We start from the raw sequence: 919,283 nt of genomic DNA on the forward strand, positions 1-919,283 counted from the left end.
TGGAGCGGCCAAGTGCCGTGCTGCGGCTAGGGAGGTGCCATCTCCGCCTAAGACAATGGCCAGATCAATAGGGTCTGTGACGGAGGCCATAAAAACGGGATAGGGATTATCTCGCGGACCGCTTGGTCCCACGAGCACCCGTGCCCCTCGCTGTTGCAGTTGTCGCACCACCCGATCGGCCCAGTCTTTACTTTGGCGATCGCCCGCCTTGTGTACTACGATCACTTGGTTTAACTGCATCCAGCTTGGCCTACTCCTCGCCTAGATTTTTCACCTCTTTGACAATACGCGCTAGCTCAGTCTTTTCATCCACAGAAATACGGGTGGGGGTACCGCTGATAATCCCTTCAAAATTGCGGAAGGAGTCGCGAATTTCTGCGCCTTTCTCTGTAATCACATACTCACGAATCCCTTTGTCATGCCAAGAACCACGCATCTTAAAGACATTAATAGCTCGCGACATTTCACCGCGAATTTCTACGTACTGCAATAGCAAAATCGTATCCGTAATCGTAGAAATATGGGACTCAGTAATGGAGTTAGACCCCATGAACTGGTCAGTGGTGTTTGTAAAGAACCCCGTGATCTCTTCCTGCTTGGCAAACCCTGTGACCCCAATCACAAACTGGCGGAAGGCATTATTACTGACACCGCGATCTAAGGCCGAAAGGGAGTCAATCGCCACCCGCGAGGGCTTAAAGTCAGCGATTTCCGACTTGATAATTTGCAAGTGATCCTCTAAGCCGGCGGATTCAGGATAGGCACAGACAATACGCAGTAACCCTCGCTCCTCGAGTTCCTCAAAGTCAATCCCCCACGAAGAGGCATTGCGCGACAGCTGCGCCCGCGATTCTTCGTAGGCAAACAGGAGCGCACGCTCGCCCTGTTGGCACCCTGTCTCTAAAAACTTACTGACCAAGAGGGTTTTGCCTGTACCCGTGGCTCCTGTTGCCAGAATAATCGAATCTTTGAAGAAGCCGCCCCCACACATTTCATCGAGGGTCTTGACCCCAGAGGACACCCGGGCATTAGAGGATCGCTGTGTCAAGCGCATGGCTCCTAAGGGAAAGATATTAATGCCATTGTTAATGGTGAAGGGATATTCCCCCTTCATGTGGGTGGTACCCCGCAACTTCAGGATTTCTGCGGTTCGCCGCCGTCGCTCTCCCTCTAGGACATTGCGCAAAATCACCACATTATCAGAAACAAATTCTTCGACCCCAAAGCGGGCAACCGGACCATACTCATCAATCCGCTCCGTGGTCATGATGGTCGTTACGCCCAACTGCTTTAAGCGAAAGGCTAAACGAAAAATTTCTCGACGTACAACCGAGGCGGCATCGTACTGTTGAAAGACTGCGGTCACCGAGTCAATTGAAACCCGGGTGGCTTTGTACTTACGGATGGCATACTGAATGCGTTCAATCAGCGCCGATAGGTCAAAATCGCCGGCAACATCTTGGCCATCGGGATCGGGGGAAGCATCGAGAATGAAGAGTTTGCCCTGATCAATTAACCCCTGTAGATCCCAGCCAAAGCTCAGGGCATTCTTGATGATGTCGTTAGGAGACTCTTCAAAGGTGACGAAAACACCCGGCTCATTAAAGATCGTAATGCCATTGTAGAGAAACTGCACTGCAAAAAGCGTTTTGCCTGTGCCAGAGGTACCGCTGACTAAGGTTGTGCGCCCTTGAGGTAAGCCACCATGGCTAATGTCATCAAATCCCTCCACCATTGTGCGAATCTTCTTGACTTCGGTGGCGATCGCTGGTTTTGAACTGATCTGATTTTCAGGGGTATCTGTGCTCATAGAGGTTTAGGTACGCACTCGCTAAATAAATTCCAACAAACAGAACAGAGGGCGATCGGGATCAGGTGAGATCATCAGCTTGATCACTGATCTCTTCGTATAGTAAATCAAGGCCAATGAGAACTTTTTCTCGATCCGAGAGATCGCCAATAATGCGCCGCACGGGTGGCGGAAACACCTTTGCCAAGGTGGGGGTTGCCAGAATTTTATCTTCCTCCGCAAGCTGGGGGTTTTTCAGCACGTCAATAACTTTCAGGGCATAGACTCCCTTAAATTCTTTTTCAAGAATATTATTCAAGGTTTTCAGTGCACGTACCGAATTAGGGGTATTACCGGCAACGTAAAGTTTTAGCACATAGGTTTTCCGCAGTGGTGTCATCAGGGTTATACCTCACGCGGAATTGAGCGACGGTACATTTCACATAGATGGGCAATGACATCAATTAACGTTAGACGATAATCCAGCAGAATATCCTCACTACGGCCTTCAAGCTTGAGTTGCTTGGCAAAACTGTCCATGAGTTCAACGTGGAGTTCTATCACTTGGGAGACTGAAATATCAGCAAAGAATGCTTTACTAACAAACTCGTCGATATGTTCATTCGTCTTGGCTTCAGCGCTAAAGTACTCCAGAATAATCGTACGATAAATCGCACGCAGTTCATCTAGGAGCCTGCGTTTCTCGGTGCTGGACATCCGCCGAAAAAAGAACTGCGTGTCTCGCTTGTAATACACGCCCAAGTATCCCAGCCGCTCCTTGAGCTTCTGCGACAGGCGGTGCTGTGGATCTTGGCCGCTGCTGTCTTGCAAAGCAGGCATACGAAACATGACGTGGGGGGGCACCGCACAACCCGGACAGAGCTTGACAAAGGCAGTAATGGCCTCCTCGATCACCTGATTGAGTCGATGCAGTTCTACTGCCGACAAGAGAATTTCTGCAACATGATAGTGCGGGCCAACGGGTAACGATGCACCCTGCTCTGGGAAGACAATAACTGCTGGCAATAAGGTTGCGCTGTGGTGCAGATACTTAATAATTTGCGCTGTGGTCTCTGCCCATTCTAGAATTAAACAGGCAACACTGTGGCGGTGCTGCTCTAAATACGTACAGAACTCCGCATCGTTGGCAAAATAAACCAGCTCATCAATTCCAGAGTTATGGAAGCGGACTAACTCTTGAGCGATGGTGGGCGAGTAAACTAAGCCACAAATTGTGAGTGCGGTTGACTGCGCCACGACGATTTAAGAGTTGAGTGTACACTTAGTAGCATCCTATCATTTTCCCGTTGACGATAGCAGGCTGCCCTAAAGCCTAGTCAAGATTTCCTTGCAGCGGTCAGAATAACCTATGGATCACCTGTATCTTCAGACGTTTGGTGAGGTCGCTGTAACTGTAGCGATGGGGCTACCGCTGGCAGAGGTGCACCGTCTGTGGCAAGAAACATTACCAGAAATCATGATCATTGTTGACAACGCCTCAGTGCCTATCGGTGTCGTCCACGGCTGGCGCTTAGCGTTGAGTTTAAGCTACGACGGCACAGTAGCGACTCTACCGGTCGGTCGGGTGAGTGGATCTTGGCGATCGCCGTTAACCACATTGCCTGCAACTTGGTCACTGCGGCAGTTTCAGCATTGGGTCTCTCAGCAAGCCCAGATACCTGCCTATATTGCCCTCGTGGATGAGCAGCAGCGGTTTGTTAGCCTCCTTGATCAGCAACGACTCCTCCACTACTGGGCGGGACAACCACACTTACCTTGGGTTGAGGTACTGGCACAATTACCCCTGCCCTTGCAAATTCAAGCCTCAAATGGCTCAGTTCTTTGGCAAAATACGGCGTGGCTCACGCACTTGGGAACTACTCCTGCGGCTCAGCAACAATTGACAGGGATGAGTTGCCAACAGGTGGGGGAGCGATCGCCTTGGCAACTGTGCTCTGTCCCCCTTTACTTGAGCCAGCCAGAGGTTGCCACCCTCAACGGTGAGACAGCTCCCGCCATCGCAACCGTTGCATCTGCTGTAGAGCCGTACTGGCTCTTTTTTGCCCAAGCTGCCAGCCACCTCACGACTACACCGCCAAACCGTATTAATGAACTGCGTCTTTTGCAGCAGAAACGCTTTTTACTCAGCCTTGGCCATGAACTTAAAAACCCCCTCACCGCCGTGCTGAGTTTAACCCAGTTACTCTGGCAAACGTCTCAGCCCCAGCAACAGGATTACGTTGCTCTGATTCAGCGCAGTGGCTGGCAAATGAATCGGCTCATTCAGGCATGGCAGGACTATACCCGCGCTCTTTGGCGGGAGATGGAATTGCAATGGGAGGCGGTGGAGCTGGCGAACCTATGGTTTCGCGCCCATGAGTTAGCAGGACATCTTTATGAAGCACAGTTCCCCGACCTCTCCTTACAGTGGCAGATAGACATCTCCTTGGCTGACATTTACCTGTATGGGGATGCACTACGGCTGCGCTATATCTTTGCCCATCTCATTGGTTGGGTGGCACTCAGCCGGGGCGATCGCCGTGGGGTACGTCTATGCCAATGGCAAGAGTGGCTCGTTGTGCAATTGTGGGAAGAAGGCGGTGGCATTCCCCTCACTTACCATGAACGCCTATTGCACCAATGCCTTGAAGACTACGCAGAAGTCACCATGGGGCTAATGCTCGCCCATCAACTGACTCGCCTACATAATGGCGAACTCTCCTTTATTGCTCAACCTGATCAGTACAGCGAATGGAGTGTGCTGCTGCCCTTGGCCAGTGATCTCAGTATTCCTGTACCCAGCGCCCGACATATCATCCTGCTTGTGAGTAACGATGCCGAGTGGCTGATGACCGTTGTCAAGGCTCTTAAGCAGCAAGATTATGGCTATGTTGTGGCTCGCCAGCCTCTAGAAGCCCTCGATAAACGAGAGCAACTGCATCCCAGCGCTATTGTTATCCGCGCCGCCACCGGTTTGGTCTTAGCAGAGGTGACCGAAGTGCTCACGAGCGCCGACCATAGCGAAACGATTCCCATGATGATCATTGCTGATGAGTCGCCTCCCTTTGCTCTTCCGGGGGTGGTGCAGCAACTACCAACTCAGAGTTCAACGGCTCTACTAATGGAGGTTTTGGAGCGGTGGTGCTATCCACGGCTAAATCCAGTGGCGGCAAATCCCCCAAGTCACGAGCCAGCAAGAACTCAAACAGTACTAGGGCTGGGGCTATCGCGAGAATTACCCCTCCCCTATGTACGGCTCCTCGAAGCCGATGATCTGGAACAGGCAGACCTAGTCGCCGACATTTGGCAACCCGACGTTCTGATCTGGGACTTACCCCTTATCCAAGTCCCCCGCCTAGGCGATCACCCCAAGCTCATGCGCTTGCCGATTATCACCCTAGATGAGGAGATCAGCCGTGCCTTACATAGCCTTGGCAATACATTGGTCTTTCCGTGTTTAGACCTCGCTGACCTTGTGGCGGTCGTTAGCCTCGCGGCAACGGTAAAACCTTACAGTTGACTGAGCACTGTCCGCGCTGCAGCAATAGTGCGCTCAATATCAGCTTCTGTGTGGGCAAGGGAGGTAAAGCCTGCCTCAAACTGGGATGGCGCAAGATAAATGCCCTGTTCCAACATACCGCGGTGAAAGGCGGCAAATTTCTTGAGGTCTGCTGTTTTGGCTTGCTCGTAGTTTGTAACCGGCCCCGCCGTGAAAAACAGACCAAACATACCGCTAATGTGGCCGCCACAAACGGCGTGGCCAAATTCTTGAGCCGCCTCCAGTAGCCCGCTGATCAATTTACCCGTGAGGTGATCCAACTGCGCATAGGTACCTGGACGACTCAGCAGTTCAAGGGTTTTGATACCGGCGGTCATGGCTAAGGGGTTGCCTGAGAGGGTTCCCGCTTGATAAACCGGCCCCGCTGGGGCAACCATTTTCATAATGTCGGCACGGCCCCCATAGGCACCCACGGGTAGCCCCCCGCCAATGACTTTACCAAGGGTAGTGAGATCTGGGATGATGCCGAATTTCTCTTGGGCACCACCGTAGGCAATCCGGAACCCGGTCATCACTTCATCAAACACTAACAGGGCACCGTACTGCGTTGTGAGTTCCCGCAGCCCTTCTAAAAAGCCCGCATCCGGAGGGATAAACCCCGCATTGCCTACAACGGGTTCTAAAATCACACCGGCAATATCCTCAGGATACTCTTGGAAGAGACGGCTGACGGCCTCTAAGTCATTGTAGGGGGCAGTCAGCGTTGCGGCGGTTACCGCTTTCGGCACGCCCGGAGAGTCAGGAAGACCAAGGGTGGCAACTCCAGATCCTGCCTTGACAAGGAACATGTCCGCATGACCGTGGTAGCAGCCTTCAAACTTAATCACTTTTTCGCGCTGAGTATAGGCACGCATCAAGCGCAGTACGGCCATACAGGCTTCGGTTCCAGAATTGACAAAGCGTACCATTTCAACGCTGGGAACTGCCGAGATGACCATTTCGGCCAAAATATTTTCTAAAATGCAGGGGGCACCAAAACTGGTGCCTTTTTCAAGGGCGGCATGAAGTGCATTAATCACCTCAGGGTGAGCATGACCCACAATGGCAGGTCCCCATGTGCCAACGTAATCGATGTACTGGTTGCCATCCACATCCCAAATGTGGGCACCTTTAACGTGGTCAAAGACAATGGGCTGACCGCCAACCGATTTGAAGGCGCGAACCGGAGAGCTGACACCGCCGGGCATTAATTTCTGGGCAGCGGCAAAAATCTCTTGTGATTTAGTGGTTTGCAAAGCAGTGGTGGTCAACGTTAACTCCCTTCACGCATTGGGTTGCTCGAATTATTATAAGCAATCACCTGTCCCCCACTCTAGGCGGAATCCTGTTGCATTTGTTTACAATTTGCTGCTCTATTTTGGGTGCTCTTGGGCGGGGCAAAGACCTCAGAAGCGGGTCAAAATATACAGCAGGGTAAACAGAATAATCCAAATAACATCTACGAAGTGCCAGTAGATTTCTGCCATGGCCACCCCAGTGTGTTGATGGGCACTGTAATGGCCGGGGCGGCGCGATCGCCACAGTACCCCTAAAATGAGCAATACGCCAATCAGGACATGGAGACCGTGAAACCCAGTCATGACGTAGAAGCAATTAGAAAATATGTTGGTGCGGAGGCCATAGCCAAGGTTGAGGTACTCATAGACTTGGCCAGCTAAAAAGACCAGTCCCATAGCGGCTGTGATCCAGTACCACTTGCGCATCCCCTGAACATCATCCTTTTTAATGGCAACGTCGCCGTAGTGGATGACAAAACTACTAGAGATGAGGATGATGGTGTTAATTGTTGGCACCAGTAGTTCTACCTCTGTGCCTTCTGGCGGCCACTGCTCATTTAAGCCCCGCAGCAGTAAGTAGGCAGCAAACAAGCCGCCAAACATCAAAGACTCAGAAATTAGAAATACCAACAAGCCCAATACCCGAAAATCGGGATGCTCGTGGTGATGGTCAATAACACCCCGTGTCTCTTGGGACTCAACAGTACCTTGCATGGCGATCGCTCCTAGGGTCTAAACCATCCGATGGTGGAACTCGACTTACTCGTCCTCATCGTCATCCTCATCCATGACTGGACGATGCACAATGCCGCCAAAATCGTAGGGCCCCTTGGTTACCACCGGTAACACCTCCCAGTTCTCAATTAACGGTGGTGAACTGGTGGTCCACTCAAGGCTGAGGCCGCCCCAAGGGTTATCCCCTGCAACTTTCCCCTTATTCCAACTCCAAATGACGTTGATTAGGAACGGGATAACCGAAAAGGCTAAAACAAACGCACCAATGGTGCAAATAACGTTGATGGGTTCAAACTGAGGGTCGTACATCGCCACCCGCCGCGGCATTCCCTTCAGCCCCAACTCATGCATCGGCAAAAAGGTGAGGTTGGTGCCAACTAAGGTGAGCACAAAATGGGCAATACCAAGGGGTTCATTCAATAATCGCCCCGTCATTTTCGGAAACCAGTGATAAATTCCGGCGTACAGGCCAAAGACCGACCCACCAAACAGAACATAGTGGAAGTGAGCCACCACATAGTAGGTATCGTGGACATGAATATCCACGGGAGCCGTTCCTAGGGTTACCCCACTTAAGCCTCCCAACACAAACATTGACAGCAGGCCAATGGCAAAGAGCATGGCACTATTGAGGCGAATTTTGCCGCCCCACAGTGTTGCTACCCAGCTAAAAATTTTCACCCCTGTGGGTACCGCCACAATGAGGGTGGAAATGGTAAAGAACATCCGCATCCACGGTGGGGTACCACTGGTAAACATGTGGTGAACCCAAACAAACAGACCTACACAGCAGATAGCTAAGCTGGAGTAGGCGATCGCCCAATAGCCAAAAATCGGCTTGCGGGCGTGGACAGGAATCACCTCCGACATAATCCCAAAAATGGGCAAGATCATTAGATACACTGCGGGGTGGGAATAGAACCAAAATAGATGCTGGTAAATCACCACATTGCCGCCAGCATCTGGTTTGAAGAAGGAGGTGCCAAAATTAATGTCAAACAGCAGTAAAATCAGACCAGCCGCCAGTACCGGTGTTGAAACTAAGGCTAACAACGAGGTTGCTAAGATTGCCCAGCAAAATAACGGCAGTTGATCCCAGCGCATACTGGGCACCTTCATCTTCCAGATGGTGACGATAAAGTTCACCGACCCCATGATTGACGAAGTACCCACCAAAACAATGGCCAAAATCCACATGCTCTGCGCCGTAGTGGCCGTAATCGTACTCAAGGGCGGATACGATGTCCAACCCGCTTGGGCACCCCCAAACAGGAAGCTTGCGAGCAGCAGCGCCCCCGCGGGTGGATTTAGCCAAAAGGCCAAGGCATTGAGTCGGGGAAACGCCATATCCCGTGCCCCTACCATTAGTGGCACAAGGTAGTTGCCAAAGCCACCAATGGCCGCTGGCACAATCCAGAGAAAGATCATGATTGTGCCGTGGTTTGTCAAGAAGGCGTTGTAGAGATTGGGGTCGATGAAGTCAGAATTGGCCGTCGCTAGTTCTGTGCGCATGGCCACCGCCATTAAGCCCCCGATGAGGTAGAAAATAAACGCAGTGACAAGGTACTGAATGCCAATAACTTTGTGATCTACATTGAACGTGAAGTAGTCGTACCACTTCCATGCCTTGGGATGTTCCGGTAAGGACAGGGGAGTATCTAGCGGGAGTTGTGCTTGCGCCATAGCTCTCTCAAGAATGCAACAGTCTAGTCAAATCAAATAAATCAAATGTGGTCGCTGGAAGGCACTGGTTGGGGCGATTGTGCCGCCGCTGCAACCTGGGCGAGGAGTTGGGGCGTGACCCCTAGCGCTGCTGTATGACTGGCCACTAATGAGGGGGAGGGAATGGCTGCCATCGTTTGGTTTTGGCTCAGCCATGTCTCAAACTCCTCTGGGGTATGGACAATGACTTGGGTGCGCATGGCACCATGGTAGCCACCGCAAAGTTCCGCACAAACGACAGGGTACGTGCCCGGCTTCGTGGCCTTAAAACGCAGCTCGGTGGGAACCCCCGGAATGGCATCCTGCTTGAGCCGGAACTGGGGCACCCAAAAGGAATGAATGACATCCCGGGCAGATAGGTTCAGCTGCACATCCTTGCCGACGGGAATGTGTAACTCTCCGCTGACAATACCTTGGCTAGGATAGGTGAAAATCCAAGCGTACTGCATCCCCGCCACATCCACAACCAGATCAGGCATTTTACCTTGAACATCCGGACTGGCACCAATGCCAACTTCCGGAACGCTATTAGTCTTGGTGGCTAGGAGGGGTGGGGCATCGGTAGCGGTCGTTTGGGGGGCTGCGGCAACAACGGCCACAGCAGGATTGTGATCTCCCATGGTGTGCATGGCATGATCTCCGGGGTTCAGCCCCCCCATGCGTTGGAAAATATCCACGCTATAGATGCCAAGGAAGATGACAATCAATGCCGGAATAGCTGTCCAGAAGGCTTCAAGAGGTAGATTACCCTCCACGGGAACCCCATCACCATCATCCCCAGCGCGGCGGCGGTAGCGAATCACAAATAAAATAATGGCGCCTTGCACGACCAGAAATAGGGCAGTGCCAATGGTGAGCATGATGTCGAAGAAGTCATCGACTAGGGGAGCTTGTTCCGAGGCTTGCTCTGGCAAAAGGTTGTGGTTATGCCCCACCCAAAAACTGATAAGGGTGATGACAACCCCAGCGGTCAGCGTCCAAATTGAAGCTGGTATTTGTTCCATAGTGCTTGCCTAGGCCATCAGAGACAATCCCATCCCGATCCTAGGCAGATTCCTCAGCAATGGGGGTTAAAATAATCTAAAGATTCGTTAAGCTGCTTTTGCGTCGTCATTTTAGTCGTTAGTCAGCGCGGCCTCAACGCAAAAAAATTGCTGGAATTCTAGCGTTCCTTGCATAAAGCGTGATACCCTAGATGAGGGCGAATAGAGCATTCAGTGCCCCAACCCTAGTAGGTTACTATTAGTGAGTTGGCAGTTTTAGCTGTATTCGATCCACGGCGGTTCCATTTAGCAACAGTAGCTGTGAACCAAACAAGCGAGCATTTTACTATGTCAATGTTAGCGGGGTTAGTGCGTAGAACTCATCTGCGCCCTTTTTACCGTGATGCGGTTTGTCGTGCGTGATTGGCCGGTGTTTATTGTTGCTCTTTTTAATCTGCTTAAGGGAGGTTTTTTTATGTCTATCCGCCTGTATGTGGGCAACTTGCCGCGTGAACTCAACCGTGAGGAGCTAGAAGCTCTCTTTAATAGAGAAGTGGGGGAAGTTGGCACTACTAAGCTAATTACCGATCGCAAAACTGGCAAGTGCCGAGGGTTTGGTTTTCTAACCGTGGAGTCAGAGGAGTTGGCGGATCAAGTGATCGAAAAACTCAATGGCTATACCTTCAAAGACAACCCTCTCAAAATTGAGAAAGCCAACGACAAGCCCAAAGCTGAGACAAAGGACGAGCAAGTCGTGGAAAAACCTAGCGTTAGCAGTCGCAGCAATCCTCGTAAAGCTAGCAAGGGGGGAAATCGTCGCCCGCAAACGCCAGCGACAATTGGGTCTAGCTCTATAGATACAGAAGCGGCTCAACCGGATCCTCGCTGGGCTGATGCGTTGGCGCAGTTAAAAGAGCGACTGCTGGCGCAGAGCACAAATCCCTAGCGCCTTGCCCTATATTGTTGGGGGCTTCTATGCCAACAGATCCGTGGCCGTTTGTTACCCCCGGTATTCCCGATAGTCTCTTTGAACGCCTTCCCGGTATTCCCTTAACGCAGCGGGAAACACGTTTGCTGATGCTATCGTACCTGCGGCTTGAGCCGGAGTCGTGTCTTTGGGATGTGGGTGCAGGCACGGGCACCATTGCGGTGGAGGCAGCACGTTTGGCTCATCGCGGGCAGGTGATTGCTGTCGAGCGGGATGAGGAGGTGGTGGATCTGATCCAGCGGAATTGCGATCGCTTTGGGGTGAACAATGTTCAGATTGTGGCAGGTTCGGCACCAGAGTGTTTTCCACAATTAGAACCCCCGCCGCAGCGCATTTGTCTTGAAGGGGGTCGCCCCATTAAAGAGGTGCTGTTGCAGGCGTGGGAGTATTTAGCCCCTGGTGGGCGTTTGGTGGCGATCGCCGGCAGTCTTGAAAATCTTTATGCCCTTTCGGAAGGCTTTGCTACGGTGCAGGCGCGCAGCTTAGAGGTGGTGCAGTCGGTGATCAATCGCTTGGAAACCCGTGGCGGACACCGACTCTTTACGGCGGTTGAACCTATTTTTATCCTCAGTGGCGAAAAAATTTCCTGATGGGGATCGGGCAGTTGTGGGTGGTGGGCACCCCCATTGGCAACCTAGAAGACATCACGGCTCGTGCTTTACGGGTGCTGCGGGAGGTGGATCTCATTGCGGCAGAAGATACCCGCCATACTGGCCGGCTGCTACAGTACTTTGGCATCACCACGCCCCAGATTAGCCTTCATGCCCATAATACCCAACAACGCCTGCCCCACCTCCTTGCCAAACTACACGCTGGCCAACAGGTTGCCTTGGTGAGTGATGCGGGGCTGCCGGGGGTGGCGGATCCGGGGTACGAGCTGATTGCCGCTTGTATTGCCGCCGCTGTGCCAGTCATCCCTATCCCGGGTGCCAATGCGGCCTTGACGGCGTTGATGGCGGCGGGGTTACCGATGGCGCGGTTTTGTTTTGAAGGGTTTTTACCTCCGAAGGGTCGCGATCGCCAGCAGCGTCTTGACCAGCTACGCCAGGAATTGCGCACAATGATTTTCTACGAAGCGCCCCATCGCCTTCGCGCAACCTTGCAGGATTTTGTGGACACCTTTGGGGGCGATCGCCCCATTGTCCTAGCTCGTGAGCTAACCAAACGCTACGAAGATTTTTGGCGGGGGTGCCTTGCAGCAGCCAGTGAGTGGGTTACCCAAACCCCTCCCCGAGGCGAATATACCCTTGTGGTGGCCGGCAGTGCGCCCACAGCCTCCCCTATTTCCTGGGAGCAACTCCAAACCGAACTACAACTCTTGCAGTCTCAAGGGCTGTCTCTTGCCGAAGCCAGTCGCCAACTAGCGGCTCTGACGGGTGTGTCTCGTCGTCAGCTTTACCAAATGGGCTTAAGGGGAACCCATAGCAATCGATAGAATAAAGGGATAGCAACATTCTTGGGCGCGGTTGCGATCGCCCCACAATGGCTAGGAGTACACCAGCATTGGCAAGTATCAATTTTTGGACTCTGCTGATTCCCCCCGTCGCCGGAGGGATTATCGGCTATTTTACAAACGATCTTGCCATTACAATGCTCTTTCGCCCCTATACCCCCCGCTACATTGGCGGCAAGCAGCTTCCCTTTACGCCGGGGTTAATTCCCCGCAATCAAGAGCGGTTGGCGCGCCGTATTGCCGATGCCATTCTGGGGTCTCTGCTCACCCCTGAAGAACTGCAAAACCTTGCTCGTCGCCTCTTGCAGGTGCAGCGGGTGAAAGCAGTGATCTACTGGCTCCTTGAAACCAGCATTACCCAAATTAAAGAGCAAAGTGAACAGCGATCGGCGCAAGTGCTGGCCAACATTCTGCGCGACTTTTTTGGCGGTGCCCTCCCCCGCCTGATCAAAGTGTGGTCGCGGCGGGAAGACTTTTTGGAGCCACAACTTAACCAGTTATTTGATCAAGTGCTGGTTGAGCTACAACTCAGCGATGAACAGGCAGAAAAACTAGCGAATTGGCTACTGGCGGTGATGCTGCCTCCAGATCGTCTGCGCTTAGCCATTATTGATTTTTTAACCGATCGCACCATCAACATTTTGGATCAAGAACTGCGGCAACATACCAGTGGCACCTACTGGGTGATGGCCAATTTAGTGGGGGTACGCAACACGCTGATCCGGCTGCGGGAGTACTGCCTCAATGAACGGGAGGCTTGCAACCGCCGCCTTAACGACCTGATTCAAGCCCTTGCCCTGCGCCAACGCTTAGTAGAAGCCTTGCAAAATATCAGTTTACAAAGTTTGCCCCTTGGCACCGTGCGCGAACTGCGACAGCTCTTTCGCCAAACCGTGCGGACTTATATTCAAGAACAGGGATTTGGGGTGATTGAAGCGGTCAGTCAAACCGTAGATTGGGAGGGAATTTCCCTGAGCATTTTGCGGCGACTGCGAGAATCCGCCAGTTTAGCGGCGTCCCTTGAGGTGGTGAGTGATGAATTGGCGCTCGTGCTAGATCGCTACCTAGAGCGGGATCTCGAATTGATGATTGAGCGAGCCATTCCCATCCTTGATTTAGATCGAGTGATTGTGGATCGGGTCAAGGCCACTTCTCCAGAAAACCTTGAACTGGCGATTCAGGGCATTGTCCGTAGTGAATTGCAGGCGATCGTCCGCTTGGGGGGAATTTTGGGGTTCTTAATTGGTCTGGTGCAAGCTGGATTTTTGTACTGGCAAGCTAGGCCATAACCCCAGCTAGTCCCTAGGAATCCTCTGCAGTGAGGAGCATCTTACATCTTGGAGTCAGCAACGGGGGCAAAGTATTTTTGGCGTTGCTGAATAGGAGTGTGACTGTCAGGTTTGAGTCTTTTGCCGCCCTCACCCTAGCCCTCTCCCAAAGGAGAGGGAACAAGACTCTTAGCTCCCTTCTCCTTGGGGAGAAGGGTTGGGGATGAGGGCAATTCATAGCCACATTCAGCAACACCGTATTTTTTAAGGATGCCTCCTCCGCCAATCAGGTGATTCTGGGGAAGATAATGCTAGGGTGGGTACGGTTCCATGACCAACTATTGATGGAGACAGTGCATGAGTACACTGGTTGTAATTGCCTTCGATGATGAGTACAAAGCAAACGAAGTTCTCATCCAGCTCCTAAAGTTACAGCGGGAGCATCTCCTAGACCTTGAGGATGCGGCAGTTGTTGTCCGCACGAAAGATGGGAAAGTAAAAATTAACCAAACCCAAGATTTGACCTTGGCAGGTGCGCTGGGCGGTGGCTTCTGGGGGCTGCTGATTGGGTTGTTGTTCTTTAACCCATTGTTGGGTTGGGCAGCCGGGATCGTCGCCGGAGCCATTTCCGGCAAATTTACCGACATTGGCATCGACGATAATTTCATTAAGGAATTAGGGCAAACGATCTCCCCGGGCACGTCCGCGATTTTTACTCTCGTGCGGCAAGCCACTCCAGACAAAGTGATCGAGGAAATTGCACCGTTTGGCGGTAAGGTGCTGCGCACATCGCTGTCGAAGGAAGATGAAGCAAAATTGCAGGAAGCCCTCAATCGTGGTACCTCCACTGGTGAATCTAGCGAGGGCTAAGCATCCTTAAGACCCAGCAACTGTTAAAAGGCTCGACCATTCTGAGAATGGCTGAGCTTTTTTTACAACTGGTGCCGTAAAGCCCACGCGCTTTAGCCGTGGGAGTATGTCAATCTCTGCCCTAGTCATGTTCCGTCCACCGCAGGCGCATAGTCTAGTCCTGAAAAGGCCAGTGATCTCGTTGATCTATAGTGTCGATCTATAGTACAGAGTAGAGAAAGCACGACCAAGCGGTTTCTAGGGTGAGGGTACTGATCGAAAAAAGATTATGCTAGGTTAAAAGTAGCTCTGGTCAGCTATGGTTAAAAAACCAAGGCCATTCTCTATAGCGATACAGTAGGAATATCAATGGATTATCTAGAGAACCTGCTCGATAGCCTCAAATCGTGGTTGAAGAAGCTTCTCGAATTGTTGGGGGGGGCGGAGCCAACCCCTGAACTAGAACCAATTCCAATTCCTGTACGCGATCGCCGCTAGATTAATTCGTGATTTTGCGGGGATTGCTTTGGCGTTTAAGGTGCTAGTGCTCCACGGCCCCAACTTAAACCTCTTGGGTCAGCGCGAACCTAGGGTTTATGGCCAAGTGACCCTAGAGACGATTAACCAGTCTCTGCATAACCTTGCTGAGAGTCTAGGAGTTACGTTAGAGTGCCTGCAATCTAATCATGAAGGGGTGCTGGTGGATGCGATCCAAGATGCACCATCCCATGCGCAAGGTATTCTGATCAATCCTGCGGCCTATACCCATACCAGTGTGGCGATTCGGGATGCGATCGCCGCGGTGGCCTTACCAACGGTCGAGGTGCACCTCAGCAATATTCACCAGCGTGAATCCTTTCGCCATCATTCCTATATTGCCCCGGTGGCTTTAGGGCAAATTGCTGGTTTTGGTGCTGAGAGTTATTTGCTGGGGTTGCGAGCACTGGTGGCGCACTTGCAGAAGGTGGCTAGCGCTTAGGGAACTTCGCTGTGGGGTTGGCGTGGGTCATCGGTGAGAATGGGGGCGCCCAGTTGGTGTGCCAGCCAAAATTCTAAGTTACGAACCCACGACTTGCCATCTAGGCGGTTTACAAGGATAGGGTTGACCAAAATTGTAAACATCCCTAGGCGGTTACCCGCCAAAATATCCGTGAAGAGGCGATCGCCCACCATGGCTACTTCAGCAAATGGTAAGTTCATGGCATGAACGGCTTGGCAGATTTTCCGGCGAGAGGGTTTACCCGCGCCCATTAAAAACGGCAGATCGACCTGTTGAGCAATCCGTTCAATGCGGCGATGGTTCAGATTGTTGCTTACCAGCCAAACCTGCATCTGCACTTTGATGTCCAGCAGCCATGCGCGTACCGCTGGTGATAGGTCTGTGTTCCATGTGGGTAGTAGCGTATCGTCCACATCTAAGATCATCCCCCGCAGTTGCTGTTCGTGTAAAACTGCCGGGTGTAGATGTTCAATCGTCCCCTGTAACACCAGGTTGGGTTGGAGCAATTTTGCCAGCGCGCCTTTTGCCATTGGGGGTCAACATGAAAAAAAGGGCTTTTGTCACACTATCACACTCCTTTTACCGAGGAAATGCTCTGAGGTTAGCCCTGATACGATGAGTTTAAGGTGAAAGCTGGATAATTGACCCCCTGCCGGTGTATAACTAGCGGCACTCATTTGCACCCTCCTATGCAAAAACACGGTTGCTGGCTGTACCTCCTGCTAGCTATCTTTGCCCTCGTTCTAGGGGGTGCGGTTCCGACTGCGGCAACGAACGCACCACCGTTGGAGTATTGGCAGCGAGTGATGCAGGAGCACCAACAGCACCAGCAGACAGTGGGGCAACAACGTCAACAGTTAGAACGCCTTGAAGATGCGGCCAGCGATCGCCTCGATCGCCTCGAAGCCAATGTAGAAACGACGACGAACCAGTTGGCTTCTGTCAGCGATCGCCTGACAGCAGCGGAAACCATTCTCAAGGATCTCCAAACCCAACAACAAGCGATGGCGAAACGCTACCACGCCAATATGGAGGTGATTAGCGATCGCCTGCGCCAGTTGCAACGCTACCGCCAAATTCCCCACTGGGCAATGCTTTTTGAGGCCGAGACTCTAAACGATTGGTTGGCTCAGCAATATCGCCTCCGCCAAGTTTATGAGCGCGATCGCCAACAACTGGTTACCCTCCAGCGCGATCGCCACCGCCTTGAGCAGCAGGAGCGACACATCAAAACCCAACAGCGGTATATTCAAGCCCTGCGCCAGCAACTCACAAAACAACAGGATATTTACACTCGCGAAGCCGCCAGTCAACGTCAACTGGTGCAACGCCTGCGCAGCGATCGCCGTGCCCTTGAATCCATCGAAGCCCAACTGGCTCGCGATAGCATGGTAATTCAACAGTTTTTAGCTCAGCGCCTAGGTTATGTGCCCCAAGGCCCACCCCCCTTACCCCGCAGTGGTCGCCTTGCCTATCCCATCCGTGCCCCCATTACCAGTCACTTTGGCTGGCGCATCCACCCCATTTTAGGCACCCGTCGGTTTCACACCGGCACTGACTTTGGCGCCGACTTTGGCACCCTCATCTATGCTGCCCAGAGCGGCACAGTGGTTTTAGCGGACTGGTCCGGTGGCTATGGCCAAACCGTCATCCTCGATCATGGCAGTGGCCTCACAACCCTTTACGCCCATGCTCAACGCCTACTCGTGCGCGAGGGACAAACGGTACAGGAGGGGCAACCCATTGCTGAAGTTGGCTCTACCGGACTTTCTACGGGCCCTCACTTGCACTTTGAGGTTCGTGTCAACGGCGAGCCTACCGACCCCTTGGCCTATCTTTGATGCTCATAGGGGGATCCGACGCTCAACGTATTCATCCGTCTTCAGCGGGGCGATCGCCCACACCCACTAGCCTAGCCAAGCCTATCCCTGTAAAGTAAAGCGCCATCAGTGCCCCCGCCAATAACCCTTGGGTCACTGGATCAATCGAGGGAGTTAAGACCGCAGCCACGGCAACCGCAATAATCACCACATAGCGCCACTGGCTCAGCATCTGGGCAGTGGAGACAATCCCCAAAGAAATAAGCACTAACTGTAAGATAGGCACCTGAAATGCTAAACCGGTGGCAAACAGGAGCAGCAAAATAAAATCTACATAGCGATCAATCGACCAGATTTGCTCGACCACATCCGCACCATAGCTGATGAAAAATCCTAAGGCCGCAGGAGCAAGCAGCGTATAGGCAAAGGCTAAGCCCGCCACAAAAAGAATCGAGGAGCCAAAGACAACGGGGGCGAGTAACCGCTGCTCGCGGCGGGTCAGCCCCGGTAAAACAAAGCGAATCCCTTGGTACAGAATCATCGGCGTAGCCAATAGCACCCCACTGTAGGCAGCAGCCTTACAGGAGACAAAAAAGTACTCCCCTGGGCTAAGTTGCAAAAACTGTGCCCCTTTAGCGGGTTTTTCGAGGAACTGAATGATCCAGCGTACCTGGGTAAAGCAGAATATAGTCGTCACGGCGACGGTGCCCAAGACCACAAACAGCCGTTGCCGTAGCTCCTCAAGGTGATCCCAAAGGGACATTTCCACCTCGTTAGGAAGCTCCAGATCAGGATCCTGCTCGGTATCTAGATCCCTATCATCAAGGTTACCTTCAGCAGGCGTCAGCTCTGAAAATTTAGCGGAAGGGCTATCGGTGTTGGGCGATGGCATCGTTCAAAAAACAACTCTCTACTGCAGGATCTATGACTCTATCATCCTACTAGTGAATCCCTCGCTCATGCGTTTGCTATACCTAGGGAGAGGCGATGCTCAGCGGGGTGCTTAAGAACTAAACAAACCTATGATCGTATAATGGCTCACGATAATTAACAGCATTGCAATTGTCCTATGCTTGCGGCAGGCGTTGCCAACTGAGCGATCAAGGATTGAAACATAGCCACAGGAGACCCCTTCATGGTGTATGAGCAACAGCAATGGTAAGTTCTGGGCCTAAACCCCGTCCGGGTGGCTTTGCCGCCCTGATGCGAAACACGAATTTTTTGAAGCTGTGGGGGGGCAAATTATTTCCCAACTGGCGGACAAAATTTTTCTGGTGCTCCTGATTACCTTAGCGGTGTCCTACGATGCCAGCTACGAGTTACCCGGCTCTAAAGCCTCGGCGGTGATGATCGCCAATACCCTACCCGCCGTCTTCTTTGGATCAACAGCAGGTACCGTTGTCGATCGCTATCCCAAGCGAGAGGTGATGAGTATTACCAATGTCCTCCGGGGCCTATTAGTGCTTGCCTTAATTCTCATTCCCAAAAAATTTACCCTTTTGCTGCTGGTGGCCTTTTCTGAGTCCATTCTCACGCAGTTCTTTGCCCCTGCTGAGCAGGCAGCGATTCCGCTCTTGGTGAAAGAAGAAAATCTGCTCTCGGCCAATGCTCTCTTTATCACCACGATGATGGGGTCGTTGGTGGTTGGCTTTGCGGTGGGAGAGCCTCTCCTCAGTGCTGCAGCAGCCATCGGGGGATCTACGCTCGCGAAATGGTAGTGGGTGGCCTCTACATTTTGGCGGGGCTGGTTTTAGCCCTGATTGCCCACCGCGAAGTGGTGCAGGAGCCTCCCCACGGGATGAATATCTGGCGCGATTTACAAGATGGGTTCCACTACCTGCGTAAGAATAAACTCTTGGGCAATGCCATGCTCCAGTTGACTATTTTGTACTGTGTGTTTGCGGCACTGACGGTGTTGGCGGTCAGCTTAGCCCAAGAGATTGGGTTGCGGCCTAATCAATTTGGGTTTCTGTTGGCTGCCGCAGGGGTGGGGCTGATTTTAGGCGCGGGTATTCTAGGGCAATGGGGAGAGCACCTGCATCACCGTCCCCTCCCCTTAATTGGTTTTTTGATCATGGCAGCCGTCTTGCTGGTGTTTGCCTTTGTCCATAACCTTTGGATGGGGCTGGCCTTGAGTATTCTCTTGGGGATGGGAGCCTCCTTAATTGGTATTCCGATGCAAACCCTCATTCAGGTTCGCACCCCCCCAGAAATGCGGGGTAAGGTGTTTGGCTTCCAGAATAATATTGTCAATATTGCCCTCAGTGTCCCTTTGGCGGTGGCGGGGATTCTCTCAGATCTGCTGGGGTTGACGATTGTGATGATGGGGATGGGAGGAGTGGTGGCGATCGCTGGTGTGTGGGCATGGCATAACACCCGATCTGTTCTGGAAGATGCAATTTAGGAAATCACAATGGCCTTATTACACTTGAGTACGTGGCCTGAGGTGGCCGACTACCTCACTGAATCTCGCGGTTTGATTGTGCCCATTGGTTCAACGGAGCAGCATGGCCCCATCGGCTTAATTGGCACCGATGCCATCTGTGCCGAGGTCATTGCTAAAGGGGTGGGGGATGCCACCGGTGCGTTGGTCGCACCTACTATCAATGTGGGGATGGCGTTGCACCACACGGCGTTTCCCGGAACTATTAGCCTGCGCCCCAGTACCCTGCTCCTTGTCCTGCGTGACTATCTGGTGAGTTTGGCACGCTCAGGGTTTCAACGCTTTTTCTTTATCAATGGCCATGGCGGCAATATTGCCACCGTTAAAGCCGCCTTTGCCGAAACCTATGCCGCTCTTACCGAACTACAGATTCCGGGGGCAGATCAGGTGCGCTGTGAACTAGCAAACTGGTTTATGTGCCCTTCGGTAACCCAACTGGCGCGTGAACTCTATGGCGATCGCGAAGGCTCCCATGCAACCCCCAGCGAAGTGGCCGTCACCCAATTTGTCTATCCAGAGGCCATTAAGCAAGGTGTACTGAGTGCCGAGGTCAACAGGGATCATGCCATCTATGGTGCTGTGGATTTTCGCTGTCGCTATCCCGATGGTCGGATGGGTTCAGACCCCAGCTTGGCGACCCCAGAGCACGGCCAACAGTTTTATCAGCGCGCCGTCAACGATTTGAGCCAGCGCTATCGTCAATTTCTTAGTGCCGAGTGAGGAGGCTGCCATGACGGCTGATATTGCCAATGAACCCCTCGCACCCCAGATTTGGCACTGGCAGGGCTATCCAATTGTCTATCGCCACCAAGGAACCACGGGCACGCCCCTACTGCTGATTCATGGGTTTGGTGCCTCGAGCTTGCACTGGCGCAAAAATATACCTGTCCTTGCCGCTGCGCATCGGGTATATGCCATTGATCTGTTGGGGTTTGGGGGATCGGCTAAGCCTGCGCCACACATGGTTAGCTATACCTTTGAGACGTGGGCAACCCTTGTGCTGGACTTTTGCCATGAGGTGATTGGCGCCCCAACGGTGCTGATTGGTAACTCCATTGGCTGTGTTGTTGCTCTCCAGGCAGCGGTTTTCGCGCCGGAGTGGGTCAGGCAACTGATCTTACTCAACTGCTCCCTGCGGCAACTGAATGAGCGCAAGCGGCAGCAGCTCCCGTGGTATCGCCAGTGGGGTACCACTTTGCTACAACGGATTCTTGGCAATCGGGCGATCGGAACCTACTTTTTCCACCAAATTGCCCAGCCCCGCGCCGTGCGCCGCATCCTTCACCAAGCCTACGGGGATACAACAGCGGTGACCGAGGAACTGGTGGATATATTGCTCGGCCCTGCTCAAGATCAGGGAGCGGCAGATGTTTTTTTGGCGTTTGTGCGCTATTCCCAAGGCCCAGTGCCCGAAGACCTCCTTCCTTTGGTGACCTGTCCTACTTACTTTCTGTGGGGGGCGGCGGATCCGTGGGAAGCGATCGCCGAAGGGCAGCAGTTGGCAGCCTTTCGCTGTGTACGTGAGTTTGTGCCCCTAGCAGGGGTAGGGCATTGCCCGCAGGATGAGGCACCGGCGATGGTAAATGCCTATCTTCAGCAGTGGCTGGCAACGCCCAGTTAAAATCTAAAGGTGAATGGTTCTGAATCCGCGTGAGTAATGCTTAACCTCAAACAACCTTTTCAGTCTTTGCGATGGCTTGGCCAGTGGTGTTGGCTACTGTTGGCTGTGAGTGTGCTGCTGTGGAACTGGAGTGCCCCTGCCATGGCAGCGGTGTCCTCGGCGGGGCATAGTTTTGTGGCCGCAGCGGTGGAGCGAGTAGGGGATGCTGTGGTTCGCATTGATACGGAGCGCACTGTCCTGCGATCGGTGGATCCGCTGTTTAACGACCCCTTCTTCCGCCAGTTTTTTCCAGGGTTAGCGCCGCTGCCCCAAGAGGATCGGCTACGGGGGCAAGGATCGGGATTTATTATCGACAGCAGCGGTATTCTCATGACCAATGCCCACGTGGTCAGCCAGGCGGATACGGTAGCCGTGCGTCTCAAGGATGGGCGCGTGTTTGAAGGGGAGGTGCGCGGTGTAGATGAGGTCTCCGATCTAGCGATTGTCAAGCTGAAGGGGGTTACAGAGCCATTGCCGACAGCTCCTCTGGGCGACTCCAGTGCGGTAAAAGTGGGAGACTGGGCGATCGCCGTGGGGAATCCCCTAGGGTTAGACAATACCGTCACCTTGGGGATTGTGAGCACCCTCCACCGCTCCAGTGCCCAAGTGGGGATTCCCGATAAGCGCCTAGAGTTTATTCAAACCGATGCGGCGATCAACCCAGGGAACTCCGGTGGGCCACTGCTCAATGAAGCCGGGGAAGTGATTGGCATTAATACTGCGATTCGTGCCGATGCTATGGGAATTGGGTTTGCGATTCCGATCAATAAAGCAAAAGCACTGCAAGAGCGCCTTGTGCGCGGTGAAAAAATTAGTCATGCATACCTTGGTGTGCAGATGACTACCTTTACTCCAGCCATGGCCAAGGAAAATAATGCTAACCCCAACTCACCGGTGATGCTGCCGGAGGTCAATGGGGTACTGGTGGTGCAGGTTCTGCCCAATACGCCAGCCGCAAAGGCAGGGTTGCGCTGGGGAGATGTCATTACCGCAGTCGATGGGCAGCCCATTACCAGTGCTGAGGAATTACAGGCCGTGGTTGACGCTTCTAAGGTGGGTCAGGTACTGAACTTAACCATTCAGCGGGGCGATCGCGTCCAGCGGGTGAATGTACGCACGGCGGAACTGCCTGGGGCGGCCTAGGGATGCCGCTGGGGCTACTGTTGGTGTGGCTTTTTGCCTTGGGCACAAGGCTCTGGGGCTTAGGCCGCTTTAACACCCTTGTGTTTGACGAAGTGTATTTTGCCCGCTTTGCCCGCAATTATCTGGCCGGAGAGCCATTCTTTGATGCCCATCCCCCCCTCGGTAAGTACCTGATTGCCCTTGGCATTTGGTTGGCAGGCGGGTTTCAGCCGTGGGGCTATCGCTGGCTCAATGCTGTTGTTGGCTCGCTGATTCCCGTTGCTGCTGCCCTTTTGGCGTATCTGATCACGCGGCGCCAGCGGGTGGGTTTAGTGGCGGGGACGTTTGTGGCCTTAGATGGCTTTTTTTTAGTGGAGTCCCGCTATGCCCTCATTAACGTCTATCTGGTGTTTTTTGGGGTGGTGGCGCAGGTTGTCTGGCTCTGGGGGCAGCAGTGGAAAGCACAGCGGTGGTGGGCACTCATGGGCACAGGGGTGGCCTTGGGAGCCTGCGTGGCGGTTAAGTGGAGTGGTCTGGGGTTTCTCCTCGGGCTGTGGCTGGTGTGGGGAGTGCAGCGCTGGTGGATGCCACAGCGGCAGCGGTATTACACGGCGATGGACATGGTGCTGATCCTACCCTTGGTGGTGTTCACGGTCTATAGTCTGCTGTGGCTGCCCCACTTAGCCTTTCATCCGCACTCCAACCTGTGGCAGGTTCACGTCCAGATGTTTAATTACCATCGCAGTGTGGCTAGTACTGCTCATCCCTACTGTGCGCCGTGGTGGTCGTGGCCGTTGCTGTTGCGACCCCTGAGTTACTTTTTTCAGCGAGTACACACCCTCAGCGAAGCTGTGCCAGTCATTGGCCCTCCCTTACCCATGGCAGACACGGCTTGGGTGTATGCGGTTCATGCCATGTTTAATCCCCCCTTGCTGTGGCTGAGTACGCTGGCGATGCTGGCAATAATACCGTTGGCAAGGCGATCGTCCGCGGGGCAGTTTTTGCTGCTTAACTATGCGGCGAACTTTCTCCCTTGGGTTTTGGTGAGCCGCTGCCTGTTTCTCTATCACTACCTACCCGCTGCACTGTACAGTTTTATGACCCTAGCGGTGGTTTGGGACTGGGCGTGGCGATCGCCACCGTGGGGACGCGCTCTGAGTGTGGTGGTGCTACTGCTGATTGTTAGTGGCTTTCTCTACTGGTTGCCAGTGTATTGGGGGCTACCGCTCACCCCCCAGCAGTTTTTTCAGCGGATGTGGTGGCGATCGTGGATCTAATCACATAGCATCAAGCGGGAGGTTTCGCTCTCTTGAGCCAGATTGCCGCTTGGGTTACCGTTGCGATCGCCCAGTTCTTGGAAATTGTGCTGTGCTCGCTGCCACGCCTCCACAAAGCGGCTCACCCGAATCGGATCAATGGGCTGGGTAATTTGGCCATTGCGCTTCAACGAGCTAGCCACAATCACCCCATCGACATAGGGAACCAACTGCTCAACGTTATCCCAAGAGGCGCCACTGCCAATAAACAGCGGTTGACCCTTAGCCGCACTAGAGGCGATTGAGAGGTCCTCTTCGCTGGGGGGGTGCCCCGTTGCCCAGCCAGAGAGGATCACCCCATCCGCTAAGCCTCGCTCGAAGGTATCGCGAACGGCGGTACTCAGGTTAGGGGTATTTAAGGGTTGGGCGTGCTTGACCATGACATCCGCCAAAATTTTAATGTCTTGCCCCAGTTCACGGCGGTAGCGCAATAGGTGATGGGCTTGGCCTTCAATAATGCCTTGATCCGTGGCCATCACCCCCGTCAGCACATTGACGCGAATAAACTGTGCCCCCGTACACGTAGCGATCGCCAGACCACTGTAGGCATCATTGCGCAGCACATTTAAGCCAATGGGTAAGGCCACCAAATTTTTCAGGCGTTGCACCACCAAGGTCATGGCACTGACCACCGCCGCATCGACACGATCTTTGGTAAAGGGGGCATCAAAAAAGTTTTCAACAATAATCGCATTAGCACCCCCTGAGGCCAAGGCGGTGGCTTCCTGCTCTGCCCGGTCAATCACTGCCTTAAGGCTACCGCCCCAACGGGGAGAGGTGGGCAACGGTAACAGGTGTACAACACCAATCACTGGGGTAGCGGTATTAAAAAGTGTCCGGAGATCCACAACGATTTAGCGGTAGGTTGACAGCGAAATAACAACAAGCGGAGCATAGAGCCTAGGGTGGCACTCTACCGAGTAAACGATGGCAGAATCCACTGATTTAAGTATATCCCCGTCTGACCCCCCCCTCGTGGCGATCGCCCTTGGTAGCAATCTGGGTCAGTCCCGCCAAATCCTACAAGCAGCCGTTTGCGCCCTGCAACAGATACCCCACATCACTGGATTGCACTGCTCTCGGTGGTACCGCACCACACCAGTGGGACCACCACAGCCGGACTACTGGAATGGCTGCGTTACAGCGTTCACTACCCTTAGCCCCCTAGCATTGTTACACCAACTTCAGGCCATTGAGCAGCAGTTTGGCCGCAAGCGTCATCAACGGTGGGGGCCGCGCACGTTGGATCTCGATCTACTGTTTTACGGCGATACCATTGTCAATACATCAGAGCTAACGCTACCTCATCCTGAGTTAGCCAATCGTCCCTTTGTTCTTGTCCCCTTAGCCGAAATCGCCCCCCAGTGGCGGCATCCCATCCTCACAGACACGATCGCCACCCTACAGGCGCGTTTAGGTGTTGCTGGCATCAAGGCCGTGGCCTCTGCCGATGCGCCCGAAACCATGTTTGTAACTGCTCACAACAGCGATCCGCGAGGATGCCACCTACACTGTGCACCCGATGAAAGGCCGCCGCACTCCTAAAAATTTGTAGCACCGAGTCAATGGCACCGGTCTTCGGATCCGGTGTGCCGTAGATCAGAGTGTGAATGCGGGCTTGGACAATAGCACCCGCACACATGGGGCAGGGTTCGAGGGTGACGTAAAGGCGACAGCCGTTCAGGTACCAGGTTCCCAGCCGCTCTCCCGCACGGCGCAGGGCAATGATTTCCGCGTGAGCCGTGGGGTCGTGATCCCGTTGGCGACGATTTTCCCCAGTGGCAATGAGGGTATTATTGGCATCCACAATGACGGCACCCACTGGAACTTCATCCGCACAACCTGCGTGGTGGGCAAGGGCGATCGCCTGTTGCATCCAAAACTCGTGTTCTGCTTGCGCTGGTGCTGAACTAATCTCCACCACTGGATCCCCTGACCGCAGCCGCTATGGTACTATTCTTTCAGTTCTCTTGCGATCGCTGATAGTTTAGGAAAACACCATGATTGATGCTCTCGTGTTAGTGGCCAAGCTCCCGGAGGCCTATGCTATTTTTGATCCCCTAGTGGATGTGTTGCCGGTGATTCCCGTCTTGTTCTTAGCGCTAGCCTTTGTGTGGCAAGCCGCTGTTGGTTTCCGCTAAATTGCTGTGCAGTTAAACGTTACTCTTTTGATGCAGCCCCGTTGTGTTCAGCGGGGTTGTTCTATGCTCAGTAATCCATGTCTGTAATGTTCGGCGGGTATGGCGGGTCATAGCAAATGGGCCAATATTAAGCGCCAAAAAGCACGGGTGGATGCCCAAAAAGGTAAAGTCTTTGCGCGGCTCTCCCGGGCAATTATTATTGCTGCCCGCCATGGCGGAGGCGACCCCGCCGGTAATTTTCAACTCCGCAGCGCCATTGAAAAAGCCAAGGCAGCGGGGATTCCCAACGAAAACATCGAGCGGGCGATCGCCAAAGGTACCGGTACCCTTGATAGTGATGCACCCCTTGAAGAAGTCCGCTACGAAGGGTATGGGGCTGGTGGTGTTGCCTTTTTAATTGAGGCGCTAACGGACAACCGCAACCGCACCGCTGCTGACCTGCGGGCTGCCTTTAACAAGCAGGGGGGGAACCTTGGCGAGACGGGTTGTGTTGGGTGGATGTTTGACCTGTGGGGGGTGGTCACCGTTGCTGCCCCCCACGATGAAGAAGCCTTTTTAGAGGCTCTCCTTGCCGCGGAGGTCGAGACCTACGACATCGTGGCGGATGTCGCAGAAGTGCGTTGCCCTGTCGCTGCCTTGGAAGCCGTGAGCAACACCCTCAACCACTATGGCTACCACGTGTTAGAGACTGAGCGCCGCTGGCTCTCTCTGAATACAGTGGAGGTGAGCGATGAGGAGACGGCCCGCCGCGTCTTGCGGTTGCTGGATGCCCTCGAAACCCTTGACGATATCCAAAGTGTTGCCACCAATGCGGTCATCAGCGACGCTCTAATGGAGATGGTGGACGTTTAGGAATCCGTGTTTGTACGGTATTTTCAGGAACCTATTTACCAAAAATTTCGGCAAAATTTGAGTAAAAACACGGTAGTTGGCAGGTCATCAGAGTGCGACTATACCTATTAGGTTGTAGTAGTCCACTGACTGAACAACCCTGTCTCAGCCGTTGTGTGTCATCCAGATTGAGTTTCCAGCTTGGGCGATCGCTCCTTTCTTTCAGGCTTGATGCTGTGTTGAGTATGTCTGAATAGATATACTCGCACATCTACTGTGTGCTCCCTCCATTTGTGTGTCTCCCGTGTCGGCTCTTGTGTGTTCCTAAGTTCCCTGTTGATCGGCTGGCAGAATTTGAATTTGCGTCGGTTCATTGACTGTGCAGGTGCAATACTGCAAGGAAGGGGGCTGAGGCCATCCCCACGTGACACCAATACAACCTGCTGCCCTAGCGCGTTGTGCCATGAGGCCATCGGCATCTGCATCACCAATAACAACTGTCTGCGCGGGGGGAATCGCCAATTCAGCGCAGATTTTTTTGAGGGGGGTTGGGTCAGGCTTTGCAGGCAGGCGATCGCTACCCATAGCACTTCTAAAAAAGTGAGCGAGCTGGTAGGTGGCTAAAAACGCCTGTACCTCCTCGGTGCGATCGCCAGACAGCACTGCTAGCGCTAGGCCAGCCGTCTTCAGCCGTTGCAGCAGATCGATCACCCCGGGCAATGGTGGCGTGAAGGGAGCTTTGGGGCTAAACCTGCGATCCGCTTCAGCAAAGGCCTGTTCAGCGATTTCCCGAGCGGCTATCCAACCATAGCCATAGCTAGCAAGATGGGCAGCAGCAGCAATCAGGTTCTCATAGCGGCTCCCCACCGCCTGTAGCCCCTGCGGCTGGATCTGATGCGCTGAACTCCCAAAGCTACGCAGCAGAGGGGCTTCAAGATCAGGGGCGATCGCGGCCACTTGCCGTGCGCGTTCTAGAGCCAACTGGTGGAGGTAGCTCGCCGAGTTCGCTAAAGTACCATCTTTGTCAAAGACAACTGCGGCAATATTGCTAAAGCGTACCGTTCCCTTGGGAAGTTGGCATAACAGAGTAACGCTCATCAAAGGTAAGCTCACACAGAATGAGTTAACTGGATGTCCATCAAGACCCAACCTCTATTAAAACTTGGACACTCTCACAGCGATAGGTGCGATAGAGCCTGAGCCAGTAGTCCAGTATCCGTAACGGCAATGTTGCCTCTGGTTCAACCTGAAACTCTAGATGCAGAATGCAGTGTTGCGTTTGTACGAGGGTGACGCCATCCGCACAAATCGGTTCGAGGTTCAGTTCGGTTTTGAGAACTGAAACATTTTCTGAGGCATTGTTGAGGAGCCACTGGTTAAAGGCTGTCGGGTATTCTTCAGCAAGGTATTTACAGAGGTTATCTCGCATTCCTCCAGCTTATCGAGACCATGACCCGCAGCTATCATGGCTAGACCTTCAACAGCACATTTGGCAAGCTGTTCCTGTACCTCTATCTCATCGATACTTAAGGAGACTTTCGTTCCCCAAGTGCCGGAAAGGGCAAGGTCTCAACCGTGAGTACTTGCGGCGGAGTGGCATCGGGCGGGTATAGCATAGTGAACTGCACAAAGCGGGTTTCGTTCGGTTGTAGGGTCAGCCGCACAAGATCGCCCCCTTGCTGGCCTTGGCGCTGTACAAGGTGAATGATCCGACTTTGGGGTGCTCCCTGATCATCTCGATAGCGCAACCGTACACTACCTCGAAAGAAAATGCGGTTGGGTGGCTCAGCAAAAAATCGCAGGGTTGGCGCTGGCGCGTCAAATTTGATGGGGGTTTGTAGAGCAAGGCGAATGGTTTGGGGGCGATCGCTCTGGTTGTGTAAGGGCAAAACGAGATCGTACTCAACGGCGTAGTTGCCATGGGCGGCGTAGGCGGTATCAGGATAGCGCACCACCAAGGGAGCCGTTTGAATTTGGTCTGTGCCTAAACGACCGGCCACAAGGGAACTCAAGGGATAGGAAAATGCCTCGCCAGTGTTTGGAATTGGGATCGGCGTTTGCTGCGGATTATGCCAACGCGACCCTAGAGCCACCCCGGCCACGCGGCTGTAAATGATATTGCCGGGTTGATTGGGGGGGCTAGGTGGGCGATCGCGGGGGGTCACCAATCCCCCTTGGTGCAATGTTTCCTGCCACTGGGCAAGGGTAGGTTCATCCTCAGGAGCAAAGCGTGCCAAGCTAGCCAGATAAATATCGCCACTACTGCGGGCACGGATGAGTAGGGAGCGGCCATTCAACGGGGGGTCTAGACCTTTAACCGGAATCGGCAAATTTGCAATAAGGCCATAGGAGCGGGGCGGCAGGACAATTTGGCTTGGCCAACCCTCTTGACGGCGGCGGCGCAAAATATCCAGCATGACGCGATCGCCAGGGCCGGCAAAGATTTGCCCAAGATCGTTAGCCTGTCGAGCTGGCAAGGGGACAAATGGGGCATCAGGCTGACTGAGGTAGCTAGCCGCGTGCAGGAGGTCAATGGTGACTGGGGTTGCACCGGGATTGTAGGCCAAAATTCCCACGTAGAGGGTGGTTAAATCCGCAGGATCAGGGGGTTTGGCAATGTGATGGGCAAAAATATCAAAGCGACCGCGAAAAGCATAATTCAGATGAGCCGCAGGAGTGGCCTTACCGCTGGCCGGAAATGTGGATAGCAAAATCCCTTCGCGCTGAACGACTTCGGGACTGTTGCTATTGAACACGGGCACCTGATCTAAGCCCCCTGGGAGGGGTAAGATTTGCTGTTGCTGCTCAAGTGTGGCAGGCGGTTGAGCCAAGATCGGTGCAGCCCACAACAGTGCTGCGAGACTGCCGCAGGAAAGTCGTAAATTCACAGGCATCATTGCGGTTAGTAGCTAATTTGCAGGGTCACCGTTGCTGCCACCTCTAGCTCTCCAGCAACGACCGGGGTACTATCGGCCATGGCCGGCGCAGCAAACCGTACTGGGCTAGGGGGTGGGGTGGCTTGGTTGATCTGAATACTGACCACTTGGCGCGGTTGCAGGTTCAAGGCGCTCAACACAGCTTGGGCTTGGGACTGGGCATCTTGGGTGGCTCGCTGTAGGGCAGTGCGCTGAGCAGCAGCAAGGGTTGTTTCGGGTGCAGTAAAGCTAATACTGTCAATAGTGGTTGCTCCAGCTTGCACGGCAGCATCAAGCAGGGCACCAACGCGATCGCTCGGCAGACGAAAACTAACCGTATTGCGACCAATGTAGCCCACCAATAGGCGCTGATTATTACTGAACTGATAGTCAGGCGTCAAGCTAAGACCCGTAGTTTGCAGTTGGCTCACCTCTCGCCCCCGCAGCACTACTAATACAGCATTGGCCTTACGGGCAACCTCCTGCTGTACCTCCTGAGCTGTGCGCCCCCGCACCTCCACCCCCAGCGTTACTTGGGCAAGGGTTGCTGTTACTGCCTCTGTTCCGCGCCCAGTCACCGTCAGGGTACGCAGTGCCTCTTGAGCCATCGTTGGTAGAGCTACGCTGCCCCAAAACAAGGTACTGAGGCTCAGCGCATAGAGTTTGGTTAGGGTGTTATTCACAGAATTTTACTGAACATCAACCAGTCACACGGGTGTGCTAGCGAGCGGCAAGGTGTTCACATTATACAACAGGAGCTTACGGATTTCCTTTTGATGGATGAAAAGGCTGTCAGCCTATTAACGGGTTAAAGTGGCTTGGCGGCTCGCTAACTCTTCCGCTAGCAGTTTGGTGTAGATGTCTTCGAGGTGGGGCGTCATCAGGTTGCTTTCAATGCCATAACCAAGGCTTGTCCACGTACCTGACAACAGGTCAAAGACAGCTTGCACCTCACCCTCCCGCAGCAATTGGGGGATGTCAGCGTTCCATGCATTGGCATCTGTTAGCCAGCGATAGACCACTTGATCTTGATATTCCGGGGCAAAGCTATACTGACTCCAAAACCATCCGGGTGGGCTCGGGTGATAGTGGGCGGCTTTTTCAGCCCAAGTAGAGCTAAGAAACTGGTACCGCCCCGCAGCCGTTGTACATAGGTGTTGGTTGGGGCCTCGGCGAATAGGAATACAACGATCGGGATGACGGCTAAGGTCGTGGACGTGATCACCACCGTAGAGGAGGGTGTAGGGGCTAGGATCGTTGGCTTCGCTTGCGGAAATGGTGCGCATGAGGGCACGGATGTAGGGATCGCCACCTTCCATGACCAAGGGGGGAATTTGGCCAGGGTGCCAACGGTACCATAGGAGCGCAGGCGATCGCCCGCCCAAAAACCCATAGCTGACCCCTGCAACCAATGATCCAACAATCAACCAGCGCCAAAACCGCACAATCACCTATCCTCAAATCACGGAATACAGCGGAACAACTCAGAGTAAGGCACGGGAGATTGATCAGCGCGGCTCACTACCTCAATAATTTTGTTTTTTGCGGCAGCGTCGCCAAGGGCAGCAACACAGATGTCAGCGACCTGTGAGCGTGAGATACTCCCTTCAAAAAGGGTGTCGGCGGCAGCCATCACCGGATACCCACCCTCCTCTGTATCTTTAAGGCCTCCCGGACGGACTATCGTGTAAGTCAGACCGCTGTTCTGTAAATAACGTTCCGCCTGCTGCTTCCAATACAGAATTAACCAAAAGAGATTTAGGGGATGAAAAAACTGGGAGACACAAAGGGAGGAAACGAGAACGAACTGCTGGACTCCGCTGTACTTAGCAGCATCCACTAAATTTTTGGTGCCGAGATAATCTACACTGAAGGGGTCTAAGGGGTTGAGGCTGGGACTTGCCCCTGTGGCGCAAATAATACTTTCACAATTGCTCAGAGCACTCCCTAGAGTTTGGGGTTGGGTGACATCCCCGAGGCGAATATCGACACCGCCATTAGGCCACTGCTGCTGCGCCTTCGTTAGGTTCCGGACAACAGCAATGGGGGAGTGACCCGCCTGCTGTAGGGCAGTAACAATCCGTCGGCCGGTGCGGCCGGTGGCACCAATAACAGCTACATTCACCGTCGTAGTCCAGCGATGTTGATTGATACGTTTACGTTATTGAGTTTGGGGTTGGCTGTGAATTTGCAAATCAGCATACAATCATTGTATTCGCTCCCCAAGACAAGGTTACTGCCGCAGTTCTAGGGCGGTACCCACAAAACCACCCACAAAATAAAGTCTAGAATTATTGTGGTCGGAGGGAGGGTATGCCTGCTCAGAGGGGACAATCTTTGCTTTTTTAGATATACCCAACCATTGTATGAATCATCGTCCTGTGCATCCCGCTATTGTCAGTCGCGTGGAACCGGACTCGATTGCTGCAGAGCTTGGTTTTGAGCCAGGGGACGCGTTGCTAGCTATCAATGGCGAGCGACCCCGCGATCTCATTGACTACCGCTTCCTGTGCGCAGATGAGGTGCTAACGCTAGAAGTCCTTGGTAAAGACGGTCAAACCTATACCCTAGAAATTGAGAAGGAAGCGGATGATGACCTCGGGCTGGAGTTCACCACAGCTCTATTTGATGGTTTGCTCCAGTGCAACAATCGCTGCCCCTTTTGCTTTATTGATCAACAGCCACCCGGCAAGCGGCAGAGCCTCTATGCCAAGGATGATGACTATCGCCTAAGTTTTCTTTACGGTAGCTACCTCACGCTGACAAATCTCACGGCACCAGAGTGGCAACGGATTGCCCGGCTGCGCCTGTCGCCCCTGTATGTCTCTGTGCATGCAACGGTTGCCAGCGTTCGCCAACGCCTCCTCAAAAATCCGCGTGCTGGCGAGATTCTGCGACAGCTTGCTTGGTTTCAGGAACAACGATTGCAACTCCATGCCCAAGTGGTGGTGTGTCCGGGCATTAATGACGGGCAGTGCCTTGAGCAAACCCTGCGGGATTTAGCGAGCTTTTACCACCCAGATTGGCCGACGGTTCTTTCGGTTGCGGTGGTACCCGTGGGGTTAACCCGCTTTCGCCCCGCTGATGATGAACTGGTACCGGTGACCCCTGATGATGCCCGCACCGTCTTGCGGCAGGTACAAGCTCTTCAGGAGCACTTTCAGCGCCAATGGGGTACCCCCTTTGTCTGGCTGGCAGATGAGTGGTTTTTAATTGCTGGCAGACCGCTGCCTCCTGCCACCCATTACCAAGATTATCCACAACTGAGTAACGGTGTGGGTACGATTCGTCTGTTTTTAGAAGAGTTTGCCGCCCACAGCCACGACTTACCCACCCGCTTGCCGACAGCGCGCCATTTAAGCTGGGTGGTGGGTAATGCGGTCGGCGAGGCATTCCAGCCCCTTGTAACCCGTCTCAACCAAATTCAGAACCTTCGCCTTGATCTCTACCCGCTAGCTAGTGATTACTGGGGGCAAGCCATGACGGTTACTGGATTACTCACAGGCCATGACTTAATCTATCACCTACAAGGAAAACCCTTGGGCGATCGCCTACTACTGCCGAGTATCATGCTCAAACACGATGAGGCTGTTTTTTTAGATGATCTCTCCCTTGAAACGGTGGCAGACGCTCTACAAGTCCCTATTCAAGTTGTCAGCGGCGGTGCAGCTGGTTTGATTGCGGCCTGTACCTCTAGCTAGAGAGGGATCTAAAGTTTGTTCTACGAACTATTCGGGTTGCCAGCGAAGCCAATCTTCATCTAGAGCCTGCTCTAAGGTAAACTCTGGCTCTTGTGGAATCAAGTTAGCATTCAACAATTATAGGAGTGATGTGGGCGGGCTAAAACCCCTCCGCTTTAGCGAGGGGATACAGCCAACTCAGGGGGCTTTAGCCCTCTCTATGTGTTAAACTAGAGACGTGGAAAGTAGGCGTATCAACTACGCGAAGAAACATCCTAGTACGGAGAAATCCCGGCAAGTAAGTCACTACCGCTTTGGCGGCAAGCCTAAACCACTGCAAGCAATGGCAGGATGTTGAGCGTATCGAATTGGCTAGTGTTGAAAAGCGCGAAACCACGAACCGAAACATAAACGTAGTCCCAATAGCAGAAATGCTTGAGGTGAGTAGGGGGTCTTTGACTGCCCCCACCCGCATTAAGTTGTGGGTGACAGCTCAAGGGAAAAGCGAAGCAACGCGGCTTCAGCCCGTTGCGTAGCATCCTTTGGGAATCCCCTCTCTTTCAAGGAGTCTTTCAAGGAGGGGAGAAGTCAAAATCACTACCCTCAATGGAGCGTTCGATGGAATGGGTGAAGTAGGTAGGGGCGAGCGTCAGTAAAGTAGTAAAGTATTTAGACCATTCCGTCCTAAAGGACAGAGCCTGTCTCTTGATTGACGTTGTCAGCGTCCCAATTTGTTAGGAATGCCGTCGCACCCCCCAGGAATGGTTTCGCGAGCGCGGCTGCCACACCACGCACAGCAATAGTAGCGCTGCTCTTCGGAAAGGTTTTTGACATTACTAAAATTGACATCTTCCACCACCGCACCAGTATAGGCACCCGTCCGAAAATTCGGTGGATTGAGGCGATCGCGAGGGCTAGCTTGCTCCACCGGACCGTAAAATAAGCGAGTTCGGCTCATATCCACGCCAGTGAAGTCTGCCCCTTGCAAAATAGCTCCGGCCAAATTAGCGCGGGTGAGGTTGCAATTGCGGAACTGCACTCCTGTGAGGTTGGCATCACTTAACTCCGTCCAGCGCAAATCGGTGCCACTCAGATCGGTGCCCGCTAGCATACTGCCTAGGTTAATGACCCGTACGCCATACTCGATATCTTCTTCATAACCGCCTAAGCCATCAAAAATTGCTCGCCCTAGGCGGCGATCGCGCTTCAAAGGAGCTAGCAGCTTTGCCCCTGAGAGAAAACGAATGATTTTTGCTTTACCTTCGGCATCTAAGCCTGCCAAAATAGCCGCCGTGCGCCCCTCGGCGATCGCTCGTTCAGGGGCCAGTCCTCCAATAGCCCTTGGTCATCCAAAATAAGGTCAGAAATGCCCTGAAAATAGCTATCAATGGTTTGCTGTTGGGTAATCCGGTTTTGTTGGGTAGTGAGGTCCCGCGAGATCACGTACTGCCGCCATGCCACGTAGGCCGCCAGCAGTGCCACTAAAATTTGACCCAAGGCACCAAAGCCTTCTGCTAGGGCACCCACCGCATCCCAATTGGTGCCTTGAAAGCGACCACGAATCCAGTCCATCGCGCCGGTCATGCCAATTAGCGCCAAGACGGTTAAGCTCAGCCCCACCGTAGCAAAGATGAACTGCCGTTGTTGCACCGTTAAATCTTCTGTAAACCAGTGATAGGTGGAGTGCCAAACAATGGGGAAACTGAACACCCCCAACAGCAAAGCAGCGGCCACTCCCACCGCATCCCAATCCAACGCCCACGCCACCAGCACCACAAGGATAGTTACTGGTGTTAAGGCAGTGCGCAACGAGATCCACAGGGTTTGCCAACGACTGCGAGCAGCCAGAACTTTACTTAAGCGTAACGCCGCGGTGTTTGCCTCACGGAGGCCTGTCTCCCGAGACCATTGCTGTTCTTCGCCCATCGTGGTTGCCTTAGTTAGCTTTGGGATTTTTCCAAGGTAGCTCAAGCATAGGTCAATGTTGAGAGGGATGCATCCAACTGCCCCCAACTGTGGCCATCCAGCGCCAACTGCTCAATGAGGCTGGCCAAGCGGAGTGCCTTGAGCGCCTGCTCCCCACCCACTGAGGGGGCTGCCCACCCCGCACACAGTTCACAAAATGCTCTAGCTCAGCGTGCAGGGGTTCAATGTTACTGGTATAGACCTTCTCGATGAGGCCATCCTGCCGATACAGCACTTGGCCGTGATCAGCGCTACAACTAGCGGTGGTTTTGCGGTGGATGAGAATTTCGTTTTTGAGGAAATCGGCTTCCGTCAGCGAATTTTTGCAATGAGCCGCAATACGCCGCTGTTTGCGATGGGTCACCTTACTGGCGGTGAGGGTGGCAATAATGCCGTTGGCAAACCCTAGGGTGGCCGTTACATAGTCTAGGTACCCAGAATTCGCAGAGCGACTGCCCGCAGCCGTTAGGCGTACTATCGGTGAGCTGGTTAGCTCCAATAACAGATCAATGTCGTGGATCATTAAGTCCAAAACCACAGACACATCATTGGCGCGATCGGGGTACGGACTCATGCGATCCGCTTCTACTGCTAAAATTTCTTCAGTGCGCAGTACCTTACTCAGCTCTTGGAAGGCAGGGTTAAACCGCTCAATGTGACCTACCTGCAAAATGCACTGGCACTCCGCCGCAGCATTTACCAAGGACTCAGCTTCGCTAATACTGGCGGCAATGGGTTTTTCCACCAGTACATGAACCCCATAGCGCAGACAGGTAATGCCCACTTCATGGTGCAATCGTGTGGGCACTGCAATGCACACGGCATCGACATGGGGCAATAAATCAATATAATTTTCAAAGAATTTAATTCGGTACTTGCTGGCTGTATCAATGCCGCGCTCTAGGTTGAGGTCGGAGATCCCCACTAATTCCACATCTTTGAGTAAACTCAAAACACGGGTGTGGTGCTGACCCATGTTGCCAACACCAATGACACCGATGCGCAGCGGGTCGGGCTGGGGACGGACGGCAGAACTCATCGTTTGTTGTTTCACTCCTCTCATTTACCCCTTAAACGCAACCGTGGAATGATTCGGCGTTGGCCACCACTGAAGTAGCATTTTCAGAAAGATGCTACCACAGCATTGCCAAATGTAAAGTTTTTAGTGATTGCTTGACGAACCCAATGACGACTAAAAAGGCGGTGGTGTTGCTCTCGGGCGGCTTGGACTCGAGCACGGTGTTATTTCGTGCTAAGGCATTGGGCTATGCATGCTATGCCCTTTCCTTTAACTATGGGCAACGCCATCAGCAGGAGTTAACCTCAGCGATCGCCATTGCGGCAGCGGCGGGGGTGGTACAGCACCACGTCATTCAGTTTGATTTACGGCTGTGGGGTGGCTCAGCCCTCACTGATCAAACCATTGACTTGCCCTGCGATCGCGACCTTAGCACCATGAGCCAAGAGATTCCGGTGACCTATGTGCCCGCCCGCAATACTATTTTTCTGAGTTTTGCCCTTGCTTACGCTGAGGCCATCCATGCCCAATCGGTTCACATTGGCGTGAATGCCCTTGACTATTCGGGCTATCCAGACTGTCGGCCTGACTATATTGCAGCCATGGCCGAGGTGTATCGGCTTGGTACCAAGCAGGGGCGCGAAGGAAACCCCATCGAGATCATCTGTCCCTTAATTGATCTGCACAAGACCGATATTATTCGCCTCGGCAATGAGTATGGCGTACCTTGGGAGAAAACTTGGTCTTGCTATAGTGACGGCGGCACTCACGAGCCAGCACGGGCCTGCGGTCGCTGTGATGCCTGTCGCTTGCGCTTGGCAGCCTTTGCGGCCTTGGGGCTAACCGATCCACTACCCTACACCCCCACCCACCCCGCCTAGGTTCGGTAAATCCCCCTTTTGCTACTTGGGGAAGCGATCGCACTATGGATAAAGAGAGGGTTAAACCCAGTATGGGTGTTGTGCCCCAGATCGAAGTTAGCCTGCAAAGGGAGTCTTAGTCGCTATGGCAAAAGTTGTCGGAATTGACCTTGGTACCACCAACTCCTGTGTGGCCGTTATGGAAGGGGGCAAGCCTACGGTTATTGCCAACGCTGAAGGGTTTCGGACAACCCCCTCCGTTGTCGCCTACACCAAAAATGGCGATCGCCTCGTGGGTCAAATCGCCAAACGGCAAGCGGTCATGAACCCCGAGAATACCTTCTATTCAGTGAAACGCTTCATTGGCCGTCGCTTCGATGAAGTGATCCACGAAACCACTGAAGTCTCCTACAAAGTTTTGAATGTTAACGGCAATGTCAAACTAGACTGCCCCGCCCAAGGCAAGCAATTTGCCCCCGAAGAAATTTCTGCCCAAGTCCTGCGCAAGCTGAAGGATGATGCTAGCAAATACCTAGGCGAAGAGGTGACCCAAGCGGTAATTACCGTACCCGCCTACTTCAACGATTCCCAACGCCAAGCCACCAAAGATGCCGGGCGCATTGCGGGTCTTGAGGTGCTGCGCATCATCAACGAACCAACCGCCGCTTCACTGGCCTACGGTTTGGATCGCAAGAGTAACGAAACCATTCTCGTGTTTGACCTAGGTGGAGGTACCTTTGATGTCTCCATCCTCGAAGTTGGCGATGGCGTCTTTGAAGTCCTAGCCACCTCTGGGGATACCCACTTGGGTGGAGACGATTTCGACAAAAAGATCGTGGACTTTTTGGCGGAGTCCTTCCGTGCCCAAGAAGGCATTGACCTGCGCAAAGACAAGCAAGCCCTACAGCGGCTCACAGAAGCTGCCGAAAAAGCCAAAATCGAGCTATCCAGCGTTACCCAAACAGAAATTAACTTACCCTTCATTACCGCCACCCAAGATGGGCCTAAGCATCTTGACATGACGCTGACGCGAGCCAAATTTGAAGAACTCTGCGCCGACTTAATTGAGCGTTGCCGGGTGCCCGTAGAGCAGGCACTCAAAGATGCCAAACTCAGCAAAGACCAAATTGATGAAGTCGTGTTGGTGGGAGGGTCAACCCGAATTCCGGCGATTCAGGAACTGGTGAAACGCTCCCTTGGCAAAGAACCCAACCAAAGCGTCAACCCCGATGAAGTGGTTGCCGTCGGAGCTGCCATTCAAGCTGGGGTACTCGCGGGTGAAGTCAAAGATATTCTACTGCTGGATGTTACTCCTCTCTCCCTCGGGGTAGAAACCCTTGGCGGGGTGATGACCAAAATTATTCCTCGCAACACCACAATCCCCACCAAAAAATCCGAAGTCTTTTCTACGGCGGTGGATGGCCAAACCAACGTGGAAATTCACGTCCTGCAAGGGGAGCGGGAAATGGCCGCCGATAACAAGAGCTTAGGCACCTTCCGTCTGGATGGCATTCCGCCTGCACCTCGTGGTGTGCCCCAGATTGAGGTCACCTTCGACATTGATGCCAACGGTATCCTGAATGTGAAAGCCCGCGACAAAGGAACGGGCAAGGAGCAGTCCATTAGCATTACCGGCGCTTCGACTCTGCCGAAGGAAGACGTTGAGCGGATGGTGCGCGAAGCAGAAATGAATGCCGCCGCTGATAAAGAGAAGCGCGAGAAAATCGAAACCAAGAACCAAGCAGAGCAACTCTGCTACCAAGCCGAGAAACAACTCGCCGAAATTGGGGATAAAGTCTCCAGTGGGGATAAGGACAAGCTCACGGCGCTGATTGCCAACCTGCGCTCGGAAATTGGCAGCGAGGCCGAGAAGAAACCAGTGGAGTCCATTGACTTCGGGCGGGTTAAATCCTTGATGCAGGAGCTACAACAAACCCTCTACAGCATCGGTGCGAGCGTCTATCAAAGCGGTGAGCCAAGCACTGCCACCGGTGGCGCCAGCAGTACAGGGAGTAGCTCTGGCAGCGGTGGTGATGATGTCATTGATGCGGAGTTCTCGGAGACCAAATAACTTGGTGGCTGGTTCCTAAATAAAATAGCCTCAGGGGGAATGCCTGCCCCCATGCTCGCGTTCAGACTAAGACTCCTTTTGCCCCCTAGGAACTCACTAGGGGGTTTATGATTATGGAGCCGACGTTACTACCAGATGGGCAACAGGTGTGGAAAACAGCGTAATTGACGTGGCTAATTGTGCATGGAGTCGGGCGATCGCCCATGGATGGGAGACTCCGTACCGCGTCCGCTATGCCAGTAATCTTGACGATGGACCATGGCATGGGATGCCCCTTGGGGGGTTTGGGGCGGGCTGTATTGGTCGCTCTTCGGCAGGGGACTTTAACCTTTGGCATTTAGATGGCGGTGAGCACCTGTTTCAAACGGTTCCCGCCTGTCAATTTAGCCTGTTTGAGCAGGGAACTGGTGCCTATGCCCTCGGTAGTCCACCAGCAGACGGTACCTTGGCAGCGTGGCAGTGGTATCCCGCCGGCCAGGGGACGTATAGCGCTCGCTATCCCCGCAGTGGGTTTGTGTACGATGGTGTGTTTAGCACCGACGTCAGTTGTGAGCAATTTTCGCCGATTCTGCCCCACAATTACCAAGAGACCAGTTATCCGTTGGCGGTGTTTCTGTGGCAGTTTCACAACCCTACCGCACAGCCTATCACCCTGAGCTTAATGTTCTCATGGCAGAACATGGTGGGCTGGTTTACGAATGCGACCCCCTCGTCCGCCATTGAGATCCGCGATGATGGCAGCCCCGTCTATACCTACACCCCCCGCTGGCGGCACAGTCAGGGGAATTTCAATGAAATTCTGCAAACGGAGCAGTACCATGGCTGGCGACTGCGGCGATCGCCCCATGCCACCCCACCGCAGGAAGGGGATGGAGAATGGGCCGCCCTTGTGCCGACGGGAGTAGGGGAATGTTTCTGGCACAGCCGCTGGAACCCCGATGGCGATGGAGCCGACCTCTGGCAGTATTTTGCCAAGGATGGCTCGCTTCCCAACTGCACCGACACCACCCCTGCCCACGCGTCAGAGCAAGTGGCCGCTGCCTTTGCCCTGCGCTTTACCGTAGCCCCTGGGCAGACCACCGAACTGCCCGTGGTGTTGGCGTGGGATTTACCTGTAACGGAGTTTGGTGCAGGGATTATCTATTACCGTCGCTATACCGATTTTTGCGATCGCTCCGGTCAAAATGCGGTTCGTTTAGCCAGCCGCGGCCTCCAGCACTATCGCCAGTGGCAACAGCAGATTCGCAGTTGGCAACAACCCATTCTAGAACACCCCCACTGGCCGGACTGGTTCAAAATGGCGCTGTGCAATGAGTTGTACGTCCTCAGTAGTGGCGGGACGTTGTGGAGTGCCGCTAGCGATCGCGATCCCTTGGGGCAATTTGCTGTCTTAGAGTGCCTCGACTATCGCTGGTATGAAAGCTTAGATGTGCGCCTGTACGGTTCCTTTGCCCTGCTGCACCTGTGGCCAGACCTCGAAAAAACCGTGATGCGTGCCTTTGCCCGTGCCATTCCCACCGCTGACCCCACCCCGCGGATTATTGGCTATTTTTATCGCGGTGATCCAGCAACGGCCTACAGAGCACCCCGTAAAGTGGCCAATGCCGTTCCCCACGACCTAGGAGCACCCAACGAGCACCCGTGGGAGCGCACCAACTATACGGCCTACCAAGATTGCAACCTATGGAAAGACCTCGCTGCCGATTTTGTCCTACTGGTCTATCGTGATTTTTTGCTGACGGGGGGCAGTGATCTCGATTTTGCCCGCGAGTGTTGGCCAGCAGTTGTTGCTGCCTTAAACTACCTCAAACAGTTTGACACCGATGGCGATGGCCTCCCTGAAAATGGGGGTGCTCCAGATCAAACCTACGATGACTGGAGGTTACAAGGGGTCAGCGCCTATTGTGGGGGGCTGTGGCTGGCGGCTCTCGAAGCCGCGATCGCCTTGGCCACGGTACTCGAGCAACCGGAGGGCAAAACCTACGACCGATGGTTGCAACAAGCGCGCCCCCGCTACCATGCACTGCTGTGGAACGGTGCGTACTACCGCCTTGACACGGGTAGCGGCTCTGAGGTGGTAATGGCGGATCAACTCTGTGGCCAATTTTACGCCAAGCTTTTGGGCTTGCCAGATATTGTGCCGCCCGAGTGTGCCCGTAAGGCTCTGGAAACCATTTACAATACTTGCTTCTTGCAGTTTCACAACGGCACCGTGGGGGCAGCCAATGGCCTTTTGCCTAACGGCCAGCCCGAAGATCCCCACGCCACCCATCCCCTAGAAGTGTGGATCGGCATTAACTTTGGCTTGGCGGCGTTTCTCTGGCAGAGTGGCATGACCGCAGAAGCCTGGCGAGTGGCGGAGGTTGTTGTGCAGCAGGTCTATGAACATGGCCTGCAATTTCGTACCCCAGAAGCCATTACAGCCGAGGGCACCTTTCGAGCCTGTATGTACCTGCGGCCAATGGCAATTTGGGCGCTGGCCATTGTGAGCCAAGGCGAGCCCCTCAAAACTTGAGAATTTCGTAATCTACGTTACATTGTTGCAATTTGTTAAGCCGCGACAATGGTGAACAACGAGTTGCCCGTCTATGATAGGGGGGTAGCGCATCAGCAGTCATAAATTAGAATCACCTATGGATAATCTTAGTCAACGCTACCTACGTCTTTGCCAAGCCTACAGCCAGTTGGCGGAGCGCTATACTAAACTAGATATTGATCATATGACCCTGCGGGAGCGGCTTGTGCCGTTCCTGATGGCCTTTAAGTACTACAAGCAAATGGCTGAGCAACTGAGTGCCGAAAAGCTAGCCATGCAGCAGGAGATCAATGACCTGCGCGATCGCTACCAGACATTGGCTAGCCAAACTGGGGACGTGCCAGTCAACGCCGAGCTATTAGCCGCCCTGAGTGAGGCGGAGGGGCAAATGGCTCTCATTGAAGAAACCCTGAAGGAGCAAGACACCGATCTTGACCCCAACTTGCTGCCTATGGAAAAGCAATTATTGGAAGAGTACACAGCAGGGGTCGGTGACTTTCAGGCACTGCTGCCCCACTCGTCAAGTCGCTCTGAGGGTGCCTCCTAAATGCTCTCGCCTGCCAGTGAAGAATTTGTGGCTCTGTGTCGCACTCAACTCAAGCTGGTTGTCACGACCTTGGGTGCCTCCTCACTGGCAGTGTATCTCAGTGAAACCCTCAGCGATCGCCCCTCTTGGTCGCCCGTCGTCGTCTATCCTGACTCCCCCTCACCCTTGGCGCTGTCATCCGCGTTGGCTCTTCCTGCGGCACCATTGACAGGCTCCTCCGCGTTACCACCTGTTGAACTCTTTTCTTCCTTGGCGAATCAATTACTATTGCCCTTGATGTACCAAAACTGGGTCTTGGGGGTATTGGTGGCGCAACGGGAGCAGCAGCCTTGGCTGGCAGCGGAGCGAGAACAGTTACAACAAGTCGCCCAAACCTTGGCGATCGCCTGTGTTTTGGATCAGCGACAGCAATGGCTCAGCCACTCCAGCACCGCCCTTGATCAGCAGCAACAGCACTTTGAAAATGTTCTCCACCAACTGCGTAATCCAGTTGCGGCAATTCGCACCTTTGTCAAGCTGTTGCTCAAACACCTAGAACCTAGCCATCGTGGTCGTTCTCTTGCGGAGGGGATTGCCAAAGAAACGGAACGCTTGATGGCACTTCTGAATGATTATCGCCAACAGCGTGCTGACCTGCCCGCCCTCAGCGCTGCGGCTCCGCTGACCTTAGTGGGAACCCCCATAGACCTACGGGTCGCCCTAGCCCCCCTCATTGAAGCCGCGCAAGCCCGCGCAGAAATGGAAGGTAAAACCTTTGAGGTTGAGATACCGGACGCGCTGCCTCCCCTATGGCTGGACACGCGGGTCTGCCAAGAGGTCGTGAGCAACTTACTGGATAATGCCTTCAAGTATACCTCAACGGGCAGTACCATTGGCTTGCGCCTCACGGTGATGGCTGAGAGTGTGGAGTTGAGGGTATGGGATAACGGCTGTGGCATCCCAGCAGCGGTGCAGCCCCACCTCTTTACCCGTGGCTATCGCGGTGTGCAATCAGACAGCGAGGTGGAAGGAACAGGGTTAGGCCTAGCGATCGCCCAAGAATTGCTGCGCCCCTACAATCTCAGCTTAAACGTCATCAGTCCCTATCCTGCCGATAGTGATCATGGCACCGCTTTTATCCTAACGCTGCCGGTGCATACCACTGCCGTCGTGGGAGGTTCGCCGTGAGTTCCCTAAAGCAACAACTGCTCCGGTGGGGGAGTCAATGGCATCAACGGATGGTGCTGATCTTCTGCGTCCCACTCTTGATTAGTGCCATCACTGGTCTGGCGCATCGCTTGGGGCGTAGTTGGCTGGGGCTATCTAAGGACTTTGGCCGCGTCATGATGACGTTGCACGAAGGCCGTTACCTCGGTGAATGGATGATCCCCATCTACGTCCTAGCCGTTGGTCTGGGGGTATTGGCCATTCTGGCAACTGGGCTAGTGCTCCTGTGGGGGCGATCGCTACCCGCAAAGGGAACAGCACGACAGGTTCATCATCTAGTTGCTGGTGTGACGGCGCTCCCCCTGTTCATCAGTGCCACCACTGGCATTGCCTATCGCTTAGGGCGCAATTGGCTAGGGCTATCGAAGGAACAGGCAGCGATTTTCCTGAGCTTGCACCAAGGCACCTACTGGGGTGAGGCGGGTCGTCCATTCTATATTTTGGCCGTGGGGTTAAGTGTATTAACGCTGATCGGCACAGGCGTAACCCTACTGCCGCGCCGGTGGTTCACCCCAACCCCCACCGCTGAGTAAATGTTACAAACTATGAGCAACCGTTGCCAAAGGTTAGCTCCTATGGACTAATAAGTACAGCACTTGATCGCCCATTCGTTTGTACCTTAAGGAGTCGTTCATGGCACTGACCGATACCCAAGTTTATATTGCCCTTGTAATTGCCCTCCTCCCCGCAGTACTCGCGTTCCGACTTTCAGCAGAGCTGTACAAATAGCCGCTCGCTGGAGCAACGCAAGCAATTACAGCCCTCATTACCTATAACGTTCTTAATTGTGGCAGTTCCTCACAGTGTGAAGTTTAGCAATGGGGAACTGCTTTTGTTGTTTATAGAGATGTGGGCGGGCTAAAACCCCTCCGCTTTAGCGAGGGGATACAGCCAACTCAGGGGGCTTTAGCCCTCTCTATGTGTTAAACTAGAGACGTGGAAAGTAGGCGTATCAACTACGCGAAGAGACATCCTAGTACGGAGAAATCCCGGCAAGTAAGTCACTACCGCTTTGGCGGCAAGCCTAAACCACTGCAAGCAATGGCAGGATGTTGAGCGTATCGAATTGGCTAGTGTTGAAAAGTGCGAAACCACAAACCGAAACATAAACGTAGTCCCAATAGCAGAAATGCTTGAGGTGAGTAGGGGGTCTTTGACTGCCCCCACCCGCATTAAGTTGTGGGTGACAGCTCAAGGGAAAAGCGAAGCAACGCGGCTTCAGCCCGTTGCGTAGCATCCTTTGGGAATCCCCTCTCTTTCAAGGAGGGGAGAAGTCAAACTAAAAAGTACCTTTGCTCGCGCTAATTACCATGGCTCCGTCATCGCAATCCTCCAATATTCCTCCAGCCGTTTGGGAGGGGCTTGCCAAAATTGGCGTGAATATCCTACTGCTCACTTTTGGGGTGGCGGCGATCGCCAAAATCGTACCCCACCAACTCAGCCAACTACAGAAACTCACTGCCCTAGAAGCGGAAGTTCACCAGCTAGAGCAGCGGGTGACCCAGCTTAAACAAGAACAGCAACGAGATCTCCAGCCCCAAGCATGGCAGCGCATTGCCCAAGAAGAAGCCAATCTCATTGCTGGCAACCAACGCCGGATTATTTGGGTGCAACCGGACACCACCAAGCGAGATCCGCAATAGTTCCTCCCCCCAAATAGACCTCTCAAGCAGATAGCTGCAAGGGCTCGTGCTCAGTCTGGGGTTTCTGGCGCTCCAGTAATTAACTTTGGGGAATTAGTGGAGGCCGTGCTGGAAACCGTTGTATCCACAATACAGGGCAGTCGCGCGGCTTTTAGCCCCCGCTTAATCACGGCTAGGGTTTCCTTAAACAACACAAATAGGGGCAGATGGCGATTTGCCCCTTCGCTAAAGATATCGCGGTATTGCAGGGGCATATCCCAGCTATAGCTTCGACTCAGGAGCAGTTGTGACTGGCGCCACCGCGTCAGCAGCTCGGTAAAACTTTCCCCAGGACGATGGATAAATACCAATAGCTCAACATCCGTTTTCACCTTCCATTCTGGATCGCACATCAGAAAAACAAGGTCGCAGGGCACCAGCGCTGACTTCACTTGGGGACGTTGATTACTGGTATGAGCGGCAGGAATTTGAATTTCCGCAATTGGCAGTGGAATGGGAATCAGACTTTCTTGGGGTCGCCGCATACTGGGAATCATTTCCAGATAGGGGCGATACTGCCGCAACAGTTCAGTGGCGTGCAGTGGATCGGTGTAGTGTACCAGCGTGTGCTCGTACAGGTTGGGAGCGATCGCCATAGAATTAAAGCTCACCGAGCGCGACTATTGCTATCCTAGGCGAGGGGTTACGGTAACAGCAAGGCACCCTTAAGCCACCGACTGCTGTGCCAGTTGCTCTAGCTGCGGCAAGCTCTGAATCTGCAGTTGCTGTTTAGCCGCATCAATTTTGACCCAGCCTTTGGCTGCCAGTTTGTCTAAAAGCTGCTGTGCTTCCTCAGGGCTGATATTGGCCACATCTGCGAGATCCTTAATCGGCACATTGAAAATAACTGCGGTGTGGGCATTGCCGCCATTCCGCTGTCCGTAGCGGCGACCAAGGTTGACCAGTACATTGGCTAGCTTTACGGCTGAGGGCTGGTGGGCTAACTCAATGCGCGCATTCGTGAGGCGCAACCGTTGTGCCATTAACTGCAACATCCGGTAATGTAAATCTGGGTCTTGGCGCAGGGTCAGGGTAAATTTTTGAGCAGGAACCGAGAGAACTTCAGCGGTACACAGGGCAACCACATCGGTCGAGCGGGGCGACTGGTCTAAAATGGCCATCTCGCCAAAGAAGTCCCCAGGCCCGAGGATTGCAAGGGTGGTAAAGTCACCATTGGGCAACAGCCGCCGTACCTTGACCCAGCCCGCCAAAATAAAGTAAACGGCATTCCCCCAAGCATCTTCAATTAAAATGGCTCGTCCCGCCGGATAGGTATTGTGCCAAGCCACGGCAAGCATGGAGGCGAGGGATTCTTTGGAACTCTCACTAAAAAGGGGAAAGAGTTGACTAAAGTTGTCTGTCTCGATGCCTGCCATAACAACCTGATAAGTGAGTGTTGGACTAGTTGAGGTCAAGGAACCCTCCCCCTAGAATACGCGATCGCCTTTAGGTTCAGTGTGACTCCTGATCAAAATTGCATTGATTACTTTCAAACAACTAGCCACAGAGGCGTGCAAAAGACCGCTCAACGGCTGCGATCGCCCCCTCGATGTCTGCCGCACTGACAATTAAAGGCGGCACAAAACGAACCACCTTCGCCCCCGCAGGCACCAGCAACAGTCCTTCGCTAATGGCTGCTTTGACCACCTCCGCTGCAGTGAGGCTTGACTCTGCGGTTAACTCAAGGCCGTTAATTAAGCCCCAGCCGCGCACGTCGGCAATCAGTTGGGGATACCGGTTAGCAAGGGCACGGAGGCCGGCGCGTAATTGCTCACCGCGATCGCTCACATTTTGCAGCAGATTCTCCTGCTCAATCGTTTCACAAACCGTTAGGGCGGCTGCTGTGGCCAAGGGATTGCCACCAAACGTACTGGCATGATCGCCGGGCTGAAACACTGCACAAAACTCTTTAGAGAGCATGGCACCAATGGGAATACCCCCAGCTAATCCTTTCGCTGAGGTAAAAATATCCGGCTCCACTCCAAGGGTCTCATAGCCCCAGAGGCGACCCGTGCGACCCATGCCGACCTGCACTTCATCAAAGATTAACAAAATCCCTTTTTGATTGCAGAGTTGCCGTACCTGCTCAAAATAGAGGCGATCGCCCGGACGCACCCCCCCCTCTCCCTGCAACGGCTCCAGCAGAATCGCTGCCACCTGCGGCTGAGGCTGATCCAACGACTCCACCAGATCTGCTAACGCCGCAAAATCGTTGTAGGGGACATAGGCAAACCCCGGCACCAGCGGATCAAAATGCTGCTGGTACTTTGGCTGGCCTGTGGCCGTAATGGTGGCAAGGGTACGGCCATGGAAACTGGCTTGCGCGGTAATAATAACCGGATGAGCAATCTGACGCACCGTATGGGCATATTTGCGCGCCAACTTAATGGCGGCCTCGTTCGCTTCGGCACCCGAATTACAGAAAAAGACGCGATCGGCACAGGAGTGATTAACCAGCCATTGGGCTAAAGCCCCCTGCTGTGGGATGTAGTACAGGTTAGAGACATGGTGCAGGGTTTGAATTTGCTGGCTAACCGTTGCCACCAACGCCGGATGGGCATGTCCCAACGTACAGGTGGCAATCCCAGCCACAAAATCTAGGTAGCTGCGCCCCTCGTTATCCCAAACACGGCACCCCTCCCCGCGGGTTAAGGTCAGGGGAAACCGCCCATAGGTAGTCATCACCACCTGATCAAACTGTACTGGATCAGCACTAGCGGGAGGAACGGCAACAGCAGACTCTGGACTCACAGCACAACATCCTAAACGTATTGCGGCAGTGCTTGCCATCTTAGCACTAGCTCCCCAAGGAACGTTGGTGTGATGCTTGAGCGAGACTCTAGACCTGAAAACTATAAATAGTGCTTATTGACCCTTACGGCTCGCTTCGTTACACTACTGCTAGTATCACTCTAGCCCGTAGTCCTGTTATGGAAATTTCATGATGGTGCAAAACCCCCCTCGCCCCCAGACCACTTTCCCCGTTAATGCAGCCACCGCCTATCCCGTGTTCTACCGTACCTACAGCCGCCAAGATGACGCAGGACAGCGGGAAAGTTGGCAGCAGGTCTGCGATCGCACCATCCAAGGCTTAAAAGAGGTTGGCCATCTCACCCCCGATGAAGTTGCCCTACTCAGCCAAATGCAACGGGAGCTTAAAGCGCTGCCATCAGGGCGGTGGCTGTGGGTCGGGGGTACCGACTGGGTAAAGCGCCCCGAGAACTACTCCGGCGCCTATAACTGCACCAGCACCAACGTCGTTGACTGGGACTCGTTCGGGCTGATGATGGATTTGGCGATGCAAGGGTGCGGTACGGGTGCCGTCCTTGAGCATAAATACATCAGCCAATTGCCTCCTATCCGTAATCGCCTGGATATTGACGTGGTGGGCACCATTGGAAAAACGCCGAAAGCCCAGCGCCAAGACTGCACCACAGTCACCGTTGAGGGTAGCCACGTTCACATCAAAGTAGGCGATAGCCGCCAAGGATGGGTTAAATCCTACCAAACCATCCTTGAGCTATCCAGTGACATGCAATTTGATGGACACGTTACCATTACCATCGACATTAGCGATGTCAGACCCACAGGAGAGCGCTTAAAAGGCTTTGGTGGCGTAGCTAACCCCGTCAAACTACCCGACCTCTACCATCGCTGTGCTGCAATTTTGAATGCTGCCCTTGGTCGCCAACTTACCTCAGTAGAATGTTGCTTGCTCATTGATGAAGCAGCAACCGTGGTCGTTGCTGGAAACGTGAGGCGCAGCGCAGGTATGCGTCAAGGGGACAGCAATGATGCCGAGTTTGCCGCCGCCAAGCAAAACCTATGGCAGCAGGATGAACAGGGGAACTGGTTTATTGACCCCAAACGCGATGCCTTACGCATGGCCAACCATACCCGCGTCTTTCATCGCAAGCCAACCTTACAGGAATGCATTGAAGCAGTACGCAGTCAGTTTTATAGTGGCGAAGGGGCGATCCAGTGGGCAGGGGAAGCCGTCGCCCGTGCTAACGCCGATATTCTCACTAATCCAGACCTCAAACACCGCTTTTTGCGTGCCTATGACACTGGACAAGCAGACTTGCTCTTGCGTCAGTTAGCCCCCAAGGCAGATGAACGGGAAATCAACCACCGCCTTGGTCGCTATGGCCTGAACCCATGCGTTACCGCCGAAACTTGGATTCATACAGGCGACGGGCCGCGGCAAGTCAAGGATTTAATTGGTCGTCAACACAGCACCTATATCAACGGCGAACTCTTCAGCACTACACCGGACGGCTTCTTTTTTACAGGTATTAAACCCGTTGTCAAACTGCAAACCAAGGCAGGGTTTTCCCTTCGCCTCACCCCGAATCACCAAGTCCTAAAAGTTACGGCCCAAACCCAGCAAAAACAATACAGCGAATGGGTCGAAGTTGGTGAGTTGCGACCGGGGGATTGGGTTTTGCTCCATAACCATCGAGGGATTCAACCTTGGGATGGGATAGGAACGGCAGCGGAAGGTTGGCTACTGGGGAGCTTATTAGGCGATGGCAGTTTAGGGACAACTCAATGGCGTGATATTGGGCTACTGCGATTTTGGCAAGAGTCCCGTGTGGAACTGAGCCAATACGCGCGGGAATTACTAGCTACGGTGGTAGATTATCGAGCTCGCGCTGCGGCGACCTATGAACACAAAACCCTGAACCATCAGGTGATCAACTCCACTGGCCTAGCCCAGTTAGCAGCGAAGTTTGGCTTAAAGCCCGGTCGTAAGGTCATTACGCCAGCGATTGAACAGGCCAGTTATGAGTTTTACCAAGGTTTTTTACGGGGCTTATTCGACGCTGATGGCAGTGTTCAAGGTAGCCAAGACAAAGGCGTGAGTGTTCGCCTATGCCAAAGCAACCTCGAAACCCTCAAAGCTGTGCAGCGAATGCTAGCCCGCTTGGGGATTATTGCCACCATCTATCAAAATCGGAGGCCAGAAGGCTTGCGGTTACTACCTGATAGTCAGCGGCAGCCGAGCCTCTACCACTGCCAATCTCAGCATGAGTTAGTAATTAGCCAAGATAATTTGCTCCATTTTCAAGAATTGATCGGATTCCAAGAGCCAACCAAGCAGGCTAAACTCCAGAAACTCTTGAGTGGCTATCAACGGCAACTGAATCGGGAACGGTTTGCGGTAGTAGTGGAAGCGATTACGCCTGATGGAGAAGCTGCCGTTTACGACTGCTCTGTGCCCGGCCCGAATCGGTTCGACGCCAATGGCTTAGTGGCTCACAACTGTGGTGAGATTATCTCTGCGGATTTCCACTGCAACCTCTCAGAGATTCATCTCAACCAAATTGACCCTGCGGATACAGTGACCCAAGCAAACGCCTTCAAAGCAGGAGCCATCTCCGTAGCCGCCTTATTGCACCATCGTTTTGAAGTAGAACGCTATCGCTATGCCCGTGAGTTAGACCCTATTGTTGGCGTTAGCTTCACCGGACTATTCGACTTTTTCGTTCATGCCTTTGGGACGGCGTGGCTAGAGTGGTGGGCACAGGGACGACCGGACACTCCGCAGGGTCAATTTTTCAAAACCCAAGAGGCCAGCTACTTGCAACGCTGGCGGGATATTGTTCATGCTGCCGTATGGGAGTATTGCGATCGCCATGGCTTAAAACGACCGAACCGCTGCACCACCGTGCAACCCGCTGGCACAAAGTCTTTACTCACTGGGGCATCCCCTGGCTGGCATCCCCCCAAAGCACAACGCTTTATCCGCCGCATTACTTTCCGCAAAGGTGACGCTGTTGCGATGGCCTGCTATGACTACGGCTATAACATCATCCCATCGCAATCGGATAAAGATGAGCAGGGCAAACTGTTGGATGACCCCTTTGACCCGCGCTGTACCGAGTGGCTCGTTGAAATTCCTGTCGCCGTTTCCTGGGCAGACCTGCCCGGCGCAGACGCGATCGACATTAGCCAATTTTCTGCGCTGGCTCAATTTGACTTTTATATGCAAGTGCAGCAGCACTACACCACCCACAACACCAGTGCCACGATTGAGTTGCGGGAGCACGAAATTGAACCATTGGCCACCGCCATTTATGAGGCCATTCAGCAAGATCAGGGCTATATCTCTGCGGCATTATTAGCACGTTTTGATGCTAATGAAACCTTCCCGCGATTGCCCTTTGAACCCATTAGCAAACAACGGTATGACGCAGAAGTGGCGGCAGTCGCACAACGGCGGCGGATCCATGATTTCCATGCGGCATTATCTCGCTACACGCAACCGATTGAAGAGGCAGGCCCCGCTGGCTGTGACTCTGATAAGTGCCTGAAGTAGTCAGATATCCCTAGCTGTTGCTAATTGCTTAAGTTTGTACCTCCCCCGGTTTAACCAGAGGGGAGAGAGTTATTTGGGCAGCTTGGTAAACCAATTGCGCTTGGCACGATCCAGTTGCCCTTGCACCGCCCCCGAGACCATACTCAGATCGGCGCCTGAAATATCCGCTGCGGTAAAGTTAGCCCCTGAAATCGAGGCATCCTGCAACCGTGCCCCTTTCAAGTTCGCTTTTTCAAGGTTTGCATGCACCAGATAAGCGCCGTTCAGGTTCGCTTCGCTAAGATTCGCCCCCTGCAAATTCGCCTCCCGCAACACAGCCCCCGCTAAAATACACCCCTTCAGATCAGCATTAGACAAATTGGCGTTTGCGAAGTTCGCTCCCGATAAATCCGCATGACGGAGCACCACATTGGACAAGTCAACATCCACAAAATCCCGCTCACCCCGTTTGTAAGCCGTGAGAAGTTGGGCTGCCGTCAGTCGAGGAGTTACTTTTGCGCGCAGGTGCTGGCCACCGCCTGCCCCGACCAGTGGGGGGCCGCCGGGTCCCCCCATGCGAGATTGGCGAACTCGTGCCGCTTGGGCATTATGACTCACCGAGGATGCATAACTGCTACGCCCTAGCATTGGCTTGCCGCCCCGACTGGGGGGTGCCGAGAGTGCGTTGCTGAGGTCATCATCAGCACTTTGTGAGGATGCATTTGTGGCACTTGACCGTTTGGCAGACAAAAGTTGCAAATCTGCCAAAACCTCCATCGCTGTTTGGTAGCGATTTTTAATGGCATCCTCTAGCATCTTGTCTAGCAGTGCCGTAAATTCCGGAGAAATGTTCTTGGCGTACTTCTTCCACTGCCACTCACCCGTGCGCGGGTCTCGCTCGATTTCTTTGGGCGATTTCCCCGTCAACAGATAGACACAGGTCACCCCTAAGGCATAAATGTCGCTGGCATAGATGGGGCGCATGGCCATCTGTTCTGGGGGGGCATACATGGGGGTACCCACCGCAAAGCTCGTAAAGGTCGAGAGTTCGGGGGCATTTTCCACCATGGCTTGGGTAACTTTATCTTTGACGGCGCCAAAATCAATGAGGACGAGTTTGTTATCGATTTCGCGGCGAATGAGGTTGGCAGGCTTAATGTCACGGTGGATGACCTCGTTTTTGTGGAGATAATCCAAAATCGGCAAGACTTCTTGGAGTACTTGTTTGACATCTTCCTCCGTTTTGGCTCCAAAGCGCTTGACTTCCTGCTGCAGGGTCAAGCCAGCGACGTACTCTTGAATGAGGTAGAATTCACTGTCGGTTTCAAAGTAGCCCAGAAGGCGGGGTAATTGCGGATGGTTGCCAATTTTGCCCAGGGTGGTGGCCTCTCGCAAAAATAGTTCCCGCGCCATGGCCAGAATGTGGGGAGCCGACGCTGCGGGGCGTAATTGTTTGATCACGCAGCTAGGGTTACCGGGCAGCTTGGTGTCAACCGCAAGAAAGGTTGTGCCAAAGCCTCCCCTCCCAAGAACACGAATGGCTCGATATTGATCGTTGAGAAGCAGCTTACTGCCGCAGGCTTGGCAAAAATCCAAACCATCAGGATTGTCTGGTTTGACACAGCTCGGATTCAGGCAGTAACTCATAAGCAGCCAAGGGGATGAACATTGGGGTTCAACAGGGGCTTAGGTGACAGCATATCCTACCAGAGATGACCAGTAATCGTCGTCATAGGGTAGAGCAACAGACTGCTGCTAGTAACCTTGCATCGCAGATACACAAACTCGGTGGGCAAGGGGTTGCTCCGTGTATTTACGATACTCTTTTTTCTCTGCTTGCCCCTATCCGTAAAATTACGGAAGTTTTTATTACGGCTCCTGTTGAGGCAGACATAAAGGCGTAGGGGGTAGCCCCCCGAGTTGTTTGATCGGTCTGATTGTGGAGCAAGCTGTATGATACAAGGGTAGCACTTTCGATTTTAGTTGTTCGCAGTTTTGGGTTATGGTGACGTCCCCAATGGAGGGTGATGCGCTAGGGGAGCTACCTTGCGATCGCCAGCAAGTTTTGGCGTGGCTTGCGGAGCATGTGCCAGCACCGCGTCTGCAACATATTCTGCGGGTAGAAACGATGGCTGCTGAGTTAGCCGTTGTTCACGGTTTGGATGTAACGCGGGCAGCGTGGGCGGGGTTGTTGCACGATTTAGCCAAATATTTCCCGCCGCAGACACTCTTGGCGATGGCGCAGCAAGCGGCATTACCCATCACTGAGGTAGATACCGCCGATCCGCACTTGCTCCATGCACAGGTGAGTGCGTTGGTGGCTCGGCAAGAGTTTGGGGTAGCGGATGCGCAGGTTTTGGCGGCAGTGGCCAACCATACGCTGGGCCAGCCGGGGATGGATGAGTTGAGCTGTGTGATCTTTTTAGCTGATAGCCTAGAGCCGGGGCGCGGCCAAACCCCAGAACTGGATGAATTACGGCGGATTGCCCGGCTGAACTTGCAGGAGGCTGTGTGGCGAGTGTGCGATCGCACCCTGGCTTGGCTTATTGATCAGCACCGCTTAATTCACCCCCGCATGGTGTTGACCCGTAACTGGGCGATGCAGGTGGCACCCCCAAGCCGTAAAAAGAGGATGGCTATCAAGACTGGCGCTTAGCGGTTCTGTCCCTTGCTACCCTAGAAGGCAACAGTTGAGTTATCGTTTGCGCTATGACCACCTCTTCAATCAGTAGAGTTCCGGGGCTATTTTCCCCTGACTTTTGGCAAGAAACTCTAGCCTTAACGCGACGGTTGTTTATTCAGCTCCAACGACGACCCTCAACGTTGGTGGCGGGGGTGGTGCAGCCGCTCATTTGGCTGATCCTATTCGGGGCATTGTTCCAAAATGTACCGTCGGGGCTGTTTGGCGACAGTGCGAACTATGGCCAGTTTCTCTGTGCTGGCATTATTGTGTTTACGGCCTTTAGTGGTGCTCTGAATGCGGGGCTACCTGTGATGTTTGACCGCGAGTTTGGCTTTTTGAACCGCCTATTGGTGGCGCCGTTGGCCTCGCGGTTTTCAATTGTGCTGGCTTCAGCATTGTTTATTACCACCCTCAGCTTGATTCAGGTGGTAGCGATCGCCAGCTTGGGGGTTGTCTTGGGCACAGGGCTGCCGAACGTAGCGGGAATTGCCGTTGTGTTGGCAACAGTGCTAATTCTTGTGTTTGGGGTGACGGCACTGAGTTTAGGGTTAACCTTTGCCTTACCGGGGCACATTGAACTGCTGGCGGTGATCTTTGTCATTAACTTACCGCTGCTATTTGCCAGCACGGCACTCGTCCCCCTGCAATTTATGCCCACCTGGTTGCAGTGGGTGGCCAGCCTCAACCCCCTCAGTTTAGCTATCGAACCCATCCGCTACGTGTATTTGCACCCAAACTGGACGATTGCCGATGTGGTGATGGTGGCACCATGGGGGGCCATCTCCTTGGGCACGGCGATAGCGATCCTGCTAGCGGTGGCGGTGGCACTGAGTCTGCTGATTCAGCCATTGTTACGCCGTCGCTTGGCCTAGACCACCCGCAACGTATAGCATTGGCTACACCACTGCGCGACATCCAAGCTTAGGTCATTCCCCTCCGGCTCTGTACTTAGGTCGCTGAGTAACCCTTGGGTGAGGGCTAGGCCATTCTCCCCAGCCACCGGTAGGGGTTGGGCATTGGTGGGGGGGGAGCTGTGCTGGTTAACGTGGCTGAAGGGGCGACGGCTGCTGATAATAAAGACTTGCAGCCACTGGCTAGGGTGGTTCAAGCTCCAGGTGTAGAGGGGCACACTCAGCCCCGCTGCTAGTTCTAGGTGCCAGGACTGCGGTTGGAGGGGCAGCAAGAGCAGCCCTTGGCGGCTGTCCCAAGCAACGGCCAGCACATTTAAGGACTCGTCGCCATAGTTATAGATGCTCCAACGGCAGGTGTCCCCCTTGGTTAGGGTGAGGGGGGCTGCCAAGTTCACAGGGGGTAGCTTTGTGCGCAGTACCTCCGGCAGTGGATGGGGGGAGCGAGTTGTGTATTGCCGACTTAAGAGTTTGGGCTGGGGGGTGAGTTGCTCCAGGGTGGTGGAAATGCCTAAATGGCTCGAGGTTGTATTAACGGTCAAGGCCAGCCATTTGTGGGCTAGCAGAGTGGCAAACCATGGGTTTAAGCGCCGCATTCCCGCCTTGGCAGCTTCGTTGGTGGTGGTGCAACTCTCCTGGAGGAGGGAGCCTGCGGGCCATTGCAGCCCATAGCTACCGGCCTCTGAGGTTTTGGTAATGATTACATCTGGCAGGTCGTCGGGGCTGTTGACAACCGTCACGTCGCCTTGGTTAGCCAAGGCATTCACGACATCAACTCGCTCAATTTTCTCGAGGTGTGGGTCTAAGCCAACCTTAAGGCTGAGATTGCGAGGGAGGCGACGCAATTTTTCGTAGAGGCGATCGCCACTTTGCAGCGGAGCAGCGGCTGTACCTTGAGCCATAAAACCATTGATGCTGCTGAGTTCCACCATTACGCTTGTATCGGTGCTGAGCAGACGACTGCGGGGGCTGAGGTGTGCCAGCAACCATGGACTGAACCCGCCGCACCAAAGGTTGAGGGTGCGATCATGGCTGCCTTGGACAACGGCATCCAAACTGTTACCACCCATGCTAGGCAGGTTGCCCATCGTTAAATGCACCTCACTGCCAAGCTGGGTGCGCAGGTCATCAGCGGTATGCATTACGCTGCGATCCAGGGGGCGATCGCCGGCCAAGGCCGCTAGATAATGGCTCAGGGTCGCAGTAAACAGCCCTACAGTCATCCCATTAAGGGTGACTTCTGCCCCAAGATCGTTGACGGCGGTGAGGTTTTTAGCCTCACTGTGTGCCTGAGGGCTAACGGTTGCGGCTAGGGGGGCATACCGCCACCGCAGATGAGAGGCGCGGGGTGGCGCACTGGTAAAGCGGGTATCTAGCCAGACCTGTAGGGATTTGAGGTTGAGTAGCTCTGCTAAGGCTAAGCTATCAGCACCACTGCTATCGGCATTGGCCAATAGGAGCGTCGGCTGTTGTTGCCAGAGGGTGCCATAGCCGCTGAAATAGACCAAAATAGGGTCACCAAGCCCTTGGAGTTCTGCCAGTTCCTCCCTGACTCTGGGCAGGGTTGCCGCAGCCTCGGTCAAAATCGTTAGGCGATCGCGATCGAGGCCAAATCGTTCCATCAACAACATCTTGACCAGTTCCACATCGGTGAGGCAACCGGCAAGGGGGGGCACCATTCCAAGGTGGGGATAGTGGTTAATGCCAATGAGGAGTGCCCGCACCGTTGGTAAAGGAGCAGCGATCGCCCTACTCCCCTCCTGCCAAAACGCCTGTGCCAGTAACAGCGCAGCAGCAGATTGTAAGAAGAAACGGCGGCCAAGGTGCATTGCGCTCTCCATCCAAAGGGGCTAACTCCATTCTCAGAGGTTATGGGGCAATTGCCGCACCCCAAGGGCGTGAAAGGCAAAATTTACTCAGTGGGGGTAGCCGTTGACAATAAAGCAAACTCGCTCGCCAATTTTCGTGGCATGGTCTCCCATGCGCTCTAGGTTGCGAATCACCACTAACAGTAACAGGCGTGGCTCCACCAGTTCAGCCTCGGCTAGGGGGCTACAAAGGCGACTATAAATGCGCCTGTAGTCTGCATCCACCGCATCATCATGGAGGGCAATGGCCGCAGCCAACTCCACATCCAGATCCGCAACAGCAGATAAACTTTCGGACACTAGCAATAGCGATCGCTCAAACATCGCTTTTACCTCAGCCAACACGGCGGGCGTTGCAGGATAGGCAAAGAGGCGCTGAGCAGCGGTGGCAATTTCCACAGCATAGTCGCTAATGCGCTCTAAATCCCGACTGAGGTGCAGTAAGCTGGCTAAAAAGCGCAGATCCTTGGCCACTGGGGCGTGCAGGGTCAAAATTTCAATGGCATCTTGGGTCAGTTGGTGATACTGGCGATCCACTTCCTGTTCTCGCCGCAGCAGCAGATCAATGGCGGTCAGGTTCCCTTCAATTAACACCCCGTAGGAGAGTTGACAGGTGGTCTCCACCAGTGCCCCCAATCGCAATAGATCGGTGCGTAGGCGTTGAAGCTGGCGTTCAAAAAAAGGAGCCACGATACCACAGCGAGAAAAGGGACTGCTTAGCTAGTGTGGCAGAAAAATTAAGAAAACGTTATCTGGCTCGACTGGTAATCTTGAGGTTCCACATGGATGACGATGCGTGCAGGGCCATAATGTGCTTGTAGGGCAGCCTCTACCTCTTCGGTAATCCCATGGGCCGCGGTGACATCCTCCGTTTCAACAATCAGGTGCATTTCAATGAATAATTGTCGGCCAACCACCCCCCGCGAACTAATGTCATGGCAGTTGATCACTCCAGGGATAGCCATGACAATGGTGTAAATGGCCTCCGGGGCGATCGCCGCTGCATCCACCAGCCACGGAATGTTGGTTTTCAGCACCGACCATGCACTCCAAAACACCAAGGCCGCCACCGGAAAGGCTAACGCCACGTCTAACCAGTACCAGTTTAAGCTCCAGACCCCGATCAGCCCTAGGAGCACAGCAATGGTGACCCAGACATCGCTGAGGGTGTGCTTCGCGTCTGCCAGCAAGACTGGGCTATTCAGCTTGCGCCCCATGTGGTGCTCGTAAAGGGTGACCCCAATATTGATGCCCAACACCCCAATCATCAACCATAGCTCTGCTGCCCCAAGGGCAATCGTTGTTGCCTGATGTAGCAGCCGCTCCACTGCACTCTGTAGAATTTCAAAGCAGGCCATTCCCAAAAAGGCAGCAATTCCCAGCGCCCCTAATGCTTCAAACTTTTGATGTCCATAGGGATGCTCGCGATCGGGGTGGGGATTGGCCCAGTGCATGGCCACCAACCCCAAGACATTACTCATGCCATCGGTAAAACTGTGGAGCGCATCCGCCTGCAAACTCAGAGAGTGACTTAGCACCCCAACGAGCGCTTTCACCAGCGTAACAACAATATTCAGAATGAGTGTTAGCCAGAGTACCCGCTGAACGTTGTGTCGCTGATCACGCATCATGCTGGGTTAGCGAAGAGCGCGGGAAGGCTGCACCGACTGAGCGCTGCGCTGCTGCTCAGCTAAAATGCGCTCATTGAGAACGGCGATCGCCCGCATGAATTGGGGGTCTTTATCCGTCGCAATATCCTCCCGGGTCAGTTGCTCCCGCTGCTGCTCAGTCAGTTTCACTTCAATATCCGGCTCAATCCCTTTCTTATTAATGTCGCGGCCACTGGGGGTAAAGTACTTCGCGATCGTCACGGCAATCCCCGATCCTTCACCTACCGGTTGCACCGACTGTACTAAGCCCTTGCCAAAGGTCTTCGTCCCAATTAAGACCGCACGGTTATTGTCCTGGAGCGCCCCGGCCAAAATTTCGCTGGCACTGGCAGACCCACCGTCAATCAGCACGACCATGGGCTTGTTGGTGAGAAACCCTCGCCCCGCTCGCAGGCGATCGGCTTCCCCTTGGCGATTCACAGTGGAGACAATATCCCCCTGCTGTAAAAACATCCGCGCAATTTCGGCACTGGCAAACAGTAACCCCCCCGGATTCGAGCGCACATCCAAAACGTAGCCCTGTACACCCTGCTTCTCTAAGTCACGGATGGCACTGCGCATTTCCGCCGCTGCATTAGAGCTAAAGGTAACAAGGCGAATGTAGCCAACAGGACCTTGGGGGGTTTGCCGCACACTGTAGCGCACGGGGTGAATTTCAATGCGGGCGCGGGTCACTTCAAAGTTCATGACTTGACCGCCTCGCTGAATAGTTAGCCGGACTTTCGTGTTCACCGGCCCCCGGATCATGCTGACAGCTTGGTTAATATCCATGCCTTTTGTGGACTTACCATCAATCCGCAGAATCACATCCTTGGCCATTAAGCCAATTTCAGCAGCAGGGCTGCCCTCAATGGGGGAAACAACCGTAATTTCCTTGGTTTTCTCATCTTGGGTAATGGTAATACCGACGCCCGTTAGCTCCCCGGAGGTTTCAATTTGCATCGACTTAAATTGCTCAGGATCCATGAAGCGAGTATAGGGATCGTTGAGCTTTTCGAGCATTTCCCGAGCCGCTTTATAGGCGTCCTCAGTATTGCTATAGTTACGAGATAAGAACTCTCGGCGCACCGCCCGCCAGTCATTGCCGTTAAAGGTGGCATCCACATACTCGCGGTCAATCACTTGCCACACTTCATCGACGAGTTCCTTAGGGCTTTGCCGAAAGCTAGCTAAACTTCTCGACCAGTGTAACCCCGCACCTGTAACGGCCACTAAGGCTGTCATCACAACGGTCGTGCTAACAACTAATGTGCGGTGTGTGATTCCCATAGGACTCGTCCTAATGCTGAGTGCGTTTTCTTACGCCCAATCTAGCATAAACCCAGACGGTGGCCGTGCTTGGATTGCGGCGTTACCTAAGGCCTTGGACGCTAGCTAACCCCCAAAAGTGCCCCTAGCCCCCCACCTGCTTCAGAATACAGCGGTTAATACTTTCATCGACGACCCGCTGGACGTGTTGCTGGTGCGGAGACTGATTCTGACGACTGTCAGGGTTCAGGGTACGAAAGTCATCATAGCTGACCCGCTCTTGAATGTAGTTAATGGAGCAACGGCAGATGTTGCTCAGCAGCGATCGCGGCACAATGGGCGCTGAGCGCTGGCCTTGATTGAGGCAGGTGTCCATAAAGCTCGTGACTGCCACAGCGGGATACTTTTGGGCGATCGCTTGAGAGGGCACCCCTACACTACTCACTAAACCACTACCAATGAGCACGAGAGAGACTAATTTCATTTCAATAGAATCAAAAATAAAAACCCCCTTAGTGTACGGCATGACCCCTTGCGGTATGCAAAATGTTTGCACCTCGCAGCATATTGTTGCCTAGGCCAACAGTCTTGCAACACATTGCCACACTATTGCGGTGCAGTCTCTAACGACTACCTCTAGCCGACGCTTTTGCACCTCAGCTAAAGGTCGGGTTCAACCACTTCAATAATGCTACAGCGGCTTTCAGGCGGTGGCTTATCAGCCTGTTCATAAAGCAGATCAATCCAGACGGATTCTGGATAGGGCTTGCGGCTAGAGACATAAAAAAGCCAGTGCTGCTCAAGGTTGAGGGAGTGACGTAGTTCAACCATCCGTGGTGCGGTAATCATGCGTAGTGCCGTGTTGGCATTGCGCCACTGCTCAATAATGCCGACGGCAACCGAGAGGGTTACTCCCTGGCTATTTTCCAATTCGAGAATGCCATCAATGTAGATGCTTTCCCACCAGTGGTACGGATCCGTTAAGTCCAAGCCGCGACCGTCCATATCATCAACCAATTTCGGGAGATAGGTGTGGATAAAACCCTGCACAATCTCAAAGGCAGGAAACGGGCGCAACACTTTTAGTTGGCGAGCTGTTTGTTGAAACCACAGTTTGTGGTAGGTCATGGGGGCAAAGCTCCGTGCGCAGGCGATCGCCCGCGAAATAGTCTTAATCCTGTTTATTCTACCAAGCAACCCTACGCAATCAGCCCTGTTGGGGGTAACGGCTGATGTCAGCATGAACGCCCCCACTGCGCAGATGGGGAATTTCGTTAAGTTAGGGCTGGGTTCTACTCCTAGTTTCCTAAGCTTGATATACTCCAGTGTGGGCGATCTTAGTGTTTGAGGTGTGATGGTGCGCCCCTGCCAGTCATTACTGGCAAGGTAAACCCCTCGTTGGATTGATAAGGCACGCAGAACTCATGGTCATTGTAGCAGTGTTAGCAGCAGGGCGAGGCACACGCATGAAATCCTCGCTGCCCAAGGTGTTACATCCCCTTGGGGGGCGATCGCTGGTGGAGTGGGTTCTCCACCAAGTCAACCCTCTGCAACCCCAACGCCAGTTTGTGATCATTGGCTATGAGGGGGATGCGGTGCGCAGTGCCCTCAAAGATTACCCAGCACTGGAATTTGTAGAGCAGCGAGAACAACTGGGGACAGGGCACGCGGTGCAACAGTTGCTCCCCTACCTCAAGGATTATGAAGGGCACCTGCTGGTACTCAATGGCGATGTGCCGCTGCTGCGGGTGGAAACCCTTGCCCATTTATTACAGGTACACCAAGAGCGGGGAATGCTGCGACAATTCTTACTGCCCAAATTAGCAATCCCCAAGGCTATGGCCGCGTTATCTGCGACAGCCAAAATATCCTCAAGCAAATTATTGAAGACCGCGACTGCACCACAGCACAAAAACAAAACCGGCGCATTAATGCTGGGGTGTACTGCTTTCACTGGCCGCAACTGGCGGCGGTACTGCCCCACCTGCAATCCAACAATGACCAGCAGGAATACTACCTGACGGATGCTGTCAATGCCCTAAACCCAGTGATGGTGGTGGATGTTGAAGACTACGAAGAAATTTTGGGGGTTAACGATCGCGCCCAACTGGCAACCGCCTACCAAATTTTACAAAATCGCACGAAGCAAGCGTGGATGAAGGCAGGCGTTACCCTCATTGATCCTGCCAGTACCACCATTGAGGACACTGTAGAACTGGCTGCTGATGTGGTGATTGAACCGCAAACCCATCTGCGGGGAGCCACGCGCATTGGCAGTGGCAGTCACATTGGTCCTGGCTGTCTCATTGAAAATAGCACCATCGGTGAACGTGTAACGGCACGCTATTCGGTGATTACGGATAGTCAAATTGCCGATGACAGTGAGATTGGTCCCTTTGCCCATATTCGCCAGCAGAGTGTTGTGGGGGATCACTGCCGCGTGGGTAATTTTGTGGAGTTAAAAAAAGCACACTTTGGCAGCTATACCAAGGCCTCCCACCTCGCCTACCTTGGGGATGCCACCCTTGGCGATCGCGTCAATATTGGCGCGGGAACCATTACTGCCAACTACGACGGTGTTCGCAAACACCAGACCCACATTGGGAGCGGTACAAAAACCGGTTCTAATAGTGTTTTAGTGGCTCCGGTCACCCTTGGCGAAAATGTGACGGTGGCAGCGGGGTCAACGGTCACCGACGACGTGCCAGATAATGCCTTGGTGATTGCCCGCTCGCGCCAAGTGATAAAACCTGATTGGCAGCCCAAAGACTAGCCTGCCCCGCAACAGGGTTCAATGCCGAGGCGGCGTAGCAGCAGATCACTCACGGCATTGGCCACGGCAAACTCGCTGTAAAAGCTTTGGGAGAAGTCAAACTGCTGTAACTCGGTGACTAAGGCCAAGAGAATACCCCCTAGGTCGTGTTCTCCTTCTAGGCGTTGCCGTCGATAGACCTGAGCGGCGCGCTGGGCAATGGCGGTATTCACGGCTTCCGGCACGTACTCTGTGTTGAGCCAGCTTAAGAGTGCCTGCTCTAACCACTCGGCATCCGCTGCACAATCCCCACAGGGAGGAAGCTGAATTGGGGAAATCGGGACACTCATGGCAGTTCTCCCATACTAGGAGCTATTAGGAGCATTTTGACATACTCCCCATGCCTAAAGGCAGGGGCTTTACGGCGTTTTTCGGTAACTGACAAGGAGTTGGCGGAGCAATTATTGCCGCTAGAGGGCAAGCCGTTCTGGCAGTTTTAGGGAGCGCAAGAGGCGATCGCCATCCACATGCTCTTGCATCAGTTGCTCGATAAACTTCACCTTAGCTACCTCGTGCAGTCGCACTTGGCCAAAGGCGCGATCTACAATTTCCACCGCTGTGAGGGTGTCTAAGTCCACCGATAGGATCGGAATTTCTAACTCTTCAGCACGGGCCAGAATGGCCGGCGACGGTGGCAGGTGCCCGGTGAGAATAAGACAATGGGTGGAGGTTTCCAGTGCCGCCCACTGAATATCGGTGCGATCGCCCCCCGTAATCACCGCCATGTTGTTCCCCTTGCGGAAGTATTTCAACGCTGCACTTACATTCATGGCACCAATGGTCAACTCTTCCACAAGCAGGTCAAGGCGATCGGGGCGACACAACACCTCTGCCCCCAACTGCCGCACCAACTCACGAACACTGACACTGCGGAGTAACTGACTGCGGGGTAACAACCCAAACACCGGTACCTGCTGTGCTTCAAGGTAGTCACAAATGGCCTTAAGGGGTTCGCGCTCCGCATCGGGGATATCGTTAATAATCACCCCTAGCAGGCGATCGCCCAGTTCCGACTTAGCCAATAAAATTGACTCCACCACTAAGGGGGAGTCGTAGCGGACAACTAAGAGAATGGGCGCATCTAGCACCTGCGCCATTTCCCCCATCCCTAGATCAAATAGGCGACCTTCGGCTAGGGTGGCTGGCCCCTCCAGCAGCACAACGTCTTCACTATTGTCGTTTTGGTAGGCGGTGAGTGCCTGCCGATAGTCAGTTTGATCTCGGCCAGTCAGTCGCGCTTCAATCGTCTCAGGGGTCAAGGTGAGCAGGGTTGGCCGCACCGTTGGCAGATTAAGGGTATGCTGCACAAACCACACATCCGCTTCCGTGTCCTCAGTATCAGCGTTGGGTTGAAAGGTGCCTAAGGGCTTGCCGTAGCCAACATTGAAGTGGCGATCGCGCAGTAGCTTTGCCAAACCCAAAATCGTTGCAGACTTACCGCTGTAAGCCACCATGGACGCGATGAGCAGATGTTTCGGCACTGTTGTCTTATTCCTCCCTCAGCGGTATCCCCAAGATGTCTATCATTACTCAAGTCGCAGTAGCTTACGGTAAAACCCCTTAGAAAAATCAGCAATACGATGCTTTTTGTAGTTAATAATCACATCAATGAGGTGATCGACCAACTCAAAGGTCGTAATCGAAATTTCGTACTGGAGATCAACAGAATTATCAAACATGACTGTACAGCGCGACAGATCGGCCGGCAGATTGGCAATGGTCCATGAGGCTACAAAATCAACGTTGTCACCCCCTTCAATCCCGCGCTGCCCCTCCAGCCTTCCCTGTCGGTAAAGAGCAATACCAAGGGGAAGGAGCACCCGTTTCTCATTGCGCATATAGGGGGCAAAAATATTCACCTCCCGAGGGTTGGCAGGCTGAAGCTGATCCAAAGCGGTCATGGAGGAATCCTCATCCGGTCTGACGCAGTGCTGAGGTCTATTTTACAGGAGTTGCCGGCCGAGGCAGTGCCCTCAGCTGCAACGGCAGCAGTAGCGGATTTGCATTTGGTAACATATAGTTAACATAACGCGCGAGCAATGCCTATGGTTTTTGATCCCGGACATGCTGATTTTCACGGTTCCTTTACTGAGGATGGGCAGCCGAACCTGCTCTTAAAGTATCTACAACGTCAATCGCCGGAAGTACTAACGCGCATTGCCCGCTCCGTGAGTCCTGAAATTCGTCAAATTATTAGCCAAAACGTCCAAGGGCTAGTGGGGGGGCTGCCGTCGGAGGACTTTAATGTGCAAATTGCTACAGACCGTGACAATCTTGCAGGGTTGCTGGCCTCCGCCATGATGACGGGGTATTTTCTGCGCCAAATGGAACAGCGCATGGAACTGGAAATGAGCCTAGACGATTTGGTTTGATCTGAGAGTAGTCTGTGTCGGATCCGTGGCACCAATTCAAGGCGCTGCCTTGGCGATCGCTGATCCCTACGGGGCTGCTCGTTGCCCTCATTGCTGCGCTGTTTGATACTGGGCTGTACTACATTGGCAGTGCGTCATTGTTGATGCGCGAAGTGTTAATCATTTTGTTACAGCCGCCCCTCAGTTTGCTAGTGCAGTTGGGGATGAGTATTGCGTTGGGGATGCTGGCGGTGCTGTGCCTCGAAGTTTGGTTTAACCCGGCACCTATATATGGCGGCACCCTGTGGGGATTATTCTTGTGCTTACTCTTAGCCAGCTTGGGGTTTAGTTTTTTCGGCTCCCTGCTTGGGCTGCGATCTGTTTTTTTCCCGATCACCGAAGTGTTCTTGATTGGGACGGCCATGGGAATTTTTTGGCAGGGTCGCCGCTACTGGCGTTACTAGCGCCCTAGTAGCTCGTTTGATACTCCGCCTTCCTTGACACGGAAGGATGCCAAGGCACGCTGGCGTAGAACTAACCCCTAACCGCTATACCTGCGGCAGGCTAGCACCAACGCGTTGTGGCGGAGCACTGCAGTGATTCTTAGTGAGTAGCTAGCACGTGTTTATGGTGAAGGCGACGTTTCTGGGGAAGGTGACTCCGTAGGAGTAGTTGTTTGGCCACCGCCCCCCCCGCAGGCCACCAGACCCACAGAGAAACTAGAGAGAACTAGAGCAATAGCTAAGAGTTTGTAGATAGATTTCATTTATAGTACTCCCCACAATAACGGTTGGAACTTGGTTAGCACTTCCTTTCTACCAAGTTAGGGTGGGGTTTGGCAACAGTGCCGCTAGGATAGTAGTCCGGAAAACTTTGAGCGCAATGTTCTATACCATTTTCCCTTTATAGGAGTGATGTGGGCGGGCTAAAACCCCTCCGCTTTAGCGAGGGGATACAGCCAACTCAGGGGGCTTTAGCCCTCTCTATGTGTTAAACTAGAGACGTGGAAAGTAGGCGTATCAACTACGCGAAGAAACATCCTAGTACGGAGAAATCCCGGCAAGTAAGTCACTACCGCTTTGGCGGCAAGCCTAAACCACTGCAAGCAATGGCAGGATGTTGAGCGTATCGAACTGGCTAGTGTTGAAAAGTGCGAAACCACGAACCGAAACATAAACGTAGTCCCAATAGCAGAGATGCTTGAGGTGAGTAGGGGGTCTTTGACTGCCCCCACCCGCATTAAGTTGTGGGTGACAGCTCAAGGGAAAAGCGAAGCAATGCGGCTTCAGCCCGTTGCGTAGCATCCTTTGGGAATCCCCTCTCTTTCAAGGAGGGGAGAAGTCAAGAATGGCGCAAATCACGATATGCAGGGCTTTTCCACCTATCCGTTTTACATTTTTGGACAGGGCTGGGAGCAGGTTGAGCTACCCCCAGACGTGCAGTGTTTCAAGAGAGATACGGTCATTGCTCAGCTAGAGCAAATTGCGTGGTGGCACTGGGACGCAGCAAAAATCAGCCAATGCCTCCCCCACATTGTGGCAGCAGATATTCATGCATTGCAGGGCAGTGCTGGGTGACCCAATGGCAACAGAGCGGTTACAAAAAGTCCTTGCCCATTGGGGGTGGCATCGCGCCGCCATGCCGAAACCCTGATTCGTCAGGGGGACATTTGGGTCAATGGTCACCCCGCTCAGGTGGGCGACAAAGTCGATCCCGATCGCGATCGCATTGAATATCACGGTCAACCCTTAAGACCCGCCGAGACCGTGGAGCGGGTGTATCTGTTACTCCATAAACCCAAGGGGGTCATTTCTACCTGTCAGGATCCTCGCGGTCGGTGCACAGTGCTGGACGTGCTGCCCCGCCCTTACCGAGCGGTTCCGGGACTGCATCCCGTGGGTCGCCTTGATGCCGATTCCAGTGGTGCGCTGATTGTAACCAATGATGGGGAACTGACCTATTTGCTGACCCATCCCCGTCACTCTATTCCCAAAACCTATCGAGTGTGGGTGCAGGGGCAGCCCTCGGAGCCTACCCTTGCTCGCTGGCGTCATGGTGTTCCTTTGGATGGCCGCCTCACGTTGCCGGCAACGATTCGCCCTATTACCACCACGGGCGATCGCACCTTGTTAGACGTTGTGCTGCGCGAAGGCCGTAATCGCCAAATTCGCCGTGTTGCTGAGGCGTTGGGGCATCCGGTTATCAGTCTAAAACGGGTGGCGATCGGTGCTGTTCACCTCGGAGGATTGCGCCCCCAACAGGTGCGCCCCCTCAGCCGCTACGAACTGGATGCTCTGCGCAAGGCAGGTGGCTGTCGGTCTAGGGTCTAGGCGGTTGCTGAAGTCTTCTATAGGGTCTCTCAATGAACTGGGATGGCTATAGTTGCTAGGATGGACTTGCCGTGTCTATGCTGTCCTAGCCGATGAGCGCGTCTTTCGGAGATTTAGATGGACTCTCAACTCCCTGCCGGTATTACTGAGCACTTGCCGCCTGAGATTCTCAGTTGGCTGTACTCCTATCAGCAAGAGCACCAGTTTGCCAATCTTGAAGGGGTCATTGTTGATATTATCTGCAAGTATTTTGACCAGAAAGGCCATCTCCCTGAGCGCCTTGCCGATCTTGAGCGGCGGGTGAATGCCCTAAGTCGCGAAGTCATTCAACTGCGCCAACGTCTCCCCGAAAATTACGATCGCCTACGAGAGCAGTTAGCAGCCGTCCGCTTAAGCCATTCGGGAATTCTGCACAATCTGCGGGATCGCGTTGAAAGCCTTGAACGTCAGGTATTCCCCAATGCCCCGACTGATGTGGCTATGGACGCTGACGCAGAGGTTGATAGCTAAAGAGTTCCTCGAGGGTAGCCAAGAGATCGACTTTGACACCGGTAATCTGATCCTGAGGGTTTAAGCCAAATTGCCATGCTACATTCACGGTAAATAGGGGCAGTTTCGCTTGGCCAACAATACGGTACACTCGCTCGTGCGGCTCGTGGCTGAGTAACTCTCCCTTGGTGGGCACCACCCGCATTCCCACGGCTTCTTGGGCTAGGTAGGTGGCGATCGCGGCTGGGCCAACCACCGGTTCTTCAAAGGGAGGAACGAGCACCCCATCTGTGGCAAATAGGTTGGCCACGTCTGGGTAGGCTTCGGCATTTAATCCAGCAAAGTAGGCGGCAATGGTAGCCTCACTCACACCGTCAATGGTGGGGGCACTGGCCAGTAATGTTGTGCTCATTGGTACTGCTCCTGAAAACTTGTAAAACCGCTAAAAAAAAGGGAGCGATCGCCCCCTTGCGTAACCCATGGCTATGCACCTAGACAGCGAGGGGATCCACACCCATCGCCACTACGGCGTTGCGCAGCACCGTGATTTGTTGGCCAAAGTCAAGGGCTTTAATGGCATCAAAAACGCGGTTGGCATCACGACTCAGACGGTAGCCAGCGGGTACGGGTACCACAAACCCCTGCCGCATCAATTCTGCGAGTTGGTACCAAAAGGCTAATTTAGTATTGGGGCTAAACACACCGTAGGCGCGGGTCAGCGGCGTATCAACGTTGGCGACCAAGTCCCGCATGAATTGCAGTTGATCGTCAAAACTCAGAGCCTTGACTTGGTTCAGAAGCCCTTCAGCAAGCTGTAGGCGAGCCGTACCGGGCGCAGCAGCGGTAATGGAGCGACCTGTTTCTGTGTAGATAAACCACAGCAAGCCAAGTTTGTCATCAATGCTTAGGCAGTTGAACAGCGTTGTCACATCCTGCACCGCAGTGGCAAGGGTGGTTTGGGTGAAACGGTTGTCTGTCGTAAAGGTCATATCGCTTCAGAGATGTTTTACGTCTAGCGTTGGGCTATCTTATCTCTGCCTCCTAGTCAATATTATGTTACATTTCTTTACGAAAAGCAACATTGTTTTATAAATGGCAACGATAGAGCCGCAAAATGTCGGGAATGAGCCGATCGGTAATCATTACAAATGTTAGGATGACCTCTGACTTGAGGGAGATCTGAGGAGTGACGCGGCCAACGCTCTACGTGGCACTGACAAATCATGGGTTTGGGCACGTGGCGCGGACAGCGGCGTTAGTGAATGCAATTCGCCGTCACGTCCCTGATGTGCTCCCCCTGATTGTGACGGCGGCTCCCCATTGGTTGTTGCAGGCCAACCTTGAGGGAGACTTTATCCATCGCCCGCGCGCCCTTGACCTTGGGGTGGTGCAAACCGACAGTTTACACATGGATTTGACGGCCACCCGCGCCAAACTGTTGCAACTCCAAGGGATGGCACCGGAGTTAATCCGCGCCGAAGTGGACTTTATCCAGCAGAACCGGGCGCAGTTAGTACTGGCGGATGTGCCGCCCCTTGCAGTGGCGATCGCCCACGGGGCAGGGGTGCCCTGCTGGATGGCAACCAACTTTGGCTGGGATTTTATTTACCGTTCCTTTGGCGAGACCTTTAGGGAGATAGCCGACTGGGTGAGTGACCTCTATGGGGGTTGCGATCGCCTCTTTGAGCTTCCCTTTGCTGAACCCTTAAGCGCCTTTCCCCACAAAGAACGGGTAGGCTTGACAGGGGCTGAACCGCGTTACACTGAAGCGCAGATCCGAACTCAACTGGGGCTAACGACGGCCAAAGAACGTACGGTGCTCCTGACCTTTGGTGGGCTGAGTTTAGAGGCGATCCCCTACCACGCCCTCACCGCATTTCCAGACTGGCAGTTTCTCACCTTTGATGCTACTGCCCCTGAGTTACCCAATCTCCTCAAGTTATGCGGGCGGCAGTTACGCCCCGTTGACGTGATGCCCCTGTGCGGTCGCATTATCTCTAAACCCGGCTATGGTACCTATTCCGAAGCCTGCCGCTTGGGAGTTCCGGTCGCTACCATTCGCCGCGATGATTTTGCCGAGGGGCCAATTCTTGTTGCAGGGTTGCAAGCCCATCACCCCCATCAAATTCTCAGCCATGAGGACTTCTTTGGTGGGAACTGGGCGTTTTTGCACGCGGAGCCAGACCCACCCCAAGAGCCGATCCCCTTAGACACAAACGGTAACCTCACGATTGCGACCGCCGTTGCGTATTATTTGAGTAACCTTTCACAGCCATAGGTTCGTGCATCCAGTGGGTATTTTTCCATGGCGGCCATCGTCACTGCTCAAAAAAGCATGGCAGCACTACCAGCAGCAAAACTGGTTAGCAGCACAACAAGTTGCTCAACACCTGCTTGAGACCTCTCCCCAACCGGAAGCGTACTACCTCCTAGGGTTAACCGCTGAGCAGTTGGCACAGCCCTTAAACGCGAAATCCGCTTACGAAAGCGCGATCGCCCTTGATGCTTGGTATGCGCCAGCCCATTACCGCTTAGCTGTGGTGCTGCACGATCTCCTCAAGCAACCGGCGGCGGCGCTGCCCCACTATCAGCGTGCCCTTGAGGTTAAGCCGGACTGGGTAGAAGCCCATAGTAATCTCGGCAATGCCTACCTCGATTTAGGGACGATTGACGCGGCGATCGCCTGCTATCAAAAGGCCTTGTCCCTCAACCCCGATTTGCCCATAACCTTATACAATCTGGGGCTCTGCCTACACTCTCAAGGGAAACTCACCGAAGCCAGTGCCTGCTATGAGCAGTCTCTTTACCTTGAACCCGGGGTTGCGGATGTGCACAATAACCTTGGCAGCCTTTACCTTGAACTCAAAAACTACGATGGGGCAATTGCCCAGTTTGAAGCAGCCCTAGCAGCCAATCCAGAACTGTTAGTGGCTCACTATAACCTTGGCTATGCCCTGCATCTGAAGGGAAACCTCAGTGCTGCCCGCAATCGCTACGATGAGGTGTTACTGCGGGACAACAAACATCAGCAAGCCCTGCTACAGCTCGGCCAGTTGTGCCTCAGCGAAGAAGAGTTTACCGCAGCTATTGGCTACTATCAGCGGTGTCTGAGTTTAGACCCCCTAAACGGCACCGCCCATGCAGGGTTAGCCACAGCACTTTTAGAAACCGGAGATCCCCAAGCGGCGCTCAAGCATTTTCAACAGGCCGTCCACCTGACACCCACTGTCCCAGAGGTTCACCTTAACTACGCGCTGGTGCTGCTGTTACTTGGGCACTTCAAGGAAGGTTGGCAGGAATATGAATGGCGCTGGCAGCAAGCGGAAGGGGGGCTGCGTCAATACCCGCAACCCCGCTGGCAAGGACAATCGCTCCAAGGTAAAACCCTCTTTGTCTATAGTGAGCAAGGTATGGGGGATTGTATTCAGTTTGCCCGCTTTTTACCCCTGCTTGCGCCCCACGCCCAGCGGATTATTGTTGCTGCCTATCCCCCCCTGCTGCGGCTGTTTGAAACAATTCGTGGCATTGAGGTCATTAGTACGGAGGCACCCCCACCGCCCTTTGACTACCACACGCCCCTGCTTAGCCTGCCGCGCTTTCTTGGTATGAGTAAAGAGCGGTTTCCTAAGTTTAGTCCCTACTTCCAGTTACCGATATCCCCACCCCAACCGATTTTTAGTGTGGCCAAGCCGCGGTTTGGGCTAGTGTGGGCAACCCACAGCAACACCCGTACGACAGCGAAACGCTCCTGTCCTCTAGCGGAGTGGCAACCGCTGCTCAGGGGTCTAGACGTACAGTGGTATAGCCTGCAAAAGGAGCGCTCTTGCGAGGAAGCCGAAGCACTCCAGCAAGCGGGGGTCATTGATTGCCACCCCTACATGACCGATTTTCTGGATACGGCATTGCTGATTCAGCAGTTGGATGCTGTGGTTACCATCGATACCGCCGTGGCTCATCTGGCGGCAGCCTTGGGCAAGCCCACATGGATTCTCCTGCCTTTTGTGGCCGATTGGCGCTGGTTCTGGCAACGGTCTGATTCTCCTTGGTACCCTTCGGTGCGGCTCATTCGCCAACCACAACGCAATGACTGGTCGGGGGCGATCGCCCAACTGTACCAAATATTGCGCAACGGTAGTTCGGATAAGTCCACTAGGTAGTCTCTTAACCCACTATGGCCAAGAGCCACGTATCACCCTGAGACCCACTGAAAATGGTCTGTAAGATCATCACTGAAAACCTCTAAGACTACAATTCTCAGCCATGCCAGAGGGCTACATTTTAGGCACTCGCGTCACCGTTACGAGCTATGATGACGCCTGCGATCGCCTCGGTGAATGGATTGCAGCGGCTAGTGGTGGCTATGTGGTCGCAGCCAATGTCCATGTGGTGATGACTGGGGTATGGCAGCGGGATTTTCAAGCAGTGGTCAACGGAGCACGCCTCGTCACTGCCGATGGGATGCCCTTGGTGTGGGGGTTGCGGTTACTGGGCTTTGCGAATGCACAGCGGGTCTATGGCCCAGCATTGATGTTGGCGTTGTGCGATCGCGCCGTGAGTGAAGGCTGGCGAATTTTTCTCTACGGCAGCACGCCAGAGGTATTACAACGCCTACAGTCGAATCTTGAGACTCGGTTTCCGGGGGTGAAGATTGTTGGGAGCTATGCCCCGCCGTTCCGCCCCCTCAGTGCCGCGGAGGAGGCAGCCGATCGCCAACGAATTCTTGCCAGTGGGGCTGATATTGTGTTTGTGAGTTTAGGCTGTCCCAAGCAGGAACGGTGGATGGCACGGCAAGTGGCCTTCTTACCGGCTGTCCTTGTGGGGGTGGGTGCCGCCTTTAGCTTCCACAGTGGCATGGTTGCCCAAGCCCCCCCTTGGCTAATGTCCTTGGGGCTAGAATGGCTCTTTCGCTTGGTTCAAGAACCCCGTCGTCTTTGGAAACGCTACCTGATCAATAATCCAGCGTTTATCGTTCTTTTTTCTGGCCAATTACTGTGGCATGCCCTCCACCGACGGCGAAGACGTGAGTCCCATTGAAGCTCCAAGCGCCTGAAGGGGCGATCGCCCCACCTGCCGCCGCGCCCACTGCACACTCTGGCGTAGGTATGATGAAAAGGGCATATCCTTAACGTGAGGCACCGTTTCAAAATAGTGGATCAAACTCAAACCACTTAAGCGCAACACGTAGGCCGCAGTTGCCCCCTGTAAGCAGCTCCCCGCCAAGTAGGTCACGGAATGACCCTTGAGCCACTGACCCAGCGATTGCGTGCCCAGTTCCACCGCCCCTAACTGCACCACCAGCCGCAGAAGTTCCTTGGCGATGGGTTCTGCATCTGCCAGACGAAAGGAACGGTGGTAAATTTGCCCCAGTTCCCACGTTAAGCGCACCAGTAGCCCACCCGCCATGACTAAATCCAGCAAGGGCAAGGGGTTGACAGCCGTAGCCGCTGCGCCTAGCCATTGGTAACGCTCAATAATGGGCTGTGAGCGCTCACGGCGGTACGCGTTCAATGCCGTTTGTGCCTGCTGATGAAGTTGTTGGGCACGGCGATAGGTGCCTGAGCACACCAAGCTAGAGCGCTCTTGACTTAGTATCTGAGATAGCGTTGTGGCCAAGGCCGTGTTGTCGGTAGGGGTGATGCACAGCAGTTGCTCTGGTTTCAGACTTAACTGGTGGAGTTGCTGCTGCAGATGAACGTTCACCCGCTCCAGTTCGGCCATGTTTTCCGGCAACCAAACAATCACAAGACGATATTGACCCATCACCAGCACCCGCACCATTTCAAATTCACTGGCGGTGAGAGCACCGGTCACTGTCAACAGAACCAAGTCTGCTTGGGGGACGGTGGCTAAGGATTGCTGGTGCAAATGGCAGTGGGGTAGGCCAAAGCCTTCAACAGTACGGGCAAGATGTGCCACCCAACGGCAGGATTGGCCAAGGATACAGATATCGACGGTGGGGGTGTTAAGGCGATGCTGCAGCTGTTCGTAGGTGTGTTGCAACGGCGCTTGAGCAGCAGCGGGTAGTTCTTGGAGTAGGGCACGGGTTTGAGCCAGTTCTGCGTTGACCTGCTGTGGCTGCAGGGTCAGCTGAGGTGCAACGGTTGTGGCTGCCCTAGGCGATCGCCACCAGTACCAGTAGCCTAGCCCTAACCCAAGAAGCACTAGCCATCCCCAAGGATGTTGAGCGACCCAACCACTAAGCGCTAAAAAAATCACTCCTGCCGCAATGGCCATTCCTGCCACCTGTAAAGAATTCGCCTTTTTGTTAGCTTACCTTGACTGGTTGAGCAAAGTGAATGCACCGACTCATGACACTTTGCGTACATGAGCAGCTTCCCTACAAATCCACCTAAGCTAGGAAGGGCTACTGTGAATTTCAGGGTGTCTGCTGGGCAGCTAGAGACTCTTGCAATTCGCGGATAGCAAAGAGCGATCGCAGGGGCACTCCCACAGCAGCAAAGGCAGCCGCGCCGCCCGCTTCGCGATCCACGATCGCCAGCACCTCATTGACCTGATACCCTGCCTGTTGCAGGCGCTCTACAGCTTTTAAGGCAGAGCCACCGGTGGTAATCACATCCTCCAAAACAGTGACCACCGATCCCGGCGGCAGCACAGGGCCTTCAATAAAGCTCATCGTGCCGTGGCCTTTAGCCTCTTTGCGGACAATTAACGCCGCTCGATCCTGACCTTGCAGATTCGAGAGCACACTCACGGCCACCACTAAGGGGTCAGCCCCAAGAGTCAGCCCTGCCACCGCTGTGACTTCGGGTGCAAGGTGTGCTAACAACAACCGACCCACGAGGTAGGCTCCCCGTGCCGAAAGCGTGACTGGCTTACAGTTGATGTAGTAGGTGCTTTTTTGGCCAGAGGAGAGGGTGAACTCGCCTGCGCGGTAGGCTTCGTGGCACAGACGCTGCAATAGCTCCTGCCGCAGATCTGACAATGAGGCTTCCATGATCATCTCCGAAAAGTGCCACCCCTAGGACAAGGAGGAGGTGGCTGGGACGCGAAACCAGTGGGTACTACCATCTTTTTGATCAACTAACTTGATGCCGTGAGCTAGCAATAGATCCCGTAGGCGATCGCTTTCAGCATAGTTCTTGGCTTGGCGAGCCGCTTGGCGCTCCTGAATGAGAGCTTCAATCTCCTTCTCACTCAAACCAGTGGCACAAGGAGAGGAATCAGCGGGGCTGACCTCTAAGCCCAACACCTGCGCCAAACTGACAAGGGTCTGCCAGTCCGCACTTAGGGCACTGGGCGATCGCTCCAACTGCCCACCGTGGAGATAGCGATGCTGCTCGCGATTGAGGGATTTGGCCAGATCAAAGAGTACCGCCAACGCTGCCGCAGTGTTCAAATCGTCATCCATGGCGGCGCAAAAGGCCGCCGTACTGGGGTGTTCCTTGGGGGCGATCGCCTCGGTAGCCGACAAGGGTAACGCTTGATTCGCCCGCAGCGCATCGGCAAGGGTTTGCCACCCCTTAGCCGCTGCATCAAGGGCAGTATCGGTAAAGTCTAAGGGCTTGCGGTATTGGGCTTGGAGCACCAGCAATCGTAATGCCATCGGCTCGACCCCCTGCTGCAATAGGTCACGAATGGTGGTAAAGTTCCCCAACGACTTTGACATCTTCTCGGTATTGACCGTTACAAACCCATTGTGCAGCCACCAGCGCGCCAAGGGGCGTTGACTCACCGCTTCTGACTGGGCAATTTCATTTTCATGGTGCGGAAAAATCAAGTCCATGCCGCCGCAGTGAATATCTACCGTTGCCCCAAAGGCTTGCTGCACCATTGCCGAGCATTCAATATGCCAGCCCGGCCGACCCTTACCCCACGGGGCTGACCACGGTTCATAGACCCTTGCTTCCTCTGGCTTCGCCGCTTTCCAAAGAGCAAAGTCAAGGGGGTGGCGCTTGCGGCGATCCTCCTCCTCGACCCGGCCACTGGCTCCGGCCATCAGTTGCGATAGATGCCGCCCCGAAAGCTTGCCATAACTGGGAAACTTCTCCACCGCATAGTACACATCCCCATCAGCAACGTAGGCGCAGTCACAATCAATCAGTTGCTGAATGAGTTCAATAATGGCTGGAATAACCGCCGTAGCACGGGGGTAAGCCGTTGCGGGCAAAATATTCAGCCGCGCCATATCCTCGTGGTAGGCGGCAATGTAGCGATCGCTAACCGTGGCCATTGACTCCCCCGTTTCTTGGGCACGGCGGAGAATTTTATCGTCAATATCGGTGAAATTCTGAACATAGTGGACGGTGTACCCCAAAAACGTGAGGTAGCGGCGCAGCACATCCCAAGCCACGTAAGAGCGCGCATGACCTAAGTGGCAGTAATCGTAAACAGTGACACCACAGGCATAGATGGTAGCAACATTAGCAACACGGGAGCTAAACGGCTCAAGGCTCCGGGACAGTGTGTTGTACAAACGTAAAGGCACAGAAACACCCCGCAACGGGTCACTCTTGCATCAACAAATCTATCTTTGATACCATATTAGGATACTAAAATAATTCGACCGAGGACAGACACCCCCCCATGGCCAAAAAAAGCATGATCGAACGCGAGAAAAAACGCCAGCGCCTAGTGACCAAGTATGCCGCCAAACGGCAGGAACTCAAAGCGCAACTAGCAATGGCGGAAACTCAAGAAGAGGTCATGAGCATTCACCGTCAACTCCAGCAACTTCCCCGTAATAGCGCTCCGTCGCGGCTACGCAATCGCTGCTGGCTCACTGGTCGTCCGCGGGGGTACTTCCGAGATTTTGGTCTTTGCCGCAACGCCCTGCGGGATATGGCACACCAAGGGTTGCTGCCAGGCGTTGTTAAGTCAAGCTGGTAATAAAAAATTGACCTTGCACTCTAAGGCCTGCCCTAGCAACTGCTGGTACTCCGCTTGGGTAACTGTGTAAGCCCCAAAGCGTTCTAGGTGGGGGTTTTGTAGTTGGGCATCAAAAAGAACAAACCCTCTTGTGCGCAAATGCGCTACCAGCTTAACTAGGGCGACTTTCGAGCCATCGGGAATGCGGTAAAACATCGACTCGCCGATAAACGCACCACCTAGGACAATCCCAAGAATTCCCCCAGCCAGCTCATCCCCTTGCCAAGTCTCAAAACTAACCGCCCAGCCTGTCTGGTGCAGCAGGTGGTAGATTGCTTGTAGCTTTGGGGTGATCCATGTCTCTGGGCGCGCAGCACAGCCTGCTACCACTGCGGCAAAATTACGGTTAATGGCTACCTGAAAGCGATTTTGGTTCAGAACCCGCTGTAGCGACTTAGGATAGCGAAACCGCTGATCCAACGGTATGAGTGTTCGCTGTCGAGTGCTGTACCACGCGAGGTCATCGCCCTCCCCCATCAAAAAATAGCCTTGGGCATAGCCCTGCTCAATAATCAGCCGCCGAACCCGATCTGCATTTAAGTTGGGGATAGGGGATTTGAACATTCTTCGTGACTCTGGGGGGACTCAGGATGGGATCATAGGAAACGATGATGTTTGCCGATTCTACCTATGACATGTCTATCTGCAATCCGAGAGGCTTACCGCTACTGGCATTGGCTTGTGGCGCTGGTGCTCGCACTGCTATTCATTGTTTTAACCCCTACCGGGGCGATCGCCGAGGACTACACCAAAGAAGCACTGATTAATGTGGACTTTTCTGGACAAGATTTGCGGGACTCACAGTTCACCAAGGCCAATCTTTTCCACAGCAATCTTAGCCACACCAACCTGCAAGGGGTGAGCTTTTTTGCCGCTAATCTGGAAGCGGCCAATCTAGAAGGCGCCGATCTGCGCTACGCCACCCTAGATACCGCGCGGCTTACGAAAGCAAACCTCACCAATGCCATCCTTGAAGGAGCCTTTGCCTTTAATACCAAGTTTGATGGCGCGCTGATCACGGGCGCAGATTTTACGGATGTCGATCTGCGCGAAGATGCCCAGCGGATGTTGTGTGAAGTGGCTAGTGGCCGTAATCCCGTCACCGGACGAGACACGCGGGACACCCTCCACTGTGAGGATTTTGCCTCCTAGGGGAGGCAGGCGATCCCCGTCTGTTCATAAGGGTGGGGAAAATTCTGATAAAGTATTACAAAAGTTAAGATTTATGACTAGAGCTTTTCATGAATGTATTTATTGTGGGCGGAACAGGCACGCTAGGGCGGCAGATCGTGCGCCGTGCGTTAGACGAGGGGCATCAAGTTCATTGCTTAGTGCGCAGTCCTGCCAAGGCTACATTTTTGCGGGAGTGGGGAGCAACGCTACTACAGGGAAACCTCTGCTATCCAGAGAGTATTGTGGACGCGCTGAAGTACTGCGGCGCATCGGTCATCATTGACGCGGCGACCACCCGCCCCACCGATACCCTCACCATTGAAGCTGTAGATTGGCAAGGGAAAGTCAACCTAATCCAAGCTGCGCAAGCGGCGGATATTCAGCATTTTATCTTTTTCTCCATCATGGGCGCACAGGACTATCCCCATGTGCCTCTGATGCAAATTAAGCAGTGCACCGAAGATTTTTTGCGGGAGTCGGGGCTAAACTACACTATCTTACGTCCCAGCGGCTTTTTTCAAGGGATCATTGGCCAGTATGCTATTCCCATTCTCGAAAATCACTCCATTTGGGTCATGGGAGAGTCCACCGCCATTGCCTATATGGATACCCAAGATGTCGCTAAGTTTGCAGTACGCTGCTTAGATCGAGCGGCCACCTATGGCCAAGCCTTTGATCTCGCGGGGCCGGAGGCATGGACAGCGGATCAAATTATTAAGCTATGTGAAAATCTCTCAGGACAGGAGGCTAAAATTACCCGCCTGCCCATTGGGGTGCTGCGGGCAACCCGCCAACTCACCCAGTGGTTTCAGTGGACATGGAACATTAGCGATCGCCTCGCCTTTACGGAGGTCATTGCCAGCGGCACGTCTCTGAACGCCCCCATGGAGGAGGTATACCGTGTGTTTGACCTTGATCCCACAGAAACCCTCACCCTCGAAGCGTACTTACAGGAGTATTTCACGCGAATTCTGCGTAAACTCAAAGAACTGGATTACGAAAAAGTGAAACAGAAAAAGGCTTCACGAAAGCGGAGTCCATTCAAATCAACCCCCTAGGAGTGGCTGTGAAGGCGGGGATCATTTACAACGAAGGCAAGCCCGTGGCTGCGGAACTAGCCATCCACGTCCGCCAACTGCTAGAGCGCCAAGGCTGGGATGTTCAGGTTGCCACCGGAATTGGCGGGATCTTGGGCTACTCGCGTCCAGATAGTCCAGTGTGTCATACCCCCATTGATCATTTAGTCCCGCCGGGCTTTGATGGAACGATGACCTTTGCTGTCGTTCTGGGAGGGGATGGTACGGTGTTGTCAGCCTTCCGCCAGCTTGCCCCCTGCGAAATTCCTCTGTTAACCATTAACACCGGTCATTTGGGGTTTTTAACCGAAGGCTATGTGGAAGACCTTGACCCAGCCCTTGAGCAAGTGTTGCGAGGGGACTACAGCATTGAAGACCGGACAATGCTGACGGTACAGGTACTGCGCGATCGCACCGTCATATGGGAAGCGCTGTCCCTCAACGAAATGGTGATTCACAAAGAACCCCTTACCGGCATGTGCCACTTTGAGGTCGATGTGGGTGCCCATGCGCGGGTGGATATTGCCGCAGATGGCTTAATTCTTTCAACCCCCACCGGCTCCACCGCCTACGCCCTATCGGCAGGGGGGCCGGTGATTACCCCCGGTGTAGCTGCACTGCAACTGGTGCCCATCTGTCCCCATTCCTTAGCGTCCCGCGCCCTTGTCTTTGCCAATAGTGAGCCAGTGTGGATCTATCCGGCAAACCCCTTTAAGCATTTAATCTTGGTGGTAGATGGCAATGCAGGCTGCTACATTCAACCGGAAGATCAAGTCTTTGTCCAGCAAGCTCCCTATCGTGCCCGTTTTATTCGCTTGCGCTCCCCAGAATTTTTCCATGTGCTGCGGCAAAAACTGGGCTGGGGGTTGCCCCATGTTGCAAAACCTCGTCGGGACGATCCATGCCAATGATGCCAAGGGAAACAGTTGCCAGCCGCATTCAGCAGTTGCGACATCTGCTCCAAAAGGCGAGCTACGCTTACTATGCCCTCGATCGCCCCATTATGGAGGATGCGGTTTACGACCAACTCTACCGCGAACTACAGGATCTGGAGGCAGCGCATCCCGAGTATATTACCGCCGATAGCCCCACCCAGCGGGTCGGGGAAGCACCGGTCAGCCAGTTTGCCAGTGTCGTGCACCGCATTCCCCTCTATAGTCTTGAAAATGCCTTTACCCTAGCGGACATGGTGGCGTGGCAGGAGCGGTGGCAACGCTATTGGCGTAATTTAACCGGAGATTCCCCGCCAGCGGCGGCGTATATCTGTGAGCTAAAGATGGATGGGGTTGCCCTTGCCTTGACCTATGAGAACGGTCTGCTGGTGCGAGGGGCAACCCGTGGGGATGGCACCCGCGGCGAAGAGATTACCAGTAATGTGCGAACAATCCGTGCGATTCCGCTGCGCCTCAACCTTGAGACCCCACCGGCCATCCTTGAAGTCCGGGGAGAAGCGTTTTTAGGCCTTGACAGATTTCATCAACTCAATCAAGAGCGGCAAGCCCAAGGAGAACCGCCCTTTGCTAACCCCCGTAATGCGGCGGCTGGCACCCTACGCCAATTAGAGCCACGGGTAGTCGCGCAACGGCAGCTCGATTTTTTTGCCTATGCCCTGCATCTGCCCGATGGCGGGGTTGTGCCCCTAGACCCGCAGCGCCAGACCTACGGCCAACCCCAATCTCAACGCCATGTCTTAACAGCGTTACAACAACTGGGGTTTCGGGTTAATCCTGAGTATGCTGAGTGCCCTACCCTAGAAGCAGTGCAAGCCTACTACAACCATTGGCAAACCGCTCGCCATGACTTGCCCTACCTCACCGATGGCATTGTTGTGAAGCTCAACGACCTGAGCCTACAGCGGCAGTTGGGCTTTACTCAAAAATTCCCCCGGGGCTGCATTGCTTGGAAGTACGAACCGGAACAGGCGATTACCGATGTGGTGGCCATTACGGTGCAGGTGGGACGCACGGGTGCCCTGACTCCTGTGGCTGAACTTGAGCCAGTGCTGCTAGCGGGGACGACGGTTTCGCGGGCAACGCTGCACAATGGCGATCGCATCGCAGAATTAGATTTACACATTGGCGACAAAGTGGTCATCCACAAAGCGGGGGAAATTATTCCAGAAATTGTGCGTGTGTTCCCAGAACTACGGCCTGAGACGGCTGAACCCTTTCAGATGCCTAGCCATTGCCCAGAGTGCCACTCCCCAGTGGTGCGGCCTGCCGATGAAGTGGTGACCCGCTGCGTCAATCCCCAGTGTCCCGCAATTGTGCGGGGGCAGATTCTTCACTGGGCCAGTCGCGATGCCCTAGATATTCAAGGGCTGGGGGAAAAATTGGTACAGCAGTTGGTGGCCAGCCAACGGGTGCGGACTGCCGCTGACCTCTACCGCCTTAGGCTCGAAGACCTCGTTAACCTAGAGCGCATGGCAGCCAAGTCGGCTCAGAAACTTCTGCAGGCGATCGCCCAGTCCAAAACCCAACCGTGGCCGCGGGTGCTCTACGGACTTGGGATTCGCCATGTGGGCAGCGTCAATGCCCAACTGCTAGCAGAGGCATTTCCCGATGTGGATCAACTTGCTTGTGCCCCCCACGAGGCCATCTGCGCCATTCACGGGATTGGCCCAGAAATTGGCCAAGCGGTGTACGATTGGTTTCGCACCCCCGCTCACCAAGCCCTGATTCAAGACCTGAAAACCTTAGGCTTGCAATTGGCACAGCATCCAGCTATCACCCCAGACCAACCACTACGGGGCAAGCGATTTGTGATCACAGGCACACTGCCAACCCTCAGCCGCAACCAGGCCAAACAACTGATCCAAGACCACGGCGGCAAAGTCAGCGAGAGCGTCAGTGCCCAAACGGACTACGTGGTGGTTGGCGAAAACGCAGGCAGTAAACTCCGTCGCGCCGAAGCACTGGGCATTCCCTGCCTCAATGAAACAGAACTTATAGAAATGTGTCATTCAGCAAAAATCCGTGGGAGTACGGAACCACTTGCCCGCAGAATCTTTTAGCCTAAAAAGTGTAAAAGTAATAGTTTTCGTTTAACAGCCCAATTTGAACCGTCACGTTTGAGCACCACTGCGGGGATCACGACAAGCGACTATGGTATCTGTAACACCTCATCCATCTGCTCGGGACACCACCTCCATGCCGACTGTTTCCGCCCCAACCTACCAACACCAGCTTCATCAAGCCCATCCCGCCCGCACCAACCACTATAGCCTCCGCGACTACTTGCAGTTTAGTAGTGCCCAAGGTAGCATTCGGGATTGGTACGATCAGCGAGTCATGCTGGTCACAGAGGACTTTGTCATTGGGTTGGTGCAGGGCTTAGAGGAAGAAGTCGGCTCTGCCTCCGCCTTGGTGATGTACAAAATAGGTGAAGAATGGGGCAAACGGGATGCCGTTGTATTTAGGCAACACTTTGAGCAGGATTACAAGCGTGAACTGCGCAAGGCTGCCCTCACCTTCATTCTAGAAGCATGGTGGTGGCCGTTTACCACCCAAGGCTGGGGCAACTGGGACGTTGATTTGACCGAGCAAAAAAATGGATTTATGTTCATCAATATTTTTGACTCGGTGGTAGCGCGCACCCTTGGGGATGTGGGTAAGCCAGTGTGCTACATCTATGCCGGATTGTTTGCGGGCTTCTTTACAGGGCTGATTCAAAAGCCCTTGGGCTGCATTGAGCTTCAGTGCTATGCCATGGGGGAGACCTACTGCAAGTTTTTAGTCGGGAAACAGGATCGTATTGATGCGGCGGCCTTTTGGCAAAACGAGGGTGCCACAGCCCGCGATATTGAAAAGCGTTTACGACAGGGGAGTTGGTGACCAACAAAGGGTGATGTAGTACCGCGCTGCGGTGATTGTTTTCGTATTTAGTGTTCATTTGCGAGGATTTTCCTATGTTCCGTCAGTTAAATCACTTGACCGTTAGTGCCGATGGCCGTTATGCCCGTGCGGAAGAGTTGAACTTCCTGCGGGATTACCTCGCCTCGGTGGACACCCGCATTAGCGCCTACGAAAAAATTCGTGCGGAAGGCGAGCTGATGGCAGATAAGATTCAAGCTAAGCAAAAGGCTGAAAACCCTCACTGTTTTCACTACGGCCAACGCGACCACAGTGAAATTTGCCGCCGCGATCTGGTAGATGCCATTCGGTTGTCTGCCTCCGCCATGCTCTTTGCCGAACTCGATCTGATGCGGGACAACTTCCTGCTGTGGTACCGTACCATCGTCAAAGCCTTTAACTACGAGACCATGGCCGATTCTACCTACGGCAAACTGCTGCCCGCGATGATTAAGCAGCTTCTCACACCAGAAGAACAGCGGGTGATGCAGCCCGTTCTTGCCCTTAGTAGTTCAATTTTGTCAAAATAGAGACTACAGCAGGCTCTGGAACGCCACCTGCTTGTATTGTCCACTCACTTCACGGAAACATATGCTGCGCCAACTTGAAAAACTCAGCCTTGAGGCCGATGGCCGCTATGCTACAGCAGCGGAGCTACAGTTTCTCAAAAACTATCTCGCTACGGCTGAGCAGCGCATTAGTGCCTACGAAAAAATCCGTGATGCCCAGGAGACGATTATTGAGCAGGTGGATCAACAATTGTGCTCCCCAAACCCCCATATTTTCCGCAAAGGGAATCAAGACTATACCGCAGTCTGTCAGCGCGATCGCAGAAGTGTTTTGCGTCTGGCGGCAGCGGCAATGCTTTTTGCCGATTTAGATGCCCTGCGGGATGGGTTCTTGCTCTGGTACCGTACTATTATCAAGGCCTTTAAGGATGAAAAAGCGGCACGGGTGACGTATCAGGTTCTACCGACGGTCGTGAATCAAGTCCTTGGGGCGGAAGAAGCACCGTTGATGACGCCTGTCATGGCCTTAACCCAGTCCATTCTTGGGGAATAGCCAACAGCAAGCCAACGGTTCGGGTCGCCGATCCAAGGGTGCTGCTCTAAATGCGCTACCCTAGAATCACCAGCAGTGGATCGTTAGGTTAGGTGATGTTTTTCAGCAAGTTCCTTGGCGATCGCCGCTATAGTATTAACTGAGATTCGTTGGGATACACAAGGGCATGACCATATCGGCGCAATTGCTGCAACGAGCAGACTTGATCGGCACACAGGTAATCACCCGAGACACCGGTCGTAAACTGGGCGTCATTAACCAAGTTTGGGTGGATATTGATCAGCGGCAAGTGGTCGCCTTGGGTGTGCGCAATACGCTGTTTACCGGCGAGCAACGTTTTGTGCACCTCGACAGCATTAGTCAAATTGGGGATGTCATTCTCGTCGAAAACGACGATGCTGTAGAGTCGATGAATACCTATAACTACAGCACCCTCATTGATAACGAGATTGTTACGGAAACTGGCGAAATTTTGGGTAAGGTACGAGGGTTTAAGTTTGATCCTCAAACTGGGGAAATTACGGATCTAATTTTGGCCTCCCTAGGGCTACCGTGGATTCCAGCCCAACTCATTAGCACCTACGAGTTGCCGGTCGAGGAAATTGTCAGTACAGGCCCCGATCGCATTATTGTCTTTGAAGGGGCAGAAACCCGCCTCCAACAATTGACGGTTGGCCTTCTAGAGCGCGTGGGGCTGGGGGCACCGCCGTGGGAAACCGATGAGGATGAATACTACCAACCGGTGACCCCTAGTAGTAATCAGTTGCCTTCTGGGGCGCGATCGCCAGTGTATCCTCCCCAGCGCAGCCGGGCTGAGTATCAAGATGATTGGGAAAATACCCCCCGCCGTCGCCGTCGTCAATCCGAGACCTATGATGACTACGACACCTCCTACGACGAGGAGTACGAGTATGAACCGGTGCGTCCACGGCAAGCCAAGCCGCCGGCTAAGGTTATCCCTGTTGATTTGCCTGAGTCTGAACCGCAATCAGACCCATGGGAGGAACCCCAGCCCATGAAACTAGAGCAGCGGCAGCAAGAAGAAGAATACGATTATTAGCGTTTGTTATAGTAGTGATGTGGGCGGGCTAAAACCCCTCCGCTTTAGCGAGGGGATACAGCCAACTCAGGGGGCTTTAGCCCTCTCTATGCGTTAAACTAGAGACGTGGAAAGTAGGCGTATCAACTACGCGAAGAAACATCCTAGTACGGAGAGATCCCGGCAAGTAAGTCACTACCGCTTTGGCGGCAAGCCTAAACCACTGCAAGCAATGGCAGGATGTTGAGCGTATCGAATTGGCTAGTGTTGAAAAGCGCGAAACCACAAACCGAAACATAAACGTAGTCCCAATAGCAGGAATGCTTGAGGTGAGTAGGGGGTCTTTGACTGCTCCCACCCGCATTAAGTTGTGGGTGACAGCTCAAGGGAAAAGCGAAGCAATGTGGCTTCAGCCCGTTGCGTAGCATCCTTTGGGAATCCCCTCTCTTTCAAAGAGGGGAGAAGTCAACCCGAACAGACCTCTCTGATAGCACGATGGGTTTGGCGATCGGTAAACCTCATGGCCTTAGGGAGGATTACGTCGAAGGCTTACCTACGTGTGCTGCTCTAGTAAGGGAGATTGAATGCAATATATTTATCTGCATGGGTTTGCCTCGTCACCTCGCTCTAGTAAAGCACAGTACTTTAGCGATCGCTTCCGGGAGCTGGGGCTGTCCCTGCTCACGCCCGACTTGAATCAGGGGGATTTTTTTCACCTGAGCCTGAGTCGTCAAATTCAGCAGGTGATCTCTCTGCTGCGGCAGGACGAACTAGTAACGCTGATTGGTTCTAGTTTTGGTGGCTTGACGGCGGCATGGGTGGCGCAACGCTGCCCCCAAGTCAAGCAGTTATTTTTGCTGGCGCCGGCCTTTGAGTTTGCGGCGCAGTGGCTACCACGTCTGGGGTCTCAGCTTCACCAGTGGCAGCGTACTGGCTCGTTGGCGGTCTATCATTACACTGAACAGCGGTGGCTGCCCTTGAGCTATGGGTTTGTCGAAGATCTGCAAACCTATGATGACGCAGCCTTACAACGTCCGGTACCAACGCTCATTTTCCACGGCACTGCGGATGATGTCATTTCAGTGGCGGCCAGTCGCCACTACAATGAAGGGCGGCCTTGGGTGAGCCGTGTCGAACTTGACAGTGACCATACCCTCACGAATGCCCAAGAGGCGATTTGGGGAATGATGTATCCTTTGATTTATCAGCAGTTACAGGTTGTGTCCTAAGGGTTTCATGTCTGACAGTGGCGATCGCCGATTACCCCATACTGAAATAGATGCACCGACCCTGCGGCTGGGGCGCAATCCGGGACTACAAGTGCGCCATGATGAAGTTGAGCGTTCGTTGCTGACCCCCATGCTACAGCACTACGCCGATCTGAAGGATGCTTATCCCCAAGCGTTGCTGCTGTACCGCGTCGGTGACTTTTACGAAACGTTTTTTCAGGATGCCTGTACCGTTGCCCGCGAACTAGAACTGGTTCTAACAGGGAAAGAGGGGGGCAAAGAGGTTGGGCGAGTTGCCATGGCGGGGATTCCACACCATGCCCTAGAGCGCTATTGCCGCACCCTCATTGAAAAGGGCTATGCCATTGCCATCTGCGATCAAGTCGAAGATCCGGCGCAAGCCCAAGGACTTGTCAAGCGGGAAGTAACCCATGTGTTTACTCCGGGCACCGTTTTAGATAGCGAATTACTCCAACCCCGCCGCAATAATTTTCTAGCAGCGGTGATTCTCTCAGGCCATCACTGGGGGCTCGCCTATGCTGATGTCTCAACGGGGGAATTTTGTACCACCCAGGGGGGCGATCGCGCCGATTTAGTTGCCGAGCTAAATCGCCTCCAACCCGCAGAAGTCCTGATTCCCAGTGAGGCACCCGACCTCAACCGCCTGCTGCGCCCCCACGAGGCCAAAGAGCACCTGCCAGCAGACTTACCCAACCACTGGTGCTACACCCTGCGATCGCCCCACGACTTTCATGCCGCTGAAGCACGGCAACGCTTGTGTCAGCGCTTTCAGGTGAAGTCCCTTGAAGGCTTTGGCTGCGAGCATCTCACCCTTGCCACCCGTGCCGCTGGTGGGCTACTGGCCTATTTAGACGAAACCCATCGCCAGCAAACCGTCCCCCTGCAAAACCTGAGCACCTATTCCCTACAGGAGTACCTCTTCTTAGATCCGCAAACCCGCCGTAACCTCGAGCTCACCCAAACCGTTCGTGATGGGAGCTTTCAAGGCTCCTTGCTGTGGGCGATTGATCGCACCACGACGGCCATGGGAGGGCGGCTCCTGCGGCGTTGGCTGCTGCAACCCTTACTCGATCTAGAACAGATTACCGCCCGCCATGATGCTATCGCTGAGTTAATGGCCAACAGTGGCCTGCGGCAAACTCTCCACCGCCATCTTCAAGAAATTTACGATCTCGAGCGACTCGCAGGACGGGCTGGCTCTGGAACGGCGAATCCCCGCGATCTGGCAGCGTTGCGGGATTCATTTCGCACCTTAGTGTCCCTTGCGGCGGCTCTGAAGGAGGTACACTCTCCCTACCTGTGTGCCCTAGCAACGGTGCCCGCTGAGATTGAACAGTTAGGGGAAACCCTAGCCGCTGCCCTTGTGGAGCAGCCCCCCATCAGCTCGACTGAGGGAGGAATTATCCGCAGTGGCGCGTATCCCGATCTCGATCAGCAACGCCTGCAAATTGAGCAGGATCAGCAGTGGATTCTCAATCTCGAAGCTCAAGAACGCGAACGCACGGGTATTCCCACCCTCAAAGTGGGCTATACCAAAGTTTCGGGCTACTACCTCAGTGTCTCCCGTGCTAAGGTGAGCCAAGTCCCCGACACCTACATCCGCAAGCAAACCCTCACCAATGAAGAGCGCTTTATTACCGCTGAACTGAAGGAGCGCGAAGCCCGCTTGATGGGGGCGCAAAGCCACCTTTTTGAGCTAGAGTACCAGTACTTTGTGCAGTTGCGTGAGCAGGTTGCCGCCCATGCTGCAACGATTCGAACCCTTGCCGCCGCGGTGGCCGCAGCGGATGCCCTCCTCAGTCTGGCAGAGGTGGCACTGTACCAAGGCTACTGCCGCCCCCAGATGACCCTAGATCGGCGGCTTGAGATTTGCGCGGGTCGTCATCCCGTGGTCGAGCAACTGCTGCCTGCTGGGTTCTTTGTTCCCAATGAGACACGGCTGGGGGATAAGGCAGACTTAATGATCCTGACCGGCCCCAATGCCAGCGGCAAAAGTTGTTATCTGCGGCAAGTCGGACTCATTCAACTGCTGGCGCAAATGGGCAGCTATGTGCCTGCCACCCGCGCCACCCTTGGCCTTTGCGATCGCATCTTTACCCGCGTGGGGGCTGTTGATGATCTGGCGACCGGCCAATCCACCTTTATGGTGGAAATGAACGAAACCGCCAACATTCTTAACCATGCGGGGTCGCAGTCGTTGGTCTTGCTCGATGAAATTGGTCGCGGTACCGCTACGTTTGATGGCTTGGCGATCGCGTGGTCTGTGGCAGAATATTTGGCGACAACGCTGCGATCGCGTACGATTTTTGCCACCCACTACCACGAACTGAATCAACTGGCCTCGCTGTTGCCAAACGTGGCCAACTTCCAAGTGGTGGTGAAGGAACTACCGGAGGAAATTATTTTTCTGCACCAAGTGAAACCTGGTGGTGCCGATCGCTCCTATGGGATCGAAGCAGGGCGTTTAGCGGGCTTGCCTCCCGTCGTAATTCAGCGGGCACGGCAGGTGATGCAACAAATTGAAAAGCACAGCAAAATTGCGGTTGGCTTGCGCAAAAGTCCACTATACGACCCACAGACCGCCGCAGTACCAGATCAAGGAGAACTCCCCTTTTGATCCCATTCGTTAGAATTGAAAATGTAACGTTTTGTTAACTAGGGGGATCCGTGATTGTTCTGATGAAGTTACCCCCACCGCTGCGGCATACCCTCCTGAAGGTCTTGCTAGCGGGGCTGTTATTTTGGTCGAGCATTGCAGCACTGCTGCCGACACTGCCCCTATACATTGCTGCCCAAGGAGGCAGCCCCCACCAAGTGGGGATTGTCATGGGTGCCTTTGCTGTTGGCTTAATCGTTTCTCGGTCGTGGCTAGGCCCATTGGCGGACAACCGCGGGCGCAAAATTACGCTCTTGATTGGCTTGGCGGTAGCGGCGATCGCCCCCCTTTTTTACATGGTCAGTCATAATGTGCCCCTCCTGATTGCGGTGCGCCTCCTGCATGGTGTAAGCATCGCAGGCTTTACCACAGGTTACATGGCGCTCGTGACCGATATTGCCCCACCTCGCCATCGCGGGGAAATCATTGGTTACACCAGCTTAGTCCATCCCATTGGGGTGGCCGTGGGGCCGAGTTTGGGCAGTTGGCTTCAGCACGCCTATGGCGATAACTGGGTCTTTGTCGTGGCCAGCGCCTTAGCGACCTTGGGAATCATTGCGGCGGCGGGGGTTCGCCCCGTTGCCCTAACCTCAGAGGGGATCGCTACTGATAACCATTCCAAACCCCTATTTTGGCGACTCTTGCTCTCAGAGCGGTTGCGGATTCCCACCCTAGTGATGCTCAGCGTGGGTCTCACCTTCGGCACGATTGCCACCTTTATTCCCCTCTTTATTGCTGCCGAACGGATCGATCTCTCTGCTGGCGTGTTCTACACCGCCGCGGCGATCGCCAGCTTTATGGGGCGGGTGGCCACCGGCTCAGCCTCCGATCGCTGGGGACGCGGCATTTTCATCTCCAGTAGTCTGGTGTGTTACGTCGTGTCTATGGTGTTACTGGCCCAAGCCGAAACACCCTTAGACCTTTTGTGGGCAGCCATCCTTGAAGGATTAGCCGGTGGCGTACTCATTCCCATGGTGGCGGCCTTAATGGCCGATCGCTCCCATCCTAACGAGCGGGGACGAGTCCTCAGCCTTAGCCTCGGCGGGTTTGACCTAGGGATGGCCTTGGCAGGACCGCTGCTCGGGGTCTTAATTGTGCCCCTCGGCTACCGCATTCTCTTTCGCATGGCCGCAGGGTTTAGTTTGCTAGGGCTAACCGTCTTTTTAACCGCTAGCAGCAAAAATATACCGGATTCCCTACGCTTTGCCCTCGGCATGGGGCGCGATCGCTATGCCCTCTAGGAGGCCATTGACGATGATTCTTCGCGATTCACAAGGGATTCGTTACAATTTGTTGAGATCACCCACTACAGAACGCCGCGTGTCAACTCCAGCTTCGGTTACCTTTATGCCCACAGGCAAATCCTATCGGTGGAATCGAGAACACTACTCGAAGACTCGCCGCTTTTTTGATATTTGGTTCTTTGTCTGGCGATTTCTGGGCGGTCGCTGGCTGTTGGGAAAGGCATGGAGTTACTGGGGGGGATGACCGATGCCAAACGCGCCGCTCGCCGTCGCGCCCAAGCCATCTGGATTCGGGAAACCTTTCTCGACCTAGGCCCAACCTTTATTAAACTCGGGCAACTCTTCTCCACCCGCGCCGATCTCTTTCCCACCGAATACGTCGAAGAACTCAGTAAGCTTCAGGATCGGGTGCCCGCCTTTAGCTACGACCTTGTAGAAAAAATCATCTACGAAGACTTTGGCCGCCGCATTCCCGAACTCTTCCGCAGCTTTGACCCCATTCCCATGGCCGCTGCCAGCCTCGGCCAAGTTCACAAAGCCCAACTTGTCTCTGGCGAAGAAGTCGTGGTCAAAGTACAGCGCCCCGGATTACGGCAACTCTTCGACATTGATCTGGCCATTCTCAAAGGCATTACCCGGTATTTCCAAAACCATCCCAAATGGGGGCAAGGTCGCGACTGGATGGGCATTTATGAGGAGTGCTGCCGCATCCTTTACGAGGAGATTGACTACCTCAACGAGGGACGTAACGCCGATACTTTTCGGCGTAACTTTCGGGATCGCGAGTGGGTCTGTGTTCCGCGGGTCTATTGGCGGTATACCTCACTGCGGGTACTCACCCTTGAATACTTGCCCGGAATTAAAATTAGTCACTACGAGGCGCTTGAGGCAGCAGGATTAGACCGCAAGCGCTTAGCTGAGCTAGGGGCCAAAGCCTACCTCTACCAAGTGCTCAACGATGGCTTCTTTCACGCTGACCCCCATCCGGGCAATATTGCCGTTAGCCCCGGCGGCCAACTGATTTTCTATGACTTTGGTATGATGGGTCGCATCCAAGCGGTCACCCGCGACAAATTACTCAGAACATTTTTGAGTATTGCCCAGCGGGATGGTGAGCAGGTGGTACAGTCCCTAATTGAGTTGGGGGCGTTGGTTCCCACTGGGGACATAGGGCCGGTGCGTCGCTCGATTCAATATCTTCTAGACAACTTTATGGATCAACCCTTCGAGGTGCAGTCCGTTGCCCAAATTAGCGATGATCTCTACGAAATTGCCTACGATCAACCGTTTCGCTTTCCCGCTACCTTTACCTTTGTCATGCGAGCATTTTCGACCCTAGAAGGGGTAGGCAAAGGACTCGACCAAGACTTTAACTTTATGCAAGTTGCTCAACCCTTTGCGAGTGAACTGATGACCAACGGAAATTTCTCAGACCCCAACAATGGCAGTCTCTTTTCCGAGATCAGCCGCCAAGCTGCCCAAGTGGGCACCAGTGCCATTGGCCTGCCCCGTCGCCTCGACGAAGTGCTCGATAAACTGGAAAATGGAGATCTACGGCTACGGGTACGCTCTAGTGAAAGCGACCGCATTTTACGACGCTTAAGTAATATTAATTTAGGCTTAAACTACGTTGTTCTCATTGGCAGCTTTTCACTGGCGGCAACGATTCTACTGGTCAACCAGTATATTTTGTTAGCGGGTGTGGCAGCCGCCTTAGCGGTATGGTTGGGTATCCTCTATTGGCGACTCATGCTTAAACTCGATAAGTATGAAAAAATGTTTTAGAATACAGCCCGGAATAGGAGGGTCATGGACGTTGCTGGCTTAACAGACTGTGGTCTCATTCGTAAAAGTAATCAAGATGCTTTTTACATTGACGAAAAGAATCATCGTTTTTTCATTGTTGCTGATGGAATGGGAGGACACGCAGGCGGAGAAGAGGCTAGCCGTCTAGCGGTAGAGCACATTTATCAGTATTTAGACGCTCACTTGCAAGAGTTAGAGTACGACCCAGTCACGCTGTTGCGTCAAGCCTTTCTGGCCGCCAATGAGGCCATTGTGGAACAGCAGCAGCAAAATGCTGGTCGTGCGGATATGGGCACTACGGCAGTTGTGGTGTTGTTAGATGACAGTCGGGATGGGGCATGGTGTGCCCACGTAGGGGATTCACGCATTTACCGCTGGCGTAGGGATGAACTGCGCCAAATTACCCAAGATCACACCTGGATTGCCCAAGCAGTACAGTTGGGCAGCTTAACCCTTGAGCAGGCACGGCAGCATCCATGGCGGCATGTGCTCTCCCAGTGTTTGGGACGGGAAGATTTAAGCCAAATTGATATTCAACCCATTGATCTGGAGCCGGGCGATCGCCTGCTGCTGTGTACCGATGGTCTCACCGAAGAACTCACCGATGACGTGATTAGTATTTACCTCAGCGAGCCAAATGTGGAAAAAGCGGCCGCGGCGCTGGTCCATGCCGCTAAAAACCATGGTGGCCGTGACAATGTGACCGTTGTGGTCGTCGGAATTTAGGGTGTCAATAGTCGTTGGACTCGATCGCGATCGTCAAGATGCCCCACTAAGCGCCGGACGGGTCTAGGGTGTACCCGCACCAATGTGGGGGTAGCCGTCACCTGATCTTCTTCGGCAAACTCTGGTTGCTTTGTAACATCTACAACCTTAAGGGTATAGGGAACCGTTAAACACTGACTGAGAAGGGTATGGAGATTTTTTAGGGCATGCTCCACCGCACTGGTTTCACTTGCCACGTAAAGGCGCAAGACATAGCGGTCTGGTTCGGTGCGGCGGGGAACAAAACTACTGGCGGGGGAGGCCTGCCGCAAATCATAGACCAGGTGGTGATGCTCCCACAGTTGCGGGAAATCGGCACGATAAGACTCAATGGCAAGGCGATCGCACGGATGTTGCGGATCCTCCACCAATTGCCACAGCAGTGTTTTTTGATCTGGCAAGGCAAAAAGAGCATCTAGCAGCGGGCGGTGCGGCCATGCTAACGGATAGACCTCCGCTGCCACCCGTAACAGTTGTTGCTCCTCGTCAAACCAGTAATCAACCGCAGCACTGTAGCAGGGGACGAGAAATAACGGTGGCTCCCGCAGATCGAGGAGTTGCTGCAGCGCATGACAAAGGTCTTGGTGCCAGTGCCCTTGCTTGGTGCTATCGCGACAGAACACCACATCCTGACCAGGAGTCAACAGGGCAAGCCCTTTGTATAGTATTGGCCTGATCACAACCTTATTGAACCATTGCCGCAGCAGCCCCGATCGCAGAAGGAGTCCCCCTACACGCGACCCCGCAGGATTTGTGCCATTTCATTGGGCTTGGGCGAGTTTTCAATCGCCGTTTCCTCATCAATGCGCCCGGCCTCGTAGAGTTCGTAGAGGCACTGGTTCATGGTACACATCCCATCATAGGTACATTGGGGAATAATCGCCTCAATTTGTTCCACTTCCCCACGCAAAATGTAGTCTTTGATGGCATCGGTGTTGATCATGATTTCATGAATGGCTGCCCGCTTACCATCGGTGGTGCGCACCAAGGCTTGGGCAATCACGGCCACCAGTGACTCTGCCACCTGCATCCGCATCGGCCCCTGTTCATCAGGGTTATAGAGGTTGAGAATCCGCTCGATGGTTTTTACAGCACTGTTAGTGTGCAACGTACCAAAGACTAAGTGACCTGTTTGGGCGGCTTTGAGAGCCGTATTGACCGTTTCGCGATCGCGCATCTCCCCAATCAGGATAATATCTGGGTCTTCCCGTAGAGAGGCTTTGAGGGCATTATCAAATTTAAGGGTATGAATACCCACCTCCCGCTGGCGAATCATGGCTCGCCGACTTTGGTGAACAAATTCTATCGGGTCTTCAATGGAAATAATATGCTTGGGCATTTCTGTATTGATAAAATCCACCATTGCCGCAAGGGTGGTGGACTTACCAGAACCCGTGGGGCCAGTCACCAAAATTAACCCCTTATGGTAGTGACATAAATCCTTAAAGACTGGTGGCAAGTTCAATTGCTCAAGGGTGAGAATTTTTACCGGAATTAGCCGCAGCACCATGGCCGGCCCCTTCAGCGCCACAAAAATGTTGATCCGTACCCGACACATGCCTTCATACTGGTAAGCACCGTCGTACTCTAAATGGGTACGAAACTGCTCAATTTGCTGCGGTGAGAGCAACTCGTTTAACCAGTAATTAAAGGTTTCTTCATCGGTAACAGGGTAGTTAGTCACTTCTAGCTTGCCGCGATCGCGAAACCGTGGTGCCTCACCAACACCAACATGAATATCAGAGTAACCATGCTCAAAGGCTTCCCGCACTAACTGCTCCATCGTCGGCCCCGAAATCCGTGCTGCGGGGGTGGGCATGGACTGAGTGGGAACCATTTGCTGTGGCATCCCTTGCGGGGGAACCCCTTGGGGCGGCATCGGGCGTGGTGGTATCCCCTGCGGAGGAACGCCTTGGGGCGGCACCGGGCGCGGTGGCATCCCCTGCGGGGGAACGCCTTGGGGGGGCATCGGGCGCGGTGGCATCCCCTGCGGGGGAACGCCTTGGGGCGGCATCGGGCGCGGCGGCATCCCTTGCGGGGGGGCACCTTGGGGCGGCATGGCCGGAGTGCTTCCCGCAGGACGTGGCGGTGGCATAGGTGGTGTATTGGGAACACGGGGTGGGGGCGTTTGGGGATTCGTCATGGCTACTGCTCACAATGCATTAGGTTAATTTCAGTGTGCCACTCTTACTCAAGCACCTTGGCCGTCGTAATACTTCTGTTACAGAGAGTTAACTTTGCCGTCCCTAAAAAGTCAATCCCCGCAGGGCTTATGGCAAAGCGATAGGGTAGCACCTCAACCCCCATGGCTACCGCTGTGCGCAACAGCTCACCATAGGTGGGGTCAGCACTATCCCCAGGGGCAAAGCGATCGCAATCACCACGGTTAATAAAGTACACCATGCACACGCGAGCCTGCGGCTGAGTTTGGCGCAGCCATTGCAGTTCCCGCAAATGTTTCTGCCCCCGGGTGGTGACGGTATCTGGAAATAGGGCTAAGCCAGAGCGCGCCCATGTTGTATTTTTGACCTCCACATAGGCTGGGGGCTGCTGCGGGTGCCCTGTCAAGAAAAAGTCGATACGGCTACGCTCCTGACCGTAGGGAACTTCCCGCTGGTGGTTGGCATACCCCGCCAACTCAGGCAGTTTCCCCGCGGCTAAGGCAGAGGCTATGACCTTGTTGGGTAACCCTGTGTTCACCCCTACCCATGTGCCATCGACAAAAATCATTTCCCATGTATAAGCCAGCTTGCGTCTTGGATCGGGATGATAGGAGACCTGCACAGGTGCCCCCACTTCACAAATACCCGTCATCGGGCCTGTATTGGGACAGTGAGCAACGATGCGATCGCCACTGCTCAACTCAATCTCGGCAAAAAAACGCTTGTAGCGCCGACACAGAACACCTGCTTGCAAGGGAGGATAGGCATACCGCCAAGAGTCTTGAGAATGGAGGCTGACGGCCAAGGACTGCACCTACAAACTGTGCCTAAAAAATAAGAACCTATGCATCCATAAGTAAGATGCCAGCTCCTAAAATAAAATAGAAGCTGACACCTTACAACTTATTAAAGGAGATTTAAGGTTAAGGTCTATATACGCTGACCTCATTTCAATATCCTTGATTTTGGCATCACTTCTCGGAGAGATCAGGATTCTCTAATCTTTTTTTTATATTTCCTAAGACTACGGCTTTGTTACATACTGGCTCAATATTTCCTCATTTCCTCTGGATCTGAACTATGGGGGACTAGGAAATGATCCCTAATAACGTAATATTAAGATGTATGTCGCAAATCTTAAGAATTCTGTGGTATGACAACCGAAACCCCTGACGATACCCTGCTGGATCGGTTTGAGTGTCGCGCCTGCGGCTACGTTTACGAACCTGCTAAAGGGGATAGCACCCGTGCCATTGCAGTGGGCACTGCCTTTGCCGACTTGCCCATTACCTGGCGCTGTCCAGTGTGTGGTGCTCCCAAAAAGCAGTTTAGTAATATCGGACCGGTGGGTTCCCCCTCAGGGTTCAAGGAAAACTTAAACTATGGCTTTGGGGTCAATACCCTGACCCCCGGCCAAAAAAACCTACTGATCTTTGGTGGTCTTGCCATTGCTTTTCTTTTTCTACTGAGTTTCTATAATGTTCGCTAAGCAAATTCATTCCCACCGTCAAAATATAACCAAGCTCACCCGTAGCGTACTGATCATGGTGGCACTGTGGCTATCTCTGACAGCCCATGCCCTTGCGGTTCCTAGCCTTGAGTACAACCCGTGGGAGGCGCTGCAACTGCCCACCACGTCGACAATTCTCGATATTAGTTTTATTGATGCCAACCATGGCTGGCTGGTAGGGGCTAACGCTACCCTGATGGAAACTCGTGATGGTGGCCGGACGTGGGAACCCCGCACCCTTGTGTTAGATAACCCAGACTACCGCTTTAACAGTGTCAGCTTTAAGGGGAATGAAGGCTGGATTGTTGGTGAGCCGCCAATTATGCTGCATACGGAGGATGGCGGTCAGTCGTGGAATCAAATTCCCCTTAGCCCCAAACTCCCAGGAGCACCCCGCTTCATTAAGGCGCTGAGCAACGGCCAAGCGGAAATGATGACGGATGTCGGTGCTATCTACCGCAGCCAAGATGGGGGCAAAAACTGGCAGGCGCTTGTACAAGAAGCCATCGGCGTGATGCGTAACCTGAATCGCTCGCCGGCTGGCGAATATGTGGCTGTGTCTTCGCGGGGTAGCTTTTACTCGACGTGGCAGCCGGGGCAAGCAGCATGGGAACCCCATAACCGCACCAGTTCACGGCGGGTTCATAATATGGGCTTTACGCCCAACGGCGCTCTGTGGATGATTGTCAATGGTGGCAAAATTGCCTTTTCTGACCCCCAAAACCCCGATGAATGGGGGGAGCTACTGAGTCCCCTGCGGCGCAATAGTGTTGGGCTGCTAGATCTCGCCTACCGTACCCCCGAAGAAATATGGTTGGCGGGAGGGAGTGGTGTGCTGCTCTGTAGTTTTGATGGCGGCCAAACGTGGCAGCAAGATATGGATGTGAAACAGGTGCCCTCCAATTTTTATAAGATTCTCTTTTTTAGCCCGCAGCAAGGCTTCATCATTGGTCAGCGGGGGATTTTGCTGCGCTATGTCAGCGACGTGGGCTAGTGGATCCGCGCAGAAAATAAGGGGCGAGGGGGTCAGCCCCTTTACCTTCAAAACAGGGTGGTAGAATTGAGGCAACTGGGCAGTATTCAGGTTTTTCTATGCTTTCCCTTGAGACTGTGGTTGATGCACCTGTATCCCACGTACCGCCAGCGATCGCACACATTTTAGTGATTGAAGATGAAGATTTAATTCGAGAAACGTTAGTTCTTGCCCTTCAGGATGAGGGTTTTCAGACAATTACAGCAACGGATGGTCATGAGGCACTGAGTCTCATTAACTCCCATCTTTTTAGGTCTCATGCAGACCTGAACCCAGCCATAGACTTAATTATTTTGGATTTGATGCTGCCGGGGGTAAGCGGCTTGGATCTCTGTCGCCTGATTCGGCGTGAAGGGTGTACCGTACCGATTCTGATGATCAGTGCCAAAGGAAGTGAAATTGATCGGGTAGTCGGTCTAGAAATTGGTGCTGATGATTACCTCTCAAAGCCCTTTGGTATGCGCGAAATGGTGGCTCGCTGTCGAGCGCTGTTACGACGGGTTCAGCCTCAGCACTTTGCTTCACCGCCGGTGCTGCGGTTTCAGGAACTGTGCCTGTATCCTCAGGAGTGCCGTGTGACCTTACGGGGAGAAGAGGTGAGTTTATCCCCCAAAGAGTACAAGCTACTGGAGCTATTTATGCGCCAGCCACGCCGGGTGTGGTCACGGGAGCAGTTGTTAGATCAGGTGTGGGGGCACGATTTTATTGGTGACAGCAAAACCGTGGATGTTCACATTCGCTGGCTACGAGAAAAAATTGAAGTGGATCCTAGTCATCCCGAGTATATCCTAACGGTCAGGGGGTTTGGTTATCGCCTTGGTTGAGCCGCACCAAGACAACAGCCATCACAAGGCTAGGAAACAGCACCAGAGCCAAGATCACGCCTAACGTCGGTGGTAACGGATAGAGGGGTGCCACTGTCTTCAGGCCAACGGCTATCCCCAAGGAGGCCAAAAAGACCCCCAGTAACCACCTTAATTCTGCCCAAAATGGGTTAGCCATTCCCTTAAGCTCCCGGTAAGCCTTGAACCGCTGTCACAATTGCAAACACCAAAAACAGGGCGCCCCCCCCAAGGTTAGGGTTCGTTCTGAAATCCTGCCGGCAATCAAGCTACCCCCCAGAACGGCAATGAGCGCACAAATGCCATGCCCCGCAATGGCTCCTAGGGCTACTCCCCACGGATTATAGGTGGCGGCAAGGGTAATCGTGCTAATTTGGGTGCGATCGCCCCATTCAGCGACAAACGTCAGGCTAAAGGCTTCAACAACTGTGGCCCAGATGGGATTATTGCCCCAGCGACTGAGGTTGGCCTCAGCTTTCTCAACGGTTTCCGCCGCTGCTTCACATTCATCTTCGCAGGGGCTATCAGCCATACGCCAGCCGTGAATCAACATTTTCAGGCCAAAGATAGTGAACAGACCAATGGCAGCATAAAACGTAAACGCCTTGGGCAGCAGGCTAAACACCTTACCTACGGCGATTGAGAGCAAGGTCATGACAATAAGGGCAGTCCACACTCCAATAAATACCCACCGCTTGGGGTGCCGGGCAGCCAAGATCATCCCAATAAAGAAGGTTTTATCCCCTAACTCGGAGATGGTAATTAGGGTGAGGCCTGCCGTAAACGCTGTTAGCATTTAGAATACACTCGAACTGTTGCCAAACTCTAAGCTAGCACGCACTCATGATGGCAGAACCCAATTTAGCGGCTGTGTTGAACCAAGTGGATGTGCCTGTCGATTGGCTAGGGCTGCGCTACGTTGATGAAACACTGATAACCCGCAGTGCCCGGGATGGTCAGCCAGACATGAACCAAAGGGTACGCCAGCGGGGGGTGATGGTGGACGTTCTGGTGAATGGCCAGTTTGGTTACGCTGCCACTGCCCAATTGGCACCCGCCGCCATTCATGATGCCATTCGTAAGGCCTACAACCAAGCCAAGGCAGCAGCCCCATGGCAACTTTTTGGCTTTACGAGGGCGGCGCGGGGGGTTGCCCAAGGAACCTACCGATCGCCCCAACAGCAACCCTTTGATCGCTTATCACCTAGGGAGGTGAGCGATCTGTTGGTGCGGCTGTGCCAAGACCTCAAAGTGGCCGATGCGATTGTCCAAACTCGTGCCTTTGTGCAGACGGTGGAGACAACCAGCCAATGGCTTACCAGTGATGGCAGTGCCGTTGAGCAGCAATTTTACCAAGTGCTCACGGATATGAGTGCCACCGCCCAAGCAGCGGGGGTGGTGCAGCAGCGCACCGATCACGGGTGGCTGGCTCGCTGCTATCAAGGCGGCCTAGAGTGGGTTGAGCTGCAGGCGATGAGCGATCGCGCCCGTTATATTGGCGAGCAGGCGGTGGAACTGTTGAGCGCACCCGAGTGCCCCGAAGTCACCACAACCCTCGTTTTGGCGCCCGATCAGATGATGTTGCAAATTCACGAGAGCATTGGCCATCCCCTCGAGTTGGATCGTATTCTTGGAGATGAGCGCAATTACGCAGGCAGTAGCTTTATTCGGCTAGAGGATTTTGGTCAGCGCCAGTACGGATCGCCATTACTGAACGTCACCTTTGACCCGAACGTCACCGGTGAACTTGCCAGTTATGCCTTTGATGATATTGGCGCAGCCGCAGAGCGCACCTACCTGATTAAAGAAGGGCGCTTGCTGCGCGGGCTAGGTAGCCTTGAAAGCCAGCAGCGGGCTGGGGTAGTGGGGGTAGCAAATGCGCGGGCTAGTTCGTGGAACCGCCCCCCCATTGATCGCATGGCAAACCTGAACATTGAGCCGGGGCACACCAGCTTTGAGGACATGATTGCGGGGATTGAATCGGGAATCTATATGGAAGCTAATCGCTCGTGGTCTATTGATGACTATCGCCTGAAGTTTCAGTTTGGTTGTGAGTATGCCAAGCTCATTGAACAGGGTCGCCTAACGCGCACCGTGCGTAACCCTAATTATCGCGGCACCACCCCTGACTTCTGGCATAACCTCATTGCGGTTGGGGATGCAACGACAACAGAGATGTTCGGCACCCCCTTCTGTGGTAAAGGCGAACCCAACCAAGCCATTCGGGTGGGTCATGCCTCACCTGTTTGTGCCTTTGCCAATATCCAAGTGTTTGGTGGAGTTTCCATTCGATCGCCTTCCCCCTGAAGAGGAAGGCTAGGCGCATGGATAGGGCGCAACAGCGTGATCGTTCCGCTCGTTTCCATTCGATCGCCTTCCCCCTGAAGAGGAAGGTTTAAAAGGAGGTGGGTTTAACGGCACAAGCTGGGTGATACGTTTCCATTCGATCGCCTTCCCCCTGAAGAGGAAGGGTCTAGACGACGGCAGCGTGCATGAGTTAAAAGGTGTGTTTCCATTCGATCGCCTTCCCCCTGAAGAGGAAGGTTAATGAAAAGACTGACCTGTGGCAATTGCCTGAAGACGAGAAGGGTTTTCGGGATCTATTCCAGAGAAACTTGCGTTCTATTTATGAAGCGATCGCCTATTTAACCGGCAAGAAAATTAATAGTCAACACCCTCAATTACTGAGTGCAGGAACTGTTACTACTGTTACTTCTGAAGATTGGTTAGAGGTACTTGATGGAAACTGCCGCATTGTCATCTGTAGTGGTGATAGTCGAGGAGAAAAACCCTATGGTCTCTCACTGTTACACGATCCTAAGCTCAAACATAATGGGAATTACGACGAAAGACTTTGCGGTTCAACTGGAAAACCATCTCCTGTCTGGGTTTCCGATTTAGGAGAGTATCAAGTTATTACGATTTTTGGTGTCACTAAAGATCCACGATTAAACTTCCTAAAATCCTTACAAGGAAAATGCTTGCAACTATTCCCGTTTAAACAATGAAAAACAATTGGGCAATCTGTTGGGTAGGAAGCTGCTGTTGTAATCGTTGATTCAATAGCGGTAAGTCACGTGGCCGGTGTTTGATCGTTATTGGAGTGGGTTGGCAGCTTTAGGGGAGATAACCCCATGGGATTGGGGGTGGCCATGGGGAGGGGGGCATCGCTGATGGTGACCCCTGCAGTGGCTCGTAAGCGTGCTCGCAGGAGTTGGCTGACGGCTTGGCGTTGAATGACATCTTGTTCCGTCAAGGATTGAACTGAAGGCTTAACGTCCATAGCTTGCCTGCGCTAAATTATTGGTTATGGTGGGATACCTAAGCTACGTTCACTCCCTACACGCAATTGCAGGACATTGTTGCATTGCTGTCCTGCATTTTTATCTGCTACTTTCAATTTTAAGGGCGATCGCCCCCTCGCTCATAGAGGTATTCTTGTTTTGCCGTCCTTTTGTTAGCTTCTGCTGACAATGTTACAGCTTCGACATTTCAGGTTCACATCGGGACGGTAGTTAGGTCTAGCTGCCATGGCCGCTTATGGGTTGGAGCGTCCCCTCTACGCCTTGACATTATTCAACTATTTGGTTATATAATCATATTAGTTATCCTTGCACAGGATCGCTTAAGATTTACCGAGGGTCTATAGGGAGTTGCACATGTTATTCCGGCAATTATTTGACCAAGCCACTTGGACCTATTCTTACCTGATTGCTGACCCAGCCACGAGCGAAGCAGCGCTGGTGGATAGTGTTTTGGAGCAGGTGGATCGGGACCTGTTGTTGATTGAGCAGTTGGGCTTAAAACTGCGCTATTGCTTAGAAACCCACGTTCATGCGGATCACATTACTGGTGCAGGAAAACTGCGAGAGCACACGGGCTGTCGTACCCTCGTCCCCCAAAATGCCAAGGTGGACTGTGCAGACGGTTTCTTGCAGGATCAAGAGACAATTTACGTCGGGGCTATTCCCATTCAGGCGATCGCCACCCTTGGCCATACCGATAGTCATCTAGCCTTCTTGGTGAATGGCAACCACCTACTCACAGGAGACTCGCTGTTCATTCGCGGTTGTGGCCGCACCGATTTTCAAAGTGGCGATGCGGGTGCTCTCTACGATGCCGTTACCCAACGCCTCTTTAGCCTTGCAGACGACACCCTTGTATATCCCGGCCATGATTATCGCGGCTTTACTGTGTCCACGATTGGTGAAGAGAAACGGTTTAACCCTCGCTTTGTTGGGCGCGATCGCCAGCAATTTATTGAATTTATGGCCAGCCTGAACCTGCCCAACCCACAAAAAATGATGGAAGCCGTACCGGCCAATGAACGTTGTGGCTTAGCCGTTGCGGCGGTTTAGCTATCTAACTTGAACCTACGCTATCCGTTTTAAGACATAGGAGGACATCATGACCATCACCCCTACGCCAACCCTCATCACCGCTGCGGAACTGCATCGGGCACTTGCCGATCGCGACCTGCTGCTGATTGATGTGCGTGAACCCAACGAGTACGCCAGTGGCCATATTCCCGGTGCCTTACTTTGCCCTCTGGCTGATGTCCAAGACCTTCACCTGCCTACCCTCAATATCCCCATTGTTCTCTATTGTCAGTCGGGTCGCCGCTCACACCTAGCGTGGGAAATACTCCAGGCGAAAGGGCTAAGCAACCTCAGGGAATTGCAGGGTGGCTTTCAGGCATGGCAGCAGGCGGGGTACGGTGGCAGTACTGCCCCCATCAGCCTCATGCGCCAAGTGCAAATTGTGGCTGGCAGCCTGATCCTTGTGGGGGTGATCGCTGGCTTTACGGTGAATCCCGGCTTCTTTCTCCTCTCAGGATTTGTCGGGGCTGGCCTACTGTTTGCAGGCATTACAAACACGTGCGCCTTGGCGCGGCTCCTTGCGCTTCTGCCCATGAATCGCCCGCGCAGGAAGTAGGCGATGTTAGGGTATTGGCTGGGGCATGGGTTAGCGATCGCCATCGGTCTGAGTTTAGGGCTTTTAGGGGGCGGTGGGTCTGTCTTGGCCTTGCCGGTTCTGGTCTATGTCATGGGTATTCCAACCAAGGTGGCGATCGCCATGACATTGGTGATCGTTGGCAGTGTCAGCCTCTTAGCGGCCATTCCCCAATGGCGACGGGGCTACGTGAATCTGCGATTAGCTCTTGTGTTTGGCTCCGCCACAATGCTTGGTGCCTACCTAGGGGCACGACTGGCTGCCCTGCCCTTGATTACCGACACCGTGCAGCTGTTACTCTTTGCCAGCACCATGATGATCGCTGCCTTTTTAATGATTCGGCGGCAGCAACGCTCCACCCCACCCGAATTGATGCCTCCAGAGGTCACCCTAGAAAGCCAACTCTATCGCCCGCCTGCCTGCAAATACTGCTGGCTTTGGCTGCCTACCGAGGGGCTAGGGGTAGGACTTCTCACCGGATTAGTTGGGGTGGGAGGTGGCTTTGCCATTGTGCCAGCCCTGGTGCTACTGGGTAAAATTCCTATGCGGCAGGCAATTGGCACATCGCTACTAATTATTGCAGCGAATTCTGTGGCTGGGGTATGGGGCTACTTAGGAACTGTAACACTCGATCCACGCCTGACGCTGACATTAACCCTTGCCGCAGCCCTTGGCTCCTTGCTAGGAAGCTACTGGGGACAGCGAGTCTCCACCCAAAAACTTCAACAAGCATTTGGTTACTTCTTAATTGCCATTGCTAGCGTAGTGATCCTCAAAACCCTGCTATCGCCCCCTCAAGGGTCTTCTCGGGACGTGCCCCGCAGTAGCACCGCCGCAGTGTTAAGGGCAAGTGACCCTACAGGAGCTGGCCACTACAAGAAAGCCACCCCCGTGTTGAGTAAACGCGCCTAGTTGGCGTGCGGGTGTCTCGTTTCGTCTGCTAGTCTGCAATTGGCACGGGGGTATCTGTATCCCGTACTGACTGCCTCTCGACGGTACAGTGCAGGGCGTATCTACCCCCGCACTCCCTCAGCTAATTGTGGAGGAACCTAGGCAGTAAAGCCTGCTTTATATTCGGCGATCGCCTCTTTGAGCAGAGCTTCTGCGGTTTCGTCGAGTTTTTGGCTACTGCGTACCGCTTCACCGTACTGTGGTTTACTTGTTGCCAAATAATCCCGCAGGCCAGCGACAAACTTAGCCACGGCTTCAACGGGAATATCGTCCAAATAGCCATTGGTGCCTGCATAGATGGTCGCAACTTGGTACTCCACCGGAATGGGCGAGTACTGGGGCTGCTTGAGGATTTCCCGTAACCGCTGACCCCGCGCCAGTTGATTCTGGGTTGCTTTATCTAAGTCAGAGGCAAATTGCGCAAAGGCTTGGAGTTCGTCAAACTGCGCAAGTTCTAGTTTGAGTTTGCCAGCCACCTGCTTCATTGCCTTAATTTGTGCTGCCGAACCCACCCGAGACACAGAAATACCCGCATTAATCGCAGGTCGCAAACCCGCATTAAACAGGTCAGACGACAAGAAAATCTGGCCATCGGTAATGGAAATCACGTTGGTGGGGATATAGGCAGACACGTCGCCCGCTTGGGTTTCCACAATTGGTAGTGCGGTCATACTGCCACCCCCTAGGGCGTCATTGAGTTTGGCGGCGCGCTCTAATAGACGAGAGTGGAGGTAGAACACATCCCCCGGATAGGCTTCGCGACCGGGGGGACGACGCAGTAACAATGACATTTGCCGGTAAGCCTGCGCTTGTTTCGAGAGATCATCGTAGATCACTAGGGTATGCTTGCCTTGATACATAAAGTACTCAGCAATGCTAGCACCGGTGTAGGGAGCTAAGTACTGCAAGGCAGCAGGGTCACTGGCGTTGGCTGCGACAACAATGGTGTAGTCAAGGGCACCCCGTTCCCGCAGAACATTCACCACTTGGGCAACGCTGGAGGCCTTTTGGCCAATAGCGACATAGACACAGATCACGTCCTGACCTTTTTGGTTCAGGATCGTATCGATTGCCACGGCTGTTTTCCCAGTTTGGCGATCGCCAATGATTAACTCCCGCTGGCCACGACCGATGGGAATCATGGCATCAATGGCGGTAATGCCAGTTTGCAGGGGTTCGCAGACCGACTTGCGCTGCACAATCCCGGGGGCGGGGGACTCTAGCAAGCGGGTTGCAGTAGCGTGAATCTCGCCTTTGCCGTCAATGGGACGCATCAGAGCATCCACCACACGGCCAATGACGGCCTCACCCACTGGAACCGAGGCAATTTTACCGGTGGCACGAACCGTACTGCCTTCCTCAATGCCTAGGCCAGCCCCCATCAGCACCACCCCAACGTTATCTTCTTCGAGGTTGAGGGCGATACCCACCGTACCGTCTTCAAATTCCACTAGTTCTGAGGCCATCACTTTATCAAGGCCATAGACGCGGGCAATACCGTCGCCCACCTGTAGCACAGTACCCACGTTATCGACGTTGATCGATTGCTCGTACTGCTCAATTTGCTGACGAATAATGCTGCTGATTTCATCGGGTCTGATGCTTACCATAGGAATTGCTCTCAAGGGTTAGACAGTTTACAAAAAGGTACAAAAAGAGTTACACCGGTTGTGCCAAGCTGACACTTAAGCGCCGTAGCTGCCCGCGCAGGCTGGCATCAAAAATTTGTGAGCCAACTTTAATCACCACACCACCAAGGAGTTCAGGGTCGATGGCGATCGCCAGTTCAACATCAGCGGCACCGGTCATGGTTTTTACCTTCTCCACAACTGCGTGGCGTTGCTGCTCCGTCAGTTCTACAGCACTGATCACTTCCGCCAAAACAATATTGCGGAGTTTGCGCAGCAGGGCGCGGTACTGCTGACAAATGGCAGCTAACAGATTAATGCGCCGCCGATCCACCAGCAGCATGAGGAAATTGAGAAAATAGCCATGTACCTTATCCACGGTCAGCTGCCGCAGGACGTTCTTTTTAGCATCAGGATTAATGAGCGGGTTGGCTAAAAACTCTTGCAGTTCCGCTGAGGCGGCCAGTAGGTCTAAAATCAAACCGCTATCCTGCTGAAACTGATCAGCGAGATTGTGCGACTGCGCCAAAGACAGTAGGGCTTCGGCGTAGGGTTCGACAAGTTCACCACGGATGGTGGTCTGCATCATTTGCCTCCTAGTAGGGCAATACTGCGATCAACAAGGGTGCGCTGAAGCTCGGCATCGTGACTCAAGCGCTCTTTGAGCTGCTGCTCCGCTTGAGCTAGGGCAAGGGCGGTAATGCGCTCACGGATCTCGGCGATCGCCCGCTCCGTTGCCGCACTGGTGTCTTGAGAGGCCGTTTGTTTCAAGCGCTCAATTTCCTGCTGTGCCTTGGCGATCAGTTCTTCTTTGGCTGCCTTGGCACGAACCAACGCCGCTTCGCGAATACGCGCTGCCTCCTCCTTTGCTTGGGCTAGCTTCTGCTGCTCCTGAGCCAAGCGAGCTGCTGCGGTGCGTTGGCGTTCTTCCGCCTCTGCAATCGCCGTTGCAATTTGTTGCTGGCGATCGCCAAGGGTTTTGCCCAGCAGACCACGACCAAAATAAACCAGTACCCCAATAATGATGGCAAGGTTAATCACATTGGTTTCGAGCAAATTGGTGTTTAAGCCAAAATGCCCTACCTCTTCCGTTGCCATTAAAATTACTGCGTCCATGACCCAAACTCCTAGGCCAGTAACTTGGCTAACAACTGCTCACTCAAGCTGCTCACTTGACCTTCGAGCGCCTGCAGTGTCGCCTGCTTTTGCTGATCAATCTCTGCTTGAGCCTTCATTAACTCTGCCTGTAGGGCCTGCTGTGCTGCTGCAATTTCAGCCGTGGCAATTTTTTGTGCCTCTGCCCGTGCCTCTTCAATGATCGCTTGGGCTTCACGGCGGGTATATGCCAATTCCTGTTCGTACTGATTGGCTAGCTCGGTGGCCTGTTGCAGCCGCTCCTTGGCCTGTTGCAAATTGGTGCGGATGTACTCATCCCGATTGTCCAGTGCCTGACCCAACGGCTTATACAGCAGCGCATTCAAAATGACGGTCAAAATTAAAAACTGCACAGCCATCAAGGGTAGGGTGGCATCAAAATCAAACATCAGCCTCTCCAGAATGGGGCGGAACAAAAGGGGAAAGCGCACATAGCTCGCCTTCCCCACCATGGGCTATTTAGGATGCAAAGGGGTTAGCAAACAGCAGCACGAGAGCAATCACCAGACCGTAAATCGTCAGGGATTCCATAAAGGCAAGGGTCAGCAGCAATGTACCCCGAATTTTACCTTCCGCTTCTGGTTGCCGCGCAATACCTTCAACGGCTTGACCCGAGGCATTCCCTTGACCGATGCCAGGGCCTAGGGAGGCCAAACCAATAGCCAGAGCAGCAGCCAACACAGAAGCAGAAGCGACTAACGGATCCATAGTTTATTTCCTCAGACTGTAGTGGGACGAAACAAAATTTCCAAAAGATAACAATAGCAGGGTATGTACCCTTTAGGAGTGAGCCTCTTCGTGCTCTCCCCCATGCCCTTCCATTGCCTCACCAATGTAGGTGGCGGCCAATGTTGCAAAGACAAGGGCTTGGATGGCACTGGTGAATAACCCCAACGCCATGACCGGTAACGGCACAAACAGGGGAACAAGCAACACCAAGACCCCTACCACCAGTTCATCCGCCAAGATGTTGCCAAAAAGACGGAAGCTCAGGGAAAGAGGTTTTGTAAAATCTTCCAAAATGGCAATAGGAAGCAATACCGGTGTTGGCTCAATGTATTTAGTGAAATACTTTAGCCCCCGCTTCCGCAGCCCTGCGTAAAAGTAAGCCAAGGAGACCAACAACGCAAGGGCAACAGTGGTATTAATGTCATTGGTGGGTGCTGCCAATTCCCCTTCTGGTAACTCAATGAGTTTCCACGGCACCAGCGCCCCTGACCAGTTACAGACAAAAATGAACAGGAACAGTGTTCCCACAAAGGGAACCCAAGCACGGTATTCGTGTTCACCCATCTGGCTTTTGGTCAAGTCACGGATAAATTCAAGGGCATATTCCATGAGGTTTTGGATACCACTGGGAACCCGCTGAATATTCCGGGAGGCCGCAAGAGCCGCCACGATCAATATGCCCATCACAATCCATGTGGTGATGAACACTTGACCGTGAACCTTGAGGTTGCCAATATGCCAGTAGAAGTGATGACCCACCTCGAGTTTGGCAACGGGGAGAGAGGTCCAAAGGTGTATCAAAGGCATCATGCCTCCGCACGTAATGTTCTAAGCACAACAAAGCCAGTCGTTAGGGGGACGGCAAAACCGTACGAAGCATATAGACCAGAATGGCGGCTTTGTAGGTCAAAAATCCCAAAAATACGGGAATAATGTGCAACTCGTGCCAGCGGGCAGCCAAAATAATGACCGCCACCACAACGAGAAGCTGTGTCTTTCCTAGCTTTTTCTGGTCATGTCCCAAGCGTTCCACATTGCGAGCAAGTAAGCGCAAATAAATCAGGCTGGCACTTGCTCCCAGTAAGTAGTTTAAGGCTGTGTTTAGGTCGTAGATGACCCAGACAGTCCCAAAGGCGATCGCCATCAATACCAAGCTTGTCGTGAATAATTCGCGACAGAGTTGGTAAAACTCCGCCATCGCTCCACCAGTTGCACTCTGGTTAGGAACAGTTGTTGAAGGGGAGGGCGCAGATGCCGAATGGGGAACCGTCACAGCAGCACGCGGAGCATCTTGAGATGCCTCAAACTGGCCACTAAGCATCCTATCACGCTGTGGTTACATTTCATTACAGCGATTCCGCTGCGGCTACCTCTGCCCGAATATGCTGCTCTAGCAGAGCTAAAACGTCTTGTAGTCGTTGCGGATCCGTGAGATAGAGATAGCCCAAGAGTGCTTCAAACCCCGTTGCTTGGCGATAGATTTTAGCGGGCACCCGTTTGGGGCCATCCGCCGCCGCATTGCGACCTTGGCGAAAGATCGTCAGCTCTGCGGCGGTGCAGTGGGGCCACAGAATGTCCATGTAGCGAGCTTGGCTTTCAGCACGGACATGTGCCACGACTTGGTGGTGGTAGGCATTGATCCGTTGGGGGGGAGTCAAAAAGATAAAGCGAATAAACAGCTCATAGACCGCATCCCCAAAGTAAGCAAGGGCAGAAGGGGACAAGCGCTGAGCAGCAATTGCATCCGACACAATGGGTAAAAAAGGGGCAGACGCCATCATAACCATGGGGCTGAGACATCGCCCCTGAGGACTGCAACCATAGAGCGACGTTACGAGGCAGAGGGTTGATCCGTAATCTGGGCGATCGCCGTGGCCAAATCTGGCTGGAGGGGCAGAAATTTTTCGAGCCGTACCATTTTTACGGTTTGGGTCACCCGTGGATTGGTGACAATCTGGAGTTGCCCTTGGTGCTCCTGTGCCTTTTTGGCTAGTTGGACAAGAACTCCCAAGCCTGAACTATCAAGAAATTCAATTTTCGAGAGGTCAAGGATAATGTTTGCTGGGCCATCGTCAAAGCACTTGGTAATGACTTTGCGGAAGGCAGACTCCGAGAAGGCATCGATGAGACCCGTCAGGCGGAAAACTTGGTAGTCATCACGCACCTCACGGGTTCCCCGTAAGCTTTGGGTTAGGGAAAGTGGTTCAGAAATGGGAGCCTCCTTAGCAAATAACTCAAGACAGAAAAACAAGAAGCCTGTGCTAAATATCTGTAGGCTCTAAAAAACATCAGAACCCTTGGGCACGTCCCAAGACTGGATCCTGCTTTCGTGTTCCCCAGATATTCTGCGGCTAGGAATCGGGTTGAGCAACTAAGTATAGCTAAGTATAGGCAAAGCCGTTTGTCTTGTCCATTGCCTCAATAAAAATTTGAATTTGCAGCAGAGAGTCCTTTGGCAAAATTAGAAATACCCTTTTTAGGAGACCTGCGGTGAAACGTTTTGCTGCCTTGCTAGGAGCCAGCAGCCTATGCCTTGGGGCGCTGCCCACTATAGCAAATACACCCAATACTTACCCACCAGAAGCGGTTGCTGCCTTTATGGCTGACTGTGAACCTAAGTTTGCGGCGCAAGCACCTGCCGGCTTTGGCGATCGCGGCGATCGCTACTGCACCTGCGTCATTAACCGCCTCCAAGAAACCATGCCCTATGAGCAGTTTCGTCAGCTTGACCCCAACGAGGAACCGCCAGAGCTGAAGGCGGCCACCCATAACTGCATTACCTCTATCTTTTAAGATGTTAAAGATGCCTTGACATCCTCCCCTTGCTAACGGGGTTGCCGGAGGTTTGGATGAGTTACCCCCTACATCTGTTTTGGCACCGCCGCGACCTGCGCCTTGCCGATAACTTAGGTTTGTACGCAGCGCGGCAGCACACCCCAACGGTGGTTGGGGTCTTCTGTTTTGACCCAGCACTGCTGCAAGGGCAAGATGTGGCCGCAGTGCGGGTGGCCTACTTGCTGGGGTGCCTACAGGCGCTCAAGGAAGCGTACCAGCAACGGGGAGGCTGTCTGCTCATGGTGCAGGGGGATCCGCGGCAAGTGATCCCAGAGGTGGCCACCACCTTAAAGGCCACAGCGGTACACTGGCACGAAGACGTGGAACCCTACGCCAGAGAGCGCGATCGCGTCGTTGCCGCCACCCTAAATGACCTTGGCATCGCCGTTCACCGCCAGTGGGATCAGCTATTGCACCCCCCCAGTGCTGTGCAAACCCAACAGGGACAGCCCTACACTGTCTATACCCCCTTTTGGCGCAATTGGTCAGCCCTGCCCAAAGCCGCTCCCGTGCCACCGCCACCAGACTTTGCCCCCCTAGAGGCCACCGAAATAGCGAGCATCCCCTTGCCCAGCACCCATGACTTAGGCTTTGACTGGTCGGGGGAGTTGATTTTAGCTCCAGGAGAAGCAGCAGCAGCCCAACAGCTCGCGCACTTCAGCCAGCACGCCATTTACGAATACGGTGAGCAGCGGAACTACCCCGGGCGACCCGGCACTGCCCTATTAAGCCCTGCCTTAAAATTTGGCGTGATCGGCATTCGCACCGTCTGGGCCGCCAGTGAAGCAGCCCTCGAGCACGCCCGTAGTGATGAAGCCCGTGCGAGTATTCGCACGTGGCAGCAGGAACTGGCCTGGCGGGAATTCTATCAGCACGCCCTCTACTGGTTTCCAGAGTTGGCCGAACGTCCCTATCGTCAAGGGTTTGCCAGCTTTCCGTGGGTAAATGACATATCACAGTTTGAGGCTTGGTGTCGCGGCGAGACCGGCTACCCGATAGTGGATGCCGCCATGCGCCAGTTGAACGAAACCGGTTGGATGCACAACCGCTGTCGCATGATTGTCGCCAGCTTTCTCACAAAGGACTTAATCATTAATCCACAGTGGGGGGAGCGGTATTTTATGCAGCGCCTCATCGATGGCGATTTAGCCGCAAACAATGGCGGCTGGCAGTGGAGTGCCTCCAGTGGCATGGATCCAAAGCCACTGCGCATTTTTAATCCCATGAGCCAAGCACAAAAATTTGACCCCGATGCCGACTATATCCGTCGGTGGCTACCGGAACTGCGCTCGGTTGACACGCCAGAGTTACTATCCGGGAGTATTTCTCCGTTGGAGCGTCATCGCTGTGGCTATCCGCCCCCCATCGTCGATCACCACGTGCAACAGCAACGCTTTAAGCAAATGTATCACGACCATTTCCGCCGCTGAGTTCCCTCGATTCCCTTGCGACCAGAACAGCGTTATCCTGAAAAGGAATCATTGTTCGGTTGCCCTTGGCTCACACTCATGAATATCCTTGGTAATCTGCTCACTCCCCCCACCACTCCCGTGCAAACCCGCCCCCGCCGTGGGATTGAAATTAAATCTAAGCGGGAAATTGACATTATGCGGCAAGCCTCACGGATTGTGGCTACCGTCTTGAAAGAAATTTCCGAGATCATCAAGCCCGGGATGACCACCGCCGATCTTGATGCCTATGCGGAGCAGCGAATTCGGGAGATGGGAGCTACCCCCAGTTTTAAGGGTTACCAAGGGTTTCCGGCTTCCATTTGCGCCTCAATTAATAATGAAGTGGTTCACGGTATCCCCAGCCCCCGCAAGGTAATCCGCAACGGCGATATTGTGAAAATCGATACTGGCGCTTACTACAATGGGTTCCATGGTGACTCCTGCATTACCATTGCCGTGGGTCAGGTGTCGGAGAGTGCCAGTAAATTAGTCAAAGTAGCCGAAGAAGCACTCTATCGGGGGATTGAGCAAGTCAAAGAAGGCAACTACCTGATGGATTTGGCGGGAGCCATTCAAGACTACGTGGAAGCCAATGGGTTTGTTGTGGTTGAGGATTTTACTGGCCATGGGGTAGGGCGCAATCTTCACGAAGAACCGTCAGTGTTTAACTTTCGCACGAATGAATTGAAGAATGTGCGACTGCGCTCAGGGATGACCCTTGCCATTGAACCCATTGTGAACGCTGGGTCGAAGCAGGTGCGAATTTTGCAGGATCGCTGGACAGCGGTGACGGTGGACAATTCCCTGTCAGCCCAGTTTGAGCATACTGTCTTGGTTACCAAGACAGGCTATGAAATCCTCACGGATCGCCAACTGGTGAGCTAAGGATGAGTAACACCCACAGTCCCGCTGAGGTGCTCGAACGTCATTGTTTCTGCCGTAGTCGCAAGTTTACGTTTGAGGTCAATCAGTATCGCCTCCCTCACGGTGCAGTGGCAGTGATGGGAACGGTGCGGCATCCAGGGGGTGCTTTGGCGGTGCCTGTAACCCCTAGTGGTCATCTGGTACTGGTGAAACAATACCGTTTTGCTACTGAGAAGTATCTCCTTGAATTTCCGGCAGGTACCGTAGAGGATCATGAAAATCCCTTTAAGACCATTGAGCGGGAAATACAGGAGGAAACGGGCTACCGTGCCCACCAGTGGCAACCCCTTGGCGAGTTTTACATTGCCCCTGGCTACTCCGATGAAGTCATCTACGCCTATTTGGCCACCGATCTTGAACCCTTAGCCACCCCTCCAGCGCAGGATGATGATGAGCACATTGAAACCCTAGAGTTCAGTATTCCCGATTTTGAAGCGGCTATTCGCAGTGGTCAGGTGGTCGATGCCAAAACCATTACCAGTTTCTATTTAGCCCTGCCCTATTTATCTGCTACAAGCTAAAGTATAGGGAACCGATACATCGATGCATTGCGTCCCAAGGTAGTTAGGTGCACTCCAGCAAGGAGACAAGCCAGTGATCTCGAAAGTGACTCGTTCCCGTCCTGCTCTAATTGTGCTAGCGGCAGTCGGCTTGGCCTCAGCAGGGACGGCAGTATGGCTCACCCTCAATCCACCACGGTTTGATGACCCACAGCCGCAACCCACCCCCACCGATGTTGCTCGACAGCAGGACACGCAAGTGTTTTGGCTGGTGAGTGAGGGAGATGCATTGGTATTGGTGCCAACGACAGTCCGCCTTGAAGGTGACCCAGCCCAACCAGAACTCTTGATCAAGTCCCGACTGGAGCGGTTATTTGCTGGGCCGGTCAATGCAGATGTGGCCACCAGTATTCCTGAAAATACGCGATTGAATCGCGTCGAGGTCAAGGCGGATGGGATTCATATTGATGTGTCAAGAGAGTTTACCCGTGGCGGTGGTAGCACCTCAATGCAAGGACGTTTAGGCCAAGTGATCTTTACTGCAACAGCGAATGATCCCGAGGCTCCTGTGTGGATTTCTGTGGCTGGAGAGCCGTTACGGGTTCTAGGGGGGGAGGGGCTGGAGGTAACCCAACCGATGACCCGCAAGCAGTTTCAAGCGGCGTTTCCTTTGCGCCGCCAATAGTGCCACGCCAAACCGATGACAATGAGGCCACTGCCGCTGCACCACACCACTGGCTCCACCCAAACGGTAAGCCCGCCACAGCCCACTAGCCCGACAATTGCTAACCAGCGGGGAAACTGGCGATCGCCCTCTGGCAGTTGTAGTGCAGCCCAGTTGGTAATGGCATAGTAAATCAAGACACTGAAGGCGCTAAACGACCAGGTGGTTTTGACATTGCCAAGGAGCACGAGCAGACAAATCCCCAAACTGACCGTCAGAATGGCCGCCGTGGGTCGAGATCCCTCCAGACTAATCTGCGCCAATACCGCTGGTAAATCTCCCCGCCGTGCCATGGCCAACACCATCCGCGACAGGCCAAGGATCAGGTTGAGCAAAATACCAACCATGGCAGAAATGGCACCCATAGCAATGAAAGGACGCACCCAAGGGACACCAAAACTAGTCACCAGTACCTCTAGGGGAGCGGCTTGCTGATGGGCAGCCTGCCCCAACGCGGTTGGCCCTACCCCAGCTAGGGCGACAACAGTAACAGCACCGTAGAGCAACATCACAAGGCCAATAGTCACACCAATGGCGCGGGGAATCGTTTGCTGGGGGGCTTTCACTTCCTCGCCGAGAACGGTAATACGGGCGTAGCCGCTGTAGGCCACAAACATCAGGGCGGTGGCCTGGAGGACATCCGGTAACCGCAAGGGATCCCAGCCTAGGGTTAATCCTACCCAAGCTTGGCGTTGGGCGTACTGCGCTGCCACAATGACAAAGGTCAATAAGCTTAAGAACGTGACGGTGAGAATGGCTAGATTGACGTGGCTGGAGCGGCGCACCCCTAAAATGACCACCCCAGTGAGCAGCCAAATTAAGGCGATGGCACCAACGACAGGCGCCGAATCATCGAGGTTGACTGCTGGCAGCACGCTTAACAGATAACCCATACACCCTAAGGCGGCAGTAGCGGCTGAGGCTGACTTGGCCACCAGAAACATCCAGCCCGCGGTGAACCCCAAGGCGGGGCTAAGGTAGCGATAGCCATACTCATAGGTGCCGCCACTGAGGGGGTGGCTGGCCGCCAGTTGGGCGCTGCTTAACCCATTGCACAATGCCAGTCCAGCCGCTAAGGCGAGGGCAACTAATACCCATGAGCCAGCGATGCCCGCTGCAATCCCGAGACTGACAAAAATACCCGTGCCGATCATGGAGCCAAGACCCGTGAGGATGGCTCCCGTGAGACCCAGTTCCCGTTTGAGCATTGTTTAGGAGTGATCTGATACGTTGACTGTAACAGTCTCTGAGGGGCGTAATTGTCTGGATAGGGGTAACTGCTGCCATTGGCTCCCGAGCACGTGGCGCTGATTAATGAGGTAGATGCTGATGAGGGTGAAACCAACCCCTAGCAATTGTAGCCGACTCAGGGTTTCTGCCAAGAGCAGATGGCCAAAGGTGAGGGCAAACACCGGGGTTAAAAAGGTGAGGGCACTCAGGCTGGTTAGGTTGCCTTGGGCCGCAAAGTAAAAGAACACACCGTAGGCAATGGCACTGCCAAAGACGGTGGCATACCCTAGATTGAGGAGATCCCCAAGGTGCAGGTTCAACCACGGTGCTGGCTGGTGTAGGCTGGCGATCGCCAACAGGGGTAGCCCCCCCAAGACCATATGCCAGCCGGTGGCCACAATCGGATCGACATGGCGTGCCACTGGCCGCATCAAAATCGTCCCCACTGCCATTGAGAGCGCCGCTAAGAGCATCCACAATTCGCCTCGCTGCCCCCAGTGGTGCCAAGAAATGGCGGCGAACGGTTGCGGCTGTTGTAGCAGGTGCAGTAGATCGTCCCCTAGGCCAATGCAGCTAATGCCCAGCACCCCTAGCCCTAATCCCAGCCAGCCCCACCCCCCGACGCGCTCAGCGTAGAGCCAGCGAGCAAGCAAGGCCACCGCCAAGGGTTGGGAGTCAATCATCACTGAGCCTAGCCCTGCCCCGGTCTTGGCTAAGCCAGTGGCTAAAAATCCCTGAAATAATAACCCATCCACTACTGCAAATAGGAGAATCCAGCCCCATGCCTTAGGGGTACTTGGTTGCGGTTTCCCCAAGGCGATCGCTAAAAGGATCACAAGCACTCCGGCGGGCACTAGTCGCACCCCTGCAACAAAGAAGGGGGAGGTATGGGGCAGCACCTCTTTCATGGCCACCATTGCTGTTCCCCAGAAGAAGAAGGGGGAAATGAGGATGAAGCGTTGTAGCAGGGTGGTCACGGCAGTCTAGGGTAAATTGTTAAGGATTATTACGTTTTATTTACCTAGATTATACCGCCTGTTTCACATTGGTGCAGCAGTGGTGAATGGTGAGGCCATGGCGATCGCACTCGATGTAGTCGTCGCGGTAGAGGCTTGCGGGGGTGTCCATGCAGTTAGCTCCAAGGCAACAAACAGGTCAAGGTCTGTAACTCGGTTGCAGGGCTCAGATCAAGCTGGGCTAGAAGCATCCGATCTAAGGCCATGGCACCACACAGGAGCATCATATACAAAATCGAAAATTTGAAGAGGGAGCGCGCCCGCTCTTTGTCACTGGGGACTTGGGTGAGGTGCCAAGCGCGATAGAGAAACCCTCCCCCCAAGGCGATCGCTGCTAGACCGTAGCCCCAGCCCACCACACCACAGGGATAGATCAGCAATAGGGAGGTTGGAACTAACGCAAGGGTATAGAGGAAAATTTGCCGTGCAGTGGTCGCGTCGCCATCGACCACCGGTAACATTGGCACGTTCACCCGGGCATAATCGTCTTGGATGAGCATGGCCAAGGGCCAAAAGTGGGGGGGAGTCCAGATAAAAATAATGGCAAAAAGCACCCACGCTGCCCAACTGAGTTCACCGGTGACGGCTGCCCAGCCCACAAGGGGAGGAATGGCACCAGCGGCACCGCCAATGACAATATTCTGAGGGGAAGAGCGCTTTAGCCAGTGGGTATAGACCCCCACATAAACCGCAATACCCGCCATGGCTAAGCACGCACTCAGGAGGTTTGCAAAGACGGCGAGGAGAATAAAGGCGATCGCCGCGAGGGTGAGGGCAAAAAGTAAGGCTTCTAGGGGCGACACCCGTCCCGATGGCAGGGGGCGATGGCGAGTACGCTCCATGATTGCATCAATATCGCGATCGTAGAGGCAGTTAATGGTGTTGGCGGCTCCCGCGGCACAGGCACCACTCAGCAAGGTGACAAGGAGTAACCACGGTGAGACAGTGCCTTCACTGGCCACCACCATAGCGGCAGCGGTGGTAATCAAAAACAGGAGGATTAAGCGGGGCTTGGTCAGTTGCCAATAATCTGCCAATAGACTTTGCCAAGCCCGAGGCGTGGTGGCTGTCAAGATAGTTTCTGGCATAGGGTCAGTCCTGTAGGGTGCTAGGGGGCGATCGCCCCATTGGCGGCAGAGTTAGCGCGATCGCGCCCGGCAAGGGTAGTCAAGGCCACCAGTAAGCCAAGGAGAGTTGCCCCAACAAGCTGGTGCGCTACGGTGAGCGGCGGCACCTGTAGCTTGAGTTGGAACGTTGCTACCCCTAAACCAATTTGAGCCGCAATAACAAACAGCAAACTAAAACTGAGCTGCCGCAGTACAGTTGCCAAGGCGGGGCTACGCCATGCAACAGTCACCACGGCAAGAACGCTTAAGGTGGCCGGCGCAACCCCTAATAAGTGGCTATTGAGCACATGACACAGGCGATCGCCGTACAGGCACTGATGCACAGCCCATTGGGAAGACACCAGCCCGCCGAGGATGCTCTGGCCATAGACACACACCGTTGCAATGGCAGCAGTTAACCTTAGCCACCGCGATGTGCCGGTTCCCTGAAACGGCACCAGCCCCACCGTGATACTGACCAACAGGCAAAAGAAAAGCAGCCCCATGCCCAAGTGAGCCGTGACCACTTCAAACCGCAGCAGTTCTGTTACGGTCAAGCCACCGAGAATCCCCTGAAGCACCACAAGAGCAAGGGCGCTGGCCGCCGCATAGGGTAACCAACGGGGCAAGGCGTGTCGCCATGCAATGCTCAACCCCGCAAAGGCGATCGCCATCCCGCCCAAGCTCGTCGCTAGCAGACGATGAAACCACTCTAGGAAGACCTGTAGGTTCATTTGCTTTTGGGGAACCAAGGTGCCAAAACACAGGGGCCAATCGGGACAGGCCAGACCGGCATCCATAACGCGGGTGGCACTGCCAACGGCCATCAAAACGAGCGTAAAGAGACTCATCAGCAGCACGAGTCGCATTATCCATTGACGACGGTTGTCAAGCGCAACTAGCGAACTAGACTCTTGGAGATCAAAGCGCCCAAGCACTGATTTTTCCTCGACAGCAACATTCCCCATGGTAAAGAGGCTAAGGGCGGGATCAGGGGTGCGGTAAAAATCTATAGCTTTTCTTTAAGTTTCAATCAGAGTATAAATATTCTTTACGTATTGATTCTAGTTTGTTCTAGCATTGGCCTATATTGGCCTAAAACGAGGGTTCCCCAGGGCTGGGTTGGCGTTGCAAAAAGTGTAGGAAGTCGAGAAGTTCCTCATCACTCAGTTGTTGGCGCGATCGCTTGCCATAGCGCTCTAGCAAACACGCACGACCTTGGGCGTCCGTCCAGCCAAGGCGTTTCATCTCAACGGTGGTTTGGGCAATTTCATCGGCAAAGTCCACTGGTTCCTGTTTCGGAGCCACTTTCTCTGCGGCGGGTTTGTTGGCAGCCCTACCCCGCCGCGCAACGGGTGGAGGAGCAGGCTCTAACATCAGCTCTGAGGTCTCGTCCTCCGGCCATGGTGCTGCCCCTAAAGCGGCGCGTTGAGGAGATGGGTCTGCGGCAATTAACTCAGCTTGGGTTTGTAGGGGTAGGTGAATCCCCAGCAGTTGCAATGCCCGTTGCCGGGCGCTATCCTCTGCCTGCTCAAGGGTGGGGGCGGCGGCCATTCCCGTGGCCAGAACACTGCCCCCGACCAAGAGGGAGGTTTTGACAATAAAGAGGTCGTCATGAATTTGTAGCAGTTCACTGACCAAGCTGCCCGTAGGATAGCGACGATGGAATTCGCTCAGAGTATGCACATCCGCCATGGCGATCGCCTCTCAGCAATACCAGCAATCCCGTTCATCGTAGCTTATCTGGCTGTCGCTGCTAAGGGCAAGCAGGCAGAATTTTAGCAGTAGGCGCTTTACTGCAGCACTTGCCCCATATAGTCCCCCCACAGGGCAGCAGCTAGGCCACTACTCCCTTGGGTAGGGCTGTTATCGTCGTTGCCTAGCCAAATCCCCGTGAGAACATCTGCAGCAGGAACATAGCCAATAAACCACAGATCCCGCCCATCGTTGGTGGTGCCCGTTTTGCCTGCGACAGGCCAGCTCAGTGCTGCCGCGCGACCGGTGCCCCGACTCACGACAGCGGTCAATAGGTCGGTCATCTGGTTGGCGATCGCCATCTCGAGCACCGGCTGAGGTGCCTCTGTCTTGGCCTGATAGATCACCCGGCAGGTCTGCCAAGCGGTGGGGGTGGTACAGTCGCTGCCGTCGCGCACCTCAAGAATGGTGTGGGGAGGAATCCGCTTGCCAGCATTGGCGAGGACAGCAAAGGCACCACTCATCTCTAGGAGGGTAGTTTCGCTTTGCCCCAGCACTAAACCGGGTACCGCTTGCAGAGGGGTGCTCAGCCCCATCCGTTGCGCCAGTTGAATCGTGGGCTGTAGCCCGACCTCCTGAGCCAGCCGCAGGGCAATGGGGTTTTCTGAGAGGGCAAGGGCAGTGGCTAAATCCATGGCGCCTCCCCCGTGGCGGCAGCCCTCAAAGCGTTGCCCCTGCCAAAATACCGGCTCGCACGACAGGGTCTCGTGGGGCGATCGCCCCTGCCGCAGGGCTTCAGCAAAGACAAAAATTTTGAAGGTGGAGCCAGGTTGGCGCATCGCTAGGGTTGCGCGGTTAAACTGGCTTTTTTGGTAGTCAACCCCGCCCACAAGGGCACGGATCAGCCCCGTACTCGGTTCGAGGGTGAGGATTGCCCCTTGACTAACGCCGTAGCTGAGCGCAACCTCATTGATAAAGGTTTTGAGGCTGGCTTCGGCAGTGGCCTGCCAAGTGGGGTCTAACCCTGTCTGTACAATTAGGTTCCCTTCCCGGGCTAGGTCGTCACCCAATAGCCGATCCAACTCGTGGTACACCTGATCGGTGTAGTAGGGAGCACGCTGCGCCGCAAACACCTCCTTGGCTTTAGGGCTAAGTTCAATGCGCGATCGCCGGGCGCGATCGGCATCTTCCTTGCTAATCCGCCCCTGCTGTACCATCCGCAACAGCACCCGATTTCGATAATCCACTGCGGCATCGTAATCCCGCACGGGGTTAAAGCGGTTCGGTGCTGGCAAAATACCCACCAGTGTTGCCGCCTCATTAAGGGTGAGGTCTTTAGCGGACTTGCCAAAAAAGAACTGGGCAGCATCTTCAAAGCCTGTGTTCCCTACCCCCAAATACACCCGGTTCAGGTAGGTCAACAGTAATTCATCCTTGCTATAAAAGGCCTCTAGCTTTAGGGCAACGACCATTTCCCGCCACTTGCGCCCTAGGGAGTCATCAGTGCCCACGTAAGAGCGAAAGAGAGTGCGTGCCAATTGCTGTGAGAGGGTACTGGCTCCTTCCCGTAACTCGCCGCCGCGCACATTGGTGATAACTGCTCGCGCCAGACCGAGGGGATCCATCCCAAAATGCCAGTAATACCGCGAATCTTCGGAAGCGAGCACCCCATGGATCAGATAGGGGGAGAACTCCTTAAGGTGGCGCAGTTCTTGGTGAGGCCGACTCTCCACAGGGTTCACCGGCTGCCCTTGGCGATCGAGGAGAACAATGGGGCCTTGCTCAATGGCTGGGATGGGATGCACAGAAACCTTCGCTGCTTCGGCAGTGATGATCCCCCCGCGAGTAGGCTCACCCCCAGCAGGCCGTACAGACTGTAGCACACCCCCTTTACCCAGCGAGGCGGTGGGTTCACAAACCGCAGGGTGACCCCATTTTGCAGTTCTGGCGGCCCTAGGGTCAGCACATCCCCATCGTGGAGCACATCCACCGCCATTTTCTGCCGCCCCCGGTATAGGCCATTGGTGGAGTCTAAATCCCGAATCTCAAAGACCCCTGTGGGGGTCAACCGCCGCAGTTCGGCATGACAACCACTGACAATTTCGCTGTCAATGATAATATCGGCCTTGGTGCGACTGCGGCCAAGGATGTAGCGATCGCCCAAGAGGGGATACCTACGGTGTGCCCCGGCTCCCTCAACCCAGAGTTCCGTTTTGCGTGCAGTCTCCTGAACCGGTACTTGGCTCCAATCAAACCGTGCCTGTACCGTCTCTACCGCTTGGGTGAGAGTTTGCGTCATGGTATGCCACAGGTTACGGGGTGAGTTGCTCATAGCTGTGGTAAACGGTTGCCGGAGGAGGCACGTGCAACTTGCATAGACGTAGCCACCATGCCATCGTATCCCCTAGCGATCGGGCATATACCCAGAGGGCACCGCAGTGGGATCGCTATCGCGCCTTGAACTCAGCAGCTCCATGCGATCAACCAAGATGACGGGGGTGGAGCGATCGACACCGGTGGCGCGGTCTTGCCAGCGATCAAACTTGAGGCTACCTTTGACGCCAAGGAGGGTGCCTTTGCGAACGTAGTCGGCAGCAACTTGTGCCGTTTTACCCCAAATTTCTAAATTAAACCAGTCGGGTTGGTCGTCTTTGCTGGGACGGTTGACCGCCAGGGTGAGGCGGCATTTGACACTGCCGGATTCAAAGTAGCGCACCTCCGGATCGCCCCCCACCCGACCAACCAGATGCACAACGTTTAGACTCATGGCTCAGCCTCCGAATACGTCGCCTTAACACTCTATTCTAGGGGGTGCGGTCTGTACCCACTCAATCAATTCCGCGTAGGGCATGGGTCTAGCGAAAATAAAACCTTGAATAACATCACACCCCAAAGCAGTAAGTTGCTCTAGTTGCGCGACTGTTTCCACCCCTTCGGCCACGATGGGCAACCCCAGTCCTTTTGCCAGATCAATGATGGCTTTGGTAATAGCTTGATCTTGGCGATCGCTGACAATATCTTCCACAAAGGAGCGATCAATCTTCAGCCCCGTAATCGGAAAGTGTTTGAGATAGGTGAGGGAGGCATATCCCGTGCCAAAGTCGTCAAGGATAATGCCCACCCCAAGGGCGCGCAAATGACTGAGAATTTGTTGGGTGAGGTTGACGTTGTGAATAGCGGTTGATTCGGTAATTTCTAAGGTGAGCAGGTGCGGTGGCAACCGAGAGGCCGCAAGACTCTGCTGAATTTCCTCAAGCAGGTTTGGGTGCAAAAACTGCCGCGAGGAGAGGTTCACCGCAACCCCGACCCCTGCTAATCCTTGGCGTTGCCATGCTTGACAGTCATGACAGGCGCGGCGGAGCGCCCAGTCGCCAATGGGTAAAATTAAACCATTTTCTTCTGCCATATTAATAAATCGCCCAGGGCCAAGTAACCCTTGCGTGGGATGCTGCCAACGCACAAGGGCTTCGATGTGGTGAATCTGTCGCCGTTTCAGCTCAAGTTGGGGCTGATAGTAAAGGCACAGCTCTTCAAAGCTGAGGGCAGTGTGCAGGTCATTTTCAAGGCGCAGTAGGGCATGGGCGGCAGAGTTAAAGCTGTCGGTGTAGAACTGGTAGGTATTCCGTCCGGTTTCCTTGGCACGGTAGAGTGCCGTATCTGCATTCCGCAGCAGTAGATCGACTGACTCGCCATGATCAGGGTACATAGCAATGCCAATACTGGTGGTGATGTGGAGATGGTGGCCATCTAAAATAAACTCGGGCTTTAGGGCGTGGAGAATTCGCTCGGCCACAATGGCTAAATCATCACTGTGGTGCACCATCGGCAGCAGAATGGTAAATTCATCGCCCCCCCAGCGGGCAATGGTGTCAGTTTCCCGTAGGCAGTGCACTAGTCGCTCAGCCACCTGTTGCAGGAGTTGATCGCCAATGGCATGGCCAAGGGTATCGTTAATCACTTTGAAGCGGTCTAGATCCAGAAACATCACCCCCACCCCCTGCTGCGACCGCCGGGATTCCGCTAAGGCAAGGGAGAGGCGATCGTCAAAGAGGGCGCGGTTCGGTAGCCCCGTCAGGAGATCATGAAAGGCTTGATAGTGAATCGTGCGTTCTGAGAGTTTGCGCTCGGTAATATCAACAACGGTGCCTTCAAAATAAGCAAGGCGACCGTCGTCATCGTAAACTGCCCGGGCATTTTCAGAGATCCAAATAATCTGGCCATCGCGACGATACACTTGGGACTCAAAGTTGGTCACAATACCGTTTTTCACAAGAGCTTGGACAAATTCGTCGCGTCGTCGGGCATCGACATACAGTTGATGGGCAATATCTGTCAGTTCAGCTTGCAGTTGCGCAGGTGATTCATAGCCATAGATGCGCGCTAGAGCCGGGTTAACGTTCAGGTAGTAACCATCGGGGGTGGACTGGAAGATGCCTTCGGTGGCATTTTCAAAAATACTGCGGTACTGGGCTTCAGCGCAGCGGAGTTCTGCGTCCAGTCGAATGCGATCGCTAATATTGCGGACAAAGGCCACGACTTCGTCATCTTGGAATGGCAACAGGCGGGCTTCAAAAAATTGCTCTCCCTGGGGGTAGGGGAGTGAGTAGGTCAGCGTCGACAGGGCGCGATCGCGCAGCACTTGACCAATGGCATCCTGAAATTGCTTAGCAACTGAGGTGGGCAGGAACTCAAACATTGAACGCCCCAGCAGTTCTGACTCAGGCACGTAGAGTTCGGCATGAGCGCCCCCCTTATAGTCCAAAATCGTTGTGTCCGCCGCAATCCGAAAGTAACGATCGGGATACACCGCAAAAATCGCTTCCATCTCTGCCGTGGCTTGCTGAAGCTGAGCCGCTGCTAGTTTGCTTTGGGTAATGTCTTCGACTGTACCTTCGTAGTAGCAGACCTGCCCTGCCTCATTGCGAACGACGCGGGCGTGCTCCGAAACCCAAATAATGGAGCCATCCTTCCGATACACTTGGGATTCAAAGTTGCTGAGGGTGGGATGCTGCTCCAGAGCTGCGACAAAGTCTTGCCGTCGCTGGGGGTCAACATAGATCTGAGTAGGAATGTGCTGAACAGTATTGATGAGTTCATCGGGAGACGCATAGCCATACATGCGCGCCAAAGCAGGATTCACTGCCAAATAGCGACCCTCCGGCGTAGACTGAAACATCCCCTCTACAGCATTTTCAAAAATACTGCGGTATTTGCTTTCAGCGGCTCGCAGCGATCGCTCCGTTTCTTGGCGCTCCAGCACATTGGTAAAGGTGGCAGCCATCACCTCCATCAGGGGCAACAGGGTCTCTAACTCCTGCCGCGCTTGCCTCACAAAATCTAAGCCCAGAAAACCAATGATTTCAGAGCCACGGCGCAGCGCAACCACAATGAGGGACTGAATCCCTTGGGCGTCTAAGCCAGCGCGATCGCGGAGATCTAAGGGCAGGTCTGTCACGCGCGGCCAAAGCACGTGCCCCTGGGTGTACAGTTGCTGAAAAAAGAGGGGGAAGTCCGTGCTGGCAACCCCCTGAAGAGTGTCTTGTTGGGGTTCGATGTCTGCTGCACACCACTCATAGGTATTCGAGAAGCTCCTTAGGGTTGGGGTGTCTCGCTCAAAAAGATAGCTGCGATCGGCGGCAGTGATCTCCCCCAATAGACGCAAAACCTTGTGAATCCCTTCAGGGATGTTGCCCAAGGGCAGATTAATAAACTCGCTGGCAACGGTACTGATTAACTTTTCGTAGCGCAGTTGCTGCTCTAGATGCGCTTCGTGGGCTTTCAGGGCACGCTCAGCACGGATGCGCTCTAGTTCTGCGGTAAGGCGCACCCCAAAAATTTTCAGCAGCCCCTCAATGTAGGCGACCCGCTCAAGAGGCTGTGAGTGCATAATCGCCACCAACCCAAGGGTTTCGCCTAAGGAGTTGCGCAAGGGGATCCCAATGTAGGCTTCAACCCCAGCTGTGGCCAGCATCTCATCCTTAGGAAACAGGCGAGCGACCCCTTGGCTGTAAAAACAGGTATCGGCATGGAGAACACCAGCACAGGGTGTATCGGCCAGACAGTAGCTCAGGGGCGGGTGCAGTTCGCCCTGACAGCAGTAGGCAACTGTGGTGACCCAATCATTATTTCGACCGCTGATCTCCCCAATCAGGACATGATCCACACCCAACTGCTGGCTGAGAAATTGAGCCAAATGACAGACAAAATCACTGCCAACCCACTGATTCAGGCCAGCGATGGGTTGTTCGAGGGCGTACTCTAGCTCTTTCCAGAGGGTGATGTCGGCGATCGCCCCATCAATGGCAATGACGCGGCCAAGGCTATCCAGCACCGGTATGCCTTGCTCCCGCACCCAGCGTAGATGCCCATCCCGATGGTGAATGCGATACTCGATTTCATAGGGGCTGGCGTGGGCGATCGCCTGCTCAATAGTTGCCAGTACCTGCGGCAAGTCCTGAGGATAGGTAATTTCATTCAGCCCCTGATCGCCACGGCTCAAGAAATCGGTAGGCGTATAGCCGGTCACAGCATAGCACCCCTGACTCAGATAGGTGAGTCGCCAAGGTGGCATACTTTCGCAGGAAAAAATAAATCCCAGTAATTGATCTAGCAGTTGGCTCAATCGTGCCGGATTTTCATAAATAGGGCTACGACTCGTGTCTTTATCGAGCAGGCCAAGGATAAAACCAGTTGTAGTTCTCCCACTGTCTTCTGGCAGGGGGATAAAGCTGAAACAGAGACGGCGATAACAGTGTTGAACGCTCACTTGCTGCTGCCAGCATTGGTTTAAGCAAGCCACTAGGCGCTCATTCTGCAGGAGGTCTGCCCTTGGCAGGTATTGCCCTAAAAGCTGCTGTGCAACTGCATTGACACTGAGCACCTGATAGCAAGGACGGGTCGCATCTACCCCTAGTAAAAGCATTCCTTGGCTACTAAAGCTAAAAATGCTCTCTAACAGGCGATCGTGCAACAACTCCCTCAACGTGCTGTTGATCGTTAGGAGAGGCATTGCAGCTGTACTGTCTTCAAACCTAGACGGCTGAGCCACAGTTGATTTAGTCTGATGATTTTACAGTGTATTACTCGCTACTCTAAACGATCGTGCCAATCATTGACTGTTAAACCGAAAACAGTTTGCACATTTGCTGTGCCACCTAATTCCTTGGGGTGACCCCTGATCAATGAATCATCAGAATCAGCACAATAACTAATCAAAATAGAAAAGCGTTACCACCTTATGCTGTTCCTCTGCCAATTCACAGGTTTGCAGAAGGGTATGGCTATCGTGAAAGGCAAAACAGATCAGTTGTTGACAGCGGGAAACAATTTCTTGGTTACATAGCGCACTGGCTTCCCCCAAGGGAAGTTGATCATTCTCAGGTTTTTCAACCAAGTGCATCACCTTGTCAAGCTGCTGCCGCGACTCCCGCGGTTGTCGTTCTAGGCTCTGGGGCAGAATCACCGTTAACAAGTTGGGGTTTGCCCGCATGGCACCGCGAATCGCCGCTGCATTCGTTCCCAGAGCACCGGAGGTCATCAGACGGTTGCCTGCCAAAACCAATGCATAACTCATCATTTCAATCAGGTGCTGATGAGTAATAGGCACATGACGCGACCCCAAAAGGGCAATTCGCTTGGGACCGGCATTCTGGATGGTGGCTAATTCTTGTAAAAATTCATCAATTTTTGGGGAATCTATGCCCGGAAGATCAGTCGCCTGGGTCAAGACGGTGTCTCATGTGCTACAGAACGAGGTTATTTTAGCACGTTAGAGCGACTTCTATCCTTTAGGGCGGGGAGTATGTCAAAGTGTGTAACAACTTGGCTAGAGGGCAAAATTCCCTGAAATACTAGAGGGTAGCGTTACCTAAGGTGCGTTTGTGGCGTATCCCTTACACATTGCCTTTGTTTGGCACCAGCATCAACCCCTCTACAAAAGTTGCCGTACAGGTCAGTATCTTCTGCCGTGGGTGCGCTTGCATGGCACTAAAGATTACCTAGATTTAATTCTAGTGCTAGCGAAGTATCCCCGCCTCAAGCAAACCGTCAATTTAGTGCCCTCTCTGATTTTGCAAATAGAAGATTATGTCAATGGTGTGGCACTAGACCCGTACCTGACCGCCGCCCTCACCCCTGTTGAGCAACTCACGGATCAACAGCGGTGGTTTATCATTGAGCATTTTTTTGATGCCCACCACCGCACGATGATTGATCCCCATCCCCGCTATCGCGAACTCTACGAGCAACGGCAGACGGAAGGGGCAGTGTGGTGTTGGCAGCACTGGCACCCCCAAGACTATGGCGATCTGCTGGCATGGCACAATCTGGCATGGATTGATCCGTTCTATTGGCAGGAGGAAGAGGTGAGTCAGTGGCTTGCCCAAGGACGAAACTTCAGCCTCAGCGATCGCCAGCGGATTATTTCCAAACAGCGGGACATTCTGCGGCAAATTGTGCCTCAGCATCGCGCTTTGCAAGAGGCCGGTCAAATAGAGGTAACGACCACCCCCTACACACATCCCATCTTGCCCTTACTGGTGGATACCGATGCCGCAAAGGTGGCCGTTCCGCAGATAACCCTGCCTCAGCACCGCTTTCAGTATCCCCACGATGTGTCCCGGCACCTGCGGCGATCGCGCGTGCTCTACGAACACTATTTTGGGTGTGCCCCCCGTGGGTTATGGCCCTCCGAACAGTCTGTCAGCCCCGCCATTTTACCCGCCATCATTGAGCAGGGATTTGAGTGGATTTGCTCCGATGAAGCGGTCTTAGGGTGGACGACCGGTACCTACTTTCACCGCAATGAAGCAGGGGTGGTTCAAGAGGCGGCGGTTTTGTACCAACCCTATCGGCTCACCACCAGCAGTGGCGATTTGAACATTATCTTTCGTGATCACCGTCTCTCCGATTTAATTGGCTTTACCTACAGTGCCATATCCCCTGAAACAGCGGCAGCAGACTTGATTCAACAGTTAGAGGGCATTCGGCAGCACCTGTTGGCTTACGAAGGAACCGGCGGCACTGCCCTTGAGCAACCGTGGCTAGTGACGATCGCCCTCGATGGCGAAAACTGCTGGGAGTACTATCCTCGCGATGGCTTACCCTTTCTGGAAACCCTTTACCAGTTGCTCAGTGATCATCCGCACTTGCAGTGTGTCTCTGTAGCCGAATATTTGCAAACCCATCCGCCGCGAGCTGTGCTGGCGGGCGAATCGCTCCACAGTGGTTCATGGATTGACGGTAATTTCTGTACGTGGATTGGGGATCCGGTCAAAAACAAAGCCTGGGATTACTTGGCGGCGGCACGCCAAGCCCTTGAACACCATCCTGACGCAACAGAGCAGGCCAACCCAGCCGCGTGGGAAGCCCTCTTGGCGGCTGAAGGCTCTGATTGGTTTTGGTGGTTTGGTGAGGGGCATTCCTCCAATCACGATGCCATGTTCGATCAGCTATTTCGCGAACATTTAATTGCACTGTACGAGGCTCTTGGCGAGCCGGTGCCCGAGTACTTAAATGAGCCACTTGAAGTTCACGAAGCTAAGGATACTTATCCTCCCCAAGGGTTTATTCACCCGCAAATTGATGGGCGTGGTGACGAACAGGACTGGAACTTTGCGGGGCGGATTCACATTGGCGGCAACCGTGGCACGATGCACCGGCAAACCCTGATCAACCGCCTCTGGTATGGTGTTGATCACCTTAACATCTATATGCGGCTGGATGCCCCTGCTCAAAAGCAGCCCTTTGGTACCGAGATTGGCACCGTCCACTTTTGCTGGTACTACCCCAATGTGGTGACCTACAATAGCCGACTGTCCCTAAAGGAGTATCCTGACGAGCCACCCCTCAATTACTTGTATCACCACCAACTGGTCATTGACATCGAACGTCAATGCATTGAGTTTAGCGAGGCGATCGCCAACGACCAATGGCAGCCTCGGATCACCCATGCTCGATACGCCCTAGAGACGTGCCTCGAAGTTGCAATCCCTTGGGCGGATCTCCACCTCAAACCAGACTGTGGTTTACACCTCCTAGTCATTCTGGCGCAGCACGGCTATTACCTTGATCATTTTCCCACTGAGCAATTGCTGTTTTTGAGGACACCCTAGCCACTGGCTGTGCTTTGGTGAGAGGATGATTGCAGCCCGTTTGAACCTAGCGTTGCGCGATAGTGTCTCTGTCTCACTATCTTACAAACACGTTCTCAACACGTATTCAATCGCAAGTAAATGGATACCATTCCGATTCTTGATCTGAAGGCACAGTACCAAAGCCTACAACCTGAAATTGATCGCGCCATTGCCGAGGTGCTAGCTTCCGGACAGTTTATCCTTGGGCCTGAGGTTCATGCCTTTGAAGCCGAGGTGGCCGCTTATTTGGGGGTGCGTCATGCCGTTGCCGTGAATTCCGGCACCGATGCGCTGGTGATTGCGTTGCGTAGCCTCGGGATTGGCAGTGGTGATGAGGTGATTACCACCCCTTTTTCTTTTTTTGCCACAGCGGAGTCAATTAGCTTGGTGGGGGCACGCCCGGTCTTTGTGGATGTGAATTTGCGCTCCTTTAACCTTAACCCCGCTAATATTACCGCTGCGATTACTCCGCGCACCAAGGCTATCATGCCGGTACATTTGTTTGGCCGCCCTGCTGCCATGGGTGAAATCCACGAATTGGCACAGACGTACAAATTAGCCATTATTGAAGACTGTGCCCAATCCTTTGGTGCCCGCTATTGCCCCCCTGCGACCAGTGCCAGTGTGCTGAATCAACCCAGGCATTGTTGGCCAATCGTTTGACCGGGGCGATCGGAACCATGGGGGCATTTTCATTTTTTCCTACCAAAAACTTAGGTGCCTATGGCGATGGCGGCTTAATTACCACCAATGATGATGAGCTGGCAGGACAGGCACGCATGCTGCGCGTCCATGGTTCACGGCAACGCTACCACCATGAAACCCTAGGGTATAACTCGCGCCTAGATAGCGTGCAGGCAGCCATTTTGCGGGTGAAACTTCCCCATATTGATCGCTGGAACCAAGAACGGCGACGGGTGGCAGCTACCTATAACCGCGAATTAGCCGGAATTGAGGGGTTAGTAACGCCTGAAATCGTCCCCGGTCATGTTTTTCATCAATACACGGTGCGCGTGCTCCATGGCGATCGCGATCGCCTAGCTGCTTTTCTTAAAGCCGCAGGCATTAGTTCAATGATTTATTATCCCATTCCCCAAGATCACTGTCCCATGTACAAGGGGCAATATCCGCCCAATCCCGTGAGCGATCGCCTTGCGGGGGAAGTCCTCAGCCTACCCATTTGGCCAGAGTTAAGCGATGCTACGATTGCCCACATTGCCGCAACTATCCGTGAGTTTTTTGCCACCTCCCGCTAAACTCAGGGTCAAGAACCATCGAGCTATACTATGCTTTAGGGTGACTTAGGGCAGTTTGAGCTGTATGCTAATCCTCTTTCGCGTGGATTCTGCCACCATGATTGGCATCGGTCACCTCATGCGCTGTCTCACCTTGGCAGATGCCCTAAGGCGCAGAGGTGCAACCTGTGAATTTATTTGCCGTAACCACCCCCATAACAGTATCGATTTAGTTAGGCAGCAGGGCTTTAGGGTTTATGAACTACCCCAAGCCGCTGAACCCACCGCACCAGATGATTTAGGCGTGGGGGCGATCGCTGATGCGATTGACACCTGCCAAATCATTGAGCAGTGTCCCGCAATCCCCGACTGGCTCATTGTGGATCATTACGGCATTGATCGGGAGTGGGAACTAAAGCTGCGTCCATATGTTAAACGTATTTTTGCCATTGATGATTTAGCAAATCGTCCCCACGACTGTGATGTGTTGCTAGATCAAAATGACTACAATAGAGGCGCTTATACACAATTAGTATTACCTTTTTGCTTATGCTTACTAGGCTCAGAGTATTCGATCATTAGAAATGAATTTCTAGGATCAAATAAAAAAATAAGGCCTTTTAACAATCGTTTGTCAAAAGTATTTATTTATTTTGGAAGTAGCGATCCTTACGGATTAACACTATTAACAATTAACAGCCTTCTAGATAAAGATTTAATTAATTTAGAAGTAGATATTATAGTTTCAAAATATAATTCGTTTTTTGATCAGATAAAAAACATAGCAGATGACAAAAATTATAATTTATACACATTTCATGAAAATATTTGTGATCTTATGAACCTAGCAGACTTAGGTATTGGAGCTGGAGGAACGACTGCTAAAGAAAGGATAGCTACAGGCTTGCCTTCTATCGTTGTAAGTCTTGGTCTTGATCAAGAAAGAAATTGTATTCATTTAAGCAAATCAGAAAAAATTTATTACTTAGGTAGTTATTTATCTGTAGATACGAATCAAATGAGAGACGCCATAATAGAGCTAAAGAATAACCCTGATCAGTTATCGAGAATGTCACTCAATTGTATCAACTCATATATTGTGGATGGGGTTTCTAAAATTTGTAGAGTTCTGCTAAAGGACAGATAAATGAAACAAAAAGTTGCAGTTGCTATTGGAACTGGTGATGAGCAATCATACTTTATCAATCTAGCAAAGAAATTAGGTTGCTTTGTTATTGGTTTTGATAAAAGCATCAATAGTAAAGGCTCTAGCATTTGTGATGTATTTTATCCTATCTGCATATCAGATGTAGATAAAATTATTAATACACTTGAAAAGTACAAACCAAAATTTGTTATTCCATCTCCTATTGGAAAAAGACTGACAACAATAGGACTTATACATGATTATTTTCAAATCAATTCATTTAATCATTTTGCAACTGAATCCGTAACCAATAAACTGATCTTTAGTCAACTTCTTAAAAGATTAAATATACCTCATCCCCAAACTAGGATATTTCAAGATATAGATCAAATTATAGCTAATTTTGATCAAATTGATTTTCCAGTCATTGCCAAGCCAAATGAAGGTTCGGGAAGTCGTGGGGTATTTATCATTAAAAATAAAAATTCTATACTAGATTTCAAAAATTACTATAATCAAAACAAACGCTGGCAATTACGGCGGATTGGCACCAACCAAGAGGTGACCCTAGATAGTGTATTTCTTGAGTTTGATGCGGCACAGCAGCGGGTGAGGGGCTTTAGTGGCTGCAATTATTTCAATGGCGGCTATCGCCTGACGGATCACGGCCTCACGTTTGGCGCGATCGCCAGTACTAAACGCGCCTGCCTAGAGGCACCGATTCAAACCATCGAGATGGCGTTCTACGAGGCATTGGGGCAAACAACCCGCTATCACCTTGCGGGTGATCAGTTGCATTTCTATGGGGGCGATCGCCTATTATTAACGTTCCAGCCAATACCCTAACGGTTGATTTCTCCTAAATATCTGAGACTCCCTTAATGACTGAAAAACCTCGACTGCGTAAACTGAACCGCCGTGACGAGCGTCCGCACAAAAGTAGTGGTAAACCCCGACCCCAGCGTCAACACCGGCCTAGCCAAGGAAAGCGGGTCGCGCCGAGCCGCCCCACCCGCCGTGAAGCCCCAGAGCCAGCAAACGATGCCCCCGAGTTACTCTACGGTCGGCATACTGTGCTTTCGGCGCTTGAAAGTGGTCGTCCCTGCAACCGCATTTGGGTCATTCCTGCCCTGCGCTACGACCCGCGCTTTCACCAACGGCTGAACGATGCGAAGCAGCAGGGGGCTGTAATTGATACCGTCACCCCTGAGCGGCTGGATCAACTCTGCCAGCGGGGTCGTCATCAAGGCATTGCGATTCAGGTGGCCGCCTACAGCTATTGGCAGTTGGACGACCTATTAGCGAAGGCACGTACAGCGCCTCATCCTGTTTTGCTCGCAGCAGATGGCATTACAGATCCGCAAAATCTCGGTGCCATGATTCGCACGGCGGAAGCCCTGGGGATGCAGGGAATGATTCTTCCCCAGCGCCGCGCCGTCGGTATTACTGCAACAGTGGCCAAAGCGGCAGCAGGCGCCCTGGATCATTTGCCAGTGGCGCGGGTGGTGAACTTAAATCAAGCCTTGGAAGCATTGAAGGCCGCCGGATATTGGCTCTATGGCCTCTCAGAACGAGGTTCTATCCCACTTTCAAAGGTCACGTTTGATCGCCCCACGGTGTTTGTGGTGGGTAGCGAAGGCCAAGGGGTTAGCTTGCAAACCCAAAAGCACTGTGACCATCTTGTAGCCATTCCCCTTGCTGGACGCACCAACAGCCTCAATGCTGCCGTTGCTGTGGGAATTGCCCTTTACGAGGTGTGCCGTCAGCGATCGCCCGCTTGGGATTTAACAAAGGGGGATATGGCCAACCCCTAGATAGCCATTGGACGAGGAGGGCACCGTGCAAAAAGCAATCCTGCGAAAACAGTTCCTGCACTGGCGCGAGCAGATGAGTGACAGTGAGTGGCAGGAGCGTAGTCATCGTCTCTGTCAGCACCTCTTGGCTCAGCCCCAGTTTCAAGCAGCAACCACTATCTTGACCTATGTACCCCATCGCCGGGAACCCGATGTGCGCTCCCTCTGGAGTATTCCGAAGCGGTGGGGACTGCCACGGGTGGTTGGTAACACCTTGGTGTGGCACGAGCTTACCAGCCCTGATGCGGCGCTACAAGTCGGACGCTACGGCATTCTAGAACCAGCAGCAACATGGCCGCCCATTGATCCCTCAACGGTGGAGTTGTGCTTAGTGCCTGCCATTGCCTGCGATCGCCGGGGGTATCGCTTGGGGTACGGTGCCGGTTTCTTTGACCGCCTCTTTGTGGATCCCCTGTGGCAGGCCATTCCCCGCTGGGGGATTGTGTTTGCCGCCACCGATCAGGTGTCATTTCCAGTAGAGGCGTGGGATCATCCCCTCACAGCAGTATGCAGCGAAGAGGGGCTACGGTTGACCAACCTATGAATCTTAGGACAAGCGGCTATTCCACGCGGTGGCCGCATCATTGAGAGCCTGATCAATTGTTTTGCGCTCCAGCAGAACAGCTTGCAGGTTTTCGTAGAGCAGCCGTTGCAGTTGCTTAATATCGCGCACTGGTGGAATCAGGACTTGTGCCTGCGACATTTGCGCCGCACTCACCGCCCGGGCACGCTCCACGGGCGTGGCTGTTGCCCCCACCGACTGAAAGTAGGGATCGTCTAAGGCCGCTTGGGTGGAGGGCAACACATTAGCAGCTTTGGCAAACGCCAGTTGATTCTCATTATTTGTAACAAACAGCGCAAATTCAACGGCAAGATCAGGATGCTGCGTTTGCCGAGGCACCAGCAGGTTCATGACCGCAACATTTTTTTTACCCGTCTCCCCCGTCAGTTGGGGCGCAGGGGCAGAAACGGCGGCAATCGTCGGGGCATTAGTGGCAATAGTATTTAAGAACTCTGGGCTGGTCATCAGCAGCGCTGTTTGCCCTGACTGGTACAGTTCAATTCCTTGGCGGTGGCCTTCGGTCAGCACTTGCGGCGGCAGCAATCCCTGACGGTACAAATCCACCCAGTACTGAAACGCGGCGCGCCCCTCAGGACTATTAAATGCTGCCCGTCCTTCGTCATCCACTAAGGTCACCCCCATCTGTACCATCGATTCCATGAGTTCGGCAGAGTCTTCCGGCACCATAGTGATAAAGAAGGCGTATTTCCCCGTTTTTTCTTTAACTGCTTTGGCAACGGTGGCCAGTTCTGCGTAGGTTTGGGGTGGTGTTTCCACGCCCGCCGCCTTGAGGAGGTCTTGGTTGTAGATAGTGATCCGTGAGGTTAAGTACCAAGGCACGGCAAAACTCTGGCCATCGAGGGTGGTGGCCTCCCAAATTTTGGGTAAGTAGCTCTGCCGTACCGCTGCGGGCACGTAGTCATTGAGGTTCAGCCATGCATTCCGTGCTGCCAATTGCGAGGCAAAGTCAGGGTTGAGGTTAACCACATCTGGTGCTGTACGAGCAGAAACGGCGGTTAAAATTTTGCTTTGCATTGCCGTCCATGGCACATCCACCCAGCGTACCTTAACCCCAGAGTGTTGGGCTTCAAACTTAGCAATCAGGGTGTTGAAGTAATCGGTGAATTTCGGCTGGAGTTGCATGGTCCAGAACTCAATCTGGGTACCATTCGTGGCTGGTGGTGAAACGCAACTAGGCAGCAGGGCTAAACACAGCCCCAAGAGGAGCCAACAGCACCACTGGAGCCAACGGGGCGATCGCCAAACCAACATGTAAATCTCCTCAAAGGGGCGGTAACTCAGCGGTACAGGCACGACAGCGCGTTGCTGCAAGGGGAACCTGCTCTAGACAGTACGGACACTGTCGTTGTTCCGAGGATGGGGGTCTTTTGGGTAAGACGGGCAGGAGACATCGCAAAATAACAAACAGACTCAGAGCAATGATCACAAAATCAAGCACGTTGCCCAAAAAACTACCAATTTTAATCCCGCTTCCAACGGTTATTTCCCGCCAATTACCACCCGGAATAATCGGGTTGAGCAAGGGCATGAGCACATCTTGAACAAGAGACGAAATAACCCGGCCAAAGGCTCCACCAATCATCACCGCGATTGCCAGATCAATCACGTTGCCTTTGAGGGCAAACGCCCAAAAGTCTTGCCAAAACTGCTGTGCTTTGCGACGGCTGCTGCGAGCCATTAGAACCTCTTCGTGCACACCCATAGGCTAGCGGGTTGATGGCTAGTATGCAATTTCTGGGGTGTATCCTAGGCAATTAGCTGAGTGTTGCTGGCAGCTTTGGTGCGGCTTCCGGCTCCAAAATCCGGTCAATAATACCGTACTCCTTCGCTGCATAAGGGGTCATGTATAGCAGCCGATCCATGTCGCGGCTAATGCGTTCTGGGGGCTGCCCCGTATTTTGCGCCAAGATCTGAATCATTGTTTCCTTATTGGCTAGAACCTCTCGGGCACGAATTTGAATGTCTGAGGCTTGGCCTTGGGCATAGCTTTTCATCTGGTGAAGCACGATGGTGGCGTGGGGCAAGCTAGCGCGACACCCCTTTGTTCCTGCCGAGAGGAGCATGGCTGCCATCCCCATCGCTTGACCAATGCAAATCGTATGCACCGGCGGCTTAATGTAGCGTAACGTATCACAAATAGCAAAGGCTTCAGTTTCAAACCCAATCGGTTCACCATCGTAGCGGGAGGTTCCCGTGGAATTGATGTAGATGCGAATGGGCTTTTCGGGGTCGTCGTACTGCAAGTACAGTAGCTCAGCAATAATCAGTTCCGTTACCGCTGGTACTAAGGGCATCCCCAGATAAACAATGCGCTCCTTCAACAGTAACGACGGCAAATCAGGCGGCGGTGTTCGGTAGTAGGCATCACCGTAGTAAGCCGCTTGGGCAGCAGTAATGGGCAACCGCATAGGACGTTCAGCGAATGACAGACTACCTGTACTCTAGCAAGATTATTGCCCGTTAGATCGGCAGTATCCGTTTAGCCAGCTTGCCAGCCATTGTGGACGGTCTAGGCTGAGCCTGCCGTAGGCATAGGCTGCCATCTGCTAGAATTGGCACATCACCTGCCGACGAGCCTTGCAGGATCGCCATGACTAGACTCTGAGTGCAGATATGGGATCGATAGAGCGTTGCGATCCGGTTTTCCCAATTGCCCTGAAAGCTATATGAATCAACTGCTCAACTCTCGCCTGATGTCTGCTGTCCTAATTGTGGCGGGGGTGATCTTCGTTTTTCTGCTCAATTCAGTGGTGGTCATTAACCCCGGTCAAGCAGGGGTCTTAAGTATTCTCGGGAAGGCTCAAGATGGGCCGCTGTTGGAAGGGTTGCACTGGAAACCCCCCTTCATTGCCGCCGTGGATATTTACGATGTTACGGTGCAAAAATTTGAAGTTCCTGCCAAAAGTGCCACAAAAGACCTACAGGATATTACCGCCAGTTTTGCCATTAATTTTCGTCTCGATCCTTTAGCCGTTGTGGAGGTTCGCCGCACCCAAGGGACTCTTGAGAATATTGTTACCAAAATCATTGCCCCACAAACTCAAGAAGCATTCAAAATTGCTGCTGCTCGCCGCACTGCTGAAGAAGCTATTACAAAACGCGATGAACTGAAGGATGACTTTGATACGGCCCTTAGCGATCGCCTTGCCAAATACAACATCATTGTCCTTGACACCAGTGTGGTGAATCTGGACTTTTCTAACGAATTTTCTAAGGCTGTAGAAGACAAACAAATTGCTGAGCAGCGGGCGCAGCGGGCCGTCTATGTCGCCCAAGAAGCCGCCCAGCAAGCCCAAGCCGAAATTAACCGCGCCCAAGGCAAAGCAGAAGCCCAGCGCCTATTAGCTGAAACCTTGAAGGCAGCAGGGGGGCAACTGGTGCTGCAAAAAGAAGCCATTGAAGCGTGGCGAGAGGGCGGTGCCCAAGTGCCAGAGGTGCTTGTCATCAATGGCGAGGGTGGCACACCACCCTTCTTCTTGAACCTGGCACCCTCCCAGTCAAAGTAGGATGGCAGCCGCGAGAGATTTTGAAGCGACAATTTTCTAGGGTGAGCGATCGCCCAAATCCCGCCTAAAATTGAGAGGAGTAGCTCGCTCCTAACCGTTAGATTTCTGTCAACATTCAGCCATGACTCCAGCCTTTGCCCCCCTTTCACCAAATCAGCAAATTTTGCCACTTACCGCCGAAACTAATTCTCGAGGACATCTTGTCATTGGTGGCTGTGATGTTGTTGAACTTGTTGCCCAGTTTGGCTCCCCCCTCTACATCCTTGACGAGATAACCTTTCGCACCGCTTGTCGCCAGTACGTCGATACCTTCCAGCACAGCTATGGAGGTGACACCCTAGTACTATATGCCTCCAAAGCGTGGAACTCCTTAGCAACCTGCGCCCTTGCCCATAGCGAAGGGTTAGGCATTGATGTGGCCTCTGGGGGTGAACTTTACACCGCCTTGGCGGCGGGTGTGCCTGCCTCCAAGATTTACTTCCACGGTAACAACAAATCCCCTCAAGAATTGCTCTACGCCCTTGAAGTGAACTGTACCATTGTGGCGGACAATTGGTTGGAGTTAGAACGATTGGCTGCCTATGCCGAAGAGCACGATCTGGGAATGCCGCCCCGGGTGATGCTGCGACTGACGCCGGGGATTGAGTGCCACACCCACGAGTATATCCGCACAGGACATCTTGACAGTAAATTTGGTTTCGATCCCCAGCAATTTCCTGAGTTGCTCCGGTTTGCCCGCGCCCATCCTGAACTTGACTGGGTCGGGCTCCATGCCCACATCGGGTCGCAGATCTTTGAGCAGCAACCCCACCTTGATTTGTGCATCGTTCTGGTGGAGTGGCTCCAAGCAGCGCGGGAGGCTATGCTGCCCATGCGGGAACTGAACGTAGGGGGCGGTCTAGGTATTCGCTATATTGAAACCGATAATCCACCGGCGATCGCCCCGTGGAGCAAAGCCATTAGCCATCACCTCAGCCATGCCTGTCGCGATCGCAACCTTGCCTTGCCAAAACTCATTTGTGAACCGGGGCGCTCCATTGTTGGGCCAGCCGCCGTTACCGCCTACACAGTCGGCAGTCGCAAAACCATTCCTGGGCTACGTACCTACATTGCTGTCGATGGGGGCATGTCTGACAACCCCCGCCCCATTACCTACCAAGCGCAGTACACCGCCCTGTGCGCCAATCGCATGACTGCCGCTGCCACTGACACTGTCTGCATTGCTGGCAAGCACTGCGAATCCGGCGACATTTTGCTGCCAGCCGCCACCTTACCCCCCCTGCAACCCAACGATATCCTTGTTATTGCCAGCACCGGTGCCTATAACTACAGCATGGCCTCTAACTACAACCGCCTAACGCGGCCAGCAGCAGTACTGGTGTGTGAAGGCGAGGCGAATCTAATTTTGCAACGGGAAACCTACGCAGATCTTACGGCTCACGATGTTTTACCCCTACGCCTGACACTCACCACCTAGGAGGACGAGAGTACTTGGATGATTGTCCTCACCCTTGGCCTCCTTGGAACCCTACCGTGGCCACTGGTTTCCTCAGAAACACAAACCCGCTTAAAAATGCTTGTGGATGTGGTGTTGGTGTTGGCCTTAACCTACACCATTTTACGGGTCATTGCAGAGCGGCGGACGCTGTGGATGGTACGTGGCTTTATCTTCCTCATTTTTGCTGCATCCCTGAGTCGGGCGCTTGAACTTAACTTTCTCACCTTTGTCCTGAATAATCTGGTCGTGGGGTCAGCGGTGGCGCTAGCAGTGATTCTCCAATCGGAAATCCGTATTTTCCTAGAGCAGTTAGGGCGGGGGCAGTTTTTTGGCCAACCAAGGGTGGAGTCAACCCTGACCAATGATGCTGTGGATCTAGTGGTTGCTGCGGTGAAAGAACTCTCTCAGGATCGCACAGGCGCGTTAATTCTCCTAGAAACCCACACCCAGCTCAGCCCCCAAGACTTTACCCATGCTGGCATTCCCTTGCAGGCTCGCCTCTCTCCCGAACTCATTACCTCAATTTTTCAGGTGAACTCGCCCCTACACGATGGCGCTATTTGGGTACGCGGCAGTGAAGTGGTGGCGGCCAAGCTCATTTTGCCCTTGTCAGAGCGCACGGGGCCATGGCAGTTGGGTACCCGTCACCGTGCCGCCTTGGGCATTACCGAGCGTATTAGTCACTGCGTTTGCGTTGTCGTCTCTGAGGAGACAGGCTCAATTTCCCTTGCCTTTAAGGGAGACCTTCAGCGTCCCCTCACAAGCAGTAAACTAGGGGAGTTGCTGCGTCAGTACGTGCAGGAGGAAACGGCGGGAACTTCCAAGCCAAGTCAGCGTCACCGCAGCTTAAAATTCTGGAAAATGGTTTGGCCTCTCCGCTAATTTGAGCCTATTGGATGTGCCCATGACTCTACAGCCCCATTCCCTGATCACACTACCGGATGATCTTGATCCCGATCGCCTTCCTCGCCATGTCGCTGTCATTATGGACGGGAATGGTCGCTGGGCACGGCAACGGCACTTACCCCGGATTATGGGGCATCAGCGGGGGGTAGATACCCTCAAGGACTTGCTGCGCTGCTGCAAAGACTGGGGAATCGAGGCCTTAACCGCCTACGCCTTTTCAACGGAAAACTGGGGTCGCCCTCTACCGGAAGTCGATTTTTTAATGACTCTCTTTGAGCGGGTGCTGCGGCGGGAACTCCCAGAAATGGTCGAAGAAGGGGTACAAATCCACTTTGTGGGAGATTTAACCTGTTTACCCCCCTCGCTGCAAGCGGAAATTGAGCGGGCGATGTCGGCGACGGCTCATAATCAAAAGATCAAGTTTGTGGTAGCCACGAACTATGGCGGCCGGCGGGAAATTATCCAAGCCTGTCGCTCCCTTGCAGCAAAGGTTAAAGCAGGGGTACTAGATCCAGCGGACATTGATGAGGTGCTCTTTGAGCGGCATTTGTACACTGGGGGGTTACCGGATCCCGATTTGCTGATTCGCACCAGTGGCGAAATGCGGGTGAGCAACTTTTTGCTGTGGCAGGTGGCCTACGCGGAAATTTACGTGACCAACACCCTCTGGCCCGATTTTGACCGAGCCGCCTTCCATGAGGCACTCCGGAACTTTCAGCAACGCCACCGCCGCTTTGGGCGACTGTAAAAGACTGTGACACTCCCCGCCGTGGAACGGCGAGGCTTCTCTAAGTTAGGCTAGAGCAAAACCAATCTGCCCTAACTTGCCGTGCCAGTTTCTACTAGGGCTTTTTCGATGGCCGCGGTAATTTTCTTGGGCAGTTCAGGCTTGTCTCCAGCCAAGCCGGGTTGAATATCTGCCCAATTGTTGACGAGGATGTAGGCGATCGCGGCCAGTTCCGTCTGTCCCAAAAACAGAATTGTTTTGGTTTTACCTGGCTTTTTCGGATCCTCCTCTGCACCCAAGAATTTCAAAGCTAACTTGGCGGCCAATGCAGCTTGTTCTTCAGGAATTTCGGTTTGGGTTAGTAAGGATTTCAGATTAGGTAACCACGAGCGAGAACGATTGGCAAACTAGCCAGGACTCACCTCTGAATATTTCTGATAATGCAGTCGCACTGCCCGCTTTTTGCATTGGCTAGAGATGCGGGCACGGGGACGACCGCCAAAAATTGTGGATTTGGGCATCCCATTTTCATCCCGGTTTAAGTTGGCGGGGGGAAAGCTTTGAATCAAATGCAGTTCAAGTTTCATGAGAACCTCCTTTAGGAAATAAAAGATTTAACTAACAAGTCCAAACAACAATAAGGTTCATCTTTTTCGATGACGAAAGAGAGTTGATACATTATTTTTCCTCCTGATTTTTCCGATTAATGAGGTGCGGGTTTTGCAATCATGTAGCTAACAAATTGAGGATCATCGACACGCTGAGAGGCATCTAATACCTCTAGGCCGACGACATTGCCCTCGTCATCAAAGTCGAAGATAATCCCTGATACATCTTCATCACTTTCGCTAATGGGCGTATCTCTAAATAAAATTCTCAGTACATCAACCTCTGGGTCGTAAATAATTTTCATGACATCCTCCAGTATTTTTGAATTTTGCTAGTTCGATAGACTGTGATTACAACCGATGGCGAGATAGTTTCATCTACAAAGACTCGCAGAAGATATTGCTTTTCGCCATCAAAACGGATTCTAGATTGGTAAATAGTGCGCCGATTTCGCCCTAGCAAGATCTGCTCCGGCTGCGAAAGTACTGCTTCTACCTGTTCTCGGGCAATGCCCCGGCGCTGCATTTCTTCCAAAGCGTGGGCTGTAAATCTAAGCTGACTCACGACTCAGCCTCGTCAGCTATACTAGGTGGTGCTGCCCGCCAGAAGGTTTTGGCCCACTGGTCTTGGATAAATTGATCAGGATGATCCCAGAAACAGATATCGGCTATGAGTTGGGGATAGTAGATGGGAATTTTCTTGTCCTTTTTACTTTTAATCTGTCGCACCAACGCTGTAATCGGAGATTGGATATTAGCAAGATCGGTATCTAGCAAGGCTTTAAATCGCCGTTCTGGGCCTTTAGATTGACTGCTGTTGTGTAGGCAAACGGTAGCAGAGCAGGGGAGCATGTCACTTTTTGAGAGAAAAGGCGGGTCAAGGTGCCCATTCAAAAGCCTATGGCTTTGTAAACTTCAACAATTTTCGGGAAAGGTTGTTAGCACGAGTGTTGAATTTGGTAGAGAAAGACAGAAAAAAGTGGCCAAACTGCGATGATTTGGCTACAAGTAAAACAAACTATAGCGGTTCTTGCGCCTGTTTTATTATCAACTGAGCAAGAGATACCTGACTACCCTCCAACGCTCGCCATGAGTTTCTCCTCTTCAGCTATGGAAATTAAGCGACCTTGGTTTTCGTAGTCAGGAATTTGATCAAAGTAGAGGTAGCGGTATATATCAGCAGCTAGCGGATCAATTTTACGGGTAACAATCTCTAAGTATTCCTCACGAGTGGGGATGCGCCCCAACAGTGCGCAGACTGCCGCCAGTTCTGCTGAGCCTAAATAGACCCTTGCCCCCTTGCCCATCCGGTTATTGAAATTGCGGGTTGAGGTAGAAAATACCGTCGTATTATCTGCAACCCGCGCTTGGTTCCCCATACACAGCGAGCAACCGGGCATTTCCATCCGTGCCCCTGCTGCTGCAAAAATACCATAGTAGCCTTCTTCCCGGAGTTGCTGCTCATCCATACGAGTGGGGGGCGCAATCCATAGGCGTACCTTGACTGCCCCTTCTCCTTCCAGCACCTTGGCAGCAGCGCGATAGTGGCCAATATTGGTCATGCAAGAGCCAATAAAGACTTCCTGAACAGGGTCACCCGCACACTCGGACAAGGTTTTAATATTGTCCGGGTCGTTCGGGGCAGCCACTAATGGCTCACGAATTTGATCAAGATCCACCTCAATCACATCAGCATACTCTGCATCTGGATCCGCCGCGAGGAGGGTGGGGTTAGCTAACCACTCTTCCATCCGTTTCACCCGCCGCAAAATTGTCCGCGGATCGCTGTATCCCCGCGCCACCATGTTTTTCAAAAGCACAATATTGGAGCGCAAGTAGGTGGCCACAGTTTCTTCGCTGAGTTTAATGGTGCAACCCGCCGCCGATCGCTCCGCGGTGGCATCGGTGAGTTCAAAGGCCTGCTCCAGTTGCAAATCTGGCAAGCCCTCCATTTCCAAAATCCGCCCAGAAAAGACGTTTTTTTTGTTTTCCTTGGCAACAGTGAGCTTACCCTGCTGAATTGCTACGTAAGGAATGGCATTGACAATATCTCGCAAGGTTACCCCCGGTTGCAACTGCCCCTTAAAGCGCACTAGCACCGATTCGGGCATATCTAGGGGCATCACCCCCAAGGCTGCGGCAAAGGCCACCAAGCCAGACCCCGCAGGGAAGGAGATCCCCAAGGGAAAGCGCGTGTGGGAGTCACCTCCGGTGCCCACCGTATCCGGCAGGAGCATCCGGTTGAGCCACGAATGGATAATGCCATCTCCCGGACGTAGGGAGACACCGCCCCGCGAGTGGATAAAGTCCGGTAGTTCTTTGTGGGTTTTGATGTCCACCGGTTTAGGATAAGCAGCGGTGTGGCAGAAGCTTTGCATGACGAGATCGGCACCAAACCCCAGACAGGCTAGCTCTTTTAGCTCGTCGCGGGTCATGGGGCCTGTGGTATCCTGAGACCCCACTGTGGTTATCACCGGCTCGCAATAGGTGCCAGGGCGGACACCGGGTAGCCCACAGGCTTTGCCAACAATTTTTTGAGCCAAGGTGTAGCCCTTCGTACTCTCTATGGGGGCAGCAGGACGGGTAAAGAGGGGGCTGGGGTCGAGTCCGAGGGCTGCTCGCGCTTTATCAGTGAGGGTGCGGCCAATCAGCAGGGGAATGCGTCCCCCCGCCCGGACTTCATCGCGCAGGGTATCGGGCTTCAGGGAAAAGGTGCTGATCACGTCACCCGCTGCATTTGTGATTTCGCCCTTGTAGGGATAAATCGTAATTACATCTCCCATGGCCATAGCGGTGACATCGCACTCAATGGGCAAGGCACCAGAGTCTTCCATGGTGTTAAAGAAGATGGGGGCAATTTTGCCACCCAAACAAACTCCCCCAGTGCGCTTGTTAGGGACGTAGGGAATATCGCGGCCAATGTGCCAGATAACCGAGTTGGTGGCAGATTTACGCGAGGAGCCGGTACCGACCACATCCCCAACGTAGGCTAGGGGGTAGCCTTTTTGTTTGAGGTCAGCAATAATCTGCAATGCGCCCGGTAAGCGGTTTTCGAGCATGACGGTGGCGTGCAGGGGAATATCGGGACGGGTGGTAGCGTGGGGGGCAGGGGATAGATCATCGGTATTGGTTTCACCAGGTACCTTGAAGACGGTGACGGTAATGGCCTCTGGCAGTTCGGGACGGCGGGTAAACCAGTCGCCATTAGCCCATGATTCCATGACGTGACGGGCATGGGCATTGCCCTGCTGCATCAGGTCTTGAACATCATGGAAGGCATCATAGACCAAGAGGGTCTGACTAAGCGCCTGCGCGGCGGCGGCAGCTAATTCACTGTTTTCATGACCCAAGAGGGCAATTAGCGACTGTACGTTATAGCCCCCCAGCATTGTGCCAAGGAGTTCAACGGCAGCAATGGGTGAAATTAAGGGACTGTGGAGTTCGCTGTTGGCGATCGCCGTCAGAAAGCCTGCCTTAATGTAAGCTGCCTCATCAACCCCAGGAGGAACGCGATCGCGCAGTAGATGGATAAGATAGTCTTCTTCTCCTTGAGGAGGCTGTTGTAGTAGATCACAGACCGCTGATACCTGTGCTGCCGTTAGGGGTAGGGGTGGAATTCCAAGGGCGGCACGTTCATCAGTATGCTGGCGGTATTGATTCAGTACAGTTGTGTCCACAGTCCTGTGACCTCGATAAACGGCAAGCAGATGCCCAGGAGTCTGCTCCTTAAGAGTTTAGATCTAGATTATAAATTTGGCGACTCGCTCCTATACATTATAGGAGTGATGTGGGCGGGCTAAAACCCCTCCGCTTTAGCGAGGGGATACAGCCAACTCAGGGGGCTTTAGCCCCTAGTAAGGTCAATTACTCTTGCCCTGAGCTTCAATGTAGCGCTGAATTGTTTCGCTGCTAACATTGCCAGCCGTTGAGACAAAGTAACTGGATGTCCACATGGACGGCAGTTTCATTAATGGATTAGGGAATTCCTGTCTGAGGAACCGTGCAGTTCGCCCCTTAATTCGATGAATGATTTGATAGGGTGCAATTGTTGGAGGGCAGTTAACAAAGAGGTGGACATGATCCGGTTCAATTGCCAACGACACAACTTGACAATCAATCTCCTCTGCTGCTTCCCATATCAACTGCCTGCACCGATTTGCTATTTCTCCCCGTAAAACAGGTCTACGCCGCCGAGGAATCCAGACAAAGTGATAGTTCAGCAAATACGTTGCACTGCGGCTTTTCTGGTAGTCCATAGTTCACCGGTTTGTCTATCTGTGCTACGCTGTAGACAATTGTTGCATAAACTCACCATGTTTGGATGTCAGCAAGTTTTGCTCAACCCCAATAACGAACTTAAGGGGGTGATGGAATTTGTCTGCTCTGAGGCAAACAAGCTAACCAATCAGGGCATCTACTATGCTCGTCAACTGCACTTTAAGACCGGGCAGTGGATTGGCAAGCATAGCCTGAGTTACGAATACAAGACCAGTAAGCACTTCCAAGCTCTTTACTCCCAGGCTGCACAGCAAACCTTGATTTCGGTCTACGAGTCGTTTAAGTCCTACCGAGCATTGTTGAAACTGTGGCGAGGTGGAGAACTGGCAGAGAAACCCAGGATGCCAAATTACCGCAAGAAGGGAGGGTTGGCAGTAGTCAGCTATCCCAAACAAGCGCTGAAGTTGGTTGATGGGATGATCCGGGTTCCGCTGGGGCAGTTAGTGAAAGTGTGGTTTCAGATTGATTCGTTCACTGTCCCCGTGCCCTCCAATCTCAAATTTGAGGACATCAAGGAACTGCGGATTCTGCCGCGCAATGGGTGTTTCTACACTGAGTTTGTCTATCGTCTGAACCCCGTTCAGATTGATGTAGACCCGATGCGGGTGCTGGGCATCGATTCGGGATTAAACAACTGGCTCACCTGCGTCAGCAATGTGGGAACCAGCTTCATTGTGGATGGACTGCACCTGAAATCATTGAACCGCTGGTACAACAAGCAAATTGCCAAGCTGAAAGAAGGTAAGCCTCAAGGCTTTTGGTCAAAGCGACTGGCACAACTCACTGAGAAGCGCAATCGGCAGATACGTGATGCAGTGAACAAAGCGGCTAGGATTGTGATTGACCATTGCACCCGTAACCGGATTGGTCGGATTGTATTTGGCTGGAACCAGCAGCAAAAGGACGGTTCCAACCTAGGCAAGAAGACCAATCAGAAGTTTGTGCAGATCCCAACTGCGAGACTGAAAGAGCGGATTGCTCAGTTAGCGGAGCAGTACGGGATAGAGTTTGTTGAAACTGAGGAGTCGTATACCTCTCAAGCATCGTTTGTGGATGGTGACTTTTTGCCGACATTCGGTGAAAAACCTGATAGCTGGAAGTCATCGGGGAAGCGGACGAAGCGAGGCTTGTTCAGGACTGCTCAGAATTGGTACATCAACGCGGATTGTAATGGCGCTGCCAACATCCTGCGTAAAGTAGCGACGATGCTTGGATTGAGTCTGAGCGGAGTTGGTAGGGGGTCTTTGACTGCCCCCACCCGTATTAAGTTGTGGGTGACAGCTCAAGGGAAAAGCGAAGCAACGCGGCTTCAGCCCGTTGCGTAGCATCCTTTGGGAATCCCCTCTCTTTCAAGGAGGAGAGAAGTCAAATGCACTTGTACCGTCAGTACTGCTAAGCCTTGAGGGGACGCGGGGAACGCTGAGAGGAGGGGATAAACATTTTTTTCATACGTGGCGATCGCCCTGTATAAGAGCCAAAACTGCCTAGGAAACCTGAATAAGGGACTCTAGTTGAGGACATTAGCATATGAGGGATGACCACCAACAGGACGCTCTCCTCACACAGTTAGCGGCTGTGAGGCTACAGCGGGACACCTTTCAAGCTATTCTCAGAACCCACCCAAGAGTGATGTCTAAACAGGATATCATCCATCAAGCACAGGAGTGGGGTTGGCAAGTTACCAACCGTGGCAATGGTCGGCACTCCACAAAAGCAGTTCGCGGAAACCTAACGATCAGCATTCCTGGCCATGGCGACGGTGACGAGTTACAGACAGGACTTGTTCATCAACTCCTCAAACAACTATCAGAACCGATTTTGACGGAACTAAACCGCAAGGAACACCAATATAGCCAACAGCTAATCGACCTGCTCTTGGCAGGGAATCCGTATAATGGTTCGTTTCAAGAGTTTAGGATCAAGCAAGAATTAGAGTTCTATCGTGAGCTAGCCCAAGCTCAACAAGACGAGATTCAACGCTTAAAAATGCAAATTCAAGAGTCAGAGGAAGCCGCCCTCGAACTGTGTAGCAACCTAGAGTACGATAACCAAACACTAGTCGCTAAAGTCAAAACCCTTGCCGAAGAACGAGTGCAGCTAGAGTGGTTTTTTGAGCAAGTTCTCTCTGCGCTCAAACAGATTCAATTTCATGTCGGTAAACTTGAGAGCATTGTTAACCTGATCCCTGGGTCAGTGTGGATCAAGCATCGACTACAACGGCAGATTGACCATATCAAGCGTATTTTTGACGCTAACAACTTAGCTGCTGCCCCTCTTCAATTGCCTCGGGAGTAAGGTTATGGGTCTGATTGAAAATCTTGAAACGGCTATCGGTGCTTCGCGCCGCAATTATGCTGAACTTCTTAGCCTCACCAGCGAACTCATTACTGAGCGGCAACAGCGGGGACAACACTCTTGGCGATCGCTCAGTTCCCAACCATGGACTGCTGCTAAATTGCAAAAAGCGTTTCCGTCATTTCAAGCTGCCCGGGCGTACTTTTATCAACGCTATGGCATAAAAGCTAAGGGGTGGCAGACATTGGCAGAGCGGGTGAATACGGTGGAGGCAGCACTGGTTCACTTAGGGTTGGCAATTCGCGAAACGCCAGAAGCAAGAGCGATCGCTCCGCTGTGCGGTTCCTGATACGGTCTTTAGTACCCTAAAGGCTTGCCCTAAGCCTACTCAGGCTGATGGTAACGCTGTGCTCCCGCTCTGTCAGTCGTCTAGTTTAGTAACGCAGATTTCTTAGGTTCTGAACATTTCTGGGGCAGAGACCTGCATAGGCTGAGGCATATTTCTTGGATAAGCATGTAGCAGGACTAGAGGGATAAGGTATGCGTCTCAGCTAAAAAGCTTGAATAGCAGACTGTTTAGCTCCGCCAATTGTTGACTCCTGAGTGAGAACGGAAGAGAGCAACCAATGACTTTACTACGTTCCGATAATGAACAATTGTTTACGTTTATTGCCCTGCAAGATGGCGATCGCCCCAAGTGGTATCGCGATAAGCAGACGGCACGCTACTTGCAACAACAGGGACACTGCTTAGACGCTCCCTATCAAACAGCCCTTCAGCTGTTGAATCGGTTGCAAACAGACCCGCACCATCCTGAAGCCTGCTATTGGGTGAGGGTGCTGTACTGCTACTTACAGGAGTGTGTGTGGCAGGTGTCGCAGCGATTAGCTGACCATCGACATGGCTATGGCTACAGCCGCGAGGATTATTTCCAAACAGGGTGTTCTCTCCTGTGGCAAGCCCCCCTCACGGTGCTACAGGGATTCGACCCCACAAAAGGGCACCTTCTCAGCTTTGTTTCCCGGCGTCTGTATGACCGGGTGTATGAGGTTTACTATGGTGCGCGTCAGTCGGATTGGGGGCTGTTGCGCAGGGCAAGCACTAGGCGGCTGAGGCAGGCGTTAACCCTCAGTGGTTACCCCGATCGCCACCGCTGCCTCATTGTTTTTCTTGTGGTCTGCTGGCAGCAGTTGACCACTGGCTCAGTAGCTCCAGATTCCCAGACCTTGGCACAGATCAGTCGCACCTACACCCAGTCTCAGCCCCAATCCCCCCCTCTAGGGGAGCGCGATATTGAGGGGTACCTCCAGCAGGCCATTCAAGCCCTGCGCCATTATCACACCAAGCGCCGCATTGTTTGTCTGTACTATTGCGAGCAAGTCAGCCAAGGGGAGATTGCCAGACAGCTTGGGCTACCGGGTCAACATACGGTATCTCGGTTGCTTGAGAGGACGCGAAGCTCCCTCGCAAAAGACTTACTCACATTGTGGTTGCGGGCGCGAGAATACCTAATCCGCGATTGCCTGCAAGCCACTTGGCAGGAATTGACAGACATATTGCCCCCCAGCCTTGATCGTCGATTGGGGCATGTGCGCGCGGCTGAATTGCCCAGCATTGACCCCGACTCTCGCGAGGCGATCGCCGCCCAACAACAGTTACGACAGATTAAAACCAACCTCAACGATCCTGAAAGCAAGGCTGCACTGAAATCATTGATCACGCATCCCCCGAGCGAAGATATCCGCTGGCAAGCCGCAGAATTACTCCATGATCACACTGACCCCGACCCGACCGCTGGCTCGTGGAAAGTGCGCAAAGTTGATCTTGGCATTGCCCTAGATGGCACCACCCTTGCCCTGACCATGGCGGTTTTACCACGGGATGCCACCTCAGCACACTTATTTGTGCGGGTCACCCCCTTCAGTGCCGATGCGTTTCTTCCTGCGGGGTTAAGTTTAGAAATTGTGACCGAAACGGGCGATCGCTTTGCCCGCTTAACCAGCCGTGCCGAAGATCAAGCCGTGCAGTACAAATTCTGGGGAGACATCGGCGAAGCCTTTGGCATCATCCTTGAGTATGGCGGTACTAAAATCACAGAGAGTTTTGTTGTTTAACAATTCTCCTCCTGTTCTCAAGCATCTCCCCGATCGCTATGATGCAGCACGTCTGTTTAGAACTCGACACTCCACCGCTAGCTGACCAAAGCTTTGAAGGACGATTACTCTTGGGTTTAGAAGGCCAACTGGATGCCCAAGGCGTGTTTCCAGTAGTCTTCCAGCCCCTCCAGTTAGTGAAGACAGCCTACGAGGAATGGGTGGGTGCCTATAGGGAGTGTGCCAAAGCCACCCGCTTGGGTGCAGTGGGGAACCAAATTACCAATATTTCTAGTCCGTTACCCCACTTGCTGCAAGACGTAAGAGCAAAATACCAAATCTTTGTCGAGCGTCTGCAACGCTGGCTCAACGAGACCCGCGTCAATGATCTATCAAGTCATGGGGATGTCAGTTCATCGTGCTTTGGCTTGGCTAATTATCTGTTTAATCCCTTTGGCGAATCCCGGCACCTGTTCGTCCAAACCCCCACCCTTGAGCTATGGCGGTATCCGTGGCATGAGTGGTTTCGCATTCGCAATCATCTGGAGCTTGAAGTGGTGTTCATGCCGCGCTTTTATCGACCCTTGCAAAACCCCCATCACAAGTATCCAAGAGTTCGCATCCTAGCCATTTTTGGCAAAGAGCATGGTCTGAACCTCAGCGGTGATTTCTCAGCCCTTCGGGCGCTGCCAAATGTAGAGCTTCACTCCTTAGTGACTCCCAGCCTAGGAGACCTCGTCCACCTGTGGCAAGAACCATGGGACATTCTGTTCTACGCGGGGCATAGTGGGAATGGCGCTATTGATGTGGACTCTCGCCTAGAGATTCAACAGATCCGCGACACCCTTCAGTATGCTGCCCAGCAGGGATTACAGCTTGGTATTTTTAACTCCTGTGAAAGTATTGATATTGCCCAACAACTCGTGCAACTGGGGGTTCCCCACGTCATTGGGATGCGGGAAGTGATTCCCGATCTTGTTGCGCAGCGATTTTTACAGTATTTTCTCAGCAATTTTCAAAGGGGTGCCGATCTCTATACGGCGGTGGCACGGGCGCGATCGCAACTGCGGGAACTCGTGCACATCGAGGAACACTTACCCGGAACAGCGTCATTGCCCCTCATTTGTCGCCATCCCCAAGCTCGCCCCCTGACGTGGGCACACCTCCAACAGGGCAGCCGTACCACTATTGTTATCTCCCCCGATAGCTCATCGCCCCTGCACCAGCTCCCAGATCTCCTATTTTGGTGCCGCTTACAGCTCGATCTTGCTCAGCAAGAGTTTGCATGGGTAGAAACCAGTTATAGGAGTGATGTGGGCGGGCTAAAACCCCTCCGCTTTAGCGAGGGGATACAGCCAACTCAGGGGGCTTTAGCCCTCTCTATGTGTTAAACTAGAGACGTGGAAAGTAGGCGTATCAACTACGCGAAGAAACATCCTAGTACGGAGAAATCCCGGCAAGTAAGTCACTACCGCTTTGGCGGCAAGCCTAAACCACTGCAAGCAATGGCAGGATGTTGAGCGTATCGAATTGGCTAGTGTTGAAAAGCGCGAAACCACGAACCGAAACATAAACGTAGTCCCAATAGCAGAAATGCTTGAGGTGAGTAGGGGGTCTTTGACTGCCCCCACCCGCATTAAGTTGTGGGTGACAGCTCAAGGGAAAAGCGAAGCAACGCGGCTTCAGCCCGTTGCGTAGCATCCTTTGGGAATCCCCTCTCTTTCAAGGAGGGGAGAAGTCAATTCAACTACCAAACAGCCCAGTCCCTGCAATATCAGCAGTCCCTGCAAAATGTTGTTCACTGGGCCTGTGGTGTGCTGCGTACCTTTGGCTCGTTTGAAACGTCCCCGCAGTTACGGTTTTTCTTTGCCGCCTTGCAACTCGATGCAGAGGCCACCCTAGAGCAGGTGGCGGCTCAGCGGGCTATCCCCTACCTCCAACACCTAGCTACTAAGGAGCACGGGCTACATCGCACCTAGGCAGCTATCTTGATCATGCAGCAACAGCCAAACGACGCTCATCTTCAGCAGGCATTGCAAACGTTTGAACAGGCGTTATTGCAAAAAACGCCAGACATCGAGCTAAGACAGAGGTTAGTGGAGCAGCTACACCAGTTCTTGGTTCAAGTGCCGCTGCCACTGGTGCAAACTGCTTGGAACAGTACCCAAGGGCGTACTTTAGCAAAACTCCTCTGCCAACTGGCAAACAACACTCAGGAGACAACCTGCCTGCGCCTTGCTGCTGCAACAGCTATGGGCTTGGCGGGAGATTCCTTGGCGCAGCAAGCAACCGAGATAGCACTGACCATACTACGGCACTCGTCCTCCCTTGAAGATGTGATTGCCGCTAGCCGTTGCCTCCAGCGCCTCAATGCCCATCTAGCGGAGGTGGAGTCGCGCCTCCTGCGCTTCCTTGACTGGGCAACGGTACACTCTCATCAGGTTGCTCTGTGCCGGGCACTTGGTGTGGTGCACCCCGGTCACACCAGAGCCATTCAAACCCTAGAGACGCTGATTCGGCAGCAGATCTACGATACGGATACCTTACTGATGGCAGTGGCCGCCTTACAGCGGATTGCTCCTGAGCATTCCTTACCCCACGAAACCCTTGCAACTTTCGTAACTAGGGCGACGGCCATCAAGGATGCAGTCGATTTCTATCAGGGACTTAGCCTCATGAAGGCGCTCAAGTATCCCATTGCGCCCTATCTCAGTGCGGCAGTGGTGCGCTGGATGCGGGAGGAAATTCATGCGATGGAAGCTCGTCAAGAACCTTACCTCCACGCTCCCTATACGGTTCTCTGGTACTGTATCCAACATTTATTGTTTGGGGAAATTGCAAAAGAATTGCAATAATTTAGTGCTAGCACTTAATCCCTTCCCTTGGCGGGTATGCTTAGAATTTAAAGAAAAAGGGGTCGTCTCAACGACTGACCCCGCCTGCCGATTCCTCAGAGAGGAGAACACTGATATTCAATCTAAGACAGATGAGAAAAAATGTCAATAATTTTCAATAGGAGACTCTAATTGCCTTGGCCATGGTGGTCAACACTCTGCGCTGGCTTCCTGAAAGCCTATCGAGCAAGGGTCTCCTGTGAGGACGTTAAAGGTCAGGAAACACCTGCCGAACATCGGGATGCACTAACCGATGGTGCTGAATGACTAGCCCCTTGGCTAAGGCAGGAGACAGCTCAAGGGCGCGATCGCCATGATCAGCCAAGCGGAGAATGTAGGGCAGCGTGCTGTTCATCAGTGCTTGGGTGGCTGTCCACGGCACGGCACCGGGCATATTGGGCACCCCGTAGTGGACAACCCCGAAGGCGGTGTAGGTGGGGTCAGAGTGGGTGGTGGGGCGCAGGGTTTCTACGCACCCCCCTTGATCCACCGCCACATCCACAATCACGGCTCCCGGGCGCATGGTCTGTACGAGCGCCTTTGGCACTAAACAGGGCGGACGTTGACCGGGCACCAGCACCGCACCAATCACTAGATCTGCGTGGGGCAGTAAGGCCGCAATTTGATGAGAGGTGCTATAGAGGTACTCCACCCGTGCGCCAAAGAGGGTTTCAAGATACTTGAGCCGCTCTAGGTTAATATCCAGAATGCTCACCTGCGCCCCCAGCCCGATCGCCATCCGAGCCGCTTCGGTACCAACAATGCCACCCCCTAAAATCACCACCCGTCCAGGGGAGACACCGGGAATGCCGCTGAGTAAGACTCCTCGCCCGCCCTGGGGACGCTCTAGGAACCGTGCCCCAAACTGTACCGCCAAGCGCCCAGCAATCATACTCATGGGGGTGAGTAGCGGAAAACTGCGTTGATGGTGATAATTTTCTTCAACGCTTTCGTAGGCAATGGCGGTGACCCCCGATTGCACCAGTGCCACGGTCAATTCGCGACTGGCGGCTAAATGTAGATAGGTAAACAGGTATTGGCCAGATCTCAGGTAGCGGTACTCAGAGGGCAGGGGTTCCTTGACCTTGACGACTAGCTCTGCATCCCATGCCTGTTGAGCGGTCTCCACCACCGTTGCCCCAGCGGCTTGGTAGCTCTCATCGCTAAACCCAGACCCCACCCCAGCACCCGTTTCAATACGAACCTCATGTCCGCGCTCTCGTAGGGCTTGCACCCCCGCCGGCGTGAGACCAACACGAAATTCTTGGTCTTTGCGTTCTTTAGGGACACCAATCTGCATGAAATCAGGACGCTCCTAGTGGTAAAAATTGGTAACTGCCAAAAATTTTAAGTACATCAGTAACCGCAGTAAGGGCTTCCAGGCACTCAGCGACGATGGCAGGTTGGCCATTGACTTCAAGATCCACAAAAAACAGGTAGTCTCCGAGGGCGCGCTTACTGGGGCGAGATTCAATGCGGCTGAGGTTAATCTGGCGATCGCTAAAAAGTTGCAGAACCTTGAGCAGTGCCCCCGGTTGGTTGGCCTTGAGGCTAAAGGCAATGGAGGTGTGGGTGCTGCTGGTGGTCGGCCAGCCATTGCCCTGTTGACGGCTAACCACCCAAAAGCGGGTGCAGTTGTCCGCTAGGTCTTGAATGTTGGTGGCCACAATGGGCAGTTGATGCAATTGGGCAGCCCGAACCGAGGCGATCGCCCCCACGGTAGCCGATTGCGCCACGTACTGCAAGCCATCGGCGGTAGAGGCGACCGGACACTGCTGGGCATGGGGCAGCATGTGTTGCAGCCAGCGCTGACATTGGCCTAGGGCTTGGGGGTGGGAATAGACAGTACGAATCTCCTCAAGCCGAGGGGTCTGCGCCACAAAGGCATGGAGAATGGGCAGGTCAAAGGCGTACTGGATGTGCAGTTTATCTAAGCGCCAGAGGGAATCTAGCGTACTATTGACACTCCCCTCAACGGAGTTTTCACTGGGCACCAGCGCCAGATCCAACTGGGCGATCGCCAGCGCCTCTAGGCAGCCAGCAATGGTCGAGAAGGGTACCAAGTCTATGGGCTCACCCTGCTGCCACTGGGCATAGCGCTGAGCCGCTTCTTCACTGTAGGTACCCACTGGGCCTAAATAGCCGAGTCGTTGCCGTTGCGTCACAGAATATCCTTGCGTTTTTGAAACCACCCCACCAACCCCAGCATTACGGCAATAATACCGCCTAGGCGCAGGTTATTGACGAGAACATTGGCCGTAAACGTCTGCCTCTGTAAGCTCCAAAAGCGATCAATCAGGGCTTCACCACTGGCGATCGCCCGCCCCCGGTTTTCTTTCCACTCAGCAAACTGATCTTGCCAGCGATCCATAGCCGCCTGATAGTCCTTCACTTTCTGGTTGTAGGCTTCAACCCGATCCCGATAGGCTTGGTCAAAATCAACGATCGAGTTGGGTAACCCTGGCGCATCGCCCGGCTCTGGGGGCTGGGGGGGTTCCGGCTCATCAACGGCAGGGTGGTACTCTTTGCGCACCCCCGGAAAATTACAGCGACTAAAGAGATTGTCATCAAAGCAAGGACAGGTTTCTAAGACAGCAGCACTCAGTTTCTCCCGTTGCGCCTTAGGTTGCTGCCAACAGTGATCAGCAGCCACATCCCGGCCAAACCCCATGAGGGAGACCACATTGGCATAGCTCCAGCGGGTCAGGGTGACATCGCTGAGAAAATTGCCCACCACCCCCAAATCCTTCAGGGGAATAATGGCGCCCGCAAAGGTAATCTGGGGCACTAAAAACAAAATAGTGAGTAAAGGAGCCACCGTTTGCGTTGGCGAGAGGGCAGAGACTAACAAGCCCATCACCATCCCGCCAAAGGTGGCGAGGAATAACGTCAGGTATAGGCCAGCGATCGCCCCCCAACCCAGGCTCATGCGCACTGCCATGACCTTGATCCCCAGAAAAACCGCCGCTTGGTAAAGGGCTAACACAGCAGCCGGTGCAAGTTTAGAAAGGATATAGGGCCACAGCCCTAGCCCCACCATCCGCTCGCGGCGATAGATTTCCACTTCTTTGACAATCTCGCGCATCGTTGCCAAGCTGCCTACCATCACGGCAATCAGGACAGTGACAAACGCCATCGTAAAGGCCTGCCCGGCATCCCCCTGCTCTGGATCCAAGATGGTGGGTTTCCAGAGGACAAAATCCAAGGCACCCAGCAGAGGGGCTAAGGATAGCATTAGAATTAGCGCCGCTTTATCCTGGCGCACAATGGCTAAGTTGCGCTGGGTCAGAATCCACCACTGTCGCCATGGTGCCACCTGAGGAACCGTGGGTACTTGCCGCTGTTGCTGGACCTGCCGCGTTGCAGCGGTATCGATGTTGAGGGGACGTTGGCGATCGGCCACATAGGTTTGATAGAGGTGGGACTGACGATACCGTTGCTGCCACAGTTCGGGGTTGGGTTCGCTGTCAATTTTTAGATAAATTTCGTCAAAGTCTTGCACATCAAAGTAACTAAGCGCCTGATCCGGTGGGCCAAAGTAGGCAAGGTGCCCGCCCCGCGCCAAAAACACTACCAAATCGCAGAGCATCACATTCTTGGTGGCATGGGTAATCAGTAAAATCGTCCGCCCTTGGTCAGCCAGTTGCCGCAGTAGGCGCATCATTTGAGTTTCTGTTCCCGGATCGAGGCCGGAGGTGGCCTCATCAAGGAAAAAGAGGCTGGGGCGGGTGAGTAATTCAACCCCAATGGAAACCCGCTTGCGCTGCCCCCCACTCAACTGTTTGACGAGCACGTGTCGGCGGGCGGTCAACTCCAATTCTGAGAGCACTCGACGCACCTGCTCTTGGCGCTCTTTTTCTGTAAAGTCTGCTGGTAGTCGCAGACGTGCCGCATAGTCCAAGGCTTGGGTCACCGTCAGTTCGGAATGAATAATGTCATCTTGAGGGACATAGCCAATTTGGGTGCGATAGGTGCCAAAGTAACGGTACAGGTCATAGCCATTCACCAGTACGGTGCCGCCAGTGGCCGGGCGAAAGCCATTGAGGGCATCCAGAAGGGTGGATTTGCCTGCCCCACTACCGCCGACAATCGCCACAAACTCCCGGGGCAAAATCGACAGGGAAATATCCTGCAACAGCTTTGCTCCCTTTGGGGTGGTTTTACTAAGGTGAATGGCATCGAGGCGGAGGTTGCCACTGTCGTTGTGGGGAACAATGGTTTCATCCGGCGTAAACACCGAACTATAGGGGCCAATGCGAATCAGTGCGCCGGTGGGCAAGGGGTAGGGTTTGCGGGGGTCAAGGCGGCGATTGTTAACGTAGGTGCCATTGGCCGACTCTAAATCCATAATGTGCCACTGGCCATCCTCTAGGTAGAGGCGGGCATGGAACCGCGAGACCACCGGATGATCTAAAACCATATCGTTGGCAGGATCTCGACCAATACGAATGGTCTGGCGATCGCGCAGTTGCAGGGGGCGCGTATGCTCAACCACTTGGGTGGCAGGCATGAGCAAATAGGTCAGTCGCAGGGATTCCCCAATATGGAGCACATCCCCCGGACTCAGAAGGTGCTCGCTCACCGTGGCACCGCGCCAGTGCAGGCCGTTTTTACTTCCTAGATCAGTGATTTTGTAGTGCTCGCCGCTGCGCACGAGCTTGGCATGGTGAAAGGAAACAAAATGATAGTCAATGGCAATATCCGCTTGTGGATCCCGCCCTAAAATCAGTTCGTCCTTGAGGAGGGGAAACTCTTGCAGCCACTGGGGAGTTGCCACTTGCAAAATTGGCGTGCTGGGTGCCCCCATCACCACCGTGCCCGGTAGCGCGGTGGTGGCCACGGCCGCCGGGGAAAAGATGATCTGGAAGTTGCCAATTTGGATGCGATCGCCCTCCTTGAGTACCGCCGGCGTGCGGGGACGCAGCTTTACCCCATTGACAACGGTGCCGCTGACACTGCCCAAGTCGGCAATAGTGTATCCCCCGTCGCTGGGGAGAATGGCTGCATGGTGGCGGGAGATCCCCTCCCCCACAAGGATGACGTGGTTTTGGGGATCGGTGCCGATAACGAGGCGATCGCTCCCCAGTTGAATCTGTTGCGTCGTACCATCAGCGGCCTGAAGTTCAAGGATTGGCGAAGCCATAAAAAGCCATATAGGTGATGTTGTTGAGAATTTCCTATATTTTGGCACCGTGTTGGCCAACTCACAGGGGAGCACCTCACTATCGAGCGGCGCTGTTTTAGCCACCTAAGCGGGACGCCCCGCGCTCTACCTGTAGCTCACGTCCCAAAGGGTCAGGTGAGCATCGGGATGAAAGCGCGTTCATCAAGGGGTTCGATGCCCCGCAGATGAACCAACTCCTATGGTACGAGTCAGGTGCAGTCTGGCTCTCACTATATCGCTTCAGCATGGAAACCGTTACGCCACCACAAGGAGCCACAAAGTGCGACTCATGCCAGAGTACATCTTGGTTCTTCCGAAACGGTGGTGAAAATTGTGTAATAAGATACTTTTACAGCGGTCTGCATCACTAACTGGTACAGCAGCAGTGAGCAAAGTAGTTCTTCAACATCTCAGAATATTGCTTCTGTAAGAATTGTCCCATATCGTTGCGGAAACTACTGTAAGGTGGGTACTACCCCCTCGTAACCCACTAAAGGCTATTAAGCTAATATAGGAAATGCAGTGCTTACAGATTAAGGTAGAGCAGCCCATGCCAAGGCATTCATTAGATTTACGGCTCAGGGTTGTGGCAGCTTCTCAAGCAGGTGGAACATCCATCCACCAAGTAACAAGTTGGTTCAAGAGGGGTCAGAGAACCACTTATCAATGGGTTCAACGGGATTTAACAAGGCAGCCGTTTATCTATCCCGTAGCGATGATGAGCGGTAGTTCGCCCCTAAAGAACGTCAGAACTCAACGAAAAGGCGCAGCATTGGTATTTTGGAGTGTTGGCTGTGCAACCTGTTGATCTCACTACCCTGCGTGCCATCTGTACTAGCTTACAGGGCACGTTACCCGCACGACTAGAAACGGTTTATCAGCGCGATCGCCACACCCTTGCCCTTGCTCTGCGCACTCTCAAGCAGCAGTACTGGTTAACACTGAGTTGGCATCCCCAAGCAGCGCGGATTTGCTTTGAACCGCCACCCCCTCGCCAACCCGATACCTTCACCTTTAGTCAGCAACTGCACCATCAACTCAGCCGCTTGGCCTTAGTGAAGATTGACTTGCTCCATGACTGGGAGCGGGTTGTGGACTTGCAGTTTGCCCAACGCCCCCAGGACCCGATTCAGTGGCACCTTTATGTGGAAATCATGGGCAAGTACAGCAATGTGATTCTGGTCAACACTGCTGGGGAGATTATTACGGCGGCGCATCAAGTCAGTGCTCACCAATCTCGTCTTCGCCCCATTCTCACCGGTGCCCCCTACGTCCCGCCGCCGCCGCTGACAGCCGCTATCCCCACGGTTGAGGATTCCTTTGAGCACTGGCAAAGCCAAGTCAGTCTCATTCCGGGAGCGGTACGGCAACAACTCCTAAAGGCCTACCGCGGCCTCAGTCCTGCCCTTGTTCAACATCTACTTGAGGATGCGGGCATACACCATACCCTACACACCCATGAGTTAACCGCTCAACAGTGGCATCATCTCTTTGAGCACTGGCAGCATTGGCTAGAGTGTTTGCAGCAGCAGCGCTTTGTGCCTCAGGTAACCCCTCGGGGCTATCGGGTCACCCCTGCCCTCAACCAGACGGTGGCTCATGCCGTGCCACTCCATGAGCTGTTAGCCACCTACTATGGTCAAGCCCTTGCCCAGCAAGAGACCCAACAGTTACAGCAGCAACTGCGCCAGACTGTGCAGCAGCATCGTCAAAAAGTATTAGCCAAGGTTCAGGAGTTTCAGCGTCGTTTAGCCGAGGCTACCGAGGGCGATCGCCACCGCTATGTCGCCGATCTCCTCATGGCCTATGGTTACCTATGGCAGCCTGGAATGCAGTCGCTCACCGTCACCGACTTTGAGACCAATACCCCCATCACCATCCCCCTATCTCCTGAAAAAACTGCTATCCAAACTGCCCAAGACTTGTACAAACAGCACCAAAAACTCAAACGTGCCCAGCAACACCTCACCCCCCTGTTAGCCGCAGCACAGGCCGAACTCGCCTACCTTGATCAAGTCCAGACCACCTTGGATGCCGCCCACACTCTTGATCTGCTAGACGAAATTCGCGATGAACTTATTCAGCAGGGGTATCTCAAATGCCCCACCTACTACCGTCCACCCCAAACCCCTAGCCCGTACCTGCGCTACACTACCCCCAGCGGCTATACCGTTTTTGTGGGGCGCAATAATCGCCAGAACGATGACTTGACGTTACGGGTGGCCAGTCCCTATGACTGGTGGTTTCACAGCCAAGAAATTCCAGGCAGCCATGTGATTCTGCGTCTTGAAGCTGGGGACTTACCTAGCGAAAAAGATATTCAGGCGGCAGCGGATATTGCTGCTTACCACAGCCAAGCGCGGGAAAGCGCCCAAGTTCCCGTGGTCTATACCCTGCGTAAACATGTGCAAAAACCGAAGGGCGCCAGCCCCGGAATGGTGATTTATGATCAGGCCACCGTTGTGTGGGGGGTGCCTCACCACTTGTCATCCTCCACTGTCGTGAAGGACAGGGATAGGGATATCCTAGGCTGACTGCATTAAGCAATCTCCTGACGGTTGACATACTCCCCTGCCTAAAGGCAGGGGATTCTTGTTCTTGGTTCTGCGAGCGCACTTACTTCATCAGGTTGCCCATCAAAAGCAGAGGTGCATCTCTCCCCAAGCGTTCCCTCTTGCGAGGTGGTTCCCTTTTGCCCAAAGGTACCGTTGAGCCACTCCATTCCCAAGATGCTTAGTCCCTTCTTGAGGATGTTCAGAGCCGCGTTCTGGTCTCTGTCCATCTCAAACCCACACCTAGGACAACTATGGGTTCTAGTGGATAAGGTTTTCACGACCCTATGCCCACAGTTACTGCAATCCTGCGTGGTGTACTGCGGCGGCACGCTGACTACTGCCTTGTCCCATACCTTACCGTAGTAGTCTAGCCAAGCAGTGAATTGAGACCAGCCAGCATCATGGATGGATTTGGCAAGATGATGATTATTAACTAGATTCTTCACCTGCAAGTCTTCATACGCCACGACAAAGCGCTCCGCGCCGCCAAAGGCGAACGTGAGATGCCACCACGCACCGTGCCTGCTTAATTGCCCAGTCTTTACGCTGGCGTTGAACTTTCAGATGTACTTTGCCTAGTCGCTTTCTTTGCTTGTGGTAGTTCTTGGATTGAGGTTTCGCCCCTTTCCTGAACTTCCGACTTAACCTGCGTTGATGCTGTTTTAACCTCCGTTCACTACGTCTTAAAAACTTAGGACAATCGACCGTGTTTCCGTTCTGGTCGGTGTAAAAGTGTTTTAACCCCAAGTCAATACCGATGACATTGCCTGTGTATTGTCCTTGCTCTTTGCGCTCTACATCCAAGCAGAATTGAGCATAGTACCCATCTGCTCTGCGTACCACTCGCACTCGGTTGATTTTGGAGTTCAGGATATGGTGTCTTGCTTCTCCATTGCAGTACAGAGCAAACGAACCAGCATTAAAGTCATCAGTGAAGGTGATGGACATTCCATCTCCTGACAGCTTCCAGCCCGATACCTTGTATTCCACAGAACGGCAATGCTTCTTAAACTTGGGATACCCTTTCTTGATCGCCTTGTTTCTGCAGTTGGTATAGAAGCGAGAGATGGAAGCCCAAGCTCGCTCTGCACTTGCCTGCCTTGCTGATGAGTTTAACTTCTTGGCAAAGGCAAACTCTTTAGATAAGTCTTTGCAGTGGGCATAGAGAACAGCTTTGTTTACGCTCTTGTTGTCCATCCAGTACCGCACACATTTGTTTCTGACAAACTGAGCGGTGCGGATGGCTTCATCCAGAGCCTGATACTGCTCTGCTGTGCCGTTTAGTAGCTTGGCTTCTCTGACTAACATAATGATATTTTATTACAGGCTTGACTTGATAAAACAGCGTGCGCCTTACATCCCTGCCCTCAAGGGCAGGGCTTTACGGCGTTTTTTCGGTAACCGAAGTTGGTTCAGAGGGTAGCGACCTTGACCACTGGATTTTTATCCCAGATTTGGGTAGATAAAATGCTCGTCTGCGACGCCAAGTTGCAAGGAACTAAAGACCAGTATCAGCGGCTCGATCAAGCGCTGCGGACTGGTCTTTTTGTTCGTAACAGCTCCCAGACATGCTCGTGTTGCGGCCATTTGGTTAAGATGTCCCTCAGCACTCGTCCTCATTTGTGCCAGTGCGGAACTGTTCTGGACAGAGACTCCAACGCAGCTATCAACATTTTGGAGCTAGGTTCATGTACTGTGGGGCACACAGGATCTTATGCCTCTGGAGAGGAGGCCGCTACTCATCTTCTGGAGACAGCGGTTGAGCACGTCACCTCGTTGCAGCAGGAACCTTCATCGGCGACGATGGAATCCTCTTCCTTCGCTGTGCTCAGGACGGGGAGGATGTCAAACCCTTAATCAACCCTGAAGTAGGCCATGATACACACGCCCAGTTGGATTCAATCGACAGTTTTAGGAGTGAGTTACCTAGCATTTGGGGTTGGCTCTATCCCTGGCTGGCAAATGAATCGTGCCACTATTGCTCTGGTCAGTGCAGCGGTTCTAATTGGCCTAGGTACCCTCACCCTAGATGAGGCGTGGCAGGCGATTGATGCAAATACCATCGTGTTTTTGCTCAGTATGATGGTGGTGAATGCCTACCTATCCTATGCCGGTTTTTTTAATCTGGCGTTGTTGTACGTGCTACGGTTTACCCGGAGTCCGTTGGGCTTACTGGGATTGTTAACGGTGGGGACGGGGGTGTTGTCGGCGTTTTTCTTAAATGACACCTTGGCGTTAGTGAGTACGCCGCTGACGGTGCAGTTGACGCGATCGCTAAAATTAAACCCTGTACCCTACCTGTTGGCGATCGCCGGTGCCACCAATATCGGTTCAGTCGCAACCCTCAGCGGCAATCCACAAAATATTCTGGTGGGGTCATTTTCGGGCATTCCCTACAATGAGTTTGCCCTAGCCTTAGCGCCGGTAGCCATTCTTGGCCTAGGGTTACAGGTTGGGCTGCTGTGGTTGCTCTATCCAGAGGTGCGATCGCTCCAGCCCTGTCCACCGCCTTCGCTGCCACGCTTGCGCACCTATCGACCCGTGTTGATCAAAACCCTAATTGTCACAGGTTTATTACTGACTGCCTTTATCATCGGCTTACCCCTAGCAGAGTCGGCTTTTTTAGCCGCTGCTGCCTTACTCGTCACCCGACGCATTAAACCCCAGCGCGTGTTGCAACAGGTGGACTGGTCCTTACTAGTGATGTTTTCCGGCTTGTTTATCCTCACCCGCTGTGTACAAGAATTGGATCTATTAGCGGGGTTAACGCCTTGGATTACCCATCCGGCGGGGCTGCTGGTGGTGACGGTGATTGTCTCAAATTTGATTTCTAATGTGCCAGCAGTGCTGCTTTTGCAGGGGGGAATCCCACCGGACGCGACCCAAAGCTGGCTGCTACTGGCGGCGGGATCGACCCTAGCCGGTAATCTGACGCTGTTCGGAGCGGTGGCCAATCTTATTACGGTTGAGGCGGCAACTACCGCAGGCTGTCGTCTTTCTTTTTGGCAACATCTGCGGTTTGGGTTACCACTGACCGCCATGACCCTGATGCTAACCTATGGGTGGTTGGTGTGGTAAGTCCTGTGCCTATGATTGTAAACTACTCCCAGCTAAAGCAGGGAGCTTTTAGTAGCCCTGCAGTTAGCAAGCCAACCGCGAGCCTCTGGGGTGGTTTACAACACCCCCAATCGACCGTTACCAGTGCCTTGAACAACCGTTTCTGGTGTCCGCAGTATAATTATAACCTAAGGCAACTAAAGTTGCTAAAGGAGCTTTCCTCCCCGCACTGAAGTACGGGGCTTCCAGCCCTACCCGTTGTGATGAAAGCCGAGATTCGAACTGCACAACTTGACCATGCCATGGATCAGATTCGAGGTTAGCCCCATGTTCTCACACATTAATGAGAACCAACAACCGCAAATGGTAGATATTAGTGACAAAGACGTGAGCGATCGCCGTGCAGTGGCCGCTGCCCTCATTGAGTTGCCCCCTGTCTTTCTCGCTTACCAGCAGGAGAATGAGCTATGCCTGAAAAAAGGCGCCGTGCTGCAAACGGCCATCATTGCCGGCACCATGGCCGTGAAACGAACCGCTGAGGCCATTCCCTTTTGCCACCCCCTACCCATTACCGCCTGTCAGTTCCGCTGTGAACTGCTGCCCCTTGCGGACAAGCTGCAAATTCGCCTTGAGTGCGAGGTCAAAACCCGCGATCGCACCGGTGTGGAAATGGAAAGTCTCCACGGGGTTACTGTTGCTGCCCTCACTGTCTATGACATGTGCAAGGCGCTCAGTAGCAACATTGTGATTCGTGACGTACGCTTGCTGGCTAAAAGTGGCGGCAAAAAGACCCTCGGCCAATACCCCCTTTACGGCTTAGTCCTCACGGGCGGCAAAAGTGAACGCATGGGACGGGATAAAGCCCTCCTAGACTATTATGGTCAGCCCCACGCCCAATACCTCTACCACCTGCTGAGCCAGTATTGTGAACAGGTTTTTTTATCGGCGCGATCGCAGCAATGGCAGGGCACCCCCCTTGCCGACCTGCCGACCCTTGGGGATACTCTTCCCAGTGAAGGCCCCATCTCTGGGATTCTAACGGCCTTACGCACCTACTCCCAAGTGAACTGGCTAGTGGTGGCCTGTGATCTGCCCTACCTCAAGGCCGAAACGCTGTTTCCCTTACTCCAGCAGTACCGTGAAGATGTGGTAGCGACCTGCTATCATCATCCCCAAGAGCGTTTTCCTGAGCCGCTGTGCGCTATTTACACCCCCCAAGCCCTAGGGGTCTTTGAAGCGGCCTATGCAGCAGGAGAGCGCTGCCCGGTCAAGGTACTCCAGCAAGCGGTGTGCCATTGTATTGCTCCGTGCCACCCTACGACAACCGCTAACATCAACACCCCCGAAGACTATACCCACGCCTTGCACGATGTCCGCGCCCAATAGTCCTAAAATCATTCACCTGCGCTACTTTGCCCTCCTGCGCGAACAGGCGCACACCGAGAGTGAAGAGCGCCCCACCACTGCTGGTACCTATGCTGAACTCTATCAGGAACTCCAGAGGTGCTACGGCTTTTCACTGCCCCTAGGACAGATGAAAGTGGCTGTTAACGATACCTTTGTGGATCTCAGTACGCCTGTGCAGGAGGGGGATGACGTTGTCTTTATTCCACCGGTGGCGGGGGGCTAAAGGTGACTATTTGCCAGTTTTCCCTAGCGGCTGAGCCGTTGCATCCAGCGGTTCTCAGCCGCCCTTTGGCACATCTGGCGGCGGGTGCCTTCGTCAGCTTTGAAGGCTGGGTGCGCAATCACAACGCAGGCAAAACAGTGTTAGCCCTTGAGTATGAGGTCTATACCACCCTTGCCCTCAAAGAGGGGGAGCGCATCGTTGCGACAGCCATTGAGCGGTTTGACCTCCTCGGGGCGATCGCCTACCACCGTTACGGAACACTCCAACTAGGAGACATTGCTGTTTGGGTGGGCACCACGGCAGCGCATCGGCGCCAAGCATTTGCTGGAACCGCCTATATCATTGATGAAATCAAATGCCGCCTACCCATCTGGAAGAAAGAGTACTATGCTGGTGCTCCTGCTACTTGGGTCTATTGCCGTGAGCATCGCCACTGAGGAACCAGACGAGTGCCGCCTATCCACCATCAGATAAGCAACGCTGATTGATCGGATTTGAAACTTCTCTGTGTCGAATGAATTTTTTTTGAGATTTTTGGTATAGACTTACGCTCAGTCCAAAAGCAATTCACATAGATAAAATACTATGGATTGTTTGATTTTTAGATCAAGCTAAATAGGCACTCAATGACTTTGAAGCAAGTGATTGATCGGCCTTGATCAAGCTGATCTACGCCTGACTCACGAGCACGATTACCGTCGCTGGTGTGCTGTTCTAACCCCTACTATCCAATTCACAGAGGAATGAACCGTGGATTTCTTGTCCAATTTCCTAATGGATTTCGTGAAGCAGTTGCAGTCCCCAACCCTCAGCTTTCTGTTGGGGGGTATGGTGCTTGCGGCTCTCGGAAGTCAACTCCAGATTCCGGAGTCAATTTGCAAGATCATCATCTTCATGCTGCTGGCTAAAATTGGCCTCACTGGGGGCATGGCCATCCGTAATTCCAATTTAACGGAGATGGTTTTACCTGTAGCATTCTCTATCCTGTTAGGGATTCTCATTGTCTTCATTGCCCGCTATACGTTGGCTAAGTTGCCCAAGGTCAAAACTGTGGATGCGATCGCCACCGGCGGCTTGTTTGGTGCGGTGAGTGGCTCAACAATGGCGGCTGCCCTAGCACTTTTAGATGAGCAAAAGGTTGCCTATGAAGCATGGGCAGGGGCGCTCTATCCCTTTATGGATATTCCAGCCCTTGTCACTGCAATTGTGATAGCCAACATTTATCTCAATAAGAAGAAGCTTGCTGCCACCGCCGAGTCCTCCCTAGAAGAGTCGCTCAGCAAGCAGTCTGTCGCCGCAGGGGAGTACTCTGACCCGCAAAATTACCCGAGCACGCGCCAACAGTACCTCCGGCTAAAGCAGCGACCTGAGAATGCTCGGGTCAAGATATGGCCCATTGTCCAAGAAAGTCTCCAAGGACCAGCTCTCTCAGCAATGTTGTTGGGAATTGCCCTTGGCCTGTTTGCTCGCCCCGAAAGTGTCTATGAAAACTTTTACAATCCCCTATTCCGTGGTTTGCTTTCGATCTTGATGTTGGTGATGGGAATGGAGGCATGGTCACGCATTGGCGAGTTGCGCAAGGTGGCTCAGTGGTACGTTGTATATAGTGTGGTGGCACCGATAGTGCATGGGTTGATGGCCTTTGGCCTTGGTATGATTGCCCATTACACGACGGGATTTAGTATGGGAGGAGTTGTGGTTCTCGCCGTCATTGCGGCCTCCAGTTCAGATATTTCTGGTCCTCCCACTTTACGTGCTGGTATTCCATCGGCGAATCCCTCCGCTTACATTGGTTCCTCCACTGCAATCGGTACCCCCATTGCAATCGGCGTGTGCATTCCCCTATTCTTCGGGTTGGCGCAGGCGATCGGTGGCATTTAGGGTTCGATAGGTCGTGGTCTGTACTTACTCTCTGGGCTGACCAGACCACATTAGATGAACATAGCCAATACACATCTGACAGGAGGTAACCACCATGGCTAAGCCAGCCAAAAAGCTCGTCATTGTCACTGAAAAGATTTTGCTCAAAAAAATCGCCGCCATCATTGAAGAAGCGGGAGCAACGGGTTATACAGTGATGCAGACGGGGGGCAAAGGCAGCCGCAATGTGCGCTCCTCGGGGCAACCGAACGTTTCTGATACAACGGCCAATATCAAGTTCGAGATACTTACCCCGGATCGCGATATGGCCGAGAGGATTGCAGACCAAGTCGCTGCGCAGTTTTTCATGGATTTTGCCGGCATTATCTATATCTGTGATGCGGAGGTGCTGTACGCCCATACGTTCTGTGGGCCAGAGGGCTGCTGAGTTAGGTGAGTCAAGACCCAAATAGTTGAGACCTATCTCGGCTGTCTGGGTCTTTTGGTTGACAGGTTCATCTCCATTGAGTCACGCAGTCCCTGTCCGTGCACGGGTGAATTTTTTGTAGATGTTTTCATAGGGAGGGGCACTGGACTACTGCCTCTACTATATCTGCATAGACTTTGATCAACATGGAGCAAACACCATGGACAAGTTTGACCCCACTCAGCTACGAAGCCAATTTGATAACACCAGTGAAGGCTGGCTAGTTCATGTATATAGTGGCGATCGCCGTCTGCTGTGCGTCTTGGACTCGTCCCATGCTTGGACGTTTTTGCTAGGCTGCGGGGTCGGTATTCTACTGGCGCTGGGGTGGTTTAATCTTGCCAAATACAGCCCATCTACGACGTATGTTCCGGCAACAACTCCCCCTCAGGGGCTGATTGATTAGCCTAACCATCAATCACATCTTTCAGGGGTAGCAGTCACAAAAAAGGGGGGCTAGCCCCCTTCTTCTAAAACTTATTGCTTTTTTAGGACGAGAGAGAGATCTAAGGTGCATTGATCGCCAACCCCCCTTGATTAGTTGGGCTGCAGCCGTTGCACCATCAGGGGGTTACTCAGGCGATTCAGCCCCACGCTATCAGATGTCATTAACTCGGTCCACAGGGTTGCCGTTTTGGTGTCGTTGGGTTGCTGCTGCCGTAGGTTGACCAAAACATTGAGGGCATCATACCAAAGACCATTGGCCGCCAGTAATTCATAGGCTTCCACTGGGGTTGCCTTGGATAACTGCTTGGCCAACGCTTCAGGCATTGGAACCCGCTGTACCCATCCTTCCACAAAGCGAATTTGCGAGGGATCAGGATCGGCAGGGTTACAAATGAGACTCACTGTCCAACGGTAATCAACCCCTTCCATGAGGGGCGGCACCTTGCCATCCAGAGTGAGGCTATCCAAGCGAGGACGACCCGCTAAGGGCAAGGTCTGGGAGTAGATTTCTACTTGCCCACCATCAGGTCGAGACTGAAACAGGGTAAACTCCATCGCTTGATAATTATTGGCGGGTAGATACCAATAAAACGTGGGTCGATTGGCTGTTGTCAAGCCAATGTTGGTGACCGGAACTAGAGTAGTCAGGTCAGGTTCTGTTGCACTCGTTTCTACTTTGCACGCCCCACGGGTTGCCGCCCCTTCACGGTTCCCCGGACGCGACAAATTAGCGGGGGGGTAAAGCCTGCCCAACTGACGCCAGCATTTAGAAGCACCGCCGCCAACCCCCATGACAGAATATGAGTCATTGAAATGGGACGATATGGGTAAGTCTTCATGGATTTAATCCTTAATATCACGCACAATAGGCAGAGATTTATAACCCGAAGCAGTCACTGAACTAACCTACTGCCACACTATTACCTTACTTGAAGGAGTAAAGGCCAAGGGTGATGCTGCCAATGCTGTTGTCATGATCATTATCACGATGCGTAGTTGATGAGAGACACATTCACCCTTCTAGACCTAATTACCCATAGGTATGGGCATTTCTCGATACGACGGTTGCAACCGTACCAGAGTTCCCAAGAAACGAAGGCCAGGGCAGGGAATGGTTCCGGTAGTTGCTGTCTATACTGGAAGGTATATTTACTAGCTAGTTTGTTTTTTCATTACCATCTTTTAGGGCTTGTTAGTCCGTGAAGAGATACTCTGGAAACGCCCGTTGCTCATGGCTGCTGTTTGTTATAACAGGAGCGGTAATTTTTGGGTCAGCTTCCTTTAATAGCTCAGCTCAGGCAGCAGAAACAATTATTTTCCGCTATGGTTTTTTGGAGCGATCGCTAGCGGTTAACGACTTAGAAACCTTTGTGGAAACTGGGGCTGTTTCAGCGGAGTTAGGTGCCTACTTGCGCCTGTTACCCCTTGCGCGCCGGCAACAGCTGCGATCGGCACTGCAAGAACGGCTGCGTCTTGCACCAGTGGCTGTGGCGCAACTTCTCTACTCCCCTTTAGGTAAAGAACTATTAAATCAGGCGGCAACAATTATTCAAACCCAAGCTCGCCACAGTAATACCTATGCCCTCCGTGCTGCGCTGATTACTGCCGCTGCTGACCCCGAAGGTTTAACTGCCCTGAGCCTGATTCGCCACTATCCCTCGAGGAGCATCCGCGTTGACTTACAAAAAGGGTTGACCATTCTTAAAAACTTTCAAGCCACCATCCGTGAAACCGAAACAATTCTAGACGTGGTGCGGCAGCAGTCAGTGGTGGATGAGTGGCAGCAAAACGTCCCCGCAGTACAATCGCTACTACACCCCGGCGGGGGACGTTGGCTGGAAATGCCTTGGAGCGTTGAGGATCGCTCACCGCGTCGCTTACAGTTAACAGGACAGCCCCGTACCATTGAAGTGGATGTTTACTTGCCCCTTGTGGCTTCCCAGCAATTGGTGCCCGTGGTTGTTATTTCCCATGGCTTGGGGGCAAATCGCCACAGCTATCGCTATTTGAGCCAGCACTTGGCCTCCCATGGCTTTGCGGTGCTTGCCCTTGAGCACGCAGGAAGTTCTACGCGGCAACTTTTGTCTTTTCCGGTGGGTTATACCAGTGCCTATGCAGCGGCACAAGAGTTTCTGGATCGCCCTTTGGATGTCACCTTTGTTCTGAATCACCTCAGTGAATTTCCCGAGCAGTTACACCCATGGCAGGGGCGGCTCAACCTTGAGGGCGTTGCCATGATTGGTCAGTCCTTTGGCGGCTATACTGCCCTAGCCCTTGCAGGGGCGCGTCTTGACTTTGAACAGTTGGCGCGCCACTGTCCCAGTAACATTCTGGATTCGTTTAATGTGTCGCTGTTGTTGCAGTGTCAAGCCCAAACGTTACCGCCGCGCACCTATGATTTCCAAGACCGGCGAATTAAGGCGGTGTTAGCGGTGAATCCAATTACCAGTGCCCTCTTTAGCCCGCGATCGCTGGCGCAATTGACTATCCCCGTCATGTTTGTGGCTGGTAGTAATGATACGATCGCCCCCGCGGTGTCTGAGCAAATCTATCCCTTTACATGGCTGACTACGCGCGATCGCTACCTTGCCCTGATTGACGATGCCACCCATTTTTCAACCATTGGCGAAGCTCGGGCCAATGAACCCGTTATGCCGGTGCCTGCTCGCCTTGTGGGGGCCACGCCACCGCGATCACGGGCGTACCTGAAGGCATTGAGCCTAGCGTTTTTGCGCGCTCACCTCCTAGAGGATGAAACGGCGCGCCAGTGGCTTACCCCCGCTGCTGCGTCGGCTCTGAGTATTCCACCCCATTCCCTGAGCTTGACCCACTCCTTGGCAACACCGATGCTGGATACAGCCTTGGATCAATTGGCAGTTACCCGCCGCGATCGCTAAGGGCGGCGACACACATTGGGGCTAGCGCTGCGCCTGAGTGCCATACATCGCCTGCAACACAACCGCAGGGTTCACCAGTTGACCGCGATGCCGCAACGTCCAGTGTAAATGAGGACCGGTGGTTCGCCCTGTCATCCCCACTCGGCCAATGCGCGCCCCCGTGGGTACTCGCTGTCCCTCTAAAATGAGCACTCCCCCTGGGCGATCTACCATGGCGCGGCCTTGGGGGGTTTGCTCAACTCGACCTTTCATGTGGCAATAGACGTGCTCCCATGCCCCTGAACGGATTCGCACCAAGGTGCCACAGGCGGTATCGTCCGAGACTTCAATCACCTGACCTGCCCACCAGTTACGAATGTAACTGCCTTCGGGGGCAGCAAAGTCAAGACCATTGTGGAATTCTGTGGTTGGTTCCCCCGTGGGCGATCGCCGGTAGCCGAAGGGTGAGCTATAGCCCTGAAAATTTTCTACAGGAAATGAAGCATCATTCCAGCGTAAGGTTCCTTGGCTACTATTTTGGGACGGTTGGCTCAGCTTGGGACTGCCCAGCACACCACCAAGGGCGATCGCCAATGCCAGACTGATTCGCTGCCAGTGCATAGTTCAACTCCTCACCATCTCTTTGTGGCTCCTTTTAGCCTACGGCTTTAGACCACTGTTGATGCACACCGTTCCCTATTCTAGGGGCACCCCCTTGTTTTCGCACTCCACCCTTGAAGTTTATTGAGATTTTATTGCAATAATAGGCTAGGGGGATTTAGCCAACCATTGCCCCCGCTGTCCCGATTGCCCCAGATAGCCCTAGGAGAACGCCACCGTGAACCGATTTAGAGGACGTTATCAATGGCAAAAATTGGCCTATTCTACGGCACCCAGACCGGCAACACCCAGATGATTGCCGAAAAGATTCAGACTGCTTTTGGTGGAGCAGACATCGTCGCACTGCACGACATTGCCGATGCCGAACCAGAAGATTTTCGCAACTACAGTTACCTGATTATTGGCTGCCCCACGTGGAATATTGGCGAGTTACAGGCTGACTGGGAGGGATTCTACGATGAGCTAGAGGCAATTGACTTCAGCAACAAAAAAGTGGCCTACTTTGGTGCCGGCGATCAGGTGGGCTATGCGGATAACTTTGGCGATGCCATTGGCATTCTTGAGGCCAAAATTAGTGAGCAGGGCGGCAGTACCGTCGGCTATTGGCCTACCACTGGCTACGACTTTAATGAGTCAAAAGCGCTGCGGGGCAACCAATTTGTGGGGTTGCTCATTGACGAAGACAACCAATCTGAGCTAACGGATCAACGCATCCAACAGTGGGTGGCACAGCTAAGGACTGAATTCGATCTTTAGGCCTGCTGCGGGCAACTCTCTGAAACGGGCGCGAGGGTTGCCTCAATATTCTGATAATGATAATCAGCCTTAAAATACTTAAGGGGGTAGCCATGCTAACTCTTGACCTACGCACCTATGCCGACAAAACTTACCGGCTCCACGATCTACAGCCCAAAGCCTCGGTGCCGCTCCAAGAGCGGTGCTGGCTGGTGCAATCGGGGACAGTAGAGATCAACCTTGTCGATAGCGAGGGAATGCTGTGTTTTGTTGGACTGGCCACAGCGGGCATGGCTATTTTGGGGCTCCCTTCTATTTGCTATGAAATTGAGGCGCTGCAACCGAGCCGCTTGCTCTCCTTTAGCCCTGCTGAGGTAGAGCAGTCGAGCCACCTCCTGCGGCTGTTGTGGGAAGGCCAACAGTGCCGCCAGTACTACAGCGATTTACTGCTGCGGGCAACCCACTACCCCACTGCCCTAGAGCAATTGCACGAGGTGCTGGTTGTCTTGGCGCAGCTCCTTGGCATCAGAACACCGGCAGGGGTGCGGCTGCCCCTGCGGCTGACCCACGCGCGCTTGTCTCACTATACGGGCATTAGTCGCGTGACGGTGACTCGTTTGCTGAAAGAACTGTTACAGCAGCAGCGCCTATCTTGGCAGCGCGATCGCCACTTAACGCTGCCCGCAAGTTGTGTCCCATCACCCCCCATCCTCCCTTGCTCAATAGCGTTGGCGCCAAAAGGTCAGCACTGACCAAAGGCCGGTCAACCAACTGGCAAGAGCCAAAATAAGGAGAATGCCACCGGGGATCATCGTCAGCCAGCCGATGCCACGCAAAACGTACAGACTCAGAAACAGACTAAAACAAACAGCAAAGGTGTAATAGGCAGCGCGCACAGCAAATCGGGTGACGAAGTGTTATAGTTTACTTCGTAATGTAAGGGCATGAGACTTGTCAACAGTGAAAGACTTAGCGTTGATGGGTGATCCCAACATCACAACTTGGTATCTAGAAATGGGTCTGCGGCAGCGGCGCGCTGCCATTCCTGCCCTATCGGTTGTGGATAACTGTGAAGGACCTAGTATGAGCTGATCGGCCTGCAACTTGAGGTTTGCGCCCTTGGCGTAAACTGGGTCGATCAGACGTAGTCAAGCGTTTTATTACATGTCTAACCTCTGAGGGTAGCCAGAAAAAGCTACTGGGGATTCATACCTAGCTTGTAGGACAAGCCATCTCTCCAGCGCAGATGACATTTTTGAGCGCTACCCCTCTGAGAATCAGCAACTCCAGCACAGTTGGCGTGGCGGTTATGTCTGTGAAACAGTCCCCAGCATCACTGGCTGTGCCTGTCTCTATTGTCTTGCGAGGTCAACTATGTCAGCATTTGCCACCCCTATTACCCCCGCTCCGATTCCCGACAACATTAGCCTTACGGATCTCATTGATAACTACTTCACGGCCTATAACTCCGGTCGTTTACGCGAACTGTGCCATCTGCTTGCTCAGCGGGTGCTCCAGCCAGAGGTGACTGTTGGTCTCAGTCTTTCCGGTGCCATGACCCCCACAGGCTTAGGGATTTCTGCCCTAGCGCCCTTAGTACGAGCGGGGTTTATCGACTACATCATCAGTACAGGGGCAAATCTCTACCACGATATTCACTACGCCTTGGGTATGGAACTTTACGCAGGGCATCCGTTTGTAGATGATGTGCAACTGCGGCAGCAGAGCAAGATTCGTATCTACGACATTATCTTTGACTACGATGTGCTCCTAGAAACCGATGCCTTTTTGCGGCAGGTGCTGCGCAGCGAAACGTTCCAGCACCGCATGGGAACTGCTGAGTTCCACTATCACTTGGGTCGCTATGTTCGCGAACTTGAGATCCAGCGGGGGCAACCCCATTCTTGCTTACTGGCAACAGCCTACGAGTGTGGGGTGCCCATTTACACCTCCTCTCCTGGGGATAGCTCCATTGGTATGAATGTGGCGGCGATCGCCCTCGAAGGCTCCAAACTGGTGATTGACCCGGCCATTGATGTCAACGAAACCGCGGCCATTGCCTACTTTGCTCGCGAAGCCGCTGGCGGAACTGGCAAAAGTGCCGCCCTGATCATTGGCGGGGGCAGCCCCAAAAACTTCCTGCTGCAAACCCAGCCGCAAATCCATGAGGTGCTGGGCTTACCTGAACGGGGGCACGATTACTTTATTCAAATTACGGATGCTCGACCAGATACAGGCGGGCTATCGGGGGCGGTGCCGAGCGAGGCTGTTAGCTGGGGCAAAGTGGATCCCCAAGGGCTACGGGATACGGTGGTGTGCTATACCGACAGCACCATTGCCCTGCCGATTCTCACCGCCTACTGCCTCAATCGCTGTCCATCTCGTCCACTGAAGCGGTTGTACGATCGCCGGGGTGAAATGATAGAGCGGTTGCAGGAGCTTTATTTGCAAGCACAACTCCAGCAGAAAGTCCAAGACATCCCCCCCCTGTAGCCACCTATCCCTGTGGCACGCCGATTCGCCGCAGCTAGCCACCCTCTCGGGGGATCTGTGCGGATCCCTCGAAGGCTCGGGCAAGGTTTTCCGGTGTAAAGACCTCCGCCGTAGTGCCGTATGCTAGGATGCTTCGGTTTACAAGGATCACCTGATCGCAAAAGGTGGTAATTGAGGCCAGATCGTGGGTCGAGATCAGAATTGTGCGCCCCGCCTGCCGCTCTGCCAAGAGTAAATCAATGATGAGCTTCTCGGTTTTGATGTCCACCCCCGCAAAGGGTTCATCCAGCAGCAGCACCGCTGCCTCTTGGGCAAAGGCACGAGCTAAGAACATGCGTTTCTTTTGCCCCCCGGACAGTTCGCCGATTTGGCGGTGGCGCAGTGGCCAGAGTTCAACTTGCTCAAGGCTTTGGCGCACTCGTTGGCGGTCGGCTGCCCGCGGTTGCCGCAGCCAGTTCATTTTGCCGTAGCGTCCCATCATGACTACATCCCAAACCCGCAGCGGAAACTGCCAGTCCACGTCTTCGCTTTGGGGCACATAGGCCACAAGGGAACGCCGCTGTACCTGCCGCAGGGGCAGACCATGGATGTGCACTTGACCCCTCACGGGCTGCACAAACCCCATGATGGCCTTAAAGAGGGTGGATTTACCGGCACCGTTCATCCCGACAACGCCACAGATTGTCCCTGCACTGAGTTGCAGCGTGGCACCGTAAAGAGCAATCGTGCGGTGGTAGGCTACGGTAACATTTTGCAGGTCAATGGCGGGCTGGGGAATCATGGTGTGTTTTTTCCAGTGAGGCCGTTAAGGAGGGTGTCAATGTTGTATCTGAGCAACTCTAGGTAGGTGGGGGCATTCCCCCTGGCGGGGAGAGGGAGTCCACATAAAAAATGCCCGCAAAGGTTGCCCCTGACTCGCGGGCTACTTGCTGTTGGGGCGCTGGGTTGACGGTGCTTTCACAAAAAACAGCGGGAATTTTTTGCGCTCGTACCGTGGCGATCGCCTGTGCCATCTGCTGGGGGGTTCCCTGCTGATCAGCGTTCACTGGCCACAGATAAACTTCCTGAAGTTCATAGTCTCGCGCTAGGTAGGAAAAGGCACCCTCACAGGTGACGATATAGCGTTGGTTGGCTGGCAGCACGGCTAACGCTTGCCGCAGTTGTTGATCTAAGGCTTGAATGGCTGCTTTGTAGGCAGCGGCATTGGCGGCGTAGGTGGCGGCTCCCGCCGGATCCAATTCAGTGAAAGCCTTGCGAATATTTTCGATGTAGATCAGGGCATTTTGCGGTGACATCCACGCATGGGGATTGGGCTTCCCTCGGTAGGCATCCGCAGTAATGGGCATGGGCACAACCCCTGCGGTGAGGGTAACCCGTGGTACATTGGGCAAGCTGTTGTAAAAACGATCGCCCCAACGCTCTAGACCTAAGCCATTTTCCAGAATTAGGGCCGCCTGTTGGCCGCGCACCAGATCGCTGGGGGTGAACTCATAGCCGTGAACTTCAGCGCCGGGTTTAATTAGGGATTCAACTCGTAGGCGATCGCCCGCCACCTGCTGCGCCATATCCGCTAATACGGTAAACGTCGTAAGCACTAACGGCCGCTCCTGCGCTTCGGTTTGGGTTTCAGCAACCGGGGCACTGCTCTGGGGCGGAGGGGCGGCACAACCACCCACCAATAACACCCCTACCAATACCCACCGCAAACCAGCCATGCCTTTCATAATTCTTTCATAATTTCAGCCTAGCACAGGCCGGTTAATAATCATGACAAAGAAAAAGAAATCTCTCCCCTTGGAGGGCGATCGCCCCGTCCGATACACTGAGGGGAAGGAGTCCTCGGAGGGAACGGTGAAAAGACACAAACATTGGCTCGGTATTGTCGTTGTTCTGTTATGGCTAGGAACGCTTGTTATCTCTCCAGTACCAGCAGTTGCCCTACCAACGTCCCCGGCCTTGTTCGCACGGCTACCTCAAGGCAATGCCGTCACGGATCCCAAAGCCTTATTACGCCTAGCCTTACCCATTAACAACCCCACCGCCCGGGAGTTGCAAAGCGATCTGGAGCAAATTTCCTTTCTGGTACGCGGTAAGCAATGGTCAAAAATTGCCAGCAACATCAATAAAGCCAAAGCCATTGTGCGCGATCGCGCCGATGAACTCTTGAGCAGTATTGCCCCCGAACAACAGGACAAAGCGAAAGCCCTGCTGGCGGATTTAACAGACTCCCTCGAGCGCCTCCAGACAGCCGCCGAAACCAAAGATCGCAGCCAGCTTCTGCCCGCTAAAGCCGCAGCGCTTGACCTGGTGGGGGATTTAGAGGCCATGATGGTGCAAGACTACAACTACACCCCCCCCAAAGAGTATGCCCACCTACCCCAGTTGCGCGGACGAGCCACCGTCGTCATGGAAACCTCCAAAGGCAACCTCACCATTGTGGTGGACGGCTATAGTGCCCCCCTCACCGCTGGCAATTTTATTGACCTAGTGCAGCGGCATTTCTACGATGGCTTACCCTTTACCCGTGCCGAAGAGTCCTACGTGTTGCAGGCCGGGGATCCCCCAGGCCCAGAAGACGGCTTTATCGATCCACAAACCAAACAGTACCGCACCATTCCCCTTGAAATTCTTGTTGAGGGGGACAAATCTCCCCTCTACGGCATCACCTTAGAGGATGCTGGTCGCTACCTTGAGCACCCAGTACTACCCTTTTCCGCCTACGGTACCCTTGCCTTAGCGCGCCCGAACGATGATCCCAATGGTGGCTCTTCCCAGTTTTTCTTTCTACTCTTTGAGCCAGAACTCACCCCTGCCGGGCTAAACCTCCTAGATGGCCGCTATGCCGTATTTGGCTACGTTATTGAGGGCGAAGAGACCCTCCGGCAACTGCGCCAAGGGGATAAGATTCTGTCGGTGAAGGTCGTGGATGGCCTTGAAAATTTGGTTCAGCCTGCAACAACTTAGCTCTTGCCGGCTGCTAGCCACACACTGGGGTTTGCTAAAATGGCGGTGCAACCCTCATCAAGGGGTTGTAGGTTCCGTGTGAGGAAAACTCATGCCATTACGTCAGCAATTGCTTTTGGGATGCGCCACGGTGGTTCTCGCCTTGGCAAGTGTGGGGTCGAATGCCGCGCCGCTGCCCAAGTGGATGGAGCGCCTCAACCTCAACCCCCAGCAAACCCAGCAAATGCAGGCGGTAGAGCGCAAATATAGTGAAACTGTGCGGCAGCAGCAAGCAGCCCTGAATACGGCAGAGGAGACACTAGAAAAACTCATGGTAGCAGGTGCACCCACCGCCCAACTCCAGCAGCAATTTGATCAAGTGATGCGTTTGCGAGAAACCCTGCATCGCACTCGTTTTGCAGCCGCTGTAGAAGTTCAACAGATTCTCACTCCAGCACAACGGCAGCAACTATCGGCGATGAATCGGCAACGGCTAGAAAACCTGCGGAACTCTCTCCGGCAGGGCACAATGATGCCATAGCTTGGCTCAGTCGCCTGAATGCTATGACCTGAAAAGGAGTTTCGCGATGGGTACTGAGTCCCACTCTCACTCCCCTGAGTCACCCTCTGTGCCGCCTCGTTTGCACACTCACCCCCACCACCACAGTGAAGCATCGCTGCGGGCCATTATGAATCGCCTAGCTCGCATTGAAGGCCATGTGCGGGGGATCAAAACCATGGTGCACGAGAGCCGTCCTTGCCCAGAAGTGCTGATTCAAATTGCAGCGGTGCGAGGGGCACTGGATCGAGTGGCGCGGTTAATTCTAGATGAGCACCTGAATGAGTGTGTAACCCGCGCTGCCCAAGAGGGGCGGATTGATCAGGAATTGGCGGAACTCAAGGCGGCGCTGGATCGCTTCTTGGGCTAGGGAATCCCATTTGATACACTAGGTGAACATTGGTTTCTGCACAGGTCTATGTCTGCTGTTATTGCTGCTAACTGGTTTCTGGGGGTTGTTTTTGCTGTATTTACCCTAGTGTTCATCGTCCGCATTGTGTTGACGTGGTATCCCCAAACCAATGTGCAAGGACCGCTCAAGCTGATTTACTGGCTATCAGAACCCGTGTTGGTACCCACGCGGCGGGTCATCCCCCCCTTGGGAGGGGTGGATATTAGCCCAATTATCTGGGTGGGCATTGTGACCTTGCTGCGACAGCTTTTAGTGGGGCCGCAGGGGTTATTGTTTCTCCTGTTTCCGCCAGCTTAGTGACCACGATCGCACCGGAGGTTAAACCGTTCCTCAAATGGGCCGGAGGAAAGTCGCAACTTCTTGGCCAAATAGCTCCCTATTTACCCACGCAGTGCCGTTGCTATGCGGAGCCGTTTTGCGGTAGCGCAGCGCTGTACTGGTATGTGTACCGGCAATCGCAGCAGGGCGCGTTTTCCTTGCAGCAGGTACGCTTAGGCGATCGCAATCCAGAACTCATCAATTGCTATGAAATGGTGCGCGATCGCGTTGAGGATCTGATTCTTCTGTTGAGTGAGTATCGCCAGCAGCACAGCAAAACCTTCTACTATCATATTCGCAGCCTAGCGCACCAGCAGTTAGATCCCCTGACGCGGGCAGCGCGACTGATCTACTTAAATAAAACCTGTTTCAATGGCTTGTACAGGGTCAATCGTGCCGGTCAGTTCAATGTGCCTATGGGCAGCTATCGCAATCCCCAGATCGCCGATGCAGCAACCTTGCGTTTAGCGAGTGCCGCCTTGCAAAATGTTTGCCTTGAGGTGGCAGACTTCCCGGCAGTGCTCCAGTGGGCCAGCGCTGGTGACTTTATCTACTTTGACCCTCCCTACTATCCCCTTTCTAAAACCGCGAGTTTTACCAGTTATACCCATCATCCCTTTGGTGCCGCAGAGCACCATGCCTTGGCTGAGGTCGTGGCAGAGTTGGATCGGCGGGGGTGCTACGTAATGGTGAGTAATGCTTGGGTTGAACCGGTGCTGAGCCTATACCAGCGGTGGCAATGTATTGAACTCAAGGCAGGGCGGGTCATTAATGCCCACGGCCATAAGCGGGGCAAAATTAGTGAGCTACTGGTCATTAACTACCCTCGGGAGGGTGAGGGATGCCCTTAATCAGCGTCAACACTGCTGCGGCACTTATTCGGCAGCATTTACCCGATTGGGGAACGGAAATCGTGTCCTTGAGTACCCTGCACCCTCGGATACTCGCAGAACCAATTCTTAGCGATCGCCCCTATCCCCCCATTGACCGGATTATGATGGATGGCATTGCCCTGAATTGGCAGCATTATGACGCTGGCCAGCGAACCTTTCCAATTCTTGGCACTGTGGCAGCCGGGGATGTGCCACCGCCCTTGAGCGATCCTAGCGCCTGTTTTGAAGTCATGACAGGAGCGGCTCTGCCCCAGGGCTGTGATTTAGTGATTCCCTACGAAGCCCTAGAGATCAAAGAGGGCATAGCGTCTATCCGACACCCTGAGCCATGGCTGCCCTACCAGTTTGTCCACCGCTGTGGCAGTGATGCCCCTGCCGGAGCCGTTATTTTGCCTGCTGGCACTCCTCTTCACAGTCCAGCGTGGGGGATTCTTGCCTCTGTGGGGCACACTCAAGTGAGGGTCAAACGTTATCCGCGCACCCAACTGATTGCCACCGGCAATGAACTGGTGGCACCGGAGCAAACACCCAACCCCCATCAATTGCGGCTCTCTAACACCTATGCCCTTGCGGCAGCATTGCAGCGCCAAGGCTACTCCCAAGTGAGTCTGACCCATCTGCCGGATGATCCCCAACGGTTAGCGCAGCACTACCAAGCAGCCAGCCAAACCCATGATTTACTCATCTATTGCGGTGGCGTGTCCAAAGGCAAATTTGATTATTTACCGCAGCTGTGGCAGCAACAGGGGGTGCAGCAATATATCCATGGGGTAGCGCAGCGACCGGGAAAACCGCTGTGGTTTGGGATCGATCATCAACGTCAAACGGCTGTTTTTGGCCTGCCCGGAAACCCCGTCTCTAGCTTGGTCTGCTTGCATCGGTATCTGCTAGAAACACCCGTACTCTACGCTCGCTTAGCTGCACCCGTTCATTTTGAAAAACCCTTAGCCTACTTTTTACCCGTTAAACTAGAAACCACCCAAAATGCTGAACTGGTCGCTCACCCGCGCCCCATGCAAAACTCTGGTGATTTCTTGGCCTTAGCCGATACAGATGGCTTTGTTGAACTGCCAGCAGAGCAGCAGACATTTGCCGCAGGGGAGTGTTACCGCTATATCCCTTGGAGTTAACTCATGAGGGGTTCGGGGAGCGATACGTCCCACGCTGTAGCCGTAGGGTCAGCGTCGGAAGTTGGAAGAATGTCACATCGGGTAGGGCTGGAAGCCCCGTACTTCAGTGCGGGGAGGAAAGCTCCTTTAGCAACTTCAGTTGTTTTAGGTTATAATTGTACTGCGGACACCAGAAACGGTTGTTCAAGGCACTGGTAACGGTCGATTGGGGGTGTTGTAAACCACCCCAGAGGCTCGCGGTTGGCTTGCTAACTGCAGGGCTACTAAAAGCTCCCTGCTTTAGCTAGGAGTAGTTTACTAGTTGCGACCCCACCGCTGCGGCTAATTGCTCTAGCATGTCCACCGTTGTGGCAAAATCCACGCAAGGGTCAGTAATGCTTTGCCCATACACTAACTGCGATAGATCTTGGGGAATTGGTTGGTTACCTGCCTTCAGGTGGCTTTCAATCATCACTCCCGCCAGATAACGGGAGTTTTGCTGCACTTGCTGGGCAATGTTGTTACACACCACAACCTGCCGTTGTGCATCTTTGGCCGCGTTGGCATGGCTGCAATCCACCATTAGGCGAGGACTCAGCCCCTTGCGCTCTAAGAGGGCAGCGGCCATTTCAATGTGGGCGGCGGAATAATTGGGGCCGTCTTTGCCCCCCCGCAGCACCAGATGGGTATCGGGGTTACCGGTTGTGGCCACAATACTGGCTAAACCATCGGCATTAATCCCCAGAAAATGGTGAGACTGCTGAGCCGCAATCATGGCGTTAATGGCAGAGTCTAGGTGACCATCGGTACCATTTTTGAAGCCCACAGGCATGGATAGGCCGGAGGCCATTTGGCGGTGGGTTTGGCTTTCAGTGGTGCGCGCCCCAATCGCTGTCCAACTGACAACATCGGCAATGTACTGGGGAATAATGGGGTCGAGGAGTTCGGTGGCGGCGGGCATCCCCATGCTGGCAAGGTTCAACAGCAACTGCCGCGCCAAGCGCAACCCCGTGTTAATGTCGTAGCTACCGTCGAGGTGTGGATCGTTAATCAGCCCTTTCCACCCCACGGAGGTGCGGGGTTTTTCAAAATAGACCCGCATGACAATTTCTAGGCTATCGCTGAGGCGATCGCGCACAGCGGTGAGTTTGTCGCCGTACTCAAGGGCGGCGTTCACATCGTGGATGGAGCACGGCCCCACAATGACCAAGAGGCGGCGATCGCGCCCTTGGAGAATATCCCGAATGCGATCGCGAGTCGTGGCCACAAGGGTGGCTTGGGATTCATGAAGTGGCAAGTCCGCCAGCAGGGTAGCGGGGGTCAACAAGGGTCGCGTCTCAACAACGTGAAGATCAAACGTTTGCGGCATGGGTGAGCAATCAGCACTTTTCTCATCATAACGCGATGGGTACAGCCCCTAGCTACGGTTGACCCGCCACATTAACCCAACCGCCACACTACCGCCGATGATGTGGGGTAACCATGCCGCCACCAGCGGGGGGAGGGTACCAATTGTCCCCAGTGCCCCAAGAAAGAAGGCCAAGACGTACTGGCCAAAGATAACCGCAACACTCACGCCAAATCCCTGCCGCCCCCGTCGTTGCGACGGACTGAGGCCAAATCCAACCCCCAAAAGGGCAAAAACAACGGCTAAAAAGGGCTGGGCATAGGATTGCGCCAGATGAACCTTTAGGGCACGCACCAGCTCCGCATCCTTGACCGGATCAAGACGACGCAGCGCCCGCCGGGTTTGCAGAATTGAAAGTTCATTGACCTCGGTAGGACGCAGTTGCCGTGACTGGGCAGGCCGCGGCAGGCGAATTTCCTGTTCCTCAAACTGCAATAGATCGCGACTGACCCCACGATGGCTAATCAGATAGGCAATGCCGCGGGAGAGAAACCACGTACTCTCACGGAAGTTCCACTCTGCGGCTTCGGCAGTAATAACTTGGGTGACCTCTGGCTGTGAAAAATCAAGGATGGTTAACCCCTGAATACGACTACCATCGAAGCGATGGGCATAGTAGAGACGGCGGATGGTTTGGTCGCGATCGTACTCAGGATAAAAAATATCCGTGCCTTGCCCTAGGGTGCGCTCCTGCTGTAGGAGCTGCTGCATCAGTTGTTCAGACTGAAACTTGGCGATAGGCACCCATGTTTCATTGAGGAGTAAGGTGGCACTACTGACGAGGAGGGCAAACCCTAAAACCGGCACCAGTAGGCGTTGCAAACACACACCGACACTGCGCAACGCGATCCACTCCCCTTCTTCCGAAAGGTGGCTCATGGCACCTACCACCGCTAGCAATACCGCCATGGGCAAGACCAGTACCAACACCGTGGGCAATTCATACCAAATGAGTTGCAGCAAAATACTTAAGGGTAACTGGGCATCGGCAATTTGTCGCACCAGATCAAAGAGGGTGCCCACCGCTAGGGCAAGGGTCGTAAAAATGGCTACCCCAAAGCCAAGCCCAGGCAGTAAAAGGGACAGGATGTAGCGATCGAGTGTCGATAGGTGCAATGATCGCCCCCAGCACAACAGGTTCACCATCTCAGAAACGGAAATCTTCGCCCAAGTAGTACTGCCGCACCTTTGCGTCTTGCGCCAGTTCCCAGCCGCTGCCCGCCGCTAAAAGTTGTCCCTCTCGCAAAATGTAGGCGCGGTCAATAATCTCCAAGGTTTCTCGCACATTGTGATCTGTAATTAGAATGCCCATTTGGCGATCGCGCAGGGTAGCAATCATGGTTTGGAGATCATGCACCGCAATGGGATCCACCCCCGCAAAGGGTTCATCCAAGAGCAAGAAACTGGGGCCGCGAACCCCTGCTGCCAAGGCGCGAGCCAACTCAGTGCGCCGCCGCTCCCCCCCAGACACCCGCTGGCCAAGGGTGTGGGCGATATGGGTCAGGTGAAATTCCGTTAACAGATGATCGAGGCGATCGCGCCACTGCCGCCGGGGCACGCCCGTTTGCTCTAAAACAAGGAGAATATTCTCAGCAACGGTCAACTGCCGAAAAATACTGGGTTCCTGAGGCAGATAACCAATCCCCCGCCGCGCCCGCTGGTGCAATGGGGTACGGGTAATGTCATCATCGTCAAGCCACACTCGCCCTTGATCCGGCCGCTCGATGCCGGTTGCCATATAAAAGGTAGTGGTTTTACCCGCTCCGTTGGGGCCGAGTAACCCCACCACTTCACCGCGCGCCACTGATAAACTGACGTGATCGACGACCCAGCGCGCACCGTAGCGTTTACAAACCCCTTCTAGGCGCAGAGTGGTCGGTAGGGCAAACCCACCACTAGGGCTGCACAGATTCAATAATTTGTTGGTTAGGGTCATCGGGGATCATTAAAATAGATTCAACTTGGCGGCTTGGGGCAGGTAAGGCCACAAATTTTGCTTCTTGGATAAGGTATGTGATGGAGTCTGCCCGCAGGCTGTTCCCCTCCTGCAATACATAGACATTACCACTGAGGACAATGCGTCCTTCCCGACTAAAGTACTGGGCTTGAGCCGCAGTGGCCTGAATTTGCCGGGCGGGATACCGCAGTTGCACATTCCCCCGTGCCGTGATGACCCCCGTCATTGCGTTTGCCTGTTGCACATCAGCCAGAATTGTTAGTGCCTGAGACGCAGTTTCTTGGGAGGCGGCAGACTGCCACAGCAGCGGTGCAATCCCCAAACTCAGGCCTAGTGCTGCCAATGCCAACCGGCGCGATCGCACCATCTCCTTATTCTCCGCCACAATGCATTTATAGTAATCGATGGCACCGTATTTCCGCACCATGCCTGTTTATTTCTACTGGGGAGAAGACTCATTTCGCCTAGAACAAGCCGTCAAGGCACTGCAACAACAGGTCGTGGATCCGCTGTGGGAGAGCTTTAATTTTGAAAAGTATGCTGGCGAGGATCCAAGTCAAATTCAGTCTGCCCTAGCTCAGGTGATGACCCCTCCCTTTGGCGGGGGCGATCGCCTCGTATGGCTGGCAAACACCACCCTTGGCCAACGCTGTAGTGCCGAATTGCTGGCGGATCTGGAACGAACGCTGCCGCAGATTCCTAGCACCTGCCACCTTTTGCTCACTAGCCCCCAAAAACCCGACAGCCGCAGTAAGGCCGTTAAACTGCTGCAACAGCACAGCAAATTTCAGGAATTCAGCCCCATTCCAGCATGGAAAACCTCAGAAATTGAAGCACAGATCCGCAACAGCGCCGAGCACTATCACCTCAGCCTATCGGAGGAGGCTATTCACCTCCTTGCCGAAGCCGTGGGCAATGATAGTCGCCAACTGCACAATGAATTAGAAAAGCTCTCCCTCTTTGCGGGCGATCGCCCCCCAACGCCAACGGATATTGCCACCCTTGTTCACGCCACCCAACAAAGTACCCTAGCCTTGGCCAGTAGCCTCCTGCAAAGCCACACAGGAGCAGCCCTTAGCCAACTTGATGCCCTCCTGCAACAAAATGAACCACCGCTGCGCCTAATTGCTAGCCTGAGCAAGCAATTTCGCACATGGTTGTGGATCAAACTGCTCAGTAACGAGCGAGATGTGCAGACGATTGCCAAATTAGCGGAGATCGGCAACCCCAAACGGGTCTATTTTCTACAAAAAGAGGTTAGGGCAATTCCTCTTGCTGCCCTAGAAGAGAGCCTCAGCATTTTACTGGTTACAGAATATCAACTGAAATTAGGCAGTGAGGCACACGGTACCCTACGGCAGGCCATGGTTCAACTGTCCTTAGCCTGCTCCCGCCGCTCTTGACGATCTAAGTGTGGCTCAAGGGGGGGTAAATTGCTGCTGGTAAGGCGGGATGGTCGACGACTGGGACGATTCCACGTTTGCCATGCGGCCTTCACTCCCGCAAACACACTGCGGGTTGTCACTTTCGCCTCTTGAACTTGGCGTTTAGCAGCGGAAATACTTTGATCCACCTGCTTGACAACATTGCCAGCACTTTCAACCCCTTGGCTAATGTCATCCGTCAGATCGCTAATTTCAAGACCTGTGAGGCGAATGGCCTCAAGGGTAGGGGGCAGTTCACGACCAAGGGTGTCAAAAAGCTTTTCGGCACTGCGGGCAGCCCGCGCCAACTCCATAAAGGCAGGAATGGCAGCAGCCAACACCACTGCCAAGCACACGGCCACTAACACCAGTGACACGGCCAACCAAAATATTGGTTCTGTCACGCCCTCTTGTCCTAAACGTGCTGCTAGGTTGCAGGTTTACGGTAATGTGTCCCGATACTATCATGAGTTCCCAAAGGGTGGCAGTGTTAGTGTTCACTTCCCAAGAGGACGCCTGACCTAGGGCTGGCCTGTGCCATAGTGGAAACAATTGTGATACTCTAGAACGCTTGATGCTCCCTCTTGTGCTGGCACGCTCTGGCACCATCTTCAAGGTTACCGTCCCTTGTTAGGGGTGTAACGATAAAACAGAGAGGCAGGGGCAACGTCTCTGCGCGGGGGCAGTGTCTCCACCCTCTCCCCTGTGTCTGCGCGGGCAAGTGGCTGTCAACTACGGATCAGTTTGAGTCGTGCTTTATTTATTGAGGACTGGGTTCAGGTGCGCATTCCTTTAGATTATTATCAAGTGTTAGGTGTGCCAATGCAGGCAACACCTGAGCAAATTGATCAAGCGTTTCAAGATCGTCTGTTGCAGTTGCCCAGCCACCATCACTCGCCGACAACTGTAGCAACCCGCCGCGAGCTGATTGAACACGCCTACCAAGTTCTGCGGGAACCCGATCAACGTCACGCCTACGATCGCCGCTGTCGCAGTCTTGATACCGATGATCTCATCGCCCAACTCGATCCGCAACCCGTGGTTCCAGACCTCGAGATCACGGAGCAACAGTTATCCGGTGCGCTCCTACTTCTCTATGAACTGGGGGACTACAACCAAGTTGTGCGCCTAGGGCAGCCCTTTCTCAAGGGGGATCCCCTTGATTTGAGCCGTCCCTATACGGGATCCGCTGCGGAAGCAGATATTACGTTGACCGTGGCCTTGGCCTATCTTGAATTGGGTCGGGAGCAATGGCAGCAACAGCACTATCAGGCCGCCGCCACCCATCTGGAAGCTGGACTGCGGATTTTAGAGCGCTCCGGGTTGTTTCCCGAACTGCAACAACAATTTCAAAGTGAACTGGATCGCTTGCGCCCCTACCGAATCCTCGAACTGTTGGCGCTGCCTCTATCTGATAGTGTGGGTCGTCAGCGAGGGGTGCTGCTATTGCGGGAGATGCTCAGCGATCGCGGCGGCATTGAAGGGCGTCAGGATGATCGTTCTGGCTTAGGGGTAGAAGATTTCCTCAAGTTTATTTTGCAGCTACGAGCTTACCTCACGGCAACTGAACAGCAAGAATTGTTTGAGCGGGAGGCGCGGCGACCCTCTGCTGTGGCCTCCTACCTAGCCGTGCACGCTTTAGTGGCGCGGGGATTCCATGAGCTGCAACCCAGTTTGATTCGCCGTGGTAAAGACCTACTGCAACGCCTGCTGCCCAATCAAGATATTTACCTCGAGTTAGCCAGTTGCTTGCTCCTGTTGGGGCAGCCCGCTGAGGCGCTCGCGGCGCTAGAAAAAAGCCAAGATCAGCAAAGTATTGCCTTTATTCGCCGCCATTCAGGGAACGCACCAGACCTGCTGCCAGGACTGTGCTACTACACTGAACAATGGCTCCAAGAAGAAATTTACCCTGCCTTTCGAGATTTAGGGGAAACCCCCGTATCCCTAGATCAGTATTTCGCTGACCCAAATATTCAAACCTACCTCGACGCCCTCAATGAAGAACTCGTGGTTACTCCCATCACTCCTGATGAGGGAACACCCCCACCGCCGGTAACCGTTAAACCTAGTGTTGCTGTACCTCCTCCTTACCGCGCCCCCTTTCCGGTCGTCTCTCTCACCGCAGAGACCCTGCCCCTTGAGGCACACCAAGGTAGTGTTCCGCCCCCTGACGTGCCATCACCAACGGCAACAGTTAGTAGCACGAGCCACACGATCTCCCCTCGAACCACAACGACAAGAACCCAACAGCGCCGAACAAGGGATCGTCGCCAGCGTCCCCGTAACGGTTGGCTCTGGGTGGGTGGGGGCGTGCTCCTCATCGGCGCGGGTGTGTTGGCGCAGCACTACTGGTTCCAGCCACGGCTCACCACAGCCCCTCCCCCAGAAACACCTATTGCAGTAGCGACACCCACGCCGGTGGCCACCAATCCATCCCCTGACGTACCAGAAATGACGATTGAGGTGGCGCGCGATCGCCTGCAAGCCTGGCAGCAGATCAAGGCGCAGGCCTTGGGTAGTAACTTTGCCATTGATAACTTAGAAAAGATTTTAACGGAACCAGCCCTGAGTACGTGGCGATCGCGAGCACAGGGACTAAAATCGGAGGGAAGCTATTGGAGCTACACCCTCACTAACCTAGAGATTAAGGAAATCCGCCCCCTAGAAAATAACCGTGTGGATGTTATTGCTCAGATTCAGGAAGATGCCAAGTTTTATGAGCAAGGGACGCTCCGATCCGATATTTCCTACAACGATAGCTACCGCGTTCTTTATACCTTGGTGCAGGACGGCAATCAATGGCTGATTCAGCGGATGCAAGTTCTTAGCTAAGGGGTAGGCTCCCCTGCTGGCCAACCTTAAGATTCAGCAATGAGAGTAAAAAGATCAGGAGAAATAGCACAAGGCCAATGGTACAGGCGTAGTTGATTTCTAGGCGCTGAAAGGCATTTTCATAGATGTAATAAACAATCGTTTTAGAGCTATTGAGGGGTCCCCCTTGGGTCATGACATAGACTTCCTCAAACACTTTTGGTTGCGGCGATCGCTGAAATAATAGTCACCAGCAAAATGTAGGGTCGCATCAGAGGCAGGGTAATATCCCAGTGCTGATGCCAGCCATCGCTGCCGTCTAGTGCCGCTGCTTCGTAAAGTTCGCCACTAATGCCCTGTAGCCCTGCCAGATAAATGACCATGTAGTACCCCAACCCTTTCCAGACAGTGACCGCCATCACGCTAAACAGTGACAGTTGCGGGCTAGTGAGCCACGGGATGCCACTGGTGCTAATGTGCAAGCCTTGCAAGATCTGATTCAGCAGCCCATTGGGGGCATAGAGCCACCGCCAAGCAATCCCCGCTACCACCATGGAAATAATCACGGGGGTGTAGTAGGCGGCGCGAAACCAATGAATCCCCCGCAGGGGCTGGTTGACCAGAATCGCTAGTAACAGTGGGGCGATCGCCAAAATCGGCACCACAATGACCAAGTAAAGGAGAGTATTGCCAAGGGTTTTCCAAAAGACGCCATCCCGCAGGAGGTGCTCAAAATTTGCTAACCCCACCCACGTTGGTGCGCTCAACAAATCGGCGTCGTAACGGCTAAAACTCAGAACAAACGCCTGTAGCGCCGGCCAAAACACGGTTAAGGTCAGTAACACCAACGCCGGTGCCAAAAAAACATAGGGGATCAGAGCGCGCAGTTTCATCCGGTAGCTGAGGGGCGAGGGTGCTGTTGGCGATAGGCACGCATTTGCGCCACAAATTCGCCAAATAGATAGTCGGCATCATGAGGCCCCGGACTGGCTTCGGGGTGGTATTGCACCGAAAAGATGGGTAGGGTTTGATGTTTCAAGCCAGCGATCGTTTTGTCGTTGAGGTTCAGGTGAGTTACTGCCACTGGGGTTTTTTCAAGGGATTCTTTGCTAATGGCAAAGCCGTGGTTTTGGCTGGTAATTTCTACTTCGCGGGTTAGTCCTGCGGGTTGGTTAAGGCCGCGATGCCCAAACTTCAGCTTAAAGGTTTCTGCCCCAAGGGATAGCCCCAACAGTTGATGGCCTAAGCAAATACCAAACATCGGGCGCTGAGCCGCCAAAAGCTGCCGTGCCGTTTCAATCCCTTCGACCACCGCCGCCGGATCTCCAGGCCCATTGGAGAGGAAAATGCCATCGGGGTTATAGCTGAGCACGGTTTCTGCTGGAGTATCGCTAGGCACCACAATGACACGGCAGCCATAGCTCGCTAAACGGCGCAGGATGTTGCGTTTAACGCCAAAATCAAGCGCCACTACAGTTAGGGGTGGCTCCTCAGGAGTCACGGGGGGGCGAAATTCCCAAGCGGGGGGGGTCGGCTCAGTCCACTCGTAGGGAGTGCGGGTGCTCACCATGTTAGCGAGGTTTTGCCCTTGCATACTGGGGGCGGCCAAGACCTCCTGTAGCAGTTGCAGCGGGTCTAGAATCTCTGTGGAAATGCCGCCGTTCATCGCCCCGACCGTGCGGATCTTGCGGGTGAGGGCGCGGGTATCAATGCCATAGATTCCGGGAATGCGATGGGCGCTAAGGTAGTCTGGCAGCGACTGGCGCGATCGCCAGTTACTGGGCACCGTGCAAATGTTGCGGGCAATGGCACCGCGCACGTGGGGGCGATCGGACTCATCATCTTCAGGGGTAATGCCCGTATTCCCCAGCTCAGGATAGGTAAAGGTCACAATTTGGCCGCAATAGCTCGGATCCGTCAGCACCTCTTGGTAGCCGGTCATGCCTGTATTAAACACGACCTCGCCAATAGCCGTGCCCGGCGCGCCAAAGGAGAAACCGCGAAAAACTGAACCATCGGCTAAAACCAGTATTGCGGGTGCTGCCATAGTGCCTTAAACTGTCGATTCATTCCATCCTACTTTATCGTCCCTGCCTAGGTATCACAACAGCGGCAAAGGCGCAGATCAACGCTGCCCCAAAAACTTATGGGTTTGGGGAATCACCCGCACATGGGCAAGGCGGTTTTTGAGGTACGCCTGCCACGCCAACACTTGGGCTGGGGTAGGGGGCTGGATCAAGCGCCCCGTACCAATGGGGGTCACCGGTTGCAAAAAGACGGGGATGCGGGGGTTAACCGTGGCCACCAACTCCGCCATTGTCGCCAAATCAGTGGGGGTTGTCAGCGCAGAAATGATGACCTTACAAAAGACCTCAACCCCGGCGCGATCGCAGAGGGTCAAGAACTGTTGATGGGCTGGCCAATGACACTCGCCACTGACACTCGGCAGCTTAATATCCATCCCCACACTGTCGAGGTAGGGTAACACCCGCTCTAGCGCCCTAGGATGGTGACCGCCTGTTTCTAAGTACAGTGGCAGTTGGGTGGCCGCTTTTAGCGCTGGTAGCAGAGTGGCTAAAGCAAGGGCGTGCAGGAGCGGTTCACCGCCGGTTAAGCTAATACTGTCATGGAGGTGGGGGTGATGGAGTTGCGCCACAGCAGCAAGAATCTGGGTGCCGGAGAGGGGGTTGGCGACCCGCTGAAATTGGCGATCGCCCGCAATCGTTTCCAACAGAGCGATAGCGGGCACACTCCAAGTATGGGCGCTGTCACAATACGTACAGCGCAGATCACACCCTGCAAAGCGAATAAACAGTTGCCGCGTCCCAACATTAGCGCCTTCCCCTTGAATCGCGGAAAAAATTTCCACCAATGGGACGCTCACGCCCTCTAGATCTAGATCACCAATCATTGCGGGGCAGCCCACCCTCGATGACCGAAATTCATCACAGTTGTTGCGGAAGCCAGATCACAACAGGTCTTGGTTCCCCATAGTACCTTAAAGATAGTTAGCGCATTCAACAGGTAAGTGCTATGTCTTCCCTACGTTTTGGTCTGCCGCTCATTCTCCTTGGTACGTTGACGTTAGGTGTCGGCAGCTTACCCACCATCGTCGCCACGCCCGCCGTTGCTCAAAGTAACCCTGCCAGCGAATTTGACCGCTACATGCAGCGGGGCTATCAGCTGACGGCCAAACGCGACTATCAATCGGCTCTTATTAACTTCCGCCGTGCCCTTAGCCTGCGGCCCGGTGACCGCTACGCCCTCAATGCCATCAGCAATGTTGAAGCCTACATTGCCCGCGATCGCTTTGCCGCACAGTCTGGGAATCGGCTCACTTTTGTGCCCACGGGGCGAGGGATGCCCGGCCAGCGGATTGCGGGTGCAACACGCTTTGGCGAATGTACCCAAGGTAAACTCGCTAAGATTGTAGCTCTCATGCCCGAAGATAACCTCGGCGTAACTGCTGCGGCCAACCCTAGCCTCTTTTTCTATGTTCCCCAAAGTACGGCCAAATTGGCAGAGCTGATGATCCTCAGCGAAGGGGGGGATCTACTGGCCACCCAAGAGGTTCCGGTCAGCGGCACAGCAGGCATTGTCAGCGTCACGATTGATCCAACAAAAGCCGCCTTACAGCCAGGGCAAAAATATCAATGGATTTTCTCTCTGACCTGTAAGCCCAACGAACCGGATGCCAACCCCTTTGTTACAGGTTGGATTGAGCGGGCAGAACTGGACAGCAACTTAGCCGCAGTCATCACCACGGCTCCAGCAGCAGAGCGTTTACCCCTTTTAGCGGCAAACCAGTTATGGAATGATACCCTTGCCACCCTAGCGGCGCTGCAACGCCAAAACCCCAATGACCCCGCCATGAAACAGCAATGGCAAGATCTGTTGAACACTGCTGGCATTGATCCGCAGGTTGTCAATATGCCCCTACTGCAATAGTTAGACTGTGCCGTTGACTTCTCCCCTCCTTGAAAGAGAGGGGATTCCCAAAGGATGCTACGCAACGGGCTGAAGCCGCGTTGCTTCGCTTTTCCCTTGAGCTGTCACCCACAACTTAATGCGGGTGGGGGCAGTCAAAGACCCCCTACTCACCTCAAGCATTTCTGCTATTGGGACTACGTTTATGTTTCGGTTCGTGGTTTCGCGCTTTTCAACACTAGCCAATTCGGTACGCTCAACATCCTGCCATTGCTTGCAGTGGTTTAGGCTTGCCGCCAAAGCGGTAGTGACTTACTTGCCGGGATTTCTCCGTACTAGGATGTTTCTTCGCGTAGTTGATACGCCTACTTTCCACGTCTCTAGTTTAACACATAGAGAGGGCTAAAGCCCCCTGAGTTGGCTGTATCCCCTCGCTAAAGCGGAGGGGTTTTAGCCCGCCCACATCACTACTATAAAACCGGCGGTTCGCGCGACAGCCCTGCATCAGTTCCCTGCGATTAAGATAGAAGTTGAAGCTGCAACGTCACAGGAACCTGCGTTATGAAAGACGTTACTCGTGGGCATGCCCTAGAAGCCACAAACCACTACCGTCATTTGCGAGCAATCACCATGGCGCTGGTAGGGGCGATCGCCCCGCTCACCCTTGCAGCATCGGCAGCCTATGCACAGCGAGCCGCTGGCGATATTGTGATTATTGGTAACTCCCCCTACAACTGGGGGCGCAATCAACGTTACTGGAATCATCTGTTGAATCTCTCAGGGGCGATGGCTCCGACGGCAGCAGTAGGGGGAAATCCCCCTAGCGATACCGCAGAGGTGGATCCGCAAGTCCTTGAGCAGCAGCTATTGCGCAATATCCGCGTGGGTCAGCCGCGGCTGCAAGCAGTGATTAAACTACCCGGCTCTTCAGAAGTGACTGGGACAGTCACGAATAACAACCGCCAACCCGTGACGATTCAGTCGATTAACTTTGAAGTGATTGGTTCCGATGGCCGCCTGATACAAACGGGCGCAGCGGCCCCCGAACCCGCCACGATCGCCCCTGGCCAAACCGTGACCTACCAACAGTTTCTCCCCACCGTCCCCTCGGATACGGGGGCAACGGTACGCCTAGGCCGGCCAGCAGTGGTACTGCAAGGGGGTGTCTAAGCCCTTACGCATTGGCCTCACGGGTGGTATTGCCTGTGGCAAGTCCGTGGTTGCGGCCTATCTGAAAGAACGCTATCACGTACCCGTGGTCGATGCAGATCAGTTGGCGCGGGAGGCGGTGGCGATCGGTACCCCAGCCTACGACGCAGTGGTTGAGCGCTATGGTGCTGAAATTTGCCGTGGAGACGGCCAGCTAGATCGCCCACGATTAGGACACATCATTTTTGCTGACCCCCAAGAACGCTATTGGCTGGAGGGGCAAATTCATCCGTGGGTGGTTGAGCAGATGCAGCAAGCCATCCAAACCTGCCATCATCCGCAGATTTTACTGGTCATTCCTTTACTCTTTGAAGCCCACCTAGAATGTCTCGTGGATCAGATTTGGGTAGTTGCGGTTGATACAGCCACCCAGTTGGCGCGGCTCCAACAGCGGGATGGACTCAGCACTGAGGCAGCCCAGCAGCGCCTTGCTGCTCAACTCCCCCTAGCCACAAAAATCACTCAGGCCGATCACGTGATCTGGAATACCGGCACCTTAGCAGAACTCTATGCCCAAGTGGATCGCCTCTGGAAGCAGACATGATCCCCCAAGCAGGTATTCTAGAGATATTGATCGTAGTGTTAAGTTCAATGGCAGAAATTCAGTTTATTCGTGGCGTAAATGAAGAAGTTGTCCCCGATGTCCGCCTCACCCGTGCGCGGGATGGCAGCAGCGGCCAGGCAATGTTTTATTTTGACAACCCCAAAGTTGTCCAAGAAGGCAATTTAGAAATTACGGGGATGTATATGGTGGACGAAGAGGGGGAAATTGTTACCCGCGATGTCAATGCCAAGTTTATTAACGGCCAGCCCGTCGCTATCGAAGCCACCTATTCAATGCGTAGTCTTGAGCAGTGGGAGCGCTTCATTCGTTTTATGGATCGCTATGCCGCGAGTCATGGCCTCGGCTTTCAAAAAAGTTAAAGGCTGGCAACCCCAAGCGATGTAGCAGCCATCGTCCAACAGCGATGAGCTGGTTTTCTAGCCACAACAGCAGGCGATCGCACCAAAGGAGCAGTTTCTCAAGCCAGTGTAGATCGTAGCCCACGAAGGCAGCCTCCACCTCAACAATGAGCGGGTCGGCATTGATGGGTGGGGGGGCAATCGTTGGCAGACTTGGTAAACTCACACTCAACAGGGTTGGTCGTGCTGGCATTGGGTCGGTTGCTGCCAGCAGAGGTGACGCCGCAGCAGAGAACGAGGGCGGTTGCAGGCCAGCGAGCCAGTAAGAGGCTCGACTCAGCCAATCGTGAAGAGGCAGGATGGCAGCCGCTGGGTTGAGGTGCTGTTCAATCCATGCTAGTACCCGTTGGCGCTGCTGGGGGGTCAAGGTATAGAGAATCGAATTATCACTGGCAATTAAAACCATCTCACCCGTTTGAAGCTGACTGGCAATGCCTTGAACCCTCACCCGCGCAAGGGAGCGTTGACCCAGACCCCCTAGGCGCAATTGCCACCGCTGCCAAAGCTGAGCAAGGGGAGACAGGGCTGGTACCTCAACTGTAAGTCCCGTTACTGTGGCGGTCACGGTCAACTGATTGAGAAATGTTCCCGCTAGACACTGGCGAGGAGCGTTTTGCTGCCGCAAGCGTCCACGATGATGCCGCCGGTACCACTGCCGAACTTGCTGGTAGTAGCACGCTAGCTCATAGTAAATCCGCTGCTCAATCTGTTGCTGCTCTTGGGGGGTAAAGATTTTGAGGGGCACTGCGGCGGTATCCACCAGCATCAGGGAGCGAGCTTGGCGATCGCAGGCAAGGTAGAAGGATGGCCGTTGCCCTAAAGCCGTTTCAGCCGTAGTCCGGCGCACAGGGCTGAATAACCGTTGCCACCATGGAACTCGCCGCGGCAGTGGCGCGAGGTGCAGCATCAGGGTGTGATTTTCTTGGGGATGCAGAGCAATAGCAGCGGTGACCGCTTGGGTGGCCAAATCGGCAGCGGGTGGGGAGGACGCAGGTCTGAGGCAGTGCAGCAGTCGGGGCATAGTACTCTTTAGCTGTGGTAGTCCCTGCTGCCACACCTGAGAGAGGAGACCAGCGATGACGTGCACAACCCCACTCAGGGTACTTTCAACCTGCCAGCGTTGACGTTGCCACTGGTGTTGCCAGTGTTGCCATTGGCGCCGCCAAAACAGGAAAAAGCGACTTTGATAGGAAATTGCCATAGCATCCTGCTGGTGGTGGTGTTGCCAAAAAACTGAACGTTGCTGTTGCAGCTAGCTTACCGTGAAACAGAGCCTACCGCAAAGGATCAAGGGCAGCGGTGGGTTGCTGCGCGATCGCCCCGGTAACAGGCATAGTCGTCAACCCAACCCCCAAACTGAGTGCGCCTAGGGTCTTAGTATTGATCACGTTTACCCCGCAAGCGGGTAAAGGTTTGCAGCGGCGTATCGGCCTTGACGGCAGCCTGTAGGTTAGGGCAATGACAGCGCAGAAAAGGATTGGTTGCTTTTTCTAGACCGATGGTGCTGGGAATGGTGCTTTTGCCATGGGCGCGATCGCGGCAGACTTGGGCATAGCGTTTCTGAAGGGCTGGATTATCACCATCAACGGTGAGGGCAAAGGCCAAATTTTTCTGGGTGTACTCGTGGGCACACCACACTCGGGTGGCATCCGGTAGCTGTGCTAACTGCATCAGCGAGGCTAGCATTTCTGAGGGAGTGCCCTCAAACAGCCGTCCACAGCCGCCAGCAAACAGGGTATCGCCACAAAAGAGATCTTCAGGGGTGTAGTAGGCAATATGACCACGGGTATGGCCGGGGATAAACAGCACCTCTAGGGTCAGATCACCAAAGGAGACGCGATCGCCCGCCTCAAGGTACACCGACTGCTCAGGAATACGCCCACAGTCAACACGACTCCCGTACACTTGGACATCGGGAAAGCGCGATCGCAGCGCTTGATTGGCACCAACATGATCCCAATGGTGGTGGGTATTCAAAATGGCAGTTAGCCGCGCTCCTAACTCATCGAGCATAGCTAGTACAGGTTCCGGCACAGCTGGATCCACCACCGCTGCTGTTGCAGTGTTGGGGTCGTGCAACAGAAAAATATAGTTATCCTGAAGGGCAGGCAGGCGATAAATATCCATCCCTAGGTTGAAGCCTCAGACGGCCATAAGACGTGCGTTTTGCCCAACTGTAAGCCATACTCTAGGGCTTCAGCCACTGCCTGATAGGACGCTTCAATAATGTTGGCGGAAACCCCAACCGTCGTCCAGCGATCGCGCCCATTACTCGACTCCACTAGCACCCGCGTCTTGGCCGCAGTACCGGCGTGACCATCCAAGATGCGTACTTTGTAGTCCGTCAGATGAAACTCAGCGATATCTGGATAGAACGACATGAGAGCTTTACGCAGGGCTTGGTCAAGGGCTGAGACAGGACCGTTGCCTTCCGCAGCGGTGAGCATTTCCGCCCCATTGACATCCACTTTTACCGTTGCTAGGGAGTGACTGCGCAGGGTGACCTCCGATTGACTAGAATCGGTGCGGCAAAACACATCAAAGCCCTTCAAAGTAAAGGGTCGTTGGCGTTGTCCCAAAATCTCCCGGATGAGCAGTTCAAAACTCGCTTCTGCCGCTTCAAACTGATAGCCTTCACTCTCAAGCTGCTTCATCCGCTCTAAAATAGTACGGCTCAGAGGATGTTGGCGATCCAGATCGATGCCAAGCTCTTGGGTTTTTGCCAAGATATTGCTCACTCCGGCCTGCTCAGAAATGACAACCCGCCGCTGATTCCCAACAAGTTGCGGATCAACGTGTTCGTAGGTGCGGGGGTTGCGTTGAACCGCACTGACGTGAATTCCCCCCTTGTGGGCAAAGGCAGATAGGCCCACGTAAGGCGCATGATCATCCGGTGCAAGGTTGACGATCTCACTAATGCGGCGGCTGGCCTCCGTCAGAGTGGCTAACTGTTCCGGCGGAACACACTCGTACCCCAACTTGAGCTGTAAATTGGGAATGAGGGTACACAAGTTGGCATTGCCGCAGCGTTCACCATACCCATTGATGGTACCTTGGACCATCCGTACCCCTGCCTGTACCGCTGCCAATGCATTAGCAACCGCTGTTCCTGCATCGTTGTGGGTGTGAATGCCAAGGCAATCTAAAGTGCCAAAATGCTCTGTGACTGCTTGGACAATCTCCTGTACCTGATGCGGCAAGCAACCGCCATTGGTATCGCAAAGAACGAGCCAGTCTGCACCAGCATTGAGGGCGGTTTCAAGGGTTTTGAGGGCATACTCAGGATTGGCTAAGTACCCGTCAAACCAGTGCTCAGCATCATAAATGACTCGGCGACCATGGCGCTTCAGGAACTGGATTGAATCGGCAATCATCGCGCAGTTTTCCGCCAGCGTGGTCTTAAGTCCTTCAGTGACGTGGAGATCCCAAGACTTACCAAAAAGGGTCACCCAGCGAGTTCCTGCCGCCAGAATTGGCTCAAACATCGATTCAGTCTCAGCCGTTCTTCCCGGGCGACGGGTAGCACAAAAGGCAACGAGTTCTGCCTGTTGCAGGGGCGCTTCCTGTAGGTGCCAGAAAAAACTGAACATCTTTGGGGTTAGCCCCTGGCCAGCCCCCTTCAATAAAATGGATGCCTAGGCGGTCTAGCTGGCGGGCGATGCGCAGCTTGTCTTCCAGAGACAGGGATAAACCTTCCCGTTGGGCACCATCTCTCAGGGTGGTATCGTAGAGCCAGAGATTCGTTGCTGCTGTCACCGTGCTGTCTCTCCTGTGGGGCGTTCGTAATCGGTTGCGTAGCTCTGCAACAACGAACTGACTTGGGAGACCACCTCTTTACCAGAGGTTTTGCCTAGTACCGAGCGTTCGGGGTGGAACTGCGGTCGCGCCATGCTGTGGTTAATCGCTTCTTGCACTTGGGCTCGGATTAGCTCCATGAGTTCTTCTTCGGCTCGCTGCCGTTGGTATTGTGCCCCTTCTTCGGTTGTGGCGTAGAGCGGCGGCAGCCGGTTTAAGGCGTAGGCGGCAATATCCCCAAGGTCAAGGGCACAGTCCTGCTCAGCTTCAATAACGGCAATACGGGTAATAGCCTCGGTGAGTACTAATTCTTCCATTACATTGATAAATTGTTTGCGGGGAACCGCCACCACTTGGCCAGTGAGCAAGGCTCCCATTAGGCGATCTAGAGCCATATATTCTTCTACCGACAGCTCTGTAGCTTTGTCGCAAATGCGCCCTACTTCTGCCTCTTGGGTCGGGGTTAAATACCCGTTCCGCAATGCTTGCTCAACAATTTCCTGAATCCCCATAGGTTTTTTCCGCCATACGTGCTAGCTGGGAGCCTCTGTTTGCACTGACTAGACTCACATTCAAGTTTATGCGCTCAGCACAGGCTTCGCCAATATTAGGTTACCAAATTGTTGAGATAGCCATGCCCCTAGGGGTGAGAGAGATCACCTGTGCGGGGAGATGATGGGCACTGCCTAGCTTGTCTCTGAGGCTAATCATGTAAATATGTCCAGCGATTTGTTAAAATGCGTATTTTTGCTGGTCATGATCTTAATTTTCTTTTAGAATATAGATAAGGCCAATGACTGCCTAACTGCTGAGGAGGCTCACCATGCGCCAACTACTACCCACTGTAATTGCTACTGTCTCCTGTGCAACCCTTATTGGCATGGCGGGGGCAGCGGTAGGCCAGCCTGTGGCGATCGCGACCCTCACCAGTACAGAAATTCGTGAGTTACAACGACTGGTACCCAGCACTGCCGAGGATTATTACAATCTTGGGCTGATGTACCAAGGGGAAGGGAACCTGCCCGCAGCGATCCGTGCCTTTAGTCGGGCAGTGGAGTTAGACCCCAGTGCCGACTATTATTTTGGGCGCGGTTTGGCCTACTTTGATCACGGGGATCTACAGCGGGCGATCGCTGACTTTGACACTGCCATTCGTTACGATCAGCAGTTTGCCAGTGCCTACTACAATCGCGGCATGGCCCACCTTGCCCTACAGGACTATAGTGCTGCCATTCGTGACTTTAACGCAGCGCTAGAGATTGATCCCCAGTTTGTGGCCGCCTACTATAGCCGCGGCATGGCGCACTTCGACAGTGGCAACATTGAGCTTGCCCAACGGGACTATCAGCGGGCGCGGAGCCTGAACCCAACCATGACGGCTAAGTACTACGATGCTGCGCCACGACCCTTGACCGGTGGGCCTTAGGGGGGTCTGGGCACAAACACTGTTCCTGATGCTGCCGATTAAGGTCATAATGGGGGGGTAACGTTGAGCGATCGCGCCTATGGCAAGAACCCCCTCCGAATTTGCTGTGCATTTATTCCTTGATGGTGGACATCGCGAAGAAGTGCGATTTCCCTCAATCCAAGAGTTTCAGAAATGGTACAGCAGTGAATTGGTGGCCAAAGCTGATTCTAATGACTTTGTCTCGGTGCCCATCAAAAATATTCAAGGGGAGTACATGGTGGTGCGCCCCTCCAAAGTGTTTGCCATTCGGGTAGAGCCGATCTTTGCCTCCAGTGTGGATCGCTTTGCGTAGGCTACCATGGCGGGCTTGATTGTTGGTTTTTCCCAAGCAGTGGTGGTGTTGGCAACAGCGGCGATCGCCACCGCAACTGCCACCCCAGTTCTCATCCCACGGTCACCCTCAACGCTCCCCCCAAGCGTTGGCTTAGATACAGCGCTCTGGCAGCAGGGCGATCGCCCTCGGCTGATCCAAGCCATTGACCATAGCTTACACTACTTGCAAACCCCCAAAGCCAAACAGGACTATGCTGCCTACACCGCAGCAGGGCAGCCTGGTGCCAGCTTGGGAGCCAATTTACGCCAGCGGGTGATTCGCTCCCTCCAACGGTTTCGTCACTTGGTGCAAACCAGTCGCTCTGCGGCTGAACTCCAAGCTGTGGTGAAACGAGAATTCGTCTTTTATCAATCTATTGGCACCGATGGTCAAGGTCGAGTCGAGTTTACCGGGTACTATGCCCCCACCTACCGCGCCAGCTTAGTTCCTACCGCAGAGTATCGCTACCCGCTTTTTCGGCGGCCGCCTAACTTTGCCCAGTGGTCAGAGCCGCATCCCACCCGTCTTGAGCTGGAAGGTGCCGATGGCAAACAGTGGCACAAAGGGCCGTTACGGGGGCTGGAACTGGTGTACCTGCGCGATCGCCTCGAAGCCTTTTTAGTTCAAGTGCAAGGCTCAGCAGAGTTACAACTACCGGATGGTCGTCGCCTGAGTGTGGGCTACGCGGGCAAAACAAATCATCCCTACACGAGCATTGGCCAAGAGCTGATTAAAGATGGCAAAATCCCGCGCGAAGAGCTGACCTTACCCCGGCTGATGGCCTACTTTGACGCCAACCCCAGCGAACTGGATCGTTACTTACCCCGCAACGCCAGTTTTGTCTTCTTCGAGAATACGCAGGGCCGCCCCCCCAGTGGCAGCCTCTCCACCCCTGTAATTCCCGAACGCTCGATTGCTACGGACAAATCCTTGATGCCACCCGGTGCCTTGGCCATTATTAACACCCAATTACCCATGAAAAAAGACGGACAATGGCAGCAGCAGCCCATCAGTCGTTTTGTCCTCGATCAAGATACAGGGAGCGCTATTCGCGGCCCCGGACGAGTGGATATTTTTATGGGTACAGGCGATGTCGCCAAAACCCGGGCAGGCTTAATTAATACCCCCGGGCAGTTGTATTATCTATTACTCCCTTAGCTGTTTCAGCAGGCGGCGTGAAGGGACGCTAACGGTCAACAGACCCCATAATGACATCAATACTGCCAAGAATAGCGACAATATCCGCCACCTTCATCCCCTTCAACAATTGTGGCAGCACTTGCAAATTGTTAAAGTCCGGGGGACGAATTTTCCAGCGCCACGGAAAGACATTATCGTCACCAATCAGGTAAATACCCAACTCCCCTTTGCCGGACTCGAGGCGCACGTAGTGCTCACCCTTAGGAATCTTAAACGTAGGTGCTAGCTTTTTGCCCAAGAATTGGTAGTCAAAACCGTTCCACTCCGATTTTGCCCCTTCCAGCAATCGCTTGGCCTCAAGGTTCTCGTAAGGACCGCCCGGCAACCCATCAAGGGCTTGACGAATAATTTTGACAGATTCACGCATTTCCTGAATGCGAACAACGTAGCGGGCAAGGCAGTCCCCCTCGGTGGCAACCGGCACGTCCCAGTCAAAATCGTCGTAGCATTCGTAATGATCGACCTTTCGCAGATCCCACTTCACCCCTGACGCGCGCAGCATCGGCCCTGACAGCCCCCAGTTAATCGCCTCTTCGCGGCTAATTTTACCCACGCCCTGAAGGCGACGGATAAAGATAGGATTGTTCGTAATCAGAGCTTCGTACTCATCCACCTTGGGTAAAAAGTAGTCGCAAAAATCACGACATTTGGTGACCCAACCGTAGGTAAGGTCAGCGGCCACCCCCCCCATGCGGAAGTAGTTATTGTTGATAAACCGCATACCAGTTGCGGCTTCAAACAAGTCGTAGATGTACTCACGCTCACGGAAAATGTAGAAAAAGGGAGTCTGGGCACCCACATCCGCCAAGAACGGGCCTAGCCACAGCAGGTGGTTGGCAATGCGGTTTAGCTCCAGCATAATTACACGGATATAGCTGGCGCGCTTGGGCACGGCAATGTTGGCTAGTTTTTCTGGGGCATTGACCGTAATGGCTTCGTTAAACATCCCCGCTGCGTAGTCCCAACGACTGACGTAGGGAATAAACATAATATTGGTGCGGTTTTCAGCAATTTTCTCCATGCCCCGATGCAAGTAGCCAATGACGGGTTCGCAGTCAATGACATCTTCGCCATCAAGGGTCACCATTAGTCGCAGAACCCCGTGCATGGAGGGATGGTGCGGCCCCATGTTAATCACCATGGGTTCGGTGCGTGTCTCAAGCGTGGGCATAGATTGCAGTTCCGCTAAAGGGTCAGGTAATGAAAGGCTTCTTCAATAATGCTACACAGGTTTTCTAAGCTTGCCAATTCAAAATTGTTTATGGCTTAGATAACTGTACCATCAGGAATCACGGCATTCTTAATGATCACGACCACACCACTGCGAATGTAAAACCCCTGCTCTTCGCGGTTAGATTCTTCGACATGGTCTTTGTTGATAATTTTGACCTCCCGACCAATACAGGCGTTTTTGTCAATAATGGCTCTACGGATAATACTATTGGCGCCAATCCCCATGGGAATTTTATGTTGCTCTAGGAGAGCGCTGCGCTGTCCTGAGTGCTGGTAAAAGTCAGCCCCCATGAGTAAGGAGTGATCAATGACACAGCCGGATTCAACGCGCGATCGCACTCCCAAGACGGAATGATGGACTTGGCACTCCTTGAGGATACACCCTTCACTGATAATGGATTCGGTGATGTTAGAACTCAGAATTTTGCTGGGGGGCAAGTAGCGGGGGCGGGTATAAATGGGAGCAGCTTCGTCGTAAAAGCTAAAGGGAGGCTGCGGTTGCTGCGTGAGGGCTAGGTTGGCTTCGTAGAAGGAGCCAATGGTACCAATATCTTCCCAGTAGCCGTTAAAGACAAAGGTTTGCACACGGTGAGTACGAGCCGCCGCCGGAATAATTTCTTTGCCAAAGTCGGTGGCATCGGCCAGTTGTTGCAGCAAATCAATTAATACCTGCCGCTTAAACACATAAATGCCCATGGAGGCAATGTAGGGTTTACGGTGGGCGTCTTCGGCGCTGAGGCCATAGCGGGTTGTATCAACACGCATCGATAGCAGAGCCTCCCCTTGGGGTTTTTCGCGGAAGTCTAGCACCCGACCGGTGCCGTCCACTTTGATCAGCCCAAACCCAGAGGCAGCGGCTTCGTCCACCGGCAGCACCGAAAGGGTAATGTCTGCTTGGGTGTCGCGGTGGCGCTGGACAAACTGGCGATAGTCCATGCGGTAGAGGTGATCCCCTGAGAGGATTAGGTACTCGTCCACGTCCCAATCGGCTAACAGCCAGAGGTATTGGCGCACGGCATCGGCAGTGCCCTGGAACCAGTTGGGGTTTTCAGGGGTTTGCTGAGCCGCAAGGACTTCCACAAAACCATCGGTCAGCCCTGCAAAGGTGTAGGTGCGGGCAATATGACGGTTGAGGGAGGCAGAGTTAAATTGGGTCAGGACGTAAATGGTGTTGATTTCGGAATTGATGCAGTTACTGACGGGAATATCGATCAGGCGGTACTTTCCGGCAAGAGGAACGGCAGGCTTGGCACGGCGTTTGGTGAGGGGATAGAGGCGCGTTCCGGCACCGCCTCCAAGAATAATCGCCAAGACTCGTTTCATCAAAAACTCCATCTGAACGGCCACATCAACAGTGTACGCCGTGGTTGGCATTTGATCTCATCTGGCTGTGGTAGTCAGGTTTCGGTAAAGAGTCGCCGCAATGGCATGATAATGATACTTGGTCGTTGATCCCACGCGGGGAGTTGGGCATGGGGTTTGTGGATATGGCGATCGCCCAGTTGGCTGCTGACTACGGGGTTTCTGTAGAGGTGGTCTGTGATTGGTGCGATCGCCTTGGTATTCGCTATACCAGCCCGCAGACGCGCTTGCCCCTAGAAGATGCGAAAGCGATCATTCTGGCGTTGACCACCCCCCCTGCCAGCGATCAACGGGACACACCACCGCAATCGTAAGACCTGCTTTATTGGGAGAACTATGTTAAAGAAATGTGTTTGGCTTGCGGTAGCTCTCTGCCTCTGCCTTTGGCCATTTACCACAGGCACCGCCATGGCTGCTGAACTAACCCCAGAGACGCTGACCGTCCCCCTCAACAGTGAAGGGAAAACGGTGACCCTCACCGAAAAGCAATATCAAGAAGGCAAGCGATTATTCCAGTATGCCTGTGCGTCCTGTCATGTGGGAGGTATCACTAAAACCAATCCTAACCTTGATCTGCGCACGGAAACCTTGGCGCTGGCTACCCCCCCTCGGGATACCATTGAGGGGTTGGTGGACTACATGAAAAACCCCACCACCTACGATGGCGAAGAGGAAATTGCCGAGGTGCACCCCAGCCTGCGCAGTGCGGATATTTTCCCCAAAATGCGTAACCTGACGGAGCAAGATCTAGTGGCGATCGCGGGTCATATTCTCGTTGAGCCGAAAATTCTCGGGGATAAATGGGGTGGCGGCAAAATTTATTACTAACCAATAGACAAGGATTTGTCGAAACTCATGCACCTAACTCGTTTTTGGGCACCGCGCCTAGGATTGCTCCTCCTGCTTGTTATGGTTTGGTGTTGGGGGGCGATCGCGACTCCAGCCGCTGCCAGTGGGGTTGACAATTACGTCATCCAGTACCTGAAAGCAACTGAGGCCATTGAACTGCCCCTCAATGACCGTGGCGATACTCGTGCCTTTACGCCCGAAGATCTCACCCGCGGTAAGCGCCTCTTTGAGGAAAACTGCAAAAACTGTCATGTGGGTGGCACGACCTTACCCAATCCCTTGGTGTCCTTGTCCTTAAAGGACCTCAAGGGAGCCGTGCCGCCTCGGGACAACATTGCGAGCTTAGTGGCGTTTCAGCGCCTGCCCATGTCCTACGATGGCAGCGAAGAAAGCTACTGGTGCCGCCAAGTGAGTGAGGATTGGCTCACCACCAATCAGCTAGAGGATTTGGCGGCCTTTATTTTGCGCGCGGCAGCCGTGGCTCCCGGCTGGGGCACTGAAACCTTCGCCGACAGTGCTCCCTGAGTTGGGAACTTTGCTAAACTTGCCTTTGGTGACGTTTACACTCCTCACAGCGATTCTGACGCATTCCATGAAAGGAGAACTCCGTTGAAAAAACTATTGATCAGTGTTTGCGCCTTGGCGATCGCCACGTTTATGGTGCTGACCCCCGCTGCCGTTGCAGCAGATTTGGCAAATGGCGCAAAAGTCTTTAGTGGGAACTGTGCGGCGTGCCACATGGGTGGTGGCAATGTGGTCATGGCCAACAAAACCCTTAAAAAAGAAGCCCTCGAACAATTTGGCATGAACTCTGAAGATGCCATTATTTACCAAGTGCAACACGGCAAAAACGCTATGCCTGCCTTTGCTGGCCGCTTAACGGACGAGCAAATTCAAGACGTGGCCGCCTACGTGCTGGATCAAGCCGCCAAAGGTTGGGCTGGCTAAGGCTATTTGGCCAATAGCGCTCCTGCACTCTAGGGAAACGCAAATTGGGGAGCACGGGAGAGGGGTCAACTCACGCCCAACTCCCGTTCCCTAGCTAAGAAGTTGAGTGACGAACAAAACGATTTTTCGCAGAATCTTAACAATTCTTGCCTTGACTATCCGTAACCCAGAGAAATCCTTATAATGGTTGAGGCGGGACGTTTGTGTTGTTAATCTTGTTCCACTAAGCAATTATTACGGAATGCACTGTCGCCTTGGCTCTCCTTTAGATTTAGAGTCGTGGCGTTTTTCAGTCGCTACAGCTTAGAACTTGAACAGTGACAACCCTCTGATTTACCGCCTGCTTAAATCAACGTTTCTGTTTTCAGACCCATGCAACAACCCTCCCCTTTTTCCCCAGCCAGCGCTACCACCCTGAATAATGGTTACCATGGACAACCTTGGCTTGTGGAAGAGCGAGATGCCTGTGGCGTTGGCTTTGTCGCCCACCGCAAAGGGATGGCGAGTCACCGAATTGTGGCGCAAGCCCTAGAGGGTCTGATCTGCTTAGAACACCGCGGCGGTTGCAGCGCCGATCGCGACTCTGGGGATGGCGCTGGGATTATGACCGCGATTCCGTGGGAGCTATTACCCGAGTTTGGCATTCCGCGGCAGCGGATTGGGGTAGCCATGATCTTTTTGCCCCAAGGGGCGGCAACGGCAGCGGCAAAAGAAATTGTGGAGCGGGTGCTCAGTCAAAATGAACTGCGGTTGCTCGGCTGGCGCACCGTACCGGTTCACCCTGAAGTTCTGGGTGTACAAGCCAAGCAAAATCAACCTCAAATTGAGCAACTGTTTGTGGCGTCCAGCAGGGCAAGCGGTGACGAGCTAGAGCGGCAGCTATACCTCACCCGTAAGCGTATTGAACGTGCCGTTGCCCAAACCACCGCCGAGTGGCGGCAAGACTTTTACATCTGTTCGTTTTCCACCCGCACCATTGTCTATAAGGGAATGGTGCGCTCAGTGGTGTTAGCTCAGTTTTACGACGACCTGCGCAACCCTAACTACGTCAGCCCGTTTGCCCTGTACCATCGCCGCTTTAGCACCAATACCATGCCGAAGTGGCCTCTGGCACAGCCGATGCGGATGCTGGGTCACAACGGGGAAATTAATACCCTCTTGGGGAATATCAACTGGATGCGGGCACGCCAATCGCAGTTGGCTCATCCCTACTGGCAAGGTGCCTTTGAAGACTTAACCCCAATTGTGAACGCTGACAATAGCGACTCTGCCAATCTGGATAATGTGCTAGAGTTACTGGTGCAATCGGGTCGCCACCCCCTGCACGCCATGATGATGCTGGTGCCGGAGGCTTACCAAAATCAACCGGATCTAGCAGAGCACCCTGAAGTGGTGGACTTTTACGAATACTACAGCGGTATTCAGGAAGCGTGGGATGGGCCTGCGTTGGTAGCGTTTTCCGATGGCAAAATTGTTGGTGCCACCCTTGATCGCAATGGCCTGCGCCCTGCCCGCTACACCTTGACCACCGACGATTTGGTGATTGTTTCTTCGGAAGCGGGCAGTATTCAAATTGCCGAAGACACGGTTCTAGAAAAAGGTCGGCTTGGCCCAGGGCAAATGATTGCCGTCGATCTGGAGCACCAAGAATTACTCACCAACTGGGAAATTAAACAGCGGGTGGCGCAGCAGCAGCCCTACGGCGAATGGCTGAAAACCTATCGCCAAGAACTGGTGCCCCAAGCCTACTGGGAAGCGCCGCAACTCGACAGCACCACCTGCTTGCAACAGCAGACCGCCTTTGGCTTTAGTGCCGAAGATGTGGAGATGGTAATCGAGGCCATGGCCAAGGATGGCAAGGAGCCGACGTTTTGTATGGGGGATGATATTCCCTTGGCGGTGCTTTCGTCGCAGCCCCATCTCCTTTACGACTACTTCAAGCAGCGCTTTGCCCAAGTCACGAATCCGCCCATTGACCCATTGCGCGAGAAGCTGGTGATGTCCCTTGTGACGCGCTTGGGAGCGCGGGGGAATCTTTTGGTAGAGTCTCCAGAGGATGCACGGCTGCTACAACTCAATTCGCCCATTATTAACGAGGCGGAACTCGCAGAGATTCTCAAGGCTCCCTTTGGCACTGTGCGGCTTTCGACGCAATTTGCCATTGATCAAGGCCCAAGTGGGCTGGAAGTGGCGGTGAAGCGCCTCTGTGAGCAGGCGGCTGCCGCGGTTCAGGCTGGCTCTGCCATTTTAGTTCTCAGCGATCGCCACAATGGAGCCGGTGAGTTACAGATGGTTGCTGCGGACACTTCCTATATTCCGCCGTTATTAGCAGTAGGGGCGGTACACCATCACCTCATTGCCCAAGGCATTCGTCGGCGGGTCTCCTTGGTAGTGGAAACAGCCCAATGCTGGAGTACGCATCACTTTGCCTGTCTCATTGGCTATGGTGCCGGTGCTGTGTGCCCTTACCTCACGTGGGAGACCATCCGCCAGTGGTGGCACAGCGATCGCACCCAAAACCTGATGGCTAAAGGCAAGCTGGCCAGTATTGATTTGCAAACCGCCCAAGCCAACTACCGCAAAGCCATTGAAGAGGGACTGCTGAAAATTCTTTCCAAAATGGGAATTTCCTTAATTGCCAGCTATCGCGGTGCCCAAATTTTTGAGGCCATTGGCATTGGGGATGATCTGCTCAACACGGCTTTTATTGGCACCACCTCTCGGGTGGGCGGCTTAACCCTGCGGGATTTAGCCCAGGAAACAATTACCTTCCACCACAAAGCCTTCCCGGAACTGACGAGCAAGAAGCTGGAAAACTTTGGGTTTGTGCAGTTCCGTCCGGGGGGTGAGTACCACATGAACAACCCGGAAATGGCCAAAGCCCTGCACAAGGCGGTGACGGCCAATCGCTATGACCACTACGAGACGTATCGGCAGCAGTTGACGGGTCGCCCCCCTACGGCTCTGCGGGATTTGTTGGAGTTCCGCAGCGATCGCCCCAGTATTCCCTTAGAGCACGTCGAGCCTGCCAGCGAAATTGTCAAACGCTTCTGCACTGGCGGGATGTCCTTGGGGGCACTCTCACGGGAAGCTCACGAGGTGCTAGCGATCGCCATGAATCGCCTTGGTGGCAAATCCAACTCCGGTGAAGGGGGCGAAGACCCAGTGCGGTTCCAAGTGCTCAACGATGTGGATGCTGAAGGGCGATCGCCCCAGTTGCCCCACCTACGAGGGCTGCGGAACGGCGACACCGCTAGTTCTGCCATTAAACAGGTGGCCTCCGGGCGCTTTGGGGTAACCCCCGAATACCTGACCCATGCCCAACAAATTGAAATTAAAATTGCCCAAGGTGCAAAACCTGGTGAAGGCGGTCAACTGCCGGGCACGAAAGTCAGCCCCTACATTGCGATGCTGCGGCGATCGAAGCCTGGGGTCTCCCTGATTTCGCCACCGCCGCACCACGACATTTACTCCATCGAGGACTTGGCGCAACTGATCTTTGATCTGCACCAGATTAATCCCCAAGCTCAGGTCTCGGTGAAGCTCGTGGCGGAAATTGGCATTGGTACCATTGCCGCGGGAGTGGCCAAAGCTAATGCCGATGTGATTCAAATTTCTGGTCACGATGGCGGCACGGGTGCGTCTCCCTTGAGTTCCATTAAGCACGCCGGTAGTCCGTGGGAACTGGGGTTAACGGAAGTTCACCGTGTTCTTTTAGACAATCAACTGCGCGATCGCGTTGTCCTGCGGGTTGATGGCGGTCTCAAGTGCGGCTGGGACGTGGTGATGGGGGCGCTGATGGGAGCCGAAGAATTTGGGTTTGGCTCAGTGGCCATGATTGCCGAGGGCTGTATTATGGCGCGTATTTGCCACACCAATAACTGCCCGGTAGGCGTTGCCACCCAAAAAGAAGAACTGCGCCAACGTTTCCCCGGTATGCCTGAGCATGTGGTTAACTTCTTCCTGTTTATTGCCGAAGAGGTGCGCTCAATCTTAGCCAAGCTTGGTTACCGGTCGTTGCAAGATGTGGTAGGGCGTGCGGATCTGCTGATTCCTCGCCAAGATATTCAGTTGGCCAAAACCGCTGCCCTCAACCTCGACTGCTTAACTAAGCTGCCGGATACCCGCAGCGATCGCCGCTGGCTACAGCACGAAACCGTTCATAGTAATGGTGCAGTGCTTGACGATGAGATTTTGGCGCGACCCGAAGTGCAAACCGCCATTGCCAAGCAGCAGACGGTCGAACTAGAGTTACCCATTGTCAACACCGATCGCACGGTAGGGGCGCGCATTGCCGGTGCCATTGCCAAGCAGTATGGCAACACTGGCTTTGAAGGGCAAATCACCCTCAACTTCTACGGGAGTGCTGGTCAGAGCTTTGGTGCCTTTAACCTACCGGGGATGATCCTGCGGCTAACTGGCGAAGCCAACGACTACGTGGGCAAGGGAATGCACGGTGGCGAACTCATCATTAAACCCAAGCCGAACGCCCCTTACACCGCTGCTGAGAACGTCATTATCGGCAATACCTGTCTCTACGGTGCCACGGGTGGGGTACTCTTTGCCAATGGCCGTGCTGGCGAGCGCTTTGCAGTACGTAACTCGAAGGCGCAAGCCGTGGTTGAAGGAACCGGCGATCATTGCTGCGAGTATATGACAGGCGGTGTCGTCGTGGTGCTCGGCACTACAGGGCGTAACGTTGGGGCAGGGATGACCGGTGGCTTGGCCTATATCCTTGATGAGGCAGGCACCTTCCCCGCTAAAGTTAATCCCGAAATTGTCAAGCTCCAGCGGGTCACCTCCGCCATTGGTGCAGCGCAACTGCGGCAACTCATTACGGCGCATCGCGATCGCACGGGCAGCGCCAAGGCCGCTATGATTCTGGAGGAGTGGGAGCGTTACTTGCCGCTCTTTTGGCAAGTCGTTCCGCCCTCGGAGGCCAACAGCCCCGAAGTGGTGGGTGAGGTTGCCGTTGATACGGCCGATAAGGTGCTAAGTCCACTCTCGTGAAAACTGCCGTCAGCGTGATCCCCAAATACTGCATTCTGTTCTATCCTATGGTCAATGACTGAATGCGGAACTGCTACGAGAGACCCTATGCACATTCGCCGCCGTCCCCCCAATCCTGCCGTGACGGTTCATACCCTCCATTATCAAGTTCCTGTGGTGGACGGGGAACCCCGCCATATTCTGGAAAAAATTGTTTGGCACAAAGAGCAGGAGGTTGAGCAACTGCGCGACAGCCTCCCGCTAGCAGAGTTACAACGCCAAGTGCTGAATGCGCCGCCAGTGCGGTCGTTGATTGATGCGCTGCGATCGCCAGTGACCCGGCCTGCCCTCATTGCCGAAGTGAAGAAGGCCTCCCCCAGTAAAGGGGTGATCCGTGCCAACTTTAATCCGGTGGCGATCGCCCACGCCTACGCGGCTGCCGGTGCCACCTGTATCTCTGTACTAACAGACAGTGAGTTTTTCCAAGGGAGTTTTGAGTATCTCGAGCAGATTCGATCCGCCGTTGAGCTACCGCTATTGTGCAAAGACTTTATCATCTACCCCTACCAGATGTTTCTGGCGCGGTTACGGGGCGCTGACGCGGTACTGCTGATTGCGGCCATCCTTTGCGATCGCGATTTGGACTATTTTCTGCGCATTGCTAACAGCTTGGGAATGACTGCCCTCGTTGAAGTGCACACGGCCAGTGAAATGGAGCGAGTCTTGGCTCTTGAAGGGGTACAGCTTGTGGGCATTAATAACCGTAATCTTGAGGACTTTAGTGTGAATTTGGCGACTACAGAGGCACTCTTGGCAACCTATGGCGGACAACTGTGCGATCGCGGGATTGTGGTGGTCAGCGAGTCAGGCATCCACGAGCAGGCTCACGTTGAGCGGGTGGCAGCCGCTGGTGCCCAAGCCGTGTTAGTCGGAGAATCCTTAATGCGGCAGACTGCAGACACTGCCCACCTCAGTGACGAAGCGCAGATCCAGCAGCGCATTCAGCAGTTATTCCCTGAACTTGTACAGGTATGCCCCTAAAGGCCATTCTCTTCGACTTTAACGGCGTCATCTTGGACGACGAGCCGATTCATGCCGCCCTTATTGATGAGATTCTCCTTCAGGAAAACCTGCGCCCCCAGCGGGGGGAGTACGACCAGTTTTGTCTTGGCCGCAGCGATCGCGCCTGCCTTGATAACCTGCTGAGTCGGCGCGGTCGTGTCATCACGGCTGACTATTTAGAGACCCTGATTCGCAAAAAAGCAGTCGCCTACCAGCAATGGTTCACTAACAGTGATCCGTTGCCGTTCTTCGCCGGTGCCCTGCCATTATTGCAACACCTGCGGGGATCAGGCCTAAAAATTGCCATTGTGACGGGAGCGCTGCGATCAGAGGTCACCTTGGCCTTAGCACGCGCAGAGATGACATCCGCCGTTGACTGTATCGTCAGTGCTGAAGAGGTGGATCGCGGCAAACCCTATCCTGACCCCTATCAGCGGGCACTAGAGCGCTTACAGCAGCAGTTTCCAGAACTGGCTCTGGCGGCTAGCGACTGCTTAGCCATTGAAGATACGTTTGCAGGCATTGAGTCGGCAAAAGCAGCAGGCATACGGGTGATGGGCGTTGCCCACACATACCCCTTTCATATGCTGCAACGCCGCTGCCACTGGGTTCTGGATCGCCTCGATCAGTTTGAGTTAGAACAGGTTGCGGCAGTATTTAGCCGCAATGCTGCAGTCAGTTGTCGCTAGAGCTGTTTCACCTCAGTAATCAGCTTATTCAGCACATCTTTGGCACTGCCAAACATCATCAGGGTTTTATCTTTGTAGAACAACTCATTGTCAATACCGGCAAAACCAGGGCTGAGACTACGCTTAATCACGATGGTGTGCCGCGCCCGATCCACATCCAGAATGGGCATCCCATACACCGGACTGCCGGGGTTGGTGCGGGCTGCCGGATTGACCACATCATTGGCTCCAATGACTAGGGCAACATCCACATTCTCAAATTCAGGGTTGATGTCCTCCATGTCCTTGAGTTGCGGATAGGGAACATTCGCCTCTGCCAGCAGTACATTCATGTGCCCTGGCATCCGTCCGGCCACGGGATGAATGGCATACTTAACCTCTACCCCTAGCCGCTCCAGTTGATCCGCCAATTCCTTAACACTGTGCTGCGCTTGGGCAACTGCCATGCCATAGCCCGGTACAATCACCACCGACTTGGCATAGCCCAGCATCATGGCGCTTTCTTCCGAGTCAATGGTGCGAACCGTCTTGGGAGTGGCTGCGCTGGTGACGCCACTCGCTGCTTTAGCACCGCCGCCGCCAAAGCCACTAAAGAGCACATTGGCCAAGGAGCGATTCATGGCCTTGCACATAATCTGGGTCAGAATTAAGCCGGAAGCACCAACAAGGGCACCGGCAATAATTAGCATACTGTTGCCAACAATAAACCCTGCTGCACTTGCCGCTAAACCAGAGAGGGAGTTCAACAGCGAAATTACAACGGGCATATCGGCGCCCCCAATGGGGATGACAAAAAGAACCCCCAAGACACCGGCGATCGCCACCAAGCTCCAAAATAGACCCATCTGGGACGGATCCAGCCAGATGAGAACACTGGTGGCCAAAAACGCAACCAGTAAGCCAAGATTAATACCCTGCTGCATAGGGAAGATCACAGGCGTTCCGGAAATGAGTCCCTGCAACTTGCCAAAGGCCACTAAGCTGCCGGTCAGGGTAACCCCGCCAATGAGCACCCCTAAAATAATCGTCACAAGGGTACTCAGGGGGAGCGGCTCGCCAACGGCCACAATGCGGCAAAATTCGCCAATCCCCACCAAGGCTGAGGCTGCACCGCCCAAACCGTTGAGCAGCCCGACCATCTGCGGCATAGCGGTCATCTCCACCTTGTAGGCGGCCACTGCCCCAATGATGCTCCCCAAACCAATCGCGGCCAAAATGCCCGTATAGCTAATAATTTGCCGATCTAAAAGGGTCACAACAATGGCTAGGAGCATTCCCAAAGCAGCAAGGCGATTCCCTTGGCGGGCGGTTGCGGGTGACCCTAATTGTTTGAGGCCAACAATAAATAGGGCGGCCGCCCCCAAATAGCTTAAGTCTTCAATCCGTGTTAACCAATCCATGGCACTCTGCCTCACCGCTTAAACATTTGCAACATCCGGTCGGTGACTAAAAAGCCGCCCACCACATTGACGGTGGCTAAGACCGTCGCAATAAAGCCAAGGACAACCGTCAGAGTAGTGTGACCGCTCCCCGCCATCAGCAGTGCACCAATGACGGCAATTCCAGAAATGGCGTTTGACCCGGACATCAAGGGGGTGTGGAGGGTAGGGGGCACCTTATTAATGACCTCAAAGCCAACAAAACTGGCCAAGACAAAAATTATCAGACCGACAATAATTGGATCTGTCATAGAACAACACCTCTAAAGGGCAGCACGATTGTCTGTAAAACTTCCTTAAACACTGACTGCCAAAGTGTCCGCAGGGTGTAAAAGTTGCAGTACCCGTGGGTTGCGCACTTGACCTTCGTGGGTAATGCAGGCTGCATCAATAATGTCATCGCCAAAATTCAACTGCAATTCTTGGTTCGGGCTGAGGTACTTCAGAAGGGTTGAAATATTTTTGGCGTACATTTGGCTGGCGTGAATGGCCATGGAGGACGGCAGGTTAATAGCGCCAATGATCGTTACCCGCTGATGGCAGATAGAGCGCCCCGGCTCGGTGCACGCGCAGTTGCCCCCCTGCTCAGCCGCCAGATCCACAATGACTGAACCGGGTTTCATGCTAGCCACCATCCGCTCAGTCACCAAGAGGGGGGCTGGTTTACCCGGAACCTGAGCAGTGGTAATTACGACATCGGCACTGTGAACATGGGCAGCGATCGCCTCTTGAGTTTTGTGCTTGGCACTCTCCGAGACGTCCTTGGCATAGCCACCCGCGGCAACGGTGTCTTCGTCTAGGTTTACCTCCACAAATTTTGCCCCTAAGCTTTGCACCTCTTCCTTGACCGCAGGCCGAATATCAAAGGCTTCGACCACCGCCCCTAGGCGACGAGCGGTAGCGATCGCCTGCAAACCCGCCACTCCAGCCCCGATCACGAACACTTTGGCCGGGGCAATGGTGCCTGCGGCAGTGGTGAGCATAGGGAAAAACCGCGGCAGATTTGAGGCAGCCAATAGAACCGCAGCATAGCCCGCGACCGCTGCTTGGGACGAAAGGGCATCCATGCTCTGGGCACGGCTACTGCGGGGAATACATTCAAGGGCAAAGGCAGTAATATGGCGTTCTGCAAGGTGCTGCATCTGCCATGGGTTCCCCAAAGGGTTCAGAAAACTAATGAGGGTTGTGCCTGGGCGAATCCACTCCACTTCCCGATCGCGTAGGGGAGAAACCTTCAGCAAAACATCAACCCCGCCCCACACGTCTTCGATTGAGGGATAGATGTCTGCACCCGCTGCCCGATAGTCATCATCGCTGAAGTGAGCCATATCGCCCGCTCCCGCTTCCACACAGATGTGATACCCCTGCTGTACCAGCTTGGCTACGACATCGGGAATGAGGGCGACCCGCTGCTCTCCCACTTCGCGTTCCTTAACGACCCCAACTTTCATAGGCATTCTTTAGGTAGATTTTGCGTCATCCACAGAGGCAATCTTCGGCGCCCTGCCATACTGTGATGGAAAAAGCAGTCTAGCCGGCACGCCTAGCATCTGACAAACACCATTGGCTCGTCATTTGCTGCCCTGTACTGATTCTCAACCTACTGCGATCGCCCCTAAGGATGCTAGGAAATGTCAGCGGTTCGTAGGAGTTCTCCACAAGTCTTATGATCCCCGCCGCCTCTTGTAACAATTGTTGACATCAATCATCAGTCGTCGTAAGTATTTTCACTTAGCTCTAGATTGCTTCCCAGTGGTAGCCAAACTGGGCGATCTCGTTGGCACAAACCGCTTCAATCCGCTGCCGCGCCGCCGCATTTAAGACCCGACTATAGTGATCGCGATTTTTACGATACCCAGCCTTAGCTCGCGGCAAGTTCAATGGCCGTGGCAAACCAAGTTTCTCTTGGATAATGGCCAAATCCTCATTTAGGCGTTCGTAGCGCCCCACAAAGTCCACCGCAATCTGATCCGCAATGGTGTAAATCCCCCAGTTAGACAATAAGTCCGGTTGGACACTTTGCAGATACTCATCAATGGGAGGGCGCGGTTCGTTGGTGTTCCAGTAATAGCGACTGATGGCCTTATCAAAGGGGTTGCGCTCAAAACAAAACGTAAAGTACGTTTGCCAGATCTCTGAGCCAACCACCCGCTGAACGTGCTTTGCAGGGTCATGATTACTCAGGAGTCGCTTTGGACCACGGTAAAACAAGGCCAGCCAATCTGAGGGAGTATAGTCTGACACGGGAGCGCGATAGTTACGAGGCCCCACGTAGCCTAATTGGCGACGAATCCGCTCATCCTGCCAGCGAATGGGCGTGATGGTGTCCGTGGCCGTACAAAACTGCGAGAGGGCAATTTCTAGGCTCGTTCCCGCTGTTTTGCGAGTTTTTAGGAAGATGAACTTGTAGGTGTGGTTAATAATCAATTCCCACCCCGCTAGGAGACAACTTCTTTGAGATTTAGGGGGCTAGGCAAAATCTCGGTTTGCCGAGAGTCCGTGATTAACCAATCGAGGGCGGCAGCTTTGAGGTCAATGGTGGTTCCCGTTTTATCCACACAGTAGCGACCAAAAACGAGCTTATCCACTAGGCGGACATCCGAACCAAGGCGAGAGTACTCAAAGATGACACAGTTATCCACCACGGCACCACCACAAACGTGGCAATTCGGCCCAATCATCGTTGGCCCAATGATCGTCGCGCCATCCTCTATTTTCGTCATGCCGCCAATATAGACCGGTCCTTGAATCGTTACCCTATCCCAGTTAACCGCTACATTCAACCCCGTATAAATCCCAGGAAAGCGCTCATGCCCAGGAATAGACACATTGGTAATTGTACCGTTGAGCACACTGCGCACCGCTTGCCAATAGTCGGGAACCTTACCAATATCAATCCACTCAAAGTCCATCGCCAAGCCATAGAAGGGTGCCCCCATGGCTACCAGTTTGGGAAATAGTTGACTGCCGATGTCAAACTCTTGATTCGAGGGCACGTAGTCTAGCACTTCAGGTTCAAAGATATAGATTCCTGTATTGATGGTGTTGCTCAGTGCCTCTTCAATACGGGGTTTTTCCTGAAAGGCCGTGATGCGATCGCTCTCGTCGGTTACAACAACACCATAGCTGGAGACATCATCCTGGGGAACTGTTTTCATAATGACGGTGGCGATCGCCCCTTTCTGGCGGTGCCACTGCACGGCTGCCGTCAAATCTAGGTCAATGAGGGCATCACCGCACAACACAATAAACGTATCGTCAAAGAACGGGTTAAAATCCTGAATCCGTTTGATACCACCCGCCGAGCCAAGCGCCTTCCCCACTAGCTCACCATCTTGAATGTACCCCTCAAACGAGTAGGCAATATCAACACCAAAGCGCTGCCCATCCTGAAAGTAGTTTTCAATTTCGTGGGCCAGATGGCTGACGTTCACCATAATCTCGGTAAAACCGTGCTTGCGCAGCAGCTCCACCAAAAACTCCATCACGGGTTTCTGCAAAATTGGGATCATTGGCTTCGGAATCGTGTAGGTAATCGGGCGTACCCGGGTGCCTTTTCCGGCGGCCAAGATCATTGCTTTCATACTGTACTTACCCAGCTCCTAACTCCCACCAAGGAGACCTCCAAGGGGCATCCCTGACATCGCATACTTGCCCCTAGCTTATTCTAGATCCAGCGCATACACACGCCCATGATATAACACGCGGGTAATTCCCTTTGCCTGGAGGTAGCCAGTAACCTTGCGCAGCATTTCGCCATCAGGCACTTTGACCACTGTTTTGCGCCATTGCACATCGCTAGCTTTGAAGAGTCGTTGGTTTTGCTGTGAGTAGCGCAGCGCCACCGGACGACTATCGAAAATCGGCAGGGTGCTTTGCTGAGCCTCTTCACTAGAGAGAGGGCCTAGGCCACGAAACGCCTCTAGGGGACGGGTCAGTAGTTCAGCCCGGCGATCCACTACCACATAGCACGGGCGCGGTAGGGTGGCAGCCGCTAAAGGCATGACCTCCAAGGACTCCACCGCCTCAATCTCTGGTACATCCGGCAGAACTGGTTCAATCCCTAGTTCGTCCTCATCCAGTTCGTCTTCGTCGCTATCGTCGTAGTCATCTTCATCTAGGGCAAGGCTTTCCCCCTCAAGCTCTTCTTCGTCGGTGCTGTCTGCCTCGGGGGGCAAGGGAGCCGCTGCCAGACTCAGAAGCGGCAGAGCTGGCGACTCGGTTTCCATTTGCTTAACAATGCGACGAATGGTATTTTCGCTAACGCCAAATTCAGTCGCTAAGTCTTTGACCGTTAGCCCTTGGCTGTACTGCTGGAAAACACGCTGGCGTTCGGTTTCGCTGAGTCGCTTATAGGTCATGAATGGCGGAGTGGGGATGAGAGGGTACTGCAATCAAGATCTATTATGATCCTTGATTGGCCGAAAACAAGGGGCTTTACGGTGTTCTTCGGTAAAATGGCAATTCGTCACCGCCATAGCGCGCCACTAAATCTGCTGAACGTTTAATGGTTTTGGCGATCAGAACCAAGCAATCATCGCCGGCAAGATGCCCATAACAGTCATCAAGGTTTGGCAAATATCAGTGCTGAAGTGAAACCGCTGGAGAAATTTATAGAAAATGGAGGGCACGGGAACCAGATAAACCCCCTTGCTTCAGGTCGGGGATACAGAATGGTTCCCGCGCCGCTGCAAAGCGGCAGAGTTGATCAACCCTGGCACTCCTCGATATAGCGCTTAACGGTTTGAGCCGACACATTGCCACAGGTTCCCCAATAAAACGACCTGGCCCAAAGCGGATCTTTTTGGTAGAGCTGCTTCAGCCAGGGAAACTCCATCCTAAGATGCCGTGAACTGTAGCCTTTCAGGATGTTCACGACTTGAGACGCTGACATTCTAGGCGGGAATGATGCAAAAACGTGAACGTGGTCTATCAGGGTGCGGTCAATCTCGATGGCCTCAATCTCAATGTCATTGTTCGCTGCCGCCTCTCGGATATACCGCTTCGTGGCCTCAATGATAGCCTCATCCCGAAAGATTTTGCGCCGCTTAAAGGGTATCCAGACAAAGTGGTGCCCTGATTGATACTTGGCGTGGCGCGTTGACTTGACCTGTATACCATCTTGCCTCATAGCGGTTAAACCGTTGCCCTGCATATTGCCGGTAACTGCACACCTATAGTATAGTTTTTAGGACGGACGCACTACAGTCATGCTGATTAACAAAGCCTACAAATTTCGCATCTACCCGAATCAGGAACAGGAGCAATGCTTTGCTCACCACTTTAGCTGTGTGCGGTTTGTCTACAACCGGATGTTGGCGCTGTTCAAGGAAACGCGCCAGTTCAATAAGAATCAGTACAAGGTGATGCTGCCCGACTTGAAGCGGCAATTTGCGTGGCTGAAATACCCCAATTCACAGTCACTCCAAAGCGCCGTAGATAATCTGTATCCGAGCGCTGCACGTTTACACCACCTATAAGGGCAAGTGGTACGGAGCTGCCGTTCAATTCATTGAGGGCTGGTTCCCGTCCACCAAGCTTTGCTGGGATTGCGGGTCACTGAACGACAATTTGACGCTCAGTGACCGAGAGTGGAGGTGCCCATCGTGCGGAAGGCAGCATGTTCGCGACGTGACCGCTGCATGGAATATCCTGCAAGAGGCGGTTCGTCTTTTACTGGGGAACACGGAATTAAGCCCCTAACCGGGGTAGAAGCCTCGCCCTTCTAGGGCGGAGTTCAGTTCACGAAACCCCATGCGTCCCACTAAATTCATCGCGATCCCGACTGAGCATCTGGGCAATGACTGGGTTAACCACTAGGCAGCGGAAGTCTTCAGTGGTTCCTGTGGTCGGTTCCCATACTGCTTGAAGGGCAGCAATCCCATCTAAGGAGCAGTTCAAGACACTAATCAACGATGGAACGAGAGATATGATAAAAGAGTTTTTGAAGGGCGCGTTGTGCCAACGAAGGGCACTAATGAGGAGGAGACGTTGATGGGGCACCTACGCTTCAATATGCTGCAGCAAGTAACAACACCGTTGGCGATCGCTGGCATACTCACCCTGACCCCGCTGATGGCTCGCCCCACAATGGCTCAAATGGCTCCTATCACGCCAACGACCTACAACTTTGGCGTCAATCCCCTTGCTGACTATATCTTAGGTGCTGGCGATATTCTGTTTGTGGAAGTGGTCAACCTCCCCTCGAGTGTGACGAATCAAAAACAGTTTACAGTCAACCTTGATGGCTCTGTTGTGTTACCCCTAGCGGGGCGGTTGGTGGTGGAGGGACTCACGGTGCCACAAGCGGAGCAGGTGATCCTCAATGCGTATAGTAAAGTCATGCGTTTTCCAGCAGTAACCGTGTCTTTGCAAACGCCCCGACCCATGAAAATTCTTGTGGCGGGTGAGGTGAGCCGACCGGGCAGTTATATTGTGCCGTTTACTGGGGTATCCGTGTCTACTGGCGCGGGTCTAGGCGACACCATGAGTTTGTCTGGGGGGTTGACATGGCCACGCCTGAGCCGTGCTCTCACACAAGCAGGGGGAATTACCCAAGATGCGGATATTCGCAATATTGAGGTACGCCGCCAACTGGGAAACGGTCAAACAGCCGTCACCAAAATTAATCTTTGGGAATTAATCCAATCTGGCGATGCCACCCAAGATATTACGCTGCGCAGTGATGATGTGATTGTGATTCCCAAGGCGACCACTGTGAATGCGGCTGAAGCGGTGCGAGTGGCCTCTGCCACCTTTTCCCCCCAAGTGATCAATGTCCAAGTGGTGGGAGAGGTGCTCAAGCCTGGGTTAGTGCAGGTACCTGCCAATGCTACCCTGACCCAAGGGATTGGTGCCGCTGGTGGGTTTAACGTTCAGCGAGCCAACACCTCCCGCATCACCCTCGTGCGTCTGAATCGGGATGGAACAGTGAGCCGTCGTCGGATTCCCTTTAGTATGGCAGCGCAGCCTAGCGCGAATAGCAATCCGGTCTTGCAGCAGGGAGATGTGATTGTGGTGGAGCGGTCGGGCTTGACTCAGTTTGGGGATGCAGTGGGGAATGCTTTGCGGCCTCTAGGGGCGTTGGGAACGTTAGGTATTATCATCAATCTATTGGATTAGTAGTGACTGATGCCATTGCCCCAAAAGGTACCTAATTTACGGGTGGTAAAGGGCGCGTCGTCCCACTCTATGCCGCTGCCAACTCCAAAGGGGGCGTTGGCGAATGGGGTGCGGCATTCATTCTTGGATCGCTGTAGGCAGCGCTGGCGGTTGCTGTCCGGAACTGTTTTAGTATCATTCTTGGCCACAGTCACGTACGTGGTACTGAACCCACCATCCTATGAAGCGCGTTTTCGGCTGCTGGTTGAACCCACTAGAACTACTCTACCTGACTCGCCGGCTGCTGCTACAGAAGGGATAGCAGGCACTCTGCCGGAATCTCAGCCTGCTTTACCGCCACCGATACCTACACAGTCGGATGTGGAGACGCAAATTGTTGTGCTTGGGAGCGATAAAGTCCTTGCGCCGGTGGCTGAGCAGATGCAGACTTCTACCCATGATCTGAGTCAGCGGCTCACAATTCGCCCGGTGCGTCCTACAGAAGCAGAGCCAGCGAAAGTGCTTGAGGTTACCTATCGCGATCGCGATCCGGAGCGGGTGAGTGCAGTGCTGCACGCCTTGGCAGAGACATTTATGGCTTACGGCCAGCGCGATCGCCACCAGCAACTGGAACGCACCCTCAGCCAAATCAACAAAGATATTGAACAGTACCTCACGGAGCTAGAGCAACTGCAACGGGACTTGCAGGCGGTGCAACCCACTGGAGCCAGCCTGCAACCATCGGAACAGATGCGTTTATTGACGGAGCAATATCGCCAAATCCACTCCTTGCGGCAAGCAGCCCGCCTCAAAGCAGTAGAAGCCTATGGCCGCTTTCAAGGGCTACAACAACAGCTAAACATGACTCCCGCTGAAGCCCTAGCGGCTGCTAACTTAAGCGCATCCCCCGCCTATCAACAGCAACTGGCACAGATTCAGGACGTGGATCGGCAGATTGCTGAAAATCTGGCGATTTTCCGCGAAGGGACTCCCATTCTTCTTGCCCTTGAGGAGCAGCGCAATGCTCTGGTGGCACAATTGCAAACCATTGCGGCTGAGGTGATTGGTGAGCAGTATCGGGTTGAGAATCCTACCGCTCTGGGGTTTCAGGGAGCTGTCTCCCAAACGTTGATTACCAACTATTTGATGGCATGGATTGAGTACGACACCCAACAGCGCTATGATGCCAAACTGGCAGCTCCCCAAGCGGCGATCGCTAGGGAATTACAGCAGTTAAGCAGCCAATTACCAAAACTGGGTCGCATTGAAAACCGCATCCGCACGGCTCATCACTCCCTTGAGGGGTTGAATAAGGCGCGGCAAGCGGTGCAATTACAACTTGCTCAAGACAATTTTGCATGGCAGCTCCTCACAGATATTGACAATACTCCCGTCATCCCAACGGTCTCGCGACTGCATTTACTGCTCCTCGGGGCGATCGCCAGCCTTGCTGTAGGCGTTCTGGCAGTTGTCATTGCAGATGCCCTTGACAATACCTTTAGCAGTGCCGAACAGGTTCAGGCTACCCTTAAGTTGCCCCTACTGGGGCGTATCCCCACAGCGGAAGGACAACCGAACATCCGCCTCGAGCAGATAGCGAAGATTGGTAATGTGGCATGGCGGGTGACCCAAGTGCTGCCAGCGATCGGCGATTACGAACAGGTACAAGAAGCGTTCCATCATCTTTACGCCAACTTGGCGCTAGCAGGCCATGGTCGCTCCCTTGCTATTATTTCCCCTAGCCATGGTGAAGGTCGCACCAGTGTTGCCCTCAATCTGGCCTTGGCGGCTACTGCCACCGGCAAAAACGTCTTACTTATTGATGGGGATTTGCGGCGACCCGCTCTGCATCGCTATCTTGGCTTAAATGATGGCCAAGGCTTAGCGGATCTGTTAGCGCAGGGAGAAGCCAGCGATCGCCTTGCGCCACAGGCCGGTTTAACCATCCTCACAGCTGGTCAACTGCGACAGCACCCAGTGCACCTCCTCAGCCATGAATCGCTCACCCGTTTCATGGGGGCGATCGCCGACCGCTTTGATTGGGTAATTGTAGATACACCACCCCTGCTAAGCGCTGTGGATGCAAAGCTATGGTCAGCGGTTGTGGATCAAACACTATTGGTGCTGAAGCTGCATCAGTCATCCCCAATGAACGTGCGCCGCGCCTTACAAGAATCTTTCTTCACCACAGATCTCTTAGGAGTAGTGGTACGGGAGTGAGCATCAATGAACTAACAATTAATCATACTTTACCGAAAAAAACGCCGTAAAGCCCCTAGCTTTAGCGATGGGGATATAAGGCGCAAATTATTTTCTTTTGTGCCGCACTAGTACTAGTGGCAAGGTATGCAACCACTCAAAAAACCGAGTTATCTAACCGATAGCAAGCACCATAAAAACCCAGTATTGTAGTTTTTTTTGCTGTACCGTAGGGCATACGGAAGCCTCTGTAATGGGGTGAACGACTGGGGAGATAAACACCTCTGGAGTAACGTAGGAAACTGCTATGCTTGAAGTGTTGTCGGTGAACCAGTCATTCTAAGCTGTGAGGCTAGAAGAATCCCCAAGAATCCCCTGCCTTTAGGCAGGGAGAGCATATCAAGAATGCCCCAGTACAGGGGCTTTTCGCGCACGCGGTCGCGCGCCAGCACCAAGGTGCGTGCTTTGCGGTCCCACAGAGCCAGCGCAAACATACCCACCGCCTGCCTCCACCCTCCACGCCTCGATGGCCGCGAGCAGCGTTTCCGTGTCCGAATGCCCGCGCTAGGCGGGCGCAGCGCCCTGCGCGGCGAGCTGCTGGCGCAGCACCAAGTGGTTGTACACCTCGCCGTTGAAGGCGATGACGAGGCGGCCGCTGGCCGACACCATCGGCTAATGCCCAGCGGGCGAGAGGTTCAGAATCGTCAACCGACGGTGCCCCAGCGCCAAGCCGGCAACTGGCTCCACCCACACCCCTGCATCGTCCGGGCCGCGGTGGACTAGGGCGTCGGCCATGCGCTGGGCGATGGCGTGGGGTTCTTCGGCAAAGGAGCCGTAAGGTTGCCAGAAACCAGTGAGGCCGCACATGACTCTGGTCTTCCTATTTTTTTACAAGAATATCAAAACCCGAAACATTGAGTATATCTTCTGGTAGTAAAGCAAATTCAGGCGCCATTTTTTTTCGAGGGGTTGGTAGTTGATCCCATCGGCGTACGTTGACAAGTTGTACCTCAAAGCCTACCGATTCAAAAATATTCATCATTCTGTTTAATTGTATGCGGTTTGTGTAAAATCCTGAAGAGGCAAAAAGATCCGATTCCCATATCTGATGTTTAAAACGCAAATTATTGAGCTGACCGCCTAAATGATCTCTGAGGTCGACTGTGTGAGAACAAGTTCCACTTGGTTTGAGTACTCGATACAATTCTGTTTGGATCAGTTCAAATTCTGCTAGTCGAATGTGCTCTAATACAGCGTGAGAAAAAACAAAATCAACGGAATTATCATTTATGTATTCCTCATAAGCGAATCATAAGCGAAATCCCGGCTTCCTGCCATACATATCGATACCGCGCCACCATTGCCTCGATGCCAAAGTTTTCTTGGATCCGCTCGCGGCATGCCCGCTGGCGTGCCCGCCATGCCGTGTGGTCGCGCCACGCTGTCAAGGCGGCCTGTAGGGCATCCGCCAGCGCCTCGGGGTTCCTGGGTGGCACCACCCAGCCCGTGTCGCCCACGATAGTGGCCGCGTCGCCGACATCGGTGGTCACGCAGGGCGTGCCGCAGGCCATCGCCTCAGCGAGAACGTTGGGGAAGGCTTCGCCGCTGGCTGATGACAATACATGCACATCCAGCGCCGACATGATGGCTGGCACATCCGGTCGCACGCCGAGCAGACGCACACGTTCCGCCAGTCCGGCAGCAGAGATGCGCTGCGTGAGCTCGGCGTTGTCGGGCGTCATGCCGGTGCCCACCAGCACCGCCGCGTAGCGCAGTCCTCGCTGGGTGAGCAGGGCCAGCGCATCGATCAAATTGGCGTGATCCTTTTGCGGATGAAACCGCGCCACCATTCCAATCAGCGCAACATCATCCGCGACACCCCAATCGGTGCGCAGGCGCTGACGGGCTGCACTGTCGGGCACGAAGTGCCCTAGGTCGTAGCCGTTGGGGATCACGACCATCCGCTGGGCGTCATAGCCCAGTTCGGCATGCACCGCCCGTGCCGCCTGTGCGCACGCCACGATACGCGCTGGCACGTGCCGGGACAGCCGTGCACAGGCGCGCGCTACCCATATCGTGGCACGCGAGGAGCGGCCAAGCTCCAGCGTCGTGTTGCGGATACCCCACACGACCGGGATGCCCGCCGCGCGGGCCGCAATGCCGCCGACCAAGTCAGCGTGGTACATCCAGGTCTGCACCACGTCAGGCCGCAGCCGTCGCAGCACCAGCCACAGTCCACGCAACCCACGCCACGTCAGCCGCCTGCGCGGCATGTCTAGGGTCACGACGTCGACCCCCATCGCGCGGAGCAAGGGGCCATATTTGCCCTCGCCAGTCAGCGACACCACCACGTGCTGGTTCTGCGCGTCGTGGGTGACGAGGCGAAACAGCACAGCTTCTGCGCCGCCATTGCTGAGGCCGGTGATGATGTGTAAAACCTTCATGCGCGTGATGGGTTCCCCGGAACCGGAGGCAGCCCGAGGGCCGCGAGGTAGGTGTCGATCGCGCGCTCCTGGTCAAAATCCGCAGCGCGCAGGCGTACGTTGGGCAAGCTGTCGCGCGGGGCAGCCAGCACCGCATCGATGGCATTGGCTAGTGCCGCACTATCGCCCACGGGTACTAATCGGCCCCACCGGCCACCCTCCAGAATCTCGTTGGGACCGCTGGGGCAATCGGTGCTTACCACCGGCGTACCACACGCCATGGCTTCGATCAACACGCCTGGCAAACCTTCCCAGCGCGAAGAGAGCACGAAAACCCCTGCGCGCGCAAGAAACGCATACGGATTATCGATGAAACCGGGCATCTGAAAATCCTCTTCCTTCAGACCGCAGGCGGCAGCCTCGGCCAATAGGGCTGGCCGCAGCGGCCCCTCGCCCAAAATCAGTAGTCGGGCATTGCCGCGTAATCGGCTTTGCGCGAAGGCGCGAATCAGCGTTGAAAAGTTTTTTTGTTCGGTGAGCCGTCCAATGGCGAGCACGACCGGCGGCTGGCCGGGTGCGAGCCAGGGGTGTCGTGGTTCATTGTGCGCCATCCGATGGATGCGCTGAAGGTCAAAAGGATTGTAGATGGCACGCACCGCGCCGGCGGGAAGGTGTGCAAACTGCTCGAGGTCGCGCGCTGCCGCCTGTGATACGGCAGTGAGGCTATCAGCCCAACGGTACATCCATGGCACCAGCGCATACACGATACGCCCCGCGACACTCCGCTCCCGCTGGGCCACGACACTGATGGTGTTATGTTCTGAAAGCACCAAACGGCTGGGAACGCCCGACCAACGATGCGCGAGCGCGGCCACGACATTGGCATGGTTCATGGCCGACAGTAATGCCGCTGGTCGGGTACGCCGCAGATGGCGTGCCAGCGGCAACAGCGCCTTGATAACACGCCCCGCCCGTAGGTTCACGATCTGCACCTCGGGCCGTACATCCTTCAAATACGGCCCTTGCGCCGTGGCCAGCACAAGATCTACGGCATAGCCACGCGCCGCGAAGCCGTTGGCCAGCGTGACCATGACCCGCTCGGCACCGCCGCCGTTGAGGGAGGGGAGGAAAATCGAAACCTTTTCCGTCATCGACCGTCTCCGCTTGGTGAAAGCTGCTTGAACAGCGCGGAGCCACCTTTCTTGAGCAGGTCGTACAGTTCTTTGCCAACTTCCTGAGTCAGTGGCCCACCCACATCACCTGCAATTTGCTTGCCCAGGTGCCACAACACCCTACCAAGAATCGTCTGCAGATCGTCGCTATGAGAGGCTTTAACAGACTCGCGCGCAGCGGCCAGTAACGCTTCGCGCTTTTGAGGAGGGACAAGACAAGCCACAACCGCTCCATAGGCAGCGGTAGGCAGCTTGATCAAGTTCGGGGAAAAACTGCCATCAGAAATGAAGCCCTCTTGACGAACCAGTTGTCTGATGCGGTCTGCAACTAGGGGAAACGGTACATCGAGAAGCCACGTAATTGGTTCGTCATCACGGCCTGAAATTTTTCCGATCCTGGGGTAAGCTAGGACCTCGTGTACACGATCGTCTAGTGCCGCCATGTCCTGCACGTCGGCTAATTGAGCGTGATAGAGCAATGCCCTCGCCTTGGCCCGAGTGACCCGCAATGTCATCACAAGATCCAGCTCGGTTGCCCGGACGGAAACCACCCCCAGCAGCTTCAAGGCTCGGAGCACTGACACCTCATGCTCAACGGTTTTGCCAGTACCGAAAGTCGGTCTGAAATACGGCGTGAGCAGTGCCAGCAGTGCTTCTTGGATGCGTTCACGCGAAGCCGCTTGAACTTGTTGGTGCAACGACGCCGCCATGTCGAAACTTGGCATATGCAATAGATTCCTTTTTTGTCTTCCCTGAAATAAAGTCTTCTTATCTCTAAGACTTGCGAAAGATCACAAGCACATTGTTATAGTAATTTTTTGTAGCATCAATGGCATCTAGTAATAGACCAAACAAGTTCATCGCAAGGCAAAAAGGCACCCACAGCGGAAATACCAGCACTTTGACGAAGCGCGTCAGCTTGTTGGTATTAAGCATATCGTTTAGCCAATTCAAACTCAGAATCACTAGCGTACTACCAAACCCACCTTGGCGCTCCAACATTTCGATTTCATAAGGCAACAATTGTGCAGCACCGTGTATCGTAAAGCGCTGGAAATCAGATGGTGCTCCATGCTCATTATACAGGAATGGGAAAGATAGCACGATCAGTCCACCGGGCTTACAAACGCGTGATATCTCACTAAGTGTATGTGAAAGATATTGCACATGCTCAACCACCTGTGTGGCAAACACAACATCAAATGAGGCATCATCTAGAGGCCAAATGCCAGAAGGAACCACAGTGATATCTGCTCCCTCTACCTCCACAACATCGATGCCCACATAATCGGTTGCTTGGGAAAATAATGGACGATAAGGCTTCTCACCGCAGCCCACATCCAAGACACGCCCCTTCAAGTTTGGTAATTGATCTCGCAAAGCCCGCATCAAATAAAATGTACCCAGCCACTGAAAATGTCATGGACGCAAATGCGGGTGCCTGCCACAAATCGTTTCGTAAGTGCGGCGATAAAGCGAGCTAAGATGCGATTCTGAGTTATTTTCCATGTTGAATGCTCCGATTGCACTTTCAAAAGCCGCTGCTAGCTCGACAGCGTCTTGGGATTGACCTACAACACAAATATGTGGTGCTTATCACCGCAACTCGCACCAGCAATATCGGCAACTGTTGACGTTGAAACTTAGTTAGCTTCATGATCCACTCTCTAATGCTTCGTGCTGCAGTTCATTCAATAAAGCTGCCCACATCTCCGAAATTTTTTCTAGCGAAAACCGATCACGTACGTCCACCGCCTTGGCAGCAAATTGCTTGCGCAATTTCTCATCTCTCATCAGGTATTCTAGGGCATCTTTCAATGCAGCAACATCACCATTGGGTACCAGCAGGCCATCCACATTATGACGGATGATGTCACGAGGGCCAGTGTCGCAGTCGAAACTGACTGCTGGGCAACCATGCGCCATTGCCTCACCAAGGCTGTTAGGAAAGCCTTCAAAGCGGGAACTCATTACGTAGAGATCGGCGCGCTGATACCAGTCGCAAATATTACCTGCTCGACCCGGTAGCGAAGCTCGCTCCTGCAATCCGAGTTGTCGAGCCAAAAACTCTAACTCCGTGCGCAATGGCCCCTCACCTAGAATAACCAAATCCCAATCAGGGTTACTTGGCGCGAGGTGTGAAAAAACTTGCAGCAGATGATCAAATCCCTTCTGTTTATCTAGGCGCCCAACTGCTAGCAACAACCTACGCCCCTGCTCAATCACTGAATCAGGTTCTATCAGTGGTTCTGAACTATGCAATGGAAAAGGAATGGGATTAGGTATTACCACCCCACGTGCCTTGGGTATCTCTTCACTCAACCAATCTAGTCCTTCTATAGTGAGCATGACAACTCTATGAGCCAGAGGGTAAGCCCATCGCCGCAGCCTCTCCCACATTGGCTTCAGAGGTATCATGGGCGGATAGATATGCTCAGAAACAATGGTGACACAGGACAAACGCCATGCCGCCAGTAATAGAAGAACAGCAGCAGTGCTCATCATGCCAATCGCGACATCCGGTTGAATTTTACGTAAGACCGAGCGCAAGGCCGCTATACGTCTTAGATTATTAATGACCGCATCCAGCGGATCGCGGCTTTCTTCCGCCAAATTTAAATCAACGCGCTGCACTGCTAGGGGGAGATCATAGAAATCTTGTTCTCGAGACTCCAAAGTCACTACCGTGACCTCCCAACCCCGCTCAACCCAGTGACTAGCTAGGTTAGCTGTAACTCGCTCTGCACCACCAGCGCGCATGGAGTGAATGAAAAACAAACAGTTCATTGCTTCTTCCAAGCAGAGAAAAAGAAATTCTCGCTACTTCCTCTGATCCCAAGAAATACACAAATTTTTTTAAGCAGCCAACTAATTTTTCCTTTCCAATTAAGAGTCTGCCAGTTGCCAAAATAGTGACGGCTAATAACGCAACGATCAAATTGCCGCTCCAAGAGCTGTCTTAGCCGTTGCTCGCTAAATTCCTGTAAGTGCCCCCATCGATGAAACACTTTTCCACAATCAGGGCATACCACACGACTCTCTAATAAAACCTCATCGGCGGGCACAGTTCCAATAAACCTTCCACCCTTACGAAGAACCCTATGACATTCCTTCACAGTTTTGTTGAGCACTTCATCAGAGAGGTGCTCTAGAACCTCTGACATCACAACTACATCAAAACTGCTGTCATCAAATGGTATTGCTTGCGCATAACCAAATTTTGCTCGTTCAGCTAAGCCAAATTCTTCTTGGATTTTTCGTATTGATTCTTTATTTGGATCAAGGCAGTAAACATTAACTCTCTTGTCTAAAAGCATTAGTTCGAGACCACCTTTGCCTACACCAATATTCAAGACATCCGAGCCAGATACAATCTTGTTTGCAATAAACCGATAACGGGCATCAGCATTAAACGCCAGGCTGCCTATTTCTGGGTTATTTTGAAAGTAATCCCAAATTTTTTCTTGATTCATAAATTCCTCAACCCAAGACAGGAGTACCTTTAATTATGAAACCGCCTCCATCAGGAAGTGCAAGCATTTGTTCTGGTTTGTTTTCAAAATATTCTTCTACAGCTTTTTTAACACCAGGACACGTATCAAACCCATAATCATCACAAAGCAGGATTCCACCTTTTTTCAATCTAGGATAAAAGAATCGAAATGAATCAATCGTTGGCTGATAAAGATCGACATCGACATGAACGAAACTAAATTCCCTATCGTTTAATTCATCAAATCGGTCAGGTATCCAACCTTGATAGATCAAAAAATCTTTATCAATAGTAAATGGCGATAAATTAGAGATGACCTCATTTACCGAACTACTTAAGTCACCTCTACTCCAATGGTTACCATCCACTAAGCTCGGATCGCTTAAACCTTCAAAAGAATCAAAAATATGATGAACTTTTTGATTTGTCTTTGTTGAGTTTTTGTTTGCGAGAAGAATTAAGTAACTACTGCAACCACGAAAAACACCACATTCAGCAGTGTCACCATCAACATGTGCAGTAAGTCTAAGTAATTGCTTAAGTGTCCAGCGACGATAGCAGTCAAACCCATTTAATTCATCAAATTTCATCAAAAATCTGTTGAATTCATCATCATTCCACCACTCTATTTCTGGCCAATTAAATTTATATGATGGAAGCAGGTGCCCAGCAAGAGCTGTAAGCAGCCTAAAATTCGTATATTTATCACAGCTACTTGGGTTAATTAAACAGCGAATGTATCTAAATGATTTAAATACTCTAGAAAAATTGACCATTACTGATGCTGGATTTTTCTCACTACTGAATAGTTTATTCATAGCTTAAGACTTTTCTGAATAGATAGCGCTTAAATTGTAATAAAAGTTAACATTTCGGCTGAGCCTATCAAGTACTGCAGTGAAATTTATTTCTCATAGCTGGTTTGACTCGTCTGCCTGTCGACACGTTGATGCCGATTCCTTGGGAAGACCTCATCGTAAGCTGGCCAGAAATCGGTATAAGGAACGGCACACTGTCGATAGCCAGCGGGTAAGGCATCCCTTGACTTCTCCCCTCCTTGAAAGAGAGGGGATTCCCAAAGGATACTACGCAACGGGCTGAAGCCGCGTTGCTTCGCTTTTCCCTTGAGCTGTCACCCACAACTTAATACGGGTGGGGGCAGTCAAAGACCCCCTACCAACTCCGCTCAGACTCAATCCAAGCATCGTCGCTACTTTACGCAGGATGTTGGCAGCGCCATTACAATCCGCGTTGATGTACCAATTCTGAGCAGTCCTGAACAAGCCTCGCTTCGTCCGCTTCCCCGATGACTTCCAGCTATCAGGTTTTTCACCGAATGTCGGCAAAAAGTCACCATCCACAAACGATGCTTGAGAGGTATACGACTCCTCAGTTTCAACAAACTCTATCCCGTACTGCTCCGCTAATTGAGCAATCCGCTCTTTCAATCTCGCAGTTGGGATCTGCACAAACTTCTGATTGGTCTTCTTGCCCAGGTTGGAACCGTCCTTTTGCCGCTGGTTCCAGCCAAATACAATCCGACCAATCCGGTTACGGGTGCAATGGTCAATCACAATCCTGGCCGCTTTGTTCACTGCATCACGTATCTGCCGATTGCGCTTCTCAGTGAGTTGTGCCAGTCGCTTTGACCAAAAGCCTTGAGGCTTACCTTCTTTCAGCTTGGCAATTTGCTTGTTGTACCAGCGGTTCAACGATTTCAGGTGCAGTCCATCCACAATGAAGCTGGTTCCCACATTGCTGACGCAGGTGAGCCAGTTGTTTAATCCCGAATCGATGCCCAGCACCCGCATCGGGTCTACATCAACCTGAACAGGTTTCAGCCGATAGACAAACTCAGCGTAGAAACACCCGTTGCGCGGCAGAATCCGCAGTTCCTTGATGTCCTCAAATTTGAGATTGGAGGGCATGGGGACAGTAAACGAGTCAATCTGAAACCACACTTTCACTAACTGCCCCAGCGGAACCCGGATCATCCCATCAACCAACTTCAGCGCTTGTTTGGGATAGCTGACTACTGCCAACCCTCCCTTCTTGCGATAATTTGGCATCTTGGGTTTCTCTGCCAGTTCTCCACCTCGCCACAGTTTCAACAATGCTCGGTAGGACTTAAACGACTCGTAGACCGAAATCAAGGTTTGCTGTGCAGCTTGGGAGTAAAGAGCTTGGAAGTGCTTACTGGTCTTGTATTCGTAACTCAGGCTATGCTTGCCAATCCACTGCCCGGTCTTAAAGTGCAGTTGACGAGCATAGTAGATGCCCTGATTGGTTAGCTTGTTTGCCTCAGAGCAGACAAATTCCATCACCCCCTTAAGTTCGTTATTGGGGTTGAGCAAAACTTGCTGACATCCAAACATGGTGAGTTTATGCAACAATTGACTACAGCGTAGCACAGATAGCAGGTGAACTATGGACTACCAGAAAAGCCGCAGTGCATCGAATTAAGGGGCGAACTGCACAGTTCCTCAGACAGGAATTCCCTAATCCATTAATGAAACTGCCGTCCATGTGGACATCCAGTTACTTTGTCTCAACGGCTGGCAATGTTAGCAGCGAAACAATTCAGCGCTACATTGAAGCTCAGGGCAAGAGTAATTGACCTTACTAGGGGCTAAAGCCCCCTGAGTTGGCTGTATCCCCTCGCTAAAGCGGAGGGGTTTTAGCCCGCCCACATCACTCCTATAATTCCTGTGCTCCCTTACGGCTACGATCCTCCAAAAATACCCCCACCATTTCTCGTGTTTCACCTCTATTGCTAACCACATCTTGTTCCCTGTGTTGCCGAAAAATGACCACATCTAGTGACACTGAACCGTCAACCGACCTGTTTCTCTAAACCGACACCTCAACTTGACCGGGCACTACCTCATATTTGGTGTTAACGTAATACTCGGGGTTAACGTAGTTTTGCAGCCAAGGCTCTGAAAACTCCCACGACTCTAGGGATACCAGCCAACGGAACCTTCTCCAATACTAGCGTGTCGATTACGGTGTTAGTCGTCTGATCAATACTCTTCTTCTGTGGGTCTTGGACAAACTGTTTCCCACACTCACGACACTTAAAGTTCTATTTGCCGTTGTGGGTTTTGCCATTTTTGACTGCGTGAGTTGATTGACACGCAGGATACGACGGTAAAGCTATTGACATCAAGCACCTAGGGTAATGTTGCCATAAATTCTAACTCAGCGTTGGTTTATCTGCTAAAGTCAGTAGTAACAAAATTATCAGAGGCAATGCTAAGCAGATGTGCGGCCTTGTTGGGTTAATTAGCCTTGGTGAGTCTCTGGACCTGAGGTCAACGGTTCAAACGATGGTGGCAACTCTCTATCATCGCGGTCCTGATGACGAGGGAACGTGGATCGATGAATCGGCCGGAATTGCCTTGGGGCACCGTTGTCTGGCCATTTTAGATCTCTCGCCAGCAGGGCATCAGCCCATGGTCTCCGCCTGTAGCCGCTATTTATACTTAATTCCCATTCAACTCTATGTTTTTGGAAATTTACCGTATCTTTTCTTCCCAAAGCAACATCAGCTATTTTTTCGTTGGCTCTTTCTAGTGATCGGGTACAGTTTTGTGGTACTATGGCTGTGGCCTCAATTTACAGATCAGGCTTGAATAGAAGGTATGAATAAAGGTATGTCTGAGCCTAAGAATTTACACAAAAATATAGATCCTGAAGTCGTTCGTGGTTTTGGTGATGAGTGGTCTAGATTCACTTACATAAACTTGAACGAGAAAGTATTAGAGCAAATGTTTTCGGATTACTTTTCTTTACTTGACTGGTCAAGATTACCACCTAAAGCTGTGTGTGCAGATTTAGGCTGTGGTAGTGGTCGTTGGTCTAAATTTGTAGCTCAACGGGTTGGCCATCTCATTCTAGTTGATGCTAGTCCAGAAGCTTTAGAGGTTGCAAAAATAAACCTCAAGAACTTTACAAATGTTAGCTTTATTAACTCTTCTATTGAAGACTTACCTATAGAAAATGAATCTCTAGATTTTGCATTTTGTCTTGGTGTTCTTCACCGTATGCCTAATCCAGCAGCAGGTATTGATAGTATCGCTGCTAAGCTTAAAAAAGGTGCTCCATGTTTAATTTATGTTTACTACGCATTTGATAATCGTTGCTTTATTTATCAAATTTTATGGGGGTGTAGTGACTGGATACGTCGCTTAGTATCTCGCTTACCTTATATTTTGCGCTTTTTCATTAGTCAAATTATAAGTATATTTATCTATTGGCCATTGGCAAGAATGGCATTGCTTTTAGATTACTTGCGCTTACTACCTGATTCTTGGCCATTAGCGTATTACCGTGATAAACCATTTTATGTAATGAGAAATGATGCCCTAGATCGATTTGAAACAAAATTAGAGCATCGCTTTAGTCGATTTGAAATCAATGAAATGCTAACTAATGCTGGTTTTAATAATATTCGCTTTTCGGATCGTCCACCTTATTGGTGTACACTGGCCATCAAGAGTTAGTCTATCTGATGTGCCTAGGGTAACTATGTAGTTAAGATTGCAGCCACTGAGATTAACCAGCAAACTCTTGGTAAATCGAATAATCAATCGGCTTATAGCTACTATCTTAATCTTCATTCATCTGCTAGAGTTAGTAGTAACTAATTATCAGAGGCAATGTTAAGCAGATGTGTGGTCTTGTTGGGTTAATGAGCCTTGGTGAGTCTCTGGACTTGAGGTCAACGATTCAAACGATGGTGGCAACTCTCTATCATCGTGGTCCCGACGATGAGGGAACGTGGATCGATGAATCGGCCGGAATTGCCTTGGGGCACCGTCGTCTGGCCATTTTAGATCTCTCGCCAGCAGGGCATCAGCCCATGGTCTCTGCCTGTGGCCGCTATGTCTTGGTCTTTAATGGTGAAATTTATAACCATTTGGATCTGCGACAGTTGCTGACAAGCACTGGTGCTGCACCTGCTTGGCGGGGTCACTCGGATACAGAAACCCTCTTAGCAGCATTTGCTTACTGGGGCATTGAAGCCACCCTAAAGCGCACGGTGGGGATGTTTGCTCTTGCTCTGTGGGATCGTTCAGAACAGACATTAACCTTAGCGCGCGATCGCATTGGGGAAAAGCCCCTTTACTACGGCTGGGTCAATAATGCGTTTGTGTTTGCCTCTGAACTAAAAGCATTGCGAGCTTGCCCTAATTTTCAAAATTCAATTAATCGCCAAGCACTCACATTATATTTACGTTATAACTACGTTCCCTCACCTTACAGCATTTACGAGCACATTTGGAAGCTACCTGCGGGCACTTACCTTCAGTTACCTACTAACGCCTTGGTAAAAGGCAGCCAAGGAGAACCGCAAGCCTACTGGTCGTTACAAACGGCTGTTGAGCAGGGTTTAGCTGAGCCATTTCAAGGAACAGAGCAAGAAGCGGCAGGTGAGCTGGAGCGACTGCTACGGCAAAGTTTGCAAGGCCAACTCTTAGCCGATGTTCCTCTTGGCGCATTTTTGTCTGGGGGGGTAGACTCTTCTACAGTTGTGGCCTTGATGCAAAGCCAATCTGCTCAACCGGTCAAGACTTTTACCATTGGTTTTTACGAAGATCAGTATAACGAAGCACAGTATGCTAAAGCGGTAGCTACCCATCTAGGCACAGATCACACAGAATACTACCTGACAGGTCAAGATGCTCGGGATGTCATCCCCAAGTTACCAACCCTTTATGATGAGCCTTTTGCTGATTCATCGCAAATTCCCACCTTTTTAGTCTCAATGATTGCTCGCCAGCACGTAACTGTGGCACTTTCCGGTGATGGTGGGGACGAACTATTTGGGGGCTACACGCGGTATTTCTTGGCTCCAAGTATTTGGCAAAAAATACAATTACTCCCAGCACCCATACGTACAATGTTAGCAACTGCACTGCGAGTTCTACCTCCAAGGCAATGGGATCAATTGTTGGGCGGTATCAACCGCTTCTTACCCAAGCACTTAAGATATACAACTATTGGCGATAGAATCAGTAAACTAGCTAAGCTTTGTGAGCTAAGATCGCAAGATAGTGTTTATCTTTCCTTTTTATCGCATTTTAATCCACCTTCAAAGATAGTCATTGATGGCAAGGAGCCAACCTCACTACCCATTGAACCCCCCAGTTGGTTGTCTGGCTTGCCGTTCGAGTCATACATGATGATACTAGATGTGCTCACGTATCTTCCTGATGATATTTTGGCTAAGGTAGATCGGGCAGCAATGGGGGTTAGCTTAGAAACCCGCATTCCTCTGTTAGATCACCGCATTGTTGAATTTGCCTGTGCTGTGCCGCTATCGATGAAAATCAAGCAGCAAACAGGAAAACACATTCTGCGTCATATCCTTTATCAGCATGTTCCTAAAGAACTCATTGAACGGCCAAAGATGGGATTTCGTGTTCCTATTGCCCAGTGGCTACGCCATGAACTACGAGAGTGGGTCGAGGACTTATTGAACCCTACACGACTCAAACAAGAGGGTTTTTTGTATCCTGAATCTATTTGGCAGTACTGGCAAGAACATCGTCAAGGACATCGCAACTGGGCTTTTCCGCTTTGGGATATTTTAATGTTTCAGGCATGGCTAGAAAACAATCGTTCAGTGTAATGACTTGCTTATGTTTCCGTATTTTCTAGTATTTGCCCTAACCAGCTTCCCGATCATTATCGAAGTACCCCAGTGGTATAAAGTCTTTCTTTTTTGTGTTTATGTACTATTTATTGGTTTACGTTTTGAAGTAGGTGGAGATTGGACAGGATATCTTTATATTTTTGAGAGTGTTAAATTCACACCTTGGTTTGGATATGAAACTACATCTTATGATCTGGGCTACTATTGGATCAATAAGATTGCTATTGCCTTAAATCAAGATATATATTTTGTTAATTTTTGTGTCGCCATTATTTTTGTTTCTTGTCTTTTCAATTTTTGCAATAAATTAAAAAATCCATACCTAGGTCTAAGCGTTGCATTTCCTTATTTGACTACAGTTGTAGCAATGGGATACACACGCCAAGCTGCAGCCATTGGTTTTGAACTGTTAGCTATCCTTGCACTTACTCAAAATAAGCGATTAAGATTTTTCGTCTATTTCTTTTTGGCCTTGTTATTTCATAAAACTGTAATATTTTTACTTTTAGTTCCACTTTTAATAACAATGATAAAATCAATAAAAGAAAAGAAAGTAATTAATATTACTTACCTAGTGATATTGACTTTTGTGCTGTTAGTCGGCACAACAATAATTATAGAATCAACTCCTAGATTTGCTAGCAGCTACATAGAAGGTCAAATGTCATCCTCAGGAGCGTTAATTAGATTAACAATGAACCTATTGCCTGCGATAATCTTTCTTCTAGAATATTATAGAGGTAAAAATTTCTTCAAACATTCACCAAAGGTTTATTTGGCATTATCTTGGTTAGTTATTTTCTCATTCTTGCTTCTGCTAACAGGCTCAACAACTACTGCCGATCGCCTCGCTTTATACTTAATTCCTATTCAACTCTATGTCTTTGGAAATTTACCGTATCTTTTCTTCCCAAAGCAACGTCAGCTATTTTTTCGTTGGCTCTTTCTAGTGATTGGGTACAGTTTTGTGGTACTATGGGTGTGGCTTCAATTTGCAGATCACGCTTTTGCGTGGCTTCCTTACCGAATGTATCCTTTTATTTAAGATGACGGTTCAATCTGTTTCTAATAGCGTTGAATTAAGATCACTGTCAATTTTATTGCTGTGCAACAATGCTCAGATGTTGCTCAACTTTCGAAGTGAGCTAATTGCAGATCTTGCAAATGCAGGCTTAGAGGTGCACTGTTTAGCACCTGATTTTTCTGAGGTAGAGAAATCAAAGCTCAATGCTCTTGGTGCAATTTGTCATAGTTTTTATCTTGTTCGCAATAGCATTAATCCCTTAGATGATATAAAGTCCTTTTTTTCATTAGTCAAATTAATGAAACAAGTCAATCCCGATTCTATATTAGCGATTAGCGCGAAGCCAATTATTTGGGGATTATTAGCTTCTAATTTCGTTAATGTCAAATCACGACTTGTCCTATTTACTGGTTTGGGCTATGCATTCACACCGACTGACAAGTTAAAGCAAAATCTATTAAAAAATCTTTTAACCTTTTTGTATAAGCTGACGTTACCTTTTGCCCATAAGGTTATTTTCCAAAATCCAGATGATTGCTGTGAAATTACTGAGATTTGCGGTCTGAATCAGGATAAAACGCTAGTTATCAAAGGAACTGGAGTTAACCTTCAAGAGTGGCCTTTTTGTCCGCCTCATCTTACGCCTCTGACGTTTACACTTGTTGCAAGATTGCTTATTGAAAAAGGCATCCTTGAATTTTTAGCGGCTGCTCAGCACCTAAAAGCTATCTATCCTCAAGTGCAATTTTGGTTGATTGGTGGGCTAGACACAAACCCAGGTAGCTTATCTCAGTCGCAGATAGATGAATTTATAGCCTCAGGGGTGGTTGAGTGGTTTGGCTTTGTGAATGTCAAGGACTATTTACCCATCACCAGTGTCTTTGTCTTACCGTCTTATTACCGTGAAGGCGTTCCCCGCAGCACTCAAGAAGCCATGGCCATGGGGCGACCGGTCATTACGACTGATGTCCCAGGTTGTCGCGAAACGGTTGTTGACGGCCACAATGGTTTTCTCATTCCACCCCGAGATGTTGCTGCCCTTATTGAGGCAATGCAGAGGTTTATTGAGAACCCTGATCTGATTCCATCCATGGGCTACAACAGCTACCAGATGGCGGTGGAGCTGTTCGATGTCAGGAAAATCAATGCCCAGTACCTCAAACTACTCCGTGAGTGCTAGTCTTCTTAGGAGCTAAACTTGCAAGCTGCTGTACATGGCTGATTGTTCTATGCCTTTTGACTCTTTAGGAAAAACACAAATTGCTGTTGTTGGGTTGGGTTACGTTGGCTTACCATTGGCCGTTGAATTCGGCAAGCCTTACCATACTATTGGTTATGATGTCAATGCGCAGCGCATTGCGGAGTTAACTCAAGGCAGTGACCAAACTGGAGAAGTTAGTAAGGCAGATTTACAAGCCTCTACACTACTGACCTACACGACCAGTTTAGACGCGCTAAAAACCTGCAACGTCTTTATTATTGCTGTACCGACCCCGATTGATCGCTATAAAATCCCTGACTTAACACCTCTGAAGAAAGCCTCTGCCAGTATTGGCCGAGTGTTATCTGCTAACTGTATCGTCATTTATGAATCTACGGTTTATCCGGGGGTTACTGAAGAAGTCTGTGTCCCGATTCTGGAGCAGGAATCAGGATTGAGGTTTAATCAGGATTTTTTTGTGGGCTATAGTCCGGAGCGTATTAATCCGGGTGATCAAGAGCACCGTTTAACCACGATTAACAAAGGTCACGTCAGGTTCCACCCCTGAAGTTGCCGACTTCGTCGATCATCTGTATGCGTCAATTATTCCTGCCGGAACTTACAAAACTAGCTCAATCAAGGTTGCAGAAGCTGCAAAAGTGATTGAAAATATTAAGCGAGACATCAATATTGCTTTTGTGAATGAACTGGCACTCATTTTTAATTTGTTGGAGCTTGATACCGAGGAAGTGTTAGCTGCAGCCAGCACTAAATGGAATTTTCTACCCTTTCGGCCAAGATTAGTGGGAGGGCACTGTATTGGTGTTGATCCCTATTACCTGACCTATAAGGCGATCGCCCACAACTACCATCCTGAGCTGATTTTGGCTGGTCGTCGTATCAATGATAATATGGGCTTTTATGTAGCGGCACAGTTCCTGAAATTATTAGCTAAAAAGGGAATTAGTCTTTCAGAAGCCCGTATTTTAGTCATGGGCTTAACCTTTAAGGAAAACTGTCCAGATCTACGGAACACTCGTGTTGTTGATATTATTGCTGAACTCCAAAGTTATGGTCTGCACGTTGATGTTTATGATCCATGGGTTGATGCCATACAAGCCGAAATAGAATACGGAATTCAGCCTATTCAGCATCTGCAGCCCAATATGTGGGATGGCATTGTGATTGCTGTAGCTCATCAACAATTTCGCGATATGGGGTCTGCTGGAATTCGTCAACTGCTTAAAGCAGAAGGTGTTCTCTATGATGTGAAGTGGATTTTGGCGAAGGACGATGTCGATGGTCGGCTGTAGTTAGGAGGCGGCTTGCATGAATATTTTGGTGACTGGCGTTGCGGGCTTTATTGGCAATGCAGTAGCTCTGAAGCTTCTACAGCGGGGCGACATTGTCATTGGCCTTGATAACTTAAACAACTACTATGATGTCAGCCTCAAGAAGGCACGGCTCCAGCGGCTGGAAGCGTTTCAGCAAACTCACCAGTTTGTTTTTAGAAAAATCGACTTAGCCGATCGCCAAGATGTAAACCAGCTTTTTGAAGATTATCCGCCACAGCGAGTCATTCACCTTGCGGCTCAAGCGGGGGTGCGCTACTCCATTGAGAATCCTCTAACCTATATCGATAGTAATATTGTTGGCTTTACCCACATTCTTGAAGGCTGTCGGCACCATGCCGTTGAGCACCTTGTCTATGCCAGCAGTTCGAGCGTCTATGGTGCTAACAAAAAACTCCCCTTCTCTGTTCACGACAATATCGATCATCCCCTGAGCCTGTACGCCGCCACCAAAAAAGCCAATGAACTGATGGCTCATACCTATAGCTACCTTTACGGTATTCCGACCACAGGGTTGCGCTTTTTCACCGTTTATGGCCCTTGGGGGCGACCCGATATGGCACTTTTTAAGTTTACCCAAGCCATCCTCAATGATGAACCATTGCCAGTGTTTAACTATGGCAAGCATCGGCGGGATTTTACCTATATTGATGACATTGTCGAAGGCATTATTCGTGTACTGGATCGCCCTGCCACCCCCAATCCTCAGTGGGATGGCTATGCCCCGGATCCCGGAACCAGCCTTGCCCCGTGGCGGGTGTACAACATCGGTGCCCACACGCCGGTGGAACTGCTACGCTATATTGAGCTTCTAGAAACTTATCTTGGTAAAAAAGCACAATTGAACCTTCTGCCCCTACAACCCGGTGATGTCCCCGATACCCATGCTGATGTCTTGGCTCTCAAGGAGGATACCGGTTATGAGCCAACGACCTCCGTCGAGGTTGGTGTGCAGCGATTTGTGGAGTGGTACTGTGACTTTTATCAAATTCAGATCTAGCTGTACTGAGGTTCGCGTTAATGTCACTAGACAGTCGTTATGTAAATGGTAGCTTGGGGGCAGAAGGTCTGTTAATGAGTGACCCTGAGCCTCATTCAGAAAGCCTCCTGCAACCCATTACTGCTGATAAAATCACCATTGGTGAATTTCTAGCGGGCATTAAGCGGCGATGGAAACCTGCAGTTATTGCTGGCGCAGTCACTGCAGTAGCATACTTAGGCTACTACTACCTATTCTTAAGGAGTTATCAACACACCATTTCACTACAGGTAGAGGCCATCAAGCCCTTAGGAGCTAGGCAGGGTACCAGTTTAGAGGCTATTCGTGGCCTATCGGTACCGAGTCTACCGCTCCTCTCAGGTGAAGCAGTAGGAGATACCACTACGCTTGTACAAATCCTCAATAGTGATTTAGTCCTCAGGCCGCTCTATGAGCAGTTGGTAGAACAAAATCCCGACTTAGATCCACAAACGTACACCTATCGCGCTTTTCGTAAAAGTCTCAGCATTGAGGAGCCAAGACCAACTGGTCTATTGGGTAATCGTGGTAATGCCAAAGTGCTTCAAATAACTTTTTCGGCAAATAATAAAAGTATAGTAAAAAATGCGCTTGATTTAATTTCAAAAGAGTTGACTCAGTTTAATGAAGCAGAAAAGCAGGAACAGATTTTTCAAAATCTACGATATGTTAATCAAGAAATTCAAAAAACTCTGAGCCAAATTGATGAGCTTGAGGATCAATTGAATCAGTTCCGATCTGAAAATCAAGTGCTGCGCCCTGATTCTGCTATTGCAGGGGGCATAAGCGGTGGGCAAGGCGGTAGCAGCGACGCAGATCTGTATCGGGTGCAACTTGCAAATTTATTACAAATTAAAAGTGAAAATGATAGGAAGCTCGAATTTACGCGGGAAACGTTTGATGCCTTAAACAGACAATTAAGAATGTCACCTGCAGAAGCGCTTGTGGCTTCAAATTTGAATACATCACAGAATTATAAGAGCCTCCTTCAGAATTTAACCGAGGCAGAGCAACTTTTAGCGCAAGAAATGGCACGGTTACAGCCGAATTCTCCAACGGTTCGCAGTCTTGAGGAAGAAAGGCGTCTATTATTAGCACAACTCAAGCAGGAAGCTCAACAAATTGCTCGCCGTAATCAAGTCAGTAACCCTGAGAGTCTCATTGGCTATCAAGGTGCTGTTACCGAAACGTTAATTGGCAAGTACCTTGAAGCTAAAGTTGAAATGGAATCACTACAACGGATGGATGCTGAGCTTTCGCGGCAAATAGATACTGTGCGCGCAGAGCTAGATCGCATCATGCGGTTGGCGAATCCCTACCGAAAAATTGAACAGCGCATGGCAGTGGCACAGCAATCTCTGCAGTTGTTACTGCAAACTCGGCAATCGCTACAACTACAAATTGCCCAGCAAGATTTTACATGGCGGCTACTGTCGGATATTGAGGATACTGAGCAGTACACGACAACGATGCGGCTGCTGGTTGCGTTGGCGATCGCTCTTGTTTTAGGGGGTGTCTCTGGGGTGGTGCTCGCTTTGGTCTTGGAGCTACTGGATGCGCGGTTTTTGGAGGTGGATCAGGTTCGTCAAAACACTCGTTTGCCGGTTGTTGGCCAAGTACCTATTGCCAGTGAATTTGATCAGTATTCGTTTAGCCGTTTGGAAGCCCCTCTGACCCTTTGGGGGCTGCAACACCACCTTGCTGGGGCAACACCAGCGTTTAAGGAAAGTTTTTACTTTCTGCTGAGCCATTTAGAGCAGCTTGGTCTGCAGCGGAGCCTTGCGATTACCTCGGCACAAGCAGGTGAAGGGCGCAGCACTATTGCGGCCTATATGGCTTTAGCCGCAGCAGCCATCGGTAAGCGGGTATTACTCATCGATGCCAATTTACGGCAGCCGGGACTCCATCAGACGTTGGGCATTGCTAACACATCGGGGTTGGCAGACCTTTTGAGTGGGGCATTTCCCCTGCCCGAATGGTCAAGCCTCTTAAGCGCCCAGACCGAAAGGTTGTGGGTGCTGACAGCGGGTCAGCCCCAGCAAGAGCCAATGACACTCCTGAGCAGTGATGCATGGCACGCCTTACTAGACGCTGCCAACGCGGCGTTTGATCTGGTGATTATTGATACTGCTCCCCTAGTCTCCTTTGCGGAAACCAATCGCTTATTGGCTAGGGTGGAGCAATCGTTATTTGTGGTTCGCCTCGGCAAAACTAAACGAGATGCCTTTGCAACAGCCCTCAAGGAATATGATCTTGGCCTAAAGGACAAAATATTGGGCATTGTCGTTAATGGCACGGCTGCTGCTAAACAGTCAGAGGCAGAGATTTCGCCAATTCCATCAATGATTACACCAGTGGCAGTCAATACTTAGTCGTTAGCTGATCCGACGGATAGTGCTCGCGGTGTTGCTGAATGTAGTTATGAATTGCCCTCATCCCCACCCCTTATCCCTAGGGAGAAGGGAGCTAAGATTCTTGTTCCCTCTCCTTCGGGAGAGGGCGGCAAGACTCAAACCCGAACATCATACTTCTATTCAGCAACGCCTTGCTCGCTATAATCGTAAAGATAATTTCCATTCGTCCCATTCGTCGTAATTGCTCAAGGATGCCTATGTCTGCGCCAACCCTCACCTCTGCCGTAAGAATGGATGCTCTCAAGCACGGCTTGCCCGTTACAATCATCACCGGCTTTTTGGGGAGTGGCAAAACGACACTCCTGAACCACATCCTCACCAATCAGGAGGGACTAAAAACCGCTGTCCTCGTCAATGAGTTTGGTGAAATTGGCATTGACAATGAGCTACTGGTGGCTAGCGACGACGACATGGTGGAGTTAAACAATGGCTGTGTCTGCTGCACGATTAACAATGACCTTGTTAATGCAGTCTATCGGGTGTTCGAGCGTCAAGACAAGGTGGACTATCTCGTGGTAGAAACGACAGGCTTGGCGGATCCCCTACCGGTTGCCCTCACCTTTATCGGTACCGATTTGCGGGATGTTACCCGCTTGGACTCCATTATTACCGTAGTTGATGCTGAGAATTTTAGCCTTGATCTGTTCAACAGCAGTGCTGCTCAAAGCCAGATTGCCTATGGCGACATTATCCTACTGAATAAAGCAGATCTAGTCAGTGAGGAACGCCTCGCTTATTTGGAATCTCGGATTCGTGAGACTCGCGAAGGTGCCCGCATCATCCGCACCATCAATGCCCAAGTGCCTCTACCCCTCATCCTGAGTGTGGGGTTGTTCCAGAGCGATCGCTATTTCCAGCCGAACCCTGAAGCTCACCATTATGAGACTGCCGAACATGAGTGTGATGAGCACTGCGATCACCCCGATCACCATCATCACGATGATCATGGGCACCACCATCATGCTCACTCAAATCATCTTGAAGAGGATGGCTTTACCTCAGTTTCATTTGAGAGCGATCGCCCCTTTGAACTGCGCAAATTTCAGTATTTTCTAGATCACCAGTTGCCAGAAACAGTGTTTCGCGCTAAAGGCATTCTTTGGTTTAAGGAAAGCCCTCGCCGCCATGTGTTTCATCTCAGTGGTAAACGCTTTAGCTTGGATGATGAGGACTGGAAAGGCACCCCCAAAAATCAACTGGTACTCATTGGCCAACAGCTAGATCACGCCACCTTGTTGGCACAGCTCTCTGAGTGTGTGACTGCTGCTGAGGCAATTGTCAGCTAGGCGTTCATTACCATGGCAAAACAGCGTCGCAAAGCCGAATTGCCTACAAAGGTGTGTCCCGTCTGTGGTCGCCCATTTCAATGGCGTAAAAAGTGGTCAGCCTGCTGGGAAGACGTTAAATACTGTTCTGAGCGGTGCCGCCGTCGTCGTCCGTCCACTCATTAAAGTTTGCAGCGATTCGGCAGGCGTGCTGGCCTGTGAACACTGGGTAGTCATAAGCATGGATAAAATTCCACATTTGGAACTGCTGTCACACCCCTTTGCTGATCTACGTCACAGGGGATCTGTGTGTTCTGTGGCACACTAAGCAGTAAGGTTTCTGATAGACCCTCATGTTCAACCCTCTCACCGTTCGTTTTTGGGGGGTGCGCGGCAGCATCCCCTCTCCGGGTTCTCACACCGTTCGCTATGGCGGGAATACCCCCTGTGTGGAAATCCAAGCCAACGGTCAGCGCATTATTTTTGATGGCGGTACAGGGTTACGGGTTTTAGGCGAGCACCTGATGGCGCAATTGCCCGTTTCTGCCCACCTCTTTTTTACCCATACCCACTGGGATCACATTCAAGGGTTTCCCTTTTTTCAGCCCGCCTTCGTTCCGGGGAACCAATTTCACATCTACGCCGTTCCGGGTCAAAATGGTCAGGGTATTGAGCGCCGTCTCAACGATCAGATGCTACATCCTAACTTTCCGGTTCCCTTACAGATTATGGGGGGCGACCTTCACTTTCGCGATCTAGAGATTGGCGAGCAGGTGCCCCTAGGGGACGGGGTTACAGTCAGCAATCAAGCGTTGCACCATCCGGGGGGTGGCGTGGGTTACCGTGTGAGTTGGCAGGGGATCCATGTGGCCTACATCACCGACACAGAGCATTTACCCGATCAACTCCATCCCGGCGCCTTAGCCTTGGCCGATCACGCCGATGTCATGATCTACGATGCTACCTACACCGACGAGGAATATTACCATCCCCGTCAAAGCAAAGTTGGTTGGGGGCACTCCACATGGCAAGAAGCCATTAAATTAGCGGCAGCGGCTAGCGTCAAGCAGCTCATCCTATTCCATCACGATCCCAGCCACGATGATGATTTCCTTGATGTCATTGGTGACCTAGCGCGAGAGCGGTTCCCCCAAACCCTCTTGGCACGGGAAGGCTTAGTCATCTCCGTCTATCCAAATGTGATACACTTCCCAGCGACGGCTCAAGCAAGCTAAACTCACCGTGTTACCTGTCGTTATTCTGCCGGGATATCTAGCCCCTGCTTCGGATTACTATCCTCTGCGGGATGAGTTGCGACGGCTGGGGTGGATAGTCGAAGTGGTGCCGCTAAAGGTGCGCTCATGGCTGCCTACCTTGGGCGGCCGACCTGTGACCCCTATTTTGCGAGTCTTAGAAGCAACTGTTCAATCTGTCTTAACTACCAGTGGTGCAAGTCATGTCACACTGATTGGCCATTCCGCAGGGGGCTGGATTAGTCGGATTTACCTTGGCGATCAGCCCTATGAGGGGCAGGTATGGGCAGGGCAGCAGCGGGTGCGTACCCTCATTACCTTAGGCACCCCCCACACCAGTCAAGAACGCTGGACGCGCCGTAATCTCGAGTTTGTCAATACAACCTATCCAGGGGCGTACTACTCCCACATTCGCTATGTTTGTTTGGCGGGCAAAGCCATTTATGGTACACCCTACGGCTCCTTTGCCAATTGGTTTACCTATCAAAGCTATAAACTCACCTCTGGGGAGGGCGCCTGCTGGGGAGATGGGGTTACCCCCGTAGCCGCTTCGCACTTGGCAGGGGCACACAACCTGACCTATGACGGTGTATTGCACGCCCCTCGCAGTCGGCTGCGCGATCGCCCCGATGCCCCGTGGTACGGCTCCCCTGAAATCATCGCCTCATGGCAGTCTTATTTAGACATTTAGCTTGAGCAAAAACCGCAAGACCCCTCCGCTTCAAATCTTTGATTGATGACCCAGCCTAAAATTCCTTTTCTAAAGTGGTCAACGGCTCTCCACAGCCAGATTTTGTTTTTTTGAGCCGACATAAGGTGTGGATCCCATGGCAGGATTTAGTCAATGCTGGGCTGCGCAATCTTGGGGGCGATCGCGAAATTATTGCTGGGGTTGAGCACGTTTCTCTCCGGTCCCTTGCGCCGGACATTACCTTTGAGCGGGATGATGCAGCACTGATATTGCGGCTGCAAACACCTGCAGCAGCCCTAGAAACGGGCGTGGTCAACTTTAACCCCAGTAACGCACCTAGCGGCATTCTCTACAGTCAGCCGTTGAGTGCCTATCTGAACTATGGGGTAAACTACTCCCAGCTAAAGCAGGGAGCTTTTAGTAGCCCTGCAGTTAGCAAGCCAACCGCGAGCCTCTGGGGTGGTTTACAACACCCCCAATCGACCGTTACCAGTGCCTTGAACAACCGTTTCTGGTGTCCGCAGTACAATTATAACCTAAAACAACTGAAGTTGCTAAAGGAGCTTTCCTCCCCGCACTGAAGTACGGGGCTTCCAGCCCTACCCGATGTGTGAATACCGATACGTTGGGGGGGGTGGCCTACTGGGGGGGATTAGCTGGGGGCGCAATTTTGAGCTGAGTCCTTACCTCATTCGCCAGCCTAGTTTTGATGCATCAGGGGTGGTGGATAGCCCCGCCAAGGCAGAGGTGTACCTCAATAACCGTTTATTAAGTACCCTTGAGTTACCGCCGGGGCCGTTTCGGCTGGAGAATCTACCCTACAAGGCTGGGTTTAACCATATCCGTGTGGTCGTTACGGATGCTGAGGGCAAGACTCAGGTATTCGACTCTCGCTATGTGCAGTTTTCGCGCTTGCTGAAGCCGGGGCTGTCTGAGTTTTTGATTACTGCTGGTTCAGAGCGGCAGAACTTCGGCACCGATAACTTTCGCTACGATGATACGCTGCGTATTCTTGGCTTTTATCGCCAAGGGGTACTCACAAACCTCACTCTTGGGGGGCGCATCGAAGCCACCGATCAGCTCATTAGCACGGGTGTATCTGTGAGTACGGCGTTGCCGTTGGGCACGGTGGATGTGGCGGCGGCAGTGAGTAGCAACGCAGGGGTGATGGGGCATGCGGTTGCTGTGTCTTATTTTTATCCGGGGCAGTGGCTCGGATTTGGCGGCGGGGTGCGCCTCAGTAGTGACTTTTACACAAATACTAGCCTTGCCCTTGCGGGCGATCGCCCCCGTCTAGAAGCCTTTTTTACTGCATCAATGCCCCTTGGCTCTCGCATTAACCTCAGTGGCCAGTACAATTACACAGACCAGCGAGATGCGATCGCCCGCGATCAGATTAGTCTATCGGCTCAAGTTCGCCTTAGTCGCCAACTCAATCTCTTTATCCAAGCCACGCAGTCACAGACAGCGAACCAATCCCCTGACAACCGTTTTTCTGTCAACCTTAACTATTTCCTCGGGGGAACACAAACCTGAATGCAGGCTGGCAGCAACAGGGCGACCAAGGGGTTCCCTCCTTTTCGGTACAACAGTATTTGCCTCAAGGAGAGGGTTATGGCTATCGGGTGCAACTGGAGCAGCAAAATGAACAGGGGCGCGCGTTCAATACCCTTCTGTATAATGCCCCTTGGGCAAGCTATCAGCTGGGCTACAGCCGCAATGGCGAGACTGACAGTACACTGCTGGCGATGGAAGGGGCGATCGTGGCGATCGGGGGTGGCCTGCACCTGACTCGGCCTATTCGCAATAGCTTTGTCCTTGTCGATCTTGACAATGTGCCAGGAGTCTCAACCTTCCTCAGTAACCAACTCATTGGGCGCACCAACCGCCAAGGAAAGATCATTATTCCCAACCTCATTCCCTACTACGGCAACCAAGTGAGTATTGATCCTGACAGCGTTCCTGAAAATTACCTTGCGGAGGGAGATTCTTTGTTAATTGCGCCACCGTTTCGGGGTGGCGGCATTGCCCGCTTTACCGTACAGCGCATCCAAAACTTTATTGGCACTGTGGTATTGCAGCGCTCAGGTACCCCAATCATTCCAGCGCTAGGGCAGTTGACCCTACAGCGGGGACAAGAAACCGTGGCCTCTCCCTTAAACCGCAATGGCCAATTTTATAGTAGTGATGTGGGCGGGCTAAAACCCCTCCGCTTTAGCGAGGGGATACAGCCAACTCAGGGGGCTTTAGCCCTCTCTATGCGTTAAACTAGAGACGTGGAAAGTAGGCGTATCAACTACGCGAAGAAACATCCTAGTACGGAGAGATCCCGGCAAGTAAGTCACTACCGCTTTGGCGGCAAGCCTAAACCACTGCAAGCAATGGCAGGATGTTGAGCGTATCGAATTGGCTAGTGTTGAAAAGCGCGAAACCACAAACCGAAACATAAACGTAGTCCCAATAGCAGGAATGCTTGAGGTGAGTAGGGGGTCTTTGACTGCTCCCACCCGCATTAAGTTGTGGGTGACAGCTCAAGGGAAAAGCGAAGCAATGTGGCTTCAGCCCGTTGCGTAGCATCCTTTGGGAATCCCCTCTCTTTCAAAGAGGGGAGAAGTCAATTCGACACCTTGGCTGCCGGCGACTACAGCGCTCAAGTTCGCTTTGAACAGGAGGTGTGTACTTTTAGCCTCACTATCCCCGAAAGTGAAGAACTGTTTGTGGAGTTGGGTACCCTCACCTGTGTGCTCCCCTAGGATTGGCGCTGTCAACCTAAATGGGGAGCTTGAGGCGCGCTCTACCCATAAGAAGCGTCGGGAGGATCCTACTCAGGCAGTTGCCGTCTTCGTTTTTTACGGCGCGTTGTTGCCGGATCAATGGGGAAGCCCGCTAGGGGCACAATTTGATCAAGGCGTTCTTTTTCCAAACGCTTCAGCTCTGTATAATCCACCCAGTGAATACAGTCCACCGGGCACGTGTCAATCGCCTCTTGAATCAGCTCTAGGGGATCGCCATCTTGACGCACCACTCGCGATCGCCCGTAGTTTGGCTCGATATAAAACGTATTACGGGCAACATGGGCGCAATGCTTACAGCCAATGCAGGTAATTTCATCCACGTAAACACCCTGCTGACGGTGGACTCCCCCCAATTCTGGCTCATAGCCGCTGCGCTCCTCCCCTTGGCGGAGGTGACCGCCTAATTCTGGCTCTAGACCGAGGGGTTGCCCGTCTGTCACTGACTGACCCTACCCTTGCAGAACTCTTTAGGACTGCCTTAAGAACGCCAGCGCTGTAAGACTAGCTTGACGCTGCCATCGGCCTGCTGCTCTTCGGTTTGTACCTGAAACCCTTGTTCGCTGGCGGACTGCAAAACTGCATGGTAGGCGTAGCGTTGGCTGACTTTATTTAGGAATCGTTCCACCGACCATGCCTGCCGCCAAAACTCTAAATCCGCCACTAACTCATACTCTGTACCGTTCCAGCGAAAGCCAATATCGTAGCCATTCTCTTGGGGTATCACCACTTGAGCCGTCTCGGTTTGGCCACGAAAGCCGCGCACTTCCTGAGATCCGGATTGCCATGGCAACCCCAAGTCGGTCAAGGCAGACTGTAACGCTGGCAAACTACGAATCTGGGTTTTAATTTGGCTGAAGTGCGACATTGTTCATCAATCCTCAACGATTACCACTGGGACGGCATAGACTGCAGGAGGAATTGACCCTCTTCTACCTTTTGGGTAGCGTAATACTCGGATGTGGGCTGCTGGCTAACCACACACCCAAGTTGGTCTTCAATGGCAGCAGTAACTTCGGCACAGGATGCCCCGGAAATCCCCGTGACGGTTTCGACAACACGACCATCGGGATAAATGATAAACTCTAGGGTCTCTATCATTGCTGCTACCAAAAACCGCCGCTACCAACAACCTCGTAATTGTCTATTGAAGTTACAACTCACGAGCTAGGGTCAGGAGTCTCTCCATGCAAATCATTGTGACTAAGGGCAACCAAAAGAGTCAAGGTCTTCAATAAACTTAACAATTTGCAGCAATTGTCCCAGCGATCGCCGCCGGTGGTTACCTTGCCCTAGGAGTCTGCTGCTAGTGCGTGACCACTTGAAGCAGGGGGTATGATATAGAGCAACTCATCTTTAGTAGGAATCGTTCTATGGGTCAATCCACCCATCGGCTATGGTTAGTTCGTTGCTTGCTAACCCTTTTATGGAGCGTGCCATTGCCCTTCCTAGGGGCGATCGCCCAGACAATGCCCCCAGCCACACCCCAAATGAGCCTTGGCAGCCTCAGTACCCTCCAGACGGCAGAGCAGTTCATCGATGCGCTATTTGGTAATGACTTTCAGCGGGCGTGGATTTACCTAAACCCAATTCTGCAAGAGGAAATTACGCCACAGGGATTACAGCAGCGACAACAGGTATTTTTGAAACGGGTTGGTGCCTATCAAAATCGTGTCGATGCAGAACTTGACGGTAACATTGTCAGCATTAAGGTTGCGTTTTCTAACATTACTGATACATTAATTTTAATTTTTGACGAAAATGGTAAGATTACGGGAGTTGACTTTCCCGCCAATCCCAACAGTCTATCAATTCAATCTCCCCGTTAACCATCTTGTCTTTGACTGCTATGCAAGAACGGCGTGGCTCCACTACCCCTGATCGGTCTCTTTACGACACTCCCTTTTTCCGGGACTTGCCGCAGTCAACAGTCGAGACCGCGTTGGCACACGTGGTTACACGCCAGCATCCAGCGAATCGGGTCATTTTACTGGAGAACGATTGGGGCAGCTCCGTTTACTTTATCCTGAACGGCTGGGTCAAAATTCGCACCTACAATATCGACGGCAAAGAAGTGACCCTTAATATTTTAGGGCCAGGGGAACTGTTTGGGGAGATGGCTCCTCTTGAAGAAGTACCCCGCTCTACCGACGTGATTACGCTTACGCCAACGGTCGTTGCCAATATGCCAGCTACAGATTTTGTCAACCTAGTCAATACGGAGCCGCAGGCGGGTATTCGCTTAGCAAAGTTGATGGCACGACGGCTGCGGCAGTTAAACCGGCGACTACGGTTACGGGAATCGGATAGTACCTCGCGAGTAGCAGATATTCTCTTATTTCTGGCAGATGGTCAAGGGCGACAAAGTGCCGACGGCCTCGAAATTCCTAACTTGCCTCACCGGGAGTTGAGCAGCCTCAGTGGGATGGCTCGCGAAACGGTCACCCGTGTTCTCGGTAAACTAGAGCGCAAGGGCATTATTCGCCGTAGCCAAGACGGCCTTTGTATTACCAATCTGCGTGCTCTTGAGAGCTTACTGTTGTAGATGGGTTGCAACGGCTGCAGAATTCAACAAAACCTCCGAGAATCCCCGCGCTTCGACAAGCCGCGGAGGGATAGGAGCGGCGGCTGAGGGGCACACCTTCAGTGGGCTTTGCCTACGACACCCCGAGAAGCCGCCAATAGCGTATAGTCCTAGCAGTGAATCATACCATCAGTTATCGACTCATCCAGCAGGCTAAGGCGACAAATCAGGCCATCGCGATTGAATATCTCACCGGCATCCGAGAACGCACCAACGAATTGCCCCGTTCCAAGACTGAACGGCGATGCAGTAATAGCTGGGCGCTCTATCAGCTTCGCCAATTCCTCGCCTACAAGGGCGTGAGGGTTGGCGTAGCCGTGAAGCGTGTAGCTCCTCGCTACACCTCGAAAACCTGTCATTGTTGCAACGTGATAGGTCATCGGCAGGGCAAAAGGTTTGCGTGCCTGAACGTGTCCTGCGGCTGAATAGGTGATGCTGATGTGAATGGAGCAAAAAATATCGCTACTTTGGGGGGGGTTGTAAACACCCTTGGAGGCTCCGAGATACTGTCTTGCTCATTGCAGGATGGTGTCTTGAGGGCTGCTGAAAACCCCGTCCTCTATAGGGCGGGGTAGTTTACAGAGTATAATAAGCAACCATAGTTGAGATCGTCCGATGCCGATGGCACGTCGCCAATAGGGCGATCACGGATTAAAACACGCAAGCATTGTCGTTAGGAGCGATCGCCATGAGTACCCCTGAACCTCCCCAACCCCCCACCGAAGAAACCCCTGCTAAAGCCAGCCGGAGTCCCCGTCGTCCTGCTGTCGCTAAGGAAGCCAGTGGTCAAATGGTCTCTTTGGCTGAAAAAGCAGCTCCCCTTGCCACCACCAGCCCCACAACCGCCACGGATATTGTGGTCTGGGAAACCTTTAACAGCGCTGGGCTGCGACCCATTGAAGCCAGCCGCGTCCAAGTCGTGCACATGATTAAGGATGCGGGCGATCGCCCGGTCTTGAGCAGTGGGCTACAAATTTACGACAACATCAACTCCGCAGGCATTCGCCCCATCGTTGCCACCGATTTTCGCGTTGTCGAGACCCTAAACATTATGGGAGTGCGACCCATTGCCGCCAACACTTTTGAAATCTTGGAAACCGTCAACTGGATGGGGATCCGTCCCATTACCACCAGTGGCCTGCACATTGCTGAGACCTACTATTCCGCTGGGGAGCGACCCGTGGCCTCCAATATCATTGACGATTCCCCTGTGCTCATGGGGTATCTGGATTAAGTTCCCTTGGAGTTAGACTTTTATCGCTCGCTGTTGCGTCCAGTTCTCTTTTCAGGTCTCAAGGCCGATCCTGAGCAGGTACAGCAGCAATTCATAGCCGTCTGTCGCTGGCTAAACGCCGATACCCCCGTGCGCCGCTATCTGCGCCAACAGCTGCAACAGCGATTTGCTTATTCAGATGCGCGCCTAGAGCGACAGTTGTGGGGGCTGCGGTTTCCCAACCCCATTGGCTTAGCAGCGGGGTTTGACAAAAATGGTGTAGCTAGTTCAGTTTGGCAGGCCTTTGGCTTCGGCTTTGCGGAACTGGGAACCGTGACATGGCATCCCCAACCGGGTAACCCCCGGCCGCGTCTGTTTCGTTTACCCGCTGATTGGGCAGCTATTAATCGCATGGGCTTTAACAACCTTGGGGCAGAGGCAATGGCACAGCAACTGGCGCGATCGCCCCGACCGTCGATTCCCATTGGCATTAACCTAGGGAAATCCAAAATCACTCCCTTAGCCGACGCTAAAGACGACTATCTTGCCAGTTTTCGTTGCCTGTATCCTTGGGGGGACTACTTTGTGGTGAATGTGAGTTCTCCCAATACCCCTGGATTGCGGGATCTCCAAGCCAAGGAGCAGCTAGCCCCCATCCTAGAGGTGCTCCAACACGCCAACACCCCTCGCAAACCCCTTCTGCTCAAAATTGCCCCTGATCTGAGTTGGTCAGAGATTCGCGCCATCCTTGATCTCATCGAAACCTACGAACTCAGCGGCATTATTGCTACCAATACCACCATCTGCCGCGACGGCCTCAAAACCACCGTCATTCCTGCAACGGGGCGATCGCCCACAGAGGAAGCAGGGGGCTAAGTGGTGCACCCCTCAAGGATCGTGCCACAGAGGTCATTCGCTTTATTCATCAAGAAACCCATGGTCGCTTACCAATCATTGGGGTTGGTGGTATCTTTAGGCCAGCGGATATTCACGAAAAATTAAATGCGGGGGCTAGTTTGGTACAACTGTACACCGGTTGGGTGTATCAAGGCCCCACCCTCCTCAAAGAGCTGCTTCAAGGCATGTTAGCCCTTTCAGCACCCTCTATCCCCGATCAGCCGATTTAAAAAATTCCGCCATGGCTTGTCAACAGGGGCATACAAATTGTTAACTTTTCTATAGTATCCCGTCTGTATTTTACGAAAGTATAAAAATATGACAATTTCGCCCGATCAGATTGACCGCATTGTATCCAACCAGCACCACGATCCCTTTGAAATTTTAGGATGTCATCAAATCAACGAAAATGGCCAGTCAGTGTGGGCGGTACGAGCCTATTTACCCAACGCCGAGCGCGTTAGTGTTCTGTGTCCCGAACAACGGCAGGAATACCCTATGGAATCGGTGCATCACCCCCACTTTTTTGAGTGCCGGATTCCTGTGGCTGAACTCAACAATTATCAACTGAAAATTTTTGAAAACGGCCATGAGCGGGTGACCTACGATCCCTATGCCTTTCGCTCCCCCAAGCTGACGGACTTTGACATTCATCTTTTTGCCGAGGGGAATCACCACCGCATCTACGAAAAACTCGGTGCCCATTTGCTGACGGTGGATGGGGTCTCGGGGGTGTACTTTGCGGTTTGGGCCCCCAATGCTCGCAACGTCTCCGTGATCGGCAACTTCAACCATTGGGATGGTCGCCAGCACCAGATGGCGCGGCGTGGTAATGGCATTTGGGAACTCTTTATTCCCGACCTTGGCGTGGGTGAACACTATAAGTACGAAATTAAAAATATCGACGGTCATATTTACGAAAAGTCGGATCCCTACGGTTTTGCCCAAGAACCACGCCCAAAAACCGCCTCTATTGTGACTGACTTAAACGCCTATCAGTGGCACGATCAGGAGTGGCTGGAAAAACGGCGCCACAGCGATCCCCTCAGTCAGCCAATTTCTGTCTTTGAGGTTCACCTAGGCTCTTGGCTGCACGCCTCGATGGAGGAACCACCGCTGGATGCCACTGGTGCGCCCCAAGAACCCGTTCAAGTCGCAGAACTCAAGCCGTGGGCACGGTTCCTCACCTATCGGGAGCTGGCTGCAAAACTCATCCCCTACGTTAAGGAATTGGGCTACACCCACATTGAACTGCTCCCGGTGGCCGAGCATCCCTTTGATGGCTCCTGGGGGTATCAAGTCACTGGCTATTTTGCACCGACCTCCCGCTATGGCACGCCTCAAGACTTCATGTACTTTGTGGATCAGTGCCACCAAAATGACATTGGCGTTATTGTGGATTGGGTTCCCGGTCACTTTCCGAAGGATGGCCATGGCTTAGCCTTTTTTGATGGCACCCACCTCTACGAGCACGCCGACCCCCGTAAAGGGGAGCATAAAGAGTGGGGCACCCTTGTGTTTAACTATGGCCGCCACGAAGTCCGTAATTTTCTGGTGGCCAACGCCCTCTTTTGGTTTGATAAGTACCACATCGATGGCATTCGCGTGGATGCGGTGGCCTCGATGCTGTATTTGGACTATGGCCGCAAAGAGGGAGAGTGGATCCCCAACGAGTATGGTGGACGCGAAAATTTGGAAGCAGCTAACTTCCTCCGCCAAGTCAACCATGTCATTTTTAGCTATTTTCCGGGCATTCTCTCGATTGCCGAAGAATCCACGGCATGGCCAATGGTCTCTTGGCCTACCTATACCGGCGGTCTTGGCTTTAACCTCAAGTGGAATATGGGGTGGATGCACGATATCCTTGACTATTTCAGTATGGATCCGTGGTTTCGCCAGTTCCACCAAAATAATGTCACCTTTAGTATGTGGTATCACCACAGCGAAAACTTTATGCTGGCCTTATCCCACGATGAGGTGGTGCACGGCAAGAGTAACATTATTGGCAAAATGCCGGGCGATCGCTGGCAGAAGTTTGCCAATTTCCGCTGTTTATTCACGTATATGTTTACGCATCCGGGCAAGAAAACCATGTTTATGGGGATGGAGTTTGCCCAGTGGAGTGAATGGAACGTCTGGAGTGATCTAGAGTGGCACCTGCTTCAGTATGAACCCCACCAGCAAATCAAACGCTTCTTTTGTGATTTGAATGCCCTCTACCGTTCTGAACCATCCCTCTATAGCCAAGATTTTAGCCAAGATGGGTTTGAGTGGATTGACTGTAGCGACAACCGCCACAGTGTGGTCTCCTTTATCCGTTGGGACAAAGACTATAAAGATTTTACAGTCGTTGTTTGTAACTTTACGCCCCAGCCCCATAGCCACTACCGCATTGGCGTGCCCGAACACGGGTTCTATACCGAACTGTTTAATAGTGATGCCCGCGAATACGGTGGCAGTAACATGGGTAACCTAGGGGGGAAATGGGCCGATGAATGGGCCTACCACCATCGCCGCTATTCCCTTGATCTGTGCTTACCTCCCCTTGGGGTGCTCATTCTGAAATTAGATCGGCAAAAAACCGCCGCCGAGCGCGCTCGTTATAGTGATACGGAGTAGCGAGTATTCGCGCCCACAATGAAAAACTCGCAGTAGGTGGATTCCTATTGCGAGTGATTGGCCTATTCGTATTCGAGTTCAACATTCAAGAGCCAACCCATGGCTCGCTAGAGCTAGTGTTGCTCCTCGTGCCTTTAGCTCATTGTGGCGTGGCTGCGATCGTAACTTGTCCACGTGCCGGGCTTAATTTTGCCCTGAATCTGGCTCCAGTAGTGACCAGCAGCGGCGGGTAAGCCCATCTGGGCAATCATCCGTGTTAAGAGGGATTGCTCGCGATTTTTGATGTTTTGATGATGGTGAGTCATCAGTGCCCGCGACAGTTCTGTGAGGGTCACGGCTGGTTGGCCAGCATCGTCGGTAGCTACCATGCTAAGCGCTGGTGCAACTCCTTGGGCACCTGTGCGATAAGCCACACCGCGATAGAGTAAATCGTTGACTGGCTGAGCCGGAGGATTCACTGCGCGGGTGCAGTGGTAGTTCCAACCGCGGTACTTGGCAACAACATCGGTAGCTTCGGTGCGGACTGCCGGAGGAACGTAATCGTACTGAATGCCGCGATAAGTAAGCGTGGTTTTCATAATCATCGCCCCAAATCATGAACTAGGTGGTTTTTAGCAACTGAGGCGCGTTCCTTCGGGAGAGTCTCCCTACTTCCGTCTTCGCTGGCGATTTTTAAGTCGTGCCCTAGCGAAGATGAACGATTTATTTCTGTATCTAATTTAACACTTTTGCCTCTATGAGAGCAAGTTTTTATAAAAATTCATACTATTAAGCTCTAAGAGGCTCCATCGGTATGAACCGCACGCGGTTTTTAGTAAGGCGAATGCCTAGAGGGGGGAGGGCTCGCTGTTGGCGGTAATGATAATGTGGCGATCGCGATCGTAGGTGAGCCAGTGTTCAGCGCGGAGTTTGCCGAGCAAACGAGTCATCGTCACGCGACTGGTACCGATAGCGGTGGCGAGTTGTTGGTGCGTTAAGCGAACGCTGTAGCGGCTACCGAGGGGATGGGGCTGGCCAATTTCTGCTTTTAGGAGCAGGAGGAGATGACGGAGGCGCTCTTCAATGCGGCGGTGGCTGGCGATGGCCAGTAGCACTTCTGCTTGACGCAAGCGCCGGGTCAAGCCTCGCACTAAGCCTTGGGTTAGGTTTGGCGAGGATTCCACCTCCACTAATGAGAAGAGCATTAACTCAACCCTTGAAAGTGCTTTGGCGTGGTAGGCATTTAGGCTACTGAAGGGGAGGCCAAAGGCCGTGCTAGGGGTCGCTAGACCCACCACCACTTCTTCACCGTCGGGGTGTAGCAAGTTTAGGAGGACAACACCCTTGCTCACGAGCCAAACGCGCTCTGGTTCCATCCAGATGACATCTCCTGCTCCGAAGCTGTGGAGTCGCGAGGGAGAGGGAGTCGCTGTTTCCCGAAAGAGTCCCTCTGGGCGAGGCGGCGCAGCAGCAAGGAAGTTGGCCATGGTATCAAGACCTCAAGCAAGATAACCAATGTTGAACCCATAGCCCAAGACATTGGTGGCTTTGACGATTGAACGACTCACACTTACGACATGAACTGAGTCAGTCAGGACAAAACTACTGCTCACTATAGGTGGTCAATGTGAAGTTTAGTTAAAGTGTTTGTCAATGTTAGGTTAAGGTTTGGCACTCAGGGCAGAAATGGCCTCCAGTAAGCCCCGGGCTTTATTGAGGGTTTCTTCAAATTCTCGCTGTGGATCAGAGTCCGCCACAATCCCCGCGCCAGCTTGAACGTGGATCAGGTGTTGGTCTGCCTTGAGAGGCTGTACCACCATGGTGCGGATGGCGATCGCCGTGTTGAGTTGGCCTTCAAAGTCGTAGTAACCGTAGGCACCAGAATAGGGGCCTCGTCGCTTGCCTTCAAGGGCATGGATAATCTCCATCGCACGAATTTTGGGGGCACCACTGACGGTTCCTGCCGGAAAGCAGGCTTGCAGTAAATCCCATGCGGTTTTTCTCTGGCAACAGTTCACCAATGACATTACTGACAATGTGCATGACGTGGGAGTAGCGTTCAATTACCATGAACTCTTCCACCTGGACGCTGCCTTGGCGACAGACCCGCCCTAAATCGTTGCGACCTAGATCCACGAGCATGACGTGTTCTGCCACTTCTTTATCGTCGGCTAGGAGCTCTGCCGCTAACTGTTGATCTTCGGCGTAGGTGCGCCCCCGTTTGCGCGTTCCCGCAATGGGGCGAACGGTGGCCAGCAGGCGATCGGGCTGGGTGGGGTGGTGTTCTGCTTTGACCATCACCTCAGGGCTAGAGCCAATAATCTGCCAATTGCCAAATTGAAAGTAGGCCATGTAGGGGGAGGGGTTGATCAGCCGCAGGGAGCGGTAAAGAGAAAAGGGATCGCCACGATAGGTGGCACTGAGGCGTTGGGAGAGCACCACTTGAAAAATATCCCCGGCGCGAATGTAATCTTTGGCACGCTCAACGTTGGCACAAAACTGCTCAGGGGTGGTGTTGCTGGTGTAGATGGGGGAGGGCTGGTGAGGCTGCCAGTGGAGATGAGTACTGTTGCTGGGATGTCCTATTTGGAGTTGGGTCAGGAGCCGCTCGAGGCGATCGCCCGCGTGGGTATAGGCGGTTTTAAGGTCAGTGTGGCGAGTGTCGGCATAGACCACGGCCCAAATTTTACGCTTCACCTGATCAAAGATAAGGATTTGATCCACTTGCATCCACACCCCGTCTGGCAGGTCATCAGCGGTGGGGGGATGAATGGGTACGCGTGGTTCAATCCACTGAATAAGTTCATAGCCCCAAAAGCCAAACAGACCACCAATGCCAGCAGGAAGTTGAGGGAGTTTGACTGGCTGGTAGGGTGCCAAGCACGCCGCCAAAATCTCAAAGGGGTTGCCTTCAAAGGTGGTTACCCCGCCATCGCGGTGGGTTTGGGTGGTTTGGTTCCCCCGGGTTTCCAGAACCCACAGGGGATCGCAACTCAGCAGGCTATAGCGAGCTAATGTCTCACCCCCCTCAACGGACTCCAGCAAAAAGTTATAGGGGCGATCGCGACAGACCCGATACCACGCCGAGACGGGGGTATCCATATCGGCAACCCACTCTTGGTAAAGGGGAATGAAGTTACCAGTGGTGGCAAGATCGCAAAACGTCTTGAAGTCGGGATACATGGGTGCGCCAGTCAAACCTATACGATTGTCGCCTATTGGGGGGCATTCGTAGCGGCAACAGCAATCTCAACCCCCAAGGTTGTATGACTTTGGGGCGGCACTTGGAGGAGATCCACCCCTGTATTCAAGGCATTGCGGGGGGCGGTCCATGGTTCTAGGCAATAGTAGGGTTTACCCTGAAGTGTCCAAAATACCAACGTCGTAAAAGCGAGATCGTAGCGCAGGGTGAGGCAGTACTGCTGCTGATGATCACAAACCTGTGTCCGCTGACCCTGCAGAGGACGACACGCCAAATCCAGTTCCGCAGCCCCCCAGTCAAAGGTACCCGCAAAGGTTAAGGGCTGCTTTGACACTCCCACCACCTAAAGGTGGGGGATTCTTACGCAGTCCATAAACGAACTCATAAAGGCGTTGTCAAGACGCCCCTACACAGTTCCTAGAGGCAAAGCCCCAAGGTTCTGCTTACTTGTAACAACTGTCGCCGATTGGGTTTTTCACCAAGGATGGCGACCAAGTATAGTTTAGCACAGAGCAACTAAAGTTGCTTTAGGGCTTTTCCACCCCGTACTAAAGTACGGAGCTACCAAGCTAACCCTCTGTGTAGGGCATGACCATCTCTTTGCTCCATGCTGGATTCTAGGATACACCGACCGCCTAAGCTACAATAGCGGCAATGCCCTTGGAGGGATTGCCATGACCCTAAAGTTTGCCAGCTTGAACCCGACCCTACGTTTTTGGCTCACCATCTTAGTAGTGACGTGGCTGTTGGGGGTGTTGGGGTTGGGCTGGTTGGTGCAGTCCGTTGCGATTCTGCTGCTCATTCTGATGGTGACACCAGTACTGTTGGTGGTAGGGTTGCAACTGTGGTTGCGATGGACGCTGGTGACCGCCGCCTGTCCAGTGTGTAGGTTTGAATTTAGCAGTCTCAATAACACCCAAACTCAGTGCCCGGCCTGTGGTGAAGTGCTGGTGGTGCGCGATCGCCAGTTTCAGCGGTTAACACCGCCTGGAACAATTGATGTTACCGCAGTAGAAGTCAATGCTAGTGTGATCGACGATTAACCACGGTGGTATGATCAGCCTCAGACCGTGAGTGTGTGGCAGGATGCCCTATGCGACAGTTAAACTTCGTTATGATATTTGTCATTGGCTTGGCTCTAGTTCTCTTTAGTATTCAAAATACGGATCCTGTTAGTATCAAAATCATTGAAGGAAAAGTCATTCAAGCCCCCCTCTGCGTCGAGTTGATTGTGGCGATGGGGATTGGTGCCGTTTTTTGCGTGGGTCTTTAACGTTTGGGTGCAGGTACAACGCATCTTCACGGTACGGGTGGAAATGGAGGCTCGCGATGAGCAAATTGCCCACCTTGAGGAAGATTTAGAGCGCTATAAAGCCGCCCTTGAGGAGCAGCAACGTCTGCTGCCGAGTGTCAGTAGTGCATCGGTGGAGCAGTAGGCCAACGGCAGCAAAATTCGTTAGGCTATTTACAGTGATTAAGTTTTGTTGTCCTTTACGTGTCCTATGGCTACCTCTGAATCCCTTGGTATTGAAAAGAAAAAGTTAAAAAAGCCGCCGTTGCAACTGCATTACCTTGGCGATCGCATCCTGCGTCAGCCCGCCAAGCGGGTTGCCAAGGTCGATGACAGTGTTCGTCAAATTGTCCGACAAATGCTTCAAACGATGTACAGTGCCGATGGCATTGGTTTGGCCGCTCCTCAAGTCGGGATTAATAAACAAATTTTGGTTATTGATATTCACCTTGATGATCCTGACGTTCCCCCCTTGGTGATGATTAACCCGGTGATCAAGGAGGTGAGTGAGGACTTAGAACTATCTCAGGAAGGCTGCCTCAGTATTCCGGGGGTATTTCTGGAGGTGCGCCGACCCGCCATGGTGGAAGTGGCCTACAAAGATGAGTGGGGACGGCCTCAGACCCTCGTGGCTGGGGGGCTGCTGGCGCGTGCCATCCAACACGAAATTGATCACCTCATGGGTGTGATGTTTGTGGATCGGGTGGAAAATCAGGCATTGTTGCGCCACGAGCTGAAGGAACACGGGTTTGCCAACAGCACAGTGCGCTCCATTGCTGCTTGAGGACACCCTGAGTGCTGAAAAGTTACCTCTACTTGTTAGTAGCCTGTATTGCGGCGATCGCCACAATTGGGTCTATTTTTGAGCTAAGCTCCGGGGATGCCCAGCTTGGCACCGCCCTCACCACAGGGATTTTAGTCCTCAGTGTGCCCCTTGGCCTCGGTTGTTTTATTGCTGCTGTACGCCTTGGTCGCATGGGCGATCGCTCCGAATAATGCCCCCTCACCTTAAGTGCCTATGACCCTCACCTACCCCGACGATCTGCAATACCTTGACACCCACGAGTACCTCCGCCTTGAAGGAGAGATAGCCACCCTTGGCATTAGCGCCTTTGCAGTGGATCAACTGGGGGACATTGTATTTGTTGAGCTACCCGCTGTAGGAGACACCCTAGACCCCGGTAAGCGGTTTGGCACCATAGAGTCGGTCAAGGCAGTAGAAGATTTGTACGCTCCCTTTGCCGGAACGGTGATTGCTGTTAACGAGGCCGTTGTCGAGAATCCTGAGCAAATTGCCCTAGATCCCTATGGTGAGGGTTGGCTAGTGCAGGTTCAGGTGACCACTCCCCCCACCGGCACCCTTTCTGCTAGTGCCTATCGTGCTCTGGTGGAAGGGACATAACCCCGATGGTGATTCCCAGCCTGCAACTTGTTGTAGATGGGCTAGCCACGGGCAGTGTCTATGCCATTTTTGCCCTTGGCTATACACTGGTGTTTTCAATTCTCGGCATCATTAACTTTGCCCACGGTGCTCTATTCGCCGTAGGGGCTTACATCACCTATGCATTGTTGGGGGGGCGCTTTGGCTTTAATGGCATCTTAGCCAACTGGCAACTGCCCATTGCCTTGCCCTTTGCGGCTGCTCTGATCTTGAGTAGCTTGCTCTGTGGGCTGCTAGGGGTTGCCATTGAATGGGGGGTTTTTCGGCCATTACGCCAGCAACGTGCCGATACGCTCCTCACCGTTGTGGCTAGTCTAGGGGTGGCTGTGCTCTTAACTAACCTCATTCAATACCTTGTCGGGGCTGAGGTTTACACCTACCCTGATCAACTCTACGGTGCGCTGCCTTTAACGCTTCGCCTTGGTGAGTTGAGCCTGCGCAGCAGTCAATTTGTGATCCTCAGTGTTTCCCTAGTATTGATGGTGGCGCTAACCTATTGGGTGAACTATACCCGCCTAGGCAAAGCCCTACAAGCAGTGGCGGAAAATCCGCTGGCGGCTACCCTAGTGGGAATTGATGGCGATCGCATCATTACCCTGACGTTTTTTGTTAGCAGTGCCCTTGCAGCAGTTGCCGGTACCCTTGTTGCCTCTAGTGTCAGTATCACAGGCCCGCAGTTTGGTGTCACCTTTGGTCTTAAGGGCTTAGCTGTCATTGTTTTGGGGGGGCTGGGGAGCTTACCCGGAACCATGCTGGCAGGGTTTTTGATTGGGTTAATTGAAGCGATGATTCCCGCTGCAGCCTCCGGCTTTCGTGATGCAGTGGCCTTTGGCATTTTGTTTCTTATCCTGCTGCTGCGCCCTCAAGGGCTGCTAGGGCGACCCCCCATCGAAAAAGTCTGACTCCCAACCTCAACGGTTGGTCAGTGCCACAAAAACAGTCATTGCCGACACACCCAATGCCATAGGGGATGCTGCGCTCCCTGATGGCGAATACGCAACACTTGTTTCTCTAACCGTTGTTGCCACTTGGGCGATCGCCCCCACAAAATATTGCGGGTCTGCCAGTAGAGAACACTGAGGGTGAGGCCAATACAAAACGCTAAGCCCAACGAAGGCAGACGATTAAACATAATGCCGTAGCGCAGAGCGGCCCACGTAAAATGCTCCTTGAGCAAGCTCATCTCGTAGCGAAAGCCCCACAAACTGGCTAGCCCCACCGTCAACCACAGCACAAAAACCATACTCCATCGCATGTAAACCGTTAACCGATGGAGGCGCTCCACTTGTTGCTGAAATTCTGACTCAACTACATCTTGCATCTGTCGTAATCATACTGCGATCCTCTGGCTATTTAGTTGTGGCTCATGGCTGCGAGTTTGACGACGCTGTTCCAAGCACACACCACGGTATCCCCCTACCCCTATTCCTTTCAATTCTATAGCGTTGGCCTGCCCAGATGGGGGGTCTCATACCCCAATGCCCCGTCTGTTGACCTAGGTGCTGCCCTGTCTAAGGCAGCTTACCTCTCAAGCTATAATGAACTGGATAAATTCCTGAGGGTGCTTGTGTCCTCGGTGTCACCCGGAGGTTAACCTATGGTTCGACGTCGCTCAACTCCTTGGATTCATCGCTGGTCCCGCTGGTTTATTAGCGGTATTGCCCTTGCGGGGATGGCGGTTACCGCTTACTTGACGATCGCAAAGTTAACCAATCAGGATGTCACCTGTCCAACCAATGGTTGCGACATTGTACTCAATAGCCCGTGGGCAACTGTGTTTGGCATTCCCCTATCCCTATTGGGGTTTGTGGCCTACACAGGGATGCTGTCGCTGGCACTCTTCCCACTGCTGCTGCACCAGCCCCAACAAAAGGAGTTGCGCAAGCGCGCAGAGGGCACGACGTGGATGCTGCTATTTATAGGTGCCACCGCCATGGCGGCCTTTAGTAGCTATTTAATGTACATTTTGGCCACCGCCATTCAAGCGTCTTGCCCCTACTGTATTGCCTCCGCTCTCTTTAGCTGGGCCTTTTTAGTATTGGCAGTGATTGGTCATGACTGGGGCGATCGCGGCCAATTATTTTTTACAGGCTTTATTGTAGCAGTGATTACACTGGTGGGGGTATTTGGCGTTTACAACACAACGATGGTGCGGGATGACAGTGGCCCTGGGATACCCATCGTCAATACCTCTGGGCCTGCGGAAATTGCCTTGGCACGCCATCTAACCCAAAGCGGTGCCGTGATGTACGGTGCCTATTGGTGTAGCCACTGCCACGATCAAAAAGAACTATTTGGCAAAGAAGCCGTCCGTGAACTCACCTACGTTGAATGTGATCCCAATGGTGCCAACCCCCAAGTAGAGCGCTGCCGGGCAAAGGGGATTCAAGGCTATCCTACGTGGGAAATTAATGATCAACTCTACTCAGGAACGCGATCGCTAACCGAATTGGGGCAGCTCACCCAGTATCGTGGCTCCTATGCCTTTAAGAACCAGTGACACTCCCCGCCGTGGAACGGCGAGGCTTCTCTGAGTTAGGCTAGAGCAAAGCCAATCTGCTCTAACTTGACCTTAGAAGGGGCTGCCACAGCCCCTCTACACACTCCACTCAAATCGATATTGAGCTTTGTGCTTACCTTTCTCATGATGTTGCAGGCTCCATTACAGTCTGCATTGATAAGCCATCCTTGAGCAGTTCGATACAGACCTCTAAGAATTCGTTTTCCTGATGCCTTCCACCCTTCAGGTTTTTCGCCGAACGTAGGCAAGAAGTCATTATCAAAAAACGAGGCTTGAGACGTATACGATTCTTCGGTTTCGACTAATCGAATCCCGAAAATTAAACAAAGCTGCTTAATTCGTCCAAACAGCTTGTAGTGCGGAATTTGCACGAACTCCTGATTCGTTTTTGCACCCAAATTGATTTCATCTTTCTGCCCGTTGTTTCGACCGTAGATGATCGTATCGATGTCGTTTTCCAAGCAGAAGTTGACGACCCACCGTGCTGCTTTGTTGATGTAGTCTCGCACGTAGCAATTTCGCTTATGGGTAATAAGTTGGATTCGCTTCGAGGTCGCGCCCTTCATAGATGGCTTGCCATGAGTCAGAATCGATTTGAATTTGGCAACCTGCTTATTGAACCATTGGTTTCGAGATTTCAACCCTCTACCATCCAGCACAAAGGCAAGTCCAGTATTTGTCACGCCGGCCAAGAGGTTATTCAGTCCTGAGTCAAGCGCTAAAACGTTTTCAGGACACAATTTGCAGCATTGAGCAGTCTTGTCCATCGTGAAGTAAACATACTCAACAACCCACTGCCCATTCGTCGGAATGAATCGCAGTTCTCGGATATGCACATCCTTTAATCGTTCTGGTAACGGGATGTAGAACGCATCTCTTCCAACTGCAGCTTTTCCACCGTTGCCCAAAGGAACTCGAATCAAGCCTTTCTCTACTTTCAGGGATTGCCCCGTGAATACGACCTGATACAACCCGCCTTTGGTGCGGTATCGCGGCAATTTTGGTTCATGTTCGAACTGCCCCAGTTTGAACAGTTTTGAGAGTGATTTGAAGCTTTTGAACGCCTCATTCACAGATTTCAACACTTGCTGTGCAGCCTGAGAATGTAACAGCTTCCCGTTTTCACTCTCCTTCAGTTTTGCGTAGAGGTTGACATACTTCAGAACCTTGAACGGTTTCCGTCCTTGCTCAAAGAAGTATTGCCGAGACTCATACACGCCTTGGTTGTAGAGATTGTTGGCAAGACGCGCTAACTCAGTAAGCAACTGAGCAAGCTGCTTGTCAGGTTGAAAAATATCTTTTTGGACGGCTAAAAACATCATTGGGTTAAGATGGTATGCAGTTATTATAGATGCCGATTTACGTGAATAGCAACCGTATGAGAGAAGATGGTACACAGCTAAAATCGACTCGTCATTGCACGTATCAGTCAGGACATCACTTTGTCTGGATTCCGTTCAAGCGCCGCAAAATATTTACCAACGAAGCAATCATTGAAGCAACCAAAAGGTATGTGACTGAAGCGATTGAAAACAACGATATGGAACTAATCGCCATTGAGGTAGACCGAACCTTGATGGATCATGTTCATGTGTTTGTGTCGTTTCCTCCTAGAATGTTAGCTTCTCAGGCGGTGACCATCATGAAAGGGTACAGTTCAAGACGGCTCAGAATGGAATTTCCACATCTCAAAAACCTGCATGAAAAATCCCAACTCTGGGCAGACAGTTATTATTGGGGTACTACCGGGAACGTTTCAGCCCAGACAGTGAAACGGTATATCGAAGAATGTCAAGGCTGACTCTCCCTACTGCCGTAGACGCGGGAACCGTTCTGTATCTCCGTCGTGAACGAGCGAGGTTTTATCCGGTTCCCGAACCCTCCGGTTTCTATAATCTGGCATAGGCAACTATTGACATCCTCCCCGCCGCAAGCGGATGGTTTTTTTCGCTCACATTCGATAAACTTGCTCAAGCCCCTGCGGGAGGTCATTGCGACAAAGAGGCTAAAGCAGGTAACCTCTGGCGTCACCCGTTTGGGGGCAACTAGCAGGCTCATACAGCCCAAGACTCCCCTTCTCACCTACTCCGTACATTTGAGGATGCCTCAATTCTGATTATTTCTGATTATTCTAGTCAGAAGCTAACACGCTCCCCAGTGGTCGCTATGGTTGCCTCCATGCCCAGAAACAGGGGCACGTTTGATAGGATGGGGACTATCTAGTGCACTGACCCACGATCGCCATTGGGAGGCCACCGCATGACCACCGACCTCTTTGATTCAGGGGCGGGCAGCATCTTAATTGTCGATGATACCCCTGAAAATGTTGAAGTCTTGACTGCCTTACTGCAAATGGAGGGCTACGATGTCCGCGGAGCCATTAGTGGTCAAATGGCACTCATGGGAATTGAAGCAGAGCCACCGGATGTCATTCTCCTTGATATCATGATGCCAGACATGAACGGCTATGAAGTGTGCCAAACCCTCAAGGAAAACCCCAAGACCCAGTCTATTCCAGTTATTTTTATTAGTGCACTGGATGACGTCTTCGATAAGGTAAAAGCCTTTGAGGTAGGGGGTGCGGACTACGTCAGTAAGCCGTTTCAGCAGGCGGAAGTGCTAGCTCGGGTCAAAAACCAACTCACTATTGCACTGTTGCAGCGTAAACTGCGGCAAAAAAATGCCCTCCTTAAGAAGCAAAATCAGCAATTACAGGAAATCATTGAAGAACGACGGGAGCTAGTATCCTCACTGCAAGCGGCTGAAGAAAAGTATCGGCAAATGTTTGAGGAAGCGGCAATTGGCATTTATCAAAGCTCGCCGGAGGGGGTGTATTTTAAAGTGAATGACACCCTTGCACGCATCTATGGCTATGCTGATGCTCAGGACTGGCTAGCAGATATTGAGCACCACACCCAGCGTCCCTACGTGGAGAGTAGCGCTTGGGAAAGGTTTCAGCAGCAAGTTCAAAGTCGTGGTGTTGTTCAGAACCTTGTATCTAAGGTGTATCGAGTTGATGACAGTATTACTACGATTTGTGAAAGTGCGCGTCCTGTCAAGAGTGAAGACGGCCAACTCCTCTACTATGAGGGATTTGTCTTTGAGCTGCCCACCCGCAACTAGTTGACATCCTCCCCGCCGCAAGCAGCGGGGATTCCCAAGCCTCACGACTTAGGTTTCTGCTTCTTTCCATTGCTGGACTTGCGCAACTGCCCTTTGAGCGTGTGCTCATCAGGTCTTACGTTAGCTCCACAGACTGACACCGTGTGTCCCACGGCCAACATGTTTATCGCTGCATTCATATCTCGGTCATGGTGGACTCCACAGTTGGGACAATCCCACTCCCGCACAGGCAACGGCAATCGTTTGGTTTTCACGGATGAGCCGCGTCGTTACCCTGTGCAGATGGTCTTGTCTGGCGTTGGCAATCTGTTGGTGGATTCGAGCAAGGTTAAGTCGTGCTTTTTCTCGATTGCGAGACCCCTTTTGCTTGCGACTCAATGCCTTTTGTGCCCGTCGCAGTTGTTTGTCTCGCTGGTCAAGATGCTTGGGATTGGCAACCTTTTCGCCTGTACTCAGGGTGACAAGACTGCTAATCCCTACATCCAAGCCTACAGCGTTGGTGGAAGGTGGCAAGGTCAAATCGCGCGGGTCGTCAAACCGCAGGCTGATGTACCACTGCCCCGCAGCATTCAATCGGATGGTAACGGTGGATGGCTCAACACCGTCTGGTAATTGCCTAGACCATCGGATAGTCAATGGCTCGGAGCACTTTGCCAGAAACACCTTACCGTCTTTCCACCTGAAGGCAGACTTAGTAAATTCTGCACTACCGCCGTTGCGCTTCTTTTTGAAGTTGGGATATTTCGCCCGCCCTGCAAAGAAGTTGCTGAAAGCGGATTGCAGATGCCTCAATCCTTGCTACAAAGGAACGCTGCTGACCTCGTTGAGAAATTGCAGGTCATCCTGCTTTTTCCACGCCGTCAACAAAGCAGAGCTTTGAACATAATCAATTCGCTCTTGTCGTTCATACCAAGCTTCAGTCCTTGCCGCTAGCGCACGGTGATACATCAAGCGCACACAACCCAGCGTTCGACGCAGGAGCGATTCCTGTTCGGCAGTGGGATAGAAGCGGTAGCTGTAAGCTTTTTCCATGTCCTACATTCATTATATTGTAAAATATTGTAAACTCTGTGAGACTAGTACCCCTGTACGGCAACTTCGGAGGCGTCGAGCCTCGCTCAGTTGCCGCTCCTGTCCCTCCCTGCCCTAAAACGGCAGGGTTTCTTGGAGGTAGTGATGAACGAGCCTGAGGAATTGTCCCCCAGTTTGGTTGGTCTCGCTACGCAGAGCGAATGAACGGACGCTTTGCTATGGTAGGGTTTGTGGCACTATTAGTGCTGGAACTGCTGACACGCCAAGATTTTTTTACGTGGTTAGGCCTGCGTTAGATCAGGTGAGCCGCTGCTTGCCATTGGCCATGGGAAACTGCTGGAGGAGGGCATGACGGCAACGCTGCGCTTAAGTGAGGTCTGCCGGCGATTTCACCCATCCGGAGGTATTGGGCCTATTTCCTTAACCGTTCCTGCGGGGGAACTATGGGTGATTGTGGGTCCCTCTGGCTGTGGTAAGTCCACTCTTTTGCGCCTAATTGCGGGTCTTGAGCAGCCCACCAGCGGTCAGATCTATATTGGCGATCGCTGCGTGAATGACCTCAGTGGTCGCGATCGCGATGTGGCGATGGTGTTCCAGAACTATGCGCTTTATCCCCACATGAGCGTCGCTGAAAACCTTGGCTTTGGCCTAAAGATGCGGGGCGCAGACGCAACGACGCGGCAGCAGCGGGTGCAGCAGGTGGCCACAATGCTGGGCATTGACTCACTCTTGCAGCGCAAACCCCGTCAACTTTCCGGCGGCCAACAACAGCGGGTCGCTTTAGGTCGAGCACTGGCGCGATCGCCCCAAATTTTTTTACTGGATGAACCGCTTTCTAATCTTGATGCCCAACTGCGGGAGGACACCCGCGCTGAGTTAAAGCAGTTGCACCAGCGGCTGGGGATTACCACCCTGTACGTCACCCATGACCAAGTGGAAGCCATGACCTTGGGGGATCAGCTAGTTGTCCTAGATCGCGGACAGATACAGCAGATTGGCACTGCCGCCAGCCTGTACGAACAACCCGCCAATACGATGGTGGCGCGGTTCTTGGGCAGTCCACCCATGAATTTGTTGTCGGCGCGTTGGCATGACCAAACCCTGTGGGTTAAGGATCAACAATTGCCGTGCCCCGCCCTCTATAAACCACTGCTTCAGCCCAACCAAGCCCTCGTGGTTGGCCTACGCCCAGAGCACTTGCAGCCTCAGCCCTTTGAGCACAAAGAAGGTCTAGGGGCGATCGCCACCCTTGTTGAACCCTTAGGACGAGAAGCAATTGTTCGCTGCCAACTGCTAGAAAGCGAGTTGGAGCTACTGTGGCTTGCCCCTAGGGGGTGGATTCCCCAACTGGGCGATCGCCTGCGCTTTACGGTTGCCGACCCCCACCTATACCTCTTTGATGCCACCACTGGTAGGTCACTCAATCGGACAACTCCCTGAAAATTGAGCCTGACCCTTACCCAAGATTGGACGGTTCGCTTAGAATACAACTAGGATTCTGTAAAATTTCGTAACTTATGCGGCCACCCCGTCCATGACTTCGGTAACTTCTCTTTTTTCGCCCGTTGAAGCAGACCTCTGTGTACTGACACAGAACCTCAAAGCACTTATTGGGGCGCAACACGCTGTACTGTCCGCCGCCGCCGAACACCTCTTTGCTGCCAATGGGAAGCGAATCCGTCCTGCCATTGTCTTTTTGGTTTCGCGCGCCACCCTACCGGATCACACCATTACGGCGCGTCACTGCCGCCTTGCGGAAATTACAGAAATGATCCACACCGCCAGCCTATTTCATGACGATGTTGTCGATCAGGCACAACTGCGGCGAGGGGTACCCACGGTCAACAGTGTCTTTGGCAATCGGGTTGCCATTCAAGCCGGAGACTTCCTCTTTGCCCAAGCCTCATGGTACCTTGCTGACCTCGATAACCTAGAAGTTGTGAAACTGCTGTCACAAGTGATCAAAGACTTTGCTGAAGGGGAAATTCGCCAAGGGTTTAACCGTTTTGATACGAGCCTCACCTTTGACGACTATCTTCTAAAGACCTACTACAAAACCGCCTCCCTCATTGCCAACAGTGCCAAAGCAGCAGCCGTACTGAGTGAAGCACCCGCCGCCACCATCGAAGCCATGTACACCTACGGCAAAAACTTGGGATTAGCCTTCCAAATTGTGGATGACATTCTTGACTTTACCCGCTCCACCACAGAGCTGGGGAAACCCGCTGGCTCCGATTTGCGGGACGGTAACTTGACAGCACCCGTTTTATTTGCCCTGCCGCGGGCACCTTACCTACACACCCTCATTGAGCGCGAATTTAGTGAAGAGGGGGATCTCGATACCGCCCTTACCCTAGTGCGCCAAAGTGGTGCCATTGAAGAAGCTCGCGACCTCGCCAAACAGTACGCTAAGGCTGCCCTGCCTGCCCTTGAGGTGCTGCCCCCGTCTGAACCGCGTCACGCCCTTAGTCAGTTAACCGACTATGTGCTGGAGCGGTTGTACTAAGGTTGCAGGGATCTAGAGCTAGCCAAGGCCTGTTTTCAGGGCAGGGGCGAAAGCTAATCCGATACAATAGGGAGTGCCCTCTCACCGTTAGCCCATGGGTTCCTCCATCACTGAACCATCCCCCCCATCTCGTTGGCAGTCCCTAAAGGCCAATATTCTGATCATTGTGATGGCTGTACTGCTGACCCTACTGGTGCGTTTTTTTGTGGCGGAGTCGCGGTTTATTCCCTCGGAGTCAATGGAGCCAACCCTCTGGCCAGGCGATCGCATTGTGGTTGAAAAAATTACTTACCGCCACCGACCGCCCCAGATAGGGGATATTGTTGTCTTTTATGCGCCACCTTTATTGCAAACTATGGGCTACAGTCGCGATCAAGCCCTCATTAAGCGAGTTATTGCCACGGCGGGGGATACAGTCGCGGTAGAGAATGGTCAAGTATGGGTGAACCATCAGCCCCTGCAAGAACCCTACATCGCAGAGCCGCCCGTTTATACCATGCCCCCCCTCACTGTGCCAGCCAACACCCTCTTCGTCATGGGTGATAATCGCAATCATAGTAATGACTCGCACATCTGGGGGGTTTTACCTGTCGAGAATGTCATTGGTCGGGCGATCGCCTGCTACTGGCCGTTCAACCACGCGGGAGCCCTGTCCTAGCGCAGCGCTCCAACGCCACCATCGAGCGGCAACAGTGATGCTACCGATTTGTTTGTTGCACACTCAACGGCTTCAGGACAATGTTTCTCAACCTCAAAGATATTATTCTGCTGCTGCACCCCATCCTTGCCTGCACCTTTGTCTTTCCGGTGATTGGCATCACCACCTTCTTTGCCTTGCAAACGCGTGAGCGGCGGCTGGCCACGAAATCAACAATTCCACCGACCGTGGGGTCGCTCCACGTTCAGTTGGGCAATCTGTTGGCGGCTGGAGTTGTCGGGATCACCCTCGTGGCTCTAGCCTACTCGGTGATCTTTGGCTTTCAGGGCTTTTTGATGCAAGCAGAAACTAATACCCTGCAGCCCCTCTCAGTCATCTTAGTCGCCTTAATGTTTATCGTCACCATTGGGGCAACGGCGCTGCTGTACCGGGCGCAGTCGACGCTATGGCGGGGTGTGTTTGCCACCCTTTCCGGCATGGGGGTGGTGGTTCTAGCCTTTCAGCCCGGGGTGTTCCGGCGGGATGATGAGTGGTGGGCATCCCACTTTTACTTTGGTTTAGTGGCCGTTATGCTAATGATTTTTTCGGTGGCGATTGTCCGTGACATTTATCAAGATAGAACCCTAACGTGGCGACGCATTCACATGAGCCTGAATACCGTTGCCTTAGTGTTGTTTCTTTTGCAAGGCATTACCGGCACTCGCGATCTGCTGGAAATTCCCTTAAGCTGGCAAGCGCCAGTGGTGTATCAGTGTAATTTTGATGTCAATTCACCGGACTTTAAGACCTGTCCGTCCCCCTAATGCCGATACAATACTACGGGTTGGCATCCTCCCGCTGTCTAAAAGGGGATGACCGGAGGTATGGATGGCAGATTGGGTAACATGGCTGCAAGCAATTGTTTTGGGACTGGTTCAGGGCATCACGGAGTTTTTGCCCATCAGCAGTACCGCTCATTTAATTCTGTTTAGTGATGTATTGGGCTGGAAGGGCGTTTGGCACAAGACAGCACTGGATGCCATGCAGTTTGGTAGTGTCATTGCTGTGTTCTGGTACTTTTGGCCTGACCTTCGCCAAATTGTCATGGGTGCGTGGCAGGCATGGCAGCAAAAGGACTGGCAGCGGGATGAGTGGAAGCTCTTGATCGGCATTACTGTTGGTACGCTCCCTGCCTTAGGGGTGGGATTTATTTTGAAGCAAGCGAAGGTGGTGCTGGATACTCCAGAGATTATTGCCACCATGGCGATCACCATGGCAGTTCTGCTGGGGTTAGCCGAAAAATTCGGATCTCGCAAGCGCGCCTATCAGGACATTGGCATTTGGGATGGCATTCTGGTGGGCTGTGGCCAAGTCATCGCCCTGTTGCCGGGGGCATCGCGATCGGGGTCAACCTTAACGACGGCGCTCTTTTTGGGGCTGAATCGGGAAACGGCGGCTCGTTTTTCTTTTTTACTGGGCATTCCCACCTTGACGATCGCGACGTTGGTACAGGCCAAAGATGTGTTTGAGGAGGGCACCTTGTTTATTCCCCTACTGGTGGCCATTGTATCAAGCATGGTGTTTTCCTATTTAGCGATTGCTTGGCTCTTAAAATTTTTGCAGCGGCACTCAACGTGGGTGTTTATCTGGTACCGCATTGGGTTGGGGGTGGCCCTCTGGGGGGCGATCGCCCTCGGATCGCTACAGGCTGCCACTTAGGAGGGGTTAATAAAAATTTAATTTAGCCTGTGGTCAAGATCACAGCAGAATCACGGATGTGTACTCATACTAAGGTACGGGATCGTGGAGTATGGACTTAATATGCTGAGAGGCAGCGATCGGGTGTGCCATTTACCTCAGCACTGCTGGGGTTGTTAACTGTAAGATTACCAAGAGATTGTGTAGCCTATGCCACTGCATACCCTCAACAGCGATAATGCCGAGTTAAAAACTTCGACCCTATCCTTACTACAGACCTATCAAGCAACACCAACACTAGAACTGCGTAATCAACTGGTGCAGCTTAACCTAGGGTTAGTCCGCAAAGAAGCCTATCGCTGGGTGCAGTTCTCTCAGGAGAGCTTTGAGGACTTAATGCAAATTGGCTGTATGGGCTTAATTCGGGCGATCGAGCGCTTTGACCCCAGTAAAGGGGTAGCTTTTAGCTCGTTTGCCATGCCCTATATCCGCGGTGAAATCCAGCACTACCTGCGGGATAAAAGCCCACAAATTCGTGTACCACGGCGATGGTACACCTTGCAGTACCAAGCCAAGCGCGTTAGCCAAGACCTGCGGCAACAACTCAACCGCTGTCCTACCGACAGTGAAATTGCCCATGCCCTTGAGGTACCCCTTGAAGAATGGGAAGCTGCCAAGTTAGCTACCTACCATGCCACCCCTATCAGCTTGGATGCTCCCACGGTTGAAGGCGAGGACGAAGGAGCGTCCCTTGGCGATATTGTCCCTGACCAACGGTACCAAAGCTTTCAGTTAGCCCAAGAAGATCGGTTGCGTTTGCAGCAGTGCCTCCAGAAACTCGAAAGCCGCACCTGTCAGATTTTAGAGTTTGTCTTTCTCCACGATTTAAGCCAGAAAGAAACTGCTGAGCTACTCGGTTTAAGTGCCGTAACCGTATCTCGGCAAATTAAAAAAGGCCTGCGTGCGCTCCAGCAAATGATGGCAGTAGATGATAAAGAGTGAGTAATGCCAGCTAACCGCGATAGGTTTTATTCTGTTTGAGGCATTGCTGAATGTGGCTATGAATTGCCCCCATCCCCAACCCTTCTCCTTGGGGAGAAGGGAGCCAAGATTCTTGTTCCCTCTCCTTTGGGAGAGGGCGGCAAAAGACTCAAACCCGAAAATCATAGGTCTATTCAGCAACGCCAAAAGTGCGTCACTCACCAGTAATCGCCAAGGGAGCAACCCAGACCTCAGGGCACATTCCATAGGGGGTAAATGCTGGCTCTGGCGCAAGGTAAAGAATCTGGTGCAGCAGGGTGCGAATGTCCCCAGCAACTGTGGCAGATTCAATGCTAATCGCGTCTCCATTCCGTAGGAGCCACCCATCAAAGGGTAAGGAAAACGAGCCTTGAAGAGCTTTGACCCCGGCGTGCAGGGCATGGAGTTCATCAATCCAGACAACGCCATCGGCGCGATCGCGCCGGTACTGAGCCGCCGTTGTCTGACCCGGCAGCACATCGTAAAAATAGCCACTGACGGTGACTTTAGCGCCTAGGTTGGCATGACCTGTCGGTTGGCAGCCAAAGCGAACCGCCGTGCCCGCGCTGTGGTATAGCCCCGTAAGGCAACCTGCTTCAATTAAAGGAATGCGGCGAGTGGGGGTTCCTTCCCCATCAAATAACGGTTGACCAATATTGTGGGGGTGGCGGGCATCGTCGTAAATCGTTAGCAGTGGCGCAGCGATCGCCTGGTGGAGAGAATCAGGACTCGACAGGCTTTGACGATCAAGGATATTTTGAGCATTGAATAGGTTAGAAAAGGCATTGAGCAAACTCAAAAAGGCTTGAGGCGAAAAAAGCACTGGGTACTGCCCCGATGGAATAGGGGCATAGTCAAGATGACGAATGGTTTTGTCCGCCACTTCTTCAATGCAGCCGTTAATATCTAATTGCTCGAGATCGGCGCTGAGGCGCATGGCACCAGCGCTACGGGGCTTACGACCTGCTTCCTCGGTTTTGCTGTAAAGGTAGAGAGTCGTCGTTGTAGTGCGTTGCTGGCGATTGGCGCCATCGCTGTTGAGATAAAACCGCTCTGTGCATCGCTGGCTAAGGCCGTTGTAGGGCACACTGGCGATCGCCGGGTGGCGGCCAAGAAGTTCCTGCTCAGCAGCAATCAGGTGATCCAAAAGCATTTTGGCAGGGGCGAGGGGCTGTGCCTCTGGCAGCGATAGTTCCGCAAGGGGTGCCGTTGCCAGTGGGCTAAAGTCTGGAATATGCTCATCTACCCCAAACTCGCTGGCTTCCAGCGCCATGCCTAGAGCCGTTTCTAGCCCCTGATCATCCAATTGGGTAGTACTGGTGACCCCCAAGCGACCTGCAGCATTCCAGACCCGCACCGTAATGCCAGATCGCTGGGATGCCTTGACTTGCTTCGGCTCCCCTTGCTGCACCTGAACGCTCACTTCATCAACGTGGGCACCGCCTAGATCAAATTTGCGAATGCCTAACCGCTGGGCGATCGCCGTTGTTCGTTGTTGTAGGGTCACGTTAGGAGTAAGCGTGGCAGTCATGGCAGTGCTAAATTTTAGCAATTGTAATTGTTAATTTATATTACCAAAAATCGCGGCTTCTCACCAGCCACAGTAAATCGCCGCAGGCAACGCATTTAGCACCTTAAGCAGGCCGAGGTTGAGTACGATGCCGCGCTAGCACCTCCTCATACACCGCAAGGTACTGCTTTGCTACCACCGGATAGGCAAACTCCCGAACTGCAAACGCCCGGGCATTTGCGCAAAGTTGAGCGTGACGATACGAGTCCTCAATCACCCATTGAATGCCGTGAGCCAAATCAGCCGCGTCAAAAGGAGTGGCCAAATAACCCGTTTGCTGATGAGTCACAATATCTGGTAAGCCACCAACCGCAAAGGCGACAACAGGTGTACCACATGCAATCGATTCAATGGCTGTATTGGGTAGGTTATCCTGACGGGACGGAACAACCATCACATCCGCGGCACTATACAATATTCGCAAACTAACATCATCATAGAGGTGTCCTGCATAATGAGTAGGAAACCCAAGATCTGGCGGTTGTTGTGGTTGACGCTCACCAAAAACAAGCAGTTCTAACCCAGACACGTTAACCTGTAGAGACTGCAACGCCGCCTGCAATAGGTCAAATCCCTTGCGCGGATCACGAGTGCCCCCTACTGCCCCAAATAGCACTAAGGGAACCTCCAGCGGTAAATTAAGTAGCTTACGTGCCAACTCACGGTTTAGCGGCTGCCAAGCTTCCGTATCGATGGGGTTAGGAATCACAGTAACTGGCCAATCGTGCATCAAAGCACTCTGACGGACACACGCCGCCAGCCACTGACTAGGGGTCACGATTTGGATGGGATGTTTCCAGTGTTTGCGTTTACGCTCCCATGTCCAGCGATTGAGGTCAACGCCGCGTTCATAGGCTGGACGATTATTGGCGCGATAGCCCTCTTGCCAGCGCCGATCTTCTGCGTAGTGCTCTGCCCCGCAAAATGCCCACATATCATGAAGCGTCCAGACCAGAGGTTTTTGCAAGCGGCCAATGTCAGCCACTGAAAGCATTTCATTTTGTACCCAGTGCAAGTGCACTAGATCTGCCTCACAGGTGTTTAAGCGCCGTAACCGACCGGAAGGAAAGATGGATGGGGAATGAAGAACTGGGTTGTCGGTGCGCAACAGGCGGGTGGCTAAACTACCCAGATGAGGTCGCAGCACCACCCATGCCTTGGTAATTTTGCTGTTTGGTGCTTGAACTGTCCAATCCCCAGATATAGCAACATCAGTCATTAACCTAGAATCCACGTCTGCCGTGCGCAAAGCACAGTGGATACGATAGGCAGCACGAGCAGCTCCACCAACGATGTCTGAGTGGTTGAGGTGGAAGACGTGCATGCTTATGGTTGGTATTTGAATTCAACAAGCAGAGTATGACCAGGTAGCAGCCTACGTAAGCCCATGCGCAAAGTTAACTGCAAAGGGAAGGTCGTCGGTGGGAGTGTCAATATCATAGAGTAAAGATACTTAAAAGGTTATAGTGCCCCCAAGATATTTTGAGTTCACTCTTCATAATTGAAGAAATTTTCTTGCTCTTAACACTGTAACTTAAGGCAGTTTTTACATACAAGGCTCATTGAGGTTTGTTAAGCCACTACAGGACTGAAATACTAGGAATACAGAGAGCAGACTACACTGAAATACTAGGGATACAGAGAGCAGACTACACCGACGCATTCACTAGGTTTTCATTAGGTTTTCATTCACTAGACTTTATGGCGCATGGGTATGGTGGCCTACTAGGGGCAGAGCGGTTCATAGTGACGAAGGGTACAGCATAGATGCTCAGTGCCAGAGAATTTCGGTCGTCCGTTTTGCAGAGCTTGAAGCAGGGATGCCCCAACCTGCTATGCTGCAATTGATCTAGATGTGCGGCAGGACTATGGTGCGTTCACTATCTCTGTGGCGTTCTCTGGACGGCATAGAGACCTTGATCATACCTCCCATCGTGTTTGCTGCCTTTGAACGTGATGATGGTTAGCGGATGTTAACGATTGCTCTGCCCAAAGGTGCTCTCTTAAAAGAGAGCATTGCCTACTTTCAGCAGGTGGGCTTAAATTTTGATGCGCTGTTAGAACCGGATAATCGTCAGCTACAGGTCGTTTCCCGCGATGGTGTGGCGCGTGCCTTGCTAGTACGTGCCCAAGATGTGCCGGTGTATGTGCAGTACGGTCAAGCGCAGTTGGGTATTGTGGGTTACGATGTTCTGCGGGAGAAGACTCCCCATGTTGCCCAATTAGCAGATCTGGGTTTTGGGCGATGTCGCCTGTCAGTGGCTGTGAAGGCCACTAGCCCTTATCGCAGTGCCCGTGATTTACCGCCCCATTGCCGAGTGGCTTCAAAATTTGTTCGCTGCGCCAATGCCTTTTTCCAAGAGTTAGATGTACCAGTGGATATTGTGCCCCTCTACGGTTCTGTGGAACTTGGACCGCTGACCGGCATGGCGGAGGCTATTGTGGATCTGGTGTCCACCGGGCGCACTCTCAAGGAAAATGGATTGGTGGAACTCGAGCAAATTTTTACTAGCACGGCCTACCTGATTGCTCACCCCCGTAGCTATCGCCTCAATATCGCTGGCCTAGGACACTATGTGAAGTGTCTTGAAGGCTATCGGAATCGCATGGAGGGCAGGGCCTCCGCGTAATTCTCAACACAGCGCTTGGCAGGGTTTGCAGGCTGTCCGTTAGGCATCCTATGACAATTTTTAGCCAAGGCTTGCGTTTTGTTAAAAATCCGATAACCTAGTTCGTAAAACAAAACATTTTTATACGTCATTGGCGTAGGTGTGTGGTGATGAGTGAGTGGCGCAAAATGGAGTGGACGATGGATGAGCAGGAGTGGCGGGCGATCGCCAACTCCCGCAGTCAGATCGAGCAATCGTGGCGTACCAGTTCGCAGTCGCCCGTGATAAATCATTTAGGTCATTTACGGGCTGCAAAAATACACTCGGCATCGGTTCCTCGGGTTCCGCGTCGCGCTGTCGAACCCATTGGTATCCAGCCATGGCAGGCTGAGTTTACCCAACAGCGATTTCGTACCCGGACACCGCTCCCCTTGAAACGTCCGCAGGTGGAACTCCCGCAGTTTGCCACCCGTCGTTAACGTCCTCACAACTCATAGAGAGGTTTGCTATGTGTGGCATTGTTGGCTACATCGGTCCACAGCGGGCAGCGGAGGTGCTGCTACAGGGCTTGCAAAAGCTCGAATATCGTGGCTACGATTCGGCGGGCATTGCCACCCTTAGTGAAGGTGAACTTCTATGTGTGCGCGCCAAGGGTAAGCTCCACAATCTTGCGGAAAAAGTTCAGCAACTCGAAATTCTGGCTCATGTTGGCATTGGCCACACCCGCTGGGCAACCCATGGCAAACCAGAGGAGCACAACGCTCACCCCCATCGGGATAGTCGCGATCGCCTTGCGGTGGTGCAAAACGGCATCATTGAAAATTACCGCGAATTGCGGCAACAGTTGCAGGAGCGAGGGCACCTCTTTCGCTCGGAAACCGACACAGAAGTTATTCCCCATTTAATTTCGGAGTATTTACCTGCCACTCCTCAGCCCAATGGGTTGCTGGAGGCGGTACAGAAGGCCGTGCAAGAGTTAGAAGGGGCGTTTGCGATCGCCGTTATTTGCGCCGACTATCCCGATGAACTGATCGTAGCGCGGCAGCAAGCTCCCCTCGTCATTGGCTTTGGCCAAGGGGAGTTTTTCTGCGCCTCCGATACTCCCGCCATTATTCCCTATACTCGCGCGGTACTGCCCCTAGAAAATGGTGAACTGGCGCGATTGACCCCCACTGGGGTTGAAGTCTATGACTTTGCTGGCCAGCGTCTGCGCAAAACCCCTCGCACCCTGAACTGGAACCCCGTCATGGTGGAGAAACAGGGCTTTAAGCACTATATGCTCAAGGAAATCTATGAGCAACCCGGTGTGGTGCGCACTTGTTTAGAGGTGTATCTGCGCCCTGAGTGGGAGCCGCAAGCGCCCTATAGTCCGGTGCAACTAGGGTTGGCACCTGCGGTTCTCGCTGACCTTGAGTTCATTCAAATTGTTGCCTGTGGTACTAGTTGGCACGCCAGCCTTGTCGGCAAATACCTGCTGGAGCAGTTAGCCAACATTCCCACGAGTGTGCAGTACGCCTCGGAGTTTCGCTATGCGCCGCCACCGCTGCTGCCCAACACCTTGACCATTGGGGTGACCCAATCCGGTGAGACGGCGGATACCCTAGCTGCCCTAGAAATGGAGCTGAGCCGACGGCAGGGGCTAGAGCCGCCGTTGAGTGCGCGGCTATTGGGCATTACCAACCGCCCTGAAAGCACCTTGGGGCAGTTAGTCCCCGCCATTATTGATACCCATGCAGGCATTGAAATTGGCGTTGCTGCAACGAAAACCTTTGTGGCTCAACTCATGGCCTTTTACTTGCTGTCGCTGGAGTTGGCATGGCAGCGGCAGACCCTAGGGGGCGATCGCCTCGCTGAACTGGTGGCTGGCCTACGGCAGCTACCGGCGCAAATTGAACTGATTTTAGAAAGCCAAGAGCGTTATATCGAAGCGCTGTCCCACGACTTTTCGGACACCCAAGACTTTATCTTTTTAGGGCGTGGCATTAACTTCCCTATTGCCCTAGAAGGTGCCCTTAAACTCAAGGAAATTAGCTACATCCATGCTGAGGGTTATCCCGCCGGAGAGATGAAACATGGCCCCATTGCCCTGCTGGATGCTAAAGTCCCCGTGGTCACGATCGCCATGCCTGGGAGTGTGTTTGAAAAGGTACTCTCTAATGCCCAAGAAGCCCGCGCCCGGGATGCCCGCTTAATTGGCGTTACCCCCATGGCAGAGGTTGAAGCACAGCACACCTTTGATGATCTATTGCCCGTGCCGGAGGTGGATGAACTTCTCTCGCCAATTTTAACGGTGATTCCGCTGCAATTGCTGGCGTACCATATTGCGGCGCGGCGCGGCTTAGATGTGGATCAACCTCGCAACTTAGCCAAGTCGGTCACAGTGGAGTAGGTGGAATCGCGCTAGGCTAGTAAATGCACCTCTGGGACTGGAATGCATGTACTTAGTCACAGGCGCAAGTGGACAACTGGGGTTGCGAGTGGTGCGGCGCTGTGTGTCCCTCAATGTGCCGGTGCGTGCCTTTGTGCGCCTCACGAGCCAGTATGACATGCTGAAGGAGTGGGGAGCCGAGGTCTTTATTGGCGACCTCCAAGAGCCACGGGATATTGCCAAGGCCATGCAGGGGATCACAGCGTTGGTCTGCTGCCATGGGAGCCACCTCATTAGCCGCCACATCCACGCTATTGATTACCGTGCCACCCTTGATCTGATTCAAGCGGCCCAAGCTCAACAGGTGCGCCATGTCACCCTCATTTCCCCGTTGGCTGTCACTGGCGATCGCCACGATTCACCCTTTCTTAAGGCCAAGTACGAAGCCGAGCAAGCTCTGATCCGCAGTGGCTTGAACTATACCATCTTCCGCTGTGCCACCCTAATGTCTAGCTTGATTCCCCTTGCGGAGCGCTTTCAGCAAACCGGTATCTATGTGATTTTGGGGGATCCGCAGCACCGTCTGCAACTCACCAGCCCGGAGGATTTGGCTCGCTGCATTATGATTGCTAGCCACACCAGCGATCGCCAGATTTTTAGCATTGCCCATCCAGAAATCTTTAGCCGTCAAGAGATTGCCGATCGCCTAGGTCGCTTTTTTAATAAACGCCCTTTTGTGGTTAACCTGCCCTTGGGGGCGATCGACGGTGCCCGCCAATTTCTAGGGTTATTCAATCGTGACATTGAAGCCAGCATGGGCACCCTGCGCACCCTATTGGCCTACGAAAGTTTGTGTCCTAGCAGCGACATTGAGCGAGTACAGCACTACTTTCAACTCCCCTTAGAGTCTCTTGAGGATTTCCTGAACCGCTATTTTTAATTGGCTAGGTTAGCGGTAGGCAACAACGGTCCAATGGCGATCGGAGGTGGCGGTCACCTCAACGCTGCAGGGTGGCTGGGGTATATTGGCCAACATGCTGCTAATTTCCTCAAGGGTGAGGGCGGCATGGAGGGAGTCGGCAAAGAGTTGGCGTTGCTGTGGATCACAGTCTTGGGCGTAGGTTTGCACCAGCGTATTGAGGTGCTCATGGGTGGTCGGGCGGATCAGATCCCGCACAAAGAGCAGCCCGCCGGGGCGCAGTACCCGCAACATTTCTGCGAACGCTGGCCGTGGATCTGGCAAGTGATGAATAAGGCTATTGCTGATGACTACGGCAAAGGAACCGTCGGTAAAGGGCAGTGCCTTGGCATCGCAGGGGCAAAGGGTGATGTTAGGGCATTGCTGAGTATGGGTGTGGGCGATCGCCAGCATAGCTGCGCTCAGATCCGTGGCGGTGATGTGCCAATGGGGGTATCGCTGCGCGAGCATTTGGGGAATTCGTGCTGTGCCTGTGCCGACATCCAGCAAAGATAGGGGGTGATCGGCCTCGGTAATCTGCGCCAGTAAATCCTCACAAAACGCCGTGTTAACTGCCCTAAAGTCTGTGGCATCGTAGGCGGCTGCGGCTTCAGGGGTGTCCATCACCTCTGGCTCGAGAACCCGCGGTAAGTGAGCAGTAACCATGCAACCCCTAGTCCGTGACCTTTCGTATTCTATCGAAGCTAGACCCTGCTCAGCTAAAAACCGCAGGAGCGCCGCAGAGCCAACAGTTGGGCGTTTTATCAATTGAGACAATGTCTGCAGTACAAGGCGATACTGGCAGGGGTTAACCTTGTGGTTGTGCCGCCGGCCTACACATCGCAGACTTGCCACAAGTGCCTGCATATTCATCCTGACCGGAGCAAATCTTATCGGTTGGGCAAGATGTTTACGTGCGGTCATTGTGGCTGGCAAGGGGATGCAGACTTGAATGGAGCAAACCTGATCAAGCGTTTGGGTCTGTCTTTAAACCAGCTTGGAGGAGCCGAGAAATTGTCTTGCTCTTTGAGTGAGCATATCTTGAGGGCTACTGAAAGCTCCCGTCTAGAGCACGTTAGCGCTTAGCGGAAGTTGTTTACAGAGGCGTTGAGAAGCAACAATGGGCATCTTTGGTGGCATTTTAGTTGTGGTTGCAGTTGTGCTGTTTTTTGTGCAACGCCACTATCGCCTGAAGCTACGCAGCCTCAAGTTAGCAACCCCATCCACCACCGCTGAACTGCATCACCTAGGGGAGCAAGTGGCACGGGAAATTGGCGGTGGCAATCTGCGCGAATATGTAAAAATTACAGGCCAAGTGACGACGGAGTCTCCCTTAACCTCAGAATTAAAGCAGGTGCCCTGTGTGCACTACAAAATGTCCGTCACGCGGGAGTACGAGGAACAGGTACGTGAGACAGATAGCGACGGGCGGACACGCTGGCGTACCGAACGTCGCTCTGACACCATTAGCAGCAATAGTCAGTCGATTCCCTTCCGTCTGCGCGATCGCTATGGTGACATTGAAGTGGATCCGACCGGGGCGGATATTGAAACTGTACAGGTCTTAAATGAGTTTCGCCCCGCCAATAATGCCAATCGGCTCTCCTTCGGGGCATTTACCTTGAATATTGGTACCTTGTCCTTCGGCAGTGGCACCACCCTCGGCTACCGCTATCAGGAATGGATTTTGCCCGTGGATCGCTCGGTTTTAGTGGTGGGGACTGCTAGCGACCAGACGGGAACCCTACGGATTGAGCGCCCAACTGCGAAGGGGCAAAAGTTTTTTATTTCCCTGAAGTCGGAAGACAGCCTCACTCAAGACACCAGTAATACCATTCTTTATACTGGTCTGGGGGCGGTGGCCTGTGGTGGCATCGGAGTGCTACTCATTTTGCTGAGCCTGTTCTAGCGCTTCGCTGAGGGCTAGCCAGTCTCTCAGGCTCAAGGCTTCAGCACGGCTCTCGGGAGGAAGTCCCAGTTCCGCTAAGACCTGACGAACAGCACTCGGATCAACCAGTGATTTTAAGGCATTGGCTAGCATTTTGCGGCGGGTGGCAAACCCCTGCTTCAGCAGCCGCTCTAACCACTGGGGGAAGTCACCTGAGGTGGCGTTGGGTGAGGCCGTAAACAGATCACCATCGATTCCACTTTTGGGGGTGGCTGAAAGGCGCGCGGGGGAACGGCACAGACAGGTTCACAGGTGGCCAAGAACTGGCTACGTACTGAAAGGGCACCGTAGGCTTTGCTGCCCGGTTTGGCCATGAGGCGATCGCCAATTTCCTTTTGCACGAGGAGGATGAGGCGCTCAAAGGCGGGGGTGCGAGGCTGGCTCAGGGTTCCCAGTAAGTGTTCTAGGAGCAGGCCTGTGATGTTGTAGGGAATATTGGCCACTACTTTGTTACACCCCAAAGCCGCCAGATCAGTGCGCAGGATGTCCCCTTCCATCAGCACGAAGCGATCGCTGCGGATCTGCCGCTTCAGGCTTGCACATAAATCGCGATCCAGTTCCACCGCAACCACCGCAACCCCAGCCGCCAACAGGGGACGAGTGAGTGCACCGCGCCCTGGGCCTACTTCAAGGACGCGATCGCCCGGTGTTAAGTGCGCCGCAGCAATCATCTGTGCCAACACCGCTTCACTGCGTAGCCAGTGCTGGCCAAACCGTTTGCGAGGTCGATTCACCTACTGCGGGCCTAACCCCACGGTCGGGGCATACACTGCCTGATCCCCCAGTTCCGCTTCAATGCGCAGCAGGCGGTTGTACTTGGCAACCCGCTCACTGCGGCACAGCGAACCAGTTTTAATTTGCCCTGAGCGAGTCGCCACGGCCAGATCCGCAATGGTGGTGTCTTCGGTTTCACCGGAGCGGTGGCTGATCACCGAGCGGTAGCCACTACGGGTCGCTAAGTCAATGGTTTGCAGCGTTTCAGTGAGTGAGCCAATTTGGTTGAGTTTGATTAAAATGGCATTGGCCACACCGCTGTCAATACCGCGCTTGAGGCGTTTGGGGTTCGTCACAAACAGATCATCCCCCACCAGTTGCACCCGCGTGCCTAACGCTTGGGTGAGGAGCCCCCAATTCTCCCAGTCTTCTTCTTGAAGGCCGTCTTCAATGGAAATAATGGGGTAATTACTCACTAGTTGCTCATAGTAACTCACTAGCTCAGCGCCACTACGGCTGGCATTGTCAAAGGTATAGCAGCCATCTGTGTAGAACTCGTTAGCGGCAACATCAAGGGCGAGCGCCACTTGCGTACCGGGCGTGTAACCTGCGGTTTCGATCGCTTGCAGCAAAATATCTAGTGCCGCCTGATTCGATTCAAGGTTGGGGGCGAACCCACCTTCATCGCCAACCCCCGTGAGCAGCCCTTTATCCGCCAAGACCTTGTTCAGTGCCGCAAAGACCTCTGCTCCCCAGCGTAACCCTTCGCTAAAGCTAGGAGCGCCAACGGGCATAATCATAAATTCTTGGAAATCAATAGTGTTGGCGGCATGGGCACCCCCGTTAATCACATTCATCATCGGCACCGGCAGCACGTTAGCGAGGGGGCCACCCAAATAGCGATAGAGGGGTTGTCCAAGGTACTCGGCAGCGGCTTTGGCGATCGCCAAGGACACCGCCAAGATGGCGTTGGCACCTAAATTGCTCTTGTTCTCGGTGCCATCTAGCTCCAAAAGGCACTGATCAATCGCGGTCTGATCCAGCGCATTTTGATCCACTAAAGCACTAAGAATCGTGGTTTCAATATTTTCTACGGCGTGCAGCACTCCTTTGCCCCCGTAGCGCTTGGGATCGCCATCGCGCAGTTCGTGGGCTTCAAAACTGCCGGTTGACGCGCCACTAGGAACTTGAGCCAACCCGACCACGCCACAGTCTAGTTCAACTTCTGCTTCTACCGTGGGTCGCCCGCGGGAGTCTAAGATTTCCCGGGCACGAATGGTTGCGATCGCCGTATCCATCATGAGCATTATCCTGAGTATGCAGGTTAGATTTTACTGGTTTCGCACCGCTTTACCCAAGTACAGCCGGTTACGTTGGGGCAAGAATTCCAACTTTTCTTATACAGCTGAGCGCGGGGGCATGCCTTAAGTGCCTATCCCGCAACCACTCCATCGCGGATGACTGTAAAATCTTGTTAAGGAATTTAAGGGATGGTTGCGTTGCTGAATTCAGCCTGTTCCTCGAGGTCTTGCATTAAGTTAGGCTGCATAGGTTTGCTGAACCAGCGATCGCCCCGCAAAGATAGCAACTTCCCCACAGGCGCTATAAAAACCATGTAAACAGAGGTGAATTTTTTATTAAAAATCACGTACTAGTAGTCTAATGTACATTTTGCCAATCTGTATTAGCCTTAATCTAAGTTATTTCCGATTCCTCATAGAGCCAGTGTTTGCATGAGTAATTTTTCCGATTCCAACGGTCACGCCCCTAACTCCTCTGCTGTTCCACCAACCGATGACCATTGCGATCTCTACATCGAGAGCGATCGCACGGGCATGACGGTGCAAACCCTGAAGCGCGCCTTTGTCGATAACTTGCACTACATCCAGGGCAAAGATGCCACCTTTGCCACCCCCTACGATTATTTCATGGCACTGGCCTACACGGTGCGCGATCGCCTGTTGCACCGCCGCATTAAAACCGCCCAAACCTATTTTGAGCAGGATGCCAAAGTAGTTTATTACCTGTCGGCGGAATTTTTGATCGGGCGGTTATTGCTCAATAACCTCATTAACGTCGGCCTTTACGAGCAAGCCAAACAAGCCATGGCAGAGTTTGGGCTTGACCTGAATGAGCTGATGGAGCGAGAGCCAGAACCTGGCTTGGGCAATGGGGGCTTGGGTCGGCTGGCAGCTTGCTTTTTAGACTCCTTGGCCACCTTGGAAATCCCGGCAGTGGGGTATGGCATTCGCTATGAATACGGCATCTTTGAGCAAGTCATCACCAACGGCTGGCAGCACGAAGTACCCGATAACTGGCTCCGCTTTGGGAACCCGTGGGAAATTGCCCGCCCCGACTACAACGTCGAAGTGAAGTTTGGCGGCCATACAGAAGCCTACACCGATGCTCAAGGCCACTATCGGGTGCGATGGGTGGCAGGCACCACCGTTCTTGGCACCCCCTACGATACCCCCATTTCCGGCTACGGCAAAAATACCGTCAACACCTTGCGGCTGTGGAGTGCCCGCGCTGCCCAAGACTTTAACTTGCAAGTCTTTAACGCCGGGGACTATACCCAAGCGGTTTCGGAGAAAACCTTTAGTGAAAACATCTCCAAAGTTCTGTACCCCAACGATAATACCCCACAAGGGAAGGAACTACGGCTGCGGCAGCAGTATTTCTTTGTCTCGTGCTCACTGCAAGATATTATTCGGCTCTATCTGCGCAAGCACACCAGTTTTGATGCATTCCCCGAAAAAGTTGCCATCCAGCTAAACGATACCCACCCGGCCATTGGGGTGGCGGAATTGATGCGACTGTTGATTGACGAGTATCAACTGACGTGGGAGGAAGCGTGGGACATTACCCAGCGCACCTTTGCTTACACCAACCATACCCTTCTTTCTGAAGCCTTAGAACGCTGGTCTATTGATCTGTTTGGGCGACTGTTGCCGCGTCACCTAGAGATCATTTATGAAATTAACTACCGCTTTCTCAATGAAATCCGTCAGCGATATCCCGGTAATACCGCCCGCTTAGCACGGATGTCTCTGATTGAGGAGGGGCACCCGAAGCAGGTACGCATGGCGCACTTAGCCTGTGTGGGTAGCCATACGGTAAATGGCGTGGCCGAACTTCACACCGAGCTAATTAAACAGGAATTGATGCGGGACTTCTACGAGATGTACCCCGACAAATTCCAAAACAAAACCAATGGCATTACGCCACGGCGCTGGCTCCTCCTGAGCAATCCCCAATTGGCCAAGCTGATTACCGATACCCTCAACAGCGATCGCTGGCTTTACCACCTAGAAGACCTGCGAGGCTTAGAACCCTACGCGACGGATCCGGCGTTCCACGCCAAGTGGCAGAAGATTAAACAGGTCAATAAGGAACGCCTCGCCGACTACATCTGGCGCAACAATCAAATTGAAGTGGATCCCTACTCCTTATTTGACATTCAAATTAAGCGCATCCACGAGTACAAGCGCCAGCACTTGGCCGTGCTGCACATTATTACCCTGTACGAGCAAATTAAGGCCAACCCCAATATTGATATTCAACCGCGCACGTTTATCTTTGGTGGCAAGGCGGCACCCGGCTATTTCATGGCCAAGATGATGATCAAACTGATCAATTCTGTTGCGGCCATGGTGAACCACGACAGCGATGTCAATGGTCGCCTTAAGGTGGTATTCCTGAACAACTATTCGGTGTCTCTGGGGGAAATTGCCTATCCGGCGGCGGATCTCTCAGAGCAGATTTCCACCGCAGGAAAGGAAGCCTCAGGAACCGGCAATATGAAGTTTGCCCTCAACGGTGCGCTCACCATTGGCACCCTAGACGGCGCAAATGTGGAAATTCGCCAAGAAGTCGGGGCTGAAAATTTCTTCCTCTTTGGGTTAACAGCGCAGGAGGTGATGAGCCTCAAAGCGGAAGGCTACAATCCCCGTGACTACTACAACAGCAATCCGTTGCTGAAAAAAGTCATCGACAGCCTCATTTCCGACTATTTTTGCCCGCGGGAGCCGGGGTTATTTGAGCCAATTGTTAGCTCACTGCTCAATGACGATCAATACATGCTCTTGGCGGACTACCAGTCCTATATAGACTGCCATCAGCGGGCAGCGCAGGCCTTCCGTGATAAAGACCGCTGGACCCAGATGTCGATTTTGAATGTGGCGCGCATGGGGAAATTCTCTAGCGATCGCACCATTGCTGAATACTGCAAAGACATCTGGAAGATTGAACCAGTGCCCGTCTCCTTAGATGCGTGTCGGCCTGCCTTCCAGCCTGCACGAACCACACAAACCAGTAGTCTCTAGAGCCAAGCCTGCTGCCCAATCTAGTGGAGTGCTGTTCTTTGCTCTACACTGGACAAGGTTTGAGCAATGAGGAGAACGGCATGGCGGGGATCGGGTCAGCCCTACGGGTCTTTCAAAGCCGCAAGATGGCGGCACTCCTACTGCTGGGCTTTTCATCCGGCTTGCCGCTGTTTCTCACCAGCCGTACCCTCCAAGCCTGGATGACCGTAGAGGGGGTTGACCTCACGGCGATCGGGCTGTTTAGCTTGGTGGGGCTGCCCTACTCCCTCAAGTTTCTGTGGTCGCCGCTTTTAGATCGCTATACCCTCCCCTTTTTGGGGCGGCGGCGCGGCTGGTTGTTACTGATTCAAGGGTTACTGCTGGTGGCGATCGCCCTGATGGGGCTACAGAATCCGAGTGCCAGCTTACGGTTACTGGCGATTAATGCCTTGGCGATCGCATTTTTAAGTGCCAGCCAAGATATTGCCGTCGATGCCTACCGCGCCGATGTGCTCGATCCCCTTGAAATGGGAGCAGGAGCCGGTATTTATGTGTTGGGCTATCGAATGGCACTCCTGATCACCGGATCCGCTGCGTTGATCTTGGCGGATCAACTGCCGTGGCCGCTGGTCTATGGCGTAATGTCGCTGTTGATGCTGGTGGGGATGCTGACAACCGTTTGGGCACCGGAGCCGGAGGTGCAGCCAGCCGCTCCTCGCTCTTTGCGCCAAGCGGTGCTTCAACCCTTTTTAGATTTTTTTCAGCGGTATAGCTGGGGGACGGGGCTGATTATCCTAGGGTTTATTTGTTTGTATCGCCTAGGGGATGCTCTCACGGGGAATATGATGACCCCCTTTCTGCTGCAACAGGGCTTTAGCCAAACAGAAATTGGCGCTGTGCAGGGCGGAATTGGTCTCATTGCCACCATTGTTGGTGCACTGGCTGGGGGGGCTGCTATCAGTCAAATTGGCATTCATCGTGCCCTTTGGGTGATGGGAGGGCTACAGGCCTCTAGTAATGTGTCCTATTTTGTCTTGGCCAATGCGGGTGCAAATCCGGTTGTTATGATTGCTGCCATTAGTATTGATAATTTTTGTGCGGGGCTGGCGATCGCTGCGTTAACAGCACTTTTAATGAGCCTCTGCAACCCCCAATTCAGCGCCACTCAGTATGCACTCCTCTCCAGTTTATTTGCCTTTAGTCGAGATGTTCTGGCCGCTCCTGCCGGGAAAGCAGCGGAACTCATGGGCTGGCCCTTGTTTTTCCTCTTTACGATTGGTGCTGCCCTTCCCGCGCTGCTGCTGTTGCCCTTCTTTGCACCATGGCACCCCGAAGCCGATGTTCCCCGACCCGGCAGTGATGGCTAGCATTCAGGCCGGGCTGGGTGTATCGCTGCCGAGCCGCACAAAACTGCGTCGGGGGCGTTTTTTCCAAGGAATATCCAGCATACCCGTTTGGGAGCGGCCACTACTGATTTTATGCTTCACCTTCACAGGACGGTAGTCTGTGAGAATCCGCAGACTATTGAGTTCTGCTAATAGGGTTGCCCCATTGCTAATGAGCACCGCCAGCACTGGGTGTAGGCTCAAAAATACCCCTGCTAAGACCACACTGACGTTGGGAATAACCACCAAGGCAATGTTTTGGTTAATAATCTCCATGACTTCTTTACTGAGGGCGATCGCCTGAATAATCCCTTCAAGATTATTATTCATCAGTAAAATATCTGCCGTTTGCCGTGCGGCATCACTGCCCTCCGGCAGGGAAATGGAAATGTCGGCGTAGGCCATCGCCGCTGTGTCGTTAAACCCTTCCCCAACGTAGGCCACGACGTTTTCGCCATTATTTTTAAACTTTTTGAGAATCTCCACCTTATCTTCTGGCAGGGTATTGGTGTAAATTTGGCCAAGACGAAAGCCAGCGGCATAACCAACGGCGTTGGCAACTTCGTGGTGATCCCCTGTCACCATATAGCATTCAATGCCGCGATTTTGCAGATCGGCAATGACACTGGCCGTTTCTGGGCGCACCGGATTGCTGTAAAAAAGGACAGCCACCAGTTCACCATTACAGGCAACGCAAGCAAGGGAGCGATTCCAGAGCACGCCCTCGTGGGAGCGAAGTTCTTCAAGGTCGGCGTCAATATTGTTGTCAGTCATAAACTGGTGTGTGCCCACCAGAATCCGTTGCCCCTCTACCAACCCCATAGCACCGCGCCCGGGTTCATAGCTCCAATCTGAGTACTCGCCCGGCGAGATCCCCCGCGCTTGGGCGTACTCCATCACCGCTAAGGCAAAGGGATGGTTGATGTGCTGCTCAATGGTGCTGAGCCAGTACAGGAGGGTGTCTTCGCTAAGGTGTTCTTTGAGAATTTCCACCCCAGCAATGGTGCCCTTCACTTCCGTGAGAGTGCCGGTTTTATCAAAGACGATAATATTTACCCGCGAGAGTAGCTCAAGGGCACGACCATTGCGCACATACACGCCTACTTGGGGAGCATGGGTCAGGGCGGCCAAAATGGCTGTCGGAATGGTAATGCCAATCCCAGCGCCAAAGTCAAGCTGTAACGGGGCGATCGCCCGGTGAGCATCCAAGGTCAGCCCATACACAAGGGCAGAGACCCCCATAGCCGGTAAGATCGCTTGGTTAGAAATTTCTTCGGCGTAATTCTCAATGCGTGTATCGAGTTGGGGGGCTTGTTTGGCCAGTTGGAGCGTTTTCCCCACTTGGGTATCATTGCCAACCGCCTTAGCAGCAATACAGAGTTGCCCCCGCACCACCAAAGACGAGGCCAGCACCGCCTGCCCCGGTTCACAGGTCAGTAAATCCGACTCACCCGTCAAAAACTGCCGCTGAATCACCGCTGACCCCCAGAGCACCTCGCCATCGACAGGTACTGCCGAGCCAGCCGCCACAATGACGTGATCCCCCACGTGTAACTCACGAATTGAGACGTTACGACGACTACCATCCCGCTCAATCCAGTAGGTGCGCTGCTGATCAAGGGGATCAAACACTTGGGCTTCACCCACCTGTGCTGTCATGTCCCGCAGGCATCCCCCCATTTGGCTCATGAACACCGCTAGCACTGGAGCCATATACTCCCCTTGCAAGGTATGCAAAATCGTCCACAGGGATTCCAGTTGGGTGACGTTGAGATGGCGATGCTCAAGGCTTTCGAGGGCTTCCTGAAATGTGGGCAGAGCAATGATGGTAATGATTGTCGCGACAATTACTGGATAGAACGGAGTTTGCAGTGGCAATAGGGCAACAATGGCTAAGGCAGCCACAGGCAAGGCCATCTTTTGCAAAAAGTAGGCGGTGTTCCATGGGGAATACACCTGCTTGTCAATCGGCAGAATGGTGGGGCTGGGTAAGTCAGGGTCGGCGGCGCGACGGATCAGGGAACTAAACAGGGCAAGGTGACTCTCGCCATCGCTGTTATATTCGATCACGATACAGGCGGCAGCAGCATTGACGCGAATTTGCTGAACAACCTCCTGCTGCACCAACAGGTGCTGAAGTTGGCGCAGGTAGTGCTCGTCATAGCGCAGACGCGGAACCCGCAGCCGCAACCGCCCAGGAAGGTGATGAACCACTTCGTAGGCAATGGTTTGGGGGTCAGGATGAGTAGTGGTCATGGTCATGGGGAATTACCACATCGTCAAGGGAGGATTGGTGGGGTGCTGGCGTACTAATGAGGTCATGAATGTTTTGCTGCATCGTAATGCAGATTGCATCTAATGGTAAATCATTTAAGTCGCGGCCAAAGGGGTTTTCAATTTCAATGCCAATTTCCTCAACGCCAAAGAGGGTAAAGGCAATCAGACCCACCATTGGCCCTGTTAACCACCCAAGATCATCCACCAGTTGGAAGGGTAACAGCAGACAGTACAGCAGTAATAACTGCTTGAGGTGAATGGCGTAGGCCAAGGGGATCGGTGTTTTCAGGATGCGCTCACAACTGCCTAGGGCATCTACAAGCAGCACGAGTAACTCATCCATATAGGTGAGTTGATACAGAGACAACTGACCACAGCAGTGTTGTTGATGCAGATACGATTCTATCCATAGGGCAATGCGCAGCGGCACATTTTGTACCGATTGCAGTTCCTGATATTCGTGAGGAGCAAGGAATGGCTGAAGCTCTACAAAGGTTTGGTGGCGCAGGTGCTGCTTGGTGGCGATCGCAAAGGCGCCCACTAAGTTCACGGCTTTGATTTTGCCTTGGCGATCGGCGGCTGTTTGCTCATCAATGGCCGTCCACATCAAGCGGGTTAAGTTGCGGGAGGCGTTGATGATGTTCCCCCACTGTCGCCGTCCTTCCCAAAACCGCTCGTAGGCGGTGTTGGTACGAAACACAAGGAGTAACCCGAGCACAATAGAGGGGATTAAGCTGCCCAGAACTGGCCAATGCAGATTGACAATGTAAATGTCTGCCGCTGAAATCAACACCCCAAAGGCAACACAAAAAAGGACTTCTGGCAGAATAGCAGGAATGACGGAGCCGCGCAGCCGCAGCGCCAAGCGCAACCAATTTGGATCTAACAATAGCCGCTTAACGGCACTAGGACTGAATTGGCGCAGTTGGTGGTTGGGAGGCAAGTTCAAGCGTAAAAATGAGGTTCGAGGCATACTTGACTTCTCCCCTCCTTGAAAGAGAGGGGATTCCCAAAGGATGCTACGCAACGGGCTGAAGCCGCGTTGCTTCGCTTTTCCCTTGAGCTGTCACCCACAACTTAATGCGGGTGGGGGCAGTCAAAGACCCCCTACTCACCTCAAGCATCTCTGCTATTGGGACTACGTTTATGTTTCGGTTCGTGGTTTCGCACTTTTCAACACTAGCCAGTTCGATACGCTCAACATCCTGCCATTGCTTGCAGTGGTTTAGGCTTGCCGCCAAAGCGGTAGTGACTTACTTGCCGGGATCTCTCCGTACTAGGATGTTTCTTCGCGTAGTTGATACGCCTACTTTCCACGTCTCTAGTTTAACACATAGAGAGGGCTAAAGCCCCCTGAGTTGGCTGTATCCCCTCGCTAAAGCGGAGGGGTTTTAGCCCGCCCACATCACTCCTATAATCCTAGAACGGAGTTGCGTTCCCAAACAATTACCTCTTTGGCTGCCACGAAAACTGGGATACGGTTACCGATACTTGGCATGCAACCCTCGAGGATGCGAAAGCACAAGCTGCGTTTGTAATTATCTATCGTTGTGGCGGATGAGTGCGGACGTTCGACCGTATGCCAGAATGGGTGGGAGATTACTTAAGTTGACATCCCCATCGTCGCTACGGCGGGGAATTCCGCGCGTCTTGTTAAGAAAAACCCTGTTAGCCGACAGCGGTTATTATTTATTTACAGGAGAATCGGCCTCATTTATGACTGTTGCAGTACCGGCAATTAAGGAACTCGAACGACTCCACCAGCAGGCGCGCCGCTGGCAAGAACTTTCTCCTCGAGAGCGCATCCCCTATTTGCAGCGCATGAAACACCTTGCTCGCCACCATGCCCAAAGGTGGGTAGAACTGGCCTGCCAGATCAAGGGGATTGACCGCGACTGGGTCGGCGAGGAGTGGACGACTGGACCGCTGGGGTTGATTCTCAAGCTAGACCACTATATCTATGCGCTGCGCCATAACGGTGTGCCGCCGGTGCCCCGCTGGCAAACCACCCCAACCGGACAGCGGGTGGCTCACATTCTGCCCCGCAATTGGCAAGAACGACTGCTGTGGTTTGGGGTCAGCGCTCAGGTGTGGTTACAGCCAGATCAGCCGGCTACCCAAGGCTCTGCCTACCGCAATCCGCCACCGCCGGGCGTTGCCGTGGTTTTAGGGGCAGGGAATATTACATCCCTGTGCTTGGCCGATGCCCTCTACCAACTCTTGGCAGCCAATCGGGTTGCGCTGCTAAAAATGAATCCGCTGCTGGATCCCTTAACAGACTGTTTTCGGCAAGTTTGTGCCCCACTCATTGAAGCGGGCTTTTTAGAGATTGTTACCGGGGATGGCACAGTAGGTGAGCAGCTTTGTCACCATCCCCTGACGCAGCATATTCACATCACCGGTTCCCACCATACCTATAACCGTCTGGTTTGGGGGGGGCAATCCCAGATTCTCAGCAGCCACGCCTAACCACACCTGTGACTGCAGAGCTGGGAAATGTGACTCCCCTAATGATTGTTCCCGGGGACTGGTCAGCCGCAGAGCTGGACTACCAAGCGCGGCAGGTGGCGAGTGCTCTGGTTCATAATGCTAGCTTTAACTGCATCGCCGCCCAAATTGTTGTCACTTCTCGGGAATGGCCACAGCGGCTAGCCTTTTTGAGTGCCCTGAAGCAGCACTTGCAGGCTATCCCGCCACGCCCGGCCTACTATCCGGGGGCGATCGCCCGCTACGAGTCCTTTTTAGCGGAGTATCCCCAAGCTACAGTGCTCTCCCCCAAGCAGCCAGGCACGATTCCTTGGACCTTGATTGAAGGGCTAGACCCCACGGCTAACCCACGCATTTTTCAAGAAGAAGTCTTCTGCGGGCTACTGGCAGAGGTACAACTGCCGAGTAGGAATGCCCGCGACTTCTTAGCGATGGCGGTGCCCTTTGTCAATGAGCAGCTTTGGGGGACGCTGGGGTGCACTGTGATTATTGATCCGCGCACGGAGGCGCAGGAAGCAGATGCCTTTAACCAAGCGATTGCTCAACTGCGCTATGGTTCTATTGCGATCAATGCGTGGGTCTCCCTTGGGAATGGTTTGGGGTGTACCCCTTGGGGTGCGTTTCCCGGCCATACGCCTGCCGACATTGGTTCTGGGTGGGGGTGGTTCACAACAGCTTTTTGTTTGATTACCCTGAAAAAGCTGTCATCCGCGCTCCTTTTCGGTTACCTGTAACCCCACCGTGGTTCTATGGTCACCGTAGGCTACCCGAACTGGCACAGGCAGTCATGGATATTTATACCAGTGGTAATCCCCTGAGCTGGTTCATGGTATGTTATTTCGCTTTAGGAAGCGTACATTAAGCCCCTGAGCGATCGCCCTGTCAGTCTATGGGCGTTGCACAATATCAGTATGATGCTTGGTCGGCCAGTGTATCTCAAGCGTTTAAGCCTGCGCCATTTTCGTAACTACCCTGAGCAAACGGTCTCCTTTACCGCGGCTAAAACGATTTTGCTGGGGGACAATGCCCAAGGGAAGTCCAACCTGCTGGAAGCGGTGGAATGGCTGGCCACCTTGCAGTCCCACCGTACCCCCCGCGATCGCGATTTGATTCAGCATGGCCACACCACTGCCCAGATGACGGCAGAGGTGGAACGGCAGGGGATTCCCCTTGAGTTAACGGGGGTGCTACGGCAGGGGGGAGGACGCAGCCTGCGGGTCAATGGCTGTACGGTGCGGCGCACCCTTGATTTTTTAGGCCAGTTGAATGTGGTGGAGTTTTCCTGTTTAGACCTCGACCTTGTGCGGGGAACCCCAGCGCTGCGGCGCTCATGGCTGGATCGCATTCTTGTGCAACTTGAACCGGTCTATAGTCAACTGCTCCAGAGCTATCAAAAAACTCTGCGGCAGCGCAATGCTCTGCTTAAGCAGGGCACAGGAATAGATGAAGGGTTATGGCAGGCTTGGAACCAGCAGCTTGCCGTCACAGGAACGCGGATGATGCGCCGTCGCCAGCGACTCATTGAGCGCTTAGCTCCCTTGGCTAGCCACTGGCATCAGGTCTTAAGTGGCGATCGCGAGGTGCTCACCCTTAGCTACCACAGCCATGTGCCCATTGCTGACCCCAGTCCCGAAGCAATGTTGGTCAGGTTTATGGAGCGTTTGGCAGAGCGCCGCTCGTTGGAACTCATCCACAAAACCACGCTGGTGGGCCCCCACCGTGATGATGTGGGGTTTGACCTCAACCATCAGCCAGCTCGTCAGTACGCCTCCCAAGGACAGCAGCGAACCCTAGTATTGGCGCTGAAACTGGCGGAGTTAGCTCTTGTGGAAGCTGTGGTTGGGGAGTCCCCCCTGTTGCTGCTGGATGATGTACTGGCAGAGTTAGACCTCTATCGTCAGCAGATTTTGCTAGAGGTGATGGGCGATCGCTACCAGACCCTGATCACCACAACCCACTTGACCCCCTTTGCCACTCCTTGGCGCTCCGATGCCCAGGTGCTTAAGGTGGCGGGGGGGCAGATTGCAGCCGTTGCTGGCACTGCTGTTGAAACCAGTAGCTAATTTGCGCGATCTCTAGCTCGGCGACGGTGACATTGGCGCTGGCGGCAATGATTCGCAGTTGCTTCAGGGCACTGATGAGAATCTGACCATACCACGTCATAAAACCCGCTTGTCGTTCTTCTTCTGCTTGCAGACGGGGATCTTTGGCAATGCAGTCATAGATCTGTGCCTCGGTGAGGTCGTCTAGGGGGCGATCGCCCACCGCTGCCTTGAGATAACGTAGGGTATAAACCGCAACCCGGATGGCAAAGCGATCCGCTGCGGGGAGCAGGAGTTGATCAATCCCTTGGCACTCGCTCACACTGAGGAGACTATCCGGGTCTATCATGGGTTGGCGGCTAAAAAGGCTTGCAGGCGATCGCCCACGGTGGGGCGCAGGCTGGGATGGCACACCACCAACGGCTGCCAGTGCTGCACATCGGCTCGATTATAGCGGGGAACTTCGCCATTGGCATAGGTAAAGGCACCGCCCGCCTCCTGCATAATTAAATCCGGGGCAGCCAAGTCCCAATCTTTGGGGGCACTGCGACCGGTAAGGTTCACATAAAGATCGGCTTGTCCTTGACAAATAGTCGCGGTTTTGCAGCCCATGCTGCCCATGGGAATTTGCTGAACCCGGCCAAGGGTGCTTAAAAAGGCTCGTAGGCGATCGCCCCCATGGGAGCGGCTTATCACCACCCGCAACGGTTCCTGTGAAGCAGGGGGAGCAACCGTCAAGCGAGTACAGCCATGGCGGGTTTCCCGATAGGTGCCCGCGCCAGTAATCGCCGTAAAAAGAACCTCCTGCTCCGGCCACACCACCGCCGCCACACAGGGGCGCTGCTGATGCACCAGGGCAACATGGATCGCATACTCCCCCGTCTGCTGCAGAAAGTCGTAGGTGCCATCGAGGGGGTCAATGATCCACTGGTAGGGCTGGGGCAGCGGCTGCCCGGGCTGGTAGGTCTCCTCCGTGAGGTAGCCAAACATCGTCTCTGGAAAATCGCGCTGGAGAGCGTGGCGCAAAAAAGCATCGATGGTTTGATCGGCAATCGTGACCGGATCGCCCCCTTATCGGCAACCGCCAAATCCTGCACATGGCGGTAAAACTGACGCAACTGCTCTAGGGCTTGCCAGAGCACGGGGCGCAGTGTGGCTAAAACACGATGAAAATCAAGAGACTCAGACACTCAAGCCGCCTCAACGGATAGACCACGGGGAATGGCCGCAATTAGGGTGCGGGTATAGGGGTGCTGTGGCTGGGCATAGATCGCTTCTGCCTCGCCCATTTCCACAATTTCGCCATTGTACATAACCATGAGGCGATCGCTCATAAACTTGACCACATTCAGATCGTGGGAAATAAACAGATAGGTCAGCCCCAATTCCTGCTGCAGCTCCTTGAGTAGGTTGAGCACCTGCGCTTGCACCGACACATCCAGCGCCGACACCGACTCATCACAGACAATAAACTCAGGGTTCAGAGCAAGGGCACGGGCAATACAAATGCGCTGCCGCTGCCCACCGGAAAATTCGTGGGGATAGCGCCGCTGTGCTGCTGGGTCAATGCCTACCCGTGCCAGTAAGGTAGCGACCCGTTCTTGGCGCTGTTGTTTCGAGGGTGGCCGTCTGTGAATCACCATCGGTTCAGCCACCAGTGCCCCAATGGTCATGCGTGGGTCGAGGGAGCTATAGGGGTCTTGAAAAATGAGTTGCATCCGCTGCCGTAGCGGGCGCAGTTGTCGAGGCCGCAGGTGCGTAATGTTGCGATCGCCAAACCAAATCTGCCCTTGGCTGGCGGGTACCAGACGCAGCAGGGCGCGCCCTAAGGTGGTTTTGCCACAGCCGGATTCCCCAACTAAGCCGAGGGTTTCTCCCCGGTGAATCGTAAACGACACATCCCGCAGCGCCTTGACGTATTGTTGCTTACCCTGCCCAGGATACTGCACCCAAAGATGCTCCACCCGCACCAAGGGAGGCTGAGCCGCCAATTGAGCTAAACGCGCCTGCTGCGCCGCGGCGGAGACAAGGGCTAAGGGGGGTGGAGTCTGGCTCATAAAATCAGCCACCGTTGGCAAAATAGCTAGGCGTTGCTCCAAGCGAGGGCGACAGGCCAGCAGGCCTCTGGTGTAGGGATGCTGAGGTGCCCGGAATACCTCGGCAACAGCACCCGCTTCCACAATTTGGCCACGGTACATCACCACCACCTGATCCGCCAAATCCGCGACAAGGTTCAAATCATGGGTTACAAAAATCAGCGAGAGATGGTACTGCTGCCGTAACTCCCGCAACAGTTGCAAAATTGCTGCCTGTACCGTCACATCCAACGCCGTGGTGGGTTCATCGGCAATGAGCAGGGCTGGTTCTGCGGCGATCGCCATGGCAATCATCACCCGCTGGATCTGCCCCCTGAGAGTTGATGGGGATACCGTTGTAAAAAGCGGTGCCGTTGGTCTAGCGGGTCTTCCGGCTTAAGCAACTGGACTTGTTCAAGGAGGGCGATCGCCCGTTGCTGTACCTGCTGGCGGGGGAGTCGCTGCTGCGGATCAATGGCCTCTGCCAATTGAAAGCCAATAGTGTAAACCGGATTGAGGGAACTCATGGGTTCCTGGAACACCATACTGATCCGGCACCCCCGGATCTGTTGCATTTGTCGTTCTGAGCACGCCAAAAGATCGATCGCCGCTCCCTCTGGCTCCGGCTGAAACCAAGCACACCCCTGCGTCACCCGACCGGGGGGCAACAGTAACCGCAGCAGAGCCATACAGGTTACCGACTTTCCCGATCCCGACTCCCCGACAATGCCAAGGGTTTGCCCACGCTCTAGGGAAAACGACACCCCATCCACTGCCCGCACCGATTGCCCGACCTGTGGAAAATCAACGGTTAACTTGTCAACCTGTAAAAGTGGTGCAGACATTACGCAGACAAGATTCAAGATTAAGGAGTACAGCCAATTCCAGATAATCCTAGAATAGATGGGGTTTCCACATACGTCTATGGAACTTGCCTTTTTGGGGGTAGGGTTCCTGCTGGGGATAGGAGTCTGGCTCTGGCAGCGAACTCATCTACAGCGGCAGCTAGAAGCGATCCTTGCGCAATACAATGTCCATCCCCTCAGGTCGTCCCTTCCTCAGCGGGTGCAAACGGCGCTGGCCCAGCAGGCGATCGCCCAGCAACATTGCCTCAGTCAAATAGAGCGGTATCAAGCCATCCTTGATGCGGCTCCCGTCGCCTATCTCGAAGTGGATGCTGCCAACCGTATTGTTTTCTGTAATCAACAGGCGCGTTCCCTCTTTCGACTCAGCACCCCCCACGGACGGCTGTTGCTAGAGCTAGTGCGCTCCTACGAGCTGGACTGCTTGATTGAAGAGGTACGGGAGCAAAATGCCATCACCGAGAAAGAATGGCTGTACGGATTTTTAACCCCAACAGGGCAAACCCGACGCAAACCCCTGCGGGGGCGGGGAATTCCCATTGCGGAGGCACATGTTGGGATTTTTCTGGAGGATCGCGAGGAGGTGACCCGCCTGCGGGATGAGCGCGATCGCTGGGCAACGGATGTCGCCCATGAACTCAAAACCCCCCTCACCTCCCTGCGCTTGGTGGCCGAAACCCTGCAACAGCGAGTTCCAGAGCCACTGCGAGATTGGGTCGATCGCCTCCTCGACGAAATTATTCGCCTCAGTTTACTAGTGCAGGAGTTGCTCGATCTCAACCGTCTTGCCCATACCCCCCTCAGTGAGATTGAGCGCCACTCCCTTGATCTGGTGCAAGTGATACACACTGCTTGGCAATCCCTTGCGCCCCTTGCCCAACATAAACAGATTGACCACACCTACACCGGCCCCGCCCAGCTCCCCTACTATGGCAACGAGGCACAACTGTTGCGGCTATTGGTCAACCTTTACGATAACAGCATCAAGTACTGTGGCCGTGGCGACCATGTGATGACGCGGCTGCTCCAAGCTAGCAGCGAAAGTCACTACCTATGCTTGGAAATTATTGATACTGGCAATGGGTTTCCCAGCAAGGATTTACCCTACATCTTCGATCGCTTCTACCGCGGCCAGTCACGGCGACATCGCCTAGTTCAACCGGCCACCGGCGATGTGACAACCATTGCCCCCATTGGCAGTGGCAGTGGCTTGGGGCTGGCGATCGCCCGCCAAATTGTCGAGTGCCATGGCGGCTACATACAAGCAGCCAATCATCCTGAGTACGGTGGGGCGTGGCTACGCATTTATTTACCCATCACTAGTGAGGCTGGCACTGCCGCCCTCTAGGGTTTTTGCTACCCAGCGATTGCGCCCAGCAGCTTTTGCCTCGTACAGGCACTGATCCGCAAGCGCTAGTAGATCTGTCGGCGACAGCCCAGATTGGGGGATCGTTGTGGCAATGCCAAAACTGGCCGTCAGTGATGATCCAGCTGTACTTTTCTCATGGTGAATGGCGAGGTCACGCAGCGCAGCCTGGACCTTTTTGACGATACAGATGGCACCCTCGAGATCGGTATTGGGCAAGAGCAAAACAAATTCTTCACCCCCATAGCGGGCAACCATATCCCCTGCGCGCTGCAGATGCTTTTCCAATAAGCGCGCCACCTGTTTAAGAACCTCATCCCCCTGCAGGTGGCCGTAGAAATCGTTATAGGCCTTAAAGCAGTCAATATCGATCATGATGAGGCTCAACGGCTGCTGCTCGCGCTGGCAGCGCCGCCACTCTTTGGGAAACAGATCATCAAAGCAGCGGCGATTGCCAATATCTGTGAGGCCATCGAGATAGATCATCTGCTGGAGGTTGGTGTTGCTGACTTCCAACGACTGATACATTTCTGCCTGCTGTAAAGCGACAGCTAACGGCTCAGCAATGCGCTGCAACAAAAAGACGTCTTCCCGCGTCCAAAGGCGAGGAGCACGGCACTGGTGTACAATCAACAGACCCCAAAGATCTCGACCACGCAACAGGGGGACAACCAAGTTAGCTTGGACGTTGAAGCTCAAAAGCATATTGCGGTGGCAGTCCATGATTTGTGCCTGTTGCACATCGCTGATCACTAATGTGCGGCCTTCTAAAAAGCGCTGAGCAGTGCCTTTAGTAAAGCAGGGATCGTGGATCAGCTGGCCGAGGATAGAGTACTGAGGCGCGGAGAGCGCTTCGACCTCAACCACACCAGCGCCATCAGCTAAAAAGCGGTAAGTGAAGACACGATCGCTCAGGAGCAATTGCTGAATACTGGTGACGGCTCGCTGCAAAATATCTGCCAAGTTAATCGTTTGGCGGATGTCTTGAATAATAGTGCTGACAATCAGCTCGCGCTCTAAGGCTGTTTTGAGGCGCTCTTCCGTACGCTTTTGCTCTGAGACATCCAGCAACACACCGTGAAAGCTGCGATTCTCTGGGTGAAACTGCCCGCGATCATTGAGCCAGCGAAAGCGGCCATCGCGGTGCTGAATGCGATAGGTGGTGTTGTAGGAGCGCTGTTGAGCCATGGCCTGTTCAATCTCGCGCTCGGCCATAACCCGATCCTCTGGAGGAATCAAGGTCTGAAATGAGGGTAAATCTTGGGGGAAATAACCGGTGAGTTGATAAATATGATCGCTGACGTAGCTAAAACGCCAAAGGTTGTTGTCACTTCGACAATACAGAGCGACGGGCAAGTAGCTCATCAGGGTGTTGTAGCGCTGTTCACTTTCAGTAATAGCCGCTGTAATGGCTTGCTGCTGAGACAGTTGCCAGCGCAGCTCTGCCGTAGCTTTATTCAGCTCTTGCGTCAGAACCTGAATCAAACTCTCGGCTTCTGCAATGTCAATGGCAGCGAGAATGTTACTCTGGGTAACAATCCCCACCATTGCCCCCTGCTTATCCACAACCACCACGCGGCGGATGTGGTGTTCTTTGAGCAGATGATTCACCTGCCAAAGATTTTGATACGGCTGTACTGTCAACACCGGCTGGGACATTGCCGTGGCCACCGTTCCCTCTAGCTTGCCGCCTGAGCGGCACAGAACCTCAAAAATATCCTTTTCGGTAATAATGCCACGGGGGTAGCCATTGACAGGGTCAGGAATCACCAGACTTGTAATCCCCCGCTCAGCCATGAGTGTGGCCGCCTCCTTCAGGGAGGCCTCAGCGCTAATGGTAGCCACCTCTTTGACCATGACATCAGCAACTGGCTTAATTCGCAGCAAGTCAACGGGGCGCAAACTATTGCGGAAGGCTTGGCGGGTCAGCATCCCCTCCACACGGCCACTGTTATTGACAATAGGCAGTGCATCTACGCCCAGATGGCGAAACTTTCCCAAAACGGTCAAAGGGTGATCGAGATCACTGAGGTGGAGGCAATAGTCTTGAGGCAGCATAAGGGTTGCTGCCGTGATGCGTTCTAGATCAGTGCCTTCTCCTACAGCACGTACCACTTCCCGCTGGGTAATCAAGCCGCAAAACTGACCCTGCTCTTCGACCACTAATCCTCGTCCTTGATTGCTGCTCAACCCTGCAATAATTTCAGCCAAGGAACCCGTAGGGGCAATAGTGACGCCATGTGGCTGAACTAATGTTTGCAAACTTAGGGTTGGATTGAATCGTTCCATGCGCTATAGTCTAAGCACTAATTCTAGTGTCCCACTTAACTTAGACTTAATCAATTTCAATAATAAATTTATTAAGATTCATGACTTTCTTTAAGGATTTGCACAGCTTTCTTGAGCAGCGTCTGGAGGACGTTATTCGTGCTAACCCGCAACTTGAACTCAACCTCCTGCTCATGGAGCTAGACGATCAAGAGCGACAAACCCAAGACCTTTACCTGAAGTTGCAGCAAGAGGTGCATGAATGCGAGCAGCAAATTCTCAATCTGGTTAGCGAGATTCGTCGCTGGCGCGATCGCATTCAAACCGCAACGGCAGCTCATCGGCCTGACTTAGTGAAGGTTGCTCAGCAGCGGGAAGCCCAACTACGGCAACGGGGGCAAGAGCTTTGGACCCAGCGCCTCAATGCCCTCAACCAACTGCCGGCGACTGAACAACTGCTCGCTAAGATTCGCGATCGCCGTCAGGAATTGCAGCGTCGGGTACCTCGTGCTAGCACACCGCCTCCCTCCCCGCCACCGTTTACTGGCTCCAACTCGCCGAGTGATCCCCTAGAGGCAGAATTCCATCGCTTAGAACTCCAAACAGCCCTTGAGGAATTGAAGCGTTCGATGGGACTCTAGCTGCTGCCCATAGGGCTGAAAACGTGCTGATAGGTCTCTAGGGAAGCTTAAGGTCAACCATTGATGACGGCAAATACTGGCTAGATCGTATAAGTATTTTAGATACCTTACTCCCCTAGAATTACGAAAACGATACGAACACAGGGGTAAATGCAGCGACCAAGACAAGAGTTTTCCCCTAGTATCTTAATTGGAGCGCATACGCTCCCTGCCTTTTCCACAACACGAGAGGACAACATTCATGGCAACCTACAAAGTAACGCTTGTCCGTCCTGATGGTGAAACGACCATTGATGTGCCTGAGGACGAGTACATTTTAGATGTCGCTGAAGAGCAAGGCTTAGATCTCCCGTTCTCCTGTCGTGCAGGAGCGTGCTCGACCTGTGCTGGCAAACTATTGGAAGGGGAAGTGGATCAATCCGATCAATCGTTCCTTGATGACGATCAAATTGAAAAAGGGTTTGTGCTCACCTGTGTTGCTTACCCGCGTTCGGACTGCAAAATCCTCACCCACCAGGAAGAAGAACTTTACTAAAAAACATTGAAACGGTAAAGGTGATTGGGGTGGTCGAGGCGATCGCCCCTTTTGCTTGCAAAAGAGCGTAGTACGATCAGTGCGCCCGCGAGCTTGAGCTGAGGTTGTAAGATAATGGTAGTATCCCCACCTACCTATGTTTTCTGATATTCCCCCCACCAGCGACCTCGTTATTCGTCCCCTTGCTTACCGCGATATTGATGTGGTTGAGCAATGGCTGAGTCAGCAGGGTGTTCATGAGCAGCCGTTTGGTAAACACACTCTGCTACCCCAGTCGATGACGGCACCGCTACAGCGTTTGCAGTGGCTCACAGGTACAGCCAAGCAACGTATTTACGTTGCCGAGCGTGGCGACAAGCTATTGGGGGTGGCGCAGGTGGCGCCCTTTAATGAAAACCGCACCACATGGCAAGTACAGCAGTTGGCGGCGACAGAGTTTACTGAAGTGGGCACCCAGCTTCTGCGGCATTGCTTTAGTAGCATTCTGGAAGCCCGCACATGGATGCTAGAAATTAACATTGAGCATCAGGATGCCTTGGCACTCTACCGTCACAATGGCTTTCAGCCCCTTGCGCAGTTAACCTATTGGCAAATTTCTAGCACGCAGCTGGCTCAGCTTGCCCAGCAAACTCCCAGCTTGCCCAACCTGCTGAAGGTGACCAATGCGGATGCACCACTGTTGTACCAACTGGATACGGCATCAATGCCTGCCTTAGTGCGACAAGTTTTTGATCGCCATAGCCGAGATTTCAGAATCAGTCTGACGGACTGGCTTCAGGACAGTTTTGCTAGTTGGATCGCCCAAGCTCACGCCAGCCGTGCCTACGTTTTTGAGCCTCAACGGAAGGCGGCGATCGCCGCCTATACCTTGTATGCCTGCCAAGATGGTCGATCGCCCCATTGGCTAGAATTGACTGTGCACCCTGCCTATACGTGGCTCTATCCAGAGCTATTTGCGCATCTTGCCCGCGTGCTGCAACCCTACGCACCTGCCCCCTTAGTACTGGTTTCAACGGATTACCAACCTGAACGCGAAGCCTATCTTGAACAGTGCGCAGACCCGATTCGCCACAGTTTAATGATGTCCCGTTCTGTGTGGCATAAGGTACGCGAGGTACGCTCGACCCTCCCAGAAGGCTTAACCCTCTCGGAAGTGCTGCAAGGGTTACAAACTCACCACCGTCCTCAGCCCGGACGCATGAGCACCAAGGAGGGGATGCAGGTCTATTATCAAGAACCCGATCAAGGTAACGGATAATGGGTTTGCAGGTAGGCAATGGCACTGGCGCGATCGCTCACTAGGCCATCAAGGGTGGCAGCTTGGAGTGCCCTCAACATCTGCCGTAGTTGCGGGCCGCGTTGATAGCCCAAGGCTTGAAGGTCGTGGCCATTGAGGAGGCTTTTTTGCAGCCGCCACTGCCACAAATAGTCCCGTAGCAGTTCAACACGGTGGGGGTCAGGCTCGCTATGCAGTTGTGCCGCTAACAAAACGACCAGCGGCAGCGGGTAGCTCTCTAAACAGTGGTAATAATCACTTAAACGAGCACTTGCTGCGAGGATGGCTTGCCACTGTTGGCGCAGCGCCGGTAAGTCCTGTAGCCACCGAATAGCATCTTCACTGAGTTGCAGTTGCCGGGCGATCGCCACAGCAGTGGGAGCACTAATAATTAAGGCCAATAATAAGAGTTGCCAGAGGGGAACAGTTTGCCATTTTTGTTTTTGCGGGAGTTGCGGCCACCACTGCCACACCAGTTGCAAACGAGCACGAGCCGCGTCATCAAAACAGACGTGCCGATCTAAGCACTGGAGTGCTCCCAGTTCCGCCAGCAGGGTAAGGGCGCGATCGCCAGCAAAGGCCTCCCCAGGAGCGACAGGCAGTTCTAATATATGGCGCAGTTCATTGCGGAGGCGGCTTTGGAGAGAGGGTCGTTTGCTAGCAGCGCGATCGTCCCCCTCAAACACCCCGCTGGTGAGGGCATAATCAATATACTGCCGGGTTTGGGATTCTAGCTCAAACCCCAGCCGCACCGCAAACCGCACCGCCCGGAAGATGCGCGTCGGATCCTCAATAAAGCTATTGGGGTGCAACACACGGATTAAGCGCTGCTCTAGATCCTCGCGCCCACCAAAAAAATCTAGCACTTCACCGTGGCGGGGGGCACTAAGGCGCAACGCTAGGGCATTAATCGTAAAGTCACGGCGGTAGAGGTCTTGGCGAATCGAACTGGCGGCCACTTCCGGATGCGCTGCCGGATAGGGATAAAACTCACTGCGGGCGGTGGCAATATCCACGGCAAAGCCAGCCAAGTCAGAGTGCTTTGGCCAGTGCAGGGCAGCGGTTTGAAACTGACCATAGACCTGGAGCACCGTCTCACGGTAGAGATCATGGAGAGCTTGGGCTAGGTGCACCCCCGCCGCCTCGTCCTGCTGTACCCCATCCACCACTAAATCAAATTCACGGGTGGGTACCGCCTCCGACCCTTGGGCGATCGCCAGCAATAAATCCCGCACGGCTCCGCCGACAAGATACAGTTGCCAGCCTCGATCCTTAGCAATGTTGGCCGCCCGCTGCAGTAGCGCCCACAGTCGCGAGGGCAACCGCTGCTGCAACGCCTCGTAAAGATTCAGTGTCGGCAGCGGGCACACCGTTTCGGTCTCCACCGTCAGAGCATAGAGATGGCGCAACACATCGGTGCGGGTGACAATTCCTAAAAGGTTGCCCTTAGGGGTCATCACCGGCAATCGCCCAATATCATACTTCACCATCAAGGCTTGGATCTCTGGCAACGTGGTATCGGGGGTAATGGTGCGCACGGGTGCCTTCATATAGCCTTTGACTGGCGCGTGGGCAAAGCCGTGGTGCAGGGCAATATCCAAATCTCGCCGCGAAATAATGCCCACCAGTGTCCCTGTGGCATCAACGACCGATAACCCCGAATGACCATAGCGCAGCAATACCCGATGGGCATCTGCAATGGGGGTGTCTGGCCGCACAGTTCGCACGGGGGACGACATCAGTTCTACGGCAGTGGGAGGATGCGGCACCTGCTGACAAAGACTGTGATACACCTCTTTGAGCACCTGCTCCGGGGTCTCTGTGATCACGGTAGCAGCGGCGGCTTGGGCGTGCCCTCCCCCTCCCAAAGCAGCAAGACTGTAGGCCACATTCACTCCCGGAATTTGACTGCGGGCAATCACCGCCAGATGGTTGTGGCGATAGGCATGGCCGAGGAGGATTGCATCGCACTCACTTAAATCCGCAAGTTGAGTCACGAGCCGCGACAACCCGGGGAGATAGGATGCCGTTGCCAGCAATACCCAACCTAGGCGATAGCCGTGGTGCTCCTCTTGGTGCAAGTGTTCCCATGCCTCTCGTAGGAGGGGCTGTAAGTCTTCACTTAGCCCCGCCTCACTATAGGTGGCGATCGCCCGTTGATTGGCACCCTGACTCAGCAGCCAAGCTAATGCTTGCACGTCCCGCACCGTCGTTTGCTCAAAAGTAAGAGAACCCGTATCCGCATGAATTCCCAGAGCCAGCACCGTGGCCTCAGTGGGGGTTAAGGCAAGGTTGGCAGCCTGTAGCTGCTCAGCAATAATTGTACTGGTGGCACCCACTGGCTCTAGGTACAGGGTAGTAGCGGCAATATCCCCGGACAGCTCCACGTGGTGATCGTAAATCGTAATCTTTACCTGCGGTTGATCCAGCCATAGAGCGGCTTGTCCCAACTGCTTGCGCCATTGGGTATCCACAATCCACAGTTGACGTAACTGGGTTGGGTCCACAGCTCGCGCTTCAATCAGAGGATATTCGTCACGGTGGTAGGCCAAGAATTCACCAATTTTGGGATGGGTACCTCCTGTTAAAACAATTTTTGTGCCCGGATAAAGCCGTGAGAGACCCACCGCTGCCCCTAGGGTGTCAAAATCAGCAATTTGATGGCACAGCACCAGATCCATAACATGCCCTAAAAAACTGCAAACTGATATTAGCGGGGTGAAAACGTGAAAAGCCTACCCCACACTGGCAAAACTGATCCGCCGGAGCAGACAATGTTCCTAGGGCACTAAGGATACCTGCATAGATCCTAGCGCGGCAACAAAGTTGACATCCTCCCCGCCGCAAGCGGACGGAGTTTTTCGCTCACATTCGATAAATCTTTTTATTAATTTTTGTTAATATTCATCGTAGCTGAAACTATTCTAGGCACTTCGGGTACCTTAGGAGGCAAATCTCCTTAGACTGACATCAGTGTTGTTGGGGTTCCACCTCTTCAATGACCCCCACCTAGCATCCGCCGAGGTGGGGGAGTGACCGGAGATAACCCGGTCGTAGCTGCGAATAGGCCACCAAGGTTAGTACGGCAACACTTCCGGTTGCTTCTCTAAATCGGATTATCTGTAAGGCCCTAGAATCTCAGGGAGTGGGTTCAGCCCAGAAACACCGTGCTAACTGGCTTAAGAGACCTGTAGTTTTGGAATTATCTTCCATGCAACGCATCCCCGTCCAAAACCCTGATGGTACTCCCGCCATGCCCACCAAGCGCAGTCGCGCGCAGCGATGGGTAGAGCAAGGCAGAGCAACATGGGTAAAAACAAATCTCCGCCTTAAGGCCGTGCGCCTGAACGCCGAACCATCGGGTCGTAAGACTCAACCCATGGTGGTTGGAGTCGATCCCGGCAAACTCTATTCAGGGATTGCCGTTCAATCCGCTCAAGCGACATTATTCCAGTCCCACCTAGAACTCCCCTACCCCAAGGTGCGGGCACGGATGGATAATCGCAGAATGCTACGGCGTTCTCGCCGCAGTCGGCGGATTCATCGAGAGTTACCTTTTCAATTACGGAATCATCGCCAAAACGGTGCGAGGTGGGGGTTTCCACAAGGAGTTTTTGATGAAAATTGGCGAATTATTGCTCAAAGCTGCCCTGATCAACACTGGACAACTGCAAGTAGTGCTAATGGAGAAAGACATTTATGCTAACTTGCGGCTAGGGGACATCATTTCCCTGCATGGTTGGGTTGCCCAAGAGACGATTGACTTCTTTGTGGAGGAATGGCCGCAGCTTATCCAAGCCAAAGAAAAAAAACCACTGGGGTTCTATCTCCAGCGTGCAGCTTTACTCACAGAGGCACAAATTCAACAGATTCTTAAAGATCAGTGGCAAGCCAGTTACCGCTTTGGTGCCCTTGCGGTCTTAAATGGCTGGTTAAAGCAAGAAACTATCAATTTCTTCCTTCAACACATTAACCCTAATGCCCTCAAAGAAAGCACGCGGATTGAAAAAGCAACCCTATCGGATATATCTCGCGTCAGAGTGCCTAAGGTGCCCTGCTCAAAGCAAATGTTGACTGACGAGCTTCAGCGGCAACTCATTGACCCAGAAGATTTAGCAGATATAGATATCAACCTTGATGACGTTACGTGGCTGAATTAGCGCAGCAGCGGCGGGGTGTTACTCATTCGACAGAGCAACTAAGGCCTGGAGTTTAGCCCAGGCTGCACCGCTAGCAAGAATGGCTTTGGCGTGATCCACACCTTGCCACCAGTCGTTTACTGCCCCAGCAACGTAGAGTGCCAAGGCGGCATTAAGAGCCACGACATCTGTTTGGGCTGCACTGCCATTGCCCTGCAAGACAGCCTCTAGAATTGCGCGATTTGTGCTGACATCGCCTCCTGCAAGTTCTGAAAGGTCAGCCTGCCGTAGCCCCAAGGCTTGGGGGTCTAGCACCTCTTGCTGTAGGGAGTCTTGGGGGCTTGTAAACATGACCATATCGGTCATATTGCCAAGGGTGGCCTCATCAACCCCTTCCCGACCATAGAGGACAATTCCCCGCTGACAGCCTAGTTGTTGCAAGGCACCGGCCATGGCTTCCAAATAGCGATCGCTAAACACACCAATGACTTGACCCGTAGGATGCAGTGGGTTGACCAAGGGGCCAAGGAGGTTGAAGACGGTGCGAATTTTCAGGGTACGGCGCAGCGGGGCAACGGCCTTCATGGCGGGATGCCAGCCGGGGGCAAATAGAAATGTAATCCCTACCTCCTGCAACAACCTCTGGGGATCGGGGTGGGCAAGGTTCACGCCCAACGCTTCCAGAACATCTGCCGACCCGACGCGGCTCGAAACGGAACGGTTGCCGTGCTTAGCCACCTTCACGCCTGCCGCTGCCACCACAAAGGCAACGGCTGTCGAAATATTAAAGGTGCCCGCGCGATCGCCACCGGTGCCACAGGTATCAATGAGGGGAACGCCCAAATTAATGGGCTGACCGGTTGATTGCTGGAGGAGCACACTGGCCATCCCCGTGAGCTCAGGCACCGTCAGTCCCTTAAATTGTAGTGCCGTTAGAATTGCTCCCCCAAGCGCCTCAGGAATGTCGCCTTTTAGCCACCCCTCCATTAACTGCACAGCTTGCTCTTGGCTAAGAGCCTGCCGATCCAGTAGTTGTTGCAGAAGTTCTGGCCACATGAAGACATTGAGGCGTAGAAATTTATAGGAGATTAATTAGGCTGCTGCTGCTGCTGCCGCTGGCGAGACTGCCAATAGTGCATTGGTAAGCACAGGAGCGAGGAGAACGTCAGCAAAAAGGCCAACAGTGCCGTAATTTTGCACATCTGACCTAGATCAGTGCCTTCTAATGGTACAGCGATCTGGAGGCCGGTGGCACCACAATAGACGAGCCAATAGACAAAAATCATTCGCCATAGGGTTTCACCATAGGCTTGCTGAGGGGAACAGCCCTGCAGTGGGTGCTGTTTGCTCTGCTGCTGAGCCTCGTGGAGGAGCCAACTCAGACCAATCAGAGCGGCGATCGCCGACACAACTAACATGACAACAGACCACTGACTCACCACTAACATTGCACCATTTAACTCCCACAAATGTATGTACCGTCCTTTAGTCTAGGGGAGTTGTTTATAAGCTATGACAAATGCTTACAATTTGAAATTTTTACATCAACATAATTTACAAACTGGTTCTAAATTAAGGTGAGCCATCACAGCATCAGTCAGCCGATCCAGTTGTCGGTCTCGCTCCGTTGCATAGTCAGGGATCGCTGTGGGCAACGGGGGCAACTGTCGCCGCGATCGCAGCTGATTGAGCCAGTGGCGCCGCCATGAACCATTTTCAAAAAGACCATGGAGATACGTTCCCCAGAGGGTTCGTGCGGTATTGACGCACCCTAGCTCTGGCGTTTCAAACAGCATCTGCCAGTCGCCTACGGTGGCAGTATAGGTACTTTGGCCGTGATGAATTTCATAGCCATGAATGGGTGTGTCACTCGGAAAAACGAGGGAACGGGTCTGCCGCTGTTGCGTGATTTTCTTGGGGGTCAGGTGCGTCTGTAGTGGCATTAATCCTAGCCCCGCGTGCACGCCTTGGCATCCTTCTAGCCCCTCCGGGTCGGCGATCGTCTCACCGAGTAATTGCCAACCGCCACAGATTCCCAAAATGGTGCCCCCCTGAGCCGCATACTCCTGTAGTTGTTGCGCCATCCCCGTCTCACGCAGTACCTGCAAGTCGGCAATGGTGGTTTTTGTCCCCGGGACGATCACCGCATCGGGGTTCCCTAAGGGGTCAGACGGCGAACAAAACCGCAGACTCACCGTAGGCTCTGCCAACAGCGGATCAACGTCGGTAAAATTGGCGATCCGCGGCAGGCGCACAACCGTAATTTGAAGATCGGCAGCGCGCTGCGGGCGTGGATCCAATAGATCGAGGGAATCCTCCGCTGGGTGGTGCAGATTCAGCCAAGGGATCACCCCTAAAACCGGTACACCCGTTGTCTCCTCGAGCCACTTCAAGCCCGACTCCAGCAGCGATCGCTGACCGCGAAACTTATTAATGACTACCCCCCGAATCAACGCCCGCTCATCAGGGTCAAGGAGCATCAGGGTTCCCACAATGTGGGCAAACACACCGCCACGGTCAATATCTGCCACTAGGATTGTTGGCGCCTTTAGGTACTTGGCCACTCGCATATTCGTGAGATCGCGATGCTTTAGGTTCACTTCCGCCGGGGAACCCGCTCCCTCACAGACAATCCAGTCAAAGCGCTCCTGTAACTCTCTCAAGGCCGTGGTAATGGCCTGCCAGCCCCGATCAAAATAATCTCGGTAATAGTTGGCTGCCTCAGTGACGCCAGCACTGTGACCATTGAGAATCACCTGGGAGGTCATGTTGCCTTGGGGCTTCAGCAAAATTGGATTCATTGCCACTTCCGGTTCAACCCCCGCTGCCCAAGCCTGTACTGCTTGGGCATAGCCAATTTCGCCGCCCTCGCTAGTCACGTAGGCATTCAAGGCCATATTTTGCCCCTTAAAGGGAGTCACCCGGCAGCCGTGCTGTGCTAACCAGCGACAGAGCACCGCCGTCAGTAACGATTTTCCGGCATGGGACGTGGTGCCCACGATCATTAACGCCTGTGCTGCCATCATTGCCCCAAAAGGAACGCCGCTGTAACCTGAATCAATGATCCCAAAATCCAGTAAGGTTGATGCAGTAGTTGACGAGTCACTCGCGATTCATGACGGCCTCAAAATCCACAAAACGCCCCCTGCCCCTTGCAGCGCAATTCTTGAAACTGGTCGGCATCATTCTCCTACTCACGTTTTTTGTGGAGTGGGGACTTCTTTTTGTCTCCCCCCAGTTTAGTAATAATCAGTGGCAACTGACAGTCGTCAACCAGTTTATTGAGCGCGGTGCCACCCCCCTCATTGGCTTTGTTTTTATTTATACTGGCTTTTGGATCCAAACGGTCTCTGGAAACGCCCCTCAAGTAGATCCTAGCCAGTCCGCCCTGAAAGACTGGCGGTTTTGGGTGTTTGTTCTCTCTAGTTTGCTGGGGCTCCTTTGCCTGTTGGGGATTCCGCTTTACCTCTCCATTACAGGGCAAATTACTGAGCAGGCAGTCAATCAGATCAATCAAGAAGCCGCCCAAGCTGAGATCCGTGTTGATCAAGAGCAGCAGCAAATAAAACAACTCGCCAGCAGTGGTCAATTGGAGCAAGTTTTACAAAGTGGTCAACTGCCTGCCGAGCAAAAAGCGCTTCTCCAGCAGTTGAAAAATGATCCGCAAGCCCTCGATCGCCAAGCGGGTCAAGCTCGAGAGCGCATCCGTTCTCAGCAGCAAGAAGCAGTGGAGCGGGCGCAACAGGAAGCCCTCATCAACCGTCTAAGGGTGAGTATTCGCAGCTTTTTGTTAGCCATTGGCTTTATTACCATTGGTTGGAGCGGCCTGCGGGAACAACGTTAAGTTTTTGCCATGGGTTGTGTGGGTTGGCTGGCCAATCTCGCTACAATTCCCTAGAAGCAGGCCATGGCAGAGGAGTGAAGTATGGTCTATTTAGTATTTTTGTGGCGATCGCTGACCCGTGCTGGTGGCCTCAGTGTGCTGATGACGCTCTTGCTCTCCTCAGCGGCTTGGGCAATTGAGCTACGGGTGGCCATCCTTGAAGGGGTTCGTCAAGTTACCATTAGCAGCTCCACCCCTGCCCAGTTACGGGACGATGCGGGTCGCGCTATTGCTGTCTCGCCCCAGCAATCTGTGGCCGCAGTCTTTACCGGTAGCAGCGTTCAGGCAGCGGGGATCCAAGGCCGACAATTGCTCCTTGAACCACGGGACACCGGTTTAGTGCGGGTGGGCGATCGCTGGTATCGGGGGCGGTTGCAGATCCTGAGCACCAGCCGCGGTTTGTTGGTGATTAACCTTGTTGACCTTGAAGACTACCTCCCCAGTGTTGTTGGTAAGGAAATGTACCCTTCATGGCCACAGGAGGCTCTAAAAGCCCAAGCGGTTGCCTCCCGTTCCTTTGCCCTGTTTCGGTGCGATCGCGAACGGCGGCGTCCGGGTACCCTCTACGATGTGGGTGCCACAGTGACCCATCAGGTCTATCCTGGTGTGAGTTCAGAAACCGCCAGTACCCTCGCAGCAGTGGCGGCTACTCGTCATCAAGTCCTCACCTATGGCGGTCAAGTTATTGAAGCTGTCTTTCATGCTGCGTCGGGGGGGCATACGGAGGATTCTGAGTACGTTTGGCAAAAACCTGTGCCCTACCTACGTGGCACCCCTGATTTTGATCAGGTATCGCCTAACTTTCAGTGGACTGTTCGCTTAACAGCGGCACAACTGCGCCAGCGCATTCCCGGTATTGGCACCATTGTTGGCTTCCGCCCCCTACAAACCAGTCCCCAAGGACGGATTATTTCCATGCAAGTGGTGGGGACAGCGGGTAGCCGTACTATTTCTGGCAATGAGTTGAGACGTGCTCTGGGGTTGCGCAGTACCCTCCTCACGGTTGCCCCTGAGTATGGGAATGTGGCCAGCCAAGCGGGACAAAGTGTGCCCGTTGCCTTTACGATTACAGGACGCGGTCATGGGCATGGCTTGGGGATGAGCCAGTGGGGTGCTTACGGTATGGCATTGCAGGGCTATACCTACGATCAAATTTTGAGGCATTATTACCAAGGGGTGACCCTCAGCGACATCAGTAACGCTGGGCGTTGACGTTGCTGGTTGCCTCGTCTATACTCCCAGTGCAAGGCAGGAGACAGCGGCTATGGGCTTGACACTCTACTTTTTACGCCATGGTCAAACCAGTTTTAGCCGTGCTAATGCATTCTGCGGTGAACTGGATCCCCCGCTCACGGAGGCGGGGACTGCCATGGCGGCAGCCTTTGCCAGCGCCTATGCCGAACTGCCTTGGCAGGCAGTGTTTGCCAGCCCCATGCTGCGAACCCGTGCAACTGCTCAGTTCCTCTGCGATCGCCTCGGGTTACAGATGCAACTGCGGGATGGCCTACGGGAAATTTACTACGGCCAGTGGGAAGGATTATCCACCCAAGAGGTTAACGAGCGGTTCCACGATGACTACGTGAGTTGGCTCTCGGATCCGGGCTGGAATGCCCCGACGGGTGGCGAGCGCGGTATTGATATTTATTACCGGAGCAATGCCGTGCTACTGGAAATTGAGCGTCAATATCCGAGTGGCAACATCCTGATCGTGTCCCACAAAGCCACTATTCGGATCATGCTGTGCGGCTTGCTGGGGATTGATGTTGGGCGGTTTCGCGATCGCATTGCTGCGCCGGTGGCCAGTGTGAGTATTGTGGAGTACACAGCTCGCGGCCCATTATTACTCGCCCTTGCGGAGCGATCGCACCTGCCAGCCCATTTGCGGGAGCTACCCGGAACGTGATGTCCCCGCAGCAAACCTTGTTGGGACAGCGCGGCGCTTCCTAGCTAGTCGCTTGGAGATCTCAACAGTCGCCGTAATAGCTGCTGTGGTCAAAGTCGGTCTGATCACAACAACTCCCTTGCAGGTTGGCATGGCGAAAATTGGCCCAGCGGCAAACAGCATGGCTAAGATTGGCATTCACAAACAGTGCTCTGGCAAAATACCCCTTGGTTAGCCCTGCATAGGTGAGGCTGGCTCCCTGAAAGTTACAGCGATAGGCATACACGCCTTCAAGGGAGGCATAGTCAAGTTGGGCAAAACGCAAGGTGGCATCGTTGAGGCTCGCAGCCACCAGTTGCCCACCTTTGAAGTCCGCTGCGGTCGCTTGGGCAAAACTGAGATCCGCATCCCGAAAATTGGCTCCACGGCAGTCCGCTTGCTCGAGAATAGCCCATGCCAAGTCGGCGTGCTGAAACTGTGCCTGTTGCAAATTGACCAAGCGCAGAATGGCCCGCTGACAGGTGCTGCGATCGCCCACGGCTCGGTAAAACAACGCCCCCGTACAGTCTGCCTCTTCTAGATTTGCCGCGTGTAAGTCTGCGCCATAGAAATTGGCGTAGCAAAGAGTTGCCCGCCGCAGGTTAACCAAGCGCAGTACACTATGGCTAAAGTTACACCCCCGCAGATCATAGCCGCCTAAATCTAACCCCGTGAGATTCACCTCACTCAGATCAACGCTAAGCTGGGGATAGGACTGCCGCCACTGATTCCAATGGTGGCGACCCGCCCGCAGGCAACCGTACAGCCACTCCCTTGATGCCATTGCTATCGGCTTACCGATCATCTATCCCTCCGCAAGACACCTTCGCGCAGCACGCACAGGATGTCAATTTGGATACAGTATTCTTTGGTTTTCGTTATCATGACGTGAAATTTGATAGAATTTCATCTATAGTAGTTTTACTGCTGTCTGCAGCACATCCAACAGTTGGGTCTCTCTGTTGGAGGTTCTATAGATCAATCATGCTATTAGTCGTAATCACTTTGCTGAGGAAAGGAGAGTGGGTTTGAAACAGGCAACCCTACATCAGCTTAAGGTGTTTGAGGTCACTGCTCGCCACGGAAGTTTTACTCGCGCTGCGGAGGAACTTTTTCTGACCCAGCCCACGGTTTCAATTCAGATGAAGCAGTTGACCCGTGCTGTCGGTATGCCCTTGTTTGAGCAGGTGGGTAAACGCCTTTACCTCACGGAAGCGGGTAAGGAACTGTTAGCCACCTGCCAAGACATCTTTGAGCGCTTAGATCGCTTTGAAATGGCGGTTGCCAACCTCAAGGGGTTGAAGCAGGGGCACCTGCGCCTCTGTGTCATTACCACAGCCAAATATGTCATCCCCCGCTTGCTGGGGCCATTTTGCCAGCGCTATCCGGGGATTGACGTTGCCCTGACGGTCACGAACCACGAACAGGTGGTAGAGCGTATTCGTGGGAATATGGATGATCTCTATATTCCCAGCTATCCTCCCGACAACGTCGATGTAGAGTGTCACCCTTTTTTAGATAATCCTTTAGTGGTGGTTGCCCCCAGCCAACACCGCCTGAGTCAGCGCCATGGCATTTCCATCCACGAGCTTGAAGGCGAACCGTTTATTATGCGCGAGCAAGGGTCGGGGACGCGCCAAGCGGTGGAAAAACTCTTTGCCCAGCACGGAGTGTCGATCAATATCCGCTTGGAACTGGGCAGTAATGAGTCTATTAAACAGGCGATCGCCGGGGGATTAGGAATTTCGGTGTTGTCCCATCACTGCCTTGCCCTTGACCGTGAGTCCAGTCAGTTGACTATTCTTGATGTTGAACACTTTCCGATTCAACGCCACTGGCACATTGTCTATCCAGCTGGGAAACAGCTTTCAGTGGTTGCCCAAGCCTTTTTTGACTACGTTTCTACGGAAGGGCGCGAGATGATTGAGTCTAGTTTGAGTTATCCACCACTGCCCCAAACGACGAAGGAACTCAACCCTGTCTAGCCATGGCTGCCCTGCGCTACCGTTGTGCGCCTGATCCGCCAACAACGGCCGATCGCACCCTATTATTGCTCCACGGCTGGGGTGCCAATGCCGCAGACCTGTTACCCCTTGCCTCTGTGCTCGCCCCCACCTATCAAGCCTATGCGGCGGACGCTCCCTTTCCCCACCCCTACGTTACGGAGGGGCGGATGTGGTACGACCTCAGTCAGCACGACGGTGCCTCGGAGTCCTTGCTACTCGACGATCGGGCAACGGATTTAGCCACTAGTGAAGCAATGCTCTCACAGTGGTTTGAGGAACTGCCCATTGACCTCAGCCGCACAATTCTGGCCGGGTTTTCCCAGGGGGGTGCCCTCACCCTTTCACTGGGGTTACAGTTCCCCTTTGCCGGCTTAATTGTCTTTAGTGGCTATCTTGTGCGCCCCCCACACCGCGATCGCCCTGTCCACCTGTACTGATGATTCATGGCACTGCGGATCCGGTGGTACCCTTTGCCATCGCCCAAGCCAGTTACCGCCACTTAGCCGCTGCCAATGTTCCGGTTCGCTTCCATCCCCTCCCCATGGGTCACGAGATTAATCCGGCGGCGATCGCCCTCGCCCAAAGCTTTATAGGAGTGATGTGGGCGGGCTAAAACCCCTCCGCTTTAGCGAGGGGATACAGCCAACTCAGGGGGCTTTAGCCCTCTCTATGTGTTAAACTAGAGACGTGGAAAGTAGGCGTATCAACTACGCGAAGAAACATCCTAGTACGGAGAAATCCCGGCAAGTAAGTCACTACCGCTTTGGCGGCAAGCCTAAACCACTGCAAGCAATGGCAGGATGTTGAGCGTATCGAATTGGCTAGTGTTGAAAAGCGCGAAACCACGAACCGAAACATAAACGTAGTCCCAATAGCAGAAATGCTTGAGGTGAGTAGGGGGTCTTTGACTGCCCCCACCCGCATTAAGTTGTGGGTGACAGCTCAAGGGAAAAGCGAAGCAACGCGGCTTCAGCCCGTTGCGTAGCATCCTTTGGGAATCCCCTCTCTTTCAAGGAGGGGAGAAGTCAATCGATTTCTGATCCTAGTGGTTACGGTGCCGGTTTTCCCGTCTAGACGACAAAATAAATCGCACCTAGTTCACACTAGATGCGACTCTATAGCTTTGAATCGATCTATGTTGATCTAAAACAGACCCAAGGTTAGAGACTTATCTAGGGGGAAAGCAGCACCAATGCCCAGCCAAAGGGTCACGACCGTGCCAAACAGAAACACTGTCATCGCCACTGGCCGACGAAAGGGGTTCTGGAACTTGTTAATGCTCTCTATGAAAGGAATCAGCATTAGCCCCAGCGGAATCGTCGCATTCATGAGCACCCCCAACAGCTTGTTAGGGACAACACGGAAAATTTGGAACGTTGGATAGAGATACCACTCTGGCAAAATCTCCAACGGCGTTGCAAAGGGATCCGCAGGTTCACCGATCATGGCGGGATCCATCACTGCCAAACCAATTATCAAGGCGATCGTGCCCATGATCACAACAGGGAAAATGTACAACAGATCATTGGGCCACGCAGGCTCGCCATAGTAGTTATGGCCCATACCTTTTTTGAGCTTTGCCCGTAATGCCGGATTTGCTAAATCAGGCTTTTTCAAAACTTTTGCCATAGAACCGTTGTTCTCCTAAGGGTTAGCAAGGGGGAGTGTACTTGGAGCATAACAAGTTCCGACGCCACGTAGGGCTGGCGACGTTACATTTCGTTATGCTCAACCATCGTCAATTGCGTTTTAGAGGGGGCCAGAAATGCCCTGCTTCCGAATCATCAGGAAGTGCATGAGCATAAAAACAGCGATCGACCAAGGTAACACAAAGGTGTGTAGGCTGTAGAAGCGAGTTAAGGTGGCTTGGCCAACGCTTTCACCGCCACGCATCAGCTCTACCAATTGGTCGCCGACCACGGGGATGGCTGCTGGAATACCGGAAACAATTTTTACCGCCCAATAGCCCACTTGATCCCAAGGTAACGAATAGCCAGTCACCCCAAAACTGACGGTGATCACCGCTAAAACTACGCCTGTTACCCAGGTCAGTTCACGGGGCTTCTTAAAGCCACCGGTCAAATACACTCGGAAGACGTGCAGAATCATCATCAACACCATCATGCTGGCGGACCACTTGTGGATCGAGCGAATCAACCAGCCAAAATTCACCTCATTCATGATGTACTGCACTGAGGTAAATGCTTCAGCGACGGTGGGCTTGTAATAAAAGGTCATCGCAAAGCCCGTCGCAAACTGCACCAAGAAACAGGTCAGCGTAATGCCACCAAGACAGTAAAAAATGTTGACATGAGGTGGAACGTATTTACTGCTGATGTCATCGGCGATCGCCTGAATTTCGAGGCGTTCCTCAAACCAGTCGTAAACTTTATTCATAACAGAGATTAGTCCTGAGAAACCGCTGCTTTACTTTGAAAAATGTAACACAACGCCTCTCAGAGTTTCCACATTTCGCAACAATCTCCTTGTCTTGCCGCCAGATGTTGGTTGCTTGCGGCTACCGCCCATCGGATAATAGCAAGTAACCGTCAACAGCAAGGGGCAGTAACCAGCTGTGTGACCTAAAATACTTGAATTTTAGCTTGACCTCAATAGTACACAACCGCTTAGGAGGGTTATCGCATGGGTCTGTTGAAAAAACTCTTTGGTGCCATTTTTGGTCTTTTTGCCGCCCTTGGCAAACTCTTAGGACTCGGAAAGAAGGGGGAATTCTACGTTGAGCTAGAACCAACCGCTCCGTCACCAACGCCAGTGGCGGCACCCGAGCCAAGCCCTGCTGTCGCCACCCCCAAACCAGACCCTGCACCCGTGGCTGCCGCGGCTGCTGTAGAGCCACCGCCCGCTGCTCCGGCTCCTGCACAGGCTACAGCGAGTGAGGTGTCATCGCGACCCTATACCCAATTTGCTCGCCGTCGTCCGGGGGCTAACATGGCAAGCTTTTTGGCGATGGCCCGGCAAGTGCGCCCTTCGACGTAAGGCACCTTAGGGCAACACCTAAAACACGTTAACGAAGAGATAAGATCGGGGCGGTTATCCCACAGATAACGCGCCTCGTTTTACTGTTGCAAGGGTCAGGTTGAAATGAACCCCTGCTTGGAGTACGATGCTTGCAAACTGTGAAGAGTGAACGACTATGGCTCAACCGCAATCGTGGGCATGGATCAAAATTGTTGCCGGTGTGCTCCTTCTTCTTGGGGTCGGTGCCTGTGAAAATACGAACACAACGACTGGTTCTGCAAGTGATGGCCTGCGCATTGGTTCGCTACTGCCCTCAACCGGAGACTTGGCCTCCGTAGGTACCCCTATTGCCGAGACAGTTCCGCTGCTGGTGGAAACCGTTAATGCCTGTGGCGGTGTCAATGGCCAACCGGTAACGTTGATTGCGGCTGACGATCAGTCGAGCCCAGCGTCGGGCGCAGAGGCTATGACAAAACTGGTAGAAATTGATCGTGTTGCTGGTGTGGTTGGCTCCTTTGGTAGTAGTGTCTCTAATGCTGCTGCGGACATTGCCACCCGTGGGCAAGTAATGCTAGTGTCGCCAGGTAGTACCAGCACCTTACTGACCGAGCGCGCCAAAAAAGGAGACTTTAATGGTTACTGGGCACGCACTGCGCCGCCTGATAACTATCAAGCTCAAGCCTTGGCGCAGCTAGCGAAAGATCAGGGGTTCAAGCGGGTTTCTACGGTCGTTATCAACAATGACTATGGCCGCAGCTTTGAGCAGGAATTTACCCGCGCGTTCAAGGCGCTGGGGGGCACTGTGGTCAATGAAGCCCGTCCTACCCGCTATGATGAGCGCTCAACCACCTTCACTACAGAAGCAGCCGCTGCCTTTGCTGGCAACCCTGATGCTGTTGTCGCTATTTTATATCCGGAGACGGGTAGCCTACTTCTCAAGTCAGCCTTTGAGCAAGGACTCACCCAAAATGTGGCTATTTTGCTCACGGATGGGGTGAAATCTGACAGTTTTCCAGAACAGGTGGGGCGCACTCCCGATGGCACGTATATTATTGCTGGAGCCAAGGGCACTGTGCCCGGTGCTGATGGCCAAGCCTTAGCTGCCTTGCAAGAACTCTGGCGTACCAAAAAAGGGGGAGAGTTACCTGCCTTTGCCGCTCAAGCGTGGGATGCTGCCGCCTTACTTGTTCTGGCGGCTCAGGCCGCTAAAGCCAATACCGGCGAAGGGATTCGCTCTAAGTTGCGGGAGGTCGCTAACGGCCCAGGGGAAGAGGTGGATGATGTTTGTAAAGCCCTAGCCCTGCTGCGGGAGGGCAAGGAAATCAACTACCAAGGGGCGAGTGGTAATGTGGATATTGATGAAAACGGCGATGTGGTTGGGGTCTATGACATTTGGCAGGTGACGAAGGACGGTAAATTAGAAGTGATTGGTAAAGTTAACCCCAAACCCTAGGCATGGCAAGTACGTTTTCCTTTGATGTTGTGAGTGATTTTGACTGGCAAGAGTTGGTCAATGCCGTTGATCAAACGGAACGAGAAATTAAGACTCGCTACGATCTTAAAGACACCAAAACGACGGTGGAACTGACCAAGGAGGGGCTGACTATTCAAACTGATAGTGAGTTTACGCTCACAGCAGTGCATACAATCTTGCAGCAGAAGGCTGCCAAACGGCAACTTTCTCTAAAAATATTTGACTATGGTGCGGTGGAGACGGCTAGCGGTAGCCGTGTCAAGCAAGTCATTCAATTGCGTAGGGGTATTAATCCTGAGCTGGCGAAGGAAATTAGTAAGCTCATTCGGACTGAGTTTAAGAAGGTGCAAGCCTCAATTCAAGGAGATACCCTAAGGGTTACAGCTAAATCTAAGGATGACTTGCAAGCGGTAATTCAACGCTTAAAGGGGGCAGACTATCCGGTGCCATTACAATTTACGAACTACCGTTAGGGTCACAACTGAAGACTATGCTAGGTTCATTTTCCTTGGGCACCGTTGGCTTACTTGTTGGTTCGCTGCTGACAGTGGTGGGGGTCGTTGCCTATGCAACTGGGAATGCCACTCTCAATCTCGCTGGGTTCTTTTATGGTGTGCCGTTGCTATTGGGGGGGCTGGCACTGAAGGCTGCAGAACTTAAACCTGTCCCCTACCGTGAGCTACCGACGGCTGAGGTAATTGCTGCGCGATCGCAGGCAACGCCAACACAAACACAAATTCGCAAGGATGTGACTCGCTATCGCTATGGCCAAGAGGCACATCTAGACAGTACGTTGGCTAGTTTGGGACTGAGTCCGTCGGAGGATGAGCGTCCAGTTTTGGTGGCGATCGCGGAAGCCTTGAGAAATGGAGCCTACACCTTAATTTTAGAGTTTGATTCGCCGGCGGTTCCCCTTGAGGTCTGGCAGTCTAAGCAACTGAAAATGGAAACATTCTTTGGTCCTGGGGTTGCTGTAGCCATTGAAGCGTTAGGAGACAACCGAGTGCAAGTGGCGCTGATCCGGCACTCGGTGGTAACAGGTGTTACAGTTCAGCAAGATTCCTAGTAAATATCATTTTTCAGGATTAGGGTGCTACCATAGCATCATTATTGGGGCAATATAACAGGTAAAGATGAATTTCGCTGGGTCGAAGTCATTACTTGGTCTTGGAAAACAGATTTCGGAAATAACTCATTTGCGGCTATGGGTAAAGTCATTGGCATTGACCTCGGAACCACAAACAGTTGTGTGGCTGTTTTAGAAGGGGGTAACCCAGTTGTCATTCCCAGCGCTGAAGGTGGTCGAACAACACCAAGTATCGTTGCTTTTGGTAAATCGGGCGATCGTCTTGTTGGTCAGCTTGCGAAGCGCCAAGCGGTGACCAATGCTGAAAATACCGTGTTTAGTATTAAGCGCTTTATCGGTCGTCGCTGGGACGAAACTGCTCCGGAACGGGCACGAGTGCCCTATACCTGTGTTCCGGGGCGTGACGGTACGGTGGATGTGCAAATTCGCGATCGCACCTACACACCCCAAGAAATTTCGGCCATGGTGCTGCAGAAACTCAAGCAAGATGCAGAAGCGTACTTGGGGGAGACTGTGACCCAAGCAGTCATTACTGTGCCTGCCTACTTTAGTGATGCCCAGCGCCAAGCCACCAAAGATGCTGGGGCGATCGCCGGCCTTGAAGTCATGCGGATCATCAACGAACCCACTGCTGCCGCCCTAGCCTATGGTGTTGACAAACAGGATCAAGATCAAAAAATTCTTGTCTTTGACCTTGGGGTGGCACCTTTGATGTGTCTATTCTCCAGCTAGGGGACGGCGTTTTTGAAGTCTGCGCCACTGCTGGTAACAACCACCTCGGGGGCGATAACTTTGACGAGTGTATTCTAGACTGGCTGCTGGCAACCTTCAAAGAACAAGAAGGCATTGATCTGTCCAGCGATAAGATGGCACTACAGCGATTGCGCGAAGCCGCTGAAAAAGCCAAAGTCGAGCTATCTGGTACCCTTTGCACCTCCATTAACCTCCCCTTTATTACAGCGGATGAAACCGGACCGAAGCACCTTGAAATTGAACTCACCCGCAGTAAATTTGAAGAGCTTTCGGCACACCTGATTCAAGCAACCCTTGAGCCAATGCAGCAGGCACTTGCCGATGCCGGTCTCACCGTTGAGGATATCGATCGCGTCCTCTTGGTAGGTGGCTCAACCCGCATCCCAGCCATCCAAGAGTTAGTGAAACAGTTTTGTGGCAAGCCCGCCGATCGCTCCGTCAACCCTGACGAAGCCGTTGCTGTTGGTGCCGCCATCCAAGGGGGAATTCTTGGCAAGGAAACCACGGTTAAAGACTTACTGCTGCTGGATGTGACCCCCCTTTCCCTAGGTTTAGAAACCTTGGGCGGCGTATTCACAAAAATCATTGATCGCAATACGACTCTGCCCACCAGCAAAACCCAAAGCTTTTCAACGGCAGCGGATGGTCAAACCGTGGTTGAAATTGCTGTCTTCCAAGGAGAGCGCCCCATTGCCCGGGACAATAAGCAACTGGCCTGTTTTGAATTAACGGGCATCCCCCCTGCTCCCCGAGGTGTGCCCCAAATCGATGTCACCTTTGATATTGATGCCAATGGCATTCTCAGTGTTTCAGCGGTTGATAAAGCCACAGGTCGCCAACAGAGTGTTCGCATTACCAACCGTGGCGGCCTCAGCAGCATGGAAATTGAGCGGATGCGCCAAGAAGCCGCAATCTATGCTCAGGCTGACGAAATAAAAAAACAAGTGGCAGAACTGCGCAACCAAGCAGACGCCCTGCTTTACAGCTACGAGTCAACCCTGAAAAACCACGGTATTAGCTTGCCTGCAGATCTGCGATCGCGCATTGAGCCAGCAGTGCAAAGTATGAAGGCAGCCATGGTGGATGACAGCATCACCCCCGATGAAATTCGCAAACGCATGGAGGTACTCCAGCAGGCGTTGGTAACCCTTGGCACCGTGGTTTATCAACAAACTGCCGGGGGATCCGTCATGGCACCTACCCCTACAATGGCAGGCGGATCAACCATTAGCTCCCAAGCAACCCAAGTTTTAGATAGTGATGCCACAGTAATCAGCGATAATGAAGATACGGTTGTTTCAGATTATGAAGCTGTTGATTAATTTAGGTAACTGTGGCTATGGCTCGTGATTTCTATGAGATATTGGGTGTCTCGCGTTCTGCCGATGCCGAGGAATTAAAGCGAGCTTATCGGCGTCTAGCCCGTAAATATCACCCCGACGTCAATAAAGAGGCAGGCGCTGAGGAAACCTTTAAGGAAATCAACCGCGCCTACGAGGTATTGTCGGATCCCCAAGCCCGCGCCAACTACGATCGCTTTGGGGAGGCCGGAGTGACTGGAGCAGCTGGCTTCAGTGACTTTGGCGTTGGCGATATGGGAGGCTTTGCCGATATTTTTGAAACCTTCTTTGGCGGCTTTGGCACAGGGGTCGGTACAACGGGTCGTCGCCGTCCGGGGCCAACCCGTGGCGATGACCTGCGCTACGACTTGAGGTTGGACTTTCGAGAAGCTATTTTTGGTGGCGAAAAAGAAATTCGCGTCAATCATCTAGAAACCTGTCAAGCCTGCAAAGGCAGTGGTGCCAAGCCTGGCACTCGCCCTGTTACCTGTAGTACTTGTAACGGTGTGGGTCAAGTTCGACGCTCAACCCGCACCCCCTTTGGGAGTTTCACCCAGTTGAGCACCTGTCCCACCTGTGGGGGGTCTGGCTCGATGGTGGAAGATCGGTGCGAGGCCTGTGGTGGCCAAGGACATATTCAAGTCAGTAAAAAGTTAAAGATTACAATTCCAGCAGGGGTTGATACCGGTACGCGGTTGCGGGTGTCGGGGGAAGGGGATGCTGGTCAACGCGGTGGGCCTGCAGGGGATCTGTACGTTTACTTGTTTGTAGAGCCTGATCCCGAGTTTCAACGAGATGGCAACAACATTCTTTCACGGCTTAAAATTAGCTACTTGCAAGCGATTCTAGGGTGTCGGGTCATGGTTAGCACTGTGGATGGTGAGGCAGAGCTAACCATTCCAGCCGGAACCCAACCAGGAACAGTGCTTACCTTGGAAGGTCATGGGGTACCACGGGTGGGTAATCCGGTGGCGCGGGGCGATCACTTAATTACAATTGAGGTGGAAATTCCTACCCGTATTAGCCATGAGGAACGAGAACTTCTAGAAAAATTAGCGAAGATTCGTGGTGAGCGCCTTGGGAAAGGCGGCCTTGAAAACTTTTTAGGGGGTCTCTTTGGCGGCTAGGGTAACGCCCCTGCCTACCGCTACGCGGAAGCAAGCCAGCAGGCATGGGGACTATGTCAACAACTGTTGTGATTGCTTGATTGTAAACTGCTCTTGATCCCTCGAATTCGCTCAAAACTTAATGGTTCTGCTCAACTAACTTGTTCAATACTGCATCGCTGTTTATGTATCGACTTTCAATATTTCTGTCTCCATGCATAATCTTTGATTTGGGTGGAGAGGATGTCAACGTTGTTTCATTGGTAATTCGCTATTGATGGCTTCAATGCGGTCTTGCTCTGCGGCATTCATGTGGTCAAGGTAGTGATCAAAGATCTGGGCAAGGCGCGGCTCATAAAATCGATGGAGGCTGTAGTTGGGCGTTGCCGGAAAGCCGCGGCGTTTCTTGTGGCTGCCGCCAGCGCCGGGATCAAACCGCTGGATACCGTTGGCGATCGCCCACTCAATCGGTTCGTAGTAGCAGGTACTAAAGTGCAAGCAGTCAATATCTTGCCGTGTGCCCCAGTAGCGACCGTAAAGCTGATCTCCCTTGGTGACACAAAAGGACATGGCCGTAGGCTGGTGGCCTCCTTGGCTTGGGTAGGCGGCAAACAACACTAGGCGGTGCTGATAGCGATCGCTGAGGGCTTCAAAAAAATCTCGGGTGAGATACTTGCTGCCCCACCAGCCAAATTTGTCGCAGGTATCGGCATAGAAATCGTACATTTGCCGCAACAGCCGCCCAGTAACGTCATTGCCATGGTGGACCCGAAAGGTCAGTTCCGCTTGGGCAACGGCCTTGCGCTCCCGCTTGATATTACGGCGTTGGTTGGCATTAAAAGCCGCTAAGTAGTCCGCAAACGTCTGGTAGTTGTGATTGTGCCAGATGTAACTGTGGTGTAGCCATGGCTGATAGCCATAGGCTGTGGCGTAGGGCATCCACTGCGGATCCACGTAGAGAAAATGGCAACCAGACAGACGATGATGGGCACAAAGGCGATCGATTTCGTGGAGCATCACCTTCGTAAGGAAGGCCACATCCGCCTCGGCAGCCATCAAAAAACGATAGCCTTCTGCGGGGGTGAAGGGTGCCATACCCAACAGCTTCGGATAGTAACGCACCCCCAGCCGTTCCGCTAGGTCGGCCCACTGATGATCAAAAACAAACTCCCCTTGACTATGGCCTTTGATGTAGAGGGGCGCTGCCGCTACTAATTCACGATTCTTTTGGGGTGTCTCTTGCCACACCAGTAAATGGTGCGGTAACCACCCCGTTTGGGGTGTTGCGCTGCCGGATGCCTCAATTTGATGGAGCCACTCCCACTCAAAAAAAGGGGTCTTGAGAGGCAACGCAAGGGCATCCCATTGCTCTTGGGGCACCTTTGCAATGGCATTGACCCACTGAATCGTTAAGTTAGCAGCCAGTTCCGCCTTAGCCATACCCTTGAGTGCAAAAGCATCTGTTGTACTATAGCAACTTGCATCTTCAGACCATACGTGTGGCGCTCATTGCCTCCGGTGCGTCGTCGAGGCGGCAACCCCTTATTCTGCTCGAAATCCGTGGACAATCACAAGAATAAATTCTTGCAGAGGTGAATTCACTGCGGTGTAAGGTAGAAGGTTAAGACCCCCAATGTGCGACTAGGGGGTGCAGCCGCCGTTATCTTGCTGAGGACTGGGAATGCTAACAAATCTACTGGCTTGGAGTCTGGCGATCGCCAGTTTAGGCTTGTACTTATCCGGGTTCTTTTTGCCAGAGTTGTACCGTAAGTTTGATTTGGCAGCCAGTGGTGCCGGTCTCTTTTTTGCCTTGACCTTGTGGATCTACGGCGATCGTGTCAATGGTGGTTTACTTTTGGGTACTACCGCAGGGGTTGCCCTAATTCTCTGGTTTGGTTGGCAAACCTTTCAGTACCGCTGGCAACTGACCCACCCTAGCGATCGCACCGATACCCAAAAGGCAAAAGCGCTCTGGCAACGCATTCAAACATTGCTTCCAGAAGGTACGCTAACCCAGATCAAAGACCGTGTCCAACGTCTATTCAGTGGTGCCGTAGCAAAGGACAAAGACAAAGGGATAGCCGCTGCACCACCTACTGCTCCCAGCTCAGAGCCGCTGATGGATACAAGTTCTGATATGAAGGAGGACTTGTGGAGCGAAAGCCAAGCCAGCAGCACCTTACCCACGAATGTTGAGACAGTGTCCCCAACCGCAGACGCACCAGCAGAGTCAACTGTTGAAGACTCACCATCCACAGCAGCAACAGCCGCACCACCCAGTGAGCCAGAACAGCCACCGGCCACCCCAGACCCAGAGCGTGCAGAGCTAGCGGATGCTCCGGAGAACACGCCAGTATCAACCCCCGTCACTGACGAGTCTGCGGGTTTAGCGGATTTAGAGGTAGAGGAAACCCCTGCATCAGCGGTAGATCTCATCAATGACATTCCCGACAACAGCGACGAAGAAACCCCCACCACAAGCATTGAAAATCCAGAGCACTTGTCATTTCCCACGGATAGCTCTAGTTCACATGAAGGTGAGTCATGGCCTCCTCCGGGCACTAGCGTATAAAAGGGCACTCAGAACCCAGTTCAGGATTCTGCTGCCACCGGCACGTGAATGGATAAAGGAGTCGTGCCTCCTCCTCAAGGGTCTTAACACAAAACTGGTTGAGGATCACTGGGTAGGAGTTGTCAGAAGATGTCATGCTGTGGCTCGAGAGTGTAATGCGCTAGGGGCGATCGCCAACCATGTCGCGAATCAGCATCAACCGTGATGAAATATAAGTTTCCAGATGAGACCGTTGGCTCTGTTCAAGGGGATAGGTATCACTAAAATGGTTGAGGAGCCATCGCTGCAATGCACAATCATCTAAACTGAGCAAAATCCCCACCTGAGTCTGCTCGACAAAATACCAAAACTGCCGTAGTAGAGAGGGGGTCATCGTCACTCTCCTTTAAGATTTTCTTTATAATCTCTACTTTACGTCCCTCCCTTTAGATGCGGGGGTGATGTGGTCAAGATGCAATTAAAGTTAGCGATTCCACATGAACTAATGTAAAGATTTGCTACGACACTTGACAAATGGCCTGAGTTGAAATGGTTCGTGCTGTTCTGCCACCCATGGCACAATCAAAACATAGCCTCTGAGATATGAGATAGCTGATGAGCCACTCTCCCCTTGTGACGGATGCGGATATTGCCGCTGAAGGACTGAAGCCTAACGAATACGATGAAATTGTTCGCCGTTTAGGGCGGCATCCCAACCGTGCCGAATTGGGTATGTTTGGGGTGATGTGGTCAGAGCACTGCTGCTACAAGAACTCTCGCCCCCTGCTCAAGCAGTTCCCCACTCAGGGAGAGCGGGTCTTGGTTGGGCCTGGGGAAAATGCTGGTGTGGTGGATTTGGGAGATGGCCTTCGCTTGGCCTTTAAGATTGAGTCCCACAATCACCCTTCAGCCATCGAACCGTTTCAGGGAGCCGCCACGGGGGTCGGGGGCATTCTGCGGGATATTTTTACGATGGGGGCGCGTCCCATTGCCCTGCTGAATGCGCTGCGGTTTGGTGACCTGAAGGAGGCGAAAACCCAACAGCTTATCAAGGGGGTGGTGGCCGGCATTGCCCACTACGGTAATTGTGTGGGGGTGCCCACCGTAGGGGGCGAGGTCTATTTTGACCCCAGCTACCGCGGCAATCCTCTGGTGAATGCCATGGCCTTGGGACTGATGGAAACCCCAGAGATTGTTAAATCCGGTGCCAGCGGTGTGGGGAACCCAGTGCTCTATGTTGGCTCTACCACTGGACGGGATGGCATGGGGGGGGCCAGTTTTGCCAGCGCCGAGCTAACGGATGACTCCATGGGCGATCGCCCCGCAGTTCAAGTCGGAGACCCGTTTCTAGAGAAGTGCTTGATTGAAGCTTGTCTTGAAGCCTTTCAAAGCGGTGCGGTTGTAGCCGCCCAGGATATGGGAGCCGCGGGCTTGACCTGCTCCACCGCCGAGATGGCCGCTAAGGGAGGGGTAGGCATTGAACTCGATCTTGATAAGGTGCCAGTGCGAGAGCAGGGGATGGTGCCCTACGAGTTTTTGCTCTCGGAATCGCAAGAACGGATGCTCTTTGTAGCGGCCAAGGGTCGAGAAGAGGAGTTGCTGGCTATCTTCCACCGCTGGGGACTACAGGGGGTTGTGGTGGGTCACGTCATTGCCGAACCGGTGGTGCGAGTACTCTACCGGGGTGAGGTGGCAGCAGAAGTGCCTGCCCGCGCCCTTGCCGAAGATACACCCCTCTATACGCGCGAATGCCTCCCAGCCCCACCAGCCTATGTACAACAGGCACGGCAGTGGCAGCCAGAGCAGTTAGCATTGCCTAGCCAATCGTGGTCGCACGTTCTCCTGACGCTGCTAAGTACCCCTAGCTTGGCCTCCAAAGCGTGGGTATATCGCCAATACGATCACGAGGTGCAAAATAACACCCTTGTTTTCCCAGGGGATGCGGATGCAGCGGTGATCCGCCTGCGGGGCACCCACAAAGGGATTGCAGCTACGGTGGACTGTCCTAGTCGTTATGTCTATTTAGACCCCTACGAAGGGGGCAAAGCCGCCGTGGCTGAAGCCGCCCGCAACCTCAGTTGTGTCGGTGCAGACCCCCTAGCCGTTACTGATAACCTCAATTTTGGCAGCCCTGAAACCCCGGTGGGCTATTGGCAGTTGGCGGAAGCCTGCCGGGGCTTGGCGGACGCTTGCCGTGCCTTCAACACCCCCGTTACTGGCGGCAATGTCTCCCTCTATAACGAAACCATTGATAGTACCGGGCAACCCCAGCCCATTTATCCTACGCCAGTGGTGGGGATGGTGGGGTTGATTCCGGATCTGGCACGGGTGGTCGGTCAAGGGTGGCAAACCAGTGGGGATCTCATTTACCTATTGGGCTTGCCGCTGACGACACCGCTTAGCGATCCCCGCGTGACGTTAGGGGGATCGGAATATCTTGCCCAACTGCACGGCTGTGTTGCTGGTTGCCCGCCGCAGATTGATTTGCACCTAGAGCAGCAGGTGCAGGCGGCCTGTCGTTACGGCATTCATCAAGGCTGGCTGGCCAGTGCCCACGATCTGAGTGAGGGAGGGTTGGCCGTTGCCCTTGCGGAATGTTGCCTCAGTGGCCAGCGGGGAGCAAGCATTCAACTGCCGGAGGGGATTTACCCGCGCTGGGATGCTGTTCTTTTCGGGGAAGGGGGAGCGCGTATCCTTGTTTCTGTTACGCCAGCGCAACAAGTGCTGTGGGAGGCCTATTTGAGTGAGCACTTGCCGGACTACTGGACGCGCTTGGGTATTGTCAATGCTCAAGGGACAGAATTGTGCATTGACACCTGTGACAATTGCACCCTTATCAAGGTTACGATGGAGGAGTTGACCGCCGCATGGCGATCGCCCCTGCCAACGTACTTAGACTAGATGACTAACTCAAAACTGACCGATAAACCGGAAGAAGCCTGTGGTGTTTTTGGGGTGTATGCCCCCAATGCCGAAGTTGCCCGCCTTGCCTACTTTGGCCTTTACGCCCTACAGCACCGCGGTCAGGAGTCGGCAGGTATCGCCACCTTTGCGGGTGACACCGTGCACTGTCATAAGGACATGGGGTTAGTCTCCCAAGTCTTTGATGAGGAGATTCTCAACACATTACCTGGCGAGATTGCGGTAGGCCATAATCGCTACTCCACCACGGGTTCAAGCCGTATTGTCAATGCCCAACCTGTCTTGGTGCAAACTCGCCTTGGCTGGCTGGCCCTGGCGCACAATGGCAATTTGGTGAATACCTATGCGCTGCGGGAGCAGGTGTTAGCCTGTAGTGAACCCACGGCCGTATTAGCCAGCACCACAGACTCAGAACTCATTGCCTGGGCGATCGCTCAAGCGGTAGAAACCAGTCAAACCTGGCAGGAGGGTATTGTTTCTGCCGTGCAGCAGTGCCAAGGCGCCTACAGCTTAGTGATTGGCACGCCTGTCGGTCTCTTTGGTGTGCGGGATCCCCATGGTATTCGCCCCTTGGTCATTGGCCGCCTCCTCTCAGCCCCTGGGGCTGATCCTCACTACGTTCTAGCCTCTGAAACCTGTGCCCTAGATATTATTGGCGCAGACTATATCCGCGATGTGGAGCCTGGGGAAATTGTCCATATTACTGCCAGCACCATCAGTAGCCATCATTGGGCCGAGTCACAGCGCAAGCTCTGTATTTTTGAAATGATTTATTTTGCCCGCCCCGACAGCGTCATGCAGAGCGAGAGCCTTTATAGCTATCGCCAACGTCTTGGCCAGCAGTTAGGGCGCGAGGCACCGGTGGCCGCAGATGTTGTGATTGCTGTCCCCGACTCTGGGGTACCGGCAGCCATTGGCTTCTCCCAAGCCACGGGGATTCCCTATGCCGAGGGGCTGATTAAAAACCGCTACGTTGGCCGCACGTTTATCCAGCCCACCCAGTCCATGCGGGAGTCGGGTATTCGCATGAAGCTCAATCCCCTGCGGGATGTGCTGATGGGGCAGCGAGTGGTCATTGTGGATGATTCGATTGTCCGTGGCACCACCAGTCGCAAAATTGTCAAGGCACTGCGGGATGCAGGCGCGGTGGAAGTGCATATGCGTATTTCCTCACCGCCGGTGACCCATCCCTGTTTTTATGGCATTGATACCGATAACCAAGATCAACTCATTGCCGCGACCAAATCGGTGGCCGAGATTGCTGAGCAAATTGGGGTAGATTCCCTCAGTTACCTGAGTTGGCAGGGGATGATTAGCGCCACCTACGATACGGGCGATCGCTTTTGTTCCGCCTGTTTTACGGGGCAGTACCCCATTACCATTCCCGAGCCAGTGAAACGGCAAAAACTTGTCCTTGAACATATTCCCTAATGGTACAGACAGCGCCCTACGGGCAATGGGACTCCATTCTGACGGCAGAGCGCGTCAGTGCTGCCGCCACGGCGATCAGTGACTTACGTTCAACCCCTGCCGGACTCCTATGGCTAGAGCGCCGTCCCCAAGACCAAGGACGGGTGGTTCTGGTGAGCGAGCAGCAGGATCTTCTCATCCCTCCCTACAGTGCGCGATCGCGAGTGAATGAGTACGGTGGGGGTGCCTATTGGTGCCACGGTGATCAGATTTACATAGTCAACGATGCAGATCAGGGGATTTATCGGCTCTCTAGGCAGCAGCCTATCCCCCAACCTCTCTATCAGGCAGCCAATAGCCGCTTTGCCGATGGCTGTGTGCATCCGGTGAGTCGTTGCCTTGTCTGTGTTCAGGAGCAGCACCTAGAGCAGGGAGCAACGCAGCAGCAGTTGGTGGCTATCACCCCCACAGGAGACCTCACCCCCCTCGTGTACGGTGCTGGATTTTATGCCGCGCCCCGCTTTAGCCCTAGTGGCCAGACCTTAGTGTGGTTGCAGTGGTCACCTCCGGCGATGCCGTGGGATAGCTGTGAACTCTGGGGGGCAACCGTCACGGCGGATGGTACCCTTGGACTCCCTTACCGCATCGCGGGTGGGGCAACGGAAGCGGTGCAGCAACCTCAGTGGCAGGGAGAGACCCTCTACTACGTGAGCGATCGCAGTGGTTGGTGGAATCTCTACCGCTATCGCGAGGGGGTGCACGAGCCCGTATGGCAGGCTCCCTACGATGCGGGGATGCCTCCTTGGGTCTTTGGCCAGTCCACCTATGCCCTAGTGAACGCTGAAACTGCCGTCTTAACCTATAGCGATCGCGGGCTGTGGCGGTTAGCTCTTGTCTCCCTCAAGGATGGCAGTTGGCAGACCCTTGCGTGTCCCTACACCGAGATCCACGCCCTAATCCCTGAGACTGCTGAGCAAATTGCCTTTATTGGCAGCAGTCCCCAAGCTCCCCCCCAAGTGATCCGCTTTCATCTTCAGCACCAGCAGTGGTTACCTCTACCGTCCCAGGAACCAAGCCTCCCAAAAGAGTGGCTGTCCCAACCAGAGGTTGTTGAATTCCCCAGTAGCGAAGGAGCCATTGCCTACGGGTTTTTCTATCCTCCCTGTAACCCCGAGTATGCTGCCCCTGCCGGCATCTTGCCCCCTCTGATTGTCAAAAGCCATGGGGGGCCAACCGTCGCTAGTGGTACGGGTTTAGATCTACGCACCCAGTTTTGGACGAGTCGTGGCTTTGCGGTCTTAGATGTCAATTATGGCGGCAGCACCGGCTATGGACGTGCCTATCGCGATCGCCTGCGGGGACAGTGGGGAGTTGTGGACGTGGCGGACTGCGTGGCGGGAGCGCAATTTTTGGTAGCCCAAGGTCGAGTCGATGGTCAACGCCTTGCCATTCGCGGCAGTAGTGCCGGAGGCTTTACCACACTATGCGCCCTGACGTTCACTAACGTGTTTCGAGTGGGGGCAAGTTACTATGGGGTGGCCGATCTCATCGCGATCGTCCAAGACACCCATGCCTTTGAAGCCCACTATTTTGATTCCCTGATTGCCCCTTACCCTGAGAGGGCAGACCTCTATCGCCAGCGATCGCCCCTGTACCACACCGATCGCCTCACCTGTCCAGTAATCTTCTTCCAAGGGCTAAAGGATACGGTGGTTCCTCCCGCTCAAGCCGAACAGATGGTTGCCGCCCTCCAGGACAAGGGCATTCCGGTAGAGTACTACACCTTTGCCACCGAAGGCCATGGCTTCCGCCACGCCAGTACCATTGAAGCAACGCTGATAGCAGAGCTAGCGTTTTACCAGCGCTTTTTACTCTGACAATGTGATTCAGGTGGATCATGCCGCAGCGCATACGGCTGATAGTCTGACGATACCTGACAAGGTCATCTTGATTTTTCAGCCGCTGTATTGTCAACCCCATTGAGCGGGTCTGGCAAGACCTCAAACGGGATTTAGCTTGCATCTCTCTACAGCGGTTCTGCGATCGCTGACTCCATGGGATTGGATTGTCGATGCTCTATATGTAGCAGGTATTGAGAGAATTGATATTAGTGCAGTGAACCCTGCCCCATTGTGAACAGCGCAAATTTTACTGGCAATTAAACTCAGCCAAGAACTTTCTTAGCTCGCTCCTGCGGCTACTCAGAACATTACAGTGCTGGCTGCTAGGGCTTGTGCTTGGGCAGCACTTTCCGTATCTTGGCCAAAAAGAAATCCAGCTCTGGCAGCCTCAAGGGTGCAATGGCAATGCTAAATATGCCAAGACCCATACTGCCGGCGATCGCCAACTGCAGCAACTGGATCACCACCCCTTCGCGCCCCCACAGCCATTCCAAACCGTGAAGAGTGCCCCATGCCGTAAGACCACCGAGGCCACTGGCCAATGCCACCCCCAGCAGAGGCGGGACAAGCTGCCGCCACGGCAACCCCCCTAGGCGGCGTTGCAAAATCCAGACTAAGGCAATCAGCGAGACGGTATTTACCCCCACAGTAGCCATCGCTAGCCCGATCGCCCCAAAAGCATTGGTAAAGAAAAAACAAAACAGAGCATTAAAGGCCAATCCCCACAGCGTCACGTAAAGTGGAGTACGGCCATCCTCAAGAGCATAGAACACCCGCACAATCACATCCCGTGCCAAGTAAAAGAACATACCGATGGCATACACTAGCAACAGCGCTGCCACCAACTGAGAGGCAGCGAAATCAAAGGCGCGGCGTTCATAAACCACCCGTACCGCTGGCAATGCCAAGGCCGCCATAATGGCACCGAGGGGCATCATACTCAAAGCGGTCAGCACTAAGCTCTGACGAATACGCTCTTTGAGGTCAGACCACTGATCTGGGCGTGCCAGCCGCGAAAAAATCGGCATGTAGGGCACAAGGATGACGTTGGAGAGAATCCCCAAGGGAGTTAAAAACAGCAGTTGGGCATAGCTCAGGGCAGAGGCCGCCCCTACGGGTAACTGAGAGGCAAAAAAGAGGCTGATATAGACACTGATCAATAACATCCCCGACGAGAGGGTGGCAGGTCCCATCAGCCGGATGAGTTCACGCACCTCCGGGCGATTCAGATCAAACCGTAGCCGCAGGGTACCCATTCCCGCCTGCCACTGTGCCGGAATTTGCACCAGCCACTGCAATATGCCCCCTGCTAGCGTGCCCCACGCCAAGACCGCCGGCCCAAACGTATCCGCAAAAAACCAAATGCCGATAATTACGGTCAAGCTCGACAACAGGGGGCTAATAGAGGGCAGCCAGTACTGATCCGCAGCGTTGAGGGTGCCAAAGCCGATGCCAATCAACCCCGAAAGTACCGCCAAGGGAGCCATGATCCGGAACTGTTCTGCCGCTAGAGCCTGAATGTCGGGACTGGCACCGGGGGCAATGAGGTGCACCAGTGGCTCCGCAAAAAGCATTAGCAGTGCGGTCAGCAGTAGCAGCAGCCCCCCCACAACGGTGGTAATGGTTTCCACTAAGGGAGCCGCCTTTTCCGGTGGTTGCTTGAGCACCACGCTAATAATGGAACTGTGAAAGGGGCCGTTAATTCCGCCTAGGAGCACAAACAGAAACCCCGGAATCACGTAGGCGTAGCTATAGGCATCCACGGCTGCCCCCACACCAAACTCGGCGGCGATCGCCTGCTGTCGCACCAGACCGGCCAGCTTACTCAGGAGGGTGGCAATGGCAACAATCGTGGCAATGTGGGCAAGGGATCGTTGGGGTTTTTCCACGCGGTAGGCTAGCCTCGAGTCACTCGTTCGTCGGCGATCGTAGCAACGAATGCTCCCGCCGCATAGCCAAGGCAGCGATACAATGGAAATGCTGCGCTCAAACGTATCTGCGCTAGGGATGCAATTTATTGATCTTGCGGAAATTCATGTCAAAGGGGGGAAGGGGGGCGATGGCATTGTTGCCTTTCGTCGCGAGAAGTATGTGCCGGCGGGCGGGCCGGCGGGCGGCAATGGCGGCAACGGCGGTTCCGTCATCCTCAAAGCCGTGCCTCATCTGCAAACACTCCTAGACTTTCGCTATGCCCACACGTTCAAAGCCGAAGCGGGTCAGCGGGGTGGTCCGAGTAATCGTACGGGTGCTTCTGGCGCCGATCTCATCATTGAAGTACCCTGTGGCACCATGGTGTGGGATGCTGACACAGAAGAACTGTTAGGAGATTTAACCACCCCAGAGCAAACCCTACAGGTTGCCAAAGGCGGCAAAGGAGGGCTGGGAAATAAACACTTCCTCAGCAATCAACAGCGGGCACCGGACTATGCCTTACCGGGGCTAGAGGGCGAAGAGCGACACCTGCGCCTAGAACTCAAGCTGCTAGCTGAGGTGGGAATTATTGGCCTGCCCAACGCCGGCAAATCCACACTGATTTCCGTGCTCTCAGCAGCTCGGCCAAAAATTGCCGATTATCCGTTTACGACCCTTGTCCCCAATTTGGGGGTTGTGCGGCAGCCCAATGGCGATGGCACCGTCTTTGCCGATATTCCTGGCCTGATTGCGGGTGCTCACCAAGGAACCGGTCTAGGGCATGAGTTCTTGCGCCACATCGAGCGCACTCGACTCTTACTGCACCTTATTGATGCGACAGCAACGGATGTCATTGCCGCCTATGACACCATCCGCGCTGAACTGGTGGCCTACGGCCATGGTTTAGGCGAGCGTCCGCAAATTGTGGTGCTCAATAAAATTGATGCCCTTGACCCTGAGGCGAGCAATGAAACGCAGCAGGCACTCGCCACCCATATTTGCCAGCCGGTCTTTGCTATTTCTGCCGCCACCCGCCAAGGTGTGGAACCGATGCTGCAAGCGGTGTGGGCACAACTCAACTTGGCCACCCTGAGGAATGGCTAAGCTCTATTGGGCTGCCTCTGTGTCTAGTGGAGACTGGTTACCGTTACCCTAGAGTTAGGGATTATGTTTCGAGCGATTCAATGCCGTCTTGCCCTTTGGTACGTTGGTGTGACGGCACTCTTGCTATTAGTTTTTGCAACGGGCTTCTTCCTCTATGTGCGCGGCACCCTTATCGAACGGGTTGATGATACGCTCAGCCATGTGGTAGAGGTGGTCAGCCGGGCGTTGGTGATTGAGACGGGCACCGCAGAGGTCATTGATTGGCAAAAAAGTTTGGGAAGTGATCCCCTAACAAGCGCAGCCCTTGAAGATGACCACATTGATTTAGAGGGGTTTGACCCAAATCGGCAGTTAGCGTGGAGTACGTTTGCGGAACCGCTGAACCTACCCTTGCATTTGAGCCGCACCCCAGAAACAGTTCCGATGGGGGGCGATCGCTGGTTGCGGCAAATGACCGTGGCGTTGGTTGTGGGCGATCGCCTCTTGGGATATTTGCGCGTCAGCCACCCATGGTTTGAGGTTACTCAACCCAGTCAAGCGCTGCTGTGGGATTTGCTTTTGGGAGCTACGGTAGCATTAATTCTTGTCAGTATTAGTGGCTGGTTTCTTGCCCGCTTGGCGATCGCCCCGCTGCAGGAATCCTACGCCTACCTCAAGCAGTTTACAGCAGATGCGTCCCATGAACTGCGTAATCCCGTGGCACTGATCCAAACCAATGTGCAAGTAGCCCTAGCCACCGCTGATCCAGCAACGCAGCAGCAACAATTACAGGTGATTGAACGCCTCAGCCGCCGCCTTAGCCGCTTGGTGGATGATCTTTTGTTTTTAGCCCGACAGGAGAGCGGCATGGTGCCCTTGAACCCGCAGCCGTGCCACCTCGATGCATTGCTCTTAGCCGTTGTGGAGGAACAAGAGCCATTAATGCAGCAAAAAGCGATGGAACTGTGCCTTAATATTGCGGATCCCCCCGTAACCGTGCCAGACCAGCAAGCGTACTTCGTTTGGGGAAATCCAGATCATCTCAGTCGGTTGCTGACAAATATTGTGAACAATGCGGTGCAATATACCCTTGAGGGCGGTACCATTCACATCACCCTAGATCAACAGGGGAAGTATTACCGTGTTGTGATTGCTGACAATGGCAGAGGCATTCCGGCGAGTGAGTTACCCCGCTTGTTTGATCGGTTCTATCGTTTGCAGGGCACAGCATTACCGGGAACGGGGCTTGGGTTGGCGATCGCCCAATCCATTGTTCAGGCGCATCGGGGTCAAATTCAGGTTGAGAGTGAGGTAGGGCAAGGTACAAAATTTACAATTTTGTTACCGACACCAGCCAAGGATCGCCAAGGGTAGCGATAAGCTGCTGCTTTACCACGGTTGACCCAGCGCTAATGTGTACTAATCTGTAATGCGCGGATCTGCCCACCTCAGCAACAGATCCGCCAACACGTTGCCGATAATCAGCATCAGTGCCCCCATCATTAGGCTAGCCATCACCACGTAAATGTCCTGAGCGGTCACCGCCTGTAAAATTAAGCGCCCCAACCCCGGCCAGTTAAAGAAAAACTCGGCAATAAAGGCACCGCTCAACAAGCTAGCAAACTCAAACCCTAGGAGCGTAATCAGGGGGTTAATGGCATTGCGGAGGGCATGGACGTAAATCACCCGTGACTCCGGTAAGCCCTTGGCGCGAGCCGTTTGAATATAGTTTTGCCGCAGCACATCCAGCAAATTCCCCCGCATCAACCGCTGCAACCCAGCAAAGCTCGTCAAGGTCAACGCTAGGGTGGGTAAGATTAAGTGCCAGCCAATATCGAGCACCTTAGCCACCCACGGCAGGTCATCGTAGTAGAGGCTAGTCATGCCCCCCACCGGAAACAGCGGTGTACTCTGGGCTAAAAAGAGCAGCAACAGCGCCGTAATAAAGCTGGGAAAGCCTTGGCCAAGGTAGCTGAGAATCCGCAAGAGGCGATCGCTCCAGCGGTCTTGGTTGACGGCGGCCCAAATTCCCAAGGGAATCGCCACCCCCCACGTTAGCACAATGGAACTCAACGACAGCAGCAGCGTTGCCGGGAGCCGCTCCCACAACAGAGAGGCCACCGATCGCTGATAGACAAAGCTCGTGCCAAAATTACCATAGCGAATAATTTGCCACAGCCAACGCACGTATTGCTCCACTGGCGATTTATCTAGCCCAAACTGCCGCTCTAGCTCCTGCAACCGCTCTAGGGAAATTTGCGGATCCGCTTTGAGGTTATCTAGATAATTCCCAGGGGCTAACTGCATAATGGCGAAGCTAAGGGCAGAGGCCAGCAACAGTGTAATCAGGGCTTCCCCCAAGCGTTTTAGCAGCAGACGGGCAGTACCATCCCGAAGCGCGTTTTGGACGTGGCGGCTAACAGCGTTCAGCGTTATGGTCTCCTACTTATCAGTTAAACTCGCGCCAACGTCACCGCCTCCGGCTGATCTTGATACTTGCCCTGCCGGGTTTCATAGCTAACATCGCAGGGTTCACCTTCAAAAAACAGCAGCTGTACTACCCCCTCATTGGCATAGATGCGGCAATCGGCACTTGAGGAGTTAGAGAATTCCAGCGTTAAGTGACCTCGCCAAGCGGCTTCAGCGGGGGTGAGGTTGGCAATAATCCCTGCCCGGGCATAGGAGCTTTTGCCAATGCAGAGCACCGTTACATTTTCAGGCACCTGCAACCGCTCTAGGGCAACCCCTAACCCGTAGGAGTGAGCCGGCAGAATAAAAAATTGACCGCTGTTGTCGCTGTGTAATGGGGCTGACTCTAGGTTGGCAGGATTAAAGTTCTTTGGGTCAACGACCGTACCGGGGACATGGCGGAAAATACGGAATTCCTTGGGGCTGAGGCGAATATCGTACCCGTAGGACGACAAGCCAAAGCTAATCACCGGCTGATCGGCCAGCCGCCGCACCAGTTGACCCTCAAAGGGCTGGATCATCCCCTGAGCTGCCATTGTGCGAATCCAGATGTCATTCTTGATCATTGCGCCGACTTGAACCTCCAAATAACCAATGCAGGTTGACCCCCACGCCGGGCGAGCCTTGCCCCACTAAACCGCCACTGGGGATACTCGTTCCCGCCGCATTACTGCCGTAGAGATCAATGCCTAACCCCCACTGCGGGATCACGTAGCGCAACCCAGCACTAAATACACCAGTTTCGCCAAACACAGGGGTCGCCTCGGCAATCAGCTGGACGTTGCGGACAACTTCTACATTGACCCCCATCCCGATCCCTGCGACTAACTGCTGATTGGGGTTAAAAAGCCCCAACTTTGGGTTGAAGTACAGGGCAACGGGTTCAGTGGGCTGAAACATAAAGGCTAGCTCTAAGCCACCGATGGAGCGGCTGCTGCCACCGCCTTGGGCAATGCCTCGGTTAAAGGAACCTTGAAAGGCCAAGGAAAAGGGATCCCCTTGGGTTTGGTCGAGAAACCGTAGCTTGGCGGCCAACCCCAGTTGCAGGTTGCCGCTGTAATTGAGGTTTTCAATGAGGGTTTCACCGCGTTCAAATTGCTCAATCGCCACGGCAAACTGGGCATCGTAGGCTAACCCAAACCCAACGTTAACGCCTGTGCCCACGGTGCCTGTATTCCCTTTGAAGCGGAACATCCCGGGATCGAGGGTGCTCGCGGAGGTAAGGGTAATGCCATCTAGAATCAGTTGGCGATCGCGATCGCTCAGCGGCTGCCGTGGCCCACGACGAAAACTCGCAAGGAAGGGGGGGGCAAAATCAGGCCCAATATTAGGGGTGTAGCTCAACCCTGCCATCACCCCCACTTGATCTGCCCCTGGTAAAAAGGCCAAGGTGCGGGTTGCTGGCGTTATGCCAAAAGCATTGGTGGCCGCAAGATCAAGACTAACCGACGGGTTAACCAAGATGCGGAACCCCGCGCTCCACACCGGCAAGTTAACAATGGCACCGTTACTACTGCGCACGGCATTCCCCCCCGGCCCCACCGGCATATTCAGGTCAGCAAAGAGGTTAAAGCGGGGATGGGGTTGCCAACTCAGCCCCGTCCCGAAGTTGAAATTCGTACCGTAGAAGTCAGCACCGTTGTTAATTGTGTCGGGAAAATAGGTGAGATTGGGGGTAAAGTGCCACTGCAATTGAGGGTTAAGGGTATAGGTGATCGGGGCTTGGAGGGAGGCTGCCACCGTCCATGTGCTCACAACGTCTGCCCCAGGGACAAAGAGGAAATTGTCAGACCGCACTCGCACTGCTTCAACAGAGCCAGCAAGGGCAACGGCCACAGTGTCATTGCGATAAACCTGATACTTGAGTCCGCCAGCAATGGCGCCGAACTGGACATCGGGTTGTAGTCCATTGACAAGGCGGCCTAGGGGGTCATCAAAATAATTGCCGCTAATACTCAGTTGTAAGCGGTCATTAAACGCATAGTCTATGGAGCCAAAAAAGGTTTGCAGACCACCGCCGCCCCCAGCAACCTTTGGATCGTAATTTCGAATCCCACCCCGCAGTTCTGCCGTCTGCTCCAAGAGAATATTGGCGGTTTCTAAGTTAAAGAGCCGCGTGGGGGGGCGCATCAAGGGAGGAATCCGGAAGGCAGGCTCTTCGACAACGACTAGGGCTGGTGTGGGTTCCTCGGCAACGGGGGGCAAGATAGGTTGGGCTAGCTCTTCAGGAGTTGGCTGCTGCCATGTCCGCTCTGTCGCAGGCGGAGGGGTAGTCTGCCATTGAGGGACGGTGGCTGGGGTAGGCGCAACCTCAAAGGTCGGACTGGTGCTAGGAGCCGCTTCAATCTGCCATTGTGGCGCATTTGGCTGTGCCACGGCGGCAACGGGCACTAAGAAAGCTGTACCAAGGCCGATCGCCAGTGTCCATTTACGACTCATGGAACGTTACTCACACCACCATCTTTCCCAGTTAAACCGATCGCCCTCTACTCTGGCAATGTTCAGGGGCATTATTCCCATTCAATAGTGCCCGGTGGCTTTGATGTAATGTCGTAAACAACGCGATTGACCCCCGGTACTTCGTTAACAATGCGGTTAGAAATGCGCTCTAGTAGATCGTAGGGGGTGCGCGCCCAATCGGCGGTCATGCCATCTTCGCTGGAGACAAACCGCAGCACAATCGGGTAGGCATAGGTGCGCTGATCTCCCATCACGCCAACGGTGCGAATGGGCAAGAGCACGGCAAAGGCTTGCCAAAAGTCATGGTACATCTGGGCGCGGTTCACTTCTTGGCGCACGATCAGGTCAGCATCCCGCAAAATGTCCAAGCGTTCCGGCGTGACTTCTCCCAGAATGCGAATGGCGAGGCCAGGCCCTGGGAAGGGATGTCGCCGCACAATTTCGTCCGGTAAGCCTAGGGAGCGACCCACTTGGCGCACTTCGTCTTTGAAGAGTTTGCGCAACGGCTCCACCAGCTTAAATCGCAGATTTTCGGGCAGGCCACCGACATTATGATGACTCTTAATTTTAACGGCTACCCGCTCGCCAGTTTGGGGATCAATATTGGTGTTGGCAGACTCAATAACATCGGGGTAAAGCGTTCCTTGAGCCAAGTAATCAAAGGGACCTAGGCGTCGGGATTCTTCTTCAAAGACGCGGATAAACTCATGGCCAATGCGTTTGCGCTTTTCCTCGGGGTCGGTGACACCCCGTAGCTGTGCCAAGAAGCGATCGCGGGCATTCACGTACTCTACCTTGATATGAAACTGCTCCTGAAAGAGTTTTAGGAGCCGCTCCGGTTCCCCTTTGCGCATGAAGCCTTGGTCAATAAACATACAGGTGAGTTGATCACCAATGGCACGGTGCAACAAAAAGGCCAAGGTAGAGGAATCAACACCGCCGGAGAGTGCCAGCAACACCCGTTTGTCGCCTACTTTAGCGCGCACTTCACGGATCGCTTCTTCCACAAATGCTGCGGTGGTCCAGGTGGGTTCGCAGTCGCAGATGTGATAGACAAAGTTGCGAATTAGGGCAATGCCCCCGATGGAATGCACCACCTCAGGATGAAACTGCACCCCGTAAAGCTTGCGCTCTGGGTGGGCGATCGCCGCCATGGGAGTATTCTGGGTGTGGGCCAACCGGCGGAAGCCCGGCGGCAATTTAGAGACACTATCGCCGTGGCTCATCCACATGATGGTGTCTTGCTCAACATTAGTCAGCAGATCGGTGGGGTCATCGATGCTTAATGCTGCTTTACCGTACTCGCCCGCCGTTGCTCGCTCGACAGTGCCTCCCAACTGCTGCACCATCAACTGCATCCCGTAGCACACCCCCAAAATGGGAATCCCTAGCTCCCAAATAGCGGGGTCACACTGCGGCGCGTGGTCATCGTAAACCGAGTTTGGCCCCCCAGAAAGGATAATCCCCTTCGGGGCAAGCTGTGCCAGCTGATCCGCACTGGTGCGATAGGAGATGACCTCAGAGTAAACGTGGGTTTCCCGAATCCGCCGCGCAATGAGTTCCGAGTATTGAGAGCCAAAGTCAAGGATGACAATGAGTTGTCGTTGCAGATCCTGCTCCTCGGCTGGGGGGGTGGCAAGGGGGGAAGTAGCGGGCTGAGTCAATGTAACAATCCTTAAAATCCCATCAACGCCTAGATGCGTCTCTCTACTAATACAAATCTTAGCGGATTGTCCGATACTTGACTTCTCTCCTCCTTGAAAGAGAGGGGATTCCCAAAGGATGCTACGCAACGGGCTGAAGCCGCGTTGCTTCGCTTTTCCCTTGAGCTGTCACCCACAACTTAATACGGGTGGGGGCAGTCAAAGACCCCCTACCAACTCCGCTCAGACTCAATCCAAGCATCGTCGCTACTTTACGCAGGATGTTGGCAGCGCCATTACAATCCGCGTTGATGTACCAATTCTGAGCAGTCCTGAACAAGCCTCGCTTCGTCCGCTTCCCCGATGACTTCCAGCTATCAGGTTTTTCACCGAATGTCGGCAAAAAGTCACCATCCACAAACGATGCTTGAGAGGTATACGACTCCTCAGTTTCAACAAACTCTATCCCGTACTGCTCCGCTAATTGAGCAATCCGCTCTTTCAGTCTCGCAGTTGGGATCTGCACAAACTTCTGATTGGTCTTCTTGCCTAGGTTGGAACCGTCCTTTTGCTGCTGGTTCCAGCCAAATACAATCCGACCAATCCGGTTACGGGTGCAATGGTCAATCACAATCCTAGCCGCTTTGTTCACTGCATCACGTATCTGCCGATTGCGCTTCTCAGTGAGTTGTGCCAGTCGCTTTGACCAAAAGCCTTGAGGCTTACCTTCTTTCAGCTTGGCAATTTGCTTGTTGTACCAGCGGTTCAATGATTTCAGGTGCAGTCCATCCACAATGAAGCTGGTTCCCACATTGCTGACGCAGGTGAGCCAGTTGTTTAATCCCGAATCGATGCCCAGCACCCGCATCGGGTCTACATCAATCTGAACGGGGTTCAGACGATAGACAAACTCAGCGTAGAAACACCCATTGCGCGGCAGAATCCGCAGTTCCTTGATGTCCTCAAATTTGAGATTGGAGGGCATGGGGACAGTGAACGAATCAATCTGAAACCACACTTTCACTAACTGCCCCAGCGGAACCCGGATCATCCCATCAACCAACTTCAGCGCTTGTTTGGGATAGCTGACTACTGCCAACCCTCCCTTCTTGCGGTAATTTGGCATCCTGGGTTTCTCTGCCAGTTCTCCACCTCGCCACAGTTTCAACAATGCTCGGTAGGACTTAAACGACTCGTAGACCGAAATCAAGGTTTGCTGTGCAGCTTGGGAGTAAAGAGCTTGGAAGTGCTTACTGGTCTTGTATTCGTAACTCAGGCTATGCTTGCCAATCCACTGCCCGGTCTTAAAGTGCAGTTGACGAGCATAGTAGATGCCCTGATTGGTTAGCTTGTTTGCCTCAGAGCAGACAAATTCCATCACCCCCTTAAGTTCGTTATTGGGGTTGAGCAAAACTTGCTGACATCCAAACATGGTGAGTTTATGCAACAATTGTCTACAGCGTAGCACAGATAGACAAACAGGTGAACTATGGACTACCAGAAAAGCCGCAGTGCATCGAATTAAGGGGCGAACTGCACAGTTCCTCAGACAGGAATTCCCTAATCCATTAATGAAACTGCCGTCCATGTGGACATCCAGTTACTTTGTCTCAACGGCTGGCAATGTTAGCAGCGAAACAATTCAGCGCTACATTGAAGCTCAGGGCAAGAGTAATTGACCTTACTAGGGGCTAAAGCCCCCTGAGTTGGCTGTATCCCCTCGCTAAAGCGGAGGGGTTTTAGCCCGCCCACATCACTCCTATAATCGTGGCAGATAGTGGCAGGGGGTACCAGCGGGGCGATCGCGTTACCGTTTTACGCCTAGTTTTAGTGGTCTTCAAAACTGATTAGGCGGCAGCATAATAACGAACTAAACGATGGCGATCGCTCTCCGTTACTTGGGAGTTGTCCTCAGAAATCAGGGCGGCTGCGGGGCTAACTTGCGGAACCCATTCCTTTTTGCGGACTACTTAAGTACCTAAGTATAAATACTGGATTTGTGATCCATCCCGTACACTAGAAACATCAATTGAGTCCACCAGTCCTAGGGACTGTCGCAGGTTGTGGGAGTTAACGTTGTGGCACGAGGCGTTAAACAGGTCAAGCGAGTGAATCCGGCTCCGGCGGCTCGAGGGGCAAAGGCAGTGGCGCTGCACACTAAGGCGCGATCGCGGCGATCGCCATGGCGAGTGTTGGGTTGGATAGCGGCCTTTGGTACAGTGTCTTTAATTTCGGCCTTTGCGGGAATGAGTGTTGTCTTACTGTCGCCTTTTCAAGCAGAGCAGGGGGGCGATGCGAAGACCTCTTTTTTTGAGGTGATGGCTCGCAGCTTGCAAGGGAAGATGAGTCGGCCTATCAATTTATTGGTGCTAGGGGTTGACAAGGTTTTGGGGGCACCGGAAGGCTCGCCAGAAAGTTTCCGTGGCCGCACCGATACTATTTTGCTGGCGCGGTTTAACCCTGATGACAACACCATCACAGTGTTGAGTATTCCTCGGGACAGTCGCGTTGACATTCCGGGCTATGGGGTTGATAAAATCAATGCGGCCAATGTCTATGGTGATGTCCCCTAGTTGCCAAGGTGGTGAGTCAAACCCTGAACTACACTCCGGTTGATCGCTACATTCGCATTGGCCCGGGAGCGTTTCGTGCCCTTGTGGATTTGGTGGGGGGCGTAGAGGTCAATGTTCCCAAGCGGATGTATTACAGTGATCACACCCAAAAACTCTACATTGATCTCTACCCTGGATTACAAACCCTCAACGGTGAGCAGGCTGAGGGCTTTGTACGGTTTCGCTACGATGACCTCGGTGACATTGGCCGGGCACAACGCCAGCAAATGTTGATCAAGGCGCTGCAAACGAAACTAGCGAATCCAGTCATGTTGACGCGGCTCCCCCAACTCCACGAGGTTCTCCAGAAACACGTAGATACCGATTTGACCTTTGGCGAACTGATGGCGATCGCCCAATTTAGCCTGCGCACGGATCCTGAGAATCTGCGCATGATTCTGTTGCCCGGGCGCTTTAGTGGTGATGGGTACGATGCCAGCTACTGGCTCCTTGACTACGACGGGATCGATCGCATCGTTGAGACTTACTTTGCAGCGCGATCGCGCTCAGTGTCAGCCAGCCCCACTTGGAGTGAAAGTGGTTCGGTACGCATCGGGTTACAAAATGCCTCGGGAAGTCCCGATGCGGCTCAAGATATGGCGGACTTTCTATACCATCATGGCTACAGCAATGTCATCATTAGCGATGACTGGCACCAAGAAGCCGCCGCAACCGAAGTCTTGGCGCAGCAAGGAGATTTGGGTGCAGCTCAAATGGTGCGCTCTGTATTGGGGGTTGGGCGGGTGTCGGCCAACTCAACTGGGGTGATTTCGTCGGATGTAACGGTGCGCATTGGCCGCGATTGGGTTGACATCCTGCATTGAGGCGCAAACGCTTCCAAGGGTAACCGAGCAGTCCTGACCTATAATAGCGCTAATCGGTTTCTGTGGGGAGCAGCCACAGAACGCAAGGGGGAAAGTCCGGTGCAAGTCCGGCGCTGTCCCGCAACTGTGATGACGGTTTTTGGCCGCTCTGAGTCAGGATGCCCGCCGAGGATTGTTGCATATCTGCGAGGTACAGATGAATGAAAGTCAGGCAATGGAAGCGGCTCCCTCTGCTGGGGGCGATCGCCCTGCTGGTGATGTATATGGTGATTGCCAGCCCGAGGGCGGCAGTGGCAATGCACATCAGTGAAGGGTTTTTACCCGTTGGCTGGGCGCTGGGCTGGTGGTTAGGGTTCTTGCCATTTTTGGGATGGGGACTCTGGTCACTGCGGCAACAGGTGAAGACACAGCCCGAGTCCACCCTACTACTCGCATTGGCGGGTGCCTATGCATTTGTTTTATCGTCGTTAAAACTTCCCTCGGTCACCGGTAGCTCGTCCCACCCGACGGGAATTGCCCTAGGAACGGTTCTTTTTCGGCCACCCATCATGACGGTGTTGGCCACCTTGGTCTTACTGTTTCAGGCGTTGCTCATTGCCCACGGTGGCTTGACCACCTTGGGTGCCAATGGCTTTTCCATGGCAGTGGTCGGGCCATGGGTGGCATGGGGCTGCTATAACGGCATCTTGCGTCTGACCGGAAAGCCGGCGATCGCCCTGTTTACTGCTGCGTTTGCGGCTAATGTCATTACCTATGCCCTCACCGCGTGGCAGTTAGCCCTAGCCTTTCCCGATAGTGTTGGCGGGGTGGCAGCCGCATTTGGCAAATTTGCCGCCGTGTTTGCCATCACCCAAATTCCCCTTGCCATTAGTGAGGGGCTATTGACGGTTTTAGTCTGGAACTGGCTCACCACTTACTGCGCAGCAGAATTACGCACCCTTAATCTGTTACAGGAGCGTGGTCACCATGGTTAACTCGAAAGCGAAGCAGGTTTGGCTGCTGCTTGGTGCCGTTGTGCTCCTTGGGGCAGCACCGCTGCTGTTTGTTAACGCCGAGTTTGAAGGTGCCGACGCCCAAGCGGAAGACCTCATTACCGACATTGCACCCGATTATACCCCTTGGGCTACGCCGGTGTTTGAACCCCAGAGTGCGGAGGTTGAGTCACTATTCTTTGCCCTGCAAGCCAGTCTGGGGGCGGGGGTGATTGGCTTTGTGGTGGGGCAATACACCGAGCGCCACCGCCAAAAACGTCTTCAAATTCGCCGGGAGAAGTAACGGTAGCGTGCTGCATGCACCATCACCTTGACTCCTACGCCTACCGGAATGGGCTACGGCACATACCGCCCGAGCAGAAGCTCCTTTTTGCGATCGCCCTGCTCCTGTTTACGTTTTTTGCCCATCCTCTCAGTCAAGGGCTGTTGTGGCTCTGGCTCAGTGTCTGGGTTGTTGGCTATGCTCGCATCCCGTGGCGGGTTTATGCTGCGGTGCTCGGGGCGATCGCCCTATTTTGGGTGTTGAGCCTGCCCAGCCTGTTAGTGCAGGTGGCACCCACAAGCTTAGTGACGACAACAACAGAGCCACTGCTGGGGCGCCTCAGTGTTGGTGGATGGTCGGTCTTTATTCCGCAGGCACAGGTCACTCAAGCCCTTGGGGTGGGGCTGCGCACCTTGGTGGCCAGTAGCTGTTTGGTCTTTATCCTTTTCACGACCCCCTTTCCAGAACTGCTAGGGGTACTTGAGCGGCGCTCAGTCCCCTCCTTTCTGCTGGATATTTTGATGCTCATGTATCGCTATATTTTTATTCTGCTGGACACAGCCGTCAGCCTCCAGCTCGCACAGCGGGCACGGGGGGGTATCAACGGCGATCGCGCTGGCTCTATAGCCTCAGCCTGTTGGCAGCACAACTGTTTCGGCAGTCCTTACAGCGCTACCAAGGCACAAACCTTGCACTCCTGAGTCGCGGGTTTACGGGACAGTTTCGGGTGTGGCGATCGCCGCCCTACGCATACTCCCAGCGGTATGCTGTGGAAGCAGGACTTGGCGGTGGCCTGCTGCTGCTAGTCAATCGTATCCTTGGTTGAGACTATGTCTGTACCGCTGCTGGAGTTTCGCCACGTTTGGTTTCGCTACCCCAACACCCTAACACCGGTGTTGCAAGACTGCTCGGTGGCGCTTGGTGCTGGTCGGAAAACCGCCCTACTGGGTCTGAATGGCTCTGGCAAATCCACCCTCTTTTACGTGGCGGCAGGACTCTACCGCTGCGATCGCGGTGAGGTGTACTGGCAAGGACAGCGACTCGTGCATCAACCCGCAGCATTGCGGCAATGGCGGCAGCGAGTGGGGCTAGGGTTTCAAGACCCAGAGCAACAATTGGTGGCCGCCACCGTGGCGGAGGATATTTCCTACGGTTTGTGCAATTTAGACCTACCCACCCCTGAAATTGAAGCCCGCCTTGAGCAAACCCTGCGGGAATTTGAGCTACTGGAGTTAGCTGATTGTCCGCTGCACCACCTGAGCTTGGGACAAAAGCGCCGCGTCGCACTGGCGGGGGTGATGGCCTTAGCCCCCCCCCTGCTCCTCCTTGACGAACCAACGACCTATTTAGATCACACCCAAACGGAGCACCTTAGGGCGGTGCTGGATCGCATCCATGCCGCTGGCACCACCATCGTGATTGCAACCCACGACCTTGACTTTGCCTACTGCTGGGCCGATTGGATTATTATTCTTGCCGACGGCCACGTTGTTGTCAGCGATTGCTCCGATGTGGTCTTTGATCAATGGCAGACGCAGGCTAGCAGCCAATGCCTTGGCATCCCCACCCTCTTAAACCTCTGGTTGAGCCTCCCTCCCTCGTGGCGCCGCCAGCGCCAGCCCCCTCGCACCGTTGCTGAGTTTAGCCACGCCCTAGGGGATCTGTTTCGTGACCTCTTGGGTCACCGGTAGTGTCTGCCGCCAATTTTTGCAAACAGGGTAAGAAATGATAGGCTATACCATGGGCAATATTATAATGTACGCTCCACCTCATCCATAATCACAGTATCGTTTCTTAGCGGTATCAGGCAGAACTTTTATGGCCACAGTCATGGTTGTTGATGACAGTCCTACCCTCCGGGCAATGATTGTCGAAATTATGAAGGAACAACGCTACGAGGTTATTGAAGCTGAGGACGGCCTAGAAGCTCAAGAAAAAATCAAAGCGCAATGCCCGGATCTCATCATTCTCGACGTGGTCATGCCCCGCATGAATGGTTATGAACTGTGCCGTTGGGTGAAGGGGGAGCCAGCCTCGCAGAATGTGCCAGTGATTATGTGCACGACGAAAAGCGAAGACTTTGATATTCACTGGGGAAAAAAGCAAGGGGTCGATGCCTACATTACCAAGCCCTTTGACCCCGCTCAACTCATTGCAACGGTCAAAAAGCTTCTTCCCTAGCTGGCGGGCGCAGTTGGCTCTGAATTTCGCTTTTGAGACGGCTCAGGAGATGCCGTTGATCGAGTTGGCCTAAAATTTTCTGGACGACGGTTTTCGGCCCTGCCCCTCCCCAACCAGCGCCATTGGCAAAATAGGTTTTCGCCACTTGCCCCATCGTATAGGATGAGACCCCGGCAATACTGGCTTGAGTGATGGCCACCGCAAGGTAAGGCCCTAGGGCAAGCCCACCGCTGACGGGCGCCGCTAGCCCCAATGTCCCCTTAAGAGCACTGAGGCCAAGGTTGGCCGCAAAATCCCCCAAACTAATGCCGCCCATGGCCAACGCAATGGTTTGCAGCAGGTCTTTGGCACCCGCCTCTGTCATCTCAATGTCGTAGAGGCGTGAGAGCAGTTGAATGGTTGTTACGTCAATGACGGCACTGCTGACCATATCTAGCACCGTCACCGGATTGAGGGCGATCGCCAAGGACTTGGCCACTGCCCCTTTCCAAATGAGTTGGTTAGCCTCCTGCTCCCGCAGTGTGAGTTTATAGTGTGCTAACTCCTGACTGACTTGGTTGGCAAATAGCATCGAGTTTAGGGCAATCAGCGCCTTACCTTCGCGCGCCAACACCTCCAAAATTTTCACTTTCAGAGGCTCAATCTGGGGTGCGCCCACCGTCATGGTCACCTGCACCCGGCCTTGGGCATCCTGCTGCACGTGGGGCACTAGGGGCGCCGCCGCCACCATTACAATTTCCTCAGGTGAGAGGAGTGCTTTAACTCGCTCATCGCGAAGTTTGGCATAGATAGCTTGGCGATCAACCTCTGGATACTGATCCACCTTGTTAAACACCAACAGCATGGGCTTACTGGCGGCGCGCAATTGACTGAGGCTCTCGTACTCCAGCCGCGTCAGGTCTCCGGCCACCACAAAGAGGATCAAATCCGCCTGTTGTGCCACCTGCCGAGCTAGCGCTTCCCGTTCGGCACCGTTGACCTCATCCAGCCCGGGGGTGTCAATGAGGCGAATGGGCGATCGCCTGTGTCCTTCAGGGTCAGACACCTGCCACAGTGCTGCTGCCTGCTGTCGGGTCACGCCGTGGATGGGGCCTGTAGCAAAGACCGGCTCTCCCAGCAGGGCATTGAGAAGCGATGATTTACCGCGCCCCACCAAGCCAAAGACAGCAATGTGCACCACACCGTAGTGGAGTTTGTCCAGCATATCTTCTAACTGGGCGATCGCTCCGGCAAGGGGTGAGGTTTCACCGGCAGTGGCGCTACAATCCGCCAGCAGTTGTTCTAAGGCCGTTTTTGCTGCCTCGTAGGTGAGGTCATGTTGATAGTTATTTAGGTCATCAAGCACCGCTTGCAGGTCGTGGAGGAGGTCAGGTGTGGCAGCGACAGGGTGCGATCGCGTCATGGCAGCAGGAGCACCGGTATTTTATGCCTTTTATTGTATCGGCATTGTATCTGCTAGGGGTCTTTGCTGCTGCCGCTTTGCCATCCGGGATGCCTAGGCAATAACGCTGATCTGAGATCCTTGATCGCCTTTGGTCACTTCAATGCGGGTTTGAAAGGCTTCCTTGAGGGCGGGCACGTGGGTAATGGCCAAAATACACTGAAACTCAGGGGCGATCGCGTTGAGGGCAGCAATGAGGCGTTCGCAGCCTTGGGCATCTTGGGTGCCGAAGCCCTCATCAATAATTAAAAACTGGACATCACTACCGGAGCGTTGTGCTAACAGGCGTGCTAAGGCCAGTCGTAGGGCAAAGTTGATCCGAAACGCTTCACCGCCGGAATAGCTTTCGTAGGGGCGGGTGCCTTGGCAGTCGGCGATCAGAATATCAAGGGTTTCAATGGGTTTACGGTCACCACTGCCCCGCTGACGACTGCGCTGAGTAATAAACTGGATATGCAGCTGGTGGTTGCTGAGCCGCCCCAAGATGGCATTGGTTTCCGCCTCAAGGTGGGGCAGCACCGTTTCAATGAGCATGGCTGGAATGCCATTTTTCCCCATGCCCTGAGCCAGTTCACTGTACACACGGAAGTGGTGGCGCAGTTGCTCAAGGTGCTGCTGACCCTGCTGGTGTTCCTTGGCCAGCCGCGTCAGTTGTTCTAGCTCAGCTGTTAGTTTACCGTGAGCGGCCAAATCCGCTTCCAAGTGGTGCTGCTGCTGGGTAAGCTGCTGTTGGAGGTGCTCAAGGGTGGCGGCTTGGGCAGCCATGGCGGTGCAGGATTGCGCTAGCTGTTGCAGTTGGTGCTGAATACTGTCTCGTTGGGCTCTTTGCAGGGCAAGGGTTTGCTCTAGTTCCTGTTGTTTTTGGTCGAGTTCGGGCAGTCGCGATCGCCCCCGCTGTAGTTCCTGATAGGCCTCTAGCTGGGGTTGCAATGTCCTTAAGGCGGCTTGTAGCTCAGCATGCGCCTTGGGATCATAGGCGAGGGCGGCAAGTTGCTCATCGAGGGCGCGCAGGGCGATCGCCGCCTCTGAGTCGTGCAGAAGGGTTGCCAACTCTTGCTGTAGCTGTTGCTGCTGAGCTTCTAGGGGAGGGAGTTGCTGCTGAAGTTGACGATACTGCCGTTTGGCGTGACGCAGTTCCTGCTGTTTAGCGTCAGCCCAGCGCCATTGTTCCACCTGCGCGCGGGCGATCGCCACATTTTTCTCGTCGTAGTTCAGGCTGGCCAAGTGCGCCTCAATCTCCTCTAGTTCCCTTAGGCTCTCCTGCCCCCATGTCTTTGTTTGCAGGAGCGCATCGAGTTCCTCCAGTTCCGTGGCTAGGGCAGTGAGTTGCGAGCCAAGATCAGTGGTGGACTGTATCTGCTGTTGGAGGTACCCCCGCTGCTCAAATAACTGCGTGAGTTCTGAGACTTCATACCCCACCGCCAGATACTCGCGGCGCAAGACTTGAATTTCCCGCTCGGAGACCGCTAGCTGCTCACGAATAACCCACACTTGATTGAGCAGGTCTTCTTTTTCGGCGGTATTGCGGCGTAGCACCTGCTGATAGTGCTCCTCGTCAAGGGGTTGCTGACAGAGCGGACAGACGGCTCCCGGTTGGCCAAGACGGTCGAGGGACTCATCAAGGTGACCAATTTGGCGCTCGTAGTCCCGTTGGCGTGCTTGCAATTGCTCCATAAACTGACGGCGTTCAAGCCCCTTTTGCCGCAGGTGCTCCTGATAGATGCGTTTCTTTTCAAGGGTCTCAATTTGCGCCGTAATCACCGACACCGCCTGCTCAAGCTCGGGTTGGCGATTTAATTGCGCCTGTAGGTGGTGCCATCGCTGCTGGAGTTCCTCACGGCGGCTCCTGAGATGCTCATAGTGCTGTTGCCGCTGGGTCTCAAGCTGATGCTTGGCGCGCAGAAGGGGGAAGACCTGTTGTTGCAGTTCCTCTAGTTCCTGTAGCTGGGCACGAGCCTGCTGGAGCTGCTCTAGGGCACTGAGGATGTCCGGCTCCTTGGCGATGAGGGTGGCTAGGTGCTGGCTCTGTTCTTGGATCAGGTGAATTTGGGTATCCACTTTGTGCAGCCTCTGCAGTAAGTCCTGACGCTGCGCCTCTAAAATTGCCTGCTGGCGATCGCGCTCGTGGCGCAGCCGTTGGTAGTCACTAAAGCGCTGTTGTAGAGCACTCTCTTGCGCTGTGAGATTCTGCCATTGGCACGCCGCTACCTCAAGTTCCGCTGCTCGCTCCAGTAAGTTGGCGATCGCCTGCCGTTGCTGGATTAAGGCATTGCACTGTTGTTCGAGGTGCTCAATGGTGGTGGCAAGGGTATGCTGCTGCTGCACAAGATTATGGTACTCCTGCTGCCGGAGTTGTTGGGCATGGTAGGCGGCCTGCTGCTCTTGCAGAACCCGCTGCTGCTGATGCAAGTGCTGCCGCTGCTGGGCAATGCGCGCTGTTAAGTGTTGGTGTTGCACCTGAAGGTGAGCCTGCGCCGCCAATTGAGTGGCCTCAGCGCTCAGGCGTTGTTCAAGCAGGGTGATTTGTGCTTTGTACTCCCGGGCGCGATCGCGGGCAGCCTCTGCTAATGGCTCGTATTGCTCTAAGCCCAACAGCGCAGCCAATAGTTGCTTGCGCTCACTGGGACGCTTCGCCATAAATTCATCAGCACGGCCTTGACGCAGATAGGCAGAGTTAACAAAGGTTGGATAGTCAAGGCGCAGAATTTGAATAATTTTCTCTTGGGTGGCTCGCAGCGATCGCTGGGTCAGGGAACTGTAGCCTGCCGCTGTTTGTACCTGAAGCTCCAAGACAGTACCCTGTTGACGGCGGCGAACCCGCACAACGCGATAGCCTTGGCCTTGCACCGTAAACTCAAAATCAACGTAGGCTTCAACTTCACCGTAGTAGATGACATCATCCTCACGGCTGGCGCGACTTTGCCCCCACAGTGCCCAAGCGATGGCCTCTAATAAAGAGGATTTGCCCGCCCCATTGGCACCACAAATACAGGCAAGGTGTAACCCCCGAAAGGGGAGCATTGCCTGACGATAACTTAAAAAATTACGGAGAATTAATTGCTGCGGAATCATTTCAACATCAGCATTTCGGCCGGGAAAGTTAACCTGTTCCCTGTGAAAGACGTGGCGTGGTTCTATGTCCAAATCATATCTCAAGGGAAAGACAGGCCTTCTTTATAGGAGTGATGTGGGCGGGCTAAAACCCCTCCGCTTTAGCGAGGGGATACAGCCAACTCAGGGGGCTTTAGCCCTCTCTATGTGTTAAACTAGAGACGTGGAAAGTAGGCGTATCAACTACGCGAAGAAACATCCTAGTACGGAGAAATCCCGGCAAGTAAGTCACTACCGCTTTGGCGGCAAGCCTAAACCACTGCAAGCAATGGCAGGATGTTGAGCGTATCGAATTGGCTAGTGTTGAAAAGCGCGAAACCACGAACCGAAACATAAACGTAGTCCCAATAGCAGAAATGCTTGAGGTGAGTAGGGGGTCTTTGACTGCCCCCACCCGCATTAAGTTGTGGGTGACAGCTCAAGGGAAAAGCAAAGCAACGCGGCTTCAGCCCGTTGCGTAGCATCCTTTGGGAATCCCCTCTCTTTCAAGGAGGAGAGAAGTCAATTTGCCATAATCAGGAGTACGGGTGTATGCAACGATGGTCGGTTTTGTCCGATAGATTGAGTGTCCGTTTCCGCGCATCGCTGCAACGGACGTCAGAAGAGATGGCTACATCCCCGTGGATGAATCGCAGGGGCTTTGCAATCTCCTCTCAAACTCTCCCCTTTTCGGTAAGCTGCCGCTTTTACGTACCCCCAGTACCCGAAATACCTGAATTTTGCGCTCTTTGCCCTTGAGTTCAAGAGGCCCCCACGCTTCCGTGTCGTAGCGATCGCCTAAATAGTCAAGGGTCTCTTGGGCAACCAAAATCCGGCAGGGACTCATCTGCCGATGTTTATCTACACTTTCAAGGCGGGAGGCTGTGTTAACGCTATCGCCAATGACACCGTACTCTAGGCGGTTTTTACTGCCCAAACTACCCACAACAATCGGGCCGGTGTAAATCCCCGCCCGCATCATGACTTGGGGTAACCCCTGCGCTGCCCACCCTTGATTCAGTTGCTCTAGTAGTCGCCCTAAGGCAAGGGCACAATCTACCGCATTGCGAGCATCGGCAGCAATGCCTTCGCGCGTTGTCCGGGGAAAGGGCACCCCAAACACCGCCATGATGCCATCTCCAGTAAACTTGTTAATCACGCCATGGTAACTTTGAACCACATCCGCCACTTTTTCGAGGTAGGCGTTGAGCCAATCAAAGAGTTCCTCAGGTTCCATCCCCTCAGAAATGGTGCTGAAGCCCTTCAAGTCGGTAAACAGTAGGGTGGCAATGAGCCGTTGACCGGGTAATTTTCCGTCCTTAAGCAGCTCATCGCGGCGTTCCCACATGGCGGCAGCAATTTCGGGCGACATACTTTGCCCCAGCAGTCGCATCACCATCTGCCGTTGCCGTTGCGCTTGTTGCGCAGTGTAGGTCACCACTGTTCCGCCCGAGAGCAGCAGCGTTAAGGTGGGTGGCACGAGGGGAACCCAGCCCAACTTTAGGAACAGACCATAGCAGCTGACTAGCAAAATCGTCAGACTCAGGCCAACGGCGATCGCCAACCCCAAGGGATGTCGCACCCGCCATGCCAAGATTGCCCCCACCAGAGACCAGAACACCATCCACAGGACTTCCAGCGAATCTGGCCAGAACCAGATCATCGACCGCTGCCCCTGCCCAGCATCAATGAATTGCCCCACCATTTGGGCGTGGATAAACACCCCCGCCATCCGCTGATCATCCCGCAAGCTGGAGCTAAAGGGGGTGTAAAAGAAGTCCTTGCCACTCTCGGCAATATTGCCCACCAGCACCACGCGATCGCGAATTAACGCTGGCGCAACCCGCCCTGCCAACACATCCCCAAGGGGAACCCATGCCACCGCACGATTATCCCCGCGATAGTTGAGCATCACCTGATAGCCTGCGGTATCGGCACCGACATAGCCGCCGTCATTCGGCTGTAGCGGCGTAAACACCGTCTGCCCCAATTGCATCACATTGGGGTCAGCATCACTACCGCGCGGCTCAATTCCCTCGTCCGCAAGATAGCGCAGGGCTAAACGCAGCGAAAAGGAGTAAAGAGGATTGCCCTGATCATCCGCTAAAAACAAAAGATTGCGGCGGACAATTCCCCCCGCATCAACCGTGACATCATTAAACCCCACTTGATCCGCACTGAGCGCTGGTGGCGGCTGAATCGTCGGATGGGTATCATCCCCCACCTTTGTCACCCCAAACAGGCGATCGGAGCTTTGCCACACGCGATTGAGCGCTTGATGACCGGGTTCTACGGGAAAGTCACGATAAATATCTAAGCCAATGGCACGCGGGTTGTGCTGCAAGAGCTTTTGCAGCAGTTCCGCATAGACTTGATCCGGCAAGGAAAGGGCGCGGTAGCGTTGAATATCTGCTTCGGTGATGGCCACCACCAGTAGGCGCGGATCTGGCCCCCTAAAGGGGCGTAGCTGCATGAGCCGGTCGTAGGCCGCTAGTTCCAATGGCTGTAGCCCCCCTACGCTGCGCACGCCCACCACAACCATGCTGGCAACGGTACTGGCCATCAAGACAAGACCCAGATCAGCAAAATAGCGGCGAAAGTGGGAAAATAGGGGGGGCATCGGTCATTGTCGAAGGATATTTCCTCTATCGTAGCTAGCTGTGACTTTAGTATTCGCTGTATTTAGTGGCGTAAATCGATGAAGACTGTATTAGTTGCAACGGTGGGCGATCGCCTTGGTGCAGAAGCTATTTATACCCGCTTAGAAACCGATGGCTTTCCGATGGCCAAGGTAAAACTATTGGGGCGGGGTTATAAACAATGGTCAGAGGCGGGAGTCGAAGATCCCTTTGCGACGGCGCGTCAGCAAATGCAGCGAATGCTCCTTTGGCTGGTGCCCTTTGGGTTCTTTGCGGGGTTTACCTTTAACCAAGCCACCCAAATTGACATTCTGCCCAGCTTGAACCGCCTAGATAATAGTTTAATTGGGGGACTTTTTGGGGCAGTTGCCGGAGCTTTGGGCAGTTTAACTGTTGGCGGCGGACTCAAAGTGGTCATTGCCGGGCGATCGGGAACCCCCTTTGAAACGCGGTTACAACAGGGGAAGTATCTAGTGCTCATTCAAGGGAGTGACAGCGAGATTCGCCGTGCAGAGCGCCTCCTCAAAGCCCAGCCCCTCGAATACCTGCAAGCCTATACTCTAGATGAGTAGGAGAAGGGATTGAGGGATGAGGGGGCAGGATTTTGCTAGTGAACTAGGTATTAGGTATTATCCCGGAAGGCTCGAATAACCGCTTGAGTGGCTATTTGCTGATGCTGTGCTGCACCACCCTCAAACTCTCCAAAGCGTACTGTTCCCCCCGTGGTTTGCAGTTGCACCTGAAACACTCGGTTGCGCCGTCCACGGCTAGAGCGCCATTCTTGGGCAATATCGATATTTTGAATCGCGGCGATGGGCATGTGATCGTGACGGCAAAGCAGTTCGTATGTGGCGGTCAACCAAACGGGAACTGAGCCACCAACACGAGTAACACCCCTGCCAGTCATCCCTCCCAAGGGCGGTTGCGCAATATCAAGCGTTGGGGCGATCGCTCAAGAATTTCCATCGCCGGGGGGCTGTGACGGGGCAATACCGCTATCGTGGTTAGGGGCAAATCGCTGCCATGAAAAAGCCTTGAGGTGGCGATCGCTGGTTTGGTGCAACACTAAATTAGCCAGCAGTTTTGCCGTGATGGGAGCCAAGAGTACGCCGTTGCGATAGTGCCCTGTGGCAAGGTAAAGATTGGTTGCAGGCCCTTGCCCTAAAATAGGCAGTTCATCTGGCGTGGCGGGTCGGTAGCCCCACCATGTATCAATCACTTCATAGTCAACCAGAGTTGGCATGACAGCGGTAGCACGGTTCAGGAGGGTTTGTAATCCTGCCACGGTATTCCCATCCTGAAACCCAACATCTTCACTGGTGGCTCCCACCACAATTTTGCCGGAGCGGCGGGGCACAAGGTATAACTGATCTGCAAAAATAACATGGTTGAGGAACGGGGCGGCGGGGGGTGCAGCGCCAGCATTTGTCCTTTGCGAGGGGTCACAGGGATTGGCAGCAGTGCCTGACTCCATGCCCCGGTGGCCAGCACGTAGGCACCGGCCAACCAACGCCCGCGATCGCTCTGTAGGGCTGTAATCTCCCCTTGGCGATTCTGATGCCAGTGCTGAACCTGTACCCCTTCAATGATTTCGACACCAAGAATGCGGGCGGCACTCAACAGCACCTTAGCAAGATTGCGGGTATTGACTTGGCCATCCTGAGGGAACCACCATGCCCCTAAGACGGTGTCGGCAAACCCCGGTTGCTTCTGCGCCAATTCCCTTGCCTCTAGCCAGCAACTATCGGGTTCCATAGGGTGGTGGCGATCGCGCCGTTGCAGATCCGTCACAGGAGCCAAGATGCCGCAGGCCCAATAGCCCGCATCCATCCCAGTCAGTTGCTCTAGCTTGTCAATCCATGCGGGATAGAGTTTGCAACTCGCGGTACAGAGGTTCCACATTGCCCCCGCAGGTAGCCCTTCCGCTTGGGGCGCTAACATCCCTGCCGCAGCATGGAGCGCCGCCTCGCGAAATTGGCGACTCAGAACGGTAGGACGTACACCGCGCAGTGCTAGCTCGATGGCGATCGCTAACCCCATTGTGCCGCCACCAATAATCAAAATATCCCGCTGCTCATCGCCAAGGATCATCTATGGATGCTCAATGCTGCCCAAATCTCGCCTTCCTATGATACTGCCTATTTTGCAGCCGAACAGGTGCATACACGGCTAGCCACCTATAGGGTAGAGTGCCACTGGCACATCCAACCGATGGGCAAATGGATGACGCGAGAGAATTGTAGCTTTGACAACAGTTTTCAGTGTTTTGTAACAGTCAATCGCGTCAAATCTAAAGAATTGGTGAAAACCCCATTCCTTTGCAGCAGATGCCCTTATGGTAAGGAAGCAAGATACCTCCTAACTGCGTCTTTGACCCCGCCCTCTTACCTATGCGTATGGTGTGGGGTCTCTTTTTTCTCATTCCTCCGGTAGCTCTTCGTGGGGATGCACCACCGTATTGGCAGAAACAGCCACCCCTTGATCTAGTTTTTGGCGTACCAGTTGCCCCACCTCTTGGGCAAAGGCGGGGTTCTCTTCCATGTATTTAATGGTATTGTCGCGGCCTTGGGCAAGGTTTTCCCCGTTGTAGGAGTACCATGCCCCCTTGCGGGTAATAATTCCCGTTTCTTCCGCCATATCTAAAATGCAGCCTAGATTAGAAATACCCTTACCAAAAATAATGTCAAACTCAGCAATCCGGAATGGGGGGGCAACTTTATTTTTCGCCACCTTGACTTTGGCGCGAATCCCAAACTCCTCCGTCCCCTTTTTCAGGGTTTGCACACGGCGAATATCTAAGCGCACCGATGCATAAAACTTGAGCGCGGTGCCTCCCGTGGTGGTCTCCGGGTTCCCGTAGGTGACACCAATTTTCTGCCGCAGTTGGTTCAAAAAGATCACTGTACAACCGGTTCTCGCGATGTTACCGGTAATTTTGCGCAGGGCTTGGCTCATTAACCGTGCCTGCAGGCCAACGTGGCTATCTCCCATATCCCCTTCAATTTCGGCACGGGGCACAAGCGCCGCCACTGAGTCTACCACCACCACATCAACAGCGGTAGAACGCACCAGTTGATCCACAATTTCTAGACCCGCTTCCCCAGTATCTGGTTGAGCCACCAGCAGGTTTTCAATATCAACGCCAAGGGCAGCGGCATAGGTGGGGTCAAGGGCATGCTCTGCATCGACAAAGGCCGCCACGCCACCTAACTTTTGCACTTCTGCAACGGCGTGTAGAGCAAGGGTGGTTTTACCGGAGCTTTCTGGGCCATAGATTTCAATCACCCGTCCTTTGGGCAAGCCGCCCCCAAGGCCAAGTCAAGGGTGAGGGCACCGGAGGAGGTGGTTTCCACTCTCATGCGCGTGGCATCCCCAAGGCGCATAATGCTGCCTTTGCCAAAAGTGCGCTCGATTTGGGTTACAGCAAGGTCAAGGGCTTTACGCTTTTCGGGGGAGAGGCTAACATCACTCATTGAACTATCCTAGGTGGCAAAACAGACGGGCGGTGTGTAGTTTCTAGGGTAGCTTGCGGCGAACCACAATGGCGTTGTTACCCACCACTGGCTCACGAACCAGTGGCTGACCTTGGGTATCTGTAATCACCACGGTGGTATAGCCCAGATCGTGGGCTTGCTGCCAGAGTGCTTGGGCGAGTTGATCTTGCTTGGCGGCACTGAGGTCGTACCAACCCGCTGCCAACATCAGATCGAGTCGATGGTCGCTAGGATTGAGGGTGAGGGTGGGATCAAGGGCATTACTGTAGCGATCGCAGATGGCCAACAGTTGCTGACGAACGGTCGCCGTATCGCTAGGAATGGGAGCGGGCGAAGGGCTGGGGGGCGCTACCGCAGCAGGCGCTACAGGGGCTACCGTTGGTACAGGGGTTGGCGAAGGAGGCGGCTCAACGCTCGTGGATCGTCGCGGCTGTACCAAGATTGTACTGGGAACCTCAGGGCGAGGGCGGGGGGTACTAGGGCTGATCGTAGGACGCTCAGGAGCCTGAAACCAACTCAGGGGATTCAGCCAAAGCAGGAGCAGAAGGATGCCGAGGGCGATCGCGGTTAAGGTGGTACGGTTATAGCGCTCTCTGAGGCCACTGGGTAAGCGCTGTTGCAGCCAGCCCATCGCCTGCCACCATAGCGTGCCAAGGCGTTGTAGCCAAGGGGTAAGTTTTCCTAGCCAAGACGCTTCTGCAGCCAGTTGTGCCGAGGGAATGTGTTGGTTACTCGCTGTTGTCTTAAGCTGTGCCGTAGCTTGACCAAGGAGGTGAGTGATCCCCTCTAGGAAGACGATGGCTTCTCGCAAGAGAATGGGTTGGACAGTTTGCCAGATGGTGGGTTTAGAAGGGGGAGAGGGGGTCATCGGGTGTTCAACTATCTAGCAACCAACGATCTTAAATTACCAAAAAGGGGGCACGCCCCTGCCATGCTCCTGTCGGCTCTAGGAGTACAACGCCTTTTGCAGTGTCAGGGTAACAGCGGATTGGATCTATCTTAGGCGGCTCGGCTGCAATTGCTGAGCATAGTCGCGAAAGCGCTCTAAATCTGCCTGTAATGTACTTTCGACGATCCGCCCTAAAAAGAGGCGATCCATCAGTTGACCTAAAATGCCGGGAATCGCATAGGCCACTGAGAGCTTTACAACCGTGCTGCCGTGGCGATCGTAAAAGCGAATGGCACCACGGTTTGGCAGCCCATCCACTGACTCCCACTTGATGATCTGGTGCTTGATTTGCTTGCGAATGCGCGAGAGCCAACTAAAGTGCCAGTTACCCGTCGCAAGCGTCCAGCGGGAGAGTTCAGCATCGTCGCTGGTAATGACCACTGACTCTATCCACTTCATCCACAGGGGGATTTTTTCTAAATCTGACCACAGCGACCAAACCAAGTCGATGTCGGCAGCAACTTCAATTTGGACGGTGTGCTCTAGCCAGTTCGTCATCGGTTTCCTCCCGCTAAAATTGCTTGAGCCGCTTGTCGTCCAGACATGGTTGCTCCCTCCATACTGTCAATGTAGTCTTGCTGGGTATAACTGCCCGCTAGAAAGAAATTAGGAATGGGCGTTTTCTGGGGAGGGCGATAGGGATCCATGCCGGGGGCTTCACGGTACAGCGATTGGGCGAGTTTGACGACACTGTACCACGTCATTGTTAAGTGCCGCGACGAGGGAAACAGCTCATGGACTTGCCGCAAAACGTGCTGTGCAATCTCTTCGTTGCTGGCTTTAATGAAAGGGTCGCCGGGGGTGAGCACCACTTGCAGGAGAGAGCCTTGGCCTTCCCGGTAGTAATCCGCTGGGCTGGTCAAGGCTAAATCGGCAAAACAGGAAAAGTCGGCATCGGCAGTATAAAGCAGATTATCTAGCCCCGTAGCGGCCACCTGCCGTTGCTTGCTGGGGTCTTGCAATTCGGTAACCCAACCGTCGAAACGCAGTTGCACTGTGGCCACCGGAACGGCATCTAGTTTGAAAATGTTGTCAAATACTGGTAGCGCACGCCACGCTTGGGGAATCAGGCGTTGAATGCCGGGAACATCGCAGGCACAGAGGTAGGCGTCGGCGGTTACAGTTGCTAGGGGATCGTCATCTTTGGGAATCACTAAGCCATCTACCCGCCACGCGCTTGGCTCGCTACCACTATAGAGAATTTCCTTGACCCGGCGGCGCAGGTGTACCGTTGCGCCACGGGCACTGATGTAGTTCACCAAGGGTTTGAGGAGGTATTCTGCGGGGGATCCCATCAGCATATTCAGGCGCGACGCTTCGGTTTTAGCCGCAAACATCATAAAAATTGTCAGCATACAGCGTGCCGACATGTGCTCTGTGTCAATAAAGCCCAAGGCGTAGGCAATGGGGTTCCACAGCCGCTTTAAGCTATTCTCAGAGCCACCGTGCCGCCGGAACCACTCAGCAAAGCTGAGGCGATCGAGGGCGCGGATCTGTCGCATGGCGCCATTGTAGTCCACCAAACCGCGCACCACTGGACTGCTTCCCAAGGCAATAGCGTTGAAAAATTTATCGACCAAGGAGAGTTGCCCTGTGGTGAAAAATGCTTTGAGACCGTTAAAGGGGGCACCCAAGGGAAACCGGAAGTCCAATTCCCCTACTTGGCCACCGCGATTGATGAAGGTGTGGGTGTGGTCTTTGGGCAGGAGGTGGGCGATCGCCCCCACCTTGGTCATCAACTCAAAGAGGTTGGCGTAGTTATAGAAAAAAACGTGTAACCCCATCTCGATGTGGTTGCCGTCAGCATCCTGCCAACTGCTGACTTTGCCACCAACGAATGGCCGGGACTCATACATTTCAACGGTGTGACCGGCATCGACTAGATCCACTGCCGCCGCTAAGCCCGCCAGACCGGCACCAACAATGACAACCCGCATCAGTGATTCCAGAAAACTTCACAGATTTTAACAATCCTAACATTTTTCGCCAACTGCCCTCTGCCACAAGCATTAAGAAAGTTGGCAGACCCCCACCGCCGCCAATCCCCTGTTCTATGATTAAGGTAACCTTAGTCCATAGAATCGCTCACGCTCACGGTATGCTTATGGCTTCGCGTCGTGTTCTTCGATTTCCCCTTTGGCTTTACCTGAACCAGCCCCTATTTAGCCGTCACTTTATGCTGAATCCCAGACGATTTTGGCTGGAGTATCGCAATGCCTACCTTGAACGCTGTTGGCAGCAGGAGTACACCTCTAAAGGCGAACCATCCTGTTAATCGTTCCCTCGGTTCGCTACAATGGGATAGCTCACTTTCCCAATCAAGATTAGGGACTTTGGTGAGCAGTAAGTTGCACTGCATTCATCCCGCCTGCTGGAACACAGAACACTATGGTTGCTTCCCCTCCCTCTGCTGACGTTGCTGCTAAGCGTTCCAAAGTTGAAGATCTCAAGGAACAGAGTCAGCACCTCCGTGAACCCGTTGCCACAGAGCTGCGAGAGCCAACCAATCGCTTTAGTGAGGCGGGAATTCAGATCCTGAAGTTCCATGGTTCCTACCAGCAAGACAACCGCGATAACCGCGTGAAAGGGCAGGAAAAAGACTACCAGTTCATGCTGCGCACCCGCAGCCCGGCGGGTTATATTCCGCCCCAACTCTACCTGACCTTGGATCGCTTGGCGGACGAGTACGGTAACCATACCCTGCGGGCAACCACTCGCCAAGGGTTTCAGCTACACGGCATTCTCAAGAAGAATCTGAAAGCCGCGATCGCCGCCATTATCCGCAGCATGGGATCCACCCTAGGTGCGTGCGGTGATTTGAACCGGAATGTGATGGCGCCGCCAGCCCCATTTAGGGATCGCCCCGAGTATCGCCTTGCCTACGAGTATGCCCACCGCATTGCCGATTTGCTCACGCCCCAAACGGGTGCTTATTACGAAATTTGGCTCGATGGTGAGAAGGTTATCTCTGCTGAAGAGCATCCTGAGGTCAAAGCAGCCCGCCAGCGCAACGGTACCGGCACCATTTTTCACGACAACGAAGAGCCAATCTATGGCGATCGCTACATGCCGCGTAAGTTTAAGTGCTGTGTCACAGTCCCCGGGGACAACTCGGTGGATTTGTTTTCCCAAGACCTCACCCTCGTTGTGATCACTAACAAAAAAGGCGATCTAGAGGGCTTTAATATCTATGCGGGGGGCGGTTTGGGGCGCACCCACAATAAAGAGGACACCTTTGCCCGCATGGCCGATGAAATTGGCTTTGTGGCTGCTGCTGATGTGTACGATGCGGTGAAAGCCATTGTGGCAACACAACGGGATTATGGCGATCGCTACAATCGTCGCCACGCCCGCCTGAAGTACTTAATCCATGATTGGGGAGTCGCCAAATTCAAAGCCAAAGTCGAAGAGTATTTTGGTAAACCCCTTGCTCCCTTTCGTCCCTTGCCGCCGTGGCAGTACCATGACTTTTTGGGCTGGCACTCCCAAGGAGATGGCAAGTTTTTTTATGGGGTCTCCATTGCCAATGGTCGCATCCTTGATCGCGATAGCTTCAAGCTCAAAGCAGCTCTGAAAAAAATCGTCAAAGAGTTTAATGTGCCGTTGCGGGTCACCCCCCACCAGAACGTGCTGATCTGTGATGTGGCTCCCAATCAGCAAGATGCCATTCAACTGATTTTGCAGCAGCATGGGATTCCTGATGTTAGCGCTATTGATTCCCTAGAGCGCTACAGTATGGCTTGCCCGGCACTCCCCACCTGCGGCTTGGCCATTACCGAATCCGAGCGTGCCATTCCGGGGGTTTTAGAGCGGATTCGTCGCCTCATGGATCGTCTTGGGTTAGAGGATGAGCATTTTGTGATCCGGATGACGGGGTGCCCGAACGGCTGCGCTCGCCCCTACTTAGCTGAACTAGGCTTTGTGGGGATTGTGCCGGGAACGTATCAAACATGGCTGGGGGGCAGCCCTCACCAAACTCGCTTGGCTCAAGTTTATATCGAGCGGTTGCCCATTACGGAACTGGAGGCCACCCTTGAGCCGTTACTTGTCTATTACCGCGATCGCCGCCACAGTGGCGAGTCCTTTGGGGATTTTTGCCATCGGGTCGGCTTTGAGGCACTGCGCCAGTTTGCCGCAAGCTATACCCCCCCTGCAACCCAGCGCAAACGCTATCGCGTGGACGTACAGGCAGAGCAGTATCAGCAACTAAAAGCATTGGCAGCAGCAAAGGGAGTATCGGTGGCCGCCTTAACCCGCCAAGCCCTGCAGCAATACCTATCAGCCCAGTAGCCAATCGCTCTGCTGAGGGGCTAGGGCACGGGAAATAGCATCAACGGCAGACATGCCCTGACGCTTGGCCGTGATGGGTTTTGCCACACGCAAACGGTCATGCAGCACCGAAGCGCTGAACAATTTGACGGTGAACAGTGAAATAGCCTGACACACAATGCTGGAGATGAGGTTTTAGCAGGATGTGGGCGTGTGCAAGGGCATGGAAGGGAATAGAGGGATAGAGGTGGTGCTCGGCATGGTAGGGCATGTTCCACATCAGCAGGCGAACCGGCCATAGGGTGAGGGTGGTGCGGGTATTGGTCAGGCCATTGCTATCTTGGGTGCAATCGGTGTGCTCCGCCAGCAAAATAAACCGCAGCACTGGCTGGCCTAGCACCAAGGGAAATGCCCATCCCACCAGTAGCCAAGGATAACCAACTACTACCGAGAGTGCTGCGGCAATTCCATAGACACCGAGTTGCCAGCGGGCAGACCAAACGACCTCGGGGCGAACTTCGGCGCTGATGTAGGGGTAGCCCTCTAACCGACCGCGAACGAGGTTGGCAAAGGTTTGCACCTTGCCCCACCACCACGGTATGCCACTCAGTTCCCAAAGGTACTGTTGCCAGTTAGTGGGCTTAGGAGCATCGAGTTCTGGGTCTTTGCCTAGAATTTGGGTGTAGCGATGGTGCCACTTGTGGTAGCGCCGATAAAAGTCACTGTTGTAAAAGCAGAGTAAGCCCGCTAGCCAAGCCACTGTGTCGTTGAGGCGTTGATTTGCAAATGCAGTGCGGTGAGAGCACTCGTGTAGGGTCGCAAACATTGTTGCCAAGCTAGTGCCGTAGAGCAGTAAGGCGGGAATGGCTAACCACCAACGGTGTCCCAGTTGGGTCATCCAGACGCTGCCACTCAGCACCAGAAGACCCACATGAAGTGCGAGTTGGCGGATCCCTGCCCAGTTTGAGCGCTGGTTTAAGGTCTGGAGTGTGGCAGTGTCGATGAGAGGCTGCGCAGACGTGATCATGACATCAAGGGCAGTTTGCAATAATAATGGGGGGCTAACTCGCCAGCTTAGCTTGTTTTTCCATCCTGTGGCTACTGTTTAGGTTTGGGGAATCTAGCGGTCTTTGCGCCGTTGCAGCCCAGTGGCGATCGCGATGTAAATGAGGCTATGGAGCAGGAGTACACCCCAGTTCAACAGCAGGTTTGTCGGGGTTGGGTCATAGACAGGACTTGGATCAAAGGGTTGGGGCGGTGGCTCAAAGAGGCCAAAGTCAAGGGGGGGCGGTACCATGGCATTGACCTTAATTAAGGCACCGTAGGCTCCCATGCTCCAACGGCCAATTGTTACCCACGAGAGGATCACGGCTAATCCTTGAAGCTTAAATAACACCCCTGCAAAAATAATTTGTGGCAACAGCAGCGGGGGTAACACTTTACTGGCTTGATCGCTATTGCTGACCGCACTGGAAACTAACAGCCCCAAGCTAAGGCTGGCCACAAGGGTCAAAAAGGTTGTGACGGCAACGCCCAACGGCCAAGGCATGAGCGCCCCGGTGGGCACACCAAACCCAAGGACGGCAACCACCGTAATCAGCAGCGTTTGGACAGCAGCCATTGCCTTGCCAAGGGTGAGCTTGGCAGCCATGTAGGCCGGAAGACTGAGGTTGGCGAGGCGCTCGCGGCGGTAAATGGGGACTTCGGTAATCAGAGCCTGTGCCCAACTGGATAACCCCACCCATAAACAGGCGCAGGTAAACACAAAGAGTACCCGTAAGGTTTGAGCCGCTTGGAGCAGTGAGGGCGGATCCTGGGGTAAGAACGGTGAGGTCTCAAGAGCAAAACGGGTCAGCAGGAGGGCAATGGGCACACTCACCAGATTCAGTGCCAAACTGAGGCGATCGCGCTCCATCAGCCGCCACTGCCGTTGACACAGTACTTGCCACTGGTACAGATGATTGGGGGCGGGCTGTTGACTTGGCGCAGGGACGTTGGGGGTACCACTCCCAAGGGCAACATCGGTATTATTGGGGGCACAGCCAGCACTGAGGCGGTTTTCTAGGTAGTTTTTGTAGTCTGGGGACTGGCGAAACCGCTCACTCCATTCGTAGGCGGCGCGATCGCCCTCGCCTACGGCCAAAATGCCGTAGATTTCAGCCACAGACCTTAGGGGGGGCGACCCATTAGGACTAAAAAACTGACACGCGCGCTCCGCAGGCCCGAAATAGCAGAGGCGACCACCACGGCCGAGAATCGCGAGGCGATCGCACAGATGCACATGGCTAGTGGCATGGGTTACCAGAATAATTGTCCGACCTTCGTCCGCTAGTTGGCGCAGCAGTTGCATCATCGATAAATCAAGCCCAGGATCGAGGCCAGAGGTGGGTTCGTCAAGGAAAAAGAGCTTGGGATTAGCCAATAACTCAACAGCAATACTGACGCGCTTGCGCTGGCCACCGCTGAGATCCGCCACCAATTGCTGGGCAACAGGGGTTAACTGCACTTGCTTGAGAACTCGCTGGACACTCTCGTGGCGGGTGGTGGCATCGGTATCTGCCGGCAGACGAAGTTGGGCAGCAAAAGTTAGCACCTCGGTGACCGTTAAGCGGGTATGCACAATATCGTCTTGGGGCACATACCCCGTTTGGTGGCGATAGGCGCAGCGGTTTTGGTACAGGTCTTGGCCATTCAGGAGGACTTTACCAGCTTGGGGAGGCGTAAGCCCCATGAGGACTTTCAGCAGGGTTGACTTGCCGGTGCCACTACCGCCAACAATGCCAATAAGCTGCCCGGGTTCAGCCACAAAGGTCACCCCTGCCAACAGGAGGCGATCGCCGTGGGGTGTCGTTACTCGCCGTTGCAGATGGTAAGCATCTAGGCGAATTTGACTACCTTGATCCGTAACCTCCAGTATCTCATTGCGGTAGAGCAGCGCAAACGGGCCAATGCGGATTTGGTCACCATTGCGCAGGGTGTAAGGAGCTTTGAGGAGTTGGTTATTCACGTAGGTGCCGTTACTACTGTTTAAGTCCCGCAGGACGTAGAGACCCGCAGTGGTACGGTCAAGACTGGCATGGCGTTGGGAGACAGTGGGAGCGTTAAGCTGCCAGTGCTGATAGCTGTTTGTTGCGTCTCGCCCCAGCGTGAGAGGCCATTGGCTGAGTTTTTTCAGATTCAGCCGTCGTTGCTGGGGTAACGGCGGCGGTGTTGCAGTGCCTGCCGACTGAATTTGGACAAACATCTGTACTTTGTTCGCGGGGTCTTGGCCAATTTCAAGCCGTAGGGTGTCCGCTAGCTTAAACCCTTCCCCAATACCAATCCGAGTATGCTGATGAAAAATACCATTGGTGCTGCGGCGCTGTTCGCCATCCCCATCCCAGAGACAATAGCTCTGCCCTTCTTTAGTAAAAACTGCATGACGACTGGAAATCACTGACCAGATGGGATCGTCCGGAACAACTAAATCCGCCCACTGGCGATCGCGACCCAAGCGATGCTGGGATTGGGTGAGGTGATAGGTTAACGTCTGCCCTTGACTTTCAAGGATGAGTGTTATCGTTGGTCGATCAAAAACCGTCTTGGCAGACATGGCGCACGTGACATACTCCGGACACTCATGCTAACGCATAGCATGCGAGCTTCTCAGTGCCCCCCAAGATCTCATCGGGCGTATCCTGAGCTTTATTGACGGAATGCCCTACCCCCCAGTGTTTGATATTGATTGCAGCATTATGCCCACGGGACAATGCCAAACCGCAAACAGGGCAACGATGCCAGCGGTCTTGAAAAGCCCAAAATGCCCCCTGCCCTAGGCAAAACCAGCGTACATACTGGCCTCGTTCTTCTGCCTTCAGGCAAGGGGTGCTAAAACAAGGGTATGGGATTACATCATCCCCATACCACCCATACCGGGGTCAGCCGCAGGTGCCGGTTTAGGTTCTGGTTTTTCCACCACTAAGGCTTCTGTGGTTAGCACCATCCCAGCAATGGAGCCAGCATTTTGCAAGGCGCAGCGCACGACTTTTGCTGGGTCAATAATGCCGGCGCTGATCAAGTCTTCGTAAGCCCCTGTAGCAGCATTGAATCCATGGCTAAACCCGGCTGAGCGCACATTTTCAACCACAACTGAGCCTTCCACGCCAGCGTTTGCTGCAATTTGAGCTAAAGGTGCCGCCAGAGCCGTTGCCACAATCCGCGCACCCGTTTGCTCCTCGGCACTGAGGCTGGGCAAAAGGGCGTCAATACGGCTGGCAAGGTGCAGCAGCGTTACACCACCCCCCGGCACAATTCCTTCTGCAACGGCGGCCTTGGTGGCATTGAGGGCATCCTCTAAACGGAGCTTGCGATCCTTAAGTTCAGTTTCGGTGGCTGCGCCCACTTTAATGACGGCTACACCGCCAACGAGCTTGGCAATCCGCTCCTGTAGCTTTTCCTTGTCATACTCGGAATCGGTGTCTGCTAGTTGCTTTTTCAGTTGCTCAACCCGCTTTTGCACATCCGCTGTATTCCCCTTTTCCGACACTAGGGTGGTTGTATCTTTGGTAATGGTGACGGAAGAGGCTTCCCCCAACATGGTGATTTCCACATCTTCTAGGGTGAGGCCAACCTCTTCAGAAATGACTTGCCCCCCTGTGAGCACGGCAATGTCTTGGAGCATGGCTTTGCGGCGATCGCCAAAGGCCGGTGCCTTGACCGCGACCACATTCAGAACCCCCCGCAGTTTATTGACCACTAGGGTGGCTAAGGCTTCCCCCTCCACATCCTCAGCGATAATGACTAACGGACGGCCACTGCGGGCAACCTTTTCAAGGGTGGGAATCAGATCTTGAATGCTGCTGATTTTTTTATCCACCAAGAGCAGATAGGCACCGGTCAATTGCACAATCATTCGCTCAGGATCGGTGACAAAGTAGGGGGAAATATACCCACGGTCAAACTGCATCCCTTCAACAATTTCCATTTCAGTATTCAGGGATTTTGACTCTTCAATGGTGATCACCCCATCTTTGCCCACTTTGGCCATGGCTTGGCTCAGCATGGTGCCCACCTCTGGGTCATTGCCCGCAGACACAGCGGCAACTTGGGCAATCATGTCTCCCTCAACCGGCTTGGCAACTTCGGCGATACCGGCAACAACGGTGTTGATTGCTTTTTCCATCCCCCGTCGCAGTGCCACTGGGTTTGCCCCCGCCGCCACGTTTTTTAAGCCTTCGCGGATGAGGGCTTGGGCTAAAAGCGTTGCCGTTGTGGTGCCATCCCCAACGACATCATTGGTTTTGGCCGCCACTTCCCGCATCAGTTGGGCACCGGTATTTTCGTAAGCATCTTCTAGTTCAATTTCTTTGGCAATGGTCACGCCGTCATTGACAATTTGGGGGGCGCCATACTTTTTCTCTAGCACCACATTGCGCCCCTTGGGACCGAGGGTAATTTTAACGGCATCGGCAAGGGCATTAATGCCACGCTCTAAGGCACGGCGTGATTCTTCATGAAAAACAACTAATTTGGCCATAGGTGGCTATCCTTACGGGGTAACTTTGGTTCAGTCGCGATAACTTGCAACAAGTGGCAGACTTAAGTGCCATGTAACACCATACTCTGGGGGTGAATGGCAGAGCAATACAACTTGATGTAGGGTATTCCGCACTTGCTGCCCCCGCTCTAGCAGACAGTAATTAATGGGCAAGCCCCCATCGTCTAGCCACCATGCCGTGATCCAGTCTCGTGTTGCGACGTTGCAATGATCGCAGTTATGGTTGTTGTGGTCTCATTGGGCGATTGCCGGGGCGACGCTGCTGCATTTGAGTTGCTAAGGCTTGGCGTTGCTGTGGGGTCAGAATACTACGCATGGCTAGCATACTCTCAAACCGCAGGGATGCCAGTTGGTTTTCTAGCTCCCGAACTTGCTGGTGCTTGGCACGAATCTGATCGTCACTGGCAGTGCCACTCATCATCTGCCGCAGCTCTTCTTTGGCAGTACGCAGCTGGTTACGGGTTTGCTCCATGCGGCTTTGATATTGCTGCCGTACGGCTTGTAGTTGTTGCCGCTGCTCTGGGGTAAGGTTGAGGTTCTCGAAGTTACGATAGCCGGGGGGCGTGTGTGCAGGCTGCGCTACCGTAGCAGGGGCAATGGCTAGCATGGGGCTGAGGCTACCACACAGGAGTAGGGCGGTTAGGCTTTGTTTTAACATAGGGATTCTCCGAGTTTGTCACGAATGGTATAGGGCGTACACAGGCCAATGAGGCTAGTCAATAACTGTGAGGTCAGAACTAGGCGAGAGGTCAGATTCGTGAAAGATCACCTGCCAGTTATGGCTGATAAAGGCTTCCACAGAATCGGGTGAGTAGTCTTGAGTAACTTGGGGAGGTGGCTTCAACAGCCACGCGGTTGTGACGGTGGCGATCGCCCCGGTGCTCAGCAGAGTGAGTGTGCGCCACCAGCGTTTTGCTTGCTGTTGCTGTTGCAGCGCGGCTTGCACAATGACGCGATCAAGCTGGGGATGGGGGGGTGGCGGAGTGCCTGCATAGGTTCGCAAAAAATTAACCAAGACGGTATCCTCGCAAGACTCAGATGACGGCGGGAGGTTCATAGACTCACTCCTGCATTGGTAAAGTAGGTGCGTAAGGTTCCCCGAGCACGAAACAAGCGGGACTTAACCGTCCCCACAGGAATGCGTAAAATTTCGGCAATGTCCTTTTGGGGGAGTCCCTGTAAATCGTGCAGTACCAGTACACTACGGTAATCTAAGGACAACTGAGCTAGGCCCCGCTGGACTAAATCTTCGTAGTGTAATTGCTTCAAATCGGGACCGGGGGTGAGGGGTTCGCTGTTGTGAAGGTACTCATGGTGACGCGATTTGCGGGTGGCAAGCTGGCGGCGATAGTCGCAGGCCACGTTCCATGTAATTCGGTACAACCATGTGGAAAACTTTGCTTCGTGCTTCAGCCCCCGCAGACCTTTCCACGCCCGCAAAAACACTTCTTGAACCAAATCATCGAGGGCGATCGCCCCACAGAGCTGAAAGAGTAGCGATCGCACCCGCTGCTGGTGCCGTTGATACAGTTCACGAAAGCCATGGGGATGTCCAGCAAGGCATTGCTCAATCACTGGACGGTCAGGGTCAGACACCTTGGCTTGTGGGTGTACGCTTGGTGCAGCCGTCATCAACGGTAGGGGTATAGATACACTCATCGGAGGTATCGCTCCATTAACGTAATCACCTATTCAGACTCAAGGAGCCGAAAAGGGGTTCACACTGGTTGATCTATAACTGATCTACAACTGATCTACTTGAAGGTTTCCTTAAGCACAGTTCGGGCGGCTAAATGGTTGCGCGTTGTTGTTAAGATTTCTGCTTCCCGCAGCAGGCGATCGTAGGTGGACTGCAACTCTAGAAGGCTCTGTTGCTCCTGAGCTACACCCCGAAAATTACTGGCAATCCAGTAGGATAACTCAAGAGCGGCTGTGGGAACATCTGGCGGCAATTCCATGGCTTGATCTGTCAGCTTGGCAGACAGGCGCACCACATCATCGAGAAGTTGTCGTACTTCCGCCGCAAGAGGGCGCAAATCGATAGTGGTCGGCTCGTCGTCTATCCACTCCACTAAGCCAACTCGATAGGGCTTTTCACGGGTGTAATCTAAAATACGAAAGCGTTGCTGCCCTAAGGAATCCACGAGCATCCGATCGTCCGGTAAGCGCTCGTAGCGACGCACTTCGGCGCAGCACCCCACAGTGGCTGGACGACCCGTTTGCGGATCCCACATCACAATCCCGAAGCGGCGATCGCCCTCAAGGATTGTGTTCATCATAATCCGATAACGAAATTCAAAAATGTGTAGGGGTAAGGGGCGCCCAGGAAATAGCACCACATCCGGCAACGGAAAAATGGGCAGCTCGCGAACAGCAATGGACGAAAAGGCCATAGGAACAGTCAACGGATGTCAGTGCCTCTATCGTACCCTACTTTCAGGGAGCAGAGGATGCGGAACCGGGGACTTGAACCCCGAAGTCCTTGCGGACACTAGAACCTGAATCTAGCGCGTCTACCAATTCCGCCAGTTCCGCACTTGCGACAATTTGGTCAGCGATCCTTTATCGTGCCTGATAGGGGGAGTATCTGTCAATGTATTATTGCGAACTATTATTGCGAATTGCCGCGAAAGGTAATAAAAAAGGTTTGGCCATCAAGTGTGCCGTTGGCTGTAGCACTTAGAATGCGTTGATTGGCTCCATAGCGAGCAGTGACACCACCACTGGCATCGGCCATGCCCGAGCCACTCAGGCGAATATCTAGGGTGTAAGCGTCTCCCTTGATGAGAGTACCCCCAAAAGAGATCAGGCGGCCATCAGCTAAGCGAATGGACATATCCACCTTGTTATCGGCCTCTATGGCAATGCTCATAAAGGTCACACCAATGTTAGGGCGACCGGCTAGGCCAAAAATACCTGTACCGTTTTGGGCGTAGAATGTAGTTGCTGTCGGGGTTTCCTGTACGGGCGCAGGGGGCGAGTTGGCGATCGCCCTTGGGGTTAAGCCCAGTAGGAGGCTGAGAATCAATCCTAGGGTTTGCATACTGAGTTAAGTTCGTAACGCTCTAAGGGTAAAGACGATGATTACCTTGCAAAAGTTACCATCAGCAGTCCCCCTGTGAGGGCAAGCGTGACAAGACAAAGCTGGCGGGTTAAGGCAAGTGCCATACCAACTGTAGCGGGTTCAATAGGATGTAGCGGCTCACCGAGGTATGGTTTAACCTTTATTTGACCCCGGTAGGTGTTGACTCCCCCCAACTGCACCCCTAAGGCTGCCGCGTAGGTACACTCGCTCCAGCCAGAGTTAGGACTCGGATCCTTGGGGGCATCGCGCCAACACCACTCCCACACCCGCTGCCAACGGCCTGAGCACAGTGCCCCAAGGAGTACCAAAAAACGACAGGGGAACCACGTCAGTAGATCATCGATTTTAGCGGCAAACCATCCCCAGTGGGTATAGGGTGGCTGGCGATAGCCAATCATCGAGTCAAGGGTACTGGCCGCTTTGTAGGCCATGACGAGGGGGAGTGGCCCCACCTGCGGGACAAAGAGGCTGGCAATCGCCCCGTAAAAGAGTGGCGCAATGACCCCATCCGTCGCATTTTCGCTAACGGTTTCCAGCACGGCTCGCAGAATCTCAGTTTCGTCTAGCTGAGCGGTGTCTCGCCCCACGTATTTGGCTAAGCATTGCCGTGCCTGCGGTAAATCGCCTGCGTGTAGCGCCTGCAGCACCTCCTCGGCGGCCTCCCGTAAACTGCGTCCCGCCAAACCACTGGCAGTCCCCACCACTGCTAGCCCCCACCCCAGCAGCGGTGAAAGGTCGGTTGCGGCTTTAACAATTCCCCAAGATATGCAGGCCGCACCGCCAATCAAACTCACACTCAGGAGAGCACCCCCAAGGCGCTGCCCCCACATTGGCCACCCTTGGCCATAGCGACAGCTGTTGCTCACCCATTCAATATAGGTTCCCATCCAGCGCACCGGATGCGGCCAGCCCCACGGATCCCCAAGGCCATAGTCCAGTAGGGCAGCGGCAATCAGAATGGTATAGGCAATTTGCGGCGAGAACACAGGTGCTTGAGGAGGGACTGCTGGCGAGCAATAGCTATCTTAACTGTCCGGTTCCGGCTGGGTTTCTGCGCGCTCAAAGGCGGGGCAATAGCCCTCTGGTGCCACTTTGAAGTTATACAAGGCGGAGGCTTCATTCCAGCAGCGTTGCCCGCGATAAAACTGGCAATTAAAACAGCTTTCCTGCTCAGGGGCGATCGCTGCGGTCATTCCCAGAACTTCTTTGGGGGTCATTCCCCGCACCAGCAATTGCTCTCCCTGCCATGAGGCTAAAATAAAGCCTGTATCTGCTAAGCGGCGCCAGCGGGGATCGGCGGTAATGGCGGCCGGCAGACGGATCAGGGCATCGTCATTCCACTCGCTGACTTCACCTTCGTAGGCAAGCTGCACTAAGGAACTGGGGGTGGAAAGAGTGAGTTGGCCAATGGGAAATTGAATCGTGGAGCCACTGGTGGGGGTATGCAGGTGGTAGCGGTTACTCAGTTCATTGAGACTGGCCAAATCTGCTAAGTAATTTGGATCACCGTGAATGAGGACAACGTGTTGGGGGCGAATATTGTGGATGAGCTGGGTCGTGGCAGGACCATCAGCGTGCAATGACAGCAAAAAGCTATCCACTTCGACCTGGGGGAGTTGACTGAGTTGCGGGTCAAGATCCCGAAAGGGCTGACCATAAAGTAACCGGGGATACAGCACCAACCACGGGCGATCGCCGCGCTCTAGGTAAGGCAATAATTCCTGCCCTTGATCCACAAGGACAATGGTGGCTTGCTCTGGACGGGGACTAATTTGGTCAAGGCTGCTCAGGGGTTGAACTTGGGGCTTGACCCGCTGATCCCAAAAGAGGGCTTGATGTTGGGCAAAGTTTTGGATCGCTGTGGGTAGGTGGGGCAACACCGTTAGGTAAGCATCGCAACTGCGGGCGATCGCCGTTGTCACCCAAATCTGAATCGGTTGACCGGTAAATAAATGGTGGCTGCGCAACAAAATGAGGATTTCTTGGGCTACTCCAAGGGGAGGCAAGGGCAGTAGGACGTTGTACCCCTGATCGACCGCCGTGCGGATGCGTTCGGCCAATTGATTTTCCTGCTGGCGACGGTGGGGATGCCGCGCTGTCCCAAGGCTGGCTTCAATAATGAGCACATCCGGCTGCAACCCCCGCAGATCCGCAAGGGGTAACCCCTCAGCAAAACGCGTATTAGAGAGAAAAAAGTCCCCTGTATAAACCACACTCAGGGGCGGCTGCTCAGGGTTCGCCTCTTGATAGGTCAAGGCAAACACGGCGGCTCCGGGTAAGTGACCCGCGGGAAACAGTTCTGCTGTTAAGCCGTCTCCAAATTCCACTGGCGATCGCCATGGCAAGGCACGACAAAACGGTGGCACCTCTTCATCCGGCCAGTTCAGGGGTAACAGTTGAGCGGTAACTTCACTGGCATAGACGGGGATGTGGGGAAAGCGTCGATGGAAAGCGAGTAAACTCTGGGCATGATCGGCGTGGGCATGACTGCATAACACTAGATCAAACGGATGCTCTTCAATTTCCTCTAGCGGCAACACCGATAGAGATGGAATACCACAGTCTAGGAGAATACGATAGGTGCCAAGCTCTAAACCAATGCACACCCCTTCCCCTGCGTGACCCACCCCATAGTTGAGGCACTCGATCATCAACTCCGATCAGTGACCCTCCTTAGTGCGCCGAGCCATTGCCATGATAGTTATCGCTATCGTAGTAGCCATTCTGGGTGCCAAAGACGAGACACAATAGAATAAAGACTGGCGTAATCCCTAATAGAATAGGCTTAACGCTGATGACAACATCCATGGATTTGACTCCTAGTTTGGCTCAAAATGGCATAGGCTGCTGCTATTCAGTTTAGCGCAGAGATTTAGGCTAGAGCTGCAACGGCCAACGTTCTCCCTGCTGGCGATCGCCCCTGTAACGGCGGAGCGAACTACTCAACAAGCGTGCTGATCACTGTTCCGGCCTCTATGGTTAATCCACGATTTATTTATAGCGATCGCTTTCTTGATCACCGCTGCCGCCAGTTTCATTTTGAGCGCCCAGAGCGGTTGACGACCATTTGTCAGCACCTACGCACCGCATTTCCCAACGCAGTATGGCGGGAACCCACCCCAGTGAGTGAGGGTTTGCGATGTTGGCTCGAGCAGATTCACAGTCCTTTGTACCTACAGCAGTTAGCCGATATTGCAGCAGCGGGGGGAGGGTGGCTGGATGCCGACACCTACCTCAATGAACACAGCTATGATGTTGCCCTGCTCGCCGTCCAAGCTTGGCTGGATGGAGTCAATGACACCTGCTACACTCAATCTCCCGTGTTTGTGTTAGCGCGCCCCCCGGGGCACCATGCACTGCGGGAGCGGGGAATGGGCTTTTGTTTGCTGGCGAATGCTGCGATTGCGGCTCACTACGGACTCAGCGTAGCAGGAATTGAACGGGTGGCGATCCTCGATTGGGATGTTCACCACGGCAACGGCACCCAAGCCTTAGTGCAACATCACCCGCAAATCGCCTACTGCTCCCTGCACGAGAGTCCTGCCTATCCCTATACCGGTGCTGAGAGCGATCGCGGCTGCCACGGAAATGTGCTTAACCTACCGATGGCCGCAGGAGCAACCGGAGCCACCTATCAACTGGCGTTTAGAGAGCGCGTCATTCCCTTTTTACAGGAATTTGAGCCAGACCTATTAATTCTTAGTGCTGGCTACGATGCCCACCGAGATGACCCACTTTCGGGGATTAACCTTGACGACACTGACTACGGCTGGATGATCGGCCAGTGCTTGCAGATCACTCACCGTATCGTTGTTGGCTTAGAAGGAGGGTATAACCTCGATGCGTTGGGGCGTTCAGTGGTTGCAACTGTGCAGGCAATAGCTCACTGATCTAACACGTCTAAAACAATGTATTGATAGCCCTTAAGCCACTGCTATACATCTGCCCCTTGCCGCTACCCCTGAGGACGGTCACGCTCCAATAACCCGCGTCACTTCAGGTGAGTTAGCGGAATCACGTTCTATGTAGTCATAGGATAGCCAGTTGTAGTGGACTAAACCCACGGCGTGGGCAAAGAGTTTGGCAGGCTCTGCTGTCAACAATTCGTCAATATCGTGTGGGTGCAACCACTGCTCAACGTCATCGAGCAACTCCAGTTGTACCGAGGGAACGACCTGCTGGAGATTTGCCCGGGAGTACTCGGAATCGTCAACGTGGAGCTCATCGTCACCCCAATTACAATGGTAGCGGCTAACTACGGCACCGCGATTGTAGAGCGTAAACCCCCAGCCATAGTCTTCAGCATAGACATAGTGAAGCAGGGGATGGACGGCGGCGGCAACAATCCGCTCGTCTGGCTCAAAGGCGCTCCCCTCAGCTAAAAAGGTTACCCAGCCATTGCTTGGCCTATAGACGTAACCGTTGCATTGTATAGAGCGCAAGATCTCGATAGCATCTTCCGGTTGCTCACTGCGCAGATGATAGCTTTCACTGAACTCACTCATCGTGGGTACCCATACTCGGCTATCGATTAATGTATCGCTCCAAAAGCTGCCGAATCGCCTGAAGTTCCGCCAAAATACTACTGAGCAGTTGCTCGGGTTGATCCTGTGGTACTGTTTTTAGTTCGACGTGAAGCTCGGTAAACCCCATAACATCACGGGCAAACCGTGCTACCTCGTTAGGGTGAAACAATAATGGTTCGCGGCGACTGCTACGGCGCTCGGGATTCAGACGCTTGGGATCAAAGGGAGGATTGATAACGTAGTTGTCACTATTGACGTAGCGGTAGATAGAGGCTCGGGAACGATGGAGGGTTTGCTGAACTTGTTCAATTGTCATCAGGTTGCTATCACTAGATAGTAATTTATATCGCCGCATCAAAACTATTACTGAGGGTTATTGTTATCGATTTTATTTCAATGTAAGTGTAGAGGGATCAACTGTCAAGATTTAATGCGAATCTTTTGATTTAATTGCTGAGTTTGCCGCTGCTGCTGTTGTTCTAACAAACGGCTAGCAAAGGACAGGGCGGCTGCAGAGCGATCGCCCCCGGCCAAGTCCGCCAAGGCATGAAGGCGTTCTTCTCCATGGAGGGGATATACCGCAACCGTTGTTTGTTGCTGGTGTGCGGCGCTGAACTTTTGAACGTGGTAGTGGTGATCTGCCGCAGCAGCGATCAGGGATTGGTGGGTCACGCAAAGGGTTTGGTGGTGGCGGCTCAACCGGTACAAACTGTCGGCGATCGCCCCAGCAATACGCCCGGAGACCCCCGCATCAATTTCATCAAAAATCAATGTCTTCGCTGTTTGTTGTGTTGTTAGGCAGGTTTCTAATGCCAGTAAAAACCGACTAATTTCACCACCGGAGGCAACCTCCCCAAGCGGTTGTAAGGGTTGGCCAGGATTGGCACTCCACAGAAAGGTAATGTGATCACTGCCGTGGCTGCTGGGAGCTATGGACTCCAGTTGTACTTGGAAACGAGCATGGGGTAGCCCAAGGGGCTGGAGATGCTCAAGGAGTTCCGCTTGCAGTTGATCTGCAGCAGCAGCGCGCAGTTCATGGAGACGAGCGCTGGCAGTGGTTAGCTCTGTCATCCATGCCTGTACATGGTGCTCGAGATGCTCGTGAGTCATGGTGTGCTGCTGGATCTGGCTGAGTTCGGCAGCAATGCTATCGCGGTAGGCCATAACGCTCGCCAAGTCAGGCCCATACTTACGACACAGCCGTTGGAGCTGATGAATGCGGTTGCCAATCCTATCGAGGGTCTCCGGATCGGCCTCTAGGCTCTCAGCATAGGTGCGCAGGTGCCGTGCGGCCTCTTCGCCTTGGGCGATCGCCCCTTCGAGCAATTCTAGGACTGGAGCAAGGGAGCGATCTAAGGGCAGGAGCGCCTGTAGCGCCATTTGGGCTTGCCCCAATAACCCTGTGGCACTGGGTTCCTCCTCGTAGAGCCAGTAGTAGGCGCGCTGGCTGTGCTCCTGTAACTCATGGATGTGGCTCAGCCGCTGATATTGTTGCTGGAGGGTCTCCAACTCATGGGGGTCGTTCAGGTTGGCTGGCTCCAGTTCACTGAGTTGAAATTTCAACAGGTCTAGCCGTTGCAGTCGTTGTTGCTCTGCTTGGGTAAACTCTGCCAATTGGCGCTGACTACTCTGCCACGCTTGGTAGCATTCAGACACCCGCTGACGCTGCGCCAGTAGCTCGACTCCCCCGTAGTGATCCAGCCAATCGCGCTGTTGGGCTGGGCTGGCCAGTTGAATGGCTTGCCCCTGCGCCGTCAAACGCACCAGATAACGCCGTAGTTCCTGTAGCTGTTGCCGATTGACAAGAACTCCATTTACCCGCGTGCGGCTGCGGAAGGTCTCTCCCTTGAGGCTAAATTCACGACTGCACAGCAGTTCTCCCCCCATATCTTCAATCTCTAGGCGCTGGAGCCATGCCTGTACCTCCGGTGTGAGGGTAAACACCGCTTCAATGTGTCCTTGGGTGCTCCCAGAGCGCAGGTGCCGCACCGTTAGTTTGCCCCCAAGGAGAGCATCAATGGCATCCAAGAGAATCGATTTCCCTGCCCCTGTTTCCCCCGTCAGCACGTTCAGACCAGGGTGAAATGTGACCTCTAACTCCGTGACAAGGGCAAAATTCTTAATCCGCAGTGTTTGCAGCATTCCCTTTAGGACTCCGGCAGCCAAGCGACTCTATTGTGGCACTCTTCCTTTCGTTGGAACGAGGACAGCTCACTTTTGCCATAGTGCGACTTGATTTTGTACCGCAGATTAGCCTACATAGTAGAAGGTAATATTTTGCAACATTTTGAGGAGCAACTGCTCGGATGATCACGGAGGCAGCAGCGATCCCAGCAACGGTGCCCAAAGAGTTTTTGGGGCCACCAATGGGGTTTAATCCAACCTTAGTCATGTTTTTTGCCGCATTTGCGATCGCCATTCTTTCGACGTGGGGATACGTTCAGGGAGACTGGCCGGGTTGGGTTTGCTTTGGCGCCAATATGCTGGCTCTACACCTAATGGGAACGGTGATTCACGATGCCTCCCACAATGTTGCCCACAGCAGTCGCCTTGTCAATGCCATTATGGGCCACGGCAGTGCCTTACTCCTTGGCTTTGTATTTCCGGTCTTCACACGGGTGCACATGCAGCACCATGCCAATGTCAATGATCCCGAGAATGACCCAGATCACTATGTGTCTAAGGGGGGGCCTTTGTGGTTAATTGCCCCTCGCTTTTTCTACCATGAAATTTTCTTTTTCAAGCGGCGGCTCTGGCGGAACTATGAATTGCTGGAGTGGGCAATTAGTCGGCTAATCTTAATTGCTATTGTGGTGTTTGCGGCTACTAGTGGCTACATGCACTATGTTCTAAATTATTGGTTTCTGCCCGCCGGGGTGGTTGGGCTGATGCTGGGGCTCTTTTTTGACTATTTTCCCCACCGTCCCCACACCGAGCGCGATCGCTGGCACAATGCCCGGGTCTATCCCAGTCCAATTTTGAACTTGCTTATCTTTGGTCAAAATTACCACCTGATTCATCACCTGTGGCCGAATATTCCATGGTATAAGGTGCAGCCTGCCTACCATGCCGTCAAACCGTTACTAGATGCCCACGGCTGTAAACAGACCCTTGGTATATTGGAACCGGGGAATTTTCTCCCCTTTTTATACGATGCTTTAGTGGGGCTGCACTTTCATCGGGTCGCCCCACCCTCTAAGACTCCTCCTCCCTCTTGAGGTGTTCCATGGTGGCTGAAGTCAGCGGCGATCGCCCCCCTGTTGTGGTGGTCGAAAACCTACAAAAGTCCTATCGGACAGGGTTTTGGCTGCGTACGGTGATCACCCCCCTGAAGTCCGTTTCCCTACAGGTGTACCAAGGAGAAACCTTTGGCCTCCTCGGCCCCAACGGGGCAGGCAAGACCACGTTACTCAAAACTCTGTTGGGGTTGGTACAACCTAGCGCTGGGCATGGCTTGCTGTTGGGGCGACCCTTGGGCGATCGCGCCATTCGCCAGCACATTGGCTATCTACCGGAAAATCCTTACTTTTACGACTATCTGACGGGTTGGGAATTTCTCGAGTTTACCGCTGGCCTGTTTGGCCTTAGCAAAGCCACTCGCCAAGAACGAATTCCACTGTTGCTAGAAATGGTGGGCTTAACCCTCAAGGATGCCCGCAATAAGCAAATGCGCCGTTACTCGAAAGGGATGGTGCAGCGGGTCGGCCTCGCCCAAGCCCTCATCAACAACCCAGACGTCGTGTTCCTCGACGAACCCATGTCTGGCTTAGATCCCCTTGGCCGCTATCAAATCCGTGAGATCATCCTATCTCTGAAAAAGCAGGGCAAAACCATCTTTTTTAATAGTCATGTTTTGGCAGATGTGGAGGCCATTTGCGATCGCATTGGTATTTTGGCCCAAGGGGAGCTAATTTGTACCGGTGGGGTGAACGAGCTCCTTGGCAGTAGCACGAGCTACCATGTGGAGGGCACGGGTGGCCATGTCGATGGCCTGCAGGAGTGGCTACACCCTCTAGAGATTCAAGGCGATCGCTGGCAAGGCGTGATTAACGTTTCACCGCAGCGCTTTTTAACCCTTGTGGAGGAAATGGGAGGACAAATTTTACACCTACGCCTCGCCCGCCCCACCCTTGAAGAATTTTTTGTCGAACAGTTGCGCCAGCGGGGGATTTACGTGAGCCATTAGGGATACAGGCCGCTGCTGGCAAAAGACCATCATACGTCTATTCAGCAACGCCAAATTTTCAAACTAGGGTAGTGCTCAAGATGGGATGTTTTATCGAATGTGAGCGAAAAACCCCGTCCGCTTGCGGCAGGAAGGATGTCAACATATCTATCCTCTTCTATGCTCTTCGTACCCCCTCTTCATGCAACAACGCCATTTGATACAGAAGTTCTGCCCGCTGCCAGTCTTCGGGGGTATCTATATCTACAACTCGCCAGTGGGGAATAACGAGTCCAACACCTGCGCGATGAATACTCACACCGGTCAGCCAAGCGTGTGCTGTTCCCCAGTAAAACTGGCCTGCATCATAGTAGGCGGGTTCTAAGTCTTGGGTGCGTACCTGTTCATACTCTGGGTAAAACGGTTCCATCCGACCGGTCTCGTGTCGCTTCAGTGCCCGCTGAATGGGTGAAGGAAATGTTGTTACCGGAAATGTGTAGGGAGCCTGCACACTCAGCAGTAGCTCTAGGGCTTTATTGAGATCCGCCGCGTGCAACAGGGGAACTGCCGGATAGATACAACAGACGTAGTCTATTTCCCAACCTTGTTTTTGCAAGACTTGGATGCCATGGGCAATGACCGGAGTGGTGCCTGTGTGATCATCTGCTAATACCGCTGGACGCGTAAATGGCACCTCTGCACCCCATTGAGTGGCCACAGTAGCAATTTCTGTATCCTCGGTTGAGACGACAATACGGTCAAACAGACTGGATGCCTGAGCGGCGCAAATAGCATGGGCTAGCATTGGTTTGCCACAAAAGTCACGTATATTTTTGCGGGGAATACGTTTACTGCCGCCCCGCGCTGGAATGATGGCGATCTTCATTCTTTTCCTCAAAGCGTCTATTGTAATCTATAAGCGCTAGACAAACCCTAGCTGTCTTTTTAGGGACTGCGCTAGCCGATCTATTGACCTATGTGCTGACCTCGCTACAGTTGGCCGTTGCCTTTCCCGCAGCCACGGGTGGGGTGTTGGCAGCCTTTGCTAAGTTTGCTGGCATTTTTGCCCTAACGCAAATTCCCTTAGCGATCGCTGAAGGTCTCTTGACGGTGATGGTTTGGAACTGGTTGCAAACCTACAACCGAGAAGAATTGCAAGTCCTGAATTTGATCAAGCAGGAGTCATAACCAATGAGCCGAAAGAATCAACGTTGGAACAATTGGGTATTGGTTGTGGCGGTAGTGGTGCTGGCGATCGCCCCATTATTGCTGGCGCGCAAAGCCGAGTTTAGCGGTGCTGACGCTGAAGCAGAAGCTGCAATTCAGGAGGTTAGCCCAAGCTATCAGCCTTGGTTTAATCCGGTCTTTGAACCAACCAGTGGCGAAATTGAATCACTGTTCTTTGCCGTCCAAGCGGCACTAGGAGCAGGAGTCATCGGCTATGTTTTTGGGCTATATCGAAGCAGGCACGAGCGACAGGCATCCCAACACCACCCAGAAGTGAGCCAGTAAAAAAGCAAAACTGGAAGAAATTCGAGAAGTAGTGCCAAGTCTGGCTCGAATGCATCAGGAGAAGGAATCGTTTAGAGCCATCTTTGAGCAAGCAAAAGATTGGAAAGATGGAACCTTTCAATTGCTCGATTGGTTAGCTCAAGCTCAGGATTCTTTTCAAGAGAGCGTAAGAACAATTTGTCGGTGGTTTGGTGAAGTCACCGCCTATTTTGATAATCACACAAATAGTGGTGTTGTTGAAGGTATTAACAATAAATTGAAGCTGATCAAGCGGTCAGGTTATGGGTTCAGGAACTTTGACAATTTTCAGTTACGTTGCTTAATTTGCTGGCATTTAGCTATTGATTAAGCATAACTCGGACGATAGAGCCGGATTTTCCGCTTTTAGGCTTTTTCTTTACCTTTCTTTTTGAATTTCAACACTTCTGCCATTGAACAACTACATTGTAGTTAAAAATTGCAGTTAAAACAGGCTGCCTAGCTGGGTTGTAGCTGAATGCCATGGGGGCAGCACTCGCATACCCAGAGGTCTAAATCGGGGTCAGGCAAGTCTCGCCGGACACGTTGGAGGAGATCGTAACCTGCATTCATTGTTTCTACCAACCCAAAGACAGTAGGGCCAGAGCCTGACATCATGCTGGCGATCGCCCCGGCCTTTATAAACGTTTCTCGTAACTGAGCCACGGCTGGATAGCGGGGTAACACCACCTTTTGTAAATCATTCCTCAAACTGCTGGCTAACGTTGCCAGATCGTTGCGGTGAATGGCTTGCAATAGGGTGGCAGATCCGCCTTCTTGGCGGGCTTTTTCCTGCGCTGCTGCGGTCTGAGCATAGAGGTGCTGAAACTCTTGGCGATAGGTTTGGTAGGCCCATGGCGTCGAGACACTCAAGGAGCGATACTTCCCTAAGACCACCGTCAGGTTCTGAAGGTCGGGAAGGGGAGACAACTGCTCGCCACGCCCCAAGGCTAAGGCGGTGCCACCGCTGAGACAAAAGGGAACATCGGATCCGAGGTGTTGGGCAAAGGTCTGTAGCTCGGCTTGCGTCAGCCCCAGTTGCCACAGCAGGTCTAAGCCCACCAGTACTGCCGCTGCATTGGTGGAGCCACCCGCTAACCCCGCCCCCATGGGAATCCGCTTCTCAATAAAAATTTCCACACCATCGCGATCAGGGAAGTGCTGTTGCAGGAGGGCTGCAGCTTTATAGGCCAAATTGCGCTGATCGCAGGGCACTGCTGGATGGGTGCACTCAATTTTAATCTGGCGATCGCGACGAGGTACCAGTTCCACACGATCCGCTAAAGATACCGCCTGCATCACCATCACCAATTCATGGTAGCCACTGCCATCCAGACAATTACCGACAATTTGCAGAAAGAGATTAATTTTGGCTGGTGCCAACAAACGGTACACGCTAGCAGACTCTCACAACATTGAGGGTGGGGCTTGGCTATAGATCCTCTCACAGGAGTTGTTCTTTTGCCAGCACTTGCCGCAGTGCCTTGACAACATCCCCCTTGATTTTTTACATTAGAAATCTGTTGCGGGTATAGCTCAGTGGTAGAGCGCAACCTTGCCAAGGTTGATGTCGCGCGTTCGAATCGCGTTACCCGCTTTGACCTCAAGATTAGCCATGTCACGCTGGTTGTTGCCTAGCCGCCTCCAGCTTAAACACGCTGTCAAGGTGGGCATTGCAGCCGGTTTACTGGCCATTGTCTGCTGGCATGCCAACCTCAAGATGGTTCACTATCCTGCCATGGGGTTAGTGGCCACCATGTTGTCTTTGAATACGGGTGAAACCCTCAAAAACGGTTGGGGACGGCTGGGAGGCAGTCTCTTAGGGGGACTTTGTACAGCTCTATGGATTTCTGGCTTGGGGCTGAATCCCCTTGCGGGGACACTGGCGTTTAGTACCGCTGTCTTACTGTGCGAAACCCTCAAGTTACCAACGATGCAAAACCAAGCCGCTGCGGTAACGGCAATTATGGCAGCCAGTACCGAATTTGGTCAGCAGCCGTGGGAGTATGCCAGCAGTCGTGTGTTCGATAACTGTATTGGAATTGCCATCGGCATTTTAGTGACCCTTTGCCTTTGGCCAGAGCACCCGGAGCTGACGCTCAAACGGTCAACCAGCGCTATTGTGGCCAAGTTACACGAAATCTATGAAGACGTTTGCCAAACACTAGTCACAGGTATTGTCCCAGAGCATGAAGCAACCTTAGCGGCATTGGTCAGCCAGCTGCAGCAAGCGGAGGCTACCCTCGAAGCATCGGTATATGGCATTCTCGGTTGGGTGCTGGTGTTGCAAAACTGGAGCGATCGCCTGATGGGTCTGCGGCGACTACGGCGACACCTACGCAGCTTGAGTCATCTCAGTCCTGCCCTCCATAGCAGTCAGTTTCGCCAAGAATGTCAGCCGTTTTTTGATCAGCTTTGGCCCGCCTTGAGGGCTAAGTTTAGGGTGCTAGAAACCCACTTGCAAGGCACAGGGCACTCTAACCCGCTTGCAGATTCGCCACCACCCTTTGCATTGCTCCACGAGCGGTTGACACATCTGCGCCACCAGCAAATCACTAAAAAATATCCTCTCGACGATGTCATTCACATCGGGTAGGGCTGGAAGCCCCGTACTTCAGTGCGGGGAGGAAAGCTCCTTTAGCAACTTCAGTTGTTTTAGGTTATAATTGTACTGCGGACACCAGAAACGGTTGTTCAAGGCACTGGTAACGGTCGATTGGGGGTGTTGTAAACCACCCCAGAGGCTCGCGGTTGGCTTGCTAACTGCAGGGCTACTAAAAGCTCCCTGCTTTAGCTGGGAGTAGTTTACCCTAGCATGGTCTATACTATCCTGCAGGAATGTCAACCCGCTGTGGGCGAAGTACTGAGGGCGATCGCCCATAGCCTACACCAAGGCCTACCTACCCAAGAGACCATCAGTGCTGTTGCGCACTCCTTGCACGAACTCGAAACACAGTTAGTGAGCCTGCGTCAGCAGAGCCGCCTGCGGGAGTACCCCCTCGAGGGAATTTTAGAAGCTTTTAATGTCCTTGAAGTGCTAAAAGAGGTTGGTGGCGACATCCTGCCAACCATGGATCCTAGCTAGACGACTGAAACTGCCTCTGAGCTAGAATGAGGCTCTTGTATATTAATAATGCTTGGCGTAAATAGAAAGACCCCATCTCCCAACCGTGACTGATTGCCGTTAATGGCAAAGGTGCTACCAGCAGCAAAGTCAGAAATCCGCTGTGCTTCGGCAATATCTAACTCTTCTAAATTGAGGATCACTGCTTTATCTGCCCGTAGTGCCTGCACAATTAGGGTCGTATCACTCAGCGACTGCGGCTTAATGATCACGACTTCATAACCACTGCTCAGGGAATGGCCAAAGGCAGTCAGTTCACTCATGGGAGTCCCCCTTGGGAATGCGAAATAGAAGAAATAGACTTTTAGCCTAACTTTTTTATACGATCAGGACTTACGCTTATGCAAACAAACGTAAAAAGAGCTTAATCCTTGACAAGGGCTAGCCCTATTGAAGCTAGGTTCCCGATTTAGGCGATTTACGGGTTTGCCAACTGTCCACAATACGGCCAAAATTAGTACGAAATTCTGCAATCCCTAGCCAACTGCCAGCCTGTGCCTCATCCCAAGAGGCTGAGATGACACCATAACTCAGGCCAAGGGCACCTAACCCAAACCAGCCCAAACTAACAAGAACCACCACCACATGGGGCAGACTAAACCAGTGATGCTGCACAATGACGTAGCTTACGGGGAATGTTGTCAACCCCAACAGCGTTGGTACACCAGCGCACACCGCCATCCGACTGACCATCCGCCGACTAACGACTTCAGGGATAGCGCCTTGCTTGGCAGCAGCACTCTTTTGCTGTTTGGCAGCGCTCTTGCGGCCAGTATCATCAGGGCTAGGGGCTTTGGAGAACGTTGCTTTACTCTTCTTACGAGATTCAAAAGGTAGTCCAGAGCCTTTGGCCATGTTGCTTAACCCCGAATTCCTAAACGCTCGATAAGTTGACGATAACGCTGTGAATCGTGCTTGTTGATATAAGCGAGGAGCCTCTTACGGCGGCCAATAATTTTCAGTAGCCCCCGCCGCGACGCATGATCCTTCTTATTCGTCTTGAGGTGTTCTGAAAGTTGTTTAATGCGCTCGGTGAGAATAGCGACCTGCACATCCGCAGAGCCGGTATCTGTACTGTGAATTTGGTAAGTGTTGATGATGTCCTGTTTGAGGTCGTGTTGCAGTGCCATAGCTATGATCAAGAGATGAACGGCGCGATCTATATATCATACGGTGCGATCGCCCCAGAAGGGTAGCCCTTAACAGGGGATGATTTTTAGTATAGACACTATCGAGGCGTGGATGCTCCGCTCATGGGGTTTCGCGTTCATAAGCGGCTTCCCAATCCCCATAGCAGAGAGAGGGTGACCGGCATTCTCGGCGTAGAGCAGGAACTTCTGTCTTTCGCTACCTGCCCGTCCTTGCGGCGGGTCAGCTTCAGTTGATACGCCAAGTATCGAGCCGCGATATTGTAGCTGGCGCTAAGGTCAAAGGACGAAACTTGTCCTTTCACAAACTCGATAGCAGCACGACGCAGGCAGGACGGGAACTTGTAGAACCGCGTCTCAACGTAGGAATACTTCGGGTTCGGATGCTGACTGGTGCGATGAATGAGCCGTTCCACTGCCGCACAGCAACTTTTGGCTTCAGTTAGTTTTGACCAGTGGCCCATGACCACATCGCTCAACGCCTTGCAGTAAGCCCGGTACTCATTAAACGTTGCTGAGAGATGAAGTCTCACGTCTGGCGACGGTTGTAAGCCTCATTTGTCAGTGCGTACAATAGGTTTACTCATAATCAACTAATTCTGGCTCGGAAAATGCATCAAGAGTTTGCGGAGCAGCTACGCCCCTTTTACTGGACGCCTTACGTCTGGAACCGGGTCTATGGCTTGATCACGACTGGGGGATGGGCCAGCATCGAAACCCTTTTGAAATACATCGAGAATCAGGGCGAGCCGCGAACACTCCGTCCGCCGCTAACTAAGGAATGACGCTTCGCGTCTATTCGTAGGATTGCGGCGGTTTTGCTCAAAATGAGTGAGGACGTGAGTCATCCGTGAAGCAGCAACGGTTATGGTTTGGGGTTATCCTTGCCTGTACAGTTATCGGTCTCATGTTGAGCCGCTACTGGTATGCTCACCATGTCATGGCGAGTGCTGAGGCGGCGGCTCGCCAGCGATTGGTTGTTGCCCTAGAGCGAGCGCTGCCCCCCTTAAACACCACAGTGCCAGTTAATCTAAACTGCGCGATCGCAACGCCAGTGATTTCTTTAGCCCACGTGCAGCAACTGGGTCGCCATCGCCCGCGGGAACGGTGGGCGCTAGCCCATGCTTCAAACTATGGCGATCGCGTCACCGTCGATGTGCATGGGAACCCGACGAATCATCTGCTGCTGGTCGTCCTCCACGAAACGGTCTATAGTGCCGCCAGTGCTGTTGACTACTTCCAGACCTACCACGAGCGTGACGAGGATCAGGCCAGCTACCATGCCATTATTACCCGCAGTGGGGAGATCTTTTACACCGTCCCTGCCCATAAACGGGCCTACGGCGCAGGGAATTCGGCCTTTCAGGGGGAACAGGTACAAACGAATCTGCGCATTGCTGCATCGGTGAATAACTTTGCGTACCATATCTCCCTCGAAACCCCCTTAGATGGCCAGAACGCAAACTTGAGTCATAGCGGCTATACCGAAGCACAGTATCGGTCTCTCGCATGGCTGGTCAGTCGCACCCAAGTGCCATGGCAGCGCATTACCACTCACGCTGCGGTGGATCTAGGGGGCGAGCGCGCTGATCCGCGCAGCTTCGATTGGCAACGGTTTGCGCAGTATTGGCAGCCCTATCATCGCCTTCAGCAACACTATTGCGCCATGCTGGCCAATCGCCAACTCCCAGCTAGGGAATCCAACGCCAGCTAAGTTCCTACGGGCTAGGATAGAGGAGTTTTTGACAGGGATGCTCCCATGGGCTTGAAACGCTTTGTCTCGTTTAGTTTCTTGGTGTTTATTCCCCTCTCGGTTGCTGCTGAAAAATTGGAGTGGGGGGCGCTCACGGTCTTTATTGTGGCAGCACTGGCCATTGTTCCCCTCGCTATTTGGCTGAGTACTGCCACCGAAGAAGTTGCCCTCGCCACCGGTCCGACCATTGGCGGGCTATTGAATGCCCTGTTTGGCAATGCCACGGAGTTGATTATTGCCATTGTGGCGCTGCGGGGAGGCTTGGTGGATATTGTCAAAGCCAGTATTACAGGAACACTAATTGCTAACTTGCTTCTTGTTATGGGGCTGTCGATGTTTCTTGGGGGGATTCGCTACAAGGAGCAATCCTTTGCACCTGTCGTTGCCCGGGTGAATGCCTCTTCAATGACTGTGGCGATCGCGGCCATTCTGCTACCGGCGATGGTGATTTACACCTCCACCAGCGTACCGGAGACGGCCATTTCCACGATGTCGGTGGTGGCGGCTGGGGTCTTAATTGCCGTCTATGGGATGACGCTCCTGTTTTCCTTAAAAACCCACAGCTACCTCTACGAAGTCAGCCAAGTGGAGCTGGCGGATGACGAGGGTCACCATGAAAAACCCAACCTCACCCTGTGGATGACGGTGCTGATCATTGCGACCCTTGGGGTTGCCTTTGAGTCCGAAATTTTTGTAGGGGCAGTGGAGGCAGCAACAGAAGGCTTGGGTCTAACGCCATTGTTTACAGGGGTAATCTTACTGCCCTTAGTGGGTGGCGCAGCGGAGTACGTCACGGCGGTGGGGGTTGCCCTCAAGAATAATATGGATCTATCCGTCTCGATTGCCCTTGGTTCATCCCTACTAGTCGCCTTGCTAGTTGCCCCCGTATTAGTCGTAATTGGTCAGGTCATTGGCCAGCCCATGGATTTGAACTTTAGCCTGTTTGAGGTCGTGACGGTCATTATCTCGGTGGTGATTGCCAACGTCATTAGCCTCGATGGTCGCTCAAACTGGCTGGAGGGAGCGCTGTTGCTTGCCACCTATAGCATTCTCGGCACCGCCTTCTTTTTCCACACTTAGCTGCGAGCCGTACCGCCCAGGCTGGAAGGCATGATCAGCCTAGGGGATTTCAGGAAAGGGGTTGGATGTGGAGGTGGTAGGTCATGGTGGCGGTGACCCCTTGCCCCCGCAATACTCCATCAATAGGGGCAGCATCGGCAGGCTCAGCCGTGGCCACCAGCGCAACATGGCGATCGCTCACCGCTAGACCATGGGTGGGGTCGTAGCCCCGCCACCCTGCTCCCGGCAGATAGACCTCCACCCACGCATGGAGGTGGCGCTCTGGGTTATCTAGATCCCCTTCTTGATAGCCACTGACAAAGCGGGCGGCCAATCCGACCGCACGGCAGGCATGGATAAACAAGACCGCAGTATCGCGACAGGACCCCGCCTGCTGGGACCATGTCAGACAGGGAGGCCACGGTGCCCCTGTCTCGCGAATTTGATGCTGGCAGGTGCGGTAAATCTGTTCGTTGAGTTCACTCAAAAATGGCAGAACCGCGCCGTCCACCCGTGCCAACGTTTCCCACGCCAGTTGATAGGCCACCGGATCCACTGCGCCGCTAAGATAGGGGTGCAACCCATGGGCTAAACGTTGGGGATAGTTGAAGGGCAACGTCATTGCCCACGGCTCCAACAGGTAGTTAAACGGATTCTGACAGTAGGTTTCCACCTCAGAGGTGACTTGAATCATTAAGGTCGTGGTGAGGTTGTTCGACCACCAGTAGCGCCGCAGGTGATTGCCATAGGCATCGAGAACCGTACTGCACCCTTGGGGCACAGGTAGGATCTGCACCGTTAGCGATCGCAGGTGTTGATGACCATCGCTGCGGGGGATCAGCCGTAGATCGTGGGGGGCTAAGGCAACAGCAGCACTATAGGTGTAGGTCGTTTGATGGGTAATTCGGTAGTCCATCATGCTCTCGTCTGGGGTCAGCATTATTTTGCCATTCTCCACCGAGTTTAGGGGGGGAAAATGGGGGATAATGCTACTTCAGAGGTAGTGAGTCGGCTACCCCGCAATTGCCGCTGATAAGATTTGGGAGTTAGCAACGATGTCGATTTTGTTTCAACTGGCACTCGCCGCCCTGGTCATCCTGTCCTTTGTCATGGTGATTGGGGTGCCAGTGGCCTATGCGTCACCCCAAGACTGGGATCGCTCGAAGCAGCTAATCTTTTTGGGGTCTGGGGTCTGGATTGCCCTAGTGCTGGTGGTGGCGGTTCTGAATTTCTTCGTCGTCTAGCCCTGCCACCGTTGACGATAGACCTCGTAGAGCAGCACAGCGGTGGCGATCGCCACGTTTAAGGAGTCCACCGTGGCGGCTTGGGGAATAGCCACAGAGGTAAAGGTCAAGGCACCGTAATCGGCGGGAAGACCTTGGCCTTCGTTTCCCATCACAATTAACGTAGGCTGACAAAAATTGACTTGCCAGTACACCTGTGCCGCCGTGGGCGACGTGACCACCACCTGCCAGCCCTGCGCCTGATAGGTAGCCAACGTCCCTAGAGGATCCGCAACCGTTTGAAACGGCAGCCGAAACCACTGCCCTGCACTAGCTCGCAATACTTTAGGGTGGCTCATCTCTACACAGTCGGGCGTGAGCAGGATACCTTCAACGCCAGTGGCGGCGGCGGTGCGGACAATGGTACCTAGGTTCCCTGGATCCTGAAGCGTGACAAGGCACAACCCCAAACTCTGGAGGGGCAATGAATTTGGGGGGCGATAGGTGGTTACCGCAACCACGCCATCCGGTGTACGGGTTGTGCAGAGGGCAGCCAGCACCTCCTCACTTACCACCTCGAGGCGATTGCTGTGCTGTTCCAGTTGCTGCAGCCACGGGCTTGGTTGCTTGTCGTACCATGCGGGGGTACAACAAACCACGTCCAGCGAATAGCCTGCTGCCAAGGCTTCCTGTACCAGATGGGTGCCTTCCAGTAGGAGATGACCTTGACGATATTTCCGCTGATGGAGCTTGCGAATGTGGCGCACCAGCGGATTTTGTCGGCTTGTGATCATGAAGCAACGCCGATGCTAGTTACCCTCATAACCAGAGAGCTGAGCCAACGCACTGAGGGGAAATACGCCTTCGTATTTTTTGCCATTAATCTCCCACGTTGGGTAGGCACGGATATTAGCTTGTTTACACAGTTCTGGTTTGGGGTTAGTACCGCGAGCATCGCACTCAATGTATTGAACACTCTTAAAGGCATTGCCAAACAGTTCTTTCTGTTTTGTGCAAGCTGGGCACCAGTACGCACCATACATCTTGGCATTAATTTTTTTGAGGTGAGCCGCAAGACCTTGGGCAGAAATGGTTTGATGGGTACTCTGGGCAAAGGTCGCCGGAACCGCACTAGCGGCCACGATCCGAGGCGCCAAGGCGATCGCCCCCATCACCTCTAGTCCTGCTAGTGCATACCGTATCTGTCGCCCTGAGGAACAAACCATAGTAGAATAACTCGCCAATGGATGTGTAGTACGATGACCATCCTAGTTTAGCGCTAGCCAATTCCCCAACGCCAAGGGTTCTACACCTCAACTTGCATCCCCATTTCCACCACCTGCTGAGGTGGGAGCCGAAAATAGGTCATCGGACTTTCAGCATTACGGTAAAGCCATGCAAACAGCACCTTTTGCCAATGCCACAACCCTGCTGCTGGGGTGGGAACAATGGTACGCCGTCCCACAAAGTAGCTAACCGTTTCAACCTCCGCTGCAATATCCAAGGCGCGCCAGCAGCGCGCCATCGCAGCAGGAATATCAATAGTATCCCGAAAGCCGTAATTGATGGTGACCTGATACATATTCTCGGCGAGGGAAGCAACATGAAGTTGGTCAGACTCACTCACGTGGGGCAAATCCGCTGTATTTAGATGGACGAAAAATACCCGCTGATGTATCACATGGTTGTGGTGCAGGTTTTGTATAAACGCAAAGGGGATGAGTGTCGGCAGGGGTGAAAAAAATACCCCTGTCCCCGGCACTTGCAGGGGATGCGCTGCAAGCAACGACTCTAGCGAGAGGTGTTGCGTTACTTGTCGTAGTTGGTCTTGGAGGCGATCGCGCCCTTGGTGCCATGTCACCAGCAACCCATAAACCATCATGCCAAACAGCAGCGGATACCACCCGCCGGCGGGAATTTTGAGGGTATTGGCCACTAAAAAGCTGGCCTCAATAGCCAAGAGACTCCCAAAAACCACCACCGCTCGCCCCAACGACCAGCGCCACTGTTGTCGAGCTAACAGGAGCAGATAAATTGTGGTCACCCCCATCGTGACATTCACCGCCAAACCGTAGGCGGCGGCCAAATTTGTGGGCTGCTGAAAAGTAATGACCAGTGCAATCACCGTAAGCAGTAACAGCCAATTGATGAAAGGAATATAGACTTGCCCTCGATGCTGATCATCGGTGATCTGAATCTTGAGCCGCGGCAGATAACCGAGTTTAATGGCTGCGGCAGTCATGGAGAAGGCACCTGAAATCACCGCCTGCGACGCAATAATGGTGGCCAACGTACTCAGGATCACAAGGGGGATCACTCCAGCCGTAGGGACAAGGCGAAAAAAGGGATTTGCGGCGGCGGTGGCATCCGTCAGCACGAGGGCACCTTGCCCAAGGTAATTGAGCACAAGGGCAGGAAAGACGATCCGATACCACGCATGGCGCACGGGGTGTCGGCCAAAATGCCCCATGTCGGCATACATTGCTTCAGCCCCCGTTAAGGCCAGGATCACCACCCCAAGCAGAAAGAGTGTCTCTTGGGGGGTGGTCCAAAACAGGTGCATCCCCCACCATGGATTCAAGGCATTGAGAATGAGGGGATGCTGCATAATGTGCCATGCCCCCAGCCCACTGAGAACCATAAACCACAGGAGCATGACCGGACCAAAAAAGTGCCCCACTCGTGTGGTGCCGTGGGCTTGCACGGCAAAGAGGCTCACGAGAATGGCAACCGTCAGGGGTACCAGCCAAGGCGCAAGCCCCGGATTGATGACCTGTAGCCCGTGTACCGCTGAGAGGACGCTAATGGCAGGGGTGATGGTACTATCGCCATAAAACATCGCTGCCCCGATTAGCCCCAAGGCCACAATGCCACCATACCAACGGGATGCCCCTGACCAGCGGGATAGCACCAGAGCCATCAGCGGAAAAATGCCGCCCTCGCCACCGTTATCTGCCCGCAGCGCAAAAGTGGCATACTTGAGAGTGGCAATTAAAATCAATGACCAAATAATCAGGGACAGCACCCCATAGATATTAGCAGGGGTAACAGCCAAGGCATGAAGGGGATTAAAGGCCTCCTGAAAGGCGTACAGAGGACTCGTGCCAAGGTCGCCATAGACAACGCCTACCGCACCAAGGGTGAGAGACCATGACCTCCGAGCGGGTGTAGAAACAGCTTTCATCGCTCGGCGGTTTGAGGGGGGGCCTGTGTTTGTAAGGCGGCGGCGATCGCCACCAACTCCTGCTCAAAGGCTAACTGAGCGCGATTGGTGCGCCCGCCCACGTAGAGGGTCTCCTCGGTGAACAGCCCCCACACCTGAGAGTGAGACACGTAACTCATGATCACCCCAGCCATCAGAAAGGCAAACCCAGCATAAAACAGGGGAATCCCAGGGTCAGATTTAATTTGTAGGCCTGTGCTGCCCACCAACTCTGTGAGGGTGAGGGTGACGTTGTTGATCTGGGTGCTCATTCCTTGGCGCAAACTGGTGAGAAACTCACCATCTGCACCATAGATGAGTACCGTCCCCTGCAAATCTCGAGCAATGAGAGAAATACCCGCCGACAGATCCGGCTTAGTGGGGATCCAAGTGCCCCAGAGGCGGCCTTTCCCCTCAGTGTTCAGTTGCGCCATGGGCAATTGCAGCACCGGGCTTTGATTCAGGCGAAACCGGACGGCTGCAATACTCCAATCTGCTTGGTAGAGGGTTACCCCAGCGTACTTGAGGGGTTGATTGACGTGAATGGTGCCTCGCTTGACCTCTGTGCCAGTGGCATCGAGTACCGAGAGATCCGAGTAAAACTGATCAATATCTCCAGCGGGTGTGTAGTCAATCCAAAAGCGGTTCACTTTCACCGACCAATTCTCGGGGAGGTGAGCCAACGGCCCCGCTTGAATCAGGTGTTGAATGTGGAACGTCGAGCCACTGGGCACCAACTCCTGTGCCATAAACCCCGTCAGGGAACCCAGAATACCTCCGAGCAAAATCAGGATCATGCTGGCATGCACCACAATTGGGCCAATGCGCCCAGCAATCCCTTTGCGGGCATAGAGTTGGTTATCGGTGTACCAAACGCGATAACCGTTTTGGCTGAGGGCGGCTGCCAAGGTACGCAATGATCCGTGGGGCACTGTAGTACTGAGGGCAAGCTTGCCAAACTGGCGTGGCTCGCAGTAGTACTGCCAGCGTTGGGCGCTTTTGAGGGCTGGAACTTGTCGAGTAACGGTGCAGGCCACCAGACTGGCACCAAAGAGCACTAAGAGGGTTAAGTACCACGCTGTTCGATAGACATGATCAAGCCCAATAGCCAGCAGCACCCGCCAACTTAAAAACCCAAAAAGCGCTGGGTTTTCGGGGTAATTGGTTTGATAAAACGAGAGGGGCTGCCCCTGCTCAATGACGGTACCGGCAATACTGGCCAAGGCAATGATCAGCAGCAGCAGAATGGCTAAACGGAGGTCGCCAAGGAGCGACAGGCTGCGCCGCCACCAGTATTGCAGAAAAGGTGCAGGGGTCATAGAGGTTTGCTGCTTAGTGGGACCAGTTCACCCAATCTTGGGCTTTGAGGAACGTGGTGTAGAGTTCCGCTTCAGGGCTGTTCGGCTCAGGGGTGTAGTTGTACTCCCAGCGCACCAAGGGCGGCAAGGACATTAAAATAGACTCGGTACGGCCATTGGTTTGTAGCCCAAAAATGGTGCCTCGGTCATAGACTAAGTTGAATTCGACGTAGCGGCCACGGCGATAGAGTTGAAATTGACGTTCGCGATCGCCATACTCAATATGCCGCCGCCGTTCAACAATGGGTAGGTACGCCTCTAAAAAGGCTTGACCGCAGCTTTGGATAAAGGCAAAGAGGCTCTCCCAAGAGCGGGGGGCAACCGCACCCACCTGGCGGCTATAACTGGCGGCATCGCCGTCAAGATTTGGGCCGCGATAGAGTTCCCCCTCGCTACCGTCTTGGTAGTCAAAGAAAATGCCGCCAATCCCGCGAGATTCACCGCGATGCTTCAAATAAAAGTACTCATCGCACCAACGTTTGAAGACGGGATAGTACTCACTGTGGTGGCGATCGCACGCGGCCTTGTGAACACGGTGAAAGTGCTGGGCATCTTCCGCAAAGGGGTAGTAGGGGGTTAAGTCTGCCCCTCCACCAAACCACCACACTGGCCCTGCCTCAAAGTAGCGGTAGTTGAGGTGCACTGTTGGCACATAGGGGTTGCGCGGATGCAGCACCATAGAAGTGCCCGTGGCATAAAATCCATGGCCAGCGGCTTCTGGGCGTTGGCTGAGAATGGAAGGCGGTAACTGCTCCCCCCACACTTCGGAAAAGTTAACGCCGCCCTGCTCGAGCAGGTTCCCGTTCTTCATCACCCGGGAGCGCCCGCCCCCTCCTTCGGGTCGCTGCCAACTATCCTCTTGGAACTGGGCACCGCCATCCGCTGCTTCTAACCCTTGGCAAATCTGATCCTGAAGGGTTTTGAGGAAGGAGGACACCCGCTGGCGGGAGTCACTGGGCAGTGTGGTGGGAGCAGAAGTTGCAACAGTCATAGTAGTAATGTGTCAGTCCTATACAACGATCAAAGGGGATAGCACTAATCCCAAGGGGAGAGTGGCAAGGGTCTAGGGTCTATTCTACCGTTGCCTGCAGAGCCTGATCTAACTTGGCCGCAATGGCGGCCACCCATTGCTCGTCCTGTTTGGTATAGCTGCGGGGGGCGTTAGCACCGAGGATCAGTACGGTTGTCTCGTTGATGGGTTGGCAGATCACCCCTTGGGTGTTGGGGGGTAAATAGTCAAATTCAATGCGTCCTGGGTAAAGGGCTAAATTGACTAGATAGATGGGGCGCTGCGTCCTCAGGGCGCGCTGGACAATGGCACCAGCTTGGGTCATGGTTCGCGGCCCCAATATCCCCCGCCGTAGGAGGGGGCGATCGCTCCGCCACAGCACAATAGACTTTGTCGGCGTGTTCGTTAGCAACGTATAGGAGGCCCACGCCAACTCGGTTTTAAGGGCATCGGGCAAGTCCGGTGCCAATTCAAAGCCCTCCTCGCCCTCTAAGATCACCGCCTCTGGTGGCCGCGGCTGCACCTGCTGCCAAATGAGGGTGGTTAAGATCAAGACAGCGGCTAAAATCACGCCAACTACATCAGACCGGGCTTGGGCAGGGGTTGGTTCAACGGTCAGCAGGCGGTTCACCAGCAGCAGCGTGCCCCCAAGAACCCCCGTGGCTAGCGGCAAGTACCGCAGGAGGGTCGCTCCCATCCTTAGGCTGCAGCGTGGAGCGCCGCTAAATCAACCCCAAACACCTCTTGGAACACTTTCCCCACCTTATAGCCAGAGTCAATAGACTCCAGCGGGTCTTTCCGAAGGCGGTGGCGCAAACAGAGGACAATCACCCGGGCAATATCGCTGACGTTCACATCTGTACGCCCCTCCAAAGCGGCTAGCGCCTTAGCTGCACGGTTGGTGACCAGATCTCCACGCAGGCCATCCACATCCAGCTCAGCGCAGACGTGGGAAATATTGATCCGCAGTTCGTGGTCAATGGTTACCTTGGGCAGCAGTGCCTGTGCTGCGACTAGCTTGGCCTGAAGGGCTTCCTGCTCTCTTTGGTACTGGGCTAAAAAGCCTTCGGGATCGTGGTCAAAGCGCGATCGCTGCTCGACAATTTCCACCCGCAGTGTTGGATCTTTGACGGTGCGGATTTCTGCGTGCATCCCAAAGCGATCAAGGAGTTGGGGCCGCAATTCCCCCTCTTCTGGGTTGCCGGATCCCACAAGGACAAACCGCGCGGGGTGACGAATTGAAATCCCCTCGCGCTCAACCGTGTTCCAGCCGGAGGCGGCAGCATCTAGAAGGACATCCACAAGGTGATCGTCTAGGAGGTTGACTTCATCCACGTAGAGGATACCGCGGTTAGCCTTGGCCAGCAGGCCGGGTTCAAAGGCTTTGACCCCTTCGGCAAGGGCTTTTTCAATATCAATGGTGCCACAAACACGGTCTTCTGTTGCCCCTAGGGGGAGATCCACCATCGGCACTTTCTTAGTGGTGGTGGCGATCGGCTCTCCCGCAGCCACCCTCTCCTTGACTGCATCACTCATCAGGTCGGGATCACTGGGATGGCTATTAAAGGGATCGTCAGCGACAACCTCAATGTCCGGCAGCAGGTCGGCAAGGGCACGAATGGTGGTGGATTTACCTGTGCCGCGATCGCCCATGATCATTACCCCGCCAATTTTGGGGTCAATGACATTCAGCAACAATGACAGCTTCATTTCGTCTTGGCCAACAATTGCCGCAAAGGGAAAAACAGGCCGACGGGGGACAGCAGTGGCAGGCACAGGCATTGCATCGTAAAAACAGCATTAATCATTGTGCCATAGAGCGGCCTCCTCAGGAGCCGCCTAGCCGCTGAGGAGTGCTTTCATATCCCGTACCGCCTGTACCAATCCCACCAAGACGGCACGGCTAATAATGGTGTGGCCAATATTTAACTCTTCCATACCTTCAAGGCGGGCGACAGCCTGAACATTTTGGTAGGTGAGGCCATGACCGGCATTCACCCGTAACCCTAAGGCTTTGGCAGTGCTAACTCCCTGAGCCAGTGCCGCTAACTCTTGCTGCTGCGCGGCTTCCCCCTTGGCTTCGGCATAGCGCCCTGTGTGCAGTTCAACCAACTGGGCACCGGTGCTGGCGGCAGCGTTTAACTGCGCTGGATCGGCATCAATAAACAAACTGACCGGAATCCCCTTTCCTTGCAGCGTCTGCACCACTTGGGTGAGGCTCTCTTGCTGCCCTAGGACATCCAACCCCCCTTCCGTGGTCACTTCCTCCCGCCGCTCCGGCACAAGGGTGACATAATCTGGGCGCAGGTCGAGGGCGATCGCCACCATCTCTGGAGTCGCAGCCATTTCTAGGTTCAGGTGGCTGCGCACGGTTTGGCGCAGCAGTCGCACATCCCGCTCCTGAATATGGCGACGGTCTTCGCGCAGGTGCACCGTAATCCCATCAGCACCACCCAGTTCAGCCAAAACAGCAGCGGCAACCGGATCTGGCTCGACAGTGCGGCGGGCTTGGCGGATGGTTGCCACATGGTCAATGTTGACACCGAGGGTTACCAAGGTAATAAATTCCTCTTTTCACAAGTAAAACCACTGTGTATTTTAGCGAATTAGGGCGTTGCACAATTTGACTTCTCTCCTCCTTGAAAGAGAGGGGATTCCCAAAGGATGCTACGCAACGGGCTGAAGCCGCGTTGCTTCGCTTTTCCCTTGAGCTGTCACCCACAACTTAATACGGGTGGGGGCAGTCAAAGACCCCCTACCAACTCCGCTCAGACTCAATCCAAGCATCGTCGCTACTTTACGCAGGATGTTGGCAGCGCCATTACAATCCGCGTTGATGTACCAATTCTGAGCAGTCCTGAACAAGCCTCGCTTCGTCCGCTTCCCCGATGACTTCCAGCTATCAGGTTTTTCACCGAATGTCGGCAAAAAGTCACCATCCACAAACGATGCTTGAGAGGTATACGACTCCTCAGTTTCAACAAACTCTATCCCGTACTGCTCCGCTAATTGAGCAATCCGCTCTTTCAGTCTCGCAGTTGGGATCTGCACAAACTTCTGATTGGTCTTCTTGCCTAGGTTGGAACCGTCCTTTTGCTGCTGGTTCCAGCCAAATACAATCCGACCAATCCGGTTACGGGTGCAATGGTCAATCACAATCCTAGCCGCTTTGTTCACTGCATCACGTATCTGCCGATTGCGCTTCTCAGTGAGTTGTGCCAGTCGCTTTGACCAAAAGCCTTGAGGCTTACCTTCTTTCAGCTTGGCAATTTGCTTGTTGTACCAGCGGTTCAACGATTTCAGGTGCAGTCCATCCACAATGAAGCTGGTTCCCACATTGCTGACGCAGGTGAGCCAGTTGTTTAATCCCGAATCGATGCCCAGCACCCGCATCGGGTCTACATCAATCTGAACGGGGTTCAGACGATAGACAAACTCAGCGTAGAAACACCCATTGCGCGGCAGAATCCGCAGTTCCTTGATGTCCTCAAATTTGAGATTGGAGGGCATGGGGACAGTGAACGAATCAATCTGAAACCACACTTTCACTAACTGCCCCAGCGGAACCCGGATCATCCCATCAACCAACTTCAGCGCTTGTTTGGGATAGCTGACTACTGCCAACCCTCCCTTCTTGCGGTAATTTGGCATCCTGGGTTTCTCTGCCAGTTCTCCACCTCGCCACAGTTTCAACAATGCTCGGTAGGACTTAAACGACTCGTAGACCGAAATCAAGGTTTGCTGTGCAGCCTGGGAGTAAAGAGCTTGGAAGTGCTTACTGGTCTTGTATTCGTAACTCAGGCTATGCTTGCCAATCCACTGCCCGGTCTTAAAGTGCAGTTGACGAGCATAGTAGATGCCCTGATTGGTTAGCTTGTTTGCCTCAGAGCAGACAAATTCCATCACCCCCTTAAGTTCGTTATTGGGGTTGAGCAAAACTTGCTGACATCCAAACATGGTGAGTTTATGCGACAATTGTCTACAGCGTAGCACAGATAGACAAACAGGTAAACTATGGACTACCAGAAAAGCCGCAGTGCATCGAATTAAGGGGCGAACTGCACAGTTCCTCAGACAGGAATTCCCTAATCCATTAATGAAACTGCCGTCCATGTGGACATCCAGTTACTTTGTCTCAACGGCTGGCAATGTTAGCAGCGAAACAATTCAGCGCTACATTGAAGCTCAGGGCAAGAGTAATTGACCTTACTAGGGGCTAAAGCCCCCTGAGTTGGCTGTATCCCCTCGCTAAAGCGGAGGGGTTTTAGCCCGCCCACATCACTCCTATAAAATTCGGAATCAAGTGGGTGCGTTGGGTCGAGGTAGCCAGTTTATTTGATTGAGGAATGGTCAAGATTAACGCCAGAAGAAACAGTCAAATTAGAGCAGCTTTTGCAACACTCAAAGCAATTAAAAAAAGCGTACCGATGAGAAGAAGAGTTGAGTGGAATTGATGAGCAGTCGTTGACGGTTGAGGAAGGGAAGCGTCGAATTCACGAATGGCTAAATCACGCACGAGCCGTTTACAATCAAGCAATCACAACGCTTGGAAACCCTTTAGATGGAATTAGCAACTACTTTAGAAACCGCACTACCAGTGAAGCAATGGCGGGAATCAATATATCGTATTAAGTTGATTAAGCAATAAGCGTATGGCTTTGTAAACTTAAACAATTTTCGGGAAAGTTTGTTAGCGTGCTTCTCTAATTAGTAAAATTATCACCACACTAATGGGAGAGCCGAAAAGAATAAGCTTGTGAAAGTTAATCTGGGCTAATTTTAGTTAGCCAACAAGTTCATCAATCTAGGTTGGTTGCATTTCTTGATTGAACGAGGGGGGTCGGAAACACGAACTTCTCTAAGCTGGAAAACCGACCCTTCCTTGTGTGAACTGAGTTCTACTATATTCTCATAGGCTGGTTCTCTGAGCATCAGACTTAAATTGTCAACTCCAGTCCTGACATGAGGTGTAAGCCCATATCAAGCCCGTGGTGATGATTTAGCCTGCAACCATAGACAGTTTTTGAGATTTTACAAGCATGGAGGATATTGTCGATGGCAAAAGTTGTTGGAATTGACTTAGGAACAACAAATTCCTGTGTAGCAGTCATGGAAGGTGGACAACCTGTTGTGATTGCTAATGCAGAAGGTAACCGAACTACGCCATCAGTCGTTGCCTTTACAAAGACTGGTGATAAGCTGGTGGGGCAAATTGCCAAACGGCAGGCGGTCATGAACCCGGAAAATACCTTCTACTCGGTTAAGCGGTTTATTGGGCGCAAATATGACGAAGTGACGGATGAATCAAAGCAGGTTTCCTACAAGGTACTGCGTGACAGCAATGGCAATGTCAAACTGGACTGCCCAATTCAGAAAAAGCAATTTGCACCCGAGGAAATTTCGGCAGAAGTGCTACGTAAGCTAGTCAATGATGCCAGCAAGTATCTGGGTGAACCGGTGAAGCAGGCGGTCATCACAGTTCCTGCTTATTTCAATGATTCTCAACGGCAGGCAACCAAAGATGCCGGACGGATTGCAGGCATTGAAGTTCTACGCATTATCAACGAACCAACGGCGGCAGCACTGGCCTATGGGTTAGACAAGAAAAGCAATGAAACCATCCTGGTGTTTGACTTGGGTGGCGGTACGTTTGATGTCTCCATTTTGGACGTCGGAGATGGGGTATTCGAGGTCAAAGCCACCAGTGGTGATACCCACTTGGGTGGCGATGACTTTGATAAAAAGATTGTGGATTGGCTTGCCACTGAGTTTCAGCGCAATGAAGGCATTGATCTCCGCAAAGACAAGCAAGCCTTGCAACGGCTGACAGAGGCAGCAGAAAAAGCCAAGATTGAACTGTCGGCAGCGACTCAGACGCAAATTAATTTACCGTTCATTACGGCTACCCAAGACGGGCCCAAGCACTTGGATATGACGCTGACCAGAGCGCAGTTTGAGCAATTGTGCAGTGACTTGCTCGATCGCTGCCGCAAACCTGTTGATCAAGCGCTTCGGGATGCTAAGCTAACGGCGTCTGACATCGATGAAGTTGTGCTGGTGGGTGGTTCGACTCGCATTCCAGCCGTGCAGCAATTAGTCCGGCAAATGACTGGGAAAGAACCCTGCCAGGGCGTGAATCCGGATGAGGTTGTTGCAGTGGGTGCGGCCATCCAAGCGGGGGTCTTGGCAGGGGACGTGAAAGACGTGTTATTGTTGGATGTCACGCCGCTGTCGCTGGGTGTGGAAACCCTCGGTGGCGTAATGACCAAAATTATTCCCCGTAATACCACCATTCCAGTGAAAAAATCGGAGATCTTTTCCACCGCAGCGGATGGCCAAACTAATGTCGAAATCCACGTTTTGCAAGGGGAGCGGGAAATGGCAGCGGACAACAAGAGCCTAGGAACCTTCCGACTCGACGGCATTCCTCCCGCACCCCGGGGTGTCCCCCAAATTGAAGTCACCTTTGATATTGACACCAACGGCATTCTCTCTGTCTCGGCTCAAGACAAGGCCAGCGGCAAACAGCAATCCATTACAATCACCGGGGCTTCGACCCTTGATAAATCGGAGGTCGAACGCATGGTGAAAGAAGCCGAGCGCAACGCCGAAGCCGATCGCCGCCGCCGCGAACAAATCGATACCAAAAACACTGCCGATTCCGTTGCCTATCAAGCCGAGAAGCAGCTCAAAGACTTGGGCGACAAAGTCCCCACCGCCGACAAAACTCGGCTGGAAGGCATGGTTCAAGACCTGCGCACCGCGATCCAACAAGAAAACTACGATCGCATGAAATCCCTCACCAACGACATTCAGCAGGCGCTCATGCAAGTTGGCAGTGCAGTCTATTCTCAGCAGACCGGTGGCAGCACTACCAACGGCGGTGAAGATGTCATCGACGCTGACTTTATAGATCAAAAGTGATGAACAATTACTATCATGTTGATAGTAAGTGCTGAAGCGCTTACTAAAAGCTAAACCTTCCTAACCGCCAATTTGAAAATCTTGAATTAAGGAGCAGTAACCATGAGTTCAGCCTTTGCTAAAACCCCAGAAAAGTGCGTTTCCGCCACCTTCAAAGATGAGAAAAAGCTACAGGATGCTGTCCAACGCCTGCTCAATCGCGGCGTGCCCAAAGAGCGGATTTCCATCATTGGACGTAACTTCCAATCGGAAGCTCGCATCACTGGGTTTTTGACTAAAAAAGACGTGATTTTGGATGGTTTGGCCAGCGGTGCGCTCTATGGTTCCCTATTTGGCTCTGTTTTAAGCCTGCTTACCGGAGTCGGTGTGCTGTTTATTCCCTTTTTAGGTGCAGTTGTCGCAGCAGGGCCACTGGGGGCGGCGCTACTGGGAGCGACTAGTGGTGCCCTCTACGGGGCGCTGGGTGCAGGGTTAGGCTCTGCGCTCATCTCATTGGGAATGCCCCAAGATAAGGCTGCTATTTATCAAACGCGTGTGCAGGCGGGTGAATTTTTGCTGGTCGTAGAAGTTCCTGAAGAGAAATCGGGTGAAACTTTCCTACTTTTACAAAGTGCAGGGGGTGAAGAAGTTGCTATTACAGATATGCAGTTGCCCCGTGAACCCGAAGGCGAATTGACAGGCAGTCACCAAATTTCGCCAGAGATCAAGGCGGATTTGTCCGAAGAGGCGCAGCAAACCTTTGTGGAAGCCTATAACCAGTCTCTCAGCGAATCTCCAGAGACAACCAATGCTTTGAAAACAGCTTGGGAGCGGATCAAGCAATTATTCGATCGCGACGACAAGGGCATCTTCTCCAAACGCAAAGCGAATTAGAACGTATTGGAGGTAATTTGCTTACTGAATCTGCCCGATAAGCTACTCATATTCATTTGGTAGAGGTGTCCATGGCTGCTACCGATTTCAAAGACTATTACGAAATCCTGGGAGTGAGTAAAACCGCCACACCAGAAGAAATCAAAAAGGCCTACCGGAAACTGGCGCGCAAATATCACCCTGATTTGAATCCAGGTGATCCAGCAGCAGAAGCTCGCTTTAAAGAGATCAACGAAGCCCACGAGGTACTATCTGACCCAGAAAAACGCCAGAAATACGATCAGTTTGGGCAGTATTGGAAGCAAGCTGCTGCGGGGGCACCGCCGCCGGGTGGAGCTGGCTTTGAAGGGATGGATTTTGGGCAGTACAGTAGTTTCGATGATTTTATTAACGAACTATTGGGACGTTTCGGGCGCAGCGGTGGAGCTGGGCGACGAGTGTACACCTATCGAACCACAACGGGGCCAGAGGGATTCCGAGAATACGTGGACTTTGGGGACGATCCCTTCAGCCGTTTTGTGGACATGCCAGCCCAAGATACGGAGGCTGCGATCGCCCTCACCCTTTCCGAAGCTTTTCACGGTACCCAAAAACGGTTACAAATTGGGGATGAAACGGTTACTGTTCGTATTCCACCTGGAGCCAAGTCCGGTAGCCGTATTCGGGTCAAGGGCAAAGGGCAGATGAGTCCCTTTAGCCAGCAGCGGGGGGATTTATATCTTACTATCGAGTTACTACCCCATGCCTTTTATAAATTTGAAGGCAATAATTTAATTTGTGAAGTTCCGATTAGTCCAGCAGAAGCCGTACTCGGTGCTCAAATAAAAGTTCCGACCCCTGACGGAAAGGTAACGATGAGCATCCCTCCTGGCGTGGATTCTGGACAAACCTTGAGATTACGTGGCAAAGGCTGGCGCGATCCCAAAGGTAATCGAACTGATTTGCTGGTACGGCTGAAAATTGTCACCCCGAAAGACTTAAGTAGGCAGGAAAGAGAATGCTATGAGAAGTTGCAGCAGATTAGCAGTTTTGATCCTCGAGGTGCGATCGCGGAGGTGCATCTATGACCACTAGCATGGGGCTTTCACGAATTGTTTGGTCGAATGCAGGCGATCGCCTCTACAGCTTTGAACAAGCCGCTTACTTTACCCAAACCTCAGTGCCACTCATTGAGCAATTTGTGACGTTAGGTCTAGTTGAACCAACAGGCACGATGCTGCGCCGCCAAGATCTCGTCCGCGTGGTGCAGATTCAACGCCTGCGTCGCGATTTGGGATTAAATTTAGTCGGTGCCGCGATGGTACTCGACATGGCCGCCGAGATTGCGCAGCTCAAGGCTCAACTGCGCGCCTATCAAACAGACGTTAGAACTAGGCATTAGGGGGTTGGCCTTTAAATATCAAAATACTGACTTCAATTAATTCCTAGGGACAGCTATGATTGCGGAGATTGGAAAAATATTTGTCGTTCTCGGTGCAAGCCTCCTGTTGCTAGGAAGTTTGCTCTGGCTCAGTGCTGGAACCTTGAGGCACATCCCTCTTGGCCGCTTGCCGGGGGATATTCTGGTACAGAATGAGTATTTTACCTTCTACTTTCCATTGACCACTGGTATCCTCTTGAGCCTTGGCTTAAGCGTCTTGCTCTGGTTAGGAAAATTCATTACCAGTCGCTAATTTAGGGTCTATCGGACTTGGTATGCTAATGTAACATGCTATACGAAATCTGAGATATGCAGCTACTTCTAACTGATCTACTCAACCTACCTGGAATTGAGGTTGAAGATTATACCGATGTTGCGGGAGAATTGATTCTTATAGTGGAAGCAAAGACAACCGAGGCGATTTGCCCACGTTGCCAACAAAAAAGTTGTCATTTACACCAGAATCATTGGTATCTAGTGCGAGATTTAAGCATCAGTGGACGAACCGTATTTCTTAAGATCAATCGTCGCCAGTTTAAGTGTCGAACTTGTGGTAAGCCATTCAGTGAAACGCTCGATTTCATCGGCAATCGTCGCAAGCAAACGGATCGATTTGCTCAGTCAATCGTGCAACAGGTTTTGCACAGCGACATTCATAATGTTGCAATTTCAAATGGTCTCACTGATGAAGAAGTATGGTCAATGGTACAGTATGTCAGTAAAAAAAACTCCACGTCGATGTGAGTTCAGTAAAACGATTAGGTATAGATGAGATTTCCTTAGGTAAAGGACAAGGAGATTACATAGTTGTTTTGGTCGATTTAGAGCGGCGAATTCCCCTTGCCTTTGCCCCTTCTCGCAAGCAGGAAGATGTGAGGCAAGTGCTTGAGGCATGGGGAGCAGCAGTACTCAATCAAATTATTGAGGTGAGCATTGACCTGTCTGGAAACTATAAAAGTTTGGTTCATAAACTCCTACCTAATGCTACAGTGGTTGCTGACCGATTTCATGTTATAAAAATTGTGAATCAGGAATTGGATAAGGCTCGACAAAGTATTTGTAAAGCGAATGAGCAGACGGTAAATGAAGTCAAGAAAGCCCAGATTGCAGCCGCGCTCAAACAAAGTAAATATGCGTTACTCAAGCCGGAGGAAAATCTAACTCAGAAGCAAAAAGCAAAACTGGAAGAAATTCGAGAAGTAGTGCCAAGTCTGGCTCGAATGCATCAGGAGAAGGAATCGTTTAGAGCCATCTTTGAGCAAGCAAAAGATTGGAAAGATGGAACCTTTCAATTGCTCGATTGGTTAGCTCAAGCTCAGGATTCTTTTCAAGAGAGCGTAAGAACAATTTGTCGATGGTTTGGTGAAGCCACCGCCTATTTTGATAATCACACAAATAGTGGTGTTGTCGAAGGTATTAACAATAAATTGAAGCTGATCAAGCGGTCAGGTTATGGGTTCAGTAACTTTGACAATTTTCAGTTACGTTGCTTAATTTGCTGGCATTTAGCTATTGATTAAGCATAACTCGGACGATAGAGCCGAGAAAGGTAAGCACAAAGCTCAATATCGATTTGAGTGGAGTGTGTAGAGGGGCTGTGGCAGCCCCTTCTAAGGTCAAGTTAGAGCAGATTGGCTTTGCTCTAGCCTAACTCAGAGAAGCCTCGCCGTTCCACGGCGGGGAGTGTCACCGTTTCTTTACCGTTGACCAAACCCATTGGGATGCAAGCCCCGTCCTTCAGGACGGTGGAGAATGTCAAGTTGATTACCATGGGTTTGCCCTTCTGTGGCATTCTGAAAGGGAGGATATTATCCTTGGCGTAGAAGTGAGGCGAGAGAGCACCCTATGCAAACCCTGCCTAATCCAGTTCAAGCTGCCCCCACGCCCGTAGAGACGGCAATTGTGCGGCGCAAGACCCGACCGGTTCCCGTGGGATCCATCACCATTGGCGGTGGTCATCCGGTAGCGGTGCAGTCGATGATTAACGAAGATACGCTAGACATTGATGGTTCAGTGGCTGCCATTCGTCGTCTCCACGAAATTGGTTGTGAAATTGTGCGGGTGACGGTACCTAGTCTTGCCCACGCCAAAGCGATGGAAGAGATTCGCGATCGCCTCTACAAGACCTATAAACCTGTTCCTCTGGTGGCGGATGTTCACCATAATGGCATGAAAATTGCCCTAGAAGTGGCCAAGTACGTGGATAATGTTCGCATTAATCCGGGGCTGTACGTGTTTGAAAAGCCCAAGGGCGATCGCACCGAATATTCTGCGGCGGAATTTGCTGAAATTGGCGACAAAATCCGCGAAACCCTTGAACCCCTAGTGATTTCCCTGCGGGATCAGGGTAAATCCATGCGCATTGGTGTAAACCATGGCTCGTTAGCCGAGCGGATGCTCTTTACCTACGGTGATACCCCCGAAGGCATGGTGGAATCAGCCCTAGAATTTATCCGTATTTGTGAGTCCTTGAATTTTTACAACCTTGAAATTTCCCTCAAAGCCTCGCGGGTACCCGTGATGCTGGCAGCTAACCGACTAATGGTGAAACGCATGGATGAGTTGGGGATGGACTATCCCCTCCACCTTGGGGTGACCGAAGCAGGAGATGGCGAATACGGACGCATTAAATCCACCGCTGGCATTGGCACCCTCCTAGCCGAGGGTATTGGCGATACCATCCGCGTCTCTCTCACGGAAGCGCCGGAAAAAGAAATCCCCGTGTGCTATGGGATTTTGCAGGCACTAGGGCTGCGGCGCACCATGGTGGAGTATGTCGCCTGCCCGTCCTGTGGTCGTACGCTGTTTAACCTTGAGGATGTCTTACACAAAGTGCGTGAAGCCACGAAGCATTTAACTGGCCTGAATATTGCCGTGATGGGGTGCATTGTCAACGGCCCCGGAGAAATGGCCGATGCCGACTATGGGTATGTGGGCAAGCAACCGGGCTATATTTCCCTGTATCGCGGTCGGGAAGAGGTAAAGAAAGTGCCCGAGTCAGAAGGGGTAGCAGCCCTCATTGACCTCATTAAAGCTGACGGTCGATGGATTGACCCGCAATGACGGTCGTGCGCCCCAATGAAGCATTGACACGGTTAATGCTAGGGAACCAGCGGTTTGTGCAGCACCGGCTCGATAACCCCCATCGTGACTTCACCCGTATTGAAGCTGTGGCGGAGCATCAAGAACCCTTTGCTGCCATCCTCAGTTGCGCTGACTCGCGGGTTATTCCTGAAGTTCTGTTTGATCAAGGGATTGGCGACATGTTCGTCATTCGGGTTGCTGGCAACTTAGCCATGATGGATACGGTCGCTAGCGCCGAGTACGCGATCGCCGTGCTGGGGGTTTCGCTATTGATGGTATTGGGTCATGAACGCTGTGGTGCAGTGAAAGCCACTCTCACGGGAGGCAGCTTTCCAGGAATTATTAGCACCCTCGCCGAATCAGTGGCTCCTGCTCTCAAAGCCACCCAACACCAGACAGGCGATCGCCTCACCAACGTTATTCAAGCCAATGTCCACCTCCAACTAGAGCGCCTGTCTCGCTCCACAGTTGTCAAAGCCGCCATGGCCAAGGGGCAACTGCGCTTAGTGGGTGCCTACTATGATTTGGATACCGCCGAAGTGCAAATCCTTGAAGACCGTCCTGATGCTGGTGTTTGAGAGTAAAAGTCATGACCGCAGAAACAATTTTTAGCCGTATTATTCGCCGTGAGATCCCCGCCGACATTGTCTATGAGGATGAGCTGTGTCTGGCCTTCCGCGACATCAACCCCCAAGCCCCGATCCACATTTTGATTATTCCGAAAAAGCCAATCCCGCAGCTTAGTCTTGCGGAACCAGAAGACCACCGGGTACTGGGTCACCTGCTGTTGAGCGCCAAGCGGATTGCCGAAAACGAGGGGCTGAGCAATGGCTATCGCATTGTGATCAACAATGGCGCCGATGGCGGGCAAACCGTTTATCACCTCCACCTTCACCTGCTGGGAGGCAGAGCCTTCCAGTGGCCCCCTGGGTGAGGCCACCACAGTTATTTACTTTCTGTAATGCTTTTTAAGGGCGATCGCCGAAAACCCGTAGCTTAAGATACAGTTTCCACAGATAACGCCCCCTTAACCTATGGGAGGTTATTGCTTTGATTTATAGAGATAGCACCCCCCATGGCTCAACAATTTGGACTTGGACGACGTAAATTTATTGTGTATGGCTCCGCCGCCTTGGGAACGAGCCTACTGATCAAAGGCTGCGCTCCAGCCACAGACACCGGTGGTGGTGGCACAACAGCAGGCAGTGGTGAGACGATTAAAGTCGGCATTTTGCACTCCCTCAGTGGCACCATGGCCATCAGCGAAAAAAGCGTCGTGGATGCCACCCAGCTAGCCATCGATGAAATTAACAGTGCTGGCGGTGTCCTCGGTAAACAGATTGAGCCTATTCTTGAAGACGGTGCCTCCGACTGGCCGACCTTTGCCGAAAAAGCCACAAAACTGATCGATCAAGATAACGTTGTTGTTGTCTTTGGCTGTTGGACCTCTGCCTCCCGCAAAGCTGTGCTGCCAGTGTTTGAGGCTAAAAATCATATGCTCTGGTACCCCGTGCAATATGAAGGTCAAGAATGCTCTAAAAATATTTTCTATACGGGGGCAGCCCCTAACCAGCAAATTGAACCTGCCGTAGATTGGTTGCTGGAAAATAAAGGGAAAAAATTCTTTTTGGTCGGCTCTGACTACGTCTTCCCCCGCACCGCCAATACTATTATTAAGGCGCAACTCGCGGCCAAAGGTGGGGAAACGGTCGGTGAAGACTATCTGCCCCTTGGCAGCATCGAGGTCACCCCCATTATTACCAAGATTCGCTCTGCTCTCCCCGATGGCGGTGTTATTTTTAACACCCTGAACGGCGATAGTAACGTTGCCTTCTTCAAACAACTGCAGGGGGCGGGGTTAACTCCCGATAAATACCCCACCATGTCGGTAAGTATTGCTGAAGAAGAAGTTCAAGCCATTGGTGTGGAGTACCTCAAGGGGCACTACGCTGCTTGGAATTACTTCATGACCGTTGATACGCCCCAAAACAAAACCTTTGTGGAGGCCTTCAAAGCAAAATTTGGCCAAAATCGCGTTACCAACGACCCCATGGAGTCTGCCTATATTGGGGTTAACCTGTGGAAGCAAGCAGTGGAGCAGGCGGGAACCGCTGATGATCTCGAAAAAGTGCGCCAAGCTGCCATTGGCCAAGCCTTTGATGCACCCCAAGGCCCGGTGAAGATGTTCCCTAATCACCATATTTCGCAAACGGTGCGCATTGGAGAAGTGGGCGACGATGGCCTCTTTAAGATTGTTTATGCCACCCCACAGCCAGTGGATCCGCTGCCGTGGAACCAGTTCGTGGCTGAAACCAAAGGCTTTACCTGCGACTGGACCCGCACTGATGTAGAGAATCCCGGCCAATTCCGGATGGAAGGGTCATAATCTAGCCATTTGGTAGCTTCAAAAACAGTTTGTGCCACCCCGACCGTTGACGATCAAGGTTAACTGTTGGCGGTGGCTCTTTAACCCTAACCTTGTTTAGCCATGACGTTTTTGCTTGAGAGTATTTTTAATGGCACGAGCATTGGCGCAGTCTTGCTGTTGGCAGCACTGGGCTTAGCCATTGTCTTTGGCATTATGGGGGTGATTAATCTTGCCCACGGCGAACTAATGATGCTGGGGGCCTACACTACCTTTGTGGTGCAAAATGCCTTTCGGGCACTGGGAGATAGCTGGTTTGACTGGTACTTGCTGGTGGCTGTTCCCCTCGCCTTTGCCCTAGCAGCTGGCGTTGGTGTTATGCTCGAGCGCAGTGTCATTCGCTATCTCTACGGTCGTCCCCTCGAAACTCTATTGGCGACGTGGGGGGTGAGTTTGATTTTGCAACAGTTGGTGCGCAGCATTAGCTGGCAGATGACCCTGCAAATTGCCCTCTTTTGCCTCCTGTTTTTTGGGGGTATGTGGCTGCTCAAGGGACGTACCATAGCTCAGCGTTGGCACGCTTGGGTGACCCCTGTCTTACTAGTGCTGTCTTTGGGAATTGGTATTACAACGGGGCTGGCTGTAGGGGGGGCAGCGGGCTTAGCTGTGACTAAGCCGTGGTTTGGTGCCCAAGGGGTTGATGTCACCGCACCCAGTTGGTTGCGGGCGGGGGTGAACCTCTTGGGGGTGCAATTTCCCTTTGTGCGCTTGTTTATTATTGCCTTGACAGCAGTATGCTTGGTGGCCATTTATCTGTTCCTGCTGCGATCGCAATGGGGGTTGCGCATTCGTGCGGTTACCCAAAACCGCAGTATGAGTGCTTGCCTAGGCATTCCCACTCAAACTGTGGATGCCTTGACCTTTGCCCTCGGATCAGGGCTGGCTGGGATTGCTGGCTGTGCTATTAGTCTGCTGGGGTCGGTGAGCCCAAACACTGGTCAAAACTATATTGTTGATGCCTTTATGGTGGTGGTGGTCGGCGGGGTCGGCAAAATTGTTGGCTCCATTGTAGCTGCCTTGGGGATTGGTTTTGTCAACTATGTGATTGGCTCTGGGCTCTTCACGCGATTCTTGGCACCCGGTACGGGGCTTTACGACTTCTTTGAGTTTTTTGCCAGTACCAGTATGGCGCGGGTGATGGTCTTTATCCTCATTATTACCTTCTTGCAAATTCGCCCTGCTGGCTTATTTCCGCAAAAAGGACGTACCGTCGATGCCTAAGTTACCTAAACTGTCGTTTCCTAAGCATCGTATCAGTGCTCCAGAGTTAGGAGTGGTGGCTGCCCTTGCCTTAGTTTTAATCTTTATTATGCCCCTTGTCCTGCCCGGCTTCCGTTTGGATCTGCTGCATCGCTATTTGGCACTGGCAATTGTGGCGCTTGGCATTGACCTGATTTGGGGATTTACGGGCTTACTGAGCTTAGGGCATGGCATTTTCTTTGCCTTGGGCGGCTATGCGATCGCTATGCATATTAAACTGCAAGTCCCAGCAGGCGCCGCCAGTCCTCTGCCGGATTTCATGACCCTTTATGGGGTCACGGAGCTACCTTGGTTTTGGTATCCGTTCTATTCCTTTGCCTTCGCTGCGGTAGCAGTGGTGCTGATTCCGGCACTCTTGGGGGCAATTCTAGGCTATCTAGTGTTTCGCAACCGCATTCGCGGCGTTTACTTTTCCATCCTTACCCAAGCGGCCATTATCGTCTTCTTTAATTTCTTTAACGGTCAGCAAAAGCTTTTTAACGGCACTAACGGTCTCACAGACTTTCAGACCCTTTTAGGGGTACCCGTACGGGATGCCCAAACGCAGTATTGGTTTTACGTGCTGACGGTGATCTTCCTCGCGCTGGCGTATTTGCTCTGTCGTTGGCTGACCATGGGACGCTTTGGCCGACTCTTGGTGGCGATTCGCGATGATGAAGCTCGGGTGCGCTTTTCCGGCTACAACCCCACTAGCTATAAGGTACTGGTGTTTGCCATTTCTGCTGCCCTAGCGGGGATTGGCGGTGCTTTTTTTACGCTGCGAACCGGGATCATCTCGCCGCGTGCGATGGATATTGCCTTTTCCATTGAGATGGTGATCTGGGTGGCGGTGGGCGGTCGTGCCAGCCTGATCGGCGCAATTTTAGGGGCACTGCTTGTGAACTTTGCCCGTAGTTTGCTAAGTGAGCAGTTTGCAGATATTTGGCTCTTTTTCCAAGGGGCGCTGTTCCTCATTGTTGTGTTGGCCTTACCCACGGGAATTGTGGGCTGGCTGCGGACGGAGAGCCATTTGTTTTTGGCAAGACTGCTGGGGCGACCCCAACCTTTGGCCACCTATCCTGAATTGGAGCTAGACCCAGACATACAGTACGAGCGTGACGTTCTCAAGCAGGAGGGCAAACACCCATCGTGACACCACCGATTCTAGAAATTGAGGATCTCACCGTTAGCTTTGATGGCTTTAATGCCCTGAATCACCTTTCGTTTCAAATGGAAACGGGAGAGCTAAGGGTGATCATTGGTCCCAATGGTGCTGGGAAGACCACTTTCTTAGATGTCATTACCGGCAAAGTGAAGCCTACCCAAGGCCGAGTACTGTTCAAAGGCCGTAATCTCCGCCGTTATAGCGAAGATCAGATTGCCCGTTTTGGCATTGGCCGTAAGTTTCAAACACCGCGGGTGTATCTCAATTTAACGGTACGAGAAAACTTAGAGTTAGCGGGTGCCCGGCAAAAAGGCGTGCTCTCAACCCTGTTACACCCCTTACCCAAACCGGATCGGGAGCGGATTCAGGCCTTGATTGAAACCATTGGCTTACGGCCGAAAGCCAATTTTCCCGCAGGCTTACTCTCCCACGGCGAAAAGCAATGGTTAGAGATTGGGATGCTGGTGGCGCAATCACCGGATCTATTACTGGTGGACGAGCCAGTGGCGGGTCTTACGGATGAGGAAACCCGTCTCACAGGAGAACTCTTAGTGGCGCTGGCGGAAAGCCATTCCATTATTGTGATTGAGCACGATATGGAGTTTGTGCGGCAAATTGCCCGTACGGTTACGGTGCTCCACGAAGGCTCGGTACTGTGCGAAGGCTCCATCGAAGATGTCCAGAATGACCCCCGCGTGATTGAGGTCTATTTGGGGGCACCCTTAGAAGAACCTACCTCCCAGAAACAGCCATGACCCGTGTTGATCACTACCCTTTACCCACGACTGCGGTGGCCGCCGATTGGATGCTGCGGGTGCGCGGTCTGAATGTCTATTACGGTGAAAGCCATATCCTACGGGATATTGATCTGAGTGTGCCTACCGGTAAGATGGTGTGCCTGATTGGTCGCAATGGCGTTGGCAAAACTACTCTCCTCAAGAGTATCATTGGCTTACTCAACCCCCGCCAAGGTGAACTGGTGTGCCAAGAGCAGTCATTACTGCCGCTGCGCCCGGATCAGCGGGCAAAGCTGGGGATTGGCTATGTTCCCAAGGCCGTGAGATCATTCCACGGCTGACGGTTAAGGAAAATTTACTGCTGGGGTTAGAGGCACGTCCGCACTCTGCTCGCAAAGGTGATATTCCCGAGGACATTTTTGAGTTGTTTCCCGTCCTGAAGAAGATGCTACACCGTATGGGGGGCGACCTGAGTGGGGGCAACAACAGCAGTTGGCGATCGCCCGGGCATTGATGGGGCAGCCCAAGCTTTTGCTGCTGGATGAACCCACTGAGGGAATTCAGCCCTCAATTATTTTAGAAATTGAAGCCGCCGTCCGACGGATTATTGCTGCCCGTGGTATTTCTGTCCTTTTGGTGGAGCAGCACCTCCACTTTGTGCGCGAAGCCGATTGGTACTACGCTATGCAAAAGGGGGGATTGTTGCCTCAGGCCCAACCAGCGACCTCAGTCAAGATGTGATTCAGCGGTTTTTGGCAGTTTAGGCGTCTGCCCGTCTATATCAATCTCTATATCAATCTAGGGTGCTGGGCTGCTCTACAAGGGTGACCCGCCGCGGTTGAGCGAGTTGCCGCAGTAGCGGTTGGAGGGTGGCGAGGGTCTGGTTTAGGGTCTGGAGCACTAATTGCAGGCTGCCCGTCTCTGCAAGTGCGTTGAGGGCATCGCTCAGTTGCTCGATGAGGAGCAGTCGCTGTTGCAGGCGTTGTTCGCTTTGCGAGAGTAACTGGGCTATAGACTGGCCGTGCTGGCGCAGTTCTTGGCCAATGGCTATGTGCTCTTGATTAACGCGCTCAAGAAGTTGAAGTTGGCTTGTTTCTAGCTGCTCTAGCAATCGCTGAAATGACGCATCGGCAGACTGCTGTTGCGTGGTGATGGCCGCCACAAACTGTTGGCGATCGCTCACCATTGCCTGCGCTAAATGGGTGAGGTTTTGCAGCAGTTGCTCGAGCCGCTCGGTAGCGGGTGCCATCAGGGCTTCTGGATTGGGTAACTCGGCTCGGATGACCTCTTGCAGTACCGCTTTGAGGGTGTCTGGTGCCAGCGCCGCTGGACTGGCACCCATGGGTAAGCGCGGTAGCAGATAATCGTTAATGTAGGTGTCAATTTGCAGCAGTAACTTGGCTTCCCAGCGCTCAACCGCCACTAAAGGAATCATGACAAAAACACTCAAGACTAAGGCCACGAGGGTGGTGTCAAAGGCAACCGCCAAGCCAGTGGTGACGCTGCCAATCCCCTCCTTAATTTGGTTGACATCCTGAGCCGTTTCCAAAAAACTGGAAAACCCACTCACCGCTTGGCTAATGCCAACTACGGTGCCGATGAAGCCCAGCAGCGGGATCGCCCACACCAAAACCCGTGGAATAGTGTAGGAGGCATCCGCTGCTGCTGCTGCACTGCCACTGTCTTCTGCGGCAACGTCTGCGGCAATGGCGCGCTGCTCACTGGTCATAAATGCCGCCAATACTCGCCCACAGCGATTGGGGAGCAGCCCCTGGCGTTGGGCTAAGGTCTGCTGTAAGTAAGCAACATCCCGCGCCGTTGTCAGGGGATAGTTAGCCGGGATCCAATTTTGGCGCAGGCTGGGAAACTGCTGCACCAAGGCGATCGCCTTCAGAAGAGTAAAGATCAGCACTGTCCAGGCAAAAAACAGCGCCACAGGTTGGGTCCACCCCCGTGCAAGAAGTAATTGTCCCAAGTAGGTACCCTGAAACGGCAGAAACCCAATATAGACCCCTACAGTGGCCACAAGGGCGATCGCCAACGCCAGCCACAGATTCGCCCGGATATCCTTACGCGCAACCGCCACTGGGGTCAACGGCGGCGTTGAGGTTAGCACAGGGGTTGAAGAAGCAGTCATACTCACCGTCACGGATAATGCAAACGTTTACCATCTTACTGAACCCCAGCCTGCCCCTCTCAGGGCTTGGGTGCAATCGCGGTACTCTGCTGCCAACGCCAAATCCCGGCCAACAGGCTACCAATCAGCGAATGGGTCACCCCTGAAATGGCACAGGGGACGGCGGTCAGGGGGTTAGCGAACGCTTGCCGTGCCAAGGCCACCCCCAACCCCGAATTTTGCATCCCCACCTCAATGGAAATCGTGCGACAGGTTCGCTGGGAATAGCCCACCCATCGTGCGATGTAGTACCCGCCAAAGAAGCCAATACTATGCAGGGAGATCACCGCCGCCAACAGCTGCACCCCATGGGTAAGAATCGCACTGGCACTTGCGGCAAAAACCCCACCGCAAATGATGCAAATTCCCAAAACTGAAATAAAGGGGGAAATAGGCAGTACCTTTTTCACCAGATTAGGTGCCTTTGTATTCAAGGCAAGACCCACCAGAATAGGCAACAGCACCACCTGCACCGTTCCCCAAAACAACTGCATTGCATTCACTTCCACGTACTGCCCCGCCAACAGTTTTGTTAGGAGCGGGGTGAGCACAACGGCCGCTAACGTAGAGCAGAGGGTCATCACCACCGACAGAGCAACGTGGGCACGAGCAATAAAGCTCACCACATTAGAGGCCGTTCCCCCCGGACAGCAAGCAACCAGAATCAGACCCACCGCAAAGGGGGGTGGCAACTGGTAAAGACGCGCCACCAGCCATCCGGCCGTTGGCATGATCAAGTACTGCGCTAAGAATCCCAAGGCAACAGAGCGAGGCATTAAACCGACAGCCTTAAAGTCCGCCCAACTGAGGGTCAGCCCCATCCCCAGCATCACCACCATCAAAATCCAGACGATGTAGTCACTGCTCACCCACAAAAACAGCGGCGGATGCAGCAGCGCAACAATAGCAGTGATCAAGACCCATAGGGGAAAAAGATTGGTCAGCCACTCAAGGCGAGACATGGTGGGCACTGCTCCCTAGGGGGTGGGTCGCCGCCGCTGCAAAAACTCTGGAATATCCAGCTTAGGCTTGCCCTCAGGGTCTGTTGGCTCAGACTTTGGAGCGGGCACAGAGGCAACATTCGATTGGGGCTTGCTAGGGAGGGGGGGGCTTTGGCAACCGTGCGGCTGCGGGGAGTGGCCTCCCCCGTGAAGCCCGTTGCAATAACCGTGACTTGCACTTCGCCCTGTAGCTCGGGATCAATCACCGCCCCAAAGATAATGTTGGCATTCGCATCGGCCACATTGTAGATGACCTCTGCGGCAGCATTGACTTCGTGCAACGTTAAATCCGTTCCGCCAGTAATGTTAAAGACAACCCCTTTGGCGCCTTCAATAGAGCCTTCCAAAAGGGGTGAAGAAATGGCCGTCATCGCTGCTTCTGCCGCTCGGGATTTACCAGAGGCAATGCCAATCCCCATCATGGCAGAGCCAGCATCGGCCATCACAGAGCGAATATCCGCAAAGTCAACGTTAATCAGACCCGGCAGGTTAATAATGTCGGAGATGCCCTGTACCCCTTGGCGCAGCACATCGTCTGCCACGCGGAAGGCATCCTGCACAGAGGTTTGCTCAGAAATGACGGAAAGAATTTTATCGTTGGGAATAACAATAAGGGTATCTACCCGACTTTGCAATGCCTCAATGCCTTCGTCTGCTTGAGTTGCCCGTCGTCGGCCTTCAAAAGTAAAGGGGCGAGTCACCACCGCAACAGTGAGGGCACCTTGCTCCTTGGCAACTTCCGCCACAATGGGCGCAGCACCCGTGCCTGTGCCGCCCCCCATCCCACAGGTAATAAAAATTAAATCAGCATCCTTCAGTGCCGCCGCAAGCTCTTCCCGGGATTCTTCGGCAGCTTTTTGGCCAATGGCCGGATTGCCACCTGCTCCAAGGCCCCGGGTTAATTTTTGGCCGATTTGTAAGGCGCGATGGGCTTGAGACTGGGCGATCGCTTGGGCATCAGTATTGACCGACCAAAACTCAACGCCAGCAACATTACTGGCAATCATGCGATTGACTGCATTGCCACCACCACCACCGACGCCAATGACTTTAATGCGGGCTGCTGACGTTTCCACCAAATTCTCATGACTCCTTAACACATCGGTCGGCGCGCTATAACCATTTTCGCCAGATGCAACCTCAGAATTTCCTGCAGCAAAAGACTCGGGATGATCAACGGGAACGCTTTCCGCAGGAAAATAGTGCTCTGACTCCATAAGACAACGTTCTTTACCCATGATAAATATGGGGCAACTATATCATGAACTCTAGTAAAGGCATGATTAACATCTACAAAATTATAAATAGGTCGTCCTCATTTTGGCAGACCTATCAACAGATAACGTGAAGGCAGTGTGTCCACTGACGAGCAAATTGACTGCCTAGGGTTTGGATTCAGATCAAAGCTTCGCTAGAGTGTTTTAGGAACCATTGCACAACCTGTCGGAAGAGGAAAGGACGCATGAAACGGCTGTGGACGCAACGTCTAACGCTCATAGGCCTTGCGCTGTTACTGTGGGGGTTGCTCACGAGTGTCAGTTGGGCTGGGGTAAACGACGATCGCTACGACGGCAACATTTTTGCCCTTTACGGTGGCAACGGCTCCCTCGTGCCGCCCAAAGTTAGCCTCAGCCAATCGCTAAAGAGCGATCGCGCCACGCTGCTGGTGTTTTACGTCAACGACAGCCGTGACTGCAAACAGTTTGCCACCACTATCTCCCAACTACAGGGCTATTATGGCCGTGTCACAGACTTTATTCCTATTGATATTGATGCTCTACCCCTAGGGGCTGAATTTACCGCCACCGATCCGGGGTACTACTACAAAGGATTGGTGCCGCAAACCCTAATTTTTGATCGGCAGGGGCGGCTCCGCCAAGAGGTGGTGGGCAATGTCCCCTTTGAAACCCTTGACGATACCCTGCGGCAGGTCTTTGATCTGTTGCCTCGCTCGGAGTCACCAGAACTACGGTCTCGCTCTGTGAATGACAGCCTCCCCAATTTGTAGAGGAGAGGATTGACACTCCCACCGACTAAAGTCGGGGGATTCTTACGCAGTCCACAAACGAACTCGTAAAGGCGTGAGCAAACCGCCCCTACACAGTTCCTTGAGGCAAAGCCCCAAAGTTCTGCTTACTTGTAACAACTGTCGCCGATTGGGTTTTTCACCAAGGATGGCGATTAAGTATAGATTAGCACAGAGCAACTAAAGTTGCTAGGTAGCTTTTCCTCCCCGTACTTTAGTACGGGGCTACCAAGCTATCCCTCTGTGTTTAGAAGAGGCAGCTTAAGGCAGAACGCAGTTTGAAGCGCAAGGCGATCGCCGTCAGGTTATCGTGGCCGTTGACTTCGTTGCCCATCTCAATGAGTTTATGGAGGGTTTGGCTGAGGGGCACGCTAAAGTCTAGCATGGGCAGGATATGGCTAATGATATGGGTTTCGAGGCAGCGATTATCCGAGAGACCATCGGAGCACAATAAAACTAAGGTATCTTCATCAATGGTAATATCCATAACCTCAGGGGCAACGGATTGATTATTGCGTGGGCCAAGGGCTTGGGTCAGCTGGTAGGCATCGGGGCGACCGTAGGCAATCTCTGGCTCTACGCCCTGCTGAATGAGGCGCTGACCCACTTCATGATCAACGGTGAGCTGCTCTAAGCCTTGGCGTTTGGTAAAGCGATAGATACGGCTATCGCCCACATGCCCTAAGCGCAGATGATAGTTATCCACCAGCGCCATAACCAGTGTGGTTCCCATGCGGCCACTGCCGGTTTTTGCCTTTTGCTCGTTGGTTTCAAAAATGGCTTCATTTGCACGATAAATAGCCTTTCGCACCTCGTCGGCGCTGGGTAGGTCTCCCTGCCATGGCCACGTTTCTTCAAAATAGTCATACACCGTTTTAGCTGCAAGGGAGCTAGCAACTTCCCCTTCGGCGTGCCCCCCCATACCATCACACAGGATAAATACTCCTTGCATATTTAATTGCTGGCCGTTGGGGGTGACCCGCAACTGCTGGCGGTGATTCATTAAATACACGTCTTCATTATGGTGGCGATCGCGTCCGGTATCGGTTTGGGCCGCAACCTCTACTTGAACCAGTTGGCGGGGTAGCAGTGCCGTGGGCGCATCATCAATGGCGGTATGGTCGTTATCATCTGGCAAGGGCAGTTTAGGGAGCGCAGCAATCAAATCATCCGTGCTCTCACCCGCCTCATCCGCTTCATTAAGCACTAACAGGGGTTCGGTGCGCAGCGTTTCTGCTAATGAGTCTAGGAGCATTTGTATCTCCCTGATGGTTTCAATGGGAGCGGTACTCAGGGATACCAACAACGGCATGAAGACCGACTGCCGGCGCACTGAGGTGTTTTCAAACAGTTGCTGCCAGATAGTGACAAGGGTTGGCCGTTGAGCAAGAGGGCGAAAGCTCTCGACAAGGGGAGGCGTGAAGTCAAGCTGGTGTAACCGTAGGCTTTGATCAGGGTTGACGGCCAAGTTTTTAATTGTTAAAAGCGAAAAAATGACTATGCCATGGCTCTAGCAGTTGCCAGAGGCTAAGCATGTCTTCAAGATAGGCAAAAATACGCTCGTCGGGGATGCTGTCGTCTTCCCATACATCTTTGAGGGGGCGGGCGGCGTGGTTGTAGTCCAGAATAACACCGTGGCATTGATGCGCCGGGAAATTAGCTGTTGCAACGGTATCTAGCCAAGCATCATGAATGGCTGGCACTGACTCAGGGCAGGCAAGATTGAGCACTAAGTAGGCGATCGCCACCCCACTGAGACCGGGGTAGGCGGCCTGTAGCTGGGCAATAACACGCTCCGGCTGCGCTAGATCGAGTCCATCGGCCCACAGATGGGGCGAGGCGTGTAACTCAGCCAGCAGGGTGCTCTCATGGGGTTGCAAATCCTGCACGAGTTGCGGCAAATCGTAGGCATAACGACTGTTCCACCGCTGGTAGCGATGCTGGGGGTCAAAATAAGCCGCAGCGTTCGGTGGGTTGGTATCCTGCTCAAAGACTGTGCCCTCCACCTCCGGAGTGGCAACTGCCAAAATTGGATGGTCATTGTAAGCCGGATAGAGAACACCCCACCAGAGCTTGAGGTCTTTATCGTTTTCAGTGGTGTGCATTACAGACTGTAGAGCAGGAGGGACAGTGTGGGTACTCCTGAGGGCAGATGATTGAGCAATAGCGCTCAGGAGTAAGCCTATTGTATAGCGATCGCCCTCGAAGCATCACAGTTTAGCCAGTACGCTCTAGGAGAGCTGCCACTGCCCTAGTCCTCAGAGACTCTAATTAACCGACTCCCGTCCCTCAACCTTGGTGAGGAAACACAACTCGGTTAGAGTGCAGGGCTGATCTACCCCCAAATCCCCTCAGCTAAGGGAAAATGAGGTTGCCAAAAAACTTGACGGCACAGGGGTTGGTGTGGTGGGTTGATGCAGGCGGATGAGCTGCGCTAAGGTCTCTTTTAGCTCGGTGCGGGGCACAATGGCATCCACAAAGCCACACTTTTGCACGAATTCTGCCGTTTGGAAGTCATCGGGTAATTTCTCCCGCAGAGTTTGTTCAATGACGCGCCGTCCAGCAAAGGCAATGGTGGCTTTTGGCTCAGCTAGGATAATATCCCCCAGCATGGCAAAGCTAGCGGTGACCCCCCCAGCGGTTGGATGGGTTAACACTGGAATGTAAAGTAAGCCAGCGGCGCGATGGCGCTCGAGAGCAGCGGCGGTTTTGGCCATTTGCACAAGGCTGAGCATGCCTTCCTGCATCCGCGCTCCCCCGGATGCACAGATGAGCACGAGAGGAATGTGCTCCCACGTGGCTCGCTCAATCAGGCGGGTGATTTTTTCCCCCACTACGCTACCCATGCTGCCACCCATAAAGGCAAAATCCATGACCCCAAGAGCCACAGGTAGGCCGTTGAGCTGCCCTAACCCGGTTTGCACCGCATCCTTTAGACCGGTTTTTTCTTGGTATTCCCGCAGGCGATCGCTATAGGGCTTGCGATCTTTGAACTGGAGGGGATCACAACTCACCAACTGCTCATCGAGGGGTCGCCACGTTTGAGCATCAATCAGTTGTTGGATGCGCTCGTGGCTGCTAACCCGGTGATGATGACCACACTCAGGACAAACTAACTGATGGCTATGGAGGTCTTTGCTATAGATCATCACCCCGCAGGCTTCGCACTTTGTCCACAGGCCATCGGCAATTTCTCGTTCTTGGTGCATGGGGGTAAGGGCAGTTTCTTTACGGCGATTTGCAAACCAGTCAAATAACGACATTGTTGAAAATTCCCTCTAAGCTTAACGTCAGATTGTTTAATCGATGCCTCTTCCAGCACGAAACCAAGGTTCGAGAAGGCGTAACCCTAGCACTCTTAGTTGATTTCTGCACTGAAACAGGCCATAAGGCGTGTGTATTAAGTGTCCTCAAGGGGCAACAGCTAAGAATAATTACTTATCATCCCACTTTGTTGCAATTTTGCAATATATCGTACAAACTGAGAAAATTATGCATAGCAGGGGTAAATACCCACGGCACACGGGGGGCACAAGTGCCACAATGGGAAAGAAGCGTACCGGTCAAAGCGTAGCATTGGGTTCAGTCCATGTCGATGGTTGCAGTAGCGGTGGCGATCGCCATCCTCGGAATCTTAATTTTCGTTCATGAGTTGGGGCATTTTCTAGCAGCCCGCAGCCAAGGAATTTACGTCAATCGCTTTTCGATTGGCTTTGGCCCCATCCTCTGGAAGTACCAAGGGGCGCAAACAGAGTACGCCCTGCGACTCATTCCTTTGGGGGGGTATGTGGGGTTTCCTGACGACGATCCCAACAGTGCCGTTCCCGCCAGCGACCCTAACCTTCTCAGTAACCGACCCATTCTGGATCGAGCCATTGTCATCAGCGCGGGGGTGATTGCTAACCTTCTGTTTGCCTATCTGCTATTCCTCGTTCAGATGGGGGTGCTTGGGGTCAGCCATGCCACCTACTACGATGGAGTGTTAGTTCCTGCCCTTGTGCCTGAAAGTAGTTTGGTAGCCACCAAGGCAGGCATTCAGCCCGGCGATCTGATCATTTCGGTGGAGGGAAAACCCTTAACCGCCAGTGCCAGTAGCCTGCCCACTCTGATGAAAGCTATTCAGCAGCACCCGAACCAACCCCTCACCCTTGAGATTCAGCGCCAAGGAATCGTTAAGCAAGTCACTCTAATTCCTGAAGTTAACAGCGACGGTCAAGCCCGTATTGGGGTACAACTTGCTCCCCATGTTGAGGTGCATCGAGAGCGAACATGGAACCCCATCACTTTGGCCACTGCCGCCGCCGCAGAATTCCAAAACGTCATTCTCCTCACCTTCGATGGGTTTCGTGAACTATTTCAGCACTTTGATCAAGCAGCGCAGCAGGTGTCTGGACCAGTGGCGATCGTGGCGATGGGGGCTGACATTGCCCGCTCCAATGCCGAGCAGTTGTTTACCTTTACCGCGCTGATCAGCATTAACCTTGCCATTATTAACATCTTGCCCCTACCGGCTCTGGATGGTGGCCAACTGTTATTTTTACTCATCGAAGCCCTGCGCGGTCGGCCGTTGCCCAATCGCATTCAGGAAGGGGTGATGCAAACTGGTCTGGTCTTACTGCTGGGGCTAGGGATGGTACTGATTGTTCGTGATACGGTGAACCTGACCGGACTAGCTTGGGTACAGCAACTCTTTTAGTGATTATTAGTTGATTAGTGATGAATCGTTGTCCTGATGGCTATTACCCGCCGCCTTTGTGCTAAACAACAACGAGCTTTGGAAATTCTCACCCGCCTCAAGCGTCTTTATCCAGATGCCACCTGTAGTCTCAAGTTCGAGACTCCTGTGCAGTTACTGGTAGCCACTATCCTCTCAGCCCAGTGTACCGATGAGCGGGTGAACCAAGTCACACCGGCCTTATTTGAGCGCTTTCCGGATGCAGTGGCTTTTGCTAATGCCGATGTGGCAGAGCTAGAGCACTATATCAAATCCACCGGCTTCTATCGCAATAAAGCGCGGCATATTCAAGGGGCGTGTCGGCGGATTGTGGAGGTGTATGGCGGACAGGTGCCTAAGGTGATGGAGGATCTACTCTCACTACCGGGAGTGGCTCGCAAAACTGCTAATGTGGTACTGGCTCACGGCTTTGGTATTTTAGGTGGGGTAACGGTGGACACCCATGTCAAACGCCTCAGTCAGCGGTTTGGGCTAACCACAGAAACAGACCCGGTGAAAATTGAGCGCGATCTCATGCGCTTAGTGCCCCAGCCTGATTGGGAGAATTGGTCTATTCGCCTGATCTATCATGGTCGTGCAGTGTGCCAAGCGCGCCAGCCCCATTGTGAGAGCTGTGAGCTAGTGGATCTGTGTGCGACGGGCAAACAACTCTTGGGGGTGCGCTGAGGAGCGTCTCCCCGCAGGCTAAGATGCCTCTAACAAACTACAGTGTTCAATAGTGTTCAAAAGCAACTTTAGCGGCGATCGCCATGGCGGATGCAATCACTGCGACCAGCCCCTTGATCCTCTGGACTAGCCTTGGTTTGGTACTGGGACGGTGGCTACCGGCAGTCATCCCCCAGTGGTTGGGTCGTGGCCTTTACTGGGTGGGGGTACCGCTACAAATCTTTGCCCTTGTGCACCACACTGACTTTACGGGTCTCATTTGGCTGTCGCCCGTCTTTGCCTTTTTGACGTTGGTGGTGGGCTATGTTGTAGCCCAGGTCTGTTACCCTTGGCAAGAACGCTATTTTCTGCCCCAATGGCTTCAGTACACACCGCCAACTTTAACTACAGCCTTGCCTGTGGCTGAAGCTCGACGCTTTCAGGGCAGCTACCTCATTTCTTGTATCCTTGGGAATACGGGCTTTGTGGGGTTAGGCGTAGCCATTCCCCTACTGGCAGCGGCGGATCTGCGCTGGGCCACCTTTTATGCTATTACCCAAAATGCCATTGGTACCTATGGTCTGGGGTCGTTTCTGGGACAGTACTACGGTAAAACGCACTCCCAATCTTGGTGGCAAGCTCTGGCTGTCCTCCCCACAGTACCCACCCTCTGGGCAGCGATGGCTGGATTTGCCACCCATGGGATGCTGTTTCCCCCAGGGGTTGAGTTCATACTGCAACTGGATATTCGCGGCGTGATTCCCCTAGCCTTTGTCCTGACGGGGATTCGCTTAAGTCGGCTGCCGGGATGGCACAGTTTTGCGATGGCGATCATCCCAGCCTTGGTTAAAACGTTGATCTTGCCCCTGCCGATGTTAGCGATTGTCTATGGTCTGGGGCTGCGGGGCGATCCCCTGCTGGCGATCGCCATCATGACGAGTACCCCCACCGCCTTTGCCGCATTGATCCTTGCAGAAGAGTATGAGCTAAATGCAGAGCTACCACCGGCAGCCATTGCCCTGAGTACCCTAAGCTTTATTGCGGTGCTGCCCCTGTGGATTTTCCTGTGTCGCCATCTGCTGGTATTTGGTTGAGTTCAATGAGGTTGCCATCGGGATCCTGCACAAAAATGGCTGCGCGACCTGAGGCGCTGGTTTGCATAGGAATACCCGCCGCCGTGAGGGTTGCCTTCAGAGCATCTAAATTGGTAACCCCCAAAGCAAGGTGAGGGTTCCGTCCCCAGCGATCGCCATCTTGGAGCCGATTGGTCACATGGGGTGCTTGGATGAGGTGAATTTGCACCGCACCCACTTGGTACCACAACCCCGGAAATGTCAGGGGGCGATCGACTCGGTGTAACCCGAGCAGCCCCTCATAAAAGGCAGCGGCACGATCAAGGTCAGTCACATTGATTGCTGTGTGCAAAAACAGCATCATGACTGGGCGGGTTGGGTCACCCCCAAACGAATTTCAGAACAAAAGGATGCCATACTAAAAGCCGCCAAAGCGCTTCAAAATACTGGTGCGCAGTCGCAGATTGGGGCTGGCAAACCACAACCGCTCTTCCGAGTACATGGTTTCGTACTCTGTAATCAGCGTGAGCGCACCATCACTGCCCATACTAAAGCGACCCGCCACTGGTGCTTTCTCGGCATAGCCCATCTCCCGCAGCAACTTGCCTTCGTGGGTTGATCCGTCCCCCATAATCGGTACAAGCACCGTTGATCCCTCGTGCTTTTCAGCATCCCATTCCATCGTGCCATCCCAACTAACCCGCGCCCCACAAATGGCCCATTGCGGATCCATTTCGTACTGCTGGCACAGGGCAATCACCGCCGGATCATCCACACTCAGTAAATCAATCGTTAGTTGAGACTTGCCCGACTCAGTTTGCTTAAAGGCAAGATGATGACTTGTGCGCTGGGAAAACCAACGACCAGCACTCTGAGCAAAAAAATCGCGGATATCCATGCTAACCCCATGCAACTATAGCTAGATAGACGAGTCGATTTACAGCATTGCCACCCTAGGCCGAAGAATCAACAACATAAGCGTTGACTCCTTGATCTAGGGTACTACAGCCAATTTCCCTCAGTGTTGGCAATGACCAGCTTGGCGCCATGGCGACAAATTCCCTGAACAAATTGTAACAATATGTAAACGAGATTAAGATTTAAGATAGAAGTAAGGTTGTCCCCATTGCCCTATGTTGCACTCCAATTTACCTGAACCCCAACTCCTCAAGGTGTTACTGGAACCGTTGCTTGACGATTTCCAAGACTGGTTTAGCCGTGCTCAATCCCTGTTGCGGACGGAGGTCATGCCGTTTTTAGAGGTTGCTGACCAGCAAGCCCTGTTGAGTCGAGTGGATGCCGCCCTAAATGATGTGGTTGCGACCCAAAGTCTATTTCGAGCAACAGAAGGGCAGGTTGGCGTGGATACGCATGTATTAATGCAATGGCATACGCTGTTGATGGAGTGCTGGCAGGTTGCCCACCACTATCGCCTATCCAAATCCAATGGTTGTCACACTTAAACGTCTTTTATTGTCTTAAACTCTTGGCTCGGAGGTGCTCTTTTCATGTTGCAGTTGCTTTACATTGTTGCCTTTACGGTACTGGCACTATTGGCAATGGCCAACCTTATTCGGAGTTTGTTGACCTTAGGGATTGAATCGCAGCGACAGTCTGCCGCCCCTCGGGGGCGAACCGTTAGCCATCCCGAACTGCTCGATAGCCATGGCCATGTCATTGATGAGCCATTACTGGTGATGCGCTCCCTAAGTGTGGAGGATGCCCGGGCACAACTGGATGCGATCTATCGCGAGTCTCCCAGCTACGGTGATGATCAGCGTGGTGAAAGCCAACGTTAAGCCACTCCCCCAGTATCTGCGATCGCTAACCCGCTGGTTTCAGGTGGATGCCACGGCCTTGGCAGAGGTGTTGGCAACAGCGCGGCAACAGCTTCCTGTGACCGAAGTTCTACTGATTGGCAAGCCCCAATCGGGTAAAAGTTCAATTGTGCGAGGGATGACGGGAGCCTCCCCAAGTATTGTGGGTTCGGGCTTTCGCCCCCATACACGTCAGACGCAACGCTATCACTACCCGACAGCGGATTTACCCCTGATCACCTTTACCGACACGGTGGGGTTAGGGGAAACCCCAGCCCAGACAGAGCAGGTGGTGGCGGAACTGGATCACCTTCTGCGGGAGAGTCAGCGGGCACGGGTGATTATTCTAACCCTGAAAGTCACAGACTTTGCCAGCGATCGCCTCTATCAGGTGGCCAAGGAACTCAAACGCCATCATCCCGACATTCCCTTTTTAGTGGCAGTTACCTGCTTGCACGAGTTATATCCACCCAGCCAAGAGAATCATCCGCCCTACCCGCCGGACTTCCCTGATCTCACCTTGGCGATCGCAGGGTTAACAGAGCGCTTTGCTGACATTAGCGATCGCGTGGTTCCGATTGACTTTACCTTGGAGGAAGATGGCTACACACCGCTGTTCTACGGGTTTGAATCCTTAGCAGCAACCCTAGAAACTGTGCTGCCCAAGGCAGAGGCTCATATGCTGCGGCAGCTGGTGGTGCACTCAGACCTTGGCGATCGCCTTGCCCCACTCTATCGCCAAGTGGGACGGCGTTACATTGCGCCCTTTGCGGTGATGGCGGGCACGCTCTCGGCGGTACCCTTTCCCTTTGCCACGATGCCGGTCTTGGTAGCAGTGCAGGTGGTGATGGTGATTCTGCTCGGGCAGCTGTACGGTCAAACGCTGTCACCATCGCAAGCTGGGGGAATTTTAACCACGATTGGCGGTGGGTTTGTCGCCCGCTTGATCGGTCAGCAGTTGATTAAGTTCGTTCCTGGGGTGGGGTCGGTGCTCGCTGCCTCCTGGGCTGCGGCCTATACTTGGGCATTGGGAGAGGCAGCCTGCGTCTATTTTGGTGATCTCATGGGAGGGAAAACCCCGGATCTGGAACGGATTCAGCAGGTGTTACAGGACACCCTCACCTCGGCAAAACTCAACCTAACCAGGTCTTAGAAAATTCCATCATTGCTGGCATCGAGATTGGCCGTTAGCGCGGTTTTGGGGGTCCAGCGGATCTCGCCATCCCTGCCGACAATAAAATAGGGAATATTTTTTTGCTGTAGGGCTGTACTGATCTGTGGTGCCAGCCGTGCCTGACTAAAAATAATCGCTTTAGGCTGAATGTGCTCTAACAGTTGCAGGTCAAACCGACGCCCCCACCACCAGAGAACATCCGGGGTAGCGACAGGGGCACCCCTCAACCAGTGGTGCTGGTCAGCGGCAGGATCGCTAATAAATAACCAATCACTGCGACCAAGGTTGAACCGAAGAATCGCAGGATCGGCTCGTTGTACTGTAATCTCAACGTTCCCCAAGCGGCTCGGTTGCTGGGGCAGCAAAGTGTGGTGTTCAACGGGTAGGGCTGCCAGCATTTGCTGATAGGCAGGGTCGCTGTTGGCCGTGGCCACGGTAGTGAGGCGACGCAGGGGGGTGGTGGCATGAACGTCAAGCCAGTTCTGGGATCGGCGATCGCTGGCAATCGCCCAATCAATTCGGTTAATGCCCTCTTGGGCTAAAAATGCGGTCAAAACATGGGGATCCCCAGCATTGAGGGCGATCGTCCCCGCCGGTTGCTGAATGACCAACATCGGCACACGGGTTGTAGCTAAGACAGTGGCTTGAAACAGCATCTGCTGGCGGATGAGGAAGGGCAGTACCACGAGGGCTAACCCAACGGTAAAGACGGCAAGCCAGCGGTGTTGCCACCATGGGTGCCACCACACCAGCACGATCAGGGCATACAGCACCACCACTTGTCCCCAGCCGAGGGTGCCCAACGCAATGGTTGCGCCCGGCCATTGGCCAATGTGCTGCACGAACCAGACCAATAGCTCCGTTGGCCAGTAGAGCACGGTGGCAATGCTAGCTCCAATCGTTGGCAGGAGTAACGCGCCAAGGGCACTGATGAAACCGCCGACGGTCAGCATGACGAGGAGAAAGGTCGTGAGGACATTGGCAAGGAGACCATATACGGGAAAGACACCAAAAATTGCTAGGGATAGGGGAAAAACCCAAATCGTCGCCGCCAAAGGAACAGCTAGCGGATTCCGGAGGACTCCGGGGCACCAGTCAAGGCGATCGCTAATGGGTTGGCTACTAACAATCAGCCCAAGGGTGGCTAAAAAACTCAGTTGAAAGCCAATGTCCTCAATCCAAAGGGGATTATAAAGCAGCATGCCACAGGCGATCGCTAGCAAGGCGCCTAGGGGCTGCACCTTTTGGTTGCCTGCTAAGGCCGCTAAACTGGCTAACCCCATCAGCCCCGCCCGAATGGCCGACGGTGCAAAGCCACTGAGGCACACAAAGAGGATCAGAACGCCACCGCCACAACTGTACCGCCAACGCTCAGGGAACGGGCGCACTAGGGTTAACGCTACCGTTAAGAGGATAGCCGTATGGAACCCTGATGCAGCCAAGGCATGGGAAAGCCCCACCCGCCGAAAGGCATCCCGCAGCTCAAAGGGCACCGCTACCGCTCGTGACCCCAGCACCATGGCCGACACTAATGAGCCATGGCGATCGCCTAAACCTGCCCGATGCGCTGCGGTAATGCGCTGCCGAATCGCCCACAACCCCCAACCGGAGCCGTGATCAAGCCCCCTAAGCTCTTCGCCCGTTAACCCAGCAAAGGTGTTCTGGAGTTGCAACTGGCGCTGAAAATTAAAGGTGCGGATAAAACGACTGCCACTGGGGCGGGGACGGTAGAGGGTTCCTTTGACTTCAATGCGTTGACCTGGATGGAGATCGGCGGCGATCGTCCCGGGCAGCGTCACGTAAAGACGGCCACTGGCACGACCCCGCAATAGTGCATCCTGACTGGCCTGTTGGCTGACATTGCGATACTGCTCCACCGCCATAAAAAAGCGCAGCCGTCCAGCACGGTTGGGCAATGGGGTGGTTTGGACAACACCCGTCACCGCAACGGTGGGGGGCAAGTTGAGGTCTGCCAACCGCCTAACCACCCCGCTAATATCCGTGACTGTGGGCTGAGGCGTGCGCAGCCACAGGTAGCTCATGGCCAGCAGGGCAACGACGGTGGCGATTGCCACACTGCGAGAGGTAGGAAGCCGCAGCCAGAGGGAGCGTCCCCAACGCTGTCGCCGTAGCCACCAGCACAAGCCTCCAGTGCCTAGGACAATCAGCCAGCCCCCTTGAACAAGGGTAAGGATGCAACCTGCGATGAAGGCGATCGCCCACAACACAAGATCGTTCCTAGGAACCGTGCTGACCATCAGAGCAATCTATCCCCTCGTGGCCAGATAACCTCTAACGACTCCGCCGCCGTCTGAGGTCACCCTGCTGTTTAAGGCACGGCAGAACTAAGGGGCATCAGAGGCTTTTTTGCCATTTCCTCATCAATTGTCAGATCCTGAGGCCGACACCGCAATACTTCGACATCAAAGCCTTCAGCACCTTCTGCTTTCAAATCTTCAAGGTAACCGTCCTTTTCCTTATCGGCTTCGGCTGGAGTGAGAAACGGCCCAAAGTAGTAGATGCAGTGGGGCTGCTGTGTTTCAACCTTGACCCACCACGCTAAACCAATTTCATTGACAACATTGGCCAGCCAGCCAGTAAAGGTTGTGTTATTATCGCCAACCATTTAGTATATTCCTCCGGTAATTGCCTAACGACCCCAACCAATCTGGTTCGCTCTCTATTTGTGTATAACTGATCCCCTCACAAATGTGTATGCGGAAAATTCCAAACCATAAATTGTCATATTTATTTACGTCTAGGATCAGAATTGATGCAGATCAACCCAATCTATCGCCTTGAGCAATGGTGACAATTTTAGAATGTTGGGAATACTTCAAGTCCTCTAGGGTAGAAGCGTGAGACCACTGAATTGCCGACATTATCGAAGCTTTGGTAAATTATGGAGTGCTCCCTACCAAATATAGCGTAAGCGTTTATGAACCGACGGCGATCGCCCGCCTCGCTCTGGCTAGACACCCTTCTTGCTGCTCTACTCCTTGGGCCGTTGTTGGCTCCATTCTTAGCGGCCAGTCAGTTTCTGTTTTTACCCCGGATTGCCCACATTATCTACACCATGGGGAACCACGTCTGTCCCCAACCAGAGATGGGCGTGGTGTTGGCACCCCCTTGGACGATGGCTGTGTGTATGCGCTGTTATGGGACGTTGATGGCCGTCTTGCTGACCCGCGTGTGGATTGGGCGATCGCCCGCCGCTCAGGAATGGTACTGGCTGCATCAGTACGGGGGCCGTGGCTGGGCAGTTGCCATCCTGTTAATGTTGTTTTACCCCCTAGAGTGGGCATTACAACACTACGGTGTCTGGGACTACTCTAACTGGGTGGTCTTTCCCTTTGGCGCGATCGCTGGCTTAGGGCTTGGCCTGTTAATCATGCCGCGCCTATACCCCAAAGCTTCCTTGGCGGCGTCCCATTGAGGAACCACCGTTCGTAAGGAATCATGCTGCAACGAGAATCAAGGCTTTTTGGTAGCCTGCGATACAAAAAACGGTGAAGTCAACTTTCTACCATAGATTGTCGCTGCGGTGCGCCCAAACATAGAAGGAGTAACCTTACATGGCAACGCCCCAAGAAATCCTTGATTTGATCAACAGCAAGTACGAGTTAATCGACTTGAAATTTATTGACATGCCCGGAACATGGCAACACTTGACCGTTCACAAGAGCCAATTAAATGAAAGCTCGTTTAGCGATGGTGTTGCCTTTGACGGCTCCAGCATTCGCGGTTGGAAAGCCATCAACGAATCCGACATGATGATGGTGCCCGATCCTGAGACAGCGTGGGAAGATCCCTTCATGAAAGAACCCACCCTCAGCATGATCTGCACTATTAAAGACCCTCGCACTGGTGAACTCTACGATCGCTGTCCCCGCTCCATTGCCACCCGTGCCATTGAATACCTAAAAGCCACTGGCATTGGCGATACGGCATTCTTTGGGCCAGAAGCTGAGTTTTTCGTCTTTGATGATGTTCGCTACGACCAAAATCAAAAATCGGGCTACTACTATATTGATAGCGCTGAAGGTCTTTGGAACACTGGCCGTGAAGAAGACGGTGGCAACCTTGGCTACAAAATCCGCGGCAAAGAAGGGTATTTCCCCGTTGCGCCAACGGATACCCTCCAAGACTTGCGTACGGAAATGCTCTTAACGATGGCCAAATGTGGGGTACCCATTGAAAAACACCACCACGAAGTGGCAACGGGGGGTCAGTGCGAGTTGGGTCTGCGCTTTGGCACCCTTATTCAAGCAGCAGACTGGCTGATGACCTATAAGTATTGTGTCAAGAACGTGGCGCGCAAGCACGGTAAAGTGGCTACCTTCATGCCCAAGCCAGTGTTCAATGACAATGGCTCCGGCATGCACACCCACCAATCGATTTGGAAAGATGGTCAGCCGCTCTTTTGGGGCGATGGCTATGCCAACCTCAGCCAAACCGCTCTTTGGTACATTGGTGGTATTCTTAAGCATGCCCCAGCGCTGTTGGCCTTCACCAACCCGACGACTAACTCCTACAAGCGTCTAGTGCCGGGGTTTGAAGCACCGGTGAACTTAGCCTACTCCCAAGGCAACCGCTCCGCGTCTGTGCGGATTCCGCTGACCGGCACAAACCCGAAAGCAAAGCGCTTAGAGTTTCGCTGCCCCGATGCCACCAGTAACCCCTACTTAGCCTTTGCCGCCATGCTGTGTGCAGGGATTGACGGTATTAAAAATCAAATTGATCCTGGTAGCCCGCTGGATGTCGATATCTACGACCTCAGCCCTGAAGAGCTGGCCAAAATTCCCTCTACCCCTGGTTCTTTGATGGCAGCGCTAGAAAATCTGCAAAAGGATCATAGCTTCTTGACCGCTGGTGGGGTCTTTAGCGAAGACTTTATCCTCAACTGGATTCAGTACAAACTCGACACCGAAGTGATTCCGATGTCACTGCGTCCCCATCCCTACGAGTTTGCCCTTTACTTCGATGCCTAGGCGCATTGAAGACTAAAAGTAGCTCAGAGGTGGTTCCAAAAGAGCCGCCTCTTTTTTAGTGAGGTTTAGCAATGTGAATAAAACAATGTGAATAAAAACCAAAAATCTACAGAATCCTTGCGAGAAAAGCTGCAGGAACCTTACCAAGTTGGGTCACTAAAAACAGAGGCAGTCACGGTGAGGCGATCGCCCGCAAGGGTGGAAATACAGGCGCGAATTTCCTCGCCATCTTCTAGCTCCAGCGTGCACGCACCACAACTCCCCATACAGCAGCCCGTGGGAATCTCAACCCCGGCGCGATCGGCCACGGTCAACCACGATTCCCCAGCCTCAGCACTCACCGATACGTTCTCGGGCAAAAAGGTTACCGTAATCATCCACCTGCGTCCGGCGTACTCCCCATCAAATATAACAAGGCCATCCGCACCGCCACACCACTGGTCACCTGTTGGTTCACGAGGCTGACGTGCCCATCATCAAGTAAGGCGGAACTCAGTTCTACCCCACGGTTCACAGGCCCCGGATGCAGAACCCGCACGTGGGGCTGGCACAGCCGTAGCCGTTCGTGGGTAATGCCAAACTGTTGGTGATACTCGCGCAAACTGGGAATCAAATGCTGATCCATGCGCTCCCGCTGCAACCGCAGGGTCATCACGATGTCGGCCTTGGCGAGGGCTGGCTCTAGCTGCCAGTGGAGGGTGACCCCATACTTGGCAAACTCAGGCGGCAAGAGGGTCGGCGGCCCTGCCAGATGCACATCGGCACCAGCAGTCGTCAGGCTATAGAGGTTGGAGCGTGCCACCCGGGAATGGCGAATATCTCCGACAATGGCAATTTTTTTCCCCCGGAGAAGTTCACAGCGGGGCTGACGAGGACTGTAAAGCTGACAGAGGGTAAATAAATCTAAAAGGGCTTGGGAGGGGTGCTCGTGCAGGCCATCCCCGGCATTGAGAACCGCCACCTGAGTGCCAAGGCGATCCATTTCAGCCGCAATGGTGTGGGGCACCCCCGACTGTTGGTGGCGAATAACCATGAATTCCGCCCCCATCGCCCAGAGGGTCTTGGCGGTATCCAGAATGGTTTCCCCCTTACTGAGGGCAGAGGTTCCCGGCGCAAAGTTAAGAATATCGGCAGAGAGACGCTTGGCTGCTAGTTCAAAACTATTGCGAGTGCGGGTGGAGCTTTCAAAAAAGAGATTGGCAACCACCCTAGCTTGGAGCGTTGGCACTTTTTTGGTGCGGCGATTCAGTACCTCCTGAAAGCTGGCGGCGGTTTGCAGGACAATATCTAGCTCTGGAACGCTAAAGTCCTGGAGCGACAGGATATGACGGCGGTGCCATTGCAGAGGTGTGTGGAGGGATGAGGTCATGGACAGGGGCTAAAGGTTGCGGCTAAATCGGTCACACTCAACTGTTCGTAGCGCTCAAAGGGCTGATGAATCCACGGATTGTCCGGTAGGTAGTGCACATAATAGTCGGGCGTGATACAGGAGGCGGCCTTGTACCACAGTACTGCAGTACGAATCTCTTCAATTGCAAAGCCGTACTTTACGTCGAGCCAGCGTAGCGTCTTTTTCAGTGACACGCCGGAATCAACCAAGTCATCGACTAGGAGCACATGGCTGCCAAGGTTGGCGGTGGTCATGGTTAGGTCATGGCCAAAGGTGATGCGCCCCCGTTCTTGGTTATGCACTCCTGTGTAGGAGGATACCGCCAGAATGGCTAGGGGCTGCCGAAATAGGCGGCTGAGAATATCCCCGACCCGTAGCCCCCCTTAGCTAGGCAAAGCACTTGATTAAACTGCCAGCCAGAGTCGTGGATGGCGATCGCCAACTGCTCAATGGTGCGATGGTAGTCGTCCCAGTTGATATAGAGGTCTGCCATAGCCCCTAGAACGTGGCCTTCAGCCAAGAGAGGGGAATAAAAAAGGTTTTGCGCAGATCCGAGACAAAGGCGCGGCGATTAAACACATCGTAGCCATTGCGCTCAATGACATCCAAAATTTCGCGATAGAGCATCAGGGCAGACCACACCGGCCAGCGGGCATCGCGCTCAAGGTAGGCCACGCCCACCTCTGCTTCACGGTAAAATTCCCGCGCCCGCTGAATCTGGAATTGCATGAGGGCACGCCAGCGATCGTCGATCACGCCTCGCTGCAGATCGGCTTCGCTGTAATTAAAGGCGTGCAGGTCTTCAAGGGGCAGATAGATACGCCCCCGCCGCATGTCCTCGCCAACATCCCGCAAAATATTCGTGAGTTGGTTGGCAATGCCTAGGGCAATGGCCTGATCCTTGAGGGTGCCCTTAGCATGGTAGGGATCGACCCATGGCGCGCAGAGGCGATCGCTAAAGGGGTTCCCCCCATCACCTCAAGGGACATTAAGCCAACGGTGCCAGCCACGCGATAGCAGTACAGTTCTAGCTCGGCAAAGGTTTCGTAGCGGCTGCGGTGCAAGTCCATCCGCTGACCGGCAATCATATCCCGAAAGGGCTGGATATCGAGGGGAAACTGTTCCAAGGTGGCGGTTAAGGCCAAATCCATCGCATCGTGGGGTCGCCCGGCAAAAATATCCTCGAGGCGGGCTTCCCAGTCATCTAAGGTGGCCATGGTGGTGGTGGCTGCCTGCGGACCATCCACCAGTTCATCCGTGCGCCGACACCAAACGTAAATCGCCCAAATGGCACGCCGCTTTGCCAAGGGCATCAGGAGCGTGCCGAGGTAAAACGTTTTGGCGTAGGTGGCTGTGACTTGGCGGCACAGCTCGTAGGCTTCGTCAAGGGGAATCAAGGGGGGGCGTACTCGGCTCTAGGCAGTTGCAGCATTGGCGACAGTCTGAGTAGAGGGCATAGGGGGCTGCTGGGCGATCGCCTGCGCTGCCAGCTTACCAGAAAGTACCGCCCCTTCCATACTCCCCAAGTAGGGCTGCATTGTATAGCTGCCGGATAGAAAGAAGTTGGGAATGGGGGTGACCTGATCGGGACGGAAGGCTTGGCGACCGGGGGTTGCTTTGTAAACCGAGCGGGGGGTTTTCACAACCGCCGCTTTCAGCACTTTAGCAGGTTCCGGCAGGTGATTTGGAAATAATTTTGCCAGTTCAGCAAGTGTCGCTTCAATAATCTCTGCATCGGGGCGACCAATCCACTCGGCGGCGGGGGCTAGCACTAACTCCAGCATGGATTTATCGGGGTCGGCATAGCCTTTGCAGGTTTCACTCATGTCGGCATACACACTCAGCAGGGGCGATCGCGAAAAGAGGAGGTGATCGACCGTCGGCAGCTTGCGGTCAAACCAAATTTGTACGTTGATCACGGGTACCCCTTCCAAGCCGTTCAGTTTTTGGAAAAAGGGTAGCTCTTGCCAAGGTTTCGGCAGCAGTAGCTTGATGGCATCCACCGAGAGGGCTGAGACGTAGGCATCGGCAGTTACCTCAAAGCGGCGTTGACTTTCGGAATCCGCCATGACAAAGCACTGAACGGAGAGATCCTCTTTGAGCACAATTTCCCGCAGGGCAACATTGGTGTGCACTTCGCCGCCCCGTGCCGTGATGTACTCCACAATAGGCTGACACAGCCGCTCAGGGGGTGACCCATCCAAAAAGGCAATTTTTGAGCCATAGCGTTCCCGCAAAAAGCGGTTCATGGCCGTGAGGGGAATGGTGGCAGAGACCTCATCGGGGTTAATAAAGGTCAGGGCTTTTGAGGCGGCAATGAAAATATCCGAGTTCACCCGCTCATCAATGCCTTGGCGCTCTAGCCACTCGAGGAGGGTGTATTTATCCATAGCTTCAACATATTTTTGCCCCCGCACAATGGCTGGCCACAGACCCAAGGCAAAGCGCAGTTTTTGCTCCCACGTCAGCATATCGTTATTGCGCAGGATTGAAAGCAGCACGTTGATGGGGGAAGGCAGATCGGGAACATCAAACCACGAGAGCACTTCGGGATTTTCCGGCTGATTGAAAATCAAGGCGTGGCGCTTCCATTGCAGGCGATCGCTAATGCCTAATTCTTCAAGTAGTTGCAACATGTTGGGATACGCCCCAAAGAAGGCGTGTAGCCCTGTTTCTACCCAGTCGCCATCGGCATCTTGCCATGCTGCCACCAACCCCCCCAGCACAGCGGCACGTTCAAAAATAATGGGGGTGTGCCCCGCATCAACTAAGTACTTGGCGCAGGCTAATCCTGCTAGACCCCCACCAGCAATTGCAACTCGCATGAATGACGCTATCCTTGTTTGACCCTACTGTTTGTTAACCCAGCTTTGGGGCGATCGTGAAAAGCTTTTTATTATTATATTTACAAAACGTTACGCAGGAATGGCCGACCCCGAAATTCCTGTGGCTCAGGAGAGCGCGTTAAAATCCAAATGGAACTGCTCAGTTGCCTTATTGCACCCAAACTCCTGTGATGACCTCTTCGTTTCTGCCGTTCGACCCCTGTGCTCCAGCCGTTCCCTGCCAATTACCGCCGGTGGATGTGGCGATTGTTGGGGGGGGAGTGGTTGGCCTTAGTTTAGCCTGTGCCCTGCGCCAGAGCGCTCTTAAGGTCGCCGTAATTGAAGCGGTGCCCACCGCCGGGGCGATCGCCAAGGGGCAAGCCTATGCGCTGCATCAGGTGTCGCGACAGTTTTTTCGTGAGATTGGGGTTTGGGAGGCCTTAGCCCCCCGGATTCAGCCCTTTGAGCAGGTACAACTTTCGGATGGTACCTTTTCCCAGACAGTGCGTTTTGACCCGCAGGATTTAGGCACGGAGGTCATTGGTTATGTGGCCGAGCATGCTGTGCTGGTGGACACGCTACAGGCGACGCTCAAGGCGGCCAGCAATGTGGTGGTCTATTGCCCATGGCGAGTGATAGAAACTCAAGGGGGGGGCGATCGCGCTCAGTTAACCCTAGTGAGTGCTGACTTGGCTCAGCCACAGGTGGCTCACCTCAGCGCCCGGTTGATTGTGGCGGCGGATGGAGGTAAATCTGCTGTGCGGGAGCAAATGGGTCTGAAACCGTGGGGCTGGCATTACCCTCAATCCTGCGTTGTGGCCACCCTCAACGTTGCCCATCCCCAACCCGTGCTGGCCTACGAGCGCTTTTGGCCCACCGGCCCGCTGGGGGTGTTGCCTTTGCCGGGCGATCGCTACCGTGTGGTCTGGACGCTGCCCCATGAGATGGCGGCGGCGGTTCTGGCGCTGGAGGATGCTGCCTTTTTAGAGCGGTTGCGGCCTTACCTTGACCCCGCTATGGCAGAGATCACTGGCGTGAGTGAGCGATTTATCTTCCCCACCCAACTGATGCAGGTGAATTCCTACGTGGGCGATCGCTGCGTGGTCATTGGCGATGCGGCACACCGCTGTCATCCGGTGGGAGGGCAGGGCTTAAACTTGGGGCTGCGAGATGTCTGGGCATTGGCAGCACAACTACAGGCGATCGCCCCCCAAGACATTGGCAGCTACCCTCAACTGCGGCAGTTTCAGCGGCAGCGGTTTTGGCAAAACAGCCTGACCTTGGCCTTCACCGACCTTCTGAATCGTCTCTTTTCCAATAATTGGCTCCCCCTTGTCCTGCTCCGTCGCGGTGGTTTGCTGGCTCTGCGATCAATCCCGATCCTGAGGCAGGGCGTGTTGCGATTCATGGCAGGTCTCACCTTCCCAGTGTCTTAGGGAAAGCGCTGCGATCGATAGCGGTAGAGCACAAAGGGAACAACGGGTGCAAGAATCACCAAGAAGCCGTACAGGCCAACCACAGTGGCTAAATCCGTATGGAAAAAATCCCGCGCTAGGCGCACCAAGTCGTGATCAATTCCCCCTTTGCCCATGAGGTAGAGTTCCCGAAACACATCGTTGAACTGCAACTGCCACGCAAAGCGCATATTAAATAGCACAATAAAAAAGCCCAGCATGGCATAAAGGGGGCGCTCAATGGCGTAGCGACACCCCCAGCCGCTCAGCGCACGGTAGAGAAAAATCATCGCAAATAGGAGTTCAAAGCCGTGCCCCATCGCTACAAAGAGCATCTCGTGAATGGGACTCAGGGCAAAAAGAGTGTAGATTGCGGTCAATACGCCAAGGGCGATCAATAGCGGCCGATGGTGGCGACAGTAGTAGGCCAAGCCTGCTAACCCAGCGTAAAGCAGCACCACTAAAAAACCGACGCGATCGCCATGCAGCGTCACGCCACCGCCGTAGCGAAAATCAAAGGCAGGAATGGCCGGATAGCCAAACAGCCATGCGGTGAATGCGTGCCCCAGCTCATGCACCAGTGTGATTAATGGACTCAACAAAAAGGTGACCTGCTCGGAACTGAGCACCAGTAGCGCCAGACCGATCCCTGCTACAACCACCTGCCAGTCGTTGCTCGTGGGGTCTTGCCCGGGCAGACTCACCTTGCTCACGGCTAGGGAGGGGCTGGAGACGGTTGTGGTGAGGCAGTGCGCAGGAGGTCGCCCTGAGCCACCTTCTGTAGGCGACTGCAGCTAGTGAGGTCAAGGGACGTTTCCCACAGCAGAGCGTCCTGATGGTAGGCGCTAACAATGGCACTAAAGGTTGGGTAGGTGGGCCACTGCACTAGTTCGCGGCTCAACAGCGTCAGGGCGATCGCCGCGGGCACCGGTGCTGGACACAGTAACCCCAAGTATAAACACTGGCTTTTGTGCTGCACCTCAACCTGAATCCCCTTCGGAGCCAACGCTTGGGTGAGGAGGGTCTGCACTGCCCCCAGATCCCCCATGGCGGCTGCTTGCCGCAGCGAGTGCTGTGCTGTGCCCATGGCTTACTCCGATTTGAGCCGCCGCTGCCAGTCGCGATCAATTCTCTCTGATTGTGCGAGTTCCTGCTCAAGAAGATCTTGATCAGAGCGGTAGGCAAGGTTGTCCTCATCAACCTGTCTCTCTTGGGCGTAGGCTTGAGCCGCTCTCAGTTTGGCTTGCACCTCGGTGCTGGGGTTCGCCAAAATTGCCGCATAGCGATAGCGGCGGGCATTGCGATCGCGAATGCGCTGATTTTGCCACAGTAACCAGTAATATCGTCCTAGGGGAATTCCCAAAAAGCCAAGGCCATACCCCAATAACACCCAAAAAATAGAGGCGACAAAGGCCACTAGCCCCCCTAACTCTTGGGCAATCTCGCCATCCCCCAGCAGGTACCAGAGCATGAGGGCACCAATGAGGTTGACGCAGCCAAGGCCAATCGCCACCATAATTTGCCACGCCGGTGCACGACTAAACCGCCAGAGATGCTCCTCTAGGATGGGGGGTAAGGAGGGCTGAGGCCGCCGCCGTTGCCCTGCGGTGGTTTGCAGATCAGGAAACCGGTAGATAATTTGACCCGTTTCAGTTACCTCGGGGCGGCCATTGAAGTGGCTGAGCACCGGAATCATAAAAGACTCGTCATCGCTGGGGCGATCGCCGAGATCAAGGTAGGGGGCAATCTGCTCCGCTATGACGGCTCCTTGATGTTGGCGAATAACTTGACCAATCAGTTGCCAGCGGCGCTCCTCAAGATCGGCATTGGGGTTACCGTCCCCAAATAAAAACGAATAGACCCCTTCAAAGAAGTTCATCTCTTCGCTGTCATCTCTGCTGCGCCCTCTCGTTGCGCTGCTGGACACCGGCGATCGCCGTCGCGAGGAGGTATCCCCAAAGAAAAACCAAAAGTCCGGAAAAACCCACCAACGAATGCTGCCACCACCCCATGAACCACCCTCGCCATTGCTATCGTCACTATTGCGGCCTTGGGTTGCTAAGGCAATGAGAATAATGGCGATCGCCAAGAAAATCAGGACAATAGACACCACGAGGAAAATACCAAAGGAGATGCGAATAAGATAAAACAGCACCCCCCAGACCCGCTGCCACAGTGCATGGAGTTGCAGTTGCCAATACTTTGCCTGCAAAATACTGCGAAAGTTGGGGGGCAGCACGTAGGCAATATCGCCACTTTCAGCAACTTGCAGCGTACCGCCGACCTCCCCTGCCAAGGCAAGGAGACCCCTTTCTGCCTCCTGGAGTGGCAACCCCACCGCCGCTGCCACATCCCCGGCAGTGACACGGTAGCCAAGGGTTTCAACAGCCCGCATTAGTCGGCGATCCACATTCATCAAAACCTCCCGACCCCACTATGGGCTAAGGCTCTATCCCTACTGTGACATACTCTCAGGGGTGATTGACAGCCTCCCCACCGCAAGCGGACGGGGTTTTCCGCTCACATTCGATAAAAGTGAACGGGCGATGACCACACCCCACATCTGCGGGGCATCGAACCCCTTGATGAAGGCACTTGCATCCCGATGCTCACCTGACCTTTTGGGCGGTGAGCGACAGGTAGAGCGCGAGGCTTACCGATTGCCGCAGAACCGTACTACACGGAACTGTGTAGGGGCGGTTTGCTCACGCCTTTACGAGTTCGTTTGTGGACTACGTAAGAATCCCCCACCTTTAGGTGGTGGGAGTGTCAAACCCAGCGATCGCCCCGCAGAGGCAGAACTGCATCGACAGCCACTGCGGGATGCGCTCATACAGAGCGATGCTGCGGTGGAATATGCTGGACTGGATGTTCTGGGTGCGTGGCTTCCCACTCCGCAAGGAACTCTTTGGTATCTTTGACTGGAGGTAAGGGCAACGCGCCTCCCGGACCAGTCAAGGGGCGTAACCCGTTGAGTTCCGCCAAGATCGCGGTTCCATTGTTAATGACCACCGCAAGGATAGGATCAAGGGCAAAGAAGATGCCTGACAGCAGCGCACCAATGTTTGGAATGGCTACAATGGCTGTGTTTTGCCAGACAATTTCCATGGCTTGCTTGGCAATGCGAATAGCAAGGGTTAGCCCCCGCAAATCATCTTCCATCAGCACTACATCTGCGGTCTCCCGAGCAATATCCGTAGCACCAGCAAAGGAAATAGACACATCTGCATAGGCCAAGGCCGCGGAGTCATTGATGCCATCACCGCAGAAGGCAACTACTTTACCGCTGTCGTGGAGACTGCGCACCACCTCAACTTTCTTTTCGGGAAAGGCTTCAGCGTAGATATTCTGGGGAGCAATGCCAAGATCCTTCGCCACCGCACGAGCAACTCGACCCACATCGCCCGTGAGCATATGGGGGGTAATGCCTGCACCTTTGAGTTCGCGAATGACCTCGGGGCTTTCATTGCGCATCGGGTCACTGTAAAGGATGACACCAATGAGATGGCCATCACCAGCAATATAAACCAGCGATGCCCGCCCAGAATTGAGATCCGGGAACCGCTCATTCAGTTCGTTTAGGCAAATGTTCTCCTGATCCATCATGCGGCGGCTGCCCACCCGCAGATCCACACCCCGAACCTTGGTCACCACCCCTAAGCCCACACGGTATTCCCAGTCTTCGCAGTCGTAAAGGGGCACGTTTGTCTCGCGGGCATGGCGGACAATGGCTTCAGCAACCGGATGGGTCAGCCCTTGCTCGGCACTGGCAGCCATACTGAGGATGTCCTCTGCACTGAAACGGGGATCCATCACTTTAATATCGGTAACCCCTGCATGCCCTTGGGTGAGGGTGCCGGTTTTGTCAAAGACGATGGTGTCAATCTGCGCCAATTTTTCAATGGCGCGGCCACTGCGGATCAAGACACCGTGCTGCGCTGCGTAGGTGAGGGCAGAAAGAATGGTCGTGGGCACCGATACGCGGATCCCTGTCCCTAGATCAAGGGTGAGCAGGGCGATCGCCCGATTCAAGTCACCGGAGAGCAGTCCCACACCAGTACCAATGGCAAGGGTGGGAATCACCGCTCGGTTGGCCACCGCCGCCGCGTAGTTTTCAATACGAGTATCGTGCACCGGGGCAGCCTGCATGAGGCCGACAATAACTCCTGCGCGGGTATTGTTGCCAACCCGCTCAGCTAAAATGACCAGTTGGCCATCGACTAGGAGCGTTGAGGCAAAAACCTCCATCCCTTCACTGCGGGTAACAGGGACTGATTCCCCCGTTAGCTTACACTGATCAATTAAGCCGGTGCCCCGCAGCACAATGCCATCGACCGGAATTTGGTCACCGGGGTAAACAACGACGCGATCGCCTTCGACAATATCTTTAACTTCTACTTCTACCTCAACCCCATCGCGCTCTACAAACGCAGTCTTGCCAAGGCAGTCCAGCAGATTGAGATTAGCGCGCTCCGACCCACGGGCTGTCAGATCCCGAATGACTTCCCCCCCTTCGACTAACCCCAACATAAAGGAAGGAGCAAAATAATGACCTTGCATCGTGTGCAGCGCGATCGCCAACCCATCTAGAAAATCAATGGTTAACTGCTTTTCCTCTTGCAGAGCATCCCATGCCCGCTTAAAGACGGGCATCGCTCCAGCAATAACCACACTGGCAATCACATACCCCGGAATAGGCAGCCCCATGAGAGAGCCTAAGCTCAGCCCCAACCCCAAGGCGGACAGCCCTAGGCGCTCCCAATAATTAATTTCATGACTTTCAGTTGCCGGCGCTGCTTTTTCTGCCGCTAGGACAGGTAAGTCCGGATTAGCTGCCACCTGAATAGACTCAAAAATCTGCCCCTGTACGGTTGCCAGTGCTTCGCCAAAAAGCTTGGGATTGTACTCCACAACTAAAGACCGCGCAGGCGGGTTAATCCGTGCCGTAGTAACAGCGGGTAAGGTTCCCACAATATAGAGGAGGCGTGCGCCATACTCCGCATCAACGCCCAAGCGGGGAATCCGAATCCGAAACCGTCCAGTGATCCAATGAACGACTTGATAATGAATCGTTTCTGCCGCAACAGTAGTGGCTAAATTCGACTCAGGGGAAGCACTGCGGGCAATGGTAGTCATGGTTGGTTCCTGAATGGGATAAAACTGTCAAGCACAGGTCGTATTCAAAGGTTTCAGAGGTATTCTATGGCTTGTAGCTGAGGTATTCTATGGCTTGTAGCTTAAGACACGGAGATGACAACATCATGGCAGCACTGTGAACCCGAAGTGACAAAAGTTGATTCAAATTAAAGCAGTCTATGCAATGAAAGGCAATGTGTCATGGGACGATTTATAGGAGTGATGTGGGCGGGCTAAAACCCCTCCGCTTTAGCGAGGGGATACAGCCAACTCAGGGGGCTTTAGCCCTCTCTATGTGTTAAACTAGAGACGTGGAAAGTAGGCGTATCAACTACGCGAAGAAACATCCTAGTACGGAGAAATCCCGGCAAGTAAGTCACTACCGCTTTGGCGGCAAGCCTAAACCACTGCAAGCAATGGCAGGATGTTGAGCGTATCGAATTGGCTAGTGTTGAAAAGCGCGAAACCACGAACCGAAACATAAACGTAGTCCCAATAGCAGAAATGCTTGAGGTGAGTAGGGGGTCTTTGACTGCCCCCACCCGCATTAAGTTGTGGGTGACAGCTCAAGGGAAAAGCGAAGCAACGCGGCTTCAGCCCGTTGCGTAGCATCCTTTGGGAATCCCCTCTCTTTCAAGGAGGGGAGAAGTCAAACCTTACAACTTACATTTGCAAATTAGCCAAATGTACCAACAAGGGCAGTCCTTCTTTGCAACAGCAAAAGTAGAAGATTGGCTGAGACAGTATCAACAAAATCCTGCCGACTACATCATCTCTTTTTCTCAACATCCCGCCCCTCCCAATTCTGGCTTGGTCTATGTGGTACAGGTTCACCTGCAACGGCGTGATGGCCAGCCCGTAGATCCATGGCTATTGGCACAGCTTCAAGGAGGCCAATAGTAAAGTTTTGTGAACAACTTGCGTTAAGGTGGAGAAATTGTTAAATTAGATACAGAAATGAATCGTTCATCTCTCTCAGGACATCAGTAAAACGCGTTTAAGACGTTAGTGACTCGTCAGCGTTGTTCCTGTAGTCAGAGACGGAAGTAGGGAAAGTGATCCCGAAGGAACGCGCCTCAAATGATCCACCTTGTAATAAAAATGGGGCGACAACTATGACTACTCTTACCTATCGCGGCGTTCAGTACAACTACGTTCCTCCTGCGATCAACACACAAGCCACGGATGTGGTGGCCAAATATCGCGGCACTACCTACCGTGTGGCCACAGCAGTGAATCCACCGGAAGACTCGCTGAAAATCATGACCTATCGCGGTGTTAAGTACCAAAAAGGCAAAAAATTGGCGGGAGTGCCGGCAGCACGGATGGCCGATACAACGGTGTCTGTAGCGATGCCTTCAGGTATTAATGAAATGGCACGTTCATTGGCAATGGCTCATCACGCTACCATCAAAAGCCGTGAGCAAACCCTGTTGGCACGGACTGCTGCTGCTATTGGTATGCCCGCCACTGCCGCCAACTACTGGAGCCAAATTCAAGGCAAAATCAATCCTGTATTTGGTGCCACCTACGATCGCTCCCACGTTGCCCTTAGCTAGGGCAATCAGGGGCGCAGCCCATTAGCCAAATGTAGATGAACATCAGGGAGCTAGGGATACAACTTGGCTCCCTTCTTAGTGGGATCGCAGGCTGTGTCCACCGCAACCATAAAGGTGTAGGTCTGCCATCAGAGGTTGTCTTGGCGGAAGTGGTTGAGCAGTTCTAAAAGGCTATCTTGATTCGTTTTGGGAACCAACCGGTCAAGGGAGAGAGACTCTTGGCCACCCCCAGAGGCACGCTCACCTCCTGCAACACTGCTTGTACGTGGCTACGGTTCACCTCTCCCTGCTCTAGGAGGGGCAAAAATGCCTCCGCAAGGGGGGTATGCAGCTTGGCATCCCTGAGGTACAGATGCCATTTGGCCACATCAATGTAAATTTCACCACCAATGGCAGCAGCCAATCGTTCAATTAAGGGGGTGCGACTCATGGGGTAAACTCTCCATCGGCGTAGCGGGCGATCGCAAAGATATACGCCCCATGCCCCAGCAATAGCACCAGCCACCCCAAAGTGAGTAGGGGTAAAAAGGGCAAAGCATGGGGCTGAACTTGGTGCCAAAACCAACCGCCCGAGTTCACTGCGGCAAATGCTGCCACATGAACGGCAAAATTCATGCGATCGTCTAAACGACGGTAGCGCGGATCTCGACGATCCGGTTTACGGGGCCAGCGAGGGGGCATAGTAGAATACTCCGCATTCAAGCGTGTTAAGGAATGGACATGTGCTATTTTTACTGTACCGGATGTGTTGGCTCGTTACAGGTTGGTAAACTACCCGACGCTCCTCCTACGGACAGAGCGCGGGCTTTCGGTAGCCCTGCAGTTGGCACGCCAACCACGCTCCGTAGGTGGCGTCAGCCATACCTCTAGGCTGGTTTACAGGCAGCTCCAAAAGCGCAATTAGATTCGCACCGTTAAAGTCAGCCTCCCCCTGCCAACCGCAATGGCCACAAGTAAACCCCTTGCCACTTCGATAAGACTTGCCTTGCACTGGATGAATGTGCAGGCATTGGTGACAGATTTGCGAGGTATATACCGGATTAACCGCAAGCACCTGAACGCCTGCCTGAAGTGCCTTATAGGCGATAAACAAACGCAATTGAAAGAATGCCCAACCACTAGAGCTGCGTCGCTCGGTCTTGTTGCGCGGCAGCTTGTTGGTGCATTCTCTGATACCTGTCAAATCTTCCACAGCAATTACAGCATTCAAGGCGTTAGCCCGCTGCACAATCGCTTTGCTGATTTGATGGTTCAACCATTGCTGATAACGGCGATTTTTACCCGACAACCGTTCCAAACTCTGTCTTGCCCTGCGGCGAGTCGATCGGGTGCCTTTCGAGCGTTTTGCTTGGAGCGACGCTCTCACCTTAGACAACCGATCTCTAACTTGCTGAATGTCCTGACCGTCCCACTTTTCCACTTCAGACGTAACCGCAATATCTCTGTGTCCAAAGTCAACGCCAATCACATTACTTGATTGACTTGATTGGTCTGACTCTGGTGCTTCAGTCTTCAGTTGGATGTGCAGATAGACGTTGCCGTCTCGATGCTTGCAAAGCTGAGCCGAGGTTGGCTGACGCCCTTTGAGTGTGCCTCTTTGGTAATGGCCTGCATTCAACTTCACCTTTTCTGTGCCTTGAACTGTTGCAAGGCTAACCTGCCACTCCTTATCGTTGAAGGTAAACAGATCGCTGCCACAGTCGATACTGGTTGGTGCAAACCGTTTAACAGGCTTGCCTTTGAGTTTAGCAGTCTTACCGCCACACGAGCGCACGCCCTGAGCGCTATGTTGGCCACCAAGGAGAATGTCTCTTTGATGGTCTGGTCGGTCAAGGACTGAAGAGCGATTTTGTTGGTGAGTTTGGGATGGGTGTTGTCATTGACATAGTTGCACGCATCAGCAAACACCTGAAGAGTTGCCGCCAGTTTGGACGCTTGCTCAGGCGTAGGTTGAAGCTTTACAACGAGTGTCAGGACTTGTTTCATGGTTGGTACTTTACCACCACGTGAAGATTGCCTGCAATGGTCAAGAGTATTACTGATTTCGGCGGTATTGAGCCGCACTCATACGCCTTTGGCGCAGCGAAGCTCGACAGCGCTCCTCCCCCCCTGACCGCCAAGCTTCGCTGTGGCGGGAGCACCTCGGAGGTCTAGGTGGGAATGTATGCCTCAGCACCAACCCTGTCATCGACAGCAGCGCCACGGTGCTCTGCTCGTTCCCGCACTTCGCTTTCTTTGTTAGCTTTTCACCCGCTGTCTAAAGGCGTAGGACATTCACAAAAGGCTAAGGGGGTAAACTTCCCCGCCCTAGAAGGGCGAGGCTTTCTGTAGCCCTCCGGCTATCTCGCAAGCTAGCCAGGAGCCTCCAGGCAGCGTTACGGACTGCCCCAAAAGCGCAATATTGATTGCTCCATTTAGGTCTGCATCACCAATCCATCCGCAATGCCCACACTTGAACTTTTTTTCAGTCCTCAGCCCAATATGCAAGCAACAATGGCAGGTTTGACTGGTATAGGCAGGTGGTACAGCAACCACCTCAACTCCTTCCTTGATACCCTTGTATTCCAGGAATTGTCGCAACTGATAGAACGCCCAACTGTTAGACCGTCTCCGCTCGGTCGTGTTTCTCGGTTGCTGGTTGATTCTATCTCGAATGCCTGTCAAATCCTCGATAGCAACAATGGCATGGAGTTGTTTTGCTTCACGAATGATGGATGCACTGATGGAATGATTGAGCCATCGCTGAAAACGTCTCTCCCTCCCCGACAGCCGTTGCAGGACTTGTCGGCATCTACGCCGACTCGACCGTGTGCCCTTCGAGGCTTTTTGCTGGAGCGATGCTCTCACTTTGGCGAAATGATCTCGGACTTGATTCAACTGCTTAGCATCCCAACCTTGATCGGTACTAGTTTTAGCGATTTCACGCCGACCGAAATCAACGCCAATCCCCTTGTCCGACTGAATGGGTTCAGGAGCTTCGTCGCTCAGTTGAATGTGGATGTAGTATCTTCCATCTCTGTGCTTGCACAGTTGAGCCGAAGTGGGTTTACACCCCTTCAGCTGGCCGCGCTGGTAGTGTCCTATTTCCAGTTTGATGTGTTCTCTACATCCCAGCAGGGTCAGGCTGACTGTCCAATCCTTCTCCCGAAAAGAGAAGATTCGGGCATCGTAGTCTGCCGAAGTTGGACGAAACGCTTTGACAGGTTTGCCCTTCACTTTGGCTGTTTTTCGATTCGCCCCAACCCTGGCGCAAACCCTGACTGCCTGATTAGCACTCAACCCAAACTGTTCTCGCAGGTCGTTATAGACCAACGACTGAATCGTTGTTTTGCTGGTTGTTTTGGGTTTGACTCGCTCATTGGCATAGTTGCAAGCAGCAGCAAACGCCTGAAGCACTGCCTCAATCTTGGCATTTTGTTCGGGTGTGGTTGCAAGTTTGCAAACTAGTGTCAGAGTTTGTTTCATCCTTTTATATTCTCACCCGTGACTATGAAAAACAAGCGTACTAAACTTGGCAATTTCGGGGGTATTGAACCCCTCTCAATTGCCGCTCCTGTCCCTCCCCGACCTGAAGGTGCGGGGCTTCTCGGAGGTTTTCTGTGAAAAAAACTGTGACCGGGCGACCACCGTCCTCTAAAATGAGGAATGTATTAAGCGGTGTTAGCAATATGAGTGTCATTAGTCAGGTTCTTCTCAAAGCGGACGATGAATTGCGCTACCCCACCACAGGCGAACTCAAGGCAATTAGTGACTTTTTTGAAACGGGCGCGCAACGCCTACGCATTGCCACGACATTAGCTGAAAATGAAAAACGGTTGGTAGAGCAAGCCAGTAAGCAACTGTGGCAAAAGCGGCCTGACTTTATTGCTCCTGGTGGTAATGCCTATGGCCAAAAACAGCGTGCCCTCTGCTTACGCGACTATAGCTGGTATATGCGCTTAATTACCTACGGTATTTTGTCAGGGGACAAAGAACCCATTGAGCGCACTGGACTCATTGGGGTGCGGGAAATGTACAACTCCTTAGGGGTGCCGATGGCTGGTATGGTAGAAGCCATTCGCTGTCTGAAGGATGTCTCCTTGTCGCTGTTGAGTGCCGAGGAGGCGGAAGTTGCTGCTCCCTACTTTGACTACATTATCCAAGCCATGTCCTAAAGTACTCTCATCGTTCCGATAAACGCCTTTAGCGTACGATCCCCCGCCCTAGGGACGGGGGTATATTTTTATGGTGGATCGTGTTAGGCACCATGGCACAAACCATTGTGGTTAAAATTGGCACCTCTAGTTTGACAGGGGGCAAGGAGGGAACTCTGGCACTGGCCACCATCGCCCAGCTTGTGGATGTGCTCTGGGGCTGTCGGCAGCGGGGCGATCGCGTCGTGCTGGTATCTTCGGGAGCGGTGGGCGTAGGAGCAGTGCGGCTGGGGTTGCAGGAGCGTCCACAACAGTTGGCGCAAAAACAGGCGGTGGCAGCCGTGGGGCAAGGTCACTTAATGCGGATGTACGATGATCTGTTTAGTATGCTGCACCAGCCCATCGCCCAAATTCTGTTAACGCGACAGAACTTTGTCGATCGCCAAAGCTACCTCAATATTTTTAATACATTTCAGGCTCTCTTTGACTTGGGGGTCATTCCCATCGTCAACGAAAATGATACCGTCGCAGTGGATGAACTGAAATTTGGAGATAACGATACCCTCTCGGCGTTGGTGGCCAGCTTAGTCGAAGCCGATTGGCTCTTTTTGCTGACGGATGTGGATCGTCTCTACTCAGCGGATCCACGGTTGGATAAAACGGCTGTGCCCATTGAGCGGGTTCAATCCCTTGCAGCCCTAGAGCAAACGGTACAGGTGGGGGCAGCGGGTTCGCCGTGGGGCACGGGTGGGATGGCCACTAAAATTCGCGCAGCGGAGATTGCCACTGAAGCGGGGGTGCGAACGGTTATTACCGATGGGCGATCGCCCACCAACATTCTGAAAGTGATGGCGGGCGAGTCCTTGGGTACCCAGTTTGAACCAAAACCCAAAACCATCAATGCCCGCAAGCGCTGGATTGCCCGTGCCTTGATCCCGAAAGGCGAGTTATGGTTGGATGCCGGGGCAGTCAAAGCCATTACCGAGGGTGGGTGCTCCCTGTTGGCGGCAGGAATTACGAAAGTGTGTGGCGAGTTTCAAGCGCAAGATGCAGTAAAGCTCTGTGATCCTGACGGGGCAGAAGTGGCCCGCGGGCTGGTGAACTACAACAATGACGAAGTGCGTCGCGTTCAAGGGCAGCAGTCCACCGAACTGGCCAGCATCCTTGGCTATAGTGGTGCAGACACAATTATCCACCGTGATAATTTGGTGGTGACCCTGTAGTCATGAGTTTCTCCTGCCATACCTTGACAGTTTCGTAGTGCCGCCAGCTATAACCACTGATCCCAGAGAGAATGAATTGCCGCCCACAGGTGACGCAAATATGATTTTGTTTCCGGCATTGCTGAGTGTGGCTATGAATTGCCCTCATCCCCAACCCTTGTATCTTAAAACTAGAGAGATAGACCGTCACCCCTTAGATGCTAGACATCGTGGAGAAGCTAGGGTCATCTCTCTGATGCAACAGGTCAAACTCGAATCATCGGTTGGGACAGTAGAACCCGCATGACGCAAGGCTGAGTAAACACCTGATTTACCCCCAGACAGGCGCAAAAGTGATATGCAGGATCAAGAACAATGGATTGGCATTGATGTGTGTAAGCGGTGGCTAGATGTACATCTACGTCCCCAGAAGCAGAGTTTTCGCGTGAGCAACACCGCGAGTGGGATTCGCGAACTTCTGACTCACCTGTGTCCGCCTGAGGCGGTCGCTCGGGTGATTCTAGAATCCACTGGCGGCTATGAGCGGTCAGTGGCGTTGGTGCTGTCCACGCTAGCCTATCCCGTGGTCGTGATTAATGCTCGGCAAGCGCGAAACGTTGCCAAAGCTGCCAATCAACTGGCTAAAACCGATCCGGTCGATGCCGCGATTTTAGCCTGGTTTGGCGAAGCGATGAAACCGCCGATTCGCTCATTGGCCAGCAAATCATACTTCTATTCAGCAACGCCTTGTTTTCCTTGTCTGTTGCATCCATTCTTACGGATATGGGTAGATTGACGTTCGGGACACTGTATTCGTTTCTCCCCTAATTCATACCTATATTTCTATACTATGCAATGCCCAGAAAAGAAGTGCCTTAAATCTGCCGTGTGCCACCTCCGCGGGGAGTGATTTAGCCTCCGTTCACTGAGGTGTTTGAAGGAAGTCATGTATTTATGATAATCCTAGGGATGTTTATGCCTCGGGTCTTAAACACCCTTCATATGTATGATTGTCTCTTGTGATTGAGGACGTTGAGTACCATGGACGGTTTATTACCTGCCCTGTATTTAGGGGTGCTGATTGTATTGTTGGGGGTGTCTGCATGGTTTGTGCTGGGGCAAATTATTAAAACCCGCCGGATTGAAACCACCTTGGCGCGGCTACAACGCAAGCTCAAGCAAGAGCCGGGCACAACCCAAGAGTATTTTGAACTGGGCAGCATCTATCTCAGCAAAAAGCTAGCTACTCAGGCCATTCCCCTGCTGCAAAAGGCGCTAAAGGCAGCGGAAAATGAGCAGGAGACCTACCTAGCCCCTATTTACAATGCCCTTGGCTATGCCTACTTTATTCAGGAGCAGTACGATTTGGCTATTCGTTACTACAAGGATGCCTTGAAAAATCAGCCTGAGTACGTCACTGCGGCGAATAACCTCGGTCATGCCTACGAAAAGAAAAACCTAGCTCAGCCTGCCCTTGAGGCCTATCAGCACACCCTCAGGCACGATCCCAACAATGGGATTGCCCAGCGACGGGTCAGCTCTCTTCAAAAGCGTTTGAGTGGTGCTTCTGCTTCCTAACCCCTATTAACCAAGGTGTACACTTTCCAGTACTCAGATGCCTACACTAAAGCCAACACCTCGGTTGTTCCGTGGCTCTTCAAATTGCTTATAGACTTTGGGGTCTTGCCGCAGCCGCACGGGTTGAGGGGATAAACTGTCCTCTAATCCATCAGGATATTGCAGTTCATTGGCATTGGCAGAGGTTGAAGGTGCTGTTTGTAGGGCGGAGCGTAGATCTGGGCTGACCTCGATGGGGCCAATGGTTGCAGAGTTGGCAGAGGCGGGCAAGGTTGCAACCGTCAGTGGACTAGCGATCGCCAGTAGTGAAATGATCCATGAGTTACGCATAAATTAAAAATCCTCGAGTGATTAGCGAACGTTTTTACGTTGTTAAGGTTCAGGCAGTAGTGACTCCTAAGTGCGTCTGCGTAGTACCATAAAAAGAGACAAACGCTCTATTCTTTGTATTCTTTCTTTGTATTCTAGCGATTTGCCTGTGAGACAATAGAGAGCTTTAGCTGTTCTAGACGGGAAGCCCCGCGCTGTACCTGCTAGGGGCAGCGTCGGGATGAGGGTCGCGTGAGGCGTAGGCGAACAACTTGATTTATAACATAACAAAATTATCTGATACGGCAGAGGCGGTTGCCTGTGACAAGGGAAGCCCGCGCTCTATCTGAAGGATGAGTGTTGGATAGTTCACAAATTGCAATCAACAGCAAAAATAGACCCCTGAAACGATGGAAATAGGTCTAATCTGGCAGAAAATGGGTACGGAGAGAGAGGGATTCGAACCCTCGGTGAGTTGCCCCACACAGCATTTCCAGTGCTGCGCCTTCGACCACTCGGCCATCTCTCCTTTTTAGACAGCTTTCCTATCCTAGCAGAAGTCCTGTGTCTCTGATTCATCCCATTGCCCAAGAGAGTTTTAGGATTATTGATCACGAAATCGGCGACCACAGCTTTGATCCAGCCGCCTATGCCATTTTGCGGCGGATTATCCACAGCACGGCTGATTTTGAATTTAAGGATCTGCTGTACGCGCCGGCAGCAACTGTTGCCGCCATGACTCAGGCCTTGGCCACCGGGGTGCCCATTGTTACGGATGTGCGGATGGTCACCGTGGGGATTCAAACCATGGCCAGCCGTACCTTTGCAAATCCTGTGATCACTGCCTTGGACTATGGGCAGGCACCAGCCCCTGATCAAACCCGCACTGAAGCCGGGATGATTGCCGCTTGGCAGCAGTATCCCCAGGCGCTGTTTGTGATTGGGAACGCCCCCACGGCATTAATGGCGTTGTGCGATCGCCTCCGTCAAGGATCGGTTCTGCCAGCAGGGGTGATTGGGGTGCCGGTGGGGTTTGTCAATGTGGTGGAGTCTAAAGCTGCCCTTGCAAACCTAGCTGTGCCCCAAATTCGAGTGTCTGGGCGCAAAGGTGGTTCGGCGGTTGCTGCGGCCATTGTCAATGCCCTACTGGATTTAGCGTGGCAGGAGGGGCACGCTTGAGTCCTATCCATGTGGTGGGGATCGGTCTGGAGGGCATGGCAGGTCTGGGGAGTGCTACCCAAGCCATTATCCAGACGGCGACGCTATTGGTGGGGAGCGATCGCCACCTTGCTCTGATTCCGGAGCTTGGCATTCCGCGTCTTGAGCTACGCCAATTTAACGACAGTCTTGCTGCCCTAGAGACCCACCTGAGCACCACACCACATCCCCAAGTTGTCATTCTCACCAGTGGTGACCCTCTCTTTTATGGCCTAGGCCGCTGGCTCCTCACAGTTTTTCCAGCGGAGCAGTTGACCTTTCATCCTCACCTTACCGCCGTGCAGTTGGCCTTTAGTCGGCTCAAGCTGCCGTGGCAGGATGCCGCTATCTGTAGTGCCCACGGGCGAAACCTATCGGCATTGATTCCCTTACTGCAACAAGGCACGGCCAAAATTGCCATTTACACCGATGCTGAGGCCGACATCACCGCCATCAGTGCCCTCTATCAACGCCTGAACCTGCCGGTGTCCTACCAAGCATGGGTCTGCCAAGCTTTGGGTAGCCCCCAGGAGCAGATTCTCCCTTGGGAGTTGCACCAACCACCGGTTCCCTCCCCTGAGATCCATCCTCTCAACCTGGTGGTGCTGGTACGGCAACCTCAGCAGATCCCGGCTGCCGATCTCCCCTGCTTTGGCCTAGAGGATCACCAATTTTTCAGCTTTGGCGATCGCCCCGGCCTCATGACTAAACGAGAGGTACGGGTACTGGCCTTGGCAGAATTGGCCTTGACCCCTCAAGTGCAAGTGATTTGGGATATTGGCGCTGGCACCGGCAGTGTCGCCGTAGAAATCGCCCGCCTTTTACCCCATGCCACCGTCTATGCCGTTGAAAAAACCGCCGTCGGCTATCAACTCCTGTGCCAGAACCGCGATCGCTTTGGTCTGGCGAACTTAAAACCGATTCAGGGGATAGCTCCCACCGCCTTGGATTCCCTCCCTGATCCCGATCGAGTGTTTATTGGCGGCAGCGGCACGCTGTTGGCCACCAACTTAGAGGTGGCATGGTCACGCCTGCCCCCCAAGGCCGTATCGTCATGGCGATCGCCACCCTTGAGCACCAAGGCCAAGTTTTAGCGTGGTGTCATCAACACCATCTCAAACCACAATTCCTCCACCTGCAACTAAGCCGTTCAGTTCCCTTAGGCAGCGGACACCGCCTGCACCCCCTCAACCCCGTTACACTCATCACCGTGTCTCATCCATAAAAGTGACCATCGGGACAGATCGTGGTGGCATCACACATCGCATGGCTCAAGTCCACTCCCGTCGCCCGAAAAAAATTACACCGCTGCACCTGAGTCCCCGTTAAATCCGCCTGCTCAAGGTTGGCCTGCTGTAAATTTGCCCCCTGCAAGTTCGCTTGGCGCAGGTTAGCCGAGCGCAGATCCGCTCCTTGGAGGTTAGCTCCCGCTAAATTGGCCTGCTCGAGGTTGGCCGAGCGCAGGTTTACCCGCATCATGCGTGCCCCCTCGAGATCTGCTGCCGCTAAATTGGCTTGGTAGAGCTGGGCATCCCCCAGTTCACTCTGGCGTAGATTGGTGGCGGTGGCCACAATTCGATTCAGCTGGCAGTAGGGAAGATAAGCATTTTCTAAATTGCTATCACTAAAATCCGCATCCCCCAAGTTTGTGTCAAATAGACTCACCCCCCGCAAATCTAGCCCCCTAAAGTCCCGCTCTCCCATGGCATAGGCTTGCAGTAGCTCCTCGGCACTAAATTTCGCCATAATAATAAATAGAGTTTTTACAGTGAAATAAGTATTCTTACTTACGTCTTTCTGACTGTAGGGGGAGTTATCAGGGAAATTCATATTACTTAATGGTTTCTTAACTTGATGAGGCAGCACAATGGCGATGGGGTTTGAGCATTCATCCTTGGCACAGCACTACCACGAGCGCACCAAGTATGCCCCAGAAACCTTAGCGCAGCAGGCTCGTGGCCTCGACTGGAGCCGCCAACCGGAACCGTTCAAAACCTATCCCTTGGGCAAGGTCTTTCCACTCAAGCCGTTCTTTAGGCAAGGGGAAACCGCCGCAGAGCGGTATTGGCAACGACTCTCGCGGCTGCTGTACTGCACCTATGGTGTAACAGCAGTGGTGCCCTATCCCGATCGCCCCTTCTTAATGCGAGCAGCCCCCTCTGCAGGGGGGCTATACCCAGCCGAAGTCTATGTCATCACCCGTACCGATCGCCTCATTCCAGCGGGGATTTATAACTACCAAGTTAAGGATCATGCCCTTGTACAGGTTTGGCAAAGTTACCACTGGTCTGGTCTTCAAGATGCTTGCCTGTGGCATCCAGCCCTTGAAGCAACTGAAGTGGCGCTGATTGTAACGGCTGTATTTTATCGCTCTGCTTGGCGCTATGGCGATCGTGCCTATCGACGCATTTGCTTAGATATTGGTCACCTACTCGGCAATGTCGAACTGGCTGCCAGCATCAATGATTTTCGCTCTCACCTCATCGGCGGCTTTGTGGACTCGCAAATCAACGATCTGCTTTACCTAGACTCAGCCCAAGAAGCGGTACTGGGGGTTGTGGTGCTCGCGGATCTACTGCAGGTGTCACAAAATCTCTCTGCCTTTCCCGCTGCCTTAGCGTCCACCGTCTGCTATGACTATGGGGCAATCCCTGATGGCGATCTCCTTGCTGCTTGTCATCAAGGGAGTGCGCTCACAAACACAGACATCATTTACGGCATGTCAAAGGTTGAAGAGACCACCGTGCCCACTCTCAACAGTGGGGGTGCCCTTCCCAACGCTGCACCGGACGATAAATACAACTTCCCCTTTGGCTTGCGGGTATCGCTGCCGCAAACCGTACTGAACTGGGATACTGGTCTAGGGGCGTTGCAACAGACAATTTTGCAGCGCCGTTCGACCCGCCAGTACAGTGGCAAGGGAATCACCCTAGATCAATTGGCGGCGCTGTTGACCTTTACCTACCATGCCGAAGCCTACCGCGACCAAGGACTGGATGAGGCCCCTAGTTTCTTTGATCTCTCATTAGTGGAAACCTTTGTTGCGGTCACTCGCGTGAGTGACTTAGAAGAGGGCTGCTACTACTACGCTGTGGCAAATCACGAACTGCGACAAATTCGCTTTAAGAATTTTCAGGAGCAACTGCACTTCCTCTGTCTCAATCAAGAGTTAGGGCGGGATGCCGCCGTCGTCATTTTCCATACCGCCAACTTAGCAGCGGCGATCGCCCGCTATGGAGAGCGTGCCTACCGCTACCTGCACATGGATGCAGGACATTTGGGACAGCGCTTGAACTTGGCGGCAACTGCTTTGGGGTTAGGGGTTAGCGGCATTGGTGGCTTTTTTGATGATCAGGTGAATGAGGTACTGGGCATTCCCGCTGACGAAGCCGTGCTCTACATTACGACGGTGGGACAGGCTGCATGACCCTGACAACCCGCGGCCACTATAGTATCAAAGCCCTCTTAGACCTGAGCTTACAGCCGCAGTATGGCCCGTCCTCAGTGCGTGCCATTGCCGAGCGCCAAAATATTCCCGCTCCCTATCTAGAAAAACTATTGATCGAACTGCGGCGTGCCGGCCTAGTGCGATCGCTGCGGGGGGTCTATGGTGGCTATCAACTAGCTCGTCCCCCGCAACAGATTTCACTGCGGCAGATTCTTCTTGCGGTGGGTGAGTCCCCTCAGCCTCTTTTTTTGCAGCCGCCGGAGCCTGACGCTGCTACCGCTGACTGGGTCACCCTGAGTCTCTGGCAGCAACTGCACCAAAAACTACAGGATGCCCTTGACAGTATTTCCCTTGAAGATTTGTATTTTGATGCCCGTAGTTGGCAAGCCGCCCAAGGAGATGGTGCTACCTTTGTAGTCTAGGCCGTCATCGGGAACCCCATGACAACGCCCACGCATCATCGAGCATGGCTGATTATTCGCGAGTATGGGCAACCCAAACGCGACGTTGCTCTCACCCCGATCGCCAGTGGACCATTGGTCGCCAAAAAGATTGCAGCATTATCCTTCGCGATCGCTATGTCTCGCGAGTTCACGCTGTTATTAATAGTTTTCTTTTCGCCAACCAGCCCCTTTATTTCATTGCTGATTACCACAGCCGCAATGGAACCTTAATCAATGGCTTGCTCATCAGGCACAGCACCTTGTTGCACCACGAAGATGTGATCGGCATTGGCAGGGCGTTACTGGTCTTCTACTATCCAGAGATGTTCAACGAGATCGATGCCTCGATGCTCTCTCAACTCAATAAAGTTTCCACCAGCAGTGTCCCCTGGGTCGGCTAAGGTCGTTGACAGACCCAGCTCAAAAGTCTATGATGTAAAATTGCTGAATTTGCACGGAACAGGTTCACCAAGAGGACAATGCGCCCTCACCTGCACGGCAAGGAGTTACTTTAGGTCCCCTATGGCATACGCAATTATTGAAACCGGTGGCAAGCAACTGCGAGTCGAAGCCGGGCGGTTTTATGATGTGGAGCGGTTAGCGCTTGACCCCGACAGCACCATTGATATTGAGCAAGTATTACTCGTGCAAACCGATGCTGGCGTTCATGTTGGCCAACCCTACGTTAGTGGAGCTGTTGTTACCGGTACAGTGTTGCAGCATCGCCGTGCCCCCAAGGTAATTGTCTATAAAATGAAGCCCAAGAAAAAAACGCGGAAAAAACAAGGGCATCGCCAAGAATTAACCCGCATCATGATTAACGAGATTCGCCTCAATGGTGAAGCCCTGAATTCAAATAGCTAGGAGGTTACCATGGCACATAAGAAAGGAACTGGCAGTACCCGTAATGGTCGTGACTCCAATGCCCAACGCCTTGGGGTGAAGCGATTTGGTGGCGAAGTGGTCAAAGCTGGCCATATCCTTGTGCGGCAGCGGGGCACTAAATTCCATCCGGGGGTGAACGTGGGGCGTGGCAGTGATGATACACTGTTTGCCACCATTGCTGGCGTTGTCACCTTTGAGCGCTATGGCAAAACGCGTAAGCGGGTTAGTGTTTACCCCCTAGCAGAGAATCGCGCTGTTTAGCTTGTGGGGGGTTGGGGGTAGATAAGCCCCGCACTGTACCGTGGCTCCCCGACGAAGCGAGAAGCCCGCACTCTAAGCGAGTTGTGTTGACAGGCGATTGCTTTGACATCGAAGCCACTCAATTAGAATCTGGAGTTGATGGGTTCTGTCCCTTGCCGCGGCGGTTCAAGTGTTGCAATTGCAACACGGTCGCGATGACCCGAACCAAGCGGCCAGTGTGGTCTTAAAAGCGAGCGACCTCTAGGAATCAGAGTTCTATTCAAAGGACTGCAAAGTTTGACATACTCCCCATGCCTAAAGGCAGGGGATTCTTGTTCTTGGTTCTGCGACAGCACTTATCGCATCAGGTTGCCCTACTACAACAGCGGTGCTTATCTCCCCAAGCGTTCCCCCTTGCGGGGCAGTTCCCTTTTGCCCAAAGGTACTGTTAAACCAACCAAAAAAAACTTAGGTTGTTTTCTAGCCGTTAGGCTATTGGGTTTTTAGAGAGGTTGATTACCCTTACCTCTGGTTTTAGTTTAAACTAAAAACCACTCTAAAAGACGAGTTTTTAGACCCAAAATTTTCGATAACACAACATGCGCCTTATATCCCCATGCCTGAAGGCAGGGGCTTTACGGCGTTTTTTTGGTAAACTACCCCGCCCGATAGAGGACGGGGCTTTCAGCAGCCCTCAAGACAACATCCTGCCATGGGCAAGACAGTATCTTGGAGCCTCCAAGGGTGTTTACAAGACCCCCCAAAGTAGCGATATTTTTCGCTCCATTCACATCAGCATCACCTATCCAGCCGCAGGACAGGTTCAGGCACGCAAACCTTTTGCCCTGCCGATGACCTATCACGTTGCAACAATGACAGGTTTTCGAGGTGTAGCGAGGCTCTACACGCTTCACGGCTACGCCAACCTTCACGCCCTTGTAGGCAAGGAATTAGCGAAGCTGATAGAACGCCCAGCTATTACTGCATCGCCGTTCAGTCCTAGAACGGGGCAATTCGTTCGTGCGTTCTCTGATGCCGGTGAGATCGTCAATTGCGATGGCCTGATTTGTCGCCTTAGCCTGCTGGATGAGTCGATAACTGATGGTGTGGTTCACTGCTAGGATTATACGCTATTGGCGGCTTTTCGGGGTGTCGTAGGCAAAGCCCACCGACGATGTACCCCTCAGCCGCCGCTCCTATCCCTCCGCGGCTTGTCGAAGCGCGGGGTCTCTCGGAGGTTTTGTTGAAGAAACTGCTTAGTCTCTGGAGCAGAAGCTACTTTTTTTGCACCGCTGGGCATCTTAGCGCAGAGATAATCCAAAACTACATTAATGATCTTCAATGATCCTCATCACTGGTAGGCGACTAACGTTGCTTAAGGGCTTTTCCTCCCCGTACTAACGTACGGGGCTACCAAGCAATCCCTATGTGTTTTTCGCAGGTGCTGCACCAATCGCCAACCTCAGCTTAGCGGTGCTTGAGGGCACGTTCCATATCGCGCTTATCCTGACGTTGTTTCAGGTCGGCTCGCTTATCGTGCAGCTTTTTACCCCGCCCCAGCCCAAGGGCAACTTTCACCCGACCATTTTTGAGGTACAGCTTTAGGGGCACAAGGGTTAACCCCTTTTGTTCTACTTTACCAATGAGCTTACGAATTTCCTGCTTGTGCAGCAGGAGTTTGCGATCGCGCCGGGGGTCATGGTTGTAGGACTGGTTCGTACGCTCATGGGGAGAAATATGGACATTCAACAGCCACACTTCACCATTGCGAATGCGGGCAAAACCATCCCGTAAATTCACCTTGCCCGCACGAATAGACTTCACCTCTGTACCCACCAAGACAATACCGCACTCGTAGGTCTCCAGAATCTCGTACTGAAAGCGAGCCTGTCGATTATCACTGAGGACTTTATAACTCTCGCTCATAGGGGGGAACGGCACAGACTGGGACTGCCATTATAGCCTGTTGCCGCCTAGACACGACTGAGAATAAATAAGCTGCCCTCATTCCCACGGGCAATCCGCAAATCGTCATCGAGGTAGGTAATATCTAGCCACCCCTGTTGCTCATTGTCGTTTAAGGGAACATCAAGGGCAAGCAACGGGCGACGGCTCTGGAGCTGGGGAATAAACTGCGAGGGAGAATAGTAGTTCAGCCACTGGCGAAAGCCAACGATCGAACGCTCAAAATACACCTGTAAGCGCTGTTGGGTCAGGGGTTCAAACCGTGCTAGGACACTAATCACCCCTTCGAGGAGAGGCACGCCATAAATTTCGGCGATATTGTAAATGCGCTGCTGCTGTGGGCGAATGCACTGGTAGATGTGCCCCAACTTAACGATGGGGGAGCGATCTAAGGCTAACAAGGCTTGACTACTGGTGTAAATGAGCCGCCAGTCTCCTGCCAATTTATCTGTTGCAGCTAAAGGATCAGGGGTGGGGTTCAGTGCTTCAACGTCTGTTGTGAGTGCCGCCACCCGTTTGCGATCTCCGGGGCTAGCTAAAATACCGCGATTCAGACCAGCGATCGCCCCCAGCAATTCTGCTTTACTCATGGTTGTCGCGGTTCCTCCTTAGGGCAGAATAATTTACGCAAAGATTTTAGTTCCTATGGCTTGCGTTGGGGACACCCTAGTTCGAGAATGGGGAAAATTCCAGTCCTATTCAGGTTTCATCATGCGGATTGCGCTATTTACTGAAACATTCCTGCCCAAAGTGGACGGCATTGTCACCCGGCTTTGTCAAACTGTACGTCATCTTCAACGGAATGGTCATCAGGTACTGGTGGTAGCTCCCGCAGGTGGCCTTGACAACTATGAAGGGGCGCAGATTTACGGCGTTTCTGGGTTTCCTCTCCCATTGTACCCAGAACTCAAATTAGCACTACCGCGTCCCGCCATTGGCAAGGTACTGCAACAGTTTCAACCCGATTTAATCCATGTCGTGAATCCAGCGGTACTTGGGGTGGCAGGGCTGTACTATGCCAAAAAGCTACACCTGCCGCTTGTCGCCTCCTACCACACCCATCTGCCCCAATATCTGAAGTACTATCGCTTAGGATTTTTAGAAGGGGTGTTGTGGTCACTGCTGCGCCTTGGCCATAACTGCGCCCAACTCAACCTCTGCACCTCCTCGGCAATGGTGGCAGAACTACGCGCCCACGGGATTCGCCACCTTGATCTGTGGCAGCGGGGGGTAGATGTCGAACTCTTCCAGCCCCAGCATCGCAGTCGCAAAATGCGCGAATTCCTCAGTCAAGGCCATCCCGATGATCCCCTCCTTCTTTACGTGGGTCGCCTCTCAGCCGAAAAGGACATTGAACAGATCAAGCCGATTTTGCAGCGTATTCCGCGGGCACGCCTAGCTCTTGTTGGCAATGGCCCCCACCGCGAAGCCCTAGAGAAACATTTTGCCGATACCCCTGTGCATTTTGTTGGCTACCTCAAGGGAGAGCGCCTTGCCTCAGCCTTTGCCTCGGCAGATGTGTTTGTCTTTCCCTCCCGTACCGAAACCTTGGGCTTGGTGTTGCTAGAAGCAATGGCGGCGGGTTGCCCAGTGGTGGCCGCTAACAGTGGTGGCATTCCTGATATTGTCAGCGACGGCGAGAACGGCTTTTTGTTTGATCCAGCGGATCCCGAGGGCGCCATTAGTGCCTGCGAGCGCCTCTTTGCCTCCGCTACGGCTCGCGAACATCTGCGCCAAAATGCCCGCCGCGAAGCAGAGCGTTGGAGTTGGGCCGCGGCAACACAGCAATTACAGCGGTACTATGAGTCTGTATTGCCCACAGTGCGATCCAATGTTGTCCTGAGCCATTGACCGCCCTGATCGTGAGGAGCCTGCATGACATCACCGATGGCCTCATCTCGTCCACCGCTGTCGTTGGCAACGAAGCTGGCCTTTGGGGCAGGCGATCTGGGAGCTGCCATTACCGCCAACTTGCAAGTGTTTTTTTTGATGGTCTTTCTCACCAATGTGGCGGGGTTAAGTGCAGGCTTAGCAGGCAGTGTCTTGATGATTGGCAAAATTTGGGATGCTGTGAATGACCCAATTATCGGCTTCCTCAGCGATCGCACCCAATCGGCCAAATGGGGTCGCCGTCATGCCTGGATGGTCTATAGCGCCATTCCGTTTGGCATTATCTTCTTCTTGAACTGGTGGGTGCCCAGTGACCATCAGTGGGTGCTCTTTGGCTACTACGTCCTGATGGGGATCCTATTCAATACTGTCTATACAGCGGTGAACCTCCCCTATACCGCCCTCACCCCCGAACTCACCACAGACTACAACGAGCGTACAAGTCTCAATAGTTTTCGCTTTGCCTTTTCCATTGGCGGCAGCATTGGTTCGCTGATTTTGGCTCAAGTAATCTTTCAAGCGGTGGAAAATCAACAAACTCAATACTTGCTACTCGGCGGAATTGCGGCTGTTCTATCGGTGTTGCCGATCTACTGGTGCGTGTGGGGAACCCGAGCGCGAGTACAGCAGTTCAACAAAACGACCCCGACTCAGGCCGGATCAACCTTGCCCTTAACGGCACAATTGCGCCTTGTCTTTAGTAATCGCCCCTTTTTATTTGTGATGGGTATTTATCTGTGCTCATGGTTGGCCGTTCAGATCACCGCATCATTAATTCCCTTTTTTGTTGGGGATTGGCTGAAGCTCACTCCAGCAGACTACACCCAAGTTGCCCTTGTGGTGCAGGCTACAGCCATGGTGATGCTTTTTGTCTGGAGTGCGGTGAGCCGTCGCGTGGGCAAAAAGGCGGTCTATTACATGGGGATGACACTATGGATCATTGCCCAAGCAGGACTATTTCTCCTACAACCCGGACAGTCCCTGCTGCTTTATACCTTTGCGATCTTGGCGGGGTTTGGGGTTTCTACTGCCTATTTAGTGCCATGGTCGATGATTCCTGATGTGATTGATTTGGATGAACTCAATAGTGGTCAGCGCCGCGAAGGGGTGTTCTATGCCTTCATGGTGTTACTGCAAAAAATTGGTCTGGCCTTGGGGCTGTTTGTGGTGGGTCAAGCCTTGGAGTGGGCCGGCTATATTTCTTCGGTGGCAGGGCAGCCCCCGCCGGTTCAGCCTGACTCTGCCTTGCTGGCCATTCGGCTTGCCATTGGCCCTGTGCCGACCTTGTGCCTGATAGGGGGGATAGTGCTAGCCTATTTTTACCCCATTACGCAGTCGGTTCACCAAGAGATCTTGTTAAAATTGCATGCACGGCACCAAGGGGATACAGCATCGTGACCGGCTGGTACGTGGGCGATCGCGCCCTCATTTGGGGACAACGCACCTACGTGATGGGGATTTTGAATATCACCCCGGATAGTTTTAGTGATGGCGGTGATTTTTTTAACCCCGCCAGTGCCATTGCCCATGCCTTAGACATGGCGGCAGCCGGGGCTGATGTCATTGATGTGGGGGGCGAGTCCACCCGTCCGGGCGCTAGCGCTATTCCCCTCAGTGCGGAATTGGCACGGGTACTACCGGTCATTGAGGGAATTCGTCAGCAGTCAACGATTCCTATCTCCATTGATACGACCCGCGCCGACGTTGCCCGTGCAGCGGTTGCTGCGGGAGCCAATATTGTCAACGATGTATCCGGCGGCCAAGCAGATGCGGCGATGTTTGCCACCGTTGCCCAATTGGGGGTGCCCTATATTCTCATGCATCGGCGGGGTACCCCAGCCACCATGCAACAGTTGACGGACTATGATGATCTGATCGCAGATTTGCTGACCTATTTTCAGGAGCAAACCCACACAGCGATCGCCCACGGTATCGATCCCTCACAGATCATGCTCGATCCGGGGATTGGTTTTGCCAAAACCACACCACAAAATCTGCTGCTGCTGAAAGAACTGTCCCGGTTCAAGTCCCTTGGCTACCCGCTGCTCATAGGCCCATCGCGTAAACGCTTCATCGGCGATATTCTTAACCAACCCGACCCCAAAGCACGGGTCTGGGGAACAGCGGCGGTGTGCTGCCATGCCATTGCCCAAGGAGTCGAAATGGTGCGGGTTCACGATGTTGCCGCCATCGTACCGGTGTGCCGCATGGCAGATGCGCTGCAAGGCAGGGATGCCAGAATTAGCCACAACTAGCTACAACTAGGTTCAGCACGAGGAGGGTGTATAGCTGTGCACATCCGCAGGATACTCTCTTGAAGCTCTGTGAAGGTGTGCATCAATGTCCCAACTATCCCTCATGACGGCTGACCCGGAAAGCCACCATCGTACCTTTGCCCAACTCCTGATTGAGTTGGGTATTCACCTTAGCGTGGAGCACGTGGAGCGCCTAGAACGCCAGTTTCGAGTCTATTTAGCGTGCCAAGGCTACAACTTAACCAAGGTGCCGCTCTGTACTGTGACTCGCCGCTGGGATAGTCGTGGCCGTCTTGTGGAAGAGCACGTCAACAGTGACTCCCTCGCAGTTAGTCAAGCCTTTGAGCGAGCCTGCCAGTGCGCTGCTGTGCCCTTAACACTGCTGGATGCCATGACCCAGCGATTTATAGTAGTGATGTGGGCGGGCTAAAACCCCTCCGCTTTAGCGAGGGGATACAGCCAACTCAGGGGGCTTTAGCCCTCTCTATGCGTTAAACTAGAGACGTGGAAAGTAGGCGTATCAACTACGCGAAGAAACATCCTAGTACGGAGAGATCCCGGCAAGTAAGTCACTACCGCTTTGGCGGCAAGCCTAAACCACTGCAAGCAATGGCAGGATGTTGAGCGTATCGAATTGGCTAGTGTTGAAAAGCGCGAAACCACAAACCGAAACATAAACGTAGTCCCAATAGCAGGAATGCTTGAGGTGAGTAGGGGGTCTTTGACTGCTCCCACCCGCATTAAGTTGTGGGTGACAGCTCAAGGGAAAAGCGAAGCAACGCGGCTTCAGCCCGTTGCGTAGCATCCTTTGGGAATCTCCTCTCTTTCAAGGAGGAGAGAAGTCAAGATGAGCTATTTCGCGATTATTGCGGATTTTCACCTCGCTTAGGGACACAATAGGAGAAGGGGGTCGGAGGACTTTGCTAGAATCAGTCAGAAGGTCGTTCCCCCTTCAGCGGCAAACTATCCAAGTCGATACTTCAACGAGGCCGGGTTTCTATGCATTTGAGTGAGCTCACCCATCCTAACCAGTTGCACGGGTTATCCATTGCTCAGTTGAGTCAAATTGCAGCACAGATCCGCGATAAGCATCTGGAAACGGTGGCGGCAACGGGAGGGCATCTGGGGCCGGGCTTAGGTGTGGTGGAGTTGACCCTAGCTCTGTACCAAACCCTTGATCTAGAGCAAGATCGGGTGATTTGGGATGTTGGCCACCAAGCCTATCCCCACAAAATGTTGACGGGTCGCTATAACAACTTTCATACGCTGCGCCAAAAGGGTGGGATTGCGGGCTACTTAAATCTACGGGAGAGTCCCTTTGACCATTTTGGCGCCGGCCATGCCTCGACGAGTATCTCAGCAGCATTGGGGATGGCGATCGCCCGAGACCTTAAGGGAGAGCACTTTAAGGTGGTGGCCATCATTGGCGATGGGGCTTTGACGGGTGGCATGGCGCTAGAAGCCATTAACCATGCCGGGCACCTTCCAGACACCAACCTCATGGTGGTTCTTAACGACAACGAAATGTCGATTTCTCCCAACGTGGGGGCCATTCCCCGCTACTTAAACAAGATTCGCCTGTCCCCCCAAGTCCAATTCATTGCCGATAACCTTGAGGAACAATTTAAGCACATTCCCTTTCTTGGGGAAAACCTCACCCCGGAAATGCACCGCATTAAGGAAGGTATGAAACGGTTAGCCGTACCCAAGGTTGGAGCGGTGTTTGAAGAACTGGGCTTTACCTACGTCGGGCCAGTGGATGGCCATAACCTCGAAGAGTTGATTGCCACCTTCCAGCACGCCCACACCATTAGCGGGCCGGTCTTGGTTCATGTGGCAACGATTAAAGGCAAAGGCTATGCGATCGCCGAAAACGATCAAGTGGGCTACCATGCCCAAAACCCCTTTGATTTGGTGACCGGCAAAGCCAAACCCTCCAGCAAGCCCAAGCCCCCCAGCTACTCGAAGGTTTTTGGTGAAACCCTCACTAAATTGGCCGAAAATGACCCGCGCATTATTGGTATTACTGCTGCCATGGCCACAGGCACCGGTCTAGATATTTTGCAAAAGCGGCTGCCGAAACAATACATTGACGTTGGCATTGCTGAGCAGCACGCGGTCACAATGGCTGCTGGCCTCGCCACCCAAGGAATGCGCCCTGTAGCCACAATTTACTCCACATTTTTACAACGTGCCTACGACCAAATTGTTCACGATGTCTGCATCCAGAGCCTGCCGGTCTTTTTCTGCATGGATCGCGCCGGTATTGTGGGGGCTGATGGGCCGACTCACCAAGGAATGTACGACATTGCCTACCTCCGCTGCCTGCCCAATATGGTGCTAATGGCTCCCAAAGATGAAGCTGAACTCCAACAAATGCTGGTGACCGGCATTAATTACACCGCTGGCCCCATTGCCCTGCGTTATCCGCGGGGAAATGGCCACGGTGTTGCCCTGATGGAGGAAGGCTGGGAGCCGTTGCCCATCGGCAAAGGGGAACTCCTGCGCCAAGGGGAGGATCTGGTGCTGGTTGCCTACGGTTCCATGGTCTATCCAGCCCTGCAGGTCGCGGAAATCCTCAAAGAACATGGTATGCGTGCCGCGGTAATCAATGCACGCTTTGCCAAACCGCTCGACACAGAGTTAATTATTCCTTTAGCCAAACAAACGGGTCGAGTGGTTACCCTCGAAGAAGGTTGCCTGATGGGAGGATTTGGTTCAGCGGTTTTAGAAGCATTGCAGGACGCAGACGTTCTTGTACCTGTGCTGCGTTTAGGCGTTCCAGATATTTTGGTGGAGCACGCCACACCAGATGAGTCTAAAGCGGATCTTGGCCTAACGCCGCCCCAGATGGCAGAGACTATTATGGCTAAATTTGCTGTGCCTCAACCTACGGTAGCCGTTGGCTAAGTTCGCTCAATTGCACCGTCGAACAGCGACGACGCAGGGTAATCTTTGTGTTTGCAGGGCGCTAGGCTGCTGACAGCCATTCCCTAGCAGCGCGATCGCCGCTCAAATAGGCGCCATGCACTGTGGCCGGATAGCGATCGTGGGTGGCTTCGCCAGCAAACAATAGCCGCCCCTCAATGGGTTGGGCAAGGGTGCGGTAGTCTTGGGGGCTGGCTAAGGGAGGAATAAACGAGTAGGCACCGTAGCTAAACGGATCTTGCCCCCAGCGGGTAATAGCAAATTTTAAGGCATACAAAAATTGACTAGAATCACTTCGATACCAGTAATTTTGTCATATTTGCTCCAACCCCTCATTCAACCTAGGTCAACAGTGAAACGACGGCAAATCAACCGTTTTCTCCTCTGGGGGGGCACCGGACTGGCAGCTGGCTTGACACTGCGGCAATGGAGTGATGCCCAAGCTGTTATCCCCGACGACAGCGAGTTTGCAAGCCTGACAATGCCTGCTAAACCAGAAACGGAACTCCTGATTCCGGTGTTTCTTGGGAATGATCAATGATGCCCATAACCTACGGGGCGATCGCCCCCGCCTGTTTGCTACCTTGGCGCTGGATGGCTACCTGTATTGCTTGGCAGGGGCTTAGCCCGTATTGCGCATCCCAGCGGCTACACCATTGATGGTCAGCAATGCCCCCCGCAGCAGTTCCCCCCGACCATAGCGGGAGCGCAAAATTGCCCCGGAGGTGGTTTGGCTGTTGTGCTGGCGCAGGCGTTTTAGTAGCGACACCTGTAAGAACCCCAACGGCACAATGGTGCGATTGCGTAACTGCACAGAGCGCTGCAAGGCTGGGTCGCCATCTAGTAATCGCTCGTGCCCAGTAATTGTCAAAATCAGTTCACTAGTGAGTCGGTACTCCTCAGCAATTTGATCGTAAAGGCGGAAGAACGACTGGCGATTTGGGGGGGCACTCAGTTCTTGGACGTAGTAGCGGCCAATTTCTAGATCGACTTTGGCAAGGGTCATCTCCACCTTCGAGATCACCATCCGGAAAAAAGGCCACTTGTAGTAGAAATAGCGCAGCAACGAGAGGTGCTCAGCAGGTTTCTCGTCTAAAAACTCCTTGAGGGCAGTGCCAACCCCATACCAAGCAGGCAGCAAGAAGCGCGTTTGCGTCCAGCTAAATACCCATGGAATAGCCCGCAGACTCTCTAGGGTTTTTTTGCCCCCTCGGCGAGTTGGTCGCGAGCTAATTTGCAGTTGGCTAATTTCTTGGATCGGGGTCACTTCGTTAAAAAACTCAATGAACTCTGGCTGCTCGTAGATGAGATGGCGATAGCACTGGCGCGATCGCATGGCCAACTCCTCCATGATTTCATGCCATGGCTGAATTTCGTCAATGCTACTGCGGAGTAAGCTGGCTTGAATAACCGCTGTTGCGACCGTTTCTAGGTTAAAGAGCGCCAATTCCGGCAGGGAATACTTCGAGGCCAGCACTTCTCCCTGCTCGGTAATTTTAATGCGGCCATTAATCGTTTGTTCGGGTTGCGCCAAAATCGCTGCGTAGGCAGGTCCGCCGCCCCGTCCGACGGAGCCACCCCGTCCGTGGAAAATCCGCAGTTGAAATCCAAAGGCTTCGGCAATTTTTTGCAACCGCTGCTGTGCTTTATAAATTTCCCAATTACTACTTAAAAAGCCCGAATCCTTATTGCTGTCGGAATAGCCCAGCATGACTTCCTGTAGGAAGGGGGTGGTATGGCTGGCCAGATAATTGTGGCAGAAGGGCAAGGAAAACAACTGCGTCAAGACCGCTGGGGCGCGTCTTAAGTCCTCTACGGTTTCAAAGAGGGGAATCGCTTGTACCGTACTGGCACCCGTCACCGGATCAAACAGCCCTGCTTCCTTGGCAAAGAGCAGCACCTCTAGCAGATCGCTGACATCGTGGCTCATACTAATAATGTAGGTGTGGCACAAATCAGTACCAAATTCCTGTTGCAGTTGCCGCACCATACGAAAGGTTTCAATGATTTCATTGGTGCGATCGCTAAAGGGGAGTTCGCCCGGGATGAGGGGGCGGCGGGTCGATAGCTCACTCAGGAGCCAGCGGGTTCGCTCGGTTTCCGATAGCTCATTGTAGGGACAGGGCAGCACGCCTAAGTAGGCGGTGATTTCGTTGAGGGCATCGGCATGGCACGTGCTTTCTTGGCGAATGTCTAAGGCTGCCAAATTAAACCCAAACACCTCTACTTGGCAGATAAGGTCGTCCAGTTCCCGACAGGTCAGTCCCGTTTCTTTGAGGTTGCGTTGGATCAGGGTTAGCTCTGCTAAAAATTCATGGCCGTGGGCATAGTACTGACCACTGTTGAGGGACTCGGCATCTGGGCGGCGAATGCAGTAGGTTTGGAGGTTACGGTTGCGATCGCGCGTGTTTTGCAGCCGTTTGAGGACATAGGTGAGTTTGAGACGGTAGGGTTCTTGGCGATAGCGCACCGCATACTGATCGTAAACACTGGGGAGTTGCCGTTGATCTTGTTCAAGGGAGTCTAGCAAGTCCGGTAGCACATCACACCAGTGCAGTGACAGGCTAAGCAGGTTAATCAGCCGCTCAACAGATTTTAGGTACTCTTCCAGAACTAAGTTGCGCTGATAGCAAGCGGTTTGCCATGTGACTTCCGGTTTAACGGAGGGGTTACCGTCGCGATCGCCCCCGACCCACGAACCAAAACGGCAGAAGTTGTAGCGGGGGGGAGTGAGATAGGGAAAGCTCTCTTTGAGGGATTGCTGGAGGCGGCGATACAACTGGGGAATCGCTGCAAAAATCACCTCTTTGAAATAGTGAAGCGTATATTCCACTTCATCAAGCACTTCCGGCTTGAACTGGTGCAGCTCATCGGTGCGCCACCACAGGCGGATTTCCTCCATCAGTTGGGCGCGTAGGGTGTGAGCCGTCCAATCGGTGAGGTGGGGCGAGGCTCCCTCAACGGTATCCATTTGCTCCAGCAGCCGTGCCACCCGCCGCTGCTTATCACGGATGGTCTGGCGCACAATTTCCGTTGGATGCGCCGTGAAAACCAGCTTAATGTCAAGCTGATCCAGTAGTTTTTGAATATACTTAGGGGGCACATTCAGGGTGCGCAGGCGAGGAAACAGCCATGAAAAGGAGCCGTGCTGCTGCGTGGCGGGGGTAGCTTCGTACAAACTATGCTCTAGGCGCTCGCTTGGCCCGCTGCGAACATCCGTCGCATTGGCCGCATTATGGGCTAAGGGAAAGCCCTCGCCACTCACGCCGGAGATGGGTTCACTCATGACGCTGCGCCGCCGCAACCCCTCTTGCAGCACTCGCTCACGGTTGTACTGCTGTTCGTAATGCTGCTCAAGAATATTGATGATTTGAAAGTAAAGGTTAAAGGCACGCGCTGCACGGATGGATTGGCTCAGTTCCAATGACTCAATCACTTTGAGTAATTCGCCTTCCGGTGGATGCAGAGCATGGCCTTCTGGCGATGACAAGGCACCCAAGCGCCGCAACAGATCCACAAGCTCTTGCCCCGATTCGGCAGCAAGGACATCCACCAAGACCTCTTCAACTAGCCGCAAGCGATCGCGTAACGTTTGTGCTGCTAAACTTTCACTTTCTACGGAGCGATCGCGATTGGTTACATCGAGGACTGATGCCATAATTACCCCAGTCAGCAAACATAATACTCCCTACTTTAACCAATACTGGGGGCAAGGGGCTACAGCAACTAGCCTCCCCAGACTTAACGTTTCGTTAATATCAATTGGTGGTAACAATTATTTCACTGCGCTGGAGGCGATCGCTAGCACCATAGTTCACCCATGTAATGCTTTGCAGCCGCCCTAGCCAACCAGCCGTTAGACCATTCAGGTAGGCCAACAGGGGCACCCGCTCCGCTAGGTAAGGGTAGAGATCTGACCATTGGGCATAGGCTAGGCCAACAATAGCACGCCGTTGACGGGTCAGTTCGTCGCTCAGCCATGGTGCCCGTTGCTTGGCAGGCATCAGGTAGGGGAGTGCCGAAGCAAGGGTTAGGGTGTCGTTGTCTTGCTGATAGACCGCTGCTACCTCTGCGGCTAAACCTTCGCTGGTGTCGGCGGCAAGGGCAAGCTTGACCCATGCAGTCACTGCTTGCTTATCCAGCACTAGGCGATTCACGTCATAGCCAGCGGAGCGCGCTTGCTCATCCAGTTTTTTCAATAGTGTGGGGGTTTCGGGGGTTTGGCGGGTTTGCCACCACCATTGCCAACCCGCTGGTTGCCGCCACAGTGCAAGGGTGTAGCGATCTGTGGCCAAGGGGAAAATTATCTCTTCTAGATCTACCCCCAGCGTGAAATCCCGCAGCAGTTCAGGGACAATAGGGGTACCCCTAGGGGTCGTGGCCACGCTGAATGTCTCTAGGTTGGCCAGCAGGTCACGGTAGGTGGTGGGCAACTGCCGTCCGGCTAAGACCAATGTGGGGCGATCGCCAAGGGCGCGCAGGTCATCCAAGGGCAATGGTACGGAAGCTACCGCCGGTGCAGCAGTGGCATGGAGAGCAATTTCTAGGTGAATCTCATTATTGTGGCTACGAACCCCCACTAGGAGGCGATCGTAGGCTGGGGCAAACTGGTTCTCTGGGGTGAAGGGGTGCAGGTTGGCATAGAAAAGGAGGCTGTCTTGATCATTAAATTGCGCCAGTGCCTCTTGATAAAAGGCTACCCCCCCAAGGTTGGCATCCTTCGCCCTACGGCTGCCCAAGCTAGCGAGGATCGCGGCGGGATCGGTGGCCACTAACAGGCGATCGCCCAAGGTTGCTGTGGCGACCCGCTCGCCCACCTGCACCGGAACCCCTTGGTAGGTCTGGGTATCAAACGCATGATCTTGCCAATACTGGTTCAAGAAGGCAGTGGCAGCGTCTGGTCGCTTCAAGTGCCAAATCCATAGCAACCGTGGCGCATCACACTGAGTTGCACAGGGCAACTGTACCAGTACTCCCTCGTCCTGTGCCCACGTTGCCATATCAGACCACTGCCAGCCCCACGTAGCTAATTGGGGCGTGAGTGCCGTGTCCCACAGCCTGCGCAGTGGCTCGACGGTCGGACGCTTATGGAACCTGAGGGCGCTCAGGGCGTAGCGCGGCACAAGTACCATATCATCCACAACTGCCGCCTGGGCTGGCTCACAAACCAGCATGAACCAGCACAGACTAACGAGCAAAACAATGAACCAGTTGGATCGATGGCGCGATTGCATGGGTGCTCCTCGTGATGACCCCAAGGGGCGATCGCCAGCACATGGGCTAACGATTACTTACCGTGGCCACCGTTCGGGAGGTCAGTCGTTCGTAAGTGGCGCGCATTTTTAACCCCGTCAACACTTGGAACAAGCCAGAGCCATTATCAGAGCCTGGGTAGTCACGGTGCTTCAGCAGTAGCTCTGTCATTTCACCATAGTACTTTGTCGATGTATTGCTGAGGTGGCTTTCGATGTAGATCACCTCATCCAGCTTTTCAAAGCGGCCATCCACTTCAAGCACCGAAACCGAGTGACCATAGTATTCGTCAGGACCATAGCTGAGGCGAATGCCGGGGTAGGAACAGGTAAGCTTACGACCGCAGGGCACCCAAGAAATAGTTGAGCCTTCGTCAAAGAGGTAAACCGGATCAAAGCCCGGAACGCCATCCCGCTGCAACATCCGCACCCGTAGAATATTCCCTACTTTCTCTTCTTTCACTAGCTGCGTTGGCAGAATTTGTAGCACCACATCGGCGTACTGCTTTTGGGGGTCAATGTAGGCCATAAAGTCAGGGCGACGGGCATTGATGGAGGCAATCACATCATCGTAAGTGTGCCCCCGCTCCGCCATATCCCGTTTGATTTTCCAAGCGATTTTGACATCATCGCTAATATCGAGATAGACGCTAAAGTCAATCAGGGAGCGCACCCGCTCATCATAAAGGGGGTGTAACCCCTCAATCACAACGACATGGTTAGGATCAATTCTTTCTGGCGGATCAATGGTGCCCGTTTCATGGTTGTAGATGGGCTTCATAATCGATTCGCCATTTTTGAGCGCTTTAATCTGCTCGTACATCAAATCAAAATTATTGGCGCGGGGGTCAAGAGCCGTAATCCCCGTTTCTTTTCGCTGCTTGCGATCCAGACTGTGATAATCATCTAGGCAAATCACAGTCAAAAATTCTTCGCCAAACAGATCGGCCAGTCGGCGCAAGAATGTTGATTTACCACAGCCGGAGTCTCCAGCAACGCCGATGAGAACCACACGGTCTGGCTTACTGCTCATAGCTGACGATTCCCTTTGCTCGTAGAAGTGGACATTCCCTTACGGGGCGGTTCAGTTCAGTATTCTTTTACTGATATTACAGGGGTGAGGTCCCCCTGCGATACCTTTTTAAGGGAAAAAAGCGAGGCCACCCATTCTACCGTTGCCAGTCTTCCCTAAAAGACCTCACGAATCGGGACTTCAATCCCATCAATGATTGGCACAGGGATGCCGCGGGAGACATGGAAATAGATCCAATCTTCCAGTAATTCCGACAGGTGCTCGCGGCAGTCAATGAGGGTTTTTCCCTTGGCGCTGACGCCATCAAAGCCGGGAATTTCACCGTAGATCAAGCCATCTTCGGGGTCGATACGATAGACAGCTCGATCCAGTGCTGCATTCATATAGTTAGACAGAGCCATACGTCCCTCCTAAGTAGGCATCCACCGCAGCAGCAGTGTTATACCCATGTTCGACGCGATCGCCTAGGGCAACGCCAGCCGCGTAATTACTACACAGGAATAGGCCGGGCAGGTGCTTCAGGGCGTGGGTGATCTGCTGCCACTGCTGCGGATAGCCAAGGGTGTATTGGGGAATGGCTCGCCGCCACAGTTTCATCCCCAATAAGCGGGCTTTGGCTGGGGGTAAGGCAAGCATGTGCTCTAAATCCTGCTGCACCTGCTGGACAATGGCCTCGGGTTCAAGCGTCGCCAATTCAGGATCCGTTGCCCCACCAATAAAGCTGGTAAACACTTGCCAGCCAGACGGCGTGCGCTCGGGAAACAAGCAAGATGACCAAATTGTGCCAAGGGTGCGTAATCCTTGAGTGCGGGGAATCAGTACCCCAAAGCCGGGACGAGCGGTTACCCCCACCGCGGCAGGATAGGCCAAGACCACGCAGGCCACCGCTGGGTAGGGAATGGCCTCTAGACCGGCAGCAATTGTGGGTTGCCATGGCCGCAGGAGGTCTGCGGTGACATAGGCGGGGGTGGCCAGCACCACACTACGGGCACGCCATGCTTGCTCGCCATCAGGGGTGGTGGCGCTTAGGGTATAGCCGCCGCTGAGTTCGGGGGTAAGCTGATGCAGTGCCGTTTGTAAGTGAATGGGTGCTGCTAAGTGGTGGGCGATCGCCCGCGGGAGGGCACTTAATCCCTCCTGAAACGACCCCAGTTCCCCTGGACGCATCTCGAGTCCCTTTGGGGGGGTGGGCTTGGGGGGCTGCTGCCGCCGTAGCCGTAGGGCACCCGGTATGAGAGCACCGCCGAGCTGCTCCAGTTGGACAATGCGCCGAAAGGCCGCCGCTGCACTCAGTTGTTGTGGATCGCCAGCATAAACCCCAGACACAAAGGGCGCAACCAATCGCTCGGCTACCTCTTTCCCTAAGTGGCGCTGAAAAAACGAGCTAACGGATTCATCGGCATCCCTAAGGTAGGGCGGGACAAAGCCAAAGGCACCTAAGGCGGCTCGCAGTTTTCCCCAAGGGCTAAGTAACCCGCTCGTGGCGAGGGCGAGGGGGCGGGTAGGCTCTAAAGGGTGGAGCTTGCCGCGCCAATAAATGTAACGGGGCAGGCGGCGATCGCCCCGCAGCAGTTGATCCTGAAGCCCCACCTCGGCAATAAGGTGCAGCAGGGCAGGGGTGGGCGCAAAACTATTGGGGCCCAATTCCCACACAAAGCCGTCCCGCGCTTCGGTCGTGATGTTCCCGCCTAGGCGATCGCTGGCCTCCAGCACCACCACCTTGTACTGCGGTGCCACCTGTTGCAACCGCCATGCAACACTCAGGCCGCTTAACCCCGCCCCAACAACAGCAACATCTACGACAATAGGTTCACTCACCTAGCTTGATTCCTACCAATCACCGGTCTGCAATGCCTAAAACCGCTTAAATAACGAGTCTAAATAAACCCGCGCGGTACGGCGATCGCACTCTCCATTTTGCAGCAAAAAGAGGGACAGCGCGGCAACAAAACACCCGATCCTGATCCCAGTCAGGGTGCCGCTCTAGATAATGTTTCAACGATTCGTGCAGCTCCTCAGGAATCTCGGCCAGAATACTAATAGTGGCTTGAGCGTTCATACAGTGAGTTACCTCGGTAAAACCAAAACATTATTGCAGGCCAATCCTACTCGCCCTGTGGAAACCTGTGGAAAATATTCCAAGCAGCACTGCTCTAAATCCCCATAACCTAGCTATCAAGGGGATTTAGCACGGGATGGTTAAGGTTTTTGGCAAGCAAATATCTATCTGTGGAACTCCATTGTCTGGGTTGGCTCTGAGTCTGTCAATCCTCTCTTAGGCTTATTCTGACACGGGCAATCCACGGCAGAATGCGGCTTTGCGGCAACAGTGCCATCCTCAGCATTGCTCAAGGGAGTTATCCCCAGAAACCGCCTAAACACTTGCCAAGCGGTTCTCCCCTGTGGAAAACCCCTAGGCAGCCTGTGGAAAACCTCACAAAACTTGGGGAATTTCTGGGGAAAGTTAGGGGAAAATTAAGAACCTATTAAGATTGCAAATGAGCTGCTAGAACTTCATCAAAGTTATCAATCCATGACATACTCCCAACACTGCCCCAAAGGTACAGTGCGGTGCTTTCCGCCGATGACGCTAACGTACCGATCCTTGGCCTGATCACGGCTGACGCTCTACTTGACGCACAAGACGGAACTGACCCGTTTGGCCATCCTCACTCATCTCAATTTGCCCCACGTAAAAGTACCGTTGCACTACTTCCCCCTCTGGGGTAAAGCGCAGTTCGCCTAAGGGAGTGTCATAGGTATCTTGCAGGAGTTGTTGATTCAAGGCTTGGCGTAGCTCTGGCAAGGATAACTGCCCTAACTTGTGCTGCCGGGAGAGTTTGCTGAGGGATTGGGCAAAGACCTGGACAGCGGTAAAGGCTTGGGCACTAAATTGGGAGGGCAGTTGGCGATACTGCGCCTCAAAAGCGTCACGGAACTTAAGGTTCATAGGGGCTGGATTTTCAGGATTGTAGGCTTGAGCCACCAGTACCCCATTGCAAAGGCGGCGACAGACAGGAAAGACATTCACCGTATTGACACCATTGCCCCCTAGAATCACCCCTTGATAGCCCAGTTCGCGCAACTGGCGAATGAGGTTCCCCCATCGGCAGCAAGGCCAGAGATTACGATCAAGTCTGGGTTGAGGCTGAGGGTGGCGTTAATCTGAGCTTGAAAGTTAGTATCGGTCGTCTGGGTTTGTTGAACGGTGATCAATTCAAGGTTGGGCTTGCTGCGGATAGCCTGCTGAAAAATGTCTGTTTCCGAGCGGCTAAAGGCGTCATCCTGAGCGAAAAAGACGGCGACGCGACGAATGTTTGGATTGATGGCCAAGGCGGCGTCAATGGCTGTTGGTGCAACCACTTCAACCCCAGCGGAAACACGGCTAATGAAGGCGCCCAGTTGGGGAATCCCCCGTGCGGTATTCGAAGCGGCCACCACTGGCACCCCCGCCTGTTCAGCAATGGGATCCGCACTAAAGGCTTGCTGAGATAGCGTTGGCCCAATAATGCCAACAACGCGATCGCGGTTGATCAGGGTTTGAAAGGCATTGACTGCCCCTGCTTCATCACTACCGGTATCCTGTAGCACAAGGCGGAGGGTATAATCCTTAAGCTCACCTTGGGCGTTAAAAAACGCCACCGCCACCTGCGCTCCCTGAGCTAACTCCTGACCGTAGAGGGACGCATTCCCCGTCTGGGCAAAGGCAGCCCCTAAAGGAATCGTATTGTCACTTAAGGTGGGGGGTTCCGCAGTTGTACAACTACTTAACCCAAGGGCGATCGCCCCGATGCTCCACCCTAGCCACCGTTGCCTCCAGCGCAATTAAACCCGTGCCTCCAGCGATTTCAGATACTCTGTATTCACCCCTGACTCGCGCACAAGGGCAATCTTACCCGTGCGGGCAATTTCACGAATGCCGAACTTATTGAGCATTTGGACAATGGCCACCATCTTACCGGGGTCACCAGAGACTTCAATGGTCAATGACTCATCGGCCACATCCACCACCTTGGCACGGAAAATTTGCACCAGTTCTAAAATTTCCGAGCGAGTACTGGCCGTTGCATTGACTTTGAGCAGCATTAGTTCGCGCTCAACGCAAGGAGTGGTTGTAATGTCCTGTACTTTAAGGACGTTAATGAGTTTATAAAGCTGCTTAGTCAGCTGCTCAATGATGGCATCATCGCCGGGCACCACCATCGTGATCCGAGAGATCCCCAACTGCTCTGCAGGTCCAACGGCAAGACTCTCGATATTGAAGCCGCGCCGTGCAAATAGGCCAGCAATGCGGGTCAGCACTCCCGCTTCATCTTCTACTAGTACCGACAGTGTATGTTTCATTTTATGTTGCTTGCATTCTGGGGAAGGATTAAGCACAATCACCCTATAGTGCATACTTAGTGCCGCTAGGGTGGGCGCAGCCCTTGTTTTTTAAGTCTAGCGGACAACACGACACTCTGCGAAGAGGCGCTCGGCAATGCGAAAGAGTTCCTGACCAGTGTGCCGATAGCGATCGTCGTAGCTATGGGTGAACTGCTCAAACTCGTCGAGACCATCCATTAACCGATTCAACCAGTCACATCGGGTATGGCTGGAAGCCCCGTACTTCAGTGCGGGGAGGAAAGCTCCTTTAGCAACTTTAGTTGCCTTAGGTTATAATTGTACTGCGGACACCAGAAACGGTTGTTTAAGGCACTGGTAACGGTCGATTGGGGGTGTTGTAAACCACCCCAGAGGCTCGTGGTTGGCTTGCTAACTGCAGGGCTACTAAAAGCTCCCTGCTTTAGCTGGGAGTAGTTTACATGAACTACCCCACCCTTGAGAGGGATGGGGTTTCGCAACCCACCCCCCCAGACCGACGCTTTTGACGCTTCCTTGTCGCCAGTTGCTTCAGGCTTCCGCTTCTGAATTGCGCCGGTAAACCATGGTGGTGCTAGCTTGATCCACGGGCATCAGGACAATCTGGTTCAGGTTGACGTGGGCAGGTCGGGTTGCTGCAAAAAGGATGACTTCCGCAACATCGTGGGCACTTAGGGGTGTCATGCCGCGATAGACGGCGGCAGCACGCTGGCGATCGCCATGGAAGCGAACCTCACTAAATTCGGTGGCCACCATCCCGGGGTCAATTTCAGTGACACGAATGGGGGTGCCGAGGAGATCCAGCCGCAGCCCTTGGCTCAGCGCCTGTACCCCTGCTTTGGTGGCGCAATAGACATGGCCACCAGCATAGACTTGGTGCCCGGCAATGGATCCAACGTTAATAATATGCCCCTGCCGTCGAGCAATCATGTCGGGTAAAATGGCGCGGGTCACGTAGAGCAGCCCCTTCAAGTTGGTGTCAATCATTTCCTCCCAGTCGCTAATCTGCGCTTCGGCAAAGGGTTCAAGGCCGCGGCTGAGGCCAGCATTGTTAATCAGAATTTGAATGTTGGCCATGTCCGGTGGCAGAGATGCTAGGGCTGCCAAGACTTGAGGGCGATCGCGCACATCCACGGCTTGGGTTAAGACGGTGCACTCCTGTGGCAGGCGCTTTGCTAGGGTATCTAGGCGATCCTGCCGCCGCGCCCACAGAATAAGGCGTGCGCCTGCTGCGGCAAACACTTCAGCGCAGGCCGCACCAATGCCACTGCTGGCACCCGTAATCAAAACGACCTGCTCCTGAATCATGGACAGCCCTCCTCACTCACTGCTGCGAAAGCGATCGCTGGCGCTACCGTACTGCTGCTGCCATGCCTGCCAGCTTAAGGGGGTGCCCTCAAGGTGAAATGGTTGGGGGCGATCGCTCCACCACTGATTGTGCCCTAGGGTGAGGGTCTCGAGAAAGGGGTGCCCCCGTAGGGTGGTTAATAGGAGCTGCTGCTGGGCACCGATGTAGTTGTTCTCTAGCCGCCAATCCTTGGACGTAATGGTGACTGACTCGCCTGTGTCCGGCAGGGTGATCCTGCGGGGGTAGGGATCGCGCACGCCAATTTGTGCCCCTTCATTTTCTATAATCCAGTTGTTGCGTAGGGTCACGGCCTGTGCCGCCCAGCCAAAGACGCCCGGCGTTTGCAAATAGTTGGGAGCAACCGCATAGTTGTAGGCAATCACAGAGTTTTCAACCGTCACTGGCCCCGTTCCCGCCTCGATGAACAGACCAACAACGGCATTGCCGATGAGCTGCGAGCGCCGAATTGCTACCGCCTGATTATCGGTATCCAGCCATAGCCCCGCTGCTTGGTTGGCGATCGCCCGGTAGCGATCAAAGGTCGCCCGCCGCAGATGAAAATACTTTTCACCAGCATCCCAGTCGTAAAAGCCAGCCCATCCCCCCCGCCAGTTATTGCCACTGACCAGTACATCGTGCACCGCCAGATCGCGAATGCCGCCTGCGGCCATCCCCCGCCAGCCATTCTCTAAAAAACGGCTCTGCCGAATGTGGATGCGATCGCTATTGTGCATCTCAAGACCGCCCCAGTTATTGCCCCAAAACGTACAGTTGTGCACCTCAATGTCTTGGCTGCCCTCAATTCGCAATGCTTGGCTAAAGGCACCACCATAATGCTCAAAGCGCAGCCCCACCAAAGCAATATGGGCACTGTTGAGTAACCGCAGCGCCTCACGGTGAATCGCCACCTCTAACACCGCAGGGTCAACCCCCTCTGGCAATGCCACGTACACAACGCCCTGTGCTTCATCCACGTAAAAATCATGACCCATTAGCTCTGCCAAGGCCAGTCGCTGCCGTAGTGGTGCCCCTGCTAACCACACCATCTCCCCCCGCTGAGCCAAGGCCGGCAGCTGAATGTTGTAGGCCGTCCACGGATTACCGGCAGCCCCCCACCGCTGCTGCCATGGATGGCGATACACTTGGATGGCTCCATTTGTACTCACCCATTGCCAGTCTGGCCATTGCATACTTCCCTGCAGACGGACGCGATCGGGGGTCTGAGCCACTAGACGCAGGGGGGTACGATGGTTCTCTAGGGTGCCAAGGGCTTCACGGTAGGTGCCGTTGTGAATGTAAATCTCTACGGGGCGATCGCCATGGTTGTGCGCCCATACCAGAGCCGCCGTAATCGTCCCAAAGGGCTGAGCGGCGGTATGCAAGGAACCATCATTGGCCGCAGGATGATCGGGATTCACCTCCAATCGCAGCGGTGTATGAGCGAGGCTCACCAAGGGTAACAGTGCTGCCAGCAGCCCCAAAAGAATGACCCAGCAGGTAGGGTGCCACCGCATTACCGGCCGGCACTAGCGATGTAGGGAATCCACAGTGCCAAAACCGCCACTAGAACTAATAAAACCCCTAGGGGCAACTGAATGGATTGCCACGCTAAAAACCGTAGGGATACGGCGGTTGCATTTTGCACCGAAAACACGGCGATCGCCCCAGTCGTCACCATAAACAGCAAAAAAAGCAGCAGACGGCGCATCCTTTACTTTCCTTCAGCTCTTTCAGCCTCACGAATCATTTGCTCGGTTTTATGGTAGCGGTTATAGGTAGAAAAGCCCGTAAACAGCTCCTTAAAGAGGGTATCAAGTTGCTCGCGACTGGAAGCACTGGCCGTACTCAGCGGTGCTGGCAAAAAGCGATCGCCAAAGCCAACAAACACCAACCCAACAAGAATAACCGGAAGGATGAAATCTTTGATTCGCATCGAACTGCCCTCCACTGAATCGTTGATATACATAGCTTGCCCCCTTGCAGCCGCAATGATGACCTCACGGTTGGTGCTCAGCTTACTGGCGCAAACATTCCCTGCCACTCTGGCTGGAGTATGCCGAAGGGACTTGATAGCTAGTATTCCCTCGATCATAACGATAGTTGTCAGAAATCAGAGATAGGCCAAATTGCCAAAAGAAAACCGCCCCTCCAGAGAGAGACGGTTTGCTAGCTAACTAGGCAAATGTTGTGAATTAGCCGTTGATGCTCGGGGCAATCATGGCCACAGGAGCAGACTCAGCACTGGCCAAGTCAAGGGGGAAGTTGTGAGCATTGCGCTCGTGCATCACTTCCATCCCCAAGTTGGCACGGTTGATCACGTCAGCCCAAGTGTTGATCACATTCCCTTGAGCATCCACCACAGAGTGGTTGAAGTTGAACCCGTTCAGGTTGAAGGCCATGGTGCTGATCCCCAGAGCGGTGAACCAGATACCGATAACCGGCCAAGCAGCTAAGAAGAAGTGCAGTGCACGGCTGTTGTTGAAGCTGGCGTATTGGAAGATCAAGCGACCAAAGTAACCGTGGGCAGCCACGATGTTGTAGGTCTCTTCTTCTTGACCAAATTTGTAACCGTAGTTTTGCGACTCGGTTTCGGTGGTTTCACGAATCAGGCTGGAGGTCACCAAGGACCCGTGCATGGCGGAGAACAGAGCGCCACCAAAGACACCGGCCACACCCAACTGGTGGAAGGGGTGCATTAGGATGTTGTGCTCTGCTTGGAACACCAACATGAAGTTGAAGGTACCGGAGATACCGAGGGGCATACCATCGGAAAAGCTGCCTTGACCAATGGGGTAGATCAAGAACACAGCGGTAGCAGCAGCTACAGGCGCAGAGTAGGCAACACAAATCCAAGGACGCATCCCCAGACGGTAGCTGAGTTCCCACTCACGACCCATGTAGCAGAACACGCCAATCAAGAAGTGGAAGATGATTAGCTGGTAAGGGCCACCGTTGTAAAGCCACTCATCAAGAGAGGCGGCTTCCCAGATGGGGTAGAAGTGCAAGCCAATGGCGTTGCTGGAGGGCACCACAGCACCGGTGATGATGTTGTTGCCGTAGATCAACGATCCAGCAACGGGTTCACGGATGCCATCGATGTCCACCGGCGGAGCAGCGATAAAGGCAATCACAAAGCAAGCAGTAGCAGCGAGCAGAGTGGGGATCATCAACACGCCGAACCAACCCACGTAGAGGCGGTTGTTGGTGCTGGTGACCCAGCTGCAGAATTGCTCCCACAGGTTCAGTTGCTCGCGACGTTGTAAAACAGTCGTCATAATGATAAGTCCTGTTGAACAAAATGAATGAATGTTACAAGTCCGTCTCAGGACTAAAATGCGCACCAAGAGAGGGTCTCAGGGCTGCATCTCAGCTTTATGAGCCGGAATGTAACTTTATATTAATCAGATCCTGACCAGATTGTAAAGGGTTGTATCTGAATTTTGTATTTTATTAATGTTTCTCTCAGGGATCGTTTAAGGGAGCATCGCTGCGGGACTGCTGACTGGCGATCCAGGCGATCGGGAGGGTACACAGATAGCTCGTCAGGGTTGCGGTGGTGATCAGGGGCAGCATGGCGGTGTGAGAAATCACCGAGAGAATCACGGCTAAGCTTAGAGGGGTTTTCGTCACCGCGACGGTCACTGCCGCCATGGTGTCAACTAGAGCCACACTGACAGGGATCGCCGGCAATACTTGATGGATAGCCATGCCAACACAGGAGCCAACAAAGAGTAAGGGAAAGACGACACCGCCACGGAACCCACCATGGAGACACAGACTTAGTGCCACAATTTTGAAAAAGGCAGCCCCTAAGAGAGTTTGGGCACTATAGCGCGTCCCCATTTGTAGAATTTGCTCAATTTGCCGCTCGCCATAAAACAGAGTAATGGGGTAGAGCAGAGCAATCAGGCCAATGAGAAAGCCTACCGCTACAATCAAAATGAGAGGATGCGGTTGGTACGGAGCCAGCCATCGCCCTAGGAGCCGATGCACAACGATAAAGACTACGCCCACCGCTGCCCCAATGATGCCAAGGGCGATCGATGTGCCAATATCCTGAGGGCGTAAGGCATCGTAAGGAGGAAAGCGATAAATACTACCGATGGTGGTGCCAGTGATCACCCGAAACAGGGTAAAACCACAAAAGGCGGAAATGAGTGCGGGAATAATTGCCTCATAAAACTCTAAACTACGCCGATGGGGTACCTCCAGAACAAAAAGGGTTGCCCCTAGAGGCGTGTTAAAAAATACCCCCATTCCAGCCGCCATTCCACAGAGGGTGAGGATGCGCCCCACGGCTGCTGACACCTGTAAGCGAGTTGCTAACCAACTGCCAAGACCCCCATTAATATCAATGATTGGACTTTCAGGCCCAGCACTACTGCCAAACAGTAAGGAGAGCCATGAGGCTAAGGCCATCCCCGGAATGTAGCGATAGCTGAGCTTGCCATCCCGATGTAACTCAGCAACAGCATCGGTGAGACCCCCCGTGGCTCCGAAAAATTTGACAGACAACCCCACCAAGAGGCCGCCCGTGGCAGTAATCAGGGGAATGTAGGGGTAGAGATGCTCCCAGGTTCTAATACTGACTAGGTTTGGTGCGGTGTCCCATAGGAGGGCAAACCCCCCTGTCAGAACCTGATAAAAGGCGGTGGAGACTAGGCCACCAAGGATCCCCACCAGTAGTGCATAGAGCAGCAGGCGTGCATAGGAGAAGGAGGTTCGTGCCATAAAAATTCACGGTTAGCGTCGTCGCCACCACAGGAACACCGCTAGGCCAAACCCCAGCAGCGGTAATAACAAGACAGCACTAATTTCGATCCAGCGGCTGGTAGCCACGTTGAGTTGCAGGCGACGATTGGTGGTTTGGCGGGGGCGCAAAGACAGTGCCTGCTGGTCGCGATCGCCCAACCAAAGCACAGAATTAACGAATAGGTCGCTGTTAATCCCTTGGTAGGCAATCACGCCATCGGTGGCAAATTCGGAATCCCCAAAGACAACCAAACGTGCCTGTTTGGCTGGCTCTTCACTGAGGGTGCGAGTAATGGCCACGGCCAACGGCAGCGGTCCGAGGGTATCCACCCCTTCTGTAAATTCGAGATCTCCAGACTGCCAGTCGGTTTCCGCCCAGGTTTGCGAGCCAGAGAGGGCAAGCTCAACAATATCATCATCCTTGACCGGCTCAATGCGAATGGCTTGAGCACGGGGAAAGACGCTAGGGCCTTGGGCAAATCGTTGGGTAATCGGGTGATTGCCATAGGTGGTAACAATAATCGTGTCAGGCCCTAGGCCGACCTGCTGACCCACGCCAGAGCCATCAATGACCCAGCGGTTATCGAGGGTTACCCCCCAGTCCTTGAGCAGATCTGCTAGTCCCACATTGACATCCACATCCAGCATTAGCAGCAGGCTGCCGCCGCGATTCAAATAGTTCTTGAGCAGGTCTTCCTCAAGGCGCAAAAAGGGCTGCCGTGGGCCTGCCACCACAATTACGTTGGCATCCTCAGGAACCTTGCCTTTTTCCAAAAGATTGAGGGGTAGAAGTTCAACATCCCGCTGCTCAAGGAGCTTAGCGACTTCTGATAGACTGGCGGAGCCACCCGTGAGGGGGAGTTCATTGTGCCCGGTTGTAAAGTAGGCGGTAACAGTGCGATCGCTCGTGACGCGAATCAGTGCTGGGGTGAGGTTACTTTCGGAGAGGTCTTCGTCAATGCGCTGGGTTTTTGTACCGGCTTTAACAATCACCTGCCCCACCTGAGTGACGTTGTACTCGCGCGCAAGGCTGGGTTGAGCTTGGGGGTCAACAAATTCAAAGGAAAACTGGTTGTTGGCGTGGCGACGGTATTGCTCTAGTAAGAGGCGATCGCGACTGGCGGCATTGGTATCAAAAACCAAGACCTGTACGGGCTCTTTGAGGTTTTGCAACACATCGCGGGTTTCAACCGCAAGGGTAAAGGATTGGTTTTCAGTGAGATCAATGTCAACACTATAGCGATTACCGAGAACATTCACGACCCCCAACAGGGCGATGACGGCCACCACGGTGAGGATGGCGTTGGTACTCATCTGGGTAGAGCGCCGTCCCCAAAACCCTCCTGAGACACGGCTTTGCAAAATGAGCCACAACAGTAGTGCGCCCGCCCCTACACTTAATAGGGTGAGGGGCACCCAGTCCCAGCGATCGCTGACGATTCCCGCTGTTGCTCCTGCGATAAGACATAGGGGTGCCACCCACAGAAGGGCAGTGGACACTGCTGCTGAGGAACCAAGGGCAAAGCGCTTCATAAGATTGACCCCCTAATTCCGTTGGTAGCGAAATGCATCAATGGACTGTGCCGTTAGGAAGATCCCTAAAAAGATATAGCTGCCAAAGACTACTAGGCTGCTCGTGCGAAAAACCCCGCGGGTTAGGGTTGAGAAATGTTCGATGGGGGAGAGGTAGGTAAGCACCTCACTGAGGGTGCCGCCGGTATTCTTCGCCAAAATATCTAGAGTCCAGAGGATCAGTAACACAGCAAAGCCAAGAATAGCGGCCAAAATGGTGCTGTCGGTGAGGGAGGATAAAAACATTCCCAAGGCTAAAATGGCCGCTGCCAACAGGAGCAAGCCACCATTCCCGGCAAGAATTAGCCACGGCGAGAGGGGGGGAGTACTACTTTGCAGGGTCACAAACTGATAGACCACAAGGGGAAGCAACAGGGTGGCATAAAAGGTCAATACCGCCAAGAGCTTGCCCGTGGCTACGCTCCAGTTGGTAATAGGGGACGTAGCCAATAGCTCAAGGGTGCCGCGCTTACGCTCTTCGGTGTAGAGTCCCATCGAGAGCATGGGCAAAATCACTTGGGAAATGGAGCCAAGTAGCCCTAAAAAACTTTCCAGAATTAATTTTGGTACATCCACTGCTTGGGAGGGTGCGCCAAATTGTTGTTGCAGTAGGTCCTGCTGCGCCACTTGGTTAATGATGGTGGTCATCACCACAATGAAAAAGAGGCCGCTCAGCAGCCAGAAGACGCCAGCAATTACATAGTAAAAGGGAGCGGTGAAGTAGCTTTGCAACTCACGGCGATAGATGGCCAAAATGTTGGCGATGATCATACGGCCACGGTGGAGTAAGCGGTTAGGCATCGGCATCCTCCACGATGGGTGGCTCAGCCGGGGTGGGGGCTGCGGCAGCAGGAGCAACATCGTCGGTCGTGAGTTTGAGGAATACGTCTTCAAGGTTGGCGTGGGAGCGGCGCATCTCGTAGAGTTGAATACCATTTTGGATGAGGAGGGTGGCCAAATCGGCTCCAATTTCCTCAGGACTGCTGATGTGGAGTTGTTGCCGTGGTTGGTCGGGAGTGCCAAGCCAGTTGACGTTTTGCAGCTGGGGCATCTGAGTTAGCAGGGTTTGGATGTGCTGGCGATCGCCCACGAGTTCGAGATCGTAGGTGTAGCTGCTGCTGAGCTGCTGCATTAACTCATCCAGTTTGCCGATGCCGGCTACCTCGCCTTTGTTGATAATGACGGCGCGATCGCAGGTCATACTCACCTCTGCCAAAATATGGGTCGAAAGAATGACCGTATGCTGTCCGGCAAGGGTTTGGATGAGATGGCGCACTTCAATAATTTGCCGGGGATCGAGTCCTACGGTGGGTTCATCCAGAATAATGGCCGGCGGGTCGTGAACAATGGCTTGGGCAATCCCTACCCGCTGCCGATACCCTTTTGAGAGCTTGCGAATAATCGTATGTTGGCAATCAAGAAGGCCACAGCTTTTGAGGGCGAAGTTGACCCGCTGGGGGCGATCGCCCGCGCTGACCCCCTTAATACGAGCCACAAAATGCAAATATCCGACAACCGTCATTTCGGTGTAAAGGGGCGGATGTTCCGGCAGATAGCCAATGCGCTGCCGCACGGCCATCGGGTCAGTGTGAACCTCATGTCCAGCAATCACCGCAGTGCCACTGGTTGCGGGCAAATACCCTGCCAAAATGCGCATCGTCGTGGTTTTACCAGCACCGTTGGGGCCGAGAAGTCCCAAAATTTCCCCCGTGGCTGCCGTAAAGCTGACGTCGCGCAAGGCAGCCGTTGTTCCGTACACTTTGGTCAGGTGCTCAACCTGAATCATGGCGTCGCCTCAACTAACCGTGTTCGTCGCTACGGGAAGCACTGGAACACGATCATACCGCCTTTTTTGATGAACTACCCCGCTGGTCGGGTTTCAATCGGCAGGGGGCAGCGGATCACTACTCTGCAATTGCAGGGCGGTGCGCGCCACTTCGAGGAGCTGTAGCTCTGGTGGATAGTGGGTTTGCTTCCTCAGGAGTTGTAGTTCCTGTTTGCTGAGCTGCCAGCCCAGCTGACTCGCCAGTGCCGCCATCACATCGGCACGATCAATCACTCCCGCCACCGCTGCCGCTGGGGAGAGCACCGTTAAAAATTGCTGCTCTTTCTCTTCAAGGGTACAGACTACCGTGGCCAAGGAGTCAGATTCCCGCACGGTGGCGATCGCTGCCAAGGGTACGGCTAATTGTTCGATGGGGGTTTGCTCCCACATACTGCGCTCAATGTGGTTCAGGGCTTGGGGCGCCAACAGCCCACGGTAGCGGCCATCGGTGGCCACAAAATAGGCGGTCGGTTGGCGATCCGCTAAGAGGAGGTAGCGATCGGCAAATTCCCGCAGGGACAGGGTGCCATCCACAACCCGATAGTCCCGAGACATGGCCGCCGCCGCCGTTAGCTTCAGCAAGCCTTCTTGGAGGCGACTGAGACGATGGTAAATCGTGGCATTTTGCAGCGCAAACCACCCCAATAGACCAATCCACAAACCGTTGCCACTACCTAAGAGCACCCCCGCCAGCCCCAGACTCATGGCGAGCCAGCCCAGCACCTGACCGGAGCGCGCCGCCCAGCGAATCCCCTGAAAGCGGCTGCCGGTGAGTTTCCAAACCCCCGCCTTGAGAATTTGCCCCCCATCAAGGGGGAGCCCGGGCAAGAGGTTAAACAGCGCCAAGACAAAATTAATTCTGGCAAGGTACAGCAGTAGTTCCTGCAGGGGACTCCCCGCAGGCAGCGGCACTGCTGCGAGCCGCAGCACCACGAACAGCCCAAAACTCACCAGTGGGCCAGCGATCGCCACCTGAAATGCTTGGGCAGGCGTTGCCGATTCTCGCTCAATCGCAGCCATCCCCCCAAACAAAAAGAGGGTAATTGAGCGAACGGTAATGCCTTGCGAGCGAGCAGCCAAACTGTGCCCCAACTCGTGTAGCAGCACCGAGCCAAACAATAGCAGTGAAATGAGGAACCCCATACCCCACGCCAAGGCTCCCCACTCAGGGTAGGTGGCCTGCCAGTCACTTCCATTGAGAAACGCAAATAAAAGGATGACAATAAACCACGAGCGATCAATGCGCAGTGGAATTCCGAAGACGTTGCCAACTTGCCAGCTTTGTCCCATGCTGAGTAACCTGCTTAGGGATTCGGACGTTGAATCGCGAGCACTGAGCAGTGGGCATTGTGTAAAACGTAGTTACTGACGCTCCCCAAGAAGAACTCACTCAGCCCTTTGAGTCCCCGTCGTCCCACAACAATGAGATCGCTTTGCCAGTCTTTAGCCAAATCACAAATGGCGCGGCCAGCATCCCCCAAGGCTTGCGTGAATTCAGTGGCAACCCCTTTATCTGTGGCCACTTGGGTCAAATGCCGCAGCATATCTAACCCTTTTTGCTCAAAGCTCTCCCACTGTTCGGCGTAGGCACGCATCACTTCCTCATGCAGCCCCACATAAACCCCGACGCCAGCGGCGTTGTGAAAATTGGATCCGGATAGGACTCGCTGGTGGGGGACAAAACATGAATGAGCATCATTTGGGCTTGATAGTGTAAAGCCAAATCTAAAGCCGTTTGAAAGACTGATTCTCCTAATTCAGTGTCGTCCACCGCAACCAAAATTTTTTTGTACATGATGGATCACGCTCCTTTGGCGTTAGCGATCGCCCCCTACCTCTAGCTTAGTTGATGTTAGGGGGGGATTCTATGGCCAACAGCGATGGGCTTTTGTGGATATTATTTGCAAGACGTTACAACCTATTAAGCTAACATCGGCGATTAACCATTCAGAACTTAGTGGATGAAACTGATGTAAGGGAGCCAAAATCGGTATAATCGCTGTTGAGATTTCAGGGGCGAATCGTTATGCAAGTTTATGTCTTGCTCTACAATCCCGGTACCGCAAATGAGGGTATTCATTCGCTGCAACTGGGCGATCGCAACCTAATTCTCATGTTTGAGTGCGCCGATGATGCTGAGCGCTATGGGTTGCTCTTAGAAGCACAGGATTTTCAACGTCCCAGTGTGGTTGGAATTGATGCCAAGGAAGTGGAAGAGTTTTGTCAAGCCTCAGGTTACGAATGCCATTTAGTGCCTAGGGGGTTTGTGCCAACGAACGATGCTGAGCGGTTATTCTTGACTCCACCGGAGCGCAATGTGGCTGAAACCGACTGGGAGGTTGAAAACCGAGTACCGCCCGCCGCGGAGAGTGAATTTTCGGAAAAAGAGCTAAACCGTCTGCGTCAACAACTTGAAAAGTTACTGTAGGTGGCCATGCCGCAGGTCTCCGCCTGTTTGATCGTCAAAAATGAAGCCACAAATCTTCAGCGGTGCTTGGCGAGTGTGCAGCCTGTTGTGGATGAAATCGTGGTGGTGGATACCGGCTCAACGGATGATACGGTGGCGATCGCCCGTCAGTTTACAGAGAAGCTCTACACCCTACCGTGGCGCGATGATTTTGCAGCGGCGCGTAACTATTCCCTAGACCAAGCCAGCGGTGAGTGGATTCTGGTACTGGATGCCGACGAAGTCCTTGTGTGCCTCAGTGATACCTCCTTGAGGGAGCAGTTAGCCGCAGCGCCCAGCGTACAGGCGTACCAACTGTTGCGCCGTGAAATTGGCACAGGGGAGCAGTTTTCAGATTTTGCCATTGTGCGCCTCTTTCGCAACCTGCCCACCCTCCGCTATCAGGGGCGTTTTCATGAGCAATTGGTCTCTTCAGGATCTGCCCCCATCACTATCGGATCCCTCACAACTTTCAGAATTGATCACTACGGCTATCAGCCGGCCCAGATTCAGGCAAAGATGCGCGATCGCAATATCCCCATTTTGGAGCGCATCCGCGCCAGCGAAGGGCTGAGCCTGAGCTTACTGTTTGCCTTGGCGGATATGTACAACGCCGTCAATAACCCTAGTGCTGCGGAAGATTGCTTTAATGAACTCTTTGAGCGCCTATTCCCTCACCTCCTGAGTGGCCAACTCCCGCCAGAGGTGCCCGGCTCCCTGCCAGAAATTCTCCATCAACTGGGGCGACGCTTACTGGCGGCGGAAGAACACGAGGCGCTGCAATTGCTCTGTCAGCAAAGCCTGATCTGGTTCCCTACCTATCCTCCCCTCAACCACTTAGCAGGGTGCTGGCTAATGGCCTTAGGCTTTCCCCTTGGTGCCACTGCCTATTTTGAGTACTGCCTCGAGATGGGGCGCACCAATCGCTACAGCAAGCAGATGCCTTTTCCCTTGGACTACGTGGGCGAACGTGCTGCCCAGCAGTTGGCGCTGGCTTACCAAGCCTTGCAGGAGACTGAGCGCTCACGATACTACACTGAGCTAGCCCAAAGCCTGAAGAGTTGAGCCTCTAGGTTGCCACCCAGGCGATCGCCACCCCCAGCGCAGAGCCAGCAATCACTTGAATGGGGGTATGGCCAAGAAGTTCCTTGAGTCGGGCTTCTGCTAATTCGTGCCCTTCTTGGAAAAATTCTTCGACAATCTGGTTGAGGATGCGCGCTTGCTTGCCGGCGGCTTGGCGCACACCGGCTGCATCGTACATCACAATAAAGGCAAAGACCAGGGCAATGGCAAATTCAACACTACTCCAGCCTCGCTGCAACCCTACGCTCGTGGCTAAGGCCGTCACTAAGGCAGAGTGAGAACTAGGCATGCCGCCAGTTTCCACCAACACCCGGAAGTTCAGCTTACGATGCTTGGCAATATCCAACAGCAGCTTGAGGGTTTGGGCGATCGCACTAGCCGCCAAGGCCACCCAGAGAACATGGTTAGACAACAGCTCGCGGAGAGTATCCATCATCGTTGCGGACAAAGGTCTGCGCCCATCCTACCGTGTTGTGCCTCTATGAACTACCCCACCCTACGGATTGGGTGTTCTGTGACACCCGTTAATGGCTACGGGCAGTAATATAGTCGGCGATCGCCTGCAAGGGCACCGCAGCCTCACCGTAAAGTGCCAACTCTGCCTTCGCCTCCGCCACCAAGCGCTCAGCTTCTTGGCGGGATTTGTCTAGCCCCCATAGCCGAGGATAGGTCATTTTCTGCGCCGTCACATCCTTGCCAGCGGTTTTACCCAGCACATCCCGGGTCGAGGTAATGTCGAGAATATCGTCAATGATTTGAAAGGCCAGACCAATGTTGGCGGCATAGCGAGACAGCCGCTTGAGCGTTGCTTCATCCGCCCCAGTCAAGAGTGCGCCTGAGAGCACCGCAGCCTCTAGCAGTGCCCCCGTTTTATGGGAGTGGATAAAGTGCAGGGTCTCAACACCAATATTTGTTTTCCCTTCACACTCTAGATCGACAACTTGCCCACCCACTAACCCCGTCGCTGCCACCGCGTGACCCAAGCGGGCAACAATTTTTAGCAAATATTCCGCAGGCACATTTTTGGTCTGCTCAACCACATACTCAAAGGCGTAAGCAAGCAGCCCATCCCCAGCCAAAATCGCAATGTCTTCGCCGTACACCTTATGGTTCGTGAGTTTGCCCCGCCGATAGTCATCATTGTCCATTGCTGGCAGATCATCATGGATGAGGGACATGGTGTGAATCATCTCCAAGGCACAGGCCGTGGGCATGGCCATGGCGATCGTCCCCCCAGTAACTCACAGGTTGCCAAGCAGAGGATGGGGCGCAAGCGCTTGCCACCCGCCATGAGGGAATAGCGCATGGCATTGTATATTTTTTCGGGGTACGTCACAGGCAGGGAAGACTCCAACGCCGCTTCCACTAGGGCTTGCCGTTCTTTCAGGTAGGCCTTAAGGTCAAAGTTGCTAGCAGCGTTGCGAACGTGGGGGGGGTCGGCGGAAATCATTGGGGTCTCCTCATCGTGCAGGCTGGTCTGTAGGGGACAACTGGAGTAACTGCGCTGGCTGATTGTGCCGGCGACAATAGCTCCATACTGTATTGTGCAACAACATGGCCACGGTCATCGGACCAACCCCGCCGGGAACAGGGGTAATGTAACTAGCCACTTGACAGGCAGCATCATAGTCCACATCGCCCCACAGGCTAAATTTACCATCTGGGCGTTGAATACGATTAATGCCAACATCAATAACAATGGCACCGTGGCGAATCATGTCTGCGGTAATGCAGCGGGGACGACCGATCGCCGTCACTAAAATTTCGGCACTGCGAGTCACCTCAGCTAGGTTACGGGTGCGCGAGTGGGCGATCGCCACCGTTGCATCGGCATTTAAGAGCATTAGGGCAAGAGGCTTGCCCACTAAAATACTGCGCCCCACCACCACCGCTTGCCGACCCGCCACCTCAATCCCGTAAGCTGCCAGCAATTGCATCACCCCAGCAGGGGTACAACTGCGCAACCCCGGCTCATCGCGCACAAGACGACCTAAATTGTCAGGGTGGAGGCCATCGACATCCTTATCAGGGTGAATGGCGTAGAGCAGAGGGCGCGCATCCAAGTGAGGCGGCAGCGGCAGTTGTAGCAAAATACCATCTACCCGCTCATCATGGTTGAGATCGGTGATCTTAGCCAAGAGGTCAGCTTCGGACGTACTGGCGGGCAAGTGAGCCCCAAAGGAGCGAATCCCAACCCGTTCGCAGGCCTGCTCCTTGGCGCGAACGTAAACAGCACTAGCGGGGTCATCGCCAACCCTGAGGACAGCCAACCCCGGTGGCCGCCCCAACTGTGACTTTAGGGTTTGCACGTGTGCCGCCAGCTTCGCCTCAATAGACTGGGCTAAGGTTTTACCGTTGAGGCAGGTGGGGATATGCTCAGCCAAGGTGAATCCCATCCAAAGAATGACATCAAGGTGCAGCGATTAGCAGTGGTACGGCACCGTAACCAGACCACGGACATCACCGTAGTTTACACTACCAACTGTTGCCCTTTCTAGCCTTGGGGCTGTGCCCTTTGTGTCCAATACCGTAGGTGCTGGCAGGCGTTGGGTTGCCAATGTTTGACAATACAAGTATCACCCAACAGAAGGGAGGACGTCCCCAATGCAAGCAACAACAACGACAGTTCGTTTATCCCCCGCCTTTACTGTACCGGTGGGCGTACTGCTGCTGAGTGTGCCCCTTTGGTACCTGAAGTGGTGGTTAGGGTTGCCGGTATCGCTGTTCAGTCTGTTTTTGGCCGTGCAAGCAGCTACCCTACGGCTGGACTTTACAGCGACAGCCCTTGAAGTGTATCGCGGCAGCCAGCAAATTCGGCAGTTTCCCTACCAGCAGTGGCAGCACTGGGAGGTTTTTTGGCCACGGCTGCCCATCCTGTTTTATTTCCGTGAGGTCAAGAGTATCCACTTCTTGCCGATTCTGTTTGATGCCAAAACTTTAGTACAATGCCTGCAAGAACGCTGCCCACGTACGGCCTTTATTCCCCCTGCTCGCAATGACTGATGAACCCACCTTGACCCCAGACCTAACTGAGTCCGCTGCTGAGGCACAGGAGGCGGAACTGGCTACGCTTGCGGCACGGCGGGATGCACTCAAAGAGGAAATTCAAGCGCTTGAAGCAGCATTCCATCGTCTTGCTCACCGTTGTTGCCAGGATCTTGAAGAGAAGCAACAAGCCCTGCAACTCACTATCGAACAGTTGGAGCGACGCAAGGAGCGTATTGAGCAGGAACTGCGCCAAAATTTTGTTGGTGCATCTCAGGAAATGGCCATTCGGGTGCAAGGGTTTAAGGAGTTCCTCGTGAACAGTATGCAGGATTTAGCTGCAACGGTGGAGGAACTACAACTGCTGCCAGCCCCTGCCCCAGCAGCAGAGCATGAAACACCGCCCGCTGCAACTTCCCCCCCGAAATTGGTGTTGGATGAGGGGTTTCAGGAGGAAACTAGCCGCATTAAGCACCTCCTAGAGCAGTACCAAACGAACCCCAATTACTATGGCCCGCCTTGGCAGCTACGGCGCACCTTTGAGCCGTTACACGCGCAGCGAGTGGAAAGTTGGTTTTTTGATTTAGGGGGGCGGGGTGCCCTGCGATCGCTCCCAAGTCGGCTGCAAAATATCCTTGTGGCCTCGGCAATTATTTCGATTTTGCGGGATTTTTACGGCGACATGCTGCGGGTGCTGGTCTTGGCAGACTCTCCCGAGCGTTTGGGAGACTGGCGGCGGGGGCTGCAAGACTGTTTAGGCATCAACCGCCAAGACTTTGGCCCTGAGCGGGGGGTGGCGCTGTTTGAGTCTGCGGATGCATTGGCCTTCCGCGCCGATCGCCTTGAACAAGAGGACTATCTCCCCCTGATTTTAATTGACGACTCCCAAGAGAAGGTGAGTTTATCGCTGCTTCAGTATCCACTCCTGTTGGGGTTTGCTCCCGAACCCCAGTTGCGTCGCACGAATGAGTTTTTTGAATAGGAGGCACAGGTGAGCACCGCAGTCATCCTTGGGGTTATGGTGCTGACAAGCTATCTACTCGGCTCAATTCCGACAGGCTATTGGGTGGCCAAGCACCTACGCGGTATTGACATTCGCGATCATGGCTCTGGCTCCACAGGCGCCACCAATGTCCTGCGGGTGGTGGGCAAAGGCGCGGGGCTGTTCACCTTTGTTGTTGATGTGCTCAAGGGAACGGTTGCCGTTGTTGCGGCTCGCTGGAGCCTCGCTCAACCCTGGAGTACGGTGCCGCCAGCGTGGGGAGACTACTGCCTGTTGGCGATCGCCCTAGTGGCGGTGGTGGGGCACAGTAAACCTATTTGGCTGGGATGGCGGGGCGGCAAATCCGTTGCCACCAGCTTGGGGGTGCTCTTGGCGCTGAACTGGCCGACAGGATTGGTCACCTTTGGTGTCTTCCTTGTGGTACTTGCCCTGAGTCGCATTGTCTCTCTTGGCTCGATTCTAGCGGCACTGTCTCTACCCCTTTGGTTTTGGTGGTTTACAGGATCGCTGCCCTTTGTTGGTTTTAGTATTTTAGCGAGTGCCTTTGTTATTTGGCGGCACCAGAGTAATATCCAGCGCCTCATTGCCGGTACCGAGCCACGCCTAGGAGGCCGGAGTGGAAATTCAGCGGCTGACCTTAACTAATTTCAAAACCCATCGCGATCGCACTGTTAACTTTTGCCGCGGGGTGAATGTTATCTGTGGCGAAAATGGGGCGGGCAAAACAAGCCTTTTAGAAGCCATTGCTTGGGTTCTATTTGATGCCACCTCCGGTTATGGGTCTGGCTTTAACAAAGCAATTATTCGCAAGGGCGCAACCCATGCCGAGGCAACGGTTCAGTTTATTTCGGCGGCGGATGGTCGCTCCTATTTGGTTTAAACGCAGTACCCGTAGCGGCTATAGCATTTTTGACCCCCAGTTACAGGCGCTGGTGTTGTCGCGGCGGGACGAGGTACAGCAATGGCTCAAGGAACATTTGGGGATCAACAGTGCCTTGCCCCTTAAAGACCTCTTTGAGCAGGTGATCGGCATTCCCCAAGGGATGATGACCGCCGACTTTTTCGGTACAGCCGCTCAGCGCCGCGCAATTTTTGAGCCTATCTTGCAGGTGGATGACTATCGCCGCGCCTACGATGCCGCCTTGGCGCTAGAAAAACACTCCGAAACCCGCCTGCAGCACCTCCGGGAAACTATTGCCCGCCATGAGCAGGCGCTAGCCAGCCGCGAAGACTATACCACCAAGGCGCAAGCCCTAGCCGCAGAATTGGCGCAGGACTACCAACAGCGCGATCGCCTCGCTCAGGTGTGTCACGCCTTGGCCCAGGAACGGGCGCAGCTTGAGGCAGAAGTGGCAGCTCTTGAGCACTTAGCACAGCAACAGCAGCGGCTGCAACACCAACTTGAACAGCAGGAGCAGCTTTGCCGCGATCGCCACCAACAGCTAGCCGCCGCGCAATTGAGTCAAGCGCGCTGCCAAGACTCTCAGGCAACCTACGATCGCTATCGCGAACTGCAACAGGCATTGCGGAGCCTCGAGCGGCAGTTAAAGGAGCAGGGTACCCTTGAGCAGCAGATTGCTGAGTGCGAGCAGCGACAGCAGCGAGCCGCAACCAAAACTGGCACACCTTGAAGCCCAACGCCAAGCGATCGCTACGATTGAGTCCCAACTGGCTGCCCTTGCCCCCCAGATTGCGGCGGCGGATGCCCTTGAGCAGGAATTAGCCGTAGTCCACGCCCAACTACGAGCGGCGGAGCAGGCAGCTCAAGAGGCCACCCATCTTGAGGAGCAAATTCAAAGCGCCCAACTCCGCCTTGTTGAACTGGAGCAGCAATTGGCTGCCCTTGATGCTCAACGCCCCCTTGCTGCCACCCTAAACCAGAAACAGCAGGAGCGCGATCGCCTCGCAGCCCAGATAAGCCACCTCAGCGCCGCCCAAGCCTTTGCCGCCACCCTTGCCCCCATCGTTGCAAGCGCCACAACCCAAGCCGCCGCCATCGCTCCTCTAACTCGCCAAGCCATGCATGAACTGACCGCCGCCCAAGACTTTGCCTTGCTCACCCCAGCTGTGACCTTAGGCCTGCAAGCGCTGCAACACCTGCAAGCCAACCATCAGCAGTTGCTCAACGACCTTGAAGCACTCCTCAAGCGCCTTGATCCCTCTGAGCAAGACCTGCTGACCCCTCTTCTCGCGCAACTCGACGCGGAGATTGCTGCCGCTGCCGCTGCCGAACGCTCACTCCTGCAATGGCACCCCCTTGCCGCTGAAAAAGCGCGATTACACGAACACCTGAGTGCCCTTGGCGATCGCCAACGGCAGTTGATCCCTCGCTACAGCCAACTCGCCCAGTTGCAGCGCCAGTACACTAAGCTGAGCACAGAGCTAGAGGCACTGGGGCAACCCCGCGCCCAACAACAGGTTCTCCTAGAGCAACAGCAGTCAGCACCGGACATTGAAACAGCAGTCCAAGAGCTAGTACAACACCAAGCGCAATTGAACAGCGAGCTTGCGCCCCTATACCGTCAGCGCCAGTACTATCAAGCCTTAGAGCAGAAGCGCCAAGCCCTGACAGAGGAATTGGCGACCCTAGAGCACGCCTACCAAACCTACCTCCAGCACAAACACCAAGCTAGCCAAGTGGCCGCCTACCAAGCGGCGCTTGCAGAGGCACAAGCCACCTATGCCGCCCTCCAAAACACCTGTGCCACCCTAGCGCAGGACTACCAGACCCAAGCCCAGCGCATAGATGTGGATCGCTTAAGGGAGGTCACAGCTCGCCATGAGCAACTCAGCCGCGAGTATCAAACCCTCCTAGGGGCAATTCCCGAAAAGGAGAGACAATATCAGCAGTATGCAGACGCCCTCCAGCATCTTGAGGCGGTGGCGCAACAGCTTGCCCGTAGCCGCCAAACCCTCGCTGAGTACCAACAGCGGCACCATTTTATCGTGACGGCGCGGGAAATTTACCGAACCAGTGGCCCCCGCGTTAGCGAGGCGTATCTGCACAGCATTTCCCACGAAGCCGACCGTCTCTTTCGCGAGTTACTCAACCGTCCTGACGTTGCCCTTCGGTGGCTGTCGGACTACGACATTCAAGTGAACGAGGGCGGGCACTGGCGTAGTTTTAGGAGCCTTTCTGGGGGTGAGCAGATGTGCGCTGCCCTTGCGGTACGCCTTGCCCTGCTGCGAATTTTAGCCGCCACAGACGTGGCCTTCTTTGATGAACCCACGACCAATATGGATCACGAGCGCCGTCAGCAGCTAGCAGAAAACCTAGCTAATCTGAGAAGTTTTAGACAGCTATTTGTCATTAGCCATGATGAAACCTTTGCTGCCCTGACAGAGCATATTATCCATCTAGAGCGACAATCCTAAGCGTAAGCCGTATGCAGCGCCCACCAAATCAGCACAGCAATAAAGCCAAGAATCAGTACCGCTGAAGCTGCGATCATCACAGGGCTATCTGCCCCTTCAAACTTCATAATGCCGCGATTAAAATCTGTGGCCATAGGAAGACACTCCAAGCACGGTTTAATCTACATCAATTCTAGGCAGCTTTTTGGGTCTTCAGTGGTAGCAGGGGTGACTTGTTACGATTCGTTATGCGTGGCTGTGTTAACACAGAATCTGTGCCAAATCTGGCCAAGTCTTATCTAGCCAAACCTTAAGATTTGACAATTCTTGACATGTTTGTGATCAGCATCACAGCAGTTCTCCGTCAGATCACGCAAAGGTAAAAGTAGATTGACAGCCTAGGCCACTTTTGCAAGCGTCATCAATATTTGCAGCGTTGCGTAACTGAGCGCCTCAGAACGCTCAGGATGACCTCTTCTCATCATCCTGCCATTGGCCGTGGTTGTTTATGGACTCACGGGGGATAGATTAAAATGAACAGCTTGGCACAAGAGCGTCATGTTTTGATTTTGAATATGGTGGGTGGGCGACGCGCGATCGCCCTTGAGGCGGCTGCTTACTCCTTAGGGCGCGACGAAAGCAATGCAATTGTCTTAGACTTTGAGACCGTATCACGACAGCACGCGATTCTGTTGCGGGTGCCTGTGCCGGGTACCACGAACTATCGTTACCGCTTGGTGGATGGCAATGCCAATGGCAAGCCCAGCACGAACGGTACGTTTGTCAATGGCAAACGGATTTCCAGCCATGAACTTCACCATGGGGACGTGATTCTCTTTGGCCGCAAAGCCAAGGCTTCTTACATGATGGTGTCAATGGCGGAGACGGAGTTTAGCCAATACCTCCAGTCCATCGCCTTTCAAAGTATTAAGTCGGATTTGCGTGGTGCCAAGGAAACGTTGGTGGGAATGGAGCTCAGTGGGGAGTTGCGCCGTCCACCCAGCCGTGAATTGGTGGGGGCGGCCAAAACGGCTCTCAGTATTGAAACGGAACCGGTCAAGCCCGCTGCCAAGGATACCTTGGCCAGTGAGGGTGGTGACACCTCTTCCCAAGCGAATAAAGCCACGGTGCACGAACCCCAGTCCCATCATGGGCTGAGGTGGATGATTGGCTTGGGGGCGATCGCCACCGTGGTCGCAGCTATTTTTGTGGGAGCCTACCTGCGCTCACCCGCACCTCAGCAACCTGCTCCAACCCAATCCCCGTCGGTTGCACAGCCATAATCAAGGGTGATTCAGGCTGAGTGACCCTAATCGGTCTGAATACGACCATCTTCAATTTTGGTAATGCGATCGGCAATGGGGATGATTCGGGGATCGTGGGTGACAATCATTACCGTACATCCCTTTTGCTTTGCTAGCTTGTAGAGAATTTTAATGACTTGCTGGCCACTTTGGGAGTCAAGAGACGCAGTCGGTTCATCGGCAAAAAATAATTTTTGGATCGCCGGCCAGTGCCCGGGCGATCGCAACTCGCTGCTTTTGCCCGCCTGATAGGTTTTGCGGTAAGAAGTTGAGGCGATCGCCTAAGCCCACTTCGTCTAAAAGCTTGGCAGCACGCACCTTCGCATCCTTCGTGGCAACCCCCTTCAGGTTGAAGGCAATCTCTACATTTTCTAAAGCGGTTAAGGCTGGAAAAAGATTAAAACTCTGGAAGACAAACCCAATGTTGTTGAGGCGAAACCTCGCTAATTCGTTCTTTTTCATCTGGGTAATGTCTTGCCCTAGAACAAATACTTTGCCGCTAGTGGGGGTCAAAATTCCGGCTAAAATCGAGAGCAGCGTTGTTTTACCGGAGCCGGAAGGCCCCATCAGCAAATGGATATGGCCTGTCTGAATACTGAGATTAATGCCGTGTAACACTGGGGTCAATTGATGCCCCGACTGGTACACCATCGTTAAATCAGTCGTGGCGATCGCCAACGAAGGCACAGAGGAGGTCACAAGTGTAATCTCAGCACATCTCAAAACAGCAGTAGATTATCCACTGACCGCCGCAGTAGCAAAGCGAATTTTCAAGTAGTCTGCCTCCATTTTGGCGCCAACTGGCTGCATGGCGGCTAATCCCTGCGGTAGCACCATATTACGCCGATGGTTACCAATGCGAATACTTAACTCGTCAGCAGTTTTATTCAGTTCGATTTTTTCCTTAGGGATCCCGGGTAAATAGAGTTCGAGGCTGTACTGGCCATCACTGGGCACCACCCGAATTGTTTGCTCTTGGTAATAGACTTGGGCAGGGTCTTCATCGGCGTAGAGCGTTTCCTTAAGACGCTTCAGGGCAGCCAGACCACAGAGTTCCTCGGCAAACAGGGGCACTTCTTTGACCGGTAGGGGTCGGAAATTGTCGTGAATTTCTTGGCGGTACTGCTGCTGCGTCTCTTTCCAGCGGCTAAAAAAGGGATCGCTGACTGTTTCTGGTAAGATGCGGTTAGCGACCACCAAATCTGTGGCCACATTGTACAAGCTCAAGTAAGCATGAGCGCGTAGGGACTCCTTAAGAACCATTTTTTCAGGATTTGTGACCAGCCGTACCGAGGTTTGGGTGTTGTCGGTGAGGACTTTTTCGAGGGCTTCAATTTGTTCATAGAACTCGTAAGGTGCATCCATCACCGCCTGATCCGGTAGCGAAAAGCCCACCAAGGGCTTGAAAATTGGCTCCACAATGGGGCGCAAGGCCACCGACATCCGCTGCAAGGGTTTATAAAAGCGGCGCATATACCAGCCGCTCACCTCAGGCAAACTCAACAGCCGCAGTGCCGTTCCCGTGGGTGCCGAATCAATAATCAGGACATCGTACTGACCCTCGTCATAGTGCCGCTTCATCCGTACGAGGGCAAAAATTTCATCCATCCCCGGCAAGATGGCGAGTTCTTCGGCCTGTATCCCCTCTAGCCCCCGTGCCTGCAACACTTGGGTAATGTAGCGCTTTACTGCTCCCCAGTTATCCTCCAGCTCCATCAAGGCATCTAACTCTGCCCCCCAGAGGTTCTCGGCCACAGGAGCAGGCACATGCCCCAACTCTAGGTCAAAGCTATCGGCTAGGGAGTGAGCCGGATCCGTACTGAGAACAAGGGTTTTGTACCCCAACTCAGCACAGCGTAACCCCGTCGCTGCTGCGACTGAGGTCTTACCAACGCCACCTTTACCCGTCATTAAAATTACGCGCATGAAAAGGCTCTCACCGTGACATACTCCCGAACTCATGCTAGCGCATAGAGTGCGGGCTTCTCGGCGGGTTGTAGCTAATGGCGCTGTGGACAGGACTGTTGAGGGTTGCCTGCCTGCAGTAAGATCAGCATCGTGCTGCCGTAGGTTTTCAGTCGGTGCTGCTGCCAGCCAATCTGGGCGATCGCCCCTAAATCTGGTGGGTCTTTGGTGCGGCACTCTACCGCTATTTCGCCCCCCACAGTTAAGCGCTGTTGCTGCCAAAGAAGCTCCAACACTGGTAAATAGAGGTTGCTGTTGTAGGGAGGGTCAAAGTAAATGAAGTCAAACTCGGGGAGAGGGAGGTGCTGAAGTTTTTGGCGAACATCCCCACGCAGAATCAAGGTTTGTTGTTCTGGCTGCGCAACGGCGCTCCAATTCTGGCGGATCACTTGGCACGCTGCGGCTGACTGTTCAATGGCCACTACCCACTGTGCACCGCGAATTAGTGCCTCTGCCCCCATCGCTCCGGTTCCGGCACACAAATCTAGCCACCGACAATGTTGAATGCGCCCCTGCCAAATATTAAAAACCGCTTGGCGTACCTTAGCACTAGTGGGGCGAGTGGTGTGACCGGTAATCGTTTTGAGCGATCGCTGACCGGAGATACGTAGGGGCATAAAACCAACGGCAAGCATTCAACGGCAAAATAAAAAGTCTCGGGAGTCTTGCCGTGTTTCGACCCCGAGACTTTTGTTTGCGAATCACTCCTCACTAAGTAAAGACTAACCCACACTTTTGTAGAGGGATAAGCAGCACATGACACTTTTGCAAGCGGCACGTTGCTTTGCCTCACAGTTGGGCTGAGGAAGCGACTTTTGATTGAGAGAGTTGGCCAATTTCTTTATCAATGAAGAATAACCCTTGGCCTTCGGTGCCGATCAGCTCAATTTTGTCGAGAATACTCTTAAAGAGGAACTCTTCCTGATGTTGCTCCGCTACATACCACTGCAAAAATTGCAAAGTGGCATAGTCAGGTTCTGTGTTTGCAAGATGAACTAGCTCATTGATTTTATGGGTCACAAATTGTTCGTGCGCATAAACCTTTGTGAACATTTCCTTAAGCGAATTGAATTCGTGTGGTGGGGCTTCCATGCCGCCCAAAATGGCAAGGGCACCCGTTTCATGCATGTAGTTGAGCAACCGCCGCATATGTGCCATTTCTTCGTCAGCATGGGCACTTAAAAAGGTAGCGCAGCCCTCAAGGCTTTTGTAAGCGCACCAGGAACTCATTTGCAGGTATAGATGTGCCGAAGCAATTTCTAGGTTAATTTGCTCGTTCAGGCGGTTGATCATTGCAGTTGATAGCATTGGTACTTCTCCACTGGTATAGGTCAAGGTCTGTAGAGTGGCACTGGTGACAGCCACCACAACGGGGAGCCGCTAGTTTTTCCAGCCGTCCTTTGCGAATTAACTGAACTAGGAGAGGCTCTAGGACAGCGGGAGACTTGTCAAAGTGGGTGGCCAACTGCGCCATGGAAACCACGTGATGCTCTTTGATGTAGGACTGTACTTGCAACAACACAATTAAGCCTCCGCTGAAGTAGTCAAACCTCTGTTGAGGGCTGTCGCCGCCAAGGCTGGGCATCGCCCTTGCGTTTGAGCATCCAGAGCACCCCCGTCATCACCAGTGCCAGCCCCACCAGCCATGACACAGAAAAATATGGATGCTTAGACAATGTCATCAGCTGGTAGTAGGCGGTGGCCACCCAGTAGGCTAAGCCGGTTGTCCAACCAGCAACAAAGACAGTCCAGCCCAAGTTGGTTTCGCGATAAACCGCCGCAGTGGCAGAAACGCAGGGGAAGTAGAGCAATACAAACAAGAGGAAGGCAATGGCAGCGGTGGGGCTGTCAAAGCGCTTTGCCATTTGACCAAAGACGGTGTAGTTTACGCCTTGGACGTCTGCGGCAGCTTCTGGGTTGTCTGCCTCTTCTAAGACATTGAATTGCAAGGGGTCAAAAATTTGCCCCGGTAGCTCTGCTAGGTTTTTGGGGATGCTGGCAACCGCTTCTTTGAGGCCACCTAACAGGGAAAAGGGTGGCTCTGGCTCTAGTTCAGTGGCATTAACTATGGCCTCTTGCCGGGCTAGCTCGGTGTAGAGGGCATCCATGGTGCCTACCATCACTTCTTTGGCAAAAACACCGGTAAAGAGTCCTACCGTTGCTGGCCAGTTCTCTTGTTGGATGCCCATGGGGCTAAAAACTGGCGTAATTTGCCGACTAAAGGCACTCAGAATCGAATTGCTGCTATCTTGCTGACCAAAACTGCCATCGATGCCTACGGAGTTGAGCAGCCCCAAAATTACAACTAGCGCTACAATCATCTTGCCCGCCCGAGTAATAAAGACTTTCAGGCGATCCCACGCCCGCAGTAGTACACCTTTGAGGGTCGGCAAGTGGTAAGGGGGTAGCTCCATCACAAACGGGGCAATGTCTCCTTGGAAAAGGGTGTGCTTCATAACAACGCCAGTAAACATGGCGGCAGCCATACCAAACACGTAAAGTAGAAAGACGAGATTCTGGCCGTTACGGGGAAAGAAAGCAGCCACAAAAAGGGCATAAACTGGCAAGCGCGCCCCACAGGACATAAACGGATTCATCATAATGGTCATGAGGCGATCGCGTCGGTTTTCTAGGGTACGGGTGGCCATAATCCCAGGGATATTGCAGCCAAAGGAGACCATCATGGGTACAAAGGACTTCCCTGGCAACCCCAAAATGCGCATCAGCCGATCCATCACAAAAGCAGCCCGCGCGAGATAGCCGGAGTCCTCCAAAAAGGTGAGGAAAATAAACAGCAAGCCAATTTGGGGAATAAAGGTAGAAGTTGTCTGAATGCCGCCACCAATCCCATCGGCAATTAGCCCAATGAGCCACCCAGGGGCACGTAGATCTTGCAGGATTTGGGCTGGCCAGCCGACAACTAAGGTGCCGACGGCAGTATCAAAAAAGTCAATGAATGCACCGCCGACATTGATCGCTACCAGAAAGACGAGATACATCACAACTAAAAAGATGGGAATTCCCAGCCAGCGATTGAGCACAATTTGGTCGATGCGATCGGAAACGCTGGTGTAAGAGCGCTTGCTTTTTGTGTAAACGCTCGTTAGCAGCTGTTCAATCCATCTGTAGCGACTGTCGGCAATGAGTAAATCAATATCTTCCCCAAGGGTTTGGTGGATGTTGCGCCGCCACTCCCGTAAGCGTGGTACTTGATCTTCAGGAACTGCCTCCGTGTATTGGAGCCACGCTAAGGCTTGGCCACGATGGCTAATTCCCTGTGCCAATAAATCGGCGATCGCCTCCTCAATGACCGCAGGGTGAGGTGGATAGGCCTGTGGCCTAGGAGGCTGACAGGCTGCTGAGCGAATGGCTGTGCGCAATGTGGTAAACTGGCGTTTCTCCTTGGCACAAAACGGCAAAACAGGCACCCCCAAGCGCTCTGCAAGAGCAGCAGGATCAATAATTCCCCCCTGCGCCGTCGCCACATCCATCATATTGAGCACCAAAATCAGGGGTACCCCCATATCCAGAAGTTGGCTAGTGAGGTACAAATTCCGCTCTAAGTTGCTTGCATCTAAGATATTCACCACCAAGGTGTAGTGATCCTGAAGCAGGAAATCCCGTGCCACCCGCTCGTCGAGACTACTGCCGCCCTCAGAGGCATCTAGGGTATAGATCCCCGGCAAGTCAACCACCGCAACGATCAAATCCCCATCGCGATATTGCCCATCTTTACGCTCTACCGTCACCCCTGGCCAGTTCCCCACCCGTTGGTTTGCACCCGTCAGGCCGTTAAAAACCGTTGTCTTGCCGCAGTTAGGGTTACCGATCAGAGCAATGGTGATTTTCATAGCACTGTCTTTTCCTAAATCTCACACACTTGGAGTGCATCGGCTTCCTCTTTACGGAGGCTCAGATGAAATTGCCGCACCCGAATATCGGTTGGGTCTCCCAAAGGTGCATGGCGGACAATCTCAAGCTCAGTGCCCGGCGTTAATCCCATTGAGAGTAGTTTGCGTTTGTAAAATGTGGCGGTTGGGGCATAGCCCACCACCCGCAGGCGTGCACCCACAGGGGCAGTGCGTAAACTGATGTGCCCCGATTCACCCCGAAGCGGTGAAACAACGACAGATTGAGCCAGTTCGCAGTTCAAGCAGAACCGCTGCTGATCTAAAGAAATGATCGCTGAGCCTTGGGGTGTTCGCTGTATAACAGAGACGATAGCTCCCGGTGTTAAGCCCATGCCAAACAGTTGCTGCGGATTGTCACAGGTCAATTCGACAATGCGGTAGCGATCGCCCACCTGTGCGTCTGCCAGCGTCATCTTGCTAGCCATTAGTCTTCTTTTGCAGGGCGCATCGCCGATGTAGATAAAAGGTTGCCAATTTGATGCTGACATCTTGCATTTGTGAGATGTGTGCGAGGAACTTATTGATTATTTTTCTCAGTATATTGATCACCTTGCTCAACGACAACCCGTTTAACGAAGATTTCATTATCGTGGAGATTACTCTACTCGTTAAGCTACAGTCACGTCCAAACCAGTGAACTGGTGCTATGCCCTACTCCCGGATTACCTATAGTCCTGCGTTTACCCTTGTGCCTACCTATGAATGTTTTAATCGTTGCACCTACTGCAACTTTCGCCGTGATATTGGTACGAGCGGCTGGTTGAGTCTGGCGGCAGCGGCGGATCAGTTGGCGCGCTTGAGTCCGCATCACGTCTGTGAAATCCTCATTCTCAGTGGCGAAGTTGCCCCCAATAGTCCACAGCGCAGCAAGTGGGTGCAGCATCTTTACGATTTAGCTGCGCTGGCCCTAGACTATGGCTTTTTGCCCCATACCAATGCCGGGCCTTTAACTCGTGCGGAAATGGGCTATCTAAAGCAAGTGAATGTCTCCATGGGGTTAATGTTGGAGCAACTCACCCCAAACTGCTACAAACGGTGCATCGCCACGCTCCTAGTAAGGTTCCTGAATTGCGCTATGCCCAACTAGAGCAGGCGGGGGAGCTTGGCATTCCCTTTACAACAGGCGTACTGCTGGGCATTGGTGAAGATCCTGAGGATTCGCAGGACTCCCTTGCTGCGATTGCTAAGTGTCATCAGCGCTGGGGTCACATTCAAGAGGTGATTTTGCAACCCCATCGCCCTGGCCAGCAGCAGCAGGAGGCCTTGCCCTCCTTTGATGTCGCTCAACTACCGCAGGTGGTTCAATGGGCGCGATCGCTCCTGCCTGAGGATATTACCCTGCAAATTCCTGCCAACTTAGTCACCCATCCTGAGGTGTTGCGAGCCTGTTTAGCATTTGGTGCACGGGATTTAGGGGGGATTGTCCCCCTTGATCATGTGAATCCAGACTATCCCCACAGGGATTTAGGGGCGCTCAAAGCACAGCTTCGGGGATGGGGCTGGCAGCTAGTTCCGCGCTTACCGATTTACCCCCAATATATTCCTTGGCTTTCACCCGATCTCCAAGCACGGGTGAGAGAGGCACAAGAGCGATTCGACCTCTCACCTACTTTGGTAGGGTGACCCGAAAGCCCGGGGGCTGGTAGTCATCCCCAAGGTAATTGCTGGGCATGGTACTGGTGTTGCCATCCCGTAGGGCTAAATAGCTGGGGGACATAATCTCGATTCCCGCTTCGTTACAGACATCTTGCAAGTGTTCGTGGAGTTCTGAGAGGATCCACGGCACCCGCGGCCAATCTTGGGTATAGACGTTGAGTTGATAGCTGATGTGAAAGTCGTTGAGGGCGGTTTGCCAGACAAAGGGAGCCGGATCAGCTAAAATACCAGTGGTGCGCCGCCCCGCCTCAATCATCGCCGCATAGACATCGCGCCAGGGAACATCATAGCCAAGGGTAATGGTGGTTTGCAAAATCAAGGGGCGGTCTAGCTCGCGAATGGCTACGGATAGGTTGGTGACGTTGCTATTGAGCAGCGAGGAGTTGGGAATCGTAACAACTTGGTTGTTGGGGCGACAGACACGGGTCACGAGCAAGGTTTTTTGGATAACAATTCCTTGAACATCGCCAATTTGAATCAGGTCTCCCTGCTGGAAGGCGCGAGTGTAAATGAGGATCACGCCCCCGACCACGTTGGCGATCGCCGAGGTGGAACCCAACGAAAATAGAATCCCTAAGAAGACAGAAATGCCCCGAAATGCCGGAGAGTCGAACCCCGGCAAGTAGGGGAACACCACCACCGCCGCCATGGCCACAATTAAAATCAGCAGCAGGTTATAGGTAGGTTTCGCCCAGTCGGTATAAAACCCAGGAATGACCAAGCGGTCTGTTTCAATGGCGTAGAAAATGGCGCGAACGCCCTTGAGGATGTAATAGGTGATGGTAATAATGACGGCGATCGCTACCAAATTTGGCAAATAGTTACCAATCCCGGTGAATACCAGTTCCAGAGAAAACAGAAAATGATTGAGAAAATTTTGGCCAAAGGCACGGGTCCACGGAAATAAGTTAAAAACAAACGTTAGGTAAAGGTAGAGAATAAACAATAACAAAAAAAGCCGTGTGAATTGGAGAGCGCGCAGCAGCCATGTTTGAATCGCTTCTGTAGAAATAATTTCAAAATTTTGCAGCCGCAGGGTCGGGATGCGCTGCGCCCCCCAGCGAGTGATGGGCTGAAATATCTTTGCCGATACGCGAATAATCACTGAGCACACAATCAGTGTGAGAAGGGTTGAGAGCACGGCATACACGATGTTTTGCAGCAGGCGTTGCGGCGCTCGATCCTGACGGTACTGCCCAATGACCTCCCGGATGCGCTGGGCCAGCTCTGCCGCCGCCGCCTCTTGGCTAATTAAGCGCTCGCCAGCATCGTCAGCCGTTACCGTTAACAGCGGGCGATCGCCTTGGACAACGGCCACCTCGCGGCGATCGCCAATTTTTTTGATCGTGATGCTCTCTAGGGGAATCTCATCCTGCTCTGCCACCTGCAAAATTCGCCTGCGGATTGCTTCTGCCCGCTCTTGGGCACTAAAAGACCCCAGACCATGGCGAACCTCAACAATGACCTCGCCATCAATCGTCACCGGATAGCCTTCCGCCTCAGGAGATGGTGCCGTGGTCGTTGCAGTGGGTTGGGCAATACTTGGTAACTGTGCCTGAGCGACCACTAGGACAAGGGCAAGACACAGACACAGCAAAAAATTCAGGGACAGCAGACGCTTAGCCATAGACATTCTAGGTTGAGGCTCGGTTGAGGGACTATCCACCTATGATGCACAACTGTTGCGTATAATGAGTAGCCGTAACCTGTCTTAAGGCATTGCAGCATGGTCTCTTCCGCGGTCAATCCTGAAACCACCGTTCGTCACGACGTTAAAGATTTGAGCTTAGCCCCCTTGGGGCAACAACGGATTGAGTGGGCTGGACGGGAGATGCCAGTGCTGCGGCAAATTCGCGATCGCTTTGCCCAAGAGCAGCCCCTCGCTGGCATTCGCTTGGCCGCTTGTTGCCACGTCACCACCGAAACCGCTAACTTGGCGATCGCCCTCAAAGCCGGTGGTGCTGACGCAGTCCTGATTGCCAGCAACCCCCTGTCCACCCAGGATGATGTTGCTGCTAGTTTAGTGACTCACTACGGCATTCCCGTATTTGCCAAAAAGGGGGAAGACACAGACACCTACCGACGCCACGTCAACATTGCCTTGGATCACAAACCCAACATCATTATTGATGATGGCTGTGATGTGGTCGCAACCCTTGTCAAAGAACGGCAGTCGCAGCTAGCGGATATTATTGGCACCACCGAAGAAACCACCACTGGTATTGTCCGTCTCAAGGCCATGTTTCGTGAGGGGGTGCTGACCTTTCCCGCCATTAACGTCAACGATGCCGACACCAAGCACTTCTTTGACAACCGCTATGGCACCGGCCAGTCCACCCTCGATGGCATTATTCGGGCAACCAATATTCTGCTGGCTGGCAAAACCATCGTCGTCGCCGGTTACGGCTGGTGTGGCAAGGGAACTGCACTGCGGGCACGGGGGATGGGTGCCAATGTGATCGTGACCGAAATTGATCCGGTTCGTGCCATTGAAGCGGTCATGGATGGATTCCGGGTGATGCCCATGCTGGAAGCCGCTCCCCAAGGCGATATTTTCATCACCGTGACGGGGAATAAACACGTGATCCGCGCTGAGCACTTTGCGGTAATGAAGGATGGGGCGATGGTGGCCAACTCCGGTCACTTCGATATTGAAATTGATCTGGCAACCCTCAAAACCTTGGCTAAAGAGGTGCGGGTTGTCCGCAATTTTACCGAAGAGTACGTGCTCCCCAGTGGCAAATCCATCATTGTTTTGGGGGAAGGGCGGCTTATTAACCTAGCGGCGGCAGAAGGCCACCCCGCCAGTGTCATGGATATGAGCTTTGCCAACCAAGCCCTTGGCTGTGAGTACTTAGTAAAACATCAAGGGCAGCTTGCGGCCGGGATTCACGCCATTCCTACGGAAGTGGATCAGGAAATTGCCCGCCTTAAACTGCAGGCCATGGGAATTACGATGGATACGCTGACCCCTGAGCAGATTGAGTATATGAACTCTTGGACCACTGGTACCTAGAGGTTACCTGCAGACCCAATAGTTCGCTGAGTCCTTCGCGCTCTCATCAATAGGGATGCAGATCGCCGATAATAGCAATCAGCTGCTTCCGTTGCAATGAGTTCACACCAATCGCCTATGCTAAAGCTCTATGGTGGTGCTAAGTCCCGCGCTTCAATTGTGCGCTGGTATCTAGAAGAAATTGGCCTCCCCTATGAATTTGTGCTGCTGGATCTGCAAGCAGGGGAGCATCGCCAGCCTGAGTTCCTGAAACTAAACCCAATGGGTAAAGTGCCCGTCATTGTGGATGGGGATCTGGTGCTGTGGGAATCGGGAGCTATTTTGCTATACCTCGCCCAAACCCACGGTCAACTGCCGTCGGATGCCGCAACGGCGGCTAAGGTCTATCAGTGGGTTCTGTTTGCCAACTCTACCCTCTCTCAGGCCATGTTTCCGCCGGAAAATCGCGATCGCCAACTCCCTAGCCTCTTAGCTGGGTTAGACGCAACACTGCAGGGGAACACGTATATTTTGGGGGCTGACTTTTCCGTTGCCGATGTGGCTCTAGGGTCAATCTTGGCCTACTTACAAATGCTGTTTCAAGTTGATTTGAGTCCTTATCCTGCGGTTGAAGGCTACACAGAGCGCTTACGCAGCCGCCCTGCGTTTCAGAAAGGCCTCTTGGGGGCAAATGCATGAATGTGATCTTTCGGGAAATTGATCCCTTTGATCTGTGGATCTGGGTCGAGTTTGTTGACCCTCCCACCACCATTGAGCAGCAATACCTTGAAGAAGTCTTTAATTCATGGTTTTTTTTAGGAAAGTTGGGCGGCTTCAATGCCGAGAACCTGCAAGTCCAGGAAACAGGGTTAGACCTCAGCTACCTTGAGTACAATCCCCTGCAAGCGGATAGCTCTCTTATGGCGGTAATGCACAATATGGGAGAGTTTGAGTACAATGGGCGTTGGGCGCGCTGCTGGTTTGATCTGGGCACCAGTGATGCCCTAGCCCTAGATATTCTCATTAATGCCCTGAGCCAGTTTAGTGAGGACTATGTGGCCATTGCCAATTTAGTGATTGGTGGTGATCATCCAGAATGGCCGATCGCCAGTAGTGAACAGCGAGAGGCGATCCAACAGTCGGCGTGGAACTAATTGCCCGTCATCTTGCCTTCAACGCACTCGATGCCATTGCCAAGGGGGCCTATGCCGATGTGGCCTTAGACAGGGTATTGCATACCTGCGATCTACAGGCCAGCGATCGCGCCCTTGTCACCGAGTTAGTCTATGGAACGGTACGGCGGCAGCGCACCTTAGATACCCTCATTGCGGGCTTTTGTCGTCAAGCGCCTCCCCTGCGCCTGCAATTAATTCTGCGCCTAGGCCTCTATCAACTGCGGTACCTCGATCACATTCCAGCCCACGCAGCGGTGGATACCAGTGTGCGTCTGGCAAAGGTGGTGGGCTTGGGCGGGTTGGCCGCGCTGGTGAATGGGGTGCTGCGCCGCTATCTGCGTGCTGAGGGTGATCCGCTCACGTCGATGATTGCAGGGTTGCCCCACGTCTCACAACTGGGCTGTTACTATAGTTTCCCCGATGAGCTGATTGAAGGCTGGTTAGACCTAGTGGGACTTGAGGAGTGCCAAGCGCTCTGCGACTGGTTTAACCGCCCGCCCCGCCTCGATTTACGGCTCAATCCCCTACGGGGCGATCGCCAGCATTTAATCCAGTTATTTGCTGAGGCGGGCTATGACCTGAGGGCTATTCCCACGCTACCCCAAGGGCTGACGCTGAACCACTGTGGCGCACCCATGGCGACATTGCCCTACTTTGAGGCGGGGTATTGGTCGGTTCAAGATCGCGCAGCGCAGTGGGTGGCACATTTGTTGGATCCCCAGCCTGGGGAGGTTGTCATTGATGCCTGTGCTGCTCCGGGGGGTAAAACAACCCATATCGCTGAGCTAATGCGCAATCAAGGCCGGGTGATTGCCTGCGATCGCACCCCCAGCCGCCTGCGCAGACTGCGTCAAAATCGCGATCGCCTTGGTTTAAGCTGTATTGAGATTCACACCGTCGATAGTGCCACGGCTCCAGACTTCAGGGGCGTAGGCGATCGTGTGCTGCTGGATGTTCCCTGCTCTGGCACCGGAACGCTGCACCGCCATGCCGATGCCCGCTGGCACCCCTTAGGCAAACGATTAGCCAGCCTTGTTCCCCTGCAAGCCCAACTCCTCAGCAATGTCTGCCAGTGGGTCAAACCGAACGGTGTGCTGGTGTATGCCACCTGTAGCTTAGAGCCGGCGGAAAATGAAGCCCAGATTCAGCACTTCCTGCGCCTGCACCCCCAGTGGCGCATCGATCCTCCCCCTGCACCCCTAGAGCAATGGGCGGATCCCCAAGGGTGGATCACCGTCTGGCCGCAGCGTCAAGACATGGATGGTTTTTTTATGGTGCGGTTGCGGCGCGATAACCAAGGAGAAGTGTGACAATCCCTAATAGGCTCACCCCCATAACACCGGCGATCGGATTACCACCAATACCCGTCAGCCACTCTGGCGCAACCCCAGTATAGGTAACCAACTCCCCCACCTTGACCCCAAAATAGGCCCAGACCAACCCGCCGTGGAACCCCATGGGAAAGCCCAAGCGGCGGCCAAAGACCCATTTTCCCAAACCTAAACTTAAACCCAATATCACTAAACCAAAAAAGCGTGGCCAGGTGGCGCGAATCACCTCCGGTGGGTGAAGATAGTGCAGCACCGCAAAGATCAAACCATTGAGGCCGAGGGCAAACCAAGGCTGATACTCTAGCTCTAGCTCCTGTAAGAGCCACCCTCGAAACAGCAACTCTTCGGCAAAACCCACACCAATTCCGGTAGCCAAGCCCTCCACTAGCAATAGCCCAAAGCGATCCGGCGTGCCGTGCCACTGCACCCAGCCCAACTGCCCTTCAACGAAGAACAACAGCACTACCAACCCCACAGCCAACAGCCATCCTACAAGGGCATCGCGGCCAAATAGCCAGCCCCCCTGCAACCCATAGAACCCTAGGGGCGATCGCTGCTGGTGAACTCGCTGCCCCCAAACCCGCAGCAAAGCGATAAAAATGAGGTACAGCAGCCCCATATTGACAAAGCTAGCAGTGCCACCGTCCCCCCACAGAAAAAAAATGCTCAGGCCAATGGGTAGCCAAAGCAAAACCAGTGTTACGGCAAAACTCAACAGACGAACCCAGAGCGGGCGGCGGATCATCTGCCGCCAAGCATTATTCAGTCGGTTCAATGGTGCTCGTCAATCCTGCCATTTTCAGGCCTTCACAATAGAATTCAGCGTGCTCAAGGGCACAGGTAATGACCAAAGCAACCCCAGTCATGTGAGCCTCCATCATAATGTCCACCGCCTGTGGTTGTGTCAAACTGGGCACCGTTTTCAGCAACACCTCGACAACGTACTCCATCGAGTTCACATCATCATTGTGCAGCAGCACACGATAGCGGGGTGCCAACTTACGAACGGTTGCTGGTTTTTCAATGGTTTGCACTGACATTGTTCGCCATGCCTCCATTCTGGGTGGGCATCAATCGGTAAATATGCTTAAGATTTTAGCAAATCTTGCCCAGCCGTCTATTCAGGGCGCAATAACGGAAAGGCAATCACATCGCGGATACTGGGGGAGTCGGTTAGCAGCATCACCAATCGATCAATGCCAATCCCTAACCCACCGGTGGGTGGCATACCGTGCTCTAAAGCCGTTAAAAAGTCGTCATCCACGCTGTGGGCTTCGAGATCCCCTGCCGCTTTCCGTGCCGCTTGCGCCTCCAGCCGTTGCCGTTGATCTAGCGGATCCGTCAGCTCAGAAAAGCTGTTGGCGTGCTCACGTCCCACAATAAACAGTTCAAACCGCTCCACTAGCCCCGGTTTATGGCGATGGGGTTTGGCTAAGGGGGAAATTTCCACGGGATAGTCAAGGACAAAGGTGGGCTGAATTAAGGTGGGTTCAACAGCTTGCTCAAACACTTCGTTCAGCACACGGCCAATGGTATCGCACCTGTCTAGGTCGCTGATTCCCACCTGCTGGGCGGCAGCTTTGGCCTGCTCCAGTTCGCCAAACTGCTGAAAATCTAGCCCTGTAACCTTTGCCACGATCTCGTGCATCGTCACCCGCTGCCAAGGAGGGGTCAGGTCAATGGTCTCCCCTTGATAGTTTAGGATGAGGGTGCCAAGAACCTGCTGAGCCGCAGTGGTAATAATGGCTTCAGTTAAAGCCATCATGTCGGTGTAGTCGGCGTAGGCTTGATATACCTCAATCGAGGTAAATTCAGGATTATGCTTTGTGGAAATCCCTTCATTGCGAAAGATGCGCCCTAGTTCAAAGACCTTTTCAAACCCTCCCACGATCAACCGCTTAAGATGAAGCTCTGTGGCAATCCGCAGGTACAGCGGCATCTCTAAGGTGTTGTGATAGGTGATGAAAGGGCGGGCTTCGGCCCTCCTGCCTCTGCTTGGAGGACAGGGGTTTCAATTTCAATAAACCCTTGCTCGTTCAGATACTGGCGGATGGCAGCCGTGATCAGGGCGCGTTTGCGAAAGGTGTCTCGCACATGGGGATTGACAATTAAATCGACATAGCGCTGCCGATAGCGTTTTTCAACATCCGTGAGGCCATGCCATTTGTCAGGCAGGGGCAACAATGCTTTGGTCAGGAGGCTGTAGTCCTCAACCACCACCGATAGCTCCCCTTTTTCTGTGCGTTTGAGGGTGCCCACCGCACCGAGAATGTCGCCAACGTCGGTGAGCTGTTTAAGATCTGAGAAGGCTGTCTCTCCCATGGCGGCACTGATGGTCTGCTTGTCGAGGTAAAGCTGAATGGTGCCACTCTCATCTTGGAGGGTAAAAAACGCCAGCTTACCAAACACCCGCCGTGCCATGATGCGGCCTGCCACACTGACGCGATCGCCCACGGCATCCCCTGCGGTGAGATTGGCGTATTTTTTTTGGAGCATAGCTGCCGTATGGGTGCGCTCCCAGCGATAGGCGTAGGGGTTCATCCCCCGCTGCTGGAGTGTGGCAGCTTTTTCAATTCGCGTTGCCCGAATTTCTGCCCCCGTTGCCCCTACCTCAGCCATACTTTTAACGATTCTCCACGATTAGCAAACCTTAACCTTATCATTGTACGCTCTGAGAAAAATCAGAACCGGTCAGCACAGGGGATCGAGTACAGTGGATGCTAGTGCAACAGAAGAACTGGAACAGACTATTATGACCTCGGCTAAGTCCAGTCGCCGCAAAGCTTCGGAACCCATTGATCTAAATGACCCACAGTACTATTTCAACCGTTCCCTCAGTTGGTTGGAGTTTAACAAGCGAGTGCTGCATGAGGCCTACGATCCGCGAACACCGCTCCTGGAGCGGCTGAAGTTCATGGCGATTTTTAGTACCAACCTCGATGAATTTTTTATGGTGCGGGTGGCCGGTCTGCAACAACAGGTAGAAAGTGGCATCCTCCAAGGTGGTGCCGATGGCATGCCGCCCGCAGAGCAGTTACAGGCTGTGCGGCAATATCTTATCCCCATTGTGACTGAGCAGCACCGCTATTTCGACCAAGAATTGCGATCGCTCCTTGCCAAGGAAGCAATTTTTCTCAATCGTTTTCAGGAGCTAGAGCCGGAGCAGCAAAGCTACCTCAACCATTACTTTCAGGCGCAAGTGTTTCCAGTGCTCACTCCCCTAGCCGTGGATCCGGCTCACCCGTTCCCCTATATTTCCAGCTTGAGCCTTAACTTGGCCGTCTTGATTCGAGATCCTGATTCTGGCCAAGAGCGATTAGCCCGGGTTAAGGTGCCCAACCGTTTTCCTCGCTTTATTCCCTTGCCGCAACACCTGCACAGCTCCGAAGCCACCCATTGGGTTGGGGTGCCCCTTGAAGACATCATTGCCCACAACCTGAATGCGCTATTTCCCGGCATGGACATTCAGTCTTACTTTGTCTTTCGCATTACCCGCAGTGCTGACCTTGAACTGGAAACAGATAAGGCCGATGATCTGCTGATTGCGATCGAGCAGGAAATTCGCAAACGCCGGTTTGGTTCTGTAGTTCGCCTTGAAGTCCAGCGGGGGATTCCGCCACTGCTAAAGCAAACCCTGATGGAGGAAATGGATCTCGAAGAGATTGATGTTTATGAATTAGATGGGCTGTTGTGCCTCAACGATCTGTTTGCCTTTATGGCACTGCCATTGCCGCAATGTAAGGATGTGGAGTGGCATCCTCAAGTGCCGCCTAGTTTTCAGCGGGTGGATGAGCGGGAGTCTTTATTTGACACCACCAGTGAAATTACGACCTTGGGCACCGATTATTGGGAAGCAACGGCAAATGAGTTATTTGGCTTAATCCGCGAGCGCGATTTGATGGTGCACCACCCCTACCACTCGTTTACGGCAACAGTGCAGCGGTTTATTACCCTAGCCGCTCACGACCCGCAAGTGTTAGCCATTAAGATGACCCTCTACCGCACGTCCGGCGACTCTCCCATTGTCAGTGCCCTGATTAAAGCGGCGGAAAATGGTAAACAGGTGGCGGTACTGGTGGAACTCAAAGCTCGCTTTGACGAGGAGAACAATATTCTCTGGGCGCGAAAGCTAGAAAAAGTGGGTGTGCATGTGGTGTATGGGGTACCCGGCCTAAAGACCCATACCAAGACGGTGTTGGTGGTGCGTCAAGAAGCAGGGCAAATTCGCCGTTACGTTCACATTGGTACGGGCAATTACAACCCCAAGACCGCTGGTCTTTATGAGGATTTAGGGTTATTTTCCTGTCGCCCAGAATTGGGCGCAGACCTCACGGAACTGTTTAACGTCTTGACGGGCTACTCGCGGCAGCGGCACTATCGGAAACTATTGGTGGCACCGGTGACCATGCGGGAACGGATGCTAGCACTCATCCACCGCGAAACGGAGCACTGCCGTAATGGCCGCCCAGGGCGGATTATTGCCAAAATGAATGCGATTACAGATACCCAACTCATCCGTGCGCTGTACGAAGCTTCGCAAGCGGGAGTAGAAATTGATTTGATTATTCGGGGGATGTGCTGCTTGCGCCCTGGGGTGCCGGGAGTGAGCGATCGCGTGCGGGTGATTAGTATTATTGGTCGCTTTCTCGAGCACTCGCGAATTTTCTATTTTGGCAACAACGGTCAGCCAGAGTACTTTATCGGCAGTGCTGACTGGCGATCGCGCAACTTAGATCGGCGAGTGGAGGCGATCGCACCGATTATAGAGCCACGTATTCAGCAGGAACTGCAAGAGCTACTGGAAATTATGCTTGCTGATAATCGCCAAGCTTGGGAGCTGCAACCCGATGGCAGCTACCGGCAACGCCACCCCAAAGACGGGGAGCCAGAACGAGGCACGCACGCCGTGTTGATGGCGCGTACCTTAAAGGAACTGCAAGCGAATGATTGCCATCTGCCTTAAGCAGACGGGGGCGTTTCATACCCTTTTGCCATAGCGCGGAACTCAGGACTATGCTCTATTAATTCTGTGTAGGTTCCTGTGGCTGCTACTTTGCCATTTGCCATCAAGTAGAGGCGATCGCAATTCATTACCGTACTGAGGCGGTGGGCAATCATAATAATCGTTTTTTCACCACTGAGGGCTTGAATCGCATCCATCACCCCCGCTTCGGTTTGGTTATCCAGCGCTGCGGTTGCTTCATCCATAATCAACACGCCTGGATTGTGATACAGTGCCCGCGCAATGCCAATGCGCTGGCGTTGCCCCCCTGAAAGCCGCACCCCGCGCTCCCCAACAATCGTATCCAACCCCTCTGGCAAACCCGCGACAAAGGTCGATAGCTGTGCGGCGTGAACCGCTGCTAGGAGCGCCTCCTCGTCAATCGTAGTATCCGGCAGACCAAAGGCAATATTGCGGCGTAGCGTATCATCCGAAAGGTAAATACTTTGGGGAATATAGCCAATCTGCCGCTGCCACTGACTAAGGTTGGTATAGATACTCACCCCATCAACGCGAATATCCCCGTGGGAGGGGGTTAGGAGTCCTAAAATAACATCAACAATCGTTGTCTTACCGGCACCAGAAGACCCCACAAAGCCAATCATCTCTCCCTGTTTAATCGTTAAGGAGACCCCCTCTAAAGCAGGTCGTTGAGTATTGGGGTAAGAATAGTAAATATCAAGAAGTTCGAGGCGATCGCGAAAAGGCTGAGGAGGACTATGACTAGACGCTAGAGCTGGTGTGCTAAACGTACGCGCCTCCAGAATATCGTCATAGACAACATCCACCGCAGCAGCGTAAAAAATAGCCGTGTTCAAGCTGCTCATCAGGCGAGTTGCCGAAGGCATCAGCCGGAATGCCGCCGCCGCAAAGAGAGAAATCAGCGGCAACACTTGAGCCATTGATCCGTGCTGCACTAAGGTCAAGACAATAATCAGAATAATAGTAATTACAGCGAGAGTTTCAAAGTAAGAACGAGGCAGTTGGCTAATAAAGTTCAAGAAGAAATTAGCTTTGCGATCTTCAATGAGATTCTCTTCATAAACATCAAGAAATAATTTCTCTCGTCCAAGAATTTTGACTTCCTTAATGCCACCCAAGGCTTGGCTAATGGCTTGAACCACATGTTGTTCGTAGTGAACCCGTTTAGCTCCTAGATTCCTCAAAGCTCTTTGAAATACCTTGAAAAATAGATAGGTTAATAGGGCTAAAGCAGCGATGACAATGATAGCAATAAATGGATTTGCAAGAATGATGACACTAAAGATGGCTAAAACAATTAGAAATTCTGAAATGATGACTAAAATCGGTAATAGATATTGGTTGAAGACATTGTTGGTTTCTGTTTTTGCATTTTGGATAAGCTTCGCAGTATTATTTTGCAGATGAAAGGTATAAGGCTTAAACAAATAACTCCGAAGTAGTAATACGGAAAACTTCCGCTGCTTTTCGTTTAAGAACTTAAATTGAATATAGTTGCTGCCAGCAATAAATAGATTTTTGAAAATATACAGAGCACCAAAGGCCAAACTGAGGGTTAACAACCACTCATATTCTTCGCCTTGGGTCAGAGGGGTGTTGTTTTGCCGCCAAAACAGAATCTCGTTTAAGCGTTCCGGCTTTTCAATAATGGCAATAAAGGGCAGAACCAAGCCTACGCCTACTGCTTCCCAAATGCTGCCCATGAGCATTAAAACGCCAATGCCCACCAGTTGCCAGCGATCGCCGCGATCGAGTAATCGCCAAATTTTACCTAGGGCGCGTAGTGCCGGATGTCTAAGCATTGAGCCGCTTGGCCTAACAAAACAACGTACTGATTCTAAGATACTGCGTGCCTTAAAGCCATCGACACTCTTAACGTGCTGAGCAGAGGACACTGCTACACTAGGGGACAAACCTTTGGGGGACTGGCAGATGTCCATTGCCCAGCAATTCCACCACCTACAAACCCGTCTGCAGGAGTGTTGGGAGGGTACGGAAACCTTTGTACCGGAACTGCCAAAGGGGCCAGGGGGAATTGAGCGGGATATTGTGGTTGTGCCTTCTCTGAGTTTTCCCCAACCGGAACTTGCCAAAATTACGGGCTACACCCACTATGAAGAGCGCCAACTCTATACACTGATTCAACTGCGCAATCCCCGCACGCGCATGATCTATATCACTTCACAGCCGCTGCACCCCAGTATTATTGACTACTATCTTGATTTGTTGCCAGGGGTACCCACCTCCCATGCCCGCGATCGCCTCCTGCTGTTGGCCACCTACGATCGCTCCGATAAACCCTTGACCGCTAAAATCTTGGAGCGCCCCCGCTTGGTAGAACGTATCCGTCAAGCCCTACGGCCGAATCAGGCCTATATGGTCTGTTTTAACTCTACCCCCCTCGAACGGGAACTGGCCGTGACGTTGGGGATTCCTCTGTACTCAACGGATCCGGATTTACTCTATTGGGGAACTAAGGCGGGCAGCCGCGAACTCTTTGCAGCAGCAGGCATCCCCCACCCTGTCGGCAGTGGCTTTTTAGCGACAGTCTCTGAGTTAGTGCAGGCGATCGCCCACCTGCAAGCCAAATACCCCCACTTACACCGCTTAGTGGTGAAACTAAACGAAGCATTTTCTGGCGAAGGGAATGCCCTCCTTGACCTAACACAGGTGCGCCCCACCACCTCCCCCACAGATCCCGCCCATCTCCAACGGCTAGAGAATAGCCTTGCCGACATGAGGTTCCAAGCCCCTAATGAAACATGGGACTCCTACCGGCAGCGATTTATAACCCTCGGAGGCATTGTTGAAGCCTTCATCGACGGCTCCCAGAAGCGATCGCCCAGTGTCCAAGGTCGCATCACCCCTGACGGTCGGGTGGAAATCATCTCCACCCACGAACAGCTCTTGAATGAACCGGAAGGGCAAATTTTCATTGGGTGTGAATTTCCTGCCCACGCGGACTATCGGCATCAATTGCAAGACCTCGGACGCACCGCTGGAACCTATCTGGCGCAACAGGGGGTCATTGGCTATTATGGGCTGGATTTTGTTGCCACGTTCGATGCCGATCAGCAAGCGTGGGAGCTAGCTGCCATTGAAATTAACCTCCGTAAGGGAGGAACCACCCATCCCTTTATGACGCTACAATTCCTGACCGATGGTCATTATGAGTTGGAGTCCGGTCTTTTTTATAGTAAGCACCGCCGTCCCAAATTTTATATTGCCTCCGATAACCTCTGCCAACCGCAGTATCGCGGCCTCCTACCCAACGATCTCTTGGATATGATTGCCCGCTACCATCTCCACTTTGACTCCAGTACCGAAACAGGCACGGTCTTTCACTTGATGGGTGCCCTCTCCGAGTTTGGTAAACTAGGACTAGTGAGTATTGGTAATACTCCTGAAGAAGCTCAGGCCATTTATACCCAAACCATTGGCGTCCTTGATGCAGCCGCCCTATGAGCGAACAAGAATTTCAAACCCTTGTGATTACAGAGTTACGTGGTATTCGCGGCGATGTTGAGCTGCTGCGCCACGATGTCGAAGGGCTTAAGCAGGACGTTGAGGGTCTGAAGCATGATGTTGAAGGGCTTAAGCAGGATGTCGAAGGACTCAAACACGATGTTGAAGGCCTCAAACAGGATGTTGACGATCTGAAACAGGACGTTGAGGGGCTAAAGGGGGAGGTGGATAAGGTCAAAAACGGTATGGGAGCATTTGGCAATGAGCTAGCCATTCTTAACGTACGGGTGGATACGTACCAGAAAGCCTCGGGACAAGTTGTCAATCTTGCCTTTGGCTTGATTGTGACTGCGGTCATCACCATTATAGGAGTGATGTGGGCGGGCTAAAACCCCTCCGCTTTAGCGAGGGGATACAGCCAACTCAGGGGGCTTTAGCCCTCTCTATGCGTTAAACTAGAGACGTGGAAAGTAGGCGTATCAACTACGCGAAGAAACATCCTAGTACGGAGAGATCCCGGCAAGTAAGTCACTACCGCTTTGGCGGCAAGCCTAAACCACTGCAAGCAATGGCAGGATGTCGAGCGTATCGAATTGGCTAGTGTTGAAAAGCGCGAAACCACGAACCGAAACATAAACGTAGTCCCAATAGCAGAAATGCTTGAGGTGAGTAGGGGGTCTTTGACTGCCCCCACCCGCATTAAGTTGTGGGTGACAGCTCAAGGGAAAAGCGAAGCAACGCGGCTTCAGCCCGTTGCGTAGCATCCTTTGGGAATCTCCTCTCTTCCAAGGAGGAGAGAAGTCAATGCCAATGCAATTCTGCGCTAGTCCTCACAATTTTTCCGAGACGACTGAGGGGCAACTCAGGGACTAGGTCGCGGTGAGTAATGCGATGGTTTCGACGTGGGCGGTTTGGGGAAACATGTCTAGGGGCTGTACTTTGGCCAATTGATAGGCACCCGCCTGACACAGATACCCTAAATCCCGCGCTAGGGTGGCTGGATGGCAACTGACATAGACAATTCGGGGTGGGCGCTGCCCTAAAATTGCATCGAGGACGGCGCGATCGCACCCTTTACGGGGCGGATCCAGCAGCAGGACATCAACAGTGTTGCACCAATGGGGGAGCCACTCTTCGGCAACCGCACAGATAAATTCCGTATTGGTCAACCCATTGTGACGAGCCGTGGCGATCGCTTGGGTAACCGAGTCTGGATGACACTCAACCCCAGTGACCCGAGCCGCTGAGCGCGCCAACGGTAAACTAAGGGTGCCAATGCCACAATATAGATCTAATAGATGCTCGGTTCCTGAGAGCGCCAACCAAGCCTCAAGGGTTTGGATAAGTTGCTCTGCTTGAGCCGTATTGACTTGGAAAAACGTTGTCGCGCCAACGTGGAACTCAATGCCAGCCAAAACCTCCCGTAGGTACAGCTGACCCGCTAGCACCCGGGTTTGAGAGCCAAAGATGCGATTCCCCCGCTGCGAATTAATGTTCACACAGACCCCCACAACGGCGGCAAACTGGTCGTACCATCGTTGCGCTTGCCCTTCGAGGTGAGGGGGGATATCCCCTGCTAGCACTAGGGTGATCAATTGCTCGCCCGTACGCTGGCCAATGCGCAGCCCTAGGTGGCGAACCCCCGGAGATCCGGTTGACTCGTCATAGATAGGCCAAGGCTGTAGGTCGGCTTTAAGGGTGGCTAGCAGAGGATTGAGGCGCGGATCCTGCACTGGACATTGGTTCAGGTTGACAATGCGGTGCGAGCCTTTTTGATAATAGCCTGCAACCACCTGACCATGGCGACGGGCAAGGGGGTAGGTGACCTTGTTGCGGTAGCCTAAAGGAGATGGAGCAGCCAATATAGGTAAAAAGGCTTGGGGCTGCAAGTGCCCAATGCGGGCGATCGCCTCTTTCACCAGTTGTTCCTTAGCCGCTAACTGGGCATGATAATCGATGCACTGCCACTGACAGCCACCACACTTGTCAGCCACAATGCAAGCAGGCCGAACCCGCTGTGGCGATCGCTCAAGAACCTCGAGGAGCACGCCATTGGCATACTGCGGCTTAACGTGCTGAAGGCGCACCCGCAGGCGATCGCCCGGCACCGCATCGGGCACAAATACCACCCTGCCCTGCCAACGAGCCACACCGTCACCCGTATGGTTGAGGGTATGAATCTTCAGGTCAAGCACTGCACCCGGTTGCCAAACACTCATACACCCATTAGAACGTTACACCTAGTTTAAGAAGCCAAGGCAACCTCTATCTTGCCTGCTATACTGCTAGCGGTGCAATCTACGGCTTGTTTTGCATCTGTCAACCTCTATGGGAAATGAGGATGTGGTGTCTTGATTTCGATGCAACAAAACAGGCTGTCAGTGCCCATTTTGCCTTAATTTTTGGAGTTGATCCGTCATGCTTAAGCGTCTTTCGCCTTGGTTAGTAGCTCTGGCACTGCCTGTTGGGGCACTGTTTGTGACTCCTGCCAAAGCGGCCAACTATGTTTCATTGACCTACGGTCCATTTCAGCGTTCATTCCCCATGTCGGAGCTAGAAGAGTACGTCTCCACCCAACAGGCAACGGGGGAACTGGGCTCTTTGATGCGATTAGTCCCCAAAGATGACCAAGCAAAACTCTTGGAATTTTTGGGCATGAAACTCCCCTTCAATGTTGTGCAAGTCAATGGCATTCTCAATAGCCCCATTGGCAAGGATGTTCTCAAACAGTTCTCTCAGGTAACCATCCGTCGCGATAAGGCGGGGGAAGTGGCACTGCGCGGAGCCATGCTAACAGCGGCAGCCTCTCCCGAAGGTCTGAGTATGATGTCCTTTCTGAAGAACTACCCCGCCGAAACCATTAGTCTTGACCTCAAGAAGCTGAACCGGATGCTCAAAAAGCAAGATGGCTTAATGGGAATGCTGGGGAACTTGCGCCCATAGGTCACTGTCGTTGACACAGAGCAATGGGTGGACAATGGGGGTGTAGCGGTGTTGCACCCCTGTTTTATCAGTCTCCTGAAGCGCAACCAGTATCATGGTAGGGTTAGCTGGTACGTAAGACGGCAGACTCTCCTATGGCTCTTTCCCGTCAGTATCCTCCGCCGTTGCCCCTTGCCCAACCATGGCGACGGGCGATCGCCACCAGTATTGACTTTCTGGTGATCTGGCTCACGAGCGTGGTTGGTATTACCGCAGGTGCCGCTATTCAGTGGGGACAAATTACTGTGTTTGCTGTGGTGTGGTGGCTGCTACGGGTGGCAATGGTCAACCGCAATAAGGGGCAAAGCCCAGGACACTGGTTGATGAATGTGCGCCTACTCGACGGGCGCGATCGCACCCCCGATCTGCTCTCTCTTAGTAAGCGGGAGCTAGTGATTGGCTCGTGCGCCCTGCTGGCCTTGGTCGGCGTTGAGTCCTACGGCTTTAATTTTGCCTTGATCATCTTGCTGATGCCCCTCGCAGTGGACTGTAGCTTGGCTTGGATTGATGAGGAGCACCGCACCCTCCACGATCGCGTTGGGGGAACCAGTGTCTATCGCTGTCGCCGGGGGTTTTACCTGGATCGTAAGATCATTGAAATTGTGACTAAACTCCGTAAAAAATGTGCGATAATCAGAGATCGGCTCACTGGATAGATAGGCAACATCATGGCTAAAGCAAAAGGTGCCAGAATCATTATCACCCTCGAGTGTACGGAATGCCGCAGCAACTCTGCTCAGCGCTCTCCCGGCGTGTCGCGGTACACCACGACCAAGAATCGGCGCACCACTACAGGACGCTTGGAACTAAAAAAATTCTGTCCCCACTGCAACAAACATACAATTCACAAAGAAATTAAATAGTCCAGATTAGCGCGGTACGGTTAAGGAACAACAGCTATGGCATTTTATCGGCGACGTATTTCTCCTATTGCCCCCGGCGAGCCTATTGACTACAAAGATGTTGATCTGCTGCGGCGATTTATTACCGAGCGGGGTAAAATTTTGCCCCGGCGAGTCACTGGCTTGACGGCCAAGCAGCAACGGCAGCTAGCAGTAGCGATTAAACGGGCACGGGTGATGGCATTACTACCCTTCCTGAACGTCGAAGGCTAGAGGTCGCTCGGTCTAACTCCATAGCAACGATCCCTTGGCTGGGGGCAAACTAGACCCCTATCTTTTGTGGGAAATTAAGGCGGAGACTCCAACCCACGTTACGGCAGCGGCGGTGCCAAGCTGCCCTTGCCGAAGGCGGTTTTATATGATAAATCTGAGAATGGTTATCATTCGTGGGTTGTTCTATGGGTTGCAATGCGTTAGGGGCGGGTTGGTGGCGATCGCTCGGGAGAGTGCTGCTTATCAGTGTGCTGCTGGGCGGTTGTGCGCCAACACAGACAACTGAAACAGAGACCCCAACGGAGCCGGTCGCCACTCCTCAATTGACGGTGGTGACGACGTTTTTGCCGATGACTGCCTTTACAAAAGCAGTTGTGGGCGATCGGGCAACGGTGACGCAGTTAGTGCCTGCCAATGTTGATCCCCATGATTTTCAGGCGCGGCCTCAGGATGTGCAGGAGATTAACCGAGCAGCGGCACTGGTGAAAAATGGCCTTGATCTGGAGGCATTTTTAGAGCCTTTAATTGACAACGCAGACAATCCTAAACTAAAGATTATTGATAGCAGTGTTGGGGTCGCAACACTGGTGGACGATGAACCGCATGACCATGGCCACACTCACGATCATAGTCACGGTGAGTTTAACCCGCACATTTGGCTAGATCCCAAGCGGGCAGTGCAACAGGTGGAAAACATTCGTGATGGGTTGATAGCGATCGATCCTGAGGGTGCCGAAATTTATAGAGCCAACGCTGCCACTTTTATTGACAAACTCAGAGCACTGGATGCTGAGGCGGAGGCCAAGCTATCTCCGTTTGCGGGCAAAACGTTTGTGGTTTATCACGATTTTGCCCCTTACTTTGCCGACAGTTACAATCTCCAAGTTGACTTTTTAGTGGGTGTGCCGGAAGAGAGTCCGGCGCCAGCAGATGTTCGGCGGGTGATGGAGGTGGTGCAAACTAGCCAACTGAAAACGCTGCTGACTGAACCGGGGCAGGAGCAGGTGTTTGCTAGCCTTGCTCAGGATATGGGGGTAAAGGTCAGTGTTTTTGACCCGTTGGAAACAGCACCCTCTGTTGCAGACCTCACGCCAGAGTACTTCTTGGCAACGATGCGGCAGAATATTCGTAATTTGGCGACAGCGTTTGGTACTGAGACCCAAACCTACCGATCGCCTCAGTCGGTGGCGGTTGTCTGGCCGGTGGCTGCTTTACGTCCGGCCTTTTAGCAATACCGAGACACCATGGTGGACGAATACCTTCTTGAAGTAGAGAATCTTTCGGTGTGGCGGGGCGATCGCCGCGTGGTCGAAAATATTTCTTTTAGGTTGCCAGCCCATACAAACATGGCAATTGTTGGTCCCAATGGTGCGGGGAAAACGAGTCTAATTCAAGCTCTGTTGGGAATTATTCCTTACCAAGCTGGTCGGGTCACAGTATTGGGCTATGGCATGAGCTATCGGCGCTTGCTGCCCTATGTCCGCCAGCAGGTGGCCTACTTACCACAAAGTTTTCAGTGCGATCGCCGCATTCCCATTACGGTAGCGGAATTTGTTGGGCTGGGCTGGGACTGTCAAACATGGCAGTGGCCATGGCACCATCGGCGCGATCGCCAACGCGCCATTGCCCATAGCCTGCGGCGGTTGCACCTCAACCACTTAGCCACACAGCCCATGAGTGCTCTGTCGGGAGGAGAAACCAAACGGGCATTACTCGCCTATTGCCTTGTGCAGCCCCGTCGCCTATTAATTTTGGACGAAGCCCCCGCTGGCCTAGACCACCATGCCGAACAACAGTTTTATGATCTGCTGACAGAACTCAAAGAAGAAGAGGGCTGGACAATTTTGCAAGTGTCCCACAACCTTGAGCGGATCAAAGCCACCTGCGACTATGTCCTTTACTTGAACGGCTCTGTACAGGGACTAGGCTCCCCTGAGCAGGTGCTCCAACACGTTGTGGCAACACTCTCCCCCCCCTATTCTGCCGAGGGATCGACCCCAGAGCCTCGAACCCCCATTGATGCGTTAGATCCCTCGGAATCGCTCAGGAAGCGGCTTTGAGGATTTTGTGCTATGTCGTATAAAAAACATTGCTTACCTGCAAAGGGGATCCCTCGGAATAGGGGGTTGCAGTTCGCTCAGGGAGCGGCTAGTATAGAGGTACCCCTTCCTCTTTATGGGGAAGGCGATCAAATGGAAACAAGAACCAGTTGAAGGGGGGCTGTATGTGATGGGGATCCTTCCTCTTTATGGGGAAGGCGATCAAATGGAAACCCTCTCCTATGGTCAGGACATCCTGTGGAAACAGGGCACCAGTACCTTCCTCTTTATGGGGAAGGCGATCAAATGGAAACTTAAGAATCCCATCAGCGGCGGTTACTCCAGATCGTACCCCTTCCTCTTTATGGGGAAGGCGATCAAATGGAAACCTAGTTGGGGGCAAAGTACCAGTTGAGGCCGCCATTTCAACCTTCCTCTTTATGGGGAAGGCGATCAAATGGAAACTTAAAATTTTACCTCGTGCTGAATGGCGGGAGCCATCCTCGTTCCTTCCTCTTTATGGGGAAGGCGATCAAATGGAAACAACTCATGTAGGGATATTGTCCCTACAGATTTGATTTTGACCTTCCTCTTTATGGGGAAGGCGATCAAATGGAAACCTAGTCGGAACACGGATAACGAGCTGTTGTTGGATTTTCCTCCTTCCTCTTTATGGGGAAGGCGATCAAATGGAAACTTCAAGAATTGTCTAAACCCGGACATGATTCCTCCTTTGTTCCTTCCTCTTTATGGGGAAGGCGATCAAATGGAAAACAAATGGAAATCGAGTGGAAACAATGAAAATGCTATTTGGGTTTCGCAGGCTGGCGTAACAACCGATCCACAAAGGCAAGGGCGCTGGCGCGATCGCCAATCTCGCCACGGGCTTGAGCTGCCTCGATCGCCTTCAAAATCCGGCCAATCTCTGGACCTTGGCGCAATTGAAACTGTTGCACTAGGTCAGCACCCCGCACAAGCTGAGGGGGGTGAGCCACCGTATTAGTAGGATCGAGCCATGCCCTTACTAAGGGGATGAGGTGAGCTTTGGGGATAGTGCGACTCAGTGCCAGCGCAACAAAGGCTGGAAAAAAATCCTGTGCAGCTCGAAAAAGATAGAAGGACTGTTCCCGATTGAGGGGCTGCTGGAGTGGCGTCAACCAGTCTTGCAGCAAGCGACATAGGACTTTAACAACTTTAATTTCATTAGCGGTGTAGGTAAGGGCAAACAGTTGTGTCTCCGCCTGCTGGGGGTCTGGATGCACTAAGCAGGTGAGCTTGGCTAGGGCAGCAAGGGTACGCCGCTGGGGTTCGCCCGGAGCCGCGGTGGTGGCAATGGATGTAGTTAAACTTGGCCACAGAGCTGGAAAGGGGAAGTTTGCTAAGGTGGTTTCTAAGGCATGGTAATGGGTCATACTCTCTTCGGTGACAGAGGGCAACCACACCCCTAAAACCCCATCACGAAAGGCTAAGGTAATGCTGGCCGCACTTTCAACCATACTCAGCAAATAACTGAGTTCAACACGCACCCGCTCTGGGGCAACAGTGCGAAGGCGCGGTGCCAAAGTTTGGATGACCCGGCGGGTGTCTGAAGTAATGGTGAACTGCAACTGTGCGGCTTGGCGATAGGCGCGCACAAGGCGCAAGGGATCCGCCGCCAAGTTGTCCGGGCTAACGTAGTGAATCTGGCGTCGTTGTAGGTCTAATAACCCACCCAACGGATCAACAATGTGATGGTGATGAATATCGTAGGCGATGGCATTGAGGCGGAAGTCGCGATCGCGCAAGTCGGTGAGGAGGGTGTCGCCCTGCTGCTGGGCAATATCCACCGTCATATTCTTAAAAACAACCCGGCCAATCTGTCGTTGGCGATCTAAGACCACAAAGCCCGCTTGGTAACGCTGGGCAAGGGTAGCAGCCAGCTCAAGGGACTGGTTTGGCACAATAAAGTCGAGATCGGGGTAAAGGGTAGTGCGCCCCAACAGCGCATCTCGCACTGCTCCCCCCACAAGGTAGGTGTCTAGCGGCAAATCACTGACCGCAATGGGCCAGCGGCTAAAATCAAAGGGCTGGATTTCAAGCATTAGAGTTGTTCTATATCAATGGGCTGCCCTGCAAGGGTCACCGCTAGATTGTCACCACGAACGGCGATCGCCCCTGCTGCCGTTTGAATGATCAGGCAACCATTTTCAACACTGAGAATTCCTTGCCATGGCCTCGTCCCTGGCACCGGATCTTGGGGGGCAGCAACGACCGCTGCTTCCGGTAACTCTAGCCAAAGTAGCATCGTATCGGCACCATAGTGGCGATCGCCAGCGGCGGTTTTAATGATCAACCCCCCGATGGCTAAGGGGGCAAAAGCAATATCGTGAATGGGCTGCCATTGCGTCTCTACTAAAAGTTGTAGATTGGGCTGCGACCCTGGGGGAGCCGCCTTCAGCATCAGCCACCATGTTTTCCACAGTTGGCGGGCAGTGCCCTGTTGAACGTTTGCACCTGCTGGAGTCGCGACATGGCAGTACTCCCACGCTGGCACCGGCTGTTCGCAGTACTGAATGGGCAAAAATGAATGGGCTTTGAGGACGCTGGCCACTAAATCCGCAAAGGGCGCATCAACCAATAGGGTTATCCGTGGTTGTGAAGCGATTGTGGCATCCAGAATGGCGATCGCCTGCTCCGTAACCGTGCGCAGTTGATAGCAATTGTTGCCGAGGTTGATGATCTTGAGGTCAGCGCTTTGATAGGTATGGGGACGCAGCGGCTGGGGCTGAAGCAGCAATTCCACCACCTGTTCATTGGTCCACTCTAGCATCGTGGTATCCGACGGCGCAGCAATGGGATCAGCGGCAGCCGTCAGGGGTGGGTGCGGTAGTTCTTCAGCGTCACTGTCATCAAAGATAACCTCCCCATTGGGCAACGTTGCACCACTGAGCTTGGCTTCCTCTAACTCTTTGCGCAGGGCGATCGCCCCGGTTAAATCCGCTGCCGAGAAATCAGCCCCAACAACATTGGCCCCTTGTAAATTAGTATCGTGGAGCACTGCCCCTTTCAGCACCGCCCCACTGAGCACCGCTTGGCGGAGGTTCGCCCGCGACAGGTAAGCCCCCACCAACACCGCCCCACTGAGGATAGCTTCTTGCAGATCGGCATCCGTCAAGTTAGCCCCACTGAGGTCTGCACCAATGAGGTTAGCTCCCCGTAAATTCGCATTGGCTAAATTAGCCTTAATTAAATCGGCACCACTCCAGTTAATGCCTTGGAGATTTGCCCCAGCCAAGTCCACATGACTAAGTTGCACCAACGGAAACGAGCTGCCCGCCAAATTGACACCGCGAAAATTGCGAACCCCGCGGGCAAATTCACTTAAGAGCGTTTCGAGGGTGATAGCTTTACTCATGGCAGGTTCTGATTAGGACACAACGGACTAGGCGGGTGACACAGCGGCTCACTATAGCTATTCTAGGTCGTGAGGCTGAATCCACAGGAGTAGGGCGTCAATGCCATGGTTTGTGAAAATTGAGCGCGGCATCGTTGATAAGCAGACCTTTGACCAGCATGTTCCGGCTCATTGTGCCTATGTCCGTAAGTTAATTGCCGCAGGCCATCAAGCACGAACGGGGTACTGGGCGGAGCGAGGCGGGGGGATGATGCTGTTTGAGGCCAGCTCGTTAGCTGCCGCCAAAGCCATCGTCGAAGCAGATCCCTTGGTGCAACATCAGTGCGTTCACTACGAACTCCACGAGTGGTGTATTGTCGAAGAGCCGCGCTAGCCTTGGCGCAGTTTCTCAGCCCACACTCGCGTTGGCAAGCCCCACACATAAATAAATCCTTCCGCTGCTTTGTGATCAAACTGATCCTCAGCCCCATAGGTCGCTAAGTCTGGGGCATAAAGCGAAACAGAGGAGCGCCGACCCACTACCTTGGCAGTTCCCTTAAAGAGTTTAACCCGTACTGTACCGCTAACGCGAGCTTGGGTTTGGGCAATAAAGGCATCCAGAGCTGCCTTGAGGGGGCTATACCACAGGCCGTTATAGACCAAGCGGCTGTAGGTATCTTCAACGCCACGCTTGTACTGGGTGACATCGGCAGTCAGGGTCAGGCTTTCAAGATCCCGGTGCGCATCAATGAGTACCAGCAAGGCCGGAGCCTCATAGATTTCGCGGGACTTAATGCCCACAAGACGGTTTTCGATCATGTCGATGCGACCCACGCCATGGCGACCCACCCGCTCATTGAGTTGGCTAACCAGCTCAACTGGCTCTAGGCGCTGACCGTCAAGGCTCACAGGAATCCCTTGCTCAAAGCCAATCTCCACATACTCAGGCGAGTTGGGGGTGTCCTCCACCGCACGGGTCATTAAGTAAATCTCTTCTAGGGGTTCATTCCATGGATCTTCGAGCGGCCCCGCCTCGATACTTCGCCCGAGCAAATTGCGGTCGATGCTGTAGGGGGAAGATTTCTTGACCGGAGCAGGAATGCCAAACCGCTCACCATAGGCAATAGTTTCTTCGCGGCTCATCCCCCACTCCCGCGCCGGCGCTAGCACCTTTAGGTTGGGGTTCAACGCGGCGATCGCCACATCAAAGCGTACTTGGTCGTTCCCCTTGCCTGTGCAGCCGTGGGCAACCGCATCCGCACCATACTCCGCCGCAGCATCTACCAAGAGCTTGGCAATCAGAGGCCGCGCCAAGGCTGTTGAGAGGGGATAGCGATTTTCGTAGAGGGCATTGGCCTGAATCGCTGGAAAGGCATAGTCGCGGATGAACGCCGCTTTGGCATCGACGACCAGAGATTCACTGGCACCAGAGTCAAGGGCTTTTTGGCGAATGGGTTCTAGCTCATCCCCTTGCCCCAAATCCGCAGCAAGGGTAATCACCTCCTGTACCCCCCACTCCTCCTTGAGGTAGGGGATACACACAGAGGTATCTACCCCACCGGAGTAGGCTAAAACAACTTTTTTTGCACGACCCATAGTCTTTAATCCTGAAATTGATGCGGCAATTCTCCCCCGTCACTATAGCGGATCTGCTGCCGCCAAACGTACTAGTGTTAGGAATGACCAACACATACAAAAAACTGACAATAAGCCGCAAAAAAGCCCACCCCCTAGGGGCAGGCATTGCATTCCATGCTAAGAGAGATACGGTGAACGTCCTTACAGGCTGTTCAAAAAGCCGATGAGGCCATGACCAGTGATGACTTCTAGAGCCAACAGCGAGACAAAGCCAATCATTGCTAAGCGACCGTTGAACAATTCTGCGTAGGGAGTAAAGCCAGACTGTGGCTCACTCATCACATACATTTTGGGTTCGATGGCAAAGTTGTTCATTTTGCCTTGATCGTCAATGATGCTACCGCTTTTCATGTTGGAACTCCGTTTGTTACAAAGTGTTTCTTCTTCTTAATATAAGTTAACACTTTGTTTACAGAATTGCAACTGTACTGATCGCGCTGCGGCGATACCGACGACATCAGGGAGCCGCCATGGCTATCTGGTATGTATATATATTGACCAAAAGGGACACTAACCTGCGCCACTCCAACATCTTTGAGGGTGCAATTGGCTGTAAACCCTAGTAACAGCGACTAGCCCTAGCACGTCACGACGGCAAGGGGCTGACGTTTGCTGCTTAATCTAAGGTTGGTGGGGGTAGCAGGGGAGCTAAATATTGCCCCGTATAGGAGTGAGCCACAGCAGCAACCGCTTCGGGGGTTCCCACAGCAATGACCTCACCGCCGCGATCGCCCCCCTCAGGCCCTAGATCAATGATCCAGTCCGCACAGCGGATCACGTCAAGATTGTGCTCAATCACCAAAATGGAATTCCCTTTATCTACCAGCCGCTGCAGCACGTCAAGGAGTTTATGAACATCGTAAAAGGACAGCCCAGTTGTTGGCTCGTCAATGAGGTAGAGGGTTTTACCGGTGGCGCGGCGCGAGAGTTCCGCTGCCAGTTTCACCCGCTGTGCCTCACCGCCAGAAAGAGTAGGGGCGGTTTGACCCAACTTCACGTAGCCCAAGCCCACATCCACCAAGGTTTGCAATTTACTCACGGCTTTGGGAATATTCTCAAAAAAGGCTAGAGCCGTCTCCGCCGTCATATCCAGCACATCGGCAATGGAGCAGCCTTTGTACTTGACCTGTAGGGTATCGCGATTGTAGCGCGTCCCTTTGCAGACCTCGCACTGTACGTAAACATCCGGTAAAAAGTTCATTTCAATGACGTTGACCCCTTGGCCGCCACAGGCTTCGCAGCGCCCCCCTTGACGTTAAAGGAAAACTGCCCCGGTTTATAGCCCCGTGCCTTGGCCTCAACCGTTTGGCTAAACACCTCGCGGATAATATCAAACACCCCAATGTAGGTGGCAGGATTAGAACGCGGTGTGCGCCCAATGGGGGACTGATCAATCACAATCACTTTATCGATGGCGTTTAAGCCATGGATGCTCTCGACTCCTTGGGGCATGGGTACAGTCTGCCCCAAATGGTGTTGCAAGGCAGGATAGAGCACCTCGTGCATGAGGGTGGATTTCCCGGAACCGGAGACCCCCGTCAGGCATACCAACATTCCTAGGGGGATCTCCACTGTGATGTGCTTGAGGTTATTGCGGCTGACGTTTTTTAGGATCAGGGATTGGCCGCTGCCCTGTCGCCGTTGAGGGGGAGTTTCAATGCGTTTGCGTCCCGCAAGGTAGGCACCCGTTAAGGAGTCAGGATGCTCAAGAATAGTCTCGATACTGCCTTGAGCCACCACTTGGCCACCGTGGATACCGGCGCCTGGGCCAATATCCACAATGTAATCCGCGGCTCGCATGGTTTCTTCATCGTGCTCCACCACAATGAGGGTATTGCCCAAGTCCCGCAGCCGCAGCAGGGTTTGCAGGAGGCGTTCATTATCCCGCTGATGCAGACCAATACTGGGTTCATCGAGGACGTAGAGCACACCCGTTAAGCCGGAGCCAATTTGAGTTGCCAACCGAATGCGTTGGGCTTCGCCGCCGGAGAGGGTGGCAGCACTGCGATCTAGGGTGAGGTAATCTAGCCCCACATCCATCAAGAACTGTAGGCGAGCCGTAATTTCCCGCAGGGCTAGGTCGGCAATTTGCCGTTGGCGAGCCGTTAATTCAAGGGACTGAATCCGCGCTAAACACTCACGAATCGATACACTGGTGAGGGAGGTTAGGCGATACTGGCCAAGGCGCACCGCCAAGGCAGCCGGCTTGAGGCGCTGTCCCCCACAGGCAGCACAGACTTGGTTGACCAGATACTGCTCTAGTTTTTGCTTGTAGGCTTCGGAGGTACTTTCGCGGTAGTGCCGCTCTAGGATAGGGATCACCCCTTGGAACTGGCGGTAGTAGTCGCGAGGGCGGTAGCGGGAGTCGGCAGGTACTAAAATTGGCACATCGGTGCCGTAGAGAATAATCTCACGCTGTAACTCCGTGAGTTTGTGCCATGGGGTGTTGATGTCAAAGCCAAAGGCATCGGCAATGCCGCACAGAATGGCAAAGTAATAGTTGTGGTCTTTGTCTGCCCACGGGGCGATCGCTGCGTAAACGGGTAAATCGGGGTTTGGCACAATGAGTTCAGGGCTGAATTTGCGCAGATAGCCTAAGCCATGACACTCAGGACACGCGCCGTAGGGGGAGTTAAAGGAAAACAGCCGGGGGGATAGCTCATCCATCACTGCCCCATGCTCAGGGCAGGCAAAATTCTCAGAAAACATCAGGGACGCTGCTTGAGCCTCGCTAGGGGATGGCGGCACCACACTCACCATTGCGGTACCATTGGCGTGCTTTAGGGCAATTCGCAACGCATCCGCGAGGCGCTCTTCAATCCCCGGCTTGCACACGAGCCGATCCACCACAATGTCAATGGTGTGGTTGTGGTTTTTATCTAGCTCGATGGCATCACTGAGGTCGCGCACCTCACCGTCAATGCGGACACGCACAAACCCTTCGCTGGCTAGGCTAGAGAGCAGCTTTTTGTGGGTGCCTTTTTTACCCTTGACAATGGGGGCAAGCACCTGAAAGCGGGTTTGTGGGGCAAGCTGCATCACATGATCCACCATTTCATCCACCGTTTGCGGGCGAATGGGGCGATCGCAATGGGGGCAGTGCGGCTCCCCAGCCCGGCCATAGAGCAGGCGCAAATAGTCGTAAATTTCGGTGACGGTGCCCACCGTTGAGCGGGGATTGTGGGAGGTGGACTTTTGGTCGATGGAAATCGCTGGACTCAACCCCTCAATAGCATCCACGTCCGGTTTGTCCAGTTGCCCTAAAAACTGACGGGCGTAGGCACTCAAAGATTCAACGTAGCGGCGCTGTCCTTCAGCAAAAATTGTGTCAAAGGCTAAGGAGGATTTACCAGAGCCAGAAACGCCAGTAATCACAATCAGGCGATCGCGGGGGAGGTCAAGATCAATGTTTTTCAGGTTGTGCTGCCGCGCGCCACGGATGCGAATGTGGCCGGTAGCGTGCCCCATGGGATGCCTCGAAAGTTAAAAAAACGTTACATCAGGCGTATTATAGCAACCCCATTGCCGGCCAATGGTCGCAACAAGCTTTTACTATTTGTGAATAAAATTGGAAGCATTTACCAAAACTTAAAAATTCTTCCCAATCTGGCATTATGCTGTATAGAACTCCTCTTCCTGTGGGATCAATCCAGTAATGATCTCAGCGTTGAGCGATCGCCCTGCGGCTGATTTGCCCTTGCTCTGCCGATTGAAGCTTGAATGAACCGTAGTCCTATGTTGCAATTAGACCCGATTTCCAAAGTTGCTCCCCCAAGTGCAGGCCGTAAAGGTTTGGTGATGGCGATCGGTGGTGCGGAGGATAAAGTCCGAGGGCGGCAGATTCTAACCACATTTTGTCAACGCTCCGGCGGGCTGGATGCCGTGATTGGCGTTATTCCCTCGGCCTCCCGGGAACCCGATGCCATGGGGCGGCTGTACCACGATATTTTCCGGGAAATCGGCGTGCGCGATGTAGAAATCCTCCTAGTGGGCGATCGCGCCGATGCTGAAAACGAAGACCTCTTAGCCCGCATGAGCCGCTGTAGTGGCATTTTTATGTCGGGGGGCGATCAGCTGCGGCTGTCGGCTCTCTTGGACGAGACCCCGTTGGTCTATCAACTGCGGCATCAAGTATGGGAGGGCAAATCAGTGCTTGGTGGCACCAGTGCCGGCGCAGCAGTCATGGGGGAATGCATGATTGCCAGCGGCGGCAGCAACGAAGCACCCAATCGATCCCTAGTAGATTTAGCAACCGGCCTTGGCTTTCTCCCCGATGTACTGGTAGATCAGCACTTCCACAACCGCAATCGCCTTGCGCGGCTCATTAGTGCGATTTCCGCCCATCCCGATAAACTGGGCGTTGGCGTGGATGAAGATACCTGTGCCATGTTTGAAGCGGATGGCACACTGCGCGTCCTTGGCCGTGGCTCGGTGACGATTGTTGATCCGCGGGATGTCAGCTACACGAACTATGCCCACGTCGATGTGACAGAGCCGCTGAGTATCTATAACCTGCGTCTGCACATCCTCAGCGATGGCGACTGCTACAACCTACATACCCACCAAGTCCAACACAAGTGTGTGCTGCCACCCCTAAATTAGGATTTTTCAGAAAATTGTTGCCTGCAATACAGTTTAATGCGTCATCGACCTCAAGACTAAAAGTGGTACAGTCTCCTTAAAACCACCCTACTTATGAAAATTCTCAAACTACAAACGCTGCGAGGGCCAAACTATTGGAGCATTCGTCGCCATAAGCTCATTGTGATGCGTTTGGATTTAGAAGAGGTGGCCAATACACCCTCCAACCAAATTCCGGGGTTTGTGGATGGGTTGGTGCGGGTGTTACCAAGTCTCTACAATCACTTTTGTTCCCTTGGCCACGAAGGTGGTTTTTTGACACGGTTGCGGGAAGGCACCTACCTTGGCCATGTGGTCGAGCATGTTGCCCTTGAGCTTCAGGAACTGGCGGGGATGCCCGTTGGCTTTGGCCGTACCCGGGAAACCGCAACTGCAGGAATTTATCAAGTTGTCTTTGAATATCAAAACGAAGAAGCCGGACGCTATGCAGGTCGGGCAGCGGTGCGCCTGTGTCAGAGCATTATTGACACAGGTACCTACCCCCAGCGGGAACTGGATCAAGACTTAGCAGATTTACGGGACTTCAAGGCCAGTGCCTCCCTAGGCCCAAGTACCGAGGCCATTGTCCGTGAAGCCGAGGCACGTAATATTCCATGGTTTGAACTCAGTAGCCGCTCTCTGATTCAATTGGGCTATGGTGCCAAAAGCCACCGGATGCAGGCTACCCTGAGCGATCGCAGCAGTATTCTGGCCGTTGAACTCGCCGGGGACAAAGAAGGGGCAAAGCGTCTCCTGCGGGATGCGGGAATCCCCGTTCCCAAGGGTACCGTTGTCCGTTATGTTGAAGACCTACCCGAGGCGATCGCCGACATTGGTGGCTACCCCATTGTCATGAAACCCCTTGATGGCAATCATGGTCGCGGCATCACCATCGACATCAACTCTGCTGCTCAGGCCGAACAAGCCTTTGAAATTGCCAGTAGTGTTTCTAAATCCGTCATTGTTGAGCGCTACCATCCGGGGCGCGACTTCCGGGTGCTGGTCGTCAACGGCAAAGTCGTAGCCGTGGCGGAGCGCGTGCCTGCCCACGTCATTGGCGATGGTCGCTCCACCATTGAAGAACTCATTGAGCGCACCAATAGCGATCCACAGCGGGGGGATGGTCACGATAATATCCTCACCCGCATTGAAATCAATCACGATACTTGGAGCCTCCTCGAAAAACAGGGGTATAGCTTAAATACAGTGCTGCCAGCTGGGGAGGTGTGCTATTTACGCGCGACCGCCAATCTGAGTACCGGCGGAATTGCCGTGGATCGCACCGATGAAATTCACCCCCAAAATGTTTGGATTTGCCAGCGTGCCGCTCGGATTATTGGTTTAGATATTGCTGGGATTGATGTGGTCACGCCCGATATTTCCCGCCCGCTGCCAGAGGTGGGTGGTGTCATTGTTGAAGTGAATGCCGCTCCTGGGTTTCGGATGCACACTAACCCCAGCCAAGGGATTGCCCGCAACGTGGCGGAGCCGGTATTGAATATGCTCTTTCCGCCGGGAACCTCCTGCCGCATTCCCATCTTTGCCATTACCGGCACCAACGGCAAAACCACCACCACCCGTCTAATTGCCCACATTTGCAAGCAAACCGGCCAGACTGTTGGCTACACCACCACCGATGGCATCTACATTGGCGATTACTTAGTGGAAAAGGGAGATACCACCGGTCCCCAAAGCGCACAGCTCATTCTCCAAGATCCAACCGTGGAGGTGGCTGTCCTGGAAACAGCGCGGGGCGGCATTTTACGCTCTGGGCTGGGGTTTGACCACTGCGATGTTGGCGTGGTGCTCAATGTTCAGGCGGATCACCTTGGCATTGGCGACATTGATACGGTGGAGCAGTTGGCAGACTTAAAAGCAGTAGTGGTGGAGTCGGCGTGGCCCAATGGCTATGCGGTTCTCAATGCCGATGATCCCCTGGTGGCTGGTATGGCACGCCAAGTCAAAGCTCAGGTGGCCTATTTTTCCATGGAACCCCATAACCCCGTGATTAAACAGCACATTCAGCAGGGGGGGTTAGCCGCAGTCTATGAAAATGGCTATCTTTCGATTTTGAAAGGGGATTGGACCCTACGCATTGAACAGGCGGAAAATGTGCCCATTACCCTCGGTGGTCGGGCAAACTTTATGATTGCCAATGCCCTTGCCGCCAGTTTAGCGGCATTTGCCCAAGGGATTAGTATCGAGCATATTCGCGCGGCCTTGACCACCTTCCGCACTTCTGTGGAGCAAACCCCCGGACGGATGAACCTTTTTGACCTAGGGGCGTTTAGCGTTTTGGTGGACTATGCCCATAACCCTGCGGGGTACGAAGCGGTGGGCGAGTTTGTGCAAAAGTGGCCGGGTCAACGGATTGGCGTGGTGGGTGGCCCCGGCGATCGCCGCGATCAAGACCTCGAGCAACTGGGGGAATTATCCGCCAAAATCTTTGACTGGATCATTATCAAAGAAGACGATGACACCCGCGGTCGGCCTCGTGGAGATGCAGCAAACTGGATTGAGCGCGGTCTGCACCACCACAGTGTTCGCCGCCAGTACGAGATCATTCACGATGAAGTTGCTGCGATTCAATTTGCCCTCGATCGCGCCCCCCAAGGGGCATTAGTGGTCATTTTACCGGCGGATGTGACCCGTACCATTCAGTTAATTCACCAGCACCATCAGCGGCTGAAAGAGACGACCACTAATGGCTTCCATCCTCCAGCAGAGGTGCCCGTTAAGTCCCCTACGGATCTCAATCCTTCCAGCCTTTGAGGAGGGGTTCCCCCCTAGGCTAGACAGCAGCCACCCCCCAGACTAAGCTGGGAAACAGCCAGGGTTGGCCGAGCGGATGAGGCAGCGAACTCATAATTCGCCATAGGCTGGTTCAACTCCAGCACCCTGGATTTTCAAGGGATGACGGATGTCTCGTTGCCAGTCCTAGGCGATCGCCCATTGAGTTTCGTTATGCCCCCGGAGGAGCCGAATTTGGGCAATGGCAAAAATTGTAGGAATAATGCGACTATAGTTGGTGGCGATCGCCCGCCAGCCCAGATCCGCCACAAACCAAACCCATAGCGCCGTTCCCACAAAGGCCAACATACTGCGGCCAAGGGCAAACTTCGCTGCTCCGGCAGCTACACTTTGGGTCACAAGGGGGGTCATGGGCAACTTCCGCCCTGCAAGCTGGAGGACACACTGGCGAACCACCTGCTGCACCACAAGAGTACGCATGACTGGCGTAAGCGCAATGGCGGCCCCCCCCTCAAGAATCAGCCGAACTGTTTCTAGAGAAATAGGATGGCCATGGCGTAGCTCGGGAAGCGACGCTTGAATTTGATCGGCGAGGACGTTGCGATCGCGAGTTGGCAGCTTTGCCCACATCCGCTGCAATAAGCCCAAGAAAATCTCAATTTCTAATTCAGAGACCGTCCAACTCGGAGAGAACTTAATGTTTAGGTAGCGACAAACCCGCATCAACGTTTGACGATAGCTAATTTGCTGCGTCTTGCCCGTAAGCACTGTTAGCCCATCTGCTGCCAAGAAGCGGAAGCGGGCTTCAATGTGATCCAGCCATGCCTGACGATCCTGCGCCTGTACTGCAATGGGGTCGGGAGTATTGAGGTAGTCAAGGGGGTTCAGCCGCCGTCGGAACAAAATTTCCGTTAGGTCTTGTAACTCCTCCTCAGTGGCTAATTCGAGCGCAGCCCTTAGTTCATCCATGGGGTCAGCTCCAGCAGCAGCACAGCATAAATTTCTTCATAATTATAGGTACTTACCCCAAATTGTGGCACACTCCCCACCCTCTCACGAGCACCCGTATCAAGGATCAGAATTGCCACATCTAAAATCCCCACGGCAGAGCCTCCCCAAGATTGAGCCACCATGGTAGGTTAACGGTTGAAGTGCCAAAGGATGCAGGACTATGCAAACCAAAACCAAAGGTGAGTCGCTTGTCCGGTTACTGGATGTCGGTAAAGCCTACCGTCAGCCCAATGGCCAAGTTATTAGCATCATGGAAAACATTAACCTTGAGCTGCGCACCGGTGAAATTGTGGCACTGCTTGGCCCGTCTGGTTCCGGTAAGTCAACGCTGATGCGCATTATTACCGGACTCATTACACCCACCTCCGGTCAGGTCTTCTATCGCGAAGAACCAATGCAGGGTCTAAACCCTGGCGCCGCCATCGTGTTTCAGAGTTCTGCCCTCTATCCTTGGCTGACGGTACTTGAAAACGTGGAACTGGGGCTGAAAGCCTTGGGAGAAGGCCCGCGATCGCGCCGCCGCAAAGCCCTGCGAATGATTGACATTATCGGCTTAGATGGGTTTTGAAAACGCCTACCCCAAAGAACTCTCTGGGGGAATGCGACAGCGGGTCGGCTTTGCCCGTGCCTTGGCAGTAGAGCCAGAATTGCTGTGCATGGACGAACCCTTCTCGGCCTTGGATGTACTAACCGCCGAAAACCTGCGCTTTGAACTGCTGGATCTGTGGCTAGAGCACAAAATTCCCACCCAGAGTATTCTCATTGTCACCCACAATATTGAAGAAGCCGTGATTCTAGCGGATCGTATTATTGTTTTAGGCAGCAATCCAGGGCGGGTGCGGGCAGATTTTCCGATGACGTTGCCCCACTACCGCGATCGCAAACATCCCGGATTCCAAGCCATTGTGGATCGCATCTACAAAATTCTCACCAACCCCCACCTAGACGAACTAGAGGCACTTGAACCCAAGCCCGTTGCCGCAACCCCTAGCCAAGAACCGCGCTATCCACTGCTGCCCCACGTTCGTATTGGCTCGATTGCGGGTTTGCTAGAGCTACTAGAGAACCGCAAAGAAGACCTTTACCGCATTGCCCAGGAACTGCAACTAGAACTGGACGACATTCTGCCCATTGTTGAAGCAGCCCAGATGATGGAGTTGGTTGAACTGAAGGAAGGTGACATTGCCGTCACGCCGATTGGCCATGCCTTTATTCAAGGAGACATTGATCAGCGCAAACTCATTATCCGCCAGCAATTGCTCAAGTCCATTCGTTTAGTACAGCAGATTCACAACTTCCTGACCGCTAAGCAAAACCACCGCATTCCCGAAAGTTTGGTGCTAGATATTCTGGAGCGCCACTTCACCCCCCAAGAAGCCGATCGCCAACTCAACACTGCCATTGACTGGGGACGCTATGCGGAACTGTTTAGTTACGATGAACCGGCCAAGGAAATCTTCCTTGAAACTAACGACCAAGACGAGTCATTCCCCCTACAGACCACTGCTGTTTGATGCTACGGCCATGGGTGCATCAGCCGCCCTCGTACTGAGGGCGAATGCGGGTATTAAACTCCTCCTCATCTTTGAGAATGTGAAATACCTTATCCATGCTGGTCAGTTCAAAGAGCATCATCATCTGCTTGGGAATACCACAGAGGTAAAGCTGCCCCCCTGCTGCTCGCAAGGTTTTCAGGGCAACCACAAGGGCACCTAAGCCAGAGCTATCAACAAACGTAACATTGCTACAGTCAAGCAGGAGGACTTGAACCCCCGCCTGCGCCTGCTCACTCACAGCTTGTCGGAGTTCCTGCGCTTGAGAGCCACCCAAAATACCCGAGAGCTTGATAACATCAACAGTACTCATTGTAATTTTCCGTAGGAGACTAGGATTCTTCGCTAGTATAGTGGAGATTCCCGGTGATTTTGTAGTCTAGAAGGATTCCCTATTTGGCCTCCAGCCAGTTTGCTGCGGCGTAGATGTCCACCTGGAGAGGTACACTCAGGGGAACCACGGTTGTCATGATTTGCGGAATTTGCACCTGTAGCTGCTCCCAAGCCCTTGGCGGCATTTCCAGCACCAATTCGTCGTGAACTTGCAGGAGTAACTGCGCCTGCTGGCTCTTGAGCAGGGGCGCCAGTTTAACCATGGCACACTTAATAATGTCGGCACTGGAGCCTTGAATGGGGGCATTGGCAGCGGCTCGCAGCAATCCCCGCTCATAGTTCGTCATGTTTAGTTGACTGGTGTCAAGGGTGGCTATCTCCTCTGGCGAGGTGCCGCGCAACTGCTGGAGTTCCTGACTCTCGAACTGAAAATAGCGGCGACGGCCTAGGATAGTTTCTACATAGCCTTGGCTGAGCGCCAGCCGCTCCATCTGCCGCAGATAGCCAAAGACACCGGGATAGCGTTCATAAAAGCGCTGGATGAACGCCTTAGCATCCGCCACACTCACCCCCGCTTCGCGGGCAAAGCGCTGGGCACCCATGCCGTAGATGATGCCAAAGTTAATAATTTTGCCGAGGCGGCGATCGCTGGCGGTAATCTCCGTCTTTTCTAGCAAAAACTGAGCGGTTAAGCGGTGCACATCCTCTCCCCGCTGATAGGCACCCACGAGTTCTGGCTCTTGGCTGAGGTGGGCAAGGATCCGCAACTCAATCTGTGAATAGTCCGCCGCCACCATCAGGTTCCCCGGCTCTGGCACAAAGGCTTTGCGAATTTGGCGACTAAACTCGGTGCGGATGGGAATATTTTGCAGGTTAGGATTGGAGGAGGAGAGGCGACCCGTGGCCGTGACGGCTTGGTTAAAGTCTGTGTGCACCCGACCGGTGTCTGGTCGCACTAGGGTGGGTAAGACATCGACATAGGTGGATTTCAGTTTCGCTAAGGTGCGGTACGCCAACACCAGATCAATGATTGGATGATCGCCTTGCAGCTTTTCTAGGGTGGCAGCATCGGTGGAGTATCCCAGTTTAGTTTTATGGGTCTTTTTGGTGTCTAACCCTAGGGTGCCAAACAGTAGCTCACTTAACTGCTTAGGGGAGGCCAAGTTAAAGGGTGTCCCTACCAGCTCCCATGCTTGCTGCTGAATGGTATTCAGTTGCGCGTCAATGTCCTGGGAGAGATGCCGTAGGTAGTCGCTGTCAATGCGGATCCCTGTGGCTTCCATCTCCGCTAAGATCGGCTCTAGGGGGAGCTCCACCTCTAGCAGTAGTTGCCGTAGGCGCGGGGTGAGATCCGCCTCTAGTTTATCTTTGAGCAGGTAGGTGGCGTACACATCCAAGCCACAGTACTGAGCCACTGCCGCTGGACTCAGATCCGCAAGGGTCTGATCTTTACCGACGAGCGATCGATAGCGTTGGGATTGAATGGGTAGGTAGCGCTGGCAAATGTCCTTGAGGTTATGGCTGGCTTCAGGATTGAGGACGTAGCTGGCCAGCATGGTATCAAAGACAACGCCTTGGAGCTGAATCCCTTGGAAGCGCAGCACCAGACGATCGAATTTGGCATTTTGCAACACCTTTGGGTAGCGATCGTTCTCCAGAATTGGCCTGAGCGCCTCTAGGGTCTCGGCCAAGGGGAGGTTCGTACCCGCTTTGTGGCCTAAGGGCAAGTAGGCCACCTGATCCGCAGCGGCACCCCAGCAGCAGCCAATCCCCACTAGCGTTGCATCGCGCGGACTCAGGCCGGTGGTTTCCGTATCCCACGCTACCGGATGTGCGGTATCCGTGCAGGCTTCGAGGGTGTTGATCAGGGCGCTCAACTGTTCGGGGGTCTCGATTAACTGTACCTGCAAAGGCGCAGGGGTCTCCTCGGCACTGAAAAACCATGTTTGCTCAGGCTCGTCAGGCGCTAGTTCCATCTCGGCAAGGGTGCCCCCCAAGCGCAGGTGCAAGTCTTGCAATTGCATCCGCAGAGCGCGAAACTCCAAGCGGTTTAAGAGGTGATCCAAGGCAGGCCAGTCAAAGGGGCTGAGGCGGAGGTGGTTGAGGTCTAAGGTGAGTGGCACATCAAGGACAATTTGCGCCAACGTTTGGGAGTGCCGTGCGTCTGCCTCGCCTGTGGTTAACTTGGCCTTTAGGCTGGCGGGTTTAATCTCGCTGAGGTGCGCATAGATAGCCTCTAGGGTTGGATACTGGCTCAGGAGTTGCACGGCAGTTTTGGGGCCAATTCCCTTAATGCCGGGAATGCGATCGGAGGTATCCCCACAGAGGGCTTTGTAGTCCACAATTTGCTCCGGCCAGACCCCCATTTTCTGCTGCACTTTAACAGCATCAAACAGCTCGGGGCGTGCTTTACTGCCTTGGTGCGTACTGAGGTACATGACCTGCACGAGGCCATCGCGATCTATCAGTTGAAAGAGGTCGCGATCGCCACTGACAATGGTGACTCGCCACCCCTGCTGCCGCAACCGATGCGCCACCGTACCAATGACATCATCCGCTTCATACCCCGCACAGGTGAGGAGGGGAAGACGCAGTGCCCTCAGTAGAGCCTGTAAGTTCTCAACATCAACAATAAACTCTTCGGGGGTTTCGGCACGGCCTGCCTTGTAATTTTCATCCACCCCATGGCGAAAGGTGGGTTCTGCCAAGTCAAAGGCGATCGCCACGTGCTCGGAGGGCTGCTGCTCGAGAATCTCTAGCAGGGTCTTCAAGAAGCCAAAACAGACACTGGTGGGGATGCCTGTGGAGGTGCGCAAGCCACCATCACGACCTTTACTAAAGGCATAGTAGGCACGAAAGGCAAGGGAGTGACCGTCAATGAGTAGAAGGGTTGGTGCAGACATTGTGTTTGCGCAGTGTATCCCCTAAAGATACACCTGTTCGAGAATCCCCCGCAGGCGATCGTAGTCATCCTTGAGGAGCCGACTCAACAGTTGCGCCGCTTGTACGAGCCATGGGCGATCGCCCCCCCGTAACTGGTAAAGGTGCCGCAGAGTAGCGGCAATGAGGGCATCCCCTGGCCCATAGTTAAGGGTGAGCAGGGTGCGCAAAAACGTTAACTGTTCGCTAAACGCAAGCACTACACTTGGGTCACAGGTATAGACCTGTTGGTGCATTTGCGGTGGCTGTGGCGGCAAGTGAGGATAGCTACGCGCGTGCTCCTGAAAACCCACAATACCGATGGTGACCTCCGTTTTTAGCATGGCAAAAATGTGGGGCTGCTCTTGGCGGAGTTGCTCTAAGGATAGCCCTAGGGCGGTGGCACGATGAATGGTGTCAATGGGAGCCGTCACGGCGTAGGCCACCACGCCGTAAATGTGGCGATCGCCCTCCGGAATCCAGACCCAACTGCCCAGAGCGGGGACTTGTGCAAAATCGAGCGTGGGTGGTTGATAGCACTGGGCAATAACGTGATCCGTTGCTGTTTGCACCACCTCGGCAAAGGGAGCCAGTGTTGGGGTGGGCGATCGCCGTGGCATGGGCTACTTTTTCCCTTTTTGCACCGTCACAGGTGTTAACTCTGCTAAGCGAAAGGTCACTAACTTATCCCAGTTCCCCCCCTCAAAAAGCACGGCAGCTTTGCCATCGGTGACCCGCTGGACAATGCCTTGGAACTGGTAGTAGGTATCGTTAGGATTGGTGACTTGCACCGTCATCCCCGGCAAAATGGTTAGCACTGTATCCACTGGCATAGGAAACCTCGTAACCTTGATGTGCTTTTATTATTACCAAAAAAGCGGTCGGGGTAATGCTCGCTCTCTTTGCTTTATCTGCATAGGGATGGTGATGGTGGCAGCGCGCCGCAACCGTGAATAAACGTGATTGACTTCTCTCCTCCTTGAAAGAGAGGGGATTCCCAAAGGATGCTACGCAACGGGCTGAAGCCGCGTTGCTTCGCTTTTCCCTTGAGCTGTCACCCACAACTTAATGCGGGTGGGGGCAGTCAAAGACCCCCTACCAACTCCGCTCAGACTCAATCCAAGCATCGTCGCTACTTTACGCAGGATGTTGGCAGCGCCATTACAATCCGCGTTGATGTACCAATTCTGAGCAGTCCTGAACAAACCTCGCTTCGTCCGCTTCCCCGATGACTTCCAGCTATCAGGTTTTTCACCGAATGTCGGCAAAAAGTCACCATCCACAAACGATGCTTGAGAGGTATACGACTCCTCAGTTTCAACAAACTCTATCCCGTACTGCTCCGCTAACTGAGCAATCCGCTCTTTCAGTCTCGCAGTTGGGATCTGCACAAACTTCTGATTGGTCTTCTTGCCCAGGTTGGAACCGTCCTTTTGCCGCGGGTTCCAGCCAAATACAATCCGACCAATCCGGTTACGGGTGCAATGGTCAATCACAATCCTAGCCGCTTTGTTCACTGCATCACGTATCTGCCGATTGCGCTTCTCAGTGAGTTGTGCCAGTCGCTTTGACCAAAAGCCTTGAGGCTTACCTTCTTTCAGCTTGGCAATTTGCTTGTTGTACCAGCGGTTCAACGATTTCAGGTGCAGTCCATCCACTATGAAGCTGGTTTCTACATTGCTGACGCAGGTGAGCCAGTTGTTTAATCCCGAATCGATGCCCAGCACCCGCATCGGGTCTACATCAATCTGAACGGGGTTCAGACGATAGACAAACTCAGTGTAGAAACACCCGTTGCGCGGCAGAATCCGCAGTTCCTTGATGTCCTCAAATTTGAGATTGGAGGGCATGGGGACAGTGAACGAATCAATCTGAAACCACACTTTCACTAACTGCCCCAGCGGAACCCGGATCATCCCATCAACCAACTTCAGCGCTTGTTTGGGATAGCTGACTACTGCCAACCCTCCCTTCTTGCGGTAATTTGGCATCCTAGGTTTCTCTGCCAGTTCTCCACCTTGCCACAGTTTCAACAATGTTCGGTAGGACTTAAACGACTCGTAGACCGAAATCAAGGTTTGCTGTGCAGCCTGGGAGTAAAGAGCTTGGAAGTGCTTACTGGTCTTGTATTCGTAACTCAGGCTATGCTTGCCAATCCACTGCCCGGTCTTAAAGTGCAGTTGACGAGCATAGTAGATGCCCTGATTGGTTAGCTTGTTTGCCTCAGAGCAGACAAATTCCATCACCCCCTTAAGTTCGTTATTGGGGTTGAGCAAAACTTGCTGACATCCAAACATGGTGAGTTTATGCAACAATTGTCTACAGCGTAGCACAGATAGACAAACAGGTAAACTATGGACTACCAGAAAAGCCGCAATGCATCGAATTAAGGGGCGAACTGCACGGTTCCTCAGACAGGAATTCCCTAATCCATTAATGAAACTGCCGTCCATGTGGACATCCAGTTACTTTGTCTCAACGGCTGGCAATGTTAGCAGCGAAACAATTCAGCGCTACATTGAAGCTCAGGGCAAGAGTAATTGACCTTACTAGGGGCTAAAGCCCCCTGAGTTGGCTGTATCCCCTCGCTAAAGCGGAGGGGTTTTAGCCCGCCCACATCACTCCTATAAAGTGCTGCTGTTCCTGAGAACAGCAACAAATGTCACGATAGTAGGGGCAACAACAGTAGCGGGTGATCTATGCTGCGGATTGGCATTGTGGGTCTGGGTTTAATTGGCGGTTCCCTTGGTCTAGATTTACGTGCCAAGGGGCACTACGTTGTTGGGGTCAGTCGGCGGGCTGAGACCTATGAGCGGGCGATCGCCAAAGGTGCTGTTGACTGGGGCAGTACGGACCCTGCCGTCCTCAGCGCCCTTGATCTGGTGTTTTTGTGCCCTCCCATTGGTAGTATCCTCAGCGTTGCCTTAGAGATTGTGCCCCACCTCAGCCACGATACGGTGCTCACGGATGTCGGGTCAGTTAAGGAGAGTATTGTGCCTGCCCTAGAAAAGCTGTGGCCTCGTTACGTGGGGGGGCATCCCATGGCGGGAACAGCAGCAGCAGGGATCGAGGCCGCGCAGTCACAGTTGTTTGCCAATGCTCCCTACGTTCTCACCCCAACCCTGCATACTGATGGTGAGGCGATTGATTGCGTTGCCCAAGTGATTAATGATCTTGGGGCAAAACTCCTCTACACCACCCCCGCAGATCACGATCGCGCCGTAGCTTGGATCTCCCATTTACCCGTGATGGTGAGTGCGGCGCTGCTGTTGGCCAATGCCCAAGAAGTCAACGAACCCATCCGTACCCTCTCACAGCGGCTGGCTAGCTCTGGCTTTCGCGATACTAGCCGGGTTGGGGGGGGCAACCCTGAGTTGGGGCGGATGATGGCCGAGTATAACCGTGCCGCCCTACGCCACTGCATCATCCACTACCGTGCCACGCTTGATCATTTGCTGCAGCAAATTGAGCAGGAAGACTGGACGGGGTTGGAGGCCAACCTTGCCGTTGCCCAAGCGTACCGGCAACAAATTTATCCCTAAGGGCGCCGCCGATAGTTGAGCCGCCGCACAATCCAGTAACTTGCGGAGAGCGCCAAAATGGCGATCGCCAACCCCAGCAGCTTGGCCACCGTTTCTGGCTGGTCAATGTCCAGAATAATAATTTTCCGGGCGATGGCAATGAGGGAGGTTACAATCACCAGCTCAACAATCTGGGAGGAGACATGGGTTTTCAGGTAGGCCGTAATATTTTCGAGAATTTCTAGGGCAACCAATACATTGAGAAACAATCCGAAAATCTTGACCAACTGCAGGTTAAACTGCCCCAAGGGCGGCGTGAGCAAGTCGATGGTTAGAATTCGCCCTAGGTCAACAATGGCAACAACGACGACCAGCAACATGCCAATGGCCAGCACCCGGGTGGCTATCCCCTCAATTTGGCTGAGGAACTGGAGGAACTGTTGATTGTCTTGTAGAAAAATTAGAACTTGCTGCCAAAAAAGAATCAAAGGCTGAAGCCAACGCCGCATAATTACGCCTCAACACCGAGGGAACGAATCTCAAGGGGTCTGTAGGCGACAGGTTCAATGAGTTGTGTCATCAGCCCAGCCGTCTGAAACTGCTCTTGGAGGTCACTAAGGGAGCCTGCTACCGAAAGCAGGGAGGGCAACACTCCGCGCAGGATTAGGGATCCGTTTGTGGCAGTGCCGATCATCTGCTGGGGACGCAGCCATTGGGCTAACTCAAGGGCAGTCTCGCCACCGTTGAGAATAGTCCCCAGTAGGGGGAGGCGTACACTCAGCAAGGGCGTAATAACCACATCCACCGTTCCATAGCTTTTTAACCAAGGGTCGTGACAACCATGAGGCTCATAATACAAGGTGCGATCGCCCCAGCGGAATAGGTAGCCGTTTTCCTGCTGTAGCGGGCCAATCGTGGCACCTTTGGTTGCCTGAATGGTTACATCTCGCCAGCAGTAGGTATCGTGGGGCGCAAGGGTAATCACCGTTTCAAAGCCTAATCCTTGGGCAATTTTGGCGGCACTGGCTGAGCCAATGACTGGAATCCGGCGATCGCACTGGCGCAGCGTTGGCACATGGCAGTGATCCGGCAACCCCTGAGACAGCACAATCAACTCAACTCCCGCAGGCATTTCACAGGGAAAGGTACGCTCTGCCGCAAACAGCCATGGCGTAGAGCCAAAGGTAAGCCGCCCCACCAACCAAGGATCCACTAAGACACGAGTGTGCCCCAACTGCCATAGCCATGTATTGCTCTCTAGCCACGTAAGCTGCACGATCATCTCCTAAGCAAACCGCGAAACAATGCTATAAACCAGTAAAAACACATTCCCCAGAACCACGCAGACCAACCCCACCAAAAGGCACACCAGCAGTGCCGGTAATGCCCCTATCCCCCCCTGCAACAGCGGCACAAAATACACCGCCGCCGCCGTAATCCCACCAATGATTAACTGCTCCCAATGCTCGACAATCCGCCGATACTGCAAAAACACCAACAGGGCAAACAGTGCCCCAATGCATCCTGCACCCACCGATAGGGGGAACCCCCATGCCGTCATCATGCTGTAGAACATTAGCCCGATTGCCGTGATTTCAAACCCAGTAAACCCCGCAGCCATCAGAATCTTCAGCGCTGGTAAGGGAGGGCGGGGCGATCGCCGCTGGACGGGCTTAGGGCGAGGTGTCAGGGTGGGTGGGTTCATAGGGGCGGCGGACGCGCTTGGCGGAGCCGCAGCAGGCGCAGGGGTTGGGGGAATGGGCGTCCTCAGAGCGGCTTCTACCTCCTTCGCCGATGCATAGCGATCGCTAGGCGCCGCTTGTAGCATCCGATCCAGCACGGCTTTTAACTGGGGACTGACCTGGGCAAAGGGCTGCCAATTCCAGCAATTTTTATAGGCATCAAAGAGTTGATCGGGGGCTTTACCCGTTAGCAAAACAATGCAGGTGACCGCCAAAGCGTACAGATCCGAACTGGGGAAAACCTGTTCGCCCCGCGATTGTTCCGGCGGAGCGTAATGGGGAGTATAAATGCCAGTGCTGCGGGGAGCAGGGGTTGACTGCGACACCTGCTTCACAGCCCCAAAATCCAACAGGTAAAGACGCCCTTGACCGGGGAACTTTGTTTTGCTGGGGTGCTGACGCATAATGTTCGAGAGCTTAATATCCCGGTGAATCGAGCCACGCTCGTGGACGTACTGCAACACCGGTAGTAGCTCCCGCAGCACTTGCCGCACCTGTTCCTCACTAAAGCGTCCCTGCTGCAATAACTCGTCTTCGAGGGTTTCGCCATCAATAAACTCTTGAACAAGGTAAAAATATTGCTCAACCCCTGACCCATCGTGCTTGGGCACCTCTTCTTCAAAAAATGCCAGTAAGTCTGGAATTTGAGCGTGCTGACCCAACTCTTCCAGCACCGTGGCCTCGCGCTCAAAGAGTTCCTGCGCCTTTACCAACTGTTGCGGATCAGACACATTGGGCAGCAGCTGCTTAATAACGCACTGCCGCCAACCTGGCGTATCTAAATCCCGCGCCAGATAAGCCGCCCCAAAGCCACCACGTCCGAGCACCCGCTCCGCAACGTAGCGTCCCCGTAAAATCAAGGGCATCCCACAGGCCGTGCAAAATTTTTGATTAATTCTGCTGCGTCGCTGGCTGGGCTGATCTAATTCAGGCACATTATTTTGTGGACGGGGACAATGGGGACGGGTACAGTGAACCAGCATGATAGGGTACTCAGTCAAGGCATGGGACAGCGTCTTGAGTTCATCATAAGTCTGGGTTGTACGTTACCTCGTGGATCAGGGGCAACCGCTGCTCAAAATGACTCAGATTTTCAAGGGTTGTGGCAGCAATATCCTCAAGAGCATTGCGGGTAAAAAAGGCTTGGTGTGCCGTAATCACCACGTTAGGGAAGGACTGCAATAGTTGAAACGTGTCGTCTTGAATGATGGTGTCCGATAGATCTTGGAAAAAGAGGGAGTCTTCTTCTTCGTAAACATCAATGCCAACGTAGCCAATCTGACCCGATTTGATGCCTTCAATGACAGCTTTGGTGTCCACCAGTTTGCCCCGACTGGTATTAATTAACATGACACCGCGCTTCATCTGGGCAATGGTGTCGTGGTTGATCAGGTGCTGGTTGGTGTCAGTCAGGGGACAATGTAGGGTAATAATATCCGCTTCGCTGAGTAAGGTATCAAGGGAGGTATAGGTGGCGATCGCGGCCAACGCTTCGTTGGGGTAAGGATCGTAACAGTAGAGGCGACACCCAAAACCAGCCATGATCTGCCCTACAATGCGACCAATTTTACCCGTGCCAATAATGCCCACCGTACAGCCGTGGAGATCAAACCCCATCAGACCATCCAAGGCAAAATTGTCATCTCGAACGCGGTTGTAGGCTCGGTGCAGCTTACGGTTAAGCATTAAGATTAGCCCGACCGTATGCTCTGCCACCGAATAGGGAGAATAGTTACTCACCCGGGTAACAGTAATCCCCAAGTCTGCTGCTGCTCGCAAGTCCACATTATTAAACCCATTGCAGCGCAAGGTCACTAGCCGTACCCCCAAGGCCGCCAGTTGTTGCAGTGTTGCCGCACCAACATCGTCATTGACAAATACACAGACGGCCTCGTTGCCTTGAGCCAGTGAAGCCGTTTGCGGAGTTAAGAGGACATCGTAGTAGCTAAAGCTGTGGGGTTGATGTTGAGCTACATTGGCTGCGTCCAAAAATTGGCGATCGTAGGACTTGGCACTAAACACCGCCACCTTCATTGCCTGTGCCTCCGACACTAGAAACCATCTTTAGCTTAATTGGCCAACTCAGTCTCTGGTTTTTTAGCCATAACAATTGTGTCAGCAGCTACGCTGAGGTAACGGAGAGAGAGGGATTCGAACCCTCGGTGACATCACTGCCACACTCGATTTCAAGTCGAGCGCATTCGACCACTCTGCCATCTCTCCATGGGGCAATGTGACTATCCCAAGCTCTATATTGTAGCTCCAAACAAGGGTGCGTAATCTTAAAAAAGTCTTGATAGAACGGATTGAGGCTTGCTCTGGGCTTGTTTCAGCCTATACAATGAGAGGCTACTATTTTTTTAATAATTAGGGAATGAAGCCGTATCTTGCTGCCGCCATTCAAATGACCAGCCAGCCCAATCTAAGCGCGAACCTCGCTCAGGCAGAAGAGCTGATTGAGCTTGCGGTACGGCGCGGTGCAGAACTTGTGGGCTTACCAGAAAATTTCTCTTTTCTTGGCGATGATGCTGAAAAAGTGGCCCAAGCGGCTACTATTGCCGAGCGCAGCGAAGCGTTTCTCAAGCGTATGGCACAACGCTTTCAAATTATGCTGTTGGGTGGTGGCTTTCCGGTGCCTGCCGACAATGGCAAAGTGTATAACACAGCGGTGTTAGTGGGTCGCAATGGTGAGGAGTTAGCGCGTTACCACAAAGTTCACCTGTTTGATGTTGATTTACCGGATGGCAATATCTACCATGAGTCGGGCACTGTTCTAGCAGGACATCAGTTACCTCCCGTCTATCCCAGCAAAGAACTGGGCAATATCGGCCTATCGGTTTGCTATGACGTGCGGTTTCCAGAGTTGTATCGCGCCTTGTCTCAAGCAGGGGCAACCATTCTCTTTGTCCCAGCAGCATTTACAGCGTTTACGGGGAAGGATCACTGGCAGGTACTGTTACAGGCACGAGCCATTGAGAACACCTGCTATGTCATTGCACCAGCACAAACCGGAATTCACTATGCGCGGCGGCAAACCCATGGCCATGCGCTCATTGTGGATCCATGGGGCACGATTCTAGCGGATGCTGGCGATCGCCCGGGAGTGGCCGTTGCAGCCATTGAACCGAGCCGTTTAGAGCAAGTGCGGCAACAGATGCCCTGTTTACAGCACCGTGTTTTTTTCTAAGGGTTTACCGAAGTTGTTACCAAGGTGCGCCAATGAGAGTAAAGCCTGACCAAAAGCGCGTTGCTGAGTATTAAGTATGACTTTCGGGTGTAAACTACTCCCAGCTAAAGCAGGGAGTTTTTAGTAGCCCTGCAGTTAGCAAGCCAACCACGAGCCTCTGGGGTGGTTTACAACACCCCCAATCGACCGTTACCAGTGCCTTAAACAACCGTTTCTGGTGTCCGCAGTATAATTATAACCTAAAACAACTGAAGTTGCTAAAGGAGCTTTCCTCCCCGCACTGAAGTACGGGGCTTCCAGCCCTACCCGATGTGAGTCTTTTGCCGCCCTCACCCTAGCCCTCTCCCAACGGAGAGGGAATAGGACTCTTAGCTCCCTTTTCCCCAAGGAGACGGGTTGGGGATGAGGGAATTCATAGCCGCATTCAGCAACACCCCCAAAAGTATGGAGCCTTAAAGTCACGCTGGCGCAACAGATCTATAATTGATGGGGCGTTTGTCAACAAATTGGCGTTGCTCTCATCCCCATACTCCGTTGCACTGTGTATGGGGTCTTCCCGTAAAGTTTGGTAAATTCTGGATCGCAAAGAACTGGACGAAAACGGTGGGGAATCCGCTAAGCTACAAGCTACTTGACTATCTTAACTGGTGGAAACAGCTATGGAATCATTGCGGGGGCGAGACCTACTCAGCATTGCTGACCTGTCCCAAGAGGAAGCGCAGTATGTGCTAGCGTTGGCGGCACAGATGAAGATTGGTGAGGTTGCCCCGCATTGTCCGGCAGTGTTGGGGTTACTGTTTCAAAAGGCCTCAACGCGGACGCGCGTTAGCTTTACGGTGGCGATGTACCAACTGGGAGGGCAAGTGATTGATCTTAACCCCCAATCTACCCAAGTCGGGCGCGGTGAGCCGCTCGCTGACACGGCGCGGGTGTTGGATCGCTACCTCGATGCCTTGGCCATTCGCACCTACGGTCAAGCTGAATTACAATTGTTTGCTGACTATGCCCGCATCCCTGTCATTAATGCCCTTACTGATCGGGAGCATCCGTGCCAAGTGTTGGCGGATCTACTCACCCTACAGGAATCCTTTGGCGGCTTAGGGGGCTTAACCCTCTGCTACATTGGTGATGGCAATAATGTGGCACATTCGCTGTTGCTAGGTTGTGCGTTGATGGGGGTGAATGTACGGGTTGCTTCCCCTGCTGAATTTCAGCCACTCCCAGACATTGTTGAGCAGGCGCGCTCATTGAGTCGCGGTGCAACGGAAGTCACCGTTACCACAGATCCCTACAGTGCAGCTAAGGGTGCCCATGCGCTTTATACCGATGTCTGGGCCAGTATGGGTCAGGAAGCAGAAGCGATCGCTCGCCAACCCATTTTTCAGCCCTACCAGATCAACGATCAGCTACTAGCGGTAGCAGATTCCCAGGCGATCGTCCTTCATTGTCTTCCGGCTCATCGGGAAGAAGAAATTACCGCCAGTGTCTTGGAAGGCCCCCAGTCGCGGGTGTGGGAGCAAGCGGAAAACCGCCTCCATGCCCAAAAAGCCCTACTTGCGAGTGTGTTGGGATAGTACCATGACCCTTGTGCCGATACGCCGCCCTTGGTTCCCCACCCAACTATCGGATCAACTACTGTGGATCGGCGGCTTGATTTGTGGCATCTTTGTGTTCGTTGCCTTTACTGCGCCTTTAGGGCAAGCCTTGGGCTGGATCCCCAACCCCCAAGACTTTCTGGACTTTCCGATTCATGCGCCCCCGTCCGCGCAGCACTGGTTTGGCACCAATCGCCAAGGCTATGATGTCTTTTCCCGCACCCTCTTTGGCACTCAAGCCGCCTTACAGGTCGTGGTGGTAGCCACACTCTTTAGTCTGATCCTTGGTGTGCCCCTCGGATTGCTCAGTGGCTATTGCGGCGGTTGGTTGGATCGCGCCTTGCTCTTTTTCATGGATACAGTCTATACCTTACCCGGGTTGCTATTGGCGGTTACCGTTGCCTTTGTGGTTGGCAAGGGGGTGGTGAATGCCGCGGTTGCTCTGAGTGTTGCTTATATTCCCCAGTACTATCGGGTGGTGCGTAACCACACCGTCAGCCTCAAAAATGAAGTGTTTATTGAAGCAGCGCGCGCGATGGGAGCCTCTACACCACGAATTTTGCGACGGTACTTGTTGATCAATGTCTTGCCAAGTATTCCGGTGCTTTTTACCCTGAATGCCGCAGATGCGATCTTAACCCTAGCTGGATTAGGGTTTTTAGGCTTAGGGTTGCCGCCGGAGGTGCCAGAGTGGGGACAGGATCTGCGCCAAGCCTTGGATGGCCTGTCGGTGGGAGTTTGGTGGACGACCCTCTTTCCAGGGCTAGCCATGACCACCCTTGTGGTGGGGCTATCGCTGCTTGGGGAAGGCTTGGGGGAGCGCTTAGATCCACGGCGGCTGCGGTAACCATGGCCGGCCATATCCTTGTCAGTGGACCAAGCCGCTCCGGTAAAAGTGCATGGGCAGAGTTCCTTGCGGCGGAGTCTGGTGCCCCTGTGATTTATATTGCAACGGCGATCGCCGCCAGTGGCGATCCAGAATGGTGCGCACGGATTGCCCAACACCAAGCCCGTCGCCCTCCCCACTGGCAGCTTTGGGAATGCCCGGTGACCTTGGTCAATAGTGTGCAGCAACTCCCCCCTGATCACTGTGGTCTAGTGGATTCTCTGGGCACATGGGTGGCCAATACACTGGAGCAACAGGAGACCCAATGGCAAGCCACGGTGCAACACTTATTGGCGGCGGTTGCTGCCTGCCAAGCCACCTTAATTCTTGTGGCTGAGGAAACCGGTTGGGGCGTTGTGCCCCCCTATGCCAGCGGTCGCCACTTTCGAGACCGCCTCGGTGAGTTGTGCCAGCAGTTGCGCCCGCTGATGACGGAGGTCTATCTGGTGACCACGGGGTTTGCTTTGCCCCTCCACCAATTAGGTATCCCGCTGCCTATTACCAGATTGAGCTAAGATTGTAACGGTTTGTCACACTCCTCGACGTTGTATTACAAAATCTGCGGGAATAGTCTATGAGTCTGCCCATTCGCAATGTTGCCATTATTGCCCACGTTGACCATGGCAAAACCACCTTGGTCGATGCCCTCCTACGGCAGTCCGGTACGTTTCGTGAGGGCGAGGATATTCCCGATTGCGTCATGGATTCCAACGATCTTGAGCGGGAACGCGGTATCACCATTTTGGCGAAAAATACCGCTGTGCGCTACAAGGAGTTAACCATCAATATCGTCGATACTCCCGGGCACGCCGACTTTGGCGGTGAAGTGGAGCGGGTACTGGGGATGGTGGAAGGCTGTCTGCTGATTGTGGATGCCAATGAAGGGCCGATGCCCCAAACCCGCTTTGTGCTCAAAAAAGCCTTGGAAAAGGGGTTGCGCCCTATTGTGGTGGTCAACAAAATCGATCGCCCCCAAGCCGAACCCTACAAAGCCATCGATAAAGTACTGGATTTATTTATTGAACTGGGTGCCGACGACGATCAGTGCGAGTTTCCCTACCTCTTTGCATCGGGGCTCGCGGGCTACGCCAAAACTGATCTCGACGAGGACGGCAACGATATGCAGCCCCTTTTCGAGGCAATCGTCCGCCATATTCCACCCCCAGTGGGAAATCCCGATGCCCCCCTACAACTTCAGGTCACCACCCTTGACTACTCTGAGTACTTAGGGCGAATTGTCATTGGCAAAATCCATAACGGCACGGTACAGGTGGGGCAGCAGGCTGCCTTGGTTAAGGATAATGGTCAAATTGTCAAGGCCAAAGTCACCAAGCTCCTCGGGTTTGAGGGCTTAAAGCGAGTGGAATTGACCTCCGCCAGTGCGGGCAACATCGTGGCGATCGCCGGCTTTAGTGATGCCAATATTGGCGAAACAATTACCTGCCCCAACGAGCCGCAGGCATTGCCCCTCATCAAAGTCGATGAACCGACCCTACAAATGACCTTTGCGGTTAATGACTCCCCCTTTGCCGGTCAGGAAGGCACCTTTGTTACCTCCCGCCAACTGCGCGATCGCCTCTATCGGGAACTAGAAACCAACGTGGCACTACGGGTCGAAGAGACCGACTCTCCAGACCGCTTTGCCGTCTCTGGTCGCGGCGAATTGCACCTAGGTATTTTAATTGAAACCATGCGCCGCGAAGGCTACGAGTTCCAAGTCTCCCAACCCCAAGTGATCTACCGGGAAGTGAACGGTCAGCCCTGCGAACCCTACGAATGTCTTGTGCTGGATGTCCCTGACGAAGCCGTCGGCGGTTGTATTGAGCGGCTTGGCCAACGGCGGGGTGAAATGCAGGATATGCAAGTGGGGGGCAATGGCCGCACTCAACTGGAATTTATCATTCCAGCCCGCGGGCTAGTGGGCTTCCGCGGTGAATTCATGCGCCTCACCCGTGGCGAAGGGATCATGAACCATAGCTTTTTAGACTACCGCCCTCTTGCTGGTGAGATTAGCGCCCGCCGCAATGGGGTCTTAATTGCCTTTGAAGAAGGCACCGCTACCTTCTATGCCCTCAAAAATGCAGAAGATCGCGGGGTCTTTTTCATTACCCCAGGTACCAAAGTGTACAAAGGGATGATTGTAGGTGAGCACAACCGCCCCCAAGACCTAGAAATTAACGTCTGTAAAGCCAAACAACTCACCAACTTCCGTTCCTCCACCGGCGATGAACTGGTACAACTGCAATCTCCGGTGGACATGAGCCTTGAGCGTGCCCTTGAGTACATTGGTGCCGACGAACTGGTGGAGGTCACCCCCCAATCGATTCGCCTGCGGAAGATGAGTAAAAAACTGGCACGGCGCTAATGCTGACCAATAGCTTCTTTGCTCTCTCGTTGTTGCCCTATCTGGGGTTTTTGTTTTTCCTCACCCGTAACCCCAGAACCCCCCGCTTGGCCTTAATTGGCTTTTATAGCACCTTGGTGTTTGTGGCAGTCACCATTCCCGCAGGCCTCTATGCCCAGCACGCCTACGGCACCTCCTTGGCCAATGTGGACACCCTACACGGGGGAGCAGAGGCTTTCTTGACCGTTGCAAATATCTTAGTTGCCCTAGGGTTTCGCCGCGCTGTTAAGGAAGCCTCCAAGTAGCCTATTGCTGGTGCGCTCCCGCAGCTCAAGATATGAGACGTAAACTACTCCCAGCTAAAGCAGGGAGCTTTTAGTAGCCCTGCAGTGAGGTAGGTGCTGATACCGTTAGGTCTGGGGTAGGCAAGAGGGTGCCTACGCTACAGGAGTGGCCAATCCCCCTAGTGGGGATGTCACTTTCCCCTACAATCGAAGGTGAGGTTTCATCAATGTTATGCCGCCGCGCCGTACTCGTAGTCAATCTATTGTCCTTGAAGCACTCAAAGCCAGTGGGCGATCGCTCTCGGCTCAGGAACTTTATCTTGAACTCCGCCAACGACAAACTCCCCTTGGGCTAGCAACGGTTTATCGTACTCTAGATGCCTTAAAGGTCAATGGTGTGGTGCAAGCGCGCCCCTTAGCTACGGGAGAGTTAGTTTATAACTTAGTACAGCAGGATCAACACTATCTTACTTGTCTGCACTGTGGCGTATCGGTAACGATTGATAGTTGTCCGGTTCAGCACCTTGAAGCCGAACTGCGCCAATCGCACAACTTTGAGATTTTTTACCATACCCTTGAATTCTTTGGGCTGTGCCAAAGTTGCCAACAAACTCTACTCAAGTAAACCGACCCTTGTAACATCGGGCTAAATTCGATCTAAGACACGAATACCCAACAACGAGAGGCCTAGCTTGAGGGTACTTGCGGTTAGATAGGCGAGGGCAAGGCGGGACTGCTTGAGGGGTTCAGGAGCCGTCAAAATAGGACAGCGATCGTAGAACTGGTTAAAACGCTGGCTCAGTTCAAATAAATATTGACACAATCGATTGGGCAATAATTCTGCCATAACCAGATCTAGGGTTTCCTCGAATTGCACCAAGTGTTTTTGCCAGTGCCTGTTCACTATCCTCTTCAATATGGATTGGGACATTCTCAGAGAGCAGACCCCAGTCAATGTTGCCGCGCCGAGTTAGCCCTTGAACCCGGACGTAGGCATAGATTAGATAGGGGGCAGTATTCCCTTGCAGCGACAGCATCTTATCGTAGCTAAACACATAGTTGCTATTGCGGTTTTGGCTCAGGTCTGCGTATTTGACTGCACCAATGCCAATAACCTTAGCGACGGTGTTAATGAACTCTGGGGACTCTTGACGCTCTTCTGTGGCAAGGCGTTGCTCTAGGTCGCTGCGACTGCGGGCGATCGCCTCTGTGAGTAAATCAATCAGGCGAATGGTCTCTCCGGAGCGGGTCTTGAGGCGTTTACCATCTTCGCCTAGCACAAGCCCAAAGGGAACATGGGTTAGGGTAACGTTAGGGGGAACCCAACCTGCCCGCTCAGCCACCTGAAAGAACTGCGCAAAATGGTTGCTTTGGCCAACATCGGTAACGTAAATAAGCCAGTCTGCTTGATCCTGCTGAATGCGGTAACGTAGGGCAGCAAGGTCGGTGGTGGCATAGTTGTAGCCGCCATCGGATTTTTGAATAATTAGCGGCTGGGGCTGCCCTTCTTTGTTGGTAAAGCCTTCGAGGAAGACGACTTTTGCCCCTTGGTCTTCGACTAAGAGTCCTTGGGCGGCTAAGTCTTCAATAACAGCAGGCAAGTAGGGATTGTAAAAGGACTCCCCTCGCTCTGTAATGTCAATATCGAGGAGGTCATAGATTTTCTGAAATTCCCGTCGCGATTGATTGCACAGGAGTTGCCAAGCGCGGCGACTGTGTTCGTCTCCTTGTTGGAGGGCAACGACCTGCTGCCGGGCGTTTTGCTGAAATTCAGGATCGGTGTCAAAGCGCTGCTTGGCCTGTTTATAGAAGGTGACTAAGTCTCCTAAATCCAAGGCATCGGCCTTGGTCAGGGCATCGGGATACACCTCATCTAGGTAGGCAATGAGCATCCCAAATTGAGTGCCCCAGTCACCAACGTGGTTCAGCCGCAGAACATCGTGCCCCTGAAACTCAAGGATACGCGCAATACAATCCCCAATGATGGTTGAGCGTAAATGCCCAACGTGCATTTCTTTGGCAATGTTGGGGCTGGAAAAATCCACCACGACCCGGCGGGGGTGCTGAGTTCGGGCAATGCCAAGGCGATCGCTCCCCAAGGCAGCTTGGAGCGCTTGGGCTAAAAATTCAGGCTTGAGGCGAAAGTTAAGAAAACCAGCGCCTGCAATTTCAACGGGTTCACACAGATCATTAATGTCTAGAGCCGCCACAACTGCCGCCGCAAGGTCTCGGGGGGACTGTCCTACCTGTTTGGCTAAGGTGAGGCACACATTTGATTGATAGTCCCCAAACTTGGCTTGAGTGGCGGGTACCACTAGGGGCTGTGGGTAGTGGGGCAGATCCACAACCTTTTGGAGGGCACTTAGAAGGCGATCGCCCAACACCTGTAAGGGAGCGACCATTAGCGCTTGCGCCCCCGCCGTTGTTCCTGCTGCTCTGCGCGGTAGCGGCGGCGATCGCGCCATTCAGCATAGGTGAGATAGCCAATACCGCCACTGACGACGATGAGCAAGAGCAACGCAATCAGAACAAAAACATCTGCTAGAGAGACTGAAAGATCCATACTCCCGGACTCTGATGGGCTACATGCCGTGGCGACCCCAAACCACAAAGGCAATGGAGAGGGTAAAAACGCTGAGAATGCCTATCCAACCCAAGCTAATAATATCCATTGGCTGATGTCCTACAAACCAGGTCAGCCCTTATTTTATCGCAGTTGTTCTCTATGGCACTAACGGCTCCCTAGGCATTTCTACCCTTCAGGGAGCAGGCCATAATTGTTCTGCTAGGCGTATCCCTGTGTTGCGCCTCTTCTTCCTAATAGGTTTAGCTTTTAACCTACAACCACTCCGTGAGAAGAATATCTTATATTGGATTTTAAGACTTATTTTTAGTCTATTTATAAGTCTATTTATCTTATGTAAGAATAAGTGCTTGTTCTCTCAGGGGCTTAGAATGGACAAATCGCTTTAGCATATGACCGCAAGATTGCGCGTTGTTGGGCAGATTTTCTGCACAAGCTATCGCGTAGGACAGTTGACGAAAACCAACTCATTTGTGTTGGGTAGGAAGCTGCTATTGTCATCGTTGATTCAATAGCGGTAGTTCACAGCTACCAGAATTTCTCAACGGGATCATTGTCGAGGTGAATGGGTGAATCCTGCAAACTTGCTGAATCCAGAGCAATGGTGGACGCTGTTTTTGGATTGGTTGCTGGCACAGGCGGTGGCGGGGGCAGGGGGCTTGCCAGCGGCGGAACAGGTCGCCGCAGAGGCACTGAGGGAAGCAACGGGCGATCGCGCCCAAGCCATTGAAACAATTATTTGGTGGCGAACCGGCCATGCTGCTGGTTTAGGGATGTTGGCGGCCTTACCAATGGGACTTCTGAGCATAGTGGGCATCAGTACCAGTTTGGCGGCAACCTATTTGCTGGGGGCCAATACAGCGGCGGCGATCGCCATAGTGCAGGGATACGATGTCAACAGCGCAGCGGTGCGATCGCTCATTTTGCTGACTTTATTGGGGGGGAGCGCCACCCAGATGCTAAAAAAAGCTGGTTTAGAGGTTTCGGAGCGTGTGAGTGTCCATTTGCTCAATCAACTACCAACACACCTATTACGGCAGATCAATCAGCACTTAGGCTACCGCCTGTTCACAGTGGGCGCTCAAAAAGGAGTCTTCAGCGTGACCACTGTTGTCCCTGTGGTGAGTGGGTTGGTGGGGGGTGCTATTGATGCGGCCTACGTCTATCAATGCGCCCAAGTGGCTAAGCAGGTATTTGAACGCCCTGTGGCTGAGGAGCCAACCTCAGTCTGAGCACTCATATGGATAAGAAATCCAAAATTTTTCAGCCAATTCCTTCACGTTTCAGGCACACACTCAATCTAAAAATCGACAATAGAAAATAAGGAATTCAAGGATCTCCAGATTCGTCAAGATTCATCAATCGTGGTTGATGGAGGAGTTATGCCTATGCAATACCGATGGAGTGTTTTCGGAGGGTTACTGCTAACCATGGCTGCTGCGTTACCTGCGGCTGCCGAGACCCTAGTTTCAGATAGTGGCCTAACCCGGATCTATGGCTACCAATTTTCCCACGTCCCTGGGGATGTGATTGAGTACACCACACAGGTTAATGGCCGTCGCCATAACGGTGTCATTACTGTAACCAATGTGAGCAACAGTTTGGTGAGGGGATGGTTTAGCGATCGCGATGAGGGGGGTAATTTTGGCTGTATCGGTGAGGTTAGTATCCAGTTTGTCCGCAATAATCGCTATATTTCGGTGTGGCGAATTGGCGGCAGACCTAGCCCCTACGTCACGTGCCCCCAAGCAGGAACCACGTCCCGGCTGAATATGACTGCCTACCCCTAGCGCTGGAGATGAGTCGCGAGAATGTTTGCTGGGCACGCAATAGAGCAAAATTTTCAAACGCTCATCCCAAGAGGCTTTTTAGGTACTCAGCAAAAACGCTGGACTAAATTTGGCCTAATTCTGCAAATAGCTCGGCGTGAGTGGCAAGGCTTCTTGGAACAGCGGTGTGGTCAGGTAGCGCTCCCCAAAGCTGGGTTGCACCATCACAATCAGCTTGCCCTCGTTTTCTGGGCGTTTGCCCACGTGGATGGCTGCACACAACGCCGCACCGCTAGAAATTCCTGAGAGCAGCCCCTCTTCGCGGGCAAGGCGACGACCAAAATGAATGGCCTGATCATCAGAGACGGTGATGACCTCATCAATAAGCTCAAGTTTGAGGACAGGGGGAATAAAGCCGGCACCAATGCCTTGAATTTTATGGGGGCCAGGTTTACCGCCTGAGAGTACCGGACTATTGCTGGGTTCAACGGCGATCGCCTGAAAACTCGGCTTCTTTGCCTTAATCACCTCCGCAACCCCGGTAATCGTACCCCCTGTCCCTACCCCACTAATGAGAATATCGACCTGCCCGTCAGTGTCTTCCCAAATTTCTAAGGCAGTCGTTTCGCGGTGAATTTTGGGATTGGCAGGATTTTTGAATTGCTGCAGCATAAAGGCATCCTCAAGGGAGGCCACAATTTCCTCGGCACGGCGAATCGCGCCACTCATCCCTTCTGTACCGGGGGTGAGATCTAGCTCTGCACCGTAGGCTCGTAGCATTGCACGGCGCTCAGCACTCATGGTTTCCGGTATGGTTAAAATTAAGCGATAGCCCTTGGCGGCAGCCACCATGGCCAAGGCAATTCCAGTATTGCCAGAGGTTGGCTCCACTAAAACGGTTTTACCGGCAGTAATTAACCCCGCTGCCTCTGCCTCGGCAATCATACTCAAGCCAATGCGATCCTTCACGGAAGCTGCAGGGTTCATGCTTTCCAGTTTGACCACAATCTGTGCCACACAACCTTCCGCCGCAGGAATCCGATTTAAGCGCACTAAAGGAGTGCGGCCAATCAATGCAGTAATATTGGGGGCAATGTTCATCCTTAAGTGCTCCTAGACTTAGATGTAGTACATGACATCAACGTGTTGATAGGCACGGCGGCGATCGCACAGGTCTTGGAGGGTGTGCGTTGCCAGAATGGCATTGGCAGCATTGCAGGCCTCTAGCCACACCGAACGGATGAGGTTACGGGCAAGATCATCCTTGTCTGGACGCTTTTCCGCCAGTTTAGAATCAATCCCCTCAATACAGTTGAGTACCTCTAAAATTGAGATTTGCCATGGCGGTTTAGCCAGTAAATAGCCCCCCCTTGCCCCGCGTTGGCTACGAACTAATCCTTTACGCCGTAGGGTGGCCATCAGTTGTTCAAGATAGCGATCGGGAATCATGTGCAGGGCAGCAATTTGGCGGATTTGTAATGGCTCTCCTTGATCGTAAGCCGCCGACATTTCTAGTAAGGCAAGGAGTGCATACTCACTTTTGGCAGACAGTTCCACAGGAAAGTTGGACTCGCACGACACAATCAAGAGCAGTGTTGCCTAGTGGCTAGTATATCCTACTTCTTGATCGGAATTAGGGAGATTACAACCTGTTACACAGCGCTGTACTGGCGGCCTCGCCACTGTTTGGGGCGCTGCCCAGAGGAGAGGCTAATGCGCCAAACCGCAAGGAAATCAGCAAAAGGCGACAGCCAAAAGAACGCGGATCCTTGTCTGTGGTGCCAATCATACACCGGCGCGATCGCCACCATCATCGCCATGCGAATCAGCAGCAGCCCCCCGTTCAAGAGCATGGCCAGTTGCAGAGGCAACAGAGGGGGAGCCGCTGTTAACCCCGCAAGGGTCAGCAAGAATAGGGGCAACGGCAATCCTTGTACCGCCCAGAGAAAATAGACATCCCCCCATACTTGGGCTACGGGAGTTGCATCCTTCAAATCCAGCGATCGCCCCCACTCCCGCCAAGTTTCCGCCATCCCCTCGTACATCCGCACCTTGAGCAGCCGTGAACCATCTCGAAAGCCAACCCGCGCCCCCCGTGCCGCCGCAGTGCGCACCAAGGTCACATCATCGCAAAACGAGGAACGTGCCGCACTGTAGCCTTGCAGTTGCTCGAGAAGAGACCGGCGAATCAGCAAACACTGGCCATTGGCAAGAATGCGCTCCGGCTGGGACTCTACCACCCGCGCTGCCCCAAAGCGGTAGATGAGCGTTATCAGTAGCGCCGGTTGCAGCCACCATTCTCCCGCCGACTTGAGGATAAACTGCGGCGAGAGAGAGACCACATCCAAGCCATCCGCTGCTGCTGTGTGCAACAGACTGGCCACTAAACCGGGCTGAGGTTGCGTATCGGCATCAATCCCCAAAATCCACTGGCTCTGAGGATGAGCGCGACAAAAGCCGGTGTGCAATGCCCAAGGCCGCCCCACCCATCCCTTCGGAAGCGGCGGATCAAACTCTAGGCGCAGGCGCGGATCTCGCTGCTGTGCTGCTCGCACCATATCGGCCGTGCCATCGCGGGAGTGACTATCCACAATCAGGATTTCGCGAACCTCGTAGCCTTGGCGCATCAACCCCTCCAAGCACGGTTGTAAGCGCTGAGCCTCATTGAGAGTGGGCACGACAATGGTTACTGTCCCCAGATTGGCTAAACAAGACGGCTGAGGTTGTAAGGGTTGAGGTCGTTTTAACCCAGCCCATAACCGCGCCAATAAAATTGCTACCCATGGTGCCTGTAGTGCGATCGCGACGGTGGCGATCGCCCCTAAACCGACTGTTAATGCACTCAATTGGAATCCGCCTCCTGAGAATGCGGTGTCTGATCAATGTCCTGAAGTGGTTCTGGTTCGGCCACCTTAAGGCGCTTAATGGGTAGGTTTGCAATTAGAGCCGTTGTGCGTTGATCCGATTCCAGCGAAACCTCTAACCCATCGGTTTCTAACTCCACATAGCGGGAGACCACCTCCAGAATATCGCGACGCAAATTTTCTAAAATGTCAGGGGTCAAGGCAGTGCGATCATGAGCCAGCACTAGCTTTAACCGCTCCTTGGCCGTGGTGCGACTGGGGGGCGTGCGTGTAAACAGCCGCTCCAGCAGTTCACTAATCATCCCTTTGCCCCAAAGAAACGGCGAATGCGCTTAAAAAGTCCGCCGGTAGCAGCATGGAGATCTAAAAATTCAACGGTCTCCCCTTCCAAACGACGGGCAATATTCAAAAATGCCTGTGCAGCTAAGGATGGTGGGTCAGCCAGCACCAGCGGCTCTCCCTTATTGGTGGAGACAATCACCTTTTCGTCTTCGGGGACAATCCCCAGCAGCGGAATTGAAAGAATCTCTTGCACATCTTCCACTGACATCATATCGTTGGCCGCCACCATCGCAGGTCGCAACCGGTTCAAAATCAAATGACTTTTACGAATACGGTAGGCTTCCAGTAAGCCAATCACGCGATCCGCATCCCGCACCGCTGCAATTTCCGGGGTGGTCACCACTAGGGCTTCCTGGGCTGGGGCAATGGCATTGCGAAAGCCACCTTCAATGCCTGCTGGGCAGTCAATTAGCACATAGTCATAGTGCTTAGCTAGCGCCGTAGCCAACTGCCGCATTTGATCGGGAGTGATGGCATCTTTATTGCGGCTTTGGGCAGCGGGGAGTAATGCCAGTTTATTCAGACGCTTATCCCTTACCAAGGCTTGATCTAGACGGCACTGACCCGTCAACACATCAATGGCCGTATAGACAACTCGGTTTTCCAGCCCCAGGAGCAAATCTAAGTTCCGTAAACCAAAGTCAGCATCGATGAGTACCACCGATCGCCCCAACTTGGCTAAGGCCATGCCGATGTTGGCACTGGTCGTGGTTTTACCCACGCCCCCCTTGCCAGAGGTAATGACAATCGTACGCCCCATGGAACTCCCTAAGAATTTCAGCCTTGCCTTAGCACTGCCGCCACACCCCTTACACTCATTGGCTAGGGCATGAGGCGAACAGGTACAATTATGCTACAAACTTGGCCTTTCCCACAGACAATTGACACTTGCCTATTATTTTAGGTTTTTAACTAATGAGTGGTTCGGGGAGCGATACGTCCCGCGCTGTACCCGTAGGGTCAGCGTCGGGAGGATGTCACATTGGGAGTGCGATCTAAGAGCCGTTTGTACTCGCGTTGCTTCACTTGGGCGAGGGGGTAAACAAACGAGCGCTCAGAAATACGCTCTAATTCGGCGATCGCCCCTTGCAATTGGTGAGTTACCACCGCCCACTCTTGTGCCTTCGCCGCAGTCAGTGCCTGCTGCCCCATAGCGAATGCTGCTTGATAACGATTTTCCGCAATGATTTCAAAGGCAAGCCGCTGTTGCACCCACGATAACGCTTGCTGTTGCTCTTTGAGGGCGGCAGCAATCTGATGCCGTTGCGCGGGTTCCAGCGGGCTGCTGGCGATCAACTCTGCCCGCAGCGCCTGACAGCGCGCCTCTAGCTTAGCGACCAAAACCTCTAACTGTGCCGTTTCCTGAATGGTTAACCATTCGGGGTGGTGTAGCTCCCCACTGGGGTCACTGGCCTGTAGCAACTCGGGCAGGGTGACGAATTCGTAACCCTTGGTGCGTAAGTCTTGAATCATTTTGGGCAAGGCCGCCACTGTCGCCGCTCGGTTGCCCCCGCCATCGTGGAGCAAGACAATTCCCCCCGGATGCGCCTGACGAATAACGCTAGTAGCAATCTGTTCACTGGTTTGGCCCGGTAGCCAATCCTGTGGATCCACAGACCACATCACCACCCCATACCCCTGCTGGGTGGCTCGACTCGCTAGCCCATTATTTAAGCGCCCCCCCGGCGGCCGAAATAGTTTGATATTTACGCCAGTCACCTGCTCAATGTACTGCTGGGTGTGGTCAACTTCCCGCATGGCGGCGCTAGGCGTGTAGTTATGATAGCGGTGCGACCACGAATGATTGGCTAAGGTATGTCCCTCCTGCACAATCTGCTGTGCCAATTCCGGATACGCTGCAACCGCACTGGCGATCGCAAAAAAGGAGGCTTTGATATTTTCCTTTGCCAGAATATCTAGCACTTGAGTCGTATAAATCGGATCAGGCCCATCATCAAAGGTTAAGGCAATGAGCTTTTGGCCAGCGGCAAGGGGCACAGAATTAAAGACCCGACCGCGAAACGACTCCGGCGGTACATAGCGAAACAGGGGTGGAGTGGCTGGCGCAAGTGTAGCAGCAGCATTCAAAATCACTGAACGCACTTGAGCCGGACTGGCGGCGGGTGCGGCCTCTAGCCAAACGCTGGGAGACTGCCAGTGTAATCCGGCTCCCACACTGAATAAAATGGCAACCCCCGCAGCCAACAGCAGTGGCTCCGTGCGGTAGGGGCGATCGCTCCTCTGCCCAACCTGCTCGGGCGCTGGCACATCCTTTGGACGTAAGCGTACTCCCCAACCGGGCTGGCTACCCCCCAGTTGCCGCCCATAGACATCAATGGGTTGCAGCAGAGAACTAGTAAGCAAATCCCCGAGAGCATCAAGGCAGCTACGCTGATCAGGAATCTGCTCTGCTTCAAGGAGAATGTTCCAACCATCTTGAGCGTATGCAACACGCACACTGGTGGCTTGGGGAGCAAGACGCAGCGCCAAGGCTTGGGCAATCTCCTGAGCCGATGGCAGGCGATCGCAACCCACAACAACACCAGCAGCCGTCACGGCTAATTCTCCCTAAAATAATAAAATAATCTGATCTAAATAATTAACCGTAGCCTAGCCGTGAATCAGTGATTGCGGTTACATTTTAGGCCACATCCTCAGGTGGCCTAAGACCAAACAGCCGCTGCTGCCTAGCCAAAGCGACCACTGACATAATCTGCGGTTTTTTGCTCCTGAGGATTGTTGAAGATCACCGCCGTCGGATTGTACTCCACGATCTCCCCCAAATACATAAAGGCCGTATATTCCGACACACGACTGGCCTGTTGCATATTATGGGTGACAATCAGTATCGTCACTTGATGTTTAAGTTCCGTAATCAGCTCCTCAATACTGACTGTGGCAATGGGGTCTAAGGCGGATGTTGGCTCATCAAACAAAATGATGGCCGGATCCGTTGCCAGGGCACGGGCAATACACAGACGCTGCTGCTGTCCTCCCGAGAGCGCCGTTCCTGATTCCTTGAGACGATCCTTCACTTCATCCCACAATGCCGCACTCCGCAGCGATCGCTCTACCACCTCATCCAACACAGCCCGATTGTTAATACCGCGCACCCGCAAACCGTAGGCAATATTGTCATAAATAGACTTCGGAAACGGATTTGGCTTTTGAAAAACCATGCCAATCTGCATCCGCACTTCAATGGCATCCATTTTGAGGAGATTGCGGGGCGACTCATGCCCCAAAAGAATATCTCCCTCATAGCGGTTACCGGGATAGAGATCATGCATGCGGTTAAAACAGCGCAGCAGCGTAGTTTTGCCACAGCCCGATGGACCAATCAAGGCCGTTACTTTTTTTTCATAAACCAGCAAATTGATTGATTTTAGTGCCAATTTATTCCCATAGTAAAAGTTTAAATTCCGCACTTCAGCAAGAGTTTGCAATGGCGGATTTGTTGTTGAGGTAACAGAATCGTTAGGGTTTACCATTTGATACTTTTCCGAAAACGATAACGCAGATAAATTGCCAAAGCATTGACACCAAGCGTGAGAACCAACAGCACAATCCCTGCCGCTGCGGCATTGATCTGAAATGCATCTTGAGGTCGGGACACCCAATTGAACATTTGAATGGGTAACACCGTAAAGGGTGCCCATACCCAGTTAAACGAAATATAGGGAAACTGAGTCGTTAGCGGTGAGTCCGGCAGAAATGTAATAAACGTCAATGCACCAATGGTAATGAGCGGTGCAGTTTCGCCAATTGCCCGGGAAATACCCACAATAATGCCAGTGAGAATACCCCCCATCGAATAGGGCAGCACATGATCCGCAATCACTTGCCAACGACTGGCACCGACGGCATAGGCCGCTTCACGGATGCCCTGGGGAATGGCTCGCAACGATTCCCGAGTCGTTACAATCACAATCGGTAAAATCAGCAATGCCAACGTAAAGCCTGCGGTAAGAATACTTTCCCCCCAGTTGAGGATATAGACAAAAAAGCCTAGCGCCAGCAAGCCGTAAATAATTGAAGGAACGCCTGCTAAATTAGTGATGTTGATCTCAATAAAGTCCAACAGCCAATTTTTGGGGGCGTACTCCTCAAGGTAAATTCCTGCTGCAATGCCAAGGGGAACCGCCACCAACGCAGTGACAAAAATGACTAGCAGACTGCCCACCCACGCAATTAAAATCCCCGCCTCTTCAGGATCGCTACTGGGAGGAGACGTAAAAAACCGCCAATTTAACATTGGCCAGCCGCGAATCAGTAGATCAGAGACCAAAAGCACAAGGGTTGCCAGTGCTATAAACAGAGAAAAGACACCGACGACAATAAACACCTTTTCCCAGCGCTTACGGACTTGGATGGAGCGCAAAATTGCTGCCGGATGGCTAAAATGATTGGGCATCTAGTACACCTCCCGATAGCGGCGACTAATAAAGTACCCCGCAACATTCAAAATCAAGGTTGCCACAAAGAGCATGATTCCAGCAGCAAAAATCGACTGGTATTCTAGGGAGCCGTGGGGTAAATCGCCTAAACTCACCGACACAATGTAGGCGGTTGTGGTCGCAGCCCCCTCTAACGGATTAAATGTTAGCTTTGGCTGCAACCCAGCGGCAATGGCAACAATCATTGTTTCGCCCACCGCCCGCGACAAGGCCAAAATATAGGCGGCAACAATCCCGGAGGTAGCAGCAGGCATGAGAACCTTAATGGCAGTTTGCAAGCGGGTTGCCCCCATCGCGTACGAGCCTTCCCGTAGATGTACGGGCACGGCTCGCAGTGCATCCTCCGCCAAGCTAGTAATGTAAGGAACAATCATCAGCCCCACAACAATACCGGCTCCCAGCATATTAAAGCCCGGTAGCTCAAAGTATTCCCAAGACTCCTTCCCCGGAGCAAAGAACTGCTGCACCCCTAGGATGATTTTTTGCAGCACGGGCGTAACAAACAGGAGAGCAAAATAGCCATAGACTACCGTGGGCACCCCTGCTAGAATTTCCAGAACCGGCTTGAGGAACTCCCTTACTTTAGCAGGGGCAAATTCACTTAAGTAGATGGCGGCAATGGTACCAAAGGGGATAGCGACGCAACTGCCCACCACGCAAGTGGTAAAGGTGCCCGAGAGCAGCGGCAAAATGCCAATGCTAATGGGCTGAATCAGGGGTGACCATTCAGTCCCCGTGAAAAACTCCACTAATGCTGCAAGAAGGGACTCTTGGTGCTCCTCCATCACTTTTTCAAAAAAGATCATTGTTTCTGCAAACAAAATGTAAACGATCACGAGGGTGGTGATCACCGAAGAGATGGCTGCTAAAAACAGCACGGTGGCAATAATCCGTTCTCGCCAAAGCCTAATAGTGCGGGAGGGCAGGGTAAGGGGAACCTTATTTGTAGAGGGGAAGGGTTGTTCTACCATCAGTGCGCGTCCAACCAAAAAAAGTTAAAAGGGTGCAGGCCTAGCATTTACCTCCACCCTGTAGAAAAAAAGAATCAGAATTTACTGAGGGGTCATTTTTAGCAGTTGGTTAATTGTCAGCCCAATCGCCTCTTTCCCACCAAAGACAGTACCAACCCGGTTTTTGTTAAAGTTGGCCAGAATGGTTTTGTAAGCACTAGTAGGCAGGGGAACATACCGCACTTTCTTCACTAGTGCAGGTGCATTATTCAAGTAATAGGTCACAAATTGCTTGACTTCGGGGCGTTGCGCAGATCGCGAGTTAACGTAAATGAAAATAGGGCGAGAGAGGGGCTGATAGGTACCATTGAGCACGGTTTGTTCCGAAGGAAGTACAGGCCCTTTGCCATTGTCGATGGCTACCGCTTTAAGGCGGTTACGGTTTTCGGCGTAGTAAGCATAGCCAAAATACCCAAGGGCACCGCGCTCCCGAGACACCCCTTGCACTAAGACGTTATCGTCTTCACTGGCCGTATAGTCCTTACGGCTCACTTTGGCTTTGCCGTTGATGGCCTCAGTAAAGTAGTCAAAGGTACCTGAATCAGCCCCAGCACCAAACAGCTTCAGAGGAAAGTTGGGGAATCCCTGACGCACTTGGCTCCAGTTATTGATCTTGGAGTCGGGAGACCAGATTTTTTTCAGCTCATCAACCGTTAAGTTTGTTGCCCATGTGTTTTGAGGGTTAACAACAACAGTGAGGGCATCGTAGCCAATAGGCAATTCGATAAAGCTAATCCCTGCTGCTTTACAATCAGCAATTTCTTTCGCCAAGATGGGGCGCGATGCATTGGAAATATCTGTTTCACCACGGCAGAACTTCTTGAAACCACCACCTGTACCAGACACACCAACGGTGACTCGTACCTTACCCCCTTGGGCTTTTTGGAACGCTTCGGCAGCAGCTTCTGTAACTGGAAAGACGGTACTCGAGCCATCAATGCGTACGGTAGGCGTGCCTTGGGAGAGGGCATGGGGCATGAGGCTGGCCGAGAGAGCAGTGACAGCTGCCAGAACCCCTAAACGGGCATAGGTTTTTGCAGATGTGAACATGATGATGTTCCCTAGCGGAGTAAACAACGATAGATTCGGACATGCAATATAGCATCTAGGCTGGGTGTGGCCGCAACATGTTTGCGAAGGCATTCGCAATGGCTGAACCTTTCACACCCTTCATTCGCCAGAATAATCACCTTGTCTTAGAAATCAGGTTAAGTACAGGGAAAAGTTTGGTTAAAATTACTACCAACTATCAGGAATTGGCCATATTGTAAGGTTGGGTAACACTGCCACCATTCAAATGGTTGGCTCAGTTACGTTTCTTAAACTCCCCTGCAAGAGGCCAATGATGCAGCCACTACCAACGAAAACCTATGACTGGCAAGGGTTCTCCTGTGCCTATCGGTTTGCCCCCGCCACTGCAACTCAAACACCGATGCTGTTCATTCATCCGGTGGGGGTGGGGTTATCGGGGCGCTTTTGGGATCGGTGTATTGCCGCCTGGCAAGAGGGCGATCGCCCCTTGTATGTCCCAGATTTACTCGGCTGTGGCGAGAGTGCTATGCCTCATGTGGCCTACTATCCTGAGGACTGGGCAGCGCAGTTAAAATTCTTTATTGAATCAGTGATTGACCAAGTGGTGGTGCTAGTGGTGCAGGGGGCACTGTTTCCAGTGGCCATGGAGCTAGTGAGCCAGTGTCCTGAACGCATACGGGGGATGATCTTGAGTGGGCCACCAACCGCGTCACTCATTACGGAATACACCGATCGCTTCTGGCAACAGGTGCGTTGGAATCTTTTTGACTCTCCCTTGGGCTGGGGGTTTTATCTCTATGCTCGCCAAGAAAGCTTCTTGCGCCAATTTTCCATTGATCAGCTGTTTGCTCAGCCAGACGCGGTGGATTCTGAGTGGTTGCGGATGCTGGCAGCGGGTTGTGCCAACCTAGACAGCCGCCACGCGGTGTATTCCTTTCTTTCAGGGTTTTGGCGCAAAGATTATCGCAGTGCGATGAAGCATGTACACCAGCCTGTTTTGGTGGTCATGGGGAATCAAGCATCCAGTATTAGTCGCGATGGCGTTGCAGATTCACCCCTAGATCGCCTGAAGTTCTACACCGAAACGTTTCCCAATGCCGAAGGAGTTGTCATTCCGGGGCGTAATGTTCTGCCCTACGAGTCCACGACTGCCTTTGTGGAGGCCTCTCAGCAGTTTCTAGCGGCCAAAGAGCTTTAGAGCCAACCCCGCAGACGATAGATCAGTAGTCCCTGATATTCCCGCAGCGCTATGGTAGTGATGTCCATATTATAGGGAGTAGGAATGAGGCTCAAGAAGAGATTCTGCCATGTCAATGAGCGGGCAATGGAGGGGTAGCGATAGTCAGTGGGTGCCGGAATGACCTCTAGGCCAAGTTTGCGAAAGATTGCGACGGAGCGGGGCATGTGGTAGGCCGAGGTCACCAGCAGTAGTTTGCCGGTGATGTTCTGCGCCGCTAGTAACTTTTTCACGTTCACAGCATTCTCATAGGTGTTCAGTGAGGTGGAGTCGAGCAGAATTTGGCTAGCAGGTACCCCACAGGTCTGGGCAATTTCCGCCATGTCGGCGGCTTCTCCCCGTTGTGAGGTTTCCCCTAACCAGCCAATGCGGCCACCGCTCAAGATTAGATAGGGAGCATAGCCCTGTTGCTGTAAACGCGCACCATAGAGAATGCGATCGCCCTCTTCGGTCACTTCAACCCAAGGACGGGGGGTGGTTTGGGGCACAACAGCTCCCCCTAACACCACGATCGCCGCTGCTTGAGGCATCGGTTCCGGGGGCAGATGTTGCTGCTCTAGAGATTTCATCAGGGCAGCGGCCACATAGTCATTGCCACTCAGCACCAGAATCAAAAAGCCAATGGCGAGGGCGATCGCCGCCTGTTGAGGGGCACGCCAAAAGCACACCATTGTAAAGATTAATGCCCAACAGACCAGTGACAGCGGGTAAAAAAGGGGGGCAAGAGCTTTGAAAGTAAAAGTAATAGATCGACCAAGCGCACCTGTCACAATCGAGCACAGCGGAAAAGCAGTCAATGCTAGCCATTGTACACCCCTCTCTTTTCAAGCAGCGTTAACTGCACCGCTCTCGGAGGTTTTTGCTCCTTTTTTTTGTTGGCAACGTGGGCAAATCGCCTCGATTGTCTTTGCTTCCACTATAAGAATCAATTCTCCCGCAACATCGGTATAATCTTCAACCTCAATTCCAGGTAGGTTGAGTAGCTCAGTTAGAAGTAGCTGCATATCTCAGATTTCGTATAGCATGTTACATTAGCATACCAAGTCCGATAGACCCTGGCAGGTTTTGGTGTGGTCATTGACACTTACCATGTCTCTCCCCTTCGCACCCCCCCTTCATGCAACAGCCCCTTAAAAAGGAGATATTTTCTAATAATTTCTTAAGAAAGCGTTCTCTTCCGGATGTACTGAGTCATCCTGACCCTAGAGCGATCAATTTAACAGCCACCAACACAGTACAAAGTTGTCTGCGCCTCCCTACAGAAGCCTGCAGAGTTTACAATAGGGCTATAGGGCAATGGCGATCGCCCCAGTTAAAATTAGCCACCACCTAGTCACCACGTTACGTGTGCATCACGGATCAATTTTTCGCGACCATCGGCGCATTTGGGAGGTAGTGCTAGACCCTAGCTGCGAGGAAGCAATAAGCACTCAGAGCGGTAGGAGCGTTCTGCAAAGAACCGTCTAGTCACCTTCTTTGGCACGCTATAACTGCGGGCAGCGAGGCACGCAATAGGCAGCCAGAGAGAGTCAGTTGGTACTACGTTGTCAAGGAGAAAGTTGATTTGTCAAGACGAAAACTGACAGGAAACAATAACTCGATCGAGCATCGCAATCAAAGATTTCGAATTAATTGGAATCACTTTTTGGGAGAGTAAACAATGACTCAATCTATCTCCAGATCAACAACCACAGCAGCAGATCGCGAGACGGCGTTTGTTCTGGAACTCAACTCTCTGAGCTTAAAGGATCTGCCATTGGTGGGAGGTAAAAACTCCTCCCTAGGGGAAATGCTGCAACAGCTTAGCCCGAAGGGGATTAATGTTCCAGATGGCTTTGCGACCACTGCCTACGCTTACCGTTACTTTATCCAAGCCGGGGATCTCGATAAGCAACTCCGCCGCCTCTTGACTGGATTGGATGTTGAAGATGTCGGTGAGCTACATCGCGTTGGGCAAGCCATCCGTTCACTGATCCTCCACACCCCCTTCCCGCAAGCATTGACGGATGCGATTGCGGCTGCCTATCAAAATATGTGCGATCGCTATGGTGCGAATACCGATGTTGCGGTGCGCTCTAGTGCCACCGCCGAAGACCTTCCCGATGCGAGTTTTGCCGGTCAGCAGGAAACCTACCTCAACGTCCATGGCCTCAAAGGGGTCTTAGATGCCTGCCATCGCTGCTTTGCGTCCCTGTTTACCGACCGTGCCATCTCCTACCGTCAGATCAAAGGTTTTGATCACTTTAGTGTGGCGCTGTCGGTCGGCGTACAAAAAATGGTGCGCTCAGACTTAGCCTGTTCGGGGGTGATGTTCTCCATTGATACTGAAACGGGTTTTAAGGATGCTGCCTTGATTACGGCTGCCTATGGCCTAGGGGAAAACGTGGTTCAAGGGGCGGTGAATCCTGATGAATACCTTGTCTTTAAGCCAACTCTGAAAGCAGGGTACAAACCTATCCTCAAAAAAGCCCTCGGCACCAAAGAAATCCGCATGGTTTACGATCTCGGCGGTACCAAACTCACTCGTAATGAGCCAGTGCCAGAAACCTTGCGCAAGCAGTTTGCCCTTAACGATGAGGAAATTCTGACTCTGGGGAAATGGGCCTGTGCCATTGAAGACCATTATTCTGCACAGCGGGGCACCTATACCCCCATGGACATCGAGTGGGCTAAGGATGGTATCACGGGTGAGCTATTTATTGTCCAAGCCCGCCCAGAAACCGTGCAGTCCCAAAAAGCGGGGAATGTTCTGCGCAGCTACCACCTGCAAAAGAAAGGAACCGTGCTGGCCAAAGGTCGTGCTGTGGGTGAAATGATTGGCCAAGGCCGGGCGCGGGTGATCCGCAATGTGGCTAATATTGATCAGTTTCAAGCGGGTGAAGTGCTGGTGACCCACCGTACAGACCCCGACTGGGAACCGATCATGAAAAAAGCCAGTGCCATTGTCACCGATCAAGGCGGTCGTACCTGTCATGCGGCTATTATTGCTCGGGAAATGGGAATTCCAGCCATTGTGGGCTGCGGCAATGCCACTGATGCTATCCCCAATGGGGCAGAGGTCACGGTGTCCTGTGCCGAAGGGGAAGAAGGTCACATCTACAGTGGTTTATTACCCTTCCACGTAGAGGAAGTGGCACTGGAGAACCTGCCTCGCACCCGCACCCAAATCCTGATGAATGTGGGCAACCCCGAAGAAGCCTTTAGTTTGGCCGCCATCCCCAACGATGGCGTGGGCTTAGCACGGATGGAGTTTATTATTGCGAACCACATCCAAGCACACCCGTTGGCGCTGTTGCACTACGACGAGTTACAGGATGAGGTGGCAAAACTGAAAATTGCCGAACTGACCCAGCAATACAGCAATAAAGCTGAGTTCTTTGTTGATAAGCTGGCGCAAGGCATTGGGGCGATCGCCGCCGCCTTTTATCCCAAACCTGTAGTGGTGCGGATGTCGGACTTCAAGAGTAACGAGTATGCCAACCTCTTGGGCGGCCGCCAATTTGAACCCCACGAAGAAAACCCTATGATTGGCTGGCGGGGTGCCTCACGCTACTACGATCCCAAGTATGCCGAAGGGTTTGCCCTAGAGTGCCAAGCGATGAAGCGGGTACGGGATGAAATGGGGTTGACCAATGTGATCCTCATGATTCCCTTCTGCCGGACACCCGCGGAAGGACAGCGGGTCTTGGCGGAAATGGCAAAACATGGCCTCAAGCAAGGGGAAAATGGCTTGCAGGTCTATGTCATGTGTGAACTCCCCAGTAACGTTGTGCTGGCGGATGCCTTTGCGGAGGTGTTTGATGGCTTTTCCATTGGCTCCAATGACCTGACGCAGTTAACGCTGGGGTTAGACCGTGACTCTGCCTTGGTGGCGCACCTCTTTGATGAACGCAACGAAGCCGTGAAGCGGATGGTGGCACAAGCCATTCAAACCGCGAAGGCCAAGGGGCGCAAAATTGGCATCTGTGGCCAAGCCCCTAGCGATTATCCTGAGTTTGCCGAGTTCCTTGTCACCCAAGGGATTGACTCCATTAGCCTCAACCCCGACTCGGTGTTGAAAACACTGTTGCAGATTGCTGAGGTGGAGGCTCGCGGGTAGCGTCTTAATTAACTCCTAAGTCAAGAGCAGGGAACCGATGCCGCGATCGCCCTGCTCTTTCATTTTAGTTAATTTGTTTCAATTAAACTTGTCCCAATGGTTCTACTGCCAAAGATCGCTGTTCCAACCCGCACCATCGTGGCTCCTGCCTGAACCGCCAAGGGATAATCTTGACTCATCCCCATGGAATACTCTTGCCATTGCAGTCGCTGCCACCCCTTGCGGCTAAGGGTTTCGCCCCATGCCCGCAGTTCCCTAAAAACCTGCAGTTGCTCTGTGGGGGGCAGTCCCAAGGGCAAAATTGTCATTAACCCATGGCAGTGTAAGTGGGGCAGGCGATCCAAGTGGGGCAGTGCGGCCTCTAGCTGCGATCGCTCCCAGCCATACTTGTGGGGGTCAGGGCGCAGCTTGACTTGGAGCAAACAGCGGGGAGCAGTCTGCCCGGTTTCTGCGAGAATGGCATTGATCCGTTCTGCTAGTTTCAGGCGATCTACCGTGTGAATCCAGTCAAAGAGTGTTAGGGCTTGGCGGACTTTATTGGTTTGCAGGTGTCCAATCAGGTGCCAAGTGATGTCGGTCAGATCCGCCAGTTCTAAGCGTTTAGCCGCAGCGTCTTGGACGCGACTTTCGCCAAAATCCCGAATCCCAGCCCCATAGGCCGCTCGCATGGCAGCTACCGGCGCGTACTTACTGACAGCAATGAGGCGAGTCGTGGGGGGAAGGCTCGCTTTGAGGTGCTCGACGCGATCGCGAATGTCGAGAGGGGATAGCACAGTACTCTCTATCAGCGGCTAAAAAAAGGTTTTTTCCGGCTCATTGGTAGCTCCTTGGCGCAGCCATTCTTGGCGATAGGTGAGTTCTAACTCATTGCCGGTGCGACGAAAGATTTGCGCTTGCTGTAACAAAAATGCCTGAAAGAGACGCTGAAAGGCAAGGGCAATAATGGCTACCACTAAGCCAGAGGCGGTACTAATGAGGGCTTCGCTAATGCCCAATCCGACCCCCATGGTGGCTGGGGTGCCAATATCCCCTAAGCGAATGGAACTCAGGGCGCTAATTAACCCCAAGACGGTTCCCAGCAGCCCCAACAGCGGTGCCATGGTAATGGTTGCCTCTAACACTTTTTCGCCACGCCGCATGGCGCTGAGTTCCTCATCCGCTGCTGCTTCGAGGGCAAGGCGAAAGATCTCGGGGTTCGTGTCGATAAGTTGCAAGGGGGTATAAAGAAAGCGTCCAATCGGTTGATCGCAGGCATTCGCCGCCAGTTCCGTGGCCTCTTGCCAATCATGGCGGGCGGCATCGAGAATTTGCTCAGCTAGTTTTGTTTCCCCCCGCAGCACAATGCTCCAAAACCATAACCGCTCAAAAATAGTGCCCAAGGTCAAGATCGAGAGAATCAGCAGTGGCCACATGGCCAAGCCACCACGGTTAAAAATTTCGGCGATATTCACGATCAGTTTCCTGCGAAGTGCATCCGAGGTTTACATTAGCAAAATATCGTTTGTCTAGGGGAGTCATGGCGTTGGACTGTATCTGTTGAGCGACTGTTCCCGATGTCCGGCGTGCTCTAATAAAACATGGGCAAGTGGGGATAGATGGCCTCCCAAACGGGTCGTAGCGGACTCCACGGACCCGCCCCCATAATCATGCACGCAAGAGTCATGACCCCACTTATCCACGCCCAGAGCTGGGTGTAGATGCGGGACTGAGCGTGCTGCTGGTGCAGTGCCTCAAGGGCGTTTTCTAGGGTGGCAATCACTGTGTCGCGATGCTGCAGATGGGTATAGCAGGTCTGAAGTTGCGTTTCCTGTTCGGCATGGGCAATCTGTAGGGTGGCCAAGGTGGCAGACTGCTGTTGGTAGGATGCCTCTAGCTGGATATTGCGCTCGTAAGCTGCCTCCATCTCGGCACGATGGCGATCGCATCTGTCGCGGAGGGCTTCATTTTCTGCCTGAGCGTTTGCTAACTCTGCTTGCAGGTCTTGCACCTGTTGACGATAGCTGGCAAGCTCTGCCTCAAGGGCTTGCTGGTGGGTTTGCAAGTCAGTGTAGCCAGTGCTCAAGCGTTCAATTTCTGCCCGTAGTTGCTGGATTTCTACCGCTTGGCGATCGCGCTGGGCGGTGGTGCGGGCTACTAAGTCCTTTAGCCCTTCAATGCGTTGGTTTTGGCTATTGACCGTTTGGCGGAGGCGATCGCACTGCTCCTTGAGAATGTGCAATGACCCTTTATACTGCTGTTGTACCCAAGACCGTAAAAAGGATAGCCCTGTAATCGTAAAACCAATGAGAGCATAGGTGCCCAAAATCGTGTGACTGAATGCCGACATCTGTAGCATGATGATCCCCTAAATTCAACGAAAAACGCCGCACTCAAGCATATTAGCAGTGGTTCTGGCCTGTCTATGGCATCTCCATAGCGGTTTGTTGCCCTATGCACCGCCCACCAAGGACAAGGCTGATGATTCCAAACAATTACCAGTGTAACCAAGTCGCTCACTAGCGATCGGTGCTCCATGTGCACAGGGCAGGAAAGGATTGGCCATGAAGATGACTGGGGTAGTTCCCGGGTTCGATAAACTAAAATTCGTTGGTGTGCTCTGGGTACGTGATTGATATACCTCAGACATCTGGCGGAAAAGAGCACGTTGAGCAATTAGTTCTCAGCCAAAGTCTTGGCCACAAATGACTTCATTGAAGTCAGCAGCGTTCCCTTGCAACATCGACTGCTGGTTTCCCGGTTCTAAACGCTGTGGAAATTGTGGTCACATCGTTGAGCGGTTGCCGCTGGATATACGGGAGTGGGACTGTCCCACGTGTGCGGTGCACCATGACAGAGATATGAATGTATGAATGCAGCGATAAACAGTTTGGCCGTGGGACACACGGTGTCAACCTGTGGAGCGATCGCCTTAGCGGCGCGGAGCGCTAACGTAAGACCAAACCCCTTCAGGGTGGCAGCAGTGGCAATGACGCATGGGATGGGGCACACCTAGAACCGATAGGCAGGGAACCAAAGCGCAGTGAGACTCTACGTCTCGATCACTCCATTTTTTAGGACTACCGAAAAAATTACTCACTGAGGGTTACATATTTTGCTTAGATCTGCCAGTATTAGCCCATAGGCACTGAGGAGCACCTGCTATGATGAGCCTGAGGGTTTATACCTATTGATAAGTATCTATAAGTTAATTGTGGTGGGAGTGAGGAGTTGTCTGTGGGTCAGCCAGTGATGGAGTTTAATCACCGTCCATTCCACTTCATTGGCATTGGTGGTATTGGGATGTCAGCTCTTGCTTACATTCTGGCGAAACAGGGGTTTACGGTCACTGGATCGGATCTGCGCAGTAATCGCCTCACTGAGCAGTTGTCTGAACTTGGGGTACAAGTGTTTATTGGCCAAGCAGCTAGTAATTTGGAGGCCTATCCCTATCCTGATCTACCACAAATTATTTGCTCCACTGCCATTCGCGACGACAATCCTGAGTATCAAGCGGCTCAGCGACTGAATTGCCCAATATTTCACCGCTCCGATGTTTTAGCGGCCTTAATGCACCGCTGTCACAGCATTGCCGTGGCGGGTACCCATGGTAAAACCACCACCAGCAGCATGATTGCTTATCTTCTGTTGCGGGCTGGGTTAGACCCGACAATCATTGTTGGCGGTGAAGTGGCGGCTTGGCAGGGCAATGCCCGCGTGGGTCAAGGCCGCTATTTGGTGGCAGAGGCTGATGAGTCCGACGGCTCCCTGCGGAAGTTTCATCCCCACATTGGCGTAATTACGAATATTGAGCTAGACCACCCCGATCATTACACTTCCCTTGAAGAGGTCTTGAATACCTTTCAACAGTTTGCTAACCAAGCGGATATTGTCATTGGCTGTGCTGATTGCCCCAATGTGCGCGATCGCCTGTGTCATCCGCGCCTGCTGACCTATAGCCTCCAGCGCCAAGAGGGTGTTGATTATTGTGTTGATCATGTTTATTACAGCTCCCATGGAACGACCGCCCGGGTGTGGGAGCGAGGAACCTCCCTTGGCATTTTGCAACTCAATGTTTTAGGGGCGCACAATCTCCAAAATGCTTTGGCAGTTATTGCGGTGGGTCGCTACCTTGGCATTGACTTTGCCACGATCGCCGCAGCACTGCTCGAGTTTATGGGGGCGCGGCGACGGTTTGAGGAACGGGGGCAAGTCAACGGCATTCGTTTTATTGATGACTATGCCCACCACCCCAGTGAGATTATGGCCACCCTAGCGGCAGCGCGACTACAGGTGGGCAGTCATTCGCCATGGCGGCGACTGGTGGCCGTGTTTCAGCCCCATCGCTACAGCCGTACCCAAGCCTTTCTCGATGCCTTTGGTCAAGCGTTTAGTGCTGCCGATCAGGTGATTCTCACTGATATTTATAGCGCGGGTGAGCCTGATCCCGGCACCATCAGCGGTATGGATGTGGCCGAGTGTACCCGCCAGTATCATGCAGCCGTTAGCTACTGCGCCACGATGGAAGCGGTGCAAGCCTATTTGGGCACGCTTCTGCAACCAGGGGATCTTGTGGTGTTTTTGGGGGCAGGTAACTTGAATCAACTGATTCCGGACATTATGGCTGATCAAGAACGTTTATCTCCCCTGCCTGAGGCGATCGCCCTATGACTGTTCAGTATCTTCCCGATACCAGCTGTCCATTGCAAGCCCATGTCCCCCTTGCCAATTTGACAACCCTCAACGTGGGGGGGTGCGCTCAGTGGTTTGTTGAGCCACGAACCGTGTCTGAGCTACAGATAGCCTACCAGTGGGCACAGCACAAAGACCTGCCGATTACGGTACTGGGGGCAGGCTCCAATTTGCTGATTAGTGATCAAGGGGTGGCGGGGCTGGTTATTTCGACCAAATATCTCCGCTATCTTAAAGCTGATCCTGAAAGTGGTCAAATTACGGTGGGGGCAGGCTACCCGCTGCCCAAAATGGCGCACTATGCTGCTAAGTTAGGCTGGCGCGGACTGGAGTGGATTGTGGGTATTCCGGGGAGTGTGGGCGGAGCTGTGGTCATGAATGCGGGTGCCCATGGCGGCTGCACTGCGGAGCGGTTAGTCTCTGCGTTAGTACTTGAAGCGGATGGTGGCCTTTCGGTTCTGTCGCCCCGTGAGCTGGAGTATCACTATCGCACCTCTGCGTTACAGGGCACTCAGCGGCTGGTGCTGCAGGCAACATGGCAACTGGAACCTGGCCATGATCCCAATCACGTGAAGGCGACGACGCAAAAATACCTGAACGATCGCCTGCGCACCCAACCCTATCACTTACCCAACTGTGGCAGTGTCTTTCGGAATCCGGGAGAACGAACCGCGGGTTGGCTGATTGAGCAAACGGGTCTGAAGGGGTATCAACTGGGTCGTGCCCAAGTGTCTGAGAAGCACGCCAACTTTATCCTTAACTGTGGTGGTGCAACGGCTCTAGAGGTCTATCAATTAATTCGCTATGTTCAAACTGCCGTGGCCGATCGCTGGGCGGTTTGGCTCAGCCCGGAAGTTCAGCTTGTTGGTGAATTTTCTTAATTAGTTCTAATTAGTTTATGTCTTAGTTTATGTCAATTGCCCTTTGCATGATTGTGCGGGACGAGGCAGCACGGTTAGGGGGTTGCCTTGCCAGTGTTGCTGAGGCAGTGGATGAAATAGTAATTGTCGATACAGGCTCTCAAGATGAGACCGTGGCGATCGCCCAAGCATGGGGAGCGCAGGTCTATCATTATCCATGGCAAGAGGACTTTGCCGCCGCTCGTAATGCTGCCCTCAAGTATGTCCACAGCGATTGGGTGCTGGTTCTAGATGCCGATGAAACCCTGACACCAGCGATGGTTCAGGCCTTGCCCACAATTTGCCAACAGCCCCAGTGGTTAGCTGTTACCCTGCTGCGGCAGGAATTGGGTGTGGTGCCTCCCTATTCCTACGTGTCAAGGCTGTTTCGTTGTCATCCTCAGATCTATTTTCAGCGACCTTACCACGAAACCATCGACGATAGCGTCTTGGCACTCCAGCAGCGAGAGCCTCACTGGCAGGTTGGCCAAGTGAACGCAGTGGCCATCGTTCATTCGGGCTACCTAGGGGCACAGCGGCAACAAAAGCACGAGCGTGCCAAGCGCATCATGGCCAACTATCTGCGCCAGCACCCTGCGGATACCTACCTCTGGAGTAAACTAGCAGGGGTGTATTTAGCCGAAGGCGATTTTGCTAGCGCCCAGACCTGTATTGCCCAAGGCCTCAACGCTAGCGATCGCCCCGCCAGCGTCACCTACGAACTCTACTACCACCAAGGCAACCTCTATAGTGCCCAACAACAGTGGGCTGAGGCGATTGCAGCCTATGAGGCCGCCCTGAACACCCCAACCCCTCCCCTGAGCCACGTAGCCACCTACCTGCGGTTAGCTGATGCCCAAAAGCACTTGAAACGGTGGGGGGATGCCTTAACCACCTACGATCGCCTGCAAGCCCTTGATCCCACCCTTGCGTTGGCCTATCAAAACCAAGGTGCCTTACTCCTGCGTTTAGGGCACGTTCACGCCGCCCTCGAAAAACTACAAACGGCGATTGATCTTTGGCAGCAGCAACATCCCCCAGAAGCTGACCGCCTACGTCAAGAGCTACAGGCGATGGGACTCCTCAACGGTTGAGTCACGTGTTCTAATACAACGTGCCCAGTCAACGACCAGTTGGTTTGCTCTAGTGCAGTAATGCTCGTAGGCAAGGGTGAACAATCGCTGTAGGCTAGTAGCATATAAAGAATCAGACAGTGCCGATCAGATGCCCATCAGTCAAGGGGTTGCCATGACCAGTGGTTCAGCATTCTGCAAAATACGGTAATCTGTTGAGGCTTAAATCATGAAGTGACTATGTCCAACCAGCCGTTGAAACGTCGCACCAAAATTGTTGCCACCATTGGCCCCGCTGTGAGCCAGCCGGATAAGCTCCGTGCCCTCATCCAAGCGGGAGCCACTACGCTTCGCCTCAACTTTTCCCACGGCACCCACGATGATCATCAGCGCAGTATTCGCCTGATTCGACAAATTTCCTACGAACTAGGGCAACCCGTCGGTATCCTGCAAGACCTGCAAGGCCCCAAAATTCGCCTAGGCCGGTTTGAGAACGGTTCAATTTCCCTCAAGCGGGGCGATCGCTTCACCTTGACAAGTCGCATTCTCATGGGCAACCAGCAGATTAGCTCCATTACCTACCCTCCCCTTGCCCAAGAGGTTCCCGTCGGAGCAACGATTCTGCTGGATGATGGCCGAGTGGAAATGGTGGTGGAGGAAGTGGACAAAACCGCTGGGGAACTGCACTGCCGAGTGGTTGTGGGGGGGCCGCTGTCCAATTCTAAGGGAGTGAATTTTCCGGGGGTTTATCTCTCAATTAAGGCACTCACAGAAAAAGATCGCGATGACCTCATGTTTGGTCTGAATCAGGGGGTGGACTGGGTTGCCCTCAGTTTTGTCCGCAACCCCCAAGATGTGCTGGAAATTAAGGAGTTGATTGCTAATCAGGGTAAGCAGGTGCCCGTCATTGCCAAAATTGAAAAGCACGAAGCCATTGAGCAAATGGATGCCATTCTTTCGTTGTGCGATGGCGTGATGGTGGCGCGAGGCGATTTGGGGGTCGAACTGCCGGCGGAGGAGGTGCCCATCCTGCAAAAACGCCTGATTGCCGCTGCCAACCGCCTAGGAATTCCGGTGATTACGGCCACCCAAATGCTCGATAGCATGGTGAAAAGCCCCCGCCCTACCCGTGCTGAAATTTCTGATGTTGCCAATGCTATCCTTGACGGCACTGACGCGGTGATGCTCTCTAACGAAACCGCCATGGGGGAGTACCCTGTAGAAGCGGTGAAAATGATGGCCACCATTGCCGCCCGTATTGATAACCAGCCCCAACTGCGCCAACCCAGCACTGATCCGTTAGGGGGGCGATCGATTCCCAATGCCATTAGTCAAGCGGTGGGGCAGGTGGCCGCTCAACTCCACGCCAAGGCCATTATTACCCAAACCAAAAGTGGGGCAACGGCCCGCAATGTCTCGAAATTTCGACCCCAGATCCCCATTTTGGCCGCCACTCCCCATATTGAGGTGGCGCGACGACTACAGTTGGTATGGGGGGTAGAACCCCTGCTGACCTTGGATCATCCCTCGATGCGGCAGTCCTTTCAAGCCGCCATTAATGCCGCTCAAGAACGGGGATTACTGGCGGAAGGAGACTTAGTGGTGATGACCGCTGGCACGCTGCAAGGGGTCTCCGGTTCTACAGACATGATTAAGGTGGAATTGGTGACCTCAGTGATGGGCCGTGGCTGTGGCATTGGCCATGGGTCGGTGAGTGGGCCAGCGCGGGTGGTGCACGATGGTAGCCCTGTGCGTACCTTTAATAGTGGCGAAATTCTGGTGGCACCCCGCACGAGTGCCGATTTAGTGGAGGCCATCCGCAAGGCGGCGGGGATTATTACCGAGGACGACAGCCTCACCAGCCATGCCGCCGTCCTTGGGTTGCGCTTGGGCATTCCCGTGATTGTGGGGGTGAAAAATGCCACCCAGTTGATTCGCGAGGGCACAATTTTGACCATGGATGTCGAGCGCGGTCTCGTCTATTCAGGGGCAGTTGGCATAACCCAGCGATCGCCAGAGTAGGGGAAAGAAATGCTATTTTTTCAGGCGAATACCTACCTGACGGAGCTGGTAACCCGCACGCTGCAAGCCACATGGCAGCAGTTTCCATGGCTAGGGCAGCAAGATATTGCCCTCACCCTACTGGTGTATCCACCGCCCATTCCGGTAAATACAGGGGGGGCCTTAACCGCCGCAGAGTTTTGGCAATACACTGTCCCCGGCGCCAATTATCGCGGGGATGTGCCCTTTTACCCGGCCAGCATTGTCAAACTCTTTTACTTAGTGGCCTGCTATGAATGGCTACACAATGGAATGCTCAAGCCCGACCCAGAGCTAGAGCGAGCCATGCGAGATATGATTGTGGACTCTAGCAATGATGCAACGGGGCTGGTGGTGGATATGTTGAGCGGCACCACCAGTGGCCCGTGCTTGCCGCCAGAACCCTTTCGGACGTGGCAGTATCAGCGCAATATTGTCAATCGTTACTTTCAGTCCTTAGGGTGGCCAGAATTGGCGGCCATTAACGTCAATCAAAAAACCTGGTGTGATGGCCCCTATGGGCGCGAACAGGACTTTGTCGGCAGCGATCGCCAGAATCGGAATCGCCTCACCACCGATGCAACGGCGAAGCTACTCCACAGTATTGTTGGGGGGGTGGCAGTGTCTGGGGCAGCCAGCCAAGCCATGCTGGCATTGATGCAGCGCTCCTTAGACCCAGAGGCACTCGCTGCAGATCCTGAAAACCAAGTGCAGGGCTTTTTGGGAGAAGGGTTACCTCAGGGAGCCACGCTGTGGTCAAAGGCCGGGTTAACCAGTTGGGTGCGCCATGATGCTGCCTACATTGAACTGCCGGGGCAGTGCCCTTACACCTTAGTCGTGTTTATCGACCACCGGAGTGCCAGCACAAATACTGAGGTGTTACCCTTCATCTCCCGTCATATTGCTGCGGGTATTCCTTCCTTAGAGGGCACCGGAGTACTGTAGGCCACTGACCACACCGGCGGCCAACAGGTGACCAAAGCTAGTGGTGGCCAATAGTTCTGGCAGCCCAAAGCCTTCAAACAGTGCGGGCAACGACACAGGTAAGCCGGGGCCTTTCCCCCGTGATTGAATGGCATAGCGACCAATGGCGATCGCGAACAAGTTACACAGAATGACCACTAAGCCAACCGCAGGTGACCAAGTTGTATCGGGAAGAGTGGCTAACACCATTGGAACCGTTCCTCCTAAGATGAGTACAATTGCCCATGAATTATACGGAACCAGCGAACCCGCCTCGGTAATTGTTCACAAAACGGTGCATCCTGTTACAAATGTTCAATGATCTTGACGCTATCGCGGTCAAAATTTGCGGTCTCACCCGGGCAGAACAAGCGGTGGCGATCGCCCAGATGGGAGTCAGCGCCCTTGGGTTTATTTGCGTTCCCAGTTCCCCCCGCTATATTCCACCGCCCGCCATTGCGGCGATCACTCAGCAGTTGCCGGAGACGGTGTTAACGGTTGCCGTTGTGGCCAATCCAACCCTTGAAGCGCTAGACAGCCTCATCCACCGCAGCAACATCAAGGCCGTCCAACTCCATGGCCACGAGTCCCCTGCCTTTTGCCAGCAGGTGCAGCAACACTATCCCCACGTGCAGATCATTAAAGCCTTGCGGGTCAAATCCAAAGACACCCTAGAGAGCATTCCCCACTACATCCCCTATGTAACTCGGCTACTCCTAGATGCTTACCATCCCCAGCAATTGGGAGGCACAGGCACCCCCTTTGACTGGCGGTTACTGCAACACCTGAGTATTGCCTGCCCATGGTGGCTGGCCGGTGGCATCACCCCAGAAAATTGCCGCCAAGCCATTGCCCAAACCCACCCCCACGGCATCGATCTTTCTAGTGGGGTGGAGGTCAGCCCCGGAATCAAGGACTTAGGGCGCGTGGCGGCTCTCTTAAAAGCCCTAGGGGTAGATGCAAACCCTACCCCGCACTCTTAGGATGCCGGCCTGAAGCGATAGCTCTTGGAGGGCAACCCCTGCTCCCAAATCAATTGTGACCGGAGGATGGACTGTGGCCTCCCCCTGCCACTGTAGGCGGTGCAGGCACAGGGTTCGCTCATCCTCTAGCCGGATGCCGGTGGTACAAATCCAAGACGCCTGCTGCTGCTGGGCAGTTTGCATCGTAAAGGCCAGATCAAGCTGCTCCGTTCCCAGGGTAACCGCAGCACTAACCATCTGCCACTCCCTGAGATTAACCCCTGCTTTTCCCAGTCCCTCGTTTTGTAGGTGCCTTAGTAGAGAGCGCAACCCCGATTGCAACAGGGGTGAGTCAACAGACCCTTGCAGATCCGCTTGGGTGACCATCAGTTCGCCCTCAACCGGCACTGGTGCTAAAAGTTTGAGGGGCTTGCCCCGCACCACTTGCCCTAAGTTGATGCGAATGTGCTCTGCCTGTACCGTCACTTGCCGCAGTAGAATACCACGATAGCTGGCCACCGTTGCACCTAAGCGCACGAAGGGCAACTGCCCTCGCAGCAGTTGGCGATCGCCCACCCTTAGATCCATCTCTAGCCCCTCAGCCCCATCAAGTTGCGACAGCAGCCACCAGCGCAAGGCCGGCACCAGCACCCGAGGAATCAGTCCCCGATCGCCAAGCTCTGGTGCCTCAACAGTTTCAACAGCGGGGCGATCGCTCACAACACGTGGGGATATAGGCGACATCAGGCTTAAACCCTCACACCACAGTGGGCAGTAAAAATCCCTTAACAATCTAAGGCAACATCGTCATCGTTACAAAGTGGGCTAGGCCAGATCAAAAAGTTACCCGTAGGCCACTTTTTTTGTGGCAACAAAAGAGCCTCAACCCTTGTCAATTGAGGGCTTAGGCGATCGCTCAGTTATGAATAAAACCAGTTAATGAACCATACCAATCCCTTGGAAAGACCCGATGCCCATTGGTTATGATGACCCTAGCAAGGGATTCGCGCCAATGTCATTGCGTCAGATTTCACTGCGACAGGTTTCGCCCCCACACCCCTCGGAACTCAATGGGCTGGGACTTATAGGGTGGATTGCGGCACCTCACTCTTCACGCAGCGCATTGACGCAAACTTGACTATTCACGTCCAAGTGTGGGTGATATTGTGTTTGGGAACTTATTTGCAAAAACAAAGCAAGGCTTGGGGATTGAACTCACCCCAGAGCGGGTCAATATTGTCCAAGTCCAGCGGCAGAAGCAGGGTCTCAAGGCGAGTGCCATTGTCTCAGTTCCCCTCAGTGAAGGTGCCATCGTTGAAGGTCGAATTATTGACACCGTAGCGGTTGCCGATGCCATTCGCCAAGGGATTGAAGACAAGCGCATTAAACAAAAAGAGGTCATTAGTGCTATCCCCATGAATGAGGCCGTCATTCGCCTGATTCGCTTGCCTGCGGAGCTACCCGACTATGAGCTACGGGAGGTGGTGCTGATGCAGGAAGCTCCCCTTTACCTCCCCTTTCCGCGGGAAGAAGCGGATGTCGATTACCAAAAGCTCGGCAGTTCCCTTGACGAAGATGGCATTGAGCGCGTAGAAATTTTGCTGGTGGGCACCCCCCGGGATGTCACTGATGCCTACATCACCACCTTTTCCCAAGCAGGACTGCAACTCACCGCCCTTGAAGTCACCAGTTTTGCCCTCATGCGTACCCTCAGGGACTCACTGCAACAGTTTGTGGGTGAAGCCGCCGCAATTATCGATATTGGCGATGAAGGCACCGAAATTAGCATTGTCAAAGATGGCATCCCCCAGTTCAATTGCAAAGTCCCGATTGGCAAGGATCAGATGCAGGAGGCCATCAGTCGTGCCATGAATTTGCCCCCCTCCATGGGGGTTGACCTCATCGAAAACTTGACAGTGCCCCTTGAACCCATGGATGTTACAGGTGCTCTCAACCCCAGTGGTGCAGCCATCCTGCGAGTACTGACGGATTTAGCAGATGAAATTCGCCGCTCCATCGACTTTTACCTCAACCAAGGCGAAAGCCTCGAAGTGTCGCAACTGCTGCTGGCCGGACCAGGCGCGAGCATTGGCCAAATCGATGAGTTCTTTAGCCAACGGCTCAATTATTCAGCCACCGTTGTGGATCCCATTTCCCTGTTAGGGTTGCAAACCCCAGAAGAGATCCCCTTAGAAAAACGTCCTGCCCTTGGCACAGTCATTGGCTTGAGCCTACGCGGAGCCTAACTTCAGGAGCATCCCCATGTACTCAGTCGAGATTAACCTCCTAAAAGAACGCCCCGAAATTGGTGGCATGGCCGCCGCAACGCCTGCCGCTGGGGGTGCCAGCAATGTGCCTATCATTATTGGTGGTGTGGCCGCCATCTTCTTTGTGGGGCTAGCACTTCTTGGCTCTATAGGCGCCGAAATGTGGTTGAACCAGCTCAAGGCCAAGCAGCAAAGTATCCAAGACCGCTTAGCGGCCATTTCCCCAGATCTCCAGCGCATGGATGAACTCAAGAAAGAGACCGATCGCATTCAGGCAGAAACCAAAGCCTTGGCAACGGTGTTCAACCAAGTGAAACCGTGGTCAGCAGTGATGCGTAATATGGCCACTCAAATCCCAGCCGGACTGCAAATTACTCGTATTACCCAAGGTGGGGAGAAGGGCAATGAGCTGACCATTGAAGGGGCGGCAGTCTCCTTTGAGGATGTCAGTGAGTTCCTCCTGCTGTTGCAAAACCGTTCCCCCTTCTTTGACGGAAGTGCTACCCAACTTGTAAAAGCAGATCGCATGGGAAAAGCAAATGAAGAGACTGCGGTAGAGGTCTCCTTCAGCATTAAAACGGCGATCGCCTCGGTTCCGGCCTCCGATCTGCTCGAAGAGCTGGCCGCCAATGGCGTGGAAGGCTTAGTGGCACGCATTCAGTTTCTCAAGGAAAAAGGAGTCGTAGAGCAATGACCCTAACTGGTGATTTTGGTGGGCCGCCGATTCAAGACTCTGCGCCAAATTATCCCACATTGTTTGGGGTCACCCTTACCCCGGTTGTCAGTGGTATTTTAATTGCCCTTGTGGGCTTAGGGGGAGCCGTTTACCTAGCAACACTATTAATTGCTCCAAAAGCGGAGGAAGCGACTAAATTGCAGCTAGAAATTACCCAGCAGGAAAACGACCTCTCCCAGCGAGAAGTCATCCTCAAGCAGCTAAACGATGTCATCGCTTCCCTAGAACGCGCTAAAGCAGAAAATACCGATGTCCGCTCTCTGTTTGCCACCCAAGATGCCCTGAACACCCTGCTGTTAGACATCAATCGTCTCATCCTCAACAGCGGCGCTCAGCTAAACAGCTTTGAACCGGACAGTGCAGCTTCAGGAATTGTCCAAGATGGCTCCCTTGGCCCCGAATTAAATGCCAAACTAAAACGACAGGTGACCAACGTTACCATTCAAGGTGACTTCGCGAATGTTGTTGCAGTTATGCAAAAAATTGATCAACAACAAAACTTTCTTGTAATCAATAACTTAACAATGGAGCGAGTCACCGATAAGCCTGGGGACGTCATTTGCACCTTCAAGCTCATGGCCTATGTTCCCCTGACTCCCGAGGAAATTGCTGCGTTGGCACCGCCACCTGAACAGGGGGTGAACAGCAGCAGCAGCAAGAGCAACAACAGCAGCCACAGCAGTAGCGAATGGTATCACAGGAGGTAACGTACTTTTTTAGGAGTGAGTTCAACAGCGTCGGCAAAAACAAGCAGCAATAATTCTTCCAAAACTTTGGTGGCATTTGTGAGGAGTCAAGCATCGTGAGTCAGCTATTACATCGTCTTAGTTTGGGGGTGGCCACAACGGCCATCATTGCCGCAAGTCAAACGCCAACCTTGGCAACCAGTACCGAAATTACTGGGATTCGTCTTGTGACGGCACCTAACGGCATTCAACTCCTGTTCAACATTCAAGGCAACGTGCGGCCAGCGGTCTTTACCATTAATCGCGGCAACACATCCTTAGCAGATATTCCCAACAGTCAACTGCGGCTCCCTCAGGGAGGGGCATTTCGTCAAGATAATCCTGCGCCGGGCATTTCTTCGGTGGAAGTGGTGCAACTCGATGCCCAAACCATTCGGGTGTTAGTCAATGGCATTAGTGCTGCCCCCATTGCCGAAGTGATCCGGGAGGGACGCGATGGCCTGCAAATGAATTTTATTACTGCCCAAGGCCCTGCTGGCCCGCAAGTTCCCCCCACAGGACAGCCGATGGCAACGCCTCCCAGTGCTGGGGCAGTGCCACCCTTTTTACCCCGAGCAGTGGCTCCCCCCGTTGGCGATATGCTCATTAGCCCTATCAACGCTGATCCTGACGTTGTGTCGTTGGCAACCAATGAGCGCATTCCCCGCCTACTGCTGCGGGAAGCCCCCGTTCGGGAGGTGTTATCACTCCTTGCTCGGGCTGCAGGGATGAACGTCGTCTTTCCGGAGGGCAATGGGGATGCTGGCGGAACCACCATTTCCCTCGACATTGAAAATGAGTCTGTACAGGATGTGTTTAACTATGTCCTGCGGGTGGCGAACCTGAAGGCAAATCGCCAAGGGCGAACCATCTTTGTTGGTCAGTTTTTACCCCCTGATGCCCAGAACCGCATTGTCCGAACCATCCGCCTGAATCAAATGCGGGTCTTTGGTCTGGCGGGCAACACCCGGCAACAGATTTCTATCGCCCAGACCGGTGGCTCGGTAGCTGGGGTTGGTACTGGTGGCAGTGGCGGAAGTGCTGGTGCAACGGCAGAAACCTCGGTTGTGCGGCAGTCCACCATGGGCGAGATTGATATTCAACTCGGTGCCGTGCAACTGTTGGAGATGTATGGCGCTAACCTGCGGGATGTAGCGATCGCCCCGAACGCACCCGCCTGTGACGAAACCGTTAACTTTAACGTTGCCGGTGCGAACCTTGAGAAAGTGTGTCGCGGTACTCTCCTGCGCGGCCTAGAAGTCATGGGCGACCCGCGCACCAATACAATTACCCTCGTGGGGACTCCGCGAAAAGTAGAAATTGCGACCCAGCTCATTCAGCAGCTCGATGTGCGCAAACGCCAAGTCATGGTGAACGTGAAGTTCATTGATGTGAACCTTCTGCGCGGGCGCACCGCCAACGCTGACTTAGTCACTAACTTTGGCTCCTCCCTCTTTGGGGCAATTTTTGATGCCACCGGTCTAACCGTGCAGCGGGGCACCTTACCTAGTGGGGTTCCCGGCGGACAAGTGATCCAACCCCCCGTCGCCTTCCCACCGGAGCGATTTTTACTGGGGCCAGAGCGAACCGTTACGCTCGATGGCGCTGGCAACATCGTCAATGATCAGACTGCCCCGCCGCAACAATTTGTATTGCCGGGAGTGGGTGTGCCGGGGTTTTCAGTACCTGGTTTAGGGGTGGGGCAAGCCCTGAGTAACTTTTTTGCCCAGCTTCAGTTATCTATCCAAACCGGTAATGCCACGATTCTGACGAATCCTACCCTTGTCATCCAAGAAGGAAGTGCCGCGCAGGTGAACCTGACCCAAGAAATCTTCTCGGGGATTCAGTCCCAAGCGAGTACCACTGGAACCGGTAGTGGTGCAGCGGTTGCAGCAACCACCATTACCCCTATTATTCGTCCGGCCGGGGTTATCTTTAACGTCACGGTGGATCAGATTGATGACAATGGTTTTGTAACCCTGCAACTGTCCCCCGAGGTGAGTGCCCCCAGCGGTACCTACTCCGTTGTCTTTCCGGGCGTTGCCAACCCTTCTACCGGCACCCTCTTGTCGCAGCGGCGGATGGAGTCGGGACGGATTCGCCTGCGGGATGGGCAAACCTTGCTTTTGGCTGGGATTATCCAAGATCAAGACCGGTCACTGGTAACTAAAATTCCGATCTTGGGCGATATTCCCCTCCTGGGGCGGCTCTTCCGGCGCGAAAGCAATCAGCGCCAGCGAAACGAGCTAGTGGTGATGGTCACGCCGAAAATTGTGGATGACTCCCAAAATGCCGGTTATGGCTATCAGTACTCCCCTAGCCCTAACAGTATGCCCCCCAATATTCAAAACCGCATAATGCAGCCATAGTAGATGGCTAGCCTTGCTTTTGTAGTGCCTCACCTTTGAACGAAGGTGGGGCTTTTTAGTCTTTTTAGTGAAGTGTTCAGTGTGCTACAGGCATTCGGAAATATTTGGTTAAAATAGAGTTAAGGCGAGGTTAAGCAATAAGAGCACCAGGATAAGACATCATGAATAGATACGATTTTTTACATTGCCAACGTCCCTATCACGGCGACTTTACGCCTGCCAATTTTGTGTTTAATGCCAATTTACAGGAATTTGCCACCAAAGTTAGCTATATTGCCTGCCTAGAAACCAGTGGCAAGATCTCGCCCCAAGACGCCTTCGACCAGATAAGCGTGCTCTGGAAGCAACTCAAGGCCAGCAAAAAGGGGTTGTCTCTAGAAGATCTCCCTGACTAAGGCACTGTCGGTGATAGATCAGCGTTGCAGCGTTTTGAGGGTGGCCAGAATTAACTCACTGGGCACCTGTTCAACAATCTCAGCATGGCCAATGGCGGTAGGCAGGATGAAGCGTACTTTTTGTGAGTGTACCTTTTTGTCGTGCTGCAGCAGGGCAACTAATCCATGCACATCAAACTGGCTCGGGATAGTAGTAGGTAGGTTTGCTTTGTGGATTAATTGCCGCTGGGCGGCTGCCTCGGTCTCAGACCAGTAGCCAAGGGCGATCGCCAACTCCCCGGCTGCCACCATCCCCACAGCCACCGCTTCCCCATGATTAAACACCCGGTATTGCCCCATGCTTTCAAGGGCATGGCCAATGGTATGGCCATAGTTCAAAATAGCCCGCAGTCCTGCTTCCCGTTCATCTTTGCTAACGACATCAACCTTGGCCTGACAGGAGTGCTGGAGAATAGACGCTAGTTGATCCACCGAAAGAGCACTGATGCGATCTAAGCGGGGGAGGGATTGCAATAGCTCAAATAGTTGGGGATCCCAAATGACACCATACTTAATCACCTCAGCCATACCGGCACGAAACTCCCGTGGTGGCAGCGTGGCCAGCACCTCTGGATCGACCACGACTAAGCGTGGCTGATGAAACGCCCCAATCAGATTTTTCCCTTGGGGGTGGTTAACCCCAGTTTTACCCCCGATGGCGGCATCGACCATGGCTAACAGGCTGGTGGGGATTTGAACCACCGCAATTCCCCGTAGCCACGTTGCCGCAGCAAAACCAGTCATATCGCCAATGACGCCGCCACCCAAGGCAAAAAGCGTAGATCCCCGCTCTAGACGCTGAGCTAAGGCTGCATCATAGATTTTCTGAAGGGTTTTTAAGGTTTTATACCGCTCGCCTGCGGGCAACACGCAGGGAGTTACCTGCCAGCCGTGCTCCTCTAGTACCGCTTGAATCGCACAACCGTAGTGCCGCCAAATTTGCGGGTTCGAGACAATCAGCGCTGGTGCATTTGGCCTGAGTGGGGTGTGTTCCGCCAAAAGCTGGGGTAAGGCTAGGCGGCTGCCGGCACGAATCGCAATGCAGTAGGACTGATGAGGGAGAGGAACGGGAATTAGGGTCGTCATTGCACAATTGCCGGGGTGGGTGCATTGGCTCAACGGGCAAATCAAGAGTTGAGTGAGGTCGGCTCCCCACCTCCCCAGTTGTTAAGGCTAGGGGGAATGTCCTGAAGCTGCCAGCAGCGCTCTAACCAATTTACCAAGGTAGCACGATCAGCCGTCAGTTGCCGTACCACTGACCAAATATACAGGGCGGTGGTGGGTGAGTGCACCTCTACTTCAAGGGGTTGATGGGGCGCATAGCGGCAGGAAATGCCCAACAGGGTCAGTCGCTGGTAGATGCTCCAGCGTAGTTGCCAGTTAACTGCAATAACTATGGGGTTTATAGACATTCAATAAGTACTCCATTGTTGAAAACAGCCCTAGGCTCACTTAGTATGGAGGTAAGTCCTGCCGTTTAGGAGCCTATCCCCATGACTACGACGACACTGCCTCGCCAAGGGTTTGGCGACATGGTTGACACTGTTGTCCTGCTGGATCGCAGCACGACGACTCCCGTTTGCGAAGGCATGAATCGACTCTTGGCCAGTTTTCAAGCCTTGTACTTGCAGTATCAAAAACATCATTTTGTGGTGGAGGGTGCGGAGTTTTACCAACTACACGAGTTTTTCCAACATTGCTACGAGCAGGTGCAGGGGCACGTTCATGATTTGGGGGAACGCCTGAATGGCTTAGGAGGTGTTCCCGTGGCAGGCTTTGAGCAGTTGGCTGCCCTGTGTTGCTTCAGCCCTGAGCCGGAAGGGGCATTTAGCTGCCGACACATGCTGAGCCACGATCTGGCGGCGGAACAGGCGGTAATACAAATTTTGCGGCAACAGGCAACGCAGGCGGAGTCCTTGGGCGATCGCGCCACTGCTTACCTCTACGATCAAATCCTGCTCAAAACCGAAGAGCGTGCCTACCATATCGCCCACTTCCTTGCCAACGACAGTCTAAAGGGATAATCGGATAAAGCAAGGAGTGGCCTCCCCTAGCTTTGTATGCTGCCATTTTTTCCTTAGTTTGTTGACCCTTACCCATAACCGCTTCAAGAAACGCACGAACCTTTGCCCCCTAGTGGGGGGATTTTTTTTGAATTATTTTTTCATTTTTGAGCTTAGCCTAATTGAAAGATATTTGCAATATAGTGCCAAAATGATCTTTAATTTTCCCCGGATATAGCGCTAAGCACCTGAGAGCCGCTGCTGCAGAATGGGACAAATCGTGTGCTCAGATGGCCGGGGAATGGTTGACCAACCGTGCAGAAGCCCTTGCAGTTCCTGCTTGAGGTCTTGCATCTGTTGAATTTGCCGCTCCACCGCTGTTATCTGCTGCACGAGCTTTTCCTTGACGCGATCGCAGGGCAATTCACCGCGATCGTAAATATCCAGTAGTTCTTTGATGTCTGCAAGGGTTAAGCCGAGGTGTTGGGCGCGCTTAATAAAGCTCAGGCGCACAAAGACATCCTCACTGAAGAGCCGATAGCCCCCCTCTGTTCTGCCGCTGACTTTGAGTAAGCCTAACTCTGCGTAGTAGCGGATGGTTTTAATGGGGAGGCCACTGTGTTGGGCAACTGTACCGATGCGTTGTGCGGTTTCCTGCATAAGCCCCTCCTATAGTGACCGGATATTTAACCCCAGAGGTTGTCCAGCGGCCAGTCCGCCACGATCGCCACCAAATCTGCAGGGGAGTGAGTGCCATAGGGCAAAACCCCCAGTACCGGTACTTGAGTCAACTGGGTAAGGAAGTGTGGTGGTGTCCACTGTTGGATCTCGCTATCAGTGCACGGGGTGACACAGTTCAAGATCAGGCCGCGCAGTTCCAGCTTGTACTGGCGGGCAAGGGCAACATTGGCCACAATCTGGGCGATCGCCCCCAAGCGCACCGTTGCCACTAACACAATGGGTAAGCGCCATGCTGCCGCCAAATCCGCCACCGTCCACTCCCACGTAATGGGTGACCCCAAACCACCAATCCCTTCAACGAGTAGGCGATCGCAGCGTTGCTGAAGTTTCTCATAGGTCTGCCACACTGGGACTAAGTCGATTTGCCGCTCTTCCAGCAGTGCAGCCATGGGTGGCGCAAGGGGGGCAGCAAAACTCACGGGGCACACTTCTTCAGGGGTTTGGTTCAGGGGCAAGGTGTCACAATAGTGTTGGCGATCGCCCGGCTCAACGGCGGTTCCGCTTTGCATCGGCTTAAAAATTCCCCACTGCTGCTGGGGGGCATACTGCTGCCCGTAGCTCCACAGCGCCGTCGTAATAACGGTTTTACCGACACCAGTGTCAACGCCGGTAATGAGTAGTGACTTGCAATGGTGCTCGATAACCCCCTCCTATCGACAGCAACAAGACAAAATTTTGTGAATAAATGTAACGCTCTGCAACACAATAGCTGTCTATCTCTAGAATAGACCGGTATAAGATTTTATAAATTTTTCATAACCAAAAACACCACAAAACACGTTATAGGCGCTTATGGCTAGTGCGTATATTGCTTCTTCTGAGGCTAACTCTGATGTTAGCACCCTTGAGGTGCCCCTAAAGCTATCTAGTTTCCTGCAAAGTTTGCTGAGCTATCTGGCCGGTACCCTTGAGGAGGTTGTGGGAGTTGACGATGCCTCGGGGTTCATTGCCCTTGTGGGGCAGCAGATGGGCAATGAGATCAATCAAATTTACCAAGAGGCAATGGGCGATCGCCTCGTGCCGCCGGAAGTTGTCGCCAAAATTCTTGTTGATCTGAAAAACCGCATTGAAGGGCAGTTTTTTATTGTTGAGCAGGATGCCGATCGCATTGTTCTTGGGAATCACCGCTGTCCTTTGGGCAGCGGGGTTGTGGGGCATCCATCCCTATGCATGATGACCTCCAATGTCTTTGGCGTGATTACCGCCCACCACCTAGGCTATGCCAAAGTGTGTATTGAAGGGGCGATCGCGAACGGTGATCAGGGCTGTCGCGTCGTGGTTTATACCCGCCCTTCAGCAGCTGCCCAAGCCGCGATGGGTCGAGAGTACTACAAACTAGAGCAGTCAAAAGACGATTGACAGTTCGCCAAGTTGTTAACAGCAGGGGCAATGATGGATAGCACGTCAGGCTTAGCGTTATGGATTGAGCTGCTGCCAGAGCCAATCCTTGTGCTCGATAGCGCAGGCAAGATTCTAGCGATTAATAGCGCTGCCCGTGAGTTTTTTGGTCGTATTGAAGACAACCATCGGTGCAGTGGCGATCCGTTCCTCGGTCAATCCATTGCGGCCTGGGTGGCCACTCCCACAGAGCAATTGCAGAAGAACCTAAAACTTTGGCAGCAGGCCACCACAATGGTACCCGGTAGTTTAGTTCTGAAGCAAGCAGCAAATCAGGCGCAGAAAATTGAAGTCGAAGCCGTTGGCATTCACTTTCTAAAGCCCCCCGCCATTCTATTGCGGGTGCGCAAACAGCGGCAGTTCCTCCAAGCGTTTATTCAACAGCGGTATCAATTTGAAAAACTGCAACAACAGATGGCTCGACAAACAGCCCTGATCGTTGAACTAGAGCAACGACAGCACGCCCTAGAGGCCGAGAACCGCTACCTCCAGAGTATGTCCCATCGCGACAGCCTTACCCAATTAGCCAATCGGCGCGCCTTTGAAGCTGGGTTACGCCATGGATGGCACGAAGCCTACAGCCACTCTACGCCCCTAGCAGTTGCCATGCTCGATATCGATCACTTTAAGCTCTACAACGACACCTATGGGCATCTGGCGGGCGATCGCGCCTTGCAGCGGGTTGCCAAAGCCATCCAATCCCAAGTGCGCGAGGCAGATCTGGTGGCGCGCTATGGCGGCGAAGAATTTGTTCTCCTGTTGCGGCAAACCCACCATGATGTCGCTATCTGCGTCCTGCAGCGCATTTTTAACTACATTCGCAGTCTCAACATTCCCCACGCGGCCTCCCCAGTGCAACCCTACCTCACCCTCAGCGCAGGAATTTGTATTGCCACCGCCAGCTCTATCGATTGCCCCATTGCTGAGCTGATCGCCAGTGCAGATGCGGCTCTGTACCATGCCAAACGCTCCGGGCGCGATCGCTACAGTATTCAAACCTACCCCACTGCCGTGAATGACCTCAACCAACCCCTCAGGTACCGCCAGCAAGCGGATCAGCACCCCTAGCCGTTGCCTGAGGTCGGTATAATATGTGTGGCCAAAAATCTGCGGTAGCAGTAAAAAGGGTCATTCCTGTCGCCGAAACGTAATTGAGTATCGCGGTTGGGACGTTCTGTTGCAGAATGTAAAGCTGAGTTAATGATTTTTGGAGATGGTGTAACCAATGTATAACGCGACCAACTTTGGCAGTCGGGTGTTCCGCTATGAAGTGGTAGGACTGCGGCAAAATGCTGAAACCGATAAAACGAATCATTCCATTCGCAACAGTGGCAGCCAATTTTTTAACGTCCCCTATGAGCGCATGAACCAGTTTATGCAGCAAATTAGCCGCTGGGGAGGCAAAATCATCAGCATTCAACCCCTTGATGGCTCTGCTCCTTTACAGGCTAATACCCAGCCAACCCCTCCTAGCACTCCTGAAGCCGCTGCACCTCAACCAGCAAAAGAAAAGAAAGTTGATATTCCCGTCAATATTTACCGCCCCAACAATCCCTGTATCGGCAAAGTCATCTCTAACGAAGAATTAGTCAAAGAAGGCGGTGAAGGCACCGTCAAGCACATTGTCTTTGACATTTCCAACACCGATTTACGCTATCTAGAGGGTCAGAGTATTGGCATTATTCCAGCGGGCACCGATGCCAACGGCAAGCCCCACAAACTGCGCCTCTACTCTATTGCCTCCACCCGCCATGGCGATTACCTAGACGATAAAACCGTCTCGTTGTGCGTGCGCCAACTAGAGTACAAAGACAAGGAAACGGGGGAAACCGTCTATGGTGTGTGCTCCTCCTACCTGAACAAGCTGCAACCCGGAGACGAAGTCAAAATCACCGGCCCTGTCGGTAAGGAAATGCTCCTCCCCGATGATCCCGAAGCAACCATTATCATGCTGGCCACCGGTACAGGGATTGCCCCCTTCCGCGCCTTCCTGTGGCGGATGTTCAAAGAGCAGCATGCAGACTATCAGTTTAAAGGCTTAGCGTGGCTCTTCTTTGGCGTTGCCTACACAGCTAACATTCTCTACAAAGAGCAACTCGAAGAGTTACAACAGCAGTATCCCGATCACTTCCGGCTCACCTACGCCATTAGTCGCGAGCAAAAAACCGCCGATGGCGGCAAAATGTACATCCAGAACCGTATTGCCGAACACGCCGACGAACTATGGCAACTGCTTCAGAAGAAGAATACCCACGTTTATATGTGTGGTCTAAAGGGCATGGAGCCGGGCATTGATGAAGCCATGACCGCTGCCGCCGCGAAAAACGGCGCTGACTGGCAAGACTTCCTCAAAGGCACCCTGAAAAAAGAAGGTCGCTGGCACGTCGAGACCTACTAGACGTTCTGCCGCCTTGAGCCACCTAGGGGTTGGGGTAGAAGTATCTGCCTCAGCCCTGTGCACAGGCTCGCGCAAATTTGTCAGGATAGGAGTTAGAAGGGTTGAGAGATTCTGCATCTGTGGTGCCCCAATACAAAAATTGCTACTTCATCTGCACTGCGATCGCAATCTCTTTAGTATGCTGATGTTGACTCAACCGCACAACAACCTATGATTTATCCGCGTTTTCTGCGTACCGCCTATCGCAAAGAACCCATTTCTGCCTTTCTGGTGGTGATGGGGAGTGTCGATTTGGCCATTGGAGGGGCGGGGGGATATGGCGGGTTGCTGGTTGTGGGGGTTGGACTCATGGGCAGTGCACTTGTGTACCGTTGGTTGCAATCTCCACGGCAGCGTTCCTTACCGGAGAAAGTGGCACAGTATGCCCTGCCGCCCCAGTCATCGCAACCCCTGCCAATGCTGACGATGACTAAGAAACCGCCGCCACACCGCTAGGCAAGAGCCGATATCATTGCCTGTAGCTTTAGGAGGATTTCCTGCCACTCTCGCTCTGGCTCGGAGCCTTTGACAATTCCCGCTCCTGCAAATAAATGGGCGTACTGTCCCTGGAGGTGGGCGGAGCGAATCCCCACAATAAATTCACCTTCCCCTTGAGGGGTTACCCAGCCGAGGGGAGCGGCATAGCCATGACGGTCAAACTGTTCTAAATGGCTTAGCCAGTATCGTGCCGTGGCGCGGGGGTAGCCCGCCACTGCGGGCGTGGGGTGCAGAGCCGCAACAATCTCTAGGATATGGATGGGTTGGCAAACCCGTGCCTGAATCAGCGTTTGTAGATGCTGAATATTGCTCAATTCTAAGATCCGTGGCTCTGTGGAAAATTCACAGGTCATCCCCATCTGATCTAGGGTTTGGCAGAGAAACTCAACAATGACCTGATGCTCATGTCGCTCTTTGGGGCTATGGTACAGTCCGTGGCGTAGGGTTTGGTCTTCGTGATCGGTTTGTCCGCGAGGGCGCGACCCTGCAAGGGCATCTGCCCAAAGCAAGCCATCCCCGATGCTCACCAGTCGCTCTGGGCTGGCCCCTAAAAAAACATCCTGCCAATTGGAGCCGACGCTAAAGACGTAACAATTGCGGTACTGCTGGCGTAGGTTTTGCAGGGTGCCTAGCCAGTTAAAGCCAGTAGGGTGCTCAATGGTTGTGGTACAGGCAAGAACCAGTTTTTCTAGCAGCCCCTCGTCTAAGAGTTTGAGGGCACGGTTGACGCCGATGATGAAGGACTGTGATTGCTCTGCTAGGGAGGGAAGGGCGATCGCCAGTGGCGGGGGGGACGATACAGGTGTTTCAAGGACACTGGCCAGCGTGCTCCACAGCAATTGCCAGTCCTGCCACAGGGATACCTCAGAGCTGCTCAACCCGTCGAGGCGACCGTTTAGCGTTAGGAAGGCGTGGCCTTGGCGTTGAATAATTTGCCAGCGGGGTAAAAAAGCTCGGTTCATGGCGGTGGTCGCAGCATCCCGGAAGGCGAACTGGCAGAACACCCGTGGTTCCGCAGGGGCAGCCGCCCAAATATGGTTGAGGGTCTGTTCACTAAAGCCTTGGAGGGCTTGAAACCGCTGCTCTCCAGTGGCTACAGTAGCCGCAACTCGCCCACAGGCGGCAACAATCTCTCCGGGGTGAGGTTGCTCAATGTAAAAGTGATCCGTTTGGCCACTTGCGTGCATCAGTGCGGCCATAACTCTTAGGGGATCAATGGCCGGTAATGCTGCCCCAACGCTAAGGAACTGACATCCGGCTTGCTGGGCAGCCGCTATCACCCCACTGACATAGGTACAAAAGTCATGCTCAGACCATAGGTCAAAGGTGGGTGGCAGCGAAACGGGCATAACCAGACAAAAACGGCAGGATTGCCCTTACATTTTCCCCTTGGCGGGGAACCTTTGGCAAAGTTCTTGGCAACAGCTTGCCGGCTTACTCCTACCGGTGTCCTAGACGGAGAACCGTCTGCTGATTATCCTAGAGATTGAGATCAGCATTCGCCGAACGTTATCGCTCATGAGGAAATAATGGCTAAGGTGATAAAAACCGATGCGCAATGGCAGGCTCAGTTAACCCCTGAGCAATTTTACGTAACCCGCAAAAAAGGGACTGAGCGAGCCTTTACGGGCTGCTATTGGAACAACAAACAACCCGGTCTTTACCGCTGCGTCTGTTGTGGCACCCCGCTATTTCGCTCTGATACCAAGTATGATTCTGGGAGTGGTTGGCCGAGCTTTTGGCAGCCTGTTGATCCCCAGTCAATTCGTCTGGAGCAGGATCTGTCCCATGGGATGGTGCGTACTGAAGTGTTGTGCAATACCTGTGATGCGCACCTTGGCCATGTGTTTGAGGATGGTCCGCCCCCTACAGGGTTGCGTTACTGCATTAATTCAGCCTCCCTAGAGTTTGTTGCTGAATCAGCCGGTGCTTCTAGCTAGACCGTTCTTGGCTGCTGGAGTTCTCCACTGATGAGCAAGGGGCTGGAGCAACTGCAACGTCTAAACCGCATTTTAGTGCAACTGGCGCGGCGACAGCAGTTCCAAGAGGATAGCTTCGAGCAATTGCTCCAAGATGTCCTGAGTACCAGTGCCCGTAGCCTGAATGTGGAGCGGGTGAGCCTGTGGTTTTATACAGGCGATCGCCAAGAGATTGAGTGTGTCCAGTTATTTCAACACTCTGCCCACGTGTTTACAGCAGGCATGACGCTGGCGGCAGCGGACTATCCGCAGTATTTCACAGCACTGCAGCAGGAGCGCACCATTACCGCAGACGATGCAAGGAGTGATCCCCGTACACAGGAGTTTTGCACAGCGTACTTAGACCCTTTGGGCATTACCTCCCTCTTGGATGTGCCCATTTGGGTTGAAGGCAGAATGGTGGGTATTCTCTGCCATGAGCATATTGGTACTGCCCGCCAATGGACAGTGGCCGAAGAGCAGTTTGCTGCCTCCCTTGCGGATTTGGTGTCCCTTGCCATTGAAACCCGCGAGCGTCATCGCACCCTTGCGGCACTAGAGCAAAGCGAAGCCCGCCTTGCAAGTTTCTTTCAGGCCACCTCTGAGGCGGTGATTATCCACGAGCAGGGGCAAATTGTGGATCTCAACACGGCGGCGGAACAACTGTTTGGCTACACCAGTGCTGAGTTGGTGGGGCAGTCGGTCTTGGTGCTCACCCATCCCACGTCGCAGCAATTGATTTTAGATCGAATCCGCGCCCCCCGTGAGCAGCCCTTTGAAGCATTGGCTCGCACAAAAAGCGGTGAAACCCTGATTGTGGAAGTACAGGGCAAATGGATTACCTACCAAGGTCGCCGAGCGCGGGTGGTGGGGGTGCGCGATATTACCCAGCGGAAACTGGCGGAGCAGAGTGTGCAAATGGCGGCACAACGCCAACATCTCCTTGCGGAAATTGCCCTGCGTATTCGCAAAACCCTCGACCTGCCAGATATTTTGCGGACAACGGTGCTCGAAGTCCGCAATTACCTCCAAAGCGATCGCGTCTTTATTGCCTGCCTCAACCTTGGCTCCGGCCAAATTCGCATTGTCGCTGCGGCCATGGCACCGGAGTGGGAGACTCATTTAGAATTACTGCTGCACAATGGTCACTACCGCACGTGGCTGTTGCACACCAGTCAATCGATTTCTTGCCAGCCCCTCCCCGACGATGATCCTGCCCTAGGGGAGCTATATCGTCAGCATCATATTCAGTCTTGTCTATTAATTCCAATTCAACACGATTATTTGGGCGATCGCGTGCTTTTGGGGGTGCATCAGTGCAGTGCACCCCGACAATGGCAACCCTACGAACAGCAGTTTCTAGAGCAATTGGCTACCCAAGTGGCGATCGCCCTGCAACAGGCAGAACTGTACCAACAGCTTGCGGCACTGAATGCGAATTTAGAATACCAAGTGGCGGAGCGCACAGAGCAGTTACAGCAAAAGATGCGGGAACTGGAGGAACTCAACCACCTCAAAGACGTGTTTTTGCACGCGGTGTCCCACGATTTGCGCACCCCCGTCATGGGAACGATGATGCTACTCAATCACCTGTTGCACTCCCAAACTGGCGATAGTGTGGTTGTGCCCCGCGCGACGATTGAGCGCATTCACCAGAGCCAACAACGGCAACTTAACCTTGTAGAAACCCTTTTACACATCCACCTAGACAACAACCAGTCACTGCCGCTGCAATGCACCCCGACCTCTGTGGCCACCCTGCTGGAGCAGGTGTTAATTGACTTAAAACCGTTATTGGAAAAAAATAATACCCAGGTTCAGCAGCAGGTCAGTGACACCCTACCGCCTGCCAAGGTGGATCCTGAGCAATTGCGCCGGGTCTATGAAAACCTGATTACCAATGCCCTCAAGCATAATCCTCCGGGACTGACCCTCAGCTTTGGGGCGATCGCCAAGGACGGGATGCTCTACTGCACCGTTGCAGATAATGGGGTCGGCATTCAGCCCGAACAGCGTCCCCATCTCTTTGACCTGTACTACCGGGGTGCTGCGGCTCACCACCGTACAGGCATTGGCCTAGGGCTTTACCTGTGTCGGCAAATTATCACTGCCCATGGCGGCGATATTGGCGTTGAGAGTACCCCGCCTCAAGGGGCATGCTTCTGGTTTAGCGTACCGCTGGCTGACGCGTCAGACTTTATATAAATTACTTATATAAATTTATATAGACTTTAACTTATATAGACTTTGCCTCTAGTTATACACAACGTCACCCTTGACAAAGTCATGCAAAAACGGGAAACTTTAGGCCAAATCAATGTTTTTCTACAGCTTTGATGTAAAATGTCCAGCTAGGGTCTCTCATTGTTTTAGTCCCCAATTTGCTTTGGACACTTGTGCATAATGTCGCAGCCTCCTGCGCAAATTAGGATGTTGAAACACGAGATAGAATCTGGACATTAGCTTATTCTTTTGCTAATCCTTTTTGGCAAAAGAAGTCGGTTGTATTTTACCAACTCATAAATTTATTGGGAGCAATGGTGAGTCGTTATGTTGGGCAAACTACGTGACCTGATGGGTCTCACGCCAGACGGTGAAATCTATGACGAGGAATATCCTGACCCGTCAGTCGCTACAGGCACAAGTACACTGACGTTGGAATCACCCACAGAGTCAGGGTCAATGTCGCGTCCAACATTGGGTCACCATCCTGAGCCATCGCCTTCTCCTAGGATGGAGACTGCCTCTACCGGGTCAAATGTTATTGGTATGCCGAATGCAGGACGATGGTGGGGCGCCGTGGCAGAGGTCATTGTCATGCAACCCCGCAGCTTTAGCGAAATGCCAGAGGTGATCAAAGCCCTCAAAGAACGCAAATCAGTGGTGTTGAACTTGACCTTAATGGAAGCAGATCAAGCCCAGCGGTCAGTGGATTTTGTTGCCGGTGCCACATTTACGATTGATGGTCACCAAGAACGCATTGGTGAAAGTATCTTTCTGTTTACCCCCAACTGTGTCCAAGTGAGTACGCAGGTGGGAGGGGTGCGTCCAGCTACAGCACCGGTGGCCGCTTCCCCTTGGGATCTCCAGTCGCAGCCCCGCAGTGCCTAGTTCCTACTCCCTCGGTATCCTTGGTTGTGGTCGCATGGCAGAAGCCATGCTATCGCGGCTGCTTGCCAACGGCTATGGGGCAAATCAGGTCATTGTGTCGGCGCGATCGCCTGAGCGGCAAGCCTATCTCCATAGCACCTACGGCGTGACGGTGGCCAGTAATTCTGACGTTGCCGCTGCCCACACGGTTATCTTAGCTGTTAAGCCGCAGGTCTTTAGCGAGATTGAATCAGAGCTGGCAGATAGCTCTGTTGTGCAGCATCCCGGTACAGTCCTCTCGATCATGGCGGGGATTCCCAGTGCGCGGCTTCGTCGCCTGTTTCCCCAGCGGCTCACGTTTCGAGCGATGCCAAACACCCCCGCCCAAGTGGGAGCCGGCGTCATTGCCCTTGCTACCGACAGTGCCGCCACCGAAGCAGAGGTGGTGGCCGTTAAAGAGCTGTTGAGTGTTCTTGGGGAGGTGGTGGTGCTCAGAGAAAACCAGATGGATGCGGTCACTGCTCTTTCGGGGTCTGGGCCTGCGTTCATTGCCCTCATTGTTGAAGCACTCTGTGATGCTGGCGTGGCGGTTGGCCTGTCGCGATCGCTGACACAAACGCTAGTTTATGGCACAATAGCAGGCACAGTGAAATTACTCGACGAGCGCGAGATCCATCCGGCGCAACTCAAAGACGCAGTGACCAGCCCGGCGGGTACCACCATTGCGGGGATTGAGGTGCTAGAAACGGCTGGCGTGCGCGGAACCCTAATCCAAACCGTAAAAGCAGCCTATCAGCGTGCCCAAGCCCTCAACTGAATTGCCTATGACCAACCCCCACGCGAGCCCTGACCCTGATCCCCCACCCATCGAGGGTCTGGATGTCAAGGTGGTATTTATTTACTATTTCGCTTGGGTCACAGCCATTACTGCTTTTACCACGAGCCACGTTTTTCACTGGAGCCTATTGTCGCCCTTTCCCTACCGTTGGGGCTTGGCAGTGGGGACTGTTGCTGGCGTGGTGGCGGCCTACTGGAACCATACAACGATGCTGGCGTTACCCCTTGCAAACCCACGACAGCTACCGCGGCAGTTACAGGTATGGCTGACGGAGCATGGCTATGCCCTTGCAGACGCCAATGAGAATATGCAAATCTATCGCCCTCGGTTTTGGCACACGTGGCTCCACGGCACGATTGTTGTAGAATCCCTGAGCGATCGCCTGCGGCTCTATAGTCGCTCTGGCACTATCAAGCAGTTACGGCAGGATTTAGCCAAGGTTCTAGAGGAAGACCAACAGTGATGGATTTTGGGCGCGTTATTACGGCAATGATTACACCATTCCGTGCCGATGGCGCGATCGCCTACGATGTTGCTGCAGCACTTGCTGAGCACCTTGTGGCGAACGGCTCTGATAGTCTTGTTGTGTGTGGTACAACGGGAGAGTCGCCAACCCTGACATGGGAGGAAGAGTTTCAACTCTTTCAAACCGTCCAGCAAGCAGTTGCAGGCAAGGCCAAGGTCATTGCGGGAACTGGCTCTAACTCGACCCGCGAGGCCATTCACGCCACCACAAAAGCCGCAGAGTTAGGCTTAGATGGTGCTCTACTCGTCGTTCCCTACTATAATAAGCCGCCCCAAGAGGGGCTGGAGGCCCATTTCCGGGCGATCGCCACCGCTGTGCCCGAATTTCCCCTCATGCTCTATAACATTCCTGGACGAACAGGGCAAAACCTGCTACCAGAAACGGTGGTGCGCCTAGCGGAACTGCCCAACATTGTGGCCATCAAAGAAGCCAGCGGCAACCTAGATCAAGCCAGCGCCCTACGGTCACAATTACCCGACACCTTTCGCATTTACTCCGGTGATGATTCCCTCACCTTGCCCTTACTTGCCGTTGGTGGTTATGGTGTAGTCAGTGTGGCCAGTCATCTCGTGGGGATTCAACTACAGCACATGATTCAAGCGTATATTCAAGGTAATACTGCCACCGCCACCGCCCTACACTGTCAACTCCTGCCATTGTTCAAGGCGTTGTTTGTCACGACCAATCCCATTCCCATCAAAGCGGCGCTTGCTCTACAGGGGTGGAGCGTGGGAGACCCCCGACTGCCTTTAGTGGCCGCCAACGAAGGTGTCATCAACCAGATCAAACCAGTCCTGCTCTCTTTGGGCTTACTCAAACGCTGAGTCCCTAGATCACCAGCGACACGTTTGCGCCATCAAGCTTCTTAGTCATTTCATTCTTCAACTTAAAGGAGACTTATGAGTCAATCCGTTGCTAATGCCGCTCTGAAAATTATTCCCTTAGGAGGGTTACACGAAATCGGCAAAAACACCTGCGTGTTTGAATACAACGATGAAATTATCCTGCTGGATGCTGGGTTAGCCTTCCCCACCGATGGTATGCATGGGGTGAACATTGTCCTGCCGGATATGACCTACCTGCGGCAAAACCGCGACAAAATTCAGGGAATGATTGTTACCCACGGCCACGAAGATCACATTGGCGGTATTGCCTTTCACCTCAAGCAATTTGATATTCCTGTCATCTACGGGCCACGCTTAGCAATGGCGCTACTCCAGGGCAAGCTTGAAGAGGCAGGGGTGGCCGATCGCACGGAAATTCGCACCGTTCGTCCTAGGGATATGGTGCGCCTTGGCAAAAACTTCTTAGTGGAGTACATCCGCAATACGCACTCCATTGCCGATAGTTTCTCGGTGGCCATCCACACCCCCATCGGTGTCATTATCCATACGGGGGATTTTAAGTTTGACTTTACCCCCGTCGATGGTGAGTGTTTCGATATTCAGCGCCTAGCCGAACATGGTGAAAAAGGGGTGCTCTGCCTCATTAGTGACTCTACTAATTCCGAAGTTCCTGGCCATACTCCCTCGGAGCGATCGGTCTTTCCCAATCTAGATCGTGCCTTTAGTCAAGCGGCAGGCCGGATTATCTTTACCACCTTTGCCTCCTCGGTGCATCGCTTAAACATGGCCTTAGAACTGGCGCAAAAGTATGGCCGGGTTGTTTCAGTGTTGGGGCGCTCTATGCTGAATGTGATTGCCCACGCGCGACAGTTGGGGTACATCCACTGCCCCGATAACCTCTTTGTGCCCCTGCATATGATCCACAAGTACCCCGATCACCAAGTGATGTACTTGACCACTGGCTCGCAAGGAGAGCCGCTCTCGGCTTTGACCCGCATCTCCAAAGGGGAGCACAACAAAATTAAAATTCGCGAAGGCGATACCGTAATTCTCTCGGCGCACCCAATTCCAGGAAACACCATTGCGGTGGTGAATATGATTGACCGGCTGATGATGCAAGGGGCTAAGGTAATCTATGGCCGTGAGCAGGGAATTCACGTGTCGGGGCATGCCTGCCAAGAAGATCAAAAGCTCATGCTGGCCTTGACAAAACCAAAGTTCTTTTTGCCGGTGCACGGTGAGCATCGGATGCTAGTGAAGCATGCCCAAACCGCTCAGAGCATGGGGATTCCCCCTGAAAATATGGTGATTATTGATAATGGCGATGTGGTTGAACTCACCCGCGACTCGCTGCGGGTTGTGGATAAGGTACCGGCAGGCATTGAGCTGATGGATCGGGGGGGGCTGGTCAAAGCCCATGTCCTGCAAGAGCGTCAGCAGTTAGCGGAAGAAGGCATTATTACTGTAGCCGTTGCGGTAGGCAGTGATGGCAGTCTGAAAGCGGCGCCAGAAATCCATTTGCGTGGTGTGGTCACCCCCATTGAACCCCCAGCATGGCAAGCATGGGTACACGCGACGGTGGATACTGCCCTAAGCGATCGCTGGAGTGAGTATGCTCGCAACGGTGAAGTGGATTGGGCCGGCATCAAAGCACATCTAGAGCGCGAACTGGTGCGTTTAGTGCGCCGCGAGTTGCAAGGCAATGCCACTGTCTTGTTGTTGTTGCAGCCCATCGAGGTTGAGAGCAGCCCCACGGCGACAACCGGAATTCGTCGCCGCCGCAGCACGGCTTCCCTTGTGTCCTAATGAGCAGCATGGCAACCAAATACCATCCAATTAAGGATAGAGTGTTGCATTAGGCTGGGAGCAGCACCTAAGATCCCCAACTCCCCAATTCGCTAAGATCAAAAAGCTGAAGGATTGAAGGATGCACCACCGTTGTTGCGCTCATACGTCCTGCCCTGAATCCCTAACGGCATAGCATAGGTGGGGTACCTCGGAGGTTTTTGATGGAGCCGCCTGTCTTTGAACCCGTCGATCGCGAGGCGTTTACAAATCCCACGTTGCAGCGATTGTGGTTGTTTGTCTATCTGCTGCCCATTTTTGGCGTGATTCCAGCTCTGTGGCAGTTGAGCCAGCGCAGTGGCGATCGCCATGCTCGGCGAGTCAGTCGCTTAGCGGTGCTGATGGCCGTGGTCTGGGTGCTGGGGTATGGTCTGCTGAATGGGGCAGCGGCAGCTACGGAACTATCTTCGATCCCCCACGGGGTGGTGCTCTTGGCCAATAGTGTGTGGGGGTCGGGGTACTTTCTGCTGAATGTTTGGCTGATGGTGCGGCTATGGCGGGGGCGTTCCCTTGAGGTGCCGCTGCTGAGTCGGCTGACGAAGTACTTGCCCTAAGTCTGCTGCGATGACCCCTGCACGCTGGTTTTGGCTCATCCTTGGTCTGGGTGTCATTCTGGGGCTAATGCTCTGGCTGGTGACAGCGTTGCATTGGCTCTACATTCAGGTAGCGTTTACGACACCGTTCTTAGCCAATATTTTACTGTTACTGCTGATTGGCCTGCTGGGGGGGCTGCTCTACGTTTTCTTTCGTTATCTGTACTTGCTGAATCGCAAAGGACGGCGATCGCCCACCTTTCAGGTGCCAGCGGCCAAAACAGATGCCGCCGCCGAAAACCTGAAAGCACTACGGCAACAACTTAGCCAAATTGAAGACGAAGTGGCACGGCAAGCTTTGCTAGCCCGCGCTCGTGAGCTAGAGGACGAGTTTCATCGCCAAGAATTGCGGCTGGTAGTCTTTGGCACTGGGTCTGCGGGCAAAACCTCCTTGGTCAATGCCCTGATTGGGGAGATGGTTGGCGAGGTTGCCCCCACCATGGGCACCACTGAGGTGGGGCAAACCTACCAGTTTTGGCTGCCCTATACGGATCAAGAGATTGTGATTACCGACACTCCCGGAATTCTAGAAGCGGGGGTGGCTGGCACCTACCGCGAACAGATGGCGCGGCAACTGGCCGCCGAGGCTGATCTGCTGCTATTTGTGCTAGACGATGATCTGCGGCAGTCGGAATATACCCCGCTGGTGAATTTGGTGGAAATGGGCAAGCGATCGCTACTGGTGCTCAACAAAATGGACTTGCGCTCAGAAGCTGATCAACTGGCGCTGCTGAAACATTTACGGCAGCGGGTCAGGGGCCTCATTCCCCCGGAAGATGTGGTGGGGATTGCCGCCCATCCGCAGCCTGTGCGCTTACCCACAGGGGAGTGGCTGGAGCCAGAACCGCACATTTTGCCCCTCATTCGCCGCATCACCGCGGTTCTACGGGAGGAAGGGGATGATCTAGTGGCCGATAATATCCTCTTGCAATCACAGCGCCTCGGGGAGCAAGCCCGCAAAATTATTGATCAGCAGCGGCGACGACAGGCAGATAAGGTGGTGGAGCGCTATCAGTGGATTGGCGCTGGCGTGGTTTGTGTGACCCCAATTCCTGTGGTTGATTTACTAGCGGCGGCAGCGGTCAATGCGCAAATGGTAATGGAAATTGGCACAGTTTATGGGTGCGACCTCAATCGCGATCGCGCCCGCGAGCTAGCCCTTTCCTTGGGCAAGACCTTGGCGAGCCTTGGCATTGTCAAAGGAGCGATGGATTTAATTGCCACAGCACTCCAGCTCAGCGTGGGCGGAATGGTGATTGGCAAAGCGGTGCAGAGTATTACGGCAGCTTACCTGACGCGCATTGCGGGTAAAAGCTTTATTGAATACTTCCGCCACAATCAAGACTGGGGCGATGGCGGCATTAGTGAGGTGGTGCAGGAACAGTTTCAGTTGAATCGGCGGGATGAATTTATCCAGTCGTTTATTCAGCAGGCGATCGCCCGCTTACCCGCTCAGCTTGGGCAAGTCATTCCAGAGTCCTTCAAGCTCCCCCAAGAAGACCCCATGGCCGAGGATTAGCGAGGGCGACGGTAAAAGGGGCGTGGCACCACAACCGCAGGGACGTGGCGATCGCGCACCTGCACTGTCAGTTCACGCCCCACATTAGCAAACTCAGGAAAGACATACCCTAGGGCGATCGCATTGCCCAGTGTAGGCGAGAGGGTGCCACTGGTGACCTTACCAACCGCCTGTGCTTGCCAGTAGATAGGGTAATCGTGGCGGGCAATCCCCTTTCCTTGCAGTTCTAGCCCCACCAATTGGCGTTCAATTCCCTCCTGCTTTTGCCGTGATAGCGCCTCGCGCCCCACAAAGGTACGTTTTTGCCAATCAATGAGCCACTCTAACCCCGCTTCTAGGGGGGTGGTCTCCTCGTCCATATCCTGACCATAGAGCAGCATCGCCGCCTCTAGGCGCAGGGTATCCCGCGCGCCTAAGCCACAGGGAGTCACTCCCGCCTCTAAAAGGGCTTGCCAAAGGCGCTCACCCGTGTCGCTGTCCACCAGAATTTCAACGCCATCTTCACCGGTGTACCCTGTCCGTGCCACCCAAGCGGGCTGACCCAATATCTTCACCGCCCGGTGGCGATAGGGTTTAAGGGGGGCTAGGGAGTCTGCACAGAGGGGATCAAGGGTGGCTGTTGCTGCTGGCCCTTGGACGGCTAGTAGCACCTTAGTGGCCGATTCATCAACGATTTCACACTCAGGCGGTAAATAGCGGCGCAACCACGCCATATCCTTGGCCGCTGTTGCCGCATTAACAATACAGCGTACCGCTGCCTCCTCAATGTAGAGAATCACATCATCGACAATCCCCCCCGCCTCATTGAGCAGCACCGTATATTTGGCCTGACCGGCACGGAGGCGGCTCAGATCCGTGGGCACGAGGACTTGCAGAGCCGCGTGCACCCCAGCCCCGTGTAAAAGAAACTTACCCATGTGGGAAATGTCGAACATCCCCACTCGCTGACGCACGGCATGGTGCTCTTGCAAAATGCTGCTGTACTGTAGGGGCATCTCCCACTCGCCAAAAGGGGTAAAGCGGGCGTTCAGGGCTTGGTGTTGGGAAAATAGCGGTGTGCGGCGTAACGTGTCAGTCATGCAAACCTTGGAACTAGCATTCAATGGTGTAGATAGAGGGTAGCTAGGTGAGTATGGAGTTGCTCTAAGGTAAAGGCCGGTTCTCGACAGCGCAGGCCTTCGCAAACCAAGGCAAGGGGCTGCGGCTCGCCCTCGCTCAGCCGTTCCCGCAGTTTTAGCACAGCCGTGGGTAGCCAGTAGCCAGACACCTGATCCATTGTTTCGGCACGGATCTGAAGACTGACAGGGTACAGATACCACTGCAAGGCTGCAAGCAGGCTGGGACAACTTTGGGGAGAGTCCTTGAGTAACGCGCCAAAGTAGCGTAGGCTCGTCTCCGCTTTGGTTAAATAGGCCGGGTTGTCGGTCAGCAGAAAAAGCTGCACCAAGTTGGCGATCGCCACGCCATTGGCTGAAGGGGTGGCCTGATCAATTCCCTCGCGCTGCCGCAGAATTAAATCGGGTCGCTCAGGGGCATTGTAGTACCCCCCATCCGTCGCCCCTAGGTGCTGATCAAATCGATCCTGATAGTCACAGGCAAGCTCTAACCACGGGGTCGCGGCGTCCCCCAAAACCAGACTGGCTTGGTGCAAAGTAAGCAGTGCCTGAATCCAGTAGGCATAGTCTTCCGCTTGCGCTATTTCTGCCACCGCACCACCATAGTTCAAGCGATAGAGTTGATTGCCCTGTAACTGATGCTGGTGGAGCCACTGGGCGGCGCGTACGGCTCGCTGCCAGTACCCCTGATGCTGCCAGACCAAGGCCGCCGTGGCCAAGCCGGTAATCATCAGGCTATTCCAAGCGAGGATCATCTTGGTATCGGTGACAGGGGGAATGCGCCCTGGCCATGGCTGCCCCTTAGCGGTGCGGTTATCCGTGGCCACAGGCATAGACCGATCTTTAGGGGTGGCCGCCCCATAGCGAAGGGCAAACAGCGTATCGAGGACGGGGGCGATCGCCGCCGGATCCTCCCTGCGATGGCGAGCCTTCAAGACAATCTTGCCCTCAAAATTTCCTTCAGGCGTGATCTCAAAGTCCCTTTGCAGTTGGCTCAATTCCTCAGGGGATAAGTGCGCTGTCAGTTCGCCGTAGTCCCAGCAGTAAAATGCCCCTTCCTCCGGTTCTGAATCCACTGCTGAGCGGAAACTATCGGCATCCTGCGCCGCATAGAAGTAGCCTTGGGGTGCCGTCATTTCGCGGTCAAGCCACTGCACCGTTTGGGCAATGGCATAGGGGATGTGGGGGTGGCGATCGCCCTGCTGCCAGAGACGAGCTAGGTACGTGATGATCTGGCCATTGTCGTAGAGCATCTTTTCAAAGTGCGGCACCGTCCATTGGGGATCAACCGTGTAGCGATGCCAGCCGCCCCCCACATGGTCGTAAATTCCCCCCAAAAGGAGTGAGGTGCCCCGTTGGCGGCACAGCCCCTCCAGCCTCGCTGCCTCAGAACTCACCGCCACTCCCTGTAACAGCGCTTGGGCATAGGGAATCATGGGAAAACAGGTGCCGTGGGGGCGATCCTCAAGAATTGGCATAGTTTGGTGGATGCCGGAGCACAACAGATCACGATTCAGCTCTAGCTCTGGTGAGAGGTCGGTGGTCGGTGCTAGGTATTGCCACAGCGTTGCCTGCTGCGCCGCTAGCTTCTCTTTCTGTTCATCGTAAAACCGCCGTACCGCGTGCAGCACTTGCAAAAAACCAGGTCGCCCGTAGCGGGGTTGCAGCGGGAAATAGGTACCCCCATAAAAAGGGCGGCAATCCTGCGGTGTTAAAAAAATATTCAGGGGCCATCCCCCCTGCCCCGTCATCAATTGCAGGGCGTGCATATACAGGCTGTCAATATCTGGGCGCTCTTCGCGATCCACCTTAATCGGCAGAAAGTACTGATTGAGATAGGCCGCAATCTCTAAATCCGAGAATGCTTCTCCCTCCATGACGGTGCACCAGTGGCAACTGGAGTAGCCGATAGACAGAAAAATCACCCGATCTTCGGCGGCCGCTTTGGCCAGAGCCGCTTCCCCCCAGGGCCACCAGTCAATCGGGTTCTCGGCGTGCTTGCGCAGGTAAAGGCTTTGGCATTGGGCAAGGCGATTTGTCATGGGGCTTGGCGATCGCGCTCCAGTTCTACACTAATCTGTCCGGTAAAGTTAGGCACAGGGGGGGCTAGTTTGGTCACCCGGATGGCCGCTCGCTGCACGTGATCGGGCCTCAAGCAAAGGTCAACAATGGCGGTGGCCAAGGTCTCGATCAGATGAAATCGCTGCTGCTGCATCAGCTCGGTAATAGCCGCGAGCAGAGGACGGTAGTCAAGGGTATCCGCCAGACAATCCGTTTGGGCCGGTTGTGTCATATCAAACCAGAGCCTAATATCAATTTCAAACCACTGGCCGAGAATTTGTTCTTCTGGTAATGCACCAGTATAACCATAGCAGCGAATTCCTGAGAGGTGTAAGCAATCCTGATGTTTTTTCGTTGAGGGCATTCTATCCATGACGACGCAGCAAAAAATTCTCCTCGGGTTACTGATCTTTGTCCCTGTTGCCCTCTTAAACTTTATCTTCAAACTGCCGCCTATGGTGAGCTTTATCATCAGTGGCTTAGCCATTGTGCCCCTAGCTGCAGGGATTGCCAACGCTACGGAGGCCATCTCGGAGGTGATTGGCCCGACCCTCGGTGGCCTGCTCAACGCCACCTTTGGCAATTTCACGGAAATGATTATTGCGATCGTGGCACTGCGGCAGGGCTTGGCAGAGGTGGTTAAGGCCAGCTTAAGCGGTTCGATTATTGCCAACTTACTCCTTGGCTTGGGGCTGGCCATCCTCGCTGGCGGGCTGCGGTTTCGTGAGCAGCAGTTTCCGGTGGCGGTTGCCCGCATTAATGCCTCCTCTCTCACCTTGGCGCTGATTGTGCTGATGACCCCCACTGCCATTCAAGCCGCTGCCCCGGGGGTGTCGCTGCAACTGGTGGATCACTTCTCCTATGCAGCGGCTATTCTCTTGCTGGTGTTCTACGGGTTAATGCTGCTGTTTTCTATGAAAACCCACCGTCACCTGTACTTACTCAATGAGGTGGCCGGTGTTGAGACCCATGAACCTGAAGCGGCAGTCAATCTCAAGCTTCAGATTGGCATTCTGTTAGGAGGTACCATTCTCTTGGTTTTTGTGTCTGATGTGTTGGTGGACAGCCTTCAGGAAGCAATTACAGAAGTGGGGCTAACCCAGCTTTTTACGGGGGTGTTTCTCATTCCCATTTTCAGTAGCGTGGTGGAGTTCATTACCTGCGTTAAGTTTTCTCTCAATAACCGCATGGAAGGGGCAGTGGCAGTCGCCATTGGCTCGAGCTTACAGATCATTTTATTTGTGGCACCCGTGCTGGTGTTGGTTGGGTGGCTCTTGGGTCAGCCCCAGATGAACTTGAGTTTTAACTTCTTTGAACTGGTGGCGGTGGTTGCCGCAGTGATGATCACTAACTCCATTAGCAATGATGGTGCCACCAACTGGTTGGAGGGGGTGCTGCTACTGATGACTTACTTAGTGTTAGCGGTAGCCTTCTTTATCCACCCCTGAGACGATCTCGATGAGGGGACGTGTCACCCAGTTAAGAGCGACTTTGAGTTGGTGCTCGAGGGTGGGCATCCGGTAGAGATAGGTAAGACGGCGCGCTAGGTAGGCAAGGGGGCCATCCAAGGTGAGACCCAGCCCTGAGAGGGCGGCGCGATCGGTGCCTAGGGTTAGCATTTCGCCCAAGTGGGAGTAGCGCAAGGGTAACAGGGGGCGATCGCTCAAGCTCGCCCAGAGATTCCAAGCGGCATAGTCGGCCTGCTGAAAGGCTGCTTGGGCTGTATGGGGAAGCACCTGCCCCTGCTCATCAATGGCATCGGCGGCATCCCCAAGGGCAAATATCTCTGGATGATCCACCACTTGTAGGGTGGGGGTCACCTCTAGGCGGCCACTGGCGGTTTTGGGTAACTCTAGGTTGGCAATCAGGGGAGAGACAGCCGTGCCCACGGTCCACAGCACAATATCCACGGGCAGCTCATCCACCCGGTCTTTGTACTGAAGGGCAATGGCACTGGGGTGAACCGCTACAGGGGTGGTTTCCAAATCAATCCAAACGCCGCGGTCTTCCAGCGCCGCCAAGGCAGCTTTACGATTAAACTCGGGCGAGGCTTTAAGAATGTCGGTGTTGCGATCCACTAAGCGAATGCGCCCCCGACTGCCAAGGCGTTCCGCTAGCTTGCAGGCCAGTTCCACACCACTGGGACCCGCGCCAACCACCACAACGCGGATTTTGTCAGTGCTAGATTGCTCCCGCAGGCGCAGTTGTTCTTCCAACCGATAGGCATCGGCTAAGGTACGAAAGGTGAGGGCATAGTCCCTGACTCCAGGAACGGTATTGTGCGGCGTGTCGCCCCCCAGTGCCAGCACCAAGGCGGTATAAGGGATGACTTGGGTGTCGTTGCACTGCACGGTTTTCGCACTTAGATCAATTGCGGTGACCGTGGCTTGATGAAAAATAACGGGGGTATCCTTGAGCACTTCCACAAAGGGAGGCGCAATTTCCCAAGCCTGTAGCTCCCCCGTCAGCAATTCGTAGAGCAGGGGGGTAAAGACAAAGCGATCGTGCTGATCCACAAGGGTTAGGCGCGGTGGCGTGTCCCACGGTAATTGACTGAGACGAAGAGCCGTGTAAAGGCCACTAAACCCACCGCCGAGAATACAAATTTGTTGAGTCACGGGTGTTCCGATCAAGATGTAGCGCTACAGCCCAGTATAGCGTTCAATTCCCTGAGGTCGGTAATTTGCACAACGCTGTTTGGGTGCTCGATCCCGCTATCCGGCAACAGAGGGGTAGCGCGACGCAGCCAAATGGGCTGTAATTGTGCAGCTTGGGCACCTAAGACATCATCCTGCCAACTGTCGCCAATGTGCCATGCCTGCTGCGGGGAAATGCCGTAGGGGGCGATCGCCCGCTCAAAGATAGCCGGATCCGGCTTAGCAGCCCCCACCTCACTGGAGATAACAACGGCGCTGAAAAAGGGAGCGAGTCCTAACTGCTTTAGCAGACCGTACAGGCGGCTATCAAAGTTGGAAATGATAACAAGGGGAATGCCCTGCTGATGCCATAATTCCAGAACGGTGGACACCTCAGGGTACAGATGCCACGGCGCCGCAGTGGCGTAGTAGCTAAACACCGGTGCAAAAAAGCCACGGAAATCCTCAAACTGGTCTAGCACACCAGCGCGGGCAAAGGTATCGGCGGCCACGGCTTGCCACCACGCAAACTCAGCCCTTGGACGATCCGCTGCTGCTACGTGCGCAAAGGCACAGGGAGGAGCCGCCTGAAAGGCGCTAAAGAATGCTTGATCGAGGGCAGCGGCACTGACGCTTATGCCCCCCTTGGCAGCAAAGCGGGCATATACGGCACCGACGGATTCCTTTAGGCCAAAGAGAGTGCCGACGGCATCTAGGGCAATTAAGGTGGGGGTAGGTAAGGCGATCACGGCTTAAGCGGGTGCATCGGAGCTGGTGTCAATCCTATCCGTGGGTGCTGGCTCAACACTGGCGCGTCGCTTGCGTTCTTGCTCAACTAGCTCCTGCATTAAGCTACGGGCTTGACTCATTTTTTCTAAGTTACTGCGATAGAGTTCAAGGTCTCTTTTCACTTTTTCGATAGGGAGGCTGATGACGGGAGCCAGTTGGTCTAAGGTGTCGTTGAGGTTGCTGGTGAGGTCTCCGGCCAACTGCTGTAGGAACCCATAGAGGCCGATCGCCAACAAGCGGCTATATTTGCCGTCTTCTTTGAGGGAACTCAGGGGAGCACCCACCTGTTCGCTCTGGAGTTGCTCAATGATCTGCTGTAGGGGCCACCCCTGATACTGTTGCCAACTGGCGGCATCCGCTTGGAGTTGTTGGGAATCTAGCTCCTCGGCGCGGCACAGTGCTTCAAAAATATTGGCGCGATCGCCCTCGGGGCGGTAGCCCTCCATAAATTGCTCGTAGGCTGAAACGACCCCTAGGGCAAACAGCGGGGAATAGCGAAACTCAACATTGACCCGCAGCAGGTGAAGCTCCACCAGTAATTCCTCAATGAATCGGCGATAGATGGAGTGAATGGGGCGAGTGTGCGCTGCGTAAAACGCGCGTTTAGTATCAGAAACCGTTCGGGGAGTTTGCACAAGCTTGGGGTCACAAAAATGTTATGAATCTTTACCATTATCCCTTAGCGGTAGCAGCAGGGTCAACAGCCGCCACAGCTCACGAGGGATGAAAGTAGCGGTGAATTTTTTCGGCTAACCGTGGACCAACCCCATGCACCTGAGCCAATTGTTCTGGGGTGGCCATGCGAATATAGTCAATAGAGCGAAAGGTAGCTAACAACTCTTTTTGCCGTTGATGCCCCAAACCGGGAATCTGATCGAGGTGCGATCGCCGCTGGCGCTGGGCGCGTTTTTGGCGATGAAAGTTTAGGGCAAAGCGGTGCGCCTCATCCCGCACGCGGCGCAGCAGTTGCACCCCCGGCTGCTCGGGGTCTGCGGCAAGGGGGTGGCGGGCTCCGGGGCAAAAAATCTCCTCCCGCTGTTTTGCCAAGCTAATGACCGTTAAATCCTCGAGAATTCCCAGCGGTTCAAGGACGTTAATGACCGCCGCAAGCTGGCCTTTACCACCATCAATGAGAATCACATCCGGCCAATCCTCAGGGTCAGGTGGGGGTGCATCGGTCTGAGTATAGGGGGCAAAGCGGCGTTGCAACACTTCTGCGAGGCTGGCAAAATCGTCGGAGTGGCCAAGGGTGACCTCAGGATGGCGAATGGTGTAGTGACGATAGTGTTGCTTAGCGGGCAAGCCATCGATAAAGACGACCCGCGATGCCACGGCATCCGCTCCTTGAATATGGGAAATGTCATAGCCTTCAATGCGATGGGGCAAGGTCGCTAGATTGAGGAGGGCGGCCACATCGGCAAGAGCCGCTTGGGTGCGATCGCCAGCCTGTTGAATCCGCTGTAGCTCAAGTTGGGCATTGCGCTGCACCATCTCAATCAGTTCGGCTTTGCCTTGGCGCTGGGGAACCGTGAGGGTCACTCGCCGCCCTTTTTTTTGGCTGAGGTAGGCCTGTAAGGGGTCTGGCTCTCCTAGGGGATACTGCAACAGAATTTCACTGGGGATCTCCACCGCTTCGACGTGGGCATAGTGCTCTTCTAGCACCCGTTGTAGAATCGCCGCCGGCGAGCCGCTCTGGGCGTCGGCCAAAAAGCCTAAGCGCCCCACCAACCGCCCGCCGCGAATTTGAAACAGTTGAATGGCGGCATGGCGATCGTCGTGGGCTAGGGCAATGGCATCGCGAGACACCGTATCATCTGGCAAGGCAACCTTTTGATCCACCCCCAACGACTCCAGACCGCGAATTTGATCCCGCAGCCGCGCCGCCAGTTCAAAGTTCATGACCTCAGCCGCCCGGTGCATCTGCTCTTGCAGGTGTGCCACCAGTTCGCCGGTGCGGCCTTGAAAAATCATCGCCACCTTGTGGAGGGTTTGCCGATACTCTTGGGGGAAATGAGTCCTTGGCAGACCCCCGGACACCGTCCCATATCATAGTTGAGACAGGGGCGATCCTTAAACAAGGGACGCGGACGCTGCCGTAGCGGAAACAACCGTTTGACTAAGGCGAGGGTTTGGCGCAGCCGTTGGCTATCGACGTAGGGGCCATAGTAGCGATCGCCGGGGGCACCTACGTGCCGCTTACGGGTAATAAAAATGCGGGGATAGGGGTCTGACCAAGTAATGCAAACGTAGGGATATTTTTTATCGTCCTTGAGCAACACGTTAAAGTGGGGCTGGTGTTGCTTAATTAAATTAGCTTCTAGGGCAAGGGCTTCGGCTTCTGTGTCGGTGACGATATACTCAATATCTGCCACCTGATAGACCATGAGTTCTAAGCGTGACCCAAGCTGCGCCGGTTGACGGAAGTAAGAGCGCACCCGCGATCGCAACCGTTTGGACTTGCCAATGTAAATAATTTGATCGGTGTTGTCCTTGAGCAAATAAACCCCCGGCTCTAGGGGAATCTGCCGCAGTACCTGATCGAGGCGATCGCGATCTTTGATCAACGGATCAAGCATCGCCGCTCCCCTTAGAGATTCTGAGCCGTTGTTCCCAGCCATGCCTCGAGGTGGGCACGCTGCTCTGGCGTTGCTTGGGCACTGCACCGCAGCTGGTAGTGGGGCTGGGGCGGTTCTAGCACAAGGGTGCCCGAGTGCAATCGTTGATCATGACACCACGTTACCTCAACGGCTTGCCCTACCTGACACTCGCGGAGGTAGTCTGACCACTCCTCCCCCTGTACCCGCCAACCATTGAGGGCAATAATTTCGTCTCCGGGCACTAACCCTAAGGCTTCCGCTGGGGAGTGGCGCAGCACAGCTTTGATGTGCAGTGCTCCCCTGTCTTGCTTAAACTGTAAACCGGTGTAGGGGAGGGCGTCTTGTGCCACCAACTCCAACCCCACTTGGCTGAACCAATCCCCTAGGGGCAGGTCATCGGTACCGTCGAGGAACGCCTGCCGCCAGCTCTCTAAGTTTTCATCCGCTACCGTTTCAATGGTCTGCCATAGCTCGTCGGGGGTATAACCGGCTTGGGTGTCACAGAACTGCTGCCACAATCGCCGCAGTACATCCACAAGGGAGCGCTGATGGTTAAAGTTGAGACGAATGCGCAAATCCAACAGTAAGGCAACAAGTTCTCCCTTAAGGTAGTAAGACATCTGGGAGTTGAGGCTATTTTCGTCGGGGCGATAGAGCTTAATCCACGCATCAAAGCTAGCCGCTGTCAACGACTGCACGTGGCGACCGGGGGTCTGGAGATAGCGGTTAATACTTTGCCCAAGGAGCTTCAGGTAATGACTGGCATCAAACACCCCCGCCCACAGCGGAATCAGCTGATCTAGATAGCTGGTTACCCCTTCGACAAACCAGAGGCTGGTGGTGTAGTTCTCATTGTCGTAGTCAAACTCTGCTAGGGCTTGGGGACGAATGCGCTTCACATTCCACAGGTGTAAAAACTCGTGGGCAACCAAGCAAAGGAAACGACGATACTGATCTGGTTGCTGGAACCCAAAGCGATCAAACAACAATGAGCAACTGTTCGCGTGCTCTAGACCGCCATAGCCTTTGTGGGTTAGGTGCAAAATAAACACGTAGCGATCGTAGGGCAGCCCCCCCAAAAGCGCTGCTTCGGTACTGATGATGCGCTGAAGGTCGGCGATCGCCCGCGTTGGCTCAAAGTTACCCTCTCCCCAGACCGCTAATTCGTGGGGTTTGCCTGCCACCTCAAAATAATAAACAGAGTGCGTCCCCACTTCAAAGGGGCTATCGACAAGCTGATCGTAGTTTGCCGCCCAAACCGTGAAAGGATCCTCTCCCCAAGGATCAAGGGGAGTCGTTAGCCGCCAATGCGGCGGGGCTGTCACCGTTACCGTCAGGGGACGATCTCGATACTCTGGAGCGTAGAGGCACACCGCCGCAGGATTAAAGTAGGCATGGCTGCGATCAACATGATTGGTGCGTACCGATAGCTCGTGGGCATAGATGGCATAGCGCACTTGGATCGCCTCCCCCGGAGAGCATGCCACCTGCCACTGATTTTTGCGGCACTTCCACCATTCCCGCGGCGCACCATCGATAGTGGTAACAGCAAAACTCTCAAGATGGCGGGCGTATTCCCGTACTAGGTAAGAACCGGGGGTCCAAACGGGTAAGTGTAGTGCTAAGACATCACTCTGCGGTGCCGTCAGCCGTAAGGTCACCTGTAAAAGATGAGTATGCCCCTGCTGGCAATCAATGAAATAGGCAACTGCCGGAGGCTGAACCGACCCTCGGGATACGGAGGAGCCAATCGTCGTCTGAGTCATACCCCTAGTTTAAGCGACCTTGAGAAGCCCCACCTATCATTGCTTAGAGTTTGACCTCAATGTCAACACCCGCAGGTAAGTCTAATTTCATCAGAGCATCGATGGTTTTGGGGGAGGGCTGATAAATATCGAGGATGCGCCGATGGGTGCGGGTTTCAAAATGTTCGCGGGAATCTTTGTCAACGTGAGGCGATCGCAGCACACAGTAAACTTTGCGGCGCGTCGGCAGCGGAATCGGGCCGACTGGGGAAGCTCCTGTTCTTTTAGCCGTATCCACAATGCGCTCGCAAGACGTATCGAGTAAACGATGATCAAACGCCTTCAGACGAATGCGAATTTTTTGCTGTTGTAGAGTTGCCATAGAAACGACCGTTATTTTTCAAGGTTCAGTGAACAAGACACAAAAGAGGCCGCTAAACTTCAGAAGCTAACGGCCTTCTTTATCAACTATTTCAGGATTTTCGAGACAACACCGGCGCCGATGGTACGCCCCCCTTCACGGATGGCAAAGCGCATCCCCTGCTCAATGGCAATGGGCTGAATCAGTTCCACGGTCATCTTGATGCGATCACCCGGCATCACCATTTCTGCTTCACTGCCATCATCAGCAGTAAAGGAGGTAATTGTACCGGTCACATCGGTGGTGCGCACATAAAACTGAGGGCGATAGCCAGCGAAGAACGGAGTTTTGCGCCCACCCTCTTTGTCGGTAAGGATATAGACTTCCCCTTCAAACTGGGTATGGGGCGTAATAGAACCGGGCTTGGCCAACACCATTCCCCGCTCCACATCTTCCTTTTTCAGACCCCGCAGCAGCAGACCCGCGTTGTCCCCAGCGATCCCTTCGTCCAAGCTCTTCTTGAACATTTCAATACCGGTCACTGTGGTGGAGCGAGTTTCTCGCAGCCCAACCAGTTCAACGGTTTCATTGATTTTGATCTTACCGCGCTCAATCCGACCCGTTGCCACCGTACCGCGACCCGTAATGGAGAAAACGTCTTCCACAGCCATCAGGAAGGGCTTATCCACATCCCGCTGTGGCGTTGGAATAAATTCATCCACAGCATCCATGAGTTCGTAAATCTTATCGACCCACTCATTTTCGCCCCGGGTGGTTTTCGGATTGGCGGTCATTGCTTCAAGCGCCTTCAACCCCGAACCACGAATAATCGGAATATCATCCCCAGGGAATTCGTACTCACTCAGGAGTTCCCGCAATTCCAATTCCACCAGTTCCAACAGCTCTTCGTCATCCACCATATCCACCTTGTTCAGGAAGACAACGATGCTGGGAACCCCCACCTGCCGTGCCAGCAGAATATGCTCCTTGGTCTGAGGCATAGCCCCATCGGTTGCTGCCACCACCAGAATGGCACCATCCATCTGCGCCGCACCCGTGATCATGTTTTTCACGTAGTCGGCATGACCAGGACAGTCCACGTGGGCATAGTGGCGTTTCTCGGTTTCATACTCAACGTGAGCGGTGTTGATGGTAATCCCGCGAGCTTTCTCTTCCGGAGCCGCATCAATTTCATCGTATTTGCGGGCAGCAGCCTGACCCAGTGCTGCCAAGGTCATCGTAATCGCTGCTGTTAGCGTGGTTTTACCATGGTCAACGTGACCAATGGTACCGATGTTAACGTGGGGTTTTGTGCGTTCAAATTTAGCGCGTGCCATGTTGTTCCTCGTATAGACTATGCGTTCCCTTTATTTTTGGCAATGATCGCCTCAGCCACATTACGGGGGACTTCCTCGTAATGGCTGAATTCCATCGAGAAAATTCCCCGACCTTGGGTATTCGAGCGGATATCAGTGGCATAACCAAACATCCGTTCGAGAGGGACTTTGGCGGTCACCTTGGCAATGCCACCGTCCACCGTTTGCCCCTCAATTTGACCACGACGGGAGATCAAATCCCCCATCACTGTCCCAAGGAATTCTTCTGGAACCTCGACCTCGACCTTCATCATAGGCTCCAACAGAACCGGATTTGCTTTCATCACCGCTTCTTTAATGGCCATGGAACCAGCGATTTTGAAGGCCATTTCCGACGAGTCAACGTCGTGATAGGAACCATCGACTAAGGTGACTTTGAGGTCAATGACGGGATACCCCGCAAGGATGCCAGATTCACAGGCCTCTCTCATCCCTTGTTCCGCTGGCGGAATGTACTCTTTGGGAACTACACCACCAACAATTTTCGAGACGAACTCAAAGCCTGTGCCAGGCTCCGCTGGTTCAACTTCAATCACCACATGGCCGTACTGACCTTTACCGCCACTTTGACGAATGAACTTGCCTTCACTGCGAGTTGGCTTGCGGATGGTTTCCCGATAGGCAACCTGAGGCTGACCGATGTTTGCCTCCACTTTGAACTCCCGCTGCATCCGATCCACAAGGATTTCAAGGTGCAACTCACCCATCCCCGCAATCACAGTTTGGTTGGTTTCGGGGTCCACACTCACGCGGAACGTGGGATCTTCTTCCGCAAGGGACTGCAAGGCTTTGGAGAGTTTTTCCATGTCCTGCTTGGTTTTCGGCTCTACAGCGACAGAAATGACGGGTTCTGGCACATATAGAGATTCTAGGATCACAGGGGCGCTTTCGTCACAGAGGGTGTCACCGGTGAAGGTATCTTTTAAGCCCAAGGCCGCACCGAGATCCCCTGCGCGCAGCTCATCAACTTCAATGCGCTCATCGGCTTTTAAGATAATCAAGCGAGAGATGCGCTCTTTCTTGCCTTTGGTGGCGTTGAGAACGTAGCTCCCTTTTTTGAGCACCCCCGAATAGACCCGCACAAAGGTCAGGCGGCCGTAGGGATCCGCCATGATCTTAAAGGCCAAGGCCGCAAGGGGCTGATCATCATCCGCTGCTCGCTCTACTTCGGTACCATCGGGCAAGTGGCCTTTGATGGCGGGGACATCGATGGGAGCAGGCAAATAATCCACTACCGCATCTAGTAACAGTTGCACGCCTTTATTCTTGAAGGCGGAGCCACAGAGCATCGGTACAATAGCACCACTAATGGTGCCTTTGCGCAAAGCAGTGCGAATTTCCTCTTCTGTGAGGTCTTCCCCTTCGAGGTATTTTTCCATCAACACATCATCGGTTTCGGCCACGGCTTCGACTAGCTTGGTACGAAATTCTTCGACCTGCTCTGCCATGTCCTCAGGAATGTCGGTATCTTCAATTTCTTTGCCCAAGTCATCTTTGTAGATCTTGGCACGCATCCGCACGAGGTCAACAATCCCCAAAAACTGATCTTCAGCGCCAATGGGCAGTTGAATGGGAACGGCGTTTGCCCGCAGACGATCAAGGATTTGGCTATAAACTTTGTAAAAGTTTGCGCCAGTGCGATCCATCTTGTTGACAAAAACAATCCGCGGCACGTTGTAGCGATCGGCTTGCCGCCACACGGTTTCTGACTGAGGTTGCACCCCGCCCACAGAGCAAAAGACGGCAATCACCCCATCGAGCACCCGCATGGAGCGCTCTACTTCAATGGTGAAGTCCACGTGACCAGGGGTGTCAATAATATTGATCTGGTGATCTTTCCAAGAGGTACTGATGGCTGCTGCGGTAATGGTGATTCCCCGCTCCCGCTCTTGTTCCATCCAGTCGGTCACGGTGTTTCCCTCGTGCACTTCGCCAATTTTGTGCACCACACCGGAATAGTATAGAATCCGCTCGGTTGTGGTTGTTTTACCCGCATCAATGTGAGCGGCAATCCCAATATTTCGCACTCGCTCCAGCGGGGTCGTCCGTGCCACAGCTACCTCCTTATTTGTTGCATTGCGTTAGAATTCTTAACTAATTGTATCCAACTCTTTGACGGGTTGTTGCATTTTGCGGCGTTTAATAGCGATAGTGGGCAAACGCTTTATTCGCTTCGGCCATTTTGTGGGTTTCTTCCCGTTTACGGATGGTGCTACCGGTTTCATTCGCTGCATCCATCAGTTCGTTGGCTAATTTGGCAGCCATGGAACGACCTGCTCGCTTGCGGGAAAACTGCACTAACCAGCGCAATGCTAGGGCAATGCCGCGATCGGGGCGTACTTCCATAGGAACTTGATAGGTAGCGCCGCCAACCCGCCGGGCTTTGACTTCTACAAGGGGGGTGGCATTTTTGATGGCGCGCTCAAAAAGTTGCAGGGCATCTTCTCCGGTTCGCTCTTCTACTGTTTTCATCGCGCTATAGACGATACGGCTGGCTAGGGATTTTTTGCCGTTCAGCATGATCCGCTGGATCAGCATGTTCACCAAAATGTTGTTGTACACCGGATCAGGGGAGGTGGGGCGTTTTTGAGCGCGAGTGCGACGAGACATAGGAGTTTTGCGTTTGCTCTAGTGGATGATGAATGGGGTCAATCTAGGGTGGACTGAGTTAAAACTAGGAGGATAGAACTATTTTTTCTTGCCGGTGGCAGTGGCTTCACCGGGTTTTGGGCGCTTGGCACCGTATTTGGAGCGACCTTGCTTGCGATCTTTGACCCCAGCAGTGTCGAGGGTACCGCGAATAATATGGTAGCGAACACCGGGCAGGTCTTTGACCCGGCCACCACGAATCATGACAACGGAGTGCTCTTGTAGGTTATGGCCAATACCGGGGATATAGGCGGTAACTTCAAAGCCAGAAGTAAGGCGTACCCGTGCGACTTTGCGCAGTGCCGAGTTGGGCTTTTTGGGCGTGGTGGTGTAGACCCGGGTACAGACACCGCGCCGCTGCGGACAGCTTTTGAGGGCTGGTGATTTTGTTTTCTTTTTCAACAGTTCCCGCTCTTGGCGGATAAGTTGCTGGATGGTGGGCATTGCTGCTTACGTTAATTTCACCGAACTTCTAGTGTATCGAGGTTAAAGTGACGTTGTCAATGCCACGTTCACTGAGGGGGCGGAACGTCCTATCTGCCTATGGGGCGGGGTAGGTAATGGAGGGCTGGCTCACATTGTGGGGTGGTGCTGTTCGCTGTAGTGGCTCAGCAGGCTGAGGGTGGCGATCGCCGCGGTTACGGCTCGGAGAGTGCGCCGTCCTAAGGAAAATTCTTGCCAACCAGCACTGAGGACTAAATCCAGTTCTGGGGTTGTCCAACCGCCTTCAGGCCCGATCGCCACGGCAATTGGGGCGTTAAAGTTCATCCCTGCTAGGTAGTCGGCGAATAGGGTGGTAGCGCGCAGGCTGCCAATATAGCCCTGGGGGGCAACCTCAACCATGGCTGGCACCGTTAACGGATCGGTAATTGTGGGTACGTAGAGGCGCTCGGATTGTTCGGCAGCTTCTTGGAGGATGCGCCGCCAGCGTTGATATTTATTGGCACTGGGCTGGAGGAGCGATCGCGCTGTGCGGATGGGGATAATTTGCCTGACCCCTAGTTCGGTGGCCTGCTGGAGCACCTGTTCAAAGGTTGCCGTTTTCAATAGAGCTAGGCAGAGGATAATCTCCGTGGCTAGTTCACTGTGGCCGCAGTGGGCGTCTAGTAACTGCACCGTGGTGCGATCGCCCCCCAATTGCGCCTGCCAGCGGTGACCGTGGCCATCCAGAATCCACAGGGGATCAGTGGGTTTTAGGCGCAGCACATGGTGGAGGTAGTGGGCTTGGGCAGGGGTTAGGGTAACAACCTGCTCCTGAATTTGGCTTGGGTCAACCACCAAGCGTTGGGGCGATCGCATCGGAGGCTAAGGAGTGGCGTAGCTAGTTAACCACTCTACTAAGGTGCGCACAGGATAGCCAGTGCCACAGGGGTTATTGTAGCCATCTTCTTTTTCAGTCCAAACTGGCCCAGCAATATCCAAGTGTGCCCAAGGGGTGTTGTTGACAAATTGCTGTAAAAACAGAGCGGCTGTAATGGAGCCAGCGGCGCGTGGGCCTGTGTTTTTCATGTCGGCCACTTGGGATTTCATCCCTTCAAAATACTTGCTTTCTAAGGGCATTTGCCACAGCTTTTCGCCGCTGCGATCGCTGGCCTGTTGCAAGGCTTTGGCTAAGTCAGTATCGTTACTCCAGAGTCCGGCAATCGTGTCTCCAAGGGCAACAATGCAAGCCCCCGTCAGGGTTGCTAAATCCACAATGGCATCCACTTCCAGCTTTTCGGCATAAACTAGGGCATCGGCAAGGGTGAGGCGGCCTTCAGCATCGGTATTATTCACTTCAATGGTCTTGCCGTTAGATGCCGTCAGAATATCCCCCGGATGCATCGCCCGGCCACTAATCATGTTTTCGGTGGCAGCAACAATAAAGTGAACCTCAATACCTGCAGGTTTCAATTGGCCAATGACTTGCGCTGCCCCCAGCACTGCGGCGGCTCCCCCCATGTCCATCTTCATGGTTTCAATGCCGCCTTGGGTTTTGAGGTTGAGGCCACCGGAATCAAAGGTTAGCCCTTTACCGATGAGGGCAATTTTTTTCTGAATTGGCTCGGCGCCAGTGTAGGTGAGGTGGATGAACTTGGGTGGCATCTCTGAGGCTTGGGCAACCCCTAAAAAAGCACCCATCCCCAAGGCAGCACAGTCGTCCCGCTCGAGAATTTTGGCGGTGAGGCCATGGCGATCGGCAATGGTTTGAGCTGTTTCCGCCAAAGTGACTGGGGTAACCTCGTTGGCTGGGGCATTCACGAGTTCCCGCGCCAGAATGACGCCATCGCAGATCTGTTGGGCACGGGCGAGGGCTGCACTTTGATCTCCTAACCCTAGGAAACTCACACTCTCTGGATAGGGAAGGAGTTTGCGCGCTTCTGGATCGGACTTAAAGCGCAGATCACTGTGCAGGGCTAGGAGCACTCCCTCGGCCAAGGCCTGGCTTATTTCCCCGGAATCCATGTTCTCTAGGGGGGCGCTGATGGCTAGGGTTTTTGCCCGTTCGCGACGGGCGGTTCGGGCAATGGTGGCGGCGGTGCGGCGCAGGGTATCCAGCGTAAATTCATCGCGACTGCCCAACCCAATCAGAAACAGCTTTTTAATGGGAATGTTTGGTAGCAACCGGATGAGCAACGATGTACCGGCTTTGCCCTCAAACTCACCGTCGTTAATCATCTCCTGCAGTAGACCATTGAGGCGTTGGTCAAGCTGGGTGTAGGGATCGGTGAGGGTCAGGGTGCCCTCACTTTGAAAAAGGGCGATCGCCAACAAATCACCAGACCAGTCGGGAATAGGTGTAGAAACCGTTTGCAGTTGCATTACTTTTCTGGGGCTTTTACGTTGAATGGCTCAATTTATCTTGCCTCATGGCATACCCTGCCGTCTAGAGCGGGGGGATCGCTGCGGCTGGCGATGAATCGCCACCCTCTTGGGGTTTAACTGCAATCCAGTACTTACTCATGAAGTGGTGCTGCACCTCCTGCACCACCAGACCAGCCTTTTCTAGACGATGGTTGAGATCATCTTCAATGTAGTTGCGGTAAAAGGGTTCATGGAATAGGTTGGCAAAGTTCTCCATCATAGGCCGCTGCGCTGGTGAATCAATGGCCTGAATTGAATCGCAGATGACAAATATGCCGCCGGGCTGGAGCACCCGTGCGCATTCGTCAATCACCTGTTGTCGCACGGGGGCTGGCAGTTCATGGAAGAGGAACACGCAGGTAATGGCATTGAAGTAGTTGTCAATGTAGGGCAATGCCTCGGCGCTACCTTGAATGAGTTGAGGGAGGTCTCCGACTTGCTCGGCCAGTAAGCTGTTGGCTTTGCGCAGATAGGTGGGGGACAAATCAATGCCAAACAGGGCTGCCTCTGGAAATCCGTAGCGCAATTGTTTGAGGGTGCGTCCTGTGCCGCAGGCAACATCTAGAACCCGCACTGGTGGGGTGGGGGGAAGGATCTGCAGGTGCCGAGCAATGGGGGCAATAACCCGCCGCCGCATCGCGTCCGCTGTGCCGCCAAAGAGGATTTCGACCTGTAGATCGTACAGATTGGCCGAGGTTTCGCTGAGATAGCCATCGGTTTGGTAGTGGAAGTTTTGGCGGTAGTACTGCGGATAGGCATCTAGGGAAATCGTGTCTGCAAAATCCTGAAACCGCCGCGATCGCGCCCGCTGCCACATTTGGGGTAAATCCAGCCACAGAACCGGATAAAACTGCCAAAATTCCTGCCAAAGCCCATCAAATAAAAGGCTTGCCGGGTAAAATCCAGCGGCGGCATCCTGCCAGTCACTATTGAGCAGGGCTTCGTAGCGCTCCTTTAACCAAGTCTGCAATTCGGGGCTGAGGGGCTGTGTGCGCTCTTCTGTGGGAAAAAGGCTGTTAAACAGGCGTGCACTCAGGGTTTTGTGGGCGATCGCTAGGATATTCTTTCCCCACTGGACAGCTTGGTAGCTCGACCGCAAGGCTTCGTTGATCAGCGGCAGATCAGAGGCAAAGGGCGCAACGTGCATGACACTTCACTAAACTTCATAATTCTTGCTGTTTCTTACTATACCGCTTATTTTTCAAGCGACTCCTTGGCCACCCATGCAGCGGATAGTGCTTCAGCTAACGTTACCCATCACTTGACACGGTATCTGGAATCCGCCGCTGCGCAGTGATGATGTTCGTGAAATTGCCTGTAATCAGGGCATGATGGTTTAGAATCGCTCGCAATAGGGGGAAACCCCCCGTAAATTTGAGGACATGCATCGATGAAGCTACGGGAACTTCTTAATGCTGCCCAGATTGCTACGACAATTGAGCATCCTGCGCTGGAGCAAGAGGTGCAGCACCTCAGCACTAACTCTTGGGACTGCCAAGATGGAACGTTATTCATTGGTATGCCCGGTACCCGCGTTGATGGCGGCAATTTTTGGCCTAGTGCCTTAGCGGCAGGGGCGATCGCTGCGGTGGTGTCTCCCCAAGCAAAGGCCAATGACGGCAGTGCCTGTGTCATTGTGGTGGAGAATGTTGAGCGTGCCTGTGGTGCCTTGGCTGCAGCATTTTACAACACGCCTGCCCAACGTCTGAGCCTGCTGGGGGTAACGGGCACCAATGGTAAAACCACCACAACCCATTTGATTGAACATCTGTTGAGCACGGTGGGGTATCCCACGGCACTCTTGGGTACCCTCTACAGTCGCTGGCCGGGGCATTATGAAGTGGCCAGCCACACCACCCCCTTTGCGGTGACGCTGCAAGAGCAGTTGGCGGCGGCAGTAGCAGCGGGGTGTCGTTTTGGGGTGATGGAGGTAAGCTCCCATGCGCTGGCGCAGGATCGGGTCTGGGGGTGTCAGTTTGAGGCGGCGGTGTTTACGAATTTGACCCAAGATCATCTGGACTATCACCGCGATTTAGAGGATTATTTTGCGGCCAAGGCCAAGCTATTTACGCCAGAGTACCTGAAGGGGAAAGCCATCATTAATCGAGATGATCCCTTTGGGCAGCGGCTGGCGCAGCAATTAGCTCCAGAGCAGGTCTGGACTTATGGCCTTGGGGAGGGTGCTGACTTTACCGCCGTGGATCTCACCTATCGGGTGAATGGTGTCACCGGAACGCTGCACACCCCCATCGGCACGGGAACGCTAAACTCGCCGTTAGTAGGGCAGTTTAATGTGGCCAATGTCCTAGGGGCGATCGCCATGGGGGCAGCGGTGGGGCTGCCCTTAGAGTCAATGCTAAAGGCGCTGCAAGATTTTGGCGGTGTACCCGGTCGCATGGAGCAGGTGCGTATTGCCCCTGACCAAGATATTACGGTGTTGGTGGACTATGCCCATACGCCGGATAGCCTCGATAACTTATTGCGGGCAGCGCGTCCTTTTATTCCCGGTCGCCTTATTTGTGTGTTTGGCTGTGGGGGCGATCGCGATCGCACCAAACGGCCACAAATGGGCGCGATTGCCGCTCGCTTAGCGGATCAGGTGGTGGTGACCTCCGACAACCCGCGTACCGAAGACCCACACCGGATTTTGGATGATATTATCGCGGGAATTCCGCCCCAAACCCCGATGATAGTTGAAGCCGATCGCCGTACCGCTATCATCTCTGCTATTCTGGACGCCAAGCCGGGGGATGGGGTGGTGATTGCCGGTAAAGGTCACGAAGACTATCAAATTTTAGGGACGGAAAAAGTGCACTTTGACGATCGCGAAGAAGCGCGAGCAGCACTGAAACAGCGACGGGAGCGCGGCTAACATGCCACAATGAGGGATTGTTGTGGCTCAGTGAGCAGACTGTGATTGAGGCCGAGGTTCACCGCCAGTTACGGGCGTTTTTACGCCACAGTGGCGATCGCCTACGGCGCGCCCATCTGGGCGATCGCCTGTGGCCGCACCATCTCACCTTGGCGCGATTAGTAGCACGTGCCTTGCGGCTACGGCGGGGGTGTGTGCTTCAGGTCACTGCACGGGCAGTTTGGCAGCATTGTTATGGCCTGAGCTATTTACTGCCTGCCCTGCTCTACCCCGAACCGGTGCTCGTCGTCGTGCCCGAGCAACGATTGGCGACCCTCCTGCACCAAGAAATTCCAGAGTTACTTTCCTTCCTAGCGGTGACGAAATCGGTACAGCGCGGCGATCGCTGGCCAGTTGGCTTCACTGGGGTGCTGGTGATGAGCCTCGAGGAGTGGGTGGCAGCACAGCTTGGCACGGCTTCCCAGTTACTGCCTGAGGCGGTTGTCACCCTTATTGATGGTGTTGAAGAACTACCCAGACTCAGCCAACAGCACTTGACCTGCGAGATTGGGGCAGCGGATTGGGAGCATCTGAAATTAGCGGCTCCTACTGCCCTAGAGCAGATTCGCCATACCTATGCCCAGTTGGCACACCAGCTTTTCCAACGCCCCAGCAACCCCTACGGCGATTATTTACTGGCACCTCTGGAGCGGCAGCTTCTGCAAACCCTCTTGGATCATTGCTCGGCGACGTTGCCCCCCTGTTGGCAGCAGCTACAGGCCTATTTAGGCCAGCCAGATACGGTGCTGTGGAGCCGTCGCCATCCCACTGCTGGCTACTTTAGCCTCTATAGCCACCCCCTCAACCTGCGCCCCTATTGGCAACCCGTTTGGCTTTCTGCGCCCTTTGTGCTCATTGGCAGCGGCCCCGATGCTGAGCCACCCTTGGCCTATTTGCAACACCAGTTAGCGATTCCACCGCAAACCACCGTTAAGTTCAGTAGCGATCGCCATAGCGAAGCCATCACCCTCTACATTGCCGAAGATTTACCCTTGCCCAATACGCCAGCCTTTGCGGCAGCCACCCTCAGACGGCTCTACGATCTGATTGGCCGCGTTGGGCATCAGTCGGTGGTGGTGATCGTGCCCGATGTGCCGCTGCGGGAGCAGTTAGCTACCCAGTTGGCGGCGCTCTATGGCTCGCGCGTTCAGTTAGATACCCTGAGTGATCAGCCCCACCCCATTCTGGTTAGCAGCCCCACGTTTTGGTTGCAGGCTGCGCCGCAGTTTCCCTGCCCCACCCTATTAGTGCTTACTACCTTGCCGTTGCCTTCACCAGAAAAGGCGCTAGTCAGCGCTTGCATTGACTGGCATAAGCAACAACAGCAGGATTGGTTTCGCCATTATTTACTGCCGGAATGCCTGACCCTGCTGGATCGGCTCATTGCGCCCCTGCGTCAAGATGAGCCTTGGGTGGCTATTTTAGATCGGCGGTTGACCGAACGCACCTATGGCCGCGATATTCTCCAGAGTTTGAGTCCCTACAACCGAGTTAGCGATCGCGCCCTGCTGCTATCACCCATTGAGGTTGCCACTGCGAAACCCTTCTAGATCAAGGGTTACGTAGGTAAAGCCCAAGGATTGAAAATAGTGCACCAGTTTTTCTAAATCGGTTTGGTGAATAAATTCAGGGATTTGCGCCTGGAGGATTTCAATGCGCGCTGTGTCACCATGGCTACGCACGCGACAGGGTTCCCAGCCCTGCTGTCGCAGATAATACTCGGCCTGCCCCACTCGCTGTAGTTTTGCAAGGGTAATTGCCTCCCCGTAGGGAAACCGCGAACTGAGGCAGGGTTGGGCAGGCTTATTCCACCACGGCAACCCCAAGGATTTGGCAATTTCGCGCACCTCTAGCTTACTGATCCCCACTTCCGCAAGGGGCGATCGCACCCCCCGCTCCTTGGCAGCGGCAATGCCCGGACGATAGTCTTGGAGGTCATCGGCATTCACCCCATCCACAATGTAGTCGTAGCCCCACTCTTGGGCAAGCCCTCGCAGGCGATCGTGCAACTCACTTTTGCAAAAGTAGCAGCGATTCACCGGATTGGTCGCATAGTTGGGATTCTCAAGTTCGTGGGTTTCAATGAGTTCATGGCGAATGCCAATGGCCGCTGCTTGAATGCGGGCATCTTCTAGATCCGCAGGAAAGAGCGAGGGAGACACTGCGGTAACCGCCACGGCGCGATCGCCTAAGACATCCTTGGCCACCTTTGCCACAAGGGTACTGTCAATACCACCGGAATAGGCAATCAGCGCTTGCTCCAGTTCCCCAATTAGGTGCCGTAGGGCAGCAAGTTTTTCAACTCCCATAGCAAATCTCCTTTACTAAAGGAATTATGGCGTAACCGTCGCCGCCGGCGAAGACGGAACCTCTGAGACTTCCTCCAGCCAAATTTGATCACTGCGGGGATCAACCCGACTGGCGCGCACTAGCAGCGATTCACCCAAGTTTGCTTGGCGCTGCAAACGCATGGCCAACTCTACCCCCAAGTCTTCTAAGAGCACTAAACCCAAGTTCTCCTCTGGTCGCAACCAGCGCAGTAAGATTCCCCGCCACACTTCATCGCGGTGGCGGCGCAGGTACTCAAGGCACCAGTAGCGATTGGTTTGTCGCTCCACTAAGGATGACTCTTGAATGGAGGAAACGAGTCGCAGCAGTAGTTCGTTCAGTTGCTCTGGGGTAAGGGGGGGTGTTTCGCCGCGCAGATGGGCTTTAATTTGGCGGTGCGCCAGCAAATCGGTATAGCGACGGATTGGGGAGGTTACTTGGCAGTAGGCATCTAGGCCTAAACTGGCGTGGGGGTTAGGCTGGGTGCTCATTTCACTGCGAGGCATACAGCGACGAATGGCACAGTCGCGCACGACGCCAGCGGGAAGTTGGCGTAATTCGTCGTCGGGGGGCAACTCTGGTGGAGATTGACAGCGAAAGGGCAAGGGAATCCCTTCGCGCAAACCGTAATCCGCTGCTACTTCGCCAGCTAAAATCATCATTTCCGCAACCAGTTGTCGCGCTGGCGAGTCCCGCAGCGGGGAGATCTCCACCTCCTCACCGGCGACCTTAATACTCGGCTCAGGAATATCAATACGGATGGCGCCGCGCTGTTGCCGCCATTGGCTACGGCGGTTGCCCCAGTGGGCGATCGCCAGCAGATCGGCTTCGGCGGGCACCGCCTGCTCTAAGATCATATCCACATCATCGTAGCTTAGGCGGTAGGTGGGGCGAATCCAGCTTGGGCAAATTTCGTATTCGAGGACTTCGCCGCTCTCGGCCAAGAGGATGCCAAAACTCAAAGCACAGCAGAGACGCCCTTCCACCAAGCTCATCGGGCCTGTGGCCAACTCCGAGGGAAACATGGGAATGATGCCCGTGGGTAAATACACGGTCGTGGCGCGGCGGCGGGCTTCATGGTCTAGCACATCATCGGCCATCACCCAGCGGCTTGGATCCGCAATATGAATCCACAGCTTTTGGCGATCGCCCACGACTTCAACACTCAAACCATCGTCAATTTCTTGGGTACTTTCATCGTCAATGGTATAGACCTTCAGATGCGTCAGATCCCGGCGTAGGTCAGCATCTATATCCGTTGGTGGTGAGTTTAGGCAGTTATGAGCCACATCAAGTACCTTGGCAGAAAATTCAACTTGAATCTGGCTACGGCGCAGAAAAAGATTTTCGTGCGTTGACCACAGCCCCAAATCCACCAGTAGTTGAAAGGCACCAAGGGGTTGAGTGGGTCGCTTCAGTTGACGGAGTAACTCCACCGCACCTTGATGCTGGGCACTGGTTTCAATGGCTATAGCATAACGCTCTAATTGTTCAAGGCGCTTGCGATCTCCTGCGGACCACTGCACCGCCTCTCCCGCCAAGGCCTGGGCTAAATGTTCCGTGAAGGTGGCCTCCTCTGCCAAGCGTTGGGCTTCCTTCTCATGTTGGTGCTTTAGCTCTGCCACTTGAGCCACAGAGCGAGGCTCATACACCTCGCCTTTGAGTTTGAAATAAAAACGGTCTTCACTCAGTAAATAATAGGCCGCGTAGCAGGTGGCGGCAGTGGTTTCGCCAAACAAGAGTTCCGCTAACCCCTGCGGGGTAATGGTACGCTGCTCTTCGCGGATAATTTCCCATGCGACTTCAAGGCTCTCAGGATCAAGGAGGGACTGCACCTGCTGCCAAAATGCAGGAATATCTTGGGGACGAAACCGTTCATGGGGAACGGTAAAGGTAATGTGGCGAGGATGTAGGGTATGGGATTGTAGGTGTTGATCCATAGCAATCCACAGCTTTTTACCTTCAGGGCGATCGATGGTCGCTAACCGCCGCTGATTCTGTACCCGAAACTCAATGAGGGTGCCTTTCTCCACAGATGCTGCGCCGCAACGATAACCCGTTAATTATAGGAGTGATGTGGGCGGGCTAAAACCCCTCCGCTTTAGCGAGGGGATACAGCCAACTCAGGGGGCTTTAGCCCTCTCTATGTGTTAAACTATAGACGTGGAAAGTAGACGTATCAACTACGCGAAGAAACATCCTAGTACGGAGAAATCCCGGCACGTAAGTCACTACCGCTTTGGCGGCAAGCCTAAACCACTGCAAGCAATGGCAGGATGTTGAGCGTATCGAACTGGCTAGTGTTGAAAAGTGCGAAACCACGAACCGAAACATAAACGTAGTCCCAATAGCAGAGATGCTTGAGGTGAGTAGGGGGTCTTTGACTGCCCCCACCCGCATTAAGTTGTGGGTGACAGCTCAAGGGAAAAGCGAAGCAATGCGGCTTCAGCCCGTTGCGTAGCATCCTTTGGGAATCCCCTCTCTTTCAAGGAGGAGAGAAGTCAAAGGACTTGAGGCACAGTTGATGGCCACAGTGACGTTCTAAGAGGACGATGGCCACAATGTCATCAATGGGACGGGGAGGGAGCCGCAGCCCGTGAGGAATGAATTTCTGCACGCCCCGGGGCGGAAATAACTGCCAATAGCGATCGCGCGCAACTAGGGTACTGTTGCGTTCATCCACTTGGTGAATGCCAACATCAGCTGGCAGGTGTGCCTGCAAGGTTTGCAGCCAATGCTGGGATGTGGTTTGGTTTCCCATAATGACTTGGCGAATGCCGTAGGTACGCTGCCAGTGCTGCACAAGGGCAAGGGCGCGATCGCTGGCAACCACCTCATGCGCCCAGATTTCCGTCGGTGTTGCTAGGGCGAGGCCGCATTTGTCGCGCCCAGGGTCAAACCCCACATAGGTCGGTGTTGGCTCCTGTCTTAGCAACTGAGACTGACTCACTCCCTCCCTACAGCAAGCCCGTGACGAGGATTGAACTCGTGACCTCACCCTTACCAAGGGTGTGCTCTACCACTGAGCTACACGGGCAAAAATCATCAAGATTCCATCATAACCGATGCAGGCAACACTTTGAACCCCAATTTTTGCTTGGCTGTTCCAAGGTACGATCGCCAGTAACCCTTTGTTGCTTGTCGATGAGCGCCTATACCGTAACTGCCGCTTGGCTGGCTAACCACCTAGACGACCCTAACGTCGTAGTGATTGACTGTCGCTTTGATTTGATGGCACCGGAGCGAGGGCAACAGCAGTACCGCGCGGGCCATATTCTCGGTGCCTACTACTTAGACTTGGAGCAGGATTTATCCAGTCCGCGGCAGCAGTACGGGGGGCGGCATCCCTTGCCAGACCCCGAACGATTAGCCGCAACCCTACAGTTGATGGGGGTGAGGGAACAAACCCTAGTGGTGGCCTACGATGATTCGCGGTTGGCCTATGCGGCTCGGTGTTGGTGGTTATTGCGGTGGCTGGGGCACGATCGCGTCGCTGTGTTAGATGGGGGCTACAGCCATTACGCTGCCGCAGGTTATCCCACCACAACGGTGATCCCGGAAGTGCGTCAGGGGCACATCGTTGCTGTCCCCAGAGCAGAATGGGTGGTGGATCGCCAAGGGGTTATTGCGGCTCAAGGACAGCCACAAACCGCCATTGTCGATGCACGGGAGCCGCACCGCTACCGGGGTGAGCATGAACCCATTGATCCGGTGGCTGGGCATATTCCAAGGGCACTCAATTACCCGTGGTTGGAGATGACCCACGCCAATGGGTTGCTCAAATCAACGGCTGAGTTACAACGGCACTGGCAATCCTTGGCAAACACACCGGAAATTATTGTCTATTGCGGATCCGGAGTCACGGCCTGTGTAGATATTCTGGGGATGGCGATCGCCGGTCTCCATCAAACCAAGCTCTACGCTGGCAGTTGGAGTGACTGGTGCGCCTACCTATAGCCTACTGAGGTAAATGGAGTAGATACTAGGCGTAAACTACCGCTCATCATCGCTACGCAATAGATAAGCGGCTTCCTTGTTCAACGGGGACAGCATCTAACAAAACCGACGTTTTACCAGATGACTTACGTTCCCTCCCAAAGGCAGTAGAGCGAGTTCCTAACTCCGATATCCGCAAGGCTTCATTTCTGATGTTGATCGCAGCGTTCACGTCTCGGTCATGCTCTGTAGTGCAAACCTCGCACCTCCAATTGCGAACCTCAAGCGATAGGCTACTCACTTGATTCAGGCAAACATGGCAGGTTTTTGAAGAAGGAAAGAAACGATTGACTTCGATCCACGATTCACCTGCGGTAGCATCGGGGACTTCTTGCGACATGTCGTTAAACTCGGGTGAATAGGGAGGCAGACAAACAAGGTTGCCCTCGCCGCTGCTAACAGCTGCTAACATTGCATTGCCCGCATGCCAGACACTCTGTGTGCCCTCAGATGATCCATGACTAACACGGCGCCGGATCAGAGCTTGGGAATTCATTCATCCCGTAGCAATTCCTTGAACTGTTCACCATTGAACTGCTTCCGCCAACCAGACCTCTAATGACAAACCTAGACCTGCATGGTTTTGGCTGCTAACCAATCCAGCAGGCGATGAATTCCCCAACAGTAGTCGGGATCCCCCCAGAGCCTTTGACATGTCGGGGCACTCACAAACCCCACATGCCCACCATACTCGCACAGAACCACTTCAAGGGCAGGGTTACGATCGGCGATCGCCACCAGTTCTGGCATCAAGGCAGGATCAAACAGTGGATCATCGGCAGCGTAAAGTATCCAAGTCGGCAAGCGCAACTGCGGCAAAAAATGGAGCGGGCTGCTGGCATGGTAGTAGGCCTCAACCGATGGAAAGCCAAGGCGTTCAATCACCAGTGTCCGATCAAAACCCGCAATGGTGTTGATGCCTGCAATTGCTGCCAAATCAATGCTGGTGGGGTGCGCGGCGTGGAGTTGCTGAGCCAAGCGTTGGAGTTCACGACTAATGGCGCGTTCAAATTGCCGCCCCCAAAACGTCTGGCCAAGGTGAGCTAAGGAGCGGTTCGAGTCTAAGTTAGGACAAATCACCGCTGCCCCAGCAATGAGATCATTGTTCGTGCCTTGGGCGAACCACGCGCCCCACAAGGCCAATTGCCCCCCAAGGGAATAGCCGACCAACCAGTAGGGAGCGGTGTATCCCAGTTCATTACACTGCTGGGCAATCAAGCATAAATCCTTGCCTTCGTATAGACCATCGCTGGTGAGGGTGGGCGAGAGGTGGCCGCTGCGACCATGGGCGCGCCAGTCAAACAGAACCACATCGAACTGCCGTTGCTGCCCCCAGTGGGCAAGGGTATGCAAATACCACTGATTCGTCAGATCTCCGGTAATACCGTAGGTGGCAATAAGGGTGCCTCGGGCGTGGGGAACCCGACACCCTTGGCCGTAAAGGGGCACCCCTTGCGCTCCTGCAAAGAGATGCTCCTGCTGGGGGTGCCAGCGATAGGGACAGCCATAGCGCTGACCATAGGCGGTAAAAATGGTGTGGGCAATGGGCGATCGCAACCCTAGGGGTGGCCAGTAGGCATTGGATTGCATAGATAGGTTAGGCAAGGCGTAGTTTCCGTATTACACTTGGTCATCATTGTGAGGCATAGGCTATGACGCAGAGCGATGATCCCTCTTGGCGTAGCAACGAGGCAGATCGCTATGCCGTAGAAACCTGCTTAACAGATGTTCAGGCGAATCGTCTAATTGATGAAGTGTTTGCTGAGGTTGAAGCAGAGACACCCATCGAGTTTGCGGCGGTTTTAGACCCGCATGACGCCTCTGCAACGACGGTTTTAGTCCCCTATGAACCGTTGGCAGCCCCCCACTCAACGGCGGTTCCCGCTCCAGAGCGTTCCCATAAGCTACACCTGAATACCGACTTTTCATGGCGCGATCGCTTTTTAATGGGGGTTGGCATTGCCTCCTTTGTCCTTAGCGTGGGGTTATGGATTAGTGGCGCTCGCCAACCTACGGCAGTGGTTGCACCTGAGGTGGCCACAACACCGGCTGCCGATATTGCCTTTGCGGAATATCTGCAAACCTCTCTTCAGCTTTTGAGTCAGCAGCCCTCCCCAACACCCGCTACAACCATTGCGTCCGCAACGGTTCCCCCATCTGCCCCGTCACCGACAGTTGAACGTATTTACGTCCCTATTTATCAGCCCCCTAATGCTCCGGCAGTCTCGGTGCCCCAACTCCCCACCGTAACTGCGCCATCACCGATGCCGACTGATACAGTTGCCACTGCCCCGATCGCTCCACCGGCTCCTCAGCATACCTTGGTTGGCGTTCTCGAGCTTGGGGAGCGCTCCGTGGCTCTGATTCAAACCAATGGCGAAACCCTGCGCCTGAGTGTGGGCGATAGCGTTGGGAACGACGGTTGGCAATTGGTACAAATTCAAAATCAGCGGGCGGTGTTTCGGCGACAGGGAGAGGTTCGCTCCTTAGCCGTTGGTCAAAGCCTGTAAACTACTCCCAGCTAAAGCAGGGAGCTTTTAGTAGCCCTGCAGTTAGCAAGCCAACCGCGAGCCTCTGGGGTGGTTTACAGCACCCCCAATCGACCGTTACCAGTGCCTTGAACAACCGTTTCTGGTGTCCGCACTACAATTATAACCCAAGGCAACTGAAGTTGCTAAAGAAGCTTTCCTCCCCGCACTGGAGTACGGGGCTTCCAGCCCTACCCGATGTGACATCCTCCTGCTAGGGGGTAAAACGCAGGCCACCAAGCTCCCCCCAAACCTCAAGGGGAGTACTGCCATGCGGGGTGATTCAGGAGAGCATTAATAAGCTGTACCCCTCGCAGTTGATTCGTCAGGGGTAAGTGTCCGCGGGGGGCACTCAAGTCCCAGATAAATTCGCTGGGGTAGCGCGGCCACTTTTTGCCATTACGCCAGCCAATTTTTTCCCAAAGCCGATCCCAGTTTTGACCACAGCCCAGCCAGAGTTGCCGCTGCACGGAATAGCCAAACCGCCCCAAGGAAAAGGCCAGCCATAACTGATCAATAGTTTGCAAGTCGGTGACGGGCAGTTGCTCTACTTCTGTAAAGTACAGCCAACCACGCTTTTGTGCTGCTGCCCCCGCGAGTACGCATAGGGTTTGGCTAGTGAGGCGATCGGCGGCTTCAAACTCTAGGTGCACCAGTCGCTCGGCTAGCGGACGATAATCTATCTGCCGCTCTGACAGGAGGGGCAGCACTCCCGCAGGATAGTGCTGACTTAAAAACGCTTTGACACCTGCATCCTCTGCCTGCACCAGCAGGCGATAGGTTTGACCACGAATCCAAAGCGGGGGGACGGGGTCTAGGGTTGTGCTGGCTTGTAAAAATTCTTGCAGCAATGGGTAGCCCTCAACACCAACGGTACTTAAAGTGTTCAAAGCGGCGAGCTGTTGCTTCTCGTTGCCGCTGTACAACTGTGTGCGTAAATTGGCTAAGGCTGTATTCGTGGCTACCATGCCCCCCTTGAGTCCTCCCCTTGCAACTGTAGAATGCGCTGTACAATCGCCGTTGTTGAACTGGGTACTTCCACCATGATTAACTCAATGCGGCCGCCATAGCGGAGCACCGTTTCAGCTTCCGGTAGGGTCTCCAGTTCATAGTCTCCCCCCTTGACGTAGATCTCCGGCTGGAGCACTTCAATCAGAGGAATGGCGGTGCGATCGCCAAACACGACCACTGCATCTACTGATCGTAAACCAGCCAGTACCTCTGCCCGCTGTTGTTCGGCAATAATTGGTCGGTTTGGTTTTAAGGCAGCCACCGAGCGATCGCTGTTGAGGCCAACCACTAACCGCCGCCCCAGTGCCCGCGCTGCCTTGAGGTAACGAACATGACCGGCATGGAGTAAATCAAAACAGCCATTGGTAAAAACGAGGGGTCGCCAGTCCTCCGGCGCTGCCTCAATCTCCCGCACCAGATCCGCAAGATCGTAAAGGCCAGTAATCAGAACTCATCTCCCTAGAGGGTCACCCCTAGCCTATCAGAGCGTGCCGCGAAAGAGTCCTTGGGGGCGCACTAATAGGACAGCCATCATCATCACCATCGCCACCGCTAATTTATACTCTGCCGGAATAACGAGGGTACTCATCTCCTGCGCCACCCCAATGATCAGGGCACCGGCGATCGCCCCGTAGGGGTTGCCAATCCCCCCCAAAATCACGCTGGCAAACAGGGGCAAAATCAAAAACCAGCCCATCGTCGGACGTACCGCCGTAATTAAGCCGTACAGCCCCCCGGCAACCCCCGTCAGCGTTCCTGCCAACAGCCATGTGCACAGCACCACCCACTCCACATCAATCCCAGAGACCCGGGCTAAGTCGAGATCATCCGCCACTGCCCGCATAGCCTTCCCGACTTTCGTGCGCTGCAGTAAAAAATGCACCCCAGCCATGGCCACAACCGCCAAGATCATGACAATAATTTTCGAGTAAATAATTTTGATGCCAAAAATATCAAGAGCAGGCATCACCGGTAAGCGATAGGTTTGGTTTTCGCTCCCCCAGATGAGGATCACTGCATTGCGCAGGAAAAACGACAGACCAATGGACATAATGATCAGCGTGGTTGAAGTGGTGCGGCGATCGCGCATCGGCGACCAGAGCAGTTTTTCACTCATCAGCATCAGCCCTGCTGTGCCCAACGCACCAACCAGCATCGATAGCCAAATGTCTAACCCCATTAAATTGGCAACCAAGGTTAGGTAGGCACCTGCCGTCATAAAATCGCCGTGGGCAAAGTTCGGCAGCCGTAAAATCCCAAAGGTGAGGGTGAGTCCCACCGCTGCGAGGGCAATAATACTCCCCACCGCCAAACCGTTAACCAGTAGTTGAATGAGTTGAATATCCATGAAATGTGTTGTAGGTGCACTACATTCTATATAGGCTATAGAGGCGCAAAACGAGTCAAAAAAGGGGGGTCAAGCCGCTGCCTTCCCCCACCTAGAACAGGATGATTTGAATGTAGCGTTAGCCGCGACGTAAGTCCTTCGCCATGGCGCGGAACAGATCAAGGCTAGGATCAGTGCGACGGCGTTCTTGTTCCTCTGCTGCCGGAGCAGATACATCGGTAACGCTCGGCTCTGGGGTGCCCTTGTTCTGGGCAGCTACGTCCACCTTTTCTAAGGATGATACCAATTCAACAACTTCCACCTCTTCGGTGCTGCCCCCCGTTGCGGGAAAGGTTTTTTTGACTGGCTTGGCTGTACGCATGTACTCAATGTTGCCGTAGGTCTTTGCTTCATCGGGATCCAAGAAAAATTCCTTGGTGGGCTTGGGGTCGGCGGGTGCCTTTTTGCCACCGCGAAATAGACCGTCAAAAAGTCCCATAGCTGAGGTGTTACCTTTTATGAAGAAACCGCTACTCAGTTTACAATAGAAGCCTAGGGCAAACCATAGCTAACGTTACCATTTTATGCCTGCTGCAGCTTACCGGGGGCTAACCGCCGATCAGTTTCGCCACCCTCGCGATCGCCAAGCCACCGCTGCCCTCAAGCACCTTCCGGGCCTAGATGTGCTGGTGCGCACGATCCTTGGCTCCCTTGCCGAGCAAGCATTTTACCTCGAAAACATTGGTAGCAGCCTCCGCATCAGCGAGCAGCAGCTTCCAGACCTCTATGCATTGCACACCGAGGCCTGCCGCTGTTTAGATATTGACCCGCCGCATCTATACCTAAAGCAGCACAGCATCCCCAATGCCTACACCTTTGCCATGCGCGGCAAACAACCGTTTGTGGTGCTCCATACTGCGTTAGTCGAACTCTTGACACCAGCAGAGCTACAAGCTGTGCTCGCCCACGAACTGGGGCACTTAAAGTGTGAGCATGGAGTTTACCTAACCATTGCCAACCTTTTACTTTTAGCGACCAGTCAACTCTCGCCTTGGGGACTACTCTTGGCGCAGGGGCTCCAAACCCAACTGTTTCAATGGCTGCGCTGTGCAGAACTCAGCTGCGATCGCGCGGCTTTGCTGGTCACTCAAGATGCGCGTGTTGTGGCCTCTGTGCTGATGAAATTGTGTGGCGGCTCTCCCCAGTGGAGCGATCGCCTCAACTTGGATGCCTTTATTGCCCAAGCGCAGCAGTACGATAGCGCCGATCAAGGCTGGCACACCCTGTTCAAGGAGTTACAAGCCAGCCAACTCACGCACCCCTTACCGGTGTTACGCGCCCGCGAAATCTTGGACTGGGCAGAGAGTCAACAATATTATCAATTGCGGCAAGCCTTCCAGTAGCATCAGCCATTCACGCTGAGGATGTCCGCGCTAGTGAAGAGTGTCACTACTTTTTAGAGCTTTTTCTAAGAAGCTGTGTAAATCAGCAAAGGTGCCAATGTAGGCAGGCACTGGTGTTTCATAGCCTTTGAGGCTCAGAACTTGGGGACGGAAGGGTACAGCCGCAGGGCATCCTCCCACGAGGTAATGGTAGGTGGTGGCTCCCATGGCAATATCGGCTTGGATGGTTTTGGTGGCACTCTCAAGCCGAAAGGCAGCGTTTACGGTATCGCCTAAGGCGGTGTAGTCGGGGCGATCGCCACTGCCAGTATTGCCCACCATGGCATAGCCTGTATTCAGCCCCGCCCCTATCCGTAGGGGGGCAGGTAGGGGATACTGCTGATGCAACTCCCCTGTCATTGATCGTAGGTCTTCAAGGGCAGACAGGGTATAGCAAATTTCGCGATAGCCAATTTCCTCACTTTCATGAATCCAAACAGCCATCACCGCATCACCAATGTATTTATCGACCCAACTACCGTACTGACGAATGATTTCCCCTGCTCGGTGAAACCATGTGCCAATGACTTCTGAGAGCAGTTCTTCATTGAGCTGCCGCGTTAATTGGGTAAAATCGCGAATATCGACCACCAACACGGTCAACAGTCGCCGGACGTGTAGGAGTGCTGTAGCCGAGCCTTCTGGCTGCGGTAAGCTCAGGATGGCACTATCACTAAACAGCGGCGGCAGCGGCTCATTAAAAAAATCCAGTTCTGTTTGGCCAAAGGTGATGCGATCGCCATTATGCAGCGGCATTGGAATACTCACCCGGCGGCCATTGACAAATGTGCCGTTACGGCTGCCTAGGTCAATTAAATAAAACTCCCCCTGCCCCATCCGTTGAATCATGGCGTGGGTACGCGACATCCAGCGATCGGCAAGAACAATGGCATTCTCTTCACTACGGCCAATCGTCCAGCACGTCCCACCAGTCAACGGAAAATAGCACATTGTTTCATCCGTCACCAGAGCCAAGTGGGGTTCTGTGGGGGGGGGTATTTCAGGATGGATCAGCTCTGGCCCGTGGGGCAGTTGAGATACCGCGTGACGGAGATGGGCAATGATCTGCTGTTGTCGAAAAATAATGGCCACCAGTTGCTGGGGGGTCAAGGTCTCCAGAAGTTTCTGATCCGGTAAGTTAAACGCAAGGTCAGCATCCATGGGGCACTAGGAGGAAACCAAGAAAAATCAAGACGGTGGCTCAGTAAGGGGCTGAAAGCCGAGCGCTCAAAACAATAAAAGAAGAGAAAGCGTGCCCGTGAGCCGACAACACACATTCAACCCACGTTTAGGAGGGCGATTACACCCCCAGTCTAGCAAAGGGGTTTGGGGTACTCAATAGACTGCATCTATGCGTATCAAATTCAGACCATCCTTTGAGCAAAAGGAGGATGTCAATTTTAGCAAGAGCACCTTAGCTAGTTCTTTTCGGAAAATTATTACTATTCAGGCTTGTCATAGCTTAGTCATGGTTGCTATAATCATAAAGCACTTTTCAGCCGGGATAGCTCAGTTGGTAGAGCAGAGGACTGAAAATCCTCGTGTCGCCAGTTCAATTCTGGCTCCTGGCATCTGACCTCAAGCGTTGATGCAAATCTTGGCTATTCCCCACCAGCGATCGGCCATCTAAGCCACTGTCACTGTCAGCTTAGGCCTCGCCACGTTAATTCCCAGCACGACGACCAAGCCAGACACCTTGGTCAACCTTGCCGATCGCCATCTTTACGCAGCCAAACAACAGGGCTGCAATTGTTACGTTGCTGCAACCACAGACACCGCCGCCACCAGCACTTCGCTAGAATCAGTCTAATCCATCGCGTTGGGATAGTTGGTGTGACCCGTTCATGGCCCAAGTGGCTGCCCCTGCCAGCCCTTGTCACAACATTCGGTGTTGCTGCCCTTGTGATTGGGGTGCGACAGTTGGGACTGCTGCAACAAACAGAACTGAATTTCTACGATCTCTACGTGCGATCGCGCCCAGCCCCAGATCCGGATCCGCGCATTCTCACGGTGCTAATCACAGAGCAGGATATCCAAGCCCAAAAAACATGGCCGCTACCGGATGCCACCATTACCGATCTATTAACCCGCCTGAATGCCGCTAGCCCGCGAGCTATTGGCTTGGATATTTTTCGGGATATTCCCCAACCACCCGGTCACGACCAAATTCGTAAGATTCTCAGCCTCAACCCACGCATTATCCCCGTCTGCAAATCCGCTGGCGAAACCGCCGATCAACCAGAAGTTCCCCCACCCCCCAGTATTCCCACGGATCAGGTGCCTGAGCGGGTAGGGTTTGCCGATATTCCCCTCGACAATGATGGCGTGATCCGGCGCAACCTGTTTGTCATCAATAATGAAAATGCCCAGCGGTGTACAACCCCCTTCTCCTTTGCCCTGATGCTGGCACTGCGCTACATCGAGCAAGAACCGGATCAAAAAATTGATCTAAACAATGACGGCCTCACCCTGAACAATGTCCACTTTGCACCCCTCACCCGGGATGCGGGGGGGTATGTTGGGGTGGATGATCGGGGTATGCAAACCCTGCTAAAGTATCGCTCCGGCAGTAATGTCAGTCGCACCGTCTCATTAATGGATGTGCTGACCGGCCGGGTGAGCGATGATTTGATTCGGGATCGCGTTGTTTTAATTGGGGTGTCTGCCCCCAGTATCAAGGATATATTCCTGACCCCCTACAGCGGCAGCGATGCCGTCACCCAGCAAATGCCCGGGGTCGTGGTTCATGCGCAGATGGTGAGTCAGTTTCTCAGCGCGGCTCTGGATGACGACGCACCCATCTGGTACTGGCCTTTGCCCTTTGTGTTGGGTTGGATTATTCTGTGGGCGGGGGTTGGCAGTGTGTTGGGGTGGTGGTTGCGTCAACCGCTGTGGCTAGCAGCGGCGGTGGCAGGCGGTGGTCTCGCTTTGGTGGGGGGGAGTTTTGCGATTTTTGTTGTTGGTAATGGCTGGATTCCGGTGGTGCCGCCACTCATTGCCCTGATGCTCAGCAGTGTGGGGATGGTGGGCTACGTAGGGTATCACGCCCAGCAGGAGCAAAAATCGTTTCAGGAAAAAGTTAAAGAGCAGGAAAAGGCGCTGGCGCTGATGCGCTCCTTGATGGCGGAAAACACGGCTGCCCTGAATCAAGCCCTGCAACAACCCACGGAAATTACGGGCAAGCCCCGCTCACTCTTAGGAGGACGCTACAAAATCCAAAGAGTCTTGGGGGCTGGTGGGTTTGGCCGTACCTATTTGGCTCAGGATACCCAGCGTCCCGGCAACCCCATTTGCGTTGTCAAGCACCTGCGCCCTGGCCGCAATGATGAACGTTTTATGCAGGTGGCACGGCGATTATTTAATACGGAAGCGGAAATCCTCGAAAAGTTGGGTCGCCATGACCAAATTCCTTTGCTGTTGGCCTACGTCGAAGAAAATCAAGAATTTTATCTCGTCCAAGAATTTATTGAGGGTCGCTCCCTCAGTGAGGAAGTCAAACAAAAGCACAGCGAAGCTGAGGCGCTTAAACTGCTGCGAGAAATGCTAGAGGTGTTGAGTTTTGTCCATAGCCATTATGTGATTCACCGCGATATTAAACCCGACAATATAATTCGTCGTGCTGCCGATGGCCGTTTGGTGCTAATTGACTTTGGCGCAGTGAAGCAAATGCAGCCTCAAGAAATTCAGAAAACCCAAGGAAGCACCGTCGTCATTGGTACGATGGGCTACGCACCCCCAGAGCAACTCTCAGGACAACCCACCCTCAGCAGTGATATTTATGCCGTGGGGATGATTGTGTTGCAAGCGCTGACCGGCATTAAACCCCGAGATCTACCTCGAGATCCCCGAACAGGTGAGGTGGATTGGCAGTCCTGTGTGACGGTGAGCGATGCGTTTGCGGCGATACTCAACAAAATGGTGAAATTTAACTTCAGCGATCGCTATGAGTCTGCAAAGGACGCACTACAGGAGGTACAATCGCTCAGTAGTGCTATGGCAGTGTAGCAGACCCGCTGTCCCAAAATTGCGGTGGGGGCGATCGCCCTAGGACTTAAAATAGAGGCAACTGTGATGGGAGGTAAGTTTGATGTACCAGTCGCCAGTGCTTGTTACGCCTAATGGACATTCCCTAGATATTACCCTTGATCCGTTTTGGCAAAATTTACAGCAGTTGGCCTCCCACTTGCTTGTCTCTTTGTGTTTATCGCTGCTGCTGACAATTGCCCTAAGTTTGCTGAGCTATTGGTTTAGCAGTACGTTTGGTATTCCTCTCATGCCATTTTTGTTTGTTGTCATTTAGGGCAGTCAGCGGCATGGATTAAAACAAAATAAGCGAATTGGAGGAGTTATGATCTGGGGTCTGATTATTACGTGGGTTGTAACCAGTATTAGTTTATTTATTGTCTCGCGCCTCTCGTTCCTAGGCGTAGAAATTGATAAGTTTAGTACCGCGCTGTGGTCTGCCATTGTTTTTGGGGTTCTCAATGCCACATTGGGGCCGTGCTGAAGTTCCTCTCCTTCCCGTTTATCTTTTTGTCCCTTGGTTTGTTTGCCCTGATTATTAATGCCGCTATTTTTGCCCTTGCCGCTGCCTTTGTGGATGGCTTTACCCTGCGCAACGGATTTTGGAGCGCTCTATTGGATCGATTGCCCTGAGTATTGTCAATGGCCTCTGCTTTGGGCTGTTGACCCAATTGGGAGTTCTCTAGGTACCCTCGGGGGGTAATGAGCCAGTCGTGGTAACGACGAGTACTGGCATTGCCAATTAAGACCAGGCTGAACATATCCACCTGCTCGGGTTGGAATGTGCCTAGGGTGGTTAGGGTAATCTGTTCATCGGCACGGTAAGCCCCACGGACAATGGCCACTGGGGTGTTGGGGGAGCGATAACGCTGAAAAATTTGCTGAGCGATGATCAGTTGCTCTTGGCGATCGCGAGAGCGAGGATTATACAGAGCGGTTACAAAGTCAGCGTTGGCTGCAGCTTCTAGGCGTTGTTCAATCACTGGCCATGGGGTGAGGCGATCGCTGAGGCTAATGGTACAAAAATCGTGCATTAGGGGAGCGCCTAGCCGTGCCGCTGCCGCATTCACCGCACTCACCCCCGGCAACACCTCCACAGCAATATCGGCGATATTTGCATCGGCCATTAACTCCAGCACCAAGCCCGCCATGCCATAAATGCCGCAGTCTCCCGATGAGACCACGGCCACGCGCAACCCCCATGCCGCAAGTTCAATGGCGTGTTGGGCGCGATCGCGCTCTTGGGTAATCGGGTAAGGCAGTACCATCTGGCCGGGTTGCCGCAATGGTGCCAGTAGTTGTAAGTACAACTCATAGCCAATCCACACCTCTGCGGCTAAAAGTGCTGCGCGTGCTGCGGTGGTGAGTTGCTCGAGTGCTCCTGGGCCGGTACCAATTAGGGCGATCGCCCCCCTACGGGGAATATATTCCCGTTGGCTCTGCGCTACCGCCACGGTCACTGCTCCCTTTTGTGCCGGCTGGCGATAGATGTGCTTCGGGACAATTAACGCCCCCCCCTGACTTGCCAACAGCGCTGCTGCCTCCGCCACACTAGGGGTGCCCATCTCGGCGGCCACAATGGCGGAGGGAGTCGGAACCGCCACCTGCTCTAATTGCTCTGCCCTAAACCAGCGGGTCGGCCAATTTTGGCGTTGGGCGAGGGCACATAACCCCACTTCGTCCGCTTTGCGATCGATACTGGCGATGCCGGCGATCGCCCCTAAGGCTAACCCCGCTTCACTGAGGGTATGTTCAATGGCTGCTGCAATGACGCTTTCAGGTGTACCGCGCTCACAGCCAAGTCCTAGCCACAGTACCCGTGGATGCCAGACCACGCCAGCGGTGGGGCATACCGCCTTTTCGGTGATCCAAACCCCCTCATCGGTGGGTGGGGCACTCAGCCACTCGATGGGTTGCTGGGGGGACACTCCGGTGCGCCACAGGTCACTACCGCAGGTTTGGAACACCCTGAGAACCTCCTGCCGGGCTTGGCGAGCAGCAACCCCATGCCAATCTCCCGAGCCTCGCTGCCAGCCGAAGGCTTGCCCCCAACAGTCCACCGCAAAGTAGTGTTGGCAGTGGCTTGCCCCCGTCAGGATGGGGGTGGCACCTATTTGAGCCGCTAGCACCTGACAAAGGCGATCGCCCGCGGCAGCATGGCCACCCACTAAACTAATGAGCCACTGGCCATCTTCTGAAAGCACCCAGACCGCAGGATCCGTGTACTTATCTGTTAACAGGGGCGCAATCAAGCGCACCACCGCCCCACAGGCCAAGGCAAAAACCCAGCCGCGATACTGTGACCACACTGCTGCCAGATGGGTTGCCAGCGATCCCTGATACCGCTGGGCTGTAGCAACCTCAATCGGCAGGTGGATGGGTAGCCACAGGTCTAAGGCAACACCCGCATGCCGCAGGCGCTCTAGCTGAGCAACCCCTTGGGCGGTTGTGGCGATCGCTGCAAGTGGCGCAACGCTTGAAAACTGATTCACTCCTAGCCCCTATTGATTCACAGCAAATGTTTGGAAGTCGTTTGCCACCCCTATCTCCATGGGAAAATAGAAGTACCTTTCCTCACTACTACGACGGTATTGCACCCTTGAGTATTTACGAAGCATCCACGAGCGCGATCGCTCGCCAACTCCTCAGCGCCAGCCACGAGTCCCGCAACTTTTTTAGCCAACTGCGCGATCAGATGCGCATCGAAGACAAGCTCCTAGGCTGGGCCATGGAGCATCCTAGATTGCGGGTACAACTCTTTCGCCTTATTGACTGCCTCCCTAGCCTCAAGAGCAAAGCCGAGGTGGCGCGGCATTTACAAGAATACCTCAGTGATCCCAGTGTCGAACTGCCAGAAGGGCTGAAAAAACTGTTGAACTTTGCTCAACCGGACTCCCTGCCTGCCCAAGCGGCAGCCACAACCTTCACCACCGCCGTGCAAGCCCTTGCCCACAAGTACATTGCCGGTGAAAACACGGAACAGGTTCTCAAGACCATTGGCCGCCTCCGCAAACAGGGAATGGCAGTAACCATGGATATTCTGGGGGAAGCCGTGATTACCGAATCGGAGGCCGCCGCCTACTGCGATCGCTACCTAGACCTAATGACCCAGTTGAGTCCGTTGGCGAGCAAGGAAGGCACCAATCCGGTACAGGTCTCCGTGAAGCTGACCGCCTTTTACTCCCAGTTTGATCCCCTAGATGTCCAAGGCTGCCGCGCCAAGGTGGGGGAACCTATCCGCCGACTGCTCCACCGCGCCAAGGAATTGGGGGTGGGGGTTCATTTTGACATGGAGCAGTATGCCTACAAAGACATTACCTTGGCCATTCTCAAAGATATTTTGCTGGAGCCAGAGTTTCGCGATCGCGCCGATGTGGGGATCACGCTACAAGCCTACCTGCGGGATAGTTACAACGATGCTCAAGACCTCGTTCGCTGGGCACAACAGCGCGGCACCCCCGTCACTGTGCGGCTGGTCAAGGGAGCCTACTGGGATCAGGAACTGATTAAGGCGGTACAACACCAGTGGCCGCTACCCGTCTATCAGCACAAGGTTGATACCGATGCCAACTACGAGCGCGTGCTAGAGTACCTACTCAGCCACTACATCGTGGTGCGAACTGCCGTGGCTAGTCACAATGTGCGCTCCCAAGCGCGGGCGATCGCCATTGCCCAGCACCATCACCTACCCGCCAGTGCCATGGAGTGCCAAGTCCTCTACGGGATGGCCGATAAACTCGCGAGAGCCTTGGTGGAGGCCGGACAAACCGTGCGGGTGTATTGTCCCTACGGCGATCTCATTCCTGGCATGGCCTACCTAATCCGCCGCCTGCTAGAAAACACCGCCAACAGCTCCTTCCTGCGGCAGCAGTTGGCAACCACCGAGATCGAGGATCTATTAGCACCCCCGCTTCCCACCGCCGACTTCAGCGCCACCAACGTCTATGTGCACACCGGCAAGACTTCAACCTTTGTCAATGCTGCTAATACTGACTATGCCGTAGCTTCCTTGCGCCATCGCATTGAAGCAGCCCTAGACAATGTCCACCGCCAACTTGGCCAAACCTATTCCCCCATCATTGGGGGTGAGCGGGTGAATACCCTAGAGTACAGCGACTCCCGCAATCCCTCCCACCCCCAGGAAATTGTTGGTCGTGTGGGCGTAGCCACCATTGAAGATGCTGAACACGCCATCCGTGCCGCCAAAGCGGCTCAAAAGCAGTGGCAGCACACACCCGTGAGCGAGCGAGCCGCCATCTTACGGCGCGCAGCAGACTTACTGGAAGCCCAACGCCATGAGTTGGTGGCCTGGATGTGCTACGAAGTGGGTAAAGTCGTCGCAGAAGGCGATGCCGAAGTCTCGGAAGCCGTGGATTTTTGTCGCTACTATGCCGATGAAATGGAGCGCCTCAGCGGTGGCTACGATCGTAACTTTCCGGGAGAAACCAATCATTACCACTATCAAGGGCGGGGGATTGCCGTAGTGATTTCACCGTGGAATTTTCCCTTAGCCATCCCCACTGGGATGACAGTGGCCGCGCTGGTGACAGGCAACTGTACGATCCTCAAACCCGCAGATCCCGCAGCTGTTGTTGCGGCTAAATTAGCGGAGATCCTTATTGCTGCTGGATTCCCTGCGGGCGTGTTTCAGTTTTTACCCGGTCGCGGTGCTGTTGTTGGCCCCTACCTCACTCAGCACCCTGACGTGCATCTGATTGCCTTTACGGGGTCTCAGGAGGTGGGCTGCCGCATTATTGCGGAGGCGGCGCGGTTGCAGCGGGGGCAAACCCATATTAAGCGCGTCATTGCCGAAATGGGGGGCAAAAACGCCATTATTGTTGACGAAAGTGCTGACCTAGATCAAGCCGTAGCGGGGGTCGTGCACTCCGCCTTTGGCTATAGCGGCCAGAAATGCTCCGCCTGCTCGCGGGTGATTGTCCTTGAAGCCATTTACCAGCCCTTTGTGCAACGCCTGATTGAAGCCACCAAATCCTTGAATGCGGGGTCAGCCCATTGGCCTAGTACCCGTGTGGGGCCAGTCATCACTGCTGCGGCTCGCGATCGCATTCAGGAGTATATTGTCAAAGGTCAACAGGAGGCAGACCTTGCCTTCAGTGGCACCGTACCAGAGGAGGGGTATTTTGTGCCTCCCACGATCTTTACCAACGTTCCCCCTACCGCCACGATCGCCCAAGAGGAAATTTTTGGCCCCGTTTTAGCGGTACTGCGTGCCGAAACCTTTGATCAAGCCCTGGAGATTGCCAACACAACCGCCTATGCCCTGACAGGGGGGCTGTATTCGCGCACCCCCTCCCACATCCAAGCGGCAAAAGACCAGTTTGCGGTGGGAAACCTCTACATCAATCGCGGTATCACCGGCGCAATTGTCGATCGCCATCCCTTTGGCGGCTTTAAGCTGTCGGGCATCGGCTCAAAAGCCGGTGGACGTGATTACCTGTTGCAGTTTCTCGAGCCACGGGTGATCACAGAGAACGTCCAACGCCAAGGGTTTGCCCCCATTGCCGGAGTGGATGATTAATGAGCGATCGCGGCTGTCCACAACTGCTAGAGCGAATCACCGCACGCATTGATGCAGTCGGTGCCATCCCCTTTGCCGAGTTTATGGCCTTGGCACTGTACGACCCCCAGTGGGGCTACTATAACCGCCCCCAGATCACCATTGGTCGGCGCGGCGACTTTACCACAGCTAGCACGATCACCGTTGACTTTGGGGAACTACTGACCGACGCCTTTGTGCTCATGTGGCAGGCCTTGGGGCAGCCTACCCCTTTTACTCTCCTAGAAATGGGCGCAGGGGACGGGCAGTTTGCCGCCGCTGTTTTGACCTACAGCCAACAGATGCATCCTGATTTTTTTGCTGCCCTTGACTACGCCATTCAGGAGCAGTCACCAACCCTGCAACAGCGGCAACGGCAATGGTTGCAGCCCTGGGGCGATCGCCTCCGCTGGCTCAGCCCTGATACCGTGCCAGATCCCTTCATTGGCTGTATATTCAGCAACGAACTGGTGGATGCCTTCCCCGTCCACCGCCTGCAATGGCAAGGGACTCAGTGGCAGGAACTGTATGTCACCCTAAACGCCCAGGGGCAGTTTCAGGACGTGCTGCACCCCCTCAAGGATGACCAGATTCACCAGTACTTTGCCACCGTGGGGATTGACCCGCAGCAGCAGCACTATAGCGACGGTTATCGAACCGAAGTCAATCTGCAGCTCATTCCATGGCTGAAGCAGGTGAGCCAGTGCCTTCAGCGAGGGTTTGTCCTCACCATTGACTACGGCTATCCTGCCCACCAGTACTACCATCCCGCCCGCTGTGAGGGTACCTTGCAGTGTTACTACCAGCACCGTTACCACGATAACCCCTACCGCTTTGTCGGCACGCAGGACATCACCGCTCATGTGGATATCACTGCGTTAGAGCGTTATGGTGAGCAGTTTGGCCTGCACCCCCTGTACATAACCCGCCAAAGCCTGTTTTTAATGGCATTGGGGCTGGGGAACCGTCTCATGGCACAGCAGCACACCAACGGTAACCTCCGTCAAGCGCTCAGCCGCCATCAATCCTTGCACCATCTCATTGATCCGTTGGGGTTAGGGGGCTTTTACGTAGTATTGCAGAGTAAACAGGCCAGCCTGCGGTTGCCGGAACTGGATGCTGTAGGCTCTAGATTGCCCCTTTAAGTAGATCCAATAAGCTGCTACCGCCCCACATCAGCGCCACCAGAATAGAGGTTGTCACCGCCAGACCCATCAGGCACACCACCAGCCCTGCCAAGCTAATCAGGCCATCGTCATCCAGTAAACCAAACCCAGTAATGAAGATACCCATCGCTGGCAACGTGTTGGTGCCCGGAATCGGTAAAATCATCGAGATGGCCATCAGGGAAACAGCAGCCCCCAAGAGCAGCCGACCGCCACGGCTTGTGCAGATGAGGCGCAGGCGCGGTCGCGAGATCAACTCAATTCGCCGCAACCACGGCAGCGCACGGCGAAGGATGTTTTGGGCATGGCTGCGGGGCATCGTTCGCGCTAACAGCCTCGGTGGCAGCCATGGGGCGGTCGCCCCTAGCATGAGCTGCACCCCCAAGATGAGCAGAACAATGCCAAAAGGGGTGGAATAACCGGGAGCAGGAATGGGCAATGCCGACGGTAACGATAACACCACCAGTAAAAAACCAAAGGTGCGCTCCCCCGCGAGCTGCAAAATATCGGCAAGGGTTACCTGCTGCTGGGTAAGAACGGCACCGGTGACAGGTGAATCAGCACCCATTAAAAAGGCTTGCTCTAAATCCGCAGAGAGTCTGGCCATAAAGGATAACGCACCTAATCGATGCGGATATTTTTGAAGTCCGGCGGTGGGGGCGGGCTGGGGGGCTGATAGTCGCCGTACTGCTTGAGCCAGTCACTCACCGGCTGCTGATCAAGACTTAGCCCCAACAACCCCGAAACAAAGCCACCCATAAAGGCAACGGGTCTCTGGCTTAATTCTTTGACAAGGGGGGTTAACTCAGTTAAAAACATAGGCTTACATCAACCTTAGGGCACGATTTGCCAGATTCTTCACAGAATGTAACCTGATTTTAGCCTAGAGAACCACAAAACGTTAGCGGTTCTTTGTTTATGGCAATTCCGCGAAATTTGTTAAGGAACCCAAGGCGCACCCCCAGCAGTTCGGACAATAAGGTCAAAGGTCAACTGATTTAGCAACGGCCATGAAGCCCATCCGCACGTTTAATGTCAGCCCCTGCTTACCCGAACGACTGGAACAACTGCGCAGCCTAGCCTATAACCTCTACTGGACGTGGAATACCGAGGCGATCGCCCTGTTCCGCCGCCTCGACCCTCAGCTATGGGAGCAGACCAACCATAATCCGGTGCGGTTACTAGGCCAGATTCGCCAAGACCGCTTACTAGAAGCAGCAGCAGATAACGGGTTTTTAGCCCAAATGGAACGCGCCTTGGCGCAATTTCAGGAGTACTGCCATCCTGAACAAACGTGGTATCAACGGGTGCGCGGCACAACAACCAAAGAGTGTATTGCCTATTTTTCCCTTGAATTTGGCCTGAGTGAATGCCTGCCCATCTACTCCGGTGGCTTGGGGGTGCTGGCGGGAGATCACCTCAAGTCTGCCAGTGACTTAGGCTTACCCCTTGTGGGGGTGGGGCTACTGTACCAAAAAGGGTATTTTTCGCAGTACCTGAGTGCAGAGGGGTGGCAACAAGAGCGTTACCCCATCAACGACTTTTACAACCTGCCCTTAACCCTCGTTACCCATCCCAGCGGGGCTGAAATCCGTATTGTTGTGCCCTACCCGAATCGGGATGTCCACGCCCGAGTCTGGAGGCTTCAGGTAGGGCGAGTGCCCCTCTATTTGCTGGATACGAATATTCCCGTTAATAGTGCCTACGACCAAGACATTACCGACTACCTCTACGGCGGCGATGTGGATCTGCGAATTCACCAAGAAATGTTACTGGGGATTGGGGGGGTAAAGCTATTGCAGGCCTTAGACCTGCGACCCACTGTCTATCACATGAATGAAGGGCACTCGGCGTTTCTCTCCCTTGAACGCATTCGCCAACTCATGAGTGAAGCGCACCTGAGTTACGATGAAGCACTACAGGTGGTGCAGGCGAGTCAGGTGTTTACGACCCATACCCCTGTTCCCGCCGGCATTGACCTGTTTCCCGCCGATAAAATTACCTACTACGTTGGGCACTACATCGAAGCCTTTAACCTCTCTCAGCAAGAGTTTCTGTCCCTTGGGCGCATGAATCCGGGCGCGTTTCAGGAGCCATTTAGTATGGCGAATTTGGCCATTCATACCGCCAGCTTTGTCAATGGGGTGAGTGCCTTGCACGGCGAGGTATCGCGGCAAATGTTTCAAGGGCTATGGCCCAATTTACCCCCCACAGAAGTACCAATTACCTCCATTACCAATGGGGTTCATGCCCGCAGTTGGGTGTCTGAACCGTTGCAGTACCTCCTCGATATTTACCTCGGGCCACAGTGGTCTGAAGCTGCCATCACCGATGCCCTTTGGCAGCGGGTGGATAGCATTCCCGATGAAGAACTGTGGCGGATTCATGAAATTTGCCGCTATCAACTCGTGATGTTTGTGCGATCGCGCCTGCAACGGATGCTTCAGTCCCGGAGTGCCACAGCAGCAGAGCTAGCGCAAGCAGCAGAGGCACTGGATCCCACGGCTTTGACCATTGGCTTTGCCCGTCGCTTTGCGACCTACAAGCGGGCGACTCTGTTTTTGCGAGATGTAGAGCGGCTACGGCGCATTTTACTGGGGTCAGTGCCTATCAAAAGTAGTGGCAAGCAACACCGCCCGATTGTTCAGTTTGTTATTGCCGGCAAAGCACATCCCAACGATAACCCCGGCAAAGAACTCATCCAAGAAATTATTCACTTTACCCGCCAAGAGGGGATGCACCACCACATTGCCTTTGTCCCAGACTACGATATGCACGTTGCCAAGATGATGGTGGCTGGGTGTGATGTGTGGCTGAATACCCCCCTGCGGCCTCAAGAGGCATCGGGTACCAGTGGGATGAAGGCAGCGATGAACGGCTTGCCGAACCTCAGTATTTTGGATGGTTGGTGGGATGAAGCTGATTACGTGAAGACGGGATGGGCGATTGGTCACGGCGAAAACTACGGCGATCGCCACTATCAAGATCAGGTAGAAGCCAATGCCCTTTACGAGCGCCTTGAGCGGGATGTCATTCCCCTGTTTTACGAACGCGACGAAAACGATATTCCCCGCCGCTGGGTACAAAAAATTAAGGCTGCCCTCTCATTAAATACACCGCAATTTAATACGGCACGGATGGTGCGCGACTACGCCCATCGGGCATACTTTGCAGCGAGCGATCGCCATTTTGTCTTGCGGGAAAACAACTATGGGGCTGCCAAGGAACTGGCGCAATGGAAGGAGCGAGTGCTTGAGCACTGGTACACCATTCAAATTCTTGGGGTAGAAACCTCGCGGGAGCACACCCTCACCGTCGGCGAAGTGCTTGAGGTCAAAGCTGCGATTGCCCTTGGCGCGCTGGAACCAAGGGATGTGCAAGTAACGCTCTTTCAAGGACGGGTCAATGAAGCGGGGCTACTGGAGGAGGCGTGCCCAACCTTGATGACCTTGGTGAGAACCACCAGTGACGGTCGTAGCATCTATACAGCGCAAGTGAGCTATGAGAGTAGTGGCTATCAGGGGATTGCACTGCAATTACTGCCTCGCCATGCCTACCTCAGTCACCCCTACGAGATGGGTCTGGTGCTCTGGGCTTGAGCCTCGCGCGAGTGCAAGTGTTCTAGCAGTATGCCAAGATCAAACTAGATTCATAATGGAGTGCTCCTATGGATGGCAAACGGATTCTCATGCTTGTGGGTGATTATGTCGAAGACTATGAGGTGATGGTGCCTTTCCAAGCACTACAGATGGTTGGCCATACCGTTCATGCTGTCTGTCCCAATAAAGTTGCGGGGGACAGCGTCCGGACAGCTGTTCACGATTTTGAAGGGGATCAAACCTATAGTGAAAAGCGGGGGCATAATTTTACCCTCAATGCCACGTTTGCAGATGTTGACCCCAGTACCTACGATGCGTTAGTGGTTCCGGGGGGGCGTGCCCCGGAATATCTGCGGCTCAATTCACGGGTGATTGAGATCACTCAACATTTTGGCCACACGCAAAAACCCATTGCCGCTATTTGCCATGGGCTGCAACTGTTGGCCACCGCTGGGGTGCTTGAGGGCAAAACCTGTACCGCCTATCCTGCCTGCGGCCCTGAGGTTACCAAGGCAGGGGGCACCTATACCGAAGTTGCCGTGGATGCGGTGGTGGTGGATGGCAATTTAGTGACGGCTCCAGCATGGCCTGCCCACCCTCAATGGCTGGCAGCCTTCCTAGCGCTCTTGGGCACAACGATTAACCACCGTGCCTTGACTAGGGTTTAGGTACATAGAGCGATGGCGATCGCCCTCAGCCAACTTGCCGAGTACCTAAGTCGGCACCAGTTAAATTTCAAGCTAAATGCTAAAAATCATCAAATTATTACTGGCGTGAATGGCGATCATCTCGAGCGGTTCATTGTGATCATTGAACTTGATGAAGAGGGCGAGTTTTTTAAGCTCTATGCGCCTAACTTATTACCCGGAATTAAATACCACCGCTTCAAAGACGCGATTTTGCAAACCTTACTCTGCATTTCGTGGCAAACAAAAATGTTGCAGTGGGAGTACGATCCCAGTGATGGGGAAGTTCGTGCCATCATTGAATTTCCCCTTGAGGACAGCACCCTAACAGAGCGGCAATTTTTCCGCTGCTTTGGTGCCCTTGTGGAAATTGTGGATACAACCGTGCCCCGCCTACGGCAGATCGTCCAAGACAGTGAAACCAGCCCTGAGTCTGACACAGACTTAGCCATGGGGGAGCGACTGCTGCTCACAATTCAGGAAGAAGCCCCCGGTCTCCTTGACCTCATTGCCCAAGCCCTTGATGCTCGCCGTCAACGGGGGCAAAGTTCCTATTCCTAGCTTTCATGCGTGGGATGGGTAGGAGTCTCGCGGGCATAGAAGCGGCCATGCTTAATTTCAATGAGACCTTGGCAATTGGGACAACTAAATCGCCACAGCTTACCCACAGGCACCTTCAAGGCTTGCTGACAATGGGGACACTCGCCACGCCATACGTCTTCATCGCCTAGCATCCACATCCCCCCCACAACCATGGGTAAGCCAATCACTGTGCCCAAACCAGTGGCACAAAATCCCAAACCCATGACCATCCCGGCAATTCCTGCCACTTTTGATTGACCATCCCGAGGCACCTTTTCAATGGTGGGGATGGTATAGTTTGCAGTGTCATTGGTTGCAGACGCTCCGGTATCTGGTTCTGGGGGCGTCTCAGGGGCGATCGCGGGTGAGCTGGCAGCTTCAGGGAGGGGATTGGGGTCAGCCTCCAACCATGGATCCCCAAGGGGCGGATAGGCGCTGGCAGACGCCTGTGGCTCGGTGGCTTCAGGCGCTACGGCAACGGTATCTACACTCTCTGGTTCAGCGACTTCAGCGATAAGATCATGATCGCCAGCAATCGTCGCGGTCTGTTCAAGGGGGGCTGTGGTAGCATTAGATGCTTGCTCGGGTAGGGGTTCAGGTTCGTTAACGGGGGCGATCGGCTCATCTGGGGCTGTGGACTCAACAAAGGCGGCAATCAAGTCCATCAGTGTCGGCGCGTCAGGAGTATCTTGAGGAGATGGTGCCATCTCTAAGGCTGATCCATCAGCAGCTTCAGATGCAGCGGGCGGGGGTGTGTCCGGTGTACTTTGCCAAGGATCGGCAACAGGGGGCAGGGGAGACGAGCTAGCAGCGGGTAACTCAATTGTCTGGGATGGTAGTTCTAAGCTTTGGGCAGTTGCCACTGCTGGCGATCGCAGGATAACCTCAGCATCCCACAGCGGTGCGCCCAGCACCCTAGACTCAATCACCACCTGATCAGTATCCGGCAAGTGCAGCTTTTCCAAGGCTGTGCGGATCAAGGTTACCGCAGCACCCTGATTGAGCATTTTCTCGGAATGTAGCGTAACGGCTAGTGTGCAGCCTTGACGGGTGACATCTGCCTTGACCCGCTTAGGTAAGAGCACAGCGTTTAACAACGTGCTAATGGCACGGGGATCACCTTGGCGCGCCACCTCCAGCAAACGAGTTTCACTCATAAACCACTGGGGAATGTTTCCGGCTACTCCTAGCCTAACTGAGATTTGCCGCAGTAGTGATTAGCACCCCTGGACAACGGGGAGACAACAATATCTGTGGAGGAGAAGCACCGGGAGCTGAGTACCATCATGCAACTATGGCTAGACTACAGTACAGTAAGGAGCTTTATAGAAACCGGAGGGTTCGGGAACCGGATAAAACCTCGCTCGTTCCCGACGGGGATACAGAACGGTTCCCGCGCCTACGGCAGTAGGCAGAATCAGTCTTGACAGAACCGTTCCACGGCGGGGAGTGTCACCATCCTCGATCGCATCCGGAGGATATTGATGTCAACCTCAACTGCCTCGACAATATTCATCAACTGCGCGATCGCTTTCAAGTTCAACTGTTTGATGGCCAGCAGTGGGAGCGCAACATTGAAACGCTGCGATGATAAATGCCCCAATACATAAATACATAATTTAGATAAGGCTATGCTCGATCTCACCAAAGTGGCAATGCAAATGGGGCAGGTGGGTCAGGTCATTCGCCAAGGGGCGATCGCCAGCCAACAGAAACAGGCACACGCCCTTGATATTTTTGCCGCGATGGCTGGGCAACTCGACCATTATCGACACCTCTTAGCCACGTGGCGTGAGCACCTCGCCTTTGCGGTTGCGGAACCCAGCGAACCCCTCACTACTGTGCACACCGTCTCCCCAGCCAGTCTTCCCTACGGTGTTATTGCTGCCGATGGTTCACAAATTGCCCCCAGCCACCACGAAATTGCCTACTGTTACCTGATTAATATTGGCCGAGTTGCCATCACCTACGGTTCTCAGCGCCGCCCACAGTTAAATAGTCTGCCGCAGTTGGTCTATGACCCTGCGGAGCTGGGGCGATCGCGATCGTGGGGCATTACCACCGAAGACTGGCTGCGTTACCGCCGCACCCAAGCTGAAATGCTGGCGCTAGCTGAGTTGGCCACCGATCCTGAGACCCCCACCCTTGCCCTAGTGGATGGCTCATTAATCTTTTGGTATTGGAGCACCCTCGCTCCTGCTGCCCGCGACATCCTCTTAGCCCCCATTCTCGAGGCGTGGCAACAGCTACGGGAGCGGCGGATTCCCTTAGTGGGGTATATCAGTGCCTCGCGCAGCCATGAAACCCTGAATTTTCTGCGCTTGGGGGTATGCCCCTATCCTGAGCCGAATTGTGCAGAGCATTGCACCAACCAGAGAGAGCGGCTACCCTGCCAGACCTTTGACCCCTTGCGCGACACACTCCTGTGGCACGCCCGGCTTGCACCGCAGCAGTACAGCCCCCTTTGGCGCAGTTACAGCCCTATTTTGGAGCACTACGGTGATCATGCTATTTACTGTTGCTACCTCCACGCAGGCAGTGAAGTGGTGCGCCTAGAGGTTCCGCAGTGGGTGGCCAAGGAGACCGATCTGCTTGCGCAGGCCATCAGCCTGACTGCCTCCCAAATTCAAAAGGGACACGGCTACCCAGTGGCGTTGGCGGAGGCGCACAATTTAGCGGTAGTGCGCAGCAGCGATCGCCAACGCTTTTTTGCTTTACTAGAACGGGAACTTATCAAGGCAGGGCAGTGGCATGTGGCTCCTTCCCCCAAGGAACAGCGCAAGCGCCAGAGTATTGTCTAAGCTCAGACACCCTCTAGGACTTCTGCTGGCCGGTGCTGTCATGCAGTGGGCGCTGCCACCCGTAGGTTGGGGATGGCTGGCCTTTGGCGCGGTAGCCCCCCTGTGGTGGGTCTGCCAGATGCAGCGAGCCGGGCTACCGGCAGTGCTCGCTGGCCTCTGGTGGGGGCTAGGGTTTTACGGCAGTAGCCTAGTATGGGTGTGGGATCTGCACCCCTTGACCTGGATTGGCATTGATCCGCTGCCGAGTTGGCTCATTTCCCGAGGCATTTGGCTGTTTCTAACCCTCTGGGGAGCCACTCTTAGTATCGTCTGGGCAGCGTTGATGGCACGGTATGTCTGTGGCCATGGCCTTTGGCCAGAACTCTTGGCGGGGGTGACCCTCTGGTGTGGCCTAGAAGCCCTGTGGAGCTATTCCCCCCTATGGTGGATTAGTGTATCCCTCAGCCAAAGCCCCCACGGATTAGTGCAGTTGAGCCGCTTGGCGGGGCCAACCACCCTCACAGCGGTGGTGTTAGCGGTGAATGGCCTGATCGTTTTAGCATTACGGTATCACCGTCGTTACTGGCGCTATGGCGTGGTGTTCCTAGGAAGTGCGCTATTGCTCAACGTTGCTCTGGCGGCGGCGGTGCCCGCCGATCACAGCGAGGGGTTGCGCGTGGGTATCATTCAAGGGAACATTCCCACCCGAGAAAAATTAACCCCTGAGGGAATTCGCCGCGCTTGGCAGGACTATACTCGCGGTTATCAGGACTTGGCGGCCACTGGGGTTGAGGCAGTCCTGACTCCGGAAGGGGCATTGCCGATTCTCTGGCAACCCGAACAGGTAAATCGACTGAGCACCGCTGTGCAACAGGCCGGGGTTCCCCTGTGGCTGGGGACGTTTATGGCCACGACGGACGGGCATTATCAGGTACTGTTGACCCTTGATCAGCACGGCCAAGTCTATAGCCGCTACAACAAAGTGAACTTAGTCCTGTTGGGGGAGTATATTCCCGATTGGTTATCGGGGGTGGTGCAGCGTCTGTCCACGCTGCGATCGCGCCTCATTCCCGGTAACCCCGACCAAGTGTTTAGAACCCCTTGGGGCAATGCCGTGGTGTTGATTTGTTTTGAATCGGCCTTTTCCCACCGCAGCCGCGCTCAGGTGCAAACAGGGGGAGAATTTATTCTCAGTGTGGCCAACAATGATCCCTACCGGCAGCAGTTAATGGCACAGCACCATGCCCATGATGTCCTGCGTGCCGTTGAGGGCGATCGCTGGTTAGTGCGCGCTACCAATACCGGACTCTCTGCAGTGATTGACCCAACAGGCACCACCCGTTGGCTCTCAGACCCCGATCGCTTTGTCATTCATGCCGAAACCATCTATCGCCGCCAGAGCGTCACCCTCTATACTCGCTTTGGCGATTGGCTCCTGCCACTGTTAGCAGTGGCCACAGGGACTAGCTATAGCTCACGCGCGTTTCGACCACGAGGGTAGCACTCACCCACTCGCCGCGATCGCCATAGTGACGGATAAGGCGTTGGCGCTGATCATCGCTCCATAACCAACTGACTTCGACAAAAAACGGCTCACGAAAGGAGACCTGCAGTGGGGTTAAACTCGCAGTACCATCCGGTAACAGCAGCAGTTGCTTGGGCACAGGGGTATCTGTAAATAACAACCGTGCCCCCTCAAGGGTCGCTGTGGTCGCGAGATGCTGATCCTGCCACTCAAGGGATTGGTGGAGCACTGTTCCCTCTTGCCACACCGTCAGGGTTGTTGGTGATTCCGTGGGCGATCGCCAGTCCGCATACACCGTATAAGCGGTTCCCTGCCACCTTCCCACTAGATGTGTCACCTGCAAAGGAGGTCGCTCAGTGGCCTCAGAACCTGCACGAAACTCGCGAATCAACGTCATTGACTGTAGCCGTTGCCCCTTATCAAACAACTGCACAAACCGCAGCCGCCGATCCCCCACCACAAACCCATACTCCGCCCCAAACTCAGCGAACGGCGCTACCTGCAACGACCCCTTAGAAAACGCCCCCGTTTCAAAAAAAACATTCTGGCGACCAATAGTGGCATACTCCTGCACCGTGTTACTTGTGGCTGGCTGATTCAACCCCTTAGCAAACCGTTGCAGTTGAAAGCGCACCCGCGACCCATCCGCCACCTCCGTTAACGAGAGGATCGACGGCACAGATTCCCCCACCGTACCATCAGGGGCAATGGCAGTAAAGGAACCGTGCCACTCCCCCAAGTTTTTGCGAAAATTGTCCCAGTTACTACTCATTGTCAAGGTGCCAAACGTATATCTCAACCCTGCTGCAACCGTGCCACATCCTCAAGCACTTGGGCAATATGGGCATCGGGTTTAACACGGCGGTAGATCGCAGCCAGCTTACCCTCTGGGTCAATGAGAAACGTATCGCGATACACCCCTAAATACTCCTTGCCCATAAACGTTTTCGAGCCATAACTGCCATAGGCTTGGGCGACTGCTGTGTCTGTATCTGACAAAAGCCGGAAAGGCAGATCAAACTTTTTTTGGAACTTTTGGTGCGAAGCAACACTATCGGGACTAATCCCCAAAATAGTGACGTTGCGTTGTGCTAACGCCGCTGCCACCTCTCGGTAACCGCAAGCTTCCTTAGTGCAACCGGGCGTGTTATCACGGGGGTAGAAGTACAAAATAACCCATTGCCCTCGCAATTCCTCTAAGCTAACTAAGGTGCCACTGGCATCTGGCAGCGTAAACAAAGGGGCAAAACTACCAACCTCTAAAAACATTGACGCAACCTTTTCAAAATGTCTTGAGTGGACATACAACAAATAGACACAAACCTATTAGTGATTGATTCGACATTGAAAAACTCAATTTCAATCTTGCGATCACGGGAAAACCGTTGACTTATCTATGCTAATTCAATTCGGCTTAGATTTTGATCTATGAATGAAGTCCATGAGAGCTGCAAACGCCGGTCTAGTACCGCAAACATCGCAGTTGAATCAGGTTTCATAATAGTAGAAACTAGAAAATATTATCAAGGGTTATATTGTCAAAAGAAACCCCTAACCCTATGCTTGTCATAGAGATAAAAAGACGGTGATTAACGTAACGATAACAATCGGCCATCCCGTCATAAATTTCTGGGGCGATCAATTTGATTGCAACTGTAATTTTTGTACTGCTTACCCTTATTCTAATTAGGAGAGCTTACTCATGCCAATTGCTGTGGGAATGATTGAAACGCGCGGATTCCCCGCCGTCGTCGAAGCAGCAGACGCAATGGTAAAAGCCGCACGGGTCACCCTTGTGGGCTACGAAAAAATCGGCAGTGGTCGGGTCACGGTCATTGTCCGGGGCGATGTCTCCGAAGTGCAAGCCTCGGTGGCGGCAGGAGTTGACTCTGCCAAGCGAGTTAATGGTGGTGAGGTTCTTTCGACCCACATCATTGCCCGTCCCCACGAAAACCTTGAATACGTCTTGCCGATTCGTTACACGGAAGCGGTTGAACAGTTCCGTAACTAATACATTTCCCACAGGTCAATGTTCAGTTGCATCGCACCATCACTTTCTAATGTTTAGGAGCTATTACAATGGCAATTGCTGTCGGAATGATTGAAACGTTGGGCTTTCCTGCTGTCGTTGAAGCGGCAGACGCAATGGTAAAAGCTGCGCGGGTTACCCTTGTGGGCTACGAAAAAATTGGTAGTGGCCGAGTCACGGTTATTGTTCGGGGTGATGTCTCAGAAGTACAGGCCTCAGTGGCGGCTGGGGTAGAAAACGTGAAGCGAGTCAACGGTGGTCAAGTGCTCTCGACCCACATCATTGCCCGTCCCCACGAGAACCTTGAGTACGTCCTGCCCATTCGCTACACCGAAGCAGTGGAGCAGTTCCGTGAAAGTGTTAGTGGCATTCGTCCGATGGGTCGCCCATAGTGAAAATTGCACGAGTGTGCGGCACGGTTACCAGTACTCAAAAAGAAGACACCTTAGCGGGAGTCAAGTTTTTAGTCTTGCAATATTTGGGTGAGGACGGCGAATTTTTACCCGACTACGAAGTCGCTGCGGATACAGTGGGTGCAGGACAAGACGAATGGGTGCTGGTGAGTCGAGGGAGTGCCGCCCGCTACATCGTCAACAGTACTCAGCGACCCATTGATGCAGCCGTTGTGGCCATCATTGACACCGTAAGTCGGGATAACTATTTGCTGTATAGCAAGCGTACCCAGTATTAGCAGTTGGAGACTTCTCCCTATGGCGGTTCAAAGTTATGCGGCACCTCCTACGCCATGGTCACGGGATTTAGCGGAGCCAGACATTGCCAGTTCGGCTTACGTTCACTCCTTTAGTAACCTCATCGGAGATGTCCGCATCAAAGATTATGTGCACATTGCCCCCGGTACCTCGATTCGTGCCGACGAAGGGACACCCTTCCATATTGGTTCCTATACCAATGTTCAAGATGGCGTGGTCATTCACGGTTTACAGCAGGGGCGAGTCATTGGCGATGATGGTCAAGAGTATTCCGTGTGGATTGGCAACAATGCCTCGATTACTCACATGGCGCTCATCCATGGCCCCGCCTACATCGGTGATGGCTGCTTTATTGGCTTTCGCTCAACAGTATTTAATGCACGGGTGGGAGCAGGCTGTGTTGTCATGATGCATGCCCTGATTCAGGATGTTGAAATTCCACCCGGTAAATATATTCCTTCAGGAATGGTGATCACCAATCAACAACAGGCGGATCGCCTTCCCAACGTCGAGGAATCAGATATTCATTTTGCTCAGCATGTTGTGGGGATTAACAAGGCACTGCTGTCGGGCTATCGCTGTGCTGAAAATATTGCCTGTATTGCCCCCATTCGCAATGAGCAGCGGGGTCAGGCTGACCCACAGATGTTACAGGTTGAAACGCTTACCGGGGAAAATCGTACCATGACAACAGATTACGCGACTCACGTCCGCCAACTGTTGCAGCAGGGGTATCACATTGGGCTGGAGTATGCGGATGCGCGACGGTATCGCACCAGTTCTTGGCAGAGTTGCCCAACGCTGACAGCACAACAGGAATCGCAGGTATTAGCAGCCATAGCGCAGCTTCTGAATGAGCACGCGGGTGAATATGTGCGGCTCATTGGTGTTGATCAGCGAGCTAAGCGGCGTGTTTTTGAACAGGTGATTCAACGCCCAGGGGATGCGGCTCCTGCTAGCGATCGCCCCAGTGGGTCAGCACCCGTGGTGGGTGCGGTTCCTAGCGGCTCCCTTGATAGCTCCGTTACAGCGCAGGTGCGGCAGTTATTACAGCAGGGCTACCAAATTGGCACTGAGCACGCGGATGCCCGCCGCTACCGCACCAGCTCTTGGACCAGTTGTGCCCCTATTCAATCGCAGCGGGAGCCAGAGGTGATCGCTGCCCTTGAAGCCTGCCTTCAGGAACATGCGGGGGAGTATGTGCGCCTGATTGGCATTGACAAGACGCAAAAACGGCGGGTGTTCGAGCAAATTATTCAGCGACCGGACGGTGCCGTGGCGATCGCCCCCAAAGCAATGAATACCAGCATTAACAATGGCAGTGCCACCCCCAACGATACGGTACTGAGTGCCGATGTTCTGAACCAGGTTCAAGACCTGCTGCGGCAAGGGTGCGTGATCACCACTGAGTATGCTGATCAACGGCGGTTCCGTACCAGTTCATGGCAGAGTGGCATCAAAATTACCTCTGCCCAAGGTATCAACGATCTGAGCACCTTTTTAGCCGAGCATCCACGGGATTACGTTCGCCTTGTGGGGGTCAACCCACAGGCTAAACAGCGCGTCCTAGAAGTGATTATTCATCGCCCTAACGGTCACGCAGCAACTAATGGCAGTAGTACCCGCGGTAAAGGGTTTGCTCCTAGCAGCACGGCCAACCCGACACGCACTGCTAGCACAAGCCATGGCCTAGACTCAGAGGTGGTTCAGCGCGTGCAGCAGCTCCTGCAACAGGGACACCAGTTAGCCCTAGAGCATGTGGATGCCCGCCGTTATCGCACCAACTCGTGGCAGAGTGGCCCGCGTATTGAGGCCAAAACCCTGAATGAGGCACTTGCCGCCATTCAAGCCTGCCTGCAAGAGTATAGTGGCGAGTACGTCCGCCTCATTGGTGTGAACCCTGCCAGTAAGCAACGGGTGGCGCAGATTCTGCTGCAACAGGCCACTAAGTAGCCCTCCCAAGTGAGGTGCCCCGATGCCCCTGCCGCCCTTGGCCTTACCCCCAACTCCGGCCGTACGGATTGCTGGTGATGTGGTGGTACATCCCCAAGCTATTCTGGCACCGGGGGTCTTGCTCTGGGCTGAAGCGGGGGCAACCATTCGCATTGCTGCTGGGGTGTGTATTGGTATGGGCAGCGTTATTCATGCCCACGGCGGCGCAATTACAGTAAGCGAAGGGGTCAATATCGGGGCGGGGGTGTTACTCATTGGCCAAGTCACCATTGAACCCCATGCCTGTATTGGCACCAGTGCCACCCTGATGAATACCATCGTTCCTGCGGGAGCGGTGGTTGCTGCGGGATCACTCATGGGGGATAACAGTCGCCGCTGGCAACCGGAGCCAGCCCCAGAGACCAGCGATCCATGGCAAGAGGCGGCCTCCCCAGCCAGCCCTGCCCCTGATACCCCACATTCCCCAGATTCACCGCCAACAGACACAGAGCCAGCCCCTGTAGCGGCGGTTGAGAATGCAACCCCTACAGCCAAGCCTACGGTTGTCTATGGCCAAGCTTACGTGAGCCAGATGTTTGCGAAAATGTTTCGCACTGAGCCACTGACCAATGAACAGCCGTAATTTCTGGTGGCACCACCCGTGGCGGATGGTGGGGGTAGCACTGGTGCTCTTGGGTGGGCTGTTGTGGGGCTGGTTTTATCCCCACGCGTTGCAGACAGAGCTTGTGCGAATTCCGCGTCAACCCCATCAGGTATTAGTGAGTCGTTTGTATCTGCCCCTGACAGGCACCCCCCCTTACCCCACCCTGATGCTGTGGCATGGTGTTAAGAACTATTGGCTTAATGTTAAGCATTATTAACTTTGATTGATCAAATAAATAAGACTTATCACACTACTAGAAAGCGATCCTCGCGATCGCTCCTTGGCACAGTTGCAGGTTCTATAAAACACAGTTATTTGGGATATTGTACATGATGCATGGACTCTCGCTCGCCCCTCGATACCGCTTAGATGATACTGATCCATGGCTGTTGGGGATTGATCCCAGTCGGCAGTACTGGTTACAGATCAACGGCGATCCGCAGCAGTTGGCGACAATCCCGGGAGTGGTGGTGCAAAGTATTTCCGATCTGCGGGAGATCATGGAAACGGTGCGATCGCTCCTGCCGGGGCAGCGGGTGCAATTTCAGCGGGCTGCGACATGTTTAGAACTTCACTGCATTGGTGACAATTTATTGGCCATTGCGGATGAGGTGGCGGGGGCACCGGTTTGGCACCTGTTTGACCGCGAAACCCTCGAAAGTTTATTGATGAGCGCGCATCCCCACTGGCAATGCCGCCCAGAGGATGTGGAGTTAGGACGGCGACAGCTTTGGCACTCGTTTCAGTTACCCGTTGCGGCCTAAGCTTTGTCCAGCAATCCAGCCGGTGGTCCATGCACTTTGTAGGTTAAAGCCACCGGTCACGCCATCAATATCTAGCAGTTCTCCTGCCAAAAATAGGCCGGGGCAGCGGCGGCTAGCCATGGTCTTAAAATCCACGTCCTTGAGATCCACGCCGCCACAGGTGACAAACTCCTCTTTGAACACCCCTTTGCCGACAATGGCAAACTCACTGCGATGCAACAGTAATGCTAGTCGCTGGCTACTTTTTTTGGCCAGATGCGCCCAAGTCTGATCAACGGGAATACCCACTAATTCCAGCCAATAGCTCCACAGTCGTCGCGGCAGATCAAAGGGGCAATGGCTGGCGATCGCCCGTTTCGGCAGACGCACACGACACAGAGGGTTAGCTTGGTAGCTCCGTACTTTAGTACGGGGTGGAAAAGCCCTAAAGCAACTTTAGTTGCTCTGTGCTAATCTATACTTAATCGCCATCCTTGGTGAAAAACCCAATCGGCGACAGTTGTTACAAGTAAGCAGAACTTTGGGGCTTTGCCTCAAGGAACTGTGTAGGGGCGGTTTGCTCACGCCTTTACGAGTTCGTTTGTGGACTGCGTAAGAATCCCCCGACTTTAGTCGGTGGGAGTGTCAATCAGGCCTGCCCGTTCATGCAGACGGGGATCTGCGACTTGGAAGGTAAAAAGGGAGGGCACCGGCGGCACAATAGTATGCCCTAACTGTGCAGCCAAGCGATATCCTTGGGGACTACTGCCTGTGGCCAGCAAGAGGCGATCGGCCACCAGTGGTTCAGGAGCCTGGCTGGTCATAACCTGAAATTCCCCTGCTACGTTGGCAATGCGCTTGACGGCAGCTTGGGTGCGAATGCGAACTCCCAAGGCTTTGGCTTCGGCGACTAAGCAATCAACGATCGTGCTCGAGTCATCAGAAACGGGAAACACGCGCCCATCCGCTTCAGTTTTTAGGGCAACCCCTCGCTCCTGAAACCACTGCATGGTATCCCGCGGCTGAAACCGGTTAAATGCCCCCCGCAGTTCTTTTCCGCCACGGGGATAGTGCTGTACCAAGAGTGCCGGATCAAAACAATGATGAGTCAGGTTACAGCGTCCACCGCCAGAGATGCGCACTTTGCCCAAAACCCTAGGGGCAGCCTCAAGCAGGGTAATCTGCGCCCGGGGATTGGCACTTGCACAGGCGATCGCCCCGAAGAAAGCGGCGGCTCCCCCACCCACAATAATGATGCGATCTGGTCGCTGACCTAGGACGGCAGATGACATCGCTACGGCTTAGGATTCCAACGCGGAGGCATCTGGCGACCCCCCATGGCCATTGACCTCCCGTACCAGATGAAGTTGCTGGTGCAAGCGCCCAATGGGAATACCGTTGGCAGCGAGGACATTCAGCATCCGGCGGCGGAATTCCCGCGCCACCGCCCACTGCTGGCCGGGTTGAGTTTTAATCCAAATACGCACCAACAGACCACTGGCGGTAATCTCATCAATGCCTAACACCTCGGGGGGGCTAGGAGCTTTGAGTGCCACGCTGGCTCCTCATAGAACTCCTGACTCAGCGCAGCTAATAGACTTAGCATCGGATCTGGCGCAGTGGTGATATCCACCCACACCTCTAAGTTAACCCGGGACCACGTGCGGGTTAGGTTAGCCACCTTCGTAATGGTACTGTTGGGAATGGTAATTAAGCAGCCCTCAGCATTCCGCAGTTGGGTGACCCGCAGGTTCAGGTTTTCTACCATCCCCGCATAGGGTTCAATTTGCACCACATCCCCAATAGCGTACTGATCTTCCCAAACAATCAGCAGCCCGTTAATAATATCCTTAACAAGGTTCTGAGACCCTAGGGAAATGGCTAAGGCAAGGAAGCCCCCCACCGCCAAAATGGAGGAAATAGGCACTCCCAAGGAGCTCAGAATCACCACAATCCGCGTCAAGTAGATCAACACGGTCTTGAGGCTGCGCAGCACTTCAATGGTAGTGCCAATGCGCAGGGTGGTTCGTTGGGCATCACTAAACTTGACGAGGTTATTTTGCTCCCAGAAGATGCGAAGGCGATCAAAGGCTAGGTCAGCAAGCTGATTGAGGAGGCCAGTGCCAAACCATACCGCCATCCAGAGAATCGGCAGACCGTAAACCTGTGAACTCCATCCGCGGGTGGCCGGAAATAATGCCAAGATCAACGCCAAGGCGTATAGCCAAAGGGCAATCTGCCCCCAGAGCAGTAAATAGCGCACGAGGCGGATGAGTTTTAGCCGCTGCTTGAGGAAAAATTCAGCCCCCAAGTTGGGCAACAGGGGCAGCGGGCGCTCCGGTTCGTTGGGTTGGGTGGTCGCGGCGATCGATGCCAACTGCCGTTGTATCGTGCGTCGCTGTCGCGCTAACAGGACTTGAAGTAAAAACATGAGGATACTGGCAGCTAGGACTTTGAGGGCAATCCATGCCGCCGTTTGCAGTTGTACCATCAGCGCTGCATAGGTGCGCTCCTTAATGGCTTGGTTCATCTGGGTTTGCAAGATACTGCGCCAGTTTGCTGCAAGGGTATCTGCCGGTAGTTGATGGTAGTCGCTATCGGCTTCGGTGATTGTAAGAATGCGGGTGGTGCGTTCCGAACGACCGAGGCGGCCACTAATGACCAATTCATTATTGAGGCGAGCAACCCCAATATTGACGACCTCTGGGGAACCACGGCGGTTTTCAATGGCGCTATTGAGAATACGGCGCAGATTAGATTGAATGAGTTCAGCACGCAGCTCTACAGGAACGCGATCGCCAGGGTCATTGCGATCGCGCACGGTAGGTGCAGCGATGGTAAACAAGACCCGCCCATCAAAGCGCACCTCTGTTGTTTCCAGTTCGCCAATGCGACGAACGCCAGGGGGGGGCGGTGAAACTGTGGTCTGATTTAATCCCGGAATTGTTACTTGACTAAAGCCTGGAGCTGCCAACAATACCGCGAAACAAACGCTGAGAAGGGCGATCGCCCCCCAACGCCACGCTCGTTTACGGACATTGATCATGAGCCAGTTCATCGTAAACAGCAGATATTTTCTTTTTGAAAGAAAATTTAGACACAGAGGGTTAGCTTGGTAGCTCCGTACTTTAGTACGGGGTGGAAAAGCCCTAAAGCAACTTTAGTTGCTCTGTGCTAAACTATACTTGGTCGCCATCCTTGGTGAAAAACCCAATCGGCGACAGTTGTTACAAGTAAGCAGAACCTTGGGGCTTTGCCTCTAGGAACTGTGTAGGGGCGTCTTGACAACGCCTTTATGAGTTCGTTTATGGACTGCGTAAGAATCCCCCACCTTTAGGTGGTGAGAGTGTCAAATCCTATCCTATCATTCCCTTGAAGTGCTAGGCTGCCACAAGGCTCTATGGATTTGGGTGTTACTGAGTGTGGCTATGACTTGCCTTCATCCCCAACCCTTCTCCCTGGAGAGAAGGGAGCTAAGAGTCTTGTTCCCTCTCCTTTGGGAGAGGGCTAGGGTGAGGGCGGCATTAGGATTGATTGGTGGCCAACTTATGTTAACCCTGCGACTACAGTGCGAGCTTCCCGCCATAAAAAAATGACGTAGTGTCGCGGAATTCCCTATCCACCGATGCGGTGGGGTAGGTTATCTGCGCCGTCATGATTAAATAATGGCTATTTTTTGCAAAAAACTAGTTATTACTAGCCATTCCAACTATTAATCATTCTCAATAAGATTGCATTCTTGCAAATACTGCCGTTGGTCAGTTATCATGCGAATCATAACGGCGGATTGAGCGAATCTCCTATGCCCCTTTACACCGCAGCAGCCCTCAAAGCCGAACTGAACGATAAAGGATGGCGATTAACGCCACAGCGGGAAACCATTCTCAATATTTTCCAAAATTTGCCGAAGGGCAACCACCTGAGTGCCGAAGACTTACACCACGAGCTACGCAAGCAAGGGCACTCCATTAGTTTGTCCACTGTCTATCGGACTGTCAAGCTAATGTCACGGATGGGCATTTTGCGAGAGTTGGAATTGGCCGAAGGTCATAAGCATTATGAACTGAATACGATGTCACCTCACCATCACCATCACATGGTGTGTGTGCAGTGCAACCGAACAACCGAGTTTGATAATGATTCGATTTTGAAGCAAGCCCTCAAGCAAACCGATAAGTACGGCTTGCAAATGATTGATTGCCAGCTTACCATCTACACTATTTGTCCGGAAGCGTTGCGGCGTGGTTATCCGGGGCTGCCCGAGAATTGGATGTGTAGTAGCGCGATCGCCCACAGTTCTGAACCGCCCCCCCGTACAAAATGATCAAATGCATCAACTCTTTTTGCGTGGGGGTTGGCCTTGCCCTTAGTGCAGCGCCGTGGGTGGGAGCAGTGGAATTACCTGATGGTCGCGTTGCCTTCGATCAGCCACCAATTTTTGCTGAAGCAAATACCCGCTATCCTCAGGTATTAATTCCCAGCCCTATCTACAACTTTATTTTGCGGGTGCCGGAGACTGCTGGCGAATCCCTTGCCCGTCTAGAGATTCAGCAGTTACCAGCTCTAGAAACCCTTTATTTTCAACCGCAGCGTACCCGTGCCTTTGTTGGCACCCGACCTCGCCAACGCACTCCCCTTGCTGCGGCTGTGTTTGACCCCAGCGACCAAGTGCTACGCATCACCTTTGATCCGCCCATTCCTCCAGGAAGCTATTTGCGGGTGGAGGTTTCCCCTGTGCGCAACCCTCAATGGGAAGAGGTCTATTTGTTTGGTGTGACGGCCTTTCCGCGGGGTGGCGATCGGGCGATTGGCCAGTATATTGGTACTGGGCGATTGCAGTTTTACCGTGGCTCAGACTTCCTGTGATCGGATGCGGATGAGATGACGATGGCCATTCTGCCGCCCCCGTTGCAGCCGGGCGATCGCCTTGGCGTGGCCTTTCCCAGCGGCGTACTGCGACACCAAGAGGCGTTTTGGCAAGGGGTGGCCTGTTGGCAAGCTCAAGGCTATGAAGTGCTGGTGGACGAGGCGGCCTTTGACGGGTGGGGCTACCTTGCAGGCTCCGATGCCCAACGGCGCGATCGCCTGCGCCACCTATTGCAAGATACTACTATTAAGGCCATTCTCTGTGGCCGCGGTGGGTTTGGTAGCACCCGCTTACTCGAAGCATGGCAATGGCTGCCCTGTGCCCCGAAGTGGCTGATTGGGTTTTCCGATATTACCGCCCTGCTGTGGAGCTATGCCGCCCAAGGCGTCGCAGGGGTGCATGGCCCAGTCCTGACAACGCTGGCCGCCGAACCTCTGTGGAGCCAAACTCGCCTGTTTAACTGCGTACAGCGACAGCCGCTGCCCCCCCTCTCAGGCACTGCTTGGGGAGGCGGCTGTGTCCAAGGACGGCTATTGGTGGGTAACCTGACGGTGGCAACCCATTTGCTAGGCACCCCCGATTGCCCCGACTTTAGCAACGTGATTTTAGCACTAGAGGATGTGGGGGAAGCCCCTTACCGCATTGACCGGATGCTGACCCAGTGGCGACGCAGTGGTGTGCTCAAGCAAGTTAAGGGGATTGCCCTAGGGCGGTTTAGTCGCTGTGACGATGCTGCCACCCAACCAAACTTTCGTGTTCTGGAAGTTCTTGGCGATCGCCTAGGGGATTTAGGCATTCCCATTGTCAGTGATCTGCCCTTTGGCCATGAGGGGGTCAATGCCGCCTTACCGGTTGGCGTGCTTGCAGAACTGGATGGCGATCGCGGCCAGTTGCGCGTGCTGGCATCGTAAGGTTGCCGACGAATTCAGCTACTATCGCTTCATGCCTGATCTATAATGTGTCTAGCTTTAGCCACCCTTGGCCTACTAGCGCCAGTCTGGGGCACCCGCTATACACTGTTGCCCTGATGATGGCATTCCCGTTTAGTATGGAATTGAGTTGTTGCCGTGAGGCTAACACTTGTTAGTTTGATATGACGAGCGCTAACTCTGGATATTTTTTGTCCTTGAGTTCATCGTGCTCGATCGTGCTCGAGGCATGCATTCGCTAAGTTCCGTTGTGTGTAAGTATTTGCATTAGATTAAGAGGTCAAGGGCTGTGCAGTATCTCGCGGAAGTCATTAAAAAAACGGGTTTCATGGGTACGAAATCCGAACTAAAACTTCTGATGCGTGAACAATCTGGGTACTGGCATCCTGTCTCCCAAAACGAAGACACCATCCCATTTGACAATAGCCGCGACTACGGTAATGGGGTGCTGGTCTTTGTTGAGATGGCTGCCAATCGTCAGATTCAGCATGTAGATGAAGCCTCACGGCGACTGACGGGCATTTTACACGGCTTTACACGGATGCGCGAACGCTTCCAAAGCCAAGAAGAAGAAATTGAAGGCTGGAAGCAATCCCTGTCTTACCAAGCAGAAGCCCTCAACCAGAGAGAAGCAGAATTTGAAATTCGTCGTGAAGAGTTACAAGAGCTAGAAGAACAAATTGCCAACTATGAGCAACAACTGGCAGACCTCAATAAACTGCGCTCAGAACTAGGGAGTGAGGAAGAACGCATTCAAGCTGAGCGCCAAGCCCTCGAAAACCTACGCCACCAAGTTCACCAAGAGCAGCAACGCTGGGAGCAATTAAAATCCAGTCATAGTGTTGGCCTCTCACCGGATCAGATTCGTCAAGTCGATGCGATCCTGCAACAACTGAGCGACAGCCTCAATAGCAGTAGCACTAATCAGGTCAACGACTGTTTGCAGGTTCTGGAGCAGCAGCAAGCCCTGTTAACCCAATACTGGCAGCAGTTAGAGCAAATTGACCAAGAAGTGGCGCAGCGGCAAGCAGCCCTTGAGCAGCAACTCCACGCATTTCGTGAGCAAGAGCAGGTATGGCATGCAGCCCAAGAACAATTTTGGCAAGATAGCCGGGCGATCGCCCTGCAGGAAGAACTTTGCCGCTACAAGCAATCGGTTCTCGAAAAAGAGCGCCAGCTCCTTGCCCAACAAGAAGAGATGATCCAACAAATGCGGCAGGCCATGGTAAGTGACTTAACCGAAGCGGTAGATGTCAATGCCTTGATGAAAATGGCCATAGAAGATCTAGAAAAAGAAGTGGCTAATCGTGGTAACGATCTCAAGCGAGCCTCCGCCTTTGTCAACGATCAAGAAGAAGAGTTAAAAATGGCGCTGGAGTCCTTGATGGAACTTGAGCAAAAAGCAAAAGATGCCAGTGACTTTGATCGCCTCCAACTAGCTGGTGAAGTGGAAGATGAGCGGCAGCGGTGTAATCTCCTCAACCAAGCCCTTGAAGGTCAGCGCCAACATATCCGTGAAAAAGAAGCGACCTATAAAATTTACCTGCAAGTTCTCGAAGCCCGTCGAGATCCCGCTTCACAGCAGGGGATTAGCCTGATTCCAATTCTCAGTGAGCTAGAAAAACAGTTTCATGAGTACGGCGTTGCTGTTAACCAACTGGCGGAAGAACTCCAGCACGCCTACACCGATCTCGAAAGTCTGCGCCACGACATTGAAGAGCGCCGCAAACGGCAACAGCAGCAGCGAGATCAGTTGACACAGCAAGAGCAGACGCTGATCGAAGAGCAACGCTTGATTGCGGCCAAACGCGGCCAAGCAGATCTACTACGGGAATTTTTGCAGCCTGTACAGGATCGGCTCAACCAACTGCGGCAAGTACTGGAGAGCTTAGGAGACAACCAAATGAATGGCCGTCCTAGGGCGTTAATTTCTGAGCTTCAGCAAGTGGTGATGAATCTGGGGCAAGGAGCGATGTGACATCCTCCCGACGCTGACCCTACAGTTACAGTGCGGGACGTATTGCTCCCCGAACCCCTCATTAGTTAAAAGTTAAACTAAACTCGCTCCAGTGTGGCTTCCAACAGTTGTTTTAGTTTATGGCTACGGTAAATGCCACTTAAGAGGGTGTAGTGATTGGCATCCACCTGCCAGTAATGCTCAAATCCTGTGCAACGACTTGCATCTCCCAATAGAATAAACTGCTGCACAATGCTATGGGGGGTAATCCAGCCTTCCCCTTCGAGGCGGCCTAACAAACTGTGTTGCAGCACATAGGTAAACATCATTTCATCTAGTTCTAGCTTACCCCGTGACTGTAAAATCAAGTCTGGTTTAGCTTGTTCAGCGAATGTTACCTTTGCCGCCATAGAAAACCAGTCATCCTGCCCATAGGACACAAGAATCTTGCCAGAGATGGCGATCGCCTCTTGAGGTGGCTCCAGCCAGTAGCCATTCAGGAGCCACCGTCCCGCATCCACTAAGAATGTATGATTCACGCTGAACTTGTCCGAAACAAATGTACTGATTTTATCCACTGGAGGCAGGTCTGTACCACACGCCTTCACGACCTCTACAGGGGGCATCCATCAGTGAATTGCGCCACCACCCATGGACTTAGGTGTGCTGGAGTTCCTCTAAGCGCGCGAGAACTTCTTTACTGTGGGTTGCTGGATTCACCTTGACGTAGCGCTCTCGCAAAATACCGTCGGGGTCAATGATAAAGCTATGGCGTAGGGAGACAAACCCTAACCACGAGCCATAGGCTTTGCTAACGCGGCCATCCGGATCCGAGAGTAGTGGAAAGGTCAACCCTTCGCTATCGCAAAAATCTGCATGGGAATCGACAGAATCGGCGCTGACACCGATAACTTCGGCATTGTGGGCATGGAATTGCTCAATATCTTGCTGGAAGCGCTGCGCCTCTATCGTACAGCCAGAGGTAAAGTCCTTTGGGTAAAAGTAAAGCACCACCCATTTGCCACGGTAGTCTGCTAAGCGAACGGGCTGGCTGCTGCCATTGGTGGGCAAGGTAAATTCCGGTGCCGGGGCATCGAGGGGGGGCAGTTCACCTCCTAAGGCCACACTAGGGGCAGACCATCCCACGAGGACAACCAGACTGAGCAGACAAGACAAAAGGATGCGCAAGACCATGGCCAAACCGTTAGACTAGCAGTAGCAAATTCTAACCGCAATGTAACGTACCTTTAAAAATTTTTCGAGTTTGGAGTCCATGCGCTACCGCTCCCTTGGTCATTCACTGTTGTACTGGCTAGGTTGGTTGGTGGCGGCGATCGCCCTTGGCATTGTCATTTGCCGTCTGCTGGCAGAAAGCCTCTGGTTTCATCACCTTGGCTACGCTGGGGTATTGTGGCTGCGGTGGGGGGTACAGGGACTGCTGCTAATTTTTGTGGTTGGGCTGTCAGGACTCTTTTACCGTTGGCATCAACGCCGTGCCTACCAGCAGTGCACGGTTACCTTGGATGCAGAACTCACTGCCCACAGTCGCTATCGGGGGTTGGGGCTACTGGGGCTGTTGAGTGCGGCGGCGGGGTTAATTGGCTTGCTGATAGTGGCAACGTACCACATTGGGGCGATCGCGGTGCAACTGTGGCAGCAGCGCAGCGACATGACGATTAATACCCCGCTTTTGCCGCAGTTAAGTGTCTGGCGAGCCGCAGACTTACTGCAACAAATCCTCCAGAATCCATGGTTACTCTTGGTGAGCGCTGGCACATTGATACTGGGGCTATGGGCACCGCTGCACCTCTTTCGGGGGATTAGTGTGATCCTGAGTTTGGCCATGGGGGCGATCGCCCTGATGAGTTGGTCAGCGGTGCTAACGGGTGTGTTTGGTGTTAGTGATCCCCATACCGAACCACTGTTCCATCGTTCGATTAGCTTTTATCTTTTTCGCCTCCCCCTGTTAGAACTGCTACGGCTGTGGCTTGTGAACCTGAGTGTGGTGAGCTTAGCGGGAGTGGCTCTTACCTATTTGCTCGCCAACGATAGCCTCAGCCATGGCAAATTTCTTGGCTTTGTGCGATCGCAACGCCGACATTTACAGGGTCTGAGTGCCTTTGTGTTTGCCACGGTTGCCTTTAGCTTTTGGCTAGAGCGCTACAAACTGCTTTACTCCACCAACGGAGCCGCCTTTGGCGCAGGTTATACCGATGTCACGGTGCGCTTACCCCTCTACGGCTGGCTGTGCGTGTCTGCCCTTGCCGTGGCAATGCTCCTTGGCTGGTCAGCCATTCGCCAAGGCGGTCGGGGGCAGCGGCGTTTAGGCCCCATCGCCCCCGGCTTGTTTAGCTTTACCCTTGGCTATTTAGTCGTCATCTTGGTGGCCGATTGGTTACTCCCCAATGCCATTGAGGCAGCCATTGTTGAACCGAACCAACTGGAACGGGAACTTCCCTACATTCAACGGACAATTACCCACACCCGCGAAGGCTTTAACCTAGACACCATGAGGGTTGAACCCTTCCAGCCCGAAAATAATCTCAACGCCGAGATCATTGCAGCGAATGAGGCCACCACCCGCAATATTCGCGTTTGGGATACCCGCCCCCTCTTAGAAACCAATCGCCAACTGCAACAGTTGCGCTCCTACTACCGCTTCCCAGCCGCTTTTTTAGATCGCTATTCCCTCAAGCTTGCCAACCAGCAGGCCACCCCAGAACTTCGCCAAGTGCTGATTGCAGCTCGCGAAATTGACTACAGCGCCGTGCAGCAGTTTGCCCGCAGTTGGATTAACGAACACCTCGTCTTCACCCACGGCTATGGGTTTACCATGAGTCCCGTGAATACCGCCGAAGCAAACGGTTTACCCAAGTATTTTGTGCGCGACATTGGTGAAAATGGCGAACTGCTCACGTTCCCGCCGCAACTGCGGGAGAACTTCCCCTTCTTCTATCCGCGTCTTTACTACGGTGAACTGACGAATACCTACATTTTCGCGCCCTCCCATGTGCCCGAACTGGACTTCCCCCGCGGCAGTGATAACGTCTATAACCACTACGACGGCAGTGGCGGTGTGGCCATTTCAGCGTGGTGGCGACGGCTGATCTATGCTGTCTATTTTCGCGATTGGCAAGTCTTACTCACCCCTAATCTACGGCCTGACTCGCGGGTGCTGTTTCGGCGCACAATTCAAGAGCGGGTACAGGCGATCGCCCCATTCTTGCGCATCGACAGCGAGCCTTATCTGGTCATTGCCGATCCGCGTTCTGAGAGTGACATCAAAGCCAGTCACAGGAGTGCTGGGGTGAGTTATTTATACTGGATTATTGATGCCTACACCCTCAGTCGCCATTATCCCTACGCTGACCCAGGAAAGCATAGCTTTAACTACATTCGCAACTCCGTCAAAATTGTTGTCGATGCCTACAACGGCGATGTCACCTTTTACGTTGTTGAGCCAGAGGATGTCATTTTGCGCACATGGCAGCGCATCTTTCCGCAGCTTTTTCGCCCCATTAGTGCCATGCCGCACCGGTTGTACACCCACATTCGCTATCCCGTGGATATGCTGCAAATCCAATCGGAGCAGCTATTGCAGTACCACATGACCGATCCGGTAGTGTTTTACAACCGTGAAGACCTCTGGCAAATTCCCCAAGAAATCTACCGCGAAACCCCCCAGTCCGTTGCCCCTTACTACCTCATTACGAAATTGCCCATTGGCTACACCGAAGAGTTTGTGCTCTTAGTTCCCTTTACCCCCGTAAACCGTCCCAACCTCATTGGCTGGTTAGCAGCGCGCTCCGATGGCCAAAACTACGGCAAATTATTGCTTTACGTATTTCCCAAGCAGGAACTGGTGTTTGGACCTGAGCAAATGGAAGCGCGCATTAATCAGGATCCGCTCATTTCCCAGCAAATTTCCCTCTGGAATCGGCAAGGCTCGCGCTCAGTGCAGGGCAACCTCCTCATTATTCCCATCGAGCGATCCCTACTCTACGTGGAACCCATCTACCTTGAAGCCAGCCAAAATAGCTTGCCTACCCTTGCCCGGGTCATTGTTATGGATAACGAGCGCCTAGTGATGGCACCTACGCTGGAGGAAGGCTTGAAGCAACTGTTTCCCGCCGCCAGCTAGCTCAGGAAATAGCGACGGAGGCCATAGATTATCCACTCTGGCACCTCAAGGTGTGGTAGCACCCCCGCCTCAGGAATGCCATAAAACCCTTGCAGCCGACCGTGGGCGCTGGCGTAGAGCCGCTGCCCTAGGGAAAAGGGAGTTAGCTTCGCCTGCTCACCCCAAAAGATGACCGTGGGGGTTTGCAACTGCGGCAAGTATTGGCTCAAATCAAAGGAAAGATTACCCTTTAAGGTGCTTAAGGCCGCCCATTCTGCGCCATAGCGACAGGCAGACTCAAGGTAGGCGCTAACGGTTTCCTCCCGCAGGCGTTGGGGGTTAGCGAACAAAAACTGAGTCAGGAAACTGCGAACCGCAAGGGGATTTGCTGCCGCCGCTGTATAGATGAGCCGATCTAGGGCAGGCACACTCAGGATAGCGCGAGCCAACGCTTGACCTTGATCTTCACCAAAATCATTAAACCCACTGGGACACACCAAACACAGGCTGCTAAAAAGATGGGGCTGTTGCACCGCCAAGCGAACAACAATACCAGCAGTGAGGGAAGAGGCCACCACCCGCACCGGCGTGCCCACCATCCGTAATAATTCAGCAATCATCAGCCAGTAGTCGCTGGTGTAATACTCTCGCGCAGGGTGATCCGATGCCCCCCAGCCAATGAGATCAGGCGCAATCACACGATAGCGACTGGCAAAGGCAGGATACACCTGCGACCATTCATAATGGCTGGAGCCGCCCCCAAGGCTGTGCAAAAAGATCAGGGGAGAACGCTCAATAGTGTTGCCCCAGTAGCGATCGCTCGGAGTATAGTAAACGATTTTGCCGCTACTGATGGTGAGGGTTTGTGACACAAACGTGGGGGGGCAAAAAGCCGTACTCGGCATAGGAATCCTCAACACACTGGGAAACTACAAGGCTAGCCATACCCAGACCATGGTTTGCCCAGGCGGCATAAGAGGGAAGTTTGATAGACTATTTAACGTGAGGCACTTAAGAACGTTTAGTATCATCTATGGTTACCCCTGAACAACTAACGCAGCTTATCCAAGCAAGTCTTCCTGATGCCATTGTCCACGTCCAAGATTTAACCGGAGGTGGTGATCACTATGAAGCGGTTGTTGTCTCCGCTGCCTTTGAAGGTAAACGGCTGGTACAGCAGCATCAATTAGTGTATCGCGGCTTAAATGGGGTGATGGCCACCAATGAACTCCATGCCCTAGCCCTCAAAACCTACACGCCGGATCAGTGGTCAGCAAACCCCTTAAAATAAAGGTAATCTCCTTGCAACTGTTTTTTCGGTTTCTTTAGTTTAATCTTGTTCTACACCTACGCAACCAACGATGACTCCAGAACTACAGGCTAAAATCGATGCCCTTGTCAAGGGCAATAAAATTGTCGTGTTCATGAAGGGCAGTAAGCTTATGCCCCAGTGTGGCTTTTCTAATAATGCCGTGCAAATTTTGAATGCCTTGGGTGTTCCCTACACGACGGTAGATGTCCTCGAAGATTTTGAAATTCGCCAAGGGATTAAAGAGTATTCCAATTGGCCAACAATTCCTCAAGTGTATATTAATGGTGAGTTTATTGGTGGATCCGATATTCTCATTGAACTGTACCAAAGCGGTGAGCTACAACAGCTTGTCGAGGTTGCCCTTGCCTCTTAGGGAACTAAAAAAATCCCCCACGCTGGGGGGTGTCGATGCGTTCAACATGTAACAACCTGTCATCGCCTCCTCGAGGGAGACGATGTGCTCTTAGGCAAGGTTCACTTTGACAACGCGGTTTTTCTCTTCTTCCGCTTTCGGTAGCGTTAAGTGCAAGATGCCATCTTTGTATTCGGCTTTAACCTCGGTGTTTTGAACCCGTGCTGGCAAGGGAATAACCCGTTGGAACTTACCATAGCGAAATTCGCTGCGTTTAATACCGTTGCTTTCGCTGTGGGTTTCTGACTTGCGCTCGCCACTGATGGCTACAGCGTCAGCCGTGACTTGCACGTCAATATCTTTAGCCTCTAGTCCGGGAAGTTCAATTTTTAGCAATAATGCGTCCGGTGTATCCTCCAACTCTGCCGCTGGTAAAAAGTGACTATCATCGGTGCGCGCGCTGAGGGGAATCAGTTCATCAAATAGACGATTCATTTGCCGTTGTAGGGTGTCAATTTCCCGAAATGGTTCCCAACGTACGAGTGCCATAGCTGTATCCTCCCAAATTAATTAATTTGATCTAGAGTCGCTGCACAGAGCCAATAGTTAAATTTGTTGGTATTGCCACCCTCTCAAGGCGGTCATCAGTGACTCATCTCTCTGTGAGCTACTTTTAGTCTAGAAGATACAAGGCGCTTTGCAAGTAGGGTTTTACGCCTTTTATAGGTTCTTTTTACCGAACCACAGGCGCAAACTAGGGTGTGAGAACCGTGTTACTGCCTTGGGGGATGGGAATAGATTGTAAAATATCTTGCGCATTAGAGATCACCCCTGCACCGCGCAAAAAGCCGAGGTTTGCACCCGGGCACAGATAGGCTAAGGAACGCTGAGCGCAAAAGTGTTGTAGGGTTCTGACGCTGCGCAGTTGCCGCGGCCAATGAAAGGTTGTCGCTGTTTTCAAGGGGAGGAGGTCACCATCGGGGCTGGGTAACAGATGTCGTCCGCTAAAGAGGACGCCCCCTTGCTCCCGCCAATACACACAACTGCTGCCGGGAGAGTGACCGGGGGTCCACAGCACCTCTAGGGTTGGGGTGAGGGCGCAGTAGCCCTGCACGGTTGTGACGGTTAAGTGGGGTAGTAAATAGGCTTCTTGGGCATGGATCACCACCTCACACCCAAAGGTACGTTGAAATTCACGGACGTGGGCGATCGCCCCACGATGGGTGAGAATCAACCGTTTTAGGGGGCCTTGCTGTGCCAACCATTCTGTGGTTCCTGCTGCCCAAAATGGCGTATCAATCAGGGTATTGCCATCCTTTTCTACAATGAGATAAGCAGTGCCCCCTAACGTCTCGCGGTTTGGCGCAAAGGCATAGACCATGGGTAAGACGGGACGGGGGAGTTTCTGGTGTTGAGCCACAGGGTACCGCAACGTATGACATGGATATCCCTCATTGTATTGGGTTTGATTTTGCTGTTGATCGTGCGCCAAGGTACCGCTCGGCTGAGTCAAACCCCTTGGTGGTTGCTCTGGCTGGTTCTCATGCTACCAGCATTTTTTATAGCGGGTTGGATGGCACTGTATGGCAATACCCCAGTTCCATCGGGGTGGCTCATTGTGGTCTTTGTCACTAGTTCGTTTCTGTACCTCATTCTTTTACGCCGGGGGCAGCAGGCCTTAGCCCCAGCGACACCCGCCCCTAGCTTGCCCACGGTTCCTGAGGAGCCAGCACGGCTGTTGAATCGAGATGAGGAAGCGCAGCTCCAGAGTTGTTTTCCGTGGGGCATTTATTATCTCCAGCACATTGAGTATCGCCCGCAGGCGGTGATTTGTCGTGGGCAAATGCGCGGAGATGCTAACAAGGTGTATCAAACGGTGGAGCGCAACATTGCCCAACGTTTTGGCGATCGCTTTTTAGTAATGTTTCAGATGGGCATCAGCAACAAACCCTTTTTTGCCCTAGTGCCCCGCGATCGCCTGCCACAGCCGCAGCAACTGTGGCGACCGGGGCTGAGTCTTGGCTTACTGGCCTTAACCTTTTTGACGACGACCCTAGCGGGTTTAGCGTTGGTAGCGCCAGACGTGAGCGCAGCGGAACTACGGCAGAATCCTGAGCTGCTCTGGCAGGGGTTGCCCTACAGTATTGGTCTGCTCTTGATTTTGGGGATTCATGAGCTGGGGCACTTCACCGCGGCGCTTTACTATCGAGTCAAGGCCACGTTGCCCTACTTTATTCCCCTGCCGTTTGCCATGGGAACCCTTGGTGCCTTTATCCAGATGCGATCGCCCATCCCCCATCGGCGCGCCCTTTTTGATATTAGTGTGGCAGGGCCGGTGGCAGGCTTCTTGGTCACTCTGCCGCTACTGATTTGGGGGTTGCACCAGTCGGAAATTGTTCAGCTACCTGCCAATGCCAACGAACCATCCCTGAACCCACAGGTGTTTAACCCACGCATCTCGATTCTTTTTGCCCTGATTGCCAAGGCGGTGTTTGGCCGTGCCCTAACCAACGACAGTGTTTTGCAGTTGCATCCCCTAGCGATCGCCGGGGTGCTGGGGTTAGTGGTCACAGCCTTGAACCTCATGCCGGTGGGACAGTTAGATGGCGGCCACATGGTTCATGCGATGTATGGCCATCGGGCAGGAGCAATCATTGGCCAAGTTAGTCGATTGTTAGTACTGATTTTATCCTTTATTCAGCCGTGGCTCTTTGTGTGGGCACTGATTCTCTTTTTTCTGCCCGCCTTTGATGAACCAGCGTTGAATGATGTCAGTGAACTCGACAACTGGCGTGATGGGTTTGGCCTGATGGCACTGGTGCTGCTGCTCCTGATTATTTTTCCGGTACCTGCTCCCTTGGCCGCATTTCTTTGGGCGTGAAGAAGATGAGTTAGACGTAAGCCGGGTTCTGTTCAAAGGGGGTTATCTATCTGGGACACCTGTTACCAAGTGCCTCTAGCGGCTCTGGCTAGCCAAGAACTGGGGAAAAGACCAACCCTGGTTCTTTAGCGCTAGCACACCTTGCTTCCAGCCGGGGTTTACCGAGCCAACACCTCTCGATGTTGCTGGTGCGCTCTTACCGCACCGTTGCACCCTTACCTGTGAGGTTTCCCTCCATCGGCGGTATATTTCTGTGGCACTTTCCTCGCGGTCACCCGCACTGGGCGTTACCCAGCAAGCTTGGTCTTTCGGAAGCCCGGACTTTCCTCAGGAGTGGGTCACTCCCGCAACCACCGCGCTAACTCATTGATCCTATTGTACAAGGGGAGCGTGGGCGATCGCCTCTAGGCCAACGGCACTGAGAACCGCCTGCCACTCACTGCGCGCCATATCCTTGGTGGTCATTTGCCGTTGTAGATCCGCAAGAATGGCTAAGGTTTCGTACCAGAGACCCGCATCGACGGCAGCACTGAGGCGATCGCCGACATTATTGGCTGCCAGCTTTTTTGCTAAGTCAGTACTGGGCTGAATTCGCTCCACCACCCCACTCACTGACACCATCGCCGAGGGATCATCTGCATCCGCACCACACAGGAGCGTAAACGACCAGCGATAGTCTTGACCTGGGTTCAGCTCTACGGTGGGCTGTAGGGCTAAAATCCCTGGTTGCGCTGGTAACCTCACAACGGTTGTGCTAACGTCGCGGTTCTGGGGATCTGTGATCACCAATTCCCCTTGGCTAGCCGTACTGGTGGGCACAAACACAAAGAACGTCGGCTTGGCAACAGCGGTTTGCCCTAGGTTGGTACTGGGCAAGAGCGCCGTTAAGCGCTGGTTTCCCATCACACAGCTTCCGCGGGTCGCCCCGCCAAAGCGGCTACCGGGAGCACCACGATTAGGAAGGTTGGCCCGCAGCCGTGCAGCTAAGCTATTTGCCTGACTCACAACGATAGGGGCAGACTGAGCAAGGGTAATGCCCCCATGGTCAGCGGCAAGAGGGCTAGGGCAACGGCGGGAACAAGTGTGACAACGTGACGCATGGGTTTGTTTCCTTGTTGAACCAATGACACGTTTTCACCATAAGGCTATTTTGGGAAGCGCTCTGTGAGGTGGCGCTGCTAAGGGCGGTGAGATTGCTAACTGATGGCTGGTGATCGGTATCACCCTAGGCTGGTGTTGCCTCTAGGGTGCGGAGGATCTTGAGGGCACTGTCAATGTGTTCCTTGACATTAAACATGGAGTCAAAGATATAGCGCACAATGCCGTTCTTATCGATGACGTAGGTGACCCGTCCTGGAAATAAGCCAAACAGGGTGGAGGCACCGTAGGTCTGCCGCACCTTGTTGTCCGGATCACTGAGGACTAAAAAGGGGAGGTGATGATGGCTCTGAAAGCCGGTTTGTTTATCGAGGGGGTCGCCACTAATGCCAATGACTTCGGCACCCAGAGCTTGGAATTGGCTGTAAGCATCCCGGAATCCACAGGCTTGCACCGTGCAGCCGGGAGTTTCTGAAGCCGGATAAAAGTAGAGGACAACGTTTTTGTTTCCTCGAAAGTCTGAGAGCCTAACGGTTTGGCCATTGGCCGCCAGAAGCTCAAAGTCGGGGGCGCGATCGCCCACGTGGATAGCAGTTGCCATCTCTTAGTTGCCCCCTAGCCACTTTTGGGCGTTGAGGCGCTGAACCACCCCAAACACCAGTAGATCAAGGGTGACTTTGCGCTCATCTGCTAAAAATGGCTCAATGGTACTCGGCGCAATGCCGTAGTTACTACAGACAAAAGCCTTTGCTCCCTGAATATTGCCATCGAGGAAGTAGAGCCGAAATTGGTGCGCCTGATTACCCCATTCCCCAACAACCGTGGTATCCTCAAGCCGAAGTGTTAGATCTGTTACCTTGTCCGCTAGGGCTTGCGTCAAGGCTGGCAAGAAGGCCTCATTGATAAATTCTGGGAAGGGTTTATCTTCAACCGCTGGTGGCTTTTCTTTTTTTTCGGGTTTGGTGGGGGTCTCTTCGGCCATGACCATTGCTCGTGTAAACCTTAATCGATAATAGCATCCTGATTTTGTGCTAATCGAACCCTCAGCATTAGAATTACGCCCCTTAGCTATTAAGGATCTGGATAGCATTGTCCAACTGGATCAGTGTTGCTTGGGGGGCTTTTGGTCGCGCCAGAGCTACGAGCAGGAATTGAACCGGCCACAGCATACGGTGCTGGTCGTGGCTACGCTGGATCAGGTGTGGGGCTGTGGGGTGAGTTGGGGGATTGGCGATGAGCTACATATTGTGCTTCTGATGGTGCATCCTCAGTGTCGCCGTCAAGGATTTGGGGGATTACTGCTGTGTCGCCTACTGCAATTGGCACATCAGCGGGGCGATCGCCAGTGGGCTACCCTTGAAGTCCGTGCCAGCAATCAATCCGCCCTGCGACTATATCAGCAGTTTGAGTTTGAAGTGGTGGGTCGCCGTCCCCGCTATTACGAGCACCCTGAAGAAGATGCCTTGATCCTGTGGCGCAACCACCTCAATACCCCCGCAGTCGGTGTCATCCTCGAGAGCCAACGACAGGCATGGCAAAACAGAGTCAGTAGCCATGGCTGGGTCTTAGTCGATCTCAGCTAGCCTTGGGGGCAATGGCCGTGACAGAATTTAGAGAACAACCTGCTCTGAAGCTCAGTGCTCTCTCACGATGCCTACTGCCGCCTACCTACCCCCTTGGTGTGTTCTTGATCCGCTCCTCGACCAGTGGCTACAGGAGGATCTGGGGCGGGGCGATCGCACCACTCAAGCCTTAGACCTAACCCATCAGTGGGGCACTGCCCACATTCGTCTGAACAGGGCAGGAGTGATTGCCGGATTGCCACTGGTAGAGCGGGTATTTCAGCGCTTAAGCCCCAACATTACGTTTAGCTATGAACAACCGGAGGGAGCTGTGTGTGAGCAGCCCACTGTTGTTGCTCGCCTGAGTGCCCCCCTGCCTACAATTTTGTTAGGAGAGCGACTGGCGCTCAACTGCCTAATGCGCCTGAGTGGGGTGGCCACCCTCACCCATGCCTACGCGCAGCAGATTGCTGATTTGCCGACCAAGTTAGTCGATACCCGCAAAACCACCCCTGGCCTGCGGATCCTTGAAAAATATGCCGTGGCCGTGGGCGGTGGGGTCAACCATCGCTATGGCTTGGATGATGCAATCCTGATTAAGGACAACCACATTGTTGCCGCAGGCGGTCTCACTGCCGCCGTGGAGCAGGTTCGGCAACGCAGCCCCTTTCCCCTCGCCATTGAGGTGGAAACGGAAACCCTTGAGCAAGTGCACGAGGCGATCGCCCTCAAGGTCGATGTGATCATGCTCGACAACATGCCGATTCCGCAAATGGCAGTAGCGGTGGCTCATATTCGCGCCGCTGCCCCATTTATTAAAATTGAAGCCTCTGGCAACATTACCCGTGATACCTTGCGCGAGGTTGCCTTGACCGGGGTGGACTACATTTCCACCAGTGCCACCATTACTCAAGCACCATGGCTGGATTTCAGTTTGACGCTTTCAGGCCATCAATGACTACGCTGTACCGTTGTTGGGAGGTAACCGTTTGTTGAAATCGATCTCTTACCCTTGGCGATCGCTGGCCTTACTGCGGCGCTGGGATGCCGTTGTTTGGCTGATTGCTGCCCTCATTGCCGTTCCGATTTTAGTGGTGCTCAGCCAAGTGTTTGTGAATACGGGCGATACGTGGCAGCACCTTGCGGAGACCGTGCTGGCAGACTATCTACTCAATTCTCTCTGGCTGATGCTCGGTGTGGGGGCAGGCGTGATCATCATCGGTGTGAGTACGGCGTGGCTGGTCACCAACTGCCAGTTTTGGGGGGCACGCTGGTGGCAATGGCTGCTGCTGACCCCCTTGGCAGCACCGGCTTACGTTCTGGCCTATACCTACACCCAGTTTTTCTCCTTTGAAGGAGTGTTTCAGTCGTTTTTGCGCCAGATCACGGGCTGGGAGTACGGCGACTATTGGTTTCCAAATATTCGTTCCCTTGGTGGGGCGATCGCTATGCTGATTTTGGTGCTGTATCCCTATGTTTTTTTGCTGGCGCGGGTGGCGTTTCTCGAGCAGGCCACCTGTAGTTTAGAAGCCAGCCGCTCCCTCGGGTGCAACCCTTGGCGCAGTTTTTGGACTGTGGCGCTGCCCCTAGCGCGTCCGGCCATTGCAGCGGGCACCAGCTTGGCGCTGATGGAGACCCTCAATGATTTTGGCACCGTCCAGTACTTTGGGGTAGATACCTTTACCACGGGTATTTATCGGACATGGTTTGGCATGGGGGAACCCACTACGGCGGCTCAGTTGGCCTCTGTCTTAGTGGTCATTGTCTTTGCCCTACTGGTGCTGGAAAAGTGGTCACGGGGGAAAGCACGCTACTACAATCGCGGTGGCGATCGCCCCATTCCCTACAAATTACGGGGATGGCGAGCGGTAGGGGCATGGTTCGTTTGCGCACTGCCGGTCTTTTTTGGGCTGCTCTTACCGGCAGGACTACTGCTGTACTTGGCGATCGCCTACCAAAAGGTACACCTCAGCGATGAATTTTGGCGGCACGCTAGCCACAGCCTAGTACTTGCTACCCTTGCGGCATTGCTGGCGGTAATCTTGGCGCTGCTGTTGGCCTATAGCCACCGCTTAGTGCCAACGGTGATCGTGCGCTGGGGCATCCAAGTGGCCGGCATGGGGTATGCCATTCCGGGGACAGTGATTGCCGTGGGTATTCTCATCCCTCTAGGCTGGCTAGATAACCGCATTAATGACCTCACCAGTCACTTTTGGGGAACAGAGGTGGGTCTCATTCTGAGTGGCACGATCGCCGCACTGATTTACGCTTACCTCGTGCGGTTTTTGGCAGTCTCCCTCAGTAGCGTTGAGGCCAGTCTGGTTAAAATTCGCCCATCCCTTGACGAGGTTGCCCGTACCCTAGGGCGATCGCCCTTTAATATTCTGCGCACCGTGCACTTGCCCTTAATGGCGCCCGGCCTCTTTACGGCAGGCATGATGGTCTTTGTAGATGTCATGAAGGAATTACCCGCCACCTTAGTTATCCGACCCTTTAACTTTGATACTCTAGCAATACAGGTTTACCGGTTTGCCTCCGATGACCGCCTGCCCGAAGCCGCCATGAGTGCCCTTGCCCTAGTGGTGGTGGGTCTAATTCCCGTGGTCTGGTTGGGGCGGCAAACCCGCTGGGTGGAGTGACCGCCTCGCAGCAGCCGCCTAGACAAATTCCTTAACAATTCGTTACATTATAAATAGCGAACACAGGGTGTGCTATGTACTTGAAATTTAGGGCCAGTCAATCCGTTAGCCTCAGCGTCGATACACCGACTGGTCAGTTGCAGCACTACCTGCGCCAGCCGCAGCGACTGGTGTATGCCCTAACGGATCCAACACGGGTGGAGTTCTTAGGGGGCGATCGCTTCCGCTTAAAAATGCGCCCCCTCAATTTTTTGATGGTCAGCTTGCAGCCAACGGTAGATTTGGCAGTTCAGGCCACCAGTGAGGGGTGTTTACAACTTCGCTCCTTAGGCTGCGACATTCGCGGTGTGGACTACATCAACCGCCGCTTTCACCTAGAACTTAAGGGTTACCTCCGTCCCCAAGCCACTGCCACCGGCACCGATTTAATTGGGGTGGCAGATCTTGAAGTGGGGGTGGATATTCCCTCGCCACTAGACTTTACCCCACGACCTATCCTTGAAGCCACAGGCAACAGCCTCTTAAAAAGTGTGTTATTGACCATTAAGCAGCGACTCATGCAACACTTGGTTGCTGACTATCAGCGATGGCTCACAGAAGTGGAGGTCAACCACACCGAGGATTGGCTGGTTTCGGTTCCTGCCAGTTCGGTATAAGTATCGGTATAAGTCGGTATAAGTAATTGTTGAGTAGCAGTCTGGTTCTCGATATATTGCTTAAATCACACAGGTATCTCTGCTCCCCAGTCGTTCCCCCTTGCGGGGCGGTTCAGTTATAGGAGTGATGTGGGCGGGCTAAAACCCCTCCGCTTTAGCGAGGGGATACAGCCAACTCAGGGGGCTTTAGCCCTCTCTATGTGTTAAACTAGAGACGTGGAAAGTAGGCGTATCAACTACGCGAAGAAACATCCTAGTACGGAGAAATCCCGGCAAGTAAGTCACTACCGCTTTGGCGGCAAGCCTAAACCACTGCAAGCAATGGCAGGATGTTGAGCGTATCGAATTGGCTAGTGTTGAAAAGCGCGAAACCACGAACCGAAACATAAACGTAGTCCCAATAGCAGAAATGCTTGAGGTGAGTAGGGGGTCTTTGACTGCCCCCACCCGCATTAAGTTGTGGGTGACAGCTCAAGGGAAAAGCGAAGCAACGCGGCTTCAGCCCGTTGCGTAGCATCCTTTGGGAATCCCCTCTCTTTCAAGGAGGGGAGAAGTCAAGCCCTAACCTACCGTAAGGTTTTCCTGCGCTGCATTTTGACAGTAGCGATCGCCCGTGAGGGGCTGACTCAACAGTAACTTCCGCTCCCCCAAACGGTGGTGTCCTCACCAATGACGACGAATCCGCAGCGGCGATAAAGCTGCCGCGCCGCGTTATTCTTTGCCAAAACGTGAAGGTACAACGAGGAGTAAGGGGATGCCGCCAAACTGGCAGTAACAGTGCTCAAGAGTTTGCGGCCAATGCCTTGGCGGCGGTAGTCAGGATGCACCGCCAAGTTAGAGAGGTAGGGCTGGGGATGACCATTGATCGGGCGTAGGTCAAGCTCAACACTCCCGACGCACAGCGGCTGGGGCGTGGTGGTAATGGCTAACCAGCAACGATAGTGAGGGCTAGCACTCCGCCAGCGATCGCGCAGGTCATGCTCTATACCCAGTTGGACAAAACTCCGCCAAAGCGCCTGCCAGCCATTCCCGGGGTGAAAACTAAAGGCAACCAGCAGAGCCACACTCGGTATATCTGCCGCAGCAGCGAGCCGAATTTCTATCATTCTTAGGGCTGAGGAAGGGCAGATTGCTCTGGTTGTAATTGGCTCAGCAGTGCCCGTAGGGGCGGCTTGGCCAGTAGGGCTTGGGTATCGGCAACAAGGCGATCGCCCCACAGATTCTCGCGCTGAAAATCAACAGTGCCGTAGCGACTATCGAGGCGCAGGGCTTCCTCCGCCAGCTTGAGCGCCTCTGCTTCATTCCCTAGTTTCAGCAGGGCTGTCGCTAAGGCTAGTTTCGGCTCACTGGCCTTCGGGTCAATCTCCGCCGCCTGCTCCCAATTTTTAGCTGCCTGCCGGATATTCCCCTGCTCATAGAGCACCAAACCAATATTGGTGTAGGCAGGCCAAAACCGTTTATCGTTACGCAGCGAACGCCGATATTGAGCAATGGCACGATCCGTCTGTCCCAGCTTGAGGTAGGCATTCCCCAAATTAAACCACTCTTCAGTGGCATCGGGTTTTAGGGCTAGCCCCTGCTCAATCACCCGAATAGAGGCTGCATACTGCCCTTGCCGAAAATAGGCTGACCCCAGATTAAAATACACCCCCGGATTTTGATCATTGAGTTTAAGGGAGCGCTCAAGGGCAACCACTGCCTCTTGCGGCTCATCAACGGTGAGGTAAAGTCCTCCCAGTAACGCCCAAATTTCGTGGGCTTGGGGTGCCAACTGCACCGCGAGTTTGGCACGAATGAGCGCCTCTTGAAACTGCTGAAACTGGGCAAGCTGTAGGGCTTCTTGAGCCACAATGAAGCCATTTTGCTCCATTTCTTTGGGATTCAGCTCAAGGGTTCGCGGCAAAACTACCTGCGCGGTTGCCACACCGCTACTCATGACCAGAATACCCAGACCAAGGGCAAGACGAGCAACCACCCTAAGCAGGGCAGACGTTTTCGGGTTATTGAGCACAGCAGGTTCCTCTTTGGTTTGCCACAGGCTGTCCACTTGTCAGTATTCTATACTGTTGCTTCGAAATCAGCGTATCCCGCAGACATCAATACCGTTTGCCCTCATCGGCAGTGGCTCAGAGATTACGGCGGGAAAAAATCCATGTGGCGATCGCCAACAGCGCCACCGTATAGATAACGCCATAGAAGGCACTGGCAACCAGATCCCCCAAGGGCGGGATCATGCCATAGACAGCGGTATTCTTAAAATCTAATCGTGACAAATCTGGGAAGATAAGATACAGAAACCGCATGAGTTGCCGCACTGCCTCACTCTCCATTTTTTGGCTGAGAATCACCAGATTTTGGCTAAAGTGTCCCATAAAGTAGAGGGCAATGGTCAGGAGTGTGGCAATCAGTGAACTGGTGAAGCTGCCAAAAAGTAATGCTGCCGCTGTCAGCAGTGAGAGTTGTAGGGCAATATAGAGCGAGGTCAAACTCAGTGCCCCTACAGGGTAGGCAAACTGATTAATACTCATAATGCCAAAGAGAATGAGGGTCATCAGTGCCACAAGGACAAAGAGAACCGCCGAGAGTCCTAAATGCTTGCCAATAATAAACTCAGCACGACTAATGGGCTTGGCCAGCATGACGAGGATGGTGCGTTTTTCTAGTTCTTTGTTCAGCAGGCTGCCCCCCACAAAGGCCGCAATCATTAAACCAAACAGCGAAATCCCAGCCATTCCCACATCGAGGCTGATCTTATCTTGAGTACCTGCGGAAACCTGACCCAGAATGACGACCGCTAAGGCAAGCCCTAGGGCAAACACCGCAGTGACGTAAAGAATACGCTCACGGAAGATTTCGTTAAAAACGTTACGGGAGACTGTCCACAGACGACTCAGTGCCAACTCCATCATAGGTGCCTAGTCAACTTGGGAAACGTTTCCGGCCATGGGTGCCATACCAAGGCCGCCAAGACCTGTGCTCCCATTGTAGGCTACTGGGGGAGGCGGCGAAGGTAAGGTAGGTTTTTGAGGCGGCGATCGCTGGAGTACTCAAACCCAAAATCAGCATACTCAGCCGTATTCACCAAACGACGAAAGGCAGAGAGCCCAATGCAACGCTTGCCATTGAGGGTACTCACCTTTGAGTAGGGGTTGTCTAGCTGACCGCCTAACAGCTCGAAGGCTTCTTCCGGGGTCAGCCATTCTTGGCGGGGGTCGCCGGTGGGAATTTGGGTTTCTAGACGTTGCAGCTTGTTAGCCAAACGCTCTACAAAACTTTGGCGGGGTTGTTGTCGCTGGCGACGGACGCGATCGCCTAATCCTTGCCAAAACAGGCGTACTTGCAAGATCAGGTATTGGAAAAACCGGCGTATTAAACGTCCGAGTTGCGCCAACAGTAACACCAGTCCTGTTTTGGTTTGTGCTGTTGAGGCGGAAGACGTTCCTCGCTCCACAACCACGCAACTCCAGCCACAGACGCTACACACTTGGCGTCCAGTAGAAAGGGGCGACCCTAAGCGAGCCGAACAACGGGGACAGGTTTCCAACATGGATAGCGTTCATCAAGTGATACAGATCAGCTTACCCAAACGGGAGAACCCCACGCTAAGTGACTCAAAAATCTACCCCGATCGCCACGCAACCGAGGTAGAACATGTAGCACTAATCTAAGCCGAACTGCGCCTAGAAGCGTTCATGGAAGGTGCGGTTAATAACATCCAACTGTTGTTCACGGGTGAGTTTGATAAAGTTCACCGCGTAGCCCGAAACCCGAATCGTGAGTTGCGGGTAGAGTTCAGGATGATCCATCGCATCGAGTAACATCTCGCGGTTGAGGACGTTGACATTGATGTGGAACCCTTGATCGTGGATGTAACCATCCAACATATTGGCAAGGTTGGCAATTTGATCCTCGCGAGTTTTGCCAAGGGCGCTGGGCACAATAGAAAACGTATTCGAGATGCCATCTTGGGCATGGATGTACGGCAGTTTGGCCACCGATGCTAACGAGGCGATCGCCCCTTTGGTATCGCGACCGTGCATAGGGTTGGCTCCCGGCGCAAAGGGTTCACCGGCTTTGCGGCCATCGGGGGTGCTGCCGGTTTTCTTGCCATAGACAACGTTGGAGGTAATGGTTAGCACCGATTGCGTCGGCACAGCATCACGGTAGGTCTTATGCTTGCGGATCTCATTCATGAAGGTTTCCACCAGCCATACGGCCAAGCTATCGACGCGGTCATCGTTGTTCCCGTACTTAGGAAAGTCACCCTTGATCGCATAATCCACCGCCAATCCTTCGGCATTGCGGATGATCGTCACCTCAGCGTATTTAATGGCCGAGAGGGCATCCGCCACCACCGATAGCCCCGCCACACCACAGGCCATGGTACGAAATACATCGCGATCGTGGAGCGCCATCTCGAGCCGTTCGTAGCAGTACTTATCGTGCATGTAGTGGATGACGTTGAGGGTGTTGACATACACTTTGGCCAACCACGCCATCATTTGTTCCAAGCGCGGCAGCACATCCTCCCACCGGAGGGTGTCACCGGTAATCGGGGCAAACATGGGAGCCACCTGCATCCCTGATTGTTCATCACGGCCACCGTTGATGGCGTAGAGTAGGGCTTTTGCTAGGTTGACCCGCGCGCCAAAGAACTGCATTTGTTTGCCCACCCGCATTGCTGAGACACAGCAGGCAATGGCATAGTCATCTCCCCAGTAGGGACGCATCAGGTCGTCGTTTTCATACTGGATGGAACTGGTGTCGATGGACACCTGAGCACAGAATTGTTTGAATGCCTGCGGCAAGTGCTCTGACCACAACACCGTTAAGTTTGGCTCAGGCGCTGGCCCCAGAGTATAGAGCGTATTGAGGATCCGAAAACTAGTCTTGGTGACCAGCGGACGGCCATCTAAGCCAATCCCACCGATAGATTCTGTAACCCATGTTGGATCGCCGGAGAATAGCTCGTTGTATTCGGGAGTTCGCAGGAACCGCACCATCCGCAGTTTCATCACAAAGTGATCGAGCCACTCCTGAATGTCCGCTTCGCTGGCGGTACCGAGGCGCAGATCCCGCTCGAAGTAAATATCTAAAAACGTGGAGACCCGTCCCAAGGACATGGCAGCGCCGTTTTGCTCTTTGACTGCAGCCAAGTACCCAAAGTAGAGCCATTGAACGGCTTCTTTGCCGGTGCTGGCAGGCTTGGTAATATCAATACCATAGCTGGCGGCCATCTCTTTGAGTTCTTTGAGAGCCTTAATCTGCTCTGAGAGTTCTTCGCGTAGGCGAATGGTCGCTTCGTCAATTGTGTCCAGTTCTAGGGAGGCTTGCTGCGCCTGTTTGTCGGCAATTAGGCGATCCACCCCGTAGAGTGCCACCCGACGATAGTCACCAATAATGCGTCCCCGACCGTAGGCATCTGGCAGGCCTGTAATAATGCCGGACTTACGACAGCGGCGCATTTCTGGAGTGTAGGCATCAAAAACGCCGTCGTTATGGGTTTTGCGGTACTTGGTGAAGATCTCTTTGGTACGAGGATCTAGCTCGTAGCCATAGGCGTTGAGAGAGGTTTCGACAACACGAATACCGCCAAAGGGCATGATGGCGCGTTTGAGGGGTTTATCGGTTTGCAGACCCACAATCTGTTCTAGATCGCGGTCAATGTAGCCGGGGGCATGGGCGGTAATACTGGAAGGAACGCTGGTATCGACATCGAGCACACCTTTTTCCCGCTCTAGAGCCATCAGGTCACGCACTTTTGCCCATAACTGTTGGGTGCGATCGCTGGCCTGGGCTAAAAATGCCGCATCTCCTAGGTAGGGCGTATAGTTGCGCTGAATAAAATCGCGTACATCCACCCGCGTGACCCAATCGCCACCCGTAAAGCCATGCCATGCAACCTCAGGGAGGTCAGTGTAGCGTGTACAGTTCATAATTTACAATCCTCAGTAATGCAACAAATCAGCGTCATTTGCGATCGCTATTTTTAATGGTTTTTAATGCTTTTTAATGCAAAAGGCACTCTTGAATGATGCCAATCAAGCTGAGCTTTGAGATGGGAAGAAATTGTGCTCCCAAAACGTATTCAAGAAACGGATGATTAGACGGTTTAGACAACTGAAATGGAGTTTAGTACGGTACTCCCACACCACTACTACTATTATAACTCCAGTCTTTGGTCATCGGTTTTTGTATCCTGAACTACCAAGGGTTAACGCTATCTCTTGAGAAGATCGGTGTTGCTCAATGTGACTATGAATTCCCTCATCCCCAACCGTTCTCCCTAGGGAGAAGGGAGCTAGGATTCTTGTTCCCTCTCTTTTGGGAGAGGGCTAGGGTGAGGGCGGCAAAAGACTCAAACCCGAAAGTCATACGTCTATTCAGCAACGCCAAAAAATTAGCGCGAACAGCAGCGACCAATCACCGTTTGTTCGCGAGCTTGGGTGGTATGAAGTTGCCCCTAGCACTGATTCATTTGAGAAGCTCACGCAGATATGCTATGTCATCCTCCCCGGAACTGGGTGAGGCATCTTGTATATCAGTGATCGCAGGAGGGGTGGACGCTCTTGGACTGGTATCAGTAACCGCTTGTGGTAGCGTGCCTGCTGGCGAGGTATCTGGTAATAAGCCAAGTTGTTTTTTCATTTCTAGCAGCTCAAATTGCACCTCATCGCTACCCGCACTGCTTTCAAGGGCTTGAAATTTGCTTTCCAGCGTATCCCCACTCAACTCGGCAATGGCTTGGGAGCGAGCTTCCATCTGCAGAACTTTATCTTCCATGCGATCAAATACAGCCATGGCATTGGAGGTGCTTACCTTACTGACCGCCTGATGGATTTGCTCTGAGGCTTTGGCGGCCCGAGCCCGCGCTTTGAGCATTTCTTTTTTGGTTTTGGCCTCCGCCAGTTTGCTCTCTAGAGCCGTCAAATTATCCTTAAGCGTTTTGACCTGTGCCCCCATTTGATCCACTTGGGTTTTTAAGGCAGCGGCGGTATCTGTAGCGGTCTTTTTGCGGCTGAGGGCTTCCATGGCAAGGGCTTCATCCCCTTTGCTGAGGGCAAGTCGTGCCCGATCTTCCCATTGCCGAGCCTGTTGCAGGTTTTGGGTATATTGTTGTTCAAGGCGTTTTTGCGCGGCGATCGCCTGAGCTACGGCTTGGCGCAGTTTAACCAAATCTTCATTCATGTCAATGATGGTTTGCTCCAGAATTTTTTCTGGATCCTCAGCAGCACTGACAAGGGCATTGAGGTTAGAGCGCACGGCCATGCCGACCCGTTCGAGTAAACCCATGCTTCGCCTCACTAAGTAACTCGTTGACTCTACTGTAGCGCACCAACTCCAAATTACCAAAAAAACGCCGTAAAGCCCCTGCCTTCAGGCATGGGGAGTATGTCAAATGCCCATAATGCAATAGCCCGAATCCACGTAAAGAATCTGTCCGGTAATGCCGCTCGCTAAGTCACTGGCCAAAAAGGCAGCGGCATTGCCCACTTCGGTTTGGGTGACCGTGCGACGCAGAGGGGCTGTTGCCTCAACATGGTGAATCATGTCAAGGATGCCACCGACGGCGGAAGAGGCAAGGGTGCGAATAGGCCCTGCCGAAATACCGTTTACCCGTACCCCCTGAGCGCCCAATTCCGCAGCAAGGTAACGCACATTCATTTCCAAGGCGGCCTTGGCAATACCCATGACATTATAGTTAGGCACAACCCGTACCCCTCCCAAGTAGGTGAGGGTAACAATCGCCCCACCGCTTGTCATTAGGGGCTTAGCAGCACGACTGAGGGCAATGAGGGAATAGGCACTAATATCAAGGGCAAGGTTAAACCCCTCCACAGACACCGCAGAAAAATCCCCACTCAGATCCTCTTTTTGGGCAAAGGCGAGGCAGTGAATCAAAATATCCAGCCCTCCCCATGCGGCTGCAAGTGATTCAAACGCATCTGTGATCTGCTGGGGCTGCTGCACATCGAGGGGCAATACAAGCTTTGGACTCAGGGGGGCAGTCAGTTCTTCAACCTTTTGTTTAAGCTTGCCGCGCTCATCAGGCAGGTACGTTACAGCCAGTTCAGCACCAGCGGCATGGAGTTGCTGGGCAATGCCCCACGCAATGGAGCGATTATTCGCAATCCCCGTGACAAGAGCGCGTTTTCCCGACAGGTCTAGGAGCATGGTGTACGGCCTTCATTGATGATCCAAGACTTGATCGTAGCAGAGGGAGGGATGCCCACCCTAGTATTCTCCGCAAGCGTAAATGGGGCTAATTTGCTGCTGCGTCGGCATGGGTAGCCTTCGTTTTGGCTTCTAGATGCTCCAAGCGACTTTTGAGGGTTTGGTTTTCCTTTTGCAGGTCGCTGAGGGTCGTTTCGAGGGTTTTTAAGCGCTCATCTGTACCAAGGGCGTTTTTCAGCTTGGCAATGCTCTCATCCACCAGTCGCTTGATGCGGCCATCGCTGGTGCGATCGCCCACAGCCTGCAAAATCGCCAATACGCGGGGATGATCAATTTGACTGAGGGCTTGGACAACCGCCACTTGGGTCAAGAAAAAGGTTTCATGGCTCAACTGCTCTAAACGCTCGAGGATCTGGCGCAGCTGGGGATGATGGCGATCGCCCATGGCACCCAGCGTGCGAATAGCGGCAAGGCGCAGTGGTTGAGGTACCGTGGCTGCTGTATAGCTGAGTACCAGTTCCACGGCCTCTGGTAACTCTTTGAGGTACCCTACACCGGCGATCGCCCCACAGCGCACCACTTCATTCCACCCTTGGCGAGTGTCTAGGGCACTGCGCAACCGCTTGAGAACTTTTTCGGGGCTGGGTTTGGGTTGGGGCTTAGCCGCAGCAATCATCCCGATGCCTTTGAGGGCAGCGGCTTCCACACGGTAGCTCGGATCACCGTGCTTGGCAATGGCTTTGAGATGGTTGTAGGCGGCCGCACTCTTAAAACTGGCGATCGCCTCAACGGCAGCGTTGCGCACCTGAGGTTGGGGGTCTTCAAGGGCACAGCAGAGCGCCTCTAAGCTTTGATCGAGGCGGATGGTTCCCAAGACGCTGGCAATTTCCTGCCGGACTCCCCAGAACGGCTCTTCCTTTAGTGCTGTTGCCAAGGCGTTGACCACCTCCAGATTGCCTTTTTTGCCCAGAGCGATCGCGGCGTGAATCCGCCCTAGTACGTCTGGATCGTGGCGCAACTGAGCCATTAATTCTGGGAGGGGGTACTCTAGGGTCACGGTTTTGAGGGTGTGGTTGCCGGCATCAAAACTCACAAAGCTGGGCTGCTGCGGCAGGGGTAGGTAAAAGGTGTGCTCAGGTTCATAGACCCGCAGGGTGAGCGTTTGCAGCGATACGTTGCCCCCCGCCTCAACGGTGCCGATCGCCACCGGAATGCGCAGATCAAAGAGATTTCGCTCTAGGGGACTCACTCCCTCCGTGACCTGTTGCTGCTTGATGGTTAAGACCGCTAAGCGATCGGTACTCTCCCAGCGATAGCTCACATGGAAGTCGGGATGACCACCGCGAAACACGTACTGGTCAAATAGGGGGAGCAGGTTCCGTCCAGTGGCGGTTTCAATGGCACGCAGCAGATCCACCGTTTCCACGGTTTGGTGGGCATAGGTTTTCACAAAGGTCTGGATAGCTTTCCAGAACAGGTCATCCCCTAGCGCTTGGCGGATCATGTGATAGACACACGCGCCTTTTTCGTAGAGGTGGCGATCGTACAGTTCAATGGCTTCGCGGTAGATATGGGTAACAATGGGACGGCGGTAGCGATCGCTATCTTCACTGAGGTAGTTGCGCAACTCTCCGAGGCGATAGTAGGCGGCAAAATCAGCCCCGTATTCCTCCTCAAACCAGAGCACTTCGGCATAGGAGGCCATCCCCTCCTTTAGCCAAGCGTGAGACCAGTGCTTAATCACCACTAAATCGCCAAACCACTGATGCGCTAACTCGTGCGCTACCAAACTTTCAGTGCGGAAATCGTCTTGCGCCGCGCGCTCGTCCAACAAACAGCGATCGGTGAGCAGGGTGGTGGAGGTATTTTCCATCCCTCCAAAGATAAAATCCGCCACACAGACTTGGGCATACTTGGGATAGGGATAGGGATAGTCATAGATGCGACTAAAAAAGTCAATCATCTGGGGGGTTTTGCCTAGGCTGCGGCGGGCATCATCAGCGCGCTCTTTGGCCACATAATAGGTGACGGGTTTACCCTGCCACTGATCGTCGAAAACAGCAAAGTCCCCGACGGCCAAGGTCATCAGGTAGGTGGGGTGAACTTGGGGTTGGTACCAGTGGAAAACCTGCCAATCGCCCTCTGGGTAGCTGGCGCGTAGTTCCCCATTGGAAATGGCCTGTAGGGCGTGGGGCACCCGCACCCGCACTTCGGAGGTGGCCAACTGGCCGGGGTAGTCAAAACAGGGAAACCAATAGCGGGAGTCTTCGTCTTCCCCTTGCGTCCATGCTTGCGGCGGGGTCGTGTCCACAAAATAAAGGCCACGCTGGGGGCGATCGAGATGGTACTCAATCGTCAGCAGTAGGCTTTGATCGGGGCTGAGGGGAAAATTCGGCTCTAGGGCAAGGTCGAGGTGTTCGCCATCGTAGGTGAAGGGGTGGATCTGGTGCTGGAGGGTCACCCCCTGAATGCGTTGGCCAACAGCATTGAGGCGCAGGTGCCGGACGTGGGGGTGCAGGGGGCGCAGGTGTAGGTGGCAGTGTCCCCAACACTGATGCTGTGCCAGATCAAGGGTCAAATCCAGAAAAATATGCTCAACCCGAACGGGGCGATCGGGGCTGTAGTGGGGACGAGCACCGCTGAGGACAAAGGGGTTGGATGAGACAGCCATGGAGCGAAGGTAGCCAACCAGCAAACAGTTCTCAGTGTATCCCATCCACAGGATCGAGCCATAACTGCACTCTCCGCCAACCCTTGCCTCACCCGCCCTGAGCCGCAAGATGAACGGTGCCCAGCAGCCCCACCTCTGGGTTGGTAATGACGGCAACAAATAACTGCTCCATCAATGGCCGGAATCGCCCCTTATCTAGAAAATGAGTTAAGAACGTGCCATCGGTCATCTTCGGTAAAATTTTTGCCGCAATTCCGCCAGCAATAAAAATCCCCCCCAAGGGGAGGCTTTTGAGGGCAAGATTTCCCGCCTCAGCGCCGTAGGCCGCCACAAACATCGTCAAGGCTTGAGCACACAGGGGATCCCCCGCCATGCCAAACTGACTAATAACCGCCGCCCGATCCATGGTGGCCATCGCTGTTTGTACCGCTGCGGTTTCTGGGGCAAATTCAATACTTTTGAGGTAGTCGTAGATATTCACTAACCCCGGACCTGAGACCACCCGCTCGACCGAGACCCGCTCGTAGTGTTGCCACAGGTAGCGCAATAGGCCAATTTCTAGTTCATTCCGGGGAGGAAAGTCGGTGTGCCCCCCCTCAATGGGTAACACCTGATAGCGATCGCCCTGCCAGAGCATGAGGGCTTCTCCTAAACCGGTGCCTGCCCCCAATAAGGCAATGGGCGCCTGCGATCGCCGCGGTCGCTCCTGCAATACCACAATGTCGCTCGGGGGCAACACCAACGAGCCATAGGCCACGGCGGCAAAATCATTCAGGAGAGTGACACAGGGAATATTGAGAGCATCCTGTAACTCGTGGGCGCTTACCCGCCAGCCTAAATTTGTAACTTGCGCGGTTTGATCAATGACTGGCCCGGGGATGCCGAGGCACGCCCGCTGTGGCACCACGGAGCCTTGGCTGAGAAAGTCCTGTAACAACTGGGTTAAATTGGCAAAGTCGCGGCTAGCATACGTCGCGCTGCGCAGTAAGTGCCAATCACTACCAACAACTTCCCACAACTGCACAAGGGTCTTTGTGCCACCAACATCAGCGCCGAGGATAATGCTCATGTTGCGTCTCCATCGTTAGGGTTGGGAATGGGCGAGCACCCGCTGCATAACGAGGGCGTAGGCCTCTTCAATCGCACCTAGATCTTGGCGGAAGCGATCCTTATCTAGAATCCGTTTTTGCGGATCCGCCTCCTCTTGATTCCACAGGCGACAACTGTCGGGGCTAATTTCATCAGCAAGAAGAATCGTGCCATCGCGGCGGCCAAACTCCAGCTTAAAGTCCACTAGGGTAATGCCACAGTCTTGGAAAAAGCCCTGCAGATGGTGATTGACCCCTAAGGCCATCTCAATGAGGGTGTCTTCCTCAGCAGGGGTGACAAGGTTAAGGAGCCGCAGGCGATCGCGCGTCAGCAGCGGATCGCCAAGGGCATCGTCCTTGAGGTAAAACTCCACTAGGGGTGGGGTTAGCTCTAGGCCAAGGGGTAGCCCCGTCTGACGGCACAGGCTGCCGGCGGCACGATTGCGCACAACCACTTCTAGGGGAATAATTTCAACGCGGCGCACCTGCATCTGTTGTGGTGCCACTTGGGCAATGAAGTGGTTGGGGATACCCTGAGCCGCCAAATACTGGAACAGATGACTGGCGATCGCGCAGTTCATCACGCCTTTATTTTGAATGGAACCCCGCTTTTGGGCATTAAAGGCGGTGGCATCATCCTTAAATTCCGCCAAGAGAATGTCAGGATCAGGTGTTGCATAGATTTTCTTGGCTTTCCCTTCGTAGAGCAGGGGATGATCACTCATGGCAAAGTCCTCAATGGCAATACCCCCGGTCACGGTACCATGCAACTGCCTCGGCCAATGCCTGATCAATCGGTGTTTGGGGCAGTCCCAATTCCTGTACCGCTTTAGTGGCATCGTAGAACATCGTTTGCTGAGCCATCCGCACGCCATCCACCGGAATGCGAGGGGGGGTGCCAAGCGCGCCCAAGACCACTTCATCGATCCAGGCGATCGCCAAGGGCAGCCACACTGGAATTGCACCACGGGGTGGGGGTAGCCCCGTCAGCGCTGCTAAGCGGTTGAGAATTTCGCCAAGGGTCAGATTCTGATGTCCCAGAATGTAGCGATCGCCCGTTCTGCCTTTTTCCAGCGCCAAGACATGACCGATCGCCACATCCCGCACATGAATCAGGTTCAAACCTGTTTCCACGTAAAAGGGCATCTGCCGTCGCAAAAAGCGCAGAATCATGTCTCCGGTGGGCGTGGGCTTGGCATCCCAGGCTCCAATGGGGGTGCTTGGGTTGACAATTACAATATCTTGGCCTGTCGCCACTGCCTTGTGGGCGGCCTGCTCTGCCCAATACTTCGAGCGTTTGTACTCACTAATTAACTTGTCTGGGGGGCTTTGGTAGCGCTCGGTCGCCGGTTTACCACTGGGATCCACGCCAATGGCAGCCACAGAACTGGTATAAACGGTGCGCTCGACCCCTGCCTGTTGGGCAGCCGCCAGTACGCGCTGGGTTCCCACCACATTCACTTGGTAGAGGCGATCGCGCTCCCGCCGCCAGAGGCTGTAGTGAGCCGCCACATGGAAGAGTGCTTGACAGCCCTGCATCAGGGGTACCAAATCGCTGTGAACGAGATCCCCTTGCACCACTTCCACCCCTAACGTTCTTAAGTGGGGGGCACGATCAGGCTGCCGCACTAAGGCTCGCACCCGGTAGCCCTTTTCCATGAGGACTGTGGCAACGTGGGTTCCCACAAAGCCACTCGCACCAGTGACAAACACCTGCATAGGCAAAGCTAACGATCCTGCTCTGCGGCTTCTAATTCGTGGCGGGTATCCTTCGTTAGATCCACACCGCGAAAGGCATCTGTATCCGGCAAGGCAATCTGGGTATAGGGGGTTTCATCAAAGGCAATCGTTATGTTCCCAGTCAGACAATCCAGTAGGTGCCCTCCACAGGAGCGATCGTGGCTGAGGAAATGAAAATGAAAGCCGGGGATATTCACCATTTGCATGTACAGCGGCACCCAAAAGCCAACGAGGGTACCTTGAATCTGTTCAAACCGACAAATTTGCGCCTGTGCTGCCGCATCAATCAGCCGAGTTGCCGCCGTTTGGCGGCTGACGGTGCGGGTTTTAATCAGAGGAAAAGTGCCCTCAATGCGAATGGCATAAAACAGGTTATCGGAGGGCAGCAGGGATTTGAGGTGAGCTTGTAAACCGTCGTAGTTCAGGGCGTCATGGCAAACATGGAGCACGTCTTGGTTCCAGACAGTCACGGTGGCAAAGGGAGTTTTTACTGTTTCTGGCACCATGGCAACTGTGCCATCACTGCGCAACTGATAGACTTCTCCCTCCAGCACCACCATTTCCCCATCGAGGTCATCGAAGGTGCCTAGGCCAAAATTTCCCCGCTGCTTGAGTTCGCCAATGGTTAGATCACCGCGATACACCCCTTCTACCAACGCGCTAATCGTAGAGGTTTGAAACAGGGTTTCCTCCCCCACGTTGAGGTATTGGCTGAGCGCCTGCTCTAAAATTTGACTCAGGCTTTGACCACTGACGCGGCGGTGTTGCTCTAGGGCATCCTTCAGATGGGGAGCGATCGCACACAGAAGGACGTGGGTTTCTGCCATGGTTAGAGCACTCCAAAACCCTTACGTTTTTTCTGCTTTTTAGGCTTTTTCGCTGCTTGAGCGCGCCCGCCCCGTCCAGCCAGAGGATTCATGCCCGGCATCATGGGCATCCCCGGCATCCCAAACTGGCCTTGCCCCATCTGCTGCATGAGGGAGCGCATCCGCTGGAAGTCACTCACCAGTTTGCTGACATCCGCCACCTGATAACCGGATCCCTTGGCCACCCGTTGACGGCGACTGGGGGATCCCGCGAGTAGCTCTGGATTGCGGCGCTCTTCGCGGGTCATGGAGTTAATCATGGCTTCTGCCCGCTTCAGTTGCACCTCTCCCTGCTGTAGCTGCTCACTCGAGACTTTGTTCATTCCCGGAATCAGTTTCATGATCCCCGCCAAGGATCCCATATTCCTGAGGAGCCGCATTTGCTTGAGAAAGTCATCAAAGTCAAACTGAGCTTCGAGGATTTTGCGGGACATTTTTTCGGCATCCGCCAAGTCCACTTCCTCTTGGGCTTTTTCCACCAAGGTGAGCACATCCCCCATCCCCAGAATTCGCGAGGCGAGGCGATCGGGATAAAAGGGCTGGAGGGCTTCGACTTTTTCGCCCACGCCAATAAACTTGATGGGTTGGCCGGACACCTGCCGCACCGATAGGGCTGCACCACCGCGAGTATCACCATCCAGCTTGGTGAGAATAGCACCGGTAATTCCCACCTGTTCATGGAAAGCACGGGTAAGGTTCGCTGCCTCCTGACCGGTCATGGCATCCACGACTAGGAGGGTTTCGTGGGGCTGTACGGCGTCTTTAATGGCGGCTAGCTCTGCCATCATTTCGGTATCAATTTGCAGCCGACCTGCGGTATCAATAATAACGGTATCTACCCCCAAGGCCTTGGCGTGGGCAACCCCGCGCTGGGCTATTTCCACGGGATTAGCCTCGGTGCCTAGCTCAAAAACCGGTACATCAATTTGCTTTCCGAGGGTCACTAACTGGTCAATGGCAGCAGGACGATAGACATCGGTGGCCACCAGCAGGGCGCGGCGATTCTCTTTGCGCAAATGGAGGGCAAGCTTTGCGGCGGCGGTGGTTTTGCCAGTGCCCTGTAAGCCAGCCATCAAGATAATAGTAGGACTGGGGTCGGCCTGGGCAAGGGGACTGTAGGACTCCCCCATAATTTCTACGAGGGCATCGTAAACAATTTTGATAAACTGCTGATCCGGACGTACCCCAGCAATGACCTCTGCCCCGATCGCCCGCTGCCGGACGGTCTCGATAAAGTCTTTGGCCACTTGCAGGTTGACATCTGCCTCTAGCAGAGCGCGCCGAACTTCTCGCAACGCTTCTTGAATATTGGTTTCGGTAATTTTGTCTTGGCCGCGGAGGGTTTTCCAAGCAGATTCAAGGCGTTCGGCAAGCGCGTCAAACATGAGATCGCAGATTGAAACAGAACAGTGGAGTTAACACGTGCAACGCGTTAACCTAGATGAGTTTGACGGTGCGCAGGGCATAGAATAAGCCTACGGCCAACGCAATAGCACCGGCAATAACAACGCCATACACGATAACACCCATAGTGGTTTCTCCTCTGTGGTTTTAGGGTTTGTGTTGGGGGAACCTAGGCAGTGCCGACAAAACTGATGTCGCTAAACCGTTTTTGGGCTTCGGCAACTGGACGGTTTTTACCTTCCTCCTGCCAGTAGTTAATGATCTCCGTGGCACGATTTAACAGCTCAATGCGCTCAGTTTCCGAAATCCACGATTTACTTTCCAGTTCAGCCTTCAGGAGTTCCCAAGCATCGGTGCGCGGCCAGAAAAAATAGGAGGTGAGGGGGCTAGTGCCTTTTCCTACCACCTGATCGACAGCGATCGCCACATCTTTTTCCAACCAAAGCACTCTAAGGGTGAAGCGGGACAAGTGGAACCTCCCAAGCGAGTTTTGAATATAGAGCGTCTTCTATAATAGCGAATTAGTTCAACGTCTCACAAGTTGTCTTGAAGCGTGTCGGGAGCCTTCGCGTGTCTAGCCCACGAGCCTGTACCTTTTTTGATATTGATGGGGTGATCCGTGATGTCAGCCGTTCCTATCGCCGTGCCCTTGCGGATACGGTGGAATATTTTACCCACGGTGCCTACCGCCCGACTCAAAAAGAGATTGACGATCTCAAGGCCGAAGGCTGCTGGAATAATGATTGGGATGGTGCTCAGGAACTGATTTACCGTTATTTTGAGCAACACGGACATCAGCGTCACCAGGTTGCCCTCGACTACGATACCCTCGTAACATTTTTTGAAGATCGCTATACGGGGCAAAACTGGTCTGGCTATATCCAAGATGAACCGCTGTTGGTGGATTTAGACTATTTCCAAGCCTTCAGTACGGCGGCGATCGCCTGGGGGTTCGTCAGTGGTGCCACCCGCGACTCAGCAGAGTATGTCCTCAAGCAGCGCTTGCAATTGCATCATCCCCTCCTGATTGCTATGGAGGATGCCCCGGGCAAACCCAACCCGCAAGGGCTGATCTGCGCCTATCGTCAAGCTATCCCTGACGGAGATGTTCCTGTCTTTTATGTGGGCGACACCGTGGCAGATATGCAAACCGTGGTTAATGCTCGCCACGCCGTGCCTAGCCGTTGGTATGGCTTGGGGGTGATTCCGCCCCACGTCCAGCCAGCAGATCGGCCGCACTATGGCGATCGCCTCCGAGCCGCAGGGGCTACAGCGGTCTTTGAGTCAACCCGTGACATTACCCCCGCAGTCTTGGATGCTGTCTTAGGGGAATCGGCTGGCCACGACTAAAGCTACGGGCGATCGCATCACAGCGTTCATTCCCCACGTTACCACTGTGACCGCGGACGTGATGCCATGTCACCGCAGGATCGTTGAGGGCATCTAAGGCTTGCCACAGGTCTTGATTTAAGACAGGCTTGTTGGCTGCGGTTTTCCACCCCCGTCGCTTCCAATTATGAATCCATTGAGTAATGCCCTTGAGCACGTACTCGCTGTCGGTGTAAAGGGCGATCTCCCCCCTAGGGCTGATCTGCCGCCACAACTTCAGGGCTTCAATGGCCGCTTGTAGTTCCATCCGATTATTGGTGGTTTGCGGATCCCCACCGCCCACTTCGTGAACTGCATCATCCTCAAAATACATCACCACTGCCCAGCCGCCTGGCCCTGGATTGCCCTCACAAGCGCCATCGGTATAAATAGCTGTCAATGCTCCACCTCCTATCATTAGAACAACTAGATCAGCCGCTCCTCCACAGACCACCGCGTTGCCCATACCCCCGGCTCCAGACTGAGGCGATTCATGAGTACTTCCACCGCCATATCGCGACGTTCATGGCAAACGAGTTCTAGTCGAATGATCACATCGGGTAGGGCTGGAAGCCCCGTACTTCAGTGCGGGGAGGAAAGCTTCTTTAGCAACTTCAGTTGCCTTGGGTTATAATTGTAGTGCGGACACCAGAAACGGTTGTTCAAGGCACTGGTAACGGTCGATTGGGGGTGCTGTAAACCACCCCAGAGGCTCGCGGTTGGCTTGCTAACTGCAGGGCTACTAAAAGCTCCCTGCTTTAGCTGGGAGTAGTTTACTTGCTGTGGTTTATCTGCTGGATGCTGGCTCCACAGCGATCGCACTTGGAGGTCGCCACTAATACTGGTTAACAAAATCGTGCGAATGAGACTTTCCTCCTCCAGTCGAGCTATGACTTCACACGGAACTGTGTAGGGGCGTCTTGACAGCGCCTTTATGAGTCCGTTTATGGACTGCGTAAGAATCCCCCACCTTTAGGTGGTGGGAGTGTCAAACCGTGGCCACTAGCCCGTGAATGACATAGCCCCCACCGGCAAGAATACCCAAAGCCGCCGCACACCAAAGGGTTGCTGCTGTATTGAGGCCACGGATGGTTAACCCCTGCTGTAGGATCACCCCACCCCCCAAAAAACCAATTCCAGACACCACTTGAGCGGCAACGCGCGTTGGGCTAGTCTCCCCCGGAATCATCAGTGAAAACATGACAAAGATAGCCGCCCCCATCGACACCAAGGTATTGGTGACTAGCCCTGCCATCCGGTGCCGCCACTGCCGTTCAAAACCTAGGACAGCCCCAAAGAACGCCGCCGCAATCAGCCGCGTCATAAAATCTGACCAAGCCATTCCTAGAGTCTCAAGCCTGCTATCCTATGACCCACGAGGGTTGAATTTGGTAAAGAAAGACAGAAAAAAGTAGCCAAACTGCGAGGGCTTGGCTACAAATACAAAAAATATACTAATACAATAAACAATTATGTATAAGCATCCTAAAATCTCTCCCCAGCACTGTCAAGTTATTACTCACTCAGTTGCCCAGCCGCCATTACCCTAAACTCAACTCACCGCGATTTTCCCCCGTGTAAAAATCAATCATTTGCTGGGCATCTTGGGCAAGCCGTGCCCCTTGGATTAAGAAGATGTTGCGATACATGAACTTTCTTGAAGAGATAGCCTTTGCCTCTCCCGCGATCGCCCATGCTTCCCTAGAATAACCACTTAGGTCTGTGCCTTGTGCAATCAGACATGACGGAATGCTAGGGAAATAAAAATCATGGCAGACGAACTGGTTAAGCCGTACAATGGCGATCCCTTTGCGGGGCATTTATCCACGCCAATCTCTGACTCTGGCCTTGTGAAGACATTTATCAGTAACTTGCCCGCCTATCGTCAAGGCTTATCCCCCATTTTGCGGGGTCTTGAGGTTGGGATGGCGCACGGTTATTTTTTGATTGGCCCTTGGGTGAAGCTAGGCCCGCTGCGGGACTCGGATGTTGCCAACTTGGGCGGTCTGATTTCCGGTATTACCTTAATTCTATTGGCGACCGCTTGCTTAGCTGCCTATGGACTGGTTAGCTTCCAAAAAGCGAGTAGTAGTGGCGATGCCCTGAAGACTGGTGAAGGCTGGAGTCAGTTTACCGCTGGCTTCTTTGTAGGTGCCATGGGTGGTGCCTTTGTGGCCTTCTTTTTACTAGAAAACTTTGCCGTTGTTGATGGCATTATGAAGGGCCTCTTTAACTAAAACGAATGGCTTACCCATTTGATTGACTTGTTGACCCTCAAGGAGAACCGCTGATTATGATGGGATCTTACGCTGCGTCCTTTTTGCCTTGGATTTTTATTCCCGTTGTCTGCTGGCTCATGCCGGTTGTTGTGATGGGCTTACTCTTTCTTTACATTGAAGGAGATGCCCAAGCTTAGCGGCAATCTAGCCTTACACGCAGAATAGCCAAAGACTGGTTAGTTGACATACTCCCCGCAGCTAAAGCTGGGGAAGTCTTGTTACTGGTTCTACGACAGCACTTACGTCCTTGGGTTGCCCCGCAAACGCAGAGGTGCGTGTTTCCCCAGTCGTTCCCCCTTGCGGGGCAGTTCCCTTTTTCACAAAGGTACTGCCATTCCATGTTTCTAGCGATCGCGCGTCTTCATGTAGGCTTGAATGACCTTGAGAACCATAGGCCCACAGATGGAGCCACCGCCGCCACCGGAGTTTTCAGCAAAAGCAACAACGACAATTTCTGGATTATCAGCGGGTGCATAGCCGCCAAACCACGTGTGGTGAGGTCGCGGTGGGTCTTCGCCAGTGCCACTCTTGCCAGCGATCGCCACGTCAGGAACATTTAAGGCACTGCCGGTTCCATTGGTCACCACCTGCCGCAACCCTTGACGCACAACCCTGACCGTTGAGGGTTTTAAGTTCAAGGACTGGCGCCAGCGATCGGGGTTATCAGAGCGAATTAAATGGGGACGAACTTTATAGCCACCGTTGGCAGGCACCGCAAACATCACTGCTGCCTGTAGAGGACTCACTTGCAATGCGCCTTGGCCAATGGACACAATTAACGAATCGCCATCGTACCACCCCTCGCCAAAGGTCTCCTTTTTCCACTGGGGATCTGGCACAAACCCCGCCGCCTCCCCAGGCAGATCAATCCCCGTTTTTGACCCCATGCCGAAACGGCGCGCCCACTCCACTAATGTTTCAGGGCCGATCCGTCGCCCCACTTGCCCAAAAAAAGTATTACTACTCCATGCCAATGCGCCAGCAAACCCTTGGGGGCCAAAACCAGCCCGGTTCCAGTCGTGAAAGGCAAACCCACCCGTGTAGAGGGCAGGATAGGTCATCAGCACAGTATCGGGGCTAAACTTACCGGACTCTAACCCCGCTACTGCTGTCACCACCTTAAAGGTGCTTGCGGGAGGAAACCCTTGGAGGGCACGATTGACAAACGGAAATTGCCGTCGTTGTAATTCATCCCACTGAGCTTGGGTCATGCGCCGCGCAAACCAGTTGGGATCAAAGGCTGGATAGCTGGCCAAGGCCAGAATGGCACCATCCCGAGGATCCATCGCCACGATCGCCCCGTTTCTATTGCCTAGAGCGGCTTCCGCTGCTTTTTGCAAATCCAGATCAACTGAAAGGACGATGTCATTGCCCGGGCGGGCGACCTTTTGACCAAGGATGCGAATCACCCTACCTTGACCATCCACTTCAACCTGTTGCCCACCCCAGGTTCCCCGTAGTGTTGTTTCGTAGGTGGCTTCCACCCCCATTTTTCCTATAACATCCCCAAGGCGATACCCTTGACCACGGCGGGCTGCCAATTCTTCTTCATTTAGCTCGCCAATATAGCCAAGGATATGTGCGCCAATTTCCCCGTGGGGATAAAACCGCAAGGCCTCCCGATCCACTTCAACCCCGCTCAGAAAGTTGCGATGTTCTTCAAGGGCGACAATTTGAGCTTGGCTAATGCCTTGGGCAATACGAATGAGCGACGGTGAATTCACGCCCGCTTGCTCGACCCGCTGCTGAATTTCTGCTGGCGGAATTTTGAGAATTTTGGCGAGTAACGCGACGGTTTGCGGCCATTCTGGTTTTTTGGCTGCCAGTGGCCATAGGAAGACGGAGTAGGAGAAGGTATTCCCTGCTAAAATCCGCCCTTTACGATCCAAAATTTTGCCCCGCTCCGGTGGTTTGGGAATCAGGCGAATGCGGTTTTCATCTGCCATTTGGCGATTGCGATCGCCCTCAACCAACTGTAAATAACCAAGGCGAGCACCAATGCCACCAAAGAGGAACGCGCTCATCACACATAACAGGACGAGAACCCGTCCTTGCTTACCCACCGCGCGATCGTAGGCTTGATAAGTCGCAGCTCGCGTTTTCAGCATGGCCATAGGCAGTGAGGATGATGTTGGTGAACCACAACACTGCCACTCTACCAAGAATTACGCAATAGTGCGCCTAACGTTGACGGTAGCAGCTAGCGTTCGGAACGCACCGTGGCAAAAATTTCGGCTAGAATTTCGGAGGCTCCCTGTTCTCTTAAGGTCAAGGCCAAGGACGCGCCCAGTACTTCAGCAGTGCTCGGATCGCCAGTGATCGTATCTTTTACAAGCCGTTGCCCATCCAGGCTAGCGACTAACCCCGTTAGGCGGAGTTGCCCTTGCTCAATCACCGTATGTACGCCAATGGGGACTTGGCAACCGCCTTCTAGTTGCCGCAAAAAGGCACGTTCGGCGAGGCAGCGGGCAGCGGTTTCAGGGTCTTCAAGGGTTTTAATGAGGCTCAGGATCTCCGGGTCGTTGCTGCGGCACTCAATGCCAAGCGCGCCTTGGCCAACAGCGTATAGGGATACACTGGCGGGCAGAACTTGACTGATGCGATCGCCAAAGCCAAGGCGACGTAACCCCGCCACCGCCAAAATCAGGCCATCGTACTCTCCCGCATCCAACTTGGCCAGACGGGTATTCAGGTTGCCCCGCACATCCTTAAAGGACAGGTGAGGATAGTGGTGGCGCAGTTGAGCGAGCCGCCGTAGGGATGAGGTGCCAATGATCGTACCTGCGGGTAGAGTTTCGAGGGTGTACCCCAGCCATTTTGCCCCCAACACTAGGGCATCAGCAGGGTCTTCCCGCCGGGTAATTGCGCCCAGCATCAGCCCGTCTGGCAGGTGGGTGGGCAAATCCTTGAGGGAGTGCACCGCCAAATCAGTCTCTTGCCGCAGCATCGACAGTTCGAGTTCTTTGGTAAACAGACCCTTATCCCCAATTTTGGCCAAGGCCACGTCCAGAATATTATCTCCCTGGGTAGTCATGGTCACCACTTCAAAGGAGCGATCGCCATGGCGGGCTTGCAGTTGTGTCTGTACCCATTCTGTTTGCACAAGGGCCAGTTGACTTTTGCGTGAGCCAATGCGGATAGGTCGCTGGGTTGAGGGGGTGGCAGTCATAGGGTCAGTTCAAGGGTCGAAGGGGTGTGAAGCACCAAGCCATTATAGGTCGCACGGATCCCAGCGAGCAAGGCATCGAACATTCCCCTGCAGCAGAACTGAGGCACACTATCCCCTTGCAAACCTTTAATAGCGTCAGCGGAACATCAGAGTCGCCTAGCGTGACGCATAAGGGATGTTGTCTTTTGTTTATTCTCTGCAACCAAAGGATTAAGAGTTACAACAAGCCGTTCAAGAGAATTTGCTCTGTCTGTTATGGTCGCAATAGAAGACTTCAATCTTGTTACTCATTTTTTACTCATTTTGAGTCCAGTACTGCCTATGGATAGCCCCTCGTCGTTGCTGAAATACTCTTACAAATCAGCCTTGGCATGGTGCCAAGAGAACGGCTGGACCGATTTGTTTGTCGAGCAGTACCAGTACTGGGCCTTTCCGCCGGGTGGGGTGATGCCCTTGCCGCTGCCCTCTCAGGCGCTACACCTTATTGAATTGCCCACAGTTACATCGCCACAGCAGCGATGTTTGCAGACGCTGTCCTTGGCGATCGCCCTTGTCGCCACAGGGATGAGTTGCTGGTTTCAGTCCCTGATGCCCTTATTAGTGGGTTTTAGTGCCTGCGCTCTTTTAATTGCTGCCCAAGATGCCTAAATCCTCATTTGTTGCCAAGGATTGTTGCTGATAAATGAGGGGCATCATCGCTGCAGGAGCGCCTTGGCCAATAATTTTGCCATTATCCAGCACAATGGCTCCATCCGCTTGGGCTAACTCATTTAATCGGTGGGTGACCCACAGGGCAGTGATGCCTTGGCAGTTCACCAGTTGGCGGACATAGTCCAAGAGTTCCTGCTGGCTCTCAGGATCAAGTAAGGCAGTGGGTTCATCCAACAAAAGGACACGGCACTGGCGAGCGATCGCCCCAGCAATGGCCACCCGTTGCTTTTGACCGCCACTGAGGGCATAGATAGGGCGGCGCTCTAGCCCTTGCAGGTTCACCGCTTGCAAGGCCGCACTGACCCGCTGTCGCACCTCCCAGTAGGTCAACGATTCACCATTCAAGCTAAAGGCAATATCGGCACCAACGCTGGGCATTACCAATTGATGATCCGGATTTTGAAACACAAAGCCAAAGGGCTGCGCAATGTAGCACTCGCCGGATTCGGGGGGCAACAGCCCGGCCAACAAACGAATTAATGTGGACTTGCCGCTGCCATTGCGACCTAGCAGCATCCACAGTTGCCCTTGGGGAATCGTCAGCGACACGCGATTCAGCAGTAATGTCTCCGGTGACCAACCAAACGAAACGTCTTTGAGGGCGATCGCCGGGGGTGGCGACACACTATTTTGGACAATTGCCATGATATTTGGTAAGGTGAGGGGGGAACGGTTATCCCCAACTGGGTGAGCAACTAACCACACAAGGGGAGGAGCTATGCAACAGGGATTATACATTGTCCTCATCAGCATTCATGGGTTAATCCGCGGCGATCGCCTTGAACTAGGGCGTGATGCTGATACTGGCGGTCAAACCCGCTATGTTGTCGAACTGGCCAGACAGTTAGCAGCCCATCCCCGCGTGGCGCAAGTAGATTTAGTCACCCGCTTGATCAACGACCCCAAAGTCAGTGCCGACTACGCCCAGCCCATTGAACCCATTGCGGATCGCGCCCGTATTGTGCGCCTACCCTGTGGACCACGGCGTTACCTACGCAAAGAAGTGCTCTGGCCGTACCTCGATGTCTTTGCAGACGAGCTACTACGCCATCTACGCCAAAGTGGCCGGATGCCCGACGTTATCCATAGTCATTATGCAGATGCTGGTTATGTTGGCTGCCGGGTGGCGGGCTGGCTAGGCGTGCCGTTGGTTCACACAGGGCACTCCTTGGGGCGAGTGAAGCGGCAACGGCTGCTGGATCAAGGCAGTAAACCCGACGTTATCGAAGAGCAGTTTCACTTCACCACCCGCATCGAAGCGGAAGAGCAAACCCTTGCCAGTGCCTCCCTGATTATTGCCAGTACCCACCAAGAGGTCGAAGAGCAGTACAGCCTTTACGACCATTACAATCCTGAGCGCATGATGGTGATTCCGCCGGGCTTGGATACCGAACGCTTTTATCCGGCGGCAGTGAGTTCCGATCTGCCGATACTAAAAGAATTACGCCGCTTTTTAGTAGAGCCGGAAAAACCCTTTATTTTCTGCCTATCTCGGCCAGTTCCCCGCAAAAATGTTGCCGCTTTGGTGAAGGTGTATGGTACAGACCCGATGCTACAAGAGCGTGCCAACCTCGTGCTGGTATTGGGCAACCGCACTGACATCAGCAAGATGGAGGCCAGCCCTCGGCAGGTCTTCACGGAACTCTTTTCCTTAGTGGATCGCTACGATCTCTACGGTAAGGTCGCCTACCCTAAAACCCATACCAGTGATGAGGTACCGGATCTCTACCGTTTAGCCGCACAACAGCGGGGGGTGTTTATCAATCCGGCGTTGACGGAACCCTTTGGCCTCACCCTCATTGAAGCCTCAGCCTGTGGGCTACCCATTTTGGCCACCGCCGATGGTGGTCCTAAGGAAATTATCCGCAACTGTCAGAATGGCTTGCTCTTTGATGCCTTAGATCCGGAGGCAATCCGTACCGCCTTGCACCAAGCCTTCGCTAGCGATACTCAGTGGCAGGAATGGTCAAACAATGGCCTCAAGGGGGTACAGCAGCACTACTCGTGGCACAGTCATGTGGAGGCGTACCTGAAAGCAATTAGCCAACTTGCAGAGAAATCCGTCCTGCCGGCCTTGAGTGTACAACGCCAACCTGCGCCCTACCGCCGCAATGCAACCCCCACCAACCGTAACCGCCTGCTCACGCTTGAACGGTTACTTGTGAGTGATATTGACAATACCCTCATTGGCGATCGCAGCGCCCTTGAGCGCTTGCTTGAAGTCCTACAGCACCGCCTTGAACTGGGGTTTGGGGTTGCTACAGGTCGCCACTTAGAAATCACCCTTGATGTCTTAAACGAATGGGGAGTTCCCCTGCCCGACGTGCTCATTACCTCCGTTGGCAGTGAAATTCACTACGGCCCACACCTAGTACCCGATACAAGCTGGAGTCAGCACATTAGCTATCGCTGGGAACCACAGCGGGTGCGGGACATACTGGCCAATGTGCCTGGGTTAACTTTACAACCCAAGGACAATCAACGCTCCCACAAAATTAGCTATACGGTGGATATAGAGGTTTTGCCCTCCATTACCCCTGTGTTGCGGCTCCTACGGCAGCAAAAACTCCACTGTCGCTCCATTTTTTCCCACAATCAGTTTTTAGATATTTTGCCCCTGCGAGCCTCCAAAGGGGATGCCCTCCGCTACCTTGCCCTGAAGTGGGGATACCCGCTGCAAAAATTGCTCGTGGCCGGCGACTCGGGGAACGATGAGCAAATGCTAACCGGCAATACCCTAGCGGTGGTGGTTGGGAATCATAGCCCAGAACTCGACAAACTGCGGGACGTTCCTCAGATCTACTTTGCCGAGGGGCACTATGCCCAAGGCATTTTGGAAGCGATTGACTACTATGGCTTCTAGGGGGTTGGGGAAGGCACTCAACGGTAGGGAACATCTGTGTCTTGGAATGAGTGCGCTGGGTCTAAGCCCATTAAAATAACCGTGTCAATGACATGGATGATACCGTTGTCAGCCTGAATGTCAGCAGCAAGAACCGTTGCATTTTTCACTTCAAGGGGGGTCTCGCCATGAATGGGAATGGTTGAGCCTTCAAGGGAGGTGACCACCCCCATCTTTTTTAGCTCCGCAGCAGTGTAGGCACCCGCAAGGACGTGGTACTTCAGGATGCGGGCAAGCTGGGGTGGGTTTTGCACTAAGGAGGTGATGGTGCCATCCGGTAGCTTAGCAAAGGCATCATCGTTGGGGGCAAACACGGTAAATGGGCCGGCAGATTGCAGGGCATCGACTAAATTAGCCACTTTGACCGCAGTAACAAGGGTAGAGAACCCTGGTGTATTGACCGCAATATCCACAATGGTCGCCATAGATGCCTGCCCTGAATTTCGCTAGAATTAGCATACTGAACCGCTGCGGCAGAAGCTAGGCCTTTGGCCGCTGCCGAAGATAGGGAATTTTAATCATGGCAATCGCGTCTGTTAATCCCACCACGGGGGAAGTGGTTAAAACCTTTTGTCCCCTGAGTGAAGCAGAACTACAGGCCTGTTTGAAGCGAGCAGCCACTGCCTTTGAAAGCTATCGTCAGACAACCTTTCAACAGCGATCGCACTGGCTGTTAGCGGCAGCCGCTCTTTTAGAGCAGCAATGCCAATCCTTGGCACAGTTAATGACCCTTGAAATGGGCAAACCCATTACGGAAGCCATCGCAGAGGTGGAAAAGTGTGCGTGGGTCTGTCGGTATTACGCAGAGCAGGCAGAGGCATTTTTAGCACCGGAGATAGTGGCTACAGACGCTACCTACAGCGCTATACACTATCAGCCTCTTGGCATTATTTTGGCGGTGATGCCTTGGAATTTCCCCTTTTGGCAGGTGTTTCGCTTTGCGGCACCAGCGCTAATGGCAGGCAATGTGGCACTGCTCAAACACGCCTCCAATGTACCCCAGTGTGCCCTGGCGATCGCCGACCTGTTTGCCGCCGCAGGGATTCCAGTGGGAGCCTTTCAAACCCTCCTCATTCCTGCGGGTCGTGTTGCCGCTTTGCTGGCGGATCGGCGCATTCGGGCGGCCACCCTCACGGGTAGTGAACCTGCCGGCATCAGTTTGGCCGTGGCCGCATCCCAGCACATTAAGAAAACCGTCTTGGAGTTAGGGGGCAGCGATCCGTTTATTGTGCTCCCCAGCGCGGATCTACCCCGGGCGATCGCCACCGCTGTTAAGGCACGGATGATCAATAATGGCCAGTCCTGTATTGCCGCCAAACGGTTCATTGTCCATACCGCCGTTTATGATGCTTTTGTGGCAGGCCTACAAGCAGCATTTGACGCATGGCGGATAGGGGATCCGGTTGACCCTGCCACGCAACTGGGGCCCTTGGCCACGGCCACGATCCGCGAGGAACTGCGCACCCAAGTGGAACTGGCGCTAGCTCATGGTGCCAAGCTGATTTATCAGGGAGAGTTGCCCCCCCACTGTCAGCAGGGGTATTTTTATCCTCCAACCCTCTTGGCGGAGATTAGCCGCGACAATCCGGTATTTGTGCAGGAGTTTTTTGGGCCGGTTGCGCTCCTATTTCGAGTTAGCTCTCTAGACGCGGCCATCGAACTGGCCAATGCCACCCCCTTTGGTTTGGGAGCCAGTGCTTGGACAGCAGACGCCAGCGAAGGCGATCGCCTGATTCGAGATCTAGAGGCAGGAGCCGTCTTTATCAACGGCATGGTCAAGTCTGACCCCCGCTTACCCTTTGGCGGCACCAAGCGATCGGGCTATGGCCGAGAACTGGGACGGGCGGGGATTCTCGAGTTTGTGAATATTAAAACCGTATGCCGCTATTAAAGAGGGCGATAAACCCGGTAATTGATTTGGGGAAAGATATTATCAATCGCCTCGACTTTTTCGAGCCAGCCCGCATCAATTTTTTGAGCCTTGATATCGTCGTAGAGCTTATGGAAGCGGGTGAGGTGACTGCGGGTGCGGCGAACCGCATAGGGCACCATTGTCCCAGTGCGCATGATAAACGCCCAGTCCGAGGATTGCGCTAGCAGCAACTCACGAGCCGCTTGGTTGAGGGCACGCCAACTGAGTTCATCCCACGGCTCCCCTTTCGCCAGTTCAATCATTCGCTCTGCTGCTTTGTGCAGGTGGGGATAAATCCACGCATTGGTGTCATTTAACCAGTACTCATGGAAGCCTTTATACCCCCAACTCGATTGGGAGGGGCGACACACCTGCTGGGTGGGGTGGGCGCGTAGGTAGTCTGCTAGATGGGTCATGGCAAAGGTATCTTGGTCAAACCACACTTTGCGGAACAGAAAGTCTAAAAACCACGGGCCTTCGTACCACCAGTGTCCGTAAAGCTCGGCATCGTAGGGAGAGACAACGATGGGTGGCCGTTGCATCAGGTGATGTAGATAACGAATTTGGTTTTCGCGGTTAAACATAAAATTAGCCGCGTGCTCTGCAGCTTTTTCCCGCGCCCAGTAGGGATCGTAGAGTTGCTTGTCCCCTAACCCCAAGCCACGGCCAGTGATTTTGTGGTACTTAATGCCGGTATTTTTGCGCTGGCCATTGGGCATAATGTAGGGCTTAATGTACTCGTACTCCGCCTCCCAGCCCAAATCTTTGTAGAATTCACGATACTCTGCTGCCCCTGGGTAACCCACCTCCGAAGACCACACCTGCTGCGATGACTCGTGATCGCGGCCAAAGGCAGCTACCCCTGTTTCGGTAAAAATAGGCGCGTAGGTGCCAAACCGAGGGCGGGGGCGACCGTAGAGAATCCCATGCCCATCGGTAATAAAATAGCGCAGCCCCGCATCTGCTAGCATCCGCTCTAAGCCTTCGTAGTAAGCACACTCCGGCAACCAAATGCCCTTGGGCGGACGGCCAAACGTTTGCTCGTAGTGTTCGCAGGCCACTTGTAACTGCGCCCACACCGCTTGGGGGTACATTTTCATCAGCGGCAAGTAGCCGTGGGTGGCACCACAGGTAATAATTTCAAGGTTATTGGAGTCTTGAAATTGCTTGAACGCCGTAACCAGATCGCGATCGTAGCGTTCCCACGTTTGACGCACGCGGTTAAACTCTTGGGCGTAGTGCTCCGCCAGATAGCGAATGTGACCATTAAAGGTATTCCGTTCAACTTCTAGCTCGGCTAACTCTTCTAGCTGGGCAAGGTGTTGATCGTAGCGCTCTTGCAGGAGCGGATCCCGCAGCATTGAAATGAGGGGCGGGGTCATGCTCATGGTGATTTTGAAATCTACGCCATCCCGCTTGAGACCTTCAAACATCCACAGGAGGGGAACGTAGGTTTCGGTAATGGCTTCAAAGAGCCATTCTTCTTCTAGAACGTAGTCGCTCTCTGGGTGACGAACAAAGGGGAGGTGAGCGTGCAAAACCAGTGCTAAATAACCAATTGCCATAGAAAGTTTGCCTACCAATACGCTGGGGGATAACCGCAGGAGATCAAGGGGATCGTTGAAGTTTCCACCATCTTAGGTCAAATGGCTCGCGCTGCAACGGGAAATTTTTAGGATTTTACAGCCTTAATGAGCTGGGCGAAACTCCCACGCCTGATTACTCTTAAGTTCGAGAATATAAGTGTGGTATTGAATTAAGCTTTCGCGGTGGCCAACACTAATGTAATTATGGGCGATCCGTTGAATATGCGCATAAACGCGCTGCTCATTGTCAAGGTCAAGGGCGCTAGTGGCCTCGTCCAAAATGGCATAGGGACGCTTGTTGAGTAGCAAACGGGCGATCGCCAACCGCTGTTGCTCTCCAAGAGACAGCACGTCATCCCAAGCTAGCTCCACATCAAACCCGCCCACACGATCCGGTAAGTGTTCTAAATTCACCTGCGCAAGTGCATAGAGTAACCCATCATCGCTAGTATCGCGATCGCCCCCCGGATAGAGTAACTGGGTTCGTAGGGTTCCCAAAACCATATAGGGTCGCTGGGGCAAAAAGAGAACGTCACTGATGGGGGGTCGGATAATGCGGCCACTACCACTTTGCCATAGACCAGCGATCGCCCGCAGCATTGAACTTTTACCGACCCCACTGGGCCCCATAATCACGACACTTTCGCCGCTATCTAAGGCAAACGTTACGTCTTGTACCAACTGCCGTGCCAAATTGGGGGTTGCGATGGTGACCTTCTCTAGGGCAAAGCGCGGCTGCTCCACCAGCTCAATTTGCGATTCACCAAGCGACACTGGTGTGACTAGGGCATCATTAAACTCCGCTAAGCGCTCGATACCCGCGATAAAGCCACTCAAGTTTGCAAATTGGTTCACAATAATCGAGAGGGAGCCTAAAACTTGGGAAAACGCAAAACTAGCCTGACTAATGGCACCAAAGTCGATTTCGCCAGCAAAATAGCGCGGTGCCACAACCGCAGCGGGAACAATAATCACAAAGTAATTGTAGGCAGTTGTAAAGAAGTCAAGGTTTCGCTGCCAGCCAATGAGCAGATTAAAGTTACGGAGCACTTCAATGAACCGTTGACGCACCTGTAGCGATTCTTGGGCTTCGCCGCGGTAAAAGGCGATGGACTCAGCGTTATCGCGCACATGTACCAAGCCATAGCGGAAATCAGCTTCACGGCGCAGTTGGTTAAAATTGAGGCGAATTAAGCGTTGGCCGATGAGAATCGTCACAACCGTACCGACCACCGCATAACCAATCAGGGTTAGGGTCAGGGTCTGGGAGATACTCCAGAGAATGCCACTAAAGGCAACTAAGTCAATAATATCGCTGAGGATAATCAACAAAAACTGCAAAGAGGTTTGGGTAAAGGAGCGAATATCTTCGGTGATCCGTTGGTCAGGGTTATCAATGTCACTGGCATTTTCAATGGCATAGTAGGAGCGGTTTTGAAAATAGCGATCCAAGAAGTGGCGTGTCAGCCAATCCCGCCAGCATAGCCCCAAGTACTCGCGCACATAGCGGTAAATCACGACAATGGGGGTGCCCACGACAAACACCCCAGCATACACGCCAAGAAACCGCCAGTAGGTATCCGCATTTTTTTCCGCCAGTGCCGTCTGGAAGAATCGCCCCACAAAGCTGATAATGACGTTGAGGCCACTCACGGACAGCGACAGCATTAGCAATAGCCCTAATAGGGTCCACGCTTGCCAGCGGGGGAGGAGGTCGCGGCGTAAGAGCACAAACACCCCAAGGGGCACGATAACCGTGGCAAGGATGAGGCTACGGCTGAAGGGATCAGACCAAAGTGAGCGGATGAGATCCATTAAGCCGCCAGCAATTTGCCCCATTAGTTCCGGGGCAAGGGCATTGAGACCAAAGGTCACAGCCGCCGTTAGGGCAAAGAGACACCCAAACATCAGCGCAATCACTAAAAAGAGCAGCAGAATAAAGATGCCGCTGCTGCCGCGGCGATCGCGCGGGAAGAAATAGGGCTGGGCAATAGTAATAAATTGCCCCCAAACGCGGGCATCAAAACGATGGCTAGGTTGAGACACTGGACAGTACCGAAGCGTTAATAGGCTACAGGCCTACTATTGTAGTGGGGGTGGCTACGGAGACGAATGCATGGCGGAACAAAACACGTCGCAAACAACCTCTAGAATTGTGCCGTGGCTATACTGGGGACTCTGGCCATTTCACCGCCTCCTATTGTGGTTCTATTTTGCCAAGATTACGATTGTTGGCCGCGAACAATTGCCCAAGGATGGCGGCTTTGTGTTGGCACCCAAGCACTATAGCCGTTGGGATCCGGTGATTCTGGCGTTGGTGTGGTTCCGTCCGCTGCGGTTTATGACCAATGCCATTGAGTTTAGGGGGGTGCAGGGATGGTTTATTCGTCGTTTAGGGGCGTTTTCCATTAACCTCAATCGCCCCCAAGCCAGTAGCCTGCGCCATGCCCTCGAGATTCTCAAAACCGGACAGCCCTTAGTTCTGTTTCCAGAGGGCGGGATCGAGCGGGAATTACCAGTACGTCCACTCAAACCTGGGCTGGCTCGACTGGTACTGCAAGCACAAGGCGATCGCCCTATTCCCATTTTCCCGGTTGGTATTGTTTATACTCCCTGCCCTCAATTTCGCTGTCGGGTCAGCGTTTATATTGCACCGCCGCTATGGGTAGAGCGCAACGGTTGCGATCGCCAACCCCTTAAACAGCGGGCACAACAGCTCACTGAGGAACTGCACAAGGCACTACTGGATGCAGTCACTCAGGCAGCACAGGTTGATTGACATCCCCCTCTGCCTTCGCTGCGCTCAGGAAGGGGATTCCATCGTCGCCGATGAAGGTTCCTGCGTCAACGAGGTGACGTGCTCAACCGCTGTCTCCAGAAGATGAGTAGCGGCCTCCTCTCCACCGGCGTAAGGTCCTGTGTGCCCCACAGTCCGTCAACCTAGCTCCACAATGCTGATAGCTGCGTTGGGGTCTCTGTCCAGCACAGTTCCGCACTGGCACAAATGGCGAACGGGCAGCTCAAGGGGGCCAAGATTGGCGATCGCCCCATCGCTATGGTAGGTTAATAGTCTGTGCATAATGTGCGGGCATAGTTTAATGGTAAAACCTTAGCCTTCCAAGCTAATGTTGTCGGTTCGATTCCGTCTGCCCGCTTCAATGGCCAAAGTCACGGCGTTTCTGGCAGAAGGGCAGAGCAACAAGCATCGCCAAAATTAAAATTGCCTGATTACGCCAGTGCTGGCGAACATCAACGCTAAACATATAGCCTTGATCGCGCTGGAAGCGGCTAATGATACCTTGAGCCTCATTAATGGCACGACTACGTTGGCGATTCCATGCCGAGTACTTCAGCTCCCACTCATCCATCGCCTCCTGATAGGCTTGCAGCCGCCTCATATAGTCCTGTAGTTCTAGTGGATCACTGGGCGGATCTCCGGGAGATTCGGGACGCGGTGGGGCGGGTTCATCCACCTCAGGCACGTACTTGGCGCGAATACCCGGAAAGTTACAGGTTTTAAAGAGACCGGGGCCATAGCAAAGGCAAAAATCCCGCTGCATGGCTTCTGTCATTTTTTCCCGCTCGTCTTCCGGTTCCAACCAGCAGGGATCGTTGGCTATGTCATCTCCCATACCGGTTAACTTGACCATTGCCTCAAACGGCCACTTAATCACTGTGAGATGGTTAATTATCTGGCCAGGTAAGCCAAAGGACGCTACCGGCTGGATGCCACCACTAAAAATAATTTGCGGCACCAAAAACATCAACACGAGTAGAGGCACAATATTTTGGCTAGGCGCAAGCGCAGAGACTAATAGCCCCATAGCCATCCCCCCAAAAATTGCTAGGGCAAGGGTAATGTACATGGCAACGGTCGTTGACCAGTCGCCCGGTAAAATCACGGCCAGCTTTGTCACCAATAGATAAGTGGCAGCTTGGTAAAGGGCAAGGCCGAGGGCGATCGCCACCTTCGAGGCAATATAGGGCAAAACTCGCAGTCCAATCATGCGCTCGCGGCGGTACACCTCCACTTCCTTGACCAGCTCCCGCATGGTCGTCATTGCCCCAATCATCACCGCAATCAAACTAGTGACAAAGATCATCGTCAGGGCTTGGCCAGCGTTCCCAGTGTCCGGATTGAAAAGATTGCGCTGCCACGAGACAAAACTAAGGCTACCCAACAGGGGTGCAATCAACAGCGTCAGCAGCAGGTTACTGCGATCCTGCCCCAAAATCGTCAGGTTGCGCTGCGTCAAAATCCAAAACTGCTGCCATGCCGAAATTTTTGACTTGGGCTCCTTAGATCGGCGTTGGCTGCTACGGGGGCGACGTTGGGAGTCATCAGTGGTGTGAGCGAGCACCTGCTGCCGCCCGACCACGTATTCTTGGTAGAGGCGCGATCGCCGGTAAGCTTGCTCCAGTTCCTCGGAACTGGGGGCATTGGGGTTTTTCTCCTTGTCAAGAGCGCGATAAATCCCAGAAAAATCTTCCAGCTTAATGCCACTGAAGCGATCGCCAAAGGTCGCCCGAAAATAGGGCAGTAACTGATCCGGTGGCCCAAAATAGGCAAGCCGTCCCCCTCCGCCATATACACCACCAGATCGCACTCACGAATATTTTGGGTAGCATGGGTAATAATTAAAATCGTACGGCCTTGATCCGCCAACTGCCGCAACAAAAACATCATGTCTGCTTCCGTACCCGGATCCAAGCCAGAGGTGGCTTCATCTAGGAAAAAGAGACTGGGTTGGGTCAGCAGTTCCGCCCCAATACACACCCGGCGCTGCTGCCCTCCACTTAAGCGGTTAATGGGAACATTCCGACGATGGCTTAAGCCTAGCTCTGCTAAGACCGCCGTAACCCGTTGTGCCCGTTCGGCTGCGGTCGTGTCTGGAGGCATCCGTAACCGCGCTGCATAGTCTAGGGCTTGGGCAATCGTTAGCTCTTCGTGGATAATATTCCGCTGTGGCACATACCCCAGTTGGGCTTGGAAGGCTTGATAGTTGCGGTAAAAATTTGTACCATTCACCATCACCGTGCCACTGGTGGCAGGGCGCAGACCGTTGAGCGCATCCAAGAGAGTGGATTTACCACTGCCGCTTGGGCCTAAGATAGCCACAAACTCCTTAGGCAGAATCGACAGCGAAATATCGTGGAGAATTTTAGTGCCCTTGCCCACCACCTTACTCAGGTTCACTGCATCTAGGCGCATGTGACCCGACTCAGCATACTGGGTCAGGGTTTCATCAACATTTAAGACTAGGCGATCGCTACCAATGCGGATACTGTCGCCGACCCGCAGTAAAATTGGCTCCTCCACCTCCCGACCATTGACAAACGTGCCGTTACTAGAACCTAAGTCTGTAAGGATAAAGTCACTATGGCGGCGCTCAATCTTAGCGTGGTGGCGAGACACCGTCGGATGCTCAATCACCAGATCATTACTGGGATCTCGACCAATCGTAAAGGTGGTATAACCTAGCAGCGAAATCGTCTTGACAGGCACCGTTGCAGTTGCATCAGCCTCTGGAATAGCGAGTACCGTCGCTGTGCCCGTCAAGCGCAGCTCAGTTGCCGGACTAAACACCACCGCATGCCGCTGCGTATCAATGCGATCCGGTAACTCCTGCCCCAAAAAGCTAAGACTGACATACTCTGTTAAGGCGTAGCTGTCGCCATTGCCCAACCACACATTCATTGCAGGGTTCGGATCACTCAGATCGACCACCTGCAAGTGATTGTCCACCCTCTTTAGCCGCAGATGGCAGGGCAGTACCTCTGGCACATCCACCACCACATCACAGGCTGGATGGGTGCCCAGCAAACTCGTGACCTCCGATAACCCCCAGCGTTGCCGCCACGTCTTGGTGTGTACCTCAATGACAGGCACTTCTACATCTTGGCTGATTTCCGTGGCTCGGGGTTGATACTCTTGATACTGCCACACGAGGCGAAACCGCAGCGCCGAGTTGCCAAGGGTAATTAAATCTGCGTCCTCAAGGGGAATTGGTGTATGAGGTACCAAGGGTTGGCCATTGAGCTGCGTGCCCGCTTTACTTTCAAGGTCAACAATGTGTACCTGGCCATCATGCCATTCAAAGCGAGCATGGTAGCGCGAAACCGCCACATCGTTAAGGACAATGGTGTTATCTGGGGCACGGCCAATGGTGAGGCCGGTGGCAGGCAACTGGAAACCGTGCTCACTCACCGACTTGACCAGTTCTAACCAAGCGGTTTGAGTCATGACCTTGGTACAAAAAAGGTTCAATGCCAGTCAGTGTACTGGATTATGGAAGGGATTACAAAACGTAACGGGTTGGGGGGATTGAGATGAATTTCCGTAAAAGGTGAGGGAATTGAGGTGAATTTCCGTAAAAGCACGCAACCAATAGGCCAGCATATCACCTACAGTAAATCCTAAGACCTACATCCTGTTCTCTTGTACCTTTGGAACAACCCCGTTGTTCGTAACGTCCTCTAGCAGCAACCCCGATTTTGACCAAAATACTTGATGAATAATGCCGGACGGTACTTTACCGGTTTTGCGTAAACTGCAGGAGCCGTGTTACGCTAGTTTACAAAAGTTTACAAGCTGTGTTTCTAACGATTGCGCGAGGTTCGCTATGTCGCTCACCCCAATGACCCGTTACTATATTCGGCGCCTCCTTGCCGAGCGTGCTGAATTGCTTGGCTTGAACGTCAGTGCTACCGATACTGACAGTCAAGGCTTTGCCGATCAATTGGCGCGGCTAGAATCTCTGGCAACCACTAAGTTAGCAGAAATTGATCTGATTGTTCGCATGCACCAAACCCTGAGCCGAAATGGCCAAACCTACAACAGTTATCTGGCCAACCTTGAAAACAAACTCTTTGCCCTCATGGGCTTAGTGCCCAAAAATGATGATGAGGTAACAGAGATAACGCTACCGTTGCAGGAGATGGTCTCTGATGCCGATAGCCATGCTGCCACCAAAGCCTTAACGTTGGCAGAGGTACTCGATCAATTTAACAAAGTAGGGGATGTAGCGCAAAAATATTTGGGCAAAATGATTGTTGCTAACTATTGGCGGGGGACTCGTCCCTACAGTAGCTGGTTTGCTGACTTTAGTATTAACAATGAGGGTCACGTTCTGTGCCAGTCTTATCAATCCACCCGCGACATCTACTTAACGCAAGAACAGCTAGAACATCTAGAAGGGTGGCTAGCGGCCTTCATCAATCAATGCCAACGTATCCTGCCGCAATTCACCAAACAGCTACAGAAGTCTGGTGTTCCTGTAACAGTTATGGCGTAGGTTTCCTATAAACTCTTGACGAATGCGTCTAACCGGCTGGAAAATCACGACTTGGTCATCTGTACAATACCTCTAATCATTCACACTGACTGTAAGGGAGCCAAGCATGACGATATGGGTAAGTGAACAAATTGACCCATCGGGTCTGCTCTACGCCTGTATCGCTTGCTGTGATGAGGCTCAAGCCCAAGAGTGTGTACAGTCATTTGAAAAAAATCTCACACCGGCGCAAAAGGCAGCGGGTTGGCAGGTTCGGTTACGTACGGTCACCTCTTGGGAAGATGTGCCCAGCACAGCTCTGAAGCTTGGCTAAGTTAGCATCAGCCACGGGTGCTGAGTTTGGTAAAGAAAGACAGAAAAAAGTAGCCAAACTGCGATGATTTGGTTACAAATGCAACAAATAATTATGAATTAATTATCGATCAGCATTTTCAAGCACTTGAGTGCTAGTCATACCACTGCCGTAGATGCTGATCCACACAGGTTTGAATGGCCTGACGGATCACCTCTGGAGGGGCATCTGCCTGAATTCGTTGCCAGCGATCGCCCCCAGCGGCAGCTTGGGCAGCAAATCCTGCTTGCACCCGCTCATGAAACGCAAGTGCTGTTTGCTCAAAGCGATCGCTCCTCCCCCGCTGGCGACTGCGCTCTAGACCCACTTGCGGGGGGACATCAAGCCACAACACCAGATCCGGCACCACTCCAGCAGTGGCAATGCGGTTGACCTGATCAATTAAGGCTAAATCTAAACCGCGACCATAGCCTTGATAAGCCACGGTTGAGGCGGTAAAGCGATCGCACAAAACAATTCCGCCTTGGGCTAACTGGGGTTGAATGCAGGTGGCCACATGCTGGGCGCGATCGGCGGCGTACAGCAGTAATTCACTAAGGGGGGCAATCTCCATTGTGGTGTGCAACAGCAGGTGGCGCAGATCTTGCCCAAGGGCAGTTCCTCCGGGTTCGCGGGTAACCACCAGCGGCGGGTCAATGCCACGACTACGGAGTTTTGCCAGCCATCCACTGGCCTGCAACCATTGGGCAATCTCTTGGAGTTGGGTTGTTTTGCCGGCTCCTTCACCCCCTTCCAGCACAATAAACGATCCCCGAGCGGGCACCGCGATCACCTTAGACACAGATTGCATGAATCAGGATGACATTGAGTAAAGTTTTGGTATAATCGCGGCATCCTGTCTTAGCATCTCCAGTCCTCCTTGGGGTGTTAGCAGCAGTCATAGTGATCAGTAAACCCCAATTTCTAGTGATGGCTGAGGGTTGGCTCGTCAAGTTGGGCATACACCCATTACACTGGAACCACTGTTTGCGAATAAACGGCTTACCACTGTACGATTATGGCTCGATATGCTCGTGTTGTCACTATTGCACTGCCCCGAGCACGGCTGAAGGAACAGTTAGTGCAAACATTACAGTCCTGCGAGCTGACGGTGATGCACGTCGGTGAGGATTATGTTGTTGCCCGAGAAACTGACCTCGATGATGTCTCTATGTCGCAACTGGTCACGGTGGAAGTGCTGATTGATAACGCAACCGCCCAGTCAGACGTGACTACGTTTGACTTGGTGCTCAAAAATAAAGAGTTAACCCTCAAAAAAGACAACCATTGTTTTGCTTGGTTTGATCGCATCAGCCGTGCCATTGCCGAAAACGAAAATTGGGAGTTGTTGAATAACGTGGCAACAATGTGAAAACAACGGCCACGATTACGATCGTTGGGGCTGGGGTGATTGGCGCGGCGATCGCCTACGAACTCAGCCGCGCTCTGAGCGCTGCTATTGTTGTCCTTGAAGCTCGCTCAGAGACTGAGTTTGCGGCTACTGGCGCTGCCCTTGGGGTCTTAATTGTGCAGCTGAGTCGGCGGCGGCGGGGGCGCAATTTTCAACTGCGACAGGCAAGTTTGGCACGCTATGACACCCTCATCCCTGAACTGGAGGCGGCCACAGGCGTAGAGATTCCTTACCAACGGCGGGGGATTCTAGAGGTCTTGACAACCCCAGAGGCGGCGATCGCCACTCAGTCATGGCTAGCAATCCATAGCGACCCCTCCTTAGAATGGCTGGAGCCAGCGGCAGTGGTCTCTGAGTTTCCGATGATCAATCCCCAAGTGGTGCACGGTGCCCTCTGGGCAAAGGGCGATCGCCAAGTGCATCCCCGCCGCCTCACCGCAGCATTGCGCCAAGCTGCCCAACAGCAAGGCGTAGAATTTTGGTACCACAGTAAAGTGCTTGAGGTCAAACAGGCCGGGGAGCAGCCGCTACAGTTACGCCTTGAAACAGGCACCTTAACAACGGAGTACTTGATTTTGGCCGCAGGACTCGGGACAACGCCCTTGGCTCAGCAGATCAATCATCCAGTACTGCTACAGCCAGTACTGGGGCAAGCCCTTGAGTTTGGCTGGGCAGCGCCTCCTACCTTACCAGTGCTCACTGCAGAGGATCTTCACCTTGTCCCTGTTGATCCACACCGGGTGTGGGTGGGGGCAACCGTCGAAGGCGATCGCTCCACAGGGGATTCCCAAGCCCTAGCAACCCTGCGTGAACAGGCAAGCCACCTCTGGCCAGCATTGAAAACTGCCCCCCTCCTGCGGCACTGGCAAGGGCTGCGTCCGCGACCCTGCGATCGCCCTGCCCCCGTTATTGAGCAACTTCAGCCGCGGGTGTGGGTAGCCAGCGGTCACTACCGCAATGGCATCCTGCTGGCACCCATCACTGCCCAGTTGGTGCGCCAAGCACTAGAAGAACATTTAGCCGTGGGCAAGGGGCACAAAGCACAGCAGCCTGTTAGTGACCCTAGCGAGAATTCGGATACCAAAACATCCCCTTAATCCCCTCAGGATCAGGGCGAAAGCCTAACTGGCGATAGAAATCAACGACGTGGGGATCGGCAAACAGGGTGATATTGCTAATGTCTTCACTGCGGAGTTCTTTGATCATCTGGCGCATGAGTTCTTTGCCTAGCCCCTGCCCCTGAAACTCAGGGTGCACCACTACGTCCCAGATAGTGGCATTAAACGCGTGATCTGAGGTGGCGCGGGAAAACCCGATTAAGCGCCGATACGCTCCCCGCTGCTCCCACATGGAAATTACCAAGAAGCTGAACTGGATGGCTTTTTTGACCTTGCGGATGGGACGACGCGACCAGCCCACGGCATCACACAGCTCCTCAAGTTCGTAAACGTCAATTTCTTTATCCTTGCTAAAGATAATTTGCCCTTCCGTACTGCTGTCCCGTTCTAGGGCAGCCTGAGAACCAAGACCAACGGCGGTTGTTGTCGCGCTCGTTGATGGTTGCGAATTAAACAGCGATTTCCAGAAGCTCATGCCAGTATGCTGGAGATGGGAATAACCCAAGTATTGGGACGTGACCAAGTGTAACCCGGCCTAGGCTATAGTATAGCGACTCTCTACCTATGGTTTCCGATTTTCAACTCCGTAACCTCGATGTTCTGAAGCGGTTTAATCGGTCGTTTCCAGATTTTTACGAGCAGTTTGTAGGTCGAGATGTGCAACTGCAAAACCTCAAGCTGGGGTTTCAAATCCATAAAACGAATCAGGCTGTTATCTATATTGTCCCAGAGGGCGATCGCTCGGTTCTCCACTTTGCCCACCGTAATCACTCCTACCTCCTCAGTGATCTGTTTGGGGTGATGGCGGCCTACAAGTTAACGATTCATAATGTCTCTCTTTATGGCCATGTACGGCCACCGATGCTGGTATTCGTAAAATTGGTGCTGTCAGATCAGGGTCGCCCTTTGTCCAAAAAGCGCAGTGAAAGTGTACGCCGTGCGTTGCAGCAAACCCTTAGCGGTGAGTTTGCCGTCGAAGAAATGCTGGCGGTGGAGTTTAACCTCGGGGAAGGACTCAGCCAAATCAACACTAGTTTTTACGTGGATCAAGTGTTTCATCTGCCAGCGCTGTTGATCGAGTCCACCAACCATCCTGCTCTGCTCTATAAAGTAATGCATGCTATTTGGCAAGAAGAACTGTTGGTGGTAAATGTTAACTTTATGCTCTGGCAAGGGCGGGTGCGGCTGCTGTTGTACCTCCTTGGCCCCAATGGCAACCTCATTCCAGACTATTTGGGGTCACGGATCGCCACTAAAATCAAAGAGCATTTAACAGGGAATGGGTAATGTAAACTTCCCCGCCCTTGAGAGGGACGGGGTTTCGCAACATCGGCGGGAAGCCCCCCACTGTATGTGTGAATTGTGCTTACTCAACGAAGATGAGTGTCGGGAGTCGTTCACCTTTGCTCAATAGGCGGCTCTTCAGGTTGCTCAGCCTCAGACGCTCCCTCAAGCTGCTGCTTTGCCTGTTGCCACAGGGCGTCTAGCTCCGCCAAACTATAATCCTCAAGGGGGCGGTCAATCGCTGCTTCAATTAGTTCTAGGCGCTGAATAAAACGTTGATAGGTCTGTTGCAGGGCTTGCACGGGGTCGAGCTGGCACCAACGGGCAAGGTTAATCACACTAAATAGTAAATCCCCCAGTTCAGCGGCCTGCTGGCTGGGTTCGCCCTTCAGCAGTGCTTCTTGAAATTCTGCTAGCTCTTCATAGAATTTTTCCCACGCGCCACTAATGGTCGGCCAGTCCAAGCCAGATCGGCTGGCACGCTCACCAATTTTGATGCCTGCGATCAGGGGAGGAAGAGTACGGGCATAGCGGTGCAGTTTTTGACTGAGGGGTAAAGAGGCCTCCTCGCCTTTTTCGCTAGCTTTAATGTGCTCCCATTGATCTCGTACGTCTTCGGCAGTGGTGAGTTCCACGGTGCCAAACACGTGGGGATGACGGCGGATCAGTTTCTCGGTAATGCGCTGGGCTACGTCAGCTATGGTGAATTGATCTGCTTCGGCGGCGAGTTGGCTTTGTAGCACCACCTGTAGCAACAGATCCCCTAATTCTTCAGCAATGGCCGCTGGCTGCTCCTGTTGTAGGGCATGCACTACTTCGTAGGCTTCCTCAAGAATGTAGGGAATTAAACTGGTGGGGGTTTGCTGCAAGTCCCACGGACAGCCAGTTTCTGGATGGCGGAGTTGCCGTACCACTGCGATGAGTTGGTTCAGCTGAGCAAGAGCCGGTGGTAACGGCGGCGGAAGGTAGAGTTGGAGGGGACACTCTGCGCTGGTGAGGTTGCTGAGGTCGCCAAGGGATAGGGCGATCGCCTGCTGCTGGGCATCAATCAGGCTGACGGTTGTTGTAGTAGGCCAATGGGACTGAAGCTGTTCACTTAAACGGTGGGCGATCGCCAGCGTCGGAATCTGGGTCACTAGCCCCCCTTCGGGCAGCACGGAGCCTTCTGCCAGTGCAGTTGCCGCAGTTAAAACGGTTAAGGGAGTCGCCATGGCGGACTGATCCTTGATTGCTGCCCAATTCACCACTACTGTGCAACCCCATTCCTGCTTGTCTCCCTATTTTACGTCGATTCAGGCGATTTGCAGAGTTACAGGTACGCCCAAGCTAACCCTCAATTGAGCAGTGGCTCAACAGCCAGTTATGCTAAATGTAACGAAAGATTGCAAACGTAGGGTCATCATGGCGGACTTTTTGTTACGAGCAACAGCAGCAGCCGAAGGCATTCGGGCAGTAGGGGTGATTACCACCCAGCTTACCGATGACGCTCGGCAGCGACACCAACTGTCCTACGTGGCCACCGCTGCCCTTGGCCGCACCATGGCAGCAGGCCTCATTTTAGCCTCTAGTTTTCAAGCAGCCCCAAGCCCGGGTTAACCTCCGCATCAAGGGCAATGGTCCATTGGGAATTATTTTTGCAGACGCTGGCAGTGATGGTACCGTGCGTGGCTACGTCCAACAGCCCCAAGTGGAGTTACCGCCCAATTCCCAAGGCAAATTAGATGTGGGTGCCGCCGTGGGAGGGCAGGGGTACCTCTACGTGATTCATGATCTGGGCTACGGCTATCCTTACTCCAGTACCGTCGAACTGGTTTCTGGGGAAATTGCCGAGGATATCACCTATTACCTTGCCACCTCAGAGCAAACCCCTTCAGCACTAATGCTTGGAGTGTTTGTTGGCGAAGAGGGGGTCACTGCTGCGGGTGGCTTAATGCTGCAAGTCTTACCCAAAGCAGCCAATGATGAGCATCTCATTGCCACCCTTGAGCAGCGGGTTGCCAATTTACGAGGATTTACACCGCTGTTACAGGCCGGTCGCACCTTGCCAGATATTTTTCAGGAATTATTGGGGGATATGGAGCTACAGATTCTACCCCAACGGCAAATGGTACGCTTTCACTGTGGCTGTTCCCAAGAACGGATGTTAGCGGCACTCAAGCTCTTGGGGGAAGCAGAATTAAAGGATATTCTAGCCACAGAGGCAAAGGCTGAAGCAACGTGTCAGTTCTGTAATGCTGTTTACTGGGCGGATCAGCCTATGCTGGAGCAGTTAATTGCCGAGCTAGCAACTGCCTCGGTTTAATCCGCTGCTGAGGAGGCTGCCCATGTCTAGTGCTGTGACTGCTGCTCGTCCCCCGTTGCACTTTTTACCGCAACGGTTTAGTTATCCAGTGTGGTGGGGGTGCTCGCGGCTGTTACCGCTGTACTTACGTTACGGCCTAGGCTTTCGCAAGATAGAGGGGGTCAATGTTGAGACCCTGGCACGTACCTATCAGCAATTTCAAGCCGGTCAACTGCGGTTGTTGCTGGCGTTTCGCCATCCCAGTACCGATGATCCCTTGGTCATGGGCTACCTGATGTGGCACCTATTGCCCCGTACCGCCAGACAAATCGGGATTCCCTTAAAATCGCCCACCAACGGCTATTTTCTCTACGATCGCGGGATTCCCCTGTGGGCGGGAGAGGCGGTAGGATGGCTCTTTTCGCGCCTAGGGGGCAGTTCCATTATCCGCGGCAAGCTGGATACCCAAGCGTTGCGGGCAGCGCGGGAGTTGTTACTGGAGGGGCGATTTCCCTTGGCAGCAGCACCGGAGGGAGCCACAAATGAGCACAATGAATTGGTGGCACCCTTAGAACCCGGGGTGGCTCAACTGGGGTTTTGGTGCTTAGAGGATTTAGCCAAAGCCGGGCGATCGCTCCCTGTGGTGATTTTGCCCATTGGCATTCAATACACCCTAGCTAGCCCCTCATGGGCACGGATTGCGCACCTCATGGATCAGCTAGAGCAGCGACTGGGGTGTGGCACCACTGCAAGCGGTACGGACGTAGAACTGCTGTACCGTCGCTTATTTAACGTGGCAATGCACTTGTTAGATTGCTTAGAAGAGTTTTATGCCAAGTCCTATCGGCAGCAGTTTCCCCCGCTGCCAGCCTTTGAGAATGCCAATGCCGAGCTGGCGGCGCGATTGCAGCGGCTGTTGCACAGTGTCCTTGTGGTTGCAGAAGACTACTTTGGCCTCAAGCCCAGCGAGGATTTTATGGATCGCTGTCGGCGCATTGAGTACGCCGCGTGGGAGCGAATGTTTCGCGGAGACTTAGATCAGCTTTCTACCGTAGAGCGCTGTCTGGCAGACTGGCTGGCAGAAGAAGCGAATGTGCGGCTCCGGCATATGCGTTTAGCGGAGCGGTTTACCTCAGTGACCGGCAGCTATGTGCGCGAGCAACCCAGTATTGATCGCTTTGCTGAGGTGGTGCTCATCCTCTGGCGCACCTTTGATTGGCTCGAAGGAAAGCACTCGAATGTCAATGGGCTAGTAGGGCCGCGGCAGGTGCGCTTAAGTGTCGGTGAACCAATTGATTTGGAGCATTACTGGCCCCTCTATCGCCGCGATCGCCGGGGGGCGCGGCAAGCCCTTAACGACGTCACCACTGCTATTCGAGCGCAGTTTGAAGCCCTTATTGTGCCCACAACGAACGGATAACCAACCACCATCTGTGCTGAGGGTTCTGCCATTCCTCCGCTAAGATGTATAGCAGGGAGCAGCAATGCTTGTTACCCTAAGTAGGAGCAATTCATTGCTCTTGTATATTTGCTCATTGATTGTATTACGACACAGGTACCAGTGGCTCTCACCAAAAAAACACAGCAAGATCAACCCATGATTAATGAGCGCATTCGTTTTCCACGGGTGCGAGTTGTTGATAGCGACGGCTCTCAATTGGGCATTATGACCTCTCAAGAGGCGATGGCGATCGCCCGCGAAAAAGAACTTGACCTCGTTCTTGTCAGCGATAAGGCCGATCCGCCGGTGTGTAAAATCATTGATTACGGTAAGTTTCGTTTTGAGCAAGAAAAGAAAGCGCGTGAAGCCCGCAAAAAGCAACACACCTCTGATGTTAAGGAGGTGAAGATGCGCTACAAAATTGAAGAACACGATTACAATGTTTGCATTAACCGCGCGGAGCGCTTCATCAAAGCAGGAGATAAGGTAAAAGCAACAGTCACCTTCCGGGGACGGGAAATTCAGCACTCTCACCTTGCAGAAGACCTGCTCAAGCGGATGGCCAATGATTTACAAGCCATAGCCGAGGTGCAGCAACCTCCAAAACAAGAAGGCCGCAATATGATTATGTTTTTGGCACCGAAACGCTGATTTTGCTAGTCGCAATGGTTAAGTTTCGCCCCGATCGCTCGTTGCAACTACCGGTGGCACCTGTGTCCTCCCACGGGGGTCTCTGGTTAATTGCTGCCGCTGTTGCCACAGTGATCCTCTGGCAGGTACCGCTGGGGAACTACCTTCTCTATCCGTTTACAATTTTAGCCACATGGTTTCATGAAATGGGGCACGGCCTCACCGCTATCCTGCTGGGGGGCTACTTCCGTGAATTAGTCATTTTCCCCAATGGTTCAGGGTTTGCCCACTATGGTGGCGAGGTGTTGTTGGGGCGGTTGGGGCATGGGTTGGTGGCGATCGGCGGGCCACTGGGGCCAGCCATTGCTGGTAGTGTGTTGATTTTGTCATCGCGATCGCCGCATGCAACTAGCCTTTGCCTCCAAGCCTTAGGCATTATTATCATGGTTTCAACCCTTTTGTGGGTGCGCTCCCTGTTTGGCATTCTCGTGATGCCCCTCATTGGGTTAGGGGTACTATTGATTGCCTATCGGGGAAGCCGCTGGCTGAAGGACTTTAGTATTCAATTTTTGGGGGTGCAAGCCTGTATTAGTACCTTTCAGCAGGTGGGCTACCTCTTCACCTACAGTGTTCCCAGTGGTCACCTCTCCGACACGGGTTTACTGCAAAAGTATCTGTTTTTGCCCTATTGGCTGTGGGGTGCGGCAATTTCGTTCTTGACAGTGGCGCTGCTGGTATGGAGCCTGAAAACCGCCTATAGCTCTCCCCCCTCGCTGCCTCAGTAAATTCCCCAGCGTCGTCGCCATTGGCTGGTGGACTCCCGCCCTGAGGTCTGCTGCTCGGCATACCGCCGTGCCTGAATCTGCTGCGGCGTATCTATAAGGCAGGGGTCACGATAGGGAATGCCGGCGCGGGTTTGCAGGTGCTCCTGTTCCATCGCAGACAGGGGAATCAAGCCTGAAGACTGCCAGCGGGCAATGGTGCCCTGAGACCACTCATGAGGGGCGTGGGGGGCACGCAAGGGCAGGGTGCCAATGTGCAAACCGGCCGCTAACAGTGCAGATCGCACCGCTGCTGCGCGGGAGTAGGTGGCCAGATACCCATCGGGCGCCAGACACCGCGCCACAACCCGCAAAAACTCGACGCTCCACAATTGGGGACACCGCTGCGGCGAAAAGGGGTCAAGGAAAATTGCATCGGCCTGAAAGCCGCTAGCTGCAAGGTCTTGAATGGTTTGGCGGGCATCGCCTAGGCACAGTTGCGCCTGACAGTTCGCTGTGGTGTAGCGGTGGTGGTGCGCCAAGGCACGTAGAACCTCGAGGACGGACTCCGGCCAGGGTGGCATGATGGCGATCGCCGCCACCGGAACCGTTGCATCCAGTTCCAGACCAACCACTGTAATATGGCAATGGGGATGCCGCTGCCAGATCACATCGAGGGCGGCGGCGGTATTGTAGCCAAGGCCATAGCAAATATCCAAGAGGGTGACATGGGAGCGTTGGCTTTTTTCTTCTAGCGCAGTAGCGATCGCAAACTTTTCTAGAGCTTCCTGCTGCGCACCCGTGCGGCTATGAAAGCTCTCACCAAATTCTGCTGAGAAGAAGGTGGTCGAGCCATCAGCGGTAGGTTGAGGCAGCCATACACCCATGGGACGCTCCGACATTCACAAATACAAATTGGGCAACACGCAACCCTAGCGAATAGACGATGCCTCGTGGTAGCTATGACCCCTTTTTGTTTTTGCCAGTGGAACGGCTCTTACCGCTCCCTTTCTTGCTTTTCGAACTTGAACCAGCAAAGCCTTTCGACTCGGCCTCCGTTGGTGAGGGAGCCGGTTCCGGTGCCGGCGCAGCAGCAGCCATGGCTTGGGTTTGTGCTGCTACCTCCTGCGCAAGATTAGTCTCCTGCTTTTCGATACCTTCCCCCAAAACAAAGCGTTGGAATCGCCGTACTTGGATATTTTCCCCTAGTTCAGCGATTTTTTCCTTCACTAGCTCTTCAACGGTCTTAGACTGATCGCGAATAAAGGGCTGATTCAGCAAACACAACTCTTTCAGCGTTTTTTCTAGCTTGCCGGCAACAATTTTTTCCTTGACCTCCGGTGGCTTACCTTGCAGGGCATCAGAGCCAAGAGCAATTTGGCGTTCCTTTTCCTTATAGTCAGCCGGAATATCATCGATAGAGACAAATTCCACGTTTGGACACGCAGCAATTTGCTTGGCAATATCTTGAACCAGTGCCTTGAATTTTTCGTTGCGGGCAACAAAGTCGGTCTCGCAGTTGACCTCGACCAGAACCCCAATGCGACCGCCGGTGTGGATGTAGCTATCCACCAGTCCTTCACTGGTGACACGGCCTGCCTTTTTACCGGCTGAGGCTAAGCCCTTTTGCCGTAGCCAAGCAATGGCCGCTTCCATGTCGCCGTTAGACTCTTGCAGCGCTTTTTTGCAGTCCATCATGCCGGCACCGGTCTTGTCGCGCAGTTCTTTGACTAATTTGGCTGAAATCTCTGCCATGGTGTGTTCCTCAACGATTAAGCGTCAGATTCATCGGGAATATCAAGGGATTCAGCATCGCCATCTGCACTTTCATCCTCTTCAGGAAGATCGAGTTCTGGCTCATCCAACTGGCCATGGCGACCTTCGTAGATCGCATCGGCCAGCTTGCCCACAATCAGCTTAATGGAACGAATGGCATCATCGTTAGCCGGAATGGGAATATCCACTTGATTGGGGTCACAGTTGGTATCTAATAGCGCCACAATGGGAATGCCTAACTTTTGACACTCAGCTACGGCATTGTACTCTCGTTTGACATCAACGATGATGGCCACATCGGGCAAGCGACGCATTTGCTTAATACCACCAAGGTACTTTTGCAGTCGCGATAGCTCTCGCCGCAGTGTCGAGGCTTCTTGCTTGGGACGCAGATCAATGAGGCCACTTTCTTCCATGCTTTCTAGTTCTTTGAGGCGATCCACGCGGGTTTTAATCGTATTCCAGTTGGTGAGCATTCCCCCCAACCAGCGTTGGTTCACATAGTAGCTGCCGCAACGCAACGCCTCTTGATGGATGATGCCCGCTGCTTGCCGCTTTGTGCCAATAAACAAGAAGCGTTTGCCTTTTTCGGAGGCCTCACGGATGTAGTGATAGGCTTCATCCACCAGTTGAGCCGTTTGCACAAGGTCAATGATGTGCACCCCATTGCGAACGGTAAAAATGTAGGGTGCCATGCGGGGGTTCCAACGCCGCGCTTGGTGGCCAAAGTGAACCCCTGCCTCGAGCATCTGGGCAAGGCTTAAAACAGACATTCAGTTGTACTCCTATGGGTTAAGCGACCATCCGCCATCATCCGGTGAGGACACCCAAGGGGACGGATGTGTAAAATTCACAGACTTTCTATCATAGCAAGTTTAGTCTCTCTTTTTTGAGGCGCATTTTTGTGCCGCAGCAGAAACCAGAGCATCTTAGCTTCAGACTCCCATAGCAATTTCCAGCATCCCTCGATATGATGGAGGCAATGCCGTTACTTAACATTTAGTAATGTTGGTACAACCTTCGCAACCTCAACGCTGGTTCCAGTGGTTACAAAAAACACTGCTGTTTGGTCAAGACCCCAGTGGTGAATTGTTTGCCATTTTGTTGGTCTATTTTGTGCAAGGGGTTTTGGGGTTGGCACGGCTAGCCATCAGTTTTTTCTTTAAGGATGAATTGGGTCTCTCTCCGGCTGAAGTGGCGGCGTTGATGGGGGTGGCGGCACTACCGTGGGTGATCAAGCCGGTATTTGGCTTGGTCTCCGATAGTTGGCCCCTCTTTGGCTTTCGGCGCCGCTCTTACCTAGTCCTTTCGGGGCTATTGGGATGCGGGGCATGGCTGAGCTTGGGAACTTGGGTGCAAACGGCGTGGCAAGCGACCCTAGCGATTCTGGTTGCCTCCATTGCCATTGCCCTTAGTGATGTCATTGTTGACTCCTTAGTGGTGGAGCGGGCGCGTCAGGAGTCAGCCACTGAAACAGGAACGCTGCAATCCCTAAGCTGGGCAGCCACGGCCTTGGGGGGAATCCTCACGGCTTACTTCAGTGGTCAACTGCTGCAATGGGTGAGTACGCGCACGGTGTTTTTGCTCACGGCCACCTTTCCCCTACTGGTTTCAGCGGTGGCAGGGGCGATCGCTGAAGATCGCATCAGGGTTGCTCCAGACCTGCGGCAAACATGGCAGCACATTGGTCGCGTGCGCACGGCAATGATGCAAAAGACCATTTGGCTGCCGGTCGCTTTTCTCTTTCTTTGGCAGGCTACACCGGGGTCAGAATCAGCGTTTTTCTTTTTCACCACCAATGCGCTAGGGTTTGAGCCAGAATTTCTGGGACGGGTGCGCCTTGTCACCAGTGTGGCATCGCTACTGGGAGTATGGCTCTTTCAGCGCTACCTTAAAACTTTACCCATTCGTACAATCTTTTTCTGGAGTACCATTCTCTCAGCCGTGCTGGGTTTATCGAGTTTAATTCTGGTGACCCATCTCAATCGCCAATGGGGCATTAGTGATGAGTGGTTTAGCTTGGGGGATAGCCTTGTTCTGGCGGTGATGGGTCAAATTGCTTTCATGCCAGTGTTAGTGTTAGCCGCACGCCTGTGCCCCCCAGGGATTGAAGCCACTCTGTTTGCGCTACTGATGTCCATTAGTAATCTTGCTAATTTGGTCTCCCATGAACTGGGGGCGCTTCTGACCCATTGGTTGGGGATTACAGAGCATAATTTTGACCGATTGTGGTTGCTGGTGCTAATAACCAACGTGAGTACGCTGCTGCCCTTGCCCCTGCTCGGTTGGCTACCCCAGCAGATTAAGCCCCCCACCTCTAGCGCCACCAAGGCGACTGTCTCTGTTGATGTTGAATTGGAGCCAAGTGTCTCATGACTGGATTATTGACCGGCGATCGCCCCTATAGCATGGCCGACTGGCGGGGCGGTACTCAGTCTCTCACTGAAGAATACGACTATTGGATTGATGAAGTGGAGGGCACTGTTCCCAAGGATCTCAACGGTACCCTCTACCGTAATGGCCCTGGCTTACTGGAGCGGGGTGGGGTCTCCCTTGCCCATCCCTTTGATGGTGATGGCATGATCTGCGCCTTTCACTTTGAACAGGGGCGGGTGCACTTTCGCAATCGCTACGTGCGCACAGCCGGGTTTCTAGAAGAAGAAAAAGCCGATCGCCTTCTCTATCGCGGTGTCTTTGGCACCCAAAAGCCCGGGGGCTGGCTGGCGAATTTTTTAGACACTCGCATTAAAAATATTGCCAATACCCACATCATTTATTGGGGGGGCAAGTTACTGGCTTTGTGGGAAGCAGGTCTTCCCCATCGTCTGGATCCGGCCACCCTAGAGACCCTAGGGTTAGACAATCTAGACGGCCTCTTAGGCGAACACGATGCCTTTGCAGCGCATCCCCGCTTTGACCCCCAAACGCAACGGCTTGTTAACTTTGCACTCAAGCCCGGACTCAATACCCGCATTCACCTCTACGAATTTGCTGCCACGGGAGAGTGTGTCTCGCAGCCCGTCTTCCAGATTCCTGGGTTTGCCTTTATTCACGACATTGCGCTCACCCCACACTACGCCATTGTGTTTCAAAACCCGGTGCGGCTCAACCCCTTACCTTACCTATTGGGATTGCGCGGAGCAGCGCAGTGTATTCAATTTAATGCCAACGAGCCCACGCGCATCTGGCTTTTGCCAAGAGCGGGGGGGGCACCGCAACAGTTCACAATGCCAGCCTGCTTTGTCTTTCATCATGCCAATGCCTATGAAGCTGGCGACGAGATTCACATCGAGTCCATTGCCTACAGCCACTTCCCCACCCTCGACCCGGGCACAGATTTTCGTGAGGTGAATTTTGCATCTCTCCCCGCCAGTTTGCTGTGGCACATCACCATCCATCGACCCACGGACAAGGTAATCTCAACCATAGTGGACGATCGCCCCTGCGAATTTCCAGTGGTGCATCCAGCTAAGGTGGGGCAGCCCTACCGCTACACCTACCTAGCGGCTGGTCATGATCCTAAGATCAATGCCCCTTTGCAGGCACTTTGGCGGCGCGATCGCCACAGCGGTGAGCAGCAGTTTTGGTCAGCAGCACCCCAAGGATTTGTCGGCGAACCCATTTTTGTCCCCCGGGGTCTCGATCAGGGGAGTTTTCTCTGGCACGGCTCCCAAGACGAAGACGATGGCTGGGTGTTACAGGTCATGTACGATGCCAGTTCCCACACGTCCCAATTACTGATTTTTGATGCTGCGGCCATCCATGGCGGCCCCATTGCCCGTCTGCACCTAAAGCACCATATCCCCTATGGGTTGCACGGCTCATTTACAACTTACAGCGGTTTGCATAACTAACTGGCACAGCAGCAGCAGTGAGCAAAGTCATTCTTCAACGTCTCAGAAATTGTTTCTGCAAGAATTGTCCCATATCGTTGCGGAAACCGCTGTATTACAACTGTCTTTATGGGCCATCTCTTCCAGAGTTGTGGCGATCCGAAATTCGCTGTGACTCTCTACCCTCTCTAGATAGCCTCAGCCACGCGCACAACGTAGGGCTATGGCAGGCGTTGCGTTGGATTGACACTCCCACCACCTAAAGGTGGGGGATTCTTACGCAGTCCATAAACGAACTCATAAAGGCGTTGTCAAGACGCCCCTACACAGTTCCTAGAGGCAAAGCCCCAAGGTTCTGCTTACTTGTAACAACTGTCGCCGATTGGGTTTTTCACCAAGGATGGCGACCAAGTATAGTTTAACACAGAGCAACTAAAGTTGCTTTAGGGCTTTTCCACCCCGTACTAAAGTACGGAGCTACCAAGCTAACCCTCTGTGTTGTCTTTCTCAACGTGGTGAAAAGGATCCCTCAACTAAACCCCTCAAAGAATTTAACTCTCGCCAAAAACCTGTACAGTGCCGGACGGCATCAGCACTAACCGTAGCAAGATGGGCTGATTGCTGCCAAAGGGACTAGCCAAGGGGCTTTCCCGTAGGGGAATGGGGGTGCGATCAATAAAGCGTACCGCAGCGCCGTTCAGGGGTAATGCCTGGGCAAGGGTGCCGTCAGGATTCAGAACCAGCCGATACTCTAGAGATGTGTCTAAACTAGTGGGGGCTGCCAGCGATCTTGAAAATACGTTTTTACTTCCCGCAGGGTTGTGGCTGACACAGAACTACTGGCGGGCGGCGCAATTGGTGCGGCGCTAATGCCTGCAGAGACGCGACTTTGGGGAGACTCGACCACCACATTATTTTGATCCGGATTTTGATCCGGCACGGGAGCGGGTTCAACAGCAGCGATAGGTGGGGAGGGAGCACTGCCGGTGGGGGCATCTCCGGTGGCGGCGGTAGGGGAACTAGCTCGGTGGTACTGGGGGGGTGGCCGGGGGAGCCTCTGGTGTGGTTGGCAGGGGAGCAAGTTCAGGATTCAGGGTTGGTTCCGGCAAGGGCAGCGGTGTTGTTAACGATGGCAAGCTGGCCTGATCTGTGGGAATAGGCGCTTGACTGAGGGGCATCGGTGAGCGCAGCAACCACTGTTGGCTGAGGGTGAAGACAGCTAAAACCCCTACGGCAATGGCAGTGCTCTTAAGCCAAATGGGAATTTGTGCCAGTTTGGCTTGGGAGGTGGCCACCAGCTCTGGTAAGGGTTGCATGGCGGCTGACCAGTCATCTAAGACGGTGGCTAAGTCGTACAGCTCGGTCAGTTTGAGAGCTACAACCTCGTGCTCTGGCCAATGGAGTTCGTGCTCCAAGAGAGATCGCGATCGCAGGGAAATGTTATCTTCCCTAACGGTAACTGGTGTGACTCGGCGACTCAGCAGCGCATCAATGTAGGTATTGACGGCGGTTTTTAAGCGATAAAGCTGGCGATCGTTGCCTGTCACAGTGAGTTGTTGACCGAGGTGGAGGGTAAAGTGCAGCGATCGCACGGGGGCACGGGGCAAGGTTTGGCTCAGGGGCAAAAATTCAGCGGCGACCTCAAGCTCGCAAGTGGGCTGGTGATAGCTTAGCGTCGTACTCATCAGGCATCTGAGTGGGGAAACAGGGTGGGTAGATCGGCGGTGGGTTGTGGGGTGGGTTCTGGCTCCAGTAGCTCTAGAGGTGGCTCTTCTGGTGGGGCAGTTCGCTCTAGTAGCGCCATCCAAAGGCGGCGCGATCCTTGGGGCGTACTGTAAAACAGCAGATCAACCAGTAAGTCTAAGCCTAACTGCGTCAGCTCTTCGCCATTGAGGCTGGGACTAGCCATTCGTTCTGCATACAAACTGGTAAAACGATCCAGATAATCCCCTAGCAGGGGATCATGGTATGGAGGGTGCTGCTGTTCCACCTGCTGTTGCCAATGCTCGACCGCTGTGCGAATGGTTTGCTGATGGCGCTGAGCTAAGCGGCTGCAGACAAGAGCAAGAGCACGGGCTTCATCAATATCCAGCTTGCGACGACCACTACGACCCCGCCGCAAGGGGCTGGATTGGCGTAGTCGCCATAGCCCAACCCGATCCGGTAGGTACGCTTCAAACCCCATGGCTCCCGCCAAGGCCAAAACCTCACCTGAGCCAATATGAGCCAGTGCCTCAAGGCTGAGGAGAATCAGGTCAATCTGCGCTTTGATCGGCAGTGAGGTGGCCAGCATAGGGTAGGAATGGGTCAAACAACCGGGAGGCCCAGCATGGCTCGTAGCGTTAAGGCCACAAACGCCAACAGGCCGACCATTAGCCCCACCAAGGCGATCGCGCTGGCGGGGCGCTTAAAGAGAGGCACCAGTGGTTCAACGACATTCCAGACCACCCCGAGCAACACTGTGACAAAGTAGCGTTGATACCGTAGAACGTTTTCCCAAAAGCCATCCATGATTGGTTTCCTTGGAAATTGCCACCATGATACTACTTTGGCAGCATCGATTGTGGTGCATCTAAGTATTGAATGGTGAGGGGATCGCCCACCCTGAGTCCCAGTTCATCCGCCCGTCCTGCCGCCAGTTCCAAGACATAATCAACGGGTACCCCAGACTCGTAGGTCGGACACTCTTGGGTTTGGCAGGGGGGAGCATCGGCAACAATGGCCACCACTTGGCCGGATCGAATAAAGATTAAGTCTAAGGCAATTAAACAGTTCTTCATCCAAAAACTGGCCACTTGGGGCGGTGACACCGGAAAGAGCATGCCGCGATTGGCAGCTAATTGCGATCGAAACATCAACCCCAGTTGCTGCTGTGCTGGGGTACGCGCTACCTCCAACTCAATCCAAGTGTCATGAATGTTGACCTTGGCGGTAATTGGTAGGTATTGCGGTACCCCCCTACTGATCCCTGGGGGGCGATCGCCTTGACTGAGGGCTTGGCAGCCGAGCAATAGACTGATGCTGATGAGTAGCACCCCCAAAAAACGGATGTTACCCTTCCCGTAAAACATAGCCCACTCCCCGTACAGTGTGAATCAACCGTTTCTCCCCCTCCGGTTCAATTTTTAAGCGCAAATAGCGCACATAGACTTCAATGACGTTAGACTCCCCTAAAAAGTCGTAGCCCCAAACATTTTCAAGAATCTGTTCACGGCTGAGAACGTCCCGGGGGTGCTCCATTAAAAATTTTAGGAGTTCATACTCCTTCATCGTCAGGTCAATAGTGCGGCCATTGCGCTCTGCACGGCGGGTGAGCAAGTCAAGGGACAAATTATCAAACCGTAGGACTTCCCCGTGCGCAACGGGAGGCTTAAGGTAGAGCTGGATCATCTGCAGAAATGGCTTGGGGGTGTAGGGCAGTAACAAGTAATCGTCTGCGCCTGACTCTAGGACTGCGATGCGATCCTCGAGGCGATCGCTTTCCATGAGCACCACAATCGGAAGGCTCATACCTGCTTCCCGTAGCCGTTGGCACAGTTCTAGGTTGCTCAGACGCCCGATATAGCGATCCATCACAATCAGCGCAGGCTGCCACTCTTCACAGGCTAGATGACAGTCCTTCTCTGAGGTAGCAATGACTGGGTCATAGCCCGCAGCCTGTAAGTCTTGGCCTAGCCGTTGCGATAAATTATTGTCCGTGCAAACAAGCAGTAGGCGAGATGGCGGTGCAAAAGACTCCATCGATAGTATCCTTGGTGTGCAGTTCTTCTTCTAGCTTATGCGCTGTGAGAAAATGATTTGTGAGGTGCGCCCGTAGCTCAGTGGAATAGAGCAATCGCCTTCTAAGCGATTGGTCGTTGGTTCGAGTCCAACCGGGCGTGTTGTAGCCTATGGGTACTGGACTGGCTAGCACCACTGCCAGTATCTGCTCGGCAGTTCTGTCAACTACACCGTCACAAACTTGGCTGACGATCTCGAAGGCATCAGCCATAGCCCCATCAACCGCTATGTGCGTGGGGAGACGGATAAGCGGCATTCAACTTTGTTGTATCTCAGATGCCGTAAGGCGTTGAGCGGTTACGGAGAGGGGGGGATTCGAACCCCCGTTAGGTGTGACCCTAAACTTGATTTCGAGTCAAGCGCATTCAACCACTCTGCCACCTCTCCAGTAGCACGGTTTTTCATCATAGCAAAGGCGATCGCCCCTCGCAAAGATACGCTAGGCCGAGAGCGTAGGCAGCGACGACGGATGAAGCAGCAACTCTGCGGTAGAGCGTTTTTCAACCATTTCTGGGGTAATGGTGCATTCTCGCAGATCCTTGCGGGAGGGTAACTCGTACATCACATCTAGCATGATTTCTTCGACAATGGCACGGAGGGCACGCGCACCCGTTTTGCGGCGGTAAGCTTCTTTGGCGATCGCCTCAACCGCAGCCGGTTCAAAGCGCAACTCAACGCTATCCATGCGCATTAACTTCTGATACTGCTTGAGGAGAGCATTTTGAGGTTGCGTGAGAATTTCTGCGAGGGCTTCGACGTTCAACGGCTCTAGCACCCCAAGTACCGGAATGCGACCAATAAACTCTGGAATCATGCCATACTTCACCAAGTCCTGCGGCTCAAGGTGTTGCAGCAAGTCGGCGGCGCGTTTTTCCTTGGGTAGGGGTTCACCATCGCGAACAAAGCCCATGGCCTTCTTGCCAATTCGTAGCTCAATGGTCTTCTCAAGACCCACAAAGGCTCCCCCACAGATAAAGAGAATGTTCGTAGTATCGATTTGAATACAGTCTTGGTAGGGGTGCTTGCGCCCACCTTGGGGTGGCACGTTGGCAATGGTTCCTTCCAGCATTTTCAGCAGGGCTTGCTGCACCCCTTCCCCAGAAACATCTCGGGTAATCGAAGGATTTTCGCTTTTGCGGGCGATTTTATCAATTTCGTCAATGTAAATAATGCCGCGCTGCGCTTCTTCCACATCGAGGTTAGCGGTTTGTAACAGCCGTAGCAGAATGTTTTCCACATCTTCCCCCACATAGCCCGCTTCAGTAAGGGTCGTGGCATCGGCAACGGCAAAGGGCACATCCAACATTTTGGCAAGGGTTTGCGCCAACAGGGTTTTACCGCTGCCAGTTGGCCCAATCAAGAGGATATTGGATTTTTGCAGCTCAACGCTATCATCCCCCTGCTGCTCAGTATCAAGCAAGCTCAGGCGCTTGTAATGGTTATAGACTGCAACCGAGAGGATTTTTTTGGCTTCGTGCTGACCCACCACATAGTTATCAAGGTATTCCTTAATTTCGCGAGGTTTAGGCACTTGTCCTAAAGGGCGAGGACGCGGCTGACTGCGGGGCGATCGCGGCGTGGTGGGTTCGCGCCGCGGGGGGGTGGGGTTGGGAACTGTGGTTAATTCCTCATCCAAAATTTCATTGCACAATTCAACGCACTCATCGCAGATATAGACCCCAGGGCCAGCGATGAGTTTACGCACCTGTTCCTGTGACTTGCCACAAAAGGAGCACTTGAGGTGGGTATCATATTTGGCCATAGGGAACCTCTAGGGTTGCAGGCTAGCAAAGTGGGAGAGATTTAATGGCTAGGCAGAGTTTGCCGTGTCACGACCTGATCGATAAGGCCGTAGGCTTTGGCTTCCTCGGCAGACATAAAGAAGTCGCGCTCAGTATCTGCCTCAATGCGCTCGATGGGTTGGCCGGTGTGGAGCGCTAAAAGTTCATTGAGCTTGCGCTTATGGTAGAGAATTTCGCGGGCTTGAATCTCAATATCAACCGCTTGCCCTTGGGCACCGCCAAGGGGCTGGTGAATCATAATGCGGGCGTGGGGTAGAGCCATCCGCTTGCCCGGGGTGCCTCCCGACAGTAGAAATGCCCCCATGCTGGCCGCCAACCCAAAGCACAATGTGCACACATCCGGGCGAACGTGCTTCATGGTATCGTAAATCGCCATCCCTGCCGTCACAGAGCCTCCGGGCGAGTTGATATAAAGATAAATATCCTTTTCTGGGTCTTCAGCATCGAGGAAGAGCAGTTGCGCCACGATCGCATCGGCAACGGCATCATCAATACCACGGCGATCGCCGGATCCCCCGCCCAGAAAAATAATCCGCTCTCGCAACAGGCGGGAGTAAATATCAAACGCTCGCTCCCCTCGGCCTGACTGCTCAACCACCATGGGCACGATATTGGCATGGGTAGCAGGCAAGTTTAGCTCTGGCGAGCGGCGATTGTAGTGAGAATGCAGCATAGTGGCGTTTAATGACCGGTTACTACAGTATTCTAGCCATCTGCCCGATAGCATGGGCATGAAACTATTTTTATTATGGCGAACTATTCGATCCCTAGAGGGGGTGTGGCCTTTTTCCCCGACCGTTTTTTGGCCTTGGCCGGAGCAGGCTCAGCCGCTTCAGCCGTGGCATGTTCTGCGTCTGGCTCAGGTGGTGTTGGCGCCGCTAGGGGTTGAAACTGATTGTGTTCGAGCAGCCATGCAAGGGTTTGGGACTTGGTGAGTTCGGTGCTGGCAATATCCCGCAAAGCCTCCCGCTGTTTAGGGCTGGTGTTGCCAAGGGCAGCCATATACTCCTTAACCCGCTCGGCAATCGCTTCCTCCGTTGGTACAATCCCCTCCGCTTTGGCGATCGCCCGCAGCAAAAGATTTGCCTTGACGTTTCGTGCCGCCGCTGGCTTCGCCTCCACCAGCATTTTGTCGTAGAGGTCGCGGGTGAGGACTTTAGACAGATCCAAGCCTTGAGATTGCAAGCGGTAAAGGGATTCTTTGACCTCATGTTCTGCTTCCCTATCGACCAAGGTGGCAGGCACTGGCACCTCATTGGCAGCGATCAGCGCATCGATGAGGGCGTTCTCCTTCGCAGTTTTATCCTCCTTTTGGGCGCGCTCCTGATAGGTAGTCTCTAAGTGTGAGCGCAGTTCCGCCATGGTGCTAAATTCGCTGTGCTCTGTTGCAAAGGCATCATCGAGGGGGGGCAACTCTGGGGCTTTGATTTCCAGTAACTCAATCTCGGCGATGGCTGTAGTTGGCTCCTCTGCTGCCCCCTCAGTCTCCTGGGGTAGGGTAACGGTAACCGTTTTCGTCTCGGCGATCGCCATCCCCACAACAGCAGCGGGGATTTCTCGGAGCACAAAGGGCTGTTGTTCATCGAGGGTGAGGGGCAACTCAGCGGCGGAAAGGGTGTCGATAATCTCCCCTGTTTTGGCATCCTTGGTCTCTAGTTTGATGGTGACATCATCCCCCCACTGTGCAGGCCGATCCTCAACGGGGATAAGGGTGGCGTGCTCGCGCTGGTGTCGCTGCAAAACCTCGTCCACCATGGCTGGGTCGTACGTAACCGGCGAATACTCAATGGTCAACCCTTGGTAACTGCTGACGCTCACCTCAGGGGTCACGTCAAAGGTGACACTAAACCGGAAGGGCTGTTGGGGGTCAAACTGCTCCAGTACCTCAGCGACATCCCCCTCCAGCTTGAGGTTGCCGAGGTAGGGAATATTCTGTTGCTTAACGGCTTCTTTAACGGTGTCTTCAATGAGCTTTTCCATAGCAGCGTAACGCAACCGCTGCGCACCAATCTGTTTTAACAGGAGTTGTTTAGGGGCTTTACCTTTGCGAAATCCCGGCAGTTGGGTGTTGCGCACAAGGTCGTTGAGAACTTGGTTATAGACCTGTTGGGAGCGATCGGCGGTGACCTCAATGGTGGCAGCAAGCTGGCTGTTGGGACGAGCTTCTGTAGTAATCGAAATCAATTCAGTCGCGTTAGTCAAGGCAATTCCCCTTCGCAAATTTCAAATTTAGTGTGCAGCAGTAACATCCAGTGGCGATCGCACAAATGATTATCGTATCGTACGCGCTGGCCGCTGTCGTGCTAGTTCCTCTGGTGCGAGGCAACGTAGCAATCATTGTTGCCCATAGCTGCCCCTAAAATATCAAGGTTTGATAACGCTGGCGGCACTTCAGATAGTTTTTCATTATACGATAAAAGGTTGTGCATAGCGCATTGCTATGCCCGCCTCTGCCGTTTTACATCGCCATTATTTTTATGAGTTCTACACTGCGATTCCTCATGTGCCCTCCCACCTATTACGAGGTGGACTATGTCATTAACCCATGGATGGAAGGAAATATTCACAAGTCTTCTCAAGAGCGGGCACAGGTGCAGTGGCAGCAACTCTACGACATTCTTCAGGCACGGGCAACTGTTAGCCTGATCGAACCCCAACGCGGCTGGCCAGATATGGTCTTTACAGCCAATGCCGGGCTAGTACTTGGCGATCGCGTCGTGCTCAGTCGCTTTTACCACCCTGAGCGCCAAGGAGAAGAACCCTACTTCAAGGCATGGTTTACCTCTGAGGGCTATCAGGTCTTTGAACTGCCCAAACAAGTCCCCTTTGAAGGAGCAGGGGATGCACTTTTAGATCGCGAAGGTCGCTGGTTATGGGCCGGCTACGGCTTCCGCTCCGAACTAGACTCCCACGCTTACTTAGCCAAATGGTTGGATATTGAAGTCCTATCGCTGCGCTTAATGGATGAGCGTTTTTATCACCTCGATACCTGTTTTTGTCCCCTCACCGATGGTTACCTTCTGTACTACCCCCCGGCCTTCGATGCCTACTCGAACCGCCTGATTGAACTGCGGGTGCCAGCGGCAAAACGGATTGTTGTCCAAGAGGCGGATGCCGTTAATTTTGCCTGTAATGCTGTCAATATTGAGCATACGGTAATTCTCAACCGTGCCAGTCAAGACCTGAAAAATGCCCTAGCCGCCGCAGGCTTTGAGGTGGTGGAAACCCCCTTAACCGAGTTTCTCAAGGCGGGCGGTGCCTCCAAATGCTTAACCCTACGGGTCACCGAGCCAGTGCGGGCAGAACTTCGTGCGCCTGCAACCCTCCCCAGCCGTGTCATTCACTTAGAGGGGCATTTACTAGACTCCGGCTTAGTGAATCGTGTCCTCGATACCATTGTCGAAAGTGGCGGCAGCTTCCAAGTACTGCAATTTAACCTTGGGGAGCAGCGGCAGAGTCCCTCCCAAGCCGATGTGCGGGTGATGGCACCGGATGCCGCCGTCATGGACGAGATTATGGCTCAACTCATTGATTTGGGAGCCATTTTGCCACCGAGCGAGGTCTGCGATGCCACGCTCGAGACGGTGACCCTCGCTGGGGTGGCACCGGATGATTTCTACGTCACCACAATTTATCCAACAGAAGTGCGGGTGAACTGCCAGTGGGTGCGGGTACAAAACCAGCGGATGGATGGGGCGATCGTGGTGCGCTCCACTCCAGAGGGCACCGTGGCCGAATGCCGCCTCCTGCGAGATTTAGAGGTGGGCGATCGCGTCGTAGTTGGGGTCGAAGGGATTCGCACCGTGCGTAAGGCCGACTCACAGCGCAACAGCCAAGAATTTACCTTTATGGGGTCGGGGGTTTCTAGCGAGCGGCGGGTGGAACTCGTCGTTGAACAAATTGCTTGGGAACTGCGGCGCATTCGCGATCAGGGAGGTAAAGTCGTCGTTGTAGCAGGGCCAGTGGTGATTCACACCGGCGGCGGTGAACACCTTGCGAAGCTTATCCGTGAAGGCTACGTCCAAGGGCTACTGGGGGGGAACGCTATTGCCGTTCATGATATGGAGCAAGCAATGATGGGCACCTCCCTAGGCGTTGATATGCAGCGGGGCGTGCCCGTCCGGGGTGGGCATCGGCACCATTTGAAGGTCATTAACACGATTCGCCGGTGTGGCAGTATTGCCGAGGCCGTGCGCCAAGGGATTCTCACCAGCGGCGTGATGTACGAATGCGTTCAGCGCAATATCCCCTTTGTCTTAGCCGGTTCCATTCGTGATGATGGGCCATTGCCCGATACCCTCATGGACTTAATACAAGCCCAGCGGGAGTATAGCCGCTTGGTGCAGGGTGCCAACATGATCCTGATGCTCTCGTCTATGCTCCACTCCATTGGGGTGGGGAACATGACCCCTGCGGGTGTGAAGTTAGTGTGTGTGGACATTAACCCAGCGGTAGTGACAAAATTGGCAGATCGTGGCTCTGTGGAGTCCATCGGTGTGGTCACGGATGTGGGGTTATTCCTAAGCCTGATGGTGCAGCAGTTGGATCGCCTGAACCGACCCTATACGGTTGCGTGATCCTCTAGCCGCAACAAGGCGATCGCCTGCGCATTATTGTCACCAGATATGCTCACCCCGCCAGCAAGAGATCCTCAAAATTAAGGTGATAATTAGGAAAGAATTACCCGCTCAGTGATTCTAATCTAGAAATTAAGATGCTAGTATAGCGCATTCATACTAGTCCTATGACAAGCCTAACATTTATTGATCTTTTTGCTGGCATTGGTGGGATGCGTTTGGCATTTACTCAAGCAGGAGCAAGATGTGTTTTCAGTTCAGAGTGGAATAAGTTTGCCCAAATAACTTATGCAGCCAATTTTTCTGAAATGCCTGCTGGAGATATTACCCAAATTACCACTGATGAAATTCCAGAGCATGATATTTTACTTGCAGGGTTCCCTTGCCAGCCATTTAGTATTGCTGGAGTCAGTAAGCATAATGCTTTGGGTGTAAAGCATGGTTTTGATCACCCTACTCAAGGTAATTTATTTTTTGAGATAGTGAGAATTCTCGCAGACAAAAAACCGAAGGCTTTTTTATTAGAAAATGTTAAAAACTTACAGAGCCATGATCAAGGTAGAACATTCAAGATTATTCAAAGAATTTTGAATGAATTAGGATATTACATTTACTATCAAGTAATTGATGCTGTTCATTTTGTCCCACAGCATCGTGAAAGAATTTTTATTGCTGGCTTTAAAGAACCCATTGAGTTTGCATTTCCAGATCTACCAATTCCTTATCTGAGAGTGAAAGACATTTTAGAATTTGAAGTTGCACCAAAGTACACGCTAACAGATCATCTTTGGCAGTACCTACAAAAATATGCTGAAAAACATCGAGCAAAAGGTAATGGTTTTGGATATGGAATTGTGAATTTAGATGGTTTTACTCGAACATTAAGTGCAAGGTATTACAAAGATGGATCAGAGATTTTGATTCCTCAAGTCAATCAAAATCCTCGAAGGCTAACACCAAGAGAGTGTGCACGATTAATGGGTTTTCCAGATTCATTCAAAATAGTTGTCAGTGATACAAGAGCCTATCAGCAATTTGGTAATTCCGTTGTTGTTCCTTTAGTGAGAGCTATTGCCCATAAAATTCTAGAAGCCCTGAATCATAGAAATCCACTAAAAACAACTGAGCAGCTTAATCTTTTTTGAACGTGATTCCATGATTAATCTTAATAGTCGAGAACGTAAAGTATTAACTGAAATTTCATCTACTTATTACATGAAGCCCATTATAAAAAGAATAAATAGTCAGATAAAAAGTAACTCAAATATAAAATTAAATTGGCTAAATGTTTTTGATTATCTTTATGAGATTCTAAAAGATTCAAGATCTGATGTCGAAAAATTGCTAGATAACCGACTTGATAAAAACATAATCAAAAATAAAGATCAAGCCAGAAGAAGTATTGTTGGAAATGCGTTCTCTAAATCAATAATCTATATCTTTTTGATTAACAAGGTGCATGAAAATATACCCAATAAAATTTATATAACATCTCAAGTGTCTGTAATTCCTGACTTTGATAAATTAACTAGGATAAAAATTCAAGATGAGTTCCAAAAGCCAGATATGGATATTGTGATTTATTCAGAAGATAACTATCAAGACTACATTCTCATATCGCTTAAAACTTCTTTAAGAGAAAGAGCTGCTCAAACTTACAAATGGAAACTTCTAATCGATATTGCGTTATACAGTCCAGAGCTACGCGAAAGATACGGTATTTCATATTCGTCTTCAAAAGTACCCATTATCTGTTTTGCTACAACTAATTTCTATAATGAAATCAATAATCCTCAACAGCGCGGCATATTAAAATTTTTTGATCGAGTTTTTATTGCTAGGCAAATAGATCATGATAATCAATCATCAATATATCCTCTTTCAAATTTAGTGACATTTGCAATAGAAAATTTGATGAATTATTTACAACTTAGTTTATTTTGAGTTATTTTAGAAGCAAAAAAATAAGGTTCTTACGGAAAAGTAGGGAAGCGTCGGATTCAAGAAGAATAGCTAAATCAAGCACGAGCAGTTTACAATTAATTAATCACAATTATTGGGAACCATTTAGATGGAATTAGCAACTACTTTAGAAACCTCACTACGAGTGGAGCAATGGAGGGAATCAATAATCGTACTAAGTTGATTAAACGACAAGCGTATGGCTTTGTAAATTTCAACAATTTTCCAGAAAGGTTGTTAGCTTACTTCTCTAATTAGTAAAAGTTATCACCGTACTAACGGGAGAACCTTGTTTCCTAGACAGCAAAAGAAGCTCAGAGATAACACTCAAGCACTGTCCTAAGACTCAGAGTACGTCCATTTGCGCAGTCGGAGGTGCGTCACAAGCTCCCTAGCAGCAAGGCTGTCAACAGCCAGCCCTCTTCCTAGCAGCAGTAAAGACCATCGTTTATCCTAGAAAGTAACGCTTAACAAGTTCTAAACATTTTCGCCATGGCCTTCCACCTTCCCCAGCTAACCTGCCACCTTCGACCGGATGTGGCGGCACTACAACCAGAATTAGTGACATGGCGACGGTATCTCCACCAACGCCCGGAACTGGGGTTTCAAGAGCATTTGACGGCAGATTTTATCCACAGCAAGTTGCAGGCATGGGGAATTCAACACCGTTGCGGTATTGCGCAAACGGGGATTGTGGCGGTGATTCCGGGGCTGCGTCCAGGACCTGTACTGGCAATTCGTGCCGATATGGATGCCCTGCCGGTGCAGGAAGAAAATGAAACGCCCTATCGCTCACTCCATGAGGGCAAAATGCACGCCTGCGGCCATGATGGGCACACAGCGATCGCCCTCGGTACTGCAAAATACCTTGCTAGCCACCGCGATTTTGCCGGTACGGTTAAAATTATTTTTCAGCCTGCGGAGGAAGGCCCCGGCGGTGCAAAGCCCATGATTGAGGCTGGGGTACTCGATACCCCCAAGGTGGATGCCATTATTGGCCTCCACCTGTGGAATTTTTTACCCGTGGGTACGGTGGGCGTGCGCAGTGGCCCGCTGATGGCAGCAGCAGAGTTTTTCGAGTGCACCATCCATGGCAAGGGCGGACACGCTGCCCTGCCGCAATTTACGGTGGATACAGTGCTGGTCGTTGCCCAGGTGATTACCGCCTTGCACACCATTGTCTCGCGCAATGTTGATCCTCTGGAAACCGCTGTCATTTCTGTCGGTGCGGTTCATGCCGGTACCGCCAAGAATGTGATTGCGGACACAGCCACCTTTCGCGGCACGGTGCGCTACTTCAAGCCGGAGTTGGGGGAGTGGCTACCGCAGCGCATTGAAGAGGTAATTGCTGGTATCTGCCAAAGCCATGGGGCTAGCTATCGATTTGACTATCAGCGGATGTACCCACCAACGGTCAATGATCCGAAAATGGCGGACTTAGTACGTTCTGTGGCGGAGTCAGTGATGGAGGTGCCCACCGGCGTTACCCCCCACTGCCAAACCATGGCTGCCGAGGATATGTCCTTCTTTTTGCAGGCGGTACCGGGCTGCTATTTCTTTTTAGGCTCTGCCAATGGCACACTGGGGTTAGATTTCCCCCACCATCATCCGCGCTTTGACTTCGATGAAACCGTACTAAGTATTGGTGTGGAATTGTTTCTTCGCTGCATCGAAAAGTTTTGTGGTTTAGTTGAGAGCTAGCCGCTATGTCCCTGACGCTCTTAATTGCCGATGATGATGCCAGTATTCGGCTATCGGTTAGCCAATTTTTGGAGTCGCTAGGATACTGCTGTTTGACGGCGGGGGATGGTACCCAAGCCTTAGAAATGATTCATCGCTATCAGCCACATTTGCTGATCACCGATATTGCCATGCCCAACATGAATGGTTATGAACTGGTGCGACAGGTGCGGCAGCACCCGTCCCTGCGGCTGTTGCCCGTTATTTATCTGACTGCCCGCACAGAAGTGGAGGAGCGGATTCGTGCCTACCGTACTGGCGGTGATGTGTATCTGGCTAAACCCTTTGATCTGAATGAGTTGGCGGCGGTCGCACGCAATTTGCTGGATCGTTCTCAGTTGGTGCAAATGCAGGTGGAATGGCGCCAGCGTCAGCAGCAACCCTCGGCAGCGTCATCCCAGTCGCTGCATTTAGCAATGACCCAGCGCGAAAAGCAGGTAATCGAGTTGTTGGCAGCGGGGCTGTCCAATGCCCAAATTGGCGATCGCCTGCACTTGAGTGCCCGTACCATTGAAAAGCATGTCAGTAGTCTCTTCCAAAAAGCCTCAGTGCACAATCGGGCGGAGTTGGTGCGCCTAGCGATTGAGCAGGGTTTAGTGGAGCGTCACCCTCAGAGTAAGGCGTAAGGGTGCCGCCATGGAACGCATTCCCCCGCGACCCGGCCAAGAATCTGTGTGGAACTATCCACGACTGCCGCGCCTAGAGCCGGCATTGCTGAATGGAGCTATGAGTTAGTTGCGCCGAATTACCCATCTGTCTATGCGGTAGGGTAGTTCATGGAGATAATAAGGGAGATGTCACACTTAAGCTCTAACGATTGGCAATGACCCAAACCTTCCACATTGAACTATCCCACCACGGCCAAACCTACCACTTTGCAGCAGCAGCCGATAAGCCTATTTTGCGATCGGCCACCGCCGCTGGCATTGATTTACCCAGTTCTTGCAATGCTGGGGTGTGCACCACCTGTGCTGCTCAAATCCAGGAGGGCACCGTTGATCATGGTGATGCCATGGGCTTAAGTCCAGACCTACGGGACAAGGGCTATGTGCTGTTGTGTGTAGCGCGCCCCTGCTCTGATCTCAAACTTATTTCGGAAAAAGAAGAAGAGGTCTATAACCTCCAGTTTGGTCAGTTCCAGAAATCGTAGGGGCTTTCATGGATGATTTGCCTGCCCTCAGCCGTACCCAAATTCTCGTGGCCATGGCGCTCACTGCCATCCTCTGGCTGATCTTGGCTCGCATTTGGCTATACACCCCCTTTGCTGGCGGGCTACTGCCCCTTGAATGGAACGGATGGGCGTTTAGCATTGGCTTGGGGTTGTGCTGTGGCATTACAGGGCTAAGTGGACTTCTCTACGTCGTGTGGCCGTCCTATCGCCAAGCCTCCGATACCTATCTCACCTTTGTCCTCACTCCCTTAGCGTGGCCAGATCTTCTATGGATTGGCCTGTTGCCCGGCCTGAGCGAAGAACTCCTGTTTCGGGGGGTACTGCTCCCCAGTTTAGGTCTCAACTGGGCGGGCATTATTGGCACCTCTATTTGTTTTGGGATTCTTCACGCCGGAACCCGACAACACTGGCCCTATGCCCTGTGGGCAACTATTGTGGGTGGGCTTTTTGCCTATAGTGCTGTGGCCACCCACAACTTACTCTTGCCGATTGTGGCACACACCTGCACGAATTGGCTGGCAGCCATCCTCTGGAAGATTCAACAGAGGCTGCCAAACCCTCGCCAATAAGTGGCTCCTAAGTGCTTCAAATTTTCGTATCGTGGCTCAACCCCAAGGAATTAGGTCAATGACCCACCGCTGAGCCTACGCTAGAGTGGGATGTGTGTCTCAACTATCAACATCAATTCAGTAGCAATAGAGTATTCAAAAAATCCTACCTGCTAATGCAAGGTGGGGGCTCGGAGGTTTTTTGATGAAGCTAGGTCTATTTCAGCGCTACCTCACCCTTTGGGTATGTTTGTGTATTTTGGTAGGCATTGCATTAGGGCGACTATTTCCAAATGTTGCTGTGGCTCTGGATACCATGAGCATTTACCAAGTATCCATTCCCATCGCCATCTGTTTGTTTTTCATGATGTACCCGATCATGGTCAAGATTGATTTTACCCAAATCGATCGCGCCTTTCGCACCCCTAAACCGGTGGTGCTGACCTTAGTGGTGAACTGGTTGATCAAGCCTTTTACTATGTTGGCGATCGCCCAATTCTTTTTAGGGTGGCTCTTCAGTCCTTGGCTGGCAGGCACAGAACTGATTCACGGACAGGAGATTTCCCTCACGCAGTCCTATATTGCCGGAGCGGTGCTGCTGGGGATTGCCCCCTGTACCGCGATGGTGCTGATGTGGGGGTACCTCGCCTTTGGAAACCAAGGACTAACACTGGTGATGGTGGCCATTAATTCCCTCACGATGCTGTTTTTGTATGCACCGCTGGGTCGGTTGCTGTTGTCTGCCAGTCACTTATCGGTACCTTGGGCCACGATTATGCTGTCAGTTTTAATTTATGTGGGGTTACCGCTGCTGTGTGGGGTTTATAGTCGTCACTGGATTTTGAAACACAAAGGTTCCGAGTGGTTTGAAAAACAGTTTTTGAAATATCTCGATCCGGTGGCTATTTCAGCGCTGCTGATTACCTTGGTGTTGCTGTTTACTTTTAAGGGGGAATTGATTGTCAATAATCCATTCCATATCTTCTTAATTGCCGTACCGCTGTTTATTCAAACCAACCTTATTTTCTGGATAGGTTATGTGGCGGCGCTAAAACTCAAGCTCTGCTACGAAGATGCGGCTCCGGCTGCGATGATTGGGGCAAGTAATCATTTTGAAGTGGCGATCGCAACCGCTGTTACATTGTTTGGGCTGAACTCTGGTGCAGCACTGGCCACCGTTGTGGGGGTCTTAATTGAAGTGCCCGTCATGCTGATGCTAGTGGGCATTTGTCAGCGCACAGCATTTTGGTTCCCACGAGAACCACACAAAGCCAGTTTAGTGGATCCACGCTGTCGAATTTTGGAGTAAAGCCACCCCAGCCCCTCGCCGTTTGGGGTAGCAACTACAATAAGGTAGAAAAATCCGTGCCGAAGGGAGACGTAAGGATGGAGTTGGCAACGCGGGTGATGCGGGTCACGCCGTCGGTAACTTTAATGATTGATGCCAAAGCAAAGGCCATGCGAGCCGCAGGGGAAGATGTTTGTAGCTTTAGTGCCGGAGAACCGGACTTTGACACCCCTGCCCACATCCGCGACGCTGCTAAGATGGCTCTGGATCAAGGCAAAACCCGTTATGGGCCAGCAGCAGGCGAACCCGCCTTACGTCAAGCCATTGCCGACAAACTCAGAACTGAGAACCACCTCCCTTACACCGCTGAAAACATTCTTGTGACCAATGGCGGCAAGCAGTCCCTTTTTAACTTAATGCTGGCGCTGATCAACCCTGGGGATGAGGTCATTATTCCAGCACCCTATTGGGTCAGCTATCCAGAAATGGTGCATTTGGCGAGTGGCACGCCTGTCATTGTCCACACCACTGCTGAAACAGGCTACCGCATTACCCCCGCTCAACTGGAGGCGGCGATCACCCCCAAAACCCGCCTGTTTGTCCTCAACTCCCCCAGCAACCCCACGGGTATGGTCTATACCCCAGCGGAAATTCGGGCATTGGCAGAGGTCGTTGTGCGCCATCGGTTGTGGGTGGTGTCGGATGAAATTTATGAAAAAATTCTCTACGATGAGGCAGAACACTTAAGTATTGGTGCTGTTAGCGACGCTGCCTTTAGCTACACCATTGTCAGCAGTGGTTTTGCGAAGGCCTACGCCATGACAGGGTGGCGAGTGGGGTACCTTGCTGGTTCCGCTGAGCTGATTAAAGCCACGACAAAAATTCAGGGGCACAGCACCTCGAATGTCTGCACGTTTGCGCAGTACGGGGCGATCGCCGCTCTCCAAGGCAGCCAAGATTGCGTCGCCCAGATGCTAGCAGCCTTTCGCCAGCGTCGCCAGCGGATGTATGCCGGAATTACAGGCATTCCCCAACTGCGTTGCGTCCAACCCCAAGGGGCATTTTATCTATTTGTGGACATTGCCAAAACCGGGCTGAGTTCCGTGGAGTTTTGCGATCGCCTCCTCGAAGAGGCCAAAGTAGCCACTATTCCAGGTAAAGCCTTTGGCATGGATGATCATATTCGCCTGTCCTATGCGACGGATATTGAAACGATAGAAAAGGGGTTGGAGCGGCTAGCAGCGTTTGTCGCCCAACTGTGAACGTGGTCAACAGGAGACGGCTCAGCATCAGTCTTGTCGAATCGCGGTATTCATGGCTAGGATCGGAGCACGAGATCAACCCTGCTCCGATGGCGTGCGGTCAATTCTTTCAGTCTGCGCAAACGTTTGCAAGGTCACCCCTCCTATGAAACAGCCCCAGATTTTAAGAATTACCCGTAAGGCTGCCAGCCTCAAGGAAAAACAAAAGCAGCAACAACAGGCGCCTGCAACCACCAGCCCTTCAACTCCAACTGAGGCTGCCGTTGTGGCCACTGACCCTCAAGCGTTATCGCCCGATCGCCAACAGTGGTGGAGTGAGCGTTGGATCAGTGTTCTAGAATCCTTTGGCTGGCGACGACGGATGGAGCGGGCGCGGATTTATGTGCGCGAAGGACGTGTGCTAACCCTAGAGTTCAAAGGCAATCAGGTGCATGCCCAAGTGCAAGGAACTGCTCCTGCCCCCTACCATGTGACACTACACCTCGATGCTTTTACCGCTGAGCAGTGGCAATACGTTATTGACAGCATGGCTCAGCAAGCTCTCTACAGCGCAAAACTCTTAGCCGGAGAGTTGCCCCCCAGCATTGAAGAGGTCTTTACCCAAGCGGGGTTGAGTTTGTTCCCCTTCACCAAGTTCGATATCCACAGCCGCTGCAATTGCCCAGATCCCGTCAATCCCTGTAAGCACATTGGTGCAGTCTATTACCTGCTGGGTCAACGCTTTAAGGAAGACCCCTTTTTGCTGTTTCAGTTGCGAGGTAGAACCAAAGACGAGATTTTGCGGCAGATGCGGCACTCCCGCGCAACTCCAGAGTCCCAGCCACTACCCCCACCCCCCCTACTGACCTATACTCCCCCCAAAACCGATGCTAGGTTTTGGCAGTACACTGCCCCACTTCCTGCCGATTTGGTAGTGCTTGTGCCCCCAGGGCAACCGGATGCTGTCCTGTCGGTGCTCCTCCCCCTTCCCCACGAGAATGCCGGTGAGGCCTCTCACTTAATGAATTGTTTACAGCAGATGTATAACACGGCAAGTTTGGCTGCCTGTCAATTAGCTATGAGCGAGCCCTTGGAGCCATCAGACTAGGGAGCAGGTGGAGACCCCGCTAAGTCTTAGGGTGTCACAGTGAAAGACTGTGTTAAGGTCAACCCTAAATCCGTATTAGCATCAATAACCACAACACGACGAACCGCAGGATCAATCACCCCACCAATGGTTGCGCCGGCAGCCGCACCGGTAATGACTTTTTCTGGGGTAATCTGGCGATCGCCAATAACAGCAGAGGCACCCGTGGCCAAGGCCGCCCCAATGAGGGAGTCACGGACAACAGAGCTTGCTGGACGACCTTGGTTTGTTTCAATGGCTGCGCCAGCGGTTGCCCCCGTTAGCACTTTTAGGGGAGTAATGGTGCGATCGCCCGCCAAGCCAGAAATCCCTGCCGCGACAGCAGCACCGATCGCCGCATTGCGAAAGACATTCCCAATATCGGGATCGCGGGTATCGCGAATTTTTTTGACTACATTTGAGGTTGCCGCTAGGGGAATCTGCTGGTTATTAATGACTACCGTATTGGCCACGAACCGAGAGCCGCCTTGAGAGGGTTGAATTTGGCCATAGATTTCGCTACCGCTGGGAATCACTACTCGACCTTGGCTATCGCGGACATCCGCCGCCGCCACCAGACGAATCGGCACAGTTTCCTTGGGAGTAACAATAATGCGCTCAGCATCGGGGAAGCGAGCCGGAATTCGTTGGCCTGCCGATAGAGCCATGGGGGTTGCACTGGCTCCTGCAACATACTGCATGGGCACTAAGGCTTGAGCACCGGCTGTGCGAGTCGCTTGGCAGAGGAACGCAGCAATGTCGGCACGGGTGGCCAGTTGATTGGGGGCAAAAAATTGCACGTTGGGATAGTTCACGACCACTTGTTTAGCGGTTGCTGCCGCCACCCCCGAACGCCCATACTCGGGAATCGCCGTTGCATCACTGAATTGAGCCAAGGTTGCCTCCACAGAGGCTGGGGCAGGATACTGCAGGCCACTGGCTAAGGCCACTACCGCCTGTACTCGGGGAATATTTTGATTGGGTTGAAAGACATTCCCCGGATAGCCGCTCAAAAATCCAGTACGGGTTGCATTTTGAATGGCACTAAACGCCCAGAAATTACTGGGAACATCGTTAAAGGTACTGGGGGTGCGCACCACGGGTGCATTGGGAAAAGCTTTCCCCAGCATGGCGGCATACTCCGCTCGCGTCACGGCGGCATTAGGGCGAAAGGTGCCATCGGGGTAACCGCTAATAATATTGCGGCTGGCCAAGTGATCAATACAGGCCTGCGCCCATGTATTTTGAGTATCTATAAAGCGGGATTGCGCCTGAACAGGAGTCATCAAGAGGGTGGCAAGAGTCCCTGAACTGAGTAAACCGCAGCTAAAAAACGCCATGCCACGCTGTGCTATGTTGTGCATCGCAACATCTCCAAAAAGTTGAACAATTTCTGCAAAAATTTTGCAAGGCTTGACCCCTGCAGAGCCTGCTCAGGGTCTCCACACTGGGGCAATCACCATAGCCATGGTTAGATGGTTACGCCCTATGACGGAAATTGCTGCTTCAGGTTCCTTGGGGGGATGGTGTTTCACTGGGCACCAATACAGATTCCACGTGGGTATTGACGGGCCAGCCAGAGATGAGCGCCTGCGGTAGTGTATGGGGTTTGGGATTGTGCAGCAAATAGATGAGGCGATCGCCGGGCTGCCATTCTTCATTCGCTCGGACAATGCGCAGCCCCTCGGGACGCTCCACCAATAGCGGCAGAACTTTTCCGGAGCGGATCAGCGCATCAAGGTGATCCCGTTGCAGATGGGATTGCTCCTCCTCGATCACCAGTTCACCAATCCGTACTGCCTCAGTCGCGATATATTGATTCCACGCTTTGATCGAGAGTTGGGAGGTAAAGGCCGCACTCATGCCGAGGGGGCACTCCTCAAGACTCAGGGCAGCTAAGACCCGGGGTGGGTGAAATTCTTCGAGGACTCGCTGCGCTAAAACAGCATTGACTTCAGTATTTTTGGTAACGGCCAAGTAGGTTCCCAATTGGGTAATCCCCGCCTCCTGCAGAATATTTAAGTCAAGGGCACTGCTAAGGTACACCGGCACGTGTTCTTTGCGGGCAATTTCTACGGCTTCGGCATCGGTGTCAATCATCACCACTTCTTCACCGCGATCGCGCAATAGTCGTGCGAGAAGACGACCCAAGGGAGTACACCCAGCAATCAATACCCCAGAGGCTCCTTGTGCCCGCACATTGAGCTTGGTAGCAACCCAGCGGGCTGTTAAGCCTTGGGCAAAGACCGTCATCAAAATCGTCAGGAACACTTGAGCTTTGATGGCATCACCGCCACTGATCCCAGCATTGGTGAGGGTAATGGCAAACAACGATGCCACCGAGGCAGCAACAATCCCCCGCGGGGCAATCCAACTCAAAAAAGCCTTTTGCTGCCAGCTTAGATCACTGCCCCACGTACACACCGCTACCACCAAGGGGCGAATCACCAGCATTAACCACAGAACCGTTAATATCCCCGCTCCCCCTAGCTCCCTTAAGCTAGCAATGGACAGATCAGCGGCTAAAAGCACAAAGAGCACTGAAATGGAGAGGGTACTGAGTTGTCCTTTGAACCGCCGCAACAGCCGCTCGCCGGGCACTTCACACCAGCGCAGCATCAGCCCAAAGACAACAGCAGTCATTAGTCCCGATTCACTCACCATTTCCTGGGAGAGCCACACCAGCCCCCACAGTACCGCCAACACCACCAGATTTCGTAGCTCGTCCTCTAAAAACCACGCCCAGCGCAAAAATCGGCTCAAGAGCCAGCCGCCAACACCGCCGATGACTGCCCCAGTGGCCAGTCGCTGTGCCACTCCCGTGGCGATCGCCGCCACCCCGAGGTCTTGCTCTAGCACCACATTCAGCACCACCACCGCCAAAATAGCGCCGATGGGATCAATTAATACCCCTTCCCCTTCAAGGATTACCGCCAGCTTGTGCTCAACCCCCACCTGCCGCAGCAGCGGTCCTACGACCGTGGGCCCGGTCACAACCACAAGCGAGGCGTACAAAAAGGCAATGCGCCACGGAAAATCACCAATCCAGTGAGCCACCATCGCACCCGCGACAAGGGTGATTAGGCCCCCTACAGTCACCAACTTCCAGAGGCTACCGGTAATATCTTGATCGGCACGGCTGAGGTCTAAACTTAATCCCCCCTCAAACAGAATGAGCGCTACACACAGGGGCACAAGTACCTCTAGGCCGTCCCCCAATATGTCCGGATGCACTAACCCCAAACCGCTGGGGCCGCAGAGAATTCCAGCCAACAATAGCAGCACAATGCTGGGCAGGCGTAACCACTGGGCAGCGACTTGCGCACCAATGCCCAGAACGACTGTGATAACAAACAAACCAGTCAGTTGGGTACTACTGTCCATGGCGACCTCCGCACGTCCTCAGTCTCGGCGTTCAGGGATGGATTGACGGGGAAACGTTTCTCCTTGCTCTACGCTAGGTACCGGCTCAGAGCTGCCAATTGTGATACGCAATCCAATCATTCCGTGAGGCAAGCATGATAACAGCATACTGGAAGTCTTTAAGAACTGCCAATTTCAATCAATCCTGTCAGGACGATAGCGTTGCCGCCCCCGCCACCACAGCCATGCGGCTGCAAGACACAGGGTGCAGTTGCCGACAAAGGTGAGAATTGCTTGCAGATCCACAAGCCATGCCAGACGAGGGGCATTATCGAAGTAATGCCATGTACAGGCACACATCGCACTAACAAGCGCCGGCAGCATTGCCCAGGCTAACCATCGCCAGCCTTCTTGGGGGCGGTATCGATGGAGTTGCTGCACAAACCAGATGGCGGCTATCCACTCAAGGACACTGGAAATATGAATAACCCACGTGGGGAGAGAAAGCGCGTGCATTAGGCATCCGGATAGATGAGAATCTTGTAGGTGTCGGCGGTGGGGGAGACGGCCTGCTCGACGGCCTCAGCCAGCTTTGCCAAGGGATAGCGATCGCTGATGAGGGCATCCACATCAATACGACGATTAAAAATAATGTCACTGGCCAAGGACTGAAGGCGATAGGAGGAACTATAGCTGCCGAGGAGATCGATTTCCCGGCGATAAAGAACATTGGGATTGAGGGGAATCTCCACTTCATCGGGAAATTCAGCAAAGAAGAGAATTTTGCCCCCCTTGCGGGTGCACTCCAGGGCTTGAAAAAAGGCGCTCTCGCTCGGAACGGCCAACAAACTGACATCCACCCCTAATCCTTGGGTGAGCGCTTGAATCTTGGCATTGAGATCCGCATCCCGGGCATCAAAGGCAGCAGCAGCACCCACTTCTTTGGCTTTAGCAATGCGGGAGGGGAGTAAATCGGTGGCGATCGCCCGTGCCCCAAACAGATTCACCAGCATAATAAACATCAGACCAATTGGTCCGGCGCCGGTAATCAGCACCGTTTGACCGGGGGCAATCCCCGCCTTCTTGACCGCCTTCAGGCAGCAGTTCGTCGGCTCCACAAAACTAGCTTGCTCATCGCTGATGTCCTCAGGAATTGGAATCAGCCCACCGTGCTGCACAATGTGACCGGGAACCTTCACGTATTCAGCAAACCCACCGCCGCTGGGAATAAACCCTGCGGTTGTTGTAATCGTTTTATAGACATGGCACATCGAATAGTTTTCATTCAGGCAGTAGGTACAGTGCATACAGGGGATGTGGTGCATCACCACAACCCGCTGGCCCACCTGCCAGCCCTTTACCGCTGTCCCCACGGCAGCAATTTCCCCGGCTGTTTCGTGCCCAAAAATGCGCGGTGGCTCGTAGAGAGGGTAGCGGATCTTTTTAATGTCCGACTGGCACAACCCCACCACCTTAACCCGTACCAGCACCTCATCCGCTGCAATTTCCGGAATGGGTAACTCCTCGTAGCTAAGCTGGTTCACCCCTCGGAACACCTGTGCTTTCATCGCTAGTGGCTGACCTACTAACTCGTCACCCCTAAGATAATCGCCAGTGGCACGCACAGCAAGTGACGGGTAGCGCGACCCCTACATAGCCTATACGTATAGTGCGGTAAAGTAGAAAAGTATCTACCCGTTATTACGTGTACTGTTTTTGTGACTTTACCTGCTGCCACCTGCCGCCGCCTGCTGAATTTACCCCAATTCCCAACGGTGTGGGTTGGTGGAGTCTGTGCCTTTGTTGCTGATGATACCGAAGCCTACTGCGGTGCATGGCTAGATGCCAACAGTCAGTCTGTTCGCAGCATGGAAGTTGTGGAGCACCCCTTTAGCAAGCAACAACTGATGCGGCTGTTGGTGCAGGCAATGGAGCACCCCCATCCCAAAAATTCCCCCTGCCGACCGCAGACAATTATTGTTAACGATTTAGAACTACAGTTTTTCTTGCGGGGTATCCTCCTTCCCCTCGAAATTGAGGTGCAGTACAGCAAAGATATTCCTTTGCTACAGGAATTTTTTGCCTTTATGGAGTCAGAGTTAATTGACGAGGCAGAAGAGCAAGACGTCCTGCCACCAGAATACGCAGAGCTTTTTCTACCTAAAGTCAAAGCCTTTGCTGAACTCGATCTTTGTCAGCATCTATGTAATATGCAACCCCTAAAACTCTACTGTGAGTCTTGGGAGTCGCCCACATTGGTTGCTCTGTTTATTAATCGCGAAAGCGACAGCATGAACCGCGAGTTTGGTGTCATGCTCTATCGGGGGGAAAAGGCCTTTTGGGACTTTTGGCAGCGAGCCATGACGGCACCGGCTGTTGCCGAGGAGGATGACGACGACGAGTACGACGACCCCAGCCTTTTAGATCAAGATTGTCTCCTGCTTAGTTTCGAAGTTGCCGATACCGTTGACGACCTAGACCACGCCTTCTTTCAACTGAAGGGGCAATATTACATGTTTGATGTGGGCGTTGTTCATCCCCTGGAAGGGGTGCGCCACTTCTTTGCCCCTGAAGAAGCGGAAATGGTCTATGTGGTGCTCGATGCCCTGATCCAGTTTTGGCAGCGGCACGGTAAAAAGTTCCGTCGCAATGCTTATCCAAGTATTGAAATGCCCCTAACCATTTCTTCCCCGCTCCACTCTGCCCTGAGCTATCAGGTGCAAGTAAGTACCGACCCGGACTTACTGGAGCAGATGCAGCAGGATATGGCCGCTAAGGAGCAGGAGTTAGCACCTGTTGAAATTAAAACTATTCCAGCAGACTTCTACACGCTCTTTCGGTTTGAAACGCCAGAGTCTCTTACTGAATTGCGCCAAGCAGTAAGCTATTATCAGCCCGGGACAGTCCCTGCCACCGTTGAGCGCTACCCCATCCTCATCATCCAAACCACAAAGCCCCAAGCCCTAGCGATAGCAGGGGCGCTTGCTAGTGAAGGAGGGGTGCACCATCTGACGCTTGTGTCCCATGGTGATCGTGGCTCTGACTCCCTTGTACTGCTGCAAACGAACGCAAATCATTTCTGGATGTGCCAGACCCTCAGTTCACGGGAGGTGGCAGAGCTGGACGAATGGTTTAGGGCGATAGCAAAGGGCAAGGGAGCCTGTGGGCTAGCCATTGCCTATGGGATGTCTGGCAAAACCCTGCGCCATCCCACCCTAAAACAAATGGTGGGCTTTTATGAAGTGTTTCTGCAGCCGAACCACATCGATCGCGATCGCCCCCCCACCCCCCAGCCCATTGAACGCCGTAAATAGCCCAATCCGTTCTGAGCTAACAAAATCATGACTGCGCCCGCACCACGGATTCTATTACTTCAGGCTCGCGGGGATGCACTGACCCAAGCAGAAGAGCTAGCAGAGTTCGTGGAGTTTAGTGGCCTAGATCCCAGTCAATTTACGGTATTAAACGGCTTTGAGTGTCCTGATTTTGCCCCCAGTTGTATTCAAGGGTTTGACGCGCTGTTTATTGGCGGCTCTAGTGATGCAACGGTACTCAAGCCGCAGGTGTACCGCTTTGTGCCCCCTGCTATGGCCTTGATTTTGGCCTGCATTGAGCAGGATATTCCGGTGCTCGCCTCCTGTTTTGGCTTTCAGTTGGCGGTGCAGGCGTTGGGCGGCGAGGTGATTGTGGATCGCGATCGCATGGAGATGGGCACCTATGCGATGTATCTCACACCAGAGGGAGAGCAAGATCCACTGTTTCAGGGGTGTCCCAATCCCTTTTTGGCGATTTCTGGGCACCAAGAGCGCGCCCTCAGGCTGCCCCAAGGAGCGATTTTACTGGCCTACAGTGAGCGCTGCCCCTATCATGCCTTTCGCTTGGCGGGCAAACCCTTCTATGGGTTTCAGTTTCACCCGGAGGTGAATGATCGGGATTTGATTGCCCGGATTACCCGCTACTGCGATCGCTATCATTTAGACGGTCATGCCTTAGCTCGCCTCAAGGACAGTGCTCAGCCCACCCCCCATGCCAACCGCCTCATTCAGCGTTTTGTGGAGGTGGTGCTCGGCTACTCGCGGGTGGGATCGCAAAAGATTCTAAGGGAGATGGCTTAGGATCTCAGCCATTTGCGCTTCGAGGGTGGTGCCCAACACCCACAGGGCATTGGGTTCTTGGCGAAACCAAGTGCGCTGACGCTTAGCAAACTGTTGGGTATGACGCACGGTTAACTCAATGGCCTCGCTTAAGCTGATCTCTCCCCGCAAGTATTGGCGCATTTCCCGGTAGCCCAAGGTATCGAGCAGAGGTAGATCATCCCCGTACTGTGCCTGTAACCGCCGAATTTCTGCGAGCCACCCCTGAGCCACCATCTGGTGAGTCCGCTGGGCAATCCGCTGGCGATCGCCCCCGCCAAGGACGAAATACCACACCGGATAGTCTGGCGGCTGCCGCTGCTGTTGTTGAGTCAGTGGTATCCCTGTGGTGTAATAGACCTCCAGCGCCCGCAAGGTCCGCACCTGATCGTGGGGATGGATGCGCTGCGCTGCTTGGGGATCCACCTGCTGGAGCCACTGATAGCACTGGGATTGGCCGTAGTGGCGTAATTGGGCGCGCAAGTCTGGCTGCGGTGGCACATCGGGCATCCGTAACCCCTGGGTAATGCTGCGGATATACAGCCCAGTTCCCCCAACTAGCACTGGGGTAATGCCCTGAGCGTGGTACTCGGCAATCAACCCTTGCGCCTGTTGTTGATAGGTACCTAGGGTCAAGGGGTCGGTGGGGTCACAGATATCCAGCAAATGGTGGCGCACCCGCGCTTGATCTGCCGCCGTTGGCTTGGCGGTGCCAATGTCAAAGCCACGATAGACTTGCCGCGAATCGGCACTTAAAATCACTGTGTCGAGCACCTCGGCGAGGGCGATCGCCAAGGCCGATTTCCCCGTGGCTGTTGCCCCCGCGATAACAATTAAGCCTGCATCCCCCACACAAATACAGCCTGAAAATTTCCTAGAATCGCCTATAACCCTTCCATGTTAAAATTTAGGTCAGATTTAACCTGAGGGCAAGCCAAACCATTATTTGCCCCACTGACATCGCAGTTAGGGAGTTGTCATGACCGCCGAGTATTCTTCTGCCCAGTTACGGGTGCTCAAAGGCCTTGAACCAGTGCGAACCCGTCCGGGAATGTACATCGGTAGTACAGGCCCCAAAGGACTCCATCACTTGGTATATGAAGTGGTGGACAACGCTGTTGATGAGGCCTTAGCAGGATACTGCTCCCTTATTTTAGTGCAGATTAATGCGGATGGCTCGGTCACCGTCACCGATAATGGCCGTGGGATTCCCACCGATACCCATCCAGATACCGGCGTGTCTGGGGTGGAAACGGTGATGACGGTTCTCCATGCGGGTGGGAAATTTGGGGATGGCGGCTACAAGGTCTCCGGTGGGTTGCACGGTGTTGGGGTCTCTGTCGTCAATGCCCTCTCGGAATGGCTGGAAGTCACGGTGTGGCGGGGTGGCGCCATGCACCGTCAACGCTACGAGCGGGGGGTGCCCATCACTGCCCTTGAGAAAACACCGGATACCACCCAGCGCCGAGGCACATCCGTCACCTTCTTTCCCGATCGGCAAATTTTTACTGAAACCATCGACTTTGATGCCAAAGTCCTGATGACTCGCCTGCGGGAATTGGCCTATCTCAATGCTGGTATTCAGATTGAGTTTCAGGATTTACGCCCCACCCCTCCTCTGCGGGAAACCTATTGCTACGAAGGCGGCATTCGCGAATACGTTCGCTATATGGTGCAGGAAAAAGACCCCCTGCACCCAGAAATTATTTACGTCCAAGGGGAAAAAAATGATGTGCAGGTAGAGGCAGCGCTGCAATGGTGTGCCGATGCCTACAGCGAGAACTTGCTGGGATTTGCCAACAACATTCGTACTGTGGATGGGGGCACCCACATGGAGGGGTTGAAGGCCGTCCTCACCCGCACCCTCAATACCTTTGGCCGCAAGCGGAATAAACTCAAGGAAAATGACGCCAATTTAGCGGGGGAAAATATCCGTGAAGGCTTAACCGCCATTATCTCGGTGAAAGTTCCCAACCCCGAATTTGAAGGGCAAACTAAAACCAAACTGGGCAATACCGAGGTACGGGGGATTGTGGACTCCATTGTGGGGGAAGCCCTCACCGAGTACCTTGATTTTCACCCCAGTGTGACGGATACCATCCTCGAAAAAGCCATTCAGGCCTTTAATGCCGCAGAAGCCGCCCGGCGAGCGCGGGAAATGGTGCGACGCAAGTCGGTGTTGGAGTCGTCAACCCTGCCCGGTAAGCTGGCAGACTGTAGCTCCCGAGATGCATCGGAATCGGAGATTTTCATTGTGGAGGGCGACTCTGCGGGAGGCAGCGCCAAGCAAGGGCGCGATCGCCGCTTTCAAGCGATTCTACCGCTACGGGGCAAGATCCTGAATATCGAAAAAACCGATGATGCCAAAATTTACAAGAACAACGAAGTGCAAGCCTTAATTACCGCCTTAGGCTTAGGGGTCAAGGGGGAGGAATTTGATCCAGATAAGCTGCGCTACCACAAGGTGATCTTGATGACCGATGCGGATGTGGATGGCTCCCATATTCGTACCCTCCTGCTGACATTTTTCTACCGCTATCAACAAGAACTCATTAACCGTGGGTTTGTGTATATTGCCTGCCCTCCTCTCTATAAGGTGGAGCGGGGGCGACAGCATTTTTACTGCTATAGCGATCGCGAACTGCAACAGCAACTGGCTACGTTTCCGGAGAATGCCAACTACACCATCCAACGCTTTAAGGGACTAGGGGAAATGATGCCTGCGCAGCTATGGGAAACCACCATGAACCCGCAAACCCGGATCCTGAAGCTGGTGGAAATTGAGGATGCGGCTGAAGCCGACCGCATTTTTACAATTCTCATGGGCGATCGCGTCGCACCCCGGCGCGAATTTATTGAGACCTATGGCCCACAGTTGGCCTTGGAGAGTCTAGATATTTAATTTTTGATGCTTAAATAAAAAAAACTGCCCGTAGGCTAGAAAACCAGTGGGTGACCTGCACCCCGTTCTCGATATTCTAGGTTGAGCAGCACGCATGACAAAAACAGCATGGTTGTTTCCCGGCCAAGGCTCGCAGCACAGCGGTATGATGGCGGATTTACTGGAGGCCTATCCCCCCACTCAGGAACGCTGTGATCTAGCAGCATCGATCCTAGGCTGGTCGGTGCTCGACTGCTGTGCCGGAACCACGGGTAATTTAGATCAAACCCTTTATACGCAGCCAAGTCTGTTTGTGGTGGAGAGTCTGTTGGTGGATGCCCTCAAAGATCGTGGCGCAACAGCAGACGTTGTGGCAGGCCATAGCTTAGGGGAGTACGTGGCGCTGTATGCTGCCGATGTCTTTGACTTTGTGACGGGTCTGAAGCTGGTGCAAAAACGCGCTGAACTGATGAATGCTGCCGGGGGCGGCAAAATGGTGGCGCTCATTGGCTTTGATCGCGATGCGCTGTTGGCGGCGATCGCCACCACCCCTGATGTCGTGCTGGCCAACGATAATCATCCCGGGCAAGTGGTGATCTCAGGCACCCCTGCTGCCGTCGATACCCTCCTGACCCAAGTCAAGGTGAAGCGGGCAGTGCCCCTCAATGTCAGCGGCGCCTTTCACTCCCCCTTTATGGCAGAAGCGGCGGCGGAATTTGCCAGCGTCTTAGGGAACTGTACCTTCCACGATGCAGTGATGCCGGTCTTAAACAATGTGGAGCCCCACCCCACAACCGAGGCCAGCGTTATTAAAGAGCGCCTACGCCAGCAAATGACGGGTTCCGTTCGCTGGGTAGAGACCTGCCATGCCTTGGCTACCGCAGGGGTGACCCAAGCTTTAGAAGTCGGGCCGGGAGCTGTCCTAGCAGGCTTAGTCAAGCGCACCACCCCAGACATTAATGTGACGGGGGTTTGCTCCATCGCTACCTTGCCCGCCTAGGAGTCGTCGCTGTGCCCCGCGATCGCGAACCCTTCATTAGTCTGGTGTTGTACCATCTGTTCAAGTGGTCAGTGGTCAGCCCCGTGCTGCACACCTACTTTCGCGGGCGCATCTATGGCGCGCACCACGTTCCCCAGCGGGGGCCGTTGGTGGTGGTGGCCAATCATGCCAGCTACTTTGACCCTCCCCTGATTTCCAACTGTGTCCGGCGACCCGTGGCGTGGATGGCGAAGGAAGAACTCTTTCGCGTGCCTATTTTGCGCACCCTGATTCGGTGGTATGGTGCCTATCCCGTCAAGCGGGGCGCCAGCGATCGCCGTGCCCTGCAAGCGGCTTTGCACGCCCTCGATCAAGGCTGGGTCGTAGGCGTCTTTCTCGAAGGCACCCGCACTGCGGACGGTCGCATCTACGATCCCAAGCTGGGGGCGGCGCTTATTGCAGCTAAAGCCCAAGCCCCCCTGCTGCCAGTATGCCTGTGGGGAACTCAGGAGATCCTTGCCAAGGGGCGATTTCCCAGACCCGTGCCAATTACTGTCCGCATTGGTGAGCCGATTGCCCCTCCCTTAAGTGGCGATCGCCATCACCTAGAAGCCACTACCCAAGACTGCTGCCGCTGCATTAACGCGCTGCACGCCCAAGGCCGCTAGAGCAAGCCCTCTTTCGTGGCCATAACCTTCATTAAGTCCACCACGCGATTCGAGTAGCCCCACTCGTTGTCATACCATGCCACCACCTTGAAAAAGTTGCTGTTTAGCTCAATGCCAGCGGTGGCATCAAAAATACTGGAGCGGCCATCCCCAATAAAGTCGCTGGAGACAACCGCCTCCTCGGTATAGCCCAGAATGCCATTGAGTTCCCCTGCGGCGGCAGCCTTCATCGCAGCACAGATCTCGGCATAACTGGTTGCTGTCTCTGTTTTGAAGGTCAGATCCACCACAGACACATCGGGAGTAGGCACCCGAAAGGCCATCCCCGTTAGCTTACCCTTCAGTTGCGGGAGCACCAATGTCACCGCCTTGGCCGCTCCGGTGGAGGCAGGAATAATATTTTGGCCAGCACCGCGCCCACCGCGCCAGTCTTTCTTACTGGGGCCATCCACAGTAGGCTGGGTGGCAGTTACCGAGTGGACGGTGGTCATTAACCCTTCCGCCACGCCAAACTGCTCGTGGAGCACCTTAGCCACTGGCGCCAGACAATTCGTTGTGCAACTGGCATTGGAGACCACAACATCCACCGCCGGATCAAAGGTATCGTGGTTCACACCCACCACAATGGTTTTTACCTTATCCGCATCCTTCGTCGGAGCCGAAATGACGACGCGCTTTGCCCCTGCCTGTAGGTGCTGAGTCGCCCCCTCAAACCCCGTAAACAGTCCAGTTGACTCCACAATATAATCTGCTCCCACTTTTCCCCAAGGCAATTCGGCGGGGTTGCGTATAGCCGTGCAGGGAATAAAGCGGCCATCAATCTCAATGCCATCGCCCGTTGCCTTGACACTGCCGCCATAGATACCGTGGGTGGAATCGTACTTAAACAGGTAAGCAAGGTTATCCGCAGGAACGAGATCGTTAATGCCGACAAATTCGATAGTGTTACAGGCTAAGCCAGCCCGTAGAACTAGGCGACCAATGCGGCCAAAGCCATTAATGCCAACTTTTAGAGTCATGGAGAATCTCCTGAGGCAACAACAAGATTAATCAAGATTAATAGCGGGGTAGGGTGGGATCAACCGCAGTAGCGTAGGCATCAATGCCACCGACAATGTTCTTGACATTGCAAAAGCCCTGCTGCACAAGCCAGTGACCCATTTGGGCGGAGCGTACCCCATGGTGACACAGCACTAGGGTTTCTTTGGCCGGATCAAGAATCTGGCAAATTTGGGGTGACCACTCGGCAAACTGGCTCAGGGGTAACAACCTAAAGTGAGGGAGGTGGGCGATCGCCCACTCTGAGGGTTCACGAACATCGACAAGTTGCAGCACCTGCGCCTCACTAGCCAGCCGCTGCGCCAGCTCCTTCACGCTAATTTGCCCCAGCATCATCCCTTCCCCAAATCATCCCCCGATTGTGCCAGAGGATGCCAGCGATCCCAGTTAAATCATCGTTAAGCTTAGGGGGATTGGAGCGGCTGATAGGCCACCTCAACACTGAGGGGCTGAGCCGCCACACTCGGCACATCAAGGATCGCGGTATTCACCAAGTTAAAGATTGGGTTGGCCAGAATCCCAGCCAAAGAGGTAGCCACCACCATCGTCACCAGCCCCACCTGCAAAGGACGCATCCCAAAAGCAGACCACGAGACCTCTGGATAGCGCTGAACCGCCACGGACATTTCCTTGGGTTCCTTGACCACCATCATTTTGACAACACGGATGTAGTAATAGATCGAGACCACACTGGTCAATAGCCCCAAAATTACCAGACCGTAGGCTCCCGCCTGCCAGCCGGCCCAGAACAGATAAATTTTGCCAAAGAACCCCGCTAGGGGAGGAATGCCGCCCAAGGACAGCAGACAGAGGCTCAAACCAAGGGTCAGCAGTGGATCTTTTTGGTACAGCCCCGCATACTCACTAATTTGATCGGTGCCCGTACGCAGTGAGAACAGGATCACACAGGTAAAGGCGCCCAAATTCATGAACAGATAGACCAGCAAATAAAACAGCATACTGGCATAGCCTGCTTCGGTGCCCACCACAAAGCCAATCATCACAAACCCCGCTTGGGCAATGGAGGAGTAGGCCAGCATCCGCTTCATACTGGTTTGGGCAAGGGCAACAATATTGCCTAAGATCATGCTGAGAATGGCCAGTACCGTAAAGATTAACTGCCATTGCGCCGTCACACTGGGAAAGGCCAAGGTCAAAAAGCGGATGGCCAAGGCAAACCCCGCTGCCTTTGACCCGACCGAGAGAAAGGCGACAACAGGGGTCGGTGCCCCTTCATAGACATCTGGCGTCCACTGGTGAAAGGGCACAGCGGAAATTTTGAAGCTAATGCCAGCAATCACAAACACCAAGGCCACCACTAAGCCAAGGGATTGGGAGGATAAGGCGTGGGCAATTTCGGTTAAGTGGGTATGCCCACCGGAGAGGCCGTAAAGGAGGGACGACCCGTATAGAAAGATAGCGGAACTCGCCGCACCAATCAGTAAGTACTTCAAGGCAGCTTCGTTAGAGCGGCTGTCGCGCTTTGTATAGCCAGTTAACAGGTAGGAGGCAATACTCAGGGTTTCAAGGGCAATAAAGATAAAGACTAACTCTTCGGCACCGGACACAAACATGCCGCCAACAGTTGCCGTTAACAAAATCGTCATAAATTCGCCCAAGGAGCTACCAGTTTGCTCCACGTAGCGAATGGACATCAAAATTGTGCCCAAGGCCGACAGGGCAATCAAGCCGCGAAAGACAAGGCTGAGGTTATCGGAGCGGAAGCTGCCCAAGAAGCTCACCGTCTCTACCTGTCCCCATTGCGGAATCATGGCCAACACTGCACCGGCCAAGCCAGCGATCGCCAAGTAGGGAGTCCAGCGATCAGCGCTGCGCCCCTGAATCAGATCGGCAAGAAGGACGATGAGAAGAGTAACAATAACAATTGTCTCAGGTACAATGGTACCCGCATTCAACTGTGCCGCCAGTGTTACCAGATCCATAACTATCCGCGCATTGATTGAGTCCCCCATATCATATCACCCGCGTTTTCGTTTAATGGGGGCACTGCGATCAGGTTCTGCTTATACCTAGGATAGGTTTTTTAACGGGCAGCACGCGCTAGGGCATTGTACAGACCGTTGAGTACCGGCGGGGACGGCAGCGCAACAGCATTCTCGAAAATTTGAGTTGGTGTCAGGTTGCGCTGGCCATAGAAGCGGGTGTTGGCATTGCGGTCAAAGCTAATGGTTGCCCCTTCGATGGCAACCCCGGCAAACAACCCAGCATTGCGGGCATAGGAATAGACTTGAGGGCTAGGATCCGTAGGGCTGACAATATCGCCGCCCACAGGTCCGGCAGCCACCGAGACATTGCCCCCCAGCCGAAAGGACTGTGCTAAACTGCGCAGGACAACGGATTTATCCATAAAGGCCAAAATGACATCGCTGGACTGGGCACCTATTTGCAGGCCAAAACTGCCGCCAGTAATGGTGATGAAGGCGGGTTTACTCCAATCGTTATTGTTGTCGCGCACTAGCAAAATGCCTGCCCCACGGCGACCACCAAAGAGGAACCCAGCTTGCACAACATTGGGAACAATGGCAATCCCCTGTGCCCGCTGGATAATCCGTGGCGGAATGCGTTGATTGTTATTGAAGCTAAACTGTCCGAGGACAAAGGTGGCGTTTTCTACCCGCTGCACCATAGCGGGATCGGGTACAGTTTGAGCAGTAACCCATTGGGGAAAAAAGACCACGGCGATCGCCCCTAGGGCAATCAACCTCCACTGCTGGAGTACTCCCCCCCACCGCAAACGTACGTGTACAGTCATCATCGCTTCAAGCTACCTCAAATCAACCATAGAACCTATTGACAGCAGTAGCGGCAGCCCACGTTCCCGATCGCCTCTCTTTCCATCGTGCCCCCAAGGCCTGACCAAATCTAAAGAAAATCTGTTTTGTAATTTTCTGTAACCAGCACCACTACCCGTGTTCGTGAGGGGATATGGCAGAATGTAAAGGGTTTTGCCTAGACTAGCGATTAATACCTACTAAAGTCTAAAGTCCGCATAGACCTAGAGTATATCCCTAGATAGAGCAGATCGGCTCAAGGTTAGGTTGCACACATGGAACCCCTGTATCAATACGCATGGCTCATTCCCGTCTTACCCTTGTTGGGTGCCTTAGTTGTTGGTTTTGGCCTCATTTCCTTCTCTGAGACCACCAGCCGCCTGCGGCGACCCAGTGCCATTTTCATCATGGCTCTGATGGCGATCGCCCTTGGCCATTCCCTCGCCATTTTGTGGAGCCAAAGCCACGGGCACGCTCCCTACACCCAGATGATTGAATGGGCGGCAGCGGGCAGCCTGCACATCGTCATGGGCTATGTCATTGACCCCCTCGCAGCAATGATGCTCGTGGTGGTTACCAGCGTTGCGTTTCTGGTGATGCTCTACACCGATGGCTACATGGCACACGATCCGGGGTATGTACGGTTTTATGCCTACCTCAGCCTGTTTGGCTCCTCGATGCTGGGGTTAGTGGTCAGCCCTAACTTGGTACAGGTCTATATTTTCTGGGAACTGGTGGGGATGTGCTCGTACCTACTGGTGGGGTTTTGGTACGACCGCAAAAGTGCGGCAGAAGCGGCTCAAAAAGCGTTTGTTACCAATCGCGTTGGTGACTTTGGCCTGCTGCTGGGAATGGTAGGCCTCTTTTGGGCAACCGGTACCTTTGAATTTGGTGAAATGGGCGATCGCCTCACCGAGTTACTGAACAGTGGCTTGCTCTCTTCGCAGTTGGCCGCCATTCTGGCCATCCTTGTGTTTCTCGGTCCGGTGGCCAAATCCGCCCAATTTCCCCTGCACGTCTGGCTTCCCGATGCCATGGAAGGTCCCACCCCATTTCGGCACTGATCCACGCGGCAACAATGGTGGCAGCAGGGGTGTTTCTCATTGCCCGCATGTTCCCGGTCTTTGAGCAACTCCCTATCGTCATGGACATCATTGCCTGGACAGGGGCATTTACCGCCTTCATGGGTGCCACCATTGCCATTACCCAAAACGACATTAAAAAAAGCCTTGCCTACTCCACCATTTCTCAGCTCGGGTACATGGTGATGGGGATGGGCGTGGGCGCGTACAGTGCTGGATTATTTCACCTGATGACCCACGCTTACTTCAAGGCCATGCTCTTTTTGGGGTCAGGTTCTGTCATTCACGGCATGGAAGGCGTTGTGGGTCACGATCCTAACCTTGCCCAAGATATGCGCTATATGGGAGGCTTGCGCAAATATATGCCCATTACGGGGCTAACCTTTTTAATTGGGTGCTTAGCCATTTCCGGGGTTCCTCCCTTTGCTGGGTTTTGGTCCAAGGATGAGATTCTTGGGGCGGTGTTCCATGCCAACCCTGCGATGTGGGTACTGACTTGGCTGACTGCGGGTCTAACGGCCTTTTATATGTTTCGGATGTATTTCATGACCTTTGAGGGGCCGTTTCGTAACGTCCCTGCCGAGCTTCAAGCACATCACGATCAGGGGCATGGCAAGCACCATGCTGCCGCACCCCACGAATCGCCTTGGACAATGACGGTTCCCTTGGTCGTGTTGGCTATTCCCTCAATGCTCATTGGTTTGCTGGGCACCCCCTTTAACAACCTCTTTGAAGCGTTTGTTCATGCTCCCGGAGAGGCGATCGCAGCCCATAGTTTTGATTTAACGGAGTTTTTAGTGCTGGCGGGTAGCTCCGTTGGCATTGGCCTCATTGGCATTACTGTTGCCTCCTTGATGTACCTCAAGGGCACGCCCAGCCCCAAAGCATTGCCAAGGCGATCGAACCCCTCTACCAGTTTTCCCTGCACAAGTGGTACTTTGATGAGCTGTACGACGCAGTATTTGTCAAAGGCTGCCGCCGCTTAGCACGGCAGGTGTTGGAAGTGGACTACAACGTCGTGGATGGTGTGGTCAACCTCACCGGCTTTGTCACCATGGTCACCGGTGAAGGGCTGAAGTACTTTCAGAATGGTCGTGCCCAATTCTACGCCCTCATTGTTTTACTGGCGGTGCTGGGCTTCGTGATCTTCTCGGTGCAAACTTAAGCGCTTCTTCTTACCCCACCATTGACCATCATGGACATTATCTATTCCTTGAGGAGTAACGAGTACCCCCATGAGTAACTTTCCTTGGTTGACTGCAATCATCCTTTTTCCGATTGTGGCCTCCTTTGCGATTCCCCTGATTCCCGACCCTGAAGGGAAAGGACGACCCATTCGTTGGTATGCCCTTGTCATTGGCCTGATTGATTTTGCGGCCATTGTTTATGCCTTCACGAACTTCTACGACCTAAATACCCCTGGGCTGCAATTGTGGGAAAGCTATGATTGGATTCCGACCTTGGGGTTGCGCTGGTCTGTGGGGGCGGATGGTCTCTCAATGCCCTTAATTTTGCTGACGGGCTTTATTACCACGCTGGCAATTTTAGCGGCCTGGCCTGTTACCCTCAAGCCGCGTCTTTTCTACTTCCTGATGTTGGCGATGTACGGCGGTCAAATTGCTGTCTTTGCCGTCCAGGATATGCTGGTGTTCTTTTTGGCATGGGAACTGGAGTTGATTCCGGTTTACCTGCTGCTGGCCATTTGGGGGGGCTATAAGCGGCAGTACGCCGCCACAAAATTTATTCTCTACACCGCGGGTAGCTCCCTGTTTATTCTGGTAGCGGGCTTGGCCATGGCCTTCTACGGCGACACCATTAGCTTTGATATGCATACCCTAGCGATGAAAGACTATGCCATGGGCTTTCAACTGCTGGTCTATGCTGGCTTTTTGGTAGCTTATGGGGTAAAACTGCCGATTGTACCGCTGCACACATGGCTACCGGATGCCCACGGTGAGGCAACCGCCCCGGTGCACATGCTCTTAGCCGGTATTCTCTTGAAAATGGGTGGCTATGCGCTTATTCGTATGAATGTGGATATGCTGCCGGCAGCCCACGCCACCTTTGCACCAGTCTTGGTGATTTTGGGGGTGGTGAATATTATCTATGCTGCTCTGACGTCCTATGCCCAGCGCAACCTCAAGCGCAAAATTGCCTACTCGTCAATTTCCCATATGGGGTTTGTGCTCATTGGCATTGCTTCGTTTACGAATTTAGGGATGAGCGGTGCTGTTCTGCAAATGGTGTCTCACGGTCTCATTGGCGCCAGCCTCTTTTTCTTAGTTGGGGCAACCTACGATCGCACCCATACGCTGATCCTCGAGGAAATGGGGGGGGTTGGCCAAAAAATGAAGAAGATCTTTGCGATGTTTACGGCCTGCTCGCTGGCTTCCTTGGCATTGCCAGGGATGAGTGGCTTTGTGGCGGAGCTACTCGTATTTATCGGCTTTGCCACCAGTGATGCCTACTCCTTGCCCTTTCGGATTCTTGTGGTCTTTTTAGCAGCGGTGGGGGTTATCCTCACGCCCATTTACCTTCTGTCGATGTTGCGGGAAATTTTCTTTGGGCCAGAAAACAAGGAACTGACGGAGCATGAGGCGCTGATCGATGCTGAACCCCGGGAGGTCTTTATTATTGCCTGCCTGTTGGTGCCGATTATTGGTATTGGCCTATATCCCAAGCTGCTGACGCAAATTTACGATGCCACCACCGTACAGGTGATTGCGCGAGTGCGCGAGGTCGTACCGACCCTTGCCCAACACCCTAGCTCCTCAGTGGCCGACATGCCGAAGGTGGCACCAGAGCTAAACGCCTAATGGGGCAGCTGCGGCACTACCTGCTGGGGGAGGTTAGTTGGCAGCGGCTGGTGCGCTCAGCAGTCCTGATCTACGTCCTTGTGGCGGCCTACGTTTACGTCCGTGCTGATGCTATGATCTTTCGGCCGCCGCCTCCCACCTATGATTTGTTGGCTCAGATGCGCCTTATCCCCATGGAGGGGGGCGATCGCCTCGCGGTGCTGTATTTACCGAATCCCGCAGCTACGTTCACGCTGCTCTACAGTCACGGCAATGCCGAAGATTTGGGGGTAATTGAACCCCTCTTGACCCAGTACCGCGATTGGGGGTTTGCTGTGTTGGCCTACGACTACCGTGGCTATGGGCTGAGTACGGGCACCCCCAGCGAAGCCAATGCCTACCAAGATGCCAGAGCTGCCTACAAGTACCTGACCCAGACTCTCAACGTTCCACCAGAGCAGGTCATACTGTACGGGCGATCGCTCGGGGGCGGTGTCGCCACAGAACTGGCGACCCACGTACCTGTTGCTGGGCTGATCTTAGAAAGCACGTTTACCTCTGCCTTTCGGGTTGTGGTGCCTTTTCCCTTGTTTCCGTTCGATAAATTCACCAATCAAGCCAAGCTACCGCAGGTGCCGGTGCCGGTTTTAATCCTGCACGGGACTGCCGATGAGGTCGTGCCTTTTGAGCATGCCCAAGCCCTATTTGCCACTGCGGCCACCCCCAAATTTTCCCTGTGGGTTGAGGGTGCTGGTCACAACGATTTTAGTGCTGTTGCGGGCGATCGCCACCGGCAGGCACTGCAAGACTTTGCCCACATTCTGCACGGTTTGCGAACTAACGACTAGCGGTGTGCCATAGGTATGTTGCCGCCTCGTCCAAGTAAAGGTTGATTTTGGAGACCGGTTGCATCGGTCGCACACCTTTCTATGTCTGCTACGATAATGCCATGGCACCAGCCTGCCAGTACAAGGGATCGCAGGTCTACGCGCAACAGTCCCCCATGGAGCAGTGGCTCCATCGGTTGCGCTACCTGTACAACTAACTACCGGCAGATTGCCGCAACGGTGAGACATACAATAATCTGTCAGGGATTGATCTAGAAGGAATAAAGAGAGAAGAGCGGATGGTTTTTAACTGGTTTCGGCGTAAGTTTGGTGGTAGTGGCGAGAGTGAGGTACCCGCTGATACGGTTGCCACGCCGCAGCCAGAGGCTTCCGCAGCGCCACCAGACCTAGAACCAGACTCCCAGGCGGCTGAGGGCGGCCTTCTCAATTGGGCGAAAACGGCTCTGCAATCTATCCAGTCGCGCCAGAATCCTAGGACGACGGAAACAGCGGAAACAATCACTGCAACTGAGGTCAGCGATGCACCACCAGATGCTGTGTCCGAGGCACCCCCTCCGGACATCGTACATCCAGTGGCAGCAGAGGAACCGGAGGCCGCAGAGACCGTGGCACCGGTTGCTCTCGATGCTGGATTTTTGTGGTCAGCGGAAGTGTTAGCTGCCCAAGGTCGTCGCCCTGAAGAGGTGGATCTCGAGGAAATTACGTGGCTACAACGACTACGTCAAGGCTTAGGCAAGACCCGCCGCGGGCTGGTGCATCAACTGCGCTCCATTGTGGGTCAAGGCCCGTTAGGGCGTGATGCGGTTGAAGAGATTGAAATGCTGCTGCTGCAATCTGATGTGGGGGTGAAGGCCACGGATCAGATTATCGCCGCACTGCAAGCCAAAATTCGCCAAGAGACCTTACCCGCCGATCAGGCGATCGCCTACCTCAAGCAAATTCTGCGCGATACGCTAGATGCCCCTTTTCGCAACGGCTATGCCCAAGATTTTGCCCCCCAGAAAGGGCAGCTCAACATTTGGCTGATCGCTGGGGTGAACGGTGTAGGTAAAACGACGACCATTGGCAAATTGGCTCATATTGCCAGCCAATCGGGCTATCGCTGTTTGATTGCGGCGGCGGATACCTTTCGAGCCGCGGCCACAGAACAGGTTAAAGTTTGGGGGCAACGCTCCAATGTTGAGGTTATTGCCAATCCCGGTAAAAATACTGACCCGGCGGCAGTTGTGTTTGATGCGATCGGTGCTGCCCAAGCCCGGGGCACCGAACTGCTGTTGGTGGATACCGCCGGACGGCTGCAAAATAAGGCCAACCTCATGGAAGAACTCAAAAAAATTCGCCGCATTATTGATAAAAAAGCCAGCAATGCCACCATTGAATCGCTACTAGTGCTCGATGCCACCCTAGGGCAAAACGGCCTGCGGCAGGCGCAGGTGTTTGCTGAGGCGGCACAGCTTACGGGGGTGATCTTGACGAAGTTGGATGGCACGGCCAAGGGGGGGGTTGCCTTAGCTGTGGTTCAAGAGTTGGGGCTACCGATCCGTTTTGTGGGGGCAGGCGAAGGCATTAAGGATTTACGACCGTTTTCCAGTTTTGAGTTTGTAGAGGCCTTGCTCTCCAGTGAGGTGGAGGTGGCGGCGTGATCTTGGCCGATCGCCTCGGGTACTTCCGCAGCAATGTCTTTGATGCCATGGATCGGGTTAAAGCAACCGTGGCGGCCACAGGGCAGTCGATTGTGGATTTATCCTTAGGCTCTGCGGATTTACCGGTTGCCCCCCATATTCTGAGGGCGATTGAAGCCGCCCTGCAGGATCCGAGTACCTATGGCTACCAGTTATTTGCCAGCACCGCTGCCTTTCGGATGGCAGTGGCAACGTGGTATGAACGGCGATTTGGCCTAAAAGTTGACCCGGAACGGGAAGTGCTCACGCTGATTGGCTCACAGGAGGGAACGGCTCACCTCCCCCTTGCGGTGATGAATCCCCGCGAGTATGCTCTTGTGCTCGATCCGGGCTATCCGTCCCATGTGGGTGGGGTCTATTTGGCAGGCGGGCAGGTCTATCCCTTGCCGCTACGGGCAGAGAACCAGTTTTTACCGGACTTAGAGGCTGTCCCCTTAGCTGTTCGTGAGCAGGCCAAACTCCTGATTCTCAGCTATCCCCATAACCCTACCGCAGCAGTCGCCCCCCTAGCATTTTTTGAAGAGGCGGTGACCTTTTGCGATCGCCACGGTATTATTCTGGTGCACGACTTTCCCTACGTTGATTTAGTGTTTGATCGTGAGCGCGCCCCCTCGATTTTTGAGGTGGATCGCGATCGCCAAGTGGGGATTGAGTTTTATAGCCTATCAAAGTCTTACAATATGGGCGGCTTTCGCATTGGCTTTGCCATTGGTCGCGCTGACTGCATTGCTGGGTTGCGTCAGGTGAAATCGGTCATTGACTTTAACCAGTATGCGGGAATTTTACGCGGGGCGATCGCTGCTCTCACCGAGGATCAAGCCTGCGTGCGCCAAACTTGCGAGACGTTCCGGACGCGGCGGGATGCCTTTGTCCAAGCCCTCGCAGATCACGGCTGGTTCGTACCCCTGCCACCCGCCACCATGTACGTTTGGGCTCAGCTCCCCCCGCCGTGGCACCAAGACTCCCTTGGCTTTTGTCAATCCTTGGTCAAAGCGACTGGCATTGCAGCCGCACCTGGATCTGGCTTTGGCCAAGGCGGCGAAGGCTATGTCCGGTTTGCCCTTGTGCGCGATCGCCCCTGTTTAGAAATTGCGGCAGCTCATATTGCCGCCTTTACCCTAAAAGAAGGTTCACTTCTTTAGAGCAGCACGTCACCCTGTGCCTCAGGCGATCGCCAACACGTCATCAAAACCCCAATCAACCTCGTATGAGTAAGTAGTATGTCAAAATCAAGTCAGGGGTCTTTTAACATTTCTACAAGTTTGCGGCTGCATTTTTATGACTGACGTTCCAGTTTCCCATATTCGTAATTTTTCGATTATTGCCCACATTGATCATGGTAAATCGACCCTTGCCGATCGCCTCTTGCAATTTACTGGCACCGTCGATGCGCGGGACATGAAGGAACAGTTCCTCGACAATATGGATCTAGAGCGGGAGCGGGGGATTACCATTAAGCTGCAAGCAGCACGAATGACCTACACAGGGCGCGATGGCCAAACCTACATCCTCAACCTGATTGATACCCCCGGCCATGTGGACTTTTCCTACGAAGTGTCCCGCTCCTTGGCCGCCTGTGAAGGCGCCTTGCTCGTCGTGGATGCGTCCCAAGGGGTGGAAGCCCAAACCCTCGCCAACGTTTATCTTGCCCTTGAGCACAACCTTGAAATTATTCCAGTCCTCAATAAAATTGACCTACCGGGGGCAGAGCCGGAGCGAGTGAAGGGGGAAATTGAGGAAATTGTGGGGCTAGATTGCTCCCAAGCTGTCTTGGCCTCTGCGAAAGAGGGGATTGGCATTGCCGAGATTCTTGAGTCGATTGTCCACCTCGTGCCGCCGCCCCAAGATACCGTAGCGGATCCCCTACGGGCGTTGATTTTTGACAGTTACTACGACCCCTACCGCGGTGTCATCGTCTATTTCCGCGTCATGGATGGGGTGGTGCACCGGGGCGATCGCATCCGTTTAATGGCATCCGGCAAAGAGTACGAGATTGACGAACTAGGGGTGCTTGCCCCCAACCAAACACCCGTTGAGAGCCTCCACGCCGGAGAAGTGGGCTACCTCGCCGCAGCTATTAAAGCGGTAGGAGATGCCCGGGTCGGCGATACCATTACCCTTGCCACCAAACCAGCCAAGGCTGCCCTGCCGGGCTATACCGAGGCCAAGCCCATGGTATTTTGCGGGTTATTCCCCACCGATGCAGCGCAGTTTGAAGACCTGCGGGATGCCCTTGAAAAGCTCAAGCTGAACGATGCGTCCTTGCACTATGAGCCGGAAACCTCCAGTGCCATGGGATTTGGCTTCCGCTGTGGCTTTTTGGGGCTGCTGCACATGGAAATTATTCAGGAGCGCCTAGAGCGCGAGTACAATCTAGACTTAATCATTACCGCTCCGTCCGTGGTCTATCGGGTCACCACCTTGAAGGGGGATGTGCTGACCATTGACAACCCCAGCCTCCTGCCTGAGCCGCAATACCGCCAGAAAATTGAAGAACCCTACGTCCAAGTGGAAATGATTACCCCCGAAACCTACGTCGGCACCCTGATGGAGTTAGCCCAATCACGGCGGGGGATTTTTAAGGATATGCGCTATCTCACGCAAGGGCGCACCACCCTCATCTACGAGCTGCCCCTAGCGGAAATTGTTACTGACTTTTTCGACCAAATGAAGTCGCGATCGCGGGGCTACGCCAGTATGGAGTACCACCTGATTGGCTACCGTGAAAACGACTTGGTGAAACTGGATTTGCTCATTAACAATGATCCGGTGGATTCCCTAGCGGCCATTGTCCATCGCGATAAGGCATACTACGTTGGCCGTGCCCTTGTCAGCAAACTCAAAGACTTGATTCCACGGCATCAGTTTAAGATTCCCATTCAGGCGGCCATTGGTTCGCGCATTATTGCCAGTGAGAGTATTCCTGCTTTGCGCAAAGATGTGCTAGCCAAATGCTATGGCGGGGATGTCTCGCGCAAACGTAAACTGCTAGAGAAGCAAAAGGCGGGTAAAAAACGCATGAAAGCCATCGGGAGTGTCGATGTGCCCCAAGAAGCATTTATGGCCGTTCTGCGGCTGAAGGACGAATAGGGAGCATACAGATGTCCACATCAAAATGGGTGGCCGTCGTCACCGGCGTTATTTCCTTACTGCTGGGGGTGGGCTACCTCCTACTGGTGCAGCTTTTAGATTGGCGGGGCGACTTCCAGCCCGCACCGATGGGACTATTACTTAGATTCGCCTTGCAGCTTGGGGGATGGTACTCCTCCAACGTTCTTTGATGTTGCCTACCGCAGCGCCCCAACTCGCAGTACACTAGCCTTGACAGGCTTAGGACGCGACATGGGTATTCAAGTCATTCCTACGACTCCCTTTAGTGATCAAAAACCGGGCACGTCCGGACTTCGCAAAGCAGTACCGGTCTTCCAGAAACCCCACTACCTTGAAAACTTTATCCAAGCAATTTTCGACACCATTGGCGATCCCCAAGGGCGACCCCTTGTCCTAGGGGGTGATGGTCGCTATTTCAATGCTGAAGCGATTCAAACGATCCTCAAGATGGCGGCGGCCAATGGCTTTTCCCGCGTCAAGGTAGGGCAAAACGGAATTCTTTCTACCCCTGCGGCCTCCTGCGTCATCCGCAAGTACGGTGCCATTGGTGGGATTATCCTTTCAGCTAGCCACAACCCTGCCGGTCCCCAAGGCGACTTTGGCGTTAAGTTCAACACCGCCAATGGTGGCCCCGCACCGGAAAAAGTCACCAATGCAATCTATGAACGCAGCTGTAGCCTCCGCCAGTACACCATCTACACAGCACCCGATGTGAGCCTGCATACCCTTGGGGAGTTCCCCCTAGGGGAAATGATTGTTGAGGTGATTGATCCGGTTGCTGACTATCAGGCGCTTTTGGAAAGCCTGTTTGACTTTGACTGTATTCACGATGCCATCACGGGTGGGCGACTGTCCCTGATCTTTGATGCCATGCATGCTGTCACAGGTCCCTATGCCCACCAGATTTTAGAGACGCGCCTAGGGGCACCCCGGGGCACCGTGCAACATGGGGTGCCGCTGCCGGATTTTGGCGGGGGTCACCCGGATCCTAATTTGGTCTATGCCCATGACTTGGTGCAGCAACTCTTTGGTGACGATCCGCCGGTGTTTGGTGCTGCCTCTGATGGCGATGGCGATCGCAACATGATTTTAGGCGCGAATTGCTTTGTTACCCCCAGTGATAGTCTGGCCATCTTAGCGGCAAACGCCACCTTAGTGCCCGGCTATAAGGAGGGTCTGGCGGGCATTGCCCGTTCCATGCCCACCAGCCAAGCGGCCGATCGTGTAGCGGCCACCCTAGGCATTGACTGCTACGAAACCCCAACGGGTTGGAAGTTTTTTGGCAATCTCTTGGATGCGGGCAAAGCAACCCTCTGCGGCGAAGAAAGTTTTGGCACTGGCTCTAACCATGTGCGAGAAAAGGATGGGCTTTGGGCGGTGCTATTTTGGCTCAATATTCTGGCGATCAAGCAACAGTCAGTGGCAGATATTGTGCAGTCTCATTGGCGCACCTATGGCCGTAATTACTATTCCCGCCACGATTACGAAGGCATCGACAGCGATCGCGCCCATACCCTGATGACCCAACTCGAGCAAAAGCTACCGCAGATGGTGGGGCAGTCTTTTGGGGCGTACACCGTGGCGATCGCCGATAACTTTAGCTACACCGATCCGGTGGATCACAGTGTTAGTACCCAGCAGGGTCTGCGTCTGATCTTTGACGACGGCAGCCGCATTGTCTATCGCCTCTCGGGTACAGGAACGCAAGGCTCGACCTTACGGGTGTATTTGGAGCGCTTTGAGCCGAATCCCCACCACCAGCACCTAGATGCCCAAGTTGCCCTTGCGGATCTCATTGAATTGGCCAACCAAGTGGCCAATATCCAAGGGTTAACGGGTCGCGATCGCCCCACCGTGATTACCTAGACATGAACGTCCTCCACGTTTCTGACATTCACCTTGGCAGTGGCCTCAGTCATGGCCACATCAATCCGGCCACAGGACTCAATACGCGGCTGGAGGACTTTATTGCTGCGCTGGGCACCTGCATTGATCGCGCACTTGCCGAGCCAGTGGATTTAGTTCTATTTGGGGGCGATGCCTTTCCCGATGCAACGCCCCCTCCCTTTGTTCACGAAGCCTTTGCCCAGCAGTTTCGCCGTTTAGCCGATGCCCAAATTCCTACGGTACTGCTGGTGGGCAACCACGATCAACACGCCCAAGGGCAGGGGGGCGCGAGTTTATCCCTTTACCGCACCCTCGGTGTCCCTGGGTTTATTGTTGGCGATCGCCTAGCCACCCATCGCCTGCACACCCGCGCTGGTGCTGTTCAAATCATCACCCTGCCGTGGTTGACCCGCTCGGCACTGTTAACCCGCCCGGAAACCGTGGGGTTGTCCCTTGCAGAGGTTCATCAACTGCTGCTGGATCGCCTGAGTGTTGCTCTTGAGGGCGAAATTCGCCAGCTAGATCCAGCACTGCCAACGGTGCTACTGGCTCATGCCATGGTGGATACTGCGCAGTACGGTTCCGAACGCTACTTAAGTGCTGGCAAAGGGTTCACGCTTCCCCTCAGCCTGTTGGCTCGCCCCTGTTTCGACTATGTCGCCTTGGGGCACGTCCATCGCCATCAAGTGCTGTGCTATGATCCGCCTGTGGTCTATCCCGGCAGTATTGAGCGGGTGGACTTTGGCGAAGAGGCAGAGGAGAAAGGGTACGTCCTGATTGATCTGCACAAGGGTAAAACCCACTTTCAGTTTTGCCCCCTGCCAACCCGACCATTTCAGACAATTCGAGTTGACCTAACGGAGATTGAAGGAGATCCCCAAGCCGCATTGTTAGCGGCGATCGCCCATCGCCCCACACGTGGTGCTGTGATTCGGGTGATTTACCAACTGCGTAGCGATCAACTCTCGCAGATTAACCTTGGGGAACTGCAACAATCCCTGACAGATGCCCACAGCGTTAGCTTTTTACCCCAACTGGTGAATACGCAGGCGATCGCCCGTCTTCCTAGCACAGCCCTAGAACAAGCCCTCGATCCGAGCCATGCCCTGCACCTCTACCTCGACCACCATCCTGAGCTAGAGCCACTGCGGCAAGACTTATTAAACGCCCTGCATACGCTGTGCCCCAGCGATACCGAGATCACTCCACAGCTCACCGAGGAGACTGAACTGAAGATTGAGCAGCTACGGCTAATTTGAGGGGTTCATTCGGGGGTATTGAACCCCTCTCAATTGCCGCTCCTGTCCCTCCCCGACCTGAAGGTGCGGGGCTTCTCGGAGGTTTTCGGTGAACGCGATGGAAGCAGTATGATATGTAGCAAAACGGCATGGAGCACTCCCATGGATTCAGCCCAAATTAAAGCCCTCGTCGAAAAAGCCCTTGAGGACAAAATCCTTACCCTAGAAGAGCACGGCCAAATTATTGATGCGGTGCTTGCGGATGGCCAAATTTCAGAGGAAGAGGAAAAAATTCTCCATGACCTTCTTGAGCGGGTTGCATCTGGGGAGGTGGACTCGCAGTACTAAGGGGTAAACACGATTTGCCCTTGACGCAGCACCTGCCATTCACCCTCTTGCCATTGCACCACGGTGGAGGGCTGAGGTGGGGTGGGGGGCAACTCCCATCCTTGGAGCGTTAGCACTTGGGGAAAGGTTTCAACGATAGCCTTCAGGTCGGTGAGGGGTGGCTCTCCCGATCGATTAATACTGGTGGTGGCAAGAGGCCCTGTTTGCTCAAGTAGAGTCTGTGCCCTTGGCCAAGCCGGTACCCGCAGGCCAATTGTGCCTGTGTTTTGCGGATTTAACCCCACGGGCAACTCAGCGGCGGGCAGCACCAGTGTTACGGCTCCCGGCCAGTAGCGCTCAGCGATCGCCTGCCACTGCTTAAATTCAGCAGCAGTGCCTTTCACAAAGCGCCAAAGCTGTTCGGGGTTCGCTCCCATGAGAATCAAGGGCTTATCTGGTTGCCGCCCCTTGGCCGCATAGATCAGTTCACCGCGATCGCAGCGGCTAGCCAACGCCGGCACCGTATCGGTGGGAAAGCTAATGAGCCAGTTGCCTGATCGCACTGCAGCTACCAGGGCTGCCATGGTCACCTCTGCCATTGATTGCCTCAAGTTTCAGTCAAAATCCAGCTGCAATCCCCTCACCGCGAGGATCCGCAGCTCCTTCTAAGGTTCCATTATCTAGCACGCGGATGAGGTTGGCATTGCCCCAGGGCTGCGGTTGTACCACGGTATAGCCCCACTGCTGCCATGTGGCTAGCCATTCTGGGGATACCCCAGGTTCAACAAACAAAACATCTGGCTCCCACTGCTGGTGCAGGCGAGGACTAGCCAGAGCCGTGGGCGCGTCCTGTCCGTGGTCAATGATATTGAGCAAGAGTTGCAGCACCGCAGTGATAATGCGGCTGCCCCCTGTGGAACCCATGGCCATAACCAGTTGGCCATCGCGGGTAACAATGGTTGGGGTCATGCTAGAGAGGGGACGCTTGCCACCGCTAATGCCGTTAGCAAGGGGTTGATTGTTGACCTGTACCCCAACCACACCAAAGAGATTGGGCTGATTAGGGGCGATCGCGAAGTCGTCCATTTCATTGTTAAGGAGAATGCCCGTCTGGGGGACAACTACGCCAGCACCAAAGGCACCATTAATGGTAAAGGTAAGGCTCACAGCATTGCGAGCGGTATCCACCACAGTCAGGTGGCTAGTATTACCTGACTCGGGGCGATGCAATTGGCTCGGATCAACCGCACGAACCCTGCTCTGAGGACGAGCCTGTTGGGGTAAAATCTCGCGGGCACGCTGTTGGGCATAGGCAGGGCTAGTGAGGAGGGCAATAGGTACCGCCACAAAATCACTATCTCCTAAATAGTGGGCGCGATCGGCATAGGCAATTTGCATGACACTGGCTAGCTGATGGCCGCGATCGGTGGGTGTGGTTGCCGGTGGCAATGCCTGAAGGAGGTTCAGCATTTGGATGAGGGTCACGCCACCGGAGGAAGGGGGCGGCATCGAACAGACCTGGAGGCCGCGATAACGACCGCAGATTGGCGATCGCCAGATGGGTTGATAACTGGCCAAATCAGCGCGGCTCATTTTTCCCCCTGATTGCCCCATGAAATCAGCAATGGCTGTGGCAATCCAACCGTTGTAGAAGTTATTGGGATTGGTGGCGATCGCCCCTAACGTCTTGGCCAAATCCGGCTGGCGGATAACAGTGCCGAGGGTTGGCACTTGCCCCTGATCAAGAAAAATCTGTCGGGCAGTGGCATCTGCTTGGAGAACCGCAAGACGGAGGGTCGCTGCTCGCCGATAGCGTTCTGTGACGCTAAATCCCTCTTCTGCCGCATGGATCGCAGGTGCAACAAGCTGCCGCCAAGGGAGCTTACCATAGCGATGATGCAGAGCAGCCAAACCAGCAATCGTTCCTGGCGTCCCAGCAGCTAGCACCCCATCTAAGCTGGCTCGTGGAATTAGATTTCCGGCACTGTCTAAATACATCGCAGGGGTTGCGCTTAAGGGCGCCCGCTCACGAAAATCTAAGGCTGTAATGTCCTGGGACGAGGCATCATAGACAAGGGCAAAGCCACCGCCACCAATCCCTGCGGAAAACGGCTCCACCACCGAGATCATCAACGCCGTAGCTACCGCAGCATCCACGGCATTTCCCCCTGCCCTGAGCACCTCAGCCCCCACGGTTGCCGCCGCTGGATGGGGCGCTACCACCATGGCTTGCAGGTTCTGGGTTGCTGCTTTGTTGGCGCGGATGGGAAGAATGACCAACCCTACCGTAACCGTCAGCCAAGACAGAAATCGAACATGGAGCATGGCTCTATCGTTGCCGAGACCTGAGTGTGGGACTTTAGTATGGTAGCGGCTTGCGCCAGCAAAGCGTGCTTTCCAGCCTACCCTCCGTGCGACACTATTCAGTACAGAAAATGTCACATCAAGTTTTAAATGAAAAATTAACAAAATAATATATTCAATATATTCCTAGTTGTTGTCGGTTGCCAACGATCTGCTATAGTCATCCACAAACTCTGCTGTAAATAATATGCTTCAGAGAAAAACAGAACGCTCTGCACAGCTCCCCGTTCGTCAGCTCTGGTCGAAAATTTCCTCTAAGTGGCCGGATATCTTTGTTTTAAGTGGTTTGACGATCGCCACCATTGGCATTGGCTATGGTCATCCTAGAGTTATTGCTGGTGGTTTGTCGGTTACGGTTGGGGCAGCATGGGTCTCCATACAACGGCAGCAACAGGTTATTATGCGGGATGTGAATCTGCTGAAGCAATTACGACCCCAGATTGAAGAGAGTCAGCAAGTCAGTGAATTTAGGCAGGATATTTCAAATCATCTGCAAACAATACAACAAACTCAACAAGCTATTACACAAAAACTCTTCCCAGACCCTATTAGTAAAATTATAGAAATATGCCAACAATTTCATGATTTAGCTGGTCAGCAGTTAAACATCGAAAAAGTTACAGAAAAAGATGTACAAAATGCTCTAGAACAACTTCTCAGGCGGGAACTGCGAAGATATCAATCTGGCGAACCTGACATCAGGCGTGAGTACCCAGTTCCGCAGACTTATTCTCATGGTTGCTTTATTGATTTTTTATTGGTTGGTTGCGGGTGTGCTATTGAAGTCAAGCAGGTACGTGCGAAATCTCAAAAAGAAATTGTAAAAGATTTAGCCATCGATTTTGAAGTCTATCGAAACGCTAGTCACAGATTTCACACACTCATTTGCTTTATTTATGATCCAGAATGCAAGCTAATTAATCCTGCTGGCTTAATCAATGACCTCAGTGGCGATCGCGGCGGGTTTCAAGTCAGGACAGTCATATCCCCTTATGGCGCAACCAACTAATTTGAAGACCCTTGAACAATTCTCCAAGCTCTGTCTATATGGGTCTTTTCAGATCGGTGGTGAAAATCGTACAATGAGATACTTTTAATCAGAGGCGGTATCAACACAGGGTCATCCATGCCCCATAGTACGGCGCTCAAGGTTGACCTGTGTGCAATGGCTCCTAAAGCCAGCGATCGCCCGCTTCTGCTGTAAGCAATGCTCTGCTACCAACAACCTCAATCACAATCCGCGAACTAACTGCGCTACATTAAGGAAATATAAATTCATGACCAACGGCCATCAATGGAGGTAAGGCGTGATTCGTCCCGACAGTCAAGTGATCTTAGAGGTGCGTGACCTCACCGCAAATGTAGAGGACACGCCAATTCTCAAGGGATTAAATCTGACGATCCGTGCGGGCGAAGTCCATGCGATCATGGGGCCCAATGGCTCCGGTAAAAGTACCTTCTCAAAAATTTTAGCGGGACACCCTGACTACACGGTCACCGGTGGTGACATCCGCTACAAGGGTCAAAATCTTCTGGAGTTGCCCCCCGAAGAACGGGCACGGGAGGGAGTGTTCTTAGCCTTTCAGTATCCCTTAGAGATCCCGGGGGTGAGTAATCTGGACTTTTTGCGGGTGGCCTACAATGCCAAACAGAAGCATTTAGGGCGCGAGGAACTGGATGCCTTTGATTTTGATGATTTGGTGCGCCAAAAAATTGACCTTGTTAAGTTGGAGGATAGCTTCCTACAGCGAGGGGTAAATGAAGGCTTTTCAGGGGGGGAGAAAAAGCGCAACGAGATTTTGCAAATGGCCTTGTTAGAGCCAACGCTAGCGATTCTTGACGAAACGGATTCGGGTTTAGATATTGATGCCCTACGAATTGTGGCCAATGGGGTGAATCAACTGACAACTCCAGATAACTGTATTTTGTTGATTACCCACTACCAACGACTGTTGGACTACATTGTGCCGGATTATGTCCATGTCATGGAGGCCGGACGCATTGTCCTTACTGGCTCTAAGGAGTTGGCGTTAGAACTAGAAGCACGCGGCTATGACTGGGTGCGGGAAGAGGAGGTGGTCACCCCATGACGATTACCGTTGTGGCGAACTCAGATCAGGCGGATCTACCGTTGGTGCCTGCGCAAAATGAACTCGAGCATCTGCTGGCTTTAGCACCCGCTTTTCAGGAGCCGACCTTAAGTGCACTGCGGCAAGCGGCAATTGCCCGCCTACGGGAACAGCACCTGCCTACCCCACGAGAGGAGGACTGGCGGTTTACCGATCTATCACGGCTGCGATCGCGATCTTTTCAGGCACCGATTGCCCCCCTTGCCCCTGAGATTGTTGCTGAAGTGCGGCATTTACTGTGCGAACGCGCTTTTGCTACGGCGGCACAACTTGTTCTTATTGATGGCCACTATTGTGCCGAGCTATCCCGCTTCAGTAGCGATCGCCTACAAAAAATACCCCCTCCCCAAGCCGTAGGTAGCATTGTCACTCCAGAGGTCTTCAGCGACTTAAATGCTGCCCTATTGGCCGAGGCAATTGCCTTGCGGGTAGAGTACCCCATTGCTGACCCCATTGAAATTTTTTACGTCAGCAGCCGTCAGCAGCAGAGCGTGGTGGCACCCCGACTGTGGGTAGAGGTGGCCGCCAATGCTGAGGCCACCTTAATTGAGCGGTTTATGTCCCTGACCGGTGACCAGCAGTTTACCAATAGTGTCACCGAGCTTCAGATAGCGGCGAATGCTCGCCTTAATCACGTGCGGATTCAACACCAGTCCCCCACTGCCCTGCATATTGGCTACACCGCCATCCGCCAAGATCGCAACAGTCGCTATCGGGGGCACGCCATTGATCTCGGCGGCAGCCTCAGTCGTCATCACTGGCAGATTCAGGCAATCGCCGCGGCTACGACCACTAGCCTCAAAAGCTTAGCTATTGGCATGAACGACCAGATTGTTGATACCCACTCAGTGGTTCTGTTCCAAGCTCCCCATAGCCGCAGTGAACAGGTTCACAAGTGCATTTTGGGCGATCGCGCCCACGGTATTTTTAACGGCAAAGTGATCGTACCGCAGCAGGCGCAGCTCACCGATGCCAGCCAATTAAATCGGACGCTACTTCTTTCTGATAAGGCTCGGGTGGATACAAAACCCCAACTGGAAATTGTGGCCGATAATGTCAAGTGCTCCCACGGTGCCACCGTCAGCCAGTTGGCCGCTGAAGATATTTTCTATCTGCGGAGTCGGGGTCTGGATGAGCGACAGGCGCGAGATCTATTGGTCAAAGCCTTTGCTTTGGAACAGCTTGCTGACCTTCACCCCGAACCCCTGCGGCAAGAGCTAGAGGAAGCCTTGCTGGCGGCTCTGCGCTAGGTGACGAATTGGGAGGATTGAGGTGCAACAGTCATCGCTAGTTGGTATTGAGCGTCCTTCCTCCTTCGGGATAAAGAGGAGTGCATGATGGCGGCGGCCACCTCCCCGTTGCAGATTCTAGATCTCGGCAGTGACATCCTGTTGTTTCAAGCCTTGATTCCCCCATCCCATTGCCAGCAGATTATTGCAACGGCGGAAGCAGCGGGGTTTGCGGCTGCCCAGATTTTAATGGGTACGGTGGATCAGGACGTACGCGGTGGCAGTTTAGTACGATTTGACCCATCCCACCCGGAGCAAGCCGCCAGTCGCCAATTGCTGCTCCAGCACACCCAGACCATTCAAATTGTGCTGTACCAGCACTACGGTATCCGCTTTCCGAACGTGGAAAACTTTGGCATTCTGCGCTATCACGAGGGGGAAGGCTACCGTCGCCATGTGGATAACCTGCTCCTTGCCAGCCGCCAAATGGAAATGCAGCAAGGCATTCCCACCCGAGATGTGAGTCTGGTGGGCTATCTCAACGATGGGTTCGAGGGGGGTGAAACCTACTTCGATCGCCAAGGGGTCAAGGTTAGCCCCCGCACCGGGGATGTGGTGGTGTTTCCCGCCTACTATACCCATCCCCACGCCGCGTTGCCGGTGGTACGGGGCACAAAGTACGCATTTGCTACATGGCTATTCTATTAGGAGTCTGCCCAGAACGATGGCTGAACCTACACTGCGTTTGCGAACGTCATTCCTCATTTCCGGAACCTTAATGGGACTGTATGGGGCATTGACGCTGCCCTTGCCCTTTCTTGCCGAACATACCGCTGCGCCGCTACCGCTGTGGCTCCTGTGGGGAGCGATCGCCCTCGGTGCACTCGCGCTGTGGGGGGCACTGAGCCAGCGGGTTGAACTAGACCCTCAAGGCATCGGCATCACCTATCCCCACTGGGTTCCTGCGGTGTTGCGGCGGCAATGGCAAGTGCCCTGGGCCGAGATTACAGCTGTGCAACCTCGCAGTACCAGTCAAGGGGGACTGGTGTACTACTTGGTCACCACCTCAGGTCAGGCGTATTTACTGCCAATGCGCGTGGCGGGGTTTACCAAGATGCTACGGTTCATAGAGCAGCAAACAGGGCTGCCCACCGCCCTCATCAAACCCCTAGCGCAGCCGTGGATGTACGGCACGTTAGCCGTTTTCACCCTGCTCTTGGGTGCGATAGATCTTTGGGTTTTGCTGAGTATGGGATAATGAAGCACAATTGTTGCTAGTTGCTACGATGCCCTGAAACTATGCCTAAGCGAAGCCTATGCCCATGGATACAGCGGGGGGTAGTGGGTACACTGCTGGGGTTGCTGTGCTGGATGAGCCTAGCCTCAGCACCGGCGATCGCCGCCATCCAAGTGCGCCTATTTGACCTTAGCTACCGCGACTGTCCGCCAGAGGTGGGCAGCGGTGCCGTTACCCCCGGAGGCACCACCCTCAAAGCCAACTGCTACCTGATTACTGGCAAAGCAGAAAATAAATCTGGCAAAACCGTCGTTGATGCCGATGTCTTTGGTCGCATTTACGATGCCAATGGCAATCCAGTCATGCAAAACCGCACCCGTGTTGGCGCGATCGAGGAGATTCCCCCCGGCATCAGTGACTTTGAAATTCGCATTAGTGTGCCCTACGATCAACCCACACCCTTGCAGCTAGAGCAGTTTAAGGCCTCTGGGTTTACGGCAAAGGTGCGGGGGTAAGATCCGCCAAACACCTCACCACCTCTGGAGCGATCGCCTCCAAGACGGCCAGCGCCCGCAAACTACCCTGCACTAGGTAGGCCGCCGCCAACGGATTCCGCAGCATCGCCACCATGAGTGGCCATGGCCGTAAATTTCCCAGATGATCAACAGCATGGGTTAAATCCGGCAGATCGCGATCGCCCCCATCACTGATCACCCGCACCATCGCTACCGGTATTCCCAACCCTTGCAAGTGCCGCAGCAGAAGCACTCCCTCCATATCCACCACCTCAACTCCCCACCGCCTTGCTAATGCCTGCTTCTCCTTGGCTTTGCACATTACGCCTTGGGTGGTGATGGCCTTTACAAATCGCCAGCGATCGCCAAAGCGAGCCAGCAACAACCCATCGAGGGAAGCCATGACTCCAGCCTCATCCTGACAGGTGCGATAGACCACCACCTCCCCCACCGGATCCTGTGGTTGCAGGCCACCACACACCCCAAGAACGACCGCTACGGTAGGCCCATTGGCCAAGGCTGCCGATAATGCTGGTGTGCTCAGGGCTGCCGCTCCCGCCCGCAGGGGAACCACCTGCCACCCGCGCAACCGCTGCCCTCGCAACCCCCGCTGTACCGCCCTGTATTCTGCCCCTTGGGGGACTAACACTAGTTGCCGATTCATAAACTGACCAGTCCAAAGAGTGGCACAATCAATCGTCCGCTAAGGTGAATGAGAGGCAATTTCCGCCAAATCTGATACCGTTATTTGTTGAGCGTATGCTATTGTTCTGGCAATCGGTGACAATTTCGATTCACAGGTAAAAACGCCTGCTCAACTATCACAGGCCACCTAGACAAAGAGTAATAAGTATGATAACTATAGATTCTGCTCAATCCTAATGGTCTAGGCTGTGCTTTATCAATGCGTGTAGGAGTGACCCCCCGTATGATTCAAATGGTGCTGGAAAACCCAGTTTCCGTCAAGGATGCAGAGCGGTTCTGCCAAGAGATATTGCCGCAAGTATCGCGCACGTTTGCTTTGAGCATTCGCTTCTTGCCGGGGCACTTGGGACGGGCGGTTCTCGTGGCCTACCTCATCTGTCGCATTGCCGACACGATCGAAGACGATCCTGTGGCCAGTATTCCAGCCAAAACAGCACTGTTGGATCACCTGCTGGAGTGTTTTGATAGCCCTGCCTTGGCCAATAGTTATGGGCAGACAGCGCGTGGCGTGGAAGGAGATGCCGCCCACGTGCAGTTAGTGCAAAACACCGGGTTAGTCTTTGCGTTGTATCGCACCCTACCCATTCGCTCACAGCAGCACGTTCAGCGATGGGTCAGCGAAATGGTGCACGGCATGAAAAAATTTGTCAACCTGCACCCCAATGGCATCCGTATTCAAACCCTTGAGGAATATAAAGAGTACTGCTATTACGTTGCTGGCACAGTTGGCTACCTCCTCACCGATCTATGGCATGAGCATTCCCCCAGCATTGGGGTTGAGGAGTACCAAGTGCTGCTGAAGCGGTGTGGCGCTTTTGGGGAAGCCCTACAAACCGTCAATATCCTCAAAGACATTGCGTGGGATGCAGAGCACGAAAATTCTATCTATATTCCCAATGATGCCCTCCTGCAGCAAGGTAGTAGTCACCAGTTGATTTTAAGTGCGGCACACCTAGAGCAAAACCACGCTGCTATTAAGGATCTGATTGCCTTGGCATGGCATGATCTTGACGAAGCCCAAGCCTATCTCCTCTCGGTTCCCAAAGCTGCGGTACCGATTCGGATGTTCTGCGTGCTGCCACTGCTGTTTGCCTACGCGACCCTGCGGGATCTCAGCCACTCCACCGCCATGCTCAAGCCCGGCGGCGTGGTCAAAATTAGTCGTGCTGAGGTGAAGTCCTTAATGCTCATGGGGCCGATTTCGATCTTGAGCAACCATACCCTACGTTGGTTGATTAGCCAAGTTCGTCAAAAGCCCTTCATCCTCACTGGTATTTAGACCACACCTAGAAAAATACCAATGGTGCAGTGGCTCAGAATTAGGCTACGATATGGGAAGATTTTCGCCTTGTTGCAAATCTTCACAAAGTAGCTGTAATGGTCTGTATTATCAACCGCCGTGCCGAATTTGCGGCTAGTCACCGCTACTGGTTGCCGGAGTGGTCTGAGGCTCAAAACCTATCTTACTTCGGTGCTTGTAGCCGTTTTCCGGGGCATGGTCACAATTATGAACTGGTTGTTTCCATGCAGGGAGACGTGGATGCCTTTGGCATGGTGCTGAACTTGTCGGAGGTGAAGCAGGTAATTCGGCAGCAGGTGATTGAGCCGCTCAATTTCTCGTACCTCAATGAGGTGTGGCCGGAGTTTCAAACTACCCTGCCCACCACAGAGCATCTTGCCCGCACGATTTGGGATCGGTTGGCTCCCCACTTGCCCCTTGTGCGGATTCGGTTATTTGAGCACCCCCGCCTTTGGGCGGACTACACTGGAGACCCTATGGACGCCTATCTTTCGGTTGGTACCCACTTTAGTGCGGCACATCGCCTTGCCCTTGAGGAACTCAGCTATGAGGAGAACTGCCGGATTTACGGCAAGTGTGCTCGTCCCCACGGCCACGGGCATAATTACCATGTGGAAATTACGGTCAAGGGTGAGATTCATCCGCGTACTGGGATGATTGTGGATTTGGTGAAGCTGGAAGCAGTGCTTAAGGAATGGGTGATTGAACCCCTGGATCACACGTTTTTGAATAAAGATATTCCCTACTTTGCGACGGTGGTACCCACAGCCGAGAACATTGCGATTTATATTGCCGATGTCCTGCGGCAGCCCATTCGTGACCTCGGTGCCACACTCCACAAGGTGAAGTTGATCGAAAGTCCAAATAATTCCTGTGAGATTCTGTGTGAGGAGTCTGCCCAAGGCACATCCCCCCGCGAAACAGTATTGCCAGTGTTGGAGCGCGTGTAGGACATGTTTCCAACGATTCGGTGGTTGTTGGCCGCTAGCCTAGTTGTTGCTACGGTGCTGATTTATTTTCCCTACATTTTTGTGGTGATTGGTCGGGTGCAGGCAGGGTTTGATGTGGCTGCCCCTCGGGCGCTGTTTGATAAGCTGCCACCCTTTGCCCAGCGGGCGGTGTGGGCGCACGAAAATTCCTTTGAAACTTTTATGCCCTTTGCGGCGGCGGTGCTGCTGACTCTTTTAACACATGTAGAGACTCAAACGGTGGCGATCGCCAGTGTGAGTTTTGTCGTTGCTCGCTTTCTCTACTCGATTTTCTATATTGCAAATATTCCCATTGGCCGCTCCTTGATGTTTGGTGTGGGGACTGCTGCTACCCTCACGCTCTTTCTCCAAAGTCTGGCGGCGCTTTCAGCGTAAAATGGAATAACTGATCCCTCAAAAATATGCTTTTGGCATAGAGTATAGTAAATGTCTCTAGACAATCTGCGCACCCTGTACCAGCAAGTTATTTTGGAGCACTACAAAAAGCCGCGGCATCGGGGGCAAGCGAATCCGGTAGATCGGCGGCAGCGGGGGCATAACCCCTCCTGTGGTGACACTATTGATTTAACCGTGGCCTTGGCCACGGATGATGTTGGTCAGTTGTTTATTAAAGACATTAAGTTTGAGGGAGAGGGCTGCGCGATCGCCATGGCGTCAGCGGATTTAATGGCGGATGCCCTGCGCGGACAACCCGTGGGACGTGCACTGGAAATGGTTGAGCAGTTCCAATCCATGATGAAGGGGCAGTTTGAGTTCCCAAAAGAGTTTCGCAAGCTCAACGTGATGCAGGGGGTCGCCCAGTTTCCGGTGCGGATTAAGTGCGCCACGCTGACATGGCATACCCTGCGAGCCGCATTGCAGCAACAGCAGAACAATGGCGTCATTAGCAACGAGGAGGAGGACTAGTGCTAACACCAACAGAGTTTGCCACCTATAGCCGTTGGGTTGGCATTGCCACAGTGGTGATGGCAGGTCTGACAGCTCTAGCGTTTTTATTGCGTTGGGGAGTCCGTTTTCGGTTTGTGGGTATTACTGGCTTTTTGGGGGTGGTGACGGTAGGGCTGTTTGCCCTGAGTATTGTGCCTATTGTCCATACCCCTGTCCCCGGGGCGGGCAAATATACACTGGTTTACGATAACGGCGCAACCCAAGTCGTGATTACAGTACCGCCAGAGGTGACCACAGAGACCTTGGAAGCAACCCTAGTGCAGGCAGCTAATGACTTATTTTCCCTTGGCCGTTTGGGACGAGGGGGCGATCGCCTCGTGGTGATTGCCCGCACTATTCGCCATCCTCAACCGAATGTTTCCGAACCCGTGATTCTAGGGGTGGCCACACGCTCCCTTAGCGATCGCACCGACACCCACGTTGATGTGCAAATTCTTTGACTAGACAGCAGCAGGGGGCTTAGTCGTCAGGTAAAAAGGCAAAGCCTAGGGGCTTGACCCGCTGTAGGGCATGGCTCAGAGCCGCGTGTAAATGCCCATTAGTGGCTAAAATGCGCCCTGAGGCCAGATCAAATGGGGATTGATCGTAGGCGGTTACCACGCCCCCCGCCTCACGGACAATGACCACCCCTGCTGCTAAATCCCACGGAGATAGGCCTCGCTCCCAATAGCCATCAAGGCGACCACAGGCTAAATAGGCTAAGTCAATGGCTGCTGCTCCGCCACGGCGCACCCCTTGGGTGAGGTGGGTTAAGTAGCAAAACTCGGCATAGTTGTTGTCGTCTGTGTCGCGGCGATCGTAGGCAAAGCCAGTGACCAGTAGGCTTTTGCTTAGCTCCGAGGTGTCAGAGACCCGAATCCGTTGGCGATCGCGAGTTGCGCCTAGCCCCGTCGCCCCGCGAAATAATTCCCGGTGAAAGGGATCGTACACCACACCCACATGGGGTTCCCCAGCTACCAACAGCGCAACGGAAACCGCGCTAAAGGGGTACTGGTGCGCGTAATTGGTAGTACCGTCTAACGGGTCGATCGCCCACAGAAATTCATTCTGTTGCATCCCTGAAAAACCAGACTCTTCCGCCAGAATGGCATGGTGCGGGCAGTGGCGCTGCAGAACATCGAGCACCGCTGCTTCCGACTGGCGATCGGCAACGGTCACCAAGTCACCCGCTCGCCCCTTTTCTTCAATCTCTGAGAGTTTTCCCCAATACTGCTGTAGCACAGCCCCACCCGCAAGGGCAGCCTCGGTAGCAATTTCTAGGTAGCGCTGCCGCTCTACCTCCGGAAGGGAGCAGTTTACCGATGCCATACCCTAGTCCTCATCGAGGGGCAACCCCAACTGTACCCGTCCCTGACCAAAATAGCGACCAAATTGGAGTTCATAGACTTCGTCCTCGTCCTGGGTTTCAACATCCAGATCCGAGCGGGCATAGCTAACGCAAAGGAGGGCATATCCTTGCGCCTGTAGTGCCGGAGATAACCCCATGGCCTCAGGCTGGTAAATATCCCCTGAGAGCACTCGCACAGCACAGGTGGTGCAGGCGCCATTGCGACAGGCAAAGGGAAGTGTCAGCCCTTGGCTCTCGGCATGGTGCAAAATGTAGCGATCCTCCGGTACCTCAATCGTATAGGTTTGTGGTGGCGGATCCCCAGGCTTGAGGGGGCGAACGCGAATCGTAACGCGATGGGTGTTGCTCATAAACTGCTATAACTACCCCAATACAGACCCGGACGAACGCAGCCAATTCTTAACTCCGGTTGCCGATTCGTTGCAACATTGTCCATCACTATCGCTGATCCTCGATCTCTGGGTATCCCGAAACCACAATTATCACAAACATAGCAACGATAGCTCAGTTCTGCCTATTCCTTTTTTGATAAGCTGAACTCGTTGCGCTTGTTTAGTCTGCTGCTGCGTTTATGGTTGCTTCCCCTATTCCTATCTGTATTACGCTGGGTACTCGCCCGGAAGCAATCAAGCTAGCGCCAGTTATCCAAGTGTTCCAGCGATCGCCCCACTTTGTCCCCTACGTGGTGCTCACAGGGCAACACCGCGAAATGGTGACCCAAGTGATGAACCTGTTCCACCTAACGGCGGATCGCAACCTAGCGATTATGCGCCCCAAGCAAACCCTCACAGAGATTACCTGCCGTTCTCTGCAAGGGCTAGAGCAGCTTTATCAAGAGTTACAGCCAAAGCTCGTACTTGTGCAAGGAGACACCACCACAGCCTTTGCCGCGACCCTTGCCGCATTTTATCAACAGATTCCCGTAGGGCACGTCGAAGCAGGGTTACGCACCGACCACCTCTACAATCCCTACCCCGAGGAAGCCAACCGACGGCTGATTTCCCAGTTAACACAGCTACACTTTGCACCGACAACCCAGGCCGTGGCTAACCTTAAGGCGTCGGGGGTGGTTGGCGGCATTCACTTGACCGGCAACACCGTTATTGATGCCCTTCTGCAAGTGGCCGATCGCCAGCCTGTGTGTACAGTGCCCGGCCTCGACTGGCAACAATATCGCGTTCTATTGGCCACAGTTCACCGCCGCGAAAACTGGGGAGACCCCCTTGCGGATATTGCCGCCGGTTTCTTGCAGATTTTGGACACTCTCCCCGACACGGCCTTACTCCTGCCGCTGCACCGCAACCCCACAGTACGCGAGCCATTGCAAACCTACTTAGGCAAACATCCGCGCGTATTTTTGACCGAACCCCTCGACTACCCTGCCCTCGTGGCAGCTATCAAAGGGTGCACCCTCGTGCTCACGGACTCCGGCGGTCTCCAGGAGGAAGCCCCCAGCTTCGGTAAGCCCGTCCTAGTACTCCGTGAAACAACGGAACGTCCTGAAGCCGTCACTGCTGGTACCGCCAAACTGGTGGGAACTGCCGCCATGAGCATTGCTGCTGCCGCCCTCGAACTGCTTAACGATCCTGCGGCCTACAACCGTATGGCCAACGCCATTAACCCCTTTGGAGATGGTCACGCCAGCGATCGCATCTTCACAATTGTGCAGCAGTTTTTTTCTCAGACACCGCCCCCATGAGCACGATGTCAGCCCTGTGGGCAGCCCTGTGGGTCACCAGTTGGCTAGGACTGGTACTGTTGGCAGCGGAGCTTGTGCATTACTGGTTTCCCGATGCTAAGGAGTGGTCTCGGAAAGTGGTGCATATCGGTGCAGGGCAAGTTATTCTCATTGCCTATGTCTTGCGAGTTCCCACCAGTTGGGGCATTATTGCCGCCCTTATTGCCGCTGGCCTCACGTTGCTTTCCTATCGGATGCCCCTCCTCGAAAGTATTAGTAGCGTGGGTAGGCAAAGCTGGGGCACCTTTTTTTATGCCGTCAGTATCGGTAGTCTCATGGCACTCTTTTGGGATAAACTTCCGGAGCTTGCGGTCTTAGGGGTTTTGATTATGGCGTGGGGAGATGGCCTCGCTGCATTGGTAGGCATTAACTTTGGCCACCACCCTTTTTCTATTGCTGGCGCCACCAAAAGCTGGGAAGGAACCATTGCCATGTTTTTGATTAGCAGCCTTGTGGCAGCGCTCTCCCTTGCCCCACTTGCCCCCTTAGGTCTCTGGTGGGTTGCCCCGGTGGTGGGGCTAAGTGCAACGGTTCTTGAACTAGTGGCATGGCGAGGGCTAGATAACCTGACCGTTCCCATTGGCAGTGCCCTCATAGCTTACGCGTTGCTGTTGGTTTGAGGAGGGTGAGGAATGGAGCTTGAAACCTACGAATGCCGCGTTCACTTTGGCGATACTGATGCGGCAGGGGTTGTCTATTTTGCCAATGTGCTGCGGTTTTGCCATGAGGCTTACGAAAACCTACTGCAACAGTTGGGAGTGGATCTACGGCAGTTTTTTAGTGGTAGCGGCCTAATCGTCCCCATTACTGACGCACAGATACGGTTTCTGAAACCTCTCTACTGTGGCGATCGCCTGCGCATTATTGTCACTCCTGAGGCCGTGGATGGCAGTCGCTTTCAGCTAGGCTATAGGGTTCTAAGTTCAGAGGCCGACTGCGTAGCTGTTGCTCAAACTCACCATGTCTGCCTTGCCTTACCGGAACGACACAAGGCACCGCTTCCCCCGCCCCTCGCCGATTGGCTCACCTCGGAAATGCGCACTCCGCCAGCGAGAGGTTTTCCAGTATAGGCGATAGCTTCCCAAATTGTAGAACCTTCCATCCTCAACACCTACAATTCCAACGCTGGGACTACTAGCGCAACACCATGCTCCTAGGGTAATCTGCAATTAGAGTATGGCATCGGGGAGCAATAGGGCAGCAATGTTTAAGAACTTACTCGTTCCAACCGATCTACACGATGGCCTGCCCAAGCTCACAACCTATATTGACGCGCTAGCGGCAGCAGGTATCGAAAAGCTAGTGTTCCTTCATGCCTGCCCCATTGATGACGATGGCGACAAGCCACGGCTGCGGGAGCAAAAACTTGAACGCGCTCGTCAGTCGCTGAAAATTGACCCTACGCAGGTTCCAGTTAACATCAAGGCTGACGTCATTATTGATAATCGCCGCCCAGCCGATACCATCCTTGATACCGTTGAAAAGCACCAGATTGATCTGGTGTTGGTTAGTCGTCCTATTCGTAACCTCTTGGATGAAAAACTCTTTGGCAGTACCACCATTGGGGTGTTACAGCGGATTAAAATGCCGGTGATGATTTTGCGCCCACAGTTACTATGGGTACTCACCAGAGCAGAATTAAATTTGCGCTGCCAGCAGTTATTCCGAAACCTGTTAGTGCCCTACGACCACAGCCCATCGGCGCAGCATCTGATCCAGCAGCTACGCCAAGGGGTAAAGCGTCAGACGGGTACGGGTATTGCTTCAATGGCACTGTGCTGGATTATCAGCGATGCAGGTCAGGGGGAACTGGGGGTAGGCGAAGAACGGCCACGGGCAGAAAAAATCCTTGCCGAGCTAAAAAATGAATTTACCGGCTACGGCCTAAGCGTTGAGACAGAAATCCGGGTTGGGAATCCCATTGTCGAGGCGCAATTGGCGGCGCACGATCGCGATATTCATGCCATCGCGGTTTCCTCAGCCTCAGTGGGTAAAATCTGGGAGCTGTCTATCCCTAGCTTTGCCGGAGATATTATTCGCCGCTGTGTGTTTCCTGTTATTTATTTCCCGCCTGCGGGTCGCTAGAGCGGCAGCCTTTGAGCAGATGCAAGCGATTAGATAACCCTATGTGATCGCCTGCGGCAGCAGATAGCGTCCGATCGTCCAGCCAATAAACACCCCTAAAATTGCCATCTGCATGATCACAATCATAATTTGCCAGTTGCGGTAGCCTGCGGCACGCATTTCGATACGCACGAGGGTTTCAGAACTCATGAGGATAGCAATCAAGCTAAAGATGGCAAAGGCATTAACGAAAAGCGTGACAATGGTGCTGAGAATCAGCATGGTCACAACACTGCGTGGCCCCATTTGCATGGAGCGAAAAAAGTTGGAGGTGCCCCATACCACCACAACGGTGAGGATGGCTGCCAAGATGCAGGCGTAGGCTGACCACATCCACGGGTAAGCAGATAAATGCCAACCCACAAGAATGTAACCCAAAACCACCAATGCCAGCAGCACTAGGGGAAATTTGGTAGAGTCCGCTTTGGGGGACGCCTTATGGGGCATGGCTAGGTGGGGGCAAGTGGGTTTGAATCCACTCTACGGCAGCCTGTAAGTCAGTAGCAATATAGTCCGGTTGGCTGGGGTGCTGGTAGCGCCCTGCAAGCACCTGCTGGCCAAAGCCCGTTTGCACCAGAATGCCATAGCAGCCCGCATTACGCGCCAGATCAATATCGGTGGCCTTATCCCCCACCATGACACTGCGGGTTAGGTCAAGATCGTGATCCCAAGCTGCCGCCACCAGCATCCCCGTATTGGGTTTGCGCCATGTGGTCCATCCGGCATAGTCGCTGACCACCCCCCCTTCGGGACGGCTCAGATCTGGACAGAAATAAATAGCATCCAGAACGGCACCAGCGGTGTCCCATAGCAGTTTTTGCAGGCGCTCGTGGAGGGCATGGACATGGTCAATGCCGTAGTAGTTACGGGCAGGCCCTGACTGATTGGAGGCCAAACAGCAAAACCAGCCCTGTTCATTTAAGCGCCGCACCGCTTCAGCGACACCGGGTAGTAACTGTAGATCCTCAAGGCGGTGGATATACCCGATTTCCTGATTGAGCACCCCATCCCGATCTAAGAAAACAGCACCTCTAGCCATGGCAAGCGGCCTGAATGACTGCGCTGACGGGAATATCTGCCATATTGCCTGTGGGGGACTTGATCGCGCGAAAGCGAGGATCCGCAGGGAGCAGTTTTGCTGGATCCGTGGGGCCAAAGAGCGCTACCAAGGGGGTGCCCACTGCCACCCCAATGTGCATAGGGCCACTATCGGTGCACAGAATCTGCTGTGCCTGAGCCATGAGGGCGGCAAGTTTACCCAAATCAGGAGGGCGGGTGACGCGCACCTGCGGTAGGGCTTGGCTGAGGGCTGTGACCCATGCCTGATCCTCTGGCCCACAGGCCACAATAAAGGGCAGGTCGGGCTGCTGCTGCTGGAGAGCTTGCAACACCTCCACCCATGCGGCTGGCGGATAAATTTTGTTGATGCCTTTTGCCAGTGCCATCTGACTGGAGCCACCATGGAGGAGACGATAGCTCTCAGCGACCCCTAACCGTTGCCGCTCAGCGATCGCCCACGCTTGATCGTCCGGCTTGAGCATTGCCTTGGGCAAGGGGCAAGGGGTTGTAATGCCAAACGCCTTGAGCAGGTCATGGTACACGGCTGCACTGTACTGGTCTAAGTTAACGGGCACGGCATCGGTGAGTAACCCCAAGGGATTGAGCCTTGCAAACCCCACCCGTTTGGGAATGCCAGTGAGCCACAGGAGCAGGCGTACCGCTTTACTGCGACCCAAGGAAAGAATAGCCTCGTATTCGGCATCTCGCAGAGTGCCGATGAGGTTGGCCCAATCTGCTAGGGCATTGCGATTTTTGAAATCAAAGGGAATGACCCGCGCTACGGATGCGCTAAGTTGATAAGCTGCCACCGCCCGTGGCTCAACGACCACATCAATTTGCACCTCTGGAATGTGCGCTTTGAGATCGTCGAGGGTGGGGAAAAATAAAATTTGATCGCCAATTCCACCGGGCACCAAGGCCACGACATTTTTCATAACTTTTGGGGATATATAAAAATGGAGGGCGACCTTATTCTACCCGTAAAGTTTCACCCATCTGTCGGAGGCGATCGCGCCACGCTAGAGCTAAGGGTAACTCGGTAAAGGGAATTCGATAGGCCACACCAGCACAGGATTGCAAGACCAGTTCAATTCGCCCAGATGATTTCTGCGTATCGGGAGTGTCATTGTCTAAGGGTTGGCCCCCGGCCATAACGCTAATTGCTGTTATCTCCTCTAGACCACAGGACTGAAGCTGGATGATCCCTTGGCGTGTTGGCTTTCCCCACACTAGGCGATCGCCCCGCTGCCCTAGCACCGCCAAAATATCGTACTTACTGTGCTCAAACTCCTTTGCCCAGTGACGGTAGTACTCTAGCTTGCGGTACTCCACCCACCCTAGGCGAGCAAGGGTCAGAAATACCGCCAACAAAGAGAACCAGAAAAGACCGTGGCTCATACTTGGCTTAGCAACTGTCGCCGCAGCACATCGAGGGCATTCATAGCACTCAAATGCCGTACCCACTCTCGTCCGCGCTGAGCACTCAGGCGAAATTCACGGGTGATCACCTCACCCTCTGGCAACGCCACGCCAATATACACTAACCCCACTGGTTTAGTAAGGGTTGCCCCCCCAGGCCCAGCAATACCGGTGATGCTGATTCCCCAGTCACTGCCAAGGCGGGTTTTAACCCCCACCGCCATTTGCGCTGCCACCGTCGCACTCACAGCACCTTCGCGTTCTAAATCCTCAGAATTTACTCCCAATACCTCAACTTTGATGGCATTGGCGTAGGCAATCACCCCGCCCCGAAAGTAGTCAGAGCTGCCGGGAATACGGGTTAGCAGTTCCCCCAGCCCTCCCCCGGTACAGGACTCCGCCACCGCCACGGTGTGTTGCCGCTGCTGCAACAGCGTTGCCACACAGCCAGCAAGGCTATCGTCATCAGCGCCGTAGCAGTCTAGCCCGACAATTTGGCGAATCTCTGCTTCAACGGGACGAATCAGTTGCTGGGCTTCCGCTTCATTACTGGCGCGCACGGTAATACGCAGTCGGACTTCGCCATTACCAGCGTAGGGAGCAACGGTCGGGTGGGGACGAGCGATTTGGGCAGCCACTTTTTCTGCTAAGACCGATTCTGGGATCCCCCAAAAGCGCAACACTCGGCTGTAAATAATTTCTTTCCCCCATCCTTGCGAGCGCAGAAAAGGAACAGCCGTGTCATGCCACATCTGCTTCATTTCTGCGGGCACCCCCGGAAAGGTCATGATGATTAGGCCAGTACGCGGCTGCCAAATCATCCCTGGTGCACTGCCAATGGGGTTCGGTAAAATATCAGCACCCACCGGCAGTAAGGCTTGTTTGCGGTTACTGGGGCTAAAGCCACCGCGATGGGCATACTTCTGCTCTAAGTCAGCAATGATCTCGGGGCGTTCTGCGAGGGGGGCTTGGAAAAAGTCAGCGAGGGTTTCGGTGGTCAAGTCGTCGGGGGTGGGGCCCAGTCCACCCGTAAAAATTAACAGGCGGGCGCGATCGCAGGCAATGGCCACCACCTTTTTAATGCGGGTTGGATTATCACCGACGACGGTTTGATAGTAGTGGGGGATACCTAAGCTCGCTAACTGCTGCGCTAAAAATTGGGCATTGCTGTTGAGGATTTCACCCAAAAGCAGTTCCGTGCCCACGCAAATAATTTCTGCATTCATGGCCTTAATCGTTCTCGCTGGTGCCGATCCGCTGCCAGACATACCAAGTGGCAAACCCCATTAGCAATGATGCTGCCACCGCATAGCCCCAGCCCCCCGGCAGCCCCGCCAGTGCCATGGCCACACTGCCTACCCAAAACGTTAGGCAATAGATAAAGAGAACTGTTAACCGCTGGGACAGTCCTGCTCTGAGCAGGCGATGGTGGAGATGCCCTTTATCCGGGGCAAAGGGAGACTGACCTTGGCGCAAGCGGTTGACCACCACCGTCGAGGTATCAACAATGGGCACAGCCAGAATCAACAAGGGCAATAAAATAGCTGCAGCGGTATAGGCTTTGACCAAGCCAATCACCCCAATCCCGGCCAAGGTAAAGCCCATAAAGTAGGCACCGCCATCCCCCATGAAAATTTTTGCGGGATTGAAGTTGTAGCGCAAAAAGCCAAGGGCACCGCCGGCCAAGGCGGCGGCAATCAACCCCGCTTCTGGTTCCCCAAGGAGCATACAGACAAAAAGCATCAAGGAGGCAGCAATACCGGACACACCAGCGGCCAAGCCATCAACTCCATCAATAAAGTTAATGGCATTGGCAATGCCCACCAGCCATAGGGTAGTGAGGGGTAGGCTCAACCAGCCTAGGTCGATAATGCCGAAAAAGGGGACGGTGATGATCCGAATTTTGACCCCAACGGCCCAGACAATGCCGGCCACAACAAACTGAAGCACTAGGCGCAGCAGGGCAGGTAATGTGAGTAGATCATCCGCGAGGCCAATCAGGAAAAAGGCCACACCACCAAGGGTAACTCCCCAAATTTCGTACTCCGCAGGCTGGGGCATCACCCCGAAACCACCGGCATTCCAGACAAGGAGCAAGGCGACCAGATTGCCTAAAAAAATAGAGATGCCGCCAAGGCGCACCATGGGGCGGGTGTGAATTTTCCGCTCGTTGGGGCGATCCACAAACCCAGTCTTATGACCCAGTTCGTTGACAACAGGGGTCACCAGTAAGACAACGGCAATGGCAGCAATAAACGCAATGAGGTGGTAAAGCATCCGCTGCGGTTAAACGATGGATACAGTTCCCTCTCAGGCTAGCACTGGCTGTGGCAATTGCAAGTGGGGATACAACGGAAATTTCTCGCACAGCTCGGCCACCCGTTGGCGACAGCGGAGTTTTACGGTTTCATCTGCTGGGGCATGGAGGCGATCGCCAATGATCTCTGCAATGGTGGCAAACTCAGCTTCCTTCATGCCACGGGTGGTCAATGCTGGCGTTCCCAGACGCAGGCCACTGGTCACAAAGGGAGAGGCAGGATCGTAGGGAATGGTATTTTTATTCGTCGTGATGTTGATCTCTCCCATGAGGCGATCGGCCTCTTTCCCCGTTAAGCCCACTGAACGCAGGTCAATCAGCAGCAGGTGATTATCGGTGCCGCCAGACACGAGGCGCAGCCGCTGGGCTTGCAGACCCGCTGCCAAGGCCTGGGCATTGCGAATCACTTGGCCAGAGTAGGCAGTGAATTCAGGCTTGAGAGCCTCCCCAAAAGCTACAGCTTTGGCGGCAATGACATGCTCGAGGGGGCCGCCTTGGGTACCCGGAAAAACGGCCTTATCCAGTTTTTTGCCCAGTTCAGCGTCGCGAGTCAGGATGAGGCCGCCCCGCGGGCCGCGCAGGGTTTTATGGGTGGTGGTGGTCACCACATCGCACACTGGCACAGGGTTGGGGTGGTGCCCTGTAGCAACTAGGCCAGCAATATGCGCCATATCCGCTAGGAGATAGGCACCCACTTCATCAGCAATCTCGCGAAATGCCTCAAAGGGAATCACCCGTGGGTAGGCGGAGTATCCGCAAATAATGAGCTTAGGGCGATGCTGCCGTGCCAAGTCCCGCACTTGATCCATATCTAGGCGTTCTGTATCGGGACTGACGCCGTAGTGAACCACATTGAACCACTTGCCAGAGACATTGACAGGCGAGCCGTGGGTCAGGTGCCCGCCATGGGACAGATCCATTCCGAGGATCGTATCCCCCGGATTCAAGAGTGCCAAGAAAACGGCAAAATTTGCTTGGGCACCAGAATGGGGTTGGACATTGGCATGGGCAGCACCAAATAACTCCTTTGCCCGATCAATGGCGAGTTGCTCAACTTCGTCAATAAATTCACAGCCACCGTAGTACCGCTTGCCCGGTAACCCTTCCGCATACTTGTTGGTCAAAACGGTGCCTTGGGCGGCCATTACCGCCGGGGAGGTGAAGTTTTCACTGGCAATCAGTTCTAGATGGTGCTGCTGTCGTTGTACTTCTCGCTGTACCATTGCAGCCACAAGGGGGTCGGTTTGGGCAAGCCAGTCTAGTTGTGTCATTGGGGTGTGAGTGTCAAGGTAAAGAATTTCTTTTCTATCTTATCGCGACAGTATCTCTCGCAACCCTGAGCTTGCCTGCAACAGGAGCGGTGTTAGGGTTCACTAGCGGCAGATGAGGGCTATTTCGGAGTCAGGGAGATAGTATAGGAATTAAGACTTATCGTTGTTGTTCCCGTTTTTTCATACCGCAAGCCACCTCTATGAACGGCTCTGATCCTTTTCTTGCGCAGATCTTGGAACGGCTTCCCCACCCCGTTTTGGCGGGCGATCGCAAGGGGGTCGTTCTCTTCGCTAATGCAGCCGCAGAATCGTTGGTGGGGCACTTGGCCTGTAGTATGGTGGGCACACCTCTGGATACACTGCTAGGCATTCCCTTTCAGGTGTCTCAAGAGCGCATCCGCAACGTGCTGCAAACTCAGCGGGCTGAGCAATGGAACTGTTATGACCCCACCGATCAACGATGGTGGCAAGCAAACCTGACTCCAGACCCCACGGGGTTTACATTGATTTTAACGGATATTACCGAGCACCAACGCAGCCGCATTTTGCAGCAGGCGCAAGTCAGCGAATTAGAAAAATGGTGGCAGCGCTTTCGCACCCTCACCAACCTCGGACAGCACTTGTTTTGGGAGTGCTCTGGCGATCGCTGCCAGTGGAGCGGCAACAGTGAACGGGTGCTGGGGTATGCCCTAAGTGACCTGCCGCTGACTTTACAGGGGTGGCAACACCTCATTTACCCAGAGGATCGGGCGACCTTTGCCGACGCAATCAGCCTTAGTCAACGGCAGGCGGCCTGTTTTGTGCTCGAGTATCGCATCAAGCACGCTAGGGGGCACTACGTGTGGGTGTGCGATCGCCGTGAATTTAACCCTGACCTAGGGGGGCTAACGGCAGTGGGGTTAATCTCTGATATTAACGAGGCCAAGGAACAGGAACTACGGCTGCGCGAAAGTGAGCAACGCTACCGGAATCTGGTGGATCATCTGCCGGCGATTCTCTATCGCTGCGCGAACGATGAACACTGGACGATGGAGTACCTGAGTCCAACCTTTAGTAAGTTGGCGGGCTACCCTCACACGGAGTTAATTGGCAATCGCATCCGCAGCTACGCCAGTATTACCCACCCCGAGGATGGCGATCGCGTCAACCGGATCATTCATGAGGGCTTAGCGAGCGGCCAGCCCTTTGATGTGGGGTATCGCATTCTCCATGCCGATGGCTCCATTCGTTGGGTGCATGAGTATGGCCAGGGGGTTTACGATGCAGCGGGGCAGGTGATCGCCCTCGAAGGCATTTTAGTGGATGAAACTGAGCGCATTGCCGCTGAGCACGCCCTCCAGCAGAGTGAGTATCGGTGGCGGGCGGTCTTTGAAAATGCCCAAGTTGGTATTGTGCTCACCAGTCCCGCCGAAGGCTACCGCCTCACCTACTGTAACCCCGCCTTCTGTCAATTTGTTGGCTACAGTGCAGCGGAACTGGCTCAACTCACTGCCCATAATTTAACCTTTGCCGAAGACTGGCCGGAAGAAGCAACCCTGATCGAAGAGTGTCAATTGGGGCTGCGCAACACCTACCAAATCATCAAACGCTACCGGCACAAGCGCGGCCACACCCTTTGGGGCAACCTCACCCTCTCCTGTGTCCGGGATCCCCAAGGAGCGCCGCAGATTTTAATTGCCCTCATTGCCGATATTACCACTGAGCGGCAGTTACTCCTTTCCCTTGAGCAGCAGCAGAACCGCTATCAGCAGTTAGTGGATAACTGTCCGGTACTCATTGTTACCCTAACCCGCGAAAAAACCCTGCTCACCACTAATTGGGCAGGCTTAGATGTCTTGGCTACCGCCCAAGTGACCCCCGGAATGCACTATGCTGCCTTACTTCATCCGCAAGAGTCACTGCAGCGCGTGAACGCCTTAATCGAGCGAGTATCGCAAGGGGAAACCCTCAGCGGCGAGGAGCTTCTCTTTCGCGGTAAGGACGAGCAACCTCGCTATATGCTCTCCCATCTATTTCCGCTGATGGATGATGAGGAGCAGCTTATGGGCTGTGTGCTAGTCAGCACCGATATTAGCGATCGCAAACGGGTGCTGGCCGAACTGGATGAACGGGAAGCCCAATACCGCAGTGTCTTTGAGTCAGTGGCAGAGGGGCTGGCTATTTATGATCCCCATGCGGAACACATGATTGAAGTCAATACCGCCCTTTGCAAAATGCACGGCTACAGCCGCGAGGAGATGTTACAACTGCCTCCCCAACAGCTTGTTCATCCCGACCATTTTCAAAAGGTTAAAGACTCTCTCGAGGCCATCCGCCAGCACCGCACTTGGCAGGGGGTCGCTCAACACCGGTGCAAAAAAGGTCGCCTCATTGATGTCGAGATTTTCGCTACCCCACTCCTCTATAAAGGCAAGGAACACATCCTGTACGTAGTTCGGGATATTACGCAACTGAATCGGATCGAGGCGGAGCGATCGGCAGCCGTGCACGAGCTAGAGCAGCGAAAAATACTGCTGCAAAATTTGCTTGCAGATTTAGATGTGGGCGTAATGCTCATCAGTGCAGATCTACGGGTGCAGCTTGTCAACCCTAAAGCATGCCAACTCCTAGGGGCTAGCGCCTCTGACCTGCTTGGGCAAGCTATTGTTGAGCACTCATGGCAGGCTCTCGATGCTGAGGGTAACACGATGCCACCAGAGCAATTTCCAGTGATGCTCGCGATACAGGAGCAACGCCGGATTCAAAATCGGGTGATGGGGATTCTCAATCTGCGCACCCAAGAGCGCATTTGGCTTCAGGTGACAGCAGATCCTCAGTTTGCCCCGCATGGCACCCTTGAGCAAGTAATTGTTACCTTTAGCGACATTAGCGATCGCAAGCAGAAAGAAGACCGACTGCAACACCAAGCCGATCAACAGCACTGCCTCAGCCAGTTGATTCAAGCCATTCGCGACTCTGCCGACCTAAATACGATCTTCCAAACCGCCGTACAGGATACCAGCCGTCTGTTGCGCTGCGATCGGGCAGTCATTGTCAAGTATCACGCCGATCAAGGCCATTGGCTGCCCTTGGTTGAGCATCTTGGGCACGCCGACCTCAGGCCGACCCTAGGAGTAGCCATTCCCGATTGCGACAACCCCATTGCTGATCGACTTTCTCAGGGAGAAATGGCCGAACTGCCCTCCTTTGAAGCGGTTCAGCCCACAGATAGCATCAACCGGGGAATTGCCGAGCAGTTTGCCGGGGGCTGGTTAATCTGCCCTATTCAATTGAGCAAGCAGATTTGGGGGGCATTTTCCCTCCAACGGTGGGTGAATCCGTGCGGCTGGAGTGATGAAGAAAAAAAACTTGTACACACGATCGCTGGGCAATTGGCCGTTGCCATTGAGCAAGTGGGGCTTTACAACTACCTGCAAAGCAGGAATGCTGAGCTATCGCGCCTTGCCACCATGGATGGGCTGACGCAAATTGCCAATCGTCGCTACTTTGACCAGTACCTTGAACAGCAGTGGCAGTTGGCACAGCGAGAAAAAACTAGCATGACGCTGATATTAGGGGATGTGGATTTCTTTAAGGATTTTAATGATCACTATGGCCATCAAGCGGGGGATGAGTGCCTGATCGCGATCGCCAATACCCTGACTCAAGCGGCTCGTCGTCCGACGGATTTGGTTGCTCGCTACGGTGGCGAAGAATTTGCTCTGATTTTACCCAATACCACCCTACTGGGGGGCGTGCGCATTGCCGAGCGGATTCAGCACCTTGTGTATCATCTCAATATTCCCCATGCTGCTTCTGCGGTGGGCGATCGCGTCACCCTGAGTTTAGGGCTTGTAACCCTCATGCCCCAAGTCGGCCAAGCAGTAGCTGAGCTGATCCGGCTAGCGGACGAGCAACTTTACCGAGCCAAAAATAGAGGCCGCAATATCTACTGCTGCTATCCTGAGCACCCTGCTAGCACACAGGGGGAAACGTTATAGCTTCCTTGCGCGACCTTAGAAAACAGCCGCTGGCTGCCCACGACTGCTGCTAGGGTGCCGAGCACTGCGGCAGATCTTTGATAGGATGAGCCTCAAGGAGTTGCCGCCTGTATTGCCCATGAACCTTGCCAATCAGTTCCAAAGCGGTTTCACCCTCTTTCTGAGTTTATTAGTAGAGGCATTTCCGTTTCTTTTATTGGGAATTCTCCTCTCCAGTCTGTTACTGCTGTTTATTGATGAACAGGCGCTGATCCGCCGCCTGCCGCGATCGCCGCTGTTAGGGGCATTGGTGGGTAGTTGCATTGGCTTTTTGTTCCCAGTGTGTGAGTGCGGCAATGTGCCGGTCGCTCGCCGGCTGCTTGTTCAAGGAATGCCCGCCTCGGTGGCTATTGGTTTTTTGTTGGCGGCTCCCACCATTAATCCAATTGTGATCTGGGCAACGTGGATTGCCTTTCGCGATCAACCGGAAATTGTTGTTTTTCGAGTGCTCTTTTCGCTGGCGATCGCCACCATCGTTGGCTGGGTCTTTAGCTGCCAAGCCGATCTACGCCCTTTTTTGCAACCCACCGTCACAGCGATGATGCCGCGCCCCCAACCCGAAACCGTTGCAGTTCCGGCACTGCTGCAATCCGGCACCTACCTGCTAAGTTCCCCGGGTCAACCCCTTGCCCTTGACACCCTCACCCTAGCCCCTAGGGTCTCCCCCCAACCGTGGCCACAACGGCTACCGCTCCTGCTGGATAACATTCTCCAAGAGTTTCGGGAGCTAGGGGGGATTTTAGTCCTTGGTAGCCTCATTGCCGCTGCCATTCAAGTGGCCGCCCCCCGCGAACTGATCCTCAGCCTAGGCCAAGGCCCCGTCATTTCCATTGTGGCCATGATGATTCTGGGCACCGTTATTTCCATTTGCTCAACGGTGGATGCCTTTTTCGCCCTTGCCTTTGCAGCGACCTTCACCCCCGGTGCCCTGTTAGCTTTTTTAGTCCTTGGGCCAATGGTGGATCTCAAAGGCATTGGCCTGCTGCTGACCATTTTCCGTCCGCGGGCGCTGATCTATATCTTTATACTGGTGGCACAACTCACCTTCTCTCTTTGTCTATTTCTGAATTTGCAGTGGAGTTAGCCGTGGTCGTCAAACCAGACTGGTTACGGGTCAAAGCCCCGCAGTGGCAGCGGGTTGGCAATGTCAAAGAACTGCTACGGGATTTAGGCTTAAATACTGTGTGCGAAGAAGCCTCCTGCCCCAACATTGGCGAGTGCTTTAACGAGGGGACAGCAACATTTTTAATGATGGGCCCTGCCTGTACCCGTGCCTGTCCTTACTGCGACATTGACTTTGAAAAGAAACCCCTCCCCCTTGACCCCACAGAGCCCGATCGCCTTGCCGAAGCCGTCGTCCGGATGCAGCTCAACCATGTGGTCATTACCTCGGTGAACCGCGATGATTTGGCGGATGGAGGAGCGAGCCAGTTTGTTGCCGTCATTCAACGGATTCGCGATCGCGCAGCCCGCACCACCATTGAAGTTTTAATTCCGGATCTGTGCGGCAATTGGGAGGCACTTGATCGCATCCTGGCGGCTGGCCCAGATGTCCTCAACCACAATACCGAAACAGTGCCGCGCCTCTACCGCCGTGTCCGCCCCCAAGGCAGCTACCAGCGCAGCCTAGACCTGTTACAGCGTGTCCATGAAACAACACCGTGGATCTACTCGAAATCCGGCATTATGGTTGGTCTCGGGGAAACTGTTGCCGAAGTGGAAGCGGTTATGCAGGACCTGCGACGGGTGGGCTGTGACATCCTCACCATTGGTCAGTACCTGCAACCTAGTTCTAAACATCTAGGCGTGCAAACCTTTGTGCATCCAGAGCAATTTGCAGCTTGGCGCACCCTTGGCGAATCTATGGGCTTTTTACAGGTGGTGTCGTCGCCGCTGACGCGGAGCTCCTACCATGCCGAGCAGGTACGCTCACTGATGGCGCAATACCCCCGCCAACGCCCTTCACAACAGCTGTCTTAATTGGCATGACATCCTCCCGACGCTGACCCTACGGGTGCAGCCCGAAACGTATCGCTCCCTGCACCCCTCATTAGTTAAGATTTGGGTTGCGTTGGTGGTGCCTGCTCCGGGGGCGGTTGTTGTTGCCACACAGCAACGCCAATACCCAGTACCAGCGCCACGGTCACGGCAATGACCACAATCCATAGCAGCGGAGACTGGGGCGGGGGCGAGGGGGTAAACCGCACCGTCTTTTCAACCATGGGGGGCGGCACGGCATTAAAGTTCGTTTCTTCCACACCTTCGTGCTCCTGCTCTTCATCAACAATGGTGGCGGTCGTCGTCAGGGGGACTGCCTTAATGCTGTGATAATTGATGCTGTTGAGATATTTCGTAAATTCAGCCTCTGCCATGGAAACGGTGGTGTAGTGGGCTTTGACATGGCCGCCGAAGCTGATTTCATCCCCGGGGTTAAGATTATGACTTTGAACCCGTTTACCATTGACCAGAATGCCATTGGCACTTCTTTTGCCATCGGCATTGCCATCGACAATGCGATAGCGGTAGCCCGAGGGGGAGGGTAAGCGTAATAACAAGGCATGTTGTCGTGAGACACCGTGCCCCTGAATCACGATTGCGTTACTGGCGTCCCGCCCCACCGAATAGGTGGCGGCATCTAACGGAATGGTTCGTTTTCCCGTTTCATCTTCGATGTTGAGCAGATGATACTCACTGTTACTGTCCATTAGGGAACCACCTCAACAGCAACCGTAACACCTTTATATTACTTGGGCATCAGCAGTATCTGGTAGGATCAGCAAAGTAAACTTCCCCTGACTTCAGTCAGGGGCTTTCAGTAGCCCTGAGCCTGTTATGTTCTGCAAGAGAACAAGACAAGCCCGAACCTCTAGGCTGGTTTACAACAGCCCCCAAAAGCGCAATTACACTAGCACCATTGAAATCTGCGTCTCCTGTCCAGCCACAATGCCCGCACTTAAACTGCTTCCCAGTGCGATAGGACTGCTTTGGGTCGGGGTAAATATGCAGGCATCTGTGGCAAGTTTGACTACTGTAGCGAGGATTAACTAGCACTATTCCCACACCTGCTTTGAGTGCCTTGTAGCTAATGAAGCTACGCAGTTGGTAAAACGCCCAACTGTTGGCACGCCTACGCTCTGTTTTAGAACGAGGTACTTGATTAGTGCGCTCCCGTATCCCTGTCAGGTCTTCCAAAGCAATAACACTGCCCGTTGCTTTTGCCCTTGCCACAATAGTCTTAGAAATGCAGTGGTTTACCCATGCCTGAAAGCGTCTCTCCCTGCCAGATAGCCGTTTCACCAGTTCCCGACATCTACGCCTAGAACTGCGTGTGCCTTTACTGGCTTTCTGCTGGAGTACCGCCCTCAGTTTGGAGTAGTGGTCTCGTACCTTAGTTAACTGCTGTCCATGCCAGTTGTCTCCTTCCGATGTATGTGCAATGTCTGTCCTACCAAAGTCAACGCCCAAAACCCCATGTCCAGTCTGAGGTTCTGGCACTTCTTCCTTTACTTGGATGTGGATATAAAACTTACCATCTTTGCGTTTGCAGAGAGTGGCAGAAGTAGGCTTCTTGCCCTTGAGTTTTTCTATCTGGTAGTTACCCACCACTAAGGGAATGCGTTCCCGTCCGTTTAGGGTGGAGAGGCTAACGCATTGTTCTTTCGCTCTGTAGTCAAACAGGCGAGCATCATAATCCACAGAAGTAGCCCTGAATCCCTTAACCTTTCCCACCTTGCGGTTAGCGGCAACTCTGGCACAAGCCCTGACAGCCAAGTTAGCGGTTAAGCCGAATTGCTGTCGTACTGCTCTGTAAACTTCTTTCTGAATACGGTTCTTGTTAGTAATGCTGGGGCAAATGGTACTGTTGATGTATCTGCAAGCCTCAGCGAAGCCCTGCAGAACTTGGTCTAGCTTGACAATTTGCTCTGCAGTGGGATTTAGTTGACAGACAATGGTCAGTATTTGCTGTGGCATGAGTTCATTTTATGCGCCTAAATGGTAATATGGCAACTGAAGTTGCTAAAGAGGCTTTCCTCCCCGCACTGAAGTACGGGGCTTCCAGCCCTACCCGATGTGAGTTTGCAAGCGATGGTTACTTCTTTGCGTGTTGGGCTAGGGAAATGGCTGATACTGCTCAGCGTTTTCTCCCTTGCTCCTGGATGCTATGCGACTACGATGCCGCAAGCATCGGTGCCTGCGCCCACCCCAAGTCCTCTGTACACTGCTGTTGATGAATTTGGGCAGCCAGCCTTTCAAATTGATGGTCGTGCTCTGTTTCGCGATCGCCCCTTGCCCAGCAGCCCTATTGTCACCGCTCCGATGAAACTGTTGCGGGTGTTACGCAATACGCGGCAGTATTTTCACGAGTACGGTGTAGCGGATCCGGTGGTGCAGCGCGAGGGGGTTCTTGCTGTCCAAGGGGTGAGCCTCACGGACGTATTAGCCACCCTTGATTTTATGATTGCCACCCTCACGGAGGACATTAGCAATAAACGCCCCATCCGTTTGCAAGATCCAGCGTTTATCAATCAGCATTTTCGGGTGATCCAGTGGCTCCCCCACAATCCTCGCGATCGCCAACAAACCCAGCAGCTGCGTCTGACCAACTACGCCGTTTTCACCCACACTGGCTCCCGCAGCCGCACCGCCACCTACAATACTGCCCTCTACGCCCTGCCCGATCGCCAACCAGATCAGCCGGAAGATACCTTTTATAGGCAGTTAACGAAGCAGCAGGTGCTCGCAGGTATTTTTGAACCTGGTGGCGCGCTGCACGGACGAGTCCGACCACTGGCGTACCTCACCCGTGCCGCCTTTGAAGATGCCCTGATGCAGGGAACCATCCTAGTCAACTTTACGGATGGCGGCAGTGCCTTTTTTAATGTGGATCGCAACAATGGTATTGCCTTTGTTAAAGGGGTGACGCCTTACGATCAGCGGCGTTACTGGTACTTTCGCCAAGTGGCCGCCATCAAAGGCTATGGCAGCAGTATTGAAAACAAGATCAACATTGAGCCAGAAGTGACCTTTGCTGGGGATGTCTGGAATGTAGGGTTGGGTCGCGTGGTCATGATTGAAGATACGCGCGGTGGGCGATCGCAACTACGCCTAGGGGTCATTGCCGATACGGGTGGGGCGTTTGCACCGAACCTGTACCAATTAGACTTTTTGGCTGGCATTTTCCCCAATCCCTCAGCGTACCAAGCGGTTGCCCGCACTCTACCGGACTATGTCCGGGGCTACATCCTCATCAAAAAGTAGGTATGTGGCGAGACCCTGCTCCATACCCTAGCCCTTAAGACTGGGGGAGGGGAATACATTTGCCGTTGTAATGGTTCATGGCTGCCTCTAGCCCCGCTTCGATACTGTGGTCAATAGCCGCCACGGCAAGGTCGAGGACGTGGGGCAACACCATTAGTTCAGCCGCTGAAAAGTTCCCCAGCACAAAGGGAACAGCGTTGCGAGGGCCGGTTTGGGTGAGGCGATCGCCAAAGGCAATCCCCACCTTTAAGCGCGGAAACTCTTGAGAGTGAAAGTGCTGCACAATGGACTTAATGCCGTTATGCCCCCCTGTTGAGCCACTCAAGCGCAGCCGTAGTCGCCCTAGGGCAAGGTCGGCATCGTCATAGACCACAAGGGTACGCGCAAGGGGTAGCTTATAAAAATTTAAGAGGGCATACAGCGATCGCCCCGAGCTATTCATATAGGTAGTGGGCTTAAGAAGGCGAATTTTTTGGCCGTGCAGCACACCTTCGCCCACGTCCCCCAAAAACCGCCGCTGCGCAGTTAGGGTAATCCCATGCCGCTCGGCAAAGGCATCAAGCACCCGGAAACCAATGTTATGCCGCGTTGCCGCATACTCACCGCCGGGATTTCCTAGGCCAACAATGACACAGGGTTGAATGAGTGCCGCCATTACCCCTAGGCTGAAGGCTCGCGGCTAGACTCACCCTCAACAGCAGTCTGCTTTTCCTGCTCAAGGGCAGCGGTCTGCCGTTTCATCTCATCTTGGAATTCGCGGGAGGCTTCCTCAAAGGCGCGTTTGGTTTTACCCAAGCTGCGGCCAATTTCCGGCAACTTTTTCGGACCAAAAATGAGCAATGCCACCACCAGAATCACAATTAGTTCCGGCAGACCAATACCAAAAACGTTCATTACCTATCCCAGAGCTTTCCAACTCACGTTAACACCATCGAGGATGAGTGTCGAGTTGTAAATCTGGAGGATAATCAGCAAAAACACCAAAAATAACCCCATGAACACGGCCATTAAGGGAGTGGTGCCCCAACCAGGAGCAACTTTACCGTATTCCGAGTTAAGGGGGCGCAGAACATCGCCAAGCCAAGTACGTCGTGCCATAAATGCCTTTTGGTGAACTAAATGAACAGCGGTTTAATGTTTCGTAATATTATAGAACCATATCTTGTTCACATTTTCGATCTATCCTATGGAACCTGCAATAGTTCTTAGCATTGGCCTTGCTGCGGTCTGTATTGGCGTTACTGGCTACTCGATCTACCTCTCCTTTGGGCCACCCTCTAAGGAGTTGGCGGATCCCTTTGACGATCACGACGATTAGAGGCCTTCGATGGGGACACCCAAGAAGCTGGCGATCGTTGCTCCTTGGGTTTCTAGCTCCGCAAGGGGCAGCGGTGCACCCACGCGCGTTAGCGGAATGTCGCCCCGGCCTTTGATCTTGAGGTAAAGGCTACGCTTGGGGTTTAGCCCGTCTTTGATGACAATCTTGAGGGCTTGGACATCACTGAGGGGGCAACTGACTTCAATCTGGCGATGTTTGCCGGGAAACCCCCAGCGAAAGATGCGCACAAAACCTGTCTCTTTATTAAATTCATTAAACCCGCCACCAACGTCCCAAGCGATCGCCAACCAGAGGTAGGTGGCCAAGAGCAGCGCCGCCACCCCATAAAAACCGATGGCAATCCCTTGGGGAATAAACGCTAGCTCTAGCGGGTTGCCAATGGGTAGCAGGTTCACGTGCAGATAGCTCGAAAGACCTGCCAAGAAAAACCCCAGCCCACCGATGGAGACAACAGTTGCCCAAAAGTAATTACTCAGACGGCGGGAGCCGAGCACCGCATAGCGAAGACAGGATTCTTGACGGGGAGACTGCTCAGTTACGGTTGGGTTCGCCATAGCTGCAATTCATGAAAGGATTAGGAATGAGGAGCCTGCTGGGTATTCCCCTAAGCTCTCTATCCTATGGTACACGGTGCCGCTCCTGTGCCTTCAGGGCATTGAGCAGGTGGTGGCGATCGCCCTCAAGAGCCTGATCCAGCTGCGGCAAAAAGACATTATCAGGCCAAAGCGCTTGAAACAGAGTCACCATGGGTAAATTGTCAATGGCAATAAAAAAATCCGTGGGTTGCGGGCCATCAATGATGCGGCTGTTGACCCCAAAGCCAGCCCGACGATAGCTGATTCCCACCGCTGGTGCGGCTGAGCGCAACCAATTGAGGGGATTGTTTTGCCCCCGGAGGGAGCGCACAATCTGCTGGAGTTGCTCAGTATTGATGGTGGTGCCAGCCCCATACCGCCACGCGGTTTCCAGTAGCAGCAAGCGGTTCCGTTCGTCATACCATGCCCGCAGGAAAAGCTGCCCCACGTTGGGGGGATGGGGAGCTTCATGGGGGGTGCTGGGGAACTCACTAATGGTTAGCAGCGGCTCTAAGAGATCGCGAAAGGCAGAGGGCGGCAGGGCGCTCAAACGGTCTTTGGCGGCTGCTAGGTTTCCCTGCCACCACTGCAAAACGGTGGCAATTTGGCGGACGTACTCAGCAGCGGCACTCGTTGGGGGCAGTTCTGTTTCGAGTTGGGCATAGCGACGGCTCACGGCTTGGAGAACGGGGGGATAAAAGGGGGCAAGGGGAGCACTGCGCCATGCTGGGCTGGTGATGAACAGTGGATGGCGCAGAACTTCTAAGGTGAGCGCCTCTGTCGCTAGCTCAGGTTGATTGTTGGCAATGAGAGCCAGCCCCAAGCCAAGAAAGTTCCCCCGTTTGGCAGGGACAAGCTGAGCGGCTTGGGCAAACGCTGTGGCGGCTTGGGCAAATTTCCCTTCACGCCAGTAGAGCCAGCCCACATTACTGTAGCCAAATTCTAGGTAAGGAGAGCGTTCAATCCCTTTCTCGAATTCGGCGATTGCCGTGCGTAGCAGCGCAGATTGCGCCTCGACAGTCTCTGTTTCTATGCCCCGTTGACCGTAATTCCAGCCCAGTTGTAGTGGATAGTAGGGCTGCCACGGTGCTAACTCCTGCGCCTGAAATAATTTCTCGGTAAACCTGTTCCACTGGGGTGGTTCCTCAAGGAGGGCTAAAAAGCCGTCACTGGCCGCCCACCAAGCGCGATGGATGGGGGTTAACCATGCGATCATTGCCATCATCACCCCTAACCCACTGGCCACGAGTAACAGTGCCCAGCGCGGTCGCAGTCGGTTCGGAGGATTTTGGTGCTGGCCAGTGCGCAGTAGGGTTGCCAACAGGGTGAGTTCCAGCAACAGCAGCCCGCCAATGCCAATATTGTCTAACTGAAAGTCCGTGAGGCTAAGGATGCTATAGCCAAGCAGCGCCAGATATATTGCGAGAGCCAAGCGCTGCTCATGAACGCTCAACTGCAGCCACCAGCGACGATAGCGCACGGCCCAATAGGTTAAAAGAACGATGCCTAAGACGAAAGCGCCAATTCCCCAAATCCCTAGCTCAGCCCACAATTGCACGGGGGTACTGTGGAGTTGATAGATCCACTCCGCTTCGCGACCTGCCCAGGCAGGACGGTAATGCTGATACCACAGGGGGACACTCCCTAACCCATTGCCCGTCAAGGGCTGGGCGGCTCCCATGCGCCACCCCACAATGCTGGTGATCCAGCGGTAGGCCAGTTCCGCACCTTGACCGCCTTGACTCAGCGCCACTAGACTGCGCCGCAGGCGATCGTTGGCCAAGGCAATCACCAGTAAGCCAATGATCGTCAGCCCCCCCATCTGAAGCCACCGCCGCGAAGCCTGCCGTTGCTGCCAGATCAAGCCGATGAACAGGGCGATCGCCATCGCCATTAAGCCAAGGCCACCCCCCCGCGAGAAGGTGGTGTAGAGATCCACCAGACCCAATAGGAGCACCCCCAACCAAAAGGGGCGCGATCGCCACCAGCGAGACTGCGGCTTAGCCTGTAGTGCCAACACCCCCACCAAGGGCAAGGCCAGCAATAGATAGCCCGCCACATAGTTTTGATGCCCAAAGGGAGCCCAATTGCGCAGCTCAAGGGCATCGGTATTGATCTGAAGTGACAATCCTTGGGTACTGAGCGTTGCTTGGCGCAGCCATTCTGGCACCAATGTTGTCCCCAGCCATACCCCCAAACTCACCACCACAAAAGCTACCGTCAGATACCCTTGGGCTTGCACCAGTTGCCAGCGCCGTTCTGGCGATCGCAGCCATGCTCCAAGGGGATAGATAACGGCCAGTCCCCCTAACAACGCCCAACCATACCAACGCGCCTGATTGGGAAAGGCACTAACGGTTCCCGAAATGGCCAACCCCGCTAGGAGCAGCAGTACCACCCCATCCAAGCCATTGCCAAGGGGTTGCACTCGCCGCTGATAGGCCAACACCTGTAAAAACCACAGCAGCGGCACCCCTAACGCAGCTTGCCATAGCAGCACCCACGGCCACGCCACCATCAGACTATGACTATCGGGAAGCAGGGTAAAAAAGGCATACCCCGCTGCTGTCAACAGACCGAGCAGAACCCCCTCTTGCTTAGTGGCCTGCTCTGCCCAATGGGGTTGCACCTCAGCCATAGGTCAGACTAAAACCCAAGGGTATAGGGGTTGAAGCCACCCCAGCCACCCAACTCATCTAAGCCGATTTGGTCGCCGCCAGTGCTGTAGATATAGTTGGGGCTGCCGACATAACCATCGTTAACCAAGGCATAGTCCTGAGCTTGACGAATCACATCGGCAACCGCCTGCCGTTGGGCTTGCTGGGCAGCTTGATCCAGAATTTGACTATCCTGTTGGAGATTGGGGGCAGGCTGGGTCAGGGGCAGCCCCTGAGCTTCAATTGGCCCCCCTTGTTCGAGGGGAGCAGCCGTGGCTCCTTGGGCAAGGGGTTGAGCAACACGGTGCTGGCGTTCTTCTCGCTCAAGGATTAGAGCCATGGCCGTACCACTCCATAGGAGTCCCATACCCAATCCTAGGGTCAGCGCACGTCTGAACATCTGGCTCTCCTGCAATCGTTCCTACAGATTCTAACGTATCCCCCCTTTAACCCAAGGTTGCCACCACCCGTGCCATTGCCTCGATTACATTTGCTTGGCTATTAAACGCTGAGAGGCGCAGATAACCTTCTCCGGCTGCCCCAAAGCCCGCTCCTGGGGTTCCCACAACGTAGCAGGTGTGTAGCAGCGTATCAAAAAAGTCCCAACTGCTCATGCCGTTAGGGGTTTTCACCCACACGTAGGGGGCATTCACCCCCCCATAAACCGCCATCCCTGCTTTACTGAGGCGATCGCGAATCAGGCGGGCATTTTCAAGGTAAAGGCTCACTAATTGGCGCACTTGGGTTTGACCCTCTGGAGAATAGACCGCCTCAGCACCGCGCTGCACAATGTAGGAAACGCCGTTAAACTTGGTGGACTGTCGCCGTTGCCACAGTGACCAGAGATCTACAGCGTCGCCGCTAGGGGTATAGCCTTTCAGCCCCTTGGGCACAACTGTAAAGGCGCAACGGGTGCCCGTAAAACCAGCATTCTTAGAAAATGAGCGAAACTCGATGGCACAGTCCCGTGCGCCTGGAATTTCGTAGATGGAGTGGGGGATGGCAGGATCGGTGATGAATGCTTCGTAGGCAGCATCAAAAAAGAGAATAGCGCGGTGCGTGCGGGCATAGTCCACCCACGCCTGCAAATGCTCGCGGCTGGCCACCGCACCCGTTGGATTATTGGGAAAGCACAAATACACCAAGTCAACGGGGTCACTGGGGAGGGTGGCGGTAAAGTTATTTTCGGCGGTAATGGGTAAATACACTAATCCGGCATACTCGCCGCGATCGTTGGCCTCGCCGGTATGCCCTGCCATGACGTTGGTATCCACATAAACGGGATAGACCGGATCAGTCACAGCAATTTTATTGCTATCACCAAAAATATCCAGAATATTGCCGGTATCACATTTCGAGCCATCGGAGATAAAGATTTCACTGGCATCAATGTCGCAGCCACGGGCTTGAAAATCATGGGCCGCAATTTTTTCACGCAGCCAACTGTAGCCCTGTTCGGGGCCATAGCCTTTGAAGGTGGCGCGATCGCCCATCTCCTCCACCGCTTTGATCATGGCTTCACGGCAGGCGGCGGGCAAGGGTTCGGTCACATCCCCAATGCCTAAGCGAATGAGGGGAGCATCGGGATGATCCTTGAGAAAGTGATTGACGCGGCGGCTAATTTCCGGGAACAGGTAACCGGCTTTTAACTTGAGGTAGTTTGCGTTAACAACAGCCATAGGGGTGGAGGTATCGAAAATATAACGGCAACTAACGGCAGGGCGCTGCATCCATACTCTGCGCTCTACGCAATCGTGGCTAGAACAAACAAAGTGTATCAGGATTCGAGGACGGCGGTGAGACGAGTCTGGGCAAGGTCTAGTGCCGCTGCTAATTTTTCTGGCTGTGAGCCACCCGCCTGCGCCATGGTGGGCCGACCGCCGCCGCCCCCACCACAGACCTTGGCCAGTTCTGCCACCAATTGACCGGCATGAACCCCCCGCTGCACCACCTCTGCGCTAGCCGTTACAATGAGATTCACTTTCGCTGGGGCGGGTTGAGTCCCCAGAACCACGACCCCTTGCCCCAGTTTGCTCAGGAGCCACTCCGCAGCGGTTTTTAGACCTTGGGGATCCACACCGTCTAAGCGGCTAATGAGGACGGCGGTGCCACCGATCGTTTGCACGTCCCCTAGCAGGGCCTGGGTTTTGGCAAGGGCTAGCTCGGTGTTAAGCTGCGCTAGCTGCTTTTGTTTGGTTTTGACCTCCTCTTGGAGTTGGCTGACTCGCTCTAGGATCTCGTCTGGTTTGGCTTTGAAGCGATCGCACAGGTTCCGGACAATGGCATCCCGCTGCTGTAAGTAATCGCGCACGGCAGCCCCAGCAATGGCTTCAATGCGACGAATACCTGCGGCAACGCCACTTTCACTAATGATCTTGAACAGGCCAATTTCGGCGGTATTGCTGACGTGGGTGCCGCCGCAGAGTTCCATCGAAACCCCCGGAATATCCAGAACGCGCACCTGTTCGCCGTATTTTTCCCCAAACATAGCGATCGCCCCTTTGGCTTTGGCCTCGTTGATCGCCATGATGGTGGCAGAGGTGGGATGGCTTTCGCTAATCCAAGCATTGACTTGATCTTCGACCTGTTGCAGTTCGTCGTGGCTGAGGGCACGGGGGCAGTTAAAGTCAAACCGCAGGCGATCAAAGGCAACAAGGGAACCTGCTTGGGCAATATTCTCGTCAATGAGTTTTTTCAGAGCCGCTTGCAACAGATGGGTAGCGGTATGGTGTGCCTGTACCCGCCGCCGACAACTCAGGTCAATTTGGGCGGTGAGGCGATCGCCCACCTTGAGGGTGCCCCGCTCCACTTTGCCATAGTGGATAAACACCTCCCTCTGTTTTTGGACATCGGCAATACGCACAAGGCAATCGGTACCTGCTAAATAGCCGCGATCGCCAATTTGCCCGCCAGACTCGGCATAGAAGGGGGTTTGCGCCAAAATGACTTGGACATTGTCCCCCGCTGCGGCGGTCTCTGCTGGATGCCCCCCCACAAGGAGAGCAGTCACAGTTGTGGTCACAGCAGACTGGTTATAGCCGCAGAATTCGGTAGGATGCAGTTCCTCGCCCAGGGAATCTAGCCCTTCTTGCACTGTAATATCAATGGTTTCATGAGCTGCTTGTGAGCGTTGGCGCTGCTCGGCCATACAGGTTTCGAACCCAGCGACATCGACACCAATCCCCTGCTCAGCAGCAATCTCTTGCGTTAATTCCAGCGGAAACCCATAGGTGTCAAAAAGAATGAACGCATCGCGCCCCGACAGTTGAGCAGCCTTCTGTTTCTTGTGCTTTGGCCGCTTCAGGGGTGCTAGCATATCCGCCAAGAGCTTCTCGCCGCGATCTAGGGTTTTGAGGAACTGCTCTTCCTCGCGCTGTAACTCACTGAGAATCACTGAGCGCCGCTCTTGCAAGTTCGGATACACTGGAGCCGCCAACTCTATTGCCACCGTGGCCAACTGGGGGGTGATGACATCGCTAATGCCCAGCAAACGGCTATGGCGGACAATGCGCCGAATCAGCCGCCGCAGCACATACCCACGCCCGACATTGCTGGCGGTGACCCCATCAGCAATGAGGTGCACCACTGCCCGACTGTGGTCGCCAATCACCTTTAGGGATGTTTGTTGGCTGGCATTTGCTCTAGAGTAGGTCAGCCCCGCTAGGGTTGCTGCCGCTGTCATGATAGGGAAGATCAAATCCGTTTCGTAGTTATTAGGAACGCCCTGTAGCACCTGCGCCATGCGCTCTAGCCCCATGCCAGTATCGATATTTTTGGCGCTGAGAGGGGTGCGATGCCCTTCATCGTCTTGGTTCAATTCCATGAACACCAAGTTATATAGCTCAATAAACCGGCGATCGTCCTCCAGATCAATAGCGTCCAAGCCCTTTTCAGGGTAGAAATCATAGTAAATTTCTGAACACGGGCCACACGGACCCGTTGGGCCAGCACTCCAGAAGTTACTGTCTTCGCCCATGCGTTGAATGCGCTCTTTGGGCAAGCCCACTTGGCGATGCCAAAGCTCAAACGCCTCGTCATCCTTTTCAAACACGCTCACCAAGAGGCGCTCTTCCGGCAGGCCATAGACGGTGGTCATCAGTTCCCACGCCCAGGCGATCGCCTCCGCTTTGAAGTAATCCCCAAAGCTGAAATTTCCCAGCATTTCAAAGAATGTGTGGTGGCGGGCAGTGCGACCCACATTTTCGATATCATTGGTTCGCAAGCACTTTTGTGCCGTCGTGGCACGAGGCACGGTTCGCGGCTGCTGCCCCAGAAAAATTGGCTTAAAGGGTAACATTCCAGCAATGGTGAGCAAGACCGTTGGATCCTCAGGAATTAACGAGGCGCTGGGGAGGATCGTATGTCCCTTGGCGGCATAAAACTCAAGAAATTTTTGGCGAATTTGATCACCACTGAGGGCAGTGATCGCCGACGAAGAAGGGGACGAAGTCATAGTAACGGCATCTCGACGGGGTAGCAGTCAGACTACTATTATAGAGATGTGGGCGGGCTAAAACCCCTCCGCTTTAGCGAGGGGATACAGCCAACTCAGGGGGCTTTAGCCCTCTCTATGTGTTAAACTAGAGACGTGGAAAGTAGGCGTATCAACTACGCGAAGAAACATCCTAGTACGGAGAGATCCCGGCAAGTAAGTCACTACCGCTTTGGCGGCAAGCCTAAACCACTGCAAGCAATGGCAGGATGTTGAGCGTATCGAATTGGCTAGTGTTGAAAAGCGCGAAACCACGAACCGAAACATAAACGTAGTCCCAATAGCAGAAATGCTTGAGGTGAGTAGGGGGTCTTTGACTGCCCCCACCCGCATTAAGTTGTGGGTGACAGCTCAAGGGAAAAGCGAAGCAACGCGGCTTCAGCCCGTTGCGTAGCATCCTTTGGGAATCCCCTCTCTTTCAAGGAGGGGAGAAGTCAAATTTGCTTAGCCCTGCGACAACGGCCACCCCCTAAATTCGTTGGGGAGGGGAATCGAGTGCCGTAAACAGTAGCGCAAATACATCAATTGCCGCCCAAGGTAATTATGCCCTTGGCGATCGCGCCCACAACCCCAATAGCTATCTACAGGAGAGTCTTCTACAAGATCCTCCTCTTCAGTTGCCAGCAATAACTGGCGCAACGCTGCGTGAGTCGTAAACTTAGCCACCAGTGCCCGCCACATTACCTGCTGCTTAACCTGTTCCCAATCCTGACGCACCGGATAGGTAGGATCACGCCCCAATTGTGCTGCCGCACGAGCAGTGGGGGCAGTGCGAATCCTATGGCCAAGCGCATCATAGGCGGTTCCTAAAAACTTATGGGCTTGGTAATAATGCTCTACTGTTGGCCAGTAGTAATTGTCCAACCAAAATCCATGACGAGAAAAATTTGAAAAATCACCATAGGCATCTTTAAGATGATAAAAGTAAATTGTCATTGTTGTCAAATATCGAGGTAGCGCACCACAATTATTAATTATTAAAGGATGAGGCTGAAGCTGAGATCATCATGACGCAGATGAGGAATTAATTGTCAAGCCAAACGAGATCAAGTGCAGGGTCATCGCCAGAAATACCTGTGGCATCACCGTTCGGCCTGCCACTTGCCAGAAGGATTTAGGGTGCGGTTTGCAAACGCGGGATACGCCTGCCCCACCTTGCGTTTTGTAAACGCTATATTATTTTTCTAGGGATTCAGCTATCACTAGGGTATTGCCCTCCACTCCAGAAGTATTGAAATTCAAAAAGAACGGTAAAGAAAAAGCCTAAAAGCGGAAAACCTTTTAGACTTGACGTTAGTTATTTAACGTCAAAGGGTTAACATGGGGAATGCTGCGAAAAGATTGCGTGGATGGCGCATTTGGACAGTTCTTGTCTTTACTGGAGTGGGTGTGCTGGAAATGGGGAGGGTACTTTGCGAAAGTCAATCCCAACGGCACTTGCCAAACCTGTCCGAGCAGTGTTGCGACTGTTAGCAACAGCTTGGAGGTGAGAGGACATCGTTGTTCTGAGTGTGGGTATCGAATGCATCGTGACCATGCGGCATATGCTAAAATCTACGATCTGGCATTATAGATAGCGTTTACCTATGCCCAAAGTTCTGGTTTCCGATCCCATTGAGCAGGTGGGGCTTGATTTACTTGCCCAAGTCGCCCAAGTCGATGTCAAAGTTGGCCTCTCCAGCGAAGAACTCATCAAAATTATTCCCGAGTACGATGCGCTGATGATTCGATCAGGCACTAAGGTGACCAAAGATGTAATTGAGGCGGCCAGCCAACTGAAAATTATTGGCCGTGCTGGGTAGGGGTCGATAACGTTGATGTGCCTGCGGCCACCCGCAAAGGCATTATGGTGGTCAACTCTCCGGAAGGGAATACTATTGCTGCGGCTGAGCATACTCTGGCATTGATGCTGTCCTTGGCACGCCATATTCCTGATGCTAATGCCTCGGTCAAAGGTGGTGAATGGGATCGTAAACGCTACACGGGCGTGGAAATCTACAAAAAAACCCTTGGCATCATCGGTCTAGGCAAAATTGGCTCCCATGTGGCTACCGTTGCTCGTGCGATGGGGATGAAGCTCTTAGCCTACGACCCCTATCTGTCAACAGAGCGCGCTGATCAACTGGGGTGCCGCCTTGTGGAGTTAGATGTCCTGTTTGCTGAGTCTGACTTTATTACCCTGCACCTACCCAAAACACCGGAAACCCAACACCTGATCAACGCCAATACCATTGCCAAAATGAAGCCCACGGCTCGCATTATTAACTGTGCTCGTGGCGGCATCATTAATGAGTCAGACCTAGCGGCAGCCTTGAAAGCAGGTAAATTAGCAGGAGCTGCTCTCGATGTGTTTGAAAACGAACCCCTCGAACCCGACTCAGTGCTGCGCTCTCTGGGAATGGAAGCCATTTTAACACCTCACCTCGGTGCCTCAACTGAAGAAGCTCAGGTCAATGTAGCCATTGATGTGGCCGAGCAAATCCGAGATGTGCTGCTGGGGCTGCCCGCACGCTCTGCGGTCAATATTCCGGGGTTGCGGCCAGATCTACTTGAGCAATTGTCACCCTATATGCAGTTGGCGGAAACGCTGGGGAATCTGGTTGGCCAGTTGGCAGGAGGACGGGTTGAAGCCCTTGAGGTACGCCTCCAAGGGGAGTTGGCAACCAATGACAGCCAACCCATCGTGATTGCGGCGCTGAAGGGGTTACTCTCTCCAGCCCTACGGGAGCGGGTCAACTATGTCAATGCAGGCTTAGAGGCGAAAGAGCGGGGGATTCGGGTGGTGGAAACCCGCGATGAATCTCAGCGAGACTATGCTGGCTCCCTAACGCTGATTGCTAAAAGCTCCTCTGAAAGTCGTTCCGTCTCCGGTGCCTTACTTGGTCACAGTGAGTTACGCATTACCAGTATTGACGATTTCCCGATTAGTGTATCGCCTACGCGCTATATGCTTTTAACGCTGCACCGCGATATGCCGGGTATTATTGGCAAAATTGGCTCGCAGTTGGGCAGTTTTAATGTGAATATTGCCAGTATGCAGGTAGGACGCAAGATGGTGCGCGGCAATGCGGTGATGGTGATCAGTCTTGATGACCCCCTGCCGGAGGGGCTGCTGGAGGAAATTCTCAAGGTTCCCGGTATTCGTGATGCCTACATCGTCAACCTTTAGGCTATTTGTGTGATTCAACGCTGGTGGGAAATTTCGGTCACCTGCCAAGCCGCCGCTGAGGAGGTTGTCTATTGGCGGCTGCAATGTTTTGGTTGCGAGGGGGTGGCCACCCAGCAGCAGCAGGGTCGTATTCTGATTCAGGGGTATGTTCCCCAGCAGCAGATCACGCTGTTGGATATTGCTGCGTTGGGTGTATGGATTGAACAGGATGTGGTGGCGCAGGGGTACTTGCCGCCTAAGCTACAGTGGCAACTGGTGAATGAGCAGGACTGGGCCCATAGTTGGCAAGCCTACTGGCATCCTTTACCGGTGGGCGATCGCCTGTTGATTTGTCCTGCGTGGGAGGATCCGGCGATTGACGAGCAACGCTTTTTGCTGAAGCTAGATCCTGGCATGGCCTTTGGCACCGGCACCCATGCTACTACCCAACTGTGCCTCGAAGCCTTGGAAATGCAACTGGACGATACCTTTGCGCCCCTGCCGCCGACGGTTATTGCGGATATTGGCTGTGGCAGTGGCATCCTTTCCATCGCAGCATTGCTGTTGGGAGCTACCAAGGTTTATGCCGTTGATGTGTCTGATTTGGCTGTGATTGCAACCCAGCGAGGAGCCGCGCTAAATCATATTTCTCCGGAGCAATTGGTGGTTGCCCAAGGCAGTTGGGAGCAAGTTCCTGAGCCGGTGGATGGTATTGTCTGCAATATCTTGGCATCAGTGATTATGGAGTTGGTGCCCCAGTGGACACCCCTTCTGAAGCCGAAAATGTGGGGGATTTTCAGCGGCATTCTACTTGAGCAAGCAGATCAGGTGGCCGCCGTCTTAGAACAGCAGGGCTGGAGCCTAGGCAGTGTTTGGCGACGGCAGGAATGGTGCTGCCTGAATGCTCGGTTTGAACCTAACGCCTATCGCTGAATGGTCAGAAATTCGCTAGGCTAGGGGAAGCAGAATGACTACGGAATGGCTAGGAATGGTATCTGCAAAGGATAATAGGATGTTTGTTAATAGTTGCTGACCTTTGCAGTGGCTGGATCTAAGTTCCTCAAAAAAATGTCTCATAGTCCGTGGGCGATTTCTGTTAGAAAGGCTACAATCAATGAGGTTTTAGTTAAAATTGGTCAAAAGATTCCTACTACGTGCCAGCCGTCCATCTGCGCCTGCTCCCTGACCACTCGTGTCATACAGGACTTCTGTCACTAAACTACGGTTGTCAGCACGGTCAGCTGTGGGGTCAACACCTATAACCACACCCCCAACCCATTTGCTCTCGCGTCATCTCGCGAAACGCTGGATGTGGCGATGTGGGCAGCGGTTGGGTACTACTGTGAACCATGCATTATTAGGGAGACTTTAAGAGGACAACGGCATGACCCAAGCGAATGTACTTGACGTTTACGAACCCGCAACGAACCCACTTGAAGATGAGGTTGCTCTCCTCAGGGACTACGGCCTTGATGCTGTGGACACCGACGATGAGGAGAGCGAAGACTTTGAGGAGGTCAGTGACGATCTTGACGACAAGCCTAGCAAAGGTCGTGCCAGTCGGCGGCGCACTCAGGTTAAGAAGAAACACTACACGGAGGACTCAATTCGCCTCTATCTGCAAGAGATTGGCCGCATTCGCCTCCTGCGGGCGGATGAAGAAATTGAACTGGCGCGCAAAATTGCCGATTTGTTGGAAATGGAGCGGGTGCGCGATCGCCTCAGTGAACAGTTGGGCTGCGATCCAGAGTACCTTGAGCGGAATCCGGCGCAATGGGCAGAGAGCTTGGGAATGTCCCTACGGGATTTTCGGCACCGTCTGTTTGTCGGGCGCAAAGCCAAGGAAAAAATGGTGCAATCGAACCTGCGGCTAGTGGTGTCGATCGCCAAAAAGTATATGAATCGGGGGTTATCGTTTCAGGACTTAATTCAAGAGGGCAGTTTAGGGCTGATTCGCGCTGCCGAGAAATTTGATCACGAAAAGGGCTATAAGTTTTCCACCTATGCAACGTGGTGGATTCGCCAAGCCATTACCCGCGCCATTGCTGACCAGTCCCGCACCATTCGGCTGCCGGTGCACCTCTACGAAACCATCTCCCGCATTAAGAAAACCACGAAACTTCTCTCCCAAGAAATGGGTCGCAAACCCACTGAAGAGGAAATTGCCGATCGCATGGAAATGACGATCGAAAAATTGCGTTTTATCGCCAAGTCTGCCCAGTTGCCGATTTCCTTAGAAACGCCTATCGGTAAAGAGGAAGACTCGCGCCTAGGGGATTTCATTGAATCCGATGGCGAAACCCCCGAAGATCAGGTTTCAAAGCACCTATTACGGGAAGATTTGGAAACCGTATTGTGTACCCTTAGCCCCCGCGAGCGGGATGTGTTAAAACTGCGGTATGGTTTGGACGATGGCCGCATGAAAACCCTAGAGGAGATTGGGCAACTTTTTAATGTGACGCGAGAGCGCATCCGTCAAATTGAGGCCAAGGCACTCCGCAAACTGCGCCATCCCAACCGCAATAGCGTTCTTAAGGAATACATTCGCTAAGGAGTACTCTATGTTGCGCCCCCTCATTACCTTAACCCTTGGTGTGACCGTAGCAACCCTAGTTGCGCCTCAACCGGGTCGCGCCCAAGCCTGTGCCTATGTTAAGGGCCTAAGCCAAAGCGTTGGCAGTACGTCGTTTTTGGAGGGGGGGACGCTACCCCTAGGTCTAGGGGCGGGTGCCGTGGCGATCGGTGCTGTGGGGGTTACCCTGTGGCAACGCCAACGCCGCGCCAACGCTAGCACTCGCATGACGACACCAGCTTCTGGGGTGGAACTGAACGTGGTTCTACCGGAGTCAGAAGCTACGGTGAGTTCAAAGGCGGAAGACGTAACACCGATTGCTTAGGCGAAGGCGATCGTGATTGGCAGCGATCGCCACCATGGGGGTATTCGTTGACTGTCGTGGCATTGCCCAGTCGGATACCCTTTTACTATTTTTATTGTTAGTGTTTTTCCAGCTTGGGAACCACCGCCGTAATCTGGCGATTAAAGGTCGCGTCAAAGGTATCAGCGCCCTGAAATAGATACCAAACTGCTTCAATAACGCAGGCAATGCGGGCGATCGCCCCCAAGGAGCCATGCTCAACTGTTATTGGCGAAAAGAGGATCCCAAGCAACAGGTAAAACACGCCCCACAGCGGTTGCCGGAGATAAAACTTGTGAACCCCGGGCACGAGAATGCCCGTCAACGCCAGACCGATGGCGATCGCCCGGTTACGGTAGCCCATACTCACTCCCGTTGATGACATACTCTAATAATCACCAATAATCAACAGTAAAGCACTGCGATTGAATCAACGATTTAGGACTACCTGCAGACCCTTGACCTCCATTTCAATTATTACTGCCACCTATAACGCCGCCGCCCACTTGCCCGGCCTCATTGAATCCATCCGGCAGCAGAGCGATCGCAATGTGGAGTGGATTGTCATTGATGGTGCCTCTGAGGATGGCACCTTAGACCTCATCAAAGGCGCATCAGACGTCATTACCGACTACCTCAGTGAACCGACTTTGGCATTTTCCATGCCCTTAATAAAGGGATTCAACGCGCCTCAGGGGACTATTACCTAGTCGTTGGTGCCGATGATCGCCTCGACCCGATGGCGATCGCCCACTATAAACGCGCCGCAGCAGAGACCAAGGCTGATATTATTTGCGCCAATGTTTACTCAGAGCAACATCAACTCATTCAGCCAACAGGAGGAGCCATTTGGCACCATGGTGTACAATCCTTTACCACGACTCACTCCGTTGGCACACTTATTCGCCGGGTGCTACACCATACCTATGGCTACTACTCCCATCGGTATCCTACCGCAGCCGATGCTGCCTTTATTCTCAAGGCAACTCAACAGGGGGCTAGTACAGCTAGAGCCAATTTTGTTGCTGGTCAGTATAATACAAAAGGCTTTTCTTACCGCTATAAAGCTGCACTACTCTGCGAATTATTTATTATTCAGAAGGAGTTTTTCCCGAAATGGCTGCAATTGCTACTATTAGTTTATCGCCTTATCAAAAATTATGCTCAGCTTTAATCTGTAATGCAGTACCGAATCCTAGCTCATATTACAGGGTACAATGATTCAAATTCCCTCAATAAATGTATTGATAGTCTGTTAAAGCAAACCTACCAGATTTCAGAACTATTGATTATTGATAATTCATCCACCGCTTTAGCAATTAGTGTTCCCCTAGGTAAGATATCTCTGAACGTTCAGCATCACCCCGAAAATATTGGTATGGCTGGCAGTTTGTGCCAAGGCATTCAATATGCAGTTAATCATGGATTTGATTTTATTTGGACATTTGATCAAGATAGCTGTCCGACTGATGATACACTAGAAAAATTAATTACTTTCTATACAAATTTTTCAAAAAAAGATCAAATCGGTATTCTTGGTTGTGTAGCTGTTGATGATAGTACGGGTCAAAAAGACGGTGGATTTTTGTACAAAAATTATCGATTTCAGAAAATTTCCTGCGATCTCTTAAATACTTATTATGAATGTGACGCTGTAATCACTTCAGGGTCACTGATTAACTGCCAAATAGCACCAAACGTACCACTGCCCAATACATTGCTGTTTATTGATGCAGTTGATTTTGATTATTGTATGAAAATCCGCCAGCACAATTATAAAATTTTTATCCTAAATGAGGCAGTTCTAAGACATCGATTTGGTAACTCAAGAACCGTCTATCTTCCCTGTCGCTCCCATGCAACCTACTTATACACCTATTCAACCCTAAGATATTTTTACGTCCATAGAAACCATACCTACCTAGAAACCCGCTTGGCGCGTAACCTTTTCTTTCAAGTCTTGTCTGTTGCCTACCGTGTACTGAAAGCCATCAGAAAGGTTGGGGTTATTTTAATTTTTGAAGAATCAGACAAGCTCTTAAAGACCTATGCCTGCCTTAGAGGTACAGTAGATGGCCTACTCGGCCGCCTAGGTAAAACATGGCACTGAGGGTTCAGGGTTGTTTTAGGCGCATCATTTCTGTTTGAATTCGCTGGCTGAAAGCATTGTCCTGCTGTGCCCGTAGTGTAATGGCATTAAATTGTTCAAGGGTCATATTGTATTTCTTGAGCACCTGCATCGCATCCCGAGTATAACTAGCACAAATGGTTTCCATGCCACTGGGGATATTTTGCGGACTCATGGCAAAGCAGGAATTTCGGGGGATTTGCCCACCCGCCAACGCTTGCGCTTGGCGATAGTATTTTTGGCGAATGGGTTCAATTTCTAAGACAACACGAGCATAGTTGATGAGTTCCCACGGAGCAATGACATCGGATTGGGATGCTGCTTGCCCTAAAGAGATACTAGGAATCACACTTACGAAAAGTAGGCTCAATATAGTGCCAGAAAAAATCATGGGCAACAAAGTCCAACGCATCCTCTGTGCTACCACCACGCTAGGGACATTATCTATACACTTTACTTGGAATCCTCTTGCTGGATTCAGGTTCCCGCTCTTGGACGTGTGAGGTTTGCAATACAGAGCATGACCGAGACGTGAACCCTGCGATCAACATCAGAAATGAAGCCTTGCGGAGATTGGAGTTAGGAACTCGCTCTACTGCCTTTGGGAGGGAACGTAAGTCATCTGGTAAGACTTCGGTTTTGTTAGATGCTGTCCCCGTTGAACAAGGAAGCCGCTTATCTATCCCGTAGCGATGATGAGCGGTAGTTCACCCACCCTCAAGCTAGTCTATGCCACGTATGGTGGGTATAGCAGCAATAATGCCATTCTCGGCATTACTGAATGGAGCGATGAATCAGAGGCCAACAGGTATTTTTTGAAACTTCAAATAATACAGCGGATTCCTTAATAAGTGGGTACACTCTTTTTGATGGTGTTTCAGGAAGAGAGTGTGTTCATGGCTGCCTTAGCTCTCGATTGACGGACGCGCATTGTGACGTCTGATGAGTCAGGAACAACGTCGATCCGGAAACTAGCCGCCCAGTTCCAAGTGAGTAAAACAACCGCCCACACGCTCATGAAGTTGCAACGGGAAACCGCAGACGTGGCTCCCAAACCAGCCCGAGGGGGCAAATCCAGTGCGCTGGTCGCTCAAGATCCAGACTACCCCTTGTCGCAATACTGTGAGGTGTGGCTAGACCGCACTGGGATGGATAGTGCTCAACGTACGATGTGCCGATGTTTACAATGGCTTGAGTGAACCTGAAAAAACCAACACGCCAAAGCCAACTAACATCGGCGGTTGTCCAGCAGCAATGGCACCAATTCTGGTCACGCATCACTCAAGAGTCGGTTGACAATCTCGTCTTCCTGGATGAGATGGGGATATTCGTCGGCATCATGCGAGACATGGCTCGGCATCTGAAGGGAACACGAGCCGATGACTTTGACGGGGTGTACCGGGGTAAGCGTTGTTTATCTGCCTCCCTATTCACCTATTGTACTCATTGCTGCTACTGTGCCAGCTAGTTATGCAATCTGCTGGATGCAATGCCGAAATTTACCGAAAAATGCTGTAAAGCCCCTGCCTTTAGGCATGGGGAGTATGTCAATGCTGGTGAATCTAAATCTCACAATTTAATTCCCCCAACCGCTGGTTAAAGCGCAGGTTTTCGCTATAGTCCACGGCAACATCAATGATGGTGGGCACCGGCTGCTCGAGGGCTGTTTTCAGGGTGGGAATAAAATCGGCAGTGGCTTCAATGCGATAGCCCTTGAGACCCATGCTGTCCGCTAGTTTGACAAAATCAGGGTTGCCAAAGTGGACGTAGGCCGGCTCGCCAAAGTAACGGTGTTGCTTCCACTCAATGAGGCCATAGCCGCCATCATTAAAAATAATGGTGGTGAAGTTGGTCTTCATCCGCAGTGCAGTTTCTAGCTCTTGGAAGTTCATCATAAAGCCACCATCACCGGTGACCGCTACGACGTGGCGATTGGGGTGCACAAGCTTAGCCGCCACTGCCCCCGGTACAGCAATGCCCATGGCGGCAAAGCCATTGGAAATTAAGCAGGTATTGGGGCGATCGCAGTGGTAATGGCGGGCAATCCACATTTTGTGAGCACCCACATCGGAAATAACAATGTCGTCAGGCCCCATGACTTGCCGCAAATCATAGATGATTTTTTGGGGTTTGACGGGAAAGCTATCGTCTTGGGCAAACTGGCAATAGTCGGCAACGATCTCTTGTCGCAGTTGCAGGGCATAGGGGGGGGCTTTGTCCTGGCGATCGGCGCGCTTGAGAATTTCGTACAGAGAATCCGAAATATCCCCAACCACTTCAACCACAGGGATATAGCTACTGTCAATTTCAGCGTGGGTTGCTGCAATGTGGATAATCGGCAGGCGGCCATCAGGATTCCAGCTTTTGGGGGAGTATTCAATCAGGTCATAGCCAATGGCAATAATTAAATCGGCATGGTCAAACCCACAGCTAATGTAGTCCCGCTGCTGCAACCCCACTGTCCACAGGGCTAAGGAGTGCTGATAGGGAATTACCCCCTTGCCCATAAACGTATTAGAAACAGGAATATTGAGTTTTTCCGCAAAGTGGGTCAAGGCCGGGGCTGCATGGGCACGAATGGCACCATTGCCCACCAAGATTAAGGGGTTGTCAGCTTGGCTAATCAGTTCCGCGGCCTTGAGGATGCTTTGAAAGGAGGCGTAGGTTTTCTCGGCGGGTTGGGGCTTGAGGGGATAGCCTTCGACGGGCATGGCCGCAATATTTTCTGGTAGGTCAATGTGAACAGCGCCAGGCTTTTCGTTTTGCGCGATCTTAAAGGCTTTGCGGACAATTTCCGGTGTGATACTGGGGCGGACAATCTGTGCATTCCACTTGGTGACTGGGCTAAACATGGCCACCAGATCAAGGTATTGGTGGGACTCGATGTGCATGCGATCGGTGCCTACTTGCCCTGTGATGGCCACAAGGGGTGCGCCATCTAAATTGGCATCGGCAACCCCTGTCATGAGGTTGGTGGCTCCTGGCCCTAGGGTCGAAAGACACACCCCTGCCTGACCTGTTAAACGGCCATACACGTCTGCCATGAAGGCGGCGCCCTGTTCATGGCGGGTCGTTACAAACTGAATGCTGGAGTGGCGTAAGGCTTCGAGAACATCAAGGTTTTCTTCACCGGGAAGGCCAAAAATATATTTCACGCCTTCGTTTTCAAGGCATTTGACGAGGAGTTCAGCAGTATTCATGGGGTAATGGTGGGTACTACCTTCAATCCTAATCTGTTATCCGTGGGCAAACCTGAAGATGTTTGCAAATCCTCACCAAAGTTTCAGCCTGCTGCCAAGGTTGAGATCACTTTGGCCAAATCAAGGTCGCGTTGGGTGATACCGCCAGCATCGTGGGTGGTGAGGCTAACAGTGACGCGGTTCCATGAAATGCAAATGTCGGGATGGTGCCCTGCCTGCTCGGACGGTTCCACAAGACGATTGACAAAGGCAATAGAGCCAAGGAAATCTTGAAACCTAAAGGTTTGCTCGAGGCGATCGCCCACCAGAGACCATCCTGGCAGGGAGGCAAGCTGGGCTTCAATTTCGGCGGTAGATAAGCGTTCAGCCATACTTTTTGCACAACTCTATAGACTAATTATTGCGAATTTGCAGCGGAGGGCGGGGGTGCAACCTCCCTGCGGGAGCCACTGCCAACCCAGCAAATGTCCCACCGCACCACCGGCTCATGCTGCGATCGACGACGTTCGCTAGTTCAGGTCGCCAATGCGCCCAAGCTGCAGGAGGTAACGCTAACGCGCCCCAGTAGGCGCCAAATAGGCATCCCAGCAGGGGTAGGGTAGGAACATCTTTGAGCAATTGCTGTGCCAGCATGAGGTTACCGGGGGCGATCGCCAACGCATAGCGCACTTGCATCACTGGCTCTGGGGCTGCCGCCAAGCAATTGACTGGCTTGACTAACGGTTCCGGTCGCCACGCCTGCTCCAAGTATTCATGAAGCAGTGCCTGAATATTGGCCAACGGTGCTGGCACCACAATCAACGGCTGTTGCCATGCAGCCAAAAGATGCGGCAGAGCGGCACACCAATCATCTTGCGCCGGGGCATCCGCCAACCACTGCTGCCTATACTGCTTCACAAGCACGGGGGACTGCTGCTCGAGACCCCACAGCCCGCCTAACAGGGCACCTCTAAACTGCTCGTAAACCCCACCCCTAACCATCGTTGCGCCCCAACACAATCGCTATTTGTTTGATGACCCTTGCTAGGGAGTACTCGCCAAAAGGCTTTACCCCTTCGCCAAAATCCGTTATAGTTGTAAATTGTCGGTAAATTCCACCCCCTATGCAAATAACTGTTGCAACAATCCTACGGCGTGAGCGAGGGCTACAACGATGATTAAACTCCGCCTCAAGCGCTACGGCAAAAAGCGCAATGCCACCTACCGCATTGTAGCCATGAATAGTCGCGATCGCCGCGATGGCCGTGCCCTCGAAGAGCTTGGCTTTTACGATCCCATTCGGGAAGAAGTGCGCCTCAAAGAAGACGCTATTAAACGGCGGTTAGAGCAAGGCGCGCAACCTACAGATACGGTGCGGCGGCTGTTTGTCAAAGCCAATTTACTGCCCCAGACTAAGTCGTAATGAGCGAGTTAGCGTCTGCTCCTAATTACGTGGGGTTGATTCGCTTTTTGCTGGAGCCGTTTATGGAAGCCCCAGACACCCTGCGCATCCATGCTGAGTTTTCACCAGCGACGTCCCGAATTTGGATTCGCTTGGCCTTTGCGGGTGAGGATAAAGGGCGCGTTTATGGTCGTGGAGGGCGTAATTTGCAGGCGATTCGCGCCGTGCTGAAGGCCGCTGCTCAGGCTACGGGTCAGCAGATTTACTTAGATGTTTATGGCGATCACAAAAGTGAGCCTAAAATAAATAATCATGAGGGCGATCGCCGTGGGCGACCCCATCGTCGTTCTTATCCATCATCAAGGAGGCAAAGTTAGCGCGTGTCTGAAGTGCGTTTAGGTGAAAACGAATCCATCGAGTCGGCTCTACGGCGGTTTAAGAAAAAAATTCAAAAGGCGGGTATTTTATCGGAAGTAAAGCGGCGTGAACGTTACGAAAAACCCAGCTTGCGCCGCAAACGCAAACAGGAGGCTGCTCGTAAGCGCAATCGCTAAGCCCTATTGCCAGTGTTGCCATGAGCGACAGCTTAACAATTGATCTCCACAGCACCGAAAGTGCGATCGCCCTTGTCGGGGAGCAAGAAGCCAACCTACGCATCTTTGCTGCGCAAACAGGGGCGACGCTTGTTTTGCGAGGCCGTGATCTTTACATCACTGGTACCACTGCTCAGGTGCAACTGTGTCAGCAACTCATCCACGACCTAGGCACTCTTTGGCGTGAAGGCAAAACCGTTTCGGGTGTCGATATTCTCACCGTACGTCATGCCTACGATACCCATCAGCGGGAAGCTCTGCGAGAACTCCAACAAGACATATTAGCGCGAACCCGGCGTGGTGACGTTATCCGTGCCAAAACCTTTCGCCAGCGTCAATACATTCAGGCAATTCGCCACCACACCCTCACCTTTGGGATTGGACCTGCGGGAACCGGCAAAACCTTTTTGGCCACCGTGCTTGCCGTTCAAGCCCTACTGGCCGGTACCTACGAACGCCTTATTTTGACCCGTCCAGCGGTGGAAGCGGGTGAGCGGCTGGGGTTTTTGCCGGGGGATTTGCAACAAAAAATTGACCCCTACCTGCGGCCGTTGTACGATGCCCTCTACGAACTGGTAGAACCCGATAAAATTAGTCATCTGATGGAGCGAGGGGTCATTGAGGTGGCACCATTGGCCTATATGCGGGGGCGAACCCTCAATAACGCCTTTGTGATCTTAGATGAGGCGCAAAACACTACCCCCGCCCAAATGAAAATGGTACTGACCCGCATCGGGTTTAATTCCTGTCTGGTTGTGACGGGGGACTTGACCCAAACTGACTTACCAGAGCACCAAACCTCAGGGTTAAGTGTTGCTGCCAGTATCCTCAAGGACGTGGAAGGGATTGCCTTTTGCTATCTCACCAAGGGGGATGTGATTCGGCATCCTCTTGTTGAACGAATTATTGATGCCTACGATCGCCACGAGCAGGCGCAGGAGACCCCCAAAAGCCAGCGCCAGCGATCGCGCAAATGATTACTACGGTATCGCGCTTAAGTCCACTGGTACAGCTAGCGCCTAGCCTCGCGGCGGGGTTGCAGCAGTTGTTGACACTCCCACCGACTAAAGTCGGGGGATTCTTACGTAGTCCACAAACGAACTCGTAAAGGCGTGAGCAAACCGCCCCTACACAGTTCCTAGAGGCAAAGCCCCAAGGTTCTGCTTACTTGTAGCAACTGTTGCCGATTGGGTTTTTCACCAAGGATGGCGACCAAGTATAGTTTAGCACAGAGCGACTAAAGTCGCTTGCGGGCTTTTCCACCCCGTACTTTAGTGCGGGGCTACCAAGCTATCCCTCTGTGTTGGATTCTGGTGAACGACCGCTTACTTTACCGATCTCACACTAGGAGAATACACGATGGTTGGTTTTATGGGTCGCCTGGGGCTCGAACCCAGGACCAATCGGTTAAAAGCCGAGTGCTCTACCACTGAGCTAGCGACCCATGGTGCTTCACAGCTTTTCTAGCATAGCGGAAAGCAGGCACATATGCAATGGGTTAGTCGTGGGAGGGCTGAACCCAACGTTGCCATAGAATCTGTACACTCAGAGCCACCAAACCCACGCCAATGATGCTAAAGACGCCGGTGCCAAGGGTGCACAGACCCACAACAAGAGTACGAACCGCAACCGTTAAGCTGTAGATCAGTTGATTGTGGGTGCTAACGGCATGGCTGGCAAAGCTATAGGCGATCGCCCCCGTTAAGCGGTAGAGTAACAGCCCAAGCGTGCCTGCAATACAAGCACCCGTGAGGCAACGCACAGGAGTGGCGGAAGGGGCAGTCATAGGCTGATCCACTGTTGAAAAGGCTATGCTTCTAGAATACGGTAGCCAATGTCGCGGCGATAGTAGGCATCGGCAAAGTGAATGGCGGCAACCCCAGCATAAGCTTTGGCTTTGGCAGTGGCAAAATCTTCGGCCAAGGCAGTCACATTAAGAACCCGTCCCCCATGGGTCAGCCATTGCCCCTCCTGCCAGCGCGTTCCCGCATGAAAGACCTGTACCCCCTGAGCCAGAGCTGTGGGAATCCCCTCAATGACATCCCCTTTACGATAGGTCCCCGGATAGCCACCGGCAGCCATCACCACGGACAGCGCTACCTCCTTGCGCCAACGCAACGCCCCCAGAGAGTCTAGGCGACCTTCAACACAGGCGAGAAGAATCTCTAATAGCGGGGTCTCTAGCAACGGCAGCACCGCTTGGGTTTCTGGATCCCCAAAGCGACAGTTAAACTCAACCACGTAGGGTTGCAGGTCGGGGGTGATCATCAGTCCGGCATAGAGTACGCCGCAGTAGTGAATTCCCCGCGCTTGCAGAGCCGCTAGGGCAGGTTCCAGAATTTGGGCTTGAATGCGCTGCATCAACTCTGGCGTGACCCACGGCACTGGGGCATAGACCCCCATCCCCCCTGTATTGGCACCGGTATCCCCTTCACCAATGCGTTTGTGGTCTTGAGCCGGCAACAGTGGCACAATGGTTCGCCCATCGGTGAGCGCCAGCACCGACACCTCTTGACCCTCTAGGACAGACTCAATCACTACTTGGTTGCCTGCTGCCCCAAATTCCCCCCCAAAGGCGCGCTCCAGAGCAGCGATCGCCTCCGCTTCTGTGGTGGCAACCGTCACCCCCTTGCCCGCTGCTAAGCCATCGGCCTTGATCACGATGGGTGCCCCTTGAGACTGCACGTAGGCCACAGCATCCCCATAGGTTGTAAACACCGCTGCTGTCGCAGTAGGAATATTGGCCTCCTGCATCAGCGCTTTTGCCCACGCCTTACTGGCTTCGATTTGGGCCCCCGCACGACTGGGGCCAAACACTGGAATGTTCAACGCATGGAGGGCATCTGCCAACCCTGCTGCTAGGGGAGCCTCCGGTCCTATCACGACTAAATCTACCTGCTGCGCTTGGGCAAACTGACGAATCCCCTCTAGGTCGGTGGCCTCAATGGCAACGTTTTGGCAGCGATCGCAGCACGCCGTGCCGCCATTGCCCGGCAGGCAAAAGATATGGCTCACGCTGGCAGACTCTAACAACTTCCAAGCAATAGCGTGCTCTCTGCCGCCACTGCCGACAACAATCACCTTCACAGGTTGCTCCTATCCTCTTGGTTTTTTAACGTTGTACTCTTCATGGGACAACACACTGCGGGGCTCGATGCGATCGCCCACATCATGGCAGATCAGGCGATAGTCATAGGTGAGGGGAATGCTGATGACACTGCGGTCGTGGTTGAGGCGCTTCCCCTTAAACTGGCGATAGTCTGTGCCAGCGACCAGTTCAGCAATGACTTGGCGGGCTTTGAGGACAATCGTTTTGGGTAACCCCTGCAAATCAATCAGATCGTCGGCAAAGGTTGCCTGCCACTGCTGCCGCTCGAGCCGAGCTTGTTCCCGTTCCGTTGCTTCTCGAGCTTTGGCATCCTGTAACTGGGCACAGCGATGACAGACTTGACCATAGCCTTGATGGCCGCAGGGAAATTGTTTACGACGACGCGGCATAGTGACTCCCGGAAAGCATAAGCAGGGCAGAGAGTTCATGCCCCCTTACCCTGCTTGTAGGTTTATTTTCTGGCTAAAGGTGGGTCGTGACAACTATCCCCCTTAAGCCAGCAATGCCTCAGCTTTGGCAACCACGTTATCGACCGTAAAGCCAAATTTCTCCATGAGCACCCCACCGGGGGCTGAGGCACCAAACCGATCAATACTCAGGGTGGCATCAGCATAGCGACACCAACCAAAGCTAGCCCCGGCCTCAACGGCTAAGCGCTTCACCCCTGCAGGTAAGACACTTGCTTGGTACTCGCTGGATTGCTCGGCAAAGAGTTCCCACGACGGCATCGAAACCACCCGCACCTTTTTGCCGCTAGCCGTGAGGGTTTCAGCCGCTTTGACACAGAGGGAAACTTCAGAGCCAGTGCCAATCAAGATCAGATCGGGGGTGCCATCACAGTCCACGATGGTGTAGGCACCTTTGGCAACATTGGCTGCGGAACTACCAGCCAAATTGGGGAGGTTCTGCCGAGTTAAGGCTAAAAGCGTCGGCTGCTTGCGCCGTTGTACCGCCACTTGGTAGGCGCCGGAGGTCTCATTGCCGTCAGCAGGACGAATCACAAGCAGGTTGGGGATAGCCCGCAGCGAGGCGAGGGTTTCGACAGGCTGGTGGGTTGGGCCGTCTTCGCCAAGGGCGATGGAGTCGTGGGTCATGACGTAGATCACCCCGGCTTGAGACAGTGCCGAGAGCCGCAGCGCTGGCCGCAGGTAGTCGGCAAATACTAAAAAGGTAGCGCAGTAGGGAATCAACCCTGATTTATGGAGGGCAATGCCGTTACAGATGGCAGCCATGCCATGCTCGCGCACCCCAAAACGGATGTTACGGTTTTGGTACTGCCCTTTTTGAAAGTCACCGGAGCATTTGAGTTCGGTGAGATTGGAGTGGGTCAAGTCCGCTGAGCCACCAATCAATTCCGGCAGGTTGGGGGCGATCGCGTTTAAGCAGATCTCTGAATGCTTACGGGTGGCAACGGCTTTATCCTCTGGGGTGTAGTGGGGCAGGTTCGCATCCCAGTTGGCGGGTAAGTCCCCCCGCAGGAGTCGTTCAAACTCCGCTGCTTCCGCAGGATACTTTTGGCGGTAGGTGGCTAGGGTTTCGTTCCACTCGGCTTCTGCACGTGCGCCGCGCTCAATGGCTTTGCGGAACTGCGCTAAAACATCGTCCGGCACTACAAAGGGATCGTAATTCCAGCCTAAGTTTTCGCGGGTTAACTTGACTTCATCCACCCCAAGGGCAGCGCCGTGCACCCCAGCGGTATTGGCTTTGTTAGGAGACCCGTAGCCAATGGTGGTCGTCACTTTAATGAGGGAGGGCTTGTCGGTAACCGCTTTGGCGGCTGCAATGGCGTGGGCGATCGCCGCGAGATCGGTATTGCCATTGGTGACGTGCTGAACGTGCCAGCCGTAGGCTTCAAAGCGTTTACAGACATCTTCGGTAAAGGCAATGTCTGTGGAGCCATCGATGGAAATGTGGTTGTCATCGTACAGGGCAATGAGCTTTCCTAAGCCCCAGTGCCCCGCCAAGGAGCAGGCTTCGCCAGAAACCCCCTCCATGTTACAGCCATCGCCAAGGATGACATAGGTATAGTGATCGACCAGTTGAACATCGGGCTTATTAAACCGCGCGGCTAAGTGTGCCTCGGCCACCGCGAGACCCACAGCGTTACAAATCCCCTGCCCCAAGGGGCCGGTGGTGACTTCAACCCCTGGGGTCTCAAAATTTTCAGGGTGACCAGGGGTGCGGGAGCCCCACTGCCGGAACTGTTTAATATCCTCAATGGTGACGCTATCGTACCCCGTCAGGTAAAGCATGGCGTACTGCAACATACAGCCGTGACCTGCCGAGAGGACAAAGCGATCGCGGTTGAACCATTGCGGGTTTTTGGGGTTGTACCGCATAAATTGGTTCCAGAGGACGTAGGCCATGGGAGCGGCTCCCATGGGTAAGCCTGGGTGGCCAGAGTTGGCTTTTTGCACAGCATCGATCGCCAAGAATCGAATCGCATTAATGCAGAGGTCATCAAGGGATTGAGTTACAGCAGGCATTACTTTCTCTCTCTATAGAATTGGGTGTGCAGCGAACAGTTAAAGGTTGGGGACAAATTTGCGAAACGCTAGGGTCACATTGTGACCGCCAAAGCCAAAGGAATTGGAAAGGGCAACCACCACCGGACAGGCACGACTGTGATGGGGAACGTAGTCCAGATCACAGGCTGGATCCGGCTGCTCCAAGTTAATTGTAGGGGGATGCGGTCATGGGCAACCGCCATCACCGTGGCGATCGCCTCGATGCCACCAGACCCTCCCAGTAAATGCCCCGTCATCGACTTGGTGGAGCTAATGGGAACGCGGCGGGCATTCTCTTCGCCAAGGGCACGCTTAATCGCCGCCGTCTCGGTACTGTCATTGGCAGGGGTACTGGTGCCGTGGGCATTGATGTAGCTCACCTGATCAGGGGCAATACCGCCATCTTTGAGACAGCCTTCAATGGCACGGGCTGCCCCTTCGCCCCCGGGGGAAGGAGCCGTCATGTGGTAAGCATCACAGGTTAGGCCATAGCCGACCATTTCGGCATAGATGCGCGCCCCCCGGGCAAGGGCAAATTCTAGCTCTTCCAAAATTAAAATGCCCGCCCCTTCACCAAGGACAAAGCCATCTCGGTTCTTATCAAAGGGACGACTGGCATGGTGGGGGTCATCATTGCGGGTGGAGAGGGCACGGGCTGCCGCAAACCCAGCAACAGACAGGGGAGTGATTGCCGCTTCCGTGCCACCGCAGATCATCGCCTTGGCATAGCCGTGTTGAACGAGCCGAAAGGCATCGCCAATGGCATTGGAGCCTGCGGCGCAGGCGGTGACCGAGCAGGAGTTGGGGCCTTTGGCACCGGTATGAATTGCCGTTAGGCCTGCAGCCATGTTAGCAATCATCATCGGAATCATGAAGGGGCTACAGCGATCCGGCCCCTTACTGAGATAGATTTCCTGCTGATCTTCCATAACCCGCAGACCCCCCACCCCCGTGCCAATAATGATGCCAACGTCCGTGGCATTGCTCTCATCAATGGTGAGTTGGGCATCGGCAAGGGCTTGTTTACTGGCGGCGACCCCAAACTGGGCAAACCGATCCATGCGCTTGGCATCCTTGCGATCCATATAGAGGGTGGGGTCAAAGCCACGAACCTCACCCGCAATGCGGCAATCATGACGACTGGCATCAAAGAGGCTAATCGTGTCAATGCCGCTACGACCGGCCATTAGCCCGTCCCAATACTCTGCCAAGGTGTTGCCAAGGGGGGTAATGGCACCCATGCCGGTGACAACCACCCGTTTTTGGTGAGCCTTCGTCATTGGTCTTACGCAGCTGCCTTATTGGTGATAAAGTCTAGGACATCTTGAACAGTTTTCAACTTTTCTGCTTCTTCGTCAGGAATTTCGATATTAAAGGCTTCTTCTAGAGCCATGATCAGCTCCACGGAGTCGAGGGAGTCGGCGTTCAAGTCATCTGCAAAGCTTGCTTCGGGCACGACTTTTTCAGCATCAACACTGAGTTGATCGGCAACAATGGTTTTTACTTTTTCGAAAATTTCAGAGTCAGTCATAGATGCCTGTGAATTTCAAATGGATGGACGAATGAATGATGATGCGGGCGATCGCCATTCCTCAAATCTAGGATGTTTTGTGCCCAGAATCAACGCGCCATAATTATAGGACACATTGGGGGTACAGCCCACAAGGTCGTGGCAGGGGAGTCTGGCTATGGTAAGCTACATCTTGGGTATCATGGCTTTTTGAGTGCTTTTGCCGCCCCCATCGCTACAGTTGATGTTTGTTGTTGCTACCCGCTATTGAGTTACCGATGCATTTTACAATCGCCAGTCTGCTCGCTAATTTTACTGAAGATAAGTTTGTTGCCCCGAAAGCCCTTGAAAAAAAACTGGGGTGTGAGGATGAACAGAGCCAACGGGAATTAGAAATTGCCCTCGATGCCCTTGAGCGCATTGGTCTGCTCACGAAGGAGCGGGGAAAGTATCGCCGCAACTACGAGGAAGGTCTCATTGAAGGGCGACTGCGCTGCTCCAGTAAGGGCTTTTGCTTTGCCATTCAGGATACCGAAGGGGCAGAGGATATTTTCGTTCGTGAAAATCAACTCAGTACGGCGTGGAATGGCGATCGCGTGCTGGTGCGGGTCACGCGGGAAGGGCGCCGCAAAAAATCCCCCGAAGGAGAGGTCAAACTCATTCTAGAGCGCGGCAACCCGTCAGTGATTGCCCGGGTCAAGCAAACCGAGCATGGTTTCCGTGCTACCCCCCTTGACGATCGCCTCCTGTTTGAAATTGCCCTTGAACCCAATGAACTGGTGTCCGATCTCTCGCAGGTGGTGGATCAGCTGGTGCACGTCAACATTCGCCGCTATCCCTTGGGGGGGTATTTACCCGTAGGTGAAATTGCTCAAATTCTGGGGACTGATGCCCAGTCAGCACCGGTGCTGGATCTAATCTGTTGTAAGCACAACCTTGTGCGGCAGTTTAGTCCGGCACTGCGATCGGCGGCCACCGCCTTGAACCAGCACCTTCAAGCCATGGAGTTTGAGCAGCGGCAGGATTTACGGGAGTTAGTCACCATCACCCTAGTGGCTCCCGGCCAAGAACCCCAAGTGGCCTTTTCCCTCGATGCCCTGGATCAGGATCTATGGCAGCTTGGCGTTCATATTGCCGATGTCGGTGGCTTGCTGCCGGTGGATGACCCATTAGATCGGGCGGCACGGCGACAGGGGATAACCCTAGCCACACCAGAACTTAGCGTGCCTTTGTTGCCCCCCGAGTTAACCCTGCTGCGGCTTCTACCTGGGGGCGATCGCGCCGCGATTTCCCTGCTGATCCACCTCACCAGTACAGGGGAGGTGCAATCCTACACCATTCACCGCAGCCGCATTAGCGTAGATGCCTGTGTTGACAGTGAGCAGGTGGTTGCTACCCTAGAGCGGGGGGATAGCTCCGGAGATTGGTTGCGATCGCTCCTGCGGTTGGCCACTGCCGTGAGCCAGCGGCGACAGCAGCGGGGCAGTATCGAGATCACCCCTGCCGTGAGCTTAAACCTCGCCTACGCCGATGAAGGCTTAGCCACTGCCATTCCCCTACCGATGCTGGCACCTTGGACAAGTTTAGTGGTGCTGGCTAATGAGCTCCTCGGCAAACACTTGGCAACCCTTAGTGTTCCTGCCCTGTACCGCAGCCAGCAAGTACCGGAACTGTACGCCGTGCAGGACTTTCTGAAGCTGTGCCAAAACCTCAATTTACCCCTCAGTCTTGGAGACAGCTCCAGTGTGGCACCTCAGGATTTTCAGCGCTTCCTTGAGCAGTTAGCCACCTCCGAGCTGGCAACTGTGCTCCAAGAGCTATTGCTCGATACCCTTAAGCCCGCCACTACCTCAGGTACTCTCTCGCCCCACTTTAGTTTGGCGCTTGGCTCTGGCTATGCTCACTTTTGCTCACCGTTACAGCGCTACAGCGACATTGTCAACCAGCGGATTTTACATACCCTGCTCACCAAAGGGCGCGATCGCCGCGGCCCCCGTGCCAAGGAGCGGGTGAACCTCGGCCACTCGAGCTGCCTAGAGCAGGTCACTTGGAATGTCTTAACCACAGATGTACAGCGGGAACTGGAAGCCCTCTTAAAAGAAATTGTGGCTCATTTACAGGAGCGGGAGCGACAAACCCAGAGTGCTTGGAAAGACCTCGTAGGGCTGCAACGGGTGCGCCAAGTGCAAGCCTGTATGGGAGAGGTGCGCCCCGGCATTATCACTGGTGTTCAATCCTATGGTTTTTTTGTCGAGCTAATTGAGTTCAACGTCGAAGGCCTAGTGCACGTTAGCTCCCTCAAGGATGACTGGTACGAATATCGCGCCCACGCCCAGACCCTAACAGGACGGCGCAACCGCCTGCGTTACCGCTTAGGCGATCGGGTTGACGTACTCATCAAAAATGTCGATTCCTATCGGCAGCAAGTGGACTTAACGGTGATGAGTGGCGGCTCCCAAGCCACTGACGAGGATCTAGCAGGGGGGGCTGACCCCATCCAGACCAATACCCCCTGGTTGAGGATGACCAGCGTGCTTAGCTATGAACACTCCCAGTACAACGGTTTCACTCCATGACTTTGGTAATTTCCTGCGGGATATTTGGTATTTTGGCCTGCCATCGGCAGACCTAAAGCCAAAGCAGTTCAAAGCAAAGGTCATTCTCGGTGAGCCCATCCTCTTTGGCCGTACTAGTGACGGCACCCCCTTTGCCCTGCGCAACCTGTGCCCCCATCGGGGGATTCCGCTGCACTACGGGCACTTTGAAGGCGACGAAGTCATCTGCCCGTACCACGGCTGGCGGTTTAATCGCCATGGCCAGTGCACCCTGATTCCCTCCCTCACTAGTGACAGTGACGTTGACCCCAAGCAGTTTGGTGTCCTGAGTTATCCAGTACGGGAAGCGCAAGGGAATCTCTGGATTTATATGCCAGCCAAGGATCGGCAAGCCCCTGAACCAGCTTTGGAGGTGCCCCTTGTGCCGGGCTTCAGTGCCACAACCCAACCCCAAGCCGTACAAAAATTCATTTTTCCGGGGCATTTAGACCAAGTCTTTATTAACTTTATGGATCCGGCTCACGCACCCTTTGTCCATGGCGCGTGGTGGTGGCGTACCCGTGGGAAACTGTTTGAAAAAGCTAAAACCTTTGATCCGTCTCCCTACGGGTTTACCATGCGTCGGCATCCCCTGCTGCGTAAATCTTGGGCACACCATATCCTAGGCGGCCACCCGGAGGTGGAAATTATCTATCGCTTACCGGGAATTCGTATTGAAACCAACTACACCGATCGCCACACCTTTTGTTTTTTAATTACCCTCACCCCTATTAACGAACACCAGACTGAGCTGACCAGCATATTTTACTGGACCTTTCCGTGGTTGGCTCCCCTTAAGCCCCTGCTGGCTCCCTTTGCGCGCGAATTTATTAACCAAGACCTGCGCATTGTAGCCAAACAAAGTGAGGGGCTAGCCTACAACCCGCCCCTAACCCTGATCAAAGAGGCCGATAACCAAGCAAAGTGGTACTACCAAATTAAGCGAGAGTATGCCAAGGCCATCCAAGAGGGGCGGGAGTTTGTCAATCCTATGAAAACCCAAGTGTTGCGCTGGCGCTAGGGCTGCTGCGCTAACCACCGCTGGTAGAGATCTGGGCGACGCTGCCGGGTTCGCTCAATTTGCTGGGCTTTGCGCCATTTGGCAATGTTCTCGTGGTGCCCCGAAAGCAGCACCGACGGCACCGGCCACCCCCGAAACTCTGCCGGTCGGGTGTAGTGGGGGTAGTCGAGCAAGCCGTCCTCAAAACTCTCCTGTTGCAGGGACGCGGCTTTGCCCACCGTGCCCGGCAAGAGGCGCAGCACACCGTTGAGGATGGTTAGTGCCGGAATTTCGCCACAGGTGAGGACAAAATCACCAATAGAAATTTCTTGGGTCACCAAATGCTCGACAACCCGCTCATCCACCCCTTCGTAATGGCCACAGAGAATGACCAGTTGATCGCGGTGTTTGGCCCATTCCCACAGATGCTGTTGGCGAAGGGGCTCACCTTGGGGGGTAACGTAAATAATCTCCCGTCGCGGTAAGACGGGGAGGGACTCCACCGCAGCAAATAGGGGCGCGGGCTTCATCACCATACCGACACCACCGCCGTAGGGTTCATCGTCAACGGTATGGTGTCGATCCTCCGTAAAGTCACGGGGATTGGTCAGCACCACTGAAGCAATCCCCCGATCCAAGGCTTTGGCCATCAGACCGGTCTTGAGGGGGGTGCTAAAGAATTCTGGAAACAGGGTGATAATGTCAAACCGCATGGCTTATATTGATATTGATGTGGGCGGCTAAAACCCCTCCGCTTTAGCGAGGGGATACAGCCAACTCAGGGGGCTTTAGCCCTCTCTATGTGTTAACCTAAAAACGTGGAAAGTAGGCGTATCAACTACGCGAAGAGACATCCTAGTACGGAGAAATCCCGGCAAGTAAGTCACTACCGCTTTGGCGGCAAGCCTAAACCACTGCAAGCAATGGCAGGATGTTGAGCGTATCGAATTGGCTAGTGTTGAAAAGCGCGAAACCACGAACCGAAACATAAACGTAGTCCCAATAGCAGAAATGCTTGAGGTGAGTAGGGGGTCTTTGACTGCCCCCACCCGCATTAAGTTGTGGGTGACAGCTCAAGGGAAAAGCGAAGCAACGCGGCTTCAGCCCGTTGCGTAGCATCCTTTGGGAATCCCCTCTCTTTCAAAGAGGGGAGAAGTCAAGGCCGACACAGGGATGCTAGTTGACCGTAGTAGGCAAGGGCACGCTGCTGGCTGAGGGCGCACAGTTGCTGTTGTTGCCAAAGGTGTTGCTCCTGCTGGGAGGGGCGCGGGAGGTGTACCCCAAACAGTTGGTTGATCAGGGGGGTGCGATCGCGCCGTAGCCGCACAACCGCATAGTTGTCGTCAATCTGGGCGGCACGGGCAAGGGCGGTGATCACCTGAGGGCGACTGAGGGTGCCATCAATCAGGCGATATTGCTGCGCCTGAGCATTGCTAAACACCATGGCGCCCATTTGGTTGCGGATGACGCTGGGATCGATGCCGCGCGCCTTGGCGACATGGCTCACAAAGGTGCTGTACTCCTGCTCTAGTCCCGCTTGGAAGACCTGAATTTCTGCTGGCGTGAGGCGGCGGAAGGGATTGCCAAAGTCTTTACCCCGCCCGGCACTGAGGGTGCGCTCTTCAATGGCGTTGGCGGTCACTCCCCCCTGAAATAGGCCGCTATCTAGGCTCGTGGGGCGATCGTAAAAGAGCACACTTGGGCCAATAATGCCGATACTGCCGATGAGGCTGCCATGGTCAGCATAGATTTTATCAGCAGCCACCATTGCCCAAACGCCTCCGGAGGCCGAAATACCTTCAACAAAAGCATAGACGGGTCTTTGGGTGGCTTTACGATAGGCGTTGATGCCGTCGGCGATCGCCTGAGAGCCAAAGATCGTGCCTCCTGGGGTGGCAATATTCAGTAAAATGGCCTTTACACTCTCGTCTTCGGCGGCTGCCTCAAGCTGCTGCTGCACTTGGTAGCCGTAGGTTACACCAACAATGGAGGAAAATAGAGTGTCTTCTTCGGTTTGAGGACTCCCTAAAATTGGGCCAACAATATCAATGGTGAGGATACGGTTGCGGCTGGTTTCTTTGCCACTGACGTGCTGGTAGGGGCTGTCTTGGTTCGCTGGCGCCATTAAGACTCCCAGAATCGCAAGGAAGAGAGTGGCACTCATGCCAACAATCCCTAGGGTCAGGAAAAAGACAAGGGTGCCAAAAAAAATCATGCCGCAGCGATGTGCAACAGCAGGCCAAAATGGAGGCAGAGAACGAGTCATGAATACGAAGGGAGTGTGGTTCGGTATAATCTGTACAGTTTTTTGTCTAACGTTCTCCCCATTTTAGCGGTGCATTGCGTTCTTCTGGGTCTTATCCGTGCTCTTGATCCTCACATTGGCCACTCCTTATGGGGCTACTGTGGCTGTGAATGCTTGATCACGTTTGTGAGGTAGGTATTAATTCGTTGATGAAACCGTCCATGACTGCTGAGCAGTACTTAAACCACCCTACGTTTGGGCTGTTGTATGGCGTTTGTCCTGTGGAGGAGAATCGGGAACTGTTTACCACCCTCTACGCCCAGCGGCTGTTCTTTATTGTCACGCTGCGTCCGGAGGGGATGGAATTTGAGTCTATTAGTCGCACGGATGCGCGCCTGTTGATTGAACAGCGGTTGCGATCGCTGCGGCGGCTAGGGAAACAGGCGGAGTATGCCGCGCTGCAAAGCGTTCATCGCCAAACGTTTTTATAGGCCACGGGGGCAAATTCGCTAGACTGGGGCTAGGATCCAGGGAGAGACAATGAGCTACGACTACGACTTATTTGTCATTGGCGCGGGTTCCGGCGGCTTGGCAGCGTCTAAGCGGGCAGCCTCCTATGGGGCACGGGTGGCGATCGCCGAGGGAGATAAAGTGGGTGGCACCTGTGTGATTCGCGGGTGTGTGCCCAAAAAACTATTGGTCTATGCGTCTAAGTTCAGTCAGCTGTTTACAGATGCAGCGGGCTATGGCTGGCGCGCTGTCACGCCAAAGCTGGATTGGGAACGCTTAATTCGCGCGGTGGACAACGAGGTAAACCGCCTGAGCCAGTTGCATATTAGCTATTTAGCTAAGGCTGGGGTAGAACTCCTCCCCTTTTTTGCCCGGTTTGTCGATCCCCATACCCTTGAATTGGTCGATCGCAACGGCCAGGTGCAACGGCGAGTGACGGCTGCCAAAATTCTCATTGCCGTAGGCGGCGAGGCGATTAAACCGAACCTGCCCGGCATCGAGCACAGTATTACCTCCCGGGAGATGTTTCTGCTGCCGAAGCAACCGAAGCGGTTAGCGGTATTGGGAGGGGGCTATATCAGTGTTGAGTTTGCGGGCATCATGCGGGGGCTGGGCAGCGAAGTCATTCATTTTCTGCGGGGCGATCGCCCCCTGCGCGGCTTTGATCAAGACATTCAGGATGGGGTATATGAGGGGATGATTCGCCATGGCATTGATGTGCGCCCCCAGTGCCACATTAGCAGCCTGAAGCTCACCAAAAAGGGGAAGATTCGCGTTTGCTACGAGCAGCAGGGACAACCCTACGAAGCCAAAGTAGATGCGGTGCTGTGTGCGGTGGGTCGCGCCCCTAACCTACAGGGACTTGGGTTAGATCAAGCGGGGGTGCACCTGAGCACCAATAGTCAAGGGATTGTTGCTATTGCTGTGGATGAGGCCTATCGCACCAATCAAGACCATATTTTTGCTGTGGGCGACTGTACAAATCGGGTGAACCTCACCCCCGTTGCCATTGCCGAAGGTCGTGCCTTTGCTGATACCCAGTTCGGCAATCTTCCCCGCACCCTTAGCTACGACAATATCCCCTCAGCAGTCTTTTCTCAACCTGAGGCCGCCTCAGTGGGGCTTTCGGAGGCGCAGGCTAAGGCCAAAGTGGGGGCGGAGAATGTCCTAGTGTATCGCGCTGCCTTTCGCCCGATGTACCACAGTCTCACCGGCAAGGAGGCTAAAGTTGTCGTCAAGCTGGTGGTGGAAAAGCAAACGGAGTGGGTGCTGGGGGCGCACATGGTGGGGGATAACGCCGCCGAAATTATTCAGGGGATCGCGATCGCCCTGAAAATGGGTGCCACCAAAAAAGACTTTGATGCCACGATCGGCATTCACCCCTCAACGGCTGAAGAGTTTGTTACCCTGCGCTAGTGGCCACTTGAACCGGTTTGTGCAGTAGCTCTAGAGCCGCAAGGTACTGGGGATCCGCTGTGGTGCCCATGGCCAGCAAACTTTCAGGCGCGTCAAGAACCCGCTGGTTCGGCTCAATCCCCACCTTATTGATGTTGCGGTGGTTAGGGGTTTCGTAGTGGGCAATAGTGACCGCTAAACCAGCGCCATCGGCAAGGCTAAACAGCGACTGAATCGAACCTTTGCCAAAGGTGCGATCGCCCACCAGTTGGGCGCGACCACTATCTTGCAGGGCACCCGCTAAAATTTCACTGGCACTGGCGGTGCCACCGTTCACCAACACCACCAGCGGATCATGGCTGAGGGGAGTCCCCGTGGCATTGAGGCTCTCTGTTATCCCTTGGCGATCCACCGTATAGACAACCACCCCAGGCTCCATCCACAGTTGGGCAATCTCCACGCCTGCCTGTAACAGCCCGCCCGGATTGTTGCGCAAATCGAGAACATACGCCTGTGCTCCCTGCTCTGCTAGGGTTTGTATTGCTTTACGCATCTCGGCGGGTGCCATGGCACTAAACTGCCCTAGGCGAATGTAGCCAACGGCACGACCCTCGACGTGGCGCAATTCTGCCACAACCGGGTTAATTTCGATGTGCCCTCGCTCAAGGGTGATGAGTTGGGGCGGCTGGCTACCATGTTGCACCTGTAACTGCACCCGGGAGCCACTGGCACCGCGCATTTTTTCCGCCGCCTCATCTAGGGTGAGTTGGGAAGTGGGAATACCATCAATGGCAAGGATGCGATCGCGGGGGAGAATGCCTGCTTTGGCCGCTGGTGAGCCATCAATGGGGGCAATGACTTCTAAAATACCTGTAGTAGGATCACTACTAATTTGGAGGCCAACTCCCGTTAGCTCTCCCGCCGTGGTGGTTTGCAAGCTGCGAAATTGCGCCGGGCGCAACAGGCGGGTGAAGGGATCCTCGAGGCTGGCAAGCATGGTTTGAATGGCTTGGTAGGTTGCCTCACGGTTAGGAAGTGGGCGACTGAGGATCTGTTGGCGCACCAGCCACCAGTTTTGACCATTAAAAGAGGTATCAACGTAAGCTTGGTTAACAATGCGCCATGCTTCGTTAACGAGTTTTTGCTCGTCGGTGAGGGCGATCGCCGGTGCCGGGGCAAGCAGCTGCCACCCCAGTAGCAGCAGCCATAGGGTCAATATCAGAACGTTAGCCGAGGTCTGCCAACGAACAGCCATGGGGCATCTCTATGCATTATTTCTTCTCTTTATCTATTCTAGGCATCTCCTAGACTAATAATTAAGGCATGAGAGTGTGTGGAGCTATGCGTGTGCTACGTTTGCCCCTGCAACCCCTTTGGCAACAACTCGCTGGCTGGCCCATTTGGCAGCCAACGCGCTTGGCGATCGCCGGCTCAGTGGTATTCCACGGCATTATCCTCGCCTTAGTGAGGGTGCCTGACACCACACCAGCGCCGATCGATATCAACGAAACGGTCGAGTTAATGAGCATTCCCGCAGAGCTAGAAGCCGATCTACCCTCCATTGAACCGCTGCTCCCCACGGAATTACCTGCCATCGAGAGTGTGCCGCCCCCCCTACCCTTTACAGGCATTGAACCGCCGCCCCTCACGTTTAGTCCCCTCCCGCCGCTGCCGCCCTTACCTCCCTTGGCAGACCTGCCGCCGCCCCCCCCGTTGACGTTTCAGCCCCTGCCGTCCCCTTGGCAGCTACCACCACCTGCCCGCCCGCGACCGGATACCGGCACGCCTGAACAAGACGTGGCCACTGCTCCAGAGCTTGCACCACCTTCGCCGGCTCCGCCGCCCCAAGAACCACTGGCCACCACAGACGGGGAAGCCGCCGCTGCCCTCTCCCGCTGGTTTAATCAGACCCGCCTCACCCTCAATACCACCAATATTCGGATTAACCTCAGCCAGCGAGTGACCGATCTGTACCCCCCCGACGCCTGTGGCGATCGCCTGCAAGGGCAAGCCACCGTCGCCGCTGTGATTACCCCCGACGGTCAACTGCTGCCTGCCAATGCTGCCCCAGAGACCGGACTGCTCACCCAAAACCCGCAGATTATCCGCACTAGTGGCTCAACACTGCTGGATCAGGCGGCAATCGCCGCGGTGAAACAGCAAACCTTCTCGGCCACAGGGCAATACCAAGCCTTAGCCATCACCTTTGACTTTCAGTACCGCCCAGAGGTCTGTACTGCAACCCGCCCCACACCTACGCCCCAAGCACCCCCCCCTGCCCGCGAAGCCGCCCCCATCCCCCACTCATCGCCTACACCACCTGCGTCCACGCCCCAGTCATCACCGACACCAGAACCGCCGCCACCTGCACCAAGCACCAGTGAAGCCCCTCCCAGCCCCGAGGCGAGTCCAGAGGCTGACTCTGCTATGCCTGAGTAATATTTCTTAAAAAAGTTGAGTCTTATAGGAGTGATGTGGGCGGGCTAAAACCCCTCCGCTTTAGCGAGGGGATACAGCCAACTCAGGGGGCTTTAGCCCTCTCTATGTGTTAAACTAGAGACGTGGAAAGTAGGCGTATCAACTACGCGAAGAAACATCCTAGTACGGAGAAATCCCGGCAAGTAAGTCACTACCGCTTTGGCGGCAAGCCTAAACCACTGCAAGCAATGGCAGGATGTTGAGCGTATCGAATTGGCTAGTGTTGAAAAGCGCGAAACCACGAACCGAAACATAAACGTAGTCCCAATAGCAGAAATGCTTGAGGTGAGTAGGGGGTCTTTGACTGCCCCCACCCGCATTAAGTTGTGGGTGACAGCTCAAGGGAAAAGCGAAGCAACGCGGCTTCAGCCCGTTGCGTAGCATCCTTTGGGAATCCCCTCTCTTTCAAGGAGGGGAGAAGTCAATAACATAAATCTCGACAGAGATGGTATGGAAAATTACAATTTAGAAGCACCATCATTGCCTTACGAGGTCGGCCTGTGCAAGCAACTGGAGCCTACATCCTAATAGATACCTTGTGTCGTCATGGCGTTAAGCATATCTTTGGCTACCCTGGTGGGGCAATTTTACCAATTTACGATGAGCTATACCGTGCTGAATCCCGCGGGGCGATCCAGCACATTTTAGTCCGCCATGAGCAGGGAGCGGCTCACGCTGCCGATGGCTATGCCAGAGCAACGGGGCAAGTTGGGGTGTGTTTTGGCACGTCTGGTCCTGGTGCCACAAACTTGGTCACCGGCATTGCCACTGCCCACATGGACTCCATACCGCTATTAGTGATCACCGGTCAAGTGCCTCGCTCTGCCATTGGCACCGATGCCTTTCAAGAAACGGACATTTACGGCATTACGCTCCCTATTGTTAAGCACTCCTACGTGGTTCGCGATGCCAAGGATATGGCGCGCATCATCGCTGAGGCCATCTATATTGCCACCACAGGCCGTCCGGGGCCAGTTCTTGTCGATATTCCCAAAGATGTGGGCTTAGAGGTGTGCGACTACGAGCCGGTAGAGCCAGGGCAGGTTAAGCTGCGAGGGTATCGTCCGACCATTCGCGGCAATGTGCGTCAAATTGCCCAAGCCGCGCAACTGATTCGCGAGGCCAAACGACCGCTGCTGTACGTTGGGGGTGGCGCAATTACAGCAGCAGCACATGATGAAATTTACCAACTTGCTGAGCTGTTTCAAATTCCAGTCACCACAACCCTAATGGGTAAAGGTGCCTTTCCAGAATCTCATCCACTCTCACTGGGAATGCTGGGGATGCACGGCACCGCCTATGCGAACTTTGCGGTGAGCGAGTGCGACCTGCTCATTGCGGTGGGGGCACGGTTTGACGATCGCGTTACCGGCAAACTGGATGAGTTTGCCTCGCGAGCAAAGGTCATTCACATTGACATCGATCCGGCGGAGGTGGGTAAAAACCGCGTCCCGGAGGTGCCCATTGTTGGCAGTGTCAAGCCAGTGCTACAGCAACTTCTGCACCATATCAACGAAACAGGCGTTCCCCCGGAACCGATGACCCATGGGTGGCTAGCGCGCATTAAGGCGTGGAAAGAAGATTACCCCTTAGTGGTGCCGCATCCTAGCGGGGAACTGTCTCCCCAAGAAGTGATTGTGGCCTTTGGCCGTCATGCTCCCGATGCGTTTTATACAACGGATGTGGGGCAACACCAAATGTGGGCTGCCCAATTTTTGAAAAATGGCCCGCGGCGATGGGTCTCTAGTGCCGGCTTGGGGACAATGGGCTTTGGACTGCCTGCGGCAATGGGGGTTAAGGTTGCACTGCCCAATGAGCAGGTGATCTGCATCAGTGGTGATGCTAGCTTTCAAATGAACTCCCAAGAATTGGCCACCCTTGCCCAGTACGGTATTGCGGTGAAGACAGTGATTATTAATAACTTCTGGCAGGGAATGGTGCGGCAGTGGCAGCAGGCCTTCTATGAAGAGCGCTACTCCCACTCCAATATGGCCAAGGGAATGCCAGATTTTATTAAGTTGGCGGAGGCCTACGGTGTCAAAGGATTGCGGGTGAGCGATCGCCACAATCTGGACGACATTATTCAAGAGGTGCTGACCTACGATGGCCCAGTCTTGCTAGATGCCCACGTGACCCGGGATGAAAACTGCTATCCGATGGTGGCTCCCGGCAAAAGCAACGCCCAAATGCTGGGCTTACCGGAGCAAGCAACCCTCGAAAAAGCGGCCGAGCTAGTGTACTGTACGAACTGCGGTGCCAAGACGATTTCTAGCCATCGCTTTTGCCCTGAATGTGGCAGCAAGCTTTAGCCAAGTTCTAACCAGTTGAGTAGCTGAGCCATTGCCCAACCTAGGTAATTGGCGACCCCATAGCCAAGGAGGCCAAGGGTGATGCCAACCCCCAGTAGGGCTGGCTGGTGGCGACCGCTCGCTTGAGCTGCAGCAGTGGTAGGCCCCCCCACCGCCGCTTGGGAGGCTAAGGCCAGTAATTCAACATCCAGTTTGAATAGATACCCCAGCCCAGAGATCACCACCCCATGGCTAAACACAATGGTGGCGGCAAACAGCACAATCTCAACCCCCACAGGCACTAACGAGGGCAGATGGGTTCCCGCGCCAATGACGGTAAAAAAGAGATTGAGACTAAACATGCCAAGGGCACCGGTACCACGGAGGTAGCGTACCCACTGGAATTGGGCAATGGCTACACTTAGGGTAGTGAGCCAAACCACTGTTGGGATGACCGGCCAAAATTGATGTAGCGCTGTAGCCAGCACTAAAACTCCCATGCCTAAGCTCAGGAGAATGGCTAAATCGAGGGGGGCGATCGCCGAGGCTGTGGGCAAGGGCGATAAAGCTAAGGCGTCTGTTGCTGAGCGCTGCGGATAAAACCGTGCCAAGACTGAGGGCAGCGTTAAGGTGAAGCCCAACCATACTGCCGTGAGTAGGTTATCTGCGGTCGTTGCTGCGGTAAAGAGCAGATCAGTGAGGTTCAGGGCACGCCCGACACTCACAAAATTTAAACTGCCACCAATGTAACTTGCTGCTAAGCTACCCGCCAGCCGTGGGGTGTCGCCACCAAAGCGACTGTGAAACAGGAGGCTCGCCAGTAGCGCCCCCATCAAGGTGCCCACAGCCGCAATGCCAAAGGCTAACAAGGCCGATCGCCCCAAGCGGCGCACATCCTGCAAATTCACAAGCAACAGTAACCAGACAATGGCTAAGGAGGTCACTGGCCCATAGATGGTGTCATAGACAGCAGACTGTTGGGGAATGACCCCTAAGTTGGCACACAAGGCCGCTAGGAGCAAAATAATTAAGGATCCCCCCACCCGTGCTGCCCAACGATAGCGGTGCTCCAGCCACAGCCCCAAGGCAGTCAGGGTGAGTAAAATGCCCCAAAGGGTGAGGCTCTCATCCATGGGAAGCCACCTCTGGCATGGGTTGCCCTAAGCGGGTGGGTTGCTCGTAAACTCGCCGCAGGGTATTCACATCCCGCTGAGAAATGGGCGGTGGATCCGCTACTTGGGCAAAATAGAGAGCATCCGTGGGCAGGGGACTATGCCCCCAAATACCGAGGGCATGACCCAACTCATGGCGCAGAGCCGCCAGCACATAGCGGGGGGCTTGGGTGGGTCGCACCACCACCCGAACCCGATGCCGCAGTAGGCCGTTGCTATCCACAAACAGTTCATAGCTGGTTTCCGCCGCTCGGACACGACGGTTGTTTTGGTCGCTGGGGCGCTCAGACTGGAGGCGAATATTGGCCGTAGCGGTTGGCGGCACAATTTGCAGTGGCAGATAGGCCGACCATTCGGCAACAGCTTGCTGGGCTGCCTGTGCCCATAGGTTATTGGGATCCCGCGGCGGGGGGTCAATGGCCACGGTCACCGGAAAGGCTGTCCACAGCAGATACCCCACTTCCAACGGCTGTACCTCGGTAAAATAGTCGTCCCCCGCCGGAGGCAGAGCTGCAAGGGAGCTAGGCAAGGGATAGGTGGTAAGGGGGGTAAGGCAAGATTTTGGCGGGCAAGGGAGGGGGAGCTACCGCTGAGGACAACCCCCACAGCAACGATGAGGGCAATTACCGAAAACCGCCAGCGCGATCGCATCTCTCCTCCTTAGCACCCGCTCAAAAATGGCCAGCCCGGAAAGCGCCAGAGGACAATGGGGATAGCAACGGTCCAGAAAAAGGCATTCCCAAGCGCCAGTTGCCCCGACAGATTCATGGGTAATTGGAGTAGCCCTTGCAACAACCACCGATCTAAGGGCAACACCAGCACCCACATCAGGCAGACTAGCGCCAGACCCAACCAGAATATCGACCAGCGGGCATTGGTGTTAATGTTCTCAAAAAAGGTACGACTCACCAGTTCCTCTAAAAGTGCCGTAGTCCCAGAGCGGTATTGTCCGCCGGTGGCTTGGGTCGCGGCTGCCAGTTGTGGCGCATACTCCCCGACAACAATGGCATTAATTTTAATCCCTTGCCCTTGGGCTGAGGTGACGACAGCGGTATCCACGGGTGCTGCGCCATCGGTAATGATCAGTAATTCACGGCAGCGGTTAGAAACCTGTTGCAGTTGCTGGGTGGCGGTGGCGATCGCCCCCGATAGGTTCGTGGCGCTGGGGTCCACCTGAGCTAAAAGATCGCTGCGGTTGAGCGCCTGATCGAGTTGTGTCAGCAAGACATCGGCCTTGGTTTCAAAGCGTGGGGTTAAAAAGACCACATTGCGGCCAAAGCCATGGATCATGATGGCATTGGGGTTAGCCAACTCCCGCTGATTGCGTTGCAGATAGAGTTTGGCCGCGGCTACCTGCTGCGCCATCACCGTTTGGGGCTGGTTAAACTGTAAGGGATTGTCCCCAAAGGTGCTGCCACTCAAATCCAAGGAAAGCACCACCGCCACACTGGGGCGACCCCACCCCAACAGCGTAAACAGAAGCGCCAAGAGCAGGCACCCCGTCAGCAGGATCAGGGGAATTTGAAAGAGGGGATAAGACCACAGGGGTCGTCGTTGACGATACATGGGGCTACTGGGTGTCAAGGGTTCCCCTAAACACTGCGACGGCAGGTCCGGTCATATACAGATGTTGACTGTGAACATCCCAGCGAATATGCAGATCACCGCCGGGTAGTTCAACCGTGGCTTGGGCTTGCCCTGCTGCATCGGCTTTGAGTCGCCCGGTGAGTACCGCCGCAACAACCGTGGCACAGGCACCGGTACCGCAGGCAAGGGTCATCCCCGCCCCCCGCTCCCAGACGCGCATGCGCAGGCGATCGCCCCCCAGCACTTGGACAAACTCAGTATTCGTGCGCTGGGGAAACACAGCATGGTGCTCAAACAGTGGCCCTAGCGTCTCTAAGGGAATAGCGGCTACATCTTCTACAAAGGTGACACAGTGCGGATTCCCCATACTCACACAGGTTACCAGCCAAGGGCGATCGGCCACCGTCAAGGGCACCTCGATCACTTTGGCATCTGGAGCGGTTAGGGTAGTGGGGATTTGTTGCGCCAGCAGTTGTGGTGTCCCCATATCCACTGTCACTTGACCGTCTGCTTGAATGTGGGGCACCATCACCCCCGCTAGGGTGTCAATGCGGTAGCTGACGGTTTCACCGCAGGTGCGGCCTTCCAGTTCAAAAATAAACTTGGCCAGACAGCGAATGCCATTGCCACACATTTCGGCAACGGAGCCATCGGCATTGTACATCCGCATTTGGTAGTCACAGTCGCCAGTGCCCGCCAGTAGGAAAATTACCCCGTCGGCACCCACCCCAAAATGGCGATCGCACCAGTGGCGAGCCTCCTGTGGCGAAAGACGAAGGGTCGGCTGCTGACGATTGTCTAAGAGTAGGAAATCGTTACCTAGCCCTTGGTACTTCTGAAAAGATAGGCTCATAGAATTGTAGAGGAACTAGAGGAGAACCCATGACTGACGAATTCCAGACGGGATTACCCAGTATCCGCCAGCTACAGACCTTAATTAAAGATAGCACTGAGGTTGAGGTGAAACTGATCACAAGTGATCTAGTGGTGGGAAAGGTGCGCTGGCAAGACGCAAACTGCCTGTGCGTGGTGGATCACTATGACCAACCAACGATTATTTGGAAGCAAGCCATTGTCTTTATTAAGCCGAAACTGACTTAGGGAGCTGGGGAGCTTGCCAGTGGCCAGAGGGCTAGCCCCGCCTTCAGTGCTGCATGATACACCACCTGCCATGGCTGCTGATGCTGCCGTGCTAGGGCGGCACAGTCTTCATACTCCGGCTGCACATTGAGGGGGTGTCCGTGACCATCGGTGGCTAATTTCAGCCGCACCTCGCCAAACGGGGTAGTCACGGTTTTGATCTGCCGCTGGAGGACATAGCGATCTTGCACTTGGCGGCGCAGCCCTAGGGTCGTGGTTTCCCGAAAGAGGGTCTGAACACAGGCGGCTTCGGCACTGAGAGGACACAGTACGGTCAGGAGCACCCCAAGGCGTGACTTTTTCATTGTAATGGCTTGACAGAAGACCTCCACCGCACCAGCGGCATAGAGTTGCTCTATCGCGTAGGCTAAGGCTTGGGGCGGCAGGTCATCCAGTTGGGTTTGCAACTCCACAATGGTGGTGGGGGTTGGCGGTTGGCTGTTGGGGGTTTCGCCTAACCACAGGCGAAGGAGGTTCGGCAGCGGTAACTCATGGCTGCCAGCGCCTAAGCCTACTCGCTCTAAGGTCATGGCGGGTGGGGTGCCAAATCCTTGGCTAAGGGCACAGACAATGGCGGCACCCGTGGGGGTCACCAGTTCGTTCGCAATCCCGTTGCTGTAAACCGGCACCCGATAGGCTTGCCAGAGTTGCAAGACCGCTGGCACGGGCACCGGCAGTTGACCATGGGCGGCCCGTACTGTCCCGCCACCGGTGGGCAAGGGCGAGCAGTAGATCTGCTCAATGCCGAGGTAATCTAGCCCTAAACAGGTGCCAACAATATCTACTAGGGCATCCACGGCACCGACTTCGTGGAAGTGAACGGCAGTGGGGGCAATGCCATGAACGGCACCTTCGGCGATCGCCAAGGCTTCAAACACCCGTAAACTCCAGTCGCGGGCGCGATCGGGCAAATCTGCGGCTAAAATCTGCGCCTGAATGTCTGGCCAATGGCGGTGGTGCGGATGGCTGTGCTCGTGAAGCTGGACGTGAGCCTTCAGACCCCGCTGCCCTTTTCGCTGCACGGTTTCAGTGGTTAAGGTAAACTCTGCTGCAATCCCCAGCTTTGCCAGTTGCCCGTGCAAGTAGTCAAGGGGAACGCCACCATCGATCAGCGCCCCAAGGCACATATCCCCAGCAATTCCCGCTGGGCAGTCGAAGTAGGCAACGTTCATAGAACCTCCGAAATACCCTAACGCTGGGCTAGAAGTTACCCGCTAAGGCCGCTTCACAGCGATCGCACAACTGGGGATGGGTTGCAGAGCGCCCTACACTCTCGGCATAATTCCAGCACCGGACGCACTTGGTCCCGCTGGCGGTGCCTACGCCAACCCATAGCTCCGGTTGCTCAAGGGTGTAGCTCAAGCTGAGCGATCGCGGCTGCGGCATCACCTCCACTTGTGAGACTAAAAATAGATAGCGGAGTTCATCCACACCATTACCCGCCAAGGCATCGGCACTGTTCATGGCCTCGAGGCGATCGCGCAGGTCTGGGTTGGCCACGTACAGCCACACCTTGGCTTCGAGGGACGAGCCAATGGCCTTTTCAGCGCGCGCCTGCTCCAGTACCTTGTTGACCTCTGAGCGCAACTGTCGCAGCACCTCCCAGCGGCTCGCCAAGGGTGGGTCGCGCCACTGATCCGCACGCTGTACCCAGCCACTTTGAAACACCGATGTGTAGGGCGTGGCAAACGGTAAGTGCTGCCAAATATCTTCTGCCAAGTGGGGCAGCACCGGGGCGATCGCCCGCGCCAGATTTTGTACCGTAATAGCAAGCACCGTTTGGCAGCTACGGCGGCGATCGCTGGCAGGGGCACTAATGTACAAGCGATCCTTGGCAATATCCAGATAAAAATTTGACAAATCCACCGTGCAGAGGTTCTGAATGGTTTGGAAGAACCGGTAAAACTGGTAGCTGTCAAAGGCTGCCGTCACTTCGCTAAACACCTCATGGAGGCGGTGCAGCATATAGCGATCCAGTTCTGGCAACTGAGCGTAGGGCACAGCATCCTGCTGTGGGTCGAAATCGTAGAGGTTACCCAGTAAAAAGCGCGCTGTATTGCGAATTTTGCGATAGATATCCGCCAACTGCTTCAGAATCGTTTTGCCAATGGGCACATCATTGGCATAGTCCACCGAGGACACCCACAGCCGCAAAACATCCGCACCGTAGGCCGGGTCTTGCTTTTGGTTTTTGCCGCCCTCAATTACCTCGCGCGGATCCGTGACATTGCCCAAGGATTTACTCATCTTGCGCCCCTGCTCATCCAAGACAAAGCCGTGGGTGAGCACCGATTTGTAGGGAGCGTGCCCCTGCACCGCCACCCGGGTCAGCAGCGATGACTGGAACCACCCCCGATGCTGATCCGAGCCTTCGAGGTATAGATCCGCTTGCTGCTCCCCTAGAACTGCTGCCCAGGATGAGCCGGAGTCAAACCACACATCCATGGTATCGGTGCCCTTTTCGTAGCGATCTGCCTGATCTTGCAGGGCGGGGGGCAATAGCTCCGCCACCGAGAGTTCCCACCAAGCATCAGACCCCCGCTGGCGAATGATGGCTTGGACATGGGCAATGGTGTCTGCCGTGAGCAGGGGGTCACCGGTCACCTTGTCATAAAACACCGGAATGGGTACCCCCCAACTGCGCTGCCGCGAAATACACCAGTCGGATCGCTCCGCCACCATGGCGGTAATGCGATTTTCCCCTTGCGCCGGAATCCACCTCACCTCGGCGATCGCCGCGAGGGCAGCATCGCGAAACCCCGCTACCGAAGCAAACCATTGCTCCGTTGCTCGAAAGATCGTGGGTTTTTTGGTTCGCCAGTCGTAGGGATACTTGTGAACGTAAGGCTCTTCTTTAAGAAGGGCGCCGGCAGCCTCTAAAGCCACAATAACCGCCTCATTCCCCTCTTTGAGGACATTCAGGCCAGCGAACTGACCCGCCTCCGCCGTGAAACAGCCATCTGCATCCACCGGGGACAGAATGGGCAGGCCGTAGCGTTGACCAACGGCGTAGTCCTCCAGTCCATGACCGGGAGCCGTATGTACTAAGCCGGTACCGGAGTCCGTTGTCACATAGTCACCGCCGATAACGATTTTGCTCTGGCGATCGTACAGGGGGTGCTGATAGCGGGTATGTTCGAGATCGGCACCCTTGGCGGTAGTCACCACGGTTAAGGTTGTGCCTAGGGTTTGACTGAGGGACGGCACTAAGTCGTGCGCCACAATCAGGTAAGCGTGGCGCTTTGCTGGCGCTACCCGTACCAGAGCATAGGTCAAGTCGGGGTTGACGCTCACCGCTAGGTTCGCTGGCAAAGTCCACGGTGTTGTCGTCCAAATGGCAACCCCCATCTGCCCGAGTGCTTCATACCAAGCTGCGGCCAACCCTTGGGGGAGCTCCAGTACGTCAAAGGCAGCGTACACACTGCGGGACGTATGGCCTTCAGGATATTCCAGTTCTGCTTCCGCAAGGGCAGTTTTGGAACTGGGGCTCCAATGCACGGGCTTCAGACCGCGGTAGATATAGCCCCGCAGTACCATTTCCCCAAACACCCCAATTTGTGCTGCTTCGTACTCAGGTGAGAGGGTGAGGTAGGGGTGCTGCCAGTCTCCCCACACACCGTAGCGCTGAAAGCTCCGTTTTTGTTCAGCAACGGTTTTGAGGGCAAACTCCTTGGCGCGCTGCCGCAGGGAGAGGGGGGTAAGGTTCTGGCGTTCTTCAGCACTTAGGGTTTGCAGTACTTTGAGTTCAATCGGCAAGCCGTGGCAGTCCCAGCCGGGGCGGTAGTGAACTTTGCGCCCTTGGAGGAGCTGATATTTATTGATAATGTCTTTAAGAATTTTATTGAGGGCATGGCCAATATGAAGGGCACCGTTGGCGTAGGGCGGACCATCGTGAAGGATAAATACCTCGCCCGGATTGTGCTGTTGCAGCCGTTCATAGATCTGCTGTTGTGCCCAAAAGTCTTGCAGTTGGGGTTCACGGGTGGGTGCATTCGCCCGCATCTCAAAGGTCGTCTGTGGCAGATTTACCGTATCTTTGTAGTCTGTTGCGGGGTCAGCCATGGCAGCGGGCAGGTTTTAGAATAACAGCAGGATAACGTGCCCTTCAATTGTAGGGGAAGTGATCGGGCACGCTCAAGCTATCAAGAGGGATCAAAGGCAGGCGTGATTTCTGTTCTTGGGTTAGATGTAGGGCGCAAACGGATTGGGGTGGCGGGCTGCGATCGCCTCGGGCAGCTTGCGACCGGCTTAAGAACGATTCAGCGCCGCAGCTTTGCCCACGACCTTGAGCAACTCCGGCAACTGTGTCAGGAGCGGCAGGTCGAACGCCTCGTGGTGGGGCTACCCTACACCCTCAACGGTGAGCTGGGATCCCAAGCGCGGCAGGTACAGCACTTGGCAGAACGCTTTGGCAAGGCGCTTGACTTGCCGGTGGAGTACGTGGATGAACGGCTGACCTCCTTTCAAGCCGAAGAGATTCTCAAGCAGCGGGGGCGATCGCCGCGGCGGGAAAAAGCCCTTGTAGATCAAATTGCGGCGGCGTTAATTTTGCAGCAGTGGCTTGACGCACTCAAGCAGCCTGTGCAAACGACGGTAGCAACGCCTAGGCCGACGGCGGCAGAGAGAGATTGAAGCCGTGAATTTGCCACCAACGCACATTTTCCGCCTCAAAGCGACCATCTACATCCACTCTGACTGAAAAGTCAAACCATGCGGCTGGTGGGATATTGATTCCCCACAGGCGATCGCTGCCGAGAACCACACTCACTAAGCACTGCAAAAATCCGCCGTGGGAAATACACCACACACAGTGCTCATCCTCGTGTTTGCGTAGGTGCTTCCACGTTTGTTTGGCCCGCTGCCATGCCGCTGCCATCGACTCCGCTTCGGGAATCGGCACAAGACAGTCCTGCTCCTCCAACTCATTACAGAGATGCGGCTGCTGTTCCTGAGCTTGCGCCCAAGTCAGACCGGTAAAAACCCCCTGATCAATCTCAATTAAGTCCGCCAATTCCTGAATCTTTAAGCCAGAGATTGGGTTCATGAGGCGAGCCGCCTCACAACAGCGCTGCAGCGGACTGGTATAGATAAAATCCGGCGGGGGCAAAATCTCCCGTAGCGCAAGGGCTTGCTGGCGACCCCGCTGTGTGAGGGGAACATCCTGCCGCCCTAGCATCACGCCAGTGTCATTCCCCACCGCTTCACCATGGCGGACTAAAATTAAGCGCATTTTGCCCTCCCCTGAATATCATGACTCGCGGTAAAATTGGCAATTGCTCCACTCCTCGGTAGAATTATCGTACTGAGTGGCTGCTCTCGATGGCTGGCCACAGATTTATTTACATTTGATTGATTGCATACCTGTGCCCGTAATCGCCCCTCCCATTCGTCCTGCTTGGCATGGCTTAATTCACGCCTACGGTGACTTTTTGCCCGTCAGCGATCGCACCCCCATTGTGACCCTTTATGAAGGGAACACGCCCCTGATTCCGGTGCCCCGCATTGCTGAGCGGGTGGGTCGGAATGTTTCAGTATATGTCAAGTACGACGGCCTTAATCCCACCGGTAGCTTCAAGGATCGCGGTATGACCATGGCGATCTCTAAAGCCAAGGAGGCGGGAGCGGAAGCAGTGATTTGCGCTAGTACTGGGAATACCTCCGCAGCAGCAGCGGCCTATGCGCGGCGGGCGGGTCTGCGCGCCTATGTCCTCGTCCCGGAAGGCTATGTGGCTCAGGGCAAGCTGGCTCAGGCATTGCTCTATGGTGCTGAAGTGATTGCCATTGAAGGGAACTTTGACCAAGCCCTTGACATTGTGCGGGTGATGGCCGATACCTACCCCATTACCCTAGTGAACTCTGTCAATCCCTATCGCCTTGAAGGGCAAAAAACCGCAGCCTTTGAGGTGGTGGATAGCTTGGGCAATGCCCCCGATTGGCTGTGCATCCCCATGGGCAATGCTGGCAATATTACCGCCTATTGGATGGGCTTCTGTCAGTATCGTGAACAAAATCGCTGCGATCGCCTCCCCCGCATGATGGGTTTTCAAGCAGCGGGATCTGCCCCCCTCGTCAACGGTGCCGTGGTTGTGCATCCAGAAACCGTGGCTACCGCCATTCGCATTGGCAACCCCGCCAATTGGCAGCGGGCGATCGCCGTCAAGGAGGCCAGCCAAGGGGCTTTTAATGCCGTCACCGATGCTGAAATCCTCACGGCTTACTGCCTATTAGCCTCTGAAGAAGGCATTTTCTGTGAACCGGCCAGTGCTGCCTCTGTGGCAGGCTTACTCAAATTAGCCGATCAGGTGCCCAGCGGTGCCACCGTCGTTTGTGTGCTGACCGGCAATGGCCTGAAGGATCCGGACACGGCCTTGCAGCAGGAGAGCGATCGCTTTCATCGCCACATCGACCCAAGCGAAGCCACCGTCGCTAAAGTCATGGGGTTTTAATCACCTCCTAGGAGCCAAGCCAACAGCAGCAAGAAGGATCCCCACAGCACAACGCTGGGAAGATGGACCCAGCCAAAAAACTCCATGGGAACACTCACAAACAGTTGAGTCAGCAGGATGCTGATGTAGCACAGAGCACTCAACAGAACCAGAAAAACCATGGCTCATACCTAGCTAGGCGTTGCCATAGATGGGGATCGCTGCGCCACTGATTGCCCCTGCACTCTCGGAAATGAGATAGGCAATCAGTTGACCAATGGCTGTTGGCGGCACCCACATCGCGGCTTGGTCGCTCCCCATCGCAGCACGGTTGTTGGGGGTATCGATAATACTGGGAAGAATTACATTGGCAGTAATGTTCATCCCTTTGGTTTCAGCAGCGATCGCCCGCGTGAAGGCCACAACAGCGGCTTTGGCAGCACAGTAGGCGGCCAACTCAGCCGTGGGTTCCACCGCCCCGCGTGAACCAATCGTGACAATTCGACCGTAGTGTTGGGGCTGCATCCGTTTAAGGGCGTGTTTACACACTAGGAAGGTGGTTTCAACGTTGAGGGCGAAGCTGTGCTGCCAATCACTCAAGGCAACGTTAGCCGTCGCGCCCATGCTAAAGCCCCCCACTAAATGAACCACTGCATCGAGTTGGGGCATACGATTAATCAGTGCGGCTACTTCACTTTCGTTGTTGAGGTCGGCAGCGACAAAGCGGACATTGGCCAGCTCTGCTGCGGCCAGTTGCTGCTCAAGGTGCTCCCGTCCCACCGCATCAATGTAGGGAATGGTGAGGGTATAGCCCTGAGCCAGTAATACCGGAGCTACCCCTTGACCTAAGCCGCCCGTGCCACCCGTTAACAGGACGGATCGATGCCCTAGCCCACTCATTTTGCACTCCTTACGTTTAGTTGCCGTGCTTTATAAAACGTTTGCAAACTGTGGCGATCGCCCACAAATCGCCAATGCCACGGTTCATAGCTAACCCCTTGCGAATTGCTCTCAGGGAACGATAGTTCAAAGCTAAAGCGAGCAGCATTCACCGCTAACCACTGAAAGGCCGGGGTTTGCTCAAAGGCCACGCTAAGATGAGTGTCGGGCTGGCTGGCATCGCCAATATCAATGGCATACCCTGTATGGTGTTCACTGTAGCCCGGCGGCGCACTCACTAAGGCACGCTCACTCGTTCGTTGTCCTCGCTGTTCCTTCACCTGAAAAAAGAGATAATCTTGATCCTGCTTAGAGCGGAAGCCCGAAAGGGGAACCAGAATAATTCCCTCCTGCTGAGCCGCAGCAACCATGGCTCGAAATCGCTCCGCCGCCGCTCGGCGTAACTGGATCTGGCCGTCGGCACTTACGGGCACTAACTCACTCAGGGGTGCTTCTTCGTAGGGTAAATGCCCCAACAGATTCTCTGTGGGAACCGCAATGGGGTTCCCAACTGCTTCAGCAACGGCTGAGGGTTCCGTAGAACGGCTGAAAACCCAGACACCCCCAGCCATACAACCTAAGCCAATGATGCTGGCGATCGCCCACCGTTTATACAAGGGTTGTTTCTGAAGCCTAACCGCAGAGTCTGTTGGTAAGCGTTCTGCAATAGGAATATCTTGATCCATGCTCACACCCGCTAAGCGTGTTTCCTGTTCACAGGATATATGAGGCTAAGCATACAAGGATTATTTTTCAGTTAGGGTCTATCGGACTTGGTATGCTAATGTAACATGCTATACGAAATCTGAGATATGCAGCTACTTCTAACTGATCTACTCAACCTACCTGGAATTGAGGTTGAAGATTATACCGATGTTGCGGGAGAATTGATTCTTATAGTGGAAGCAAAGACAACCGAGGCGATTTGCCCACGTTGCCAACAAAAAAGTTGTCATTTACACCAGAATCATTGGTATCTAGTGCGAGATTTAAGCATCAGTGGACGAACCGTATTTCTTAAGATCAATCGTCGCCAGTTTAAGTGTCGAACTTGTGGTAAGCCATTCAGTGAAACGCTCGATTTCATCGGCAATCGTCGCAAGCAAACGGATCGATTTGCTCAGTCAATCGTGCAACAGGTTTTGCACAGCGACATTCATAATGTTGCAATTTCAAATGGTCTCACTGATGAAGAAGTATGGTCAATGGTACAGTATGTCAGTAAAAAAAAACTCCACGTCGATGTGAGTTCAGTAAAACGATTAGGTATAGATGAGATTTCCTTAGGTAAAGGACAAGGAGATTACATAGTTGTTTTGGTCGATTTAGAGCGGCGAATTCCCCTTGCCTTTGCGCCTTCTCGTAAGCAGGAAGATGTGAGGCAAGTGCTTGAGGCATGGGGAGCAGCAGTACTCAATCAAATTATTGAGGTGAGCATTGACCTGTCTGGAAACTATAAAAGTTTGGTTCATAAACTCCTACCGAATGCTACGGTGGTTGCCGACCGATTTCATGTTATAAAAATTGTGAATCAGGAATTGGATAAGGCTCGACAAAGTATTTGTAAAGCGAATGAGCAGACGGTAAATGAAGTCCAGAAAGCCCAGATTGCAGCCGCGCTCAAACAAAGTAAATATGCGTTACTGAAGCCGGAGGAAAATCTAACTCAGAAGCAAAAAGCAAAACTGGAAGAAATTCGAGAAGTAGTGCCAAGTCTGGCTCGAATGCATCAGGAGAAGGAATCGTTTAGAGCTATCTTTGAGCAAGCAAAAGATTGGAAAGATGGAACCTTTCAATTGCTCGATTGGTTAGCTCAAGCTCAGGATTCTTTTCAAGAGAGCGTAAGAACAATTTGTCGGTGGTTTGGTGAAGTCACCGCCTATTTTGATAATCACACAAATAGTGATGTTGTTGAAGGTATTAACAATAAATTGAAGCTGATCAAGCGGTCAGGTTATGGGCTCAGGAACTTTGACAATTTTCAGTTACGTTGCTTAATTTGCTGGCATTTAGCTATTGATTAAGCATAACTCGGACGATAGAGCCACTTCAAATAAATTACAAACCCTAAAAGCCTTGATGTAGTTGGCTCCTAGCCTATGGGCGATACTGGACTCGAACCAGTGACCCCTTCCGTGTGAAGGAAGTGCGCTACCACTGTGCTAATCGCCCATTGATTTCCTTAAACAAGAATACTAGTTTAGGTCAATATGGCAAGATTTGCAAGCGTAAACTTCCCCGCCCTAGAAGGGCGAGGCTTTCTGTAGCCCTCCGGCTATCTCGCAAGCTAGCCAGGAGCCTCCAGGCAGCGTTACGGACTGCCCCAAAAGCGCAATATTGATTGCTCCATTTAGGTCTGCATCACCAATCCATCCGCAATGCCCACACTTGAACTTTTTTTCAGTCCTCAGCCCAATATGCAAGCAACAATGGCAGGTTTGACTGGTATAGGCAGGTGGTACAGCAACCACCTCAACTCCTTCCTTCATACCCTTGTATTCCAAGAATTGTCGCAACTGATAGAACGCCCAACTGTTAGACCGTCTCCGCTCGGTCGTGTTTCTCGGTTGCTGGTTGATTCTATCTCGAATGCCTGTCAAATCCTCGATAGCAACAATGGCAGGGTCTATCGGACTTGGTATGCTAATGTAACATGCTATACGAAATCTGAGATATGCAGCTACTTCTAACTGATCTACTCAACCTACCTGGAATTGAGGTTGAAGATTATACCGATGTTGCGGGAGAATTGATTCTTATAGTGGAAGCAAAGACAACCGAGGCGATTTGCCCACGTTGCCAACAAAAAACTTGTCATTTACACCAGAATCATTGGTATCTAGTGCGAGATTTAAGCATCAGTGGACGAACCGTATTTCTTAAGATCAATCGTCGCCAGTTTAAATGTCGAACTTTTGGTAAGCCATTCAGTGAAACGCTCGATTTCATCGGCAATCGTCGCAAGCAAACGGATCGATTTGCTCAGTCAATCGTGCAACAGGTTTTGCACAGCGACATTCATAATGTTGCAATTTCAAATGGTCTCACTGATGAAGAAGTATGGTCAATGGTACAGTATGTCAGTAAAAAAAAACTCCACGTCGATGTTAGTTCATTAAAACGATTAGGTATAGATGAGATTTCCTTAGGTAAAGGACAAGGAGATTACATAGTTGTTTTGGTCGATTTAGAGCGGCGAATTCCCCTTGCCTTTGCGCCTTCTCGCAAGCAGGAAGATGTGAGGCAAGTGCTTGAGGCATGGGGAGCAGCAGTACTCAATCAAATTATTGAGGTGAGCATTGACCTGTCTGGAAACTATAAAAGTTTGGTTCATAAACTCCTACCGAATGCTACGGTGGTTGCCGACCGATTTCATGTTATGAAGATTGTGAATCAGGAATTGGATAAGGCTCGACAAAGTATTTGTAAAGCGAATGAGCAGACGGTAAATGAAGTCCAGAAAGCCCAGATTGCAGCCGCGCTCAAACAAAGTAAATATGCGTTACTGAAGCCGGAGGAAAATCTAACTCAGAAGCAAAAAGCAAAACTGGAAGAAATTCGAGAAGTAGTGCCAAGTCTGGCTCGAATGCATCAGGAGAAGGAATCGTTTAGAGCCATCTTTGAGCAAGCAAAAGATTGGAAAGATGGAACCTTTCAATTGCTCGATTGGTTAGCTCAAGCTCAGGATTCTTTTCAAGAGAGCGTAAGAACAATTTGTCGGTGGTTTGGTGAAGTCACCGCCTATTTTGATAATCACACAAATAGTGATGTTGTTGAAGGTATTAACAATAAATTGAAGCTGATCAAGCGGTCAGGTTATGGGTTCAGGAACTTTGACAATTTTCAGTTACGTTGCTTAATTTGCTGGCATTTAGCTATTGATTAAGCATAACTCGGACGATAGAGCCGCTAGCTGCGAGGCCAAATTAAAAATCGAACCGTGAGAAATAGGGCTGAGACCCCCAGTTGCAGTGCTGTAATGGGAACGCCATAGCGCAAAAACGTCTTAAAGCTAATACGTCGTCCATGGAGTTCGGCAACACCTGCCCCAACAATATTGGCAGAGGCACCCACCAGTGTGGCATTTCCCCCTAGGGTAGCGCCCAGCATCATGGCATAAAACAAGGGCAAAACTGTACTGGGAATATCGCCACCATAGCCAAGGTGGAGAATTTCACTACCGGCGAGGCCAACCTGAACCACGTATTTTTTCAGTAAGGGTACCATCGCCACCACTAACGGAATATTAGGAATCACACTGGACACAATGCCCATCATAAACAACAGCAACAGTGACCCTAAAAAGATATTTTTACCAATCACAAACGCTAAGACTTGCGAAAGTTGGTCAATGATCCCCGTTTTCTCTAGCCCCCCAATCAACACAAATACACTCATGAAAAAGATGAGGGTTCCCCAATCCACATCGCGCAAAATTTGGGTTACCGTATCAATTTTGCTTTGATGGGCAAGGAGCAGGGCAAGTGCCGCCCCCATCAAGGCCACGGCTGGCGGTGACACCTTCACCAACGTGCCATCGCCAATGACAAAAAACACCAAGACAAAGAGGATAATCACTGAGCCAACCGCCAAGGTGCGGGGATGATTAATCTGGGGATGGGGCAACTGATCAAGGCTCTTGAGTTCCTTGCGCCAAATTCGCCGAAACAATACCGGTAAGCACAAAACAATGACAGCGATCGCCAACACCCCCGCCATGCTCATCCGCAGCAGATAATCCGTAAAGCTAAGGTTAATGGCATCCCCAACAATGTAGGTCGCTGGATCCCCCACTAAGGTGAGCAAGCCAGCACTGTTGGAAACAATAACCATTAAAATAATTAGCGGCACAAAATCCACCCCAACCTCCGCCGCCATTGGGGGTAACAGCGGCGCTAGCAGCATGACGGTGGTGGCATTGGGCAGCACCGCACAGATGGGGGTGGTGAGGGCAACAATGCCCAAGAGTAATCGCTTACCTTGTCCTCGGGCTAAAATCACCATTTGCGTGGCAATATAATCAAAAATCTTGGTAGGCTCAAACGCTCGCACCAAGACCATCACGCCAAAAAAAAGGGCAAGGGTGCCATGGCTGCGGCCAATGTAGCTAATGGCCTCTGAGAGGGTCATAATATTCAGAAAAACCAGCAGGATTGCCCCTAAAAAAGCCGCAATGGTGATATTGATCAATTCGGTCATGATCAGGGCGATCACGCCCAAAAAAATGAAACCTGCAACAAGGGGCTGCCAGTGTTGGATAAACATGTTCAATCCTAGCGAATTCAAGGGTTAAGGATTTCGGTCAACGCAGCGAAACCGAACCATGGAACACTGAGCAGTGATAAACAACAGCCAGTCTCCAACTGAGTGCCGACGAAGTTAGCTGACGGGCTAGGATTCAGTGGTATCCTATCTCTGGCGAGAATGCGCCCCTATTCACTGGGTTCTCCGTTCTGAATCTTGAGGTTTCAGATTAGGCAAGCTTTAGATAAATTGCTGCTGAGTTTAGCACAGCCATTTCCGAGGATTCAAGAGAGGATTTTCTATGGTCAAAATTAAGGAGAACATAGCTAGTCTGTTAAGACTGCCACAATTTTGGCAAATGTGTCAAAATGTTTCCTGTGTCAACTAGTGTGCTGCTTACCCTTGCAAACCCCTACCGCGATCGCCCTCGGCAATTTTGATGGTGTCCATCGGGGGCATCAGCACGTCATCCATACCCTTATCGAGGCGGCACCCCCAGAGTGTTACCGCTCGATCATTACTTTTTCCCCCCATCCTCAAGCGTTTTTTACAGGGGAGGAGCGGCTACTGTTGACCCCCGCCGCTGAGAAACGCGCCCTGCTCAGCCAGTATGGCATTGAACAGGTGATTGTTTTACCCTTTACGCAGCAGTTGGCGCAGCTTTCGCCCTTAGAATTTATTGAGCAGATTTTGGTGCAGCAACTCCAGGCCAAGGTGCTCAGTGTTGGCTTTAATTTTGGGTTTGGGCGTGGGCGCTCTGGTACTGCTGAGGATTTGCGAACCCTCTGTGCCGCCTTTGGCATTCCTGTCCATATTGTGCCCCCTTACTGTCATGGTGGCGATCGCGTCAGTAGTTCTGCCATCCGTGCCGCCCTAGCCACCGGGGATGTTGATCTTGCCGCGAGCTATTGGGGCGACCCTATGCACTGACGGGAACTGTGATCTACGGCCACCAACTGGGTCGTCAACTGGGGTTTCCGACCGCTAATTTAGCCGTGCCGACCGATAAACTCTTGCCCCGCCATGGTGTTTATGCCTGCTGGGTCACAGCAGCCATCTTCCCTAGCCCCCAGTTGGGGGTGGTGAATATCGGTGTGCGTCCTACCGTAGATGGCCGAGCCGTGACCACAGAAGTTCATCTCTTGGATTGGTGCGGTAACCTCTACGGCCACGAGCTAACCCTACACCTTGAAGCCTTTATTCGCCCCGAAATGCAGTTTTCAGCCTTAGCGGATCTGCAATCCCAAATTGTGCGGGACTGCTGCGAGGCCGCCACCCATCTACGGCGAGTTAAATCCTATGCGTGATCCCCTACAGCAATTGGTGACCAATCTGGGTCAAGTGATGGTGGGCAAGGAAACTGCTCTTGAATTAGTGCTGGTGGGCTTACTGGCGGCGGGGCACGTGCTGCTCGAAGATGTGCCTGGTGTCGGTAAAACGCTCTTGGCTAAAGCCTTGGCACGCTCCCTTGGCGGTTCCTTTCAGCGCATTCAAGCCACCCCTGATCTCCTGCCAACGGATTTATCGGGCACAAATATCTGGAACCCGAAAACCGCTGAATTTGAATTCCGTCCGGGGCCAGTCTTTTGCAACATTCTGCTGGCGGACGAAATCAACCGGGCTACACCGCGCACGCAGTCGGCCTTACTCGAGGTGATGGAAGAGTACCAAGTCACCATTGACGGGGTCACCTACCCGTTGCCCCAGCCCTTTTTTGTGATTGCCACCCAAAACCCGGTGGAGTACCAAGGTACGTTTCCGCTGCCTGAGGCACAGCTCGATCGCTTTGCCCTCTGTCTGAGCTTGGGGTACCCCACTGAAGAGGAAGAGCTACAAATGCTCCAGCGCCTGCGGGGAGGCTTAGATATAAACCAGCTTAGTCCCTGCTTAAGTCTCAGTGAGATTGAACAGTTGCGCCAGCAGGTTCTGCAGGTACGGGTTGAGCCGGTTGTGCAAAAGTACATTCTTAGCCTTGTCCGCAGCACTCGCCACAGCGATCGCATTACCCTAGGTGTTAGCCCCCGCGGCACCGTTATGCTCCAGCGCACGGCTCAAGCCTTGGCCTTTCTCTGTGATCGGGATTATGTTGTTCCTGATGATGTGAAACGCCTCGCCCCTCACGTTCTGGGACATCGTCTAATTACCACTGCTGGTCGCTCCAATTTAGGAGTTGTTGCCGAGTTACTGGACGCTGTGCCTGTGCCCTAGGAGAAGTGGCAAGAGTGTTCTCGGTGAACATCTCGCAGTCTCTAAAACTGTCATCGTTGTTAAGTAGAGTTAAATAAACGACGAATGTTGCAGTTGGTTTCTGCATCCTTGGCGGCAAAATTTTGAAGGATTTTGAGATCATGAAACCCACCGTACTAATGACGCAAGCGGTTCAACGTCAGGGGGAAATTTGGCATAGTATTCTCAGTAGTCAAAACATCACGGTCATCTGGGAAAGCCTCGATGGTGACATTCTGGGCGTATTAGAGCAAATGGAAACCGCTGGTTTGACCCTGCCCAACTTGCTCTTGTTGGATCTAGGGATGACCGTAACCAATCCCTACCGGTTTTGTCAGGTTGCCCAGTCTCGCTTTCCATCGCTGCCGATTGTGATTACCGTGGGTCAAGAACGCCAAATTAGCAGTGCCGAACGCCGTTGGGCATTACGCCTCGGCGCGACCGATCTACTCCCAGGTATTCAAGAGTCCACCCTGATTGCTACGGCGGTGTCCCACCTCACCCGTATTCTAGAGTTGCTGGATGCGCTGCCCATTCAGCAGGATGCCTTGATGGAGAGTTTGAGTCGCCTCTCAGCCCCCCTGCAATCTCCCCCCCCGCCAGCGCCGTCACCCACGGTCGAACCCGCTGCACCTGAACCGTCCCAAAGTATGCAGCAGTACCGCGGAGTTGGTACTGTTGCAGACACCAGCACCTTACCCAAAGGGGATGAAGATGGTCAGCGTCGCCGCCGTTACCGTGGCTCAAGCTATTAGGAAACTCCTCAGGCCGGATTCGAACCAGCGACCAATCGGTTAACAGCCGACCGCTCTACCACTGAGCTACTGAGGAATATGGACGATTTCTTACTATAGCCTAGCTAGAATCACTTGGCAAGCCCATGGTATGCTAGGGTTGCCACTGGAGGTTCCCTTGGTCTATCGCTACGTCATCTTGAATAAGCCCTACCGGGTCTTATGCCAATTTCAGGATGAACGGGGTCGGCAAACCCTCAAGGACTACGTCCCCATTCCTGATATTTATGCGGTGGGTCGCCTCGACTATGATAGCGAAGGCTTGGTGTTGCTCACGAACGATGGGCGCCTACAACACCGCCTGACTGACCCCCGCTACCGCCATCCCCGGACTTACTGGGTACAGGTGGAAGGGCACCCTACGCCTGAGGCTCTGGAACACCTTCGCCAAGGGGTACTGATTCGAGGCGATCGCACCCTGCCGGCCACTGTTACGGTTCTACCTGAGGCTCCCGCTTTACCGCCACGGACGCCACCGATTCGGTTTCGCCGCTATATTCCTACGGCGTGGCTCAGCATCACCTTACGGGAAGGGCGTAATCGACAGGTGCGGCGCATGACTGCTGCTGTTGGCTTCCCCACGCTTCGTTTGGTGCGGGTTGCTCTTGGTTGCCTTGAACTGAACGATCTTGCACCCGGCTGCTGGCGGCATTTGACCCCCCAAGAGGTGACACACTTGCGACGGTTGTGCTCTTTAGAGCCTGTTCTGTATAAAATTTGTGATTATGACTCATTCCAAAGACCCTCAACAGGCTGATTTTCGGCAGCGGCTGCGCTCAGAAACTCAGGCACCCTATCGCGGGCTACGGCGCGTTTTTTATGGCGTTTTTGCAGCTTCAGGGCTAATGGGCGGCTTCATCCTTAGCTTGAAGTGGCTGGCAGGGACTGCTCCGGCAGATGTGGGCTGGAGTTTGGCTTTGCAGCTAGGGGTTGTTGCCGTGATGGTTGCCCTATGGCGATGGGATCAGCCGCGATCGCCCCAACGCTCTAGTGGCACTGTGCCACCAAAAATCGATCCACCCGATTGATATCAGGGCAGATGTGCACCTGTTGATAGGCACCGGTGGCCGTGGCGATCGCCCGTGCCGACTTCCCCTGCCCCGCCATGAGTTCTATAAAGAGCCACCCCTGGGGCAGCAAATACGCGGGGGCAGCTTGCACAAGGAGGCGCACCGCTGCCAGCCCGTCACTGCCGCCATCAAGGGCAAGGTGGGGCTCGTGGTACTGCACTTCCGGTTGCAGGCGGGCAATCATGGCCGTGGGAATATAGGGGGGGTTACTGATGATACCCTGTACCTGACCTTTGAGAGGGGCGATTGGCTCAAACCAACTCCCTTGGTGGCAGTGAATGCGATCGCCCAACCGGTAGCGCTGAATATTAATTTTTGCTACGGCTAGGGCAGCAGCACTGCGATCAACTGCATGAAGCTGGACTTGTGGCCATAGGCGCGCCAGTCCCAAGGCGATCGCCCCGCTACCGGTACCTAAATCCAGCCAGTGCCCCTGCTGTTGATGAACAGGAACCCAGCGGTCAACCCACTCCAGCAGTTCCTCGGTTTCTGGTCGCGGAATCAAGACACTAGGGGTCACTGTCAATTCCAGATCTCGCCAGTAGGCACATCCCAGAAGGTACTGCAGCGGCACCCGTTGTTGCCAGCGTTGTTGCCAGCGATAACTGAGTTCGGCAAGGGGCAGTCTTAAGGGTAGAGAAGGCTGGCTGCGGTAACTGTGCAGGGTCAGGTCGAGGGGGGTTAACTCACTGAACGCAAGCAAAAAGGTTTTCAATTCAGCTCGACCAGCGGCTTTTTCAGTCTCAGGAATGCACTGGCAGGCCCACTGCCACCACTCCCATAGGTGCTCACCACTAATGGAACATGATTGAGACTTGTTTTCTGAGGATACTCGTATCACAATAGCCCTAGATCATGCTGTGCCTTATATTCACTGTGGCAGATTTTCAGGATCAGCTTCAACGCCTCCAAGAGCAACTGCAAAAGGCGCAGGCGCGAGCCAATGAGCTGCAAAACGCTATGCCAACTGCGGCACCGCCAGAGCCATCACCAGCGGTTGATCTGCCAGAATCGTCTGATTGGGCGGATGAGGTGGCTCGCATTGAGGCTAGGGTACGGGCGCAAACCTCGATCACGGATCTACAACAGCAATTAATTGAGGCCTTGCTGGAAAATCAGCGGTTACATTTGGCGCTGGAGCAGGAGCGTCAACATCATGCCCGCACCCGCCAAAGTCTGATTACTGCCTTGGGCGATGCCCTCGATACCCTCAAGCAACGGCGGCGATCGCCCAAGCCCCCCTAGGAATTGCTCCCAGACCCTATCCTCTGATAAGGCCATAGGGAGATGGTTAGCCCCATCAGGACAATTGCGCCACCGACAACCACCGATAGCGCCGGTACCTCCCCAAATAAGAGCAACGCAAATAAGCTGGCGGCGACGGGTTCTGCCAGCACAAGAAGCGTAACCCACGTGGGAGACAGCCACCGCACCCCCCAATTCAAGCTGGTGTGGCCAACTAGCTGCGGAATGAGTGCCAGCAGGACGATAGCCAGATACAGCGTTCTGGGCCAACCCGTGTAGGGGACCCCTAGCAGCAGTGGCATGGGCAGTAAGAGAATCGCCGCAGTGGAATAGGCAATCAATGCGTAACGGTGGATGTGCAGCCCAGTCGCTTGGGCACGCTGGCTCCACAGGAAGTATAGGCTGACCGCCCAAGCTGCCGCTAATGCTAACGCATTCCCCAGCAGGGGGTGGCTTGCGGCAGCACTGGTGGGTTCGCCCCAGCCAATCAGGGCACTGCCCATCAAGGCTATCCCCATGCCTAGCATCGTCCGGGGTTTTAGGGTTTGCTGCAACCAAACGTAACTGATGAGTGCTGACCAGATGGGGGTTGTGGTGACTAGGGTAGTGGAGGCCGCCACTGACGTGTAACTGAGGGAGGTAAACCAAAGGCTAAAATGAGCCGCCAACGCACCCCCCGCCAGCAATGCGTAGCGCAGGTTGCGATCGCCTAGGTCGGGCCACGGCCAGTAAAACAGTTGTGGGGACAGAAAAATAGCCGCCAAGGACAGCCGTCCCGCTGCCAGCAGCATACTAAAGCCTACGGTGGTGCCAAAGGAGTCAGTGCTCAGCCCTTGGGTGCCCCAGCGCACTAACACCGCTGCCGTAGAAACCGCCAGCACCCCCAAGGCTAGGATGAGGGCAATGCACCAGCGGGGTGGACTACTTGCCGACATTGGGAATGGGGATCGGTGTGTCGCCATCGAGGCCAAAGGCACTGTGAACCGCTTGCAGGGCGCGAACGCCATCGGTGGCCGCCACGACACAACTGACTCGAATTTCTGAGGTGGCAATCATCTGAATGTTGATGCTTTCCTGGGCAAGCGCCGCAAACATTTGGGCGGCAATGCCCGGACGGTGAATCATCCCCACGCCGACAATGCTGACCTTGGCGATCGCCCGATCCACTAACACCTCGGTGTAGCCTAGCTTGGGTTGCAGGTCTTGGAGTAAGGCTTCGGCGCGATCGGCATCTGCTGCTGCCACCGTAAAGGCAATATCCCGACTCATCACCCCTGCGAGGGATCGCGATCGCTGGGATTGAATGATCATGTCCACACTAATCCCCGCATCCGCAAGGCTCTGAAAGATAGCTGCTGCCATCCCAGGGCGATCGGGCACATCGCGAATCGCCAGCCGCGCCTGCTTTGCGTCAAGGGCAACCCCCCGTACCGGCGGTGCTGCCGTCGTCTGTTGGGGGCAGGCAGAGTCAGCCTCCACGCCAAAGGTTTGAGTCAGCACCGCAATGGCACGCCCCGCATCTGCTGCTGCCACCGTGCAACTCACATTCACTTCCGATGTGGAAATCATCTGGAGGTTAATGCCAGCAGCGGCTAAAGCCGAAAACATTTGCGCGGCCACCCCAGGGCGACCAATCATCCCTGCGCCGGTAATACTGACTTTGGCAATATCGCGATCCACAAGAACATCCGTTTCCTGCACCACTTGGTGGGGGTTCAACCGTGGATAAAAGGCCGTGGCCACGGCCTCTGCTTGGTTGAGTGCCGCCTTTTGCACGGTAAAGGCAATATCGTTGGTTTGCCCTTCGTGGATCGATTGAATAATCAAGTCCACATCAAGGTTTTGGCGGGCCAATTCACCAAAGAGCTGGGCGGCCACCCCGGGGCGATCCGCCACCCGTAGCAGCGCCACTTTGGCTTGATCCGTATCCAAGGCCACCCCATCCACCGGCTTGCCTAGTTCTAGGTTTTCAACTGGACGGGGCGATCGCCGGGGTGCAACGACCCGTGTTCCCGGATCGTCACTCCAACTGGAGCGCACAACCAGATCAACGCCGTAATTGCGGGCAATTTCCACCGCCCGTGGATGCAACACCTTTGCCCCTAGGCTCGCCAACTCCAGCATCTCATCGCAGGTAATTTCGGCCATCAGTTGGGCAGTGGGTACCAGCCGTGGATCGGTGGTTAAAATGCCCGGCACATCGGTATAAATCTCGCAACAATCCGCCCGCAGGGCAGCCGCCAAGGCCACAGCCGACGTGTCAGAGCCACCGCGACCAAGGGTCGTGACCTCAAAATCTGCATCGGCAGTAATCCCCTGAAAACCTGCCACCACAACTACTTGGCCATCCTTGAGGTGCCGCTCAAGGCGTTGGGTTTCGATGTGCAGAATGCGGGCACGGGTATGGGCGGGTTCAGTGACAATCCCCACCTGTGCCCCCGTCAAGGAAATCGCCGCTTCCCCAAGGGCATGGAGCGCCATGGTCAATAGGGCAATCGAGACCTGCTCGCCCGTTGACAGCAGCATATCCATTTCCCGCTGACTGGGGTGGGGGGTAATGGCTCGCGCCAGTTCCACAAGACTGTCGGTGGTTTTGCCCATCGCGGAGACCACCACCACCACCTGATGCCCCGCTGCCACCGTTGCCTGCACCCGCTGTGCTACGGCTTGGATACGCTCTACACTACCGACGGAGGTGCCGCCGTACTTTTGTACAATGAGTCCCATGCCTGTGCTGAAACAATGCTTTCGCTATCTTAGTCTAGCGATGGGGTCAATGTCCGTTTGGGCAGCGTCACTGGGGCACTGCTCAATCGTTCCTTGACGATGAGCAGATAGAGGCAAGGTATGTTCTGCTGTGCATGAGCTATGCCCAGTCTAATTGCACAATTCTGCCTGAACAAGAGCCATCACTGTTGGCTTAATGCCCCGCTGGGATCGGCATCGCACCTTAGCGATCCTGCGATGTCCTTTTCCTAGCGTTGGGACAGAATACTGGGTCGAATTTTATCCCCGTCTTGAAGCGGGCGACTTGATCGCACCACGTAGCGATCGCCAACCTCTAGCCCCTCTAGAATTTCTACGGTTCCCTGTCGCCGCTGTCCCAGCCGGACATCCCGCTCAACGGCGCGATCGCCCATAACCACAAAAACGGTGCCTTGTCGTGCGGACAGTCGCCCCTCCTCTGCCCCTGCTAAGGCTGACTGGGGAATCAATAGCCGTGGGGGATTGACCGAGCCAAGGGTCACCCGAGCCAACAAGCCACTGCCAAGGCGTTCATCGCCATTATCGATCAGAATTTCCACAGGGGTCAGCCGTGCATCAGCCGCTGGGGAAATACGGCTAATACGACCGTTGTAGGTGCGATTGGGAACCGCATCAAAGGTCAAGGTAGCCTTTTGGCCTAGGGCAAGCCGCCCCAGTTCCTGCTCTGAAACCTCGACAACCACTTTCAACTGCTTGAGATCCCCTAAACGCAGTACCTCTCCCCCCGGTTGCAGCAGGTTACCGACTTCTGTGAGCCGTTCTAAGACAACGCCATTGAGGGGCGATTTCATCAGGGCATAGCTGAGGCGCGCCCGAGCTTGTTGAACAAAGGCCGCCTGAGCTTGGACTCGCCCTTGTGCGACGGCTACCCCTTGCTGTGCGGTGACCACTTCCGCTTGGCGAGAGTGCAACACCTGCCGTGCGGTTTGGGCGGTTGTGCGTGCTTGTTCTGCCGCTTGGGCAGAGACCGCCCCATCTTGGCGGAGGGTTTCAAGGCGTTGGGCATCACTTTCTGCCTGTTGCAGGATGAGTCGCGCTTCTTCGACGGCCGTGCGAGCACTGTTGACAGCCGCTTGGGCTTGAATGACCTCATTGCGACGGGCAGCCAACTCTGCTTCGGCTTCAAAAACAGCGGTTTTGAGGACAATCGGATCCACCTCTGCCAACACTTGCCCCGCCCTGACGCGATCGCCCACGTCAACGCCAAGGCGAACCACTTGGCCTTCAACTTGGGAGCGCACCATAACCTCACGGTAGGGATGGGTAGTTCCAGTTAGAGTGGTGTCGCTCTCTAATTGCCCCAACTGCGCAACTGCCACATCAACCGCCACCCCTCCCTCTCTGGCCGTGCCACCGCAGGCGCATCTAAGCGGTTCATTGCCGACTGACACCCGCCAAGGAGAACCCCCACCGCGATCGCCCCCGTCAGCCGTTGCCCAATCATTAAAATATTCCCCCCGACACTGCACATTTTTGACCCCAGCCTATCACAGTGCCCTGAGCTGCATCAGCAGGACTTCCCACACTAAGCGCGGTTGGACGTACTGCTGCAAATACTGCTGTGCCTGCTCGAGATGCCGCAGAGCGCTCATCGCCGCCGCCCAGTTACCCTGTTGCGAGTAAACGCGCCAACACTGCTGCTGCATCAGACTCAGCAGCCACACTTGGCGTTCCACCTCAAGCATTTGGCTCAGGTCACGAGCCAGCTCAAGACATTGACGCAGCGGCATGGGACAGGTCAGTTGGTGCCCTAGGGTGCGGAAGGCTTCGGGGATCTGCTGCCACGTCTGCCATGCGTGTAGCACGGCTCCCGGGGAACCAGCGCCAAGGTGCCATAGTTCTGGGGTCACCTCTTGCCAAAAACTGGCGGGAGCCACCCGCTGCAGAACGGTTTCTAAGTCAGTGCGGCGCAAGGGGGTAAAGGGAATTTTTTGGCAGCGCGAGACGATGGTATTGAGCACAGAGGCTTCGCTCGGGGCAATCAGAATCAGAGTTGCCCGACCCGGCTCTTCGAGGGTTTTTAGCAAGGCATTGGCAGCGGCTTCGTTGAGGGTTTGCGCCTGTTCAATGACCACTAGCGATCGCGGGGCATGCATGGGAGGTTGACTCAGCACCCGACTGAGATGACGTATTTGCTCAAGACGAATCTGGGCGGTGCCCCGGGGAATATCTTTACCCGCCGCCATCAATTGGGCGCGGGTGTAAAGCGTCCCTTGGTGGCTGTAGGTGGGCTCAACCCAGAGCACATCAGGATGGTTGGTCAGGGAGGCGATCGCCGACGGCTGCTGCCCCAAAAGGATCTGTAGAAAGTGGCGGGCTGTGAGGGCGCGGCCCACCCCTTCAGCCCCCACGAATAGATAGGCCGGAGCCAACCGCTGGCGCTGCACCGCATAGCTCAGCAACTCTACGGCTGTCGGCTGGCCAATGACCCCTGCAAACCATGCCTCACTCATGCCTGACCTTGAACGTCCCTTAGTAACTGCGTGTATTGACATCCAAAACTCAGCGCTAGCTAGTTTACTATTTAGTAACCTACCCCCAGTTAAAGCTGGGGGCTTTTAGTAGCCCTGCAACTGGTGAACTAACCCCTATGAGTAACATCCAGCGTATTACAGGCCGTGGCTTGCCCCTGCGCGGCAACGACATTGATACCGATCGCATCATTCCGGCACGCTTTCTCCGCTGTGTCACCTTTGATGGGTTAGGTGCCCACGTCTTTGCTGACGATCGCCACGCTGCCAATGGACAGCACCCCTTCGATGCCCCCCAGTATCAAGGGGCACGTCTGCTGGTGGTGAATGCCAATTTTGGCTGTGGCTCAAGTCGCGAACACGCCCCCCAAGCGATCGCCCGCTGGGGAATTCAAGCCTTGATTGGCGAAAGCTTTGCCGAAATTTTTGCCGGTAATTGCTTAGCGATGGGAGTGCCCTGCGTCACAGCAGCACCCGAAGCAATTCAACGGCTACAAACGCTGCTAGAGACGGCACCGACTACAGAATTGGTGTTGAACCTTGAGACTCTGACCCTCAGTGGTGCGGACTTGACCCTAGAGGTAAGTATGCCCGACAGCACCCGCCAAATGCTGCTCTCTGGCCAATGGGATGCCTGCGGCCAACTGCTTGCTAACCTCACCCAGATTCACCAAGTGGCAGCCCAATTGCCCTATCTAGCTTATGCCTGATCTACCCGCAGCAGACGCAATGCCACCCCAAACAGGAAGCGGGTCACGGCCCAGCGGGGCGATCGCCCAGTAACTTCGGGTGCTTCCAACAGGCGGTACACAGCGGCGGCCTGCTGCCACTGTCGTCGCCGTAAAAACCGCCATGTGCCAGCCAAAATAAACTGGTGTAGGAAATCCCGCTGGGCGTGATGCAGTACCCTAGGGGGCAGAAGGTTAAGCTGGCGGGCTTCCTGAAAGATAGCACTGAGGTGACCGAGGGTCTGGGGCTGAAACATCCCCATGCTCAGGGCTTGATCGTGAATTGTATAGGCTGCAGTGGCCAGAGGAACCGTATAGACTCCCGCAGTAGCAAAGAAGCGGAGCCATTGATAAATATCTGTAGCTTCACCGTAGGTGTGGCTAAATTCCCCCACCCGCGCTAGGAGCGATCGCCGCCACACCAAGGCAGGAAAGCGGACAAAGGAGGAGTGCGATAAAAGTTGCCGTACCGCAGTGGCGGGTGGGAGCCACCGTGCCCGAGGCGGAATTTGTTTGCGCAAACAGTGCCCCTGCCCATCCACAAGATGCACCCCAAACAGGAACACATCATACCGCGAACCGTAGCAGTTCAGCGTATGCAGAAGATGGGGTATCCCCTGCGGTAGCAGATAATCATCATCGTGCAGTAACAGCACAAACTCGCCCCGCGCATAGGCCAAACTCTGATTCCAATTGGCAACCATCCCCAAACGTTGCGGATTTTTGTGATATTGCCATGCCCCCTGCCAACCATGGAGAAGACACTCGACCTGTGGCGTGGCAAGGGTTGAATCATCCGTAATCACGAGTTCAATCGCCGCAGTCTGAGCTGGAGTCAGGGCACTCAGGATGGAGGTAACAGCAGTGCGCAGCCCATCGGGGCGGTTATAGGCCGGAATGCAAATACTGAGTTGGGGCAGAGAGATCACACCTTTGACACTCCCAGCACCTAAAGGTGGGGGATTCTTACGCAGTCCATAAACGAACTCATAAAGGCGTTGTCAAGACGCCCCTACACAGTTCCTAGAGGCAAAGCCCCAAGGTTCTGCTTACTTGTAACAACTGTCGCCGATTGGGTTTTTCACCAAGGATGACGACCAAGTATAGTTTAGCACAGAGCAACTAAAGTTGCTTTAGGGCTTTTCCACCCTGTACTAAAGTACGGAGCTACCAAGCTAACCCTCTGTGTCACTCCTATCAACCTGCACAGTTTGGTGCATAAATTGCTGTACTTTGCCGTTAAGGCAAGGGAATGTTGCTAGCACCCGAGAGCCAATTTGCAGGATCCACCGCTATGACTACCCCGACCCTTGATCGCAACCGTTTGCAAGCTGCCTTGGCCTCCCTAAATCTTAGTTTAGAAGCAGAACTCACTCAATTTCGCTGCCATCGGCTTGTTCAGTCTCACCGTCCTCTCGAAACTCCTCAGCCAGGCAGTCCGGGGCTTACCGTGTCTGAGCCTCTAGACACCCCTGCTCCTGTCGTCACCACCCCCATCGCTCCTGCAGCAGCCCCTGCCCCTGTTGAGCTGCCATCTTCTCTGAGCCTGCAGTCTGACGCCACGGCCGCCCAGAGCGATACGGACGAGTTTATCGACTTTGACCCAGCAGAACTGGCGGGACTATTGCCCCAGTCCTACACCAGCAGTGCCCCTGAAGCCGTTGCTTCCCCACCGCAGCAGCAGACCAAACGCCCCTTTGCCTCTACCCGCGAACTCCTCAAGCACGCTCGTCAGAATAACCGTCCGTGGTTTCAGCAGCAGGATCGCAACAGGTCGCACCATTTTCAACGTTGGCTGATCGTTATTGGGGTGCTTGCGGGACTCGGTGGCGGCACCCTTTTGTGGTTGGCACGGCAGGAGACTCCTACCGTGGTGGTGAACGAGGTACCAGCGGACACCAGCCCGTCTGCTCCCCCCTCTGGCCCAAATATGGCCGCCCGCGAGTTTCCTGATGTTAACCGCAGTACCCTTGCGCAACTGGAGCCAGCGTCCTCCCCTGAACCTAGTCCAGCCCTATCGTCCCCATCGCCAGTGGTGGAATCTACCCCCTCCAAGGTATTTATTGAGCACGCGAGTAATGGCCGTTACTATGTGCTTGCCCCCTATACCGAGCCGGCGGACTTAGCCAAAGTTCAGGAGATTTTGCCGGATGCGTTCTTAGTGGGTGATGGTGCTGAAACGAAGATTCAGTTAGGCATGTTTGAGGATGAGGCTTCGGCGCAAGCCATGGTTAACCAACTGCGCGATCGCCTCTAAGCGCGCCCCCTAATTGACGCTGCTGCCAATCCCTTGCACTATAGGGGGTACGGTCTTATTTCCCTTGCCCATGGCGCGTCGCCCCGTTACCCTACCCCAACTCCAGCAAAAAAAACAGCACGGTGATCCCATTACGATGCTGACAGCATGGGATTATCTTTGGGCGCGGCTGCTCGATGCAGCAGGGGTTGATGTAATTTTGGTAGGGGATTCCCTAGGGATGGTGGCCTTGGGTTACAGCACCACGTTACCGGTCACCCTAGAGCAGATGATTCACCATGCGCGGGCGGTGCGGCGGGGGGTAACTGCTAGCTTTGTGGTGTGCGATCTGCCTTTTTTGAGTTATCACGAAAGCCCGGAACAGGCGCTGCGATCGGCGGGACAACTGGTAAAGGAAGCGGAGGTGCAAGCGGTGAAGATGGAGGGTGCCTCACCAGTGGTCTGTGCAGCCACTCAACGGCTTGTGGAAGCGGGGATTCCAGTTTTGGGTCATGTTGGATTACTGCCCCAGCGGGTGCATCAGTTGGGCGGGCTGCGGCAGCAGGGAAAAACTGAGCAGGCAGCAGAGGCAATTCTTGCCGACGCGATCGCCCTAGCTCAGGCGGGTGCCTTTGCCTTAATTCTTGAGCATATTCCCAGTGAGCTCGCCCAACGCATTACTGCCAAACTAGAGATTCCCACCATTGGTATTGGTGCAGGGCCTCACTGCGATGGGCAAGTGCTGGTCACTGCCGATGTGCTGGGGTTGACCCCTCAAGCGCCGCCCTTTGCGCCGGTGTACGCTGACCTTGGTACGCAGGCGATCGCTGCGCTGCAGCAGTACTGTCACGACGTGCGCTCCCGCATTTACCCGCCCCCTCAGCCCTAGGACACCGTAAAACGGTTTGTTTCCTCGCGAATTTGTTCAAAGGTAATTGTTTGCTGGGTGCCCACAAACGGATTATCTGGTGTCAAAAATAGTAAACAGTGGCATTCGCGCCGTTCTCGCATGGGTACACAGGGGCAGTTCCAGTAGGCTGCCGCCACTTCCGCTTCCTTATCTTCGTAGTGTCGGCAGGGGCACAGGGGCGATCCATAATCGTCTTTGTGTTTGGCTAAACCTTCTAAAACAACCGCAGTGGTTCCTAGATCAGCGCAAAAGTAGGTTCCTGTTCGTTGGGCATAGGTTTCCGCAAATTTGCGCACGGCTTCTAAATTTTTGTCAGAGGCTTGCTGTGGCTTGTAGGCATTACTCATGGCACAATTTGCGACGGAGGACATTCCTATAGTTTGACATACTCCCTAGCCTAACGTCACAGAGATTCCAACGGTGTTACTACACGTATTACAAGCTGAGGATTTGAATCGTTGTTGTTTGTGGCAAATTCCCCGCTGAGACCGCAAGTGAGCTACTGCCACTTCGCCGCACAGGGGTACCTTCCATCACCGCTAAAAAGTCATCTAAGCCCGTTAGATCGCAATTGTTTGGATCAGAGGCGGCGGTGCGAAAGTGCGACGGAATGACTAAACGGGGTTGCAATAACTCAATCGCAGCTTTGGCCTCTGCCGCAGTATAGGCTTTGTCAGTGCCCCCCACAGGCACAATCATCACATCGGGTCGGCCCATGAGAATTTTTTGCTCAATGCTGAGGGGCATAGCAATTCCCCCCATATGGAGAATGTTGACCCCCCCCTGCTGCCACCGCCACACAACATTAACACCAAAGCGAAAGCCACCCACGCGATCGTGGTTTGTCCGAATTCCCTGAATTGTCAGACCATTGACTTTATAGTTACCCGGTTGAAACAGCAGCTTCGGGCGACCCGGCAGCCCTTCAATGTACCCCTCATCCAGTAAGCGGCTGCTAATCATGACAATATCTACAGCAACGCGGGGGGGGCGTAACCCTTTGGTACATCCCATGGGACGAAAAGGATTCACAAGAACCCGCTGGCCACTGCCGCTAAACAGAAAGCAAGTGTGCCCCAGCCATTGTAGTGACAGTCCTGCTCCTTGCGCGTGAGCCGCCCAATGTCCTCCTAAACTGGCGATCGCCCCTACCTGCGCCCAACGCAAAAACTGTCGCCGTTCCATAGGTCTCCCCACAGTGCATTCCCAGCTAAGTATAGAGAAAAATTGGCTTATGCCGCGAGGCTAGTTAAGGCCGCTGACGGGCAACTGTTGCCAAAAAGTTCCTAAGCAAGTCTTTGCCGCAGCGGGTCAAGATACTTTCAGGATGGAACTGTACCCCTTCAAGGGTGGGATACTGCCGATGGCGAACCCCCATAATCAGGTTATCTGCCGTCCATGCCGTAATTTCTAAGACATCGGGACAAGTCTCGCGGTCAATGACCAAACTGTGGTAACGAGTGGCAGTAAATGGTTGAGCCAAACCTTCAAAGACTCCTACCCCAGCATGATAGATGTCGGAAGTTTTACCGTGCATCAGAGTTGGTGCCAATGTAATAGTGCCACCAAACACCTCGCCAATCGCTTGATGCCCTAAGCACACCCCTAAAATAGGACACTTAGGCGCGTAGGCGCGAATCACTGCTTCGGAAATACCAGCATCTGCTGGCCGCCCGGGTCCCGGAGAAATGACGATGCCGTCTGGGGCTAGGGTCTCAATATCGGCAAGGGTGATCTTGTCATTGCGAAAAACACGGAGATCAGCAGCAACGGCAAACTCCGTAGCTAGCTCCCCCAAGTATTGAACCAAGTTGTAGGTGAAGCTATCATAGTTGTCGATCACAATAATCAATGGCTAACAGCCTCCAAAGTTGCAGTGTCCCGTCATTTTACCGTTGAAAGGAGGGGAGATCGCTTTCTCCCCCATGGGTAGCAAGCTAGGACGCATGGATGGTAGCAGAGTCATGGGTAGCTCTCCTGCTGAACGCGAAGGGAGTGTCAAACTAGGCATAGTGATGATCCATGGCCCAGCGAGCCAGCTCTGTACGGTTGTGAAGTCCTGTTTTCCCTAGCATATTACTCACATGGCTTTCTACGGTGCGCTGACTGACATGCAGTTCCGCGGCAATTTCGCGGTTAGCCAACCCCCGCGCCACGTACTGCAAGATGCGGGTTTCCGTGGGGGTTAGCTCAACCCCCGGGGGCGGTGTCGGCGCTGTGGGGGAGGTGCGCTGCTGCTCTCGCAACCGTGCGGTTTGCTTCAGTAAGGCTTGCACTTGGGCGAGCAGTTCATCGGGTTCAAAGGGTTTGACAAGATACACATCGCCTCCTGTTTGTAGCCCCTTGATGCGATCGTGGGTTTGCCCCTTAGCGGAAAGAAACAATACCGGTAACCAGTGTAAATGCTGATGCTGTCGCATTGTACTGACAAAGCTATAACCATCCATCTGCGGCATCATCACATCACAAATAATCAGATCAGGCGTATGCTGTTGCAATTGGTCTAGGGCTTCACGACCGTGGGCGGCGGTGAGTACTGCGTAGCCCTGCATTTCCAAGTAGTCTTTCACTAGCAAGACTAAGTTGGGGTCATCATCTACCAGCAAAATGGTGGCGCTTTGGCGGTTATGGGTCTGGGTCATGGCGTTAACGCAGCGGCAGGAGCATTTCTAGGGTGAGCGCGTTTAATCTGCCCCTATTCTAAATTGCCCCATCACTTGCCCCAGCCTTTTATCTTAAACCTCCGAGATACCCCGGTTTGTCTGTAGGGCGGGGAGGGATAGGAGCAGCAGTCCCAGACTGCCAAATGCAAACTTACAAGTTATAATTTAACGCATGGAAAAGGCTTACAGCTATCGTTTCTATCCAACCCCTGAGCAAGAAAGCTTGCTGAGGAAAATGTTTGACTGTGTCCGACTGGTGTACAACCGAGCGGTGACAGCGCGAACTGACGCATGGGATGAACCGCAAGAGCGAGTTGAATACGTCCAACCCTCTGCCATGCTGACGGAGTGGAAAAAACAGGATGACTTCCAGTTTTTGAATGAAGTTAGCAGCGCTCCCTTGCAACAAAGATTCAGGCATCTGCAAACCGCCTTCACCAACTGCTTTGCGGGACGAGCGGGATACCCACAGTTCAACAAGAAGCGCAACGGCGGCAGTTTGGCCGTGGGACACACGCTATCCGCCTGTGGAGGGTTCGCCTTGGCGGCGCGGAGCGCTAACGTAATAAGGGTGGCGGCAGTTGCAATGAAGCAGGAACCTACGTCGTGAGACTTGGGAATCCCCGTCCTCTAGAGGACAGGGAGGATGTCAAATTAGGCGCAGCTAAGCCGTAGCAGGAGTGTTATCGGTGGGAGGAGTGCGTATGGACAACCAAGTGATGTGGCAAAAGAGTCTTTGGCTTCTGGGTCACTTGAGCGGGCTGTTACTGATGGCCATTCCGGGGGCGATCGCCCAACCAAGGACAACCGCTGCAGATCTCATCCCCCTCAATCCCAATCCTGATCCCCTCTACTTACCCAGCCGGCCTGAGCAGGTCACTATTGATGTCGATCGCCCCATTACCCTCACCGAGGCGATTGAATTGGCACGCCGCAATAATCGGCAGTTACAAATTATTGAGGCTCAACTGCAACAGAGCCGGGCAGTATTGCGCCAAGCTGAATCAGCCTTGTATCCTACCCTGTCGTTCCAAACAAATATTAGCCGTACCGATTCGGCGGCCATTCGTCTGCAAAATGCCCAAGCACAGCAGGCATTTATCAAGGGCGGTGGTCTGGGGATACCACCTGTGCCCTTAAACACCACCAGTAACACCTGGACCAATACGGTTCAGTTAGGCTACAACATCTTTACAGCGGGGCAGCGCTCCGGCAGCATTCAAGCAGCGCGGGAACAGGTGCGCAATGCCGAACTGGATCTGCAACGCCAATTTGAGCAACTGCGCCAAGATGTGGCCAACGACTACTACAATATTCAGCAGGCAGAAGCACTGGTGCGCATTGGCCAAGCCGCTGTCCAAAACTCGCAAATTAGTTTGCGGGATGCCGTAGCTCGGGAACGGGCCGGCCTCGGCACACTCTTTGACGTGTTAACTGCCGAAGTGCAATTGGCCAACAACCAACAGCAGTTGGTGCAAGCCCAAAGCCAGCTAAAAACGGCACAGCGGCAACTGGCGAAAACCCTGAGCCTAAATGATAAGGCGACTGTGCAGGCCGCAGACCCCATTCAAGTGGTGGGGGAATGGAAACTTTCCCTCGAAGAGAGTATTACCCTTGCCTTCCGCAATCGGGTTGAACTGGAGCAACAGCTTGCCCAGCGCAATACTGCCTTGCAACAGCGGCGCGTGGCCTTGGGGAACCTAGGCCCCCAACTGGTGGCCGGGGGCAGCTTTAATACCACCGATGACCTGAGTGATTCCCTTGCTCCCCGCTGGGGCTATACCGTCGGTGGCCAAATGAATTGGACGCTGTTTGATGGCGGCGTCTCCCGTGCCAGTGCGGCGCAGCAAGAAAGTTCAGCGGCGATCGCTGAAGCCCAGTACGCAGCGTTTAAGAACCTGATTCGCTTTCAAGTAGAGCAAGCCTACTACACCTTGAAGTCTAGCCAAGAGAACATCCGCACCAATGAAGTAGCGGTGCGCCAAGCAACGGAAGGCTTACGGTTAGCGCGGCTGCGGTTTCAGGCGGGGATTGGCACCCAAGCGGAGGTAAGTAATGCTGAAACGTCCTTGATTCAGGCGCAAAGCAACCTCCTTAGCTCAACTATTGACTACAACCGCGCTATTGCCGCACTGCAGCGGTTTGTGAGTGGCTTACCCCTAAATCCGCAAACAGCTTCTACTCCCTAATGCTGGGCTTTTTGAATCTGGATAAACCGGCAAACTACACCTCCCACGACTGCATTGCCCAACTGCGGCGGCAACTGCACTACAAACGTATTGGTCATGGGGGTACCTTAGATCCGATGGCTACAGGGGTGCTGCCGATCGCCATCGGAGCGGCTACGCGGCTGCTGCCGTATCTGCCACAGACAAAGGTTTATGTTGGCACCATTCGCTTTGGCCTGACCACAACCACCGATGACATTACCGGCACCGTGCTGACTTCTACGACGGCGCAGCAGTTAACCGTGGCAGCCATTGAAGCCATCCTTCCTCAGTTTATTGGCACTATTGAGCAACGCCCCCCCGCCTATAGCGCCATCCAAGTTTCAGGACAGCGGCTCTATGCCCGTGCCCGCGCGGGTGAGGTGGTCAATGCGCCCCTGCGAACGGTTGAGATTAACGCCATTGATCTGTTGATGTGGCAGCCGGGGGATCAACCAGAAGTGACCTTGCGCATTACCTGTGGCAGTGGCACCTATATTCGCGCCCTTGCCCGGGATCTGGGGGGTGCTCTGGGGGTGGGGGGCACCCTCTGCGCCTTGCGGCGGGTTGAAAGTGGCGGCTTGCCCATTGAGCAGAGCGTAGCCTTAGACCAGATCACCGTAACCGATTTACCGCTGCTGTCGCCCCAAAGGGTTTTAGCACATTTGCCGTGGGTGGCGCTGGAGGCTGGGCAAGTGACAGATTGGTACCATGGGCGAGGGGTACTAGGGGACTGGCACCAACCTGAGAATACCCTGATGGGGGTCACCTGTGCCGCTACTCAAGCCTGTTTGGGGCTTGGCATCAGCATCGGCGATCGCCTTCAACCTAAGGTTGTGCTGAGGGACTAAGGGAATTGCCCCTCAAACCACACTCAACTGTTGAAGTAACCAAAACCCTTGTAACTGCTCTTGCTGGGGTCTCTCCTGCACGGCAATGAAGTGTAGCCCCCTGCTGGCCTTGCATGCCTCCATAAAGGCTGTGATTTCCCCTCGCAGTGCCTCGGTTCGCAAGCGAGCTAACACCCAGCGATCGCTGGCACCACTGTCGAGAATCAGCAGCGGTTGTGGCTCAGATTCAAGGGAAAGGTAGGCCGGTTCTAGCCCTGAGAGCCAACCCGCCAGAGGTAGGGCGCGCTGTGAGTAAATGATGACCCCCGGAATAATCGTGTCTGGCGCTAACTGTAAAAAGGGTAAGGGCGGAATATCCCCAAAGGGCAGTTGCCATTCATGGGCTGTTGCTAGCTCCTGCCAAGGCAAGGCGGTGACCTGCCAGCGATCGCCCATGAGGGCGGGGGGTAACGGTTCGGGGGCAGGGGGCAACAATTGCAGAGCCTCGGCAAGCTCTGCCTGATAGTTGGCTAAGCTGGGATAAACGTGGGCGTGGCGCTCTCGCAACCAGTGGTAGAGGGCAAAGGTGCGCCGACTGGCCAGCATCCCTAACCCAGCAGCTGTGCCCCCACGCGTAATGATAGCGCTCATGGCACGGCGAAAAAACCGTACGCGATCGGGCTGAGTGTCGGCGGCTAGGCCAAACTGCTGCTGCCACTCCCCTAATGCTTCCCCAAGAGCCGCCTGTAACCAGCGGGCATTGGCTTCAGTACCTGAACAGGTTTTGCTGAACTGAAACTGTAACTGGCGATCGCAAATGAGCAATTCCCAAATTTTTTTGTTGTTTTCATCCACTACAGGTCGGGAATAAAAATCTAGCTCCCATATCCTATCCATTGGCCGACTGCCCCACTCCCACAAGAGAAAACGCCACCTTAACGAGTGACAAGGTTGCCTTCCCTAGGATAGGCGGTTTTGGCAGCCCAAGTAAATGTATAACGCGATACAGATTTTCAGCGGGCAGAACTGGTGCAATCAAAGGTTAACTGCGGGTCAAGGCTTAATTTGACTTAAGCCACACAACAGTCATGATTTTCTGTCGTGCTGTTGCGCCACAACTGTGGTTGCCTGCTGCGAAGTCTCCTCCGCTCAAATCGTTTGCAAGCCTTGTCTTTTGTCCATCCGTTGAGAACGAAAGCGATGTCCAAGTTAAAACTGAAACGTGCTAGACGGCAAAAGCGACCGTTACTAGATTGGCAACCCAACATCCGCTGGCGATCGCCAGCGCTTGTCGCTTGCATCCCCCTTGCCCTCATTATTGTTGCCGTTTGGGGTGTCGCAGCACAGGCACAGGATCAACCCCTTACTCCTGAATACGTTCAAGGGGTACTCAATACCATTTGGGTGTTTATTGCCGCCGTCTTGGTGATTTTCATGAATGCTGGCTTCGGGATGCTGGAAACCGGCTTCTGTCGCCAGAAAAACGCAGTGAACATCCTCTCGAAAAACTTGATTGTCTTTGCCTTGGCCACCTTGGCCTACTGGGCCATTGGCTTTTCCTTTATGTTTGGTACCGAAGGAAATGCCTTTATTGGCTTGGGGGGCTTTTTCCTTAGCAGTGAAAATCCAGAAACCTACGGCCTCGCTCCCTTTCCAGAAGGCTTAGCGATCCCGGTAGCGTTTCTGTTCCAAGCAGCCTTTGCCGGTACGGCTGCCACCATTGTTTCTGGGGCAGTTGCCGAGCGCGTCAAATTCATTGACTTTTTAATCTTTAGCTTGCTGCTCACAGGCATTTCCTATCCCATCAGTGGTCACTGGGTCTGGGGTGGCGGCCTGCTATCTGATATGCCCTTCCTGGGTGAAGAGGTTGCCTTTTCTGACTTTGCAGGCTCCACGGTGGTTCACGCCGTAGGCGGTTGGGCGGCTCTGATGGGGGCAGCGTTCCTAGGACCGCGCATTGGCAAGTACGCCGCCGATGGCACCCCCAATGCACTCCCAGGGCATAACATGGGCTTTGCGATGCTGGGGTGTTTAATTCTGTGGATTGGCTGGTTTGGCTTTAACCCAGGGTCTGAACTCGCTGCCAATGAAGCGGTACCCTATATTGCTGTAACCACCAACCTTGCGGCGGCAGCGGGCGGTGTTGCGGCAACGATTACCGCGTGGGTGGTCATTGGCAAGCCCGATTTATCCATGATTATTAACGGCATTCTTGCTGGCTTGGTCTCCATTACGGCACCCTGTGCTACCGTTTCCTACTGGAGTGCCGTGGTCATCGGTGCCATTGGTGGTGTCATTGTCGTTTACTCTGTCCTCTTCTTTGATCGGATTAAAATTGATGATCCTGTTGGTGCCACGTCGGTTCACCTTGTCTGTGGGACGTGGGGAACCCTAGCGGTTGGTTTATTCCATAAAGAACTGGGATTGCTCACAGGTCATGGGGTTACCCAGCTCATTGCCCAAGTCATTGGCATCTTAACGGTTGGTGGTTTCACGGTGTTGATGACGAGCATCTTCTGGCTGGCACTGAAGCAAACCCTTGGCATTCGCGTGTCGGAAGAAGAGGAGCTAAAAGGTTTAGACATTGGCGAGCATGGCATGGAAGCCTACAGTGGCTTCCTGAAGGAGTAGCCGGCCATACAAGTTTGGAGTTGAACCACTCTGGTGGTTGACTCCATTGCCCTAGGTGGTTTTTACTGCCCTCCTCGGGGGGGCAGTTTTTTTATCTCTAGGCAAAATCAATGCGGCCATAGCGGGCAACGATATCCGATTGCCCGGTTTGCTGCTGTGTTTGCCATGCCCATAGCTGATCGCCAAGGGAAAAATGCCACCACTCGTTCGGATGGCGTTGAAACCCGGCGTTGGTCATCGCTTGGTTGAGTCGCTGACGACGTTCGGCAATGTTCTTGGCATGAGCTAAATGGGGGTGGCGATCGTAAAAGTCAGGATAAGAGCGTTCCGATAGTTCATCAATTGCCCCGCCCATGTCTAGGAGAGTGCCTGTCTCATCGACGAGGGTGAGATCCACCGCTGCGCCGGTACTGTGGGGAGGAGGCTGTTGCGGGTCTTGACTGGGAATGGCCCAAAACAAATACACTTGCTCCCATAGGGTGGTGGCAAGGGACCCATCTATCTGTTGGGGATTAAGATCGCGCTGGGTGCAGAGTTCCCGAAAGGTGTGCTCCACCATGAACTGCTGCACGGCTACCGGTCGATAGGCATCAAAAATTGCTAATCGCCAACCGTAGCTCATGAGGGATGCTTGAGCTGCCTCTAGGGCAGTAATGACGCCCACGCGCAGCCAGAAGGGGGACGCATTACCGTAGGGGGCACCCACCTGCTGATAGGGATGGGGAGACAAACGTACAATCCCCTCGGGAATCGGGGCGAGGGGTTCACCACACTCATGAATGGGAACACAGGTGTAGGGTTTTTGCCCCATACGGCACTAGCTATTGGCTTCCCGCTCAAGCGCCAGTTCAACTTGCTTAAATTCCTGTTCGAGGCGGGCCTTTAATTTTTCAGGGAGGGGGCGGTTGGGATAAGAGCTATAGTGACCGGCTAGGGAGTTCAGCGCCGTCTGCATGGTTGTAAAGGACGCTAAGGAGCGCAGAGACTCATCGCGGCGGTACAGGGCGAAAAAGTCGTTGAGCTTCTTGCGGGCGTCGGCTTGAGCCGCTTTCTTGCCGGGGTCATTCTCCGGTAGGGCGATCGCCTCGCGTAAGCTCCCAATCAAGGTTAATGTATCCTGCCGAAAGTTACCGCTCAAGCCCGCTGGCACATTGGCACAACTGGTGAGCAGTAGGGAAAAACTCAGGAAAATGACGCAAACGGCGACCCAAAAACGCTTCATAGCAAACCCCAACAAGAGATCTGCACAGCCATCGTAGCTATGCACAATGCTGATTTTAACCCATGACGGTTTCGAGAACGATCCACAACGCTCTGGCCTAGGGATCACGAGCAATGGGCTGGGGTGTCTGAGGCCGCAAGGATATGCAAACGCACCGCTTTGCCGCCTAGGTCTATTTGCACCATATCACCGGAGAGTAAATCCAGTGCCTCTAATAGTGCCTGTAGGTGGGGCGTGCTGGCGCCAGCCTCGGTGTAGAGGCGATCGCTTAACTGACTGACCCGCTGCCATGTGGTATAAAGACGGGCAATGGTGCTCTCTAACTGTGCGGCTTGCTGGAGGAGATCCGCGAGGGTGTGTAGTTGGCCAAGCCGTTGGGCTTCTGCCAGTACCTGCTGTAGATCCACGGGGTGGCATTCAGGGCTTGAATGTGTGGGGCTGCCTCGAGGTAACGCCCCAACTGCCGCGCTGTAGCGGTGACCTGTTTGACGGTGTCAACACTTGGATCTCTAACCAATTCCTGGGTGAGTTCTTGCTGCTGATCCGCGGGGAGTTTACGGAGTTCTTTGACCAATGGCGCTACATAGCGGGGGGCAAGGGTGCGATCGCTCGCTTTTTCGCGAACAATGGTGGGTAACAGGTCGGAGTTGAGGGCAGTCCACTGCTCCTGTAGTTGGCGAACCTCGCGATGGGTAATGCGATCGCCCTGTTGCGCCGCATCGGTAATGAGGGCTTGGACTTCGGGGTCGGCAGCGGCGGTTTCTAAAAAAGCCCGTTTGCTAAAGCGAGAAATAGCTTCGGGGGGAAGGGGACGCTGGGTTAGTAGCTCATCGGCGCGATCGGCCAACTGAATCAGATCGTAGGCACGGCGCTTGCTAATGTCGTGTTCCTGTAGCCAGTGGCTAAAGCCTACTCCCCGTTCATCGCCTTGATGGCGGTAGCGATCGCGCACCGCCCGTAAAATTTGCCCCCGCCAAATCTCCGTTTGCAGATCAAAGCGTTCACACACCTGCCACGCTTGGCGCACCTGCTGTAAAAACTCCGCTTCAGTGAGAGAGGCATCCGCAGCAGGGAGAGGCAAGACAAAATCAGGGGTTGGCTCCATCGACATGAATGCTTGAGGACAGATCCGGCAGTATAAGCGAACTGGTGAAAAAACGGTACACTAAGGGCAACAACAAGGGAGTGAGGTATGGGCGATCGCATTGCGGTTGGCATTATTGGGGCATCGGGGTATGGTGGCATTCAACTGGTGCGTTTACTGCTAGATCATCCCTACGCGGACATTACCTATCTGGGGGGCGAAGGTAGCGCGGGTCGCCCTTACACTGAGTTGTATCCCCATTTGCAAGGACGGGTGAAT

General features: G+C 53.6%; 861 protein-coding genes, 13 tRNA genes, 1 other RNA gene, 67 pseudogenes, 1 CRISPR repeat array and 4 riboswitches (2 of these 947 only partly in view). Of the genes and pseudogenes, 476 read left to right on the top strand and 466 right to left on the bottom strand.

Going from position 1 to position 919,283, the window contains the following annotated elements; all coding sequences use genetic code 11:
* From BRW62_RS00885 to BRW62_RS00900, 4 genes are all read right to left on the bottom strand, one after another.
* A protein-coding gene (locus tag BRW62_RS00885) for an NAD(+) kinase (RefSeq protein WP_099797676.1) crosses the window boundary here: on the bottom strand, positions 1–240 show its 5' portion. 681 nt of this gene lie to the left of the window's left edge; only the first 240 of its 921 coding nucleotides appear in the window; its start codon is at positions 238–240; the stop codon falls past the left edge of the window.
* Positions 241–250: 10 nt separating this feature from the next.
* A complete protein-coding gene (kaiC, locus tag BRW62_RS00890) occupies positions 251–1,810 on the bottom strand; it encodes a circadian clock protein KaiC (protein ID WP_099797677.1) in 1,560 nt (519 codons plus the stop codon).
* Positions 1,811–1,871: 61 nt separating this feature from the next.
* On the bottom strand, positions 1,872–2,189 hold the full coding sequence (gene kaiB, locus BRW62_RS00895) for a circadian clock protein KaiB (RefSeq protein ID WP_099797678.1): 318 nt from the start codon (positions 2,187–2,189) through the stop codon (positions 1,872–1,874).
* 5 nt (positions 2,190–2,194) lie between these two features.
* On the bottom strand, positions 2,195–3,046 hold the full coding sequence (locus BRW62_RS00900; RefSeq protein WP_099797679.1) for a circadian clock protein KaiA: 852 nt from the start codon (positions 3,044–3,046) through the stop codon (positions 2,195–2,197).
* 112 nt (positions 3,047–3,158) lie between these two features.
* Between BRW62_RS00900 and BRW62_RS00905 the strand changes: the two genes are divergently transcribed.
* Entirely contained in the window at positions 3,159–5,309 is a 2,151-nt protein-coding gene (locus BRW62_RS00905) for a sensor histidine kinase (protein ID WP_099797680.1), read from the top strand.
* Here BRW62_RS00905 and hemL read toward each other — a convergent pair.
* The 4 genes from hemL to BRW62_RS00925 all read right to left on the bottom strand — a co-directional run bounded on the left by hemL (position 5,300) and on the right by BRW62_RS00925 (position 10,086).
* Positions 5,300–6,598, bottom strand: coding sequence for a glutamate-1-semialdehyde 2,1-aminomutase (gene hemL / locus BRW62_RS00910; protein ID WP_099797681.1), 1,299 nt, complete (start codon positions 6,596–6,598; stop codon positions 5,300–5,302). The two genes, BRW62_RS00905 and hemL, sit on opposite strands and share 10 nt — an antisense overlap.
* A 135-nt stretch (positions 6,599–6,733) precedes the next feature.
* Positions 6,734–7,339 (bottom strand): cytochrome c oxidase subunit 3, encoded by a 606-nt coding sequence (locus BRW62_RS00915; RefSeq protein ID WP_099797682.1) that lies wholly within the window; start codon positions 7,337–7,339, stop codon positions 6,734–6,736.
* A 45-nt stretch (positions 7,340–7,384) separates the two neighbouring features.
* The gene (gene ctaD, locus BRW62_RS00920; RefSeq protein ID WP_099797683.1) at positions 7,385–9,043 is read right to left on the bottom strand and encodes a cytochrome c oxidase subunit I; all 1,659 of its coding nucleotides are present in this window, start codon (positions 9,041–9,043) and stop codon (positions 7,385–7,387) included.
* 41 nt (positions 9,044–9,084) lie between these two features.
* A complete protein-coding gene (locus BRW62_RS00925; RefSeq protein WP_099797684.1) occupies positions 9,085–10,086 on the bottom strand; it encodes a cytochrome c oxidase subunit II in 1,002 nt (333 codons plus the stop codon).
* A gap of 454 nt (positions 10,087–10,540) precedes the next feature.
* Here BRW62_RS00925 and BRW62_RS00930 point away from each other — a divergent pair, with 454 nt between their 5' ends.
* The 7 genes from BRW62_RS00930 (at position 10,541) to aroQ (ending at position 15,602) form a co-directional block, all read left to right on the top strand.
* Positions 10,541–11,011, top strand: coding sequence for an RNA recognition motif domain-containing protein (locus tag BRW62_RS00930; RefSeq protein WP_198406080.1), 471 nt, complete (start codon positions 10,541–10,543; stop codon positions 11,009–11,011).
* 29 nt (positions 11,012–11,040) lie between these two features.
* Complete coding sequence (gene cbiT / locus BRW62_RS00935; RefSeq protein WP_099797687.1) at positions 11,041–11,643, top strand: precorrin-6Y C5,15-methyltransferase subunit CbiT; 603 nt, start codon at positions 11,041–11,043, stop codon at positions 11,641–11,643.
* Positions 11,643–12,488: a 16S rRNA (cytidine(1402)-2'-O)-methyltransferase gene (rsmI, locus tag BRW62_RS00940; RefSeq protein WP_099797689.1), complete on the top strand. Its 846-nt coding sequence runs from the start codon at positions 11,643–11,645 to the stop codon at positions 12,486–12,488. Before cbiT ends, rsmI begins: the two co-directional genes overlap by 1 nt.
* 68 nt (positions 12,489–12,556) lie before the next feature.
* Complete coding sequence (locus BRW62_RS00945) at positions 12,557–13,795, top strand: DUF445 domain-containing protein (RefSeq protein WP_227517471.1); 1,239 nt, start codon at positions 12,557–12,559, stop codon at positions 13,793–13,795.
* Positions 13,796–14,131: 336 nt separating this feature from the next.
* Entirely contained in the window at positions 14,132–14,644 is a 513-nt protein-coding gene (locus BRW62_RS00950) for a DUF1269 domain-containing protein (RefSeq protein ID WP_099797692.1), read from the top strand.
* Between the two features lie 348 nt (positions 14,645–14,992).
* Positions 14,993–15,121 carry a hypothetical protein gene (locus tag BRW62_RS14695; RefSeq protein ID WP_257790491.1) on the top strand — a complete coding sequence of 43 codons (129 nt, stop codon included), beginning with the start codon at positions 14,993–14,995 and terminating at the stop codon, positions 15,119–15,121.
* Positions 15,122–15,149: 28 nt separating this feature from the next.
* Positions 15,150–15,602 carry a type II 3-dehydroquinate dehydratase gene (aroQ, locus tag BRW62_RS00955; protein ID WP_227517472.1) on the top strand — a complete coding sequence of 151 codons (453 nt, stop codon included), beginning with the start codon at positions 15,150–15,152 and terminating at the stop codon, positions 15,600–15,602.
* Here aroQ and BRW62_RS00960 read toward each other — a convergent pair.
* Positions 15,599–16,153, bottom strand: coding sequence for a YqeG family HAD IIIA-type phosphatase (locus BRW62_RS00960; protein ID WP_099797694.1), 555 nt, complete (start codon positions 16,151–16,153; stop codon positions 15,599–15,601). The genes aroQ and BRW62_RS00960 overlap by 4 nt on opposite strands.
* A gap of 159 nt (positions 16,154–16,312) precedes the next feature.
* Here BRW62_RS00960 and BRW62_RS00965 point away from each other — a divergent pair, with 159 nt between their 5' ends.
* Complete coding sequence (locus tag BRW62_RS00965; protein ID WP_099797696.1) at positions 16,313–17,464, top strand: murein hydrolase activator EnvC family protein; 1,152 nt, start codon at positions 16,313–16,315, stop codon at positions 17,462–17,464.
* Positions 17,465–17,495: 31 nt separating this feature from the next.
* Here the strand turns inward: BRW62_RS00965 and tatC are convergent, their stop codons facing one another.
* Positions 17,496–18,335 carry a twin-arginine translocase subunit TatC gene (gene tatC / locus BRW62_RS00970; protein ID WP_099797698.1) on the bottom strand — a complete coding sequence of 280 codons (840 nt, stop codon included), beginning with the start codon at positions 18,333–18,335 and terminating at the stop codon, positions 17,496–17,498.
* Positions 18,336–18,598: 263 nt separating this feature from the next.
* Between tatC and BRW62_RS14940 the strand changes: the two are divergent.
* From BRW62_RS14940 to BRW62_RS00995, 5 genes and pseudogenes are all read left to right on the top strand, one after another.
* Positions 18,599–19,847 (top strand): annotated as a pseudogene (locus BRW62_RS14940) (MFS transporter).
* A gap of 9 nt (positions 19,848–19,856) precedes the next feature.
* The gene (locus BRW62_RS00980; RefSeq protein ID WP_099797700.1) at positions 19,857–20,606 is read left to right on the top strand and encodes a creatininase family protein; all 750 of its coding nucleotides are present in this window, start codon (positions 19,857–19,859) and stop codon (positions 20,604–20,606) included.
* Between the two features lie 10 nt (positions 20,607–20,616).
* The gene (locus BRW62_RS00985) at positions 20,617–21,507 is read left to right on the top strand and encodes an alpha/beta fold hydrolase (protein WP_099797702.1); all 891 of its coding nucleotides are present in this window, start codon (positions 20,617–20,619) and stop codon (positions 21,505–21,507) included.
* 36 nt (positions 21,508–21,543) lie between these two features.
* On the top strand, positions 21,544–22,689 hold the full coding sequence (locus tag BRW62_RS00990) for an HhoA/HhoB/HtrA family serine endopeptidase (RefSeq protein WP_198406081.1): 1,146 nt from the start codon (positions 21,544–21,546) through the stop codon (positions 22,687–22,689).
* A gap of 2 nt (positions 22,690–22,691) precedes the next feature.
* Entirely contained in the window at positions 22,692–23,945 is a 1,254-nt protein-coding gene (locus tag BRW62_RS00995; RefSeq protein ID WP_099797704.1) for a phospholipid carrier-dependent glycosyltransferase, read from the top strand.
* Here BRW62_RS00995 and btpA read toward each other — a convergent pair.
* The gene (gene btpA / locus BRW62_RS01000; protein ID WP_227517473.1) at positions 23,942–24,832 is read right to left on the bottom strand and encodes a photosystem I biogenesis protein BtpA; all 891 of its coding nucleotides are present in this window, start codon (positions 24,830–24,832) and stop codon (positions 23,942–23,944) included. The two genes, BRW62_RS00995 and btpA, sit on opposite strands and share 4 nt — an antisense overlap.
* Before the next feature lie 79 nt (positions 24,833–24,911).
* Between btpA and folK the strand changes: the two genes are divergently transcribed.
* Positions 24,912–25,529, top strand: a complete 618-nt coding sequence (gene folK, locus BRW62_RS01005) for a 2-amino-4-hydroxy-6-hydroxymethyldihydropteridine diphosphokinase (RefSeq protein ID WP_157768301.1) — start codon at positions 24,912–24,914, stop codon at positions 25,527–25,529.
* On the opposite strand, the gene tadA is transcribed toward folK, so the two are convergent.
* Positions 25,414–25,899, bottom strand: coding sequence for a tRNA adenosine(34) deaminase TadA (gene tadA, locus BRW62_RS01010; protein WP_376787953.1), 486 nt, complete (start codon positions 25,897–25,899; stop codon positions 25,414–25,416). The genes folK and tadA overlap by 116 nt on opposite strands.
* A gap of 85 nt (positions 25,900–25,984) precedes the next feature.
* Between tadA and BRW62_RS01015 the strand changes: the two genes are divergently transcribed.
* A complete protein-coding gene (locus BRW62_RS01015; protein ID WP_011056031.1) occupies positions 25,985–26,125 on the top strand; it encodes a photosystem II reaction center protein K in 141 nt (46 codons plus the stop codon).
* 99 nt (positions 26,126–26,224) lie between these two features.
* The gene (locus tag BRW62_RS01020) at positions 26,225–26,977 is read left to right on the top strand and encodes a YebC/PmpR family DNA-binding transcriptional regulator (protein ID WP_099797706.1); all 753 of its coding nucleotides are present in this window, start codon (positions 26,225–26,227) and stop codon (positions 26,975–26,977) included.
* 303 nt (positions 26,978–27,280) lie between these two features.
* Here the strand turns inward: BRW62_RS01020 and BRW62_RS01025 are convergent, their stop codons facing one another.
* From BRW62_RS01025 to BRW62_RS01050, 6 genes are all read right to left on the bottom strand, one after another.
* The gene (locus BRW62_RS01025) at positions 27,281–28,054 is read right to left on the bottom strand and encodes an HAD family hydrolase (RefSeq protein ID WP_099799778.1); all 774 of its coding nucleotides are present in this window, start codon (positions 28,052–28,054) and stop codon (positions 27,281–27,283) included.
* Between the two features lie 40 nt (positions 28,055–28,094).
* Entirely contained in the window at positions 28,095–28,385 is a 291-nt protein-coding gene (locus BRW62_RS01030; RefSeq protein WP_099797708.1) for an RpnC/YadD family protein, read from the bottom strand.
* A gap of 97 nt (positions 28,386–28,482) precedes the next feature.
* On the bottom strand, positions 28,483–29,853 hold the full coding sequence (locus BRW62_RS01035) for a DUF3370 domain-containing protein (protein ID WP_099797710.1): 1,371 nt from the start codon (positions 29,851–29,853) through the stop codon (positions 28,483–28,485).
* Positions 29,854–29,858: 5 nt separating this feature from the next.
* Entirely contained in the window at positions 29,859–30,554 is a 696-nt protein-coding gene (locus BRW62_RS01040) for an SIMPL domain-containing protein (RefSeq protein WP_227517476.1), read from the bottom strand.
* 117 nt (positions 30,555–30,671) lie between these two features.
* Positions 30,672–31,316, bottom strand: a complete 645-nt coding sequence (locus BRW62_RS01045; RefSeq protein WP_099799780.1) for a glycoside hydrolase family 24 protein — start codon at positions 31,314–31,316, stop codon at positions 30,672–30,674.
* A 17-nt stretch (positions 31,317–31,333) separates the two neighbouring features.
* Complete coding sequence (locus BRW62_RS01050) at positions 31,334–31,996, bottom strand: SDR family oxidoreductase (RefSeq protein WP_099797711.1); 663 nt, start codon at positions 31,994–31,996, stop codon at positions 31,334–31,336.
* 241 nt (positions 31,997–32,237) lie between these two features.
* Here BRW62_RS01050 and BRW62_RS01055 point away from each other — a divergent pair, with 241 nt between their 5' ends.
* Positions 32,238–33,572, top strand: coding sequence for a TIGR03279 family radical SAM protein (locus BRW62_RS01055; protein ID WP_099797713.1), 1,335 nt, complete (start codon positions 32,238–32,240; stop codon positions 33,570–33,572).
* Between the two features lie 697 nt (positions 33,573–34,269).
* Here BRW62_RS01055 and BRW62_RS14945 read toward each other — a convergent pair.
* Together BRW62_RS14945 and BRW62_RS01070 are read right to left on the bottom strand one after the other, a co-directional pair.
* Positions 34,270–35,477, bottom strand: a pseudogene (locus BRW62_RS14945) (pentapeptide repeat-containing protein).
* A gap of 41 nt (positions 35,478–35,518) precedes the next feature.
* Positions 35,519–36,555 (bottom strand): annotated as a pseudogene (locus tag BRW62_RS01070) (Gfo/Idh/MocA family oxidoreductase).
* A gap of 146 nt (positions 36,556–36,701) precedes the next feature.
* Between BRW62_RS01070 and queC the strand changes: the two are divergent.
* The 8 genes from queC to BRW62_RS01110 all read left to right on the top strand — a co-directional run bounded on the left by queC (position 36,702) and on the right by BRW62_RS01110 (position 45,397).
* Positions 36,702–37,415 (top strand): 7-cyano-7-deazaguanine synthase QueC, encoded by a 714-nt coding sequence (gene queC / locus BRW62_RS01075; RefSeq protein ID WP_099797715.1) that lies wholly within the window; start codon positions 36,702–36,704, stop codon positions 37,413–37,415.
* A gap of 124 nt (positions 37,416–37,539) precedes the next feature.
* Positions 37,540–39,465, top strand: coding sequence for a molecular chaperone DnaK (gene dnaK, locus BRW62_RS01080; RefSeq protein WP_099797717.1), 1,926 nt, complete (start codon positions 37,540–37,542; stop codon positions 39,463–39,465).
* Between the two features lie 148 nt (positions 39,466–39,613).
* Entirely contained in the window at positions 39,614–41,980 is a 2,367-nt protein-coding gene (locus BRW62_RS01085; protein ID WP_099797719.1) for a GH116 family glycosyl hydrolase, read from the top strand.
* Positions 41,981–42,098: 118 nt separating this feature from the next.
* The gene (locus tag BRW62_RS01090) at positions 42,099–42,548 is read left to right on the top strand and encodes a hypothetical protein (RefSeq protein WP_099797721.1); all 450 of its coding nucleotides are present in this window, start codon (positions 42,099–42,101) and stop codon (positions 42,546–42,548) included.
* A complete protein-coding gene (locus BRW62_RS01095; RefSeq protein WP_099797723.1) occupies positions 42,549–43,715 on the top strand; it encodes a GAF domain-containing sensor histidine kinase in 1,167 nt (388 codons plus the stop codon). It abuts the gene before it with no gap.
* On the top strand, positions 43,712–44,287 hold the full coding sequence (locus tag BRW62_RS01100) for a peptidase (protein ID WP_099797725.1): 576 nt from the start codon (positions 43,712–43,714) through the stop codon (positions 44,285–44,287). Before BRW62_RS01095 ends, BRW62_RS01100 begins: the two co-directional genes overlap by 4 nt.
* Positions 44,288–44,387: 100 nt before the next feature.
* Positions 44,388–44,483: a photosystem I reaction center subunit XII gene (gene psaM, locus BRW62_RS01105; RefSeq protein ID WP_099797727.1), complete on the top strand. Its 96-nt coding sequence runs from the start codon at positions 44,388–44,390 to the stop codon at positions 44,481–44,483.
* A gap of 581 nt (positions 44,484–45,064) precedes the next feature.
* A complete protein-coding gene (locus BRW62_RS01110) occupies positions 45,065–45,397 on the top strand; it encodes a slr1601 family putative cell division protein (RefSeq protein ID WP_099797729.1) in 333 nt (110 codons plus the stop codon).
* Positions 45,398–45,447: 50 nt separating this feature from the next.
* Here BRW62_RS01110 and BRW62_RS01115 read toward each other — a convergent pair whose 3' ends face one another.
* The 3 genes from BRW62_RS01115 to BRW62_RS01125 all read right to left on the bottom strand — a co-directional run bounded on the left by BRW62_RS01115 (position 45,448) and on the right by BRW62_RS01125 (position 48,226).
* The gene (locus tag BRW62_RS01115; RefSeq protein WP_227517480.1) at positions 45,448–46,047 is read right to left on the bottom strand and encodes a hypothetical protein; all 600 of its coding nucleotides are present in this window, start codon (positions 46,045–46,047) and stop codon (positions 45,448–45,450) included.
* Between the two features lie 54 nt (positions 46,048–46,101).
* Positions 46,102–46,812, bottom strand: a complete 711-nt coding sequence (locus BRW62_RS01120; protein ID WP_099799781.1) for a Crp/Fnr family transcriptional regulator — start codon at positions 46,810–46,812, stop codon at positions 46,102–46,104.
* A 121-nt stretch (positions 46,813–46,933) separates the two neighbouring features.
* Positions 46,934–48,226, bottom strand: coding sequence for an aspartate aminotransferase family protein (locus BRW62_RS01125; protein ID WP_099797733.1), 1,293 nt, complete (start codon positions 48,224–48,226; stop codon positions 46,934–46,936).
* Positions 48,227–48,377: 151 nt separating this feature from the next.
* On the opposite strand from BRW62_RS01125, the gene nrdJ reads away from it, so the two are divergent.
* Positions 48,378–51,758, top strand: coding sequence for a ribonucleoside-triphosphate reductase, adenosylcobalamin-dependent (gene nrdJ / locus BRW62_RS01130; protein WP_227517483.1), 3,381 nt, complete (start codon positions 48,378–48,380; stop codon positions 51,756–51,758).
* Between the two features lie 69 nt (positions 51,759–51,827).
* Here the strand turns inward: nrdJ and BRW62_RS01135 are convergent, their stop codons facing one another.
* Positions 51,828–53,384: a serine/threonine-protein kinase gene (locus tag BRW62_RS01135; RefSeq protein ID WP_099797737.1), complete on the bottom strand. Its 1,557-nt coding sequence runs from the start codon at positions 53,382–53,384 to the stop codon at positions 51,828–51,830.
* Positions 53,385–53,739: 355 nt separating this feature from the next.
* Between BRW62_RS01135 and yqeK the strand changes: the two genes are divergently transcribed.
* A complete protein-coding gene (yqeK, locus tag BRW62_RS01140) occupies positions 53,740–54,393 on the top strand; it encodes a bis(5'-nucleosyl)-tetraphosphatase (symmetrical) YqeK (protein ID WP_227517484.1) in 654 nt (217 codons plus the stop codon).
* Positions 54,394–54,446: 53 nt separating this feature from the next.
* A complete protein-coding gene (locus BRW62_RS01145; protein ID WP_099797741.1) occupies positions 54,447–55,292 on the top strand; it encodes an ABC transporter permease in 846 nt (281 codons plus the stop codon).
* On the opposite strand, the gene BRW62_RS01150 is transcribed toward BRW62_RS01145, so the two are convergent.
* The 6 genes from BRW62_RS01150 to BRW62_RS01175 all read right to left on the bottom strand — a co-directional run bounded on the left by BRW62_RS01150 (position 55,289) and on the right by BRW62_RS01175 (position 61,242).
* Positions 55,289–57,169, bottom strand: coding sequence for a caspase family protein (locus BRW62_RS01150; RefSeq protein WP_198406082.1), 1,881 nt, complete (start codon positions 57,167–57,169; stop codon positions 55,289–55,291). The genes BRW62_RS01145 and BRW62_RS01150 overlap by 4 nt on opposite strands.
* Before the next feature lie 75 nt (positions 57,170–57,244).
* Positions 57,245–57,886, bottom strand: a complete 642-nt coding sequence (gene phoU, locus BRW62_RS01155) for a phosphate signaling complex protein PhoU (protein ID WP_157768302.1) — start codon at positions 57,884–57,886, stop codon at positions 57,245–57,247.
* 47 nt (positions 57,887–57,933) lie between these two features.
* Positions 57,934–58,827 carry a cation diffusion facilitator family transporter gene (locus BRW62_RS01160; protein ID WP_099797747.1) on the bottom strand — a complete coding sequence of 298 codons (894 nt, stop codon included), beginning with the start codon at positions 58,825–58,827 and terminating at the stop codon, positions 57,934–57,936.
* 6 nt (positions 58,828–58,833) lie between these two features.
* On the bottom strand, positions 58,834–60,135 hold the full coding sequence (ctpC, locus tag BRW62_RS01165) for a carboxyl-terminal processing protease CtpC (RefSeq protein WP_099797749.1): 1,302 nt from the start codon (positions 60,133–60,135) through the stop codon (positions 58,834–58,836).
* Positions 60,136–60,259: 124 nt separating this feature from the next.
* Positions 60,260–60,640, bottom strand: coding sequence for a hypothetical protein (locus BRW62_RS01170; RefSeq protein ID WP_099797751.1), 381 nt, complete (start codon positions 60,638–60,640; stop codon positions 60,260–60,262).
* A 134-nt stretch (positions 60,641–60,774) separates the two neighbouring features.
* Positions 60,775–61,242, bottom strand: a complete 468-nt coding sequence (locus tag BRW62_RS01175) for a hypothetical protein (RefSeq protein ID WP_099797753.1) — start codon at positions 61,240–61,242, stop codon at positions 60,775–60,777.
* Positions 61,243–61,538: 296 nt separating this feature from the next.
* Between BRW62_RS01175 and glmU the strand changes: the two are divergent.
* Positions 61,539–62,887, top strand: a pseudogene (gene glmU, locus BRW62_RS01185) (bifunctional UDP-N-acetylglucosamine diphosphorylase/glucosamine-1-phosphate N-acetyltransferase GlmU).
* On the opposite strand, the gene BRW62_RS01190 reads toward glmU, so the two are convergent.
* The 3 genes from BRW62_RS01190 to ebsA all read right to left on the bottom strand — a co-directional run bounded on the left by BRW62_RS01190 (position 62,884) and on the right by ebsA (position 64,827).
* Positions 62,884–63,216, bottom strand: coding sequence for a hypothetical protein (locus BRW62_RS01190; protein ID WP_099797756.1), 333 nt, complete (start codon positions 63,214–63,216; stop codon positions 62,884–62,886). The pseudogene glmU and the gene BRW62_RS01190 sit on opposite strands and share 4 nt — an antisense overlap.
* 120 nt (positions 63,217–63,336) lie before the next feature.
* Positions 63,337–64,407, bottom strand: coding sequence for a phosphotransacetylase family protein (locus tag BRW62_RS01195; RefSeq protein WP_099797758.1), 1,071 nt, complete (start codon positions 64,405–64,407; stop codon positions 63,337–63,339).
* 45 nt (positions 64,408–64,452) lie between these two features.
* Complete coding sequence (gene ebsA / locus BRW62_RS01200; RefSeq protein WP_099797759.1) at positions 64,453–64,827, bottom strand: type IV pilus biogenesis protein EbsA; 375 nt, start codon at positions 64,825–64,827, stop codon at positions 64,453–64,455.
* Between the two features lie 144 nt (positions 64,828–64,971).
* Here ebsA and BRW62_RS01205 point away from each other — a divergent pair, with 144 nt between their 5' ends.
* From BRW62_RS01205 to BRW62_RS01225, 5 genes are all read left to right on the top strand, one after another.
* Positions 64,972–65,298: a DUF760 domain-containing protein gene (locus BRW62_RS01205; protein WP_099799782.1), complete on the top strand. Its 327-nt coding sequence runs from the start codon at positions 64,972–64,974 to the stop codon at positions 65,296–65,298.
* A gap of 14 nt (positions 65,299–65,312) precedes the next feature.
* Positions 65,313–65,741 (top strand): hypothetical protein, encoded by a 429-nt coding sequence (locus tag BRW62_RS01210; protein WP_099797760.1) that lies wholly within the window; start codon positions 65,313–65,315, stop codon positions 65,739–65,741.
* A gap of 900 nt (positions 65,742–66,641) precedes the next feature.
* Positions 66,642–66,854, top strand: coding sequence for a hypothetical protein (locus BRW62_RS01215; RefSeq protein ID WP_198406084.1), 213 nt, complete (start codon positions 66,642–66,644; stop codon positions 66,852–66,854).
* A 45-nt stretch (positions 66,855–66,899) separates the two neighbouring features.
* Positions 66,900–67,607, top strand: coding sequence for a pseudouridine synthase (locus tag BRW62_RS01220; RefSeq protein ID WP_227517485.1), 708 nt, complete (start codon positions 66,900–66,902; stop codon positions 67,605–67,607).
* A 117-nt stretch (positions 67,608–67,724) separates the two neighbouring features.
* Positions 67,725–68,117 carry a hypothetical protein gene (locus BRW62_RS01225; RefSeq protein ID WP_198406085.1) on the top strand — a complete coding sequence of 131 codons (393 nt, stop codon included), beginning with the start codon at positions 67,725–67,727 and terminating at the stop codon, positions 68,115–68,117.
* On the opposite strand, the gene BRW62_RS01230 is transcribed toward BRW62_RS01225, so the two are convergent.
* Complete coding sequence (locus BRW62_RS01230; RefSeq protein WP_099797764.1) at positions 68,086–68,508, bottom strand: nuclear transport factor 2 family protein; 423 nt, start codon at positions 68,506–68,508, stop codon at positions 68,086–68,088. The genes BRW62_RS01225 and BRW62_RS01230 overlap by 32 nt on opposite strands.
* Before the next feature lie 79 nt (positions 68,509–68,587).
* Positions 68,588–69,085, bottom strand: coding sequence for an orange carotenoid protein N-terminal domain-containing protein (locus tag BRW62_RS01235; RefSeq protein ID WP_099797766.1), 498 nt, complete (start codon positions 69,083–69,085; stop codon positions 68,588–68,590).
* A 197-nt stretch (positions 69,086–69,282) separates the two neighbouring features.
* On the opposite strand from BRW62_RS01235, the gene BRW62_RS01240 reads away from it, so the two are divergent.
* From BRW62_RS01240 to BRW62_RS01250, 3 genes are all read left to right on the top strand, one after another.
* Positions 69,283–70,374: a glycosyl transferase gene (locus tag BRW62_RS01240; RefSeq protein WP_099797768.1), complete on the top strand. Its 1,092-nt coding sequence runs from the start codon at positions 69,283–69,285 to the stop codon at positions 70,372–70,374.
* Between the two features lie 13 nt (positions 70,375–70,387).
* Positions 70,388–72,253, top strand: coding sequence for a tetratricopeptide repeat protein (locus tag BRW62_RS01245; protein WP_099797770.1), 1,866 nt, complete (start codon positions 70,388–70,390; stop codon positions 72,251–72,253).
* Between the two features lie 103 nt (positions 72,254–72,356).
* Positions 72,357–73,130 (top strand): WecB/TagA/CpsF family glycosyltransferase, encoded by a 774-nt coding sequence (locus BRW62_RS01250; RefSeq protein ID WP_099797772.1) that lies wholly within the window; start codon positions 72,357–72,359, stop codon positions 73,128–73,130.
* Here the strand turns inward: BRW62_RS01250 and BRW62_RS01255 are convergent.
* The 3 genes from BRW62_RS01255 to cysS all read right to left on the bottom strand — a co-directional run bounded on the left by BRW62_RS01255 (position 73,083) and on the right by cysS (position 76,542).
* Positions 73,083–74,330, bottom strand: a complete 1,248-nt coding sequence (locus BRW62_RS01255; RefSeq protein WP_099797774.1) for a YcjF family protein — start codon at positions 74,328–74,330, stop codon at positions 73,083–73,085. The genes BRW62_RS01250 and BRW62_RS01255 overlap by 48 nt on opposite strands.
* 142 nt (positions 74,331–74,472) lie before the next feature.
* Complete coding sequence (pyrE, locus tag BRW62_RS01260) at positions 74,473–75,051, bottom strand: orotate phosphoribosyltransferase (RefSeq protein ID WP_099799783.1); 579 nt, start codon at positions 75,049–75,051, stop codon at positions 74,473–74,475.
* A gap of 24 nt (positions 75,052–75,075) precedes the next feature.
* The gene (cysS, locus tag BRW62_RS01265) at positions 75,076–76,542 is read right to left on the bottom strand and encodes a cysteine--tRNA ligase (protein WP_099797776.1); all 1,467 of its coding nucleotides are present in this window, start codon (positions 76,540–76,542) and stop codon (positions 75,076–75,078) included.
* Positions 76,543–76,640: 98 nt separating this feature from the next.
* Here cysS and rpsN point away from each other — a divergent pair, with 98 nt between their 5' ends.
* Positions 76,641–76,943 carry a 30S ribosomal protein S14 gene (gene rpsN / locus BRW62_RS01270; RefSeq protein WP_099797778.1) on the top strand — a complete coding sequence of 101 codons (303 nt, stop codon included), beginning with the start codon at positions 76,641–76,643 and terminating at the stop codon, positions 76,941–76,943.
* Here the strand turns inward: rpsN and aat are convergent.
* Complete coding sequence (gene aat / locus BRW62_RS01275) at positions 76,932–77,546, bottom strand: leucyl/phenylalanyl-tRNA--protein transferase (protein ID WP_099797780.1); 615 nt, start codon at positions 77,544–77,546, stop codon at positions 76,932–76,934. The two genes, rpsN and aat, sit on opposite strands and share 12 nt — an antisense overlap.
* A gap of 66 nt (positions 77,547–77,612) precedes the next feature.
* Between aat and BRW62_RS01280 the strand changes: the two genes are divergently transcribed.
* From BRW62_RS01280 to BRW62_RS01340, 13 genes and pseudogenes are all read left to right on the top strand, one after another.
* Positions 77,613–78,134, top strand: coding sequence for a pentapeptide repeat-containing protein (locus BRW62_RS01280; RefSeq protein ID WP_198406086.1), 522 nt, complete (start codon positions 77,613–77,615; stop codon positions 78,132–78,134).
* Between the two features lie 89 nt (positions 78,135–78,223).
* Positions 78,224–79,213 carry an SDR family oxidoreductase gene (locus BRW62_RS01285; RefSeq protein WP_099797782.1) on the top strand — a complete coding sequence of 330 codons (990 nt, stop codon included), beginning with the start codon at positions 78,224–78,226 and terminating at the stop codon, positions 79,211–79,213.
* Between the two features lie 8 nt (positions 79,214–79,221).
* A complete protein-coding gene (locus BRW62_RS01290) occupies positions 79,222–80,142 on the top strand; it encodes an NAD(+) kinase (RefSeq protein ID WP_099797784.1) in 921 nt (306 codons plus the stop codon).
* Entirely contained in the window at positions 80,142–82,244 is a 2,103-nt protein-coding gene (ligA, locus tag BRW62_RS01295) for an NAD-dependent DNA ligase LigA (RefSeq protein WP_376787954.1), read from the top strand. Before BRW62_RS01290 ends, ligA begins: the two co-directional genes overlap by 1 nt.
* 136 nt (positions 82,245–82,380) lie before the next feature.
* A complete protein-coding gene (locus BRW62_RS01300; protein WP_227517487.1) occupies positions 82,381–83,064 on the top strand; it encodes a V4R domain-containing protein in 684 nt (227 codons plus the stop codon).
* Positions 83,065–83,138: 74 nt separating this feature from the next.
* Positions 83,139–83,612, top strand: a complete 474-nt coding sequence (locus BRW62_RS01305) for a globin family protein (protein WP_099797790.1) — start codon at positions 83,139–83,141, stop codon at positions 83,610–83,612.
* 61 nt (positions 83,613–83,673) lie between these two features.
* Complete coding sequence (locus BRW62_RS01310; RefSeq protein WP_099797792.1) at positions 83,674–84,144, top strand: globin family protein; 471 nt, start codon at positions 83,674–83,676, stop codon at positions 84,142–84,144.
* Positions 84,145–84,310: 166 nt separating this feature from the next.
* A complete protein-coding gene (locus tag BRW62_RS01315; RefSeq protein ID WP_099797794.1) occupies positions 84,311–85,204 on the top strand; it encodes a PRC-barrel domain-containing protein in 894 nt (297 codons plus the stop codon).
* A gap of 563 nt (positions 85,205–85,767) precedes the next feature.
* Positions 85,768–86,412 (top strand): YqiA/YcfP family alpha/beta fold hydrolase, encoded by a 645-nt coding sequence (locus BRW62_RS01320; protein ID WP_099797796.1) that lies wholly within the window; start codon positions 85,768–85,770, stop codon positions 86,410–86,412.
* A gap of 7 nt (positions 86,413–86,419) precedes the next feature.
* Positions 86,420–89,050 (top strand): DNA mismatch repair protein MutS, encoded by a 2,631-nt coding sequence (gene mutS, locus BRW62_RS01325; RefSeq protein ID WP_099797798.1) that lies wholly within the window; start codon positions 86,420–86,422, stop codon positions 89,048–89,050.
* A 62-nt stretch (positions 89,051–89,112) separates the two neighbouring features.
* Positions 89,113–90,330, top strand: a complete 1,218-nt coding sequence (locus BRW62_RS01330) for an MFS transporter (RefSeq protein WP_198406087.1) — start codon at positions 89,113–89,115, stop codon at positions 90,328–90,330.
* A 106-nt stretch (positions 90,331–90,436) separates the two neighbouring features.
* A pseudogene (locus tag BRW62_RS01335) lies at positions 90,437–92,118 on the top strand (ABC1 kinase family protein).
* A 24-nt stretch (positions 92,119–92,142) separates the two neighbouring features.
* On the top strand, positions 92,143–92,865 hold the full coding sequence (locus BRW62_RS01340) for a Stp1/IreP family PP2C-type Ser/Thr phosphatase (protein WP_099797802.1): 723 nt from the start codon (positions 92,143–92,145) through the stop codon (positions 92,863–92,865).
* Here BRW62_RS01340 and BRW62_RS01345 read toward each other — a convergent pair.
* The 3 genes from BRW62_RS01345 to sfsA all read right to left on the bottom strand — a co-directional run bounded on the left by BRW62_RS01345 (position 92,862) and on the right by sfsA (position 95,871).
* Positions 92,862–93,548 (bottom strand): circadian clock KaiB family protein, encoded by a 687-nt coding sequence (locus tag BRW62_RS01345; RefSeq protein WP_227517490.1) that lies wholly within the window; start codon positions 93,546–93,548, stop codon positions 92,862–92,864. The two genes, BRW62_RS01340 and BRW62_RS01345, sit on opposite strands and share 4 nt — an antisense overlap.
* An 86-nt stretch (positions 93,549–93,634) precedes the next feature.
* A complete protein-coding gene (locus tag BRW62_RS01350; RefSeq protein WP_099797806.1) occupies positions 93,635–95,047 on the bottom strand; it encodes a type IV pilus twitching motility protein PilT in 1,413 nt (470 codons plus the stop codon).
* 44 nt (positions 95,048–95,091) lie between these two features.
* Positions 95,092–95,871 (bottom strand): DNA/RNA nuclease SfsA, encoded by a 780-nt coding sequence (gene sfsA / locus BRW62_RS01355; RefSeq protein WP_099799785.1) that lies wholly within the window; start codon positions 95,869–95,871, stop codon positions 95,092–95,094.
* Positions 95,872–96,219: 348 nt separating this feature from the next.
* On the opposite strand from sfsA, the gene BRW62_RS01360 reads away from it, so the two are divergent.
* The 3 genes from BRW62_RS01360 to BRW62_RS01370 all read left to right on the top strand — a co-directional run bounded on the left by BRW62_RS01360 (position 96,220) and on the right by BRW62_RS01370 (position 98,433).
* Positions 96,220–96,555 (top strand): rubredoxin, encoded by a 336-nt coding sequence (locus BRW62_RS01360; protein WP_099797808.1) that lies wholly within the window; start codon positions 96,220–96,222, stop codon positions 96,553–96,555.
* The gene (locus tag BRW62_RS01365) at positions 96,545–97,570 is read left to right on the top strand and encodes a photosynthesis system II assembly factor Ycf48 (RefSeq protein ID WP_099797810.1); all 1,026 of its coding nucleotides are present in this window, start codon (positions 96,545–96,547) and stop codon (positions 97,568–97,570) included. The genes BRW62_RS01360 and BRW62_RS01365 overlap by 11 nt, the downstream gene beginning before the upstream one ends.
* 98 nt (positions 97,571–97,668) lie before the next feature.
* On the top strand, positions 97,669–98,433 hold the full coding sequence (locus tag BRW62_RS01370) for a winged helix-turn-helix domain-containing protein (RefSeq protein ID WP_099797812.1): 765 nt from the start codon (positions 97,669–97,671) through the stop codon (positions 98,431–98,433).
* Here BRW62_RS01370 and BRW62_RS01375 read toward each other — a convergent pair.
* A complete protein-coding gene (locus BRW62_RS01375; RefSeq protein WP_099797813.1) occupies positions 98,405–98,611 on the bottom strand; it encodes a hypothetical protein in 207 nt (68 codons plus the stop codon). The two genes, BRW62_RS01370 and BRW62_RS01375, sit on opposite strands and share 29 nt — an antisense overlap.
* A 4-nt stretch (positions 98,612–98,615) precedes the next feature.
* A pseudogene (locus tag BRW62_RS01380) lies at positions 98,616–99,247 on the bottom strand (TMEM165/GDT1 family protein).
* 50 nt (positions 99,248–99,297) lie between these two features.
* Between BRW62_RS01380 and BRW62_RS15430 the strand changes: the two are divergent.
* Together BRW62_RS15430 and BRW62_RS12995 are read left to right on the top strand one after the other, a co-directional pair.
* Positions 99,298–100,758, top strand: a complete 1,461-nt coding sequence (locus tag BRW62_RS15430; protein ID WP_404935769.1) for a TldD/PmbA family protein — start codon at positions 99,298–99,300, stop codon at positions 100,756–100,758.
* Between the two features lie 263 nt (positions 100,759–101,021).
* Complete coding sequence (locus BRW62_RS12995; RefSeq protein WP_157768303.1) at positions 101,022–101,459, top strand: hypothetical protein; 438 nt, start codon at positions 101,022–101,024, stop codon at positions 101,457–101,459.
* 65 nt (positions 101,460–101,524) lie between these two features.
* Here BRW62_RS12995 and BRW62_RS01390 read toward each other — a convergent pair whose 3' ends face one another.
* On the bottom strand, positions 101,525–101,707 hold the full coding sequence (locus BRW62_RS01390) for a hypothetical protein (protein ID WP_157768304.1): 183 nt from the start codon (positions 101,705–101,707) through the stop codon (positions 101,525–101,527).
* 403 nt (positions 101,708–102,110) lie between these two features.
* On the opposite strand from BRW62_RS01390, the gene BRW62_RS01395 reads away from it, so the two are divergent.
* The 3 genes from BRW62_RS01395 to BRW62_RS01405 are packed head-to-tail and all read left to right on the top strand — an operon-like array spanning position 102,111 to position 104,316.
* Positions 102,111–102,809, top strand: a complete 699-nt coding sequence (locus BRW62_RS01395) for an MBL fold metallo-hydrolase (RefSeq protein WP_099797818.1) — start codon at positions 102,111–102,113, stop codon at positions 102,807–102,809.
* A 49-nt stretch (positions 102,810–102,858) separates the two neighbouring features.
* On the top strand, positions 102,859–103,386 hold the full coding sequence (locus tag BRW62_RS01400) for a rhodanese-like domain-containing protein (protein ID WP_099797820.1): 528 nt from the start codon (positions 102,859–102,861) through the stop codon (positions 103,384–103,386).
* A gap of 3 nt (positions 103,387–103,389) precedes the next feature.
* Positions 103,390–104,316 carry a sulfite exporter TauE/SafE family protein gene (locus tag BRW62_RS01405; protein ID WP_099797821.1) on the top strand — a complete coding sequence of 309 codons (927 nt, stop codon included), beginning with the start codon at positions 103,390–103,392 and terminating at the stop codon, positions 104,314–104,316.
* Positions 104,317–104,453: 137 nt separating this feature from the next.
* On the opposite strand, the gene atpA is transcribed toward BRW62_RS01405, so the two are convergent.
* From atpA to BRW62_RS01450, 9 genes are all read right to left on the bottom strand, one after another.
* On the bottom strand, positions 104,454–105,965 hold the full coding sequence (gene atpA / locus BRW62_RS01410; protein WP_099797826.1) for a F0F1 ATP synthase subunit alpha: 1,512 nt from the start codon (positions 105,963–105,965) through the stop codon (positions 104,454–104,456).
* A 49-nt stretch (positions 105,966–106,014) separates the two neighbouring features.
* Positions 106,015–106,572: an ATP synthase F1 subunit delta gene (gene atpH / locus BRW62_RS01415; RefSeq protein ID WP_099797828.1), complete on the bottom strand. Its 558-nt coding sequence runs from the start codon at positions 106,570–106,572 to the stop codon at positions 106,015–106,017.
* The gene (locus tag BRW62_RS01420) at positions 106,569–107,099 is read right to left on the bottom strand and encodes a F0F1 ATP synthase subunit B (protein WP_099797830.1); all 531 of its coding nucleotides are present in this window, start codon (positions 107,097–107,099) and stop codon (positions 106,569–106,571) included. The genes atpH and BRW62_RS01420 overlap by 4 nt, the downstream gene beginning before the upstream one ends.
* Before the next feature lie 11 nt (positions 107,100–107,110).
* The gene (locus BRW62_RS01425) at positions 107,111–107,527 is read right to left on the bottom strand and encodes a F0F1 ATP synthase subunit B' (RefSeq protein ID WP_099799786.1); all 417 of its coding nucleotides are present in this window, start codon (positions 107,525–107,527) and stop codon (positions 107,111–107,113) included.
* 70 nt (positions 107,528–107,597) lie between these two features.
* Positions 107,598–107,846: an ATP synthase F0 subunit C gene (gene atpE / locus BRW62_RS01430; RefSeq protein WP_009767951.1), complete on the bottom strand. Its 249-nt coding sequence runs from the start codon at positions 107,844–107,846 to the stop codon at positions 107,598–107,600.
* 72 nt (positions 107,847–107,918) lie between these two features.
* Entirely contained in the window at positions 107,919–108,677 is a 759-nt protein-coding gene (atpB, locus tag BRW62_RS01435; protein ID WP_099797832.1) for a F0F1 ATP synthase subunit A, read from the bottom strand.
* 40 nt (positions 108,678–108,717) lie between these two features.
* Complete coding sequence (locus tag BRW62_RS01440; protein WP_227517494.1) at positions 108,718–109,065, bottom strand: ATP synthase subunit I; 348 nt, start codon at positions 109,063–109,065, stop codon at positions 108,718–108,720.
* A 148-nt stretch (positions 109,066–109,213) separates the two neighbouring features.
* Positions 109,214–109,648 (bottom strand): Mini-ribonuclease 3, encoded by a 435-nt coding sequence (locus BRW62_RS01445; protein ID WP_099799787.1) that lies wholly within the window; start codon positions 109,646–109,648, stop codon positions 109,214–109,216.
* A 50-nt stretch (positions 109,649–109,698) separates the two neighbouring features.
* Positions 109,699–110,079, bottom strand: coding sequence for an STAS domain-containing protein (locus tag BRW62_RS01450; RefSeq protein WP_099799788.1), 381 nt, complete (start codon positions 110,077–110,079; stop codon positions 109,699–109,701).
* 278 nt (positions 110,080–110,357) lie between these two features.
* On the opposite strand from BRW62_RS01450, the gene BRW62_RS01455 reads away from it, so the two are divergent.
* From BRW62_RS01455 to BRW62_RS01475, 5 genes are all read left to right on the top strand, one after another.
* The gene (locus tag BRW62_RS01455; RefSeq protein ID WP_099797836.1) at positions 110,358–110,660 is read left to right on the top strand and encodes a hypothetical protein; all 303 of its coding nucleotides are present in this window, start codon (positions 110,358–110,360) and stop codon (positions 110,658–110,660) included.
* 56 nt (positions 110,661–110,716) lie between these two features.
* A complete protein-coding gene (locus BRW62_RS01460; RefSeq protein ID WP_099797838.1) occupies positions 110,717–112,132 on the top strand; it encodes an FAD-binding domain-containing protein in 1,416 nt (471 codons plus the stop codon).
* Positions 112,133–112,210: 78 nt separating this feature from the next.
* Positions 112,211–113,038: a type I methionyl aminopeptidase gene (map, locus tag BRW62_RS01465; RefSeq protein WP_099797840.1), complete on the top strand. Its 828-nt coding sequence runs from the start codon at positions 112,211–112,213 to the stop codon at positions 113,036–113,038.
* A 2-nt stretch (positions 113,039–113,040) separates the two neighbouring features.
* Entirely contained in the window at positions 113,041–113,598 is a 558-nt protein-coding gene (locus tag BRW62_RS01470; protein ID WP_099797842.1) for an NUDIX hydrolase, read from the top strand.
* Positions 113,599–113,683: 85 nt separating this feature from the next.
* A complete protein-coding gene (locus tag BRW62_RS01475; RefSeq protein WP_198406089.1) occupies positions 113,684–114,262 on the top strand; it encodes a GerMN domain-containing protein in 579 nt (192 codons plus the stop codon).
* Here the strand turns inward: BRW62_RS01475 and BRW62_RS01480 are convergent.
* The 9 genes and pseudogenes from BRW62_RS01480 to BRW62_RS01520 form a co-directional block, all read right to left on the bottom strand.
* Positions 114,232–115,509 carry an APC family permease gene (locus BRW62_RS01480; protein ID WP_099797844.1) on the bottom strand — a complete coding sequence of 426 codons (1,278 nt, stop codon included), beginning with the start codon at positions 115,507–115,509 and terminating at the stop codon, positions 114,232–114,234. The two genes, BRW62_RS01475 and BRW62_RS01480, sit on opposite strands and share 31 nt — an antisense overlap.
* A 3-nt stretch (positions 115,510–115,512) precedes the next feature.
* Positions 115,513–116,508, bottom strand: a complete 996-nt coding sequence (locus tag BRW62_RS01485) for a DMT family transporter (protein ID WP_099797846.1) — start codon at positions 116,506–116,508, stop codon at positions 115,513–115,515.
* Positions 116,509–116,663: 155 nt separating this feature from the next.
* Positions 116,664–117,635, bottom strand: coding sequence for a heme o synthase (locus tag BRW62_RS01490; RefSeq protein ID WP_099797848.1), 972 nt, complete (start codon positions 117,633–117,635; stop codon positions 116,664–116,666).
* A gap of 20 nt (positions 117,636–117,655) precedes the next feature.
* Positions 117,656–118,621, bottom strand: a complete 966-nt coding sequence (locus BRW62_RS01495; RefSeq protein WP_099797850.1) for a COX15/CtaA family protein — start codon at positions 118,619–118,621, stop codon at positions 117,656–117,658.
* 127 nt (positions 118,622–118,748) lie between these two features.
* Entirely contained in the window at positions 118,749–119,348 is a 600-nt protein-coding gene (locus tag BRW62_RS01500) for a hypothetical protein (protein WP_198406090.1), read from the bottom strand.
* A gap of 98 nt (positions 119,349–119,446) precedes the next feature.
* Positions 119,447–121,680 (bottom strand): annotated as a pseudogene (locus tag BRW62_RS01505) (transglycosylase domain-containing protein).
* Between the two features lie 72 nt (positions 121,681–121,752).
* The gene (locus BRW62_RS01510; RefSeq protein WP_099797852.1) at positions 121,753–122,115 is read right to left on the bottom strand and encodes a single-stranded DNA-binding protein; all 363 of its coding nucleotides are present in this window, start codon (positions 122,113–122,115) and stop codon (positions 121,753–121,755) included.
* Between the two features lie 24 nt (positions 122,116–122,139).
* A complete protein-coding gene (locus tag BRW62_RS01515; RefSeq protein ID WP_099797854.1) occupies positions 122,140–126,357 on the bottom strand; it encodes an EAL domain-containing protein in 4,218 nt (1,405 codons plus the stop codon).
* A gap of 198 nt (positions 126,358–126,555) precedes the next feature.
* Positions 126,556–127,074 carry a DNA recombination-mediator protein A gene (locus BRW62_RS01520; protein ID WP_099797856.1) on the bottom strand — a complete coding sequence of 173 codons (519 nt, stop codon included), beginning with the start codon at positions 127,072–127,074 and terminating at the stop codon, positions 126,556–126,558.
* A gap of 154 nt (positions 127,075–127,228) precedes the next feature.
* On the opposite strand from BRW62_RS01520, the gene BRW62_RS01525 reads away from it, so the two are divergent.
* From BRW62_RS01525 to BRW62_RS01550, 6 genes and pseudogenes are all read left to right on the top strand, one after another.
* Positions 127,229–129,460 carry a glycoside hydrolase gene (locus BRW62_RS01525; RefSeq protein ID WP_099797858.1) on the top strand — a complete coding sequence of 744 codons (2,232 nt, stop codon included), beginning with the start codon at positions 127,229–127,231 and terminating at the stop codon, positions 129,458–129,460.
* A gap of 120 nt (positions 129,461–129,580) precedes the next feature.
* A pseudogene (locus BRW62_RS14960) lies at positions 129,581–130,737 on the top strand (DegT/DnrJ/EryC1/StrS family aminotransferase).
* 64 nt (positions 130,738–130,801) lie between these two features.
* Entirely contained in the window at positions 130,802–131,863 is a 1,062-nt protein-coding gene (gene pseG / locus BRW62_RS01535) for a UDP-2,4-diacetamido-2,4,6-trideoxy-beta-L-altropyranose hydrolase (protein WP_099797860.1), read from the top strand.
* Complete coding sequence (locus BRW62_RS01540; protein ID WP_099797862.1) at positions 131,864–132,709, top strand: META domain-containing protein; 846 nt, start codon at positions 131,864–131,866, stop codon at positions 132,707–132,709.
* A gap of 35 nt (positions 132,710–132,744) precedes the next feature.
* On the top strand, positions 132,745–133,677 hold the full coding sequence (rlmB, locus tag BRW62_RS01545) for a 23S rRNA (guanosine(2251)-2'-O)-methyltransferase RlmB (protein ID WP_099797863.1): 933 nt from the start codon (positions 132,745–132,747) through the stop codon (positions 133,675–133,677).
* 25 nt (positions 133,678–133,702) lie between these two features.
* The gene (locus tag BRW62_RS01550; protein ID WP_198406091.1) at positions 133,703–134,260 is read left to right on the top strand and encodes a 5-formyltetrahydrofolate cyclo-ligase; all 558 of its coding nucleotides are present in this window, start codon (positions 133,703–133,705) and stop codon (positions 134,258–134,260) included.
* Positions 134,261–134,263: 3 nt separating this feature from the next.
* Here BRW62_RS01550 and BRW62_RS01555 read toward each other — a convergent pair whose 3' ends face one another.
* Genes BRW62_RS01555 through BRW62_RS14700 form a run of 4 tightly spaced genes read right to left on the bottom strand, consistent with a single transcriptional unit; the run spans position 134,264 to position 136,891 of the window.
* Positions 134,264–135,550, bottom strand: coding sequence for an ABC transporter substrate-binding protein (locus tag BRW62_RS01555; protein WP_099797866.1), 1,287 nt, complete (start codon positions 135,548–135,550; stop codon positions 134,264–134,266).
* A 10-nt stretch (positions 135,551–135,560) separates the two neighbouring features.
* On the bottom strand, positions 135,561–136,001 hold the full coding sequence (mscL, locus tag BRW62_RS01560; RefSeq protein WP_198406092.1) for a large conductance mechanosensitive channel protein MscL: 441 nt from the start codon (positions 135,999–136,001) through the stop codon (positions 135,561–135,563).
* Between the two features lie 52 nt (positions 136,002–136,053).
* Positions 136,054–136,707, bottom strand: coding sequence for an ATP-dependent Clp protease proteolytic subunit (locus BRW62_RS01565; protein WP_099797869.1), 654 nt, complete (start codon positions 136,705–136,707; stop codon positions 136,054–136,056).
* Between the two features lie 52 nt (positions 136,708–136,759).
* Positions 136,760–136,891: a hypothetical protein gene (locus BRW62_RS14700; protein WP_257790492.1), complete on the bottom strand. Its 132-nt coding sequence runs from the start codon at positions 136,889–136,891 to the stop codon at positions 136,760–136,762.
* A 101-nt stretch (positions 136,892–136,992) separates the two neighbouring features.
* On the opposite strand from BRW62_RS14700, the gene BRW62_RS01570 reads away from it, so the two are divergent.
* The 4 genes from BRW62_RS01570 to uppS all read left to right on the top strand — a co-directional run bounded on the left by BRW62_RS01570 (position 136,993) and on the right by uppS (position 140,957).
* Complete coding sequence (locus BRW62_RS01570; RefSeq protein WP_227517499.1) at positions 136,993–137,805, top strand: prohibitin family protein; 813 nt, start codon at positions 136,993–136,995, stop codon at positions 137,803–137,805.
* Between the two features lie 121 nt (positions 137,806–137,926).
* The gene (gene lysA / locus BRW62_RS01575; protein WP_099797874.1) at positions 137,927–139,282 is read left to right on the top strand and encodes a diaminopimelate decarboxylase; all 1,356 of its coding nucleotides are present in this window, start codon (positions 137,927–137,929) and stop codon (positions 139,280–139,282) included.
* 18 nt (positions 139,283–139,300) lie between these two features.
* Positions 139,301–140,185, top strand: a complete 885-nt coding sequence (gene cdaA, locus BRW62_RS01580) for a diadenylate cyclase CdaA (protein WP_099797876.1) — start codon at positions 139,301–139,303, stop codon at positions 140,183–140,185.
* 22 nt (positions 140,186–140,207) lie between these two features.
* The gene (gene uppS, locus BRW62_RS01585) at positions 140,208–140,957 is read left to right on the top strand and encodes a polyprenyl diphosphate synthase (protein WP_198406093.1); all 750 of its coding nucleotides are present in this window, start codon (positions 140,208–140,210) and stop codon (positions 140,955–140,957) included.
* A 71-nt stretch (positions 140,958–141,028) separates the two neighbouring features.
* Here uppS and BRW62_RS01590 read toward each other — a convergent pair whose 3' ends face one another.
* From BRW62_RS01590 to tnpA (BRW62_RS01620), 7 genes are all read right to left on the bottom strand, one after another.
* Positions 141,029–141,262: a hypothetical protein gene (locus BRW62_RS01590; RefSeq protein ID WP_099797878.1), complete on the bottom strand. Its 234-nt coding sequence runs from the start codon at positions 141,260–141,262 to the stop codon at positions 141,029–141,031.
* A gap of 81 nt (positions 141,263–141,343) precedes the next feature.
* A complete protein-coding gene (locus tag BRW62_RS01595) occupies positions 141,344–141,523 on the bottom strand; it encodes a type I-E CRISPR-associated protein Cas7/Cse4/CasC (RefSeq protein WP_099797880.1) in 180 nt (59 codons plus the stop codon).
* Between the two features lie 116 nt (positions 141,524–141,639).
* The gene (locus BRW62_RS01600; RefSeq protein ID WP_099797882.1) at positions 141,640–141,849 is read right to left on the bottom strand and encodes a DUF2283 domain-containing protein; all 210 of its coding nucleotides are present in this window, start codon (positions 141,847–141,849) and stop codon (positions 141,640–141,642) included.
* Positions 141,846–142,109 carry a DUF4258 domain-containing protein gene (locus BRW62_RS14965; protein ID WP_227517500.1) on the bottom strand — a complete coding sequence of 88 codons (264 nt, stop codon included), beginning with the start codon at positions 142,107–142,109 and terminating at the stop codon, positions 141,846–141,848. The genes BRW62_RS01600 and BRW62_RS14965 overlap by 4 nt, the downstream gene beginning before the upstream one ends.
* The gene (casB, locus tag BRW62_RS14970) at positions 142,106–142,396 is read right to left on the bottom strand and encodes a type I-E CRISPR-associated protein Cse2/CasB (RefSeq protein WP_099797886.1); all 291 of its coding nucleotides are present in this window, start codon (positions 142,394–142,396) and stop codon (positions 142,106–142,108) included. The genes BRW62_RS14965 and casB overlap by 4 nt, the downstream gene beginning before the upstream one ends.
* A gap of 218 nt (positions 142,397–142,614) precedes the next feature.
* Positions 142,615–145,221 carry a bifunctional aconitate hydratase 2/2-methylisocitrate dehydratase gene (gene acnB / locus BRW62_RS01615; protein WP_099797887.1) on the bottom strand — a complete coding sequence of 869 codons (2,607 nt, stop codon included), beginning with the start codon at positions 145,219–145,221 and terminating at the stop codon, positions 142,615–142,617.
* Between the two features lie 183 nt (positions 145,222–145,404).
* Complete coding sequence (gene tnpA, locus BRW62_RS01620; RefSeq protein WP_099797888.1) at positions 145,405–145,800, bottom strand: IS200/IS605 family transposase; 396 nt, start codon at positions 145,798–145,800, stop codon at positions 145,405–145,407.
* 57 nt (positions 145,801–145,857) lie between these two features.
* On the opposite strand from tnpA (BRW62_RS01620), the gene BRW62_RS01625 reads away from it, so the two are divergent.
* The 7 genes from BRW62_RS01625 (at position 145,858) to BRW62_RS01655 (ending at position 153,065) form a co-directional block, all read left to right on the top strand.
* Positions 145,858–147,147, top strand: coding sequence for an RNA-guided endonuclease InsQ/TnpB family protein (locus tag BRW62_RS01625; protein WP_099797890.1), 1,290 nt, complete (start codon positions 145,858–145,860; stop codon positions 147,145–147,147).
* Positions 147,148–147,451: 304 nt separating this feature from the next.
* Positions 147,452–148,117 carry a type II toxin-antitoxin system HicA family toxin gene (locus tag BRW62_RS01630; protein WP_099797892.1) on the top strand — a complete coding sequence of 222 codons (666 nt, stop codon included), beginning with the start codon at positions 147,452–147,454 and terminating at the stop codon, positions 148,115–148,117.
* Between the two features lie 4 nt (positions 148,118–148,121).
* A complete protein-coding gene (locus tag BRW62_RS01635; RefSeq protein WP_099797894.1) occupies positions 148,122–148,466 on the top strand; it encodes a hypothetical protein in 345 nt (114 codons plus the stop codon).
* A gap of 277 nt (positions 148,467–148,743) precedes the next feature.
* Entirely contained in the window at positions 148,744–150,231 is a 1,488-nt protein-coding gene (locus tag BRW62_RS01640) for a DUF1822 family protein (RefSeq protein WP_099797896.1), read from the top strand.
* Between the two features lie 38 nt (positions 150,232–150,269).
* The gene (locus BRW62_RS01645) at positions 150,270–151,601 is read left to right on the top strand and encodes a CHAT domain-containing protein (protein WP_099797898.1); all 1,332 of its coding nucleotides are present in this window, start codon (positions 150,270–150,272) and stop codon (positions 151,599–151,601) included.
* A 423-nt stretch (positions 151,602–152,024) separates the two neighbouring features.
* Positions 152,025–152,189, top strand: a complete 165-nt coding sequence (locus tag BRW62_RS13000; RefSeq protein WP_157768307.1) for a hypothetical protein — start codon at positions 152,025–152,027, stop codon at positions 152,187–152,189.
* 15 nt (positions 152,190–152,204) lie between these two features.
* Entirely contained in the window at positions 152,205–153,065 is an 861-nt protein-coding gene (locus tag BRW62_RS01655) for a hypothetical protein (RefSeq protein ID WP_099797901.1), read from the top strand.
* A gap of 247 nt (positions 153,066–153,312) precedes the next feature.
* On the opposite strand, the gene ald is transcribed toward BRW62_RS01655, so the two are convergent.
* From ald to BRW62_RS01670, 3 genes are read right to left on the bottom strand one after another with little or no spacing between them, the layout of a single operon-like run.
* Positions 153,313–154,404 carry an alanine dehydrogenase gene (gene ald / locus BRW62_RS01660; protein WP_099797903.1) on the bottom strand — a complete coding sequence of 364 codons (1,092 nt, stop codon included), beginning with the start codon at positions 154,402–154,404 and terminating at the stop codon, positions 153,313–153,315.
* 4 nt (positions 154,405–154,408) lie between these two features.
* Entirely contained in the window at positions 154,409–155,269 is an 861-nt protein-coding gene (gene pheA / locus BRW62_RS01665) for a prephenate dehydratase (protein ID WP_099797905.1), read from the bottom strand.
* Positions 155,266–158,247, bottom strand: coding sequence for an ABC transporter ATP-binding protein/permease (locus tag BRW62_RS01670; protein WP_099797907.1), 2,982 nt, complete (start codon positions 158,245–158,247; stop codon positions 155,266–155,268). Before BRW62_RS01670 ends, pheA begins: the two co-directional genes overlap by 4 nt.
* Before the next feature lie 571 nt (positions 158,248–158,818).
* On the opposite strand from BRW62_RS01670, the pseudogene BRW62_RS13645 reads away from it, so the two are divergent.
* Both BRW62_RS13645 and BRW62_RS01675 read left to right on the top strand, forming a co-directional pair.
* Positions 158,819–158,947: pseudogene (locus BRW62_RS13645) on the top strand (IS630 transposase-related protein); the annotation flags it as partial.
* A gap of 115 nt (positions 158,948–159,062) precedes the next feature.
* On the top strand, positions 159,063–160,802 hold the full coding sequence (locus BRW62_RS01675) for an Rqc2 family fibronectin-binding protein (protein ID WP_099797909.1): 1,740 nt from the start codon (positions 159,063–159,065) through the stop codon (positions 160,800–160,802).
* 41 nt (positions 160,803–160,843) lie between these two features.
* Here the strand turns inward: BRW62_RS01675 and BRW62_RS01680 are convergent.
* A pseudogene (locus tag BRW62_RS01680) lies at positions 160,844–162,131 on the bottom strand (RNA-guided endonuclease InsQ/TnpB family protein).
* A gap of 288 nt (positions 162,132–162,419) precedes the next feature.
* On the opposite strand from BRW62_RS01680, the gene BRW62_RS14975 reads away from it, so the two are divergent.
* The 8 genes from BRW62_RS14975 to BRW62_RS01720 all read left to right on the top strand — a co-directional run bounded on the left by BRW62_RS14975 (position 162,420) and on the right by BRW62_RS01720 (position 168,263).
* Positions 162,420–162,680 (top strand): hypothetical protein, encoded by a 261-nt coding sequence (locus BRW62_RS14975; protein WP_376787926.1) that lies wholly within the window; start codon positions 162,420–162,422, stop codon positions 162,678–162,680.
* 18 nt (positions 162,681–162,698) lie between these two features.
* Entirely contained in the window at positions 162,699–163,901 is a 1,203-nt protein-coding gene (locus tag BRW62_RS01690) for an anion transporter (protein WP_099797913.1), read from the top strand.
* 306 nt (positions 163,902–164,207) lie between these two features.
* Positions 164,208–165,266 carry a cyclic pyranopterin monophosphate synthase MoaC gene (moaC, locus tag BRW62_RS01695; RefSeq protein ID WP_099797915.1) on the top strand — a complete coding sequence of 353 codons (1,059 nt, stop codon included), beginning with the start codon at positions 164,208–164,210 and terminating at the stop codon, positions 165,264–165,266.
* Positions 165,250–165,510 (top strand): MoaD/ThiS family protein, encoded by a 261-nt coding sequence (locus tag BRW62_RS01700; RefSeq protein WP_099797917.1) that lies wholly within the window; start codon positions 165,250–165,252, stop codon positions 165,508–165,510. Before moaC ends, BRW62_RS01700 begins: the two co-directional genes overlap by 17 nt.
* Before the next feature lie 38 nt (positions 165,511–165,548).
* On the top strand, positions 165,549–165,947 hold the full coding sequence (locus BRW62_RS01705) for a molybdenum cofactor biosynthesis protein MoaE (RefSeq protein WP_376787927.1): 399 nt from the start codon (positions 165,549–165,551) through the stop codon (positions 165,945–165,947).
* Positions 165,948–166,260: 313 nt separating this feature from the next.
* Positions 166,261–167,391 (top strand): sodium-dependent bicarbonate transport family permease, encoded by a 1,131-nt coding sequence (locus BRW62_RS01710; protein ID WP_099797921.1) that lies wholly within the window; start codon positions 166,261–166,263, stop codon positions 167,389–167,391.
* A gap of 94 nt (positions 167,392–167,485) precedes the next feature.
* Positions 167,486–167,818, top strand: coding sequence for a P-II family nitrogen regulator (locus tag BRW62_RS01715; protein WP_099797923.1), 333 nt, complete (start codon positions 167,486–167,488; stop codon positions 167,816–167,818).
* Between the two features lie 199 nt (positions 167,819–168,017).
* Positions 168,018–168,263: a hypothetical protein gene (locus tag BRW62_RS01720; RefSeq protein ID WP_099797924.1), complete on the top strand. Its 246-nt coding sequence runs from the start codon at positions 168,018–168,020 to the stop codon at positions 168,261–168,263.
* A 131-nt stretch (positions 168,264–168,394) separates the two neighbouring features.
* On the opposite strand, the gene BRW62_RS01725 is transcribed toward BRW62_RS01720, so the two are convergent.
* Positions 168,395–169,030, bottom strand: a complete 636-nt coding sequence (locus tag BRW62_RS01725; protein ID WP_198406095.1) for a DUF928 domain-containing protein — start codon at positions 169,028–169,030, stop codon at positions 168,395–168,397.
* Positions 168,976–169,143 carry a hypothetical protein gene (locus tag BRW62_RS13195; protein WP_198406276.1) on the bottom strand — a complete coding sequence of 56 codons (168 nt, stop codon included), beginning with the start codon at positions 169,141–169,143 and terminating at the stop codon, positions 168,976–168,978. Before BRW62_RS13195 ends, BRW62_RS01725 begins: the two co-directional genes overlap by 55 nt.
* Before the next feature lie 360 nt (positions 169,144–169,503).
* Between BRW62_RS13195 and BRW62_RS01730 the strand changes: the two genes are divergently transcribed.
* Positions 169,504–171,201, top strand: coding sequence for an alpha/beta hydrolase (locus tag BRW62_RS01730; RefSeq protein ID WP_099797926.1), 1,698 nt, complete (start codon positions 169,504–169,506; stop codon positions 171,199–171,201).
* A gap of 21 nt (positions 171,202–171,222) precedes the next feature.
* On the opposite strand, the gene BRW62_RS01735 is transcribed toward BRW62_RS01730, so the two are convergent.
* Positions 171,223–171,801: a M23 family metallopeptidase gene (locus tag BRW62_RS01735; RefSeq protein WP_099797927.1), complete on the bottom strand. Its 579-nt coding sequence runs from the start codon at positions 171,799–171,801 to the stop codon at positions 171,223–171,225.
* A gap of 243 nt (positions 171,802–172,044) precedes the next feature.
* Between BRW62_RS01735 and fldA the strand changes: the two genes are divergently transcribed.
* Both fldA and BRW62_RS01745 read left to right on the top strand, forming a co-directional pair.
* Positions 172,045–172,557 carry a flavodoxin FldA gene (fldA, locus tag BRW62_RS01740; protein ID WP_099797928.1) on the top strand — a complete coding sequence of 171 codons (513 nt, stop codon included), beginning with the start codon at positions 172,045–172,047 and terminating at the stop codon, positions 172,555–172,557.
* Between the two features lie 92 nt (positions 172,558–172,649).
* Positions 172,650–173,288 carry a Crp/Fnr family transcriptional regulator gene (locus BRW62_RS01745; RefSeq protein WP_157768310.1) on the top strand — a complete coding sequence of 213 codons (639 nt, stop codon included), beginning with the start codon at positions 172,650–172,652 and terminating at the stop codon, positions 173,286–173,288.
* Here BRW62_RS01745 and BRW62_RS13010 read toward each other — a convergent pair.
* Positions 173,256–173,432, bottom strand: coding sequence for a hypothetical protein (locus tag BRW62_RS13010; protein ID WP_157768311.1), 177 nt, complete (start codon positions 173,430–173,432; stop codon positions 173,256–173,258). The genes BRW62_RS01745 and BRW62_RS13010 overlap by 33 nt on opposite strands.
* A gap of 55 nt (positions 173,433–173,487) precedes the next feature.
* On the opposite strand from BRW62_RS13010, the gene BRW62_RS13015 reads away from it, so the two are divergent.
* Both BRW62_RS13015 and BRW62_RS01750 read left to right on the top strand, forming a co-directional pair.
* Positions 173,488–173,628, top strand: coding sequence for a hypothetical protein (locus BRW62_RS13015; RefSeq protein ID WP_157768312.1), 141 nt, complete (start codon positions 173,488–173,490; stop codon positions 173,626–173,628).
* 282 nt (positions 173,629–173,910) lie between these two features.
* Positions 173,911–175,067 (top strand): annotated as a pseudogene (locus BRW62_RS01750) (homospermidine biosynthesis protein).
* Here the strand turns inward: BRW62_RS01750 and BRW62_RS01755 are convergent.
* Together BRW62_RS01755 and BRW62_RS01760 are read right to left on the bottom strand one after the other, a co-directional pair.
* Complete coding sequence (locus tag BRW62_RS01755) at positions 175,064–175,810, bottom strand: metal ABC transporter ATP-binding protein (protein ID WP_099797934.1); 747 nt, start codon at positions 175,808–175,810, stop codon at positions 175,064–175,066. The pseudogene BRW62_RS01750 and the gene BRW62_RS01755 sit on opposite strands and share 4 nt — an antisense overlap.
* 58 nt (positions 175,811–175,868) lie before the next feature.
* A complete protein-coding gene (locus BRW62_RS01760) occupies positions 175,869–176,744 on the bottom strand; it encodes a metal ABC transporter solute-binding protein, Zn/Mn family (protein ID WP_227517503.1) in 876 nt (291 codons plus the stop codon).
* A gap of 136 nt (positions 176,745–176,880) precedes the next feature.
* Between BRW62_RS01760 and BRW62_RS01765 the strand changes: the two genes are divergently transcribed.
* The 6 genes from BRW62_RS01765 to BRW62_RS01790 all read left to right on the top strand — a co-directional run bounded on the left by BRW62_RS01765 (position 176,881) and on the right by BRW62_RS01790 (position 181,284).
* Positions 176,881–177,993: a peptidylprolyl isomerase gene (locus tag BRW62_RS01765; RefSeq protein ID WP_227517504.1), complete on the top strand. Its 1,113-nt coding sequence runs from the start codon at positions 176,881–176,883 to the stop codon at positions 177,991–177,993.
* A 91-nt stretch (positions 177,994–178,084) separates the two neighbouring features.
* A complete protein-coding gene (locus BRW62_RS01770) occupies positions 178,085–178,513 on the top strand; it encodes a Spy/CpxP family protein refolding chaperone (protein WP_099797938.1) in 429 nt (142 codons plus the stop codon).
* 46 nt (positions 178,514–178,559) lie between these two features.
* On the top strand, positions 178,560–178,901 hold the full coding sequence (locus tag BRW62_RS01775) for a metal-sensing transcriptional repressor (protein WP_099797940.1): 342 nt from the start codon (positions 178,560–178,562) through the stop codon (positions 178,899–178,901).
* Positions 178,902–178,949: 48 nt separating this feature from the next.
* On the top strand, positions 178,950–179,240 hold the full coding sequence (locus tag BRW62_RS01780) for a YggT family protein (RefSeq protein WP_099797942.1): 291 nt from the start codon (positions 178,950–178,952) through the stop codon (positions 179,238–179,240).
* The gene (locus BRW62_RS01785; RefSeq protein ID WP_099797944.1) at positions 179,240–180,112 is read left to right on the top strand and encodes a DNA adenine methylase; all 873 of its coding nucleotides are present in this window, start codon (positions 179,240–179,242) and stop codon (positions 180,110–180,112) included. The genes BRW62_RS01780 and BRW62_RS01785 overlap by 1 nt, the downstream gene beginning before the upstream one ends.
* A complete protein-coding gene (locus BRW62_RS01790) occupies positions 180,103–181,284 on the top strand; it encodes a molybdopterin molybdotransferase MoeA (protein ID WP_099797946.1) in 1,182 nt (393 codons plus the stop codon). The genes BRW62_RS01785 and BRW62_RS01790 overlap by 10 nt, the downstream gene beginning before the upstream one ends.
* A gap of 283 nt (positions 181,285–181,567) precedes the next feature.
* Here the strand turns inward: BRW62_RS01790 and BRW62_RS01795 are convergent, their stop codons facing one another.
* Genes BRW62_RS01795 through BRW62_RS01810 form a run of 4 tightly spaced genes read right to left on the bottom strand, consistent with a single transcriptional unit; the run spans position 181,568 to position 184,995 of the window.
* Positions 181,568–182,632, bottom strand: a complete 1,065-nt coding sequence (locus BRW62_RS01795; RefSeq protein ID WP_099797948.1) for a 3-deoxy-7-phosphoheptulonate synthase — start codon at positions 182,630–182,632, stop codon at positions 181,568–181,570.
* A gap of 48 nt (positions 182,633–182,680) precedes the next feature.
* Positions 182,681–183,817 carry an LptF/LptG family permease gene (locus BRW62_RS01800; protein WP_099797950.1) on the bottom strand — a complete coding sequence of 379 codons (1,137 nt, stop codon included), beginning with the start codon at positions 183,815–183,817 and terminating at the stop codon, positions 182,681–182,683.
* Position 183,818: 1 nt separating this feature from the next.
* Positions 183,819–184,607 carry an LPS export ABC transporter ATP-binding protein gene (gene lptB / locus BRW62_RS01805; RefSeq protein WP_099797953.1) on the bottom strand — a complete coding sequence of 263 codons (789 nt, stop codon included), beginning with the start codon at positions 184,605–184,607 and terminating at the stop codon, positions 183,819–183,821.
* A complete protein-coding gene (locus BRW62_RS01810; protein WP_099799794.1) occupies positions 184,567–184,995 on the bottom strand; it encodes an LptA/OstA family protein in 429 nt (142 codons plus the stop codon). Before BRW62_RS01810 ends, lptB begins: the two co-directional genes overlap by 41 nt.
* A 58-nt stretch (positions 184,996–185,053) precedes the next feature.
* Between BRW62_RS01810 and holA the strand changes: the two genes are divergently transcribed.
* A complete protein-coding gene (holA, locus tag BRW62_RS01815; RefSeq protein ID WP_099797955.1) occupies positions 185,054–186,031 on the top strand; it encodes a DNA polymerase III subunit delta in 978 nt (325 codons plus the stop codon).
* Here the strand turns inward: holA and BRW62_RS01820 are convergent.
* Positions 185,998–186,456, bottom strand: a complete 459-nt coding sequence (locus BRW62_RS01820; protein ID WP_099797957.1) for a hypothetical protein — start codon at positions 186,454–186,456, stop codon at positions 185,998–186,000. The genes holA and BRW62_RS01820 overlap by 34 nt on opposite strands.
* A 301-nt stretch (positions 186,457–186,757) precedes the next feature.
* Between BRW62_RS01820 and BRW62_RS01825 the strand changes: the two genes are divergently transcribed.
* The gene (locus BRW62_RS01825; RefSeq protein ID WP_227517506.1) at positions 186,758–188,884 is read left to right on the top strand and encodes an IMS domain-containing protein; all 2,127 of its coding nucleotides are present in this window, start codon (positions 186,758–186,760) and stop codon (positions 188,882–188,884) included.
* Here the strand turns inward: BRW62_RS01825 and BRW62_RS01830 are convergent.
* From BRW62_RS01830 to BRW62_RS01840, 3 genes and pseudogenes are all read right to left on the bottom strand, one after another.
* Positions 188,877–189,756 (bottom strand): annotated as a pseudogene (locus tag BRW62_RS01830) (carbohydrate ABC transporter permease). The gene BRW62_RS01825 and the pseudogene BRW62_RS01830 overlap by 8 nt on opposite strands.
* Positions 189,753–190,910 (bottom strand): glutamine-hydrolyzing carbamoyl-phosphate synthase small subunit, encoded by a 1,158-nt coding sequence (gene carA, locus BRW62_RS01835; RefSeq protein ID WP_099797961.1) that lies wholly within the window; start codon positions 190,908–190,910, stop codon positions 189,753–189,755. The pseudogene BRW62_RS01830 and the gene carA overlap by 4 nt, the downstream one beginning before the upstream one ends.
* A 78-nt stretch (positions 190,911–190,988) precedes the next feature.
* A complete protein-coding gene (locus BRW62_RS01840) occupies positions 190,989–191,774 on the bottom strand; it encodes a 7-carboxy-7-deazaguanine synthase QueE (protein ID WP_099797963.1) in 786 nt (261 codons plus the stop codon).
* A gap of 122 nt (positions 191,775–191,896) precedes the next feature.
* Between BRW62_RS01840 and BRW62_RS01845 the strand changes: the two genes are divergently transcribed.
* From BRW62_RS01845 to psb28, 4 genes are all read left to right on the top strand, one after another.
* The gene (locus BRW62_RS01845) at positions 191,897–192,811 is read left to right on the top strand and encodes a DUF928 domain-containing protein (protein ID WP_099797965.1); all 915 of its coding nucleotides are present in this window, start codon (positions 191,897–191,899) and stop codon (positions 192,809–192,811) included.
* A 540-nt stretch (positions 192,812–193,351) separates the two neighbouring features.
* On the top strand, positions 193,352–193,960 hold the full coding sequence (locus BRW62_RS01850) for an FxLYD domain-containing protein (protein ID WP_227517509.1): 609 nt from the start codon (positions 193,352–193,354) through the stop codon (positions 193,958–193,960).
* On the top strand, positions 193,953–194,543 hold the full coding sequence (gene coaE / locus BRW62_RS01855; RefSeq protein WP_099797967.1) for a dephospho-CoA kinase: 591 nt from the start codon (positions 193,953–193,955) through the stop codon (positions 194,541–194,543). Before BRW62_RS01850 ends, coaE begins: the two co-directional genes overlap by 8 nt.
* 47 nt (positions 194,544–194,590) lie before the next feature.
* On the top strand, positions 194,591–194,923 hold the full coding sequence (gene psb28, locus BRW62_RS01860; protein WP_198406097.1) for a photosystem II reaction center protein Psb28: 333 nt from the start codon (positions 194,591–194,593) through the stop codon (positions 194,921–194,923).
* Here psb28 and BRW62_RS01865 read toward each other — a convergent pair.
* The 4 genes and pseudogenes from BRW62_RS01865 to BRW62_RS01880 all read right to left on the bottom strand — a co-directional run bounded on the left by BRW62_RS01865 (position 194,874) and on the right by BRW62_RS01880 (position 199,269).
* Complete coding sequence (locus BRW62_RS01865) at positions 194,874–196,163, bottom strand: hypothetical protein (RefSeq protein ID WP_198406098.1); 1,290 nt, start codon at positions 196,161–196,163, stop codon at positions 194,874–194,876. The two genes, psb28 and BRW62_RS01865, sit on opposite strands and share 50 nt — an antisense overlap.
* A 173-nt stretch (positions 196,164–196,336) precedes the next feature.
* The gene (gene gloB, locus BRW62_RS01870; RefSeq protein ID WP_099797975.1) at positions 196,337–197,089 is read right to left on the bottom strand and encodes a hydroxyacylglutathione hydrolase; all 753 of its coding nucleotides are present in this window, start codon (positions 197,087–197,089) and stop codon (positions 196,337–196,339) included.
* A 2-nt stretch (positions 197,090–197,091) separates the two neighbouring features.
* Positions 197,092–198,718, bottom strand: a pseudogene (gene cimA / locus BRW62_RS01875) (citramalate synthase).
* Positions 198,715–199,269 (bottom strand): late competence development ComFB family protein, encoded by a 555-nt coding sequence (locus tag BRW62_RS01880; RefSeq protein ID WP_099797977.1) that lies wholly within the window; start codon positions 199,267–199,269, stop codon positions 198,715–198,717. The pseudogene cimA and the gene BRW62_RS01880 overlap by 4 nt, the downstream one beginning before the upstream one ends.
* Before the next feature lie 311 nt (positions 199,270–199,580).
* Between BRW62_RS01880 and BRW62_RS01885 the strand changes: the two genes are divergently transcribed.
* The 3 genes from BRW62_RS01885 (at position 199,581) to mltA (ending at position 201,696) form a co-directional block, all read left to right on the top strand.
* Complete coding sequence (locus tag BRW62_RS01885) at positions 199,581–200,183, top strand: tetratricopeptide repeat protein (RefSeq protein ID WP_198406099.1); 603 nt, start codon at positions 199,581–199,583, stop codon at positions 200,181–200,183.
* Between the two features lie 79 nt (positions 200,184–200,262).
* Entirely contained in the window at positions 200,263–200,517 is a 255-nt protein-coding gene (locus BRW62_RS01890; RefSeq protein WP_099797979.1) for a hypothetical protein, read from the top strand.
* Between the two features lie 6 nt (positions 200,518–200,523).
* On the top strand, positions 200,524–201,696 hold the full coding sequence (gene mltA, locus BRW62_RS01895) for a murein transglycosylase A (protein WP_099797980.1): 1,173 nt from the start codon (positions 200,524–200,526) through the stop codon (positions 201,694–201,696).
* Between the two features lie 28 nt (positions 201,697–201,724).
* Here mltA and BRW62_RS01900 read toward each other — a convergent pair whose 3' ends face one another.
* Both BRW62_RS01900 and BRW62_RS01905 read right to left on the bottom strand, forming a co-directional pair.
* Complete coding sequence (locus BRW62_RS01900) at positions 201,725–202,909, bottom strand: NAD(P)H-quinone oxidoreductase subunit H (RefSeq protein ID WP_099797981.1); 1,185 nt, start codon at positions 202,907–202,909, stop codon at positions 201,725–201,727.
* A gap of 95 nt (positions 202,910–203,004) precedes the next feature.
* A complete protein-coding gene (locus BRW62_RS01905) occupies positions 203,005–204,294 on the bottom strand; it encodes a glucose-1-phosphate adenylyltransferase (protein WP_099799796.1) in 1,290 nt (429 codons plus the stop codon).
* Between the two features lie 149 nt (positions 204,295–204,443).
* On the opposite strand from BRW62_RS01905, the gene BRW62_RS01910 reads away from it, so the two are divergent.
* The 7 genes from BRW62_RS01910 (at position 204,444) to BRW62_RS01940 (ending at position 212,870) form a co-directional block, all read left to right on the top strand.
* Positions 204,444–204,647, top strand: coding sequence for a translation initiation factor IF-2 (locus tag BRW62_RS01910; protein ID WP_099797983.1), 204 nt, complete (start codon positions 204,444–204,446; stop codon positions 204,645–204,647).
* Positions 204,648–204,669: 22 nt separating this feature from the next.
* Positions 204,670–205,161: a photosystem II cytochrome c-550 gene (psbV, locus tag BRW62_RS01915; protein ID WP_099797985.1), complete on the top strand. Its 492-nt coding sequence runs from the start codon at positions 204,670–204,672 to the stop codon at positions 205,159–205,161.
* Between the two features lie 27 nt (positions 205,162–205,188).
* On the top strand, positions 205,189–205,707 hold the full coding sequence (gene psbV2, locus BRW62_RS01920) for a photosystem II cytochrome PsbV2 (protein ID WP_099797986.1): 519 nt from the start codon (positions 205,189–205,191) through the stop codon (positions 205,705–205,707).
* 84 nt (positions 205,708–205,791) lie between these two features.
* The gene (gene petJ / locus BRW62_RS01925) at positions 205,792–206,130 is read left to right on the top strand and encodes a cytochrome c6 PetJ (RefSeq protein WP_099797988.1); all 339 of its coding nucleotides are present in this window, start codon (positions 205,792–205,794) and stop codon (positions 206,128–206,130) included.
* A 372-nt stretch (positions 206,131–206,502) separates the two neighbouring features.
* Positions 206,503–211,140: a glutamate synthase-related protein gene (locus BRW62_RS01930; protein WP_099797990.1), complete on the top strand. Its 4,638-nt coding sequence runs from the start codon at positions 206,503–206,505 to the stop codon at positions 211,138–211,140.
* Positions 211,141–211,227: 87 nt separating this feature from the next.
* The gene (trpC, locus tag BRW62_RS01935) at positions 211,228–212,160 is read left to right on the top strand and encodes an indole-3-glycerol phosphate synthase TrpC (RefSeq protein ID WP_099797991.1); all 933 of its coding nucleotides are present in this window, start codon (positions 211,228–211,230) and stop codon (positions 212,158–212,160) included.
* On the top strand, positions 212,151–212,870 hold the full coding sequence (locus tag BRW62_RS01940; protein ID WP_099797993.1) for an HAD family hydrolase: 720 nt from the start codon (positions 212,151–212,153) through the stop codon (positions 212,868–212,870). Before trpC ends, BRW62_RS01940 begins: the two co-directional genes overlap by 10 nt.
* Here the strand turns inward: BRW62_RS01940 and BRW62_RS01945 are convergent.
* The 8 genes from BRW62_RS01945 to tnpA (BRW62_RS01980) form a co-directional block, all read right to left on the bottom strand.
* Positions 212,867–214,270, bottom strand: coding sequence for an NAD(P)(+) transhydrogenase (Re/Si-specific) subunit beta (locus tag BRW62_RS01945; RefSeq protein ID WP_099797995.1), 1,404 nt, complete (start codon positions 214,268–214,270; stop codon positions 212,867–212,869). The two genes, BRW62_RS01940 and BRW62_RS01945, sit on opposite strands and share 4 nt — an antisense overlap.
* Positions 214,271–214,281: 11 nt before the next feature.
* Complete coding sequence (locus tag BRW62_RS01950) at positions 214,282–214,560, bottom strand: NAD(P) transhydrogenase subunit alpha (protein WP_099797997.1); 279 nt, start codon at positions 214,558–214,560, stop codon at positions 214,282–214,284.
* A 45-nt stretch (positions 214,561–214,605) separates the two neighbouring features.
* The gene (locus tag BRW62_RS01955) at positions 214,606–215,760 is read right to left on the bottom strand and encodes a Re/Si-specific NAD(P)(+) transhydrogenase subunit alpha (protein WP_099797999.1); all 1,155 of its coding nucleotides are present in this window, start codon (positions 215,758–215,760) and stop codon (positions 214,606–214,608) included.
* A gap of 286 nt (positions 215,761–216,046) precedes the next feature.
* Positions 216,047–216,736, bottom strand: coding sequence for a sulfotransferase family protein (locus BRW62_RS01960; protein ID WP_099798000.1), 690 nt, complete (start codon positions 216,734–216,736; stop codon positions 216,047–216,049).
* Positions 216,737–216,747: 11 nt separating this feature from the next.
* Entirely contained in the window at positions 216,748–217,893 is a 1,146-nt protein-coding gene (locus BRW62_RS01965) for a sugar phosphate nucleotidyltransferase (protein WP_099798002.1), read from the bottom strand.
* 78 nt (positions 217,894–217,971) lie between these two features.
* Positions 217,972–218,670, bottom strand: a complete 699-nt coding sequence (locus BRW62_RS01970) for a helix-turn-helix domain-containing protein (RefSeq protein WP_099798004.1) — start codon at positions 218,668–218,670, stop codon at positions 217,972–217,974.
* A 76-nt stretch (positions 218,671–218,746) separates the two neighbouring features.
* Positions 218,747–218,887 (bottom strand): diguanylate cyclase, encoded by a 141-nt coding sequence (locus BRW62_RS14850; RefSeq protein WP_099798006.1) that lies wholly within the window; start codon positions 218,885–218,887, stop codon positions 218,747–218,749.
* A gap of 130 nt (positions 218,888–219,017) precedes the next feature.
* The gene (tnpA, locus tag BRW62_RS01980; protein WP_198405924.1) at positions 219,018–219,440 is read right to left on the bottom strand and encodes an IS200/IS605 family transposase; all 423 of its coding nucleotides are present in this window, start codon (positions 219,438–219,440) and stop codon (positions 219,018–219,020) included.
* A 79-nt stretch (positions 219,441–219,519) separates the two neighbouring features.
* Here tnpA (BRW62_RS01980) and BRW62_RS01985 point away from each other — a divergent pair, with 79 nt between their 5' ends.
* Positions 219,520–219,789 carry a helix-turn-helix domain-containing protein gene (locus BRW62_RS01985; protein WP_099798008.1) on the top strand — a complete coding sequence of 90 codons (270 nt, stop codon included), beginning with the start codon at positions 219,520–219,522 and terminating at the stop codon, positions 219,787–219,789.
* Between the two features lie 31 nt (positions 219,790–219,820).
* Complete coding sequence (locus tag BRW62_RS14980) at positions 219,821–220,012, top strand: zinc ribbon domain-containing protein (RefSeq protein WP_376787928.1); 192 nt, start codon at positions 219,821–219,823, stop codon at positions 220,010–220,012.
* Positions 220,013–220,051: 39 nt separating this feature from the next.
* Here the strand turns inward: BRW62_RS14980 and BRW62_RS01995 are convergent, their stop codons facing one another.
* On the bottom strand, positions 220,052–220,210 hold the full coding sequence (locus BRW62_RS01995) for a hypothetical protein (RefSeq protein ID WP_198406100.1): 159 nt from the start codon (positions 220,208–220,210) through the stop codon (positions 220,052–220,054).
* 93 nt (positions 220,211–220,303) lie between these two features.
* On the opposite strand from BRW62_RS01995, the gene BRW62_RS02000 reads away from it, so the two are divergent.
* Together BRW62_RS02000 and BRW62_RS02005 are read left to right on the top strand one after the other, a co-directional pair.
* Entirely contained in the window at positions 220,304–221,431 is a 1,128-nt protein-coding gene (locus BRW62_RS02000; RefSeq protein WP_099798014.1) for an SLBB domain-containing protein, read from the top strand.
* A 180-nt stretch (positions 221,432–221,611) separates the two neighbouring features.
* Positions 221,612–223,630: a GumC family protein gene (locus tag BRW62_RS02005; RefSeq protein WP_227517511.1), complete on the top strand. Its 2,019-nt coding sequence runs from the start codon at positions 221,612–221,614 to the stop codon at positions 223,628–223,630.
* A gap of 386 nt (positions 223,631–224,016) precedes the next feature.
* Here BRW62_RS02005 and BRW62_RS14985 read toward each other — a convergent pair.
* The 10 genes and pseudogenes from BRW62_RS14985 to BRW62_RS02055 all read right to left on the bottom strand — a co-directional run.
* Positions 224,017–224,476 (bottom strand): annotated as a pseudogene (locus tag BRW62_RS14985) (asparagine synthase (glutamine-hydrolyzing)); the annotation flags it as partial.
* 13 nt (positions 224,477–224,489) lie between these two features.
* A complete protein-coding gene (locus BRW62_RS14990) occupies positions 224,490–224,900 on the bottom strand; it encodes a methyltransferase domain-containing protein (RefSeq protein ID WP_099798017.1) in 411 nt (136 codons plus the stop codon).
* 7 nt (positions 224,901–224,907) lie between these two features.
* Complete coding sequence (locus BRW62_RS02020) at positions 224,908–226,062, bottom strand: glycosyltransferase family 4 protein (protein ID WP_376787929.1); 1,155 nt, start codon at positions 226,060–226,062, stop codon at positions 224,908–224,910.
* A complete protein-coding gene (locus BRW62_RS02025; protein ID WP_099798021.1) occupies positions 226,050–227,183 on the bottom strand; it encodes a glycosyltransferase in 1,134 nt (377 codons plus the stop codon). The genes BRW62_RS02020 and BRW62_RS02025 overlap by 13 nt, the downstream gene beginning before the upstream one ends.
* Positions 227,180–227,929: a hypothetical protein gene (locus tag BRW62_RS02030; protein WP_099798023.1), complete on the bottom strand. Its 750-nt coding sequence runs from the start codon at positions 227,927–227,929 to the stop codon at positions 227,180–227,182. The genes BRW62_RS02025 and BRW62_RS02030 overlap by 4 nt, the downstream gene beginning before the upstream one ends.
* A 49-nt stretch (positions 227,930–227,978) precedes the next feature.
* On the bottom strand, positions 227,979–228,593 hold the full coding sequence (locus BRW62_RS02035; protein ID WP_099798025.1) for a class I SAM-dependent methyltransferase: 615 nt from the start codon (positions 228,591–228,593) through the stop codon (positions 227,979–227,981).
* A gap of 264 nt (positions 228,594–228,857) precedes the next feature.
* The gene (locus tag BRW62_RS02040; protein ID WP_198406105.1) at positions 228,858–230,003 is read right to left on the bottom strand and encodes a glycosyltransferase family 4 protein; all 1,146 of its coding nucleotides are present in this window, start codon (positions 230,001–230,003) and stop codon (positions 228,858–228,860) included.
* On the bottom strand, positions 229,988–230,677 hold the full coding sequence (locus tag BRW62_RS02045; RefSeq protein ID WP_099798029.1) for a class I SAM-dependent methyltransferase: 690 nt from the start codon (positions 230,675–230,677) through the stop codon (positions 229,988–229,990). Before BRW62_RS02045 ends, BRW62_RS02040 begins: the two co-directional genes overlap by 16 nt.
* 7 nt (positions 230,678–230,684) lie before the next feature.
* Positions 230,685–231,473, bottom strand: a complete 789-nt coding sequence (locus BRW62_RS02050) for a TylF/MycF/NovP-related O-methyltransferase (protein WP_157768314.1) — start codon at positions 231,471–231,473, stop codon at positions 230,685–230,687.
* A 309-nt stretch (positions 231,474–231,782) separates the two neighbouring features.
* A complete protein-coding gene (locus BRW62_RS02055) occupies positions 231,783–233,072 on the bottom strand; it encodes an RNA-guided endonuclease InsQ/TnpB family protein (protein ID WP_099798033.1) in 1,290 nt (429 codons plus the stop codon).
* 80 nt (positions 233,073–233,152) lie between these two features.
* Between BRW62_RS02055 and BRW62_RS02060 the strand changes: the two are divergent.
* The 17 genes and pseudogenes from BRW62_RS02060 to BRW62_RS14705 all read left to right on the top strand — a co-directional run.
* Positions 233,153–233,314: pseudogene (locus BRW62_RS02060) on the top strand (IS200/IS605 family transposase); the annotation flags it as partial.
* A 646-nt stretch (positions 233,315–233,960) separates the two neighbouring features.
* Positions 233,961–234,332: a hypothetical protein gene (locus BRW62_RS02065; RefSeq protein WP_099798035.1), complete on the top strand. Its 372-nt coding sequence runs from the start codon at positions 233,961–233,963 to the stop codon at positions 234,330–234,332.
* Positions 234,333–234,353: 21 nt separating this feature from the next.
* Positions 234,354–235,202: a class I SAM-dependent methyltransferase gene (locus BRW62_RS02070; protein ID WP_099798037.1), complete on the top strand. Its 849-nt coding sequence runs from the start codon at positions 234,354–234,356 to the stop codon at positions 235,200–235,202.
* Between the two features lie 167 nt (positions 235,203–235,369).
* Positions 235,370–237,334, top strand: coding sequence for an asparagine synthase (glutamine-hydrolyzing) (asnB, locus tag BRW62_RS02075; RefSeq protein WP_099798039.1), 1,965 nt, complete (start codon positions 235,370–235,372; stop codon positions 237,332–237,334).
* Between the two features lie 10 nt (positions 237,335–237,344).
* The gene (locus BRW62_RS02080) at positions 237,345–238,403 is read left to right on the top strand and encodes an EpsG family protein (RefSeq protein WP_099798041.1); all 1,059 of its coding nucleotides are present in this window, start codon (positions 237,345–237,347) and stop codon (positions 238,401–238,403) included.
* A 1-nt stretch (position 238,404) separates the two neighbouring features.
* Positions 238,405–239,562, top strand: a complete 1,158-nt coding sequence (locus tag BRW62_RS02085; protein WP_099798043.1) for a glycosyltransferase family 4 protein — start codon at positions 238,405–238,407, stop codon at positions 239,560–239,562.
* Between the two features lie 49 nt (positions 239,563–239,611).
* A pseudogene (locus BRW62_RS14995) lies at positions 239,612–240,896 on the top strand (nucleotide sugar dehydrogenase).
* A 16-nt stretch (positions 240,897–240,912) separates the two neighbouring features.
* Positions 240,913–241,935, top strand: coding sequence for an NAD-dependent epimerase (locus BRW62_RS02095; protein WP_099798045.1), 1,023 nt, complete (start codon positions 240,913–240,915; stop codon positions 241,933–241,935).
* Positions 241,936–242,981: 1,046 nt separating this feature from the next.
* Positions 242,982–244,325, top strand: a complete 1,344-nt coding sequence (locus BRW62_RS13020; RefSeq protein ID WP_157768316.1) for a tyrosine-protein kinase domain-containing protein — start codon at positions 242,982–242,984, stop codon at positions 244,323–244,325.
* A gap of 239 nt (positions 244,326–244,564) precedes the next feature.
* Complete coding sequence (locus BRW62_RS02105; protein ID WP_099798048.1) at positions 244,565–245,653, top strand: CobW family GTP-binding protein; 1,089 nt, start codon at positions 244,565–244,567, stop codon at positions 245,651–245,653.
* A 12-nt stretch (positions 245,654–245,665) separates the two neighbouring features.
* Positions 245,666–245,818, top strand: a complete 153-nt coding sequence (locus BRW62_RS14840) for a DUF2256 domain-containing protein (protein ID WP_099798050.1) — start codon at positions 245,666–245,668, stop codon at positions 245,816–245,818.
* Between the two features lie 167 nt (positions 245,819–245,985).
* Positions 245,986–246,867: an MBL fold metallo-hydrolase gene (locus BRW62_RS02115; protein WP_198406108.1), complete on the top strand. Its 882-nt coding sequence runs from the start codon at positions 245,986–245,988 to the stop codon at positions 246,865–246,867.
* Between the two features lie 7 nt (positions 246,868–246,874).
* Entirely contained in the window at positions 246,875–247,576 is a 702-nt protein-coding gene (locus tag BRW62_RS02120) for an esterase/lipase family protein (RefSeq protein WP_099798052.1), read from the top strand.
* A 125-nt stretch (positions 247,577–247,701) separates the two neighbouring features.
* Positions 247,702–248,157 carry a hypothetical protein gene (locus BRW62_RS02125; protein WP_157768317.1) on the top strand — a complete coding sequence of 152 codons (456 nt, stop codon included), beginning with the start codon at positions 247,702–247,704 and terminating at the stop codon, positions 248,155–248,157.
* 25 nt (positions 248,158–248,182) lie between these two features.
* Positions 248,183–249,112 carry a fimbria/pilus outer membrane usher protein gene (locus tag BRW62_RS02130; RefSeq protein WP_099798056.1) on the top strand — a complete coding sequence of 310 codons (930 nt, stop codon included), beginning with the start codon at positions 248,183–248,185 and terminating at the stop codon, positions 249,110–249,112.
* 59 nt (positions 249,113–249,171) lie between these two features.
* Positions 249,172–249,843: a fimbria/pilus outer membrane usher protein gene (locus tag BRW62_RS02135; protein WP_157768318.1), complete on the top strand. Its 672-nt coding sequence runs from the start codon at positions 249,172–249,174 to the stop codon at positions 249,841–249,843.
* 360 nt (positions 249,844–250,203) lie between these two features.
* The gene (locus BRW62_RS14705) at positions 250,204–250,329 is read left to right on the top strand and encodes a hypothetical protein (RefSeq protein ID WP_257790493.1); all 126 of its coding nucleotides are present in this window, start codon (positions 250,204–250,206) and stop codon (positions 250,327–250,329) included.
* Positions 250,330–250,397: 68 nt separating this feature from the next.
* Here the strand turns inward: BRW62_RS14705 and BRW62_RS02140 are convergent, their stop codons facing one another.
* Genes BRW62_RS02140 through BRW62_RS02150 form a run of 3 tightly spaced genes read right to left on the bottom strand, consistent with a single transcriptional unit; the run spans position 250,398 to position 251,466 of the window.
* Positions 250,398–250,811, bottom strand: coding sequence for a ferredoxin (locus BRW62_RS02140; protein ID WP_099798060.1), 414 nt, complete (start codon positions 250,809–250,811; stop codon positions 250,398–250,400).
* A gap of 38 nt (positions 250,812–250,849) precedes the next feature.
* Positions 250,850–251,236 carry a DUF1257 domain-containing protein gene (locus BRW62_RS02145; protein ID WP_099798062.1) on the bottom strand — a complete coding sequence of 129 codons (387 nt, stop codon included), beginning with the start codon at positions 251,234–251,236 and terminating at the stop codon, positions 250,850–250,852.
* Between the two features lie 20 nt (positions 251,237–251,256).
* Positions 251,257–251,466, bottom strand: a complete 210-nt coding sequence (locus tag BRW62_RS02150) for a DUF2997 domain-containing protein (RefSeq protein ID WP_099799798.1) — start codon at positions 251,464–251,466, stop codon at positions 251,257–251,259.
* Between the two features lie 275 nt (positions 251,467–251,741).
* On the opposite strand from BRW62_RS02150, the gene BRW62_RS02155 reads away from it, so the two are divergent.
* The 6 genes and pseudogenes from BRW62_RS02155 to glgB all read left to right on the top strand — a co-directional run bounded on the left by BRW62_RS02155 (position 251,742) and on the right by glgB (position 257,681).
* Positions 251,742–252,197 carry a DUF3887 domain-containing protein gene (locus tag BRW62_RS02155; RefSeq protein ID WP_099798064.1) on the top strand — a complete coding sequence of 152 codons (456 nt, stop codon included), beginning with the start codon at positions 251,742–251,744 and terminating at the stop codon, positions 252,195–252,197.
* A gap of 20 nt (positions 252,198–252,217) precedes the next feature.
* Positions 252,218–252,913, top strand: coding sequence for a Crp/Fnr family transcriptional regulator (locus BRW62_RS02160; RefSeq protein WP_198406110.1), 696 nt, complete (start codon positions 252,218–252,220; stop codon positions 252,911–252,913).
* 155 nt (positions 252,914–253,068) lie between these two features.
* Positions 253,069–253,377, top strand: coding sequence for a zinc ribbon domain-containing protein (locus BRW62_RS15000; RefSeq protein ID WP_198406111.1), 309 nt, complete (start codon positions 253,069–253,071; stop codon positions 253,375–253,377).
* A gap of 263 nt (positions 253,378–253,640) precedes the next feature.
* Positions 253,641–254,186 carry a hypothetical protein gene (locus BRW62_RS02170; protein ID WP_099798067.1) on the top strand — a complete coding sequence of 182 codons (546 nt, stop codon included), beginning with the start codon at positions 253,641–253,643 and terminating at the stop codon, positions 254,184–254,186.
* Between the two features lie 6 nt (positions 254,187–254,192).
* Positions 254,193–255,292, top strand: a pseudogene (locus BRW62_RS02175) (quinone-dependent dihydroorotate dehydrogenase).
* Positions 255,293–255,380: 88 nt separating this feature from the next.
* Positions 255,381–257,681 carry a 1,4-alpha-glucan branching enzyme gene (glgB, locus tag BRW62_RS02180; RefSeq protein WP_099798069.1) on the top strand — a complete coding sequence of 767 codons (2,301 nt, stop codon included), beginning with the start codon at positions 255,381–255,383 and terminating at the stop codon, positions 257,679–257,681.
* Positions 257,682–257,815: 134 nt separating this feature from the next.
* Here the strand turns inward: glgB and BRW62_RS02185 are convergent, their stop codons facing one another.
* The 5 genes from BRW62_RS02185 to BRW62_RS02200 all read right to left on the bottom strand — a co-directional run bounded on the left by BRW62_RS02185 (position 257,816) and on the right by BRW62_RS02200 (position 261,196).
* Positions 257,816–258,259, bottom strand: coding sequence for a DUF4278 domain-containing protein (locus BRW62_RS02185; protein WP_198406112.1), 444 nt, complete (start codon positions 258,257–258,259; stop codon positions 257,816–257,818).
* A 44-nt stretch (positions 258,260–258,303) separates the two neighbouring features.
* Positions 258,304–258,383, bottom strand: a riboswitch (Glutamine riboswitch).
* A 125-nt stretch (positions 258,384–258,508) separates the two neighbouring features.
* Positions 258,509–259,147 carry a Crp/Fnr family transcriptional regulator gene (locus tag BRW62_RS02190; protein ID WP_099798073.1) on the bottom strand — a complete coding sequence of 213 codons (639 nt, stop codon included), beginning with the start codon at positions 259,145–259,147 and terminating at the stop codon, positions 258,509–258,511.
* A gap of 174 nt (positions 259,148–259,321) precedes the next feature.
* A complete protein-coding gene (locus BRW62_RS14325; protein WP_376787923.1) occupies positions 259,322–259,588 on the bottom strand; it encodes a chorismate-binding protein in 267 nt (88 codons plus the stop codon).
* Positions 259,566–260,843, bottom strand: coding sequence for an anthranilate synthase component I family protein (locus tag BRW62_RS02195; RefSeq protein ID WP_376787930.1), 1,278 nt, complete (start codon positions 260,841–260,843; stop codon positions 259,566–259,568). The genes BRW62_RS14325 and BRW62_RS02195 overlap by 23 nt, the downstream gene beginning before the upstream one ends.
* A gap of 32 nt (positions 260,844–260,875) precedes the next feature.
* Entirely contained in the window at positions 260,876–261,196 is a 321-nt protein-coding gene (locus tag BRW62_RS02200; RefSeq protein WP_198406113.1) for an aldose epimerase family protein, read from the bottom strand.
* A gap of 340 nt (positions 261,197–261,536) precedes the next feature.
* Here BRW62_RS02200 and BRW62_RS02205 point away from each other — a divergent pair, with 340 nt between their 5' ends.
* From BRW62_RS02205 to BRW62_RS02230, 6 genes and pseudogenes are all read left to right on the top strand, one after another.
* Positions 261,537–261,905 (top strand): hypothetical protein, encoded by a 369-nt coding sequence (locus BRW62_RS02205; protein WP_099798075.1) that lies wholly within the window; start codon positions 261,537–261,539, stop codon positions 261,903–261,905.
* Positions 261,906–261,955: 50 nt separating this feature from the next.
* A pseudogene (locus BRW62_RS15005) lies at positions 261,956–262,298 on the top strand (LapA family protein).
* Positions 262,299–262,364: 66 nt separating this feature from the next.
* Positions 262,365–262,937, top strand: coding sequence for a peptide deformylase (def, locus tag BRW62_RS02215; protein ID WP_099798077.1), 573 nt, complete (start codon positions 262,365–262,367; stop codon positions 262,935–262,937).
* 11 nt (positions 262,938–262,948) lie between these two features.
* Positions 262,949–263,149, top strand: coding sequence for a hypothetical protein (locus BRW62_RS02220; RefSeq protein WP_099798079.1), 201 nt, complete (start codon positions 262,949–262,951; stop codon positions 263,147–263,149).
* Positions 263,150–263,171: 22 nt separating this feature from the next.
* Positions 263,172–263,555 (top strand): glycine cleavage system protein GcvH, encoded by a 384-nt coding sequence (gcvH, locus tag BRW62_RS02225; RefSeq protein WP_099798080.1) that lies wholly within the window; start codon positions 263,172–263,174, stop codon positions 263,553–263,555.
* 5 nt (positions 263,556–263,560) lie between these two features.
* Positions 263,561–264,496 carry a branched-chain amino acid ABC transporter permease gene (locus BRW62_RS02230; RefSeq protein WP_099798082.1) on the top strand — a complete coding sequence of 312 codons (936 nt, stop codon included), beginning with the start codon at positions 263,561–263,563 and terminating at the stop codon, positions 264,494–264,496.
* A gap of 38 nt (positions 264,497–264,534) precedes the next feature.
* On the opposite strand, the gene BRW62_RS02235 is transcribed toward BRW62_RS02230, so the two are convergent.
* Complete coding sequence (locus BRW62_RS02235) at positions 264,535–264,915, bottom strand: hypothetical protein (protein ID WP_099798084.1); 381 nt, start codon at positions 264,913–264,915, stop codon at positions 264,535–264,537.
* Between the two features lie 276 nt (positions 264,916–265,191).
* Between BRW62_RS02235 and BRW62_RS02240 the strand changes: the two genes are divergently transcribed.
* Positions 265,192–266,094 carry a vitamin K epoxide reductase family protein gene (locus BRW62_RS02240; protein WP_099798086.1) on the top strand — a complete coding sequence of 301 codons (903 nt, stop codon included), beginning with the start codon at positions 265,192–265,194 and terminating at the stop codon, positions 266,092–266,094.
* A 35-nt stretch (positions 266,095–266,129) separates the two neighbouring features.
* Here the strand turns inward: BRW62_RS02240 and BRW62_RS02245 are convergent, their stop codons facing one another.
* Complete coding sequence (locus tag BRW62_RS02245; RefSeq protein WP_198406114.1) at positions 266,130–267,437, bottom strand: RNA-guided endonuclease InsQ/TnpB family protein; 1,308 nt, start codon at positions 267,435–267,437, stop codon at positions 266,130–266,132.
* A 29-nt stretch (positions 267,438–267,466) separates the two neighbouring features.
* On the opposite strand from BRW62_RS02245, the gene tnpA (BRW62_RS02250) reads away from it, so the two are divergent.
* Together tnpA (BRW62_RS02250) and BRW62_RS02255 are read left to right on the top strand one after the other, a co-directional pair.
* The gene (gene tnpA / locus BRW62_RS02250) at positions 267,467–267,916 is read left to right on the top strand and encodes an IS200/IS605 family transposase (protein WP_099798088.1); all 450 of its coding nucleotides are present in this window, start codon (positions 267,467–267,469) and stop codon (positions 267,914–267,916) included.
* 458 nt (positions 267,917–268,374) lie between these two features.
* The gene (locus tag BRW62_RS02255; protein WP_099798090.1) at positions 268,375–269,238 is read left to right on the top strand and encodes a response regulator; all 864 of its coding nucleotides are present in this window, start codon (positions 268,375–268,377) and stop codon (positions 269,236–269,238) included.
* Positions 269,239–269,279: 41 nt separating this feature from the next.
* On the opposite strand, the pseudogene BRW62_RS15010 reads toward BRW62_RS02255, so the two are convergent.
* Positions 269,280–270,270 (bottom strand): annotated as a pseudogene (locus BRW62_RS15010) (RNA-guided endonuclease InsQ/TnpB family protein).
* 161 nt (positions 270,271–270,431) lie between these two features.
* Between BRW62_RS15010 and BRW62_RS02265 the strand changes: the two are divergent.
* The 7 genes from BRW62_RS02265 (at position 270,432) to BRW62_RS02295 (ending at position 276,113) form a co-directional block, all read left to right on the top strand.
* Positions 270,432–270,566 carry a chlorophyll a/b-binding protein gene (locus BRW62_RS02265; protein ID WP_227517638.1) on the top strand — a complete coding sequence of 45 codons (135 nt, stop codon included), beginning with the start codon at positions 270,432–270,434 and terminating at the stop codon, positions 270,564–270,566.
* 52 nt (positions 270,567–270,618) lie between these two features.
* Positions 270,619–271,710 carry an ABC transporter ATP-binding protein gene (locus BRW62_RS02270; protein ID WP_099798094.1) on the top strand — a complete coding sequence of 364 codons (1,092 nt, stop codon included), beginning with the start codon at positions 270,619–270,621 and terminating at the stop codon, positions 271,708–271,710.
* Positions 271,711–271,804: 94 nt separating this feature from the next.
* Positions 271,805–272,776, top strand: a complete 972-nt coding sequence (gene sds, locus BRW62_RS02275; protein WP_099798096.1) for a solanesyl diphosphate synthase — start codon at positions 271,805–271,807, stop codon at positions 272,774–272,776.
* A gap of 94 nt (positions 272,777–272,870) precedes the next feature.
* On the top strand, positions 272,871–273,434 hold the full coding sequence (lepB, locus tag BRW62_RS02280) for a signal peptidase I (RefSeq protein ID WP_099798098.1): 564 nt from the start codon (positions 272,871–272,873) through the stop codon (positions 273,432–273,434).
* A gap of 80 nt (positions 273,435–273,514) precedes the next feature.
* Positions 273,515–274,237, top strand: a complete 723-nt coding sequence (locus BRW62_RS02285; RefSeq protein ID WP_099798100.1) for a DUF4079 domain-containing protein — start codon at positions 273,515–273,517, stop codon at positions 274,235–274,237.
* Between the two features lie 64 nt (positions 274,238–274,301).
* The gene (locus BRW62_RS02290; protein ID WP_099798102.1) at positions 274,302–275,132 is read left to right on the top strand and encodes an undecaprenyl-diphosphate phosphatase; all 831 of its coding nucleotides are present in this window, start codon (positions 274,302–274,304) and stop codon (positions 275,130–275,132) included.
* 189 nt (positions 275,133–275,321) lie between these two features.
* Positions 275,322–276,113: an RNA polymerase sigma factor SigF gene (locus BRW62_RS02295; protein ID WP_099798103.1), complete on the top strand. Its 792-nt coding sequence runs from the start codon at positions 275,322–275,324 to the stop codon at positions 276,111–276,113.
* A 193-nt stretch (positions 276,114–276,306) separates the two neighbouring features.
* On the opposite strand, the gene BRW62_RS02300 is transcribed toward BRW62_RS02295, so the two are convergent.
* Together BRW62_RS02300 and BRW62_RS02305 are read right to left on the bottom strand one after the other, a co-directional pair.
* Positions 276,307–277,662, bottom strand: a complete 1,356-nt coding sequence (locus tag BRW62_RS02300) for a TldD/PmbA family protein (RefSeq protein ID WP_099798105.1) — start codon at positions 277,660–277,662, stop codon at positions 276,307–276,309.
* Between the two features lie 103 nt (positions 277,663–277,765).
* Positions 277,766–279,025: a glycosyltransferase family 4 protein gene (locus tag BRW62_RS02305; RefSeq protein WP_099798107.1), complete on the bottom strand. Its 1,260-nt coding sequence runs from the start codon at positions 279,023–279,025 to the stop codon at positions 277,766–277,768.
* A gap of 646 nt (positions 279,026–279,671) precedes the next feature.
* Between BRW62_RS02305 and hisG the strand changes: the two genes are divergently transcribed.
* From hisG to BRW62_RS02325, 4 genes are all read left to right on the top strand, one after another.
* Entirely contained in the window at positions 279,672–280,331 is a 660-nt protein-coding gene (gene hisG / locus BRW62_RS02310) for an ATP phosphoribosyltransferase (protein ID WP_099798109.1), read from the top strand.
* 149 nt (positions 280,332–280,480) lie between these two features.
* Positions 280,481–280,789 (top strand): hypothetical protein, encoded by a 309-nt coding sequence (locus BRW62_RS02315; protein ID WP_099798111.1) that lies wholly within the window; start codon positions 280,481–280,483, stop codon positions 280,787–280,789.
* A 29-nt stretch (positions 280,790–280,818) separates the two neighbouring features.
* On the top strand, positions 280,819–282,699 hold the full coding sequence (gene glmS / locus BRW62_RS02320) for a glutamine--fructose-6-phosphate transaminase (isomerizing) (protein ID WP_099798113.1): 1,881 nt from the start codon (positions 280,819–280,821) through the stop codon (positions 282,697–282,699).
* A gap of 46 nt (positions 282,700–282,745) precedes the next feature.
* Positions 282,746–283,618, top strand: coding sequence for an SDR family oxidoreductase (locus tag BRW62_RS02325; RefSeq protein ID WP_099798114.1), 873 nt, complete (start codon positions 282,746–282,748; stop codon positions 283,616–283,618).
* A gap of 9 nt (positions 283,619–283,627) precedes the next feature.
* Here BRW62_RS02325 and BRW62_RS02330 read toward each other — a convergent pair whose 3' ends face one another.
* Positions 283,628–284,302, bottom strand: coding sequence for a class I SAM-dependent methyltransferase (locus BRW62_RS02330; protein WP_099798116.1), 675 nt, complete (start codon positions 284,300–284,302; stop codon positions 283,628–283,630).
* Between the two features lie 66 nt (positions 284,303–284,368).
* On the opposite strand from BRW62_RS02330, the pseudogene BRW62_RS15015 reads away from it, so the two are divergent.
* Positions 284,369–284,722: pseudogene (locus BRW62_RS15015) on the top strand (zinc ribbon domain-containing protein); the annotation flags it as partial.
* 34 nt (positions 284,723–284,756) lie between these two features.
* Complete coding sequence (locus BRW62_RS02340; RefSeq protein ID WP_099798118.1) at positions 284,757–285,545, top strand: E3 ubiquitin ligase family protein; 789 nt, start codon at positions 284,757–284,759, stop codon at positions 285,543–285,545.
* Here the strand turns inward: BRW62_RS02340 and rsmA are convergent.
* Positions 285,519–286,255: pseudogene (gene rsmA, locus BRW62_RS02345) on the bottom strand (16S rRNA (adenine(1518)-N(6)/adenine(1519)-N(6))-dimethyltransferase RsmA). The gene BRW62_RS02340 and the pseudogene rsmA sit on opposite strands and share 27 nt — an antisense overlap.
* A 63-nt stretch (positions 286,256–286,318) precedes the next feature.
* The gene (gene eno, locus BRW62_RS02350; protein ID WP_099798119.1) at positions 286,319–287,599 is read right to left on the bottom strand and encodes a phosphopyruvate hydratase; all 1,281 of its coding nucleotides are present in this window, start codon (positions 287,597–287,599) and stop codon (positions 286,319–286,321) included.
* 432 nt (positions 287,600–288,031) lie between these two features.
* On the opposite strand from eno, the gene BRW62_RS02355 reads away from it, so the two are divergent.
* Together BRW62_RS02355 and BRW62_RS02360 are read left to right on the top strand one after the other, a co-directional pair.
* Positions 288,032–290,623 (top strand): glycogen/starch/alpha-glucan phosphorylase, encoded by a 2,592-nt coding sequence (locus BRW62_RS02355; protein WP_099798121.1) that lies wholly within the window; start codon positions 288,032–288,034, stop codon positions 290,621–290,623.
* Between the two features lie 80 nt (positions 290,624–290,703).
* On the top strand, positions 290,704–291,969 hold the full coding sequence (locus BRW62_RS02360) for an AmpG family muropeptide MFS transporter (RefSeq protein WP_099798122.1): 1,266 nt from the start codon (positions 290,704–290,706) through the stop codon (positions 291,967–291,969).
* A 3-nt stretch (positions 291,970–291,972) separates the two neighbouring features.
* Here the strand turns inward: BRW62_RS02360 and BRW62_RS02365 are convergent, their stop codons facing one another.
* Positions 291,973–294,249, bottom strand: coding sequence for a heavy metal translocating P-type ATPase (locus BRW62_RS02365; RefSeq protein WP_099798123.1), 2,277 nt, complete (start codon positions 294,247–294,249; stop codon positions 291,973–291,975).
* Positions 294,224–295,237 carry a bestrophin family protein gene (locus BRW62_RS02370; protein ID WP_099798124.1) on the bottom strand — a complete coding sequence of 338 codons (1,014 nt, stop codon included), beginning with the start codon at positions 295,235–295,237 and terminating at the stop codon, positions 294,224–294,226. Before BRW62_RS02370 ends, BRW62_RS02365 begins: the two co-directional genes overlap by 26 nt.
* A gap of 743 nt (positions 295,238–295,980) precedes the next feature.
* Here BRW62_RS02370 and BRW62_RS13215 point away from each other — a divergent pair.
* From BRW62_RS13215 to recF, 3 genes are all read left to right on the top strand, one after another.
* Positions 295,981–296,733, top strand: coding sequence for an aldehyde dehydrogenase family protein (locus BRW62_RS13215; protein ID WP_198406115.1), 753 nt, complete (start codon positions 295,981–295,983; stop codon positions 296,731–296,733).
* Between the two features lie 41 nt (positions 296,734–296,774).
* Positions 296,775–297,485 (top strand): hypothetical protein, encoded by a 711-nt coding sequence (locus tag BRW62_RS13220; RefSeq protein ID WP_198406116.1) that lies wholly within the window; start codon positions 296,775–296,777, stop codon positions 297,483–297,485.
* A gap of 195 nt (positions 297,486–297,680) precedes the next feature.
* Positions 297,681–298,814 carry a DNA replication/repair protein RecF gene (recF, locus tag BRW62_RS02380; protein WP_099799800.1) on the top strand — a complete coding sequence of 378 codons (1,134 nt, stop codon included), beginning with the start codon at positions 297,681–297,683 and terminating at the stop codon, positions 298,812–298,814.
* On the opposite strand, the gene BRW62_RS02385 is transcribed toward recF, so the two are convergent.
* The 3 genes and pseudogenes from BRW62_RS02385 to BRW62_RS02395 form a co-directional block, all read right to left on the bottom strand.
* Positions 298,753–299,142: a hypothetical protein gene (locus BRW62_RS02385; protein WP_099798125.1), complete on the bottom strand. Its 390-nt coding sequence runs from the start codon at positions 299,140–299,142 to the stop codon at positions 298,753–298,755. The two genes, recF and BRW62_RS02385, sit on opposite strands and share 62 nt — an antisense overlap.
* Entirely contained in the window at positions 299,139–299,846 is a 708-nt protein-coding gene (locus BRW62_RS02390; RefSeq protein ID WP_227517640.1) for a 3'(2'),5'-bisphosphate nucleotidase CysQ, read from the bottom strand. The genes BRW62_RS02385 and BRW62_RS02390 overlap by 4 nt, the downstream gene beginning before the upstream one ends.
* A 137-nt stretch (positions 299,847–299,983) precedes the next feature.
* A pseudogene (locus BRW62_RS02395) lies at positions 299,984–301,713 on the bottom strand (ABC transporter ATP-binding protein).
* 79 nt (positions 301,714–301,792) lie between these two features.
* On the opposite strand from BRW62_RS02395, the gene BRW62_RS02400 reads away from it, so the two are divergent.
* On the top strand, positions 301,793–303,079 hold the full coding sequence (locus tag BRW62_RS02400; RefSeq protein ID WP_099798126.1) for a PAS domain-containing sensor histidine kinase: 1,287 nt from the start codon (positions 301,793–301,795) through the stop codon (positions 303,077–303,079).
* On the opposite strand, the gene BRW62_RS02405 is transcribed toward BRW62_RS02400, so the two are convergent.
* Positions 303,041–305,386, bottom strand: coding sequence for a diguanylate cyclase domain-containing protein (locus tag BRW62_RS02405; protein ID WP_099798127.1), 2,346 nt, complete (start codon positions 305,384–305,386; stop codon positions 303,041–303,043). The two genes, BRW62_RS02400 and BRW62_RS02405, sit on opposite strands and share 39 nt — an antisense overlap.
* An 80-nt stretch (positions 305,387–305,466) precedes the next feature.
* Here BRW62_RS02405 and BRW62_RS02410 point away from each other — a divergent pair, with 80 nt between their 5' ends.
* The 3 genes from BRW62_RS02410 (at position 305,467) to BRW62_RS02420 (ending at position 307,799) form a co-directional block, all read left to right on the top strand.
* Positions 305,467–306,006 carry a TIGR04376 family protein gene (locus tag BRW62_RS02410; RefSeq protein WP_099798128.1) on the top strand — a complete coding sequence of 180 codons (540 nt, stop codon included), beginning with the start codon at positions 305,467–305,469 and terminating at the stop codon, positions 306,004–306,006.
* A 241-nt stretch (positions 306,007–306,247) separates the two neighbouring features.
* The gene (gene petF1, locus BRW62_RS02415; protein WP_099798129.1) at positions 306,248–306,541 is read left to right on the top strand and encodes a ferredoxin PetF1; all 294 of its coding nucleotides are present in this window, start codon (positions 306,248–306,250) and stop codon (positions 306,539–306,541) included.
* A 136-nt stretch (positions 306,542–306,677) separates the two neighbouring features.
* Positions 306,678–307,799, top strand: a complete 1,122-nt coding sequence (locus BRW62_RS02420) for a GNAT family N-acetyltransferase (protein WP_099798130.1) — start codon at positions 306,678–306,680, stop codon at positions 307,797–307,799.
* Here BRW62_RS02420 and BRW62_RS02425 read toward each other — a convergent pair.
* The gene (locus tag BRW62_RS02425) at positions 307,784–310,498 is read right to left on the bottom strand and encodes a CBS domain-containing protein (protein ID WP_099798131.1); all 2,715 of its coding nucleotides are present in this window, start codon (positions 310,496–310,498) and stop codon (positions 307,784–307,786) included. The two genes, BRW62_RS02420 and BRW62_RS02425, sit on opposite strands and share 16 nt — an antisense overlap.
* Before the next feature lie 530 nt (positions 310,499–311,028).
* Between BRW62_RS02425 and BRW62_RS15020 the strand changes: the two genes are divergently transcribed.
* Together BRW62_RS15020 and BRW62_RS02435 are read left to right on the top strand one after the other, a co-directional pair.
* Positions 311,029–311,523 carry an RRXRR domain-containing protein gene (locus tag BRW62_RS15020; protein ID WP_099798132.1) on the top strand — a complete coding sequence of 165 codons (495 nt, stop codon included), beginning with the start codon at positions 311,029–311,031 and terminating at the stop codon, positions 311,521–311,523.
* Positions 311,435–311,977, top strand: coding sequence for a hypothetical protein (locus tag BRW62_RS02435; RefSeq protein ID WP_099798133.1), 543 nt, complete (start codon positions 311,435–311,437; stop codon positions 311,975–311,977). Before BRW62_RS15020 ends, BRW62_RS02435 begins: the two co-directional genes overlap by 89 nt.
* Before the next feature lie 18 nt (positions 311,978–311,995).
* Here BRW62_RS02435 and trpD read toward each other — a convergent pair whose 3' ends face one another.
* The 3 genes from trpD to BRW62_RS02450 all read right to left on the bottom strand — a co-directional run bounded on the left by trpD (position 311,996) and on the right by BRW62_RS02450 (position 314,979).
* Positions 311,996–313,012, bottom strand: coding sequence for an anthranilate phosphoribosyltransferase (trpD, locus tag BRW62_RS02440; RefSeq protein ID WP_099798134.1), 1,017 nt, complete (start codon positions 313,010–313,012; stop codon positions 311,996–311,998).
* Positions 313,013–313,044: 32 nt separating this feature from the next.
* A complete protein-coding gene (locus BRW62_RS02445; RefSeq protein WP_198406119.1) occupies positions 313,045–313,374 on the bottom strand; it encodes a hypothetical protein in 330 nt (109 codons plus the stop codon).
* A gap of 126 nt (positions 313,375–313,500) precedes the next feature.
* Entirely contained in the window at positions 313,501–314,979 is a 1,479-nt protein-coding gene (locus BRW62_RS02450; RefSeq protein WP_099798136.1) for a cobyric acid synthase, read from the bottom strand.
* A gap of 92 nt (positions 314,980–315,071) precedes the next feature.
* Between BRW62_RS02450 and BRW62_RS02455 the strand changes: the two genes are divergently transcribed.
* From BRW62_RS02455 to BRW62_RS02465, 3 genes are all read left to right on the top strand, one after another.
* On the top strand, positions 315,072–315,800 hold the full coding sequence (locus BRW62_RS02455) for an HpsJ family protein (RefSeq protein ID WP_099798137.1): 729 nt from the start codon (positions 315,072–315,074) through the stop codon (positions 315,798–315,800).
* Positions 315,801–315,881: 81 nt separating this feature from the next.
* Positions 315,882–317,051 carry a SpoIID/LytB domain-containing protein gene (locus BRW62_RS02460; RefSeq protein ID WP_099798138.1) on the top strand — a complete coding sequence of 390 codons (1,170 nt, stop codon included), beginning with the start codon at positions 315,882–315,884 and terminating at the stop codon, positions 317,049–317,051.
* Positions 317,052–317,103: 52 nt separating this feature from the next.
* A complete protein-coding gene (locus tag BRW62_RS02465) occupies positions 317,104–317,742 on the top strand; it encodes a histidine phosphatase family protein (RefSeq protein ID WP_099798139.1) in 639 nt (212 codons plus the stop codon).
* A 61-nt stretch (positions 317,743–317,803) separates the two neighbouring features.
* On the opposite strand, the gene BRW62_RS02470 is transcribed toward BRW62_RS02465, so the two are convergent.
* On the bottom strand, positions 317,804–318,565 hold the full coding sequence (locus tag BRW62_RS02470; RefSeq protein WP_099798140.1) for a pentapeptide repeat-containing protein: 762 nt from the start codon (positions 318,563–318,565) through the stop codon (positions 317,804–317,806).
* 223 nt (positions 318,566–318,788) lie between these two features.
* On the opposite strand from BRW62_RS02470, the gene BRW62_RS02475 reads away from it, so the two are divergent.
* The 3 genes from BRW62_RS02475 to BRW62_RS14560 are packed head-to-tail and all read left to right on the top strand — an operon-like array spanning position 318,789 to position 320,379.
* Complete coding sequence (locus tag BRW62_RS02475) at positions 318,789–319,745, top strand: LysR family transcriptional regulator (protein ID WP_198406120.1); 957 nt, start codon at positions 318,789–318,791, stop codon at positions 319,743–319,745.
* 2 nt (positions 319,746–319,747) lie between these two features.
* A complete protein-coding gene (locus BRW62_RS02480) occupies positions 319,748–320,203 on the top strand; it encodes an alpha/beta hydrolase (RefSeq protein WP_250644949.1) in 456 nt (151 codons plus the stop codon).
* Positions 320,203–320,379: an alpha/beta hydrolase gene (locus BRW62_RS14560; protein ID WP_250644950.1), complete on the top strand. Its 177-nt coding sequence runs from the start codon at positions 320,203–320,205 to the stop codon at positions 320,377–320,379. The genes BRW62_RS02480 and BRW62_RS14560 overlap by 1 nt, the downstream gene beginning before the upstream one ends.
* 530 nt (positions 320,380–320,909) lie before the next feature.
* On the opposite strand, the gene petD is transcribed toward BRW62_RS14560, so the two are convergent.
* The gene (petD, locus tag BRW62_RS02485; protein ID WP_099798142.1) at positions 320,910–321,395 is read right to left on the bottom strand and encodes a cytochrome b6-f complex subunit IV; all 486 of its coding nucleotides are present in this window, start codon (positions 321,393–321,395) and stop codon (positions 320,910–320,912) included.
* Between the two features lie 120 nt (positions 321,396–321,515).
* Positions 321,516–322,163, bottom strand: coding sequence for a cytochrome b6 (gene petB, locus BRW62_RS02490; protein ID WP_099798143.1), 648 nt, complete (start codon positions 322,161–322,163; stop codon positions 321,516–321,518).
* Positions 322,164–322,409: 246 nt separating this feature from the next.
* Here petB and BRW62_RS02495 point away from each other — a divergent pair, with 246 nt between their 5' ends.
* The 6 genes and pseudogenes from BRW62_RS02495 (at position 322,410) to dnaJ (ending at position 328,526) form a co-directional block, all read left to right on the top strand.
* Complete coding sequence (locus BRW62_RS02495; RefSeq protein ID WP_099798144.1) at positions 322,410–322,763, top strand: hypothetical protein; 354 nt, start codon at positions 322,410–322,412, stop codon at positions 322,761–322,763.
* A 157-nt stretch (positions 322,764–322,920) separates the two neighbouring features.
* A complete protein-coding gene (locus BRW62_RS02500; protein ID WP_099798145.1) occupies positions 322,921–324,198 on the top strand; it encodes an ABC transporter substrate-binding protein in 1,278 nt (425 codons plus the stop codon).
* A 2-nt stretch (positions 324,199–324,200) separates the two neighbouring features.
* On the top strand, positions 324,201–324,692 hold the full coding sequence (locus BRW62_RS02505; RefSeq protein WP_099798146.1) for a YajQ family cyclic di-GMP-binding protein: 492 nt from the start codon (positions 324,201–324,203) through the stop codon (positions 324,690–324,692).
* 17 nt (positions 324,693–324,709) lie between these two features.
* Entirely contained in the window at positions 324,710–325,285 is a 576-nt protein-coding gene (locus BRW62_RS02510; RefSeq protein WP_099798147.1) for a DUF2854 domain-containing protein, read from the top strand.
* 138 nt (positions 325,286–325,423) lie between these two features.
* A pseudogene (gene dnaK, locus BRW62_RS02515) lies at positions 325,424–327,381 on the top strand (molecular chaperone DnaK).
* 17 nt (positions 327,382–327,398) lie between these two features.
* Positions 327,399–328,526, top strand: coding sequence for a molecular chaperone DnaJ (dnaJ, locus tag BRW62_RS02520; RefSeq protein WP_198406121.1), 1,128 nt, complete (start codon positions 327,399–327,401; stop codon positions 328,524–328,526).
* A 225-nt stretch (positions 328,527–328,751) separates the two neighbouring features.
* On the opposite strand, the gene BRW62_RS02525 is transcribed toward dnaJ, so the two are convergent.
* Positions 328,752–329,945 (bottom strand): GNAT family N-acetyltransferase, encoded by a 1,194-nt coding sequence (locus BRW62_RS02525; protein ID WP_099798149.1) that lies wholly within the window; start codon positions 329,943–329,945, stop codon positions 328,752–328,754.
* Positions 329,946–330,186: 241 nt separating this feature from the next.
* Here BRW62_RS02525 and BRW62_RS02530 point away from each other — a divergent pair, with 241 nt between their 5' ends.
* A complete protein-coding gene (locus BRW62_RS02530) occupies positions 330,187–331,077 on the top strand; it encodes a Ycf66 family protein (protein WP_099798150.1) in 891 nt (296 codons plus the stop codon).
* Positions 331,078–331,237: 160 nt separating this feature from the next.
* Here BRW62_RS02530 and BRW62_RS02535 read toward each other — a convergent pair whose 3' ends face one another.
* The gene (locus tag BRW62_RS02535; protein ID WP_099798151.1) at positions 331,238–331,450 is read right to left on the bottom strand and encodes a hypothetical protein; all 213 of its coding nucleotides are present in this window, start codon (positions 331,448–331,450) and stop codon (positions 331,238–331,240) included.
* A 221-nt stretch (positions 331,451–331,671) separates the two neighbouring features.
* On the opposite strand from BRW62_RS02535, the gene purL reads away from it, so the two are divergent.
* Genes purL through BRW62_RS02550 form a run of 3 tightly spaced genes read left to right on the top strand, consistent with a single transcriptional unit; the run spans position 331,672 to position 337,265 of the window.
* On the top strand, positions 331,672–333,957 hold the full coding sequence (gene purL / locus BRW62_RS02540; RefSeq protein WP_099798152.1) for a phosphoribosylformylglycinamidine synthase subunit PurL: 2,286 nt from the start codon (positions 331,672–331,674) through the stop codon (positions 333,955–333,957).
* Positions 333,958–335,409, top strand: a complete 1,452-nt coding sequence (gene purF / locus BRW62_RS02545) for an amidophosphoribosyltransferase (RefSeq protein WP_099798153.1) — start codon at positions 333,958–333,960, stop codon at positions 335,407–335,409.
* Positions 335,409–337,265 (top strand): S9 family peptidase, encoded by a 1,857-nt coding sequence (locus BRW62_RS02550; protein WP_099798154.1) that lies wholly within the window; start codon positions 335,409–335,411, stop codon positions 337,263–337,265. The genes purF and BRW62_RS02550 overlap by 1 nt, the downstream gene beginning before the upstream one ends.
* Before the next feature lie 347 nt (positions 337,266–337,612).
* Here the strand turns inward: BRW62_RS02550 and murJ are convergent, their stop codons facing one another.
* A complete protein-coding gene (gene murJ / locus BRW62_RS02555) occupies positions 337,613–339,178 on the bottom strand; it encodes a murein biosynthesis integral membrane protein MurJ (protein ID WP_099798155.1) in 1,566 nt (521 codons plus the stop codon).
* 118 nt (positions 339,179–339,296) lie between these two features.
* Here murJ and obgE point away from each other — a divergent pair, with 118 nt between their 5' ends.
* Positions 339,297–340,304, top strand: coding sequence for a GTPase ObgE (gene obgE / locus BRW62_RS02560; RefSeq protein WP_099799801.1), 1,008 nt, complete (start codon positions 339,297–339,299; stop codon positions 340,302–340,304).
* 63 nt (positions 340,305–340,367) lie between these two features.
* On the top strand, positions 340,368–341,657 hold the full coding sequence (locus BRW62_RS02565; RefSeq protein ID WP_099798156.1) for a sensor histidine kinase: 1,290 nt from the start codon (positions 340,368–340,370) through the stop codon (positions 341,655–341,657).
* 45 nt (positions 341,658–341,702) lie between these two features.
* Here BRW62_RS02565 and BRW62_RS02570 read toward each other — a convergent pair whose 3' ends face one another.
* From BRW62_RS02570 to BRW62_RS02590, 5 genes are all read right to left on the bottom strand, one after another.
* Positions 341,703–342,713, bottom strand: a complete 1,011-nt coding sequence (locus BRW62_RS02570; protein WP_099798157.1) for an ABC transporter permease — start codon at positions 342,711–342,713, stop codon at positions 341,703–341,705.
* A gap of 23 nt (positions 342,714–342,736) precedes the next feature.
* Positions 342,737–343,318 (bottom strand): dCTP deaminase, encoded by a 582-nt coding sequence (gene dcd, locus BRW62_RS02575; protein WP_099798158.1) that lies wholly within the window; start codon positions 343,316–343,318, stop codon positions 342,737–342,739.
* Positions 343,305–345,191 (bottom strand): TonB-dependent receptor, encoded by a 1,887-nt coding sequence (locus BRW62_RS02580; protein WP_099798159.1) that lies wholly within the window; start codon positions 345,189–345,191, stop codon positions 343,305–343,307. Before BRW62_RS02580 ends, dcd begins: the two co-directional genes overlap by 14 nt.
* A gap of 71 nt (positions 345,192–345,262) precedes the next feature.
* Positions 345,263–346,876, bottom strand: coding sequence for a glutamine-hydrolyzing GMP synthase (gene guaA / locus BRW62_RS02585; RefSeq protein WP_227517523.1), 1,614 nt, complete (start codon positions 346,874–346,876; stop codon positions 345,263–345,265).
* Between the two features lie 121 nt (positions 346,877–346,997).
* On the bottom strand, positions 346,998–348,287 hold the full coding sequence (locus BRW62_RS02590) for an RNA-guided endonuclease InsQ/TnpB family protein (protein ID WP_099798160.1): 1,290 nt from the start codon (positions 348,285–348,287) through the stop codon (positions 346,998–347,000).
* 85 nt (positions 348,288–348,372) lie between these two features.
* On the opposite strand from BRW62_RS02590, the pseudogene BRW62_RS02595 reads away from it, so the two are divergent.
* From BRW62_RS02595 to BRW62_RS02625, 8 genes and pseudogenes are all read left to right on the top strand, one after another.
* Positions 348,373–348,534, top strand: a pseudogene (locus BRW62_RS02595) (IS200/IS605 family transposase); the annotation flags it as partial.
* A 384-nt stretch (positions 348,535–348,918) separates the two neighbouring features.
* Entirely contained in the window at positions 348,919–349,428 is a 510-nt protein-coding gene (locus BRW62_RS14565) for an LCP family protein (RefSeq protein WP_250644951.1), read from the top strand.
* 11 nt (positions 349,429–349,439) lie between these two features.
* The gene (locus BRW62_RS14570; protein ID WP_250644952.1) at positions 349,440–350,291 is read left to right on the top strand and encodes an LCP family protein; all 852 of its coding nucleotides are present in this window, start codon (positions 349,440–349,442) and stop codon (positions 350,289–350,291) included.
* A 37-nt stretch (positions 350,292–350,328) separates the two neighbouring features.
* Positions 350,329–350,475: riboswitch (cobalamin riboswitch) on the top strand.
* A gap of 16 nt (positions 350,476–350,491) precedes the next feature.
* Positions 350,492–351,265, top strand: a complete 774-nt coding sequence (locus BRW62_RS02605) for an energy-coupling factor ABC transporter permease (RefSeq protein ID WP_227517524.1) — start codon at positions 350,492–350,494, stop codon at positions 351,263–351,265.
* Positions 351,258–351,566, top strand: coding sequence for an energy-coupling factor ABC transporter substrate-binding protein (locus BRW62_RS02610; RefSeq protein ID WP_099798161.1), 309 nt, complete (start codon positions 351,258–351,260; stop codon positions 351,564–351,566). The genes BRW62_RS02605 and BRW62_RS02610 overlap by 8 nt, the downstream gene beginning before the upstream one ends.
* Positions 351,567–351,580: 14 nt before the next feature.
* Positions 351,581–352,246 carry a cobalt ECF transporter T component CbiQ gene (cbiQ, locus tag BRW62_RS02615; RefSeq protein WP_198406122.1) on the top strand — a complete coding sequence of 222 codons (666 nt, stop codon included), beginning with the start codon at positions 351,581–351,583 and terminating at the stop codon, positions 352,244–352,246.
* A 129-nt stretch (positions 352,247–352,375) separates the two neighbouring features.
* Positions 352,376–353,236: an energy-coupling factor ABC transporter ATP-binding protein gene (locus BRW62_RS02620; RefSeq protein WP_099798162.1), complete on the top strand. Its 861-nt coding sequence runs from the start codon at positions 352,376–352,378 to the stop codon at positions 353,234–353,236.
* Positions 353,237–353,363: 127 nt separating this feature from the next.
* Positions 353,364–353,726: a response regulator transcription factor gene (locus BRW62_RS02625; RefSeq protein ID WP_099798163.1), complete on the top strand. Its 363-nt coding sequence runs from the start codon at positions 353,364–353,366 to the stop codon at positions 353,724–353,726.
* On the opposite strand, the gene BRW62_RS02630 is transcribed toward BRW62_RS02625, so the two are convergent.
* From BRW62_RS02630 to BRW62_RS02640, 3 genes are all read right to left on the bottom strand, one after another.
* Positions 353,707–355,128 (bottom strand): DUF697 domain-containing protein, encoded by a 1,422-nt coding sequence (locus tag BRW62_RS02630; protein ID WP_099798164.1) that lies wholly within the window; start codon positions 355,126–355,128, stop codon positions 353,707–353,709. The two genes, BRW62_RS02625 and BRW62_RS02630, sit on opposite strands and share 20 nt — an antisense overlap.
* Before the next feature lie 93 nt (positions 355,129–355,221).
* Positions 355,222–358,239: an AAA family ATPase gene (locus tag BRW62_RS02635; protein WP_099799804.1), complete on the bottom strand. Its 3,018-nt coding sequence runs from the start codon at positions 358,237–358,239 to the stop codon at positions 355,222–355,224.
* A 649-nt stretch (positions 358,240–358,888) separates the two neighbouring features.
* Complete coding sequence (locus BRW62_RS02640; RefSeq protein ID WP_099798165.1) at positions 358,889–360,877, bottom strand: CHASE2 domain-containing protein; 1,989 nt, start codon at positions 360,875–360,877, stop codon at positions 358,889–358,891.
* 78 nt (positions 360,878–360,955) lie between these two features.
* Between BRW62_RS02640 and BRW62_RS02645 the strand changes: the two genes are divergently transcribed.
* Positions 360,956–361,468 (top strand): hypothetical protein, encoded by a 513-nt coding sequence (locus tag BRW62_RS02645; RefSeq protein WP_099798166.1) that lies wholly within the window; start codon positions 360,956–360,958, stop codon positions 361,466–361,468.
* 50 nt (positions 361,469–361,518) lie between these two features.
* On the opposite strand, the gene BRW62_RS02650 is transcribed toward BRW62_RS02645, so the two are convergent.
* The 6 genes and pseudogenes from BRW62_RS02650 to zds form a co-directional block, all read right to left on the bottom strand.
* Positions 361,519–361,716, bottom strand: a complete 198-nt coding sequence (locus BRW62_RS02650) for a hypothetical protein (protein WP_099798167.1) — start codon at positions 361,714–361,716, stop codon at positions 361,519–361,521.
* 132 nt (positions 361,717–361,848) lie between these two features.
* A pseudogene (gene thiO, locus BRW62_RS02655) lies at positions 361,849–362,987 on the bottom strand (glycine oxidase ThiO).
* A gap of 327 nt (positions 362,988–363,314) precedes the next feature.
* Positions 363,315–364,369 (bottom strand): annotated as a pseudogene (gene recA / locus BRW62_RS02660) (recombinase RecA).
* Between the two features lie 43 nt (positions 364,370–364,412).
* Positions 364,413–365,258: a hypothetical protein gene (locus BRW62_RS02665; RefSeq protein ID WP_099798168.1), complete on the bottom strand. Its 846-nt coding sequence runs from the start codon at positions 365,256–365,258 to the stop codon at positions 364,413–364,415.
* 126 nt (positions 365,259–365,384) lie between these two features.
* Positions 365,385–365,837, bottom strand: coding sequence for an SRPBCC family protein (locus BRW62_RS02670; RefSeq protein WP_099798169.1), 453 nt, complete (start codon positions 365,835–365,837; stop codon positions 365,385–365,387).
* The gene (gene zds, locus BRW62_RS02675; protein WP_099798170.1) at positions 365,834–367,276 is read right to left on the bottom strand and encodes a 9,9'-di-cis-zeta-carotene desaturase; all 1,443 of its coding nucleotides are present in this window, start codon (positions 367,274–367,276) and stop codon (positions 365,834–365,836) included. Before zds ends, BRW62_RS02670 begins: the two co-directional genes overlap by 4 nt.
* Positions 367,277–367,443: 167 nt before the next feature.
* On the opposite strand from zds, the gene BRW62_RS13225 reads away from it, so the two are divergent.
* Together BRW62_RS13225 and sir are read left to right on the top strand one after the other, a co-directional pair.
* Positions 367,444–367,614 carry a hypothetical protein gene (locus BRW62_RS13225; RefSeq protein WP_198406277.1) on the top strand — a complete coding sequence of 57 codons (171 nt, stop codon included), beginning with the start codon at positions 367,444–367,446 and terminating at the stop codon, positions 367,612–367,614.
* Positions 367,615–367,727: 113 nt separating this feature from the next.
* Positions 367,728–369,629, top strand: a complete 1,902-nt coding sequence (gene sir / locus BRW62_RS02685; protein ID WP_099798172.1) for a sulfite reductase, ferredoxin dependent — start codon at positions 367,728–367,730, stop codon at positions 369,627–369,629.
* 97 nt (positions 369,630–369,726) lie between these two features.
* Here sir and BRW62_RS02690 read toward each other — a convergent pair whose 3' ends face one another.
* From BRW62_RS02690 to BRW62_RS14710, 12 genes are all read right to left on the bottom strand, one after another.
* A complete protein-coding gene (locus BRW62_RS02690; RefSeq protein WP_099798173.1) occupies positions 369,727–370,635 on the bottom strand; it encodes a fatty acid desaturase family protein in 909 nt (302 codons plus the stop codon).
* 93 nt (positions 370,636–370,728) lie between these two features.
* Entirely contained in the window at positions 370,729–373,200 is a 2,472-nt protein-coding gene (locus tag BRW62_RS02695; RefSeq protein WP_099798174.1) for an ATP-binding cassette domain-containing protein, read from the bottom strand.
* Between the two features lie 294 nt (positions 373,201–373,494).
* The gene (gene groL, locus BRW62_RS02700) at positions 373,495–375,123 is read right to left on the bottom strand and encodes a chaperonin GroEL (RefSeq protein ID WP_099798175.1); all 1,629 of its coding nucleotides are present in this window, start codon (positions 375,121–375,123) and stop codon (positions 373,495–373,497) included.
* Between the two features lie 238 nt (positions 375,124–375,361).
* Positions 375,362–375,802 carry a Spy/CpxP family protein refolding chaperone gene (locus BRW62_RS02705; RefSeq protein WP_099798176.1) on the bottom strand — a complete coding sequence of 147 codons (441 nt, stop codon included), beginning with the start codon at positions 375,800–375,802 and terminating at the stop codon, positions 375,362–375,364.
* Positions 375,803–375,856: 54 nt separating this feature from the next.
* Positions 375,857–376,159 carry a hypothetical protein gene (locus tag BRW62_RS02710; protein ID WP_198406123.1) on the bottom strand — a complete coding sequence of 101 codons (303 nt, stop codon included), beginning with the start codon at positions 376,157–376,159 and terminating at the stop codon, positions 375,857–375,859.
* A 38-nt stretch (positions 376,160–376,197) separates the two neighbouring features.
* Entirely contained in the window at positions 376,198–376,803 is a 606-nt protein-coding gene (locus BRW62_RS02715) for a sigma-70 family RNA polymerase sigma factor (RefSeq protein WP_099798178.1), read from the bottom strand.
* A gap of 95 nt (positions 376,804–376,898) precedes the next feature.
* Positions 376,899–377,537 (bottom strand): LON peptidase substrate-binding domain-containing protein, encoded by a 639-nt coding sequence (locus BRW62_RS02720; RefSeq protein WP_099798179.1) that lies wholly within the window; start codon positions 377,535–377,537, stop codon positions 376,899–376,901.
* 58 nt (positions 377,538–377,595) lie between these two features.
* A tRNA-Leu gene (locus tag BRW62_RS02725) sits at positions 377,596–377,679 on the bottom strand.
* Between the two features lie 76 nt (positions 377,680–377,755).
* Positions 377,756–378,187 carry a hypothetical protein gene (locus tag BRW62_RS02730; protein WP_099798180.1) on the bottom strand — a complete coding sequence of 144 codons (432 nt, stop codon included), beginning with the start codon at positions 378,185–378,187 and terminating at the stop codon, positions 377,756–377,758.
* Positions 378,188–378,228: 41 nt separating this feature from the next.
* Entirely contained in the window at positions 378,229–379,215 is a 987-nt protein-coding gene (gene cbiB / locus BRW62_RS02735; RefSeq protein WP_099798181.1) for an adenosylcobinamide-phosphate synthase CbiB, read from the bottom strand.
* A 39-nt stretch (positions 379,216–379,254) separates the two neighbouring features.
* Positions 379,255–380,880, bottom strand: a complete 1,626-nt coding sequence (locus BRW62_RS02740; protein WP_099798182.1) for an MBL fold metallo-hydrolase — start codon at positions 380,878–380,880, stop codon at positions 379,255–379,257.
* Positions 380,881–380,902: 22 nt separating this feature from the next.
* Positions 380,903–381,037, bottom strand: coding sequence for a hypothetical protein (locus BRW62_RS14710; RefSeq protein WP_257790494.1), 135 nt, complete (start codon positions 381,035–381,037; stop codon positions 380,903–380,905).
* A 167-nt stretch (positions 381,038–381,204) separates the two neighbouring features.
* Between BRW62_RS14710 and BRW62_RS02750 the strand changes: the two genes are divergently transcribed.
* The gene (locus BRW62_RS02750; protein ID WP_099799806.1) at positions 381,205–382,119 is read left to right on the top strand and encodes a histone deacetylase family protein; all 915 of its coding nucleotides are present in this window, start codon (positions 381,205–381,207) and stop codon (positions 382,117–382,119) included.
* Positions 382,120–382,200: 81 nt separating this feature from the next.
* On the opposite strand, the gene BRW62_RS02755 is transcribed toward BRW62_RS02750, so the two are convergent.
* The 3 genes from BRW62_RS02755 to recN all read right to left on the bottom strand — a co-directional run bounded on the left by BRW62_RS02755 (position 382,201) and on the right by recN (position 384,897).
* On the bottom strand, positions 382,201–382,734 hold the full coding sequence (locus BRW62_RS02755) for a hypothetical protein (protein WP_099798183.1): 534 nt from the start codon (positions 382,732–382,734) through the stop codon (positions 382,201–382,203).
* Between the two features lie 19 nt (positions 382,735–382,753).
* Positions 382,754–383,071, bottom strand: a complete 318-nt coding sequence (locus BRW62_RS02760) for a hypothetical protein (RefSeq protein ID WP_227517525.1) — start codon at positions 383,069–383,071, stop codon at positions 382,754–382,756.
* Positions 383,072–383,175: 104 nt separating this feature from the next.
* A complete protein-coding gene (gene recN, locus BRW62_RS02765) occupies positions 383,176–384,897 on the bottom strand; it encodes a DNA repair protein RecN (protein WP_099798185.1) in 1,722 nt (573 codons plus the stop codon).
* 164 nt (positions 384,898–385,061) lie between these two features.
* On the opposite strand from recN, the gene crtR reads away from it, so the two are divergent.
* Together crtR and BRW62_RS02775 are read left to right on the top strand one after the other, a co-directional pair.
* Complete coding sequence (gene crtR / locus BRW62_RS02770) at positions 385,062–385,973, top strand: beta-carotene hydroxylase (protein WP_099798186.1); 912 nt, start codon at positions 385,062–385,064, stop codon at positions 385,971–385,973.
* 8 nt (positions 385,974–385,981) lie between these two features.
* Positions 385,982–386,941: an ABC transporter ATP-binding protein gene (locus BRW62_RS02775; RefSeq protein ID WP_099798187.1), complete on the top strand. Its 960-nt coding sequence runs from the start codon at positions 385,982–385,984 to the stop codon at positions 386,939–386,941.
* Positions 386,942–387,098: 157 nt separating this feature from the next.
* On the opposite strand, the gene pseF is transcribed toward BRW62_RS02775, so the two are convergent.
* Positions 387,099–387,806 carry a pseudaminic acid cytidylyltransferase gene (gene pseF / locus BRW62_RS02780; protein WP_099798188.1) on the bottom strand — a complete coding sequence of 236 codons (708 nt, stop codon included), beginning with the start codon at positions 387,804–387,806 and terminating at the stop codon, positions 387,099–387,101.
* 32 nt (positions 387,807–387,838) lie between these two features.
* Here pseF and BRW62_RS02785 point away from each other — a divergent pair.
* The 3 genes and pseudogenes from BRW62_RS02785 to BRW62_RS02795 all read left to right on the top strand — a co-directional run.
* A pseudogene (locus BRW62_RS02785) lies at positions 387,839–388,108 on the top strand (energy-coupling factor ABC transporter permease); the annotation flags it as partial.
* A gap of 3 nt (positions 388,109–388,111) precedes the next feature.
* Complete coding sequence (locus BRW62_RS02790) at positions 388,112–388,432, top strand: energy-coupling factor ABC transporter substrate-binding protein (protein WP_099798189.1); 321 nt, start codon at positions 388,112–388,114, stop codon at positions 388,430–388,432.
* Positions 388,433–388,463: 31 nt separating this feature from the next.
* Complete coding sequence (locus tag BRW62_RS02795) at positions 388,464–388,781, top strand: transposase (RefSeq protein WP_157768321.1); 318 nt, start codon at positions 388,464–388,466, stop codon at positions 388,779–388,781.
* Between the two features lie 128 nt (positions 388,782–388,909).
* On the opposite strand, the gene ispE is transcribed toward BRW62_RS02795, so the two are convergent.
* On the bottom strand, positions 388,910–389,845 hold the full coding sequence (gene ispE / locus BRW62_RS02800) for a 4-(cytidine 5'-diphospho)-2-C-methyl-D-erythritol kinase (RefSeq protein WP_099798191.1): 936 nt from the start codon (positions 389,843–389,845) through the stop codon (positions 388,910–388,912).
* Between the two features lie 130 nt (positions 389,846–389,975).
* Here ispE and BRW62_RS02805 point away from each other — a divergent pair.
* The 3 genes from BRW62_RS02805 (at position 389,976) to BRW62_RS02815 (ending at position 391,535) form a co-directional block, all read left to right on the top strand.
* Positions 389,976–390,047: transfer RNA gene (locus tag BRW62_RS02805), tRNA-Gly, on the top strand.
* Between the two features lie 18 nt (positions 390,048–390,065).
* Positions 390,066–391,046, top strand: coding sequence for an FUSC family protein (locus BRW62_RS02810; protein ID WP_157768322.1), 981 nt, complete (start codon positions 390,066–390,068; stop codon positions 391,044–391,046).
* A 219-nt stretch (positions 391,047–391,265) separates the two neighbouring features.
* Positions 391,266–391,535: a hypothetical protein gene (locus tag BRW62_RS02815; RefSeq protein WP_099798193.1), complete on the top strand. Its 270-nt coding sequence runs from the start codon at positions 391,266–391,268 to the stop codon at positions 391,533–391,535.
* Here the strand turns inward: BRW62_RS02815 and BRW62_RS02820 are convergent.
* The 4 genes from BRW62_RS02820 to BRW62_RS13705 form a co-directional block, all read right to left on the bottom strand.
* Positions 391,532–391,837 carry a cell division protein SepF gene (locus BRW62_RS02820; protein ID WP_099798194.1) on the bottom strand — a complete coding sequence of 102 codons (306 nt, stop codon included), beginning with the start codon at positions 391,835–391,837 and terminating at the stop codon, positions 391,532–391,534. The two genes, BRW62_RS02815 and BRW62_RS02820, sit on opposite strands and share 4 nt — an antisense overlap.
* 133 nt (positions 391,838–391,970) lie before the next feature.
* On the bottom strand, positions 391,971–392,429 hold the full coding sequence (locus BRW62_RS02825) for a PAM68 family protein (RefSeq protein WP_099798195.1): 459 nt from the start codon (positions 392,427–392,429) through the stop codon (positions 391,971–391,973).
* Between the two features lie 5 nt (positions 392,430–392,434).
* Positions 392,435–392,704, bottom strand: coding sequence for a 30S ribosomal protein S15 (gene rpsO / locus BRW62_RS02830; protein WP_099798196.1), 270 nt, complete (start codon positions 392,702–392,704; stop codon positions 392,435–392,437).
* Between the two features lie 137 nt (positions 392,705–392,841).
* Positions 392,842–393,201 carry a hypothetical protein gene (locus BRW62_RS13705; RefSeq protein WP_227517526.1) on the bottom strand — a complete coding sequence of 120 codons (360 nt, stop codon included), beginning with the start codon at positions 393,199–393,201 and terminating at the stop codon, positions 392,842–392,844.
* Positions 393,202–393,318: 117 nt separating this feature from the next.
* On the opposite strand from BRW62_RS13705, the pseudogene BRW62_RS15025 reads away from it, so the two are divergent.
* The 3 genes and pseudogenes from BRW62_RS15025 to cax (BRW62_RS02850) form a co-directional block, all read left to right on the top strand.
* Positions 393,319–393,507: pseudogene (locus BRW62_RS15025) on the top strand (transposase); the annotation flags it as partial.
* A gap of 65 nt (positions 393,508–393,572) precedes the next feature.
* A complete protein-coding gene (locus tag BRW62_RS02845) occupies positions 393,573–394,436 on the top strand; it encodes an N-acetylmuramoyl-L-alanine amidase (RefSeq protein WP_227517528.1) in 864 nt (287 codons plus the stop codon).
* A 45-nt stretch (positions 394,437–394,481) separates the two neighbouring features.
* Positions 394,482–395,555 (top strand): calcium/proton exchanger, encoded by a 1,074-nt coding sequence (gene cax, locus BRW62_RS02850; protein WP_198406124.1) that lies wholly within the window; start codon positions 394,482–394,484, stop codon positions 395,553–395,555.
* A 49-nt stretch (positions 395,556–395,604) separates the two neighbouring features.
* On the opposite strand, the gene BRW62_RS02855 is transcribed toward cax (BRW62_RS02850), so the two are convergent.
* Positions 395,605–396,450 (bottom strand): transglutaminase family protein, encoded by an 846-nt coding sequence (locus BRW62_RS02855; RefSeq protein WP_099799808.1) that lies wholly within the window; start codon positions 396,448–396,450, stop codon positions 395,605–395,607.
* A 139-nt stretch (positions 396,451–396,589) separates the two neighbouring features.
* Here BRW62_RS02855 and psbZ point away from each other — a divergent pair, with 139 nt between their 5' ends.
* On the top strand, positions 396,590–396,778 hold the full coding sequence (gene psbZ / locus BRW62_RS02860; protein WP_099798198.1) for a photosystem II reaction center protein PsbZ: 189 nt from the start codon (positions 396,590–396,592) through the stop codon (positions 396,776–396,778).
* Here psbZ and BRW62_RS02865 read toward each other — a convergent pair.
* The 9 genes from BRW62_RS02865 to BRW62_RS02905 all read right to left on the bottom strand — a co-directional run bounded on the left by BRW62_RS02865 (position 396,775) and on the right by BRW62_RS02905 (position 406,283).
* On the bottom strand, positions 396,775–397,551 hold the full coding sequence (locus BRW62_RS02865) for a TrmH family RNA methyltransferase (protein ID WP_099798199.1): 777 nt from the start codon (positions 397,549–397,551) through the stop codon (positions 396,775–396,777). The genes psbZ and BRW62_RS02865 overlap by 4 nt on opposite strands.
* 15 nt (positions 397,552–397,566) lie before the next feature.
* The gene (locus tag BRW62_RS02870; protein ID WP_198406125.1) at positions 397,567–397,983 is read right to left on the bottom strand and encodes a thioredoxin domain-containing protein; all 417 of its coding nucleotides are present in this window, start codon (positions 397,981–397,983) and stop codon (positions 397,567–397,569) included.
* Positions 397,984–398,063: 80 nt separating this feature from the next.
* A complete protein-coding gene (locus BRW62_RS02875; RefSeq protein WP_099798200.1) occupies positions 398,064–399,941 on the bottom strand; it encodes a potassium transporter Kup in 1,878 nt (625 codons plus the stop codon).
* Positions 399,938–401,278, bottom strand: coding sequence for a cytochrome c biogenesis protein (locus BRW62_RS02880; RefSeq protein ID WP_099798201.1), 1,341 nt, complete (start codon positions 401,276–401,278; stop codon positions 399,938–399,940). Before BRW62_RS02880 ends, BRW62_RS02875 begins: the two co-directional genes overlap by 4 nt.
* Before the next feature lie 13 nt (positions 401,279–401,291).
* A complete protein-coding gene (hemF, locus tag BRW62_RS02885) occupies positions 401,292–402,308 on the bottom strand; it encodes an oxygen-dependent coproporphyrinogen oxidase (protein ID WP_099798202.1) in 1,017 nt (338 codons plus the stop codon).
* A 79-nt stretch (positions 402,309–402,387) separates the two neighbouring features.
* Positions 402,388–403,023 (bottom strand): cofactor assembly of complex C subunit B, encoded by a 636-nt coding sequence (locus BRW62_RS02890; RefSeq protein WP_099798203.1) that lies wholly within the window; start codon positions 403,021–403,023, stop codon positions 402,388–402,390.
* Positions 403,024–403,025: 2 nt separating this feature from the next.
* Positions 403,026–404,108, bottom strand: a complete 1,083-nt coding sequence (gene bchI, locus BRW62_RS02895; protein WP_099798204.1) for a magnesium chelatase ATPase subunit I — start codon at positions 404,106–404,108, stop codon at positions 403,026–403,028.
* Between the two features lie 57 nt (positions 404,109–404,165).
* Positions 404,166–404,882 carry a pyridoxine 5'-phosphate synthase gene (locus BRW62_RS02900; RefSeq protein WP_099798205.1) on the bottom strand — a complete coding sequence of 239 codons (717 nt, stop codon included), beginning with the start codon at positions 404,880–404,882 and terminating at the stop codon, positions 404,166–404,168.
* Positions 404,883–404,993: 111 nt separating this feature from the next.
* Entirely contained in the window at positions 404,994–406,283 is a 1,290-nt protein-coding gene (locus tag BRW62_RS02905; protein ID WP_099798160.1) for an RNA-guided endonuclease InsQ/TnpB family protein, read from the bottom strand.
* An 85-nt stretch (positions 406,284–406,368) separates the two neighbouring features.
* Between BRW62_RS02905 and BRW62_RS02910 the strand changes: the two are divergent.
* From BRW62_RS02910 to urtE, 15 genes and pseudogenes are all read left to right on the top strand, one after another.
* Positions 406,369–406,530 (top strand): annotated as a pseudogene (locus BRW62_RS02910) (IS200/IS605 family transposase); the annotation flags it as partial.
* An 851-nt stretch (positions 406,531–407,381) separates the two neighbouring features.
* On the top strand, positions 407,382–409,250 hold the full coding sequence (gene dnaK, locus BRW62_RS02915; RefSeq protein ID WP_099798206.1) for a molecular chaperone DnaK: 1,869 nt from the start codon (positions 407,382–407,384) through the stop codon (positions 409,248–409,250).
* 102 nt (positions 409,251–409,352) lie between these two features.
* Positions 409,353–410,123 (top strand): ChaB family protein, encoded by a 771-nt coding sequence (locus BRW62_RS02920; protein ID WP_099798207.1) that lies wholly within the window; start codon positions 409,353–409,355, stop codon positions 410,121–410,123.
* 71 nt (positions 410,124–410,194) lie between these two features.
* On the top strand, positions 410,195–411,190 hold the full coding sequence (locus BRW62_RS02925) for a DnaJ C-terminal domain-containing protein (RefSeq protein WP_099798208.1): 996 nt from the start codon (positions 410,195–410,197) through the stop codon (positions 411,188–411,190).
* Positions 411,187–411,504, top strand: coding sequence for a chaperone modulator CbpM (locus BRW62_RS02930; RefSeq protein WP_099798209.1), 318 nt, complete (start codon positions 411,187–411,189; stop codon positions 411,502–411,504). The genes BRW62_RS02925 and BRW62_RS02930 overlap by 4 nt, the downstream gene beginning before the upstream one ends.
* 55 nt (positions 411,505–411,559) lie before the next feature.
* Entirely contained in the window at positions 411,560–411,796 is a 237-nt protein-coding gene (locus BRW62_RS02935) for a DUF2905 domain-containing protein (RefSeq protein WP_099798210.1), read from the top strand.
* Positions 411,797–411,852: 56 nt separating this feature from the next.
* Positions 411,853–413,063: pseudogene (locus tag BRW62_RS15475) on the top strand (ISL3 family transposase).
* A 325-nt stretch (positions 413,064–413,388) separates the two neighbouring features.
* On the top strand, positions 413,389–414,606 hold the full coding sequence (gene ispG, locus BRW62_RS02945) for a (E)-4-hydroxy-3-methylbut-2-enyl-diphosphate synthase (protein WP_099798211.1): 1,218 nt from the start codon (positions 413,389–413,391) through the stop codon (positions 414,604–414,606).
* Positions 414,603–415,205, top strand: a complete 603-nt coding sequence (locus BRW62_RS02950; RefSeq protein ID WP_099798212.1) for a carbonic anhydrase — start codon at positions 414,603–414,605, stop codon at positions 415,203–415,205. The genes ispG and BRW62_RS02950 overlap by 4 nt, the downstream gene beginning before the upstream one ends.
* An 11-nt stretch (positions 415,206–415,216) precedes the next feature.
* On the top strand, positions 415,217–415,561 hold the full coding sequence (locus BRW62_RS02955) for a histidine triad nucleotide-binding protein (RefSeq protein WP_099798213.1): 345 nt from the start codon (positions 415,217–415,219) through the stop codon (positions 415,559–415,561).
* Between the two features lie 141 nt (positions 415,562–415,702).
* Positions 415,703–417,013, top strand: a complete 1,311-nt coding sequence (urtA, locus tag BRW62_RS02960) for an urea ABC transporter substrate-binding protein (protein ID WP_099798214.1) — start codon at positions 415,703–415,705, stop codon at positions 417,011–417,013.
* A gap of 102 nt (positions 417,014–417,115) precedes the next feature.
* Positions 417,116–418,273, top strand: a complete 1,158-nt coding sequence (locus BRW62_RS02965; RefSeq protein WP_099798215.1) for an ABC transporter permease subunit — start codon at positions 417,116–417,118, stop codon at positions 418,271–418,273.
* Complete coding sequence (urtC, locus tag BRW62_RS02970) at positions 418,266–419,444, top strand: urea ABC transporter permease subunit UrtC (protein ID WP_099798216.1); 1,179 nt, start codon at positions 418,266–418,268, stop codon at positions 419,442–419,444. The genes BRW62_RS02965 and urtC overlap by 8 nt, the downstream gene beginning before the upstream one ends.
* Positions 419,441–420,211 (top strand): urea ABC transporter ATP-binding protein UrtD, encoded by a 771-nt coding sequence (urtD, locus tag BRW62_RS02975; protein WP_099798217.1) that lies wholly within the window; start codon positions 419,441–419,443, stop codon positions 420,209–420,211. Before urtC ends, urtD begins: the two co-directional genes overlap by 4 nt.
* A gap of 50 nt (positions 420,212–420,261) precedes the next feature.
* A pseudogene (urtE, locus tag BRW62_RS15030) lies at positions 420,262–420,957 on the top strand (urea ABC transporter ATP-binding subunit UrtE).
* A gap of 29 nt (positions 420,958–420,986) precedes the next feature.
* Here the strand turns inward: urtE and BRW62_RS02985 are convergent.
* Genes BRW62_RS02985 through ftsZ form a run of 3 tightly spaced genes read right to left on the bottom strand, consistent with a single transcriptional unit; the run spans position 420,987 to position 424,446 of the window.
* The gene (locus BRW62_RS02985) at positions 420,987–422,330 is read right to left on the bottom strand and encodes a MotA/TolQ/ExbB proton channel family protein (protein ID WP_099798218.1); all 1,344 of its coding nucleotides are present in this window, start codon (positions 422,328–422,330) and stop codon (positions 420,987–420,989) included.
* Between the two features lie 59 nt (positions 422,331–422,389).
* Positions 422,390–423,331 (bottom strand): bile acid:sodium symporter family protein, encoded by a 942-nt coding sequence (locus BRW62_RS02990; protein WP_099798219.1) that lies wholly within the window; start codon positions 423,329–423,331, stop codon positions 422,390–422,392.
* Positions 423,310–424,446 (bottom strand): cell division protein FtsZ, encoded by a 1,137-nt coding sequence (ftsZ, locus tag BRW62_RS02995; RefSeq protein WP_237269130.1) that lies wholly within the window; start codon positions 424,444–424,446, stop codon positions 423,310–423,312. Before ftsZ ends, BRW62_RS02990 begins: the two co-directional genes overlap by 22 nt.
* 386 nt (positions 424,447–424,832) lie before the next feature.
* Here ftsZ and BRW62_RS03000 point away from each other — a divergent pair, with 386 nt between their 5' ends.
* Positions 424,833–425,378, top strand: coding sequence for a thylakoid membrane photosystem I accumulation factor (locus BRW62_RS03000; protein WP_099798220.1), 546 nt, complete (start codon positions 424,833–424,835; stop codon positions 425,376–425,378).
* A gap of 265 nt (positions 425,379–425,643) precedes the next feature.
* Here BRW62_RS03000 and BRW62_RS03005 read toward each other — a convergent pair whose 3' ends face one another.
* The 3 genes from BRW62_RS03005 to accD form a co-directional block, all read right to left on the bottom strand.
* A complete protein-coding gene (locus BRW62_RS03005; protein WP_237269131.1) occupies positions 425,644–426,864 on the bottom strand; it encodes a serine/threonine phosphatase in 1,221 nt (406 codons plus the stop codon).
* Positions 426,865–426,868: 4 nt separating this feature from the next.
* Entirely contained in the window at positions 426,869–427,501 is a 633-nt protein-coding gene (locus BRW62_RS13240; RefSeq protein ID WP_198406129.1) for a hypothetical protein, read from the bottom strand.
* A 246-nt stretch (positions 427,502–427,747) separates the two neighbouring features.
* On the bottom strand, positions 427,748–428,659 hold the full coding sequence (gene accD, locus BRW62_RS03010) for an acetyl-CoA carboxylase, carboxyltransferase subunit beta (RefSeq protein ID WP_099798221.1): 912 nt from the start codon (positions 428,657–428,659) through the stop codon (positions 427,748–427,750).
* Positions 428,660–428,985: 326 nt separating this feature from the next.
* Here accD and rseP point away from each other — a divergent pair, with 326 nt between their 5' ends.
* From rseP to BRW62_RS03025, 3 genes are all read left to right on the top strand, one after another.
* Positions 428,986–430,092 (top strand): RIP metalloprotease RseP, encoded by a 1,107-nt coding sequence (gene rseP, locus BRW62_RS03015; RefSeq protein WP_099798222.1) that lies wholly within the window; start codon positions 428,986–428,988, stop codon positions 430,090–430,092.
* A 36-nt stretch (positions 430,093–430,128) separates the two neighbouring features.
* Positions 430,129–430,797, top strand: coding sequence for an endonuclease III (gene nth / locus BRW62_RS03020; RefSeq protein ID WP_099798223.1), 669 nt, complete (start codon positions 430,129–430,131; stop codon positions 430,795–430,797).
* Between the two features lie 83 nt (positions 430,798–430,880).
* Positions 430,881–431,870 carry an AEC family transporter gene (locus tag BRW62_RS03025; protein ID WP_099798224.1) on the top strand — a complete coding sequence of 330 codons (990 nt, stop codon included), beginning with the start codon at positions 430,881–430,883 and terminating at the stop codon, positions 431,868–431,870.
* Here the strand turns inward: BRW62_RS03025 and BRW62_RS03030 are convergent.
* Together BRW62_RS03030 and BRW62_RS03035 are read right to left on the bottom strand one after the other, a co-directional pair.
* Positions 431,812–432,210, bottom strand: coding sequence for a VOC family protein (locus BRW62_RS03030; RefSeq protein ID WP_099799809.1), 399 nt, complete (start codon positions 432,208–432,210; stop codon positions 431,812–431,814). The two genes, BRW62_RS03025 and BRW62_RS03030, sit on opposite strands and share 59 nt — an antisense overlap.
* A pseudogene (locus BRW62_RS03035) lies at positions 432,210–432,747 on the bottom strand (phycobiliprotein lyase). The gene BRW62_RS03030 and the pseudogene BRW62_RS03035 overlap by 1 nt, the downstream one beginning before the upstream one ends.
* A gap of 235 nt (positions 432,748–432,982) precedes the next feature.
* Between BRW62_RS03035 and BRW62_RS03040 the strand changes: the two are divergent.
* The 3 genes from BRW62_RS03040 to BRW62_RS03050 are packed head-to-tail and all read left to right on the top strand — an operon-like array spanning position 432,983 to position 434,819.
* Positions 432,983–433,312 carry a DUF2605 domain-containing protein gene (locus tag BRW62_RS03040; protein ID WP_099798225.1) on the top strand — a complete coding sequence of 110 codons (330 nt, stop codon included), beginning with the start codon at positions 432,983–432,985 and terminating at the stop codon, positions 433,310–433,312.
* A gap of 45 nt (positions 433,313–433,357) precedes the next feature.
* Complete coding sequence (locus BRW62_RS03045; RefSeq protein ID WP_099798226.1) at positions 433,358–433,648, top strand: DUF2973 domain-containing protein; 291 nt, start codon at positions 433,358–433,360, stop codon at positions 433,646–433,648.
* Positions 433,620–434,819 (top strand): GTPase family protein, encoded by a 1,200-nt coding sequence (locus BRW62_RS03050; RefSeq protein ID WP_227517533.1) that lies wholly within the window; start codon positions 433,620–433,622, stop codon positions 434,817–434,819. Before BRW62_RS03045 ends, BRW62_RS03050 begins: the two co-directional genes overlap by 29 nt.
* On the opposite strand, the gene BRW62_RS03055 is transcribed toward BRW62_RS03050, so the two are convergent.
* A complete protein-coding gene (locus BRW62_RS03055; protein WP_099798228.1) occupies positions 434,816–437,098 on the bottom strand; it encodes a ComEC/Rec2 family competence protein in 2,283 nt (760 codons plus the stop codon). The genes BRW62_RS03050 and BRW62_RS03055 overlap by 4 nt on opposite strands.
* Positions 437,099–437,169: 71 nt before the next feature.
* Entirely contained in the window at positions 437,170–437,466 is a 297-nt protein-coding gene (locus tag BRW62_RS03060; RefSeq protein WP_099798229.1) for a DUF1816 domain-containing protein, read from the bottom strand.
* 312 nt (positions 437,467–437,778) lie between these two features.
* Here BRW62_RS03060 and BRW62_RS03065 point away from each other — a divergent pair, with 312 nt between their 5' ends.
* Positions 437,779–438,276 (top strand): DUF2085 domain-containing protein, encoded by a 498-nt coding sequence (locus BRW62_RS03065; RefSeq protein WP_099798230.1) that lies wholly within the window; start codon positions 437,779–437,781, stop codon positions 438,274–438,276.
* Between the two features lie 139 nt (positions 438,277–438,415).
* A complete protein-coding gene (gene glnA / locus BRW62_RS03070; RefSeq protein WP_099798231.1) occupies positions 438,416–439,831 on the top strand; it encodes a type I glutamate--ammonia ligase in 1,416 nt (471 codons plus the stop codon).
* 140 nt (positions 439,832–439,971) lie between these two features.
* Here the strand turns inward: glnA and BRW62_RS03075 are convergent, their stop codons facing one another.
* The 5 genes and pseudogenes from BRW62_RS03075 to pds all read right to left on the bottom strand — a co-directional run bounded on the left by BRW62_RS03075 (position 439,972) and on the right by pds (position 444,046).
* Positions 439,972–440,208, bottom strand: coding sequence for a 2Fe-2S iron-sulfur cluster-binding protein (locus tag BRW62_RS03075; protein WP_099798232.1), 237 nt, complete (start codon positions 440,206–440,208; stop codon positions 439,972–439,974).
* Positions 440,205–441,200 (bottom strand): aspartate carbamoyltransferase catalytic subunit, encoded by a 996-nt coding sequence (locus BRW62_RS03080; protein WP_099798233.1) that lies wholly within the window; start codon positions 441,198–441,200, stop codon positions 440,205–440,207. The genes BRW62_RS03075 and BRW62_RS03080 overlap by 4 nt, the downstream gene beginning before the upstream one ends.
* Positions 441,197–441,714, bottom strand: a pseudogene (locus BRW62_RS03085) (phosphoribosyltransferase). The gene BRW62_RS03080 and the pseudogene BRW62_RS03085 overlap by 4 nt, the downstream one beginning before the upstream one ends.
* Positions 441,715–441,719: 5 nt before the next feature.
* Positions 441,720–442,618 (bottom strand): annotated as a pseudogene (locus BRW62_RS15035) (phytoene synthase).
* A gap of 18 nt (positions 442,619–442,636) precedes the next feature.
* Complete coding sequence (gene pds, locus BRW62_RS03095; RefSeq protein ID WP_099798234.1) at positions 442,637–444,046, bottom strand: 15-cis-phytoene desaturase; 1,410 nt, start codon at positions 444,044–444,046, stop codon at positions 442,637–442,639.
* 191 nt (positions 444,047–444,237) lie between these two features.
* On the opposite strand from pds, the gene BRW62_RS03100 reads away from it, so the two are divergent.
* Positions 444,238–445,482: an FAD-dependent hydroxylase gene (locus BRW62_RS03100; RefSeq protein ID WP_198406130.1), complete on the top strand. Its 1,245-nt coding sequence runs from the start codon at positions 444,238–444,240 to the stop codon at positions 445,480–445,482.
* Here BRW62_RS03100 and BRW62_RS03105 read toward each other — a convergent pair.
* From BRW62_RS03105 to BRW62_RS03115, 4 genes are all read right to left on the bottom strand, one after another.
* Positions 445,479–446,204, bottom strand: coding sequence for a hypothetical protein (locus BRW62_RS03105; protein ID WP_198406131.1), 726 nt, complete (start codon positions 446,202–446,204; stop codon positions 445,479–445,481). The two genes, BRW62_RS03100 and BRW62_RS03105, sit on opposite strands and share 4 nt — an antisense overlap.
* Before the next feature lie 11 nt (positions 446,205–446,215).
* Positions 446,216–446,587, bottom strand: coding sequence for a hypothetical protein (locus BRW62_RS13245; RefSeq protein WP_198406132.1), 372 nt, complete (start codon positions 446,585–446,587; stop codon positions 446,216–446,218).
* Positions 446,588–446,590: 3 nt separating this feature from the next.
* Entirely contained in the window at positions 446,591–447,895 is a 1,305-nt protein-coding gene (locus BRW62_RS03110) for a hypothetical protein (protein ID WP_227517535.1), read from the bottom strand.
* A 434-nt stretch (positions 447,896–448,329) separates the two neighbouring features.
* Positions 448,330–450,636: a heavy metal translocating P-type ATPase gene (locus BRW62_RS03115; protein WP_099798237.1), complete on the bottom strand. Its 2,307-nt coding sequence runs from the start codon at positions 450,634–450,636 to the stop codon at positions 448,330–448,332.
* A 684-nt stretch (positions 450,637–451,320) separates the two neighbouring features.
* Here BRW62_RS03115 and BRW62_RS03120 point away from each other — a divergent pair.
* Together BRW62_RS03120 and BRW62_RS03125 are read left to right on the top strand one after the other, a co-directional pair.
* Complete coding sequence (locus BRW62_RS03120) at positions 451,321–451,536, top strand: hypothetical protein (RefSeq protein WP_099798238.1); 216 nt, start codon at positions 451,321–451,323, stop codon at positions 451,534–451,536.
* 61 nt (positions 451,537–451,597) lie between these two features.
* A riboswitch (Glutamine riboswitch) is annotated at positions 451,598–451,712 on the top strand.
* A gap of 39 nt (positions 451,713–451,751) precedes the next feature.
* Entirely contained in the window at positions 451,752–452,195 is a 444-nt protein-coding gene (locus BRW62_RS03125) for a DUF4278 domain-containing protein (protein WP_099798239.1), read from the top strand.
* A gap of 163 nt (positions 452,196–452,358) precedes the next feature.
* Here the strand turns inward: BRW62_RS03125 and BRW62_RS03130 are convergent, their stop codons facing one another.
* From BRW62_RS03130 to BRW62_RS03145, 4 genes and pseudogenes are all read right to left on the bottom strand, one after another.
* Positions 452,359–452,625 carry a DUF3181 family protein gene (locus tag BRW62_RS03130; RefSeq protein WP_227517536.1) on the bottom strand — a complete coding sequence of 89 codons (267 nt, stop codon included), beginning with the start codon at positions 452,623–452,625 and terminating at the stop codon, positions 452,359–452,361.
* Positions 452,622–452,876, bottom strand: coding sequence for a hypothetical protein (locus BRW62_RS03135; RefSeq protein WP_099798240.1), 255 nt, complete (start codon positions 452,874–452,876; stop codon positions 452,622–452,624). Before BRW62_RS03135 ends, BRW62_RS03130 begins: the two co-directional genes overlap by 4 nt.
* Positions 452,877–452,982: 106 nt before the next feature.
* A pseudogene (locus tag BRW62_RS03140) lies at positions 452,983–454,181 on the bottom strand (RNA-guided endonuclease InsQ/TnpB family protein).
* Between the two features lie 321 nt (positions 454,182–454,502).
* Complete coding sequence (locus BRW62_RS03145; RefSeq protein WP_099798241.1) at positions 454,503–455,660, bottom strand: RNA-guided endonuclease InsQ/TnpB family protein; 1,158 nt, start codon at positions 455,658–455,660, stop codon at positions 454,503–454,505.
* Positions 455,661–455,863: 203 nt separating this feature from the next.
* On the opposite strand from BRW62_RS03145, the gene apcD reads away from it, so the two are divergent.
* From apcD to BRW62_RS03165, 4 genes and pseudogenes are all read left to right on the top strand, one after another.
* Positions 455,864–456,349 carry an allophycocyanin subunit alpha-B gene (gene apcD / locus BRW62_RS03150; protein WP_198406133.1) on the top strand — a complete coding sequence of 162 codons (486 nt, stop codon included), beginning with the start codon at positions 455,864–455,866 and terminating at the stop codon, positions 456,347–456,349.
* A 92-nt stretch (positions 456,350–456,441) separates the two neighbouring features.
* On the top strand, positions 456,442–457,551 hold the full coding sequence (gene proB / locus BRW62_RS03155) for a glutamate 5-kinase (RefSeq protein ID WP_099799810.1): 1,110 nt from the start codon (positions 456,442–456,444) through the stop codon (positions 457,549–457,551).
* Positions 457,552–457,888: 337 nt separating this feature from the next.
* Positions 457,889–458,257, top strand: a pseudogene (locus BRW62_RS03160) (IS110 family transposase); the annotation flags it as partial.
* 314 nt (positions 458,258–458,571) lie between these two features.
* A complete protein-coding gene (locus BRW62_RS03165; protein WP_099798244.1) occupies positions 458,572–459,108 on the top strand; it encodes a tetratricopeptide repeat protein in 537 nt (178 codons plus the stop codon).
* A gap of 33 nt (positions 459,109–459,141) precedes the next feature.
* Here BRW62_RS03165 and BRW62_RS03170 read toward each other — a convergent pair whose 3' ends face one another.
* Both BRW62_RS03170 and BRW62_RS03175 read right to left on the bottom strand, forming a co-directional pair.
* Positions 459,142–459,438, bottom strand: a complete 297-nt coding sequence (locus BRW62_RS03170; protein WP_099798245.1) for a hypothetical protein — start codon at positions 459,436–459,438, stop codon at positions 459,142–459,144.
* Positions 459,439–459,861: 423 nt separating this feature from the next.
* Positions 459,862–459,946 (bottom strand) — tRNA-Ser (locus tag BRW62_RS03175).
* A 35-nt stretch (positions 459,947–459,981) separates the two neighbouring features.
* On the opposite strand from BRW62_RS03175, the gene BRW62_RS03180 reads away from it, so the two are divergent.
* Together BRW62_RS03180 and cbiE are read left to right on the top strand one after the other, a co-directional pair.
* The gene (locus BRW62_RS03180; protein ID WP_099798246.1) at positions 459,982–460,596 is read left to right on the top strand and encodes a precorrin-8X methylmutase; all 615 of its coding nucleotides are present in this window, start codon (positions 459,982–459,984) and stop codon (positions 460,594–460,596) included.
* Positions 460,593–461,708, top strand: a complete 1,116-nt coding sequence (cbiE, locus tag BRW62_RS03185; protein ID WP_227517538.1) for a precorrin-6y C5,15-methyltransferase (decarboxylating) subunit CbiE — start codon at positions 460,593–460,595, stop codon at positions 461,706–461,708. The genes BRW62_RS03180 and cbiE overlap by 4 nt, the downstream gene beginning before the upstream one ends.
* A gap of 121 nt (positions 461,709–461,829) precedes the next feature.
* On the opposite strand, the gene BRW62_RS03190 is transcribed toward cbiE, so the two are convergent.
* Positions 461,830–462,360 carry a pentapeptide repeat-containing protein gene (locus BRW62_RS03190; protein ID WP_198406134.1) on the bottom strand — a complete coding sequence of 177 codons (531 nt, stop codon included), beginning with the start codon at positions 462,358–462,360 and terminating at the stop codon, positions 461,830–461,832.
* A gap of 127 nt (positions 462,361–462,487) precedes the next feature.
* Between BRW62_RS03190 and BRW62_RS03195 the strand changes: the two genes are divergently transcribed.
* The 5 genes from BRW62_RS03195 to rpmA all read left to right on the top strand — a co-directional run bounded on the left by BRW62_RS03195 (position 462,488) and on the right by rpmA (position 465,651).
* Positions 462,488–464,041 carry a SagB/ThcOx family dehydrogenase gene (locus tag BRW62_RS03195; protein ID WP_099799811.1) on the top strand — a complete coding sequence of 518 codons (1,554 nt, stop codon included), beginning with the start codon at positions 462,488–462,490 and terminating at the stop codon, positions 464,039–464,041.
* The gene (locus tag BRW62_RS03200) at positions 464,038–464,484 is read left to right on the top strand and encodes an Rrf2 family transcriptional regulator (protein WP_099798248.1); all 447 of its coding nucleotides are present in this window, start codon (positions 464,038–464,040) and stop codon (positions 464,482–464,484) included. The genes BRW62_RS03195 and BRW62_RS03200 overlap by 4 nt, the downstream gene beginning before the upstream one ends.
* Before the next feature lie 44 nt (positions 464,485–464,528).
* Positions 464,529–464,906 (top strand): FHA domain-containing protein, encoded by a 378-nt coding sequence (locus tag BRW62_RS03205; RefSeq protein WP_198406135.1) that lies wholly within the window; start codon positions 464,529–464,531, stop codon positions 464,904–464,906.
* A gap of 121 nt (positions 464,907–465,027) precedes the next feature.
* On the top strand, positions 465,028–465,369 hold the full coding sequence (gene rplU, locus BRW62_RS03210) for a 50S ribosomal protein L21 (RefSeq protein ID WP_099798249.1): 342 nt from the start codon (positions 465,028–465,030) through the stop codon (positions 465,367–465,369).
* Between the two features lie 9 nt (positions 465,370–465,378).
* Positions 465,379–465,651, top strand: a complete 273-nt coding sequence (gene rpmA, locus BRW62_RS03215) for a 50S ribosomal protein L27 (protein ID WP_099798250.1) — start codon at positions 465,379–465,381, stop codon at positions 465,649–465,651.
* A 635-nt stretch (positions 465,652–466,286) separates the two neighbouring features.
* Here the strand turns inward: rpmA and BRW62_RS15435 are convergent.
* Positions 466,287–466,745: pseudogene (locus tag BRW62_RS15435) on the bottom strand (zinc ribbon domain-containing protein); the annotation flags it as partial.
* Positions 466,746–466,873: 128 nt separating this feature from the next.
* Between BRW62_RS15435 and BRW62_RS03230 the strand changes: the two are divergent.
* Positions 466,874–466,975, top strand: a pseudogene (locus BRW62_RS03230) (transposase); the annotation flags it as partial.
* Between the two features lie 122 nt (positions 466,976–467,097).
* Here BRW62_RS03230 and smpB read toward each other — a convergent pair.
* Both smpB and BRW62_RS03240 read right to left on the bottom strand, forming a co-directional pair.
* Positions 467,098–467,556 (bottom strand): SsrA-binding protein SmpB, encoded by a 459-nt coding sequence (gene smpB, locus BRW62_RS03235; protein ID WP_099798251.1) that lies wholly within the window; start codon positions 467,554–467,556, stop codon positions 467,098–467,100.
* Between the two features lie 47 nt (positions 467,557–467,603).
* On the bottom strand, positions 467,604–468,185 hold the full coding sequence (locus BRW62_RS03240; protein ID WP_099798252.1) for a PAP/fibrillin family protein: 582 nt from the start codon (positions 468,183–468,185) through the stop codon (positions 467,604–467,606).
* Between the two features lie 121 nt (positions 468,186–468,306).
* Between BRW62_RS03240 and BRW62_RS03245 the strand changes: the two genes are divergently transcribed.
* The 5 genes from BRW62_RS03245 to dxs all read left to right on the top strand — a co-directional run bounded on the left by BRW62_RS03245 (position 468,307) and on the right by dxs (position 474,650).
* Positions 468,307–469,446, top strand: a complete 1,140-nt coding sequence (locus BRW62_RS03245; protein WP_099798253.1) for a glycosyltransferase family 4 protein — start codon at positions 468,307–468,309, stop codon at positions 469,444–469,446.
* 24 nt (positions 469,447–469,470) lie between these two features.
* On the top strand, positions 469,471–470,883 hold the full coding sequence (locus BRW62_RS03250; RefSeq protein WP_099798254.1) for an MFS transporter: 1,413 nt from the start codon (positions 469,471–469,473) through the stop codon (positions 470,881–470,883).
* Entirely contained in the window at positions 470,880–471,740 is an 861-nt protein-coding gene (gene folP / locus BRW62_RS03255) for a dihydropteroate synthase (protein WP_099798255.1), read from the top strand. The genes BRW62_RS03250 and folP overlap by 4 nt, the downstream gene beginning before the upstream one ends.
* Before the next feature lie 85 nt (positions 471,741–471,825).
* Positions 471,826–472,170: a hypothetical protein gene (locus BRW62_RS03260; RefSeq protein ID WP_099798256.1), complete on the top strand. Its 345-nt coding sequence runs from the start codon at positions 471,826–471,828 to the stop codon at positions 472,168–472,170.
* A 569-nt stretch (positions 472,171–472,739) separates the two neighbouring features.
* Positions 472,740–474,650, top strand: coding sequence for a 1-deoxy-D-xylulose-5-phosphate synthase (gene dxs / locus BRW62_RS03265; protein WP_099798257.1), 1,911 nt, complete (start codon positions 472,740–472,742; stop codon positions 474,648–474,650).
* Between the two features lie 61 nt (positions 474,651–474,711).
* Here dxs and BRW62_RS03270 read toward each other — a convergent pair whose 3' ends face one another.
* The gene (locus BRW62_RS03270) at positions 474,712–474,945 is read right to left on the bottom strand and encodes an FAD-dependent oxidoreductase (RefSeq protein ID WP_099798258.1); all 234 of its coding nucleotides are present in this window, start codon (positions 474,943–474,945) and stop codon (positions 474,712–474,714) included.
* A gap of 75 nt (positions 474,946–475,020) precedes the next feature.
* Here BRW62_RS03270 and BRW62_RS03275 point away from each other — a divergent pair, with 75 nt between their 5' ends.
* Positions 475,021–475,209 carry a hypothetical protein gene (locus tag BRW62_RS03275; protein ID WP_157768323.1) on the top strand — a complete coding sequence of 63 codons (189 nt, stop codon included), beginning with the start codon at positions 475,021–475,023 and terminating at the stop codon, positions 475,207–475,209.
* Positions 475,210–475,290: 81 nt separating this feature from the next.
* Here BRW62_RS03275 and ppc read toward each other — a convergent pair whose 3' ends face one another.
* The 21 genes and pseudogenes from ppc to BRW62_RS14580 all read right to left on the bottom strand — a co-directional run bounded on the left by ppc (position 475,291) and on the right by BRW62_RS14580 (position 496,607).
* Complete coding sequence (gene ppc, locus BRW62_RS03280) at positions 475,291–478,326, bottom strand: phosphoenolpyruvate carboxylase (RefSeq protein WP_099798260.1); 3,036 nt, start codon at positions 478,324–478,326, stop codon at positions 475,291–475,293.
* 100 nt (positions 478,327–478,426) lie between these two features.
* A complete protein-coding gene (locus BRW62_RS03285; protein ID WP_099798261.1) occupies positions 478,427–479,902 on the bottom strand; it encodes a DUF3352 domain-containing protein in 1,476 nt (491 codons plus the stop codon).
* Between the two features lie 46 nt (positions 479,903–479,948).
* Positions 479,949–480,953, bottom strand: coding sequence for a phosphoribulokinase (locus BRW62_RS03290; protein WP_099798262.1), 1,005 nt, complete (start codon positions 480,951–480,953; stop codon positions 479,949–479,951).
* 155 nt (positions 480,954–481,108) lie between these two features.
* Positions 481,109–481,354 carry a type II toxin-antitoxin system HicB family antitoxin gene (locus BRW62_RS03295; protein ID WP_099798263.1) on the bottom strand — a complete coding sequence of 82 codons (246 nt, stop codon included), beginning with the start codon at positions 481,352–481,354 and terminating at the stop codon, positions 481,109–481,111.
* Entirely contained in the window at positions 481,341–482,771 is a 1,431-nt protein-coding gene (gene hemG, locus BRW62_RS03300) for a protoporphyrinogen oxidase (RefSeq protein WP_099798264.1), read from the bottom strand. Before hemG ends, BRW62_RS03295 begins: the two co-directional genes overlap by 14 nt.
* A 36-nt stretch (positions 482,772–482,807) precedes the next feature.
* Positions 482,808–483,012, bottom strand: a pseudogene (locus BRW62_RS15045) (DUF2811 domain-containing protein).
* Positions 483,013–483,567: 555 nt separating this feature from the next.
* Positions 483,568–484,778: pseudogene (locus BRW62_RS15050) on the bottom strand (ABC transporter substrate-binding protein).
* Positions 484,779–485,297, bottom strand: a complete 519-nt coding sequence (gene ilvN / locus BRW62_RS03315) for an acetolactate synthase small subunit (RefSeq protein ID WP_099799812.1) — start codon at positions 485,295–485,297, stop codon at positions 484,779–484,781. It lies immediately after the preceding pseudogene.
* A gap of 96 nt (positions 485,298–485,393) precedes the next feature.
* Positions 485,394–485,528: a hypothetical protein gene (locus tag BRW62_RS14715; RefSeq protein ID WP_257790495.1), complete on the bottom strand. Its 135-nt coding sequence runs from the start codon at positions 485,526–485,528 to the stop codon at positions 485,394–485,396.
* 318 nt (positions 485,529–485,846) lie between these two features.
* Entirely contained in the window at positions 485,847–486,629 is a 783-nt protein-coding gene (locus tag BRW62_RS03325) for an SDR family NAD(P)-dependent oxidoreductase (protein ID WP_099798265.1), read from the bottom strand.
* Positions 486,630–486,635: 6 nt separating this feature from the next.
* On the bottom strand, positions 486,636–488,177 hold the full coding sequence (locus BRW62_RS03330; protein ID WP_099798266.1) for a right-handed parallel beta-helix repeat-containing protein: 1,542 nt from the start codon (positions 488,175–488,177) through the stop codon (positions 486,636–486,638).
* Positions 488,177–488,371 carry a lipopolysaccharide assembly protein LapA domain-containing protein gene (locus BRW62_RS03335; protein ID WP_099798267.1) on the bottom strand — a complete coding sequence of 65 codons (195 nt, stop codon included), beginning with the start codon at positions 488,369–488,371 and terminating at the stop codon, positions 488,177–488,179. Before BRW62_RS03335 ends, BRW62_RS03330 begins: the two co-directional genes overlap by 1 nt.
* A 3-nt stretch (positions 488,372–488,374) precedes the next feature.
* Complete coding sequence (locus BRW62_RS03340) at positions 488,375–488,629, bottom strand: hypothetical protein (RefSeq protein WP_099798268.1); 255 nt, start codon at positions 488,627–488,629, stop codon at positions 488,375–488,377.
* A 226-nt stretch (positions 488,630–488,855) separates the two neighbouring features.
* Positions 488,856–489,938, bottom strand: a complete 1,083-nt coding sequence (gene psbA / locus BRW62_RS03345) for a photosystem II q(b) protein (protein ID WP_099798269.1) — start codon at positions 489,936–489,938, stop codon at positions 488,856–488,858.
* Positions 489,939–490,125: 187 nt separating this feature from the next.
* The gene (locus tag BRW62_RS03350) at positions 490,126–491,394 is read right to left on the bottom strand and encodes a chloride channel protein (RefSeq protein WP_099798270.1); all 1,269 of its coding nucleotides are present in this window, start codon (positions 491,392–491,394) and stop codon (positions 490,126–490,128) included.
* Between the two features lie 12 nt (positions 491,395–491,406).
* A complete protein-coding gene (locus BRW62_RS03355) occupies positions 491,407–492,948 on the bottom strand; it encodes a GldG family protein (RefSeq protein WP_099798271.1) in 1,542 nt (513 codons plus the stop codon).
* 12 nt (positions 492,949–492,960) lie between these two features.
* Positions 492,961–493,788, bottom strand: coding sequence for an ABC transporter permease (locus BRW62_RS03360; RefSeq protein ID WP_198406138.1), 828 nt, complete (start codon positions 493,786–493,788; stop codon positions 492,961–492,963).
* On the bottom strand, positions 493,781–494,773 hold the full coding sequence (locus tag BRW62_RS03365; protein ID WP_099798273.1) for an ABC transporter ATP-binding protein: 993 nt from the start codon (positions 494,771–494,773) through the stop codon (positions 493,781–493,783). Before BRW62_RS03365 ends, BRW62_RS03360 begins: the two co-directional genes overlap by 8 nt.
* A gap of 93 nt (positions 494,774–494,866) precedes the next feature.
* Positions 494,867–496,102 (bottom strand): site-2 protease family protein, encoded by a 1,236-nt coding sequence (locus tag BRW62_RS03370; RefSeq protein WP_099798274.1) that lies wholly within the window; start codon positions 496,100–496,102, stop codon positions 494,867–494,869.
* A 14-nt stretch (positions 496,103–496,116) separates the two neighbouring features.
* Complete coding sequence (locus tag BRW62_RS14575; RefSeq protein ID WP_250644961.1) at positions 496,117–496,407, bottom strand: universal stress protein; 291 nt, start codon at positions 496,405–496,407, stop codon at positions 496,117–496,119.
* Entirely contained in the window at positions 496,407–496,607 is a 201-nt protein-coding gene (locus tag BRW62_RS14580) for a universal stress protein (RefSeq protein ID WP_250644953.1), read from the bottom strand. Before BRW62_RS14580 ends, BRW62_RS14575 begins: the two co-directional genes overlap by 1 nt.
* 231 nt (positions 496,608–496,838) lie before the next feature.
* Between BRW62_RS14580 and BRW62_RS03380 the strand changes: the two genes are divergently transcribed.
* Positions 496,839–497,240, top strand: coding sequence for a DUF3110 domain-containing protein (locus BRW62_RS03380; protein WP_099798275.1), 402 nt, complete (start codon positions 496,839–496,841; stop codon positions 497,238–497,240).
* A 6-nt stretch (positions 497,241–497,246) separates the two neighbouring features.
* Positions 497,247–498,323, top strand: coding sequence for a glycosyltransferase family 2 protein (locus tag BRW62_RS03385; RefSeq protein ID WP_099799813.1), 1,077 nt, complete (start codon positions 497,247–497,249; stop codon positions 498,321–498,323).
* A gap of 4 nt (positions 498,324–498,327) precedes the next feature.
* On the opposite strand, the gene BRW62_RS03390 is transcribed toward BRW62_RS03385, so the two are convergent.
* The 3 genes and pseudogenes from BRW62_RS03390 to folD all read right to left on the bottom strand — a co-directional run bounded on the left by BRW62_RS03390 (position 498,328) and on the right by folD (position 500,725).
* Positions 498,328–498,777, bottom strand: coding sequence for a divergent PAP2 family protein (locus tag BRW62_RS03390; RefSeq protein WP_099798276.1), 450 nt, complete (start codon positions 498,775–498,777; stop codon positions 498,328–498,330).
* An 88-nt stretch (positions 498,778–498,865) separates the two neighbouring features.
* A pseudogene (crtE, locus tag BRW62_RS03395) lies at positions 498,866–499,791 on the bottom strand (geranylgeranyl diphosphate synthase CrtE).
* A 10-nt stretch (positions 499,792–499,801) separates the two neighbouring features.
* Positions 499,802–500,725 carry a bifunctional methylenetetrahydrofolate dehydrogenase/methenyltetrahydrofolate cyclohydrolase FolD gene (folD, locus tag BRW62_RS03400; protein WP_227517544.1) on the bottom strand — a complete coding sequence of 308 codons (924 nt, stop codon included), beginning with the start codon at positions 500,723–500,725 and terminating at the stop codon, positions 499,802–499,804.
* 220 nt (positions 500,726–500,945) lie between these two features.
* Between folD and BRW62_RS03405 the strand changes: the two genes are divergently transcribed.
* From BRW62_RS03405 to BRW62_RS03420, 6 genes are read left to right on the top strand one after another with little or no spacing between them, the layout of a single operon-like run.
* Positions 500,946–501,344, top strand: coding sequence for a DUF3119 family protein (locus tag BRW62_RS03405; RefSeq protein WP_099798278.1), 399 nt, complete (start codon positions 500,946–500,948; stop codon positions 501,342–501,344).
* Positions 501,337–502,308, top strand: coding sequence for a DUF3086 domain-containing protein (locus BRW62_RS03410; RefSeq protein WP_099798279.1), 972 nt, complete (start codon positions 501,337–501,339; stop codon positions 502,306–502,308). Before BRW62_RS03405 ends, BRW62_RS03410 begins: the two co-directional genes overlap by 8 nt.
* A 9-nt stretch (positions 502,309–502,317) precedes the next feature.
* Positions 502,318–502,974, top strand: coding sequence for a glycerol-3-phosphate 1-O-acyltransferase PlsY (gene plsY / locus BRW62_RS03415; RefSeq protein WP_099798280.1), 657 nt, complete (start codon positions 502,318–502,320; stop codon positions 502,972–502,974).
* Complete coding sequence (locus tag BRW62_RS13255) at positions 502,946–503,209, top strand: AAA family ATPase (protein ID WP_198406139.1); 264 nt, start codon at positions 502,946–502,948, stop codon at positions 503,207–503,209. The genes plsY and BRW62_RS13255 overlap by 29 nt, the downstream gene beginning before the upstream one ends.
* The gene (locus BRW62_RS13260) at positions 503,187–503,960 is read left to right on the top strand and encodes a hypothetical protein (RefSeq protein ID WP_198406140.1); all 774 of its coding nucleotides are present in this window, start codon (positions 503,187–503,189) and stop codon (positions 503,958–503,960) included. The genes BRW62_RS13255 and BRW62_RS13260 overlap by 23 nt, the downstream gene beginning before the upstream one ends.
* Complete coding sequence (locus BRW62_RS03420) at positions 503,893–505,704, top strand: AAA family ATPase (protein WP_198406141.1); 1,812 nt, start codon at positions 503,893–503,895, stop codon at positions 505,702–505,704. Before BRW62_RS13260 ends, BRW62_RS03420 begins: the two co-directional genes overlap by 68 nt.
* Here BRW62_RS03420 and BRW62_RS13265 read toward each other — a convergent pair.
* Positions 505,701–505,838: a hypothetical protein gene (locus tag BRW62_RS13265; protein WP_198406142.1), complete on the bottom strand. Its 138-nt coding sequence runs from the start codon at positions 505,836–505,838 to the stop codon at positions 505,701–505,703. The genes BRW62_RS03420 and BRW62_RS13265 overlap by 4 nt on opposite strands.
* A 378-nt stretch (positions 505,839–506,216) precedes the next feature.
* Between BRW62_RS13265 and BRW62_RS03425 the strand changes: the two genes are divergently transcribed.
* Complete coding sequence (locus BRW62_RS03425; protein WP_099798281.1) at positions 506,217–506,966, top strand: FHA domain-containing protein; 750 nt, start codon at positions 506,217–506,219, stop codon at positions 506,964–506,966.
* Positions 506,967–506,992: 26 nt separating this feature from the next.
* Here the strand turns inward: BRW62_RS03425 and BRW62_RS03430 are convergent.
* The 7 genes and pseudogenes from BRW62_RS03430 to BRW62_RS03460 form a co-directional block, all read right to left on the bottom strand.
* Positions 506,993–507,638 (bottom strand): annotated as a pseudogene (locus BRW62_RS03430) (ABC transporter ATP-binding protein).
* An 84-nt stretch (positions 507,639–507,722) separates the two neighbouring features.
* Complete coding sequence (locus BRW62_RS03435; RefSeq protein ID WP_099798282.1) at positions 507,723–508,913, bottom strand: TRC40/GET3/ArsA family transport-energizing ATPase; 1,191 nt, start codon at positions 508,911–508,913, stop codon at positions 507,723–507,725.
* A 74-nt stretch (positions 508,914–508,987) separates the two neighbouring features.
* Positions 508,988–509,569 carry a 16S rRNA (guanine(966)-N(2))-methyltransferase RsmD gene (rsmD, locus tag BRW62_RS03440; protein WP_099799814.1) on the bottom strand — a complete coding sequence of 194 codons (582 nt, stop codon included), beginning with the start codon at positions 509,567–509,569 and terminating at the stop codon, positions 508,988–508,990.
* Between the two features lie 172 nt (positions 509,570–509,741).
* On the bottom strand, positions 509,742–510,260 hold the full coding sequence (gene ftnA / locus BRW62_RS03445; RefSeq protein WP_099798283.1) for a non-heme ferritin: 519 nt from the start codon (positions 510,258–510,260) through the stop codon (positions 509,742–509,744).
* Entirely contained in the window at positions 510,217–510,537 is a 321-nt protein-coding gene (locus BRW62_RS15055; RefSeq protein ID WP_099798284.1) for a FeoC-like transcriptional regulator, read from the bottom strand. Before BRW62_RS15055 ends, ftnA begins: the two co-directional genes overlap by 44 nt.
* Positions 510,497–512,803 carry a Fe(2+) transporter permease subunit FeoB gene (gene feoB, locus BRW62_RS03455; RefSeq protein ID WP_099798285.1) on the bottom strand — a complete coding sequence of 769 codons (2,307 nt, stop codon included), beginning with the start codon at positions 512,801–512,803 and terminating at the stop codon, positions 510,497–510,499. Before feoB ends, BRW62_RS15055 begins: the two co-directional genes overlap by 41 nt.
* A 14-nt stretch (positions 512,804–512,817) precedes the next feature.
* The gene (locus BRW62_RS03460) at positions 512,818–513,288 is read right to left on the bottom strand and encodes a FeoA family protein (protein ID WP_227517549.1); all 471 of its coding nucleotides are present in this window, start codon (positions 513,286–513,288) and stop codon (positions 512,818–512,820) included.
* Between the two features lie 221 nt (positions 513,289–513,509).
* Between BRW62_RS03460 and cofG the strand changes: the two are divergent.
* Positions 513,510–514,486, top strand: a pseudogene (gene cofG / locus BRW62_RS15060) (7,8-didemethyl-8-hydroxy-5-deazariboflavin synthase subunit CofG).
* On the opposite strand, the gene BRW62_RS03470 reads toward cofG, so the two are convergent.
* Positions 514,470–516,146 (bottom strand): mechanosensitive ion channel family protein, encoded by a 1,677-nt coding sequence (locus BRW62_RS03470; RefSeq protein WP_099798287.1) that lies wholly within the window; start codon positions 516,144–516,146, stop codon positions 514,470–514,472. The pseudogene cofG and the gene BRW62_RS03470 overlap by 17 nt on opposite strands.
* A 99-nt stretch (positions 516,147–516,245) precedes the next feature.
* On the opposite strand from BRW62_RS03470, the gene ahcY reads away from it, so the two are divergent.
* The 4 genes from ahcY (at position 516,246) to BRW62_RS03490 (ending at position 519,999) form a co-directional block, all read left to right on the top strand.
* Positions 516,246–517,535 (top strand): adenosylhomocysteinase, encoded by a 1,290-nt coding sequence (gene ahcY / locus BRW62_RS03475; RefSeq protein WP_099798288.1) that lies wholly within the window; start codon positions 516,246–516,248, stop codon positions 517,533–517,535.
* 117 nt (positions 517,536–517,652) lie between these two features.
* Complete coding sequence (locus BRW62_RS03480) at positions 517,653–518,213, top strand: glutathione S-transferase family protein (protein WP_099798289.1); 561 nt, start codon at positions 517,653–517,655, stop codon at positions 518,211–518,213.
* Positions 518,210–518,668, top strand: a complete 459-nt coding sequence (locus BRW62_RS03485) for a DUF3531 family protein (RefSeq protein WP_099798290.1) — start codon at positions 518,210–518,212, stop codon at positions 518,666–518,668. Before BRW62_RS03480 ends, BRW62_RS03485 begins: the two co-directional genes overlap by 4 nt.
* A complete protein-coding gene (locus BRW62_RS03490; protein ID WP_099798291.1) occupies positions 518,659–519,999 on the top strand; it encodes a 16S rRNA (cytosine(967)-C(5))-methyltransferase in 1,341 nt (446 codons plus the stop codon). The genes BRW62_RS03485 and BRW62_RS03490 overlap by 10 nt, the downstream gene beginning before the upstream one ends.
* Here the strand turns inward: BRW62_RS03490 and BRW62_RS03495 are convergent.
* From BRW62_RS03495 to lysS, 3 genes and pseudogenes are all read right to left on the bottom strand, one after another.
* A complete protein-coding gene (locus BRW62_RS03495; protein ID WP_227517550.1) occupies positions 519,959–520,795 on the bottom strand; it encodes a CPBP family intramembrane glutamic endopeptidase in 837 nt (278 codons plus the stop codon). The genes BRW62_RS03490 and BRW62_RS03495 overlap by 41 nt on opposite strands.
* Positions 520,779–521,060 carry an ATP-dependent Clp protease adapter ClpS gene (gene clpS / locus BRW62_RS03500; protein ID WP_099798293.1) on the bottom strand — a complete coding sequence of 94 codons (282 nt, stop codon included), beginning with the start codon at positions 521,058–521,060 and terminating at the stop codon, positions 520,779–520,781. Before clpS ends, BRW62_RS03495 begins: the two co-directional genes overlap by 17 nt.
* Positions 521,061–521,137: 77 nt before the next feature.
* Positions 521,138–522,639, bottom strand: a pseudogene (gene lysS / locus BRW62_RS15065) (lysine--tRNA ligase).
* Positions 522,640–522,772: 133 nt separating this feature from the next.
* Here lysS and ppk1 point away from each other — a divergent pair.
* Positions 522,773–524,983, top strand: coding sequence for a polyphosphate kinase 1 (gene ppk1, locus BRW62_RS03510; protein WP_198406144.1), 2,211 nt, complete (start codon positions 522,773–522,775; stop codon positions 524,981–524,983).
* On the opposite strand, the gene BRW62_RS03515 is transcribed toward ppk1, so the two are convergent.
* On the bottom strand, positions 524,980–526,806 hold the full coding sequence (locus BRW62_RS03515; protein ID WP_099798295.1) for an ABC transporter ATP-binding protein: 1,827 nt from the start codon (positions 526,804–526,806) through the stop codon (positions 524,980–524,982). The genes ppk1 and BRW62_RS03515 overlap by 4 nt on opposite strands.
* A gap of 130 nt (positions 526,807–526,936) precedes the next feature.
* Between BRW62_RS03515 and BRW62_RS03520 the strand changes: the two genes are divergently transcribed.
* Together BRW62_RS03520 and BRW62_RS03525 are read left to right on the top strand one after the other, a co-directional pair.
* Positions 526,937–528,469: a peptide ligase PGM1-related protein gene (locus BRW62_RS03520; protein WP_099798296.1), complete on the top strand. Its 1,533-nt coding sequence runs from the start codon at positions 526,937–526,939 to the stop codon at positions 528,467–528,469.
* Entirely contained in the window at positions 528,466–528,858 is a 393-nt protein-coding gene (locus BRW62_RS03525) for a hypothetical protein (protein WP_099798297.1), read from the top strand. The genes BRW62_RS03520 and BRW62_RS03525 overlap by 4 nt, the downstream gene beginning before the upstream one ends.
* A gap of 480 nt (positions 528,859–529,338) precedes the next feature.
* On the opposite strand, the gene rlmD is transcribed toward BRW62_RS03525, so the two are convergent.
* A complete protein-coding gene (gene rlmD / locus BRW62_RS03530; RefSeq protein ID WP_099798298.1) occupies positions 529,339–530,688 on the bottom strand; it encodes a 23S rRNA (uracil(1939)-C(5))-methyltransferase RlmD in 1,350 nt (449 codons plus the stop codon).
* Positions 530,689–530,887: 199 nt separating this feature from the next.
* Here rlmD and BRW62_RS03535 point away from each other — a divergent pair, with 199 nt between their 5' ends.
* From BRW62_RS03535 to BRW62_RS03560, 6 genes are all read left to right on the top strand, one after another.
* The gene (locus tag BRW62_RS03535; RefSeq protein WP_099798299.1) at positions 530,888–531,412 is read left to right on the top strand and encodes an alpha/beta hydrolase; all 525 of its coding nucleotides are present in this window, start codon (positions 530,888–530,890) and stop codon (positions 531,410–531,412) included.
* Positions 531,413–531,546: 134 nt separating this feature from the next.
* Complete coding sequence (locus tag BRW62_RS03540; protein ID WP_099798300.1) at positions 531,547–532,107, top strand: RDD family protein; 561 nt, start codon at positions 531,547–531,549, stop codon at positions 532,105–532,107.
* Positions 532,108–532,119: 12 nt separating this feature from the next.
* The gene (gene rpmG, locus BRW62_RS03545; protein WP_099798301.1) at positions 532,120–532,314 is read left to right on the top strand and encodes a 50S ribosomal protein L33; all 195 of its coding nucleotides are present in this window, start codon (positions 532,120–532,122) and stop codon (positions 532,312–532,314) included.
* A 36-nt stretch (positions 532,315–532,350) separates the two neighbouring features.
* Positions 532,351–532,566 (top strand): 30S ribosomal protein S18, encoded by a 216-nt coding sequence (gene rpsR / locus BRW62_RS03550; RefSeq protein WP_099798302.1) that lies wholly within the window; start codon positions 532,351–532,353, stop codon positions 532,564–532,566.
* Positions 532,567–532,751: 185 nt separating this feature from the next.
* A complete protein-coding gene (locus tag BRW62_RS03555) occupies positions 532,752–533,795 on the top strand; it encodes a metal ABC transporter solute-binding protein, Zn/Mn family (RefSeq protein WP_099798303.1) in 1,044 nt (347 codons plus the stop codon).
* Positions 533,796–533,810: 15 nt separating this feature from the next.
* Positions 533,811–534,626: a metal ABC transporter ATP-binding protein gene (locus BRW62_RS03560; RefSeq protein WP_099798304.1), complete on the top strand. Its 816-nt coding sequence runs from the start codon at positions 533,811–533,813 to the stop codon at positions 534,624–534,626.
* Positions 534,627–534,730: 104 nt separating this feature from the next.
* Positions 534,731–535,379: direct repeats of the CRISPR family, unit length 36 nt; unit sequence CCTTCCTCTTTATGGGGAAGGCGATCAAATGGAAAC.
* A 32-nt stretch (positions 535,380–535,411) separates the two neighbouring features.
* On the opposite strand, the gene BRW62_RS03565 is transcribed toward BRW62_RS03560, so the two are convergent.
* On the bottom strand, positions 535,412–536,686 hold the full coding sequence (locus tag BRW62_RS03565) for a tRNA nucleotidyltransferase/poly(A) polymerase family protein (protein ID WP_099798305.1): 1,275 nt from the start codon (positions 536,684–536,686) through the stop codon (positions 535,412–535,414).
* The gene (locus tag BRW62_RS03570; protein WP_099798306.1) at positions 536,686–537,999 is read right to left on the bottom strand and encodes a pentapeptide repeat-containing protein; all 1,314 of its coding nucleotides are present in this window, start codon (positions 537,997–537,999) and stop codon (positions 536,686–536,688) included. The genes BRW62_RS03565 and BRW62_RS03570 overlap by 1 nt, the downstream gene beginning before the upstream one ends.
* Positions 538,000–538,099: 100 nt before the next feature.
* Between BRW62_RS03570 and BRW62_RS03575 the strand changes: the two genes are divergently transcribed.
* Entirely contained in the window at positions 538,100–538,372 is a 273-nt protein-coding gene (locus BRW62_RS03575; protein WP_099798307.1) for a YciI family protein, read from the top strand.
* On the opposite strand, the gene BRW62_RS03580 is transcribed toward BRW62_RS03575, so the two are convergent.
* The 3 genes and pseudogenes from BRW62_RS03580 to uvrA all read right to left on the bottom strand — a co-directional run bounded on the left by BRW62_RS03580 (position 538,369) and on the right by uvrA (position 543,084).
* Positions 538,369–539,574, bottom strand: a complete 1,206-nt coding sequence (locus BRW62_RS03580) for an argininosuccinate synthase (RefSeq protein WP_099798308.1) — start codon at positions 539,572–539,574, stop codon at positions 538,369–538,371. The genes BRW62_RS03575 and BRW62_RS03580 overlap by 4 nt on opposite strands.
* A gap of 183 nt (positions 539,575–539,757) precedes the next feature.
* On the bottom strand, positions 539,758–539,967 hold the full coding sequence (locus BRW62_RS03585) for a chlorophyll a/b-binding protein (RefSeq protein WP_099798309.1): 210 nt from the start codon (positions 539,965–539,967) through the stop codon (positions 539,758–539,760).
* Between the two features lie 265 nt (positions 539,968–540,232).
* Positions 540,233–543,084: pseudogene (gene uvrA, locus BRW62_RS03590) on the bottom strand (excinuclease ABC subunit UvrA).
* Positions 543,085–543,351: 267 nt separating this feature from the next.
* Here uvrA and BRW62_RS03595 point away from each other — a divergent pair.
* The 3 genes from BRW62_RS03595 to BRW62_RS03605 all read left to right on the top strand — a co-directional run bounded on the left by BRW62_RS03595 (position 543,352) and on the right by BRW62_RS03605 (position 547,139).
* Complete coding sequence (locus BRW62_RS03595; protein ID WP_099798310.1) at positions 543,352–544,218, top strand: cyanophycinase; 867 nt, start codon at positions 543,352–543,354, stop codon at positions 544,216–544,218.
* A 93-nt stretch (positions 544,219–544,311) separates the two neighbouring features.
* Complete coding sequence (gene cphA / locus BRW62_RS03600; RefSeq protein ID WP_099798311.1) at positions 544,312–547,008, top strand: cyanophycin synthetase; 2,697 nt, start codon at positions 544,312–544,314, stop codon at positions 547,006–547,008.
* Between the two features lie 58 nt (positions 547,009–547,066).
* A tRNA-Ile gene (locus BRW62_RS03605) sits at positions 547,067–547,139 on the top strand.
* 34 nt (positions 547,140–547,173) lie between these two features.
* Here the strand turns inward: BRW62_RS03605 and BRW62_RS03610 are convergent.
* Together BRW62_RS03610 and BRW62_RS13025 are read right to left on the bottom strand one after the other, a co-directional pair.
* Positions 547,174–547,956, bottom strand: a complete 783-nt coding sequence (locus BRW62_RS03610; protein ID WP_099798312.1) for a YaaW family protein — start codon at positions 547,954–547,956, stop codon at positions 547,174–547,176.
* Positions 547,944–548,120: a hypothetical protein gene (locus BRW62_RS13025; protein WP_157768324.1), complete on the bottom strand. Its 177-nt coding sequence runs from the start codon at positions 548,118–548,120 to the stop codon at positions 547,944–547,946. Before BRW62_RS13025 ends, BRW62_RS03610 begins: the two co-directional genes overlap by 13 nt.
* A 38-nt stretch (positions 548,121–548,158) precedes the next feature.
* On the opposite strand from BRW62_RS13025, the pseudogene BRW62_RS13755 reads away from it, so the two are divergent.
* A pseudogene (locus tag BRW62_RS13755) lies at positions 548,159–549,512 on the top strand (ABC transporter ATP-binding protein).
* A 19-nt stretch (positions 549,513–549,531) separates the two neighbouring features.
* On the opposite strand, the gene BRW62_RS03625 reads toward BRW62_RS13755, so the two are convergent.
* From BRW62_RS03625 to BRW62_RS03645, 5 genes are all read right to left on the bottom strand, one after another.
* Positions 549,532–549,864 carry an STAS domain-containing protein gene (locus BRW62_RS03625; protein WP_099798315.1) on the bottom strand — a complete coding sequence of 111 codons (333 nt, stop codon included), beginning with the start codon at positions 549,862–549,864 and terminating at the stop codon, positions 549,532–549,534.
* A 79-nt stretch (positions 549,865–549,943) separates the two neighbouring features.
* Positions 549,944–552,787 (bottom strand): DNA polymerase I, encoded by a 2,844-nt coding sequence (gene polA / locus BRW62_RS03630; RefSeq protein WP_099798316.1) that lies wholly within the window; start codon positions 552,785–552,787, stop codon positions 549,944–549,946.
* A 21-nt stretch (positions 552,788–552,808) separates the two neighbouring features.
* Positions 552,809–553,423: an HAS-barrel domain-containing protein gene (locus tag BRW62_RS03635; RefSeq protein ID WP_099798317.1), complete on the bottom strand. Its 615-nt coding sequence runs from the start codon at positions 553,421–553,423 to the stop codon at positions 552,809–552,811.
* 3 nt (positions 553,424–553,426) lie between these two features.
* Positions 553,427–553,636 carry an NAD(P)H dehydrogenase subunit NdhS gene (locus BRW62_RS03640; RefSeq protein WP_099798318.1) on the bottom strand — a complete coding sequence of 70 codons (210 nt, stop codon included), beginning with the start codon at positions 553,634–553,636 and terminating at the stop codon, positions 553,427–553,429.
* A gap of 174 nt (positions 553,637–553,810) precedes the next feature.
* Positions 553,811–555,100 carry an RNA-guided endonuclease InsQ/TnpB family protein gene (locus BRW62_RS03645; protein WP_099798319.1) on the bottom strand — a complete coding sequence of 430 codons (1,290 nt, stop codon included), beginning with the start codon at positions 555,098–555,100 and terminating at the stop codon, positions 553,811–553,813.
* Positions 555,101–555,179: 79 nt separating this feature from the next.
* Between BRW62_RS03645 and BRW62_RS03650 the strand changes: the two are divergent.
* Positions 555,180–555,347: pseudogene (locus BRW62_RS03650) on the top strand (IS200/IS605 family transposase); the annotation flags it as partial.
* A gap of 155 nt (positions 555,348–555,502) precedes the next feature.
* On the top strand, positions 555,503–556,345 hold the full coding sequence (locus tag BRW62_RS03655) for a prephenate/arogenate dehydrogenase (protein ID WP_099798320.1): 843 nt from the start codon (positions 555,503–555,505) through the stop codon (positions 556,343–556,345).
* On the opposite strand, the gene BRW62_RS03660 is transcribed toward BRW62_RS03655, so the two are convergent.
* The 5 genes from BRW62_RS03660 to BRW62_RS03680 form a co-directional block, all read right to left on the bottom strand.
* A complete protein-coding gene (locus tag BRW62_RS03660; protein ID WP_099798321.1) occupies positions 556,342–556,833 on the bottom strand; it encodes a phosphate-starvation-inducible PsiE family protein in 492 nt (163 codons plus the stop codon). The two genes, BRW62_RS03655 and BRW62_RS03660, sit on opposite strands and share 4 nt — an antisense overlap.
* A gap of 2 nt (positions 556,834–556,835) precedes the next feature.
* Positions 556,836–557,600, bottom strand: coding sequence for an MBL fold metallo-hydrolase (locus BRW62_RS03665; RefSeq protein ID WP_099799815.1), 765 nt, complete (start codon positions 557,598–557,600; stop codon positions 556,836–556,838).
* A 9-nt stretch (positions 557,601–557,609) separates the two neighbouring features.
* Complete coding sequence (locus tag BRW62_RS03670; RefSeq protein WP_099798322.1) at positions 557,610–559,049, bottom strand: serine/threonine-protein kinase; 1,440 nt, start codon at positions 559,047–559,049, stop codon at positions 557,610–557,612.
* Positions 559,050–559,092: 43 nt separating this feature from the next.
* Positions 559,093–560,100, bottom strand: coding sequence for a 2-hydroxyacid dehydrogenase (locus BRW62_RS03675; protein WP_099798323.1), 1,008 nt, complete (start codon positions 560,098–560,100; stop codon positions 559,093–559,095).
* A gap of 102 nt (positions 560,101–560,202) precedes the next feature.
* Positions 560,203–560,289 (bottom strand) — tRNA-Ser (locus BRW62_RS03680).
* A 151-nt stretch (positions 560,290–560,440) separates the two neighbouring features.
* Here BRW62_RS03680 and BRW62_RS03685 point away from each other — a divergent pair.
* From BRW62_RS03685 to BRW62_RS03715, 7 genes are all read left to right on the top strand, one after another.
* A complete protein-coding gene (locus tag BRW62_RS03685; protein WP_099798324.1) occupies positions 560,441–561,253 on the top strand; it encodes a carbon-nitrogen hydrolase family protein in 813 nt (270 codons plus the stop codon).
* Between the two features lie 659 nt (positions 561,254–561,912).
* A complete protein-coding gene (gene argF / locus BRW62_RS03690; protein ID WP_099798325.1) occupies positions 561,913–562,827 on the top strand; it encodes an ornithine carbamoyltransferase in 915 nt (304 codons plus the stop codon).
* A gap of 4 nt (positions 562,828–562,831) precedes the next feature.
* Positions 562,832–563,695 (top strand): ABC transporter permease, encoded by an 864-nt coding sequence (locus BRW62_RS03695; protein WP_198406145.1) that lies wholly within the window; start codon positions 562,832–562,834, stop codon positions 563,693–563,695.
* A gap of 2 nt (positions 563,696–563,697) precedes the next feature.
* A complete protein-coding gene (cobU, locus tag BRW62_RS03700) occupies positions 563,698–564,249 on the top strand; it encodes a bifunctional adenosylcobinamide kinase/adenosylcobinamide-phosphate guanylyltransferase (RefSeq protein ID WP_099798327.1) in 552 nt (183 codons plus the stop codon).
* Between the two features lie 59 nt (positions 564,250–564,308).
* A complete protein-coding gene (gene typA, locus BRW62_RS03705; RefSeq protein ID WP_099798328.1) occupies positions 564,309–566,099 on the top strand; it encodes a translational GTPase TypA in 1,791 nt (596 codons plus the stop codon).
* Complete coding sequence (locus tag BRW62_RS03710) at positions 566,099–566,383, top strand: DUF3593 domain-containing protein (protein ID WP_099798329.1); 285 nt, start codon at positions 566,099–566,101, stop codon at positions 566,381–566,383. The genes typA and BRW62_RS03710 overlap by 1 nt, the downstream gene beginning before the upstream one ends.
* Before the next feature lie 211 nt (positions 566,384–566,594).
* Positions 566,595–566,987: a Fur family transcriptional regulator gene (locus BRW62_RS03715; protein ID WP_099798330.1), complete on the top strand. Its 393-nt coding sequence runs from the start codon at positions 566,595–566,597 to the stop codon at positions 566,985–566,987.
* Between the two features lie 21 nt (positions 566,988–567,008).
* Here BRW62_RS03715 and argS read toward each other — a convergent pair.
* From argS to BRW62_RS03730, 3 genes and pseudogenes are all read right to left on the bottom strand, one after another.
* Positions 567,009–568,764 (bottom strand): annotated as a pseudogene (gene argS, locus BRW62_RS03720) (arginine--tRNA ligase).
* A complete protein-coding gene (locus tag BRW62_RS13270) occupies positions 568,764–568,925 on the bottom strand; it encodes a hypothetical protein (protein WP_099798331.1) in 162 nt (53 codons plus the stop codon). The pseudogene argS and the gene BRW62_RS13270 overlap by 1 nt, the downstream one beginning before the upstream one ends.
* 19 nt (positions 568,926–568,944) lie before the next feature.
* Positions 568,945–569,034 carry a cytochrome b6-f complex subunit PetN gene (locus BRW62_RS03730; RefSeq protein WP_099798332.1) on the bottom strand — a complete coding sequence of 30 codons (90 nt, stop codon included), beginning with the start codon at positions 569,032–569,034 and terminating at the stop codon, positions 568,945–568,947.
* Between the two features lie 481 nt (positions 569,035–569,515).
* On the opposite strand from BRW62_RS03730, the gene BRW62_RS03735 reads away from it, so the two are divergent.
* Together BRW62_RS03735 and BRW62_RS03740 are read left to right on the top strand one after the other, a co-directional pair.
* Positions 569,516–570,178 carry a hypothetical protein gene (locus BRW62_RS03735; protein ID WP_099798333.1) on the top strand — a complete coding sequence of 221 codons (663 nt, stop codon included), beginning with the start codon at positions 569,516–569,518 and terminating at the stop codon, positions 570,176–570,178.
* Between the two features lie 156 nt (positions 570,179–570,334).
* Complete coding sequence (locus tag BRW62_RS03740; RefSeq protein ID WP_099798334.1) at positions 570,335–570,736, top strand: hypothetical protein; 402 nt, start codon at positions 570,335–570,337, stop codon at positions 570,734–570,736.
* Between the two features lie 114 nt (positions 570,737–570,850).
* Here the strand turns inward: BRW62_RS03740 and cysK are convergent, their stop codons facing one another.
* From cysK to BRW62_RS03790, 10 genes are all read right to left on the bottom strand, one after another.
* Positions 570,851–571,816: a cysteine synthase A gene (gene cysK, locus BRW62_RS03745; protein WP_099798335.1), complete on the bottom strand. Its 966-nt coding sequence runs from the start codon at positions 571,814–571,816 to the stop codon at positions 570,851–570,853.
* A gap of 18 nt (positions 571,817–571,834) precedes the next feature.
* Positions 571,835–572,272 (bottom strand): RrF2 family transcriptional regulator, encoded by a 438-nt coding sequence (locus tag BRW62_RS03750; RefSeq protein WP_099799816.1) that lies wholly within the window; start codon positions 572,270–572,272, stop codon positions 571,835–571,837.
* Positions 572,273–572,367: 95 nt separating this feature from the next.
* On the bottom strand, positions 572,368–573,561 hold the full coding sequence (cruG, locus tag BRW62_RS03755; protein WP_198406146.1) for a 2'-O-glycosyltransferase CruG: 1,194 nt from the start codon (positions 573,559–573,561) through the stop codon (positions 572,368–572,370).
* On the bottom strand, positions 573,558–573,881 hold the full coding sequence (gene minE / locus BRW62_RS03760) for a cell division topological specificity factor MinE (RefSeq protein ID WP_099798336.1): 324 nt from the start codon (positions 573,879–573,881) through the stop codon (positions 573,558–573,560). Before minE ends, cruG begins: the two co-directional genes overlap by 4 nt.
* Positions 573,878–574,681 (bottom strand): septum site-determining protein MinD, encoded by an 804-nt coding sequence (gene minD / locus BRW62_RS03765; protein WP_099798337.1) that lies wholly within the window; start codon positions 574,679–574,681, stop codon positions 573,878–573,880. The genes minE and minD overlap by 4 nt, the downstream gene beginning before the upstream one ends.
* 200 nt (positions 574,682–574,881) lie before the next feature.
* Positions 574,882–576,477 (bottom strand): polysaccharide deacetylase family protein, encoded by a 1,596-nt coding sequence (locus BRW62_RS03770; RefSeq protein ID WP_099798338.1) that lies wholly within the window; start codon positions 576,475–576,477, stop codon positions 574,882–574,884.
* Positions 576,478–576,608: 131 nt separating this feature from the next.
* Positions 576,609–577,412 (bottom strand): phosphate ABC transporter ATP-binding protein PstB, encoded by an 804-nt coding sequence (gene pstB / locus BRW62_RS03775; protein ID WP_099798339.1) that lies wholly within the window; start codon positions 577,410–577,412, stop codon positions 576,609–576,611.
* On the bottom strand, positions 577,406–578,335 hold the full coding sequence (pstA, locus tag BRW62_RS03780; protein WP_099798340.1) for a phosphate ABC transporter permease PstA: 930 nt from the start codon (positions 578,333–578,335) through the stop codon (positions 577,406–577,408). Before pstA ends, pstB begins: the two co-directional genes overlap by 7 nt.
* Positions 578,336–579,349 carry a phosphate ABC transporter permease subunit PstC gene (pstC, locus tag BRW62_RS03785; protein ID WP_099798341.1) on the bottom strand — a complete coding sequence of 338 codons (1,014 nt, stop codon included), beginning with the start codon at positions 579,347–579,349 and terminating at the stop codon, positions 578,336–578,338. It lies immediately after the preceding gene.
* A gap of 81 nt (positions 579,350–579,430) precedes the next feature.
* On the bottom strand, positions 579,431–580,438 hold the full coding sequence (locus BRW62_RS03790) for a PstS family phosphate ABC transporter substrate-binding protein (protein WP_157768325.1): 1,008 nt from the start codon (positions 580,436–580,438) through the stop codon (positions 579,431–579,433).
* Positions 580,439–580,730: 292 nt separating this feature from the next.
* Here BRW62_RS03790 and BRW62_RS03795 point away from each other — a divergent pair, with 292 nt between their 5' ends.
* Entirely contained in the window at positions 580,731–581,618 is an 888-nt protein-coding gene (locus tag BRW62_RS03795; RefSeq protein WP_099798343.1) for an alpha/beta fold hydrolase, read from the top strand.
* Here the strand turns inward: BRW62_RS03795 and BRW62_RS03800 are convergent.
* Positions 581,615–582,328 (bottom strand): YdcF family protein, encoded by a 714-nt coding sequence (locus BRW62_RS03800; protein WP_099798344.1) that lies wholly within the window; start codon positions 582,326–582,328, stop codon positions 581,615–581,617. The genes BRW62_RS03795 and BRW62_RS03800 overlap by 4 nt on opposite strands.
* 153 nt (positions 582,329–582,481) lie before the next feature.
* The gene (locus BRW62_RS03805; protein WP_099798345.1) at positions 582,482–582,661 is read right to left on the bottom strand and encodes a hypothetical protein; all 180 of its coding nucleotides are present in this window, start codon (positions 582,659–582,661) and stop codon (positions 582,482–582,484) included.
* Between the two features lie 656 nt (positions 582,662–583,317).
* On the opposite strand from BRW62_RS03805, the gene ppsA reads away from it, so the two are divergent.
* The gene (gene ppsA, locus BRW62_RS03810; RefSeq protein WP_099798346.1) at positions 583,318–585,756 is read left to right on the top strand and encodes a phosphoenolpyruvate synthase; all 2,439 of its coding nucleotides are present in this window, start codon (positions 583,318–583,320) and stop codon (positions 585,754–585,756) included.
* Positions 585,757–585,824: 68 nt separating this feature from the next.
* On the opposite strand, the gene BRW62_RS03815 is transcribed toward ppsA, so the two are convergent.
* The 3 genes from BRW62_RS03815 to BRW62_RS03825 all read right to left on the bottom strand — a co-directional run bounded on the left by BRW62_RS03815 (position 585,825) and on the right by BRW62_RS03825 (position 588,082).
* On the bottom strand, positions 585,825–586,529 hold the full coding sequence (locus BRW62_RS03815) for a YggS family pyridoxal phosphate-dependent enzyme (protein ID WP_099798347.1): 705 nt from the start codon (positions 586,527–586,529) through the stop codon (positions 585,825–585,827).
* 18 nt (positions 586,530–586,547) lie between these two features.
* The gene (locus BRW62_RS03820) at positions 586,548–587,207 is read right to left on the bottom strand and encodes a MotA/TolQ/ExbB proton channel family protein (protein ID WP_099798348.1); all 660 of its coding nucleotides are present in this window, start codon (positions 587,205–587,207) and stop codon (positions 586,548–586,550) included.
* A 116-nt stretch (positions 587,208–587,323) separates the two neighbouring features.
* Positions 587,324–588,082 carry a hypothetical protein gene (locus BRW62_RS03825; protein ID WP_198406147.1) on the bottom strand — a complete coding sequence of 253 codons (759 nt, stop codon included), beginning with the start codon at positions 588,080–588,082 and terminating at the stop codon, positions 587,324–587,326.
* A 391-nt stretch (positions 588,083–588,473) separates the two neighbouring features.
* On the opposite strand from BRW62_RS03825, the pseudogene BRW62_RS15070 reads away from it, so the two are divergent.
* The 6 genes and pseudogenes from BRW62_RS15070 to BRW62_RS03855 all read left to right on the top strand — a co-directional run.
* Positions 588,474–588,748 (top strand): annotated as a pseudogene (locus tag BRW62_RS15070) (zinc ribbon domain-containing protein); the annotation flags it as partial.
* A 236-nt stretch (positions 588,749–588,984) separates the two neighbouring features.
* Positions 588,985–590,403: a UDP-N-acetylmuramate--L-alanine ligase gene (gene murC / locus BRW62_RS03835; RefSeq protein WP_198406218.1), complete on the top strand. Its 1,419-nt coding sequence runs from the start codon at positions 588,985–588,987 to the stop codon at positions 590,401–590,403.
* The gene (murB, locus tag BRW62_RS03840; protein ID WP_099798350.1) at positions 590,400–591,305 is read left to right on the top strand and encodes a UDP-N-acetylmuramate dehydrogenase; all 906 of its coding nucleotides are present in this window, start codon (positions 590,400–590,402) and stop codon (positions 591,303–591,305) included. The genes murC and murB overlap by 4 nt, the downstream gene beginning before the upstream one ends.
* Positions 591,306–591,334: 29 nt before the next feature.
* Positions 591,335–592,417, top strand: coding sequence for a tetratricopeptide repeat-containing glycosyltransferase family 2 protein (locus tag BRW62_RS03845; RefSeq protein WP_099798351.1), 1,083 nt, complete (start codon positions 591,335–591,337; stop codon positions 592,415–592,417).
* Between the two features lie 219 nt (positions 592,418–592,636).
* Entirely contained in the window at positions 592,637–594,418 is a 1,782-nt protein-coding gene (gene pyk / locus BRW62_RS03850; protein ID WP_099798352.1) for a pyruvate kinase, read from the top strand.
* Between the two features lie 9 nt (positions 594,419–594,427).
* The gene (locus BRW62_RS03855; RefSeq protein WP_099798353.1) at positions 594,428–595,381 is read left to right on the top strand and encodes a serine hydrolase; all 954 of its coding nucleotides are present in this window, start codon (positions 594,428–594,430) and stop codon (positions 595,379–595,381) included.
* Here the strand turns inward: BRW62_RS03855 and psaK are convergent.
* The gene (psaK, locus tag BRW62_RS03860) at positions 595,358–595,609 is read right to left on the bottom strand and encodes a photosystem I reaction center subunit PsaK (RefSeq protein WP_099798354.1); all 252 of its coding nucleotides are present in this window, start codon (positions 595,607–595,609) and stop codon (positions 595,358–595,360) included. The genes BRW62_RS03855 and psaK overlap by 24 nt on opposite strands.
* 101 nt (positions 595,610–595,710) lie before the next feature.
* On the opposite strand from psaK, the gene BRW62_RS03865 reads away from it, so the two are divergent.
* Positions 595,711–596,382 (top strand): phosphoribosylanthranilate isomerase, encoded by a 672-nt coding sequence (locus tag BRW62_RS03865; RefSeq protein ID WP_099798355.1) that lies wholly within the window; start codon positions 595,711–595,713, stop codon positions 596,380–596,382.
* Here BRW62_RS03865 and BRW62_RS03870 read toward each other — a convergent pair.
* Positions 596,347–597,105 carry an LmeA family phospholipid-binding protein gene (locus tag BRW62_RS03870; RefSeq protein WP_099798356.1) on the bottom strand — a complete coding sequence of 253 codons (759 nt, stop codon included), beginning with the start codon at positions 597,103–597,105 and terminating at the stop codon, positions 596,347–596,349. The genes BRW62_RS03865 and BRW62_RS03870 overlap by 36 nt on opposite strands.
* Before the next feature lie 422 nt (positions 597,106–597,527).
* Here BRW62_RS03870 and pilM point away from each other — a divergent pair, with 422 nt between their 5' ends.
* The 5 genes from pilM to BRW62_RS03895 all read left to right on the top strand — a co-directional run bounded on the left by pilM (position 597,528) and on the right by BRW62_RS03895 (position 602,853).
* A complete protein-coding gene (pilM, locus tag BRW62_RS03875) occupies positions 597,528–598,607 on the top strand; it encodes a type IV pilus biogenesis protein PilM (RefSeq protein ID WP_227517559.1) in 1,080 nt (359 codons plus the stop codon).
* Between the two features lie 16 nt (positions 598,608–598,623).
* On the top strand, positions 598,624–599,322 hold the full coding sequence (locus BRW62_RS03880; protein ID WP_099798358.1) for a PilN domain-containing protein: 699 nt from the start codon (positions 598,624–598,626) through the stop codon (positions 599,320–599,322).
* Positions 599,319–600,071: a pilus assembly protein PilO gene (locus BRW62_RS03885; RefSeq protein WP_099798359.1), complete on the top strand. Its 753-nt coding sequence runs from the start codon at positions 599,319–599,321 to the stop codon at positions 600,069–600,071. Before BRW62_RS03880 ends, BRW62_RS03885 begins: the two co-directional genes overlap by 4 nt.
* Positions 600,072–600,166: 95 nt before the next feature.
* Positions 600,167–602,458: an AMIN domain-containing protein gene (locus BRW62_RS03890; protein ID WP_099798360.1), complete on the top strand. Its 2,292-nt coding sequence runs from the start codon at positions 600,167–600,169 to the stop codon at positions 602,456–602,458.
* 161 nt (positions 602,459–602,619) lie between these two features.
* Complete coding sequence (locus tag BRW62_RS03895) at positions 602,620–602,853, top strand: DUF7219 family protein (RefSeq protein WP_099798361.1); 234 nt, start codon at positions 602,620–602,622, stop codon at positions 602,851–602,853.
* Positions 602,854–602,871: 18 nt separating this feature from the next.
* Here the strand turns inward: BRW62_RS03895 and aroB are convergent, their stop codons facing one another.
* Both aroB and BRW62_RS03905 read right to left on the bottom strand, forming a co-directional pair.
* Entirely contained in the window at positions 602,872–603,978 is a 1,107-nt protein-coding gene (gene aroB / locus BRW62_RS03900) for a 3-dehydroquinate synthase (protein WP_099798362.1), read from the bottom strand.
* A gap of 41 nt (positions 603,979–604,019) precedes the next feature.
* Positions 604,020–604,304: an Asr1405/Asl0597 family protein gene (locus BRW62_RS03905; RefSeq protein ID WP_198406148.1), complete on the bottom strand. Its 285-nt coding sequence runs from the start codon at positions 604,302–604,304 to the stop codon at positions 604,020–604,022.
* An 81-nt stretch (positions 604,305–604,385) separates the two neighbouring features.
* Here BRW62_RS03905 and dpsA point away from each other — a divergent pair, with 81 nt between their 5' ends.
* Positions 604,386–604,916 carry a DNA starvation/stress protection protein DpsA gene (gene dpsA, locus BRW62_RS03910; protein WP_099798363.1) on the top strand — a complete coding sequence of 177 codons (531 nt, stop codon included), beginning with the start codon at positions 604,386–604,388 and terminating at the stop codon, positions 604,914–604,916.
* Positions 604,917–605,135: 219 nt separating this feature from the next.
* On the opposite strand, the gene BRW62_RS03915 is transcribed toward dpsA, so the two are convergent.
* Entirely contained in the window at positions 605,136–605,555 is a 420-nt protein-coding gene (locus BRW62_RS03915; RefSeq protein WP_099798364.1) for a heavy metal-responsive transcriptional regulator, read from the bottom strand.
* Between the two features lie 26 nt (positions 605,556–605,581).
* Positions 605,582–606,277 carry a dethiobiotin synthase gene (bioD, locus tag BRW62_RS03920; RefSeq protein ID WP_198406219.1) on the bottom strand — a complete coding sequence of 232 codons (696 nt, stop codon included), beginning with the start codon at positions 606,275–606,277 and terminating at the stop codon, positions 605,582–605,584.
* 151 nt (positions 606,278–606,428) lie between these two features.
* On the opposite strand from bioD, the gene BRW62_RS03925 reads away from it, so the two are divergent.
* From BRW62_RS03925 to BRW62_RS03940, 4 genes are all read left to right on the top strand, one after another.
* Complete coding sequence (locus BRW62_RS03925) at positions 606,429–606,995, top strand: methanogen output domain 1-containing protein (RefSeq protein ID WP_099798366.1); 567 nt, start codon at positions 606,429–606,431, stop codon at positions 606,993–606,995.
* 30 nt (positions 606,996–607,025) lie between these two features.
* Entirely contained in the window at positions 607,026–608,102 is a 1,077-nt protein-coding gene (locus BRW62_RS03930) for a sensor domain-containing diguanylate cyclase (protein WP_099798367.1), read from the top strand.
* A 157-nt stretch (positions 608,103–608,259) separates the two neighbouring features.
* On the top strand, positions 608,260–609,432 hold the full coding sequence (gene petH / locus BRW62_RS03935) for a ferredoxin--NADP reductase (RefSeq protein ID WP_099798368.1): 1,173 nt from the start codon (positions 608,260–608,262) through the stop codon (positions 609,430–609,432).
* 210 nt (positions 609,433–609,642) lie between these two features.
* The gene (locus tag BRW62_RS03940) at positions 609,643–609,927 is read left to right on the top strand and encodes a hypothetical protein (protein WP_099798369.1); all 285 of its coding nucleotides are present in this window, start codon (positions 609,643–609,645) and stop codon (positions 609,925–609,927) included.
* Here the strand turns inward: BRW62_RS03940 and BRW62_RS03945 are convergent.
* Positions 609,924–611,318, bottom strand: a complete 1,395-nt coding sequence (locus tag BRW62_RS03945) for an isochorismate synthase (RefSeq protein ID WP_099798370.1) — start codon at positions 611,316–611,318, stop codon at positions 609,924–609,926. The two genes, BRW62_RS03940 and BRW62_RS03945, sit on opposite strands and share 4 nt — an antisense overlap.
* 180 nt (positions 611,319–611,498) lie before the next feature.
* Here BRW62_RS03945 and msrB point away from each other — a divergent pair, with 180 nt between their 5' ends.
* From msrB to BRW62_RS03990, 9 genes are all read left to right on the top strand, one after another.
* Positions 611,499–611,909, top strand: coding sequence for a peptide-methionine (R)-S-oxide reductase MsrB (gene msrB, locus BRW62_RS03950; protein ID WP_099798371.1), 411 nt, complete (start codon positions 611,499–611,501; stop codon positions 611,907–611,909).
* Positions 611,910–611,939: 30 nt separating this feature from the next.
* Positions 611,940–614,132, top strand: a complete 2,193-nt coding sequence (locus BRW62_RS03955) for a PAS domain-containing sensor histidine kinase (RefSeq protein WP_099798372.1) — start codon at positions 611,940–611,942, stop codon at positions 614,130–614,132.
* A gap of 345 nt (positions 614,133–614,477) precedes the next feature.
* Positions 614,478–615,038 carry a cell division protein SepF gene (locus BRW62_RS03960; RefSeq protein ID WP_099798373.1) on the top strand — a complete coding sequence of 187 codons (561 nt, stop codon included), beginning with the start codon at positions 614,478–614,480 and terminating at the stop codon, positions 615,036–615,038.
* The gene (gene proC / locus BRW62_RS03965) at positions 615,031–615,834 is read left to right on the top strand and encodes a pyrroline-5-carboxylate reductase (RefSeq protein WP_099798374.1); all 804 of its coding nucleotides are present in this window, start codon (positions 615,031–615,033) and stop codon (positions 615,832–615,834) included. Before BRW62_RS03960 ends, proC begins: the two co-directional genes overlap by 8 nt.
* A gap of 7 nt (positions 615,835–615,841) precedes the next feature.
* Positions 615,842–616,318 carry a hypothetical protein gene (locus tag BRW62_RS03970; RefSeq protein ID WP_099798375.1) on the top strand — a complete coding sequence of 159 codons (477 nt, stop codon included), beginning with the start codon at positions 615,842–615,844 and terminating at the stop codon, positions 616,316–616,318.
* The gene (gene dapA, locus BRW62_RS03975; RefSeq protein ID WP_198406149.1) at positions 616,318–617,205 is read left to right on the top strand and encodes a 4-hydroxy-tetrahydrodipicolinate synthase; all 888 of its coding nucleotides are present in this window, start codon (positions 616,318–616,320) and stop codon (positions 617,203–617,205) included. Before BRW62_RS03970 ends, dapA begins: the two co-directional genes overlap by 1 nt.
* 75 nt (positions 617,206–617,280) lie before the next feature.
* Entirely contained in the window at positions 617,281–619,032 is a 1,752-nt protein-coding gene (locus BRW62_RS03980) for a ribonuclease J (RefSeq protein WP_099798377.1), read from the top strand.
* Between the two features lie 203 nt (positions 619,033–619,235).
* On the top strand, positions 619,236–619,625 hold the full coding sequence (locus BRW62_RS03985) for a hypothetical protein (protein WP_099798378.1): 390 nt from the start codon (positions 619,236–619,238) through the stop codon (positions 619,623–619,625).
* Between the two features lie 10 nt (positions 619,626–619,635).
* On the top strand, positions 619,636–621,183 hold the full coding sequence (locus tag BRW62_RS03990; protein ID WP_099798379.1) for a YcjF family protein: 1,548 nt from the start codon (positions 619,636–619,638) through the stop codon (positions 621,181–621,183).
* Here the strand turns inward: BRW62_RS03990 and gcvT are convergent.
* Genes gcvT through folB form a run of 3 tightly spaced genes read right to left on the bottom strand, consistent with a single transcriptional unit; the run spans position 621,180 to position 624,723 of the window.
* On the bottom strand, positions 621,180–622,262 hold the full coding sequence (gcvT, locus tag BRW62_RS03995; RefSeq protein WP_099798380.1) for a glycine cleavage system aminomethyltransferase GcvT: 1,083 nt from the start codon (positions 622,260–622,262) through the stop codon (positions 621,180–621,182). The two genes, BRW62_RS03990 and gcvT, sit on opposite strands and share 4 nt — an antisense overlap.
* A 20-nt stretch (positions 622,263–622,282) precedes the next feature.
* Positions 622,283–624,340 (bottom strand): thioredoxin domain-containing protein, encoded by a 2,058-nt coding sequence (locus tag BRW62_RS04000; protein WP_099798381.1) that lies wholly within the window; start codon positions 624,338–624,340, stop codon positions 622,283–622,285.
* Entirely contained in the window at positions 624,337–624,723 is a 387-nt protein-coding gene (folB, locus tag BRW62_RS04005) for a dihydroneopterin aldolase (RefSeq protein ID WP_099798382.1), read from the bottom strand. The genes BRW62_RS04000 and folB overlap by 4 nt, the downstream gene beginning before the upstream one ends.
* Positions 624,724–624,730: 7 nt before the next feature.
* On the opposite strand from folB, the gene cax (BRW62_RS04010) reads away from it, so the two are divergent.
* Positions 624,731–625,807: a calcium/proton exchanger gene (gene cax / locus BRW62_RS04010; RefSeq protein ID WP_099798383.1), complete on the top strand. Its 1,077-nt coding sequence runs from the start codon at positions 624,731–624,733 to the stop codon at positions 625,805–625,807.
* Here the strand turns inward: cax (BRW62_RS04010) and BRW62_RS04015 are convergent.
* The 13 genes and pseudogenes from BRW62_RS04015 to BRW62_RS04075 all read right to left on the bottom strand — a co-directional run bounded on the left by BRW62_RS04015 (position 625,778) and on the right by BRW62_RS04075 (position 640,503).
* The gene (locus BRW62_RS04015) at positions 625,778–626,977 is read right to left on the bottom strand and encodes an NAD(P)/FAD-dependent oxidoreductase (RefSeq protein ID WP_099799819.1); all 1,200 of its coding nucleotides are present in this window, start codon (positions 626,975–626,977) and stop codon (positions 625,778–625,780) included. The genes cax (BRW62_RS04010) and BRW62_RS04015 overlap by 30 nt on opposite strands.
* 11 nt (positions 626,978–626,988) lie before the next feature.
* Positions 626,989–627,744, bottom strand: a complete 756-nt coding sequence (locus tag BRW62_RS04020; protein WP_198406150.1) for an HAD-IA family hydrolase — start codon at positions 627,742–627,744, stop codon at positions 626,989–626,991.
* 3 nt (positions 627,745–627,747) lie between these two features.
* Positions 627,748–628,419: a photosystem II biogenesis protein Psp29 gene (gene psb29 / locus BRW62_RS04025; RefSeq protein WP_099798384.1), complete on the bottom strand. Its 672-nt coding sequence runs from the start codon at positions 628,417–628,419 to the stop codon at positions 627,748–627,750.
* 79 nt (positions 628,420–628,498) lie between these two features.
* Positions 628,499–630,360, bottom strand: a pseudogene (gene uvrC, locus BRW62_RS04030) (excinuclease ABC subunit UvrC).
* A gap of 11 nt (positions 630,361–630,371) precedes the next feature.
* Complete coding sequence (locus BRW62_RS04035; protein ID WP_099798385.1) at positions 630,372–632,147, bottom strand: M61 family metallopeptidase; 1,776 nt, start codon at positions 632,145–632,147, stop codon at positions 630,372–630,374.
* A gap of 43 nt (positions 632,148–632,190) precedes the next feature.
* A complete protein-coding gene (gene rpsJ, locus BRW62_RS04040) occupies positions 632,191–632,508 on the bottom strand; it encodes a 30S ribosomal protein S10 (RefSeq protein ID WP_099798386.1) in 318 nt (105 codons plus the stop codon).
* Positions 632,509–632,594: 86 nt separating this feature from the next.
* Complete coding sequence (gene tuf, locus BRW62_RS04045) at positions 632,595–633,824, bottom strand: elongation factor Tu (protein ID WP_099798387.1); 1,230 nt, start codon at positions 633,822–633,824, stop codon at positions 632,595–632,597.
* A gap of 17 nt (positions 633,825–633,841) precedes the next feature.
* Positions 633,842–635,917: an elongation factor G gene (gene fusA / locus BRW62_RS04050; protein ID WP_099798388.1), complete on the bottom strand. Its 2,076-nt coding sequence runs from the start codon at positions 635,915–635,917 to the stop codon at positions 633,842–633,844.
* 85 nt (positions 635,918–636,002) lie between these two features.
* On the bottom strand, positions 636,003–636,473 hold the full coding sequence (rpsG, locus tag BRW62_RS04055; RefSeq protein WP_099798389.1) for a 30S ribosomal protein S7: 471 nt from the start codon (positions 636,471–636,473) through the stop codon (positions 636,003–636,005).
* A gap of 78 nt (positions 636,474–636,551) precedes the next feature.
* Positions 636,552–636,956, bottom strand: a complete 405-nt coding sequence (rpsL, locus tag BRW62_RS04060) for a 30S ribosomal protein S12 (protein WP_099798390.1) — start codon at positions 636,954–636,956, stop codon at positions 636,552–636,554.
* Positions 636,957–637,085: 129 nt separating this feature from the next.
* Entirely contained in the window at positions 637,086–637,811 is a 726-nt protein-coding gene (locus BRW62_RS04065; RefSeq protein ID WP_099798391.1) for an RsmE family RNA methyltransferase, read from the bottom strand.
* A 6-nt stretch (positions 637,812–637,817) separates the two neighbouring features.
* Positions 637,818–639,314 carry a leucyl aminopeptidase gene (locus BRW62_RS04070; protein WP_099798392.1) on the bottom strand — a complete coding sequence of 499 codons (1,497 nt, stop codon included), beginning with the start codon at positions 639,312–639,314 and terminating at the stop codon, positions 637,818–637,820.
* A gap of 64 nt (positions 639,315–639,378) precedes the next feature.
* Positions 639,379–640,503, bottom strand: coding sequence for a class I SAM-dependent methyltransferase (locus BRW62_RS04075; RefSeq protein ID WP_099798393.1), 1,125 nt, complete (start codon positions 640,501–640,503; stop codon positions 639,379–639,381).
* Positions 640,504–640,746: 243 nt separating this feature from the next.
* On the opposite strand from BRW62_RS04075, the gene BRW62_RS04080 reads away from it, so the two are divergent.
* Together BRW62_RS04080 and BRW62_RS04085 are read left to right on the top strand one after the other, a co-directional pair.
* Complete coding sequence (locus tag BRW62_RS04080) at positions 640,747–642,228, top strand: UDP-N-acetylmuramoyl-L-alanyl-D-glutamate--2,6-diaminopimelate ligase (protein ID WP_099798394.1); 1,482 nt, start codon at positions 640,747–640,749, stop codon at positions 642,226–642,228.
* A 41-nt stretch (positions 642,229–642,269) separates the two neighbouring features.
* Positions 642,270–643,817 carry an ATP-dependent DNA helicase gene (locus BRW62_RS04085; RefSeq protein ID WP_099799821.1) on the top strand — a complete coding sequence of 516 codons (1,548 nt, stop codon included), beginning with the start codon at positions 642,270–642,272 and terminating at the stop codon, positions 643,815–643,817.
* On the opposite strand, the gene larE is transcribed toward BRW62_RS04085, so the two are convergent.
* From larE to BRW62_RS04105, 4 genes are all read right to left on the bottom strand, one after another.
* Positions 643,782–644,576: an ATP-dependent sacrificial sulfur transferase LarE gene (gene larE / locus BRW62_RS04090; protein ID WP_099798395.1), complete on the bottom strand. Its 795-nt coding sequence runs from the start codon at positions 644,574–644,576 to the stop codon at positions 643,782–643,784. The two genes, BRW62_RS04085 and larE, sit on opposite strands and share 36 nt — an antisense overlap.
* Before the next feature lie 24 nt (positions 644,577–644,600).
* Entirely contained in the window at positions 644,601–646,628 is a 2,028-nt protein-coding gene (locus BRW62_RS04095) for a ribonuclease catalytic domain-containing protein (protein ID WP_099798396.1), read from the bottom strand.
* Between the two features lie 452 nt (positions 646,629–647,080).
* The gene (locus tag BRW62_RS04100; RefSeq protein ID WP_227517562.1) at positions 647,081–647,545 is read right to left on the bottom strand and encodes a RuvC family protein; all 465 of its coding nucleotides are present in this window, start codon (positions 647,543–647,545) and stop codon (positions 647,081–647,083) included.
* Positions 647,546–647,560: 15 nt separating this feature from the next.
* Positions 647,561–647,632: transfer RNA gene (locus BRW62_RS04105), tRNA-Thr, on the bottom strand.
* Between the two features lie 107 nt (positions 647,633–647,739).
* Between BRW62_RS04105 and BRW62_RS04110 the strand changes: the two genes are divergently transcribed.
* Complete coding sequence (locus BRW62_RS04110; RefSeq protein WP_099798397.1) at positions 647,740–648,552, top strand: sulfurtransferase; 813 nt, start codon at positions 647,740–647,742, stop codon at positions 648,550–648,552.
* 52 nt (positions 648,553–648,604) lie between these two features.
* Here BRW62_RS04110 and BRW62_RS15075 read toward each other — a convergent pair.
* Both BRW62_RS15075 and BRW62_RS04120 read right to left on the bottom strand, forming a co-directional pair.
* A pseudogene (locus BRW62_RS15075) lies at positions 648,605–648,901 on the bottom strand (zinc ribbon domain-containing protein); the annotation flags it as partial.
* Positions 648,902–649,158: 257 nt separating this feature from the next.
* Entirely contained in the window at positions 649,159–650,181 is a 1,023-nt protein-coding gene (locus tag BRW62_RS04120; protein ID WP_099798398.1) for a YheT family hydrolase, read from the bottom strand.
* A gap of 62 nt (positions 650,182–650,243) precedes the next feature.
* Here BRW62_RS04120 and BRW62_RS04125 point away from each other — a divergent pair, with 62 nt between their 5' ends.
* Positions 650,244–651,101 carry a RodZ family helix-turn-helix domain-containing protein gene (locus tag BRW62_RS04125; protein ID WP_099798399.1) on the top strand — a complete coding sequence of 286 codons (858 nt, stop codon included), beginning with the start codon at positions 650,244–650,246 and terminating at the stop codon, positions 651,099–651,101.
* A gap of 272 nt (positions 651,102–651,373) precedes the next feature.
* Here the strand turns inward: BRW62_RS04125 and BRW62_RS04130 are convergent, their stop codons facing one another.
* From BRW62_RS04130 to BRW62_RS04145, 4 genes are all read right to left on the bottom strand, one after another.
* Positions 651,374–652,087 (bottom strand): GUN4 domain-containing protein, encoded by a 714-nt coding sequence (locus BRW62_RS04130; protein ID WP_099798400.1) that lies wholly within the window; start codon positions 652,085–652,087, stop codon positions 651,374–651,376.
* The gene (gene rfaE2, locus BRW62_RS04135; protein WP_227517563.1) at positions 652,081–652,545 is read right to left on the bottom strand and encodes a D-glycero-beta-D-manno-heptose 1-phosphate adenylyltransferase; all 465 of its coding nucleotides are present in this window, start codon (positions 652,543–652,545) and stop codon (positions 652,081–652,083) included. The genes BRW62_RS04130 and rfaE2 overlap by 7 nt, the downstream gene beginning before the upstream one ends.
* 66 nt (positions 652,546–652,611) lie before the next feature.
* A complete protein-coding gene (locus tag BRW62_RS04140; protein ID WP_099798402.1) occupies positions 652,612–653,478 on the bottom strand; it encodes a branched-chain amino acid ABC transporter permease in 867 nt (288 codons plus the stop codon).
* Between the two features lie 118 nt (positions 653,479–653,596).
* Positions 653,597–653,956 carry a hypothetical protein gene (locus BRW62_RS04145; protein WP_099798403.1) on the bottom strand — a complete coding sequence of 120 codons (360 nt, stop codon included), beginning with the start codon at positions 653,954–653,956 and terminating at the stop codon, positions 653,597–653,599.
* An 85-nt stretch (positions 653,957–654,041) separates the two neighbouring features.
* On the opposite strand from BRW62_RS04145, the gene BRW62_RS04150 reads away from it, so the two are divergent.
* Entirely contained in the window at positions 654,042–654,860 is an 819-nt protein-coding gene (locus tag BRW62_RS04150; RefSeq protein ID WP_099798404.1) for a M48 family metallopeptidase, read from the top strand.
* Positions 654,861–654,890: 30 nt separating this feature from the next.
* On the opposite strand, the gene BRW62_RS04155 is transcribed toward BRW62_RS04150, so the two are convergent.
* Positions 654,891–656,060: an adenylate/guanylate cyclase domain-containing protein gene (locus BRW62_RS04155; RefSeq protein ID WP_099798405.1), complete on the bottom strand. Its 1,170-nt coding sequence runs from the start codon at positions 656,058–656,060 to the stop codon at positions 654,891–654,893.
* 337 nt (positions 656,061–656,397) lie between these two features.
* Here BRW62_RS04155 and BRW62_RS04160 point away from each other — a divergent pair.
* The 5 genes and pseudogenes from BRW62_RS04160 (at position 656,398) to BRW62_RS15085 (ending at position 659,555) form a co-directional block, all read left to right on the top strand.
* Positions 656,398–656,470: transfer RNA gene (locus BRW62_RS04160), tRNA-Phe, on the top strand.
* A 74-nt stretch (positions 656,471–656,544) separates the two neighbouring features.
* A pseudogene (locus BRW62_RS15080) lies at positions 656,545–656,709 on the top strand (hypothetical protein); the annotation flags it as partial.
* Between the two features lie 23 nt (positions 656,710–656,732).
* Positions 656,733–658,904 carry a CHASE2 domain-containing protein gene (locus BRW62_RS04165; protein ID WP_227517564.1) on the top strand — a complete coding sequence of 724 codons (2,172 nt, stop codon included), beginning with the start codon at positions 656,733–656,735 and terminating at the stop codon, positions 658,902–658,904.
* Positions 658,905–658,986: 82 nt separating this feature from the next.
* The gene (locus BRW62_RS04170) at positions 658,987–659,199 is read left to right on the top strand and encodes a hypothetical protein (protein WP_099798406.1); all 213 of its coding nucleotides are present in this window, start codon (positions 658,987–658,989) and stop codon (positions 659,197–659,199) included.
* A 48-nt stretch (positions 659,200–659,247) separates the two neighbouring features.
* Positions 659,248–659,555: pseudogene (locus BRW62_RS15085) on the top strand (phage holin family protein).
* Between the two features lie 65 nt (positions 659,556–659,620).
* On the opposite strand, the pseudogene cobJ reads toward BRW62_RS15085, so the two are convergent.
* A pseudogene (cobJ, locus tag BRW62_RS04180) lies at positions 659,621–661,414 on the bottom strand (precorrin-3B C(17)-methyltransferase); the annotation flags it as partial.
* A gap of 26 nt (positions 661,415–661,440) precedes the next feature.
* On the opposite strand from cobJ, the gene pruA reads away from it, so the two are divergent.
* Both pruA and BRW62_RS04190 read left to right on the top strand, forming a co-directional pair.
* Positions 661,441–664,461: an L-glutamate gamma-semialdehyde dehydrogenase gene (gene pruA, locus BRW62_RS04185; protein WP_099799824.1), complete on the top strand. Its 3,021-nt coding sequence runs from the start codon at positions 661,441–661,443 to the stop codon at positions 664,459–664,461.
* Positions 664,461–665,624, top strand: a complete 1,164-nt coding sequence (locus BRW62_RS04190; RefSeq protein ID WP_099798409.1) for a class I SAM-dependent methyltransferase — start codon at positions 664,461–664,463, stop codon at positions 665,622–665,624. Before pruA ends, BRW62_RS04190 begins: the two co-directional genes overlap by 1 nt.
* On the opposite strand, the gene BRW62_RS04195 is transcribed toward BRW62_RS04190, so the two are convergent.
* A complete protein-coding gene (locus BRW62_RS04195; protein ID WP_099798410.1) occupies positions 665,608–666,252 on the bottom strand; it encodes an exopolysaccharide biosynthesis protein in 645 nt (214 codons plus the stop codon). The two genes, BRW62_RS04190 and BRW62_RS04195, sit on opposite strands and share 17 nt — an antisense overlap.
* Before the next feature lie 14 nt (positions 666,253–666,266).
* On the bottom strand, positions 666,267–666,464 hold the full coding sequence (locus tag BRW62_RS04200) for a hypothetical protein (protein WP_099798411.1): 198 nt from the start codon (positions 666,462–666,464) through the stop codon (positions 666,267–666,269).
* 191 nt (positions 666,465–666,655) lie between these two features.
* Between BRW62_RS04200 and glgP the strand changes: the two genes are divergently transcribed.
* The 3 genes from glgP (at position 666,656) to BRW62_RS04215 (ending at position 670,491) form a co-directional block, all read left to right on the top strand.
* Positions 666,656–669,244, top strand: coding sequence for an alpha-glucan family phosphorylase (gene glgP / locus BRW62_RS04205; protein WP_099798412.1), 2,589 nt, complete (start codon positions 666,656–666,658; stop codon positions 669,242–669,244).
* Between the two features lie 68 nt (positions 669,245–669,312).
* Positions 669,313–669,912, top strand: a complete 600-nt coding sequence (locus BRW62_RS04210) for a DJ-1/PfpI family protein (RefSeq protein ID WP_099798413.1) — start codon at positions 669,313–669,315, stop codon at positions 669,910–669,912.
* 12 nt (positions 669,913–669,924) lie between these two features.
* Positions 669,925–670,491, top strand: a complete 567-nt coding sequence (locus BRW62_RS04215; RefSeq protein ID WP_099798414.1) for a hypothetical protein — start codon at positions 669,925–669,927, stop codon at positions 670,489–670,491.
* Here BRW62_RS04215 and BRW62_RS04220 read toward each other — a convergent pair.
* Complete coding sequence (locus BRW62_RS04220) at positions 670,488–671,669, bottom strand: hypothetical protein (protein WP_099798415.1); 1,182 nt, start codon at positions 671,667–671,669, stop codon at positions 670,488–670,490. The genes BRW62_RS04215 and BRW62_RS04220 overlap by 4 nt on opposite strands.
* Before the next feature lie 266 nt (positions 671,670–671,935).
* Here BRW62_RS04220 and BRW62_RS13035 point away from each other — a divergent pair, with 266 nt between their 5' ends.
* From BRW62_RS13035 to lnt, 3 genes are read left to right on the top strand one after another with little or no spacing between them, the layout of a single operon-like run.
* Positions 671,936–672,103: a hypothetical protein gene (locus tag BRW62_RS13035; protein WP_157768326.1), complete on the top strand. Its 168-nt coding sequence runs from the start codon at positions 671,936–671,938 to the stop codon at positions 672,101–672,103.
* A 40-nt stretch (positions 672,104–672,143) separates the two neighbouring features.
* Positions 672,144–673,313, top strand: a complete 1,170-nt coding sequence (locus BRW62_RS04225) for a DNA double-strand break repair nuclease NurA (protein WP_099798416.1) — start codon at positions 672,144–672,146, stop codon at positions 673,311–673,313.
* Between the two features lie 40 nt (positions 673,314–673,353).
* A complete protein-coding gene (lnt, locus tag BRW62_RS04230; RefSeq protein WP_198406151.1) occupies positions 673,354–674,793 on the top strand; it encodes an apolipoprotein N-acyltransferase in 1,440 nt (479 codons plus the stop codon).
* On the opposite strand, the gene BRW62_RS04235 is transcribed toward lnt, so the two are convergent.
* Both BRW62_RS04235 and bcp read right to left on the bottom strand, forming a co-directional pair.
* The gene (locus tag BRW62_RS04235; protein WP_099798418.1) at positions 674,756–675,589 is read right to left on the bottom strand and encodes a DUF3598 family protein; all 834 of its coding nucleotides are present in this window, start codon (positions 675,587–675,589) and stop codon (positions 674,756–674,758) included. The two genes, lnt and BRW62_RS04235, sit on opposite strands and share 38 nt — an antisense overlap.
* Positions 675,590–675,612: 23 nt before the next feature.
* A complete protein-coding gene (bcp, locus tag BRW62_RS04240; protein ID WP_099798419.1) occupies positions 675,613–676,086 on the bottom strand; it encodes a thioredoxin-dependent thiol peroxidase in 474 nt (157 codons plus the stop codon).
* A gap of 433 nt (positions 676,087–676,519) precedes the next feature.
* On the opposite strand from bcp, the gene BRW62_RS04245 reads away from it, so the two are divergent.
* The 7 genes from BRW62_RS04245 to BRW62_RS04275 all read left to right on the top strand — a co-directional run bounded on the left by BRW62_RS04245 (position 676,520) and on the right by BRW62_RS04275 (position 680,916).
* The gene (locus BRW62_RS04245; protein ID WP_011056791.1) at positions 676,520–676,828 is read left to right on the top strand and encodes a carbon dioxide-concentrating mechanism protein CcmK; all 309 of its coding nucleotides are present in this window, start codon (positions 676,520–676,522) and stop codon (positions 676,826–676,828) included.
* Between the two features lie 68 nt (positions 676,829–676,896).
* Complete coding sequence (locus BRW62_RS04250; RefSeq protein WP_011056790.1) at positions 676,897–677,238, top strand: carbon dioxide-concentrating mechanism protein CcmK; 342 nt, start codon at positions 676,897–676,899, stop codon at positions 677,236–677,238.
* Positions 677,238–677,537: a EutN/CcmL family microcompartment protein gene (locus BRW62_RS04255; protein WP_099798420.1), complete on the top strand. Its 300-nt coding sequence runs from the start codon at positions 677,238–677,240 to the stop codon at positions 677,535–677,537. The genes BRW62_RS04250 and BRW62_RS04255 overlap by 1 nt, the downstream gene beginning before the upstream one ends.
* 19 nt (positions 677,538–677,556) lie before the next feature.
* Entirely contained in the window at positions 677,557–679,509 is a 1,953-nt protein-coding gene (locus BRW62_RS04260; RefSeq protein WP_099798421.1) for a ribulose bisphosphate carboxylase small subunit, read from the top strand.
* Positions 679,510–679,531: 22 nt separating this feature from the next.
* The gene (locus tag BRW62_RS04265) at positions 679,532–680,131 is read left to right on the top strand and encodes an LbetaH domain-containing protein (protein ID WP_099798422.1); all 600 of its coding nucleotides are present in this window, start codon (positions 679,532–679,534) and stop codon (positions 680,129–680,131) included.
* Positions 680,118–680,369: a hypothetical protein gene (locus tag BRW62_RS04270; RefSeq protein ID WP_099798423.1), complete on the top strand. Its 252-nt coding sequence runs from the start codon at positions 680,118–680,120 to the stop codon at positions 680,367–680,369. Before BRW62_RS04265 ends, BRW62_RS04270 begins: the two co-directional genes overlap by 14 nt.
* Positions 680,370–680,481: 112 nt before the next feature.
* Positions 680,482–680,916 carry a hypothetical protein gene (locus BRW62_RS04275; RefSeq protein WP_099798424.1) on the top strand — a complete coding sequence of 145 codons (435 nt, stop codon included), beginning with the start codon at positions 680,482–680,484 and terminating at the stop codon, positions 680,914–680,916.
* Here the strand turns inward: BRW62_RS04275 and BRW62_RS15090 are convergent.
* The 3 genes and pseudogenes from BRW62_RS15090 to BRW62_RS14375 form a co-directional block, all read right to left on the bottom strand.
* Positions 680,899–682,187: pseudogene (locus BRW62_RS15090) on the bottom strand (aminoacetone oxidase family FAD-binding enzyme). The gene BRW62_RS04275 and the pseudogene BRW62_RS15090 sit on opposite strands and share 18 nt — an antisense overlap.
* Before the next feature lie 9 nt (positions 682,188–682,196).
* Positions 682,197–682,451, bottom strand: a complete 255-nt coding sequence (locus BRW62_RS14370) for a mechanosensitive ion channel family protein (RefSeq protein WP_198406152.1) — start codon at positions 682,449–682,451, stop codon at positions 682,197–682,199.
* Positions 682,415–683,941, bottom strand: coding sequence for a mechanosensitive ion channel family protein (locus BRW62_RS14375; RefSeq protein ID WP_198406153.1), 1,527 nt, complete (start codon positions 683,939–683,941; stop codon positions 682,415–682,417). The genes BRW62_RS14370 and BRW62_RS14375 overlap by 37 nt, the downstream gene beginning before the upstream one ends.
* A 756-nt stretch (positions 683,942–684,697) precedes the next feature.
* On the opposite strand from BRW62_RS14375, the gene BRW62_RS04295 reads away from it, so the two are divergent.
* The 4 genes from BRW62_RS04295 (at position 684,698) to hmpF (ending at position 688,669) form a co-directional block, all read left to right on the top strand.
* Positions 684,698–685,219: a transcriptional repressor gene (locus tag BRW62_RS04295; protein ID WP_099798427.1), complete on the top strand. Its 522-nt coding sequence runs from the start codon at positions 684,698–684,700 to the stop codon at positions 685,217–685,219.
* On the top strand, positions 685,216–685,761 hold the full coding sequence (locus BRW62_RS04300) for a DUF2808 domain-containing protein (protein WP_099798428.1): 546 nt from the start codon (positions 685,216–685,218) through the stop codon (positions 685,759–685,761). Before BRW62_RS04295 ends, BRW62_RS04300 begins: the two co-directional genes overlap by 4 nt.
* Positions 685,762–685,776: 15 nt before the next feature.
* Entirely contained in the window at positions 685,777–686,673 is an 897-nt protein-coding gene (locus tag BRW62_RS04305; protein WP_099798429.1) for a S66 peptidase family protein, read from the top strand.
* 307 nt (positions 686,674–686,980) lie between these two features.
* Positions 686,981–688,669: a pilus motility taxis protein HmpF gene (gene hmpF, locus BRW62_RS04310; RefSeq protein ID WP_099798430.1), complete on the top strand. Its 1,689-nt coding sequence runs from the start codon at positions 686,981–686,983 to the stop codon at positions 688,667–688,669.
* Between the two features lie 77 nt (positions 688,670–688,746).
* Here the strand turns inward: hmpF and BRW62_RS04315 are convergent, their stop codons facing one another.
* Positions 688,747–689,187, bottom strand: a complete 441-nt coding sequence (locus BRW62_RS04315; RefSeq protein ID WP_099799825.1) for a hypothetical protein — start codon at positions 689,185–689,187, stop codon at positions 688,747–688,749.
* A 118-nt stretch (positions 689,188–689,305) separates the two neighbouring features.
* On the bottom strand, positions 689,306–689,842 hold the full coding sequence (locus tag BRW62_RS04320; RefSeq protein WP_099798431.1) for a peroxiredoxin: 537 nt from the start codon (positions 689,840–689,842) through the stop codon (positions 689,306–689,308).
* Between the two features lie 79 nt (positions 689,843–689,921).
* Between BRW62_RS04320 and BRW62_RS04325 the strand changes: the two genes are divergently transcribed.
* Positions 689,922–692,789, top strand: coding sequence for a UPF0182 family protein (locus tag BRW62_RS04325; protein ID WP_099798432.1), 2,868 nt, complete (start codon positions 689,922–689,924; stop codon positions 692,787–692,789).
* On the opposite strand, the gene BRW62_RS04330 is transcribed toward BRW62_RS04325, so the two are convergent.
* Positions 692,786–693,673, bottom strand: a complete 888-nt coding sequence (locus BRW62_RS04330; protein ID WP_099798433.1) for an alpha/beta fold hydrolase — start codon at positions 693,671–693,673, stop codon at positions 692,786–692,788. The two genes, BRW62_RS04325 and BRW62_RS04330, sit on opposite strands and share 4 nt — an antisense overlap.
* 128 nt (positions 693,674–693,801) lie before the next feature.
* On the opposite strand from BRW62_RS04330, the gene BRW62_RS04335 reads away from it, so the two are divergent.
* Positions 693,802–694,059 carry a BolA family protein gene (locus tag BRW62_RS04335; protein ID WP_099798434.1) on the top strand — a complete coding sequence of 86 codons (258 nt, stop codon included), beginning with the start codon at positions 693,802–693,804 and terminating at the stop codon, positions 694,057–694,059.
* A gap of 70 nt (positions 694,060–694,129) precedes the next feature.
* Entirely contained in the window at positions 694,130–694,453 is a 324-nt protein-coding gene (gene grxD / locus BRW62_RS04340; RefSeq protein WP_099798435.1) for a Grx4 family monothiol glutaredoxin, read from the top strand.
* 90 nt (positions 694,454–694,543) lie between these two features.
* Here the strand turns inward: grxD and BRW62_RS04345 are convergent, their stop codons facing one another.
* Positions 694,544–694,981 carry an Hsp20/alpha crystallin family protein gene (locus BRW62_RS04345; RefSeq protein ID WP_099798436.1) on the bottom strand — a complete coding sequence of 146 codons (438 nt, stop codon included), beginning with the start codon at positions 694,979–694,981 and terminating at the stop codon, positions 694,544–694,546.
* A 205-nt stretch (positions 694,982–695,186) separates the two neighbouring features.
* On the bottom strand, positions 695,187–695,852 hold the full coding sequence (locus BRW62_RS04350) for an MBL fold metallo-hydrolase (protein WP_227517566.1): 666 nt from the start codon (positions 695,850–695,852) through the stop codon (positions 695,187–695,189).
* A 15-nt stretch (positions 695,853–695,867) separates the two neighbouring features.
* On the opposite strand from BRW62_RS04350, the gene BRW62_RS04355 reads away from it, so the two are divergent.
* A complete protein-coding gene (locus tag BRW62_RS04355; protein ID WP_099798437.1) occupies positions 695,868–697,313 on the top strand; it encodes a site-2 protease family protein in 1,446 nt (481 codons plus the stop codon).
* A gap of 2 nt (positions 697,314–697,315) precedes the next feature.
* Here the strand turns inward: BRW62_RS04355 and rnpB are convergent.
* The 4 genes from rnpB to BRW62_RS04375 all read right to left on the bottom strand — a co-directional run bounded on the left by rnpB (position 697,316) and on the right by BRW62_RS04375 (position 699,393).
* Positions 697,316–697,679: RNase P RNA component class A (rnpB, locus tag BRW62_RS04360), an RNA gene on the bottom strand.
* Positions 697,680–697,685: 6 nt separating this feature from the next.
* Positions 697,686–698,318, bottom strand: coding sequence for a DUF928 domain-containing protein (locus BRW62_RS04365; RefSeq protein WP_099798438.1), 633 nt, complete (start codon positions 698,316–698,318; stop codon positions 697,686–697,688).
* Between the two features lie 220 nt (positions 698,319–698,538).
* Positions 698,539–699,012, bottom strand: a complete 474-nt coding sequence (locus BRW62_RS04370; protein WP_099798439.1) for a peroxiredoxin — start codon at positions 699,010–699,012, stop codon at positions 698,539–698,541.
* A gap of 3 nt (positions 699,013–699,015) precedes the next feature.
* Positions 699,016–699,393: a DUF2996 domain-containing protein gene (locus BRW62_RS04375; protein WP_099799827.1), complete on the bottom strand. Its 378-nt coding sequence runs from the start codon at positions 699,391–699,393 to the stop codon at positions 699,016–699,018.
* 46 nt (positions 699,394–699,439) lie between these two features.
* Between BRW62_RS04375 and rimI the strand changes: the two genes are divergently transcribed.
* The 4 genes from rimI (at position 699,440) to BRW62_RS04395 (ending at position 703,268) form a co-directional block, all read left to right on the top strand.
* Entirely contained in the window at positions 699,440–699,994 is a 555-nt protein-coding gene (gene rimI, locus BRW62_RS04380) for a ribosomal protein S18-alanine N-acetyltransferase (protein ID WP_198406156.1), read from the top strand.
* A gap of 67 nt (positions 699,995–700,061) precedes the next feature.
* The gene (nadC, locus tag BRW62_RS04385; RefSeq protein WP_099798440.1) at positions 700,062–700,931 is read left to right on the top strand and encodes a carboxylating nicotinate-nucleotide diphosphorylase; all 870 of its coding nucleotides are present in this window, start codon (positions 700,062–700,064) and stop codon (positions 700,929–700,931) included.
* Between the two features lie 34 nt (positions 700,932–700,965).
* The gene (locus tag BRW62_RS04390) at positions 700,966–702,612 is read left to right on the top strand and encodes an ABC transporter permease (RefSeq protein ID WP_198406157.1); all 1,647 of its coding nucleotides are present in this window, start codon (positions 700,966–700,968) and stop codon (positions 702,610–702,612) included.
* Between the two features lie 74 nt (positions 702,613–702,686).
* On the top strand, positions 702,687–703,268 hold the full coding sequence (locus tag BRW62_RS04395) for a DUF1997 domain-containing protein (protein ID WP_099798442.1): 582 nt from the start codon (positions 702,687–702,689) through the stop codon (positions 703,266–703,268).
* A gap of 626 nt (positions 703,269–703,894) precedes the next feature.
* Here the strand turns inward: BRW62_RS04395 and BRW62_RS04400 are convergent.
* The 15 genes from BRW62_RS04400 to BRW62_RS04470 form a co-directional block, all read right to left on the bottom strand.
* Positions 703,895–704,374 (bottom strand): GNAT family N-acetyltransferase, encoded by a 480-nt coding sequence (locus BRW62_RS04400; RefSeq protein WP_227517567.1) that lies wholly within the window; start codon positions 704,372–704,374, stop codon positions 703,895–703,897.
* A 2-nt stretch (positions 704,375–704,376) separates the two neighbouring features.
* Positions 704,377–705,315 (bottom strand): tetratricopeptide repeat protein, encoded by a 939-nt coding sequence (locus tag BRW62_RS04405; protein ID WP_227517568.1) that lies wholly within the window; start codon positions 705,313–705,315, stop codon positions 704,377–704,379.
* A 79-nt stretch (positions 705,316–705,394) separates the two neighbouring features.
* The gene (locus BRW62_RS04410) at positions 705,395–706,177 is read right to left on the bottom strand and encodes an ABC transporter permease (protein WP_099798443.1); all 783 of its coding nucleotides are present in this window, start codon (positions 706,175–706,177) and stop codon (positions 705,395–705,397) included.
* A gap of 80 nt (positions 706,178–706,257) precedes the next feature.
* Complete coding sequence (locus BRW62_RS04415; protein ID WP_099798444.1) at positions 706,258–706,815, bottom strand: hypothetical protein; 558 nt, start codon at positions 706,813–706,815, stop codon at positions 706,258–706,260.
* Positions 706,816–706,948: 133 nt separating this feature from the next.
* Positions 706,949–709,204, bottom strand: a complete 2,256-nt coding sequence (gene pflB / locus BRW62_RS04420; RefSeq protein WP_099798445.1) for a formate C-acetyltransferase — start codon at positions 709,202–709,204, stop codon at positions 706,949–706,951.
* A gap of 538 nt (positions 709,205–709,742) precedes the next feature.
* Positions 709,743–710,561 carry a PspA/IM30 family protein gene (locus tag BRW62_RS04425; protein ID WP_099798446.1) on the bottom strand — a complete coding sequence of 273 codons (819 nt, stop codon included), beginning with the start codon at positions 710,559–710,561 and terminating at the stop codon, positions 709,743–709,745.
* 102 nt (positions 710,562–710,663) lie between these two features.
* Positions 710,664–711,443 (bottom strand): enoyl-ACP reductase FabI, encoded by a 780-nt coding sequence (gene fabI / locus BRW62_RS04430; protein ID WP_099798447.1) that lies wholly within the window; start codon positions 711,441–711,443, stop codon positions 710,664–710,666.
* A gap of 88 nt (positions 711,444–711,531) precedes the next feature.
* Positions 711,532–714,114 (bottom strand): M1 family metallopeptidase, encoded by a 2,583-nt coding sequence (locus BRW62_RS04435; RefSeq protein ID WP_099799829.1) that lies wholly within the window; start codon positions 714,112–714,114, stop codon positions 711,532–711,534.
* Positions 714,115–714,202: 88 nt separating this feature from the next.
* Positions 714,203–715,183 (bottom strand): glucokinase, encoded by a 981-nt coding sequence (locus BRW62_RS04440; protein ID WP_099798448.1) that lies wholly within the window; start codon positions 715,181–715,183, stop codon positions 714,203–714,205.
* 15 nt (positions 715,184–715,198) lie between these two features.
* Positions 715,199–715,927, bottom strand: a complete 729-nt coding sequence (purC, locus tag BRW62_RS04445; RefSeq protein ID WP_099799830.1) for a phosphoribosylaminoimidazolesuccinocarboxamide synthase — start codon at positions 715,925–715,927, stop codon at positions 715,199–715,201.
* A gap of 10 nt (positions 715,928–715,937) precedes the next feature.
* Positions 715,938–716,921 carry a hopanoid-associated sugar epimerase gene (gene hpnA / locus BRW62_RS04450; protein ID WP_099798449.1) on the bottom strand — a complete coding sequence of 328 codons (984 nt, stop codon included), beginning with the start codon at positions 716,919–716,921 and terminating at the stop codon, positions 715,938–715,940.
* 8 nt (positions 716,922–716,929) lie between these two features.
* Positions 716,930–717,769, bottom strand: a complete 840-nt coding sequence (budA, locus tag BRW62_RS04455; protein ID WP_099798450.1) for an acetolactate decarboxylase — start codon at positions 717,767–717,769, stop codon at positions 716,930–716,932.
* 2 nt (positions 717,770–717,771) lie between these two features.
* The gene (gene ffh, locus BRW62_RS04460; RefSeq protein WP_099798451.1) at positions 717,772–719,193 is read right to left on the bottom strand and encodes a signal recognition particle protein; all 1,422 of its coding nucleotides are present in this window, start codon (positions 719,191–719,193) and stop codon (positions 717,772–717,774) included.
* Positions 719,194–719,245: 52 nt separating this feature from the next.
* A complete protein-coding gene (gene petL, locus BRW62_RS15095; RefSeq protein WP_099798452.1) occupies positions 719,246–719,338 on the bottom strand; it encodes a cytochrome b6-f complex subunit PetL in 93 nt (30 codons plus the stop codon).
* 43 nt (positions 719,339–719,381) lie between these two features.
* Positions 719,382–719,681: a 30S ribosomal protein PSRP-3 gene (locus BRW62_RS04470; RefSeq protein ID WP_198406159.1), complete on the bottom strand. Its 300-nt coding sequence runs from the start codon at positions 719,679–719,681 to the stop codon at positions 719,382–719,384.
* 101 nt (positions 719,682–719,782) lie between these two features.
* Between BRW62_RS04470 and BRW62_RS04475 the strand changes: the two genes are divergently transcribed.
* Complete coding sequence (locus tag BRW62_RS04475; RefSeq protein ID WP_099798454.1) at positions 719,783–720,562, top strand: TIGR01548 family HAD-type hydrolase; 780 nt, start codon at positions 719,783–719,785, stop codon at positions 720,560–720,562.
* Here BRW62_RS04475 and rnhA read toward each other — a convergent pair.
* The 3 genes and pseudogenes from rnhA to BRW62_RS04485 form a co-directional block, all read right to left on the bottom strand.
* Positions 720,510–720,980 (bottom strand): ribonuclease HI, encoded by a 471-nt coding sequence (gene rnhA / locus BRW62_RS04480; protein WP_227517570.1) that lies wholly within the window; start codon positions 720,978–720,980, stop codon positions 720,510–720,512. The two genes, BRW62_RS04475 and rnhA, sit on opposite strands and share 53 nt — an antisense overlap.
* A 26-nt stretch (positions 720,981–721,006) precedes the next feature.
* Positions 721,007–721,135, bottom strand: a complete 129-nt coding sequence (locus tag BRW62_RS14720; protein ID WP_257790496.1) for a hypothetical protein — start codon at positions 721,133–721,135, stop codon at positions 721,007–721,009.
* A 445-nt stretch (positions 721,136–721,580) separates the two neighbouring features.
* Positions 721,581–721,922, bottom strand: a pseudogene (locus BRW62_RS04485) (MgtC/SapB family protein); the annotation flags it as partial.
* Positions 721,923–722,349: 427 nt separating this feature from the next.
* Here BRW62_RS04485 and BRW62_RS04490 point away from each other — a divergent pair.
* Positions 722,350–722,817 (top strand): photosystem I reaction center protein subunit XI, encoded by a 468-nt coding sequence (locus tag BRW62_RS04490; RefSeq protein ID WP_099798456.1) that lies wholly within the window; start codon positions 722,350–722,352, stop codon positions 722,815–722,817.
* Positions 722,818–722,873: 56 nt separating this feature from the next.
* Positions 722,874–722,996, top strand: a complete 123-nt coding sequence (locus BRW62_RS04495) for a photosystem I reaction center subunit VIII (protein WP_099798457.1) — start codon at positions 722,874–722,876, stop codon at positions 722,994–722,996.
* A gap of 207 nt (positions 722,997–723,203) precedes the next feature.
* Here the strand turns inward: BRW62_RS04495 and mrdA are convergent, their stop codons facing one another.
* Positions 723,204–724,973 carry a penicillin-binding protein 2 gene (gene mrdA, locus BRW62_RS04500; protein WP_099798458.1) on the bottom strand — a complete coding sequence of 590 codons (1,770 nt, stop codon included), beginning with the start codon at positions 724,971–724,973 and terminating at the stop codon, positions 723,204–723,206.
* Positions 724,974–725,059: 86 nt separating this feature from the next.
* Positions 725,060–726,028, bottom strand: coding sequence for a hydroxymethylbilane synthase (gene hemC / locus BRW62_RS04505; RefSeq protein WP_099798459.1), 969 nt, complete (start codon positions 726,026–726,028; stop codon positions 725,060–725,062).
* A 303-nt stretch (positions 726,029–726,331) separates the two neighbouring features.
* Between hemC and BRW62_RS04510 the strand changes: the two genes are divergently transcribed.
* Complete coding sequence (locus BRW62_RS04510; RefSeq protein ID WP_227517572.1) at positions 726,332–726,676, top strand: slr1957 family protein; 345 nt, start codon at positions 726,332–726,334, stop codon at positions 726,674–726,676.
* Here BRW62_RS04510 and BRW62_RS04515 read toward each other — a convergent pair.
* On the bottom strand, positions 726,653–727,384 hold the full coding sequence (locus tag BRW62_RS04515) for an energy-coupling factor ABC transporter ATP-binding protein (protein WP_099798461.1): 732 nt from the start codon (positions 727,382–727,384) through the stop codon (positions 726,653–726,655). The two genes, BRW62_RS04510 and BRW62_RS04515, sit on opposite strands and share 24 nt — an antisense overlap.
* Positions 727,385–727,457: 73 nt before the next feature.
* Here BRW62_RS04515 and BRW62_RS04520 point away from each other — a divergent pair, with 73 nt between their 5' ends.
* Complete coding sequence (locus tag BRW62_RS04520; protein ID WP_099798462.1) at positions 727,458–729,602, top strand: HAD-IIB family hydrolase; 2,145 nt, start codon at positions 727,458–727,460, stop codon at positions 729,600–729,602.
* 17 nt (positions 729,603–729,619) lie between these two features.
* On the opposite strand, the gene BRW62_RS04525 is transcribed toward BRW62_RS04520, so the two are convergent.
* Positions 729,620–730,066 carry a fasciclin domain-containing protein gene (locus tag BRW62_RS04525; protein ID WP_099798463.1) on the bottom strand — a complete coding sequence of 149 codons (447 nt, stop codon included), beginning with the start codon at positions 730,064–730,066 and terminating at the stop codon, positions 729,620–729,622.
* 95 nt (positions 730,067–730,161) lie between these two features.
* Between BRW62_RS04525 and BRW62_RS04530 the strand changes: the two genes are divergently transcribed.
* Positions 730,162–731,532, top strand: a complete 1,371-nt coding sequence (locus tag BRW62_RS04530) for an NAD-dependent succinate-semialdehyde dehydrogenase (protein WP_099798464.1) — start codon at positions 730,162–730,164, stop codon at positions 731,530–731,532.
* On the opposite strand, the gene BRW62_RS04535 is transcribed toward BRW62_RS04530, so the two are convergent.
* Positions 731,529–733,118 carry a glycoside hydrolase family 57 protein gene (locus BRW62_RS04535; protein ID WP_099798465.1) on the bottom strand — a complete coding sequence of 530 codons (1,590 nt, stop codon included), beginning with the start codon at positions 733,116–733,118 and terminating at the stop codon, positions 731,529–731,531. The two genes, BRW62_RS04530 and BRW62_RS04535, sit on opposite strands and share 4 nt — an antisense overlap.
* A gap of 123 nt (positions 733,119–733,241) precedes the next feature.
* Positions 733,242–735,185 (bottom strand): ABC transporter ATP-binding protein/permease, encoded by a 1,944-nt coding sequence (locus BRW62_RS04540; protein ID WP_198406160.1) that lies wholly within the window; start codon positions 735,183–735,185, stop codon positions 733,242–733,244.
* A gap of 70 nt (positions 735,186–735,255) precedes the next feature.
* Between BRW62_RS04540 and BRW62_RS04545 the strand changes: the two genes are divergently transcribed.
* Positions 735,256–735,918, top strand: a complete 663-nt coding sequence (locus BRW62_RS04545; protein ID WP_099798466.1) for a lysophospholipid acyltransferase family protein — start codon at positions 735,256–735,258, stop codon at positions 735,916–735,918.
* Positions 735,919–736,074: 156 nt separating this feature from the next.
* Here BRW62_RS04545 and BRW62_RS13040 read toward each other — a convergent pair whose 3' ends face one another.
* Complete coding sequence (locus tag BRW62_RS13040) at positions 736,075–736,218, bottom strand: hypothetical protein (RefSeq protein ID WP_157768327.1); 144 nt, start codon at positions 736,216–736,218, stop codon at positions 736,075–736,077.
* A 5-nt stretch (positions 736,219–736,223) separates the two neighbouring features.
* Here BRW62_RS13040 and BRW62_RS04550 point away from each other — a divergent pair.
* A tRNA-Gly gene (locus tag BRW62_RS04550) sits at positions 736,224–736,294 on the top strand.
* Here BRW62_RS04550 and BRW62_RS15480 read toward each other — a convergent pair.
* A pseudogene (locus tag BRW62_RS15480) lies at positions 736,295–739,383 on the bottom strand (FHA domain-containing protein). It abuts the tRNA gene before it with no gap.
* Between the two features lie 379 nt (positions 739,384–739,762).
* Between BRW62_RS15480 and BRW62_RS04560 the strand changes: the two are divergent.
* Both BRW62_RS04560 and BRW62_RS04565 read left to right on the top strand, forming a co-directional pair.
* A complete protein-coding gene (locus BRW62_RS04560; protein ID WP_099798467.1) occupies positions 739,763–740,434 on the top strand; it encodes a hypothetical protein in 672 nt (223 codons plus the stop codon).
* A gap of 106 nt (positions 740,435–740,540) precedes the next feature.
* Entirely contained in the window at positions 740,541–740,747 is a 207-nt protein-coding gene (locus BRW62_RS04565; protein WP_099798468.1) for a glycogen debranching protein, read from the top strand.
* Positions 740,748–740,880: 133 nt separating this feature from the next.
* Here BRW62_RS04565 and tmk read toward each other — a convergent pair whose 3' ends face one another.
* A complete protein-coding gene (gene tmk / locus BRW62_RS04570) occupies positions 740,881–741,558 on the bottom strand; it encodes a dTMP kinase (protein ID WP_376787931.1) in 678 nt (225 codons plus the stop codon).
* Between the two features lie 225 nt (positions 741,559–741,783).
* Between tmk and BRW62_RS04575 the strand changes: the two genes are divergently transcribed.
* Positions 741,784–742,137 (top strand): hypothetical protein, encoded by a 354-nt coding sequence (locus BRW62_RS04575; protein WP_099798470.1) that lies wholly within the window; start codon positions 741,784–741,786, stop codon positions 742,135–742,137.
* Complete coding sequence (locus tag BRW62_RS04580; protein WP_099798471.1) at positions 742,134–743,273, top strand: NAD(P)/FAD-dependent oxidoreductase; 1,140 nt, start codon at positions 742,134–742,136, stop codon at positions 743,271–743,273. Before BRW62_RS04575 ends, BRW62_RS04580 begins: the two co-directional genes overlap by 4 nt.
* On the opposite strand, the gene BRW62_RS04585 is transcribed toward BRW62_RS04580, so the two are convergent.
* The gene (locus tag BRW62_RS04585) at positions 743,239–743,769 is read right to left on the bottom strand and encodes a GNAT family N-acetyltransferase (protein WP_099798472.1); all 531 of its coding nucleotides are present in this window, start codon (positions 743,767–743,769) and stop codon (positions 743,239–743,241) included. The two genes, BRW62_RS04580 and BRW62_RS04585, sit on opposite strands and share 35 nt — an antisense overlap.
* 89 nt (positions 743,770–743,858) lie before the next feature.
* Here BRW62_RS04585 and BRW62_RS04590 point away from each other — a divergent pair, with 89 nt between their 5' ends.
* Positions 743,859–744,581, top strand: a complete 723-nt coding sequence (locus tag BRW62_RS04590; RefSeq protein WP_099798473.1) for an ACT domain-containing protein — start codon at positions 743,859–743,861, stop codon at positions 744,579–744,581.
* Positions 744,582–744,691: 110 nt separating this feature from the next.
* Here the strand turns inward: BRW62_RS04590 and mazG are convergent, their stop codons facing one another.
* A complete protein-coding gene (gene mazG / locus BRW62_RS04595) occupies positions 744,692–745,789 on the bottom strand; it encodes a nucleoside triphosphate pyrophosphohydrolase (protein ID WP_099799833.1) in 1,098 nt (365 codons plus the stop codon).
* A gap of 190 nt (positions 745,790–745,979) precedes the next feature.
* Here mazG and hslO point away from each other — a divergent pair.
* The 4 genes and pseudogenes from hslO (at position 745,980) to BRW62_RS04615 (ending at position 749,715) form a co-directional block, all read left to right on the top strand.
* Positions 745,980–746,880: pseudogene (gene hslO / locus BRW62_RS04600) on the top strand (Hsp33 family molecular chaperone HslO).
* Between the two features lie 22 nt (positions 746,881–746,902).
* Positions 746,903–748,279, top strand: coding sequence for a 1-acyl-sn-glycerol-3-phosphate acyltransferase (locus BRW62_RS04605; RefSeq protein WP_099798474.1), 1,377 nt, complete (start codon positions 746,903–746,905; stop codon positions 748,277–748,279).
* A 177-nt stretch (positions 748,280–748,456) separates the two neighbouring features.
* Complete coding sequence (infC, locus tag BRW62_RS04610; RefSeq protein ID WP_376787932.1) at positions 748,457–748,951, top strand: translation initiation factor IF-3; 495 nt, start codon at positions 748,457–748,459, stop codon at positions 748,949–748,951.
* A 14-nt stretch (positions 748,952–748,965) separates the two neighbouring features.
* The gene (locus BRW62_RS04615; protein WP_099798475.1) at positions 748,966–749,715 is read left to right on the top strand and encodes a M50 family metallopeptidase; all 750 of its coding nucleotides are present in this window, start codon (positions 748,966–748,968) and stop codon (positions 749,713–749,715) included.
* Here the strand turns inward: BRW62_RS04615 and BRW62_RS04620 are convergent.
* From BRW62_RS04620 to rpsB, 3 genes are read right to left on the bottom strand one after another with little or no spacing between them, the layout of a single operon-like run.
* Positions 749,709–750,593: a tRNA (5-methylaminomethyl-2-thiouridine)(34)-methyltransferase MnmD gene (locus tag BRW62_RS04620; protein ID WP_227517578.1), complete on the bottom strand. Its 885-nt coding sequence runs from the start codon at positions 750,591–750,593 to the stop codon at positions 749,709–749,711. The genes BRW62_RS04615 and BRW62_RS04620 overlap by 7 nt on opposite strands.
* 58 nt (positions 750,594–750,651) lie before the next feature.
* Positions 750,652–751,446 carry a translation elongation factor Ts gene (gene tsf, locus BRW62_RS04625; protein WP_099798476.1) on the bottom strand — a complete coding sequence of 265 codons (795 nt, stop codon included), beginning with the start codon at positions 751,444–751,446 and terminating at the stop codon, positions 750,652–750,654.
* 17 nt (positions 751,447–751,463) lie between these two features.
* The gene (gene rpsB, locus BRW62_RS04630) at positions 751,464–752,240 is read right to left on the bottom strand and encodes a 30S ribosomal protein S2 (protein WP_099798477.1); all 777 of its coding nucleotides are present in this window, start codon (positions 752,238–752,240) and stop codon (positions 751,464–751,466) included.
* 232 nt (positions 752,241–752,472) lie between these two features.
* Here rpsB and BRW62_RS04635 point away from each other — a divergent pair, with 232 nt between their 5' ends.
* Together BRW62_RS04635 and BRW62_RS04640 are read left to right on the top strand one after the other, a co-directional pair.
* The gene (locus tag BRW62_RS04635) at positions 752,473–753,843 is read left to right on the top strand and encodes a folate/biopterin family MFS transporter (protein ID WP_099798478.1); all 1,371 of its coding nucleotides are present in this window, start codon (positions 752,473–752,475) and stop codon (positions 753,841–753,843) included.
* A complete protein-coding gene (locus BRW62_RS04640; protein ID WP_099798479.1) occupies positions 753,840–755,321 on the top strand; it encodes a carotenoid oxygenase family protein in 1,482 nt (493 codons plus the stop codon). Before BRW62_RS04635 ends, BRW62_RS04640 begins: the two co-directional genes overlap by 4 nt.
* A 998-nt stretch (positions 755,322–756,319) precedes the next feature.
* Here BRW62_RS04640 and BRW62_RS13285 read toward each other — a convergent pair.
* The 5 genes from BRW62_RS13285 to nblR are packed head-to-tail and all read right to left on the bottom strand — an operon-like array spanning position 756,320 to position 759,041.
* Entirely contained in the window at positions 756,320–756,985 is a 666-nt protein-coding gene (locus BRW62_RS13285; protein ID WP_198406162.1) for a DUF4335 domain-containing protein, read from the bottom strand.
* Positions 756,985–757,611 (bottom strand): DUF3038 domain-containing protein, encoded by a 627-nt coding sequence (locus tag BRW62_RS04650; RefSeq protein WP_227517579.1) that lies wholly within the window; start codon positions 757,609–757,611, stop codon positions 756,985–756,987. Before BRW62_RS04650 ends, BRW62_RS13285 begins: the two co-directional genes overlap by 1 nt.
* Positions 757,608–757,814, bottom strand: a complete 207-nt coding sequence (locus BRW62_RS04655; protein ID WP_376787933.1) for a DUF751 family protein — start codon at positions 757,812–757,814, stop codon at positions 757,608–757,610. Before BRW62_RS04655 ends, BRW62_RS04650 begins: the two co-directional genes overlap by 4 nt.
* Before the next feature lie 29 nt (positions 757,815–757,843).
* A complete protein-coding gene (locus BRW62_RS04660) occupies positions 757,844–758,371 on the bottom strand; it encodes a DUF192 domain-containing protein (protein WP_099798481.1) in 528 nt (175 codons plus the stop codon).
* Positions 758,352–759,041, bottom strand: coding sequence for a response regulator transcription factor NblR (nblR, locus tag BRW62_RS04665; protein WP_099798482.1), 690 nt, complete (start codon positions 759,039–759,041; stop codon positions 758,352–758,354). Before nblR ends, BRW62_RS04660 begins: the two co-directional genes overlap by 20 nt.
* 66 nt (positions 759,042–759,107) lie before the next feature.
* Between nblR and BRW62_RS04670 the strand changes: the two genes are divergently transcribed.
* A tRNA-Arg gene (locus tag BRW62_RS04670) sits at positions 759,108–759,181 on the top strand.
* Between the two features lie 199 nt (positions 759,182–759,380).
* On the opposite strand, the gene BRW62_RS04675 is transcribed toward BRW62_RS04670, so the two are convergent.
* The 4 genes from BRW62_RS04675 to tig all read right to left on the bottom strand — a co-directional run bounded on the left by BRW62_RS04675 (position 759,381) and on the right by tig (position 763,084).
* Positions 759,381–759,467: transfer RNA gene (locus tag BRW62_RS04675), tRNA-Ser, on the bottom strand.
* A 52-nt stretch (positions 759,468–759,519) separates the two neighbouring features.
* Positions 759,520–760,842 (bottom strand): ATP-dependent protease ATP-binding subunit ClpX, encoded by a 1,323-nt coding sequence (gene clpX, locus BRW62_RS04680; RefSeq protein WP_099798483.1) that lies wholly within the window; start codon positions 760,840–760,842, stop codon positions 759,520–759,522.
* A 41-nt stretch (positions 760,843–760,883) separates the two neighbouring features.
* Positions 760,884–761,555, bottom strand: a complete 672-nt coding sequence (gene clpP / locus BRW62_RS04685; RefSeq protein WP_099798484.1) for an ATP-dependent Clp endopeptidase proteolytic subunit ClpP — start codon at positions 761,553–761,555, stop codon at positions 760,884–760,886.
* An 83-nt stretch (positions 761,556–761,638) separates the two neighbouring features.
* On the bottom strand, positions 761,639–763,084 hold the full coding sequence (tig, locus tag BRW62_RS04690) for a trigger factor (protein WP_198406163.1): 1,446 nt from the start codon (positions 763,082–763,084) through the stop codon (positions 761,639–761,641).
* A 275-nt stretch (positions 763,085–763,359) separates the two neighbouring features.
* Here tig and argZ point away from each other — a divergent pair, with 275 nt between their 5' ends.
* The 11 genes and pseudogenes from argZ (at position 763,360) to BRW62_RS04750 (ending at position 774,517) form a co-directional block, all read left to right on the top strand.
* Entirely contained in the window at positions 763,360–765,459 is a 2,100-nt protein-coding gene (argZ, locus tag BRW62_RS04695; RefSeq protein ID WP_099798485.1) for a bifunctional arginine dihydrolase/ornithine cyclodeaminase, read from the top strand.
* 167 nt (positions 765,460–765,626) lie between these two features.
* A complete protein-coding gene (gene dcm / locus BRW62_RS04700; RefSeq protein ID WP_099798486.1) occupies positions 765,627–766,604 on the top strand; it encodes a DNA (cytosine-5-)-methyltransferase in 978 nt (325 codons plus the stop codon).
* A 10-nt stretch (positions 766,605–766,614) separates the two neighbouring features.
* Positions 766,615–767,403 carry a BsaWI family type II restriction enzyme gene (locus BRW62_RS04705; RefSeq protein ID WP_099798487.1) on the top strand — a complete coding sequence of 263 codons (789 nt, stop codon included), beginning with the start codon at positions 766,615–766,617 and terminating at the stop codon, positions 767,401–767,403.
* Positions 767,404–767,514: 111 nt separating this feature from the next.
* Positions 767,515–767,679, top strand: a pseudogene (locus BRW62_RS04710) (transposase); the annotation flags it as partial.
* Positions 767,680–767,913: 234 nt separating this feature from the next.
* The gene (locus tag BRW62_RS04715; RefSeq protein ID WP_099798488.1) at positions 767,914–769,122 is read left to right on the top strand and encodes a M20 metallopeptidase family protein; all 1,209 of its coding nucleotides are present in this window, start codon (positions 767,914–767,916) and stop codon (positions 769,120–769,122) included.
* A 5-nt stretch (positions 769,123–769,127) separates the two neighbouring features.
* Positions 769,128–769,787: a response regulator transcription factor gene (locus tag BRW62_RS04720; protein WP_099798489.1), complete on the top strand. Its 660-nt coding sequence runs from the start codon at positions 769,128–769,130 to the stop codon at positions 769,785–769,787.
* 197 nt (positions 769,788–769,984) lie between these two features.
* The gene (locus tag BRW62_RS04730; protein WP_099798490.1) at positions 769,985–770,311 is read left to right on the top strand and encodes a 2Fe-2S iron-sulfur cluster-binding protein; all 327 of its coding nucleotides are present in this window, start codon (positions 769,985–769,987) and stop codon (positions 770,309–770,311) included.
* Positions 770,312–770,319: 8 nt separating this feature from the next.
* Positions 770,320–770,901, top strand: coding sequence for a CPBP family intramembrane glutamic endopeptidase (locus BRW62_RS04735; RefSeq protein ID WP_099798491.1), 582 nt, complete (start codon positions 770,320–770,322; stop codon positions 770,899–770,901).
* 184 nt (positions 770,902–771,085) lie between these two features.
* Positions 771,086–772,189: an ACR3 family arsenite efflux transporter gene (gene arsB, locus BRW62_RS04740; protein ID WP_099798492.1), complete on the top strand. Its 1,104-nt coding sequence runs from the start codon at positions 771,086–771,088 to the stop codon at positions 772,187–772,189.
* A gap of 77 nt (positions 772,190–772,266) precedes the next feature.
* Positions 772,267–773,430, top strand: a complete 1,164-nt coding sequence (locus BRW62_RS04745) for a pyridoxal phosphate-dependent aminotransferase (protein ID WP_099798493.1) — start codon at positions 772,267–772,269, stop codon at positions 773,428–773,430.
* A 145-nt stretch (positions 773,431–773,575) separates the two neighbouring features.
* Positions 773,576–774,517: an SWIM zinc finger family protein gene (locus BRW62_RS04750; RefSeq protein WP_099798494.1), complete on the top strand. Its 942-nt coding sequence runs from the start codon at positions 773,576–773,578 to the stop codon at positions 774,515–774,517.
* A gap of 26 nt (positions 774,518–774,543) precedes the next feature.
* On the opposite strand, the gene BRW62_RS04755 is transcribed toward BRW62_RS04750, so the two are convergent.
* The 4 genes from BRW62_RS04755 to BRW62_RS04770 all read right to left on the bottom strand — a co-directional run bounded on the left by BRW62_RS04755 (position 774,544) and on the right by BRW62_RS04770 (position 779,466).
* Positions 774,544–775,899 carry an S-layer homology domain-containing protein gene (locus tag BRW62_RS04755; protein ID WP_099798495.1) on the bottom strand — a complete coding sequence of 452 codons (1,356 nt, stop codon included), beginning with the start codon at positions 775,897–775,899 and terminating at the stop codon, positions 774,544–774,546.
* A 142-nt stretch (positions 775,900–776,041) separates the two neighbouring features.
* Entirely contained in the window at positions 776,042–777,919 is a 1,878-nt protein-coding gene (locus BRW62_RS04760) for a cation:proton antiporter (protein WP_099798496.1), read from the bottom strand.
* Between the two features lie 174 nt (positions 777,920–778,093).
* Entirely contained in the window at positions 778,094–778,414 is a 321-nt protein-coding gene (locus BRW62_RS04765; protein WP_099798497.1) for a DUF2499 domain-containing protein, read from the bottom strand.
* Positions 778,414–779,466, bottom strand: coding sequence for a zinc-dependent dehydrogenase (locus BRW62_RS04770; RefSeq protein ID WP_099798498.1), 1,053 nt, complete (start codon positions 779,464–779,466; stop codon positions 778,414–778,416). Before BRW62_RS04770 ends, BRW62_RS04765 begins: the two co-directional genes overlap by 1 nt.
* Before the next feature lie 150 nt (positions 779,467–779,616).
* Here BRW62_RS04770 and BRW62_RS04775 point away from each other — a divergent pair, with 150 nt between their 5' ends.
* Together BRW62_RS04775 and BRW62_RS04780 are read left to right on the top strand one after the other, a co-directional pair.
* Complete coding sequence (locus BRW62_RS04775; RefSeq protein ID WP_099798499.1) at positions 779,617–781,212, top strand: DUF6930 domain-containing protein; 1,596 nt, start codon at positions 779,617–779,619, stop codon at positions 781,210–781,212.
* A 27-nt stretch (positions 781,213–781,239) separates the two neighbouring features.
* Positions 781,240–782,013, top strand: coding sequence for a type 1 glutamine amidotransferase (locus tag BRW62_RS04780; protein ID WP_099798500.1), 774 nt, complete (start codon positions 781,240–781,242; stop codon positions 782,011–782,013).
* On the opposite strand, the gene miaA is transcribed toward BRW62_RS04780, so the two are convergent.
* A complete protein-coding gene (gene miaA, locus BRW62_RS04785; protein ID WP_099798501.1) occupies positions 781,996–782,883 on the bottom strand; it encodes a tRNA (adenosine(37)-N6)-dimethylallyltransferase MiaA in 888 nt (295 codons plus the stop codon). The genes BRW62_RS04780 and miaA overlap by 18 nt on opposite strands.
* Positions 782,884–783,010: 127 nt before the next feature.
* Between miaA and gyrB the strand changes: the two genes are divergently transcribed.
* The 3 genes from gyrB to BRW62_RS04800 all read left to right on the top strand — a co-directional run bounded on the left by gyrB (position 783,011) and on the right by BRW62_RS04800 (position 786,559).
* Positions 783,011–784,933: a DNA topoisomerase (ATP-hydrolyzing) subunit B gene (gyrB, locus tag BRW62_RS04790; RefSeq protein WP_099798502.1), complete on the top strand. Its 1,923-nt coding sequence runs from the start codon at positions 783,011–783,013 to the stop codon at positions 784,931–784,933.
* Between the two features lie 94 nt (positions 784,934–785,027).
* Entirely contained in the window at positions 785,028–785,912 is an 885-nt protein-coding gene (fabD, locus tag BRW62_RS04795) for an ACP S-malonyltransferase (RefSeq protein WP_099798503.1), read from the top strand.
* Positions 785,913–785,923: 11 nt separating this feature from the next.
* Positions 785,924–786,559: a lysophospholipid acyltransferase family protein gene (locus tag BRW62_RS04800; RefSeq protein ID WP_099798504.1), complete on the top strand. Its 636-nt coding sequence runs from the start codon at positions 785,924–785,926 to the stop codon at positions 786,557–786,559.
* Here BRW62_RS04800 and gap read toward each other — a convergent pair.
* The 4 genes from gap to BRW62_RS04820 all read right to left on the bottom strand — a co-directional run bounded on the left by gap (position 786,556) and on the right by BRW62_RS04820 (position 790,394).
* Positions 786,556–787,578 carry a type I glyceraldehyde-3-phosphate dehydrogenase gene (gap, locus tag BRW62_RS04805; RefSeq protein WP_099798505.1) on the bottom strand — a complete coding sequence of 341 codons (1,023 nt, stop codon included), beginning with the start codon at positions 787,576–787,578 and terminating at the stop codon, positions 786,556–786,558. The genes BRW62_RS04800 and gap overlap by 4 nt on opposite strands.
* Before the next feature lie 37 nt (positions 787,579–787,615).
* Positions 787,616–787,951: a rhodanese-like domain-containing protein gene (locus tag BRW62_RS04810; RefSeq protein WP_099798506.1), complete on the bottom strand. Its 336-nt coding sequence runs from the start codon at positions 787,949–787,951 to the stop codon at positions 787,616–787,618.
* Positions 787,952–788,022: 71 nt separating this feature from the next.
* Positions 788,023–789,561 carry an NAD(P)H-quinone oxidoreductase subunit N gene (locus BRW62_RS04815; RefSeq protein ID WP_099798507.1) on the bottom strand — a complete coding sequence of 513 codons (1,539 nt, stop codon included), beginning with the start codon at positions 789,559–789,561 and terminating at the stop codon, positions 788,023–788,025.
* Between the two features lie 101 nt (positions 789,562–789,662).
* Entirely contained in the window at positions 789,663–790,394 is a 732-nt protein-coding gene (locus BRW62_RS04820) for a lipid-binding SYLF domain-containing protein (protein ID WP_099798508.1), read from the bottom strand.
* Positions 790,395–790,685: 291 nt separating this feature from the next.
* On the opposite strand from BRW62_RS04820, the pseudogene BRW62_RS04825 reads away from it, so the two are divergent.
* The 10 genes and pseudogenes from BRW62_RS04825 (at position 790,686) to BRW62_RS04870 (ending at position 803,401) form a co-directional block, all read left to right on the top strand.
* A pseudogene (locus tag BRW62_RS04825) lies at positions 790,686–792,657 on the top strand (NAD(P)H-quinone oxidoreductase subunit 5).
* A gap of 70 nt (positions 792,658–792,727) precedes the next feature.
* Positions 792,728–794,308: a photosynthetic/respiratory NAD(P)H-quinone oxidoreductase subunit D1 gene (ndhD1, locus tag BRW62_RS04830; RefSeq protein WP_099798509.1), complete on the top strand. Its 1,581-nt coding sequence runs from the start codon at positions 792,728–792,730 to the stop codon at positions 794,306–794,308.
* Entirely contained in the window at positions 794,308–795,135 is an 828-nt protein-coding gene (locus BRW62_RS04835; RefSeq protein WP_099798510.1) for an alpha/beta hydrolase, read from the top strand. The genes ndhD1 and BRW62_RS04835 overlap by 1 nt, the downstream gene beginning before the upstream one ends.
* A 278-nt stretch (positions 795,136–795,413) precedes the next feature.
* Positions 795,414–796,778, top strand: a complete 1,365-nt coding sequence (gene ftsY / locus BRW62_RS04840; RefSeq protein ID WP_099798511.1) for a signal recognition particle-docking protein FtsY — start codon at positions 795,414–795,416, stop codon at positions 796,776–796,778.
* On the top strand, positions 796,775–797,959 hold the full coding sequence (locus BRW62_RS04845; RefSeq protein WP_099798512.1) for an LL-diaminopimelate aminotransferase: 1,185 nt from the start codon (positions 796,775–796,777) through the stop codon (positions 797,957–797,959). The genes ftsY and BRW62_RS04845 overlap by 4 nt, the downstream gene beginning before the upstream one ends.
* A 136-nt stretch (positions 797,960–798,095) precedes the next feature.
* Positions 798,096–799,907: a translation elongation factor 4 gene (lepA, locus tag BRW62_RS04850; protein WP_099798513.1), complete on the top strand. Its 1,812-nt coding sequence runs from the start codon at positions 798,096–798,098 to the stop codon at positions 799,905–799,907.
* Between the two features lie 11 nt (positions 799,908–799,918).
* Positions 799,919–800,098, top strand: coding sequence for a hypothetical protein (locus tag BRW62_RS04855; RefSeq protein ID WP_099798514.1), 180 nt, complete (start codon positions 799,919–799,921; stop codon positions 800,096–800,098).
* 61 nt (positions 800,099–800,159) lie between these two features.
* Positions 800,160–801,794 (top strand): alpha-D-glucose phosphate-specific phosphoglucomutase, encoded by a 1,635-nt coding sequence (locus BRW62_RS04860; RefSeq protein ID WP_099798515.1) that lies wholly within the window; start codon positions 800,160–800,162, stop codon positions 801,792–801,794.
* A 2-nt stretch (positions 801,795–801,796) separates the two neighbouring features.
* Entirely contained in the window at positions 801,797–803,074 is a 1,278-nt protein-coding gene (gene sbcD, locus BRW62_RS04865; protein ID WP_099798516.1) for an exonuclease subunit SbcD, read from the top strand.
* A gap of 141 nt (positions 803,075–803,215) precedes the next feature.
* A complete protein-coding gene (locus tag BRW62_RS04870) occupies positions 803,216–803,401 on the top strand; it encodes a hypothetical protein (protein WP_099798517.1) in 186 nt (61 codons plus the stop codon).
* On the opposite strand, the gene BRW62_RS04875 is transcribed toward BRW62_RS04870, so the two are convergent.
* Positions 803,398–803,979: an L-threonylcarbamoyladenylate synthase gene (locus BRW62_RS04875; protein WP_099798518.1), complete on the bottom strand. Its 582-nt coding sequence runs from the start codon at positions 803,977–803,979 to the stop codon at positions 803,398–803,400. The genes BRW62_RS04870 and BRW62_RS04875 overlap by 4 nt on opposite strands.
* 19 nt (positions 803,980–803,998) lie before the next feature.
* A complete protein-coding gene (gene ggt, locus BRW62_RS04880) occupies positions 803,999–805,705 on the bottom strand; it encodes a gamma-glutamyltransferase (RefSeq protein WP_099798519.1) in 1,707 nt (568 codons plus the stop codon).
* A gap of 226 nt (positions 805,706–805,931) precedes the next feature.
* On the opposite strand from ggt, the gene BRW62_RS04885 reads away from it, so the two are divergent.
* The 6 genes from BRW62_RS04885 (at position 805,932) to BRW62_RS04910 (ending at position 810,854) form a co-directional block, all read left to right on the top strand.
* Positions 805,932–806,753, top strand: coding sequence for a PD-(D/E)XK nuclease domain-containing protein (locus BRW62_RS04885; protein WP_157768328.1), 822 nt, complete (start codon positions 805,932–805,934; stop codon positions 806,751–806,753).
* A 298-nt stretch (positions 806,754–807,051) separates the two neighbouring features.
* The gene (gene sufC, locus BRW62_RS04890) at positions 807,052–807,834 is read left to right on the top strand and encodes a Fe-S cluster assembly ATPase SufC (RefSeq protein ID WP_099798521.1); all 783 of its coding nucleotides are present in this window, start codon (positions 807,052–807,054) and stop codon (positions 807,832–807,834) included.
* A complete protein-coding gene (gene sufD / locus BRW62_RS04895; RefSeq protein WP_099798522.1) occupies positions 807,831–809,123 on the top strand; it encodes a Fe-S cluster assembly protein SufD in 1,293 nt (430 codons plus the stop codon). The genes sufC and sufD overlap by 4 nt, the downstream gene beginning before the upstream one ends.
* An 84-nt stretch (positions 809,124–809,207) precedes the next feature.
* Positions 809,208–809,810 (top strand): 2OG-Fe(II) oxygenase, encoded by a 603-nt coding sequence (locus tag BRW62_RS04900; RefSeq protein WP_227517584.1) that lies wholly within the window; start codon positions 809,208–809,210, stop codon positions 809,808–809,810.
* 16 nt (positions 809,811–809,826) lie between these two features.
* Positions 809,827–810,360 carry a hypothetical protein gene (locus tag BRW62_RS04905; RefSeq protein ID WP_099798524.1) on the top strand — a complete coding sequence of 178 codons (534 nt, stop codon included), beginning with the start codon at positions 809,827–809,829 and terminating at the stop codon, positions 810,358–810,360.
* Between the two features lie 41 nt (positions 810,361–810,401).
* Complete coding sequence (locus tag BRW62_RS04910; RefSeq protein WP_099798525.1) at positions 810,402–810,854, top strand: hypothetical protein; 453 nt, start codon at positions 810,402–810,404, stop codon at positions 810,852–810,854.
* Here BRW62_RS04910 and BRW62_RS04915 read toward each other — a convergent pair.
* Positions 810,832–811,518: a phosphorylase family protein gene (locus BRW62_RS04915; protein ID WP_099798526.1), complete on the bottom strand. Its 687-nt coding sequence runs from the start codon at positions 811,516–811,518 to the stop codon at positions 810,832–810,834. The genes BRW62_RS04910 and BRW62_RS04915 overlap by 23 nt on opposite strands.
* Positions 811,519–811,782: 264 nt before the next feature.
* On the opposite strand from BRW62_RS04915, the gene BRW62_RS04920 reads away from it, so the two are divergent.
* From BRW62_RS04920 to BRW62_RS04940, 5 genes are all read left to right on the top strand, one after another.
* Entirely contained in the window at positions 811,783–812,838 is a 1,056-nt protein-coding gene (locus tag BRW62_RS04920; protein ID WP_198406164.1) for a phytoene/squalene synthase family protein, read from the top strand.
* A gap of 98 nt (positions 812,839–812,936) precedes the next feature.
* Positions 812,937–813,809, top strand: coding sequence for a 6-carboxytetrahydropterin synthase (locus BRW62_RS04925; RefSeq protein WP_099798528.1), 873 nt, complete (start codon positions 812,937–812,939; stop codon positions 813,807–813,809).
* Positions 813,810–813,812: 3 nt separating this feature from the next.
* Positions 813,813–814,223 (top strand): MAPEG family protein, encoded by a 411-nt coding sequence (locus tag BRW62_RS04930; RefSeq protein ID WP_099798529.1) that lies wholly within the window; start codon positions 813,813–813,815, stop codon positions 814,221–814,223.
* A 51-nt stretch (positions 814,224–814,274) separates the two neighbouring features.
* Positions 814,275–814,754: a Fe-S cluster assembly sulfur transfer protein SufU gene (gene sufU, locus BRW62_RS04935; protein WP_099798530.1), complete on the top strand. Its 480-nt coding sequence runs from the start codon at positions 814,275–814,277 to the stop codon at positions 814,752–814,754.
* On the top strand, positions 814,754–815,236 hold the full coding sequence (locus BRW62_RS04940) for a Ycf51 family protein (RefSeq protein WP_099798531.1): 483 nt from the start codon (positions 814,754–814,756) through the stop codon (positions 815,234–815,236). Before sufU ends, BRW62_RS04940 begins: the two co-directional genes overlap by 1 nt.
* A 19-nt stretch (positions 815,237–815,255) precedes the next feature.
* Here BRW62_RS04940 and BRW62_RS04945 read toward each other — a convergent pair whose 3' ends face one another.
* Positions 815,256–816,104 (bottom strand): inositol monophosphatase family protein, encoded by an 849-nt coding sequence (locus BRW62_RS04945; RefSeq protein WP_099798532.1) that lies wholly within the window; start codon positions 816,102–816,104, stop codon positions 815,256–815,258.
* A gap of 3 nt (positions 816,105–816,107) precedes the next feature.
* Positions 816,108–816,494 carry a 2Fe-2S iron-sulfur cluster-binding protein gene (locus tag BRW62_RS04950; RefSeq protein ID WP_099798533.1) on the bottom strand — a complete coding sequence of 129 codons (387 nt, stop codon included), beginning with the start codon at positions 816,492–816,494 and terminating at the stop codon, positions 816,108–816,110.
* Positions 816,495–816,715: 221 nt separating this feature from the next.
* On the opposite strand from BRW62_RS04950, the gene wecB reads away from it, so the two are divergent.
* The 4 genes from wecB (at position 816,716) to BRW62_RS04970 (ending at position 819,967) form a co-directional block, all read left to right on the top strand.
* The gene (gene wecB, locus BRW62_RS04955) at positions 816,716–817,843 is read left to right on the top strand and encodes a non-hydrolyzing UDP-N-acetylglucosamine 2-epimerase (RefSeq protein WP_099798534.1); all 1,128 of its coding nucleotides are present in this window, start codon (positions 816,716–816,718) and stop codon (positions 817,841–817,843) included.
* The gene (locus tag BRW62_RS04960; RefSeq protein ID WP_198406165.1) at positions 817,840–818,502 is read left to right on the top strand and encodes a diacylglycerol/polyprenol kinase family protein; all 663 of its coding nucleotides are present in this window, start codon (positions 817,840–817,842) and stop codon (positions 818,500–818,502) included. The genes wecB and BRW62_RS04960 overlap by 4 nt, the downstream gene beginning before the upstream one ends.
* A gap of 12 nt (positions 818,503–818,514) precedes the next feature.
* On the top strand, positions 818,515–818,952 hold the full coding sequence (locus BRW62_RS04965; protein ID WP_099798535.1) for an acyl-CoA thioesterase: 438 nt from the start codon (positions 818,515–818,517) through the stop codon (positions 818,950–818,952).
* Between the two features lie 133 nt (positions 818,953–819,085).
* Positions 819,086–819,967 (top strand): universal stress protein, encoded by an 882-nt coding sequence (locus tag BRW62_RS04970; RefSeq protein ID WP_099798536.1) that lies wholly within the window; start codon positions 819,086–819,088, stop codon positions 819,965–819,967.
* Positions 819,968–820,006: 39 nt separating this feature from the next.
* Here BRW62_RS04970 and BRW62_RS04975 read toward each other — a convergent pair whose 3' ends face one another.
* From BRW62_RS04975 to glyA, 7 genes are read right to left on the bottom strand one after another with little or no spacing between them, the layout of a single operon-like run.
* Positions 820,007–820,453, bottom strand: a complete 447-nt coding sequence (locus tag BRW62_RS04975; protein ID WP_099798537.1) for an LptF/LptG permease family protein — start codon at positions 820,451–820,453, stop codon at positions 820,007–820,009.
* Complete coding sequence (locus BRW62_RS04980) at positions 820,443–821,045, bottom strand: D-glycero-alpha-D-manno-heptose-1,7-bisphosphate 7-phosphatase (RefSeq protein WP_099798538.1); 603 nt, start codon at positions 821,043–821,045, stop codon at positions 820,443–820,445. Before BRW62_RS04980 ends, BRW62_RS04975 begins: the two co-directional genes overlap by 11 nt.
* The gene (locus BRW62_RS04985; protein WP_099798539.1) at positions 821,038–822,000 is read right to left on the bottom strand and encodes a glycosyltransferase family 9 protein; all 963 of its coding nucleotides are present in this window, start codon (positions 821,998–822,000) and stop codon (positions 821,038–821,040) included. The genes BRW62_RS04980 and BRW62_RS04985 overlap by 8 nt, the downstream gene beginning before the upstream one ends.
* Before the next feature lie 34 nt (positions 822,001–822,034).
* Complete coding sequence (locus tag BRW62_RS04990) at positions 822,035–822,463, bottom strand: hypothetical protein (protein ID WP_099798540.1); 429 nt, start codon at positions 822,461–822,463, stop codon at positions 822,035–822,037.
* Positions 822,460–823,710, bottom strand: coding sequence for a competence/damage-inducible protein A (locus tag BRW62_RS04995; RefSeq protein ID WP_198406166.1), 1,251 nt, complete (start codon positions 823,708–823,710; stop codon positions 822,460–822,462). The genes BRW62_RS04990 and BRW62_RS04995 overlap by 4 nt, the downstream gene beginning before the upstream one ends.
* Positions 823,711–823,714: 4 nt before the next feature.
* Positions 823,715–824,761: a glycosyltransferase family 4 protein gene (locus BRW62_RS05000; protein ID WP_099798542.1), complete on the bottom strand. Its 1,047-nt coding sequence runs from the start codon at positions 824,759–824,761 to the stop codon at positions 823,715–823,717.
* A 33-nt stretch (positions 824,762–824,794) separates the two neighbouring features.
* Positions 824,795–826,072, bottom strand: coding sequence for a serine hydroxymethyltransferase (glyA, locus tag BRW62_RS05005; RefSeq protein WP_099798543.1), 1,278 nt, complete (start codon positions 826,070–826,072; stop codon positions 824,795–824,797).
* Positions 826,073–826,272: 200 nt separating this feature from the next.
* Here glyA and BRW62_RS05010 point away from each other — a divergent pair, with 200 nt between their 5' ends.
* From BRW62_RS05010 to lipA, 3 genes are all read left to right on the top strand, one after another.
* The gene (locus BRW62_RS05010; RefSeq protein WP_099798544.1) at positions 826,273–830,052 is read left to right on the top strand and encodes a PAS domain S-box protein; all 3,780 of its coding nucleotides are present in this window, start codon (positions 826,273–826,275) and stop codon (positions 830,050–830,052) included.
* A gap of 118 nt (positions 830,053–830,170) precedes the next feature.
* Positions 830,171–831,175 carry a permease gene (locus BRW62_RS05015; RefSeq protein ID WP_099799839.1) on the top strand — a complete coding sequence of 335 codons (1,005 nt, stop codon included), beginning with the start codon at positions 830,171–830,173 and terminating at the stop codon, positions 831,173–831,175.
* A 2-nt stretch (positions 831,176–831,177) separates the two neighbouring features.
* Positions 831,178–832,071: a lipoyl synthase gene (gene lipA / locus BRW62_RS05020; protein WP_198406224.1), complete on the top strand. Its 894-nt coding sequence runs from the start codon at positions 831,178–831,180 to the stop codon at positions 832,069–832,071.
* Positions 832,072–832,145: 74 nt separating this feature from the next.
* Here the strand turns inward: lipA and BRW62_RS05025 are convergent, their stop codons facing one another.
* On the bottom strand, positions 832,146–832,796 hold the full coding sequence (locus BRW62_RS05025; RefSeq protein ID WP_099798546.1) for an FHA domain-containing protein: 651 nt from the start codon (positions 832,794–832,796) through the stop codon (positions 832,146–832,148).
* A 97-nt stretch (positions 832,797–832,893) separates the two neighbouring features.
* Positions 832,894–834,063, bottom strand: a complete 1,170-nt coding sequence (locus tag BRW62_RS05030) for an RNA-guided endonuclease InsQ/TnpB family protein (RefSeq protein WP_099798547.1) — start codon at positions 834,061–834,063, stop codon at positions 832,894–832,896.
* A 201-nt stretch (positions 834,064–834,264) separates the two neighbouring features.
* On the opposite strand from BRW62_RS05030, the gene BRW62_RS05035 reads away from it, so the two are divergent.
* On the top strand, positions 834,265–835,350 hold the full coding sequence (locus tag BRW62_RS05035) for a hypothetical protein (protein WP_227517587.1): 1,086 nt from the start codon (positions 834,265–834,267) through the stop codon (positions 835,348–835,350).
* A gap of 34 nt (positions 835,351–835,384) precedes the next feature.
* Here the strand turns inward: BRW62_RS05035 and pth are convergent, their stop codons facing one another.
* From pth to psbH, 3 genes are read right to left on the bottom strand one after another with little or no spacing between them, the layout of a single operon-like run.
* Complete coding sequence (gene pth, locus BRW62_RS05040) at positions 835,385–836,005, bottom strand: aminoacyl-tRNA hydrolase (RefSeq protein WP_099798549.1); 621 nt, start codon at positions 836,003–836,005, stop codon at positions 835,385–835,387.
* A gap of 5 nt (positions 836,006–836,010) precedes the next feature.
* Positions 836,011–836,244: a TatA/E family twin arginine-targeting protein translocase gene (locus BRW62_RS05045; RefSeq protein ID WP_099798550.1), complete on the bottom strand. Its 234-nt coding sequence runs from the start codon at positions 836,242–836,244 to the stop codon at positions 836,011–836,013.
* A 3-nt stretch (positions 836,245–836,247) separates the two neighbouring features.
* The gene (psbH, locus tag BRW62_RS05050; RefSeq protein ID WP_099798551.1) at positions 836,248–836,448 is read right to left on the bottom strand and encodes a photosystem II reaction center phosphoprotein PsbH; all 201 of its coding nucleotides are present in this window, start codon (positions 836,446–836,448) and stop codon (positions 836,248–836,250) included.
* Positions 836,449–836,536: 88 nt separating this feature from the next.
* Here psbH and psbN point away from each other — a divergent pair, with 88 nt between their 5' ends.
* Positions 836,537–836,668, top strand: a complete 132-nt coding sequence (gene psbN / locus BRW62_RS05055) for a photosystem II reaction center protein PsbN (RefSeq protein WP_099798552.1) — start codon at positions 836,537–836,539, stop codon at positions 836,666–836,668.
* Here the strand turns inward: psbN and BRW62_RS05060 are convergent.
* The 6 genes from BRW62_RS05060 to BRW62_RS05085 all read right to left on the bottom strand — a co-directional run bounded on the left by BRW62_RS05060 (position 836,665) and on the right by BRW62_RS05085 (position 845,349).
* Complete coding sequence (locus BRW62_RS05060) at positions 836,665–837,243, bottom strand: photosystem I assembly protein Ycf4 (protein WP_099798553.1); 579 nt, start codon at positions 837,241–837,243, stop codon at positions 836,665–836,667. The genes psbN and BRW62_RS05060 overlap by 4 nt on opposite strands.
* A 64-nt stretch (positions 837,244–837,307) precedes the next feature.
* Entirely contained in the window at positions 837,308–839,902 is a 2,595-nt protein-coding gene (locus BRW62_RS05065; RefSeq protein WP_099798554.1) for an O-antigen ligase family protein, read from the bottom strand.
* An 8-nt stretch (positions 839,903–839,910) separates the two neighbouring features.
* Positions 839,911–840,288 (bottom strand): hypothetical protein, encoded by a 378-nt coding sequence (locus BRW62_RS05070; RefSeq protein WP_157768329.1) that lies wholly within the window; start codon positions 840,286–840,288, stop codon positions 839,911–839,913.
* A 79-nt stretch (positions 840,289–840,367) separates the two neighbouring features.
* A complete protein-coding gene (locus BRW62_RS05075) occupies positions 840,368–841,600 on the bottom strand; it encodes an LL-diaminopimelate aminotransferase (protein ID WP_099799840.1) in 1,233 nt (410 codons plus the stop codon).
* 98 nt (positions 841,601–841,698) lie between these two features.
* Positions 841,699–844,374, bottom strand: a complete 2,676-nt coding sequence (alaS, locus tag BRW62_RS05080; protein ID WP_099798556.1) for an alanine--tRNA ligase — start codon at positions 844,372–844,374, stop codon at positions 841,699–841,701.
* 483 nt (positions 844,375–844,857) lie between these two features.
* Positions 844,858–845,349, bottom strand: coding sequence for an NADAR family protein (locus BRW62_RS05085; RefSeq protein ID WP_099798557.1), 492 nt, complete (start codon positions 845,347–845,349; stop codon positions 844,858–844,860).
* A gap of 391 nt (positions 845,350–845,740) precedes the next feature.
* Here BRW62_RS05085 and BRW62_RS15100 point away from each other — a divergent pair, with 391 nt between their 5' ends.
* The 5 genes and pseudogenes from BRW62_RS15100 to BRW62_RS05110 all read left to right on the top strand — a co-directional run bounded on the left by BRW62_RS15100 (position 845,741) and on the right by BRW62_RS05110 (position 850,458).
* The gene (locus tag BRW62_RS15100) at positions 845,741–845,986 is read left to right on the top strand and encodes a transposase (RefSeq protein ID WP_227517588.1); all 246 of its coding nucleotides are present in this window, start codon (positions 845,741–845,743) and stop codon (positions 845,984–845,986) included.
* Positions 845,987–845,999: 13 nt separating this feature from the next.
* Positions 846,000–847,582, top strand: a pseudogene (gene serA / locus BRW62_RS05095) (phosphoglycerate dehydrogenase).
* Between the two features lie 9 nt (positions 847,583–847,591).
* Positions 847,592–848,494: a 50S ribosomal protein L11 methyltransferase gene (prmA, locus tag BRW62_RS05100; RefSeq protein ID WP_099798558.1), complete on the top strand. Its 903-nt coding sequence runs from the start codon at positions 847,592–847,594 to the stop codon at positions 848,492–848,494.
* Positions 848,495–848,945: 451 nt separating this feature from the next.
* Complete coding sequence (gene rpoD, locus BRW62_RS05105; protein ID WP_099798559.1) at positions 848,946–850,112, top strand: RNA polymerase sigma factor RpoD; 1,167 nt, start codon at positions 848,946–848,948, stop codon at positions 850,110–850,112.
* A 10-nt stretch (positions 850,113–850,122) separates the two neighbouring features.
* Positions 850,123–850,458 carry a hypothetical protein gene (locus tag BRW62_RS05110; RefSeq protein ID WP_099798560.1) on the top strand — a complete coding sequence of 112 codons (336 nt, stop codon included), beginning with the start codon at positions 850,123–850,125 and terminating at the stop codon, positions 850,456–850,458.
* 97 nt (positions 850,459–850,555) lie between these two features.
* Here BRW62_RS05110 and BRW62_RS05115 read toward each other — a convergent pair whose 3' ends face one another.
* Positions 850,556–850,861 (bottom strand): TM2 domain-containing protein, encoded by a 306-nt coding sequence (locus BRW62_RS05115; RefSeq protein WP_227517591.1) that lies wholly within the window; start codon positions 850,859–850,861, stop codon positions 850,556–850,558.
* A gap of 73 nt (positions 850,862–850,934) precedes the next feature.
* Here BRW62_RS05115 and BRW62_RS14590 point away from each other — a divergent pair, with 73 nt between their 5' ends.
* The 3 genes from BRW62_RS14590 to BRW62_RS05125 are packed head-to-tail and all read left to right on the top strand — an operon-like array spanning position 850,935 to position 852,586.
* Complete coding sequence (locus BRW62_RS14590; protein ID WP_198406167.1) at positions 850,935–851,186, top strand: glycosyltransferase; 252 nt, start codon at positions 850,935–850,937, stop codon at positions 851,184–851,186.
* The gene (locus BRW62_RS05120) at positions 851,156–851,650 is read left to right on the top strand and encodes a glycosyltransferase family protein (protein WP_250644963.1); all 495 of its coding nucleotides are present in this window, start codon (positions 851,156–851,158) and stop codon (positions 851,648–851,650) included. Before BRW62_RS14590 ends, BRW62_RS05120 begins: the two co-directional genes overlap by 31 nt.
* Positions 851,651–851,656: 6 nt before the next feature.
* Entirely contained in the window at positions 851,657–852,586 is a 930-nt protein-coding gene (locus BRW62_RS05125) for a glycosyltransferase family 2 protein (RefSeq protein WP_099798562.1), read from the top strand.
* Positions 852,587–852,590: 4 nt separating this feature from the next.
* Here BRW62_RS05125 and BRW62_RS05130 read toward each other — a convergent pair whose 3' ends face one another.
* Complete coding sequence (locus BRW62_RS05130) at positions 852,591–852,953, bottom strand: DUF4168 domain-containing protein (protein ID WP_198406168.1); 363 nt, start codon at positions 852,951–852,953, stop codon at positions 852,591–852,593.
* Positions 852,954–853,072: 119 nt separating this feature from the next.
* On the opposite strand from BRW62_RS05130, the gene BRW62_RS15105 reads away from it, so the two are divergent.
* On the top strand, positions 853,073–853,294 hold the full coding sequence (locus BRW62_RS15105; RefSeq protein ID WP_198406169.1) for a zinc ribbon domain-containing protein: 222 nt from the start codon (positions 853,073–853,075) through the stop codon (positions 853,292–853,294).
* An 872-nt stretch (positions 853,295–854,166) separates the two neighbouring features.
* On the opposite strand, the gene BRW62_RS05140 is transcribed toward BRW62_RS15105, so the two are convergent.
* The 3 genes from BRW62_RS05140 to BRW62_RS05150 form a co-directional block, all read right to left on the bottom strand.
* Entirely contained in the window at positions 854,167–855,804 is a 1,638-nt protein-coding gene (locus BRW62_RS05140) for an acetolactate synthase large subunit (protein WP_099798564.1), read from the bottom strand.
* 83 nt (positions 855,805–855,887) lie between these two features.
* Entirely contained in the window at positions 855,888–856,175 is a 288-nt protein-coding gene (locus tag BRW62_RS05145) for a 4a-hydroxytetrahydrobiopterin dehydratase (protein WP_099798565.1), read from the bottom strand.
* A gap of 22 nt (positions 856,176–856,197) precedes the next feature.
* Positions 856,198–856,785 carry a hypothetical protein gene (locus BRW62_RS05150; RefSeq protein WP_099798566.1) on the bottom strand — a complete coding sequence of 196 codons (588 nt, stop codon included), beginning with the start codon at positions 856,783–856,785 and terminating at the stop codon, positions 856,198–856,200.
* Positions 856,786–856,957: 172 nt separating this feature from the next.
* Here BRW62_RS05150 and rpsP point away from each other — a divergent pair, with 172 nt between their 5' ends.
* From rpsP to BRW62_RS05170, 4 genes are read left to right on the top strand one after another with little or no spacing between them, the layout of a single operon-like run.
* Positions 856,958–857,206: a 30S ribosomal protein S16 gene (rpsP, locus tag BRW62_RS05155; RefSeq protein WP_099798567.1), complete on the top strand. Its 249-nt coding sequence runs from the start codon at positions 856,958–856,960 to the stop codon at positions 857,204–857,206.
* Entirely contained in the window at positions 857,206–857,562 is a 357-nt protein-coding gene (locus BRW62_RS05160; protein WP_099798568.1) for a KH domain-containing protein, read from the top strand. The genes rpsP and BRW62_RS05160 overlap by 1 nt, the downstream gene beginning before the upstream one ends.
* A 3-nt stretch (positions 857,563–857,565) precedes the next feature.
* Complete coding sequence (gene rpsU, locus BRW62_RS05165; RefSeq protein ID WP_015126245.1) at positions 857,566–857,739, top strand: 30S ribosomal protein S21; 174 nt, start codon at positions 857,566–857,568, stop codon at positions 857,737–857,739.
* 20 nt (positions 857,740–857,759) lie between these two features.
* A complete protein-coding gene (locus BRW62_RS05170; protein WP_099798569.1) occupies positions 857,760–858,755 on the top strand; it encodes a PhoH family protein in 996 nt (331 codons plus the stop codon).
* A 395-nt stretch (positions 858,756–859,150) separates the two neighbouring features.
* Here the strand turns inward: BRW62_RS05170 and BRW62_RS05175 are convergent.
* The 7 genes and pseudogenes from BRW62_RS05175 to acpP form a co-directional block, all read right to left on the bottom strand.
* Positions 859,151–859,222 (bottom strand) — tRNA-Lys (locus BRW62_RS05175).
* Between the two features lie 54 nt (positions 859,223–859,276).
* Positions 859,277–859,564: a DUF3082 domain-containing protein gene (locus BRW62_RS05180; protein WP_099798570.1), complete on the bottom strand. Its 288-nt coding sequence runs from the start codon at positions 859,562–859,564 to the stop codon at positions 859,277–859,279.
* Between the two features lie 23 nt (positions 859,565–859,587).
* The gene (gene purD / locus BRW62_RS05185) at positions 859,588–860,865 is read right to left on the bottom strand and encodes a phosphoribosylamine--glycine ligase (RefSeq protein WP_099798571.1); all 1,278 of its coding nucleotides are present in this window, start codon (positions 860,863–860,865) and stop codon (positions 859,588–859,590) included.
* 9 nt (positions 860,866–860,874) lie between these two features.
* Entirely contained in the window at positions 860,875–861,276 is a 402-nt protein-coding gene (locus BRW62_RS05190) for a DUF7682 family zinc-binding protein (protein ID WP_099799841.1), read from the bottom strand.
* A 102-nt stretch (positions 861,277–861,378) separates the two neighbouring features.
* Positions 861,379–863,373 carry a transketolase gene (tkt, locus tag BRW62_RS05195; protein ID WP_099798572.1) on the bottom strand — a complete coding sequence of 665 codons (1,995 nt, stop codon included), beginning with the start codon at positions 863,371–863,373 and terminating at the stop codon, positions 861,379–861,381.
* 39 nt (positions 863,374–863,412) lie between these two features.
* Positions 863,413–864,674, bottom strand: a pseudogene (fabF, locus tag BRW62_RS05200) (beta-ketoacyl-ACP synthase II).
* Between the two features lie 5 nt (positions 864,675–864,679).
* Positions 864,680–864,925: an acyl carrier protein gene (gene acpP, locus BRW62_RS05205; RefSeq protein WP_099798573.1), complete on the bottom strand. Its 246-nt coding sequence runs from the start codon at positions 864,923–864,925 to the stop codon at positions 864,680–864,682.
* Between the two features lie 257 nt (positions 864,926–865,182).
* On the opposite strand from acpP, the gene BRW62_RS05210 reads away from it, so the two are divergent.
* Positions 865,183–867,480, top strand: coding sequence for a ribonuclease R family protein (locus BRW62_RS05210; protein ID WP_099799842.1), 2,298 nt, complete (start codon positions 865,183–865,185; stop codon positions 867,478–867,480).
* Positions 867,446–868,519 (top strand): aromatic ring-hydroxylating oxygenase subunit alpha, encoded by a 1,074-nt coding sequence (locus BRW62_RS05215; protein ID WP_099798574.1) that lies wholly within the window; start codon positions 867,446–867,448, stop codon positions 868,517–868,519. Before BRW62_RS05210 ends, BRW62_RS05215 begins: the two co-directional genes overlap by 35 nt.
* Here BRW62_RS05215 and trmD read toward each other — a convergent pair.
* Positions 868,516–869,211: a tRNA (guanosine(37)-N1)-methyltransferase TrmD gene (trmD, locus tag BRW62_RS05220; protein WP_099798575.1), complete on the bottom strand. Its 696-nt coding sequence runs from the start codon at positions 869,209–869,211 to the stop codon at positions 868,516–868,518. The two genes, BRW62_RS05215 and trmD, sit on opposite strands and share 4 nt — an antisense overlap.
* 443 nt (positions 869,212–869,654) lie before the next feature.
* Entirely contained in the window at positions 869,655–870,764 is a 1,110-nt protein-coding gene (locus BRW62_RS05225; RefSeq protein WP_099798576.1) for a S49 family peptidase, read from the bottom strand.
* 200 nt (positions 870,765–870,964) lie between these two features.
* Between BRW62_RS05225 and pipX the strand changes: the two genes are divergently transcribed.
* Both pipX and gor read left to right on the top strand, forming a co-directional pair.
* Positions 870,965–871,234, top strand: coding sequence for a transcriptional coactivator PipX (gene pipX / locus BRW62_RS05230; RefSeq protein ID WP_198406226.1), 270 nt, complete (start codon positions 870,965–870,967; stop codon positions 871,232–871,234).
* Positions 871,235–871,283: 49 nt separating this feature from the next.
* Positions 871,284–872,669: a glutathione-disulfide reductase gene (gene gor, locus BRW62_RS05235; protein ID WP_099798577.1), complete on the top strand. Its 1,386-nt coding sequence runs from the start codon at positions 871,284–871,286 to the stop codon at positions 872,667–872,669.
* Here gor and BRW62_RS05240 read toward each other — a convergent pair.
* A complete protein-coding gene (locus BRW62_RS05240) occupies positions 872,656–873,903 on the bottom strand; it encodes a S41 family peptidase (RefSeq protein ID WP_099798578.1) in 1,248 nt (415 codons plus the stop codon). The genes gor and BRW62_RS05240 overlap by 14 nt on opposite strands.
* Positions 873,904–873,989: 86 nt before the next feature.
* On the opposite strand from BRW62_RS05240, the gene BRW62_RS05245 reads away from it, so the two are divergent.
* Positions 873,990–875,087, top strand: coding sequence for an energy transducer TonB (locus BRW62_RS05245; RefSeq protein WP_099798579.1), 1,098 nt, complete (start codon positions 873,990–873,992; stop codon positions 875,085–875,087).
* A 539-nt stretch (positions 875,088–875,626) separates the two neighbouring features.
* Complete coding sequence (ilvB, locus tag BRW62_RS05250; RefSeq protein WP_099798580.1) at positions 875,627–877,435, top strand: biosynthetic-type acetolactate synthase large subunit; 1,809 nt, start codon at positions 875,627–875,629, stop codon at positions 877,433–877,435.
* Here the strand turns inward: ilvB and BRW62_RS05255 are convergent.
* The 4 genes from BRW62_RS05255 to dapF form a co-directional block, all read right to left on the bottom strand.
* The gene (locus BRW62_RS05255; RefSeq protein ID WP_099798581.1) at positions 877,432–878,547 is read right to left on the bottom strand and encodes a DUF819 family protein; all 1,116 of its coding nucleotides are present in this window, start codon (positions 878,545–878,547) and stop codon (positions 877,432–877,434) included. The genes ilvB and BRW62_RS05255 overlap by 4 nt on opposite strands.
* Positions 878,540–879,115 carry a peptidase gene (locus BRW62_RS05260; RefSeq protein WP_198406170.1) on the bottom strand — a complete coding sequence of 192 codons (576 nt, stop codon included), beginning with the start codon at positions 879,113–879,115 and terminating at the stop codon, positions 878,540–878,542. Before BRW62_RS05260 ends, BRW62_RS05255 begins: the two co-directional genes overlap by 8 nt.
* Positions 879,116–879,246: 131 nt before the next feature.
* Positions 879,247–880,170 carry a vWA domain-containing protein gene (locus tag BRW62_RS05265; RefSeq protein WP_198406171.1) on the bottom strand — a complete coding sequence of 308 codons (924 nt, stop codon included), beginning with the start codon at positions 880,168–880,170 and terminating at the stop codon, positions 879,247–879,249.
* Positions 880,157–881,026: a diaminopimelate epimerase gene (gene dapF / locus BRW62_RS05270; protein WP_099798583.1), complete on the bottom strand. Its 870-nt coding sequence runs from the start codon at positions 881,024–881,026 to the stop codon at positions 880,157–880,159. The genes BRW62_RS05265 and dapF overlap by 14 nt, the downstream gene beginning before the upstream one ends.
* 29 nt (positions 881,027–881,055) lie before the next feature.
* Here dapF and BRW62_RS05275 point away from each other — a divergent pair, with 29 nt between their 5' ends.
* Complete coding sequence (locus tag BRW62_RS05275) at positions 881,056–881,274, top strand: Hfq-related RNA-binding protein (protein WP_099798584.1); 219 nt, start codon at positions 881,056–881,058, stop codon at positions 881,272–881,274.
* Here BRW62_RS05275 and larC read toward each other — a convergent pair.
* Entirely contained in the window at positions 881,271–882,485 is a 1,215-nt protein-coding gene (larC, locus tag BRW62_RS05280) for a nickel pincer cofactor biosynthesis protein LarC (protein WP_099798585.1), read from the bottom strand. The two genes, BRW62_RS05275 and larC, sit on opposite strands and share 4 nt — an antisense overlap.
* Before the next feature lie 28 nt (positions 882,486–882,513).
* A complete protein-coding gene (ileS, locus tag BRW62_RS05285) occupies positions 882,514–885,375 on the bottom strand; it encodes an isoleucine--tRNA ligase (protein ID WP_099798586.1) in 2,862 nt (953 codons plus the stop codon).
* 102 nt (positions 885,376–885,477) lie between these two features.
* Here ileS and ruvX point away from each other — a divergent pair, with 102 nt between their 5' ends.
* Positions 885,478–885,945 carry a Holliday junction resolvase RuvX gene (gene ruvX / locus BRW62_RS05290; protein WP_099798587.1) on the top strand — a complete coding sequence of 156 codons (468 nt, stop codon included), beginning with the start codon at positions 885,478–885,480 and terminating at the stop codon, positions 885,943–885,945.
* Here the strand turns inward: ruvX and BRW62_RS05295 are convergent.
* A complete protein-coding gene (locus tag BRW62_RS05295) occupies positions 885,917–886,543 on the bottom strand; it encodes a histidine phosphatase family protein (RefSeq protein ID WP_099798588.1) in 627 nt (208 codons plus the stop codon). The two genes, ruvX and BRW62_RS05295, sit on opposite strands and share 29 nt — an antisense overlap.
* Positions 886,544–886,676: 133 nt before the next feature.
* On the opposite strand from BRW62_RS05295, the gene thrC reads away from it, so the two are divergent.
* Positions 886,677–887,759 (top strand): threonine synthase, encoded by a 1,083-nt coding sequence (gene thrC / locus BRW62_RS05300; RefSeq protein ID WP_376787934.1) that lies wholly within the window; start codon positions 886,677–886,679, stop codon positions 887,757–887,759.
* On the opposite strand, the gene BRW62_RS13045 is transcribed toward thrC, so the two are convergent.
* From BRW62_RS13045 to BRW62_RS05310, 3 genes are read right to left on the bottom strand one after another with little or no spacing between them, the layout of a single operon-like run.
* Positions 887,756–887,920: a hypothetical protein gene (locus BRW62_RS13045; RefSeq protein ID WP_157768330.1), complete on the bottom strand. Its 165-nt coding sequence runs from the start codon at positions 887,918–887,920 to the stop codon at positions 887,756–887,758. The two genes, thrC and BRW62_RS13045, sit on opposite strands and share 4 nt — an antisense overlap.
* Before the next feature lie 13 nt (positions 887,921–887,933).
* Positions 887,934–888,638 carry a 3-oxoacyl-ACP reductase FabG gene (gene fabG / locus BRW62_RS05305; protein WP_099798589.1) on the bottom strand — a complete coding sequence of 235 codons (705 nt, stop codon included), beginning with the start codon at positions 888,636–888,638 and terminating at the stop codon, positions 887,934–887,936.
* On the bottom strand, positions 888,635–889,363 hold the full coding sequence (locus tag BRW62_RS05310; RefSeq protein ID WP_099798590.1) for a M15 family metallopeptidase: 729 nt from the start codon (positions 889,361–889,363) through the stop codon (positions 888,635–888,637). Before BRW62_RS05310 ends, fabG begins: the two co-directional genes overlap by 4 nt.
* 126 nt (positions 889,364–889,489) lie before the next feature.
* Here BRW62_RS05310 and BRW62_RS05315 point away from each other — a divergent pair, with 126 nt between their 5' ends.
* A complete protein-coding gene (locus BRW62_RS05315; RefSeq protein ID WP_099798591.1) occupies positions 889,490–890,701 on the top strand; it encodes an ISL3 family transposase in 1,212 nt (403 codons plus the stop codon).
* Between the two features lie 76 nt (positions 890,702–890,777).
* Here BRW62_RS05315 and BRW62_RS05320 read toward each other — a convergent pair.
* Together BRW62_RS05320 and BRW62_RS15110 are read right to left on the bottom strand one after the other, a co-directional pair.
* Positions 890,778–890,849: transfer RNA gene (locus BRW62_RS05320), tRNA-Val, on the bottom strand.
* Between the two features lie 71 nt (positions 890,850–890,920).
* Positions 890,921–891,295, bottom strand: a pseudogene (locus BRW62_RS15110) (RNA-guided endonuclease TnpB family protein); the annotation flags it as partial.
* Positions 891,296–891,351: 56 nt separating this feature from the next.
* Between BRW62_RS15110 and BRW62_RS05330 the strand changes: the two are divergent.
* Positions 891,352–892,563: an ISL3 family transposase gene (locus BRW62_RS05330; RefSeq protein WP_099798592.1), complete on the top strand. Its 1,212-nt coding sequence runs from the start codon at positions 891,352–891,354 to the stop codon at positions 892,561–892,563.
* A gap of 23 nt (positions 892,564–892,586) precedes the next feature.
* On the opposite strand, the gene BRW62_RS05335 is transcribed toward BRW62_RS05330, so the two are convergent.
* Positions 892,587–893,942, bottom strand: a complete 1,356-nt coding sequence (locus BRW62_RS05335) for an ArsB/NhaD family transporter (protein ID WP_198406173.1) — start codon at positions 893,940–893,942, stop codon at positions 892,587–892,589.
* Between the two features lie 88 nt (positions 893,943–894,030).
* Positions 894,031–894,167, bottom strand: a riboswitch (cyclic di-AMP (ydaO/yuaA leader).
* 114 nt (positions 894,168–894,281) lie between these two features.
* On the opposite strand from BRW62_RS05335, the pseudogene BRW62_RS15115 reads away from it, so the two are divergent.
* The 3 genes and pseudogenes from BRW62_RS15115 to BRW62_RS05350 all read left to right on the top strand — a co-directional run bounded on the left by BRW62_RS15115 (position 894,282) and on the right by BRW62_RS05350 (position 896,902).
* Positions 894,282–895,228, top strand: a pseudogene (locus BRW62_RS15115) (bifunctional riboflavin kinase/FAD synthetase).
* Entirely contained in the window at positions 895,221–896,129 is a 909-nt protein-coding gene (locus BRW62_RS05345) for an AAA family ATPase (protein WP_099798593.1), read from the top strand. The pseudogene BRW62_RS15115 and the gene BRW62_RS05345 overlap by 8 nt, the downstream one beginning before the upstream one ends.
* A 140-nt stretch (positions 896,130–896,269) precedes the next feature.
* A complete protein-coding gene (locus BRW62_RS05350) occupies positions 896,270–896,902 on the top strand; it encodes a response regulator receiver protein (RefSeq protein WP_099798594.1) in 633 nt (210 codons plus the stop codon).
* Between the two features lie 4 nt (positions 896,903–896,906).
* Here BRW62_RS05350 and BRW62_RS05355 read toward each other — a convergent pair.
* Positions 896,907–896,978: transfer RNA gene (locus BRW62_RS05355), tRNA-Asn, on the bottom strand.
* A 54-nt stretch (positions 896,979–897,032) separates the two neighbouring features.
* Between BRW62_RS05355 and BRW62_RS05360 the strand changes: the two genes are divergently transcribed.
* Both BRW62_RS05360 and BRW62_RS05365 read left to right on the top strand, forming a co-directional pair.
* Complete coding sequence (locus BRW62_RS05360) at positions 897,033–897,698, top strand: pseudouridine synthase (protein WP_198406174.1); 666 nt, start codon at positions 897,033–897,035, stop codon at positions 897,696–897,698.
* A complete protein-coding gene (locus BRW62_RS05365; RefSeq protein WP_099798595.1) occupies positions 897,667–897,969 on the top strand; it encodes a DUF3493 domain-containing protein in 303 nt (100 codons plus the stop codon). The genes BRW62_RS05360 and BRW62_RS05365 overlap by 32 nt, the downstream gene beginning before the upstream one ends.
* On the opposite strand, the gene prmC is transcribed toward BRW62_RS05365, so the two are convergent.
* The gene (gene prmC, locus BRW62_RS05370) at positions 897,929–898,714 is read right to left on the bottom strand and encodes a peptide chain release factor N(5)-glutamine methyltransferase (RefSeq protein WP_227517595.1); all 786 of its coding nucleotides are present in this window, start codon (positions 898,712–898,714) and stop codon (positions 897,929–897,931) included. The two genes, BRW62_RS05365 and prmC, sit on opposite strands and share 41 nt — an antisense overlap.
* A gap of 173 nt (positions 898,715–898,887) precedes the next feature.
* On the opposite strand from prmC, the gene BRW62_RS05375 reads away from it, so the two are divergent.
* Complete coding sequence (locus BRW62_RS05375) at positions 898,888–899,256, top strand: hypothetical protein (RefSeq protein ID WP_099799848.1); 369 nt, start codon at positions 898,888–898,890, stop codon at positions 899,254–899,256.
* Here BRW62_RS05375 and BRW62_RS05380 read toward each other — a convergent pair.
* Both BRW62_RS05380 and BRW62_RS05385 read right to left on the bottom strand, forming a co-directional pair.
* The gene (locus tag BRW62_RS05380) at positions 899,253–900,191 is read right to left on the bottom strand and encodes a DMT family transporter (protein WP_227517596.1); all 939 of its coding nucleotides are present in this window, start codon (positions 900,189–900,191) and stop codon (positions 899,253–899,255) included. The genes BRW62_RS05375 and BRW62_RS05380 overlap by 4 nt on opposite strands.
* Positions 900,178–901,983, bottom strand: a complete 1,806-nt coding sequence (locus BRW62_RS05385; RefSeq protein ID WP_099798597.1) for an aspartate kinase — start codon at positions 901,981–901,983, stop codon at positions 900,178–900,180. The genes BRW62_RS05380 and BRW62_RS05385 overlap by 14 nt, the downstream gene beginning before the upstream one ends.
* Positions 901,984–902,066: 83 nt before the next feature.
* Here BRW62_RS05385 and BRW62_RS15120 point away from each other — a divergent pair.
* Positions 902,067–902,180 (top strand): annotated as a pseudogene (locus BRW62_RS15120) (ferredoxin); the annotation flags it as partial.
* Positions 902,181–902,231: 51 nt separating this feature from the next.
* On the opposite strand, the gene BRW62_RS05395 reads toward BRW62_RS15120, so the two are convergent.
* From BRW62_RS05395 to BRW62_RS05400, 3 genes are read right to left on the bottom strand one after another with little or no spacing between them, the layout of a single operon-like run.
* Positions 902,232–903,341, bottom strand: coding sequence for an efflux RND transporter periplasmic adaptor subunit (locus BRW62_RS05395; RefSeq protein ID WP_227517597.1), 1,110 nt, complete (start codon positions 903,339–903,341; stop codon positions 902,232–902,234).
* Entirely contained in the window at positions 903,314–903,466 is a 153-nt protein-coding gene (locus BRW62_RS13295; protein WP_198406175.1) for a hypothetical protein, read from the bottom strand. Before BRW62_RS13295 ends, BRW62_RS05395 begins: the two co-directional genes overlap by 28 nt.
* Positions 903,467–903,509: 43 nt before the next feature.
* Entirely contained in the window at positions 903,510–904,475 is a 966-nt protein-coding gene (locus BRW62_RS05400) for a DNA polymerase III subunit delta' (protein WP_099798598.1), read from the bottom strand.
* A 137-nt stretch (positions 904,476–904,612) separates the two neighbouring features.
* Here BRW62_RS05400 and leuD point away from each other — a divergent pair, with 137 nt between their 5' ends.
* Entirely contained in the window at positions 904,613–905,203 is a 591-nt protein-coding gene (gene leuD / locus BRW62_RS05405) for a 3-isopropylmalate dehydratase small subunit (protein ID WP_099798599.1), read from the top strand.
* On the opposite strand, the gene BRW62_RS05410 is transcribed toward leuD, so the two are convergent.
* Positions 905,194–906,150 (bottom strand): glycosyltransferase family 2 protein, encoded by a 957-nt coding sequence (locus BRW62_RS05410; RefSeq protein ID WP_099798600.1) that lies wholly within the window; start codon positions 906,148–906,150, stop codon positions 905,194–905,196. The genes leuD and BRW62_RS05410 overlap by 10 nt on opposite strands.
* Before the next feature lie 365 nt (positions 906,151–906,515).
* Here BRW62_RS05410 and BRW62_RS05415 point away from each other — a divergent pair, with 365 nt between their 5' ends.
* Both BRW62_RS05415 and panB read left to right on the top strand, forming a co-directional pair.
* Entirely contained in the window at positions 906,516–907,478 is a 963-nt protein-coding gene (locus BRW62_RS05415; RefSeq protein ID WP_099799849.1) for a hypothetical protein, read from the top strand.
* Positions 907,479–907,548: 70 nt separating this feature from the next.
* On the top strand, positions 907,549–908,346 hold the full coding sequence (panB, locus tag BRW62_RS05420) for a 3-methyl-2-oxobutanoate hydroxymethyltransferase (protein WP_099798601.1): 798 nt from the start codon (positions 907,549–907,551) through the stop codon (positions 908,344–908,346).
* On the opposite strand, the gene BRW62_RS05425 is transcribed toward panB, so the two are convergent.
* The 4 genes from BRW62_RS05425 to BRW62_RS05440 form a co-directional block, all read right to left on the bottom strand.
* Positions 908,343–908,714 (bottom strand): ferredoxin-thioredoxin reductase catalytic domain-containing protein, encoded by a 372-nt coding sequence (locus tag BRW62_RS05425; RefSeq protein ID WP_099798602.1) that lies wholly within the window; start codon positions 908,712–908,714, stop codon positions 908,343–908,345. The two genes, panB and BRW62_RS05425, sit on opposite strands and share 4 nt — an antisense overlap.
* 88 nt (positions 908,715–908,802) lie before the next feature.
* Positions 908,803–909,552: an MBL fold metallo-hydrolase gene (locus BRW62_RS05430; RefSeq protein ID WP_099798603.1), complete on the bottom strand. Its 750-nt coding sequence runs from the start codon at positions 909,550–909,552 to the stop codon at positions 908,803–908,805.
* Positions 909,553–909,616: 64 nt separating this feature from the next.
* Complete coding sequence (locus tag BRW62_RS05435; RefSeq protein ID WP_099798604.1) at positions 909,617–910,219, bottom strand: anthranilate synthase component II; 603 nt, start codon at positions 910,217–910,219, stop codon at positions 909,617–909,619.
* A 151-nt stretch (positions 910,220–910,370) separates the two neighbouring features.
* Complete coding sequence (locus BRW62_RS05440) at positions 910,371–911,009, bottom strand: response regulator transcription factor (RefSeq protein WP_099798605.1); 639 nt, start codon at positions 911,007–911,009, stop codon at positions 910,371–910,373.
* A gap of 193 nt (positions 911,010–911,202) precedes the next feature.
* On the opposite strand from BRW62_RS05440, the pseudogene BRW62_RS05445 reads away from it, so the two are divergent.
* The 3 genes and pseudogenes from BRW62_RS05445 to truB all read left to right on the top strand — a co-directional run.
* Positions 911,203–911,529, top strand: a pseudogene (locus BRW62_RS05445) (helix-turn-helix domain-containing protein); the annotation flags it as partial.
* Positions 911,530–911,734: 205 nt separating this feature from the next.
* Positions 911,735–913,219, top strand: coding sequence for a TolC family protein (locus tag BRW62_RS05450; protein WP_099798606.1), 1,485 nt, complete (start codon positions 911,735–911,737; stop codon positions 913,217–913,219).
* Positions 913,219–914,088, top strand: coding sequence for a tRNA pseudouridine(55) synthase TruB (gene truB, locus BRW62_RS05455; RefSeq protein ID WP_099798607.1), 870 nt, complete (start codon positions 913,219–913,221; stop codon positions 914,086–914,088). The genes BRW62_RS05450 and truB overlap by 1 nt, the downstream gene beginning before the upstream one ends.
* A 12-nt stretch (positions 914,089–914,100) precedes the next feature.
* Here the strand turns inward: truB and BRW62_RS05460 are convergent, their stop codons facing one another.
* Positions 914,101–914,964, bottom strand: coding sequence for a Tab2/Atab2 family RNA-binding protein (locus tag BRW62_RS05460; RefSeq protein WP_099798608.1), 864 nt, complete (start codon positions 914,962–914,964; stop codon positions 914,101–914,103).
* A gap of 303 nt (positions 914,965–915,267) precedes the next feature.
* On the opposite strand from BRW62_RS05460, the gene BRW62_RS05465 reads away from it, so the two are divergent.
* Entirely contained in the window at positions 915,268–916,698 is a 1,431-nt protein-coding gene (locus BRW62_RS05465; protein WP_099798609.1) for an ammonium transporter, read from the top strand.
* Positions 916,699–916,795: 97 nt separating this feature from the next.
* Here the strand turns inward: BRW62_RS05465 and BRW62_RS05470 are convergent, their stop codons facing one another.
* From BRW62_RS05470 to BRW62_RS05480, 3 genes and pseudogenes are all read right to left on the bottom strand, one after another.
* Positions 916,796–917,509, bottom strand: a complete 714-nt coding sequence (locus BRW62_RS05470; protein WP_099798610.1) for a M15 family metallopeptidase — start codon at positions 917,507–917,509, stop codon at positions 916,796–916,798.
* A gap of 6 nt (positions 917,510–917,515) precedes the next feature.
* Complete coding sequence (gene psb27 / locus BRW62_RS05475; RefSeq protein ID WP_099799850.1) at positions 917,516–917,920, bottom strand: photosystem II protein Psb27; 405 nt, start codon at positions 917,918–917,920, stop codon at positions 917,516–917,518.
* A gap of 104 nt (positions 917,921–918,024) precedes the next feature.
* Positions 918,025–919,025 (bottom strand): annotated as a pseudogene (locus tag BRW62_RS05480) (hypothetical protein).
* A gap of 87 nt (positions 919,026–919,112) precedes the next feature.
* Here BRW62_RS05480 and argC point away from each other — a divergent pair.
* On the top strand, positions 919,113–919,283 hold the 5' end (the start) of the coding sequence (gene argC, locus BRW62_RS05485; RefSeq protein WP_099798611.1) for an N-acetyl-gamma-glutamyl-phosphate reductase. It continues 882 nt past the right edge of the window; the window shows 171 of its 1,053 coding nt (coding positions 1–171); its start codon is at positions 919,113–919,115; its stop codon lies off the right edge, out of view.

Source organism: Thermostichus lividus PCC 6715 (assembly GCF_002754935.1).
In the GTDB taxonomy this organism is placed as follows: Bacteria; Cyanobacteriota; Cyanobacteriia; order Thermosynechococcales; family Thermosynechococcaceae; genus Thermosynechococcus; species Thermosynechococcus lividus.

Excerpts from the sequence above, each read along its gene's own strand:
- kaiC (WP_099797677.1), bottom strand. The coding sequence starts at position 1,810 with ATGAGCACAGATACCCCTGAAAATCAGATCAGTTCAAAACCAGCGATC.
- kaiB (WP_099797678.1), bottom strand. The coding sequence starts at position 2,189 with ATGACACCACTGCGGAAAACCTATGTGCTAAAACTTTACGTTGCCGGT.
- BRW62_RS00905 (WP_099797680.1), top strand. The coding sequence starts at position 3,159 with ATGGATCACCTGTATCTTCAGACGTTTGGTGAGGTCGCTGTAACTGTA.
- BRW62_RS00915 (WP_099797682.1), bottom strand. The coding sequence starts at position 7,339 with ATGCAAGGTACTGTTGAGTCCCAAGAGACACGGGGTGTTATTGACCAT.
- ctaD (WP_099797683.1), bottom strand. The coding sequence starts at position 9,043 with ATGGCGCAAGCACAACTCCCGCTAGATACTCCCCTGTCCTTACCGGAA.
- BRW62_RS00925 (WP_099797684.1), bottom strand. The coding sequence starts at position 10,086 with ATGGAACAAATACCAGCTTCAATTTGGACGCTGACCGCTGGGGTTGTC.
- BRW62_RS00930 (WP_198406080.1), top strand. The coding sequence starts at position 10,541 with ATGTCTATCCGCCTGTATGTGGGCAACTTGCCGCGTGAACTCAACCGT.
- cbiT (WP_099797687.1), top strand. The coding sequence starts at position 11,041 with ATGCCAACAGATCCGTGGCCGTTTGTTACCCCCGGTATTCCCGATAGT.
- rsmI (WP_099797689.1), top strand. The coding sequence starts at position 11,643 with ATGGGGATCGGGCAGTTGTGGGTGGTGGGCACCCCCATTGGCAACCTA.
- BRW62_RS00950 (WP_099797692.1), top strand. The coding sequence starts at position 14,132 with ATGAGTACACTGGTTGTAATTGCCTTCGATGATGAGTACAAAGCAAAC.
- BRW62_RS14695 (WP_257790491.1), top strand. The coding sequence starts at position 14,993 with ATGGATTATCTAGAGAACCTGCTCGATAGCCTCAAATCGTGGTTGAAG.
- BRW62_RS00960 (WP_099797694.1), bottom strand. The coding sequence starts at position 16,153 with ATGGCAAAAGGCGCGCTGGCAAAATTGCTCCAACCCAACCTGGTGTTA.
- BRW62_RS00965 (WP_099797696.1), top strand. The coding sequence starts at position 16,313 with ATGCAAAAACACGGTTGCTGGCTGTACCTCCTGCTAGCTATCTTTGCC.
- tatC (WP_099797698.1), bottom strand. The coding sequence starts at position 18,335 with ATGCCATCGCCCAACACCGATAGCCCTTCCGCTAAATTTTCAGAGCTG.
- BRW62_RS00980 (WP_099797700.1), top strand. The coding sequence starts at position 19,857 with ATGGCCTTATTACACTTGAGTACGTGGCCTGAGGTGGCCGACTACCTC.
- BRW62_RS00985 (WP_099797702.1), top strand. The coding sequence starts at position 20,617 with ATGACGGCTGATATTGCCAATGAACCCCTCGCACCCCAGATTTGGCAC.
- BRW62_RS00990 (WP_198406081.1), top strand. The coding sequence starts at position 21,544 with ATGCTTAACCTCAAACAACCTTTTCAGTCTTTGCGATGGCTTGGCCAG.
- BRW62_RS00995 (WP_099797704.1), top strand. The coding sequence starts at position 22,692 with ATGCCGCTGGGGCTACTGTTGGTGTGGCTTTTTGCCTTGGGCACAAGG.
- folK (WP_157768301.1), top strand. The coding sequence starts at position 24,912 with ATGGCAGAATCCACTGATTTAAGTATATCCCCGTCTGACCCCCCCCTC.
- BRW62_RS01015 (WP_011056031.1), top strand. The coding sequence starts at position 25,985 with ATGATTGATGCTCTCGTGTTAGTGGCCAAGCTCCCGGAGGCCTATGCT.
- BRW62_RS01020 (WP_099797706.1), top strand. The coding sequence starts at position 26,225 with ATGGCGGGTCATAGCAAATGGGCCAATATTAAGCGCCAAAAAGCACGG.
- BRW62_RS01025 (WP_099799778.1), bottom strand. The coding sequence starts at position 28,054 with ATGAGCGTTACTCTGTTATGCCAACTTCCCAAGGGAACGGTACGCTTT.
- BRW62_RS01030 (WP_099797708.1), bottom strand. The coding sequence starts at position 28,385 with ATGCGAGATAACCTCTGTAAATACCTTGCTGAAGAATACCCGACAGCC.
- BRW62_RS01035 (WP_099797710.1), bottom strand. The coding sequence starts at position 29,853 with ATGATGCCTGTGAATTTACGACTTTCCTGCGGCAGTCTCGCAGCACTG.
- BRW62_RS01055 (WP_099797713.1), top strand. The coding sequence starts at position 32,238 with ATGAATCATCGTCCTGTGCATCCCGCTATTGTCAGTCGCGTGGAACCG.
- queC (WP_099797715.1), top strand. The coding sequence starts at position 36,702 with ATGACGACTAAAAAGGCGGTGGTGTTGCTCTCGGGCGGCTTGGACTCG.
- dnaK (WP_099797717.1), top strand. The coding sequence starts at position 37,540 with ATGGCAAAAGTTGTCGGAATTGACCTTGGTACCACCAACTCCTGTGTG.
- BRW62_RS01090 (WP_099797721.1), top strand. The coding sequence starts at position 42,099 with ATGGATAATCTTAGTCAACGCTACCTACGTCTTTGCCAAGCCTACAGC.
- BRW62_RS01095 (WP_099797723.1), top strand. The coding sequence starts at position 42,549 with ATGCTCTCGCCTGCCAGTGAAGAATTTGTGGCTCTGTGTCGCACTCAA.
- psaM (WP_099797727.1), top strand. The coding sequence starts at position 44,388 with ATGGCACTGACCGATACCCAAGTTTATATTGCCCTTGTAATTGCCCTC.
- BRW62_RS01110 (WP_099797729.1), top strand. The coding sequence starts at position 45,065 with ATGGCTCCGTCATCGCAATCCTCCAATATTCCTCCAGCCGTTTGGGAG.
- BRW62_RS01120 (WP_099799781.1), bottom strand. The coding sequence starts at position 46,812 with ATGGCAGGCATCGAGACAGACAACTTTAGTCAACTCTTTCCCCTTTTT.
- BRW62_RS01125 (WP_099797733.1), bottom strand. The coding sequence starts at position 48,226 with ATGGCAAGCACTGCCGCAATACGTTTAGGATGTTGTGCTGTGAGTCCA.
- nrdJ (WP_227517483.1), top strand. The coding sequence starts at position 48,378 with ATGATGGTGCAAAACCCCCCTCGCCCCCAGACCACTTTCCCCGTTAAT.
- BRW62_RS01135 (WP_099797737.1), bottom strand. The coding sequence starts at position 53,384 with ATGAGTTACTGCCTGAATCCGAGCTGTGTCAAACCAGACAATCCTGAT.
- yqeK (WP_227517484.1), top strand. The coding sequence starts at position 53,740 with ATGGTGACGTCCCCAATGGAGGGTGATGCGCTAGGGGAGCTACCTTGC.
- BRW62_RS01145 (WP_099797741.1), top strand. The coding sequence starts at position 54,447 with ATGACCACCTCTTCAATCAGTAGAGTTCCGGGGCTATTTTCCCCTGAC.
- BRW62_RS01150 (WP_198406082.1), bottom strand. The coding sequence starts at position 57,169 with ATGGAGAGCGCAATGCACCTTGGCCGCCGTTTCTTCTTACAATCTGCT.
- BRW62_RS01160 (WP_099797747.1), bottom strand. The coding sequence starts at position 58,827 with ATGATGCGTGATCAGCGACACAACGTTCAGCGGGTACTCTGGCTAACA.
- ctpC (WP_099797749.1), bottom strand. The coding sequence starts at position 60,135 with ATGGGAATCACACACCGCACATTAGTTGTTAGCACGACCGTTGTGATG.
- BRW62_RS01170 (WP_099797751.1), bottom strand. The coding sequence starts at position 60,640 with ATGCCGTACACTAAGGGGGTTTTTATTTTTGATTCTATTGAAATGAAA.
- BRW62_RS01175 (WP_099797753.1), bottom strand. The coding sequence starts at position 61,242 with ATGACCTACCACAAACTGTGGTTTCAACAAACAGCTCGCCAACTAAAA.
- BRW62_RS01190 (WP_099797756.1), bottom strand. The coding sequence starts at position 63,216 with ATGAGTGTCCCGATTTCCCCAATTCAGCTTCCTCCCTGTGGGGATTGT.
- ebsA (WP_099797759.1), bottom strand. The coding sequence starts at position 64,827 with ATGACCGCTTTGGATCAGCTTCAGCCTGCCAACCCTCGGGAGGTGAAT.
- BRW62_RS01205 (WP_099799782.1), top strand. The coding sequence starts at position 64,972 with ATGGTTTTTGATCCCGGACATGCTGATTTTCACGGTTCCTTTACTGAG.
- BRW62_RS01215 (WP_198406084.1), top strand. The coding sequence starts at position 66,642 with ATGCAGGGCTTTTCCACCTATCCGTTTTACATTTTTGGACAGGGCTGG.
- BRW62_RS01225 (WP_198406085.1), top strand. The coding sequence starts at position 67,725 with ATGGACTCTCAACTCCCTGCCGGTATTACTGAGCACTTGCCGCCTGAG.
- BRW62_RS01230 (WP_099797764.1), bottom strand. The coding sequence starts at position 68,508 with ATGAGCACAACATTACTGGCCAGTGCCCCCACCATTGACGGTGTGAGT.
- BRW62_RS01235 (WP_099797766.1), bottom strand. The coding sequence starts at position 69,085 with ATGACCTTTACGACAGACAACCGTTTCACCCAAACCACCCTTGCCACT.
- BRW62_RS01250 (WP_099797772.1), top strand. The coding sequence starts at position 72,357 with ATGCCAGAGGGCTACATTTTAGGCACTCGCGTCACCGTTACGAGCTAT.
- BRW62_RS01255 (WP_099797774.1), bottom strand. The coding sequence starts at position 74,330 with ATGGCCATTGCGGCAGGAGTGATTTTTTTAGCGCTTAGTGGTTGGGTC.
- pyrE (WP_099799783.1), bottom strand. The coding sequence starts at position 75,051 with ATGGAAGCCTCATTGTCAGATCTGCGGCAGGAGCTATTGCAGCGTCTG.
- rpsN (WP_099797778.1), top strand. The coding sequence starts at position 76,641 with ATGGCCAAAAAAAGCATGATCGAACGCGAGAAAAAACGCCAGCGCCTA.
- aat (WP_099797780.1), bottom strand. The coding sequence starts at position 77,546 with ATGTTCAAATCCCCTATCCCCAACTTAAATGCAGATCGGGTTCGGCGG.
- BRW62_RS01280 (WP_198406086.1), top strand. The coding sequence starts at position 77,613 with ATGACATGTCTATCTGCAATCCGAGAGGCTTACCGCTACTGGCATTGG.
- BRW62_RS01285 (WP_099797782.1), top strand. The coding sequence starts at position 78,224 with ATGAATGTATTTATTGTGGGCGGAACAGGCACGCTAGGGCGGCAGATC.
- ligA (WP_376787954.1), top strand. The coding sequence starts at position 80,142 with ATGCCAAGGGAAACAGTTGCCAGCCGCATTCAGCAGTTGCGACATCTG.
- BRW62_RS01300 (WP_227517487.1), top strand. The coding sequence starts at position 82,381 with ATGCCGACTGTTTCCGCCCCAACCTACCAACACCAGCTTCATCAAGCC.
- BRW62_RS01305 (WP_099797790.1), top strand. The coding sequence starts at position 83,139 with ATGTTCCGTCAGTTAAATCACTTGACCGTTAGTGCCGATGGCCGTTAT.
- BRW62_RS01310 (WP_099797792.1), top strand. The coding sequence starts at position 83,674 with ATGCTGCGCCAACTTGAAAAACTCAGCCTTGAGGCCGATGGCCGCTAT.
- BRW62_RS01315 (WP_099797794.1), top strand. The coding sequence starts at position 84,311 with ATGACCATATCGGCGCAATTGCTGCAACGAGCAGACTTGATCGGCACA.
- BRW62_RS01320 (WP_099797796.1), top strand. The coding sequence starts at position 85,768 with ATGCAATATATTTATCTGCATGGGTTTGCCTCGTCACCTCGCTCTAGT.
- mutS (WP_099797798.1), top strand. The coding sequence starts at position 86,420 with ATGTCTGACAGTGGCGATCGCCGATTACCCCATACTGAAATAGATGCA.
- BRW62_RS01330 (WP_198406087.1), top strand. The coding sequence starts at position 89,113 with ATGAAGTTACCCCCACCGCTGCGGCATACCCTCCTGAAGGTCTTGCTA.
- BRW62_RS01340 (WP_099797802.1), top strand. The coding sequence starts at position 92,143 with ATGGACGTTGCTGGCTTAACAGACTGTGGTCTCATTCGTAAAAGTAAT.
- BRW62_RS01350 (WP_099797806.1), bottom strand. The coding sequence starts at position 95,047 with ATGACGAATCCCCAAACGCCCCCACCCCGTGTTCCCAATACACCACCT.
- BRW62_RS01360 (WP_099797808.1), top strand. The coding sequence starts at position 96,220 with ATGACAACCGAAACCCCTGACGATACCCTGCTGGATCGGTTTGAGTGT.
- BRW62_RS01365 (WP_099797810.1), top strand. The coding sequence starts at position 96,545 with ATGTTCGCTAAGCAAATTCATTCCCACCGTCAAAATATAACCAAGCTC.
- BRW62_RS01370 (WP_099797812.1), top strand. The coding sequence starts at position 97,669 with ATGCTTTCCCTTGAGACTGTGGTTGATGCACCTGTATCCCACGTACCG.
- BRW62_RS01375 (WP_099797813.1), bottom strand. The coding sequence starts at position 98,611 with ATGGCTAACCCATTTTGGGCAGAATTAAGGTGGTTACTGGGGGTCTTT.
- BRW62_RS15430 (WP_404935769.1), top strand. The coding sequence starts at position 99,298 with ATGGCAGAACCCAATTTAGCGGCTGTGTTGAACCAAGTGGATGTGCCT.
- BRW62_RS01395 (WP_099797818.1), top strand. The coding sequence starts at position 102,111 with ATGTTATTCCGGCAATTATTTGACCAAGCCACTTGGACCTATTCTTAC.
- BRW62_RS01400 (WP_099797820.1), top strand. The coding sequence starts at position 102,859 with ATGACCATCACCCCTACGCCAACCCTCATCACCGCTGCGGAACTGCAT.
- BRW62_RS01405 (WP_099797821.1), top strand. The coding sequence starts at position 103,390 with ATGTTAGGGTATTGGCTGGGGCATGGGTTAGCGATCGCCATCGGTCTG.
- atpA (WP_099797826.1), bottom strand. The coding sequence starts at position 105,965 with ATGGTAAGCATCAGACCCGATGAAATCAGCAGCATTATTCGTCAGCAA.
- atpH (WP_099797828.1), bottom strand. The coding sequence starts at position 106,572 with ATGATGCAGACCACCATCCGTGGTGAACTTGTCGAACCCTACGCCGAA.
- BRW62_RS01420 (WP_099797830.1), bottom strand. The coding sequence starts at position 107,099 with ATGGACGCAGTAATTTTAATGGCAACGGAAGAGGTAGGGCATTTTGGC.
- BRW62_RS01425 (WP_099799786.1), bottom strand. The coding sequence starts at position 107,527 with ATGTTTGATTTTGATGCCACCCTACCCTTGATGGCTGTGCAGTTTTTA.
- atpE (WP_009767951.1), bottom strand. The coding sequence starts at position 107,846 with ATGGATCCGTTAGTCGCTTCTGCTTCTGTGTTGGCTGCTGCTCTGGCT.
- atpB (WP_099797832.1), bottom strand. The coding sequence starts at position 108,677 with ATGATGCCTTTGATACACCTTTGGACCTCTCTCCCCGTTGCCAAACTC.
- BRW62_RS01440 (WP_227517494.1), bottom strand. The coding sequence starts at position 109,065 with ATGGCGGAGTTTTACCAACTCTGTCGCGAATTATTCACGACAAGCTTG.
- BRW62_RS01445 (WP_099799787.1), bottom strand. The coding sequence starts at position 109,648 with ATGATGGCGTCTGCCCCTTTTTTACCCATTGTGTCGGATGCAATTGCT.
- BRW62_RS01460 (WP_099797838.1), top strand. The coding sequence starts at position 110,717 with ATGAGTTACCCCCTACATCTGTTTTGGCACCGCCGCGACCTGCGCCTT.
- map (WP_099797840.1), top strand. The coding sequence starts at position 112,211 with ATGAATATCCTTGGTAATCTGCTCACTCCCCCCACCACTCCCGTGCAA.
- BRW62_RS01470 (WP_099797842.1), top strand. The coding sequence starts at position 113,041 with ATGAGTAACACCCACAGTCCCGCTGAGGTGCTCGAACGTCATTGTTTC.
- BRW62_RS01480 (WP_099797844.1), bottom strand. The coding sequence starts at position 115,509 with ATGCTCAAACGGGAACTGGGTCTCACGGGAGCCATCCTCACGGGTCTT.
- BRW62_RS01490 (WP_099797848.1), bottom strand. The coding sequence starts at position 117,635 with ATGCCAGAAACTATCTTGACAGCCACCACGCCTCGGGCTTGGCAAAGT.
- BRW62_RS01495 (WP_099797850.1), bottom strand. The coding sequence starts at position 118,621 with ATGGGGAATGTTGCTGTCGAGGAAAAATCAGTGCTTGGGCGCTTTGAT.
- BRW62_RS01500 (WP_198406090.1), bottom strand. The coding sequence starts at position 119,348 with ATGGCGGATGTGCATACTCTGAGCGAATTCCATCGTCGCTATCCTACG.
- BRW62_RS01510 (WP_099797852.1), bottom strand. The coding sequence starts at position 122,115 with ATGAGTCTAAACGTTGTGCATCTGGTTGGTCGGGTGGGGGGCGATCCG.
- BRW62_RS01515 (WP_099797854.1), bottom strand. The coding sequence starts at position 126,357 with ATGCCTCTCCTAACGATCAACAGCACGTTGAGGGAGTTGTTGCACGAT.
- pseG (WP_099797860.1), top strand. The coding sequence starts at position 130,802 with ATGCTAATCCTCTTTCGCGTGGATTCTGCCACCATGATTGGCATCGGT.
- BRW62_RS01540 (WP_099797862.1), top strand. The coding sequence starts at position 131,864 with ATGAAACAAAAAGTTGCAGTTGCTATTGGAACTGGTGATGAGCAATCA.
- rlmB (WP_099797863.1), top strand. The coding sequence starts at position 132,745 with ATGACTGAAAAACCTCGACTGCGTAAACTGAACCGCCGTGACGAGCGT.
- BRW62_RS01555 (WP_099797866.1), bottom strand. The coding sequence starts at position 135,550 with ATGTTGGTTTGGCGATCGCCCCGTTGGCTCCAGTGGTGCTGTTGGCTC.
- mscL (WP_198406092.1), bottom strand. The coding sequence starts at position 136,001 with ATGGGTGTGCACGAAGAGGTTCTAATGGCTCGCAGCAGCCGTCGCAAA.
- BRW62_RS01565 (WP_099797869.1), bottom strand. The coding sequence starts at position 136,707 with ATGCGGTTGCCCATTACTGCTGCCCAAGCGGCTTACTACGGTGATGCC.
- BRW62_RS14700 (WP_257790492.1), bottom strand. The coding sequence starts at position 136,891 with ATGGCGATCCTGCAAGGCTCGTCGGCAGGTGATGTGCCAATTCTAGCA.
- BRW62_RS01570 (WP_227517499.1), top strand. The coding sequence starts at position 136,993 with ATGTCTGCTGTCCTAATTGTGGCGGGGGTGATCTTCGTTTTTCTGCTC.
- lysA (WP_099797874.1), top strand. The coding sequence starts at position 137,927 with ATGACTCCAGCCTTTGCCCCCCTTTCACCAAATCAGCAAATTTTGCCA.
- cdaA (WP_099797876.1), top strand. The coding sequence starts at position 139,301 with ATGATTGTCCTCACCCTTGGCCTCCTTGGAACCCTACCGTGGCCACTG.
- uppS (WP_198406093.1), top strand. The coding sequence starts at position 140,208 with ATGACTCTACAGCCCCATTCCCTGATCACACTACCGGATGATCTTGAT.
- BRW62_RS01595 (WP_099797880.1), bottom strand. The coding sequence starts at position 141,523 with ATGAAACTTGAACTGCATTTGATTCAAAGCTTTCCCCCCGCCAACTTA.
- BRW62_RS01600 (WP_099797882.1), bottom strand. The coding sequence starts at position 141,849 with ATGAAAATTATTTACGACCCAGAGGTTGATGTACTGAGAATTTTATTT.
- casB (WP_099797886.1), bottom strand. The coding sequence starts at position 142,396 with ATGCTCCCCTGCTCTGCTACCGTTTGCCTACACAACAGCAGTCAATCT.
- tnpA (WP_099797888.1), bottom strand. The coding sequence starts at position 145,800 with ATGGACTACCAGAAAAGCCGCAGTGCAACGTATTTGCTGAACTATCAC.
- BRW62_RS01625 (WP_099797890.1), top strand. The coding sequence starts at position 145,858 with ATGTTTGGATGTCAGCAAGTTTTGCTCAACCCCAATAACGAACTTAAG.
- BRW62_RS01630 (WP_099797892.1), top strand. The coding sequence starts at position 147,452 with ATGTCTAAACAGGATATCATCCATCAAGCACAGGAGTGGGGTTGGCAA.
- BRW62_RS01635 (WP_099797894.1), top strand. The coding sequence starts at position 148,122 with ATGGGTCTGATTGAAAATCTTGAAACGGCTATCGGTGCTTCGCGCCGC.
- BRW62_RS01640 (WP_099797896.1), top strand. The coding sequence starts at position 148,744 with ATGACTTTACTACGTTCCGATAATGAACAATTGTTTACGTTTATTGCC.
- BRW62_RS01645 (WP_099797898.1), top strand. The coding sequence starts at position 150,270 with ATGATGCAGCACGTCTGTTTAGAACTCGACACTCCACCGCTAGCTGAC.
- BRW62_RS01655 (WP_099797901.1), top strand. The coding sequence starts at position 152,205 with ATGCAGCAACAGCCAAACGACGCTCATCTTCAGCAGGCATTGCAAACG.
- ald (WP_099797903.1), bottom strand. The coding sequence starts at position 154,404 with ATGCAGATTGGTGTCCCTAAAGAACGCAAAGACCAAGAATTTCGTGTT.
- BRW62_RS01670 (WP_099797907.1), bottom strand. The coding sequence starts at position 158,247 with ATGGCTTCGCCAATCCTTGAACTTCAGGCCGCTGATGGTACGACGCAA.
- BRW62_RS14975 (WP_376787926.1), top strand. The coding sequence starts at position 162,420 with ATGTCCCTCAGCACTCGTCCTCATTTGTGCCAGTGCGGAACTGTTCTG.
- BRW62_RS01690 (WP_099797913.1), top strand. The coding sequence starts at position 162,699 with ATGATACACACGCCCAGTTGGATTCAATCGACAGTTTTAGGAGTGAGT.
- moaC (WP_099797915.1), top strand. The coding sequence starts at position 164,208 with ATGTTCTCACACATTAATGAGAACCAACAACCGCAAATGGTAGATATT.
- BRW62_RS01700 (WP_099797917.1), top strand. The coding sequence starts at position 165,250 with ATGTCCGCGCCCAATAGTCCTAAAATCATTCACCTGCGCTACTTTGCC.
- BRW62_RS01715 (WP_099797923.1), top strand. The coding sequence starts at position 167,486 with ATGGCTAAGCCAGCCAAAAAGCTCGTCATTGTCACTGAAAAGATTTTG.
- BRW62_RS01720 (WP_099797924.1), top strand. The coding sequence starts at position 168,018 with ATGGACAAGTTTGACCCCACTCAGCTACGAAGCCAATTTGATAACACC.
- BRW62_RS13195 (WP_198406276.1), bottom strand. The coding sequence starts at position 169,143 with ATGAAGACTTACCCATATCGTCCCATTTCAATGACTCATATTCTGTCA.
- BRW62_RS01735 (WP_099797927.1), bottom strand. The coding sequence starts at position 171,801 with ATGCACTGGCAGCGAATCAGTCTGGCATTGGCGATCGCCCTTGGTGGT.
- fldA (WP_099797928.1), top strand. The coding sequence starts at position 172,045 with ATGGCAAAAATTGGCCTATTCTACGGCACCCAGACCGGCAACACCCAG.
- BRW62_RS01745 (WP_157768310.1), top strand. The coding sequence starts at position 172,650 with ATGCTAACTCTTGACCTACGCACCTATGCCGACAAAACTTACCGGCTC.
- BRW62_RS01755 (WP_099797934.1), bottom strand. The coding sequence starts at position 175,810 with ATGATTCCCCAGCCCGCCATTGACCTGCAAAATGTTACCGTAGCCTAC.
- BRW62_RS01760 (WP_227517503.1), bottom strand. The coding sequence starts at position 176,744 with ATGGCTGGTTTGCGGTGGGTATTGGTAGGGGTGTTATTGGTGGGTGGT.
- BRW62_RS01770 (WP_099797938.1), top strand. The coding sequence starts at position 178,085 with ATGCCATTACGTCAGCAATTGCTTTTGGGATGCGCCACGGTGGTTCTC.
- BRW62_RS01775 (WP_099797940.1), top strand. The coding sequence starts at position 178,560 with ATGGGTACTGAGTCCCACTCTCACTCCCCTGAGTCACCCTCTGTGCCG.
- BRW62_RS01780 (WP_099797942.1), top strand. The coding sequence starts at position 178,950 with ATGTCTGCTGTTATTGCTGCTAACTGGTTTCTGGGGGTTGTTTTTGCT.
- BRW62_RS01790 (WP_099797946.1), top strand. The coding sequence starts at position 180,103 with ATGCCCTTAATCAGCGTCAACACTGCTGCGGCACTTATTCGGCAGCAT.
- BRW62_RS01795 (WP_099797948.1), bottom strand. The coding sequence starts at position 182,632 with ATGCCGCAAACGTTTGATCTTCACGTTGTTGAGACGCGACCCTTGTTG.
- BRW62_RS01800 (WP_099797950.1), bottom strand. The coding sequence starts at position 183,817 with ATGGTGAACCTGTTGTGCTGGGGGCGATCATTGCACCTATCGACACTC.
- lptB (WP_099797953.1), bottom strand. The coding sequence starts at position 184,607 with ATGACCCTAACCAACAAATTATTGAATCTGTGCAGCCCTAGTGGTGGG.
- BRW62_RS01810 (WP_099799794.1), bottom strand. The coding sequence starts at position 184,995 with ATGGTGCGATCGCGCCGGTTGGCATTGGCAGCACTAGGCCTGAGTTTG.
- holA (WP_099797955.1), top strand. The coding sequence starts at position 185,054 with ATGCCTGTTTATTTCTACTGGGGAGAAGACTCATTTCGCCTAGAACAA.
- carA (WP_099797961.1), bottom strand. The coding sequence starts at position 190,910 with ATGGCAGCACCCGCAATACTGGTTTTAGCCGATGGTTCAGTTTTTCGC.
- BRW62_RS01840 (WP_099797963.1), bottom strand. The coding sequence starts at position 191,774 with ATGATTGGTGATCTAGATCTAGAGGGCGTGAGCGTCCCATTGGTGGAA.
- BRW62_RS01845 (WP_099797965.1), top strand. The coding sequence starts at position 191,897 with ATGTCTTCCCTACGTTTTGGTCTGCCGCTCATTCTCCTTGGTACGTTG.
- BRW62_RS01850 (WP_227517509.1), top strand. The coding sequence starts at position 193,352 with ATGAAAGACGTTACTCGTGGGCATGCCCTAGAAGCCACAAACCACTAC.
- psb28 (WP_198406097.1), top strand. The coding sequence starts at position 194,591 with ATGGCAGAAATTCAGTTTATTCGTGGCGTAAATGAAGAAGTTGTCCCC.
- BRW62_RS01865 (WP_198406098.1), bottom strand. The coding sequence starts at position 196,163 with ATGGCAATTTCCTATCAAAGTCGCTTTTTCCTGTTTTGGCGGCGCCAA.
- gloB (WP_099797975.1), bottom strand. The coding sequence starts at position 197,089 with ATGGATATTTATCGCCTGCCTGCCCTTCAGGATAACTATATTTTTCTG.
- BRW62_RS01880 (WP_099797977.1), bottom strand. The coding sequence starts at position 199,269 with ATGGGGATTCAGGAAATTGTTGAGCAAGCATTGCGGAACGGGTATTTA.
- BRW62_RS01885 (WP_198406099.1), top strand. The coding sequence starts at position 199,581 with ATGCGCCAACTACTACCCACTGTAATTGCTACTGTCTCCTGTGCAACC.
- BRW62_RS01890 (WP_099797979.1), top strand. The coding sequence starts at position 200,263 with ATGGCAAGAACCCCCTCCGAATTTGCTGTGCATTTATTCCTTGATGGT.
- mltA (WP_099797980.1), top strand. The coding sequence starts at position 200,524 with ATGGCGGGCTTGATTGTTGGTTTTTCCCAAGCAGTGGTGGTGTTGGCA.
- BRW62_RS01900 (WP_099797981.1), bottom strand. The coding sequence starts at position 202,909 with ATGCCCACGCTTGAGACACGCACCGAACCCATGGTGATTAACATGGGG.
- BRW62_RS01905 (WP_099799796.1), bottom strand. The coding sequence starts at position 204,294 with ATGAAACGAGTCTTGGCGATTATTCTTGGAGGCGGTGCCGGAACGCGC.
- BRW62_RS01910 (WP_099797983.1), top strand. The coding sequence starts at position 204,444 with ATGGGGTTTGTGGATATGGCGATCGCCCAGTTGGCTGCTGACTACGGG.
- psbV (WP_099797985.1), top strand. The coding sequence starts at position 204,670 with ATGTTAAAGAAATGTGTTTGGCTTGCGGTAGCTCTCTGCCTCTGCCTT.
- psbV2 (WP_099797986.1), top strand. The coding sequence starts at position 205,189 with ATGCACCTAACTCGTTTTTGGGCACCGCGCCTAGGATTGCTCCTCCTG.
- BRW62_RS01930 (WP_099797990.1), top strand. The coding sequence starts at position 206,503 with ATGCAACAACCCTCCCCTTTTTCCCCAGCCAGCGCTACCACCCTGAAT.
- trpC (WP_099797991.1), top strand. The coding sequence starts at position 211,228 with ATGCACATTCGCCGCCGTCCCCCCAATCCTGCCGTGACGGTTCATACC.
- BRW62_RS01940 (WP_099797993.1), top strand. The coding sequence starts at position 212,151 with ATGCCCCTAAAGGCCATTCTCTTCGACTTTAACGGCGTCATCTTGGAC.
- BRW62_RS01945 (WP_099797995.1), bottom strand. The coding sequence starts at position 214,270 with ATGGATTGGTTAACACGGATTGAAGACTTAAGCTATTTGGGGGCGGCC.
- BRW62_RS01950 (WP_099797997.1), bottom strand. The coding sequence starts at position 214,560 with ATGACAGATCCAATTATTGTCGGTCTGATAATTTTTGTCTTGGCCAGT.
- BRW62_RS01955 (WP_099797999.1), bottom strand. The coding sequence starts at position 215,760 with ATGAAAGTTGGGGTCGTTAAGGAACGCGAAGTGGGAGAGCAGCGGGTC.
- BRW62_RS01965 (WP_099798002.1), bottom strand. The coding sequence starts at position 217,893 with ATGAAAGCAATGATCTTGGCCGCCGGAAAAGGCACCCGGGTACGCCCG.
- BRW62_RS01970 (WP_099798004.1), bottom strand. The coding sequence starts at position 218,670 with ATGACCTATAAGCGACTCAGCGAAACCGAACGCCAGCGTGTTTTCCAG.
- tnpA (WP_198405924.1), bottom strand. The coding sequence starts at position 219,440 with ATGAGGCAAGATGGTATACAGGTCAAGTCAACGCGCCACGCCAAGTAT.
- BRW62_RS01985 (WP_099798008.1), top strand. The coding sequence starts at position 219,520 with ATGCTGATTAACAAAGCCTACAAATTTCGCATCTACCCGAATCAGGAA.
- BRW62_RS02000 (WP_099798014.1), top strand. The coding sequence starts at position 220,304 with ATGGGGCACCTACGCTTCAATATGCTGCAGCAAGTAACAACACCGTTG.
- BRW62_RS02025 (WP_099798021.1), bottom strand. The coding sequence starts at position 227,183 with ATGACGGAAAAGGTTTCGATTTTCCTCCCCTCCCTCAACGGCGGCGGT.
- BRW62_RS02030 (WP_099798023.1), bottom strand. The coding sequence starts at position 227,929 with ATGCCAAGTTTCGACATGGCGGCGTCGTTGCACCAACAAGTTCAAGCG.
- BRW62_RS02035 (WP_099798025.1), bottom strand. The coding sequence starts at position 228,593 with ATGCGGGCTTTGCGAGATCAATTACCAAACTTGAAGGGGCGTGTCTTG.
- BRW62_RS02045 (WP_099798029.1), bottom strand. The coding sequence starts at position 230,677 with ATGAATCAAGAAAAAATTTGGGATTACTTTCAAAATAACCCAGAAATA.
- BRW62_RS02050 (WP_157768314.1), bottom strand. The coding sequence starts at position 231,473 with ATGGTCAATTTTTCTAGAGTATTTAAATCATTTAGATACATTCGCTGT.
- BRW62_RS02055 (WP_099798033.1), bottom strand. The coding sequence starts at position 233,072 with ATGTTTGGATGTCAGCAAGTTTTGCTCAACCCCAATAACGAACTTAAG.
- BRW62_RS02065 (WP_099798035.1), top strand. The coding sequence starts at position 233,961 with ATGTGCGGCCTTGTTGGGTTAATTAGCCTTGGTGAGTCTCTGGACCTG.
- BRW62_RS02070 (WP_099798037.1), top strand. The coding sequence starts at position 234,354 with ATGTCTGAGCCTAAGAATTTACACAAAAATATAGATCCTGAAGTCGTT.
- asnB (WP_099798039.1), top strand. The coding sequence starts at position 235,370 with ATGTGTGGTCTTGTTGGGTTAATGAGCCTTGGTGAGTCTCTGGACTTG.
- BRW62_RS02080 (WP_099798041.1), top strand. The coding sequence starts at position 237,345 with ATGTTTCCGTATTTTCTAGTATTTGCCCTAACCAGCTTCCCGATCATT.
- BRW62_RS02085 (WP_099798043.1), top strand. The coding sequence starts at position 238,405 with ATGACGGTTCAATCTGTTTCTAATAGCGTTGAATTAAGATCACTGTCA.
- BRW62_RS02095 (WP_099798045.1), top strand. The coding sequence starts at position 240,913 with ATGAATATTTTGGTGACTGGCGTTGCGGGCTTTATTGGCAATGCAGTA.
- BRW62_RS13020 (WP_157768316.1), top strand. The coding sequence starts at position 242,982 with ATGGCACGGTTACAGCCGAATTCTCCAACGGTTCGCAGTCTTGAGGAA.
- BRW62_RS02105 (WP_099798048.1), top strand. The coding sequence starts at position 244,565 with ATGTCTGCGCCAACCCTCACCTCTGCCGTAAGAATGGATGCTCTCAAG.
- BRW62_RS14840 (WP_099798050.1), top strand. The coding sequence starts at position 245,666 with ATGGCAAAACAGCGTCGCAAAGCCGAATTGCCTACAAAGGTGTGTCCC.
- BRW62_RS02115 (WP_198406108.1), top strand. The coding sequence starts at position 245,986 with ATGTTCAACCCTCTCACCGTTCGTTTTTGGGGGGTGCGCGGCAGCATC.
- BRW62_RS02130 (WP_099798056.1), top strand. The coding sequence starts at position 248,183 with ATGTGTGAATACCGATACGTTGGGGGGGGTGGCCTACTGGGGGGGATT.
- BRW62_RS02145 (WP_099798062.1), bottom strand. The coding sequence starts at position 251,236 with ATGTCGCACTTCAGCCAAATTAAAACCCAGATTCGTAGTTTGCCAGCG.
- BRW62_RS02155 (WP_099798064.1), top strand. The coding sequence starts at position 251,742 with ATGGGTCAATCCACCCATCGGCTATGGTTAGTTCGTTGCTTGCTAACC.
- BRW62_RS02160 (WP_198406110.1), top strand. The coding sequence starts at position 252,218 with ATGCAAGAACGGCGTGGCTCCACTACCCCTGATCGGTCTCTTTACGAC.
- BRW62_RS02170 (WP_099798067.1), top strand. The coding sequence starts at position 253,641 with ATGAGTACCCCTGAACCTCCCCAACCCCCCACCGAAGAAACCCCTGCT.
- glgB (WP_099798069.1), top strand. The coding sequence starts at position 255,381 with ATGACAATTTCGCCCGATCAGATTGACCGCATTGTATCCAACCAGCAC.
- BRW62_RS02185 (WP_198406112.1), bottom strand. The coding sequence starts at position 258,259 with ATGAAAACCACGCTTACTTATCGCGGCATTCAGTACGATTACGTTCCT.
- BRW62_RS02190 (WP_099798073.1), bottom strand. The coding sequence starts at position 259,147 with ATGGCCAACTTCCTTGCTGCTGCGCCGCCTCGCCCAGAGGGACTCTTT.
- BRW62_RS14325 (WP_376787923.1), bottom strand. The coding sequence starts at position 259,588 with ATGGAGATTATCCATGCCCTTGAAGGCAAGCGACGAGGCCCCTATTCT.
- BRW62_RS02195 (WP_376787930.1), bottom strand. The coding sequence starts at position 260,843 with ATGTATCCCGACTTCAAGACGTTTTGCGATCTTGCCACCACTGGTAAC.
- BRW62_RS02205 (WP_099798075.1), top strand. The coding sequence starts at position 261,537 with ATGACCCTAAAGTTTGCCAGCTTGAACCCGACCCTACGTTTTTGGCTC.
- def (WP_099798077.1), top strand. The coding sequence starts at position 262,365 with ATGGCTACCTCTGAATCCCTTGGTATTGAAAAGAAAAAGTTAAAAAAG.
- gcvH (WP_099798080.1), top strand. The coding sequence starts at position 263,172 with ATGACCCTCACCTACCCCGACGATCTGCAATACCTTGACACCCACGAG.
- BRW62_RS02230 (WP_099798082.1), top strand. The coding sequence starts at position 263,561 with ATGGTGATTCCCAGCCTGCAACTTGTTGTAGATGGGCTAGCCACGGGC.
- BRW62_RS02235 (WP_099798084.1), bottom strand. The coding sequence starts at position 264,915 with ATGCAAGATGTAGTTGAGTCAGAATTTCAGCAACAAGTGGAGCGCCTC.
- BRW62_RS02240 (WP_099798086.1), top strand. The coding sequence starts at position 265,192 with ATGGTTCGACGTCGCTCAACTCCTTGGATTCATCGCTGGTCCCGCTGG.
- BRW62_RS02245 (WP_198406114.1), bottom strand. The coding sequence starts at position 267,437 with ATGATGTTTTTAGCCGTCCAAAAAGATATTTTTCAACCTGACAAGCAG.
- tnpA (WP_099798088.1), top strand. The coding sequence starts at position 267,467 with ATGCCGATTTACGTGAATAGCAACCGTATGAGAGAAGATGGTACACAG.
- BRW62_RS02255 (WP_099798090.1), top strand. The coding sequence starts at position 268,375 with ATGACCACCGACCTCTTTGATTCAGGGGCGGGCAGCATCTTAATTGTC.
- BRW62_RS02270 (WP_099798094.1), top strand. The coding sequence starts at position 270,619 with ATGACGGCAACGCTGCGCTTAAGTGAGGTCTGCCGGCGATTTCACCCA.
- sds (WP_099798096.1), top strand. The coding sequence starts at position 271,805 with ATGACTTCGGTAACTTCTCTTTTTTCGCCCGTTGAAGCAGACCTCTGT.
- lepB (WP_099798098.1), top strand. The coding sequence starts at position 272,871 with ATGGGTTCCTCCATCACTGAACCATCCCCCCCATCTCGTTGGCAGTCC.
- BRW62_RS02285 (WP_099798100.1), top strand. The coding sequence starts at position 273,515 with ATGTTTCTCAACCTCAAAGATATTATTCTGCTGCTGCACCCCATCCTT.
- BRW62_RS02290 (WP_099798102.1), top strand. The coding sequence starts at position 274,302 with ATGGCAGATTGGGTAACATGGCTGCAAGCAATTGTTTTGGGACTGGTT.
- BRW62_RS02295 (WP_099798103.1), top strand. The coding sequence starts at position 275,322 with ATGCCACTGCATACCCTCAACAGCGATAATGCCGAGTTAAAAACTTCG.
- BRW62_RS02300 (WP_099798105.1), bottom strand. The coding sequence starts at position 277,662 with ATGACTGCCACGCTTACTCCTAACGTGACCCTACAACAACGAACAACG.
- BRW62_RS02305 (WP_099798107.1), bottom strand. The coding sequence starts at position 279,025 with ATGCACGTCTTCCACCTCAACCACTCAGACATCGTTGGTGGAGCTGCT.
- hisG (WP_099798109.1), top strand. The coding sequence starts at position 279,672 with ATGTTAACGATTGCTCTGCCCAAAGGTGCTCTCTTAAAAGAGAGCATT.
- BRW62_RS02315 (WP_099798111.1), top strand. The coding sequence starts at position 280,481 with ATGAGTGAGTGGCGCAAAATGGAGTGGACGATGGATGAGCAGGAGTGG.
- glmS (WP_099798113.1), top strand. The coding sequence starts at position 280,819 with ATGTGTGGCATTGTTGGCTACATCGGTCCACAGCGGGCAGCGGAGGTG.
- BRW62_RS02325 (WP_099798114.1), top strand. The coding sequence starts at position 282,746 with ATGTACTTAGTCACAGGCGCAAGTGGACAACTGGGGTTGCGAGTGGTG.
- BRW62_RS02330 (WP_099798116.1), bottom strand. The coding sequence starts at position 284,302 with ATGGTTACTGCTCACTTACCGCGGGTTCTCGAGCCAGAGGTGATGGAC.
- BRW62_RS02340 (WP_099798118.1), top strand. The coding sequence starts at position 284,757 with ATGGGCATCTTTGGTGGCATTTTAGTTGTGGTTGCAGTTGTGCTGTTT.
- eno (WP_099798119.1), bottom strand. The coding sequence starts at position 287,599 with ATGATGGATACGGCGATCGCAACCATTCGTGCCCGGGAAATCTTAGAC.
- BRW62_RS02355 (WP_099798121.1), top strand. The coding sequence starts at position 288,032 with ATGAGTAATTTTTCCGATTCCAACGGTCACGCCCCTAACTCCTCTGCT.
- BRW62_RS02360 (WP_099798122.1), top strand. The coding sequence starts at position 290,704 with ATGGCGGGGATCGGGTCAGCCCTACGGGTCTTTCAAAGCCGCAAGATG.
- BRW62_RS02365 (WP_099798123.1), bottom strand. The coding sequence starts at position 294,249 with ATGACCATGACCACTACTCATCCTGACCCCCAAACCATTGCCTACGAA.
- BRW62_RS02370 (WP_099798124.1), bottom strand. The coding sequence starts at position 295,237 with ATGCCTCGAACCTCATTTTTACGCTTGAACTTGCCTCCCAACCACCAA.
- BRW62_RS13215 (WP_198406115.1), top strand. The coding sequence starts at position 295,981 with ATGACTGTTGCAGTACCGGCAATTAAGGAACTCGAACGACTCCACCAG.
- BRW62_RS13220 (WP_198406116.1), top strand. The coding sequence starts at position 296,775 with ATGATTGTTCCCGGGGACTGGTCAGCCGCAGAGCTGGACTACCAAGCG.
- BRW62_RS02385 (WP_099798125.1), bottom strand. The coding sequence starts at position 299,142 with ATGATAGACCCGGATAGTCTCCTCAGTGTGAGCGAGTGCCAAGGGATT.
- BRW62_RS02400 (WP_099798126.1), top strand. The coding sequence starts at position 301,793 with ATGGAACTTGCCTTTTTGGGGGTAGGGTTCCTGCTGGGGATAGGAGTC.
- BRW62_RS02405 (WP_099798127.1), bottom strand. The coding sequence starts at position 305,386 with ATGGAACGATTCAATCCAACCCTAAGTTTGCAAACATTAGTTCAGCCA.
- BRW62_RS02410 (WP_099798128.1), top strand. The coding sequence starts at position 305,467 with ATGACTTTCTTTAAGGATTTGCACAGCTTTCTTGAGCAGCGTCTGGAG.
- petF1 (WP_099798129.1), top strand. The coding sequence starts at position 306,248 with ATGGCAACCTACAAAGTAACGCTTGTCCGTCCTGATGGTGAAACGACC.
- BRW62_RS02420 (WP_099798130.1), top strand. The coding sequence starts at position 306,678 with ATGTTTTCTGATATTCCCCCCACCAGCGACCTCGTTATTCGTCCCCTT.
- BRW62_RS02425 (WP_099798131.1), bottom strand. The coding sequence starts at position 310,498 with ATGGATCTGGTGCTGTGCCATCAAATTGCTGATTTTGACACCCTAGGG.
- BRW62_RS15020 (WP_099798132.1), top strand. The coding sequence starts at position 311,029 with ATGCAACGCATCCCCGTCCAAAACCCTGATGGTACTCCCGCCATGCCC.
- BRW62_RS02435 (WP_099798133.1), top strand. The coding sequence starts at position 311,435 with ATGAAAATTGGCGAATTATTGCTCAAAGCTGCCCTGATCAACACTGGA.
- trpD (WP_099798134.1), bottom strand. The coding sequence starts at position 313,012 with ATGTGGCCAGAACTTCTGCAACAACTACTGGATCGGCAGGCTCTTAGC.
- BRW62_RS02445 (WP_198406119.1), bottom strand. The coding sequence starts at position 313,374 with ATGTTAGTTGTGTCGGCGATCGCCGCTCTGATTGGTCTGAGTTGGCTC.
- BRW62_RS02450 (WP_099798136.1), bottom strand. The coding sequence starts at position 314,979 with ATGGCAGCACAGGCGTTAATGATCGTGGGCACCACGTCCCATGCCGGA.
- BRW62_RS02455 (WP_099798137.1), top strand. The coding sequence starts at position 315,072 with ATGACGGCCTCAAAATCCACAAAACGCCCCCTGCCCCTTGCAGCGCAA.
- BRW62_RS02460 (WP_099798138.1), top strand. The coding sequence starts at position 315,882 with ATGGTCTATTTAGTATTTTTGTGGCGATCGCTGACCCGTGCTGGTGGC.
- BRW62_RS02465 (WP_099798139.1), top strand. The coding sequence starts at position 317,104 with ATGGGCTTGACACTCTACTTTTTACGCCATGGTCAAACCAGTTTTAGC.
- BRW62_RS02470 (WP_099798140.1), bottom strand. The coding sequence starts at position 318,565 with ATGATCGGTAAGCCGATAGCAATGGCATCAAGGGAGTGGCTGTACGGT.
- BRW62_RS02480 (WP_250644949.1), top strand. The coding sequence starts at position 319,748 with ATGGCTGCCCTGCGCTACCGTTGTGCGCCTGATCCGCCAACAACGGCC.
- BRW62_RS14560 (WP_250644950.1), top strand. The coding sequence starts at position 320,203 with ATGATTCATGGCACTGCGGATCCGGTGGTACCCTTTGCCATCGCCCAA.
- petD (WP_099798142.1), bottom strand. The coding sequence starts at position 321,395 with ATGGCAAAAGTTTTGAAAAAGCCTGATTTAGCAAATCCGGCATTACGG.
- petB (WP_099798143.1), bottom strand. The coding sequence starts at position 322,163 with ATGAATAAAGTTTACGACTGGTTTGAGGAACGCCTCGAAATTCAGGCG.
- BRW62_RS02495 (WP_099798144.1), top strand. The coding sequence starts at position 322,410 with ATGGGTCTGTTGAAAAAACTCTTTGGTGCCATTTTTGGTCTTTTTGCC.
- BRW62_RS02500 (WP_099798145.1), top strand. The coding sequence starts at position 322,921 with ATGGCTCAACCGCAATCGTGGGCATGGATCAAAATTGTTGCCGGTGTG.
- BRW62_RS02505 (WP_099798146.1), top strand. The coding sequence starts at position 324,201 with ATGGCAAGTACGTTTTCCTTTGATGTTGTGAGTGATTTTGACTGGCAA.
- BRW62_RS02510 (WP_099798147.1), top strand. The coding sequence starts at position 324,710 with ATGCTAGGTTCATTTTCCTTGGGCACCGTTGGCTTACTTGTTGGTTCG.
- dnaJ (WP_198406121.1), top strand. The coding sequence starts at position 327,399 with ATGGCTCGTGATTTCTATGAGATATTGGGTGTCTCGCGTTCTGCCGAT.
- BRW62_RS02525 (WP_099798149.1), bottom strand. The coding sequence starts at position 329,945 with ATGGCTAAGGCGGAACTGGCTGCTAACTTAACGATTCAGTGGGTCAAT.
- BRW62_RS02530 (WP_099798150.1), top strand. The coding sequence starts at position 330,187 with ATGCTAACAAATCTACTGGCTTGGAGTCTGGCGATCGCCAGTTTAGGC.
- BRW62_RS02535 (WP_099798151.1), bottom strand. The coding sequence starts at position 331,450 with ATGACCCCCTCTCTACTACGGCAGTTTTGGTATTTTGTCGAGCAGACT.
- purL (WP_099798152.1), top strand. The coding sequence starts at position 331,672 with ATGAGCCACTCTCCCCTTGTGACGGATGCGGATATTGCCGCTGAAGGA.
- purF (WP_099798153.1), top strand. The coding sequence starts at position 333,958 with ATGACTAACTCAAAACTGACCGATAAACCGGAAGAAGCCTGTGGTGTT.
- BRW62_RS02550 (WP_099798154.1), top strand. The coding sequence starts at position 335,409 with ATGGTACAGACAGCGCCCTACGGGCAATGGGACTCCATTCTGACGGCA.
- obgE (WP_099799801.1), top strand. The coding sequence starts at position 339,297 with ATGCAATTTATTGATCTTGCGGAAATTCATGTCAAAGGGGGGAAGGGG.
- BRW62_RS02565 (WP_099798156.1), top strand. The coding sequence starts at position 340,368 with ATGTTTCGAGCGATTCAATGCCGTCTTGCCCTTTGGTACGTTGGTGTG.
- dcd (WP_099798158.1), bottom strand. The coding sequence starts at position 343,318 with ATGATCAAGAATGACATCTGGATTCGCACAATGGCAGCTCAGGGGATG.
- BRW62_RS02580 (WP_099798159.1), bottom strand. The coding sequence starts at position 345,191 with ATGAGTCGTAAATGGACACTGGCGATCGGCCTTGGTACAGCTTTCTTA.
- BRW62_RS02590 (WP_099798160.1), bottom strand. The coding sequence starts at position 348,287 with ATGTTTGGATGTCAGCAAGTTTTGCTCAACCCCAATAACGAACTTAAG.
- BRW62_RS02605 (WP_227517524.1), top strand. The coding sequence starts at position 350,492 with ATGAAAGTCAGGCAATGGAAGCGGCTCCCTCTGCTGGGGGCGATCGCC.
- BRW62_RS02610 (WP_099798161.1), top strand. The coding sequence starts at position 351,258 with ATGGTTAACTCGAAAGCGAAGCAGGTTTGGCTGCTGCTTGGTGCCGTT.
- cbiQ (WP_198406122.1), top strand. The coding sequence starts at position 351,581 with ATGCACCATCACCTTGACTCCTACGCCTACCGGAATGGGCTACGGCAC.
- BRW62_RS02620 (WP_099798162.1), top strand. The coding sequence starts at position 352,376 with ATGTCTGTACCGCTGCTGGAGTTTCGCCACGTTTGGTTTCGCTACCCC.
- BRW62_RS02625 (WP_099798163.1), top strand. The coding sequence starts at position 353,364 with ATGGCCACAGTCATGGTTGTTGATGACAGTCCTACCCTCCGGGCAATG.
- BRW62_RS02630 (WP_099798164.1), bottom strand. The coding sequence starts at position 355,128 with ATGACGCGATCGCACCCTGTCGCTGCCACACCTGACCTCCTCCACGAC.
- BRW62_RS02635 (WP_099799804.1), bottom strand. The coding sequence starts at position 358,239 with ATGATTCCGCAGCAATTAATTCTCCGTAATTTTTTAAGTTATCGTCAG.
- BRW62_RS02640 (WP_099798165.1), bottom strand. The coding sequence starts at position 360,877 with ATGCCCCCCCTATTTTCCCACTTTCGCCGCTATTTTGCTGATCTGGGT.
- BRW62_RS02645 (WP_099798166.1), top strand. The coding sequence starts at position 360,956 with ATGAAGACTGTATTAGTTGCAACGGTGGGCGATCGCCTTGGTGCAGAA.
- BRW62_RS02650 (WP_099798167.1), bottom strand. The coding sequence starts at position 361,716 with ATGCCCATCGCCGCGATTCAAAATATCGATATTGCCCAAGAATGGCGC.
- BRW62_RS02665 (WP_099798168.1), bottom strand. The coding sequence starts at position 365,258 with ATGACCCCCTCTCCCCCTTCTAAACCCACCATCTGGCAAACTGTCCAA.
- BRW62_RS02670 (WP_099798169.1), bottom strand. The coding sequence starts at position 365,837 with ATGACGAACTGGCTAGAGCACACCGTCCAAATTGAAGTTGCTGCCGAC.
- zds (WP_099798170.1), bottom strand. The coding sequence starts at position 367,276 with ATGCGGGTTGTCATTGTTGGTGCCGGTCTGGCGGGCTTAGCGGCGGCA.
- BRW62_RS13225 (WP_198406277.1), top strand. The coding sequence starts at position 367,444 with ATGGCTTCGCGTCGTGTTCTTCGATTTCCCCTTTGGCTTTACCTGAAC.
- sir (WP_099798172.1), top strand. The coding sequence starts at position 367,728 with ATGGTTGCTTCCCCTCCCTCTGCTGACGTTGCTGCTAAGCGTTCCAAA.
- BRW62_RS02690 (WP_099798173.1), bottom strand. The coding sequence starts at position 370,635 with ATGATCACGTCTGCGCAGCCTCTCATCGACACTGCCACACTCCAGACC.
- BRW62_RS02695 (WP_099798174.1), bottom strand. The coding sequence starts at position 373,200 with ATGTCTGCCAAGACGGTTTTTGATCGACCAACGATAACACTCATCCTT.
- groL (WP_099798175.1), bottom strand. The coding sequence starts at position 375,123 with ATGGCCAAATTAGTTGTTTTTCATGAAGAATCACGCCGTGCCTTAGAG.
- BRW62_RS02705 (WP_099798176.1), bottom strand. The coding sequence starts at position 375,802 with ATGTTAAAACAAAGCCTAACCGCCCTACTCCTGTGTGGTAGCCTCAGC.
- BRW62_RS02715 (WP_099798178.1), bottom strand. The coding sequence starts at position 376,803 with ATGAGTGTATCTATACCCCTACCGTTGATGACGGCTGCACCAAGCGTA.
- BRW62_RS02720 (WP_099798179.1), bottom strand. The coding sequence starts at position 377,537 with ATGGCCTTTTCGTCCATTGCTGTTCGCGAGCTGCCCATTTTTCCGTTG.
- BRW62_RS02730 (WP_099798180.1), bottom strand. The coding sequence starts at position 378,187 with ATGCAAACCCTAGGATTGATTCTCAGCCTCCTACTGGGCTTAACCCCA.
- BRW62_RS02740 (WP_099798182.1), bottom strand. The coding sequence starts at position 380,880 with ATGATCGAGTGCCTCAACTATGGGGTGGGTCACGCAGGGGAAGGGGTG.
- BRW62_RS14710 (WP_257790494.1), bottom strand. The coding sequence starts at position 381,037 with ATGGATGTTGTCATCAGCGTTAAGCCTATTCTATTAGGGATTACGCCA.
- BRW62_RS02750 (WP_099799806.1), top strand. The coding sequence starts at position 381,205 with ATGGTTAATCCACGATTTATTTATAGCGATCGCTTTCTTGATCACCGC.
- BRW62_RS02755 (WP_099798183.1), bottom strand. The coding sequence starts at position 382,734 with ATGAGTGAGTTCAGTGAAAGCTATCATCTGCGCAGTGAGCAACCGGAA.
- BRW62_RS02760 (WP_227517525.1), bottom strand. The coding sequence starts at position 383,071 with ATGACAATTGAACAAGTTCAGCAAACCCTCCATCGTTCCCGAGCCTCT.
- recN (WP_099798185.1), bottom strand. The coding sequence starts at position 384,897 with ATGCTGCAAACACTGCGGATTAAGAATTTTGCCCTTGTCACGGAGTTA.
- crtR (WP_099798186.1), top strand. The coding sequence starts at position 385,062 with ATGATCACGGAGGCAGCAGCGATCCCAGCAACGGTGCCCAAAGAGTTT.
- BRW62_RS02775 (WP_099798187.1), top strand. The coding sequence starts at position 385,982 with ATGGTGGCTGAAGTCAGCGGCGATCGCCCCCCTGTTGTGGTGGTCGAA.
- pseF (WP_099798188.1), bottom strand. The coding sequence starts at position 387,806 with ATGAAGATCGCCATCATTCCAGCGCGGGGCGGCAGTAAACGTATTCCC.
- BRW62_RS02790 (WP_099798189.1), top strand. The coding sequence starts at position 388,112 with ATGAGCCGAAAGAATCAACGTTGGAACAATTGGGTATTGGTTGTGGCG.
- BRW62_RS02810 (WP_157768322.1), top strand. The coding sequence starts at position 390,066 with ATGTCACGCTGGTTGTTGCCTAGCCGCCTCCAGCTTAAACACGCTGTC.
- BRW62_RS02815 (WP_099798193.1), top strand. The coding sequence starts at position 391,266 with ATGGTCTATACTATCCTGCAGGAATGTCAACCCGCTGTGGGCGAAGTA.
- BRW62_RS02820 (WP_099798194.1), bottom strand. The coding sequence starts at position 391,837 with ATGAGTGAACTGACTGCCTTTGGCCATTCCCTGAGCAGTGGTTATGAA.
- BRW62_RS02825 (WP_099798195.1), bottom strand. The coding sequence starts at position 392,429 with ATGGCCAAAGGCTCTGGACTACCTTTTGAATCTCGTAAGAAGAGTAAA.
- rpsO (WP_099798196.1), bottom strand. The coding sequence starts at position 392,704 with ATGGCACTGCAACACGACCTCAAACAGGACATCATCAACACTTACCAA.
- cax (WP_198406124.1), top strand. The coding sequence starts at position 394,482 with ATGGGCTTGAAACGCTTTGTCTCGTTTAGTTTCTTGGTGTTTATTCCC.
- BRW62_RS02855 (WP_099799808.1), bottom strand. The coding sequence starts at position 396,450 with ATGGACTACCGAATTACCCATCAAACGACCTACACCTATAGTGCTGCT.
- psbZ (WP_099798198.1), top strand. The coding sequence starts at position 396,590 with ATGTCGATTTTGTTTCAACTGGCACTCGCCGCCCTGGTCATCCTGTCC.
- BRW62_RS02865 (WP_099798199.1), bottom strand. The coding sequence starts at position 397,551 with ATGATCACAAGCCGACAAAATCCGCTGGTGCGCCACATTCGCAAGCTC.
- BRW62_RS02870 (WP_198406125.1), bottom strand. The coding sequence starts at position 397,983 with ATGGTTTGTTCCTCAGGGCGACAGATACGGTATGCACTAGCAGGACTA.
- BRW62_RS02875 (WP_099798200.1), bottom strand. The coding sequence starts at position 399,941 with ATGAAAGCTGTTTCTACACCCGCTCGGAGGTCATGGTCTCTCACCCTT.
- BRW62_RS02880 (WP_099798201.1), bottom strand. The coding sequence starts at position 401,278 with ATGACCCCTGCACCTTTTCTGCAATACTGGTGGCGGCGCAGCCTGTCG.
- hemF (WP_099798202.1), bottom strand. The coding sequence starts at position 402,308 with ATGACTGTTGCAACTTCTGCTCCCACCACACTGCCCAGTGACTCCCGC.
- BRW62_RS02890 (WP_099798203.1), bottom strand. The coding sequence starts at position 403,023 with ATGGGAGCGACCCTCCTGCGGTACTTGCCGCTAGCCACGGGGGTTCTT.
- bchI (WP_099798204.1), bottom strand. The coding sequence starts at position 404,108 with ATGCCTGTGCCTGCCACTGCTGTCCCCCGTCGGCCTGTTTTTCCCTTT.
- BRW62_RS02905 (WP_099798160.1), bottom strand. The coding sequence starts at position 406,283 with ATGTTTGGATGTCAGCAAGTTTTGCTCAACCCCAATAACGAACTTAAG.
- dnaK (WP_099798206.1), top strand. The coding sequence starts at position 407,382 with ATGGCAAAAGTTGTTGGAATTGACTTAGGAACAACAAATTCCTGTGTA.
- BRW62_RS02920 (WP_099798207.1), top strand. The coding sequence starts at position 409,353 with ATGAGTTCAGCCTTTGCTAAAACCCCAGAAAAGTGCGTTTCCGCCACC.
- BRW62_RS02925 (WP_099798208.1), top strand. The coding sequence starts at position 410,195 with ATGGCTGCTACCGATTTCAAAGACTATTACGAAATCCTGGGAGTGAGT.
- BRW62_RS02930 (WP_099798209.1), top strand. The coding sequence starts at position 411,187 with ATGACCACTAGCATGGGGCTTTCACGAATTGTTTGGTCGAATGCAGGC.
- BRW62_RS02935 (WP_099798210.1), top strand. The coding sequence starts at position 411,560 with ATGATTGCGGAGATTGGAAAAATATTTGTCGTTCTCGGTGCAAGCCTC.
- ispG (WP_099798211.1), top strand. The coding sequence starts at position 413,389 with ATGCAAACCCTGCCTAATCCAGTTCAAGCTGCCCCCACGCCCGTAGAG.
- BRW62_RS02950 (WP_099798212.1), top strand. The coding sequence starts at position 414,603 with ATGACGGTCGTGCGCCCCAATGAAGCATTGACACGGTTAATGCTAGGG.
- BRW62_RS02955 (WP_099798213.1), top strand. The coding sequence starts at position 415,217 with ATGACCGCAGAAACAATTTTTAGCCGTATTATTCGCCGTGAGATCCCC.
- urtA (WP_099798214.1), top strand. The coding sequence starts at position 415,703 with ATGGCTCAACAATTTGGACTTGGACGACGTAAATTTATTGTGTATGGC.
- BRW62_RS02965 (WP_099798215.1), top strand. The coding sequence starts at position 417,116 with ATGACGTTTTTGCTTGAGAGTATTTTTAATGGCACGAGCATTGGCGCA.
- urtC (WP_099798216.1), top strand. The coding sequence starts at position 418,266 with ATGCCTAAGTTACCTAAACTGTCGTTTCCTAAGCATCGTATCAGTGCT.
- BRW62_RS02985 (WP_099798218.1), bottom strand. The coding sequence starts at position 422,330 with ATGACTGCTTCTTCAACCCCTGTGCTAACCTCAACGCCGCCGTTGACC.
- BRW62_RS02990 (WP_099798219.1), bottom strand. The coding sequence starts at position 423,331 with ATGTCTCGCCTTGAGTGGCTGACCAATCTTTTTCCCCTATGGGTCTTG.
- BRW62_RS03000 (WP_099798220.1), top strand. The coding sequence starts at position 424,833 with ATGAAACGGCTGTGGACGCAACGTCTAACGCTCATAGGCCTTGCGCTG.
- BRW62_RS13240 (WP_198406129.1), bottom strand. The coding sequence starts at position 427,501 with ATGCACACCACTGAAAACGATAAAGACCTCAAGCTCTGGTGGGGTGTT.
- accD (WP_099798221.1), bottom strand. The coding sequence starts at position 428,659 with ATGTCGTTATTTGACTGGTTTGCAAATCGCCGTAAAGAAACTGCCCTT.
- rseP (WP_099798222.1), top strand. The coding sequence starts at position 428,986 with ATGTCGATGGTTGCAGTAGCGGTGGCGATCGCCATCCTCGGAATCTTA.
- nth (WP_099798223.1), top strand. The coding sequence starts at position 430,129 with ATGGCTATTACCCGCCGCCTTTGTGCTAAACAACAACGAGCTTTGGAA.
- BRW62_RS03025 (WP_099798224.1), top strand. The coding sequence starts at position 430,881 with ATGGCGGATGCAATCACTGCGACCAGCCCCTTGATCCTCTGGACTAGC.
- BRW62_RS03030 (WP_099799809.1), bottom strand. The coding sequence starts at position 432,210 with ATGCTGTTTTTGCACACAGCAATCAATGTGACTGACCTTGATCGTGCC.
- BRW62_RS03040 (WP_099798225.1), top strand. The coding sequence starts at position 432,983 with ATGTTGCACTCCAATTTACCTGAACCCCAACTCCTCAAGGTGTTACTG.
- BRW62_RS03045 (WP_099798226.1), top strand. The coding sequence starts at position 433,358 with ATGTTGCAGTTGCTTTACATTGTTGCCTTTACGGTACTGGCACTATTG.
- BRW62_RS03050 (WP_227517533.1), top strand. The coding sequence starts at position 433,620 with ATGATCAGCGTGGTGAAAGCCAACGTTAAGCCACTCCCCCAGTATCTG.
- BRW62_RS03055 (WP_099798228.1), bottom strand. The coding sequence starts at position 437,098 with ATGGTCAGCACGGTTCCTAGGAACGATCTTGTGTTGTGGGCGATCGCC.
- BRW62_RS03060 (WP_099798229.1), bottom strand. The coding sequence starts at position 437,466 with ATGGTTGGCGATAATAACACAACCTTTACTGGCTGGCTGGCCAATGTT.
- BRW62_RS03065 (WP_099798230.1), top strand. The coding sequence starts at position 437,779 with ATGAACCGACGGCGATCGCCCGCCTCGCTCTGGCTAGACACCCTTCTT.
- glnA (WP_099798231.1), top strand. The coding sequence starts at position 438,416 with ATGGCAACGCCCCAAGAAATCCTTGATTTGATCAACAGCAAGTACGAG.
- BRW62_RS03075 (WP_099798232.1), bottom strand. The coding sequence starts at position 440,208 with ATGATTACGGTAACCTTTTTGCCCGAGAACGTATCGGTGAGTGCTGAG.
- BRW62_RS03080 (WP_099798233.1), bottom strand. The coding sequence starts at position 441,200 with ATGACCTCATCCCTCCACACACCTCTGCAATGGCACCGCCGTCATATC.
- pds (WP_099798234.1), bottom strand. The coding sequence starts at position 444,046 with ATGCGAGTTGCAATTGCTGGTGGGGGTCTAGCAGGATTAGCCTGCGCC.
- BRW62_RS03100 (WP_198406130.1), top strand. The coding sequence starts at position 444,238 with ATGACCTCTTCGTTTCTGCCGTTCGACCCCTGTGCTCCAGCCGTTCCC.
- BRW62_RS13245 (WP_198406132.1), bottom strand. The coding sequence starts at position 446,587 with ATGGGCACAGCACAGCACTCGCTGCGGCAAGCAGCCGCCATGGGGGAT.
- BRW62_RS03110 (WP_227517535.1), bottom strand. The coding sequence starts at position 447,895 with ATGCGGGCTGTTGAAACCCTTGGCTACCGTGTCACTGCCGGGGATGTG.
- BRW62_RS03115 (WP_099798237.1), bottom strand. The coding sequence starts at position 450,636 with ATGACTACCATTGCCCGCAGTGCTTCCCCTGAGTCGAATTTAGCCACT.
- BRW62_RS03120 (WP_099798238.1), top strand. The coding sequence starts at position 451,321 with ATGTACCAACAAGGGCAGTCCTTCTTTGCAACAGCAAAAGTAGAAGAT.
- BRW62_RS03125 (WP_099798239.1), top strand. The coding sequence starts at position 451,752 with ATGACTACTCTTACCTATCGCGGCGTTCAGTACAACTACGTTCCTCCT.
- BRW62_RS03130 (WP_227517536.1), bottom strand. The coding sequence starts at position 452,625 with ATGAGTCGCACCCCCTTAATTGAACGATTGGCTGCTGCCATTGGTGGT.
- BRW62_RS03135 (WP_099798240.1), bottom strand. The coding sequence starts at position 452,876 with ATGCCCCCTCGCTGGCCCCGTAAACCGGATCGTCGAGATCCGCGCTAC.
- BRW62_RS03145 (WP_099798241.1), bottom strand. The coding sequence starts at position 455,660 with ATGAAACAAACTCTGACACTAGTTTGCAAACTTGCAACCACACCCGAA.
- apcD (WP_198406133.1), top strand. The coding sequence starts at position 455,864 with ATGAGTGTCATTAGTCAGGTTCTTCTCAAAGCGGACGATGAATTGCGC.
- proB (WP_099799810.1), top strand. The coding sequence starts at position 456,442 with ATGGCACAAACCATTGTGGTTAAAATTGGCACCTCTAGTTTGACAGGG.
- BRW62_RS03165 (WP_099798244.1), top strand. The coding sequence starts at position 458,572 with ATGGACGGTTTATTACCTGCCCTGTATTTAGGGGTGCTGATTGTATTG.
- BRW62_RS03170 (WP_099798245.1), bottom strand. The coding sequence starts at position 459,438 with ATGCGTAACTCATGGATCATTTCACTACTGGCGATCGCTAGTCCACTG.
- BRW62_RS03190 (WP_198406134.1), bottom strand. The coding sequence starts at position 462,360 with ATGGCGAAATTTAGTGCCGAGGAGCTACTGCAAGCCTATGCCATGGGA.
- BRW62_RS03195 (WP_099799811.1), top strand. The coding sequence starts at position 462,488 with ATGGGGTTTGAGCATTCATCCTTGGCACAGCACTACCACGAGCGCACC.
- BRW62_RS03200 (WP_099798248.1), top strand. The coding sequence starts at position 464,038 with ATGACCCTGACAACCCGCGGCCACTATAGTATCAAAGCCCTCTTAGAC.
- BRW62_RS03205 (WP_198406135.1), top strand. The coding sequence starts at position 464,529 with ATGGCTGATTATTCGCGAGTATGGGCAACCCAAACGCGACGTTGCTCT.
- rplU (WP_099798249.1), top strand. The coding sequence starts at position 465,028 with ATGGCATACGCAATTATTGAAACCGGTGGCAAGCAACTGCGAGTCGAA.
- rpmA (WP_099798250.1), top strand. The coding sequence starts at position 465,379 with ATGGCACATAAGAAAGGAACTGGCAGTACCCGTAATGGTCGTGACTCC.
- smpB (WP_099798251.1), bottom strand. The coding sequence starts at position 467,556 with ATGAGCGAGAGTTATAAAGTCCTCAGTGATAATCGACAGGCTCGCTTT.
- BRW62_RS03240 (WP_099798252.1), bottom strand. The coding sequence starts at position 468,185 with ATGAGTAAAGCAGAATTGCTGGGGGCGATCGCTGGTCTGAATCGCGGT.
- BRW62_RS03245 (WP_099798253.1), top strand. The coding sequence starts at position 468,307 with ATGCGGATTGCGCTATTTACTGAAACATTCCTGCCCAAAGTGGACGGC.
- BRW62_RS03250 (WP_099798254.1), top strand. The coding sequence starts at position 469,471 with ATGACATCACCGATGGCCTCATCTCGTCCACCGCTGTCGTTGGCAACG.
- BRW62_RS03260 (WP_099798256.1), top strand. The coding sequence starts at position 471,826 with ATGTCCCAACTATCCCTCATGACGGCTGACCCGGAAAGCCACCATCGT.
- dxs (WP_099798257.1), top strand. The coding sequence starts at position 472,740 with ATGCATTTGAGTGAGCTCACCCATCCTAACCAGTTGCACGGGTTATCC.
- ppc (WP_099798260.1), bottom strand. The coding sequence starts at position 478,326 with ATGGCATCAGTCCTCGATGTAACCAATCGCGATCGCTCCGTAGAAAGT.
- BRW62_RS03285 (WP_099798261.1), bottom strand. The coding sequence starts at position 479,902 with ATGCAATCGCGCCATCGATCCAACTGGTTCATTGTTTTGCTCGTTAGT.
- BRW62_RS03290 (WP_099798262.1), bottom strand. The coding sequence starts at position 480,953 with ATGAGCAGTAAGCCAGACCGTGTGGTTCTCATCGGCGTTGCTGGAGAC.
- BRW62_RS03295 (WP_099798263.1), bottom strand. The coding sequence starts at position 481,354 with ATGGCTCTGTCTAACTATATGAATGCAGCACTGGATCGAGCTGTCTAT.
- ilvN (WP_099799812.1), bottom strand. The coding sequence starts at position 485,297 with ATGAAACATACACTGTCGGTACTAGTAGAAGATGAAGCGGGAGTGCTG.
- BRW62_RS03330 (WP_099798266.1), bottom strand. The coding sequence starts at position 488,177 with ATGCGGTGGCACCCTACCTGCTGGGTCATTCTTTTGGGGCTGCTGGCA.
- BRW62_RS03335 (WP_099798267.1), bottom strand. The coding sequence starts at position 488,371 with ATGCGCCGTCTGCTGCTTTTTTTGCTGTTTATGGTGACGACTGGGGCG.
- BRW62_RS03340 (WP_099798268.1), bottom strand. The coding sequence starts at position 488,629 with ATGTATATCAACGATTCAGTGGAGGGCAGTTCGATGCGAATCAAAGAT.
- psbA (WP_099798269.1), bottom strand. The coding sequence starts at position 489,938 with ATGACGACTGTTTTACAACGTCGCGAGCAACTGAACCTGTGGGAGCAA.
- BRW62_RS03350 (WP_099798270.1), bottom strand. The coding sequence starts at position 491,394 with ATGGCACGAACCTCCTTCTCCTATGCACGCCTGCTGCTCTATGCACTA.
- BRW62_RS03355 (WP_099798271.1), bottom strand. The coding sequence starts at position 492,948 with ATGAAGCGCTTTGCCCTTGGTTCCTCAGCAGCAGTGTCCACTGCCCTT.
- BRW62_RS03360 (WP_198406138.1), bottom strand. The coding sequence starts at position 493,788 with ATGCCTAACCGCTTACTCCACCGTGGCCGTATGATCATCGCCAACATT.
- BRW62_RS03365 (WP_099798273.1), bottom strand. The coding sequence starts at position 494,773 with ATGATTCAGGTTGAGCACCTGACCAAAGTGTACGGAACAACGGCTGCC.
- BRW62_RS03370 (WP_099798274.1), bottom strand. The coding sequence starts at position 496,102 with ATGGGACAAAGCTGGCAAGTTGGCAACGTCTTCGGAATTCCACTGCGC.
- BRW62_RS14575 (WP_250644961.1), bottom strand. The coding sequence starts at position 496,407 with ATGCGTGCCTACGCCGAACAGTGGGAGAGCTTTGAGCAAAAAGGGTTA.
- BRW62_RS14580 (WP_250644953.1), bottom strand. The coding sequence starts at position 496,607 with ATGTACAAAAAAATTTTGGTTGCGGTGGACGACACTGAATTAGGAGAA.
- BRW62_RS03380 (WP_099798275.1), top strand. The coding sequence starts at position 496,839 with ATGCAAGTTTATGTCTTGCTCTACAATCCCGGTACCGCAAATGAGGGT.
- BRW62_RS03385 (WP_099799813.1), top strand. The coding sequence starts at position 497,247 with ATGCCGCAGGTCTCCGCCTGTTTGATCGTCAAAAATGAAGCCACAAAT.
- BRW62_RS03390 (WP_099798276.1), bottom strand. The coding sequence starts at position 498,777 with ATGATGGATACTCTCCGCGAGCTGTTGTCTAACCATGTTCTCTGGGTG.
- BRW62_RS03405 (WP_099798278.1), top strand. The coding sequence starts at position 500,946 with ATGCAAGCAACAACAACGACAGTTCGTTTATCCCCCGCCTTTACTGTA.
- BRW62_RS03410 (WP_099798279.1), top strand. The coding sequence starts at position 501,337 with ATGACTGATGAACCCACCTTGACCCCAGACCTAACTGAGTCCGCTGCT.
- BRW62_RS13260 (WP_198406140.1), top strand. The coding sequence starts at position 503,187 with ATGGTCGCTCCTATTTGGTTTAAACGCAGTACCCGTAGCGGCTATAGC.
- BRW62_RS13265 (WP_198406142.1), bottom strand. The coding sequence starts at position 505,838 with ATGGCCACAGATTTTAATCGCGGCATTATGAAGTTTGAAGGGGCAGAT.
- BRW62_RS03425 (WP_099798281.1), top strand. The coding sequence starts at position 506,217 with ATGAACAGCTTGGCACAAGAGCGTCATGTTTTGATTTTGAATATGGTG.
- BRW62_RS03435 (WP_099798282.1), bottom strand. The coding sequence starts at position 508,913 with ATGCGCGTAATTTTAATGACGGGTAAAGGTGGCGTTGGTAAGACCTCA.
- rsmD (WP_099799814.1), bottom strand. The coding sequence starts at position 509,569 with ATGCCCCTACGTATCTCCGGTCAGCGATCGCTCAAAACGATTACCGGT.
- ftnA (WP_099798283.1), bottom strand. The coding sequence starts at position 510,260 with ATGCTATCAACTGCAATGATCAACCGCCTGAACGAGCAAATTAACCTA.
- BRW62_RS15055 (WP_099798284.1), bottom strand. The coding sequence starts at position 510,537 with ATGCCCAGCCTTGGCGGCGACAGCCCTCAACAGAGGTTTGACTACTTC.
- feoB (WP_099798285.1), bottom strand. The coding sequence starts at position 512,803 with ATGAAAATCACCATTGCTCTGATCGGTAACCCTAACTGCGGCAAGACA.
- BRW62_RS03460 (WP_227517549.1), bottom strand. The coding sequence starts at position 513,288 with ATGGCTAGCAAGATGACGCTGGCAGACGCACAGGTGGGCGATCGCTAC.
- BRW62_RS03470 (WP_099798287.1), bottom strand. The coding sequence starts at position 516,146 with ATGGCTAAGCGTCTGCTGTCCCTGAATTTTTTGCTGTGTCTGTGTCTT.
- ahcY (WP_099798288.1), top strand. The coding sequence starts at position 516,246 with ATGGTCTCTTCCGCGGTCAATCCTGAAACCACCGTTCGTCACGACGTT.
- BRW62_RS03480 (WP_099798289.1), top strand. The coding sequence starts at position 517,653 with ATGCTAAAGCTCTATGGTGGTGCTAAGTCCCGCGCTTCAATTGTGCGC.
- BRW62_RS03485 (WP_099798290.1), top strand. The coding sequence starts at position 518,210 with ATGAATGTGATCTTTCGGGAAATTGATCCCTTTGATCTGTGGATCTGG.
- clpS (WP_099798293.1), bottom strand. The coding sequence starts at position 521,060 with ATGTCAGTGCAAACCATTGAAAAACCAGCAACCGTTCGTAAGTTGGCA.
- ppk1 (WP_198406144.1), top strand. The coding sequence starts at position 522,773 with ATGACCTCGGCTAAGTCCAGTCGCCGCAAAGCTTCGGAACCCATTGAT.
- BRW62_RS03515 (WP_099798295.1), bottom strand. The coding sequence starts at position 526,806 with ATGCTTAGACATCCGGCACTACGCGCCCTAGGTAAAATTTGGCGATTA.
- BRW62_RS03520 (WP_099798296.1), top strand. The coding sequence starts at position 526,937 with ATGTCCATTGCCCAGCAATTCCACCACCTACAAACCCGTCTGCAGGAG.
- BRW62_RS03525 (WP_099798297.1), top strand. The coding sequence starts at position 528,466 with ATGAGCGAACAAGAATTTCAAACCCTTGTGATTACAGAGTTACGTGGT.
- rlmD (WP_099798298.1), bottom strand. The coding sequence starts at position 530,688 with ATGAGTGTTTGGCAACCGGGTGCAGTGCTTGACCTGAAGATTCATACC.
- BRW62_RS03535 (WP_099798299.1), top strand. The coding sequence starts at position 530,888 with ATGCTTAAGCGTCTTTCGCCTTGGTTAGTAGCTCTGGCACTGCCTGTT.
- BRW62_RS03540 (WP_099798300.1), top strand. The coding sequence starts at position 531,547 with ATGGCTCTTTCCCGTCAGTATCCTCCGCCGTTGCCCCTTGCCCAACCA.
- rpmG (WP_099798301.1), top strand. The coding sequence starts at position 532,120 with ATGGCTAAAGCAAAAGGTGCCAGAATCATTATCACCCTCGAGTGTACG.
- rpsR (WP_099798302.1), top strand. The coding sequence starts at position 532,351 with ATGGCATTTTATCGGCGACGTATTTCTCCTATTGCCCCCGGCGAGCCT.
- BRW62_RS03555 (WP_099798303.1), top strand. The coding sequence starts at position 532,752 with ATGGGTTGCAATGCGTTAGGGGCGGGTTGGTGGCGATCGCTCGGGAGA.
- BRW62_RS03560 (WP_099798304.1), top strand. The coding sequence starts at position 533,811 with ATGGTGGACGAATACCTTCTTGAAGTAGAGAATCTTTCGGTGTGGCGG.
- BRW62_RS03565 (WP_099798305.1), bottom strand. The coding sequence starts at position 536,686 with ATGCTTGAAATCCAGCCCTTTGATTTTAGCCGCTGGCCCATTGCGGTC.
- BRW62_RS03570 (WP_099798306.1), bottom strand. The coding sequence starts at position 537,999 with ATGAGTAAAGCTATCACCCTCGAAACGCTCTTAAGTGAATTTGCCCGC.
- BRW62_RS03575 (WP_099798307.1), top strand. The coding sequence starts at position 538,100 with ATGCCATGGTTTGTGAAAATTGAGCGCGGCATCGTTGATAAGCAGACC.
- BRW62_RS03580 (WP_099798308.1), bottom strand. The coding sequence starts at position 539,574 with ATGGGTCGTGCAAAAAAAGTTGTTTTAGCCTACTCCGGTGGGGTAGAT.
- BRW62_RS03585 (WP_099798309.1), bottom strand. The coding sequence starts at position 539,967 with ATGAAAAGCGGTAGCATCATTGACGATCAAGGCAAAATGAACAACTTT.
- BRW62_RS03595 (WP_099798310.1), top strand. The coding sequence starts at position 543,352 with ATGTTGCAATTAGACCCGATTTCCAAAGTTGCTCCCCCAAGTGCAGGC.
- cphA (WP_099798311.1), top strand. The coding sequence starts at position 544,312 with ATGAAAATTCTCAAACTACAAACGCTGCGAGGGCCAAACTATTGGAGC.
- BRW62_RS03610 (WP_099798312.1), bottom strand. The coding sequence starts at position 547,956 with ATGGATGAACTAAGGGCTGCGCTCGAATTAGCCACTGAGGAGGAGTTA.
- BRW62_RS13025 (WP_157768324.1), bottom strand. The coding sequence starts at position 548,120 with ATGGTGGCTCAATCTTGGGGAGGCTCTGCCGTGGGGATTTTAGATGTG.
- BRW62_RS03625 (WP_099798315.1), bottom strand. The coding sequence starts at position 549,864 with ATGAGTACTGTTGATGTTATCAAGCTCTCGGGTATTTTGGGTGGCTCT.
- polA (WP_099798316.1), bottom strand. The coding sequence starts at position 552,787 with ATGTCTGCACCAACCCTTCTACTCATTGACGGTCACTCCCTTGCCTTT.
- BRW62_RS03635 (WP_099798317.1), bottom strand. The coding sequence starts at position 553,423 with ATGCCACGGCGATCGCCCACCCCAACACTGGCTCCCTTTGCCGAGGTG.
- BRW62_RS03640 (WP_099798318.1), bottom strand. The coding sequence starts at position 553,636 with ATGCCAGTGGATACAGTGCTAACCATTTTGCCGGGGATGACGGTGCAA.
- BRW62_RS03645 (WP_099798319.1), bottom strand. The coding sequence starts at position 555,100 with ATGTTTGGATGTCAGCAAGTTTTGCTCAACCCCAATAACGAACTTAAG.
- BRW62_RS03655 (WP_099798320.1), top strand. The coding sequence starts at position 555,503 with ATGCTGCGGATTGGCATTGTGGGTCTGGGTTTAATTGGCGGTTCCCTT.
- BRW62_RS03660 (WP_099798321.1), bottom strand. The coding sequence starts at position 556,833 with ATGCGGCGTTGGCTTCAGCCTTTGATTCTTTTTTGGCAGCAAGTTCTA.
- BRW62_RS03670 (WP_099798322.1), bottom strand. The coding sequence starts at position 559,049 with ATGCTGGTTCACTGTACCCGTCCCCATTGTCCCCGTCCACAAAATAAT.
- BRW62_RS03675 (WP_099798323.1), bottom strand. The coding sequence starts at position 560,100 with ATGAAGGTGGCGGTGTTTAGTGCCAAGTCCTACGATCGCCAATTTTTG.
- BRW62_RS03685 (WP_099798324.1), top strand. The coding sequence starts at position 560,441 with ATGAAGCCGTATCTTGCTGCCGCCATTCAAATGACCAGCCAGCCCAAT.
- argF (WP_099798325.1), top strand. The coding sequence starts at position 561,913 with ATGGAATCATTGCGGGGGCGAGACCTACTCAGCATTGCTGACCTGTCC.
- BRW62_RS03695 (WP_198406145.1), top strand. The coding sequence starts at position 562,832 with ATGACCCTTGTGCCGATACGCCGCCCTTGGTTCCCCACCCAACTATCG.
- cobU (WP_099798327.1), top strand. The coding sequence starts at position 563,698 with ATGGCCGGCCATATCCTTGTCAGTGGACCAAGCCGCTCCGGTAAAAGT.
- typA (WP_099798328.1), top strand. The coding sequence starts at position 564,309 with ATGAGTCTGCCCATTCGCAATGTTGCCATTATTGCCCACGTTGACCAT.
- BRW62_RS03710 (WP_099798329.1), top strand. The coding sequence starts at position 566,099 with ATGCTGACCAATAGCTTCTTTGCTCTCTCGTTGTTGCCCTATCTGGGG.
- BRW62_RS03715 (WP_099798330.1), top strand. The coding sequence starts at position 566,595 with ATGCCGCCGCGCCGTACTCGTAGTCAATCTATTGTCCTTGAAGCACTC.
- BRW62_RS13270 (WP_099798331.1), bottom strand. The coding sequence starts at position 568,925 with ATGGATCTTTCAGTCTCTCTAGCAGATGTTTTTGTTCTGATTGCGTTG.
- BRW62_RS03730 (WP_099798332.1), bottom strand. The coding sequence starts at position 569,034 with ATGGATATTATTAGCTTGGGTTGGATAGGCATTCTCAGCGTTTTTACC.
- BRW62_RS03740 (WP_099798334.1), top strand. The coding sequence starts at position 570,335 with ATGCAATACCGATGGAGTGTTTTCGGAGGGTTACTGCTAACCATGGCT.
- cysK (WP_099798335.1), bottom strand. The coding sequence starts at position 571,816 with ATGAACATTGCCCCCAATATTACTGCATTGATTGGCCGCACTCCTTTA.
- minE (WP_099798336.1), bottom strand. The coding sequence starts at position 573,881 with ATGATTAGTGAACTGCTGGAGCGGCTGTTTACACGCACGCCCCCCAGT.
- minD (WP_099798337.1), bottom strand. The coding sequence starts at position 574,681 with ATGGGGCGTACGATTGTCATTACCTCTGGCAAGGGGGGCGTGGGTAAA.
- pstB (WP_099798339.1), bottom strand. The coding sequence starts at position 577,412 with ATGGTAAACCCTAACGATTCTGTTACCTCAACAACAAATCCGCCATTG.
- pstA (WP_099798340.1), bottom strand. The coding sequence starts at position 578,335 with ATGCCCAATCATTTTAGCCATCCGGCAGCAATTTTGCGCTCCATCCAA.
- pstC (WP_099798341.1), bottom strand. The coding sequence starts at position 579,349 with ATGGTAGAACAACCCTTCCCCTCTACAAATAAGGTTCCCCTTACCCTG.
- BRW62_RS03790 (WP_157768325.1), bottom strand. The coding sequence starts at position 580,438 with ATGTTCACATCTGCAAAAACCTATGCCCGTTTAGGGGTTCTGGCAGCT.
- BRW62_RS03795 (WP_099798343.1), top strand. The coding sequence starts at position 580,731 with ATGATGCAGCCACTACCAACGAAAACCTATGACTGGCAAGGGTTCTCC.
- BRW62_RS03800 (WP_099798344.1), bottom strand. The coding sequence starts at position 582,328 with ATGGTGTGCTTTTGGCGTGCCCCTCAACAGGCGGCGATCGCCCTCGCC.
- BRW62_RS03805 (WP_099798345.1), bottom strand. The coding sequence starts at position 582,661 with ATGCAGCTACTTCTAACTGAGCTACTCAACCTACCTGGAATTGAGGTT.
- ppsA (WP_099798346.1), top strand. The coding sequence starts at position 583,318 with ATGACTCAATCTATCTCCAGATCAACAACCACAGCAGCAGATCGCGAG.
- BRW62_RS03825 (WP_198406147.1), bottom strand. The coding sequence starts at position 588,082 with ATGTCGGCATTCAGTCACACGATTTTGGGCACCTATGCTCTCATTGGT.
- murC (WP_198406218.1), top strand. The coding sequence starts at position 588,985 with ATGGAGTTTAATCACCGTCCATTCCACTTCATTGGCATTGGTGGTATT.
- murB (WP_099798350.1), top strand. The coding sequence starts at position 590,400 with ATGACTGTTCAGTATCTTCCCGATACCAGCTGTCCATTGCAAGCCCAT.
- BRW62_RS03845 (WP_099798351.1), top strand. The coding sequence starts at position 591,335 with ATGTCAATTGCCCTTTGCATGATTGTGCGGGACGAGGCAGCACGGTTA.
- pyk (WP_099798352.1), top strand. The coding sequence starts at position 592,637 with ATGTCCAACCAGCCGTTGAAACGTCGCACCAAAATTGTTGCCACCATT.
- BRW62_RS03855 (WP_099798353.1), top strand. The coding sequence starts at position 594,428 with ATGCTATTTTTTCAGGCGAATACCTACCTGACGGAGCTGGTAACCCGC.
- psaK (WP_099798354.1), bottom strand. The coding sequence starts at position 595,609 with ATGGTGTTAGCCACTCTTCCCGATACAACTTGGTCACCTGCGGTTGGC.
- BRW62_RS03865 (WP_099798355.1), top strand. The coding sequence starts at position 595,711 with ATGTTCAATGATCTTGACGCTATCGCGGTCAAAATTTGCGGTCTCACC.
- BRW62_RS03870 (WP_099798356.1), bottom strand. The coding sequence starts at position 597,105 with ATGTCGCCTATATCCCCACGTGTTGTGAGCGATCGCCCCGCTGTTGAA.
- BRW62_RS03880 (WP_099798358.1), top strand. The coding sequence starts at position 598,624 with ATGTACTCAGTCGAGATTAACCTCCTAAAAGAACGCCCCGAAATTGGT.
- BRW62_RS03885 (WP_099798359.1), top strand. The coding sequence starts at position 599,319 with ATGACCCTAACTGGTGATTTTGGTGGGCCGCCGATTCAAGACTCTGCG.
- BRW62_RS03895 (WP_099798361.1), top strand. The coding sequence starts at position 602,620 with ATGAATAGATACGATTTTTTACATTGCCAACGTCCCTATCACGGCGAC.
- aroB (WP_099798362.1), bottom strand. The coding sequence starts at position 603,978 with ATGACGACCCTAATTCCCGTTCCTCTCCCTCATCAGTCCTACTGCATT.
- BRW62_RS03905 (WP_198406148.1), bottom strand. The coding sequence starts at position 604,304 with ATGTCTATAAACCCCATAGTTATTGCAGTTAACTGGCAACTACGCTGG.
- dpsA (WP_099798363.1), top strand. The coding sequence starts at position 604,386 with ATGACTACGACGACACTGCCTCGCCAAGGGTTTGGCGACATGGTTGAC.
- BRW62_RS03915 (WP_099798364.1), bottom strand. The coding sequence starts at position 605,555 with ATGCAGGAAACCGCACAACGCATCGGTACAGTTGCCCAACACAGTGGC.
- BRW62_RS03925 (WP_099798366.1), top strand. The coding sequence starts at position 606,429 with ATGGCTAGTGCGTATATTGCTTCTTCTGAGGCTAACTCTGATGTTAGC.
- BRW62_RS03930 (WP_099798367.1), top strand. The coding sequence starts at position 607,026 with ATGATGGATAGCACGTCAGGCTTAGCGTTATGGATTGAGCTGCTGCCA.
- petH (WP_099798368.1), top strand. The coding sequence starts at position 608,260 with ATGTATAACGCGACCAACTTTGGCAGTCGGGTGTTCCGCTATGAAGTG.
- BRW62_RS03940 (WP_099798369.1), top strand. The coding sequence starts at position 609,643 with ATGATTTATCCGCGTTTTCTGCGTACCGCCTATCGCAAAGAACCCATT.
- BRW62_RS03945 (WP_099798370.1), bottom strand. The coding sequence starts at position 611,318 with ATGCCCGTTTCGCTGCCACCCACCTTTGACCTATGGTCTGAGCATGAC.
- msrB (WP_099798371.1), top strand. The coding sequence starts at position 611,499 with ATGGCTAAGGTGATAAAAACCGATGCGCAATGGCAGGCTCAGTTAACC.
- BRW62_RS03955 (WP_099798372.1), top strand. The coding sequence starts at position 611,940 with ATGAGCAAGGGGCTGGAGCAACTGCAACGTCTAAACCGCATTTTAGTG.
- BRW62_RS03960 (WP_099798373.1), top strand. The coding sequence starts at position 614,478 with ATGTTGGGCAAACTACGTGACCTGATGGGTCTCACGCCAGACGGTGAA.
- BRW62_RS03970 (WP_099798375.1), top strand. The coding sequence starts at position 615,842 with ATGACCAACCCCCACGCGAGCCCTGACCCTGATCCCCCACCCATCGAG.
- dapA (WP_198406149.1), top strand. The coding sequence starts at position 616,318 with ATGGATTTTGGGCGCGTTATTACGGCAATGATTACACCATTCCGTGCC.
- BRW62_RS03980 (WP_099798377.1), top strand. The coding sequence starts at position 617,281 with ATGAGTCAATCCGTTGCTAATGCCGCTCTGAAAATTATTCCCTTAGGA.
- BRW62_RS03985 (WP_099798378.1), top strand. The coding sequence starts at position 619,236 with ATGGAGCCGCCTGTCTTTGAACCCGTCGATCGCGAGGCGTTTACAAAT.
- BRW62_RS03990 (WP_099798379.1), top strand. The coding sequence starts at position 619,636 with ATGACCCCTGCACGCTGGTTTTGGCTCATCCTTGGTCTGGGTGTCATT.
- gcvT (WP_099798380.1), bottom strand. The coding sequence starts at position 622,262 with ATGACTGACACGTTACGCCGCACACCGCTATTTTCCCAACACCAAGCC.
- BRW62_RS04000 (WP_099798381.1), bottom strand. The coding sequence starts at position 624,340 with ATGACAAATCGCCTTGCCCAATGCCAAAGCCTTTACCTGCGCAAGCAC.
- folB (WP_099798382.1), bottom strand. The coding sequence starts at position 624,723 with ATGCCCTCAACGAAAAAACATCAGGATTGCTTACACCTCTCAGGAATT.
- cax (WP_099798383.1), top strand. The coding sequence starts at position 624,731 with ATGACGACGCAGCAAAAAATTCTCCTCGGGTTACTGATCTTTGTCCCT.
- BRW62_RS04035 (WP_099798385.1), bottom strand. The coding sequence starts at position 632,147 with ATGACTCAGACGACGATTGGCTCCTCCGTATCCCGAGGGTCGGTTCAG.
- rpsJ (WP_099798386.1), bottom strand. The coding sequence starts at position 632,508 with ATGGCAACTCTACAACAGCAAAAAATTCGCATTCGTCTGAAGGCGTTT.
- tuf (WP_099798387.1), bottom strand. The coding sequence starts at position 633,824 with ATGGCACGCGCTAAATTTGAACGCACAAAACCCCACGTTAACATCGGT.
- rpsG (WP_099798389.1), bottom strand. The coding sequence starts at position 636,473 with ATGTCTCGTCGCACTCGCGCTCAAAAACGCCCCACCTCCCCTGATCCG.
- rpsL (WP_099798390.1), bottom strand. The coding sequence starts at position 636,956 with ATGCCCACCATCCAGCAACTTATCCGCCAAGAGCGGGAACTGTTGAAA.
- BRW62_RS04065 (WP_099798391.1), bottom strand. The coding sequence starts at position 637,811 with ATGCGATCGCCCCAACGCTTGGTGGTTGACCCAAGCCAAATTCAGGAG.
- BRW62_RS04070 (WP_099798392.1), bottom strand. The coding sequence starts at position 639,314 with ATGCAACTGCAAACGGTTTCTACACCTATTCCCGACTGGTCTGGTGAT.
- BRW62_RS04075 (WP_099798393.1), bottom strand. The coding sequence starts at position 640,503 with ATGCACGTTGCGCCCTTTGCCTCTGATCTGCCGCTGATCAACGAAGCC.
- BRW62_RS04080 (WP_099798394.1), top strand. The coding sequence starts at position 640,747 with ATGAAGCTACGGGAACTTCTTAATGCTGCCCAGATTGCTACGACAATT.
- larE (WP_099798395.1), bottom strand. The coding sequence starts at position 644,576 with ATGGGAGTTGAAAAACTTGCTGCCCTACGGCACCTAATTGGGGAACTG.
- BRW62_RS04110 (WP_099798397.1), top strand. The coding sequence starts at position 647,740 with ATGAGCGCCTATACCGTAACTGCCGCTTGGCTGGCTAACCACCTAGAC.
- BRW62_RS04120 (WP_099798398.1), bottom strand. The coding sequence starts at position 650,181 with ATGCAATCCAATGCCTACTGGCCACCCCTAGGGTTGCGATCGCCCATT.
- BRW62_RS04125 (WP_099798399.1), top strand. The coding sequence starts at position 650,244 with ATGACGCAGAGCGATGATCCCTCTTGGCGTAGCAACGAGGCAGATCGC.
- BRW62_RS04130 (WP_099798400.1), bottom strand. The coding sequence starts at position 652,087 with ATGGTAGCCACGAATACAGCCTTAGCCAATTTACGCACACAGTTGTAC.
- BRW62_RS04140 (WP_099798402.1), bottom strand. The coding sequence starts at position 653,478 with ATGGATATTCAACTCATTCAACTACTGGTTAACGGTTTGGCGGTGGGG.
- BRW62_RS04145 (WP_099798403.1), bottom strand. The coding sequence starts at position 653,956 with ATGGGACTTTTTGACGGTCTATTTCGCGGTGGCAAAAAGGCACCCGCC.
- BRW62_RS04150 (WP_099798404.1), top strand. The coding sequence starts at position 654,042 with ATGCCTGCTGCAGCTTACCGGGGGCTAACCGCCGATCAGTTTCGCCAC.
- BRW62_RS04155 (WP_099798405.1), bottom strand. The coding sequence starts at position 656,060 with ATGGATGCTGACCTTGCGTTTAACTTACCGGATCAGAAACTTCTGGAG.
- BRW62_RS04170 (WP_099798406.1), top strand. The coding sequence starts at position 658,987 with ATGTACCAGTCGCCAGTGCTTGTTACGCCTAATGGACATTCCCTAGAT.
- pruA (WP_099799824.1), top strand. The coding sequence starts at position 661,441 with ATGTTTGGAAGTCGTTTGCCACCCCTATCTCCATGGGAAAATAGAAGT.
- BRW62_RS04190 (WP_099798409.1), top strand. The coding sequence starts at position 664,461 with ATGAGCGATCGCGGCTGTCCACAACTGCTAGAGCGAATCACCGCACGC.
- BRW62_RS04195 (WP_099798410.1), bottom strand. The coding sequence starts at position 666,252 with ATGGCCAGACTCTCTGCGGATTTAGAGCAAGCCTTTTTAATGGGTGCT.
- BRW62_RS04200 (WP_099798411.1), bottom strand. The coding sequence starts at position 666,464 with ATGTTTTTAACTGAGTTAACCCCCCTTGTCAAAGAATTAAGCCAGAGA.
- glgP (WP_099798412.1), top strand. The coding sequence starts at position 666,656 with ATGAAGCCCATCCGCACGTTTAATGTCAGCCCCTGCTTACCCGAACGA.
- BRW62_RS04210 (WP_099798413.1), top strand. The coding sequence starts at position 669,313 with ATGGATGGCAAACGGATTCTCATGCTTGTGGGTGATTATGTCGAAGAC.
- BRW62_RS04215 (WP_099798414.1), top strand. The coding sequence starts at position 669,925 with ATGGCGATCGCCCTCAGCCAACTTGCCGAGTACCTAAGTCGGCACCAG.
- BRW62_RS04220 (WP_099798415.1), bottom strand. The coding sequence starts at position 671,669 with ATGAGTGAAACTCGTTTGCTGGAGGTGGCGCGCCAAGGTGATCCCCGT.
- BRW62_RS04225 (WP_099798416.1), top strand. The coding sequence starts at position 672,144 with ATGCTCGATCTCACCAAAGTGGCAATGCAAATGGGGCAGGTGGGTCAG.
- lnt (WP_198406151.1), top strand. The coding sequence starts at position 673,354 with ATGCAGTGGGCGCTGCCACCCGTAGGTTGGGGATGGCTGGCCTTTGGC.
- BRW62_RS04235 (WP_099798418.1), bottom strand. The coding sequence starts at position 675,589 with ATGAGTAGTAACTGGGACAATTTTCGCAAAAACTTGGGGGAGTGGCAC.
- bcp (WP_099798419.1), bottom strand. The coding sequence starts at position 676,086 with ATGTTTTTAGAGGTTGGTAGTTTTGCCCCTTTGTTTACGCTGCCAGAT.
- BRW62_RS04245 (WP_011056791.1), top strand. The coding sequence starts at position 676,520 with ATGCCAATTGCTGTGGGAATGATTGAAACGCGCGGATTCCCCGCCGTC.
- BRW62_RS04250 (WP_011056790.1), top strand. The coding sequence starts at position 676,897 with ATGGCAATTGCTGTCGGAATGATTGAAACGTTGGGCTTTCCTGCTGTC.
- BRW62_RS04260 (WP_099798421.1), top strand. The coding sequence starts at position 677,557 with ATGGCGGTTCAAAGTTATGCGGCACCTCCTACGCCATGGTCACGGGAT.
- BRW62_RS04265 (WP_099798422.1), top strand. The coding sequence starts at position 679,532 with ATGCCCCTGCCGCCCTTGGCCTTACCCCCAACTCCGGCCGTACGGATT.
- BRW62_RS04270 (WP_099798423.1), top strand. The coding sequence starts at position 680,118 with ATGAACAGCCGTAATTTCTGGTGGCACCACCCGTGGCGGATGGTGGGG.
- BRW62_RS04275 (WP_099798424.1), top strand. The coding sequence starts at position 680,482 with ATGATGCATGGACTCTCGCTCGCCCCTCGATACCGCTTAGATGATACT.
- BRW62_RS14375 (WP_198406153.1), bottom strand. The coding sequence starts at position 683,941 with ATGATCAATGTCCGTAAACGAGCGTGGCGTTGGGGGGCGATCGCCCTT.
- BRW62_RS04295 (WP_099798427.1), top strand. The coding sequence starts at position 684,698 with ATGCCCCTTTACACCGCAGCAGCCCTCAAAGCCGAACTGAACGATAAA.
- BRW62_RS04300 (WP_099798428.1), top strand. The coding sequence starts at position 685,216 with ATGATCAAATGCATCAACTCTTTTTGCGTGGGGGTTGGCCTTGCCCTT.
- BRW62_RS04305 (WP_099798429.1), top strand. The coding sequence starts at position 685,777 with ATGACGATGGCCATTCTGCCGCCCCCGTTGCAGCCGGGCGATCGCCTT.
- BRW62_RS04320 (WP_099798431.1), bottom strand. The coding sequence starts at position 689,842 with ATGGTCTTGCGCATCCTTTTGTCTTGTCTGCTCAGTCTGGTTGTCCTC.
- BRW62_RS04325 (WP_099798432.1), top strand. The coding sequence starts at position 689,922 with ATGCGCTACCGCTCCCTTGGTCATTCACTGTTGTACTGGCTAGGTTGG.
- BRW62_RS04330 (WP_099798433.1), bottom strand. The coding sequence starts at position 693,673 with ATGCCGAGTACGGCTTTTTGCCCCCCCACGTTTGTGTCACAAACCCTC.
- BRW62_RS04335 (WP_099798434.1), top strand. The coding sequence starts at position 693,802 with ATGGTTACCCCTGAACAACTAACGCAGCTTATCCAAGCAAGTCTTCCT.
- grxD (WP_099798435.1), top strand. The coding sequence starts at position 694,130 with ATGACTCCAGAACTACAGGCTAAAATCGATGCCCTTGTCAAGGGCAAT.
- BRW62_RS04345 (WP_099798436.1), bottom strand. The coding sequence starts at position 694,981 with ATGGCACTCGTACGTTGGGAACCATTTCGGGAAATTGACACCCTACAA.
- BRW62_RS04355 (WP_099798437.1), top strand. The coding sequence starts at position 695,868 with ATGACATGGATATCCCTCATTGTATTGGGTTTGATTTTGCTGTTGATC.
- BRW62_RS04370 (WP_099798439.1), bottom strand. The coding sequence starts at position 699,012 with ATGGCAACTGCTATCCACGTGGGCGATCGCGCCCCCGACTTTGAGCTT.
- BRW62_RS04375 (WP_099799827.1), bottom strand. The coding sequence starts at position 699,393 with ATGGCCGAAGAGACCCCCACCAAACCCGAAAAAAAAGAAAAGCCACCA.
- nadC (WP_099798440.1), top strand. The coding sequence starts at position 700,062 with ATGCCTACTGCCGCCTACCTACCCCCTTGGTGTGTTCTTGATCCGCTC.
- BRW62_RS04395 (WP_099798442.1), top strand. The coding sequence starts at position 702,687 with ATGTACTTGAAATTTAGGGCCAGTCAATCCGTTAGCCTCAGCGTCGAT.
- BRW62_RS04400 (WP_227517567.1), bottom strand. The coding sequence starts at position 704,374 with ATGATAGAAATTCGGCTCGCTGCTGCGGCAGATATACCGAGTGTGGCT.
- BRW62_RS04410 (WP_099798443.1), bottom strand. The coding sequence starts at position 706,177 with ATGATGGAGTTGGCACTGAGTCGTCTGTGGACAGTCTCCCGTAACGTT.
- BRW62_RS04415 (WP_099798444.1), bottom strand. The coding sequence starts at position 706,815 with ATGTTGGAAACCTGTCCCCGTTGTTCGGCTCGCTTAGGGTCGCCCCTT.
- pflB (WP_099798445.1), bottom strand. The coding sequence starts at position 709,204 with ATGAACTGTACACGCTACACTGACCTCCCTGAGGTTGCATGGCATGGC.
- BRW62_RS04425 (WP_099798446.1), bottom strand. The coding sequence starts at position 710,561 with ATGGGTTTACTCGAACGGGTCGGCATGGCCGTGCGCTCTAACCTCAAT.
- fabI (WP_099798447.1), bottom strand. The coding sequence starts at position 711,443 with ATGCTCCTAGACCTGTCGGGAAAACGCGCTCTTGTCACGGGGATTGCG.
- BRW62_RS04435 (WP_099799829.1), bottom strand. The coding sequence starts at position 714,114 with ATGGCTGTCTCATCCAACCCCTTTGTCCTCAGCGGTGCTCGTCCCCAC.
- BRW62_RS04440 (WP_099798448.1), bottom strand. The coding sequence starts at position 715,183 with ATGAGCATTATCCTCGGCGCTGATGTTGGTGGCACAAAGACCCTTGTG.
- purC (WP_099799830.1), bottom strand. The coding sequence starts at position 715,927 with ATGAGTGATCATCCCCTGCTCTACGAAGGGAAAGCCAAGAAAATCTAT.
- hpnA (WP_099798449.1), bottom strand. The coding sequence starts at position 716,921 with ATGCAGGTGTTTGTCACTGGTGCGAGTGGCTTTGTGGGAACCCACGTT.
- budA (WP_099798450.1), bottom strand. The coding sequence starts at position 717,769 with ATGGCAGAAACCCACGTCCTTCTGTGTGCGATCGCTCCCCATCTGAAG.
- ffh (WP_099798451.1), bottom strand. The coding sequence starts at position 719,193 with ATGTTTGACGCGCTTGCCGAACGCCTTGAATCTGCTTGGAAAACCCTC.
- petL (WP_099798452.1), bottom strand. The coding sequence starts at position 719,338 with ATGGGTGTTATCGTGTATGGCGTTGTTATTGCCGGTGCTATTGCGTTG.
- BRW62_RS04490 (WP_099798456.1), top strand. The coding sequence starts at position 722,350 with ATGGCAGACGAACTGGTTAAGCCGTACAATGGCGATCCCTTTGCGGGG.
- BRW62_RS04495 (WP_099798457.1), top strand. The coding sequence starts at position 722,874 with ATGATGGGATCTTACGCTGCGTCCTTTTTGCCTTGGATTTTTATTCCC.
- mrdA (WP_099798458.1), bottom strand. The coding sequence starts at position 724,973 with ATGGCCATGCTGAAAACGCGAGCTGCGACTTATCAAGCCTACGATCGC.
- hemC (WP_099798459.1), bottom strand. The coding sequence starts at position 726,028 with ATGACTGCCACCCCCTCAACCCAGCGACCTATCCGCATTGGCTCACGC.
- BRW62_RS04515 (WP_099798461.1), bottom strand. The coding sequence starts at position 727,384 with ATGGCAATTGTCCAAAATAGTGTGTCGCCACCCCCGGCGATCGCCCTC.
- BRW62_RS04520 (WP_099798462.1), top strand. The coding sequence starts at position 727,458 with ATGCAACAGGGATTATACATTGTCCTCATCAGCATTCATGGGTTAATC.
- BRW62_RS04525 (WP_099798463.1), bottom strand. The coding sequence starts at position 730,066 with ATGGCGACCATTGTGGATATTGCGGTCAATACACCAGGGTTCTCTACC.
- BRW62_RS04530 (WP_099798464.1), top strand. The coding sequence starts at position 730,162 with ATGGCAATCGCGTCTGTTAATCCCACCACGGGGGAAGTGGTTAAAACC.
- BRW62_RS04535 (WP_099798465.1), bottom strand. The coding sequence starts at position 733,118 with ATGGCAATTGGTTATTTAGCACTGGTTTTGCACGCTCACCTCCCCTTT.
- BRW62_RS04545 (WP_099798466.1), top strand. The coding sequence starts at position 735,256 with ATGGCGGAACAAAACACGTCGCAAACAACCTCTAGAATTGTGCCGTGG.
- BRW62_RS13040 (WP_157768327.1), bottom strand. The coding sequence starts at position 736,218 with ATGCACAGACTATTAACCTACCATAGCGATGGGGCGATCGCCAATCTT.
- BRW62_RS04560 (WP_099798467.1), top strand. The coding sequence starts at position 739,763 with ATGTCGCTCACCCCAATGACCCGTTACTATATTCGGCGCCTCCTTGCC.
- BRW62_RS04565 (WP_099798468.1), top strand. The coding sequence starts at position 740,541 with ATGACGATATGGGTAAGTGAACAAATTGACCCATCGGGTCTGCTCTAC.
- BRW62_RS04575 (WP_099798470.1), top strand. The coding sequence starts at position 741,784 with ATGGCTCGATATGCTCGTGTTGTCACTATTGCACTGCCCCGAGCACGG.
- BRW62_RS04585 (WP_099798472.1), bottom strand. The coding sequence starts at position 743,769 with ATGAGCTTCTGGAAATCGCTGTTTAATTCGCAACCATCAACGAGCGCG.
- BRW62_RS04590 (WP_099798473.1), top strand. The coding sequence starts at position 743,859 with ATGGTTTCCGATTTTCAACTCCGTAACCTCGATGTTCTGAAGCGGTTT.
- mazG (WP_099799833.1), bottom strand. The coding sequence starts at position 745,789 with ATGGCGACTCCCTTAACCGTTTTAACTGCGGCAACTGCACTGGCAGAA.
- BRW62_RS04605 (WP_099798474.1), top strand. The coding sequence starts at position 746,903 with ATGTCTAGTGCTGTGACTGCTGCTCGTCCCCCGTTGCACTTTTTACCG.
- infC (WP_376787932.1), top strand. The coding sequence starts at position 748,457 with ATGATTAATGAGCGCATTCGTTTTCCACGGGTGCGAGTTGTTGATAGC.
- BRW62_RS04615 (WP_099798475.1), top strand. The coding sequence starts at position 748,966 with ATGGTTAAGTTTCGCCCCGATCGCTCGTTGCAACTACCGGTGGCACCT.
- BRW62_RS04620 (WP_227517578.1), bottom strand. The coding sequence starts at position 750,593 with ATGTCGGAGCGTCCCATGGGTGTATGGCTGCCTCAACCTACCGCTGAT.
- tsf (WP_099798476.1), bottom strand. The coding sequence starts at position 751,446 with ATGGCAGAGATTTCAGCCAAATTAGTCAAAGAACTGCGCGACAAGACC.
- rpsB (WP_099798477.1), bottom strand. The coding sequence starts at position 752,240 with ATGTCTGTTTTAAGCCTTGCCCAGATGCTCGAGGCAGGGGTTCACTTT.
- BRW62_RS04635 (WP_099798478.1), top strand. The coding sequence starts at position 752,473 with ATGTTGGTACAACCTTCGCAACCTCAACGCTGGTTCCAGTGGTTACAA.
- BRW62_RS04640 (WP_099798479.1), top strand. The coding sequence starts at position 753,840 with ATGACTGGATTATTGACCGGCGATCGCCCCTATAGCATGGCCGACTGG.
- BRW62_RS13285 (WP_198406162.1), bottom strand. The coding sequence starts at position 756,985 with ATGAGTACGACGCTAAGCTATCACCAGCCCACTTGCGAGCTTGAGGTC.
- BRW62_RS04660 (WP_099798481.1), bottom strand. The coding sequence starts at position 758,371 with ATGTTTTACGGGAAGGGTAACATCCGTTTTTTGGGGGTGCTACTCATC.
- nblR (WP_099798482.1), bottom strand. The coding sequence starts at position 759,041 with ATGGAGTCTTTTGCACCGCCATCTCGCCTACTGCTTGTTTGCACGGAC.
- clpX (WP_099798483.1), bottom strand. The coding sequence starts at position 760,842 with ATGGCCAAATATGATACCCACCTCAAGTGCTCCTTTTGTGGCAAGTCA.
- clpP (WP_099798484.1), bottom strand. The coding sequence starts at position 761,555 with ATGCTGCATTCTCACTACAATCGCCGCTCGCCAGAGCTAAACTTGCCT.
- argZ (WP_099798485.1), top strand. The coding sequence starts at position 763,360 with ATGAGTTCTACACTGCGATTCCTCATGTGCCCTCCCACCTATTACGAG.
- dcm (WP_099798486.1), top strand. The coding sequence starts at position 765,627 with ATGACAAGCCTAACATTTATTGATCTTTTTGCTGGCATTGGTGGGATG.
- BRW62_RS04705 (WP_099798487.1), top strand. The coding sequence starts at position 766,615 with ATGATTAATCTTAATAGTCGAGAACGTAAAGTATTAACTGAAATTTCA.
- BRW62_RS04715 (WP_099798488.1), top strand. The coding sequence starts at position 767,914 with ATGGCCTTCCACCTTCCCCAGCTAACCTGCCACCTTCGACCGGATGTG.
- BRW62_RS04720 (WP_099798489.1), top strand. The coding sequence starts at position 769,128 with ATGTCCCTGACGCTCTTAATTGCCGATGATGATGCCAGTATTCGGCTA.
- BRW62_RS04730 (WP_099798490.1), top strand. The coding sequence starts at position 769,985 with ATGACCCAAACCTTCCACATTGAACTATCCCACCACGGCCAAACCTAC.
- BRW62_RS04735 (WP_099798491.1), top strand. The coding sequence starts at position 770,320 with ATGGATGATTTGCCTGCCCTCAGCCGTACCCAAATTCTCGTGGCCATG.
- arsB (WP_099798492.1), top strand. The coding sequence starts at position 771,086 with ATGAAGCTAGGTCTATTTCAGCGCTACCTCACCCTTTGGGTATGTTTG.
- BRW62_RS04745 (WP_099798493.1), top strand. The coding sequence starts at position 772,267 with ATGGAGTTGGCAACGCGGGTGATGCGGGTCACGCCGTCGGTAACTTTA.
- BRW62_RS04750 (WP_099798494.1), top strand. The coding sequence starts at position 773,576 with ATGAAACAGCCCCAGATTTTAAGAATTACCCGTAAGGCTGCCAGCCTC.
- BRW62_RS04755 (WP_099798495.1), bottom strand. The coding sequence starts at position 775,899 with ATGCACAACATAGCACAGCGTGGCATGGCGTTTTTTAGCTGCGGTTTA.
- BRW62_RS04760 (WP_099798496.1), bottom strand. The coding sequence starts at position 777,919 with ATGGACAGTAGTACCCAACTGACTGGTTTGTTTGTTATCACAGTCGTT.
- BRW62_RS04765 (WP_099798497.1), bottom strand. The coding sequence starts at position 778,414 with ATGCACGCGCTTTCTCTCCCCACGTGGGTTATTCATATTTCCAGTGTC.
- BRW62_RS04770 (WP_099798498.1), bottom strand. The coding sequence starts at position 779,466 with ATGAAAGCACAGGTGTTCCGAGGGGTGAACCAGCTTAGCTACGAGGAG.
- BRW62_RS04780 (WP_099798500.1), top strand. The coding sequence starts at position 781,240 with ATGACTGCGCCCGCACCACGGATTCTATTACTTCAGGCTCGCGGGGAT.
- gyrB (WP_099798502.1), top strand. The coding sequence starts at position 783,011 with ATGACCGCCGAGTATTCTTCTGCCCAGTTACGGGTGCTCAAAGGCCTT.
- fabD (WP_099798503.1), top strand. The coding sequence starts at position 785,028 with ATGACAAAAACAGCATGGTTGTTTCCCGGCCAAGGCTCGCAGCACAGC.
- gap (WP_099798505.1), bottom strand. The coding sequence starts at position 787,578 with ATGACTCTAAAAGTTGGCATTAATGGCTTTGGCCGCATTGGTCGCCTA.
- BRW62_RS04810 (WP_099798506.1), bottom strand. The coding sequence starts at position 787,951 with ATGCTGGGGCAAATTAGCGTGAAGGAGCTGGCGCAGCGGCTGGCTAGT.
- BRW62_RS04815 (WP_099798507.1), bottom strand. The coding sequence starts at position 789,561 with ATGGATCTGGTAACACTGGCGGCACAGTTGAATGCGGGTACCATTGTA.
- BRW62_RS04820 (WP_099798508.1), bottom strand. The coding sequence starts at position 790,394 with ATGATGACTGTACACGTACGTTTGCGGTGGGGGGGAGTACTCCAGCAG.
- ndhD1 (WP_099798509.1), top strand. The coding sequence starts at position 792,728 with ATGAGTAACTTTCCTTGGTTGACTGCAATCATCCTTTTTCCGATTGTG.
- BRW62_RS04835 (WP_099798510.1), top strand. The coding sequence starts at position 794,308 with ATGGGGCAGCTGCGGCACTACCTGCTGGGGGAGGTTAGTTGGCAGCGG.
- ftsY (WP_099798511.1), top strand. The coding sequence starts at position 795,414 with ATGGTTTTTAACTGGTTTCGGCGTAAGTTTGGTGGTAGTGGCGAGAGT.
- lepA (WP_099798513.1), top strand. The coding sequence starts at position 798,096 with ATGACTGACGTTCCAGTTTCCCATATTCGTAATTTTTCGATTATTGCC.
- BRW62_RS04855 (WP_099798514.1), top strand. The coding sequence starts at position 799,919 with ATGTCCACATCAAAATGGGTGGCCGTCGTCACCGGCGTTATTTCCTTA.
- BRW62_RS04860 (WP_099798515.1), top strand. The coding sequence starts at position 800,160 with ATGGGTATTCAAGTCATTCCTACGACTCCCTTTAGTGATCAAAAACCG.
- sbcD (WP_099798516.1), top strand. The coding sequence starts at position 801,797 with ATGAACGTCCTCCACGTTTCTGACATTCACCTTGGCAGTGGCCTCAGT.
- BRW62_RS04870 (WP_099798517.1), top strand. The coding sequence starts at position 803,216 with ATGGATTCAGCCCAAATTAAAGCCCTCGTCGAAAAAGCCCTTGAGGAC.
- BRW62_RS04875 (WP_099798518.1), bottom strand. The coding sequence starts at position 803,979 with ATGGCAGAGGTGACCATGGCAGCCCTGGTAGCTGCAGTGCGATCAGGC.
- ggt (WP_099798519.1), bottom strand. The coding sequence starts at position 805,705 with ATGCTCCATGTTCGATTTCTGTCTTGGCTGACGGTTACGGTAGGGTTG.
- BRW62_RS04885 (WP_157768328.1), top strand. The coding sequence starts at position 805,932 with ATGCTTCAGAGAAAAACAGAACGCTCTGCACAGCTCCCCGTTCGTCAG.
- sufD (WP_099798522.1), top strand. The coding sequence starts at position 807,831 with ATGACGATTACCGTTGTGGCGAACTCAGATCAGGCGGATCTACCGTTG.
- BRW62_RS04900 (WP_227517584.1), top strand. The coding sequence starts at position 809,208 with ATGATGGCGGCGGCCACCTCCCCGTTGCAGATTCTAGATCTCGGCAGT.
- BRW62_RS04905 (WP_099798524.1), top strand. The coding sequence starts at position 809,827 with ATGGCTGAACCTACACTGCGTTTGCGAACGTCATTCCTCATTTCCGGA.
- BRW62_RS04910 (WP_099798525.1), top strand. The coding sequence starts at position 810,402 with ATGCCTAAGCGAAGCCTATGCCCATGGATACAGCGGGGGGTAGTGGGT.
- BRW62_RS04915 (WP_099798526.1), bottom strand. The coding sequence starts at position 811,518 with ATGAATCGGCAACTAGTGTTAGTCCCCCAAGGGGCAGAATACAGGGCG.
- BRW62_RS04920 (WP_198406164.1), top strand. The coding sequence starts at position 811,783 with ATGATTCAAATGGTGCTGGAAAACCCAGTTTCCGTCAAGGATGCAGAG.
- BRW62_RS04925 (WP_099798528.1), top strand. The coding sequence starts at position 812,937 with ATGGTCTGTATTATCAACCGCCGTGCCGAATTTGCGGCTAGTCACCGC.
- BRW62_RS04930 (WP_099798529.1), top strand. The coding sequence starts at position 813,813 with ATGTTTCCAACGATTCGGTGGTTGTTGGCCGCTAGCCTAGTTGTTGCT.
- sufU (WP_099798530.1), top strand. The coding sequence starts at position 814,275 with ATGTCTCTAGACAATCTGCGCACCCTGTACCAGCAAGTTATTTTGGAG.
- BRW62_RS04945 (WP_099798532.1), bottom strand. The coding sequence starts at position 816,104 with ATGGCATCGGTAAACTGCTCCCTTCCGGAGGTAGAGCGGCAGCGCTAC.
- BRW62_RS04950 (WP_099798533.1), bottom strand. The coding sequence starts at position 816,494 with ATGAGCAACACCCATCGCGTTACGATTCGCGTTCGCCCCCTCAAGCCT.
- wecB (WP_099798534.1), top strand. The coding sequence starts at position 816,716 with ATGGTTGCTTCCCCTATTCCTATCTGTATTACGCTGGGTACTCGCCCG.
- BRW62_RS04960 (WP_198406165.1), top strand. The coding sequence starts at position 817,840 with ATGAGCACGATGTCAGCCCTGTGGGCAGCCCTGTGGGTCACCAGTTGG.
- BRW62_RS04965 (WP_099798535.1), top strand. The coding sequence starts at position 818,515 with ATGGAGCTTGAAACCTACGAATGCCGCGTTCACTTTGGCGATACTGAT.
- BRW62_RS04970 (WP_099798536.1), top strand. The coding sequence starts at position 819,086 with ATGTTTAAGAACTTACTCGTTCCAACCGATCTACACGATGGCCTGCCC.
- BRW62_RS04975 (WP_099798537.1), bottom strand. The coding sequence starts at position 820,453 with ATGCCCCATAAGGCGTCCCCCAAAGCGGACTCTACCAAATTTCCCCTA.
- BRW62_RS04980 (WP_099798538.1), bottom strand. The coding sequence starts at position 821,045 with ATGGCTAGAGGTGCTGTTTTCTTAGATCGGGATGGGGTGCTCAATCAG.
- BRW62_RS04985 (WP_099798539.1), bottom strand. The coding sequence starts at position 822,000 with ATGAAAAATGTCGTGGCCTTGGTGCCCGGTGGAATTGGCGATCAAATT.
- BRW62_RS04990 (WP_099798540.1), bottom strand. The coding sequence starts at position 822,463 with ATGAGCCACGGTCTTTTCTGGTTCTCTTTGTTGGCGGTATTTCTGACC.
- BRW62_RS04995 (WP_198406166.1), bottom strand. The coding sequence starts at position 823,710 with ATGAATGCAGAAATTATTTGCGTGGGCACGGAACTGCTTTTGGGTGAA.
- BRW62_RS05000 (WP_099798542.1), bottom strand. The coding sequence starts at position 824,761 with ATGCTTTACCACCTCATTGCGTTTATTGCTGCCATTGCCGTTGTCTTA.
- glyA (WP_099798543.1), bottom strand. The coding sequence starts at position 826,072 with ATGACACAACTAGACTGGCTTGCCCAAACCGACCCCCTTGTGGCTGCA.
- BRW62_RS05010 (WP_099798544.1), top strand. The coding sequence starts at position 826,273 with ATGAACGGCTCTGATCCTTTTCTTGCGCAGATCTTGGAACGGCTTCCC.
- BRW62_RS05015 (WP_099799839.1), top strand. The coding sequence starts at position 830,171 with ATGAACCTTGCCAATCAGTTCCAAAGCGGTTTCACCCTCTTTCTGAGT.
- BRW62_RS05025 (WP_099798546.1), bottom strand. The coding sequence starts at position 832,796 with ATGGACAGTAACAGTGAGTATCATCTGCTCAACATCGAAGATGAAACG.
- BRW62_RS05030 (WP_099798547.1), bottom strand. The coding sequence starts at position 834,063 with ATGCCACAGCAAATACTGACCATTGTCTGTCAACTAAATCCCACTGCA.
- BRW62_RS05035 (WP_227517587.1), top strand. The coding sequence starts at position 834,265 with ATGCCGCAAGCATCGGTGCCTGCGCCCACCCCAAGTCCTCTGTACACT.
- pth (WP_099798549.1), bottom strand. The coding sequence starts at position 836,005 with ATGGCGGCACTCATTCAACCCTGTGTCATTGTTGGCCTAGGAAATCCC.
- BRW62_RS05045 (WP_099798550.1), bottom strand. The coding sequence starts at position 836,244 with ATGAACGTTTTTGGTATTGGTCTGCCGGAACTAATTGTGATTCTGGTG.
- psbH (WP_099798551.1), bottom strand. The coding sequence starts at position 836,448 with ATGGCACGACGTACTTGGCTTGGCGATGTTCTGCGCCCCCTTAACTCG.
- psbN (WP_099798552.1), top strand. The coding sequence starts at position 836,537 with ATGGAACCTGCAATAGTTCTTAGCATTGGCCTTGCTGCGGTCTGTATT.
- BRW62_RS05060 (WP_099798553.1), bottom strand. The coding sequence starts at position 837,243 with ATGGCGAACCCAACCGTAACTGAGCAGTCTCCCCGTCAAGAATCCTGT.
- BRW62_RS05065 (WP_099798554.1), bottom strand. The coding sequence starts at position 839,902 with ATGGCTGAGGTGCAACCCCATTGGGCAGAGCAGGCCACTAAGCAAGAG.
- BRW62_RS05070 (WP_157768329.1), bottom strand. The coding sequence starts at position 840,288 with ATGGGACTCCTATGGAGTGGTACGGCCATGGCTCTAATCCTTGAGCGA.
- BRW62_RS05075 (WP_099799840.1), bottom strand. The coding sequence starts at position 841,600 with ATGGCTGTTGTTAACGCAAACTACCTCAAGTTAAAAGCCGGTTACCTG.
- alaS (WP_099798556.1), bottom strand. The coding sequence starts at position 844,374 with ATGACTTCGTCCCCTTCTTCGTCGGCGATCACTGCCCTCAGTGGTGAT.
- BRW62_RS05085 (WP_099798557.1), bottom strand. The coding sequence starts at position 845,349 with ATGACAATTTACTTTTATCATCTTAAAGATGCCTATGGTGATTTTTCA.
- BRW62_RS15100 (WP_227517588.1), top strand. The coding sequence starts at position 845,741 with ATGCTGCGAAAAGATTGCGTGGATGGCGCATTTGGACAGTTCTTGTCT.
- rpoD (WP_099798559.1), top strand. The coding sequence starts at position 848,946 with ATGACCCAAGCGAATGTACTTGACGTTTACGAACCCGCAACGAACCCA.
- BRW62_RS05110 (WP_099798560.1), top strand. The coding sequence starts at position 850,123 with ATGTTGCGCCCCCTCATTACCTTAACCCTTGGTGTGACCGTAGCAACC.
- BRW62_RS05115 (WP_227517591.1), bottom strand. The coding sequence starts at position 850,861 with ATGTCATCAACGGGAGTGAGTATGGGCTACCGTAACCGGGCGATCGCC.
- BRW62_RS05125 (WP_099798562.1), top strand. The coding sequence starts at position 851,657 with ATGCAGTACCGAATCCTAGCTCATATTACAGGGTACAATGATTCAAAT.
- BRW62_RS05140 (WP_099798564.1), bottom strand. The coding sequence starts at position 855,804 with ATGAATACTGCTGAACTCCTCGTCAAATGCCTTGAAAACGAAGGCGTG.
- BRW62_RS05145 (WP_099798565.1), bottom strand. The coding sequence starts at position 856,175 with ATGGCTGAACGCTTATCTACCGCCGAAATTGAAGCCCAGCTTGCCTCC.
- BRW62_RS05150 (WP_099798566.1), bottom strand. The coding sequence starts at position 856,785 with ATGGTTAGGGGTGGGGTTTACGAGCAGTTTAGAGGTGCCCTGTTAGGC.
- rpsP (WP_099798567.1), top strand. The coding sequence starts at position 856,958 with ATGATTAAACTCCGCCTCAAGCGCTACGGCAAAAAGCGCAATGCCACC.
- BRW62_RS05160 (WP_099798568.1), top strand. The coding sequence starts at position 857,206 with ATGAGCGAGTTAGCGTCTGCTCCTAATTACGTGGGGTTGATTCGCTTT.
- BRW62_RS05170 (WP_099798569.1), top strand. The coding sequence starts at position 857,760 with ATGAGCGACAGCTTAACAATTGATCTCCACAGCACCGAAAGTGCGATC.
- BRW62_RS05180 (WP_099798570.1), bottom strand. The coding sequence starts at position 859,564 with ATGACTGCCCCTTCCGCCACTCCTGTGCGTTGCCTCACGGGTGCTTGT.
- BRW62_RS05190 (WP_099799841.1), bottom strand. The coding sequence starts at position 861,276 with ATGCCGCGTCGTCGTAAACAATTTCCCTGCGGCCATCAAGGCTATGGT.
- tkt (WP_099798572.1), bottom strand. The coding sequence starts at position 863,373 with ATGCCTGCTGTAACTCAATCCCTTGATGACCTCTGCATTAATGCGATT.
- acpP (WP_099798573.1), bottom strand. The coding sequence starts at position 864,925 with ATGACTGACTCTGAAATTTTCGAAAAAGTAAAAACCATTGTTGCCGAT.
- BRW62_RS05210 (WP_099799842.1), top strand. The coding sequence starts at position 865,183 with ATGCATTTTACAATCGCCAGTCTGCTCGCTAATTTTACTGAAGATAAG.
- BRW62_RS05215 (WP_099798574.1), top strand. The coding sequence starts at position 867,446 with ATGAACACTCCCAGTACAACGGTTTCACTCCATGACTTTGGTAATTTC.
- trmD (WP_099798575.1), bottom strand. The coding sequence starts at position 869,211 with ATGCGGTTTGACATTATCACCCTGTTTCCAGAATTCTTTAGCACCCCC.
- BRW62_RS05225 (WP_099798576.1), bottom strand. The coding sequence starts at position 870,764 with ATGACTCGTTCTCTGCCTCCATTTTGGCCTGCTGTTGCACATCGCTGC.
- pipX (WP_198406226.1), top strand. The coding sequence starts at position 870,965 with ATGACTGCTGAGCAGTACTTAAACCACCCTACGTTTGGGCTGTTGTAT.
- gor (WP_099798577.1), top strand. The coding sequence starts at position 871,284 with ATGAGCTACGACTACGACTTATTTGTCATTGGCGCGGGTTCCGGCGGC.
- BRW62_RS05240 (WP_099798578.1), bottom strand. The coding sequence starts at position 873,903 with ATGGCTGTTCGTTGGCAGACCTCGGCTAACGTTCTGATATTGACCCTA.
- BRW62_RS05245 (WP_099798579.1), top strand. The coding sequence starts at position 873,990 with ATGCGTGTGCTACGTTTGCCCCTGCAACCCCTTTGGCAACAACTCGCT.
- BRW62_RS05255 (WP_099798581.1), bottom strand. The coding sequence starts at position 878,547 with ATGGATGAGAGCCTCACCCTTTGGGGCATTTTACTCACCCTGACTGCC.
- dapF (WP_099798583.1), bottom strand. The coding sequence starts at position 881,026 with ATGAGCCTATCTTTTCAGAAGTACCAAGGGCTAGGTAACGATTTCCTA.
- BRW62_RS05275 (WP_099798584.1), top strand. The coding sequence starts at position 881,056 with ATGACTGACGAATTCCAGACGGGATTACCCAGTATCCGCCAGCTACAG.
- larC (WP_099798585.1), bottom strand. The coding sequence starts at position 882,485 with ATGAACGTTGCCTACTTCGACTGCCCAGCGGGAATTGCTGGGGATATG.
- ileS (WP_099798586.1), bottom strand. The coding sequence starts at position 885,375 with ATGGCTGACCCCGCAACAGACTACAAAGATACGGTAAATCTGCCACAG.
- BRW62_RS05295 (WP_099798588.1), bottom strand. The coding sequence starts at position 886,543 with ATGCGCTTAATTTTAGTCCGCCATGGTGAAGCGGTGGGGAATGACACT.
- BRW62_RS13045 (WP_157768330.1), bottom strand. The coding sequence starts at position 887,920 with ATGGTTTTTCTGGTTCTGTTGAGTGCTCTGTGCTACATCAGCATCCTG.
- fabG (WP_099798589.1), bottom strand. The coding sequence starts at position 888,638 with ATGAGTGGGCTAGGGCATCGATCCGTCCTGTTAACGGGTGGCACGGGC.
- BRW62_RS05310 (WP_099798590.1), bottom strand. The coding sequence starts at position 889,363 with ATGGATCAAGATATTCCTATTGCAGAACGCTTACCAACAGACTCTGCG.
- BRW62_RS05315 (WP_099798591.1), top strand. The coding sequence starts at position 889,490 with ATGCAGCTACTTCTAACTGATCTACTCAACCTACCTGGAATTGAGGTT.
- BRW62_RS05330 (WP_099798592.1), top strand. The coding sequence starts at position 891,352 with ATGCAGCTACTTCTAACTGATCTACTCAACCTACCTGGAATTGAGGTT.
- BRW62_RS05335 (WP_198406173.1), bottom strand. The coding sequence starts at position 893,942 with ATGTTTATCCAACACTGGCAGCCCCTTGTTGCAGGTTTCATTTTTTTG.
- BRW62_RS05345 (WP_099798593.1), top strand. The coding sequence starts at position 895,221 with ATGCGTGATCCCCTACAGCAATTGGTGACCAATCTGGGTCAAGTGATG.
- BRW62_RS05350 (WP_099798594.1), top strand. The coding sequence starts at position 896,270 with ATGAAACCCACCGTACTAATGACGCAAGCGGTTCAACGTCAGGGGGAA.
- BRW62_RS05360 (WP_198406174.1), top strand. The coding sequence starts at position 897,033 with ATGCTAGGGTTGCCACTGGAGGTTCCCTTGGTCTATCGCTACGTCATC.
- BRW62_RS05365 (WP_099798595.1), top strand. The coding sequence starts at position 897,667 with ATGACTCATTCCAAAGACCCTCAACAGGCTGATTTTCGGCAGCGGCTG.
- BRW62_RS05380 (WP_227517596.1), bottom strand. The coding sequence starts at position 900,191 with ATGTCGGCAAGTAGTCCACCCCGCTGGTGCATTGCCCTCATCCTAGCC.
- BRW62_RS05385 (WP_099798597.1), bottom strand. The coding sequence starts at position 901,983 with ATGGGACTCATTGTACAAAAGTACGGCGGCACCTCCGTCGGTAGTGTA.
- BRW62_RS13295 (WP_198406175.1), bottom strand. The coding sequence starts at position 903,466 with ATGATTGGGCAACGGCTGACGGGGGCGATCGCGGTGGGGGTTCTCCTT.
- BRW62_RS05400 (WP_099798598.1), bottom strand. The coding sequence starts at position 904,475 with ATGAGTGAGGCATGGTTTGCAGGGGTCATTGGCCAGCCGACAGCCGTA.
- leuD (WP_099798599.1), top strand. The coding sequence starts at position 904,613 with ATGAGTAACATCCAGCGTATTACAGGCCGTGGCTTGCCCCTGCGCGGC.
- BRW62_RS05415 (WP_099799849.1), top strand. The coding sequence starts at position 906,516 with ATGACTACCCCGACCCTTGATCGCAACCGTTTGCAAGCTGCCTTGGCC.
- panB (WP_099798601.1), top strand. The coding sequence starts at position 907,549 with ATGGCGCGTCGCCCCGTTACCCTACCCCAACTCCAGCAAAAAAAACAG.
- BRW62_RS05425 (WP_099798602.1), bottom strand. The coding sequence starts at position 908,714 with ATGAGTAATGCCTACAAGCCACAGCAAGCCTCTGACAAAAATTTAGAA.
- BRW62_RS05430 (WP_099798603.1), bottom strand. The coding sequence starts at position 909,552 with ATGGAACGGCGACAGTTTTTGCGTTGGGCGCAGGTAGGGGCGATCGCC.
- BRW62_RS05440 (WP_099798605.1), bottom strand. The coding sequence starts at position 911,009 with ATGACCCAGACCCATAACCGCCAAAGCGCCACCATTTTGCTGGTAGAT.
- BRW62_RS05450 (WP_099798606.1), top strand. The coding sequence starts at position 911,735 with ATGGACAACCAAGTGATGTGGCAAAAGAGTCTTTGGCTTCTGGGTCAC.
- truB (WP_099798607.1), top strand. The coding sequence starts at position 913,219 with ATGCTGGGCTTTTTGAATCTGGATAAACCGGCAAACTACACCTCCCAC.
- BRW62_RS05460 (WP_099798608.1), bottom strand. The coding sequence starts at position 914,964 with ATGGATAGGATATGGGAGCTAGATTTTTATTCCCGACCTGTAGTGGAT.
- BRW62_RS05465 (WP_099798609.1), top strand. The coding sequence starts at position 915,268 with ATGTCCAAGTTAAAACTGAAACGTGCTAGACGGCAAAAGCGACCGTTA.
- BRW62_RS05470 (WP_099798610.1), bottom strand. The coding sequence starts at position 917,509 with ATGGGGCAAAAACCCTACACCTGTGTTCCCATTCATGAGTGTGGTGAA.
- psb27 (WP_099799850.1), bottom strand. The coding sequence starts at position 917,920 with ATGAAGCGTTTTTGGGTCGCCGTTTGCGTCATTTTCCTGAGTTTTTCC.